Source organism: Thermosporothrix sp. COM3, from assembly GCF_059696735.1.
In genome coordinates this window covers 1-922746 of record NZ_AP019376.1, presented here as the reverse complement: position 1 = coordinate 922746, position 922746 = coordinate 1, and the positions used below count along the sequence as shown (strand labels likewise).

The 922746-nt window shown below is 54.2% G+C and carries 790 protein-coding genes, 1 tRNA gene, 6 pseudogenes and 2 riboswitches (1 of these 799 only partly in view); of the genes and pseudogenes, 405 read left to right on the top strand and 392 right to left on the bottom strand.

Annotated elements, in window-relative coordinates:
- Positions 1-395, top strand: the end of a protein-coding gene (locus KTH_RS03985; RefSeq protein ID WP_170142940.1) for a G1 family glutamic endopeptidase. It extends 1063 nt beyond the left edge of the window; only the last 395 of its 1458 coding nucleotides appear in the window; its start codon lies off the left edge, out of view; the stop codon is at positions 393-395.
- Positions 396-449: 54 nt separating this feature from the next.
- On the opposite strand, the gene KTH_RS03980 is transcribed toward KTH_RS03985, so the two are convergent.
- Both KTH_RS03980 and KTH_RS03975 read right to left on the bottom strand, forming a co-directional pair.
- Positions 450-1898 (bottom strand): glycosyltransferase 87 family protein, encoded by a 1449-nt coding sequence (locus KTH_RS03980; protein ID WP_111325740.1) that lies wholly within the window; start codon positions 1896-1898, stop codon positions 450-452.
- A gap of 180 nt (positions 1899-2078) precedes the next feature.
- Complete coding sequence (locus KTH_RS03975; RefSeq protein WP_497616565.1) at positions 2079-2267, bottom strand: hypothetical protein; 189 nt, start codon at positions 2265-2267, stop codon at positions 2079-2081.
- A 269-nt stretch (positions 2268-2536) separates the two neighbouring features.
- Between KTH_RS03975 and KTH_RS03970 the strand changes: the two genes are divergently transcribed.
- The 11 genes from KTH_RS03970 to KTH_RS03920 all read left to right on the top strand — a co-directional run bounded on the left by KTH_RS03970 (position 2537) and on the right by KTH_RS03920 (position 11348).
- Positions 2537-3097: a hypothetical protein gene (locus tag KTH_RS03970; RefSeq protein ID WP_497616563.1), complete on the top strand. Its 561-nt coding sequence runs from the start codon at positions 2537-2539 to the stop codon at positions 3095-3097.
- Positions 3098-3169: 72 nt separating this feature from the next.
- A complete protein-coding gene (locus KTH_RS03965; protein WP_497616562.1) occupies positions 3170-4102 on the top strand; it encodes a rhodanese-like domain-containing protein in 933 nt (310 codons plus the stop codon).
- Positions 4103-4266: 164 nt separating this feature from the next.
- Complete coding sequence (locus tag KTH_RS03960; protein WP_497616560.1) at positions 4267-4461, top strand: hypothetical protein; 195 nt, start codon at positions 4267-4269, stop codon at positions 4459-4461.
- The gene (locus tag KTH_RS03955; protein ID WP_497616558.1) at positions 4419-5075 is read left to right on the top strand and encodes an NUDIX domain-containing protein; all 657 of its coding nucleotides are present in this window, start codon (positions 4419-4421) and stop codon (positions 5073-5075) included. The genes KTH_RS03960 and KTH_RS03955 overlap by 43 nt, the downstream gene beginning before the upstream one ends.
- 211 nt (positions 5076-5286) lie before the next feature.
- Positions 5287-6123 (top strand): amino acid ABC transporter ATP-binding protein, encoded by an 837-nt coding sequence (locus KTH_RS03950; protein WP_497616556.1) that lies wholly within the window; start codon positions 5287-5289, stop codon positions 6121-6123.
- 214 nt (positions 6124-6337) lie between these two features.
- Positions 6338-7258 carry an ABC transporter substrate-binding protein gene (locus KTH_RS03945; RefSeq protein WP_111325745.1) on the top strand — a complete coding sequence of 307 codons (921 nt, stop codon included), beginning with the start codon at positions 6338-6340 and terminating at the stop codon, positions 7256-7258.
- A gap of 33 nt (positions 7259-7291) precedes the next feature.
- The gene (locus KTH_RS03940; protein WP_111325746.1) at positions 7292-7963 is read left to right on the top strand and encodes an amino acid ABC transporter permease; all 672 of its coding nucleotides are present in this window, start codon (positions 7292-7294) and stop codon (positions 7961-7963) included.
- 31 nt (positions 7964-7994) lie between these two features.
- Positions 7995-8852: an amino acid ABC transporter permease gene (locus KTH_RS03935; protein ID WP_111325747.1), complete on the top strand. Its 858-nt coding sequence runs from the start codon at positions 7995-7997 to the stop codon at positions 8850-8852.
- Between the two features lie 125 nt (positions 8853-8977).
- Positions 8978-10132: a cysteine desulfurase family protein gene (locus tag KTH_RS03930; protein WP_497616554.1), complete on the top strand. Its 1155-nt coding sequence runs from the start codon at positions 8978-8980 to the stop codon at positions 10130-10132.
- Between the two features lie 70 nt (positions 10133-10202).
- Positions 10203-10844: a class I SAM-dependent methyltransferase gene (locus tag KTH_RS03925; protein WP_111325749.1), complete on the top strand. Its 642-nt coding sequence runs from the start codon at positions 10203-10205 to the stop codon at positions 10842-10844.
- A gap of 24 nt (positions 10845-10868) precedes the next feature.
- The gene (locus tag KTH_RS03920; protein WP_111325750.1) at positions 10869-11348 is read left to right on the top strand and encodes a nucleotidyltransferase domain-containing protein; all 480 of its coding nucleotides are present in this window, start codon (positions 10869-10871) and stop codon (positions 11346-11348) included.
- Here KTH_RS03920 and KTH_RS03915 read toward each other — a convergent pair.
- The 5 genes from KTH_RS03915 to KTH_RS03895 form a co-directional block, all read right to left on the bottom strand.
- Positions 11340-11783: a hypothetical protein gene (locus KTH_RS03915; protein ID WP_211326367.1), complete on the bottom strand. Its 444-nt coding sequence runs from the start codon at positions 11781-11783 to the stop codon at positions 11340-11342. The two genes, KTH_RS03920 and KTH_RS03915, sit on opposite strands and share 9 nt — an antisense overlap.
- 31 nt (positions 11784-11814) lie before the next feature.
- Positions 11815-13014: an RNA-guided endonuclease InsQ/TnpB family protein gene (locus tag KTH_RS03910; protein WP_137686016.1), complete on the bottom strand. Its 1200-nt coding sequence runs from the start codon at positions 13012-13014 to the stop codon at positions 11815-11817.
- Positions 13015-13102: 88 nt separating this feature from the next.
- Positions 13103-13270: a hypothetical protein gene (locus KTH_RS03905; protein ID WP_170142703.1), complete on the bottom strand. Its 168-nt coding sequence runs from the start codon at positions 13268-13270 to the stop codon at positions 13103-13105.
- Positions 13271-13427: 157 nt separating this feature from the next.
- On the bottom strand, positions 13428-15212 hold the full coding sequence (locus KTH_RS03900; RefSeq protein WP_111323827.1) for a S53 family peptidase: 1785 nt from the start codon (positions 15210-15212) through the stop codon (positions 13428-13430).
- Positions 15213-15411: 199 nt separating this feature from the next.
- On the bottom strand, positions 15412-15864 hold the full coding sequence (locus KTH_RS03895) for an RrF2 family transcriptional regulator (protein ID WP_497616552.1): 453 nt from the start codon (positions 15862-15864) through the stop codon (positions 15412-15414).
- Positions 15865-16086: 222 nt separating this feature from the next.
- Between KTH_RS03895 and hmpA the strand changes: the two genes are divergently transcribed.
- The 4 genes from hmpA (at position 16087) to KTH_RS03875 (ending at position 20321) form a co-directional block, all read left to right on the top strand.
- On the top strand, positions 16087-17328 hold the full coding sequence (gene hmpA, locus KTH_RS03890) for an NO-inducible flavohemoprotein (protein ID WP_497616550.1): 1242 nt from the start codon (positions 16087-16089) through the stop codon (positions 17326-17328).
- 140 nt (positions 17329-17468) lie between these two features.
- On the top strand, positions 17469-18698 hold the full coding sequence (locus KTH_RS03885; RefSeq protein WP_497616548.1) for a glycosyltransferase: 1230 nt from the start codon (positions 17469-17471) through the stop codon (positions 18696-18698).
- 232 nt (positions 18699-18930) lie between these two features.
- A complete protein-coding gene (locus KTH_RS03880) occupies positions 18931-19575 on the top strand; it encodes a transglycosylase SLT domain-containing protein (RefSeq protein ID WP_497616546.1) in 645 nt (214 codons plus the stop codon).
- Between the two features lie 98 nt (positions 19576-19673).
- On the top strand, positions 19674-20321 hold the full coding sequence (locus tag KTH_RS03875; protein WP_497616544.1) for a DUF4291 domain-containing protein: 648 nt from the start codon (positions 19674-19676) through the stop codon (positions 20319-20321).
- Between the two features lie 130 nt (positions 20322-20451).
- Here KTH_RS03875 and KTH_RS03870 read toward each other — a convergent pair whose 3' ends face one another.
- Together KTH_RS03870 and KTH_RS03865 are read right to left on the bottom strand one after the other, a co-directional pair.
- Positions 20452-21198: a UTRA domain-containing protein gene (locus KTH_RS03870; protein WP_497616542.1), complete on the bottom strand. Its 747-nt coding sequence runs from the start codon at positions 21196-21198 to the stop codon at positions 20452-20454.
- A 152-nt stretch (positions 21199-21350) separates the two neighbouring features.
- A complete protein-coding gene (locus KTH_RS03865) occupies positions 21351-22619 on the bottom strand; it encodes a helix-turn-helix domain-containing protein (protein ID WP_111323834.1) in 1269 nt (422 codons plus the stop codon).
- Between the two features lie 189 nt (positions 22620-22808).
- Between KTH_RS03865 and KTH_RS03860 the strand changes: the two genes are divergently transcribed.
- Positions 22809-23237, top strand: a complete 429-nt coding sequence (locus KTH_RS03860) for a hypothetical protein (protein WP_111323835.1) — start codon at positions 22809-22811, stop codon at positions 23235-23237.
- An 82-nt stretch (positions 23238-23319) separates the two neighbouring features.
- Positions 23320-23538 carry an SH3 domain-containing protein gene (locus tag KTH_RS03855; RefSeq protein ID WP_497616540.1) on the top strand — a complete coding sequence of 73 codons (219 nt, stop codon included), beginning with the start codon at positions 23320-23322 and terminating at the stop codon, positions 23536-23538.
- A 120-nt stretch (positions 23539-23658) separates the two neighbouring features.
- Here KTH_RS03855 and nagZ read toward each other — a convergent pair whose 3' ends face one another.
- Both nagZ and KTH_RS03845 read right to left on the bottom strand, forming a co-directional pair.
- Complete coding sequence (nagZ, locus tag KTH_RS03850; RefSeq protein WP_497616538.1) at positions 23659-25362, bottom strand: beta-N-acetylhexosaminidase; 1704 nt, start codon at positions 25360-25362, stop codon at positions 23659-23661.
- Between the two features lie 316 nt (positions 25363-25678).
- Positions 25679-26257, bottom strand: a complete 579-nt coding sequence (locus KTH_RS03845; RefSeq protein ID WP_497616536.1) for a glycerol-3-phosphate responsive antiterminator — start codon at positions 26255-26257, stop codon at positions 25679-25681.
- A 399-nt stretch (positions 26258-26656) separates the two neighbouring features.
- Here KTH_RS03845 and KTH_RS03840 point away from each other — a divergent pair, with 399 nt between their 5' ends.
- From KTH_RS03840 to KTH_RS03830, 3 genes are all read left to right on the top strand, one after another.
- Complete coding sequence (locus KTH_RS03840; RefSeq protein ID WP_170142704.1) at positions 26657-27229, top strand: glycerol-3-phosphate responsive antiterminator; 573 nt, start codon at positions 26657-26659, stop codon at positions 27227-27229.
- A gap of 160 nt (positions 27230-27389) precedes the next feature.
- A complete protein-coding gene (gene glpK, locus KTH_RS03835; protein ID WP_111323840.1) occupies positions 27390-28883 on the top strand; it encodes a glycerol kinase GlpK in 1494 nt (497 codons plus the stop codon).
- Positions 28884-28985: 102 nt separating this feature from the next.
- The gene (locus KTH_RS03830; RefSeq protein WP_111323841.1) at positions 28986-29876 is read left to right on the top strand and encodes an MIP/aquaporin family protein; all 891 of its coding nucleotides are present in this window, start codon (positions 28986-28988) and stop codon (positions 29874-29876) included.
- Positions 29877-30006: 130 nt separating this feature from the next.
- Here the strand turns inward: KTH_RS03830 and glpD are convergent, their stop codons facing one another.
- Entirely contained in the window at positions 30007-31698 is a 1692-nt protein-coding gene (gene glpD / locus KTH_RS03825) for a glycerol-3-phosphate dehydrogenase (RefSeq protein ID WP_111323842.1), read from the bottom strand.
- Between the two features lie 682 nt (positions 31699-32380).
- On the opposite strand from glpD, the gene KTH_RS03820 reads away from it, so the two are divergent.
- Positions 32381-32539, top strand: coding sequence for a DUF5679 domain-containing protein (locus tag KTH_RS03820; protein WP_170142705.1), 159 nt, complete (start codon positions 32381-32383; stop codon positions 32537-32539).
- Positions 32540-32656: 117 nt separating this feature from the next.
- Here KTH_RS03820 and KTH_RS03815 read toward each other — a convergent pair whose 3' ends face one another.
- From KTH_RS03815 to KTH_RS03795, 5 genes are all read right to left on the bottom strand, one after another.
- The gene (locus KTH_RS03815) at positions 32657-33601 is read right to left on the bottom strand and encodes a GNAT family N-acetyltransferase (RefSeq protein WP_111323843.1); all 945 of its coding nucleotides are present in this window, start codon (positions 33599-33601) and stop codon (positions 32657-32659) included.
- A gap of 213 nt (positions 33602-33814) precedes the next feature.
- Complete coding sequence (cas6, locus tag KTH_RS03810) at positions 33815-34801, bottom strand: CRISPR system precrRNA processing endoribonuclease RAMP protein Cas6 (protein WP_111323844.1); 987 nt, start codon at positions 34799-34801, stop codon at positions 33815-33817.
- A gap of 171 nt (positions 34802-34972) precedes the next feature.
- A complete protein-coding gene (gene ade, locus KTH_RS03805) occupies positions 34973-36763 on the bottom strand; it encodes an adenine deaminase (protein WP_497616532.1) in 1791 nt (596 codons plus the stop codon).
- A 39-nt stretch (positions 36764-36802) separates the two neighbouring features.
- Positions 36803-38605, bottom strand: a complete 1803-nt coding sequence (locus tag KTH_RS03800; RefSeq protein WP_170142706.1) for a protein kinase family protein — start codon at positions 38603-38605, stop codon at positions 36803-36805.
- A gap of 127 nt (positions 38606-38732) precedes the next feature.
- Positions 38733-40592 (bottom strand): hypothetical protein, encoded by a 1860-nt coding sequence (locus KTH_RS03795; RefSeq protein ID WP_111323847.1) that lies wholly within the window; start codon positions 40590-40592, stop codon positions 38733-38735.
- Between the two features lie 516 nt (positions 40593-41108).
- Here KTH_RS03795 and KTH_RS03790 point away from each other — a divergent pair.
- The 3 genes from KTH_RS03790 (at position 41109) to KTH_RS03780 (ending at position 44888) form a co-directional block, all read left to right on the top strand.
- On the top strand, positions 41109-42491 hold the full coding sequence (locus KTH_RS03790) for a purine-cytosine permease family protein (RefSeq protein ID WP_497616530.1): 1383 nt from the start codon (positions 41109-41111) through the stop codon (positions 42489-42491).
- Between the two features lie 230 nt (positions 42492-42721).
- The gene (locus KTH_RS03785; RefSeq protein WP_497616528.1) at positions 42722-43939 is read left to right on the top strand and encodes a hypothetical protein; all 1218 of its coding nucleotides are present in this window, start codon (positions 42722-42724) and stop codon (positions 43937-43939) included.
- A 22-nt stretch (positions 43940-43961) separates the two neighbouring features.
- Positions 43962-44888, top strand: a complete 927-nt coding sequence (locus KTH_RS03780) for a hypothetical protein (RefSeq protein ID WP_497616527.1) — start codon at positions 43962-43964, stop codon at positions 44886-44888.
- Here KTH_RS03780 and KTH_RS03775 read toward each other — a convergent pair.
- Entirely contained in the window at positions 44872-45783 is a 912-nt protein-coding gene (locus KTH_RS03775; protein ID WP_111323977.1) for a LysR family transcriptional regulator, read from the bottom strand. The two genes, KTH_RS03780 and KTH_RS03775, sit on opposite strands and share 17 nt — an antisense overlap.
- Before the next feature lie 423 nt (positions 45784-46206).
- Between KTH_RS03775 and KTH_RS03770 the strand changes: the two genes are divergently transcribed.
- Entirely contained in the window at positions 46207-48024 is a 1818-nt protein-coding gene (locus KTH_RS03770; protein WP_497616524.1) for an MFS transporter, read from the top strand.
- A 41-nt stretch (positions 48025-48065) separates the two neighbouring features.
- On the opposite strand, the gene KTH_RS03765 is transcribed toward KTH_RS03770, so the two are convergent.
- Complete coding sequence (locus KTH_RS03765; protein ID WP_497616522.1) at positions 48066-49142, bottom strand: diacylglycerol/lipid kinase family protein; 1077 nt, start codon at positions 49140-49142, stop codon at positions 48066-48068.
- A gap of 335 nt (positions 49143-49477) precedes the next feature.
- Here KTH_RS03765 and KTH_RS03760 point away from each other — a divergent pair, with 335 nt between their 5' ends.
- Together KTH_RS03760 and KTH_RS03755 are read left to right on the top strand one after the other, a co-directional pair.
- On the top strand, positions 49478-49708 hold the full coding sequence (locus KTH_RS03760) for a hypothetical protein (RefSeq protein ID WP_497616520.1): 231 nt from the start codon (positions 49478-49480) through the stop codon (positions 49706-49708).
- 145 nt (positions 49709-49853) lie between these two features.
- A complete protein-coding gene (locus KTH_RS03755; RefSeq protein ID WP_497616518.1) occupies positions 49854-51143 on the top strand; it encodes a glycoside hydrolase family 125 protein in 1290 nt (429 codons plus the stop codon).
- 44 nt (positions 51144-51187) lie between these two features.
- Here KTH_RS03755 and KTH_RS03750 read toward each other — a convergent pair whose 3' ends face one another.
- Positions 51188-51970, bottom strand: coding sequence for an ABC transporter permease (locus KTH_RS03750; protein ID WP_497616516.1), 783 nt, complete (start codon positions 51968-51970; stop codon positions 51188-51190).
- Entirely contained in the window at positions 51957-52862 is a 906-nt protein-coding gene (locus KTH_RS03745) for an ABC transporter ATP-binding protein (protein WP_497616514.1), read from the bottom strand. The genes KTH_RS03750 and KTH_RS03745 overlap by 14 nt, the downstream gene beginning before the upstream one ends.
- 95 nt (positions 52863-52957) lie before the next feature.
- Between KTH_RS03745 and KTH_RS03740 the strand changes: the two genes are divergently transcribed.
- Complete coding sequence (locus KTH_RS03740; protein ID WP_497616512.1) at positions 52958-53728, top strand: sugar isomerase domain-containing protein; 771 nt, start codon at positions 52958-52960, stop codon at positions 53726-53728.
- Between the two features lie 36 nt (positions 53729-53764).
- On the opposite strand, the gene KTH_RS03735 is transcribed toward KTH_RS03740, so the two are convergent.
- On the bottom strand, positions 53765-54223 hold the full coding sequence (locus KTH_RS03735; protein ID WP_111323857.1) for an MGMT family protein: 459 nt from the start codon (positions 54221-54223) through the stop codon (positions 53765-53767).
- 289 nt (positions 54224-54512) lie between these two features.
- Here KTH_RS03735 and KTH_RS03730 point away from each other — a divergent pair, with 289 nt between their 5' ends.
- Positions 54513-56057 carry a cation:proton antiporter gene (locus KTH_RS03730; RefSeq protein ID WP_497616510.1) on the top strand — a complete coding sequence of 515 codons (1545 nt, stop codon included), beginning with the start codon at positions 54513-54515 and terminating at the stop codon, positions 56055-56057.
- Between the two features lie 24 nt (positions 56058-56081).
- Positions 56082-56189, top strand: a complete 108-nt coding sequence (locus KTH_RS03725; RefSeq protein WP_371859944.1) for a rhodanese-like domain-containing protein — start codon at positions 56082-56084, stop codon at positions 56187-56189.
- A gap of 1 nt (position 56190) precedes the next feature.
- Here the strand turns inward: KTH_RS03725 and nhaA are convergent, their stop codons facing one another.
- The 5 genes from nhaA to KTH_RS03700 all read right to left on the bottom strand — a co-directional run bounded on the left by nhaA (position 56191) and on the right by KTH_RS03700 (position 61207).
- On the bottom strand, positions 56191-57540 hold the full coding sequence (gene nhaA, locus KTH_RS03720) for a Na+/H+ antiporter NhaA (RefSeq protein WP_497616507.1): 1350 nt from the start codon (positions 57538-57540) through the stop codon (positions 56191-56193).
- A 109-nt stretch (positions 57541-57649) separates the two neighbouring features.
- Positions 57650-58219 (bottom strand): GNAT family N-acetyltransferase, encoded by a 570-nt coding sequence (locus tag KTH_RS03715; protein ID WP_497616505.1) that lies wholly within the window; start codon positions 58217-58219, stop codon positions 57650-57652.
- 143 nt (positions 58220-58362) lie between these two features.
- Positions 58363-59433, bottom strand: coding sequence for a cellulose binding domain-containing protein (locus tag KTH_RS03710; protein ID WP_497616504.1), 1071 nt, complete (start codon positions 59431-59433; stop codon positions 58363-58365).
- Between the two features lie 362 nt (positions 59434-59795).
- Positions 59796-60107, bottom strand: a complete 312-nt coding sequence (locus KTH_RS03705) for a DUF3303 domain-containing protein (RefSeq protein ID WP_111323861.1) — start codon at positions 60105-60107, stop codon at positions 59796-59798.
- A gap of 122 nt (positions 60108-60229) precedes the next feature.
- Positions 60230-61207: a helix-turn-helix transcriptional regulator gene (locus tag KTH_RS03700; protein ID WP_497616502.1), complete on the bottom strand. Its 978-nt coding sequence runs from the start codon at positions 61205-61207 to the stop codon at positions 60230-60232.
- Positions 61208-61312: 105 nt separating this feature from the next.
- Between KTH_RS03700 and KTH_RS03695 the strand changes: the two genes are divergently transcribed.
- The gene (locus KTH_RS03695; protein ID WP_497616501.1) at positions 61313-62152 is read left to right on the top strand and encodes a hypothetical protein; all 840 of its coding nucleotides are present in this window, start codon (positions 61313-61315) and stop codon (positions 62150-62152) included.
- An 84-nt stretch (positions 62153-62236) separates the two neighbouring features.
- Here KTH_RS03695 and KTH_RS03690 read toward each other — a convergent pair whose 3' ends face one another.
- Complete coding sequence (locus KTH_RS03690) at positions 62237-63265, bottom strand: YeiH family protein (protein WP_111323866.1); 1029 nt, start codon at positions 63263-63265, stop codon at positions 62237-62239.
- 128 nt (positions 63266-63393) lie between these two features.
- Between KTH_RS03690 and KTH_RS03685 the strand changes: the two genes are divergently transcribed.
- From KTH_RS03685 to KTH_RS03665, 5 genes are all read left to right on the top strand, one after another.
- On the top strand, positions 63394-64293 hold the full coding sequence (locus KTH_RS03685) for a LysR family transcriptional regulator (protein ID WP_497616499.1): 900 nt from the start codon (positions 63394-63396) through the stop codon (positions 64291-64293).
- A 205-nt stretch (positions 64294-64498) separates the two neighbouring features.
- A complete protein-coding gene (locus KTH_RS03680) occupies positions 64499-66538 on the top strand; it encodes an ATP-binding protein (RefSeq protein WP_497616498.1) in 2040 nt (679 codons plus the stop codon).
- A gap of 240 nt (positions 66539-66778) precedes the next feature.
- Positions 66779-67528 (top strand): GntR family transcriptional regulator, encoded by a 750-nt coding sequence (locus KTH_RS03675; RefSeq protein WP_111323869.1) that lies wholly within the window; start codon positions 66779-66781, stop codon positions 67526-67528.
- A 161-nt stretch (positions 67529-67689) separates the two neighbouring features.
- On the top strand, positions 67690-68514 hold the full coding sequence (locus tag KTH_RS03670) for a sugar phosphate isomerase/epimerase family protein (protein ID WP_497616496.1): 825 nt from the start codon (positions 67690-67692) through the stop codon (positions 68512-68514).
- 14 nt (positions 68515-68528) lie between these two features.
- On the top strand, positions 68529-69617 hold the full coding sequence (locus tag KTH_RS03665; protein ID WP_497616494.1) for a Gfo/Idh/MocA family protein: 1089 nt from the start codon (positions 68529-68531) through the stop codon (positions 69615-69617).
- A gap of 53 nt (positions 69618-69670) precedes the next feature.
- Here the strand turns inward: KTH_RS03665 and KTH_RS03660 are convergent, their stop codons facing one another.
- From KTH_RS03660 to KTH_RS03650, 3 genes are all read right to left on the bottom strand, one after another.
- Positions 69671-70708, bottom strand: a complete 1038-nt coding sequence (locus tag KTH_RS03660; RefSeq protein ID WP_497616492.1) for a DUF4097 family beta strand repeat-containing protein — start codon at positions 70706-70708, stop codon at positions 69671-69673.
- A gap of 152 nt (positions 70709-70860) precedes the next feature.
- Complete coding sequence (locus KTH_RS03655; protein ID WP_497616490.1) at positions 70861-72048, bottom strand: hypothetical protein; 1188 nt, start codon at positions 72046-72048, stop codon at positions 70861-70863.
- Between the two features lie 196 nt (positions 72049-72244).
- Positions 72245-72637: a hypothetical protein gene (locus tag KTH_RS03650; protein WP_497616489.1), complete on the bottom strand. Its 393-nt coding sequence runs from the start codon at positions 72635-72637 to the stop codon at positions 72245-72247.
- A gap of 136 nt (positions 72638-72773) precedes the next feature.
- On the opposite strand from KTH_RS03650, the gene KTH_RS03645 reads away from it, so the two are divergent.
- The 3 genes from KTH_RS03645 to KTH_RS03635 all read left to right on the top strand — a co-directional run bounded on the left by KTH_RS03645 (position 72774) and on the right by KTH_RS03635 (position 74575).
- A complete protein-coding gene (locus tag KTH_RS03645) occupies positions 72774-73376 on the top strand; it encodes a PadR family transcriptional regulator (protein WP_497616487.1) in 603 nt (200 codons plus the stop codon).
- A 290-nt stretch (positions 73377-73666) separates the two neighbouring features.
- Positions 73667-73963, top strand: coding sequence for a GlsB/YeaQ/YmgE family stress response membrane protein (locus KTH_RS03640; RefSeq protein ID WP_497616485.1), 297 nt, complete (start codon positions 73667-73669; stop codon positions 73961-73963).
- A 132-nt stretch (positions 73964-74095) separates the two neighbouring features.
- Positions 74096-74575: a putative molybdenum carrier protein gene (locus tag KTH_RS03635; protein ID WP_211326227.1), complete on the top strand. Its 480-nt coding sequence runs from the start codon at positions 74096-74098 to the stop codon at positions 74573-74575.
- 19 nt (positions 74576-74594) lie between these two features.
- On the opposite strand, the gene KTH_RS03630 is transcribed toward KTH_RS03635, so the two are convergent.
- Complete coding sequence (locus KTH_RS03630; protein WP_111323877.1) at positions 74595-75086, bottom strand: NUDIX hydrolase; 492 nt, start codon at positions 75084-75086, stop codon at positions 74595-74597.
- 477 nt (positions 75087-75563) lie between these two features.
- On the opposite strand from KTH_RS03630, the gene KTH_RS03625 reads away from it, so the two are divergent.
- The 3 genes from KTH_RS03625 to KTH_RS03615 all read left to right on the top strand — a co-directional run bounded on the left by KTH_RS03625 (position 75564) and on the right by KTH_RS03615 (position 80473).
- The gene (locus KTH_RS03625; RefSeq protein ID WP_111323878.1) at positions 75564-76700 is read left to right on the top strand and encodes a sigma-70 family RNA polymerase sigma factor; all 1137 of its coding nucleotides are present in this window, start codon (positions 75564-75566) and stop codon (positions 76698-76700) included.
- A gap of 602 nt (positions 76701-77302) precedes the next feature.
- Positions 77303-78526, top strand: a complete 1224-nt coding sequence (locus tag KTH_RS03620) for an ammonium transporter (protein WP_371859990.1) — start codon at positions 77303-77305, stop codon at positions 78524-78526.
- A 213-nt stretch (positions 78527-78739) separates the two neighbouring features.
- Positions 78740-80473: a peptide ABC transporter substrate-binding protein gene (locus KTH_RS03615; RefSeq protein WP_497616483.1), complete on the top strand. Its 1734-nt coding sequence runs from the start codon at positions 78740-78742 to the stop codon at positions 80471-80473.
- 33 nt (positions 80474-80506) lie between these two features.
- Here the strand turns inward: KTH_RS03615 and KTH_RS03610 are convergent, their stop codons facing one another.
- The 4 genes from KTH_RS03610 to KTH_RS03595 all read right to left on the bottom strand — a co-directional run bounded on the left by KTH_RS03610 (position 80507) and on the right by KTH_RS03595 (position 85831).
- Complete coding sequence (locus KTH_RS03610) at positions 80507-81148, bottom strand: pentapeptide repeat-containing protein (RefSeq protein ID WP_497616481.1); 642 nt, start codon at positions 81146-81148, stop codon at positions 80507-80509.
- Between the two features lie 91 nt (positions 81149-81239).
- On the bottom strand, positions 81240-83108 hold the full coding sequence (locus KTH_RS03605) for an ABC transporter ATP-binding protein (protein ID WP_497616480.1): 1869 nt from the start codon (positions 83106-83108) through the stop codon (positions 81240-81242).
- Positions 83105-85003, bottom strand: coding sequence for an ABC transporter ATP-binding protein (locus KTH_RS03600; protein WP_111323882.1), 1899 nt, complete (start codon positions 85001-85003; stop codon positions 83105-83107). Before KTH_RS03600 ends, KTH_RS03605 begins: the two co-directional genes overlap by 4 nt.
- Positions 85004-85231: 228 nt before the next feature.
- Positions 85232-85831: a hypothetical protein gene (locus tag KTH_RS03595; protein ID WP_497616478.1), complete on the bottom strand. Its 600-nt coding sequence runs from the start codon at positions 85829-85831 to the stop codon at positions 85232-85234.
- Positions 85832-86183: 352 nt separating this feature from the next.
- On the opposite strand from KTH_RS03595, the gene KTH_RS03590 reads away from it, so the two are divergent.
- From KTH_RS03590 to KTH_RS03580, 3 genes are all read left to right on the top strand, one after another.
- Positions 86184-87194: a helix-turn-helix transcriptional regulator gene (locus tag KTH_RS03590; RefSeq protein WP_111323884.1), complete on the top strand. Its 1011-nt coding sequence runs from the start codon at positions 86184-86186 to the stop codon at positions 87192-87194.
- Between the two features lie 261 nt (positions 87195-87455).
- Positions 87456-88646 carry a sensor histidine kinase gene (locus KTH_RS03585; protein ID WP_497616477.1) on the top strand — a complete coding sequence of 397 codons (1191 nt, stop codon included), beginning with the start codon at positions 87456-87458 and terminating at the stop codon, positions 88644-88646.
- A 149-nt stretch (positions 88647-88795) separates the two neighbouring features.
- Entirely contained in the window at positions 88796-90016 is a 1221-nt protein-coding gene (locus tag KTH_RS03580) for a glycosyltransferase (protein ID WP_170142711.1), read from the top strand.
- Between the two features lie 43 nt (positions 90017-90059).
- On the opposite strand, the gene KTH_RS03575 is transcribed toward KTH_RS03580, so the two are convergent.
- The gene (locus KTH_RS03575) at positions 90060-91106 is read right to left on the bottom strand and encodes an NAD-dependent epimerase/dehydratase family protein (protein WP_111323887.1); all 1047 of its coding nucleotides are present in this window, start codon (positions 91104-91106) and stop codon (positions 90060-90062) included.
- 318 nt (positions 91107-91424) lie between these two features.
- Between KTH_RS03575 and KTH_RS03570 the strand changes: the two genes are divergently transcribed.
- Positions 91425-92018 carry a Uma2 family endonuclease gene (locus KTH_RS03570; protein WP_111323888.1) on the top strand — a complete coding sequence of 198 codons (594 nt, stop codon included), beginning with the start codon at positions 91425-91427 and terminating at the stop codon, positions 92016-92018.
- A gap of 70 nt (positions 92019-92088) precedes the next feature.
- On the opposite strand, the gene KTH_RS03565 is transcribed toward KTH_RS03570, so the two are convergent.
- Positions 92089-92814, bottom strand: a complete 726-nt coding sequence (locus KTH_RS03565) for a 3-keto-5-aminohexanoate cleavage protein (protein WP_111323889.1) — start codon at positions 92812-92814, stop codon at positions 92089-92091.
- A 133-nt stretch (positions 92815-92947) separates the two neighbouring features.
- Between KTH_RS03565 and KTH_RS03560 the strand changes: the two genes are divergently transcribed.
- The gene (locus tag KTH_RS03560) at positions 92948-94012 is read left to right on the top strand and encodes a diacylglycerol/lipid kinase family protein (protein ID WP_111323890.1); all 1065 of its coding nucleotides are present in this window, start codon (positions 92948-92950) and stop codon (positions 94010-94012) included.
- Between the two features lie 45 nt (positions 94013-94057).
- On the opposite strand, the gene KTH_RS03555 is transcribed toward KTH_RS03560, so the two are convergent.
- Both KTH_RS03555 and KTH_RS03550 read right to left on the bottom strand, forming a co-directional pair.
- Entirely contained in the window at positions 94058-94726 is a 669-nt protein-coding gene (locus tag KTH_RS03555) for an HAD family hydrolase (RefSeq protein ID WP_111323891.1), read from the bottom strand.
- A 563-nt stretch (positions 94727-95289) separates the two neighbouring features.
- Positions 95290-97245, bottom strand: a complete 1956-nt coding sequence (locus KTH_RS03550) for a hypothetical protein (RefSeq protein ID WP_497616474.1) — start codon at positions 97243-97245, stop codon at positions 95290-95292.
- Positions 97246-97300: 55 nt separating this feature from the next.
- On the opposite strand from KTH_RS03550, the gene KTH_RS03545 reads away from it, so the two are divergent.
- Complete coding sequence (locus KTH_RS03545) at positions 97301-97594, top strand: hypothetical protein (protein WP_497616472.1); 294 nt, start codon at positions 97301-97303, stop codon at positions 97592-97594.
- A 592-nt stretch (positions 97595-98186) separates the two neighbouring features.
- The gene (gene rpoB / locus KTH_RS03540) at positions 98187-101684 is read left to right on the top strand and encodes a DNA-directed RNA polymerase subunit beta (protein ID WP_111323894.1); all 3498 of its coding nucleotides are present in this window, start codon (positions 98187-98189) and stop codon (positions 101682-101684) included.
- Positions 101685-101864: 180 nt separating this feature from the next.
- Here the strand turns inward: rpoB and KTH_RS03535 are convergent, their stop codons facing one another.
- From KTH_RS03535 to KTH_RS03525, 3 genes are all read right to left on the bottom strand, one after another.
- Positions 101865-102173, bottom strand: coding sequence for a GlsB/YeaQ/YmgE family stress response membrane protein (locus tag KTH_RS03535; protein WP_111323895.1), 309 nt, complete (start codon positions 102171-102173; stop codon positions 101865-101867).
- 338 nt (positions 102174-102511) lie between these two features.
- The gene (locus tag KTH_RS03530; RefSeq protein WP_111323896.1) at positions 102512-104188 is read right to left on the bottom strand and encodes a protein kinase domain-containing protein; all 1677 of its coding nucleotides are present in this window, start codon (positions 104186-104188) and stop codon (positions 102512-102514) included.
- A 217-nt stretch (positions 104189-104405) separates the two neighbouring features.
- Positions 104406-104984 (bottom strand): ArsR/SmtB family transcription factor, encoded by a 579-nt coding sequence (locus KTH_RS03525; protein ID WP_111323897.1) that lies wholly within the window; start codon positions 104982-104984, stop codon positions 104406-104408.
- Between the two features lie 169 nt (positions 104985-105153).
- On the opposite strand from KTH_RS03525, the gene KTH_RS03520 reads away from it, so the two are divergent.
- Positions 105154-106470 (top strand): MFS transporter, encoded by a 1317-nt coding sequence (locus tag KTH_RS03520; RefSeq protein WP_170142712.1) that lies wholly within the window; start codon positions 105154-105156, stop codon positions 106468-106470.
- Between the two features lie 36 nt (positions 106471-106506).
- Here KTH_RS03520 and KTH_RS03515 read toward each other — a convergent pair whose 3' ends face one another.
- On the bottom strand, positions 106507-107907 hold the full coding sequence (locus KTH_RS03515) for a YhgE/Pip domain-containing protein (protein ID WP_111323899.1): 1401 nt from the start codon (positions 107905-107907) through the stop codon (positions 106507-106509).
- A gap of 260 nt (positions 107908-108167) precedes the next feature.
- On the opposite strand from KTH_RS03515, the gene KTH_RS03510 reads away from it, so the two are divergent.
- The 5 genes from KTH_RS03510 (at position 108168) to KTH_RS03490 (ending at position 111967) form a co-directional block, all read left to right on the top strand.
- Entirely contained in the window at positions 108168-108851 is a 684-nt protein-coding gene (locus KTH_RS03510; RefSeq protein WP_111323900.1) for a TetR/AcrR family transcriptional regulator, read from the top strand.
- A gap of 115 nt (positions 108852-108966) precedes the next feature.
- A complete protein-coding gene (locus tag KTH_RS03505; protein ID WP_111323901.1) occupies positions 108967-109524 on the top strand; it encodes a PadR family transcriptional regulator in 558 nt (185 codons plus the stop codon).
- 48 nt (positions 109525-109572) lie between these two features.
- Positions 109573-109938 carry an MFS transporter gene (locus KTH_RS03500; protein ID WP_497616469.1) on the top strand — a complete coding sequence of 122 codons (366 nt, stop codon included), beginning with the start codon at positions 109573-109575 and terminating at the stop codon, positions 109936-109938.
- Complete coding sequence (locus tag KTH_RS03495; protein ID WP_497616467.1) at positions 109917-111323, top strand: DHA2 family efflux MFS transporter permease subunit; 1407 nt, start codon at positions 109917-109919, stop codon at positions 111321-111323. The genes KTH_RS03500 and KTH_RS03495 overlap by 22 nt, the downstream gene beginning before the upstream one ends.
- A 185-nt stretch (positions 111324-111508) precedes the next feature.
- A complete protein-coding gene (locus KTH_RS03490) occupies positions 111509-111967 on the top strand; it encodes a DIP1984 family protein (protein ID WP_111323903.1) in 459 nt (152 codons plus the stop codon).
- 278 nt (positions 111968-112245) lie between these two features.
- Here KTH_RS03490 and KTH_RS03485 read toward each other — a convergent pair whose 3' ends face one another.
- The 8 genes from KTH_RS03485 to cobC all read right to left on the bottom strand — a co-directional run bounded on the left by KTH_RS03485 (position 112246) and on the right by cobC (position 119854).
- Entirely contained in the window at positions 112246-113778 is a 1533-nt protein-coding gene (locus KTH_RS03485) for a cobyric acid synthase (protein WP_497616464.1), read from the bottom strand.
- A complete protein-coding gene (locus KTH_RS03480; RefSeq protein ID WP_497616463.1) occupies positions 113775-114869 on the bottom strand; it encodes a pyridoxal phosphate-dependent aminotransferase in 1095 nt (364 codons plus the stop codon). Before KTH_RS03480 ends, KTH_RS03485 begins: the two co-directional genes overlap by 4 nt.
- A complete protein-coding gene (cbiB, locus tag KTH_RS03475; protein ID WP_497616462.1) occupies positions 114851-115807 on the bottom strand; it encodes an adenosylcobinamide-phosphate synthase CbiB in 957 nt (318 codons plus the stop codon). The genes KTH_RS03480 and cbiB overlap by 19 nt, the downstream gene beginning before the upstream one ends.
- Positions 115807-116391, bottom strand: a complete 585-nt coding sequence (gene cobO / locus KTH_RS03470; protein ID WP_497616460.1) for a cob(I)yrinic acid a,c-diamide adenosyltransferase — start codon at positions 116389-116391, stop codon at positions 115807-115809. Before cobO ends, cbiB begins: the two co-directional genes overlap by 1 nt.
- 61 nt (positions 116392-116452) lie before the next feature.
- Positions 116453-117445 (bottom strand): ABC transporter substrate-binding protein, encoded by a 993-nt coding sequence (locus KTH_RS03465; RefSeq protein WP_497616458.1) that lies wholly within the window; start codon positions 117443-117445, stop codon positions 116453-116455.
- Positions 117446-117589: 144 nt separating this feature from the next.
- Positions 117590-117798, bottom strand: a riboswitch (cobalamin riboswitch).
- 17 nt (positions 117799-117815) lie between these two features.
- The gene (gene cobU / locus KTH_RS03460) at positions 117816-118421 is read right to left on the bottom strand and encodes a bifunctional adenosylcobinamide kinase/adenosylcobinamide-phosphate guanylyltransferase (protein WP_497616457.1); all 606 of its coding nucleotides are present in this window, start codon (positions 118419-118421) and stop codon (positions 117816-117818) included.
- Positions 118422-118439: 18 nt separating this feature from the next.
- Positions 118440-119210 carry an adenosylcobinamide-GDP ribazoletransferase gene (gene cobS / locus KTH_RS03455; RefSeq protein ID WP_497616456.1) on the bottom strand — a complete coding sequence of 257 codons (771 nt, stop codon included), beginning with the start codon at positions 119208-119210 and terminating at the stop codon, positions 118440-118442.
- Entirely contained in the window at positions 119207-119854 is a 648-nt protein-coding gene (gene cobC, locus KTH_RS03450; RefSeq protein ID WP_497616455.1) for an alpha-ribazole phosphatase, read from the bottom strand. Before cobC ends, cobS begins: the two co-directional genes overlap by 4 nt.
- Positions 119855-120159: 305 nt before the next feature.
- Between cobC and KTH_RS03445 the strand changes: the two genes are divergently transcribed.
- From KTH_RS03445 to KTH_RS03435, 3 genes are all read left to right on the top strand, one after another.
- Complete coding sequence (locus KTH_RS03445; protein ID WP_497616453.1) at positions 120160-121482, top strand: phenylacetate--CoA ligase family protein; 1323 nt, start codon at positions 120160-120162, stop codon at positions 121480-121482.
- The gene (locus tag KTH_RS03440; RefSeq protein WP_111323913.1) at positions 121479-122252 is read left to right on the top strand and encodes an enoyl-CoA hydratase/isomerase family protein; all 774 of its coding nucleotides are present in this window, start codon (positions 121479-121481) and stop codon (positions 122250-122252) included. Before KTH_RS03445 ends, KTH_RS03440 begins: the two co-directional genes overlap by 4 nt.
- Positions 122253-122446: 194 nt before the next feature.
- A complete protein-coding gene (locus KTH_RS03435; RefSeq protein ID WP_497616451.1) occupies positions 122447-123229 on the top strand; it encodes a class I SAM-dependent methyltransferase in 783 nt (260 codons plus the stop codon).
- A 30-nt stretch (positions 123230-123259) separates the two neighbouring features.
- On the opposite strand, the gene KTH_RS03430 is transcribed toward KTH_RS03435, so the two are convergent.
- From KTH_RS03430 to KTH_RS03395, 8 genes are all read right to left on the bottom strand, one after another.
- A complete protein-coding gene (locus KTH_RS03430) occupies positions 123260-124558 on the bottom strand; it encodes a D-arabinono-1,4-lactone oxidase (RefSeq protein WP_111323915.1) in 1299 nt (432 codons plus the stop codon).
- Between the two features lie 23 nt (positions 124559-124581).
- On the bottom strand, positions 124582-125784 hold the full coding sequence (locus KTH_RS03425; RefSeq protein WP_211326230.1) for an amino acid deaminase/aldolase: 1203 nt from the start codon (positions 125782-125784) through the stop codon (positions 124582-124584).
- A 13-nt stretch (positions 125785-125797) separates the two neighbouring features.
- On the bottom strand, positions 125798-126382 hold the full coding sequence (locus tag KTH_RS03420; protein ID WP_170142713.1) for a TetR/AcrR family transcriptional regulator: 585 nt from the start codon (positions 126380-126382) through the stop codon (positions 125798-125800).
- 168 nt (positions 126383-126550) lie between these two features.
- Positions 126551-128293, bottom strand: a complete 1743-nt coding sequence (locus KTH_RS03415; RefSeq protein WP_111323917.1) for a S53 family peptidase — start codon at positions 128291-128293, stop codon at positions 126551-126553.
- A 286-nt stretch (positions 128294-128579) separates the two neighbouring features.
- Positions 128580-129458 (bottom strand): carbohydrate ABC transporter permease, encoded by an 879-nt coding sequence (locus tag KTH_RS03410; RefSeq protein ID WP_111323918.1) that lies wholly within the window; start codon positions 129456-129458, stop codon positions 128580-128582.
- A 22-nt stretch (positions 129459-129480) separates the two neighbouring features.
- On the bottom strand, positions 129481-130479 hold the full coding sequence (locus KTH_RS03405) for a carbohydrate ABC transporter permease (RefSeq protein ID WP_497616448.1): 999 nt from the start codon (positions 130477-130479) through the stop codon (positions 129481-129483).
- 98 nt (positions 130480-130577) lie between these two features.
- Positions 130578-132068: an ABC transporter substrate-binding protein gene (locus tag KTH_RS03400; protein ID WP_111323920.1), complete on the bottom strand. Its 1491-nt coding sequence runs from the start codon at positions 132066-132068 to the stop codon at positions 130578-130580.
- Between the two features lie 152 nt (positions 132069-132220).
- On the bottom strand, positions 132221-133285 hold the full coding sequence (locus KTH_RS03395) for a LacI family DNA-binding transcriptional regulator (RefSeq protein WP_497616446.1): 1065 nt from the start codon (positions 133283-133285) through the stop codon (positions 132221-132223).
- Between the two features lie 232 nt (positions 133286-133517).
- Here KTH_RS03395 and KTH_RS03390 point away from each other — a divergent pair, with 232 nt between their 5' ends.
- Positions 133518-134324, top strand: coding sequence for an alkaline phosphatase family protein (locus KTH_RS03390; protein ID WP_497616444.1), 807 nt, complete (start codon positions 133518-133520; stop codon positions 134322-134324).
- Positions 134325-134398: 74 nt separating this feature from the next.
- Here the strand turns inward: KTH_RS03390 and KTH_RS03385 are convergent, their stop codons facing one another.
- The 3 genes from KTH_RS03385 to KTH_RS03375 form a co-directional block, all read right to left on the bottom strand.
- On the bottom strand, positions 134399-136120 hold the full coding sequence (locus KTH_RS03385; RefSeq protein ID WP_497616442.1) for a S53 family peptidase: 1722 nt from the start codon (positions 136118-136120) through the stop codon (positions 134399-134401).
- 357 nt (positions 136121-136477) lie between these two features.
- Complete coding sequence (locus KTH_RS03380) at positions 136478-137482, bottom strand: phosphotransferase enzyme family protein (protein ID WP_497616441.1); 1005 nt, start codon at positions 137480-137482, stop codon at positions 136478-136480.
- A gap of 17 nt (positions 137483-137499) precedes the next feature.
- Complete coding sequence (locus KTH_RS03375) at positions 137500-138288, bottom strand: SDR family NAD(P)-dependent oxidoreductase (protein WP_174843926.1); 789 nt, start codon at positions 138286-138288, stop codon at positions 137500-137502.
- A 100-nt stretch (positions 138289-138388) separates the two neighbouring features.
- On the opposite strand from KTH_RS03375, the gene KTH_RS03370 reads away from it, so the two are divergent.
- The gene (locus KTH_RS03370) at positions 138389-139111 is read left to right on the top strand and encodes an AlkZ-related protein (protein ID WP_497616440.1); all 723 of its coding nucleotides are present in this window, start codon (positions 138389-138391) and stop codon (positions 139109-139111) included.
- Here the strand turns inward: KTH_RS03370 and KTH_RS03365 are convergent.
- The 18 genes from KTH_RS03365 to KTH_RS03280 form a co-directional block, all read right to left on the bottom strand.
- The gene (locus tag KTH_RS03365) at positions 139108-139575 is read right to left on the bottom strand and encodes an NUDIX hydrolase (RefSeq protein ID WP_111323927.1); all 468 of its coding nucleotides are present in this window, start codon (positions 139573-139575) and stop codon (positions 139108-139110) included. The two genes, KTH_RS03370 and KTH_RS03365, sit on opposite strands and share 4 nt — an antisense overlap.
- 112 nt (positions 139576-139687) lie before the next feature.
- Entirely contained in the window at positions 139688-141436 is a 1749-nt protein-coding gene (locus KTH_RS03360) for an ABC transporter ATP-binding protein (protein WP_497616438.1), read from the bottom strand.
- 19 nt (positions 141437-141455) lie between these two features.
- Entirely contained in the window at positions 141456-142571 is a 1116-nt protein-coding gene (locus tag KTH_RS03355) for an energy-coupling factor transporter transmembrane component T family protein (RefSeq protein ID WP_497616436.1), read from the bottom strand.
- Positions 142572-142666: 95 nt separating this feature from the next.
- A complete protein-coding gene (folE, locus tag KTH_RS03350) occupies positions 142667-143284 on the bottom strand; it encodes a GTP cyclohydrolase I (RefSeq protein WP_111323930.1) in 618 nt (205 codons plus the stop codon).
- A gap of 27 nt (positions 143285-143311) precedes the next feature.
- A complete protein-coding gene (queE, locus tag KTH_RS03345) occupies positions 143312-144064 on the bottom strand; it encodes a 7-carboxy-7-deazaguanine synthase QueE (RefSeq protein ID WP_497616434.1) in 753 nt (250 codons plus the stop codon).
- A 2-nt stretch (positions 144065-144066) separates the two neighbouring features.
- The gene (locus KTH_RS03340; protein ID WP_497616433.1) at positions 144067-144522 is read right to left on the bottom strand and encodes a 6-pyruvoyl trahydropterin synthase family protein; all 456 of its coding nucleotides are present in this window, start codon (positions 144520-144522) and stop codon (positions 144067-144069) included.
- A gap of 15 nt (positions 144523-144537) precedes the next feature.
- Complete coding sequence (gene queC, locus KTH_RS03335) at positions 144538-145284, bottom strand: 7-cyano-7-deazaguanine synthase QueC (protein WP_211326231.1); 747 nt, start codon at positions 145282-145284, stop codon at positions 144538-144540.
- Positions 145285-145332: 48 nt separating this feature from the next.
- Positions 145333-145782 (bottom strand): preQ(1) synthase, encoded by a 450-nt coding sequence (queF, locus tag KTH_RS03330; RefSeq protein ID WP_497616431.1) that lies wholly within the window; start codon positions 145780-145782, stop codon positions 145333-145335.
- A 179-nt stretch (positions 145783-145961) separates the two neighbouring features.
- Positions 145962-146351 carry a hypothetical protein gene (locus tag KTH_RS03325; RefSeq protein ID WP_111323934.1) on the bottom strand — a complete coding sequence of 130 codons (390 nt, stop codon included), beginning with the start codon at positions 146349-146351 and terminating at the stop codon, positions 145962-145964.
- Positions 146352-146469: 118 nt separating this feature from the next.
- Positions 146470-147105, bottom strand: a complete 636-nt coding sequence (locus KTH_RS03320) for a trimeric intracellular cation channel family protein (protein WP_497616429.1) — start codon at positions 147103-147105, stop codon at positions 146470-146472.
- Positions 147106-147330: 225 nt separating this feature from the next.
- Positions 147331-148281 carry a glycerophosphodiester phosphodiesterase family protein gene (locus KTH_RS03315; RefSeq protein ID WP_497616427.1) on the bottom strand — a complete coding sequence of 317 codons (951 nt, stop codon included), beginning with the start codon at positions 148279-148281 and terminating at the stop codon, positions 147331-147333.
- 122 nt (positions 148282-148403) lie between these two features.
- Entirely contained in the window at positions 148404-149783 is a 1380-nt protein-coding gene (locus KTH_RS03310) for an ATP-binding protein (protein WP_497616425.1), read from the bottom strand.
- Between the two features lie 230 nt (positions 149784-150013).
- Positions 150014-151765, bottom strand: a complete 1752-nt coding sequence (locus KTH_RS03305) for a peptide ABC transporter substrate-binding protein (RefSeq protein ID WP_497616423.1) — start codon at positions 151763-151765, stop codon at positions 150014-150016.
- A 244-nt stretch (positions 151766-152009) separates the two neighbouring features.
- The gene (locus tag KTH_RS03300) at positions 152010-152411 is read right to left on the bottom strand and encodes a hypothetical protein (RefSeq protein ID WP_497616421.1); all 402 of its coding nucleotides are present in this window, start codon (positions 152409-152411) and stop codon (positions 152010-152012) included.
- Between the two features lie 105 nt (positions 152412-152516).
- On the bottom strand, positions 152517-153902 hold the full coding sequence (locus KTH_RS03295; RefSeq protein ID WP_497616419.1) for a PP2C family protein-serine/threonine phosphatase: 1386 nt from the start codon (positions 153900-153902) through the stop codon (positions 152517-152519).
- Positions 153903-153975: 73 nt separating this feature from the next.
- The gene (locus KTH_RS03290; RefSeq protein WP_497616418.1) at positions 153976-155850 is read right to left on the bottom strand and encodes a hypothetical protein; all 1875 of its coding nucleotides are present in this window, start codon (positions 155848-155850) and stop codon (positions 153976-153978) included.
- Between the two features lie 83 nt (positions 155851-155933).
- Positions 155934-157337 carry a DMT family transporter gene (locus KTH_RS03285; RefSeq protein WP_497616416.1) on the bottom strand — a complete coding sequence of 468 codons (1404 nt, stop codon included), beginning with the start codon at positions 157335-157337 and terminating at the stop codon, positions 155934-155936.
- Between the two features lie 519 nt (positions 157338-157856).
- Positions 157857-163226, bottom strand: a complete 5370-nt coding sequence (locus KTH_RS03280) for a type I polyketide synthase (RefSeq protein WP_497616414.1) — start codon at positions 163224-163226, stop codon at positions 157857-157859.
- 776 nt (positions 163227-164002) lie between these two features.
- On the opposite strand from KTH_RS03280, the gene KTH_RS03275 reads away from it, so the two are divergent.
- Complete coding sequence (locus KTH_RS03275) at positions 164003-164584, top strand: DJ-1/PfpI family protein (RefSeq protein ID WP_111323944.1); 582 nt, start codon at positions 164003-164005, stop codon at positions 164582-164584.
- Between the two features lie 52 nt (positions 164585-164636).
- On the opposite strand, the gene KTH_RS03270 is transcribed toward KTH_RS03275, so the two are convergent.
- The gene (locus tag KTH_RS03270) at positions 164637-165461 is read right to left on the bottom strand and encodes a DUF6585 family protein (protein WP_497616413.1); all 825 of its coding nucleotides are present in this window, start codon (positions 165459-165461) and stop codon (positions 164637-164639) included.
- 436 nt (positions 165462-165897) lie between these two features.
- On the opposite strand from KTH_RS03270, the gene KTH_RS03265 reads away from it, so the two are divergent.
- The 6 genes from KTH_RS03265 to KTH_RS03240 all read left to right on the top strand — a co-directional run bounded on the left by KTH_RS03265 (position 165898) and on the right by KTH_RS03240 (position 170483).
- On the top strand, positions 165898-166491 hold the full coding sequence (locus KTH_RS03265; protein WP_111323946.1) for a hypothetical protein: 594 nt from the start codon (positions 165898-165900) through the stop codon (positions 166489-166491).
- A 43-nt stretch (positions 166492-166534) separates the two neighbouring features.
- Positions 166535-166990 (top strand): HIT family protein, encoded by a 456-nt coding sequence (locus KTH_RS03260; protein WP_497616411.1) that lies wholly within the window; start codon positions 166535-166537, stop codon positions 166988-166990.
- 8 nt (positions 166991-166998) lie between these two features.
- Positions 166999-168258 carry a GNAT family N-acetyltransferase gene (locus KTH_RS03255; RefSeq protein ID WP_497616409.1) on the top strand — a complete coding sequence of 420 codons (1260 nt, stop codon included), beginning with the start codon at positions 166999-167001 and terminating at the stop codon, positions 168256-168258.
- Between the two features lie 134 nt (positions 168259-168392).
- Positions 168393-168899 carry a hypothetical protein gene (locus KTH_RS03250; RefSeq protein ID WP_111323949.1) on the top strand — a complete coding sequence of 169 codons (507 nt, stop codon included), beginning with the start codon at positions 168393-168395 and terminating at the stop codon, positions 168897-168899.
- A 164-nt stretch (positions 168900-169063) separates the two neighbouring features.
- On the top strand, positions 169064-169579 hold the full coding sequence (locus tag KTH_RS03245) for a hypothetical protein (RefSeq protein ID WP_111323950.1): 516 nt from the start codon (positions 169064-169066) through the stop codon (positions 169577-169579).
- Between the two features lie 337 nt (positions 169580-169916).
- Complete coding sequence (locus tag KTH_RS03240) at positions 169917-170483, top strand: DUF4199 domain-containing protein (RefSeq protein WP_497616406.1); 567 nt, start codon at positions 169917-169919, stop codon at positions 170481-170483.
- Between the two features lie 326 nt (positions 170484-170809).
- Here KTH_RS03240 and KTH_RS03235 read toward each other — a convergent pair whose 3' ends face one another.
- The 3 genes from KTH_RS03235 to KTH_RS03225 form a co-directional block, all read right to left on the bottom strand.
- Positions 170810-171322, bottom strand: a complete 513-nt coding sequence (locus tag KTH_RS03235) for a GNAT family N-acetyltransferase (protein WP_111323952.1) — start codon at positions 171320-171322, stop codon at positions 170810-170812.
- Between the two features lie 148 nt (positions 171323-171470).
- Positions 171471-171656 carry a hypothetical protein gene (locus tag KTH_RS03230; protein ID WP_497616403.1) on the bottom strand — a complete coding sequence of 62 codons (186 nt, stop codon included), beginning with the start codon at positions 171654-171656 and terminating at the stop codon, positions 171471-171473.
- A gap of 33 nt (positions 171657-171689) precedes the next feature.
- Entirely contained in the window at positions 171690-172157 is a 468-nt protein-coding gene (locus KTH_RS03225; RefSeq protein WP_497616401.1) for a GAF domain-containing protein, read from the bottom strand.
- Between the two features lie 299 nt (positions 172158-172456).
- Between KTH_RS03225 and KTH_RS03220 the strand changes: the two genes are divergently transcribed.
- The gene (locus KTH_RS03220; protein ID WP_111323954.1) at positions 172457-172864 is read left to right on the top strand and encodes a hypothetical protein; all 408 of its coding nucleotides are present in this window, start codon (positions 172457-172459) and stop codon (positions 172862-172864) included.
- A gap of 382 nt (positions 172865-173246) precedes the next feature.
- Positions 173247-173609 (top strand): hypothetical protein, encoded by a 363-nt coding sequence (locus KTH_RS03215; protein ID WP_111323955.1) that lies wholly within the window; start codon positions 173247-173249, stop codon positions 173607-173609.
- A gap of 152 nt (positions 173610-173761) precedes the next feature.
- Here KTH_RS03215 and KTH_RS03210 read toward each other — a convergent pair whose 3' ends face one another.
- Together KTH_RS03210 and KTH_RS03205 are read right to left on the bottom strand one after the other, a co-directional pair.
- Positions 173762-174985 (bottom strand): glycoside hydrolase family 3 N-terminal domain-containing protein, encoded by a 1224-nt coding sequence (locus tag KTH_RS03210; RefSeq protein ID WP_111323956.1) that lies wholly within the window; start codon positions 174983-174985, stop codon positions 173762-173764.
- 206 nt (positions 174986-175191) lie between these two features.
- The gene (locus tag KTH_RS03205; protein WP_111323957.1) at positions 175192-175653 is read right to left on the bottom strand and encodes a YiiD C-terminal domain-containing protein; all 462 of its coding nucleotides are present in this window, start codon (positions 175651-175653) and stop codon (positions 175192-175194) included.
- Between the two features lie 673 nt (positions 175654-176326).
- Between KTH_RS03205 and KTH_RS03200 the strand changes: the two genes are divergently transcribed.
- The gene (locus tag KTH_RS03200) at positions 176327-178501 is read left to right on the top strand and encodes an FUSC family protein (RefSeq protein ID WP_211326235.1); all 2175 of its coding nucleotides are present in this window, start codon (positions 176327-176329) and stop codon (positions 178499-178501) included.
- Here KTH_RS03200 and KTH_RS03195 read toward each other — a convergent pair.
- From KTH_RS03195 to thiO, 4 genes are all read right to left on the bottom strand, one after another.
- Positions 178473-179261, bottom strand: coding sequence for a DUF72 domain-containing protein (locus tag KTH_RS03195; protein ID WP_111323960.1), 789 nt, complete (start codon positions 179259-179261; stop codon positions 178473-178475). The two genes, KTH_RS03200 and KTH_RS03195, sit on opposite strands and share 29 nt — an antisense overlap.
- Positions 179262-179293: 32 nt before the next feature.
- Positions 179294-180739 carry a DUF2254 domain-containing protein gene (locus KTH_RS03190; RefSeq protein WP_111323961.1) on the bottom strand — a complete coding sequence of 482 codons (1446 nt, stop codon included), beginning with the start codon at positions 180737-180739 and terminating at the stop codon, positions 179294-179296.
- A 93-nt stretch (positions 180740-180832) separates the two neighbouring features.
- Positions 180833-182755 carry a tetratricopeptide repeat protein gene (locus KTH_RS03185; protein WP_497616397.1) on the bottom strand — a complete coding sequence of 641 codons (1923 nt, stop codon included), beginning with the start codon at positions 182753-182755 and terminating at the stop codon, positions 180833-180835.
- A 383-nt stretch (positions 182756-183138) separates the two neighbouring features.
- Positions 183139-184272 carry a glycine oxidase ThiO gene (gene thiO / locus KTH_RS03180; RefSeq protein ID WP_111323963.1) on the bottom strand — a complete coding sequence of 378 codons (1134 nt, stop codon included), beginning with the start codon at positions 184270-184272 and terminating at the stop codon, positions 183139-183141.
- A gap of 808 nt (positions 184273-185080) precedes the next feature.
- Here thiO and KTH_RS03175 point away from each other — a divergent pair.
- The 7 genes from KTH_RS03175 to KTH_RS03145 all read left to right on the top strand — a co-directional run bounded on the left by KTH_RS03175 (position 185081) and on the right by KTH_RS03145 (position 194749).
- Positions 185081-186013 carry a hypothetical protein gene (locus KTH_RS03175; protein ID WP_497616395.1) on the top strand — a complete coding sequence of 311 codons (933 nt, stop codon included), beginning with the start codon at positions 185081-185083 and terminating at the stop codon, positions 186011-186013.
- 1085 nt (positions 186014-187098) lie between these two features.
- Positions 187099-187872 (top strand): hypothetical protein, encoded by a 774-nt coding sequence (locus KTH_RS03170; protein WP_497616394.1) that lies wholly within the window; start codon positions 187099-187101, stop codon positions 187870-187872.
- The gene (locus KTH_RS03165) at positions 187859-189979 is read left to right on the top strand and encodes a hypothetical protein (protein ID WP_497616393.1); all 2121 of its coding nucleotides are present in this window, start codon (positions 187859-187861) and stop codon (positions 189977-189979) included. Before KTH_RS03170 ends, KTH_RS03165 begins: the two co-directional genes overlap by 14 nt.
- Positions 189980-190072: 93 nt before the next feature.
- On the top strand, positions 190073-191506 hold the full coding sequence (locus tag KTH_RS03160; RefSeq protein ID WP_170142720.1) for a serine/threonine protein kinase: 1434 nt from the start codon (positions 190073-190075) through the stop codon (positions 191504-191506).
- Positions 191507-191531: 25 nt separating this feature from the next.
- The gene (locus KTH_RS03155) at positions 191532-193067 is read left to right on the top strand and encodes an amidohydrolase family protein (RefSeq protein WP_170142721.1); all 1536 of its coding nucleotides are present in this window, start codon (positions 191532-191534) and stop codon (positions 193065-193067) included.
- An 88-nt stretch (positions 193068-193155) separates the two neighbouring features.
- Positions 193156-193848, top strand: a complete 693-nt coding sequence (locus KTH_RS03150; RefSeq protein WP_111323969.1) for a hypothetical protein — start codon at positions 193156-193158, stop codon at positions 193846-193848.
- A gap of 151 nt (positions 193849-193999) precedes the next feature.
- Positions 194000-194749, top strand: coding sequence for a rhomboid family intramembrane serine protease (locus KTH_RS03145; protein ID WP_111323970.1), 750 nt, complete (start codon positions 194000-194002; stop codon positions 194747-194749).
- A gap of 56 nt (positions 194750-194805) precedes the next feature.
- On the opposite strand, the gene KTH_RS03140 is transcribed toward KTH_RS03145, so the two are convergent.
- Together KTH_RS03140 and KTH_RS03135 are read right to left on the bottom strand one after the other, a co-directional pair.
- Positions 194806-196602 (bottom strand): peptide ABC transporter substrate-binding protein, encoded by a 1797-nt coding sequence (locus KTH_RS03140; protein WP_497616391.1) that lies wholly within the window; start codon positions 196600-196602, stop codon positions 194806-194808.
- 128 nt (positions 196603-196730) lie between these two features.
- Positions 196731-198836, bottom strand: a complete 2106-nt coding sequence (locus KTH_RS03135) for a serine/threonine protein kinase (protein WP_497616390.1) — start codon at positions 198834-198836, stop codon at positions 196731-196733.
- Between the two features lie 265 nt (positions 198837-199101).
- Here KTH_RS03135 and KTH_RS03130 point away from each other — a divergent pair, with 265 nt between their 5' ends.
- Positions 199102-199971 (top strand): amidohydrolase family protein, encoded by an 870-nt coding sequence (locus KTH_RS03130; RefSeq protein WP_497616388.1) that lies wholly within the window; start codon positions 199102-199104, stop codon positions 199969-199971.
- A 120-nt stretch (positions 199972-200091) separates the two neighbouring features.
- On the opposite strand, the gene KTH_RS03125 is transcribed toward KTH_RS03130, so the two are convergent.
- Entirely contained in the window at positions 200092-200658 is a 567-nt protein-coding gene (locus KTH_RS03125) for a helix-turn-helix domain-containing protein (protein ID WP_111323974.1), read from the bottom strand.
- Between the two features lie 523 nt (positions 200659-201181).
- On the opposite strand from KTH_RS03125, the gene KTH_RS03120 reads away from it, so the two are divergent.
- Both KTH_RS03120 and KTH_RS03115 read left to right on the top strand, forming a co-directional pair.
- Positions 201182-202252 carry a hypothetical protein gene (locus KTH_RS03120; RefSeq protein ID WP_497616387.1) on the top strand — a complete coding sequence of 357 codons (1071 nt, stop codon included), beginning with the start codon at positions 201182-201184 and terminating at the stop codon, positions 202250-202252.
- Between the two features lie 288 nt (positions 202253-202540).
- On the top strand, positions 202541-203833 hold the full coding sequence (locus KTH_RS03115; RefSeq protein WP_111323976.1) for a hypothetical protein: 1293 nt from the start codon (positions 202541-202543) through the stop codon (positions 203831-203833).
- 1943 nt (positions 203834-205776) lie between these two features.
- On the opposite strand, the gene KTH_RS03110 is transcribed toward KTH_RS03115, so the two are convergent.
- A complete protein-coding gene (locus tag KTH_RS03110; RefSeq protein ID WP_281278841.1) occupies positions 205777-205899 on the bottom strand; it encodes a hypothetical protein in 123 nt (40 codons plus the stop codon).
- Between the two features lie 306 nt (positions 205900-206205).
- Between KTH_RS03110 and KTH_RS03105 the strand changes: the two genes are divergently transcribed.
- From KTH_RS03105 to KTH_RS03075, 7 genes are all read left to right on the top strand, one after another.
- A complete protein-coding gene (locus tag KTH_RS03105; protein ID WP_497616385.1) occupies positions 206206-208431 on the top strand; it encodes a hypothetical protein in 2226 nt (741 codons plus the stop codon).
- Positions 208432-208433: 2 nt separating this feature from the next.
- Positions 208434-209396, top strand: a complete 963-nt coding sequence (locus KTH_RS03100) for an AAA family ATPase (protein WP_111323083.1) — start codon at positions 208434-208436, stop codon at positions 209394-209396.
- 12 nt (positions 209397-209408) lie between these two features.
- Positions 209409-210818 (top strand): replicative DNA helicase, encoded by a 1410-nt coding sequence (dnaB, locus tag KTH_RS03095; RefSeq protein ID WP_174843896.1) that lies wholly within the window; start codon positions 209409-209411, stop codon positions 210816-210818.
- Positions 210819-211342: 524 nt separating this feature from the next.
- Positions 211343-212113, top strand: coding sequence for a ParA family protein (locus KTH_RS03090; RefSeq protein ID WP_111323081.1), 771 nt, complete (start codon positions 211343-211345; stop codon positions 212111-212113).
- Positions 212097-212723: a ribbon-helix-helix domain-containing protein gene (locus tag KTH_RS03085; protein ID WP_211326170.1), complete on the top strand. Its 627-nt coding sequence runs from the start codon at positions 212097-212099 to the stop codon at positions 212721-212723. Before KTH_RS03090 ends, KTH_RS03085 begins: the two co-directional genes overlap by 17 nt.
- A gap of 4090 nt (positions 212724-216813) precedes the next feature.
- On the top strand, positions 216814-217050 hold the full coding sequence (locus tag KTH_RS03080; RefSeq protein ID WP_111323079.1) for a hypothetical protein: 237 nt from the start codon (positions 216814-216816) through the stop codon (positions 217048-217050).
- A 49-nt stretch (positions 217051-217099) separates the two neighbouring features.
- A complete protein-coding gene (locus tag KTH_RS03075) occupies positions 217100-218512 on the top strand; it encodes a PP2C family protein-serine/threonine phosphatase (protein WP_111323077.1) in 1413 nt (470 codons plus the stop codon).
- Positions 218513-218708: 196 nt separating this feature from the next.
- Here the strand turns inward: KTH_RS03075 and KTH_RS03070 are convergent, their stop codons facing one another.
- Complete coding sequence (locus KTH_RS03070; RefSeq protein ID WP_111323075.1) at positions 218709-219179, bottom strand: NUDIX hydrolase; 471 nt, start codon at positions 219177-219179, stop codon at positions 218709-218711.
- A gap of 172 nt (positions 219180-219351) precedes the next feature.
- Between KTH_RS03070 and KTH_RS03065 the strand changes: the two genes are divergently transcribed.
- The 3 genes from KTH_RS03065 (at position 219352) to KTH_RS03055 (ending at position 221974) form a co-directional block, all read left to right on the top strand.
- Complete coding sequence (locus KTH_RS03065) at positions 219352-220137, top strand: endonuclease/exonuclease/phosphatase family protein (protein ID WP_137686026.1); 786 nt, start codon at positions 219352-219354, stop codon at positions 220135-220137.
- Positions 220138-220336: 199 nt separating this feature from the next.
- Positions 220337-221320: a DUF3761 domain-containing protein gene (locus KTH_RS03060; protein ID WP_174843897.1), complete on the top strand. Its 984-nt coding sequence runs from the start codon at positions 220337-220339 to the stop codon at positions 221318-221320.
- Positions 221321-221470: 150 nt separating this feature from the next.
- Positions 221471-221974: a GNAT family N-acetyltransferase gene (locus KTH_RS03055; protein ID WP_111323071.1), complete on the top strand. Its 504-nt coding sequence runs from the start codon at positions 221471-221473 to the stop codon at positions 221972-221974.
- 150 nt (positions 221975-222124) lie between these two features.
- On the opposite strand, the gene KTH_RS03050 is transcribed toward KTH_RS03055, so the two are convergent.
- Together KTH_RS03050 and KTH_RS03045 are read right to left on the bottom strand one after the other, a co-directional pair.
- A complete protein-coding gene (locus tag KTH_RS03050; protein WP_111323069.1) occupies positions 222125-223072 on the bottom strand; it encodes a sigma-70 family RNA polymerase sigma factor in 948 nt (315 codons plus the stop codon).
- A gap of 383 nt (positions 223073-223455) precedes the next feature.
- A complete protein-coding gene (locus KTH_RS03045; RefSeq protein WP_497616380.1) occupies positions 223456-227175 on the bottom strand; it encodes a DUF6788 family protein in 3720 nt (1239 codons plus the stop codon).
- A gap of 636 nt (positions 227176-227811) precedes the next feature.
- Here KTH_RS03045 and KTH_RS03040 point away from each other — a divergent pair.
- Both KTH_RS03040 and KTH_RS03035 read left to right on the top strand, forming a co-directional pair.
- On the top strand, positions 227812-228117 hold the full coding sequence (locus KTH_RS03040; protein WP_211326168.1) for a mersacidin/lichenicidin family type 2 lantibiotic: 306 nt from the start codon (positions 227812-227814) through the stop codon (positions 228115-228117).
- A 131-nt stretch (positions 228118-228248) separates the two neighbouring features.
- The gene (locus tag KTH_RS03035; protein WP_497616378.1) at positions 228249-231530 is read left to right on the top strand and encodes a type 2 lanthipeptide synthetase LanM family protein; all 3282 of its coding nucleotides are present in this window, start codon (positions 228249-228251) and stop codon (positions 231528-231530) included.
- Positions 231531-231606: 76 nt separating this feature from the next.
- Here KTH_RS03035 and KTH_RS03030 read toward each other — a convergent pair whose 3' ends face one another.
- The 5 genes from KTH_RS03030 to KTH_RS03010 form a co-directional block, all read right to left on the bottom strand.
- A complete protein-coding gene (locus tag KTH_RS03030) occupies positions 231607-232263 on the bottom strand; it encodes a class F sortase (RefSeq protein ID WP_111323063.1) in 657 nt (218 codons plus the stop codon).
- Positions 232264-232360: 97 nt separating this feature from the next.
- Positions 232361-232810: a hypothetical protein gene (locus KTH_RS03025; RefSeq protein ID WP_137686027.1), complete on the bottom strand. Its 450-nt coding sequence runs from the start codon at positions 232808-232810 to the stop codon at positions 232361-232363.
- A gap of 280 nt (positions 232811-233090) precedes the next feature.
- Positions 233091-233357, bottom strand: a complete 267-nt coding sequence (locus tag KTH_RS03020) for a mersacidin/lichenicidin family type 2 lantibiotic (RefSeq protein WP_111323061.1) — start codon at positions 233355-233357, stop codon at positions 233091-233093.
- Between the two features lie 349 nt (positions 233358-233706).
- Positions 233707-236016, bottom strand: coding sequence for a peptidase domain-containing ABC transporter (locus tag KTH_RS03015; RefSeq protein WP_111323059.1), 2310 nt, complete (start codon positions 236014-236016; stop codon positions 233707-233709).
- Positions 236017-236026: 10 nt separating this feature from the next.
- On the bottom strand, positions 236027-236596 hold the full coding sequence (locus KTH_RS03010; RefSeq protein WP_497616374.1) for a hypothetical protein: 570 nt from the start codon (positions 236594-236596) through the stop codon (positions 236027-236029).
- 221 nt (positions 236597-236817) lie between these two features.
- Here KTH_RS03010 and KTH_RS03005 point away from each other — a divergent pair, with 221 nt between their 5' ends.
- Positions 236818-237342, top strand: coding sequence for a hypothetical protein (locus tag KTH_RS03005; protein ID WP_497616372.1), 525 nt, complete (start codon positions 236818-236820; stop codon positions 237340-237342).
- Positions 237343-238179: 837 nt separating this feature from the next.
- Here the strand turns inward: KTH_RS03005 and KTH_RS03000 are convergent.
- A complete protein-coding gene (locus tag KTH_RS03000) occupies positions 238180-238599 on the bottom strand; it encodes a hypothetical protein (RefSeq protein ID WP_111323051.1) in 420 nt (139 codons plus the stop codon).
- Positions 238600-238821: 222 nt separating this feature from the next.
- Here KTH_RS03000 and KTH_RS02995 point away from each other — a divergent pair, with 222 nt between their 5' ends.
- Positions 238822-239655, top strand: coding sequence for an SGNH/GDSL hydrolase family protein (locus KTH_RS02995; RefSeq protein WP_137686029.1), 834 nt, complete (start codon positions 238822-238824; stop codon positions 239653-239655).
- Between the two features lie 174 nt (positions 239656-239829).
- Entirely contained in the window at positions 239830-240528 is a 699-nt protein-coding gene (locus KTH_RS02990; protein ID WP_111323047.1) for a nitroreductase family protein, read from the top strand.
- Here KTH_RS02990 and KTH_RS02985 read toward each other — a convergent pair.
- A complete protein-coding gene (locus KTH_RS02985; protein WP_170142616.1) occupies positions 240500-241483 on the bottom strand; it encodes a GNAT family N-acetyltransferase in 984 nt (327 codons plus the stop codon). The genes KTH_RS02990 and KTH_RS02985 overlap by 29 nt on opposite strands.
- A gap of 635 nt (positions 241484-242118) precedes the next feature.
- Here KTH_RS02985 and KTH_RS02980 point away from each other — a divergent pair.
- The 10 genes from KTH_RS02980 (at position 242119) to KTH_RS02935 (ending at position 256479) form a co-directional block, all read left to right on the top strand.
- Positions 242119-242622 (top strand): hypothetical protein, encoded by a 504-nt coding sequence (locus KTH_RS02980; protein WP_111323041.1) that lies wholly within the window; start codon positions 242119-242121, stop codon positions 242620-242622.
- A 12-nt stretch (positions 242623-242634) separates the two neighbouring features.
- The gene (locus KTH_RS02975; protein WP_137686030.1) at positions 242635-243765 is read left to right on the top strand and encodes a hypothetical protein; all 1131 of its coding nucleotides are present in this window, start codon (positions 242635-242637) and stop codon (positions 243763-243765) included.
- A gap of 709 nt (positions 243766-244474) precedes the next feature.
- Complete coding sequence (locus KTH_RS02970) at positions 244475-245506, top strand: tagatose 1,6-diphosphate aldolase (RefSeq protein WP_111323037.1); 1032 nt, start codon at positions 244475-244477, stop codon at positions 245504-245506.
- 177 nt (positions 245507-245683) lie between these two features.
- Complete coding sequence (locus KTH_RS02965) at positions 245684-246592, top strand: SIS domain-containing protein (protein ID WP_170142615.1); 909 nt, start codon at positions 245684-245686, stop codon at positions 246590-246592.
- A 2-nt stretch (positions 246593-246594) separates the two neighbouring features.
- Positions 246595-247587: a 1-phosphofructokinase family hexose kinase gene (locus KTH_RS02960; RefSeq protein ID WP_497616365.1), complete on the top strand. Its 993-nt coding sequence runs from the start codon at positions 246595-246597 to the stop codon at positions 247585-247587.
- A gap of 627 nt (positions 247588-248214) precedes the next feature.
- A complete protein-coding gene (locus KTH_RS02955; RefSeq protein WP_497616362.1) occupies positions 248215-252318 on the top strand; it encodes a DUF6788 family protein in 4104 nt (1367 codons plus the stop codon).
- Between the two features lie 583 nt (positions 252319-252901).
- Positions 252902-253078, top strand: a complete 177-nt coding sequence (locus KTH_RS02950; RefSeq protein WP_497616359.1) for a hypothetical protein — start codon at positions 252902-252904, stop codon at positions 253076-253078.
- 523 nt (positions 253079-253601) lie between these two features.
- Complete coding sequence (locus KTH_RS02945) at positions 253602-254060, top strand: DUF3592 domain-containing protein (RefSeq protein ID WP_111323025.1); 459 nt, start codon at positions 253602-253604, stop codon at positions 254058-254060.
- A gap of 88 nt (positions 254061-254148) precedes the next feature.
- On the top strand, positions 254149-254625 hold the full coding sequence (locus KTH_RS02940; RefSeq protein ID WP_170142613.1) for a GNAT family N-acetyltransferase: 477 nt from the start codon (positions 254149-254151) through the stop codon (positions 254623-254625).
- A 1014-nt stretch (positions 254626-255639) separates the two neighbouring features.
- Positions 255640-256479, top strand: coding sequence for an ATP-binding protein (locus KTH_RS02935; protein WP_111323021.1), 840 nt, complete (start codon positions 255640-255642; stop codon positions 256477-256479).
- 47 nt (positions 256480-256526) lie between these two features.
- Here KTH_RS02935 and KTH_RS02930 read toward each other — a convergent pair whose 3' ends face one another.
- Positions 256527-257207, bottom strand: a complete 681-nt coding sequence (locus KTH_RS02930) for an HAD family hydrolase (protein ID WP_111323019.1) — start codon at positions 257205-257207, stop codon at positions 256527-256529.
- A 313-nt stretch (positions 257208-257520) separates the two neighbouring features.
- Between KTH_RS02930 and KTH_RS02925 the strand changes: the two genes are divergently transcribed.
- Together KTH_RS02925 and KTH_RS02920 are read left to right on the top strand one after the other, a co-directional pair.
- Positions 257521-258336 (top strand): GNAT family N-acetyltransferase, encoded by an 816-nt coding sequence (locus KTH_RS02925; RefSeq protein WP_111323017.1) that lies wholly within the window; start codon positions 257521-257523, stop codon positions 258334-258336.
- Between the two features lie 169 nt (positions 258337-258505).
- Positions 258506-259852, top strand: coding sequence for an NAD(P)/FAD-dependent oxidoreductase (locus KTH_RS02920; RefSeq protein ID WP_497616352.1), 1347 nt, complete (start codon positions 258506-258508; stop codon positions 259850-259852).
- 56 nt (positions 259853-259908) lie between these two features.
- Here the strand turns inward: KTH_RS02920 and KTH_RS02915 are convergent, their stop codons facing one another.
- Both KTH_RS02915 and KTH_RS02910 read right to left on the bottom strand, forming a co-directional pair.
- Positions 259909-261066: a beta propeller repeat protein gene (locus KTH_RS02915; RefSeq protein ID WP_497616349.1), complete on the bottom strand. Its 1158-nt coding sequence runs from the start codon at positions 261064-261066 to the stop codon at positions 259909-259911.
- A 387-nt stretch (positions 261067-261453) separates the two neighbouring features.
- Positions 261454-262608: a radical SAM protein gene (locus KTH_RS02910; RefSeq protein ID WP_497616347.1), complete on the bottom strand. Its 1155-nt coding sequence runs from the start codon at positions 262606-262608 to the stop codon at positions 261454-261456.
- A gap of 303 nt (positions 262609-262911) precedes the next feature.
- On the opposite strand from KTH_RS02910, the gene KTH_RS02905 reads away from it, so the two are divergent.
- A complete protein-coding gene (locus tag KTH_RS02905) occupies positions 262912-264000 on the top strand; it encodes a phosphotransferase enzyme family protein (protein ID WP_497616345.1) in 1089 nt (362 codons plus the stop codon).
- Between the two features lie 47 nt (positions 264001-264047).
- On the opposite strand, the gene KTH_RS02900 is transcribed toward KTH_RS02905, so the two are convergent.
- The 4 genes and pseudogenes from KTH_RS02900 to KTH_RS02885 all read right to left on the bottom strand — a co-directional run.
- On the bottom strand, positions 264048-264965 hold the full coding sequence (locus KTH_RS02900; RefSeq protein WP_497616343.1) for a transketolase family protein: 918 nt from the start codon (positions 264963-264965) through the stop codon (positions 264048-264050).
- A gap of 16 nt (positions 264966-264981) precedes the next feature.
- Positions 264982-265194 (bottom strand): hypothetical protein, encoded by a 213-nt coding sequence (locus KTH_RS02895; protein ID WP_497616340.1) that lies wholly within the window; start codon positions 265192-265194, stop codon positions 264982-264984.
- A 37-nt stretch (positions 265195-265231) separates the two neighbouring features.
- A pseudogene (locus tag KTH_RS02890) lies at positions 265232-266433 on the bottom strand (RNA-guided endonuclease InsQ/TnpB family protein).
- Between the two features lie 163 nt (positions 266434-266596).
- Positions 266597-267004: pseudogene (locus KTH_RS02885) on the bottom strand (thiamine pyrophosphate-binding protein); the annotation flags it as partial.
- 218 nt (positions 267005-267222) lie between these two features.
- Here KTH_RS02885 and KTH_RS02880 point away from each other — a divergent pair.
- Entirely contained in the window at positions 267223-268038 is an 816-nt protein-coding gene (locus KTH_RS02880; RefSeq protein ID WP_497616338.1) for an SDR family oxidoreductase, read from the top strand.
- Positions 268039-268094: 56 nt separating this feature from the next.
- Here the strand turns inward: KTH_RS02880 and KTH_RS02875 are convergent, their stop codons facing one another.
- On the bottom strand, positions 268095-268634 hold the full coding sequence (locus KTH_RS02875) for a GNAT family N-acetyltransferase (RefSeq protein WP_497616336.1): 540 nt from the start codon (positions 268632-268634) through the stop codon (positions 268095-268097).
- A gap of 727 nt (positions 268635-269361) precedes the next feature.
- Here KTH_RS02875 and KTH_RS02870 point away from each other — a divergent pair.
- The 4 genes from KTH_RS02870 to KTH_RS02855 all read left to right on the top strand — a co-directional run bounded on the left by KTH_RS02870 (position 269362) and on the right by KTH_RS02855 (position 274303).
- Positions 269362-270432 carry a BMP family lipoprotein gene (locus tag KTH_RS02870; RefSeq protein ID WP_497616334.1) on the top strand — a complete coding sequence of 357 codons (1071 nt, stop codon included), beginning with the start codon at positions 269362-269364 and terminating at the stop codon, positions 270430-270432.
- 96 nt (positions 270433-270528) lie between these two features.
- Positions 270529-271821, top strand: a complete 1293-nt coding sequence (locus tag KTH_RS02865) for an ABC transporter permease (RefSeq protein WP_111322999.1) — start codon at positions 270529-270531, stop codon at positions 271819-271821.
- Between the two features lie 4 nt (positions 271822-271825).
- Positions 271826-272740, top strand: a complete 915-nt coding sequence (locus KTH_RS02860; protein ID WP_497616332.1) for an ABC transporter permease — start codon at positions 271826-271828, stop codon at positions 272738-272740.
- 12 nt (positions 272741-272752) lie between these two features.
- Positions 272753-274303, top strand: a complete 1551-nt coding sequence (locus tag KTH_RS02855; RefSeq protein ID WP_497616330.1) for an ABC transporter ATP-binding protein — start codon at positions 272753-272755, stop codon at positions 274301-274303.
- Between the two features lie 413 nt (positions 274304-274716).
- On the opposite strand, the gene KTH_RS02850 is transcribed toward KTH_RS02855, so the two are convergent.
- On the bottom strand, positions 274717-275856 hold the full coding sequence (locus tag KTH_RS02850; protein ID WP_170142612.1) for a site-2 protease family protein: 1140 nt from the start codon (positions 275854-275856) through the stop codon (positions 274717-274719).
- A 541-nt stretch (positions 275857-276397) separates the two neighbouring features.
- On the opposite strand from KTH_RS02850, the gene KTH_RS02845 reads away from it, so the two are divergent.
- From KTH_RS02845 to KTH_RS02835, 3 genes are all read left to right on the top strand, one after another.
- Positions 276398-276631, top strand: a complete 234-nt coding sequence (locus KTH_RS02845) for a helix-turn-helix domain-containing protein (protein ID WP_111322991.1) — start codon at positions 276398-276400, stop codon at positions 276629-276631.
- 252 nt (positions 276632-276883) lie between these two features.
- On the top strand, positions 276884-278056 hold the full coding sequence (locus KTH_RS02840; protein ID WP_170142611.1) for an AI-2E family transporter: 1173 nt from the start codon (positions 276884-276886) through the stop codon (positions 278054-278056).
- A gap of 126 nt (positions 278057-278182) precedes the next feature.
- Positions 278183-278971 carry a TerC family protein gene (locus KTH_RS02835; RefSeq protein WP_111322987.1) on the top strand — a complete coding sequence of 263 codons (789 nt, stop codon included), beginning with the start codon at positions 278183-278185 and terminating at the stop codon, positions 278969-278971.
- Positions 278972-279027: 56 nt separating this feature from the next.
- On the opposite strand, the gene KTH_RS02830 is transcribed toward KTH_RS02835, so the two are convergent.
- The 3 genes from KTH_RS02830 to KTH_RS02820 all read right to left on the bottom strand — a co-directional run bounded on the left by KTH_RS02830 (position 279028) and on the right by KTH_RS02820 (position 282597).
- Positions 279028-280434, bottom strand: coding sequence for a hypothetical protein (locus KTH_RS02830; protein ID WP_497616327.1), 1407 nt, complete (start codon positions 280432-280434; stop codon positions 279028-279030).
- On the bottom strand, positions 280431-281717 hold the full coding sequence (locus KTH_RS02825) for an ABC transporter ATP-binding protein (RefSeq protein ID WP_497616325.1): 1287 nt from the start codon (positions 281715-281717) through the stop codon (positions 280431-280433). Before KTH_RS02825 ends, KTH_RS02830 begins: the two co-directional genes overlap by 4 nt.
- A 79-nt stretch (positions 281718-281796) precedes the next feature.
- Positions 281797-282597: a helix-turn-helix domain-containing protein gene (locus KTH_RS02820; protein ID WP_497616323.1), complete on the bottom strand. Its 801-nt coding sequence runs from the start codon at positions 282595-282597 to the stop codon at positions 281797-281799.
- Between the two features lie 175 nt (positions 282598-282772).
- On the opposite strand from KTH_RS02820, the gene KTH_RS02815 reads away from it, so the two are divergent.
- Positions 282773-283525 (top strand): hypothetical protein, encoded by a 753-nt coding sequence (locus KTH_RS02815; protein WP_137686031.1) that lies wholly within the window; start codon positions 282773-282775, stop codon positions 283523-283525.
- A 54-nt stretch (positions 283526-283579) separates the two neighbouring features.
- On the opposite strand, the gene KTH_RS02810 is transcribed toward KTH_RS02815, so the two are convergent.
- The gene (locus KTH_RS02810) at positions 283580-285205 is read right to left on the bottom strand and encodes a thiamine pyrophosphate-binding protein (RefSeq protein ID WP_497616321.1); all 1626 of its coding nucleotides are present in this window, start codon (positions 285203-285205) and stop codon (positions 283580-283582) included.
- Positions 285206-285384: 179 nt separating this feature from the next.
- Positions 285385-286842: a leucine-rich repeat domain-containing protein gene (locus KTH_RS02805; protein ID WP_497616319.1), complete on the bottom strand. Its 1458-nt coding sequence runs from the start codon at positions 286840-286842 to the stop codon at positions 285385-285387.
- Positions 286843-287249: 407 nt separating this feature from the next.
- Between KTH_RS02805 and KTH_RS02800 the strand changes: the two genes are divergently transcribed.
- Positions 287250-288356, top strand: a complete 1107-nt coding sequence (locus KTH_RS02800; protein ID WP_111322975.1) for a threonine aldolase family protein — start codon at positions 287250-287252, stop codon at positions 288354-288356.
- A 209-nt stretch (positions 288357-288565) separates the two neighbouring features.
- Complete coding sequence (locus KTH_RS02795) at positions 288566-289294, top strand: class I SAM-dependent methyltransferase (protein WP_497616317.1); 729 nt, start codon at positions 288566-288568, stop codon at positions 289292-289294.
- A gap of 46 nt (positions 289295-289340) precedes the next feature.
- Here the strand turns inward: KTH_RS02795 and KTH_RS02790 are convergent, their stop codons facing one another.
- Positions 289341-291488 carry a tetratricopeptide repeat protein gene (locus KTH_RS02790; protein WP_497616316.1) on the bottom strand — a complete coding sequence of 716 codons (2148 nt, stop codon included), beginning with the start codon at positions 291486-291488 and terminating at the stop codon, positions 289341-289343.
- Between the two features lie 347 nt (positions 291489-291835).
- Between KTH_RS02790 and KTH_RS02785 the strand changes: the two genes are divergently transcribed.
- Positions 291836-292222 carry a MerR family transcriptional regulator gene (locus KTH_RS02785; RefSeq protein ID WP_170142610.1) on the top strand — a complete coding sequence of 129 codons (387 nt, stop codon included), beginning with the start codon at positions 291836-291838 and terminating at the stop codon, positions 292220-292222.
- Entirely contained in the window at positions 292223-292612 is a 390-nt protein-coding gene (locus tag KTH_RS02780) for a VOC family protein (RefSeq protein ID WP_111322967.1), read from the top strand.
- On the opposite strand, the gene KTH_RS02775 is transcribed toward KTH_RS02780, so the two are convergent.
- Both KTH_RS02775 and KTH_RS02770 read right to left on the bottom strand, forming a co-directional pair.
- The gene (locus KTH_RS02775) at positions 292609-293820 is read right to left on the bottom strand and encodes a class I SAM-dependent methyltransferase (RefSeq protein WP_497616313.1); all 1212 of its coding nucleotides are present in this window, start codon (positions 293818-293820) and stop codon (positions 292609-292611) included. The two genes, KTH_RS02780 and KTH_RS02775, sit on opposite strands and share 4 nt — an antisense overlap.
- Before the next feature lie 65 nt (positions 293821-293885).
- Positions 293886-294782 (bottom strand): serine/threonine protein kinase, encoded by an 897-nt coding sequence (locus KTH_RS02770; protein ID WP_111322963.1) that lies wholly within the window; start codon positions 294780-294782, stop codon positions 293886-293888.
- 451 nt (positions 294783-295233) lie between these two features.
- Between KTH_RS02770 and KTH_RS02765 the strand changes: the two genes are divergently transcribed.
- Entirely contained in the window at positions 295234-296049 is an 816-nt protein-coding gene (locus KTH_RS02765; protein WP_497616311.1) for a MerR family transcriptional regulator, read from the top strand.
- Positions 296050-296082: 33 nt separating this feature from the next.
- On the opposite strand, the gene KTH_RS02760 is transcribed toward KTH_RS02765, so the two are convergent.
- From KTH_RS02760 to KTH_RS02745, 4 genes are all read right to left on the bottom strand, one after another.
- Positions 296083-297603: a flavin monoamine oxidase family protein gene (locus KTH_RS02760; protein WP_497616308.1), complete on the bottom strand. Its 1521-nt coding sequence runs from the start codon at positions 297601-297603 to the stop codon at positions 296083-296085.
- A gap of 212 nt (positions 297604-297815) precedes the next feature.
- Entirely contained in the window at positions 297816-298481 is a 666-nt protein-coding gene (nth, locus tag KTH_RS02755; protein ID WP_497616306.1) for an endonuclease III, read from the bottom strand.
- Positions 298482-298603: 122 nt separating this feature from the next.
- Complete coding sequence (locus KTH_RS02750) at positions 298604-299764, bottom strand: DUF4097 family beta strand repeat-containing protein (protein ID WP_497616304.1); 1161 nt, start codon at positions 299762-299764, stop codon at positions 298604-298606.
- Positions 299765-299992: 228 nt separating this feature from the next.
- On the bottom strand, positions 299993-300736 hold the full coding sequence (locus tag KTH_RS02745) for a DUF4097 family beta strand repeat-containing protein (RefSeq protein WP_497616301.1): 744 nt from the start codon (positions 300734-300736) through the stop codon (positions 299993-299995).
- A gap of 260 nt (positions 300737-300996) precedes the next feature.
- Here KTH_RS02745 and KTH_RS02740 point away from each other — a divergent pair, with 260 nt between their 5' ends.
- Positions 300997-301383 (top strand): tautomerase family protein, encoded by a 387-nt coding sequence (locus KTH_RS02740; protein ID WP_497616300.1) that lies wholly within the window; start codon positions 300997-300999, stop codon positions 301381-301383.
- A gap of 61 nt (positions 301384-301444) precedes the next feature.
- On the opposite strand, the gene KTH_RS02735 is transcribed toward KTH_RS02740, so the two are convergent.
- The 3 genes from KTH_RS02735 to KTH_RS02725 form a co-directional block, all read right to left on the bottom strand.
- Complete coding sequence (locus tag KTH_RS02735) at positions 301445-302722, bottom strand: phospholipase D-like domain-containing protein (protein WP_497616298.1); 1278 nt, start codon at positions 302720-302722, stop codon at positions 301445-301447.
- A gap of 142 nt (positions 302723-302864) precedes the next feature.
- Positions 302865-304085: a 6-phosphofructokinase gene (locus KTH_RS02730; protein WP_497616296.1), complete on the bottom strand. Its 1221-nt coding sequence runs from the start codon at positions 304083-304085 to the stop codon at positions 302865-302867.
- Positions 304086-304508: 423 nt separating this feature from the next.
- On the bottom strand, positions 304509-305420 hold the full coding sequence (locus KTH_RS02725; protein WP_497616294.1) for a hypothetical protein: 912 nt from the start codon (positions 305418-305420) through the stop codon (positions 304509-304511).
- 248 nt (positions 305421-305668) lie between these two features.
- Between KTH_RS02725 and KTH_RS02720 the strand changes: the two genes are divergently transcribed.
- The 6 genes from KTH_RS02720 (at position 305669) to KTH_RS02695 (ending at position 308573) form a co-directional block, all read left to right on the top strand.
- Positions 305669-305890 (top strand): PLDc N-terminal domain-containing protein, encoded by a 222-nt coding sequence (locus tag KTH_RS02720; RefSeq protein WP_111322943.1) that lies wholly within the window; start codon positions 305669-305671, stop codon positions 305888-305890.
- Between the two features lie 206 nt (positions 305891-306096).
- Positions 306097-306519: a PLD nuclease N-terminal domain-containing protein gene (locus KTH_RS02715; RefSeq protein ID WP_497616292.1), complete on the top strand. Its 423-nt coding sequence runs from the start codon at positions 306097-306099 to the stop codon at positions 306517-306519.
- Between the two features lie 25 nt (positions 306520-306544).
- The gene (locus KTH_RS02710) at positions 306545-306970 is read left to right on the top strand and encodes a PLDc N-terminal domain-containing protein (protein WP_497616289.1); all 426 of its coding nucleotides are present in this window, start codon (positions 306545-306547) and stop codon (positions 306968-306970) included.
- Positions 306971-307120: 150 nt separating this feature from the next.
- The gene (locus KTH_RS02705; RefSeq protein WP_497616287.1) at positions 307121-307564 is read left to right on the top strand and encodes a PLDc N-terminal domain-containing protein; all 444 of its coding nucleotides are present in this window, start codon (positions 307121-307123) and stop codon (positions 307562-307564) included.
- A gap of 146 nt (positions 307565-307710) precedes the next feature.
- Positions 307711-308076: a PLDc N-terminal domain-containing protein gene (locus tag KTH_RS02700; RefSeq protein ID WP_497616284.1), complete on the top strand. Its 366-nt coding sequence runs from the start codon at positions 307711-307713 to the stop codon at positions 308074-308076.
- 101 nt (positions 308077-308177) lie between these two features.
- The gene (locus KTH_RS02695) at positions 308178-308573 is read left to right on the top strand and encodes a DUF4383 domain-containing protein (protein ID WP_170142608.1); all 396 of its coding nucleotides are present in this window, start codon (positions 308178-308180) and stop codon (positions 308571-308573) included.
- Between the two features lie 25 nt (positions 308574-308598).
- Here the strand turns inward: KTH_RS02695 and KTH_RS02690 are convergent, their stop codons facing one another.
- The 5 genes from KTH_RS02690 to cobT all read right to left on the bottom strand — a co-directional run bounded on the left by KTH_RS02690 (position 308599) and on the right by cobT (position 316005).
- Entirely contained in the window at positions 308599-309024 is a 426-nt protein-coding gene (locus KTH_RS02690) for an OsmC family protein (protein ID WP_170142607.1), read from the bottom strand.
- A gap of 117 nt (positions 309025-309141) precedes the next feature.
- Positions 309142-310779, bottom strand: a complete 1638-nt coding sequence (locus KTH_RS02685; protein WP_497616278.1) for a S8 family peptidase — start codon at positions 310777-310779, stop codon at positions 309142-309144.
- A gap of 334 nt (positions 310780-311113) precedes the next feature.
- The gene (locus tag KTH_RS02680) at positions 311114-312766 is read right to left on the bottom strand and encodes a S8 family serine peptidase (RefSeq protein ID WP_111322929.1); all 1653 of its coding nucleotides are present in this window, start codon (positions 312764-312766) and stop codon (positions 311114-311116) included.
- 193 nt (positions 312767-312959) lie between these two features.
- Positions 312960-314597 (bottom strand): S8 family serine peptidase, encoded by a 1638-nt coding sequence (locus KTH_RS02675; protein WP_497616275.1) that lies wholly within the window; start codon positions 314595-314597, stop codon positions 312960-312962.
- Between the two features lie 334 nt (positions 314598-314931).
- Positions 314932-316005 (bottom strand): nicotinate-nucleotide--dimethylbenzimidazole phosphoribosyltransferase, encoded by a 1074-nt coding sequence (gene cobT, locus KTH_RS02670; protein ID WP_497616273.1) that lies wholly within the window; start codon positions 316003-316005, stop codon positions 314932-314934.
- A gap of 169 nt (positions 316006-316174) precedes the next feature.
- Here cobT and KTH_RS02665 point away from each other — a divergent pair, with 169 nt between their 5' ends.
- From KTH_RS02665 to KTH_RS02655, 3 genes are all read left to right on the top strand, one after another.
- Positions 316175-317320 carry a WD40/YVTN/BNR-like repeat-containing protein gene (locus KTH_RS02665; protein WP_497616272.1) on the top strand — a complete coding sequence of 382 codons (1146 nt, stop codon included), beginning with the start codon at positions 316175-316177 and terminating at the stop codon, positions 317318-317320.
- Positions 317321-317560: 240 nt separating this feature from the next.
- Entirely contained in the window at positions 317561-319411 is a 1851-nt protein-coding gene (locus KTH_RS02660) for an N-acetylmuramoyl-L-alanine amidase (protein ID WP_497616270.1), read from the top strand.
- Between the two features lie 163 nt (positions 319412-319574).
- On the top strand, positions 319575-320456 hold the full coding sequence (locus tag KTH_RS02655) for an SDR family oxidoreductase (RefSeq protein WP_497616268.1): 882 nt from the start codon (positions 319575-319577) through the stop codon (positions 320454-320456).
- A 126-nt stretch (positions 320457-320582) separates the two neighbouring features.
- On the opposite strand, the gene KTH_RS02650 is transcribed toward KTH_RS02655, so the two are convergent.
- Positions 320583-320711, bottom strand: a complete 129-nt coding sequence (locus tag KTH_RS02650) for a hypothetical protein (protein ID WP_497616266.1) — start codon at positions 320709-320711, stop codon at positions 320583-320585.
- Between the two features lie 339 nt (positions 320712-321050).
- On the opposite strand from KTH_RS02650, the gene KTH_RS02645 reads away from it, so the two are divergent.
- Positions 321051-322793, top strand: a complete 1743-nt coding sequence (locus KTH_RS02645) for a peptide ABC transporter substrate-binding protein (protein ID WP_497616264.1) — start codon at positions 321051-321053, stop codon at positions 322791-322793.
- A 56-nt stretch (positions 322794-322849) separates the two neighbouring features.
- Here the strand turns inward: KTH_RS02645 and KTH_RS02640 are convergent, their stop codons facing one another.
- Positions 322850-324886 carry a WD40 domain-containing protein gene (locus KTH_RS02640; RefSeq protein ID WP_497616262.1) on the bottom strand — a complete coding sequence of 679 codons (2037 nt, stop codon included), beginning with the start codon at positions 324884-324886 and terminating at the stop codon, positions 322850-322852.
- Positions 324887-325589: 703 nt separating this feature from the next.
- Positions 325590-326978, bottom strand: coding sequence for a mercuric reductase (locus KTH_RS02635; protein ID WP_497616261.1), 1389 nt, complete (start codon positions 326976-326978; stop codon positions 325590-325592).
- 379 nt (positions 326979-327357) lie between these two features.
- Between KTH_RS02635 and KTH_RS02630 the strand changes: the two genes are divergently transcribed.
- Positions 327358-329430: a serine/threonine protein kinase gene (locus tag KTH_RS02630; RefSeq protein WP_497616260.1), complete on the top strand. Its 2073-nt coding sequence runs from the start codon at positions 327358-327360 to the stop codon at positions 329428-329430.
- Positions 329431-329494: 64 nt separating this feature from the next.
- Here the strand turns inward: KTH_RS02630 and KTH_RS02625 are convergent, their stop codons facing one another.
- The 5 genes from KTH_RS02625 to KTH_RS02605 all read right to left on the bottom strand — a co-directional run bounded on the left by KTH_RS02625 (position 329495) and on the right by KTH_RS02605 (position 336192).
- Positions 329495-330847 carry an ABC transporter ATP-binding protein gene (locus KTH_RS02625; protein ID WP_497616258.1) on the bottom strand — a complete coding sequence of 451 codons (1353 nt, stop codon included), beginning with the start codon at positions 330845-330847 and terminating at the stop codon, positions 329495-329497.
- Positions 330848-330893: 46 nt separating this feature from the next.
- Positions 330894-332915 (bottom strand): ABC transporter permease, encoded by a 2022-nt coding sequence (locus tag KTH_RS02620; RefSeq protein ID WP_497623176.1) that lies wholly within the window; start codon positions 332913-332915, stop codon positions 330894-330896.
- 289 nt (positions 332916-333204) lie between these two features.
- Positions 333205-333396 (bottom strand): hypothetical protein, encoded by a 192-nt coding sequence (locus KTH_RS02615; protein ID WP_497616256.1) that lies wholly within the window; start codon positions 333394-333396, stop codon positions 333205-333207.
- Positions 333397-334040: 644 nt separating this feature from the next.
- Positions 334041-335678, bottom strand: a complete 1638-nt coding sequence (locus KTH_RS02610; RefSeq protein WP_497616254.1) for an outer membrane protein assembly factor BamB family protein — start codon at positions 335676-335678, stop codon at positions 334041-334043.
- Positions 335668-336192, bottom strand: a complete 525-nt coding sequence (locus tag KTH_RS02605) for an RNA polymerase sigma factor (protein WP_211326163.1) — start codon at positions 336190-336192, stop codon at positions 335668-335670. The genes KTH_RS02610 and KTH_RS02605 overlap by 11 nt, the downstream gene beginning before the upstream one ends.
- A gap of 257 nt (positions 336193-336449) precedes the next feature.
- On the opposite strand from KTH_RS02605, the gene glk reads away from it, so the two are divergent.
- The 3 genes from glk (at position 336450) to KTH_RS02590 (ending at position 339872) form a co-directional block, all read left to right on the top strand.
- On the top strand, positions 336450-337436 hold the full coding sequence (glk, locus tag KTH_RS02600) for a glucokinase (protein ID WP_497616252.1): 987 nt from the start codon (positions 336450-336452) through the stop codon (positions 337434-337436).
- A 116-nt stretch (positions 337437-337552) separates the two neighbouring features.
- Positions 337553-338272 carry a PadR family transcriptional regulator gene (locus KTH_RS02595; RefSeq protein ID WP_497616250.1) on the top strand — a complete coding sequence of 240 codons (720 nt, stop codon included), beginning with the start codon at positions 337553-337555 and terminating at the stop codon, positions 338270-338272.
- 442 nt (positions 338273-338714) lie between these two features.
- On the top strand, positions 338715-339872 hold the full coding sequence (locus KTH_RS02590) for a cytochrome P450 (RefSeq protein ID WP_497616248.1): 1158 nt from the start codon (positions 338715-338717) through the stop codon (positions 339870-339872).
- 90 nt (positions 339873-339962) lie between these two features.
- On the opposite strand, the gene KTH_RS02585 is transcribed toward KTH_RS02590, so the two are convergent.
- Together KTH_RS02585 and KTH_RS02580 are read right to left on the bottom strand one after the other, a co-directional pair.
- Positions 339963-341663, bottom strand: a complete 1701-nt coding sequence (locus KTH_RS02585; RefSeq protein WP_497616246.1) for a thiamine pyrophosphate-binding protein — start codon at positions 341661-341663, stop codon at positions 339963-339965.
- A 32-nt stretch (positions 341664-341695) separates the two neighbouring features.
- Positions 341696-342745 (bottom strand): S66 family peptidase, encoded by a 1050-nt coding sequence (locus KTH_RS02580; protein ID WP_111322893.1) that lies wholly within the window; start codon positions 342743-342745, stop codon positions 341696-341698.
- Between the two features lie 317 nt (positions 342746-343062).
- Here KTH_RS02580 and KTH_RS02575 point away from each other — a divergent pair, with 317 nt between their 5' ends.
- The 6 genes from KTH_RS02575 (at position 343063) to KTH_RS02550 (ending at position 348211) form a co-directional block, all read left to right on the top strand.
- The gene (locus KTH_RS02575) at positions 343063-343884 is read left to right on the top strand and encodes a metallophosphoesterase family protein (protein WP_111322891.1); all 822 of its coding nucleotides are present in this window, start codon (positions 343063-343065) and stop codon (positions 343882-343884) included.
- A gap of 136 nt (positions 343885-344020) precedes the next feature.
- On the top strand, positions 344021-344866 hold the full coding sequence (locus tag KTH_RS02570; protein ID WP_111322889.1) for a class I SAM-dependent methyltransferase: 846 nt from the start codon (positions 344021-344023) through the stop codon (positions 344864-344866).
- Positions 344867-344946: 80 nt separating this feature from the next.
- The gene (locus KTH_RS02565) at positions 344947-345351 is read left to right on the top strand and encodes a RidA family protein (protein WP_111322887.1); all 405 of its coding nucleotides are present in this window, start codon (positions 344947-344949) and stop codon (positions 345349-345351) included.
- 26 nt (positions 345352-345377) lie between these two features.
- Positions 345378-346529 (top strand): acyl-CoA dehydrogenase family protein, encoded by a 1152-nt coding sequence (locus KTH_RS02560; RefSeq protein WP_111322885.1) that lies wholly within the window; start codon positions 345378-345380, stop codon positions 346527-346529.
- Between the two features lie 113 nt (positions 346530-346642).
- Positions 346643-347986 carry a phenylacetate--CoA ligase family protein gene (locus tag KTH_RS02555; protein WP_111322883.1) on the top strand — a complete coding sequence of 448 codons (1344 nt, stop codon included), beginning with the start codon at positions 346643-346645 and terminating at the stop codon, positions 347984-347986.
- 18 nt (positions 347987-348004) lie between these two features.
- Positions 348005-348211, top strand: a complete 207-nt coding sequence (locus KTH_RS02550; protein WP_111322881.1) for a hypothetical protein — start codon at positions 348005-348007, stop codon at positions 348209-348211.
- A gap of 127 nt (positions 348212-348338) precedes the next feature.
- On the opposite strand, the gene KTH_RS02545 is transcribed toward KTH_RS02550, so the two are convergent.
- From KTH_RS02545 to KTH_RS02530, 4 genes are all read right to left on the bottom strand, one after another.
- A complete protein-coding gene (locus KTH_RS02545; protein ID WP_211326162.1) occupies positions 348339-348602 on the bottom strand; it encodes a hypothetical protein in 264 nt (87 codons plus the stop codon).
- A gap of 219 nt (positions 348603-348821) precedes the next feature.
- Positions 348822-349787: an aldo/keto reductase gene (locus KTH_RS02540; RefSeq protein ID WP_497616241.1), complete on the bottom strand. Its 966-nt coding sequence runs from the start codon at positions 349785-349787 to the stop codon at positions 348822-348824.
- Between the two features lie 15 nt (positions 349788-349802).
- Positions 349803-350606: a nucleotidyltransferase domain-containing protein gene (locus KTH_RS02535; protein ID WP_497616240.1), complete on the bottom strand. Its 804-nt coding sequence runs from the start codon at positions 350604-350606 to the stop codon at positions 349803-349805.
- Between the two features lie 71 nt (positions 350607-350677).
- The gene (locus KTH_RS02530; RefSeq protein ID WP_111322873.1) at positions 350678-351349 is read right to left on the bottom strand and encodes a hypothetical protein; all 672 of its coding nucleotides are present in this window, start codon (positions 351347-351349) and stop codon (positions 350678-350680) included.
- A gap of 213 nt (positions 351350-351562) precedes the next feature.
- On the opposite strand from KTH_RS02530, the gene KTH_RS02525 reads away from it, so the two are divergent.
- Positions 351563-353419, top strand: a complete 1857-nt coding sequence (locus tag KTH_RS02525) for a DUF4832 domain-containing protein (RefSeq protein ID WP_497616238.1) — start codon at positions 351563-351565, stop codon at positions 353417-353419.
- Between the two features lie 57 nt (positions 353420-353476).
- Here the strand turns inward: KTH_RS02525 and KTH_RS02520 are convergent, their stop codons facing one another.
- Positions 353477-354802 carry a peptidoglycan recognition protein family protein gene (locus tag KTH_RS02520; RefSeq protein ID WP_111322869.1) on the bottom strand — a complete coding sequence of 442 codons (1326 nt, stop codon included), beginning with the start codon at positions 354800-354802 and terminating at the stop codon, positions 353477-353479.
- Positions 354803-355692: 890 nt separating this feature from the next.
- Between KTH_RS02520 and KTH_RS02515 the strand changes: the two genes are divergently transcribed.
- The 3 genes from KTH_RS02515 (at position 355693) to KTH_RS02505 (ending at position 359288) form a co-directional block, all read left to right on the top strand.
- Complete coding sequence (locus tag KTH_RS02515) at positions 355693-356436, top strand: hypothetical protein (RefSeq protein WP_497616236.1); 744 nt, start codon at positions 355693-355695, stop codon at positions 356434-356436.
- 16 nt (positions 356437-356452) lie between these two features.
- Positions 356453-356932 carry a hypothetical protein gene (locus KTH_RS02510; RefSeq protein WP_146505368.1) on the top strand — a complete coding sequence of 160 codons (480 nt, stop codon included), beginning with the start codon at positions 356453-356455 and terminating at the stop codon, positions 356930-356932.
- A gap of 445 nt (positions 356933-357377) precedes the next feature.
- Complete coding sequence (locus tag KTH_RS02505; protein ID WP_497616235.1) at positions 357378-359288, top strand: glycosyltransferase; 1911 nt, start codon at positions 357378-357380, stop codon at positions 359286-359288.
- A 55-nt stretch (positions 359289-359343) separates the two neighbouring features.
- Here the strand turns inward: KTH_RS02505 and KTH_RS02500 are convergent.
- Positions 359344-359430 (bottom strand) — tRNA-Leu (locus KTH_RS02500).
- A gap of 207 nt (positions 359431-359637) precedes the next feature.
- Between KTH_RS02500 and KTH_RS02495 the strand changes: the two genes are divergently transcribed.
- From KTH_RS02495 to KTH_RS02485, 3 genes are all read left to right on the top strand, one after another.
- Positions 359638-359733, top strand: a complete 96-nt coding sequence (locus tag KTH_RS02495) for a hypothetical protein (protein ID WP_497616233.1) — start codon at positions 359638-359640, stop codon at positions 359731-359733.
- A 542-nt stretch (positions 359734-360275) separates the two neighbouring features.
- On the top strand, positions 360276-361454 hold the full coding sequence (locus KTH_RS02490; protein WP_211326161.1) for a S53 family peptidase: 1179 nt from the start codon (positions 360276-360278) through the stop codon (positions 361452-361454).
- Between the two features lie 201 nt (positions 361455-361655).
- Positions 361656-362627, top strand: a complete 972-nt coding sequence (locus KTH_RS02485) for a neprosin family prolyl endopeptidase (RefSeq protein WP_497616231.1) — start codon at positions 361656-361658, stop codon at positions 362625-362627.
- A gap of 58 nt (positions 362628-362685) precedes the next feature.
- Here the strand turns inward: KTH_RS02485 and thiC are convergent, their stop codons facing one another.
- Entirely contained in the window at positions 362686-364458 is a 1773-nt protein-coding gene (gene thiC / locus KTH_RS02480) for a phosphomethylpyrimidine synthase ThiC (RefSeq protein WP_497616229.1), read from the bottom strand.
- A 125-nt stretch (positions 364459-364583) separates the two neighbouring features.
- Here thiC and KTH_RS02475 point away from each other — a divergent pair, with 125 nt between their 5' ends.
- The gene (locus tag KTH_RS02475; RefSeq protein ID WP_428843953.1) at positions 364584-364796 is read left to right on the top strand and encodes a hypothetical protein; all 213 of its coding nucleotides are present in this window, start codon (positions 364584-364586) and stop codon (positions 364794-364796) included.
- On the opposite strand, the gene KTH_RS02470 is transcribed toward KTH_RS02475, so the two are convergent.
- From KTH_RS02470 to KTH_RS02455, 4 genes are all read right to left on the bottom strand, one after another.
- Positions 364767-365723, bottom strand: coding sequence for a hypothetical protein (locus KTH_RS02470; protein ID WP_497616227.1), 957 nt, complete (start codon positions 365721-365723; stop codon positions 364767-364769). The two genes, KTH_RS02475 and KTH_RS02470, sit on opposite strands and share 30 nt — an antisense overlap.
- A gap of 190 nt (positions 365724-365913) precedes the next feature.
- A complete protein-coding gene (locus KTH_RS02465; protein ID WP_111322851.1) occupies positions 365914-366777 on the bottom strand; it encodes a hypothetical protein in 864 nt (287 codons plus the stop codon).
- Positions 366778-367003: 226 nt separating this feature from the next.
- Positions 367004-368443 (bottom strand): amino acid permease, encoded by a 1440-nt coding sequence (locus KTH_RS02460; RefSeq protein ID WP_497616225.1) that lies wholly within the window; start codon positions 368441-368443, stop codon positions 367004-367006.
- 283 nt (positions 368444-368726) lie between these two features.
- A complete protein-coding gene (locus tag KTH_RS02455; protein WP_497616223.1) occupies positions 368727-369158 on the bottom strand; it encodes a nitroreductase family deazaflavin-dependent oxidoreductase in 432 nt (143 codons plus the stop codon).
- A gap of 286 nt (positions 369159-369444) precedes the next feature.
- Between KTH_RS02455 and KTH_RS02450 the strand changes: the two genes are divergently transcribed.
- Positions 369445-370128, top strand: a complete 684-nt coding sequence (locus KTH_RS02450; RefSeq protein ID WP_497616222.1) for a LamG domain-containing protein — start codon at positions 369445-369447, stop codon at positions 370126-370128.
- Positions 370129-370149: 21 nt separating this feature from the next.
- Here KTH_RS02450 and KTH_RS02445 read toward each other — a convergent pair whose 3' ends face one another.
- The 3 genes from KTH_RS02445 to ribB are packed head-to-tail and all read right to left on the bottom strand — an operon-like array spanning position 370150 to position 372470.
- Positions 370150-370764, bottom strand: a complete 615-nt coding sequence (locus KTH_RS02445) for a riboflavin synthase (protein WP_497616221.1) — start codon at positions 370762-370764, stop codon at positions 370150-370152.
- A 16-nt stretch (positions 370765-370780) separates the two neighbouring features.
- Complete coding sequence (gene ribH / locus KTH_RS02440; protein WP_497616219.1) at positions 370781-371248, bottom strand: 6,7-dimethyl-8-ribityllumazine synthase; 468 nt, start codon at positions 371246-371248, stop codon at positions 370781-370783.
- Positions 371249-371258: 10 nt separating this feature from the next.
- A complete protein-coding gene (gene ribB, locus KTH_RS02435; RefSeq protein WP_497616217.1) occupies positions 371259-372470 on the bottom strand; it encodes a 3,4-dihydroxy-2-butanone-4-phosphate synthase in 1212 nt (403 codons plus the stop codon).
- Positions 372471-372881: 411 nt separating this feature from the next.
- A riboswitch (FMN riboswitch) is annotated at positions 372882-373032 on the bottom strand.
- Positions 373033-373352: 320 nt separating this feature from the next.
- On the opposite strand from ribB, the gene KTH_RS02430 reads away from it, so the two are divergent.
- Together KTH_RS02430 and KTH_RS02425 are read left to right on the top strand one after the other, a co-directional pair.
- Positions 373353-374135, top strand: a complete 783-nt coding sequence (locus KTH_RS02430; RefSeq protein WP_111322837.1) for a phosphorylated adapter RNA export RNA-binding domain-containing protein — start codon at positions 373353-373355, stop codon at positions 374133-374135.
- Between the two features lie 212 nt (positions 374136-374347).
- Positions 374348-374479, top strand: coding sequence for a hypothetical protein (locus KTH_RS02425; protein ID WP_281278844.1), 132 nt, complete (start codon positions 374348-374350; stop codon positions 374477-374479).
- On the opposite strand, the gene KTH_RS02420 is transcribed toward KTH_RS02425, so the two are convergent.
- The gene (locus tag KTH_RS02420; protein ID WP_111322835.1) at positions 374476-374880 is read right to left on the bottom strand and encodes a hypothetical protein; all 405 of its coding nucleotides are present in this window, start codon (positions 374878-374880) and stop codon (positions 374476-374478) included. The two genes, KTH_RS02425 and KTH_RS02420, sit on opposite strands and share 4 nt — an antisense overlap.
- A gap of 353 nt (positions 374881-375233) precedes the next feature.
- Between KTH_RS02420 and KTH_RS02415 the strand changes: the two genes are divergently transcribed.
- Positions 375234-375959, top strand: a complete 726-nt coding sequence (locus tag KTH_RS02415; protein ID WP_111322833.1) for a TrmB family transcriptional regulator — start codon at positions 375234-375236, stop codon at positions 375957-375959.
- Positions 375960-375988: 29 nt separating this feature from the next.
- Positions 375989-377242, top strand: a complete 1254-nt coding sequence (locus KTH_RS02410; RefSeq protein WP_111322831.1) for an adenosylhomocysteinase — start codon at positions 375989-375991, stop codon at positions 377240-377242.
- Between the two features lie 5 nt (positions 377243-377247).
- On the opposite strand, the gene KTH_RS02405 is transcribed toward KTH_RS02410, so the two are convergent.
- Positions 377248-377979: a GNAT family N-acetyltransferase gene (locus KTH_RS02405; RefSeq protein WP_111322829.1), complete on the bottom strand. Its 732-nt coding sequence runs from the start codon at positions 377977-377979 to the stop codon at positions 377248-377250.
- Between the two features lie 222 nt (positions 377980-378201).
- On the opposite strand from KTH_RS02405, the gene KTH_RS02400 reads away from it, so the two are divergent.
- Together KTH_RS02400 and KTH_RS02395 are read left to right on the top strand one after the other, a co-directional pair.
- A complete protein-coding gene (locus KTH_RS02400; protein ID WP_111322827.1) occupies positions 378202-378990 on the top strand; it encodes an SRPBCC family protein in 789 nt (262 codons plus the stop codon).
- On the top strand, positions 378987-380156 hold the full coding sequence (locus tag KTH_RS02395) for a zinc-dependent alcohol dehydrogenase (RefSeq protein ID WP_111322825.1): 1170 nt from the start codon (positions 378987-378989) through the stop codon (positions 380154-380156). Before KTH_RS02400 ends, KTH_RS02395 begins: the two co-directional genes overlap by 4 nt.
- A gap of 100 nt (positions 380157-380256) precedes the next feature.
- On the opposite strand, the gene KTH_RS02390 is transcribed toward KTH_RS02395, so the two are convergent.
- Positions 380257-381186, bottom strand: a complete 930-nt coding sequence (locus KTH_RS02390; RefSeq protein ID WP_111322823.1) for a GNAT family N-acetyltransferase — start codon at positions 381184-381186, stop codon at positions 380257-380259.
- Between the two features lie 360 nt (positions 381187-381546).
- Here KTH_RS02390 and KTH_RS02385 point away from each other — a divergent pair, with 360 nt between their 5' ends.
- Genes KTH_RS02385 through KTH_RS02370 form a run of 4 tightly spaced genes read left to right on the top strand, consistent with a single transcriptional unit; the run spans position 381547 to position 386248 of the window.
- The gene (locus tag KTH_RS02385) at positions 381547-382413 is read left to right on the top strand and encodes an LLM class flavin-dependent oxidoreductase (protein WP_497616215.1); all 867 of its coding nucleotides are present in this window, start codon (positions 381547-381549) and stop codon (positions 382411-382413) included.
- 33 nt (positions 382414-382446) lie between these two features.
- Positions 382447-384591, top strand: coding sequence for an oxidoreductase (locus KTH_RS02380; RefSeq protein WP_111322819.1), 2145 nt, complete (start codon positions 382447-382449; stop codon positions 384589-384591).
- A gap of 56 nt (positions 384592-384647) precedes the next feature.
- On the top strand, positions 384648-385442 hold the full coding sequence (locus KTH_RS02375) for an SDR family NAD(P)-dependent oxidoreductase (RefSeq protein ID WP_111322817.1): 795 nt from the start codon (positions 384648-384650) through the stop codon (positions 385440-385442).
- A 14-nt stretch (positions 385443-385456) separates the two neighbouring features.
- Positions 385457-386248 (top strand): enoyl-CoA hydratase family protein, encoded by a 792-nt coding sequence (locus tag KTH_RS02370; RefSeq protein WP_111322815.1) that lies wholly within the window; start codon positions 385457-385459, stop codon positions 386246-386248.
- A gap of 469 nt (positions 386249-386717) precedes the next feature.
- On the opposite strand, the gene KTH_RS02365 is transcribed toward KTH_RS02370, so the two are convergent.
- From KTH_RS02365 to KTH_RS02345, 5 genes are all read right to left on the bottom strand, one after another.
- Complete coding sequence (locus tag KTH_RS02365) at positions 386718-388115, bottom strand: GH1 family beta-glucosidase (RefSeq protein WP_111322813.1); 1398 nt, start codon at positions 388113-388115, stop codon at positions 386718-386720.
- 53 nt (positions 388116-388168) lie between these two features.
- Positions 388169-389149 (bottom strand): ABC transporter permease, encoded by a 981-nt coding sequence (locus KTH_RS02360; protein ID WP_111322811.1) that lies wholly within the window; start codon positions 389147-389149, stop codon positions 388169-388171.
- Positions 389150-389165: 16 nt separating this feature from the next.
- Positions 389166-390143 carry an ABC transporter permease gene (locus tag KTH_RS02355; RefSeq protein ID WP_111322809.1) on the bottom strand — a complete coding sequence of 326 codons (978 nt, stop codon included), beginning with the start codon at positions 390141-390143 and terminating at the stop codon, positions 389166-389168.
- Between the two features lie 75 nt (positions 390144-390218).
- A complete protein-coding gene (locus KTH_RS02350; protein WP_246046268.1) occupies positions 390219-391922 on the bottom strand; it encodes an ABC transporter substrate-binding protein in 1704 nt (567 codons plus the stop codon).
- A gap of 164 nt (positions 391923-392086) precedes the next feature.
- On the bottom strand, positions 392087-393190 hold the full coding sequence (locus tag KTH_RS02345; protein WP_111322805.1) for a LacI family DNA-binding transcriptional regulator: 1104 nt from the start codon (positions 393188-393190) through the stop codon (positions 392087-392089).
- A gap of 327 nt (positions 393191-393517) precedes the next feature.
- On the opposite strand from KTH_RS02345, the gene KTH_RS02340 reads away from it, so the two are divergent.
- Positions 393518-395245 carry a hypothetical protein gene (locus KTH_RS02340; protein ID WP_111322803.1) on the top strand — a complete coding sequence of 576 codons (1728 nt, stop codon included), beginning with the start codon at positions 393518-393520 and terminating at the stop codon, positions 395243-395245.
- A gap of 635 nt (positions 395246-395880) precedes the next feature.
- The gene (locus KTH_RS02335; protein ID WP_111322801.1) at positions 395881-396363 is read left to right on the top strand and encodes a GNAT family N-acetyltransferase; all 483 of its coding nucleotides are present in this window, start codon (positions 395881-395883) and stop codon (positions 396361-396363) included.
- Between the two features lie 99 nt (positions 396364-396462).
- Here the strand turns inward: KTH_RS02335 and KTH_RS02330 are convergent, their stop codons facing one another.
- Both KTH_RS02330 and KTH_RS02325 read right to left on the bottom strand, forming a co-directional pair.
- On the bottom strand, positions 396463-397110 hold the full coding sequence (locus KTH_RS02330; protein ID WP_246046269.1) for a LysE/ArgO family amino acid transporter: 648 nt from the start codon (positions 397108-397110) through the stop codon (positions 396463-396465).
- A gap of 443 nt (positions 397111-397553) precedes the next feature.
- Positions 397554-398390: a sugar phosphate isomerase/epimerase family protein gene (locus tag KTH_RS02325; protein WP_111322796.1), complete on the bottom strand. Its 837-nt coding sequence runs from the start codon at positions 398388-398390 to the stop codon at positions 397554-397556.
- 564 nt (positions 398391-398954) lie between these two features.
- Here KTH_RS02325 and KTH_RS02320 point away from each other — a divergent pair.
- Positions 398955-399449 carry an LURP-one-related/scramblase family protein gene (locus KTH_RS02320; RefSeq protein ID WP_111322794.1) on the top strand — a complete coding sequence of 165 codons (495 nt, stop codon included), beginning with the start codon at positions 398955-398957 and terminating at the stop codon, positions 399447-399449.
- 33 nt (positions 399450-399482) lie between these two features.
- Here the strand turns inward: KTH_RS02320 and KTH_RS02315 are convergent, their stop codons facing one another.
- Entirely contained in the window at positions 399483-400925 is a 1443-nt protein-coding gene (locus KTH_RS02315) for a multicopper oxidase family protein (protein ID WP_170142601.1), read from the bottom strand.
- A gap of 149 nt (positions 400926-401074) precedes the next feature.
- On the opposite strand from KTH_RS02315, the gene KTH_RS02310 reads away from it, so the two are divergent.
- Both KTH_RS02310 and KTH_RS02305 read left to right on the top strand, forming a co-directional pair.
- Complete coding sequence (locus KTH_RS02310; RefSeq protein ID WP_497616210.1) at positions 401075-401677, top strand: TetR/AcrR family transcriptional regulator; 603 nt, start codon at positions 401075-401077, stop codon at positions 401675-401677.
- Positions 401678-401694: 17 nt separating this feature from the next.
- Positions 401695-402270: an HXXEE domain-containing protein gene (locus KTH_RS02305; protein WP_111322788.1), complete on the top strand. Its 576-nt coding sequence runs from the start codon at positions 401695-401697 to the stop codon at positions 402268-402270.
- 228 nt (positions 402271-402498) lie between these two features.
- Here KTH_RS02305 and KTH_RS02300 read toward each other — a convergent pair whose 3' ends face one another.
- The 3 genes from KTH_RS02300 to KTH_RS02290 all read right to left on the bottom strand — a co-directional run bounded on the left by KTH_RS02300 (position 402499) and on the right by KTH_RS02290 (position 406148).
- Positions 402499-403389, bottom strand: coding sequence for a CPBP family intramembrane glutamic endopeptidase (locus KTH_RS02300; RefSeq protein ID WP_497616208.1), 891 nt, complete (start codon positions 403387-403389; stop codon positions 402499-402501).
- Between the two features lie 630 nt (positions 403390-404019).
- Positions 404020-404712, bottom strand: a complete 693-nt coding sequence (locus KTH_RS02295) for a hypothetical protein (protein WP_497616205.1) — start codon at positions 404710-404712, stop codon at positions 404020-404022.
- Positions 404713-404870: 158 nt separating this feature from the next.
- Positions 404871-406148 (bottom strand): amidohydrolase, encoded by a 1278-nt coding sequence (locus tag KTH_RS02290; protein ID WP_497616204.1) that lies wholly within the window; start codon positions 406146-406148, stop codon positions 404871-404873.
- Positions 406149-406825: 677 nt separating this feature from the next.
- Here KTH_RS02290 and KTH_RS02285 point away from each other — a divergent pair.
- Positions 406826-408235: a sensor histidine kinase gene (locus KTH_RS02285; RefSeq protein WP_111322780.1), complete on the top strand. Its 1410-nt coding sequence runs from the start codon at positions 406826-406828 to the stop codon at positions 408233-408235.
- A 47-nt stretch (positions 408236-408282) separates the two neighbouring features.
- Here the strand turns inward: KTH_RS02285 and KTH_RS02280 are convergent, their stop codons facing one another.
- From KTH_RS02280 to KTH_RS02270, 3 genes are all read right to left on the bottom strand, one after another.
- Complete coding sequence (locus tag KTH_RS02280; protein ID WP_111322778.1) at positions 408283-409239, bottom strand: NAD-dependent epimerase/dehydratase family protein; 957 nt, start codon at positions 409237-409239, stop codon at positions 408283-408285.
- Between the two features lie 83 nt (positions 409240-409322).
- A complete protein-coding gene (locus KTH_RS02275; protein ID WP_111322776.1) occupies positions 409323-410363 on the bottom strand; it encodes a hypothetical protein in 1041 nt (346 codons plus the stop codon).
- Between the two features lie 27 nt (positions 410364-410390).
- Entirely contained in the window at positions 410391-410882 is a 492-nt protein-coding gene (locus tag KTH_RS02270) for a hypothetical protein (protein ID WP_111322774.1), read from the bottom strand.
- A gap of 571 nt (positions 410883-411453) precedes the next feature.
- On the opposite strand from KTH_RS02270, the gene KTH_RS02265 reads away from it, so the two are divergent.
- Both KTH_RS02265 and KTH_RS02260 read left to right on the top strand, forming a co-directional pair.
- On the top strand, positions 411454-411651 hold the full coding sequence (locus KTH_RS02265; protein ID WP_111322772.1) for a hypothetical protein: 198 nt from the start codon (positions 411454-411456) through the stop codon (positions 411649-411651).
- A gap of 172 nt (positions 411652-411823) precedes the next feature.
- On the top strand, positions 411824-412861 hold the full coding sequence (locus tag KTH_RS02260) for an NAD(P)-dependent oxidoreductase (RefSeq protein WP_111322770.1): 1038 nt from the start codon (positions 411824-411826) through the stop codon (positions 412859-412861).
- Between the two features lie 80 nt (positions 412862-412941).
- Here KTH_RS02260 and KTH_RS02255 read toward each other — a convergent pair whose 3' ends face one another.
- From KTH_RS02255 to KTH_RS02225, 7 genes are all read right to left on the bottom strand, one after another.
- Entirely contained in the window at positions 412942-413355 is a 414-nt protein-coding gene (locus KTH_RS02255; RefSeq protein WP_111322768.1) for an NUDIX hydrolase, read from the bottom strand.
- A 141-nt stretch (positions 413356-413496) separates the two neighbouring features.
- Positions 413497-414408: a Gfo/Idh/MocA family protein gene (locus KTH_RS02250; RefSeq protein WP_497616196.1), complete on the bottom strand. Its 912-nt coding sequence runs from the start codon at positions 414406-414408 to the stop codon at positions 413497-413499.
- A 49-nt stretch (positions 414409-414457) separates the two neighbouring features.
- Positions 414458-415564, bottom strand: a complete 1107-nt coding sequence (locus KTH_RS02245) for a glycosyltransferase family 9 protein (protein ID WP_111322764.1) — start codon at positions 415562-415564, stop codon at positions 414458-414460.
- A gap of 8 nt (positions 415565-415572) precedes the next feature.
- The gene (locus KTH_RS02240) at positions 415573-416412 is read right to left on the bottom strand and encodes a glycosyltransferase family 2 protein (RefSeq protein WP_111322762.1); all 840 of its coding nucleotides are present in this window, start codon (positions 416410-416412) and stop codon (positions 415573-415575) included.
- Between the two features lie 19 nt (positions 416413-416431).
- Positions 416432-417424, bottom strand: a complete 993-nt coding sequence (locus tag KTH_RS02235; protein ID WP_211326159.1) for a radical SAM protein — start codon at positions 417422-417424, stop codon at positions 416432-416434.
- Positions 417425-417449: 25 nt separating this feature from the next.
- A complete protein-coding gene (locus tag KTH_RS02230; RefSeq protein ID WP_111322758.1) occupies positions 417450-418415 on the bottom strand; it encodes a glycosyltransferase family 2 protein in 966 nt (321 codons plus the stop codon).
- Entirely contained in the window at positions 418415-420136 is a 1722-nt protein-coding gene (locus KTH_RS02225) for a carbamoyltransferase family protein (protein WP_111323089.1), read from the bottom strand. Before KTH_RS02225 ends, KTH_RS02230 begins: the two co-directional genes overlap by 1 nt.
- A gap of 268 nt (positions 420137-420404) precedes the next feature.
- On the opposite strand from KTH_RS02225, the gene KTH_RS02220 reads away from it, so the two are divergent.
- The 3 genes from KTH_RS02220 (at position 420405) to KTH_RS02210 (ending at position 423620) form a co-directional block, all read left to right on the top strand.
- The gene (locus KTH_RS02220) at positions 420405-421523 is read left to right on the top strand and encodes a glycosyltransferase family 9 protein (RefSeq protein WP_111322756.1); all 1119 of its coding nucleotides are present in this window, start codon (positions 420405-420407) and stop codon (positions 421521-421523) included.
- 51 nt (positions 421524-421574) lie between these two features.
- Positions 421575-422471, top strand: a complete 897-nt coding sequence (locus tag KTH_RS02215) for a cation diffusion facilitator family transporter (protein WP_111322754.1) — start codon at positions 421575-421577, stop codon at positions 422469-422471.
- Positions 422472-422753: 282 nt separating this feature from the next.
- Positions 422754-423620, top strand: a complete 867-nt coding sequence (locus tag KTH_RS02210; protein WP_111322752.1) for an NAD-dependent epimerase/dehydratase family protein — start codon at positions 422754-422756, stop codon at positions 423618-423620.
- A gap of 19 nt (positions 423621-423639) precedes the next feature.
- Here KTH_RS02210 and KTH_RS02205 read toward each other — a convergent pair whose 3' ends face one another.
- The 3 genes from KTH_RS02205 to KTH_RS02195 all read right to left on the bottom strand — a co-directional run bounded on the left by KTH_RS02205 (position 423640) and on the right by KTH_RS02195 (position 426489).
- Positions 423640-424263, bottom strand: a complete 624-nt coding sequence (locus KTH_RS02205; RefSeq protein WP_111322750.1) for a YrzE family protein — start codon at positions 424261-424263, stop codon at positions 423640-423642.
- A 231-nt stretch (positions 424264-424494) separates the two neighbouring features.
- Positions 424495-425445 (bottom strand): ribose-phosphate diphosphokinase, encoded by a 951-nt coding sequence (locus KTH_RS02200; protein ID WP_497616189.1) that lies wholly within the window; start codon positions 425443-425445, stop codon positions 424495-424497.
- Positions 425446-425766: 321 nt separating this feature from the next.
- Positions 425767-426489, bottom strand: a complete 723-nt coding sequence (locus tag KTH_RS02195; protein WP_497616187.1) for a FadR/GntR family transcriptional regulator — start codon at positions 426487-426489, stop codon at positions 425767-425769.
- A gap of 383 nt (positions 426490-426872) precedes the next feature.
- On the opposite strand from KTH_RS02195, the gene KTH_RS02190 reads away from it, so the two are divergent.
- From KTH_RS02190 to KTH_RS02160, 7 genes are all read left to right on the top strand, one after another.
- Positions 426873-428486, top strand: coding sequence for an N-acyl-D-amino-acid deacylase family protein (locus KTH_RS02190; protein WP_497616185.1), 1614 nt, complete (start codon positions 426873-426875; stop codon positions 428484-428486).
- Positions 428486-429598, top strand: coding sequence for an alanine racemase (locus KTH_RS02185; RefSeq protein WP_497616183.1), 1113 nt, complete (start codon positions 428486-428488; stop codon positions 429596-429598). The genes KTH_RS02190 and KTH_RS02185 overlap by 1 nt, the downstream gene beginning before the upstream one ends.
- A 43-nt stretch (positions 429599-429641) precedes the next feature.
- Positions 429642-430109: a RidA family protein gene (locus KTH_RS02180; protein ID WP_111322742.1), complete on the top strand. Its 468-nt coding sequence runs from the start codon at positions 429642-429644 to the stop codon at positions 430107-430109.
- A 142-nt stretch (positions 430110-430251) separates the two neighbouring features.
- On the top strand, positions 430252-430881 hold the full coding sequence (locus tag KTH_RS02175; RefSeq protein ID WP_497616181.1) for a bifunctional 4-hydroxy-2-oxoglutarate aldolase/2-dehydro-3-deoxy-phosphogluconate aldolase: 630 nt from the start codon (positions 430252-430254) through the stop codon (positions 430879-430881).
- Positions 430882-431841 (top strand): sugar kinase, encoded by a 960-nt coding sequence (locus KTH_RS02170; protein ID WP_497616178.1) that lies wholly within the window; start codon positions 430882-430884, stop codon positions 431839-431841. It abuts the gene before it with no gap.
- A 127-nt stretch (positions 431842-431968) separates the two neighbouring features.
- Entirely contained in the window at positions 431969-432418 is a 450-nt protein-coding gene (locus KTH_RS02165) for a 2-thiouracil desulfurase family protein (protein WP_497623173.1), read from the top strand.
- 122 nt (positions 432419-432540) lie between these two features.
- Complete coding sequence (locus KTH_RS02160) at positions 432541-433224, top strand: VOC family protein (RefSeq protein ID WP_497616177.1); 684 nt, start codon at positions 432541-432543, stop codon at positions 433222-433224.
- A 171-nt stretch (positions 433225-433395) separates the two neighbouring features.
- On the opposite strand, the gene KTH_RS02155 is transcribed toward KTH_RS02160, so the two are convergent.
- Positions 433396-433608 carry a hypothetical protein gene (locus KTH_RS02155; protein ID WP_137686032.1) on the bottom strand — a complete coding sequence of 71 codons (213 nt, stop codon included), beginning with the start codon at positions 433606-433608 and terminating at the stop codon, positions 433396-433398.
- Between the two features lie 380 nt (positions 433609-433988).
- Between KTH_RS02155 and KTH_RS02150 the strand changes: the two genes are divergently transcribed.
- From KTH_RS02150 to KTH_RS02115, 8 genes are all read left to right on the top strand, one after another.
- Positions 433989-434237, top strand: a complete 249-nt coding sequence (locus KTH_RS02150; protein WP_111322736.1) for a hypothetical protein — start codon at positions 433989-433991, stop codon at positions 434235-434237.
- A 226-nt stretch (positions 434238-434463) separates the two neighbouring features.
- Complete coding sequence (locus KTH_RS02145) at positions 434464-434877, top strand: GNAT family acetyltransferase (protein WP_111322734.1); 414 nt, start codon at positions 434464-434466, stop codon at positions 434875-434877.
- Positions 434878-435135: 258 nt separating this feature from the next.
- Positions 435136-436332: an RNA-guided endonuclease InsQ/TnpB family protein gene (locus KTH_RS02140; RefSeq protein WP_497616174.1), complete on the top strand. Its 1197-nt coding sequence runs from the start codon at positions 435136-435138 to the stop codon at positions 436330-436332.
- Between the two features lie 101 nt (positions 436333-436433).
- Positions 436434-437765 carry an MFS transporter gene (locus KTH_RS02135; protein WP_497616172.1) on the top strand — a complete coding sequence of 444 codons (1332 nt, stop codon included), beginning with the start codon at positions 436434-436436 and terminating at the stop codon, positions 437763-437765.
- A 59-nt stretch (positions 437766-437824) separates the two neighbouring features.
- Positions 437825-437950 (top strand): hypothetical protein, encoded by a 126-nt coding sequence (locus KTH_RS02130; protein ID WP_497616170.1) that lies wholly within the window; start codon positions 437825-437827, stop codon positions 437948-437950.
- A 501-nt stretch (positions 437951-438451) separates the two neighbouring features.
- On the top strand, positions 438452-440194 hold the full coding sequence (locus tag KTH_RS02125; protein WP_170142599.1) for an ABC transporter ATP-binding protein: 1743 nt from the start codon (positions 438452-438454) through the stop codon (positions 440192-440194).
- Positions 440191-441948, top strand: coding sequence for an ABC transporter ATP-binding protein (locus KTH_RS02120; protein ID WP_111322728.1), 1758 nt, complete (start codon positions 440191-440193; stop codon positions 441946-441948). Before KTH_RS02125 ends, KTH_RS02120 begins: the two co-directional genes overlap by 4 nt.
- Positions 441949-442605: 657 nt before the next feature.
- Positions 442606-444357 carry a peptide ABC transporter substrate-binding protein gene (locus KTH_RS02115; RefSeq protein ID WP_497616167.1) on the top strand — a complete coding sequence of 584 codons (1752 nt, stop codon included), beginning with the start codon at positions 442606-442608 and terminating at the stop codon, positions 444355-444357.
- A 3-nt stretch (positions 444358-444360) separates the two neighbouring features.
- Here the strand turns inward: KTH_RS02115 and KTH_RS02110 are convergent, their stop codons facing one another.
- Positions 444361-444510 (bottom strand): hypothetical protein, encoded by a 150-nt coding sequence (locus KTH_RS02110; RefSeq protein WP_497616166.1) that lies wholly within the window; start codon positions 444508-444510, stop codon positions 444361-444363.
- A gap of 60 nt (positions 444511-444570) precedes the next feature.
- Here KTH_RS02110 and KTH_RS02105 point away from each other — a divergent pair, with 60 nt between their 5' ends.
- The 6 genes from KTH_RS02105 to KTH_RS02080 all read left to right on the top strand — a co-directional run bounded on the left by KTH_RS02105 (position 444571) and on the right by KTH_RS02080 (position 450539).
- Positions 444571-445386 (top strand): sugar phosphate isomerase/epimerase family protein, encoded by an 816-nt coding sequence (locus KTH_RS02105; protein ID WP_497616164.1) that lies wholly within the window; start codon positions 444571-444573, stop codon positions 445384-445386.
- Between the two features lie 37 nt (positions 445387-445423).
- Entirely contained in the window at positions 445424-446770 is a 1347-nt protein-coding gene (locus tag KTH_RS02100) for an amino acid permease (protein WP_111322722.1), read from the top strand.
- A gap of 18 nt (positions 446771-446788) precedes the next feature.
- Positions 446789-447811: an SIS domain-containing protein gene (locus KTH_RS02095; protein ID WP_111322720.1), complete on the top strand. Its 1023-nt coding sequence runs from the start codon at positions 446789-446791 to the stop codon at positions 447809-447811.
- A gap of 90 nt (positions 447812-447901) precedes the next feature.
- Positions 447902-448684 carry a fructoselysine 6-kinase gene (frlD, locus tag KTH_RS02090; RefSeq protein ID WP_111322718.1) on the top strand — a complete coding sequence of 261 codons (783 nt, stop codon included), beginning with the start codon at positions 447902-447904 and terminating at the stop codon, positions 448682-448684.
- Between the two features lie 97 nt (positions 448685-448781).
- Positions 448782-449501 carry a GntR family transcriptional regulator gene (locus KTH_RS02085; RefSeq protein ID WP_111322716.1) on the top strand — a complete coding sequence of 240 codons (720 nt, stop codon included), beginning with the start codon at positions 448782-448784 and terminating at the stop codon, positions 449499-449501.
- 111 nt (positions 449502-449612) lie between these two features.
- Positions 449613-450539, top strand: coding sequence for a YobF C-terminal domain-containing protein (locus tag KTH_RS02080; protein ID WP_111322714.1), 927 nt, complete (start codon positions 449613-449615; stop codon positions 450537-450539).
- On the opposite strand, the gene KTH_RS02075 is transcribed toward KTH_RS02080, so the two are convergent.
- A complete protein-coding gene (locus KTH_RS02075) occupies positions 450536-451534 on the bottom strand; it encodes a LacI family DNA-binding transcriptional regulator (protein ID WP_170142598.1) in 999 nt (332 codons plus the stop codon). The genes KTH_RS02080 and KTH_RS02075 overlap by 4 nt on opposite strands.
- Before the next feature lie 131 nt (positions 451535-451665).
- Between KTH_RS02075 and KTH_RS02070 the strand changes: the two genes are divergently transcribed.
- A complete protein-coding gene (locus tag KTH_RS02070) occupies positions 451666-453252 on the top strand; it encodes a GxGYxYP domain-containing protein (RefSeq protein WP_111322710.1) in 1587 nt (528 codons plus the stop codon).
- A gap of 15 nt (positions 453253-453267) precedes the next feature.
- Here KTH_RS02070 and KTH_RS02065 read toward each other — a convergent pair whose 3' ends face one another.
- The 3 genes from KTH_RS02065 to KTH_RS02055 all read right to left on the bottom strand — a co-directional run bounded on the left by KTH_RS02065 (position 453268) and on the right by KTH_RS02055 (position 456621).
- On the bottom strand, positions 453268-454698 hold the full coding sequence (locus KTH_RS02065; protein WP_170142597.1) for a PfkB family carbohydrate kinase: 1431 nt from the start codon (positions 454696-454698) through the stop codon (positions 453268-453270).
- A 264-nt stretch (positions 454699-454962) separates the two neighbouring features.
- Positions 454963-456018: a M4 family metallopeptidase gene (locus KTH_RS02060; protein ID WP_111322706.1), complete on the bottom strand. Its 1056-nt coding sequence runs from the start codon at positions 456016-456018 to the stop codon at positions 454963-454965.
- 273 nt (positions 456019-456291) lie between these two features.
- The gene (locus KTH_RS02055; RefSeq protein WP_137686033.1) at positions 456292-456621 is read right to left on the bottom strand and encodes a hypothetical protein; all 330 of its coding nucleotides are present in this window, start codon (positions 456619-456621) and stop codon (positions 456292-456294) included.
- A 180-nt stretch (positions 456622-456801) separates the two neighbouring features.
- On the opposite strand from KTH_RS02055, the gene KTH_RS02050 reads away from it, so the two are divergent.
- From KTH_RS02050 to KTH_RS02040, 3 genes are all read left to right on the top strand, one after another.
- The gene (locus tag KTH_RS02050; RefSeq protein WP_111322702.1) at positions 456802-457233 is read left to right on the top strand and encodes a hypothetical protein; all 432 of its coding nucleotides are present in this window, start codon (positions 456802-456804) and stop codon (positions 457231-457233) included.
- A gap of 323 nt (positions 457234-457556) precedes the next feature.
- Entirely contained in the window at positions 457557-460793 is a 3237-nt protein-coding gene (locus KTH_RS02045; RefSeq protein ID WP_497616159.1) for an ATP-binding protein, read from the top strand.
- Between the two features lie 98 nt (positions 460794-460891).
- The gene (locus tag KTH_RS02040) at positions 460892-461473 is read left to right on the top strand and encodes an HD domain-containing protein (RefSeq protein ID WP_111322698.1); all 582 of its coding nucleotides are present in this window, start codon (positions 460892-460894) and stop codon (positions 461471-461473) included.
- Between the two features lie 181 nt (positions 461474-461654).
- Here KTH_RS02040 and KTH_RS02035 read toward each other — a convergent pair whose 3' ends face one another.
- Positions 461655-462002 (bottom strand): hypothetical protein, encoded by a 348-nt coding sequence (locus KTH_RS02035; RefSeq protein WP_111322696.1) that lies wholly within the window; start codon positions 462000-462002, stop codon positions 461655-461657.
- 297 nt (positions 462003-462299) lie between these two features.
- On the opposite strand from KTH_RS02035, the gene KTH_RS02030 reads away from it, so the two are divergent.
- Positions 462300-462923, top strand: a complete 624-nt coding sequence (locus tag KTH_RS02030; RefSeq protein ID WP_111322694.1) for a hypothetical protein — start codon at positions 462300-462302, stop codon at positions 462921-462923.
- Between the two features lie 58 nt (positions 462924-462981).
- Here the strand turns inward: KTH_RS02030 and KTH_RS02025 are convergent, their stop codons facing one another.
- Positions 462982-463503, bottom strand: coding sequence for a GNAT family N-acetyltransferase (locus KTH_RS02025; RefSeq protein ID WP_170142596.1), 522 nt, complete (start codon positions 463501-463503; stop codon positions 462982-462984).
- A 359-nt stretch (positions 463504-463862) separates the two neighbouring features.
- On the opposite strand from KTH_RS02025, the gene KTH_RS02020 reads away from it, so the two are divergent.
- Positions 463863-464399, top strand: a complete 537-nt coding sequence (locus KTH_RS02020) for a hypothetical protein (RefSeq protein ID WP_497616156.1) — start codon at positions 463863-463865, stop codon at positions 464397-464399.
- Between the two features lie 58 nt (positions 464400-464457).
- Here KTH_RS02020 and leuD read toward each other — a convergent pair whose 3' ends face one another.
- Both leuD and leuC read right to left on the bottom strand, forming a co-directional pair.
- Positions 464458-465084, bottom strand: a complete 627-nt coding sequence (gene leuD / locus KTH_RS02015; RefSeq protein ID WP_497616155.1) for a 3-isopropylmalate dehydratase small subunit — start codon at positions 465082-465084, stop codon at positions 464458-464460.
- A gap of 16 nt (positions 465085-465100) precedes the next feature.
- Positions 465101-466528, bottom strand: a complete 1428-nt coding sequence (gene leuC / locus KTH_RS02010; protein ID WP_111322686.1) for a 3-isopropylmalate dehydratase large subunit — start codon at positions 466526-466528, stop codon at positions 465101-465103.
- A gap of 322 nt (positions 466529-466850) precedes the next feature.
- Here leuC and KTH_RS02005 point away from each other — a divergent pair, with 322 nt between their 5' ends.
- Positions 466851-467759: a LysR family transcriptional regulator gene (locus KTH_RS02005; RefSeq protein ID WP_111322684.1), complete on the top strand. Its 909-nt coding sequence runs from the start codon at positions 466851-466853 to the stop codon at positions 467757-467759.
- Positions 467760-467856: 97 nt separating this feature from the next.
- On the opposite strand, the gene KTH_RS02000 is transcribed toward KTH_RS02005, so the two are convergent.
- From KTH_RS02000 to KTH_RS01990, 3 genes are all read right to left on the bottom strand, one after another.
- Positions 467857-468822 (bottom strand): trypsin-like serine peptidase, encoded by a 966-nt coding sequence (locus KTH_RS02000; protein ID WP_497616153.1) that lies wholly within the window; start codon positions 468820-468822, stop codon positions 467857-467859.
- Between the two features lie 260 nt (positions 468823-469082).
- Complete coding sequence (gene pepE / locus KTH_RS01995; RefSeq protein ID WP_497616152.1) at positions 469083-469817, bottom strand: dipeptidase PepE; 735 nt, start codon at positions 469815-469817, stop codon at positions 469083-469085.
- A 280-nt stretch (positions 469818-470097) separates the two neighbouring features.
- A complete protein-coding gene (locus KTH_RS01990; RefSeq protein WP_497616150.1) occupies positions 470098-470910 on the bottom strand; it encodes an AraC family transcriptional regulator in 813 nt (270 codons plus the stop codon).
- A 149-nt stretch (positions 470911-471059) separates the two neighbouring features.
- Here KTH_RS01990 and KTH_RS01985 point away from each other — a divergent pair, with 149 nt between their 5' ends.
- The 11 genes from KTH_RS01985 to KTH_RS01935 all read left to right on the top strand — a co-directional run bounded on the left by KTH_RS01985 (position 471060) and on the right by KTH_RS01935 (position 482770).
- Positions 471060-472952: a glycoside hydrolase family 127 protein gene (locus tag KTH_RS01985; protein ID WP_497616148.1), complete on the top strand. Its 1893-nt coding sequence runs from the start codon at positions 471060-471062 to the stop codon at positions 472950-472952.
- A 220-nt stretch (positions 472953-473172) separates the two neighbouring features.
- Positions 473173-474384, top strand: a complete 1212-nt coding sequence (locus KTH_RS01980; protein ID WP_497616146.1) for an RNA-guided endonuclease InsQ/TnpB family protein — start codon at positions 473173-473175, stop codon at positions 474382-474384.
- Between the two features lie 55 nt (positions 474385-474439).
- The gene (locus tag KTH_RS01975; protein ID WP_111320130.1) at positions 474440-474988 is read left to right on the top strand and encodes a DUF6036 family nucleotidyltransferase; all 549 of its coding nucleotides are present in this window, start codon (positions 474440-474442) and stop codon (positions 474986-474988) included.
- A gap of 138 nt (positions 474989-475126) precedes the next feature.
- Positions 475127-475564, top strand: a complete 438-nt coding sequence (locus tag KTH_RS01970) for a hypothetical protein (protein ID WP_111320128.1) — start codon at positions 475127-475129, stop codon at positions 475562-475564.
- Between the two features lie 433 nt (positions 475565-475997).
- Positions 475998-477674 (top strand): 2-isopropylmalate synthase, encoded by a 1677-nt coding sequence (leuA, locus tag KTH_RS01965; protein ID WP_111320156.1) that lies wholly within the window; start codon positions 475998-476000, stop codon positions 477672-477674.
- Between the two features lie 83 nt (positions 477675-477757).
- Complete coding sequence (locus tag KTH_RS01960) at positions 477758-478708, top strand: threonine/serine dehydratase (protein WP_111320126.1); 951 nt, start codon at positions 477758-477760, stop codon at positions 478706-478708.
- 257 nt (positions 478709-478965) lie between these two features.
- Positions 478966-480000: an alpha-hydroxy acid oxidase gene (locus KTH_RS01955; protein WP_111320124.1), complete on the top strand. Its 1035-nt coding sequence runs from the start codon at positions 478966-478968 to the stop codon at positions 479998-480000.
- Positions 480001-480158: 158 nt separating this feature from the next.
- Entirely contained in the window at positions 480159-480392 is a 234-nt protein-coding gene (locus KTH_RS01950) for a hypothetical protein (protein ID WP_137686036.1), read from the top strand.
- Positions 480393-480448: 56 nt separating this feature from the next.
- The gene (locus tag KTH_RS01945; protein ID WP_111320122.1) at positions 480449-481054 is read left to right on the top strand and encodes a type 1 glutamine amidotransferase family protein; all 606 of its coding nucleotides are present in this window, start codon (positions 480449-480451) and stop codon (positions 481052-481054) included.
- A gap of 112 nt (positions 481055-481166) precedes the next feature.
- Positions 481167-481748 (top strand): TetR/AcrR family transcriptional regulator, encoded by a 582-nt coding sequence (locus tag KTH_RS01940; protein ID WP_111320120.1) that lies wholly within the window; start codon positions 481167-481169, stop codon positions 481746-481748.
- Positions 481749-481816: 68 nt separating this feature from the next.
- Entirely contained in the window at positions 481817-482770 is a 954-nt protein-coding gene (locus tag KTH_RS01935; protein WP_111320118.1) for an aldo/keto reductase, read from the top strand.
- A gap of 161 nt (positions 482771-482931) precedes the next feature.
- Here the strand turns inward: KTH_RS01935 and rbp are convergent, their stop codons facing one another.
- A complete protein-coding gene (gene rbp / locus KTH_RS01930; protein ID WP_111320116.1) occupies positions 482932-483237 on the bottom strand; it encodes an RNA-binding regulator in 306 nt (101 codons plus the stop codon).
- Between the two features lie 202 nt (positions 483238-483439).
- On the opposite strand from rbp, the gene KTH_RS01925 reads away from it, so the two are divergent.
- From KTH_RS01925 to KTH_RS01900, 6 genes are all read left to right on the top strand, one after another.
- A complete protein-coding gene (locus tag KTH_RS01925; protein WP_170142416.1) occupies positions 483440-483595 on the top strand; it encodes a hypothetical protein in 156 nt (51 codons plus the stop codon).
- Positions 483596-483792: 197 nt separating this feature from the next.
- A complete protein-coding gene (locus KTH_RS01920) occupies positions 483793-485076 on the top strand; it encodes an aspartate aminotransferase family protein (RefSeq protein ID WP_111320114.1) in 1284 nt (427 codons plus the stop codon).
- A gap of 52 nt (positions 485077-485128) precedes the next feature.
- Complete coding sequence (locus KTH_RS01915; RefSeq protein WP_211326058.1) at positions 485129-485392, top strand: deaminase; 264 nt, start codon at positions 485129-485131, stop codon at positions 485390-485392.
- The gene (locus tag KTH_RS01910) at positions 485392-485595 is read left to right on the top strand and encodes a hypothetical protein (protein ID WP_211326057.1); all 204 of its coding nucleotides are present in this window, start codon (positions 485392-485394) and stop codon (positions 485593-485595) included. The genes KTH_RS01915 and KTH_RS01910 overlap by 1 nt, the downstream gene beginning before the upstream one ends.
- A gap of 461 nt (positions 485596-486056) precedes the next feature.
- On the top strand, positions 486057-487250 hold the full coding sequence (locus KTH_RS01905; RefSeq protein ID WP_170142415.1) for a tetratricopeptide repeat protein: 1194 nt from the start codon (positions 486057-486059) through the stop codon (positions 487248-487250).
- Positions 487251-487322: 72 nt separating this feature from the next.
- Positions 487323-488117: an FprA family A-type flavoprotein gene (locus KTH_RS01900; protein WP_111320110.1), complete on the top strand. Its 795-nt coding sequence runs from the start codon at positions 487323-487325 to the stop codon at positions 488115-488117.
- 38 nt (positions 488118-488155) lie between these two features.
- Here the strand turns inward: KTH_RS01900 and KTH_RS01895 are convergent, their stop codons facing one another.
- Positions 488156-488320, bottom strand: coding sequence for a hypothetical protein (locus KTH_RS01895; protein WP_170142414.1), 165 nt, complete (start codon positions 488318-488320; stop codon positions 488156-488158).
- The gene (locus KTH_RS01890; RefSeq protein WP_111320108.1) at positions 488317-488568 is read right to left on the bottom strand and encodes a hypothetical protein; all 252 of its coding nucleotides are present in this window, start codon (positions 488566-488568) and stop codon (positions 488317-488319) included. Before KTH_RS01890 ends, KTH_RS01895 begins: the two co-directional genes overlap by 4 nt.
- A gap of 653 nt (positions 488569-489221) precedes the next feature.
- Here KTH_RS01890 and KTH_RS01885 point away from each other — a divergent pair.
- From KTH_RS01885 to KTH_RS01870, 4 genes are all read left to right on the top strand, one after another.
- Positions 489222-491264: a molybdopterin-containing oxidoreductase family protein gene (locus KTH_RS01885; protein ID WP_170142413.1), complete on the top strand. Its 2043-nt coding sequence runs from the start codon at positions 489222-489224 to the stop codon at positions 491262-491264.
- 432 nt (positions 491265-491696) lie between these two features.
- Complete coding sequence (locus KTH_RS01880; protein ID WP_111320104.1) at positions 491697-492977, top strand: class I SAM-dependent methyltransferase; 1281 nt, start codon at positions 491697-491699, stop codon at positions 492975-492977.
- A gap of 48 nt (positions 492978-493025) precedes the next feature.
- Entirely contained in the window at positions 493026-494006 is a 981-nt protein-coding gene (locus KTH_RS01875) for a class I SAM-dependent methyltransferase (protein ID WP_111320102.1), read from the top strand.
- Positions 494007-494496: 490 nt separating this feature from the next.
- Complete coding sequence (locus tag KTH_RS01870; RefSeq protein WP_111320100.1) at positions 494497-496497, top strand: aldo/keto reductase; 2001 nt, start codon at positions 494497-494499, stop codon at positions 496495-496497.
- Between the two features lie 161 nt (positions 496498-496658).
- On the opposite strand, the gene KTH_RS01865 is transcribed toward KTH_RS01870, so the two are convergent.
- From KTH_RS01865 to KTH_RS01830, 8 genes are all read right to left on the bottom strand, one after another.
- Entirely contained in the window at positions 496659-497429 is a 771-nt protein-coding gene (locus tag KTH_RS01865) for an HAD-IIA family hydrolase (protein ID WP_111320098.1), read from the bottom strand.
- Positions 497430-497744: 315 nt separating this feature from the next.
- Positions 497745-498380, bottom strand: a complete 636-nt coding sequence (locus tag KTH_RS01860) for a LysE family translocator (protein WP_497616136.1) — start codon at positions 498378-498380, stop codon at positions 497745-497747.
- Positions 498381-498581: 201 nt separating this feature from the next.
- Entirely contained in the window at positions 498582-499097 is a 516-nt protein-coding gene (locus tag KTH_RS01855; RefSeq protein ID WP_497616134.1) for a GNAT family N-acetyltransferase, read from the bottom strand.
- A 202-nt stretch (positions 499098-499299) separates the two neighbouring features.
- Positions 499300-499809: an Lrp/AsnC family transcriptional regulator gene (locus KTH_RS01850; protein ID WP_111320092.1), complete on the bottom strand. Its 510-nt coding sequence runs from the start codon at positions 499807-499809 to the stop codon at positions 499300-499302.
- 572 nt (positions 499810-500381) lie between these two features.
- Complete coding sequence (locus tag KTH_RS01845; protein WP_497616131.1) at positions 500382-502076, bottom strand: protein kinase domain-containing protein; 1695 nt, start codon at positions 502074-502076, stop codon at positions 500382-500384.
- Positions 502077-502264: 188 nt separating this feature from the next.
- On the bottom strand, positions 502265-503932 hold the full coding sequence (locus KTH_RS01840; RefSeq protein ID WP_497616130.1) for an MFS transporter: 1668 nt from the start codon (positions 503930-503932) through the stop codon (positions 502265-502267).
- A 416-nt stretch (positions 503933-504348) separates the two neighbouring features.
- The gene (msrA, locus tag KTH_RS01835; protein WP_111320086.1) at positions 504349-504828 is read right to left on the bottom strand and encodes a peptide-methionine (S)-S-oxide reductase MsrA; all 480 of its coding nucleotides are present in this window, start codon (positions 504826-504828) and stop codon (positions 504349-504351) included.
- Positions 504829-504915: 87 nt separating this feature from the next.
- A complete protein-coding gene (locus KTH_RS01830; RefSeq protein WP_111320084.1) occupies positions 504916-505272 on the bottom strand; it encodes a nuclear transport factor 2 family protein in 357 nt (118 codons plus the stop codon).
- A 158-nt stretch (positions 505273-505430) separates the two neighbouring features.
- Here KTH_RS01830 and KTH_RS01825 point away from each other — a divergent pair, with 158 nt between their 5' ends.
- Complete coding sequence (locus KTH_RS01825; protein WP_111320082.1) at positions 505431-506231, top strand: arylamine N-acetyltransferase family protein; 801 nt, start codon at positions 505431-505433, stop codon at positions 506229-506231.
- 25 nt (positions 506232-506256) lie between these two features.
- On the opposite strand, the gene KTH_RS01820 is transcribed toward KTH_RS01825, so the two are convergent.
- The 6 genes from KTH_RS01820 to KTH_RS01795 all read right to left on the bottom strand — a co-directional run bounded on the left by KTH_RS01820 (position 506257) and on the right by KTH_RS01795 (position 514273).
- Positions 506257-507507: an HAD-IIA family hydrolase gene (locus KTH_RS01820; protein WP_111320080.1), complete on the bottom strand. Its 1251-nt coding sequence runs from the start codon at positions 507505-507507 to the stop codon at positions 506257-506259.
- 196 nt (positions 507508-507703) lie between these two features.
- On the bottom strand, positions 507704-509437 hold the full coding sequence (locus tag KTH_RS01815; RefSeq protein WP_211326056.1) for a GMC family oxidoreductase: 1734 nt from the start codon (positions 509435-509437) through the stop codon (positions 507704-507706).
- A 21-nt stretch (positions 509438-509458) separates the two neighbouring features.
- On the bottom strand, positions 509459-510226 hold the full coding sequence (locus KTH_RS01810; protein ID WP_111320078.1) for a gluconate 2-dehydrogenase subunit 3 family protein: 768 nt from the start codon (positions 510224-510226) through the stop codon (positions 509459-509461).
- Positions 510223-511248, bottom strand: a complete 1026-nt coding sequence (locus KTH_RS01805) for a hypothetical protein (RefSeq protein WP_497616126.1) — start codon at positions 511246-511248, stop codon at positions 510223-510225. Before KTH_RS01805 ends, KTH_RS01810 begins: the two co-directional genes overlap by 4 nt.
- A 22-nt stretch (positions 511249-511270) precedes the next feature.
- Positions 511271-512371 carry an enolase C-terminal domain-like protein gene (locus KTH_RS01800; RefSeq protein ID WP_497616124.1) on the bottom strand — a complete coding sequence of 367 codons (1101 nt, stop codon included), beginning with the start codon at positions 512369-512371 and terminating at the stop codon, positions 511271-511273.
- Positions 512372-512407: 36 nt separating this feature from the next.
- Positions 512408-514273: a glycoside hydrolase family 15 protein gene (locus KTH_RS01795; protein WP_497616123.1), complete on the bottom strand. Its 1866-nt coding sequence runs from the start codon at positions 514271-514273 to the stop codon at positions 512408-512410.
- 403 nt (positions 514274-514676) lie between these two features.
- On the opposite strand from KTH_RS01795, the gene KTH_RS01790 reads away from it, so the two are divergent.
- On the top strand, positions 514677-515036 hold the full coding sequence (locus tag KTH_RS01790) for a four-helix bundle copper-binding protein (protein ID WP_111320072.1): 360 nt from the start codon (positions 514677-514679) through the stop codon (positions 515034-515036).
- 380 nt (positions 515037-515416) lie between these two features.
- On the opposite strand, the gene KTH_RS01785 is transcribed toward KTH_RS01790, so the two are convergent.
- Positions 515417-516169, bottom strand: coding sequence for a YqjF family protein (locus tag KTH_RS01785; RefSeq protein WP_497616120.1), 753 nt, complete (start codon positions 516167-516169; stop codon positions 515417-515419).
- 257 nt (positions 516170-516426) lie between these two features.
- On the opposite strand from KTH_RS01785, the gene KTH_RS01780 reads away from it, so the two are divergent.
- A complete protein-coding gene (locus KTH_RS01780) occupies positions 516427-517176 on the top strand; it encodes a CHAP domain-containing protein (protein ID WP_497616119.1) in 750 nt (249 codons plus the stop codon).
- 72 nt (positions 517177-517248) lie between these two features.
- Here the strand turns inward: KTH_RS01780 and KTH_RS01775 are convergent, their stop codons facing one another.
- Both KTH_RS01775 and KTH_RS01770 read right to left on the bottom strand, forming a co-directional pair.
- Entirely contained in the window at positions 517249-518121 is an 873-nt protein-coding gene (locus KTH_RS01775; protein ID WP_111320066.1) for a thermonuclease family protein, read from the bottom strand.
- 138 nt (positions 518122-518259) lie between these two features.
- On the bottom strand, positions 518260-519117 hold the full coding sequence (locus tag KTH_RS01770; RefSeq protein WP_111320064.1) for an LLM class F420-dependent oxidoreductase: 858 nt from the start codon (positions 519115-519117) through the stop codon (positions 518260-518262).
- Between the two features lie 315 nt (positions 519118-519432).
- Between KTH_RS01770 and KTH_RS01765 the strand changes: the two genes are divergently transcribed.
- The 13 genes from KTH_RS01765 to KTH_RS01705 all read left to right on the top strand — a co-directional run bounded on the left by KTH_RS01765 (position 519433) and on the right by KTH_RS01705 (position 531940).
- Complete coding sequence (locus tag KTH_RS01765) at positions 519433-519567, top strand: hypothetical protein (RefSeq protein WP_281278847.1); 135 nt, start codon at positions 519433-519435, stop codon at positions 519565-519567.
- Positions 519568-520257: 690 nt separating this feature from the next.
- Positions 520258-520446 carry a hypothetical protein gene (locus KTH_RS01760; RefSeq protein ID WP_111320062.1) on the top strand — a complete coding sequence of 63 codons (189 nt, stop codon included), beginning with the start codon at positions 520258-520260 and terminating at the stop codon, positions 520444-520446.
- A gap of 3 nt (positions 520447-520449) precedes the next feature.
- Positions 520450-522783, top strand: coding sequence for a peptidase domain-containing ABC transporter (locus tag KTH_RS01755; protein WP_111320060.1), 2334 nt, complete (start codon positions 520450-520452; stop codon positions 522781-522783).
- Positions 522784-522939: 156 nt separating this feature from the next.
- Positions 522940-523203: a mersacidin/lichenicidin family type 2 lantibiotic gene (locus KTH_RS01750; RefSeq protein ID WP_111320058.1), complete on the top strand. Its 264-nt coding sequence runs from the start codon at positions 522940-522942 to the stop codon at positions 523201-523203.
- Between the two features lie 28 nt (positions 523204-523231).
- Entirely contained in the window at positions 523232-523513 is a 282-nt protein-coding gene (locus tag KTH_RS01745) for a mersacidin/lichenicidin family type 2 lantibiotic (RefSeq protein WP_111320056.1), read from the top strand.
- A gap of 102 nt (positions 523514-523615) precedes the next feature.
- A complete protein-coding gene (locus tag KTH_RS01740; protein ID WP_497616116.1) occupies positions 523616-523846 on the top strand; it encodes a mersacidin/lichenicidin family type 2 lantibiotic in 231 nt (76 codons plus the stop codon).
- Positions 523847-523938: 92 nt separating this feature from the next.
- Entirely contained in the window at positions 523939-524202 is a 264-nt protein-coding gene (locus KTH_RS01735) for a mersacidin/lichenicidin family type 2 lantibiotic (protein WP_497616115.1), read from the top strand.
- An 82-nt stretch (positions 524203-524284) separates the two neighbouring features.
- Positions 524285-527554, top strand: a complete 3270-nt coding sequence (locus KTH_RS01730; RefSeq protein WP_497616113.1) for a type 2 lanthipeptide synthetase LanM family protein — start codon at positions 524285-524287, stop codon at positions 527552-527554.
- Positions 527555-527668: 114 nt separating this feature from the next.
- The gene (locus KTH_RS01725; protein WP_497616111.1) at positions 527669-528532 is read left to right on the top strand and encodes a phosphotransferase family protein; all 864 of its coding nucleotides are present in this window, start codon (positions 527669-527671) and stop codon (positions 528530-528532) included.
- 121 nt (positions 528533-528653) lie between these two features.
- On the top strand, positions 528654-528941 hold the full coding sequence (locus tag KTH_RS01720) for an antibiotic biosynthesis monooxygenase family protein (RefSeq protein WP_497616110.1): 288 nt from the start codon (positions 528654-528656) through the stop codon (positions 528939-528941).
- A 99-nt stretch (positions 528942-529040) separates the two neighbouring features.
- Positions 529041-529562 (top strand): PDDEXK family nuclease, encoded by a 522-nt coding sequence (locus tag KTH_RS01715; protein ID WP_497616109.1) that lies wholly within the window; start codon positions 529041-529043, stop codon positions 529560-529562.
- A gap of 616 nt (positions 529563-530178) precedes the next feature.
- Positions 530179-531165 carry an ABC transporter substrate-binding protein gene (locus KTH_RS01710; protein WP_497616107.1) on the top strand — a complete coding sequence of 329 codons (987 nt, stop codon included), beginning with the start codon at positions 530179-530181 and terminating at the stop codon, positions 531163-531165.
- Between the two features lie 181 nt (positions 531166-531346).
- Positions 531347-531940, top strand: coding sequence for a protoglobin domain-containing protein (locus KTH_RS01705; RefSeq protein WP_111320041.1), 594 nt, complete (start codon positions 531347-531349; stop codon positions 531938-531940).
- A 64-nt stretch (positions 531941-532004) separates the two neighbouring features.
- Here the strand turns inward: KTH_RS01705 and KTH_RS01700 are convergent, their stop codons facing one another.
- A complete protein-coding gene (locus KTH_RS01700; protein WP_497616106.1) occupies positions 532005-532556 on the bottom strand; it encodes a YrzE family protein in 552 nt (183 codons plus the stop codon).
- A gap of 256 nt (positions 532557-532812) precedes the next feature.
- On the opposite strand from KTH_RS01700, the gene KTH_RS01695 reads away from it, so the two are divergent.
- The 3 genes from KTH_RS01695 to KTH_RS01685 are packed head-to-tail and all read left to right on the top strand — an operon-like array spanning position 532813 to position 536207.
- Positions 532813-533175 (top strand): cupin domain-containing protein, encoded by a 363-nt coding sequence (locus KTH_RS01695; protein ID WP_497616104.1) that lies wholly within the window; start codon positions 532813-532815, stop codon positions 533173-533175.
- A gap of 54 nt (positions 533176-533229) precedes the next feature.
- A complete protein-coding gene (locus KTH_RS01690; RefSeq protein ID WP_497616102.1) occupies positions 533230-534714 on the top strand; it encodes a class I adenylate-forming enzyme family protein in 1485 nt (494 codons plus the stop codon).
- 50 nt (positions 534715-534764) lie between these two features.
- Complete coding sequence (locus tag KTH_RS01685; protein WP_497616100.1) at positions 534765-536207, top strand: DUF4832 domain-containing protein; 1443 nt, start codon at positions 534765-534767, stop codon at positions 536205-536207.
- A gap of 67 nt (positions 536208-536274) precedes the next feature.
- Here the strand turns inward: KTH_RS01685 and KTH_RS01680 are convergent, their stop codons facing one another.
- On the bottom strand, positions 536275-537099 hold the full coding sequence (locus tag KTH_RS01680; protein ID WP_497616098.1) for a MetQ/NlpA family ABC transporter substrate-binding protein: 825 nt from the start codon (positions 537097-537099) through the stop codon (positions 536275-536277).
- Between the two features lie 357 nt (positions 537100-537456).
- Positions 537457-538071: a GNAT family N-acetyltransferase gene (locus KTH_RS01675; RefSeq protein WP_497616096.1), complete on the bottom strand. Its 615-nt coding sequence runs from the start codon at positions 538069-538071 to the stop codon at positions 537457-537459.
- A gap of 396 nt (positions 538072-538467) precedes the next feature.
- On the opposite strand from KTH_RS01675, the gene KTH_RS01670 reads away from it, so the two are divergent.
- The 4 genes from KTH_RS01670 to KTH_RS01655 all read left to right on the top strand — a co-directional run bounded on the left by KTH_RS01670 (position 538468) and on the right by KTH_RS01655 (position 542944).
- Positions 538468-539403 carry a cation diffusion facilitator family transporter gene (locus KTH_RS01670; protein ID WP_111320025.1) on the top strand — a complete coding sequence of 312 codons (936 nt, stop codon included), beginning with the start codon at positions 538468-538470 and terminating at the stop codon, positions 539401-539403.
- A 381-nt stretch (positions 539404-539784) separates the two neighbouring features.
- A complete protein-coding gene (locus KTH_RS01665) occupies positions 539785-541056 on the top strand; it encodes a glycosyltransferase (protein ID WP_111320023.1) in 1272 nt (423 codons plus the stop codon).
- An 86-nt stretch (positions 541057-541142) separates the two neighbouring features.
- Entirely contained in the window at positions 541143-541736 is a 594-nt protein-coding gene (locus KTH_RS01660; RefSeq protein WP_111320021.1) for a DUF4291 domain-containing protein, read from the top strand.
- 152 nt (positions 541737-541888) lie between these two features.
- Positions 541889-542944 carry an NAD(P)-dependent alcohol dehydrogenase gene (locus tag KTH_RS01655; RefSeq protein WP_211326052.1) on the top strand — a complete coding sequence of 352 codons (1056 nt, stop codon included), beginning with the start codon at positions 541889-541891 and terminating at the stop codon, positions 542942-542944.
- Positions 542945-542985: 41 nt separating this feature from the next.
- Here KTH_RS01655 and KTH_RS01650 read toward each other — a convergent pair whose 3' ends face one another.
- Positions 542986-543204, bottom strand: coding sequence for a hypothetical protein (locus KTH_RS01650; protein WP_111320019.1), 219 nt, complete (start codon positions 543202-543204; stop codon positions 542986-542988).
- Between the two features lie 820 nt (positions 543205-544024).
- On the opposite strand from KTH_RS01650, the gene KTH_RS01645 reads away from it, so the two are divergent.
- The 3 genes from KTH_RS01645 (at position 544025) to KTH_RS01635 (ending at position 546330) form a co-directional block, all read left to right on the top strand.
- Positions 544025-544504 (top strand): SRPBCC family protein, encoded by a 480-nt coding sequence (locus KTH_RS01645; RefSeq protein WP_111320017.1) that lies wholly within the window; start codon positions 544025-544027, stop codon positions 544502-544504.
- Positions 544505-544596: 92 nt separating this feature from the next.
- Positions 544597-545640 (top strand): hypothetical protein, encoded by a 1044-nt coding sequence (locus KTH_RS01640; RefSeq protein WP_111320015.1) that lies wholly within the window; start codon positions 544597-544599, stop codon positions 545638-545640.
- 87 nt (positions 545641-545727) lie between these two features.
- Positions 545728-546330 carry a hypothetical protein gene (locus KTH_RS01635; RefSeq protein WP_111320013.1) on the top strand — a complete coding sequence of 201 codons (603 nt, stop codon included), beginning with the start codon at positions 545728-545730 and terminating at the stop codon, positions 546328-546330.
- Here KTH_RS01635 and KTH_RS01630 read toward each other — a convergent pair.
- Positions 546302-549286: an alpha-mannosidase gene (locus tag KTH_RS01630; RefSeq protein ID WP_111320011.1), complete on the bottom strand. Its 2985-nt coding sequence runs from the start codon at positions 549284-549286 to the stop codon at positions 546302-546304. The genes KTH_RS01635 and KTH_RS01630 overlap by 29 nt on opposite strands.
- A 297-nt stretch (positions 549287-549583) precedes the next feature.
- Positions 549584-550726, bottom strand: a complete 1143-nt coding sequence (locus tag KTH_RS01625; protein WP_170142408.1) for a GntR family transcriptional regulator — start codon at positions 550724-550726, stop codon at positions 549584-549586.
- 760 nt (positions 550727-551486) lie between these two features.
- Between KTH_RS01625 and KTH_RS01620 the strand changes: the two genes are divergently transcribed.
- Genes KTH_RS01620 through KTH_RS01605 form a run of 4 tightly spaced genes read left to right on the top strand, consistent with a single transcriptional unit; the run spans position 551487 to position 555286 of the window.
- On the top strand, positions 551487-552431 hold the full coding sequence (locus KTH_RS01620; RefSeq protein ID WP_170142407.1) for an ABC transporter substrate-binding protein: 945 nt from the start codon (positions 551487-551489) through the stop codon (positions 552429-552431).
- Complete coding sequence (locus KTH_RS01615; protein ID WP_497616090.1) at positions 552431-553456, top strand: FecCD family ABC transporter permease; 1026 nt, start codon at positions 552431-552433, stop codon at positions 553454-553456. The genes KTH_RS01620 and KTH_RS01615 overlap by 1 nt, the downstream gene beginning before the upstream one ends.
- Complete coding sequence (locus KTH_RS01610; RefSeq protein WP_497616089.1) at positions 553449-554468, top strand: FecCD family ABC transporter permease; 1020 nt, start codon at positions 553449-553451, stop codon at positions 554466-554468. Before KTH_RS01615 ends, KTH_RS01610 begins: the two co-directional genes overlap by 8 nt.
- A 14-nt stretch (positions 554469-554482) precedes the next feature.
- A complete protein-coding gene (locus tag KTH_RS01605; RefSeq protein ID WP_497616087.1) occupies positions 554483-555286 on the top strand; it encodes an ABC transporter ATP-binding protein in 804 nt (267 codons plus the stop codon).
- Between the two features lie 49 nt (positions 555287-555335).
- Here the strand turns inward: KTH_RS01605 and KTH_RS01600 are convergent, their stop codons facing one another.
- The 3 genes from KTH_RS01600 to KTH_RS01590 form a co-directional block, all read right to left on the bottom strand.
- The gene (locus tag KTH_RS01600; protein WP_497616086.1) at positions 555336-555764 is read right to left on the bottom strand and encodes a VOC family protein; all 429 of its coding nucleotides are present in this window, start codon (positions 555762-555764) and stop codon (positions 555336-555338) included.
- 74 nt (positions 555765-555838) lie between these two features.
- The gene (locus KTH_RS01595) at positions 555839-558934 is read right to left on the bottom strand and encodes a winged helix-turn-helix domain-containing protein (RefSeq protein ID WP_497616084.1); all 3096 of its coding nucleotides are present in this window, start codon (positions 558932-558934) and stop codon (positions 555839-555841) included.
- A gap of 163 nt (positions 558935-559097) precedes the next feature.
- The gene (locus KTH_RS01590; protein ID WP_497616082.1) at positions 559098-560396 is read right to left on the bottom strand and encodes an alpha-L-fucosidase; all 1299 of its coding nucleotides are present in this window, start codon (positions 560394-560396) and stop codon (positions 559098-559100) included.
- A 243-nt stretch (positions 560397-560639) separates the two neighbouring features.
- On the opposite strand from KTH_RS01590, the gene KTH_RS01585 reads away from it, so the two are divergent.
- On the top strand, positions 560640-561488 hold the full coding sequence (locus KTH_RS01585) for a hypothetical protein (protein ID WP_497616080.1): 849 nt from the start codon (positions 560640-560642) through the stop codon (positions 561486-561488).
- An 83-nt stretch (positions 561489-561571) separates the two neighbouring features.
- Here the strand turns inward: KTH_RS01585 and KTH_RS01580 are convergent, their stop codons facing one another.
- From KTH_RS01580 to KTH_RS01560, 5 genes are all read right to left on the bottom strand, one after another.
- Positions 561572-562513, bottom strand: coding sequence for a L,D-transpeptidase (locus tag KTH_RS01580; RefSeq protein ID WP_497616079.1), 942 nt, complete (start codon positions 562511-562513; stop codon positions 561572-561574).
- 334 nt (positions 562514-562847) lie between these two features.
- The gene (locus KTH_RS01575; protein WP_497616078.1) at positions 562848-564065 is read right to left on the bottom strand and encodes an MDR family MFS transporter; all 1218 of its coding nucleotides are present in this window, start codon (positions 564063-564065) and stop codon (positions 562848-562850) included.
- 155 nt (positions 564066-564220) lie between these two features.
- On the bottom strand, positions 564221-565186 hold the full coding sequence (locus KTH_RS01570) for an alpha/beta hydrolase (RefSeq protein WP_497616076.1): 966 nt from the start codon (positions 565184-565186) through the stop codon (positions 564221-564223).
- 319 nt (positions 565187-565505) lie between these two features.
- Positions 565506-565862, bottom strand: a complete 357-nt coding sequence (locus KTH_RS01565) for an SH3 domain-containing protein (protein WP_111319987.1) — start codon at positions 565860-565862, stop codon at positions 565506-565508.
- 216 nt (positions 565863-566078) lie between these two features.
- On the bottom strand, positions 566079-566636 hold the full coding sequence (locus tag KTH_RS01560; protein ID WP_497616073.1) for a DUF1349 domain-containing protein: 558 nt from the start codon (positions 566634-566636) through the stop codon (positions 566079-566081).
- Between the two features lie 193 nt (positions 566637-566829).
- On the opposite strand from KTH_RS01560, the gene KTH_RS01555 reads away from it, so the two are divergent.
- Positions 566830-567711, top strand: a complete 882-nt coding sequence (locus KTH_RS01555; RefSeq protein ID WP_497616072.1) for a class I SAM-dependent methyltransferase — start codon at positions 566830-566832, stop codon at positions 567709-567711.
- 57 nt (positions 567712-567768) lie between these two features.
- Here the strand turns inward: KTH_RS01555 and KTH_RS01550 are convergent, their stop codons facing one another.
- From KTH_RS01550 to KTH_RS01525, 6 genes are all read right to left on the bottom strand, one after another.
- On the bottom strand, positions 567769-568698 hold the full coding sequence (locus KTH_RS01550) for a DMT family transporter (protein WP_497616070.1): 930 nt from the start codon (positions 568696-568698) through the stop codon (positions 567769-567771).
- A gap of 220 nt (positions 568699-568918) precedes the next feature.
- Positions 568919-569479, bottom strand: coding sequence for a hypothetical protein (locus KTH_RS01545; RefSeq protein ID WP_497616069.1), 561 nt, complete (start codon positions 569477-569479; stop codon positions 568919-568921).
- A 111-nt stretch (positions 569480-569590) separates the two neighbouring features.
- Complete coding sequence (locus tag KTH_RS01540) at positions 569591-571045, bottom strand: amidase family protein (RefSeq protein ID WP_111319977.1); 1455 nt, start codon at positions 571043-571045, stop codon at positions 569591-569593.
- 78 nt (positions 571046-571123) lie between these two features.
- Positions 571124-571825, bottom strand: a complete 702-nt coding sequence (locus KTH_RS01535) for a type II toxin-antitoxin system HicB family antitoxin (protein ID WP_497616067.1) — start codon at positions 571823-571825, stop codon at positions 571124-571126.
- A gap of 127 nt (positions 571826-571952) precedes the next feature.
- Complete coding sequence (locus KTH_RS01530) at positions 571953-572765, bottom strand: alpha/beta fold hydrolase (RefSeq protein ID WP_497616066.1); 813 nt, start codon at positions 572763-572765, stop codon at positions 571953-571955.
- 37 nt (positions 572766-572802) lie between these two features.
- Complete coding sequence (locus tag KTH_RS01525) at positions 572803-574104, bottom strand: MFS transporter (protein ID WP_170142405.1); 1302 nt, start codon at positions 574102-574104, stop codon at positions 572803-572805.
- Between the two features lie 448 nt (positions 574105-574552).
- Between KTH_RS01525 and KTH_RS01520 the strand changes: the two genes are divergently transcribed.
- The 5 genes from KTH_RS01520 to KTH_RS01500 all read left to right on the top strand — a co-directional run bounded on the left by KTH_RS01520 (position 574553) and on the right by KTH_RS01500 (position 578783).
- Positions 574553-575605, top strand: coding sequence for a LacI family DNA-binding transcriptional regulator (locus KTH_RS01520; protein ID WP_497616063.1), 1053 nt, complete (start codon positions 574553-574555; stop codon positions 575603-575605).
- 111 nt (positions 575606-575716) lie between these two features.
- A complete protein-coding gene (locus KTH_RS01515) occupies positions 575717-576379 on the top strand; it encodes a flavin reductase family protein (RefSeq protein WP_111319967.1) in 663 nt (220 codons plus the stop codon).
- Positions 576380-576446: 67 nt separating this feature from the next.
- Entirely contained in the window at positions 576447-577139 is a 693-nt protein-coding gene (locus KTH_RS01510) for an N-acetylmannosamine-6-phosphate 2-epimerase (protein WP_497616060.1), read from the top strand.
- On the top strand, positions 577133-578065 hold the full coding sequence (locus tag KTH_RS01505; protein WP_497616056.1) for an ROK family protein: 933 nt from the start codon (positions 577133-577135) through the stop codon (positions 578063-578065). The genes KTH_RS01510 and KTH_RS01505 overlap by 7 nt, the downstream gene beginning before the upstream one ends.
- Entirely contained in the window at positions 578037-578783 is a 747-nt protein-coding gene (locus KTH_RS01500) for a GntR family transcriptional regulator (protein WP_497616050.1), read from the top strand. Before KTH_RS01505 ends, KTH_RS01500 begins: the two co-directional genes overlap by 29 nt.
- 44 nt (positions 578784-578827) lie before the next feature.
- Here the strand turns inward: KTH_RS01500 and KTH_RS01495 are convergent, their stop codons facing one another.
- Positions 578828-579748: a dihydrodipicolinate synthase family protein gene (locus KTH_RS01495; protein WP_111319959.1), complete on the bottom strand. Its 921-nt coding sequence runs from the start codon at positions 579746-579748 to the stop codon at positions 578828-578830.
- Between the two features lie 25 nt (positions 579749-579773).
- Positions 579774-581063, bottom strand: a complete 1290-nt coding sequence (locus KTH_RS01490; RefSeq protein ID WP_497616045.1) for an MFS transporter — start codon at positions 581061-581063, stop codon at positions 579774-579776.
- Between the two features lie 321 nt (positions 581064-581384).
- Here KTH_RS01490 and KTH_RS01485 point away from each other — a divergent pair, with 321 nt between their 5' ends.
- The gene (locus KTH_RS01485) at positions 581385-582101 is read left to right on the top strand and encodes a FadR/GntR family transcriptional regulator (RefSeq protein ID WP_497616042.1); all 717 of its coding nucleotides are present in this window, start codon (positions 581385-581387) and stop codon (positions 582099-582101) included.
- Positions 582102-582800: 699 nt separating this feature from the next.
- On the opposite strand, the gene KTH_RS01480 is transcribed toward KTH_RS01485, so the two are convergent.
- Complete coding sequence (locus KTH_RS01480; RefSeq protein ID WP_497616040.1) at positions 582801-583640, bottom strand: helix-turn-helix transcriptional regulator; 840 nt, start codon at positions 583638-583640, stop codon at positions 582801-582803.
- Between the two features lie 93 nt (positions 583641-583733).
- Between KTH_RS01480 and KTH_RS01475 the strand changes: the two genes are divergently transcribed.
- Complete coding sequence (locus KTH_RS01475; RefSeq protein WP_111319951.1) at positions 583734-585521, top strand: glycoside hydrolase family 2 protein; 1788 nt, start codon at positions 583734-583736, stop codon at positions 585519-585521.
- Between the two features lie 69 nt (positions 585522-585590).
- Here the strand turns inward: KTH_RS01475 and nudC are convergent, their stop codons facing one another.
- The 4 genes from nudC to KTH_RS01455 all read right to left on the bottom strand — a co-directional run bounded on the left by nudC (position 585591) and on the right by KTH_RS01455 (position 588520).
- The gene (gene nudC / locus KTH_RS01470; RefSeq protein ID WP_111319949.1) at positions 585591-586394 is read right to left on the bottom strand and encodes an NAD(+) diphosphatase; all 804 of its coding nucleotides are present in this window, start codon (positions 586392-586394) and stop codon (positions 585591-585593) included.
- A gap of 132 nt (positions 586395-586526) precedes the next feature.
- Positions 586527-586931 (bottom strand): hypothetical protein, encoded by a 405-nt coding sequence (locus tag KTH_RS01465; RefSeq protein ID WP_111319947.1) that lies wholly within the window; start codon positions 586929-586931, stop codon positions 586527-586529.
- Positions 586928-587155 carry a hypothetical protein gene (locus KTH_RS01460; RefSeq protein ID WP_497616037.1) on the bottom strand — a complete coding sequence of 76 codons (228 nt, stop codon included), beginning with the start codon at positions 587153-587155 and terminating at the stop codon, positions 586928-586930. The genes KTH_RS01465 and KTH_RS01460 overlap by 4 nt, the downstream gene beginning before the upstream one ends.
- Before the next feature lie 507 nt (positions 587156-587662).
- Positions 587663-588520 (bottom strand): SPL family radical SAM protein, encoded by an 858-nt coding sequence (locus KTH_RS01455; RefSeq protein WP_497616035.1) that lies wholly within the window; start codon positions 588518-588520, stop codon positions 587663-587665.
- A 141-nt stretch (positions 588521-588661) separates the two neighbouring features.
- Between KTH_RS01455 and KTH_RS01450 the strand changes: the two genes are divergently transcribed.
- Together KTH_RS01450 and KTH_RS01445 are read left to right on the top strand one after the other, a co-directional pair.
- Positions 588662-589306, top strand: a complete 645-nt coding sequence (locus KTH_RS01450; protein ID WP_111319941.1) for a ThuA domain-containing protein — start codon at positions 588662-588664, stop codon at positions 589304-589306.
- A gap of 234 nt (positions 589307-589540) precedes the next feature.
- Positions 589541-590470, top strand: coding sequence for a carboxylesterase family protein (locus KTH_RS01445; protein ID WP_497616032.1), 930 nt, complete (start codon positions 589541-589543; stop codon positions 590468-590470).
- Positions 590471-590528: 58 nt separating this feature from the next.
- Here the strand turns inward: KTH_RS01445 and KTH_RS01440 are convergent, their stop codons facing one another.
- Positions 590529-591719: an acyltransferase gene (locus tag KTH_RS01440; protein ID WP_497616030.1), complete on the bottom strand. Its 1191-nt coding sequence runs from the start codon at positions 591717-591719 to the stop codon at positions 590529-590531.
- 317 nt (positions 591720-592036) lie between these two features.
- Here KTH_RS01440 and KTH_RS01435 point away from each other — a divergent pair, with 317 nt between their 5' ends.
- The 3 genes from KTH_RS01435 (at position 592037) to KTH_RS01425 (ending at position 596466) form a co-directional block, all read left to right on the top strand.
- Positions 592037-592723, top strand: coding sequence for a response regulator transcription factor (locus KTH_RS01435; RefSeq protein ID WP_281278849.1), 687 nt, complete (start codon positions 592037-592039; stop codon positions 592721-592723).
- A 70-nt stretch (positions 592724-592793) separates the two neighbouring features.
- Entirely contained in the window at positions 592794-594326 is a 1533-nt protein-coding gene (locus KTH_RS01430; RefSeq protein ID WP_497616028.1) for a sensor histidine kinase, read from the top strand.
- Between the two features lie 325 nt (positions 594327-594651).
- On the top strand, positions 594652-596466 hold the full coding sequence (locus tag KTH_RS01425; RefSeq protein ID WP_497616026.1) for a Dyp-type peroxidase: 1815 nt from the start codon (positions 594652-594654) through the stop codon (positions 596464-596466).
- A 49-nt stretch (positions 596467-596515) separates the two neighbouring features.
- On the opposite strand, the gene KTH_RS01420 is transcribed toward KTH_RS01425, so the two are convergent.
- The 8 genes from KTH_RS01420 to KTH_RS01385 form a co-directional block, all read right to left on the bottom strand.
- The gene (locus KTH_RS01420) at positions 596516-597433 is read right to left on the bottom strand and encodes a VOC family protein (RefSeq protein WP_111319930.1); all 918 of its coding nucleotides are present in this window, start codon (positions 597431-597433) and stop codon (positions 596516-596518) included.
- 192 nt (positions 597434-597625) lie between these two features.
- Positions 597626-597925: a DUF5348 domain-containing protein gene (locus KTH_RS01415; RefSeq protein ID WP_111319928.1), complete on the bottom strand. Its 300-nt coding sequence runs from the start codon at positions 597923-597925 to the stop codon at positions 597626-597628.
- A gap of 276 nt (positions 597926-598201) precedes the next feature.
- Positions 598202-598600 (bottom strand): PleD family two-component system response regulator, encoded by a 399-nt coding sequence (locus tag KTH_RS01410; protein WP_111319926.1) that lies wholly within the window; start codon positions 598598-598600, stop codon positions 598202-598204.
- A 147-nt stretch (positions 598601-598747) separates the two neighbouring features.
- Positions 598748-600622, bottom strand: a complete 1875-nt coding sequence (locus tag KTH_RS01405; RefSeq protein WP_497616023.1) for an ABC transporter ATP-binding protein — start codon at positions 600620-600622, stop codon at positions 598748-598750.
- The gene (locus KTH_RS01400; protein WP_497616021.1) at positions 600619-602346 is read right to left on the bottom strand and encodes an ABC transporter ATP-binding protein; all 1728 of its coding nucleotides are present in this window, start codon (positions 602344-602346) and stop codon (positions 600619-600621) included. Before KTH_RS01400 ends, KTH_RS01405 begins: the two co-directional genes overlap by 4 nt.
- Entirely contained in the window at positions 602343-602822 is a 480-nt protein-coding gene (locus KTH_RS01395) for a MarR family winged helix-turn-helix transcriptional regulator (RefSeq protein WP_170142402.1), read from the bottom strand. Before KTH_RS01395 ends, KTH_RS01400 begins: the two co-directional genes overlap by 4 nt.
- 206 nt (positions 602823-603028) lie before the next feature.
- The gene (locus KTH_RS01390; RefSeq protein WP_111319918.1) at positions 603029-603973 is read right to left on the bottom strand and encodes a trypsin-like serine peptidase; all 945 of its coding nucleotides are present in this window, start codon (positions 603971-603973) and stop codon (positions 603029-603031) included.
- A gap of 354 nt (positions 603974-604327) precedes the next feature.
- Complete coding sequence (locus tag KTH_RS01385; RefSeq protein ID WP_111319916.1) at positions 604328-604819, bottom strand: DoxX family protein; 492 nt, start codon at positions 604817-604819, stop codon at positions 604328-604330.
- Between the two features lie 829 nt (positions 604820-605648).
- Here KTH_RS01385 and KTH_RS01380 point away from each other — a divergent pair.
- Complete coding sequence (locus tag KTH_RS01380) at positions 605649-607451, top strand: cation:proton antiporter (RefSeq protein WP_170142401.1); 1803 nt, start codon at positions 605649-605651, stop codon at positions 607449-607451.
- A 318-nt stretch (positions 607452-607769) separates the two neighbouring features.
- On the opposite strand, the gene KTH_RS01375 is transcribed toward KTH_RS01380, so the two are convergent.
- Positions 607770-609131, bottom strand: coding sequence for an NAD(P)/FAD-dependent oxidoreductase (locus KTH_RS01375; protein WP_111319912.1), 1362 nt, complete (start codon positions 609129-609131; stop codon positions 607770-607772).
- A gap of 242 nt (positions 609132-609373) precedes the next feature.
- Here KTH_RS01375 and KTH_RS01370 point away from each other — a divergent pair, with 242 nt between their 5' ends.
- On the top strand, positions 609374-610219 hold the full coding sequence (locus tag KTH_RS01370; protein WP_111319910.1) for a sugar phosphate isomerase/epimerase family protein: 846 nt from the start codon (positions 609374-609376) through the stop codon (positions 610217-610219).
- Positions 610220-610275: 56 nt separating this feature from the next.
- Here KTH_RS01370 and KTH_RS01365 read toward each other — a convergent pair whose 3' ends face one another.
- Positions 610276-610431, bottom strand: a complete 156-nt coding sequence (locus KTH_RS01365) for a hypothetical protein (RefSeq protein ID WP_428843952.1) — start codon at positions 610429-610431, stop codon at positions 610276-610278.
- Between the two features lie 275 nt (positions 610432-610706).
- Here KTH_RS01365 and KTH_RS01360 point away from each other — a divergent pair, with 275 nt between their 5' ends.
- Positions 610707-610832 (top strand): hypothetical protein, encoded by a 126-nt coding sequence (locus KTH_RS01360; protein WP_211326049.1) that lies wholly within the window; start codon positions 610707-610709, stop codon positions 610830-610832.
- A 40-nt stretch (positions 610833-610872) separates the two neighbouring features.
- Here the strand turns inward: KTH_RS01360 and KTH_RS01355 are convergent, their stop codons facing one another.
- From KTH_RS01355 to KTH_RS01345, 3 genes are all read right to left on the bottom strand, one after another.
- Positions 610873-611424: a GNAT family N-acetyltransferase gene (locus tag KTH_RS01355; protein WP_111319908.1), complete on the bottom strand. Its 552-nt coding sequence runs from the start codon at positions 611422-611424 to the stop codon at positions 610873-610875.
- A gap of 3 nt (positions 611425-611427) precedes the next feature.
- Positions 611428-612120, bottom strand: a complete 693-nt coding sequence (locus KTH_RS01350; protein ID WP_111319906.1) for a CTP synthase C-terminal region-related (seleno)protein — start codon at positions 612118-612120, stop codon at positions 611428-611430.
- A gap of 122 nt (positions 612121-612242) precedes the next feature.
- The gene (locus tag KTH_RS01345; protein ID WP_111319904.1) at positions 612243-614276 is read right to left on the bottom strand and encodes a WD40 repeat domain-containing serine/threonine protein kinase; all 2034 of its coding nucleotides are present in this window, start codon (positions 614274-614276) and stop codon (positions 612243-612245) included.
- Between the two features lie 161 nt (positions 614277-614437).
- Here KTH_RS01345 and KTH_RS01340 point away from each other — a divergent pair, with 161 nt between their 5' ends.
- Positions 614438-614929 carry a cupin domain-containing protein gene (locus KTH_RS01340; protein WP_111319902.1) on the top strand — a complete coding sequence of 164 codons (492 nt, stop codon included), beginning with the start codon at positions 614438-614440 and terminating at the stop codon, positions 614927-614929.
- Between the two features lie 30 nt (positions 614930-614959).
- On the opposite strand, the gene fabF is transcribed toward KTH_RS01340, so the two are convergent.
- On the bottom strand, positions 614960-616195 hold the full coding sequence (fabF, locus tag KTH_RS01335) for a beta-ketoacyl-ACP synthase II (protein WP_497616014.1): 1236 nt from the start codon (positions 616193-616195) through the stop codon (positions 614960-614962).
- Positions 616196-616806: 611 nt separating this feature from the next.
- Here fabF and KTH_RS01330 point away from each other — a divergent pair.
- Entirely contained in the window at positions 616807-618471 is a 1665-nt protein-coding gene (locus KTH_RS01330) for a glycosyl hydrolase family 18 protein (protein WP_497616012.1), read from the top strand.
- A gap of 142 nt (positions 618472-618613) precedes the next feature.
- On the top strand, positions 618614-619312 hold the full coding sequence (locus KTH_RS01325) for a TMEM175 family protein (RefSeq protein ID WP_497616010.1): 699 nt from the start codon (positions 618614-618616) through the stop codon (positions 619310-619312).
- A 103-nt stretch (positions 619313-619415) separates the two neighbouring features.
- On the opposite strand, the gene KTH_RS01320 is transcribed toward KTH_RS01325, so the two are convergent.
- Genes KTH_RS01320 through KTH_RS01310 form a run of 3 tightly spaced genes read right to left on the bottom strand, consistent with a single transcriptional unit; the run spans position 619416 to position 622326 of the window.
- Complete coding sequence (locus KTH_RS01320) at positions 619416-620654, bottom strand: cytochrome P450 (RefSeq protein ID WP_497616008.1); 1239 nt, start codon at positions 620652-620654, stop codon at positions 619416-619418.
- A 17-nt stretch (positions 620655-620671) separates the two neighbouring features.
- Positions 620672-622075 (bottom strand): NAD(P)/FAD-dependent oxidoreductase, encoded by a 1404-nt coding sequence (locus tag KTH_RS01315; RefSeq protein WP_111319894.1) that lies wholly within the window; start codon positions 622073-622075, stop codon positions 620672-620674.
- Positions 622072-622326: a ferredoxin gene (locus KTH_RS01310; RefSeq protein WP_111319892.1), complete on the bottom strand. Its 255-nt coding sequence runs from the start codon at positions 622324-622326 to the stop codon at positions 622072-622074. Before KTH_RS01310 ends, KTH_RS01315 begins: the two co-directional genes overlap by 4 nt.
- Positions 622327-622629: 303 nt before the next feature.
- Between KTH_RS01310 and KTH_RS01305 the strand changes: the two genes are divergently transcribed.
- Complete coding sequence (locus KTH_RS01305) at positions 622630-623031, top strand: nitroreductase family deazaflavin-dependent oxidoreductase (RefSeq protein WP_246046272.1); 402 nt, start codon at positions 622630-622632, stop codon at positions 623029-623031.
- A 165-nt stretch (positions 623032-623196) separates the two neighbouring features.
- Here KTH_RS01305 and KTH_RS01300 read toward each other — a convergent pair whose 3' ends face one another.
- On the bottom strand, positions 623197-623502 hold the full coding sequence (locus tag KTH_RS01300) for a TipAS antibiotic-recognition domain-containing protein (protein WP_497616005.1): 306 nt from the start codon (positions 623500-623502) through the stop codon (positions 623197-623199).
- A 120-nt stretch (positions 623503-623622) separates the two neighbouring features.
- A complete protein-coding gene (locus KTH_RS01295) occupies positions 623623-624555 on the bottom strand; it encodes a BadF/BadG/BcrA/BcrD ATPase family protein (protein ID WP_111319886.1) in 933 nt (310 codons plus the stop codon).
- Between the two features lie 129 nt (positions 624556-624684).
- Here KTH_RS01295 and KTH_RS01290 point away from each other — a divergent pair, with 129 nt between their 5' ends.
- The gene (locus KTH_RS01290; RefSeq protein ID WP_497616003.1) at positions 624685-626652 is read left to right on the top strand and encodes an NAD(+) synthase; all 1968 of its coding nucleotides are present in this window, start codon (positions 624685-624687) and stop codon (positions 626650-626652) included.
- A gap of 45 nt (positions 626653-626697) precedes the next feature.
- Here KTH_RS01290 and KTH_RS01285 read toward each other — a convergent pair whose 3' ends face one another.
- Positions 626698-627702 carry a phosphotransferase enzyme family protein gene (locus tag KTH_RS01285; RefSeq protein ID WP_497616001.1) on the bottom strand — a complete coding sequence of 335 codons (1005 nt, stop codon included), beginning with the start codon at positions 627700-627702 and terminating at the stop codon, positions 626698-626700.
- A gap of 24 nt (positions 627703-627726) precedes the next feature.
- Entirely contained in the window at positions 627727-628335 is a 609-nt protein-coding gene (locus KTH_RS01280; RefSeq protein ID WP_497616000.1) for a TetR family transcriptional regulator, read from the bottom strand.
- 173 nt (positions 628336-628508) lie between these two features.
- Between KTH_RS01280 and KTH_RS01275 the strand changes: the two genes are divergently transcribed.
- From KTH_RS01275 to KTH_RS01255, 5 genes are all read left to right on the top strand, one after another.
- The gene (locus KTH_RS01275) at positions 628509-628754 is read left to right on the top strand and encodes a ferredoxin (RefSeq protein ID WP_497615998.1); all 246 of its coding nucleotides are present in this window, start codon (positions 628509-628511) and stop codon (positions 628752-628754) included.
- Positions 628755-628859: 105 nt separating this feature from the next.
- Positions 628860-630104, top strand: a complete 1245-nt coding sequence (locus tag KTH_RS01270; protein WP_111319876.1) for a cytochrome P450 — start codon at positions 628860-628862, stop codon at positions 630102-630104.
- A 243-nt stretch (positions 630105-630347) separates the two neighbouring features.
- Positions 630348-630503, top strand: coding sequence for a hypothetical protein (locus KTH_RS01265; protein WP_170142397.1), 156 nt, complete (start codon positions 630348-630350; stop codon positions 630501-630503).
- Positions 630504-630601: 98 nt separating this feature from the next.
- On the top strand, positions 630602-630793 hold the full coding sequence (locus KTH_RS01260) for a hypothetical protein (protein ID WP_428843951.1): 192 nt from the start codon (positions 630602-630604) through the stop codon (positions 630791-630793).
- Complete coding sequence (locus tag KTH_RS01255; protein ID WP_111319874.1) at positions 630778-631647, top strand: hypothetical protein; 870 nt, start codon at positions 630778-630780, stop codon at positions 631645-631647. The genes KTH_RS01260 and KTH_RS01255 overlap by 16 nt, the downstream gene beginning before the upstream one ends.
- Here KTH_RS01255 and KTH_RS01250 read toward each other — a convergent pair.
- The 6 genes from KTH_RS01250 to KTH_RS01225 form a co-directional block, all read right to left on the bottom strand.
- Positions 631622-631942: a MazG nucleotide pyrophosphohydrolase domain-containing protein gene (locus KTH_RS01250; RefSeq protein WP_111319872.1), complete on the bottom strand. Its 321-nt coding sequence runs from the start codon at positions 631940-631942 to the stop codon at positions 631622-631624. The two genes, KTH_RS01255 and KTH_RS01250, sit on opposite strands and share 26 nt — an antisense overlap.
- A 20-nt stretch (positions 631943-631962) precedes the next feature.
- Positions 631963-632637 (bottom strand): HAD family hydrolase, encoded by a 675-nt coding sequence (locus KTH_RS01245; RefSeq protein ID WP_111319870.1) that lies wholly within the window; start codon positions 632635-632637, stop codon positions 631963-631965.
- A 21-nt stretch (positions 632638-632658) separates the two neighbouring features.
- Positions 632659-633672: a LacI family DNA-binding transcriptional regulator gene (locus KTH_RS01240; protein ID WP_111319868.1), complete on the bottom strand. Its 1014-nt coding sequence runs from the start codon at positions 633670-633672 to the stop codon at positions 632659-632661.
- Positions 633673-633765: 93 nt separating this feature from the next.
- A complete protein-coding gene (locus KTH_RS01235) occupies positions 633766-635001 on the bottom strand; it encodes an MFS transporter (RefSeq protein ID WP_170142396.1) in 1236 nt (411 codons plus the stop codon).
- Positions 635002-635074: 73 nt separating this feature from the next.
- Entirely contained in the window at positions 635075-638155 is a 3081-nt protein-coding gene (locus tag KTH_RS01230; protein WP_497615994.1) for a winged helix-turn-helix domain-containing protein, read from the bottom strand.
- Positions 638156-638300: 145 nt separating this feature from the next.
- A complete protein-coding gene (locus KTH_RS01225; RefSeq protein WP_497615992.1) occupies positions 638301-638768 on the bottom strand; it encodes a MarR family winged helix-turn-helix transcriptional regulator in 468 nt (155 codons plus the stop codon).
- A 155-nt stretch (positions 638769-638923) separates the two neighbouring features.
- Between KTH_RS01225 and KTH_RS01220 the strand changes: the two genes are divergently transcribed.
- Positions 638924-639325 (top strand): ester cyclase, encoded by a 402-nt coding sequence (locus KTH_RS01220; protein WP_497615991.1) that lies wholly within the window; start codon positions 638924-638926, stop codon positions 639323-639325.
- A 37-nt stretch (positions 639326-639362) separates the two neighbouring features.
- On the opposite strand, the gene KTH_RS01215 is transcribed toward KTH_RS01220, so the two are convergent.
- A complete protein-coding gene (locus KTH_RS01215; protein ID WP_497615990.1) occupies positions 639363-640004 on the bottom strand; it encodes a Type 1 glutamine amidotransferase-like domain-containing protein in 642 nt (213 codons plus the stop codon).
- A 182-nt stretch (positions 640005-640186) separates the two neighbouring features.
- Here KTH_RS01215 and KTH_RS01210 point away from each other — a divergent pair, with 182 nt between their 5' ends.
- The 4 genes from KTH_RS01210 to KTH_RS01195 all read left to right on the top strand — a co-directional run bounded on the left by KTH_RS01210 (position 640187) and on the right by KTH_RS01195 (position 644552).
- The gene (locus KTH_RS01210; protein WP_497615989.1) at positions 640187-641605 is read left to right on the top strand and encodes an NAD(P)/FAD-dependent oxidoreductase; all 1419 of its coding nucleotides are present in this window, start codon (positions 640187-640189) and stop codon (positions 641603-641605) included.
- Positions 641606-641740: 135 nt separating this feature from the next.
- Positions 641741-642484: a (Fe-S)-binding protein gene (locus tag KTH_RS01205; protein ID WP_111319856.1), complete on the top strand. Its 744-nt coding sequence runs from the start codon at positions 641741-641743 to the stop codon at positions 642482-642484.
- Positions 642481-643899, top strand: a complete 1419-nt coding sequence (locus KTH_RS01200) for a LutB/LldF family L-lactate oxidation iron-sulfur protein (protein WP_111319854.1) — start codon at positions 642481-642483, stop codon at positions 643897-643899. The genes KTH_RS01205 and KTH_RS01200 overlap by 4 nt, the downstream gene beginning before the upstream one ends.
- A complete protein-coding gene (locus KTH_RS01195) occupies positions 643896-644552 on the top strand; it encodes a LutC/YkgG family protein (protein ID WP_211326046.1) in 657 nt (218 codons plus the stop codon). The genes KTH_RS01200 and KTH_RS01195 overlap by 4 nt, the downstream gene beginning before the upstream one ends.
- A gap of 51 nt (positions 644553-644603) precedes the next feature.
- Here KTH_RS01195 and KTH_RS01190 read toward each other — a convergent pair whose 3' ends face one another.
- The 4 genes from KTH_RS01190 to KTH_RS01175 form a co-directional block, all read right to left on the bottom strand.
- Entirely contained in the window at positions 644604-645509 is a 906-nt protein-coding gene (locus KTH_RS01190) for a Nif11-like leader peptide family natural product precursor (RefSeq protein WP_111319852.1), read from the bottom strand.
- 6 nt (positions 645510-645515) lie between these two features.
- Complete coding sequence (locus KTH_RS01185) at positions 645516-648680, bottom strand: type 2 lanthipeptide synthetase LanM family protein (RefSeq protein ID WP_497615987.1); 3165 nt, start codon at positions 648678-648680, stop codon at positions 645516-645518.
- Positions 648681-648914: 234 nt separating this feature from the next.
- Positions 648915-649175, bottom strand: coding sequence for a cinnamycin family lantibiotic (locus KTH_RS01180; RefSeq protein ID WP_111319848.1), 261 nt, complete (start codon positions 649173-649175; stop codon positions 648915-648917).
- Between the two features lie 11 nt (positions 649176-649186).
- The gene (locus tag KTH_RS01175) at positions 649187-649579 is read right to left on the bottom strand and encodes a DurN family substrate-assisted peptide maturase (protein ID WP_111319846.1); all 393 of its coding nucleotides are present in this window, start codon (positions 649577-649579) and stop codon (positions 649187-649189) included.
- A 566-nt stretch (positions 649580-650145) separates the two neighbouring features.
- On the opposite strand from KTH_RS01175, the gene KTH_RS01170 reads away from it, so the two are divergent.
- Complete coding sequence (locus tag KTH_RS01170; protein WP_497615985.1) at positions 650146-650544, top strand: DUF3224 domain-containing protein; 399 nt, start codon at positions 650146-650148, stop codon at positions 650542-650544.
- A gap of 48 nt (positions 650545-650592) precedes the next feature.
- Here KTH_RS01170 and KTH_RS01165 read toward each other — a convergent pair whose 3' ends face one another.
- The 3 genes from KTH_RS01165 to KTH_RS01155 form a co-directional block, all read right to left on the bottom strand.
- Positions 650593-650964, bottom strand: a complete 372-nt coding sequence (locus tag KTH_RS01165; RefSeq protein ID WP_111319842.1) for a PH domain-containing protein — start codon at positions 650962-650964, stop codon at positions 650593-650595.
- A 75-nt stretch (positions 650965-651039) separates the two neighbouring features.
- Positions 651040-651747, bottom strand: coding sequence for an alpha/beta hydrolase (locus KTH_RS01160; RefSeq protein WP_497615983.1), 708 nt, complete (start codon positions 651745-651747; stop codon positions 651040-651042).
- Between the two features lie 352 nt (positions 651748-652099).
- Positions 652100-653194 (bottom strand): UDP-N-acetylmuramate dehydrogenase, encoded by a 1095-nt coding sequence (locus tag KTH_RS01155; RefSeq protein ID WP_497615981.1) that lies wholly within the window; start codon positions 653192-653194, stop codon positions 652100-652102.
- A 234-nt stretch (positions 653195-653428) separates the two neighbouring features.
- Between KTH_RS01155 and KTH_RS01150 the strand changes: the two genes are divergently transcribed.
- From KTH_RS01150 to KTH_RS01130, 5 genes are all read left to right on the top strand, one after another.
- Positions 653429-654178 carry an alpha/beta hydrolase gene (locus tag KTH_RS01150; protein ID WP_497615979.1) on the top strand — a complete coding sequence of 250 codons (750 nt, stop codon included), beginning with the start codon at positions 653429-653431 and terminating at the stop codon, positions 654176-654178.
- A 459-nt stretch (positions 654179-654637) separates the two neighbouring features.
- Complete coding sequence (locus KTH_RS01145) at positions 654638-655918, top strand: ABC transporter substrate-binding protein (protein WP_497615978.1); 1281 nt, start codon at positions 654638-654640, stop codon at positions 655916-655918.
- 72 nt (positions 655919-655990) lie between these two features.
- A complete protein-coding gene (locus tag KTH_RS01140) occupies positions 655991-656953 on the top strand; it encodes a carbohydrate ABC transporter permease (RefSeq protein ID WP_497615976.1) in 963 nt (320 codons plus the stop codon).
- Between the two features lie 25 nt (positions 656954-656978).
- Positions 656979-657845, top strand: a complete 867-nt coding sequence (locus tag KTH_RS01135; RefSeq protein WP_497615975.1) for a carbohydrate ABC transporter permease — start codon at positions 656979-656981, stop codon at positions 657843-657845.
- A gap of 73 nt (positions 657846-657918) precedes the next feature.
- A complete protein-coding gene (locus KTH_RS01130) occupies positions 657919-658497 on the top strand; it encodes a GrpB family protein (RefSeq protein ID WP_111319831.1) in 579 nt (192 codons plus the stop codon).
- A gap of 43 nt (positions 658498-658540) precedes the next feature.
- Here the strand turns inward: KTH_RS01130 and KTH_RS01125 are convergent, their stop codons facing one another.
- Positions 658541-661210 carry a LuxR C-terminal-related transcriptional regulator gene (locus tag KTH_RS01125; protein WP_497615974.1) on the bottom strand — a complete coding sequence of 890 codons (2670 nt, stop codon included), beginning with the start codon at positions 661208-661210 and terminating at the stop codon, positions 658541-658543.
- Positions 661211-661341: 131 nt separating this feature from the next.
- Positions 661342-664827, bottom strand: coding sequence for a tetratricopeptide repeat protein (locus KTH_RS01120; RefSeq protein ID WP_111319827.1), 3486 nt, complete (start codon positions 664825-664827; stop codon positions 661342-661344).
- A 367-nt stretch (positions 664828-665194) separates the two neighbouring features.
- On the opposite strand from KTH_RS01120, the gene KTH_RS01115 reads away from it, so the two are divergent.
- The 9 genes from KTH_RS01115 (at position 665195) to KTH_RS01075 (ending at position 675560) form a co-directional block, all read left to right on the top strand.
- Positions 665195-666265, top strand: coding sequence for a LacI family DNA-binding transcriptional regulator (locus KTH_RS01115; protein ID WP_211326044.1), 1071 nt, complete (start codon positions 665195-665197; stop codon positions 666263-666265).
- Positions 666266-666333: 68 nt separating this feature from the next.
- Entirely contained in the window at positions 666334-668046 is a 1713-nt protein-coding gene (locus KTH_RS01110) for an ABC transporter substrate-binding protein (protein ID WP_497615973.1), read from the top strand.
- A gap of 81 nt (positions 668047-668127) precedes the next feature.
- The gene (locus KTH_RS01105) at positions 668128-669123 is read left to right on the top strand and encodes an ABC transporter permease (protein ID WP_111319821.1); all 996 of its coding nucleotides are present in this window, start codon (positions 668128-668130) and stop codon (positions 669121-669123) included.
- Between the two features lie 3 nt (positions 669124-669126).
- The gene (locus KTH_RS01100; RefSeq protein WP_111319819.1) at positions 669127-670116 is read left to right on the top strand and encodes an ABC transporter permease; all 990 of its coding nucleotides are present in this window, start codon (positions 669127-669129) and stop codon (positions 670114-670116) included.
- A 1-nt stretch (position 670117) separates the two neighbouring features.
- Positions 670118-671218 (top strand): ABC transporter ATP-binding protein, encoded by a 1101-nt coding sequence (locus tag KTH_RS01095; protein ID WP_111319817.1) that lies wholly within the window; start codon positions 670118-670120, stop codon positions 671216-671218.
- On the top strand, positions 671215-672285 hold the full coding sequence (locus KTH_RS01090; RefSeq protein WP_111319815.1) for an ABC transporter ATP-binding protein: 1071 nt from the start codon (positions 671215-671217) through the stop codon (positions 672283-672285). The genes KTH_RS01095 and KTH_RS01090 overlap by 4 nt, the downstream gene beginning before the upstream one ends.
- 7 nt (positions 672286-672292) lie before the next feature.
- Positions 672293-673681 carry a GH1 family beta-glucosidase gene (locus tag KTH_RS01085; protein ID WP_497615970.1) on the top strand — a complete coding sequence of 463 codons (1389 nt, stop codon included), beginning with the start codon at positions 672293-672295 and terminating at the stop codon, positions 673679-673681.
- 393 nt (positions 673682-674074) lie between these two features.
- A complete protein-coding gene (locus KTH_RS01080; RefSeq protein ID WP_497615968.1) occupies positions 674075-674767 on the top strand; it encodes a hypothetical protein in 693 nt (230 codons plus the stop codon).
- A 19-nt stretch (positions 674768-674786) separates the two neighbouring features.
- Complete coding sequence (locus tag KTH_RS01075; RefSeq protein ID WP_170142393.1) at positions 674787-675560, top strand: PhnD/SsuA/transferrin family substrate-binding protein; 774 nt, start codon at positions 674787-674789, stop codon at positions 675558-675560.
- 128 nt (positions 675561-675688) lie between these two features.
- Here KTH_RS01075 and KTH_RS01070 read toward each other — a convergent pair whose 3' ends face one another.
- Complete coding sequence (locus KTH_RS01070) at positions 675689-676687, bottom strand: quinone oxidoreductase family protein (protein ID WP_497615966.1); 999 nt, start codon at positions 676685-676687, stop codon at positions 675689-675691.
- Between the two features lie 237 nt (positions 676688-676924).
- Here KTH_RS01070 and KTH_RS01065 point away from each other — a divergent pair, with 237 nt between their 5' ends.
- Positions 676925-677362, top strand: a complete 438-nt coding sequence (locus KTH_RS01065) for a winged helix-turn-helix transcriptional regulator (RefSeq protein ID WP_111319805.1) — start codon at positions 676925-676927, stop codon at positions 677360-677362.
- 65 nt (positions 677363-677427) lie between these two features.
- On the opposite strand, the gene KTH_RS01060 is transcribed toward KTH_RS01065, so the two are convergent.
- The 8 genes from KTH_RS01060 to KTH_RS01025 all read right to left on the bottom strand — a co-directional run bounded on the left by KTH_RS01060 (position 677428) and on the right by KTH_RS01025 (position 687471).
- The gene (locus KTH_RS01060; protein WP_111319803.1) at positions 677428-677805 is read right to left on the bottom strand and encodes a response regulator; all 378 of its coding nucleotides are present in this window, start codon (positions 677803-677805) and stop codon (positions 677428-677430) included.
- 39 nt (positions 677806-677844) lie between these two features.
- Entirely contained in the window at positions 677845-680349 is a 2505-nt protein-coding gene (locus KTH_RS01055; protein WP_497615964.1) for a PAS domain S-box protein, read from the bottom strand.
- 226 nt (positions 680350-680575) lie between these two features.
- A complete protein-coding gene (locus KTH_RS01050) occupies positions 680576-682078 on the bottom strand; it encodes a hypothetical protein (protein ID WP_497615962.1) in 1503 nt (500 codons plus the stop codon).
- 198 nt (positions 682079-682276) lie between these two features.
- Positions 682277-683755, bottom strand: a complete 1479-nt coding sequence (locus KTH_RS01045; RefSeq protein WP_497615960.1) for a carboxylesterase/lipase family protein — start codon at positions 683753-683755, stop codon at positions 682277-682279.
- 26 nt (positions 683756-683781) lie between these two features.
- Positions 683782-684672, bottom strand: coding sequence for a R2-like ligand-binding oxidase (locus KTH_RS01040; RefSeq protein WP_497615958.1), 891 nt, complete (start codon positions 684670-684672; stop codon positions 683782-683784).
- A 14-nt stretch (positions 684673-684686) separates the two neighbouring features.
- Positions 684687-685277: a TetR/AcrR family transcriptional regulator gene (locus KTH_RS01035; RefSeq protein ID WP_497615956.1), complete on the bottom strand. Its 591-nt coding sequence runs from the start codon at positions 685275-685277 to the stop codon at positions 684687-684689.
- Positions 685278-685380: 103 nt separating this feature from the next.
- Complete coding sequence (locus tag KTH_RS01030) at positions 685381-685965, bottom strand: TetR/AcrR family transcriptional regulator (RefSeq protein WP_497615955.1); 585 nt, start codon at positions 685963-685965, stop codon at positions 685381-685383.
- 552 nt (positions 685966-686517) lie between these two features.
- The gene (locus KTH_RS01025; protein ID WP_497615953.1) at positions 686518-687471 is read right to left on the bottom strand and encodes an NADP-dependent oxidoreductase; all 954 of its coding nucleotides are present in this window, start codon (positions 687469-687471) and stop codon (positions 686518-686520) included.
- Positions 687472-687719: 248 nt separating this feature from the next.
- Here KTH_RS01025 and KTH_RS01020 point away from each other — a divergent pair, with 248 nt between their 5' ends.
- From KTH_RS01020 to KTH_RS00980, 9 genes are all read left to right on the top strand, one after another.
- A complete protein-coding gene (locus tag KTH_RS01020; RefSeq protein WP_497615951.1) occupies positions 687720-688658 on the top strand; it encodes a glycerophosphodiester phosphodiesterase family protein in 939 nt (312 codons plus the stop codon).
- 132 nt (positions 688659-688790) lie between these two features.
- Positions 688791-689738: an alpha/beta hydrolase fold domain-containing protein gene (locus KTH_RS01015; RefSeq protein ID WP_497615949.1), complete on the top strand. Its 948-nt coding sequence runs from the start codon at positions 688791-688793 to the stop codon at positions 689736-689738.
- 13 nt (positions 689739-689751) lie between these two features.
- Positions 689752-689898: a hypothetical protein gene (locus tag KTH_RS01010; RefSeq protein ID WP_497615947.1), complete on the top strand. Its 147-nt coding sequence runs from the start codon at positions 689752-689754 to the stop codon at positions 689896-689898.
- A gap of 44 nt (positions 689899-689942) precedes the next feature.
- Positions 689943-690407 (top strand): Rrf2 family transcriptional regulator, encoded by a 465-nt coding sequence (locus tag KTH_RS01005; RefSeq protein ID WP_497615945.1) that lies wholly within the window; start codon positions 689943-689945, stop codon positions 690405-690407.
- Positions 690408-690565: 158 nt separating this feature from the next.
- Positions 690566-691768 carry an MFS transporter gene (locus tag KTH_RS01000; RefSeq protein ID WP_497615943.1) on the top strand — a complete coding sequence of 401 codons (1203 nt, stop codon included), beginning with the start codon at positions 690566-690568 and terminating at the stop codon, positions 691766-691768.
- Between the two features lie 93 nt (positions 691769-691861).
- Positions 691862-692779: a pyridoxamine 5'-phosphate oxidase family protein gene (locus KTH_RS00995; protein WP_497615941.1), complete on the top strand. Its 918-nt coding sequence runs from the start codon at positions 691862-691864 to the stop codon at positions 692777-692779.
- Between the two features lie 88 nt (positions 692780-692867).
- Positions 692868-695618, top strand: coding sequence for a winged helix-turn-helix domain-containing protein (locus KTH_RS00990; protein ID WP_497615939.1), 2751 nt, complete (start codon positions 692868-692870; stop codon positions 695616-695618).
- Entirely contained in the window at positions 695525-695893 is a 369-nt protein-coding gene (locus KTH_RS00985; protein WP_497615937.1) for a response regulator transcription factor, read from the top strand. Before KTH_RS00990 ends, KTH_RS00985 begins: the two co-directional genes overlap by 94 nt.
- Positions 695894-695951: 58 nt before the next feature.
- Complete coding sequence (locus tag KTH_RS00980; protein ID WP_497615935.1) at positions 695952-699020, top strand: DUF6788 family protein; 3069 nt, start codon at positions 695952-695954, stop codon at positions 699018-699020.
- A gap of 1 nt (position 699021) precedes the next feature.
- Here the strand turns inward: KTH_RS00980 and dnaE are convergent, their stop codons facing one another.
- Positions 699022-702519, bottom strand: a complete 3498-nt coding sequence (dnaE, locus tag KTH_RS00975; protein WP_497615934.1) for a DNA polymerase III subunit alpha — start codon at positions 702517-702519, stop codon at positions 699022-699024.
- A 1194-nt stretch (positions 702520-703713) separates the two neighbouring features.
- On the opposite strand from dnaE, the gene KTH_RS00970 reads away from it, so the two are divergent.
- The 8 genes from KTH_RS00970 (at position 703714) to KTH_RS00935 (ending at position 711761) form a co-directional block, all read left to right on the top strand.
- Positions 703714-703929: a hypothetical protein gene (locus tag KTH_RS00970; RefSeq protein WP_497615932.1), complete on the top strand. Its 216-nt coding sequence runs from the start codon at positions 703714-703716 to the stop codon at positions 703927-703929.
- A gap of 1073 nt (positions 703930-705002) precedes the next feature.
- The gene (locus tag KTH_RS00965; protein WP_497615930.1) at positions 705003-706193 is read left to right on the top strand and encodes an acyl-CoA dehydrogenase family protein; all 1191 of its coding nucleotides are present in this window, start codon (positions 705003-705005) and stop codon (positions 706191-706193) included.
- A 63-nt stretch (positions 706194-706256) separates the two neighbouring features.
- Positions 706257-707459: a CaiB/BaiF CoA transferase family protein gene (locus KTH_RS00960; RefSeq protein ID WP_497615927.1), complete on the top strand. Its 1203-nt coding sequence runs from the start codon at positions 706257-706259 to the stop codon at positions 707457-707459.
- Positions 707460-707477: 18 nt separating this feature from the next.
- Positions 707478-708212, top strand: a complete 735-nt coding sequence (locus KTH_RS00955; protein ID WP_497615925.1) for an acetoacetate decarboxylase — start codon at positions 707478-707480, stop codon at positions 708210-708212.
- Between the two features lie 15 nt (positions 708213-708227).
- Entirely contained in the window at positions 708228-709211 is a 984-nt protein-coding gene (locus tag KTH_RS00950; protein WP_497615923.1) for a 3-hydroxyacyl-CoA dehydrogenase NAD-binding domain-containing protein, read from the top strand.
- Positions 709212-709335: 124 nt separating this feature from the next.
- Positions 709336-709935, top strand: a complete 600-nt coding sequence (locus tag KTH_RS00945) for a TetR/AcrR family transcriptional regulator (protein ID WP_111319767.1) — start codon at positions 709336-709338, stop codon at positions 709933-709935.
- Positions 709936-709955: 20 nt separating this feature from the next.
- Positions 709956-710741, top strand: coding sequence for an enoyl-CoA hydratase-related protein (locus tag KTH_RS00940; protein ID WP_111319765.1), 786 nt, complete (start codon positions 709956-709958; stop codon positions 710739-710741).
- A gap of 228 nt (positions 710742-710969) precedes the next feature.
- Positions 710970-711761 (top strand): class I SAM-dependent methyltransferase, encoded by a 792-nt coding sequence (locus KTH_RS00935; RefSeq protein ID WP_497615920.1) that lies wholly within the window; start codon positions 710970-710972, stop codon positions 711759-711761.
- Positions 711762-711845: 84 nt separating this feature from the next.
- Here KTH_RS00935 and KTH_RS00930 read toward each other — a convergent pair whose 3' ends face one another.
- From KTH_RS00930 to KTH_RS00905, 6 genes are all read right to left on the bottom strand, one after another.
- A complete protein-coding gene (locus KTH_RS00930; RefSeq protein ID WP_497615918.1) occupies positions 711846-712256 on the bottom strand; it encodes a PPOX class F420-dependent oxidoreductase in 411 nt (136 codons plus the stop codon).
- 145 nt (positions 712257-712401) lie between these two features.
- Positions 712402-713508, bottom strand: a complete 1107-nt coding sequence (locus KTH_RS00925) for a MarR family winged helix-turn-helix transcriptional regulator (protein ID WP_497615917.1) — start codon at positions 713506-713508, stop codon at positions 712402-712404.
- A gap of 290 nt (positions 713509-713798) precedes the next feature.
- Entirely contained in the window at positions 713799-714725 is a 927-nt protein-coding gene (locus KTH_RS00920) for an STM4015 family protein (protein WP_497615915.1), read from the bottom strand.
- Positions 714726-715014: 289 nt separating this feature from the next.
- Positions 715015-715701 (bottom strand): endonuclease/exonuclease/phosphatase family protein, encoded by a 687-nt coding sequence (locus tag KTH_RS00915; protein WP_497615913.1) that lies wholly within the window; start codon positions 715699-715701, stop codon positions 715015-715017.
- A 146-nt stretch (positions 715702-715847) separates the two neighbouring features.
- A complete protein-coding gene (locus KTH_RS00910; RefSeq protein WP_497615912.1) occupies positions 715848-716123 on the bottom strand; it encodes a DUF5808 domain-containing protein in 276 nt (91 codons plus the stop codon).
- Positions 716124-716350: 227 nt separating this feature from the next.
- Positions 716351-717013, bottom strand: a complete 663-nt coding sequence (locus KTH_RS00905) for a TetR/AcrR family transcriptional regulator (protein WP_497615910.1) — start codon at positions 717011-717013, stop codon at positions 716351-716353.
- Between the two features lie 716 nt (positions 717014-717729).
- On the opposite strand from KTH_RS00905, the gene KTH_RS00900 reads away from it, so the two are divergent.
- Positions 717730-718431, top strand: coding sequence for a PIG-L deacetylase family protein (locus tag KTH_RS00900; RefSeq protein WP_497615909.1), 702 nt, complete (start codon positions 717730-717732; stop codon positions 718429-718431).
- A gap of 342 nt (positions 718432-718773) precedes the next feature.
- Here KTH_RS00900 and KTH_RS00895 read toward each other — a convergent pair whose 3' ends face one another.
- The gene (locus tag KTH_RS00895) at positions 718774-720339 is read right to left on the bottom strand and encodes an FAD-dependent monooxygenase (protein ID WP_497615907.1); all 1566 of its coding nucleotides are present in this window, start codon (positions 720337-720339) and stop codon (positions 718774-718776) included.
- Between the two features lie 153 nt (positions 720340-720492).
- On the opposite strand from KTH_RS00895, the gene KTH_RS00890 reads away from it, so the two are divergent.
- Positions 720493-721128: a TetR/AcrR family transcriptional regulator gene (locus tag KTH_RS00890; RefSeq protein WP_497615905.1), complete on the top strand. Its 636-nt coding sequence runs from the start codon at positions 720493-720495 to the stop codon at positions 721126-721128.
- A 766-nt stretch (positions 721129-721894) separates the two neighbouring features.
- Here KTH_RS00890 and KTH_RS00885 read toward each other — a convergent pair.
- The 3 genes from KTH_RS00885 to KTH_RS00875 all read right to left on the bottom strand — a co-directional run bounded on the left by KTH_RS00885 (position 721895) and on the right by KTH_RS00875 (position 724897).
- Positions 721895-722305, bottom strand: a complete 411-nt coding sequence (locus KTH_RS00885; protein ID WP_497615904.1) for a nitroreductase family deazaflavin-dependent oxidoreductase — start codon at positions 722303-722305, stop codon at positions 721895-721897.
- A gap of 338 nt (positions 722306-722643) precedes the next feature.
- Positions 722644-723828: a DNA glycosylase AlkZ-like family protein gene (locus KTH_RS00880; protein WP_497615902.1), complete on the bottom strand. Its 1185-nt coding sequence runs from the start codon at positions 723826-723828 to the stop codon at positions 722644-722646.
- 82 nt (positions 723829-723910) lie between these two features.
- The gene (locus KTH_RS00875; protein ID WP_497615901.1) at positions 723911-724897 is read right to left on the bottom strand and encodes a GNAT family N-acetyltransferase; all 987 of its coding nucleotides are present in this window, start codon (positions 724895-724897) and stop codon (positions 723911-723913) included.
- Between the two features lie 278 nt (positions 724898-725175).
- On the opposite strand from KTH_RS00875, the gene KTH_RS00870 reads away from it, so the two are divergent.
- Positions 725176-726150 (top strand): carbohydrate-binding protein, encoded by a 975-nt coding sequence (locus KTH_RS00870; protein WP_497615899.1) that lies wholly within the window; start codon positions 725176-725178, stop codon positions 726148-726150.
- A gap of 44 nt (positions 726151-726194) precedes the next feature.
- Here KTH_RS00870 and KTH_RS00865 read toward each other — a convergent pair whose 3' ends face one another.
- Entirely contained in the window at positions 726195-726482 is a 288-nt protein-coding gene (locus tag KTH_RS00865; RefSeq protein ID WP_497615898.1) for a hypothetical protein, read from the bottom strand.
- A gap of 163 nt (positions 726483-726645) precedes the next feature.
- Here KTH_RS00865 and KTH_RS00860 point away from each other — a divergent pair, with 163 nt between their 5' ends.
- The 9 genes from KTH_RS00860 to KTH_RS00820 all read left to right on the top strand — a co-directional run bounded on the left by KTH_RS00860 (position 726646) and on the right by KTH_RS00820 (position 736214).
- On the top strand, positions 726646-727290 hold the full coding sequence (locus KTH_RS00860; protein ID WP_497615896.1) for an STM3941 family protein: 645 nt from the start codon (positions 726646-726648) through the stop codon (positions 727288-727290).
- A 36-nt stretch (positions 727291-727326) separates the two neighbouring features.
- Positions 727327-727983: a hypothetical protein gene (locus tag KTH_RS00855; protein WP_497615894.1), complete on the top strand. Its 657-nt coding sequence runs from the start codon at positions 727327-727329 to the stop codon at positions 727981-727983.
- 378 nt (positions 727984-728361) lie between these two features.
- A complete protein-coding gene (locus KTH_RS00850; protein WP_497615892.1) occupies positions 728362-729360 on the top strand; it encodes an aldo/keto reductase in 999 nt (332 codons plus the stop codon).
- 230 nt (positions 729361-729590) lie between these two features.
- Entirely contained in the window at positions 729591-730460 is an 870-nt protein-coding gene (locus tag KTH_RS00845; RefSeq protein ID WP_246046274.1) for a TIGR03560 family F420-dependent LLM class oxidoreductase, read from the top strand.
- 834 nt (positions 730461-731294) lie between these two features.
- The gene (locus KTH_RS00840) at positions 731295-733043 is read left to right on the top strand and encodes an ABC transporter ATP-binding protein (protein WP_497615889.1); all 1749 of its coding nucleotides are present in this window, start codon (positions 731295-731297) and stop codon (positions 733041-733043) included.
- Positions 733040-734803: an ABC transporter ATP-binding protein gene (locus tag KTH_RS00835; RefSeq protein ID WP_497615887.1), complete on the top strand. Its 1764-nt coding sequence runs from the start codon at positions 733040-733042 to the stop codon at positions 734801-734803. The genes KTH_RS00840 and KTH_RS00835 overlap by 4 nt, the downstream gene beginning before the upstream one ends.
- 240 nt (positions 734804-735043) lie before the next feature.
- A complete protein-coding gene (locus KTH_RS00830; RefSeq protein WP_497615886.1) occupies positions 735044-735184 on the top strand; it encodes a hypothetical protein in 141 nt (46 codons plus the stop codon).
- Entirely contained in the window at positions 735156-735515 is a 360-nt protein-coding gene (locus tag KTH_RS00825) for a hypothetical protein (protein ID WP_497615884.1), read from the top strand. The genes KTH_RS00830 and KTH_RS00825 overlap by 29 nt, the downstream gene beginning before the upstream one ends.
- A gap of 216 nt (positions 735516-735731) precedes the next feature.
- Positions 735732-736214 (top strand): hypothetical protein, encoded by a 483-nt coding sequence (locus tag KTH_RS00820; RefSeq protein ID WP_497615883.1) that lies wholly within the window; start codon positions 735732-735734, stop codon positions 736212-736214.
- 32 nt (positions 736215-736246) lie between these two features.
- Here KTH_RS00820 and KTH_RS00815 read toward each other — a convergent pair whose 3' ends face one another.
- Positions 736247-737269: a LacI family DNA-binding transcriptional regulator gene (locus KTH_RS00815; protein ID WP_497615881.1), complete on the bottom strand. Its 1023-nt coding sequence runs from the start codon at positions 737267-737269 to the stop codon at positions 736247-736249.
- Between the two features lie 387 nt (positions 737270-737656).
- Here KTH_RS00815 and KTH_RS00810 point away from each other — a divergent pair, with 387 nt between their 5' ends.
- The 3 genes from KTH_RS00810 to KTH_RS00800 all read left to right on the top strand — a co-directional run bounded on the left by KTH_RS00810 (position 737657) and on the right by KTH_RS00800 (position 740872).
- Positions 737657-739000, top strand: coding sequence for an extracellular solute-binding protein (locus KTH_RS00810; protein WP_497615879.1), 1344 nt, complete (start codon positions 737657-737659; stop codon positions 738998-739000).
- A 76-nt stretch (positions 739001-739076) separates the two neighbouring features.
- Entirely contained in the window at positions 739077-740015 is a 939-nt protein-coding gene (locus KTH_RS00805; RefSeq protein ID WP_497615877.1) for a carbohydrate ABC transporter permease, read from the top strand.
- Positions 740012-740872: a carbohydrate ABC transporter permease gene (locus KTH_RS00800; protein WP_497615875.1), complete on the top strand. Its 861-nt coding sequence runs from the start codon at positions 740012-740014 to the stop codon at positions 740870-740872. Before KTH_RS00805 ends, KTH_RS00800 begins: the two co-directional genes overlap by 4 nt.
- Positions 740873-740918: 46 nt before the next feature.
- On the opposite strand, the gene KTH_RS00795 is transcribed toward KTH_RS00800, so the two are convergent.
- Positions 740919-742019 carry an alpha/beta hydrolase gene (locus tag KTH_RS00795; RefSeq protein ID WP_497615873.1) on the bottom strand — a complete coding sequence of 367 codons (1101 nt, stop codon included), beginning with the start codon at positions 742017-742019 and terminating at the stop codon, positions 740919-740921.
- 321 nt (positions 742020-742340) lie between these two features.
- On the opposite strand from KTH_RS00795, the gene KTH_RS00790 reads away from it, so the two are divergent.
- Complete coding sequence (locus KTH_RS00790) at positions 742341-743441, top strand: inositol-3-phosphate synthase (RefSeq protein ID WP_497615872.1); 1101 nt, start codon at positions 742341-742343, stop codon at positions 743439-743441.
- Positions 743442-743741: 300 nt separating this feature from the next.
- Here KTH_RS00790 and KTH_RS00785 read toward each other — a convergent pair whose 3' ends face one another.
- The 3 genes from KTH_RS00785 to KTH_RS00775 are packed head-to-tail and all read right to left on the bottom strand — an operon-like array spanning position 743742 to position 747333.
- The gene (locus tag KTH_RS00785; RefSeq protein ID WP_497615870.1) at positions 743742-745841 is read right to left on the bottom strand and encodes a xanthine dehydrogenase family protein molybdopterin-binding subunit; all 2100 of its coding nucleotides are present in this window, start codon (positions 745839-745841) and stop codon (positions 743742-743744) included.
- Positions 745838-746830, bottom strand: a complete 993-nt coding sequence (locus tag KTH_RS00780) for an FAD binding domain-containing protein (RefSeq protein ID WP_497615868.1) — start codon at positions 746828-746830, stop codon at positions 745838-745840. The genes KTH_RS00785 and KTH_RS00780 overlap by 4 nt, the downstream gene beginning before the upstream one ends.
- The gene (locus KTH_RS00775; RefSeq protein WP_497615867.1) at positions 746827-747333 is read right to left on the bottom strand and encodes a 2Fe-2S iron-sulfur cluster-binding protein; all 507 of its coding nucleotides are present in this window, start codon (positions 747331-747333) and stop codon (positions 746827-746829) included. The genes KTH_RS00780 and KTH_RS00775 overlap by 4 nt, the downstream gene beginning before the upstream one ends.
- Positions 747334-747684: 351 nt before the next feature.
- Here KTH_RS00775 and KTH_RS00770 point away from each other — a divergent pair, with 351 nt between their 5' ends.
- The gene (locus KTH_RS00770; protein WP_497615865.1) at positions 747685-748752 is read left to right on the top strand and encodes a lactonase family protein; all 1068 of its coding nucleotides are present in this window, start codon (positions 747685-747687) and stop codon (positions 748750-748752) included.
- Positions 748753-749020: 268 nt separating this feature from the next.
- Here KTH_RS00770 and trxA read toward each other — a convergent pair whose 3' ends face one another.
- The gene (gene trxA / locus KTH_RS00765) at positions 749021-749338 is read right to left on the bottom strand and encodes a thioredoxin (protein WP_111319694.1); all 318 of its coding nucleotides are present in this window, start codon (positions 749336-749338) and stop codon (positions 749021-749023) included.
- Positions 749339-749540: 202 nt separating this feature from the next.
- Complete coding sequence (locus tag KTH_RS00760) at positions 749541-750467, bottom strand: LysR family transcriptional regulator (RefSeq protein ID WP_497615863.1); 927 nt, start codon at positions 750465-750467, stop codon at positions 749541-749543.
- 192 nt (positions 750468-750659) lie between these two features.
- Between KTH_RS00760 and KTH_RS00755 the strand changes: the two genes are divergently transcribed.
- Complete coding sequence (locus KTH_RS00755; RefSeq protein WP_497615861.1) at positions 750660-752405, top strand: CocE/NonD family hydrolase; 1746 nt, start codon at positions 750660-750662, stop codon at positions 752403-752405.
- A gap of 304 nt (positions 752406-752709) precedes the next feature.
- Here the strand turns inward: KTH_RS00755 and KTH_RS00750 are convergent, their stop codons facing one another.
- A complete protein-coding gene (locus KTH_RS00750; protein WP_497615859.1) occupies positions 752710-753444 on the bottom strand; it encodes a hypothetical protein in 735 nt (244 codons plus the stop codon).
- Between the two features lie 323 nt (positions 753445-753767).
- A complete protein-coding gene (locus tag KTH_RS00745; protein WP_497615857.1) occupies positions 753768-753914 on the bottom strand; it encodes a hypothetical protein in 147 nt (48 codons plus the stop codon).
- A gap of 41 nt (positions 753915-753955) precedes the next feature.
- On the opposite strand from KTH_RS00745, the gene KTH_RS00740 reads away from it, so the two are divergent.
- The 3 genes from KTH_RS00740 to KTH_RS00730 all read left to right on the top strand — a co-directional run bounded on the left by KTH_RS00740 (position 753956) and on the right by KTH_RS00730 (position 756220).
- Complete coding sequence (locus KTH_RS00740) at positions 753956-754576, top strand: hypothetical protein (protein ID WP_497615855.1); 621 nt, start codon at positions 753956-753958, stop codon at positions 754574-754576.
- Between the two features lie 503 nt (positions 754577-755079).
- Positions 755080-755622 carry a hypothetical protein gene (locus tag KTH_RS00735; RefSeq protein ID WP_497615854.1) on the top strand — a complete coding sequence of 181 codons (543 nt, stop codon included), beginning with the start codon at positions 755080-755082 and terminating at the stop codon, positions 755620-755622.
- Between the two features lie 367 nt (positions 755623-755989).
- Positions 755990-756220 carry a hypothetical protein gene (locus tag KTH_RS00730; RefSeq protein WP_497615852.1) on the top strand — a complete coding sequence of 77 codons (231 nt, stop codon included), beginning with the start codon at positions 755990-755992 and terminating at the stop codon, positions 756218-756220.
- Between the two features lie 131 nt (positions 756221-756351).
- Here KTH_RS00730 and KTH_RS00725 read toward each other — a convergent pair whose 3' ends face one another.
- On the bottom strand, positions 756352-756762 hold the full coding sequence (locus tag KTH_RS00725) for a MerR family transcriptional regulator (protein ID WP_497615851.1): 411 nt from the start codon (positions 756760-756762) through the stop codon (positions 756352-756354).
- A 159-nt stretch (positions 756763-756921) separates the two neighbouring features.
- On the opposite strand from KTH_RS00725, the gene KTH_RS00720 reads away from it, so the two are divergent.
- The 4 genes from KTH_RS00720 (at position 756922) to KTH_RS00705 (ending at position 761288) form a co-directional block, all read left to right on the top strand.
- On the top strand, positions 756922-757329 hold the full coding sequence (locus KTH_RS00720) for a PPOX class F420-dependent oxidoreductase (protein WP_497615850.1): 408 nt from the start codon (positions 756922-756924) through the stop codon (positions 757327-757329).
- Between the two features lie 99 nt (positions 757330-757428).
- Complete coding sequence (gene merB / locus KTH_RS00715) at positions 757429-758052, top strand: alkylmercury lyase MerB (RefSeq protein ID WP_497615849.1); 624 nt, start codon at positions 757429-757431, stop codon at positions 758050-758052.
- Positions 758053-758445: 393 nt separating this feature from the next.
- Positions 758446-759576, top strand: a complete 1131-nt coding sequence (locus KTH_RS00710) for a glutamate--cysteine ligase family protein (RefSeq protein ID WP_497615847.1) — start codon at positions 758446-758448, stop codon at positions 759574-759576.
- A 95-nt stretch (positions 759577-759671) separates the two neighbouring features.
- Entirely contained in the window at positions 759672-761288 is a 1617-nt protein-coding gene (locus KTH_RS00705) for a penicillin-binding transpeptidase domain-containing protein (RefSeq protein ID WP_497615845.1), read from the top strand.
- A 284-nt stretch (positions 761289-761572) separates the two neighbouring features.
- Here KTH_RS00705 and KTH_RS00700 read toward each other — a convergent pair whose 3' ends face one another.
- The 6 genes from KTH_RS00700 to KTH_RS00675 form a co-directional block, all read right to left on the bottom strand.
- Positions 761573-761890, bottom strand: coding sequence for an RNA polymerase sigma factor (locus KTH_RS00700; protein WP_497615843.1), 318 nt, complete (start codon positions 761888-761890; stop codon positions 761573-761575).
- A 27-nt stretch (positions 761891-761917) separates the two neighbouring features.
- The gene (locus tag KTH_RS00695; protein ID WP_497615841.1) at positions 761918-762502 is read right to left on the bottom strand and encodes an RNA polymerase sigma factor; all 585 of its coding nucleotides are present in this window, start codon (positions 762500-762502) and stop codon (positions 761918-761920) included.
- Positions 762503-762577: 75 nt separating this feature from the next.
- Positions 762578-762886 carry a hypothetical protein gene (locus tag KTH_RS00690; protein ID WP_497615840.1) on the bottom strand — a complete coding sequence of 103 codons (309 nt, stop codon included), beginning with the start codon at positions 762884-762886 and terminating at the stop codon, positions 762578-762580.
- 654 nt (positions 762887-763540) lie between these two features.
- The gene (locus tag KTH_RS00685) at positions 763541-765271 is read right to left on the bottom strand and encodes a hypothetical protein (RefSeq protein WP_497615838.1); all 1731 of its coding nucleotides are present in this window, start codon (positions 765269-765271) and stop codon (positions 763541-763543) included.
- Positions 765252-771254, bottom strand: coding sequence for a protein kinase domain-containing protein (locus KTH_RS00680; protein WP_497615837.1), 6003 nt, complete (start codon positions 771252-771254; stop codon positions 765252-765254). The genes KTH_RS00685 and KTH_RS00680 overlap by 20 nt, the downstream gene beginning before the upstream one ends.
- A 597-nt stretch (positions 771255-771851) precedes the next feature.
- Positions 771852-772373 (bottom strand): GNAT family N-acetyltransferase, encoded by a 522-nt coding sequence (locus KTH_RS00675; protein WP_497615835.1) that lies wholly within the window; start codon positions 772371-772373, stop codon positions 771852-771854.
- Positions 772374-772983: 610 nt separating this feature from the next.
- Here KTH_RS00675 and KTH_RS00670 point away from each other — a divergent pair.
- Both KTH_RS00670 and KTH_RS00665 read left to right on the top strand, forming a co-directional pair.
- Positions 772984-774735, top strand: a complete 1752-nt coding sequence (locus KTH_RS00670) for an ABC transporter ATP-binding protein (protein ID WP_497615833.1) — start codon at positions 772984-772986, stop codon at positions 774733-774735.
- On the top strand, positions 774732-776501 hold the full coding sequence (locus KTH_RS00665) for an ABC transporter ATP-binding protein (RefSeq protein WP_497615831.1): 1770 nt from the start codon (positions 774732-774734) through the stop codon (positions 776499-776501). The genes KTH_RS00670 and KTH_RS00665 overlap by 4 nt, the downstream gene beginning before the upstream one ends.
- A gap of 213 nt (positions 776502-776714) precedes the next feature.
- Here the strand turns inward: KTH_RS00665 and KTH_RS00660 are convergent, their stop codons facing one another.
- Complete coding sequence (locus KTH_RS00660) at positions 776715-777053, bottom strand: hypothetical protein (protein ID WP_497615830.1); 339 nt, start codon at positions 777051-777053, stop codon at positions 776715-776717.
- A gap of 43 nt (positions 777054-777096) precedes the next feature.
- On the bottom strand, positions 777097-777987 hold the full coding sequence (locus tag KTH_RS00655) for a DUF2268 domain-containing putative Zn-dependent protease (protein ID WP_497615828.1): 891 nt from the start codon (positions 777985-777987) through the stop codon (positions 777097-777099).
- Positions 777988-778029: 42 nt separating this feature from the next.
- On the opposite strand from KTH_RS00655, the gene KTH_RS00650 reads away from it, so the two are divergent.
- Positions 778030-778182, top strand: a complete 153-nt coding sequence (locus KTH_RS00650) for a hypothetical protein (protein ID WP_497615826.1) — start codon at positions 778030-778032, stop codon at positions 778180-778182.
- Between the two features lie 38 nt (positions 778183-778220).
- Positions 778221-779063, top strand: a complete 843-nt coding sequence (locus tag KTH_RS00645; protein ID WP_497615824.1) for a MerR family transcriptional regulator — start codon at positions 778221-778223, stop codon at positions 779061-779063.
- A gap of 510 nt (positions 779064-779573) precedes the next feature.
- Here KTH_RS00645 and KTH_RS00640 read toward each other — a convergent pair.
- The gene (locus KTH_RS00640) at positions 779574-779705 is read right to left on the bottom strand and encodes a hypothetical protein (protein WP_497615823.1); all 132 of its coding nucleotides are present in this window, start codon (positions 779703-779705) and stop codon (positions 779574-779576) included.
- A 133-nt stretch (positions 779706-779838) separates the two neighbouring features.
- Entirely contained in the window at positions 779839-780024 is a 186-nt protein-coding gene (locus tag KTH_RS00635; RefSeq protein WP_497615821.1) for a hypothetical protein, read from the bottom strand.
- A gap of 453 nt (positions 780025-780477) precedes the next feature.
- Here KTH_RS00635 and KTH_RS00630 point away from each other — a divergent pair, with 453 nt between their 5' ends.
- Complete coding sequence (locus tag KTH_RS00630; RefSeq protein WP_497615820.1) at positions 780478-781086, top strand: Uma2 family endonuclease; 609 nt, start codon at positions 780478-780480, stop codon at positions 781084-781086.
- Between the two features lie 175 nt (positions 781087-781261).
- Here the strand turns inward: KTH_RS00630 and KTH_RS00625 are convergent, their stop codons facing one another.
- The 3 genes from KTH_RS00625 to KTH_RS00615 all read right to left on the bottom strand — a co-directional run bounded on the left by KTH_RS00625 (position 781262) and on the right by KTH_RS00615 (position 785985).
- Entirely contained in the window at positions 781262-782353 is a 1092-nt protein-coding gene (locus KTH_RS00625; RefSeq protein WP_211326033.1) for an ABC transporter permease, read from the bottom strand.
- Positions 782350-784899, bottom strand: a complete 2550-nt coding sequence (locus KTH_RS00620; RefSeq protein ID WP_497615818.1) for an ATP-binding cassette domain-containing protein — start codon at positions 784897-784899, stop codon at positions 782350-782352. The genes KTH_RS00625 and KTH_RS00620 overlap by 4 nt, the downstream gene beginning before the upstream one ends.
- 81 nt (positions 784900-784980) lie before the next feature.
- On the bottom strand, positions 784981-785985 hold the full coding sequence (locus tag KTH_RS00615) for an autoinducer 2 ABC transporter substrate-binding protein (protein ID WP_497615817.1): 1005 nt from the start codon (positions 785983-785985) through the stop codon (positions 784981-784983).
- Positions 785986-786516: 531 nt separating this feature from the next.
- Between KTH_RS00615 and KTH_RS00610 the strand changes: the two genes are divergently transcribed.
- From KTH_RS00610 to KTH_RS00595, 4 genes are all read left to right on the top strand, one after another.
- Positions 786517-787323 carry a DeoR/GlpR family DNA-binding transcription regulator gene (locus tag KTH_RS00610; protein WP_497615816.1) on the top strand — a complete coding sequence of 269 codons (807 nt, stop codon included), beginning with the start codon at positions 786517-786519 and terminating at the stop codon, positions 787321-787323.
- 143 nt (positions 787324-787466) lie between these two features.
- Positions 787467-789002 carry an FGGY-family carbohydrate kinase gene (locus KTH_RS00605; RefSeq protein ID WP_170142379.1) on the top strand — a complete coding sequence of 512 codons (1536 nt, stop codon included), beginning with the start codon at positions 787467-787469 and terminating at the stop codon, positions 789000-789002.
- 163 nt (positions 789003-789165) lie between these two features.
- Positions 789166-790653: a rhamnulokinase gene (locus tag KTH_RS00600; RefSeq protein WP_497615814.1), complete on the top strand. Its 1488-nt coding sequence runs from the start codon at positions 789166-789168 to the stop codon at positions 790651-790653.
- Positions 790654-790749: 96 nt separating this feature from the next.
- Positions 790750-791100 (top strand): hypothetical protein, encoded by a 351-nt coding sequence (locus tag KTH_RS00595; RefSeq protein WP_497615813.1) that lies wholly within the window; start codon positions 790750-790752, stop codon positions 791098-791100.
- Between the two features lie 312 nt (positions 791101-791412).
- Here the strand turns inward: KTH_RS00595 and KTH_RS00590 are convergent, their stop codons facing one another.
- The 8 genes from KTH_RS00590 to KTH_RS00555 all read right to left on the bottom strand — a co-directional run bounded on the left by KTH_RS00590 (position 791413) and on the right by KTH_RS00555 (position 798584).
- Positions 791413-792273, bottom strand: a complete 861-nt coding sequence (locus KTH_RS00590; RefSeq protein WP_497615811.1) for an ABC transporter permease — start codon at positions 792271-792273, stop codon at positions 791413-791415.
- The gene (locus KTH_RS00585; RefSeq protein ID WP_497615809.1) at positions 792230-793039 is read right to left on the bottom strand and encodes an ABC transporter ATP-binding protein; all 810 of its coding nucleotides are present in this window, start codon (positions 793037-793039) and stop codon (positions 792230-792232) included. Before KTH_RS00585 ends, KTH_RS00590 begins: the two co-directional genes overlap by 44 nt.
- Entirely contained in the window at positions 793018-793488 is a 471-nt protein-coding gene (locus KTH_RS00580) for a MarR family winged helix-turn-helix transcriptional regulator (RefSeq protein ID WP_497615807.1), read from the bottom strand. The genes KTH_RS00585 and KTH_RS00580 overlap by 22 nt, the downstream gene beginning before the upstream one ends.
- A 466-nt stretch (positions 793489-793954) precedes the next feature.
- On the bottom strand, positions 793955-795019 hold the full coding sequence (locus tag KTH_RS00575) for an epoxide hydrolase family protein (protein WP_497623170.1): 1065 nt from the start codon (positions 795017-795019) through the stop codon (positions 793955-793957).
- 336 nt (positions 795020-795355) lie between these two features.
- Positions 795356-795850 (bottom strand): glycosyltransferase, encoded by a 495-nt coding sequence (locus tag KTH_RS00570; RefSeq protein ID WP_497623168.1) that lies wholly within the window; start codon positions 795848-795850, stop codon positions 795356-795358.
- On the bottom strand, positions 795816-796496 hold the full coding sequence (locus KTH_RS00565) for a hypothetical protein (protein WP_497615806.1): 681 nt from the start codon (positions 796494-796496) through the stop codon (positions 795816-795818). The genes KTH_RS00570 and KTH_RS00565 overlap by 35 nt, the downstream gene beginning before the upstream one ends.
- Positions 796497-796912: 416 nt before the next feature.
- Positions 796913-798127: a serine hydrolase domain-containing protein gene (locus tag KTH_RS00560; protein WP_497615805.1), complete on the bottom strand. Its 1215-nt coding sequence runs from the start codon at positions 798125-798127 to the stop codon at positions 796913-796915.
- Positions 798128-798182: 55 nt separating this feature from the next.
- On the bottom strand, positions 798183-798584 hold the full coding sequence (locus KTH_RS00555) for a hypothetical protein (protein WP_497615803.1): 402 nt from the start codon (positions 798582-798584) through the stop codon (positions 798183-798185).
- A gap of 517 nt (positions 798585-799101) precedes the next feature.
- Here KTH_RS00555 and KTH_RS00550 point away from each other — a divergent pair.
- A complete protein-coding gene (locus KTH_RS00550) occupies positions 799102-799986 on the top strand; it encodes a sigma-70 family RNA polymerase sigma factor (RefSeq protein WP_497615802.1) in 885 nt (294 codons plus the stop codon).
- 595 nt (positions 799987-800581) lie between these two features.
- Positions 800582-800815, top strand: coding sequence for a hypothetical protein (locus tag KTH_RS00545; protein WP_497615800.1), 234 nt, complete (start codon positions 800582-800584; stop codon positions 800813-800815).
- Between the two features lie 21 nt (positions 800816-800836).
- On the opposite strand, the gene KTH_RS00540 is transcribed toward KTH_RS00545, so the two are convergent.
- Positions 800837-801061, bottom strand: coding sequence for a hypothetical protein (locus KTH_RS00540; protein ID WP_497615799.1), 225 nt, complete (start codon positions 801059-801061; stop codon positions 800837-800839).
- A gap of 614 nt (positions 801062-801675) precedes the next feature.
- Between KTH_RS00540 and KTH_RS00535 the strand changes: the two genes are divergently transcribed.
- On the top strand, positions 801676-802110 hold the full coding sequence (locus tag KTH_RS00535; protein ID WP_497615797.1) for a pyridoxamine 5'-phosphate oxidase family protein: 435 nt from the start codon (positions 801676-801678) through the stop codon (positions 802108-802110).
- 441 nt (positions 802111-802551) lie between these two features.
- On the opposite strand, the gene KTH_RS00530 is transcribed toward KTH_RS00535, so the two are convergent.
- Positions 802552-802725 carry an SDR family NAD(P)-dependent oxidoreductase gene (locus KTH_RS00530; protein WP_497623166.1) on the bottom strand — a complete coding sequence of 58 codons (174 nt, stop codon included), beginning with the start codon at positions 802723-802725 and terminating at the stop codon, positions 802552-802554.
- Positions 802726-802914: 189 nt separating this feature from the next.
- Positions 802915-803814, bottom strand: coding sequence for a tetratricopeptide repeat protein (locus KTH_RS00525; RefSeq protein ID WP_497615795.1), 900 nt, complete (start codon positions 803812-803814; stop codon positions 802915-802917).
- Between the two features lie 694 nt (positions 803815-804508).
- Between KTH_RS00525 and KTH_RS00520 the strand changes: the two genes are divergently transcribed.
- Positions 804509-804928, top strand: coding sequence for a MerR family transcriptional regulator (locus tag KTH_RS00520; RefSeq protein WP_497615793.1), 420 nt, complete (start codon positions 804509-804511; stop codon positions 804926-804928).
- Entirely contained in the window at positions 804925-805182 is a 258-nt protein-coding gene (locus tag KTH_RS00515) for a GDCCVxC domain-containing (seleno)protein (protein ID WP_497615792.1), read from the top strand. The genes KTH_RS00520 and KTH_RS00515 overlap by 4 nt, the downstream gene beginning before the upstream one ends.
- A 59-nt stretch (positions 805183-805241) precedes the next feature.
- On the opposite strand, the gene KTH_RS00510 is transcribed toward KTH_RS00515, so the two are convergent.
- Positions 805242-805472 carry a hypothetical protein gene (locus KTH_RS00510; protein ID WP_497615790.1) on the bottom strand — a complete coding sequence of 77 codons (231 nt, stop codon included), beginning with the start codon at positions 805470-805472 and terminating at the stop codon, positions 805242-805244.
- Positions 805473-805884: 412 nt separating this feature from the next.
- Here KTH_RS00510 and KTH_RS00505 point away from each other — a divergent pair, with 412 nt between their 5' ends.
- Positions 805885-806559 (top strand): hypothetical protein, encoded by a 675-nt coding sequence (locus tag KTH_RS00505; RefSeq protein WP_497615788.1) that lies wholly within the window; start codon positions 805885-805887, stop codon positions 806557-806559.
- Positions 806560-806913: 354 nt separating this feature from the next.
- On the opposite strand, the gene KTH_RS00500 is transcribed toward KTH_RS00505, so the two are convergent.
- Positions 806914-807357: a hypothetical protein gene (locus KTH_RS00500; RefSeq protein WP_497615787.1), complete on the bottom strand. Its 444-nt coding sequence runs from the start codon at positions 807355-807357 to the stop codon at positions 806914-806916.
- 617 nt (positions 807358-807974) lie between these two features.
- Between KTH_RS00500 and KTH_RS00495 the strand changes: the two genes are divergently transcribed.
- On the top strand, positions 807975-808991 hold the full coding sequence (locus KTH_RS00495) for an AF_0692 family protein (RefSeq protein ID WP_497615785.1): 1017 nt from the start codon (positions 807975-807977) through the stop codon (positions 808989-808991).
- A 330-nt stretch (positions 808992-809321) separates the two neighbouring features.
- Here the strand turns inward: KTH_RS00495 and KTH_RS00490 are convergent, their stop codons facing one another.
- The 3 genes from KTH_RS00490 to KTH_RS00480 form a co-directional block, all read right to left on the bottom strand.
- Complete coding sequence (locus tag KTH_RS00490; RefSeq protein WP_497615783.1) at positions 809322-810821, bottom strand: FAD-dependent monooxygenase; 1500 nt, start codon at positions 810819-810821, stop codon at positions 809322-809324.
- Positions 810822-811475: 654 nt separating this feature from the next.
- The gene (locus KTH_RS00485; protein ID WP_497615782.1) at positions 811476-814667 is read right to left on the bottom strand and encodes a winged helix-turn-helix domain-containing protein; all 3192 of its coding nucleotides are present in this window, start codon (positions 814665-814667) and stop codon (positions 811476-811478) included.
- A 281-nt stretch (positions 814668-814948) separates the two neighbouring features.
- Complete coding sequence (locus tag KTH_RS00480) at positions 814949-815362, bottom strand: NAD(P)-dependent oxidoreductase (RefSeq protein ID WP_497615780.1); 414 nt, start codon at positions 815360-815362, stop codon at positions 814949-814951.
- 432 nt (positions 815363-815794) lie between these two features.
- Between KTH_RS00480 and KTH_RS00475 the strand changes: the two genes are divergently transcribed.
- Positions 815795-816571: a class I SAM-dependent methyltransferase gene (locus KTH_RS00475; RefSeq protein WP_497615778.1), complete on the top strand. Its 777-nt coding sequence runs from the start codon at positions 815795-815797 to the stop codon at positions 816569-816571.
- Positions 816572-817330: 759 nt separating this feature from the next.
- Here the strand turns inward: KTH_RS00475 and KTH_RS00470 are convergent.
- Positions 817331-817801 carry a MarR family winged helix-turn-helix transcriptional regulator gene (locus KTH_RS00470; protein WP_497615777.1) on the bottom strand — a complete coding sequence of 157 codons (471 nt, stop codon included), beginning with the start codon at positions 817799-817801 and terminating at the stop codon, positions 817331-817333.
- 226 nt (positions 817802-818027) lie between these two features.
- Here KTH_RS00470 and KTH_RS00465 point away from each other — a divergent pair, with 226 nt between their 5' ends.
- The 10 genes from KTH_RS00465 to KTH_RS00420 all read left to right on the top strand — a co-directional run bounded on the left by KTH_RS00465 (position 818028) and on the right by KTH_RS00420 (position 830142).
- Positions 818028-818612 (top strand): DinB family protein, encoded by a 585-nt coding sequence (locus tag KTH_RS00465; protein ID WP_497615775.1) that lies wholly within the window; start codon positions 818028-818030, stop codon positions 818610-818612.
- A gap of 101 nt (positions 818613-818713) precedes the next feature.
- Positions 818714-819280, top strand: a complete 567-nt coding sequence (locus KTH_RS00460) for a YceI family protein (RefSeq protein WP_497615774.1) — start codon at positions 818714-818716, stop codon at positions 819278-819280.
- Between the two features lie 573 nt (positions 819281-819853).
- A complete protein-coding gene (locus tag KTH_RS00455) occupies positions 819854-820594 on the top strand; it encodes an AzlC family ABC transporter permease (RefSeq protein WP_497615772.1) in 741 nt (246 codons plus the stop codon).
- Positions 820584-820880: an AzlD family protein gene (locus KTH_RS00450; RefSeq protein WP_497615770.1), complete on the top strand. Its 297-nt coding sequence runs from the start codon at positions 820584-820586 to the stop codon at positions 820878-820880. Before KTH_RS00455 ends, KTH_RS00450 begins: the two co-directional genes overlap by 11 nt.
- Positions 820856-821107, top strand: coding sequence for a hypothetical protein (locus KTH_RS00445; protein WP_497615768.1), 252 nt, complete (start codon positions 820856-820858; stop codon positions 821105-821107). Before KTH_RS00450 ends, KTH_RS00445 begins: the two co-directional genes overlap by 25 nt.
- Before the next feature lie 643 nt (positions 821108-821750).
- Positions 821751-821924 carry a hypothetical protein gene (locus tag KTH_RS00440; RefSeq protein ID WP_497615767.1) on the top strand — a complete coding sequence of 58 codons (174 nt, stop codon included), beginning with the start codon at positions 821751-821753 and terminating at the stop codon, positions 821922-821924.
- A 136-nt stretch (positions 821925-822060) separates the two neighbouring features.
- Positions 822061-823803 (top strand): ABC transporter ATP-binding protein, encoded by a 1743-nt coding sequence (locus KTH_RS00435; protein ID WP_497615765.1) that lies wholly within the window; start codon positions 822061-822063, stop codon positions 823801-823803.
- On the top strand, positions 823800-825608 hold the full coding sequence (locus KTH_RS00430; protein WP_497615763.1) for an ABC transporter ATP-binding protein: 1809 nt from the start codon (positions 823800-823802) through the stop codon (positions 825606-825608). The genes KTH_RS00435 and KTH_RS00430 overlap by 4 nt, the downstream gene beginning before the upstream one ends.
- Positions 825609-825623: 15 nt before the next feature.
- Entirely contained in the window at positions 825624-826970 is a 1347-nt protein-coding gene (locus KTH_RS00425; protein WP_497615761.1) for a lanthionine synthetase C family protein, read from the top strand.
- 40 nt (positions 826971-827010) lie between these two features.
- On the top strand, positions 827011-830142 hold the full coding sequence (locus tag KTH_RS00420; RefSeq protein ID WP_497615759.1) for a lantibiotic dehydratase: 3132 nt from the start codon (positions 827011-827013) through the stop codon (positions 830140-830142).
- A gap of 181 nt (positions 830143-830323) precedes the next feature.
- On the opposite strand, the gene KTH_RS00415 is transcribed toward KTH_RS00420, so the two are convergent.
- Entirely contained in the window at positions 830324-830482 is a 159-nt protein-coding gene (locus KTH_RS00415; RefSeq protein WP_170142374.1) for a hypothetical protein, read from the bottom strand.
- A 220-nt stretch (positions 830483-830702) separates the two neighbouring features.
- On the opposite strand from KTH_RS00415, the pseudogene KTH_RS00410 reads away from it, so the two are divergent.
- Positions 830703-831074, top strand: a pseudogene (locus KTH_RS00410) (SDR family oxidoreductase); the annotation flags it as partial.
- 44 nt (positions 831075-831118) lie between these two features.
- On the opposite strand, the gene KTH_RS00405 reads toward KTH_RS00410, so the two are convergent.
- Complete coding sequence (locus KTH_RS00405; RefSeq protein WP_137686055.1) at positions 831119-832315, bottom strand: RNA-guided endonuclease InsQ/TnpB family protein; 1197 nt, start codon at positions 832313-832315, stop codon at positions 831119-831121.
- A 596-nt stretch (positions 832316-832911) separates the two neighbouring features.
- On the opposite strand from KTH_RS00405, the gene KTH_RS00400 reads away from it, so the two are divergent.
- The 3 genes from KTH_RS00400 to KTH_RS00390 all read left to right on the top strand — a co-directional run bounded on the left by KTH_RS00400 (position 832912) and on the right by KTH_RS00390 (position 836028).
- Positions 832912-833559, top strand: coding sequence for a TetR/AcrR family transcriptional regulator C-terminal domain-containing protein (locus KTH_RS00400; protein WP_111326954.1), 648 nt, complete (start codon positions 832912-832914; stop codon positions 833557-833559).
- Between the two features lie 139 nt (positions 833560-833698).
- Positions 833699-834790: an FAD-dependent monooxygenase gene (locus KTH_RS00395; RefSeq protein WP_111326952.1), complete on the top strand. Its 1092-nt coding sequence runs from the start codon at positions 833699-833701 to the stop codon at positions 834788-834790.
- A 38-nt stretch (positions 834791-834828) separates the two neighbouring features.
- Positions 834829-836028: an RNA-guided endonuclease InsQ/TnpB family protein gene (locus KTH_RS00390; protein WP_137686056.1), complete on the top strand. Its 1200-nt coding sequence runs from the start codon at positions 834829-834831 to the stop codon at positions 836026-836028.
- A 391-nt stretch (positions 836029-836419) separates the two neighbouring features.
- On the opposite strand, the gene KTH_RS00385 is transcribed toward KTH_RS00390, so the two are convergent.
- Positions 836420-836782 (bottom strand): cupin domain-containing protein, encoded by a 363-nt coding sequence (locus tag KTH_RS00385; protein WP_111326866.1) that lies wholly within the window; start codon positions 836780-836782, stop codon positions 836420-836422.
- Between the two features lie 453 nt (positions 836783-837235).
- Between KTH_RS00385 and KTH_RS00380 the strand changes: the two genes are divergently transcribed.
- Entirely contained in the window at positions 837236-837448 is a 213-nt protein-coding gene (locus KTH_RS00380) for a hypothetical protein (protein WP_146505474.1), read from the top strand.
- Positions 837449-837612: 164 nt separating this feature from the next.
- Here the strand turns inward: KTH_RS00380 and KTH_RS00375 are convergent, their stop codons facing one another.
- The 3 genes from KTH_RS00375 to KTH_RS00365 all read right to left on the bottom strand — a co-directional run bounded on the left by KTH_RS00375 (position 837613) and on the right by KTH_RS00365 (position 841476).
- The gene (locus KTH_RS00375; RefSeq protein ID WP_111326862.1) at positions 837613-838614 is read right to left on the bottom strand and encodes an acyltransferase domain-containing protein; all 1002 of its coding nucleotides are present in this window, start codon (positions 838612-838614) and stop codon (positions 837613-837615) included.
- Positions 838615-838813: 199 nt separating this feature from the next.
- Positions 838814-840022 carry a macrolide family glycosyltransferase gene (locus KTH_RS00370; RefSeq protein WP_111326860.1) on the bottom strand — a complete coding sequence of 403 codons (1209 nt, stop codon included), beginning with the start codon at positions 840020-840022 and terminating at the stop codon, positions 838814-838816.
- A gap of 557 nt (positions 840023-840579) precedes the next feature.
- The gene (locus KTH_RS00365; protein WP_497615754.1) at positions 840580-841476 is read right to left on the bottom strand and encodes an oxidoreductase; all 897 of its coding nucleotides are present in this window, start codon (positions 841474-841476) and stop codon (positions 840580-840582) included.
- 146 nt (positions 841477-841622) lie between these two features.
- On the opposite strand from KTH_RS00365, the gene KTH_RS00360 reads away from it, so the two are divergent.
- The gene (locus KTH_RS00360; RefSeq protein WP_497615752.1) at positions 841623-842477 is read left to right on the top strand and encodes a helix-turn-helix transcriptional regulator; all 855 of its coding nucleotides are present in this window, start codon (positions 841623-841625) and stop codon (positions 842475-842477) included.
- A 435-nt stretch (positions 842478-842912) separates the two neighbouring features.
- On the opposite strand, the gene KTH_RS00355 is transcribed toward KTH_RS00360, so the two are convergent.
- The gene (locus KTH_RS00355; protein ID WP_497615751.1) at positions 842913-843758 is read right to left on the bottom strand and encodes a helix-turn-helix domain-containing protein; all 846 of its coding nucleotides are present in this window, start codon (positions 843756-843758) and stop codon (positions 842913-842915) included.
- A 137-nt stretch (positions 843759-843895) separates the two neighbouring features.
- Between KTH_RS00355 and KTH_RS00350 the strand changes: the two genes are divergently transcribed.
- Both KTH_RS00350 and KTH_RS00345 read left to right on the top strand, forming a co-directional pair.
- Positions 843896-845407: a sulfatase family protein gene (locus KTH_RS00350; protein WP_497615750.1), complete on the top strand. Its 1512-nt coding sequence runs from the start codon at positions 843896-843898 to the stop codon at positions 845405-845407.
- Between the two features lie 14 nt (positions 845408-845421).
- Positions 845422-846357 (top strand): formylglycine-generating enzyme family protein, encoded by a 936-nt coding sequence (locus tag KTH_RS00345; protein ID WP_497615748.1) that lies wholly within the window; start codon positions 845422-845424, stop codon positions 846355-846357.
- Between the two features lie 105 nt (positions 846358-846462).
- Here the strand turns inward: KTH_RS00345 and dgoD are convergent, their stop codons facing one another.
- Positions 846463-847611: a galactonate dehydratase gene (gene dgoD, locus KTH_RS00340; protein WP_111323646.1), complete on the bottom strand. Its 1149-nt coding sequence runs from the start codon at positions 847609-847611 to the stop codon at positions 846463-846465.
- Positions 847612-848314: 703 nt separating this feature from the next.
- On the opposite strand from dgoD, the gene KTH_RS00335 reads away from it, so the two are divergent.
- Positions 848315-849166 carry an MBL fold metallo-hydrolase gene (locus KTH_RS00335; protein ID WP_497615746.1) on the top strand — a complete coding sequence of 284 codons (852 nt, stop codon included), beginning with the start codon at positions 848315-848317 and terminating at the stop codon, positions 849164-849166.
- A gap of 224 nt (positions 849167-849390) precedes the next feature.
- Here KTH_RS00335 and KTH_RS00330 read toward each other — a convergent pair whose 3' ends face one another.
- The 3 genes from KTH_RS00330 to KTH_RS00320 all read right to left on the bottom strand — a co-directional run bounded on the left by KTH_RS00330 (position 849391) and on the right by KTH_RS00320 (position 853459).
- On the bottom strand, positions 849391-851631 hold the full coding sequence (locus KTH_RS00330) for an ATP-binding cassette domain-containing protein (protein WP_497615745.1): 2241 nt from the start codon (positions 851629-851631) through the stop codon (positions 849391-849393).
- A gap of 1024 nt (positions 851632-852655) precedes the next feature.
- Positions 852656-852928 carry an alpha/beta fold hydrolase gene (locus KTH_RS00325; RefSeq protein WP_497615744.1) on the bottom strand — a complete coding sequence of 91 codons (273 nt, stop codon included), beginning with the start codon at positions 852926-852928 and terminating at the stop codon, positions 852656-852658.
- 3 nt (positions 852929-852931) lie between these two features.
- Positions 852932-853459: an alpha/beta fold hydrolase gene (locus KTH_RS00320; RefSeq protein ID WP_497615743.1), complete on the bottom strand. Its 528-nt coding sequence runs from the start codon at positions 853457-853459 to the stop codon at positions 852932-852934.
- 401 nt (positions 853460-853860) lie between these two features.
- Here KTH_RS00320 and KTH_RS00315 point away from each other — a divergent pair.
- Positions 853861-854109: pseudogene (locus tag KTH_RS00315) on the top strand (RNA-guided endonuclease InsQ/TnpB family protein); the annotation flags it as partial.
- A gap of 271 nt (positions 854110-854380) precedes the next feature.
- On the opposite strand, the pseudogene KTH_RS00310 reads toward KTH_RS00315, so the two are convergent.
- A pseudogene (locus KTH_RS00310) lies at positions 854381-854581 on the bottom strand (RNA-guided endonuclease InsQ/TnpB family protein); the annotation flags it as partial.
- 147 nt (positions 854582-854728) lie between these two features.
- Here KTH_RS00310 and KTH_RS00305 point away from each other — a divergent pair.
- The 3 genes from KTH_RS00305 (at position 854729) to KTH_RS00295 (ending at position 856231) form a co-directional block, all read left to right on the top strand.
- Complete coding sequence (locus KTH_RS00305) at positions 854729-855118, top strand: hypothetical protein (protein ID WP_497615742.1); 390 nt, start codon at positions 854729-854731, stop codon at positions 855116-855118.
- 353 nt (positions 855119-855471) lie between these two features.
- Positions 855472-855912 (top strand): DUF1622 domain-containing protein, encoded by a 441-nt coding sequence (locus tag KTH_RS00300; RefSeq protein WP_111323518.1) that lies wholly within the window; start codon positions 855472-855474, stop codon positions 855910-855912.
- Complete coding sequence (locus KTH_RS00295; protein WP_497615740.1) at positions 855899-856231, top strand: DUF1622 domain-containing protein; 333 nt, start codon at positions 855899-855901, stop codon at positions 856229-856231. The genes KTH_RS00300 and KTH_RS00295 overlap by 14 nt, the downstream gene beginning before the upstream one ends.
- Positions 856232-856615: 384 nt before the next feature.
- On the opposite strand, the gene KTH_RS00290 is transcribed toward KTH_RS00295, so the two are convergent.
- Positions 856616-857566, bottom strand: coding sequence for an AraC family transcriptional regulator (locus KTH_RS00290; RefSeq protein ID WP_497615739.1), 951 nt, complete (start codon positions 857564-857566; stop codon positions 856616-856618).
- 211 nt (positions 857567-857777) lie between these two features.
- Between KTH_RS00290 and KTH_RS00285 the strand changes: the two genes are divergently transcribed.
- Positions 857778-858587: an SDR family NAD(P)-dependent oxidoreductase gene (locus KTH_RS00285; RefSeq protein ID WP_497615738.1), complete on the top strand. Its 810-nt coding sequence runs from the start codon at positions 857778-857780 to the stop codon at positions 858585-858587.
- Positions 858588-859010: 423 nt separating this feature from the next.
- Here KTH_RS00285 and KTH_RS00280 read toward each other — a convergent pair whose 3' ends face one another.
- Together KTH_RS00280 and KTH_RS00275 are read right to left on the bottom strand one after the other, a co-directional pair.
- Complete coding sequence (locus KTH_RS00280; protein ID WP_497615737.1) at positions 859011-860264, bottom strand: MFS transporter; 1254 nt, start codon at positions 860262-860264, stop codon at positions 859011-859013.
- 1596 nt (positions 860265-861860) lie between these two features.
- Positions 861861-862301, bottom strand: a complete 441-nt coding sequence (locus KTH_RS00275) for a VOC family protein (RefSeq protein WP_497615736.1) — start codon at positions 862299-862301, stop codon at positions 861861-861863.
- Between the two features lie 162 nt (positions 862302-862463).
- Here KTH_RS00275 and KTH_RS00270 point away from each other — a divergent pair, with 162 nt between their 5' ends.
- Together KTH_RS00270 and KTH_RS00265 are read left to right on the top strand one after the other, a co-directional pair.
- Positions 862464-863462, top strand: coding sequence for a hypothetical protein (locus tag KTH_RS00270; protein ID WP_497615734.1), 999 nt, complete (start codon positions 862464-862466; stop codon positions 863460-863462).
- A 90-nt stretch (positions 863463-863552) separates the two neighbouring features.
- A pseudogene (locus tag KTH_RS00265) lies at positions 863553-863993 on the top strand (ABC transporter permease); the annotation flags it as partial.
- Between the two features lie 419 nt (positions 863994-864412).
- On the opposite strand, the gene KTH_RS00260 reads toward KTH_RS00265, so the two are convergent.
- The 3 genes from KTH_RS00260 to KTH_RS00250 all read right to left on the bottom strand — a co-directional run bounded on the left by KTH_RS00260 (position 864413) and on the right by KTH_RS00250 (position 866874).
- Positions 864413-864880 (bottom strand): dihydrofolate reductase family protein, encoded by a 468-nt coding sequence (locus KTH_RS00260; protein ID WP_497615733.1) that lies wholly within the window; start codon positions 864878-864880, stop codon positions 864413-864415.
- 216 nt (positions 864881-865096) lie between these two features.
- Positions 865097-865966, bottom strand: a complete 870-nt coding sequence (locus tag KTH_RS00255; RefSeq protein WP_497615732.1) for a sensor histidine kinase — start codon at positions 865964-865966, stop codon at positions 865097-865099.
- Between the two features lie 227 nt (positions 865967-866193).
- Positions 866194-866874 carry a response regulator transcription factor gene (locus KTH_RS00250; protein ID WP_497615730.1) on the bottom strand — a complete coding sequence of 227 codons (681 nt, stop codon included), beginning with the start codon at positions 866872-866874 and terminating at the stop codon, positions 866194-866196.
- Between the two features lie 83 nt (positions 866875-866957).
- Between KTH_RS00250 and KTH_RS00245 the strand changes: the two genes are divergently transcribed.
- Complete coding sequence (locus tag KTH_RS00245; protein ID WP_497615728.1) at positions 866958-867182, top strand: glycosyltransferase; 225 nt, start codon at positions 866958-866960, stop codon at positions 867180-867182.
- Positions 867183-867804: 622 nt separating this feature from the next.
- Here KTH_RS00245 and KTH_RS00240 read toward each other — a convergent pair.
- Both KTH_RS00240 and KTH_RS00235 read right to left on the bottom strand, forming a co-directional pair.
- Positions 867805-868509, bottom strand: a complete 705-nt coding sequence (locus tag KTH_RS00240; protein ID WP_497615726.1) for a C39 family peptidase — start codon at positions 868507-868509, stop codon at positions 867805-867807.
- Positions 868510-869117: 608 nt separating this feature from the next.
- The gene (locus KTH_RS00235) at positions 869118-870233 is read right to left on the bottom strand and encodes a M15 family metallopeptidase (RefSeq protein ID WP_497615724.1); all 1116 of its coding nucleotides are present in this window, start codon (positions 870231-870233) and stop codon (positions 869118-869120) included.
- A gap of 645 nt (positions 870234-870878) precedes the next feature.
- On the opposite strand from KTH_RS00235, the gene vanH reads away from it, so the two are divergent.
- The 5 genes from vanH to KTH_RS00210 all read left to right on the top strand — a co-directional run bounded on the left by vanH (position 870879) and on the right by KTH_RS00210 (position 876493).
- Complete coding sequence (gene vanH, locus KTH_RS00230; RefSeq protein ID WP_497615723.1) at positions 870879-871877, top strand: D-lactate dehydrogenase VanH; 999 nt, start codon at positions 870879-870881, stop codon at positions 871875-871877.
- A 19-nt stretch (positions 871878-871896) separates the two neighbouring features.
- Complete coding sequence (vanA, locus tag KTH_RS00225; RefSeq protein WP_497615721.1) at positions 871897-872943, top strand: D-alanine--(R)-lactate ligase; 1047 nt, start codon at positions 871897-871899, stop codon at positions 872941-872943.
- The gene (locus KTH_RS00220; protein ID WP_497615719.1) at positions 872930-873379 is read left to right on the top strand and encodes a GNAT family N-acetyltransferase; all 450 of its coding nucleotides are present in this window, start codon (positions 872930-872932) and stop codon (positions 873377-873379) included. Before vanA ends, KTH_RS00220 begins: the two co-directional genes overlap by 14 nt.
- A gap of 444 nt (positions 873380-873823) precedes the next feature.
- Entirely contained in the window at positions 873824-875020 is a 1197-nt protein-coding gene (locus tag KTH_RS00215; protein ID WP_497615717.1) for an RNA-guided endonuclease InsQ/TnpB family protein, read from the top strand.
- 99 nt (positions 875021-875119) lie between these two features.
- On the top strand, positions 875120-876493 hold the full coding sequence (locus KTH_RS00210; protein WP_497615715.1) for a UDP-N-acetylmuramoyl-tripeptide--D-alanyl-D-alanine ligase: 1374 nt from the start codon (positions 875120-875122) through the stop codon (positions 876491-876493).
- A 695-nt stretch (positions 876494-877188) separates the two neighbouring features.
- Here KTH_RS00210 and KTH_RS00205 read toward each other — a convergent pair.
- Both KTH_RS00205 and KTH_RS00200 read right to left on the bottom strand, forming a co-directional pair.
- Positions 877189-877758, bottom strand: a complete 570-nt coding sequence (locus tag KTH_RS00205; RefSeq protein ID WP_497615713.1) for a hypothetical protein — start codon at positions 877756-877758, stop codon at positions 877189-877191.
- 202 nt (positions 877759-877960) lie between these two features.
- Positions 877961-881140, bottom strand: coding sequence for a winged helix-turn-helix domain-containing protein (locus KTH_RS00200; RefSeq protein WP_497615711.1), 3180 nt, complete (start codon positions 881138-881140; stop codon positions 877961-877963).
- Positions 881141-881448: 308 nt separating this feature from the next.
- Between KTH_RS00200 and KTH_RS00195 the strand changes: the two genes are divergently transcribed.
- The 4 genes from KTH_RS00195 (at position 881449) to KTH_RS00180 (ending at position 888487) form a co-directional block, all read left to right on the top strand.
- Positions 881449-883089: an FAD-dependent monooxygenase gene (locus KTH_RS00195; protein WP_497615709.1), complete on the top strand. Its 1641-nt coding sequence runs from the start codon at positions 881449-881451 to the stop codon at positions 883087-883089.
- A 421-nt stretch (positions 883090-883510) separates the two neighbouring features.
- Complete coding sequence (locus tag KTH_RS00190) at positions 883511-883639, top strand: hypothetical protein (RefSeq protein WP_497615707.1); 129 nt, start codon at positions 883511-883513, stop codon at positions 883637-883639.
- Positions 883640-883757: 118 nt separating this feature from the next.
- Positions 883758-886988, top strand: a complete 3231-nt coding sequence (locus tag KTH_RS00185) for a winged helix-turn-helix domain-containing protein (protein WP_497615706.1) — start codon at positions 883758-883760, stop codon at positions 886986-886988.
- Positions 886989-887203: 215 nt separating this feature from the next.
- Positions 887204-888487 carry an MFS transporter gene (locus KTH_RS00180; RefSeq protein ID WP_497615704.1) on the top strand — a complete coding sequence of 428 codons (1284 nt, stop codon included), beginning with the start codon at positions 887204-887206 and terminating at the stop codon, positions 888485-888487.
- Between the two features lie 515 nt (positions 888488-889002).
- On the opposite strand, the gene KTH_RS00175 is transcribed toward KTH_RS00180, so the two are convergent.
- The gene (locus KTH_RS00175; RefSeq protein ID WP_497615702.1) at positions 889003-889299 is read right to left on the bottom strand and encodes a hypothetical protein; all 297 of its coding nucleotides are present in this window, start codon (positions 889297-889299) and stop codon (positions 889003-889005) included.
- Between the two features lie 314 nt (positions 889300-889613).
- On the opposite strand from KTH_RS00175, the gene KTH_RS00170 reads away from it, so the two are divergent.
- On the top strand, positions 889614-889868 hold the full coding sequence (locus KTH_RS00170) for a helix-turn-helix domain-containing protein (RefSeq protein WP_497615701.1): 255 nt from the start codon (positions 889614-889616) through the stop codon (positions 889866-889868).
- 568 nt (positions 889869-890436) lie between these two features.
- On the opposite strand, the gene KTH_RS00165 is transcribed toward KTH_RS00170, so the two are convergent.
- The 3 genes from KTH_RS00165 to KTH_RS00155 form a co-directional block, all read right to left on the bottom strand.
- Entirely contained in the window at positions 890437-890826 is a 390-nt protein-coding gene (locus tag KTH_RS00165; RefSeq protein WP_497615699.1) for a DUF7715 family protein, read from the bottom strand.
- 156 nt (positions 890827-890982) lie between these two features.
- Positions 890983-891429 (bottom strand): hypothetical protein, encoded by a 447-nt coding sequence (locus KTH_RS00160; RefSeq protein WP_497615698.1) that lies wholly within the window; start codon positions 891427-891429, stop codon positions 890983-890985.
- An 87-nt stretch (positions 891430-891516) separates the two neighbouring features.
- Entirely contained in the window at positions 891517-892965 is a 1449-nt protein-coding gene (locus KTH_RS00155; RefSeq protein ID WP_497615696.1) for an MFS transporter, read from the bottom strand.
- Between the two features lie 252 nt (positions 892966-893217).
- Between KTH_RS00155 and KTH_RS00150 the strand changes: the two genes are divergently transcribed.
- Entirely contained in the window at positions 893218-894078 is an 861-nt protein-coding gene (locus KTH_RS00150; protein WP_497615694.1) for a helix-turn-helix transcriptional regulator, read from the top strand.
- 194 nt (positions 894079-894272) lie between these two features.
- Here KTH_RS00150 and KTH_RS00145 read toward each other — a convergent pair whose 3' ends face one another.
- The 10 genes from KTH_RS00145 to KTH_RS00100 form a co-directional block, all read right to left on the bottom strand.
- Positions 894273-894764 (bottom strand): hypothetical protein, encoded by a 492-nt coding sequence (locus tag KTH_RS00145; protein ID WP_497615692.1) that lies wholly within the window; start codon positions 894762-894764, stop codon positions 894273-894275.
- Entirely contained in the window at positions 894748-897252 is a 2505-nt protein-coding gene (locus KTH_RS00140) for a DUF6094 domain-containing protein (RefSeq protein WP_497615690.1), read from the bottom strand. Before KTH_RS00140 ends, KTH_RS00145 begins: the two co-directional genes overlap by 17 nt.
- 88 nt (positions 897253-897340) lie before the next feature.
- A complete protein-coding gene (locus KTH_RS00135; protein ID WP_497615688.1) occupies positions 897341-898099 on the bottom strand; it encodes a hypothetical protein in 759 nt (252 codons plus the stop codon).
- Between the two features lie 89 nt (positions 898100-898188).
- Positions 898189-898803 (bottom strand): hypothetical protein, encoded by a 615-nt coding sequence (locus KTH_RS00130; protein WP_497615686.1) that lies wholly within the window; start codon positions 898801-898803, stop codon positions 898189-898191.
- A gap of 104 nt (positions 898804-898907) precedes the next feature.
- Complete coding sequence (locus tag KTH_RS00125; protein ID WP_497615683.1) at positions 898908-899411, bottom strand: hypothetical protein; 504 nt, start codon at positions 899409-899411, stop codon at positions 898908-898910.
- 117 nt (positions 899412-899528) lie between these two features.
- The gene (locus KTH_RS00120) at positions 899529-900515 is read right to left on the bottom strand and encodes a toprim domain-containing protein (protein ID WP_497615681.1); all 987 of its coding nucleotides are present in this window, start codon (positions 900513-900515) and stop codon (positions 899529-899531) included.
- A 17-nt stretch (positions 900516-900532) separates the two neighbouring features.
- Positions 900533-901237, bottom strand: coding sequence for a serine/threonine protein kinase (locus KTH_RS00115; RefSeq protein ID WP_281278994.1), 705 nt, complete (start codon positions 901235-901237; stop codon positions 900533-900535).
- A gap of 126 nt (positions 901238-901363) precedes the next feature.
- Positions 901364-902266, bottom strand: a complete 903-nt coding sequence (locus tag KTH_RS00110; protein ID WP_497615680.1) for a hypothetical protein — start codon at positions 902264-902266, stop codon at positions 901364-901366.
- A gap of 500 nt (positions 902267-902766) precedes the next feature.
- The gene (locus KTH_RS00105; protein ID WP_111323497.1) at positions 902767-903261 is read right to left on the bottom strand and encodes a hypothetical protein; all 495 of its coding nucleotides are present in this window, start codon (positions 903259-903261) and stop codon (positions 902767-902769) included.
- 109 nt (positions 903262-903370) lie between these two features.
- The gene (locus tag KTH_RS00100; protein ID WP_497615678.1) at positions 903371-903919 is read right to left on the bottom strand and encodes a hypothetical protein; all 549 of its coding nucleotides are present in this window, start codon (positions 903917-903919) and stop codon (positions 903371-903373) included.
- A 760-nt stretch (positions 903920-904679) separates the two neighbouring features.
- Between KTH_RS00100 and KTH_RS00095 the strand changes: the two genes are divergently transcribed.
- A complete protein-coding gene (locus tag KTH_RS00095) occupies positions 904680-904949 on the top strand; it encodes a hypothetical protein (RefSeq protein ID WP_497615677.1) in 270 nt (89 codons plus the stop codon).
- 669 nt (positions 904950-905618) lie between these two features.
- Positions 905619-905849: a hypothetical protein gene (locus KTH_RS00090; protein WP_497615675.1), complete on the top strand. Its 231-nt coding sequence runs from the start codon at positions 905619-905621 to the stop codon at positions 905847-905849.
- Positions 905850-906008: 159 nt separating this feature from the next.
- Here the strand turns inward: KTH_RS00090 and KTH_RS00085 are convergent, their stop codons facing one another.
- From KTH_RS00085 to KTH_RS00060, 6 genes are all read right to left on the bottom strand, one after another.
- Positions 906009-906290 (bottom strand): hypothetical protein, encoded by a 282-nt coding sequence (locus KTH_RS00085; protein WP_497615674.1) that lies wholly within the window; start codon positions 906288-906290, stop codon positions 906009-906011.
- 754 nt (positions 906291-907044) lie between these two features.
- Complete coding sequence (locus tag KTH_RS00080) at positions 907045-907776, bottom strand: integrase core domain-containing protein (RefSeq protein WP_497615672.1); 732 nt, start codon at positions 907774-907776, stop codon at positions 907045-907047.
- 74 nt (positions 907777-907850) lie between these two features.
- On the bottom strand, positions 907851-908351 hold the full coding sequence (locus KTH_RS00075) for a helix-turn-helix domain-containing protein (protein ID WP_497615670.1): 501 nt from the start codon (positions 908349-908351) through the stop codon (positions 907851-907853).
- 228 nt (positions 908352-908579) lie between these two features.
- Positions 908580-909488: a lasso peptide biosynthesis B2 protein gene (locus tag KTH_RS00070; RefSeq protein WP_497615668.1), complete on the bottom strand. Its 909-nt coding sequence runs from the start codon at positions 909486-909488 to the stop codon at positions 908580-908582.
- A gap of 68 nt (positions 909489-909556) precedes the next feature.
- Positions 909557-911221: an asparagine synthase-related protein gene (locus KTH_RS00065; protein ID WP_497615666.1), complete on the bottom strand. Its 1665-nt coding sequence runs from the start codon at positions 911219-911221 to the stop codon at positions 909557-909559.
- A 67-nt stretch (positions 911222-911288) separates the two neighbouring features.
- Positions 911289-911459 (bottom strand): hypothetical protein, encoded by a 171-nt coding sequence (locus KTH_RS00060; RefSeq protein WP_497615665.1) that lies wholly within the window; start codon positions 911457-911459, stop codon positions 911289-911291.
- A 192-nt stretch (positions 911460-911651) separates the two neighbouring features.
- On the opposite strand from KTH_RS00060, the gene KTH_RS00055 reads away from it, so the two are divergent.
- Entirely contained in the window at positions 911652-913337 is a 1686-nt protein-coding gene (locus KTH_RS00055) for a S9 family peptidase (RefSeq protein WP_497615663.1), read from the top strand.
- A gap of 404 nt (positions 913338-913741) precedes the next feature.
- Here the strand turns inward: KTH_RS00055 and KTH_RS00050 are convergent, their stop codons facing one another.
- Positions 913742-914107 (bottom strand): hypothetical protein, encoded by a 366-nt coding sequence (locus tag KTH_RS00050; RefSeq protein WP_497615661.1) that lies wholly within the window; start codon positions 914105-914107, stop codon positions 913742-913744.
- Positions 914108-914191: 84 nt separating this feature from the next.
- On the opposite strand from KTH_RS00050, the gene KTH_RS00045 reads away from it, so the two are divergent.
- A complete protein-coding gene (locus KTH_RS00045; RefSeq protein WP_497615659.1) occupies positions 914192-914917 on the top strand; it encodes a hypothetical protein in 726 nt (241 codons plus the stop codon).
- Between the two features lie 37 nt (positions 914918-914954).
- Positions 914955-915122, top strand: coding sequence for a hypothetical protein (locus KTH_RS00040; protein WP_497615657.1), 168 nt, complete (start codon positions 914955-914957; stop codon positions 915120-915122).
- A gap of 1159 nt (positions 915123-916281) precedes the next feature.
- Here the strand turns inward: KTH_RS00040 and KTH_RS00035 are convergent.
- On the bottom strand, positions 916282-917169 hold the full coding sequence (locus tag KTH_RS00035) for a methyltransferase domain-containing protein (protein ID WP_497615655.1): 888 nt from the start codon (positions 917167-917169) through the stop codon (positions 916282-916284).
- A 103-nt stretch (positions 917170-917272) separates the two neighbouring features.
- Here KTH_RS00035 and KTH_RS00030 point away from each other — a divergent pair, with 103 nt between their 5' ends.
- The gene (locus tag KTH_RS00030; protein WP_497615653.1) at positions 917273-917863 is read left to right on the top strand and encodes an IS607 family transposase; all 591 of its coding nucleotides are present in this window, start codon (positions 917273-917275) and stop codon (positions 917861-917863) included.
- 7 nt (positions 917864-917870) lie between these two features.
- Positions 917871-919043, top strand: a complete 1173-nt coding sequence (locus tag KTH_RS00025; RefSeq protein ID WP_497623164.1) for an RNA-guided endonuclease InsQ/TnpB family protein — start codon at positions 917871-917873, stop codon at positions 919041-919043.
- A 17-nt stretch (positions 919044-919060) separates the two neighbouring features.
- On the opposite strand, the gene KTH_RS00020 is transcribed toward KTH_RS00025, so the two are convergent.
- From KTH_RS00020 to KTH_RS00005, 4 genes are all read right to left on the bottom strand, one after another.
- Positions 919061-919228 carry a hypothetical protein gene (locus KTH_RS00020; RefSeq protein ID WP_497615652.1) on the bottom strand — a complete coding sequence of 56 codons (168 nt, stop codon included), beginning with the start codon at positions 919226-919228 and terminating at the stop codon, positions 919061-919063.
- Positions 919225-920199, bottom strand: a complete 975-nt coding sequence (locus KTH_RS00015; RefSeq protein ID WP_497615650.1) for an MvdC/MvdD family ATP grasp protein — start codon at positions 920197-920199, stop codon at positions 919225-919227. The genes KTH_RS00020 and KTH_RS00015 overlap by 4 nt, the downstream gene beginning before the upstream one ends.
- Complete coding sequence (locus KTH_RS00010; protein ID WP_497615648.1) at positions 920199-920426, bottom strand: hypothetical protein; 228 nt, start codon at positions 920424-920426, stop codon at positions 920199-920201. Before KTH_RS00010 ends, KTH_RS00015 begins: the two co-directional genes overlap by 1 nt.
- Positions 920427-920909: 483 nt before the next feature.
- A complete protein-coding gene (locus KTH_RS00005) occupies positions 920910-921902 on the bottom strand; it encodes a hypothetical protein (protein WP_497615647.1) in 993 nt (330 codons plus the stop codon).
- Positions 921903-922746: the final 844 nt, after the last annotated feature.

Sequence of the window (922746 nt, the reverse complement as noted above, 5' to 3'; positions counted from 1 at the left end):
CGTATCCAGCGCCTCCGCAGCGCATCAGCAAACCGGTCCACGCTGGCGACTCGATAATTGCAACCGTGGAGTTCCACCAGAATCAATTTCAGCTCAAATTGCAGAATCAAACGCAACACTGGGAGTTTTCAACCGCACGGCCCGGAGATATCGCTGATACCCGTTTTGCGGAATGTATCCTCGAAGCGCCGACCTTCGTTGAACAGGGCCGCAACACGCAGCGCCTTGCCCGCTTCGACTCCGTCGCGTTCACCTGCTCGGTTGATGGCAAGCCAATCGGAGACCAGCCACACCTGTATGTCTTCCAGATGAACAGAGGCAACGCCGTCGCCGTGATCACGTCGCCACTTGATCAGAAGGGATCTGGCTTCACCGTGCGCTGGACGCAAAAGTGAGCATAAAAAAGGAGCCGCAGTGCTCAAGCTTCTGTGGCTCCTTGTGCTTTCTTTTCAGGTCAGGGCTGACTCTTTTTGCGCCTCCACGTCTGCTTGTCCTACCTTGCGCGATCGCGTGTAGAGAACCAGCAGCCAGACCACAAAACCGAACAGCAGCAGGTTTCGTATCGTCACTACCGGCCAGAACGCGGGCTGAAGCGGCACCTTGACCAGTGGCACCTGATTGTAAATGATGGGATACACAATCGAGGTCAACACGCTGATCATCGTCCACGGAATGAACCATTTACGGTCGCTGTCGCCCACGAAGGCCACGAGCGGAGCAACCCAGATCAGGTACTGCGGACTGAAGACCTTGCCTGTCACCATCACCACCAGCAGCGTCAAAAGCGACGATGCGGCCACATTGATACGACCCTTCCATTGGAGCCAGTAGGTGTACAGCAGCCCGACAAACAACAACACATTCAACCCTATACTGACTATGCTCATCAGGCGCAGGTGATTCAGAATATTGAGCGAGCCGAATGTCTTTCCATAGGTCAGCGTCATGCCGGTCACTTTCGAGATCAGCCACATGAGCGACGCACCAACTGCCTCAACCTGCATCGGGCGCTGGCCGAAGTAGGTAAACTGGCCAACTGTGCCCTCAATGCTCAGGAAGAGCGAAACGGCCATCACAACCACGCAGAGCACCACAAAGACCGCCAACGCCTTCCAGCGCCGCCATGCGTACCATTTCACCTGTTTGCCAAGCTCCATCTGTTGCGCGAGCAGGAACGGCATCAACAGCACTGCGGGATAAAATTTCAGCAGCGTCGCGACCGCCAGCCAGATATAGGCCCATGTCCAGCGTCGTCGCACCGCACAGATCACCGCAAACAGGGTTGCCGCCGCCGGGAGCAGGTCAAAGCGCGCCAGAGCCGTTACAGCAGCCCCCGCGACCATATAGACAGCATAGACCATAGCGGCACGACGCGATTTATAACGCGCCAGCAGCACATACAGGATCACCGCCAGCACGGCCATCCAGAAAGCATAGGCGAGCTGAAAGAAGCGAGCAGGGGCTAAGAGCGCCAGAGAGAAGAAGATCAGTGTCGAGAAAGGATATTCGTTCGGCAGGACATGAAAACGGCTTCCAACCTGTTGCGACTTCACCATATCAATCAAGGGCTGTGGAAACCCATGCTCGCGCATGAAGTCAGCAATCTGCCCGTTCGTCGCGGGCTTGTTGCGCATGAAGCCGCACTGTTCCTTCGTGAACTTCGTCTGGACCGTCGGCATACCCTGCCAGAAGCCAACTGTATAGCACTGATACTTCGCGACATCGCTATAGACATTGAAATACTGGAAGTTTGACTGAGTAAAAAGCTGCCACCCGGAGCCAATAAACATAAGCACACACATAGCCAGAGCTACACAGATATCGCGCCAGTATCGGGCCAAAAATGGCTTCTTTGCTACCATTCCCTTTTCTTCGTCAGCAATGCGTAATTCTGTCATTTTGGCCTTTCATTATTCAGAGAGATTCGAGATTCGTTTCACACATGTCGGCGGGTGGCCTCGTTCTTTAAAATAGAGCAAGAAACAATCATAGAGAAACATATGCGCCCTCTCTACTTTACCCGGAATCAGTGCCAATTGTGAAGAGGAAAAGGACTATTCTACCGTTCGATTGTTTCTCTACCGCCCCGGGATGGGCGTAACACCCAGATGCAAGCATAGCACCTTCTCCCCGGTTCCGACAAGCGTTGCGATTTCAACAGGGACAAAGCAGCGGTATGCATAGAACAGCGCTAACATCTCATACCACTCTCCATCTTCTTTCTCTGCCTGTATGCCAGCCTTTTCCGGAAGAAAATTTCTATTCATAATTCTACCGCTACCACTTCTCTTTTTCTTACATTTAATTCATAAAAGAACTCTTCTAATCTTAACATGTTTTTTATGGCCATTCATCTTTCTCCATGATAAAATTACATTATCATAAACGAATGCAGAAAATTGAGTTCCTACTATTCCTTTGATAAAGGATACAGTAGTAGGGGAATTTGCATAATCACTATCGATCGTTCCATTGGGTCGTTATTATAGTAACATGTCTCCTGCGGAAACTGGAGCTAGAATGGGTGAGGCATAGCATGGGAATATATCATCTTGATCTTATGACGATTGTCGATACATTTAGCAACCACCCCATTACTTTACAAACCTCTCTTCCCGATGGTGTTCCCGGCACACTGATCAAAGACCCCTGCGTTGGCATCGTCTATGCGCAAGGTGGTGTTATCACGTCGAGTGCCATTACCGGGCCAAATGGCGTGATTCTGAAAGGTGACCCTGCACTGGACATTCTCCTGCAAATACACATATGGAATGTGACCGTTGGCGCGGAGAGCAACGAGCCCACGCAGCCGCCACCGGTCCCGGTAGAAGAAGCGATCCCTCAGCCAATTGAGGCATCCCCTGCCCGTTCGCTTATCTCTTCTCCCATCCCTGTGCGTCAGAGTTCCTATTTACCGGAGCAATTTGCCGGACGGACATCACGTGAACGTGTTGTCTTGCGCACCATTTTTATGCTGATCGATGGCAAGCGTAGCATTGATGACCTCAAGGGACAGCTTCATCTGCCCCCTCAGGTGATAGAAGGTGCGCTGGAAGCACTCCGCCAGGTAGGCCTTATCTATTTCAAGGAAGAGTAATGCAGGCTGGCTCCCTATCTCTGAGATGGGGAGCGCCGCCCGATAACAAACACTACAGGAAAGGACCGAATCATGTACGATCCCTTTGCTCAGGCCGGTCTTCTTGTCCTGCTCCATCTCGCACGCTATACAGAGCTGGAGACCGTTCGTTACCGCCCAACAGATGGCATGTGTGCATCCTTCAAAGAATGCATAGCCAGCACAATCGCCCGAAAGCAAGCGTGTGTTCAGCAGCACCTGATGGCTGTACGGTCTCAGGCAGCCCCGGAAATGCTTGTCAGCAGCAATCTGGCATCACTCCACTGGCAGGAGCTTTTCCGCGTCGAGAATGAGGTATTTCAGCGCTTTCTCCTGCTTGCTCAACAGCAGCATACAGAACAGGCCAGAGCAGAACTTCTTGAGCACGGGCTGTGCTATCCCTATGCCATGATTACCCGGCATGCACACCAATATGGCGATACCGTGCGTCCGGTTCGGCTCTACACGCTGTTGCTGCGAACCATGCGCGAGTTTTCCACTCCGCTCACGTTTCAGGCGTGGGCCCTGCATCACCTTGCTTTTGCCTATCAAGCAAACGGTCAGCGAGAAGAGGCCATCTCAGCGCTTGCCGAGGCGCTCCAATTGCGCCGGTCCGCTTCGCCTCAGGGCCCACATATCCCGCTTCCAGACAGTACGGACCTCTTTCACTATCGCATTGCATCCGCTACGCTGCATGCGCTGCACAGCTCGCCGCTGATCCTCGATGTGCGGAGCGCACTGGAATATCATAACGGTCACATTCCCAATGCGCTACACCTGCCACTGGAGCAGCTTTACAAGCAGACAAACACCCTCTCCCCGGAGCGCCTGATTGTCACCTATAGCAATATACTGCAACAGGGAACATCCCGGGGAGAGCAGGCCGCCGCCTTTTTGCGCAAACAGGGCTTTGTGGCCTGGACGCTCGCTGATGGCTATCCGGGCTGGAAAGCCAACGGATTTCCGGTGATTGAACCCTATGCCTGAAGAAGATGAAAGTCCCATGTTTCCTTTTCTTCTTGAAGAATCGTCATTCTTTCTGTATCTTCCAATATAGATGCAGATGCATGTGCACATTCGCTAAAAAGCATGTCAGCGATTTTTCTGTGACAAGCTTTGGATAAGGAGTCTTGTAGAGGAGCCTATGTATTATGGATAAAAAAGGAGCGAAAGGCGGATTGGTCTTCCTGCTGGTCGCGTCCGCACAGTCCGCCACGGCACAGCTTCTTTCAGCCTGTGAAGCACTGGTACAGCTCATACCACAGCTTCGGCGCATTGATGCCACCGCAAGCGCCATCGAGGAGTGTATCAAGGCCGGACAGGTGCCATCGCTTGCTGTCCTCTAAAAGAGGCAAGCAAACTGCATAAAGCCTATCCCGACACCGTTGTGACGCTGGCCGCCGATCCCACGATCACGGCCCATTATCTTCTCGCCACTCTGGACCCCTCGGCGGTGAGCAACATTATTTTCGCGGAACGCAGTCGCCGGGCCGCCATCAACTGTCGTCCCCACCAGCGCCATGCCTATCAGTTCACTGTGACCGGGCTGGTGTTCGATCAGGAGGGCTCTCATCTCTTTTTGATTCCTCGAGCAAAAGGGCGCTGGTTCCCGCCCGGTGGTCACGTGGAAGAGGGTGAGTTCCCACATGAGGCGCTTATACGAGAAATACATGAAGAGACAGGCTATACCGTAACTTTTCTACAGCAACCCGCCGAGACAGGCTTGCGGATAGAGAACACCTATTTCGTGCCTCATCCCTACCGTACCTTGCTTGTTGATCTGGGCACACATTATCATTTCGATCTACTCTATCTCTGTCGGGTCGCCAGCCCGCCACCGGAGCCAACCGAATATAACGGGCAATGGTTCCTGCCCACACAAGCACTGGAATTGCCGCTGCCTCGGGAACTTGCCCGCATTCTTCAGGAATTACCGAAGCCGCTTTTACACGATATATAATCTTTTCTCATTTCGTTCCTGCTCTCGGGAGAGCCAAAAAGCAAGCGACCATCTTTTTTTCGAGTCGCTCCGCTTTTTGGCTCTTTATGCATTGACATTCACGGCTCTACAAGCTAATAATATTAGCGGTCGCATTGCCTGAGGCAACTGGCGGCACATTTTTTTGCGAAATTCCCAATCCAGTACCAACCTTGCAAGGAGCACGTCAACCATGCACGACAACATCAACATCCAGCACGCCGCTGCCAGCAACAGCGCGTCGTCTGGCATCCCTCCCAGCCCGCCGATTTCTGACGAGATCATCATTCAAACGAAGAAGCTCAACAAGTCTTTCGGAGATAAGCAGGTCCTCAAAGATATCGATTTCGAGGTACGCAAAGGCGAAGTGGTGGCCCTGATCGGGCCGAGCGGCTCAGGAAAGAGTACACTGATTCGCTGTCTGAATGCCCTCGAAAAGGCCGATAGTGGCGATATTTATATTCACGGTCAGAAACTCAACCCTCACCTTTCAGTCAAGCAGTTGAGCCCGATACGCCGCGAACTCGGTATGGTCTTTCAACACTTCAATCTTTTTCCCCATATGACGGTTCTTCAGAACGTCATCGCAGCTCCCTTGCTGGTGCGTAAAATGTCCAGAGATGAAGCAATAGCTCTTGGTGAATCCCTGTTGGCGAAGGTCGGATTACTGGATAAGCGCGACACCTACCCCTCACGCCTCTCAGGCGGCCAGAAGCAGCGTGTCGCGATAGCGCGTGCTCTGGCGATGCAGCCCCAGGCGCTCCTTTTCGATGAGCCAACATCGGCCCTTGATCCTGAACTGGTCGGCGAAGTCTTGCGCGTCATGAAGGATCTGGCATATGAAGGACGCACGATGATCGTCGTGACGCATGAAATGTTCTTCGCGCGCGATGTCTCTGATCGGGTCGTCTTCATGGATAGCGGCAGCATCATAGAACAGGGCGATCCAGAAGAGCTGTTCCGAGCACCCAAACAGAAACGCACCCAGGCCTTTTTAGAACGCATGCTGGCGCATCTCACGCTGGCGTAACAGCTAGATACAACATCAACACAAAGACAGGTCCCCGCATAAGGGATACCTCTTTGTGACCGGAGGGATACCCTCCCTGTGGGAACAGGCCCCCTTTCTGTTTTCGCTCTCCTGGCTCGTGGGGAGCATGCCTACCTGTTCCATCTTCCTGCGTGCAGAGCAGGTTTCACCCTGAACCATAACATCTCGTTTTTTAGAAAGGGTTTATACTATCATGGCGTCTCAACTGCGTAGACGGGCTTTTCTTCAACGTGCCGGTACTCTCGGCGGGCTCCTGATCGCCGGTAGCGCGATTCCCGAAATTCTGGTTGCTTGTGGCGGCAACGTCCAGACTCCTGTCTCTTCAAGCGCGACCACCATCGCCAGCGAAGGGCTGAAACAACCCGGTGTGTTGCAATGGGGTGCAGCAGCCACCGGAGGCGCTCCCTATGTGTTTCATGATCCCACCAACCCGACGCAACTGATCGGCTTTGAAGTGGATATCGCCGACGCGCTGGCAAAGCTGATGGGTATCAAGGCCAAAATGGTTGAGGTCGAATACCCGCAGCTTGAGCAGGCGCTTCAATCTGGTCGCTTCGACCTGATTATGAACGGTTGGGAGATCAACGAGGACCGCAAGAAAACGGAAGTCTTTTCACAGCCGTATTACCGCTATGGACAGCAGATCATTGTACGAAGCGATGATAAGCGTTTTGCCGATAAAACCGAGAACGACAACCTCTCACTGAAGGACCTGGAAGGGCTGACCGTCGGGACGGGAGCCGGCTTCAAAGCGGCTGACATCCTGGCAACCAACCCGAAAATTAAGGTAAAGACCTATGATCCTGACCTGCCATTGAACGATCTGGCGCTTGGACGCCTGGACGCCGTCTTCCTTGATTACCCGATGGCGACCTACTATGTGCTTGGCGGTGGGCCGACTTCTCAGAAAAACCCGAAGCTCAAACCAATTGGCAAGCCCTTCGAGAGCAGCGACTATGTCATTGCGTTTCTCAAAGGCGACGCCAACGCGCTGAAGCTCAAGGGCGAGATCGATCAGGCCATCTCACAACTCAAGAAAGATGGCACGCTGCGCAAAATCTATGAACGCTGGAAAATGTGGAATGACCAGCAGGCAGAAATTGGCATTCAATAACGCGATCTGGTAGAGATTCAAGGAGGTTACACGATGGATCTGGCCCTGCAGGCTCTACCAGCGTTCCTCGCCGGGGCGCGTGATACAGTGATCTACTGTGTCACCGCCTTTCCCCTGGCGCTTGTACTGGGCCTGGTGCTGGCATTGATGCGCAATGCTCGCACCGTCTGGCTCCACGGGCCGGCCCGTATCTTTATCGAAGTGATTCGAGGAACGCCGATTCTGGTACAGCTCTATATTCTCTATTATGCGCTTGGTGCCATTCTCGCACAATATCATCTGGCGAATATGATAAACGCGTGGTCAGCCGGTATTGCTGCCCTTGCTTTGAACTACGCGGCCTATGAAGCCGAAATTTTTCGCGCCGGGCTGGCCTCCGTTGAGCAGGGACAAACTGAGGCTGCCTACTCACTTGGTCTCTCGCGCGCGCAGAACTTCTTTCGGATTGTGCTACCTCAGGCAATCCCGCTGATGATTCCACCATTCGTCAACGATTTTATCTTTATGATCAAGGATTCAGCCATTGTCAGCCTCGTTTCAGGAACCGACCTGACCTCTATCCTGAGTTTCTGGGTCACGCGACACGGAAGCAACCCGCTGCCGCTCTATGCGCTGGCAATCGTGCTCTATCTGGCAATGAGCCTGCCAACCTCTTTTGTTGCACGCAAACTTGAAGCAAGGGTCCGGGCCTCGCTGCAATTCTGAGGCTCTCCCGTGGGAGGAACACACGCAAGAAATGCAAAAGCACGCGATTTTGAAGGGGCTTCGGCCCGCTCCTCAGCGGCATGGCTGGCGTACGGCCTTTGATGCGCTTTTTTATGTCGTTGCTGCTGTAGCAGCGCTCGCTTTTGGTATCTATCTGCTCTCTTATCAGAATATCCTTTTTCTCTACTTTCCTGCCTTTTTACAGGGAATGCTGGTCACGCTGGTCGTCTCGCTTATCAGTACCGTGTTCGCCTGCTTGATCGGTCTGTTGGGTGCGTTTGGGGCGCTTTCATCCTTTCGTCCCGTGCGCTGGCTCACCGTCACCTATGTGGAAGTGGTGCGAGGAACACCCTTTCTGGTGCAGCTCCTGCTCTGGTACTATGGCTTCGGTCTGGCCCTCGCAAATCTGGGCTTTCATCCCGATCGCATCGCCTTTGATATTATGACGGTGCTGCAAAACAACAGTCTGGTTCCCGATTCATTCAATAGCTATTTTTACGGTATCATGGCCCTCAGTTTTCATTATGGTGCCTATCTGACAGAGGTTTTTCGTGCGGGCATTCGCGCCGTTCCCTCCGGTCAGACGGAAGCAGCGCTCAGTCTGGGTCTCGATGCCCGGCAGACCATGCGACATATCGTACTCCCTCAGGCGATTAAACTGGTCATTCCTCCCCTGGCAAATAACTTTATTGGTCTGGTTCAGGATAGCTCACTGCTTTCGGCGGTCAGCGTCCTTGAGCTGGAACATATCACGCTGGCTCTGGGTGCCCCACAAACCGATGCGAATGCGAAGCTGTTTGTCTTCATTTTCGGAGCGCTCTTCTACCTGATTATCTGCTATCCGCTGTCGCTCCTCACACGGCGGATGGAGGCTAAACAGCACCACTGAGCAAGGCACCTGTCACACCGCGTGGCAGGTGCCTTTGTATTCTGATAGCGGCGCGCTTATAATAAGAAGAGAATCAATTGTTTCGGAATTGTTTGCATGCTTCGCGCCGTGAAGGGAGGCTCGCCATGACGCATCCAGCGCTCGATCAGAACCCGATCTATCTGGACTATAATGCCACGACACCGATAGATCCTGCCGTGCTCGATGGCATGACACAGTATCTCAGTGCCCACTTCGGCAATCCTTCCAGCACGCATTTCTATGGGCGCGCCCCCCGGGCCGCTATTGCGACCGCTCGGGAACGAGTTGCCCACCTGCTCGATAGCACACCCGAAGAGATCATTTTCACGGGAAGCGGCTCCGAGAGCAATACCCTGGCACTTCGGGGAACCGCGCTGATGTATCGTGATCGGGGAAACCACATTATCACGCAGCAGACCGAGCATCCAGCCGTGCTTGAAGTCTGTCGTAGTCTTGAGCGCCTGCATCAATTCTGTGTCACCTATCTGCCCGTCGATCACTATGGACAGGTTTCTCCTGCCGCGCTGGAAGCCGCATTGACGCCTGATACCGTGCTGGTTTCAATCATGTACGCCAACAACGAGACCGGAACCATTCAGCCAATCAGCGCCCTGGCCTCTATCGCCCATCGACACGGCGTACTCTTCCACACCGACGCCTCCCAGGCTGTCGGAAAAGTCCCGGTTCGCGTCTCTGAACTGGGCGTTGATCTGCTCACCATCGCGGGCCATAAACTCTACGCGCCAAAGGGGATCGGTGCGCTCTACATACGGCGTGGCCTTGATCTGGAACCCTCAATTTATGGGGCAAGTCAGGAACAAGGACGGCGCGCCGGAACCGAGAACGTCGCATTTATGGTCGCGCTTGGCATCGCTTGCTTGCTTGCACAAAAGCATCTGGGCTCGCCTCGCCTCCAGGAACTACGCGATCTGCTACAACAGCGTCTTGAGCATCTGCTTCCCGGCCTTGTGCACTTGAATGGACACCCGAGCGAACGACTTCCCAACACGCTCAACGTGAGCATTGATGGCACTATCGGGGAACAGGTACTTGCCGCCACCCCTGAAATCGCGGCTTCGACTGGATCTGCCTGTCATGAGGGCATGGCTGAGCCATCGGAAGTGCTGCTTGCTATGGGGCTCTCACAGCAGCGGGCAATGGCGGCACTTCGTCTCTCGCTCGGTCGTTGGACGACGGAAGAAGAGGTAGAGCAGGCGGCACGCGCAATCGCTCGCAGTGCTCTGGCATTACGCGAATAACAGCCGACAGATCCTCAGGAGTTTGTCGTTTTCCCAATACTATTGTCCGTTGCTGAATGGAGTTCTTTGCATGAAGCAATACACCGAACGGTTTCGCACCAGCTATGATACCGCGGCCGAAGCCTACGCTCGCGATGTATTTCATGAGCTCGATCACAAGCCTTTCGACCGAAGCGTGCTCGATCAGCTTGCCGCAGACGTGCAGGGACATGTCGCTGATATCGGCTGTGGTCCCGGCCATGTTGCTCGCTACCTGTATGAGCGAGGAGTTGATGTCACAGGAATCGATCTCTCCCCACAGATGATTGAGGTCGCTCGGCGGCTCACACCAGAAGTCGAATTTCAGCAGGGCAATATGCTGGATCTGGCCTCGTTTCCCTCAGGCGCTTTTGCAGGCATAGTTGCGCTTTATTCGCTTATTCATATCGAGCGGCCAGACATTCCCACAGCGTTGAGCGAGTTGCACCGGTTGCTTGCACCCGGCGGACTGCTGCTGCTCTCCTTCCACAAGGGTACGCACACTGTTCACGCCGACAACCTATGGAATGTTCCTGTTGATCTCGACTTTTTCTTTTTCGAGCCTGAAGAGATGGAGGCCTTCTTACAGCAGGCTGGCTTCCTGCTTGATGCACGGCTTGAACGAGCTCCCTATCCCGGAGTTGAAGCGGAGACACATCGCGTCTATCTGCGAGCGCATAAGCCCGCCGCGTAGGCGCCACATGCGATACGGAGTGCCATGATTACACCCACACAACAATGCGCTCTTGCTCGGGTTGTCCAGCAGTTGAGCGCTCACCATGTTGCGTTTCAGATAACTGGAGGACTGGCCGCACTGATCTATGGCTCGTCTCGCCCGTTATATGATATCGATATCGATGTTGCACAAAAAGATATGCCGCTTGTCTGCGAACTCTTTCGCAATGCTATCGTCATGCCTCTTGAGCGGCTCCAGGATGAGAATTTCGATATTCTCATGCTCACCATCGAACTTGACGGCGTCTCTATCGACATCTCACAGGCCGAAGATGCATACTGTATCACGCCCGATGGGAAGCGCTTTCGGATGGAGACCAACCCCGCCACCGCGCGCCGTTGCTCGTTTGCTGGCCTTGAGCTGCCAGTCCAGCGCAAAGCTGACCTGATCGCCTATAAGCGGCTGGTCGCGCGCGAGACCGACCTGTTCGATATCGCAGCAATCACAGAAGTGTCAGGTTGACTCCTCTTCGGGCGCGGGCGACTGCTGTGCCTTCTTCCGTCGGACATAGAGGAGCCAGCCACCGCCCGCGACGACGATGACGACGATTCCCCCGATAATCCAGGGAAGCAATTGTCCGAGCGGGTTCTGCGCGCCCATGACACCCTTGCTCGTCAGCGTCTTCTCAAGAGAGGCCAGCGCTGCTAACACGCCCTCGGTGTAGCCCTTGCTCGCCACAACCCGCCGAAACTCATCGCCTGCCTGTTTGGCTTCTTCCCGCGTCAGAGCAACGCCACTGCCATACTGCAAAAACAGATAGCGACTATCCGCATTGATGCCAATAATCAGGCCCTGGTTCTTATAATCTCCATTCTGGAAGCGGTAGAGCAGCTTATATAGATCATCTCCCACATCAAGCGTCACATCACCACCTGCTCCTTTTATCTTTGTTGACACTCCCCAGGCCAGAAGGGCGGGGATTCTTCCTTCATCCAGCCTGCTTGCGCGGCGCCGCAGTGCGACGACGCGTAGCGGCAGGCTGTCCAGAAGCGTTCGACGTTCCTTGCGGAGCGTCGGTTCCCGTCTGCCCGACGGTACCCTGTAGAGCCTTCTGCAGAATATTCAAGGCGGCATTGTGATCGCGGTCGAGGAGCAGCCCACAGCCGGGACACAGATGCGTACGCACACTCAAGCTCTTTTTCACCCGTTGTCCACAACGAGAACAGTCCTGACTGGTAGAGGCCGGCTCCACCCCGATCACTGGAACACGATGCAGCGTGCCATAGTATTTCACCCACCAGAGGAAGCGACCCCACGCCGCATCAGAAATGCTCTTGGCCAGATGGCGGTTCTTGACGAGATGGCGGATCTGCAAGGCTTCGTAGGCAATCACGTCGTGAGATGAGACAAGCGCGTTCGCCTGCTTCCTGGCGAAATCCTCGCGCTGCCGTTGCACCTTGAGAGACGCTTTGCTGAGGGCTTGACGGGCTTTGCGCCGATTGCGACTGCGCTTCTGCGTCTTCGAGAGCCGACGATGCAGCCGCTTGAGCCGCCGTTCCGCTTTGCGGAGATACCGGGGAGGAGCCACGGTGTTGCCTTCGGAGTCAGTGAAGAAGGCACGCAGCCCCAGATCAATGCCCACCTGCTTGCCTGAGGGCTGATGCTCAACGCGTCGCGTGGCCGCCACCGCGAATTGGCAATAATACCCATCAGCCCGCCGGAGCAGTCGTACCCGCTTGATCTGTGAGAGGGGAAAGGCCATGATATCACGAGAGCCGATGAGACGCAGCCGGCCAATGCCACAGCCATCTGTGAAGCGAATATGAATGCCATCGGCCTCCAGCTTCCAGCCCGTCTGCTTGTACTCGACACTGCGACAATCGTGCTGGAACTGAGGGTACCCCTTCTTGCCGGGTATCTTGAGGCGACAGTTCTCGTAGAAGCGGGAGATGGCAGCCCACGCCCGATCAGCGGCAGCTTGCCGGGCCTGCGAGTTGAGGGAGAGCGCAAAAGGGAACTGTCTGGCCAGCACAGCGCAATACCGCTGCAGATCATTCCTGGAGACGCCACGTGCATCCATCCAGAGGCGCAGGCATTTGTTGCGAATGAATTGGGTGGTGCGGATGGCTTCCTCGATGGCGGCGAATTGCGCCTTCGACCCATCGAGCTTGTATTCGTAGATCAGCATCCCTTGCTCCTTGTTCGTCCTCACTATCTTCGCGTATCCTAACACAACGATTGTCTTCTGTCAAGCGAAGGGGAACGTTCTGCCTCTGCTAGCTTCCTGCGCCATCCATCCCCTTGGCTGAAGCTAGGGGCCTTCTGCCGCTTTTTGGTAACTCCTTTGCCGTATACAGCAGCACATGATAGGGCAGTTTCGCCGCCTCCTGCTGCACTCGATCGCTTTCCAGAATCTTTGCCGTATCCTTGATAAAAATATCCATTGCCCTCGCACTGCCCGCAGGCAGGAAAAGGCGTATCAGGAGAAAGACAGGGAAAAGAAAGAGAAATAATTTTGACAGGCGGAACCCGCCCATAGTGTTTGCCTCCTGACAGAAGAGAAAAGAGGAGCTCGCTGGCCCCCCTCTTCTCACAATATCATCACTTCTTCATGTCTTTCAGCATGGCTGTAAGGACATCATACAGCCTGCTGGTATTGGGCGAGCCAAGCCCGGTCGTGAAATCCCAACCCGGACCGGCTTTATAGTACAGGTTATCGCCCTCAACGATATCGTAGAAAGCAGGATCTCCGCCGCTCTTACTGGCTGCCTGGTAGAGTGTCGAGGGGCCGTAGAAGAAGTAACCGGTATTATGGGCCAGCGCCTGATTGATCACGGCAAAGGTGGCAGCCCAGATCGGCGTAGCTGCGCTGGTACCGAAGCCGGTGTACCACTGCCCATGATAATGAATGGCAAGATTGGTTGCTGCCGCAGCCACATCGGGCAACTGGCGGCTACCGTTCGACTGCTTGTTCTGGACCCCGGCTCCCTGCTGCCATTTTGGACGGTCAAAGAGCGTGCTCAGGCCACCACCGGAGCCCCAGGTATTCTTACAGGCCGCTGGATCAGGATTCGGGTCACGCCATGTCACCTCGCTTGCGCGGCCATTTCCGTTCGAGGTAAGCTGCGTGCCGCCAACCGCGATCGCCCAGGGCACCGAAGCCGGAAAAATCACATCCAGCTTATCATATTTTGACATACTCCCATATGCGCCGCAATCGCCGCTGATGACGAAAACGCTCATATGGTTAACCTGTGTCAGGGTGCGAATGGCCTCCGTTTCGGCGTCAATCTGGCTCTGCACTACCTGCGCCTCAGCAGACCCCCAACTCAGCGAGACCATTTGAATATTCTTATCCTGTTCGCTGTCCTCGCTGATCTGATTCAGCACGTTTGCCATCGCATAGCCGGTATTTCGCGACTGGTACACCTTGATATCCGCGTCAGGAGCCAGACCGGCGATCATCTCGATATCCATCACCGTCTCGAAACCGTAATCGGCATCATGTGAGCTCTCATGGTCAGGAGCCGGTCCAACCGTGGTCACGGTCAGCTTGCCCCGATAGCCAACACAGTCAAGATACGGCCTGACATCATCGGGATTGAAGGGCTCAAACTCGGGCAGGTAGATGGTGACCCCCTTACCAGTCCAGCCGTTCTGATAAAAGCCTGCAAGCCCATAGGCGCCTGCAACCGTGTTCCAATTCACGATTTCGGGCGGAACATCACAGCCTGCCTGGTTCTTCTGTAACTGCTTCGCCGATAGAGGTTTGAACTGCTTCAATGAAGCCGACTTTTGAGGAGCCTGACTGAAATCTTCCAGGCCGGTAATAGCGACAACACGGTCAAGAATAAATTTGGGGATCATCGGGTCTTTTTCGGGTGCGAAGAACTTCTTCCCGTTCAGCTCGCGATAGACGAACTTCGTTTGCAGCAGGTTCCCCAGAGAACCCGTCTTCGTTTTGACTTTCAGCGTGGTGTGCAGCTTTCCAAGCTCTAAGGTTGCATTATCAACGCCGAAATATTGCTTTACCAGCGCATAATCTTCATCGCTAATGCCAAGCTTTTTCGCCTCTTTGTCAAGGTCAACAGAGTCGCCGGGCTTGCCCTTGCCATCGCCTCCGATCTCATCCAGAACCTTATCATCGGTCTTGAACATCACGGTGATATCAATCGGTGTGTCGGCAGGCACATCGCCCACAACAGGCGCTTTTTTTGCCTCGGGAGGCAGGCCGATATCATACGCAACACGCTGAAACTCAGGGTTCGGTGTTGGCTTTGGCTGATTGCTCTGGTCGCCCTCTCCACAGGCTGCCAGCAGTGGAACCAGCAGCACGAACAGCAGGAGCAAACCGGGCCACCGGAACAGATGCCCTTTTTGTCGCATGGGAACCCCCTTGATTTTCTTTCTTCCCTGAAATACGGAGGTCAAAGAGACGCCCGTACTTTTGTTGCAGCATAACACCCTTGCGGCAGACAGGCTGTTAGGCAGTTAACAGAATGCGTGCTTTGACACATTCTTCTCGGGAACTCCCATTATAGCAGACAAAGGGACATCACAGAATGCTCACAAAATGAGCCCGTTTTCATGATATTTCTATAAGCTTTTGCTCAAAAAGCTGTTCATACATCTCACGATCCTGAATAAGGTCTGCAAGCGTATAGTTATCCAGTACCCGAAAGAAGGCGGCCATTGCTTCCTGGAAAACTCCCCGCAACTGGCAGACCGGCGAGAGCAGACAACGGTTTGTTTGCTGATGAAAGCATTCAACAACGTAAAAATCTTCCTCTGTCATGCGAACCAACGCCCCGATATTGATTTCTTCCGGCTTTTTCTTCAATCGAAGCCCGCCTTTATGACCCCGAATCGTCTCGATATATTCCAGTTTTCCTAGCTTATGCACGATTTTCATTAAATGATTCTGCGATATTGCATATACTGTTGCGATTTCCTGGATATTCGCTAACTTCCCTTCAGAAAGACAGGAAAGATACAGTAAGGTTCGCAACGCGTAATCTGTTTGATACGTCAGTCGCATGCCGTTTCATTTGCTCCCTTATTTCTTTATAAAGCACCTTCTCATGTTGAATACAGGCTTTTCCTCTTCACACCCGTTTGCAGTGCCGCCAGCCATCCAGTGATCACTATTATACGTTTCTGGTTTCATTCTTTCTACCCCTTGCATCAGCTTATAAAAATGCGATATAGTTTCGATTGTAAGATATATATAAAATACATCTTTGAGAAAGGACATAGAGACATGGCCTTACAGAGAGAAGAGATCCAACTTGTTGCATCACTTGTCCCTGTCTTGAAAGCACACGGGTCAGAGATTACGACTCGTTTCTATAACATGATGTTTACAGCACATCCTGAGCTTTTGAATATCTTCAACCATTCGAACCAGCGCGATGGTCTACAGCAGCAGGCACTGGCAAGCTCCGTCTATGCCGCAGCCGCGCATATCGACAACCTGGATGCTATCGAACCTGTCGTGCGGCATATCGCGCATAAGCATTGCAGTCTGAATGTACAGCCCGAGCATTATCCGATTGTTGGCAAGTATCTCACGTTGGCTGTCAAGGACGTTCTGGGAGATGCCGTCACCCCTGAGGTTGAGCGCGTCTGGCTCAAGGCCTATGATGTCATCGCTGATTACTTCATTCGGATGGAGCAGGATATTTACCGCTCGGTTGCCGGGAGCAAGGGCGGCTGGACCGGCTTTCGCCCGTTCATCATTCGCCGCAAGGTCCAGGAGTGCACAGACATTCTCTCGCTCACCCTGGAGCCAGAGGACGGCCAGCCGATCATGACGCATCAGCCCGGGCAGTACATTACCGTCAAAGTGCAGAAAGACGGCTACAGCCACCTGCGCCAGTATAGCCTGATCTCGGCTCCCGGAAAACCCTATTATCGCATCGGGGTAAAGCTGGAACGCGAGAACACCGAAAAAGCCGGTATTGTCTCTTCCTCACTGCATTACGATTTCAATGAGGGTGATCGCATCGAGATCAGTGCCCCCTATGGCGCCTTCACGCTTGATCCCCATGCCTCCACAGACGTGCTGCTGCTGGCCGGTGGCGTGGGCATTACGCCGCTGCTTGGCATGGCACGAGCGATCGCTGAAGAGAACCCGGGACGCCGGGTCACGCTCTTACATGCCGTACGCGAAAAAGCCTATCATGCCTTCGGTGAGGAAATCAACGAGCTGGTCGCCGCACATCCCTCGTTCTCGGCCACGACGCTCTATGAACGCTGCACCGACGCGGATCGACAGGCCGGCATCAAAGCGGGACGCATCACGCTCGACTGGCTTCAGGAGCATGCTGGACAGCATGTGGATGTCTACCTCTGTGGGCCACGCCCCTTTATGACGGCGGTCCTTTCGATGTTGCAGGAGATCAACCACCCTGCGTCACAGATTCACCTGGAAGTCTTTGGTCCTGCCCTCTCGTTCCCGCAGCCCGAAGCGCCACGCAAGACAACATCGGCTGCACACTAGCTCACTCCTCGGGAAGCGAGCCCTCTCCGCTCGCTTCCTTCTCCCTCTGGCGCCATCGTCGCCCCTGGCCTACAATAGAGGAATCCTTTTCAACTCTGTAATACAATGTCAGAAATGGCACCAATGCAAAGGAGATCTCTATGTCCAGCAAGCGCGTCCGTATCCTTGCGATGGGTACGCGTGATGATGTGCAACCATATCTTTCCCTTGCGACCCACCTCAAGCAAGAAGGCTTTCCTGTCTCGGTTGGCACCACCAACGACCTCAGAAGCTTTGTTGAATCCTACGATCTACGCTGTGTCACGACCGGAAGGCCACTTCAGGAGGTTGTGCGCGAGCTGATGCAGCGCGAAGGACGGCAGAACGCCCGCCGGGTCTTCTTTCAGGCGCTGCTCGATACCGCCTACCAGCTCTCGGAAAACACCGATGTGCTGGTCTATTCGTCCGCAACCACGCTCGCGGCTCCCCATATCGCAGAAAAGCTTCAGGTGCCCGCGATTCCCGCGTTAACGCAGCCTTATTTGACGCCTACTGACGCTTTCCCGGCTCAGGGAATGCCCGCGCTCCCTCTGGGGCCCGGTTACAACACCTTCTCCTATTCGCTCCTGGATTCGCTGTCCTGGTTCTTTACCCGCTCGCTTATTAACAAGTGGCGGCGGAAGTCGCTCGGGCTACGTGCGTATCGGGGAGCGCGTACCCCGTTTGTCGGGCAGCGCCAGAGCGGAGCCCCGATTCTCTATGGCTTCAGCCCGCTGGTAGTCCCGGCTCATTGGGAGGAGAACGTGCACGTAACCGGCTATTGGTTCCAGCCCGCGCCGCAGAACTGGCAGCCCTCGCGAGAGCTTGAGCAGTTTCTTGAGCAGGGCCCGCCTGTCCTGATCCATCCCGGCAGCATGCCACCGACCTCCATTCGGCGCATCGTCCGCAGCTTTACCGAAGCGCTGCAAAAAAGCGGCATCCGCGCTATCTTGATTCAGAACGGCGTCTTTCCGGCAGAGGAGCTTCCCGAGAACGTGCTTGTCAGCGAGCCAGTGCCCTATGAGTGGTTGCTTCCACGTGTCTCGGCAGCCGTGCACTACGCGGGTTCCTATATCAGCGGGGCCTGCCTGCGTCATGGCGTCCCCTCGCTGACTATCCCCTATCGCGTCGATCAGCCCTTCTGGGCCGCTCGCATCGCCGCCCTCGGGGCCGGAATGGAACCGCTTTCCTATCACAAACTGGATGCCCAGACCCTGATGACCGCCCTCGAAACGCTGCGCACAGATCAGGCACTCAAGCAGAGAGCAGTCGAGGTGAGCAAGCAGCTACAGGAAGAAGAGGGTGCGGCAGTCGCGGCCCGCCTGATTGGCGCATACCTCAAGCAATTGTAGCCCATGCAGGGCCTTCTGCTTCGCCGCTGACAGAAGGTCCTGCTCGTTCTGCTGTTTCTTCTACAAAAACTTCTTCTGCTGAACTATCTGGTTAATTTTGGCTATATTTCGCACGCTTTCATTGATCGAAGTTGATTTTCGCTGTATGGTGTTACAGAACGCATCAACGCATGGCAGGCATACTGAGTTCTGTAGCAAGGATTACCGCAACGCCTGACTTCAGAAAGGATCAATGTTGAAAGAACATAAGAATGAGAGGACGACCGCGCAACAGCAGAGCTTCAAAGGCTTTAAAAAGAGCCACATCCTGCTGACCTGTCTCGCAGCCGTGGTAGTTGCCGCTCTGGGAACCGGGTTCAGCCTCTTCGCATCGAGAGGGACCCCTGCTCCCACACCAAAGAGCACCGAACCACGCACCACCCATATGACAACCCTGCCCTTCGATATGCCCGATAATCCCGGCGTCAAGATGCAACAGGACGACACTATCAGCACTGCGGAAAATCTGTTGCCAACGCCGACACCAAGCCCGACGCCAAGTCCATCACCCGAGCCAAGCCCGACACAGGTACCCTCTCCAGTCGCAACCACACCACCACCGGTCAGCGGCCCCGAAGGCATCAAATCTATTATTCTCTCGGTTTTCGGCTCCTATGGAGATGCCGCGATCCGTGTCGCTCAGTGTGAGTCCGGGCTGAATCCAAATGCACAAAATCCGTCCGGCGCTTCAGGACTGTTCCAGATCATGCCGGGCACCTGGGCAGGTACTCCCTACGCGGGACAGAGTATTTTCGATCCGACCGCAAATGCACAGGCCGCATACTATCTTTTCAAGAACGACGGATACACCTGGAAACAATGGTCCTGTAAACCATAACGTTCTCATCAACTCCTCCTTGCTTCATGGCGTTTGTTTGTTATGAAAGAAGCGCTTGCCCGCCGCGGCGCTTCTTTTTTTCTCTCTGGAGACATACGATGCAGCTTCAAACAACTTCCTATCTTCAACAACTCGACGAATGGCCCGAAGAGGGACGCCACATCCTCGCGCAATATGATGAGCAGTGTGTAGTCGTCTATCAGGCCTACAAGCCCGCTATCGGCCATTTTGCGGCAACTCATGGCTATTTTGGTGGCGAATTCCGCCTTGAGCGCACGAGCTGGATCAAGCCAAACTTTCTCTGGATGATGTATCGCAGCAAATGGGGCACGTCGCCACAGCAGGAGGTCGTGCTTGCGATCTCGCTGAAACGCGCCTTCTTTGATGAGCTGCTCACGCAAGCGGTTCACTCGTCCTATCGCTCCGACATCTATCCCGATGAGGCCGCATGGTACGAGCAATTACATCACTCTCAGGTCGTCTTGCAATGGGACCCCGATCATGCTCCGAATGGCGATCGTCTTCCCCGACGCGCTCTACAACTGGGATTACGTGGAAACATGCTTGCCCGTTACGCGAAAGAGGAGATTGCGGCGATAGAAGATATTTCTGCCTTTGTTGCAGAGCAGCGAGCCTTCGTTCAGGCGAACGCGCTTGCACAGCTTCAGGTGCCTCGTGAACGCGTGTATCCCGCACCAACACCTGAGGTAGCCGCACGGCTCAAACTCGATCCCTGGACCCACTAGCACCGATGGGATCTCCTCTCAAGCGAGCTTCATCCCCTGGCGTACGTCAGGGGCTTTTTGATGCATGTCGGGTACAGGCTTGAGGCAATTGTGTGTTTTGATTATCGGTTATAATGAGCAAAAACGTATGCTACAGGACTTCTTCGCTGGTTAATAGGCTGATTCTCGTTCTCTGCCCGATGGACACATCATACTCATGCTGATGAACGAACCAGTTTCCCAGGAGAACCATGTCAGAGAACAGGATGAGCGTTTGCTTATCTCTCGTATAGGATGCCCGCTGCAAGATAAGTACCGGCTCATCGGCAGGAAGTTGAAAGAGATTTTGTTCATCGAGCGTTGTCATGCGAGCGCTGTAGATGTCTTTCGCACGCCCGACGACAAGACCGTGCTTCTCTCTGATATATTCAACAATGTGGTCTACTGTACCCTGCTTCAAGGGTTCTATGATGTCTCTGACCAGCTCCACAGGATAGTAGGTATCCCATGCGCAAATCACGGTACGGTCTATCCTGCTCAAACGCGAGCGCTTGACGAACTGCTGATCGGCAGGGAGATGAAACCGCTCTACAGCGTCTTCAGGAAGCGTCGTCACCTCAATGCTCCGAAGCTCTGTCTCTGCCCCATACTGCGCTTGAGCAAAAGCCGTCCAGCTACCAAACATCCCTGTAATGGCGATAGATGCTTTACGAAGCGGCTTCCCGGCTTTTAAGGCAAGCACATCCCTTTTCCTGTACCAGGGTTTCTTCTTCCCCTCGAAGCGGTACGCCTGAAGGTTGGGTTTGATACTCGTATAGAAAAGTTTCTTTGATGCAGCAAGTTCTTCCATTACCTCTTCAGTTTCTAGATACTCCTCGCCATCGACTATTTTCGACATATATGCCTGCTTCCTTTCTTCATTATTCCTTGCGGAAGGATCGCTGCCTCTATACTAGAATATTGCCTTCCTGAGAGCACGCCGGGCGGCCTCTGAACTTGCTTTTCCTCTCGGGAGAAGCCGGGAGCCTCTCATACTCCCGGCCAATATGTTTACATTTGTTGTTGTTTGAGTTCCTCATACACGCGTGCCACACGGGCAAGGTTAAGCTGCGATTTCATTTCGCGGGCCTTTTGCTCAGCACGGGCCGTGAGCAGCAGCGCTTCCTCGATATTGCCTTTCTTGGCGGCAAGATCTGCCTCGTAGGTATCAAGGATCATGGCACGACGTGGCATCACCTTTGACAGCTCTCGGGCTTCCTCAATGGCCTGAGCGCAGGCGGAGGGGTCATTGACGAGGGCCATCGTGCGGCGCAAGGCAAGAAAGTCCTCCCCCAAGATGGGGAGCTGGCTAATGCTGTCAACTGAACCTGCAACCTGGGGAAAGAGCTTTTCCGCCCGAGAGAGCATTTTCGCGCCATAATGGGTGCCCTCACCGATGCCCGGAGGCGCGCTGTAGTGGATCGTACCGGCTTCCAGTGCCAGGCGATAGAGGATATTCAGCGGCAGGTGGTTGATCTTGAGCGCAAGGCCGATCTGCGTGACAGCCTCGCCATACAGCTCGATTTCGCGGAAGGCCTCGGCACGGTGGTAGTGGGCGAGCGCGCGCTTGATGGCGCTATCGCCCGCGAGATCAATGCAGGCCTGGGAGTGGACATGAATGGCATGAAAGTTATAGTCCTCGCGGGCAATGAGCAGCGCCAGAGCGTGATAGCGGTAGAGCATGGTTCTGGTCTCGCTGTCCTGCTCAAGCAACTTGAGCTGCGCTATCTGCTGCTCTACCTCTTGAAGCGCGGACGCTCCCTTGTAATAATACGTTTTGTACAATGTATCGAGTCTATCTTGATACATTTGCATATCCACCTTCTGCACGAGCTGTTTCATCGGGATCGAGGCATCAGCCAGACCCATCAGAGTGGGTGGAATTCCCAGAAGCAAAGAGAGAGCCTTTCGTCTGCGCATATTGTCGAGTCCTTCCCCTTTGTTTTCAAGCCGTGATACAAATTCAACAGAGCGGTCCATCTTTTCCGCCAGCGCCTCCTGTGAGATCCTGCGTGCTTTGCGTCGCTTCGCAATCTCACGCCCGATCTCGATCGGGGGACGCTCGATCAGCGAGAGTCCCAGGAGGTGGGGAGGAATAGCAAGGACCTGCGAGAGCTGGCGTAACAGAGCATAGGAATTGAGAAGGTCACCCTTGCCCTGAAAGATGTAATACACCTGTCGCTCTTTCAAGCCGAGAGCCCGGGCAATGGCCGGATATGAGATTCTTTGCCGTTGCTTATACGCTTTAAGCGTCGTTGCTATCTGTTTCCACTCCAACATAGAAACCAACCTTCTAAGCATTGAACACTTTCCACTCCTCATAGTATATCACAAAGCTCTTTGCATTGTATGAGCTAAAAGTGCAGGGTGCAGGGAAGATTGTTGGCAGAAGCGAGATAGATAAGTATCATAGAAGGTAGAGGGCAACACAAAGGAGTGGCTTCTAAAAGATGAAGAGGAGATTGTAAGATGAAATTGCCAGTTCACGAATTTCGTTTGTTAAAAGGAGTGTTAGTAGCACTTCTGGCAAAGATGCCACAAAACAGCTTTTTACAGAGTCTCTATCACCAGATGAGCCTTGTGAGGATCGAGGACGCGTCGGAGCCCGTCGAGCTGAAAGTGAGTGAAGGGGAAGTGGCCGCGCTGGTGGGGTATACCCGGGAGTACGCCGCCACGCTGCCCCAGCACTACCCGCAGTCGCACCGCGAGATGCAGGCGGCGCTTGCCGGCGTCATTCGACACATGCAGTATCAGCGCTGCGAGTTCTGTGGCAGCATGGACCTGTATTCATTCATTCAGATATCATGTTACAACATTCCCCTTTCGGGAACCTGTAGAGTCTGCTTTTATCGCCCCTTGCAAGAGCTCTACATAATGCGAAACCACCTCCACCTATGAGGGGACTTCCCTCAAGCCGTGTATTCGTAGTGGGAGGGATCACGCATCCCTCCTTATACCAACCTGTTGTCAGGAGGAAGTCATGAAGAGCGAAGCACATGAATCCAGATATGAATACACTATCAAAGCGGGAGATCTCGTTCTATTCGAGGGCAACAACCCTGAGGAGGCGCGGCAGGCCTATTTGCGTGCGGGACGAGACGAGAGATACTACGCCTGCAAAATCTATTTCTTGCATCGGGGAAAGGTAACACATACGTTTTTGGAGCGGGTAGGCTACCGCCCTTCCGATAAAAGATAGTTTCCCCTCATCTTTTTCTGCTGGAGTCCCGGTCGAACTGCCGGGACTCTTTTCACCTTCCATTCCTTCTCTCGCTCTTCTTCCCCTGAAAGTGGAGAAGAGCGTGTTCGATCTAGAAGACTATCCTGCCTCTTTTTCCTGTAATTCCAGCTTGTCCTGTACTCTAGACGACTGCAAGCCAAAAGAGAAGCGCTTGCGCCCCGGCGGGATATCGGGCAACGAAACCGGCAACTGCCCCTGAGGAGCAATCTCGCCAAAAAGAACCCGTGCCAGAGCCTCCAGAGCGGGCGGAGTATACTCATAGGTTGTCAGGTACGTGCTGAGACGCGGAAAAGCCAGCAGATCATAGGGGAACATGCCGGCAATACCAATGACAGGCTTGTTCGATTGCAACACTTCCTGCATCAACATAGCCTGCTGTGGATCGAGATTGGCATTGACCGTCACCATAATGACCAGAGCCGCTTCATGGACCGCCCGCTGAATCTCCCGGTAGGCGCTACTGATTGCGGTTGGATCGAAACACAGTATGCGCACATTTGCATGGCGTAAACGAATATACTCGCCTAGCAGCGCAATCGGGTACACCCGGTCGGAGATCTGAGACCACGCCTCTTTGCGCGGATACACCACCAGAATGCGCTGCTCGGGCTTGAGGTTCAGCGGGATCAGCCCTTTCGTATCTTTGACCAGCGTCGTCGAGAGCTCGTAGACCTTCTCACTCAGCTCACGATGCAGATCGCTGCCCACACAGATCATAGCCTGATCGTTTGTCAGCGCCTCTTCCCAGGACAGAGCCCGGGCCTTGAGCCGCAAGACGCGCCCGGCAGCCTCGCGCAAGCGTTCCTCCGAGAGATAGCCGGTTTGCAGCGCCCGGCGAATCGCCTCAATCGCCTGTAGCTGCCGCGAGTAGGTGTGCGAGATCAGCAGCAGATCGGACCCGGCCTTCAACGCATCAACCGTACCGGCCTCGATACCGACCGTATCAATAATGGCATCCATTTCCAGACAGTCAGTCACAACCAGTCCGCCGAAGCCCAGTTGCTCACGAAGCAGATGTTGCAGCACATGCGAAGAGAGCGTTGCAGGCAACGACTCATCCCCGGTCAGGGCGGGGAAGGAAATATGAGCGGTCATGACCGCATCGGCACCGGCCTCAATGCCATAGCGGAAAGGAACCAGCTCAACGCGTTGCAGATGTTCCAACGAATGCAGAATAGTTGGCAGTGCATAGTGAGAATCGACCGCCGTATCACCGTGACCCGGGAAGTGCTTCAGACAGGTAATCACGCCCGCGCTGGCAAACCCCTTTACGGTCGCCACGCCCAGACGAGCGACCTGCATTGGATCCTCGCCGAAAGCGCGATTCCCGATAATGGGATTGTCGGGATTATTGTTGACATCGATGACGGGAGCAAAATTCATATTGATGCCCAGAGCTTTCATCTCCTGCCCCACAGCCTGAGCCACATCATAGACGATCTGCTCTGAATCGATTGCGCCTAGCGCCATATTTCCCGGAAAGATGGTTGAGCCACGCCCGAGACGCTGAATCATGCCATTTTCCTGGTCATTGGAGATCAACAGCGGGAAGCGGTGCCCGGCCTCCCGTGCGCTCGTTTGCAGACTGCGAGTCAGATTTCGCAGTTGGTGCACATCTTCAGCATTGCGTGCAAAAAGCATAATAGAGCCAACATGATGCTTCTGAATCAAATCGAGAATCTCAGCGGTTGGCGTCGTCCCCGGGAAGCCTACAGAGAGCACTTGTCCAATGAGCTCATCTACCGTCATCCCTACGGTAGGGTCCTCTGATAGAAGGGACATGTGTTTAGAAATCCTTTCGTCATGTAGAAATTTCAGGTACGTCAAAGAACTCTCAGGGCTTCCTGCCCGATGGCGTGTTCTTCCCTGCTTGTCCTGAACAGAGTGAGAGTTTTTTCCTCCTGATTTCTCAGCCAGATCGAATAGTCTGCCCTATTTCACCTATTCATTACCAATGATACCTTATCACAGCACAGGCAGTCTAGAGAGCAAGCGTGCTTTTTAAGGTATTCGCAAGGCCAGAGAAGCGATTTCAGAGGGGAAAGCGCCGAAGCCGGGCAAAACATGTCGGCTCTGCCCGTTTTCGACAAAAGGCAGTTCACAGAGAGAGGTCATTCCACAGACTCGTAGTGCTGCTGCTGCATAAGATAGCACCTGCGGCCTGAATGTGCCTGACCTCTTCGGGAGTGCGGATAAAGCCGCCAGCGATAAAGGGGCCGGGCAGAAGAGAACGTAGTGTAGAAGCCACTTCAGGAAAAATAATACCGGGTAATACCTCGACAAAATCAGGGGATGCATGGGCAATCGTGCGGACACCCCGTTCCAGCGCCGAATCTTCCAGCAGCAACAGGCGCTGAATCGTCAGCAGGCCCTCGGCACGAGCCGCCGCAATCAACTGGGAGCGACTGGTGATAATGGCATCCACGCCAATTTTGCGCAAATACTTGATCCCGGCTCGGTCTTTCCCCACCCCACCAATTAAATCGATATGGACAACCACACCTTTGCCCTGCTGATGCACGCGCTCGATATAGGGTTCGAGATGAAATGCATTGCCGCGCAGCACAAAGAGCAGTGATGCCCGAGACGTCAGAGCAAGCTCCATATCCTTGCTCGTTTTCATGGCCGCGGCCAGCGGATAGCGGCTCGCCAGCTTGACAAAATCTTCTTTCCTCATAGCAGTATCCCCTGTCACCTCCTTCTCATTTCATCATACAAGAGCAAGCAGGAGTTTTCTCTTGAGTTTTCGCCAGATAACCCTTGACAAAGAGAGCGACAATGGACTATATTATAGTCTACAAACGCTACATTGTACAGCTACAAAGTGTAGTTGTCAGGCTTTTGCCCTGTTACGCGTACTTTTTTCTTAGAAAAGACGTAGCGCCAGCAAAGCCTTTTCCCTGCATTCCTCGGGCGAGGAGAACATCCGCAGCGGTCTCGCAAGCCCCTGTGGATTGAAAGAAAACAAGATTACGTGCCCCTATAGCGTGTGCGCAGGACAGTGAGATGAGAAGTTCTGGCCGCAAGTCTATAAGGCTTAGAGCTTATTGCTTGCTTACTGTCAGGAGAGATGCGCATGGATATAAAAGCCGCTAAAACGTCGCTTCCTCCCTCGATAACCGCGAAGATCATTCCGGTTGTCGAGAATGCTGTGCAACTGACACAGTTTATGGAACATCCTCAGGTGAAGGCAGTCGTACTACGCCATTGCAATCTGCTCGATCTTGCCCCCCGCATTGAACGGGCGCATCAGCAAGGGCTGCTGGTGTATGTCAATATTGATCAGATTGACGGCGTCCATGCTGATGCCGATGGCCTTGCGTATCTGTCCGAACGCTGTCACGTTCATGGCATCGTCTCTAACAATCCGCGCGTGCTCACTATGGGGAAGGCTCTTCACTTTCAGACGGTCCAGCGCGTTTTTGCCGTTGACTCGACCGGTCTTCAGGCATCGTTAACAACCGTCAATCTGGCCGATGTAGACCTGCTCGATATTTCACCCGCGCTGGTAGTTCCACACTTACAGGAATTTCCATTTCCGCTCCCGTTCCTGGCCTCTGGACTGATCTACACCCCGCAACAGGTGCAGGCGGTTCTCAAAGCCGGAGCACAGGGTGTTGCAGTCAGCCAGGCAGATCTCTGGCCTTGAATGCGCTCGTTGAAACAGGAGAGATAGCATCGACCGCAAGCTATCCAGAGAGCAGATAGGGACGACAGGTACACCTGTTGTCATAGAATGGAAGCGCTGTAGCTTCCCGATACTTTGTACATCGTTGTTAATCAATGTATAGAAAGAAGGACAATGTTGTATGGCTAAGTTCGTGCTTGCCCTTGACCAGGGAACAACCAGTTCACGTGCAATCCTCTTCGATCACGATGGAGCAATCGTGAGCGTTGCACAGCAAGAATTCCCCCAGATTTACCCGGCACCCGGATTGGTTGAGCATAACCCCGAAGATATCTGGTCAAGTCAGTTAGCCGTGGCCCAGGACGTTCTGAAGAAGGCAGGGGCGTCAGTTGCCGACGTGGCGGCTATTGGTATTACCAACCAGCGTGAAACAACCCTTGTCTGGGAAAAAGAGACAGGCAAACCCGTCTGTAACGCAATCGTCTGGCAGAGCCGCCTGACCGCACCTATCTGTGATGAGCTCAAGGCAAAGGGATTTGATCAGGAGATCCGCAAACGCACCGGACTGGTGACGGATGCCTATTTTTCTGGTACAAAAGTCAAATGGATTCTTGATAATGTCCCGGGTGTGCGCGAAAAAGCCGAGCGTGGCGAAGTGCTTTTCGGCACCGTGGATACCTTCCTCATCTGGCGTTTAACCAAAGGACGCGTACATATCACCGACGCAACAAACGCCTCCCGAACCCTTCTCTACAACATCTATGAGGGCGATTGGGATGATGTCATCCTTCAGGAACTGGGTGTTCCTCGCGCCATGTTGCCCGAAGTGCGTCAGTCCAGCGAAATCTACGGCGAGACGGACCCCGAATTTTTCGGCGCGCCGATCAAAATTGCCGGTATCGCGGGCGACCAGCAGGCAGCCACATTCGGTCAGGCCTGCTATGAAGTTGGCATGGCGAAGAACACCTATGGCACCGGCAGCTTCATGCTGATGAACACCGGCGCTCAGGCCGTTCCCTCAAACTGCGGCCTGCTGACTACCATCGCCTGGAAAACCGATAACAAAGTCACCTACGCGCTCGAAGGCAGCATTTTCGTCACTGGCGCAGCCGTGCAGTGGCTGCGTGACGGCCTGAAAGCGATCCATAGCAGCGCAGAAGTCGAGCCGCTGGCCGCGACCGTCGAGGACAATGGTGGGGTCTATCTGGTTCCTGCCTTCGTCGGTCTGGGCGCTCCCCACTGGGATCCCTACGCACGTGGCGCAATTATGGGCCTGACTCGCGGTTCCACGATGGGTCACGTTGCCCGCGCAACGCTTGAGTCCATGTGCTACCAGACCCGCGACGTGCTGGAAGCCATGAGCTCCGATAGCGGCGTTGAGTTGAAGGCGCTGCGCGTTGATGGCGGCGCGGTCGTCAACAACCTGCTCATGCAGTTCCAGGCCGACATTCTCGGCGTTCCTGTCCAGCGGCCGAAAGTGGCCGAAACCACCGCGCTTGGTGCGGCTTATCTGGCAGGTCTGGCCGTTGGCTTCTGGAGCAGCAAGCAGGAAGTGGCCGCCCAGTGGGCCATTGATCGCACCTTTGAGCCGCAGATGAGTGCAGAGAGGCGTGAAGAGCTCTACTCGGGCTGGAAACGCGCCGTTGAGCGCTCTCTGAATTGGGAACAGCGATAATTTTTCGGTTGCGTCAGGCTGGCCTGCAACGCGGGCCGGTCTCCGCATTCCCTTTGTTCAGCGTCTTTTTCTTGTCCTCTTACAGAAACGGAGAAGGTATTTATGGCTAGTATTGCAAAGCGTTCGCCGCTGGCCGGAACCTGGGGCGAGGCCCTCGCCGAGTTTTTCGGCACACTGGTCCTGATTCTGTTCGGTGATGGCTGTGTCGCGACATTCCAGCTCTTCACAAACACTGGCCCGAACGGGGCCGCAACGCCGTTCGCGAACTCATGGGTTGTTATTATCCTGGGTTGGGGTCTGGCAGTCATGCTCGGTATCTACGTTGCAGGCGCGATCAGTGGTGCCCACCTGAACCCGGCAGTAACGATCTCGCAGGCAGTCACCGGGCGGCTTCCCTGGCGGAAAGTCATTCCCTACATCGTGGCGCAGGTTGTTGGCGCGTTCGTTGCCGCAGGGATTCTCTACTTTGTCTACAAAGGTGCGATTGACCACGCACTCGGCGGAAAAGCGCTCGATGCAAACACCGTCAGTCAGGTTGGCGGCGTCTTCTACACCGGGAAGAAGGACTTTGTCGGCGTGTTCGGCGCCTTCGGAACCGAGCTGATCGGCACCGCGCTCCTGGTCGGTCTGATCCTGGCGATTACCGACGGACGCAATCAGCCCGTACAGGCAAACCTGAACCCGATGATCATTGGTTTCCTGATTGTCGCAATCGGTGCATCGTTCGGCCTGAACTCTGGATATGCAATCAACCCTGCCCGTGACTTCGGCCCACGCCTGTGGATGGCGCTGGTAGGCGGTGGCTTCGGGGCACTGAACGACTACACCTGGATTCCTATCGTTGCCCCGATTGTTGGCGGTATCATCGGCGCTCTCATCTATGATTTCTCAATCAGCAAGGTGCTGGCAGCGCGCCATATGGGACAATCTGGCGATACTGAAACAAAAGGCGAGGCTGTACGCGAACGCTCGCACGAGCCGTCTGTCCAATAACAGTTGTCCTCTTTACGCATGCTCGAAGCGTCTGGTTCGCCGGACGCTTCCTTTTTTATCACGAAACATGTTCAAGCAGAACCAAAAAAAAGAGCGCCCGGCATGTTTTCCCCGGGCGTTCTTCGATGTGCTATTTATGCGATAACGAGACCTGTGCCTGTGACGTCGTCGGCTTCAGTTCCTCGCGGAAGGCCTGACTTTTTCTGATTGCCCACTGATAGCGCTCTTCCTGTCGTTGCCGAGCTTGAGCCGTCCAGTTCAACAGCTTGCCCATCTCATCAAGAATGACGGGCAGCGCCTCTTTGCCCTGATCTTCCGAGAAGCCTAGCATAGTGCGCCGGAAGATGAAATCATCAACCATAGTGCAATACTCGGCGGTGATGGCTCGCACAATCTGTGCCCGGATGTCGGGGTAGTTCGGATGAATCCGCTCGGCCAGCTCTGGACGCGTACGCGCAAGCTCAAAGAGATCCAGTGTGTAGAGGCCATAGAGATGCAGCAGGTAATCAATCTGCTGGTCACTCAGGTTCAGCCCGGCACCGGCTCTATAGATCCGCTCTTGCAGCTCACGAAGCATCTTGTCATGGGTACTGCTATGCTCCTGCACACGCGCGCCGGGCAATGGTACTCTGGCCGTCTGAGAGCGCTTTGAGACGCCAAGCTTCTTACAGGCCATGTCAACCGCTTCCTCGGCAATGCCACGATACGCCGTCAGCTTGCCGCCAACTACAGACATAATGCCGTTCAGTCCCTCGGTCTTGCTGAAATCGACCAGCGCATGCTTTCGCGACACCGCTGACTCGCTCACGCCTTCCTTGCGCACCAGCGCCCGCAGGCCCGCCGTTGTGAAGTAGATCTGCTCCCAATCGGCCTCGGGCAGGAAGGTTTCTACCGAGTCGCGCAGGTAGTCGACATCTTCGCCGTTTGCCCGCACCTTATCAGGAGAGTCGTTGTAGTCGGTGTCGGTTGTACCAACCCACGAATAGCCATTCCAGGGAATCACGAAAAAGAGACGGTTATCCTGCTGCGCGAACAACACCAACGCATGGTTACAGGCCGGAGGTGCGGTAAAGTGAATGCCCTTCGTCATGCGCACCCTGTGGCTTGGCTCGTCAAGCAGCTTCGTGGTAAGACCATCGAGCCAGGGACCGGCAGCGTTGATGACCAGTCGCGCCCGAACGTCTGCTGTCTCGCCGCTCTGCTCATTGCGCACCTGCACGCCATAAACCTGATCGCCGCTGCGGAGCAGGCCGGTCACGGTTGTATGATTCCAGATCTGTGCCCCATGTTCGGCGGCATCCAGCACATTTTCAAGCACCAGGCGCTCGGTTGAAGGGATCTGAGCGTCATAATAACAGAGCGCGCCCTGCAAGCCATCCGGGTTCAGCATTGGCTCACGCTGAAGCAACTCCTCCCGATTCCAGAAGGTATGATTGGGCAGGCTCTTATCATACGAAAGCAGATCATACAAAATCATACCTATTTTGAGCTTGGTACGATAAAACCAGTTGCGCGACCAGAGCGGCACCACAAAGCGTAGCGGCTTCACCAGATGCGGAGCGATCCGCAGCAGCTTCTCGCGCTCCCCAAGATCCTGCCGAACCAGCCCAAAGTCAAGCATTTCAAGATAGCGCAGGCCCCCATGAGCCAGACGCGTCGAGGTGGAAGAGGTGCCCGCCGCAAAGTCATCCTTCTCAAAAAGGGCTACTCGCAGGCCACGAAGCGAGGCATCACGAGCAATCCCGGCACCAATCACGCCACCACCGATGACGACAACATCAAATTGTTGTTCTTGCAATTGCGTAAGAGAGGGTTTTTGCATTCTCCCTGTATCTCCTTCTTTTCGCCTTTGAATCCGCCCGAAGCGTAGCGGCAACAATGCACGCTTACGACCCCGAACAACGGCGCAGCATCGCAACAAAACAAAAAAGCCCTAAGCCTTTCTCATCGAATGGCTCAGGACTTCTCAAATCACTGTCCTTGATACATATTCAATTTTCACACTCCGCCTGATGTATAAAAAGCGGAGGATTTTTCACTTCACGCCCATAGCGCCCATCTGCCAGGTAGCAAAGGAACAGCCATGTGTCCAGAAGTGTTTGACAGGGTAAGGTATACCCATATACCGGTTTCCGCCTGTCCGACGGTACCAGCATATTACTCATATCTCAATATTTCATTTTATACTATACCCGAGTCAGGGCCCTTCTGTCAAGGCCCGGTCAACCTTCGCCCTGGAATGACGCTTGCACATATGTGATTCTGAGCGCGTTTCCCGGCACGTATCCACGATCTTATTTATGAAATATGCTGCATAAGCAGTGGAATTTTCTCTACTACCAGTCGTTCCGCTTTCCTCCACATGAACCTGTTGAGCAACGGAATAGCCCAAAATGGTTGAGTTTCCCCCGAATGAAACTGATCGGGGCAATTATCGCGTACCATGTAGTAAATGGCTTTTATTTGAAAGCCAGAATGCTTATATAAATGGAGGAAACAAGAGGATGGCAGAGACCGCCTATTGTGTAAAGTGCAAAGAGAAACGTGAGATGAAGGATGCTCATCAGATCACGATGAAAAATGGTCGCCCCGCCATGCAAGGTGCTTGTGTCGTCTGCGGCACCAAGCTGACCCGTATCATGGGTGGCAGCGCCAAACAGTAAAAAGCACTCACCTCGGATTCGGTAGCCCCCGAATGTCTGCATTTCGAGGGCTTCTGAGCCGGTGTACCCGCTGCTCTCGGTATGAGAGCAGCGTTTTTATAGCTTGCTTCTTGCGATTTATTTCCCGCTGGCAAGCTTCAGGCTGAACTCAGTCCGCTTCGCGAACTGGCGATACCCCACCCGCCGAAAAGTACGCGCCATCGGCTCATTCTTGATATCGGTATCGGCTCGCAGCACATGCGCCCCGGCATCAATCAGTGTTTGCGTGCCCTGCACAAGCAAATCATATCCGTATCCCTGACCACGATGCGCGGGCAGCACGCCGATATAGGCGATCGTCCCAAACGCAGGCGCCAGAGCAGGTAGCACAAAACCTGCAAGCGTTCCATCCGGCACATAGGCCACCTTCCACCATTGCGGCTTGTACTCCATACTTTGCATATCCTCAAAGAACATGCGCGCCTGTTCCCTTGCCCCCAGAAGCTCCCGCTCTTGCTGGATATAGCGATCAAAGGTATGGGCCGAAGCCTGCTCAATCGCATCGATAAAAACGGCTTCCCCGACCTCATCCAGTGAGCGAAACACCAGACGATCGGGCACCAGAGGGAGGGCACCAGCGGAGCGCTCAAAGCGCATGGTCACGCGATCCAGGCGAAAGGAAAGCCGCTGAAAAAGCTCCTTTCTCCGCTCGGGCGCATACTGCCACTGGGGAGAGCAGGCGGGCTCATCGATCACAAGATCAATCATCTTCGCGCCAAGCGATCGCATTTGTGGGAGCAGCAGAGCAAAAAGGTGCTCTCCGAGGGTATATACGTCCTCACGCTCCCAGGGCAGCGAGAGCAGAACCAGACTGGCAGGGACATGCTGTGAGGGAAGTTTCCAGAAGGCGACGGTACCAATCAGTGAGCCCGCATCCTCGACCAGAAAACACCAGTCAAGGCGCATCGAATCGCGTGCGAGCATATTTTCAACATAGCGCCGCACATCCTCCACATGCTCAGAGGGGACGGCAAGCTGAAGAAATGTCTCCAACTGCTCTGAAGTCAGGGGATGTAATTTCATGTTTTTGCTCCTTGTGTGAAGAACAATAGTAACTCGATCTGAGGTTTAGCTGATGCAAAATCATGACTATCACCCCCTTTTCTGTACTTCTCGTTTTTGAGAATTATTTCGTCGAGCATACCAGAAAAACACTACACCGTCAAGCAAGCGGGAAAAACACGATGTAGCGTTATCAATGAAGACGCCTGCCAGTATCCTGAGCGGATCAAACGGCTATCCCTCAATCCGGTACCAGCCATTACCCTTGACGCAGCTTTTACCAACATGAATCAGCTCGCCCCAGGCCAGCAGCTCCCGAAAAGGGATGAGTTCACCCGTAAAGGTCACGCGCCCGACAAAGCCCCCAAGCGGCGTCTTGCGCCCGAGCCGCCGGGAGTAGCTTTTCAGATCATCCCAGTATGTCGCATCCTCGCAACATATCACCTCCTCTGCACGCGCCAACAATTGCCGCCGCTCCTCTGAACTCATACGTGCATATGACGACTCCACGCCCTCGCCATACGCCTCTTCAAGTGCAATCAGGCGCTCAAGCAAGCGCTGCACCAGAGGGCGAAAGGTCGGACGCCGCACCAGATGCTCCTTATCCACGATGCGGGTTGGCGTCAGAAAATGCACGGTCAGGCGCTCGGGGTGAAACTGCTCCGCGCGAGCCCGGACATCCTCCGCTGTGATAGCAAGCGCCGGCTGCACCGCTACAACCGTTCCCCTCTCATACAGCAATTGACGCTCTCCAGTAAAGAGGTGATGGCTCTCGACCGTGCAAACCTCAAAGCGTCCCCGCCTGCCCTCAAGCTCCTGTATGCGCTTGCCCACGCCCGCCGCCTCGATGCCGGGCACAGCTATCATGATATAGGGCAGCAGCCGAATAATCGAGCCAAAGAGCGTCATCCCAAAGCGAAAGCGCTCACCCGTCTCATAACGACGCGCACCCTCGAGCGGCGGCATCATCAGGTAAGGGCGAGGCACGTCACGTCCCCAGGTATTTTCCTCACGCAGGGGCGCCACCAGCGCGCTTACCGGGCAAGCCGTGTGCAACTCACAGGCAGCGCAGGAAGGCGAGGCCTTATTCGTACAAAAGCGCCTCCATACCGACTCATAGACATTACCACGTAATGCCGCGCCACAATGCTCGTCGGTCTCAAGCGGCGTGACCGTTTCAGTTGTAAACGAAAGATGATAGACAGTCAGACTCCGAGCCATAGTATCGCCTCACACTCTCTCTTCTTGATCAAGCCGTTTTTTCAGTATACAACGCTCAAGAGAGAGAAGGGGATATTCATGGCGAAAAGTCATATCCAGCCGAAGAAACTGGCCTGTCAGCACAAAAGAAGAGGGAGTACCTGTCGTACTCCCTCAAAACTTCTCTTAGAGCTATTGAATCGAAATGATCTCCCATGCATCAACATCAAGCAAGCCCAGATCAGTGATTTTCAGCTTCGGCACCACGCTCAGGGCCAGGAATGACAGGAAGCCGAACGGATGCGAGATCCCGACGCCCATTTCGGCAACCTTGCGATCAAGCTGCTCCAGTTTCTCGGCAACCTCCTCCACAGGCAACGGCGACATAATGCCCGCGACTGGCAGCGGCAAGCTATCAACCACCTGCCCATTGTCCACAATCACCAGACCGCCCTGTAGCCGCTCAATCTCGCGGACCGCCAGCGCCATATCTTCGTCATTGCAGCCAACCACCACAATATTATGTGCGTCATGGGCCACAGAAGAGGCGATAGCGCCCGATTTCAGCCCCAGACCATGCAGCAGACCGACCCCAACGCGTCCACGGCCATAGCGCTCAACGACGGCGATTTTGAGCAGATCGCGTTCCGGCTCGGACGGCAACACACCATCCCGGGCAGTGACATCAAGCAAGAGATCTTCCGTCACAATCTGATCTTTCACCAGACCGATCACATGGGCTTTGCCGCTAGAGCCAGACAGGCGCAGCCGCTCAACGCTGAAATCACGCAGTTGCACCGTCTTCCCGACCGTTTCTTCCCAGTTGGCGGGCAGCGCAGGAGCCTCAAAGAGCGCAACACCATTCTCTGCAATCAGCTCACCACCGACATAGACCTGACGCGGACGGAAGTCATGCAGATCAGGTACAACCAGCAGATCAGCCAGATAGCCGGGAGCAATCGCACCGCGATCACGGAAGCCAAAATAGGTCGCGGGATGCAGGCTGCACATCTTGATCGCCTGAAGCGGATCAAGTCCCTTTTTGACCGCCAGCCGAATGATATGATCCAGGTCGCCATCACGCAGCAGGTCGCCAGGAGTACGATCATCAGCGACAAAGCCAGAGCGCTCCGGCAGATGTTCCAGCACAACCGGGAGCAGATCATCCAGGTTGCGCGTTGAGCCCTCACGAATCCAGAGCCACATACCCAGGCGCACCTTTTCCAGAGCCTCCTGAGCCGAAACCGCTTCATGGTCAGCCTCAACCCCGGCAGCGACATAGCCGCAAAGATCCAGCCCGCAGAGCTCGGGCGAGTGTCCATCAACCGCCAGACCACGCTGTGCGAACTTGCCCGGCTTCCCGAGCTCGATCATATCAAGCAGCACCTTGTCGCCCTCAAGCACACCAGGATAGTTCATCACCTCGCCCACAGAGGCAATTCGGGGCTCACCAGCAATCTCGCTGTAATCCTCGGCCTTCAGTGACGCACCAGCATTCTCAAACGGGCTTGCGGGCACACAGGAAGGCAGCGTGAACATCAAGCGCAACGGAATCCCTTTCGCAGCCTCAAGCATCCAGCGCATGCCCACCATACCGGATACATTGGCAATCTCGTGCGGGTCGCTGATACAGGTTGTCGTGCCGTGTGGTGCAAGCGCCCGGGCAAACTCACCCGGAACCAGCAGCGCATCTTCAACATGCGTGTGAGCCTCGATCAACCCGGGAACCAGATACTGTCCCTCCAGATCAATCACGCGCTCGCCGTTGTACGCGCCCTGCGGGCCAACACCAGCAATATAGCCCTTCCAGACCGCAACGTCCGCCTCATAGATCTCGTTGGTAAAGACATTCACAATGCGACCGTTCCGAAATACCAGATCGGCCGGGTGCTTGCCACGCGCCACCTGAATCAGGGTGCGACGCTCCGCAGTGGAAAGCTGTACCCCATAGACCGAACAAGCATAGGTGAAAGTATTCCCCATAAAAATACGTATTGCCTTTCTAGCAATTGTTTCTTTCAACTAGGAGAGCTGGAAGATGCCTACCTGCATATCTTCCTTGCCAAGCGCAAGCATGTACGTGCCGGTCGGGCCTGCACTCGCGCTCACACTCACAGGAAGCTGCAACGCATGGAGCGGTGTCCCCGGTACAGGATTGCGTGTGCTCCAGAAGCGGAGCGTGCGGTCAGCACCGATAGTTGCAAGCCAGTTCGCCTGACGAGGATCCCAGAAGACGCCCACCACTTCTCGCGCATGGCCCCGTAACTGAGCAAGCAACTGGCCGTTTTGGGTACTCCACAGGCAAACGCGCTGATCTTTCTTCCCGGCCACCGTTGCCAGAAATGAGCCATCAGGACTCCACGAAATGGTACGAATCTCGTCGCTATGTTCAACAAGGCTGAAGACACGGTTTCCGCTCACCGGATCCCACACATATACCGCCTGATCGGCTCCTCCCGAGGCCACAAATCGACCGTCAGGAGACCAGGAAAGCGCGGTGACGCCGCCACGACCATGAGCAATCCAGGCCGCCAGCACATCGCCACCCATCTGCCAGATCCGAATAGCGCGATCAGCGCCACCCGTCGCAAGATAGGTGCCATCCTGCGACCAGCACAGAGCCGGGATTGCGCCATCATGCCCGAGCCAGGCCGCCCGCGCACGAGCAGACACAACCGGGGCAAGCGCGTCCCAGAGCCGCACCGTTCCATCAGCGGATGTCGATGCCAGCACTTCCCCCTGCGGAGACCATTCCAGCGCCAGCACCTTCGCCGTGTGGCCGCTCAGCATGCCAAGCGGCGTGCCAATGCGCTGCCTGATACGCCAGAGGCGAATGTTTGGATCATCGCAGGCCGAAGCAAGGTGCGTGCCATCGCTGGCCCAGGCCATCGTGCGAATCGGTGATGTGTGTCCCGGAAGCTGGCAGAGCTCGATAATCTTCTGCGGCGGCCCCACAACCTGCTTGCGGAAGCTGGACGCGAGTTCCTGAGAAGAGGAGCGCGTCTGTACCGGAAAGGCCATCGGCCCGCTTGTACTCTTTCGTCCCTCGACAGCCTGATGAAGGGCCTGCGCGAAGACGCTGACGCGCGGGAAGCGGTCATATCCCGAGGGCATCAGGGCTCGCTGCAATATTTCATCAATCTGGGGCGGAAGGTCAGCGCGGAACTCCCTCAGTGGACGATAGAGCACGCCTGACATGCTTCTTCCGGGCATAGGAAGCGCCCCCGAAAAGGGATGCGCGCCACTGAACAACTGATACGCGAGCAACGCCAACGCGGCAATATCAGCGGTTGGGTCAATCTGCCCGAACGATAGCGCCTCTCGGGCGAGCAGCAGGTTATAGAAATCACTCAACTGCACCTTCGATGGCGTAACAACCAGACAGTTTTCAGGCTTGATTCGCCCATGCTCAATCCCCTGATCGTGGGCATATTGCAAGCCCTCGGCAAGCTGACGCATCAGGTTTGCAACCATCCCCGTAGGAAGCCGCCGGTCCTGTCGGGTATAGGGCCACAGGTTTCCTCGCTCCTCGAAGGGAACAAGCAAGTACAGGGTGTTATCATTTTCAACCAGTCCCCCGGCCACAATCGGGTGAATGTAGGGGTGTTTCAACTGAACCAGTCGTTCAACCTGAGGAATAGCGTCGGGACGGGGTGAACGCAACACCTTTATCAATACTTTATCATATAGAGGAAGGCTGCTTCCTACCTCGGGCATTACTACAGCGCCATAGAGATCAGCCACAGAGGAGCGACCAAGCAATGTGGTCACTCTCCAGCGATCAAATCGGGCTCCATGCAAAAGATAACCGCAGCCGGGAAACATGCATATTCTGCTCCCCGGCATAGCATATTCGTTGCGATGAGCACCTTGAGGATTCAGACACATCATCATGATCTAGATGCTATCCTCTCTCTTACCAGCATTGAATGCACTCCCTCATAAACACGGCTTATCTGCCGCCAATCAGTCGGCCTTCAACCCCATCGGGATGCGAGGGTTGATGATAGAGATCTACCTGCTGGCGCAACTCCTGCATCAACTGCTGCATATTCGCAAGCCTGCGCTCGAAAAGCTGAACGCCCTCCTGAAGTGCTATCGCCTGCTCTCGCGAGAAGCTTCCACTCTGCAATACCTGCTTCAAGCGCTGAATTACCTCGGCGGTCATCAGGCAATTCTTCTGCGCCAGATCAGCCAGATCGCGCAAGCGGCCAAAACGCATTGTCAGGCGATTCTGCAAACGCATGACAGCCAGCAGCGCATGACCCGTTGAACGACCACTCCGAGCGGTGGGAAGCGATACGGTCACGTTTCCTTCGCTCAGATTCTCCAGCACGCGATTGAGCAAGGTCGCTTCCTGCTCCAGCGTCTTATTGACCTGCGCATACTGAGCCCAGCGGTTCATACGCTCAATCAGCAGGTTCAGACTGTGAGCGACAGGGGCCAGCGGTCCCTCAGCCTCCGCTCGTGTACTGAGATCTCCTTTTGCCAGTTGTGCATGCACTGCCTGAATGTTTTCGATACCGGCACGCAGCTCCTCATACTGCTCCGCACGCATGCTTGTATTCAGCAGGTCTTGCTGACTCTGCTGGAAAGCCTGCTGTGATTGGTCCAGAGCCGTGCGCAAGCGCTCATTCAGCAGCATGTTATCGATGATCGTCAATATCTGACGCACAAGCGGGAAGAGCAAGAGTGCGGCACAGACAATAAACACCTGCACAAACGGCGCGTTGCCGGGGATCGCCACACCGAAGATCAGCAGCGCACAGGTCAGCACAGCCAGGAGCGTCGGGGCAATTGCCCGGCTGACGGCACTCACAGTGCTGAGTCTGCCAGACGTTGAAGCATCCTCAACGCGCTGCCCGGTCAGCGAGGCAAGGTCGCGTGTGTACTCATAGGCGGCCAGGGCCAGAAACAGCCAGCTCATTGGCCAACCAATATCCTGTATCAGGCCTGTATGGTAGGTACCCACCATCTGAAGATAGCCATACAGGAAGTCGGTAATAGCCAGCCAGGTAACACCAATCGTCAACCAGCGAATCGAGGAGCGCAGCGTATGCCCACCTGAGATGCCGAACAACAGCAGAGCCGCTGCGATACAGAGCGACAGGTCACCGATCGGGTAGGCAAGGCTGACAATCTTGGCATTGAGCGAACCACTTAACACCGCGATTCTTGGTCCGAGCACAAAATACCAGGAGATAGCAACAATAGAGGCAACAGCAATACCGGCATCAATCAGCAGACGCGTTCGCTGTGCCCCTGAACTGCTACGCGGAATCAGCAGCGCCACACCCACCCAGCTCAAAGGATACACCAGAATGTAGAAGATATCATAAGCGGCAGGATAAGGCAGAAGTTCAGAAGGAACCGAGAAATCATACCAGGTCCAGATAGCCTGTCCAATTGCATACGAGGTGATAGCAGCACCAATGAAGGTCCAGGCAATCCAACCGCGCCCGGTCATTACCCCTGGCGAGGTTTGATGAGCCTTACGCACCTTGAAGAGGGCCACATAGAGGCTGGTTACCGCACCAATCACGGCGCCAGTCAGCACAAACAGGTCACTGATACCGCGCAGGACTGTATTTTGCGTAATATCACTGCGCGTTTGCAGAAAAATCAGATAGGCCAGGAACAGGATAAAGAAAGCGCCCATAAACCAGAGATGCCGCACAATAAAGTGACGAGGCACTGCACCGGCAGCTCCTCTTCCGGGCAAGGGAGGCGCTTTGGGGGCAGAGAACTGGCCGCCACCCGGGCGCAAGGGTGCCTGAGGGGCGCGATCCTGTCCGTTTTGTGGGTTAAACATACGTACAGCTCTCCTTGAGCAGATACACAAAAAGCTGAGAACGTCAATTTACAAAACAAGCGTACACATTTCAGGAAAAGGCTATGTAAAAAATATTGATGTAATAGGAGTTTTTTTATCATTGGAAGAAATGCCATATTACACATTTTACCATTACTCTAGCCTCCCTCATAGTTTACACCCTTAACAGAATGCCTGCAAACTATCATTTTTGTCAAGAATAGGGGGAAATTCGTATCTACCTATCCCGAAGTACCCATTGCAATAATACCAATATACTGGTACTATGTATTGTGACGGCTCTTCATAACCCTGAAGAATGCCTGCTAATTTGTAAACTCTTTTTCTCTATGCTGTCTATCCAGTATCATTTGACTTATGAACTTTTTGTTCATTTGACGGGCTGATTCGAGTATCGGGCTTCTACTTTCCGTAGAAGTCGGGATGCGCGTTCTGTCCTCATCATTTTCATTACTGGCATTTCTAAGTATTTAGAAAGGCGTGTTGCACGTAACCATGTCTAGCATTTCATCGGAAAAGACCCCGGAAAAATCGACAGCATTCGAGGCAATCGGCATTGAGCGAGTGCCTGAAGATGATCGTCAGCATACGCAACTCCGGGATACCATGTGGATCTGGCTTTCCTCAAACGCGGTCGTCGCTACGGTTGCTATCGGAATGCTGAATATTTATTACGGGCTTGGTTTCTGGCTGTCGCTGGCCGTGATCCTGGTCTTTAACGCACTGGCAGTTATTCCGGTCTCCTTTATGACGACGCTTGGTCCCAAGACCGGCCTTGCCCAGATCCCGCTGGCTCAGTTCTCCTTCGGTCCCTACGTGATCAAACTGCCCGCCCTGCTCAACTGTCTGGCGTGTATCGGTTGGAGCGCCGTCAACGCCTCACTCGGTGCAGACCTGATCGTCTCAGTGACCGGAAACGCAATTCCCTGGTGGGTTGCCCTGCTCTGTATCATCGTTATCGTTGCTCTTATCAGTATTTTCGGCTACTTTATCGTCCACAGTTTTGAGCGCTTCGCCTGGATTCCCGTCATCGCCATTTACCTCTACATCGCCATCGCTGCGGCTCCCCACTTCAACATCAACCAGCCAATGACTGCTCAGGGTGGCATGATGATTTTCTCGGGGATCCTGACATTTGGTGGCGCAATCTTCGGAAACGCGATCGGTTGGTCCTCCTACGCGGCGGACTACACCCGCCACATGCCCGCCTCCGCCTCATCACGCAGGGTCTTCACCTACTCATTTCTGGGTATCATGATTCCCTGTGTCCTGCTTGAGGTCATCGGTCTGCTGCTCACCACGGGCGTCAAGGGGGATACGGTCGGCGATCTGGTCATCAACGCGCTCGGGCAGAACGCTCTCACCACAGTCGTGCTACTGCTGCTCGCACTCAGCGTGATCGCGAACAACGTGCTCAGTGACTACAGCTTCGGCCTATCGATGCAGGTGCTCGGCCTGAAATCGGTCAAGCGCTGGATTCTCACTGCGGTTGGTGCGCTGGCCTACACCGGACTGGCGTTCGTCCTGCACGGCAACTTCAGCCTGAATTTGCAGGGCTTCCTGCTGCTGATCGCCTACTGGCTTGGTGTCTGGACCCCGATCATCCTGATCGAGCACGCAATGCGCAAGGGAGCATATCCCATCGAGGATTGCGACAACCCGAGCAAGCTTCCGGTTGGTATCGCGGCTCTTGTCACCTTCATCATCAGCATTGGTATCGCCGTCCTGGGAATCAACCAAGCATCGGTGATCGGCTACGAGGGACCGCTATCCCATCTGCTGGCCGACGCGGACATCGGGTTCCCGCTGGCCGTGATCGTCGCTTCCATTCTGTACTATCCGCTGCGCAAGATGGAAAAAGCGAAGTTTGGTCGCTAACGCTGGTGACCCGCATCATCAAGAAGCTCGTGGGGATCGAACCTGTAACGGTTCGGTCCCTTTTTTTGGGCTTGCACCATCAAGAGACTGGATTTTTCAGTCAATTTGCAGTAGTCTATAGCACAGTACCCGGGCGATATGCCATTGCGTTGCCTTGCATCTTGTTCTTGAGCAACCTGTATCATGCCAGTATGTATCGGGAAGAGCACCCCGAAAAAGTAGAGAAGAGTATGCAGTCCAATATTATCTGTAGTCGTTGTGGCACGATCAACCGCTTTCGTAGCCAGCACTGTGTGAACTGTCAGGCTCCCCTGCACGCGGACCAGGCGGGTGAGCCACGCCAGAACAACAAGCCCTCCATCACGCCCATACATCCCAATCGCCGAAAGCTGCTCTGGGGCCTGCTTGGCGGTGGTGCCGCGCTGCTCTTTGGTGGACTGGGTGTCAGCAAGCTGGCAGAAAGCATCACACTTGCCGCCCGGATCAAGGATTTCCCGTCAGCGGATCAATGGGCGCCGTTTGGCTGGTCGGCTGATCTGACCTCGGTCGCGATCATCCATCCGGCGGAGAAAGAGTCCGCCGGGGCCCGCGTCAGCATCTGGGATTACGGACAGCAGAGAATCACACGTGTGCTGACAACGGGTCCGCTCACTCAGGAAATCGTCTGGTCGCCGGGAAACAGGTATGTGCTCTGTCAACAGGCCCAGGAGGCCGAGGAACGCTACGAGATCGCTGTCTGGGATGTGCAGGCGCAGCGCAAGGTCTACGCTCGTTCAGGAGATCGAAGCCTCTATTTTCAACAGGCTATCTGGTCACCCAACGCTCTGCGCGTCGCCTTTGTCAGTTTTGCCAGCTTTGAAATCTGGGATGTAGCCCTGATGAAGCCGCTTCTCAAGCAGCCGGTCTGCACGAAAGAGAAGCCGGCGCTCACGCTCCGTACCCTGGCATGGTCCCAGGATGGACGCTATCTGGCGCTACTGGTGCGACGTACCCAAAGCGCTCCCGAAGAGGGTCAGGACCACTGGGGCGTGCGTGTGTGGGATGTTGCCAGGCATGAGGTTGTAGGTGAAGCGTTCTTCGATGGCAAATTTACCACCGCAGCAGCCGTTGCCTGGTCGCCAACCGGGCAGCAGATCGCCGCCTACACCGACAACCAACTGCATATTCTCGACACAGCAAGCAGCCGAGCATTCTCGATCAGCAAAGAGATCGGAAGCGATTGCAGTTTTGCCTGGGCTCCCGACGGCATGCACCTTGCGATTGCATATAAAAGCAACGCGAATATCTGGAAGCTTGATGTCTGGGACACGCAACAACAGCGGCAGCTCGATAGCATCTATCGCGGTCAGATGCCCCTGGGCATTCGCAAGCTTGCCTGGACTGGAGATAGTAGCGTTATTCTGGCAGTCAACGAGAAGAACCAGCTTGAACAGTGGGCATGGATATAAAATGCGGGGAAAGGAGAAGATAATGTTTCGGGGATACCATCCTCTCAGAGAAATCTATCTATGGAGTGCGTTAATCTACGCCCTCTTTGGTGGTCTGCTGCTTGCTGGTGTGTTGCTGGACGCAAATTATGCCTATGACTATATGACCTTCAGAACGCTCTTCTCCCCTGCGCTGCTCTTTCTGGCTGTTTTTGGGCTGTTCTGGCTGCTTTTGGGAGTCGCATTCCCGCTCTATCTGCTGAAACGGCACTCCACCGAGAAGCGAAATCTGCATGTATTACGACAGAAAGCGCTCAAGCGAGATCCGCAATTGCTCGCTGCGCCACTCTCAGGTGTGTCGCTGAGCTCGCTTCCGCAGCCATTCGCGCTCAAGTCGGCTCTCAAGCCACTCTCCCTCATCCAGACCATTGGGGTTTGCGCAGTGTTCGGCTTCCTCCTGGTGTTACGAGCAATCGGGCTGCTTATCGGGCTGCAACATCTGCCCGCCTGGTTACTCTCGCTGCCGATACTTTTCAGCGTTGTTCTACTCGTGCTGACACTCACTGCGGCATCCCGGGTCCAGAAATCGGTGGCGGAGCGCTACGTCTGGCCCTCGCTCAAGGTCACGCGTGACATGATCGTCGCCAGCTACGGAAGCGATACCGTATCGATGCGCTGGAAGGATGTTCGTTATTTCGCGATGGTCACTATCCTGCCATTCTCCAACCCACAGGAGTGGAAAACGCAATACGGCTTTGAGCTATCCGACGGGGAAAACGTCATCTACTGGCATGCCACGCTTGATCCCCGGGTCGCGCATCGTTTCACCTTCGCGGGAAAAGCGCTCCAGAGCCCCCACCAATATGAGGAGGTTGTTCAGACGCTTGCCGCCTTTATCATCTCCCGAGCCGGGCGGCCCCTCTATGATCTGCGCCAGAAGCCAGCACCACACATCAGGAAACAGCGCTAAACAGGCCGCTTCGTTCGAGTTGCGAAAAATACTCAATGACGAAATACCGAAAGCTTCGGGCAGCCAGCGACAGATAACGCTCCTCGCGCCATGCCAGCCCAACCCGACGCATACAGAGCGGCTCTTCAATACGCATCAACGCAACATCTGGCTCATACAGTCCCGTCCATGAGGAAGCAGGCAGGAAAGCAACGCCCAACCCGGCCTTGACCAGCCCGCGAATGGTTCCCCATTCATCGCCCTCAAACGCCACAACCGGCTCAAAGCCCGCCCGATGACAGAAGCTATCGGTCAGTTCGCGCCAGCTATCACCCGACTTGAGGCCGATAAAGGGGTCATGTGCGAAATCTTGCAGCCTGACGCTCTCCTCCGTAGCCAGCCGGTGCGTACGTGGCACAACCAGGAAAATTTCTTCGGTGAAGAGCGGAGCGCTTTCAATGCCGGGATGCATGATCGGCGGCGACGAAATACAGAGGTCAATTTCACCGTTTTCAAGCTGATACAGCGCCTGCTGAGGAGAATGCTGCTGGAAGAGCCGAAAATGGACCTGTGGGTATTGCGCCAGAAAAGCACTGAGAAGATCGGGCACAAGCTGCGTCAGGGTGAACGCGAGCGTTACCTGTCCCCGTTCCAGGCCAGCGAGGTCAGCCACCTCTGCCTTACCTGCCTCGATCTCTTTGAGCGCCCGATCAATGTGGTGCAAGAAGGCCCTGCCAAAGCGATTCAGGCGAATGCGCCGCCCCTCTCGATCAAAGAGAGGAACCCCCAGTTCCTCTTCTAGCCGTGCAATAGTCTGGCTGAGTGATGGCTGTGCAATCGAGAGTTCCCGCGCCGCCTTTGTGATATGCTCAAGACGAGCCACAGTCTGAAAATAGCGCAATTGAAGCAGATCCATACCATATCCCAGTGAATTTATACATGTCATCCTATCAATTTCATATGTAAGTATATATTGGATTTTATCAGGGAGCAAGAGTACAATAGAGGAGGGGAAGGAAAACTCGACTTTCCTATATGCGACAGACGATTGTAGAAAACTCCATCAACTCACCTTTCGTGCGCCTTCAGCGGGAAAAGCGAGGCAATTTTTCAGTTCCAACGATTCCGACTGCTGAGGTCTGCACGCCGCATTTTTATCATTTATGAATATGCATATCTCTCTATAACTATGTGTGAGCAGGCATTTCCAGAAGTGCCGCTCCTCAGCACGCTACAAAGGAGTGAGGATGGAAGGAATTAACCAACAATTACAAAATGTACTGCCAGCAACAACCTGCTTCTCCAGTTTGTTGCTCAGGTGGCGTGAAAGGAGTGTGGAATGACGTTAAGCAGGCAGGCAAAGGCCGCCCCCGGCCCGGGGTATAAGTGGATAGCGCTGTCAAATACAACCCTGGGAACCCTGATGGCAACTATTAACTCCAGTATTGTTCTCATCGCATTACCCGCAATCTTTAACGGAATTGGTATCAATCCACTCGCACCCGAAGAAACACCCTACTTCATCTGGCTTCTCCTCGGTTATATGATTATTACGGCCACGCTTGTGGTCTCGCTTGGTCGTATCTCAGATATGTTCGGGCGCGTCAAACTGTATAACCTTGGTTTTGCTGTTTTCACTGTTGGAAGTATTCTTCTCTTTATCACTCCCGGCTCAGGCAATATGGCCGCGGTTGAGATGATTATTTTCCGACTCGTCCAGGCTGTTGGAGCGAGTTTTCTTTTTGCCAACAGTACCGCTATTCTGACCGATGCCTTCCCCATCCAGCAGCGTGGTATGGCGCTTGGTATCAACCAGATATCGGCGGTGCTTGGCTCGATCATCGGCCTGATTCTTGGCGGATTACTCGCCGCAATTAACTGGCGGATGGTCTTTCTGGTCAGCGTACCATTCGGCGTCTTCGGCACCATCTGGGCCTATCTCCAATTGCGCGAGACCAGCCAGAGCGGAGGCAAGCAACATATCGACTGGGCTGGAAATATCACCTTCTTTCTGGGCCTGACCATCCTGCTGATCGGCGCGACCTACGGCATTGAGCCCTATGGAAACGACCCGATGGGATGGACGAATCCCTTTGTGATCGTCACAATGGCGCTCGGGGTGCTGCTGCTCGTCGCCTTTATCGTGATCGAGCTGCGTGTTCCGGACCCGATGTTCCGCCTATCTCTCTTCAAGAATCGTCTGTTCTCCTATGGGAATCTCAGCCAGTTCCTGTCAAGTCTGGCGCGTGGTGGTCTTCAGTTCATCCTGATCATCTGGCTACAGGGAATCTGGCTTCCGCTGCACGGCTACAGCTACGAAGATACGCCATTATGGGCGGGGATCTATATGCTGCCGCTGATGCTTGGCTTCATCATCATGGGTCCAATCAGCGGTATGCTCTCGGATCGCTTCGGGGCGCGAATCTTCGCAACGGTTGGAATGCTGCTTCAGGTAGTTGGTTTCATTCTGCTGACGCTGCTTCCACCCAACTTTGACTACATCTGGTTCGCGCTGATCCTGGTATTGATGGGGATTGGACAGGGCCTGTTTGCCTCACCAAACGCGGCCATGATAATGAACAGCGTTCCAGCAAACCAGCGTGGAGCGGCTTCCGGCATGCGCTCGACCTTTATGAACGCCGCGAACGTGATCAGTATGACCATGTTCTTCAGCATCGTGACAGCCGGTCTGTCGGCGTCTCTGCCTGACGCTCTCTCTAAGGGCCTGATGCAAAACGGCATTGCCGCAGCGACTGCACACCAGATCGCGCACCTGCCGCCGATTGCCGCCCTGTTCGCGGCTTTCCTCGGCTACAACCCGATGCAAACGCTGCTGACGCCTTCGATCCTGCATCAGTTGCCAGCAGCCAATCAGGCCGAGCTACTCGGAAAGAGCTTCTTCCCGAACACCATTGCGGGCCCCTTTATGTTCGGGCTGAACATCGCATTCTATGTCTCCGCTGTCGCCTGTCTGATTGCAGCACTTGCCTGTCTGGTCAAAGGGAAACCGGGAGATCTGGGAGCGGACTTCGAGAACGAGCGCGAGAGCATCGCCCTCAAAGAGGCACGACATATCGCCGAGTCGCTTGAAGACACGCTACAGCCACATCAGGCGGGCCATTCTTCAGAGAAACCATCTGGAAAGGCAGCCAGATAACTCCCTTCACTGCCACGGTGTACTGTATCGAGAGCAGGTCTTCAGGCCTGCTCTCTTTTCTGCTCAGGCACAATCACAGGCAGCGCACGCGGAAGAACGCGCACCCCGAGCGGTGTCTTTGCACACACCTCGCCGTCGAGCGCAACATCATAGCTTCCATCGCGCGTACGTACCTGCACTCCACGCGCTTTCAGATGATGCATTCCAGGAATATCGGTCAATTCAGCGCGCAGCAACTCCGGATACCGGGCATGCCATTCATCGTCATGGTCAACAAAGGTATGTTCTGTTCGGCTAAAGAAGCGCGTAATGCGCACAAGCAACTGATCGAGCCGGGCATCCTCCATCACAACGACATCAAGCATACCATCGCGCAAGCTATTCTCACCCGGCAATGTCGCTTCCAATGCTCCCCAGAACACATTTGCATTCGCGATAGTGACCTGTGCCGCTTTACAGCGCAACGTAACTGATTGCTCCATCTGTTTCGGTTGTGCATCGGGCCGCTCACGGATCAGCAGACCATCAAAACGCAGTTCAATCTCGGTTGGTTGATAGTTCTTGACGGCCTCCATAATAGCAACGGGATACGTCAGCTTGCCAAACTGCTCGCGTAGTTCCTTATCAGTCGCCAGAGTCGAAAAATGGGCATGAAAACCCATTGTCAGCGCATGGGCAAAGAGCTTTCCTTGCTTTAACAACTCGTCAGACGCAAGCGAAGAAGTTGCCTCTACCGGAAGCATCACCCCGAGATCAAGCTGTCGCACTGGTCCATGCGCGATCACCTCTGCCGCCTCCTTGAGATCAAGCGGCATGTCAATCGAACGTGCGACATCGTTCGCAGTACCAAGCGGCATAATACCGAGTGCCAGTTCATGGCCCGCAATCATCCCTGTCACGCCGCTCACCAGTCCATCGCCACCAGCAGCAATTGTGATCGTTGCACCGGCCTCTATCCAGCGTTGAGCAAGCCGATCTTTGTCATCAAGCTCATCAATTGCAGCCTTTTCCACAATCTCAATGCCAGCTTCTTGCAGCATGTTAAGTGCGTTGTCCAGTTCATCCGAGCGCCCCGACCCCGGACTATGAATAAAGATAGCTTTCCGTGTTTCAACCATGCTCTTCCTCTATCTCTATGCTTCTCAGCGAATATTCTATTTTGCTCTGAGATTGTATACATCCATTTCCAGCCCGACGCGTCGGGGAGCGGGTTCATTCCTCCTTCATAGGTTCCGCCAGTCAGCTCGATGGTCCCACAAAAAGCGAATATCGCCCGCCCTGAAACGTCGCTTCGTCCCGAACGTGTCTATAGAAAACGTACAAGATAATGCTGGCATGCAGCCACATTTCATTCTCTACTATTAGATACGATGAACTTGCCATTTGGGGACACGAAAAACAGCCAATTTTGCCCGAGAGCAAAAAAAAGATGGCAGGAAAGGAGCAGACAACGATGGCAGACGAAAAGCAGCAGAAAAAAGAGCAAGCACCCGGCTACCTGCCTCCGCGCCCGGAGAAGATCCGCGAAATGGCAAAGGGCAAAGACCAGGATCAGGCAAGCAAGCAGCCTGAACACCCAGATGTAGAAGCCGAAAAGAAAGCGGCAAAGGGGAAAGGCAAGCCGGAAAGCGGCTTCGGTCAGATCATCAACCCGAAAACGAATGATAGCAATCAGTATCGCTAGCGGCTCCAGGCCACAAGCGGCACTGGCAATTCTAGAGCGAGATGGCTATACTATAACAATGCTTGGCTGAACGGTCAGGCATTGTTCACATTGTTCACTATTTCTGGCGAACAAGATATTCTTCAGGAAGGTAGAAAGAGAAGTCGTGACACATTATCAGTCTGTTGATTCACTAATACAGACCATCCGCCAAAAACTCGAACATCGTCCACATCTCGCGCAGATGTTCGCGCAATGTTTCCCGAATACCCTTGAAACCACTGTCGAGGAGCTCGATGACAGCACCACATTTGTGATTACCGGCGACATTCCAGCCATGTGGCTGCGTGACTCCTCAGCACAGGTCAATCCCTATATCAAACTGGCAAACGAGGATACCGATCTTCAACGCATGCTGCGTGGCGTGATCCGCCGCCAGGCCTCCTACATTCTGAAAGATCCCTATGCTAATGCCTTTAACCGCGAAGCAAACAACAATGGCTTCCACAAGGCCGACCTCCCACCGGCAGGCCCCTGGGTTTGGGAGCGCAAATTCGAGCTCGATTCGCTTTGCTACCCTGTGAAACTGCTCTATACCTACTGGAAAACCACCAACGATCCACAGGTATGCGACGATCTTGTACACACAATGCTCTGGCAAATCATCAAAATAATGAAGATAGAGCAGGAACACGATAGCCGCTCAGAGTACCGCTTTATTCGGAATGTTGGTCCCACTACCGATACGCTTCCCTTTGAGGGCAAAGGCACCCGCACCAACTTTACCGGCATGGTCTGGAGCGGCTTCCGCCCAAGCGATGACGCCTGCACATTCGGCTATCTGGTCCCGGCGAACATGTTTGCTGTCGTGATTCTCGGCTACATGATCGAGCTGGCAAACAAAGTCTACTATGATAGCGAGCTGGCTCTACAGGCCGAAAGTTTGCGGAAGGACATCGAGCACGGCATCCAGACTTATGGCATCGTCAATCACCCGCGCTTCGGTCGCATCTACGCCTACGAGACCGATGGCTACGGCAACTACAATCTGATGGATGATGCGAATGTGCCAAGCCTGCTCTCGATCCCGTATCTTGGCTATCGACCAGTCGATGACCCGATCTACCAGAACACACGCCGCTTCATCCTGAGCAAGGAGAACCCCTATTACTTTGAAGGGAAGCTGGCTCGCGGCATCGGCAGCCCGCACACCGAGCATGGCTTTATCTGGCATATCGCGCTTAGCATGCAAGGGCTCACCTCTACCAGCGCCGAAGAGCGCAAAGAGCTGCTTCACATGCTTGAGACCACTACCGCAGATACTGACTATATGCATGAGAGCTTCCACCCGGACGATCCATCCCGATTCTCGCGTGCATGGTTCGCGTGGGCAAACAGCCTCTTCGGTGAATTTGTACACATGATGGTTGAAGAGCATCCAGAAGAGCTCTTCTAAAGCAAGCTGAATGAGCGGCGGAGACACCTTCTGTCGCTCTTTTTTCACTGCTCCTTCCAGGCAATCAGCCGACTCGCGATCAGGGTCAGTATCAGTGAGAAGCCGATCAGTACACCGATATCGATCGCAAGCTGTCCCGTAATCGGCCCGAGCAAGACCTGTCGCAGCGCCGAACTGGCATAGGTAGCCGGACTCAAGCGACCAAGCAGGTTAAAAAGAGACGGCAGACGCTCCGGTGGGATCACAACCGGCCCCAACGCAGAGAGCAGAAAGATCAACACGATCGAGATCGCACTTGCTTCCTGTGGTAATCGGATCCGCGAGCCAATAATGGCGCCAATTCCCGCAAGCGGCACGGCACAGAGCGGCACCACCAGCACCACCAGCGGGCTTATATGCAACGGTAGATTCAAGATCAAAGAGCCAAGCACGATCATCACCACCAGCGAGGGCAGCGCCAGCAGCAGAAAGGCAAGCAGAATCGCAAAGATCAGTATGGGGCGCCAGATCGGAAGCGTGCCAAAGTAATCGAGCATCCCAAGCCTGCGCATAAAGAGCACGTGCGAACTGATATTGTCCATTGTGTTGAACAGCAACGAGAAGACAATATTGCCCACCAGCACATAGCTCAGAGAATATGGTCCCGAATCGCGGGCAAAAATGCTCAAAGCCAGCAGCGAAAACAGCGGAGCTATGGTCCCGGTAATCAACATGCCGCGCCAGGACCAGCGCCAGTTTGTCAACTCGATCAAGAAGATATCAAACAATTGCGTCAACAATGACGGGCGCTTGTAGGTGCGGGGGAGCGAAGATTCAGGCTGTGACATAATGCAGATAGATATCCTCCAACGTTGCGGTATAGAGACGAACATCATCACAGTGTTCCCGCGAAAGGGCGCTCAACACTGGTCCCACCTGCTCCCAATCCAACATCACCAGCCAGCGCCCGGGCATCACCTCATGAGGCGTCAGACCCTCGGGAAGTGTGGGCGGTAATCCCGGCGTAAAGGTCAATTCGAGCCGCATCTTCTTTCCGACAATCTGCTTGAGCTCACTGAGCGAGCCTTCAACAAGGAGGCGACCATCATGCAGAATCGCAATCCGCTGGACAATCTTTTCGGCTTCAATTGCATCATGCGTTATAAAAATAATCGTTGTCCCATAATCAGCATTCAACTGGCGCAGGATATCCCAGACCATTTTGCGGCGCAATGGGTCGAGATCATTGGTCGGCTCATCCAGAATCAGCACGGGCAGCCTGCCCGCAGCAGCGACCGCAAGCCGCACAATACGCTGTTGACCACCCGAGAGCCGCGAACTGTACTTATGGCGCAGATCTTCGATCTGCCACAGCTTCAGCAGCCGCTCGCGCTCCTGACGGGCATCATTGCGGGTCATGCCTCGCAAGTGCGCGGTAAAGTAGAGGGCCTCGTCTACCGTCAGGTTGTTCAAAGCCTCATAGCGCTGCGGCATGTACCCGACCAGTTGCGGTACAAGCTGTGGATTGTTCTTCAGCTCATGCCCATAGAGCTTAATAGAGCCTGATGTGCTCTGTAAAAGGTTGACCATCTGACGAATCAGCGTACTTTTTCCCGCACCATTATCGCCAAGAATACCGAAAATTGTTCCTTCCTGTATTTGCAAGGTAATATGCTCATTTGCCGCTTTTGTTTGGCCAGGATAATATTTTACCACATCTTGAACATCGTAAACAAGCATAAAGCTCCTTTTTCAGCCTGTGCAGAGAAAGACTCGCCACTCCCCCGCAATCGCAGTATAATAGAGCCAATACACCAGAAGGGATAACCGATCACATGACCGAGACGCGTCATTCACAGATAAACGCTCACTATTACTGGCAGCAGACGCAGGTGCTGATGGCCGAGGTCATCGAAACGCAGGCCGAAGCAATCCATCAAGCGGCACTCCTCTGCGCGACCAGTATCGAACAGAACGGAGTCATCCATACCTTTGGATCGGGCCACTCACGCGCTTTTGCCGCCGAATTCGTGCATCGAGCGGGCGGCCTTGCCCCGATCAACCGCATCGACCTTGAAGATCTCGCTCTCTATGGTGATTGGCCAATAGAGCGCGCTCGTAGCCTTGAATGCGAACGCGATCAGGAGGCAGGCAAGGCGCTCCTGCACTGCCACACCATCGAGCCACAGGACGTCTTTATCATCGCCTCACAATCGGGCGTCAATGCAGCTATAGTAGAATACGCGCTCCAGATCAAGCAGCGCGAGCACAAGCTTATCGCCCTGACCTCGCTCAAGCATACCCGGAAGACTCCTTCACGCCATCCCTCAGGGAAAAAGCTCTATGAAGTTGCCGACATCGTGATCGATAACTGCACGGAACATGGCGATACGCTGATCTCGCTTCCCAGCGGAGAGCAGATCAGTTCCGCCTCCACACTCATCGGTGTCCTGATCGCTCAGGCGCTCAATACAGAGATTATCGGCATTCTGCAAGCTCGCGGCGTGGAGCTTCCTGTCTTTGTTTCAGACAACATTCAGGGCGGCATCGAGCGTAACCTGACTCTGCAACGGCGCTATGAAGACCGCGTCCGCTACAAGGGCTAGTAGCCCTATCGGAAAGGTCGCGTGTGCGGCCTTTCCCTATGCCTGATCGCGCAGAGGCGAGGCCGCATCGGTGCGCAAAAGCAACAGCAAGCGCCGACTGACCGTCACGGGAAGTGCTGCCGCCTCCGCAAAGATCCGCTCCCGCTCGTCCTCACTCAGATCGCGCAGAGGGTCCCATCCATAGCGCTTCACGTCTACCCGATCGTTCGCGGAAAAAACAACACCCTCATCTTCAAGCAGGCGGCGCATCTTCCCCCGCTCGCCAAAAGCCCAACTCCCCGATAGCTCACCCTTACTATTAATGACCCGTTGTGCCGGCACCCCACCACTTGCCTCGTGCATTATCCACCCGACCATACGTGATCCCTTCGGATATCCGATTGCTTTCGCCAGCCATCCATACGTGGTGACGCGTCCGGGCGGACAGGCCTGTACCAGGGCAAAAACACGCTGCATCAACGAGGTAACCAGTTCCGAAAACGCTTCAGACTCCATAACCCACCTCTCTTAAGCTCTTACCCATACATCGAACCTCTCCTGCTACTCTATAATAGTATTCGATGCAGTGAATGAAAAGGGACATTTTCAGCCGATTCTCCCTTGAAATAGGGACTATCGGGCTATATAGCTAAGGTTGCACATACGAGATATGCTATCAGCAGAATGCCCCTTTTAAGCAAGCAAGCGATTGACAGAAAAGAATATTTCACGCTATAGTGGCAAGGGAAATCATTCTATTCTCTACAATGAGACGAGAACATCTCTCCTTACTTCATCGCGATCTATGGGGGTCACAGGATTGAGCGAACTCAGTACAGAATCACTGGTGACAATACTTGCATTGGTGGGCAGTGTCATTATCATTGCAGCATTGCTCTCAGGGCTTATAGAGCGGAGCGGCTTTCCTCAGATAGCCGTTTTTCTTTTGATGGGCGCAATCATCGGACCTGCCGGCCTGGGCGTATTCGACGTTACATTGACATCTCCCATTTTACATATCGTGGCGACACTCAGCCTGGTGCTTGTCCTTTTTACCGACGCAATCGCGCTTGATCTGGAAGAAGTGCGCCGTTCAAGCCGTCTCACCCTGCTGATTCTCGGGCCTGGAACCTTGCTCACCGCGGCTCTGGTCGCGCTACTGGCCTGGGCATTTCTGCACCTCTCCATTCCTGCCTCAATCCTGATCGGGGCCGCACTGGCCTCGACTGACCCGGTCCTGCTTCGCGGCTTCCTGCGCCTGGGCAATGTTCCATCCAACGTCAAGCAGGGGCTCCGCCTGGAAAGCGGTCTGAACGATATTGTGCTGCTGCCAATCGTCCTGGTAGCAATGACCTTTCTGCAGGAAAAAGCCCCCCAGACAGCGAGCGAGTGGGCACGAATTGCGCTTGATCTCTTTGTGCTTGGTCCTGGCGCGGGTATCCTGATAGGCGTCTGTGGCGTGGCGACAATGGCTGTGATTCGGCGTAATATCGGGATTCGGCGCGAATATGAGTCCCTCTACTCACTTGGCATCGCGTTCACTGCCTATGCCGCCGCGGAAGCTGTACACGGCAGTGGCTTTCTGGCCGCCTTTGCCGCGGGTTTTGTCATCGCCGCGCTGGATGTCGAAATGTGTGATTGCTTCCTGGAGTATGGCGAGACAACAGCCGAGTTGACGCTGCTCTTCACCTTTGTTCTGTTTGGCACATCCCTGATCTGGAGCGGCCTGACGATTTTGAGTCTGCCGCTGATCCTGTTCGCCATCTGTGCTCTCCTGGTGCGCCCCTTCTCGCTGCTACTCTCCCTGGTTCGCGAGCGGATGACGCGCAAGGAGCGGCTCCTGATCTCATGGTTTGGCCCGCGTGGCCTCAGTTCGTTACTGCTGGTCCTGTTACCGGTTTTCTCGGGTATTTCAGCAGGAGAGCAGCTTTTCGAGATCACCTCGGTCGTTGTGCTCCTCTCCATTCTTGTTCATGGTGGCTCATCATCCTTCATTGTGCGCCGCAATTCGCACACACGCGACACGCAACCACCGCACGTACTAGAAGAGGCAAGCGAGCAGCCTGCATCAACAAAGCAGGTGGTAGAGTTTATGCCACGAGAACAGGCACAGATCGCCATGAAAAGGGGGAAACAAGCAATCCCGGATCGCCTCACGCTCGATGAGATACAGAGATTACAAAAGCATGGAAAGAATATTTATCTTATTGATGCACGTAAGACGAGATCATATGAGAAAAGCGACGTACAGGCAAAGGGCTCGCTACGAATCGATCCGGATCACGCTGTAGAGCAGGTCCGGCAGCTCAATCTGCCCCTGACTGCCTGGCTAATTCCCTACTGTACCTGACCAAATGAGGAAACAAGCGCCCGTGTGGCGCACGAGCTACAACAGGCCGGTTGGACTCATTCCTATGCGCTCGCTGGTGGCTGGCAAGCATGGGTAGACGCGGGACTCCCCGTCGAGCCCAAAACAGCGTGAGTCAACGCCCGGGGAGCCAGCGGAGCAGCAAATACCCGATCACTCCCGAGAGCAACAATGCAAGGAGAATGCCTACTTTGGCATCTTTCAACAGGGTTTCATACGCGCTGCTAAAAGCCAGCTCGGCAATAAAAAAAGACATGGTAAAGCCAATGCCAGCCAGCCAGCCAACGCCATAAATATGCCGGAAAGTTACGCCCTCAGGCAGCTCGGCCCAACGCAACCTGACAACCAGCCAGGAGAGCAGCGTAATACCCAATTGCTTGCCAATCACCAGCCCGGTCACAACGCCCAGGCTCACCGGGCTGAACAGGGACAACCCCAGTCCGCCGGGGTTCAGGTTCACACCCGCATTCGCCAGCACAAACAGCGGCACAATCACATATGAGACAGGATCATTCAGCGCATGCTCGATTCGTTGAAGCGGCGTTTGAATCCGCTCACAAGCCGTTTCAAGCGCCTGCACCGCCGTCTGCTGGCGATTATCCATATAGAGGCCAGTTCCCGGCGCGCAAGCCTGCTCGAACTCATCAAGCACCTCGCGGCTCTGCCGAAGGAAGGCCGTAGACGCAATACGAGAACGAGCGGGAATAGTCAGGGCCAGCAGCACGCCCGCGATGGTCGCATGCACCCCCGACAGAAAGACGGCAAACCAGAGCAGCAAGCCAAGCAGCGCATACGCCAGCCAGTGACGCACCCCAAGAGCATTGATGAGGACCAGGACGAGAAACAGGAGCACTGCCGCTCCCAGAGCGACCCAGGAGATATTCGATGTATAGAAAATGGCAATCACCGTAACTGCAAGCAGGTCGTCAGCAATCGCGAGCGCCGTCAGGAAGATCTTGAGCGTTTGTGGGATATGGTTTCCCAATAGGGCCAGAATCCCAAGCACGAAGGCGATATCTGTCGCCATTGGAATGCCCCACCCGCGCAACGCATCCGTGCCAAGCGTCCAACCAGTATAGATAAGCGCCGGAAAGATAGCCCCGCCAAGAGCTGCCAGCAACGGAAGCACGGCCTGACGAGCGCTTGAAAGCTCACCTACCAGCAGTTCGCGCTTGATTTCCAGGCCGACCAGCAGAAAGAAAAACGTCATCAAGCCATCATTTATCCAGGTGTGAAGCGACTCGTCAAGGACAAAGCCAAAAAGCGAGATGCTCAGGTGGCTCTCCCAGAAGCGGGGGTAGCTGCTGGCCCAGGGAGAATTTGCCCAGAGGAGAGCAATAATCGTACAGCCAACAAGCAGAATACCGCCCGATGTTTTCGTCTGTAGAAACTCCTGAAAGGGCTGCAAAAGGCGCTCGGCCAGGGTGTGCTCTCGCGGCTTCCGTAAGCGAAAACGCATACTCATTCTGCATACTCTCCTTCTGACTCCTTACTCATTATAAAGAAATACGCGAAAGCACAACAAAAAAACGAGCCGCGAACACCATCACGACTCGTTCCGCTCGTTCTATAGTTTATGCCCCGGACTCGACCAGTTTGAGCATATGCCAGAAGGTGTCTTTTCCTATCTTCCAGGTACCATGCTCTTGATACCCGGCTTTCCTGTAGAGCCGATGCGCGCCCTCATTGCTCAGCTCAACGTTCAGCGAAAGCTTTGAATACCCTCGCTCCTGCGCGAGCTTCTCTACTGCCGTCAGTAGCGCCGTCCCGATGCCACGCCCGGAGAATGCTGGATCGACTGCCAGTGCATCCACATAGAATTCATCATCTTCGGCCTCGCGGGGCAATGTCACAGCTTTGCCGAACTTCTGTTGTAGATAGCGCTCAATCGGCACGTCAAGCTGTAGCTCGTCACTTCCATGATAGGCAATCAGAATGCCCGCAACCTGTCCATCCACCTCGGCAACCAGCGTATTACGATAGCTCAGGCGGTTCACATCCTGCTCAAAGTAGGTTTGCAAGGTCGCCAGAATAGCGTGTTCATCATCCTCACCGGTAATGAGATTCGCGATTTCATGGTAGGCTGAATAAATAAGCTGTGCAGCCTTTATAGAATCTTCTTTTTTTGCGCTTCGTATGTGCATAGATAGCTTCCTCGATCACTTGATTTCTCTCCATTATACTCGACACATCTCAATGAGTAGCAGAGCGCAAAACAAAAAAGAGAGAACGCTATCCTGCCGCAAAAGATAGCGTTCTCACCGCAGTGGAAGTTACAGAGCAAGTCTTAGTGGGGTTCCGCTCCCCAGGCCCGCTGGCCGTCTACATAGACCGTAATATTCTTCCAGGCGGTCGCGACAGTCAACGGACTGAAGGAATAATCGTTTAACTGCGAGAATGGCTCGACATCGTGGCCAGCAATCCGCATACGAAAATGCGTGAACTGCTTGCCTTGCAGCATATCCTGGCTGTTAAAAGTAATCTCAGTATAGCTGTCAGCCAGCTCGGTTGGCTGAGCCATCGCCTTCATCTTCGCGACAGCCTTACTCTTCTCAAGGCCGCTACCCTCAAGGCTCACGGTTGGCTGCACCGAATGATCCCGCGTGAAATAATAACGCAGAGAGATTGAGCGGAAAGGAATATCTTTGGCGCCGGTATTTTCCAGAATAATATCAGCAACAATGGTGGCGGTCTGTGCATCGCTGACCAGAGGTCGATACTGAACCTGCAACCCGAGATCATCGGTATTCAGCGTATCAAGCTCTTTCAAAGGATCGGTCTTGCCGTTCAGCAAGCCAGTTGGTTCCTGGCCCCAGATCAGGAGACCCTTTCGGTACAATGCGATCTTGTCGTTATCGCCGAAATCAAGTAATGCTGCATTATACGAATAGTCTTTCGACTGCTGGAACTGGATCTTCTGGTTTTTTGAGCGAATCTGCAATTCGATATCGCCGCTGTCGCTATTACCCTCAAGCAGCCCCTTCACAAAGCCGAGCTTCAGAACCGAATCGGCTCCGGGCAGTGCGGACTTCAATTGTTGCAGATTTGGCTTGAGGTTATCACAACCAATCTTCGGGGCGCGGATGCATTGAATCTGCAAATCCTCTGGAGAAATACCTTCAAACCAGTATGCCAGGTTTAGCTCATTCAATGCAACGGCCTCCGGGCCTTCGTTCACAATACGCAACACTGGATGAATAACCGTATCTGCAACGGTGCCAGAGCCAACCTTATACTGTACTTTTATCAGCTTTCCGCTCGCCGCCTTGCCGGGTGCAAGCGTCTGAAAAACCACCCAACCGAGCGCCGAGAGCAGCGCCAGGCCGAGAATACCAACACTTATTACGCGTTTCCTCATAGTGGAGAACAAACCTCCTGAATTCACATGTTCCAATACAACTCATTTTGTTTCAATACAGTTTCAAGTATGTCTACAAGCAACAACATGCGGCAAGCGCAAAGGAAAGGAATAGAGCAAAATGTATTCGTGCTCTCTGAATGCATGTATATCCTAGCATAGCTTTCTTTTTCACGCATGAGTAGAATTGATGAATTTCAGCTCTTTTTTATTTCTCACCATCAATAAGGGGTATTCATATGAATATGTACATATTTCTGAGAGAGAAGAGCAGGCAACCGCAGAGAGAGCGGACCCACAGTCTGGCCCAAAACAGCAAAAATCCGGGCCCCATATGCGGGAACCCGGATACAACGCTCAAGCTACGCTCTCTGTTTCACAACTTGCTTCTTTGACGCCTCGCGTAGATGCTCAATCTCTTCCTGATAATTTAGCGGATAGACAGCCCGTACATCAAAGCTCATCAAGTCCATATATGGTTGAAGGAAGGCCGTCAGCTCCTGGGGACTTTCCGTTTCAACAAGCAAGAAGCCAGAGCCACCACCGGCCAGATTATACCAGCCACGAATACGCTCGGGATGGTTTGAACCCGCATCGTGCAGCTCAACGGTGCGCTGTGCTACCTGCTCACGGGTTGTGCCCGGATACCATGTAAAAGCACAATACCACTGCATACTTTCTCTCCTTCGCTCAACACTCAGGCAGTTCTGCTTGAATAGTGTGCTCACTATAGCATCTCGAATAGATGCTGACTCTACAAATAGTGATGCACCCATTTCAACTACCCATCACACGTTCACTCGTTTGTGATGGTTACAGAGCGTGATTGATCGGCCTGCAAAGCCAGCTTCTCGGCCAGAGAACGCATCTCATCGATCAGCGCTACAGGCTGCATGATCGTGAACGGGCACCCGAGCGAAACCAGGAAACGCGCCATATGATCCAGACTGTCATCATACGCTCGCAACAACACGCCATCCTCGGTCGCTTCCAGCGTTGCATAAGTCGGCGGAACCCGGTCGTGAAGCTGCTCCATGCGCGCTTGCAACAATACAACGATATACCAGTGCGAAGGTATCGCCGCGAATTCTTGAATAACATATTCGAGCGCATTGAAGCTATCTGGCTTTTTAAAATACACTTTTTGCTCTTCAATACCAATAACCCTGTCGATTCGGAAAATACGCACTGTATTCCTGAGATGACAGAAGCCGACCGCGTACCAGCGATTCCCCCAATGCACCACGCCATAACAGTCAAACAGACGCGTACTTGTCGCTTCCGTCCCTTTTTGGTAGCGTATCAACAAGCGCTGGCCGCGATATGCAGCCATGCTGAAGCGTAACATGAAGTCAGGAACCTGCCCCTCAACTCTGGTCTTGAGATTGAAGCTTACCATCTCGTGGACTGCCTGCACCTGCTCCCGGAGCCGCTCGGGTAGCAAACGCTCTACTTTTGCCAGTGCTCCGGTAACGGTTGGCACCGACCCCGCGACGCCCATCTGTTGCGCCACCTGCAAACCGAGCGTAATCGCCAGCGCCTCTTCTTCAGTCCACATCAGCGGCGGGAGTCGGGAGCCGGGACACAAGCGATAGCCACCATAGCGCCCCCTGAGCGCCTCTATCGGGAAACCCATATCCTGAAGCATTGTGATATAGCGGCGGGCGCTTCGCTGATTGACCTCAAGCTTTTCGGCCAGTTGCGCCGCCGTCACTTCTGAACGGGACTGCAAAATATTTAAAACCGTTAATAAACGTAACACAGGTGAATACACAACCAGCTCCCTCCTTTGCACAAACGCTCTCAAATAGGACCGATTCTAGCCACATTCAACCTTACAATGTTCATAAACAGAACGCAAGTACGCAAAAAGAAGGAGATGACTATGCACGCACGCCTTGAAAAGGCCTATCATTTCATTACCCAAAATGGTCGCCCGATCGATCAGGCACGCTTTGCCTATCATTTCATGAGAACAGATGCATCGCAGGACGCCCTGCTCAACACCCTGAGCCAGTATCAGAACACCGATGGTGGCTTTGGTCATGGTCTTGAACCGGATATCAGCGCCCCGGTCAGCAATCCCTTTGCGACAGAGCTTGCGCTTCTGATCTATCGTCAGGCCAATGTGCCACCTGAGCACCCGATGGTTCAGCGAACGGTAGCCTATCTTGAGCAGACACAGGACGAAACAGGGAACTGGCGCTTCAGCCCGGAGGTCTACGAAAGCCCACTGGCCCCCTGGTTCCAACACTGGGAATGGCCCTCGCTCAATCCATCCTGCACGATCAGCGGGTTACTCAAAGAACTGGGATCGGGTTCAGAACAGCTTCACAGGCGGGTAGAGGAACTGTTTGCCAACCTGGGGAATGTTCATGATCTGACAGGAGACGAATACTATAACGTACGCCCATATGCGTACTACTTTTTCCCCATATGGGATCACCCGCAGCGCGATCTCTACACCTCAGGAGTTGCCTGGTGGCTGATTCGGCAGGCAGACTCGCTTGACGGGGACCATTTCTTTTCGTTTGTGCGCAGCCCGGAAAGCTCTGTTGCGCGCCTCCTCCCACCCACACTGATTGAGCAGCGGCTTCAAGATCTGGCAAACGAGCAGGCTGAAGATGGAGGCTGGCCTAGTCCCTATAGCAATCATTGGCGCGGCTGGATCACTGTACAGAACCTGCTTGTGCTACAGGCATTCGGCAAGCTCGATTGAGGCACTTCCCCGGTTTTTAAAAGGATGATGCGTACACAAAAATAGGGGCTCTCTCGGAGAGAACCCCTGTTTCTTATCAGAAAATCAGACAAAAGCGAAGGTCAGAGCCGCGCTCGCCATCAGCAGGATTGCGAAGAGCAGCACGGCCACACCGACCGCTTTCAGGCCCGTCGTTCGAATCACCTTGAGATCGACCTGAAGCCCCATCGCCGCCATTGAAGCCACCATCAGGAACGTGCTCACCTGAAGGACTCCGTCAATCACTGGCCTGGAGAAGACTCCAAACGAGGTAATTACTCCGACAACCAGGAAGCCAAGCACAAACCAGGGAATAGGCAGCTTTTTCCAGCTCATGCGCGTTCCCTTGCCGCCCTGCTTCCATGCATACCCGAAGGCGACAATAATCGCGATCGGAGCCAGCAACACCACGCGTGTCAGTTTGGTCACAAGTGCGATGTCCGCTCCCGCAGGACCAGCCGCGGGACCAGCCGCTACCACTTGCGCGATTTCATGTAGTATCGAGCCCGAAAGCAGGCCATATGCCTGAGCACTCAGGTGGAAGATTTGTTCACCAAAGACGAAGGCCAGCACACCAAGCGTGCCGACAAGGCCGCAGATAGCAACCGCAAGCGACACATCATCATCCTCTGAGTCAGGAAGCGCCGCGGCCATTGCACCAACCGCCGACGCGCCACAAATAGCCTGACCCACACTCATCAAAAAGGCCAGCCGCTTCGACAAACCAAGCTTATGCGCAAGCCAGGGAAAGAGCAGCAAGGCCAGCAGAATCAGCGCGAGATCTTGCAAGAAGATCCGAATGCCCCCACTTGCCAGCAGAGTAAAATTGAGCCGTACACCCGTCAAAATGATACCGTAGCGTAGTAATTTTTGTGCAGAGAAGCGTACTCCTCCTGCGTATGCTTTTGGTAGTCCAAGCGTGGCCCGCCAGAGCAAGCCAAGCAATAGCGCGATCGTTAAAGCCCCCATCACCGCAAGGCCAGGCAGCAAGGCCAGCCCCATCGCCACCAACCCGATAACTACAGTAATGCCAAGTCCCAGGCCGAACGAGACCCAGGTTCCCCCCGAAGCAGGTTGTTTTTCCGTTGTCTGCACTCTCAGTTTCTCCCATCCATGATGTTCATTGCTTGCTCACTAGCTTACAGTGACCCGAGCCATAAATCCAATACATGTTGTATACTGATTCCATAACTTGAAGTTATCATCTGGGGAGAAAAGAGTAGATGAATTTCAACCACCTCCTCATTTTTCAGAAGGTGGCCGAGCACAGACACTTTACTCGCGCCGCCGAGGATCTCTATATCAGCCAGCCAGCCGTTTCAAAGCAGATCCGTGAGCTTGAAAAGAGTCTCGGTCTCTCTCTCTTTTCTCAAATCGGGCGGAAAATTTATCTCACCGAAGCTGGTGAGATTCTCTATGACTACGCACGGCGCATCTTTGCCCTGACCGATGAGGTCGAGACACACCTTGCTGAAATGCGCGATCTTGAACGCGGGCGGCTCGCGCTCGGAGCCAGCACCACCATCGGGATCTATCTGTTGCCCGAGGTGCTCGGTCAGTATCGGGCGTGCTATCCTCGCATTGAACTCTCGCTGGACATCGCCAATGCCGATCTGATTCAGAGCCATCTCCTGAACAACCTGGTTGAACTGGCCCTGGTCGAGGGCAGCGTGACGCACCCCGAGCTCACCAGCGAAGTCTGGCAGGCGGATGAACTGGTCCTGATCGCCGCTCCCGAGAGCCCGCTTGCACAGCGGGAAGCGCTTTCCCTGCATGACATTCTGGAGGCCCCTTTTCTCGTTCGGGAACAGGGTTCGGGAACTCGCGAAGCCTTTGAAGCAGCACTGACAGAACGCAACCTGCCACCGGTTACACCTTTTATGGAGCTTGGCAGTACCGAGGCCATTAAAAAGGCGGTCGCAGCAGGACTTGGTATCTCCTTTGTTTCTACTCACACCATACAGCTTGAGGTCGCCGCTGGCCTGCTGCATATTGTGCCGCTACGCGACTTTCAGCTTGTACGCCAGCTCTATATTGCCTATCCCCGGCAGCGACGCCTGTCACGCGCCTCCCGGGCATTTCTCGCACTGTTACAGAGAGACTTGCAGCATGAGCTACTCTGAAAAGAGAGGGATTGTATTCCGTTTGAATATGGTTGCGTCTCTGTTACCGCAAGCGCTCCTATACACTTGACACATGCTCTCATTGTTGATTAGATTACAGTATTCGTATTATTTCAGACGTCACAGCCATAGATAGAAAGAAAAGAGTACGCTTATGGGGTTTTCTGCCGGAGCAGAAGCAGAGATAGAGAAATACGCGGGATTCATGCTCGAACACACGCCAGTTGGAATAGCGCTGATTGAGATGCCACATTTTCGGCTGCTTCAGGCCAATGCAGCATACAGACAATTTCTGCTTCGGAGCCAGGCCCCGGAGGCCCGGCTTCCGCTCGGTGAATCCTTCGCTGAGTGGTGCCAGCGCATGGATATTCCCCATATTATCGATATACTCAAAATGGTCTATCAGAGTAGCGTTCCCTATCGCAACGACGAATTTAGCGTCACCACATCCGCACGAACATCATACTGGCACCTGTCGGTAACCCCCATCACCCATGAGGATGGCTCAATCCCCTATCTGCTTGTCACCGCATATGACATCACGCCTCAAATAGAAGCACAACGCCAAACCGAGCCCGAGCGCATCTCAGAGTCACATTCACTGGTGGCAGCAGAGCTACAGCGGCTCGGGGCAATCGATCAGGTCGCCAGAAGTGTACGCCAATCACTCGATGTCAAGCAGATCAGTCAGACAACGCTGGATATCATTTATGGCTATATTCGTCCTGCTCATATCTGCCTGTATACCGCTGCGGAGGCTCAACGAGCCCTGCGCAAGGTGAGCTCACGCAGCGCCCCGAATTGCCCGGCTACACACCCGGATCTCCCGTTTGTGCCCTACGAAAGCAGTCCTCTGCCTGTTTCACAGCCAATCTTGCAGGTGCGAGAACCCGTCTTTGTGGCTGATTTACAGGCCACAGCGATGACCAAAGAGAACCCGTATATGGGCGCTGGAGTACATGGGTTTATTTATATTCCTCTCTGGTATCAGGGGAACCTTGAAGGCGCTCTGGTCGCGTCTTTTAACCATCCGATCAAGGAAAACGGATGGGAGCTCCAGATGTTGCAGGGGAGCAGCACCCATATCGCCTCTGCCCTTGTGCATGCCCGCCTGCATAAAGCACTCGACAACGAACATAATCGTATGCGGGCCGTGCTGGACCAGCTTCCAGAGGGTATTCTAATCGCAGAAACCACCAGCGGCACCATCAGTTATGCGAACAGTGCCGCCGCTCAGATGCTTGGCTTCTCACTTGAGGAACTGACCTCAAAGCCGCTGCATCTGTTACGGCCTCCATTGGCACAGGAGAAACTCACCGTCAGTGGGCGCACGCTACTACCCTGGTCCATGATCGTCATTCGAGCCCTGTGCGGTGAAACGATCACCAGTAAAGAAACGCTGGTCGTTCGCGCCGATGACTCTCAACTCATCACGCTGGCTTCGTGCGCCCCCCTCTATAATGAGGATGGAATCATGACGGGAGCAGTCATTGTTTTTCAGGATATCACTACACAGAAAACCGTAGAGCAGCACAAAAACGAGTTCTTCTCAATTGCCAATCACGAGCTCCGCACGCCTGTCACCGTGATTCAGGGCTTCGCCGAAATCCTGCAATTGAAAGCACAGCAGGATCATGAGCACCTTGAACCGGTTGTCGAGTACGCACTGAACAGCATTGCGGAGCAGAGTGAGCATCTCACGCACCTGATCGAAGAGATGCTCGATATCTCGCGTCTTGAGCAATCGCAGTTCTTCCTGCGCCGCTCCCCGTGCAACATCCTGACGCTGGTACACAATGTGCTCCGAGGACAGGAAGTGATGGCGCGGCAACACCACTTTTCGCTCACGCTGGAAGGAATCGACGAAAATGAACCGCTTATCGCCAATGTCGATGAGGAACGCATTGTCCAGAGCTTGAATAACCTCATCAATAATGCAGTGAAATATAGCTCGCCGGGCACACACGTGGAAATCGGCCTCCGGCGCGGCGATCCCCCTTCGGATGAGCTCCTTTTCTGGGTGAAAGATGAGGGTATCGGGATCCCGGCGGACGAGATTCCGCTGATCTTCAAGCGCTTCTATCGCGCCAACAACGTTGATGAAGGGCAGAGCGGTTTCGGCATCGGGCTGTATCTGGTGAAAGAGGTAATTAATCGTCATGGCGGGCATGTCTGGCTTGAGAGCACGCCCGGCAAGGGCTCTACCTTCTTTTTCACCCTTCCGATGGCGACACCTGCCACATAGACACTTTTGCCATCATAGCACACAACGCCACACGAACGTGCTATAGTGTAGAGCTATAATCATGCAGATATTATCACGCTTTCAGCATTTCACAATTTCTTTTTCAACAAACTATCGACTATAATCTAAAAGGTGGTTCTTTTTCGTTCTCTTCTATTGGCTGGAACACATATCGTCTATTGTAAAAAAATGTCCAGTCAGCTTTAGCTGCACCACCAGATGGGATGGATACCAGATACTATGAACACCATTTTTAGAAACAGTCCGCTTCCCAGGTATTACCAGCTTAAAGAGATCATGCGGGAAAAGATTCTCTCGGGCGAATGGAAGCCGGGCGACCTGATTCCTTCTGAGCGCGAATTAAGTGAACAGTATGGCATCAGCCGCATGACCGCCCGCCAGGCAATCACAGAGCTGGTCAATGAAGGCCTGTTCTATCGCGAACAGGGGCGTGGCACGTTTGTGAGCCGCAACCGCATCACGCAGCAACTGACAAAGCTGACAGGCTTTAATGAGGATATGCGAGCACGCGGCTATAAACCTGGCACAAAGGTCCTCTCAGCTCGTCTCTGGCCCGCAGATGAGACAGTGGCCGCACATCTGCATATTCGACCCGGAGATAAGGTTTTCCGCCTCCATCGACTCCGCATGGCCGATGATGACCCACTGGCGCTGGAAACCTCGTTCGTGTCCTTTATTGGCTGCGAAAAGCTGCTTGAAGATGACCTGAACAACTATTCTCTCTATTACCTGCTTGAAACGAAATACGGATACCCACCCCTTGAAGCCGATCAGGAGCTTGAAGCCGGGCTGGTAGGCTCAGAAGAGGCCCGCCTGTTGCGCATTGCGGTCGGTAGTCCCGTCCTCTACATTCGTCGTACAACATATACCGAGCGCAAGCAGCCAATCGAGTACGCGGCCTCGATCTATAGCGGTCACAAGTATACCTTCTACGCGCACCTCCATCGCGAACAATTGATATCGAAATAGTTGCTATCAGAATGGTGGTAGAGAGCGGCAAGAGGGCTTGTTTCTCTCCTGTCGCTCGTTCCCTTCTTCGCCGCTTGCTTGACAGAGCGCGCCGCAGGCTTTTACACTGTACACAGGCAGTAAATGTTTTCTATCCGCATGAAGAAGGGATATACTTGCTTATGCGTCTTGCAATCATCACCGACGAGATTGCGCAGGATCTCACACACGCCCTTCAGGTCTGCCGTGAACTTGAGGTGAATACGGTAGAACTTCGCAGCATCGACGGCCACAACATTGTCTTCCACGATGGAAACAGCCTCAAACGCATCAAGGCCGCTCTGGATCAAGCCGGAATGCAGGTATGTTGCATCGCCTCCCCGTTCCTCAAGTGCCACTTCTGGCTGAACGGGTCACGCTCCGAGTTTGATAGTGAGGAGACGCAATGGGCGATCTTTGAGCGCTCACTTGAGCTTGCCCACCTGTTTCAAGCTCCGCTGGTACGCACGTTCTCTTTCTGGCGGCTTCCCAATCCAGCAAGCGTCCAGGAAAAACTCGCTTCCCTGCTGGTGGAGGCAACCAGACGAGCAGAGGAAGCCGGCGTCACACTGGCGCTGGAGAACGAGCACGAATGCAACCTCGGCACCGGCGCGGAGACAGCGCCCTTGCTTCAGCGCATCCCCTCACGAGCCTTCGGCGTGATCTGGGATCCCGGCAATGAAGCAAAACTCGGCTCTCAACCCTACCCGCACGGCTATCAATGCGTGCGCGAGCGCGTTGTACACGTCCATCTCAAGGATGTTGACCACGAGCAGCACTTCGTCAAGATGGGAAGCGGCACGATTGCCTATGAAGACCAGCTTCGCGCCCTGGCAGCAGACGGCTATACAGGCGTCCTCTCGCTGGAAACGCATTATCAGCACCCGACAGGCGGCCCGGAACTCGCAACCTGCGAATCGCTGGCAGCCCTTCGTACGCTCTGTCAGCAGGCAGAGATCGAACTGTAAAGCAGGAGGAATTTGTGCAACGGTATGTCATTATCGGCGCTGGCGCTCAGGTCTTTTCCGCGCACCGCCCGGGCCTACAACACCCGGAGATCCAGATTGTTGCAATTGCTGAGCCAGACGAGCAGCGTGGACACGCTCGCGCCGCCGAACTCCACTGTCCCCTCTATACCGACTACCGCACCATGCTAACCGAGGTTCAGCCTGATGTCGCGGTCGTGCTGACCCCCCATCCGCTCCATGCTGAAATCAGCATCGCCTGTTTGCGGGCAGGATGTCACGTACTGGTCGAAAAACCGATGGCAGTCCATATTAGCGAGGCAGACGCAATGATCGCCGCTGCCGCCGAAAGTAAACGTTTACTCTGGGTTGTATTTCAGCATCGTTACCGCCCAGAGATCCAGGCAATCGCACGACTGCTTCAAGAAAGGCAGCTCGGCTCCATCACACGCGTCGAGCTTACTGCCTCATGGCCGCGCCCCGCAAGCTACTATCAGCAGGCGCCCTGGCGTGGCACCTGGGCAGGCGAGGGCGGCGGTGTCCTGATGAATCAAGGGATTCACCATCTCGATCTGCTCTGTTACCTGCTTGGCCTGCCCGAGCGCCTCATCGCCTGGACCCGCACCCGCAAGCATGCAATTGAGGTCGAAGATACAGCTCAGGCGCTCCTTGAATGGTCTGAAGGAACGCTTGGCTTTCTGCACCTCAGCACCGCTGAAGCCGATGTCGCAGAACGGCTCAAGCTGGTCGGGACGCGGGGACGGCTTGAATTGAGCCGGGGTCAGCTCATGGTAGAGACACTGGAACAGGATGTAGACAGCTATATTGCGACCTGTCAGGATCCGTTCGGTGCTCCTGCTGCACAGCCGCTTCACCTCGATCTTCCCACCGGCCAGGGAGGCCATACAGCAGTCTATCGAGCGTTTCAACAGGCAATCAGACAGCAGGATCTGCTCAATGCGGGGATTCAGGGGCGCATGTCGCTGGAACTTGCCAACGCTATCATCTATTCAGGCCGGAGGCAGCACGAAGTGACCCTGCCGCTGGATCGAGCGCACTATATAGAGCTGCTCGAAAGCCTGCGCCTGCGCTCAAAGCCTTCCTGAAGAGCAACAGAAAAAACATCCGCCACCTGGCCACCGGTGACGGATGTCTCTGCTTAGCCCTTCCGAATATCGATCGGCCCGAGATTCGTTTGCACCTCTAGCAGCGCACGAGGAGCGGGACCAACCTCTGTCGCTCCGAACTGATTATTGATCGGGCCTGCATCTGTCTTCGCCTTGATCTGCAAGGCCGGATTGCCCGCCACCGCCACCGCCACAGGGCCAGCAGATGAGGCAAAACGATACGAGCCATGCGGTTCCAGCACACCATGAAAGTTCACCGGACCCACATCACTGCGCACGTTCACGTTCCCCGTCAAATTGGCCTGCCTGACCTCAACCGGCCCAACATTTGTGACAAGGGAGGAACCGCTTCCCAGCGTTGCCCGGCGCACATTGATCGGGCCGGTGTTCGTCTTCAACTGGAAGATTCCGTTGACCTCCTCAATCGTGATCGGGCCAACATTGCTTTCAATCTGGAGATCGCTGCTATCTGGCACGACAATTTCAAAGTTGGCATTGCGCAAGCCTCCCAGAGGCGACCAGCGATACCGACTCTGGACAGTCACCCTGATGGTATCCCCTTCCTGGGTATACTCAATGGCACCCTCCTGATCTTTTCCGAGCCAGCCATTCACATAGCGTACCGCCTTGATCTCAACCTCAGAGACGTTCCCCCGGCGAATCCGCGTGCTACCAACCGGGTTCCGCAACACCAGACGAGCCCGCTCCTGTACCGCAAAACGGCGCGGCTCATCAGGGATCGCTCGCACGAAAAGCTGACTGACTCCGATAAAAGCGGCAGCAATACCCAGAAGAGCCAGAAGAGAGCCGAAAATAGCACTCAGAACATTCCAGAGAAAAGAAGCAACCATAATACAAACAACAGCAATAATCACCCACCGCCAGAACGAGGTTTGAGGCGGATTGACCTTTTCCCCCATCGACAAGGTTTCGTGAAACTGCTCGGCTCCCGGCTCCAGACGCACCCCTTCACTATAGGCATCGTATGCAGTACTCCGCTGCTCACGAGGATCAGTATTCTGTTGCCGCGAGATGTTTTCCTGGGGAAACATGGCATTCTGCCCGCTCATCAGTATCTCCCTTTCCTATTCTCGAAAACACGATCACTCTATCTTAATACAAAGACAAACTCTATACGAACGTCTGACGGTTGAGTAGTAAATCATCAGGCAGCAAAAAGCGGCTCCGCACAGGGCAAGAGCCGCTTTTTCTTTCCGGAAAATCAGCGCATCATCGTATACTGAAGCGGTTTCCAGGTCACACCTCCATCTTCCGTATGCAACAGTTCGGTATCAGTAAGCGACCAGCCGTGCCGGGCATCAATAAAGCTGATCTCGCGGATCGTTGCAGGCGCGGTCGGCCCCTGATTCCAGTTCGCGCCTCCATCAACAGTGCTGTACCACTGATTCGTCTGACTATCGACAGCCCACAGATGATAGGGATCAAGCACAAAAACCGCACCAGCAGTAATCTGAAGCGGACTGGTCGCAATCCACTGGCCGCCGCCATCACTTGTCCGGTAGATGAGCGTATGATACTTGCCATCATCGGTCGCAACCCGTACCGGAAGAAACCCAAGCACACCGAAGAACACAGGCGGCATCATCCCGAGCGATGATACCTTCTTGAGATCTGAAGGAAGCGACGGAGAAGGCATTTTCTTCCAGGTCGCGCCTCCATCACGTGTCACCAGGAGGCCCGGATCTTTCGAGCTTCCAGAGGAAGCCGAAAGCGTCAGAAAGCCGGTCATCTCATCTTTGAAGGTAATACCTGTTTTCAGTCCTTCTTTGGGAAGACTATTCTTTTCCCCGGAGCGAGCAATCTTCTTCCAATGCATGCCCCCGTCAGTGGTCGCGAACAGCTCAACCGGCTGATTCCCCTTCTCGGGAGCTCCCATCACAGTCAGCCAGCCAGTTTGATTATCCAGAAACGCAGGCGCGTCAACCGTTTTGGGAGCGCTCGCCGCCAGCGTCACGCCTTTCCAGCTCTTACCACCATCGTCGGTCCGCTCAACTCGCACCTGATCCTCTCTGACGCTTGCGACCCAACCCTGCAACACGCTTTTAAATGTGCCTTTCGCGATCGAGTAGTCTCCGGCCTTCGTGCCAGCAGGTGAGACATTCATCCAGTGTATACCACCATCCGTCGTCTTTAGAATGGCATCTTTGGTCAACGCCCAGCCCTGCGTGGCATCGATCATCAAAATAGAGGTTAGCGGACCTACCTGCTGCGTCACATAATCAGGCGAGGAGCCAGGATTGTCGCCACCCTGTTCGGGGGTTTGTCCCACCGCAGCGCCCTCGCCAGGAAACCCACCACAGGCAGCCAGCAAGCTCAAGAGCAGCAACAGCATGCAGCAATGGAGCAGTTTTGTTCGCCCATAAATAGCACAAGTACGCAGAGTATGCATAAAAAATAACACCTCCCCACTCAAAGCATAGGAATTCTGCCTCTTCCCTGAAGGATGAGCGACCGTTATCACCCATGTTTCCCGGGAAGATCTGGCTACGGCGGTTCACGCGCATGTCAGCCGGGAGAAGCGAGCAGGCTTCCCCGCGGCTCATAGATGGCTTTCTGGGGTGACGCTACCCCATCCTCCTATCTTCTCACAAAACAGGCTGTTCAGAAAGAGTTCGGGCAGGCAGTTTCAAAAAAGCGACCAGAAACAGAACGCCAAGCAGGGCATCAATCAGCCCGAAAATCAACACCGAGGCCGGGAGACGTTGCAGGGCAAAAAGCAGCGCAAGAACAAGCATATAAGCCCACTTCTCGGTCATCGCAAGCGGCATGAGAGACCGATAGCGCTGCGGATCTTTCGCGATGAGCAAAAACAGGATTTGAAACATCGCCATGATACTCAAAAATCCATAGAAATACTCTGGATGAGTGAGCGCGGGTGGCGTCATCGTATTGATCAGACCTTCGGCGAACATGAGCGAGCCACACAACAACAAGCCATATATTCCCGCTGCAAGAAACACACCACGAACAAAACGCATTGGTTTTCACTCCTCTGTTTTCATGTCATATGACTTCAAGACATATAACTTCATATACAACAAAGCAGAGGATCTTGTCAAGAAAACAGGCGGCGTGATAGCATAAGCTACAATCAGAACAGGGGAGATGAAAGAGATGGAGCGCCCGGAAGCGTACCCGATAACCTATGGTGTGCTTGGTCTGCTGGCCTTCTGTGGGCCCATGACTGGCTATGACCTCAAACGCATGTTTGACCATATTCTCTCGCCAATGTGGGGAGCCACCCAGAGCCAGATCTACAAGGAGCTCAAGCGCATGCAAGAACTCGGTTGGGTCGAGATGCAGCGCGAAGAGCAGGAAAGCAGACCCGACCGCAAGATCTACTCGATGACTGAAGCCGGTCGAGAAGCACTTGCACACTGGCAAACGCAGCCGCCGACCTTCTTTCAGTTGCGCGATGAACTGTTGCTCAAGCTGCTTTTTGGCTCTTTTGGCTCACCTGAAGCCTTGCTCGCCAACATACGCGAGGGTATTCGCTTCCATGAACAGCGCCTGCTTGCCCATCGCCAGAACGCCAGCCTGATTCCACCGGCAAACCAGCCCCACCAGCCCAGTGGTCGCCCCGATCCATACGCCGCACCCGCCGAGCCAGACATCTATTTTCGCCTGATTACGCGCTTTGCTATCGCGTTAGAAAAAACCTATTTGAACTGGTTACAGGAAGCGCAAGCAACCATCGAGCAAGAGCAAGAAGACTGATCCCTCCGCCTCACGAGCCGCTTCAAGTGCTCCTGCGAAACGTTAAAAAAGCTTAAGATCAGGTTAAGAGATACTGAGGACTGCGATTTCCCCCAAAAAAAGGCGATTTTTGTGAAACGGTCTTTCTCACCACATCGTACAAATAGCAGTAAGCACATTGTGAGAACGAACGAAAACAACGAAAAGAGGTTGAAGGCGCTCGTTCTTAGGAAAGATGAAAAATGGATATACCACTATCGGAGATCAGTTCCTTTGTTCATCCGATTGCGATATAAGGAGGTATATACGTTATGATGACAATCGCAACCGTTTTAGCCGCAGTTACGTTAACAGATGTTCTCTGGTGGCTGCTTGTTGGTCTGATCGCTGGTGCACTGGCAAGCTTCGTAATGCGTGGTGGCGGATACGGGATTATCGGTGATATCGTCGTTGGACTCATCGGCGCGGTTATAGGCGGTTTCCTTGCCAGCCTGCTTGGCATTAGCGCGGGCGGCATCGTTGGTACGATCATTATCGCCTTTATCGGTGCATGTGTTCTGATCGCGATTCTGCGTGCCGTGTCTGGCGGATTTGCGCGCCGGTACTAAACGATAACTCATTCGTCGAAACAGAAGGGCCGCTCTCGGTGAGTGGCCCTTTTTTTCTGCACGTTTCGCACCCTTGCCTTTTCTTCCTGTTAAGCGATACAATATGTCTAGAGAGAGAAAAGGAGCGTTGTTGTGGTATTCTGGACAGTAACATATATTGTTTCCGGAGGGCAAACAGGCGCCGATCGGGCCGCACTTGACTGGGCAATGGCGCACCATATTCCGTATGGGGGCTGGTGTCCTGCCGGTCGTCTGGCCGAAGATGGCCCTCTGGATGCACGCTATGAGCTTCAGGAAACCCCGACATCCTCCTATGCACAACGCACCGAGTGGAACGTGCGCGATTCAGATGGCACCGTCCTGTTTTCGCTCTCTCCGCATCTGACCGGGGGCACCCTGCTGACGCTCCGGCTAGCCAGAAAGTACCGGAGGCCATATCTGCATCTGTATCAAACAGAGAGACAACAGAATCCAGCCACGCGCCTGCTTGCCTTCTTGCAGACCTACAACATTCAGCGCTTGAATGTTGCCGGTCCTCGGGCCTCGACGGAGCCCGCAATAGGCGCATTTGTGCAGCAGGTACTGGAGTGCGCCTACCAGTTGACCCATTGAACGAGCGAGACAAGCCATGCTACGCCTGTTCTTTTCTGCGGCTTTCCCAGGCGTCAATGGCTTTGCGAGCGATGTCTTGCCACCCGGGATACGCGGGCCGGCGATTCTCTTCCAGGATAGCCAGCTCAGAAGCCGACAGCCAGCGATATTCGGTATGTTTGTTCCATTCCAGTTCAGGGTGTGTCAGATCGCCTTCTACCTCAACATAAAAATCGAACTCGCGGTGCCAACCATCAACGTTCCAATCGGAAATAGCGATCAGGGAGACAACCGAGGCCAGGGTCCAGCCAGTTTCCTCCTGGATTTCGCGTCGAAGCGCGTCGAGGAGCGTTTCGCCTGTTTCGACATGGCCTCCCACCATGTCCCAGCAGCCCGGGAAGAGCCGTCGAGACATGCTACGACGCTGTGCAAAGATGCGTCCCTGCCGATCAAGAATCAGGGCACCAACAACACAGATCTTGCCCTCAGCCTCTGCCTGTTGCTGAAGCGAGAGAAAAAAAGGTCCTTGCATATGTGACTCCTTGCGCGGTAAAACGTTTCTCTCTTTTGGAAGGTTTTTCGGGATCTCAGGGATGCAAGGTAACCAATTTTTCCTATTCTCTCTACAGGAATATATAATTAGCCGTATGTGTTATAATGGATGGAGCGAAGGGGCTCGAAAATACAACCTGTTTTTGAGCCACTGAAGAACAGCGTCCATTCCTCTGACAGCCGACCATTCACCCATACGTTTTCTAGTCCTTCCTTACTCCTGTCTGGAAGGTTTGTAAGCCGGAAGAACGGATATAGAGTTTGCAGGTGTTGTGTCTGGTTAGCAGGTTAACGTTCTGGCCGTATGGCTACAGTAGAAACACGAAGCATCTTTACAGAAAGATGATCGTTGCCTTTTGATGGTACCATTGTCATACTCTATTTATTTACCCACCCTTCCTCGATTATGTATTTAGGAATGATTGTCTTTCTTGCTGTCTAATTAAGGAGAACTTTTATGGCAATTTCTTTCATTGAGAAGCCAAAAGAGCAGAAGAAGCGTTCAATGCTTACATCAGATATAGATCTTCTCGAAACAACAACAACCGAGGATACGGCAACCGACCTCGATGACGATCAGCTTGACCTTGATGCCGACGTCCTGCTTGATGAGGATGAGGAGCAGGATGATGACTTTATCGACGATGATGAACTGCTGAACCCGCATCTGGATGCCGATGCGATTGCAGCCAGCGTCGAAGCCGGCGTTGATGATTCTCTGAGCTGGTATCTGCGCGAGATGGGCCGCACTCCGCTGCTGACCGCAGAGGAAGAGATTCGTCTTGCTCAGATGATGGAGCGTGGTCGCCTTGAGCGCGAGAGCGCCGAGCTGCTGAAGACCGCACCCGATCGCCATATCATGGCACAGGCTGAAGAGGCACAGCGCCGCCTGATCGAGGCCAACCTGCGTCTTGTCGTCAGCATCGCCAAAAAGTACAAGGGGCGCGGCCTGACACTGCTTGACCTGATTCAGGAAGGCAACAGCGGCCTGATGCTGGCAGCGGAGAAATTTGATTACACAAAGGGCTTTAAGTTCAGCACCTATGCAACATGGTGGATTCGGCAGGCTATCAGCCGCGCCATTGCCAACCAGGGTCGCACGATTCGCCTCCCGGTACACCTTGTTGAGACGATCAATCGCACCATGCGTGTCAGCTCTCGTCTCTTCCAGGAGCTCGGGCGCGAACCGACGGCTGAAGAGATCGCCTCTCGCATGGGCACCAGCGTCGAGCATGTACAGGATCTGATTAAGGCCAACCAGCAGCCAATCAGCCTTGAAACACCAATTGGTGAGGAAGGCGATAACGAGCTTGGTGACTTTGTGGAGGATTCCGTTGCACCATCTCCAACCGAGGTGACAACGCATCGTCAACTGCGCGAACAGATCGATACGGCGCTATCGATTCTCTCTGACCGCGAGCGCTATGTCATTCAGCAGCGATTCGGTCTGCTTGATGGTCGAAGCCGCACGCTGGCAGAGATCGGACAGGAGCTGCATCTGTCACGCGAGCGCGCACGCCAGATCGAGGCACGCGCACTGAGGAAGCTGCGCCATTCAAAGAGCTGCTTGCAGCTAAAGGATTTCCTCGACTAATCTCCTCCCCTCAAGGCATGCGCCGGGGAGGAGAAGCGTGCCTCTGCTCCGCAGAGGCTCCCTCCCCTTAAGGCATGCAGGTTCTTCCCTCCTGTTGCTTCCTGTCTTTACGCTCTTTCCCTGTACCCCCGCCAATTGTGCAGTTTGCACAGAAAACCCTGCGAATAATTCATACATTTTTTGCAATGCCTTCCCCTACCCTGCTCAGTACAATAGACTCATACAGTGGTTTTGTGCAGAGTACACAAAGTGTACCGATTGTATCGGTATACTTCTCGGCGACGATGCCTCTCGCCCGCTGGTGTGCGGATCAGCAGTCCTCCTGAACAAAAGGCTTTCCCTGTCTGGCAATGGTGCTGCACAGGGAAAACTTTTGCCGTTTTGTCAACTGGAACAAAAGGCGTATTCAGAAGTTGAAGCAAAGAGGGTAACACATGGCAGTAGTTGAAACACCGAGAAAACCGGCCACCTCTCTGGCACAATCACAATCTGTCTACCGCTCGTTTGGCCTGGCAGTCATCCTGACGCTAGCGGTAGGGGTTGCAGTGGGCATTTTGTCCAAACTGTTCGCGGGAGCATCAGCAGGCGCTCCTGGCTCCGCGATCAACACAGGTGATACGGCGTGGGTCATGATCGCGACCGCGCTGGTGATGCTGATGACGCCCGCCGTTGGCTTCTTCTATGGCGGCATGGTCACAAGCAAAAACGTCGTCAGCGTGATCAAGCAATCACTGCTTATTCTCGGCATCGTCAGCATTCAATGGGTTCTTTTCGGCTATAGTCTTGTATTTGGCAAGGACGTCGGCGGTATCATCGGTAGCCTGAATTTCTTTGGTCTGGCAGGCGTGGGCTACGCACCTAATCCCGATTATGCAGGCACCATTCCGCATCTGGCGTTCATGGCGTTTCAGGCAACCTTCGCAATTATTACCCCGACCCTGATTATTGGCTCCTTCGCAGAACGCATTCGTTTCCGTACACTGGTTCTGTTTGTCATCCTGTGGAGCACGCTTGTCTATGATCCTATCGCACACTGGGTCTGGGGCGTTGGCGGCTGGCTGCGCAACCTGGGAGCGCTCGATTTCGCGGGCGGCACCGTCGTTCATATTAGCGCCGGATTCGCCGGTCTGGCGGCAGCGCTGGTCATCGGGAAGCGCCGCGATTTCAAGCAGGGCCAACCACTCGCCTCGAACAACGTGCCCTTTGTGCTGCTCGGCACCGCGCTCCTCTGGTTTGGCTGGTTTGGCTTTAACGCTGGCAGCGCCCTGGCAGCCGGAGCGCTGGCTGTAAATGCATTTGTCGTCACGAATACGGCAGCGGCGGCTTCCGCTTTGACCTGGATGCTGCTGAGCTGGGTTGAGCATCGCAAACCAAGTGCGATGGCAACGGCAACCGGTGCGGTCTGTGGCCTGGTCGCGATTACGCCCGCAAGCGGCTTTGTTGGCCCTATGGCAAGTATCGCGATTGGCATTATCGCAGGCGTCGTCACCTATGTGATGTTGCTCCTGCGCAGCAAGAAAACAAAGATTGATGACACGCTGGATGTCTGCGCGGCGCATGGTATGGGAGGCGTTGTCGGAGCGCTGCTGACCGGCATTTTCGCCGAGAAAGTCATCAACAGCGCGGGCAATAACGGGCTGCTCTTCGGTAATCCAACACAGCTCGGCATACAGCTTCTCTCTGTGGCTGTCACGATGGTGTACGCGTTTGTCGTCACATTCATTCTGCTAAAGCTTCTTTCTCCGCTCGGCTTGCGCGTCTCGCCCGAGGATGAAGAAGCCGGACTGGATGTGGCCGTGCACGGAGAAGAGGGCTATCGTTTGTAGTCTCCTCTCAATTCCGAGCTCTCTTTTTCGGCCCGATGGTGGATCTCCTCTCTTCGCTCTTCGCGGGGGAGGAGATTTTTTTCTGCCTGCCTCATATGTGCAGCGCCTGTCTACCCTCTTTATCAGCTATATTCAATATATACCGGGACCTTTACAATAGTTATAGAGGGCGCATTTTAAATTCACTGTATTGCACATAAGGAGCAGTCTGATATGAAGCCACAGACGTTTTCATTGAGAAAAGCTGCACCAATTACGCTCCTGCTCATGGTTTTTCTTCTGGGAGCCTGCGGAGGCACAACACAGCAGTCGGTCTCGACGAAAAAAGCGAGCGACGATAAGCAAGTATTTGTGATGCCCATTGCGGGCGTCAATGACTATAAAACGCTCGATCCGGCGCTTGGTAATGATACTATCTCCAACCAGGCCATTCAGTTGCTCTATACAGGTCTATTAGCGTTTGACGACGACCTGAACGTCAAGCCACAGCTTGCCCAGAGCTATGATGTCGCTTCCGATGGCACCACCTATACATTCAAGCTCAAACCCAACCTGAAATTCAGCGATGGCTCACCGCTCACCGCCGAAGATGTGGTCTATAGCATCAATCGGGCGCTCGATCCGAAAACAAAGTCGTCTATTGCCACGGTCTATATGGGCTTGATTAAAGACGCAGACAAGTTCAATGCAGGCAAACTCAATAGCCTGATCAATCACAGCCTCTTTGCTCCCGACCCCCAGACCGTTAAGATCATTGCAGGCACCAGAGCACAATACTTTCTGCAATCCCTGACCTACCCGACGTCTGCCGTGGTAAACAAAAAGTTGATCGATAAATACGGGGACTCCTGGACCGAACATGTGGGCGAAGGTGGCAGCAGCGGCCCCTTCAGCATGTCCAAATACACACGCGGGCAGACGGCGATCTATGAGCCAAACCCCTATTATTATGGGCAGAAGCCACAACTCAAGAAAATCGTCCACGCCTTCTATCAGAACAACGACACCGCCTACAACGCCTATCAGAGTAATCAGGTGGATTTCGTCAATGTGCCCCCACAGAAGATCTCTCAGGCACAGGATCTGCCCAAGAAGCAGTTCGAGGATTACCCGCAGCTTGCCGGCTACTACATCACCATGAACTACCTGACCAAACCTTTTGACAATATCAAGATTCGGCAGGCGTTCGCTCTGGCCCTCGACAAAGAACAGATTGTCGACAACATCCAGAAGGGCACTGGCATCCCGACAAATCATATTGTCCCCAGAGGCCAGCCCGGCTATAACGAGAAGCTCACCGGGCCTGCGGGCGTGGACACGCTACGCGGCGATCAGAAAAAGGCAAAGCAACTTTTCGAGGAGGGCATGAAAGAGGCAGGCTACACCCGCTCAACCTTCCCGCAAATCAAATATACAACCACCTATAGCACCAGTACAGGCAAGCAGGCAGTCGAAGCGGAACAACAGATGTGGCAGAACGTGCTTGGGGTCAAAGTGCTGATTGACAACATCGACTGGAACCGCTTCCTGAGCAATCTGAACAGCACTATCAATAGCTCAAAAGGAATGATGATGTGGCAGGGCGGATGGTCGGCCGACTACCCCGATCCACAGGATTGGCTGACCCTGCAATTTGGTGCCGGTTCCAACAATAACTACTGGAATTATGGGCAAACACCTGCACAGCGTCAAAATCAGGAATTGATGAAGAAAGCAGACTACGAGCATGACAACGCGAAACGCATGCAGATGTATAATCAGGCAGAACAGCAGCTTGTGGATGAAGCCGCCTGGATTCCGATCCAGCAGGCAAAGTCGGTCGCGGTCCATAAGCCCTGTTTGATTGGCTTCAAACGCAACGCGCTCGATCTGATTCCGCCCGATAACTGGTCGAAGATATACATTTCCACAGAGACCCCCTGTGCCGATGCCAGTCGGTACCGGTAATTCCACCACCACCGTTTGTAGAGTGGCCGTGCATTATGCAGGCCACTCTATTTTCACCCCGAAAAGCTGAACCAGTGCGAGCGCCTGCGCCGGATCAACCGTCAATCCTGCGACCTCGCTCATCCCGATGCGTAGCCCGTCAATCGCACAGCCCGCGATATTGACGTCACGCAAGCGGCTCTGTGACAACTGCACCTGCGCAAGCGAGCATCCCTCAAACCGAACATCGGTGAGCTTCGCGCCCTGTAAGTCGGCCTCCTGCAATAAACAGTCTTTGAAGCGCACATGACGCAAGACAGCATAGCGAAACAGCGCCAGATCAAGCATGCAATCGTGGAACAGCACCTCCTCAAAGAGGCTCTCTGTACCGATAAAACCGGTCATACGGCACTTCTGGAACGTGACACGATGCAGACCGCCGTTGCTCCAGCGAGCATTCGCCAGATCACAATCAACCAGTCTGCAATCAACCAGTTGAATACCCTCACTCTCAACACCTCTAAAACCGGTATCCCGGCACAGCGTCTGCTCAAAATGGAGCAGGCGGGCGTCCTGGCCATCAAAGCGCATCCCCTCGATCAGCATCTGTTCATACCTCTCCTGAGCCGTCAACTGCGCGGCAGCCCAGGGATGCAGGCGAGCCTTTGGCGGGATCACAGGTGAATGGAGCGTCATGCGGGAACCTCCCCTCGTTTTCTCATCAGGATAGGACAAAAAAAGGCCGGATGCAAGCGAACTTGCACCCGACCCCTTTGAAAAAGAGCATTTAGACGGCTGCTGGCTCTTCTTCGGATGAACCGGTATGGCGGAAGCCCATCGCATACAGTGACGCATACGCTCCATTGCGATCCAGCAGTTCATCATGTGTGCCCTGCTCGACAATCTGGCCCTTTTGCAAGACCACGATCAGATCAGCGTTCTTGATCGTCGACAGTCGGTGCGCGATCACAAAGGCGGTACGCCCGTGCAACAGCTTACGCAGCCCTTCCTGCACGATCATTTCTGTGAATGTATCGATATTTGCTGTGGCCTCGTCGAGAATCAGGATACGCGGATCAGCCAGCAAAGCCCGCGCGAACGAGATCAACTGCCGCTGTCCCATACTGAGGTTACGCCCACGCTCGCGGATCATCGTATCATAGCCGTTCTCCATGTGCAGAATCAGCTCGTGCGCTCCGACAACCTTTGCAGCAGCCTCAACCTCTTCATCGGTCGCCTCCAGGCGGCCATAGCGAATATTCTCGCGAATCGTGCCGGTGAACAGGAAGGGCTCCTGAGGCACGACGCCGACCTGTTTACGCAGCGACTCCTGCGTGACATCGCGTATGTCATGTCCATCAATCAGGATGCTCCCACCCTTGATGTCATAGAAGCGCGTCAGCAGGCTGATGATAGTGCTTTTACCGGCTCCGGTCGGCCCTACAATGGCCGCCGTCTGACCGGCTTTCACCTCCAGCGTCAGGCCGCGCAGCACAGGATGCTCCTCGCTGTAGTGGAAGACGACATTCTCAAACTTCACATCGCCGCGAACCTGAGGCAACGCATAGGCGTCTTCCTTATCCTTGATCTCAATGGGTACGCTCAGGATATGGTAAATGCGCTCGGCAGCAACACCAGCACGCTGCAACTGGTTGTACTGCATGCTCAGATCACGAATCGGATCAAAGAAGCGGTTAATGTAGAGCGTGAACGCAACCAGCGTACCAATCGCCAGCGAGCCCTGCGCCGCCTGAATGCCACCGAAGACCACGACCAGCACAGTCGCCACCGCAGCGACGACCTCAACCAGCGGCAAGATCAGCGACGAGATAGCGGTTGCATGCTGGTTCGTGTCGAGGTTATAGCGGTTGAGCTCGTCGAACTCCTCGCTATTGCGCCCCTCACGCACCAGACTTTGAATCACGCGGATACCAGAAATGTTCTCCTGAAGCGTCGCGTTCACCAGCGAGATTGCCGAGCGTGTCAGGCGGAACGAGCGCTGAGAGTAGCGAGCCCAGAAGAAGGCAATCACAAACATAACCGGAATCACGGTAAAGCAGAGCAAGGCCAGATTGACGTTCATCGCTAGCATGGTTCCGATGATACCGATCAACGCAACCAGCGAAGCAAGCATTGAGAGCAAGCCAGAGCTCAGAATGGATTCAAGCACATCAATATCGCTCTGGAGACGCGACATCACACGCCCGATCTGGGTATGATCGTAAAAGCTCAGAGAGAGCCGCTGTAGATGCCGATACATGTGCGAGCTGATCTTATACAGTGCCTGCTGTCCGGCCCACGACATACTCCAGATCTGCCAGTACTGCGCCTGCCACATCGCCACATTGAGAACCAGCAGCAGGCCGCTCATCCAGCCCAGACCCGCAAGGTCACGCTTCTGAATGTAGTCGTCAATCAGCAGACCGATCAGAAACGGGTTCGCGATATTGAGGCCGGTATAAATGAGCATCAATATGACGCTGGCGATCGCCTGAAACTTGTACTCGGCAACAAACGGGATAAAAACACCCAGTGATTTCCATTGAAACTTTGAATTGATATCTTCGTCTGAACTTGCCAGACTGTTTTCTTTCCAGGTGTGGCGGGCTGCCAGCTTTTCATATAACTCGGATCGTTTGACTGCGCGGGTGCTCACCGTGTCACCTCCCTCTGCCTGATCTGCTCACGCTCGGGAAACTCATGCTCCTCCCGGGCAGCTCTGGTAAACTGGGTCCCATCATGCTGGACCATACGCTCTTCAAACTCTTCCTGATCGCGCAACTGAAGATCATACAGGCGGGCGTAGCGCCCCTTCAGCGCAATCAGCGAATCGTGGGTGCCGCGCTCCACAATGTGCCCATTTTCCAGCACAAGAATCTGATCGGCATGTTTGATCGTGCGCAAGCGCGAGGCGACAACAAACGTAGTGCGTCCCTTCATCACTGCATCGAGCGCCTGCTGAATCAGGTACTCGGTCTCCATATCCACGCTGGACGTTGAGTCGTCAAGCACCAGAATGCGCGGGTTCAGCATCAGCGTACGGGCAATGGCGATACGCTGCTTCTGACCGCCAGAAAGCGTCACACCACGCTCACCAACCCAGGTTTCGTAACCATCGGGCAGAGTCATAATAAAGTCATGGATACGGGCAATTTTGGCCGCCTCAATGACCTGCTCACGGGTCGCGTCATCCACACCGAAGGCGATATTATCGTGAATGGTCGCGTTAAACAGGAAGACATCCTGAAGCACCAGCCCGATATTGCGACGCAGGGATGACAGCGTCACATCGCGCACATCATGACCATCAACAGTGATTCGACCCTCGGAGACGTCGTAGAAGCGCGGTAACAGATGCAGCAGCGTGCTCTTACCACTCCCGGTGAGACCAAGCAACGCAACCATCTGACCGGCCTTTGCATCAACATTGATATCGTGCAGAACCTCAGGTCCTTTTTGATAAGAGAACGAAACATGCTCAAATTTGATGTCGCCTCTTACCTCTTTGAGTTCAACAGCATTGGGAGCATCTTGAATTTTCGGCTTCGTATCCAGAATATTAAAGATACGCTCACCACAGGCCAGACCACGCATGAGCCAGTTAATCATAAAGCCGAAGGTACGAATTGGGGTTGCCATTAACAGGGCGTACTGCACAACCGCAGCCAGCACACCAATCGTGAGCTTGTGATCAATAACGGCAATACCACCAACCCAGACCACAATGACAGTAATGACGTTCAGCGCAAAGAGCAACAGCGGCTGGTTCCAGGCCATAAAGCGCATGGCCTTCAGGCTATAATTGCGCAGCAGTTGATTCTGCTTATCGAATTTATCAATTTCAAACTCTTCGCGCGCAAACGATTTGACGACACGAACACCGCTCAGACTCTCCTGCATCACTGTACTCAGGATACCATTTTCCCTCTGAACCGCGAGCCAGACCGGCCTGATGTGGACACCAACGCGGCTTGTGAAGAAGATCATGAATGGAATAAAAGCCATCATGACCAGCGCTAGCCGCCAGTCCAGAAGAAAGAGAATCACGGTAATCGCAACAAAGTAGACAAGCGCCAGGATGGCCCGCAACAGACCAAATGGAATAAAGTTGCGTACGCCTTCGATGTCAACCGTCATGTTTGACATCAACTGACCGGTTTCTGAGTCGTCATGAAAGGCAAAGTCCAGGAGTTGCAGGTGATTGTACAGCTTATCGCGTAGATCATACCCGACCAGGTTTGAGAGACCCTGCGAGTAGTACCCCTGCCCATAGGAGAAGACACCACGCAAAATACTGACCACCAGAATTGCTCCGGCGGCCAGCAAGAGATCACTCATGTTGCCAGTTCTCAGACCTACGTCAATCACCCATTCCAGCAACTTTGGGACCGCCAATGAAGCGCCCGTAGCCAGCAGCAAACAGAGTACAGCCGCCACCGCCCACAACCAGTAAGGGCGCAAAAGACCTACAATACGAAAAAGAATACGAATGTTGAATCGAAATGCACTAAGATACCAGGATAACGACTTTCGGGCTTCTCTTGAAGGCATTGCGTGCTAAATCCTTTCTTGACGCGCCGGTAGAAAACCTTTACTCTACAACCATTCATCTTCCCCGATAAAGTGTAGCGAGAAAAGGGTGACAGAATGTTGTCAGTCATTCGCAAGATTTTTTACGCGGCGATCAATTCTGTACTATTGGACAGGATACCAGAACAAAAAATAGCCCTTTCGGGCCTGTACGCCCGTCACGCCAGTACAGAAAGGCACGCATCTCACTCAAGAGGAGCGGCGTCGCAAGAACTGGTACGTAACCCATATCGCGCCCAAAAACAACTCAACCAGACACGCGATCACAAGTATAGCCGATCCCACTATAATCATCCGCTGAGCCAATACCAGCTCACTCATAAAGAGAGCGCCGTTCATGACTGTTAGCAACGTCATCAGAAACATCAGAATGAGGATCATCAGGCGCTGAAGAAAAGAAGGCTCAGAGCGAGGGGGCTCAATCACCTTGCCATCGCGCATCTGGATCGCCGATTGATATTCGGCATCCTGCCGACGCTCAGCATAGAAACCGAGCCAGCCAAACACGCCGATCACGGCCCCAAACACGACCAGATACAACAGAGGAGAGAGGACAGGCGTCAGAGTATAGGAAGAGGCAGCAGCACCTACAAAAGAAAGAAAATAGACAGAGATAAACACACTGAGGACCAGAAGCACGAGGAGGGAACCAAGAGCGATGAGGAAACGATTGCGAGGCCAGCGAAACGATGGTTGCATGACAGGCTGCTGTACAAATTGTTGGGTAGCGGTGGGTTCTACCACTTCTGCCGCCTGTTCCTGATAGCCTTCCTCATAAAACTGCTGCATTCATTTTCTCCTTGCATAGACATCATCGATGATAGAGTAGATATACCCTGTTACTCATCATCATCCCACGCGGTCAGCTCGCACCGCATAGAGTCACAGATCCTTCTTTTGAAGAAATAGCACGCACACTAAGCTTACGGTCTCATAGCGAAAAAGAAAAGCTTTCTAGTAGCATTTTCCTACTCAATCCATTCAGCTCCATCGAAAAAATACCTGAAAAATCAGCACGCTGAAAAAGATACCCGGAAGATTCCTTGCAGCGCTCTCATTTCGAGATAAAACGGGGTGGAACACGAAATATTGAGAAAGCTCTACCTTGTTTTTATCCCGGCCTTGACGCATAATATAGGCTATGCAAAAGATAGAGCGCCTTGTTGCCATTACACTCTTGCTTCAGGCACGCGGAAAAATGACGGCTCAACGCCTCGCAAATATTTTAGGTACTTCTACCCGAACTATTTATCGAGACATCAATACCCTCTCGCTGGCACATGTCCCCATTTCTATGGATTATGGCCCGGGCGGCGGATACTATCTGCCCGAGGATTATCAGTTTGATTCGACGATTTTCACCCGAGAGGAAGCCGTCTCCCTGATCCTCAGCACCGACATCGCAGGCAATTATAGCCTCTTCGCCGGAGATGACGGGCTCCATCGAGCGCTCATCAAGCTGGAAGCAACGCTCCCGGAGGAATATCGTTCCGACGTTCGCGCCGCCCGGGAACGCATTCTCTTTGATACCAGCGCATGGTGTAGTGGCCCAAATAAAACAACCTATCTGGAAAGCATACGCTCGGCCCTGCTTGGAACCGTACAGATCGAGATTCGCTATCCCTGCATCTCCTGCGTGGATGGTGCGGGCGTCAAGTGGCGGCGCGTCGATCCCATCGGGCTGGTATTTAAAGGGGTTTCGCTGCGCCATATTCGCACGGGCGTCTGGTATCTCGTCGCATACTGCCACACCTGCAAGAAGTACCAGACCTTTCGCGTTGGCAATATCGAAAATTTGAAAGTTCTCGAACTACGAGCCGATCCACACCCCGATTTTGACCTGCAAACCTACTGGAAAAGTGAACGCGCCCTGATTGAAGGGTTTCAACAGCCGCTGACCATGCGCCTTGAGATCACGCCCGAGGCCAGGCAACGCCTTGAAGGTCGCTATACCATCCTCACCACCCAACCCAACGGAAGCATTGTGGTGCAGGTGCAGGCATCCTCAATCGAGTCAGCGGTTTCGTATGTCCTCTCGTTCGGTACTGATGCAACCGTGTTGGCCCCCGAAGAGGTCCGTGCGGCAGTCTCGCTCACCGCCCGCGCCATCGCCGAGAAATATCACTCGGCTGCCAAACGCAACGCCTCTTAATCTCCTCTTCCAGCGCACCACTTCCAGACGGACTGAACCTGAGCCCTGGAACATGCGTATTACTGAGAGAAGCAGCGCTCTTCTAGCTGCTTTTTCGTGCTTTCCCTGAAAAGCAGAAAAAATGATAGACTGTGATACATGAGCGCGCTACGGAAACGTGACTCAAAAGAACGTTGGAATGTCCTCAGTGGCACTCCTATCTGATATTTGTGCTTGCTCCGGCCCGTTCTGCCAGGAGAAAGATATGTCTGGAGATCAGGAATGGAATACCCGAGCGGAAAAAGAGCTTCATTCGGTCAACTATCAGTCACCCTTCTTTCCCTCTTCAGGGCGCTTGTTGTCTGGCTGCGCACCCACACCGCAAGCCCTCCCTGGCTCCCTGCCGTGTTTCAACGTCCACAAAGTGCCTGCTGCATTGCTCTGGGAGTGACAGCGGGCTCTTATTGCCTGCTTTCGCTTTTCTTTCCCGACTTCTCTCTTCTCTCTCTACTCCTTTTTCTGCTTCCCCCCGGGGGCACGCTCTTTCTCTGGGGAACAGGGCCCGCGCTGCTTGCCATCGTCACCGGAGAAATAACGCTCTTTCTCTGTTTCACCTGCCTGTTTCGTCCAGAAGCGTTCTATCAACTTGCTGAAAGCACAACGCTGCTGCTCTTGCTTGGTGGTATCGCGCTGGCCCAGAGCGAGGCGGAACGTCAGCAACTTGCGCAGAAGATCCAGCCTGCCCACACTGATGAGACGCAGACCCCCGACGAAGATACACTGACGATGATCAGCCATCGCCTGCGCTCCCTGCTGACCTCGTTGTCACTGAACACGCAGGTGCTTCAGGAAAGTCTGCAAGCGCCACCCAGTGCGCGCACGCTCCGTTTGTTGCAGCAGCGCTGCACTCGCTCCCTTGCACACATCAGCGCGTTGACGCTCACGCTGGACAATCTGGTTGAGACAATCCGCATCCAGACCGGCCAGCTGACGTACGATTTCACCGAATGTGATCTGACCGAGCTGCTGCGCTCTCTCCTTGAGGAACAGAGCAGGCTCCACCCTGATCATCATTTCCTGCTGTCCCTTGAACCCGAGTGCGATCAATTGCCCCTGTTCATTGATGAGGCGCGCATTTCGCTGGTCGTCCTGAACCTGCTCTCGAACGCGCTGCGCTTTGCTCCTGCCGATCAGCCAATCACGCTTTCGTTACACCGCGTTGAAACGGATCAGGTACACGTGCAGGTGCATGACGAGGGGCCCGGGCTACCGGGCTTCGAGCAGGAACGGATCTGGGAGCGCTTTTATTGCTCGGAATACATCCAGGCACTCCCCGGTTTCTCGCATGGTCTGGGTCTGGGATTGTATGTCACTCGTGTGATTATTGAAGGGCATGGTGGACAGGTTGGGGTTGAGAGCACCCCCGGCAAAGGGGCTACCTTCTGGTTTCAGCTCCCTCTTCATGCGCTATAATCTTGAACAGGAGAGCATATGTACCTGCTCAAGTGCATTCATGAAACCTGTCCCTGTCTCTTTCCCTCCAAAAAAGAAACAAGGGCCCTTTTGCTCTGTCATCTCAAGCCAACAATGGATAACATCAAAAACTCTTGATGGATGTTTGTATGAAGAAACAGCACCAATCGCGTGGGCGGCTTCCGCGCTTTCTCTTATGGTCACATGCACTGGGAGTCGCGGGATTCTATCTCTATAACTGGTGGCGCACCCTGCCGGGCAAAAATGACCATGTCTACCCGTTGCCCGCAGGCAAGCAGCCCGCACAACAGCCCTTTGTCTCGATTATCGTGCCAGCTCGCAACGAAGAGCTCAATATCCGTCGCTGCGTCGAATCGCTGCTTGAGCAGGATTATGAGCATTTTGAGGTCATCGTGGTGAATGACGGCTCGACCGACGCTACAGGCAAAATTCTTGAGGATATCGGGCGAAACCATCCGGCAGCAGCCGACCGGCTCTATGTCCTGCAATTGCGTGATCTGCCTGCCGGATGGACAGGCAAGCCGCACGCCATGCACAGCGGCGCCCAGGAGGCTCGCGGCGAATGGCTGCTCTTTACCGACGCCGATACCTATCATCAGTCATACGCGCTGCGAACCGCAGTGAACCAGGCGCTCAAGGAACGCATCGACCTCTACACGCTTGGTGTGGCACAGGAACTCCCGACGTTCTGGGAGAAAACGCTGATGCCCCTCGCCTATATGGGGATCAGTATGCTGTACCCGCCACGCAAGGTCAACAATCCAGGCAGCCCTATCGCGCTGGCAGCAGGACCATTTATCCTGATTCGGCGCAAGGTCTATGAGACGCTTGGCGGCTTTGCCCGGCCCGAACTCTGCAACACACTGGTTGATGATCTGATGCTGGCCCGCACCGTAAAAGAGAATGGCTACCGCATTCGTTTTCTAGATGGCCGGCAGCTTGTCAGTGTGCGCATGTATCGGAGCTTCCGGGAGATCTGGCGCGGCTGGCTGAAGAACTCCTATCTGGGCAATCGGGGCGGCGTCCCGTTCTTCTTTGTTCAGATTGTGGGGCTCTTTATGGTCACGGTGATGCCGTTCCTGTTGCCGCTGCTGCTCCTCTCGCGACGCTGGCGCAAGACGGCTCTGGCGGTCAGCCTCTGTGAGTTGTTGCCTCTGGGGCTCTATCGAAGCTGGCTCAATCAAAACACGGGCATTCCCGAACGCTACACCCTGACGCACCCGCTGGCAGGGCTGATCTTTATGGGAATTCTGGGACAATCGGGACTACGCATTCTGACGGGCAAGGGCGTTGAGTGGCGAGGACGCCGCTATCATGCCACACCGGAAGCGGAGCCCGTTCATCGATAGAAGAGAGCCTGTGGCACCTGTTTCGTGCCACGGCTCTTTTTTGTTAGTGACGAGAGCGCAATAGCTCATCCTCCGCTTTGTAATCAAACAGGCGTGGGTCAAGTCCCTGTGGTGGATTCGCGCGTTCCCAGGCTACAGTACGCCGAAGCGCCTCATCCAGCCCCACCGGCTCCTGATAGCCAAGTTCCACTCGAATACGCGAGGTATCGGTCACAATATCCTGATCGGTATTGACCGGGAAAAGCAATTGTGGTGGCATACTCTCTCGGGGGAACGTGACAATATCGCCCTGCCAGCCAACCACCTTCGCAAGCGTCTGGATCCAGTCGGCAAACGAAAGCGTGAACGGCTCACCAACGTTGTAGATGCGCCCGGCTGCCTGGTCTGAGGTGACAGCGAGCGCGATCGCCTCGGCCACATTCTCGACATACCCGCGCGTCCAGTGCCAGCGAGCAAGGCCCTTATCAAGCAGAATAGCGGGGCGCTGGTCATCCATCCGCTTCAAATGGAGATAGAGCCTGTGCTGCGTATCTCGCTCACCATAAACCATCGGCAGCCGCAGAATCGTACCCGCAAGCTCTGAAGCGCCCATCAGGACCCGCTCGGCAAGAATCTTGTCATATGCTCCCATATCAAACAAAGGATACTCTGTCTGCTTGCTGTTCGGGTCGCGATAGGGGTACAGCTTCTCGCGCAATGGCGAATCCTCGGTCAGGGGAACCGGCTCGATTGGTCCCGGCTCCGTCCCATGCAGCCGACCGTACGCACGGTACACATCCTGACTGCTGATCCCGACGACACGCCGGGCTATTCCGCGAATCGTCTCAACAAGGATACGGCTATCTCGGTCGGACCACGGCACCATATATAGCACGACATCGGGTGCCAGCTCGCGCAAGGTCTCGCGATACTCCGGGAGAGCCTCTACCGGCTGCCTGGTTGGATCACAATGAATATGTCGAACCTCTGCCGGGGTCTCGATCTCATGCTGTCCCCGATGGAAAAGGGTCAGTTCGTGACCGCGCTCATATAAACGACGTACCACAGACGGCCCAATAAAACCTGTACCGCCCAGGATCAATACACGCATGAAGGCGCTTCCTTTCAACTCTGGTAGTGTGATTCGATCACCTGACAGGTAGTATAAAGAGTGCCCAAAACGAACAGCAAGGGATCAGCTATGCTTGTAGCATAGGTCGCCCTTAAACTCGCTCATATGCGGAGTAAAGCCGCCATGCCGCTGTTACCATTTCTTCATTACTTCGTACCTGTCGCCTGCCTGGCAGCAACAGCGTGTGGGAAGGCATGTACACAGGGCAAGCAGGGTGCATAGAAAATCTGTCGGATATAATATCCGAGGAGTGCCTTTTTGCTCCCTGGTCAGCCCCTGAGAGAAGGTGGGTTAGCAATGGCTCAACAACCACACTCATCTGAGATAATGCACGGTGTTCCCGCAACACTTGAGGCTTTTGAGCGCCTTATCAGCGGCGAGCAACCATATCGTTACGAACTGATCAATTACGATCCCCGAACACGATCCGGGATCATTATCGATATGACCGGCTCCAGTTGGAGTCATGGCGAGCTAACGAGTCACTTTTTAGTTGACCTTGCCAGTCAGCTCCGCCGCGGCGGTCCCTGCTCTGTACAGGCAGGGCGACATGTTTTTATCCCCGATAACCAGCCGCCCGTCATTCCCGATGTGGTCGTCACCTGTGATCTGGGGGATCGCAAGCCCGGAAAGAAGGGCATTTCTCCGCTCATCGTCATTGAGGTGCTCTCTCCAAGCACGGAGCACTACGACAGAACCGAGAAGTTCGAGCGGTATAAACGCTGTGCCAGCCTGCAAGTCTTCATCCTGGCAAGTCAGGGCAAGCAGCAAATCGAGGTCTATCGCCGCGACACTGATTGGAAGCAGGAAATATATGAAGCCGGGACCATACAGCTTGAGGTCCTTGATCTGGAACTGGACGTTGACATGCTGTATCAGGGAGTGCTTTAACACTCCCTGCCACAAGTGCCCATTGCTCTACAGGCTCTTCAGAACAAAAGGCTCTCTTTCAGCAGATGCCTTATTCATATGGAGCACAAAGCCGCCGTGCCGCTGTTACCATCTCTTCATTACTTCGTGCCTGTCGCCCATCTGGCAGCAACAGCGTATCCTCAAGCCCGATGCGCGAGGCCAACCCCCGCCGCGCCGCCTCTTCGAGCAGTGGCCAGGCCGTTCGCTCAAATCCGTGCAACAGAATCTGACAGGTCACGCTGCCCGCTTCCAGCAGCCGCAACATCTCCGAGGTCACATGCAGCGCCTCGGGAAGCTCCTGTTCCTCCGGTTCCAGCAACACACGTACCGAACTCGAGGCCAATCCCGAGCGTAGCAGCAATCGAGCATCCTCACTGCTCCCCAGGCCTGGCTCGATTCCGATACCCCGTTCAAGCAGCGTCATGCAGAGCTCGACCGCTCCCGGCTCCACGAAATTGACCGAGGCAAAATCAGGCAGGACCGTCCAGGAACGAACGAGCTCCAGACGCCGCGCCGGGTCCGGCTCTATCCAGCTTGCGGTACTGATTCCAAGAGGAACCCCAGGACAACGAGCGCGAATCGTGGTCAACGTGCGAGCAACGTCGTCAGGATCGAGCGTCTGTGTGCCATCTGCCGCACGCACATGCAGATGCACTGCCTGTACCCCTGCTGCTACCGTCTGTATAGTATCCTGCGCAAGCTGCTCAGGCGTCAGCGGGACCGTGGGATGTTCCCCCGCAGTCCGGCTTCCGTTCAAACAGGCTTTGAGAAACATATGATTTCTACGTCCTTTCTTCATAGAATACTGATTGCGAGTTCGCTATCCTATACGTTATACTAGCAGCAAATCAGGACAAAATAGAGCACATTTTTACCCAATAGAAGGAGAGGGCAGACGGGTACAGAAGATGAAGAGAGGAATCGTTATTCATAGCCCCCGTTCGGGCCGTTCAGCACAACTGAATCAGGCTCTTGAGGCGCTCCAACAGAACAACATCGACGTCGTAGACCACTTTCCCATAACTGAGCTGGACACGCTTCCAAAGCAGGGCCAGAAATGGCAGGAAGAGGGAATTGAGCTTGTCATTGCAGCCGGAGGGGATGGTCTGGTAGGCGGCGTGACGGCTCACCTGGTCAACACGCAGCTCCCGCTCGGGATTATCCCGCTTGGCACCGCCAACGATGTCGCGCGCACGGTTGGCATTCCTATTGATCCGGTTCGTGCCGCAGAAGTGGTTGCAACAGGCATTATCAAAAAGATTGATCTGGGCGTGGCACAGCCCGCAGAGCAACAGCCGCACCCCACAGAGAACATCGTCATCCCCCCGCAGGAGAAGATGTACTTCACTCACGCGTTAACCGTCGGGCTGAATGTCGCATTTGCTCGGCTGGCAACCAACCGCGATATACGTCAGCAGTTCGGCCCGATGACCTATCCCGTCGCCGTGATGGAGGCAGTGCGCAACTACTCGCCGATCAATGTGGTGATACAGTTGAAAGGTGTAGCCTACCATCCCACGCCGGGCGCACCGCTCGAAATCTACAGCAAACCCGTCATGCTCCGCTGTCGGGCCGCACAGGCAACCGTCGTCAACGCCCCCATTTTCTGGGGCATGTTGCAAGCAACCGTGCCCGGAGTCAGCCTGCAAGATCGCTTGCTTGATGTCGTGGTAGTCGAAGATATCAGCCTCGATCAATTGATGTTCCGTGTGGCTCGCTTCTTCACCCGGCAGGACCATCAGCCCCCCAATGAACAGAGCTGGCATGCACAATACCCCGAACTGCTGGCAGCCGAATTGACCGACGTTCCTGGCATTCACCACTTCAAGGCAAAGAGCGTGACCATCGACGTTGAGGGAGCGCCACATGACGCCACACTTGACGGGGAAGTACGTGGACAGACCCCCATTTTTGCCCGGGTCGCCGATGAAAATATCTCATTAATCGTGCCGGCCACAGCGACTATTCAATAATGAGCTGGGAGGAGAGGAAGCGGTTATCTTCCTCTCCACACCTGTTCAGGAGACCAATTCACGCTCGGCCAGCAGATCCGCGAGTTCCTGGACGGTCTCCACAATATAGGTGGGCCGGGCTGACTCAAGTTCCTGGGCCGTGCCATACCCATACTTAACCGCGATCGAGTCCAGGCCGTTTTTCTGCGCTCCCACAATATCGAACTCTCGGTCTCCAATCATAACAATCTCGGTCTTGTCATACAGTGAACGTTCTGTCAGGACATGCGCTATGACCTCACTCTTCTTGACTCGTGAGCCATCAAGCTCGCTCCCCGCAATATACTCGAAATACGGAGAAAGCTGGAAGTGATCCAGAATGCGCAGTGCAAACGTCGTCGGTTTTGAGGTTGCCACCATCAGACGCGTTCCCTGCATCTGGAGCTCTTGCAGCAACTCGACAATACCAGGGAAAACCGCGTTCTCAAACAATCCGCGCACAGCAAAGTATTCACGGTAGAACTCGACAGCCTGTCGCGCCTGTCTATCGTCCATTCCATAAAAGTATTGAAATGAATCGCTCAAAGGAGGCCCAATAAAGGGGACTAACGAATCAAGATCATTTTCAACAATCCCCATGCGTTTCAGAGCATGCTGAACAGAACGAGTAATGCCCGGTTTGGGATCAGTCAACGTTCCATCGAGGTCAAAGAGAAGCACTCGGTATGGCTTCATAGCAGGTAAATCCTTTCCTCGCCTATCTTCAAAACATCCGGGTAGTGCCTGCGTGAAGTTGAGGAACCCCCTCCGCCATACCCACCAGAAAAAAAGTATGTCCTCATTGCCGGCTTGCTCGATTTGGCAAGTCAAACCATGCGGGCAGTCTAGCACCCTGTTTCACCGCGCCGCCACAGCAAAGCATTCACGCAGCAAAGCTAGAGCCAAAGCGTGTATTCTATGGCACATACAAGGCCACATTGTAGCACCAGCCTCTACACCGACGCAAACATGATGTTCCCCTCCCTCTTTCCTGTCATATAATTCCCGTCAGTATAAGTATACCCTATTTTTCTTCTCTATTACAGTATTTATCTCTTCTTGATCGCTCTCAAGCCAGATGAGCAGCGTTGTTATTGCCCCTAAAAATTTCTAATCCCGATAGAGAGGTATTTACCTTTCTGTTGATCAGCGAGCGCTGGCGCAAGCCAGGCTAAAGCTGTGAGTTTTGCAGTATTTATAGAACAGGAAACCACAAAAAAGCGACGAAGAAAGCCTTCGCCGCTTCTCTACCTGCTTGCTTAAAGCTCGGTTGTCAGCCGCATGACCGGGCGCGGCCGTGGAGTTTGCTCATCAGAGAAGTGGTAAGCAACGCCGCGCTCTGCCGCCAGCTTGCGCCAGTGAGAAACCAACTCGTGTAGCTCCATCAGCCGGGTCTCAGCATTCTCGCACCAGGGACGTAAGCGCTGATACGGGAAATCAGGCGAGCTCCAGACCTCCCGGAACAGTTGACGCATCTCATCCTCATGCATTGCCTCATTCATCGCGGACAGATTCTGCTCAAGCTGCGCCATAAGCACCTGGAAGCGCACCCAACGATGCTGCTCCATATCGAACTCAGTAAGCAACTGACCGGCCCGGCGCCCCTTCTCCACAATCGCCTTGATGGTTGCCGGAGGCATATTCAGATTCATGCCGCCCTCATCGTCGCTCAATCTGATCTGTACGATACGCTCACGGTAGCTTGGAAGCGCTGCTTGCAGGGTATCACGATAGCCAAGCCCGGTACCGATCACCGCCGACAGAAACGAGTCGATGCCTTCGAGCTCGTTCCATTCAGGATCCTGAAGCTCCTGCGGATGCGGCAGATGCACATCATCGCGCTCGTCAAGCAGGGTTTTCCGATTCGGTCGATGGTCAAGGGCAGAGAACAACTGCCTGCGCAGGCGCCTGCGTGGGCTCCCCTGATCCATCTTGACAAAGTGCTCTTTTGAGAGTGATAGCAGATTAATACCAAACGTCGGATAATGCGGGAACCAGGAATCAAAAAACTCAATTGGGAAATTGCTACAGATGCCGCCATCACTGAACCAGTTCTGCTGCAAATCGGCAGGCTCAAGCCGCTCCCTGTCACCCCGCAACAGCTCTTGCAGGGCAGATGAACGGATGGTATAGAAGGGCAACGCGCTGAGCAGCAATGGGAAGCTCAGACTCAGACGCATGGCAACCAGCACCGGAAGCTGCTCTTTTTCAGGCAGAAAGTGGTAGCCCTCAGGGAGCGCCAGCGCCGAAAGCTCGTTATCGCCGTCAAAGCGGCCCGCATACTGCACCATATGCGCAACGATAGGTTCCGGGAAGTAGCGCCGCATCTCATCAGCACAGAAGATGAAGCCCTTCAGTTCGTTGGGCAACACATAGGGTCGGCCCTGGCTCAGGTTGGTTGTGACCATGCTTAATTCAATGCTCTCTGGCTTGCCGGCCTCGTCACGACGGCCCCGATTGCGTTTGAGATCGCCAAAGGTCAGCACCGTCTCGCGTCCCCCGGCAAGCATACCATCCAGACAGCGGGCAAGCCAGTTCATCAGCACCCGCTCGTCGCCGGAAGGGGAGTAGCCGGAACAGATGCCATACCCATGTTGTGGAAGCTGCCGCAATGCGTGGAGGATCCCACCAATCTGCAAGCCAACCAGTCCGAACACCAGCCCGAGCACCAGCCAGACACTCCAGAACACCGTTTGATGCCAGAGAGCCCCGCTGCGATCAAACAGCGAGATCAACCCGAGCACAATCAAGGCACAGAGCCCTGCCAGCAGCACGCCACCCACCAGCCCAAACAGCACACCTCGGGACAGGACAGGATAGCGAACCCACCAGAGGAAGAAGAGCCGCCACACACCAGACCACAAGCGCCGCGGCGGACGCTGCTTCTTATCCGCCGTTGCCGAAGGCGCGACAGGGGGGAAAAACGCATCAACAATCGTCATCAGCGGACGCGTTTCACGCTCGGGCTGAAAGAGGTTGCGCAGGTTTCGCCCGGAGCCAAGCCACTGCCCCATCTTTTCCACATACTCGAAACCGCCCTGATCGCGGCAATATTCTGCCGCCGCCGCAATTGTGGCCGCGATAGCCCCGGCAGAGGTGCCGCCAATTTTGCGCAGAATGTACCGATCCTTCAACTGCAAGATTACCGGAGGATATACAATCCCGCTTGTAATCCCGCCTTTCATCACAAGATCGCATTTTTGGAGTGGTCTCATAAGTCACCATAAGCCTTTCAACACATCAACTCCATACTACTTTAGCCTATTACCTATGGGACGCACAATACTAAACGTGCAGGCCCTGCCTTTTTGGCGCATCGATTTTTCATCTGCGAATATCTGGACGTGTCGTCTGCGCGCTGCTGCTCCCGAGGAGGAGTTATTCGGACAGGCGCGTTCGGGAGCCGTGCAGCCACACCTGTCAACCGGACCGATGGCGTTGTATCGAAACATGGCCCTCGCGGCTCTTTCCACCTCTAAGAATCTTTTTCAGACGGGAAAGCAGCGGGAGCGCCCGGGAAGCGGGTTTACAGGTCAGGGAGAGGGAGTCAGGGAAAGGGAGTAGGAATCATTACCCGGGGGTATCGCCAGCCCTTGCCATATAGGATATAATAGAGGCTTAGGGGAAATTGTGTTATCGAGCTTTTCACAGAAGTCAAACCAGAGCGCCTGCAAAGGGTCGCTCATGGCTGTGCATGACCTGATCGGGCACTCACCTCACTACCCAAAAAAGGAGAAGACCCGCAGGTTTCCCCTTACAGGTCTTTGTTTGTTTCTATTATAGCATACTTTTGAGAAAAAAACATCGTCCGAAAGTACGGTGTTTTTTGTGACGTTTGAGGGTATCATTAAGCAGGGCAACTGTGGCGTCATGAACACACAAAAATTTCCAAGGAACCCGCGTTCTCCTGGTCCTGAAGGACAGGGGGAGCGTTTCATGATGTTTTGCAGAGCCTCTTTTTATCTCTCCTCCGGTCACAAAGCGTTTGCATCTTGAAGGTCAGGAACCAACAGGAGCTTCTTTATTATAGAAGAGAAGAGAACTCACCGTAATCGCATGAGCTTACACCTTTCATTTCACGCTGTTGAGAGGCTTGCATCTCTGTGTCTCTCGTACGCTTTCAATTCCGGCAACTAGGTTAAAGGAGAACATCTACATGGCAGTAAGTGTAAAAACTCCTATTCTCCCTGAACGAGTCTCGTTCGCCCGCATTCCCGAAATCCGGCCAATGCCGAATCTTATCCAGATTCAGATAGACTCTTTTGAGTGGTTTAAGCAGGAGGGCTTGAAGGAACTCTTTGAGGAAATTTCCCCCATTGAGGACTTCACCGGCAAGAATCTGAGTCTGGAATTTATCGTTCCTCCTGAGCCATTCGGCAAGCCGAAATATTCGGAGGATGAATGCCGCGAACGCGATGCGACCTATGCCGCGCCTCTCACAGTTAAGGCACGCTTAATTAACAAAGAGACAGGCGAGATCATCGAAAAAGATGTGTTCATGGGAGACTTTCCGCTGATGACAAAGGCCGGTACCTTTATTATTAACGGTGCCGAACGTGTTGTCGTCAGCCAGCTTGTCCGCTCTCCCGGCGTGTATTACACGGTTGATGAGGATGCCACCACAGGGAAGCGGCTCTTTGCCGCGAAGGTCATTCCGAATCACGGGGCGTGGTTGGAGTTTGAAACCAGCAATAAAAATCTGCTCTCCGTCAAAATTGACCGCAAGCGTAAGATTCCAGTCACGACGCTGCTACGCGCCATCGGTTCGCTGGCAAAAGAGCAGTGGCATTCTGAAGAGGTCAACCTTGCCACCGATCAGGGTATCCTCGATGCCTTTGCAGAAGTAGACAACAATCCAAATATTCGCTATATTCAGGCCACGCTGGACCGCGATCCAGTGAAGACCGAAGAAGAGGCACTGCTTGAGCTCTACAAGCGCCTGCGCCCGGGCGATCCTGCCACGCTGGACAATGCCCGCTCGCTGGTGCGCAACCTCTTCTTTAATGCGCGCCGCTATGATCTGGGCAAGGTTGGTCGCTACAAGCTCAACCGCAAGCTCGATCTGTCCACACCGCAGAGCTACCGCATTCTGACACTGGACGATATCGTGAACATCGTGCGCCGCCTGATCGCACTGAACAATGGCCGTGGGCGCCCCGATGACATCGACCATCTGGGGAATCGCCGCGTGCGCAGCGTCGGTGAGCTGATTCAGGCTCAGTTCCGTGTTGGCTTGCAGCGTATGGAGCGCGTCGTCAAAGAGCGCATGAGCATTCAGGAGCCCGATCAGGCCACACCGAACGCGCTGATCAACATCCGTCCGGTTGTTGCCTCGATCCGCGAGTTCTTCGGTGGTAGCCCACTCTCGCAGTTCATGGACCAGGTGAACGTGCTCTCCGAGATCGACAACAAGCGCCGTCTCTCCGCAATGGGTCCTGGCGGTCTTTCGCGTGAGCGCGCAAGCTTCGAGGTTCGTGACGTTCACTCGTCGCACTATGGCCGTATCTGTCCGATTGAGACGTCGGAAGGTGCAAACATTGGTCTGATCAGCAACCTTGCAACCTATGGACAGATCAATGACTATGGCTTCATTGAGACGCCATACCGCAAGGTCTATAAGCGCATCGCCGCCAATGATCGCCGCCTGATTGGCCACGAGCTACAGGGTATCTATGGACGCGAGCGCGAAGACATCGTCACTGCCGATGGCGAGGTGCTGTACAAGGCCCGCACGCCGGTACGCGTGACGCCGGAACTGTTCGAGAAGCTTTCGGCACTCCTCGGTAGCACACAGGTGAAAGTGCGCCCGTTCGTCACTGAGGAAATCGAGTACCACACCGCCGACGATGAGGAGAACTTCTACATCGCCCAGGCAAACGCGGTTCTGACCGAGAACAACGAGTTCGCCGAGGCTCGCGTGCTTGCCCGCTATGGTGGTGATATCGTTGAGGTTTCGTCCTCCGTCATTGACTATATGGACGTCTCGCCACGCCAGACCGTCAGTGTTGCCAGTGCCCTGATCCCCTGTCTGGAACACGACGACGTGAACCGAGCACTGATGGGTGCGAACATGCAGCGTCAGGCCGTGCCTCTGCTGCGCCCGCAGGCTCCGATCGTCGGTACGGGTATTGAGCGTCAGGTTGCGATCGATTCCGGTCAGGTCGTTGTGGCTGAGGAAGCCGGTGAAGTGGTTTCGTCCACAGCCAAAAAGATCGAGATCATCGACGAGCATGGCAAGCTGCACACTCACGTGCTGCGCAAGTATGCCCGCTCGAACAACGGCACCTGCATCAACCAGCGCCCGATTGTCAAGAAGGGTGACTATGTCTCGAAGGGTCAGGTTATCGCCGACAACTCCTCGACGGAAGATGGCGAACTGGCTCTGGGTCAGAACATTCTGGTTGCCTTTATGAGCTGGGAAGGTGGTAACTTCGAGGACGCGATCCTGATCAGTGAGCGTATCGTGCGCGAAGACCTCTTCACGTCAATCCACATTGACGAGTACGAAACGGAGGCCCGCGACACCAAGCTTGGTCCCGAAGAGATCACCCGCGATATTCCGAACGTCGGTGAGGAGGCGCTGCGCCACCTTGACGAGCGCGGTATTGTCTATGTCGGCGCGGAAGTTGGCCCACAGGATATTCTGGTTGGTAAGATCACACCAAAAGGTGAGACCGAGCTGACCGCAGAAGAGAAACTCCTGCGTGCAATCTTCGGTGAGAAGGCCCGCGAAGTAAAAGACACCTCGCTGCGTCTGCCTCACGGTGAGCATGGTAAGGTCATTTCGGTCAAGGTCTTCTCGCGTCAGGCTGGCGATGAGCTCTCCCCTGGTGTCAATCAGGTGGTCCGCGTAAGCGTCGCCCAGAAACGAAAGATCGGTACTGGCGACAAGATGGCCGGACGCCACGGAAATAAGGGTGTTATCTCGCGCGTGCTGCCGGTTGAGGACATGCCGTTCCTGCCCGATGGCACCCCGGTCGATATCATTCTGAACCCGCTTGGTGTGCCTCACCGTATGAATATCGGTCAGATCATGGAGACCCATCTTGGTTGGGCCGCGCATGAACTCGGGTTGAAAGTCGCAACCCCGGTCTTCGATGGCGCAACCGAAGAGGATATCATTGAGCTCCTCAAGCGTGCTGGACTCCCTGAGAGTGGTAAGGTTCAGTTGTATGATGGTCGTACCGGTGAGCCGTTTGATCACCCGATCACGGTCGGTTACACCTACATGCTCAAGCTAGCCCACCTTGTCGAAGATAAGGTTCACGCCCGCTCGACTGGCCCGTACAGCTTGATCACCCAGCAGCCGCTCGGTGGTAAAGCCCAGTTCGGTGGTCAGCGCTTCGGTGAGATGGAAGTCTGGGCCCTTGAAGCTTATGGCGCAGCCCATACGCTTCAGGAGATCCTGACCGTGAAGTCCGACGATACCGTCGGTCGTGTGAAGACCTATGAGGCCATCGTGAAGGGTGAGCAGATTGTGGAGCCCGGTGTGCCCGAATCCTTCAAGGTTCTGGTCAAAGAGCTTCAGGCGCTCGCCATTAACGTTGAGGTCCTGAATGAGGACGAGCAGAAGATCCAGTTCGTGGAAGATACCTCACGAGACGGTCTGCCCGATCTCGGTATCAACCTTTCTGGCTTCGAGCTCGATCACTAAATCTGATAGGTAGAAAACAAGGCCGCCTTCGTTCTTTGCGGAGGCGGCTTTTTCTTGCGGCTATGACCAATCGCACTGTCTTGCTGGTAGCTTCCCCGGCCAACTGTTCCACCAGATCATAAAAAAGGGGCCCCTCCTTTTTCAGGAGAAGCCCTTCGCTGTGTCTGATGTGTCTTCTCATTACGGACGACGAGCCGGACCACCAACACCACCCATAACTGCTTTTGCGATCAACAAGAGAATAATTGCACCTATCAGGGCTGTAACAAATGTCCAGATGATCCCCTGTCCACCGAGATCGAATAGCCCGAGGATAATGCCGCCGAGAAGACCACCAACGATACCGAGAATAATGTTACCGAGAATTCCTAACCGATCCCCCTGCACAATGCGGTCAGCAATAGCGCCTGCAATACCACCAATCACAATCCAGACAATCCATGCCCAGAGAGTTCCAAGTACTCCAGCCATAATCACTGCTGAAACCATAATGTTTACCCTTTCCTTTCTCCAATGAGCAATTCTGTCAAAACTATTGATCAGAATATGAGTGCCAAATAGCACCACACCTTTCTGATGAAAGATGTTTTCCCTGCTCTTTGGCATCCCTCATCATTTCTATTTATGTTACGATTCATACCTATCAATAGGAGACAGATTTTTTTGCTTTTGGATCTGGCATCCGCATCCATCACGCTTTTTCTATATGCCTGATACCGCATCAGAGGCAGCCTGACAGGTCTCTCCACGGTCAGGATTTCCCCTGATTATTCTCTAAAAACTCATACGTATCTCTATTGCTCAATGCTGCAAAAGTGCCGCTTTCCTCAGTCATTGGTGATGGTGCCATCGGGATTCACACGGATAAGGACCTTTACCAGCGGCTTCGTTGCCGGGCCCCGCAACACTTTCCCATTGTCATAAGGATCAAAGGCGGCATTATGGCGCGGGCAAATCAACATCTGCTTCTCGGGATCATAGTGCACGGTCGCGCCCGCTTCATGGGTACAGGCGCTCTCATAAGCAACAAAGTTTCCATCGTTCAAGCGCACAAGAATCCCTGGCTTGTGGTCCTTCTCGTTGACGAACTCTTTCGCCGAGTTGAACTTTTGCTGGTCGCTCATGCCGATGACGCCCGGGGGCATGGCGGCCTGCTGCTCGGCATTATGCGCTGAGGTATTTTCCGAGGAAAATTGGAGCTTGCCTTGAAGGAAATAGGCAGCGAAGGGAGCGCCTGCAAGCAAAACACCACCAGTCGCAAGCGCCGCAATCACTCTACGCCGAGCGATCCCCTTCCGACGTGAAGCGGGCGGCCGCGTATCAGGCTGCTGCCTCGGGGGCTGCGCCGGTGATGGCTGCACCCGTTGCGTGGATGGCTGCGTTGTCGCTTCGGACGCATGAGTCAACCTGACCTTCGTAAGCGAGGTCGTCACTGTGGCCCAGGAGGGATGCAGGCCAGAGGCTGAGACTCGATTTGGAATGACGCCCTGCGATGGAATCCGCCTGAGAGGCTGCGTCTCGCTTCTTGTGGTTGGCGCTTTTGACTTTGCCACAACCGGGTACTCGCTGCTCTGCTCAGCAACGGCGATCAGGTTCAGGACGCGGGTCAACGCACGGGATAGCTTGCCCGCCTGTTGAAAGCGCCGCTCGGGGTCCTGCTCAAGCGCACGCTGTACCACCAGATCAAGGCTGGCAGGCAGATCAGGGCAAACATCACTGAGGGAGGGCATTGGCTGCCGGACATGCATCAGCGCCACTTCAAAGGGATCGCTCCCGCTAAAAGGCGGCCTGCCGCTGAGCATCTCGAAGAGAATCGCGCCAAGCGAGTAAACATCGGAGCTCACGCCCGCCGGCTTGCCAAGCACCACTTCAGGAGCGATATATTCAGGAGCGCCAAGAAAACTACCTGACAGGCTACAGAGATGGTCGTATGGGCCGGTTAGTGGCTCGATAATGCCCTGTACCGCCAGAATATCCACCAACCCGAAGCCGGCTATCTGCACCTGCTGCCGCTCATCCAGCCAGATATTCACCGGGCGCAGCGCCTTATGAATCACCCCCAGACGGTGCGCGTATTCCAGCGCCTCCGCCAGCGGTTGCAGGATACGCAACGCCTGATCGGGAGCCAGCCGTCCCTTCTTCAGGATGCTTGCCAGCGTATAGCTGTTGAGGAAGGGCGTGACAAGATAGGGAAACTCATCCTGAATGCCACAATCCAGAATCGGTAAAATATGTTGATGCTGTAAGCCGATAATTCTGGCGCTGATTCTGGCAAAACGCTGGAAGAAGCGCTCTTGAAGCGGGCGCGCACAGTCTGGCGGTAACAGGAAAACCGTCATCATCACTTCACGCACGGGCATCTCCTGCCGCGCAAGATACACCGCGTTCAGGCTTCCCTTCCCGAGCAGTTGTTCAATGCGATAGCGTCCAAATTTCCGCCCGACCAGCGCCCTCGCCGGTATTTCGGCAGAAGTGTGTAAAAATTTCTGCTCTCCCTGATTCACAGCGCTCCATCTCTCCTGAAACGTAGTAACACAAAATAAGAAACAATACTATGCCTGTATTCACCATGCTGTGTGCAGCTCTTGCTACAGCTCTTGAGAGAACTCCCGATATCGCTCTTGATATCGCTTCCCATAGTAACTATAGGGCCGGACCTTCCCCCCGTCAACATTCGGTCCCTTTCATTAGGACTAGTGGTGTATCGCGCTCCTTTCTATATCATACTGTATCATCACTCTCCTCCTCCTGACGGAGCTGCGGCAGACGAACAGTATAGATCGCCCCGAGAAACGCGCACATGTCGCTATCGGCCTCAGCAGCCTGCTCAAACTCTTTTCCCAGGGCGTCCAGACGCTCGATAAACTCTCGACGTCGCTTCATTGGCACCCGGGCAAGCGTGTGAACAAGCCCGCTCTGCGTGTCTTCTTGCATGGCGGTGAAGACCTCAGCCAGCACCGCGCCATGCATTTCGCGGGCAACACCCTTCATCTCGCTTTCTCTGGAAACAATGCCGAGAAAACTGCGCGCTACATTGCCATAATATCGCTCGGTAATAGCCCGTACCTGCCGGGTACGTACCACCTTGACCAGTCCAGCCTTTACCAGCACCTGAAGATGATGCGCCACGGTACTGGTCGGTAGTTGCAGCGCCTCTGCAAGCTGAATCGTGGTGGCCGCTCGCTCTTGCAACAAATTGATGATTTGCAGGCGAAGCGGCTCACCAAGCGCCTTATACTGCTCAGGCGTTTCCAGCCTCATTGTTTCTTCCAGTTCGTAATCAGGTTGCATCTCAATCATCCCTGTCTTGCTTTTTCTGCTTGCTCGCCACCTCAGAGGCGGCCTGTCCATTCTCCTTCATAGTATCATAGAACCACTCTTCCCATATGTACTAATTTCATGGTACAATCCAGATCAATCGAACATACGATATATGCCAGTCTTTCTACCTGTTTTTAGGAGGTCTTTCATGAGCGCCGAAACGGCTCCCCGGGGCTGGTTCACCCGCCTGCTGATTAACCGCAACTACGCCCTGTACTGGACAGGTATTTCTATTTCCAACTTCGGGGATTTTGTTTTTAGCTCGACCCTTCTGCTCTGGATCAGCTATCAGATAGGGCACAATCAAGCCTGGGGACCGCTGGCAGCCGGAGTGCTCGAACTCTGTATCGCGTTGCCTACGTTCCTTTTTGGTCCCATTGCCGGGGTTTTCGTTGATCGCTGGAACAAGCGTCGCACCATGCTGCTGATGGATGTTCTGCGGGCGGCGCTGATTCTGTTGTTGCTCCCCGTCTCAGGTGTCATTCCAGGGCGGCTCGACCCGCTCTGGCAGCTCATCTGTATCTATGGAGATATCTTTCTCTGCACCCTCTGCACGCTGCTCTTCTCCCCTGCGCGTGCGACCCTGAACCGCGATATCGTCCCGGACGAGCGACGCGAGCAAGCATCCAGCATGATCTATAGCAGTAACAGCACCTTTATGATACTCGCTCCGCTGCTTGCAGGGATCCTCTTTTTTAGCGCTGGAGCTGTCTGGGCGCTTATCATCAATGCGGGCTCGTTCTTGATCTCATTCTGCTGCATTCTGGCGGTACAGGCTCCCGCCGAAGCGAAGCGCAGCGAACAGGCCTCGCTTTTCCAGGAATTTACGTCGGGCGTTCGCTACGTGACAGGGAACTCGACGTTACGTTGTGTGCTCGTCAGTCTCTTTCTATTGATGCTTGGAGGTGGCATTACCAACACCCTGGGCCCGTTCTTTTTTGAACATAGCCTGCACGCCGCGCCCGCCCTCTTTCCGCAGTTTGAAGCGGTTGGTAGCGCGGGTCTGCTCCTCGGAGCGCTCAGCGCAACGTGGGGCTTGAGACGGCTCGGAGCGCTGCGCACCTTTCAGGGTGGCCTGGTGCTGATGGGCATCTTCGAGCTGCTCTTTTCACGCTCAACCAGCCTCTTTCCGGCGTTTCTGCTGACCTTTCTCACGGGTATCTGTAACTCGTTTCTCAATACCTCAGTCTCGCCTCTGGCAATGCGGCTGGTACCACGCGAGTATCTCGGGCGTGTCTTTGCCCTGATCGAGCCAGGCATGCGGCTGGCACAACTGATCTCAGCGCCTCTGGCGGGCTTTCTCATCAGCCACTATCTCTATCACCTGGACGCCTCGTTTCTGGGTCTCCACTTCGGTCCCTATGATACGCTGCTTGGCGTCTCTGCCCTGCTTGTGCTGGTGAGTGGCCTGTATGCCTGCTTCAGCATGAGAACCAAAAAAAATTCAGTGGAGACTCGCCATTGAGTCACCCACTGAATAAAAAACCGGAGATGGGACGGGTTACGCAGCCTGTTGAACCGTTTCGCGTCCCTGCGAGGCAACAAACTGCGAGATGGCGGCAAACACCAGACTGAGAAGAAAACCTATGCCTGCATAGATGCTCGTAACGGTAATCGCGCTCCTCAGACCGGCCTCCATTCTTGCATTATAGAAGACGAGCGAGCGCAGACCGTCAGAGAGATAGCGCAACGGCAACCAGCCACTCAGCGCCCGGAAGAAATCGGGAACCATTTGCAGCGGATAGATACCGCCCGCAGCCGGAACGCCCAGGATCGTCGTCAGGAAGAGGGCCAGCAGAACGCCGATCTCGCCAAAGCCGGTCGCAAGCGCCAGCGTAATCAGCCCGATCGCGCCGATACCCAGGATCGAGAACCAACCAAGCTTCACGCCATCGGATACCGGCATGCCGAAGCAGTTCACAGCCAGCCAGGTAAGCACAGGACCCATGACAACGGCCAGGATCACAACCAGCACCAGCTTGCTGAACCAGAGCAGCAGCGGCGAAATCTGGCCGCGCGGGAAGCGAATCGCTTTGCCGAAGACATCAACCTCAATTCGACCGATCACCAGTTCGGTTCCCAGATGAATGATGGTGGTGCCCAGGTAGCCGATCAGCGAGAGCATCAGCGAGAAGTAGAACGCACCGATACCATGCCCTGATTTCGCTCCGGTCGGCTCTGCGTCAGTCACGGTCGGAATAACAGACTTCTGAAGCTGTCCCTGAATTTCGGCAATGCGCTTTGTCTGGTCAGCGGCTTGCTTCGCGGCCTCGGTCGCCTGCGCCTTGATAACGCCCTGCGGGTCCGTCATCAACTGCTGCTGGAAAAGCTGATATTCTGCCGGGGTCTGCGGGGTCTTCAACTTGATTCCAGCAGGCTTGATAGCAGGAAGAGCTGTCAACACGTCGTTCGTTGCCTTCATCGCGGCCCCCTGAGCAATCTTCTCACCTTCGGAACCGGCAATACTTCCGGCAGCGTGGTTGGTCAGGACCTCAAGCGTGACGGGCTCTTTCTTGTTCTGCTTCTTAAGATCACGCAATTGCGCAATCCGAGACGTATAATCAGATGGGATGACAATTGCAGCATATGCTTCATCATTGTTCAGTTGATCGAGCGCAGCCTGACGATTCTTGACCTCAATCCACTTGATTTTATTCGCATCTTTATTATTCTTGCTATTGATATCTTTGATCTTCTCTGTAATCTTGTCTCCGAGGTTGATCTGTTTGCCATCGAGCTTTGCGCCATGATCTTCATTGGCAATCAAAATCGGAAAATCCTGCATATTTCCCTCTGGATCGAGCAAGCCGCCGAGATAACTCGCGGGGATCGCCAGCGTGACCAGTCCGGCGACCACCAGCACGATCCAGGTAAGCGGGTGTAACAAAAGCTGCTTCTTCACGAAAAATCACCTTCCCACTACAGTTTTTTGCTTCGTTGTTTGGACCAATTTGTGCTAGAATCAATACTGAAATCTGAGGCTCACCTCATGTTTTCTTCCACATCGAGGAGTATAGCTTATTTTTGACCGGATTGCAATAGGAACATGAGGTCATATTCATATTTCTGCTTTGGTTGACAGAGGAAAGGAAAGCGCCTTATACTTTGCGCTGAAAACTTCCTGTGGCGTCAGGCATCCACACTAGATCGAGGTAGCACACTATGCAAGACAAAAAGGAACACATCGTCGAACAGGACTCATTCCGCCAGTTAGCAGCATCTCTGTTTGAGGATCAGGATTTTCCCCGTATTCCGCAGCAAGCGCGTAGCCGCGAAAAGCGCCGAGAACTGCTCAAGGCCGCAGTGCCTCTCTTCATCGAGAAGGGCTATATTGGCACCACCGCCGACGAGATCGCGCAGGCCGCGGGGGTCAGCGTGGGCACATTCTACAGCTACTTCCGCAACAAACGACAGGTGCTGATCGCCATCTTTCTCGAACAACTTGAGGAGATTTTCAGCCATATCCGCCTGATCGACATGGATTTCAGCTTAGACGATTACCGCGCCACCATTCGCACGGCAGTCAGCGCGGCGCTGCTCCAGGCGAATATGCGCTTACGGCAGGTCTGGCACGAACTGGTCACGCAAGATCAAAGTCTGGAGCCCTACCAGCGGCTGATTCGAGAGTATATTCTTCAAGAGCTTGAGAAGAAGATTCAGGTTGCCGTCGAGCGAGGAAGGACCTGGCCTGATCTCGATATTGAGGCCACTGCGCTGGTGCTCCTATCCCTGTTCGACACCATGAGCATCGTCGTCCCCTCGGAAGTGGGCACAGAACGCCTGATCGACGCCATCACCGATATGATCTATCGCACCCTGTTCCCGCCAAAAGAGCTAGCACGCTAGCCAGAAAGCCCCTGTATACTCTTGACAGGGGGCTTTTTTTTCGCCTATACTATGTCACAGTGACATGTCACCATGACCTATATGGCAGGAGAAAGGAATACATCGATAGAGTGTAATGCATTATGAGCTTATCATCCTGGGTGTTCTGATGCTGCACCCCGCTCACGGCTACAAGATCAGTAAAGTAATCCAGAAAGCAACCGGCCCCTTTACCAGGATCAGCCACGGACGTCTGTATCCGCTGCTCAATAAGATGCAGAAGGAAGGCCTGATTATATGCCTGGAAAACGAGGGCAGTGGCGAGCGTCAGGCACGCAAGTATCAGATCACGGATGCAGGCCGCAAGCGTTTCCATGATCTCTTAATGGACACCCGGTCCCACCAGTACGACTACCAGCGATTCTTTTTGCAGAAGGTCGCCTGGTTTCCCTTTTTGCCGCCTGAGGAGCAATTGTTTCTGGTAGAAGATTATATTGAATATTGTCAGAAACATATTGAACATTATTCGGAAAAAGTTGGGGCTCTTTGTCGAAATGAGCTTCCTCCTGTCCTTTCTCAACATGCACTCACGATGAGCAATCATTCTCTCAAGCAATGGAAGCTTGAGCTTGCATGGGCGCAAGAGCTGCGTGCCGAAATTCAAAATGAATTGCAGGCGCGCACTCAAACATAGCAATGTATCAATAGTAGACCCTGCGAACTGAAGGAGTTCTCTCACACCATGCAAAGCAATACAAACCAGCCAGCAGAAGCGGGTTTCACGCTTCCTGGGGGTAGGACTGTCAATCCCTGGCTGGCACTCGTGTCGTTGCTCTTTGGCTTCTTTATGGCCTTGCTCGACGCCACGATTATGAATATCGCAATTCCAGACATACAGACGAAATTACAGACTGATCTCACCACTGTGACCTGGGCTCTGAACGCCTACAGTCTGACCTTCGCCGTGCTGCTGGTCACGATGGGACGGTTGGCCGACCAGTACGGGCGCAAGCGCATCTTCATGTTTGGAATGATCGTCTTCAGCCTGGCCTCGCTGTTATGCGCCCTTTCCGGCACCATTGGGGGATGGACAGGGCCCCCGGCGTGAACTGGCTGATTGGTTTCCGCGCCCTTCAAGGCATCGGCGCTTCGTCGATGAACGCGGTCAGTCTGGCTCTGGTGACGGCCATCTTTCCCGCCGAGAAGCGTGGGGCTGCAATGGGCGTCTGGGGGGCCTCATCGGGTCTGGCTGCCGCTGCCGGTCCAGTGCTTGGTGGTTTCCTGATTCAGAATTTTGACTGGCGCTGGATCTTCTTCGTCAACCTGCCGTTCTGTCTGGTTGGCCTGGTCATGGTTACGCTCTTCGTGCCCGAGAACCGCGATCATAACACAAGCAAGGCCGTCGATGTTGCAGGCGTGCTGACGCTCTCCGGCACCATCTTCTGTCTGGTGCTGGCAATCATGCAGGGCAATGACTGGGGCTGGAGTTCGCCAACGATCATCGGGCTCCTGGTCGCGACCGTGGTGCTGCTGGCGCTCTTTGTCCTGGTAGAACTGCGTCAGCGCTACCCGATTGTAGATTTCAGTCTCTTCAAACGGAGGAGCTTCAGCGCGACCAACGTGGTGATGTTCCTGTTTGGCTTCGCGATGCAGGGCGGCTCACTGATTCTGGTGCTCTACTTCGTCAACCTGCTTGGCTATGACGAACTGGGCGCGGCCTATGCCTTGATCCCGTTCCCGCTGGCGAGCTTTGTCGTATCGGCTATCGCCGGGCGCATCAGAACAAACCCGCAGATCCTGGGCCTGATCGGCACCTTTCTGCTTACCGTCAGTCTGGTGACATTTGCCCTGCTGACACCCGATGCCAGCTACCTTGATATCGTCTGGCGTGGGATCCTCTTTGGCGCAGGGATGGGACTTGTCTTCCAGGCCTTCCCGGCAATCGTGCTTTCCGAGGTACCTCGCACGAAACTGGGCGTGGGAAGCGGCATCTTCAACACGTTCCGCCAGATTGGCTTCAGTCTCGGCGTCGCGGTCCTGATCAGCCTCTTTACCGGCCAGATTCAAGCCAATATGCAGCAGGCCAGCACAAACGCTGTTTCCATTGTGCAGGCAGATACCAAACTGCCTCAGCCAATGCGTGATGGCATTGTTCAGGGGCTCAAGAGCGCCAAAACGAATAGTAGCAACTATCGAGAAGGCGCATCTGGAGGCAATTCATCGAATCAGTTTGATCTTACCAAACTGGCCGATCAGTTGCCGCCACAGGTCCCCGAACAGCAGCGCAATGCCATTCGCACTGAATTGAAGGATATCAACTCGCAGATCCAGCACGAGTTCAAGGCGCAAATGACGCATGCCTTTACCGCCACGTGGTGGGCCGCGGCGGTGGCCTCCCTGCTCAGCTTCCTGGGTGCCTTCCTGGCTCGAGCCCCGAAGCGCTCGGAGATCAACACCGAGCAGGCCAAAGAACTCGCCATGAGCGCGCACTAAACCGGAAAAGAAAGGTCATCATCGAGGAGATGGCCTTTCTTTCCCTCTCCCCCTGTTTTGGCTTGACAGGCGCCTTTTCTTCCCCTATACTATCCTCATTGACAAATTACAACATATCTCTTTTTCAAAAATTTTCTTTCAGTAACTCTCACAAAATAGACATCGAATCAGGAGACGAATGACCTATGAAGCTCGCAGAAGCGCTTGTTCTCCGTGCCGATCTTCAAAAGCGACTGGCGCAGTTGCATTCTCGTATGTTGCAGTCCGTTCTTGTGCAGGAAGGCGACACCCCGCCTGAAGATCCACAGGAACTCCGGGCCGAGTATAGCCGCTTGCTCCAGGAATTGCAAACGCTGATCGTGCGCATTAATAAGACAAACCTGCAAACGCGCTTCGACGAGCACCAGACCCTGACCGAGGCACTGGCCCGCCGCGATATCCTTTCAAAAGAATATACCTTCCTGCATGAAGCGGCAAATACCGCTGCGGATCGAACCGACCGCTATGGTCACGCTGAGATTCGCAAAGTCGCAACCGTCGATGTCGCGGCGCTCCGCAAGCAGGCCGATGAGATCGCACGCCGTCGACGTGAGCTCGATACAGCCATTCAGGAAAAAAACTGGCTCACCGAGCTGGTCGACTAGAGAGAGAAAGTCGGTACCCGATTTCTGTGCACAGTAGCGACCACAAACCCCGCCTTAGGGTTATAAGGCACTTTTGAGTGTGCCCAGAGGACGAGGCACGTTTTCATTGTTATCGTCCGGCATTGTGACAAGAGTACCGGGCATCGCGCACTGTTCACTACCGCGTGGAGGACTGATACCGGAAGTCGGGGAGGGTGGGTTCGGGGACTCTCTCTCTACTCAACCTGCTATTCTGAATGAGATCGCACGGCTGCCAATCGGGCATGAAAACCCTGTTTCTAACCCTCTCTGCCCTCAAGAATACGATAGAGCAGCTTCAGATCAAGGTGCTGACGCAACAGAGCCGCCAGTTTATCATATTCCTGTTGTCGACTGAAGGTTGTATCTGGCTGCGGCTCATCCTGCGTATAGCGTCGCTTCCAGAGCGCCTGTATCACCGCTTTCCTGAATGCCTCGTTCTCGAACAGACCGTGGAGATAGCATCCGGCTTTCCATCCATCCGCGCTGATCCATCCATCCGTTTCCCCCTGTACAAGGCCAAAAAGCGGGTTCTCGGGGGCCCGGGTGCGCCCGGCATGAATCTGATAGGCCTGTAACTCACTATCGTCCAGAGCCGCAAATAGACCGCGTCTCGTCAATATCCGCGCCCGGCTCTGCTGTGTCACCTTCTCCTCAAGCGAGACAAAGCCGGTCTCAACGGGCAGCAGATTCAGCCCGGGCTCAACCGTTCCCGGAGCGCTCTCCACCCCCTCGGGGTCGCTGACCCGTTCGCCTAGCATCTGATAACCGCCACAGATTCCCAGTAACGCGGCTCCTTGCGCGGCATGATGTCGAATCTGCAACGCCAGTCCGCTACGCCAGAGCCAGCCAAGATCTGAGAGTGTGTTTTTACTGCCGGGCAAGATAATCAGATCGGGCCGCTCTGGAAGCTCCTCCGGACTCCCTACCAGGGAGAGGCGCACCTGCGGCTCGGCAGCCAGTGCGTCAAATTCGTCGAAGTTGCTCAAATAGGGATAACGAATAACAACGATATCCACGGCTCGGGTCCGCTTTTGAGGCCGCTGTAAGAGACTCGTTCCCCGCTCAAGTGAGACGGAATCCTCTTCAGCAATCACAATGTCGGTATAGTAGGGGACAGTCCCGAGTACCGGCACATCAGCCATGCGCGCAAGCAAGCGCTCCCCATCACGCCAGAGCGCCAGATCTCCCCGAAATTTGTTGACAATCAACCCTTTCACTCGTGCCCGCTCCTCTGGCTTGAAGAGCTGTAACGTACCAAGCAAAGAGGCAAAGATTCCGCCACGATCAATATCGCCAACCAGCAACACGGGAGCATCTGCCAGATGAGCCACCGCCATGTTCACCAGATCATATTGCGCAAGATTCAGCTCGACAGGGCTTCCCGCGCCCTCAATCAGTACCAGATCAAAACGCTGCCGAAGCGCCTCAAGCGAGCGCTGCACCACCTCACGAAAACCGGTACGATGCCTGTAATACTCCTGCGCCTCCATCCGACGCAGCGGACGACCAAGCATCACCACCTGACTGCGCGAATTGCCCTCGGGTTTCAGCAGAATCGGGTTCATTTCAACCGCGGGCTCAATGCCAGCAGCCTCGGCCTGGACTGCCTGCGCACGCCCTATTTCGCCACCATCAGCGGTCACAAAAGAATTGAGGGCCATATTTTGCGCTTTAAATGGCGCTACTCGTAGCCCCTCCTGCGCGAACAGCCGACAGAGCCCCGTTACCAGCGTGCTTTTGCCAACTGTCGAGGCTGTTCCTTGAATCATCAGTGTTTTTGCTAGCCTCATATTATCTCCTGCAATGCAGCGACCAGGCGCGGCCACTCGTCCCGTCGCCGCGTCGCCACCCGGATATAGCGTGGCAGGCCAAACGATGTACAATCACGAACCAGAAGCGCTTTTCGCAGCAAGCACTGCCGCACCTCGACCGCTGACCCAACATCAAGCAGACAGTAATGCGTGTGTGAAGGGATCATCGGCCAGCGTGCCAGCGCACGAAAAAAGTGCTCGCGTTCGATAGCAAGCGCGCTCATCGTCATCCTCAGGTGATCACGATCCGCAAGGGCGGCCACGCCCGCCAGTTGTGCCGCGCCATTGACATTCCATGAGGGCAGGTAACTTTGAAGCTGGCGCGCCCGCTCAGGAGGCAGTACAGCATAGCCGAGCCGCAACGCAGCCAGCGCGTAATCTTTCGTCATCGAGCGCAACACCACCACATGCTCGGCAAGTGGACCGGCCAGCAGCGGAAGAGCCGCACTCGTGGCTTCAGGCACGACAAAGCGATAGTAGGACTCGTCGATCACCAGTAGCGCGTTACAGGCAGTGCAGGATTGTGCAAGTCGGAAAAGCTGTTCCCCGGTCAGGAGAGCCCCTGTCGGGTTATTCGGGTTACAGAGCCAGACCAGCGCCGGGCACTGCCGCTCAAGCCAGGTACACGCCGCCTCCACATCAAGCTGAAAGGCCGCTTCCTCACACGCCGGGAACGTGAGAATAGTCGCATCTACCGCCTCAGAGGCAGCTTTGTACTCTCCAAAGGTCGGAGGGAAAAGCGCTACCTTCGCACCAGGATACAGAAAGGTGCGAGCAAGCGCCCAGATCAGCTCGCTTGCCCCATTGCCACAAACCAGCATTTCAGGCACAAGCGGAACATCTGCCAGATCGGTCGCGAGCAGCGCCCGTTTCAGCGCAAGGCAATCCCGATCCGGGTAGCGTTCAGGGATAAGGGAACGAAGCGCCTCCCGAACCCGAGGCGATGGGCCATAGGGATTCGAGTTCACACTACAATCAAGAACCGCGTCGGGATGCAGGCCCAGACGTTCCAGTTCCGCGAAATCAAGCGCCCCGTGCATAACTGTATGCATTAGCGGTTTCTCATGCATACCTGCCTCCACAAGAGAGCAAGCAGCAGGCCACCGCCGCCCACAAGCCAGACCATCCGCTCGGCGCGTTGAATGTGCAGTGGCGTCAGCTCCTTTTGCTTCTCCCCTAGAACATAGTGCCCGACCTTCTCTAACCGCACCCCAAGCGCTCCGGCAGCCGCCGCCATCGGATGTCCGGCATTGGGACTCGCCGTGTTGCGGGCGTCACGCCGCCAGATGCGCCACGCCTGCCGTCGATCTCCTCCAAACAGGGGAGCACAGAGCACAATCAGGCTAGCAGTCAGGCGGGAGGGCACCAGATTGAGCAGGTCATCCAGGCGGGCCGCCGCTTTGCCCAGATACTCATACGTGCCGCGATAGCCGATCATTGAGTCGAAGGTATTGACCAGGCGGTAGAGCGCCGCGCCCGGCAGGCCAAAGCAGGCATAATAAAACAGTGGCGCAACCACCGAATCGCTGAGGTTTTCGGCCAGCGACTCGATAGCCGCCGCGCCTGCAAGCTCCGCGTCCAATCGGGAGCGATCACGGCTCACCAGGCTCCGCAGCGCCTCCCGAGCCGCAACGATGTCATCGCGTTCGAGGGCCTGCCGTACCTCAGCACCCGCATCAACCAGCATCCGCAGCGCAAAAAATGGTTTGAGGCCCGCCCCGATCAGCAACCCATACAGCACAATCCCCACAGCGCCACGATGACGAACCCGCTTCGCAAGCCGCTGCACAATCCAGGCAGGGACCAGAGCAAAGGGGGCAGCCAGCACAAGCATCAGGACACCATAGCACAACTGTGCTCCCGGTTGCCCGGGCGCTCGCTTTTCCAGCCCGCGAATCAGTTTTCCATACCAGACAACTGGATGAAGCGACAACGGAGGTTCTCCTAGCAGATCGAGCCCCTGTGCCACAAGCAGCGCCGCCAGTTCAATCATCCAGCGATGTATCACTAGAACTCGATTCCTTTCTGCGACTTGACTTTGAGATAATGGTGCTTGACTTCCCGAACCTCTGAAACGGTATCGGCATAGTCAATGAGCTCGGGCAGCGCATCGCGTCCGGTGACGATCAGGTGCAGCCCTTCGGGACGTCGGTCAAAGATCTCGCGCACCTCTTCCCAGGAAATCCATCCATAGGTCAGCACGTAGGTCATCTCGTCAAGCACGATCAGGTCATAAGCGCCAGACAGGATCTTCTGCTTGCAGAGTTCCCATCCCTCGCGAGCCAGCCGCTTATCTTTCTCGATATCCTTTGAGAGCCAGGTGAAGCCACTGCCCAGAGGGTGAACCTCGATGCCCAGACGATGCGCGGCCTTCTCTTCGCCCCAGTTCGCCGTGCTGGCCTTGATAAATTGCAGGATACAGACGCGCATGCCCTGTCCCCAGGCCCGAAACACCTGCCCGAGAGCCGCCGTCGTCTTGCCCTTGCCATTGCCGGTATTGACGATCACCAGCCCCTTCTTGATTGCCGATTTGCTCTGCTTGAGTTCCTCTTTATAGCGCTCTCGCTGCTGTGCACGCACTTCTTCGTTCATGCGCTTCACTCCCTTCAAGAAAAGAAATGCAGGGAAGAACGCGCCTTCCCTGCCAGCGAGCTTAGATCGTGTCCGAACAATACTGCGGAAGCTTCTCGGTAAACTTATCAGGATGGACAATCTGAGCAATACAGCGCAGACCCTGCACCAGACGCGGCCCGGCATGCTGCGTGATATTCACGTTCACATGATAGACCTGCTTCTCCTTCACAGCCTGAATGCCTCCCCAGTTCGGGCGCTTATAGACGAGCGAGGGATCACCACCATATTTCGGGTCCTCGGTCAGAATAATATACGCCGGGTTTGCGCGAATAATCGCTTCATCGGTCACCTGAGGATAGCCGCCGTTGCTGTTATTCTCTGCAAAGATGTTGATTGCATTCGCATCGCGCAGCATCTCATCACCGAAAGACCCCTTCCCGAAGACAAAGGGCTTGCCCGCCGTGCTGTTATCCACCTCAAGCAGCACCTTTGGCTTCTCCGTGCCTGCGACCTTCTGAATGATGTCCTGACGCTCCTTTGTGGCCTGCTCATAGACCTCCTGTGCCTTCTGTTCGGTGTGCGTCAGCTTGCCAACAATCAGAATTTGCTCAAGTGATTTTGTGAAGTCCACTGCCGGGAGATCCACCACGTTGAGGCCAAGACCACGCAGCTTATCATCAACCTCATGAGTTATTCCGCCATGAGACAGCACCAGATCAGGCTTGAGGGCTGTAATCTGCTCGATGTTGTACTTGCCCATTGCATCCGAGATGCGCGGCTTTGAAGTCAGCTCTTTGGGGTAGGTAGTATAGTTATCGACTGCAACGACTTTATCCTGCAAGCCAAGCGCACCGAGCATTTCGCTGGTATTCGCGGTCAGCGAGATAATGCGCTGTGGTGCAGTTTTAGGATAAACAATCGGCGTTCCGCGATCATCGACCGCAGGCGTTGCCGCCACCGTCGGCGTGGTAGCAGGCTTGTCCACTGTCTGCTGAGCACCGCCACAGGCAGCCAGCACGAGAGTGAGCAGGAAAAGAAGAGAAATACGGAACGAGATGAGACGGGTAGACATAAAACGAAACCCTCCACTGAAAATCCTTCGCCCGCCGTCACCTCACGTCTTCTGGAGCACAGGTAAAGTGAGCCGTGAAGCACCTTCTGCCTTCACAAGCTATCGGTATGCGCTCGGTTCGCTCCCTTTGACGCGAAGGATCGTGAGCATTCCCTTTCTCGGGCAGGTCTCCTGACTTCTGGCTCCAAACGCTCCCCGTCTGCCTTCCCATAGCTTTTCGCTCAGTGGCATTGCTCTCACATCAACGAGAGGACGGGGCGCTCACCAGTCACAGTAGCGCGTCTGTGCCGGATTCACACCGGCTTCCCTATTCTGCCTGCTTCTTGCAGGCCACCCGACAAAGCAAATATCAATTATCCAGATTATTCTATCACCAGGGCATCTCTGCACGCAAACGCCTGACATCCAGAGGAAGCCCGGCGACCAGCAGATACACCGCATCAGCGGCACGCGCAAGCCGCATATTGACCCTGCCGAGCGTGTCACGATACACCCGCCCGATAGGATAGGGAGGCACCAGCCCGAGCCCCACTTCATTAGAGACCAGGATCAGCCGCTTGCTTTCATCGGCCTCGGCAAAGGCCCGCAGCAGCTTGTCAACCTGTTGCACTATCTCTGTATTGAACAGCGCTTCAGCCGTCGCCTGCTCCCCCTCGACAAGCCTCCCATCGCGCAGGAGCCAGTTCGAGACCCAGAGTGTCACGCAATCCAGTAACACCACATCGGCCCGCTCGCAGCCTCGCCGGAACGCGGCCTCCAGATCGTATGGCTCCTCAATGGTCACCCACTCCGCTGGACGCGCGTCCTGATGCCGTCTGATCCGCTCACTCATCTCGTTATCATCGGCGGTCGCCGTTGCGATATAGGCAACCGGGCACCCGCTCCGTGCCGCGAGCAGTTCGGCATAGGAACTCTTGCCGCTCCGCGCTCCCCCAAGAACCAGAATCAGGCGCGGCGGCTTGACAGGCTCACTCATAGCACTCTTCTCCTTCTTCTATAGCCAGAGGAACAGCAGCAGTAGCGCCACCTCGGCAAGCTCGACAATGGCCCCATAGCTATCACCGGTCAGGCCACCGATCATCCGATAAAACGGCCAGCCAAGCACAAAGGCAAAGCCAGTGCCAAGCAAGAAAACCTGTAGCCCCTTCAGGAAGCCCCACGGGCCAAGAAAGAACCCCACGATGAGCGTTACTGCCAGCGCCGTCACTCCCGCCAGAATCAGTGTTCCACGCGTGATACGCTGGCGAAAGGCATCTCCCATGCCTTCAGGTCGGGCATTAGGATAGGCAAACAGCGCCAGCAGCATCATCCAACGCGACATAGTCAGGGTCATCAGCAGGGCGGGAACCATGCGGGTCACGGGCAGGCCCGTCAGGCAGGCCCATTTGAGCAGCACCACGCAGATCGCCCCAAGCACGCCAAAACTTCCCACCCGGCTATCTTTCATGATTTCCAATCTACGCTCACGTGTATGCCCGCCGAAGAGGCCGTCACAGCTATCCATCAGTCCGTCAAGGTGCAGCCCACCAGTCAGCACGATCTCAGCCACGATCAGAAGTGCAGTCAGAGGCAGATATGAGAGCCGCCAGCCAAGCAACAAGGCGAGGATGGACAGGCAGCCACCAAGCAACAGCCCGACAAGCGGGAAGAAACCGCCTCCCAGCCGCCATTCATTCGTCTCTTTTTCATGCGGCAAGGGAAGCGTCGTCAGGAAGCGCAAAGCTCCAAGCAACTCGCCCCATTGCTCGCGCAATAGATGTATCAAGGATTCTCCACCTTTTGTTGTTCATTCAGTAAGATTAAGGTCGCCTGAGGTCTGGTCTCGGCCTGATAGAAAAGCTCAACCGCGCTCAGCGACCCGGGATCAAGTCGAAAACGCCATTGCTGCTCAAGCGGCATATCCAGCAGCAAGCAAAGCAACAACCGCAACGAGCCACCATGCCCGACAAGCAAGCAGGACTCCTCATCCGCACGCACCAGCGCGTCAAGGCCTTCTTGCACCCGCTGCACCACCGCTTCCAGCGACTCGGCCCCCGGAGGAACATAGCGCTGAGGCACGCTAAAAAAGCCCGGGTAATCGGGATCGCGCGCCGTGATCTCAGCATAGGTCAGGCCCTCCCAGGGACCAAAATCAATCTCGCGCCAGCGATCGTCCACATGCAGGTGCAGCGGCTCCCGGTGCGCACTGGCAATCGCTTCAGCAGTGGCTCGTGCCCGCCCGGTTGGACTATAATAGATGGTCGAGAAGGAGACCGAGCGCAAGCGTTGCCCGAGCCAGAGCGCCTGCTGTTGTCCTTCCTCCGAAAGCGGAATGTCGCTGGAACCACAGTAACGGCGCTCCGCATTCCAGATCGTCGCACCATGCCGCACCAGCCAGAGCCGCTTTGTCTTCCATTCAACTGCCGTCATATACTCCCCTTCTATGGTGTCATGCTAGAGTGTGGTGACAGTATACGCCCTTTCTCCCGGAATGGCACAGAGAGGACTTTTTTCGTCCCGGGAAAAATACGTTCAGGCCGCATTGGGAGCCTTCTCAAAAGCAAGTACCTCATTTCCATATTAACATTTTTTGCCAAAAACAGGTATACTGTTTTTAAAAGATATTATTGCGTGAAATACTACAAACTTAATCTATACAGTTGAGCTCTTGAGACCAACCCCGCTCGCACCCTTTGAGAAGGCGCAAGCGCATCTTTTTACAGGAGATTCTCTTTATGTTGCTTGAAGCGCTCTTACAACAAGATTTTCTCTCCCCCGATGAACGCCGCGATCTCCAATTCAAGCGGCTCAAGGCAACACTCAAGCGCGTCTATGAGCATGTTCCTTTCTATCGTACCAGACTGGAAGAGCGACAGATCACCCCCGACGCCCTGACCAGTCTCGACGAACTCAGCACGCTCCCCTTCACAACCCGAGACGACTTGCTTGATCACTACCCCTTCGGCCTGCTCTCGGTGCCGCGTGAGGAGCTCCTTCGGATTCAGGCATCGTCGGGAACAAAGGGGAGAGCAAAGATCATTGGCTACACACGGCATGATCTCTCGCTCTGGTCCGAGGTCTCTGCCCGTTCGCTCCTCTGTATGGGTATTCAACCCGGCGACCTGCTGGTAAACGCCTATAACTACGGCCTGTTCACGGGCGGCCTCGGCATTCATTCCGGCGCCGAACTGCTCGGAGTGACTGTCGTTCCAACCTCGACCGGCAACACCCGACGCCAGGTCACGCTACTGCATGATTTGCAGGCAACCGCGCTCGGCTGTACCCCCTCATATGCGCTGGTTATCGGCGAGACAATGGCAGCAATGGGCATTGAAGCAACCAGCCTGCGCTATGGCATTTTTGGCGCTGAGCCATGGACAGAAGCCATACGACAGCAGATTGAAAGTCGCCTCGGATTGAGCGGCTTCGACCTCTATGGCTTGAGCGAGATCATCGGCCCCGGCGTGGCGGTCGAATGTCCTGCGAGTCGCGACGAGGCTCGCCGGAGCGGTACGCGCTTTTTGCATGTTTTTGAAGATCACTTCTACCCCGAAATCATTTCCGCCAATGGCGACCCGCTTCCACCGGGCCAGGAAGGTGAACTTGTCCTGACAACGTTGACACGAGAAGGTATGCCACTTTTGCGCTATCGTACAGGCGATATCTGTTCCCTGCATACCGCTCCTTGTGCCTGCGGACGCACCCTCATGCGCATCAGCCAGATCAAAGGGCGAACCGACGATATGTTGATTCTCCGGGGCATCAACGTCTACCCGACAGAAATAGAGCGCGTTCTGATGTCGCTTCCCGAGCTCTCTCCTTATTATTATATCGTGATAGAGCGTCAGCAGAGCCTCGACAGCGTCACCGTTGAGGTTGAGCTTGCAGACCCCGACGCCTCTCCAGACGCGCATCAACAGCTACAGGAAACGATCGGCACATTACTGCTCAATGCATCAGGGCTTCATTTTTCGGTACAGCTCCATCGGTACGGCACGTTACCCCGCTCCGAAGGCAAAACAACCCATATTATCGACAAACGTGAAAGGGGAAAATGATGACACTGCAACTGGCAACAATGTATTGTGCTGTCAGCGGCTCGCTTGCTCGCCTGTATCTGAATCGCCCGGAAGTGCATAACGCGGCAAACTGGGCCTGGGTCAAGGACCTGGTCACCGTTACCGATTATTTGCAGCGGCAACCAGACGTACAGGTCGTTATTGTCAGCGGGAAAGGGCGCTCCTTTTGTAGCGGTCTGGATACAAAAGAACTGGCACATGGAAATCTGCCGCTGGAGTGGTTCGACACCTGGGAACGTGGCATGACGGCGCTCTCCGCGCTCAATGCCATCTCAATCGCCTCGATTCATGGTTATTGCCTGGGTGGTGGCTTGCAACTTGCTCTCGCCTGCGACCTGCGCATTGCCGCCGAGGACGCGGTGCTGAGTATTCCGGCGGTTCGTGAGGGCGTGGTGGCAGCACTTGGTCCGATGCGGCTCGCTCGCTTGATCGGCAGCAGTCAGGCAAAATGGCTCTGCCTGCTCGGCCGTCGTTTCAGTGCTACCGAAGGCCAACGGCTCGGAATAATCCACGAGGTCGCGCCACCCGAGAAGCTCGAAGAGCAGACAAACGCGCTGGCTGAAGAGCTCCTTTCCCTCCCCTTCACAGCCCTGCACCACACCAAGCGTCAGATCGATCTGGCCTTTGAAAACGACATCGCCACGCTGACCGAGGAGTTTCTACAGGCACAGCAGGAGTGTCTGCAATCACCCGAGCATGCCGAACTGATGGCAGAATATCGAGCAAGGGAGGCATTCCGCAAGAAATAGCCCGGACGTCACACAGAAGACCTGTTCAGTTGACAGGGCGCAACAATCGGTGTATGCTCATCTAACGATAGAAAGTGAGAATAGGAAGAAGATGCAATTCAGCAAACAGGCACACCCGCAATAAAACCTGATTCGCGGGCCTCCTCGACTAATTTCACTGCTGGCGTCGAAATAGTTTTTGAGGAGGTAAAAGCATGACACGATCACAGAAAGACGAAGCGTTCTACCGCTCTCTGGTTAACGAATACAACTATCCGTTTTCGGGGTGGGATTTCTCGCACCTGAACGGGCGCATGACTGACGATGAACAGCCCCTCCCCTGGGAGTATCGAGAGGAGGTAAAAGCACTCTTGCCGCACGTTCATTCGCTACTGGATATGGACACCGGCGGCGGTGAGCTACTGGCCTCACTTCAGCCATTCCCACCCGATACCTGCGCAACCGAGGGCTACCCGCCAAACATCGAGATAGCGCGAGCCCGCCTGGAGCCGCTCAACGTCCGGGTGTATGCGGTGCAGGACGACGAGAACCGGGCGCTTCCGGTCGAGGATCAGCGCTTCGAGCTGGTCATCAATCGGCACGGCGCATTCGACCCGCGTGAGCTCTGGCGCGTGCTCAAACCGGGCGGCCTCTTCGTCACTCAACAGGTCGGCGGAAACGACAATATCGAGCTCAATCGTATGCTTGGCGCACCTGAGCCCAAATATGCGGGCTGGAACTGCGAGACCGCCGTCAAGGAGCTACAGGAGGCCGGATTCGAGATCCTGACACAGCAGGAGGCTTACCCGGTGACACGCTTCTACGACGTCGGCGCGCTCGTCTTCTACTTGAAGGTGATCGAGTGGCAGATTCCCGACTTCTCCGTTGAACGATACTTCGAGCGGTTACTTGAGCTGCATGGGCGCATTCAGCGCGAGGGCTCTATTGTTTCGCACAGTCACCGCTTCTTTGTGAAGGCGCGCAAACCCACTGCATAACAGGGTTGGGGGATATGTCTTCCATATCCCTCAATTCCCATAGAACAGCTCACGCAGATAAGAATTCAAGAACAGGCCCTGTGGGTCAAGCTCTTCACGCACCCTGCGGAAGTCGTTCCAGCGCGGGTAGAGCTCGCTCAACTGCTCGGCAGTCCGAGTATGATGCTTGCCCCAGTGCGGACGCCCGTTGTAGCGCTTGAAGATCTCCTCGATATGGCGGAAATAAGGCTTGTACTCCATACCGCGATACATGTGAATGGCGATATAGGCCGAATCTCGCTGATAGGCCGGGCTCAGCCAGATATCGTCTCCCCGCACAAAGCGGCACTCAATGGGAAAATGGACCGCGAATCGATGTTGATTGATACAGTCTCGAATCTCCTCAAGCGCAGTCTTCATATGCTCGGCGGGCAAATTGTATTCCATCTCCTGAAAGCGCACCAGACGCGGTGTGGCAAAGGCACGATGGCTGTGATTCACCTCGTTAATATCGGGCACGCCGAACGCTGAAATTGTGCTCACCAGCGGGCAGAGGAGCGGCACCAGACGACAGGCTTCGGATAGCAGCCAGAAAAGCCCGTTCTCCAGCACCAACTGGCTGACTGTTGCCCAGATACTCCCGGCATTCACCTGCTCCTGGGTCTCGTTCATCAGCTTGATCTGAACCCACTTTGTGTAGGGGAACCAGTAGAACTCAAAGTGGCTGTTCTCTTGCTTGAGGCGGTCGATGCTCTCAAGGCATTCGTCCAGGCTGATCTTGCGGCTGACGTAGTGCAGGCGCCTGGCCGGAACCACACGCAGCGTCACCTTCACGATAATACCAAGCATGCCAAGCGAAACCTGAGCCGCCTTCAATAACTCGGGATTCTGCTCCTCGGAGCACTCAAGCAACTCTCCCGCAGCCGTGATCAGTGTCAGGCCGACAACCTGAGTAGCGATGGTGCCAAAAGCGATCCCGGTGCCATGCGTCCCGGTACTGATCGCGCCAGAAATACTTTGCACATCGATATCGCCCAGATTTTCCTGTGCCAGTCCATGCGCATACAGCGCCTCGCCAAGCCGCTTGAGCTTTGTGCCAGCAAGCACGGTAACGGTCCCACGTTCACGGTCAACCTGCTCGATTCCCTGCAAGCCGTCCAGCGAGATCAATATATCGTCCGTTTGTACCAGCGGCGTGAACGAGTGCCCTGTCCCGACAACGCGCATACAGCGTCCTTCCGCTGCGTGCTCTTTGACCATCTGCACCAGTTGGGAAATACTCTCCGGGCGCAACACCTGCTTTGGCGAACAGCGTACCGAACCTGACCAGTTGCTCCAGCGTTGTTCCATAATCGCTCCTTCATAAGGGAAAACTATAAGAAATTTTGACCGTCGCCACGATAGGTTGTCACGGTCTCAACAATCTGGCCCTCGCTGACCAGCAGGAGATGGGTAAAGCGCTCGCAGAGCTCCCCGGCCTTCGCGTGCCGGAGAAAGATCGGGTCACCGAGCCGAAGCGGCAGCGGACCTTTATAGAAGATCGGTGTCTGGACCTCCCCTGCTCCCTCAAGGCTATCGAAACGGGCTCCACGTGGTAAATAAGGTCGCGGCCACTTGTCGGCTCCAACCGCGCCAGAGGCCACATAGCCGCCTCCCAGGCAGGTATAGAGCGTGGGTGCAGGCCGCCGCACAATCTCGATCGCGTAGCCGGCAGCCGGAAGATAGCGAAACGAGTGGAAGGCGTCGAAGAGCGCAGGCGCATAGAAGGCCGAACCGACCGTCACTTCGGTCACACACTCCTCGGCACAGGTTGTCTCAATGCTGCCGGTGCCACCGCCATTGACAAAGCGTAGCGGTCGCCCATAGTAGCCCTCGACAAAACTGACAAGCTCCTGGCGCCTGCGAGCGACTTCCGCAATCGAGCGCTGCTTGAGCGTGCGAATCAGCGCATTCTTGAGCGCCTGCCCGGGAGTTGCGTCACCCACGCCCGCAATCTGCGCCTCATAGCCCATCACGCCGTCAAGCGTCACGGTAGGCGCGTTCTTGATCGCATCCAGCACCGGACGCACCTGCTCGGGTGTGCGCAAGGGAGAGCGCCAGCTTCCAAAATGCAGGCCGGGAAACGAAGAGGACATATCCAGATCGAGGCAGAGTGATAACTGTGTTTCCTGTTGCTCAGCCACTGAGGCCGCCTGCCGCACATGCTCAACGCTATCAACCATCAGCGTGATTCGCGCTCCCCCCTTCACCGCCTGCGCCACCTCGGCGATATCGTCGCGATGCCAGACCGGATAGGCGATCACCAGATCATCAAAGCCCTGTGAGGCCAGATAAGCCGCCTCACGCGCCGTAAAGCAGAGGCATCCCTGACACCCCTGCTCAAGCAGCCGCCGCAGCAACGCCACCGAGCGTACCGACTTGGTTCCAATGCGTACCTGCTTGCCGCGAGCGCGTCGCAACGCCGTACGTACATTCCGGTCGAACAGATCAAGGTCAACAAAGGCGAACGGCATCCGCTGCCCCTGAAAGATCTCGCGATAATAGGCATAGCTCCGTGTCAGAGGACGCTCCCGCATGAAGATTCCCTCCTCACCTGCTCTCAGCAAGCGCAATCACCGCCGTAATCAGATGCTCAAGGTCGCGCCGAGCCCGGGCCGGATCGCGATCGCTGATAAATTGCAAGATCAGGCCATCCAGGCCACCAATAATAAAACGCGCCAGTTCGGAAAACGAGAGAGAACAGGTATCAGGCGCGATATAGTCGCGCAGCGCCTCCTCAACTACCCGGCTGTAGCCGCTGTATTGCTGTTGCGCCAGCCAGGCAGAGTCCGTGTGCCGCAAGGCATACAGGGTCAACTCATACTGCATAATCTGTAGCTCGGGCTCACGCTCAACGTGCTCCCAGAAGGCGCGCAGGCCGTTGGCGATGACATCCCGCCAGGAGGTATGGCCCTGCGCCGCCTGCCGCACGATGTCCTGTGTCCTGCGCATCAGCTCGCGAAGCACAGCAAACAACAGCTCATCCTTACTGCCAAAATAGTAGCGCAACATCGCCTGATTCACGTTCGCTTCCGCGGCTATCTTGCGAGTTGTTGTCTCGGCTATTCCCTCGCGAGCCAGCACCGCAAGCGCCGCTACCAGTATCTCATTACGCCTTGCCTCATGCCTGCTCACAATGCTTCCTCAAAAAAATTATTCAACCGAATGAATAAACTATACCATCCAAAATGCTGCCCGTCAACCATGCTATATCCCTATCAAGCACTTTTCTGATAGGATACGCTCCCTGAGCAACCAAATAAACAGGAGCAAGCGACTCGTCGTCACCTGCTCCTGTTGCGCTCAGCTCTGGCTTTCTTCCTGAATCGTACCCTTGAGGATCAGGTATAGATCCAGATAGTTCGGCGTGCCAAGCCCGGTGGGATAGTCCCAGCCCGCGCCCGCTTTATAGTAGAGGTTATCGCCTTCCTTCACATCGAAGAAGGGATTGGTCAGCAGGCCGCGATTCTCCGAGGCCTTGTAGAAGGTATCCGGCCCATAGTAGTAGTAGCCCGTCTCTGCGATCAGGCCCTGATTGAGCAGGGAGAACCCGGTTGCCCAGATCGGGGTAGCAGCACTGGTGCCTCCAACACTGTACCAGGCCCCCTGAAAGATGATCGGCAGGTCAATCGCGACTGCGGATACATCAGGAACCTGACGGTTACCATTGGAGTATTCATTCTGCACGCCATCGCCCTTCTGCCACTCGGGGCGCTTGAAGAGCGTGCTGACACCACCGCCCGAGCCCCAGGTATTCTTACACTCGGAGGTATTGGAGCCATCGGACCAGACCGCTTCATTCATGCGACCAAGCAGCCCGGTCGAAAGCTTCGTGCCGCCCACACCAACCGACCAGGGGACCGAGGATGGGAAGTCAACCGCAAGCTCTTTATAGACCCCACCACCATACGCGCCACAGTCGCCACTTGCCACAAAGACAGTCATATAGCGGGCCTGTGTCAGCAGCTTGATCGACTCAGCCACCGCCCTCACCGAGCTCGTCGCCTTATCATGCTCGGCATTGCCCCAACTCAAGCTGATGACCGCTGGCTTTTTGGCGTCCGCATAGTCATCAAGAATCTGGTTCAGCACCCATTCCATGCTGAAGGGGGTATTGATCGCCTGATAAACCACAATATTCGCTTCGGGTGCCAGACCCTGAATCATCTCAATATCCAGCGTGGCTTCACCACCAACCTCAATGGGCGGTAACCCGACATTGACCACATCGATCTTGCCTTTATAGCCAACACATTGCCCGTACCGTTCCACCGCCTCTTTATCATAGGTCTCAAATTCGGGCAGCAGAATCGTCATACCCTTACCAGTCCAGCCCTTGTCATAGAGATGGTCAAAGCCATAGGCCTTCGCCACTTCCTGCGGCGTCACCCAGTCATCTTTCGCCTTACAATCGAGCTGCGGCTGACGGGCGGTCAGCGGGGTAAGCGAGAGACTTTTCTGCGGGGCCTGGCTGTACGTTTCGAGGCCAGTCACAGAGACAATCCGCTCAAAGACGAATTTCGGCAGCATCGGATCTTTTTCCGGCATGTAGAACTTGCGCCCATTCAGCTCCTTATAGACCAGTTTCGTCTGAAGCAGCGAGGCAATGGAAGCGGCCTTCGCCTCAACGGTCAGGTAGGTATGGAGCTTACCAAGTTTCAACTTTGCATCCTGAACGCCGAAGAACTGCTTGATCTGCTCATATTCCTGATCGGTGATGCCAAGCTCATTCGCTTTTTTTGATATATCTATCTGGTCGCCATCTTTTATTTTACCATCTTTTCCAGTAATATCTTGAATAACCTTATCATCTGTTTTAAAGGTAATATTCAGTTTTAGTTGCGTATCACCGGGAACATCGCCGACGGACGGCGCTTTCTTTGCTTCATCGGGCAGACCCAGATCATATGGCACGCGTTCCAGCGCAGGATTCTGCGTGGGTGTCGGCTGCGCCTGATTGCTCTCGCCACCACAGGCGGTCAACAGCAGCAAAAGCAGCAGCAGCGAACTGAGGGACCAGCGCCAGAAGCTGGCTTTATAAGACATCGAAACTCTTCCTCCTTGAATAAAAGCTCATTGTGGACCCTACCACCTCCTTTTTCTCCATCACAGCACGATCAACAATGTTACTATACTCGACCATAAGTGAGAAGAACTGTCAAATAGTTAACACTTTGAGGAATCTCTACCAGAGAGACGCGGCAAGTAGAAGCGCTCTCTCCAGTATGGACGACCAGACGTTTGCTTTTTCCCGGAGGAAGGGAGAGGGGAAGACGCAGCTTGAGAGGAAGAGGAGCAGCCCGACGCCCTCTTTCTTCCTCCCAAACAGCCACTACGACTTTACCGCACCGGCCACCGCATTAATAATCTGTTTCTGCGCCACAACAAAGACCAGAATGATCGGAAGCAAAGCGATCACCGAAGCCGCACACAGCAGCGTCCAGTCCGTCGAGGCCTCACCGATGAAGGCGTAGAGGCCAACCGCCAGCGTGCGCAACTCGGGAACACCAAGCGTAAAGACCAGCGGAATCAGGAAGCTATTCCAGGAGCTCACGAAGGCAAAGAGGCCAACCGTCGCGATCATTGGACGCGCCAGCGGAAACATGACTCGCCAGAAGAGCTGATGGAAGTTTGCCCCATCGACCCGGGCAGCATATTCGAGCTCGCGGTCAAGCGTCGAGAAGTAGCCCATAAACAGAAAGGTGTTGAAGATCATACCACCAGCCGTCTGCACCAGAATGATGCCGGTCAATGTGTTCAGCAGCCCCAGACGCTGGACCACATCAAAAATCGGGATGATAGTATAGCCATGCGGCAGGAAGAACGTCACAGCGATGATTCCCAGGATGAGCTTCTTGCCCGGGAAGGACGTTCGCGCCAGCACAAAGCCCGCCATTGCGGTAATAATCACGGTAAAGAAGACACTCGTTATCGTAATAATGGCCGTGTTCATGAAGAACTGACCAAACGAAGCCTCCTCCCAGGCCTGAGTGTAGTTTGACCACTGGGGACTTGATGGGATCAGGTTCAGGCTATTGCTGATAAAATCTTCAGGCGTCTTCAGCGAGTTCGCGACCGTCCAGATAAATGGGTAGATCCAGACCAGACCGCTAATAATCAGCACTGCATGCGTGATGATCGCATTGATTGTCCTTGAAATTTTTGCCTTCTTCGCCCCGCTCATGCGAGAGGTCGAGACAGATACAGCCATACTCTTGCTTCACCCTTTCTCTTTATGCTTCCTGTCGAGCCGCTTCACGCTTTTTGGCAATCGAACCGATCGAAGCCATCTGAATCAGCGTCAGACCCATCAGGATAACGCCGTAGAAGAACGAGGCCGCCGAAGCAAAGCCAACATTCGGCTGTACCGACATACCCACCGAGAGACCGCCGCCAAAGGCCAGACGATAGATATAGGTACTCACTACCTCGGTCGCATAGAACGGGCCGCCACCGGTCAGCACCTGTACCATATCGAAGACCTGCAAGCTTCCCAGAATCGCCATAAAGAGAATAACCAGACCAACCGAGCGCAACTGCGGAACCGTCACATAGAGGAAGCGGTTCACGCTATTCGCGCCATCGATACGCGCCGCCTCATATAGTTCTGTCGGGATCGTCTGCAAACCAGCCAGGAAGTACACCAGGTTATAGCCAAGCGTATTCCAGATACCGACAATAATCACGATCCAGAGGGCAAAATGCGGATCACCAAGCCAGTCAATCGGCTCTTTCGTGATATGGTGCTCAACCAGCCATTGACTGAACATGCCGCCGCCGTTACTGACCAGCAACTGCATCACTACACCGATAATGGCCGGAGAGGTGACCGCCGGGATAAAAAACAGCGCACGATAGACCGTCGAGAAACGGAGTTTCGGATTATTCAACACGAGCGCCAGCGCCAGCGCAATCGTCAACTGAATCGGGACCAGCACCAGCATGTAGATGAAGGTGTTGCGAAACGCCTGCCAGAACAGGGGATCAGTAATAACCTTCTGGAAGTTCTCAAGCCCTACAAAGTCGGAGGGGTCACCAATCCCATTCCAGCGATAGAATGTGTAGATGATTGACGCGATAATCGGATAGACGCTGAAGACCATCAGCAGAATGAACATCGGCGCAACATAGACATAGGACCAGGGATTTGAGCGAATCTTGTGCCAGAGACTGCCTTCCGCTTTTGCCCGGTGTTTGCGTTGCTCCTTCTGCTTTGCCATAATGCTAGCCATGCCCATAGTATTTCAATGTCCTCTCTCTCATATCGAGGTGGTACGCTGCCCGAAGAGCTGGGCAGGCGTACCGAACAGCATATCTCACAAACGCGCTACTACTTCATGTAGTATGGTTTTGTGATATCCCAATCTGAGAAGACATAGTCCTTTTCGCTGACCTTGAGGCCCTGATCCTGAGCGCGTTTGATTGCCTTCGCGAACTCCTGATTCATCTTGTCCTCAAGCTCCGAGAGGGCGGTTTTGACATTACCAAGCTGACCGGTATAGAGGCCGGTACAGGTCTCACCAAAGTTCGGCTTCACCGGGTCCATCGTTACTGATGAACAGGCCGGATTGCGGACAGACGGGTTCGGACCAGGGATGGTGAGTTTGGTGAGTTCAATGAACTGGCCAAAGCGTGGATCTTTGACGTTCTCTTTCTTGTTGTTCTCGGGGTAAATCGAGACACCCTCGCGCATCTCAACCCAGCGCTGACCGGCCTCGGGGCTGTAGATCCACTCAAACCAGGCCCAGGCTTCGTCGGGATGCTTGGTCTTGTTCGAGATACTGATCTGGATGCTGTCATCAATATTGCCAGGAGTATGATAGAAATAGCCCTTCGGTGTCTCAGTCGGCGAGATAAGCGTTGTCAGGGAGTAGTCGGTGAACTTCTGCTTGTCCCAACCGCCCTGGTTCCAGACGCCGCCGACAATCATACCGAACTTGCCCTGCGTGAAATGCACACGGGAGATCTCGTCGGAGATACTCAGAGAGCTCGGGTAGATGTAGCCGCGCTTCTTCCACTCAAGGAAGAGGCTCAGGAAGTCCTCATAGTTGCGGTCGGAGCTATAGACGTACTTGCCGGTGCGGTAATCCAGGCCGTTGCTTGCACCCGGGGAGCCCGCGCCATACAGGAAGACATCGGCCCACCAGGGAATGAAGTCAAAGCCGTTGTTCCCGAAGCCAAGACCGTAGACCTTACCACCGCTCTTCTTGACAATCGCCTCTGCAGCATGCGTCACATCGTCCCAGGTTTTGGGCAGCTTCACCGAACCATCGGGGTTGGTCAGGCCAGCATCTTTGAAAATGCTGTTATGCACATAGAGCTGAACCCAGGGCGCCGGTCCCATCAGAGGAGCAGAATACAATTTGCCCTGCTGGATGTTGCCACCCTCGCGGAAATAGCCCTCGGGGAAGCGCTTGCGCCATTTGTCATCGGCCCACTTGTCGAGAGGAAGCAGCCAGCCCTTCTTAACCATGTCGGGGTATTTCGTGGTACCGGTTTTCAAACCGAAGACATCGGGGAGGTTTCCATTCTTCGCGGCAAGATTCAGGAGGTTCTCATATTGAGCTGTTGCCTGAGTCGTTTTCTTGATCTTGATTTTTGGGTGGGCCTTTTCAAAGAGCTTGATTTCGTTGTCAACCCAGGGAGCCTGAGTAACCCACCAGTCCCAGAAAGTAACCGTCACTTGATCAGAAGCACCTGCGCCACCGCCACCACACGCCGCCAGTAATCCACCGAGGCTTGCAGCGCCCACTGTCGCGCCAGCAGCCTGCATAAAATTACGTCGGTTGAAACGTTTGTTTTCAAATTGAAACTGGCTCATCAGGTGAAACTCCTTCGTATCTACACGTCGATGTGTAGCAGTTAAAGAATAAATAATAGATAGCGCTATTGAACAGGTCTCCGGGACAGTAGACCGGTCAACAGCTCAAGAATCTGTACTCACCGCAACAGGAAAAACAGGATAGTCTCCTTCTACGACTGCCGACGCGCCCCACACGATTCGCGTACAACCAGTTGTGTCGGTAACAGCACCTGCCAGGCAGTGATATCCTGAACAGGCAGCCCTCGTTCTCCTCCCTGCTTCAGTGCACGATATTTCTCCTCGATCAGGGCCAGTAGAAGCTCGGTCCCTCGGGCTCCCATCCGGGCAAATGGCTGATTGATGGTTGTCAATGCTACTGGCGCTTCATTCTGAGGTGAAACATCATCAAAGCCAACAACCGCAATATCATCTGGAACCCGCCAGCCAAGCCGTAGCGCCTCCTCGATAAAACCATAGGCCATCGAGTCCTTGTTTACGAAAACGGCGCTTGGTCGCTCTTTCAGGGCAAAGAGCTTGCGAGCACATTCGGCCCCTCCGGCCTCATTAAAAGCACCGGAGACAACCAGCTCGGGATCTGGGGTCAGCCCCACCTCTGCAAGCGCCTGGCAGTAGCCGTTGTATCGGTCCTCAATACAACCGAACGGCATTGCGCCCAGAACACAGGCAATACGCCGATGCCCTAGCTCCAGCAGATGACGGGTTGCGGTACGGGCAGCAGCTACATTGTCGATGCCCACCCAGGGGATGTTGACCCGCATTGCAGTTGTGTTTATCAAGACGACCGGGAACCCTTGCTCGTACAGCTCAAACATCTTTTGTGGCATTTGTGTGTGTAAAAGCGTCAGCAGGCCATCGGCGAGATGCGTTGCAAGCACGCGCTCCAACACCTGCCGTGGGTCTTTTTCCTTGTCGGAACCTCCGTAGAGAATGATTTCATAGGGCGACTCTTCCACCACATCTGCAATACCACGAATGACTTCGAGACTGATCGGCCAGGCCAACGACGGCAGCGTAATACCTATCAGGCGATTGCGCCCCCCTGCAAGCCCGGTCGCAGCAATGCTAGGTACATATCCCTGTTCCTCCATCACCTGTTGTACCCGCGCTCGGGTTGCCGGGTCAACCTTCTCACTCTGATTCAGGACACGTGAGACGGTCGATTTAGAAACCCCTGCCAGACGAGCAATATCGCGGATCGTCAGTTTCGCTTTCATGCGCATGCGTCCTTTTTTATCTTCCCCTCTATCCAGGATTCCACCCCTGACACCTGAAAAAAATACTAAGAACAGAGTACTATGGTACCGGTCCCACTAAAAATGATATAATGAAACCGGTCCCATGTCAAGTGATTCCATCACGAATTTTAAGAACGCGATGAGAAACCGTCAAATTCGTTCGTGCTCAACGTGAGAGCGCCAGAAACACCAATGAAAGGGAGAAAAGCACATGGCAGCGAAATGCAAACACGTCTTTCTTCTCGGTCTGGACGGAGCCGGGAACTTCATTCAGCAGGCAAACGCCCCCAGAATGAAAAGCCTGATTGAGGAGAGCGCGGTCAGCTATCACGCCTATATCAGCCCCGCCATCAGTGCCCAGGGGTGGGGCTCAATCCTGCACGGCGTCGGCTATGACAAGCATCAGGTCAACAACGAGAATATTAACGACAAACCATATCCGGAAGACTCGCCCTATCCCTCTATCTTCAAAGTGATTCGCGCAGCGCAGCCGAACACAAAGCTGGCATCTCTGGTTAACTGGACTCCTATCAACTACGGGCTCATCGAACAATCGCTCGATGTCTATTTCGCACAGTATAGCATGGAGGAGCTCTACCTGAAAGTTGCCGCATACATCAAGGAGCATGGCAAAGCGACAACGTTCACCTTTGTCCAGATGGATGACATTGACGTCTCAGGCCACTCCTATGGCTGGCAGAGCGAGCACTTCTACAACACATTTGAGGATATCGATCGACGTGTAGGCGTGATGCTCGATGCAATGAAGGAAGCTGGCATCTGGGACGAGAGCCTGATTATTCTGGCCTCTGACCACGGCGGACATGGGACCGATCATGGCCGCGATATTCCGAGCGACACCAATGCCTTCCTTGTCTTCCACGGCCCCGGTATCCGCACGGGTGAGATCACCGAGCCAATGCACCTGCGTGATACCTCTCCTATCATCGCTCAGGCACTTGGTCTGGAAGCACCCACCGAGTGGGATGGCAAGGTACCTGCCAACCTGTTCGCGTAATTTTTCTGTAATGAAAAAAGAAACGGTGTAGCCCGCTCTGAGCTACACCGTCCTTTGTGGTATTACCAATCGTACTACGATTTTGCCTGCTTCTCAAGCGCCGTGTAGAGCTTTTCCAGATCAGGCGTTCCCATGCCGGTTCCATAGTCCCAACCCTGGGCAGCCTCATAATACTGGTTGTCGCCTTCTACGACATCATGATAGGCGTTGTCACCTGCAACCGCATAAAAGGTTCGCGGTCCGAAGAAGAAGTAGCCAGTATTCGCGACCAACGCCTGATTGACAGTCGCGAAGGCGGCAGCCCAGATCGGCGTGGCAGCGCTGGTACCGCCAATGCCACCCCACTGACCTTCGTAGTAGACGGCCAGCATATCGGCAACCGCAGCAATATCAGGAAGCTGACGGCCACCATTGGAATACTTGTTCTGCACGCCGTCGCCCTTCTGCCAGCTCGGCTGCTCGAAGACCGTGCTCACACCGCCACCGGAACCCCAATCGTTCTTACACTCCGCCTTATCGGGGGATGGATTGCCCCAGACAACCTCATTCATACGCTGTCCCTTGCCATCGACGGTAAGCTGTGTGCCGCCAACACCAAGCGCATACGGAGTCGAGGCCGGGAAGTCCACTTCCAGATTGCCATAGACGCCACCATCGAACGCGCCACAGTCACCACTCGCGACAAAGACCGACATATGGTGCGTGGTGCTCAACAGCTTGATTTGCTGCGCAATCGCTTTTGCCTGACTGCGAGAAGCATTGGTTTCGGCAAGACCCCAACTCAACGAGAGCATCTGCGGCTGCTTGTTCGTTTTGGCTGCATCCTCGATAATCTGCTGAAACACGTTTTCCATTGCATAGCCGCTATTCTCGGTCTGATAGACGACTATATCAGCCTCGGGAGCCAGACCGGCAGCCATCTCAATATCAAGCGTCGCTTCCAGACCGACCTCGGTTGGCGGCTGACCTACATCGATTGTGGAGAACTTCCCCTTGTAGCCCACGCAGTCCAGGTAGTTCTGCACGCCCGCCTTATCATACAGCTCAAACTCAGGCAGGTAGATGATCGTTCCCTTGCCCGTCCACTTGGGATCAAAGCCATAAGCCGCTTTCACCTGCTCGGGAACCAGCAGCTTAGACGATGGCACATTACAATCAGCCACTTTGGTGCTCTTTGGCGTCAGCGGCTGGAAGGTCGCTGATTGCTTGGGAGCTTTACTATAAGATTCCAGACCGGTGATGGCAACGATCTTATCGGAAACAAACTTCGGCACCATCGGATCTTTTTCGGGAGCGAAGAACTTGCGCCCCTTCAGCTCTTTATAGACAAACTTTGTTTGCAGCAGGTTCGCCACTGCGGCGGCCTTCGCCTGCATTTTCAGGTTCGTATGCAGCTTACCCAGTTCAAGCTTTGCATCATCGACACCAAAGAACTGCTTGAGCTGCTCATACTCCTGATCGGTAATCCCGATCTCGTTCGCTTTCTTCGAGAGGTCAATTTCCTCCCCATCCTTCGCTTTATCCCCGCCAAGCTGTTCCAGCACTTTATCATCTGTCTTAAAGGTAATATTCAGATTCAGCATTGTATCGCCGGGGAGATCACCCACTTTCGGCGCGTTCTTGGCCTCAGGGGGTAGACCAACATCATAGGGCACCCGCTGATACGCAGGGTTCGGGGTCGGGTTCGGGTTCTGCGCTTGTGTTCCGCCATCACCGCATGCGGCAAGCGGTAAGGCAGCAAATACCGCCAGAAGCGTGTACAACGTCCAGCGGTACCATCGTCCTTTCAACGACATTCCTGGAATATCCTCCTTGATTCTAGACGACACATCGACATATCCTCAAAACATTCGGGAAGTCTTCTTTTTCGCCATCTCAGGCAACCAACTGGAATATGTCGTCTCTCAGCAGCCAGTATACGGCTACAGCTTCTTCTCCATTTGTCTTTTGCTTTATAGATCTACATGTACCAAACTATGCAAAAAATCTTCCCGATCATATGCCCTAATGGTTGACGAGGGTGACAGGTATCTGCTCTCACCAAAAAGTAATATAGATGGTTATCGTTATGAGGTGCTGTTAACTAACTAACAGCTCAACTATGAAGTATCCGACAGCGGATAAAAAAGAGGGCCCCGGCAAGCGCCAGGGCTTCAGACGACCGATCCTGTGGCAAATTGTTCCTGCGCGATCCGCGCGATCTCAGCACTGGCCTCAAACCGCGCCAGCAACTTTTGCAGAGTGATATTCTCGCGCCAGTTCCCGAACAGCGTTAAGCGGAGTTCGGGCTGTACAGCCTGTTGAGCGATATCAAGGCGGATGGCATCGGGCAGGACATGCAGCTCACTATCCAGCAGCCGTCGCTCCTGACAGTAGCCACGCACAATGGCCGTGATTTTGCCGGGATCGGGCTGCATCACCGGAAGCTGTGGCTTGCCGAAATGGGCCGCAAGCAGCAGATAGCCGACATCCAGCACCGCAGGAGCCAGCCCCGCACCCTTCCAATCGATCAGGACGGGCTCGCCCCGCCCCTGTAACAGCGCGGTATGCGGCCAGCACTCGCCATGAATCAGCGTCACGGGGAGCTCTGGCGAGGCATGCTGAATACGGCGTACCGAGGCCAGCAGTTCGCCATAGAACGGGCGAATCTCTTGCGGCATGCTCGCTAGCTCCTGTTCCACCTGATTTAGAATACGTTGTGGGAACTGGGTCGAGCGTAGCCGCGAATCGGGCAGAAGCGCCCCATCTGACTCAGTTTCGACGCGCTGTGAGAGCGTGTGAAGCCGGGCAAGCAGGGTACCAAGCCGCAACAACGTCTGTTCTGAGAAGTCGGCCATGTTTCCATCAATCCAGGTCAACAGCAGGCCGTGCCAGCCGCCATGAGAGGAAACCGGCTCATTGGCCCTCGTCAGCAGCACATGAGGCGCTGGGAACGCCCGTCTGTCAAGGTATTCCAGCACCGCCGCCTCGGCCTGAAGCGCCTTTCGCACGTTCCCCTTGAGAGCTCGCAACATATAGCTCTCGCCCTCTTTCGAGACAACCCTGTAGATACAGCGCTGTTCAGACACATAGTCCGCAAGCGGCTCCAGATGCCCGAGCGCGATATCATAGTGTTCCAGGAGGTGCAACGCCAGGTTACGTAGAATGTGTGCTTGCATACGTCCTCCTCGGGCTGCTAGAGTCCCTTCGTGTAGCGCGTCAGGCCACCATCAATAAAGAACGTCGATCCGGTGACATAAGCGGAAGCATCCGAGGCCAGATACAGCGCCAGCTTCGCAACCTCATCCGGCTCACCCATACGCTTGAGTGGAATTTCTGAGATCAACTGATTGTACAGATTGGGATCATTCATTGTCTTCTCATTGATTGGCGTCCGAATGGCTCCCGGCGCGATATTATTGATGGTGATGTTGTAGGGAGCAAGTTCAAGGCAGGCATTACGCATCATCATTCGCAGGCCACCTTTCGCGCAGCAATAGGCCATATTTCCCGGCATTGGAATATCTTCATGCACAGATGAGATATTGATGATGCGGCCCGCGACCTTGCGCTTGACCATCTCCTGCGCCGCCGTCTGCGCACAAAAAAACGGCCCCTTGAGGTTGACACTCAGCACCCGCTCAAACTGCTCTTCCGTCACGTCCAGAATCGTTCCGTGTTCTTCCATTCCGGCATTGTTCACCAGAATGTCCAGTGTGCCATAATGCTCGACCGTTTGCTTCACCAGTTGGACCGCCTGCTGTGGGTCGCTAAGATCAGCCTGCAACAGCAGACAATGCCCGTTGTTACTTTCGATCTCCTGCTTGACCTGCTCAGCGGCCTCCCGGTTGTGCCCGTAATGCACCACCACAGACGCGCCCTCGTGGGCAAACTCCTGTACGATCGCTTTCCCGATACCGCTACTTGATCCTGTCACCAGCGCTACTTTCTGATCTAATAAACCCACGACGATTCCCTTTCTCATAAACAACAGTATTCGCTCGTTTACCTTTCTCACGATTATCACAGTCGGGAGGATACGCCGAAACGTCCTGTGTTCTTGACTGGAACAAATGTTTTCTGGTATGCTGAAGCGTAAAGAGAACGAGAAACAGGGGGTCAAGATGGCAGACTGGCGCACACTTTTTCCTCGACCGATCACCTCACCTGATGACGCTGTTGCACTGGTGAATACACTTGGTTTCTGTACCTGGGGCCCGATTCCCCGGCTGGACTTCCCTAACCTGGCCGACCATATGGGGGAAACAGCGTGGAGCGTGCTTGATCGCACCTGGACATGGAAAGATGACCTCCACTTTGAACAGCGGCTCTACTATGCAAAGCTCATCGCGGGACAACCAAGCTTCCTTGCACCGGACTTTCTTCCCGACTTTATCGCGGCCCTCGGAGAAGGCGAGCGCGACCCGTTTCGGCTCTATCTGGATGGGCGGCTCTCGCGGCAGGCGCGCGACATCTATGAATATCTGAGCGAGAATCCTGTTCAGCCCACACGCGACCTGCGGCGCGGACTTCGACTCAATGAGAAGAGCATGAAGACAGTCACCGAGCGGGCTTTGCTGGAGCTACAGCGGCGCTTCCTGATCTGCAAGGTTGATCTGACCGGTCGCACCCGTGGCACCTATTCGTACATCTGGGATCTGGCAGAACGATACTGGCCCTCCGCCTTTGAACAGGCGAAACAGATCGAGCCCGAGGCCGCCCGGGAGCGCATCCGCGAACGCCTCTCTGTCTGTGGCATTCAACCGGATGACGCGCTCGAACAGCGGCTTTTCCTCTGGCGCTCCTAGTCACGCACGATCAGGTGGACCGGCGCTTCAGGCAGTTCCAGCAGTGTCTTGCGCAGAAAATCGGGCTTGAGATTGAGCGCGGGGACCTGATCCAGAGGGAACCAGCGATAGATCAGATGCACGTCTTTCTCATACCCGAGAAACGCTTCCTGCTGATAGACAGAGGACGAGGAGGGAAACGAGATCAAGAAATACAGCCCGAGCTCCTGAAACGTGCGCTCCCCATCCTGAAAGAAGTTCTCGGCGATCCAGAGCAGCCGTTCAATGGACGCCTGCTCGTTGAGTTCTTCGCGCATCTCACGGATGAGGCTCTCGTGCGAGGTCTCGTCAAATTCGGCGCGGCCTCCAGGCAGAAACCAGAAATCGGCATCCTCAAAGCGGTTCAGCAACACGCGCCCGTTGTGCAGGGCAACGCCTCCCACACGGCAATGAAAGCGGGTCTTGCCGTGGTCAAAAGAAATCATGGTCAAGGTCTTACTCCTTTTTGTGTAGAAACGAAGGGGGAGGCTTATTCTATCTCAACAGCATCTGGCAGTCAACAGGAGGCAGAAAAAAGCGCCCGATGGGCGAGCGCTTTCAGGCGGGACTGCTGATCTTAAGGGCCTCGACCCACTGGCGCACCGTAATCAGTGGCGACAGGTCGGGCAGTGTCTGGCGGAACCGGTTCGCCAGCGCAGCCGCTTGCGGCGGCTGTAAGCCCGTGCGCTGTAAGAGTTCGGGCGTGCTGAACAACGTTGTGGGCGTGCCGGTGAAGACCAGCGAGCCATCACGAAACGCCACCACCCGCTGACAGTATTCCGCAACGAGTGTCATATCATGCGTAATCAGCAGAATCGTCTTGCCCTGCTGCTGAAGCTCGCACAGCAGTTGCATGATTCCATTGATCGAGCGGAAATCCTGCCCGGTCGTTGGCTCATCGACAATCAGAATATCCGGACCCATCGCAAGCACCGCTGCCACTGCCAGCCGTTGCCGCTGGCCCTTGCTCAAAAACAGCGGGTCTTCATCCGCATACTGAGTCAAGTTCACGGCTTCAAGGGTGGCCTCAACGCGTCGGCGGCGCTCTGCCAGCGGCACACCCAGATTCTTCAGGCCATAGGCTACCTCATCGCGTACCTTGCGGCAGAACAATTGATGATCCGGGTTCTGGAAGACATAGCCTACAGAAAGCGGGATCCGTTTACGTACACGTTTACGTGTCAGATCCTGCCCGAGCACCCGCACCGTTCCCCCGCTATGTCGATAGATCCCGGCAAGGATCTTCGCGAAGGTTGTCTTCCCGCTGCCGTTCGGCCCCAGAAGCGCCAGCATCTCCCCTCGATGCAACGACACCGAAACGTCTTTCAGCGCAAGCGTGCCCTCCTCATAGCGATAGCTCACATGTGACGCCTCAATTACCGGCTCCCGGACCGGTACTTCGCTCACTGGAGGCGTAACGTTCGGCGCGAGCTGCGGCGGCATGAAACACTGTTCCGCCTCGGCCAGCGTCAGCGGCGGGCGCTCCTGATACATACGATCTGTCAGCCAGGAGATACGCACCAGTTCGCCCGTGGACGCGCCACTCTCCTGCAAAAGCTCACGCTGTGCATAGAACCTGGCAGGAGGCGCAACCAGCTCAAGATGTCCCTCATGCAGCAGAGCAATCCGATCACAGAACGCGGAGAGGATGTCGGGATCCTGCTCAACCAGCACCACCGTCATCTGATAATCGCGTCGCAGCCGGGCGATAGTCTCCACCACCTCCCGCTTGCCCACCGGGTCGAGGTCGCTCGTCGGCTCGTCAAGGATCAAGAGCCGGGGCCGCAGCGCCAGAAAGGCCGCGATTGCCACCCGTTGCTTCTGGCCGCCTGAGAGGTCCGCCGGATGAATATAGGCCGCGCCGGGCCACAGATGCGCCAGCCCGACACTCGCCAGCGCCTCGCGAGCCCGCTGCACGATTTCGGTCTGCGGAAGATTGCGAATCTGCAAGCCAAAGCCCAGTTCATGCAACAGATCCATCCGCAGGAACTGGTTCTCGGGGTCCTGTAAGACCATGCCTATCTGCTGCTGTCCGGCGCTCTTCTCGGTGATCGGCTCTCCAAGCGCCTCGACAGTACCACGAAAATATGAAGGTAGTTGCTCGGTGGACAGACGGGCCGAATAGGGAAGAATGCCCATCAACGTACGGCAGAGCGTGGTTTTGCCCGCGCCACTGGGCCCGGTAATACCAAAACACTCCCCCTCATTGATGGTCAGCGAGATATCGCGTAGCGTCCAGGGATTCGGCTTCTCGTTAAAGGTCGGATAGCGCCACCAGAGGCCCGCGACCGAAACAGCGACAGACATCTTCTTCCTTCCCTTTCCTTTACAAGAGCTGTAGCAGCCATGTCGTCAGATGCAAGCGGGGTCCAAAAGTCAAAAAGAGCAGGATCGCACAGACAAGCAGAGCGGCCCAATCAAGCGGGCGCAGAGGCTGCACCTCATAAAAGGGCTCGTAGCGCCGGGTAATGCCATAGCCTCTCGCCTGCAAAGCATCGCCGATCTCGCTAGAACGCCGAATCATCACGGCAACCATCGGCACGGCAGTACTTGCCAGATTGCGAAGCAGACGAATAAAGCTACTCGGTCGGGCATGAATCGCCCGGGCTACCTGTGCCTGCCTGATGGTCTGATAGTCGGTCAATGCGAGGTCAAGCGCGCGAAAGACAGTGCTCACAAAGAAGACGACTGGCTGTGGAACGCGCAGTTGCCGAAGCAGGCCGATCAGCTCGGCATCACGGCTGGATGTCACCAGCGCGATAGTTGCCAGCATCATGCCCGAATAGCCAATCACCTTGACGAAGGCAAAAAGCAGGCCCTGATCGCTGATATAGAGCGCCAGCGGATGGAAAAACGGGATACTCACCAATGGCCATGAAGGCAGCGACCAGAGATTCGTGACAAGCAGCGTGATCGCTATCGCAAGCACAATCCCCAGAAACAGGCCGCGCCGCCAGAGAAAATAGCCGCCCGCGATCGCCAGCCAGATGACCTGCCAGACCGCGAAGCCAAGCACGATATGACCGGAATAGACAGGCACATTGACCAGCGTCAGTCTGCCAGGCACCGGGTTAAAGAGCGTCCACGAGAGAAAAATACTGAGGAGCGCAGGCAGAATGAGGAGAATATAGAACCGCGCCGTCCGCCACGGCATCCCCGCGCCAAGAAATATCACCAGTGAGAACGCCCAGAAGAAACAGGCCGCCACCGGATCGAAGGGCGCAACGTTGATCGCACGCAACTGGGCCAGCGAGAGACAGAGAATCAGCAGGATACGCGTCAATAGATGGAGCTCCGAGAACGGGGCCCCGATCCGCCGTGTGAACAGGAACGAGCGCACATAGCGTCGCCCCGCCGGGACCTGCAAAAAAAGCGCGTCTTGATTGGCCTGACTACTCTTCAACGGAATATCCTCCTCTCCCTGAAACCTGTTACAGGACATACTTCTTTTTCATACCACTCAGTGCTTCTAGCTATTCAATATAGAGCATGAAATGGGCAATCTTCAACGAAGAAAGCCCGGGAGGGAAAAACGGCCTAAGAGCCAATCAGGCGTAGAAATTCAAGACGCGTTTCACTTTCCGCCCGAAACACACCCCTCATCACAGAAGATGTCATAATGCCGGGAGTTCTGATGCCCCGCGAGACCATGCAGAGATGCTCACCTTTCAGCACAACAGCAACATCCGGCGTACCGGTAATACGGCTCACCTCATCGGCTATCTGCTCACCGAGCCGCTCCTGAAGCTGCAATTGATGCGCAAACTGATGCGCGATCCGGGCAAACTTCGAGAGACCAAGCACCTGATCGCCAGCGATATAGCCAATTGCTACATCGCACCAGAACGGCATCAGATGGTGTTCACACATGGAATAGACGCGCAGTCCGGAAACACAGACCATCTGATCTGTGGACACGGACGAGAAGCAGGTGTCGGTCACCCCCGGCTCGTATTCGATGAATTCACGCCAGCTATCGGCCCAGCGACGCGGCGTGTCGCGTAAGCCCTCGCGGTCCGGGTCTTCACCAAGCGCCTGCAACAGCTCGCGACCCAGGCGCAACAATGCTCCATAATCAACGCGTTTTGATTCATGCAGCACAGGCCGCTGCTTCTGTTGCCCGTTTTCGCGGGCTTCGTCCGTGTAGAGCGCCATCTTTACACCTCTTTTCGTGAGAACAGTCTAGACGCCGCGCTTATTCCCCCAGAGCAGCACATGCAACTGAGGCAGTACGGTAACGGTATACCATCGATCCTCCGTTACGCGCTGAATCAGCCAGTCGAGCCGTTCAAGCAGCCCCGCCGTGTCAATCGTATTCGAGACATGGGGCGGCGTATGGTTCCCGACCTGCAAATACAGCGGAACCTCGGGGTAACGCGCCGCAAGCTCCTTCGCGTAGGCATAATCGACTTCATCAAAGATGACTATCTTCAAACAGATGGCCGGTTGCTTCTCGCCCTGACGCGCATACTGCAAACAACGGTCCAGACGCTCCCAGTTCGTCGGCCAGGGATTTCCCATCCCCGGTGCTTTGGGAGAGAGCGTCAGATAGTCGAGTTTCGCGAACCAGGGCTGCGCAATACTCCCCTGCGTCTCAATCGTAAAAGTGTAACCAGCCTCGTGGCCGAGATCAATCAGCGCTTCCAGCGGCTGCATGGCAGGATTGCCGCCCGAGAGCGTCACCAGGATCGGCGTCTGATTGGAGAGGCGTTGAATCTCGGCAAAGATCTCGGTGGCGCTCATTGGCTTCCAATCGCCCTTGTACTCGGGCAGCACCGCATAGAGCGTATCGCAGCGCTGGCACCGATAGTCGCAGCCACCGGTACGCACAAACACGGTTGGCTTGCCGATCAGTGCGCCCTCTCCCTGAATCGTCGGACCGAAGATCTCGGAGACGGCTATTGTCTTTTCCGCCCGCTTAACAGCAACGCTCATACTCACTCCAATCCTCGCTCAGCCCTGGTGATCTCGGCATAGCCTTTTGCGGTCTCCCAGAGCCGCACACGGTACAGCAGATCTTCGGAGACGCCGCCTGCAACCAGAGCATCCCAGATCCAGTGAACCAGATTTTCCGCGGTGGTGCGAATCCCGGTCAGCGCGTTCAGGTCGTTGTGATCCATCCCGCCACGCTCAACGGGCTGTGCAGCCGGACCACGCGGCACCGAGTCCCCCAATTCCTCTATAATCGTCCGATTGACAATCGACTTCAGGTCGTCAAAATCCATGACCATGCCATCATAGGACTGGCCAGGCGCCTCCTGAATAGGGCCACGCAATGAGATTTCCAGGCGATACGAGTGACCGTGAGGACGGCGGCACTTTCCCTTATGGCCGGGTAAATGATGCATCGCCTCAAATGTAAATTCTCGTGTCACTATCGCGTATCTTGGCATAATGCTCCTCTAGGATTATCTTTCGTAAACCGATGGGTCCGGCTCACGCTCGTACACGGTTGGATCAGGCACGCCTGCCAGCAGGAAGGCTTCGCGACGCTCAACGCAGGTGCCACAGAGACCACAGTGCTGCTCTCCACCCTCGTAGCAGCTCCATGTCTGCTCAAAGGGCACACCCAGGCTTGCCCCCAGACGCGCAATCTGGGCTTTCGTAAAGCGCATAAATGGCACCTCAACCGTCACCGTGTTATCATCCATTGAGCGAGCAAGCATGGTGTTAAAGGCCTCAACAAAGGCCGGGCGACAATCAGGATACTGTGAATGATCCCCCGCATGTGCCGCGTAGGCGATCACGCTGGCTCCCTCGTTCCACGCCACTGTAGCCGCCTGAAGCAACATGTTCGGGTTACGATAGGGAACGACGGTGATCTTCATGTTGTCGTCGCTGTAATGGCCGTGTGGCATCTCCACATCAGCATTGAGCAGCGCAGAGGTCGAGTTTGGCGAGAGGCGAGCAATCGGAAGCTCAATCGTCTCGTGCAGGATCTCAAGCGCCTGCGGGCCGCTGCTGTAGCGCTGGCGCAGGTGCTCAATATAGCGCTTCGCGTAATCCAGCTCTTTCAGATGCCGTTGTCCATAATCGAACGACAGAAGATGCAGGTTGAAGCCAGCAGCCGCGTAATAATAGGAAAGCACACAGCTATCCATGCCGCCACTGACAATCAGCACTGCTCGACGCGTATTTTTCATAGCATCAGACATGAACTTCTCCACTTCTTCAAAATACCGCTTCACAGATATATACCACAGTTACACCTGCTGCATGTAGCGCCGATATTCGGGACGAGGACCGGTATACCCTTCCTTCGCATGCTCAGCAAATACGATGGTTTTGATATTGCCACGCACGGTAAAATCGCCCACGACTCGCATCCAGCGCGGCGAGAGCAGTGCAACGAGATCATTGAGCACCGTGTTCACCGAGCTTTCATGGCTGATCTGGCGGTCGCGATATCCATTGATATACAACTTCAAACTCTTCAATTCAACAACAGAGGCATCAGGCACATAATCGATAACAAAGGTCGCGAAATCAGGGAAACCAGAACGGGGACAGAGACAGGTGAACTCCGGGATCTCGAAGTGCACGACATAATCGCTCTCGGGATGCGGGTTCGGCCACGGCTCAAGCTTGTTGGCCTTGATCTCATCTATGCCGTATCGTCCCGGCACACGCTGCTTCTCTTGCTCCTCTGACATAGCTATCTCCTTTTTTGATTCTCATCCTTTATCTAAACAATACCATCTTCAGCCATTGTTCAGAGGTCTATTTTACTTGAGGACGTGGCATGCGTAAAGGCCATTTCAGAGATAGGACATGGCTATTTCAGACGGACGTCCAAAAAAGCAGCGATGCGGTTAAACGCAGCAGCCGTTTTTCACTTTCGCTCCTGCGAGAGATAGAGCCGGAACGAGTAGGCAAACAGCGAAACGCCAAGAATCAGGCCGAGAATCAGGGCGATCGCTGAACTCGGCTGATTGCCGTTATAGGCACGATAGAGGAAGACGGCCATCAGTAGCAGCGACGCAAGCGTGTTAATCACGGGCGGCTGCCTGTACCAGAGGAACTTTTTCTGCTGCTGCACGGCTTGCTGATGCGCGGTGACGGCTGCATTTGCATATTGAATTGTTTGAAAACCCCAGATCAAGGCAATCGCCATATCCAGTGTCAGCAGAGAGAGACTGAGCGAACAGAAGGTGAGAATGATAGCAAAAAAGGAGACAAGTGAGATCAGCAGTGTTAACTTGTCTGGACGAGACGTTTGCATCTTTGCGGGCCTTTCTGCCACTGGTTGGGCGGTGCTCAATCACTCTTTCGTGCTTCCCTCCATCATACAACATCGATCCTCTATACTGCCTGCCTGCATGTCTTCTGCTATTCCTCTATCAGCCTCGTGGACGCCGAATCTGTGGCTCCTCAACATAATAGCGCGGCAAATGCCAATCCCAGTAAATAGCCGCGACCCGCAGCCCCATTACCGTTATCATCGTGATCGTGTTATATAGGATCTCATGCAGCCCCAGATGCCGCAGTACCAGATAGACGATTGCTCCCGCACAGACAGCCGTGATATAGATATCGCGCTGCAAAATCATGGGAATTTCAGCACAGAGAATATCGCGGATCAGGCCGCCGGCCACCGAGGAAAACGCAGTCATAATCACCAGGATCACAGGTGAGAGACCATATGAGGTTGCAATGGATGCATTAATGACAGTCAGTGTCGAAAGCCCGAGCGCGTCAGCAATCACCAGCGAGGTACGTGGAGGCCGAAAGAATCGCGTGTAAAGCATGGTTGCAATTCCCGCCGCAACGCTTAACCAGAGATAGGTGTTATCCATAAACCAGAAAATGGGATATCGACTCAGCAACACATCCCGCACCGTGCCCCCACCCACCGCCGTTACTGCCGCGATCATCAGCACGCCGAAGAGATCAAGCCGCTTGCGCCCTGCCGTTAAAGCGCCACTGATCGCAAACACGATAGTCCCAAAAAGGTCGAGCCAGTGAAGAGAGAACATCTGATAAATCCTTTTACTTGGTTGTATGCAGAAAATTGGCAAAAAAAAGAGCCGGTAGCAAACAGGCTACCGCTGTTATTATAGTGTTGTCGCAGCTCTTTTTTCAACGGGGATGTCTATGAGAAAAACCGCGCCACTGGATCCCCCTCTCACACCTCAAAAAGAAGAAGAGGAGCGCCTGAACGCTCCTCCCGTTAACGCAAGAGGTACAGGAAAAGGAGTTTGCTACCGAAGATGCATCTGTTCGAGCACCTCTTTCAAGAGGTCCGGGCGGTTGGTAATCACGCCATCAGCGCCGAGCTCGATTACCCTGCGCATCGTTGCCGGATCATCAACCGTCCAGTAATGCACCTGAAGCCCGAGAGTATGCGCGCGCTCGATCAGGAGCGGGTCGATCAGATTGATGCCCTTCTCATCGGTCGGAATCTGTAACACGTTGGCCTGGGGTCTGTAGAAGAAAGGAAGCATAACCTTATTCGCGATCACAAAACGCGTGACTTCATCTTCTCCGGCGCTTAACGGCGTCTTGCCTCCCGACAGCTTCACGAAGTTGTCAAGCAGGTTCTGATGGAACGAGGCGACCACCACGTGTTGTTCAAGATGATACTTCTGAATCAGCGCCCACAGTTTGGCCTCAATCTGTGACGGGCCATTCTTCGGGTAGGCATCTTTCATCTCGACATTGTAGTAGAAGCGAGCGCCATATTTCGCAAAGAGCTCCTCAAGCGTCGGGACCGTGACCCCCTTGCCGCGATAGCTATGGTTTCCCTGCAAATCAACGAACTTGTAGCCGGCATCCAGCTTTTTCAATTCAGCCAGCGTAAAAGAATCGACGCGTCCGGTACCGTTCGTCGTACGATCCACCGTTGCATCATGCATCAAGACAAGCTGCCCATCTTTTGTCATATGGATATCGGTCTCAAGTACATCGACATTGAGAGAAGCAGCCAGATCAAACGCCGCCATTGTATTGCTCGGAGCAAGCAGTTCACCCCCTTGATGCGCAATATTGAGCGGCTTTCTCGCTCCGGTCAAAATAGGAGCGCGATGAGGGATCAAAAGGGCGTCATAGAGTAAATAAGCACAGAGATAAAGAGCGAAGAGAACAAAGAAAATATGAGGCCATACAACACGTTTCCGTTGTGTCGCTGTCTGGCGTGACTCGTCTTGAGCCATGTTCACCCCCTGATAATCTTGTTGAGGCAGCTTTGTCTCATGCTCCCAAGTATAGCGCCTTTGCACGCCCTTTGTCATCGGTTTGGCGAGAGCAAAACAAGATATCAGGCACCCGACAGTGCTTAGCAGTCTTTCAGTTCGCCTTCCAGATCATCTACAAACTGACGAGCCACGCGACCGGAACGCCCATTATGCTGACGCTCCCAACGAAGCGCTCGCTCATACAGCTCTTCTTCCGGTAGCTCAAGGCCACGCTGCTCAGCAAGGCTACGAACGATCTCAAGATAGTGGGCCTGAGCAGGAGGAGTAAAGGTCACACGCAGGCCAAAGCGGTGAACCAGTGACTGCTTTTCATCCATCGTGTCGCGCCAATTGGTATCAATGCCGGGCTTGCCGCGCTCCTGAAAGTTCTCACGAATCAGGTTCATGCGGTTAGTCGTGGCATAGATCAAAATATTCGCCGGACGCGCCTCAGCCGTGCCTTCAAGCAACATCTTGAGCACCTTGTACTCGGTCTCATGCTCTTCAAACGAGAGGTCATCAACGAAGAGGATATAGCGCGGAGCTCTCTCACGCAGTTGCCTGACCACGCGGTGCAGATCGCCAAGCTGCTCGCGGCGCACCTCTACCAGCCGTAGCCCGCGATCGGCATAGTGATTGACCAGTGCCTTCACCGTCGAGGATTTCCCTGTTCCCGGAGCGCCATACAGCAGCGTGTCATGGGCGGGCAAGCCAGCAAGGAAACGCTCGGTATTGGCCTTGAGCCGGGCCTGTTGCTGATCATACCCCACGAGATTGGCAAGCTGGATCGGGTCGGGATGAGCAATTCCCTGAAGTCCCTCTTCCACGCCCTGCCAGCGCAGCACACGATATCGGGCCAGCGGTCCGGTTCCATGCAGCGACCAGTAGCGTTCCAGCGGCTCAACCAGCTCGCCCCAGTCTTTCGTTTCCGCGATGATCAGTGCCAGCTCGTGACGGGGAGAATGGGCGCCATTGCGTCCCAACGGTGCCAGATCGCGCCAGGGAAGCCAGGCATCCGAAAGGACAGGAAGTGAGACCCGCATTCTGCGCAAGACAGCGTGCAACAAAGTGTCAGCATCGATCCGAAAGAGCATTTGCAGGGCGCGGAGATCCCGGCGAGCCTGCTCACGCAAGACAGGAGAGACCCCGGCAGCGCCATGACGCTCTACTTGCCTGCTCCACGGGTTTTCATCATCAAGCAAACGAGCGATCAAATACGCCTGCCATGCGTCAGAGAAGGTCGGCACTGCCTCATTGCTGACCGCGCGTGCCAGCATGCGGAAAGCCTCGCCATACGCCCGGGCTATCTCGGTTGCCTCGGTGCCCTGTGTTCCTAAGGCGGTGAACAGCGAAAGCACCGCCTGAGCCGTTTCATCATTCAGGGTGTCTTGAAGCAATGCCAGTCCGGACGTCGCATAGATTGCTTCACGAAACAGCTCATGTGTCTCCTGAAAAGACGAAACAGAATAGTCGTCATACATAAGGCGGATTTTCTCTTTTCTAGCGATACGTTCGATACAACAGATCGATACAAGAAAGTGTATCACCAATAGATCTCTATCCGCCAGATTGCCAGCCCGAGGCAACACCAAAGTACCGTCAGCACCGTTCTCGTCTGTTCTCAGCTCCTCTTCGAGTTCTCTCTGCATAATAAAGAAGGAGAGGGCCCCGAAAACGGGGTACCCTCTCCCACAGCAGGGTATGCTATCCATTACTGGTACTTGGAGACATTCGGGCAGGAGCCGCTATTTGAAATGTAGACCTGGCTCCAATCGTGGCTATAGGGCACCAATCCGGTTGCTTCCTTCGGCATGCCCTTCACGCACGGCTTGAACAGCACCGCACTATATGGCTGGTAGATTGGAATCCAGACCACATCATTGACAAGCTGCTGCTCAATTTGATGGTACTGCTTCAGGCGCTCCTCGCTGTTGCGATTCACGTCGGCCTTTGCCATTGCCTCCTGATTGGCTTGCTGCTCTTTCGCAGTCGTTGAAGAGTTCTGACCGTAGTTCTCGTAGTTGCTGGTTGAGCCTTTTGCCCAGAGGAAAGTAGTCCAGTAACGCGGGTCCGGTGTGCCGGCGCTCCATGCCAGACGCCACATCTGCGGTCCCTTCGAGTTGTTAATCATGCTTGGCAGGTCGGCAACCAGCTTGTTGAAGTCCACCACGTTCAGCTTGACCTCGATGCCAAGCACATCCTTCCACATCTGCTGGACTGCGGCAATCTCGTTATCGATATCCTTAGAGATTTTGGAGACTGTCATAGAGATCTGCGGGAAGGTGTCGCGTGTATAGCCAGCCTCTTTCATCCCTTCCTCAAGCAACTGTTTGGCCTTCTGCGGATCGCCCTTCGTCGAAGTCACGCCCGCGGGCCCGGTCAAATCCGGGTTATAGCCCGGGTTGCGCTGTGGCACCAGGTGGAAGGTAGGAATACCGTTATCACGATAGACGTTATGTACAAGCGCATCCTTGTTGATTGCAAGAGCAAACGCCTGCCGGATCTTGATATTATCGAACGGCTTCACCAGATAGTTCATCGAGTAGTAGCTGATGACCTGGTTCAGCACCTGCCGGAACTCGTTCTTCTGCTCGCGGGCTTTCGCGATATTGGGGGCGGGCACCGTCGCCGTATGAAGCTGTCCACTCTGATAGGCGCGGTAATCAACACCGCGATCCTTATAGAAGGCGATGACCAGCTTCTTGAGCTGTGGCTTCGGCCCGTAGTAGTTAGGATTGGGGACAAACTGAATGTCGACCTTGCGATTATACTTGTGGAGCAGCCAGGGACCGGAGACGTTCCCCTCATCAAGATGCTCGGTCCAGCGGTTTCCATATTTCTCGACAAGATCTTTCTCTAAGGGCACCGTACCACCGTGGCCAGCAATGTTGGAAAGGAAGTAGGCGGAAACATCCTGCGAGGTCACGATCACGACCGTCCTGGGATCCGGGGCCATGATACCGACGCCGATGATTGACTTGATCTTTCCTTTCATCAGATCATCGTAGCCCTTAATCATATCCAGACTTGAGGCCTGGGGCGCTTTCGTTGCGGGTTGCAGGTACCGATCCATCGAGTAGGCAATGTCGGCGGCGGTAATGGGCTTCCCATTGTTATACTTCAGACCGTCACGCAGCTTGAAGGTCCAGGTTACGCCGTCCTGGCCAACGCTCCAATCCTGGGCCAGATCACCTACAATCTTGAGATCATCATTCAATGTAATCAGCGAAGCAAAGAGCTGCCCGACCGAATCAGCAGAGGCTGTATCATTGACAAGAGCGGGATCTAGCGTCGCGATGTCCTCAACGCCCGACTCCGGATAGATATAGATCTGTTTGTTATCCGGAGCCTTATCACCTGACGTCTGGTTGTTAGGGGTTGTCGGATTACCCCCGCATGCCGCGACAAGCAGCGCAAGCACACAGAGAGCAAAAGATAGCAGGGTGTACGTTCGTCTTCTCATGCGTCACCAATCTTTCTTTCAATGACAATAGGTAGAGGGGCCAGAAAGATAAAAAACACGCAGGCACCATTGCTAGATGTGCAGCACCCTTCTCCATTCGTTATCCTTAATTACGTCAATTCATGGAGATTTCTCACAATGAGGGGGAGAGAAAAATTTCATTCAAAAGACAGGGAACAGCGCTCAAGCACGGGAAGCAATGGTTGAGGTAATATTGAAAAGAAGAAGGAGAGAAGCAGGCGTACTACTCTTTTTGCTTCAGGCGTTGCACACCGAGATAGGTCGCGTAACACAGAAGAGCAATACCGGCAATACAAGCAATAATCGCGAGCAACAGGCCCGGCAGACGGTGAGATTCAAGCGCCAGAAAGAAAGCAACCGCGATACAGAAGAAGCCAAAACAGGCCATGATCTGGGGACACTCTCGCCATTGTGGGATCTCGCCGCGCATGACCTCTTCATGATAACGAAAATAGGCTCCATGCAGGTTCACCAGGCTGAGCACCAGAAAGATGACCGGGATAACCAGCTCCGGGTGAATATTATGCAGTACGCTAATGACAAGCAAAATGATACAGGCAAGCAGAATAATAGCTGCTGGCAGAAAAAGAACCAGGCGTGGGCGGCGGTAGTGCATATGCTTCATAGCAGGTCCTCCACTTTCAACGCTTCAAAGCAGCGCACCTCTCCAGCAAAGAGTGACAGATATCTATACGTCTTTCACGCTGTCACCCCCGAAAAAGATGCTCTGCTATTGATCCTCCGCCGGGAGCACACACACAACCAGCAACCCGATATTATCAGCGCCGCCATTTTTCAACGCCGCCTGCACCAGCCGCGCACTGATATGCGCCGCCTCCGTTGGAGTGGCCGCCAGAATACGTTCAATCTCATCATCGCGCACCATCTCCCACAGGCCATCCGAGCACAACAGCAGTATATCGCCAACCTGCAACGGCACACGGAAGAAATCCATCTCAGCAGTGGCCGTATCGCCCAGACAGCGATAGATCTGGTTCCGCTTCGGGTGAGTGTAGATCGCTTCGGGAGCGATCACGCCATTTTCCGCCAGGCGAGCGACAATCGAATGATCGCGTGTGATCTGTTTCAGTCCCTTGCCCGCTCGGTAGAGATAGGTGCGACTGTCGCCCACATTGACAATGTAGCACATTGTGCCGACAAGCAGCGCTGTTGTGACCGTCGTCCCCATCATATCCGCTTGCTGGCGATTGCGCCGATAAATGGCAAGGTTGGCCCGATGCACCGCGTCTTTTATGATATCGCCGAAGGACTCGTTCTCGCCCGCGTTGTGCAGCAGGGAGGGCGTCACCACGTCGCTGATCGTCTGGATAGCGAGCCTGCTTGCTTCCTGTCCCTGCACATGCCCACCCATGCCATCAGCCACCACAAACAGCCCTACCGGAATCGAATCATCCCCGCCGGGACGCACACCCTGCATCGCAAAGATGTTATCCTCATTGGGCGCGTTCTTCCGCTTCAGGCCGGGATCCAGGCCCATTCCGACCACATATCGAATATGCTCGGTCGGTAGAATCGCGGTCGTCTTCGGCCTTGCGATCGGTTGCGGATGCTGGAGCGTCAGATCAAGCAGCTCATCGGAGTTTTTCGCCTCGATATCGGTCAGCAGCGGAGCGGATTCCTGTACCGCTGTGGCCGTCGCCGCGCCAAACGAGGGTCTTGACGCGCCAACAGTGGCATGTTGCAACGGTCTGGTGGGCTGCGCAACATGCACAGGAGCCTCTTTCGCACGCTCACGGGCCGCCATTGTGCGGGCCATCTGCTCGGCCTCTTGCAGCTCCAGAGCAAAGCGCCGTCGCTCATCCCGGAGCTGCCACCAGAAACGCACAACCCACCCGACGGCTAACACGAAGAGGAACCAGAACAACGCCACCGAGAGCGACAGCAACACAAGCCCGCTCAGAGGATAGAGAAGCGAAGGGCCACGCTGCTCCCAGAGCGCCGACAAATGAGGAAGCATTGAAAAGAGCGAGCGCCACATCCAGGGCGGAAAGCCTCCCGGTATCCAGTACAGTAATCCTCCAGCCAGGAGGAGCGCCAGACAAAGCGCGATCCGCACGCCGCGATAGTTTTCAAAAGACGTTTTCAGCGTTTCCATACGCTACCTCCTGCAATTCCCTGCATAAAACAGCCAGGAGAGCAGATCGGGCCACTGCTCTCCTGTTGCTTCGCTACTGTGCTTTATATGGGGCAATGTCCATTGTTGCCAACGATTGCATGTTGTTGTAGAGCCACGTAACACCCTGCTTCATCTCGCCCGAGGCCGGGTCCTGCTGGCCGCTGTAGGCATTGGTTGCGTTCGCGATCATGTTGTTGATCAACGAAAGGGTGGTGTTACCCTGCTTCATTTGCCCATCCTTCATGTTTATTAACGTTTTGGCATCGGTGCGCACCTGCTGCAACCAGCCATTGATATTATTCAGCGCCGCCACCATCGCGGTCGCATCCTTGCGCAGCGTCGAGGCCGCGCCAGGAGACTGGAGGAGCCCATTCAGATGCGTCATCATATGGGTGAAGAAGCACGGCGGATCTTGCGTCGGGCCAGCCACTTCCAGCAGGCCGATATGGGAAAGCCGCTCATCGACCAGCAGCGGCGCGTTTGATGGCAGATCCCGCTTCACGAAGAGCGAGCCATCAAGGTATTGCAGGATCCGTGCTGTCTGCCTGCGGATAAAGTCGGGGTCTTGCCGCGCCTCCCAGGAATCGCGCATGCTGGTTGACCATTCCATGATTTTGCTGACATTGCGGTAAAACCAGACGTTCAGCCCGCCGGGGAGTTCCAGCTTATCCAGCGTGGGATCACTCGCCAGCAGGTGACGCAGATGGTCAAGATAGCTATATTCTTTCCCCTCTTCGGGCAACTTGATCGGCACCTGCGAAAACTCGCCGTAGTAGCGCCAGGTATCAAAGCTCGGCGAAGGAGCCACAGGAGCGACAGTAGCATCTTCTTCGGTGATCAGAAAGCGGCTGGTGAATGCAAGCAGGTTTGTATGATTCTGATCGCCCTTGTAGAAAAAGCGCGTCTTGCCATCCTTGATATCCAGCACGCCGAGCCGCACAGTACGGTTATCACCATTGTTTTTATCCCCGAGCAGCCATGCGTAATAGCGCTTACCGGGAGCAGGCGCGGGCATATTGCTGAGCTCAACAACGATCTGATCGGAGATGCCCTGATTACTGCGCTCGCTTAACTGGCGGCTGCTGATAAACGAGATATGCCCGACACGCTGTGGCGCAGCCGGAGGGGCCGAGGTATCAGGGAAGCCATTATAAAAGAACAGGAACGAGCCAAGCCCCGCGATAGTCAGCGCGATTACAAACAGGATCATGAAGAGGCGGAAGGGCTGGCTGCCTCCTCTCACAGAGGGGGGTCGAGAAGGGGGCCGTATGGTTGGCATCGGTTGCGTCTGCTCGGCTGGCGGTTGCCGGGGTATGCGCGGCTGAGGCCGACGCGGTAAGGGCTCATCTAGCGGCTCTATAGGCCGTCGCGCCCGGGAAGGTGCGGCGCTTTTCGATGGTGGGTCGGAACGAGGAGGTATTTTCTGGATCATCGGCGGTGGCTCTTCCTCATAAGGAGGCTCGACGAAGGCAACTTCTTCTATCTCATCGGTAGAGGGGAAACCGGCAGGTACCAGCGTCTCCGCCTTCAGTGGCTCGGAATCACGCTCCCGACGCGGCGAACGATACTGGTTAAGCGGGCCAGTAGAGCGCAAAGGGCCACTAATCAACCTCTGCCGCGTCAACTGACCGGCTGCCAGCGCATTCGCCAGTGCATCCATTGAGAGATACACCGGAAAGCCAAAGCGGCTGGCAAGCTGCGTCAGATGCCCACTGTGTGGGATCACAAAGACCAGTGGCACGTTCAACTGTCGCTTGAGATGCCGCAGGGATGAAAAGTCGTCGGGGCTGCGCGGCACCTTTGCCTGATTGCCCGGAACAAGCACCACCGGCTTCTGTTGCTCACTGATTACCTGTAGCAGCTCAGCTTTTTCGTCGGTCGCTTCTATATAGAGAACGCAGAAATCTCCATTATCACTGTATTTCATGATTCCCTCATTTCTCTTTCCCGCTGCACAAAACCTGGCGGTCTCGCTCACATACGAGCTCAACGACGCTGCACGTCTTCGGCTCAGGTCTCATGATAGGCCGGGTTCTCAAGGACACGATGATGTTCTGCTTGCTTATGCGACTTGAGATTGACAGGCGTCTGCCCTTTTTGTACGGGACGAGGAGAGCGTCCATAGAGCGGCGTTGTGCGTGTACGGGCCGTTCCCGTGCGGGGCGCGCCCCCCAGTTGTCGCAAGGTACGAGTATCCCACGCACGGCGCGGCGGCTCTGGTGGCTCACTCAGCCGCCGCACGCGCTGGATCAGCAGCCAGACCATACCCGGCAGCGATAGCCAGGCACACAACCAGCATATCGACTGAATCAGCAGCAGCGTCAACGCGAGGCCATGTTCCCGGGCGTACTGAGGCAAGGTCGGCCAGATCTTCACAAGCAGCAGCCAGGCGGGCGGCGGGAAACCTCCCAGACGCACCAGGACAACCAGTCCGATACCACAGGCAAGCAGGGGCAGCAACAGGCCACTCTTCGAGCTATCAGACACCCTTGAGAGGCGCTGAGCCAGATGAGAGAAACGCAGATAGAGAAGGCCTCGACGCGTCTGAGGCCGTTCCGCGGTACCCCAGGTGTGAATAATCGCCCCGGCCACAATCAGCGCTCCCCCGAGATATCCATCAAGTGGCAGCATTTCCCCAAGATAAAAATGCGAGAAGATCGCCCCCAGTACCGGTTCAAGCACACAGATAAAGGCAACCGTTAGCGGCGAGATGTAGCGCTGGAGCGTGACCGTCACCAGCGTGGGCACACAGGTCGTTCCGAAAGCCACATACAGGATACTCCAGAGATCTCCAGGCAACGACGGATGCACCGACTGCCAATCACCGAAGAGCAGCGCCATCATGTTAGCCAGCAACGCCATCGTAAGAAGCTGGACCCCGAAAAGCGCCCAGGGAGCCTCCTTATCTCGCTGTTCATAATCCGCAACAAAGACATACAATGTACAGAAAAGTCCACCAATGAAGGCAATCAGCGAGCCACGCAGGTTCTCCGGTCCCATCGGCGAATTAAAAATAAGCAGGCAGGCCCCAACAAAGGAGACCAGCCCGGCAAACCATGTTGCCTTAGAGATCGGTTGCCGCAAAAAGAGCCAGGTTCCGACTGCCGCCAGAAAACCATTCAGCGAAGGGAAGAAGGCCGTACTGGTAGCGCTATTGTGCTTCAAGGAGATCGAGAGCATAAAGAGACCCAGACCGAGACAGCTTCCCATCAGCACTCCGCTCTTGATGACCGAGCGATTCAGTTGTTTTCGATAGTAGAAGAGTACACAGATTGAAAGTGGTAAAAGAGAGACAAAAGCAAAAAAGGTAAAGATGATAGGATCTATATGTTCTAATGCGCCCTTCGATACTGCATAGTACGATCCATACAGGAACGTGTTAAGTAAAAAGGCAACAAATGCCAGCGCTTTCATACGTGAACTCCTTCCCGAGTACCGCTCGTGGCATAGACGGAAACGCGAGTTTTTTCTTTTTCCATGTATGCCCGTCTATCAGCAAGTATAGCGGATGAAAAGGCGCAGAATGCCCTTTTTCTGCGTAAATCGACTCTGTGTGCTTACGCTCAATCACCCGGAAGGCGCTCCAATTTGGGGTAGATGTCGTTGCTTTTTTGGACGTGTAAGTATGGCAAAGAGGGTTCCGACGGTGGCGCCGAAGCGAAAAAGGGGGCCCTGATGGAAGGATGAACTGAAGCGTTCAATCCTCCTCGTGCTCAGGGCGGGTGGGTAGTATATACCTCTCCGTGCAATCAGATTGCAACAAGAGGGGTTCTATGCCAGCCTCCGTAGGGAAGCGACACTCTTCTATTCTTTCTGGCAAGCCAAAAAACGGACATGCCACCGCCCGACAGGTCTGAAAAATGGTTGGAGGCCTGCCGTTGACCCCCAACCACACTCACTCAAGAACCCATCACACAACTCTATTGGTCTGGCTTAGATGAGCTGTGTGACAAGCTGATCGATGGTAATACCTTGCAGGAACACCGAGACCGGAACCGTTACCTGAAGGTCAGTATTAATCCTGTTGCGCAGCTCGACCGACATCAGCGAGTCAATGCCAAGCCGATTCAACTGCTGATAGACATCGAGACGCGTTGCCGAAAGACCAAGCACCTGAGCGATCTGTTCACACACATACGCCTCAACCGCCGGGCGCTGCTCCTCGGGTGGAAGCGCCTGAAGCTGTTCCCGGGTCAGACGGGAGCGACTGCGGGTGTTCTCTTCCTGCGGTTCAGCCTCTTCTTCGAGAAGACGACAAAACAGCGAGCTCTTTTCCAGATGCCTGTACGAGCGCAACCACTTGTGCACATTCAGAGCCATCACGCTGACCTGCGTTGCGCTATCCTGAAGCATCTGCCCGAACACGGCCAATCCATCAGCAGCCCGCATGCTTGCAACACCAACGCGATCGAGCCGCGAGCCACGATTGAACAGGGTTGCCTGGCCGACCTCGGCCCAACGCCCCCAGTTGATGGTCAGGGCAGGATAGCCGCGCACACGCCGATAGTGCGCAAGGGCATCAATGAACGCATTTGCAGCAGCATAATTTCCCTGTCCAGGAGAGCCAATCAGCGAAGCGCCAGACGAGAACAGCACAAAGAAGTCCAGCGGCTCATAGCGCGTGTGCTTGTGCAAATTCCATGCTCCATCAACTTTCGCGGCCATCACAGACAGGAAGCGCTCCCGGTCAAGCTGCACCAGCGTGCTATCATTCAAAACCACAGCACAATGGATCACGCCACGCAGCGGCGGCATCTGGCGGCGAATGTCGGCCAGCAGATCGACAACCTGCTGCTCCTGTGCCACATCAACGCGAGCCACATGCACGCTGGCCCCCATCTCGCTCATCTCGGCAAGGGCTGGTTCCACTTCAGGAGAGACGCCACGCCTGCTGACCAGCACCAGATGTCGCGCCCCCCGCTCAATCATCCAGCGAGCCAGGCGCAGGCCAACGCCACCAAGACCGCCGGTAATCAGGTAGGAGCCATCCGCACGGAACCGCATCTCTTCCTGAAGATTCTCGGGCTGATAGCGGACCAGGCGCGGCGCATAGCGGTTCACGCCCCGCAAGGCCAGCTCGTCTTCTTCGCCATCCGCACTCAGCTCACGGAACAGAGCAGCGACGTTATCAGCAGTCAACAATGCATCCAGATCTATCAACGAACAATGAACGTCAGGATGCTCATAGACAAGCACGCGCACCAGACCCCAGAGCGGCGCCTGAGAAAGAGCGCAGGCCCGATCTTCCCGCTCAACAACCTGAGTTCCTGCCGTGACAACCCAGAGCCGTGGTGACTCCGCGCTCTGGAAGCCCTGCAACGCCTGCACAAGCGAAATCAACCCCATACAGCTCATGGTTATTTCCTGCTGCATGCCGCTTAATGTGGGCATCTCCACCTGAGCGCCATTCAGCCCCCACAGGTACAGGATTCCCTGACAGCTCTGCTGTGCGAAGGCGTCCTTAAGCACGGCACGAAGCGTTTCCGGCTCCTCAGGGTTGGCTTCATAGATGTTTGTTTGAATCTTTCGATATTGCTGCCCCGGCATCACTAACACAGCAGAGGCTCCTGCGGCCTGCAACCAGCGTTCAACCGTTTGTCCGGTGCCGTTTGCATCGGCAAAGATCAGCCAGCGCTGCCGCCGAACCTCACCGTCCCATGACAGCGGCGGCAAGGCCTCCCAATTCAGCGCATATTGCAAGCGTCGACGGCGCTCCGCGATCACCTCGGGCGCGGTATGCTCCATACGTTGCAGGCCATAGCCCACAACCTCAAACAGGAGCTCACCCTGCTCGTTAAGCATATGCAGATCGCAGAGAAGTGAATAGCGTCCCTTCTCGGTCGCGTCCCTGATAACGGCGTGCACCCAGAGCGGTTCATGCACATCGGGATGGCGATAGAAACGAATATCTTCAAAGCAGACCGGGAGATAGGGTTCATCTTCCGGTTCTTCGGGCACAAACGGAATCACAGCCTGCAAACAGGCATCGAGCAAGGCAGGATGCAGCCCATAGGCACTCAGTTCATGGCGCACCGACTCAGGAGCGACCAGTTGCACCATCGTCTCGCGCTCCTGCCGCCAGATCTGCGCGACCCCCTGAAAACTGGTGCCATGTGTAATATTCCGGCGACGGGCTCCCCGATAGTGATCATCAGCCGTAATAGTCTCTTCCCAGGTTGTCGACGCTTCCATCGGAGATGGCCAACACCTGCCTCCAGGCGACTCAATAGCCTCCTGCACCACCTGTACAGTGCCGAGCGTGACCCACTGCTTCGACTCCTCATCCTGCCGCAAGAATTGCAGCAAGAAGTGGCGCTCTTCCTGAGTTGGCTGAAGCGTGATCTGAAGCGTTTGCGGCTTCTCATCTGAGAAGAAAACAGCGTTCACAAGATCGAGACCCACCAGATGCGAGCCAGCAGCGCCAAAAATCTGTTCACTGGCCGCCAGCGCCATTTCGATATAAGCAGAAGCAGGCAATAGAGGCGTGCCATAGGCCAGATGCTCCGCAAGGTAGGGCACACTCGCGGTATCCAGCGTGAAGGCCCAGACATAGGTATCAGGCTGAAGTGCCAGTTGGACCGGTTTGCCGATCAAAGGATGTCCACCATCCTGTGAAGCGCGTCGACCACCACCAGGCTGCAGGAAATAGCGCTCGGTTGGATCGCCGAGGTTCTCATTCCAGAAGCGCTCACGCTGCCACGCATAGAGCGGCAGAGCAACCGTGCGCCCACGCTGCGGGTACAGGGCCAGCCAATCAGGCCGATAGCCATATGTGTAGAGTGAGCCCAGCGTGTTCAACAGCGCAGCGCGTTCAGGCTCTTCGCGGCGCAACGTGCCGAGCACCAACCCGCTCTTTCCGGCAAACTGAAGACAGAGCCGCGTGGGAGCGACCAGCACAGGATGCGGGCTCAGCTCAAGAAAGGTATCGAAGCCCTCCCGTGCAAGGCGCTGAATCATCGTCGAATAAAGCACCGGTTCGCGCAGGTTCTGCACCCAGTAGAGTGCATTGCACTCCTCGCCCGAGAGCGGCTCGCCTTTCACCGTCGAATAGAGCGGCACAGTTCCCGTACGGGGTTGAATATCCTGAAGCAGCCTCAGCAGGTCGTCGCGCAAGGGGTCCATCTGCGGGCTATGCGAGGCGACATTAACCTTCACAAAGCGAGCAAAGATATTCTGCCGTTCCACCAGCGCAATAATCTCACGCAATGCGGCAGGATCGCCAGAGAGCACGGTTGAGTTCGGGCTGTTGCTCACGGCAATGGAGACCCGATCAGCATAATCGCTTATCAGGGCACGAGCGTCTTCCATTGAAAGCTCAACAGAGGCCATCGCCCCTCTCCCGCTGGTACGCAATAACAACTTGCTCCGCCCACAAATGATATGCGCGGCATCTTCCAGACTCAAAATGCCTGCAACATAGGCAGCGGCAACCTCGCCCATAGAGTGGCCAACTACTGCCGCGGGCTCCAGACCACGCGCACGCCAGAGAGCCGCAAGCCCGATCTGAAGAGCGAAGAGCATAGGCTGAATAATGTCGATACGCTCAGCAGCGATGCCCTCACCGCTTTGAAATTGTTCGATCAGCGACCAATCAACAAACCGGCTCATCACGTGGTCGCAGCGCTCAATCACTTCGCGAAACACAGGTTCATGCTCAAACAGCTCCTGACCCATGCCAACCCACTGTGAGCCCTGCCCGGGGAAGACCCAGACCATCTTCTGCGCACGTCCAGCGATCACGCGTCCGGCATGGCAATCAAGCACCGTTTCACCCTGTAAGAAGGCCTCGAGCTTGCCCTGTGCCTCCTGATGTGACTGTGCGATCACAGCAAGGCGATGCTCCTGATGTGTGCGCCGGGCACTGGCCGTATAACAGATGTCGTGGAAGGCCAGAGAACGCCCTTCATCCTCTTGCAGGAACGTGTAGTAGCGGCGAGCCATCTCATGCAATGCGGGCTCCGATTGAGCGGAAATGGTCAGCAGGTATGGCTGCTCCTTGTCATAGTGCGGATAGACTCTTTTCGGGGGTTCTTCAAGCACAATATGTGCATTGGTTCCGGCAATGCCAAAGCCACTAACACCGGCCAGACGCGGTCCTTCATGTTCGGGCCAGGGTGTCAGTTCAAGCGGCAAACGAACCGGGAGCGTATCCCAGGGGATCGCGGGGTTAGGCTGCTCAAAATTCAGATTCGCGGGGATCTCGCCATATTTCAAACACAAAGCGGTCTTGATAACGCCAGCCATACCGGCAGCGCTTTCAATATGGCCGATATTTGTCTTGACGGCGCCAATATAGAGCGGTCGATCTGCCGGGCGTCCTTCTCCCAGCACGCGCCCGATTGCCGTCACTTCAACAGGATCGCCAACGCTTGTCCCCGTGCCATGCGCCTCCACATAGTGGACATCGGCAGGACGTACGCCAGCGGCAGCGTATGCCTGCTGTAACACATCCATCTGCCCTTCAATGCTCGGGGTCAAAAAGAGACCGGTGTTTCCGTCATTATTCGCTGCTGTCCCTCGGATTATCGCATGAATAGGATCCCCATCAGCCAGCGCCCGGGACAGTGGCTTCAAAACCAGCACGCCCGCGCCCTCGCTGCGGACATAGCCATTTGCGCGGGCATCAAACGTCTTGCATTTGCCATCAGGGGCCATCATATTGCCCTGAGAAAAGCTGATAGTATAATCAGGATTAATCAGGAGTGAGACACCGCCAACCAGCGCGAGACTACAGGAACCTGCCTGCATACACTGGCAGGCCAGATGGAGCGCAACCAATGAAGATGAACATGCAGTATCAAGAGCAACGCTGATCCCTCGTAAGCCAAGCGCGTAAGAGATACGCCCGGCCACTCCACTACGGGCGCTCCCGGTGGCACCGTACACATCCAGATCGCCAGGTCTGCTCACCTGAAGATCCCAGTAATCTCCTGTCGCCGATCCAACAAAGACCCCCGCTCGCTCCTTTGCCAGAGCCTCCAGAGAGAGCCCGGCATCTTCCACAGCTTCCCAGGCCAGTTCCATCATCAGACGGTGCTGCGGGTCCATGCGTGACGCCTCACGAGGAGCAATGCCAAAAAAGGCGGCGTCAAATTGATCCACCTGATCGAGGAAACCACCCCACTTTGTGACCATCTTCCCCGGTGTGGCCGGCCTGGGATCGTACACCGCATCAACATTATACCGATCGGCAGGAACCTCTGAAATGGCGGAGCCTCCACGACGAAGCAAGCGCCAGAAAGAGCGTACATCAGGGGAACCAGGGAAGCGACAAGCCATACCGATAATCGCAATCTGTTCCATGTGCATTCCATCCTTTGAGAAAATGGACTATCTCACCGGTCAAGGGCTGTAAGGGTCCTGATCGGACATGTAGAATATACAATACACAACATCCCTACGAAGCTTACCCTTCTCGTGTGTAACATGTAGTTTTACACTCAAAAAAGGAAAATCTGTTTCTTACACCTGTACCCCCTCCTTTCCTCCACTTACAACAGAAACAGACAGTCAAACAAAAGGAACAAACATTACGATAAACTGAAAAGCGGTCATTGCACAACAGCTATTTAACATTTTAATCACTTTGTGAACAAGAGGCAATGGGCTAATGCAAATATTCCTATTCTTTTGCATTTTTTTATATAATTTTAATACGTAACTACCGTTATTTACATAGTCTTATTTAAAGTTAGGGCTTCTCATGTAACAGGGAGCAGACATGCGACAGATGAATTGCATAATGTTATATAAATGGAAATGCAATTTTCTGGAATGTCAAGCCGCAAAGCACCCTTTTTCTCGCTTCCGACTCGATCTTTTCGCGTAACAGACTTCAATGATACATCTTCCTGTCACAGATTGTTTGTTCGTTCGTGCTCATGCTGAACATACACGACACTACAAAGTATCTGCGAAGGGATACCCATTTCAGCACCTCTCTGCTGCATCCTCTATGGCACTGAAAGATGTCTGTCAGATATGCTATACTTTAAGTGGGGAGTGATATGGGGAACTACTGTTTTTTGTAGCTCGTGCCTGTTTCCACCTGAGTGAACGATCAACAAGGAGTGTATTTCATGAGCGCAAAGAAGATCTTAATGCTTGTCGGCGACTATGTCGAAGACTATGAGGTCATGGTCCCGTTCCAGACACTGCTGACCGTCGGCCATACCGTTCATGCCATCTGTCCCGGCAAAGAAGCCGGCCAGACGGTACGCACAGCCGTTCACGACTTCGAGGGCGATCAAACATATAGCGAGAAACCCGGTCACAATTTTCAGCTCAATGCCACCTTCGCGGAGGTGCGGGCAGAAGACTATGACGCGCTGGTGATCCCGGGTGGCCGCGCTCCCGAGTATATCCGGCTGGATGAAAAGGTGCTGGATATCGTGCGCCATTTCGCCCGAGCGAACAAGCCCATTGCCGCTATCTGTCATGGAGCACAGGTGCTCGCGGCAGCAGGCGTACTGGAAGGAAGAACTTGCTCCTGCTACCCGGCGGTCAGCCCGGATGTCACCCGCGCGGGAGGCACCTATAAGGCGCTGGAGGCCAATCAAGCCTGCACCGATGGCAACCTTGTCACCGCTCCGGCCTGGCCCGCACATCCCGCCTGGCTGGCACAATTCCTTACGGTCCTCGGAACAAAGATCGAGCTCTAATGGCCGCTCAAGCCGAGCAGGGACACGTTTTCCCTGCTCAGGCAAGCGAGCGCTATATCACATCAAAATCGCTATAGACCTCATCCGTCAGATGCGTGCCCCAATCCTCCTGACCTTTGCGTACATAGCGAATCAACGCAATCAAGACTGGCACATTTGCAAACTTCTGAAGCGGCATCTGATACCATGATCGTTTCTCGCCCTTCTTTGAGATCGTGACCTCAGAGAAAATCTCTACGTCCGCCTCATCCCAGGGAAGCACCTCTTCGCCCTTCTTCAGGCCAGCTTGTGAAACGCTCAGCCCATTAAAGGGGAGCTCCTTGCCTGCCTTGAACTGTGCCAGCGCCTCAGGGATCAACGCCTTGTTGACTGCACGCTGTACCTGCTCACCGATCTCAAGCACGTCTGCAAACGTGTTATCAATCATCAACTGCTTGCCATCTTTGCGCTGGAAAGCGAAAACATGATTGGTATGGCCCAGGTTATCGAGCTTCTCTGTATGAAGAATGGCGCTGATATCGTCCCACCGAAATACCGTCAGCAAGCTTCTTTCCTGAAAAATAAAGCCGCGCTGATAGAGGTAGAGGCTATATTTTCGGCGTAAGATAGAACGAAACGATGTATAGGCAAAATAGCCACAGACAAGCGTGCCCACCAGGCCAACCGCGGCAAGATACCAGTTCTGAATACGCAGCACAGAAACGGTCGTCATGAGAAAGATGAGCGCACCAAAGGCAAAAACCAGGGCAAAAATCAGAAAAATAGTGATTTGAAAACCGGTCGGGCGGGCGCTCCCCTGAGCATCCCGCATATAGATCCCCAGGTGATTTTCTTGCGCGATTTGTTCTCTATTGCTTTCTACGTGTTGCTGCCTCAAATACTCTGTATCCCTTTCTGATTCCAGGTGTCAATAATACCCGGTTCCTTCTAGTAGTAGTCATAAGCAAGAATCCAATCAGGCAGTATTGTAGCACAGCCGGGCGATTGGAAGATAGGGCATGCTTTATGGAAAAAGACCTCCCGTGCATGAGACAGAATATAGCCCGAAAGTACATGTAAAAGTCTCTTTGCTTGCGCCCTCACCCACCGCCAAACCCTTCCTTCTCCATGAAAGCGAACAGCCAGATACTGATACTGCAGAGAAAGCGATCTGCCAGCATACCACACAGAAAGCAAAGCAATCATTCAAATTGTAGCAATTACGCTTTCTCTATTCTGTGTTTCGTTCTACTTACACTTGCAAGGAAGCACAGAATAGCGTACGCTATTGATAGATCTTTCGCTCGTTATCAGTAAAAAAGAAGGAATGCCGAATGAGTGACAAAAAAATGCCCCCTCTTCCTGAAGAGGCCTTAGGAATGTACGAGCGTAACCATACCGGAATGACCTATCTTGAACACTTCATTCATGAGTTGCTGCTTGCGGCAAATGAGCTTGAACAGTTTCAGCAAGCTGAAGAATACAGAGCCCGCTTTGAGCCGCGTGAGGATATGAAGCTCGCGCCAATTGTGATTCAGAAACAGGGAAATCGCACGATTTTTGTCACGATCTCCAATAAGACAGGGAAGCCGTTGAGCGCCTATGTTTTACAGGACGGAGCCTACCATGCGCTTGGATTAATGCCTACAGTCCATCATCCGGCAACCGAGTCAGGCTTCAGTATGCGCTATTTCCACACCCTGTCCGATGAAGAAAAACATCTGCTCTGTCGCTTTATCTACTGGGATATCAAGGTGCAGCGGCAGAAAGGATTTTTGCAGCATATCCGCATGGAAAAAGCGCCTCAACTGGGTTCGCTCCCCTCCAACGACGTCTGGGATGATGCCAGCAGACTGATACGAGAACGCACCGAAGGCCCATGCGCTGGCAACCAGACGGCAAAAGATGATATGATAGAGCAAAATTGAGAGCGTTTTGCTCTCCCGCATTCCATCTCTACAGGAGCAGCGCATGAGTGACTGTATATTCTGCGATATTATTGCAGGAAAAGCACCGGCGAGTATGGTCTATCAAGACGACCAGGTCTGCGCCTTTATGACGATTGGTCCGATCAATCCCGGTCATGTCCTGATTGTTCCCACACAGCATTTCGAGAAGCTGACGGATATGGACGAAGAAACCGGCGCACGCCTGTTTGTCGTCACGATGCGGGTGGCAAAAGCGCTCAGGCGCTCCGGGCTCCGCTGTGAAGGGCTCAATCTCTTTCTGGCCGAAGGTGAAGTTGCATTTCAATCCGTTTTTCACGCGCATATACACATTATTCCGCGCTTTAGTGGTGATGGCTTTGCCCTGCTTGTCGAGGAGAAAGAGCCTCCACGCGAAGAACTGGACCAGATCGCGGTACAGCTTCGAGAGGCGCTTGAAGCCCGAGGCATGCCTGAAAACAACAAAGCAATACAGGAATAAAGCAATATATGAGTGATTCGATTCTCGTACGTCCCCTTACCACCCTTGAAGAAATGCGCACGCAGGTCTATATGGCCGATAGGGCGTTCTCTTCCGAACCCTCGGAGGAAAGCGCGCGGCGCTGGTTAACCTACCTGACAGCTGCACCAGACTTCTACCCTGAGATGATGCGCGGCGCATTCGCCGATGGACAGCAGGCAGGGGGCTATCTTTTCCTCAAACGCACGTTGCGTATGGGCGCAGCGCGTATCCCGACTGGCTGCCTGGGAGCAGTCGTCACCTCTCCCGAGTATCGCAAGCGTGGAGTTGCCCGGGCGCTGATGCAGGATGCTATCGAGTTTGCCAACGCGAACCGCCTTCCACTGTTGCTGCTGGATGGTATCCCTAATTTTTATTATCGCTTTGGCTACATCGATATTTACGATACTACCATGCTACGGGTAGAACGCAGCTCACTGCGCCAATGGGCAGATTCGCTCTCCGGCTATACAACCCGGCAGGCCACCGCGGAAGATGCGGCAACCGTGTATACGCTCTATCAGCAGCACTACGCGGGCTATACAGGCAGCTTCGATTTCTCGCTTGAGATCTTCCAGCATCGGTTCTCACCACAAAAGTACCTGCTTGCAATCAGGCCAGATGGACAGGTCGCGGGCTATGCTACGTCTCCTGAGAAACAGCCGGAACGGATCACGGAAATCGCCGCCGAGACGCCCGAGGCGCTGCTTGCGCTGTTGCAGGAACAGGACCGCCGCAGCGCACAGGTCACCGAGCCGCTCACCTGTCTGCTTCCTCAACGCTCGCTGATGGCAGACTGGTTGATCCAGCTTCTCAGAGCAACAGGGCCGCATAAGGAGCTCGCTGCCAACGAATGGTCAGTACAAACCCAGATCAATCATCAGCGCTTTGCAGGCTGGATGGGCCGTCTGAACAGCCTGGCCGGTTTCCTGCACGCTATCCTTCCAGAGCTTCAGGCGCGTTGGGAACGCTCGCTTGCTCACTGGAACGGCAGCATCACGCTCATCATCGAGCAGGAAAGCTGCACGCTGCACTGTGCAGGCAGAAGCGTCGAGTTGAGCGACACCGCTGCACAGGCACCCGCACTCCAGTTCACACCACAACTGTTCCTGCAACTGGCGTTCGGCTATCGCTCCCTGCAACACGTGCTGAGCGAGACAGGCCAGCGCTTGCCGTTTGAAGCACAGCAGGCACTCTCGATACTCTTCCCGCCAGATCATACCTTTATCCCGGCAAGTGATTGGTTCTAAACGGTCAAGGTAGCAAGAGCATCTCTTGTTACCTTGATAGAACCTCTGCGCTTTCAGCATGTGCTATACTCAAACTAGATCGAAGAGAGCATCTGTCTCTATGCAGCACATTGCACGCGAAGGGGCGCAGTTCCATGAGCACAACATCACGAAGCAACAACCCTATCAATATCGGTCCCCGTGGGCTTACATGGCGTCTCGGGCTAATTTTCGGGCTCTTTGCTGCTCTGCTCAATATCCTCGTCTCGCTGGTTCTGCCGCAAATTAGCACCTACGCGCTTGCCATCAACCTGGTCTGCCCTTTTCTCCTGTTCCTGATCGCGGGCTATCTGGCCTCACGGCAGACCGGCAGAACGCGCACCGGCACAGGGGTGGGTCTATGGGCAGGCTTTGTCGCGGGAGTAATCGCGTTCATGGTCTCGCTCATCTCGATGTGGTTCAACTATAGCCAGCTCAGCATGCTCAAGAAGCAACTACAAAGCACATTGGCAGCAAGCTATACGCCCCTGGACCCATTGCTCACGGCAATGCTGCTGATTGCGGGCCTCGGCTTTCTCATCAGCCTGCTGCTCGGGCTGTGCGCCGGGACTATCGGCGGCTCAATGGGACACAATCGAGCAACCAGAGCGCCAAAACTCTAGCTTATTACCCCGGTTCTCCTTCATTCAATTACCATGTTTGATCTCCCCGCAATGCACCGCTTTGACTGAAACTGTTTCCTGAGCAATGACGTATGTATATATACGATACAAAAAAATTTTTACTTGTTTTACACTCTATTGTTGTATGAAGAAAGAGGTATAAAGTGAATTATCCGACGACTCAATCACGTAGCCGTGTGATCTGGCAGATAGGTGCTCTCTTCGGCATCATTCTGGGAGTGATCCAGCTCGTTTTTCTCTTTTTCCTCAATGGAGTGATCCCGTTCGCGGGGATTATCAATATCATTGTCTCCGCTATCGTCCTGTTTTTTGCCGGCTATCTGGCAGCGCAGAAGACCTTTACGGTCGGCACCGGAGCGCTAGCAGGTCTGGTTGCCGGAGCCATCAGCGGCATTATCGGGCTGATTGTCTCTATCATCGTGGTGCTGGTTAACCCGGAACTGATTCAGAAAGCAACAAACATCGTACAACAGTCCGGAAACACCGGCAACCTCTCTCAAGGCGATATTCAAGCAGCAATCATGGGTGGTTTGATCATCGCCTTTATTATCGGCCTGCTGTTCCTGGTTGCCCTGGGAGCCGGAGTCGGCGCGATTGGTGGTGTTGTCGGCAAACAAAGCACACCCCATAACGACGCTCCTCCGACGCCTGTCGCATAAAGAGAGCAAGCGAGAGATTCTCTGCGCTTGAGCAGGATGAAAGACAATACAGCAGAGAACGCCCCGCCTCCTCGCGAGCGCGGGGTTTTGTTCTGCCCCTTCATAGCAGGCAACTGAAACTGCTTCTCATGCGGAAGGAATCACTCCCGAGCACTGGAAGCAATGGTAACCATGCGCACAGGAAGAGGTGTATATTCCCTCCTGTTTTTATCCTCTCTTTTTATGTAGTCTTTTCAAGGGTTTTCCTTAAAAATAAGGTAGCATATTTACTTTTGCTTCTGTTTGTTTTATACTCTTCCATCATCAAAAGGAAGAGGTAATAACTGTGAATTCCCCTGTGACTCAACCCCGTAGCCGGGTCATCTGGCAAACAGGTGCTCTCTTTGGTGTCATCCTGGGAGCGATCCAGCTCATTTTTGTCTTTCTCATTGACGCGGTGCTTCCCGTATCGAAGCTGCTCAACGTGCTTATCTCCGTCATTGTTCTCTTTTTCGCTGGCTTTCTGGCGACCCGGAAGACAGGTAAGATCAGCACCGGAACGCTTGCAGGTCTGGTAGCAGGAATGGTAAGCGGCCTGATCGGTCTGCTTGGCTCTATTCTTTTTGTAACGCTCAATCCCGATATGGTGCATACCCTCGCAAGCCAGACAGCGCAAATTGTGCAGCAATCGCAAGGGAACGCAGCCAGCAAGGAGGCACTCGAAAACGCATTCGTTACAGGCCTGATCATCGGCTATAGTGTCGGGGCGCTTTTTTCTGTGGGCCTGGGAGCAGGCGTCGGCGCTATTGGGGGAGCAATCGGCAAGCCGCGCACACCAGCTCACATGACGCCACCTGTGCAGCAGCCATACAACAGCAATCCCTACAACCATGTCCCCGATAACAACGCACCACCAACCGCATAAGACAACAAAAGGGAGAACGAGCCGTCTTTGTCTCGCTCTCCCTCCTTTTTAAGTAAGGAGAAAGGAAGTGGAAATCATGCACCAGGGTGTCGCGCCCCGGCGTATTCCCTATGCCCCGCCTCAAGTGGTACAGCCCGCACAATGACTGCACCCGAAACCTCCTATCAGGGTAGAGAATAAAGATACCACCACATCAATTATAAGAATAAAACGCGAAAAGCCAAATCTATTACTTAAATATGCCTCCTCTTCTATTATTCGAATCTTCAAAAAAAATCTATTTCACCTCAACACCATCTGGCACTGAATCCGCATTAAGAGCTTGCTCAATGCCTGGCTTCTTGCTGAGGCATATCAACCGTACGCACATAGATCGCGCAGGGATTACCGGGCATCCAGCCGGGGAATGGATCAATAATTTCAAGGCATTCAAAGTGATGAGCTTCATAAAAGGCGCGAGTCGGCTGATAGTTATCACCATTCGCCAGCGGAGCCAGCGTCTTGACCTCGATCAGGCGAACGCCCTGACGCCGACAGGAGGCCAGAAACGTCATCATAAGCATTGAGCCGATTCCCTGCCGCTGAAATGCCTCGGAGACCGCAAGCCAGAGAATTTCGGCCAGCGCCTGAGACTTGCGCCGAGCGACCAGGAAACCGACAATCTGTCCCTCTCGCTCGGCCACAAAGGTCTCATGCCGGGCAAGGTCAAGACGCATCGCGCCTTCAACGGCCTCACGGGTAAAAAAGTCAGGGAGCGATAGCGCAATAGTAAGACAGCTCGCCTGCTCTGCACTGCCAGCAGCACGACGAACAGTCGAGCCCACAGCAAATGGTTCCATGCAATATCCCTTCACAGCTATGCCCACAGCTTGAAAGCCGGGGAGGAATAGACCCGCTGCAACAGCGTCATAGGAGTGTCAAAGAGAGAAAAGCAGAGGCTTCCTCTCAAAAACAACAAGCTCTTCAGAATACCTGACACACTCTTCCTTAGATGATACCATCGACGACATGCAACAAGAGCTGGTTGCGCATTGAAATGCCATACGCGTCAAACGGAGAACGCTTCTCATCCGGCAGGACCGGGGCACGTGTCAATTGCCCCTGATGTGTCGGACAGGGAAGCCAAAGCAGTCCCCCGGTGAAGGGGGCTGAGGTGCGGGGGAATCCAGACACAAGCCTCCTCCTTCACGTGGAAGTGACTGACAGCTACGTCCAGAGTTTGGTGAGATCATGCGCACATTGTTCCAGCAAAATGCGATCGTGCGGTTTGAACGCATCAAGGCACTCGCTCTCAACGTCGACCAAGCCAAGTGGATGATCGGTGATCGGATGTTTTATCGGTACAACGATCTCAGAAAGCGTGTTGCCAAAAGTGGTGATATAGCGTGGATCAAGCCGCACATCGCCGACCATCACCGTAGACCCGGAATGAATCGCAGAGCCACCAAGCCCCGTCTCAGCCGAGAAGCTGGTAAAAGCAGGAGCTGCCGGGCCGCTAAAGGCAATCAGGTTCAGCATATCTTCGGCCTCAAGGTAGTCGTAGAGCCCGACCCAGCGATAGTGCCCGGACACGCGAATCAGCTCTGCGACACGCTGCGCCTTCTCGGTACGGCTTCCCTCTTGATCCAGCACGCTCTGAAGGGTAAGCAGCAAAGGCGTTACCTCGGTCATCATCTCTTCTCCCACAGATCGAAAACAGATTCACGTCTTAACGTATTCAGTATATCATATCTGCTATTTTTAAGCGTGTTTGCATGAGTTTAGGGTAGATATCAGCAGTTCTCAGCAATTCTTCCCTTAACGGAAATAGTGATGCGTCCTCTTCATTTCCACCGTTCAAGAAGGAGATACACCGATAGATATATACACTTAACTCTATATATTCCCTCTGCTCCCTATAATAAAACAGAAAAAAATCGACAGAAAGGAAAGCCGGCACGCGCCCACATCAGGCGACGTGAAAGGAGCATCACATGAACACGATTCCGCCAGCCGTTTCCCTGTTCCTCAGCGGTCTCTTTTGTATCGGTGCGGCTCTATTTGTGCTGCTTCCCCTGGTACGCCGCTATCAGCGCATTGCCCAGGAGAAACCGGAACCGCTGGAGGAGACGCGCAAGCGACGGGTAACAATGGCAGGCATCCTCATCGGGCTGATCGCAGGCAATATGCTTGCCATGCTACTTGACTGGTTGAGCTCCAATGCGGCTGATCCTCCGCTGGAACTCCCACAGCTTCTTTCAACTGCACTCGTAGTTGATCTTCTCTTCTTCTGCTGTATCCTCGATAGTCTGATTATCGAGTTCATTCACAGGAAGAAACGAGCGCTCTACACTACCCCTTCAGGTCCCTATAAGAAAGTCTGGAAAGACGGCAACTCATAAGGACACGATCCAGTAAATATCTATTATAGCTCATCAATCATATTCAAAGCATTGCATACTTACATACTCTATAATCCAGCAAAGACTTGACTTTTCGTCACATCGAGTACACACTTTATAAGGATACATGGATATTTTACTCCGCTTTGGTTGCCCGTCAGGCAGCTACAGATGATAGTAACCAGAGTTGATGCCAGTACCTCTTCTACCCTGTCATCGTGCAGAGAGAAAACCTGTACTCCGCCTCTGAGAGGATAAAGCGTCACAAGGAGCACATTCGACGCAGTGTAAAGGAAGGTGATACAGATGTAGTAAACGTTGCTCTTTGTAGTACCGTTGTTGCATCAAATGCACTCTAGAATGGAAAGGGAGTAATGGCGCTATGCGACCGATGAAATTACATGATAGTCTACAATGCTGCCTGCTGGCAGTGGCGGCACGCTATCCCCAACATGTATTACATATAAATGAGAACATTCTAGGCCCGCAGGCTCACGGGGCAGAAGGATGGGTGGCGGAGGAGATGATAGAGATGCTAGAGCAGGTCCAGCCCGATATACTGGAAGAGCCAGCCATCCTGATGATTGATATGCAGAGGAGTGAGATTTACATTCCCAAACATTCCAGGATCGAGCCAGGGATTCGGGTATTCTGTCGGGGAAAGCTGCCAGAATGCAGGAACAATACCGCAAAGCTGCAAAAACTTCGACTTCCCGCAGAGGAAACAGTCAAGGCAGCGCTGTAGCCTCTCATCTCGGTTATCACAGCGCGGTGATGCGAACGCCTTTCCGGCTATCTCAAGCAAACACGATGGTGTGTGTCTCTCTACCGGCTCTATTTTCCCCGAAAATACATCCGGTAGAGGGAGGCAAATGCCTCCCCCGGAAGGCAGCAGAGCTAGTGCAACATGTTGAAGCGCAGCTTCATCAGCAGAATGCGCTCCAATGATTGGTCAAGGCGCTGCTCGGTCAGGCGGCCAGTTTGCAACGCCTCTTTGAAGGCGGAAATCACAGAGGCAACCTGATCAGAGGTAAAGGGTCCCTCGACCAGATCGTTTCCGGCAATAATTGCCAGCACAGACGCCTCGCCAATATTCCAGCGATTCGAGATCCCCTTCATATACAGTCCATCCGTGATCACCACGCCATCATAGCCAAGTTGCTTACGCAGCACGCCGTCAACCACTTTCGGCGACAGCTCGGCGGGCAGCTCGGGATCAAGTGCGGTCGTCACCACGTTGGTGGTCATAATCATGGCGGGCTTATGTTTGGCGATCAGCTCCTTGTACGGTGCAAGATCAATCTTCTGAAGATCATCCAGCGAGCGATTCACCGTCGGCAGGGTCTCATGTGGATCATCGGAGGTGGTCAGCGAGCCAAGACCGGGAAAATGCTTCAGCGTGGCAATGACGCCATTCTGCTGCAAGCCATCCACAAAGCGGCCCGCATAGGTTGCAACCGCAGCTGGATCGCTGCTAAAGGTGCGCGAGGCCAGCAACGGAGGGGAACCAGACTCGACATCAACCACCGGGGCAAGGTTGCCATAGATACCCAGTTGCAGCATCTCCTTCGCCATCTTTGAGCCCTCCTGGAAAGCGGTCTCAGGATCACCGGATTGAGCCATATCGCGAGCGCTTGGCTTCGCCCCATAGAAGGTCGATAGCTTGTTTACCAGGCCACCTTCTTCGTCAATCGTGCTGAGCAGCGGAATTTTGGCATCTTTGTTCACCTGCTCTGCCATCTGGGAAACGGCCTGGATCGTATTATTGGGCGCGTCAAAGTTATGATTCACCTCTTGATACAGGTAGCCACCCACATGCTGCTTTGTAACCATATATTGCAGTTCCGGCGTATAGCCAGCACCGATATACTCTACAATGATCAATTGCCCGATTTTTTCATCAATACTCATCCCCTTGATGATCTCTCGCACGCGGGCCACATTCGGGTCAACAGTGGGCGTCGGCGTGATCTGCGGTGCTTTCGTTGTCTCCGGGCTCGGCGTCGGCGCCTGATTATTGCCGCTGGCATCACCCACACCTGAGCAACCTGCCAGCAACACAAGCAGGCAGCAAAGCACAGGCAGCATACGCACGGAGAAACGTCGAACAGGTTTGTGCATACACCTCTCCAATATAGAACAACTTTTTTTCAGGATAATTGCGGGTATTCCTCACAAATTCTCACTGAGATAGAAAAAAATACAGTCCTCCCTCCCATCTACCCGGGGAAAGAGACAAGCAGACACATATCCATTCATGTACCTCATCACGTTAGAACGGAGGAAGGGGATGAAAAATCGCGGGAATAAGAAAAACGGGCGGCTGGCTAGCGTCGTGGAACCCGCTGCTGCACAACATAGCGACCCGAAAAAGCAACCGCCACACGATCATCTTCATAGATCACGCTCTGAATCTCTAAACGCGCCTTCCCTCTGGCTCGCAGTACCTTGCCAAAGCGGGCAACAGCAGCGGGATCGGGCTTGTAGCAGAAGGCGGTAAAATCACGCGTCACCGGAACTCTATAGTCACAATGGCTATCCTGAATCACAATCTCGCCATCAAGCGCGAGCTCTTTGAGCAACAACCAGAGCATCCCCCACCCCGAAAGCGTCACCAAAGCGTTCAGGCTGCCCGCAAAGGCTGTTCCTGCATGGTTGCTATTGCCTTCCAGCGGAGCCGCCAGCGCCACTCCCTGTGTATCATATCGTTGCACTGTTAGATGAAGATGCTGCGTAAACGGAATAGACGTCAGCAGCGTCCGCTGCAACTCCTGTAAAAGCTCCTGCATAGTCCATCCTATACTCAAAAATAGATATCTATCTGGCACTCACAGCATACAACAAACAGGACGTTTTGACTATAGCCGCTTGCCAGGCGCTCCCGGGCTGAACAATGACACGATTTGATATACGTTCAAACGAAAGAGACTTGCATTTATGTCGATATTTGTATTACAATGAGAAGGGAAAGTTCACCCACAAGGCAGAGAACGCATGGATTTGCGAGGCACAAGGGCGGCTCGAAAATAGCAGGCTGAAAACGTGGAGGGGGACAGGCGAGCGCGACGACATCTTCCTGTTGCACTCATGGACTCCTTCAGCGAAACCGCTCTTAATCGATAGAACCATCTGGTATCTTTTCGCTTTTTCTCCGGTTCATTCTGTCCACAAGAGGTCTGCCAGTGCCAGGCGAGTGCCTCTTGCGCATGGGGACGGCAATGACGCTATCCACTTTCTAGCACTGTTCTAGAAGCAACAACGAACACATGATGTCATGCAGAGGCGCACATCTGCTGCTTTTGCATGTCTTTCTTATGGAATTTTCTCTTTCTTCTTTTGTAAAATGATTGATTGAAAAAGGGTAAGGGGTACAATCGGGAAACAAGTATGCAAATGGATATACCAACAACAGCCAGTAAACAGACGAAACAGAGAAGGATTCTCCCAATACTGCTTTATCGCTTGAAAAAGCGTCTTATCTCTCTTCTACAGCGATTGAAAAACTATCTTTTCGATATTCAAAAACAAGATCTCACCTATGGAATTCGTCTTACCATTATCTGTATCGTTCCTATTGTTGCTGGCATGCTGCTCAAGAACCCGCTGATGATGAGCAGCGGCTTTCTGGGAGGCCTGTATGTGGCGCTCGCAGATGTCGGTGGAGCCTACAGCACGCGGGCGCTCTCGATGCTACTGGCAACACTCAGCATCTCAATTGTAGGCGTGCTTGGCACCATCAGCGGAGGCTCAATCTGGCTTGCGGTGCCGCTTGCCTTCCTCTTCATGTTCTTGCTCAACATGTTCAGCATTTATGGCAATATCGGGGCCAAAGTGAGCATGATGACATCAGGCGCCTTTCTGATCTTTCTGGGGCAACCTCATGGCCCGGCTATCGCTCTGCAACAGGGAATCGCGCTTCTATGTGGGGGTGTCTGGGCGATGATTGTTTCGCTCTGGCTCTGGCCACTGAGGCCCTACAAGCCCGTTCGCATGGCAACCTCGGCCTACTATCGCTCACTTGCCCTCTTCCTGTTGAAAGCCGGACGCAGTGCCAGCTACACAAGTGGGCGCTGGTGGAACGATGCCGCCAAGAACGAGCGAGCGCTTGTACTCGAAGCGTACAAGCGAGCTCATAATACCGTGATGACATTGCGAGCCAGCCGAAACGGCTCCAATGTCACCCTGCAACAGCTCTTCATGCTGACGCTCGATGCCGACCGGCTCTTCGATGCCACTATCGCGCTTGCGGAGGGCATTCAAGGGGCAAAGCACCATATCCACAACTATGCACTCTGGCCAACCATGAAGCGGCTCCTGCAACAGACCGCCACCATGTGCACCTTTCTTGCGAAAAGCATTACACAGAACAAGCTAGATATGACAAAGTGGGAGGGACTGCACAACGCCCAGGAAACCAGCTTGCAGGAGCTCCGCGAGAAGCTGCCCGGGCTGACAGGAGATACTCAGGCGCTTGCCAGTGTCCAGCGAGTGCTACGCATCTTCAGGCAAATCTGCACGATCGGCGAAGAGGCCATGTATACCCTTGCACAGCTTGATGATGAGCGGCTGGAAGCGCTTACAACGCCAGTTTTAAAGAAACGAACCGGCCCGCGCGAAGCGTGGACGCTCTTTCGCGACAATCTGTCCTTCCAATCGCTGACTTTCAGACATGCGCTTCGCGTGAGCGTGGCAACCACGGTGGCCGTTGTGATCTATTCGCTGCTCAAGCTCGATCACGGCTACTGGCTTACTCTCACGGTGATGCTCTCGTTGAAGCCAGAATTTGCCTCAACCCGTACCCGCGTCTTTGAGCGCGTCATTGGAACCGTACTCGGCGGGATGCTTGGCGCATGGGTAGCCTACGCGATTCGAGATCGTCTGCTGCTCTTTGCGCTGCTGGTGGTCTTCTGCTTACTGGCCTACAGCCGCCTGAGAAGGAACTATAGCGCCTTCGTCATCTTCCTGACCCCCTTTATGGTAGTGCTTACAGATCTGGGGCACCCGGGTGATTGGGGGATTGCGATGCTGCGTATGATGAATACCCTGATGGGTGGCGTCATCGCCATGATAGCCTGCTACCTGTTCTGGCCCCAATGGGAGCGCGAGCGCCTGCCGCAGTATATCGCTGAAGCGCTGGCCGCGAATCGCTCCTTCTTGCACTGCGTTCTCGACATCTATGCGGGCAAGCATGAGAAACGGGCCGATCTTCATCAGGCAAGTGCCCAGGCTCATCTACGGAATATCAACGCCGCTGCCGCGTTTCAGCGCCTGCTCAATGAGCCTCGCAAGCAACAGGGATCGGTCGAGCGTTTCTACGCGCTGGTCGCCTATAATCAGCGGCTCTGTGATAGCATTACCTTTCTGGCGGCACATCTGCCCGACCCCAAGAGCCCGGCCATTCCCGGAGTGGAGGCGTTCAAACAGCATACCGATGAGGTGCTGACGCAAGTTGAGCGGGCGGTCACACTTGGTGAGCGGCCAGAACAGCTCTCACCGCTGGAAGAAAGCCTGCAAGAGATTCGGGCAACGCTCTACAAATTGACGGCTACAACGCCACAGGAGCGAAAGCCCGAGATGCATATTCTGCATGCGCGCGCCCATCATCTGATCAAGCACGCCGTCCATCAGCGACACTAGCCGGAACAAACGGCCTGACAGCCAGCGGGCCAAGCAGCTCACGCAAACGAGTGGCATCACGCACGGCATAGCCTTTCGGATCGTTATTGAAGTAGACATAGGCTTCACGCCGACGATCCTTGCGGAGCCGCTCGGCCCACGTCATCAGCTCCTCATCAGAAAAGCCGATGCCCTCGCTCCCCTGATGAAAACGGTAGTAGCCAAAGGAACCAGACAAGGGAAGATCCGGCGGAGTGGGGAGCGAGCCGCCGACCGCGATCACCACCGTACAGGGAACCGGAGCCTGTTCCAGCACCTTCAACAGCCGCGAGAGCGTCTCGGGAGCAAACCAGGAAGCATCCCGAAACTCAAAGGCAGCAGGATAACGCAGCAGCGCAACCAGGTCAGCCAGGCGATCCAGATTCGCCCGCCAATGTGGCGGAAGCTGAAAGAGGAATGGTCCCAGATGCTCACCAAGTCCTTCCGCCGCCGTCACCAGCCGCTGGAGGCTCTCCTGTGGGTCTTTCAGCTTCTTCATATGTGTGAGATAGCGGCTGGCTTTGACCGCAAACCGGAAACCGGGCGGGGCCAGTCGTGCCCAGGCCTCACAATGTCTGCGCTCAGGCAAACGATAGAAGCTGCGATTGATCTCCACGGTCGGAAAATGGCGCGTGTAGAACGCCAGATAATCGCTTTCGGAACGCTTTGCCGGGTAAAATGGGCCAACCCAGTGCGGATAGACCCAACCCGACGCGCCAACCCAGATAGTCCCCTTTTCCATTACAACAGCCCCTTCAACAATCGGTGGGAGCATCACCCCCGCCGCTCAAGGACAATGGACTCTGTTCCGGTAATGCGCTCAACGTTGTGCAAATGCTCGCGGATACTCGTCCGATCGAGCGTCGTCTTTGCCTGCTGGATCGCAGGAAGTGCAATGGCAGCCGCGATTCTCCCCAGCAGCAGCAACCGCTCAGGTCGATTATGCGACACCACAGCTTCGGCAATATGGGCAACAGCGTCGAGGAGAACATTCACGACACGCGCGTTCTCCCATGCATAGCGCCCGATCTCGACAAACACCTGAAGATATTCCTCAAAGGTCACATAACGAGCCACAATGGCACATTCATCCCCCTTTAAACGCAGGATATCCGCAAGGGGATCTTCGCCCGCTATACGCTCAAAAATGGCCTCCAGATAGCCAATAGCGAGTACAGCAGTGGTCGGATCATTAATCGCATGTGACAGGGCACGGAGCGCGATATCCGCGAGCTGGCGAACACCAAAAGAGGGATCTTGAAGCATATCCCGCTCACGAGAGACGCTGATACAGTTCTGAATCGCCTCCACAATGGCAGTATCGACAGCATCGGCAGGCCAGACATCCGCAACAATTGTCTCAGGAGTCACAAAATCGCCCGGGCAAACGCGCAGCGAGAGCCGCAGATCAGCTTTGTGAGCCACGCTCGCCAGCAGTTGCAGTGAGATTGTCTGAACATAGCCCGCACTCGCTGCATAAATGCCTGTTGGTGACTCGCTCTTCTCCCACTCGTTGAGCAACTGTTTCCCATCATCATTCCATTGCTCATACCCGACGCCGGGATAGCGGTGTGCGAGGGAACGCAGTGTCTTTCCGGCAATATCGGCAGTAATGTGCGAAACCTGCAACGATTGCGAGGTATAGCCGATAAACATCATCAGCAGGATCAACCCGACAAACGCAAGCAGAAACGCCATTGAGACACTCAACGCCGGGACAAACTGGGTACTATCGCCCTCGCCTTTATCACGAATCGCCACCAGAATGAACATGCAGTACGTGAAAATGCCCACCAGTCCGCCAGTGACTACCTGATTCAGGCGATTGCTCAGAATGCCTCGTAGCGCACGAGACGTAAACTGGCTCGACACCAATTGCAGGGCCACCATCGTCACAGAGAAGACAAGACCAGCAACGGTAATCAATGCGCCCGCAATCGTTGAGAGCAACGAGCGTGCGGTTGCAGCGCTGCCACTAAATCCAATGGGCAGCCTGGCAAAAGGAAACAGATGATCAAGCCCGAGCAGCGCCAGCGCCAGCAAAAAACCGGTAGCGGCGACCAACCCGGGAACCAGCCAGAAACCGTCAAGCAGATCTTCCCAACGACTACGCAGCATCCCGAGGAGCGTCTTCCCGAGCCCGATTCTGCGTGAGCCTTCTAAGGTCAGACGGCTGGTCGTATATGCGGCTTTACTCCGTCGTCTGATTCTATACGGCATACTCTCTTTTTACCTTCATTACGAGATTGAGCCGCAATTGATACACCGACGTGAAAGATAAACATCCTGTATCAATCATCCTGTCTTACCGCATCAGGCTTCCTGTGCCGAGGGAGTGGGTTGAGCGAAACGCGTATCACGTTCTGCTGCCTGCAAGAGTGTATCAGTTGCCTCGGCCACGCGATTGAGCTTCTGCAAGGTCAGCCCTTTCGCATAATAGAAACCGGCATAGTCAGGAGCAAGCTCTATTGCCTTATTATACGCTATCAGAGCCTCCTCATAGCGCTGCAATGCGGAAAGCACTTCCCCCTGATGAAAGTAGACGCCTGCATATGCCGGAGCCAGCCGAATCGCCTGTCGAAAGGCCTCCAATGCCTCCTCATAACGCTTGAGCATCTTCAGCACCATTCCAAGCGTAAAAAAGGTGCGAACCTCATGCGGATTGAGTTGTACTGCCTGCTTAAAACACGCTATAGCCTCCTCATAGCGACTCAAATTACATAAGATGTTCGCTTTATAGTGATAGAACAGAGCGTTGTCGGGCTGAAGCTCAAGGGCTTGCTCAAAGCATAGTAGCGCCTCCCCTGGCCGTTGAAGCTGCGTCAGTACAAGTCCCTTCAGCGACCAGGCATCAACAGCCTCAGGCTCAAGCTCAAGCGCGTTGCTGAGCGCGTCGACCGCTTCGTCAAGGTGTTGCAACTTCCAGAGTACAAGCCCCTTCTGATACCAACCCATGCTGATATCTTTCCGCAACAGCAGCGCCCGATCAAGATACAGCAGCGCCTCCTGATAACGCTTCAGCTCATGGAGAACCGAGGCTTTTCTGATATAGCCGATTGCCTCTTCGGGCTCAAGCTCAATCGCTCGCTCATAGGCAGCAAGCGCCTCCTCATAGCGTCCGAGCGCTTCGAGAGCGGTGCCCCGGCTCATGATATAGCCCACCACCTCAGGGCGCAGGCGGATCGCCTCATCCAGCTCAGGAAGCGCCTCTTCATAGCGTCGCATCAGCATCAGCAGCACGGCCTTATTGTAAAACGCGTTGCCGTTCTGCGGGTCCAGTTCGGCAGCACGGCTGAAATCGGCCAGCGCCTCTTCATATCGATCAACCTCATAGAGGGTACGACCCCGGTTGTAATAGGTCATAGCATCGTCGGGGCGTAGCTCAACGGCTTGATTGAAGAGCGCTAAGGCCTCCTCATGCCGCTGAAGCCGGGCCAGACAAATGCCCCTGTAGATATAGCTTTCGACAAAGGTCGAATCCCGTCGCAAGACCTCGTCATAGGCTTCCAGTGCCTCCTCATAGCGCCCGAGCTCGGCCAGATATTTGCCCCTGTGGAAGTAGGCCAGTGTTTCAGCAGGATTCAATGCAATCACACGTGACACGTCTTCCAGCGCCTCTTCATACCGACCGAGCTTGCCAAGCACCAGCCCCTTATGTAGCAAGGTCGCGGGCATGTCCGGCTTAAGCTGATCGGCATGTTGATAGGCGTGAAGGGCCTCTTCGTGACGTTCAAGGTACATCAGCGTGACACCTTTGTTATAGTATGCAGGCTCATAATCGGGGTCAACGCTGATTGCCTGATCGAAAGCGGCCAGCGCCTCCTCAACGCGACCGAGATGCTCAAGCGTCAACGCCTTCTTCATGAAGAACTCCGGGACGGTGGGCTTCAGGCGAAGCGCCTCTTCATAGGCTTCCAGCGCCGCTTCATGTTGACCAAGTGTGTCCAAAGCAACGCCACGATGATAATAGCCCTCGGCGAATTCGGGCGCGAGCGTCAGCGCATGTTCATAGAGCTTGAGCGCCTCTTCCGAATGCCCGGCCTTCTCAAAACACATGCCAATATAGACATAAATAGGTGCAACATCGGGAGCAAGCCGCATCGCGCGCTGTAGGGCTTGAAGCGCCTCTTTGTACTGTCCCTCCTCGTACAGTAGCCTGCCCTGGTTAAAATGGGAATATGCCTCCATCTGACTATCTCTACCCTCATCCGGGAAGCTGTGCTCTGCTTGTTCCATATTCATCGTCTCCTTACCACTTGATAAACCTGCACATTTTTATACATTGATATACAAGGCGGGATAGAATCCGAAGTACATCTATTCACACATGAATAGACTCGCAAAACATAACGATACTGTACGCGTTTTCGCGGCTATAGTCAAAGGAAAATACAAAATGGCTAGTCTCTCTCACTGCACGCGCTTTTTCAACTTCGAGATAGAAGAGAAAAATCCAGAGGAAAGCTAAGAAAGAGGAGGATTCTTGTAAGCAGAAGAGACAGGCAGACCAGAAGAAGCGTTCTTTCTTTCAGGTAGGAATAATTTCTACCTGGTCTGTTTTTCGGGCACAGCGGGCAGAGAGAGGAAAAACCAGCTCCGCCCGTGTGCTACAAGAAATGCTACACCGTCTGCTGGAATCGTGTCAGCGCAAACGGAAGCAACAGTTCAGGTGTCTGACCGCTTGTAATCAGCTCGGCGATCAACTTGCCGGTGATTGCGCTCAGCTCAAACCCGACACCATTATGACCAGTCGCCAGCGTCACATTCTCCCAACCGGGAGCCGTCCCAAGAATCGGGTTGCCATCGGGCGTCCCCGGGCGTAGACCGACCCAGATATTTGCAATATAGGCTTTCGCCAGTTCTGGAGCCAATCGAATCGCGCTATTGAGCAACCAGGCAACGCCTTCCGCCGAGGGACGTTTCTCGTAACTTCCCGGCTCAACGGTCGCCCCCACATAGATCGTGTCATCGCGCTTGGGGATCAGGTAGACACCTTCACCAAAGACAATATGCTGCAAGGGCACGTCCGGCTGATGCAACGAGAGAATCTGCCCGCGCAGTGGATGCACCGGGATTGCCAGATCCAGCCACTCGCCGCAACGATCCGACCATGCGCCACCGGCTACAACCAGATGACCGCATGAAATGGTGGTTCCCTGCGAGGTGTGGACCGCGGTTACCCGTGAGCCCGAGCGCTCGATTCCGGTCACTTCAGTATGGTCGAAGAAGGTTGCGCCAAGCTTACGAGCAGCTCCGGCATAGGCACGAGTGACCTGAGGCGAACGAATGCTCCCCTCATCCTCAGCATAGACCGCCGCCGCAACCACTGATCCAAGCAATGGCTCGCGCTGTCGGGCCTCATCGCCTGACTGCCAGGTGACAGCAAAGCCAAGCTGCTCCCAATAGCGTAATTTCTGACGCAGGATTTCGGGATCATCGCCAGCCGAAATAGTGCGGAGAGAGCCGAGGCGATAGTACTCGGTCTGGACACCGCTCAGTTGTTCGATAATCGGGAAAATCTGCGGGTGAAGCCGCCAGCTTTCCAGCAGCAAATCAGTAAGCGGACATGGCTTTAACAGCGCTCCCAGGGGAGAAAGGAGACCTGCCGCCGCGCCCGACGACTCGGAAGCAATATCCTCGCGCTCAATTACCGTCACAGAGACGCCAGCCTGACGTAACTGATAGGCAATCGCGCAGCCAGATACGCCGCCGCCAATAATCGCAACATCTGTAGTGTGGTGGTGTGTGGTCATGAACAAATGTACTCCAAACTGTGAAACTTGGTATAACACCGGGTGAGATTGGGTCAAAACCAGGTACAGAACTGATACTCGCCAGACAGAAATGGGTAGGCAACGGGTGAATATCAGGGGTACCCCCACTTTTTTTGAGAAGGAACAATCCTTCTCCTGGAATTTTTCTCCCCTTTATTTAGAGTATGGTTTGTAATCGAAAGTTCGTCAAGACTCCTTTTGCGCATAAATCATGTACAACGTCCTGTCAGGGGCAATAACAGGCGCTCCGAACTCAACAAAAACAAGAAAGAAAGGCACTGCTGCCAGAGGAAAAGACCCGCTGAAGCCAGACCAAAGCGAATGGGAGCTTCAAAGAGTTACTATAGAGGAAAAAGAAACAACAATAGTAGAAAATGGAATCCTCTGATGCTCTTTCACAGATTATTCACATACTTCAAGTAAGGAATAAGAAGCGAAAAGCGGGACAGCATTGATTTTTCCAAATATATCATGTAATGTATAAATAGATCGTATTTCCAGTACCAGATTACAGAATTGCGCCATCTGGCGTTTTTCTCCTGGAAGCACCTATCAAGCGCAGTGACGGAGGGCTTTCCATACTGGCTGGCTCTTGACATCAGGTAGGGTCATCTCTGTGTGCTAGCGACGTCTCAATATTGGGCGAAAGGCAAACAATGGAAGGTTTACAAAAATGCGTCAGAAAGATCCGGGATTGAACCAGGTGATGAATGACGCAATTGCAAACTCCGGGCAGAGGACGAGGAGACCGCCCGACAGGGGCTCTACCTGTGCTATAACCTTTTTCATGAATAGATCCCGTCGGGCAGATGAGAACCGGCGAGCGCCCCTCGTCAAACGCTTCTGGACAGCGTGCCGCGATGATGCGCCAGCCCCTCGGTTGAAAGATAAATCCCTCCCCTTTGGAGCGGAGGGAGTGTCAAAGCATGAGCCATTGCGGCACTTGCTTGTGCACACCATTCATAGGGAAATGGCCTCTGAACTGGCACCCTTCTTGCTCATTGGACACACCTCATCGCATCCCGGGATCGCACGCCTCTCCGCTCATCATCGCTTCTTCTGCGTCCCGCAAACTCTTAATGAGCAGCGGTCAAAGCGCTGGCGGAAAGGGGCTCTCAGCGAACTGGCAGGCACAACGGTTGGCCTACCAGTGCGAGAGCTATTTTACGGGGAACGACCAAAAACACAGTTCAATCCACACAAAAGGAGAAACAGTATGCACAAAGTGTCAATACGCAAAGTTAAAACCCCAATGAGCTATGTGCAAGACATGGAAGAGGAGGTATTGCACTTCTCATTGCAAGGGCTGCTACCAACGGGTCATACACTTGCGCTGAATACGACACTGGGCACACTTTCCCACCTCGCCATTATGCATGATCGTCCTCATATGCTCATGGAGCAGCAGTTTACGACCAGTGAAATTTGTGTGCTGCTTCCACTCCTTGAATCGTATCCGTACTATTGTCCATACGAAGTGCTCCTCGCCAGCTTCACCACCGGAAGAGTGACCGAAGCGGCAATTGAGCGCTGCCGCCAACGACTGCAAGAGGCTCAGGAAGAGGGGGTATGGGATCAGGAAATGCGACCTGTGCGCAACGTCCTCTCGCGTACCCGGATCAAGACCCGAACCTTCGGTATTGAGATTTCTTCAATACTGGAAACGGGCTACATTTTGATGTACTCTCCCGGCCACAAAAAGCGCGAGAAAGAAGGCTAAACATCTATCCAGCTTTCGGTGCACCGGTTCCCTCGGTAGCACCGAAAAAATATCCCCATTTTTGACCACACACCCTACACTTCCAGATGTATGACATTGCAGCACATTATATTAAACAGCTTACCCACACCACAAGTTGTCACTGTTGCATTTCTGGAGCCTGAAAGAAAGCCCCCGCAGCAAATATAGCCGCTATGTCTCGTTGCATCCCACCCTTTCGCTTGCTTCTGCAACGAATGGAAGTCGTTTCCGGTTTACACATAGCGAATATATTCGCTGCTCCACATAGGATAACACATTTTTTAACGAAATGCTACTTTTTTGTATAAAAAACATATTAAAAAATGTGCGACACTGTGCTACATAAGACTGGTATAAGACAAAACAACGTCTTTTTTTCACTGCCATAGCTCTTTTCAAGAAGTGTTTCTCTGAATATGTACAACGAAATACGAAGTCAGGTCGCTTCTCAATACGCGCAAGCGAGAATCATCTATCTTTTTATGCGGCGTACAGCCATGTTCACCTGGCCACACGATACCAGCAAGCCAGGTAGCGGCTTCCACACGCTCCGATAGAACCCCACGCAGCCTGATCTTCTGCCATCAACTTCGCCGGCTTGACAGACAGCCCTTCCCGCTTCGATACATGTCTTTTCACTGTCTTATACAAGCCCCCAACACTGGAAGAGCAACCGACTATACAGCGCACTCGAAAGCCACGGAAGGAAAGAAGGAGATAGTGAAAATTGTTACCCTTTATACTACCGATAGTGCTGTGACTGCAAATAGTTTCGTAGTGCGTTCTTGTAAGGACATCGCCTCGGGGCACATCCGAACACTGAGTGTCGGAACACTCATAGAAGTTGGCGCTATGGAAGACATGCTGCATTCTACAGGACAGGGCCCACTCGGATTCTGTGGTATCGATTCGAGCAGGGTAAAGCGGTTCATTCCCCTTCCATGCGCTCGGCTTTTTGAGAGCTTCAAGAGTGCGATGAGTATCGGGCTGTATGGCAGCTTGACGAGCAAAGACCCGCGGGTGCCCGCAAGCGTCATGCAGCCGTTCTCTCACCGGGGGCCATCGTGAACAAGCAACTGCCGTACCGAAAAGAGCCGGATGTCTCGCCCATGCTGGCACGATGGCGGGTCAAAGGGTTGACAGGATTGCGCATCCTTTTCGGGTGTATCTGGCTTTTTCATGCCTTTACTGCCTGGCAGCCCGGCTTTCAGGCTCACTTACAGGAGCGAATAGCCAGTGCAGATCAACCGGCCTGGTTGGCCGTCTGGCTCTCCTTCTGGCAACACACCATCAATCAGTCTCCACAGATAGCTGGCCCGCTGCTGGCGGGGCTGGCAACGCTCATCGGCTGTTGTCTGATCCTGGGAGCCTGGATGAACACGATCTGTCTGATCGGTCTATGCTTTTCGCTCTTCGTCTGGTCAACCATCAAAGGTTTTGGCGGCTCCATTTTTTTCCAGGACACAACAGATATCGGCCTGGCGCTTGTGTACGCGCTCTTTTTTCTCGGCCTCTTTCTCAGTAATTCAGAGCTTTCCTTTGGGTTGGATCGCTATTTGAACAGGATACTCGGGCGCTGGAACTTTCTGGCATCTGGTCCAGTGAGGAGCGACAACAGGCAGATACCGCCAATAGACTTGAACGATCCATACAACCAGATCCCTGTGATCGAGATTATCACTGATTTTGAAACGTCCTTTGTCGGGCAAACAAACGAGAGACCAGAGGAAGAGGTCCTTGTCATGTCACGTTTGCAGGGCATACGCGGGCAACGGCTCGCACCCCTGACGCGAGAAGCGCAGGTGCAGAAAGGGGGTCAACCTCATGTCTTCAAATAACCCCATCAGCTTTAACGAGAGCGGGCAGGCGCTCTATCGAACATCCGGGCTTGACATGCTCAACGTTCAGCCGCTTGCTCAGGGACCAGTAAGCCAGATAGACAACGCCGAAGACGAGACCAACATCTTTCATGGCGAGGCGCTGGCCCGTGACCTCTGGGGCGAGCGTTACGGCACCTGGATTGTTTTCTGCTTTATTACCGGTTTCGCCTTCTTTCTCATCCTGATGAACCTGATCGGGCAGACACCGGGAAGAAGCTTTTTCCTGAAAAGTACCTCAGATATTCTTCAATTTACCGGTGAGGCGATTGGCCTTTTCTTCTGCTTGCGCATCACTTTTCGTCTGTACCGTCTGACACGGCTGTTAAAGCACGATCTGCAACAGAAAGAGGGCTGGAAACATAGTCCGAACGAGGTTGCCAGCGCACGCGCCGACTACCAGGCGGCCCGCCGCTCCTTCTTTGCCTGGACCTTCCTTGCCATCGCGGTCGCCGTTTATGCAAGTGGCCAGGCCATCTGGACCAGCTATGACGTGCGCATGGACTCCTCGGCAGTCCCCTATCCAGGGGTCTACGATATCGGCTTTGTGCTCTCATACCCGTTTTTCCTGACGGGCACAATTCTGCTGACCCGACGCAATAAAGCCGCCGTCGGACGAGTGCGCCTGCTGCTGGATGCGCTGGCGGTGATCGGTGCGGCTCTGGCGCTCTCATGGTTCTTCCAGCTCGAACCGGCCATTGCAGGGCTTTCGCAGGCCCCCAGTCCCGGCGCGGCCTTCCTCTCCGTCTATTTTCCGACAGGAGATCTCTTTCTGGTCGCGGTTGGCGCATTCCTGATGTTCAGCCCGCTCTCGAACCGGGAACAGCAGCCAGTCTTTCTGCGGCTCTGCCTGGGCCTCTTCTGTCTGGCAATCACAGATAGCCTGATGGGCTTCTACTCGATCACGACTGGCTTTAATACCGGCACCATACAGGATATCCTCTGGCCGCTCAGCATGTCGCTGGTCGGTCTGGCGGCGATTGAATATCCGCGTAGTATCGCTCATGAGCAGGGACAGGACGCGTTAAACAGCTCGCGGCTTGTAGCCTCACAGATAACGCTTCGCCGGCGCTATTCGCCACTGGTCGCAACCATCCAGGCCATTTCCCCCTTCGTGCTGGCGCTGTTCACCTGCGCATTGCTGCTGCTCTATGTGGCACCAAAAGGAGGGAATAAGCTTGTTCTGGCCTGCATCATAGCCCTGACCCTGATTCTCATCGTCATTATTCGTCAGGCGCTGACACTGATCGAAAACAACCGTCTGACCATGCAGATTCGCGGTGAGCTGGTCATCTCACGGCGTGAGCTTCAGGTGACAAAGCGCGAGGCCGATGAAGCGACTCGCACGGCGCAGGAAAAGCGTGTGCTTGAAGAGGGCATCGGTATTTTGCGAGAAGTGCATGCTCGTGTGGCGCGCGGCGATTTCTCGGCCCGTGCTCCGACCGTCCCGGGACCATTGCTGCCTATCGCGATCAGCCTGAACCTGATGCTTGACCGGCTCAGCGCCATGTCGGAGCGGGGCATGCGATACGACCGGCTGGCACGTGATAGCCGGGAGATTCAAAAGGCGCTGGAACGCATTGTTCAGGGTCAACCGGCCTGGACGCTCGATCAGCCGCCACCACAAAGCACCTCCGAGTTACGCCCGATTATCACCGGCCTGATTCACCTGCAACGCCTGCTGGAGAATCAGCAGCGACGCCAGACAAGCAACCTGGAAACAATGGGCAATCTGTTGCGCCGCTTCCGTGACTCGCTCTATGAGGTGCGTCGCTCTCCGCTCTTCGATCAGAACGGGCATGCCAGCTTTGAACGCATGCTACTTGATCGCATGATCCGCGAGCTCGACCTGCTCTTTCAACAGCAACACTCGCTGCTGCCGAAGCAGGCGGGACGGCCAGGCCCTATGGATACCGCGCCTATGCGTCCCTTTGAGCTGGAAACCTCATCCAACGGAGGAGGCAAGCAGCGCGTGACAAGCGGTTCGCTGCTGCCAGACCAGCAGGGAGGCGGATCATTTACCCTGTACGATCATTTTCGCCAGTTTAAAAAGCCATCAGCCGAATAGCAAGGAGTAGTGCAACCTGCATATCGTCTTTCGCCGAGGCGATATGCAGGGCAGAGTGATGCAATGCGCGGAAAGGCCGGAGCGAACATGTTTATGAAGCAACCGAACTCAGGGTATTCTAGCTCGGGAACACAGGCGAGAACCACGGCTTTCTGTCTGGGGCAACCCGCGCATACAGTGGGCTCCGATACGATTATCTGCCGCCTCTGTGGCCATCTGGTAGCAGGCGCTCAACTGGGCGTCTATCAGGTACAGCGTCACCTCGGGAGCAGCCGGTTTGGCCGGGCCTACCTGGCGTTTCATGTGCGCTCAAAGCAACCGGTCACGCTCAAGCTGCTGTATCCAGATCCAGCGAATAGCAGCCTGTGGGAAGAGGCCCGTAGCGAGGTGCGACGGGCGACCTTGCTCCGTCATCCCTCGATTCAGGCGGTTTTCAGTTGCGCACCCTGGCAGCCCGATCAGCGTCAGGCAAGCACCCGACCTCTGCATGAGTTCCTGAGCACCTACAACGAGACCGCGGTCTATCTTCTAACGCTCTGTCAGTATGCGCCCGGCAACATACAGCAGCTTCTCCTGCATTATGAGCAGCAAAAGCGTGTTTCACAAGAGCGACAGGCACCATCTCTGCGCCCACTCCTGTTTCAACTGATCCAGCAAGCGGGGGCCGCACTGAGCGCCGCACACGAAAAGAATATTGTGCATGGAGCGCTCACCCCCGGCAATATTCTTGTCGATGGCAGGGACCGCCTCTGGCTGGCTGATTTTGGCCTCGGGCGCATGCATCCGCCGGCGGTTCCCTATCTCGCGCCCGAACTTTACGATATCGCCCAAACCAGTCTGCAAACGGGCAGGCTGCGGCTGTACTGGGACGCAGTTACGCCCTTGAGCGATCAATACATGCTCGGTGTGCTCTGTCAGCAGCTCTTTACTCGCTTGCTCCTTCCGCAAGAATATGAGGTGATGCGCTCCGTGCTGCAATGTGCGACGCACGCACAGCCCACACAGCGCTTTGCCAGCATCGACATTTTCCTGCATGAGCTGCTTGCACAGAGCGGCATGGCTCCCACAGCGCGTTCGGGCTCTATGCCCGGTTTTCCCGGTGTGGCTCCAGTCAAGCGGCAGTTCCTCGGGGCCAAAGTCACCCCCCAACTGACGCAGGACGATGTGGAGCAGTTAAAGAAGATGGCTGTCTATAACCTGGGCGCAAGCGTACCCCGCTCGCCTGTAGACGATTGGGAGAAGCTCGGTGGCAAGCTCTTTACCAACCGCGATTACAACGGCGCAGTTCATGCCTATCAGCAGGCGATCTCACTGGACGGGCGCCGCTCCTCGCTCTGGCTGGCACTTGGAGACGCCTACTTCGCGCTGGAACGCTACCCAGACGCGCTCGACGCCTACAATCAGGCGATCCAGCTCGACCCCGCTGACCCCGAAAGCTGGACAAACCGCGGTGCGACGCTGGATGCACTGGGCAAGCATCAGGAGGCAACAGAGTGCTATGAACGAGCCGAGCAACTCAGCCGATAACAACGTAGAATGTAAAGGTGAAAGCATGCAACATGAATCCCTGGTTCTGATTCAACAGTGTGCACTTCTCTCTCCTGACGCTCCGGGACACCTTCTACCGGAACAGGATATCCTGTTACAGGGGAATCGTATCAAGGCAGTTGGCGCAAGCGGAACTTTGAAGTATAATCCACTGCTGGTAGAGAAAGTGATTGAGGGGAAGAATCGACTCGCGATCCCGGGTCTTATCAACGCTCATACGCACTCCCTGGAAAACATGTTAAAAGCCACCTCTCCGTCACTGCCTCTCGAACTGTGGCTTATTCCGCTCTTCGGAAGCAGCATCACATGGACACCCCGGCTTGCCTATCTCAGTGCAATGCTTGGCGCGCTCGAAATGCTTAAAAGCGGCACCACCGCCGTACTGGACCACCTCTGGACCGTGAGCGGGGTGACCGGGTGCTATCTGGATGCCGTCATGCAGGCCTATCATGATATCGGCATTCGGGCCGCTGTTGCTCCCTCAATTGAAGATCGGGACATGGTGCTAGAACATGGCGCGGCCTGTGGCATTGACTTTCCGCATCATCCATTTGTCAGCCGCTTCCAGGAGTGGCCCGCTATTGATGCACAGCTCGAAACAGTCGAGCAGTTTCTTGAGATGTGGCATAATCGCGATCAGGGCCGTTTACGCTGTCTGGTTGGTCCAAGCGGGATTCACTGGTGCAGCGAGACGCTCCTACAGCGCTGTCTCGATCTGGCAACAGCCTACCAGACCGAGATGCACCTGCACGCCGTCGAAACCGAGGTACAGGCACAGGTCATACACAAGGAACTGGGAGAAGGCGGTATTGCCTATCTGGAAAAGCAAGGCGTGCTGAAACCCGGCACGTCGCTGGCACACGCGATCTGGCTTGATCCCGGCGATCTGGAACGCCTGGCGCGAACGGGCGCGACCCTTGTGCATAATCCGGTCAGCAATCTGCGCCTGGGAAGCGGGCATTTCCCGTTCAGTCAGGCGCTGGATATGGGTGTCACGATCGCGCTTGGTTGCGATGGAGCGGCCAGTAACGACAATCAGAACATGTTCGATGTCCTCAAGCTCACCGGGCTGATGCACAACTTCCCACACCTGGACTATAAGCAGTGGCCTGCCGCCAGCAGCATTCTGCATACAGCCACCTGCGGCGGAGCCACGGCTATCGGCCTGAGCGGCGATATCGGCACCATCGAAGCGGGCAAGCTGGCTGATATTGTGCTGCTTGACTTGAGCCAGACCAGCTTCTTGCCGTTCCGCGACGCATATTTGCATCTTGTCTATTGTGAAAACGGCAGTGCTGTTGATACCGTTCTGGTCAATGGCACGATTGTGATTGAGCGAGGTAACGCGACGCGTATCGATGAACAGGCGCTTTGTGACGAGATTCGAGAGCACTGTCAGGGAAGCTGGGCGAGCTTCTCTGCCAGCCTCGATAGCGTCGGTAATACCCGCGAGATGCTGACAAAAATAGATACTTTACGCAGATTTGTGCTTCATCGCGACAAACATGATGAGCACTCGTTTTCAAGTGAAATATCTTGAATTCTCTTTCATTATCAGGTATAAGACATTTATAATATCCTCTGCATAGGAAATGTGCAGAATCACAGCAGATGAAAGGATAAGCAGCATGGAAGAATCAATCAACAAGCCCCGAGCAGAGCGCCCCACAGCGCCTCCTGATGTGGAACACGAGCATACAGGCGGCATACGGTACAGTCTGCGCTTCACCGGCTGGCCGACGCTCAATCAGCTCGTAGGTGTAGCCGTGGCGACCGCCGTCTATACCGTCCTCTCGATGATCGCAATTAACGCTGCTCCGTTAAGCGTGCCGGGCGTGTCCAGCGTGTTTCTGGCGATTGGTTTCGGCATTCCGTTCGCAATCTGGTTTGGAGGTTGGGCTTTCGTTATTGCGTATATCGGTAATTTTCTGGGTGCCGGACTGCTGGTCGGGCAGGCACTCCCAACAGCAGCATGGTTTGGCACCGTGGACCTGGTGCAACTGGGTCTGCCAATGATTCTGTATCGCCTGCTGGCCCCGCGTCTCGGCTTGAGCAGCATCGGGAAGGATGTTTTCACGATCAAAGGATTTATCTTTTTCCTGGTATGCGCGGTCCTGCTCCCGAACATTCTGGGCGCGTTCTATGGTAATTTCATTCTGGTTCAGACAGGCGTTGCCGCACCGAACACCTTCTACGTCGGCGTATTTGGCTGGATTCTCACGAACTGCATTATTACGGCGGTGCTTGGTTCTATCCTGCTGGCAACCCTCGGACCGGTCGTTGAGCGCTTTGGCCTGACCGTTCGTAACCTGTTAAACTGAGAGACATACAAGCAGAGATCGCCTCGCGTGGGCGGTCTCTGCGCTTTCTTCCTCCGGTGACCGCTCTCAACTGCTCTCAACGAATTTAAGCGACAGAGAGTGTTGTTTAGTAGAAGGTCAAATGCACCGAATAGAGGAAGGAAAGCAGTGTATGATCCCGATTCATGATAACCCCGGTCCACGGCGCTCTGTGCCCTGGATGACCTGGGGCCTCATTCTTGCGAATGTGCTTGTTTTCTTCTACGAGCTCTCGCTTGGAGACGCCGTACAGGGCTTTATCACTGTCTATGGCGTTGTACCAGCGGCGATTTCACGCGGTGTGCCTCAAACAAACCTTACTCCCGATCCTGTCTATATCACCCTCTTTACCTCTATGTTTATGCATGGAGGATGGATGCATCTTATAGGTAATATGCTTTTTCTCTTCATCTTTGGCGACAATGTTGAAGACAGAATGGGGCACATCGGGTACCTGATCTTCTACCTGCTCGCGGGTCTGGTGGCAGGCTTGACGCAGGTGTTTGTGGCTCCGGACTCGCTCGTTCCCAGTATTGGAGCCAGCGGCGCGATTGCGGGAGTGCTGGCGGCCTACCTGGTCCTGTTCCCGTGGTCGGGTGTGCGGACAATTGTTTTCATCTTCATCTACTTTACCATTGTCACGGTTCCGGCCGTTCTGCTGATCGGGCTCTGGTTCCTGCTGCAATTGTTTGATGGTGTCGCAGGACTGGCCCACACCCAGCAGGGCATGGGCGGCGTTGCCTACTTCGCGCATATTGGTGGCTTCGTGTTCGGGTTGCTGATCACGATGCTGCTCAAGAACAGGCTACAACCACCCGCACCTATTACCTACCCGCCGTTTGCCCGCCATCCCAACGCACAGGGACCAATTCGCTGGTACTAAAACAAAGAAGCCCGTCTCGCTATGATGACGGGCTTGCTTTTGCTCCTTGAGAGGCCTTAGAGGCGTGTGGCGCAAGGCTCAGCTTCCGAGAGGTAGATCTTGCTCCAATCGTCGGGCGGAATGGTATCGACGGCGCTCTTTTCCAGCCCCTGAAGGCAGGGCTTCTGTAGAAAGGTGTGGGTACTTTGATACAGCGGAATCCAGGCAACATCGTTAATCAGGCGCTGCTCAATTGTCTGATAGAGCTGATGGCGCTCAGTCGGATTGGAGACGGTATCGGCCTGTTGTAACAGGTTCTGGGTCTGTTGTTGCTCACTCAGGTTCGAGCCGGAATTCTGTCCATAGTTCTGATTATTGATCGGGGCATCTTTGCCGAACTGAGAAGCCAGCGCCGCCCGTGGATCAGGAAAATCGGAGTTCCATTGATAGCGCCACATGCCCGGGCCGCTGGTATCCTTCGCCGCGCTGTTGATGTCCCGGGCAAATTTATCGGTAGGCGCGTCAAAGGTTGGCACACTGATATCAAGGTTCTTCTTCCACATATTGACGATTGCAGTGTACTCATTTTTAAGGGTGACATCAACAGGAATACCGGTTGCCACTTCGAGCAAGATATTCTTCTGCTTGAAGACGTCGCGGGTCATGCCCTCCTCGCGTAAGCCCTCATCAAGCAACTGTCGCGCCTTCGCGGGATCACCCTTTGTGCTCTGGACGCCTGCCGGGCCGGTAACGTTCTCATCATAGCCGGGAATAGCGGTCGGAATCAGGTGATTGGTCGGGATAACGGTTCCGGCATAGACATTGTGCGCGATGGCATCCTTATCTATCGCCAGCGCCAGCGCCTGCCGGACTTTGATGTTGTTCAGCGGCTTCGTAAAGTAGTTGAGCGCGTAATAGGCGATTGTTGTCCCTGGCACCTGTACCAACTGATTTGCATAGTGTTGCTGTGCACGCGGCATCTTGTCGGCTGGCACCGGCGCGATATCGATCTGATTGGTCTCATACGCCCGGAACAACGTCTGTGCATTCTGATAGAACGGGACCAGCAGCTTCTTCAGCTTTGGTTTCTGACCGTAGTAGTTGGGATTGGGCACAAGCTCAAGGTACCGTATCGCGGTATTCGAGATACGAGCAAGCTTCCACGGGCCAGAGGTGCCACCCTCGGCCAGATGGGTGGTCCAGTTCTCGCCATATTTCTGAAGAAACTGTTTCGAGACAACAAACGAATTCGCAGTTGTTAACGAGGAGAGAAAATAGCGATTCGGCCCACTCATGACGATCTTGACTGTCTGCTTGTCCGGTGCGAACAGACTCTCCCCGATCAGCGTGGAGAGCTTGCCCTGTCGCAGCTTCTCCGCATCTTTGATTGCTGGCCCATAGGAGAGCGGCGCATAGAGGGCTCCGCTATCAGGCTTCAGCGAGCGATCCAGGCTGTAAATAACGTCTTCTGCGGTAATGGGTGAGCCGTCGCTAAAGCGCAGATGTGGCTTTAAATGGAAGGTCCAGGTGACACCGTCCTTTTCCAGATCAAAACTTTGCGCCAGTTGTGGCTGTACCTGCTGCTTGCTGTCGAGCTGCACCAGGCCGGTATAGAGCAGGTGCGAAACAAAATTCGCCGACGAATCAAAGATACGACCGGGATCAAGCGAGCTATTTTCCAGTGTCCCCGAGACGGGAAAAATGGCGGTCTGTTCGGCTCGGGCCAACGTTGGAAGCTGGTTCTGTCTGGAAAGCGAACCGATCGCAAAGACGATGCCGCCAAGCACCAGGACAACCAGCAGGGGCAAAAACAGGAATATCAGTATCACGGTACGCCTGTACCGCTGGTCACTCTGCCATGAGCTGTGACGCATTCTCTCAAGCACTCCTTTGAGCACCCGAGCCTTCAGAGGTGTCGGGTGAGGTTTGTTGGTTGCTGTTTGTGTGTGCAGCCATTATACCTGAATTCGGCAGAGATGAGCCACCGGAACAGGCACACTCCCTATGGAATTGACAGATAACGCTCTTTCCCTCCGCTCTGCCACCATAGTTCCCGGTTGTTGGCAACCCAGTGTAACTCAGGCGGCTTCTCTTCAGAATGCGGCGTTCTGACTATGACTCGACGTTGCTCGATATGCCAGACAAGCACCTCTTCATAGGAGCTGACCGCAATCATGGTCTCATCAGGCGAGAGCGCAAACGTTTTGATCCCGAGCCGCAAATGCAGAAACGTATTGACCGCGAGCATCTCCCTCACCTGCTTCGCGGGCATCAGATAGACTTCAGCGTAGAGATACAGCACGCAATAGTGCTTTGTCCAGTAGAACTGCCTCTGTCCATCATTTGCCCCTGCCGCTGCTGCGATGTGTATTTTCTCATATACTCGACCTCTTTCGACATCCAGGAAGTGCACGTCACCCACTGTTGCGTCAACAATCGCCAGGACCGCTTTATCAAGGGACCAGGCACAGGAGAGGACAGGATACCACCCGTCCGAGAATTTGAGATATGCCTTTTGCTTCTCCGCGTTGAGATCAAATACAAGGAGATGATGGTCATAGAGCGCAACAATGTCACTCTCCTTATCGGGCCAGGTATCGTGAATCTGCCCGACGCCCCGGCGCTCGTCTCCCAATTGAGAAACATTGATATATACAGGGGATGGGTCAGACGACGCTTCCCAATCCCAGTAGAGAAAGGCTTTTCCAGAGTAGAACGCCACATAGCGATTATCAGGGGACCAGATGAGTCGCGTTGTATACTCCAGATCTCGTTCTTCTACCTTCAATCTCTTTATTTCTTTGAATGTTTTCTCTTCATATATATTGATATAGTACCCGTATTCACCATAATATAAAAGCACTGCCAGATATAGCTGATCAGCAGAATAGGCCGTCCTTACCGCATATCTGAGGATTATATCCCGGTCCTCTGCCGTGCTTCTCTTATTGATCTGATCCTCTGTTGTGCTTCTCTCATTGAGCCGCTTCGGTTTCATGCTATTACTCATTATCAATGCACCGATCCCGGTACAGGCCAGCGTCCCGAGCACAACCCCCGAGATGAGCACCTGACGGCGAGCCTGCTTCCGGGCCGCCGTTTGCAACTGCCGTTGAAGCTGGATCTGACCGCCACCAGTCCCCGGCAGCGGCTTCCCCTGCGGCGGCACCCAGATCCTTCCCTGCACCCGCTTCTGCTGAAGTCCCTCTGCCACTCCTCGCAACACCTCCGCCACCTCCTCTGCTGATCTCGGGCGCTGCCCCCGCTCTCGCCTCGTCATCTGCTCAATCAAGGCTCGTAACTTGCGTGGCGCCTTCCGCTCCTCCATCGGCGGGAAGAAAAACGGGTTCTCGGCAGGGTCATAGCCCGTCAGCAGGTGATAGAGCAGCGCCCCAAGACTATAGAGGTCCGATTGCGGTGAGGTCTGCGCCTTACCGTACTGCTCAGGAGCCGCATAGCCCGGTGAACCTAGCGGGATCGTGTCTCGCTGCTTCTCCGGCTTGTAGCGGCGCGCTATCCCGAAATCGATCAGGGCCACCTCGCTTCCCGCCATCACCATCACGTTGTCTGGCTTGAGATCGCGAAAGATCACTGCCGGTTGCCTGCTATGTAAATAGGTGAGCACTTCACAGAGTTGCAGGCCAATTCGTACCACCTCCTCCACATCCAGCCCATCATGTCCCTCACGCTGCCGTTGCTTCATGCGCGCTTCCAGCGTCTCCCCCTCCAAATACTCAAGCGCGACATACCAGTTTCCCTGATCCTGAAACTGCTCATAGTATTGTGGCAAGCGAGGGTGCGAGAGCGTCGAGAGCACCTCTACCTCCCGGTGAAATGTCTCGGTCGCCTCTATCTGTTCCTCGGCGGAGAGTCCCCTGAGCCTCACCTGTTTGATCGCAACCAGTCGATTCGCCTGAAAGGTATCTTCTGCTCGATAGACGGCCCCATAGCCGCCCGTTCCCAGGATTGTGAGCAGGCGATAGCGATCGTTGAGGAGCGGGGCTTCCTCGCTCAATTCGGCGGACAGCGGTTGTTGGCAGGCCGTACAGTGATCGTTGGCTGTTTCATTTGCGGCACCACAGTGGGAACAAAAGGTCAATGCAGGCATGGCACAGGGCCTCCCTTAAGAAGAGAAACAACAATATTTTAGAAACATTATCGAATTTAACTTTACAAAATTATTGTAGTCCTCTTTACCGGTAAAAACAATAGAAATGAACCTTATTTCTGCTGCGATATGGCGAACATCCTGGTTGACAGGGAGATGATTATCAACATATGATGAGCGAGGCAGTAGAGAGCCGCTGAATGAAAGGATGCAGTCATTAGCTCGGGTTGATGCAGCGCAGGAAAGCTGCTAGAGAGGACATGCCATGCCCGCTTTTCCCTTTATTGATGCCCACCTCCATATCTGGGATCCGACCCGCTATCGGATGAGCTGGCTTGACAAGAATGAACAACTCAACCATCCCTTTGGATTGCCTGAATTCGCGGAAGCAACGCGAGAACTTGCACTAGAAGCGATGGTCTTTATTCAAGCAGACGTTGAGGCACCTTATGGCCTGCTGGAAACTCGATGGATCGCGGAACTTGCCCGGCAGGAACCCCGAATACAGGCGATTGTTGCCTACGCGCCGCTAGAATATGGAGAGCAGGCCCGTGCCTATCTGGAAGCACTGAAGGCTATCGATCCACGGGTCAAGGGAGTGCGCCGCCTGATTCAGGGAGAACAAGACCCCGAATTTTGTCTACGGCCAGACTTCATACAGGCGCTTCAGATACTCCCGGAATATGACTTCTCGTTTGACATCTGTGTCACTCATCAGCAGTTACCAGCGGTGGTCAAGATGGTCCAGCGCTGCCCACAGACAGCCTTTATTCTCGACCATTGTGGCAAGCCCGATATCCTCAGACAGGAGCTCGAACCCTGGCATGAGCACATCAAGGAGCTGGCAGGCTACCCGAATGTGATGTGTAAGATCAGTGGTCTGGTCACAGAAGCGGATCTGGAACTCTGGTCACCTGATGATCTGGCTCCCTATATCCACTACGCGTTGCAGGAGTTCGGAGAGGATCGTGTGCTATTCGGAGGAGATTGGCCGGTACTGACCCAGACATGCAGTTATGGCTGCTGGATTGAGACGCTGGACGAGCTGACCTCAAATCTCTCACTACAGGCCAAACGCAAACTCTGGGTAGAGAACGCGCGGGCCTTCTATCGCCTGCCAGAGGAGTCGCTATAGCAGAAAAAGAGCGACTATAACGGTGTTGAAAGAGACAAGCAGAAGCAAGAAATACGCTGCTCCTCTTTCTGATCGAGAGAGGAGCAGAATCATCGTGGATACAGAGGAGCCCGAAGGCGGTCAGAATACTTTTGCATCATAAGAATCGACGATCACAATGTAGTGACAGGGGCCCGGCCCGGGATTATAAAACGCATACGAGACATCAGCGGGAAAAGAGAGCGTATCACCAGCCTCTACAGCGATTTCCTCTGAACCAATTGTACACTGCATATGTCCCTGTATAACTGTAAGGTGTCCCTCAACTCCATGCTTTTGCGGGGGGAACGTGCCGGTTTTTTTTCCAGCAGGGAGAGAATACCAGAGCACCTCCAACCCCTTACGTAGCAACGCTGGAATCAAAAGCTGACGCGCAATCCCCGTCTGAGGATCAACCAGAACCTGTCGCTCATGCCGCTTGATGAGCTCAACAGAACTACGCGGCTCAAAAGGCTGCTCCCCCAGAAGAAAGGAAACGGTACATTGCAGTGCTTTCGCGATCTGGCTAACTACCTTGATGGTTGGATTTTTAATCCCTCTCTCGATGTCTGAAAGCATTGCCCGGCTGACCCCGGACCGCGAGGCCAATTCTTCAAGCGTTAATCCTTGAGCCTGTCTTCGTCGGCGGATCGCTTGGCCTAATTCCATAAAACGCTATCACTCTTCCTATTTCCACTATAGAGGTTCTTTTTGAATTCAGTTCCTCTATAATCGATACATACTATTTCTTTCTAACAAAATGGCTCCTCTATTGTAGTCATTTTTGCACAAAAAGGAAAGAGGTAGCCCGGAAAGCCACATCACCATGCACTGCCCACAACTATAGGAAATGCTTAGCGGGAGAAAGGGCCCCTACGCTCTTCTGGATTGAGCACCAAAGAAGCGACAACAGAACCTTCTGCTTTCATGCAAGCCTCAAATTCCTCAACAGTCGTTTTGTGAAAAATGCACTTCTCTCAGCATGCAACACCCGGTATACTGGTCTGTATATTCGTCACAAGAAACGTAGAATCCTCTTTTTTAGTGTAATCTCTAAATAATCTTTTTTCTTGAAATACTCTCTATTCTTGAAGAACCTTATGGTCCTTTCATTCCACACAGGAAGCTGAGCACACGTAGCAAAGGAGTATGCAGAGTACCCTGAATACAGGAAGGTTACCCGGGAGGAAGTATGGTAACATGTCCACGATGTGGCGCTGAACAGAGCACAGCGGCCCACTTTTGTACGCGCTGTGGCCAGAAAATAAGCAGTGACTCCACCAATGCAGCCAACACCCAGGCTGCAAAACCGCCCGAATCACAGTCCCAAACGAACACTGTTCCCTGGATCATCACGCCGGCAGGCAAAGCAACCAGCCTGATTATTGCAGGAGTGATTATTCTGGGAAGCATTGGTGCGGCTGTCGTCTACTATTTCCTATCGCAACCGAAGCCAACTTTAAGCGTAACCAGCAAGTATCATATTGGCTCAACTCCGGCGGGCGCAAGCAGTACAACCCTGCATGTCACCGGGCAGTATTTTGCCGCGAACGCACCTATCACCTTTCTACTGGATAACAGGCCACTGCAAACAGCAGGAGTTCGGAGTGATGAAAACGGCAATATCGCCACCAATCTGACCATCTCTGAGAGCTGGAAGCCAGGCAAGCATACGCTGACGGCCAGGGATACCGCAAACAGCACGGATGAAGGAGTCACGATTCAAATTGTGCCTCCTGGAGAGGCAAACACACCCGGCCCATATGGCTCCCCTTCCAATACCTCGGCATTTCAACTTCAGATACAGCAGCAATACACAGAAGATGGGGGTACCACGCGCGCCTTTCAGCTTACGTTCCATTTTTCCGGTCAGCCACAACAGCCAAATGTGGCTAATGGTCATCCATGTGGGACCGGCAAGTCCTACATTGTGACCTTGTCTGGCTCAACCAAAAATACCGGAGCAGACTATCAGGAGCAGCGCACTCTCTCCTGTGAACTCACCTATAAAAGCGGCGAATTGACATATAAAGAAATGGTGATCAAGAGCACGCTGAAATACACGACAGAAAACGGCACAAATGGCACCTGTACGATTGCTTCGCCCAGGCCGTTTGTCACACTTGAAGGTGCATTTACAGGGCCAGGAGCTGTGAGCGGCACCATTCAAGTCAAGCGCCTCGATTTTACCTGTGATCCCGCTATCACCTCCTGGTTTATCATCGGCGGCCAGGGCAAATGGAACACAACCTTTTCGCAGTAGCAGCTTTCAGCATCCAGAGCGGCCTGTTCCCCCAGGTCGCTCGCTTTTTTTGTCGGACAAGATTGAGACAGAGAAAAAGTCGTTCAGCAAACAAGCATGCTCCAAAAGGTATGAGAAGGGTTCACATCAATAGCCTTTTTATGCTACCCTTCAAGATGAGAATAGCAGCATCAGGAAAAAAGTCTACCTCCCCGAAGGGTTGGTGGTATGCTAAAAAGAGACCGTGGTTATTTCAGGAAAGGAGGGCGACTTGCCTGCTGCCTGAAGCAGTAGAGCGGGATCATACATATGGAAGAGCCAAAACAACAGGAACTGGACCTTATGCCAGCAACGGAGAACATCGAACCTCAACAGCAAGTAGTAGATGCAGAAATCGTAGAGGGAGACGAGGAAGAGAACGAGGTCTCTTCTCTCTTTGATGGCGCATTTACCGATATCACTGGATATATGACAGAAGAAGAGGCGACAGAGTATATTGCCTCTATTCTGGAAACAGGCGAAATCGAGCACGAGGCCTCACTATTTGATCGCGTGACCCCGTATGTCATGGATCGGCTGAAGGTCACGAACTACCGACCGGACCAGGCTGTGCGCGAGGCGTCGCTGGCGCAGAAACACATGTGGCGTCCGGGAGATGGCGAGATCTCGTATCTGGCTTCAAATACGCTGGAAGTGTATCTCGGCACACCAGAGCGCCCACTGGAAATACCACAGGCTCTGAAACAGATACGTCAGCTCAGTGAAAGCACCGTCCTGACGGCCCGTATCGTTCTGGGACTCTGGAACATTCGGCGTCATAATGAGCGCGTCTCTAAAAATGGCAGTGTGGCCGTTTTGCTGGAAGAGATCCTGCAATGGCAGGGTATCCAGAAACATAGCCGTGTGGCCCATCCAGGAACCAACAAGCGATATACAGACGGCTATCGTACAGAGCAGAAGCGGCGTGTCCTTCAGGATATGACGCTGCTGGCTGCCTGTAATGTACGCGGAAATTGCACGATCAGCATTCGTGGGAAATCTGTTCCCATTCAGGTAGATGGCCCATACATGCGCTATTCAACGGTCAGCAAGACGCTCAAAGGCGAAAAGATTATTATCGGCTTTCTGGTCTCGCCCGGCGACTGGATCAGCACCTATGAGCAACACCAGAACTACTATCTGGCTGAGGTTGATAACCAGATCTTCAAACTGAATCCGCAGAACGACCGCTACGCGCTCCGGCTGGCGCTCTATCTGACTGAACGTTGGCGCGAGCAGGCAAAGACCGGCAACTTCAGCACGCCTATCACGATGTCCGAGCTGCTTGCTTCCAGTATGATAGAGGTTGACGAGCGGCATATGACCTCACGCTTCGTGCCTCGTATTGAGGCGGCCCTGCAAAAGCTCGAAAATATGGGAATTTTGGGTAAGCAAATTTGCCTGACTGAAGTCAATAAAGAGCAAACGCGCTGGAGTAAAGATTGGCTGGCTTCACGATGGGAAATTCTTCCCCCTCTCAAATTGATACAAGAATATCAGGCGATGAACACGCCACGGAAAAGACAACGTCGCATTCGTGCACCCAAAGAGACAAAAGAATAGCGCAGATATTCTTCCTTAAAGCGTCAGTTCGTCAGCAGACTGGCGCTTTTCTTTTTGTGTGCAACCCCACCGGGGTTCGGTTCATCCGCTTCCATAATTCTCTAAAAAAAGCAGGCTTACAAGCGCTTACAGGCCCGATGAGATCGGTAAAATAGCCCCACCAGGGTTGGGCACATTCGAGCATATATCCACAGTAAACCAAACAGCTAAAAAGAGGAAATTGTTATCATTTCTACAGCAGAAAGCATCTTTTTACCCCACCAGGGTTGGGTGCATTACGCTCTCATTTTGTGCATCTTACCCCCACCAGGGTTGGGTGCATTACTCCTCCCCTTTGCACTCTTTTACCCCACCGAGGTTGGGTGCATTCCGCCCTCATTTTGTGCATCTTACCCCCACCAGGGTTGGGCGCATTACTCCTCCCCTTTGCACTCTTTTACCCCACCGAGGTTGGGTGCATTCCGCCCTCATTTTGTGCATCTTACCCCCACCAGGGTTGGGTGCATTACTCCTCCCCTTTGCACTCTTTTACCCCACCGAGGTTGGGTGCATTCCGCCCTCATTTTGTGCATCTTACCCCCACCAGGGTTGGGCGCATTCCGCCTCCCCTTTGCACTCTTTTACCCCACCGAGGTTGGGCGCATTCCGCCCCTGAAATAGAATATTTTTATGTCTCTTTTAAGAGAGCCTTTTTGCAATATACCCCACCAGGGTCGGGTGCATTTCGTCCCCTCCTCGTTCCATTCAGGCAGGTAATCAAACCGCTCTTTATGCTCATTCCCCCATCCGGGTTCGGTGCATTCCTGTTCTAAGCTGTTACCACATCGACAACAAATGAAAATTGATGTATATCAATATACACCACCGGGGTTGGGTGCATTCTGTTCTTCCCTTTCGTCACTTATCCCCACCGAGGTTGGGTGCATTCCGTCCTCATTTTGTGCATCTTACCCCCACCAGGGTTGGGCGCATTCCGCCTCCCCTTTGCACTCTTTTACCCCACCGAGGTTGGGTGCATTCCGTCCTCATTTTGTGCATCTTACCCCCACCAGGGTTGGGCGCATTATGCCTCCCCTTTGCACTCTTTTACCCCACCGAGGTTGGGTGCATTCCGTCCTCATTTTGTGCATCTTACCCCCACCAGGGTTGGGCGCATTATGCCTCCCCTTTGCACTCTTTTACCCCACCGAGGTTGGGTGCATTCCGTCATCGCCTGACACTCTTTTATCCCCACCAGGGTTCGGTGCATCGAGAGGTAGCAACGAAAACATTTCTCGACTAAATAGCGAATTTATCAAATGCTTCTTCGATATTTTAGATTGTTAAATAGTAGAATAAGAAGAATGTAAATTACCCCACCGTGGTCAGGTGATTTTCTAGTATTTTTAGAATTCCTGTTTGAAAGCAGGCATCCAGACGTAGAGAAAGGTCCGAGGCTGTTATACAAGAAAACAGGTACCAGGAGTTTTTGGGGAGTGAAAACCAAAAGTCCTGTGCGTAACCCCACCAGGGTTGGGCGAAAACCCCACCAGGGTTGGGCGAAAACCCCACCATTGTTAGGTGCATTACCGTGCTCAAAAGCCGGTCAGTAATAAGTAATTACCAGTCGAGTCTTTCACTAGTAAAATGCATTCTGTCAGTGTAATATGTCAGTGTCTGGCATTTGACAAATGCAGAAGAATCGTAGAAGATAGCCAACATTATCACGTAAAAAATACTTGAAGCCAACTCGGCGACTGTCCAACTTGAAAACTCGGTCGCCTTTCATAAATCACATAAACCTGAATATCGAAATACTCGATCCATAGAGATGAAAAAAACTGTTACGCCTGGTCGTACGGTTTAGTGAGGCAAAAATGCGTTTAGGAAACAGCAAAAATTCTGGGGGACAAGGCCAGGAAGCCAGCCAGCTCACCGCTGAAGCACTTCAGGCCGTACGGGGTTTAGGTGAGGTCTCCGACCAGATCGACCAGAAGATCTTGCAGCTCATTGACAAGATCTTCGCACCGCCCGCGAAGGGTATTGAGTTTATTGTCAGGTTTCTGGCACAGGCTGAAGTCAAACAAAACGTCCTGCTCCCGAATGATGAAATGGGAGAGCAGGTCGCTATTGTGACACTGAAGAATGTGCGCGAACTAGCGAAAAGAATCCACTGGGGTTATGACACAACGCATAAGTACGTTGTCGTTATGTCATGCCTGAATCTGCTTTTTAAGCGCCGTACTAGCGAAAATATACAGCTCATCTTTCCGTTGCAGGGTTATGCCCCTCCATCATCATTTCAAGCTCTCGATCATCTCATTCATGATAGTCGTCCCAAAGTGCAGCAATTTGCACGCCGAATTCGGCAACGTTGCGCTTTATATAATATTGTGCAGGGCGAAGAGAATAGCAGTGATAAGAGGTATGAGAGACAGCTTATTCAATCACTGCTGGAGATACTCCAATCCGAGGGAGTGGAAACAGAACTTCGCAGGCGTATCATTATGCGTTTCACGAGTGAAATACTGAACAGACTTTTACGGTCGCCTGACGCCCCCTTTCCCTCACAGGCGGTAGACTCGAAAAAGCGGAAGTCTCCTCTGATCGTTGATGCGTCACCAGACAGCCAACCAGCACAGGCAACAACAGAGAGGCTCTCAGCAAGAAAGTCTTCCGTTGAGGGTAGACTTCCCACCTCTACACAGGAAGCCGCTGCGGTAGAGTCTCCCAAGGAAGGTAGACTTTCTGCTCCTGTACAGGCTCCCGAGGAAGAGAAGTCTCCCGAGGAAGGTAGACTTGCTACTCCTGCACAGATCGCCCAAGAAAAGGAGTCTTCTGTTGAGGGTAGACTCGTCGACTCTACTCAAATGATTGCTACCGTGGAGTCTCCCATTGAGGGTAGACTTGCTGATCCTGCTCAGGAGAATGGTGCAACAGAGTCTCCCATTGAGGGTAGACTTCCCACCTCTACACAGGAAGCCGCTGCGGTAGAGTCTCCCAAGGAAGGTAGACTTACTACTCCTGCACAGATCACCCAAGAAAAGGAGTCTCCTGTTGAGGGTAGACTTGCTGCTTCTACTAAGTCGATTGCTTCTGAGCACGCTATAAAAAAGGGAGACTCGGAGGCATTGAAACCTGGAGAGTCGAAAAAAGGTCGTCGTCCGGACTTTGACAAACTCCTGTCCGGCTTCTATTCCCGCGTTCTCCAAAACACCTATCAGCAGGCTCAAGAAGGCAATCTAGAGGCCTTTAAACGGAGTTTTCTAGCACTGGGTAAGATCTCCAATCAGGCCAAATATACCAAACAGCAGGACAGAGAGCACAGTTTACCGGCTGAGCCAGACAGCTCACAGAGCACTCCCCTGCCTACGGAGACACAACAATCCATCCCGGTTCAGGCAGTGGTAGACTCTCCCATCGAGACGGTGCAGGCTGAGGAGACTTCGGTTCAGGAGCCGGTAGACTCTCCCATCGAGACGGTGCAGGTTGGGGAGACTTCGGTTCAGGCAGTGGTAGACTCTCCCGCTGAGACAACACAGGTTGGGGAGACTTCGGTTCAGGCAGTGGTAGACTCTCCCGCTGAGACAACACAGGTTGGGGAGACTTCGGTTCAGGCAGTGGTAGACTCTCCCGCTGAGACAACACAGGTTGGGGAGACTTCGGTTCAAGAGTCGGTAGACATGCCTGCTGAGACAGAGGAGTTGAAAGCCGTCGAGTCTACCCGGAAAGCACCAAGGGGTGAAGAGAATACCCCGGCGAAGCAGAAGTCTACCGGGGCAAAATCGGGCCAGAAGGCGGGTGTTGTCCACGAGATGGAGTCTGACCCGTCTGTACCACCAAAGCCGCGCCGTTTGGAGGCTGTGCCCGAACCGAAAGTGCAGCCTGCGGTATATCCGCCACATATTGCGGAGCTTGTCGAGAAGACTCGTCCGCATCTTACGGATCTTGCAACTTTCTCGCAAGAGTTCGTGGCCTCTTACGTAACGTTAAACGTTATAGAGTTTTTTAATAAATTATATTTTAATTCTAACGTTACGTTACGTAAAGAGCTTGCTCGCTTTCTCGCCGAAGTCTTTGGAGAGAAACGGAAAGTGCAGCTTTACCTGAACATGATGAAGAAAACACATCCAGACTCAATTGTTGCAGCTTTTGTGCATGTGATGCATAGTCTGCACTCCGCAGGCTCAGAGACAATTCACAACAAAGCTGCTCTGTTCTTCGGTTTCTGTAAGCAGTACCAGCAGCAGGGCATTACCGCCGAGGCCAGTTGTCTTGTGGAGGAGCACAAGGAGAGATCTCTTGCTGAGTTTTATGTTTTCCTGTTGAAGCAGGACCAGGAGCGTGTTTATCCTCCATCCCAGCAGCCCTTAGCGGGTCCATCTGCAATGCATGGAATTCCTGCTCAGCCCGGCAAGGCTTTTGCAATGACCATGCCTACAGACGGTACCTACGATATAGTCGAGCAAAATAATAAAATGGTGTATATAAAAACCAACTTTCCATATGCCGAGCAGTACAAGCGGACCTATTCAGATGCTTGTACACCAGAAGAATATACGAAAAAACTGGAAGGTTATCTGAAGCGTGTAAGAGAGATAGAAGAAGGGAAAAAGTAAAAATGGATTTTTCGCGTCTTAATCCTCAAAAAATGCGCCTCCGTCACGATGCTGGAGAGCGAAGCGAGGCAATCGCCCGGCAAATCAGGGCTATACCTGAATCGCTTCGGAGCCCCATTCAGCGTCAGATGCTGCTCCAGCACGAGAGAGGTGAATGTATCGGTTGCACCAGACAGGGACGGCCACAAAACGCGGATGGCTATGAAACGCCGCTTGTCTACGAAGCAAGTGGCTATGCAGCCCCACCTGAGTACTGTGATTGTGAAGCTGGCAAGCAATACGAGCGTTTTATTCAGCGAGAGCGTGAAAGATACGAGAGGTCAAGCAGACTAGAGCGGTATAAGCATGCATGCCATGTTCTGGGACTACCTGCAAGCAAAGCAGGGCTCTCGGATCAGCGCTACACCCTGGATGAGTGGCCCGTTGAGCAGAAGAAGGCAGGCAAGCCTGTTGAGGATCAGGAAAGCGGTACTGTAACTGCACGCAGCACCATTCTCAATCTGACAAGAAGTTTTGCCCTCCATCGCTGTGCTTTCTGGGCGGAGCCTACCAAGTTTGGTCTCTGTTTGTGCGGCCTACCGGGAGTAGGCAAGACAACTCTTATCCGTTCGCTTGAGCCCATCTTCAACGAGCAGGGCTACCACATGCTTACGGTGTATGCTCCGGATTTACTTGTGCTGCTTGAGAAGCCAGATCGGGCTGAACAAATCATGACAGTGCTGAAAAAGACAGAGATCCTGTTTCTGGATGACGTCGGAGACCCTGGCATTGCAAAGGCTGCCCCTGAGTGGGTACGGCGCATCTACGCCCGCATCTTCGATGAACGGTACCGCTATCAGCGCCTGACGCTGCTCACGTCAAATCTCAACGAAGAGCGTCTTGAACTTCAGATGGGGCCATATGTTTTCTCGCGCCTTCGCGGTCTTTGCGCCTTTTTTACTGTTCCCGGGATTGATATGCGATAGAGGATGGATATAATGGAAAGAGCTTTACCGCACAATATTGAAGCTGAAGCAGGTGTACTTGGAAGTCTGTTGATTGATCCTGAAGCAATCCCACTGGTGACAGGATTTCTTCAACCTGAACACTTTTACCGTGATGGTCATAGATTGATTTATGCAGCCATTATACGCCTGTTTGAGCGCAGGGAAGCAGCCGACTATGTGACGGTGTGCCATGAACTGGAGCGTGAAAACAAGCTGGAAGCAGCGGGCGGCGAAGGATATGTGATTGATCTGATTGGTTGTGTGCCTACAAGCGGCAATGTAGAATATTATGCGCGTATCGTTGAGCGAATGGCTATTCTTCGGCGTCTGATCCATGCCGGTGGACAAATTGTCGCAAAGGCATATTCAGAAAATGATGTAGATGCTGCAATTGAGTATGCAGAGCAACTTTTGTTTGATGTGCGGCAAACGTATACCAACCAGAAAACCATTAAGCCTCACATCAGTGACGCACTGGTGAATTATATGGCCCGGTTAGAGTACCTGACCTCCCGCCGTGAACAGCTTGTGGGTACTCCAACCGGCTTTACTGACCTCGATCGCTTGCTTGGAGGCTTGCAGCCCTCTGATCTGGTTATTCTGGCTGCGCGTCCGGCAGTCGGGAAAACCAGCTTTGCCCTCAGTCTGGCTCACAACGCTGCTTTGAAACATCAGCGGCGTGTGGGGATCTTCAGCCTGGAAATGAGCCAGGAACAGCTTGTACAGCGTCTGGTTTCAATGGATGCCGGGATTGATCAGCAGCGGCTGCGCACGGGCGAATTGTATGATGAGGACTGGGAGCGCATTGTGACCTCAATGGCAACGCTATCCGAGTGTACCATCCTGATCGATGACACTCCCGCTCTGACTCCGTTGCAGATGCAGAGCAAGGCGCGACAGTGGTTTGCAGAGTATGGAGAGCTTGACTTGATCATTGTCGACTATTTGCAGCTTATGCAACTTCCAGGTAACGATAAGCGACAGGACAATCGGGTGCAGGCTGTAGATGAGATTAGCCGTCAACTCAAAGTAATGGCGCGTGAGCTAAATGTACCAGTATTGGCGCTCTCTCAGTTGTCTCGTGCAGTAGAAACGCGACAATCAAAAATCCCGATGCTCTCCGATCTGCGCGAATCAGGTGGTATCGAGCAGACAGCCGATGTGGTGCTGTTTATCTACCGCGACGACGTCTACAATCCCGATAGCGAGCGCAAGAATCTGGCAGACATTATCATCGCCAAGCATCGCAATGGGCCCACGGGCGAAGTCTGTCTCTTCTTCAACCGCTCACAAACCCGTTTTCAGGATATTACTCCGAATGCTCTTGCACCATCCGCTGTTGATCCTGTGACATCAGGATATCATCGTCTACAGACTCTCCAGGAAGACGATTTTGACTGATGTGGCACTTCCAACCCATCTCAAACAAAAAAACGCCCAGAATCGAAAATTTGAGCCCATCTGGCAGATCGTACGCAAAAGGATAGAAGGTCACTGACCTATCCGGCGGCAATGCTTGCTTGTAGGGAGATTGGTCTGCAACCTGCCAGCCAGGTTGCGCAGGGATCACTTGTGTCAGAATGCCTGGATAGATCTGGTAGCACTTCAGGGTACCATCTTGTCCCGTTTACGTAAATGTGTACGTATACGAAGACGGCTACGTATACGTAAACGTAGTCGTAGATGTAAACGTGTTTCTTCTACATGTTCTATAATACCATGCTGCTTTTCTGAATCTACCTGAGTATGTTACAATGTGGAAGTGTGGTCGTTCTTAATGGTAGACGGCTACGTATACGTCTACGTTGACGTAATCTGCACATCATCTGTTTTCCTCTGAAGTCACCGAGACCGATCGGTAAAAGCTCTTTCAAGAACCGCAGAAGTGAAGTGTAAAAGCGATAGTTTTTGACTTGAGGTGAGTAATGCAATCAACAAGAATCTTTGCCCTGTGCAATAATAAGGGAGGCGTGACAAAGACCACCACAACAATTAATCTCGGTTATGGTCTGGCTCGTGCAGGTCGGCGCGTCCTTCTGGTTGATACAGATGCGCAGAGCAACACAACCTACAGCTTGCTAGGCAATCTGGAACAGGAACCCACACTCTTTGACGTTCTTATTAATGGTACAAAGCTTGCTGATGCGATCGTTGAGACAGGCGAACCCAATCTCCATCTTGTTCCAAGCTCTATTAACCTGAGCGCTGCTGATCTGCTTATGGCATCGGCTCCCGGGCGAGAGCGAAAGCTGATGCGCGCTCTCACTCCTATTAAGGAAAACTATGATTATATTCTGATCGATACGCCCCCCAATCTCGGTGTGCTGACCGTTAACGCATTTATTGCTTGCACAGATGTCATTATCCCGATTGCTCTTACTACCTATGCTTTGATAGGGATCAGCATTCTGGAAAGTACGATGCAGGAATTACGCGATAATCTGGATGTCGAGCTTCCTATCTTTGGCGTTGTGGCGAATCTGGACGATCATACCCGATTGAGCAATAACGTTCTGGGTGCCGTACGTGATCATTTCGGTTCGCTCGTCTTTGATACGGTTATCCCGCGTAATATTAAGGTAGAGGAAGCGCACAATCAGATCGCCTGCATTTTTGATTATGCTCCTATGAGCACCGGTGCACAGGCATATACAAAACTGGTGAAGGAGGTTCTGCACCGTGCCGAAGGAATCTAGGAAGTTTATTAATCCGCTCTTGCGTCCCTCGACAACAGCGGAAACACCGCCAGCGTCTCCGAAGAAAGAGAAAGCTGCTTCCAGAAGAACGGGAACTCCTTCAAAACCGGCTCAGCAAGAAGTGGTGCAGGACGAGACGCCTCAAATCACTGAAACTCAGGAAGAGGCGGTGATGCAACCAATAGATGAGATTCTGGCTGAAGAGGCCGGATCTTCCTTCGCTCCTGAAGAACAGTCACGGGAACGAAAGATGCTGGTTCGAGAAGCAGCGCCTTCGTATGCACCTGAATTTCCCGAAACCCATACGGAGGAAGCAGTTGAGATTCCCTCTGTCTCAGATGAGGCTCTCTCTCATGAGACAACTCCTGTGGATGCTTCGGTTGATAGCCAGGAGGAGCCGGTTCAGGAAGATGAGGTTCGCCGAAAACCTGGCCTCCGTCGCAAGCGAGGCGGACAGTCCTTCGAGAAGACTCATGAGCGCATTACGCTGTGGATTGATAAAGGGCTCAAGTATGCGTTCGATGACCTGGCTCATAAGCTGGAAATCCCCAAAACGACCTTGCTCAATGAGGCTATTTCCGATCTTTTGAAGAAGTACGAGTCTCGCTAGTTGCCTGAGCGCTTACGTAAGGAAAGATGTTCTTCTCCGAAAGATGGGAGACAACAGGTTGATGTTACGTAAGCGCCTTTCTTTCTATCTGTCGGCCTCCACTCTGTTCCCAATAAGATGCCTTTCTCGCCGCACCTCTGTACTTCCTTCACACACTATGCACGCGGAACAGAATGTATTCGCTTTATATATAAGGAACGGTTTCTCTACATCTCACTACAATGTATGGTAATGTCACGGCAAAGAATCCCTCCTTCTAGATGTTGGGATGGCGACTGCTTCGCCGAGCAGTACGATATCGTTGCAGAAAAGCACGAATGCTGCTCAGCCTGGGGAGAATCGGTGTTCTCTATGCTTGTAAGGTTGGTGTCATATTGAGTAATGATGAGAGCTCAAATTCTTGTATAAATTGTCTCATAAACTCATCAGGCCAAACAGGCGTCATAAACACATCCTGGCATGCAGTCTATTTAGCTTCATGTACGTACTCGATCAGGAGTGTTGTACTTCGTGCAGAAGAGAAGAATGCAATAATGTTTACGTACACGTTTACGTATATGTTGCTCTGCTCAAATAAGGTGACGTATACGTACACGTAGTAACAATTTATTGCGTGTACGTATACGTCATCCGGTAATAGAGATTAGCTTTATTCCTCGTTTACGTTTACGTAAATGTATACGTAAACGGGGGCATCTTAAGGAGTACTCTCAGATGTCCGTTTACGTACACGTAGACGAAAAGTTCTAGATATCACGTACACGCAAGAGGCAGACTATGTAAACGTAATCGTATACGTAAACGTAAGCTTATATCATAACGTGACCAACATTTTAAATGAGAGCGTGTACGTACACGTTTACGTAGATTCCTTCAGTAATTTATCGTCAAGTACACGTACACGTAGATGTATACGATTACGTACACGTTTACGATTCTGTGCTGTTGCCGGAAATGTTTACGGACTCTTAAACATCTACGTATTCTAGAAGGCCGTGTACACACCCAATTACGTACACGCTATACTGGAGTTTTTGTAGATTCGTGTGAAATACGTGTACGTACACGTACACGTAAAAATATAGCATCAAGAAAATTTTTGCGCGATTACGTTTACGTCTACGTAGACGTACACATCTACGGGTGCAGACCTATAGGGAAAAGAAGTTATGAATAAACGTCTACGTGGACGTATACATATCTTCTCGAGAAGGACTGTAAAAACGTACACGTAGACGTATACATCTACGTGTACATAACACAGCTCTATTCATATGTACGTATACGTAGACGTTTCTATTTGCAAACTTTCAATTAGCGTGTACGTATACGTTTTCTAGATATAAAATACTCAGGTATACGTATACGTTTATGTACACATCTACGTATACGACATCTTCCCGACACACATGAGTAATAACATCTATATGATGCGTACACGTATACGTAGACGTATACGTGTACGGAATGCTGGAGTAGCGCAATAGAATACATCTACGTACACGTACACGTTTACGTTTACAAAAAAGAGCGGTGCACTCGATAGTCTGAATGTCTACGTGTACGAAAGGGAAATCTCAGTTACGTATACGTATACGTCGGCTATCAAGATTTCCCTGTGCGTTTACGTAAACATCTACGTGTACGGAAACGTACACGTGTACCTTATACCAACTGGTAGTTACGTACACATAAACCTTCGTTTCTAGAGCTCCCTGGTTGGAGAGCTGCCTAAACTGTATACGTAAACGTCTACGTACACATAACTCAACTTATTCAGAGATAGGTTTACGTGTACGTTTCCGTACACGTGTACGTAGATGTAAACCATGAGATGCTGATGGTTGAAGACTACTCATATGCATCTCGCTTCATCAGGAAGTGCATGTATACGTGTACGATTACGTAAACGATTACGTATACATCTACGTCTACGTGAATGAGCAGGATTGTGAATATACGTGTACGGTTACGTGTACGTGTACGGAAACGTAGTTGTTTTGAACTTGATGAGCAGAATGTATACGTGTACGGAAACGTAGTTGTTTTGAACTTGATGAGCAGAATGTATACGTGTACGGAAACGATTACGTGTACGTGATCCAGCGGTTGCTATGTACAAGCAGCTCGAATGCTCTTACAAAAGCTGGTGGCATCTCTCACCATTCAGGTATACGATTACGTGTACGTATACCTTTTCGAGATTCTTCTGTTAAAGGACGTACACGTATACCTATCGGAGTTAGAGTTTTCTTGCTCACGAGAACAGCTACGTTTCCGTACACGTATACGTAAAATATATTACTGTTTCGGAAATCACGTTTACGTACACGTGTTGGGGCAGAGTTCTTTTGCTCGCGTGTACGTACACGTAAACATCTACGTCTACGTTTTGGATGGTTCTCTTCTGGTAAATACGTGTACGTAAACGTGTACATTACTCTATGTAGAACCACTATGTTTACGTGTACGTACACGGAGAGAAATAGCTTCTCTCTGTTCACATCTACGTAAACGTCTACGTGAATATCTTCTTTTCTCTTCTTCTCGTATACATGTGTACGTCTACGTTTACGTAAACGGGTTTTCGTTTCTACAAACGTAGAAGCTTACGTGTACGCAAGAAAGCTCTATCTATTTGTAAATGCGAAGTGTTTACGTAGATGTACACGTATACGTGTACATCTACGCGCATGTTTCGCTCTGATACTCACGGGGTGACACGTGGAGAAAGTTGCCTGGATATCCTCGGGATATCCACGTTTTCTAGAAAACGTATACGTTTACGTACGTGTTTATACCTTCCTGCTTTACCAGGCGTACAGCAGCTTACTACGTAGACGTTTACGTAGATGTAAGTTCGCTTTACCGCTCATGTCTCCGGATAGAGCCCTCATAAAATTACGTATACGTTTACGTGTACATCGCCATAGCGCTAAAGATCTGTCAGCTTCCTTGCTATTCTTATAGTCTTTTTCCTGGCTTGTTGCAATGTGTAGCCAGAGATTGAAGCGAGCTCGATGCAGTTGTGCAATCCTGCATAATCGCCATGAGTTGCGTTCCGGCTGCGTCAGTACTACTTATACAATGCTTGAAGAGAATAGCGTCCGCAAACAGAGAGAAATGCGGTGTCAGAGCGAGCAACACAAACCTACGATTAGAGCGATAGTGTTCGAAGGAGAGAGCGGCAGAGTAGCCAGAAGAGATGCTGTTCTCGACAGAGAAGCGTATCTCATATGTCTTATACGGCGTTCAATGTGGCACAATCTTTTCTCTGGCATAGAGACAGGAAGTGCCCTTCGTGTTTTGATGTTTCTCGATATTTCTTATAGTATAGATCTCTAATTAGGCAGAGGTGATGACATTGTCTGTGTCTTGCAGAGTGATGAGGGCTTATGCCTGGAGGTTGCAATCTCCGTTGTCGTGTACGTGTACGATTACGTGTACGTGTACGTGATCCAGCAGTTGCTATGTACAAGCAGCTCGAATGCTCTTACAGGCTGGTGGCATCTCTCACCATTCAGGTGTACGGTTACGTGTACGGAAACGCAGTTGTTTTGAACCTGGTGAGTAGAATGTATACGTGTACGGTTACGTGTACGTGTACGTCTACCCTTCTGCTGAGCTTATTTTAACAGGTTGAACTGAATGACACCGGAATTATAAGACTCGGTATAAGACGAACAAGATTTTGTACTGCGCATCATTGACGTCTTGCATCGTACCCGCAGAGGGCGTGAAGCTGCTTCCTGACGTATCCCGGCACTATCAAGCTGACAGACAAGCACCAGGGTCGACGTTGCCGAATCGATCAAACAGGCGGAAAGAGGAGAGCCTGGCTCAGTTGAAGATCAGGGGAACGAACTTATCTATACGCTGAACCAGATTCCGTTGATGCCGGAGCATCAGTTTTCACCCGCTCTTTTGCCCGATTTCCTTCTTGAAATTGCGTTCTTTTTTCTGGAAGACCTTTAGGAGATCATGGAAAGAGCTCCTGACTATACTTGCGCTAAGAAAAGGGAAAGATATTGTAGAGCGGCCATGTAGTTCCACCGAACAATGTATGCGAGACAAGAAGGGAAGCCGCATCATGAGTCAAAGCGAAGTGGCGCGTCTACGAGAACAGATCGAACAGGAATTTATCGCCTTGCGTCGTGGCCTGTCTGGTCTCTCGTCAGGCATGGCCCGACACTCGTTTATTCACTCGCGTATGGAGCGAATCGGCTCTATTCAATCTTCTCTGGCTGAACATGTCGGGGAAAAAGAGGCCACGCATGTGATGTGTGAGCTCTATATGCAGAATATGGAGCAGATGGTTAACGTATGAACACCCCGTGTCGCGTATTTGTAACTGTACTGGATAGAAGGTCAACAGCATGTTGGAGGCGTTGAAAAGGCTTTATACTCGTTCTTCTGTCATCCGTTTTTTGTCCTGGCTACTGGTTGTGGCGGTCGTCAGTTTTCTCTGGTATCTTAGCGGTTTGCCTCCGCGGAGCTGGTTTCTTCTTGTGCAGTATTCGTCGGCCTTTTCGCAGCACTGGCAGGAGCAACAACTTCTGGCCGTTTCTCAGTTTCTTTTGTTTCTTGGAGCCTCGCTTATCTGGCTCTGTGTCTGGGGCGCTCTTCTCTGGTGCCTCTGGAAGCTCCTCGTCTTCCACTGGCAGTTTTCTCGACAGCAGCGCAAACAGGAGAAACCACCAGAGGAGAAGCCGCCCAAGAAGGAGGTACCTCCACGTGCCTCGTTTGTCCCGGTACCTCCGCGGGCATCGACGCAACTCGATGACGCTGAGGCAGAGGAGAAGAGACCTATGCAAACACATCATACATCCCTTCGGCGTCATCAGGTGCAGCCGATCGAGAGCAATGAAGCAGATGTCCCGGTAAAGGGGCGCTCTTCAGCGGTTGTCACGCAGCGTCCTGAGAGCGCGGTTGCCATCTATGAGATTCCGACAAAACCAGCGCGTCCTGTCTCGCTCCAGGCTGGAACACGCCCGACGTTTTTGCGTATTGCCTCGGTGCGACCGCTTGAAGTCGGTGTTGGCTGGAATACAGGCATTACGCGTATGCGTTCGCCCAATGAGGATAGCCTGATAGCGCTTCAGAGCACCTGCACCTATCAGGACCAGCTTATTCCCTTTGCGCTCTTTGTGGTGGCTGATGGCATGGGCGGGCACGAGAACGGGCGCGAGGCTAGCCGAATTGCTATTCAGAGCATGATGCATACTGTGCTGCAAAGCGTGGTAATGGGCAAAGAGTTAAGCGATAATTTTTTGACCGAAGTCCTGATAGATGGCGTTGAATGGGCGAATAACGCGATTCTGGAATGTGCGCTTCAATGGGGTTGTAGCATGGGGACGACGCTCACGGCTGCGCTGATTGTGGGCATGAAGGCCTATCTTGTGAATGTGGGCGACAGTCGCGCATATCTGTTTCGCGAAGGTTTTGGGCTGCGGCAAATCACGCAGGATCATTCGATTGTCGCGTCGCTGGTGGCTCTTGGCGAGATCACACCCGACGAGATGTACACGCATCCTGAACGCAACAAGATTTATCGCAGCCTCGGCTGTGAGGAGCATGTTGACGTCGATTGGTTTATGCTGGATTTACAGGAACAGGATGTCCTGCTTCTCTGCTCAGACGGGCTCTGGGAGATGGTGCGCGATAACGATATTGCACGGATCCTCTATCGCTATGACGATCCGGTTGCCGCCAGTGATCTGCTGTTGCGCTCTGCTCTGAAAGGGGGCGGAAAAGACAATATCAGTCTGATTGTGGCCCGCGTTCCGTAAACGTACACGTAAACGTGAAGCAATCAAAGACGTAGATGCGGAGCTTTTAAAGATGCTGATGTACACGTAAACGTAGATGTGTACGTACACGTATACATTAGCGAGAAACCTGCTGAGCATATGTGAGAAGATAGCAAAGATCCTGATGCAGACGTAGCCGTACACGTAAACGTAGATGTGTACGTACACGTATACATTAGTGGGAAACCTGCTGAACATATGTGAGAAGATAGCTATTCAACGCCTGCCAGTGACTTTTCACGATTTGTGCCGGAAGCTGCTCCGGAGCGAAAAAGCGCACGTCGTTCCCTTCGGTATAATCGATGGAAAGTGTGCCGCTATACGAGTCTGCCAGGAAGACAGCGGTGACGAGATAGGCTTGATCTCCATTGGCGCACAGAAGAAAATGCTCTTTGCCAGAAAACAGATTGATGAGTCGGGGCGCATGGATGCGCAAGCCCGTCTCTTCGTAGACCTCGCGGCAAGCGGTCTCTTCAAACGATTCGCCCGGCTCCATCAGCCCGCCAGGGAGGCCCCACGAGCCCGCTGGCTCCTTTCGTGCCTGTAATAAGATCTGTCCGGCCTGATCCCGAAGAATGACAATAGCTCCGGCCAGGATCAGAGGACGCGTTCCGACCAATTGTCGTAGCTCTTCGATATATCCCACTGGATCATCTTTCCCTTTCTTTCCTATCCTAAAAAATGAGTATAGCATAGAGAGGAAGGTGATAACAGAAGCTCATGGCGTCTGAATCGTTGGAAAACGTAATACGCGTGGATGTGGTACACTATACTAACAAGCAATCAGTATTGAGCTGAGTAGAAAGGAGCTTCCCCTTTTGACTACCTTACGCGTAATGACATTCAACATTCGCGGTATGGGCCGCGATGATGGCGAGAATCAGTGGCGCTTCCGTTCTGATCTGAATGTGGAAACGATTCAGAAGTACAATCCCGATCTGATCGGCTTTCAGGAGGTTGAAGCGGGCAACCTTGATACGTATATGGTGCGTCTGCGTGATTACGAGTTCGTGCTTGGCCCGCGTACAGGCTCCCACACTGGCTATTGTTATAGCCCCATCAGTTGGCAGTATAATCGGCTGGTCTCAATTCTGAATGGTGGTTTCTGGCTCAGTGAGGATCCGACGAAGCCCGCGTTCTCCTGGGGGACGGCCTGTTACCGTTCGATGGCCTGGACCCGCTTCCGTATTGCCGAGAACGGAACTGAATTTATTCATGTCAATACTCATCTGGACCACGTGTCGGAAAAGGCTCGGGTTGAAGGCATGCGCCTGATTCTTAAGCAGCTCGCGGAACAGCAATCGCCTGATGATACTATTCTGGTAACGGGTGACTTTAATTGCACACCCTCCTCCGAGGTCTATGGGTTTATGCGCGAGCAGGGGTTCACAGATACCTTCCTGGCGGCTGGCAACAAGGACGATGAGACCGCGAATACCTTCCACGGTTTTGGTCGATCGACCACGGTAGAGCGTATTGACTGGATTATGCTGCGAGATCCCTCGAAGAAGTTTCAGGTGCGCTCCAGCGAGATTATTCGCGATGCTCGCCCTCCGCTCTATCCCAGTGATCATTATCCGGTCATGACAGTATTTGAGGTATAAAAGACAGTTCTATACTCCCGGTTGGCTCCCGATCGGGAGTTCTTTTTTTGCCCGCTCATCTAGATATTCCGCGTGCTCCTTCTTTTCAGCTTTTTCTTGAAAACTCTGGACAAAGAGGATAGTTGAGTTTATAGTAAGGGAGAACTCGCTAAAAGCTGAGTAGAGACGCTATTTTTAAGATGAAGAAGGGTATTTGCACATGAAGAAAAAAGAACGCCCTGAACCTGGGAGTGGAGAGCTTTTCCCCGGTCAGTTTTCTGACCCGGCTTCTTCGCCTCGGCCGCCGAAAAGCCATCCCTTTGCGTTAGCGCTGCTCATCGCGCTGACCGTCGTTGCTTTTGCGCTTGTAGGGCTGAACGGGAATAAGCCCGGAATGGAGCATGCGGTCTGGGCCAGCCTGGGAACTGCGCTGCTCCTCGGTCTGATGGTCGCGTTGCCCCTGATCGACTGGCCCGGGTATAAGTCACTCTTTAGCGCACTCAGATGGAAGGAGCAGCCCGCAGGCAAAAAGTTCGGGATCGGATGCGCGTTTGTCTTTCTGTTTCCGCTGATTGCTATTATATCGATGTTTGCCTATCTTATTTGTGTCGGAGTCTGGACATTTCGTGACAAGCGTCCCTGGCCTCCTGCACATAAAGGGATCAAGCGAGCTCTGTCGCTGGGCCTGGTGATGCTCGTTGTGACCTTTTCCTGTGGCCTCTTTGCTGCTCTTCCCGTGCCGAAAGCGCCGGTTGCACAGAGTGTCGTGGTGACGCCCACGCTTGCGCCCACTGCGACGCCCACGCTGAAGCCATCGCCTACCCCGACGCTGAAGCCGTCTCCGACGCCCACACCAAAACCGTCGCCCACTCCGACGCCATCACCCACACCGGAGCCGACGCAGCCGCCTGCGCCTACTCCTGAACCGACGCAGCCGCCCGCTCCGACCCAACCGCCTGAACCCACACAGCCACCGGCTCCGATTGGCGTGAACGGGAATCCCTGGGGCTATAATTTTGAGTCGGGCAGCCTGATCTATTCGCCCCCACCTGAGTTCTGTAATTATTTTGCCTGTATCAACAATTTCTACAATGGAAATGGGTATGTTGTCCAATGTAACGATGGCATGTACTCCAAATCGGGAGGCCGCCCGGGTGTCTGTTCATATCATGGTGGCGCCGGCCGAACACTGTATGCACACTAACGCGCACTGATCCCGGTACAAATGCAGCTCTGAAGCGGTTTCAGGGCTGCATGTTCGTTTGTAAGGGGAAGTCATGAGGAAAAAGGGCGATATTCTTCCATTAGAGAAAAAGATTCTGTTATACTTGAAGATGATGGAGGTGTAAGGAAGATGGGAATATCGACGGTTGAGATACGATTTCTGGCAGAAGAAGATCTTGAGCTGGTCACAAAGCGTTTTCCGTTCGGTGGGCCTGCCAAGCACGCGCAGCGGTTGCAATGGCAGCGCAATGATAGCGCCCTTTATCTGCTTGCATGGCTGGAAGGGGAACCGGTCGGGCATCTGCTGATCCAGTGGCACGGTGCGCAGAGTGTGCCGTTTTACACCGGCTGTCCTGATATTGAGGACTTTTTTGTTGCCTATGGGATGCGCTCTCAAGGAATCGGCTCTCTGTTGCTGGCACAGGCAGAGGAGCAGGCCCGACAGCGTGGCTATAGTGCGATTGGCCTGAGCGTTGCTACCAGGAATGAGCGAGCACAGGCGCTCTACAAGCGGCTCGGCTATCGACAATGGGGCCCGGGTCCCTATCTCTTGAAGGGAACCTATGTTGATGCGCTTGGCAAGCGGCAATTCTGGCAGGATGAATGCCTGTATCTGATCAGGACGTTGGACTGACGGCTTTCTCTGCGCAAATGAGCAGGAAAGCGAGCGATTCACGTGAAACCGCTCGCTCTTTCTCCCTTTTGGACCGGAACCAGGGGGATTGGTTCCTAGTCCCCATCATCGTAATGGCTCAATGATTTTATCCCTTCTAACTGCCCTGCATCACCCCAAAAAGTCCTGGAGCATTCGATCACGACACGGGTGATCGAGCTTTTTCAGCGCTCGAAACTCCATCTGGCGTACTGCCTCATGACTTAATCCAAGTTTCTTCCCTGTCTCAGTCAGGCTATGCTCACTGTTGCCATTCAGCCCGAAACGCAGTTGTAGCACCTTTTTCTCTCGGGGTGACAGGCAATCCAGCAACTCCTGGATCTGTTCCTGTAATGTTCTGGTTAATACTTCACGCTCAGGCGAGTATACGGGATCATCTTCAAGCAGCTCACTCAGTGAGACCTCGTCATCACCTCCTTTGCGGGGCATATCCAGGCTGATGGTTTCCTGGTTGGTTGAGAGCAGATCAATCACCTCTTGCACGCTGATTTGCATTTGTTCGGCCAGCTCTTCGAGGGTGGGTTCAGCGGCCTCTCCCTGTTGCAATTTGCGGCGTGCACGCCCCAGGCGCTTGATCTCCTCGACCTTGTAGAGTGGCACGCGGATCAGGTGTGCCTGCTCGGCAAGCGCTCTCGTGATATACTGACGAATCCACCATGTCGCATACGTACTGAAACGAAAACCTTTCCGATGGTCGAATTTCTCGACAGCATGCATCAGGCCCAGGTTGCCTTCTTGAATCAGATCCATCAGATCGAGGCCAAAGCCCCTGTACTTCCTGGCAATGTGCATGACCAGCCGCAGGTTTGCCTCGATCAGACGCTGTTTCGCTTCTCTGGCTTCCTGATCATCTGTTTCTTTGCCCGAATGGAGACCGCGCCGCTTTTTTCCGGCTCTGCTTCGTTCGATGCGTTGAGCCAGACGAGCGACCTCTTCTGCTGAAAGGAGATGGACCTGTCCTATTTCATAGCGATAAAAGCGGCTGCTATCGCTGACATTGAGTGCCTCAGGATCGGCTTTCAGGCTCTTTCCTCTCTCATAAAGATAGGGTACGGTCATGATGGACTACCTCCAACCTCATAAAGCATTCAAATAGCATCTCTTTGAGAGAAAGTATACGTGGGGGTTCTTCTCATCATCTCCTAATTTGCTTCCCTGTCATTCCTGCGAGTCTTTTTCTACCGGATGCTGGTAGCGCCTTTGCCCTGACCTGATCGTTTTTGAGATGGCGCCGAACCGGGCAATCATGATTCGAGAGAAGGGTAGAACAGGGGAAAACAGTTCTATCAATTCTACAGGTATTCTCTGTTCTTCCTCGCAGCATGAGAGGTATCACAGCCAGAAGCAGGGTGAAGAGGACGCTTGTACACGGTATTTGTTTTGTCTTATACCAATCTTATATAAAAAAAGCTTGCTCATAACGGGCAAGCCAGAGAAGCGGTTCAGGGCGCTTGTAGCCGAAGCTCATGCGCCTGCTCACTCAGGAAGGTAAAGGAACTTCGGGTTGCGCTGGCCTCCACTTCTGCAAGGAGTGTTTGCGCTTCGGCGGTCCCCTGGCGGACTGCCACAGCCGCCAGGGCCAGCTTTCCCTTGAGGAGCAGTTCAGCTTCAAGGCCTGGCAGGTGCAGGGCACGTTCGATATCACGACGGGCACAACGGAGCAGATGTTTCTGAAGTATGGGCATCGTCTCTGCCTCATCGGCCTGAATGGTGCGAAGTGTGCCCAGAACGATCAAGGCGGTTCCCAGGCAGGGGTTATTCTGGATTGCGCGGGCGGTTCTGATCGAGCGGGTAATCTGTCTGGTTGCCACCGAGAGTTTGCCCTGTTCGCCCTGCATCAGCGCGAGTTGAGCGCAGCGCATGCTGATGTAGACCTTATCGCTGTGTTGTTCGGCCAGCACAATGCTCTTCTGATACCAGCTTTCGGCCTCTTCATAGTTCTTCTGACTGGCTGCCAGCTCGCCATAGTTGCTATAGACCACGCCCATCAGCGGTGTATCGCCAATTTGTTCGGCAAGGGTACGAGCATGCCGCAGCGCTGCCTGTGCCTCTTTTAGCCTGCCCATTTTGATCAATACATAGCTCAGATCACAGGAGACGTGACCGATCAGCCGCTTATGTTCAGCCTGCTCAAAGATGTTGCGGGCGATCGTCAGGTGTTCCAGCGCGACGCCCAGACGCCCTTCAGCCGCTGCTACCTGGCCGAGCAGGCGTCGAATATTGCCCAGATTGACCTGATCTCCCTGCAAGGTTCGTTCCAGGCGGGTGGTGAAGCCTGACGTGGGATGCTGCGTGTCTGGTTGATAGGAGAAATAATCAAGGGCGCGTTGAGCGGCTTCCCAGGCGGCGGTGTAGCGACCTTCCATACTATAGATGCTGCCCTGTTGGTAGAGCAGACGGGCCCAGGCAAAACCGGAGGTAATGCCCGCCTCACGCAGAATCTGCATGCCCTGCTCGCACGCCTGATGAGCCAGCGTCGTTTCACCTTTATTGCGCCAGGCTCGCCCCACCTCGCCGTGCAGGAGAGCCTGCTTCTGGGCCTCATATGGCGGGAGCGCATGCCCTTGAGCCTGAAGGATCTCATTGTAGAGATTATGTGCTTCCTGGAAGTTGCCGCGAATCATCAGGCATTCAGCAAGGCGTTCTTGCAGGGCAGTGCGTCGCTCGCTCTGCTGATCCAGCTTTTCGAGGTAATGGAGCGCGAATTGATAGTGTTTCTCTGCCTCAGCAAAGGCTGAGAGCGCCTGTGCATGGTCGCCTGCAATCTCGGCATAGTGAACGATCCGGGCAGGCTCGGCATCGCCTCTGATGAGATGATGCACGATCGCGGCGGCCACTTCGTCGGTGCGTCCCTGATACATCTCTTCGAGGATGGTGGCGGCGCGCTGATGGAGCCGGGCGCGACGGATACGTGAGAGTGCTTTATAGAGATGATCGACCATCAATGGGTGCCAGAAGTGATAGGTGATCCTGCTGCCGCTGCCTTCTTCGATCAGCACGCCGGATTGCAGCGCCTCTTCGAGCTGTTCCAGCAGCGTGTCTTCATCGGCGTCGTGTTCGAGGGAAGAGAGCATATGGAACTCGAAAGAGCCGCCCAGGATGGCCGCGTTGCAGAGCGTATGCTGACAGGGACGGCTCAGACGGTTGAGGCGGTGATCCAGTGCCGCCGCGATTGAGCCGGGCAGCGCTGGCGGGGTTGAGCGTGCCAGCTCTTCAGCAAAGAACGGGTTCCCGGCTGCCTTCTCCTGAATGCGTTCAACCATCTCTTCGGGCAGATGGGCAACCATTTTTCCTATTGCCTCACGTGAGAGTGGTTTCACTTGAAGCATATTTATGGTATGCTCTCGTTGCATATGAGCAATATAGTTGCGGAGCGGATGCGTCGGCGCGAGCTCGCTTTCACGGCAGGTGGCAAGCAGAAATATCGGGTAGCCATCGATATGGCGAGCAAGATAGCCGAGCAGTTCGCCGCTGCTGCTGTCAGTCCACTGGATATCATCCAGGACTATTAGTAAAGGAACGGATTGGCTGGCTTCTATCAATAGTTCCTGTGTCGCTTCCCAGAGGCGGAGCTGATCCTGTTCTGGTGAGAGTGAGGGATAGAGCGGCGGCTGTGGACCGGCCAGTTCTGGCAACAGCGCTTTAAGTGGTTGCAGCGAGGCCGAGGGCAACATCAGTTCTGGCGCGGCTTCTCCCACTGCGGGAACAGGCGTCAATAGCTTGCTGCGTAGCGTCGGGAAGAGCTCGGTTTCAACCAGCAGTTTGCGCAGTGCCTCCGTCCAGATGTGGTAGGGAATGCCGCTCTCTTGCTGATAGACGCGGCTCCAGATGACAAGCCAGCCGCGCTGACTGCCAATGCGCCCCAGTTCTTCGGCCAGACGCGTTTTTCCGATCCCGGCATCTCCAAGTAGAAACATGCATTGTGGGCGGCGCTGCGTGTAGAGCGGTACCGCACTTGAGCGACGCTGGGCAGCGCCATGCTGCTTCTCCTCAATCTCCTGGAGTAGCGCCTGAAGCTGTTGGAGCTCCTGTTCTCTCCCGACGAGGGGGTTTTGATGCGTTCGTCCGATCTGCTGGCTTCCTGTCTGGATTGGCTTCTCTGGCCTCAGGATTGGTCGTTCAGGGGGACGCTCTCTACGGGGTTGCGTTGTGAAAGGGAACCTCAGCGGGTGCCCCTGGCGAATCGCCTCGTAGATCTGCATGGTCTCCGCCGAAGGGCTCAGTTGCTCCTTTTGGAGTGCCTGGTAGAAGCGGTGATAGGCACGAATGGCCTCGCCCCGTCTTTTAAGCAGCGAGAGCGCGTAGAGAAAGCGCTGTACGGCTGGCTCATAGGTTGGGTCGGCGATAAGAATGCGGTCAAGCTGATCGAGTGCTGCCGTGGTCTCATTGCGTTTCAGGGAGAGGTCGGCCAGGGCGAGAAGCAGTGAGAGCCAGTCCTGACGGAGCTTCTGGCGCTGGCTGAGGACCCAGGGAGCGTGATGTTCTTCCGGCAGGAAATCGCCATTATAGAGCGCGATCGCTCGCCGAAGCTGGCGCTCATATTCTTCCTCGTTCGTCGATGGCGGGCGGCTGGCGAGTCGGGTGAACGCGCTGGCATCGCACCAGAGAGCAGCCTGATCTGCAAGCGAGATCCACTCATCGCTTGTCTGTAGCAGGCTGGTCGCTTTCGGACGTGAGACGCGTGGGGTCAACAGGTGTTGCAGCGTTGAGAGTGCTCTACTGAGCCGGCGGGTCGCGCTTTCGGGGTCCTCTGTGGGCCAGAGGGCGGCCGGGAGCTGCGAACGGCGGGCGCGGCGCTCGGGACTGCATAACAGATAGGCAAGCAGGGAGCGAACGGCAGGTTGCTGCCAGCCAGCTTCACTGACGGGCTGCCACTGGCGTTGGGTGCGGCGTTCCAGCCGAAAATGTCCGAATGTGAAGACGCGCACCGTCGCGCCCTCAAGCTCATCCTGAATGAGGCGGTTCGGGGATTGGGCCACTTTTTCCAGCCGTGCCTGAATCTCGGGTGGTAACTTTTTCCCGATGTAGGTTCGGGTTGTTTGCCCATTGACAGTCCGATATTCGTACCAGTAAGGGCCATGCCCGATCCCGCGACTGCACTTGCGGCACTGTGGCTTCCCGCAATAACTGATTTGCTGGCGATAGGAAACTTTGCTACTCATGGTTACTTGCCTCTTTCACCTTTGAGACCCGAAGCGATGATGCCGGAAAAACCCGTGACAGCGTATAGCCCAGTGAACAAGCAAAAGACAAACGAGAAAGATTCTCCCCGATAGTATAGCTTGTTCTTGTCATATTCCATATACTTTCTTTGATAAACATACCACATATTTCCTATTTCATCATTATTGTGGATTTTCTCCTATTACATACAGCTTTGACTCGCCTGTCAAGCGCGTTGAGCCGATAATCTGGCCCGCTTTCCGGGTCCTCCTCAGGAGCATGAAGTCCTATAGAGATGCCGATTCCAGGATCGAAAGAAGTGCATGTTTTTGTGCCCATAGTCGTCTTGCACACAGAAAATCGCTCATAGAGAGCGATTATAGAGAAGTGAGAAAATTCCTTGAGGTGTCTGTGAGTGCTTTTCTGCTGTATGAGTGGATAAATTTAAAACTATATGTATCTGTTCGAGTATAATATACATAGGTGCCCGATGAACGGCAGATGTATAGGCTCTATATACAGAGTAGAAGCCTGATTTCGCCACTATTTATGGTGAAAAAAACGGAGCTATGCAGAATCCTTTTGTGAACGCGGGTGCCAACGACTTTACTGTGAGTATTGAAAGGAGTTTCATAATGAAGCACGAGATCATTCGCGCGTGGAAAGATGCATCATATCGCAAATCCCTTTCCGTTGAGGAGCTGGAGACCCTGCCCGAGAATCCTGCTGGCATCATCGAGCTGAGCGATGCCGAGCTGAAAGCCATTCAGGGCGGTCATGACTACGATGATGACCATCATCACCATCACCACCATCGCCATCATCGCCATAGCAGTTCCTTCTTTTCCAACACCGAGATCAACACAGTTGCCGTTATCTGCTTGCAGTCGGCCCTGCTGCTGAACATTTGTATCACAATGGGTACGGACTGCGTTAACTAAGCTCGTAACGCAACCAACTTTCCATATAAAGAGAGGTTAGGATGTTTTACCGACATCCTAACCTTTTTGTGCATCGGGATGTGTGGCAAGGGAATTTTCCGTTGTCCTGTACAGCAGAGAGAAGAGAGTATATGCAAGAATCAATTTCCAAACGGCAGCTTTCAAAATATCCCGTCTGGCAGCATGCATCATGGTATGCAGCCATTTCACTGAAAGAGCGCGTTGCGCTCCAAAATATGAGTAATGGTGCAATAGAGCAATCACACTTTGAAATGGGTATGGCTCAGAGCCGCCTCGACGAGTGGAAGGAGCAAGCCCCCTTTCGCCACGATACTGAGCTTTTCCTGCGGCGGCTTGCCCTCGATGGACTGACCGAGCAAGAGCTGTTAACCATGCTGGCAGAGCCCGCGCATTCGCTGCAAACGCGGGTGGGGGTGCGTCCTGAGTGGGTAGAGCGGCTTCGCTCCGCGTTTGAGGCACGGGATCAGGCAGATGACACGCTGGAACTGACCTTCCTTGAGGAGTTCCTGAAAAATCAGGCGTTGCTCTCTCCCGTGAAACCTTTGCTGGTGCAGGCGTTAGTGCGGCTCAGCAAGGGTATTCATGCGCTTTCACAACGCTATACGGTTGTCCCGTTTGAGCTCAAGACGATCTGCGTCCCGCTGCTGTCGCAGTTGCCCGGGCGCTTGCTTCCCCGGTTTCTCAAGACCTTTGTGCTGGAACTCAATGTTGCGCGGCTTGAAGAAAAGCTGACTGGCGAGACCTCCGAGGAGCGTTTTCAGGATTTTGTGCGGCAGCTCTGTGAGCCCGGGCGCATGCTGCTTTTGCTGGAAGAATATAATGTGCTGGCTCGTTTGCTGGTTGAAGCGCTTGACCAGTGGGTGGAGACATCGCTTGAGTTGCTTGAGCGACTGTGCGCCGATTGGGCCGAGATCTGTGCCACGTTTGCTGTACCCACGACGCCGGGTGCGCTGGTCGATATTCAGACGGGCAAAGGCGACACGCATCGTGGCGGACGCAGCGTGACCGTGCTGACATGGAGCAGTGGTTTCCAGCTTGTCTATAAGCCGCGCTCTCTGGCGGTCGATGTCCACTTTCAGGAGCTGCTGGCCTGGCTCAACGAGGCGGGTTTTCAGCCTGCATTTCGGACTCTGCGCATTCTGGATCGAAAGTCCTATGGCTGGATGGAATTTGTGCGCTGTCAGTCCTGCACCCTTGAAGAAGAGGTTGAGCGCTTTTACCGCCGCCAGGGTGGCTATCTGGCGCTGCTCTATGCATTGGAGGCGGCAGACTTCCACTTTGAGAATTTGATTGCCGCTGGCGAGCATCCCATATTAATTGATCTGGAAGCCCTTTTCCAGCCGCGTCTGAGCATGCAGGCAGTCGTCGAACAGGGCTTTATCGATCCCGAATGCATAGACCGTTCTGTGTTGCGTATTGGCCTGTTGCCCTATCGCATGTGGTCCAGCGAGCAGGCCACGGGTGTTGATATCAGCGGGCTTGGTGGACAGGCCGGGCAGGTTGTTCCGACCATGATTCCGAAGTGGGCTGAGGTGGGCACCGATCAGATGCGCCTGCGCAAGGAACAGGGGCGGCTTGCTGCCGGACAGCATCGGCCAAAGCTTGGCGAGCAGGACGTTGATACCCTCTCCTATCAGGATGCCATCCTTGAGGGCTTCACTACTGTCTACCGCATTCTCATGGAGCGGCGTGAAGAGCTGCTTGAACGCTTACTCCCCTCCTTCGAGAATGCTGAAATTCGCTGTGTGCTGCGCCCTACATTCCTGTATGGTGTTCTGCTGATTGATAGCTTCCATCCCGATGTGTTGCGCGATGCCCTTGAACGTGATCGGCTCTTTGACCGGCTCTGGATTGGCGTGCATCAGCGGCCTGCTCTTGAGCAGGTGATTGCTTTTGAGCGGGCGGATCTCTGGCGGGGTGACATCCCTGTCTTTACGACAACGCCGGGTTCCTGCACGCTTGCATCGAGCAGTGGTGGATGTATCGAGCACTTTTTCGCTGAGCCCACCCTGACCGCTACCCGGAGGGTCATTCAGAATCTGAACAAGAATGACCTTGAACGGCAATGCTGGATTATTCGGGCTTCCTTTGCCACAATGGCACTCGGGAGCGATAGGCCAAAGCGCCGGGCGATGCTGAGCACTTCCGCTCGCGTGTCCTCTACTCCTGAGCGCTTGCTTGCTGAGGCACGACGGGCAGGCGATCGCCTCAACGAACTGGTATTCCTCAACAAGGGAGCGGTAAGCTGGCTCGGAGTGACGCCGATCAGTGATCGCGAGTGGCATGTGTTGCCCGCTGATCTTGACCTCTATGGTGGCGTGGCGGGCATCACGCTGTTTCTGGCCTATCTGGGCGCGGTTAGCGGCGAGGAGCGCTACACAACGCTTGCACGGCAAGGACAGGAAAGCCTCACCTCTCGCTTGAAATGGCTCAAGGAGCGACCGGCTGCGCTTGGCGTCGGACCTTTCGGCGGAAACGGTGTCAGCGGTTGTATCTACCTGCTGTCACATCTGGGGGCGCTCTGGAACGAGCCGAAGCTGTATCGTGAGGCTGAGGCGCTGGCGGATCTGTTGCCCGAGATGGTCGAGCATGATGAGCTCTACGACATCATTGGTGGCGCTGCCGGCGGTATTGGTGCGCTGCTGAGCCTGTATGCTGTCGCGCCCTCGGAGAAGATCCTGTCGCTTGCCTGCCTATGTGCTGATCATCTGCTGAGTAAGGCGCGCACGATGAGGCGCGGGGTTGGCTGGTCTGCGCAGGAAGAACAGGTGCCGCTGGCCGGGTTCGCGCACGGGAACGCAGGCATTGCGTGGGCGTTGTTGCGGCTCTACGCGCTGACCCGTGAGGAACGTTTCCAGCGGATGGCTCTCCAGGCGATTGCCTACGAGCGCTTTGTCTTTTCGGAGACGCGCCAGAACTGGCCCGATCTGCGCGGCCATTCGGCATCCATTTTCGATCAGGCGCTTGAGCGAAGCTGTTCCTTCATGATTGCGTGGTGTCATGGTGCGTCGGGGATCGGGCTCGGTCGTCTGGATACGCTTGACGTGCTGGACGACGCCGAGACGCGGGCCGAGATCGAGTGCGCCCTGCGAACGACGCTTGAAAACGGCTTTGGCTTTAACCACTCGATCTGTCATGGCGACATCGGGAATCTGGAATTCCTGAGGGCAGCGGTGAAGCGCTTCCCGTCCTATGCAGAGCGCGTCCGTGAGGTGGAGGAGCGAGTGCTTGGCAGCCTGGTGGAACAGAACTTTGTGTCTGGCCTGCCAAACGGTGTCGAGACGCCGGGCCTGATGGTCGGGGTTGCGGGCAGTGGATACGGGCTGTTGCGGCTGGCGGCTCCCGAGCTTGTGCCTTCGGTGCTGCTGCTTGCGCCACCCCGTGTCCTATAAGCCGAGAGGCAACAAAAGAGGGAACTCCGCTGGCGGGCGGGGCTCCCTTTTTTTGTGCGTATGCTGGCGGGGATAGTCAGGAGTCTACGCGCTGGGTGAAGACAACCAGGCGCTCAGTGGTGCGTTGTAGCTCAGGAACCCAGTCACCGGCACAGGTAATCAGGTTCAGGTAATAGCCGTCGCTACGCCCGAAAATTTCGTTCAGAGGCGCCTCAGTGGGCTTGTAGGTGACGAGGCGGATTACTTTGAAGGTTTGTCTCTCCTGGCCACTCGAAATCAGAATGCGGTCGCCCGGTTGCAGGCGCCTGAGATCCCAGAAGACAGCAGGCTTCCCTCCTGGCCGATCGAGATGGCCGGCAATCACCGCACTGCCCTTTTCTCCCGGTTTGGGCCCGAAGCGGTACAGGCCCACGTGTTCCCAGGGGTTATGGGTTGGCAGGCCCATTTCGCCCGTTGGGAGGATGCCCACCGACTCAACCGGGGCTTTGAGCTTGATCGCCGGGATTTCCAGTTGCATCGCCAGGAGTTCGCTATGCGGGGTTGGAGTCGTCGTCTGGAGCGGGTTCGCCCGATGTTGATTATCATGGGAGCGTGAGTCGGGCTGAATAGTTGCTTGAATAGCCTGGTTGAATGGAAGGTGGGGGGCTCCCTGAAGAAACCAGATAAAGACGCTGAGAATGAGACTGGCGGCAAGCAGCAGAATGATGATTCGCCGATTTATAAAATGCCGCATGGATAATCCTTTCCTTTCCCTTCTCAATGGAAGAAGGTAGAGAGAAAATGCTTCTCTCTACCTCAGAATGATGACAGTGTTTAATGCTTGTCCGGTACTAGACGTGTGCGTTTGGATCAGAACCGGTCGGCGGCAACTGCGGCACGATCACAGGAGCCTGGGGCTGTGGTCTCACTTCCTGTGTCGGTGCGGGCCTCACTTCCTCTGTGGGTGCAGGCGTGGGCTTCACTTCCTCTGTGGGTGCAGGCGTGGGCTCTTCCTTCACAGGAGGTGGCACCTCTTCATAGCAGTCGTCGCAGCAGTCGTCGCAGCAATCGTCACAGCAGTCATCGCAGCAATCGTGACCACAGAAATCACCGAAATGGTGGGAGTGCATGGGGGCCATTTTCCCGGCTGGATGCAGACCGGCGGCTTTCGCTGACGAGGTTTGAGAGAGTGCGCCATGCATTGCAGCGGCGGCCAGGGCCAGTAATGCAACCAGGAGTAAACGACTGATGGAAGCGATGTGTTTCTGTTGACCATTGGTCCGTTTGTTGTTGGAAATCATTGTCTTTTTTCTCCTCGTATTCGATAGTTTGTGTCGACATCCATTCCAGCGGGTGTCAGCTTTTCATTCCTGGATCGGCTTTCTCTGCTGATCCCTGCCATCTTTATCTGACGCCAGATGTCAACTTTTCAAGTAAGAGAGAATGGAAAAATTCTCTAAGTAGTTTTAGTATAAACTGGGACTAAAGAGAAACATTAGAACATACCGGTGAAAGCTGCTAAAAGATTGCAAGGTTAGGGCAGCACCCTAACCTTGCGACAATGCGTAGGTCCTCCGAGAATTACGAGATGCAGTCTGTACCCATCGTGATACAGAGGTTCAAGATGAGGAGCGACTGTGCGCAGATAACAGCGACAGTGTTAATCTCAGTGTTCTTCTTCAGACAGCATTTTCTATGATGATGATGTCCGCCCTGGATGCTCTCAAGCTCGGCATCGCTGAGCTCGATGGCGCCAGCAGGATTCTCGGGCAGATTTGCCAGATCCTCGGAAGACAGGCTCTTGCGATATGATGCATCTTTCCATGCGCGGATAATCTCGTGATTCATGTTATGTTCTCCTTTCAATACGTTCATTCATTGGAATGATATTCCCTCCCATCACCCACTGTATAGCTTCCCGGCGAACTCTGGTAGAGCAAGTAGAAATTACTGTTTCCCCTCTGGAAGCTATACTTTTTTGTGTTGGTCGGATATCCATTTACATTATACTGATGGTGTTATATCGTGTGTATAAATATGTGTGTTTTTAAAAGAATGGCCATTCTGCTGCTTGTAAAGTCTGCCGAAGCCAATTCAAAAAAAGTCTCGCCTACCCAGAAATACTGGATACGAGGCGAGACCTGCCGGCCTTTTTCGGTTCAGACGGCCGGAAATCTGATAGAGGCTGTAAGAGGGATCAGGAAGTCTGTTTCTGCTGCTTCTCAAATTGTTGCTTGAGCAACTCTGCGTAGTAGCCTCCTTTTTTCATCAATTCCTCATGTGTGCCCTTTTCCACGATTGAGCCCTGATCAAGCACAACGATCATATCGGCGCTCCGAATTGTGCTCAGGCGGTGCGCGATAATGATCTGTGTGCAGGAAAGCCCTTGCAGATTTTCGGTGATGCGCTGCTCTGTAATGGCATCCAGGCTACTTGTGGCCTCATCCAGCAGCAAAATGCGCGGATTTCGCACAATCGCCCGGGCGAGGGCCAGGCGTTGGCGCTGACCACCAGAAAGCGCGCTTCCGCCCTCGGCTACCATCGTGTCATAGCCCATAGGCATCTGGACAATATCTTCATGGAACGCGGCGATCTGGGCGGCTTTCATTGCCTGCTCTTTGCTGATCGAGCTATCGTCAAAGGTGATGTTGTGCATAATGCTTCCGCTGAAAATCGAGGCTTCCTGCAACACCACACCGAATTGACGGCGCACCTCAGAATAGCGCATCAGATCTATCGGAATGCCGTCGAGCTGAATTTTGCCACTGGACGGTATATAGAGGCCGAGGAGCAGCTTACCGAGCGTACTCTTCCCCGAGCCGGTTCTACCTACAATCGCGACCTGCTGGCCCGGCTCGATCACCAGGTTGATGTTTTTCAGTACCCAGGGACTATCAGGCCCGTAGCGGAAGCTGACGTTGCGCAACTGGACATGGCCCGTCAGCTCTGGCGGCGAGATGACCTGCTGATTATACTGTTCTGGTTCAGCGGCGATCACGTCGGCCAGGCGCTCAAAATGGGCGTGTACCAGTTGTAACTGTTGCCCGCTGCTGATGAGCGAGGTCAGAGGCGAGAGGAAGGCCGCCGCCAGGCTGTTCATTGCCAGCATAGTACCAATGGTCATCGAGCCGTTCAGCACCAGGAACGCGCCCACGCAGAGCAGCAGCAGCGGGGTGGTGGTGCGAAGCAGGTTCATGCCTGTATCAATCAATGTCTGGATATAGCTGCGCTGAATCAGGACGTTGAGCTGATCAAGGAAGAGATTCGACCAGCGCTCGTGGGCCCGCTGCTCAGTGCCTGATGATTTGATGGTGGCGATGCCCGCCAGTACCTCGCTCATATAGCCCTGAGCCTTCCCCTGTGCCGAGAGCTCGCGATTGGCCATGCCACGAATATGATTATAGGTGCTTATCATCAGGGTGGCCTGAAGCGCCCCCATAAGCAGCGCGATGGCGGCAAAGGTAGGCGATTGCCATAGGAGAATCAGCATATAGGTGATGACCATCACGCTATCAAGCAGGGCTGACACAAACGGGTTGGTCAGGGTATCGCGAATCACGGAATTACTCTCGATACGCGAGAGGAGATCGCCATTTGAGCGCTGCTGAAAGAAGTTGTACGGCAACGAAAGCAGATGCTCAAAGAAGCTGAACATGATGTTCATATCGATGCGTACGCGCAGGTAGACGATGACCCATCCGCGTAGCAGCGTGGTGATTGCCTGAACCAGCAGCAGAAGCATGACGCCAACCCCGATAATAGACATGATTTCAGGCGTTCGAGTTGGCAACACATAATCCGTCACCAGCTTGGTGAGCAGCGGCAGAAGCAGGCCAAAAACCTGAAGAAGCGCGGAGGCTGCCAGCACTTGCAGCACCGCGCCGGGAGATCGTTTGAGCGTTTTCCAGAGAAAGGTTGCCAGAATCGGCGTTCCCGGTGAGGTTTTGCGCCGCTTGAAGCGTGGCCCAGGCTCGGCCAGAATAGCGATCCCTGTAAAGCCCTCATTCAGCTCCTGAAGGGACATTTTCTTCCGCCCGCTCGCCGGATCAATCACAACGGCATATTTTGGCGTCCAGCGCTCGACAATCAGATAATGGTTGAATTGCCAGTGAATAATGGCCGGTAGGGGCAGGCGACTGAAATCGCTGCGCTTCATGGCAACGGGCTTGACCTGGAGCCCGAAGCCGCGCGCCGCCTGCACAATGCTCAGAGCCGAGAGTCCATCTCGTCCGATGCCGAATTGCGTGCGCAGCTCTGAAATGCTGGTCTTGCGCCCATGATAGCTGAGCAACATGGCAAGACAGGCCAGACCACATTCTACTTCGGTCATCTGGATGAGGACAGGGACCCTCTTTTTAAAGAATTGACCCCAGAGACGAGCCAGGAAGGGGCGCGGGCGCACCTGCACCTGCTCGATAGGCACAGTGTCGAGTTGCCAGATATCGGGATTCTCGCTGGACTTCGCGGGGGGCGGTAACGTTAGTTTCTGCTGTTGCTTTGTTTCCATTGCATCCTTCTTATAGGTCCTTCAACTTGTTCACGAGAAATGAATAAATACTCTCCTTACCGACGGTCACACGGGCTTTTAAGAGACTGCCCGTAAAGGCCCCGGGCTCAAGGTTGGGGAGTTCAACAAGCACGGCTGCTGCGGGCTGCGTCAGCGGTAAATAGGGCCTGGTGGTCAGCCGATAGCGCTGCGCAACCGTGCGAGGATCAACCAGCCCCGGCTCGACCTGTTTGACACTGGTCTCAATGTCGGTGTTGCCGATGCCAAGCGTGACGCGGACGGCTTGCCCGTGCTTGAGCTGTTTTGCATATTTCGGCGCAACGAAGATGACGGCAACGGCGGAATCAGTCTCTAGCTGATTGGCTGTTTCCTTGCCCAGAATGACGCCTGCTCCCGGGGTATACTCTGGAATATCGGTAGAGTATGCCAGTCCGCCGATAATCAGAAACAGACTGAGCAGAACCCAGAAACACGCTACAATCGGCCAGAAGTAGAAACGCAGTCGTGAGCGTTGTTCCCGCTTCTGGAAATAATTTCGTACCGCTTCTTCTCGAAAAATGGGTAATTGAGGAGCTATCATATGTATATTCACCATTAACTAGAAATGTTTCTCCTACAATTAGTATAAGAATCAACACAAGTCTATTGATATACTTTATATCAACGCATTTACAAGAATATTACCTGAAGCCGCATATAATGGAATTGGCCTGAAGGGTGTACTCGATTAGCAGTATGAAAAAATGTTGTGGAAATGATCGTTTTTTTGAGAAAAAGTGTTGTCTGGAAGGAGGTTCCACCGTGGAACAGGAGATATCAGGGGTTTCTGTCAAGCAGCTTATCCTCCGCTATGCACTCATTGCCGGGCTCATCGCCTGCCTGGTCGTGATTGTGAATTCCAGTATAAGTCTATTCGTTCGCGCCCAGGCTGCTCCCAATGATGCACAACTGCTCTCCTTGATTCTTGAGATTGTCACTCTGTTGTTGAGCCTGACGGTCTACTTCGTGATCGGGTTCTTGCTTGGTAAAAAGACGGGGCGTGTGCGTCCCGGGCTGTTTGCGGGCCTGTGGACGGGCCTGCTGTTCGGGGTTATTAATATCGTCAGCGCGCTGGTACTGCTGCTGACAGTTGTGCTCCCGGGAATGGCTGAGGCGCTCGGAACGCAGCCCTCGCTGGAGCAGATCATCACCTCGAATCTGCTGCTGAACTGGCTGCTTAGTCTGGTGCTGGCAGTGCTTATGGGAGTCTCAATGAGCACCTGTGGCGCGATGATCGGCTGTAAGAAAAAGTTTCAGCAGAGCTCAATTCCAATCTCACAGGCATAATCCAACCTTCTCGGTCGCTCTTCGCTTTTGACGGAGGGCGGCTTTTTTTTGCCGATCCCATGTCTTTACTCTACAATATACAAAATAGATACATTACAATTAGAGAAATTATTATAATAAGATAATAAGAGGAAAGCTTTTTTCCAGATCTGTAGTGAAAGGAGTTCATCAAAGAGCGCTTCATGTGAAAGATGCGAGGCGTCGATGAGCCCGCCAGCATAAAAGGAGTCGGTTATGTCAGAATGGATGAACTGGGAAACGCTCGGATGCTTACTGACCATTATCGCCATTTTCATTCTGACGCTCATTCTCCTCTATCTGCTGAGTCAGACGCCGCTCTTTCGCTGGTAGGTCGTTTTTGTTGCTTGCTTGCATCCTGAAACCGAAATACACTGATAGGCGGGCGCCTTTTGATAAATACTATCAGACATAGTCGTATTTTTGCATATTATATTTTAGCAACGGGGTATACTGCTCATTGAAGCAAGCAGGTTCGTTGAAGAGTCTGTTTGTTGTGCCGCTCTGTGAGAGCGCGGACGAGGAGCGCCTATCAATGTGTGTCAACCGCACCTGATAGCAGTACCTCTTCATTTGTACTGTGCCACACGCAGTACTCCATTCAGCACACACCAAAAGCGAGACGAGAGCAATTCCTTCTCTCCGGGGATGAAGAGGAAGCGAATCGCTCTCGTCTCCTTGTGTGTGTTGGTATAGACGAGGGTTTCCACATTGACTTCTTTTCTCAGTACGAGAAAAGAGGGGGTACCATCCCTGTGGATCTGCATATTTCTATTGTACTTCTGAATCAAAATTCTTCTATTGGGAGTCAGATGTGTTCTACTGACAGTCGGATGGCTTGAAATCGGAGTGGTAAAAGGGCAGGATTACGCGCAGGGCGGCGGTTGAGAAGTGCCCGTTTCCGTGACAACAACAGGCACTTTCCTGCTTTTCGAGGGCTGCAAGGAGTCGGGTGAGGGGGATGGAAAGCGTCAGAGCGGCGTCGCTGATATGCAGGCTATGCCCATCATACCAGAGCGTGAAAGCGTTCTCTGTATAGCTCTGGTAGCATGTCGGAGCGTGTGCAATGCGTGTGAGCATCTCTTTGAGTGCCGTGAGCATGGTGGCCGAAAGGCGTAGAGAGCGCTGCTGCACCAGCTCAAAGGTGCCGTCAGGGTGCGCGATCAGGCGGAACGTCTCCGGTGGTTCCACCGAGGCGGGCTGCTCGGCAAGCAGGTAATGTTGTTCTTGTGTTGTCATCACACCAATACCTCGATTACGAATTCTCCAGCAAAAAACGGTGAGAGAGTATAGGTATATTGTATTCTTTGCTCCAAAACCCCCGTTTTTGCTTGCTTGATTGCCAGCATGCTCTACGGATATTTGAGGATAAAGGTATAATATATAGTAAGTAGGCAGTTGGTTCGAACAATAGTGTAACCACTGTTCTTTTACTGTGATGGGTGGAAGGAGGTTGTTGAAGTGGCAAGACGGGTATCAAGGCGGGTGGTTGGCTGGTTGGCGGCGCTGCTCTGTATACTCTCGCTTTTCTGCATTCCCTCAACGCTGGCCGGTGCGCGTATGGCCGTGCCGATCATCGGGCCAAAGGAGCATTATCTTGCTCTGGGCGATTCGATGGCCTTTGGCTATCAGCCGAATCTCGATTTCGATCATGGCTATGCTGAATACTTCTATCAGAACTTGCGCCAGTATGGGACCAGCTCCTATGTGAATATGAGCTGCCCCGGCGAGACCAGTAAGACGATACAGACCGGAGAGTGTCCCTATCCGTTTCTGCGCAAGTACCCCTATCTTGGATCGCAGCTTGAGGCGGCGCTGACCTATATCAACGAGCATAAGGGCAAGGTCAGCCCGGTAACGTTCAATATAGGCTCGAACGACATTCTCTCGTTCTTTGATGTGAAGACCTGTAAGGGAGATGTGCCCCGTTTTCGGCAGGCGCTTCAGCAGATGGACATGCAGTTGACACAGGTGATCTTCCCGAAGCTGCGCGAAGCCTTGACCGTCAACGGCGAGCCGACCGGTGATATTATCCTGGTGAATTACTATAATCCCTTTCAGAATGAGTGTCCCAATACAGTTCAGTTTATACAGGAATTGAATGGTCACCTTGCCGCGGATATTCGGGGTTATGGGTCGCTGGTAGACACGTTTGCTGCCTTCGGGGGAGCGGAGACGCCGAATCTACGAATCTGCGCGTATACCTGGATCTGCTCCGATTTCCACGATATCCACGCAACGCCTGAGGGGCATCAGGTCATTGCGCGGGCTATTAGCAGAACGGTTGGCTACTAGCGCTCTATCGTGTTTCATGTGGGCGAGGGGAAATACCTCTCGCCTTTTCATTTGTGGCTCGTGATGTGGTACAATACTGGAATACGACAATACGAGCAAAACCGGGCGCATCCTCTCCTCTGAGACGCGCTGAAGCAGGTGCCAGCTTCAAAAGCAGAAAGGAGCGAAAACCCTATGTCCGGCAAGAAAGCCTATCCCTTTGTCCCCTACACGGCCCACCGTTTAAGCCCCGAAGCGCAACGAGACGGCGTTCGTCTCTATCTTGAGACGATGACACGCAGACGTACCATCCGTGAGTATTCCAGCGAGCCGGTCCCCTTTGAGTTGATTGAAAACGCGATCCGTGCGGCCAGTCTGGCCCCGAGCGGCGCAAATCAGCAGCCCTGGACGTTTGTTGTGGTCAGCGATCCCGAGCTGAAGCGTCAGCTTCGTGAGGCTGCGGAGCGTGAGGAGAAGGAGAGCTATGAGCATCGGATGTCGCGGGAATGGTTGGAGGCGCTGGAACCGCTTGGTACGGACTGGCATAAGCCGCATATTGAACAGGCTCCATATGTCATTGTGGTCTTCGCACAACTCTACGGACTTGAAACCCTGCCAGACGGCTCACAGCGCAAGGTGAAGCATTATTATGTACAGGAATCGGTTGGGATCGCGGTTGGGATGCTGCTTTCGGCCCTGACTTTTGCCGGCCTGGCGACCCTGACCCATACACCCAATCCAATGGGGTTTCTGGGCCAGATCCTCAAGCGTCCAGCCAACGAACGTGCTTATGTCTTGATTCCGGTTGGCTATCCTGCCGAAGATGCAGAGGTGCCCGCGATCGGGAAAAAGCCGCTTGATCAGGTCATGGTGCGCTTTGATGGGCGTCGTTGAGCAGCTTTTCGTAGCGGATCTCTACATTGGGCATGCGGGACATACCTGCCTTCTCGTAGAGGTGGAGCGCTCCCGTCGGGTTTTCGAGGTCGACATTGAGCTGACAGCAGACCGCTCCCCGGCGCTGAAACTCGTGAAACGCGGTCTGGAGGAGTGCCCGGGCCAGCCCCTGCCGTCGATACGGCCGCCGCACCGCCAGCGCTTCGATCCAGCCGAGTGGCTGCTTCTTATGGTCCTTATGCTGAAAGCAGAGCGCGTAGCCTGCGATTGTCTCGTTCTGAATGGCAAGGAACCAGAGCGAGGGGTCAAAATCGGGGCGCTGGATATTATGCAGTTTCCAGGTTGTGAATGAGCTCGGGACATATCCCCAGCTATCCTGAAACGCCTCGTTGTCGGCCTCATAAGTCGCATACTCATCCTGTTCGGGTATGAAGGTACGTAGCGTGAACCCTGCGGGGATCTGCGGCGGTGGCGTCTCGCGGTCAAGGGGATAATCCATTTTGGCGAAGGTGCGTGTTGCTGTGTAGCCTTCGCTCTCAAGCAGCGTGCGGGCGGCGGTGTTGCTGCCTGTCACCCAGCTCAAGAGGGTGGCCGGAGCTCCAGCGGCGACTTCGCGGGCGCGTTGTTCGGCGGTGCGCAGAAGCAGCGTGCCGAGCCCAGAGCCGCAATACTCCGGATGGATGCGCGAGGAGATCACCATGTTGAGCGGGGCATCAGGCGAGCGCCAGAGCGAGGCAAAGCCAATACAGCGCTGCTCGGTTGCAACCAGTAACCAGGCGTCTCGGGCCAGGGAGAAAAGGGGGGTCTTCTGAAAGGCGTCTGAGAGTGCGCGGCTGTGTTCCTGTGCGGTGCGGCTGTTTTGCCCGGTCTCTGCCTGTTCGCAGATCGCCAGCAGCTCACCGATGGCATGGAGATCTCTCCAGGTGGGCGCTCGCATGCGAAAATAGCCAGTCATGGCTTTCTCCTTCCATATGCCATTGTTTGGGAATCCTTTCACATAGCGAATACGAGCGTTCTGTTCTCTCTTCATTATAGCAGACAGAAGACGGTTTTGTCCTGTGCAAAGGGAGGGACGACAGCGTTTTCATATGAGTACTTTTGGAAACATGAACGGCGTGAAAGTTCTTTGCACGATGCGTGTTCTTTGCGCTGCCGTTCGCGCCCGAAAAGGAGGAGAGTCTGCGCTATTGCCAGCGATGCAGAGAGAAGTATGATTATATCTCTATCCGGTTTTGCATTGTGTGTAGAGTGAGATAGTACTTTTTTTGGAAAGAGACATGTGTAAAGATGTATCAGAAAAATTCATTGTATATATCTTTATGCAAGGGAAGAATGGTGAAGTTTATTATTATTGACATGAAGGTACAGGCATGTTATTTTTCTATCAGGATACTTTCCGGAAGAAAAACAATTTATGGTTTATACTGTATTTCAATACTGTGGTTTTCGGGATGTCATCGGTGGGGAGAATATACATGGACAGAAGATGGACAGAAGCAACGGGCCCTTTCCTCTCTTTTCCCTCCCAAATGATGCGCGTTCCAGGCAGTAAGTGCCTGGCGGTTTGATTGCAAAGGAAAGGTCTTGTGCGTGTACATCCTTGATTTAGAGACCATGTTGGAAGTCCTGACATACCATCGCAGGACAGGGGTGCTCTCGGCGGATCTTCCTTCAGGTGGCCCGATGCTGAAGGAAGCCTGTCACCTTGAGATTATGGTTGACAGGGGAAAGGTGCGCTCCTGCTCGATTACTGACCAGAACGGTCATGTCCTGATGGAGAACGAGCAGGCATTGCAGATGATCAAGAGTCTGGGAGTAATTCGCTGGAGGTTATCCGAGAGCGCAAAGAAGGCCGCGTTACAGGAACTCCCTGCTACCGCTGCTGCCCGCTCTTCTGCGGGCGTTCCCCGGCGGCTGGTACATCTGGGAGCGGAGCATATGGCCTCGTGGCCGCGCCTGTATCGCAGTGTTTATGCATTGATCGATGGACAGACGAGTCTGGAGCGCATTGCCCGGATGCTCTTTGTTATGCCGGGAGTTGTGGAGCAGGTTATTTCTGATTTGCGCTCCATTCGCGTCGTGGATATGGACTAAGTGAGGAGCTGGATGATGTGGAAGGCGGAAAAAGTGCGTATCAAGGGCGATTCAAGTAAGCTTCCAAAGGTGCCCTCCTATTTGCGCGTTCAGGGGTCCGGTGATAGTGGCCTGCTGGGCTGGTGGTATCGGCTGGCAGCCCCTGAGAAGCCGGGTGAGTTGATGGATATGGAGAAGCGGGAAACCTATCGCAGGGGGAGGCTGGCGAGTCTGATCTTGCTGGCGCTGCTGTTCCTGCCGCTGACGGCTCTACCGCTGGCCTTGCGAGCCGCGACCCTGGCACCGACACTGATTGTGGCTGGTCTGGCGCTGGCGACCATCTTCGCGCTGGTGGTCAACCGCTTCGGCTCGACTATGCTGGCCGGCTGGATCGCGGTCTGTGCCTGTATTGCCGCAACCATGCTCGTCTTGCTCTGCTCGCCACGCGGCATAAGCGTGATTTCATTGCCAATCCTCTGTATTCTGGTGATCCCGGAGCTGCTGGCTGCGTCGCTTTTGCCTCCTCGTGTTGTTTTTGGGGTGGCGCTCTTTAACTGTGGCTTTGCCTGGTGGGCGCTGGCTTTCCTGCCGCATACGACGACGGTTGCGCGGCTGCTAGAACTTGGCCTGCCATACCTGTTGCTGATCCCCACGAACATCTATATTACGGTCGCGCTGATCGCCTATCTCTGGGTGCGCAGTGCTGGCCGGGCGATTGCTCGTGCTGATCGGGCCGAAGAGATCGCGCGGCTTGAACACGATCTGGCGATTCAGATGCAGGAGAAGGCGCTGCAAATGGAACAGCTCGACCAGAGCATTGAGCAGATTATCCAGACACAGACACGCGTCGCGAATGGAGACCTGAACGCGCGGGTGCCGCTGACTCGTGAAAACCTCCTCTGGCCGGTTGCTGGCTCACTGAACAATATCATCGCTCGCTTGCAACGCGCGCGTTCCGCAGAAGAGGAGCTGGAACGCACCAGAAAAGAGGCGGAACAACTGGTAGAGGCGCTGCGGGAGCTTCGCCACTCCCAGGAGCAGCTTCAGATAACGCGTGGTGGCACCGTGGTTGATGCGATCGCGGTCGAGCTGGCGACGCTGCTCAACGGACGGATCGTGACGGGGCCGCTTGGCACTCCTTATCCACTGAAAGAGAAGCAATAATTCCTCCGTTCGGTTCGTACCCTTGTTGCCGACTCACAGGCAATGTATCCCGGTGAGAGATGGAGATAGGTGTTCCTATCTACCATCTCTTTTTCATGTTCTGTTATGATATAGTGAGAAGTGTAAATCTGTTCAGACTCTTCCCGTTTTTATGTGCTCCTGAAGCAAGAAGCAACCGGCTCTTCCATATATGGATCTGGTAATGTAGTGCTTCTCCATCCCGAGAAAGCCTTCTTGCTTCAACGGGCCCGTTCGGTTTGTCGTCTAATTTGTGATGACTGCGTTTTGTGGCCGTCGGCGCGCATCGTGAACCGGGAAGAGCTGGCATAAACCATTCAACATATGGTAGAGTACGACCCGGCTCCATTGATAGGTAGGGCGCTGGCTCTATGGAGGGGCGCTGCTGATAGCTGGTGGAGCAACCAGGAGTGCGAATCAGGCGTTTGTGCAACGAGTTGCCGATGCGATGCGTACCTTGTATACGTCAGGAGTGCGACGTTTTGTTTGACGTCCGTTGGCTTTACGTGATACGCTTGAATTGCGAAGAGCCCGCAACGGCTTCGCGAGGGAAACAAACAAACGCACAGATAAGCAGATAGGCAGCAAAGAATGCTGCCTTGTGATAAAAACCCTGGTTCAGGGTTGCCGCGGCGTACAGGCCGCTATCATAACAGGTACGTAGACGTACAAGAAGTTTAGGGTGAAGAAAATGGGAGAAACAAAAGTAAAGATTTCACGTGGTAAGTTCGAGCATATCAACCGTCTGGCCGACGAGCGCGGCGTGATCGCTGCTGCTGCAATGGATCAGCGAGGCTCTCTGCGTAAGGCGATTGGGAAGGCAAAGGGAGGCGAGGCGTCCATTGAGGAGCTGAGCGAGTTCAAGGTGCAGGTAGCAGAGGTTCTGACGCAGCACGCGAGCGCGATTCTGCTCGATCCTGAGTACGGTCTGGAGGCTGCCAAACATCGCGCATCTCATGCCGGCATGCTGCTGGCCTATGAGAAGACCGGCTATGATGCAACAGTCAAGGGTCGTTTCCCTGATCTGCTGGATGATTGGTCGGTGCGCCGTCTGGTCGAGGCCGGTGCTGACGCCATCAAGATCCTGATGTACTATGATCCAGACGATACCCGCGAGATCAACACCCGCAAAGAGGCGTTTATTGAGCGCGTTGGCGCTGAGTGTCGCGCGTATGACATTCCCTTCTTCCTGGAAGTAATCGCTTATAGCGATGAGATCGGCGACGAGAAGAGCTTCGAGTTTGCCAAAGTAAAGCCAGAGAAGGTCAAGAAGTACATGGCCGAGTTCTCCAAGCCGCAGTATGGCGTCGATGTGCTCAAGGTTGAAGTCCCGGTGAACATGAAGTATGTTGAGGGCACGCAGGCCAATACTGAGGGCAAGGTAGCCTACACACGTGAGCAGGCGAAGCAGTATTTCCGTGAGACGGCGTCTGTGTCGCGTGTGCCGTTTATCTACCTCAGCGCTGGCGTCAGCAATGCTGTCTTCCTGGAAACCCTGGAGCTGGCTGCTGAAGCCGATACCCCGTTCGCTGGTGTGCTTTGCGGTCGGGCGACCTGGCAGGATGGTATCAAGGTCTATGCCGAGGGCGGCGCGAGCGCGTTGAGAAGCTGGCTTGAAGATCAGGGCGTGAAGAACATTACTGCACTGAATAAGGTGCTCAGCAAGGGCGCAAAACCCTGGTGGGACTTCTACGGCGGTAAGGACAATATCGAGGTCATTTAAGCAAACAGAGCAGATCAGAAGGGGAGTTACTGCCTTGCCGGGAGTAATTCCCCTTTACCTATCTTTTCTGGTATGATGCTGTACAGGGGTGTGCTTGAAGCATGTGCTCCGTCCTGATGACAGTACATGCGTTCTTGCGTCTATTTTTGTGAAAATGCGATGAAGGAGCAGAACAGTATGACGACGGCTATCGAACAGGACATTCGCAGTATTCCCGCTATTTTGCGGCAGACCTATCAGCGTGTTGAAGCCTATCGCGCACAACTGGCCCCGTTCTTTGAAGGCCCGCTGGCTTTCCTGGGCTGTGGCTCTTCGTACAACGTGTCGGCGGCGCTGGCAGCTTTTTATGAGCAGGAAAAGGGTGCTCCAGGTCAGGCGCTCTTCCCTTCTGATTATCGGCCTCGTAAGGGCTGGACCAATATTGCTATCAGCCGCTCAGGGACGACAACCGAGCTGTTGACCGCGTTGCGTCGTGCGAAGGCCGAAGGAATTCGTACGCTGGTGCTGGTTGGTGATAGCGGCTCCCCGGCTGAGGAGCTGGCTGATGCTGTGCTCCCGCTTGAGTTCGCTTCTGAGCAGGGTGTGGTACAGACCCGCTTTATTGTAGCCGTCTCGCTGGCTCTGCGCCTGCTGATTGCCGGTGAGCAGCCCGGACTCGCCGAAGAGATTGAGCAAGCATTGAATACCTTTGACGCGAAGCCCTATTTGCGCTTTAACCACGTGGTCTATCTCGGGCGTGGCTGGCGCTACGGACTGGCTCGCACCGCCGCACTGAATTTGCAGGAGACCGCAATTCTGGTGCCCGAGAGCCACCAGACGCTTGACTACCGGCATGGCCCGATTGCCAGCCTTGACGAGAACTCGCTTGTCTGGTGCCTGGATGGAAAAGATGATCCTGCCGTTGCTGCGGTCATCGAAGATGTGCGCAAGACGGGTGCAAGCGTATACTGGCCCGGTGTTGATCCGCTGGTAACGATCGCGCAGGGGCAACTGTTCTCGCTGCGCAAGGCCGAGGCCCGTGGAGTTGATCCAATGGCACCGCGCCACTTGAGCCGCTCCATTGTTCTTTCAGAGACGGAAGCCTAGCGATGCGCCCGATTCTGACTGTCACGCTGAATGCTGCAATCGATACGACCTTGATGGTTCCTGAGACGATTCAGCTCGGGGAGTCGTACAAGGCACAGCGCGTGCTCAAGCTGCCCGGTGGCAAGGGGCTGAACGTGGCGCGAGTGCTGCACACGCTCGGTCTACCCGTCACCGCGACGGGGTTTGCCGGTGGGCTTGCTGCGGAGTTTCTGCAAAGCGGGCTCTCGCGTGCTGGCATTGAAGCTACCTTCCAGCAGATAGCCGGAGAGACTCGCACCTGTACCGCTATTGTCGAGCTGAACAAGAATCGTGTGACTGAGGTCAACGAGCCCGGGCCCGCGATTCAGCCTGCTGAGGCTGAGGCGTTTCTGACCCTGTTTCGGCGTTTGCTTGCTGATGTGGAGCTGGTTGCGCTGTCAGGCTCGCTGCCGCCCGGTCTTCCCACTGATTTCTATGCTCGCCTGATTGAAGTGGCGCATGGCCAGAACGTTCCGGTCTCGCTGGATACGAGCGGGGCGGCGCTTCGTCCCGGCGTTGAAGCTCGCCCTCTGCTGGTCAAGCCGAACGCGACAGAGATTCAGACCTTTGTCGGTGGAGCGGTACGCAGCGTTGAGGAGGCCGTGCAGGCGGGACAGCGCATGCGTCAGCACGGCGTGGAGCTGGTCGCTATCACGCTTGGTGCCGAAGGGGCGGTGCTGGTTTCGGCTCGTGGGGCCTGGTATGGGAGCCTGAGCACAGAGAAGCCGGTTTCAACGGTTGGCTGTGGTGATGCCTTTGTTGCCGGAATGCTGGCGGCGCTCTATCAAGCTGTCGAACGTGGCGCGTCTTCCTCAATCGTGGAGGCTGCCGCCGCTGATGCGGTGCTGGAACAGGCTTTCAGGCAGGCGCTCGCGTGCGGAACCGCCAACACTCGTCAGCCCGGTGCCGGTGTGCTGCAGCGAGAGGATGTCGAGCGGTTGATGCAACAGGTCATATTACAGCGTGTTACAGCATAAATAGACGAAATAATACGAGCGTCCTGTCACCCTCAACCCCCTGAACAGGTGACGGTCGCTCGTGTTGTTTTGATTATAGCCTGATTGTTCGCGAAAAGAGAATAACCTATTTCACTGCTTCATTGTGAACTGCCTCACTGAAAAAGAGAAAATCACCTATGTATCTCTGCCGTTTGTGGAAACCTGCTCTGCCCCTCCCTGCTCATATAGATGCTTGCTCTGCTCTGGTCTGTGAAGGGCGCTTTCCCATCTGTCATATCTTGTGCTTGTGGAGCGGTGTCTTCTGTTTGGTGTGAGTAATTGGCGAGTGGCGAGCGCAGAGAAGCAGGAATACAGGCGGGCATCTCTCGATCCTGAATGGAGGTCTTTTTTTGATACGATATCGTTCGCATTAAAATTTTATATATATTTTCCGTAGACCCATTTATCCTATTTCTTGCCATTCTTTTTTTATCTATGGTTCTGTTATAATGTTAGAAGTTTTCTATTATGGCATACTTTAGAGCTTGTTTTCTGCTTTCATGACGATTCTTATATTTCCTTGTATACTCTATGTAGACGGGGCGGTCAGCAGGGAGGTTGACAAACCCCGCAGAGAGTTTTGGCTAGTCGGAAAGAATAGTGTCCATGAATACGAATATCAGCACTACAGCGACGACGATTACAGTTGGCAAAGTAACCTATCACCAGCAAGTCAGTTATTGCGGGAAGTCACGTTGCCGCAAGTGCCGGGAAGGAAACGGCCACGGCCCGTACTGGTATGCCTATAAAACCGTTGATGGCAAGACAACGCGTTCCTATGTAGGGAAACAGTTGCCTGAAGAGGTGTTGGCCCAGGTCAGAGATCAATTGCCGCCAACCATGCAGGAGCGGGCGGATGAGCTCTCAAATGCACTGATTCGTATTTATGTCCTCGGCCAGTTTCGGCTGGAACGGCGTACAGGACGCGCTGCCACCTGGGAAACCGTGACCGAATCGTCATGGCAGCATCAGCGTGTTCGGGCGTTGCTTGGATGCCTGGTGAGCAGTCCCGGGCGCAAGCTTGGCCGTGAGCAGATTATGGACGCGCTCTGGCCCGATCTCGATTTCGAGACTGCCGCCGGGCGTCTCGATAAGGCTGTCTATAGCCTGCGTCAGCTTCTTGAGCCTTCTCGGGGACGCCATGCTGTATCTGAGCTGTTATTGACTGAGCGGGAAATGGTGGTGCTTGCCGATCAGTCAAAGGTCTGGATTGACGCTGATCATTTTGAATATTTGCTGAATCAGGCTCACACAACCCGGGATGAGGGCGAGGCCGAGCACTATTTAGATGAGGCCGTGACGCTCTATGGTGGCGATTTTCTGCCGGAGGAGCGCCGGCTTGAGACTGCACTGACACGTCGTTCCTCACTGCAACGGAGTTGGATCGGGGCGCTGCTTGAGTTGTCTGATCTACGCGTGCTGCGTGAGGCGCTGCCAGGAGCGATTGAGCCGCTTGACCGTCTGCTTTCGGTCGATCCCACGAACGAGGCAGCGGTACAGCGTTTGATGCGTTTGCTTGCTTCGCTTGGGCGGCGTGCTGAAGCGATCCGCATTTATAAGAGCCTGGTTTCTGTCTTGCAGAAAGAATATAATATCGCTCCTCTTCCAGATACACGCCGTTTGTACGAGATGCTGCGCTCTGGCAATAAAGATGCGCTGCTCTCGCTCGACCCCGTCTCTACCCAGCAGCCGACCGAGGACGAAGCGAGCACGCGAGTCACCCGTCCCGAGGCGGTGCGCATTGGACGTGAGCATCAGAGCCCTCTTGTGGGGCGCGAGGAAGAGCTTGCCGCGCTTTCCAGCATGATCACGGAGATTGAGAACGCGAACCGTTTCAAGCTGACGGTCCAGAAGCGCACGGTGGTCTCGGCTCTGGATACACCGAAACGCGCTCAGACGGCTCTGGTTCTGGGCGAAGTCGGGATCGGGAAGACGCGTCTTGCTGAAGAGGTCGGTCGTGAGGCCAAGCGTAAAGGGTGGGCGATTGCATGGAGCCGCGTCTATGCTCAGGAAGGCTCGATTCCCTATCGTCTCTGGACCGAGATTCTACGCCGTGCGATCTCAAATGCGACATGGCCCCGTCGAGCCCTGACCGAGCGCCCGCAACTGTTTCAGCCTCTGCTCGCGCTGCTTCCTGAGCTGGCTGACCACCTGCCTCCGGTCCAGACGTATACGCAGGCCATTTCGCCCGAACAGGAGCAGTTGCGCCTGAAAGAGGCTTCGCTACACCTGCTGACGCTTATTAGCGAGAGCTGCCCCCTGTTGCTTGTGCTGGATGATCTGCAATGGTCCGATGGGAGTAGTTGCGATATGCTGGCTTACCTTGCCCGGCGGATTGTGGGTCACCCGATCGTGATTGTCGGGACGTGTCGCGAACATGAACTGCCAGAGGGCCACCCGTTACGCGCCCTGCTGACCGACCTTCAGCGAGAACGTGCCGTTGAGCTTGTCTCTCTTGAGCCGCTGACTGATGATGAGATCGGGAAACTGGTCTCGGCTGTGCCCTATATTTCGGAGCCGCTGGTGCAACGAATCAGCTCGCGGGCGGCGGGGAACCCGTTCTTTGCCGAGGAATTGGCGCGCACGATCGGGGCGGGGCTGGCGCGCGACAAGAACGATCTTCTATCGCTGGATGAGCAGCTTCCCGAAACAATCGCGGCGGTGCTCGATCTACGACTTGATCGGTTGAGCCCTGATTGTCAGCGCCTGTTAAACAAGGCGGCGGTTCTGGGAGGTCCTTTCGAGTTTCAGGTTATCAGCGAGATGGAGGCAGCGACCCCCGGTTCCGACGAGGATCGCGTGCTTGATCTATTAGAGGAGGCGCTGCGCTCAGGTATGCTGACCGAGGAGGGAACCGGCACGCATATTACCTATCAGTTCTGGCATCCGCTGCTGATTAACCACCTGTATGAGAAGCTTTCGGCGGCACGTCGGGCCAGCCTGCACCGGCGAGCGGCCGATGTATTTCAGCGGTTGTATGCTGGTCACGAGGAAGAGGAGGCGGCCAACATCACGCAGCACCTTGTGAAAGGTGGCGCGGCCCCGAGCAAGATCACCTATTTCGCGGAGATGGCGGCACGGCGTGCACATCGGCTCTCCGACTATCCCAATGCCGAACAATATTACCGGATTGCCCTGCAACATCTGGCAACCCACCACGAGCAGCAGGAGCATCACGCCTACCTGCTTGAATGCCTCGGCGAATGCACCCGTGTTCAAGGGAAAGATGAAGCTGCAAGAGAATTTTATAAGCAAGCTTTAGATGTGCGTCATAGCAATTATGGCGATACCTCTCTTTCCGAAGAAGAGGCGCAGATGCAGGCGTTGCTCTGGTGTGCGATCGGGGTTACCTGGTATGATACGGCCTATAATGAGCCTGCTCGTCAGTGTTATGCAAAGGGTGAAGAGATCTTGCGGGAGGCAGGGGTTCAAGGTGGGGCTGCATGGGCACAGATACGACTGATGCAGAGCTACACCTTCTGGCGCGAGGGCGCTTATGAGCAAGCCAGACAATCGGCTCAAGAAGCACTTACGCTCTTCGAGAACTCGATGAAGGAGCCCGGCAAGCAGAGCGAGAAGGATGAATATTTGACAAATATCCGTCGTATCCTTGTCGGTAACTACTCCATTGAACTTGGTCCTGTATACAGGCTATTGGGATTAATTGAAGCATCAGGAGGGAGATGTAGCGAAGGGATAAATTACTTTAATACTGCGCTTGCCTTCTTTGAGCGGCATGAACGCCTAAGAGATGTGGCCATGGTGAATATGGATTTAGGAGATGTCTTTCTTAGAAAAGGAGAATTCCTGAATGCACAATCAGTATTGCGGCGCTCTTTAAGTATGATGGAACGTATAGGTGAGGTGCCGCTAATAGCATTTATTCATGCCAATATAGGTGTGCTGAACATGCGAATAGGGAACCTTGTTGATGCAGTGACAGAGCTAAGTCAAGGTGTGTCCTTTGCTGAGAAAATTGTTGAGCCTGCATCTGTCTGTGTTATGAGTATTTATTTGTCTTATGCGCAGCAAGATCAAGGTGAAATTGAAGCGGCTTTTGCGACACTGGTTAAAGCGTTGAAGCTTTGCCATACTGTATATATTCCTCCCTATGTTGGGATGGCTCTTGTCGCTTTGGGCAATCTGCGAATCTTACTCTCTTCTGAGGTCAGCCCTATCGATTTTCCGGATATGACGCGATTACGAGATAGAGGGCAGTGCTTAAAAAAGGCAATGTATGCATTACAAAAAGCTCTGCGTATAGAGGGGTTGGAGGTTGAAACAAAGGTTGAGGGTTTGCTTGCTATGGCTCAGGTCTCTCTGCTAATGGGCGAAAGCGATAAAGCTCTTGCGTATATACAGCAAGCCTTACGAGATATCAAAAAGTATGAATTGGAATGGCTACAAGGAAGAAGTTATCGTTTGCTAGGGCTGGTTGTGTATTCTCGACAGGAGCTAGAAAAGGCGAAAACATATTTTGAGAGATCCATAAGTATAAACAGGAAGAATGGAATGCGTATAGAATTGGCGCATACATTGTCTGCTTATGGGGCATTACTGTTGCAACATAGAGAACAAAAAGTAAGTACGAATGGTTTAAAATTTCTCAACGAGGCGCGTCTTATATATAAAGAGTGTGGAGCAAAGATATATCTGAGACAAATTGAGAATATACTTGTAAGATACGATAAAGCTGCAGCTCGTAACTAATACAGTTCTTCATAGAGGAATAGTTTCTGCTAAAATAGCAGAAGGATTGGTAGCAAAGCATAACTCATCCATAAGGTGCGCGAGGTCCATCGCAGATTGCGACCATTACTCTACCTTGTGATCTCTTACGACGAGGGTGGCGAACTCTATTTCGTTGTACGACCTCCCGCGGTTTGCCCGCGTATACTGCACCCTCCGAAAATTGCGAAAAATCCGCCACATTTCCCCCTCATTGCAGGGTATGATTCTTCTCGGAAGCGAATTACTGATAGACCCGTCGGTAATCGCGGTCGTGCAGTAAGACCGATTTTGCAGACACCGTTCTACTTGCTTATAGCGGGGCGCAGAAGGCTCGTCCTCACAAACCCATTCAGAAGAATGACGGTGTGCGAAATCGGCGCTACTTGCCCGAGCTTCCACCCATAATCGCTTGCGGCTCTCGAAAGGCATGCATGTTATATCGAGAGTACGACCCGGTTTCCAAATTGAGCCTGCGCTATACTGGAAAGTCGAACCAGAGCAGGTGAGTAGCAGTCCGAATGACACACCCATTTCGGTTGCTCCCGCGGAAGGATGTGCCAGGATGAATCTCGCATTGCGTAACCGCCAGTTGCTTGTACTTGTGCTCCTCGCCCTTGTGACCGTCCTTGTGTTGACCTTCGTGCTTCTGAGTGCCGTTGCCCATGTCGATGTATGGCACGGCCTGATGTCCTGGAGCGGAACCGTCTTCAAGCCAGATATTGCATATCCACGTCCGTGACGTGTTGTTCGCTCTCCTTTGTAGAAGCGTATGTCGTAAAGTGGGCAGAAGGTCCTGAGCCCCCTGCAAGATCGCGCCGATGGTGTGTGAGCAGGGCGGCTCTAGAAGCATCGTGGATGTGGCGCAACTGCCCCGTTGCGTTTGGCATCGATGGTGCAGGAAAGGACAGAGTGATGTCACACTATGACTGATGTACGAAGCGGGCCCTTGCTTGTATCCACGACCTGACTTCGTGCCAGAATACGCAAAATGGAAGGCGAGATGATGGGTGGTAGGGAAACGCAGTAAACGCCCTCTGCAACGGTTCACAGAGGGCGTTTCTCTTTTGTCCGCGTTCGGGATGTGCCTCGTTTCCCCTTACGATGGTATGGTTATGCCATAGAAAGAAAGATGGAGAGCATATATAGGGATCTGTCAGCACGATGGAGAGATTGACAGCTCTACAGCTCTATATAAAGGGTGTGAAATCGCGTATACTACTGGTAGGGAAAAGAGGTATACGAAAGGAAAGAGGGAACTCCCGATGCTCAAAGATCCGCAAAAAAAAGCGATTCTTCGGCAGGAGCGGCGAATTGGGTTGCTGGCCCTCCTGTTTGCCAGTGTCTGCTTCATCCTCCTTTTGCTCTTTTGCAACAGGTCGGAAGTTTCAGTGCTGTTTAGCATCCTCTTTCTCGTCGGGGCGATCATATTAGCTCTGTTTGATGGGTTCACACGGCGGAACAAAAAGCAGTGGCTCGCACGGCATGGGGTCTCTATTCTGGCTCAGATAACTCGAATCGAGGAACGCCAGTGGAAAGCGGATAGCGGTCATTACGAGTGTTACATTCTTCATTTGGAATGGATCAGCGATACAGGAAGAATCTATCACTTTCAGCAAGAAATTCCCTGGACTCAGTATCACTATCAACGCTACACTCCGGGTTCCTGGTGTACGGTGCACATCGATCCTGATGACCCGACCTTCTACCACGTCGAGGCCTGATTCTCTTTCTCCACCCGGATAGCATCGGATGCTGCTACCAGTATATAATGAGGAGCAAACAGTAACCTCAGGAAAAAGGATACCTTCCATGAATGAAGAAATAAGAGTGCGGCGTGCCACTGAGCATGATATTGAGATCCTGACCGATCTGCGGGTCGCATTCCTCAGCCAGATATATGAAGTGCAGAACCCCCAGGCGCTCTGGAAGAATACGTACCAGTACATGTGTGAAAAGGTTCCCTCGGGCGGCTTTGTGAGCTGGATTGCCGAGGTAAACGGCACCGTTGTCGGAACCAGCGGCCTGGTTTTCTTTGATCCTCCACCTTCAGCGCGTCTTGGGACCGGCAGAGAGGCCTACATCCTTAATATGTACACGCTTCCCGAATGGCGGGGCAGAGGGATCGCCTCGCGCCTGTTGAGTGCGTTGATCCAGTTTGCGCGTGAAAGTGGAGCCTGGCGCATCTGGCTCTCAGCGACCGACGAGGGGAAGCCAGTCTATGAGAAGCATGGCTTTGTTACGCGGGGTCAGGGCAAGCAAACCGAGATGGAACTGCTGTTGTCGTAGCAAAAAAGAAGCAGCCAGCACGTGTCCTTCTGTCTGGCTGCTCCCCACGGGTGACGGGAGGGGAACGACGCTTTTCCTTGATAGGCTCGGTTATCAAGACAGGTTGCATCCCAATGACCTGAAGCGTCTTTGAAGCATCCCTATATTACTAGAGACTGAGAATGTTCCTTCTTCTTAAAAATAGATTTGCACTTTTCTTTTTATTTGCTACGATCTCTTCTTGCTCAACGTTCATCAATTTGCTTATCAATTACAATAAAAGCAGAAGTCATTGTGCGCATCCTCTACCTTATATGTGCACGAAGAGAGCGATGCATGGACATATTGCGCTGATTTGTCCCCTTTTTGCCCCCTCTTTGCCCCATAGATGTACTTCTCTCCGAGCCACAGATCATGTATCTAATAAGTAGTGCAGTGATGCACGACGCATCCGGTACAGAAGCAAGGGGAGATGTTGGAAGGGATAGAGAGAACCGGGGTGTGCTTTACAAAGAAAACTGGAAGATGTATGTATCGCGGGATTTGCGGTGGTGGGGATGGTATTGACGGATGCTCGCGGAGGGGATTCCTTTCTCCTGCATTCCGGTTATTTTGCAAAGTACCTGGACTCAGCAACTGTTATTCGTGGTCCCCTTGCTCACCGGGTAGCGGTGGCACAAGAACAGTATACGGTGTGAGCGAAGCGTAAAGCGTTGTTTCGGATGTGAAACATTAGCGTGTCGATATCTACCTACGCTACTAGCCCCATTTCCTCACAATAGCGAGGGCGTTGACCCCCGCCCTCGCTCCTCTCTCTCCTATTGCATGAGTTGCGCTCAACCATCCCAAACCTTCAAAACGGGGAGCATTGTGCTTGCATGAGGTGGCTCTCTCCATTCTCCGCCCTCTAAAAATGCGCCGAACCCCGGTGGTGCTCTGAGCCAGTGTGTTCTTCTTCATAGACAAGCCTTGCTTGCATCAGATATATAGAGTAAAGAGAATGATTCCTATTCTAAGTACGATCAGGAGAAAAGATTGTCATTCTATAATAAAGAGAGTTTGCAGTTTATCCGGCGCAGACGTCAACAGGAAGTATTCAGGGGACGTGAAAAGGAACTGACCCTTTATCAGGAGAACCTTGCACGTGATGTTGAAGACGAAGAACGAAAATTCCTCTTCATCGTGACCGGTCCACAGGGGAGCGGAAAAACGCTCCTGCTGCGTCGGTACGTCGATGTGCTGGCCGCGGCACAGGGCGTCAGCGCATGGATTGATGAGAGCGCCGAAGATCTGCTTGAAGCGATGATGCAGCTTGCTCGACAGCTTGCGAAGTTCGACGAAAAAGCGTTTAAGCCGCTCTTTCAGCGCCACGCGCTCTACCAGAAACGGATGAAAGAGCTTATGGCCGATCCTGCGGGACAGAAGCCGCCCCCTTTCGTTGCTTTCGGTGGCATGGTGGCGAAAATGGGTCTGCATATCGGCAAGAAGATTCCGTTGAGCGGCCTGATCTTTCGTCTGGTGGATGAGGAGCAGGTGGAAGAGCAGATGAAAAACTGGTCTGCCTTTGTTGCGACAAAGCTGAAGAACAAAGAAGAAGAGCGCCTGCTTCAGGAGCCGCTGGAGGTACTGACGTCGCTCTTTCTGGCGGGTGCGCGCACCCTGAGCGCAAGCCATACCGTAGGCCTTTTTTGCGACTCCTATGAGCGTACGGCGGTGTATCTGGATGGCTGGTTGCGTGGGCTGCTAGACGGCCACTACGGAGATATGCCCTCCAATATCGTGTTGACGCTGGCAGGCCGAACCGAGCCCGACCCCGAGCGCTGGCAGCGATTTCACGACATCACCACCTGCGTGCCGCTTGGTCCGTGGGAATAGCTGTTCGGTGCCAGAGCCCGATTCACTGAGCTCTGGCATTGCTTGTGTTATCGGCTTACGTCGGCGTCGGCGAAGTCTTGCAGCAGGTTTGCCAGCGAGAGCTCAGCGATTGAGGAGATGCGCCGATCAGCCTCGGAGAAATCAAAGTGTCGGGTCAGCGTGTTGGGGACAACAATACAGTAAATGCCCGCAGCCTTCGCGGCTCGCATGCCATGCAGGGAGTCTTCGAGGGCAATTGCCTCATGCGGCTGAATGTTGAGCTTCTGTAACGCCTTCAGATAGATATCGGGGCGCGGCTTGGCAAACTCGACCTCATCGGCGGTCGTGATGCTGTGAAAATAGTTAAGCAACCCGCGCTCCTTAAGATGTCCTTCAACCCAGCTCCGGGTAGAGCTGGAGGCCACAGCAACTGCGATACCCTGCTGATGCGCCTCATAAATCAGTTTTTCGACGCCCGGTAGCAGTGGTTGTGTCGCGATCTTTTCCAGATACCGTTGCTGGCGTTCGGCTCTGATAGCCTCTTTATCAAGCGTACGTCCGGCCTGCTCTTCCAGATAGGCATAGATATCAAACGGAGCGGTGCTTGTTCCGCTGCCAACCATCGGTAACCACTTCTCCAGATTGAGCGTTCCGCCGAATGCCTGAAATGTCTCACGCCACGTCTCGAACTCGGGAAGCTCCGTATCAATAATTAAACCATCAAAGTCAAAGATAACTGCTTTTAACATAGCTATACAATAGATCCTGTTCTCTCTTCTGCAACTTGCAACTACTCCTTTTTCCAGAAGGGAGGAGATGCAATGTCCTCTTTATGATATGCTGTCGACCTTGAAGAGACAAAATTGATTTGCTTGAATGGTACTTGTGGGAGATATTCTTTGTTTTCCTCATCTATTACCAACAGTGTGGGGTGCGCGATTCATTCCCGGCTGCTTGCTTCAATAGTGGTTGAGCATCGGCGCGAGCGTGAAAAATGAGCGTGCGAAGTGGCGTAGTTCTATCAGAGAAAAGAAAACGTGTATCTGCTCATAAAGGAGAAATATGGCTGAGGTGCTTTTTTCGACCGGGGTTCCAGCGATTACCGAGGCAATAGAGCAGAATCTGGCTGAATTGCTCTTCTATTTTGGCGCGGCGAACAACGCAACCATTACCAACACGCACCGCCTGATCGCGGTTCTGAGTGACAGCGACGACGCGTTCTGCAATGCGGTCGTGCATTCGCGGCTCACGCCTGAGCGGCTCGACGAGGAGATTCTGACGGTGCTGGCTCCATTTCAGCGGCGCAATGTTCCTATGATCTGGTGGCTGATGCCCTCGGCTGCTCCGCCTGAGCTCGGGAAGCGGCTGGCGCGGCACGGCTTGCGTTATCGTGGAGAGGGTCCGGGTATGGGTCTGGATCTGACCACGCTGCCTCGGCGTCGTCTGGCCCCTGAAGGGTTGACGGTTGAGCTGGTGCGCACGCCCGCGGCCCTGCGTGAGTGGTTATATGTGAGCAATGTCGCATACGGCTACGCGCGTGAGCCAATCGAGCAGAGCGTGATCGATTTCGAGCAGCGGCTTGGGCTGGGCGAGAAGCGGCCCTATCGGCGATATCTGGCACGGCTCTACGGGCGTGCTGTGGCGACAGCAGCGATCTTTCTGGGGGCAGGCGTCGCGGGACTCTATAACGTGGCGACCATTCCCCAGGCGCGCAGGCATGGTATCGGCTCCTATACCTCGTTTGTGGCCTTGCGTGAGGCGCGTAAGGCGGGCTACTGCGTGAGCGTGCTCATGGCATCGGCAGCAGGCTATCACGTCTATACCGGGCTTGGTTTTCGGGAATATTGCCGTATTCGCTCGTTTGCGTGGAGGGCCTGACTGGCTTTTTGACGCCTTTCTTCGCGGGCGTTCCGCTGAAACTGTTGTAGTCTATCGATTCCTGATGTATAGTATAGCTAGAACTTGAGATAGACATGTGATTGCAAGCAATGAGGCTGAAAGAAAACAATGTCGTGGTATCTGTGTCAAAAAAATTGGAGTGAGTTGTATGAAACAGACACAAGAAACAGCCTCTTCTCTGTCTTCACGTCCTCGTGTTGTGATTGTTGGTGCCGGGTTTGGAGGTTTGCGTGCCGCACAGAAGCTAGGCAACGCCCCTGTTCAGGTGACGGTCATTGATCGAACGAACCATCATCTCTTTCAGCCCTTACTCTATCAGGTTGCGACAGCGACGCTGTCCCCTGGTGAAATCACTGCACCAGTGCGCCATGTGCTCAAACGCCAGCGAAATACGCAGGTGATTATGGCCGAGGTGACCGGTGTTGACACGCAGAAGAAGCAAGTTCTCATGGGAGATCAGACTATCCCATATGATTATCTGATTCTGGCTACGGGAGCTCGTGAAAATTACTTTGGTCATGAAGAGTGGAGAAAATACGCTCCCGGACTCAAAACAATTGAGGATGCCCGGGCGATCCGTCATAAGTTGCTGCTGGCATTCGAGGCGGCAGAGCTGGAAACGGACCCTGAGCGCGTGCGTGAGCTGTTGACCTTTATTGTCGTGGGTGCTGGCCCGACCGGCATTGAGATGGCCGGAGCGATTGCTGAGGTAGCCCACAAAGTACTGAAGTCGGAGTTCCGCAACATTGACCCATCAATGGCGCGCGTGATCCTGCTAGAGATGGCGCCGCGTGTGCTTCCTGTCTTCCCGGAAGCCCTGTCCCATAAAGCGAAGCAGGCGCTGGTCAAGCTTGGGGTCGAGGTGCGCACCAACACAGCCGTATCGCTGATCGATGAGAACGGCGTGATCGCGGGCGGCGAGCGAATCAACGCAAGCACCATTCTCTGGACCGCAGGCGTCAAGGCGTCTCCGGCTGCGAGCTGGCTTGGGGTCGAGGCAGACCGCGCCGGGCGAGTGGTCGTTGAGCCTGATCTGAGTGTGAAGGATCTGCCCGATGTCTTTGTGATCGGTGATACCGCGTCCTGTGTCCTGGACGGGAAGCCGGTTCCCGGTCTGGCTCCGGCAGCGCTTCAGCAGGGTTCCTATGTGGCGGATCTGATTACTCGACGCGTGGAGGGCAAGCCCGCGCCTGCTCCATTCAAATACTTCGATAAAGGCAGCATGGCGACAATCGGGCGGGGCTCCGCAGTTGCCCTGTTTAAGGGATTGAAGCTGTCCGGTCCTGTGGCCTGGCTTATGTGGCTGGCGGTCCACCTTGTCTACCTGATCGGTTTCGCGAATCGGCTGCTGGTGATGATGCAGTGGGCTCGTGCCTACCTGAGCTCGCGCCGTGGCGTGCGCCTGATTACGGTCTTCGCTCAGGATGGGCTGCTCAAGGGGCCGAAGACGCCGCCTTCCGAGCAGGAGAAAGAGAAAAAGGCGTCTGCCGCTTGAGCAAACGCCAAAGCAGAGACGAGAGGCTACGCATTCTGTAGCCTCTCGCTTGCTTTTTAGCTATAGAGCATTGTCAATGTCCTGGGACTGATACTGTTCATGTTGGAGAAACCGACCGCCCAGAGATTGTTGGTGGCGGGATCCAGAGCAACGGCGTGCAGTGAGCCGCCAGTCTCATCGGGACGCGGAGTCTCAACGATTGTCCACTGCTTGCCATCCCAGTGCATCGCCAGCGTCTCGCCATCGAAGCTACCGGAGAAGCCAACCGCCCAGACATCGTTCTTCGCAAGTGCTACGGCTCCATAAAGACCTGAAATCTCGTTCCGACTGGGGCTTTCAACGCGCGTCCACTGCTTGCCGTCCCAGTGCAGCGTGAGGGGCTCACCTGGGCCCTGGTAGGTCTGACCGATGGCCCAGACATCATTCTTGGAAAGGGCTGTGACACTCAGCAAGCGACCGGACTCTGTTGTCTCGTAGGGAACAACCTGCCACTTTTTGCCATCCCAGTGCTGAAGCATCGGCTTCGAATTGGGAATGGGAGGCGCGGCCTCACCGACGGCCCAGATGTCCTTTGCAGAGCGAGCAACAATGCTGCGGAACTTGTTGGTGCTATCCTGAGCTGTCTCAACGTTGGGGCTCTGAACAAGCTGCCACGCTTTGCCGTCCCAGTGTTCAACCAGCGTCCTGGTATAGGTGCCGTCGAAGTAGCTTCCAGCGGCCCAGATGTTATTAGCCGAAATGGCGGTGATGCTGTTCAGCTCGGTGCCAGTGGAGCCCTGTCCCGGTGTGGGGCTCTTCACTCGCTGCCATGAAGAACCATCCCAGTGCAGCACCAGCGGCTGATTCTGCCCCGATGCTGTCGTATAGGAACCGACCGCCCATGCGTTGTTCTCACTGAGGGCAACGACAGATGACAGAACACTGCTTCCCCCGGCGAATTGCGGCGTGGGTACGACCTTCCATTGCTGGTCTCTGGCACTCCGATAGAGAGCGAGCGACTGGAAATGCTGGCCTCCGTCGGTATAGGCATAACCAACACTCCAGGCATTCCCTTCAGGAGTAAAGGCGATTGAGCTAAGAGATCCATTGTTCTCGGCTGAATTGGGACTGGGCACGACCTTCCATTGTCGCGCTGCCGCGTGGGCTGTCCCGCTCATTGATAGAGTTAGCAAACAGAGCAAGAGAGCGATAAACCAGAAGCTTTTTCGTTTCATACATACTCCAGAAATTTGGTATTGAGAAACTTTTCATGCCTCTCAGTATGCATGCATACAGCGCAAAAGCCCACACTGAATACTCATCGAATACTCATTGTTTCCTCATATTTCCCTCATTATGAGGGGGCAAAACAAGCATGAAAGTGGTTTTTCTGGTTTGTCCATGGCATTTTGGGGATTGCATTGCTTGCTTCATTACGGAGGTGAAAACCACTCTCACCAGATGTGAGGGTTGCGATAGCTACAGGCTGGATACCAGGCTCATCTCACGCCTACCCCAAAATGGGGAAGCGGCTCTTCTCCTTTTCAGGAGAGATGGAGTGCTCGCAAAGCATTGTATACTCACGAATCGGGTGCCAGTGGGGTTTCGCTCTTTCCTATAGTTTAGAACAAGGTGCGCTGAGTGAGTGGGCGGCGTCCGCTGAGAAGAAGATAGGGCGCGGCCTGTTCGGGGTTTGCCATGCCGAGGGCACGAAGCTGTGAGAGGTCGGTCAGGCGTGAGGTGCGGCGTGCGGCCAGAATAGCGCTGGCTGTTTGAGGGCCGATGCCGGGGACACGCATCAATCGTGCATGCGAGGCGGTCATCACTTCCACGGGAGCCTGACGCAGATGGCGTTCGGCCCAGGCGCGTTTAGGATCCAGTGTGGTGAGCAGGTTACCATTCTCCTGAAAGGGGAGCTCATTGATATTCCAGCCATAGGAGCGCACCAGAAAGCTGGCCTGATACAGCCGAAGCTCTCGCAGTTCAGAGGTTGCCGGTAGTTGCTCAAACGGTGTCTGCTGAACTGGCGTGAAGGCGGAATAGTAGGCGCGGGTCAGCCCCATCTGCTGATAGAGCTGCTGGCTAAGCGTCATCAACTCAAGATCTGTGTCGCCGACGGCCCCGACAACGAACTGTGTGACGGTGCTGGCGAGGCGCTCGTGTGGGTGTTCGCGCCTGATCTGCTCGGCAAGCTGAAGCATTCGCAACAATTCGTGCATAAACTCTTTTTTCGGTGCAAGGGCGCTTAATCGCTCCTCGGTCGGGCCTTCGAGATTGACTGAAACCCGGTCGGCAAGCTGCATGATCCGGTACAGTTGTTCATACTGAATGCCCGGCATGATCTTCAGATGCAGATACCCATCATAATGATAGCGCTTGCGGATGATTTCGGCGGTCGCGATGATTCTGTCCTGGGTGGTGATGCTCCCCTTAATGATCCCGGATGAAAGAAAGAGCCCGTCGACCTGTCCGCCACGGTAGAGCGTCTCGAAGCCGCGTGCCATCTCGTCGGGTGAGAAAGTCAGGCGCCTGGTCATGCTGCGTCCGGCACGAAAGGGGCAATAGAAGCAGTTGCGCTCACAGGCGGTCGTGAGCATGGCCTTGAGCACGGGCTTCTTTCCCTTTGGCGTACTCAGATGCGTGATGCACTCCGCAAGGCTGGTAGCCTGCCGCGGGGCTCGCTTGCGCTCCTCACGGGGGCGGTCGCCCGCTGGCTCAAACTCGGTGCCGCTGTGCAGCAATTTTGTGATGGTATCAGGCTGAATCTGTACATGCATAGAAGCAAGTATAGAACAAAGATTCTACCCTGTCAAGAGCGCATAGTGGTACTTTTTGCATTGCCCTATCGGCGAACTGAAGGCGTTTTTCATGCTGAGCGTCTTGTCTTCTCCCCGATCCCTATGCTATCGTAAGGGGCAACAGAATAGAACTGGCTGTCGCTCCGAAGATGGCGGCCAGGCTTCCGCTCTGCCTGATCGGTGTGTGTGTGATCGTCGCTTGCTGCGTGGCGGCAGGCGGAATAAAGCATACAAAGGGTGTCGTGCAAACACTCCTTCTGTTGTTGAGAGGGTTTATTGGGAATGGAGTCAATCGAGAAACTCCCGTACAATTCACGTGTTCGCCGTTTACGAGAGCTGGCTGAGGCCGCTCTGACGCACTATGATCTCGGGAGCGCACGCTTAAGTTTGCTTTCTCAGCGGTCTGATACACTTTTTCGTGTTGCGGCCACACGAAGGATTCTCCTCACGCCCGAAGTAGAAGAAGAGGAGGAAGAGGATATAGAGGAGCGAGAAGTATCGTATCAGATCGAGAAAAGTCGCTATGTATTGCGGATCTATGGTCCCGAAGCGCTGGAGACCCCGGCCCTGCTGTCTGAGCTGCGCTGGCTGACCGCGCTCCGCCATGATACCGAGCTGGTAGTACCGTCTCCTGTGCTCTCGCGAAACGGCTCCTATATTGTGAATGTCGCGATAGAAGATATACCGGAGACCCCGCGCTGTGCGCTGTTCCACTGGGTAGAAGGTCGCTTTGTTGATAGCCGCCTGACCCCGGGACGTCTGGAGCGCGTGGGGCTCTTTATGGCGCGGCTGCATCAGCATGCCGAAACGTATTCACCACCCGCCTCATTTACGCGGCCCGTGTGGGATTGGCAGCAGTTCTTTGGCCCACGCACGATTTATGATCGGGAGTTTCTGCTTCAGCATTATCCCGATCTGCTTTCGGTCGAGGATCATGCAACCCTGATCGCGCTTGTAGAGAAGACCGAGGAGGTGCTGCACTCGCTTCCCCAGACGCGGGCGTATTACGGCCTGATCCACGGCGATTTTCAGCAGACCAACTATCTCTTCTATAAGGATGAGGTGCGGGCAATCGACTTTGAAGAATGCCAGTTTGGCTACTACCTCTACGATATCGCGGTAATGCTGGCCGGGCTGGCTGGTCGAGAGAATGAAGCCGCTCTCCGTCTCGCGTTCTTCAATGGGTATATGCAGATCCGTGCCCTCCCTGACGATTATGAGAGGCTGCTTCAGCTTTTTGAGGCGCTGGTGCTGGTGCGCGACATGAATCGCTGTTTGCAGCAAGAGCCTGCTCCCGAGAAGCAGGGCTTTGCGGCGGCGATGCAGCGGCTTCGTGCCTGCGTTGAGGCAGAACAGCATATCGTTCACTAGAAGTCGGTTCCAGGGATACAAAAACCTGGAACCGGCTCTGCCAACTGCTACTGTCGTGTGGGCTGCTGGAGAAAGCGCGTGATACGGTCGCGAATACCCCGGGCCGTGAGGCCGAGCGCTTCATTGTGCTGCTGATAGGTGCCATAGCGCGAAAGGATCTGGTGGGGCACGCCAATGGCCTTGATGCGCACAGGGCGATCTTCCAGAGCCGCGGTGATCTCAGGAACGAGCGCTCCTTCATAGTATGGCTCAACCAGAATTACAGCGTCTCCCTGCTGTTCGGCGTGAAGCGTTTCGGCATCAAATGGCGCGACAGTCGTGCAATAGAGCACCGTGACATCCAGATCACCGACTGCTTCCAGGACGCGCCCGAGCATCGGTCCGACCGCGATTACAGTGGCCTGTGTGCCGCGTTGAACGATGGTCAGCTTGCCAAATGTGGTGTTCTGGGGCGCTGGATTCTCTTCTGTGCTCAGGCGGTAGTAGGTGGGGGCACCGTTGGCGTAGGCCTGCCTGAAGAGGCTGTCGAACTCTTCAGTGGTACCCGGGACGACAATTTGCATGCCCGGCAGGTTGCGGAGCAGCGCCACATCAGCCGGTCCATGATGGGTCATTCCCTGAATGCTGTAGTCATAGGATGCGCCTGAGCTGATGAAGTTGCCGCCCAGTCGCTGATAGATGAAATCATCCTTCAACTGCTCGTATGGCCGCTCGACAAGGAACGGCGTCAGCGTGTGGACGATAGGAATAAAACCTTCAAGGGCCAGCCCGGCGGCGGCGCTAATCATCGTCTGTTCCATGATACCGACATTGATGACGCGGTCCGGGTAGCGCTCTATCACGTCGGTCAGGATATCCCGGCTGATATCGGCCAGGACAACAGTTGTGCGTGGATCACGCCCCAGGATATCAAGAAAAAGGGGCTTCATATGGTGACGCATACGCTGTTCTATGGCGACGCTCATCGTGCTTCCTCCCTCTTCAGCGTGCAATATCGGCAATAACGGCAGTGGGGCGTGTGGGATCCTGCTGGATCAGAGCCTGATAGATCTGCTCATGATCGCGCCCGTTGATGGTGGTGCTGGTCCAGCCAAATGAAGTGAGTTTGGCCGCCATATCGCCCAGATCGCGAGTGCTGGAATGGTTATTCACCAGAATACAGGTCAGGTTGGGCAGGTGGAGGTTTCCCGCCATTGACACTCCCCAGGCCAGAAGGGCGGGGATTCTTCCTTCATCCAGCCTGCTTGCGCGGCGCCGCAGTGCGACGACGCGTAGCGGCAGGCTGTCCAGAAGCGTTCGACGAGACACCCTCGTCGGTTCCCGTCTGCCCGACGGTACCCTGTAGCGCTTTGTGCAAGATATTCAAGGCGGCGTTGTGATCGCGATCGAGGAGCAGCCCACAGCCAGGACACAGATGCGTACGCATACTCAAGCTCTTTTTCACCCGTTGTCCACAACGAGAACAGTTCTGACTGGTGTAGGCCGGTTCCACCCCGATCACCGGAACCTGATGCAGCGTGCCATCGTATCTCACCCACCAGAGGAAGCGCCCCCACGCCGCATCAGAAATGCTCTTGGCCAGATGACGGTTCTTGACGAGATGGCGGATCTGCAAGGCTTCGTAGGCAAAGAGGATCGTGAGACGAGACAAGCGCGTTCGCCTGCTTTCTGGCGAAATCCTCGCGCTGCCGCTGTACCTTGAGATACGCTTTGCTAAGGGCTTGACGGGCTTTCTTGCGCTTGGCGGAGCGCTTCTGCGTCTTCGAGAGCCGACGATGCAGCCGCTTGAGCCGCCGTTCCGCCTTGCGGAGATACTGAGGAGGAGCCACGGTGTTGCCTTCGGAGTCAGTGAAGAAGGCACGCAGCCCCAGATCAATGCCTACCTGCTTGCCAGAGGGCTGATGCTCAACGCGTCGAGTGGCCGCCACCGCAAATTGGCAAGAATACCCATCAGCCCGCCGGAGCAGTCGTACCCGCTTGATCTGTGAGAGGGGAAAGGTCATGATATCACGCGAGCCGATGAGGCGCAGCCGGCCAATGCCGCAGCCATCTGTGAAGCGAATATGAATGCCATCGGCCTCCAGCTTCCAGCCCGTGGTCTTGTACTCGACACTGCGACAATCACGCTGGAACTGAGGATAGCCCTTCTTGCCGGGTATCTTGAGGCGACAGTGCTCGTAGAAACGGGAGATGGCAGCCCACGCTCGGTCAGCGGCAGCTTGCCGGGCCTGAGAGTTGAGGGAGAGCGCAAAAGGGAACTGTCTGGCCAGCACAGCGCAATACCGCTGCAGGTCATTCCTGGAGACGCCGCGTGCATCCATCCAGAGAGAGGCGCAGGCACTTGTTGCGAATGAATTGGGTGGTGCGGATAGCTTCCTCGATGGCGGCGAATTGTGCTTTCGACCCATCCAGCTTGTATTCGTAGATCAGCATCCCTTGCTCCTTGTTCGTCCTCACTGTCTTCGCGTATCCTAACACAACGATTGCCTTCTGTCAAGCGAAGGGGAACGTTCTGCCTCTGATGGCTTCCTGCGCCATCCATCCCCCTGGCTGAAGCCAGGGGCCTTCTGCCGCTTTTTGGTAAAAAGGCTTCCCAGATGCTCCCCTCATTGGTCTCGCCATCGCCGATCAGGGCAAAAACGCGGCGGTCGCTTCGCTTGATGCGCAGGCCCAGGGCCATCCCGATTGCCATAGAAAGGCCATGTCCCAGGGAACCGGTTGAGACCTCCACTTCGGGTACCTGATTGCGATCGGGGTGCCCACCGAGGATGCCGTCCCAGGTGCCGAAGCGCTTGAGCTCTTCTGGCGGGAAGAACCCCTTTGCGGCCAGCACGGCAAAAAACGCGATGGGGCCATGTCCTTTGCTTAACACAAAGCGGTCCCGTTCCTCACTGCGCGGGTTCTGTGGATCAAAGCGGAGAACGCGATCATAGAGCGTCCAGATGATATCGAGAGTTGAGTGAGCGCTTGGTTCATGTTTCTCGTCGCCTGTCGCGAGCGACATAAAGCGCTTCACGGTATCAAAATCAGCTTGAACCTGCATGCTTGTCTTCCTCTTGCTGCTGAGATATACGCGTGTTCTACATCCTTTCATCAGTATAGCGCTCTTTCAGTTTCTCAGCGCTGTTCAAAAGGTCGGTTGAAGGACAGTCTTTTCTGCTGTCCAAAGGGACAGGAATCGCTTCTATGAGATACAATGATGGACAAGAGGAGGTAGAGACTATGACCGATCCTTTTTCGATTCGTGGACAGGTAGCCGTAATCACCGGAGGAAGTGGGGTTCTCGGGCGTGAAATGGCGCTCGCGCTGGCCCGGGCTGGTGCGAAAGTCGTCGTGTTGGGTCGCGGGCTTGCGGCCTGTGAGCGTGTTGTGACGGCGATTCAGCAGGAGGGGGGGCAGGCGTGGGCGTTTGCCTGTGATGTGACTGTACGGGCGGATTTAGAGCGCGTGCAGGCGGAGATTACCCGAACACTCGGCCCGGCCTCGATTCTGGTGAACGCGGCGGGAGGCAACCGGGCACAGGCGACCACATCCCCTGAACTGCCGTTTTTCGCGCTGGATGAGCAGGCGATCAGCGAAACCTTCCAGTTGAATTTTACCGGAACGCTGCTTGCCTGTCAGGTCTTCGGGCAGGGCATGGCAGAGCAGGGCGCGGGCTGTATCGTCAATATTTCGTCGATGGCGTCGCTACGCCCGCTGACCCGTGTGGTCTCCTATGGCGCGGCGAAGGCGGCAATCAATAATTTCACGCAATGGCTTGCAGTGTATCTGGCGCGCGAGTATAGCCCGCGTATTCGGGTCAACGCGCTGGCGCCGGGCTTTTTCCTGACAGAGCAGAATCGCTTTCTGATGCTTGATCCACAGGGAGGCTATACGGCACGAGGACAGGCGATTCTCGACCATACGCCTGCGGGCCGTTTTGGTGAACCTGCCGACCTGACCGGGGCGCTGCTCTGGCTGGTCAGTCCGGCGGCCTCCTTTGTCACAGGAATTGTGGTGCCGATTGATGGCGGTTTTTCTGCCTTCAGTGGTGTCTGATAGCGGCCTGGCGGCAAAACCTGTCTCGGCGGGCAGGCTTTGCCGCGTTCTCCTCCTTAGACCACGCAACCGACGTATTTTTCATAAGCACAGGCAAAAGAATGAATGAGCGTCACAGTAGTATCTGTTGGTTGTGAAATACCAGCATCATGAAAGCCGTAGCGCTGATAGAACTTGAGGGCCGAGCTATCCCGCTCAATCGCGAGGCTGATGCGCTTATATCCCACCTCATAGGCGACCCCGAGCAAGACCTGTAGCAGCGCGCTCCCCACGCCCAGGCCGCGGGCTTCCGGTCGCACTGTGATCGAGAGCTCAGGTACTCCCGGGGAGACGAAGCCGTAACCGGGCTCCTGTGGCGGAAAGAGACGATACCAGGCCGCGCCGAGGCGGTGGCCTCGCTCAGTAACGGCAATAATGCCTGTATCGCCCCATCTGCCCCAATGCTCCAGATATTTTCGGAAGAGAGGCATATAGGGCGCCTTTCTATTGTCATGTTCTTCCTGTTTGGCATTGTTGTTTTCTGCTTCACAAAGCATGTCCCAGAGAAAGGGAAGATCGGACTTTTCGATCAGCCTCACCGTATAGAGTGGTTGCATATGGCTTTTCCTGTCCTTTCTTTTTGTTGCGTGGTGATGAATGCTCGACACGAACAGTTCAATACGAAGCGTACAAACTCGGCTTGAGGTCAGACCCAGGACGAGCATGAGAGAGCTGTTCTTTGACACTATACAATCTTTGCCAAATAGCTGCTGAGTCTGCCTGACATGCGCTTCTATGGAATCTGTCCGCGCTGAGCGACCTCTAACCGGATAGAGTGTGTTGTGGGTAAAAGGAGCAAGTTCTTCACGCTCTGCATAAAGAGAAAAATAGATTCAACTCGGAAAAGAGATGAACATGGTTCCTTGATTCCTCGGGCCATATTCGATGTTTTCTACAATAGAAATGTCTGAGTGAAGTCCGAATGGATATCCATTATACAAGAAAGATGAGCGAAAGAAATAAAGATCCTATTAAAATTTTTTCAAGGCCGTTTGCTTGCTCTACAAGCCCTTTCCTTTCTTCTCAAACCAGGAAACCTATTGCCATTTCTCCTACTTTTCCTCTATTATGTGTAGGTATTCTTGAGCGAGGAAACGGTGTGCCGTTTCAGATCTCGGGCTGTGTGCCTGAAAGCATGGTGAGAAACTCATCTTTTTGAGACGTAGTACTGTCGGGTTCATCGCTCATTTAGCTGAAGAACCCCGTTTAGCGGACAGAAGGAGCGGCCTGTCTGTTCCAGAGGGGAAGATATTTGAACTCTTTAAGGGAGAAAGGAAGCGCAGTATGCGAAGACTCGATGTTTTTGCCCGTGTTGCACTGCTGCTTGCCGGATGCGCGTTTATCTTTACGGCATGTGGCGGCGGGAACACGTCATCGAGCAATAATACGAATACCGGGGCAAGTAAAGCCTCGGTGGCTCTGGTCACAGATAAAGGGGGCCTGAACGACCAGAGTTTTAACCATCTGGCATTTCAGGGCTACACCAAAGCCATGAACGAGTTTGGTTTTACCAAGCAGGTTATTGAATCGAAGAATGAATCCGACTACATCAAGAACCTCACGACCGCAGCTCAGGGGGCTGATCTCGTCTTCGCGGTTGGCTTTTTGATGCAGCAGGCTGTCTATGAAGTTGCAACGCAGTTCCCGGACAAAAAATTCGCAATCATTGATGGTTGTGCTGTGCCTGCCGGGAAAAGCGAGTGCGCAACGTTGCCCAATGTTGCACCTCTCTATTTTAGCGAGCAAGAGGCGGGCTGTCTTGTAGGCGCGATCGCGGCTCAAATGGAGCTGGATGGCAAGTCCAAGATTCCCGAACTGCGCGGGAAGAACACCATTGGCGTGGTTGCCGGTGAGTCGATTCCTCCGGTGAATCGCTATATTGCCGGTTACAAATATTGCGCCAAGCAGGTGAACGAGAAGATCAACGTGCTGGTGACCTACACCCAGGATTTCCAGGCGACCGCAAAATGTAAAGATGCCGCTCTCAGCATGATTAACCAGCATCAGGCTGACATCATCTTCCAGGATGCAGGCGGCTGTGGCGTTGGTGCACTTGATGCTGCCGAGCAGGAAGGCGTCTTCAGCATTGGCGTGGATGCCGACCAGAGCCAGGTGAACAAGAGCGTGATTACCAGCGCAGTGAAGCGGGTTGACACTTCAGTGTATGCCACTGTCAAAGATTTTGTGAACGGCAAGTTCTCGAACAATCCTCCTCTCTTCGATCTGGCACATGATGGCGTTGGCTATGCACCCGTCAGCGACAAAGTTCCGGCAGACGCAAAAGCGAAGGCCGACGAGCTCGCGAAGAAGATAAAGGATGGCTCGCTCAAAGTCCCTTCTGAAATCCCGGCATAGTCTCTTCCAGAAAAAGTGTAAGGGTGGGAGCAGGACCCTCTCGCCCTTACATCTCTTTTTGCTTCAGTCACATCTCACGAAGGAGGAAGCGCTATTATGGCCGTGCCAACAGCGCCATCTCGAACGAAGGGGTCATCCGGGCCGGATGAGTCACCTTCCGCCCTGCTCCTTATACTTCAGAAGCTCCGCAATTCCCTCGGTCGTCCCCTGATCGCTGTCGTGCTGGCAATCGTGCTCGGTGGCATCATGATTATTGTGACATCAAAGGGCACCCTTGACGAACGCTTTACAGCAGCCCTGACGGCCTATGATGCGCTCTTTTTCGGAGCTTTTGGCACCCTGCAAAACTTTTCCAGCACGCTGGATAACATGATTCCGCTGATTCTCTGCGGCCTGTCGGTCTCGATCGCCTTTCGGGCCGGGCTCTTCAACATCGGGGCTGAGGGACAGCTTGCGATGGGCGCGATGACAGCGGGTATTCTTGGTTTGACGTGCTCGTCGTGGCCCGGCTGGCTGCTCATCCCCGTGATGATTCTGGGTGGTGTGCTGGCCGGTGCGATCTGGGGCGGTCTGGTTGGCTTTCTCAAGGCATGGCGCGGGGCCCATGAGGTTGTTACCACGATCATGCTGAACTGGATTGCCTTCTTTTTCACCGACTTTTTAATCAGCGGACCGTTCAAGGCTCCGCAGCTCTCTAACCAGACACAGTCGATGCCGGTTCAGGTGCGCCTGCCCCGGCTGGCTGTCTTCTATAATCAGACGTTGGGCACTTTCCTGCCGCCAATTGAGCGCCCGGAACAATACTTTGTCGATGTCAGCTTTTTGATCGCGATTCTCGTGCTGGTCTTCTACTGGTTCATCACGGCGCGCACCACATTCGGGTATCAGACGAAGGTTGTGGGCCAGAACCCGCGTGCGGCTGAGTATGCCGGCATTTCGGTCAAGCGAAACATGGTGCTGGCGATGGCGCTTGCGGGAGGCTTTGCCGGGCTGGCCGGTGCGCTGGCACTGATGGGGCGCTTCCCCTATCAGTTGATCGCCTCGGTTTTCCGCAGCGACTCGACAGGCTTCGACGCGATTGGTGTTTCGCTGCTGGGGCATTCGACCTCAATCGGCGTCTTTCTGGCCTCGCTGCTCTTTGGCGCGTTGCGCTCTGGTGGCCAGATTATGCAGTTGCGGGCCGGGGTTCCCGGTGACCTCTCCTATATCATTCAGGCGTTGATTCTCTTCAGCGTTGCGACCGAGTTCCTGCCCATTCTGGCCCGTAAGTTTACGCGACGGAATCCGTTTCAGCGGAAGCTGGCTGTTGCCGGTCCAGCAGCCAGGCCGGTGACGAAGGAGCCTCCGCAGGCAGCCGAAGAAAAATCCGCTCGCAGCAAAGAGGAGTGAAAATATGGACGTATTGTTGAGAGTATTAACCTCGGGTGATCTCTGGCAAGCAACGCTCCAATTCGGAGCGCTCCTGTTGCTGCCTGCCCTGGGTGGCGTGATTTCTGAGCGCAGCGGCGTGGTCAATATCGCGATGGAAGGCATGATGTTGACGGGCGCATATGCCGCGGTCATGATGACGCTGGCGACGCAGAATGTCCTGATCGGTGTCATCAGCGCGATGATTGCCGGTGGCTTGATGGCCCTGATTCACGCGGTGGCCTCGATCAACTTCAAGGCAAACCAGATCGTCAGCGGGATCGCGATCAATATCGGCGCGCTAGGCCTGACGAACTACCTGCTGATCGTGCAGACGGCGGGTCAGGGTGTGCCCGGTCTCCCGGCGTCCCTGCGCCTGCCGAGCGTTGGCGGCCTGCCCCTGGTCCTGCAACAGAATGTCATTTTCTATATGGCGATTCTGGTGTTGATCGGTATGCATTTCCTGCTGTTCCGCACCAATATAGGCCTGCGGATTCGCGCCGTCGGTGAGAATCCCGAGGCGGCTGATACTGCCGGTATTCATGTCCGGGCGATTCGCTATAGCTGCGTGATTGCTGGCGGCATGCTCTCCGGGCTCGCTGGAAGCTTCCTCTCACTGGGTATTGCCGGAGTCTTTAACGCGAACATGACGGCTGGCGCCGGCTTTATCGCGTTGGCAGCGATGATTTTCGGGAAGTATACGCCTGTGGGAACGGCGATTGCCTGTTTGATTTTCGGTCTCGGTCAGGCATTGAGCGTGCGTCTTCAGGATACCGGGATGTCACCCAACCTGCTGAACATGCTGCCCTATATCCTGACGATTGTGGCGCTGGTTGGTCTGGTTGGCAGGACAACCCCGCCTGCCGCAAGCGGCGTGCCCTATGAGCCGGGTTCAGAGTAGGAGAAAGGGAACATGCAAGAACTGGCAGTTGAGATGCGCGATATCTGCAAGGCGTGGCCCGGCGTGATCGCGAACGATCATGTCAATCTGGCGGTGCGCAAGGGCGAAATTCACGCCCTGATGGGTGAAAATGGCGCTGGCAAGTCAACCCTGATGAATATTCTCTACGGTCTGATTCGGCCCGATTCTGGCGAGATTCTGGTGAACAATGAGGCGGTCCATATCGGGAGCCCGCGCGACGCAATCCGCCGCCGTATAGGCATGGTTCACCAGCACTTTATGCTGATCCCGCCGCTGACGGTCGCGGAAAATATTGTGCTCGGTCATGAGCCGGGCGGCCTTGCAACCGGATATAATGTCCGTCGTGCCCGTGATGTCGTCAAGAAACTGAGTGAGCAGTATGGCCTGCCGATTGATCCCGATGCCCGCATTGAAAAGCTCTCGGTCGGGCTTCAGCAGCGGGTTGAGATCCTTAAGGCGCTCTATCGGTCCGCTGATATCCTGATTATGGACGAGCCAACTGGTGTGCTGACGCCCCAGGAGACGCATGAGCTGTTTGGTGTCCTGCGTGGCCTGGTGGAGCAAGGAAAGACGATCATCTTCATTACGCACAAGCTGCGCGAGGTTCTGGAGCTCTCTGACCGCATTACGGTGCTGCGGCGCGGGCGCAATGTGGGCGAGCTCATCACCCGCGAGACAAATCAGGCCGAGATCGCGCGTCTGATGGTTGGTCGCGAGGTGCTGCTGCGTGTGGAGAAGCAGTCTGCCACACCGGGTCCCGATGTGCTCACTGTGGAAAACCTGCATGCCCGCTCTGATCGAGGGCTGGAAGCGCTGCGCGGTGTCAGCTTTACGCTGAAAGCGGGCGAGATTCTGGGCGTGGCTGGCGTTGAGGGCAACGGTCAATCTGAGCTGGTCGAGGTGCTGACGGGAACGCGCAAGGCAACCGCGGGACGCATTACGATGAGCACCGGCGATAAAGAGAACAAGCGCGATCGTGATATTACCTCCCTGAACGCGCAACAGGTGCGCAAGGTCGGTGTGGCGCACGTGCCAGAAGACCGCCGGGGAAGCGGACTCGTGCTGGCTGACTCCATTGAAGAGAATATGATGCTCGGGCGCGAGGGCTGGCCCCGTTTCTCCCGGAGTGGGTGGGTGTTGCGCTGGCGTAGCATTGCCGCCTGGGCGCGTCGCCTGATGCAGGAATTTGATGTACGCGCTCCGAACACGAAGACACCGGTCAGGGCGCTCTCGGGCGGCAATCAGCAGAAGGTGATTATCGCTCGTGAGTTTTCGTCTGATCCTCGGGTCCTGATTGCCTCACAGCCAACGCGAGGTGTGGACATTGGCGCGATCGAGTTTATTCATCGCCGCATTATTGAGCAACGCGACGCCGGTAAGGCTGTCCTGGTGGTCTCCGCCGAACTGGACGAAATACGCGCCCTCTCGGACCGAATAGCGGTTATGTATGAGGGACGCATTGTCGACATTGTTTCCCCGGATGTCTCAGATGAGGAGCTCGGCATTCTGATGACGGGCTGCCGTCTGGAAGAAGCCTCGTAGCGTTTCTCCGGGATACCTATCGTCGCCATAGAAAAAAACGAGCTTGTTGCATAAGAGGTGTAACAAGCTCGTTTCGTGTGGTCACATAGAAGGTATCTCTTTTTTATAGAAGAAACATCGATCAGCCCCTTTAGCGTATCGACATATAACAGAACACCCGCCAGAGATACCTTGTCTGTAGTATAAGCGATATGACTGAAAAGAGCCTGAGAGATTCCTGAACTGAACCTGAAAATGCCTCTCAATCGTGTATTTCCGTCTCTATTTTTTCGTATCTTTGTATTTTCCTGATTTTTGGCGTAAAAAATGCTTGAAAATAGAACAATCATACGATATACTCAAGAGAAAAGAATGTATAGCAGCGGATAGACAATCATAAAGTGGAAAAAGAAGAGACGGTACATGTGAAGAGCCTAAGGATGGACTATTTCCGCTCCCTGTAACCGGGATGCTTGAAGCTGGCGGGCCACGTGCTTACGGCTCAGCAGGCCAATCGGGCATGTGCCCTCGATGACCGCCAGATAGTGCAGGTTGTGCGTGATCATCAATTCCAACGCATCGTAGAGTGATTGTTCTGCTTGTACCGTGTGAAGCTGGTCCGCGAGCCGCATCACATAGCTGACCGGCGTATGGGGCCACTGCGAACGCTCGACGCGTCGGATATCTTCGAGCGTAATAATACCTGCGAACTGGCTATTTTGTACTACAAGAGCTGATTCGTGTGCGTGGGGCTGAAAATAATCGTTTATAACAGTATAGAGCGATATATGCGAAGGGATAAGAAGAGGCTCTTCAACCAATGCCTGACGCACGGTTGTTTGCTGTATGCCGGAATGGTGTCGATGGCCAAGCCATTGAGATGCACTGAGCAGGAACCAGCCCATGAAGGCGGTCCACAGGCCAATGATTGTTGTGGCCTGACTGATAAAAAAGGAGACGATACCGAGGAGAATAAGCGCGTATGCAAGCAGCAGACCGATCCCTGTTGCGGTGGTCGTGGCCCGGGTCCGATTGCTGGTCTTCTTCCAGAGGAGCTGGTGCAGGATCTGTCCCCCGTCCAGCGGCAGCCCGGGAAGCAAGTTGAGCAGCGCGAGAAGGAGGTTCATCGTATACAGAAAGTCACAGATCGCTTCGATGAAAAGGTGCGTTCCGCGAAGCGGTAGGGAGAGCAGGTAGAAGATTGTGCCAAGCAACGCACTGACCAGCGGCCCTGCAAGCGCGATGGCGATATGCTGGCCTGGCTTCTGTGGATATCGTTCCTGCTCGTACTCGGGAAATGCACCAAAAATGAAAAAATGGAGGCTTTTGATCCGCAACCTGTAGAAACGTGCAACGAAAATATGGGCTAATTCGTGTAACAATAAACAAATGCAAAGCAATAAGGCGGAAAGCAAAGCGGAGAGCCAGTAGCTCTCAAAGGTCCATTCAGGCTCTAGTTGTACGTACCACGTTGCGCCGAGTGAGAAGACCAGGAGAATACAGGCTATGAACCAGCTCAGATGAATATGTATATCTATTCCGGCAATGCGTCCAGGATGAAACGTGTCCGGCATATATTGCGCTCCAAAACTAGTCGATGTAGTGTGGTGGATCACAGTGTGCATTTGCTGCTATAGATAGAAAACAGCGTTATACTGAAATCATAATCTCATTTCGTAAGCTGAGGCTGTGAAAGAGCTGAAACGAACCTGAGGATACGTTAGGCGTATTACCTCTTTTGCATACACAACATCTATAGTGCGCAAATCGCATACCGAATTTTCATAGCAACACCGTTCGTCTCCGACCCTGGCTCTCAGGGACCGTTCAGGGAAGTGGAGGGTGATGGCTCGCGCAGCCGACAACGCCTCCCTGAAAAGCGGGAGGGAGTGCATATTTCTCTCTATCCCTGTATGCAAGCCCTCGCGGATGCTGGAACGGTGAGGCCGGTCGCCAGACGGGCAGAAAAGAAGAATGTCCTTGCGTCTCATACATCTTGCAGTAATCAGCATGGTTGCTGAGGGGTGAGACGGGCAGACGAAGGTGAAAATACGAGTCTAAAATGACGATAGAGAATCTTGTACACAAATGAGAAAACCAGAGGAGGTTCATACCATGACAGTGCGAGAAGAAAAACTTGATCTGAGCAAACCCCGACCTGCTGACGAACTCTTGACCGTACGCGAGGTTGCACGTCAGCTTCGTGTGGATGATACGACCGTGCGCCGCTGGATTAAGACAGGTGCGCTTGAGGCCGTGACCCTGCCACACCGCGGCAAGCGGAGAGGATATCGCGTACGCAAGATCACGCTGGATCAGTTGCTCAGCGGCTCAACCCTGTCGAGCTAAGCAAGATCACGAGGGGGGCAATCTAGATTGCCTCCCTTTTTTTGTTGGCTATCTACCGCAATGGTTCCTCACTCCGCGCTCCTTTTCCTGACCGCTTCTCCGAAAACGTACAGATTGTGAACAATGATAGGCTGAAAGTGGGTAGGGGATTTGATATTGCGATCTCTTTTTCGTTTATAGAGAATGTGCCTTTTTCAAAGAGCGTTTTCTGAAGTCTGGCTGGTTTGGAGACTTCTGAAAGGTGGAGAAAGATTGAACAGAGGAACTGAAACGAGGAGAGAGCAGCCCTGGAACTGGACACGGCGGCTCGTCATCTCGCTCACGGTCCTGGTCTGGATTGTGCTGGCGCTGGTGATTGGCTGGTTGTTGCAGTGGGTAATCGGTTCGCTGATCCTGCTGGCAGTAGCTGTGCTCCTGGCTTATGCTCTCTATCCCGCAGTGACATTTTTACAGAGGTATGTGCCGCGACCTCTGGCGATAGCAACGGTCTATCTCGTGCTGTTCATGGGGCTCTGTGTCCTGCTCTATTTCCTGGGTCGAACAGCATTTCAAGAGGCACGTTCTTTAGAACAGAACATTGAGCGGGCGATCATCCGAGGTGATGGCCCGATTATCACGTTTCTGGCATCGCTGAATCTGGACTGGCTGAACATTTCAAAGCAGCAGATCTATGACACGCTGCTGCAATTTGGGCGTCAGCTTGGCTCGCAGCTTGGCACGCTTTCGCAACAGGCGGCGGGCATTGTCAAAGGGGTATTCAATGTCGTGATTAATACCCTGATTGTGGCGACGATGAGCATTTATCTGCTGATCGATGGCCCTCGGGTCGCGCGTTGGCTGAAAACCCAGACACCACGCAGCCAGCGCAAGAACGTCACATTTCTTGTTGAAACGTTCAAACGGATTGGCGGTGGATATATTCGCGGTCAGTTGCTGCTCTCCACCATTTTGAGTACGCTGACCGGTCTCTATATGGCAATTATTGGTGTGCCGTATGCCGTATTTCTGGGTGTGCTGGCCTTTGTCCTCTCCTTTATCCCGGTCATCGGGGCCTTTATAACCGGGATCCTCTGCATCCTCCTGGCGCTGACAAAGGGGTGGATTATTGCTGTTCTGGCGCTTGCTTTCCTGATCGCGATTCAGGTGCTGGAAAGCAATATTCTGAGCCCGCGTATTGTCGGCCCGGCGGTCGGGCTACATCCCGTTGTCTCGTTGCTGGCGCTGCTGGCTGGCGGAGAGCTCTTCGGGATTGCAGGGGCGCTGTTTGCCTCGATTACTGCCGGGATTGTGCAGGCGATTATCATTGCAGCCTGGAAAACCTGGAAGGAGAGCCACCCGGATGAGTTTACTTCAGATGGAGATGAGTCAGAGAAAACGCAAAAACTGGCGCATGCTTCTGAGGTCGAAGCGGCTTCAGGCTCATAAATGGAACATGGGAAGCTGTTGCACGACTCTACAGCTTCCCTCTGAACGTGTCTGATGTTTTGGGGTAGGAATGGAATGCTTCAGACACAAGATATCTTGCAAGAGATGCAATAGAGGAGCTATATTATGGACTGGAATCAACTCGCTGGTTTGTTGGCTCCGGTCGGAAGTATTATTCTGGCCGACCTTGTGTTAAGTGGGGACAACGCGCTTGTTATCGGCGCTGCCGCCGCCGGTCTGGAGAAGCGCACGCGTTGGTGGGCGATCCTGCTTGGTGGTGGAAGTGCTGTTATCCTCCGTATCGCCTTTACGATTCTGGCCGCCTTTTTGCTTGAAATACCTCTTCTGCAAACAATAGGCGGCCTGATTCTTATCTATATCGCGATCAAGTTGCTCTTTGAGAAAGAGGAGAAAGAAGATCCAGAGCAGCATGAGGCAGAGATACAGGCTTCACAATCGAAGAAAAAGGGGAAGAGCTTTTTCAATGCATTAATCACCATTCTGGTCGCTGATGTGACAATGAGCCTTGATAACGTGCTGGCCGTGGGCGCACTCTCAGATGGGCATATCGGGGTACTTATTTTCGGCCTGATTGTCAGTATCGGCTTCCTGTTATTGAGTAGTGCGGTTATTTCGGCGATTATGTCGAAACTTCCCTGGTTGATTGATGTTGCCAGCCTGATTCTTGCCTGGACGGCAGCCTCAATGATCCTTGAGGACCAGCGGCTTGGCCCCTGGCTGATGCAGAATCTCCCCTACGCAGAAATTGTGATTCGTGGGATCGTGCTTGTAATTATGCTCGGTTTCATTCTCTACGTCTGGTGGATGACCCATCAGAAGAAGCAGCAGAAACAGAATGGCGACAGCCAGACCACAAGTGTGCAGGATCAGACAGGCGAAGCAGTGAAGAAATAAGTTGAGAAAAATGTAGAAGGCAACGTTTCCCTCTTGTCGGAACGTTGCCTTCTTCTTTAGTGCGGCTTGACAAGCCTGGTGAGTCCCCCCAGACCGAAACGCCAGCTCAACAGGAATAGCGTCCCCGTCAGAACACTGAGCAGCGGCAGAGCATACCAGAATGGGAGCGTCCAGAGTAGCACACTCGAACCAAACGCATAGCCCAGACAAATCCCGAGCAGAAGCATCCGCAGGGGTGTGAACGGGCCCTCTTCTTGTAGCAGGCGCTCGGCCAGTGTCTCGGCTGCCTGGTTCAGGTCGGCATCGTGGGCGCTTCCACAGACAAGCAGTGTCGTGCAGCCACTGAGCAGCAGACAGACAGTAGTGAACATGCTCGCATATTCCTGTGCGGTGAGATGAAGCCACCAACCAAGCAGCGCACCGATGAACAGACCCTCCCCGACGATCAATAACAGAAAGACAAGCAAGCGGGCACGAAGCAGATGGGCCGGCTTGAGTGGCGCTGTCAGCAGGAGCGTCAGGCGGTTTCCCTCTCCGCCGAGCGCGCAGGTACCCGGCTCCAGCACGTGGAATAGCGTGACCGCAAGCGCGTACAGCGTTGCCACGACGCTCTTTGACGCGTATCCCTGCACGTATGGATAGACCAGAGGAAAAAGGGCAACAAGCAGCACCATAATGCCCGTTCGGATCCAGGTAAACGGGTTACGGCTCTGGTTCAGCAGTGCCTTGAACAGAAAGGCACTTTCAGGGTTGTTCCTGCGCTCAAGCCAGGCGAGAAGCGGGCGCATCCCGGGAACTGCCTGCCGGTGCCGCCGGGATGCCTGCTGCTGGTAGAAGACAGATGCGTATAACTTCCCGATAAGTGGTGCCAGCGGGCCAAGAAGCAGCGCCAGCAGACAGCAGAGTAACAGCAGAAGCGCTTCCGGTTGAGGCGTGAGCAGCTTTGCGATGCTCATGAAAAGAAGCCCACTAACGAGCGCCATAAGCGAGCACAGGCGCCTCCACAGCGCACCACTTGCCAGAGAACGAGCAAGCAGAAAGCCGAGCAGGGCACAGACTGGCGCAAGCAACATGCCCGCTGACAGGAGCAGCAGCCAGCATATGTTCATGTGCCTGGACGCAAGCCAGAGGAGCGAGCCACCTGAGAGTGTCAGGAGCGGCCAGCTCTGTTCAAGGATGAGCTCGCCAAGCACGGTATAACAGAGGGTACGCGGTGTGAAGGGAAGCAGCAAGAGAAGCTGTGTACTGGTGCTATTCAGGCTTGTACGGATGCTCAAGAGCGCGAGCAGAACGACAAGCAGCCAGCTTCCTCCGAGAACCTGCCAGGGAGATAGGTCTGCAACCATCCAGCCAAGCGGAAGCAGGCCAAACAACACCATGAAGGGTAACGCCACCCGCATGGGCTTCTCATAGCGTAGCCCATTCAGGAGGCTCTGGAAGCGGGCTTGCCAGATATATATCATACATTTACCTCTCCTTGTGTTAGTTTGAGGAAGGCCGTTTCCAGATCGGGAGCGGCCAGCAGGGTGCATAGTTCGGCGGGACTCCCTTCAGCAAGCAACCGTCCTTTGTGGATAATGCCCACTCGCTGACAGATATTCTCAGCCGTCGCCAGGTCATGCAGCGAGAGAAAAATGGTTGTGCCTGCCGCAGCCTGTTCGCTCAGGAGCCGCTTGAGCCGAAACGCGCTTTGTGGGTCCAGCCCGTTGAGAGGCTCATCAAGCACCAGTACGTCCGGTTGATGCAGCAGAGCTCCTGCAAGGGAAAGCTTGCGCTTCATCCCGAGTGAATAGGTACCGCAGGGGCGCACTGCATGCTCGCTCAGGTCCAGCAGTTCGAGGAGTGAACTGATCCGTTCCCGAGCCCGGGGAACACGGCGCACGCTCGCCAGAAACGTCAGAAACTCGCGTCCGGTCAGGCGTTCATAGAGAATGGCCCGGTCTGCCACATACCCGAGACGCTGTTTTGCTGGAAGCGGTTCTTGCCAGATGTCATAGCCTGCAAGCGTGATCCGACCCGCTGTCGGTTGCAGCAGACCGACCAGCATCTTGATTGTTGTCGTTTTGCCTGCTCCATTGGTTCCCAGAAACCCGTAAATCTCACCGCGCCGCACCCGGATAGTCAGGTTATCCACAGCGCTCAGGGAGCCGAATCGGGCGGTCAGGCCCTCGATAGTGATGGCCGCTTGTTCCTCCGGGATCGCTTCATACAGCGCTCCGGAAAGGTGATGCACCGTCTTCTCCTCTTGAGCGAGCAGCCGGAGAAAGCTATCACGCTCATCAACGTTTAGCAGTATGGAGCGGACAGGCTTTTCGTGTTGGCCGATGAGCAGGGGAAGCGGTTTACGCAGCCGGAGTAACACCTGTCCCTGTTCCGAGAAGCAGACGTTCAATTGCTGCTCATCTTGCTCATAGAGCGGGGTTGTGCTGTGAAACGGGGAAAGCCGTTTCTGCACAGGTTCTGCTACCTCAATCAGCGCACGGGGCACTGTGGCCACGAAGGTGCCATAGCGCACTGTCAGCTCGCTCTCTGTCAGGCAATGGCGCGTGTGGAGCGGTGCCCGCATTTTTATAAGGATGATGATGGGCAGAAGCAGCGCGAGTGCCGCCCCTCCCCACTTGAACGATGCGTGGACGGGCAGGAGCATGAGAACGAGCAGGAGCACACCACCCTCAAGGAAAAGCAGACAGCAAAGCGTGATAAGGGTGTTGTTGAAGCGCGAGCGAATCGCGGTATACGAAAACATAAGTGGAAATACTTCACTTCGTGATAACGTCCTGTTGTCAGTATCTTGCATCTATTCCTCCTGGCCCTGAGGAAGCTTCTCAGGGCTCCTGGTGTGGTTGTTCAAGAAGAGCCTGCTTGAGAAGCTGTATCATTGTCTCGGCCTGTGGTGACAGCGAGCCGAGCATCAGTTCTGCGAAAGCGTCCGTAAACGGCTTTTGCATTTCGGGTACAGGCAGATATTTCACTACATCAGTGATCAGGGCCTGTATCTCCTGATCTTGTAACAGAAGCTCTCCATCGGCAGACGCTTCAAGCGTGGTTGAAAGCCTGCTATAGATGGAGAGCAGGTGCCTCCAGAGCTCGGGCTGCTCGTGCATCAGGAGGCGAAACTGCTCTAGCAGCGTAGAGGAGATCGGCCACCGGAAATCTTCCAGCAGGGAGATCACTTTCGTCTCGATCTCCCAGATGGCCGGGTGAACCTGAATGCCCTCCTGCTCAAGCTGTTGCCTGATCTGTTGCAGCATGCGAGATGAAGCCGGAAGCTGCTCAACCTGCTCAAGTGGCCCTTCGGAGAGCAGTTCACGGATTCTGGCACGACGCGCTTCCAGCTCCTGGATCTGTGCTGTAAGCTCTGCATCAAGCGCCTGTAAGATAACGTGCAGCGGTTGTTCTCTGGTCTGACGGCCAAGCAGAGCGCGAATCCGCTTAAGAGGAAGCCCGAGCGCCTGAAGCTGCTTGATCTGATGCAGGCGGAGAATCGCACGCGTATCGTAGAGCCTGTAGCCCGCCGGGCTGCGAGCTGGCTCTTCAAGCAGCTCGAGCTTTTGATAATGCCTGATCGCTTTGGGGGTGATGCCCAGCAGTTGCGCCACCTCGCCGATATGCAAATGCTTTCTCATGCTTGCTCCTTTCTCTCTCACATCATACAACCTTGACCCTGCGACAAGGTCAAGGGCAAGTGGGCGAATTGTAGGGAAAAAAGCAGGCAATCGGGAACAAAATGCGAGGGTCCAACGTCATTATCTCCGATGGAACGTTTACAGCATCCCTTCAAGAAAGGAGCGTTCGATGCTGATGAAGAAACAGAGTATATCGGCTTTCGGCCTGCTTCTCCTGACACTGCTTCTGGTCGCATGTGGAAGCGCCAGTACCACCACTGGAGCGGGTGCAGCCGATGCCAATAGCGTACAGATGACGCTGTATGCTGCCGACCAGAAGACAGTCAATGCTATCTACCAGACAACAGACCAGAATAACGTACAAAAGCTGCTTGAAACGCTGAAGGCAGCGCCTGCCCTGCCGAATAACACACCCTGTACCAGGCAAGCAGGGCCTGGCTATGGGCTGGTCTTCAATCAGGGCGATAAACAGGAAAAAGTGAGCATTGATGAAAGCGGATGTGGAACCATCAGGTTCAGTCAGACGGATACTCGACGCCTGACCGCCGATAGCAAAGATATCTTGATGCAGCTTATCACGGAGGCAAAGGCAGCGTTTCAGCCTGAGAAGGTGGATGCGACGGTGAGGGGTGTCGATATGAACCCGTCGCTGCAAAAGCCGACGGTTGTCGATAAAGAGAAAGTGCAAAAGCTGTATGATGCGATCGAGAAGTTGCCGCCACTGGACCAGAAAAAGATGTGTACGATGATGGCGGGCCCGCACTATGACCTGACCTTCTATCAAGGCAAGCAGGAAGTCAAGGTCACCGCTGATCAAAGCGGCTGCGGCACGGTCTTCTTTAACGACGATGCTGGACATATCAAGCAGGCTGACCAGAGCTTCTGGAAACTGTTGGACGAAACCCTGATGCTCGGCCTCAAGAAGTAGTGCTTTCAGACGAGCAGGCAAGCGTCACCGGAGTCGGGACGCTTGCCCTTGACTTTACCACTGTTTGGGTGGCAGTTGGACCTCAATTACCGTCGGGCAGTTGAGGGTGAGCGCCTCGCGGAGCGCGTCCCGGAGCGCTTCCGGCGTGCTGACCCGGGTTCCATAGGCGCGGAATGCCTGAGCCAGCGCCACATAATCGGGCTCAATGACATCCGTCGCGATATAGCGGCGATCATAGGCAGCCCGCTGCTCGGTTTTCACCGCGGTAAAGGTCGAATCGTTGAAGACAACCGCGATAACCGGGATCTGTTCCTGTACCGCTGTCGCCATTTCGGCGATGTTCAGCAGGAAGCCAGCATCACCGCAGAGCGCGATGACTGGCTGCTTCGGTGCGGCTACCTTCGCTCCCAGAGCCAGCGGAAGCCCACAACCGATAGTACAATATTCGTTAGGGTGGATGAAGGTGCGCGGCTCATAGATCGGCAGGCTGACCGTGCTGGCATAACCAAGCATCGTCATATCGGCCACCACAATCGCGTCATGGGGCAGCGCCTCCCGGATGGCTGGCAGGAAGCAAACCCCTTCGCCGAAATAGGCCCGGGTATGGGCAACGACCGCGGCACGTGCCTCATCCAGCAGCGCGGGCAACTCGGGTCGTGCCGGTGCCTCTTCTGGTAGGAGCGGCAAAAGCGCTTCCAGAGCGGCCCGAGCGTCGGAAACGATGCCGAGTGAAGCGGGATAATTGCGCCCGAATTCGGATGCATCGATATCGATATGAATCAGCGTGCGGGGGAGCTTCATGCGGCCATAGGCGGTCCGTTCCGCGCCGAGCTTGCTTCCAATCACAAGCGCGACATCGGCCCGCGTCAGTAGCGGATCCAGCTCATCAGTGATATAGGCCGTCGTGAGGATAGCAAGCGGGTGAGCGCTGGACAGCACGTCATGGCTCTTGCTTCCCAGAATGACCGGAGCCTGAAGCCGCTCTGCAAGCTGCACAAGCTCTGTATTCGCGCCAGAAAAGGTGACGCCAGCTCCGGCAACGATGACCGGAAACTGTGCCTCACGCAGCAGGTGCGCGGCGGCCTGAATATCGGCTGTAGCGGGTTGCGGTCGAGTATAGGTTAGATCCTCCTCGTCGGGGAGCGTGACATACGCCTTTTCGCGAAGGACGTCAAGGGGGATCTGAAGATAAGCGCCACGCGGGCGACCTTGCAGCATCACGCGCATGGCATCTTGAATCGCGCCTGGAATTTCTTCTACATGCTGGACACAGCGAGTCCACCCGGCAAGCGCCTCCATAATGCCCGCTTGATTTTTGACCTCATGGAGTTCGCCCCGGTTGCGACCGACAGAGGCGCGAGCAGGTCCTGAACTGATAACCATAAGTGGAATTGAATCAGCGAATGCACTGCCCATCGGCGTCGTGGCGTTCGTGACGCCAGGCCCGGTGATCGTGCTGACGATGCCGGGGCGGCCTGTGACCCGTGCATATCCCTCCGCCATAAAACCGGCTCCCTGCTCATGTCGTCCCAGAATATGGCGTATGCCGGGTGTTTCGCGTAAAACATCATATATCGGGAGCGTATGCACGCCGGGAATACCGAACAGAGTATCAACCTGAAATGCCTGAAGTGAGGCGATAAGTGCTTGCGCACCGGTGAGGTGCTGCCGTTTGTTCACGCTGGTGAATCCTCCTTTCACGCCCGAGCTCCTGTTCAGCCATATCGAGCTAGCCCGTTCTCTGGCTCCTGCGGCGTGTCTTTGAAAAATCATGTATGAAATCTCTCTTATTATAAACAGCGAATCGAGAGAATAGGAAAAAATAGGTAGTGGACTAGCCATAAAAGCTGAGCACTTCCTTATTGACGGATGTCGATGTTGGGCGGGAGTGCTGCATAATCAAGCTCGCCACGATTTTCGCCAATAAACAGTTCTTTGAGTGAGGAGCTTCGTAGCACGGCCTGCAAGGCCTGTAGATCGAGATTGGTACAACCCGAGATATCGAGCGTCTCAACGTGGGGCAGCATGTCAAGCCGCTTGATACGGGTATTCAGCGAGAGGGAGAGCTTGCGCAGGCGTGGCAATTCTGCAAGCGGGCGAATATCTTCGATCAGGCTATCAGTAATCGAAAGGGTTTCCAGCTCGGACAACGCCGTCAGCGGTGACAGATCGGTGAAGGGCTGGCAGCCATACAGGTGCAGCTCTTTCAGCCGGGTGAGCGGGGCCAGCACTGCCAGTGTATCCAGCGTGAGATCTCGCAAGGTCAGGGATTCCAGCCCGCTGAGCGTAGACAGGACATGAAGATTGCGTGGTCTGGGCATATGGGTGCCGTCGCTATACGAGTAGCCGTCAAGGAACAGGCGCTTTAGTCCGGGAAGCTGTGCCAGCTCGGCCGCATCTTCCAGCGCATCACAGGAGAGCTCAGTAAGCCCGGAAAGCCGATGGAGCCCCTTTAGCGAGCGAGAGAACCATAGATTGAGTTCGATGTGTGGAGACAGGCAGGCAAGTACATCAATATCATAGAGGCCCGGACAGCGGGCCAGATCAAGCAGCTCCAGACGCGGCAGCGTGGTGAAAATGGTGGCATCACGCAATCGGGGGCAGCCCACAAGCTGTACCTGCCGGAGGTTCGGGTGTCCGTGTAATGCCTGAATGCTTGTCAATTCCGGGCTCTCGTAGATCTTGAGTTGTGCCAGGTGCGAGAGGTATTGCAGCCCGCTCAGCGAGCCAGAGAGGTCGCGCAAGAGGAGCCGGGGTGTGGCGCCGAAGATGGGCACAAGGACATCCCGTGCAAAGCGTTCGGGTGGGAAACGGCGGCTTTTCCAGCCCTCAAGCCATTCATCCTGCAAAGGCTGCACAATTGCCGTGAACTCTTCCCGTGAACGAAGCCACTCAAGCAGCCGGTGAAGCGCATTCATGGCCTGCTCACCTCCGATATGCAACAGGGTATGCAGGCCGGCTTGCCACCTGCTGGTATCAGCAGTATCGGTCTGGAGCAACAGGTTTTGCACCGGCTCTACAAGTGCACTGCCCGCCATGCCGAGCAGTTCTGTTTCATAGAAATGTTGAGGTGGAAAGAGCGTGAGCAGTGTTGCATGCAGGCGCGGTAGCAACGGTGAATGCGCTGGCAGCGCAGAGAGGCAGGCGAGGGCCTGAAAGTGCAAAAGGCGCTGATAGGATGGTTCATTGTCGCCGCGCTCAAGCAGAGCCAGTACCAGGGCTTCTAGCTCTGCTTCGGAAGCATGATGCACTGCTTCGTGCAGGAAAGCAGGCTCATGCGAGAGATGTGCGGATGAGAGAAGCTTTGCGATATCCATTGTTCCCGGACGGCTCCTTGCTGCTTTATATGTTACAAACAAACGGCTATTCTATCCGACATTGTGACTTTTTGAAGCAGGGTTTGTCTATGAAATACTTCACTTTTACATTCTGCCTCAGAAAGAAGCGCCGAATTTGGATGGCGAGAAACGTGAGCGATCTCACAATAGCGGATCGAAAGGCCGAAACATAAGGGCAATGGTCATTGTTTCCATAGTCGCATTATCGAATATAGATCTTTACTCTACTTGTTATACATTAGCATGCTACTATATACTGAAGAAGAGAGCGGCCTGACCCGCAGGGTATATGTAGAAGATCAGAAGCGCGGGAAGGGGCCGTGCACGTTCCGCTCAAAACGCGAAACATGAATTTACAGAAAAATGAGGAGCCTTATAGCTGCGTTATGGATGTACCTACCGATATTCCCATCCGGGTAGATCTGTACAGTGATACGATTACCAGGCCAACCCTGGCCATGCGCGAGTACATGTGTCAGGCCGAGGTTGGCGATGAGCAACTAGGTGAAGATCCCACCGTGAACCGTTTACAGGACATGGTGGCCGAGCTTCTGGGCAAGGAAGCGGCTCTCTATCTGCCCTCGGGCACAATGTGTAACCAGATCGCTTTCTGTGTCCACTGTCAGCCTGGCGATGAAGTAATTATGGATAAGACCGCGCACCCTCTGCACTACGAGGGCGGCGGCCCGACACCACTCAAAGGTATTTTGATTCGGACCGTTGATGGAGAGCGCGGCGTCTATTCCGCACGGCAGGTAGAAGAGGCCCTTCGTGAGCGAAGCCGCTATAATCCTCGTAGCCGTGCGATTTCAATCGAGCAGACGTCGAATATGGGTGGTGGAAAGTGCTGGCCACTGGAAACCATTCGCGAGGTCTGCGAGGTCGCGCATGCCCACGGAATGGCGACCCATATGGATGGGGCGCGGCTGTTAAACGCCGTGGTTGCGACCGGGATCAGTGCGAAAGCCTATGCCGCCTCGCTTGATAGCCTGTGGCTGGATCTCAGCAAGGGGCTTGGTGCGCCAGTCGGGGGTGTGCTTGCTGGCTCGAAAGCCTTTATAGAGGAAGCATGGCGATACAAGCAGCTTCTGGGTGGTGCCATGCGTCAGGCCGGGATTATTGCCGCCGCGGGCATCTATGCATTAGAGCATCATGTTGAGCGTCTGGCCGAAGATCATGAGAACGCGAAGCTTCTGGCGCAGGGGCTGGCCGAGGTGCCGGGCATTCGGATTCGTCCGCAGGATGTGGAAACAAATATTGTCTTCTTCGATGTGACCGAAACGGGCATGACAACGCAACAGTTCATTGATCGTGCGCGTTACGAGCATGGGGTGCGCTTCAGCAAGATGAATGGTCGTGTTCGGGCCATTACCCATCTGGATGTCACCCGACAGGATATTGAACAGGCAATTCAAGCGGCTCGCACCATTGTTGAGACGCCTCACACAACGATGCGAAAGCAGGATAGAGCAGCCTTCCAGCAAGCGTACTGAGCGTATGGAACGGCTGCTTTTTTGATGCCCCGGGGAGGATATCCCCGGGGCCTTTTGCTATTCATGAAGGGTAACAGGGGTAGAAGAAAAAATCCATTGAAATAATATGCATAAAGTTACATGTATGGCTGTACAAATAGCGGTAAACCGGATATGATTTGAGTATTTGAATGTGAGTATTTGCCTGGAAAGTAAGAAGGGAAAGACGTATGACGACGAATATCTACTCCTCCTTATGGTTTCAGTTGTTCATGCCGTTACAGAACGAGGAATGGACCCGCAAGGATGTGGCGTTTCTGGCGCGTCAATTGCCGTTACCTCGCTACAAGCGCGTCCTTGATCTCTGTTGCGGATATGGACGCCATGCGCTGTTACTGGCTGATTACGGGTATACCGTGACCGGGCTGGACCGCGATAGAGACGCGATTGCGGAGGCCAGACGCCGCGCTAGAAAGGCCGGGAAAGATATTCAATATGTTCAGGGCGATATGCGGGAGCTTGAGGCCCTTTCCGGGGAATTTGATGCTGTCATCAATATGTGGCAGAGCTTTTGTTATTTTGATGAGGAGACCAATAGACACATTTTGCGCCAGATTTATCGCAAGCTGGTTCCAGCCGGTCGCTTTGTGATCGATATGTACAATCGAACCTACTATGAGGGACACCACGGCACCAAACGGCAGGACATCAACGGCTTTGTTGTGGAAACCAGCGTGTACCTGGAAGGAAATCGCCTGCATTCGGTCGTCCAGTACGCGGACGAGTCGGGCATTCAGGGGAGCGACCATTTCGAGTTTCAGATGTTTACTGCCGAAGAGTTCAGTGAGCTGGCGGCGTCATGCGGCTTTACCACGCGTCTGGTCTGCTCGTTCTCTGATGAGAACATTGCGCCCACTGCTGAGCACCCCAGAATGCAGCTTGTTCTGGAGAAGTCCTGAGCGCTTCCCGGATGTTGTTTCCTGTTGTTGGTTCAGCAGGAAACAACTAAGCGTCGGATTGACGGAAAAGCTGTTCCAGATGCGCGAGGGTTTCCTGTATCTCGGGTGTGAAAGCTTCAATAGAAGAAAGAAGTTGTTTATAGCGTTCATGAGCCTGCTGTCCCTGAAGCAGTGCAAGCTCGATCAGCGCGACACAGGCCGAGAGATATTCGGGGTGCTTCGTCTCCTGATGCTTCTCATAGAGTGTTCGTATTCGATGGTAGAGAAATTCCGCTTTTGTATACTCCCGGGCGTGAGTGGCAAGCTGTGCCAGCAGTTTCAGCGGCGTGACAAGGGCAAGGCTCTCGCGTCCTTGCCGCTGTTCCAGCATATAGAGCGAGCGCAGGCTGACAGTCTCTGCCTCTTCATAGCGTCCCTGTTGATAGTAGAGCTGCGCCAGATTGTTCAGCAACTCAGGAGAAAAAGCCTGCTCCTGCCTGTGTGGTGACAGTAAAAGTTGTTCCGCTTCCTGATGGCGTCCCTGCGAGCTGAGCAGCGCGGCCAGCCCACTGAGTGCGAGCTGATGATCCTCGTCCTGCTGGAGTGCCTGTCGATAGAGCGCCTCGGCCTCGTCATAGTGATGTTGCTGGCTCCGTAGTTCGGCGAAGCCGAGCAGCGTGGAGAGCGTGGGCGGATGCTGTAGCTGCATTACCCGCCTGTAGAGCTTCTCGGCTGCTTCATAGCGAGCCATAGTTGTCAGATAGGCGGCGGCTCTGGTGGCCAGCGTTATGTAATGCTCGCTATCATGCCTGTAGTGTGTGACGGCATAGAACGCATGTGGGAGGAGCGGCCATGCAGCTTCGGGATTCGAGGGATCTGGAAGGAGTGCGCACAGGCAGGCCAGAACGCGTTCTTCCCATTGAAACCGCTCCGTCCCGGAAAAGGAGGCTTTTAGCACAACCTGGACCAACCGATGCATATGGAGTGTCTCGTGTTCCGGATGACGGTGCAGCAGCGAGTAGGCCTGCAAAGCCTGTAGCGCCCGATTGAACTCCAGCGGATTTTCTCCAATGGTCTGTATTGTCGGGGTCGTCATGCCTCTGGTGAAAAGCCGCTCTGGGACGGGCTCGGGGGCGAGAAAGCAGCAGAAGATCAGCAGTTCAGCCGCGGCCGGGTATGTTTGCTTGAGAGCCAGAAAGGAGAGCGTGAAGGTGCTGACCACCGAAAGCGGGTGATCGCTATAGTCACCGCGATTCTGCAATAATGGAATGGGTTGCTGTCGCAGTCTATGCAGGTAGTCACGCAGGCTATCATCAGTTTGGTGATTGGCTATGCGACGCTGGATTTGTTGAGTAGAAATATATGCTCCTGCCTGATCGAGTGCCAGCGGCAACCCATCCATTTCGCGCACCAGCGTGCGGGCGGTTGCTTCCAGATCGGGTGTCCTGGGCAGGCCAGCGCGCTTCAGCAGAAAATGGATCCCTTCCTCTTCGGTCATCCCTTCTACAGGCAGGCAGGTAGCCAGGGTATCGAGATCCTGCCGCCTCGTGGTGAAGAGCAGGGAACCAGAACGGGCCGCCGGGAGGTATGAGCGCAGGGTCTCAATGTCTGCCACATTATCCACAACGAGCAACCAATCACGATGCATGTTCAGCCAGCGCTGCACCACGGTCACGATTTTCTGCGGCTCAAAATGCTGAAAGCCGGGAACCTGGAGCGCCTCGGCCAGCGCATAGAAGCTACCGAGCAGCGTAGATGTGGTTGCGGCATCCAGCCAGAAGACAGCCGTATATTCCTGAAATGTGCGATAAACATACTCAATAGCTACCTGTGTTTTTCCACTTCCACCCAGGCCACTGAGCGCATAGGAGGCGGGGCGTCGGGGGTTGGTATGGAGCAGGGTGTGCAGGGTATCCAGTAGCGCTTCACGTCCCGTAAAGAAAGGGTTGCGCTGGTAGGGGACATACCAGTACGGTGTGAGGGCGGACAGGCTGGCTTCAAGCAGGCGGCGTGTTTCCTGTTCATCCAGTTGGAGCAGACGAGCCAGCTCCAGTACGATTTCTTTGGTTTCGGGGAGATATTCGCCTCTTTCCCAGGCGCCGACGGTGTTCGGGTGTATCTTGAGGAGTGCTGCAAGCTTGCTCTGTGTGAGCTTCCTGCGTTTACGATATGCCTTGAGAATGTCGCCGAATGAGTCGAACAGACCGGTTTCCATGCTTGCTACGTTTCCTTCTGACGCTCTGTTTTCGTGGGCGGCCCTGCACGGACTGCTTCTGTAGATAATAACGATGAATCGACTATAAAGCAACTATGTGTTTATGCTTTCATCCTCTATTTCGCTTTTAATCGCTTTTCATTTCTCTGTAAAGAGAAGAAAAAGCAATGGTCTCTTATCGTTTTGCTTTACCAATAAATACTCTCTCTGTTTGAGAAAAAGAGGGATCGCTTTTGTTGTAGAAATACTGCTAGTAGAGGCAGCGCATACCTGTTGTGAGGTTTCCCCTTGACTTAGAGCCGACTCTAAAGAGTATGATTCCGTCAGAACCTGCGGAGGTTGTGTACATGAAGATCCAGGATGTTGTGAAGCGAACGGGGCTTTCTGCCTATACTATTCGCTTTTATGAGAAGAGTGGTATTCTTCCCCGTATTGCTCGCACACCCGCCGGAACGCGAGATTTTTCCGAGCAAGATATTTCTTTCTTGTGCTGTATGCATGAGCTCAAACAGCTTGGGATGTCGCTTGAAGATATCACGCTCTTTATGCGTGGTGGTTGTCCCAACAGGGGGCGTGAGCATGGAGGGCTGCCGCAAGAACTGCTTGAGCGCCGCTTACAGATCCTGCGTCAATATCATGCATTATATGAAGAGCAAAAGCGCTCTCTTGAATGCATGCTAGCACAGATAGAGCAACAATTGATGATGTATGAAAAGCTTGCGGAAGGAGAGTAAATGAAAATTCTATCTACACTGCTACGAGTATATCTTAAGGCGGAGCACCTGGATGAGAGCATTGCTTTCTACGAGAAATTGTACAGTCAACCGTGTACATTGCGCTTTCAGTACGCTGAAATGGGACTGGAACTGGCTCAGGTTGGCTCGATGCTGCTGATTGCGGGCTCGGAGCAGGCGCTTGCTCCCTTTCGGGCCACACAAGCAACCTACCTTGTCGATTCGCTTGAAGCGTTCCGGAGTGTGCTGTTAGAGGCGCATGGGGAGATCCTGAAGGAGCCACAGCGCGTCCCGACCGGGATGAATATGCTGGCCCGCCATCCTGATGGCACAATTGTGGAATACGTGCAACATGTGAAAGAGCAGGTAGCTGAAGTCAATATTGGTTAAGGATGTTCGGCGACCAGCGTGAAGAGTTTGGGAATGCCGATATCATCCTTTTTCAGGTTCGGCTCCTCGTCCAGTTGCCGGATCAGGAGCCCGGACCGCGCGGCGGCGGTGACGATTTCGCCCAGGGTCCAGCGGCGCTGATAAACCTTACCCGTTCGGCTTTGCAGCTCGTCGGGCAGGTGTTTGCGGAAGGCGACATCTGTTTCGACGATGGTCGGGTCAAAGTAGTTGCCGCTGACCTTCTGCTTTTTGCCCTGAGAGGTAATCAGCTTGGTTGAAATCGGGTGGAAATCCTGAAGGATCAGCCTGCCACCAGGCTTGAGGACCTGCATGACTGTCTGAAAGAGCGGCTGAAGGTCCACAAAGTAGTGCAGAATTCCCAGTTCCATGATGGCAAGGTCATACGTGTTCTGCCGTTCGCTCTCGGGCATCGTCAGCACATCGGAGACCAGATAATGGAGCGTCACACCTGCCGCCCGGGCGACATCGAGGGCATAGCGTGCGTTTTCGGGTGAAATGTCGACCACGGTCACCTGTGCGCCACACAACGCCAGAGCGGTCGCTTTGAGGCCATGTGAGCCAAGCAGGTTGATAATGCGCTTTCCTGCCAGCTCGTCGGTCAGGCGCGCGGAAGACGAAACCGGTGAGGAGGTCACAAGATAGGGGGCCAGCGTGCCGAGGCGCTGATATGGCTCTTTGCGCAGGCGTGAGGCGACGGCTTCTGCTGGGCCGAAGCGATGCACCCAGGCATCATAGCTTTCCTGTGTCCAGGCCTGTTGATTGAGGCGCGTGTTCTGCTGTTGGAGCGTGTGCCAGTAGCGCTTGATTGCCTGCACGATCGGGTCCTGTTCCGGCAGATGAGCGGCGTAGAAATAGGCCGAGCGAACCCAGAGACGATGGCCCTCGCGCTCGATCTGAAGCCGGTAGGGATCGGTTGCGACGACCGTATTATAGCGACAGAACAGCGTCACTGAGACTCCATCTTGTTGAAACGAAAGTGTGGTCTCATCTGGCATCTGTGCGGCCGGGAACAGCTCACGGGCGCGGTGGAAAAGGTCCCATTGAAGCTCGATCGTGATGGGCGGTGTGCCTGCCAGCTCAATGTGTTGCGCGTAAAGTGCGCTTTCTCCGCTTAGCGTATAATCGATTCGGTGTGTGTCCAGTGCCGCAATGATTGTGAAAAGCGTCTGCCACCAGTGTGCCGCCATAAATTCCCTCCTTGTCGACCGCATTGTATCATCAGGGGTACGCATGCGGCAACACTGGCCGGGGATCAGGGGAAGAGGCGCGGGGATTTAAACTGTCGCTTCGGCCTGGGAAGCGCCCGGACCTTCTGCGTGAGTACCTGTGCTGTGGCCCAATCGAGCGCCTGGGCGAACTCCGCGATGCTTGGGAAGCGCTTCTCAACGTCTTTGGTCAGGGCCTTCATCACGACCTGCTCGATCAAGGGAGAAAGCGCCGGGTTTTTGCTCCGCAGCGGCGGCGCGGGCTTGTGCAGATGCTGCTCGACCAGCGCTTCAAAGTCGCCAGTGAAGGGGCATTCACCGCAGAGCCACTCATAGGCGATGACTCCGAGTGAGTATTGATCGCTACTGCGTCGAGGCCGCCCGATAAGCTGTTCGGGAGCAGCATAGAGCACCGTTCCCTCAAAGTCGTATTGTTCCGGGTAGAGTGGGTCAAGGCTATGCGAGACCACAGCAATACCGAAGTCTCCTAGCAGCACCTCACCACGGGGCCCGACAAGCAGGTTATGCGGCTTGAGATCGCGGTGGATCAGCGTTTGCTCGTGAAGATACCCGATTGCAGCGGCGATCTGCTGCACATACTGATTGACGGTCTCAGGGGCCAGCACGCTTCCACGGGGGTGTTTCTCACGCAGTGTGCCATTTGGCGCGTAATCCATAATTAAAAAGGCAAAGTCGTCCTCAACACCAAAATCCAGAATATGGACAATATGCGGGTGCCGGAGCCGGGCCAGCTTCTTGGCATGCACATAGAATTTGGTCAACTCCTCGCCCATGCGGCGTCCTGGCAGAATTTTCAGCGCGACCTGCTGTTGATCCTGCTCTCGAATTGCCAGATAGACTTCAGAGCCCTCGCCCCGGTCCAGCAGGCGCACTATTCGATACCCGTTTATTGTTTGTAGGCGGTTTTGCTCCAAAATAGTCATTTTTGTGTATCCTCAGCAGGCTGCTATCTCCGGTGCGAGAGATGAGCGCTGTAGAGAGCGTTCAAAGAGTTTTGGCTATGGGTTCCATGAACGCGCCTGCCTCCAACAGCTTCTGTTCTCGATCGTTTTGAAATACAGTAGTGTTCTACAATACAGAAGGGAGAATCCCTATCCCCCTGTCTATAGTATCTTTTGTAGCAACGGTTTGAAAGGAAACAGGCTAAAATGGCTAGTGTATAGAAACCTTTCGGCGCTGTCCTGCAAAACAGGTATTCGCTTTATCATATCTCCCGCGGGCTGCATGCTGTTTCCCGAAAGCGTTCTTTGCAGGAAAGTATAGCATATTTTCGCGGGCTTTTTGCACACGTCCATTGGGACCTGGAAGACCTTGACCGTGACGCTACGTCATGGTGTACAAACCAAAAAGAGAGTTTGATCAGGAGAAGAAGCAGTGAATAAGCGGCTCTACTATACCGGTGAGGTTGCTCGGATGGCAGGTGTGACAGTGCGCACGGTGCGCTTTTATGATAGGGAAGGGTTGCTCTCGCCTTCGGCACATAGCGAGAAGGGATATCGGCTCTATACCGATGAGGACGTTTTGCAGTTGCAGAAGATTCTGGCGCTCAAATATCTGGGCTTCTCGCTGGATGAGATCAAGCGCTGCTTGCAGATCGGTCCTTATGAACTGGGCGAATGGCTGTTGCTGCAAAAGATCATGCTACGCGAGAAGCGTATGCAGCTTGATTCGATTCTGCAAGCAATCGAGGAAACAGAACAGATGTTGCGGGCAGGTGCTGGCGACTGGCATACACTGCTTCATATAATCCAGATGATGCAGCAGGAGCAGGCGGGAGATTGGAGAAGGAAGTATCTGGATGAGTGGCAGATCAAACGGCTTGAGGAGCTGTCTCGAACCCACTACACTGAGGCACAGCGGCAAAAGCTGGCAGAATGGGGCAAAGATTTCGGCGAAGAGGAGCAAAAGCAAGCAAGTCTGAGGTGGGAGCGCATCGGTGGCGAACTCAGGCGCATGGTACGCGAGGGCATCGCCCCCGCGAGCCCCGAAGCGCAACAACTGGTGGCGGAATGGCTGGACCTGATACAGGGCTTCACACATGGCGATCCCGACATTATCGAGAGCCTGAAGCGGATGTATACCGACATCAAGCAGACGAGCCCGGAGCAGCGGCCCTTTCAGCTCCCCTATGAGGGAGAAGAGGAGGCCTTTCTGTATCGGGCCCTTGCTCTCTATGAGCAGCGGCGCTAAGCGTGCCCTGTCGTTTTGATGGAAAAAGCGCTGCTATAGTGGTTGCTCCACAGAAACGGCGCAATCCTGGAGAATCTCGCGGGCGGCTCGCACACCTTCCTGCGCGCCTCCTTCCATGAAGCCTTGCATCTCGTTCGCGCAATGTTCGCCCGCAAAGAGGATTGGTCCCTGCCGGACGCCTTCATAGCCGCAGAAACTCGTCACCTGCCCGACCAACCAGCAGGCATAACTTCCACGGATGAACGGGTCTCCTGTGGGATAGCTCAGGGCGACCTCACCGGTGAAGTGATCGCTGAGGCCGGGAAGCAACGTCTCAAGCTGTTCGAGCGTGTCACGAGCATAGTGACGCAGCAGGTCGGCATGCTCCGGCTCGTTGGTGGTGGTATAGGGTGCGGCTGGAGCATACGAGCGCCCTTTTGTGCCGCCGGTAAAGTGAACCAGAATGCCCCCCTCGCCTTGCTGACCGGTTGTGGCTTCCCAGATCGCTTGCAGGCGGTCCGATTGGAAGCTGTGGTTCTGGAAAGTCCGTTGCCAGGGACGCGCATCAAACTGAAGCATGAGCTTGGAGTTGGTGCCATACCCGAGCTCAGCGATGGCCTTTTGCTTGAGCGCATCAAAGCCTGCCTTGCGATAATCGACCTCGCGCAGGGCGCTAAATGGCAGCGTTAACAGCGCGTACTCACAGGAGATGTCCTGAAAGCCGCGCTCGGTGTCGAAGGTTAGCGTTACCCGATCGTTGGCGTGACGTTTGATCGCGGCAAGGCGGTGTCTCAGGCGGATAGCGTCTTCGGGAAGAGAGGCCGCAATTGCTTCCGGCAGCCGCTGATTGCCGCCCGCGATCCGGTAGCTCACGTCAATAGAGCTGGAGAGTGCTGACTGCGGGGAATAGGCAAGCAGGTAGCCGAGGTACGTCACCAGGTTCATGGCGCTCTGTTCCCAGGTGTCCACGCCATACAGGGTTGTATAGAGGGTGTCGAGCAGCATGCCTGTCGGCGAAGCGTGCCCGTCGGGGATGTAGCGCTCGATCCAATCGTATGTGCTCATATGATCAAGCATCGCTGCCATCGGCGTGTAATGGTCCCAGGTGGTTGCAGGGTCGATCTGGTGATACTGCTCAAGCACGCGCGGAGCGATCTCCTGAAAGGACCGGGTAAGCTCGCCAAAGGTATAGGATCTGCCGAGAAGCTGATATTTGATACCTGTGTCTTCTCCATGCGCATGGTGTGTTTCGAGGAGAGGAAGGCGAAACCGTCGAGCAAGCGCGAGAATAGTAGAATGATCGCTATCGATGTACTCGCCGCACCATTCCGCGGTTTGCTGCTGGCTCCAGTGCGTGGCGGAATGGATGCGCCCTCCTACTCTGTCGCTTGCTTCGTAGATAGTGCAGGGAACCCCGGCATCATGGAGGGTGAGGGCTGCACTCAGTCCGGCTATGCCTGCTCCGACAATGGCGATGTGGCCTATCATGCGTCTGGAAGGGGAGAATGAGCGCTTTTGGCGGGTGATACAGTCATCGTCGGGTGTTGCGTGGTGCGCATTTGAAGCTTGCTTCATGAAAGAAAACTCCTCGGAAGGCGTGCGAAGGGGACCCTTCGCAGAATCCCGTTTTTATGCGGGGAAAGCGCCCTTCTGTCAAGGCTAAGAGAGCTGCTGATCTTCTACTGATAGGTGCTCTCTCCCCTTATTGTACCCTATTTTTCCCTGTTTTTGAGGGTGGAACATCGGCCCGGGGGAGGGCAGCAGGAGGACATGATCCTCCCGCCGTGCTATTTCTCAACGGTAAAAGCCGAGGGACAGTATGCGGCAAGCTGGCACTGGTCACAGAGCGGCTTGCGAGCCTTACAGATCGCCCGGCCATGATAGATCATCCTGAACGCGAGTCCGAGCCATGCGTCCCGGGGGATGATCCGCATCAAATCCTGCTCGATTTTGTTGATATCGCTCTGCTTGCTCCAGCCGAAGCGGCCAGAGAGGCGGGCCACATGCGTATCAACAATAAAGCCCTCACTGATCCCGAAGGCGTTCCCGAGGATCACGTTTGCCGTTTTGCGCGCGATGCCCGGCATTTTGACCAGCTCCTTGATGGTCTGCGGGACCTCTCCATGATAGTGGTCAAGCATATACTGGCAGGCGGCGCGGATGCTGCGGGCCTTGTTGCGGAAAAACGTGATTGACTTGATATCCTGCTCAAGCTCTTCCTGTGGCGTGTTCGCGTAGTCCGCGGCGGTATGATATTTCTTGAAAAGCTCTCTGGTCACGGCATTGACGCGCTCATCCGTGCACTGGGCGGCGAGGATGGTCGCAACCAGCATCTCAAGCGGCGTGGAGAAGTCGAGATCATACCGTGCGTTCGGATAGAGATCATGCAGTGTCTTGATGATAGCCTGAACCTGCTCCTGAGAGCAGGGGGCGGGACCGCTATAAGGTGTCATTGTGAGCCCCTTCTTTTCTGAATTGCTTCACTTCCCTTTTCTTTTTCCCTTTTGCAAAAACGGAAAGAGAAAGGGTCTTCAGCATACTCTAGAGGCTCTGCAACCGCTTGTCAATGCGGCTGTTATGAATGTGTATTTTGTTTATGGAGTGAGATGCTGCCCTTTGGTGCGCTGGCCTGAATGCGCGGGTGAGCGGCGTTGGTGCTGGCGAAATCATTATAGACTTCTTTCTCATCTTTGGCCTCGGCTTGCAGGGCAAAAGTACTCTCTGCGGGCAGCGTGAGATCAATCGAGCCGCTTTCCGAGTACAGTTGATAGTTACCGTTGGGATCGAGCGCGCCCTTGATTGTGATATCGCCATCCGTCGTTTTCAGCGTGCTCTGTCCTTTCAGGGTGACGTTCGTCAGGTCGATATCGCTGCTCTGGGTGGTCACCGTGATCTGGCTCTGCAAGCCATCAATTGTGATTGAGCCATTTGTATGCGTGATCTGAACGGTACAGTTACTCGGCAGGGTGATATCCAGGTCAACGCGTTCCTGTTGAAGCAGCGGGATCGCGCTATTCTGGCCGCCAGTCAGGATATCAAGCTCGCTTCCCTTCTGCTTGAGCTCAAGCGTTGCGTTGGCGATATTGCCGAGGAAACCGGAGGCGTGACGGCTTCCCTTGACCTCAATTGAGCCGGTCTGTCCACTATGGAGGAAAATCTGTCCGCCGCCGTTGCTCTGAATGTTGACCAGGGGCGTCGTGCCAACCGTGATCGTCTGTTGCGGGATATCAACCGGCTTATCGTTGAGCTGGCGCACCACGAAGAAGCCTGCAATCAGGAGTATGCCACACAGTACCAGCACCAGCGGAAAGCGCCACCAGGGAGCGCTGGTGGTGAGTTCTTCGCCTTCCTGCTCGGCCTGAAGGCGCCAGCGGCTTTTCACAATAGCGGAATGCCGCTTCTGAATTGCTTTCGGCGGAATGGGTGCGAAAGGAAGCAGCAGTGTCGGGGCCGTCACCTGCGAGGGATCGTCTTTTTTAGTGTAGGGCAGGGAAAAGATATCGTCTTCATCAGTTGCCTGCTTCGGTTTGGCATGCGAAGGGAGCTTCAGCCGTGGGAAGAAGCCGGTCAGTTTTGGCGGCGTCGATGTTCGGACGACCGGGGTGGGATCCAGTTGCAGATTCGGGTCCGTACCGTGAAAGCTATACGGGGAAGCAGCGGGCGGCGTTTCTCGGTTGACGGTCTCCGAGAAAGTGAAGTGCTCGGCTGGCTCGTTTGGCGTTCCCTGATAACTCATGACGGCTCCTTGTCTCTCCTTGCGTGTACGATCAGGAAGGGCTTCCCTTCCGCTGGCAATTCTCGGACTGAAATCTATCGATCTGTTGCCAGAAAAAAAATCAGTTGTCCTCTATCAGCCTAAATATACCATATCAGAGCAAAAGAGATGAGAAAACCGGGACCTGTTGGTAAAGAAAAGGAAGGCCCGGTCTCCCGAGCCTCCTTTGTACCGGGAAGCCGACGACGCTCAGTTCGCCTTATGAATTGCGATATTGCCCACCACCGTTCTCAGCGTGAGCGCTGCTCTGGGGCTGTTTCCCGTCACGTCGCTCTCGAAGGCATTGGAGATAGGGCCGAGCGTGCTGAAGGCATTGAGTTGAAAGGCGGAATCGGCGGGCAGCGTGAGATCAATCGAGCCGACCTCGGTTTCAAAAGAGTAGGGGCCCGTTGGATCCAGCGTACCGTGAAAGGCGATTGCTCCGGCTGTGGTCTGGAACGTCGAGCCGGCTTTCAGCGTCACCTCACTCATATCGATCGCTCCTGCCTCCGAGCGGATCTTGACCACGCCGGTGATTTGCTCAATAGAGGAGCTACCAACCTTGTTCTTGATCTGGATGTTGCTGTGTTCCGGGGTCGTGAGCTCAAGGCGCGGCCCGTGATGCGTCTCATTGCTGGCTGTTCTGGAACGTAAGACCTCTTCTATGCGGATGGTATTGCCATCCTGACGCGCGGTGATGTGGAAGTCCTTGCGCTCCTCATCTGTGATCTGCGTGATAGCGAAGGTCACGGTATTGCTGTCCCCCTTGCGGATCACGATGTCCGCTACATCGCTTGCTATCACCAGCTCCGGGGGCTCGACGACCTGAAAAGGAATCGTGCCACCGTCCTCTGTTTTCGAGGTTATCTGCTTCTGGTCACAGGCGCTCAGAGCAAACAGCAGAAACAGGAGAAAGCAACCTCCCCATCTGGCCCATACGATACTTCTTCCCATTACCACTCCTCAACACTTTTGAGAATAAAAAGCTTCTATGAGGAGTATGACAGATATTTTTGTGGAATGTGTTACAGAAATGTTACAGTTTGGTTGAGATTCGGTGAAGAAGTGTGCTGTATCACAACAGCAACTATGGCACGCAACAATTGCTAATCTATCGGTAGCATCGATGCTTTACTTGAGAAAGATTGTGTTGTTCGATACAAAGCGAGCTGTTATGATGTGTGCAAGCAATCAGAAAGAAGGAGTTTGAGATTATGCCATTTGTCAGAATCAGTTTAATGCGTGGAAAATCGGCGGAGTATCGGACAGCAATCAGCGAGGCGGTGCATCAGGCGATGGTGGAGACGATTGATGTTCCGCAGGATGATCGCTTTCAGGTGTTTCATGAGCGTGAGCCTGACGGCCTGATCTATGATCCCACCTATCTCGGGATTGAGCGGAGTAATGATCTGCTGATCCTGCAAATCACGATGCGACGTGGGCGGACCGTCGAGCAGAAGAAGGCGTTCTATCGGCGGTTAGTCTCTCTGCTGGCGGAGAATCCGGGGGTGCGGTCACAGGATGTCTTTGTCAACCTGATTGAGAATAGCGAGGCTGATTGGTCGTTTGGCAATGGGGAAGCGCAGAGGGCAGAAGTATAACGCTGTCAGAGCGGAAAGGGGCGGCCCGCATCGACGCGCCCCTTTTCCGGTTCCATGCATCTCACATCATAAAGCGCCAGGGAGCCAGCAGTTTTTCGCTGGCCTTAACGTACCAGGGTCGTTTTGCCCAATCCTCAAGCGTAAGCTCAAATGTGTCGGAGGTATCGTAGTCGAAGAGCGTGTGCATCTGCCGTGCGAACTCTTCGCTGTAGATCTCGACATTGATTTCAAAGTTGCCAATGGAGCTCAGACGATCCAGATTGGCCGTGCCAACAGTGGACCATTCGTCATCGATGGTGCAGGTTTTTGCATGCAACATGGAGTGCCGATAGCTGAAAATCCGAATGCCAGCTTGCAGGCACTCGTGGAAGTAGCCATGCGAGATCCAGTCGGTCAGGATATGATTTGAGACCCAGGGAACCAGGATGCGCACATCAACGCCGCGTCGTGCTGCATTTTTGAGCGCAGCGAGCAATGCATGATCAGGCAGGAAGTAGGCATTTGTCAGCAGAATGCAGTTCTGGGCACGATCAATTGCATCAATATACATATCGCGAATCGGGAAGGTCAGGCGGATCGCGTCGTTTCCATGGACCGAGATCAGCGGATTGAACTGTGTCTGGTAGTGGCGCTCAATCTCGATGCCATGCGGCTTGAAGCGATTCCAGAAGGCAATGAACGAGTTTGCCAGCGTAGCCGATGCCTCGCCCCGAATACGTAGATGCGTATCGCGCCACTGGGTCGCGTACACGCTGCCGATATTGTAGCCACCAATAAAGCTGATCTCGCCATCTACCACCAGAATCTTGCGATGATCCAGCGCGTAGCGGCGTGGGTCGAAGATATGCCAGATGCGTTGTACCGGCATGAACTCGAACAGATGCACATTTTTGGGGAAGGACGATTTAAAGGCCCGTGGCACAACGAGATTGCCGAACGCGTCGAAGATGACATAGACATCAACGCCCTCTTCTGCCTTCTTTGCCAGATGATCCCGAAAAGCTCTCCCTATGGCATCGCCCTTCCAGATAAAGGATTCGATCATGATACAATCTTTTGCTTCGTCAATTGCTTTGAGCATATCATCATAAAGATCGCAGCCATAGCTATAGAGCTTTAGATGGTTATTTTCACCAACGGCGATCTCATCAAGTTCGCGGTGGGGAAAGGTTTTCGCCTTCTGTCTCAGACGCCGTATTCTTGACACAACCTGCAACACGGCAGCGGTTAGAAGTTGCAACAGGAAAAAGGCCAGTAAAACGCGCTGTATAATGCTGCGTACAGGAATACGCGGGCGTAAGAGTGGCGGTCGCTGTCCCGTTTCCGGTGAAGTCGTCATAGGTATGTAAACCTCTCAAGCTGAGTTTAGAAAAAGGCCACTCTCTATTGTACACGATAGAACGGACAGATGGCGTCATTGCCATCGGTCCTTTGCTGAGGTGCTTTCCCTGCTCCCCATCCTCTTACTTCATTGTAGAATGCTAGACTTCGCGTTGAGGTTGATACGGTCCGCTAATATGCTCGAAATTGGGGCGATAACGTGTCTGGTGGTACTGTTCGGGTTTGACCCGGCGAGCTGGGAGCGTTTTTCCCGGAATATCGGTGGCGATATACTGTCCCTCGCGGAAGGCGGCCATAACGCCATGCTCACCCTTTTCCAGCGTGCTCATAATCAGGTTGGTGAAGAAGATCGCCATGTGCTTGTCATACACTTCTGGCTCACCGCTGCGCAGGAAATAGGTGAGATCGATCGGCAGGAAGCGCACCCCTTTGAGGCGTTTCGTCAGCTCATCAGCCAGAAATTCGGCGACATTGGCCTTTTTGCGATGCCCATACGCGTCGGCCTCGCCTATCTCGGGGACGGGAACACCCAGATTGGCCCCCTCGGAGAGCACAACCGTTGAGTAGTGCTGTGGGTTCTCGCGGTCATGCGCGATCAGTTCGGCCAGATGGTCGATGTTTGCGGGCACCTCGGGAATAATCAGGCGGTCGGCCCAGGTGACAACGGCGGTTTCGAGCGCGGTAAAGCCCGCGTCGCGACCGAACATACGGAACAGGACCGTCTGCCCGTGGGAACCGGCAGTTGAGCGAATACGGTTAATAAACTCGGCGGCGCGGCTGATGGCAGTCTGGAAGCCGATGCAGTATTCGGTACCGGGCACATCGTTGTCCATTGTCTTGGGGATACCCCAGACAGGAACGCCACGTTCAACCAGCCTGGCGCCGAAGCTCAGCGTGTCATCTCCGCCAATGACAACCAGTCCATCGAGCTCAAGGAACTCAAGGTTCTTGATGACCTCATCGGTCAGATCGACGCGATCGTCGGGCTGCTTTCCCTCCCCATAATGCTTGAGGTGGGGCGGCAGATCGGCGACCTTCATGCGGGCGGGATTGGTGCGTGTTGATTGGAGAATGGTGCCACCCTGGCGGTCGATGTCGCGTGTGTTCAGGCGAGTGAGTGGCAGGAGATAGCCCCCCTTCCAGCTCGCGGGCTCGTCGAGCCGAAACACCAGCTCATCACGGGAGCGGCTGCGGTCCAGCAGGGTGATGCCTTCCCAACCCAGACGCAGGCCCATGACACGAATATCCATTGTCGCGGCCCGATAGACCATCGCCTTGATGGCGGCATTCAGGCCGGGAACGTCGCCGCCGCCGGTCAGAACACCAAGAGAGCGAATAGGACGAGTGACTTTAGCAGGCATAGAAGAAAAACCTCCTCATCATTTGTCCCTCGACGCCTTCTCCCTCCCGAGAGATGCGCCGGAAGATCTTTTCTGTTGTTCCTCTCTGCAACTCTGATGAGCTACCAAACAGGGAATATTCTCTCTTTGAGGCAAAGCATACCACAGATACAGCATTCTGTTAATTCTTTGTCTGTTTTCATCAAAAACGGTAGTACTTTCTTTTGAAAACGGGATATGCCCTGTTCTTGTAGAGCTATCTTTCAAGAAATACTATGAATTCTTCTTTTTATGCTTGAGGAATGTGCTCTACAGCCTGTTCATACTCCAGAGAGAATTGATGAGGGAGAGCGGAAATTGAGGTAGGGAGTGGTGAAAATGATGCTTATATCAATACATATCAATGAAATGCCGGAAAGATGCAGCATCCTTCCGGCACAGTGCTTAGCGGTTGACCTGATTGCCATGTATTGTGATGCTGCCACCCGCATGCAGTGTCAGCATATTGCTCCCTTCGCCATAGATCAGCGTGGCCGCATTGTTGCGCGACTGAGCAACGGCGCTGCCGCGGATGTTGCCGCCACAATAAGCCTGAATGGTCATATGCGGGTTCGCGGGCAGGAGATAGGTGATGCTGCCGCCAGCAAAGAAGGAGGTTGGCCCCTCGTTTGTGATGTTCCCGGCGAGGGTCAGGCTGCCACCAACGTGAACGGAACGAATCGTGCCTACCTGCTCAATCGTGGCACTGCCGCCTGCGCGTGGCGTATTGATGACGGCTCGGGGGCTATCCTGAATGTGAATGCTGCCGCCGACATTTTCGCAGGAAAGCATGTCGCCAATACCGGTCGCCGTCAGGCTGCCACCGATATTTTCGAGGGCGACCTGCCCGCATTGCCGGGTGGTGGTGCTGCCACCAACGGAGCCAAGCACGCGAAGCGAGGGCAGCTCAAAGGCTTCAAGACTTCCACCAATCGAGGTGCTTTCCACCCCATCGCTGATCTGGAAGAGGTGGACACTGCCCTCGATGCGATCCAGAAAGCCGCGCCCGGTGTGGTTGCGGATATCAACGGAGCCTGTGCGCTCGATGGAGACGGTACCCGTTGAGCGTTCGACTGTGACCTGTGTGTTGGTGTAGTTGAATAAGAGCCCTTTGATGCGCGGAACCCAGGCGGTGACATCGCTGCGATAGTGCGAGACAAAGAGGGTATCCGCTTCAAAGCGCAGCCCCTGAATTGGCTCGGCTGCTTCAACCATGATCTCTTTTTTCTCCCAGGTGCGAACGGCGATATTGCCCTCAATAGTGCTGAAGACGATGCGGGGTTTATGTCCTTGAATAGAGAATGCTTGCTGCCACATGATCTTTTTTTCCTTTCAGAAACGTTCAAAAATTTATCTTCTATTGATTATTTTTGCTGCTCTTTGAAAGAATATTACCATGTCAGTAAGAAAAATGTCAATACTTTCCTGGTAAAAAATGTCAGAACTTTGCAAATTTTTTCTCTATCCTGGAAAAAGTGAGCAGCAAGGGGGAGTTTCTTGACTGAGAATATTAGGTTATAGTAGGGAGGACAGAAATGTGCACTCGATGAGAGGAGAGAGCAAGAATGGTTGCATCAACCGACTTTATGGGCCCGTTGATTCTGGCGGCGGGCGTGGCATGCTGGATCTGGGTCTTTATCGATTGTTGGCGTGATCCTCGACTGGATCCGCGTATCAAGCGGCGCTGGCTGCTCCTGATCGGCCTGCTGCCAGGCGTTGGCGCGATCATCTATGTGATGCGCAGACGCTGGCAATACCGCCGTGATCGCTATCCAGGAGAGCGCTAACTATGGACTTTTGGTGCAAGAGGCAACCTGAGTCATCGGATATACGTACTATAGTATTGATACCTGCCGTATGGATACAGCGAAGAGAACGAGTTCAGGGATTGCCTGTTTTAAGTGCATACCCTTCATATAGAATAAGCTGAATGTAACTCCTTTTTAAAAAAGTGAGTATCTCTTCAAACGGCGTGAAAAGCGAGGAGAGAGCAATGATTCCATTTTTTTTCGACTTTGCCGGTAGGGGCGCTTCATGGATCTGGGTGTTCCTGTCGATCTGGGCAACAGTCGATTGTGCCCGGCGGCTGAGGAACGAGCAGAAAATCTTCTGGATTGTGCTGATCTGGCTGATTCCCTGGGGTGGTACGTTCCTCTATATCTTCTGGGGGCGCAAGCTCTCGGGACAGAGAACAACCCCGCCTGTTGAGACGCCGCAGTATACCCCGGTGAATACGGCGCATTATTATAAAGGACAGGAACAGTCCCGGGAAGAGCAGTCCTATGAGCAGGGATATGTGCCTGTAGAGCCCAAAGAAGCGGAAACGCACTGGCAGCGCTATGAGGAGCCGATGGCTTCTTATCCGGAAGCGCCGCACGAGCAAGAAATGATGCAGCAGCAGCGACAGAAAGAGTGAATGGAGTGAACAAATGGGCTTTGTCATGTTTTTGTTCTTTCTCCTCGTATTTGTGGTGATCGCTATTCTGTCGACCCTGCTGGTGGTATTTTGGATCTGGATGCTGGTCGATTGCCTCAAAAATCGGGGCATCTCTGACACCATGAAGTTGCTCTGGGTGGTGTTGATGATCCTGTTCTCTCCTATTGCCTCTTTTGTCTACTTTTTTACCGACAGGAAGAAGGCGAAAATCCAGTATTATTATGAGCCGATGCGTATTCAGGCTCGGCAGGCATCCTGGTCGGCAAATGATCATGCAAGCTATCAGGCGCGGTCCGAGCCTCATTCGGCTTATGAAGCGCCTGCCACGCCTTCCAGTGCCCAATGGGAACAGTACGAGGAGCCACGAGCGACCTATCCCGAGCCGCCACAGGAGCAGCAGGAGCAGCAACAGCAACAATGGCGTGACTGATGAATCAGGGTGAAGGAACGTACAGCACCTGGTGAGAAAAGCGAATAGCTACTATACTGAAGAGACTGCAACAAAAAGTTCTTCTTTACGTCTATACTTCTAGAAGATGCTATTTTGCCGTTCGGCTGATCGCTCGTTCTGGAGGTATGCATGCCGGGATCCACGCTGACGCTTCTTAACCTGGGCCTTCTCCTGCTGTTACTGGCGTATCCATTCGTGACACTGGTCCTCTTTATCTGGATGCTGATCCACTGCCTCAGGAATCGGGGCATCTCCGATACCATGAAGCTGATCTGGGTGATCCTGATGCTTCTGTGCTCTCCTGTTGCTCCTGTGGTCTACTTTTTTACCGACAGGAAGAAGGCAAAAGTTCGATATTATTATGAGCCGACGCGCGTTCAGGATCCACAGCCATCCTGGTCGGCAAATGATCACGCAAACTATCGGGAGTTGCCCGAGCCTCACTGGGCCTCTGAAGCGCCTGCCATGCCTTCCGAGGCTCAATGGGAACAGTACGAGGAGCCACAAGCGACCTATCCCGAGCCGCCACAGGAACAACAGAAGCAACAACAAAAACAATGGCGTGACTGGTGAATCAGGGTGAAGGAACGCACAACATCTAGCGAAAAAAGCGAATAGCTGCTATACTGAAGAGACGAAATGAAAAAGCTGTATTCTCTTCTGATCTTCGAGAAAACCCTGTTTCTCTATTCGGCTGACCGTTCGTTCAGGAGGCATACATGTCCGAATTCATAGCAACATTACTTATACTGGGCGTTATCTTGCTGTTTGTTGTTTTGCCAATCGCGCTGGTGGTGTTCTGGGTCTGGATGCTGGTTGACTGCCTGAGCAACCGGGGTATTACGGATACGATGAAAGTGGTCTGGGTAGTGTTGATGATCTTTTTCCCGTTTCTCGGCTCGCTGCTCTACATGCTGATTGATCGCCCGAAGCGCAAATTTATAATGTTCTATACACCCTATCCGCCCTCGCACCCGATGTCGCTTCCGCCCTATGGAGCGCCTGTTCCGCCTCCAACATATGGAGCGCCTGCACCACCGCCGGGGGCAAGCACGCATTGGGGCCCCCCGAATCCCTGGCCCTGATATGCTGTATTTCGGGTAAAAGGGAAGCGGCTGAGCAAGAGAGATGGTATACTAAAGAGAGAACTGTTTAACCCATGTGGCATGTGAAAAGGAGCGTTTCTATGCCCTGGACTGCCAGCCGCTATTATACCCTGATTGTCACCATTGTGTTTCTTATCGTCGGTGTACTGGGAATTGGCAACACATCAACCATGCAGCCCGCGAATTTTCTGGGGCTGGACCTCGATATTGTGCATAACTTCATTCATCTGGCAACCGGTTTTCTGGCGTTGAGTTGCGTAATTATGGGGTGGGATCGGCGCTTTAATCAGATTTTCGGCGTGGTGTATGTTGTGCTTGCGCTGCTCGGGCTGTTGTATCCGTTTCTCTACTTTGATCATCGTCTGCTTGGTATTATGCACGCGAACATCGGAGATCACCTTTTCCACTTTGTTGCGGGTGCGATTGCTCTGTACTTTGGCTTTGCCTACAGGCGTGAGCCCGTCCCCGCGGCATAGTGCCAGGGGAAAGGCTCAAGAGCAATCAGGCATGTTCGACGAGGCGAACCGTATGCTTGATCTCAAGCGCTTTGCCGAGTAGAATGCCCACCGTGCAGTGCTGTTCGGCCAGTTCCAGCGCTCGTTCAACCCGAGCAAGGGTGAGCGTTGGCCCGGACAGCACGTGTTCAACCGTGATGGTGGTATAGGTGCCGGGGGCGCTGGTGCGCTCGCTGCGGAGGTGCAGTTCGTAGCTGGTGATTTCCTGACGCTGTTTGCGCAGAATCGAGACCAGGGTGATACCAGTACAGCCAGCCAGAGACGCAAGCATCACCTCTGTCGGGCGGGGTGCTGAGTTCTCGCCACCACTTTCCGGGGCTGCGTCCATGCTCAACGTGAAACCGCTTCCCGTTTCCGCCTGAAACCGCATCTTGCCGTCCAGTGTCGCATGGACAGAGATTTCATTAGCCATTCTTTCAAAGTCCTCCTGAAAAAGACGATATCTCAGCATACCACAAAAAAAGAACCATTCCCACAAAGGAGAATGGTTCCCACAAAGTGCTAAGAGAGTATGTCTGGATAGGCGGCGCTATTTTGCTGCAACCGCTTTCGCTGCATCTATCACGCCTTTGCCCATTTCTTCATAGGTTGGAATGCCCGGCGTGCCGTAATCCATATCGTAGTTATAGTGCGGGCTTGCCGGATCTTCGGCGGCGGAAGGCGTCTCGTTTTTGTTCAGGAAGCGGGTGACTGATTTCTTCAGCCATGCCGACAGTTCCTTCGCTGTCATATTCGGATGGGCTGCCAGCGCCAGGGCTGCCACGCCAGCGACCTGAGGGGCCGCCATCGAGGTACCAATAGCGAAGGCATAGCAGGTCGCGCAGGGGTTACCATTGGCGTCAACACCCCATGCGCCGAAATCGCCGGGGTTGTCAGCGTTCGCTATGCTGGTATAGCGGAGGCGCGAGCACTCGGCGCTCTTGCAGTCGAACGGCGGAATATTGTAGTTCACCGAGCCGCCCGGTGCAGAGACATCGATACGGCGTCCGAAGTTACTGTAGTACGAGAGCTGATCCTTCAGGTTCTCGCCATACTGCCCGTAGAGCGTCTCATCAGGGCCACCCTTTGCTGTGATGTGGTTCGTGGCTGCAACTGTGATGACGCCCGGGATCCCGGCGGGAACGGCACTCAGACCATAGAGGTTATTCGCGGGATGGTTCATCGGGACGGCGAACGCGACGCTGCTCGGGCCCGCAACATGCCCTTCGCGATCAAGGCGAACGTGATCGTTACCGGCAGCGGCGATGACCAGCGTGCCGCGCTCCATCAGGAATTTCACGATCTGGGTGTAGGTTTTCCACACGGTCTGGCTGTCGCCAACGCTCTCGGCATTGTTGCAGTAGTAGGACTCAGGAACGATGCCCTCGGCGCAGACATAGCCGCCAAGTGACATATTGATGATGTCGACATTGATCGTGCTGGCATACATCAGACCGGCCAGAATCCAGCTATCATAGCCATAACCGCAGGCGTTGAGGACGCGGATGCCGACCAGCGTGGTGTTCGGGGCAATACCGGTCATCAGCGTGCCGTTTCTGCCGCCGATGTGGGTCGCAACCCAGGTGCCGTGACCCTGCTGGTCCTCCGGGTTGCTGGCGTCAACTTCCTGGGGGCAATCAGCGTCAGGCTGCACGAAGGAGCGGCTTGAGGCCTTGTCATAGTTGGATCCAAGCGCGTCGTGCGACGAGTTTACACCGGTATCCACGACGGCCACACGCACCTCTTTCGAGCCCTGGGTGGTCTTCCAGGCCTGAGGCACGTTGATGCGGGCCAGATCCCACTGCAACGGGCAGGAGGTCTCGACCGAGGCACATTGCGCGGCTGCGGCCTTTGTCTGCGGGACAGTGGTAATGTTCTTGACTTCATTTCCCGGCAGGCGGACGGAGCGCTTGTCTTTTGCCAGGCCAATCACGCCAGGAACCTTCTTAAGCTCGTTCGGGTTGTTTGAGCGGACGACCATCACCTTCGCCTGGCTGAGGTCGAAGATAATCTTGTTCCCGTTCTTTGTCAGGGCGTTCTTGTCGATTTTCGTCTGCTGATTGTAAAGCAGAATGTAATTATCGGTCTTCGCGACCGCCTCGACACGCTCAGGGAGGGAAGCAAGAAAGGTCAGAGCTAGCATCCCTGCTAACACCAAGATAGGAATGGCTGCGCGGTAGCGTTTCATAGAGTTGTGTACGTCCTTTCCTCTAAAGAAACAACCAATATCACAGGGCGAGCCGTGAGGGGAAGGTTGGCAGTTGCGGCTTCTTCTCGTATGGTTCCTTCCACCTCTTCATTGTTATTATGATATATCTCCATTCATGAATCAATATAAAATGGTGTAAGTTTGGTTAAGAAATGGTTATGGAAAGGATACAGCCAGGCTCTATTGATGAGCTATATAGACAGAGAAATATGCTATTCCTGCACGATTCCTTTTCTCAATGCTCTGAACATCTTCGATAAAAGCCGCAAAAAAAACAGCATGGGCCAGCAATGACCCATGCCGTTTCGTTTGTTCAGGGGCGGACCGCCCGGGCTGCATCAATCACGCCTACACCTAATTTCCACTCTGGAAGACCTTTTCCGCTATAGTTGATGTTGTAATTGGTGTAGGGGCTGTTCGGCATATCGGCGGCGGGAGGCGTCGCGTTCGGATCGTGATACCAGGTGTAGGAGTCCTTGAGCCAGGCTGCCAGTTCCCACGCCGTCATCTCAGGATGTGCCGCCAGTGCCAGGGCCGCCACGCCTGTGACCTGAGGTGCGGCCATCGAGGTTCCTTGCAGGAAGGCGTAACAATTGGAGCATGGCTGACCGCTTGCGTTCACGCCATACGCACCAAAGACGCCTGGATTGTCGGCCTGGGTGGGGCTGGAAAAATCAAGACGGCTGCATTTTGTGTTGTTATTTACACAGTCGAATTGGGGGACGTTATAATTGCGTGCACCTCCCGGGGCCGCCAGATCGATACGTCCGCCATAGTTGCTGTAGAACGCGAGCTGATCTCTTTTGCCCGCGCCAAACTGTCCGTGTCGTGTCTCGCCGGGCTGTCCAATGGCGGTTATTCGATTGATCGCGGCAACGGCAATCACGCCAGGAAGGCCGGCGGGAACCTCGCGGGTGCCATAGAGGCTGTTTGCCGGGTTGTTCGCCTGCACGGCATAGCCAACGCTGCTCTTGTTGAGAACGCGCCCGTCTTTATCGAGATTGACGTGCTCATTTCCAGCGGCCGCGACGACCAGCGTGTTGTGATCGAGGAGATAGCGCACGACCTGCGTATAGGTGCGCCAGAGCGAGGGACCGTTCTGCGCTTTCTCCTGCGTGTTGCAGTAGTACGACTCTTTCACCACACCATCGGCACAGATATAGCTGCCAAGCGACAGATTGACGACGCGAGCACCCACCGTATTTGCATAGAGCATTGCAGCAAAGAACCAGCTATGGAAGCCGGTGCCGCAGGCGTTGAGGGTCCGCAGGTTAATCAGGCGGGTCTGTGGTGCAATGCCGGTCATGCGCAGCCCGTTTTTGCCCGCGATATGGGTTGCAACCCAGGTGCCATGTCCGTTCATGTCTTCCAGGCTGCTGGTGTTCCCTTTGTCAAGGGCGCACTCGAGGCTTGGTTGCACAAAGGAGCGGCTGGCTGCTTTATCATAGTTCGCCCCGACCTGTTCATGACTCGACGTAATTCCTGTGTCCAGCACAGCAACGGTGATCGTGGGTGAGCCCTGCGTCACGCGCCATGCCTCGGGAACATGAATCCGCTTCAGGTCCCATTGCAGCGCACAATACGTCGAGACCGAAGCACAGCCCTGCTCGTTCTGCCGTGCGCCAGCGTGAAGCTCTGGCGCGCTATAGGCGGTGACGAACTCGTGCTGTGGAAGCATCTGTTGTGGACGATCCTGAATCAGATCGCCGAGCCCGGGAAGCCGCTGGAGCTGCTCAGGGCTGTGCGAGCGGACAACCAGTATGCCCGCCTGCCGCAAATCGTGCACGACCCTGTGCCCACTTCGGGTGAGGTTCTGCATGTCGATTCTGCTGGCATCATCGTAGCGGAGGATGTAGTTTTGTTCGGGCGATACTGCCTGCACCCGCTGAGGAAGCAGCGCCAGAGCGCCCAGGAAGCTCAGACTGATGAGAAGCAGTACGCCGATCGTTTTTCTCATTCCCTGCATTGCTATTCTCTATCCTTTCACTTGCAGATATGATGATACGACTGATACCACTTCTAAACATAAAGCACTTCTAGTAAAAGGACATTCGTATGTACTATAAGTGGTGCTCGTTCTGCATATTCCACAAAGGAGAGAATTGCAGGAGTGAGGGCGAGCGAACGCCCCCACTGGTGATAGTTGTCGGAATGAGGACTCAGGATACAGCGCGAGCCGCGTCGATGATGCCTGTTCCCATCAGGCGATTGCTGATCGGAGCCGCATCATAATCGATCGTATAGTTATAGTATGGGCTCTTGCTATTGCTGGCGGCGGGCGGCGTGGCGTTCTTATCGAGGAAGGGCGTGACAGAGCGCTTGAGCAGCTTCGTTAGCTCCTGCACCGACATGCCTGGATGACGCGCAAGCACCAGTGCGGCGACTCCGGAGACGGTTGGCGCGGCCATCGAGGTGCCCTGCAAATAGCTATAGCAGTTGCTACAGAGTTGTCCCTTCTCATCAATACCGAACGCGCCAAAGACGCCGGTATGGTCGTCTCCGCCGGACGAGGAGGGGGTCAGGCCATCACAGCGAGTCGAAATGCAGTCGAAGCGTGGCACGTTATAGTTTCGCGAGCCGCCGGGCGCTGAGACATCGATACGGGCCCCGTAGTTGCTGTAGTAGGCGAGCTGGTCGCGGAGTCCCTGCCCATACTGTCCGTGCCTGGTTTCACCTGCCTGCGCGGTCTGGGTGATGCGGTTGGTCGCGCTCACGGTCAGCACGCCGGGAATGCCAGCGGGGATCTCACGGAGCCCGTACAGGTTGTTGCTCGGGTCGTTCTTCTCCGCGCCAAAGCCGACGCTGCTTTTTCCCATCACGCGCCCGTTCTGGTCGAGCTGGACATGCTCATTGCCTGCGGAGGCCACCACAAGCGTTCCATGCTGCAACAGATAGGAAATAGTCTGGTTGTAAGCTTTCCAGGTGGAAGCGCCATCTCTGGCGTCTTTCTCGGTGCGGCAATAGTAGGACTCCTTCACGACGCCATCCGCGCATACAAAGCCGCCCAGCGACATGCTGACGATCTGTGCGCCAACCTTGTGAGCATGCATCAAGGCGGCCAGAATCCAGCTATCGGTTCCGATGCCACAGGCGTTGAGCACACGCAGGTTAATCAGCGTGGTTTCGGGCGCGATGCCGCTCATGCGCGAGGTGTTCTTTCCAGCGATGTGCAGCGCGGTCCAGGTGCCATGTCCATTGAAGTCCTCAAGGCTGTTGACATCCGAATCCTGTGCGCAGTTTGTTGGTTCAACAAATGACTTGCTGGCCTCTTTATCATAGTTATCGCCAAGCGCTTCATGAGTGGAAGTTAGTCCACTATCGAGGACAGCGACGCGTACCTTTCTCGACCCGCGCGTCTTTTCCCAGGCCTGAGGCACATGAATGCGCTCCAGATCCCATTGTTGCGGGCAGACTGCTTCGTTGCTCGCGCAGCCTTCGGCCTTGCTGGACACCTGAAGGGGATGAAGCAGGCCAGAAGTGAGCGGTTTTGCCGGTTTAGCGGGAATGGTGATATGCGGGCGGTCTGGTGCAACGCTGATGATGCCGGGAATATGCATCAGGTCGTCAGGGATATGGGTGCGAACAACCATTACCCCGGCTGCGCTCAGGTCATAGACAACAGTATGTCCTCTGCTGATGACGGTTTGAGGAAGGGTTTGCTGTTGCGGTTGAAATACCAGAATGTAGTTCTTTGCCGGGCCAATGCCCTGTACGTCCAAAAGTGGACTGCTGAGGAACAGGCATGCGGCCAGCAATAAGGCCAGAGGAAGCAGGGTACGATAGTACTTGCTTTGCATGAATTACATGTCCTTTCGTGCGCCTCGCGGGCGTCCTTCTGCTGAAACGATGTTCCCTGTTGATGCAGCGGGGATGCTGTCGAGTGAGATGTCCACCTCCACGTGTTCCCCTCTCCTTCACTTTGAATGAAGTGGCATATGTTAAAATGACACACTCTTTTCCAGCATAATGGGACTATCTGGAAAAGCGGTTTACTTCTGGTTGAGATCAGGTGAAGAGAGGAGCTGGAATTTTCCTCTTTCAGGGAGAGAATCTTAACTGCTCGATTGATATGCGTGAATAAGAGGGCGCGAGAGAAAAAAAGAACCGGCTTGCTGACCGGTTCTGAGACAATCAAGCGTGTTCGGGGCGATCACTGACGCCCGCTTCGGCAAAAGTGGCCATCTCGCTATGGGTACACACAGCGGCCTCGACGATCTGCATCGCAAGTACCGCGCCGGTTCCCTCACCAAGTCGCATATCAAGCTGAAGCAGCGGGCGAAGCTCCAGCCGCTCCAGGATCAGGCGGTGACCGCGCTCGACGGAGGCGTGTCCGGCAAAGAGATACTCGCGAATGGTGGGATGTAAGGTAGATGCAACAAGCGCAGCGGCGGTAGAAATAAAGCCATCAATCACGACGGGAACACGGTGTTCTACTGCGCCGATCAGCACGCCGACCAGGCCCGCGATTTCCAGCCCACCGACACAACGCAGGACCTCAAGCGGGTTCAGGGGGTCAGGTTGATTGACGGCCAGCGCCTGTTCGATCACGCGCACTTTATGCTGGCGCTGCTCTTCATCGATCCCGGTGCCATATCCGGTGAGCTCGCTGACGGGCAATTGGAGCAGCGCGGCTGCAATGGCGCTGGCGGCTGTCGTATTCCCGATGCCCATTTCGCCGATTGCCAGAAGGTCGGCTCCCTGCGCGATCGTCGCGTGAGCCGTCTCGATGCCGACAAGCAGCGCCTGCATCATCTGTTCCGGTGTCATGGCGGGCCCCTGAGCCATATTCGCGGTGCCATACGCGACCTTGCGCGAGAGCAGCCCGGGGTGAGAGAGCTCGGCAGCTACGCCGACATCAACAATAATCATCTGCACGTTCGCCTGCCGCGCCAGAGCATTAATTGCCGCGCCTCCCTGCAAGAAATTGAGCACCATCTGGGGCGTGACTGCTGCCGGATACGCGCTGACGCCCTCGCGGGTGACGCCGTGATCGCCTGCCATCACAATAACGGCTTTATGGTTGATACGGGGAACGGGGGTTTGCTGCATGCCCGCGATCTGAATGGCGATCTCTTCCAGGCGACCGAGGCTGCCGGCTGGCTTGGTAAGCTGCTGCTGACGCTGGCGTGCCTGTTCCATCGCGGCCCGATCAAGGGGGGTAATAGAGGCCAGCGATGTCGCCAGAATGGTAGAAAACTCGCTCAAGGATTCTTTGTCTCCATTTCTGTCATGTATATAGTTTCCCTATCGATACCTGTCATTCTATCACGGATAGTTCACGCCCGATTATGGCATAATAAGGGAAAGAAGTGGTGTGTAGTCGTCAGGGTGTTTTTTGGTAGCAGCAAAAAGCGTTGCTCTGAAAGGATTATTCATGAACCGGCATTATAAGCGCTATATAACCTGTATTTTACTTCTTCTCTCGTGCGCTCTGGTCGGGTGTAATGGGTTGCCATCAATGGAATCGAGCGCATCGACGCCGACGCCGAGCCCGACGCTGCCGCCCCGGCGCGATCCACTGCTTGTGTTGCGTATGCTGAATAAAACCAACGGGTGGGCCGTAACAGAGCGAAGTGTTGTCAGGACGGTGAACGGCGGGCAGAGCTGGCACGACGTAACCCCGAATACGCCGGGCAGGATTGTGCTGCTGCGTGGCGAGTTTCGGGATGAGCTGCGGGGCTGGCTCTCGGTTGTGCTGCAAAATGAGCAGAAGGTGCACGTCTATCGGACGGTAGATGGTGGACAAAGCTGGCAGGATGCGGTGCTCAGCGGGTTGCCACTCCACGGAGCGATGACGCCCCATTTTATCAATCTCGATGAGGGATGGCTTGAGTGCATGGGCGCGAGTGATGCGGGCTCGATGGTCGTTGCTCTTTTTCATACACGTGATGGCGGGGAGCACTGGGAGAAGCTGGCAACAACCGAAGATCCAGCAAGCGGCCTGCCACGCCGCGGGGTGAAAAACGGCCTGACATTTAAGGATGCCACGACCGGGTGGGCTACCGGAAGCGAGCCTTCAGGTGCACCCTGGCTCTATAAAACAACCGATCAGGGGAAAACCTGGAAGCGCCAGAGTCTGCCCACGCTGGAAGGTCAGCAGCTTGCCTATCGTACGACGCCGCCCATTCTGATCGGCGATTATGGCATGATGCCGGTCTATGTGCAGGGAAAGCTGGACGGCAAGCCGACCGAGGGAACCCTGCTCTATAAGACCTATGATGGTGGTGAAACCTGGCAACCAGATTATCCGCAAGAGCCCGGGGCGCTGGTTCGGGAGTCGCTGGAAAATCTCTACATTGTGGATGCACAACATGCCTGGGGCTCGGATCCCGAGGGCCAAACCATGTACTTTACCGCCAATGCCGGGAAAAGCTGGAAAAAGCTCAGCACAAACATCGGACATTTTCGGGCGCTTAGCTTTGTCGATATGCAGAACGGGTGGGCTGTTGATGCAAGTTCGCTCTATGTGACAGCGGATGGTGGCTCGCATTGGCGCAAGGTTACCTATAGCATTCGATAAGCCTGCAACAGGTTCTCATGGGGCATGCCAGCTATGTTCCCGTGAGAACCTGCATCTTCCTCAAGAATCCCTGTGTTCGCTTGCTTTTTTGGTCAAAAATGTACTATATAGAGTGTAGAAAGAATTTTTGCTGTTCCTGGATTTTCAAGGATGATATCTTATTTCACAGGGAAAAAGCATTATTCTTTTTACCTTGATTGTCTCGGATCGAAAGAAGCAAACGAGAAAAGGATTTATTGTATGTCTGGAAGACGCTTTACGTGTGCAGGCGAGAAAGCCCGGTGGCCTCGCGTGCTGCTCTTTCTCGCGACATGCGCCATGCTCCTTATCGGGACGCTGTTTCTCCAGTCCGGCGTTGTGCTGGCAGTCTCTACCGATACGAAGCAGACAGCAGGGACGCTTCACGCGTTGTTTACACAGGCAGCACAGGAATCGGGAGTTCCCGAAGCGCTGCTCCTGGCTATCAGCTATCAGGAGTCGCGCCTGAGTGACAACAACTGGCATCCGAGCATTGATGGCGGCTATGGATATCTGCATCTGGTGAAAAACGAGCGCGTCAATACGCTTGACAAGGCGGCTCAACTCCTCAAGCTGCCCGCCGATGCACTGAAGCGCGACGCGGCGGCCAACATTCGCGGAGGCGCTGCGGTTCTGCGTTCACAGGCTATCGAACTGAATGGAAAGCTGCCCACTTCCCTGAACGACTGGTACAACACGGTTGCCCTCTATAGCGGCTCGAATAGTCGCTCGATCGCCGCGCTCTACGCTGATAAGGTCTACGAGTTGTTGCAGAAGGGCTTCAGCGTTGAGACGAAGAGCGGCGAAGTGATCACGGTGTCTCCGCAACAGGTGCAGCCAAACAAGCAGACATTTCAGGCGCAGGTTGTCTCGCGCATGGCGCAATCGCCTCAGCTTCCTGCCGGATGCACCAACTCACATGAGGGTGTTGAATATCCAGACGCCATTAACTGTATTATCCCGCCCGAAATCGGCGATTGTGCCCGTTCCTCTGAGCATGTGATCTGTAACTACGATTCCTCCTCGTCCCGTCCCGATGACTACCCGATTGATCGCGTGGTCATTCACGATATCGAAGGCTCTGCCGCCGATGCGCTGAATATCTTCCTGAACCCCAAAGTGGAGTACGATGTCAGCATACACTATGTGGTTGGTAGCGATGGAACCGTCTATCAGGTGCTCCACGAGCGCGACACGGCCTATCAGGCGGGCAATATCTGGTACAATCATCACTCCATCGGCATTGAGCATGAGGGCTACGCGGATACCGGCTATCTCTGGTACAACGCGACCATGTATCTTGCATCGGCCAAACTGAGCGCCTACCTTGCCGACAAGTATCATATTCCTATCGATACCACGCATTTCGTGGCGCATGGTGCGACTCCGTCCCCGACGATCGGACTGAGCAATCATGATGACCCCGGCGCCTACTGGATGTGGCGCTATTACCTCAACGCGATCGACAAATACAGCAAGGCGCGTCAGACGCAGCTCAAGCTACAGCCGTTCACGTTGACGCTGTTCCCTGAGTCGAGTCTGAAGATGTACGGGGGCTCAAAGCCAACACCTGCCAACTTCAACTACTTCTATATCTACAAGGAGCCCGATACGAACAGCCCCTTGATTATGGATACGCAATACGCGTACCAGGGGAATAACAATATTGACGCGCTGAAGAGCTACGTCTTCACCGATATCAAGCGTGATCAGGGGCACAACGGTTACACGATGTATAAGATCAATTTCTCGGTGCAGCCCGATCCGAGCAAACCGGCCCAGTTTGTGCAGGGCTGGCTTGCTGTGCCCGATGGCGTGAAGGTTGAGTTTGGCGCGTTCGGGCGGCTCGTCAAGCTTCACTCGACGGATGGCAATGACGTGAAGATCTATGGCTCGCCCAGAACGTTCAGCTCGTCCTCGTACGTGATTGGCAACGCTCCTGATGGGGCGCTGTTCGTCTCGCCCGAGAAGATCGCCGAGGACGGTTCGGGCAGGATCTGGTACATGATTAACTATAACCATCGTCAGGCGTGGGTGCCTGTTGACGAGCTTGCCGACGCATATCAGTACTAGGTAGTGTTTGGAGCGTGAGAGCGGTTCGGTTACTCCGGGAGAGGGTGCGGCCTGTTGGGCCGGCCCTCTTCTCTTTTGCCAGCAAAAAAGGTATGATGGGGATATGTAGTTGTAAGGGAGAAAGAAAGGACACTGAAAAAAGACAAAGAAAGGATATCGTATAATGTTGGCATCCAGACCGTTACAGGGAAAAGTCTGTCTGGTGACCGGGGCAAGCTCCGGTATTGGCAAGGCGACGGCACTCGGGCTGGCTCACAGAGGCGCCCACGTCGTCATGGCATGCCGGGATCTGGCGCGAGGGGCAGCGGCACAGAATGAGATTCAGGCGCACAGCGGGAATCCGCACGTTGACCTCATGCAGGTTGACCTTGCCTCTCAGGAGTCTATTCGCCAGTTCGTGGCCCACTTCAAAGATCGATATACGCATCTTCATATACTCATTAATAATGCCGGTATTAGTAACTTTTCACGGCAGGAGACGGAGGACGGCATAGAAGAGACGCTGGCCGTGAATTATCTGGCTCCGTTTCTGCTGACAAACTTACTTCTGGATAAGATCAAAGAAAGCGCTCCTGCGCGTATTATCAATGTTTCGTCTGATATGCAATCTTCGGGCACAATTGATCTGTTTGATCTTCAGTTGAAAACGGGGCGTTACAGTTTTCCGCGAGCGTACAGCCAATCGAAGCTGGCGCTGATCCTGTTTACCTATGCACTGGCTCGCAGGCTGGAAGGAACCGGGGTTACGGTCAACTGCCTGCATCCCGGGTTTGTCGCGACAAACATCGGTCAGCAGGATCTCAGTCCTGCACTGAAGGCGCTTGCAGGGCTGCTCCTGCCACTGCTTGGGAGCAAGCCCGACGAGGGAGCCAGAACCACGCTCTATCTTGCGACCTCTCCTGAGGTTGAGGGCGTTACTGGCAAATACTTCATCAAGGGCGTGCCGAAGAAGTCAGCGCTGGTCTCCTATGATCGCGTGCTGCAAGAGCGCCTATGGGAGGAAAGCCTGAAGCTGACGCACCTTGAGTCGGTCGCGGTGCGGTGATCTGATCATGAGGGCCAGAAGCATTCGCTGGCCCTCGCTCCATAGCTTCTAGAAGCCTTCAAGCACCAGTTTGTCGGTCTCTATCTTCAGTCTTCTAAGCACCTCCGCACCACTTTGCGAGCTCTTTCACCTTCTCGCGCTGGTTTGCGGCGTTGATCGGTGTTCGGTCATCGTCGTTTTGAGCATACCAGCGCCGCCCCGGTGTTGGGCAAGCGCTGTTGTTCGCTGATAGCGATATAGCTCGATTGCTTTCATTTTTGAAGTTCCTTTCTGGAAGGAAAGAATAGTAGCGCTGGTATTTCTACAAACCACACATAGTAGATGTTGTATTCATTCTATGGTTCTCATGTGGGCGGTTATCTCAGCAATGGAGGAAATAGATATATACTGACAGCAAGACAATGGATGAGTTAAGAGAAAAAGCGCCTCAGGCTGGTGCTCAAGGTGGAGAGATGACGACGTTTCTGCGGAGTGTGAGTTTTTCAAGGCGTATGACGTAATACACTAAAACTTTATCTTTTTCTCGGGTAGGAAGGAGGTTATGTATTCGTTTTCCCTTTTCACGTGAGCTTCGTAAATTCGGAGGATCAATATATGCGCTCAAAATCTGTGCTTTCAATCAGTTTACTCCTGCTTATGCTGTTGCTTGCGGCTTGTGGCGGCGGCAGCTCCTCAACGCAATCGGGAGGGAAAGCCTCCGACGATCAGCAGATTCTAACGATTCCCATCGGTGGGCGGACAGAACTGCAATCATTTGACCCCGCCCTGGTGACAGAACAGGCCTCAATTCGCGCCGTCAATCTGGTCTTTACCGGCCTGGTGCAACTGAACAACAAGCTTGAAGTCGTTGATCAGCTTGCCGAAAGCCACTCTGTCTCAGCAGACGGCCTCACCTGGACCTTTAAGCTGCGCCCGAACCTGAAGTTTAGCGATGGTACTCCGCTGACTTCAAAGGATGTGGCCTACAGTATTGATCGAGCTCTCAAACCGGAATTGAAGTCAGCCGTCTCGACGGTCTATCTTGGCCTCATCAAGGACTCACAGAAGCGCTTTGATGGCAAAATTCCCACGCTGATCGGTCATTCTATCCTGACGCCGGATGATCAAACGGTTGTGTTGCAAGCTGAGAAGAAGGCGGCCTATTTCCTGCAAACGCTGACCTATCAGACCTCATTTGTCGTCCAGCGCTCAATGATTGAGAAGTATGGCGATAACTTTGCCGAACACCTGAGCGAAGGAATCGGCGGCGCAGGACCGTTCAAAGTATCAAAATATGTGCGTGGCAAGCAAATCGAGTTTGTGCCGAACCCCAACTACTACGGGAAGAAGCCCCAGTTGAAGAAGGTGGTGCTGGTCTTCTATCAGAAGGAAGATACTGCCTACCGTGCTTATCAGAGTAACCAGCTTCACTGGGCCTTAAATGTGCCTTCACAGCAGATTGAGCAAGCAAAGAAGCTTCCGAATAATCAGTTTCTCAATATCCCTCAGTTGACTGTTGGCTATTATACGATGAACTACCTCGTCAAGCCATTCGATAACCTCAAGGTCCGTCAGGCGTTTGATCTGGCGATTGACAAGGATTCGATTGCCAACAGTGTCTACAAGGGAGCGGTGATCCCGACCAACCATATCGTACCAGCCAATATGCCGGGTTATAACGAGAATCTGACCGGGCCACAGGGCGTCAAAACGACCAAAGGTGATCCAGCGCTGGCGAAGAAGCTGTTTGAAGAGGGCCTGAAGGAGTCGAACATGACCCGGGCAGACTTTCCCCAGATCACGCTGACGTTCGCCTCGCGCGGCTCCGCTGATATCAGGAACGAGGCCTCTGCCGTCCAGCAGATGTGGAGTCAGGTGCTTGGGGTGAACATCAAGCTGGATGACGTAGACTACAACAAGCTGCTGACCGAGCGTAATCGAACCGTCAATAACCCTGATGGAATGCAGATGTGGCAGTTGACATGGGGCGCGGACTATCCCGACCCGCAGAACTGGTTGACACTGCTGTTCGGTAAGGGATCGCCCAAGAACGCGATGAACTACGGGCAGAACAATTCTCCGATGGCACAGGAACAACAGGAGAATCAAAAGCTGATGGAACAGGCAGATGCAAACCAGAACGAAGAACAGCGCATGCAACAGTACCATCAGGCTGAACAGGCGCTGGTGAATGACGTCGTCTGGATTCCGGTGTATCAGGACGCCGATAGCATGGTGCGAAAGCCGTGTGTGACCGGGATTGTGGATAATGCGCAAAGCTTTATCCCACCTGAGGACTGGGCCAACATCTATATCACCAACGCGAAACCCTGTGCTGATGTCTCAGCATATCAATAAGTATTGATCTGCCACTGGAAACGAGAGGCTGAAGCGTTTGCTCAGCTTCTCGTTTTTTACTGCTGACCGATCTGGAAAATGGCGATATTTCGTTGTTTGGTCGCGAGGGCCAGCCGGCGCTGCGAGGCCGAACCAGTCATCAGCAGTGGCGAGCCATTGAGCGCCGAAGATGGCAGAATCTGCATGACCTGTTGCTTCATCTCCACCTCATCGGTACGCCAGAAGCGGATAGAGCCATCTGTTGCGGCGCTTACCAGCCAGTTTGAATCGCTGCTCCAGAGGATGCCGATCACCTCACGCCGGTGGTCCTCAATCGCGACAAGCAGCTTGCCACTCTGCGCCTCCCAGATGCAGATGCGGTTATCCTTTTTCCCGCCGTAGCTTGCCAGATAGCGACCGTTCGGGCTCCACGTCAGAGCGCGAACCTCGTCATAGTGTGCGGGCCAGTAGGCGAACTGCCGATTTAACGAGGCATCCCAGACGGAGATAAAACAATCTGCGCCCCCGGTTGCCAGCAGCTCCTGATTGGGCGACCACGCGACCGCCTGTACACCCTTATCACGGTGTACCAGTCGCCGGGTGATGACCTGTCCTGTGCGATCCCAGACGCGCACCACGCCATCACGTCCCCCGGTTGCCAGCATCGCGCCATCGGTGGTCGGGTCCATCGTCGTTGAGCCGCCCTCGTGGCCTTTCCATGTGCTCTCAGGATGACCTCCCGAGGTGATATCCCAGATGCGTACGGCCTCGTCGCTGGATACAGTAGCGATATGCTTACCATCGGGCAGCCAGCAGAGCCCCTGTACCTTGCCCTTGTGCCCCTGCAAGATGCCAAGATAGCGCCCGCTGTCCTGCTGGACCGACCAGAGCCGAATCTGTCCATCCTGTGCGCCAGAGGCGAGATATTGCCCATCGGGCGACCAGCTCAACGAGAGAATCGCGGCGGTATGGCCGGTGAATTGATAGAGTTGTGTTGCTCCCCGGGGAAAGGCCGTCTCGGGAACAGATGGCGTGACAAACTGCTCCACCGGTTCTGGTGGACGCTCCGGCAGCTCGATAGGCGGCACGCTGGCAAGCTTCCCCGATGCAAGATTGCTCGGTGAGGGAGAATATTGCTGTGGCCTGATGATCGTCTCGGGTGGTGGCGGTGCGGCAAGGGCGGAGATGCGCCCGGGATCACTCCAGCTCGTGAGCGTCTGGGAGCGTGCGGGGCTGAATTCGCCCGTTTGCCCGGTTCTGAGCACGCTTTCGAGGGCAGCCCGAAAGGCGAGGTCAAAGGTGCGGATATCGGGGAAGCGCTCGGCTATCTGTCCGCTGCGGGCGCGTCTCAGGGTCAGATCAAGGGGATGCATGGGCGAAATGAGCGGCTGATACTCGCCTCCAAGGTATCCAGAGGACGGCGGCAGCACGCGCTGTCTCAGCAACAGATATGCCAGTGAAGCGAGGGCAAACTGATCCGAGGCCGCCTCGGCTCTGCCCGCAAGCTGCTCCGGAGCGGTGTACGGATCGGGTACAGCGGGATTCTCGCTGCCTACAAACGAATAGTAGAAATCGCAGACCTGGAGTTTGCCGGGCGCGACAAGCAGGCAGTTCTCCGGCTTGAGATGCCCGTGGACGATGCGGACGCCATGCGCAAGGTGCAGCGCCTCCGCGATCTGGTGAATAATGCCTCCGACCGCCTGGAAAGAGAGGCGCGACCGCTTTTCCAGGTAGGCCGCGAGCGAGCCATTTTCCTCGCACGGCGAAATAAGCGCCAGCAGATCACCCCGGCCAATTTTATCAGCGCGTAAGATCGGGTGAATGTGGGCGTGATAGAGGGTCTGAAGCAGCTTTGAACGCAGGAAGATGGTGGAGTTTATCTGTCGCAAGACGCGAATCACAACCCTGTCTCTGACGCTTCGTGTTCCGGGAACCGCGACTGTCGCGAGATACAGGTCCATGCGCCGGGAAGATTTGAGCAGTGAAGTCACGCTCCACTGGCCGATGGGCGCTCCCGCGAGAAGGAAGCCGCATCCGGGCGCTTCGCAGACCAGTCTGTCGGCGGGAAGTCCCGGGAACGAGTGGCGCTCGTAAGGATTTAAACACGTGAACATACCATTCCTCTATTTGTGCTTCATTCATTGTTTGCCTGTTCCTGAAATCGGGTGAGGATGCCTCACCGGAGACGAACTTCAGTTTTACTGTATCATAATTCCATCAATGCTCTATAATCCGGGCCAGAGATCAGCGCGGTTCTGTGCCGCATTGTTCCAGTCATTGGACGCTTGCTTGATATACAGTAGACTCATCGTATGGCCCCAATGCGGCGGTGTATGGGAAGAGAGGGCAAAAGAAACGGCTCTCAGACCAACACAGAGAAACGAGGAGATATCATATTCCTCATCTTCCCTTTTCTGAGGAAAGGCACCTCTTTCTGACCCCCATCGTCGGTGCTTTCTCCTTTTTTCTGCTCGTGCGTGCAGCAAAGAGCGCTTGTCATAGCTTCCTGTTTTGCTGAAACAATGCCGAGCTGCTTTGCGGCATATTATACAGGAAAGCATTGAAGAATTCAATTGTGTCTCCTTGTCCTCGAAGGCGCAAAGAGATAGCCCTATTCCTTGAATTTTTTTGATTATCTGCGAAACGATTTTCTCCTGTTTTGAGACCGGTTTTCTCTGAAGAAAAGGAAGTGGGAGATTCTTTCTATAGTTTCATTTTTTGAGGAAGAGTACAGGAAGTATTTCTGTGGTACGCTGAAGAAACAGAGGAGCTATACCGCTTCCTCGGGCAAAGAAGAAGCGGTATAGAAGCAAACGTCTACTCGATAGAAGTGAAGAGCGAGTTCAGCGACTCAGCCAGCGTCGGATGCGTGAATACGCCATCTTTCAGCGCGGTGTAGGGAAGCTTTCCCATCATTGCTATCTCGATCATGCTCATGATTTCCCCGCCATCGATTCCCAGTATAGCGCAACCCAGGATCTGCTTGCTTTCAGGATCAATAAGCGCCTTCATTACACCTCTGGGTTCATCTACTTCCAGTGCACGAGAAACGGAGCTCATCGGGAGTCGGGCCACGCGGTAGGTGATGTTCTGCGCTTTTGCCTCTTTCTCGCTCAGCCCCACGCGCCCTAACTGGGGATCGGTGAAGATCGTATACGGCACGAGGCGGCCCCGGGTAGTGGCGCTGCCGTGGTGCAACAGGTTGGCGCGTAAGATGCGATAATCGTCATAGGAGATATGGGTAAAGGCCGGCCCTCCCTTCACATCGCCGATTGCATACACACCCGTGACATTGGTTTCCAGGCGCTCATTGACCTGAACATAGCCCTTCTGATCCGTCTTGATGCCCGCCGCCTCAAGGTTGAGATGTCTGGTATTTGGCCTGCGTCCGGTGGCGAGCAGGAGGTGTGAGGCGGTCAGCGTCTCCTCGCCCTTCTCGCTTTTGACAGTGATGTGAATAGTGTTCTCGGCGGCCTTCTGCACATGGGTAGGGCTGGTTCCTGTGCGAATAGTGATCCCATCTTCCTGCAAGATCTTTGCCATCTCGCTGGCGATATCCTCATCTTCTTTCGAGAGGATCTGCGGGCCCCGTTGCAGGATCGTGACCTGACTGCCAAAGCGGCGGAACATCTGGGCGAATTCCAGCGCGACATAGCCCGCTCCGACTACGACAAGGTGTTCGGGCACGCTGTCCAGCTCCATGATGGAGGTTGAGTCCAGGTATGGAACTGTATCCAGACCATCGATCGGGGGGATGGCGGGGCTATCGCCGGTATCAATAATAATTGTGTTGGCGGTCAACTGGCGGGTTTCACCATTGGTGAAGCGGACGGTCAGTGTTTTGGGTCCGCTGAAGGAGGCTTCTCCGCGCAGGAGATCGAGGTTCTGGATCTGTTCGGTGCGCTGCTCGCTGCTCTGACGATAGCTGGTGACAATATCGCGCTTGCGCTGCCGAACGCGGCGCATATCGACATTGACCGGTCCGGTATGCACGCCAAAATCGGCAGCTCGCTTGACCACATAGGCGGCCCGGGCGCTGGCAATCATCGTTTTTGTCGGGGTACAGCCAACATTGACACAGGTTCCGCCGACATGCTCCCGTTCTATGAGTGCTGTCTTGTGGCCGGCCTGCGCCAGGTCGGTCGCGATGGGTCCGCCTCCCTGGCCAGAGCCGATGATAATAGCATCATAGGTTGTGTTTGCCATTCTTTTTCCTCGCTTTTCTAATCCTGGTTCTTCTTAGTTCTTGCACGAAGAGATATGCGTTTCGGTTGTGGGGGACTGCCCCCGGGGCCGTGTGATTGCTCGGCTAACACAGATTTCCTCAAGGAAAGCCCGCTTTTCGGCATCATTCAAGCGTAAGTGCAACGATCATAGATAGAAAATCAGCGTGAAAGCTGAAGCTCAGCAGTACAAAGAAGAAGAATGTGAGATAGATCATATGAAAGAAAAGGAGAGAAATGCTATACTGAAGAGAAACAGGAGGGAAAGACGTTTCTGTACTTTTCACTGTAATCATTTCTGTCTTATTCTGTATCATCATCTCTTCTATGGAAGAGGTGGAAGGAAAGAAGAACGGTGAAAGATGAAAGATATTGGTGACACGATAGGGACAAATCGAATTATCTTTGTTTCGCCGACTGCTTCGCAACCTCTCTCAAACTGGACGTTTCTCATTGAGCAGCAGGGAGACATCCGGGCACTCAAGCTCTGGCCCGAGGTCCACTTTTCGAGTGCGCAAGAACGTCATGCCTTTCTGGATCGAGGGCACAAACTGACGGAAGTGCAGCACCCGTCACTACTTTCCGTTCTTGACTGTGGCATGGATGCAGATTCGCCATTTATGGTGCTTCATGAGGAGGTGGCGCGCGGAGAGACTGCCCGTTTGCGCTTGCTTGCCTCCGGTCAGCCCTTCTCGATAGACGAGATGCGCGCTATCATTGGAGCGGTCGGCCATGCGTTGGATGCACTTCATCAGCAGGGGTTGGTGCATGGGTGCCTGACCCCCGAGGCCATTCTATTGATGGGTGACAGCACGGCTCGGCTTGCCGGGTACCTGCCGTTTGAGCCGGCTGATACCACGCTCAGTCGGCCTTATACGCCAACGGAGCAGGCATACAGCAGGCAGGGAGATATCTATGCACTTGCCGGAGTCGCGTACGAGTTGGTAACCGGAAAGCAACCGACGGAGCCGCTCGTGTTCGAGGCTTCCATTCCCGTGGCGATTCAGCAGGCATTGCTGAAAGCGCGTGACCCGCAGCCCGAGCGACGATTTTCTACTATAGAAGATCTATTGAAGGCACTCGATATCCCGTCTGCTATAGCGGAAGCGCCGACGATCCGTATCGCTCGTAAAGATGTCGTATCCAGCCAGCCGCCACCAATCGAGGAGCCCGAGGAAGAGGAGCCGACGATCCGGCAGGCGCCTGAAGAAGAGGTATTTCAGCGTGAGGAAGCGCCGACAATCCGGCAGGCGCCTGAGCCGCTGCAATTTCCCACGCCACCGCCATACACAACCAGTGCGAAGCCTCGCAAGGGGTTGCGTATCGGGTGCCTTGCTCTGGTCGCGGTGATTGTGCTCGCGTTGCTCGGCATCCTCTTGCACAACATCTTACCGGCAAGCAGTGCATCGATCAAGATAACGCCAATCTCGCACCAGGTAACGGAGTCTCTGGGCCCCTATCAACTGACGAACCAGAGCAATATTGCACAGCAGCACTTCAAAGGTCGCTTGCTCCGCGTCACATCTTCCAAACAGGCGCAAACGGTGAAGGCGAGCAGGAATGGACATTTAGACGGGACAGCGGTGCACGGGAAGCTGGTGCTCTCGAACGCCAGTATTCCCCGGATATTGTTCAACACCTATCTTATCATCAACCTGGATAATGGGTTGACGGTCAGGACTGATGCCGATATCCTCCTGAGCTCTATTGGCTCAACAACGGTGAATGCGAGAGTAACAAAGGCGGGCACGGTCGGGAATATTGCTCCCTATACCATTTCGGGCCTCTATGAAATAACGGGCGAAAACATCACTGTCTATATCGAGAATCCCGAGGCGTTTACTGGCGGCAAAGATCCCTATGATGGACCAATTATTCAGGAAGCGGATGTCAGCAACGCGGAAAACGCGCTTCAGGATAAGCTGCAAAAGGAAGCAGAAGCGAGCATACAGAAGCAAGTGCGCCCCGGTGAAGTGCTGCTGGATAGCCCTTCCTGTGAGCGAAAGTTTCAGAATAACCATAAAGCTGGCGATCCGGCCTCCTCGGTGACGGTGAGCGGTACCCTTGTCTGTTCCCAGGTCGCCTATGACAGGGAGGAGGTCACAGCGGCAATGCTGCACCATATGCAGGACAAGGTGCAGCAGCAGTATGGTCCGCATTACAGCCTGTCGAAGGCATTTGAACCGAAAATCACAGGTTCCATTATCAGTAACAAAGGATGGTTGACTGTCTCCACCGCTGATCTCTGGATTTATCAGTTTAGCGAGGTGCAGAAGCAGGCCGCGAAAGATATAGCTGGAAAGTCGCAGGATGAGGCGCTATCGATCCTCAAAAAGAAGTATGGGGTGAAAGAGGGCCTGATACATGTGAGTGGTTTCGGGTTGCATCTTCCGAGCTCACCCGACGCGATCACCTTCACGATTGGCAAGCCATAAGCTTCGCAGCGCCAGCAAAAAGGGAGCAGTGACAACGGGCAAACGTTCTCACTGCTCTTTCTCATTACGCTTGAGGCTGCTCGCTTTCCAGCGAAAGCACGCCTGCATTGTAGTCATAGGCGAAGAGCTCCGCATAGCGCCCCCAGTCGATCGCGGTTGAGAGCAGGGTTTCGGCGTCCTCGCTGCTCATAAAGTCTTCCAGTTCACGCAGGAAGCGCTCTTCTGGTGCGCGGTGATCGGGCCGAGTGTGCAGCACAGACTGAATATGAGTGACCAGCGGCACATGTGCGATAAGCTGGCTGGCAAAGATCTGCTTCTGTTCCTCGGTGTCGCCGCGCGCGAATGCCTGGCCGGTTGGCAACAGGATGATATCGCCCTCCTCGACCCGGGCAAAGCCAAGCAGCTCGGCAGCGTCGGTCAGCGGGAACAGGTCGTCAACTTCCAGTTGCATCGACGAAGCCAGATACGGCAGATCGGCGCGGCCCTTGTGGGTCTCTTTTGCCAGCAATTCAAGCAGGCTCCCAAGCTGCTCGATAGAAGCGCCCGGCAACCGGTAGGCGATCGAGGTGCGATCTGCTCCGGCCAGCGGCGTGGCGGTCGGCTTCTCTGGCGTCGTCATAATCGTATAGATGTGCTCGACCAGCTCGCGGAACTCTGGCTGTTCGCGGTTGCGCGGTCGCGGCAACGTCACCGGAATCTCGGCGCGGATGCGCCCGGGGTTGGCGCTCAGGACAACAATGCGATCCGCCATAATGACTGCTTCCTCGATGTTATGCGTGACGATCAGCAGAGAGCGCATGGAGATACGCTGCTTCTGCCAGAGCTCCAGGAGCTCGCTCCGCAGGCGCTCGGCGGTCAGCACATCCAGCGCACTGAACGGCTCATCCATAAAGAGGATGTCGGGATTGGTGACGAGGGCCCGCGCAAAGCCGACTCGCTGCCGCATACCGCCCGACAGCTCCTTCGGGTAGGCCGACTCAAAGCCATCAAGGCCAATAATGTCGATGGCTTCCAGGGCTCGACGAGCGCGTTCAGCCGCTGGAACACCCATAGTTTCCAGCCCGAGTTCAACGTTCTGCTGTACCGTCAGCCAGGGGAAGAGGGCGAATGTCTGAAAAACCATTGCCATGCCCGGCATCGGACCAACAACCGGACGGTTGCGATAGGTCACACTGCCAGTGGTGGGCGTAATCAGCCCGATGAGTGAGCGGAGCAGCGTGGACTTTCCGGACCCCGAGCGACCGAGCAGCGCCACAATCTCACCCTCATGCAGGGTCAGGTTGATATTTTCGAGGACGTGCAGATCCTGACCCTCGGGCGTTTTAAACGATTTTGTCAGGTTGCTTGCTTTGAGAAGAGGAGCGCCCGCGTTTCGCGCTGTATTCTGCTTTGTAAGCTCTTTGATCAGTGTTTTCATGGGAGATATCCTCCTTGCACCTTTCTCTATTTTTCGCTAGTGGAGCCTATGCCAGGCTGAAACGCTCTTCGGCCAGTCGATAGAGACGCCGCCAGAGCAGCCGATTAAAGGTGAGCACGAGCAGTCCCATAATCAGCATGCCGAGCGCTACATGCGGGTTGAATTCGCCGGTACTCCATCGAGCAATAAAGGCTCCGAGGCCGGTTGCTACCAGCGTGGTCGATCCCCAGGACACCACCTCTGCAACAATGGAGGCGTTCCAGGAGCCGCCAGAGGCCGTAATACCTCCGGTGACAAAGGAGGGGAAGACACCCGGAATGATAAGCTTCTTCCACCAGAGCCAGCCCCAGGGGCGTAACCCCATGACGCGGGCGGATTCTTTCAGATCATTGGGAATGCTGAGCGTTCCCGCGATCACATTGAACAGGATGTACCACTGTGTACCAAGCACGATCAGCGGCGAGAGCCAGATTTCAGGGTTGAGCGAGAAATGCGCGATCAACACAACAGCCAGCGGGAACAGCAGGTTCGCCGGGAATGCCGCCAGGAACTGCGCCAGTGGCTGAATCGACTGGGCGAGGCGCGGGCGCAGACCGATCCAGACTCCAACGGGCACCCAGATCAGCGCCGCGATGACAATCATGACCGCGACACGCAGCATGGTCAGCAGGCCGAGCCCGATCGCCTCTCCAATCTCCGCAATCGCAACCTGTCCGGGCTCTGTCATGGCCGCGGCGCAGCGGACTTGCAGGTTAGCGGGCGTCGCGACGCCGGATGCATGCAGCGCCGTGTTCAGCGCGGGTGAGATCTGTGTTCCCTGCTTGCTTGCTGCGCACACGTTTGACAGGTACACGGTCTGATCCTGGCCGACTGTGACGCCGGCCTGCTGAAACTGTCGGGCAACCTCGGGTGTCATCCCGGTGTTCAGGTTGGGATTGGGTTGCAGCAGCCGCCCGTTCGCGAAACCAAGCGATGGACCAAGCATATAGTGCGCAAGCATCCAGGCAAACGCCACAAAACCAAGCAGAATCGCGCCATTCCAGAGAGCGTCTGTCCAGCGGGCACTTCTTCGCGTGGTCGCTGGCTGCTCAAGCGGCTTGCCGGGCCGGTCCCCGCGACCAGTAGAGAGTGTCACGCGCTCAAAGAGTGTTGCCGGAAACCTCGCCAGAGTGTGCAGGAAACGTGAGCGCTGGATCAGTGTCAGCATCCAGGAGCCGGGCTTTTCCTGCGCGCCCGACTGCTCGAATTTGAACTTGTCGGACCAGGCAACGATAGGCCGGAAGGCAAGCTGATCATACAGCAGCACCAGCAGCAGCAGCGCGAGCGCCGCATAGGCCATTGCAGGGATGTTCCCGCGATCAATTGCCAGCGCGATATAGGAGCCAAGCCCCGGTAGATACTGGCTATGATCGCGCCCCACGACGCTGATGACCTCCGAGGCCACCACAAAGAACCAGCCCCCCGAAACGGACATCATCGTGTTCCAGATCAAGCCCTGCATCGAGAAGGGCACTTCCAGCTTCCAGAATTTCTGCCATGCCGACAGCCGCAGGACCGCCGCCGCCTCTTTCAGTTCTTTCGGCACGGTCACGAGCGAATGATAAAAGCTAAAGGTCATATTCCAGACCTGAGAGGTAAAAATGGCGAAGATACTGGCCGCTTCCAGACCAAGCATATTCCCATGAAAAAGACCCAGAAAAATGGTGGTCGTGACCGTCAGAAAGCCAAGAATTGGCAACGACTGCAAGAAATCGAGAATCGGGATCAGCACCTTTTCCGCCTTGCGCGATTTCGCCGCGACGGTGGCGTAAAGAAAGGTGAACAGCAGGCTACAGAGTACCGCAATGAGCATCCGAAAAATGGTGCGTAGCCCATAATAAGGCAGATGCACGGGATCAAGGCTGACCATAAGATCTGGTGTGTGCTCATCGAAGGGCCGAGATGCGCCCTTGAAGGCAATGGTAAGCAGCGCTAGAAGCACCATAAACAGCGGAATAATCACGAAATCCCAGCGTGAAAAGTAGCGTTTTGGCTTCAGCGAGCCTGCCGCAGGTAGGATAAAGCGCATCATAGTTTGTACCTCCTTTCGACAGGTCATACTGTTGTATTGCACCCGTGTTCGATCGATAAAATAGTATTTTAGCTCACTCTGAGGTGTAGAGAATAGTGAGACAGGGCAAAACCAGTTTTCAGGTATTGCCTATCTTTTCGGGCATAAAAGAGCCACTCATGCACCTGGAAAAAGTCATGAGAAGGCGTGAAAAGGAAGAAGCTGCCGGGATCCGAGTATTGATCTGTTTCGATGTATGCTTACAAACAAGTGATCTCTCTGGCAATCAGACCCCGGCACCTGTCAGTCAACGTGACTTGAGTTTGCCAGTTTCGCGGCCCAGCGTGCCCGTGCGAGCGCTATCGGGTTCGGGGATGCGCTTGCGCTCCGCCTCATTAGTCTGCTCGGATAGAGAATACCGCGTCAAAGCGAGCCGCCGCTGAACGCCTGAAAGGCAGGCCAAAGATTGCTGTATTTTCTGCTGTGGAGCCGAGCCCATACGTTGTTTACCTCCCTGACAGAATAAAAGAGTTCAAGCATAATCGGGTTTTTCGCGCACGTTGGATAAACAGGCACATAGAACAGAAACATAGATGTCATGCTATGCGTCACTGCAAAGGGCGCAACGATGCCCGGGATTGGTGGAAGATGAGGGAAAACAACGCAAGCCGCAAAGGGCTGCACGTTCAACAGAACGCGTTCTGCTCAGAAAAGAGCGCAGGGCACAATTGAGGATAATCCCTCACACTTCTCGCCATATATTGTTGTGTTGGCTGGTACCAGGCGAGAAGTGCGGGTAAGTGAGGATCTATCGAGGCATTGAGAAAGCGGCTTATCTTCTAGCGCCGCTCTCGCAGTGATTTTCACTTATCCTTGTTTCATCGCCAGCACCAGTACTAGGGTAAGGTTCGTCAGGACGTCTACTACTGTCACCGTCCATACATGTTTTCTCCTGGTGTGCGTTTCAATGTAACGGAGCGAGGGTCTTTTTCTCACTCCCTGACTACTATAGCTCATATCGGCAGCAGAAGTCAAGAGAAATAGCCCCTGTCAGGAAGAAAGCACACAATTTTGAGCAAATCTTGAGCATCCCTGAGTACGTAGAGCAAGAGGAGAAGAGGCGTAAGGCCCCTTCTCCCGGGCTTATTTGACGACGAGAAGGAGAGGTATCGACTGTGTATCTGTTGCAGTCTGCTTGTTGCCTGTCACTGTCCAGAGGGTATCACCGTTTGCGGCTTGCAGTGCTACAAGCGAGCCCGGCGGCGTGGCGACCAGAACCGCGTTCTTGTCCAGCCCGATGGAGCCGCCCCCCTGGAACGGATGCTGCCATTTAATCCGACCATCCGTGCGATTCAACGCAAAGATGGTGTTCATCGTACTGCTCGCGGTTCCTGCCGGGGTGCTGACGATATAAATGGTATCTGTAGTGACAAGCGGCGTATCCAGGTATGCTTGCTCGGAAAGTTGCTTCGTCCAGCCGAGCTGGCCGCTTTTGGCGTTCAGCGTGATAAGTGATCCGTCATACGTGCTGGCATACACTGTGTCGTTGGCAATCGTGATATTCTGATAGATGGGCTGACTGATCTGTTGAGACCAGAGCGTTTGGCCATCACGCGGATCAAGCGCATAAATGTAGCTTGGAAGATCGGGCGCTAAATGGTGCACGCTGGTATGCGTTGATTTCAGATAGAGCTTGCCGTTGATCAGCAATGGCGCATCGTAGTACTGGGTCTCATCAATCTGCTGATACCAGAGCTCGCGACCGGTCTTGCTATCGAGCGCGAACACCGTATTGTAGATGCTGGCATAGACCACGCCGTTCTGGACAAAAGGCCGGTTTGCGTCAAGACCGCTGCCTTCATTGATATCGTTCTGCTTGACAATGCTATAGGCGATCGTCTGCGAGTTGTATTCCCAGCACTTCTGGCCTGTTTTCGCGTCTACAGCATAAAATTTGCCGTTGCGCTGCCCGACAAAGATCTTGCCATCAGCATAGACGGGCCCGCTCAGAAAGCCGGTATCATAGTCACTGCTCCTCTGTTCGGATGAGCCCTGTGGCAGCGGGAACGAGGAGCTCCCGAAAGTGGTTTTCCCGAGCACTTCGCCGCTCTCCGCGTTGATGGTCAGCAACACATTATCGGTCAGCCTGTTCGAGCCGCTGGTATAGGCACTGACATAGATAAGATGCCCGGCGACGGTGAACGGGTTGACTGGTGACACCGTATAGGGCGCGAGGTTCCGAGACCAGAGCAGTTGATGAGTGTTCGGGTCGCGTCGCTCAAGCACAGCGGTCTGCCCGGTATCAAAGCTGATCATATAGAGCCCCGGCGTGTTTGGCTCTTTGGGCGTATTTTGCTGTGGATTACAGGCGCTGTCAAAGGTAATGGTGTAGCTATTCCGCGGGCCTCCCAGGCCGCTGCGGTTGATTTTGGAGAACAGATAGGCCATGCTCCCGACCAGAAGCGCGACCAGAAGCACAGCAGCAAGCAGGCTGAATGTACGGAGATACGTTCTTCTGGCCTTCTTTGGTTGCGCTTTTGGGAGCGAGAACATCATATCGTCACTGTCGTCTTGCGCGGCAGTTTGATGGGTGGCGAGAGCCCTTTTCAGGCGCTTCTGGACGTGCTCCAGCGAGCGCTGATTCTTCTTCGAGAGCGGCTGATAGAAGCTATAGAGCGACTGAACCAGGCGCGCATCATCTTCGGAGACAAAGGAAGCAGATGCACGGTCTGTCTGTTCGTCTATTATATCAGGAGAAAAAGTGTCCTTTTCATGCATCATACATTTTATCTCCTCTGGTTCTTTTATAGATAGAGCGCAGGTTCTTCATGGTGCGGGTAAGAATCATCCGAATCGCTCCGCTGCTTTTACCTAATATTTTTGCTATCTCTTCGCAACTGAGACTATGCCCGAAGCGAAGACGGAGTACTTCTTGCTGCACAGATGGGAGCTTCTCTAGCGATGAATGCAGAAATGCATATTCTTCCTGTTTAAGAAGCTGATACTCTGGCCCGTCATTTTCGTCCTCAAAGAGGCTATCACCAATAGCGCCCAATGCTACTTTTGGGTGACGGCTGTTACGGCGATGCTGATCGATCATCTTATTTTGGGCTACACGCCAGAGCCATGCACGCTGTCTTTGCACATCGAGCTTACTGAAATGGGGATGCTCAAGGGCAGCCAGAAAGGCTTCATATAACACGTCTTCGGCGTCGTCCCGCGATTGCAGCCGTTTCAGCAGATAGGCGAAAAGGGCCGGTGCATGAAGCTGGTACAGCTCTGTATAGATGTCCATGTGAATACGCTGACTTTGTTGCTGCATTTCAATTGTCCATTTCTGAGATCTCGCTTATACATCGTGGAGCCCGGGGAAATGTCACACCGAGATGAAGAAGAGGACTGAAGAGATGCGCGACTTGATCGGGCTTGTTGACTGCCGGGCCTTCCCGGATATGCTACCGAAAAGTGAAAAATATATGATATCATCTAGTCATTATAGGTTAGCTCATTTACCATAACCTGAGACTATTTGAGTAAGATGGAGAATAAAATATGCTGCTTGCCGGTGATATAGGCGGTACAAAGGCGAACCTCGCTATTTTTGCCTCTCCCGACACATTACGAACGCCAGTTGCCCAGATGAAGCTGCGGTGTAACCAGTATTCCAGTATGGCTGAACTGGTACGTGACTTTCTGAAGCAGGTAGGTGGCGATTATACTTTTACTGCTGCCTGCTTTGGCGTTGCGGGTCCGGTCTTACATAACAAGGCGAATATCACAAATCTGCCGTGGAGTATTGATGCAGACGAATTGGAGAAAGAGTTACAAATTCCTCATGTCTTTCTGCTGAACGATCTTGAAGCAATCGCGGCGGGCGTGCCACTGCTGCATCAGGATGAGCTCTATTGCCTGAACGAGGGCACGCCTGTTGAGCATGGAACGCTTGGCGTGGTTGCCCCTGGAACTGGCCTGGGCGAGGCATTTCTGACCTATGAAGACGGCGGCTATCGTTCCCATGCTACCGAGGGCGGGCATGCGTCCTTTGCCCCGATCACGCCGGAACAGCTTGAGCTCCTGCGTTTCCTGATGCAGAAATTACCGCATGTGAGCTTTGAAATGGTCTGTTCCGGGATTGGCCTTCCCAATATCTACGATTATTTGAAATCAACCGGTCGCTATGAAGAGCCGAGCTGGCTGACCGAAGCTCTGGCCTCCGCGAAAGATCGTACCCCTGTGATCGTGCAGGCCGCGCAGGCTGACAAAGCCGTGCAACTCTGCGTGGAGACTGTGCGCATGTTTGTCTCGATTCTGGGTGCCGAGGCCGGGAATATGGCACTCAAAGTGCTGGCAACCGGCGGCATCTATATCGGAGGCGGCGTACCCTGCCACATCCTCCCTTTTATGAAGGAATCTACCTTTATGGAAGCGTTCAAGCACAAAGGTCGCTTCTCTGGCTTGCTCGCCCAGATCCCCGTGCAGGTCATCCTCACCTCTGAGGTGGGCCTGATTGGCGCCGCCCATTTTGGCTTCACCCACTAATTTTTACGTACGCCAAAAGAACAAGTGAATAACCCTTGACAGAAACCGATATATCGTTTACACTATCGATAACGATATAACGATATATCGGTTTGCAGGAAAGGAGTTATACCCTTATGTTTGGTGGACGATTCAACAGACGCTTCGCCTTCGGCTTTACTGGCCCTCAGACACACGAGTGGCAACGAAGAGGTCACGGTCACGAACAGCGGCGGCATCATCATCATGAGATGCGTATGCGGCGCAACATCTTCGGTCCTGAGGGCCCGTTTGGCCCTGAAGGCCCCTTTGGCCAGGAAGGCCCATTCAACCCGCATCACGGGCGACGTTTCTTCGGACGCGGCGACCTCAAATTTGCGCTGCTGGAACTGCTACAGGAGCGCTCAATGCACGGCTACGAGATGATGAAAGAGCTGGAAGAGAAGTCGGGCGGCTTCTATGTGCCTAGCGCCGGTTCGGTGTATCCGACATTACAGATGCTCGAAGATCGTGGCTTTGTCTCCGTTCGTGAGAGCGATGGACGCAAGGTGTACAGCATTACAGATGCCGGGCGAGATTTCCTGATAAGCCATCAGAAAGGCCCTGAGGCGCGTTGGGAGATGAACTGGAAACGCGTGGCGGCGCAAAAGCATCAACTCAAGCATGAACTGCGTGATCTCGGGCACGAGGCCGCCGAAGTGATGCGCCTCTTCGGGATGACCAGTCGTAGCGTGATGATGCGTCCGGAACTGCTCCCGCGCTTGCGCTCTCTGTTGGAACATGTGCGCAAAGAGCTGCTGAGTATTCTGTCCGAGAGCAGCAATCCACCGGATGACAGAGCCGAGCCGAAAGAGTAGGCAAGGCGCTCTTTCCCCGGAGCTGTTACCCTTCGTGATTGTCTGGCGGGTCCTCATGTCGGAGTATGCTGGCATCTGCCCGCACTCCGCTTGATGCTCCCGAGGAAGAAGGTCAACGGATGAGCTTACTGCTGGCCCGGTATTACATTCAGCTCTATTGCCGATCTTTTCGTTTTTGCCTCTGCTCTCGTCGGGTAGCGCCCCCCTTTCGCTCTCTGCCACCTTGCGAGCGCGCAAAAAGGTAACTTATCTTCTCCTATGTGTTCTATTCACTTCCATTTTTTAGCATGACAAAAAATTGCCTTAAACCAGACTGGAAGCCGAACGAGAGGAAGGAAAACCCTGCCAAAATGCGGCCTTTCTCTCGTTCAAGAGAATAAATTGTATCTGTCTTCTGTTTCAATAGATGAGTACGAAGATACTGAAGAAAGAGAAAGAAAGCATGCAGTTGATACAACGAACCCAGAAGGATCTTCTCTTCTCGGCTGTGGAGTGGTCCCGTAATCTGGAGCAGACCGTTTTCTTTGATGCAACCTTGCAGGCCTGGAATGTCGTTTCGTATGAAGATGTAGCGCGTGTCCTGGGTGATCGTGAACTGTTTGCGCTTGAGCCCGGTCAGCAGGCGTACCCGCAGGTGCTCCCTGGCTTTGTTGAAACACTCAAGCGGGATCCTGAGCGATATCAACGCTTACGCACGAGTGTCATGAAGGCCCTGACTCCCGAGTTGCTGGAGCAGCTAGAGTCCCGTATTACTGCCAGCGCTCGTCTCCTCTTTGATCGTATTGACTACACCAGCGGGCGTATTGAGCTGATTCAGGTGCTGGCGAACCCGTTACCAGACCTCCTTATTTCCGAATTGCTCGGGATTCCCGCTCGCTATCATGCCGCGTTTGAACGATGGGCGTATGTCCTGACGTCAGGCTCCTGGCAACGGGGGGATGGCGAGGAAGTGATGGCGCACGAGCTGAAACATATGCGCTCTCTTGTCCATGAGATAGTGCGCGAGAAGCGCCGTCAGCCACAGGACGACCTGCTCAGCCTGATGCTGAACGATGGGTATGATGAGCAGGAGCTTCTGGAGTTCATCACGCTGCTGCTGGCGGTGGGGCATGATGCACTCCAGACGCTGCTGTGTAATGTCGTCCTGTGCTTTGAGCGGTATCCGGGAGTGCTGGAAGCGTTGCGCGAGAACCCGGCCTTGATCCCTTCGGCCATTGAAGAGGTCTTACGCTTTATGCCATCAGTGCATGCGGTCTCTCGTGTTGTAACTGCTGATACAATACTTGGTGGCCAGCAGTTGAGCGCGGGCGAGCGGGTTATTGTCTGGATTGATACCGCGAATCGTGATAAGAAGCGCTTTCAGCAGCCCGAAGACTTTGACATCAAGCGCCCGTTGAATCAGCACCTTGCCTTTGGACATGGGATCTATGCCTGTCTGGGGGCGCCGCTGGCTCGTCTGGGGGTGAAGGTCGCCCTCAGCGAGATGCTTGATCGCTTCCCGGGGCGCTGGATTGTTCCCGTTGAGCTCATTGAGACCGCTTCTGGCGCTGGTCCTGCCGGGTTGCGCGTGCTCCGCCTACCGATGGCCTGGGGAGCATAACGGCTCCTCGTTCTCTGCGGAATCGTTCATATGAATGCTGAAAAGAAGCCCTTCCTCGTCACAAAGAAGAAGGGCTTTTGTGTTATGCTGCTATCGCTGTGAGAGGGCTTGCTGCCAGGCATGAACGGGCGGTACTTCGTCAAGCTCGGAGCGCGTGTGCACATCGATAAAGACCGGCTCATTGCTTGCCAGTCCCTCAGTGATCGCGTCAACAAGCTGATCGGGGTGTGTGATGCGAATGCCGCGTACGCCGAAGCCCTCGGCGACCGTTGCCGCGTCCATTTTCCCGGTAAAATCGACGCTCAGGTAGCGCTGACCGTAGTAGAGGTGTTGCAACATCTTGATCCAGCCAAACGAGCCGTTATTGAAGTGAATCAGCGTGATGGGTAGTTTCAGCATGCCGATGGTTGCCAGCTCGGTGCCGGACATGCCGAATGAGCCATCGCCTACGAGGCCAACGATGCGTTCTCCGGGGCGGGCGTAGTAGGCACCAACGGTCGCAGGAAGCGCGTAGCCGAGGCCTCCATGTGCCCGGGGAATCACAACCGAGCGACCGGGACGCCGGGTGCGGAACTGGGAAGCGGTAAAGGGCGTCATAGTGCCGGGATCGGCCACAACAACGACATCTTCGGGCGTGTGCTGCCATAGAGTTTCAATGATTCTCTGCGGCACAACGGGCACATCGGGACGCGTTGCGTTGCGGGCGACGGCCTCCCAGAAGGGGGCTGCCAGCTCCTCAAGCTTCTCCGGGGTCACGCTGCGCTGTGGCGCCGAGATGCTGCGCTGCGAAATCAGCTCAAGCAGGGCGGCAAGCGATTCCTTGATGTCTCCACAGGCTGCGACAGTGGCGGGCACGTTATTACCGAGCTCAAGCGGATCGACGTTGAGCTGCAACACGGTTGCTGTAGGGGCTGGAACCGTGCCCTTGAGCGTCGTCAGCGAGTTGACCTTCGAGCCCAGGTAGAAAATACAATCAGCCTCGGCCATAAGCTGATTCGCGTAGGGCCGTGCGCCATTTCCGCCGATGACGCCGACGCTCCACGGGTGCATCTCGTTGATGCTGCCTTTTCCGTTGATAGTCGTTGCCACTGGAATATGCAGCCGCTCGGCAAGCGCGGTGATCTCATCCCATGCACCGGAGAGCACAGCACCGCCACCCGCGATAATCAGGGGCCGGCTGGCCTTCAGCAGGGCGTCAAGTATGGCTTCCAGCGCGACCCGGGGGGCCTGCGTGCGATAGGCTGGATAGACCGTGCACGCTTCTTCGGCGTGCAATGCAGGTGAGGGCAGCTCTTCCCCTAAAACATCTTCGGGCAGGACGATATGAGCGACACCGCCGCGTCCGGTAGTAGCGGCCCGGAACGCACGTCGTACGATGTCCGGGAGCATGGAGGGCCGTTTGACGACACCTCGCCACTTGGTCGCTGCCTCAAGCAGCCGCGCCTGATCGATCGCGGTCAGGGTGCCTTTCCCCTCGTCAACAACCGGCACATCCGAGGTAAAAACGATCATGGGAACCGACGAGCCGTTTGCTTCGGCAATGCCCGGGATCACATAGGTTGCGCCGCCACCGCTTGGCGCCTCGGTAATCCCTGGCCGGTGCGAGAGCCGTGCATAGGTATCCGCCATAAAAGCCGCTGATCGCTCGTCGCGTGCCATAATATGTTGTATGTCGTCTCGTGCTGCATAGAGCGCATCATAGAAGTGCATGGTGGTATCACCTGGAACGCCAAAAATATGCTGCACTTTATACGCCTTCAGCAGTTCAACCAGAACCTGAGCGGTGTTCATGCTTCTCTCTCCTTCCTTGCTGAGAGCCGGGTCTAGTAGGTGACAAAGATCCGCTTCTGAACGCCGTCAATTCGCGCTTTGCCGCCATTTGGAAGAATCAATTGCGGGTCGGTATGCCCGAAATCGACGTTAAAGACGATCGTTGCCGCTGGATTATATTCATGAAACGCCTGTAGAATGGCGTCTCGTTGCTCTTGATAGTAACGTGCCTTCTGTTCGGCTGTGAATGGCTGATTGTGGTCCCAGGCCTTTGGGCGCCCCACGATCACGGCAGGGAACTGTTTCAACAGGCCGCGTTCACCCATGCACATCAGGATGCGATAAACCTCAAGAGCAGATGGCATCTCTTCAGAGGTCTCGATGTAGAAGATGGAGCCGGCATAGCTCTCCACGGGCTGGATGTAGCGATTGGCTCGCATATTCCAGTCCAGAATTTCCAGGTTTCCGCCCCAGGTGGTGCCTTCGATGACCTCCCCGGCATTGTGCCAGGTCCAGCCTTCTCCGGGGAACATGTGCGGCTCCTTCCTGACAAACTCGGGGTCTCGCCAGTCTCCGGGCTCGTCGGTCCAGTGGAGAGCGGGCTTGAGCTCATATTCTCCCCGGGTGAAGAGCGCCTGCTTGAGCGAGGTAACCGTGTCGGGATGCATGGAGCCCCCACGCCCGAAGTGCACCAGAATCGAGCCGCCATGATATGAGACAATACCCAGATTCCAGAGATAGTTGTGCAGATTGGTATTATCACTGTACCCGAAAAATGGCTTCGGGTTTGCGCGGATCAGCTCGGGATCAAGGTACTTTAACACTTTTAGTTGATCGTCTCCACCAATAGAGGCGATCAGGGCCTTGATCTCAGGATCGCGAAAGGCGGCATGGATATCGCGTGCTCGATCTTCGGGGCGAGAGTGCATTTTTCGCGTGGTTGGATACTCAACAGGCTGAAGTCCGAAGAGATCGCGCAAGCGCTGTAGACCCAGTTCGTAGACATCGGGGAAGATTTCGGGCAGGCCAGATGAGGGGGAGAGGATCGCTACTTTGTCGCCTGCTTGCACCGGTGCAGGATACTGGAAATTCCGTGTAAACATCAGACCACCTTTTTTGAATTTCTGCCGTACGCTATGTATAGAGAATGTGAGAGAATACGAAAACCATGAAAAAGGAGGAAAGCCCTCGATAGCGCTCCTCCTGTCGCGGTAGTCGATATACTGTTCATTGTACCCGAAGTGGTGCCCGTTTGCCAATCCACTGATTTCAATCTCAGACGCGCCCGGGATGCCCGTGCACTCCTCGCTTGCTCTCTTTCGTGTGCACCGAGGGGTCATTGCTTGACAGATACACGATATGTGGTGTTTGCTTTGCACTATAGGGTCGCAGAGGCTCAGAAAAAAGCGGAGTAAGAAGCATGAAACTGTATGCAATCAGTGATATTCATATAGGGCATGATGCCAACCGGGAGGCGCTGAAGGCTCTTCCTGCCTACCCGGAAGATTGGTTGATTCTGGCGGGCGATGTCGGCGAAACGGAGGAGCAGCTTCATTTTGCGCTCAGCGAGCTCTCCCGGCGGTTCGCCCGGCTGTTCTGGGTGCCGGGAAATCATGACCTCTGGACGCTTCCCGGGCGTGATGGCAGAGACGAGCTGCGTGGAGAGGCAAAGTATCAACGGCTGGTGCAGATTTGCCGGGAGCATGGAGCGCTGACCCCGGAAGATCCCTATGTCCCCTGGCCCGGGGACGGCGGTCAGACGGTTATTGCGCCGCTTTTTGTGCTCTATGATTATAGTTTTCGTCCGGCTTCGGTGCCACTGGATCAGGTCGTTGCATGGGCCGCGGAACAGCATTCGGTCTGTGCCGATGAATATGTGCTCCATGCCGATCCCTACCCATCGCGGGCCGCCTGGTGCGCCGCACGCTGCGATTATACCGAGCGACGACTTCAGGCGCTTGCTCCGGCGCAATCGGTTGTGCTGGTGAATCACTTTCCCTTGCGACAGCAGTTCACCCGGCGGCTTCAGCGTATCCCGCGCTTTGCGCCCTGGTGTGGCACGACGTATACCGAGCAGTGGCACACGCGCTATGGGGCTTCGGTGGTCGTGTATGGCCATTTGCATATTCGCGCTACCGATTACGTTGATGGGGTTCGTTTTGAAGAGGTCTCGCTTGGCTATCCGCGCCAATGGAGGCAGGAGCGAGGGATGCAGGGCTATCTGCGCGAGATTCTGTCCTGAACCCCGTTGCTATTCCTGCACATCGGGCCGCGAAAAGAGAGAAAATGCCTGTATGAGTTCCAGAAGCAAGCATGCATGCTATATACTGGAGAGAGATATTTTTCTCTCTATTTCATTTTGAAGGAAAGGACAGCGTATGTCATCCAGCTATATGACCGATGCCGAAAATGTGGCTGAAATGGCTCGTCTTACCAAGCAAGCACAGGCGTTGACACAATACTGTGGTCTGTTTCCGCGTGAAGATGTTCTGGGACGGGCGCAAGCGGTTCTCGATATTGCCTGCGGTCCAGGTGAATGGGCGCTGGAAGTGGCGCGGCGCTATCCGCATTGTCATGTGATAGGCGTCGATATCAGCTCGATTATGATTGCATATGCGAATATGTGTGTGCAAGATGAGGGTTTGCAGCACGTTGAGTTCTATCAGAAGGACGTCAGGCCCGGTCTGGACTATCCCGATGCCTCTTTCGATGTGGTTCATGCGCGGCTGATAACCTCGTTTTTGAGCGCTGAGAACTGGCCGCATCTCCTGCGGGAGTGCCTGCGCGTCCTGCGGCCTGGTGGCGTGTTCTGTACCATTGAATGCGAGATGCTGGGCGGCATCACCACCAGCCCCTCGCTGACACGCTACAACTCCCTGTTTATTCAGGCGATGCGCAAGGCGGGCCATTGTTTCACCGAGACTGGCGACTTCGCGGGTGTGACGGCGGTCCAGGGACGTTTGCTGCAAGAGGCGGGCTTTGTGAATATCGAGCAGCGCGGCCATGTGATGAACTATTCGGCTGGTATGCCTGCCCATACATCGGCGTTTGAGAATGCAGCGACCGTGATGAAGCTGCTGCAACCTCTGATTGTTCGCTCTGGCATCAGCACGCAGGAGGAGCTCGACATGCTCTATGCCCGGGCAACGGCAGAGATGCAGCAAGAGAATTTCTGTGGTATCTGGTTTTTGCAGTCGGGAATTGGCTTTAAACCACAGGAATAAGAGAAAGCGAAAAAGGCCTCGAAACATGATATACTATGTTCAACACCGTATGTTTGTTGAATAGAGTCAGAGAGGCCTCTATGCAAAAAGAGATTGTAAATCCTCCAGAACTTGCCCGGCCAGGCGGCTACAATCACGGCATCCTGGTTGAAGGTGGCCGCCTGCTTTTTCTGGCCGGACAGACCGCCCTCAATGCGCAGGGCCAGATCGTGGCACCCGGCGATCTGGTCGAGCAATACAGGCAGGTGCTCCAGAACCTGAAAACCGTCGTCGAGCGTGCTGGCGGCACAATGACAGACATTGTTCAGCTCACGTTCTTTGTGCGGGATCGCGACGAGTATAAAGCACATCTAGAGGAATTAGGGCAGGTGCATCGCTCCTTCTTCGGGCGCTATTACCCTGCAATCGCTCTTTTAGAGATATCGCGCTTTTTCGATGATGATGTGCTGATCGAGATTCAGGGGATAGCGATGCTTCACGCGTAGCAGTCGGAAAGGAGCGCTATGGCTTTATGGATTTTGCTTTGACCCCGGAACAACAACGGATTCAAGCACGCGCCCGGCGTTTCGCACAGGAAGAGGTTGCCCCTGTAGCTCGTCAGGCGGATGAGAGCGGCGTATTTCCCGCACACCTGGTCCCGCGCCTTGCTGAACTGGGTTTGCTGGCCGGCCCGCTTGAGCAGCGTTACGGTGGCTCCGGCATGGACTTCGTCAGCTATGCGCTGCTGTGCGAAGAACTGGGGCGCGTCGATTCGTCGGTGCGTGGCTTCCTGACGGTTCATGCCAGCCTGGTTGCTCTCTGCATTCAGGAGTGGGGGACCGAGGAGCAGAAACAGCGCTATTTGCCGCTGCTGGCGCGGGGCGAGTGGATCGGCTGCTATGCGCTGACTGAGGCGCAGGCCGGTTCCGACGCAGCAAGCATGCAAACACTGGCGAAGGACGAGGGCGACCACTTTCTGTTGTCCGGTGAAAAGATCTGGATTACCAATGGTCTCAGTGCGCGCCTCGCGATCGTCTTTGCCACGCAGGCGCCAGAGAAGCGGCACAAAGGAATCTGTGCGTTTCTGGTCGAGACCGATACTCCCGGCTTTGTGCGGCACCCCATGCCCGGAAAGGAGCTCGGTCATCGCGCCTCGGAGCATGCCCGCATCACATTGGAGGGGTGTCGTGTGCCGAAGAGCGCGCTGCTTGGGGAGCCGGGCGAGGGCTTCAAGGTGGCGATGTCGGCGCTGGATCGGGGCCGTCTGGGGGTCGCTGCCGGGGCTGTCGGGATTGCGCAGGGCTGCCTGGATGCCTGTATTGTCTATGCCCGGGAGCGCCGCCAGTTCGGACAACGGATCGGCGATTTTCAGATGCTTCAGGCAACGCTGGCCGACATGGCTGCCTCGGTTGATGCCGCTCGCCTGCTCACCTATCGCGCGGCATGGCTGAAAGATCAGGGTTTACCAACCACCCGGGCGACCTCTATCGCCAAGCTATTTGCGACCGAAGCCGCGATGAAGGCCGCATCAGAGGCGGTCCTGTTGCATGGCAATCGCGGCTACTCCAACGAATACCCCGTCGAGCGCTTTTATCGCGATATCAAGGGTTTGCAGATTTACGAGGGAACAAGTCACATCCAGCGAGTGATTATTGCACGCGACCTTCTTGGAAAAGAGAAGTAGCGCACAAAGTACGAACAGAGACGTTTGTATAGCAGTAAAGCGGCATAACGAGCGACGTTATGTTCGGCGTTCCTGAGACCGCGCATGGTGGCGCGTGAAAAGGAGGAATGCGCATGGCCTACCCCGAGTACTGGAATCCCAAAACCGAGACCCTTCCCCGCGAAGAGCTACAGGCCCTGCAACTGCATAAGCTGCGACGTATGTGTGAATGGGCGTACGCAAAGAGCCCATTTCATAAGCGGCGCTTTGAGGCCGCCGGTTTTCACCCCGATCAGCTACAACGCCTGGACGATATCCGTCGTATTCCGCTGATGACGCGTGAGGAGTGGATGGAAGCCCAGATAGACAACCCTCTTTTCGGCGACCTGCTGGCAACCGACCAGACCAATGCTATTCGCTATCACCTGACGTCGGGCACCTCCGGTCGCACGCCGATTCGTGTGCTGGATAGCATGAAAGACTGGGACTGGATCAGCGAGATGTGGGCCTACGGCTTCTGGGCGTTTGGTGTACGGCCCACCGACACCGTGTATTTTGCTTTCGGCTATGGCTCCTTCATTGGCTTCTGGGGCGCTCACTACTGCTGCGAGAAGCTCGGGGCTCTTGTAATCCCGGGTGGAGCGCAGACAACCGAGGCGCGTATCAAGCAGATTATCGAAATGGGTGCGACTACTGTCTGCTCGACTCCTACCTATGCGCTGCACATGTGGCAGAAGGCGCAGGAACTGGGCATTGATATCGTGAAGGAGGGCCGCGTCAATAAACTGATATTATCAGGCGAGCCAGCGGGCTCTATTCCGGCGGTCAAGCGCCAGCTTGAAGAGGCCTGGGGAGCCAGGGTCGGTGATACAGCGGGCATGACCGAAGTTGGCACCATCATGATTTTTGAGTGCTCGCATCAGCCGGGTGGTACCCATATTATTGAGGACCATTTTCTTGAAGAGGTTCTTCATCCTCAGACCGGCGAGCCGGTTGGCTATGGGGAGCTCGGGGAGCGGGTTGTGACCTCATTCGGGCGCGGCTTCATTCCGGCGATTCGCTACCGCTCGAAAGATATGGTTGTGCGCGTTCCTGCCAGCACCTGTACCTGTGGGCGTACCTGGGATATCTACGAAGGTGGCATACGCGGACGTTGGGACGATATGAAGCTGATTCGTGGCACGAATGTCTATCCACGCGCTGTAGAAGCCATTATTCGTGAATACGCATCCATTGATGAGTTTCAGATCTACCTCTGGCGCAAAGACAATCTTCAGGATGAAATCACGATCAGGCTGGAGTTGAAGCCGGGCCACGAGGGCGAATGGGAGCAGCTCCGGCAGCAGCTCGGCAAGGATCTTGCGAATGCGCATGAGGGGCTGCGTTTCAACCTTGAACTGATGGAATATGGCACGCTGCCGCATTTTGAGTTAAAGGCACGACGTTTGATAGATGCGCGACCGGTTGCGCAGTATTAAAGTGCAGGAGGTGTAAGCATGCAGCAAAAGGATCTACTCAATAAACCGCTGTCCGAGGCCGAACAGGAGCTGCTGGAGACCTATGAGGCACTGAAAAAGCTGGCTGCTCGCTCTGATTTGCCGCCATGTGCTACCTGCAATGTGCGCAAAGCGCTGGCCTCGATGTGGCAGGTAACGAATGACCTGCATCTTCAGTTTGAGCAGCTTTACGATTATGGCGTCTAGATGCGGGCCTGGCGGCTCGAGGAGCAGGTTTCCTGGTGCTGGAAGCCTGCTTCTTGCCCTCGCCAATCCGCAGGGATAGGTGGCACAGGGGAGGAGGGGAGAGACCGGGGGGAAATTGCGGCTGAGGCTAGCGTTTACGCAGCGTCAGCCCGTACCACTCGGGGTGTTTGCCACTGCTTGAACGATAGCCGTGTTCTGTCAGGTAGACACGGAACTGTCCGAGCAGGGCGGGGTAATGGTCATCATGCGTGACCTGTAACCAGTATTGGCGGAATTCATGAAATAGTTCATCATCCGTGATGCGAAGGTCTTCTCCGATTTCACAATATTCCGCGAGAAATTGATTCACTACTTTGTCAAAGGTGCACACTGTATCAAGAACGATATCCATAGTGTAAGCTCCAATAGGCGTCATTCCTTCTCTTTATGTATAGAAAAGTATGTATAGAAGAGATACAGCAGGGCATCTTTCCTGCATACTATTTCTAATCGGCGGAATGACTCCTTCCCTAGAGTTTGAATCGAAAGCGGTCAATCAAAATGGGGTGATGGATATTCTACCATAGATACGGAGTGGAAGAAAAGGAGGGAGACAGGGTAGCCAATACGGCTACTCCTGCCGCCAATCTGAGACCGTATTGAGCATCTGAAGTTGAGCAGGGGATAGGGAGAGATCCAGCGCGGCAAGGCTGATCAGAAGCTGCTCGACGGAGTTGGCTCCGGCAATAGGTGCGGTCACTGTCGGTTGCGCCAGCAGCCAGGCGAGCGCGACGGCTGAGGGTGTGGTTTCCTGTTCGATGGCGATACGTTCCACTGTTTCAAGAATCGCCCATGAGCGTTTGTTATCGTAGCGTTTAAGGACGCTATCAGCACGCTTGCTTTCGGGCCGCCTGTTCCGCTGATATTTGCCGGTCAGAAAGCCACTGGCAAGCGAGCTATAGGGGATCACCCCGAGCTGATACTGCTCACAGAGCGTTTGCAGCTCGCTTTCAAACTCGGCACGATGCACCAGATTATAGTGTGGTTGCAGCGAATCGTAGCGCACCGTCTTCCCCGTGTCGGCCTTCCAGAGCGCTTCCATCAACCGCCAGGCGGGATAATTGGCCGCGCCGACATAGCGCACCTTGCCCGCGCGTTGCAGGTCATCGAAGGCGCGTAACGTCTCATCGATCGGGGTTTCGGCATCGAAGGCATGCGCCTGATAGAGATCGATATAATCGGTTTGCAGGCGGCGTAATGAGTCTTCGACCGCCTGTATGATATGCTGGCGTGAGAGCCCACGATCATTGGGGCCTGTGCCCATCGGCTGATAGACTTTGGTCGCGATCACCACGCGGTCACGGTTCCGCCGCGCCTTGAGCCAGCGCCCGATAATCGTTTCAGAGATGCCTGCCAGCTCTTCGCTGATCCAGCGCGAGTAGAAGTCTGCGGTATCAAAAAAGGTGCCGCCGCGCTCTACAAAGGCATCCATGACTGCGAACGCTGTCTTTTCATCGGTGGTATAGCCCCACTGCATCGCGCCCAGGCAGAGGGCCGACACTTTCAGGCCGGTGCGTCCTAAACGACGATAGTGCACGCTTGTTTCCTTTCTCTAGTATTGCTCGAATCCTGGCAGAGGTGGCGTGTCGCGTCGGATCAGTTCGACGGTATGCTGAATCAGCGGCGCGTCTTCCGCTTGCAGAACCGCTTCAAGCAGACAAACAGTCTCGACATAGAGCCAGAGCCCGGCTATGATCTGCTCGCGCAGCGTTGGCGTCGTGCCGTGCTCGTCCTCAATGCCAAACGCCTGCCGCCGCAGTCTGACCCATCGTGACTGCAAGCCGATTCTGGTTGCAACCCCCTCATATACAGCATTATCGCTGGATGCAAACACCATCCCTTGCTGGACCATCATCACACGAGAAAGGGACCAGGTGAGGCCAAATTGTGCGTTGAGCATGCGCCCGATATCCTTGCTCCGCAGGCCTGCCAGGCCCTTACGCACCTCTTCAATCAGCCCGACGAGCTCTTCACTGGCGAAGCGGTTTGCTTGCTGTTGCAGCTCATCGGTCCAGGTGAAGGCCCGGGCTCGCTGCTGAAGCCGGGTGAAATAGGCATCGCGGTCAAGCAGTGGAATCGCGGTCTGCAACGCGCCGATTGCCGCCACAGCCCGACGCGGGTCGGTAAAGCAGGCCTCAAGTGCGTCCGGGCTCTTGTTGCTGACAACGACAAATACGCCGTCAAGCAGATAGCTCCCTTCGCCCGGGACCTCGCTTCCGTCGGTCAGGCGCACAAGATCAAGGTCGCTGTACGGGTTGGCCTTGCCGCGCGCATAGCTTCCTGTGATGATGATCGAGCGCACTCCAGGAGCGTCAAAGCGCTCCAGAAGCAGGGAGGTTGGAAGCGGTAATTGCATCTCTTTCATCCTTTCGCTCCTCATGTCCTCCTGCAATCATAATGGAGAAAGAGCGCTTTGTCCAGAGGCGGTCAGGCATAGCGGCGCTCGCTCTGGATCATGCCAGCAGAAGCGGCACGCGTTGGCTTCTCCCGCTTTGCGAGATATGCATCAAACTCGGCGGGAGTGCGTACGCCATGATCCAACACCGCTTCGTAGATATCGACGCTATAGACCTGCGCGCGGTAGGTTGGCAGGCTGTGCCATATCTCTTTCAGCCAGAGGATCACGCCGCGTAGCTCGGGAGTGAGTTCGCGTTCCATCCTGTCCTGAAGCGGCTCAGCACGTGGTTCCTCATCGAGCCAGAAGGAGATGTCAATTTTCCATTCCTGCTTCTCCTGCCCGAACTGGTAGACCAGCGCGTAATAATAGCGGTTCCCGGGTTTCTTGTGCGCGGGGACCAGTGGCCCTTCATTAAAGTAGCGAATCTCTTTCATGCGAGGATTGAGATAAAGCGGCTTCATCAGCTCGTAGGCACGTGCGCTGCTCAGTCCGGGACTGGACACGCCGAAATCAATATCACGCCAGACGAGCAGGCCAAGCGAGGAGCTGCCCACCTGTCGTACGGTTCCGACCGAACGCAGCAGGGAGTGCAGATGCAGTTCCTGGATGACGGCCTTTGCTTCGGCTTGCAGCACGTTCTGACGTCGAAGTAATTGTTGCGCATATTCGGGCTGTAAGGGTTGGTTATCAGCCTGCTGCATGATCGGGTGTTCCTCCTTCTACATGCTCTCTATAGACCAAAACGCCCGAGCAGTTCAAATGGTTGCAGCGGGTCCATCGGTACCACAGCGAACTGTGGACCTTGCGAAATAGCATGCAGTAGGATACAATACTGTAGGAAAGCGCCGTAGATGGATGGGGATATTCTTTGTTGAAAATGCTTTCCAGTTGAGAGAAAGAGGCGAGGTTTTTTTGTGGCTCAGGAGAGACTGAAAAGGGGTCCTGAACCGCCAAAGGCAAGTAGGAAGAGCCTGAACAACCGAGTTGGCTTGCCGCTTCATTCACTGAACCATCGCATCCTCTCCGCGGTCCCGCTGGTTGTGACAACGATGCCCAAAGCAACCGTTGTGGCGCGGAGACACAAAGCCCTGACAACCGTCACCTGGCTGAACAGGCGTGTATTTATGGTGATGCTGGCCGTGGTGCTGCTCATGTTCCTCTCGGGGGGCGTGGTGATCGATGCATACGGCAGCACGGGCAAGCCAATCAAAACACAGGCTAAACCAACAACGACCAGCATCGCAAGCGTCAATGACTGGTCTTCTCCCTCTGTTACTTTTGGGGCGACCGAAACCGTGACGCCAACCGAAACGGTCACGCCGACCGCGACGCCCGACGAGTCCGATATTCAGGATGATGACTCGGATTCGACCGGCTCTGGTGGCGCTCCTCCCGGTTATACCGGCCCATATGATGACACAGAAATTCCGGTGAACACAGAAACACCAGCCGAGGAGACGCCCACACAGTCGTCACAACCCCCTTCGTCCCAACCGACGGCAGAGCATACCCCGCCAGCGGGCAAAACTCCGACGCCGGGCAAGACGGCAACGCCAGAGCCTACCCAAACTGTCCCGACTCCGACCCCTGATACCAGCGGGCGCGAGTTGAGCAATCCACAGCGGGGCGCTCAGTTCTATGGCGATGAGCAGCGACCCGATGGCTGGCCGACCACGGATACCTTTCTTCGGCTCTGCTGGCGCGATCTGGAACCGACCGCGCATCAGTATACCTTCGGGCAGTTAGAGCACCAACTGAAGCAGGCACAAAGCCGTCAGTATATGCTCAATCTGCGCGTCATGGCCGAGGTTCCGGGTCAGAAATGCCTGCCGGATGATCTGAAGGGCTACAAAGATCCGCAATTCCTGCCCCGTGCGGAGCAGCTTTTCCAGCAGCTCGGGGCAAAATTCGGGGATCAGAAGAGCCTCGGTTGGATCGATATTGGCCTGTATGGGTGCATGGGCGAGTGGCGTGCAAGTTGTTCCGACGATAAGCAAGCAGATACGCTCTCGCTTGAGGAGATGAAGAAGCTTATCGATCTTCAGGTGAACGCGTTCCCGGGGAAGCGCTTCTTGATGTTCCCCTATCAGTTGGACGCGCTGAAGTATGCGCTTGGCTTACAACGGGCGCTTCCGGTGGGTCTGCGTGTGAACGGGCTTGGCACACGCGATCTTGATGGAGCACGAGCAAACGTCCAGGCGGTAGAGGCGATATGGCCGAAAGCGCCGATCTACTTTGACTTTGGGAAGGACCCCGATTTTCAACAGGCTTTGACCGATATCCAGACGTTCCGCGCCTCGGTTGTGGGCGACGGAGGCGGCAACCTGCGCGACTTCTCCAGCTATACTCACGCGCAGCAGCAAGCGCTTCTGGAGATTTTCCGCCGGTCGGGATATCGTTTTGTGCTGAACGATGTAACATTGTCAACGACGGTTGCGCCGGGTGGCAGGATGGTGATCAGCGTGCAATGGGCCAACGATGGCGTTGCTCCTGTCTACCATCCGTGGAGCGTCGTCTATCAGTTGCGGAATGCAGATGGGCGTGTGGTCTGGTCGGATGAGTCAAATCTGTCTCTGATGAGCATCGGGCCACAGAGCACGACGAGCGACGATGAGAGTTTCGTGCTGCCTGAGACGCTGGCGCGTGGCACTTACACGCTGACGCTTCAGGTACGTGACACTCAGGGCTTTTACCGCCCGCTGCAACTCAGCATCAAGCCGGGCCCGCTTGCTGATGGCTCATATACACTGGGCGCGATTCGGATACAATAAGCTGCACAACAAAGAAAAAGGGGAGCAAGAAGGTCTCCCCTTTTCTGGTGCTTTGCGCTAGCCGATGACGCCGCCGAGCAATGCGCACCATGTTTTGAGGTCGACTTCCTCGGTGGCGGGCAGCCCGTGGAGCTGCTGGAGCTTCTGCAAGGCGCTGATCGTCTTGCCATCGAAGCGCCCGTTGACGTCAGCGCCGAAGCCCTTCATCCGCAGATGACTCTGCACGGCACGAACAACATCACCGGTACTTTTCTTATTGAGCGGCATGACAAGCGCCTCCCATGTTTTTGCGGTTGTGTAGGCATTCGCCGGAAGCCGGTGTTCCGTCTGAAAGCGCTTCAGCGCATCCTCGGTCTCGTCATTAAAGTCGTCGGAAACGCCGAGATTGCGATAGTGCAGATTGAGCAGGGTGCGCAGGGTGCGAACCGTTTCGCCGCTGGTTCCCGGGCGGTGATCGGGCCACGTGAGCGGGGGCATGCTTTGTCCGAGGCGCTGAGCAACCTCTTTGCGCAGGCGTGGAAGCTGCGAGTAGAAACGCGTGCCGGGGCAGTCCGTGTTGCTGAAATCCCAGTGCCCGAAGATGCCTTCTGCGCCAAACCCGTATTGTTTACAGATGAAGATGCAGAAGGAGATCAGAGCGTTCCAGTGCGCTTCTGGCGGCAGATCGCTAAAGTAGGTTCCTTCGTTCTCGATGCCGATCGCCTCGCTATTCAACTCGGGGCAGTGTGCGCCGACGACATGATAGGAACCCGACATCAGCGCCTGAACACTGTTATGCCGCCCTTCCAGAATGTAACCGCCTCGAGTGACGGTGAAATGCTGTCCGGTATCGGGCCAACCGTTCGCATCCATATGGAAATTCTGGATTGTGCGAGCGAGCGAGTAGGCGTGCCCGAGCGAGGTATCTCCGGTATTGGATGTCTGTGTCTGATGAATCAGAATCTTGGTGCTTTTCTGTGGTAAGATCGGGAGCGGCCCGGATGGCGGTCGCGCTTTCCAGGCGCTCGTATTATGAATGGCTGGCGTGTCGTTTGGCAGGGTATGTGCATCCGGGAAGAGCGAGGTGCCGGGAAAGATCGTGATCACCGGTTCATGGGTGATCAGACTTCGGACCTCAAGCGCTCCTAGTGCTGTTGCAGCACCCATGCCGATCGCGATAATACTGGCTTTCAACAGATGACGGCGGCTGGTCTTTTCGCGAGGGCGCGGCAACGGTGCGGTATCGGTAATCAGATAGCGACGCGTCGGGCTGATGCGAGGTGGTTGCTGTCTCGCCGAAGCTCGCCGTGGAACCGGCGTCCTGGGCATTGGTTCGGTTGTCGGGCGCACGCGCATTGGAGCGGTGTGAGGGCCAGTCCTGTTACGCTGGCAATCTTGACACATGAATGGTAATCTCCCAGTGCTATTCAAAGATCAACAATGATGTATCTCGGTCTTTCCCGGTGAGCTCATAGAAAAGTATGAATTACTTTTACTTTAGCACAATTATAGATGTGTCATCACGTTTCTACAAGTAGGGATAGGCCTTCCGGGAGGGTATAAAATCTATCATCTGCTCCTCGCTCTACCAGGGCGTTACCTGGTACTACAGGCGGCTTTATGCACCCATATCCCGGGCCGGGCGCACGCAGGATCACAACCAGAGGTTCCGCCGCGAGAACCAAATTTCCCAGGGAAGGGTGAAGAAAATGGGGTGATCATCGTCGTGGGCAACGTTGTGGGTCCAGTGCTCTGGAGAACTCGATTGCAGGACGGGAATGCTGTCCCGGCGTTTCGGGCGTACGGGGCTCGGTTTTGCGTGTGGGCTCTCCGGATCTTGAAGCGGCTATGGAGTCGCTGGACTGTTGGCCTGTGGTGCGCCCGAAGAAGGAAGAGCCTGAATATCCCTGAAAAGACAATTATGCCTTTTCCCTCTTTCTCTTGCCTTCTGGACAGACCGCACTCCTATCGAGTATGCTTGGTAAGCGGGCTGGCGGCCTCCTTTGACTATCAGGGGCAAGAGGGACTCAGTGAGCTTCCGTCAATCTTCGTGGCCCGAACAGGACTTCCTTTGATCGATGCTCGGAAGCGCGACCGAATCTTCGCGCAGTTAGTCTCATAGGGTTCTGGAAATGGTAGATACGCGATGATACAGATGAGTTCGAGGATCGGTTTCGATCCTTTAGCGAAGGATCGCAAAGCGACTCTCACCAGAGCTATGCTGAATGTCGCCTTTGTTGCACTTACAATCGAATCATACTATATAATAGCAGGAATCTATTTTTGACCCCTTTGTGATTATACTGTGCTTGCTGCTCGTATTGATAGGAGGAGGATGGGTGCTGGCGATTCTTTTTGATAGCGCGACTTTTCAAACGATGGAGACGCGTAAGAATCTATTACATGGTAAAACAAGCGATTACAAGCAGATAGAGATACAGGAAGAGGTGAAGCTGAAACGCTTTGAGCTACAGATCAACGTAGAGAAAAAGTACTCGTCAGCCAGAACCCTGAGCAGAGCAGCCTGTGTGTTTGCAGTCCTTTCCTGGGTGGGATGTCTCTGTGCTTTCTTCCAGGCTCAGGGCTCAACGCATCCTGAAGAGCTTGTTACCCTCAGAATGTTTGCTGTCGTACCGCTTTTGCTCGCCTTCCTGTGCTGGATCCTGTTTCTCTACACCTCTCAGAGCATGCCCTACCGCTGGCCCTCCCTGTTTGTTGATGAGGATGGAATACTCGCTCTGTATGGGGGCAAGCAGGTAGCCATGCAATGGGATACAGTGAAGTATTTTGTATGTTACAGGGCGAAAGAACGGCATGCGATCTATGAGATCTCAGATGGCGTTCAGTTTCTGCGCTGGCGCGATCCCGGGCGGCAGATCTGGTTTGATAGCGGGTATGAGCCTGCCTTACATGTCGAGAAGCTCTTTGCACAGTTGCCCGGCTATGTGGTGGAAAAGACCGGGCTGCCCTTGCTGGAAAGCGTGATATATCGGCGGGAGATCACCGGTCGCCCGCTGCAAACAGTGCGCTATTGGTAGATACGTGATGCTACAGATGAGTTCGAGCGTCAAATTTGATCCCCTGAAGGCGGAAGCGCTCTTTGCACAGTTGCCCGGCTATGTGGTGGAAAAGACCGGGCTGCCACTCTGGGAATGCGCGTCATGCCGTCCGGACGCGGTCAGCAAGCAGAAGCTGTTACCTTCTGAGGCTCCGAATCGTGCTCTCAGAGAGCAAGGAAAGAAGGCTAGAAGCAAGAAGGAGCAGTGTACTATGGCTGAACGTGAGAAGCCCCGTCAGAAACAGAATACGGGCCAGGATCGCGACCGGATAAAGCAGGATAAGGACCTGATCGGGACCGGCGATTACGCCCATCCTCCGGGGAACGATCTTGGCACCGACCAATATACAAGCAGTGGTTCGGAGCATGTGGCAGGGAGCACACAGTATCCACCGAAACCTCGAGCGCGGAAAGGGATAGAGCGGCTGGAAGAGCGCGAGACAGACGAAGAAGGTGGATATTCTCCAGCCGAATAACCTTTCTCAATTCTCTATAGCTAAAAGTGGCTATCAGTATTTGTGCGTATCAGCACGCTGGTAGCCACTTTTTTTATGGAAAAGCAAATATCTTTCTCTTGTGGTTGTCTGCTTTTTGTATCATAATACTAATAGATGAAATAAAGAGACACATCAAAGTGTTCTCATAAGTAGAGAGAAGAGCAAGAGAAAGGACGGACGTTTTTTCGGGAAGCGCCCATGTACACCCGTTCATGGTACACTTTCCTCTCGCCTTATACTGAACCCTTCCATTTCATCATTCTTCGGCCCATTTTCAGTTTTCAGCGAAAGCTTAATCCAGATTAAAAATCTATTGAAATTCCCTGAGCAAACTGGAAAATGTGTCGATGTTGAATCGTACAAGGTTCATCCATGTATCTGGAATCATCTTACTACTACTAGAATTTTGAGAGGATTTACCGAAATGACGCAACTTACCAACGCCAGTGAAGTCGTTGAAGAGATGCCTGTAGCCGGGGCTCCGGTAGTGCGGGTACAACAGCCGGAGCACTCTACTCCTTCTGTAAAGACACCTCTAACTGCATTTATTGGTCTGGAGAGCTCTGACAATGGTGTCACGCTTGTTGAGCTTGTGGGCGATAGCGTTCTGACTGAAACCCGCCAGCTTTCGGGGAATGTGGGAGAAGAGCTGTCCGCATGGCTGAGCGAGCTTGTTGCGCAACGGCATCAGCAAATTATTGCAGCGGCCATACGCAAAGATGATACCCTTGCTCACCTGTTCTCGCGACTCTGGCTGAAAGAAGATATTGTTCCCTTTATTATAGCTGCACCGCGCGAGGAGCCATTAGAAAAGCTGGTGCGAGAAGTGGCCGCCAATTTCGATGCCCAGAACGTGGTTCAGATTCCTCTCAGCCTCTCGCAAGAAGTTGGGGTTGCGGATCTGGTGACGCTTGATGACTATCGAGCCGTAACCGTTCTGCAGGATTTCGCGCTGCTTTCGCGTCTGGTTCAGGCGTTTCAGGGGAAGCGGCTGGTCTTTGTGAACGCGACACCGCGTGGTGGTGGCGTTGCTCTGATGCGGCATGCCCTGATCCGGTTGTTGCGTCTGATGAATGTTGACGCCCATTGGTACGTTCTGGTACCGAATGCTGAGGTCTTCGATATCACAAAGCGCAAGTTCCATAACGTCTTGCAGGCAGTCGCAGCGCCCGATGTGGTGTTGACCGATGAAGATAAAGCGGTATTCAATGCCTGGTCGGCTGAAAATGCTCATCTGCTGCATGATGTCTTCAAGCAGGCCGATGTGCTGGTGATCGATGATCCGCAGCCTGCTGGACTGATCCCGTATATCAAGCAGGCAAACCCGCACGCGCATATCATCTATCGTTCGCATATTCAGATCGTCAGCAGTCTGGCGTCTCAGCCGGGAACGCCACAGAACATCACCTGGGAATTTCTCTGGCAGACCATCAAGGATGCTGATTACTTTGTCAGTCATCCAATGAGCATGTTTGTCCCGAAAAACGTCCCTGATGATAAAGTGCTCTACATGCCTGCAACCACCGATCCACTGGATGGGCTGAACAAAGAGCTGAGTGAAGAGCAGATGGAGCACTATCTGCATTTCTTCAATGAGATTCTGGAACGCGAGGGACAGACGCCGCTCGATCTGACGCGCCCGTACATCGTGCAGATTGCGCGTTTCGATCCTTCAAAGGGCATTCCTGATGTGCTGGAAGCGTATCGCCGACTGTGCATCATGCTCCAGGAGCGGCAGCAGCCGGTTCCTCAGCTCGTGATCGCCGGGAATGGCTCGGTAGACGATCCCGATGGTGTGCCCATCTTCAACCATGTGCAGGAGCTGCTGCGCTCAGATCTGTACGCAGCGCTCGCATCCGATGTCAAGGTTGCACGCCTGCCACATCGTGACCAGTTGCTCAATACCCTGCTGCGCAAGAGTAGCGTTGTGCTGCAACTCTCTACAAAAGAGGGATTCGAGGTGAAAGTGACCGAGGCACTGATGAAGGGCAAGCCGGTTGTGGCGTACCACGTTGGTGGTATCCCTCTGCAAATTGTCAACGGTGTCAACGGTCATCTCGTCGAGGTTGGCAACACGGTTCAGGTCGCGCAGCACATCTATGATCTGCTGACCGATACGAGCCTGTACGAGCGCATGAGCATGGCAGCGGTCGAGCTGGCTGGAAAAGACTACCTGACGGTGCCTAACGCCATTTGCTGGCTCTATCTGGCATTGACGTTGCTGAAGAATGAGCGACTCGAAGGACGCTTCCGCTGGGTTGCTGAGCTGGCCCGGAAGGAATGGTCTGGTGTGGCTGATGAGGAAGAGGGCGAAGACCAGATGCAGTGTGCATAAAAGCAGACAGAAAAGAAAAAGAGCGTCGGTGAAAAACCACCGGCGCTCTTTTTGTTGGTGCCGAAGGTGGGATTCGAACCCACACACCCTTGCGAGTACAACGCCCTGAACGTTGCGTGTCTACCAGTTTCACCACTTCGGCATATTGTCCTTTCGACTGGGCTTATATTACAGGAAATCGAGGCGGTTGTCAAGAGAAAACCTCGACAAAATCGGCCATTTTTCAAAAAACCTCAACCCTTCTGTATTCCCTCCTCAATTGAAGAGAACATATCTCTGTGCAGAACGTATATCTAGAGATATAGGTGTAGAGAAGGAGTATGTGTTATGGAACTTTTGCACCAACGTTATGCAATACTTGCAAGTTATCTGGTCTCCGGACGGGGCGCGGATTGCCTCTGCGAGCAATGATGGAACGGTGCATATCTGGCAGGCGCGCGTATAGCCAGGCATTCCTTGATAGTATTTACCCGGCTGTTTCGATAGAGAAGCGGTCGGGTTTCTCTTTTAGATGCAAAAGAGCTGGAAAAGTGTAAGGAAAGGGGAGGAGAAGCCAGCAAAGAAATCTTCCTCTCTATGCAGCGTATTCGCTCCCTGCTCTTACATAAGAAAAGCGCTGTCCTCTGCATGATCTTATGTAAGCGGACGTCGCGGTTTTGCCTATTCATTTGTAAAAGAAGTCGTTATTTCTGGAAGCGGAGGGCGCAGTACAAGTGCAATGAGAGGAGTTTGAAAAATAATCTCCCTGAGAGAAACATGAGAGAAAGTATCAAGTAATTGAGGAATAAGGGAAGTCGTGTATGCTTCTTCTCAAGGAAATGGCGAGGAACCGAGCATGTACCTGGGAACTGCAATGAGGTACATGCGATCGGCTTTGCGTCTGCCTTTGTTGCCTGCCCTCAGCGGATTGCAGAGCGCATCTCGCATTTTCTACTGTTATCACAGGTTGTTCCTGCCAGCAAGGATGCAGGAAAGAAAGGACATGCTGTGAAACGAATCCTACGATCCTCTACCTTTGTGTTCTCCATTCTGGGTGTCTTGCTCTGTAGCCTGGTACTGACCCAAGGGGCAAGCGCTCAAACGACAAATTCCCGCAAGCATGTAACAAAAGTCTGTGGAGAGGTTGCGCCTCGCTATGCTCACTGTATGGCGTTGCGCCTGGAGGGGGGCGACATTCAGACGCTCGCTGCCGGTCCACAGGGCTTGAATCCGGCTGATTTGCAGTCGGCCTACAAACTGCCATCGTCGACAGCGGGTGCTGGTAAGACGGTTGCTATTGTTGATGCCTATGACGACCCTAACGCCGAGCAGGACTTAGCGGTCTATCGGCAACAGTTTGGCTTGCCGCCTTGCACGACGGCAAACGGCTGTTTCAAGAAGGTCGATCAGAACGGCGGCACCAACTACCCCCAGCCCGATTCGGGGTGGGCCGGTGAGATCGCCCTTGACCTGGATATGGTCAGTGCTATTTGTCCGAATTGTCATATCCTGCTGGTGGAAGCCGACTCTGCCTATATGGAAGATCTTGGCGCATCAGTGAATACGGCTGTTCGCCTGGGTGCGGTAGCGGTCAGCAACAGCTATGGTGGCTCTGAGTATCGGCAGGAGACAACCGACGAGGTGACGTACTTCAAGCATCCCGGCGTGGCGATCACGGTCAGCACGGGTGACAGCGGCTATGGTACGGCATTTCCGGCTACCTCACAGTATGTGACGGCAGTCGGTGGCACCTCGTTGAAGCGTGCCAGTAACTCCCGTGGCTGGACGGAAACAGCATGGAACGGCGCCGGAAGCGGTTGTAGCAAGTATGTTCCTAAGCCGAGCTGGCAGCAGGACACAGGCTGCAATAAACGCGCGATCGCTGATGTTTCTGCGGTTGCTGATCCCTACACCGGCGTTTCGGTGTATAACACGTATGGTGGCAATGGTTGGGCGGTCTATGGTGGGACCAGTGCTTCAGCTCCGATTATCGCGGCGGTGTACGCGCTGGCTGGCAACACGTCCAGTATCACCTATGGCTCCTATCCCTACAGCCATACTGGCAGCCTCTTTGACATTGTCAGTGGAAGCAATGGCTCCTGTTCGGTGAAGTATCTCTGTACAGCCGGTACTGGCTATGATGGTCCGACTGGTCTGGGAACGCCGAACGGAACAGGCGCCTTCTAACGCGCTCGCTTGCTTGAGGGCAGGCAACCTTCTCCACGCATGGAAAGCGCGTGTGCTGGCGCTCTGCGAAACGCAGCGCTTGTGACGACACCTGATCTTGCTCCGTTCTCTTCCCGAAAAATAGACGCATGTTGTGCTGTTACGGGGAAGAGAATGACGGAAAGGATATTACATGCACCGTTGGAAAGGAGTCCTTCTACGATGCGACAGAAACCAGGTTCTCGTGTGTTTCTGGTCCTGGTTCTGACCTGCTGTCTGCTGTTCATGTGCTCCGGTACTGCTTTTGCTCGAAGCGAGCAGACAGGCGTGAAGAAAGAGTATACCTGTGTCAAAGCACCTCAGGTAGCGCTTCCTCGGGTACAGACAGATATCAAGCAGACAAGCGCAAGGAAGCCAGCCGCAAAGCCAATCTGCCCGGCAGGACAGGTCCCGCAACCGGTCGCGAAGAAGTCCGGTAAGCATGCGCCCCCGATGCCTCAGCAGGCTACTATCAGCGCGGGCTATCATTATGTGACCGGCATTCAGAATGTCGAGTCGCTTGGCACCCCGGCGGACTTTACGCAGCATCAGCCCTATTTGAGCTCGCAGGATTACCACACCCTGGCCGAGATCGCAGCACTGAACTATGGGCCACATGGTCGCCAGATCGTTGAGATCGGTTGGACGGTTGATCGGGCCGTGAACAATGGAGACGACAAGCCGCATCTGTTTGTTTTCTCGTGGGTCAACGATCAGGGGAACTGCTACAATGGCTGCGGCTTTGTGCAGGTGTCCAATGCCCATTATCCCGGCATGCAGCTTGCGAGCGATGGTTCGCTGCATCATTATGCGATCTACCACTATCAGGGGAACTGGTGGCTGAACTACGATAATGATTGGATTGGCTATTTCCCTGACTCTATCTGGACCAGCAAGGGTGAGGATTTCAGCAAGACAACACAGCTTCAGTGGTTCGGTGAGGTCGCTTCTGGCGGCGGCTCACACACTCAGATGGGGAATGGGATCTTCGGTTCTCAGAATGGCTCAGCGCGGATTCAATCGATGTATGTCTATACCACGGCAAATACAGCCGTTACCGCCAATGTCAATGTCAGTGCGGGCGAGACCTCCTGTTTTGACTATGGCTGGATTCAGCAGCCGAACGCTTTCCGCTATGGTGGTCCCGGCTGCTAGCCTGCCGCAGCACAGCGAAGGGGAGCTCCTCAAGGCGAGAAGCTTCCCTTCTTTTCTGCTATTGCTCCTGATACAGCTTGCTTCCCTTTTCCCGGAACTCTCGTGCCTTCTCAGCCATGCCCACAGTGATGATCTGTGAGGGCTGTAGCCCCTTGCTCTGCGCATATTCGCGGATATCCTGGGTAATGCGCATGCTGCAAAAACGTGGTCCACACATCGAGCAGAAGTGCGCGGTTTTTGCCGGTTCTGCCGGAAGCGTTTCATCATGATAGGCAAGCGCCGTTTCAGGGTCAAGCGACAGGTTGAACTGGTCACGCCAGCGGAACTCAAAACGTGCCTTTGACATGGCGTCATCCCACTGCTGAGCGCCTGGATGGCCCTTTGCCAGGTCGGCGGCATGCGCAGCGATCTTGTAGGCGATGACGCCCGCTTTGACATCCTGCTTGTTTGGCAGCCCGAGGTGCTCTTTGGGCGTGACATAACAGAGCATTGCCGTCCCGAACCAGCCAATCATAGCCGCTCCAATGGCCGAGGTGATATGGTCATAGCCCGGCGCGATATCGGTTGTCAGCGGGCCGAGTGTATAGAATGGTGCCTCCTGACAGAGCTCCATCTGCTTCTCGACGTTCTCCCGAATCAGGTGCATGGGAATGTGGCCGGGGCCCTCGATCATGACCTGCACGTCATGTTTCCACGCAATGCGGGTCAGCTCGCCAAGCGTTTCCAGTTCGGCAAATTGGGCCTCGTCGTTTGCATCGGCAATCGAGCCGGGACGCAATCCATCACCAAGCGAGAAGGCGATATCATACGCTTTCATGATCTCACAGATCTCTTCAAAGTGCGTGTACAGGAAGTTCTCCTGATGGTGTGCCAGGCACCACGCTGCCAGAATCGAGCCACCACGCGAGACGATCCCGGTCACACGACGAGCGGTAAGTGGTACATAGGCCAACCGGACGCCCGCATGAATGGTAAAGTAGTCGACGCCCTGTTCTGCCTGCTCGATCAAGGTGTCACGATAGATCTCCCAGGTAAGCTCTTCAGGCTTGCCGCCGACCTTTTCGAGCGCCTGATAGATAGGCACCGTGCCGATGGGAACCGGTGAATTGCGGATGATCCATTCTCGCGTTGTATGGATGTTTTTGCCGGTCGAGAGATCCATCACCGTATCAGCGCCCCACCGTGTCGCCCAGACCATCTTCTCCACCTCTTCCTGAATAGAGGAGGTGACCGCCGAATTGCCGATATTGGCGTTGATCTTGGTCAGGAAATGGCGTCCGATAATCATGGGCTCGCTTTCGGGATGGTTAATATTGGCCGGGATGATGGCGCGTCCACGGGCTACCTCGGAGCGTATGAATTCCGGGTCGAGCTGCTCGCGCACGGCGATGTACTGCATTTCGGGTGTGATGATTCCCTGGCGGGCATAGTGCATCTGGGTAACGGTGCGTCCGGGTTTCGCGCGGAGCGGCTTGCGCGTGCCCTGAAACACCGCATCGTGAGCGCGGCTGTCACCGGGCTTGTAGCCGTTATCGACCGGGAGAACGGCCCGCCCCTCGTACTCCTCGACGTCGCCTCGCTCAAGAATCCAGGCGCGGCGATGTGGCGGGAGCCCCTTATAAATGTCGATGTGGGCGTTGGGGTCAGTATAGGGGCCACTCGTGTCGTAGACGCGCAGCGGTGCATTTTCGCTCACGCCGCCAGTGCGGTTCGGTGTAGGAGTAAGGGGAATTTCGCGCATCGGGACTCGAATGTCTGGTCGTGGTCCCTGCACATAGACTTTGCGACTACCGGGAAAAGGTTGCTGTGCTTGAAAAGAATGTTCCGGCATGTGTACCCTCCATTTGTCGCTTCTATGCCTGTGAGCATAGCGCAATGGCGGTTACCGGCTGCAAGGAGGAGTAGACGAAGCAATGCTGTTGATCGAGTGGTGCGTTCAGGCAAAAAGAAAAGACCATGAACGCTCCCATCGTCGAGCCAGCAGACATGGCCTTCGTCGTATGGTTGCATTCCCTACGCTCGTCTTCCACACGCGACCGAAAAGCCCGTGTGACTTACCGAGATCAGGTTCAAAGGGTTGGTGGGCTTGATCCCGCCTCTCAGCTTCTCGCTCCCCTAGCAAACCAGTTACCTGTGACGTTATCTGGCGTCGTCATGACGCTCTTCTAGTAGCATACCATATTTTAGCGGACTCTTGTAGTCCTTGTTTGGTTGCTTTTTGGAAGGAAGCTCCAATTCCAGCAGCCGCTTGCCACTCTTTTCTTCTATCAGGAGAAAGAGGTATGTCACCTGCTTGAGATAGCTCTGAATGCGGTTTGTTGAGAGAAGGAAGAATGGGCTCATAGGGCTCCATAGATCGATTGCGTTGCTTCCATCGCTGATTTCAAGAAAGGTGAAGCCGGGGTAGTGCGGGTCAATGATAAGCGCGGCATAGTGGATCTCATGCCACGGTATGGTGATTATGCGCTGGCCGGGATACTGTGCAACGATCCCATCGCTGGTGACGTCCAGTGCGGGATAGCGGTACGCTTTGATACTGCGAAAAAGTGGAATATTCGCGATGAAAAGCAGCGGTGTGAGGAGCAGCAGCGCGGTGCGGGCATACGGTAACGTCGCCTGTATCTGTGGCATAACAGCGACAAATGTGTATACCGGGAGCGGAAGCGTAACAAGATATAACAGGAAGGTGTTGGCGACTGCAAGGAGAGGAACAACGATAAAGAGTATGCTGTCTGGCGGCTGTGGCAGGGTCCAGGGGAGAGCCGGCCGTTCCTGCTCGGCGAGAGGCCGTAGCCGCCCCAGATAGCGCTGTGAGTGGAGTGCTGACGCGCGTGCCTGCTGGAGCTTCTGTAGTCTTTTCCTGTTATAGCTATTAAAATAAATGATGATAAGCACGAGCGCAAGTAAAAGAATACTGAACGTAATAAAAGCAAGGGGCCCGCTGGACCGATACATATCCAGTGTCATTACGAGAAAGGCGAGTGCAAAGAGCAGCGCGAGCTGAAGCAGGAAATAGCTGGAAAGCCGGGCGCTTTTCTTGCTGGGATCGAAGCCGCTGAGGGGAGAGCCGTCCTGAGCGGTGTGCTGGCGTATCATTTCTAGAATCTCCTGACATCCTTGTACTTTTCGGCTTGCCTTTTCGCTTGCTCTGGCAGTTGAGTAGAAGCGCAGGGTGAATGACGTATGGTCACAGGTATGTTCTGTTTATGCTGTAGAAAAGGCTACTCCTATTATAGAAAAAGCTGAGAAAAGTGTAAAGGATGTAAAACTAGAAAAAGAGTAGTCGCTACCAGAGAAAGAATTTCTGAAAGCGCAGGTCAAGGAGTGGGCGGCCCGTTTTGGCCCGAATGAAGGCCGGAAGATCCCGAAAGAACCGCTCATACTCCTCACGCGACATGGTCGGTTTATAGAAAGAGAGGTTATGGCTGAATGGGTTGCGCCAGCGAATCGTATGGGTTCCGTCGCTGAGTTCATAGGTTTCGGTTGCGGCATTTGTTTTGTAACCGGTCAGGGCGAAATAGCGCACCTCATCCCATCTGATGGTCACGGCCCTATGCCAGAGGTAGTGTGCCGTGATGCCGCTCTCAGTAATCGTGAATGAGGGATAGAGCAAGGGACCGCGGAAGGGGTCCAGAACGTAGAGTGCGAGTAAGAGGACCAGCAGACCAAGCCCAAGTGGTAAGTTGAGAAAAAAGCCAGCGATGGTTGGCCCGAACTGGGTTATCAGAGGTATGAACACCAGGCCAAGCCAGACGAGGAGTCCGGAGAGCCATGCAAACCAGTGAAAGCGCATGCGTACTATCAGTGGTGGGTGAAGCACATGCGCATCGGGGAGAGGTTGCGGCTCCAGGATGCGTTGTGTGTGAGGGGCTGAAGAGCGTAAAAAATCGATCCGCTTTTGAACCTGAAACGAGCGAATATGGAGATAGATGACAATTCCCAGTGGAATCAAGAAGAGAAGCAACAGCCAGGCAAAGAAGACGAAGTATGAAAGAATAGTGTTGTTGATCATGGTAAGCAAGAGTGTAAGGAAGAAGAAATACAGCACTGCATAATTGATGTGTCTGTACGCGTACCATACCTGGAATGCATCGAAGCCTTTTGTCTGTCGCTGTTCGGGCTGCTCGCTCTGTTGTTGTACTTGGCGCATGTTTTTTCTCCAGTAGAAGCAGAATACTGATTGAAGCGGGTGCGATATAGGACTATAGAAATGTAGAATTATAAGAAATATACGTTTTTTCCTGCTATAAAGTTGAATGGAAAGAAAAAGGCCCTTCAGGAGTGCCCGAAGAGCCTCAGTTCCTACCGGAATGAACGAACAGCAGAGAACAATCGCGACCTGGATTTCACAAAGAGAGCTGTTTTCTGGCAAGCAGCTAGACGGTGTCAGGAATACCCTCGGCCGCTTTTGGGCTGTCGGTTTCCTGTTTTCGTGCCAGCTTGCTTGATCGAATGCCATACAGGAAGTAGATCAGCAGGCCAATTGCCAGCCAGATGCCGAAACGAAGCCAGGTGATCGGTTGCAGGCTCAGGATCAGCCAGAGCGAGAAGCCTATTCCGATAATCGGCAGAAGCGGCACAAGTGGTGTTTTGAAGCCGCGTTTGAGGTCAGGGCGCCGCTTCCGGAGGATGATGATTGAGGCGCAGACAATGATAAAAGCGCTCAATGTACCAATATTGACCAGCTCAGTGACAACTGCGATCGGCGTAAAGCCCGCAACCGCCGCTGTAATAATACCGAGCAGCCAGGTTGGACGATAGGGCGTTTTATGGACGGGGTGCGTTTTGGCGAACCAGGAGGGCAGGAGCCCATCCCGGCTGAGCGCGAACCAGACGCGTGCCGCAGCAAGCATAAAGGCAAAGAGCACGCTTGTAATGCCGGCCAGCGCTCCAATTGAGACCAGGGTAGAGACAAAGGGCATATGAATCGCCTGGAACGCGTTGGCAACCGGAGCCGAGTTGTTAAGTGTTTGATAGGGCACGATCCCGGTCAGTACCAGGCTGATCAGAATGTAGAAAACAAGGGCGATGCCAAGCGAGGCAAGAATGGCAAAGGGGATGTCCCGCTGTGGATTCTTCGCTTCCTCGGCTGCTGTACTCATCGCATCATAGCCAAAAACGGCAAAGAACACCAGTGCCGCGCCTCCCATGATGCCTGAGAAGCCGAACGGCGCAAAGGGGTGCCAGTTTTCGGGCTTCACAAAGAACGCCCCGATAACGATGATGACAACAACAACGGTCAGCTTAATGATTACGGCAACCGTGTTGAAGCGCGCGCTCTCTTTAATCCCTCGGGTAAGCAGCCATGCGGTAAAGAGACAGAAGAGGATGGCAAACAGGTCAACAACACGTCCGGGCCCCGTACCGGGAGCGCCAGAAATGGCGGCTGGAAGCTGAATACCAACGCTTGATAGCAAACTGTTGAAATAGCCTGAGAGGCCGATTGCCACGGAGGAAACCACAAGGGTGTACTCAATTAACAGATCCCAGCCGATAACCCATGCCAGCAATTCACCAAGCACTGCATAACTATAGGTGTAGGCGCTGCCCGCGACGGGAATCAAACTTGCAAATTCAGCATAACAGAGCGCAGCCGCCGCGCTTGCACAGCCCGCGATGATGAAAGAGATAATCACGGCTGGACCGGCCTGTGTCGCTGCTGCAACGCCGGTTAGCACAAATATGCCGACGCCAATAATCGCGCCCAGACCAAGAGCGGTCAGGCTCCAGGGGCCCAGGCTACGCTTCAAATCCTTTTCATGCTCAGCTTCTTGCTGTAGTACATCGATATCTTTCTTTCGCAACAATACACTCATAGTTGCTCACTTTCCAGTTGTAGTGTTGTGGTGCGATGTTCTCTGCTGATGTCAGGTCAAAGGAGAGAGGTATGCTGATCACCTGTGACGAGAATCCCTTTCTCATTATAAGTCATCTGGCTGAGATTGAGTTTCAGAAATGGTGCATCTTATCTCTGGTATTGTTGCGTTCTTTCCCATCCTATTCATAGAAAATGGTAAAATCGTATATACTCTCATCTGTTGAAGCCTATTCAAGCTGTGAGAGCCGTGTTCCTGGCTGAGAGGGCGAGAAAATTGAGGATCAGGCCTGTAACAGGAAGACCGGATGTTCCTTTGCTTCGGCCTCAAAAGCGGCGAGGGGAGCACCTGGGGTAGCAGAGAAGAAGGGGCGTACGATGCCAACGCGCTGAATATAGCGTTTCAGGATTGGCGCGGCCTCAGCGGGCTCCAGTTCTTTGACGCGATAGGTGGTGCCCTCTTTGCCTCGAGAGATTGTCACCTCGCCAGCAGCACGGGCATTTTTCACCCAGTTGACAGCTCCATAGGGCGCTACGAGCCAGCGGCGTCCACCTTCTTCGACCAGCGTGACAGGAATGGTGTGTAGTAAGCCACTTTTCCGGCCCCGGACCGTAAGCAGATAGGTTGTGCCAAGCGGAATCCCTGCCTTGAGAAGCCGTATGGCAATCTGATTGACTGCTTTGCGCCAGAATGAGAGCCTGTACTTTCGTTGCATTGCTGTCTCCTTTTGTGGCTGAAAAAACGTGCATTCCTCTCAATTCTTAGAACGTTCTCGCTGAAGGACCAGTAACAGAGTACGATTTCTCTCTACATGTTTTTCATTATGAAGCCAAAAAGAGGAATAGAGAAGCATAATTGTAATGATGATGACTGATGAAAGATATTCCATTGAAGATACGTATTTCTTTGTAAGAATAGTGAAGCTAATGAAGCGCTTAGCGCATGTTACACTCATCCAATCTACCTGTATAAAGCATGGCCGTATGAAAGGAGCAGTGCGCTTGAACAAGATCTACCGCTTGCATTGCGGGCTTATCCTGATTCTCTCCCTGTTTTTTCTCTCCTGCTCGTCTGGCTCGGCCCCGCAGACGGGCGCGACGCCGACAGTAACCCAACATGTAGCGACCGCTCAACTGGCGTATACAGCCGATTGGTCGAAGGGGCTGGATGAATGGAAGCCCTCAAAAGGGTGGAAGGTGGTGAAGAATTATCTGGAGACGCAGGTTCTGCCTGATCTCTCGATTACGCTTCCCTATACGCCAAAAACGCCCGATTACGCGATAGAGTTTCGCTTGCAGGTTGTCTCGGTGCCTGCAAATGGCGGGCATTATCGACTTGCAGCGGCGAAAGATGGAGAGAAGGACGGATATACTGCTGAGGTTCTGGGGCTGCTGGCCGGAGATAGTCATACCTATGCGGTGCATCCTCTGATGGAAACGCTGATAGAGCCGCAGGAGAACATGGGCTCCGCGCAGCCGCAGGTATTTGATTTCGAGCCCGGAGACGAGTGGCGTACCTATCGGGTGGAGGTGCGCGGTCCCCGGGTCGAGTTTCTGGTCAATGAAAGGCGGATGAGCGGAGCGACCAGTATCCAATCAAAGCAGCTCTCTCAGAAGCAAATCACGCTTGAGTGCAGCCGCATTGTCGCGCGAGTGAGTGATTTTCGGGTATACGAATATAAGTAGCCTGAAGGGACCGAAATTCTGCTAAATAGGGAAGAGGGCTTCAGCGGGTTCGCTTTTTTGTTGAAGCGCCAGGTACTGGACAACATAGCGCCCGAGAATATCGGTTTCAACATTTAAGAGAGTGCCCGGCTGTACCTCTCCCAGATTCGTATGTTCCCGGGTATAAGGAATGAGGGTAATAGTGAAATGATCGCTGAAAACCCCGATTACTGTCAGGCTGACGCCGTTTAACGCAATAAAGCCTTTTGGCACCACGTAAGGGCGCAGTGCTTCCGGTAACTCGATAGCAACCAGCAGAGCGATACCGTCTATTTCCACTGAGCGAACGCGCACGGTTGCTTCGATGTGGCCTTGCACGGTGTGCCCTCCGATGCGGCCACTGGCAGGCACAGAGCGTTCCAGATTGACTCGATCTCCGGGACGAAGGCTGCCGAGCCGTGTGCGGCGTACCGTTTCGGGAACCGTTTCGACCGTAAAGGAGGTGGCACCCCGAGCAATAACGGTAAGGCAGGTGCCATCGACCGCAATGCTATCCTTCTCCTCAAGATCGGCAAGAACCTTCTGTGCCTGAATGGTCAGGCTGGTTGCTGTGATCTCTTGAATGATCCCGATTTCCTCGACAATTCCTGAAAACATTCTTTCCTCCATTTCGCTATTTATTGTGAAGTAGATGCTGTTGTGTCCGCGCCATCTCGACTGCAGCGCGAGCATATTCGATTCCGCGTTCAATGCGTGCCTCGGCTTGCGCCTGTGTTTCCGCGCACATCACGCCCAGAATCACCGGTCGCTGGTAGTCCAGTGCAAGTCGCATCAGACCTTGAGCTGTTGCGTCGCTTACAATAACGTCATGTCTTGTCTCGCCCTTCATCACGCAACCGATGCAGATCAGCGCGTCATACCGCTTACTCTGTAGCATTGTCTGGGCGAGAAGAGGGAGCTCGAAGCTACCGGGCACGCTTTGAATGGTGATGGCGTGCTCCGCGACCCCGAGCCGTTGCAGTTCCTCGCAGGTCAGTGCGAGAGTTGCCCCGGTGATTGGCCAGTTGTAGCGAGCAACGAGAATGCCAATCGAGAGCTCTGAGCCGTTTTTATCCGGTGTGGGTGGAAGCATGTGTTTCATCTATCACTCCTTATCCATGAAGCATCGTCAGTGCGTGGCCCATACGCTGTTGCTTGGTAGTGAGATAGGTGATGTTATGCGGTGTGGGTGTGGTTTCGAGAGCGACGCGCTCTACCTCGATACCGCCCTGCGCCAGCGCCTGAAGCTTCTGCGGGTTGTTTGTCAGCAGACGCACTCGCTTTGCTCCAAGCGTATGGAGGATTGCAAGTGCAGATGTATAGTCTCTCGCATCGGCAGGATAACCGAGCCGCTCATTGGCGGTAATGGTATCATGGCCCTGATCCTGCAAAGCATAGGCCTGTAGTTTTGCCATCAAGCCAATCCCGCGGCCCTCCTGGGGCAGGTAGAGCAGGACACCACGTCCCTCATCAGCGATAGCCTGCATGGCTGCATGAAGCTGAGCCTGACAGTCACAGCGCTGTGAGCCGAAGATGTCGCCGGTCAGACAGGAAGAATGCAGGCGTACAAGCGGTGGTTCTGCATCGGGAGCGTGCAGATCGCCGAGTACCAGCGCCAGGGTGTGCTGACCGGTCCGATGCTCAAGGTAATCGGTGACCTGAAAGGTCGCGAAAGGTGTCGGGAGCCTGGTCGATGCAACGGGGCTGACAAGCTGCTGACGGCGATAGCTGGCGATTGCCTCAACGGTAAGAACAGGAATATTCCACTGTTGAGCCAGCCGGTGAAGCTCCTCGCCGCGGGCGGGCTCACCATGCTCGTTGAGGACCTCGCAGATGACGGCAGCCGCTTCCAGCCCGGCGATGCTCATCAAATCAACAGACGCTTCTGTATGCCCGCGTCGTTCCAGTGTCCCTTGAGTGGCGGCCCGAAGGGGGAAGATATGTCCGGGGCGTGCCAGATCCTCCGGTCGGGTGGCAGGATCAACCAGCACCCGGATCGTTCGCGCGCGGTCGTGGGCTGAAATACCGGTTGTTGTCCCGTGGCGAGCATCAACTGAGAGCGTGAAGGCCGTTCCCTGAAGGGGCTGGTCTGATTGGTCAAAGACGGGGAGCTGAAGCGTGTCCAGCCGCTGGCCAGTCAGCGCGACGCAGATTAAGCCGCAGGCATTGCGCATCATAAATGTTATTACTTCAGGAGTGACAAACTGTGCAGCTATACACAGGTCAGCCTCATTTTCTCGTGATTCGTCATCACAGATCAGAATCATGTTTCCTTGACGAACAACATCAATTGCATCTCGCACACTAATAAAGGGTGTATTCATTCTCTCTCCTCCATATTGTATCGCTGCAATTCTTCACTTTTTCAATAATTACCTGTTTTGCCCTGATCTCGCATCGCTTATATACTGGCAACAGTACAATAGCACTACCTCCTGAACGAATTGCCAGCGAAGGGGCCAACTTCTCAGTAGACAGGTGTTCCCGGGCCGGGAGACCCCCGATACGAGAACGCGCTTCAGCGCAGAAAGGCATAGCGTCCTATCGTCCGTATGTACGTACGAACGTGGTCTGCATCAACATGAAATCGGGATGATAGCCAGCAGGGAAAGCGAGCAACAAAGGGGATGGAAGGAAAGGTGTTTGTGGGCGTTGAGATGATACCCGTTTTGCAGAGAGAGCGCCGTGGTACGGCTTCTGCATGTCAGAGAGAACACAGCAGAGCATACTGTGTGAGTTGCCTTCTTCCATCCGGACTGTCACCGTCGGCCCTGGAACTTCCCCAGGTCAGCTACTATGCACAGAGACTATGCAAGCAGGTCGTGGGCTGTACCACCGGTCGGGAATTGGGAGTTTCATGTCCCTCACCCTGCCCCGAAGACATTACTATATTCAATTGTAGAGAATCACTATCTCTAAGATACCATAAAAATCTGTGTTTTGCTAGATGTCTGGCACGAAAAACACTTTGAGTAGAAAAAGTTCAATCTTCCCTGCGAGCTGGCAGGCGCTCCGTCGCTGCTGAGAGCGGACTGCCTCCTGATGGGTTTGCTTGTGCGAATCGAAAAAGAAAACGCGAAAAAGTTAAAGCCAAAGTCGAATGTACAAAAAGTACTTGCCCTTTGACAAGGAACTTGTGAAACGGTACAATCTTTGTAGCTGGTTAAGAAGCAGATCATTCTGGCAAGCGTGGAAGAGAGGAACTCATGCAATCAGCGGAACGACCACGAGGTAAGGGAAATGCGCCTCATCCACAGCGCAAACAAGCAACGTCATCGGTTCAGCAGAGTCGGAGACTGGAAGTAGCGGCAATGATTGCCGAGAAACTGGGCGAAACCGAGAAAACACCTCGCGTCCAGATCGAAAAGATTGTGCGGCTCTGGGGGATTGAGAATGCGTTGCGAGCCCTGGATGAGACGCAGCGTGTTGAAGCTGATGGTGGCTTGATGCTGCCGGATGGCTCGCGCAGACGGACACCGGGAGGGGTTTTCTTCCATCTGGTCCGGCAACAGATCCCTCCTGAAATTTTTCGGAAAATTTTTATGTGGCAAGGTGCATCTCGCAAGGACAATGAAGATGCCTCAACTACAGTACCCGGTATAACCTGGGAGACACGGTTTGGCGCGCTTCGAGATCTGGCGTCGGTAGAGAAAGGGCAGGTGCGAACGGTGAAGATTACGGTAATAGGACGTCCCGGGCGAGTAATTGAACGGGGAAGCTTTGTGATGACAGCGCTACAGGCAGCGAAGATTCCGCCTTTGCCAAAAGGGTTGCCGGTTCCGGCTCAACCTACTACCAGCTATACTTTGTTCATCAGTAAGAAACAGTGGCGTAAGGTCGCGGACGCGATTAAGGATGAGGACGATGTCTTGATTGTTGAAGGTTATCCCCATCTCGATGAGCAAATGAAGAATATTGCCGTTTTTGCTTCTAATACAACCACGAAGAATCTGCAAAGCGCTCAACGAGCAAAGCAGCCCGGCAAATAGTGCCAGTAGCGAGAACCCCGTTGAGAAGCGCTGCTCTGGTTTGCATTCTGTCAACCAGAGCAGCCCGGGCTTACAGACGCTGTCCTCGTGAGGTTTCTTGCGAACTGAAACCGGATATCGTTGTATAGAGAGATCATTTGCATCGCCTGCGAGGGAAACCATGCTCGCAACAAGTGGCATGGGCTTCCTGTTCTCTCAACTGAGGATAAAAGATGGATCAAGAAACGGAGCGCATGACAGCGGCTGACCCGGTTATTAATATTGCTGGAGAAAAGATCGCCCCTGGCCTGTTTACGCCTATAGAGTGGCTGGCGAGCAAGTGTATTTACTGGGGCATCCGCTAACGCAGTTTGCTCTCGATGGCTTGAAATACAATCTTGATACATGCATTGGAAGGGCTGATATAGAAATGATACCTGTAGGTTGCGGTTGACCTGATTGTCAACAGAACACAATCTCGAAAGCGATGACGGAGGCCGGCATCTTTGGTGCCCCAACCAAGCAGGCTACCGGTGGTTGCCACTTTTGATGTGCTCTGAATCTGGCTCAATGGAATGGTCTGATGAAAGACGATGCCGTTGAGCCGGGTTGGTTTGCCTGGCTCCAGTGGCTGCTTGCCGCTATAGAGATGAAGTCCGTTGTCGTCGATCATATAGGTGATTCTCTGTCCGGTCCGCTGGACCAACGCAAGAATCGTACAGAAGCAGATGACCAGCAGCGCGAACGTGACCCCGGGAACAATCAACCCCGCTGGCGGTGTCTTCTCGACCAGCCAGATGAGCAGCAGGCACCCTGAGAAGAAAAGCGTAATCCCGATATAACAGCAATAGAAGAACAGCCGGAACCCGACAGAGGCCCGGGGCCGGTCAAGCAGGATATTCCTCTTTTCTTGCTAACCCTGAATTTGCCGTATTCTCCGTCATCTGCTCTTTCACTGTCTTCTCTTTTATTTTTACCATGTATTGCCCTTTTTCAGCAATCATGCATCGTTTTCCGGAGACAACAGGCGGAATCTGCTGTTTAAGAGGGCCTTGAATTCCTGCTGCGGTTTCGTCTATACTAGTAACTACTATAGTGGTTACTATATTGGAGAGAGAGATGACGACAGTAGAGCTATTGCAACAGGTTGGCCTGAACAAGTATGAGGCCGAGGCATATTATACCCTGCTCAAGCACGATGCATTGACCGGTTACGAGGTTGGGAAGCACTCCCAGGTGCCGCTTTCGCGCAGCTATGAAGTGCTTGAGCGTCTGGTTGAAAAGGGATTGGCGTTGGTCCAGCCGGGCAATCCGCCGCGTTATCGGGCGCTGGAACCTCGCCTGTTTCTTGCACAAATGCGCTCCACGATGGAAAATACGCTGAATGCGCTCACCGACTCGATCGCCACGCTGGCACAGGGGCAGAATCTGGCTGAATTCTGGGTGGTACGCGGTCGTCAGGCCATTCTGGATCGGGCGCGAGCGATGATCGAGGGAGCGCGTTTTACCGTGTCGGTAGCTGGTTCCCCGGATTGTCTGCGTGAGCTGTCCGAGTCGTTGAAGCAGGCGCGTGGCTGTCACGTGATTTCCCGGCAGGTCAAGCAGGGAACGCTGCTGTTGCTCTGCGACGATACCGAAGCGCTTGTCGGAACGGCGGAGGAGACAGAGAATGCTCAGGCTGTTGCAAGCTCGAATACGGCTCTCTTGTTTGCTCTTCGTGGCTTCTTTACGCAGCAGACGCTGATTGATAGTGCCGCATCTCTCGACACCCTGCAGCGCTCCGAGAAGAGTTGGTTGGATTGGGAAGAGCGGAAACAACGGCGTCTTCGACACTCGGTCGCTTGATCGAGTCCTGTAATGAAAGGATGCATTCTGTGAACTACGACATTCGTGATATTGCTCTGGCAGAACGTGGACGAAAGCGGATCCGCTGGGCGGCACGTCATATGCCAGTGCTGAATCAGCTTCGAGAAGAGTTTGCGGCGCAACAGCCGTTTCAAGGCAAGCGTCTGGCTGTTTCACTCCACATCACGACCGAGACGGCTGTGCTGCTTTCAACCCTGCATGCGGGTGGAGCTGAAATTGCTCTCTGCGCTTCTAACCCGCTTTCTACCTTTGATGATGTCTGTGCGGCTCTGGTTGAGGAGGGAATGCAGGTGTATGCGATAAATGGTGAAGACCTCCCGACATATCGACGTCATGTTGAACAAGTTCTTGATATTGATCCGCACCTGGTCATGGATGATGGCGCCGACTTGATCGTTGAGCTGCACAAACGGTCATCATCAGGAAGCGTTGTCGCTGGTATTGAAGAAACAACCACGGGTGTTGTTCGTACTCGTGCGCTTGCTTCGGATAAGCTACTACGCTTTCCGGTAATCGCGGTCAATGATACGCCGACAAAGCATTATTTCGATAATCGCTTTGGAACGGGGCAGAACACGATAGACGGTATTCTACGCGCAACCAATACACTGCTTGCTGGCTCGACATTTGTAGTTGCGGGCTATGGATGGTGTGGCCGCGGGATTGCTGCGAGGGCGCGAGGCATGGGCGCTCGCGTGATCGTGTGCGAGATCAACCCGACCAGAGCGCTGGAAGCGTACTTTGAAGGCTTTCAGGTATTGCCAATGGAAGAGGCTGCTCCGCTTGGAGACATCTTTGTGACTGCGACGGGGATGAAAGGTGTGATTCGCAAAGAGCACATTTTGCAGATGAAGGATGGCGCGCTGCTCGCGAATTCCGGCCATTTCAATGTTGAGATCGATGTAGCGGCGCTTGAGCAGACCGCCGTGCAGACCCAGGAAATTCGGGATCATCTGGTTGAATATCAACTACCCAACGGGCGCAATGTCTACCTGCTTGGTCAGGGGCGACTTGTGGGTCAGGTTGCGGCTGAAGCCAGTCCAGCCGCATTGATGGATCTCAGTTTCGCGGGTCAGGCGCTCAGCACCTATTACCTGCTCTGTACGGAACACCGGTTGCCTCCCGGGGTCCACAACGTGCCTGCTGAGCTTGATGAGCGTGTGGCACAGTTGAAGCTGAAAGCGCTTGGCATCCGGCTTGATACGCTCAACGCTGATCAGCTTACCTATCAGGCGTCATGGCAGTATGGGACGGCGGAGTAGGCAGATCACTCCTTCTTCTCGAAGATCAGGGCGGTAGCGAGGGCGCGGTAGCCCAGCTTGAGGTAGAGCGGTTTGCCCATCTCGCTGGCGAGCAGGACGCTTGTGTGTATGCCTGAGAGAGAAGCATCATAAAGCAACTGCTGTATCAAGATGGAAGCCAGGCCACGGCGGCGAAATGCAGGATCAGTGTATACCTCATCAACGCAGAGGCTGGAATGCGGTGTGATGCTACTACGGGCGCTGGCCACACTCTTCCCTTCGATAAGCACCCGATAGTGCGTGAGCCGGGGCGCTTCCAGAGCCATTTGCGCATAAGATGGGAGCGCGGCAAAAAAGCGCTCCTGCCACGCCTGATCTGATACGTGTGAGAGCGTTTGCAACGAGAGCCTGGCCGGTAGAACGGGCGGCTGCTCGGCTGCAAGCGCCTTTTCCATCAGCGTTTCTTGATATCTCAGTTTGTAGCCAGCGCGCGTGTAAGCCGCTTCTAGAGCCGCTTGATCCTGCCCAGATGCAAAGATGGTGAGCCAGTGCGGTCCGGTTATCAGGCAAGCAGCGCACCTGATAACGTGCGCAGGTTCTGCTGGTTCGAGAAGCAGGAGCTCATCAAAGCGGCCATATCTCCTATCCCCAAAGTGAACATGGAAAAGCGGCTTATAATGCTGATACGCTGTTCCCGGGAATGAGCGGCTGTAGGTCCACCCTGCCAGAAACTCCCTGATTGCTACCTCAGTCGACATACATCCTCTATTTCAAGAATCCGACGCGTCTGTATTGATGATCTCAGTATAGAGCTAACTTCGTCTTTTGTACATGATCCTGCCACTTTTTTCTTTGCTGATTCGTGCAATGGAAAGTATACGGAGTCTTTTCTACGTATGTTGGGCCCGGGCCTGTAAGCTGTAAAGTTGCATCTATAGTAGACGAATGAGCCATAAAAGCGGAAATGGAGTCAAGGAGCGATGACGGTTGCATCAGAACAAGATCAACGGGATACATTACAACTCAAGTATGATCCTCGTTCCTGGCAGCAGGTCAATGTCGGGCGAGAAGAGCGCCTTCTTTCGACGATCGCGGGAGCAGCGCTGACACTCTGTGGGCTCTGGCGGCGCAAAACGGTGGGATTGACAACTGCGCTTGGTGGTCTGCTGCTCTATCGTGGGCTCACCGGGAGAAGTGTGTTGTATCGCTTGCTTGATCTCAACACGGTTAAGGAGAGCCCGAGTACCGTGATGCCGCTTCCTGACGGCTCTGGTGTCAGAGTCAAGCGAGCCGTGACTATCCTGCGGCCTGCTGACGAGCTGTATCATTTCTGGCGAGACTTCGCCGGGACGGTGCCAGTTCATCCGTTTGTTGAACAGATCACGCCCATCGGAGACAAGTCCTGGCACTGGCTGGTACGCCTGCCCGGAGGTGAGTTCGTCGAGTGGGATTCCGTTCTAACTGAGGATATACCCGAGCGCCTGATTGCCTGGCGTTTTATGGGGGAGCGGCTGGAGAGCGTGGGCGGGCGGATCCGCTTTGACCCTGCGCCCGCTGATCAGGGTACGATTGTGACACTGGAAGTTGAGTTTAAGCGCCCTGACAAGCTGTCGTTGTTGAATATCATACCTTCTGGCATGATTCTCAGTCGAGTGCCTGAACAGCTTGTGCGAGAAGAGTTGCGCCGTTTGAAAGCGCTGATGGAAGCAGGCGAGCTGCCTCAGGCACAGCCCCGGGAGAGCGAAAAGGAAGCAAGGAGGAATGCATGAGGGCTGTCTGCTGGAACGGGATCACGAATGTGCAGATCGAGCGCGTTCCTGATCCACAAATCATCAACCCGCGTGATGCGATTGTGAAGGTAACGGCCACAACTATTTGTGGCTCAGACCTGCATCTTTATGATGGCTATATCCCTACAATGCAGAAGGGCGATGTGATTGGCCATGAGTTCATGGGTGAAGTTGTTGAGGTGGGGAAAGAGGTCAAGACGCTTCGGAAGGGGGATCGTGTTGTTGTGCCATCGGTAATCGCCTGCGGAAAATGCTACTATTGCCGCAATAACCTGTGGTCCTTGTGTGACAACTCGAACCCGAATGCCTGGATGGCAGAGGCAATGTATGGTTTTGCGCCCGCCGGGATCTACGGATATTCGCACCTGTACGGCGGCTATGGAGGCAGCCACGCGGAGTATGTGCGTGTTCCCTTTGCGGATATCGGGCCGGTCAAGGTGCCGGATGGTGTGTCGGACGAGCAAGCGCTGTTTATCTCGGATGCCTTCCCGACGGGCTACACGGGTGCTGACTACTGCGATATCAAGCCGGGCGATACCGTGGCTGTCTGGGGATGTGGCGCGGTTGGCCTGTTCGCAATGATTAGTGCTCGGATGCTTGGTGCAGAGCAGGTGATTGCGATCGACCGCTTTCCCGAGCGGTTGCGCGTTGCCAGAGATTATTGTCATGCGGTGCCGCTGAATTATGAGGGAACAGATGTGGTAGAGGAACTCAAGCAGATGACAGGTGGAAGGGGTCCTGACGCCTGTATTGATGCGGTCGGAATGGAGGCGCATGGCCCAAGCCTGCTTGGCCTCTATGATAAGGTACGGCAGACCGTTCGCCTGACAACTGATCGAGCGACTGCGGTACGGCAGGCGATACAGGCGTGTCGTAAGGGCGGCGTGGTCTCAATCATGGGCGTCTATGGCGGCTTCTTAGATAAGTTCCCGCTTGGTGCGGCCTTCACGAAGGGGCTGACGCTGCGCATGAGCCAGATGCACGCACAGCGCTATACACACATGTTGATGGAGCGCGTGGCAAAGGGCGAGGTTGACCCCACGTTTGTCGTCACCCATCGCATGAGTCTGGACGAGGCCGCCCAGGGCTTCGAGCTATTCAAGCATAAAGAGGATGAATGCTTGCGGGTAGTATTTCGTCCGTGAGTTCTCCATCTCCCTTGTTGGTTTTGTGCTTCTCACTGCGGGTAGCCATTTACCTGGCTGCCCGCAGTATTTCTTCAGCTAAAGTGGCTGTGCGTTCTGGTTATAGTGCAGTCCCGGCCCCCAGCGAGTGTTGGTATGAGAGCTCTTCCTGAACCGTCACAAAACCAAGCGTGCGATAGAGGTCAATCGTTTCGGGAGCATCACCCCATGATTCGAGATCAATTGAGGTTGCCCCCCGCTCCTGAAGCCAGGTGAGTGCCGCGAGCGTCAACGGAAGATAGAGGCCTGCTGTGCGATATTCGGGAACCACACCGGGAGCATCGATCAGGCCGGATGGTTGCTTTAGCTTCGCCCAGGTCAGCCCAACAACGTGACCATCAGGGGCAAAGAGCAGGAGCCGCCCCGCTGTGTCCTGTTCTGGCAACCTTTCAGCCAGCTCCTCGCGCCTGATCGTGTGGTGTCCCCATAGACCTTCATAGCCACGATTGACCGCTTCAAGCAAGACATCGACATCCTGTACCTGCTCATATGGTTTCAGTACGAAGCCTTCCGGGAAGGTTGGTTGCGGGAAGGGAGTATCTGCCGCGATATTCAGGCGCGTATAGGTCGAAACGGGCTCATAGCCTCGCTGCCGCAGAAAGCGGTTTGCCTCCTGATGGCGGACATCAGCGTAGGCACGCGTAAACGTGGCTCCACGCGAGCGAGCATGCTGTTCCAGATCGGCCAGAAGCCGGCTTCCGATGCCGCTCCCACGCCATGCCGGGTGAACAGTTACCGCGAGATCGGCTTCTTTATCAAGCGGCGCTTTGAGCACAAAACCATAGCCAACCAGCTCATCAGCGGCGCAGGCAACGCGGCGGGCCTCCTCTGGCTCCTGCGCGAACAGATCAAGCCATTCGCGTTGTGTCTCCTCGCTGACATCTTCATTGCTCTGGTCAGCTTCCTTTGCTGCTTCGAGAAGCCTGAGAAGCGCGGTGAAATCGCTCTGCGGATTGAAGTTTCGATAATGGATAGTACTGTTGCTTTGCATACGTTTCTCTCTTTCTTCCTGCCAGATAGCAGAGCACGATAGAGCGATATGCGCTAGAATCCCTGCTCGCTCTTCATGTCTTCTTTTTTGTTTGTTGCATACTACTCAAGATACGGTGTTGCGCGTGGAACGTATACAAACAGGTGCCCGCTGCTGATGATACGAGTATAGCTCTATTCTGACCCTGTTGTGCCGGGAAGAGCGCTCTCCTATTTGTGCTTGTCCGGTTTGAGGCGGTAGAGAAAAAATCGGACAAGAAGAATCTGCTATGAAAACAAGCGGGGCTTGAGAGAAAGGGAACGAATGTGGCATACTGAAAGTATCCCTGGCAGGAAATTCAAGCAACAAGGGGGTTGCATTATGCGCATAGGTGTGGGCTTGCCCGCTGGCGTGCCCGGGGTGGACGGTCATCTCTTGATCGAGTGGGCTCGTTTGGCCGATACAGGCCCGTTTTCCAGCCTCGGTGTGGTTGATCGGCTCTGCTATGACACGTTTGATCCTCTCGTCGCTCTGGCCTCCGCTGCGGCTGTGACGCAACGCACGCGGCTGGTCACGATGATTATTATTGGACCTCTTTATAACACGCTTCGGCTTGCGAAGGCGTCTGCCAGTATTGACGCCTTGTCCGGTGGACGTCTGGTTCTGGGGATGGCTGTTGGAGCCCGCCGCGAGGATTACGAAGCCGCCGGTATCGAGTATCGTTCACGTGGAAAGCGCTTTGTCGAGCAGCTTTCGCTCTTACGGGCATATTGGGAAGATCCTGCTATTGGCCCGTCTCCGGCTCATCCTGAGGGGCCTCCGATCCTTGTTGGCGGGCAGAACGATCAGGTGTTTACGCGTATTGCCCGCTATGCCAACGGCTATGTCCATGGTGGCGGTCCACCCAGGTCGTTTGCTCGTGCTGCCGATAAAACGCGTGCTGCATGGAGTGATATGAGAAGGCCGGGGAAGCCGCAACTCTGGGCACAAGCCTATTTCGCGCTTGGAGATGAAGATGACCTTCTTTCCGGAGAACGCTATCTGAAGGAGTATTACGCGTTTACCGGAACTTTCGCGGAAAAAGTGGCGTCAGGTTTGTTAACCACGCCACAGGCGATTGCACAGTATATTCGCGGCTATGCTGAGGCTGGCTGTGATGAGCTTGTATTACTCCCTACGGTTGCTTCCCTTGACCAGCTCAAGCGCCTTGCTGAAGTTCTGGCAGGTATCGACTACGAGCGCTTCTAGTCGAGACATGAGAAAGGCTTCAGGCTGTTTGTTATGAAGATTATTGTTGCTGGCGGTGGCCCGGCAGGCCTGTATAGCGCCTTGCTGCTCAAAAAGGCTCACCGCGATTGGGAGATCACCGTTCTCGAACGCAATCCAGCCGACGTGACCTATGGGTGGGGCGTCGTGTTTTCTGATCGGACGCTTGCTTCTTTTCAGCGCGCTGACTACAAGAGCTTTGAGCAGATCAGCGAGCATTTTGTGATCTGGGATGCAATAGATGTGCACTACCGGGATGAGGTGATTCAGTGCGGAGGACACGTTATTGCGAGTATCGCGCGTCATACTCTCTTACATATCCTGCAACAGCGCTGTCTGGAACTGGGGGTGACGCTCTGTTTTCGGCATGAGCTGCACGGCCTTGCGGAGCTCAACGAGAACTATGATTTGCTGATCGCCGCTGACGGCATTCACAGTGTGGTGCGCAGGGAGCTGGCTGACGTGCTCCGCCCTGCGATTGAGCTCGGGAAGGCGCGTTATATCTGGCTCGGTGTTGATCGCGTGCTGGATGCTTTCACCTTCCTGTTTCGTGAGAATGAGCATGGGCTTTTTCAGGTGCATGCCTATCCTTCAAGCGGCACTTCCAGCACATTTATAGTGGAATGCCATGAGGATACATGGCTGCGGGCGGGGCTGGATCAGGCGAGCGAGGCCGAAAGCGTGGCCTATTGTCAGCGCCTCTTCGCAAGGGATTTGAAAGGGGCGTCGTTGCTTGCCAACAACTCGCGCTGGATCAACTTCCCCACGCTCAAGACGCGTAAGTGGTCTTATCAGAACATCGTGCTTCTGGGGGATGCAGTGCATACGGCGCACTTCTCCATCGGCTCTGGCACAAAGCTGGCGATGGAGGATGCAATCAGCCTGGCGCGAGTACTGGAGCTGCATGATGATCTGCCACGAGCGCTCGACGAGTATGAGCAGGAACGCAGGCCGGTCGTTGAACTATTTCAGCAGGCTGCGAATGAAAGCCGCCTCTATTTTGAATCGATAAGCCGCTATCTCCGTCTTGAGCCACTCCCCTTTGCTTTCCAGCTTCTCACTCGGAGCGGGCGTATGACCTACGATGATTTACGCCTGCGCGATAGCCGTTTCGGTGATGCGGTAGATAGGTGGTGGGCACGGCAGAGGAATGATGCTGTAGAGCCGCTTGTTGCGCCGCCTCCGCTCTTTACGCCTTTCGCGTTGCGTGGTCTTGCGCTGAGCAACAGGATCGTGAGTGCTCCGCTGGCTGCTGTCCCCGCACAGGATGGCCGAATCAGCAATGAATACTGTTCTCAGATGGCCTCTATAGCGGCTTCGGGTGCGGGCCTGGTGCTCGGTGAGATCGCGGCTGTGTCGCCGGAGGGCCGAATAACGCCCCACTGTCCGGGTCTGTATCAGTCGGAGCATGGAGCGGCCTGGAAAGCGCTTGTGCAGGCGGTTCATGCGACGCCAGGGGCACGCGTTGGCTTGCAGATCGGGCATGCTGGCAGGCGCGGCGCGACTCGACCGCGTGGGAATGGGCTCGATAGGCCACTTCAGACGAACACATGGCCGCTGCTCGCTCCCTCGCCGCTGCCCTACACTCCTTTCAGCCAGACGCCGAAAGCAATGGACGCCGAGGCGTTAGAGCGCGTGCGCCAGGCCTTTGTGGCTGCGGCTGTGCTGGCAGCAGAAACGGGGGCTGATCTCCTGTTTCTCCATTGCGCACACGGCTATCTGCTCGCCAGCTTCCTTTCACCATTGACCAATCAGCGTACCGATGCGTATGGTGGATCGCTGGAGCGACGGATGCGCTATCCGCTTGAGGTCTTTGAGGCGGTGCGGCGTGTATGGCCTGCTGAGAAGCCGCTTGGGATTGTGCTTTCTGCCAGTGATGGCGTCAAGGGAGGTGCTGATGTGGAGGAGGCTGTACAGGTGGCAACGGCGTTCCGTGAGCGAGGCTGTGATCTTTTCTGGATTCAGGCGGGCCAGACAACACCTGCAAGCGAATTGGGGTACCGGCGCGGCTACCTGACTGCTTTCAGCGATTCTATTCGGAACGTGGTCGGGCTTCCGACGCTGGTTGGCGGCTATCTGACGGATAAGAATGCAGTCAATACGGTGCTTGCTGCCAGTCGCGCTGATCTCTGTATACTGGAATCGGCCGATTCTATCTGAAGTGAGAAACCATAGAGTGAGAAAGCAACGATTATTTTGAGAGAGGAGAAACAGGTATGGCGAACGAGGTGTACGCGCCGTTGCAAGGCAAGCGAGCGGTCGTCACAGGGGCGGGCCGCGGCATCGGGCGCAGTATCGCGCTGACGCTTGCTCGGGCGGGTGCTGATGTGGGTGTCACAGCTCGCACGGCAGCGGATCTGGATACGCTGGTTCACGAGATCGAGGCGATGGGGCGCCGAAGCCTGGCCGTTACCTGCGATGTGACCAACCCCGAGCAGGTACGCCATATGGCCGAAACGCTGGCGTCTGGCCTGGGAGGCTGTGATATTCTGGTTAATAATGCCGGAAATGCCGGAAGCCATAAGTTTCTGGATCACCCTGACGAGCTCTGGCACCGCATGCTTGCGATCAACCTGACCAGCGTCTACTATGTCTGTAAAGCCTTTGTTCCCCGTTTTATCGCTCAGAAGAGCGGGCGCATTATCACGATTGCCTCAATTGCGTCGCGTATTGGAGATCGTTATATCGCGGCATATACAGCCTCAAAACACGGCGTTCTGGGCCTGACAAGAGCGCTCGCTGCCGAATTGCTTCCCTATAACATCACCGTTAACGCGATCTGTCCCGGTTATGTTGATACGCCGATGACCGACGGAAACGTTCAGAATATGATGAGACTGACCGGAAAAACAGAACAGGAGATACGGGCAACGCTGGCAAAGATGAGTCCACAACAACGGTTAATCGAGCCTGATGAGGTTGCCGGGCTCGCGCTGTATCTTGCTCAAGACATCAGTAAAGGTATTACAGGGCAGGCCATTAATCTTGATGGTGGAGCGGTTATGTCATAGAAAAGAGGGAACTGATGAGCTATGACTTTCTCTACGAGGTGCAGGATAGCGTCGCAACGATTACCCTGAATCGGCCTGAGGTGATGAACGCGCTGACGTTCGAGGTGTATGCGCAACTGCGGGATCTCTTTGCTGATCTGAGGCGGAACGACGGCGTGCAGGTTGTGATTTTGACGGGAGCCGGCGAGGGCTTCTGTTCGGGCGGAGATGTGCATAAAATCATCGGGGAACTGCTGCAACGCGATATGAAGGCGCACCTTGATTTTACGAGGATGACCGGAGAAGTCGTACACAATATGCGGATGCTTGAGAAGCCCATTATCGCGGCATTGAACGGAATGACGGCAGGAGCCGGGGCTGTGCTTGCGTTGGCTTCTGATCTGCGTCTGGCCTCGGAGAGGGCACGAATCGCGTTTCTCTTCTCGAAGGTTGGGCTGACCGGGGCGGACATGGGAGCGGCCTATCTGTTGCCGCGTGTTGTTGGGATGGGCCGAGCAAGCGAGCTGTTGTATTTCGGCGATACGATAGACGCGGCGACGGCTGAGCGCTACGGCCTGGTGAATCGGGTTGTCCCCCATACAGAGCTGCTTTCGACGGCGCGGGAATGGGCCTCGCGACTGGCTCAGGGGCCGACGTTTGCGCTTGCAATGACAAAGCGGCTGCTGAATCAAGAGCAGCATATGGACCTGACTTCGGCGCTTGAGGTAGAGGCGCAGGCGCAGGCGCTCCTGTTGATGGGTGAGGATCATCGCCGCTTTTATGAAGCGTTTAAGGCAAAGGAGTCCCCGCGCTTTAATGGACGGTAAACGAGCTTCTGTAGCGAGAGGAGGCCTCTTCTGTATGGCTTTCCTCTCCTCTGCATGAAAGAGCTATTAGCGGGCCTCTAAAGCTACTCTGGCGTCTGTATGCTTGCTATGCAGTTCCTTTTAGGGAATATTCCTTTCTTGCTAAATCGACTCTTTCTTTGAAAATTGTTCCTGGTACTAAGGTACTTTTGTTCTTGATTGAAGACGCGCAATCTGATATAAACAGAAGTGAGTGAAGTGAAGGCGAGAAAGCATGCTTTCAAGCTCCAAAACACGATCACCTGTATCTATCGAGCTAACTTGTCTATGCTGAGTACTTGCAGCAACTCCTGTGACGGTTGAGGATTGGATACATAAACAAGCAGACAAGTAAACGAACAAATACTACGTGCTGAACGTCGAAAAGTTGTGCTGGAAGGAGGAGAAAGGGAAGCAGCACCCGAGGGATGCGGATACTGCTTCAAGGAGGTTACAAGGGCCGATGTATATCGTGGAAGGCTGCAATATGTTGCGCGTACCAGCGCCCGCTTTCCTTGATAACGCGCTGCTGGCTCTCGTAGTCGACGTAGACGATGCCGAAGCGCTTGTCGTAGCCGTAGGCCCACTCGAAGTTGTCCATGAGCGACCAGACGAAATAGCCATCAACTGGTGCGCCATCGCGAATCGCGTCGGCAACCGCTGCGATATGGTCACGCAGGTAGCTGACGCGCCCTGGATCGCTGATCGTCTCGCCACCATTCCAGGTATCGTTGAAGGCTGCGCCGTTCTCGGTAATGTACAGCGATGGAATATGGTATTCCTGATGCAGGCGCACGAGCATATCACGCAGGCCCTGAGGGAAGATCTCCCACTGCATCGCGGTATATGTGGCGTCGGCGGGGTTCGACTCCTTGCAGGCGTCCGGATGTGGTGGCTGTTCCTGCCCGTACACAACGGCGCGGGTGTAGTAGTTGAGGCCCAGAAAATCGATTGGTGTCGAGATGATCGTCAGGTCGCCCTCTTCAATCGGAGGGGCGTCCAGCTCCATCAGCTCGAAAAGCTGTGCTGGATAACTGCCACGATAGAGCGGATCGAGCAGCCAGCGATTCGCGAACATATCGGCTCGATCCAGGTCACGAGCGGTCTCCGGGCGGTCGTCACCGGGATACCTGGGACCGAGATTCAGCGCGAGACCAAGCTTGCAATCAGGCGAAGCGGCCCGAACGCGTGGCACAGCCAGCCCGTGAGCGAGCAGGAGGTGATGACCGGCATTTACTGCTGCCTGTCTGTCTTGCATACCGGGTGCGTGCACACCGACAGCATAGCCAAGATAGGCTGAGCACCACGGCTCATTCAGCGTTATCCAGTGCTTGACGCGATCACCGAGGCGACGAGCGACAATTTCGGCATAGTCGGCGAACGCGAAGGCGGTTTCACGCGAGAGCCAGCCGCCACGCTGATGGAGCGTCAGGGGAAGATCCCAGTGATAGAGCGTGACATATGGCTGAATCTGATGTGCAAGGAGGGCGTCAACCAGCCGATCATAGAAATCCAGCCCCTTCTCGTTGATGGCTCCGGTTCCTTTGGGCAGGATACGCGGCCATGCAATCGAGAAGCGGTAGCTATCCAGACCGAGTTTCGCCATCAGCGCGACATCTTCAGCCATGCGGTGATAGTGGTCGGCTGCAACCTCACCCGTATGACCCTGATAAACCTTGCCGGGCGTTTCGGAAAAGGCGTCCCAGATGGAAGGGCCACGTCCATCTTCTCTGGTCGCGCCCTCAATCTGATAGGAAGCGGTTGCAGCTCCCCAGTGGAAGGAGGCCGGGAAGGAGGCGGCAAGCGAGCGCTCGGTTTCGGTCAGTAAGATATTCCTGGTGGTGCTCATATCGTCATTAAAACCCTTTGTTCTTTCGTTGTGATAAACGACTCTGTTGCGCTTTATTGTCCCTTCTGGAGCATACGGAGTTTGCGCAGAATCGCTTTTGGAATGCGCTCCCGGCGCAGGCGCGGATCGGCGTATTCATCGATTCCAAAGTTGATCAAGGAAAGGCCAGCGCCAAGCAATGCAATGCAGACGCCCGGTGGTAGGAACCACCACCACGCGCCCAGCAAGAGCGCATCGTTGTTCTGCGCCCAGTAGAACATGGTGCCCCAGCTTACGGTAGTGGTATCGCCCAGGCCGAGGAATTCCAGGCCGGCCTCGGCGAGAATAACATACACAACCGTGCCAATGATGTTCGCGGCAATGATTGCCAGTTGGTTGGGGAGAATCTCCCAGAAGATGATGTGAAAGCTGCTTTCGCCGCTGGAACGGGCGGCCTCGATGAAGTCCCGTTTGCGCATCGAGAGGGTTTGTCCGCGAAGGACACGTGCGCCCCAGGCCCAGCTTGTCAGAGCGATCACGATCGTCACGGTAATCGAGCCTTTAAACGGAATATAGGCCGCAATCAGGACGGCCAGCGGAAAGGCGGGTAGCACAAGAAAAACGTTAATAATCAGCGAAATGATGTCATCGACCAGGCCGCCAAAATAGCCAGCGGTCAGGCCAACAACAACAGAAATGACTGTCACGAAGATGCCGGTCAGGAAGCCCCAGAGAATGGAGGAACGCGTACCGTAGATCAACTGAGTAAAGACATCTTCGCCAAGCTTGGTTGTACCAAACCAGTGTTCAGCCGACGGTGCTGCCAGCTTATCGGGATACGAGAAGGTTGGATCCTTCTGTACCAGTAGTGGTCCGATCAGGGCAACCAGCACAAAAAAGCCCACAATGATGACGCCAATCAGCACTTTCGGGTTCTGAGTGAGCAGGCGTCGGATATCAGCGAGTCGCATGCTCAATCGGCCGGGTTGTTTGAGCGTTGCTTCAGCAGTCGCTTCGGGCTGATTTGGTATCGGTGCAGTTGTACCCAGGCTCATACGCTCTTTTTACCCCCTATCCTTGTCGTGTGCGCGGATCAAGTACCAGATAGATCAGATCAACCAGCAGGTTGGCGACCAGCACTGTCAGCGTGATAAGCAGGAAGATCGCCTGAAGAAGCGGGTAATCTGAGTTGTGAACTGCCTGTAGCAGCGCGAACCCGATGCCGGGGTATGAGAACACCATCTCGGTCAGCAGGGCGCCGCCAACCACGGAACCGAGCGACAGGGCAAAGCCGGTCAGGTTTGGCAGAATGGCGTTTCGAGCCGCATACGCCACCATCACGCGGCGAGGTGTCAGGCCCTTTGCCTGCGCCATCAGCACGTAGTCTTCTGAAAGCGTGGTGATCATCGCGTTGCGCATGCCGAGCATCCAGCCGGAAACAGACGAGACAACAATGGTCAGCGCTGGCAGGATGCCATGTGAGATGGCATCGCTGATGAAGTCGAACGAGAATTCAGGTAGCATGCCGAGCGAATAGCCGCCACTGATCGGAAACCAGTTCATGGTATAGGCCAGGATGTAGAGCGTCAGGAGGGCCAGCCAGAAGTATGGTATCGCGGCAAGAAAGTTCATAATCGGTGGCAGAATGGTATCAAGCCACGAGCCGCGTTTCCAGGCGATGATGATGCCGATCAGCGTCCCAACAGCAAAGCTGATGAGCACCGAGGTTCCGACGAGCGCGATGGTCCACGGGAGCTCTTGCGCCAGCATGGCTGAAACAGGCGTTGGATAGTAGGTGATAGAAAGGCCAAGATCACCGTGGAGCAGACTATTTAAATAATGTATGTACTGCATCCAGAGTGGCTCGTTGGTCACTCCAAACTGAAGGAGAAGTGCATTCACGGCTTCAGGTGGCAGGCGTCCCTGAAAGCGAGCCAGCATAGCGCCTGCGGGGTTGCCCGGGGCCAGACGTGGAATAAAGAAGTTGAGTGTCAGCGAGGCCCAAAAAGCGAGCAAATAGAAAAACAGACGACGTAGTAATTGTCGCATACCCATAACTCCTTTCGCGTCACTTCACCGAAGTGGGGAAAGTGTGGGATACAGTGCTGTACCCCACACCGCAGCTTATTGTGCTGGCTTCAGGTTCAGCACGGTCACTGCTGCATCAGGATACGTGAAAGGAGCGGGTACCGAATACGCATTGTCCTTGTCAGGCCAGCCAGTGAAGCGGGACGAGTTGTACTCGTACCATGTCGGACCATAGAACAGAGGCACAACCGGAAGCTTCTCTACCATAATCTTCTGGATGCCCTGAATGGCCTCTTTCTGCTTGTCCTCATTCGTTGTGGTGGCATACTGATCTAAGAGCTTGTCGGTCTCAGCATCTTTCCAGCGCTCGAAGTTGGAGACAGCGGCCTTGCCGATATCTGCTGACCTGGTGCTGTGCAGCAGGCCCTCCAGCAGGAAGTACGGGGTAGGCCCATTGTTGGTCCAGCTAATCGAGGTCTCGTACGTGCCGAGCTGGAGCGCGTTGAAGTATGCATTATAGGCGATCGTGTTCACGTTTGCCTGGATGCCCAGCTCTTTAAGATTCTTCGAGATGATCTGCGCGGCGGTCACCCAGTCGGTCCAACCGGAAACGACGTTGATGTTGAAGGAAAGCTTCTTGCCATCGGGGCCAGCATAGATGCCGTCGGAGCCCTTCTTGAAGCCAGCGGATTCCAGAAGCTGCTTTGCCTTCTCCATATCCTGCTTGAATTCAAGGTTCTGGTACTCGGAGGCGAGATACTTCTGCTCGTTTGGCAGTACCAGTCCGGTCGGGGAGGCTGGCACGGTATAGCCGTTCTCAGCATCTTTGACGATCTGGGCTCGGTCGATAGCGTAGCTCAGCGCCTGACGCACTTTCAGATCATTGAAGGGGGCCTTTGTCAGGTTCATGTACAGCACAATCACGTTCGAGGGCGGGAACCAGTAGTGATGATGATCCTTATTTTTGCTGACGAACGTTTTATCGATGTCGGGGATGAAAAGGCCGGTCCAGTCGATCTCACCTCGGCTCAGGGCCAGTTCGGCGTTAGTGTTGGAGCTGAAAGCCACAACCCGAATCTCTTTGACCTGGGGCTTACCTTCCTGCCAGTACTGGTCATTCTTGGCCAGGGTGACGAGCTGAGGCGTGAAGGATTTGAGCTTATACGGACCGGTGCCGACTGGATTGTCATTGATAAATTTAATCGGGTCGTCCACTTTTTCCCAGACATGTTTGGGCAGTATGTAGGTCGAACCACCTAACTGCCACAGAATCGGTGTATAGGCCTGCTTGAGGGTCACAGTGACGGTATGAGCGTCGACCATAGTGACATCTTTCAGCCAGGTCCACAGGCCGCCTGTGTCGGCTGCGGGGTTCTTTTTGGGTAGCTCAAGCGTGAATACCACGTCCTCAGCAGTGAACGGTTGACCGTCATTCCATTTGACATTTTGACGAAGCTTAAAGGTCAGCGTTTTTGCATCGTCAGAGAACTTGTAGTCTTCAGCCAACCAGGGCTTGATGCTGCCATTGACGCGGTTGAAGTACAGAAGCGTCTCAAAGATATAGCCCTGTGTGCCATAGGTCGGCTGCGCTGCAATCGGGTTGAAGTTTTTGGAGAAGTCGCCCTGCGGAGAGGGAGCGACCGTCAGGGCCTGGTTCCCTTTTGCCGAATTATTGTTGTTGGCGCCACCGCCACATGCTGTCAGGATGATGGTGAGCAGCATCATAGCGGTCAGAAGTATTCCTGGTAGAGCGGCCTTCTTTGGCCGTTTGAACGGTGTAAATAAGGAGTGCGTTGACACAGATTACCTCCTGATACGAAGTCAGATCCATGATGTCCATTCCTTGAAGAATAGATATCAGCGCTCTCTGTCCTTCTAACCTAACAACAGGATGAATGGATCTACCCTGATCCATAAGGCAAAATATTGAACTGTACAAATGCTTTGTGGTTTTCCTGCGGAGCTTAGACTGCTTGCGCAAAGGATTGAGGGCCCTGGGAGGCGCCGCAAGATGCGCGTACAACTAAACGAGTATCAAGATAGACGCGTACGGGCTCACTTTCCGTTTGATTGGCTGCACCAAATGGCTGATGCAACAGGGGCTGTTTCGACAAGGGTTGTGTGTTGAGCATCGAAAAGAGCAGCTCCATCGCCTTTCGCCCCATCTCAACAAAGGGTTGGCGGATTGTTGTCAAACCGGGACGAATATAGGCCGAAGTTTCCAGATCGTCAAACCCGACCAGTGCAATATCACCGGGGATGCGAACACCTGCTTCTTCTGCCGCTGAGATAATCCCGTAAGCGGTTGGATCGCTACTGGCAAAAATGGCGGTAGGTCTTTTCTCTGGTGGCAGAGCAAACAGCTTGCGTGCAGCTATTTCGCCGCCCTCCGAGGTGAAATCTCCGTCGAGAATCCATTCAGGGTTGGGGGTAATTCCCGCTTCCTGCAAGGCTTTGCAGTAGCCCTGGTGCCGCTCCTGGCAGCAGAGGTTGCGCATCGGGCCGCGTATGTGGGCTATGCGTCGATGTCCGAGGCGAATGAGGTGACGGACAGCCGTGTATGCGCCCGAAAGGTTGTCAACACCAACCCAGGGAATATGTGCCGGTGGTTGGATCTGGTCGTCGATGATTACTATAGGCATGCCATGTTTATGCAACCGCGTCACATACTTTGCCGATTGGCCTGGAACGATGCCAAGCAGCCCCGCTGTGAGCTTGGTTGTGAGGATGCGGGCAAGAGCGTCACTCTTGTCCTGCTCCAGATCATTCATGCTATAGAGCACCAGATCATATGAGGTCTGTGCTACGGCCTCGGCGACTCCACGAATGATGTAGGGGATAAAATGCCAGGTGAGTGAGGGTACAAGCACACCGATGAGTCGACTCTGTCCGCCTGCCAGGCCTGATGCCGCCATATTTGGCACAAAGCTTTGTTCTTCGATGATGTGCAGAATGCGCTCCCGCGTTGCCGGATCGACATCGGGTTTGCGATTCAGCACCCGTGAAACGGTCGCTTTGGACACGCCTGCCAGTCGTGCAATGTCATTAATCGTTACCTTATCAGCCATTGTGTGCCTTCTATCCTCTCTGTCAAGTAGAGCGCCGTTGCTCTGAGAGAATTTTCCTATTTTCTCTCTCGTAACCGTTCTCGTAACCGTTTACGGTAGCGGTTACAGGTAAGTATAATCATGGATATATTCCTTGTCAAGGGTTTCCGTTCCCAAATTGGGGAGCGTATGGGGCGTTTCTGTTTCGGCAAGCGATTGCACTTCTTGCCCTTCTCCTCTACAATAGCGTTGCTAAAACAATGATTGTTTAACGGCGCTGCTAAGAGAACAATCGAAAATTGTGTGCCGCGCTTCCCTGGCCGGGTGGCGCGCGATTGGAGGAGTCGAATGGAACGGAAGTCGCCCGGGAAGAAAAAGCCCGAGATCCCGGTTGAACAGGAGTATTGCAGCGGCTCGTATCGCTGGTTTACCTATGCACCTGATGTAACGGGATTGCGCCTGATTTGTCTGGAAGATGTGGAAACGGGCACTGTTGTGACAACGACAGTTGCCAGCGCTGAGAGACGCACGGCAGCTCACCGTGCCTGGGCTGGAGCTCGCCAGTCACGTGCCTCCGGGATGCCCTGGACTATTTTGCATGAGATGGGCGAAAAGGGTGTCGATCCAGACCAGAAGATTGAAGAGATGTTTCGGGGGTATGGTCATGCCTCGGTTGGCGATATGGCTCGCCTGGCGGTCGATATGGGACGCGTGCCGATGCATCTCTGTCTTGCGCTGTTCTCAGAGGGCACGATCAATTCCGGACAGGAGAAATCGACCCGGTATCAAGCCGCTTTTGGCCGGGCTGTCCTGCACCCGCTGAAGCATTATCTTGCGGTTCAGGGGCCGGAGATGGAGCGACTGGAAGAGGCCTATCAAGAGCTCGGTCGCCTGTCGCTGATGCTTTTTACACAGCATAAAGAAACCCTGCTGCGTGCGTTCGAGCAGTTTTATGCTGTCGATATGACTGATAAGCAGCAGAAGAACGCGCTGACCTCGCGAGTGCTCGATTGTGTGCGCTCCTTCCTGCTGTTGGGCCAGTGGAGCGGGCTTTCCTTTGAGACCTCGGCGCGTGATTGGTCGCGGATCCTTGCCGAACTGAAGGCATCGCCTTTGCCGTACTATCATAGGGTCGCGGAGCAGATCGAGCGGCTGCTTGCTCCTTCTCGTGAAGAGGAAGAGGTGCTGCACTACCGGGCAGAGGCTCCGAGTCTGATTCGGCATACTGATCCTGCGCTGACCGCAGGACGGAATATTCAGGCGCTCAAGCAGTTTATCGAGCAGAAGACAGATCTATTGCAAAGCGTGCCAATACAACAACAAGAACCGACCTGCGTTTCACAACGCGTGGTTCTGCTGGATGCACACTACACCGAGGCGGAACGCATGGTTGCGCAATACCTGCTCGTGCTCTGGCCCGGCCTTGAGCGCGAGGCCCTGCTGCAATGGGTTCATTCATGCGCTGATGAGGTGCGCCGCCAGATAAGCGCCTGCCTCTTCGCGGATCATACGAACTATAACGAGCTGCCGAGCTTTGCGCGCACGACCAGGATGACGCTTGTGGTTGAAAGCTTCCTCGGTGAGCTGCGCGACCTGAATCGACATCGTGCCTGGGGTCGCTTTTTCCCGCTTCCGCTGCTCTTTGGCGAGCCGTTGAGCCGCGAGACAGTTCAGCAGATTCTGGGTCATGGCTTTGGGCTACCGCTCTATCTGACGGAGATTCCCGCCTTTGCCGAGTTCCGAACTGCCTTTGAGCGCGACCTTACAACATATTATGCTCGCTTGCAGGCGTTCATTGAGCAGGTGACAGAGACGTGCGGCTCGACCATAGATTACTCGTTCGTGTTGAACCTGTTGCCGCTTGCTCATCGCGTTGACCTCTGGATGCATGGGGATCCGAAGCAAGCGCTCTATATGACCAGGCAGCGTGTGCGCCCGGGCGGTCATATCAATTATCGTGCAATTGCATATGAGGCGAATCAGTTGCTTGCTCGCTCTGATCCCTATCTCTCGGCGATGGCTCTGGCTCAACGGCCTGATCCTGCCAGTCGCGAGGAGTTTTTCGATCGCAGCTAGAACGTGTGTAGGGGTGCAGTGGATTATATCTGCTGCACCTTTCTCTCTTTTGGTGGCCTCCCTCCTCCTCCAGTGAGCCTCTTCATCAAAAACTGTCGTCAAGCGCAAAATTCATATTGAAGCAAGAAAAGCTGAGCGCGAGTGCGAATGCGTAAAGATGAGCGTATGTACATAGTATACCTGAGCTGTCAATACCCTCTTTCTCTCGCATTCTGTGTTTTTTATATCCTGCTTCTGTGTGTCAGGCATCCATTTGTAAACGCCAGAAAGAGATTCTCTCTCTCGCATTCTGTGTAATAGAGTTTATGTATAATAAGATTCTATGTTGCGTTTAATTTTGGACGGGTAACCCCGGGAGAGCCGTCTAATTTTAAACGGGTATCCCGTCTAATTTTGAACGGGTAACCCCGGGAGAGCCGTTCAATTCTGGATGGGTAACCCATTCAAATTAAAACGGGTAGTCCGTCCATTTTTAAACGCCAGGAATGGAAAAAGAAACGGGCCTCCCTGTAAAGCCGCCTGGAATGGCTGTCGGAGATCGCGGGGGGTTCTTTTGGCTTGTGCCTCTTCCCAAGACAATGGAGTGTGTTGTAAGCTTGTAGGGCATGGAAACAAAAGGGGGGAGGGCCTGTCTTATGCAGGTAGAATTGCAAAGAGCATCGGCTGATCAGAAAATTGTGTTGCGCCATCTGATGGAGCTCTGCCAGTATGATTATAGCGAGTTTGACGGTGAGGATGTCAACGAGCATGGCCTGTTTGATTATACCTATCTCGATCATTATTGGATTGAGCCGGGGCGCTATCCTTTTTTGATTCGGGTGAATGGCCGTCTGGCTGGCTTTGTCCTGGTGCGCCGTCTCGATGGACAGCCAACGCATAGTATCGCTGAATTTTTTGTATTACGGAAATATCGCAAGCAGGGCATCGGGCGCATGGTTGCCTGTCGAATCTTTGATGAGTTCCCTGGTCGCTGGAAGGTGAAGCAGGAAGCGGGTAATCTTCCCGCCCAGGCGTTCTGGCGCAAGGTGATCGCCGAGTATACAGATGGGCGCTATCATGAAACCCAGGAAAACGCCTGGGGAGACGTGGTACAGGAGTTCCATTCTCGATCGCGTTGACACGCTGCTTGTTGAGCTGTTTGTGAGCGTGGTTTCATGGATCAGTGTTCTTTCCATGCGCTTTCAGGATGATGAAACCGCGCTCCTGAACCTGGTTGCTCAGTGCGGAAATGCTGACCAGATGAGCGAGAAGGCAATACCCCACATCACACAACCGATCAGGCCATCAAGGATTTTCCATGCCAGCGGACGGCGGAATAACGGGGCCAGCCACGCGGCTCCATAGGCCAGCGAGAAAAACCAGGAGAGCGAGGCACACATAGCGCCAACCGCAAACCAGGCGCGCTGTATCCCCTGATAATGGGTGCTAATGCTTCCTATCAGAACGACTGTATCCAGATAGACATGCGGGTTGAGCAGGCTGAAGGCGAGGACCGCAAGCACTGTATCGCGAACGCGCACCACTGCCGCCGCTTTGCCCATTTCAAGCCCCTCGTTGTTCTGGAAGACGGAGCGAAACGAGCGAAAGCCGTAGAAGAGCAAAAATGCGGCGCCACCCCAGGTCGCAATCATGCTCAGAATGGGAATACTGGTAATAAGGGTTCCAAGCCCTCCTACGCCCAGAAGAATCAAAATGATATCGCATAGGGTGCAAAGGGCTGCGGTGATAAAAACATGCTGTCTTTTCAGACCCTGTCTCAGCACAAACGCATTTTGTGCTCCTATTGCAATAATGAGACTGGCGCCGAGCAGAAATCCCTGCACGAGTGCGGTAAAGAGTGGCTGCATGTTCCCTCGCTGTTTCATTTTTAGCTCATATCATACTATGTCGATCTGTCGGTTTCAATATCCTGAGCTGGCCTGGAAAGCCGGGCGAAAGGAAATGCTGATTTTTCTTCCACTCCATCATGGATTACATTGTAGCACATTGTTCTCCTTTTTCCGGTTTGTTAGTTCAGTGATACTTTTCCTGCTGGTATGATATTTGTCGCAAATTTGTCGCAAAGTATTGACATATATGTTGATGAGGCGTATGATAAGCGCATATCGAACACAGGTTCAGAGCGAGAAGTGCGCGTGCGATTGCGGAGGATGTCGGATGTTATTGTTTCCATTTCGCGAGGAATCGGGGTGCTGCTCTCGAGGTGACTTGCAGGTGCAAGCTACTCCCGGAAGCGTCCCCCGTTTCCCTTTGCTCATCGAGTGAAAAATGTCGGGCTTGATTGCCTTCTGATGAGCGTTTGCTGCGGTTAACGAAGCGTGTCGAGAGCAGGCAGAAGGGTGGAAAGGTAGGACATATGCTGTGGAAGCGCGAACTCAGGATCGGGGATCTCGGGATGCCATTTCTTTTCCCATTCAACGACGACCCAACCATTATATCCGTGCGTCTTGAGCTGAATCAGCATCTCTTCGACCGGAACTTCACCGTCACCAAGCAAGACAAGATCCCATGTGCCCTCAGTTGTCTGAACGGCATCCTTGACGTGGGTATGGACGATGCGCGGTCCCAGGTTTTGGTATACCTCTTCGGCTGTTTCGCCCACACGAAAAGGGTGATGGCTATCCCAGATCACGCCAATGTTGGGCGAAGGAACCTTTGCGAGAATGCGGGCGATGCGCCGAGAGGAACTGAATGCGTCATGGGTTTCCAGCGCAATGGTGACATTCGCGGCTTCGGCGTCCGGCGTGATGTGCTGGAAGGACGAGAGAACCCGTTCGTCTTCCTGCTCCTCTGTGGGTGTGGGCGTGATGTTTGTGGGGGTCATGCCACCAAAAACACGGAGCAACGGGACTTCTACTTCCTGCGCAAGGGCGATCCAGGCGCGAAGCTCGGTCAGCATCTGATTTTGCTGCTCTTCGTCTGGCTGATTGAGTCGACAGGAGGTATCCAGGCAGCAGACCTCGATCTTTGCAGCGCGGAAAGCTGCAACCGCGTCGATGATTTTCTGTCGGTCCTGTAGGGGGTCAAGCACCTCTCCGTCGAGCAGGCGAAGCTCAACGCCAGTGTAGCCGAACTCCAGGGCCGCCTTGATGGTTTGTTCAAGTGTCCAGGCCGGGCAGGATAGCGTACTGAACCCTATTTTCATGGGGTACACCTCTTTCCAGGATTGAAATCAAGCTTACATTCAGGATTGAAACAAATAAAGCAACAAGTGAAAAGTCAAATGTGAAACGAAATTACATGTGGGAAGTTTGATAACGCGCTCGAACACTGCCGCGTTGCCAGATATTCCCTGTGCAGATGGGCCTTGCTGCAATCCACAACCGTTGTTGAGGACTGAAATGAAGAATAGAGAAATAATCAATTATTATGTCATGTTTGTGCTATCAAGCGCAACCTGAGCCATAGCCGAACAAGCAGTCGCTGTGATCGAAATGGAGCTTATGAGGAATCGTTTTTATGCTGCATATACTGTTCGTTCCATGCGAGAAGGTGATATGAATTGGGCTCCATCGCGAGAGCCAGATAGTACCTGTATTCTTTTTTGAAAGCAGGGAGAGTGGCTTCTGGCGCCGAGAAATCATGAAAAGGGTCTGGTGACAATCGGGCAGGTGCGCTACCCTGAAATCGACGGTAATGGTACACTTGAGGTGAGGCCAGAGGACGGCCATCCAGTTATTTCGAGAAAGAATGCAAGGAAAGTACGAAAATGCGTTATCATGTCAAAGAATGGATCTTTCCCCTGGGTGACAACTTTACCGTGCGAGGGGATAACGGCGAAGTGCTCTATGAAGTGAAGGCGAGACTCATCAGTATTGGCGATCACTTCACGATGTATGATAAGCAGACTGGCGAGGAGGTGATGCGTGTCAAGCAGCGGGTCCTGGCCGATACGCGCCAGTATGAGTTGTTTAAGGGAGATGCCGAGGTCGCGACGATCCATCGGAAGCACGAGGCGACGCATGGAGCTCGTTTCGAGATCGTGACCAGGGATAGCGTCGTGCTCCAGGTACGCGGCAATTTTAAGGAATGGGATTTTGAGATTGTCGATCAGTATGGTCGTGTTCTCGGTCATGTCAGCCGCGAGTTCGCCATCTTTGGTGATAGCTATACCGTTGATACTGCTCCCGAGATTGACGGACCGTTTATTGTCGCGATTGCTATCATTCTGGACGAGATGAAAGAGGATCGTATCAAGGATTAAGTATGCAAGGGCAGGATGAAGGTCGACCGCTTGCTACTCGACCTTCACCACGCCGAGCATTCCACTGGCTCGATGATAGACGTTGTTGCTGTGGAAGGCCCATTGTCCGGGATTGCTCGCTGTCCAGAGAATGGCAAGCTTCTGGCCGGGATCGATCAGCACGGTGTCTTTGAGGGGGCCGTGACCGGTGCCGTTATCGAGCTGGAAGAGTTGTCCGTGAAGATGCATCGGTTGTGGGAGCGGACTTTGATTCTGGATCTCAAACCGGATCAGGTTGCCCTTTGCGACCGAAATGGGCGTGACATTCGGGTAACGCTCGCCGTTGATGGTCCATGTATACTTTTTTGGATCGCCGTTCAGTTGGATCTGGGTCACCGTATCGGGTTGTCTGTTGGGCATGACCGCGACGCCTGGGCCCGCTTTGAGCATGCTATATTGCAGAGTTTGCCGCGAAAGCTCGGCTGGAAGCGCATCGGCGGGTGGAGCCTTTGCTTTCTCTCCCTGATAGCGCAGGAGTGCTCGCGTCATGGTTTTTTGGGTGCCCTCGACACGTGCGGCCAGTTGCCATACGCCCGGATGGTTGGCTGTAACAATAGTGTCGTAGCGCTCACCCATGCCGATACGCAGTGCATCCACCTCAACCGGAGCGATCTCGTGTCCATCTGCATGCGTGACCTGCATTCGATGTCCCTGAAGCGCGACGTGAAAAATAGTTGAAGCCGCCGCGTTGATGAAGCGGAGCAACAGTCTGCTGTTGTTCTTAATCGTCATCTCATAGGGCGTCTCTGCGCTTGTTCCATTGATCAGATAGAGCGGGTAGTTGAGATCCGGGGCGCTCTCGCCTTTCACTGCGCTTGTTGTGGTGATGCCGCCCGATTGTAGCTTTTTGAGTGCATCATCCGGTGAGCCTGCGACGCCATCGATCCAATCGTCAAGCATAATGATAAATTCGTAGTCGAAGTTACGCTGCTCGTTTGCTGGATCAATAATCAGCGGTCCATAGAGGAAACGATCTGCCTGCGTGCCAACAAACGAGGAATAATAATAGGTACCAGAGAAGGGAGCCGTGAATTCATAGGTGAAGGTTTGATTGCGGGCAACTGGGGATTGCGTGAGATCTGGAACGCCGTCCATTTTGTTATCAAGCGTCAGACCATGCCAGTGAATGGTGGTATCCTGTGGCAGTTTGTTGGTCAGTTTGACGCGTAGTGTATCGCCTTCTCGCACGCGTAATTGAGGCAATGAAAGTGCTCCTGCACTATAGATCCATGTTTTTACTGGCTTCCCATTGATTGTTATTGAGTCCTCTTTTGCGTCAAGTGTATACTCCTGGACTCTTCCGCTTGGTTTTGGGGTGACACTGGGGGGCGATGTCTCAGGGAACGGCGCACAGCCTCCTAGAACAGTCAGCCCTGTACTGATGCCCGCTACGGCCAGGAACTGCCTTCGTGTCCATCTGCTGTCATGCCCCTGCATTGCTTCACTCCTCTTGTATCCTGCTCTTAGAGAGCGCAAGTATATTTCCACTTCTACTGTACCAGTAGTTCCAAACCCCTTGCTTTTCAGTCAATTTCGTGGTATTTTCATTACGGAACGTAACGTAATAAAATAGGAAGTGGGAACATATGGAAAACGAGCACCCTGTGCAGAGGCGCGGACGCCCTCGCAGCGTCCAGACGCATCAGGCTATTCTGGACGCAACGATTGACTTGCTGGAGGAGCAGGGGTTTGAGGCGTTCAGTATCGAAGCAGTTGCGGCGCGGGCGAAGGTCGGGAAACCGGCTATTTATCGTCGCTGGCCTTCCCGTGAGGCGCTGATTGTCGATGCGCTCGCCAGCCTGGCCGCTGATCTTCCTTTTGTGGATACGGGGAATCTTCGTGAGGATATGCTTTCTCTGATACAGGCTTTCCTCTGGCTGTTTAGCTCATCAAAGCTTGGGGCACTGATTGTGCAACTGGGAACGACCATTGTGGGGAACCCTGAACTCTTTGCGCGGTACCAGCAGCACGTGATTGCCCCTCATCTGCAAGAGCTGGCGCAGCGGCTGGAGCGAGCGGTTGAGCGTGGGGAAGTGCGCCCCGATATCGATATTGCAACCTGTATTCACCTGATAATCGGGCCTCTTGTCTACCATGTGTTTATCTCAGGCGATCTTTTCCCGACAGCCACCCCTTTTCCTGAATCCCTTGTTGATACGATTCTTGCGGGCATTACAGCCCGAGTGTAGAGAGGAAGAGAGACAGCATGCATGATACAAGCAAGAAGAACAGGCATAAGCTTGCCCCGTTTTGCGCTCCCCTGGTTGCACAAATAGAGAAGCGTGTGAGTATTCGGGTGCTGGTGTGGGCTTTTCCACTGGTCTTTTTCCTGCATGATTTCGAGGAAATACTGACAATGGAGCGGTTTGTGAAGCGGCATGAGAAGAGACTTCCCGGGCCATTGAGTCGCATCGCCATGATTACAACGCCACAGATGATAGGAGCGGTAGCCCTTGAGTTTATCCTGATCACGCTGGCCGCCTATCTGGCGACAAGTAAGCGGCAGTCATGGGGTCTGTTTCACGGGGCGCTTGCTCTCTTCTTTCTGCATGTCTTTACACATATAGCTCAAGTGGTTGCATTCCGGGGCTATTCACCCGGAGTCGTAACGGCTATTCTGCTTGTGTTGCCCTATTCGTGGTATGTATCGCGGAGGCTGCGACGTGAGGGGTTCATGAGCGCCGAGGCGTGGAAAGACGCTCAGATGATTTCGGGCGTGCTGGCGCTTCCCGGGCTGGTCGGCGTTCGGCAGCTCGCGAAAGAGTTCATCCCAAATGAATAAACAGACGCATAGGAGAGAGCTTCTGTTTCATGAAATAGTGGCATCCTTCCTACGAGTACTCTGCTCTAGCTTCAGTTGAGTGATGCTGCAATAAGGGGAGGAGGCGCTGTTTCTCTTTTCACTCCTCTCATGATACAACAGGAATACACGTTTTTCAATAAGGAGAATGTCTTCAGGGAGGAGAAGAAAAATCCCTCTCTTTAAGGCAAAGAGAGGGTTACAGGCTTATTATGCGGGGTGTTGCACACGCTTCGTGGCGACAAGCAAGATCGCGAATGCAAACCAGATAATGACGCCTGCCAGGCCGACCGGAGCCGACAGGTAAGGGTTGCCCAGCGGGATAAAGAGCGCGATCCCGAGCGATGCAAAGCTGTTAATAACCGCGTGCGCAAGCACACATGGCCAGATGCTTCCGGTGCGGAACCTCAGCCAGGTAAGCAGGAAGCTAAATGGAATGGTGATCAGCAGAAAGAAGAAGATGCCGAGAACCGGATAGAGACCGGCGTATTCATACCCGTCGATCAGGATAAGCGGCGCGTGCCAGAACCCCCAGATCACGCCAATAATGAGTGATGCCTTGATGCCTCCTAACGGCGTCAGACGGGGCAGGAGATAGCCGCGCCATCCCAGCTCTTCGCCGAGGGTCGCGATCATGGTCAGGAGAACGCTGAGCGTCGCAGCCTGTCCAATCGTGATGCTATAGAGCATCGGCATAGTGATCTGCTGGCGTGTCTCTGCCGGGAGCGTTTGCACTATCAGTTGATATTGTTTCTCCGGTTCCCAGGGTTGCCAGTTGAATAAAACTGCAAGTCCATAGCTTAGAGCGATCAAGACAACAGGAATAATGTAAGCGGCCAGGTACAGCCAGAAAGAGCCACGAAGCCCCTTCTTCTGCAAGCGTAATCCGGCGTCCGCGAAGCCTTCATGCCGGATGAGGCGAACGAGAACACAGGCGACAAGCGGGCCGAACATCCCAACGCTTGCGCGGATGGAGAAGGGCACACCGACGTATTTCAAGAAAAAGATGGCCCACGAAATGATATAGGCAAGCAGGGTGTACCAAATAATGCCTCGCCAGTCGACTCGCTGTGCTTCTGTTTGGTTGTGTACTGCATCCATGAGATTGCATCCTTTGTGTGTGTTTCGTTATGCTCCTGTGTAAATGATGAATGCCTGGATAGCTGCTTCTAACCGAGAAAATAAGATGCGCTATTGCTAGAGCGTTTCGGAACCACGTATTCCGGCGCTCCTGTTGCTATATCTACGCTCATTCCACTAAATTGGTTGTTTAACAAAAGACACATGCTGTGTGGGGGTTCCTCTGTTCGTTGCATTGCCCGGGAATACTGCCAGTCGAAGCTTGAGGGAATCACGCTACCCGGTTTGGAACTCGTTTCTCGGCTCGGGAATAATAGTTGTGAAGCGCGTCGTTTCCCTCGGGGAGCGGGCCTGTTCTCCAGCCAGACAATACACACTTCCCTCAGGTCCTGCACGAATTCCTGAAATGCTTCATCACGGTGTAGCGGCCTCGGACACTGGTGACAAGCACGATGTCGGAGGTCCAACCAGGGTTGGGGTGAGAGAACTGCTTGATTGGTTCCAGGAAGGCCTGAAGCTCTTCGGGTGTGCTGGAGATAGGTATGTTGCATCATAATGTACTCCTGTGGGCAAAGCGGTTTCTCTCCTCTATCTGAGAGTGGTGGGCTCTGTCAAAGTATGCCTATGAGTAGAAGGGATAGAGTGCGGCTGTTAGAGCGGCTTGAGCTTCGACATATGCTCAACAATATAGGGGTAAAAATGCTGCTCGACAAGCTCTATCATTTCAGCAAGCGAGCGGCTTCCATCGATTTCGTAACAGGGAAGCTGAAGCCGTTGTGCCTGCGCTTTGACATGACAAGTAATAAGTGCATCTCGTTCAACGAGTGCGCGCAAATGGCGCTCTGGATCCTCTGGTGCAGGATAGGTTGAGATGGCATGGAATCTCTTCTTCTGCTCTTCAAAGCGGGTGCGCCTTGCATATTCGTTGAATGCTTTTGTAGGAACCAGCCAGATAGCCTGCTGAGGGCTGGAAAGGTAGGGAAGAACCGCCTCTGGCATAAAATTTCCCTCAGCGACTATCATCGGTTCAGTGGGCATTGCAAGCAGATCTTCAAGCACGAGGGAAAGGTCCTGGCCTGCCTGAATGAAGTCTTGTGCCAGGACATCTGTCGGCGTTTCCAGCCAGCGCTGTTTCATGTTTTTCTGTAACCAGCGGCGATGCTGTTCGTCTTTTTGTGCAAGGCGTCGAGCGGAGTGATCTCGTTGGCGGGGGTCAACCCGGTAATCAAGAAAAACATAGATACGAGAAATGAATTGACAAATAGAGGATTTTCCTGCGCCCGGGGTTCCGCCGATCCACAAGACATGGGTCAACTTCTCTGCAATCGTTCGCTGTTCAGTCATGTCTTCCTCCTGGCTCTCTTTTGGGTGGTTGATTTGAGGATACATGAAAAAACAGGAAGATACATCTGCCTTCTGGACGATGTGCTTTCTTGACGAATACTATATAATGAGAGAAAGAAGGGGAAGACGGGCAGAGAATCTCTGCCCATCTCGGAGTGTTATGGAGCTCCAAGCATGGCCAGTGCAGCAACAGTGAGGGCCCGTACACCGGCTTTTAGAGCGGGCTCACGATCGGGCGCATAGTATGGAGAATGCGGCTCTGGAACGTTGTCGATCCCTTTTTCGGCGTAAAGCTGCTCGTTGGTAACTCCCAGAAAGTAATAGGCGGACGGGATGCCTGCGCCATCGGGTACGTGTCCGAAGAATGAGAAATCCTCGCTTGCCTCCATTGGTGGCGTTTCCATAACATGTTGCTCACCAAAGAATGGCTTGAGCGCCTCTACTATTCGTTCAAGCGGCTCACGGTCGTTATGCAGCGTTTCTCCGAACTCAACAATCTCTATATCTGGTTCTTTGGGGGCATGAGAGGCCTCCGCCTCGGCTTTGACAATACGGCGAATCGCTTCCAATATGTGTTCACGGATCTCCTTCGTATAGGCCCGCACCGTAAGCTGAAGTGTTGCTGTGTCTGGAATAATGTTGTAGCTTGTTCCACTATGAATTGATCCCACTGTGATGATAGCTGTGTCGTTGGGCGGGACCTCGCGTGCGACAATTGTTTGCAGGCGCATAACAATAGCGGCGGCGATGAGCACCGGATCAACACAATTCTGAGGCCGGGAGCCGTGTCCGCCTTTCCCAAAAATGGTGATTTTCATATTGACGACCGATGTCATTGTATCGCCAATGTGATAGCCAATGGTGCCGACTGGAAGCGGGTTCGTATGCTGAGCGATAGCGACATCTGGTCGAGGGAAGCGCGTAAAGAGCCCATCCTTAAGCATCTCTTTTGCGCCAGTCATTGTCTCTTCTCCGGGCTGTGCGACAATCATCACGGTGCCTCGCCAGGCATGCAGACTCTGCTGAAGGAGCGATGCCGTACCAACAAGGCAGCTTGTGTGCAGATCGTGGCCGCATGCATGCATCACCGGAACCTCTTCTCCCTCACTATTGGTGACAACCTTCTTGCTGGCATATGGGAGGTTGGTCTTTTCCTTGATCGGGAGCGCGTCCATATCTCCTCGAAGCATCACCGTTGGGCCCTGACCATTGCGGAGCAGACCAACAACTCCGGTCTTTCCGACTCCTGTTGTCACATCATAGCCTGCCTGCCTCAACCAGTCTGCAACTTTTGTCGCGGTTTCGTGCTCTTGCATCGAGAGCTCAGGATTCTGGTGCAGATAGAGGTAGAGGCTTTCTACATCGTGATACACGTTATCAAGCCCTGCAAGAACGCTCTGGAAGCGCTCTTGTGCCGACTGCGTTTGTTTGCGCATAATAACCTCTTTCTCCTGTTTTTGCTATTGAGTCATTTTTTGATCGAAATAGGGAAGAGGCCTCTATTCTATATCTGCATATATATCCATTATACGGGGAACCTGATAGCTGTTTGCTGATTGTATTGATATGGGAACAAATATCTATACAAGCTCCACTGACAGATGTAGTAAAGGGAATGTAGTGTGTTCGATCTCCGATGGTATGAGCTTACCAGGAGACAGGTGAGTCGCATAGGTATCGCCTCTCCTTCTAGTGGAACCCGAAATTGATATATACTCTCTTCACTTTGTGAAATAGGAAGGGCTCTATTGGAGCAAGGAAGCAGGAACGGGTTCTCCGTGGTGTTTGTCCCGTCTCTTTCCACGTTAGAAGGGGTAGAAAGATAAAAATGATAAAAAGATGATAAAAACGTTAAAAGAATGTTTCTTCTGTTCAATAGCGGGCGAAGTTTGGAGTGCAAAGCGCAGGGCAGAGCCTCGTAGCAGAGAGCAAAGAACGCCCTATTCGCCTCTGGAACCTGTTTTACGCTTTCTTTTGAAACTTGTGATCCAATTGTGACGATAATGCTGTTGAAAGGATTTCGCTTGAAAGCCGTTTTTCTTATAATGGAAATTGTCGGTATTTTTTCTGTCATGTCAACGAAGAGCAGTAACCCGCAACAAGGAGCCATTCTATGCAGCCAAATTATTCTCAGGAACCCGCTATTGAAGCGGCGTTAACTGATCTAGTGCGTCTGGCACAATATATACGAGGGTCCTTCGCAGCTCCGCAGGAAACTCTGCAAGTACTTGCCTCCGAGCTTCTGAAGCGCCTTCTCACGTTCTCTCATGCTCAACGTGGAGCCTGGATTTTGTGTGCACCCGGCAGTGTTCAAACATCGTATCAGGCCGATGCTTTTCAGACGATGGCTCCTATAGCGGCGTTTTCTCGATTTCAGCCGCAAGAAGTGCAGCAGCTATTGAAGCTGAGGTCACGGGAAGAAGAGTTCGAGAGCTTGCCCCTTGAGACTCCTACGCTGCTTTGGCACCGGACAATTCAGCTCCCGCTCCAATCCCAACAACAAGACGCCTCCTCTCAATCATATATACAATGGGAGGGTTTCTTTTTTCTGGAATGGGGGTCAGATGGCAGAGATTTATTATTGAAGACGCAAGCGCTCCTTCCTTATCTTGCAGATATAATAGATGCACTTCTCCTTGATATGCTGTTGATTCGCCGGATGCATGATCTGGAAGAGCTTGCTTATCAACGAAGCGAGCAGAAAATAGAGTTTTTGAAGGCCGAATTACTGGCGACGGTCAGCCATGAGCTGCGCGGTCCGCTTGCCTCGATTCAGGGATACGCGACCACGCTGCTCCGGCATGATCAACAGATTACCCGGCAGGAGCGCCATGAGTTTCTGGTTGCAATCAACCAGGCGGGAAAACGGCTTGAGAGGATCGTGGGGCAGTTGCTCGAAATATCACAGCTAGAGACGCAGATTCACCCTTTCTCTCCTGATGCTGTAAATCTTATCTATGTCATTCAAGAATCTATTTTGAACGTGCAGCAGGCATTAGAGCAAGAGAGCAAAATGCGCAAGAAGGAATTGCAGCCGATTGTGTATCGCTTCCCGCGGCCTGAGAAGGGAGATGAGTTTGTTGTTGATGGAGATCGGCGGCTCCTGTGTGACATTTTTGAACATGTTCTGGAAAATGCTGCCCGCTACTCCCCTGGAGGCGGAACGGTTGAGATTGGTATGCAGCATGTCGGCCTGGAGAGCTTCCCGAGCCTGGCGGAACGCTCTGGGCATCGTCGCGTGATCGTGGTACCAGCAATGCCGCCGGAGGAAACAGCCTGGGTTGAGATTTGCGTCAAAGATGAAGGAATGGGAATTGCGCCTGAACATATGGAACGCATTTTTGATCGCTTCTATCGCGTTGACACTCGTATGACTCGCGAAGTCGATGGCCTCGGTCTGGGTCTGGCAATTTGCAAGCATGTGGTGGCGTTGCATCGTGGTGGGTTGTGGGTTGAGAGCGGGCAGGGGCAGGGAAGCACTTTTCACATTCTTCTCCCTCAATGGAGGGGCTCTAGAGGATAAGAGGCGCGAGAAGCCAGAAGAGAGCTCCCCGCGTCTTGCTGTCTGCTTTATTTCCGTGCCTGCCAGTAAGGTGACATTTTCAGGATCGATTTGCGAATTGAAGGGCGGAGCAGCGGCATGATAAGCCGAATGGGAGCAGGCGGGCGAGTCGCTTTATTCACGTCGCGCATGATCTCCTCAAAGCTATGACGCTGATATTGCAGCAATTCCTGACTTTCGGTTGTATCGAGCCAATCAGTGCAATAGGGCTCATGTCCGAAAGCCTCTTCGGGAAGCATGCCCACGCCCGAGCCCTCCAGCGAGCTCCGTAGATAATCGCGGTAACGTACCTGACAGGACTTGCCGCCGCCAATGAGCAGGATTTTCCCCCACACGGGCCGCTCGATTGCATTGGCAACTGCGAAGGCCACATCGAAGGGATGAACCATCTCGAAGCGCGTATCAAGCGGGATGGTGAACATAATCGGGTGTGGCGGACGCGGACTGAGGGGCGGCACATCGGCAAAGCGAAAAATGCACCATTCCAGGCCGGAATTGCGGATCATGCCCTCGGACTCGATTTTGTGGCTGCTATAATCGTCGGTCGCTTGCATGGGATCGGTCACCCGGCGTGGCGGCTCTTTATCCTGCGTATGGCCGAAGACGTCCAGCGTTGATGAGAAGAAGATGCGAGGCTTGATTGGTTGCTTTTGGGCGGCTTCAATGATGCGCCGGGTCCCATTCACGTTCACATCATAGGCAAGCTGCTTGTTTTCATCAACTGCGGGTGGAATGATTGCACCGAAGTGAATAATCAGTTCCTGGCCTGCAACGGCAGCTTCTACAGAAGGTGTATTGGTCAGGTTCCCCCAGACAATCTCAGCTTTTCCTTGAATCTGGCGTGCTTTTTTCTCGGTGGCCTGATTGCGTAGATCGAAGCAACGAACGGTATGGCCCCGCTTCAGAAGCTCTTGAAGCGTATGGAAACCCACGTTTCCAAAGGCACCGGTCAACAGAATTTTCATAGAAGAATGTCAATCTCCTCTTCAAAAATAGAGATGCTACAAATTATATTGCAAAATCTGAGACGAAAATATCCCGTTCCCCCTTAGAAGGCGGGCCATGCCGGGCGTGACGGCGTCGATGGGGGTTGCGTAGAACGGGCTGCAAGGAGCTTGTTCAATTCGATAATGACTGGATCAAGCGGCGTGCCGGTGCCTGGCAACGGAGAAAAGTGACCGGTCGCGATCTCGTGATGCAGGCTTTCAGCAATCCGTTGTGCCGCGAGCTGTGTGCTTGCCAGCATGTCAGAATCGAGCTTCAAGCGCTGCATGCGATTCAACAAATTGTTGAGCGGGATAGCAACCGACCAGAGGACGTGGCCCTCACTGAGTGAGACACGCGCGTGCATATCGCCATTTGCAATCTGTGCATGTGTCTCCGCAATTTTGCGCAATCCCTCTTCAAGCGCCTCTTTTTCGGCGGAGCGACTGCGCTCAAACTCCGCGATTTCTCGTTGTAGCGCAACAATCTCTTCTGCCTGATCCGCTCGCTGAATAGCATGGAGCAAGTGACGCATGATCACATAGACCACGATTGCAACGACAAGCTGAATCATGATCGGAAGCATAATCGTGATAGTATAAAGTTCATCTCGCATCATTGCTTCATAAGCGGTAGTATGCGGCACCAGCGTTGTTATCAGTAGTGTTTCGACACAGCCGATAGCTCCGACAATAAGCGATGCAATTGGTGGCAGGAGCGCCCCGGCAAGGATGACGGCTACCGTGAGCAGGTTGAGCAGCGGCAGCATCGAAGGATCCAGCGGGTTGGTTGCCATGACGGCTGAAACGGCGAAGAGAATGTAGAGAATCAGCGAACTGGCCGAGAGCACCTGCTTCCCGATACGCCCAAAGACATATGTGATGATCAGAAGGAGAATCATGACAATAGCGATTGGTGGCGAAGACGGGCTTTTGGGTGAATTAAAAATCATAATTGGTGCGGCAGGTAAAAACAGCACCGCGTTCGCAAGGAGAATAATACTTGTGAGGCGTGCATAGCGCTGCCGTTCGCGCCCCATCGGTGTCGGATCTGGCTCTTTGTTCGGCAAGGCGATGCGATACCACCACTCTAAGAGACGACGCATACAGTTGCTCCTTAGACAGGAAAAATATTACTCGATGATGTCAAATCTGCGTAACAGATCTATTACCTCATCGATCAGTTGGGGTGGTAAATTCAGTTGTTGCTTGATTTGTTGCGCACTTCTTTGCCCGTTTATCATGGTCAATACCATCCGAATAACCATGCGTTGCCTGGCCGTTAAGCCCTGAAGTAGCGCGGGATCAAGCGGTTTTTTCGGGCGCAACACGTTCTTTTGCGGAAGAGGAGAAGGGCTGAGTTGAGGGAGGGGAAGAGGACGGGTCGATATCGGCTCATTGGACTGGAACTCAACCTGCCATTCCTGGCACTGTTCCAGGATGTGCTGTGCGTGAGACCCTTCCAGCGTGCCATTTTGTCCCTTAATGAGATATTGTACAATATTCCCGTTTTGTATATAAACGTAACCAGTACCCCATTTACCAGCAGAAGTGATAAGAGTGCATGTCTGTCCTTTGAGAAAGGTAATCAGAACGGGAAGCCGTAAATAATATGTTTTCCCCATATTGCGCGTAGAGAGTTCTTTCGTCTTTGTTTATCATGCTGCAAAAGTGCATTTCTGCCTCTCAGACAATCACTTTCGCTGCTCGCTTCTTGTAAAGAGAAAGACCAGGCTTTGCCCTCAACAGAAGAGAGTTCCCTGTTTCAGTCCTTCCTTTTCCTTTCCTTTTTTACATCTAATGATAGATGTATAGCAAAAGTTTCATGCTTCGCTCATATACTATCACTCCTATAGACAGAATGCAATGTTTACTTCCAAAGAGTGGATCGAGGGCACTTTTCTTATAGTTTATATAGTAGAGAAAGTATACCTGGAAGCATGGCGAAATAGCATACTGCAATAGGTATGGTAACGAAAGTAATTGATTCTATTATGCATGTAAGGATAGAATAGAGATATTCAGAAGAAAGTGCAGATAGAACAACAGCATAGAAGTAATCATTTCATTGCTGCTATCGGGTGCTATCTACAATAGAGGGAGACAACCCTTTTGGCGACAGATGCCGTTTCGCTTATACTGCGAGTAAAAATATATCTTCTGTAGTACAGAAAGCAACTTCTGCGAAGCCCTGCCTTGTGGATTGGCACAATTCTGCTTGCGCTTGTTGTGATTATCGGGCCATTTGTTTTTCTGGCGAATCGGCGTGAGGACCCGGCTCCCCCTGGGGCTGATGCAGCTCGTCAGGCGCTCACGCCGCGCTTTCCCGAGCGTTATGCCCGGGTGGGCAGTAGGAATAGGATGCAGGGTGTAAAGCTCGACAGTGGCCTGTGATAGAAGATAGGACTGATGTGCGCGCTCCGCTCTTCTCGGGGATATAGCCATAGTCTATAGAGCATAGTTGTAAAACGCTGTGTTTTTCCCCGCTCTTTATACAATGAGAGAGAATAGACTATCGTTTATTGTGCATAAAAACTGGAATTCCATTCGAGGAGGGGAGCAAGAGATGAAGAATACAATGCCTGTCTCTGCCCTTGCAACAACCACCACTGATGAAGAAGGCCGCTATCTCGCGCATGAGCTTGGCAAGCGGGTTTCGCTGAAGTATACAGAAGAAAACTTGTCCGACGTTGATCAGGCAGAACTGGCAAAAGTCGAGATTTACATCCCTTTCGTGAATACCAGGATCGGGCTGGATGAATTGAAGAAGATGCCGCGTTTGCGCCTGATTGCCACGCGTTCTACCGGTTATGATCATATCGATCTGGAAGCGGCGGCACAGCAAGGTATCGCTATCACAAACGTGCCAGCGTATGGCGAGAGGACGGTTGCTGAATTTGCCTTCGCGCTGATGCTGACGCTTTCTCGTAAGGTCAACCTGGCTGCTACGCGCACACAGCACGATGACTTCTCACTCGAAGGGCTTCAGGGCTTTGATCTCTATGGGAAGATGCTTGGTGTTGTGGGTGCGGGCGCAATCGGGCTGCACATGATTCGTATTGCAAAAGGGTTCGGTATGGATGTTGTGGCCTTTGACGTGGTGCAGAATCGGCTGATTGCTGAAGTCCTGGGTTTTCGCTATGTCGACATGGATATGCTGCTCTCAGTAGCAGATATCGTCAGCTTGCATGTGCCGGCGTTGCCTTCCACCTATCATATGTTGAATCGGCCGGCGTTTTCAAAAATGAAGCGCGGAGCATTGTTGATTAATACTGCACGCGGTACTCTGGTCGATACTGATGCGCTGGTCTGGGCGCTGGACAATGGGCTTCTGGGTGGTGCAGGACTGGACGTCCTGGAGGGCGAGGCGTATTTACAGTATGAGGAGGAATTATTGTACTCAGAAGCATCTAGAGAGCAACAGAAGCTTGTCGCATTGAGCAAGCAGCTACAGCATCGGGATAATGTTGTCATTACGCCTCATATCGGCTTTAACACGAAGGAGGCGCTTTACCGCATTCTGGATATCACGGTAGAGAATATTCAAGCATTCCTGGATAATCATCCACGTAATCTGGTGCCCTTGCCTCAGGAAAAGAGTTGAGGAATAGATGAAAAGCCGCACTCTGGTCCCTCTTCTCCAAGAAAGGACCAGAGTTCCTTTTTGCCAAATAGTTGATCTCTCTATTCTAGAGTGAGAGCGTTTTGCTCCAGAAGGAATGGAAGCACCTGCTTTTTGACCAGCGGCGCAAGCAGGATATCCTGCTGCTTGTGCGGATCAAACCAGGAGACCTCGGCGATTTCGCGTGCTGGCTGGATCTCTCCGCTAACCTGCCCGCTATAGAGCTTCATATGTACCTGTGCGTCAGGCTCGTTTGCCGCAATTTCGGTAAAATCACCCAGGAAATGCAGCGTTTCGGGTACTACCTGGCAAAGCAGCTCTTCCTGAATCTCACGTGCCAGGCTGGCAAGCTCTGTTTCACCCGGATCGATCTTTCCTCCTGGAAGCATGAAATAAATGGTATTACGCTTTCGCACCAGTAGAACTTGATTCTGCCGTAGAAGAAGTAATCCAACGGTATAGATATGCTGTGGCATGATTGAATAAAGAACCTTTCGTCATATTGGAGCAAGTGGAAGTTGCTGAGCTCTCCATTTCAAGGATAGTGTAGCAGAAGAGTTCTCTCATAGTCAGCGGGAAAGGGGAGCTAGAAGCCGGAATGGGCTATACAACCGGCTTCAGCTATTCAGCAGAGATGTGAGTAAGAGTTGTGTTTTCAGGGCTTCTTCACCATTGCTTAAAGGTATAGTGTCACCAAGAATCGAGCGGATAAAGTGGTTGATGGCAGCTTCAAAGCCGCGGCGTTTCAGAATGGTATCCCAGGCGGCTGCGGCCTGAATCACACAGGCTCCCTCCTCTTCTACCTCCAGAATCTCCATATTTCTGACACGCACTATACGCCCGGTTGTGACAAGCTCAAGGAGTTCAAGATCACTGCCCGCCTGGCGGTGCATGGCGGTTGTAGCAAGGCGATTGTTGGGCAACGTATAGGTGTGGTAGGCGTAGTGGAGCCGATTCAGCTCATCAGCCTGGAGCCAGCCTTGAGCCTGCATCGTGTCGGTTTCGCCGAGCCAGCGCACGGTATCGACCAGATGAATATAGTCATCGAGCAGCGTTTCCGCGACGGTGCTATTGAGCCCGGCTCGTCGATGTTTCTCCATACGAATCCAGGCCGCCCGGGGAGCCTGTTCCTTCAGTTTCAGATAAAAGGGGGCAAAGCGGCGATTGAAGCCAACCATAAGCTTGCACCCGGTTTTCTGGCTGAGCTCTACGAGCCGTTCCGCTTCATCCAATGTGGCGGCCAGCGGCTTATCAACATAGACATCGATGTCGTGACGAAGCAATTGTGAGACCACTTCAAAGTGACTGATAGTTGAACTGTGCACAAATGCTGCATCACAGCCCTGGATCAGATCCGCCAGTGAGGCAAATTCAGGCACCCGATACGCCGAACTGATGGCATGTCGCTTGCTGACATTCGGCGTGAAGACGCCTGCAAAGCTCCACTCCTGTTCTCGCGTGAGCAGTGGCAGATATACTCGTTGTGCGATCGAACCCAGCCCGACCATTCCTATACGTAGCCTGTTCATAACTCTCTTTCTCCTGCCTGATGCACCATCTCGTTTCACTATTATAGCATCAAGAAGAAGATGAGCGATACTGAAACTCTTCCATATCTGGAAAGATCTGTGTTGCTGTTTCTACTACCTGTGAAACTGAAATGTTCCTCAAACAACGATATGCGATCGGACAGGTCGCATAACCACAGGGTCGACAGGGAACAGGGAAAGCGAGCGGACGGAATGGACCGGCTTGCAGGGGACCATTGGTTGCGGGATCGCCGCCGCCAAAGATCGTGACGGTCGGCGTACCAAGCGCATAAGCAATATGAGCCGGTCCGGTGTCGTTGGTAAGCAGAACGTTCAGTCGCTTGATAACTGCACCCAGGATGGGAAGCGAGGTCTTGCCGACCAGATTGAGACAGCGACAGTGGAGCTCACGGAATTGGCGCTCCATCTGGCGACTGTTATCCAGCTCCTCTGGCTCCCCGAGCAGCAGCAGCGTGCCGCCGAAGCGTTGTTGTAACGTGCAACCGGCCTCGACGAAGCGTGCAGGAAGCCAGCGCCGGGTTTTGTCTCGGGCACCGGCGTGCAGCCCGATCAGAGGCGGTTCCACTCCTGCCAGAAGCTGTGCTGCCTGCTGACGGTCCTCTGCACGAAGCGGAAAATCCAGCGTTTCGCCCCGGGTAGGCGCGCCGAGAAACTCAGTTAAGGAGAGCACACAGCGAATTTCGTGCACCCCGTGCGGATAGGGAAGGGCGGCATCCAGGAGACCGGGGCTGTCGTCAGGCCGAATGAAGCCTGCTGTCGCCTTCGTCCCCAGGAGCAGCAGGAAGGGGTTCGAGTAGACCCCGGTTCCCTGCATCTGAATGGCAAGATCAAACTGCTGTGCTTGCATCTCTTGCAGGAAACGCACAGTTTCGCGTGCCGAGAAGAGCTGTTCAGCAATACCAGGAAAGCCGGGGAAATCGACTATATGTTCAAAGTAGGGCAACCGGCTGGCAATCTCATGCAGCATAGGCAGGGTAATCAGGGTCAGTTCGGCATCGGGGAGGGCATGTCGTAACGCCCGAAATGCCGGAGTCGCACAGATAAAGTCGCCGATGCGCGATGCTCGCAAGAGGGCAACGCGACGCGGCGGCTCTGGAAGCCGTCGAAGCAATCCTGGCTTAAAGGCGTCATCCATAACAGCACTTATCCTTGTTGTATTGTTGTATAGCGTTCAACCATCTCGGGAAGCAGGCTCAGGGCATGACCGTCTACTGTCCCGGCCTTGTTCAGTACGGTCGTGGGAACCTGAGAATAGTAGGTGCCGGAAGGCATCAGTGCGCAGCCGCCCCAGCGCCGCATGAGCAGGTTCTGAACCAGGACCTCTTCACCCGAATGATAGCGGGGCAGGCGCGACCAGAAAGAGAAACCACCGACGTCAAGCAGCTTCTGACGGTCGTAGAGGATACAGGAGGCGATCCAGGCCACCTTATACAGCCGAAACTCTCCGGGTGCCAGCTTCTGGCTTGCGTGATACAGGTTGGCGGCGCGATGGAGCTGCCAGCGCTCCCACTGCGGCGAGTCGGGCTCAACGACCTCTGGCTGTACCGGGCCGTCCCAGTATTCCACTATTTGCTGATGAGGACGCACATCTTCTCGATGCGAGAGCCCGGCAGGAAAGGCACCCACAAAGGCACATTGTTCCCGCTTCAACATATCAAGCAACTTGCCGAGCACCCAGGGCTCCATAAATACATCATCGTCGAGATAGAGGACGGCATCCGCTGTCGCCTGCCGCAGCAAGAAATCGCGCTGTTCTGCGATGCCATGAAGCGGCTCACGGGTATGCCAATCAACCGAGCCGCCACGCGCCTCAATGACTCGCCTCAGCGTTTGAATGACCTGCTCTTCTCCGACCGGAGGTTGACTTTGATCGGCGACGATGACGCGTATATCAGTCAGGGTTTGGGCTGCCACCCCGGAAAGTGTCATCACAAGCGATGTCAGGCGGTTGTAGGTTGGAAGCAGAATGTCAACTGATGCCATGATGTGTCTCTCCAAAAAGCTAGAATGTGCCAGAATAAATTGAGCAGGAACGACAGATGTCCGGTGGATTCTCAGAAGAGAGCTGCTCGCGAAACTGTTGATAGGCCGCGCTGTGCCAGAGCTCGGCGCCCTGCTGATCGGTAATCTTGCCAAAATTGAAGCGATCGGGCGTTGAGATCATACAGCAGGGCATCGCGTACCCCTGATAGCTGAAGTACAGCCCACGCCAGGGCCAGTCACAGCGCTCTGGACCGGGCGTCCCCGGTGGGTGCATTCGCATTCTGATGCGTGGAAGTCGTAGCTCGATACCCAGTTCGGTGGCCAGGGTTCGAGCCTCGGCAAAGTAGCGCTCAACGTGCTCGGGATCTTCGTTGAGCAGTGTTTCCTGTTGCACAAAATCGCGCATGGGTAGATAGCGCTCGGGTAGGCTGGCCTCGCCGAAATCATGACAGAGATGCTGCACAAAGATCTGCTCAAAAGACCACTGTTTGGCAAATCGAACGATATCGGGCAGTTCCTGCAAATTCTGACGCATGATGACCATGACCATATGGAAGTGCGGGCTCTGGCTTCTCAGGCGCTCTCGGGCGTTCAGCACCCGTTCCAGATTGCGTAGCACACGATCGAAGTGGCCTCGAACCCGGATGCGTTCATAGGTAGAAGCGGTTGCAGCATCAATCGAAACATGCAGGCAATCCAGGCCGCAGGTCACGCAGCGTTCGGCTTTACGATCGTTCAGCAGTGTCATGTTCGAGTTGGTTGTCACCCTGATTCCCCTGCTGGCCGCGTACTCAACCATATCGAAGAAGCGGGGATGCATCATCGGTTCCCCCAGTCCCTGGAGATGCAGTTCCTGAAGTCCGGGGAACTGATCAATAATGCGGGTGTATGTCTCGAAGTGCATGAAGGCAGGCGGGCCATATGGGGGGCCATCCTGCCGAAACTGAATCGAGCACATCTGACAGCGCAGGTTACATTGTCCTACGGGTTCAATTTGGATATAGCCTGGCATCTGCATAGTTTCTCTCCTCAAGGCACTACCAGAAGAAAACGCGAAATTTCAGGGCGCCGCGCAAGCGCCAGAAGATGGCAAGCGGCGGGATCAGGACCGAGGTCACGATCATTTCCAGCACATGGGCCGGGGCGCGTGATGTGTGGCGCAGGCGACGCAGGCAGAAGCGCCCGGTCAGGCTGAACCAGAACAGGCCTCCAAGCAGCGTCAGCGCCTTTGACCGCCTGCTCAGCCCGAAGACAGCGAGCAAGAGAGCGCTCAACATCCCGTAATACTGGAGTGGCGGCGTCGCCTGGACGCGCTCGCGATAGAGCTCGGGATGCTTTTTATAGAGCAGCGCATTAAACATGCTCTTTTGTTGCTGCTGTATGCTGATACCCCAGGGAGCGGGCCGAATAGGGTGCACCACAATTGCCTGTGGTACATGTTTCCAGGGAATGTCTGCCTTCAAAAGTGAGAAGAACAGATCGCTGTCCTCGCGCCAGGGGGCCGTGAAACGCTCATCGAAGCCGTTGAGTCGTTCCAGCACGTCTCGACGGAGAAAGCAATTGGCTGTGACAAAATCGCTGTTTGAAAGCAGAGCTGCATTGCGCTCGTAGTCGGTGGGAACAGGCGGCAGGGGTACAATGACGCGGCCAGAAAGAGCGCCAGTGCCATCTTGAAAAGCGGCCATGCCAGCGCTAAGCCAGTCATGCTGTGGTTGACAATCATCATCGGTAAAAGCGATAAATCGGCCTCTTGCCTGCCTCCATGCCAGGTTACGGGCAACAGCCGGGCCGCACTTTTTGCCTGCGAGATAGCGAATGCAGGGCAGGGTTTTGTTCTGCCAGCGTTCAATAAGCTGTCGCGTCGCATGGCTGGCTGCATCATCCACTATCAAGATCTCATAAGCGTCCGGCGCGAAATCCTGAGAGACCAATGCTTCAAGGCAGCGCTCAAGCAGCTCATTGCGGTTGCAGGTTGGCACTACGACTGATACTTCAATGCTCATCAGCTATCCTGTCGTTTTTCCAGTAAAAATGAACCGATTACCAGTGCATCCAGCGGAGAAGTCCAGAAACATTCAATAGCGTCTCGTGGCGTGCAAACAATCGGCTCGCCACGCGTGTTGAACGATGTATTCACCAGAACAGGAACGCCGGTCCGCTGCTCAAACGCCTTGAGCAGGTCATAATAGCGGGGCTGCTGTTGCCGGTTGATTGTTTGAATGCGGGCGGTGCCGTCGATGTGGCGTACGGCAGGGATCTGATCTGCTTTTTCCGGGACAATATCGTAGACAAAGAGCATAAACGGTGAAACGCTCCCGTTGACGAACCACTCAGCAACCGCTTCTTCCAGCACAACCGGAGCAACCGGGCGAAAATCCTCGCGATCTTTGATCTCGTTGAGCCGATTTTGCATAGAAGCATGCAAGGGTGAAGCGAGGATAGAACGCGCTCCGAGCGCCCGGGGCCCAAACTCCATCCGTCCCTGGAACCAGCCAATAATCTTATCCTCGGCAAGCAGGGCCGCGGTCTCTTCGGCAGGATCGCTCAAGCGCCTGTACGATAGCTTCGACCAGCGCAGGAACTGCTCTATCTCCTCATCCGAGAATGCGGGACCGAGGAAGGCATGCTCCATCTGATAGCTGCGGGTTGCGCCGGGGCGCTGCTGTGCATCGACCACCAGAGCCGCGCCCAGAGCGGTTCCAGCGTCTCCCGCTGCCGGTTGAACCCAGATATGCTTGAAAGGGCTCTTATCGCGTAATCGAGCATTCAACACGCAGTTGAGGCCGACACCGCCAGCGATACACAGCGCGTCAAGCCTGGTTGTCTGATGGAGCCAATCAGCCAGATGAAGCACCGTCTCTTCAAGGACACATTGCAACGAGTGCGCAATATCGAAATGGCGCTGCTCCAGTGGCCCACCCTTGAAGCGAGCCGGGCCAAAGCGCTCCTCAAGCCGCAGGGGATCAATCGTATAGCTTCCATCGGAGCCGAGATGGATCAGTGAGCGGAACTCGTTCAGATAGGTTGGCTTGCCGAACGAGGCCAGTGCCATCACCTTATACTCGTCGGATGAATGCAGGAAGCCGAGATATTCGGTCACGCGCTCATAGAGCAGGCCGAGCGAGTGCGGCATATCGACCTGCCTCAGGCGCTGAATGCTGAGCCCTTCGCCGATGCTGTAGGTGGTCGTGGCCTTCTCGCCGCGCCCGTCAAGCGTCATAATGGCTGCTTGCTGAAAGGGTGAAACCAGAAAGGCGCTTGCGGCATGGGACAGGTGATGCTCGACAAAGTGCCACTGATAGGATCGTTCCCCCCGGAAGCGAGCTTTCAAGTGGTGGGGGACGCCTCCTGTGAGGTGCCGGGGCGCGTTGACGATGGAAGAGAGAAAGAGTGGCTCCCAGGGCGATTCCCATTCGGGCGCGACCGGCCGGGCGCTTGGCTCCAGGGGTAATACAAGTGCCGCGTCGCCTTTGTGGGAACCGAGCAAAAGTGCAGGATCGAAGGAATAGCCAATATGGTCGACATCTTTCAGATAGATTCCAGCTTCTTGCAGGCAATATGCAATAGCATGAAATGGGAGCTCATACGTAGAAAAGGGGATGGGGCGCTTGCCATGTTTCTGGTGAGTGAAACGTTCTTCCTCCGCCGCCGCGATAATCCTCCCATCTTGAAGCAGGCAGGCTGCTGAGTCATGAAAGGCGGCATTGATGCCAAGAGTATACATGTCGCGACCTCCAGTTTTGGAAATACGATTGCCAATCGTTTGAGTATTGAAAAACTTCAAGATGTCCCTCACCGGAGGGAAAGGCTCCTTTCTCCTGAGCACGCAGGGCAAGCAAGAAACGTAACATCTCCATATATCCATTGTAGGAAAATGGTGGCAAATAGAAGAAAATCAATCTGTGAAGGACAAAACAGGGTGCTGGCTTGTCTTCGTCATCCCCCTACTACTCGTGAAGGGAATGAATGAACTCAATTTGAAAGGAGTGACGATGGTACCCGAAGGATCTGTTATCCCTGATGTACGGAAGATAGCTGTGCTAAGAGCAAATGCGCTTGGTGACTTTATCTGCGCTTTACCCGCACTTGAAGCATTGCGTGCAACATATCCCCGAGCCGAGATCGTGCTGCTGGCGAAGTCCTGGCATCAGGCGTTTTTGCGCGGGCGGCCCGGCCCGGTTGACCGCGTGATTGTGATTCCCCCTTGCGCGGGTGTTGGCATGCCCGAGACGTATCAGAATGATGAGGAGGCGCTTGAACGCTTCTTTCAGGAGATGGCAAGGGAACGGTTTGATCTGGCTTTTCAGATTCATGGTGGTGGCAAGTATTCCAATCCGTTTCTGTTGCGGCTTGGGGCGCGGATCACCATTGGTCTGAAGGCCGAGGATGCGCCGCCGCTGGATCGCTGGCTTCCCTATATCTTTTTCCAGCAAGAGGTATTGCGTTACCTTGAAGTGGCTTCTCTGGCGGGTGCAAAGATGACGGTACTTGAGCCACGTCTGACAGTCACTCCTGCCGATCTGGCTGAAGCTCAGCGGGTGTTGCCTGAAGAGAGGAGGCCATTGGCGGTGTTGCATCCAGGGTCTGGTGATCCGGCCCGGCGTTGGGCTCCAGAGCGCTTTGCAGCGGTTGGCGATGCGCTATATGAGGCGGGGGCGCGGGTGGTTGTCACCGGTACGGGAAGCGAACGGCCAGTCGTGGAACAGGTTATTCACGCGATGCGGCACGAAGGGTACAATCTCTGTGATCGTCTCTCCATAGGGGGGCTGGCCGGGCTCCTGACGCGGAGTCGCGTGGTGATCTCGAATGATTCGGGGCCGCTGCATCTTGCCCGGGCTGTAGGAGCGGCTACGGTGGGAATCTATTGGTGTTTCAATATGATGAACTACGGGCCATTGTCGCGCTTACATCATCGCCCGTTTGTTTCCTGGTTGCTGATCTGCCCGGTGTGTGGCGTCGATCGGTCGCAGAAATCGTGTGATCATCATGCATCCTTTGTCAACACCATTGCACAGGAAGATGTGGTTGCCGCGGCTCTAGACCTGTTCTCGAAGTCACTTCCCTCTCGAGATGAAGCTATAGTAGAAAAGCTGGTCACAAATAGAAAGTAGGAATAGCGAGCAGAAATAGCGCGTAAGAATAGAAAGTAGAAGGCTCTTCTCATGGATCGGACGCCGCGCTTCTACATGGCACTTTCGCTGCTTGCCGCAGTGGTTACGATGGGCATCAAATTTGTGGGCTACCTGATTACGGGCTCGGTTGGTCTCTTTTCGGACGCCGCAGAATCGACCGCGAATTTGCTCGCCGCGTTGATCGGGCTCTGGGCGGTGCGTCTGGCGGCGCGTCCGGCTGATGAAGAACACGCCTATGGTCATACCAAGTCGGAATACTTTGCAAGCGGCGCGGAAGGAACCTTGATCCTTGCTGCTGCCGTTTTTATTATCGTCGAGGCAATTCCACGCCTTTTTCACCCGCAGCCGCTCGAACAGTTGAACTGGGGGATTGTTTTCTCGGTTGCTGGTGCTGCTATCAATGGTGGGCTGGCTCTGCTGATGCTTCAGGCCGGGAAGCGCCTGCGTTCGGTGACTCTACAGGCTGATGCACACCATTTATTAACAGATGTATGGACAACGGTCGGGGTTCTTGTCGCCCTGGTTCTGGTTCTGTTCACCGGCTGGTTGATTCTGGACCCGCTGATAGCGCTGCTTGTTGCCGCAAATATCATCCGGGTCGGGTTAGGTATCCTCCACAGTGCCGGTCTGGGGCTGCTTGATACCGCGCTTCCACCGGATGACCTTGAGCGTATCCAGGAGGCGCTGGAACCATTTCAACGTCAGGGAGTGGCTTTTCATGCGCTTCGGACGCGTCGCTCTGGATCGAGAAGCTTTGCCTCCCTTCATGTGCTTGTGCCGGGAGATTGGACGGTTCAGCGCGGGCATGCGCTCTGTGAAGAGATCGAGCTTGCGATAGATCAGGCGGTCCCGGGATGCGCGGCCATGACGCATCTGGAGGCGCGTGAAGACCCGGCTGCCTGGAACGATCAGGGGTTTGATCGCTGACTCCTCGGAATCTTTTATTTCTTGTGTATAAGTATATCGAAAAAGTTTTATATAGAAAAAAGTCCTGATTTTCTATGAAAATGCAAATTACATAGAAATGTATGTTACTATAGATGCGTAGGTGAAAACTTTTTGACCGAGAGAAGGAGGTGACAGCGCTTCCAGTCAAGATAATAATAGAAGAAAAGTGTGAAGCAGCAAGAGATGATGTAGAGTATATGAGTAAGAGAGCAGAAAAGAGATGGCAGAATTCGCATAGCGCTAGAATACGGGGAGAAGTATATGCGTATTCTTATCACCGGGAGTTCCGGCCAACTAGGGGCGGAAGTCGCTTCTCAGCTTGCCTCACGGGCTGAGATTGTAGGTGTTGATCTTGTTCCGGGAAGGTGGACAAGCCATGTTGTGGATATCCTGAATCGCGATGCGGTTGAGGTAATTATGCAGCAAGTGGATGCTGTGATTCATACGGCCTCGCTTCATGCGCGTCATCTGTCCAGCCATTCTATACAGGATTTTGTGAATACGAACGTCACGGGAACGATTGTCTTGTTGGAAGCGGCTGCTCGTCGCAAGATACGGCGTTTTGTTTATACCAGTACAACTTCGATCTATGGTGCAGCGATGGAACCAGAGGATGCGGCAGTCTGGGTCACCGAAGAGCTTTTGCCTCAGCCACGCGACATCTATGATAGCACCAAGCTGTCCGCTGAAGAGTTGTGTCGTCAGTTCGCGTATCGACGGGGGGTGCCCGTCATTTGCCTGCGTATCGCTCGTTTTATGCCCGAGCCACGAGCTGCACAGGTGCTTCACCGGCTCTATCGCGGGGTTGACGTGCGCGATGCGGCGACGGCTCATATCCTGGCAGTGGAGAACAAGGATATTCGTTTTGATCTGTTTAATATTGCTGCGCTATCGCCGTTTCAGGAAAGCGATACAGAGCAGCTTTTGCATGACCCTGTCGCGGTCCTGCGAGAGAGAGCGCCCGCCGTTCTCGCCTTGTTTGAACAGCAGGGCTGGCCCCTTCCTGCGTGCATCGATAGGGTATACGCGATTGAGAAGGCCAGGCAGCAGCTCGGCTATCGACCGATCTATAACGTGGAAAGCCTGTTTGTCGCAGAGAGCAGCACAAGCAAAGAAGAGCAGGAATGAACCTGCTCTCCGTGACGGGCTAAGGCTGTTTTCGAGTTGATAGGGATACGGTTGCGACCCATGCTCCAAAGAGCCCGACAAGCCCGCCACCCAACGCCCAGAGCCCCAGGAGCAGAGCGGAAATGAGCAGACGTGCGATCGAAAATGGCTCGCTGACGACGCTCAGATTACCGGGATAGGAAGGAAATGAACTGGCCAGAAAAATGGCAAGGGAGTAGATTGCGCCCGCCAGCGCTCCGCCGAGAAAGCCGAGCCAGCGCAGTCGTGTAATTTTGCCGGTGATCCAGCCCGTCGCAAGCCCGAGCAGGAGGCTTGCAAGAAGGATTCCCGCTTGCCAACCCACAAGCGCGAGGGCGATCTTGACGGTCAGTCTGTCTGCTGCGATCTGCTGACGCGCGATGAGAAAGGTAGAGGCGTTCGTCAGAGTGATAAGCAATGTGACGAGAGCGTTTAATATGCCTGCTATGAGGCCGCTAATAAGGGCTATACGGACCTTTTTGCCTGAGCCGGCTGGTTGTGGCTTCTGAGGGGTTGGTTGTTTCTCCGGGATGGCCGGAACGGTGTCGGGCTGTGGCGAAACGGGGTGTGTCGTTTCCTGCTCCGCTGCTGGAATGGATGGCCGCTCCTGTGCTGGCTCGTTCATGGTTTTCCTCCTGCTAGCCGGTAATGTAGGGATGTTCTCACTACAGAATCTTGCTCTGATACATAATACTGTTGTGACCATGAAAAAGATGCTGTGCTCGTTTTGGGCAGGCGAGTGAGCAGAGAAGGCGGCTCTAGATCAGGGGTGAAGTGGATCAAAAAGAGAGGCATGTACAGATGAAAAAGGGCACGCAACATCGAGAGACATCGCGTGCCAGACGGAGTGAGTCGTTTAGAACTTGTCGTCGAGAAGCAGGCTGCTTACCGATTCACCGTTGTGGTTGCGGCGGATGGTTTCGGCGAGTAGAGGAGCAATAGAAAGGACGGTCATGTTTGGAAGGCGCTTTTCGGGAGCAAGGGGGACTGTGTTGGTGGTGACGATCTCGGTGATGTCATCTTGCGCCTTGAGCCGCTCAATGGCTTTGCCAGTAAAGAGGCCATGAGTGCAGGCAACCCGAATCTGACGCACGTGGTGCTCGCGTAGCCTTTCCAGAATCTGAATAATCGTGCCACCGTTCGCTATCTCGTCATCCAGCACGATGACATCTTTATTCTCAACTTCACCGACGATGTTATCGATGATCACCTGATCGTCGCTGATCCGGCGCTTGCTTCCTGCCGCTACCGGGATGTTGAGCAGTCGCGCAAAGTGTGAGGCGGATTTTGCGTTGCCCAGATCAGGTGAAACAACAATCGTGTTGCTCAGATCATACTGTCGGAAATGACGAGCCAGCACATTCAACGCGTTGAGGTGATCGGTCGGGACACTGAAGAAGCCGTGAACCTGCGCAGCATGCAGGGTCATTGTCAGCACACGGTTCGCGCCTGCTGTTGCCAGGAGGTCGGCCACGAGGCGACCGGCTATAGAGATACGAGGCTCGTCTTTCTTATCCGAACGGGCATAGGCATAATAGGGGATAACTGCTGTGATACGTCCTGCTGATGCACCACGGGCAGCGTCAAGCATAAAAAGAAGCTCAACGAGATTTTCCTGCGCAGGAGGGACAATCGGTTGTACGATAAATACATCACTTTCCCGGCAGTTCTCGTTCATCTGGACATATAGACAATCATTGCTAAAGCGCCGAATAGTTGTAGGACAAAGGGTCAGGCCGAGATACTCTGCGATCTCTTGTGCCAGTTCCTGGTGTGCGCTACCGCTGAAGATGGTAATGTCTCGCATTATGTTATCCTTTTACATCGCTCCTTTGGATATTGGGCTGTCGGCCCCGGGTGTTTCCTGAGAAAGTTGGATACATTTTTCCCTTGCTATTTTGGCATTAGATGAGGCAAACGTCAAATGCCCGGTGGCTCAGCGGGAGGCTTTATTGCCATCTTCCCGCATCATTCCTGTCGTCCCGGGTAGTACTTCTTTCATAGCAGGGGGGAAGAAAGGGGGATAGGATAGAGCAGGGCAGGCTTCTACACCAGAAAACTGCCTGTATGTGAGCAGTCGTTTCTTCTGGTGTTGTTTGTTGCAGTATGCGAGGGTAAGCAGCGCGGTTCAGGCATCCTTCATCAGAGCGGTGAGCGCTTCATCAAAGTGAACGGCCATCGTCTGAGCTGCCGCCGGGGCGTTTCCCTCCCTGATCGCGGCGACCAGCATTTCATGCACCTCCTGGACGCGTTCGATTTCCTCTGAGGTGTGTCGATGCAGCAGCCCTTCGCGTATTGTCTCTATCAATGCACTTCTGATCGAGTGGATCAAGTGATACATCATGCTGTTGTGGGTGGCAGTAGCAATCGCCTGATGAAGCGCGACATCGAGTTGAATGTATGTATCGACGGAGGTATCAATATCTGTATCGATAGCTACGACCGAACGACGCATCGCGGCAAGGATCTCTTCCATGTGCGCCAGCTCCGTTTCACTGCGGCGTTGGGCTGCCAGCATAGCGCTCTGGACCTCGATGCCTTTGCGGACCTCGATGAGTTCTATAATGGTATGATGGTTGAAGTGGGCGGCATGCGTAAAAAAGGTTTGGAGGATCTCGCTGCTGATCGGCTTAATGGTCGGGCGTTTGCCATTGATGATCTCGATCACGCCTTTGCCCTGCAATGATTTCAGGGCTTCACGGATCACCTGGCGACTGACACCAAATTCCGTGACCAGCTCGGCTTCTGAGGGCAGGGTGTCGCCGGGCTGGAGATTTCTGGTGCGAATATAGTTCATCAGGCTGGTGGCGGCCTGTTCGGCCAACGTTTCTCTATGGAGTTTTCCTAGCATGCTTCTCGCTCTTTTTCCGTTCTCTCTGTCGGTATCATAGCGTGTTTGCCTGGCTCCCGTCAACCTATAATACAGGTTGACAGGGGAGAGAAAATATGATAATTTCAGCTTAACCTGTTCTTTGCATGCTCTGCCGGGCCGGCTTCCAGCGAGCTTTTCTCGACAAGCGTTCTGCAAAGAATATGCGCTTCTGTATTGCTCGATATATGCTGTACGTATGAGAGCATAAGTATAACAGAAGTGACTCAATGGAGAGTCGCAACCGCAGATGTTTGGCATTCTATTTCGAGATGAATCCCCGGGTTTCATCTGGCTGTAATATCGGGCATGGCATGGCGCTAGCGGCTCCTGAGGCATATTTGATAAAGAGAAGAGAGACTCTTATGAGCTCAAGATATACTGTGTTGATCCGCAATGCGCGCATTGTGGACGGAACTGGAGCGCCAGCTTTTTCGGGAGATATCGGGATCGCAGGGAGCCATATCGTTGCGCTTGGGAGGCAGCTTGAGGGCGATGCCGAGCAAGTTATCAATGCAAGTGGGCTGACCGTCGCTCCTGGCTTTATCGACGCTCATACACATGATGATCTGGTCGTGCTGCGTCAGTCCGTAGTCCCGCCGAAGCTCTACCAGGGTGTGACGTCGCTGGTGATCGGGAATTGTGGTTTCGGCATGGCTCCGGTTGTTCAGGAGCATGAGGCCGCGGTAAAGACCTATTCATCCGCGATTCTGGGCGAAGATTCGCTGCCGTGGAACTGGCCCACCGTGGGCGCGTATCTGGAAACGATGCGCTCGACGGCTCTGAAGCAGCATGTCTGCTCGCTGCTTCCACATGGGCCTTTGCGTGTGGCGGTGATGGGCTATGGCCAGCGGCAGGCAACCGAGCGGGAGATCCAGGCCCAGGAAGCGCTGGTTGAAGAGGCGATGCAGGCAGGTTCAGCGGGCCTGTCGCTTGGTTTGATGTATGTGCCGGGAATGTATACGCCTGCCTCAGAACTGACACGCCTTGCGCGTGTGGTCGGTCGCTATGGCGGCGTGGTAACGTCCCACATGCGCGGCGAGGGTGACCATCTCTTTGCTTCAATTGCAGAAATGCTCGAACTCGGTGAGAAGGCAGATGTCGCGATCCATATTAGCCACCTGAAAGTGTGCGGACGCCACAACTGGGGTGGGATGGAACGGGCACTTGAGATGATAACAGCAGCTCGGGCGCGAGGGCTGGATGTCTCTATTGATATGTACCCATACACGAATGGCTCAACCACGATTTTGCAGTTGCTGCCGCCCTGGGTGCTGGATGGCGGGATTGAGCGAACACTTGAGCGCCTGCGTGATCCCTCGTCTCGAAGGCGCGTCAGCCTCGACTTGCAGACAGGCGTCGAGGGTTGGGAGAATCAGATAGGGTATATTGGATGGGAGGGCGTGCGTATTGCCTCCGTTCAGTCGGAAGGGTATAAAGGGCTTGAAGAAAAGAACATGCTCGAAGTCGCAGACCTGCTTCAGCTCGCTCCTGATGAGGCACTCTTTGAACTCATCCTGCACGAGCGCGGCAAGGTCACGGTGCTGCTGCAACTCATGTCCCGGGCCGACATTGATCGGGCCGCGCTGGCCCCTTTCGCTATGCTCGGCTCTGATGGCATTCCGCTCCCCGGTGGTCGGCCGCATCCGCGCCTGTATGGTACCTTCCCTCGTTTCCTTGCTCGCTATGTTCGAGAGCGCAAGCTGTTGTCGCTTGAGGAGGCCATTCATAAGCTAACATTGCTTCCTGCGCGGCGTTTTCGCCTATCGGAGCATGGGGAGATTGCTCCCGGTAAAGTTGCTGATCTGGTGCTGTTTGATGAGGAAGCAATCAGCGATACCGCGACCTATAACGAGCCGCGTCGCTATCCTGTCGGCATTGAGGCGGTGCTTGTGGCCGGGCGGCCCGTTCTCTGGCAGGGTCAGGAGCACGCCATCTATGCCGGTCGCCTGTTAACGCCAGAAAGGATGAAGATCTGATGACTCTGATCGGTCAGCCCATTGAGAATGTAGATACCCCCTCGTTGCTTGTTGATGATGAGAAGCTACAGGCAAATATTGAGCGCTTTGCCTGTATTGCCAGAAATGCTCAGGTGAAGCTGCGTCCCCATATCAAGACGCATAAGATTCCGGCGATAGCTGCCCGCCAGCTTCAGGCCGGTGCGGTAGGAATTACAGCGGCAAAATTGAGCGAGGCTGAAGTATTTATCGATAGCGGCATCGGTGATGTCTTTGTTGCCTATCCGATTGTAGGGGCAATGAAGGCGCGGCACGCGGCGCACCTGGCGAAGAAGTGCCGCCTGATTGTTGGCGCGGATAGTGCCGCTGGCATTCAGCACCTTTCGAAGGCCGCATGTGAGGCGGGCGTAACGCTGTTTGTGCGGATCGAGATCAATAGCGGGTTGAATCGAAGTGGCATTCAACCGGAAAGGGCCGCTTCTCTCTGTCGTCTGGTGCTGGACGCGCCGGGGCTGGAACTGGATGGTATTTTTACCTTTCGTGGTATCAGCTTTCCCGACGCCCCCTCGCAAGAGGCGGAAGTGCTTGGCCGGCTGGAAGGTGAGCTGATGGTTGATCTGGCAAACTGCCTGCGTGCTGACGGAATCCCGATCAACGAGGTCAGCGTGGGGTCTACACCTTCGGGGGAATATGCCGCGCAGGTGTCAGGCGTCACGGAGATACGGCCCGGAACGTACGTCTTCTTTGATCGCATGACGACGCAAAGCGGCACCAGCACGCTTGATGAGATTGCGCTGTCGATTCTCACCACGGTGGTCAGTCGGCCAGCGCCTGATATCGCGATCATCGATGCCGGAGCCAAAGCCTTCAGCGGCGATGTCATTCCGCAGAACGCGGGCTTGCAGGGCTATGGGGTGACGACCGACGGCGTGAGCGGGATCGTTATCAAGATGAGCGAGGAACATGGCTTCGTCAAGCTTGCGCCCGGCTTTCAGCCCGAAATTGGCGAGAAGCTGGCCTTTTTCCCGAACCACGTGTGTACGTCGGTTAACCTCTCGAATGAACTGTTGCTGGTGCGCGAGGGCAAAGTGACGGAGGTGTTGCCGGTCGCGGCGCGTGGCTTACGTCAATAGTATTGAAATACCCGATAGGTTCTATAGAGGAGGATTGTGTCTTATGTCATTTGAAGCACGTGCGAAAGAGCTCGGTATCACGATACCTGAATTACCTGCTCCTGCCTTTAGCTATGTCCCTGCGGTGCGGACCGGCAATCTGGTCTATGCTTCCGGGCAGACGCCCACCGTCAACGGGGAGCTGACCATGCAGGGTAAGCTCGGGCGTGATGTATCTATCGAGCAGGGACAGCAGGGAGCTCGTCTGTGCGCGATTAACTGCCTGGCGGAAGTGCGTGGCCTGGTTGGTTCCCTGGACGAGATCGTGCGCATTGTCAAGGTCAATGGCTATGTTGCCTCTGCCGAGGGCTTTACGGACCAGCCGAAGGTGATCAATGGCGCTTCTCAGTTGTTTGAGGAGATTTTTGGCGACGCCGGAAAACATAGCCGCGCTGCCATCGGCGTTGCTGAGCTGCCTGCTGGTGCGCCTGTCGAAGTTGAGATCATTGTTGAGGTGAAGCCGCGTCCATAGCCGCTTCACTGCTCTCGGCAGAGGAAGAGTGATTTTCCTTGCCGGGAGCACAGATCATTGATAGAACGATCAATCAACTCACTATCGAGTGCCGCGAGGATGCGGGATTGCCCGGCGGCTTGTCGTATCTATGGAGGGAGTGATGACTATTTCTGTTGTTGAGCAGATCATACAGGAGCGCATTGTTGCTATAGTGCGCCTTAACGCATATACCCATGCGCTGGAAGTGGCTCGTGCACTTCAGGCCGGAGGAATCCCGATTCTGGAATTCACGCTCACCGGCAAGGGCGCGATAGAGGCGATTCAGACAGTGAGAGAGCATCAGGGAGAACAGGCGTGTGTAGGAGTTGGGACGGTACTGACGGTGAAAGACGCAAGGGAAGCGCTCAAGGCAGGGGCACAGTTTGTCGTGACGCCTGTGGTGCGCCCGGACGTGATCGCAGCCTGCAAGGAGGCAAATGTACCCATACTGTGTGGCGCGCTGACTCCGACCGAGATGCTGACCGCACACGAGCTCGGAGCCGATATGATTAAGCTCTTCCCTGCGCGTCAGGGCGGCCCGCAATACCTGCGTGATATCCTGGCACCGTTGCCGTTCCTGCGTGTTGTGCCCACGGGCGGCATTGGTGTCGAGAATGCTCGTGCTTTTCTGGATGCTGGCGCGGTTGCTGTCGGGATCGGCGGAAAGCTGATTTCACCGCAGGCGGTTGCATCGGGCGATTGGGCGCAGATTACGGCTCAGGCGCGGGCGCAGGTGGAGGCAATTCGCTAGATGGAGATGATGCAACCGGAGGTCGTGACCCTGGGCGAATGCATGGCTGTGCTCTATCCTTCAGAGCCGATTCCTCTGGCTCAGGCCGGGCAGTTAGCGCTTGACATTGCTGGCGCTGAGGCAAATCTATCGATCGGGTTGAGCAGGTTGGGGCATCGTGTGCGCTTTATCAGTCGTGTCGGGAACGATCCGTTCGGGCAGCGTATCCGCTCAACACTGGCGGCAGAAGGTGTTCAAACGGATGCTATTATCACAGACGAGCAGGCTCCAACCGGGGTCTTTTTCCGCGAATGGCTCCCCGACGGCTTGCGACGTGTTTTCTACTATCGTCGCTTTTCTGCCGCCAGTCGCCTTGCACCCGAGCATCTGCACCGTGAGCTGTTTGAGGGGGCGCGGCTTGTCCATCTCACCGGAATCACGCCGGCATTGAGTCAAAGCTGTGCTGAGGCGGTGGCTTATGCGGTGGAACTGGCTCAGGAAGCCGGGGCGCTGGTTGTTTTTGATCCCAACTATCGGGCCCCGCTCTGGGAGCCTGAACATGCGCGTGCGGTTCTACTGCCGCTGCTCAGGCGAGCCGACATCATTTTGATGAGCCACGAAGATGCGGCGGCGGTGCTTGGTGTGGAGGAGGTGGAAGAGGTACGGAAAGTGGCCGAGACGTTTCGGGCCCAGGTGACCGTGCTTCGACGAGCGGAACAGGGAGCGTGTGCTTTTTTTGGTTCAACGTGCATTTCGGTTCCGGCCCATCCAGTGGCTCAGGTGGTCGACCCTGTCGGGGCGGGAGATGGCTTTAATGCGGGCTTTCTTGCGGGCTGGCTGCGTGGTTACTCGCTTCAAGAGGCGCTCCAATTGGGTACACGCGTCGGAGCGGCTATCGTTGCTGAGCTGGGCGATTATGCGGGCTTTCGTGGTGAAGAGACGCCCGGGAAATCCTCGATAGAAGACAAAGAGCGCTTCTAGTGGAATATCAGGAAGAGCGGTGGGGTTTTCTGCAAAAATCGGCTATAATACGGGGGATGTGCTCTCTGAGCGCGATGTTGAAAGAACTTGTTTGGAATGAGAGGAACGTATGGCTGCAAGAAAACCGATTCGTCTGGTGAGTGCCTGCATGACCGGGACGCCATGCCGTTATAATGGGCAGGCAAAGCCTGATCCCCGCGTGATTCGGCTTGTTGAGCATCAGGAGGCAATTGCTGTCTGCCCGGAGATGCTCGGCGGGCTTTCTACGCCGCGGCGTCCCGCTGAGATTGTAGGTGGAGATGGTGATGATGTGCTGGATGGGAAGGCGCGTGTCATTGATGATAGTGGGCAGGATGTGACGGAGGCCTTTCTTGCAGGAGCTCATCAGGCGCTCAAGCTGGCGCAGGCTGCCGGGGCCAGAGAGGCGATTTTAAAGGAGTTCAGTCCATCATGCGGGTGTGCCACGATTTATGATGGCACGTTTTCGGGCAAGCGGCAGGCGGGCACCGGGGTGACAGCCGCACTGTTGCGGAGATATGGCATTGTAGTTCGGTCGGAGTTGGCTTTAGAAGAATGAAAGTCTGATCGAACGAACAGGTGATATCTGCATTTTGGACAGGTACAGCCGGGAAGGGGCCGCGTATAATCTCCTTATACAGAGTACAAAGTATCGTGCTCAATACAAGAAAGGAACCAAGCATGAAGATACAGACACTTTTCCTGGCGACGTCACAGCTTCTCAACCAGAAAGCTTTCTATACAGAGGTTCTGGGCCTGCCGCTGGTACGGGAGGAGGCTACCTCGTTCACCGTTCAGGCCGGAGAGACGGCCCTGACATTTGAAGCAACCGGGCAGGAGGCGATCTATCATGTGGCCTTTATGGTGCCATCTGCCAAATGGGAGAGTGTGAAGGAGTGGACGCGGGCTCGGGTTCCCATTCTGGAATATCAGGGGGGCGAGGAATTTCGCTCGGAAAACTGGAATTCTGCTTCGATCTACTTCTATGATGCTGCCGGGAACATTCTTGAGTTTATTGCGCATTATGATCTTCCAGACACTTCAACGGGAGCTTTCTCTTCCAGTGATATTCTGCGTGTCTGTGAGATCGGTCTGGTTGTAGGTGAAGTTGAGGAGCAGGTGGAGAAATTGAAGCAAGAACTGCACCTGGATGTCTACCGCAATTCGCGAATGGAGGGCTTTGCGGCGGTTGGAGACATCTACGGGCTGTTTATTGTGGTGAAAGAAGGGCGGCTCTGGCTGCCGAATTTTGTGGTCCCTGCGACGATCGCTCCTGTCCAGGTGACTATCTCTGGAGATCAGCCCGGGCAGTACAGTATTGAACCATATCCCTACACTATTGATGTTGTCACCGCGAAGAAATAAAGAGAGGGATTTCCCTTCCTTTCGTTGTTTTCGTTCAAGAAATAGTGTTTCGCCGCTCTCGTGTGGACTCCGTCAATTCAGGATGAAGCTGGAGCAGACGCGCAAGGATGGCATAAATAGGAGCAGATGACGCAGAAAAACGGCTCTTTGAGCACGGCCTTTCCTCCTTCATCAAGATAGCGCTGGAGCCGTGAGAAGGCGCTGCATCTGCTCTGGCGTATCGTCGGTTTTTATAAGGGAGATCGGCGTTGGGAGCCCCTCAGGATGCACGAGGATTACCAGCGGCGACATAGCGGCCTGCGCTGGCCAGGATGTGAGTTCGATGCCGTGATAGGGAGGCCTGATGGAGCAATATAGACCGCTGCTGCCTCCCGTGCGGCACATTGCCAGCCTGTTCCCTCACGATGACCCCCAATACAGACGATGCTGAGCGCGTTTGTCGTCTCGGATTAGTCCAACCGGAAAAAGATCATATCCTCGCGTCTACATGGATGCTCCTGCTGTCATAAGAGAATAGGTACGTGCTGGTATCATTATATGTCTATACTCCTGTTCCTGCGATGCTCTATTATAAGGAGAAAGAAGACAGTATCGCCCTCTGGACAGGAAAATCCCCCGGGTTACAGCTCATCCTGGATTTTTGTTCGGTAATAAACATTTCTTCTTTGTGAATCGTATAAAATAGTGTACCCTGCGCGGCAGGAGTGAGGGAAGAGTTGCCCTCATGTTCTTTTAGATTTTAGAAGAAAGGCCGGAGTGATATTATGAAACAGGTTGCAGCATCGGTTGCTGTAATGAGTGCATTTCTCCTTTTTCTTGGCATGTCCTTTAACTGGCACGTTCTGATTCTCTTATCGCTATCTATTATTTGTTTTTCTCTTTCGGCTTTGATTCTTGCGCGGAAACAGTTCCGAAGCAATAGCACACATTTGCTCGTGATTGCAAGTGTGTTGACGATCTATGTGCTTTCTTTTATTGCTAGCTTTGCGGGCTCGCACTGGCTTCCACGCTGACGTCTCCTCTATAGAAGAACGGGCTCCTCTACAGAAGAATTGCAGAGGAGCCTTTTGTATGAGGTTGCTTCTCCTCTTTCCTCCCTATTCTCTGCCTGCTCTTGCTGGAAAAATGGGCTCTCTTCGCCTTTTCTGATTGCTTGCTTCGTGGTATGATAAGCAGCATAAAGCTGTTCCATTTCAGGGGAACAGAAGGTATGGGATGAAGGAAGGATTGGAGAGAAGAATGCATATACGCGGCTTTCGCCTGCAAGACTATGATGCAGTGGTGGCGCTCTGGAAGGAATGTGGCCTGTTACTGAGCGCTTCGGATACGCCTGAGGGGATGGCCCGTAAGCTGGAGCGAGATGCTGATCTGTTTCTTGTGGTCGAGGAAGAACATCGCTTGCTCGGTGTGATTATGGGGTGCTACGATGGGCGGCGTGGCTGGATCAATCATCTGGCCGTTGCGCCTGCTGCTCAGGGGCGTGGAATCGGGAGCATTCTGTTGCAAGAAGTGGAACAGCGGCTGCTGGCAAAGGGCTGTGATAAGGTCAATCTGCTGATCGAGCCCGAGAATGCAGATGTGCAGCAGTTCTATCTACGCGCAGGATATCAGCGTGATGAATTGATCTTTATGGAGAAATGGTTACACCGCTAAATTCTTCTATAGAAGAGATGAACTACGATCGTAGACAGCACGTCGTTTCCTGCGTGAACAGGGTTGCTTTTTCCTCCGCAATGATGACATAGTGTAATGTATCGATCTTACCAAAAAGCGGCAGAAGGCCCCTGGCTTCAGCCAAGGGGATGGATGGCGCAGGAAGCCAGCAGAGGCAGAACGTTCCCCTTCGCTTGACAGAAGACAATCATTGTGTTAGGATACGCGAAGACAGTGAGGACGAACAAGGAGCAAGGGATGCTGATCTACGAATACAAGCTGGATGGGTCGAAAGCACAATTCGCCGCCATCGAGGAAGCTATCCGCACCACCCAGTTCATTCGCAACACGTGCCTGCGCCTCTGGATGGATGCACGCGGCGTCTCCAGGAATGACCTGCAGCGGTATTGCGCTGTGCTGGCCAGACAGTTCCCTTTTGCGCTCTCCCTCAACTCGCAGGCCCGGCAAGCTGCCGCTGACCGGGCGTGGGCTGCCATCGCCCGTTTCTACGAGCACTGTCGCCTCAAGACACCCGGCAAGAAGGGCTCTCCTCAGTTCCAGCGCGATTGTCGCAGTGTCGAATACAAGACCACTGGCTGGAAGCTGGAGGCCGATGGCATTCATATTCGCTTCACAGATGGCTGCGGCATTGGCCGGCTGCGCCTCATCGGCTCGCGCGATATCATGACCTTTCCCCTCTCACAGATCAAGCGGGTACGACTGCTCCGGCGGGCTGATGGGTATTATTGTCAGTTCGCGGTGGCGGCCACGCGACGCGTTGAGCATCAGCCCTCTGGCAAGCAGGTAGGCATTGATCTGGGGCTGCGTGCCTTCTTCACTGACTCCGAAGGCAACACCGTGGCTCCTCCTCAGTATCTCCGCAAAGCGGAACGGCGGCTCAAGCAGCTGCATCGTCGGCTCTCGAAGACACAGAAGCGCTCCGCCAAGCGCAAGAAAGCCCGTCAAGCCCTTAGCAAAGCGTATCTCAAGGTGCAACGGCAGCGCGAGGACTTCGCCAGAAAGCAGGCGAACGCGCTTGTCTCGTCTCACGACCTGATTGCCTACGAAGCCTTGCAGATCCGCCATCTCGTCAAGAACCGTCATCTGGCCAAGAGCATTTCTGATGCGGCGTGGGGTCGCTTCCTCTGGTGGGTGAGATACGATGGCACGCTGCATCAGGTTCCGGTGATCGGGGTGGAACCGGCCTACACCAGTCAGGACTGTTCTCGTTGTGGACAACGGGTGAAAAAGAGCTTGAGTATGCGTACCCATCTGTGTCCCGGCTGTGGGCTGCTCCTCGATCGCGATCACAACGCCGCCTTGAATATCTTGCACAAAGCGCTACAGGGTACCGTCGGGCAGACGGGAACCGACGAGGGTGTCTCGTCGAACGCTTCTGGACAGCCTGCCGCTACGCGTCGTCGCAGAGCGACGACGCGCAAGCAGGCTGGATGAAGGAAGAATCCCCGCCCTTCTGGCCTGGGGAGTGTCAATGTAGAAGGTCACTTGTAGTAGAGGGCAATTTTTCAGGGATAGAAGAGTAGAGAAAGGATAGCATGTCAGAACCATTACATAACAGTTCGCCGCCAGAGGCCGAGCAAGCTGCAAAGCGCAAACATGATCCCTATAAGGCGCTGCGCTATCGCAATTTCCGCTTTCTGTTTATCGGTATGCTGCTTGCTTCAATTGGCGATTCTATGCTGAATGTAGCGGTTGGGTGGGAGATCTATGAGCGCACGGGCTCCGAGCTGGCGCTTGGCTTTGTTGGACTGGCGATGATCATGCCAGTTTTTTTATTTACCCTGCCAGCCGGGCAGCTTGCTGATCAGGGAAGACGGAAAGCTATTGTCCTTATTGCGCTGTCTGTTCATTTTATTGCGGTTGGCGCGCTTGGTTTATGCTCTTATGCGAATACATCGATTGTGCTCATTTATGGCTGTCTGGTAGTGATGGGAACGGCGGTCGCCTTTAACAATCCTGCCTCCTCGGCATTGATGTCGCAGATGGTGCCAGAGGAAGCGTTTGAGAGTGCGGCGACATGGAGTAGTAGCGCCTGGCAGCTTGCATCGGTGCTTGGGCCGGGCTGTGGGGGCCTGCTGATCGCTGTGGCGCATAGTGCGCTCCCCATTTATATTATCAACACGCTTGCAGTGCTGATTAATATATGCTTGATCAGCCTGACGCGACCGGCGCCGCGCAAGGTTAGCGAGAAGAAGGAACGTCCATCGCTCCGTTCGCTCGGGGAAGGGGTGCGTTTCTTGCGCCAGACACCCGTTATGCTTGCCGCCATTACGCTTGATCTATTTGCCGTGTTGCTTGGTGGCGCGACAACTCTGATGCCGGTCTTTGCAAAGGATATCTTGCAGGTGGGGCCGAGCGGGCTTGGTTGGCTGCAAGCGGCTCCCTCGGTTGGTGCGCTTTGTGTCACCTTCATTATCGCCCATCGTCCGTTTAAGAAGGCCGGGCGCGCGCTCCTGCTGGCGGTTGCCGGCTTCGGTCTGGTGACAATCGTATTTGGCCTGTCCCGGTCGTTCTGGCTCTCCTTGCTCATGCTGTTCCTGCTTGGTGGGCTGGATTGTGTCAGCGTGGTGATTCGGAGCACGCTGTTGCTGGCGCGAACGCCTGACGAGATGCGCGGTCGTGTTTCAGCAGTAAACGAGCTCTTTATCTCAGCATCCAACCAGCTTGGCGGCTTTGAGTCGGGAGCGGCGGCACAGTACCTGGGTCCGGTGCCTGCGGTCGTTTTTGGCGGTATTGGCACGATGATAGTCGTTGGCATTGTCTCACTGGTCTGGCCCGAAATTCGCAAGCTGGGCACGCTTCGACCGAATGAAGAGGCGCTGACAGAGGCTTCAGAGGAAGAGCGTGAACGGCTGATGAATGCCTGATGGCGCAATCACAATGTTGTTAAGAAGGGGACGGTTGCGCGCCGTTCCCTTTTCGGCATATGCGCGATGTCTTGCGTGCTCGGGGCTATTCGGTCGAGTACCGGGAGTTTCACAGGGGACATGATGACCTCGTCTGGTGTGAGACGTTTCCTGACGCGCTCTTGAGCCTGCTGAAAGCCTGGTGAAAAAGAGGGAGGCTCGTGGTGAGCCTCCTTCCGGAGCACAATGCCGAGTTGTTGACACTCTGAAGTCGTTTCCGTGTAAAAGAAGGGAGAATGTGCCCCCCTTTATCTCTTCTCTGGGGCCTGCAAGAAAGTGGAAATCGCCGCGCTTGACACCACAAAAGGAAGCTCATATACTCAGAAAGAGAATAATATGAAAGAGGTGGTTATGATGTTGAACGAAACGGTTTTCTCGCCAGAAATGCACCTGATTCAATACTAGAGCGCTACTCGCTCCATGTGTTATGGGCCGTTTAGCTGGCGAAGCAAACAGAAGCATAAATACCGTCTCTCTTGATCTCTGGCAGTGTTGCTTTTAGAAGAGGCAATATCGTCAGTAGATGCTCTATAATGTCCTCTGTTATGCGCTTGTTGCTCTGGCATCAGGTGTATTCCATCTCTATCTCCTTTTCCCTGCTTTTCTCTGATTACACTGTTATTCATGCTGTTAAAGGAGTTCCTCTTGTGCTTTCGTTTGCAGGATATAGAGCCTGGTTACTCAGATATGTTCGTCCGCATATGCGGCAAGTGCTCTTGCTAACGCTCCTTCTTGGAGGAAGTATTATCCTGAAAGTGGTGCAACCGCAACTGGTGCGCTTCTTTATCGATACTGCCCGTGAAACGGGGCCTTTTCAGTTCTTGCTTGTGCTCGCGCTGCTCTTTCTGGGCGTGGCATTGCTTGCACAGGTTGTCTCGCTGGCAGAAACCTATGTCGCCGAAAATATCGGCGTCAGGGCAACGAATATGCTTCGTAGCGATCTATTGGCCCATTGCTTGCGGCTTGATCCCGATTTCCATAGCGTCCATACGCCTGGCGAACTGACCCAACGTATCGATGGCGATGTCTCGACGCTTGGTTCGTTTTTCTCGCGCTTTGTGCTTGATATTGCGGGGAATGTGGTATTGCTCCTGGTCATTCTGACCTTGAGTTTCTTTGTTGATTGGCGGATCGGGCTCTGCCTGCTATTTGGTAGCTTGCTTCTTCTGGGGGCGCTATTGCTGCTGCGCGATGTTGGCGTGAAGGGGTGGCGGGAGGTCAGCGCGGCGGACGCGGCGATCTCGGGCTTTCTTGAAGAGCGGCTCTCGGGGCTTGAAGATATTCGCGCGCACAATGCGCATACCTATGTACTGAGGAGGCTGGCTGAACGTGCGGTACAGCGCCTTCGAGCGACCTGGAAGGCGTCCCTGCTGGGGATGACCGGCTTTGGTGTGGCAGAGATTCTGTTTACGCTGGTCCTGGCCGTCTCGCTTGGCCTGGGCGGTTACCTGTACATGCAGGGTCAGATCAGCCTGGGTGTCATCTATGTGATTTATGCGTATACGCAATTATTGCAGCAGCCTCTGGACGCCCTCGCACACGAGATGCGGAGCTTTCAGGAGGCGACAGCAAGCATTCTCCGTTCGCAAGAGATTCTGGCAACGGAGCAAAAAATTCAGGATGGAAGGGGGGCCACGTTGCCCGCCGGTCCGCTCTCGCTCTCATTTGAGCGGATAACCTTCCACTATAGTGAAGACGCGGACCCGGTATTGCACGAGCTCTCTTTCACAGTGGATGCGGGCAAGAAGCTGGGCCTCGTGGGGCGCACGGGGAGCGGAAAGACAACGATCACGCGCCTGCTCTTTCGCCTGTATGACCCGACCGCGGGCCGGATCTGCCTGAATGGCATTGATATCCGAGAGCTGGCAGTGACGGATCTTCGTAAGCGTATTGGCATGGTGACACAGGATATACAGCTTTTTCACGCCAGTATTCGTGACAACCTGACCTTTTTTGATGAGTCTATCCCTGATCATCGAGTAGAAGAGGCGCTTGCGCTTGTCGGGCTGGCTGCATGGTATAAACGTCAGCCTGAAGGGCTCAGCACGCTGCTGGCTCCCGACAATACCGGCCTATCAGCAGGAGAGGCGCAACTGCTGGCCTTCGCCCGGGTCTTTCTGCAAGATCCACAGATCGTCATTCTGGATGAGGCGTCGTCGCGGCTGGACCCGGCGACCGAGCACGAGATAGAGCGGGCGATGACACGGCTGCTGGAGGGGCGTACCGCTATTCTGATCGCGCATCGGTTGCATACCTTGCACCTTGTGGATGACATTCTGATTCTGAGTGATGGGCGGCTAAGTGAGTATGGCGAGCGCCGTCGGCTGGCTGAGGATGAGCGCTCACAGTTTGCTCGCCTGTTGCGTATGGGAATGGAGAAGCTGGTATGAGTACATTGCGTCTGATCTGGCGGCTGGTGTGCTTCCGGCCTATCCTCTTCCTGGTGTTAATTGTGGGAGTCGCCGCATTTTACCTGATTCCATTGGTGCCGGGGATGCTGTTACAGCGCTTCTTTGATCTGCTCTCGCAACAGGAGCCGCTCGGGTGGAATGCGTGGAGCCTGCTGGCCCTGCTGGTTGCCGTCTCGATTGGCTTTTCGAGCCTGGTGACGATCGGAAACGTGATGGAGAATTCGCTACATGCCATCTGGTTGGCATTGATCCAGCGGAATGTGCTGGCGCGGATCATGCAGTATCCGGCGGCGCGGGCGCTTCCAGCCTCGCCCGGTGAGGCATTGACGCGGTTAAACGAGGATGCGAAGGAGATTGCGAGCTATGTGACCTGGATTGTTGATCCTTTCGGGCAACTGGCAATGCTCGGGGTCGCGCTTTTTCTTCTATTGAAGACGAATGCTCTGCTTACTATAGTAGTTGTTCTTCCGCTCTTCGTGATGCTGGTAGTGGTCCAGCAGGCAACCCGCCACATTCAGCGCTATCGAACAGCACGCCAGAAGTCGATGGGAGCGATTACCGGGTTGCTTGGCGAGATTCTGGGAGCGACGCTTGCGGTCAAGGTGGCCGCTGCTGAAGAGCGAGTTGTGCGCCATTTCCAGCGACTGAATGAGACCCGGCGCAAGGCTGTGCTCAAAGATCTGATCTTCAGTAAGGTTCTAAGCGAGCTGGTCACGGGCGCGACGAACCTGGGAACTGGCATTGTTCTCTTGCTCGCAGGTGCCTCCTTGCGGGCTGGGAGCTTTACTGTAGGTGATTTTATCCTCTTTACGTCCTATCTGGGCTGGATGGCGCAGGGGACCAACCTGTTCGGAATCTTTATGACGAAGTATCGCCAGATGCAGGTATCACGAAAGCGGCTTGTGGAGCTGTTGCAGGGTAATTCTCCCGAGGTAGTGGTACGCCATGCGCCTGTGTATCCTCGTCATTACCGGCAGAAAGAACAATCATATATACGAAAAGAAGAAGATGCGTTGCAGTGCTTTGAAGCGAGAGGGATAACGTATCACTACCCTGAGTCAAACCGGGGGATTGAGGATATCGCCTTGAGCCTGACGCGGGGCACGTTGACGGTCATTACTGGTCGGGTTGGCTCTGGCAAAACAACGCTCTTGCGGGTGCTGCTTGGTCTCTTGCCCAAAGAGCGAGGCTTATTGCTCTGGAATGGGAGGCCAATAGAGGACGCGGCGACGTTTCTGGTGCCGCCTCGCTGTGCCTACACGCCACAAATACCGACGCTCTTTAGCGAGACGTTGAAGGAGAATATCCTGCTTGGTCGGCCTGAGGCGGAGCATAAGCTTCAGGCAGCACTGCATGCGGCGGTTCTCGAACGTGATGTTGAAGGGCTGGAAAAGGGGCTCGATACGCTTGTAGGGCCACGCGGCGTCCGGCTCTCAGGTGGGCAGATTCAGCGCGCAGCGGCGGCACGTATGTTTGTGCATGAACCTGATCTCTATGTGGTCGATGACATATCAAGTGCACTGGATGTGGAAACAGAACGATTGCTCTGGCAGCGCTTCTTTGCTCGCACGGATGCAACCTGCCTGGCAGTGACACAGCGGCATGCGGTTTTACAGCAGGCAGATCACATTATCGTGCTCAAAGAGGGACGAATAGCGGCTGAGGGCACGCTTGATGGGTTGCTGGAAACATGCGAGGAGATGCGGCTTCTCTGGCAAGGCGTGCTGCACTGATAGGGTGAGTCGGTTCCTGCGGGACTGGCTCACTTCTTCTGCCGCTTGTATCAGATAAAATAGTCAGCACATAGAGAGTAGCTTTTGTTTCTGTAGCGTGAAAACTAAGCTTCCATTGGAGTTGTGTATTATTGCTCTCTATTTTCTACGTATACATGTATGTATACTCTCTTCTATGTAGAAGCTGATTTCCTTACAGTTCAAAGAAAAGATACACAAATATGTGAGGTTTTCCTTGAAGCTGACGTACTCTATTACAGAGGAGAAAATTGCTGTTCTCCTTCCTGTGCGAAATGGATGCTGAGAGCATGGAAAGGATGCCGAATAGAATATCTACCTGTGTCCTGTAATATTACATCGATCTAAGTGTAAGAAAGTATTTACTTCTCAGGTTTCTATTCGGTACTGTGATACCTTACGCATGTTTTTCTTCATCCAGAACAGCAATAGTCATTCTGGCCTGTGTAGTGATGTGACCGCAGTGCAGGCCGATGCACGCGAGACGACAGGGAGAAAAGAAGGCACTCTCTTTTCACCATCGCTGTCTCTAATCTCGAAAGCTCGTCGGTTTGTACGATTCTGGCATCACAACACCTTGCCTTTACGACACGATGTCTGGTGTATTTATTCAGTAAACTCCTTTTTCAGGAGAGGGATATGTTAAGACACAAGAAGTTTCGGCATGGGATATTTTCCATTGTCCTGACAATGCTTGCTTTGTTGGTCGTGGCCTGTGGCGGAAGCTCGGGCAATAACGCCAACACAAGCGGCAAGGCAGAGGATCAGATCCTCGTTCTGCCTATCGCTGGCGTTGAGATGGTCAAATCGCTTGATCCTCCGATGATCGGCGAATCAAACTCCAGCAGTGTGGCACGGAAGATCTTTACCGGTCTGGTTGAGTTCGACAACAACCTGAAGTTGAAGGGGCAGTTGGCGCAGGAATTCAAGCAGGAAGCTGATGGCGTGACCTACACCTTCAAGCTGCGCCCGAACATGACCTTCAGCAACGGCGATCCTCTGACCTCAAAAGAGGTTGTGTGGAGCCTGAACCGCGCTCTTGACCCGAAGACAAAGGCCGCAAACGCCGTTTCCTACCTGAGCCTGGTCAAGGGTCTGGATGAGTTCCAGGCTGGTAAGCGTGACACGCTGATCGGCTACAGCCTGCTTGCTCCCGATCCGGGCACTGTGCAGATTGTTACCAGCAAGCGCGCTCAGTACTTCTTGCAGTCGCTCGCGTATGTCACCTCATATGTGGTGAACCCGAAGATTGTTGAGAAGTATGGCGACAAATGGACCGATCATATTGGTGAGGGCGCTGGCGCTGGCCCGTTCATTCTGACCAAAGTGCAGCGTGGCGTCGCGCTGGTTCTGGAGCGCAACGAGAAGTACTACGGTGAGAAGCCGCAGTTGAAGAAGATCGTCCACCCGTTCTATAAGAGCAGCGACGTCGTCTGGAAGTCATACGAGTCCAACCAGGACGTGATGCGCTCTGGCGTCCCTGCTGCCAAGCGCGAGGCCGCCAAGAAGCTGCCGAACGGCCAGTTCACTGAGACCAAGCAGTTGTGGATTTCCTACTTCGCGCTGAACTATCTGGTCTCTCCGTTTGACAACATCAAGATCCGTCAGGCGTTTGCGCTGGCCCTGAACAAGGATGTCCTCTCGACCAACATCGATAAGGGCGCGACAATCCCGACCAACCATATCGTCCCCGAGGGTTCTGACGGCTACAATCCAAACCTGACAGGCCCTGGAGGGGTGAAAGACACCAAAGGTGATCCTGAGCTGGCGAAGAAGCTCTTCGAGGAGGGCCTGAAAGAGAAGGGCCTGACCCGCCAGACAATGCCGACCATCAAGTACACCGCTTCGTTCACCAGCGATGCTGGCAAGCAGTCCGCCGAGGCTGTCCAGCAGATGTGGGAAAAGGCGCTCGGGATCAAGGTTGTAATCGACAACCTTGACTGGAACACCTTCCTCGATGTCACCAACAATGCTCGTGACAACGACAAGGCGCCAATGATCTGGAAGAGCGGCTGGATCGCTGACTATCCCGATCCGCAGAACTGGCTGACTCTGCTGTTCACTGATCCTGCTCAGAATAGCTGGAACTATGGACATGACAAGTCCAAGTCTCCGAACCTGGCCGAGCAGAAAGCAAACATGGAACTGATGCTCAAGGCTGATGAGGAGCCCGACAATGCCAAGCGTATGCAGATGTACAATCAGGCAGAACAGCAGTTGGTCAACGATGTGGCATGGCTCCCGGTGAGCCAGAACAAGACCGCGAGTGTCACCAAGCCCTGTGTCAAGGGTCTTGTTGATAACGCGATGGGCTTGATGGATCCGGATGCATGGAAGGATGTCTACATCTCGACCGACAAACCCTGCCCGAACGTCTCGAAGTGGAAGTAGGGCTTAAAAGGAAATAGCCACTTCAACAACATCAGGTACGCGTAAGATCGCGGCGTTGCCGGAAAGAGGAAACTCTTCCGGCAGCGTTTCTTTTTGGGGGCGCAAGCCCGCCGCGTTGAAAAAACGTCCGCTTCTCTCTTGCAGGGCTTTCAACTTTGTATTATAATGTCATATAACAATGCATAACAAAGATGTATGCAGGGAGATGCGAAGATGAAAATAGCAGGCATGAACATTACGTATCGCTATTATCCATTTGAGGTGTTCCTTGACTCAATGGCAGCTCTGGGAATAGAGGCAATTGAGCTCTGGGGCGGCGCACCTCATTTCTATACTGGCGCTACTTCCACCGAGAAGATACGTCAAACAAAAGAGGCGATACGAGCAAGAGGGCTGGAACTCTGTTGCTTTACCCCCGAGCAGTGCGCATATCCGTTCAACATAGCGGCTGCTGATGCTGAACTTCGTGCTTCCAGCGTTGATTACTTTATTGCCTCACTGCATGCGGCAGTCGAGCTGGAGGCGCCGCTGATGCTGGTTACCTCTGGCCTGGGCTATTTCTCCGAGAAGGACGACGAGCCCTGGCAGCGCTCCGCTGATTCGTTAGCTCAGATCGCTTGTGTGGCTGAACGAGAAGGAATCACGCTGGCACTTGAACCGCTAACCCATTTTGAATCAAATATCGTCACCGATCTTGCAGGACTGAAGCGTATGCAACAGCTTGTGGGTTCTCCGGCGCTGAAAGGGATGCTGGATACTGTGGCGATGCATCTGGCTCATGAAACAGTCTCTCAGTATATTGAGGAGCTCGGAGCTGATTTCGTGCACTTCCATCTGATCGATGGTGATGGAACCTCGGATGCGCATCTTGCCCCTGGAGATGGCGTGTTGCCGCTTGCGGACTACCTTGAAGCGCTCAAGCAGGCGCAGTATACAGGCTTTATCACGCTTGAGGTCATGAGCGGTGACTATGTTCTGCATCCACATGAGACCCTGAAACGATCCTACGAGTATCTGAAGCAATTGTAGTAGAAGCGTCAGCAACGTCGCTAGATTGGAAAACGGTATGAGTAGTCCAGTACTGAAACGCCAGTTGGGCTTCTGGGTCGCGCTGGCGCTTGCCGTCGGAACAACGATCGGTTCCGGTATCTTTGTCTCGGTTGGCGAGGTGGCGAACGCCTCGGGAACCCCTTCCCTTTCCATTTTTGCCTGGGTGCTCGGTGGCTTGATCGCGATTCCGCAAGTGCTGGTGCTGGCGGAACTCTCGACAGCCTATCCCGAGAACGGTGGCGGCTATGTCTATCTCGAAAAGGCGGGATTTCGCCCGCTGGCCTTCCTGTATGGATGGGTGAGCTTCTTTGCACTTGATCCCCCGTCCATCTCCATTATGGCGCTGTCCCTGGTGTCCTATGCGGCGCTGTTATTCCCGGTCCTGGGCGGCATCTGGGGCAAGTTTCTGGCGGTGGCGATTGTGCTGGTGCTGGCAGCAATGCACTATCGCAGCGTCAAAGAGGGTGGGGTGTTTCAGGTTCTGATCACGCTGGTGAAGATTATCCCTTTTGTCGTCGTTATCGGCCTGGCACTTGGCTTCATGCATCCTGAGAATCTCTCTTTTGTGCCCGCGTCGGCGAAGGGCTCCAACGTGATGAGCAGCCTGATGAGTGGTGTTTCCGCAACCACCTGGTCCTATACCGGCATGGCCTCGGTCTGTTATATGGCTGGTGAATTTAAGAATCCCAGTAAGACCCTGCCGCGTGCGCTGCTTGGCTCGACGATCATTATAACGGTGCTCTATACGCTGCTGACGATCGCGGTCACTGGTCTGATGCCTTTTGACAAGCTGATTCATTCGCAGGCTGCCGTTTCGGAAGCGGTATCATTTATTCCGGGGCTGGCTGCGGTGGCAACGCCCTTTATTGCGATCTCGGCGATGATTGTGATCCTGGGCTCATTGAGCTCATGCGTCATGTATCAGCCGCGCCTTGAGAACGCAATGGCGAAAGATGGACTCTTTTTCAAGCTTTTCGGGTATATCCATCCAAAATATGGTACACCTGGCTATTCGATCCTGCTGCAATGCGGGTATGCCATCGTGTTGATCTTTCTGGCAGACCTGCGCACGCTTCTCGGCTATTTTACGCTCGTCATGTTGTTGACCAACATCATGATGTATGCTTCGGTCATCTTCTGCCGAAAGCGTCCCGAATATACGCCTATGTTCCGCATGCCTGTCTGGCCTTTGATGACTGCGCTTGCTATTCTTGGCGCGGCCTGGATGGCCTGGGGAACCTTTATCTGGGCTCCCATTGAAGGCTTGATAGCGGCTCTGGTTGTCTGCGCGACCGGGCTGCCGGTGTACTTCTACTGGGAGAAGAAGAAAAAGCAGGGACAATCACCTTCAACACAAGCATAAAGAAGAGAGGAATCTAATATGTTACAGTTAGATAAATCAAAAGTTGATTTTCTGGTGACCTCGAGCATGGTCGGCGAGGTTGAATCTTTCCTGGAAAGCGGCAAAGCAAAGGTACAGGAGATCGTCAAGCAACTGATCGCCCGGCAGATAGACACCTTCTATTTTGTCGGTTGTGGTAGCTCGATGGCTGTCGGCGACGCAGCGAAGTACCTGCTTGATAAGTACAGCACGCTGAATGCCCATGTCTATACCGGGTGGGAGTTCGTGGATCATACGCCGCTGCGCGTGAACGAGAAGTCCGCGGTTATCGTCATCTCGCATTCGGGAACAACCGAGGAGGTAGTGAAGGCGCTTCGTATCGCAAACGAGCGCGGTGCCGCCACTATCAGCATTGTGAATGAGCGCGAGGGGAACCCGCTTGGTGCGGAGGGCCAGTTTGTGCTTGACTATAACGCTCATGCGATGTGGGAATGTCACCTGCTGGCTGTCTACTTCCTTGCCTGCTTCTTTATTCAGGAGACGCAGCCGTCTGCCGAGGTTGAAAAGATTCTGGCTGATATTCCGAAGCTACCGGCTGTGCTTGGCTACCATATCGAGCACTACGAAGAGACTGCTCGCAAGCTGGCCGAGCAGACCACAGCCTGGAAGGGCTTCTATACGGTTGCGGCTGGTCCATTGGTTCCGCTGGCGTATAAAGAGGGCGTCATCACCAACATGGAATTTATGTGGGGGCATGGTGCGGTGATCGAGAGCGGCGAGTTCCGTCACGGGCCGCTGGAGATCACGGAGGCTGGCGTACCCTTCGTCTTCCTGCTTGGCACCGACGCTTCCCGCCATATCACCGAGCGCGCGCTGAATTTTGTACGCAAATATAAGGGTGAGACGATTGTGTTTGACTACCAGGAACTGGCACAGGGCCTGCATCCTGATCTCGCTCCAATGGTGATGTTTGTGCCGTTAGAGTGGTTCTCGTACTACTTCGCCGTTGTGCATGACCACAATCCTGATAATCGTCGTTATTATGGAGTCGTTGCCTACTAAGTTTTGACTCGATTGACTACGAAAAAAAGCGTATCCCGAGGTGCCTCCATAGCGTGATGCTGTGGGGGCACCCTTCCAATGGAGGAAATGATGAGAATTGCAGCCATTGGCGACAACTGCATTGATGCATACCCCGCGCTACAGAAGTATTTCCCGGGCGGAAACGCGGTAAATGTGGCGGTCTATCTCAGGCGCTATCAGGTCGAGAGTGCGTATGTCGGTGCGGTCGGGCGTGATGCCTATGGTCGCCTGCTCAAGGAATCGCTCAGCAAGCAGGGAGTCGATATCTCGCACCTGCATGAACTCGATGGCTCGACCGCGGTAACGTATGTTGAACTGGTGAACAATGATCGGCAACTGGGCGACTACGAAGAAGGCGTCCTGGCGTCCTTTACGCTCTCCGAGGACGATCTGAGCTTTATTGCCGGGTATGATATGGTGCACGCGGGGATCTGGGGCAAAGTCGAGCAGCATTTTCCCTGGTTCCGCGCGAGAGGCCTGATTACTTCCTTTGACTTTGCCGATAAGCTGGATCATCCGCTTGTGGAGCAGGTATTACCCGCGATCGATTATCCATTCTTCTCATATCATCAAGACGACGCCTATATACGCTCATGCATGCAGCATGCGCATCAGCAGGGCGCGAAGGTAGTGGTGACAACACTTGGCGAGCGTGGAAGTCTGGCATATGATGGTGAGCGCTTCTACACCTGTGGTATCAAGCAGGTTCAGGTAGTTGATTCACTCGGAGCTGGTGACTCTTTTATTGCCGGTTTTCTCTATGGCGTCGGTTCTGGCTATCCAATCGAACGCTGTCTGGAACTGGGCACAGAAGGCGCTGCTATCACTATTGCGTATTTTGGGGCGTGGTGATGATGTTGCCGAGTGCGAGGCAAGGCGCTATAATCGGAAGAAGAACAGAAATGGGAGGTAGGGGCAGGTGACTATTACCAATTTGAGGAGTACCGGGATGGCTCCTCTATATGTGCAGATTCGCCAGTTGTTGCAGGAAGATATCCAGAATGGGCGCTATAAGCCAGAGGAGCGCCTACCGACCGAAGCGGAACTGTGCGAGATGTATAATGTCAGCCGGATCACGATTCGCAAAGCGATCTCTGATCTGGTCGATGATGGGACGCTCACGCGCAAGCCCGGGAAGGGCACGTTTGTGACGTCGCGCAAGATCCGGAATGAACTTCTTTCGGTAAGCGGTTTCGCTGATTTTAGCGCCGAGCTTGGCAAGAAATCGGGCTCTCGCATCATCTCAAGCCAGATTGTACCAGCGACCGAGGCCGATGCGCGGACACTTCGCATTGCTGCCGGTGATCCGCTGCTGCGCCTTGTGCGCCTTCTGTACGTTGATGATCGCCCGCTCTTCCTGGATATCGCTTTCTATCCTCTACAGCACTTTCCGGGATTGGAACAGAAGATAGGGGAAGGTGTCTCAACCTATCATGTGCTGCATGATGTCTATGGTGTTGACATCGAGAGCAATGAGAAAGTGATTGATGTCGTTTTTGCTCGCAAGGAAGAAGCTGACCTGCTTGGTTGTGACGCAGGCTCGACCCTCTTTAAAATCGAGAAAGTGGCCTACGATGCGCATGACAGGCCGGTTCATACGTCCACGTTTATGTGTGAGACCAATAAAGTCAGTTTGACCGTGCAACGGGCCTACAAAAAGCACGAATAGCCTCAGGAGTCAGGATCACCTGGCTCCTTTTTTGATCTTCGGGCAACTCCTGACAGGAGATGTCAGCCTTTGCTGGTAGTGTTGGCTGTGAGCAATGAAAGGAGAACCCGAATGATGCTTCCATACGTTGGTAGTGGAGACTACTGTTATTCAAATAGTTTGCATATGGCGCTGCGTGGTAGTGGAGCCGCCTCTGAAGAAGTACCATTGCCTGGCTTCCTGGAATGCCTGACAACGATGCCTTTTGGCCATGCGTTTCTGAAACGTGGCGAGACTGTACAGTTCTTCTTCGATGGCCTCGACCCGCATCGTGGGCTGACGCGGGCGATTGAGACGCTTGGCTGGACCTGTCAACTCACGCAGGGAGGCGACGAGCAGGCCGCGCTGGAGCGCCTGGCGCTGGCAAAGGGACCGATTCTGGTTGGCCCCGTTGATATGGGCTACCTGACATATAACCCGAACGCGGCTTATGCTCGTGGAGCAGACCATTTTGTGATTGTGCTGGCCGTCGAGCAGGACATAGTGCTGCTGCATGATCCGAAGGGCTATCCATGCGTGCCGCTGGATCTGAAGGCGTTCTTGCAGGCCTGGAAAGCGAAAGCGATCGCCTATACGCAGGAGCCGTTTATCATGCGCTCGGACTTTGTGCGTGTGCGCCAGCCAGGCAGACAAGAGATGATAGCGCAGACGCTTCCGCTGCTGGCCGAGAATGTGCGCGACGATCCGGGCGGCCCGCAGGTTTATGGCAGCGTTCGTGCAATTCGCCTGTTCGCTGACTATCTGCGGGCGGGAGCGCATCCCGGACTTTGTGGGGAGCTGATCTACTTCGCGTTCCCGCTGGCTGCCCGGCGTATGCTGGACGCGGTGTCTTTCCTGCAAGAGGGCGGCTTGAACGAGCTTGCAGGGCTCTTTGAGCAGAAGGCGCGCCTCTTCGGGCAGGCGCAAGCGGTTGCGGTGCGCAAGCAGTGGCATGCGGTTGCCGAGCTGATGGACCGGCTTGCCGCGCTGGAAGAGCGTGTGCTTGCTGTGCTCCCTTAACGCGACGGGCAAGCGGTCGACGCACGGACAAGTAGCGCAGGGGGAAGCAGGATAGGGTCGCTCTGCTCCTGCTTCCCTTCTATCTGGCGTAAAAGCAGCTCGGTTGCTGTTCTGGCAAGCGCGTGTTTCGGGAGCGCAATCGTCGTCAGAGGTGGGTGCAGGTGAGCGCTCAGTTGAATGTTATCCAGCCCGAGAAGCGAGATGTCGTGCGGGATTGAGAGCCCGGCTTCACGAATTGCGTTCATGGCTCCAAGCGCCATCCAGTCGGAGGTAGTGAATATGGCGGTCGGGCGGTCGGGACGCGCGAGGAGCTCCTTCGCGGCTGCATACCCGCTCTCGACGGTCGAATAACCCTGCTGGATCAGCTCAAGCAAGAGCCCGGCTTCGTGGAGGGTGTCGCGAAATCCAGCCAGTCGAAGGGCGTGGCGTGGCTCCTCGACGATCACGGCAATCGAGCGGTGCCCCAGTTCGAGCAGATGGCGGGCGGCCAGCGCCCCGGCAAGGCGAAAGTCGGTGCTGACCTGAGGAAGCACTGCGGGCGGCTTCTCGTTCTCCTGCCAGTCACAGAGCACGACGGGCAGTCCTTGCTGAAAGTGCGGCAGAATACAGGTGATATCAAGACTGGAACCCATAATCAGCAGGCCATCTACCCAGCGACTGACCAGGCGTTCCAGGTGCTGCTGACCGAGCGCCGGGTCATAATGCGTGTTGCAGAGAAGCATCTGGTAGTCGTGTTGTTGGGCAACACGCTCCACTTCTTCCGCGATTTCAGGATAAAAGGGATTCGCGATCGTTGGAAGCAGAAAGCCAAGCGAGAACGTCTTGCGGCGGGCCAATCCGCGAGCGAGCACGTTTGGTCGGTAGCCCATCTCGCGGGCGCATTGAAGGATCCGCTGCCGTGTCGCTTCACTGACGTTATGACGCCCTGCAAGCGCATTTGCGACCGTTGTTTGTGTGACGCCGACGGCTTTTGCGATGTCATAAATGGTGGTCATGTGAGTTCCTTCTGAGATTGAGCGATAAACCTGAAACGCTATTAGCATACTCAAGGGGGCTGTGAGCTGTCAATAGCGTGCCCTTCTGTGGCGTGTGAAACGTAGAGTAGGGGAAAGGAGTTGAAGAGTGTATGAGTCATGAATGGTCACGAACTCTGCCGTGCTTTCAGGCGCCGAGCCGCCTCACGGTCTACTCGCTTGAGGGCATGTCGAATGACACACAGCTTAGCGTCGCGTCGCTGGTAGGGCTGTTGAACCGAGATTGCCCGCAGATCTATCTCCTGGTGCGCCCGGATGACCTTTTCTGGTTGCAGTCCTGTTTCCCTGATCTTCCCTATGACCACTCACCCTTGCGCGGGAAAGCGGTCTTGCTGGAGCTGCTCCGGCGGGCGCGGGCGCAGTTGACCGGCCTGGTCATCTATGATCCCTTTTTGCCCGATAGCATCAATATTGCAACTATGCTGGCAGGACAGAAAGACGCTTTGTTGCTCTCGCCTGCGCTGGCTGCCCGCTATCAACGGGAGCTGGAAGGGCTGCCCGTGCTGTTTGATCTGCGCAAGTTCGGCTGGCGAAGTCGCGTTTCGGCATATCTGTGGGCCTGGGAGCACCTGCGTGCGGAGGCACATGGAACGCTTGTCGCTGGCCTGCCGCCCTCGATTATAACCTTCTTGCGTCCCTATCTGATTGCCACACGCACCTTTACCTACTGGTTGAACCCGTTTCGCGTGCTGCCCGATCGGACCGGTTACTCCGAGTTTCGCCTGATGCGCGAGATCCTCCAGACATACAGGCGGAAGGGGCTGCATCTGGGCTGGTTTGTCAATGAGGGATTCGGCGTGATCCTGAGCTCTCGTGCAGAACTGCCGGTCCTGCCGAGCGACTATTTCTCGAATCTGGAGTTCTGGTCAAGTCAGCCGGTTGCTGCGTTTCCTGCGCCTCTACAAGCAGCCAGCGCGCCGCTTGATCCACAAAAGATCTACGTCTCGTTTACTATGAGCGATGGAGATAACATTCAGTTCCTTCAGGGCAAGATGGCGCAACTCTGGCGTGATGAGGCTCGGGGACAGCTCCCGCTCGGGTGGACGCTGTCACCATTGCTGGGTGAGGCGGCTCCGGCAATGGCCGCCTGGTATCTTCGCACGGCTTCCTCGCAAGATGAGCTGCTGGCCGGGCCAAGCGGGGCGGGCTATATCTTCCCCTCGTTCTGGCCCGAGGAGCGGCTTCCCGCGTTTCTGAACCAGACGACAGCAATGATGGAGGCGTTGCACCTGCGCACGGTTCAGGTGCTTGATGCGAATATCTTTCAGCATCTTCCGCTGGCTGTGCGGGCCGTCAGAACCGGCGCGGGGCTGGCTTTGATCCACGCGGGACGGCAGCAGCAGTATGCTGAGGCGCTGGCGGCACATGGCATGCGGGGCGTCCTGAGTGGCGGCGGACAGCGTCGGCCCTCGTGGCGTCTGCTGGAAGGGCTGCCTATCTGTCAGAATATCGGCATGGCAAAAGATGAAACACATGCATTGGCGCTCATTCAGGATGCAGTGGCAGGCAACCGCCAGCGCCCGTTGTTTCTGAATCTCTACGTTCAGGCGTGGACCATGACACCTACTGATCTCAAGCGGCTTGTAGAACGGCTGGAGCGGCTGGACAGCACGTTTGCTTTTGTGACACCGGGCACGCTCCTGAGCCTGTATCGTTGTTCATTGGAGACAAGTAGATAGAGCACGAATGCCCTGCTAGGCTGATTGCTCTGGCTCGCCTGCCTCGCCTAACAGTGGAATAAGTACCACCTGAGCGTTCACAGCTTCCGCTGCCTGTACCTCTATGGCTGGCAGGTCGCTATGATCTCCGCCTTTTATATAAATAGTCGGGCGTATCTTCTCAAGCAGAGCGTGCGCGGTTGGCTCATTGAAGAGCAGCGCATAATCGACCAGGCCGAGCGCGGCAACCAGCGCCAATCTATCCGAGGCCGAATTGATTGGCTTGCGGGGCCCTTTGAGCTCCTGGACGCTCTGTTCGCTGTTAACACCGACAACCAGCACATCGCCATATTGGCGTGCGGTACGCAAAAAGTAGAGATGCCCTACATTTAAGATGTCAAAGACGCCGCTGGTCAGCACGATGCGTTTTCCCTGCTGGCGTTGGGCTTCAAGCAGCGCCAGGAGTGTTTCTTCATCTGGCGTGGTATTCCGGGAGGCGCGGAGACTGATACGCTGAAGCAGCTCCTGGTGGGTGACGACGGCGGTTCTGGGACGGCTGACAGCGATATTTGCAGCCTCACAGGCGATGCCAGTCGCTTCTTCAAGGGAAAGATGAGCGGTCAGAGCCAGGGTCAGTGTGGCGGCGAAGGTATCGCCCGCGCCGACGTCGTGCGGCTGCGAGACCGGGTGTGTGGGTATCTGAGCCTGCGTGCCATCGCGCTTGAGCAGAACCGCCCCTTTTTCGGCACGTGTGATAAGAATCGTTTCCGCCTCCATGTGTTGTTGCAGTGTGGTAGCAATCTGCCAGATATCATCCGAGACGCACCCGAAGCCGTAGGCGGTCATGCGTGCCTCTGTCTCATTTGGGGTGATAACCGTGGTGGGTAGCTGCCGAAAGCGCAAGAGATCCTGTGAATCGAGAATGAGCGGCTTTGCATGCTTGCTTTGAAGCTGGCAGAGGGCCTCGATGATATGGGGAGCGAGTACACCATAACAGTAATCAGAGACGATCAATGCATCACACCAGCTATACCATTTTTCCAGGCGGGCAAGGAGTTCCTGATAACAGGTCTCTTCATAGATGTGCCCGCGTACGGCTCCTTCGTCCAGCCGGGCGACATAGTGATGCTCGGTCAGAATGCGGCACTTATGGGGAGTTGTCTGTTGCTGGCTGGTGATAAACTCAAGCGTATCGAGCGTATGCAGCTCCTGTTTCAGCAGATCGGCGGCGCGGTCCGAGCCCACAATGCTTAAAAAGACGACCTCGGCTCCCAGGGCGCTCACGTTGGCGGCGCAATTGGCGGCTCCTCCGGGAATGTGGATCTCTGCGACCTTGTTCAGAAGCGGTACCGGAGCCTCGCGACAGAGGCGGCTTGACTCGGTTTCTATATAGGTATCCAGAAGTGCATCACCTAGCACCAGGATCTTTTTCTGACGAAAACGACGGACGCTTTCGATACTCGTCATGCTGGCGTCTCTTCCTTTAGTTGTAGTGAGAAGAAATAGAATAGTCAAAAACTGGTATTCGCAGTCAGTATAAGCCGAACTGAAAGGATTGCCAAGCGGTAACAGGACCTTTTGTATGGGCCTTCGAGCGCTTTTTGAGGGGATGAGTCTATCAGCAAGAATGCCGGGGTGATTTCTGGCTGTGACTGCGAGAAAAAGGTTCCCCATACGGATCATGTGGGGAACCCGGAGCGTTATTTCAGAGAGAATGAAAAGGGTTTTGCTTTATATGGAGACTCCGACCTCATTCCAGGCCTCCTGAACAGCTCTATATTCGGGGCCTTTGCCGTAGAGCTTGTCCGCGTTTTCCAGGGTACGCTTTGCGAACTGGCGGAAGGTGCTATAGGGCAACAGCTTCTTGTCGCGCAGGGTGTCATACCAGATGCGTCCGGCTTTCTCCCAGGCATAGCCACCGATTTTTGTTGCCGTAAGGTAGAAGGCGCGGTTGGGTATGCCGGAATTGATGTGAACGCCACCATTGTCATCGAATGTCTGGACATAGTTGCGCATATGGTCCGGCTGAGGATCTTTTCCGAGAATGGGGTCATCGTAGGCCGTGCCAGGCGCTTTCATCGAGCGAATACCCTGGCCTTTGACCCGCGAGGTGAAAAGACCGGCGCCAACCACCCAATCAGATTCCTCGGCTGTCTGCTTGAGCGCGTATTGCTTGGTCAGGATGCCGAAGACATCGGAAATGGACTCATTGAGCGCTCCCGGCTGGGCCTCATAGATGAGATGCGCTTCATGTTCCGTGACGCCATGAGTGAGCTCGTGGCCGATCACGTCTACCGCGACCGTGAAGCGGTTAAAGAGGTCGCCATCACCATCACCGAAGACCATATATGAGCCATCCCAGAACGCGTTGATATACGATCGGCCATAGTGCACCACGCCTTTGAGCGCCATTCCCTTATTATCGATTGAATTGCGCCTGTAGACCTCCTGGTACAGCTTGTAGGTTGCTCCCAGGCCGTCGTATGCCTCGTTGACGGCGGGGTCACTCACTTCCGGGCTGCCCTCAGTGCGGACGCTGTCGCCTGGAAGCTCGCTTGTATTGTGTGTATCGTAGATGGTACGCTGCACGGTGCGGGCTTTTTCCGGCGTTGGTTGTGCCGCGGTGCTGGTGGCGCGTTGAACGTTTGCCCGACTGGTACGAAGGCGCTGGTCAAGCTCTTGCATTTCCTGTATGCGGCTACGTTGTTGCGGGGAGCCATTTTTCTTGATTGCATCGGTGATGTATGGAGGAATAATTGACAGGATGGAACGAGTCGTAGCAGCCATAACACATCTTCCCTTTCCAGCCACAGTTCATGACTGACGATACGATAAACAGTGGAAAGTCCTTTTCCGGTAGAAACCAGTTACAGAACTTCCTTATGTATTATACCACGAAACAACAGAGAAAAAGAAGACAAACACCTGTCTATCTATGCAGCTATAGTGGTGAGCATGGAACGAAAAGAGTGCAACTTGTATTCTAGCAATGATAGGAGTAAGGCAAAAAAGAGCGTGATAGTGCATCCAGACCTATCACGCTGAGAAGAGATGTTTGCTTTATTCCTCTTCTTCTTCTCCCCAGAGACCTCGTTCGCTGAAATCGTCGGTTTTCGTGCGACGGCGGCGAGGCACTTCGGGCTGTTCCATGAGGGCATAGACAAAATCGCCAGAGCGGTAGAGCTGCTCTTCTTTGCGGCCAGTTGTTCTCTCGATGTAACTGAGAATCCAGTCAGCATCATCCTGACGCAGCTTTTGTACGCGAATCTGTTGACCACCAAGCATCAGGATATCGCCAGTTTCGACCTCGGTAATAGGTTTCCATTTCCAGGGGCAGGGAGTGGCCCCGAAACGAATCTGCATATGGTGCTTCTCTGATGACTCTTGCAAGGTGTCTCTCCTCTTCTCACCTGCCTGTCTTTATGCGTTTGAGGCGCAGGGTTTTGCTGATCATAGTATAGCAAAAGAGGGCAGAAAATGGCAAAAAACGATCAGGCACTTTGCATTGATGTGCGTTCTTTTGGTACGATATGAGCGAAAATCAATTACGTTTGAACAGGATGTAACGAGATGTTTGTGAAGTTCCTTCAGGTCGCGCTCCCATTGCTCTGGGCGGGCCTGGTTTTCGGTATATCATTTTTAGAAGCGCCACTCAAGTTTCGTGCTCCCGGGATTACCCGCACGCTTGGTCTGGGAATTGGACGCATTGTATTCGCGGCCCTGAACAAAGTGGAGTTCGTGCTTGCCATCTTGCTGCTGGTGGCATTTCTGCTTCATGTGCCGGGAGGGTTGAGCTGGCTGCTGTGCGTGCTCTGTCTGGTGGTGCTGCTGGCCCAGACGCTGTGGCTGACCCCGATTCTCAACAGGCGTATTGTGCTGGCGCAGAAGGGCACACCTGCGCCCCCGACCTATCATCACTGGCTTTTTATTGTCGCGGAGGCGGTCAAGCTTCTGCTCTTGCTTGCCTTGAGCTATACGACCGCTCAGCTCTACATTGTATAATATATTGATAATGGATTGTCTTCTATCCAGGTATACTATCCATACATCTGAATGGATAGTAGATACGGTGTAGAGCTTTTATAGAAATTGCGCTCGACGTGGCCGGGAGAGGAAAGAACGGCTCTTCTTTCGGCGGCTTCGAGCGCCTGAAGATATTTCCACTGCTTGTCCCTCCTGTAAACCTCTATTCCCTCGTCAAATACTGGAAACCTGTGCCAGATTGCTTCTTCTTATTTTCCTGTGGCTGTGTTAAAATAAGGAATATATTTTCTGTTCTTCATCTATTTCATATTGTTTTATTCCTCACGAAAGAAGGTTCCTTCATGGCTGAAGAGCGAAAGTTGGTGTCTATTCTCTTTGCGGATGTTACAGGCTCGACGGCTCTGGGTGACGCGCTTGACCCCGAGGATGTGCGTACGCTAATGGGGCGCTACTATGCGATTGCGCGTGAGGTGATTCCGGCACATGGTGGCACCCTGGAGAAGTTTATTGGTGATGCGATTATGGCTATTTTTGGCCTGCCCAAAGCGCTTGGAGATGATGCAGAACGCGCTCTGGCGGCGGCGCTGGCTCTGCGCGAGCGGGTGGCGAATGATGAGTTGCTTGGTCCTGTCTTTCAGTTACGGATCGGCGTCAACACTGGCGAGGTGATAGCGACAAGTGATCCGTCCAGTGGCGAGTTTCTGGCAACTGGTGATGCGGTCAATGTGGCAGCTCGCTTGCAACAGCACACCAACCCGGATGAGATCGTTGTGGGAGAGCGTACATGGAAAGCGACCGAGCACGCCTTTTGCTTTGAGCAGCCGCGTATGGCCGAGGTGAAGGGAAAACCCCGCCCGATTGCTTTGTATCCGCTGATCGGGCCGCGTGCGACGCGCAAGCAGGAACGGCCTCCACTGGTCGGGCGCAAACAAGATTTGATGCAGCTTGCCCTGCTCTGGGAGCGCGTGTTAGAGGAGGAGCGCCCGCAACTGGTCTCGATCATGGCGCCCGCGGGAACCGGAAAGTCTCGCTTGCTCGAAGAATTTCTTGATACACTTGGTACCGAGGCAGAATATCACGTCGCAGTTGCCCGCTGTTTGCCATATGGGCAGCAGATTGCCTATTTCCCTCTTCGAGGTCTGCTTGCTCAACTGCTTGGCGCCGAGAGCAAGATGACCAGAGAGTACATCAGCAGTCTCTTTGTGGCTGCCGGGTACCAGCAAACAGATGCAGAACGATCCGCTGAGGTCATTTTGAGCACATTGGGAATTGAGGGTGAAAAGAGTAGTGATCGCGAAAGTATCTTTTCAGCCTGGCGGCTCCTGATTGAGGTATTGAGCCGTGCGACGCCGCTTATTCTGGTGTTTGAAGATTTGCATTGGTCGAGTAACAGCCTGCTTGATCTGGTTGACTCTCTCACGGCAATGCGTACAAATACGCCGTTGCTGCTGCTCACGTTGAGCCGTCCCGAGTTGCTGGATCGGCGGCCAAACTGGGGAGGCGGACGCCAGAACTTCACGTCGCTGGCGCTACGGCCGCTTTCGGCCCGGCAGACACGCGAGCTGATTCGCAAGCAAGCAGCAGAGCTTGACCCGGAGGTGATGGCACAGATTGTTGATCGGGCTGGCGGGAATCCCTTCTTTGCGCTTGAACTCATTCGGGGCCTGAAAGAGCGCGGGCTAACCGAGAAGAAAGCGGCGCTCAATCAGCTTCCTGACACGGTCCATTCGGCTATTCTGGCTCGCATGGACCAGCTACAACCACAGGAGCGAGCAATCTTACAGGTTGCGGCGGTGGCCGGGCGCGGCTTCACCCTGCCCATGCTGGCTGAGGCGTTGAGCGAGTACAGCCTGCATGAGATCGCGGCGGCGCTGGTAGAGCTGCTTGAACGTGATATTATCGAACACACCGAAAAGAACGCCTATACTTTCCAGCATGTGTTATTCTGTAATGTTGCCTATAAGACGCTCTCCCGTACACAGCGCATTGGTCTGCATGAGCGTATCGCGGCCTCACTGGAAGCGGTGGCCGGCGAACGGCTTGACGAGCAGGTCGAGATGATCGCGTATCACTATCAGGAAGCAATCAGGCTCTCGCGCCAGTCGGCGGTGCGAATGCCTCTCACGCTGGATGTGCCGAAGGCGCTGCGTATCTTGCGGCGTGCGGCCCGGCAGGCGAACCAGATTGGTGAAGTGGAAGAGGTCAATGCGTATCTGCAAAGTGCGATCTCGATTGCTCCTGAGAGTGAGCTGATCTCGCTCTATGAGCAGCTTGGTGACAGTCTGGGCTTCGCGCTGGCAACAAAAGAGGCGTATCAAAAGGCCCTGGAATATTGGGAGAAGAGCAAGCAAGCGCAGGGAGAAGATCCTGACTTTCTCCGAACGGGTGCGCGCCTGCTGCGGAAACTGATCATCTATTATGAGCGTGGGTCGGGAAACGAGATCTACGGTATCGAAGAGCTTCCACAGTGGCGCGAACGGGCGCAAGTGCTGGCCGAGCAGGCAGGCGATCAGGACGAGCTGCACTATCTGGCTATCTGTGATGGTTTCTTTATCTCTGTGTTGTCGAATCTGGCGCGACCATTGCCGCAGGATATTGAGGAGCGGGTCCAGCGGCTTCAGGAGGCGTGCAGCTACTTTGAGCAAAAGGGCGATCAGGAGGCGCTGAATATCGCTCTAGACGCGTTAATCAGCCATTATGTGCGGTTTGGTAGTGTGGAAAAAGCGGTGCCGCTGGCTCAGAAGCGCTTGCAGATTTCCGGTTTGCCTGCGAGCGAACGGGCGGACGCCTGGCAAATGTTGATCCGTTCCTATGTGGTGCAGGGCAACTACTCTGCCAGTGTACAGGCACTTGAACAGGCCTTCGGCGAGCTTTTGCCCGGTCAGACCCCGACGTATCTCGTTTCCTCGATTCGGACAGTGATTGAGGCGGCGTTTGAGCGGGGACGGTGGGACGATGTGGAGCGCTGGTTTGCGGTCATTGAGAGCGTGTATCTCCCCTTCTTCAGTGATGAGGCGTATGATCCAAGCCTGGCCCATCTGGTCGGGATAGGCAGCTATCTGACCGCCTTACAGATCGCGCTGTTGCAGGAAGATCAGGCGCGGTGTGAGCGCTACATTCCGCTGCTCAAGCGGTTTGGCGAGCTACTTGCGGAACAGAAGAAGGTGCTGGATGCGGAACTCTCCCTGCTCCTTGATGGAGAGCTGCCGGAAGAGCTGAAGGAGCTGTATCACACGCATCTCTTCGTCACGATAGAGGGTATGAAGGTCTATAATCAGCGTGGGGAGGCCCGGCCGTCGCGCATTCTGGAGACGTTGTCCAATGATGGTCGCATTGATAGGAAGATGAGGGCGCATCTGGACCTGAATCAGGCGCTGCTTGAGCGGGACTATGAACGCGCGAATGAGCTTGTGACGCAGCTTGAGTGCCTGGGGCGAGTGGTGTTTGCGGCTCACATGAAGATTGTCCTTGCCGAGCTGACCGGCGATCTCACCCGGTTGACTGGCGTCCGTCCGCTGCTTGAAGGCTTGCAAGATCGCGTTTTCTTGCGCCGTCTGGAAGCGCTTGAAGCCGCCTGAGTATTCGTTTCCGAGTAGCTGTCTGGCTCCTTTTGTGCTATGCTGGTGAGTCCCCTGGTTGTTGGGGGAAAAGATGTGGGTGAAAGGAGCGCACTACGTTGGAAAATATAACGAACAAATTTGAAAATATCGTGAAATATGTGTATGAGGCGGGCTATTTGAAGCATTTGAAGCGGGCCGGGTGGTCGATGCTTGGCATTCCGGCCCCGGAGAGTGTGGCAGAACATACCTTTCGTACAGCCATTCTCGGTTATATGCTTGCTTCGCTAGAGGGTGCAGATCCACAGAAGACGGCGACCATTTGCCTGTTTCACGATATCCCCGAGGCGCGGATAGGTGATCTGCATCGTGTGGCGCGGCGGTATATCGACGCGAAAGAGGGCGAGGCTGAAGCGTTCGCCGAACAGATGCAACGGCTTCCTGAGGAGGCTGCAAAGCACGTCACCGCGCTCTTTCGCGATTATGAAGAGGGACTCTCGCAAGAAGGCGTGCTGGCGAAGGATGCCGATCTGCTGGAATGCCTTGTACAGGCGCGCGAGTATCAGGTGCAGGGCTACGCCGGTGTAAGCGATTGGATTGAGGGCTGCTACAAGGGCCTGCGTTCGGCTTCAGCGAAGCAACTGGCGGATGTCTTTTTGCGGGTTGACCCACAGGAATGGTGGAAAGGGCTTAAGAAGTAGATCGTTGCGTGATGGCGCACATTCGGCAGGGTGGTGATGGGAAGCGAAGAATAGCGCGGGGATGCTGTTCTGATCGCGCAGAATGAATAGCCTTTTGCAGGTAGCTTCTGGTAGAACAGTATCCGTATTTCTGGCTAGAAAAGTGGCGCTCGATGAATACAGGTCGAGCGCCAGTGCTGTTCTAGGTTCGTTTGGCCTCATGCTCTTTTTGTTGCACACTCCATTCATAGTAGTCCTCGTCGCGTCGGACGCCACCTGGTGAGACAAGGGGTTCCCATATGGGCTCGGTCGGCAGGAAAGGGAGCGCCTGCCTGCGTAGCTCTGCTTCCACTTCGTCCCGGCTGAGAAGCGGAACCAGTGTCTGTGTGTCCGGGTCGGTGGGCGTGTGATATTCCAGCATGTAGCGGCCGCTGCTCAACTGGCTGATGGTTGCTGTGACTCCCTGAGCGTTCTCAGCCTTTGCTTGCCGCGAGGATGATTGCTCTAACGCCGCCCAGAGCGTATATCGAACCGTCTCTGTCTGTTGCATAGTTGTTTCCTCTCCTGGCTACTGCATCAATACCATACAATCCTTACCACGTTTGGCCCCGGGACTTTCGTTGCCTACTTACCTCTTCTATTGCAGCAACCGAGGAGATGCAAATCTATGGTCAACATGAAAATACTATTTCTCTATAAGGAAAATAGCATTCTCGTATTTCTATTTCTCTCTGTGAAATAAATTGGAGATACAATTATAATTTGTATTATAGGCCCGAAATGAGTAAATTTCGGAAAAAAGAAGAAACTGTTAAGTTTTTTGGATTGGAAGGAGTACTATGCAATCATGCAGCTACTTGTAAAGCAGACAGATATTGAGGAATTTGAAGCATTATGGAAGATATATGTACATTATTTCGGTGAAGAAGGGATGGGTTGGCGAGAGAATTGTCTGCGGTTTCTGCAATGTGCCTACTGTAACTGGACGCTAAAGGATGGCGATCAGGTGGTTGGCGGCTTTGCCCTGCATCATCTTGTCCCCTCGTTCCTTGACGATATTCTGAGCGGGCGGCGGGCAGATAATGAGGTTGCCCTGCATCACATGGTTCCGGTGGAGCCGGGCAAGCCCATTCGGCTGTATGTTGCGGTGATGGCGATTGATGCGACCCTGCCGCTGCACCTGAAGCGCCTCTACGCTGGCTGCTTGACCGCGTCTTTCGCCCGGATCATGCTGGCGCTGCGGGCGATGGATATCCGGCTTGAAACTATTTATGGAGTTGCCGTGACCGCGGAGGGGAATCATATCTTGCGCCGTTTCGGGTTTGTGCCGCTGGAAGGGGGCATTCATCAGGGACTTATCCGGGCGTATCATTTCCCGGTAGATGCGCGGGGTGTTCAGCGGCTTGAGCAGATTAGCAAGCTTGCACCCGGGGTTGAAGTTCAAATGCCGGTGGTTGAGGTTGCTCTATAGCGAGCGCGGGGTTGAACGCTGTGGGGCTTGCTCCAGAACGTTCAACCCATTAGTGGCTTTATTCGCCTCGTAGTTTGCTGTAGAGCACGAGGTCATGCCAGTCTCCGGCCCGCCACTGTGCTTTGCGCAGGATCCCTTCGCGTGTGAAGCCTGCTTTTTCCAGCAAGCGTTGAGACGGGATATTTTCAATATCGGCGGACGCTTCTACGCGGATGATCTGGTAGGTAGCGAACAGGTACGCGGTGAGCATCTGAACGGCTTCCGTACCATATCCCTTGTGGCGTGCCTGCGCAAAGAGATGAATGCCAAGCTGATAGGCCGAACTTCTCGGGCTATAGTTGACCCGCCTGTAGGAGATGGTCCCGACTATTTCCTGATCCAGCGTTTCCACAACCAGTGTGCCATGCTTCTCATCGAAGAGGTGTCCCTGTTCGTCAAAGTGCCTCGACAGCGAGCCGGGAGCCGTCAGCCCGAAATTGTTGAAGCTGTGCTGAAAATCTTCGGTCATTTCATCTTTTTCGATAATGGCGCAATCTTCCCGTGCAATCGGACGAAGGCGAATTCTGGTGCCGTAAAGCAATCTATCTCTCTCCTTGCTTGTTTGATTCTTTCCGCCTTGTAAGCGGCTTGTCAAAATAAGATCGAAACCACTGTATGCGTCTACCTATTATAGTCCACCCATGAGCGGTATGGCTGTGTTTTTTTTCACAGAAGCGCTGACTTTCAGGGGACAGGAAAAATAGGCTATGAGCCTCGTTCTGGCAGTAGAGCGCCATGAGCATCAGGTGAAGCGAGTAACGCATGAAAAAGCTTGCCTTCTCGCCCTCCCCTGTTGTATTCTTTCCGCAGAAGTGTGATTATGCTCTATAGTCTTTCCCCATGCCCCTTTTTATGGAGATAATACCCGTTCTTTATGATGAAAGGAAGCATCAAGCATCTATGAGTCTGCTTTTTGAGGAGAAAAAGTATCTATTAAGCGAGCCATTTGCGGCGTTTCAGCAGTCCAAGCAGAGAACTATAGGGCAGCATATTCTTTCATTGGATTCCCGGCAGATTGGCACGGTGGCGCTTCCCTCCGGTCGTCTGGCGGTGTTTGATCCAGCGCTCCATGCGCGAACGTTCATTGATGGCATAGAGCCGGGAAGCTATCCCTTGCTGCTTGCGACTGCTCTGGACGAGCATCCTGAGCTCGGGGAATTTGTGGCCTATGCGGCTCTCTGTGTGCGTGACACCCTCCCGGTGCGGTGGGTTGATCATGGTCAGCGTATATCTATAGTTTCAGATGTGTTATATTGCTGTGATGTGGCGCGAGAAGGGCAGCCGTTGACGGTTTCGTTGCGGGATGAAGAACTGTGGAGGATGGACGAGGGGGCAACGCTGCTGTCCGCGTGTACCGAGCAGGTGGCGCTCCACAACGGCTATGATGCGCAAGGGCATCTGGCCTGCGTCCTGTTTGATCTCAACATGTTGTATTGAAAAAAAGATGGTTGCCCGTATGCACCCGGGCATGCAGGCAACCAACTGGAGATGTGCTTCAGGAAGCCGCGTAGGCATCGAACCAGGGAGTTGTATTCTTCCGCCTGGACTCAAACGCCGCAATATCCTCCTGATATTGCAATGTGCGGTCGATCGCGTCCAGGCCGAGCATCAATGCCTCTTTGCGGAACGGATCGATCTCGAAGGTGAAGGTCTGCTGGTCTGGCGTGATGACGCTCTGAGTGCCGAGATCAACGGTCAGGCTATAGCCTTCGTTTGCCTCAACCTGCTGAAACAGGTACTGCACGGTCTCTTCTGGCAGCTTGAGCGGCAGGAGACCGATATTGAAGCAGTTGTTGTAGAAGATATCGGCGAAGCTTGGAGCGATGATGACCCGGAAACCGTACTCATGCAGCGCCCAGGGAGCGTGTTCGCGTGAGGAGCCGCAGCCGAAGTTCTCGCGAGTCAGCAAGATGGTTGCGTCCTTGTAGCGGGGCTGATTCAGCTCGAAATCGGGGTTCGGCTCTTTTGAGTTGTCTTTATAGCGCCAGTACGCGAACAGGCCATCGGCGAAGCCTGTGCGTGACACGGTTTTCAGATAGACCGCTGGAATAATCGCATCAGTGTCGACATTTGCGCGATTCAGCGGCATGACTTTTCCTTGATGAACTGTCAGTGCTTCCATTTCGTCCCCTCCTTTTTTATTGCCAGTCGCGAATATCAACAAAATGTCCAGCGATCGCAGTGGCGGCGGCCATTGCCGGGCTGACCAGATGGGTACGCCCGCCCTTGCCCTGGCGGCCCTCAAAGTTGCGGTTTGAGGTGCTGGCGCAGCGCTCGCCTTCAGCCAGACGGTCGCCATTCATGCCCAGACACATGCTACAACCGGGTTCGCGCCATTCAAAGCCTGCTTCGCGGAAGATCTGGTCCAGACCTTCGGCCTCGGCCTGACGCTTCACCAGACCACTTCCCGGAACAACCATCGCGCGAACGGTGGGGGCAACCTTTTTGCCTTTGACCACTTTCGCGGCTTCGCGTAGATCGGCGAGGCGGCTGTTCGTGCAGCTTCCAATAAAGACGCGGTCAACCTTGATATCCTGCATTCTGGTGCCGGGCTCAAGTCCCATATAGGCCAGAGCGCGGCGTGCTGCCTCTTGCTGAGCGGGATCGCTGAAATCATCGGGAGAGGGGACAGTACCTGTGATCGGCGAAACCATAGCCGGGGTGGTGCCCCATGTGACCTGTGGCTCCATCTCATCGGTGTTGAGCACGATGACGCGATCATAGGTTGCGCCCGGATCGCTTGGCAGGCTGCGCCAGTATTCAACGGCCTGATCCCATGCCTCGCCTTTTGGTGCATACGGACGATCTTTCAGATAGGCAAAGGTGGTCTCGTCGGGGGCGACCATGCCTGCGCGAGCGCCTGCCTCGATTGCCATGTTACATACGGTCATGCGCTCTTCCATCGAGAGCCCACGAATAGCTGAACCGGTGAACTCAACACAGTGGCCGGTTCCCGCGCCGGTGCCGATTTTACCGATGATAAAGAGGGCGAGGTCTTTTGCTGTGCAGCCCGCTGGTAGACTGCCTTCAACGCGCACTTCCATCGTCTTCGGCTTGACCTGCCAGAGACACTGGCTGGCCAGCACGTGTTCGACCTCGCTGGTACCGATACCAAAAGCGAGCGCTCCGAAAGCGCCATGAGTGGAAGTATGGCTGTCACCACAGACGATGATGGTGCCGGGGAGGGTGATGCCCTGTTCTGGTGCCACAACATGGACAATACCGTTGCGCACGTCGTTAATCGGGAAGAACTGAATATTGAAGGACTGAGCGTTCTGTTCCATTGTCTTGACCTGAACAGCGGCGCTCTGGTCGGGAATGGGTACATTGCTGCGGCTTCCGTACTCCGCGACGGGGGTGGTAGGGATGCTGTGGTCGATCATGCCGAAGGTTGCCAGTGGTTTGCGTACTTTACGCCCGGTCGACCTGAGCGCGGCGAACGGCTGTGGTGAAGTGACCTCGTGGACAAGATGGCGGTCGATGTAAAGCAAGGTTCCCTGACCTGCGACTTCGCGTACGACATGTGCCTGCCAGATCTTCTCAAATAGTGTACGTGGTTGTTCCATCGTCTCTTCTCCTTTTACGAAGCCAGACCGCTAAGCGGGTCTTCTCTCCGAGGTACTGATGGTGTTGCAGGGTTGCGAGGGCAAAGACTGCAACACGGCTTTGATACATGCTGAATGAATACCGATTTCTGACCGATTGCGCTGTATGAGGTAGGTGCTGTTTCTTGTTCCGGTGGTCTTAACCTGAGATAAAGAGCGCCTCAAGCGACTGGTCACAATTCTTGCTGAGTAGTATACTGGGTGGACTGTGAATATGTCAAATGCTTTTTTCTCTAAGAGTTGATAAGAAAAAAGCATCACTTTCTTTGCAGGGAGGGAAGGCGTGGAATTTCGGCAACTTACCTATTTTCTGGCGGCGGCGCACACACAGAACTTTCGGAAGGCGGCGGAGCTCTGTCTTGTGACGCAGCCTGCCTTGAGTCGGCAGATCGCGGCGCTGGAAAGCGAGCTCGGATTGAAGCTCTTTAAGCGAGAGAAGCAACGCGTCGAGTTAACAGCAGCCGGCCAGGCATTTGTGGCCTATGCAAAAGAGACACTGGATGTGTTGCAGCGTGGAGAGCAGGAGCTTGTGCGCTGGCAGGAGGGACAGAAGGGCGTTCTGCTGATCGGCTGTAACCACTCGCTGGCGGCGGCATTTCTGCCCTCGCTGCTGGCGACCTTTTATAAGCGTTATCCGGAAATGCGGCTCAAGGTGCTGGTCTCTACCAGTGACCGGGTGGTACGCATGGTGGAGCGTGGCGAGGTGGATTTAGGCTTTATCTATGATCCTTCGGTGCGCTCTGATGTGGTGGTGGTGAAGGAGCTCTTTCGGCAGCCTTTGCAGGCGCTGGTCTCGACACAGCATCCCTTTGTGCAGAAAGCGCCGACCTTGAGTCAGATTCTCACGGAGCCGCTTATTCTGCTTGGTGAAGAGACGCGTCTGCGCAAGGTGATCGAACGAATGTGCATGCAGCGCGGTCTTGAGGTGCAACCGGCAATCGAGATAGGCTCGGTAGCGGGTTTGAAGGAGCTTATCAAGCAGGGGTGTGGGGTGTCGTTGATTCCGCCTGCGCTGCTCTGGCCGCCGCAGGAGACCGATGGCCTGACGCTCCTGCCTGTCTCGGATATCACCGAGTCGTTTACGTTTGCTCTGGTTTACAGGCGGCTTGGTTCGCTGGCTGTGCCTGCACGCCAGTTTATCAACACCATCATCGAGCAAACGGCAAAGCTGACCAGCCAGCTTGCTCCATAGAAAATGAGCACCTGTCAGAAAAAACTGAGCCTGACCAAAAGGTCAGGCCCAGTCCTCCCCCTGGATGCCCGTGCTGAGGCGCGGCGATCTGGTTGTCTTAGCCTTGAATCTGATTGAAGATGTAGCCTACAAAGCCGTCATAGTAGGGAGAGAAGAGCACATCTGGCAGGTTGGTATACACGTAGCTGGTATGCCCGTTGAGGTACCAGCTACCTCGTCCCCGAATGAGCCAGCCACCGCCACTTGAGCCACCGGTCATATCGCAATTGATGCCGATTGGCTGGGGCGATCCGTTGGTGTCACGCACGGTAGCAGGCGAGGTACATTGATACATGCGCTGACCGGTGAAAGGTGGCTCCTGTGGATAGCCGAGCGCGCGGAAGTTCTGCTCTGCCGGGAGATCGGTCGCGAGCCGAACCCCGCCCACTGCCTGATTAAGCGTCATGCCGTTGTTGGTAGCAACGACCGCAAAGCCGATATCGCGCGAGAAGTCAGCATTGTTTGCCCACTGACCGGTAGTGTGCAACTGGCGAGCAGGCCAGACGCCGCGCGGGCAGTAGCCATCAAGGTATTGCGGGCAGAAGACCCAGTTGACGTAGAAGTTGTTCCCTGAGCCACCCTCGATCACGCAATGTCCGGCAGTATCGACGATGCTGCCATTACGGCTGCTGAGCGAGGTACCGGAACAGACATAGTCCGTCTTGCTGACCGGATCAGTGAAAAAAACCTTGCCAATGGTTGAATAGGGGTAGGAGTCGTAGGCCCCGACCGGAACCGCCGATGCCTGGGGTTTTGGTTCCCCTTTGCCGGGCTGCTTGATGATCTGGCGGGGTGCCTGCCGCTCGACATCCTTAGGAACCGCAGAACGGAAGCGCTCTTCCGTCCAGTACTGGAGAGCATTGCGGCTCTCGTGATCGGGGATGAGGCGTTGACTGGTTTCCTTTGGCGCTTCTTTTGGCGCTTTGGCTGCGGAAGCCGCTTCACTTCCTACCATACTGAGGGCACAAACCAGGAAGCCGAGTAGAAACAGGTGTAGTAGACGTCTTGATACAGGTCTTGCCATCTCCATCCTCCCGAAAACACTTCCTGCAAGACAACTCGTTACAGGATGAATTTATCCTGTCTCTATTGTGGAATCATTTTCTTTATAATTCAAGGGGTAAAGAGACCAAAAATGACATTTTCTTCAGTAAATTGGAGAATCCGTGTTTATGAATAAAGAATGAGTAGAACGAAAAGAGCGCGATATCTATTTTTACTGCCACAAAAAAGAAAGAGGACTGCTCTCTATCAGCCCTCTCTCGTGATAGTGAAGTACAGTATTTATACGCGTTGGTCGAAGTGTGCAGGTACATCAAGCAGCCAGGAAAGATCGCTGTTCGGCTCGATCTCTTGTGGCTGCTGGCCCCGACGGAACAGGCGTGCGCCGGTCTCGCCATGAAGCTGTAAACGCTGTCCATCGCGATGGAGCCAGGTGCCCTCACGCAGCCCGAGCACCACAACATCATTTTCCTCAAGGAACTGGAGCAAGCGCTGCTCCCTGGTTTCACCCATGTAGATAAACCGTGGATCTGGATCAATATAATGTGGATTGATCTGAAATGGAATCAGGTCAAATGACTCAAAGGATGTGGGCTGGACGATTGGCATATCGTTGGTTGTGCGCAGAGAAGGGCAGGCCATATTTGTGCCGGCACTGGAACCGATATAGCGCAGGGCCCCGCTTGCGACGCGTTCGCGCACAACGGAGATCAGATCGAGTTCTTGCAGGCTTTTCAGCAGGCGGAAGCTGTTGCCCCCACCGACAAAGAGCGCTGCACTACTTGCCAGCGTTTCACGGGGATTCTGCTGTGTATGCAGGCCAATAACCGAGATGCCAAGCGGCTTGAGGGCCTTAGCTACCTGCGCGGTATAGCCGTCGTAATCGGCGAGCGCGTAGGGAGCGAAATAGATTGTGCGCTCCTCTCCCAGAAATGTATCAATCGCTGGCAGCACATGTTCCAGATACCCCTTTCCTGGTGCGCTGGAATTGCTGAGCAGTAGTAATTTTGATGACATTGTGCACTCCTTTTCTCGCGGATTTGTTCTCTTTTTATTCTACTCCTTTGAGTGCCTGCTTGCATACGCCCTCGTCGGCTTGTCCACGTTTGCGCCGAACCCCGGTGGGCTGATCTCTCACCTTTTTAGCGGAGCGGTTTGACAAAAAAGAGTGACTCCATTATACTGATCGCGGACAGAAAAAGAGCGTTGTCCCGTACTCTTATGGAAAGAGCATACATACACAATCAATTGTGCTTTTGATACATTGCTCTTTTGACTCGTACGGGGCAATGTTTTTTTATTCTCGCTCAGCAAGCGTCTGCGAGCGCTGTTGAAGCTCCCCGGGTGAGACTCCTTTGCGCTTCTTGAAGGCCTTCAGAAAATAGTGGTAGTCTTGAAAGCCGACCAGCCGCGCCGTCTCCTTGATTGATCTTCCCATCAGCAATTGCTCGGTCGCTGCATCGATGCGCAATTGCAGCAGGTGTTGATGAATGCTGATGCCGAACTGTTTGCGAAACAGGCGAGCAAGGTGGCCATAGCTGTAGCCCAGAGCTGTCGGGAGATCGCTGCTACAGGTGTTCAGGGAGAAGTGCTTGCGCAGATAATCCATCACGCCATAGGCCAGAGTACGTGCAGGATCAGCGGCGCTTTCGGCATACTGTTGCACAATGCTCAACTGCGAGAGGATGGCGGCGACCTGAATACTGAGTTGCTCAGGGCTCAACATGCGGAAATCGGCGGCTTTCTTCAGAAAGGCATAGAGCGCGGGGTAATTCAGTTCGGTTGGCACATGACCGAAGACCGGTAATGCCAGTTGATCCGGCTTCGGTGGCGTTGTGAGCTGTTCGCCCTGGATCGTGAAGTGCAGATAGATCACATCAAAATCCGCTGGCTCCGTACCCCGATGCCGCACATGAGGCGGGAGCAGGTAATAATTGCCCGTGGTCAGCAGGGCATACTCCCGGTCGATCTGAAGATGCATTTTGCCTCTGGTAATGAGACCAAGCACCCAGAAATCGAGCACGCGATCAGGGTGAAGGGTATCGCCCCGAATATATCCCATGCCATCCAGCACCGGGAGCCCCTTGAGCAGATATGTTGTGTAAACCATGTTGAGATTTTCCACCACGATGCAGAAATAGCACATTGTGCGAGCGTGTCCTGTGAAGGTATTGTATCAACAGGCTGTGGAACAGGGCAAGCGCCCGCTGTGGTTCCACGGAAGGGACAGAAGACATCTGTTGCAGGAGGGAACAATCTATGATGGAACACGCTTCTCTGCGTGCGGTCCCATTTACCGATGTGACTATCAACGATGCGTTTTGGAGCGGTCGTTTGCAGGCCAATATCGAGCAGACGATTCCGTATCAGTATGAGCAGTGCAAGACGACGGGGCGCGTGGATGCACTGAAGCTCGAATGGAAGCCCGGGGATGAGCCGGTTCCGCATATTTTCTGGGATTCGGATATTGCGAAGTGGATCGAGGCCGCAAGCTACACGCTGGCAACAAAACCCGATGCGCAGCTTGAAGCGCTCCTTGATGAGGTAATCGCGCTTCTGGCCTCGGCTCAGCAGCCTGATGGGTACCTGAATACACACTTTACGGTAGTGGAACCAGGCAAACGCTGGACGAACCTGCGCGACGCCCACGAGCTGTACTGTGCCGGACATTTGATCGAGGCGGCGGTGGCGCATTATCAGGCGACCGGAAAGCGCTCCCTGCTGGATGTCATTTGCCGCTATTGTGATCATATCGCACAGACGTTCGGGCCGAATCCTGGCCAGAAGCGCGGCTATTGCGGTCATGAAGAGATTGAGCTAGCGCTTGTCAAGCTGTATCATGTCACCGGTGAGCGGCGTTACCTTGATCTCAGCGCGTACTTCATCAATGAGCGAGGCCAGCAACCCCATTATTTTGATCTGGAACTCAAGGAGCGGCTGAAGCAGGGCGAGAAGGATCGTCTGGCAGAGTTTCACAGGACGGTCGGTTATGAGTATAACCAATCGCACAAGCCAGTGCGGGAGCAGGTACACGTTGTCGGTCATGCCGTTCGCGCCATGTATCTCTATAGCGCGATGGCTGATCTGGCATGGGAGCTTCAGGACGACACGCTGAAACAGGCCTGTGAGCGCCTCTGGGCTGATCTCTGCGAGAAAAAGCTGTATATCACCGGCGGCATCGGCCCTTCCGGCCACAATGAGGGCTTTACGCGTGCATATGATCTGCCGAATGAGACCGCGTATGCTGAGACTTGCGCGGCCATCGGGCTTGTCTTCTGGGCGCATCGCATGCTCCATCTCGATTGTGATCGTCGCTATGCCGACGTGATGGAGCGGGCACTGTATAACGGGGTCATCAGCGGCGTCTCGCTGGATGGGCGCAAGTTCTTCTACGAGAACCCGCTTGCCAGCAATGGTCAGGTGCATCGGCAGGACTGGTTTGAGTGCGCCTGCTGCCCACCGAATGTGGCACGCTTGCTGGCCTCGTTCGGCAACTATATCTACTCGCAGCGTGAGGAGGAGGCCGTTATTCACCTGTTTGTGCAGGGAAGTGCAACGCTCGATCTTGGCACACAAAAGCTCTCTTTGAAGCAACAGACGCGCTATCCCTGGGATGGAGAGGTGCGCATTCAGGTAGACCCCGAGCAGTCCGCCCGCTTCCGGGTTCGGGTGCGTCAACCGGGTTGGTGCCGAAAAGCAACCGTACGGGTAAATGGCGAGCCTGTTCAGCCAGCGAGTGAGCGTGGCTATCTGATCCTTGAGCGCGAGTGGTCGCAGGGTGATGTCATCGAGCTGACGCTACATATGCCGGTCGAGCGCGTCTATGCGCATCCTCAGGTGCGTGAGGATCGGGGACGCGTGGCGTTGCAGCGCGGGCCGCTGGTCTATTGTCTGGAAGAGGTGGACAACAGCTCTGATCTGGATGCGCTGCTTATGCCACGAACTGCTGACTTTACCCAAACCTATGTGCAGGATCTGGCAAGCGGTGCGGTGGCGCTTTCCTTCGAGGCGCAGCGGCTTGAGGCTGATGGGCCCTCCCTCTATCGTACGGAGCGACCGCGAACCAGCACGGTACAGGTGCGGGCGGTTCCGTATTGCCTCTGGGATAATCGTTCGCCGGGCGAGATGCTTGTCTGGCTGCGCGAAGCATAAGAGTGATGGCCCGGGGAGCTTTCCCCGGGCTTTTTGCTGCAATTGGTCCTGTTCGATGTCCCCGAATCCGTTTTTCATCGTATATATTGTTGAAAGCACTGAGAAGATGAAGAATGAGGGTTATTACCAGCATGGCAACCCGTATCTCTGGACGGAGGCAGAGCAAAAGGCGGGCTGAGAAAATCAAGCAGTGCGTTGAACAGGTAATGAAGGAAGACGAATGAAGGTCACAAGAGGCTACAAAACTGAATTAGACCTCAACAATAAACAGCGTACCGCCTGTTTGAAGCATGCCGGTTGCGCCCGTTTCGCCTACAATTGGGGGCTTGCTCGTTCTCAAGAAGCCTACCGTGCCACCGGCAAACGTCCGACTGCTATTGACTTGCACAAAGAACTCAATGCCCTGAAAAAGACGGACTATCCCTGGATGTATGAGGTGTCCAAGTGCGCCATGCAAGAGGCACTGAGAGACCTGGAGAAAGCATATAAAAACTTCTTCCGCAGAGTCGAACTGAAGAAACAAGGCAAGTGGAAAGGCAAGCTCGGCTTTCCCACCTTCAAGAAGAAAAGCAAAGGCATCGGCTCATTCCGCTTGACTGGCTCCATCAAAGTCTTGAGAGATGCCGTGCAATTGCCGCGTTTGGGCCGCATGCGCTTGCATGAGCATGATTTCATTCCAACGACTGCCAGGATACTTTCTGCTACCGTCTCAGAAGAAGCTGGACGTTGGTTTGTCAGTATCCAGGTAGAGGAAGAACAGGAACAGCTCACTCCTCCAGCAACAACGGCTATCGGGGTAGACCTGGGTATCAAGACGCTTGCCACGCTCTCTGATGGTGTCACGTTTGAAAATCCACGTGCCTTAAAGCACGCTCAGAAGAGATTGAGACACTTAGAGCGGCAAAAGTCACGGCGGAAGTTGGGCAGTAAGAACCGCAAGAAGACCTGCCGCAAACTGGCAAAGCAGCACGCCCGCATTGCACGTATCCGCAAGGATGCCGCCCACAAACTCACCACCTCCCTCTGCAAAAACCACGCATTGGTAGCGATTGAGGACTTGCATGTTGCGGGGATGCTGAACAATCACAAGCTCGCCCAAGCCGTCAGTGACAGCAACTTTGGCGAGATACGGCGGCAACTGGAATACAAAGCTGTCTGGCACGGCGTTCATCTGGTAAAGATTGATCGCTTCTATCCATCAAGCAAGAGGTGTTCTGCTTGTGGCTGGCAAGATGACGAGCAAACACTTGCAGATCGTCTCTTCACTTGCCATGAATGCGGACTCGTCCTTGATCGTGATCTGAATGCCGCCATCAACATCTTGCAAGAAGCACTGAGAACTACCGGCAGTTCGTCGGGAAGTCACGCCTATGGAGTGGGAAGCTCTGGCTTGTTGGAATGCCAACAAGCGAAACTTCCCACGTTGAAGTAGGAACCAACCAGCATTTAGGCTCTGTCCTAAATGTCTAAGTATTGGAGAACGGACTATGGAAAGTCAGGACATCGAGCGATATTTCATAGCATTAGGCGAAGAACTTGAACGAAGCCCGCTTCAGGAGCCGGTGCGGGTACTGGTTGTGGGTGGCGGCTATATGCTGCTGATCGTCAAGAATCGAAAATCGACCGAGGATGTCGATGTTGTTTTGATGGATCTTCCAGATACGACGAACCCGACACCCGAGGCGAAAGCATTTAAGGCGGCTGTACGTGCGGTCGCAGGTCGGTTCAAGCTCAAGCGACGCTGGTTGAATGATGATGTGGCCTACTTTATTCGTGATATGGCGCCTGATCCTCAGGCAACGCTCTGGCGCAAGTATGGCAAGCTGCATATCTATCTGCCAGCAAAAGAGTATATTCTGGCGCTCAAGCTGATGGTCTTTCGGCAGAAAGATATGAGCGATGTGGAGGCGCTGCTACAGGAACTCGATGTGACAACCCGTGAGCAGGCACAGGCTATTGTGGATCGCTTTGTGCCGGACCCACGCTGGCAGGAAGAGTATCTGCTTGAAGAGACGCTGGACACTCTGTTCGATTAGGGCAGGATGCGGGGTTGCTTTCGCTTTTTGTCTGTCTCATGTTACAATTTGAAGGGGAGAGGGCAGTGAAGCTGATGCGCTGATAGGAAAGGCGCTGCACTATCTTGAACAGCAGAAATGGGAAAAGGTGGATATTCCATGCAAACATGTGAAAAATTGCAGACAATGAGCGTTTCATATCAGGAGATGTGCGCGGGTGAGGATCCCTGGATTCCGCTTGGCAACTTTATGAACGATTTCTTCGGGAACTTTCCAGACCAGCGTGAAGAGCTGGTAGAAGAGCCGATACGCCTGCCCGAAGAGCCTTCCGAGGAGCATTTGCGCTGGGCCACGTTCTGTGCTGCGTCCGTTGAGTACCTCTGTCAGAAGTATGGGCTGCCCTGCCCGGCGTGGGTGTATGATCCGGTCTATCAGTTGTCTGAACCGTGGTATTATTCGCTTGGTGCGCATAAGCCAAAGGTGCGTGAGCGCCTGATGCGGACAACACCAGAGCCGTTTGTGCGCCGAAACATCTATTGTGGTGATCGGATGTTTGTGAACAAGTATGAACTGGCACAGGCAAGGCGATCGGCATAGGTTGTCCCCCTTTCGGTACAATTTGGCTTGCTCATTTGACAACGATGGCAAAGAGTGGTATAGTCATGTATAACAAGACAGTCATCAGTCAGTACATGCGAAAGGAACTTTCTTCTTGATGGAGAAGAGAAGGGCAAATCATTCCTTACCTAAAATGCGACATAATAGCCTTCTTGGGCTTGGGCTCCTCCTTACATGCGTCGCCCACAGCCCTGTGATTTGCTCGTAAGTTCCTGAGATAAGAAAATCGCAGAGATGAAAAAGAAGCCGTGGGCGACAGTTGGTCCCACGGCTTTCTTGATGTGTTGTAGCCGTGGAGATCTCCTTCCACGGCTTGTTCTGTTTTTACTCCCTGTTTTGGTTCAGTTGCAAAAAGGAGATAGGACGAGTTATGAGTAATATGGTCAAGAAGTTTGCACAGGCTCAAGGCGGCATGCAGAAGGGCAATATCACCAAGTATAAGCCGTATCCTCTGGTAGATTTGCCCGATCGCCAGTGGCCTTCACGCTCGATTGTATCTGCTCCGATCTGGTGTAGCGTGGATCTGCGCGACGGTAATCAGGCTCTACCAACGCCAATGGGTATCAAAGAGAAGCTGGAAATGTTCAAGCTGCTGGTCAACATTGGCTTTAAGGAGATCGAGGTAGGCTTTCCCTCGGCGTCGCAGATCGAATTTGACTTTATCCGTCGCCTGATTGATGAGAACTTGATTCCCGATGATGTGACCATTCAGGTCATCACGCAGGCCAGAGAAGAGCTGATTACACGCACCTTTGAGGCGATTCGAGGCGCGAAACGCGTGATCCTCCATCTGTACAACTCTACTTCTCCTGCACAGCGCCGCCTTGTGTTCGGTCTGGATAAGGCCGGAATTACCGGAATTGCAACGCGTGGTACCCGGATCGTCAAAGATCTCGTTGCAACCGTTCCTGAGACCGAGATTATTTATCAGTATTCCCCTGAAAGCTTTGTCCTGACCGAGCTTGATTACGCGCTCGAAATCTGTGAGGCCGTCATGGATGTCTGGCAGCCGACGCCGGACAAGAAGATGATTCTGAACCTGCCCGAAACCGTTCAGATCTCCACGCCGAACGTCTATGCCGACCAGATTGAGTGGTTCCTGCGCAACATGAAGAATCGGGAATCGGTCATTATGAGCGTGCATACACACAATGATCGGGGCACTGGTGTTGCTTCGTCCGAGTTGAGCTTGATGGCCGGCGCAGAGCGCGTTGAGGGCACCCTGTTCGGCAACGGCGAACGTACCGGTAACGTTGATATCGTAACGCTTGCGCTGAATATGTATATGCAGGGTGTTGATCCGAAACTGGACTTCAGCAATATTAAAGAGGTCGCAGAGGTCTACAAACGCTGCACTCGTATGGACATTCATGACCGTCACCCGTACGCTGGTTCGCTGGTCTTCACCGCTTTCTCTGGCTCGCATCAGGACGCGATTAATAAGGGTATGGCGGCGCTTGATCCGACACCGGGAGCGCTCTGGGAGGTGCCGTATCTGCCGATTGACCCGAAAGATATTGGCTGTTCCTACGAGGCGATTATTCGTATTAACTCGCAGTCGGGTAAGGGCGGCGTGGCCTACATCATGGAGTCGGAATACGGCTTCCAGTTGCCGAAAGAGATGCGCATTGAGTTTGGTAAGGCGATCAATGCCATTGCCGATGAGCGCGGTGAAGAGCTGCAACCGCAGGAGATCTACCAGGCTTTCGAGCGCGAGTATTTGCAGCGTACCTCGCCCTTCAAGCTGGAAGGCTTCCACTCTGAGGAGATCACCGATGGAGCCGGTAACACCACTGTTGAGTGTATCGCTCGTATCTCGGTGGATGGGAATGATCGCGAGATTCGCGGCCAGGGCAATGGTCCTATCGATGCGTTCGTGCGAGCAATCAATGAAGCGAAGCTTGCAGACTTCAAGCTCGTTTCCTATTCCGAACATTCACTGGATGAAGGTGCGGAGGCTCGAGCCGTCGCCTATATCCAGATTCAGATGGGCGATGGTCGCAACTGCTTTGGCGCGGCAATCGGCACCGATATCAAGGTCGCGTCTATCAATGCGGTTCTGAGCGCTATCAACCGCTCGCAAGCATAGGCAAACAGACGAGTGCAGCAGGGGAGCGGTGTTCAAGGGGGAAGGCTGCTCCTTTGTTGCTCGCTTCTGTGGGATGATCTTTAATGAATGTATTGCAGGAAATCCTTCGGGCAGAACAACGAATACGTCCGCACATCTATGAAACACCACTGCTCTATTCTCAGCCGTTAAGCAAGCTGACGGGCGGGCACGTGTTGTTGAAGCTGGAAAATCTCCAATATACCGGCTCGTTCAAGGTGCGGGGCGCGCTGAACGCGTTGCTCTCTCTGAATGAGGAACAGCGTTTGCAGGGAGTCGTGACGGCCTCTTCAGGCAATCATGGGTGTGCTGTCGCGTATGGCATGCAGAAGCTTGGAATGCAGGGCATAATCTTCGTGCCGGAAGGTGCTTCTCCGGTGAAAGTCGCGGCTATTCAGAGCTATGGGGCGCGCGTGCAAACATGGGGCACTGATTCAGTGGAGACGGAACAGTATGCTCGCTCCTATGCTGAAACGCATGCTATGCTCTATATCCCTCCTTATAACGACCTTCGTGTGATTGGCGGTCAGGGGACGATCGCGGTCGAGATATGCAGACAGGTTGAGAGGGTTGATGCGGCTTATGTAGCTGTGGGAGGCGGTGGACTGATCAGCGGGCTTGCAACGTACCTCAAGGCGGTGTTCCCCCATGCGCAGGTGATCGGGTGCTTGCCTGAGAACTCCGCGGTTATGGCAAAGTCAGTTGAGGCCCAGCGCATTCTGGATATTCCCTCGCTGCCAACGCTCTCGGACGGCACGGCTGGCGGTATCGAGCCAGATGCCATTACGTTTCCGCTCTGTCAGCAACTTGTCGATGACTACGTGTTGGTGAGCGAAGCTGAGATTCGGCAGGCCATGAGACAGCATATTGAGCAGCATCATATGCTGATTGAGGGCGCGGCTGGTGTGGCGCTGGCAGCGCTGCTGAAGCAGCCTACCCGTTTTCAGGCGAAAACGACGGTTGTAGTGCTTTGTGGTGCCAATATCAGCCTGGAGACGCTTCGTTCTGTGTTGTAGAGGCTTGTTACCGGAGCGTTCTGCTGGTATACTGGGAATGATTTCAACTACAACTATCAGCGCGATTACTACTTTGAGGACCTTCATGCAACGGATGCTACTCATTTTCTCTGCTTGCTAGCCAGAGATGGCAGCGTAATAGGGTAAGTATCAACCTGCTGAATGGGTGCAGGCTTCTTTTGTTCTGTTCGCTGCACTCTGGTATTCTCTTCCCCTTTTTCAATCCCGCTTTTCTGAAAAGTGCTGAGGAGCATTCTATGCATTTTATCCAGACCAGTCAATTTGAAGAGGCGGCTCGTCAAAAAGTTGATGAAGCTGCCTGGTGTTACCTTGAGAGTGGCTGCGGAACCGAGCAGACGCTTCGCGCAAATATCAAGATCTTTGAGCAGTACTGGATACGTCCACGCGTCTTTGTACCGATGCAGGCTCCTGACCTGAACACGACAGTGCTTGGCAGCCCGGTCAGTATGCCGATTCTGGCCGCACCAATTGGCTTTCAGCGCTGGTTTCATCCTGAGGGCGAGCGGGCATCAGCTCAGGGAACCGGCCAGGCGCAGACGCTCTATGTTGCCAGTTCCAGCGCAACGACTCGCCTGGAAGATATCGCGACGGCGGCAACCGGTCCGCTGTGGTTTCAACTGTACCTTTTTGAGGAGCGCGACGTCTCGGCGGAGCTTGTGCAGCGGGCCGAGGCGGCTGGCTATCGGGCGATTGTGGTGACGGTAGACACTCCCTGGTATGGCCGAAAAGAGCGTTTCGCACGCGGCAATTATAGCATGCCCGGCACGTTGCTGAAGGCCAATCTGGACGAGCATGCAAGTGGCATGGTTGGCAGTCAATACGGGTGGGAGGTGATTGACTGGCTTCGCTCCCTGACGCGGCTCCCCATCCTGCTCAAAGGGGTGTTGACTGCCGAAGATGCCAGAAAAGCGCTCGCGCACGGTGTGGATGGCATCATTGTTTCCACACATGGTGGCAGGCAGCTAGACGCTGCTCTTCCTTCGTTGCTGGCATTGCCTGAAGTGGTTGAGGCTGTGAATGGGCAGATAGAGGTCTACTTTGATAGCGGTATTCGGACCGGCACGGATGTCTTCAAGGCGCTGGCTCTGGGTGCTCGCGCTGTCTTTGTGGGCAGGCCACTGATCTGGGGACTGGCGGTAAATGGAGCACAGGGGGTAGCAGATGTATTCGCAATTCTACGCGAAGAGCTAGAGTATGCAATGATGCTCTCCGGCTGTCCTGCTGTTTCTTGCATTGACCGTTCGTTACTTCGCGAGGCGCATATCCTGTAGATAAACGTCCCGACTTGACGGAAGATTCATCTTATATGTCTATAGGTGCTTATCCTTCAAGAAGGGACCTTCCTACATCTATATAGAGTAAATACAGCTTTCTCGCTCTGACGGGCCGCGTGGTGTGGTGAGCAACTGGAGGCTGGACTATCAGCTCTATGGATAAGAAAGGTGCGCATATGCCGTTTGTGGCAACGCGTCATGAGTGGTGTCGGCGCGCCCTCATGGCCGATACGCCTCGCGGTTATCATCTGGCCGAACTGAGCATAAAAGCAACCCGATTGGTTTCTATCAGAGCCCGTGTTGCCCGATCCATACTCGTGAGGCCGATCGAAAGTCCATCATTTGAAACTGATAGAGATAACAGGACAGAAAATGTCCTCTATCCGTGATAGAGTGATGGTAGTGGATCAGTTATGAGACAGAAACAAGAAAGCAGGAGCAAAAAATGAAGGTAGTACATCTTTTTGTCTATCCTACGCTGGCGGATTGGGAATACGGCTATGCAGTCGCGGGGCTCAACACCTTTTCGGGCGGACGCTATCAGGTGAAAACGGTAGGAATGAGCAGGGAACCGGTGGTCTCGCTTGGCGGAGTGACGATCGTGCCCGATATGACCCTTGCAGAGCTGACGCCTGAAGAGAGCTCTATGCTCATTCTCCCCGGTGGTGAGGGATGGGAAACGGGCATGTATGGCGATGCGCTGGAGATGGCACAACGCTTTCTGGCGGCTGGAGTGCCTGTTGCGGCGATCTGTGGCGCGACTGCCGGGCTGGCTTCCGTTGGCCTGCTGAACGAGCGGAAGCATACAAGCAACGCGCCCGAGTTTGTGAAAATTGGTGCGTATCGTGGGGAGGCGCTCTATCAGGCAGAGCGGGCGGTTGCTGATGGCAAGCTGATTACGGCGGGAGGCGTCTCACCTCTGGAATTTGCCCGCGAGATTTTCCAGATGCTCGAACTATTCTCTGAAGACGCGCTGGAAGCGTGGTACATGCTCTATAAAACAGGTGAGTCGCGCTATTTTATCGCGTTACAGCAGGCCATGCAAGCCTGAGTATCCGCTTATCACAGCCATGCTTTTCTTTTGTGGAGAGCATGGCTTTTTTCTTGACTTCTTATTCCAGAATAGTGTATAGTATATACCAGAGAAAGGCAGGAGGTTACTGATGGCCCGACAGAAAGAATTCAATCCAGTGCAGGTTGTGGAAAAAGCGATGTACCTGTTCTGGGAAAAAGGGTACGAAGGGGCTTCAGTAGAGGATCTGGTTCAGTGTACCGGGTTAGGACGTGGTAGCCTGTATGCCACCTTTGGTGACAAGCGCTCGCTCTATCTTGCGGCCCTTGACCACTATGAGCAGCAGAACAGGGAACGCAGGAAGATCTTTCGAGAGAAAACAGGCCCTCTGCTCGAGATGCTGAAGGCGTTTTTTCAGGAGAGCATCGCGGAAGCGCTCGAAGCCGATACGCACCGTGGTTGTTTGATGGTCAATACGGCGCTGGAAGTGGCTCCACATGATCCAGAGATTGCCGGTAAGGTCAAAAGCGCCTTCAGAGAGGTAGAAGAGCTCTTCTATTATATGCTGATACAGGCACAGGCCTCAGGTGAACTCTCGTGGGAGGCGGACCCGCATCAACTGGCTCGTTTTCTGCTCAATACCCATCTGGGCATTCGGACCCTTGCGCGTGCCAATCCAGATCGGAAGATGCTTCAGGAGATTGCTACAACGGCACTTTCCCTCTTTCACTGATAGTCATTCCCTTTTTTTCTGCAAAAATTCTGTAACGATCATTCAAAATAGAGAAGGAGAGAGTAACAATGGAAAAGCGTACACTTGGTCGCTCAGGACTGGAAGTTGTCCCGTTTATGCTAGGGGGGAATGTGTTTGGCTGGACCGCCGATGAGAAGGAGTCATTCGCGGTGCTTGATGCCTACGTTGAGGCAGGCGGCAACTTTATTGATACCGCCGATGTGTACTCGAACTGGGTGCCCGGCAACATGGGCGGCGAATCTGAAACGATTCTCGGAAAGTGGCTGAAGGCGCGTGGCAACCGCGATGCTTTGATTATCGCGACAAAGGTGGGTTGGGCACACAAGGATCCGAAGAAGAAAGGACTGTCGCGTGCCTACATTCAGCAGGCAGTTGAGGAGTCGCTACGCCGCTTGCAGACGGACTATATTGACCTCTATCAGTCTCATGTGGACGATCAGGAGACGCCGTTTGAGGAGACACTTTCAACCTATGCCGACCTGATTCAGCAGGGAAAGGTGCGCGTGATAGGCGCCTCCAACCATAGCGCTGAACGGCTGGCGCAGGCGCTTCGGGTGAGCCAGGAAAGCAACCTGCCACGCTACGAGACATTGCAGCCAGAATACAACCTGGTTGATCGTGCGGGCTATGAAAGCGGGCTGATGCAGCTTGCAGTCGAACAGCAGATCGGGGTGGTTCCATACCATTCGCTCGCGAACGGCTTCCTGAGCGGTAAATATCGCTCACCGGAGGATCTGCGGGTGTCCAAACGTGGTCCGCTGGTGGAAAAGTATCTGAACGAGCGGAATTTCCGTATTCTGGAGGCACTCGATCAGGTGGCGACTCAGTATCAGGCGACCCCTGCCCAGGTGGCGCTTGCGTGGCTGCTCTCGCGTCCGGGTGTGGTGGCTCCGATTGCCAGCGCAACCAGCGTCACCCAGTTGCAAGACCTGTTGAAAGCCACAGAACTGAAACTCGATGCGGCTGCGCTTGAGACGCTCAATCAGGCGAGCGCGTTCTAAGCTGGAGTAGTCTGAGACCATCGGCGGCACTTCTTTCCGGCGCCCGTTATGCGTGAATGTGTAACGGGCGTTTTTTTTATTGTCCTGTTCAGACTATCCAAAAAAGCAGACGACCAGAAAGAAACGTCTGTTTCCTGCTGGTCGTTATGTGTTTGACGGGTTTAGTAGCGTCTTTCTCTGCGGGGACCGTTGTTGTAGCGGCGCTCACCGTAGCCACCCTGAGTGTTGCGGCTTCGTGCCTCGCTCACCGTGATGCGACGACCCTCAAACTCTGTCCCGTTCAGATTCTGGATGGCCTCATATGCTTCCTGGTCGTTTGCCATTTCCACAAAGCCAAAGCCACGGCTGCGCCCGGTATCTCGATCAGTGACCACTTGAGCGCTGTCTACCTGCCCCATTCGCTCAAATAGCGATGACAAATTCTGGCTGTCTGTCTGATACGAGAGGTTCCCGACATAAATCTTCATTGTACAGTCTTTCCTTTCAGAACAACATTCTTTCTGTGCATCGACAGCGGGTTGAGACTCCATATTCTCTCAAAAAGGCCCGCGACGAAGAATGTTGCCTTCTTCAAGGATACCCCAGAAAACGTCATTTGTCAATGAGACAATATCTCAATAAGGTTCTGCTTCTCGGGAAAACCTGCTTCCAGAGAAGGAGCGAAGTCGTTTGCTGGACTATCAGGCGGGTGAGAGCAGAGGGAATGCTTTGAGCGAGATGCGTTCTCGAACCGGTGCAGGCCTCTTCAGTGTGATCTCAGGCGCGTCATCTCTGATAACTGTGCCACAAAACCCGATGACTGTCTTTATTAGAGAAAACACCTGATGCCTTGATCTTATTCCCATTTTTTTGACTTCTCTTTAGCTGTTTGCTCTTTGGTAGAGAACGCTATATTTGAACTAATAGCAGAGCGTCCCGCGTTTCCTTTTTGTCCGGCCGTATTTATTGACAGATGCAATTCTTTCGTGTACGTTCTCGATAGAGTGTGTTTTTCGTTTCAGTAATGAAAGCAGAGGTACATAATGGATACAATGGAGAAGTACGCCCGATACGTCAATACGAGTTTCGTCAAGCGTGTTGAGCCTATTGTTGTTGAGCGGGCTTCCGGAGCGGAGATTGTTGCTGCTGATGGGAGGCACTATGTTGATTGCTTTGCCGGGATTGCGGTCGTCAATGCCGGGCATGTGCACCCACGGGTGGCTGAAGCGGCGAAAGGGCAGATAGAGAAGCTGATCCATGCGGCCTCCTATGTCTATTATGTCCCTGCGGTGGCTGATCTGGCGGAGTTGCTGGCTCATATCACGCCGGGAGCCCTGACGAAAACCTTCTTTTGCAATTCTGGTGCGGAAGCCGTGGAGGGTGCGCTGCGGCTGGCGAAGATCGTAACACGTAAACGTGAGGTGATCGCGCTTCAGCAGTCGTTTCATGGGCGCACCTATGGCGCGCTGTCGGTGACGGGAAACCAGACGCGCAAGACGCGAGGAGGCCCGTATATGCCCGGTGTGGCCTTTGCGCCTGCACCCTATTGTTATCGTTGTCCTTTGAACCTGAAGCCTGACGCCTGCGGTCTGGCCTGCGCCAACGCGGTCGAGGACGTGATTCGCTACCAGACGAGCGGTGATGTCGCGGCGTTCATCGTTGAACCGGTTCTGGGCGAAGGTGGGCTGATCCCGCTTCCAGAGGGCTATCTTCAGCGCGTGCAGGAGATCATCCGTCACCATAATATTTTGCTGCTGGTGGATGAGGTGCAAACCGGCTTTGGGCGGACCGGCAAGATGTTTGGGGTTGAGCATCATCCGGGCGTGGATCCCGACATTATGATGATGGCCAAAGGGATCGCTGATGGCTTCCCGCTCGGGGCCTTTATCGCGCCTGACGCCATCGCTGATAGCTTCCATCCGGGCGAGCATCTGAGCACCTTTGGAGGAAATCCGGTGTCCTGTGCTGCGGCGCAAGCAAACATTGAGGTGTTGCGGGATGAGGGGTTGATAGAGCGCTCGGCAACGCTCGGCGCGTATGCTTTGCAGGAACTCCACAAGCTTCAGGAGCGCTATGCCTTGATCGGCGATGTGCGCGGGCAAGGGCTGATGATCGGGGTTGAGCTGGTGCGTGATCGCAAGACGAAGGAGCCAGCGACCCGGGAGGCAACACTGATTCGGGAGATGTGTCTTGAGGGTGGTGTTCTGATCGGGACGGGTGGCCAGGATGGCAATGTATTGCGCATTCAGCCACCGCTGGTGATCGGGCAGGAACAGCTTGCACACGCGCTCTCTGTGCTCGATCAGGCCTTCGCAAAATGCAGATAGTGCAACAACGGGACGGCTCCTGTGAGCCGTCCTTGCGCGTTGAGAGGGTGAAATGGGTCAACCAACCGAGAAAGATTACCAGATGATGGGGAAGGCGCTGGCCGAGGCGCGTCAGGCTATCGAACATGGGAAAGCGGGCACGGCGGCGCTGCTGCTCTGGCGCGACCGGATCCTTGCGCTCGGGCATAACGAGTATGAAGAGACCGGTGATATGACGGCGCACGCTGAAATAGTGGTCTTTCGGCAGGCCGCCCGACAGCTTGGGGCGATGAGCGCGGGGAGCTGGTCTTATACTGCACGCTCGAACCCTGCCTGATGTGCTTTGCTGCGCTTTCCTTTGTGGGAGGTGTCGTCTATGCGGCGCTCAATGAGGATGGGAAGGAAGAAATAGCGATCGCGCGCGGGATAACGCTTGAACAGTTGAATCCATTGTTAATCCGTGGGCCTGTAGAGCTGGTGCCGGGTGTGCGGCGTGAGGAGGGACGGGAGCTTCTGGCACTGATGGGCAAGCTGCTTTGAGAGCAATTCCAGTTTTTGTAGAGAAAAAAGCGGAAGAGGTGGAATGGCGGTCACGTTCTCCTCATCTCAGAATAGAGTTTCCAGTAATGTAATACTGTCGCTGCCGCTTATCCAGAAGTACCATTGCTCGCTGCTTATAGCAGTATTGATATATGAGATTATGCTACACTGAATATGACTTTTTCCTTTGGGTACAGGACGCGTCAGTAAAAAAGCGAGCAGATTTTTTCCTATCTTTCTATGGATGTTTCTACTATTTGGAGCAGTATTACGTTTCTGACATATTTCTGAAATACAATTTATACTGGATTGAAGAGAGATTATGAGTCGCGTTCATTCTATATAGACACTTGTAGAGTAGAGCGAATGGGTGCACGATGGAAAGCAGAGAGAGAAAGAAACAAAGCTTAAAGTGCTGGCTTTTTGTCTTTATATATCGTTTACCAGTTGAGGGGGAAAAGATGACAGAACCGATCTATTATTCAACACAGGTACAGCGTGTTCGACTGGCACTGGAAGATAGACAGCTCTCGCAGGCGCTGGCTTATCTTCAAAGTATCGTTCCCGATGATGAGCAGCGAAAGCGCGAGATCGCTTATCTCTATGGCTGGTATTATGTCCTGCTTCAGGATTGGGAAGCAGCGATCCAGGCGCTCTCTCCTTTTGTGCAGCAGAACCTGGCGCATCCAGGCCATGTTGACATAGAGGAGGTGCGTGAGATACACCTTGAGCGCGAAAAGATTGCTTATTTCTTGCTCTATCTGGGGATTGCGGCGCTGAACCTTTCGCTGTATAGTGATGCCTCCTATCACTTTGCTGGCTGTCTGTGCTTATTGCGTACGCGGCGTATCCCACTTCCTTCTGTGCGAATCAAGGCCCATTATCTCTGGGGGCTGGCCTCTGTGGGTTGTGGGCGACTTCAGCTTGCAATCGAGAAGTATACAAGGGCGCTTCAGCTTTGCCGTTTCTATCACGATCAGGAGGAAGTGCCCCATGTGCATTATGGACTCTGTCTGACCCACCAATTGCGCAAGGAGTATGAGGAGGCTTTGAAGCATGGTCAGGAGGCGCTTCAGCTCTATCGTGAGCGGGATGATAAGCAGCTAGAAGCCTGGTCGCTCTATCTGCTCGGGCGCACCTATCGTGAGCTGAAGCAGTATGAGCGGGCCACAGCAATGCTTGAGGAGGCTTTGCAACTGAACCAGGAGACAACCAATGCTCCCCTGATCACGTTAATGATCTGTTCCTCGCAGATCACCCTTTTCCTTTCTCTAGATGAGCTGGAACAGGCGTGGGCGAAGTGTCAGTATCTGTTGCCGCTTGTAGAGCGCTGGGAGAAGCGAAAAGAGTATATGCATCTCTGTGCACGTGCCTATCGAGCGATCGGCAAGACGCGATATAAGCAGGCGCTGCGTTCTTCAGAGAAAGGGGTCCGCATGATCTTCCTGAGAGCGGCTTCTGATCTGTACAAGCGGGCTGTTCACTGCCTGTCTCTGGTGCAAAGCGATGTAGATCTTGCGCTGTTGTATACCGAGTGGGCAGGCGTGCTGGAAGCGCAGGGCGAGCACGTGCAGGCAATTGATTGCTGGCGAGAGGCATACCAGGCGGCGCAGCGTGAGGAGTTTGCAAACACCAGTATGATTGTGCCTGTCTGATGTTGCCCGGTGATTCTGCCCTGAAAAGAGCGCATACAGCAAGTGCGAGTATACTCAAAAGAGAGTACGTGTTTGGCTGATATCGTATTGATAGGTGTCGAGTGTGCTCCTGTGGGGCTTGTTGGAGGCTCTTTGATGGCAACAATTGATATGATCGCGATGGGAATTTATCGTATCTCATCCTTTGTTCCCGTGTGGAATATCACCGTGAATCAGTTCCTGATCGCTGATGATGCGCCAACCCTGATCCATACCGGCATGTATCCCATGTATGACGATGTGCGGAAAGCAATCGCGCAGGTGCTTGATCCCGCCCGCTTGCGGTATGTCGTCGTGCTGCATTTCGAGAGTGACGAATGCGGCTGCATGGGACGCTTGCTTGAGGCTGCTCCTGATGCGGTGCTGGTCTGTAGTCGCACGGGCGCAGCGATCAACCTGTCACAGTGGGACTACAGTGGCCCGGTGCTTGGCGTGCAGGATGGCGACACACTGGATCTGGGCATGCATAGCCTGCGGTTTCTGGAAACGCCCCATGTGCATCACTGGGACTCGTTGATGCTCGTTGAGGAGACGACCGGGAGCCTGTTTCCTGCTGACCTGTTTGTGCAGCCCGGGGAGCAGCCCGCGATTGTGCGCGAAGATCTGGGCAAGCAGATGTGTGAGCTCTATCGGGAGATTGGCATTTTTGCTGCCAGTGAGCCGGTTTTGCGTGTACTTCAGCGTCTTGAGCGGCTTGGCTTGCAATGGGTTCATCCGATGCATGGCGGCAGTCTGGCGCGGGATCTCTGGCCGAAATATGCGCAGGCGTTGCGAACGGAGCCTTTCGCATTTGACGGAACGCTGCTCGGCAAGCGGTTGCCCGAATAGGGATCCAGAGGGAGGCGGGCTGACCGCTCCCTCTGGTGCTATGAAAAGGTAGGAAAGGCGGGATCAAGTGGGATCTGTTGTTCTGTATACACTGTGCCGGTTCGATCCACATAGTACGTATGTCCATCGACGCCTCGAACCTGCCAGATGGAATCAATCGCGGACCCGCCACCTCCCGACCAGTTTTTTTCTCCCTGCGTCATGGCCTGGTGAGCCGCCCGGACATGTCTCTGAGCGTAAAGGTGTTGCGCGACCTGTTCCGCTTCAGGGCAGGAAATGGATGCGTGGCATAAAACGTCTGATTCGCCACAGCAGCAAACTCAGAGGCGCGGAGCCGCTTTGCCTCTGTGTCATACAGGAAGGTGAACAGTGGCATCTGTCGTTCGTTCAGCACCGGGATAACCCGGTACGTGGCGAATTTGCCCGTTTGCTGATAGGGCTTCACCTGCACCGGCGTTCCGAACTGAAGTGCCTGCCCGATCTTTCTGCGGCGCTGCGATACATAGGCGTGCTCTGTGCTACTGCCAGCACATCAGCGGGTGCTTTGGAACGGAGCGTTGCCCGGGGGGGCTCCCATCCCTGATACAGAAAGCGACTGCTGAACGCAAAACGTTCAAAGAAAGTCACAGCGTCTTCTTTTGAGAATCTGAAATTCTCTGCTCCTTTCTTGATTGTTGCGAGTTTGTGAGTATGGCAAACCCTCCCGTGGCGCTTCCCTGCTACCTCTCCCCCGGAAGCCGTTGGTTAGTTCAGCGCGGGCCTGGACGACGCCAGAGAACAGCCTTGCAGAAAAAGAGATTGATGTGTTTCTCTATGATAGAACAGCATTCTATGCTTGCAAGGATACTCAAGCGTATACGCATCTATTCACTCTGATGAGATCAGTATATCGTATATGCGCATCAAATGGAAGAGATGCGCGAAAAATCACTGAAAAGCAGCAGAAAAGTACCGGGATATAAGGCGGCGGAGGAATGGCCTGTTCTGGCAGGTTTTGTGAAGGCATATTGGCTCTTTACAGGAGGAGTTATACTCGAATACGATAGAACTGTGCGTACCTATTTTGGAGTATTGACTGAGAACAGTGAGAAAAGAGAAGAGCGTATGTCTGAGAAACGCCTGATCAGGACCATGTGTCCGATGAACTGTTTGCCCACCCAGTGCGGCATGCGCGTTGAGGTAGAGGGGAATCAGCTTCTCTCTGTGAAGGGAGACGAACAGCACCCGGAAAGCCGAGGCTTTTTGTGCATTCGGGGGCGCGCGACTCGTGAGATCCCCCATAATCCCGCTCGCCTGCTGACTCCGATTCGTCGCAAGAGACGCGGTGAAGACGCCTGGGAGCCCTGTTCGTGGGATGACGCCTATACCATGATTGTTGAAGCAATTGAGCGAACACAGCGCGATCGCGTCGGTCTCTGGCGCGGACATGGGGTCGGCTCGACGGGGATAAACACCCCGCTTATAACCCGTTTTGGCTCTCTTGGCGGCTTTCAGCACTGGGTCTCTGCTATTGTTTGTTGGGCGCTTGGTGGCTATGGCCTGGGCCTGACGGGCGTGCTTAAGACTAACACCAAAGTGGATATGGCGGCCCATTCACGCATGGTCTTTTTCTGGGGGGCGACGCTTGCCAGCCAGCCCGGGACCTCTCCTTATCTGGTCGCAGCTCGCAAGCGCGGCGCGTATGTAGTACATATCGATACGCGGCGAACGGAGGCCTCGCGCCATGCTGATGAGGTTGTCTTGATCCGCCCGGGGACTGATGCGGCACTGGCCCTGGCGATGGCACATGTGATCGTTGAGGAAGGACTGACCGATCAGGCGTTTGTGCAGGAATACACGCTCGGGTTCGCGGAGTTTGCCGACCATCTGCGACAGTATACACCGGAGTGGGGCGCTCGACAGACTGGCATCGACCCCGAGCAGATTCGCCATCTGGCACGTCTCTACGCCACCCGGACGCCTGCTATGATTGTGCTTGGCGGAAGCTCGATGTACAAGCACCAACATGGCTGGGAGGCCAGTCGAGCCATTGCCTGCCTGCCAGCACTGACCGGACAACTGGGGATAGCCGGTGGTGGTCTGGGGCCGAGACATGGGGCGACCGCTCAGGCCAACGGGCTCGCGGATGTGACGGCTGATGTGGTGCGGCCTCAGGGCTCCTACATCCCGAGTCATATGGCCTCGATTACCGAGGCGCTGACCTCTGGTTCCCTTGATGTGCTGCTGCTGCTCGGAGCGAACTTCCTGTCCGGTTTTGCCGATAGTAACACAGTTGAACGAGGGCTTGAGAAGGTCGGGCTGATCGTCTCCTATGACATCTTTATGAATGAGACGATTCGGCGCGTGGCTGATCTCGTGTTGCCCGGCACGATCTGGCTTGAAGAACTGGGGCTGAAGCAAACCGCCACACATCTCTATCTGATGGAACCGGCGCTCCAGCCCGTCGGTGAGGTTCGTCCGTTAAGCAGGGTGCTGCGCGAGCTTGCGGAGCGGCTGGACATTCCCGACGTCTTCCCCTGGCAGGACGATGAAGCATATATCAATGCGCTCCTGAGCACACAGAAGCTTCCTTCAGGCGAGGCCCTGACGGTTGCCGAACTGAGGAAGCAGGGCGGATACTGGCAGAAAACCGCCCTTTCAGAGGTTGCCTATCCTGATCGACGCTTCGATACGCCCTCAAAGAAGGTCGAGTTCTGGAGCGAGCGCGCATTACAGGCTGGTCTGTCGCCACTGCCTTCCTTCACCCCGGCTGTTGAGGAGGAGGCCACGCGCTATCCGTTGCGCTTCTGTCAGGGACGGACGCTCACGGCGTTCCATTCCTTCTACGATGAGGGGAAGGTGCTTCCCACGCTGGCGAAGGCGAATCCTGAGCCGGAGATCTGGTTGCATCCAAATGACGCCCGCCCTCGTAAAATTGAGACAGGGAACCGGGTGCTGATCTCGAACGGACATGGCCACTTTGAGGCAAAAGCCCTTGTGACCGAGGGAATTTTGCAGGGTGTTGTCTGGATGCGTGATGGTTGGTCTGGCGTGAATCGAGTCACCAGCGGACAACAGACTGTGCCGCTTGTGGCCAACGATATCATTGCCGATATTCCTGGCGGGCAGGCGACCTATGATGCCTGGGTTGATCTTCAGAATGTCTGAAGATGAGAAGAGATGCGCCCATACTTGAACCGCATCTCTTCCTTAGCAAAGAGGGATGTCGTATTTCTCCTGCTGAATGATAGTTGCTGCAAAGGAGGGATGCACGGAAGACCGAAGGAACCGTGCATCTCTTGTGTGTAATAGGTGGAGTAAACCGGGTTACTATTGCTCTGCTTATATTGTATATCTGAAGTAAATGGATAAGATCTGGATGCTGTATGATTATAAAATATACCTGTATATGGATAGGTACATTTTATGGTTGATCGCGGGTTTATAATATAAAAAGAGTTAACGGGTGAAAAGCTCAAAGATGCATTGAAGCGCACGAGTGGAAGCAAAAAAGATCGGCGTCATTCAACGGCAGAACTGCGCCGAGGGTAAGCGGTTGTTGTTTTGTGGGGCCTGGTGGTTGAGGGAGGAGAAGAAGCAATGCTGAGATCACTACAAGAGTATCCCCATTATTTCAGGTCATCAAGTAAAGCGTTTCTGGACGCTGATGGATCGGGTAGTCAGGCTCATCGAGTGGAAGAATGGCTGCTCTCGCTGCTTGTCGAGCCAGCCTTTCAGGTTGCCGAGCGCACAGGTCTGTTTTCCCGATTGCGTCTTCCCTTTGAGAGCGTAGACGAACTGATAGAGCAGTCCCATTTCGACCCCCGTTGTACCCGTTGTATTTTGCAGGTCTTGCTTGCGGCTGGCGTGCTTGAGCTCCGTGACGGGCGTTACATCCAGCGTATGCATTCCGTTCCCGACGTGTTTCATCAAATAGCGCTGGCCTTGCAGACCTTACAGCAGAGCATTGAGGATGGCCTGTTCGCGGCTGTGTCCGAAGATGGGGCGCTGCCTGCTCATGCCTCAGAAACGCTCATCTGGCTCGGGATTGCCCGACGCGAGGATGAGCGGCTTGTGCTGACCGAGGCCGGGCGGCGCTATTTTGTGCCCAATCAGGAATGTTACCTCGGGCAATACGTGTGTTCCATGCGAAAAGTGTTACTCCATATTATTACAAGACTTGAGTCTCTGCTGAAGACCGGGCAAACGGAGACGAGTCAGAAGCCCGAGGTGCTCAAGTCGCTCGTCAGCCTGCTTTATCCGCTGCATCAGGAAGAGGCTCAGCAGGTTGCCGATACGCTGTTCAAGCGGGGCGAGGTGAAGCGTGTCCTTGATCTGGGCACCGGTTCAGGCGTCTGGAGTATCGCGCTGGCCCGCAAGAAGCGGGATATTCGCGTTGATGCGCTTGACGTTCCGGCAGTCCTGGAGAGCACACGCGCCTTTGCGAAGCGCTGTAAGGTGCTATCGCAGTTTCGCTTTACAGACGGCGATCTGCTTCAGACCGAGACGTGGGGTGAACCGCCTTATGATGTTATCTACCTGGGCTACGTCTGTAATGGTTGTAGCGCGGCAGACAATCAGCGCATTCTTACGGCATGTGCTCAATATCTGCGTCCGGGTGGTCATCTGGTGCTGGCTGACTACTGCGCCGATCAGATGGGGACGCTACTGCCCGCGCTGCATGCGCTGTTTCAGGCAACGCTGGCCCGGGAAGGCGGAATCTATGCGGCGGAGACCTACAGCGGTTGGTGCCAGGAGGCGGGATTCTCGGAGCTGGAACAGCGCTCGGTTAGTGCGGGAGTGGCGCTGTTTCTGGCCCGTGCCGCGGCCTCGCAGGAGCATCAGGAAGCTGTGGCAGTTGGCGCGACCGTTGCCGAGTAAGCTACTGGCGTTGGGATGGTCAAGAGTTCGTAGAGGAGCAATGCCTGCATGGAGAATGGAACGATCGCACGATTGGGTGAGCATGTGTGTATACCGCCAGCTCAGATGACTGATATTGCTTTTGCCTTCGCTCAAAGTGACCCGCTCTGGATCGCGGTCAAGCTCGATCTCTTTACCTGGGTTGCTCGTGGCGTGGATACCCCGGCCCGCCTGGCGTTCCTGGTGCCCCTTTCGGAAGCCGCACTCAGCCGCCTGTTCGGAGCGCTCTGTGCGCTTCGCTTTCTGCGTTGTACAGCCAGCGGCTACGCGCTAACGCCGATCAGTGAGCGGTATCTTGTGGCTGATCGGAGCCACTACCTGGGCGACCTGATGCTTGAGCTTCGATGCAAGGTGCGGCTCTGGGAGTCAGACGGCGCGCTCTCTCTCTGCTCTCTGGAAAAGCTACTGCTCGAAACCCCTTTGTCCGATCTGGCGCTTGATCCGCTATTCCTGTTGATGTATCCCGTCGCACGATGTATCATGGATCGTCTGGGTGTGGGCCGCAGCAGGCACGCGCAGCGGATTGCAGATCTGGGTTCTGGTGTTGGAGCGATTGCCGCGCTGGAACTGGACGCGCAGGCGCATGGAGTCGCGTTTGATTTCGCGGAGGCGCTTTTTCAGGCTCAGCGCTCCGCACAGGAGTATGGTGTGAGTGAACGCCTGGAATGCTGTGCGACCGATCTGGCTGCCCTTGAGTTGCCCGGCGAGGCTTTTGATCTTATTTTTGCCGGACATCTTGCCCGCATGCCTGAGGGAGCACAGGCGCTGATCTGGCAGTGTTATCAGGCGCTCAAGCCAGGTGCCTGCATGGTTGTGCTGGAGAGCTACCGGGAAGCGGTGCAGGATCTCTTCGCAGTCAGCCAGCCGTCCTGTACGTCACAAAGGCTCTATCAGTGGTTGAAAGAAGCGGGATTCCGCGTCGAGATCTGGACTGATATCACTGCTGAGGCTGTCCTGATTGCGACTCGTCCCGCATGGGTGGCGCATTGAGTGTTGATAAGGTCAAAACCTCTTCCCGGGTATGACTCAGGAAGAGGTTGCCTTCTGAAATGGACCAGTTAGCAGAGAGAAGCCGCAGCGTGAGTGAGAGAAAGGAATAGGGAAGCAAGCAGATGACCTGGATCTTTGCTTCGTAGCGTGCAGGAGAACACAACCGAAAAAATAGACTCCGCCCGGTGCCTCCCGACTTCTATTAAAATTATAGCATGCTTCAGAAAAGAAATATATCGATCTTTGACAGATAGGCGGAAAAGAGATCCTCTTCTGGTGAAATAAGCGAGGCAATATTCATGAAATAGTGGAATATGCATGCCCTGAAAGAAGGAAAAGCGAGGGCGGGACCGCTTTCAACACTTGACCTGGCTGTTTTACAGGTGATATAAAAGAAAAAACCGCTTGCTTCGTCGCGCAGAAGATTTTGTGTGTCGGCAAGAGCGTATTGTGCATTCGTCACTTGCAGTGAAGCAGACAGGAGGTCAGGATGATCGAAAAGCTCCGATGGGGCATTCTGGGAACAGGTTCAATTGCCGGGAAGTTCGCTCGTGGTGTCACCCATTCTCGAACCGGGACATTATATGCGGTTGGGAGCCGCACACAGGAAGCAGCCGAGCGCTTTGGCGAGCAGTGGTCTATTTCACATCGATATGGCAGTTATGAGGCGCTGTTACAGGACAAGGATGTTCAGGCTATTTATATCGCAACGCCTCACCCCTTTCATGCTCGTTGGGCTATCCAGGCCGCTGAGGCCGGGAAGCATGTGCTCTGTGAGAAGCCGCTAGCGCTTAATCATGCGGAAGCTATGGCGATCGTGGAGGCGGCACAGCGCAACAATGTCTTTCTGATGGAAGCCTACATGTATCGCTGTCACCCGCAGATTGATACATTGCTCTCTTTGATTCGAGATGGAGCAATTGGCGAGGTGAAGCTGATTCAGGCATCCTTCAGCTTCCAGACCTCTCCCAATCCCGAGAGCCGCCTGATGAACAACGCGCTCGGTGGTGGTGGCATTCTCGATGTTGGTGGTTATCCCGTCTCGATGGCTCGCCTGATTGCCGGGGTAGCGAATGGCAAGCCCTTTGAGGACCCGCTGTCCGTCGTGGCGACTGGCGTTGTTGGCGAGACGGGCATTGATGAGTATACCACCGCTTCTCTGGCCTTTCCAGGGGGGATTCTGGCGCAACTGACCACCGGAGTGCGCCTGCGAACCGAGAACGTGGTGCGCGTCATGGGAAGCAAGGGCTCACTGTTGTTGCCCGATCCCTGGACGCCGCCCGATGCGCAGAATACAAAGATCATTCTTTATCAATATGGGAAGGAGCAGCCGGAGGAGATCGAGGTTGAGTGTACCGAGTATCTCTATGGGCTTGAAGCCGATACGGTCGCGAACTCGCTTGAGCAGCGGGAGGCGGCGGCGATGTCCTGGCGTGACTCGCTTGGCAATATGCGGACGCTGGATCTCTGGCGGCAGGCCATCGGTGTTGTCTACGAGGCCGAGAAGCCAGAGGGAAAAACGCTGACCGTCAGTGGTCGTCCGCTTGCTGTGCGTCCCGGGAGCAAGATGAAGTATGGCACGCTGCCGGGCGTCGAGAAGCAGGTGGCGCGGCTGGTGATGGGCGTTGACAACCAGACTGAGTGGCCGCATGCTTCCGTCATGTTTGATGACTACTTTGAGCGTGGCGGCAACTGCTTTGATACGGCCTTTATCTACGGTGGTGGCCGCTGTGAAACGGTGCTCGGTCAGTGGATCAAGAACCGGGGCGTTCGCGAGCAGGTGGTGATTCTGGGCAAGGGAGCGCACACGCCGTTCTGTACGCCGGAGTGGCTGACGAAGCAGCTTCTGATCAGTCTTGAGCGCCTGCAAACCGACTATCTCGACATCTACATGTTGCATCGTGATAACCCCGAGATTCCGGTCAGCGAGTTTATCACGGTGCTGAACGAGCACAAGCAGGCCGGACGCATTCGTGCGTTTGGCGCCTCCAACTGGTCGCTTGCGCGTGTTGAAGAGGCGAACCGTTGGGCTGCCGAGCATGGCCTGTCCGGTTTTGTGGCGGTCAGCAACAACTTCAGCCTTGCTCGTATGGTTGATCCGGTCTGGGCGGGCTGTATCGCGGCTTCCGACTCACAATCCCGGGCCTGGTTAGAAGAGCGGCAAATGGCCCTGATGCCCTGGTCAAGCCAGGCGCGTGGCTTCTTCACCGGTCGGGCGCGTCCCGACGATCACTCTGATCCTGAGCTGGTGCGCTGCTGGTACAGCGAGGACAATTTCCAGCGCCTGGAGCGGGTGAACCAGATGGCCCGCGAGAAGCAGGTGCTGCCGATCTCGATCGCGCTGGCCTACGTGCTCTCGCAGCCGTTCCCGACCTTCCCGCTGATCGGGCCACGGGCGCTTGAGGAGACCCGAACCTCGTTTGAGGCGCTTGAGATCGAGCTGACGCCGGATGAAGTGCGCTGGCTGAATCTGGAAAGAGATCACCTCTAAGCAAGCGGGAAGCACGGCGCTGCCGCGATGGTTGGCACGTGATCGTCAATGATGTGCCGCCGAAGCTGAACGAAGAACAAGAGTGCAGGGAAGGCTGTTCTAGCAGCCCTCCCTGGCTTTTTGTATTCCTTTATATATATAGTATAGAAAGAACAAGGTGATCAGACCTCGATATCCGCGACCGAGTTGAGAATCCAGGTCGGGCGATAGGGGAAGCGCTCTACCTGTTCACGGGAGGTAACGCCAGTCAGCACCAGGATGGTACGCAGGCCGCTTTCGATGCCGGCCACAATATCGGTGCTCATGGTGTCGCCGATCATTACCGACTCCTCAGAGTGAGCGTTCAGGGTGCGCAAGGCCATGCGCATCATCAGCGGATTTGGTTTCCCGATAAAATAGGGCTTGGTGCCAGTTGCCGCGTTGATGAGCGCGGCCAATGCGCCGGTTGCCGGGACGATCCCGCCTTCGCCGGGGCCCATGACGTCCGGGTTTGTCGCGATCAATCGGGCGCCAGCATTGACAAAGCGAATTGCCCGCGAAATGCGCTCGAAGCTGTAAGTAGTGGTTTCACCGATCACAACATATTCTGGATCTTGATCGGTCAGAATATAGCCGATATCGTGAAGAGCGGTTGTCAGGCCAGATTCACCGATAACATAGGCGCGCCCGCCCGGATGCTGTGAATGCAGAAATTGCGCGGTCGCCAGCGCTGACGTGAAGATGGCGTTGGGTGGCACTTCGAGGCCCATATAGTGCAAGCGCATCTGCAAGTCACGTGGGGTGTATAGAGAGTTATTGGTGAAGATCAGAAAAGGAACTTCTTTTTCACGTAGTTTGTGTATAAATTCCGCGGCACCGGGGATGAGCGTTGCGCCGCGAACAATGACCCCATCCATATCGATCAGGTAGTTTTTGATGTTATCCAATGACATCACTCCTTCCGGGAAACCGGCCCCTCACCGTAGTGTTTGTGCAAAGAAGCACTGAATCAGTGTAGCGTAAAGGCGCGTGTCATGTCAATGCAAGGGCGTCTTCTGCCCGTTGCTGCTGGCATGCACTCGCGCAAGGGTCGCTTGCAGAACGTCCCTGTGCTAAAAGAGAGATCAAGCTGGAGAAGCGTTTTGCCTGTTCTCTCGAAACGGGATGCAACTATTCTGTGTTATGTTCTCCTCAATAGAGGAGGCGAGGGCAGGAGTGGGGCCTGCTCCCGCCTCTTTCGCTGTGGAGATGGACGGATGGTTGTCTTGCTAGCCCTCTGTCTGGATGCCGGTAAACGCCGTGATGAGCCCGAGCAGAATATAGATGGCACCGACGACGTAGCGCTGTGAGGAGAGAAAGCCCTTACTCTCCTTCAGTTTGCCGCTCAACAGGCCTGCCAGCGAGGCATAGATGTTGTCACAGCTAAACGAGAGCGCCACAAAGAGGCTGCCGAAGAAGAGCATCTGCACAATGATCGAGCCCCGAGCCGGGTTGACGAACTGAGGCAGGAAGGCCAGAAAGAAAAGTGCCGACTTCGGATTCAGAATTTCTACAACGAGCCCTTGGAGGAAGGCTCGCGATCTTTTGACCGGTTGCATGCTCTGCTGTTCTACTTTCCCGCGCTTGATCAGCGTGCTGAGGCCGAGGAAGAGCAGGTAGGCCGCTCCCAGATATTTGACCAGTGAGAAGGCCAGGCTTGAGGAGACCAACAACGCCGAGAGACCGAAAGTGGCGGCAAGCACCTGCACGATATCACCCAGAGCAATGCCGAGCGCCGAGATTTGCCCGATCTGTCTTCCCTGGGCGGCGCTCCGTGTAACGATATAGAGCATCGCAGGCCCGGGAATCAGGAGCAGCGTCATTGCAGAGGTCAGAAAGAGAAGTAAGGTTGTGATGTCTGGCATTTCGGTCCTCCTGAATAGCGTTTTTGAATATTTTTTATTCTCTCTACTATGCTGGTTTTTTATGCATGTGTAAGCTGCAAGCCTGGATGCAAGACTTGCTTTACTTTAAAACAGGATTTTCAGGCCATAAGAGAGCACCGGGGAAAGAGGGGCGCTCTTTGCCCGATGCTCTTGTGTGATACTGTCCGCAAACGGCTTGCTTTAGTGCTGTTGCGGGTTCAGCAGTTCGTAGAAAGCAACGTCCTCACCATCGTCTTGAACTATCCCGACAAAGCGCATGCCGAGCTTCTCCGCGATCCGCCGGGATGCCGTGTTTGCCGGAACAATGGTCGCGACGATGCGCGGCAGGTTGCACCGCGTGAAGCCATAGTCGAGAACGGCTCTGGCGGCTTCTGTGGCGTACCCCTTGCCCCAATGGGGTTGGGAGAAGGCGTAAATAATCTCGACATGGTTCTGATGCTCGTGTGGATAGACCAGCCCGCAGAAGCCGACGAACTGTCTCTTGGCCCGGGTTTCCACCGCAAAGCAACCGAACCGGTGATCCTGATAGTTCCATTGAGATTTCTCAATCCAGGTGGTGACTTGCTCCGCTGTCAGCGTACTGCCATCGCCCATAAAGCGCATGGCAAGCGGGTCGCTGCACAGGGCATACATCTCCTGAAAGTCGTCATCTCGCAGATAGCGAACGCGTAGCCGCTCCGTTTCGGCAATCATCATCCCTGCTCAATCCTTTCAACATCGCTGTGCTCTCTCATGGGAAGCATTGCCAGTGTACCATAGCACTGCAATGCAGCTTGCTTTTTACTTGATCTCGCTTGCTCTTCTGCCGGTATTCTACTCTACTGCATGCCCAAACGAGGGCGTCAAAAATCACCACAGAGAACCCCTTCTCTGCGGTTGAGAGAGCGCCACACCCGAGTTACCAGGAGCGGTCCGCGTCGCTTTCCTCTGGTTGGCCGTGAATTTTGCGATACAGGGCAACGGTTGTTTGTTGCTCCTTAATCGTACCCAGAGAGATATTTGTGGTTGTGTACACAGATCCGGGGAGCCGCCGCAACGCCGTGATCAGGTGGCGCAGATCGCGGGCGGAACCCGTCTGCACCTTGAGCCAGTACGTGGCTTCGCCATCCACCTCGTGGCATTCGAGGATACGCGGATCCGAGCGCACAAACTGCTCAAAGATCAGATCCTCATCGGGCGTCGATTGCATATTGACGCGAATAAAGGCAGTGAGACCGAGGCCCATTTTCTCGGCAGACAGATGCGCCGAATATTTCTGGATGATGCCATCCCGCTCCAGGCGCTGGACACGCGCATAGACAGATGGCCCGGTCATGCCGATCTCCTTGCCGATAGCCGCATGCGAGAGGCGACCATCCTCATTCAGCAGTTCCAGGATCTTGAGATCAATATCATCTAACGTGGTCATACCACACCATCAGAAACCGCAGGCTGCTTCCTACGACTGGTAGTATTGTAGCACCTTCTCTTCAATAAATCAATAGCTCTCTCTGCTATTTGCCTATGAATCGTTGATAAGGTGAGCAGTATTCCCTTCATTTCCGGGCATCTGTTGAGAAGAAAGGGGAGAATACGCCTGGCTGGCTGTTGTGTAGCAGCGATAGGAAGAGAGGCACAGATTGATAGCCTGGTATGAAAATGGTGATCTGCTGAAAGAAACGAATTGCAAGGAGTGCATTGATATCGGTCTCTCTTCTTCTGAAAAAGGGCATACAGGGAGTGCTTCATATGACGAGGACGGTTTCGGGAGGCCCTCCCCGTTTTGATGATAATGCATCGGGAACCATGCTTGTTTCTCGGGGATGAGATAGCGTTCTGATGGGGCTGATGAAGCGGGAACAGCTCTCTTTCTGGCTTCATCTCTTGTGAGCGCTTCCCTTGCTCACCAGTACCTGTTTCGAGGGAAGATGTGACCCAATCGCCATAGAGATCGATGGTGAAGCGATCAGTGCAGCCTTCTCTTCTTCAGATGGGGAGACGCTAGAGCTTCCAGAGCCGGACGTTGCGGAACAGGGCGGTTGTGGGCTGATTGAGCGCATCGACAAAGGTCCCGATCTGTCCATGTTCGGCGGCGATGGAGCTCTGTTTCAGAAGTTGCCCGTTGACATAGAGCTGTATCGTTGTATCGCGCACGATGATCCCGAGCGTGTTGGCCTCGTTGGGCTTTGTGTGGATTGCCGCGCTGCTTCCCTCGGCCAGGATTTGCGCCCCCTGACGCCTGTTCTCTGTGTAGCGTATCAGCCTGTAGCGCCCCGAGAGCTCGATTTGAAAGACGTAGAACAGGCTGGCCCCTTGCGCGTGAAACAGAATGCCCGCCGTGTCGCCCTCAACAATTGTAACCTCCGCCGAGTAGCCAAAGTTCTGGAAGTCGCTCGCGGTGGCAATGCAGGTTGTGAACAGGTTTTGCTGTTTCTGGCTGACCGCATAGGCATGGTCTTGCATCATGCATGAGCCTGCCTGATCGCTGGTCAGCTCCCATTGGAAGGCCGGGCTGTTCTGCTCGAAGGGAAAGACGGTCGGCGTCCCCTGCACCTGTTGGAGAAATGGTGACGTGGTTGTCTGCTCTCTTTTCTGTGGAGATTTGTGCTGAAGGCCGCTGAAATGCGCCTGTAGAAGCAGGCAGAGAAAGCCGACCGGGGCGAGCATACAGAGCGCCAGGATCAGCAGGATGGGGTGACAACCGCGCTTGCGCTGTGGCTCGACTCGGGTTGGAGGCTGCTTTTCCGGTTGTTTCTGGGCCTGCTGTGACGGTGGTTTCTGCTGTGGCGGAGGCACAAACTTCTGTATGATCGTCTCGTCGGTATAGGTGCGCGGGCTTATCAGCGCCTTTTCCAGCGTTTGAGCAAACCGCAGCACCGAGCCAAAACGCTCCTCGGGATCTTTCGCGAGCGCCTTTCCCAGTACGGTATCAACTGCCTGTGAGAGGCGTTTGTTCAATTCGCTGGCCGGTCTGGGCGAGCGATGTAAATGCTGGTACAGGATCTGCTCGTCAGTCCCCTGAAAGGGTGGTTTCCCGGTCAGCATCTCATATGCCATGACCGCCAGGGCATATTGATCGCTGGCAAAGACGGGTTTCCCCTTGATCTGCTCGGGTGCCATATAGGGTGGGCTGCCGACCCCCTCATGTTTCGTGCTGGTTGTTGTCGTCAGAATGCGCGCAATCCCAAAGTCAGCGAGGTGCAGATAGGGAAGACCGGTGGCGCTCTGAGTATCGAGCAGGAAGTTTGACGGCTTCACGTCGCAGTGCACGATCGCGTTTTGATGCACATAGGATAGCGCGTCGGCTGCCTGATTGATAAAGAAGATTACAGCCGAAGTTGAAAGCGGCAGCGGTTGCCCCGGGCGGTGTAACCAGTCGTGCAACGAGCCTGCCTGATAGTAAGGCATCACGAAGTACGCGGCAAGGCCCGGCTCCTGATCCTCGATCGTCCCGGAGTCGTACAACGGCACAATCAGCGTATGGGTGAGGTGGGCGATAATATCGATCTCGCGCTTGAGATCCCGCCGAAGCTGTTCCGCGGAAAAGCTGTTTGAGGCGTCAAGCGCAATCACCTTGATCGCAACAAGGCGCTGATGTCTGATGTCGCGTGCCCGGTAGACGGCGCCCATGCCTCCTTTACCAATCTCTTGAGTGATCCGGTAGCGTTGGTCCAGAAGCCTGTTCTCAAGCTGCATGCGTGTGTCCTCTTTTCATATGAGCACCGCACAGGGCGATGAACACCGTCCTTTTCCAGTGAAAACGGCATTTCAAAATCAAGCAACGAATATATTATTTTATCTCATATTCCGACCATACAACAAGAGGAGCAACAAAAAGCAGAGCGTACGCCCGCAGACGCCGCTCTGTCCTTCAACCGAAAAGCCTAGCGAAGCACTTTCTTGCCCGATCGGTTCAGCAGGATCAGGGCCACGTTCACCAGGCCAATGATACTCGCGATAACCCAGACATTCTTGAAGGCCGATACCAGCGCATCCTTGAAGGTCTGCGTGATAGTCTGTTGTGCCGCGTCAATGGCGGCTTTTGCCTCGCTGCTGGTTTGCTTCTGCGCGAGTGCTTTTGTATCAAGCTGCCAGTTTGTAATCACGGTCTGGTCGCCGTGAGTTGTTTGCTCGTTGACGAGCTGTACAATCTCGGTGCGTGAGGATTGGGGCAGGCGGGATTCGGCCTGAATGGCGGTGTTTACCTGCTGCTGTGCTTGCGCGATGTTGACGTGCGACTGGAGCGTAAAGAGGCTGATCAGGATCGTCACGCCCATCGTGGCCCCAACCTGCATAAACGTATTGTAGATGCCGCTTCCCATGCCGAGTTGTGTGGGTGGCACATCCATGAGCGACAGATTGGAGAAACTGGAGAAGGCCAGTCCCACACCTGCACCGATCACCGCGGCATGCCAGACCGCCTCAAAGGCTGTGGGATTTGAGGGCAGGAGTAACAGGAGCAGCATGCCAATTGAGATCAGAGCCATGCCAAGCGCCGCCGTTCTCGCCGGACCGATCAGGCGCCCGAGCGTATTGGACAGGCTTGCCGCGATCAGTTCCGTCAATGGAAGTCCGATGGTGAAAAGGGCAGCATGCATCGGATCAAAGCCAAGCGCTTTTGTATAGAACAGCACCAGCAGCAGGAACGCGCCCTGTGCTGCCAGATTGGCAAGGAACATGTTGACGTTCGTTATGGCAAAGCTCCGAATCTTGAAGAGCGAGAAGCGAACAATCGGCTCGGCCTGGCGCTTCTCGATCAGTACGAAGGCGATCAGGCCAACCGCGAACGCGATCAGCAAGCCCAGAATCGGCAGAGAGGTCAGGCCCCACTCACTCCCCTGGATGATTGCCAGTACCAGACAGAAGAGCGATGCTGTCAGGACCACTACGCCCGGAATATCGACGCGCTTGCTTGCCTCCTGATCCCGGCTCTCAGGAACGAAGAGCAGCACCATGATGATACCGGCAACGCAGAAGGGTAGATTGACAAAGAAGATCCAGCGCCAGTTGAGCATCTCAACCAGAATACCCCCCAGAAGCGGGCCTGCTGCCGCCGCCGCGCCAATGGCGGCACCCCAGATGCCGATGGCACGTCCACGAATCTGGGGCGGGAAAATATGGGTAATAATCGCCAGACTGATCGGGTTAATGGCTGCCGCGCCGATGGATTGGAGCGCGCGGGCCGCGATCAAAAAACCAATATTCGGGGCCAGACCGCATAGGAGCGAGCCCAGGCTGAACATGATCATGCCAAAAAGGAACATACGTTTCCGCCCGAACAGGTCGGCCAGACGGCCCATCGTCACCAGCAGGACGGCAAATCCCAGGTTGTAGGCGTTCAGCACCCAACTGACGGTTGTCAGATCGGTTTGAAGCCTGGTCTGGATCTCGTTAAGCGCGACATTCACAATGGTGACGTCCATAAGCACCATAAAGAGGCCGAACATCATGGAGAGAAGCGCTAACCAGGGACGGACGTTCGGCGTTCTGGCTGCGATTGCGTGTTGTGGCTGAACATCTCGCACTCCGGCAGTATGATCTGTCGGTGGCATATGCTTTAGCTTATCCTTTCGTGAATAGATAGATATCGACGTATGGACGAAACAGACAGAATGAAGGCATAAGAAAAGAGAACATGATAGCGCATGTTCCTGGCAGGTATCCTAGAGGATCGTCCGGGGTGAGGACCGCAGGCGAGTTGCAGGATACAGGACGATGATTGATGCTCTCTGAGAGACGCGCCTTACTGTTGCTTCGTGCGAAGCCCGGTCATCCGATAGCACAAATACGTGGCGTTTCTTGTCCGAGTTATTGTATCATATTCGTCGCGAACTGATACATCATAACCCCTGTAGTGGTTATTAGTGTAGCATGCCCGGGAGAAGATTGCAAGGGGAGTTGCAGGGAGAAGAATAATGTATGCAGGCGGGCCAGGGCAGCTTGTTGAACTGCTGCCACTGGCCGACGATCAGGCAAAGTGGCAATGCGAGATGCCGCGTTTTGCCAGATACTGCTGATGATAGTCTTCTGCTTTGTAGAACGTTGATGCCGGAACAATCTCGGTTACGATCGGGCGGTGATATTTGCCCGATTGCTCCTGACGCTCTTTGGAAGCGAGCGCAGCCGCCTTTTGTTCTGGCGTGTGGTAGAAAATGACCGAGCGATACTGTGTCCCGATATCGGGCCCCTGACGATTGGGCGTCGTCGGATTATGATTGTCCCAGAACAGGGTGAGCAGCTCGTCATAGCTGATCTGCTCCGGATCGTATTCGATCTCGACCACCTCCGCATGGCCGGTTTTGTCGGTGCAAACATCCTCGTACGTCGGGTTTTCCAGATGCCCGCCCTCATAACCAACAGTGGTCGAGAGGACGCCCTTTTGTGTACGGAATACTTCTTCGACGCCCCAGAAACAGCCCGCGCCGAACGTTGCTTTTGCTTTTGCCACGGTGAAGACCTTCCTTTCTTTTTGGCTTCCTTCTCTAAGAGAAAACAACCGTGTCGGGGCGTTTGTTCCGTTCGATTGAGCTGTCTCCTATTCGTCCCAGACCTGAATGGTGAACTGGCGTGTTATCAGGCCGTCTCGAAGATCGAGAAAGGTGGCCGCGAGCATCGGCTGACCGCCGGGATACTGGCAGAGTTCGGTGAAGGCCAGCTTCTCCTTGCTGATGACCTCATCGACAATCGTACAGGCAAGGTGACGGGTCGTATTGTCGGTGTAAAAGTCGCAGATGGCCTCTTTCCCCTTCAGCTCCAACGGCGCGGAGGGCGGATGCAGCGTATCAACGATGGTCAGGCAGGCGTCGTCGGCGTAGAGCGTGGCAAGTACATCAACATTTTCCTGTTCGATTGCCTGTCGCAGTGTGGTAATATTGAGAGTTGTTTGTGTCATCACAAGTGCTCCTTACGCATATTCTACCTGAGGACAGCATAACATGGATCATTTTCAGTATATCCTTTCCTCAAATCAGGGGAATGCTGGAGCTGAAGAGCACTGTTATAGCAAGTACAGAGTAGATGCAAGCTCAATACAAATAAGGATAGAGAAATATGTTTGAGGATCAGCTTCAACTGGATGCCTATTTTGAACGAATCGAGTATCAGGGGCCAGCAACCCCCACAGAAGAGACGCTGTTTCAGCTTCACAACGGGCAGATCATGCATATTCCGTTTGAAAACTTCAGTGTACTGATGGGCGAGCCGATCGCGCTTGACCCGGCCAGCCTGTTTCAGAAGCTGGTTCAGAGCCAGCGGGGCGGCTATTGCTTCGAGCTGAACGGGCTGCTTGAGCAGGTATTGCGTCAGCTCGGCTTTCAGGTGACGACGCTGGCGGCGCGAGTGATGATTGGTGGCGTTGTGCAGCAGAAGTCACATAAATTGATGCTGATCGAGCTGAACGGGCGGCGCTGGCTCGTTGATGTCGGATTCGGCGGTAATTGTCCGGTTGCTCCCCTGCCTCTGGAGCCGGGTGTTGAGGTCGATCAGCGGCTCGAGGTGCTTCGGCTGGTCACCGATCCCGATTTTGGCTACATCCTGCAACATAAAGTCAGGGACGAATGGAGGCCGCTCTATGGCTTCACGCTTGAACCATACTATCCCGCCGATTACCGGATGATGAATTTTTACACCTCGCACTCGCCTGACTCGCCTTTTATACATAACCCTATTTGCGCAATCGCGGCTCCCGACGCCCGGGTGATACTCAATAATATGGAGTTGAAGATTCGCCATGTGAACGGCGAGAGCCATACAATGGAACTGGCGGATGAGACGATGTTCCGCGATGCGCTTCGTTCCTACTTCGGGATTCGCTTACCGGCTGGTGCGCAGTGGAGCAGGGGCAACCGCTAGAGGCTGCCCTTATCGCTCGTGCAGGCTAGCGAATAAACGCTCGCTCGGTCTCTGTCAGCGCATCGGCAAGCCAGCGGCGTTGTAGTGGCAGGAAGGGATCAGGCAGATGCTTGGAGTCGACGAAACGCGCTTCGATCGTCTCCTGTCGGTCGCTGCGGAGCGTGCCGCCTGTTACCGTGCACCGGAAGCAGGTCGTGATAAAGTGAATGACCTCCCCGGAAGGATATGAGAAGACCTGGGTGGTGGGGTCGGAGTAGACACCGCTGAGCCGCTCAACGCGGATCTGTAGCCCTGTCTCCTCCTGTATCTCGCGGGTGATCGCTTCCTCGACCGTTTCCCCCGCCTCAACATGACCCGTGGGCAGGCTCCACAGGCCGGTATCGCTTCGCTGAACCAGCAGCACCTGTCCCTCCGCATTGAGCACAACAGCGGCAACGCCCGGCTGTATGCTCTGCGGCCAGCGATAACCAAGCGGCTTGTGAGGCTGAATCGTGTACTCTTCATCGAAGAGCGCGGCCAGATCCGGAATAATGCCATCCGGTTCGCGCAGGTCGCGGGCTCCGGTAAACAGGCGTGTGCTGGGAGCCGCTTTTGAAATAAGCAGAGCACTGAGACCCGCCTGATGAGCGCCAAGAATGTCGCTCGCAGGCGTATCACCGATCATCACAATGCGGGAGGCATCAACGCCATCGAGGCTCTTCTGCGCCTCAAGAAACATGGTGGGCGATGGCTTGCCGATGACGGTCGGATACTGCCCGGTGGCGGTTTGCAAGGCGGAGACGATCGCGCCGGTGGTAGGAGCGGGCCCCAGAGGCGTCGGGAAGGTCGCGTCAACCATTGTGGCGATAAAGTGTGCCCCTCTTCGGATATGGAAGGATGCCTGTTTAAGTTCGTTATAGGTAAAGAATTCCTCGCAGCCCACAACAACAGCCTCGGGGTGCTCCTCATCGATGCTGATGCCCACTTCGTTGAACTCCTGAACAACGCTCGGGCTGCCAATCGAGTAGACGGTGCGAATGCCCTGTTCGCGTAAATAGAGGCAGGTTGCCCAGAAAGCGCTCAGTATTTCCTCTTTGTGTGCCTCAATGCCCAGGTTGCGCAGGCGTTCAACCAGTTGTTCCCGGGTTGCACAGGTGGCATTGGTCAGAAAGCGAATCTGCTTTCCAGCGGCCCGGAGTCGTTGCAGAGACGGAACTGTATGGGGAAGCGCCTGACGCCCAACATAGACGACACCATCAAGATCAAGAAAGAATGCGTCAAATCTGTCAGCCAGCAAAAGAAAAACCTCCTGATGTAGAAAAAGCCCCGTCGGAGCCTGGATATGGCCCTTACAGTATAGCGGTTTTTGCGCCTGGACGAAAGGTTGTTGCTGACGCTGGAAAGTCGTTTTTAACCCGTCATAAAAAGTTTTGCGCCGTGCGAAATAGCAAAAAAAAAGGGCTCCTCTGCTTAAAAAAGAGGAGCCCTTTGGATTACCTGATTCTGGGAGTGCCTTTCCCCTTTATGCCAGGAGGTGAAAGCTGTTTCCGCACTGGCGGCTGCTCTACGGAGGGAGACCGCCCTGCGAAGATGTCGGCGGCGTTGGAGATCATATAGTCAGCATTGCGAGCGGCCAGCGCCTGAATGGTCAGCCCGGGATTGGCTGAGCCCTGCGTGGGAAGCAGGCTCCCGTCACAGATAAACAGGTTCGGGATGTCATGTGTCAGGCCAAAGCTGTTTGTGACCGAGGTCCGGGGGTCGTTGCCCATACGCGCTCCCCCGACCAGATGCGCATAGCGAGCCTCCTCAACGACCTCCTGTGCTCCCGCAGCATCCAGAATCTCCGTTGTCTTCTGTACGCCTGCTTTCGCAATTTTGCGATCGTTGTCATGGAGCCCGAACGTGATTTTCGCGACGGGAAGGCCGTACTGATCTTTCTCCTCGGCCAGTTCAACGCGGTTATCTTCCCAGGGGAGAATCTCACCCAGGACGCCAAGCGGTGCCCAGTGGTTGTAGTCCATCATCACGCGGCGCAGGCCCCAACCCCAGGCTCCCTTTGCCATCAGCATTTGTTTGGCAAAGGCGATCGGCAACGGTGCGACTGTTTGAATGGCAAAGCCGCGTGCGAAGTCATTTTTGGGATTGGTTTCGTAGAACTCCTCGGTAAGCGAGTGGGCGGGTGGGCCCTTATACATGCGGATTGGGTCCTCAAAGCGCCCCAGAACGACATTGCCAATCTGCACCATCAGATAGCGACCGAGCGTGCCGCTGGAATTGGCGAGTCCGTGTTCGAAGCCCGGGCAGGCCGAGTTCAGCAACAGGCGCGGCGTCTCGATCGCGTACCCACAGACCACGACCACCTTTGCCCTGAGCTCACGTTCCCGCTTGTCCGGATCGAAGTAGGTGACGCCGGTAGTCCGCCCGTTCTTCATGTTAATGCGGGCCACCATGCAGTTTGCACGGATCTCGGCCCCATGATGAATGGCGTCTGGAACGTGACTGACCAGGGTACTCTGCTTCGCGCCGACTTTGCAGCCCTGAAGGCAGAAACCGCGATAGATGCAGTGCGGGCGATCATTGCGTGATCCTTCCAGAATTGCGACCGGGCCGCCACTGCTGACCGGGATGCCAAGTTTGCTACAGCCCCGGGAAAGGACGTCGGGCACGCCAGCGGGCGGATGTGGCCCAAACGGGTAGCCGTGCGGGTCACCCCAGGGATAATAGGCCGGACCGGCAACCGGAATTTCCAGCTCAAGCAGCTCGTAATAGGGCTTGAGCGCTTCATAGGAGATCGGCCAATCGATCCCGACGCCGTCTTCGGAATAGACGCGGAAGTCCGAGGGATGGAAACGCGGCGTGAAGCCCGCCCAGTGCACAGACCCGCCCCCGACGCCCTTGCCGCTATTATTCGCGCCGAGCGTGATTGGATCGCTGCCGCCCGTGATGCGCAGGTCGTTCCAGTAGAGCTGGTGTGAGCCCGCCTCATCGCTGACCCAATCGCGTTCGGTATCCCAGAACGGGCCTGCCTCAATGCCAACGACCTTGAAGCCAGCCCGTGCCAGCCGTTGAAGCAGCACCCCACCGCCAGAGCCGACGCCGACAATACAGAAATCGACCTCCTCATCAGGATCGAAGCGGCGCATAGGCGTCTCGATCTTCTGCATCGGGCCGAGGTGATGGACTTTGTCCTCTGGCTTTCTGAAGGCTCCGAAAAGCGGTTTTTTCATCGCGTGTCATTCCTCCCTTCGCTAATGGGTGCCGCCCTGTCCGGGAGGCTGTTGACCGTGTCCACCGGGGCCGCCCGGCTGCTTGTATATATCGGAGAGGGAGGTAGGGGGCCCCTGCCACTCATAGCGTTGTTCCTCGACCTCCCAGGGCTCAGGCGCACCGCCTGTCAGGCGCATATAGCCACGTGGATAGGCAGGTCCTCCGAAGCCGATTTCATCCCAGGCGTAGGGGTGCGCATAATAGACTCCGACCGCATCCTGAAGGATCAGGAGCCAGAAGTAATGCACCTGCATTTTCTGCCAGATCTCGTGTGCGGCGGGTGGCTCGGCGGAATGCAGGGTGAGCAATACCTGATCCTGCTCGTGGGGGCCAAGCTGCACAAATGGCTGTTGAAACAGATGCTGAGCGATCTCATCAATCGCCCGCAAACCGAGACGGTAGGCCTCGTCATCGGGTGGCATCGATTCGTAGCGGTAGCCATCGATGCGCTTGTGATAGAGGCGCTCGTCCACAAAGTTCACAATGGGAATGGTATGCTCTTCGTCCCGATCGTCCTGCGGGAGCAAGCGATCAAAGATAGCTTTCGCTAGCTCAGCCTCTTCAGGCGTAAAGAAGCGGATCGGCGGCACATGTTCGACGCGATCCAGGACGACCTTACGAGTTGCCTCATCCCAGAACGCCTGCTGATCGAGCGTGTGGAAGCCAGGATAGTAGCCGGGTTGCGCGCGCGGTGGAATGGGTTGCCCGGTGTGTGGATCGACAGGCAGACGGTCGGTTGAATGCTTCATGGTCGAGTCCTCCTCAAAAGACTTGCAAGCAGTCCCAGAAAGCCGGTCGAGGCGAAGAGTAACGGCGCGAAGATGGGCGGGCCATAGAGCAGGTTATAGAGAAACTTCTTGAAGCCTCCGGGGCGGCGGGAAATGCCGCGCAAATGGTAATAGAGCCCGAGCATACCGTTGATGGCGGCCAGCAGCGAGGTAATCGGCAGCAGCGTGCGAGCAATCGTGCGGCTCCAGATGGTGCCGATACCAGCGATCATGACCAGCGGCGAAAGCAGAATAGGCGTCCACTCGATCTTATAGGTGAAGTTGTTCTTATAGTGCGAGTACAGGGCCTCGGCTCCACTGAAGAAGGCTGAGAGGGCCGTGGCTCCGCCCATCAAGCCCTGAAAGCGTCCCTCGCGGATATCCTGTTCTGTTGAGAGGAGCTCTCTGACCGGGGCTTTGGGCATCAGGTCCATCCAGAGCGGGAACCGCCTCCTGACGCCTTTCACGTGTTCAAAGAGCTCGGGAGGAAGGGCGTTCTCACTGCGCAGAAAACTGGTAATCAGGCCCAGAAAACCGCTGGTTGCAATCAGCAGCGGCGCAAAGAGCGGTGGTCCCATCACAATATTGAAGATCGGGAGCCGCCACCCGCCGGGCTTGCGCTGGACACCGCGAATGTGCAGAAAGAAACCGACCACGCCATCTAGCGCCAGCAGCAGCGACATAATGGGCAACAGGACGCGAGCAATCCAGCGGTTGAAGATCGCGCCGATGCTGCTGAGAATATGACCGCAGCAAAGGATGACCGGTGTATACATGATCTTCTGGCTGTAGCTCCCGATATAGTGTTCGTAGGCGACTTCGAGCCCGCTCAACAGGCTGGCGCAGGCCGTAATCACAGCAAGACTGCGCTGGAAGCGTCCCTCACGGATATGCAGAATAATCGTGCGCTCCTCCTGCGCCAGCGATGCAGGAAGCAGGCGCTGAAGCCACTTTGCGGGTAAAGGCCACGTCTGGACAACGCGCATGGGTGGTTTGGCTTTCATAGAGTTGTGTTCCCTTTCGCTCTCAAATCGCATAGCGTGCGACGTCGGCGCGTTTGAGCTCAAGCCCCATACCCGGACGTGAGCGGTCTGGATACAGTGCACCTTTGTGGGGCGTCAGCACGCCGTCAAACAGCAGATGTTCAATGCGTACATGATCGTGAAAGTATTCCATATGGCGGAAATTGGGGACGGCACAGCAGGCATGCACATGGAGTGCCGGGCCACAGTGTGAGGAGAGTGGCAGGCCGTGCGCTTCGCAGAGGGCTGCTACACGCAGGAATCCGGTAATTCCCGCGCAGCGTGTGGCATCGGCCTGAAGCACATCAACAGCCCCGGCGTCCAGCATGCGACGAAAGTACCAGAGATCATACCCGTATTCCCCGGCAGCAATATCCATGCCAGCGGGCGCCCGATCCCGGATGAGGTGCAGGCCTGCCAGATCATCCGAAGAAACGGGCTCCTCAAACCAGCTCACGCCCTGCTCGGTGAAGCGCTCAGCCTGGGCCAGCGCCTGCTTGCGGCTGTACGCGCCATTAGCATCGACAAAGAGTGCACAGTGTGGACCGATGGCCTCACGTGCCTCACGAACGCGCTCTATATCGTGGTCGGGCTCTCTACCGATCTTCATTTTTACGCGCGGGATGCCCTGTGCGGCCCAGTCTCCTAGCTGCCGCTGTAACTGCTCACGTGAATACGAGGTAAAGCCACCACTGCCATACACGGGTGCGCACTCGCGTGAGGCACCAAGCAGCGTGACCAGGGCGACATCAAACAGGCGAGCCTTGAGATCCCAGAGGGCCGCATCCACGGCAGCGATCGCCATTGAGCTGATGCCAGGTCGTCCCAGATTGCGGATAGCTGCAACCATCGCTCGCCAGCAGCCGGGCACGTCCAGCGCGTTCTGACCGGTGACGATGCCCGCAAGCAAGCGCTGAATCAGGTGGCCCGTGGCCTCATCGGCATAGGTGTACCCGAGGCCACAGCGATCGCCCGCGTGCGCCTCTACAAGCACGATCGTTGTCTTATCCCAGGTATAGGATCCATCCGACTCGGGGAAGTCGGTCGGAATAGTACATGCTGTCACCTTGATAGCATCAACCGCCACTTTCTCAAGTAATGTCATAGCTTACCCCTTATTGCGCTTTCTTGTCTCTATCTCTTATCTATAGTCTCCATAGAGTGGTCTGGGTGTGAGCTGTAATTGTCCGGGATGCCTGTTTAACATCTTATCCATCGTAGTGCAGGCGCTAATCAGCGATAGATGCGTAAAGGCCTGAGGAAAGTTCCCGAGCGCCTCACCTGTCGGGTTGATCTCTTCGGCATACAGGCCGACGTGGTTACTGTAGGAGAGTAGCTTTTCCAGCAGCAGGCGTGCCTCCTCCAGGTGCCCGGCAAGGGCCAGATTTTGCACAAACCAGAAGCTACAGGCGCTAAAGGTCCCCTCCTGTGAGCCCAGGCCATCATCTGCGGCATACTGTGGCAGATAGCGCCGGACCAGCGCTCCGCTGGCAAGCTCGTTTTTCAGGCGCCGAAGGGTAGAGAGCACGCGCGGCTCTTTCGTCCCGGTAAAATGAGTGAGCATCAGCAGCAGTGAGCTTGCATCAATCGCCTCGCTTCCGTAGTATTGCACGAAGCTCTGCTTCTCCTGACTCCAGCCACGTTGCATGATCTGCTGATAGATCCTGGAGCGCATTTTGATCCAGCGATTAATAGGGGCAGGCCAACCGCGCAAGCGGGCGATGCGGGTAGCGCGATCGAAGGCCACCCAACTCATCAGGCGTGAATGAACAAATTGTTTTGGGCCGCCACGTACCTCCCAGATGCCTTCATCAGGGTCCTCCCAGTGCTTTTCCAGCCATTCAAGCAGCAAGAGCAGATTACTCCAGAGATCGTATGAAATGGCGTCATAGCGATTGTAAATATACAATGCGTCCAGCATCTCGCCATAGATGTCAAGCTGTTTCTGGGTATAGGCTCCATTTCCGATACGCACAGGGCGGCTCTTGCGGTAGCCTTCCAGGTGGTCAAGGGTGATCTCGGTCAGCGTCTGTTGACCGTTAATGCCATACATGGGCTGAAGCGTGCCCCCCTCTTTGAGCTCATGACAGCGGTTATCAAGCCATTTCATAAACGCTTCGGCCTCCTGCGTAAAGCCAAGCGAAAGCAGGCTATCGAGCGTAAAAGAGGCGTCGCGTATCCAGGTATAGCGATAATCCCAGTTGCGTGCACCGCCGACTGATTCGGGCAGGCTGGTAGTTGCAGCCGCCAGCAGAGCGCCTGTAGGAGCATAGGTGAGTAACTTCAATACCAGAGCCGAACGCTGTACCACATCGCGCCAGCGCCCCTGATAGAGGCATTGGGAAAGCCAGCTATGCCAGTACATGGCCGTGTTCCGAAAGGACTGATTATACTCCTGCTCATCCAGAGGGCGGGGCGAACTCCCGTCTCTATGACCGCTCGACAGGACGAAGCGAATGGTATCGCCATCGTGTAGCGTCAGCGTTGCCTTTACACCTCCGTGCCCATCTTCTTCCAGCGGGATCGGCGAGGCGAGGCCCATCGTTATCTGCTTGCTCTCAAAGATGGCTCCGGTATCGACCAGGTGGACCTTGTGTCTCATACGCGCATAATCGAACGTGGGCCGACAATGAATGGTAAAGGTCAGCGAGCCATGAATGATACTCAGAGCACGTACCAGGAAGTGTTGAAGCTCCGTCGATTCCGCTTCTTTGATTGGCATGAAGTCCGTCAGTTCTGCGACGCCCTCTGTGCTGAGAAAGCGCGTCAGCAGAATGTTTGTTTCGGGAAGATAGAGCTGCCTGCATTTGACCTGCTCGGTAGGCGAGATGCGAAAGAAGCCGCCCTTGTTTGCGTCAAGCAGGGAACAGAAAACGGCGGGTGAGTCAAAGCGAGGTAGACAGCACCAGTCAATGGATCCATCAATGCCAACCAGTGCCACAGTATGCAGATCTCCGATGAGTGCATGATCTTCGATTGGAAGATAGGTGGCGGGTTGTTCACTCATAAAACGATATCTCCTCAACTGAACACGACAGTGATCCTCTGTTCACACGTATAGAGCGGGGTGTGATGTTACATGCTCTGCCGTAATAGACGGTATTGCCTGTATTTTGTGTTTCGGGGTGAACACGCTTTATTTGTGGGCCGGAGAGAGCCGGGAAGGGCATGCGCCGCGCATGTTTCCGCCCCATTGTCACCTTTTTGAGCTTCGTTCGTGAGAAACAATAGCGGAGCGTGTCGTTTATTCAGAAGCGCGTATTTAGCGTAGGAGTAGAATACAAGTGGTGAGTTGAAATAGGGCAAAGTGGCCCTGTTCAATAGTTCTATCAGTCGAGTACTTTGCCGGTAAAGGGCAAAGTCTCGTTTCTCACGTAATAGTCGTAACCGCTCAATAAAAGGAGGAAAACATGCAGCGTACAACGACAACCCAGAAGACGCTTCAGCAATGTATTCAGGAGTGTCATGAGTGTCATGCAAGCTGTCTCCAGACCCTTCAATACTGTATTCAGCAAGGTGGGAAGCATGTCGAACTTGACCACATTCGGCTGATGCAGGATTGTAGCCAGATGTGTCAGATGTGTGAGGATTTCATGCTGCGGCAGTCGCCCTTGTATGCGGCACTGTGCACGCTTTGCGCTCAGATCTGTCTCCGCTGTGCCGAGTCCTGCGAGAAGGTAGATCCGAACGATGCTCAGATGAAAGCCTGTGCTGAGCACTGCCATCGCTGCGCACAGACCTGCCAGCAGATGTCTCAGGGAAGGGCATAGCTCCTTCTACTCCCGTTTGTTGTGGCGGCACCTGTTTTCCACTCTGGAAGCAGGTGCCGAATTTTTATTTCAGCTCATCTCTATATATTGTCAGTATCTCTCCCGGGTAATCTATTATGCCATATCATAGAATTGATGAATCTATACTTTTCTGTTTCAATGCACAGTATAGTGAAAGAGGAAACCTCACTGACGTGGGCATCATTCGAACCGGTCGTCAGCCATTTTACACTGCGGATCGGGGAGGGAGAGACAAAGACTGGCTCTCCCTCTCTTTTTATGTTCACTGCGGATCGGGGAGGGAGAGACAAAGACTGGCTCTCCCTCTCTTTTTATGTTCACTGCGGATCGGGAGCTGAAGTTCCCTCTCTTTTCATAGTTCAGGTAGTCGGGAAGATCGGCCAGACCAGCACATCCTGTACTTGCGAGTAATGCAGCAGTGGCGCTTGCTCCGGGAGTGGAAAGCGAGCCGCAAGCGTCATCGAGTTATAGAGGATCTCCATTCGCGCCTTCTGTAACTCCCAGGGGCGATGATGGATATGAGCCCGCAGGATTTTCTGGCGTCCGATCACGGTATAGAGGCAATAGCGCTCAAGCAGCCAGTAGTCTAGCGTGCCACGTTCTGCCTGAAAGATTGCCGGGTGTGGTTGATAGCGGGCGATAAAGGTAGCCGGGAGTCCCTTTGGATCAGTGCGCACGCTGCTGTAAAAGAACAAGTTCCCTCTCTGTTCGCTATGCATTCGTGCCTTGAAATAGGGCAAAGAGTAGACATGCCGCGCCAGCAGTACCATCAGTGGATTGCTTGCATCCAGACTGAAAAAATAGATACCGGGTATTCCATTGGCAATCACATAGGTTCTGACGTTGAGCTCGTAGCTATCGGAGAGCGCAGGTATTGGCGGGAAGCCCCGTGGCGCAACATGTGACATGGAGAATGGAGTGATCGTCAGCCAGCATTGATCCTCGAACGTGTCAAGTGAGAGCGCGGAAGGGACAAAGGGCCGGAGCTCCTCGGGCGTCAGTGACCAGTGTGCGAAGAGAACATCCTTCCATCGCTGCGTCATAATCCACGCACTTGAATGCAGCGGAAACGGTCGATGCTCAACTGATTGTAGAATCTCTGCGGTTTGCATTGCTCCTTCCTTTTCCCTGTGCTGAGAACATAAGTTATAGAAAGTAGCACGCCTATCTTACTCAAAATGTCTCAGATGGGCTGCTCTTCACGTTCTCGTGCTTCTGGATGGTTGCCTGTGGTTTGGCTGTTCCGTTGCTGCCCCATAGTAATTGTAAGGTTGCTATCAGAACGACCTTTCCTCTTTTTATGGAATTCAGTATGCTTTCTATAGCATTTATTGACCAGGCGTGCTTGAAGAAAGAAGAGGAAAAGGCCATGAGTTTACATGAAGAGATGAGGATGAACGAGCTGGAAATTGAGATGAACTCGCTGGAAATCTCTGAATGCGGCCTGGAAGCAAGCAAGACGAGGGAACTGGACAGCGAGTTCTGGACGGAGCCCGATCACATCTCTGATATTCCCCGGTTCGATGAACTGGACCTCGAAGAGCTCATCTGTGTCGGGATCGTGGATGACGAGTTGATTGATGATAGCGTGGGTGAGGATGCCTACAAGGATGACCTCTATATGGCGATGCCGATGCCGGTCAGGGGCAAAACCATCGGCGAGCGAGCGGTGCGACTGGCGATACGGCAGAAGGGGTATCGGGAACAGGGAGGTCCCGACTGTAATAAGTTCTCGCGCTACTTCGGGCACAGATGTCAGCCCTGGTGTGCGGACTTTGTTTCCTGGGCGCTTGATGCCGCCGGACATCAGAATAAGCAACTGCCCTGGGATAATCCTTCCCTGGTGACAAGCATCTACGCATGGGGCAAGAAGCATCGCAGTCTGGTGGAGGCACCACGCCCGGGTGACATCTTCCTGATCAGGAATAAGCGAGCTTCACATGCGGGCTTTGTGGTCTCAGTACAGGCCAGCAGAGGTACCTTTACCTCGATTGAGGGCAACACCATGCGCGGCAAAGATAGGCGTCTGCTCTGGGTGTGGAGCCACAGGCGCGAGATGAAGCGCTTCAAGTTCGTACGCCCGACCAGCCTGGAAATGCGGCATCCTCCATACAAATAGTGTGCGCCCGATTCGTTGTGTGACACGGAGCGTCAGAGAGGGATCTATCTTCCCTCCCTGGCGCTTTTTCTCTTATTTCTCGACAAAAACAATATCGAGAAGATCGACCTGAAAACGAACCGTTTGATTCTGTTGCAGGATCAGATCACTGAGCGGAATTTCCAGCGCATCCTGGATGACCACCATATCATTCTCATCGCGTGATGATTGCGATATCCAGACCAACCAGTCTGGCAGATTGCCATCATAGCCGTTCTCAACATCTTTCAGATAGTCGGTACAGCGGCGAAAGAGCTTGGGGAGAAGAAGCTGTCCCTGGGGACCGATGGAGTCCTGATTGACCAGTTGAAAACTGTTTGTCTGATCCTCGCGCCAGACGCCCTTAAGGTCTGAACGGGCCTGAACTGCGGCGTCACGGAGCAGGCGGCGGTGCTCAATATACGTGGAGGTGTAGGTTGTATAATAGGCGGTCCCCTCTCTCAACAGAGTGAAGTTGAGTGTTTGTTGAAGCAGTGTGGGGTCAAGTAGAGTCCATGTACCATCCTGAAGGCCGTCTGCAAGCGGACCTATCAGGATATAGGAGATCGGACGGCCATTGACCTCTGCGGCCTGCGTCAGAATCGCGCCTGGAATGTGCAGCGGGGTGGAATCGGTCACGCGATGCTGCTCGTAAACGATATTCTGGAAGCCAAGCCATGCCAGGAGCGTATCACGAGACCACTCGCCAAGCGGCTGCATATGTGTGCCATAATGGAGCTCGGGCGCGTCCACCCCTTCGAGGCGGAGCTGCACGCTTCCATCCCGAGAGACCTTGATGCGATAGGCACGTTGCAACAGCCTGTAGAGCTCCAGATTGTGGGCAATGAAGCGGAGAGAATCGCCATCCGGTTTTTTCCCCTTGATCACAAAGTCCCCTTTGATCGCAAGGTAGTAGGGTGATGCCACAGGTCATACTCCTTTCTACGCCGGGTATACTGTTCCCTCGGTCCGGTCTCTATCTAGATATAGTGTACCTGTGTGGAGAAAAAACCAGACAAAAAGCTCCTGTCCGCTGAGCAGCAGGAGCTGGAAGTGTAGCAGCGCTTACAGGTCGCTGACGGCCTCTTTAAAGCGCCGAATTGCCTCTATATGCTGATCGATTGAGGTATATCCGGCGTTCATCGTGCTAAAGCACAGGTGGGTGGCTCCGGCGTCGCGCCAGCCTTCCGCGAGGCGTCGCCACGTATCGGGAGTGCCGTCGGTGGCGTTGATGCGGCCCTCGATGCCAAGCGTAGAGGGATCACGGCCAGCCTCCTGAAAATAGCGACGCAGGCGCTCCAGGGTGGGCTTGTTCTGCTCGGGCGTGCCCTGTGGGAACCATCCATCACCCAGGCGGGCAAGACGACGGAGAACCGGTTCAGCGCTGCCGCCAAGCCAGAGCGGGATAGGGCGAGTGAGCGGCATGGGATTTAAACCGACGTCGTTTAACGTGATATATTTGCCATGATAGGTCACGGTTTCCTGTGTCCAGAGCAGACGGAGCGCCTCCATTTGCTCGTTCATGATGCGCCCACGCTCGTTGAAGTTGACGCCGAGCGCCTCAAATTCGGCGGGAATCCAGCCCACGCCGATGCCCAGGCGGAACTTTCCCTTTGTCAGAATATCTATCTCTGCCGCTTGCTTGGCGACCAGCGCTGTTTGTCGCTGCGGCAGGATAATCACCGCGGGTACAAGCTCCATCTCGGTTAGCGCTGCCAGATAGCCAAACAGGACGAATGGCTCATGAAAGAGCTGGCGCCCATAGGCATAGGTATCGGGATGGCTTGGCCCGGTAGTTACCACGTGATCATAGGCGACCATATGCTGAAAGCCCAGATCGTTCGCAGCCTGTGTATAGGCACGAATCGTGCCGGTGTCTGTTCCACTCTCGGTCTGTGGGAAAACAACCCCTATTTGTACCATTGTAATGCTTCTTTCCTTTCCAGCAGAACAGAGGAGATAAACGAGTATTACAGGATACAATCTCCTCTTTCTTAGAAACGGAAAAGATGGAGTGTTTATTCCGAATAGGCTTTCAGCGTGGTCAAACTGAAGAAAAAGTGAAATCAGAGATGAGGTTTGGTCGAGAAGGAAAAATGATACGCTCTGTCCAGCAACGGCTCTTTTTATCGATTGCACTCTATTCCTCTGTTCCTTTCGGTGCATCTTTTTTCAGAAATATGTCTATCGCATGTCTATCGCCAGCCGCGCTATCGTATATCGGTGCGTGGGCTCTCTATGATCGGTGCATCCACCTGGCTCGGAGGTGGCACGAATACGGGCCCGGGCGGTCTTGCCTCCCGGGAGATGCTGCGAGCGCACCGCTTGAGACGAATGGGAGGTGTTGCCGGAGCGGCTTTTGTGGCCGGTTGAGCGCTTGTATGTCTCTCAAAACGCAAAAAAATGAAGCAATCTTATGCATTTGTAGCAGGTGTTGCAACCGTGAAGTCATACCTGCATTTATTGTAGAGCCCTGCATATATAGAGAAGCACACCTCAAGGATGGGAAGGAGAAGAGGCGATCCGTTGAGTATGCCCCTTTTGTGGTTATGGTAGAAATAGTTATAGAGATGCCACTGAGCAGAGGGAATACCTCTTCTGGCTCAGGGAAAAGTGAAAAGAGTTTGCCAGTTCTTTCTTCAGGGAATGAATCTAATCATGCCGAAATTGCAATGTAGCGTGAACGGACTCATGTGAGAGTTCTCCGACGCGCTCATACAAGCTCTAGAGCCGATGGAGATGGTTTCGGGTGTGGTACTGGTAGAGCTTTTTGTACATGATATATTTTAATCGAGCGATGGTGAAGATCGAATGAGGTAAGTTCGATCAAGTACGCTCAAGCTATTTCATAAAGTCGTTGAATCTGGAGTTCACGCAGCAGAAAGAATACATGTTGAGTTGCGTAAGGAAAAGAATTCATAGCAGTACCAGTTCAGTTGCTATGGGTTCGAGACACAAGCAAGAGCAAGGAACGCGTATAGAATGGGAATGGATCTGTATGTGTAACTTTTTCCCATTTTGCTTCGTGCAGGGATGAAATGAAGCTGGTATAGAGGGGTGTTCATGGAAAAGTCAAAACGCATCATTTTCCGCGAGGTAGCCTTGCAGCGCTATCTCCAGCGACAGGAGAAGCAGGTATTACCACGCCTGATGATCCCGCTGGTGTTCAAGTTTCTCTGGGTAGCGCTGGCCCTGCTACTTCTGGGGCTGTTTCTGATAACGCAAGAGATTCATGCTTTGCTTGGGGGGTAAGCAATGCGAAAAGTAGATCAGGAGCAGGCAACCAGAGGAGACGAAGGGTCAAAACAAGCCCGTTTGCCTGTTGAGCAACAGAAAGGTATTCAACACGCTCTGCGGACCTTTTCAGGAAAGTTGCCATTCAGACGGAGAGTGCCAGAAATCTTGCAGTTGAGCACAGTCGAGTGTGGCGCGGCCTGTCTGGCAATGATTCTGAGTTACTATGGGCGCAAGACAAGCGTCATGGAGATCCGGGAGCGATGCGGCATCGGGCGGGGAGGTGCTTCGGCCCATACCCTGGTGAAGGCTGCACAGAGCTACAACTTACGGGTACGAGCGCTCTCCTTGCAGAAGAGTGACTTTCGCTACCTCCCGCTCCCTGCTATCGTACACTGGAATTTCAACCATTTCCTGGTGCTGGAACGCTGGACGCCGCGTTATGTCGATGTGGTTGATCCTGCGGTCGGGCGTAGCCGGATGACTCAGGAGGAATTCGATGAGGGATTCACCGGAGTTGTGCTGTTGCTTGAGCCCGGAGTGCACTTTGACCGTACGCCTGGCGTGGGTCAGATCAAGCTTCGCTCGTATATCGCGAATCTTGCCCGGAAAGCGCCGGGGATGCTGGTTCAGGTCTTGCTGGCGTCGTTTCTGGTGCAGGTGCTTGGCTTGAGTGTGCCCGCGTTGACCAAGCTGATGGTTGACCGTGTCATCCCGTTGCAGCAGCAGTCTGTGATGGTCTGGATGGCTGCCGGCATTCTGGTGCTGTTCCTTGCTCAGTTGGTCACGACGACGCTGCGGGCGCTCGTGCTGGTCTACTTACAGGCGCGTGTGGATATACAAATGATGGTAGGCTTTTTCGAGCATCTGTTGCAGCTTCCACTGCGCTTTTTCCAGCAACGTTCAAGTGGTGATATTATTGCACGTTTAAATAGTAATACCGTTGTGCGCGATACGCTGAGCAAGCAGCTCATCTCTACCATTCTTGATGGAAGCATGGTGACAGGATATCTGTTCATCCTGTTCTGGCAGTCGCCCATATTTGGTGTGCTGGGTCTGGGGATCGGCGCGTTACAAATGCTGATTTTCATGCTGACAAGACGACGACTGCACTACCTTTCGTCCTGTGAGCTGGCTGCCCAGGGAAAAACATACGGATATGCTGCCGAGACCTTGACTGGTATTGAGTCGTTGAAAGCCGCTGGAGCGGAACAACAGGCGTTGCAGCGCTGGTCGAACAGCTTCTTTCAGGAGTTGAACGCCTCCATTCGGCGCAATCTGCTCTCGTCTGTCTCGGAGATGGTGCGCTCCCTGACAACGACCCTGGCGCCGCTGGCCCTGCTCTGGACCGGAACCATGCTTGTGCTGCATGGCTCGATGCAGGTGGGAACGATGTTAGCGCTCAATTCGTTGACCGTGGCGTTTCTGACTCCACTCTCATCGTTGATGGTGAGCGGCCAGACCATCCAGCTCGTTTATTCGCACCTTGAGCGTATCGCCGACGTGATGCGCGAGAAGCCGGAGCAAGATGAACAGGAAGTCTTTCTTCCGCCCAAACTGAGTGGACGCGTGACATTGCAACATGTGAGTTTTCGCTATGACGTGGCCTCAGAGGACGTGCTGAAAGATATCAACCTGGAAATTCAGCCCGGGCAGACTGTGGCAATCGTGGGGCGAACCGGGTCAGGGAAGAGCACCTTTGGCAAACTGCTCCTGGGGCTGTATCAGCCGACCAAAGGCGAGATTCTCTACGACGGGATCCCGTTGCAGCGGATGAACTATCAGGCCGTACGGGCGCAGTTTGGAGCAGTGATGCAGGATGCCGTTATTTTCAGCGGTTCTGTAAGACAGAATATCTCGTTCAACAACCCTGATATGAACATGGATCAGGTGGTCTGGGCGGCGCATCTGGCGGCCCTGCATGAGGACATCGTGAACCTGCCAATGGGCTATGAGACGCCAGTGGCAGAGGGTGGAAGTGTCCTTTCTGGCGGACAGCGACAGCGTCTTGCGATTGCGCGAGCACTGGCCCATCAACCGGCCCTGTTGCTTCTGGATGAGGCGACCAGTTCGCTAGATGTCGGGACTGAGCGCCGGGTTGCGCGAAATATTAGCAAGCTGCCCTGTACCAAGTTTATCATCGCTCATCGCTTGAGCACCGTCAAAGATGCAGACATTATACTTGTGCTTGAACGAGGACGTATCATGGAGTATGGAACGCATAATGAGCTGTTACAGCGTGGAGGTGTGTATACGCGCCTGATACGTCACCAGCTTGCAACCGGTGAAATTATGGAAGATACCGGCCGTGGAATGTTGGGGGATCAGGGAGGGGATACTTTCAGGGAAGTCTAAACATGCCGACAGCACGTGCATACATACTGTCGAGCGTTCGGCAGGCTTTCAACGGGCACGGTTGTTGTCAACCAGAAGAAAGCAAGATGTATGCGTGTTGTTTATACATCTCAAGACCCGAAGGATCTCACTCAGATGTGAAAGGAGAACACCGTAATGACATTCGATATTATCCGAGCATGGAAAGATACCGAGTATCGAGAGAGCCTGACGCCAGAACAGCTCGCCTCCTTACCCGCAAGTCCTATCGGCGGAGTAAGAGAGCTGGCGGAAGAGGAGCTGCACGAAGTCTCTGGCGGCACTATCTTCATCGGCGTCGGCGGTTGGGGTGGCACCTGGTGGGGTGGCGGCTGGTGGGGCGGCGGCGGCGGCTGGTGGGGTGGTGGTTGTGGCTGTGGCGGCTGTGACTGGGGCTGCTAATTACTATCAGTCTTATCGAGGAGGAGAAATGACGTTCGATATCATCCGAGCGTGGAAAGACACCGAGTATCGCGCCAGCCTCTCACCTGAAGAGTTAGCTCAGTTGCCCGCGAATCCGATTGGCGATGTGAGGGAATTAGCAGAAGAGGAACTGCACGAAGTTGCAGGTGGAACCCTCTTCATCGGAATCGGTGGTTGGGGCGGCGGCCCCTGGTGGGGTGGCGGTCCCTGGTGGGGCGGTGGCCCCTGGTGGGGCGGCGGCCCCTGGTGGGGTGGCGGTCCCTGGTGGGGCGGCGGCTGCGGCTGCTAAGAGAAAGCCTTTACTGTGGTTGTGGAGGTTACGCTGCATACCTCGGGGTTGCAGCATCTCGAATGCCTTGAAAGAGTTCACTTGTTCCGAAAGGAGTACAACATGAAACTTGACGTTATCCGCGCATGGAAAGATGCAGACTATCGTGCAGATCTCTCTCCGGAAGCCCTGGCTGCCCTGCCGGAGAATCCGGTTGGTGAGGCGAAAGAGCTCACAGAAGAGGAACTGCATGAAGTAGTGGGTGGTAGCAGTAGCTACTGGAGCAGCCATTCTCACTATAGTTCCAGCTATTGTAGCTGCGATTCGTGGGACGGCTGGGACGATTGGTGGTAGGAAACCAGGATAAAATGCAGGGATGCATTTCTTCCATTGGCTGACCCCCGCAGGTTATTAGATGCCCATTTGTTCAAGAAAGGAGCAAAAGAGTGAGGTTCGATGTTATCCGCGCATGGAAAGATGCAGACTATCGTGCAAGCCTGTCACCGGAAGAGCAGGCTGCATTACCCGAGAATCCTATAGGTGATGCCAAAGAGCTGTCTGATGACGAGCTGGATGAGGTTACCGGTAACGGCTTCATCTGGATCGGCGGTGGCTGGTGTGGTGGCGGTCGTTATTACCACCGCTCCTGTCACTGTTGTTATGACCATTGGTATCGCTGGGATGATTGCGGGTATGATTGGGATTGCTAGCAAGCATTCCACGGTTGGGGTGTCTGAGGGCACCTCAACTCCCTCTTTTCCATTGAAGAAAGAAGCGAGGTTTTTGTTTCGTATGAGTGAAAGTGTGATTCAACCGCCGCAGTCAAAGGTGCAGCAGAGCCGTGAATGTCCGACCTGGGCGCAGGCATACCTGTTAGAAGAACGTTTACCCCTCCCCCAAAACCGTTCGCTCCCCGACTCCCCGGAAGCACAGAAGCGAGCGCTCCGCCGCCTGCAAGCCTGGAAAACAACTCGCCCTTTTGACCGTGACTCTTATTTTACACAATGGCTGGCGCAACACCACATCTCCGAAGATGAGTTCCTCTATCTCCTTGCAGAGCCTGTAGAGGAGCTCTATAAGCGGAGTGAGACTGAACCGCAATGGCTGCATGACCTGCTTGAGGTGCTGGATACGGTCCCGGCAACCGAGCGTGTGAGCCAGTGGTCACGGGAAATCGCGGCCATCTATCCACCTGCCGGGCTGCTGCTCGGTCTCAATCCGCTGCTGGAGTACGGTTTGAGGCAGATTGAAGCGGTTGTCGAGAACGAGCTGCGTCCGCGCTATGCGGCCCTGCCCTTCGATCCAGAAGGTATGTTACGCTCCTTTTTCCGCTCAGTCTCGGAGCGCCTGTTTGCGCAGTTCAATAAAGTCTTCGTGCTGGAAATGCATGTAGAGCGCATGCAGGGTCTGTTGAAGGGCGCAACCGCCGAGGAGCGCTACGCCGATTTTATTCGTCACCTCAGCACACGAGAGCGCCTGCTGACGCTGCTTGAAGAGTATCCGGTGCTTGCCCGTTTGATGTTGGTGACGCTTCAACAGCAGTCACGCTATATCGGGGAATTCCTGAGCCATTTGTGCAAGGACTGGGAGCAGATCTGTGCGACCTTTACTCCGGGGCGCGATCCGGGCAAGTTGATGCGGCTACAGATCGGCGCGGGCGACATGCACCGGGAGGGACGAAGCGTTTTAAAACTCGAATTCTCGACCGATTTTAAGCTGATCTATAAGCCGAAATCGCTGGCGGTTGACGAGCACTTTCAGCAACTGCTTGAGTGGCTCAACGAGCGGGGAGCTTCTCCCGCATTTCGTTCCTTCACTATTCTCGATCGTGGCTCCTATGGCTGGACCGAGTTTATGCAGGCCGGTCCCTGTGCTTCCGAGGCAGAGATACAGCGCTTCTATGAGCGGCAGGGTGGCTTCCTTGCGCTGCTCTACAGCCTGACCGCGACCGATTTCCATGCAGAAAACGTGATTGCCGTCGGCGAGCACCCGATGCTGATTGATCTGGAAGCGCTCTTCAGGCCGGTCGTGCAGGGAGAGTTTAGCGATGCATCGGGCAATGATCGCACCCTGTACTCGGTGTTGAACGTGGGCCTGTTGCCCAATCGCACCTGGTCAACTAAGAATTCAATCGGTGTTGATATCAGCGGGCTTGGCACGCCCGAGGGTCAGCTTTCGCCTCGGCCTATTGTCACCTGGGAGGGAGCTGGAACCGATCAGATGCGCGTGGTGCATCAGCGGGTCGAGATGCCCGGTAGTCAGAATCGGCCCTCGCTGAACGGTGGTAAGCCGGTCGATGCGCTGGCGTATCGTGACGCGATCCTGAGAGGCTTCACGCGGATGTATCAGTTGCTCTGTTCGTTGCGCGAAGAGCTGATTACTGCATGGTTGCCGCGGTTCGCGAACGATACTATTCGGGTGCTGCTTCGTCAGACCGAGACGTATGCCCGCTTGCTGGCTGAAAGCTATCATCCTGACCTGCTTCGGGATGCGCTGGTGCGTGAGCGCTACTTCGCGCGACTCTGGCTGGAAGCCGAGTTACGTCCCGAACTGTTGCATGTGATTCCGGCGGAACGACGTGATCTGTTTCGGAGTGATGTGCCAATGTTCACAACAACGCCCGCGAGCCGGAGCATCTTTTCGGCGGATGGCGAGGAGTTCCCGAACTTCTTTGAGGATACGGCGCTCTCGCTGGTGCGGCAACATCTGGAGCACATGGGTGAGCGGGATCTGCACAAGCAAAGCTGGATTGTGCGGGCCTCGCTGGCGACGCTGCACATGGCCTCTGAACATATGCTCGGGGTGCCATTTGCCGAGCCCGAACAGCAGCGGCAGATTGAGCCGGAGCGTTTGCTCGAGCTGAGCAACGAGCTTGCTGAGCGAATCTGTGAGCTGGCAATCTGCGGCAAGGATCAGGCGCACTGGCTGAATATCAGTATGCTTGGTGAGGGCGTCTGGAACGTGGTGCCGTCTGATATCGGTCTGTATGATGGCCTCAGCGGCGTCGCGCTCTATCTCGGCTATCTGGGCGCGCTGACAGGCAATGAGCGCTATACCGAGATGGCAGAACTGGCAATCGGGATGATGCACCGTCAGCTTGAGCATGGGCGAAAGTATCTGCGCCTGCTCGGTCTGGGAGCATTCAACGGGCTTGGCTCGCCGATTTACCTGTATGCCCATCTGGGTATGCTCTGGAATGAGCCGAAGCTGTTCCAGGAGGCTCTTGAGCTTGCAGCGCTGCTTCCCCAGATCCTTGAGAAGGAAGATCAGGCCGATCTGACGAACGGGATTGCAGGCACGCTGATGACGCTGTACGCGCTCAACGCGGTTGTGTCGGAGCCTGCTTTGCGTGACCTCGCGGTACAGTGTGGTGAGCGGCTGCTGACGCTGGCTCAGCCACAGGATCAGGGGATTGGCTGGCTGACACGCGGGCATTCGAGACCCTTGAGCGGCTTTGCGCATGGAACGGCTGGAATCGCGCTCAGTCTGCTGAAGCTGGCCGCCTGGAGCGGAGAGTCCCGTTTTGCTGAAGCGGCTCAGGAGGCGCTTGCATATGAGCGAAGCCTGTTTGTGCCGCAGCGACAGAACTGGGCAGATGTGCGCGATATGGCAAACGGGCAGCGTGATGAACCCACCTGTATGGTTGCCTGGTGTCATGGCGCTCCGGGAATCGGCCTGGGACGCATGGCGATGCTGGCGTACAGCAATGATGTGCAGCTTCAACAAGAGATCGAGGCGGCAATCCAGACGACGAGCAGAGAGGGGATGAACTTCAATCACTCGCTCTGTCATGGGGCGATAGGGAACGTCGAGCTGCTGCTGATGGCCGCTCAGCAGTTCCGTGAGCCCCGCTATCGGGAGATACTGGATCGCGCTGTTGCCCGTATTCTCGCCAATATGGAGGCGCTCGGGCCGCTCTCAGGAGTGCCGCAGGGTATCGAGACGCCAGGCCTGATGACCGGGCTTGCCGGGATCGGCTATGGCCTGTTGCGCCTTGCCAGAACAGAACAGATCCCTTCGGTACTGCTGCTTGAGCCTCCAATGGCTGCGCGTACGGTATGATGCAGGTTCTGCCGAGGTAACCTGCCAGGTGAGGCGACCTTCGGGTTGCCTCGCTTTTTTTCTGTCCGGACGCGTATACTAAGAACTGGTGAGAACCCTTGAAAGGAGGTGTTTGTGCGACTTGAATCGCTTCTCCAGGTGCTCAATGAGAGACAGCGGCGAACCTTCAGGCTGAAAACCCGCTATCAACAGGGAGAACAGGGAGCCTATGCCCTGGTCGATGCCGCTGGTGATGCATTTGTGCTGAAGTGGTACGCAACACGTGACCGCCTTGTACAGGTGCTTGCTCGACGCGAATTGCTTGAACGGTTGCGGTCAGCGGGCTATCCGGTTCCTGTGTATGAGGTCTGGGGGGAGACAGATGAGGGCGCGTATCTGATACAGCGCGCGCTTCCCGGAGCCCCATCAGCGACCTTAACGGAAGCGCAGCTACTCCGTTTGCTGGAATTGAACACGTTGCAGGTTGGTCGTGCTCCTGAAGGGGCGCGCGATTGGCCTCGGGAGGTTGTGCAGACGGTGCTCTTTGGTGGGCAGGGCTATTGTGAGCATGCTTCTTTATTGCACCACTCGGAGGAAACCGCTGCTCTGCTGAGACAGCTCCAGCGGCTTGTCAGGCAACATCAGGACGCTATTTCTACTCCCGTGAAAAACGATATTGTGCATTTTGACTTTCACCCGGCCAATATCCTGCTGCATGAGGGTGAGATCAGTGGCGTGATCGACTGGGATGGTGCCTGTATCGGAGATGCGGCGTTTGATCTGGTCACGTTGTTCTTCTTTCTCTATGAGGATGAGCGGCTCCGGGCGCTGCTGTGGCGGGTGCTGCTTGAGCGTTCATCGGTTCCGGCGCTCAGCGTCTATGTGGCGCATATGATTCTGCGTCAGGTTGATTGGTCGATTCGCTTCTATGATCGGCTGACAGTGGAGCGCTTTCTACATCGAGGGTACGCCATTTTGTCGACGTTGACGTACACGTAATCGTAAAGAGAAGAAAAGAAGTACCGGCGGATGTACTGGCCCAAATAGTGCTATCATATAAGAGGATGTTGGGCCCGATTTGTCAGGCTCAACGAATCTCACATGAAAGGGAAGAACAACAATGTATATTGCTGTGAATAAGATCCCTGTGCCTGCCGGGCATGAGCAGGCGGTTGCGGAGGGCTTTAAGAAGGCGCTGCCGGGCATGAAGCGCTTCAGTGGCTTCCTGGGTCTGGAATTGTGGAAGTCCCCTGATGGCAGCATTCAGGCGGTCTCGCGCTGGACTACAAAAGAGGCTCTCGACGAATATCTGAATGATGAGCTCTTCAAGCGGCATCACGAAGGGACCGAGTCGAAAGGCCACGGCCACAATCTGGTCTCCTACTATGAATGCGAAGTGCTTGCATAAAGCGTCGGCGGGCCGGGCGCTTGCTCGGCCTGCTTTTTTGTACCCGCTATGCTTGTGTAGTCGGGCTGTCGGTATGCGGCTTTTTTGAGGAGATAGGAAATGAAATACTCGATGCAGCCGAGAGAAACAGAGTATAAGGGGAATAGCTTTCGGAGCCGTCTGGAGGCGCGTTGGGCTCTGTTCTTTGATCTGGTGGGGATTCGCTATCGCTACGAGGTGGGCGGTTTTACGCTGAAGAATGGTATGCTCTACAAGCCTGATTTCTGGCTGCCTGATTATGAAATCTGGGTGGAGATCAAGCCGGATAAGCCAAAGCCGAAGGAGAAGCTGAAGGCCCGGCTGCTGGCTGAAGAAAGCCGCTCCCCTGTCTATATCTTTGCCGGTAATGTCGGAGCTTACGTGATCTATGATGCCTATCAGAACCGGCGACTGATGCTACACGAGTGCGAGTATTGCGGTGCGCTGCTGTTTGTGGCACCAGAGCAACCTGTGATGCATTATCGCGATGCGCACCAACGCGAGGTTCTTGCTGACGCGGATTGGCGCCCCACGGAAAAATTGATGCAGGCCTATGTAGAGGCCCGTTCAACCCGGTTTGAACATTTTGAATCTCTCTCATAATTGAGAAATTCAGCTTTTCCCCCATTGACAAAGTGTTTGTTTTTATGGTACATAATAGAGAGAAAGATGACTAAGTCAATCAACAATATCAACAATCTGATACTGCGGGCACGCTCACTTCTGCTTACGGATTTTTTCTGGTTATTTCATCGATAACTGGCTTTTGGCGCTGTAGCGTTTCTTGGGGAAGGCATTGCTCTTGTGTGTGACGGCACAAGGTGGCAATGCCTTCTTATTTTTGGGTAGCGGTTCCCCGGGAAAAACGAAACGGGAGTTATCTTGACGAAGTGCTTAGGTTGTGCTAATATCCGAGTGCAACAGTAGGGTTTAGGTGGAAGTCAGCACGAAGCTGCTGGTTCTCCTGTAAGCCTGCCTGTAGGGCCTGTTGATACGTGTAGTGGGAGAGAGTTGCAGGGAGAACAGGACGGTGCGTCATGGGCAACTCTCTCATGTTCTGAAAGAGAATGCTCTATGACCGGTTGTACTCTTGAATGTACCTGTCAAGCGGTGCCGTGAAGTGAGGAAAGAGCATGGGGCAGGCCGCATGCAATGGATGTACGACTCTCTATTTGGTGAACGCATAGAACATCGAATTTTTGTTATCTGGGAGAATGGCATGTTAGAACGTGTTGCGACAAAACAGATACGGCGACGCTCTCGCCTGGGCGCGGGATTGCTGTTGTTGCTGCTTTTCACTGTGGTGTTGAGCGCCTGTGGAGGACAGAGTGCTTCAACCAATACGACCGAGACCGCAAACGATGATGGCGGTACACGTGTCATCAAGCATGCAATGGGAGAGACGAAGGTTCCGGCGCATCCGAAGCGTGTGGTTGTGCTGGACACGGGCGAGCTGGATGCCGCTATTTCGCTGGGTATCAAGCCGGTTGGCGCTGTGACATCCCCGCAAGCAAAAGATCAGACCTTCCTTTCCTATCTGGGTGATCAGACAAAAGGCATTACCAGCGTGGGCACGCTTTCTCAGCCAAACCTTGAGAAGATTATGTCCCTGAACCCTGATCTTATTTTGAGCAACAAGTTCCGCCACGAGAAGTTGTACGATCAGCTTTCACAGATCGCGCCAACCGTCTTCTCGGAGAACGTCGGTCCGACCTGGAAAGAGAACCTCAAGCTCTTCGCCGACGCTTTGAACCGCATGGATGAGTACAACAAGCTGATGGATGCCTACAATAAGCGTCTGGCTGATTTCAAGCAGAAGATGGGCGATAAGCTTGAGAAGACGCATGTGTCGGTGGTGCGTACAATGCCTGACCGTGTGCGTCTGTACCTCAATGGCGTTTTCCTGGGTATTGTGCTAAAAGATGCCGGACTTCCACGGACAAAGATTCAGGACAGCCCCAAAAAGTTTATCGAGATGACCTCATTTGAGCGTATCAAAGATATGGATGGCGATGTGATCTTCACCATGCATTATGGCAGTGATCAGAAGCTCAAGGAACTGACCAGCCAGCCACAGTGGAAAGAGCTCAACGCCGTGAAGAACGGACGTGTGTATGAGGTCTCTGACGACATCTGGGCGCTTGGCATGAGCATGGGTGCAGCGAATAAGATTATTGACGATCTGTACACCTATCTGGTGAAGTAGCCTGTTCGGAATGAAAGCGCGGCTTCTGCCTTCGGGCGGGGCCGCTTTTTTGTTGAGTGTCGTATTCCTCTATTTCTATGTGCTCGCTTGTGGCTTCTTCCCTTCGGTATACTGATAATCGGTATTCCTCATAGTAAGCTACTTGAAGGCTCTGTTTAAGGGCCAGACAAGGAGGGAAGAGATGACACAATCGCAGATCCCGGGGTATACGTATGGAACCGGCACCGTGTTGCGGTCGCCCGTGAGCTTGCAGGACTTTCAGGAGATGAAAGCGGCAGCCATGTTCACCGATGAGGACATACGCTATCTCAAAATGTCGTATGACGTGCTGTCCGATCAGGTTGAGGCAATTCTTGATGTCTGGTATAACTTCTTTGCTGCACAGCCACAGTTGCGTCATGCCTTTGATCAGAAGGGGACGGGCAAGCCAGAACCCAAGTATCTCGCCGCGGTGCGTAAGCGTTTTGGACGCTGGATTCTCGATACCGCCCGCGCTGAGTACGATCAGGAGTGGCTTGACTATCAATATGAGATCGGGCGGCGTCACTGCAAAGAAGCCAAGAACGAGACAGACCACGTCGATGCGGTGGAGTATGTCAGTTTTCGCTATCTGATTCCGACCGTATACCCGATCGTTTCAACGCTCAAGCCGTTTCTGGCGCGCAAGGGTCACTCCCCTGCCGACGTTGAGAAAATGTACGAGGCGTGGATGAAATCGGTATTGTTACAGGTCGCATTATGGAGCTATCCCTATGTGAAGGATGGCGAATACTAGGCTACAGAAAGCCGTTCCCCTGGCCGAAAAACGGGGGAACGGCTGTTTTATGTAGCGAGATACCTTATCGAGGCGGTTGATAGGGCGGTTGATTTGGATGAGAGACAGGCGGATATTGAGGCTTCTTTTTTCCCCCGATGACACCTCCAAGCAGACCAAAGAGCGAGCCAAACAACAGGGCAATGACCGCGGTGATGAGTAGTCCGACAACTATGTTGATGAGGAGTTGTGTGGTGATCCCGCTCGGGATATTTGAAAGCAGCGGTAACGTCTGCGTGAAGAAGAAAAAGAGCGTAATAAGAAGGCTTATCAGGAAATAGACTACGCCCGTACAAAGTCCGGTCAGCAGTCCGGTGCTTGTTTTCTGCGTTCTGCCTGAAGCCAGAATGGCAGCGACAAATGCGCCAATGAAGATCAGCACAAGATCGACGCCTGCATTGACCATTTGCCCCATAAAGCTGTTCAGTACAGGCGAACGACCGAGCTCGATTGTGGGAAGAAGGGGACTGATGATGCGCAGAAGCACATAAGAGACGATCGCTGTGACAAGGCCCGCGATACTACCACATAGCAGGATGATGCCCGCTGAGCCTGTTTTCTGCGGTGGCTGATACATATTACCTCCCTGTAGAAAAAGTACGTAGCCAGTATACCCTATTTTGGTAGGGTGAAGAAAGAGTGCGGCACTCGTGCGAAGAGGGGGAAATGCGCTGGCAAGGATCAGCGGCGTGCGAAAAAACGGCTATGAGAGAGTGAGGGTATATTGACAGATTTAAAATGATCGGGGTAGGATAACGAAATAGCGGGCCGATTCCCGTCGGCTTTGCTTCATTCCGATATTCAGCGAAAAGCAAAGAACAGGGACTGAGCATATGATTCGTAAAGTAACCAGCGGGACGATTTTCCCGCGTGAAGATGGAAAAGTGATAGACGAACATTTTGGCGTAATCAGCACCAGGCAGGATGATTTCAGCCTGGCTCATATGATCGCTCCGGCGGGATGGCGGGAGCCTGCCCAGATCGCGGCTTTTGATGAGCTGGTGATTGTGGTGCGTGGTGTGCTGGCGATCAGCGCCGAGGGCGAGCAGATTGAGGTTGCTCCGGGTGAAACCTGTCTGGTTGGAGAGGGAACATTAGTTACCTATAGCAACGCGAAGGCCGATGAGGAGTGTGAATACTGGTCGCTGTGCATACCCGCGTTTCGACCGGAGCGCACGCAATTGATCGATGAGTAAAGAGAAGCGCTGCCTGCTTGTATTCTGAGCGGCAGGCACTGTGAGGAGCGGAGGATGCAATCACTTGTCGAGGTGGTAGCACATCATGCGCAACAGCAGCCGGAACGCCCGGCCCTTTTCTTTCATGACCGTGTCATCACGTATGCGCAGCTCTTTCAGGAGAGCGCTCATTTTGCGCGAGGTTTGAGCGCTCTGGGCTTAGAGCCGGGGGATAGGGTTGCCCTGTTCCTTGAAACCTGTCCTGAATTCGTGGTGGCATATCTTGGAACGCACCTTGCGGGCGGAATCGTTGTGCTGGTGAACACCCAGTATCGCCAGCGCGAGCTGAGTCACATTCTGAATGATGCCGGGGTCCGCTTCTGCGTGACGAACGAGACGGGAGAGGAAGCGCTTCGGAGCCTCTCTGTCCCGACGCTCAGTCAGGTGATTCGCATTGATACCGATGCGCTGCCACATGGAACTGCATCGCTGACGCTGCCGACCGCTGAGGCGCCTGCTGTGATTGGCTATACCTCGGGAACGACCGGGCGTGCGAAAGGGGCGCTTCTCTGTCAGCGCAACCTGCTGGCGAACGTACAGGCGGTAACAACGGCCTGGCAGTGGTCAGAGCGCGATTGCCTGTTGCTGGCACTGCCGTTATTTCATGCGCATGGTCTGATGGTTGGCATTCATGGAACGCTGTATACCGGTGCCAGCGCGGTGCTCTATCGCTCGTTTCGGGCCGCCGAGATCCTCGACAGGCTGGAACAGGATGAGAGCATCACGATGTTCTTCGGGGTGCCGACCATGTATAGTCGCCTGCTTGCGGAGGCAAGACAGCGCGGACGCGTGCCGCACCCGTTGCGGTTGTATGTGTCTGGCTCGGCCCCGTTGAGCGCGCAGCTTTTCACCGAGTTCGAGCAGCTTTTTGGGCAGCGTATCCTTGAGCGCTACGGCATGACCGAAACGATTATGAACCTGACGAACCCCTACGATGGCGAACGACGTGCTGGAACCGTCGGGAAGCCCTTTCCCGGCCAGGAGGCTCGCATTGTTGATATGAAAACCCGTGCCGTGCTACCTCCCGGAGAGATCGGTGAGATTGAGGTGCGCGGGCCACATGTGTTTGTCGGGTACTGGAACCTTCCCGAGGCGACCGCAGAGGTGTTGAGCGCGGATGGCTGGTTTAAGACAGGTGATCTGGGCTGGTGCAGTGCCGATGGCTACTATACGATTACCGGGCGCGCTCGTGAGCTGATTATCAGCGGTGGCTATAATATTTATCCCCGTGAGGTAGAAGAGGTGCTGGCGACGCACCCGGCAATTGCAGAAGTGGCCGTTTTTGGCGTCCCTGATCCCGATATGGGTGAGCAGGTAGTAGCCGCTGTGGTACCGAAGCCAGGCGCAACGATCGATGAAGCCGCCATTATTGCCTTCTGCCGTGAACAGCTTGCCAGTTATAAGAAGCCGCGTCAGGTAGTGTGTGTTGCCGAGTTGCCCCGTAATGCCCTGGGAAAAGTGCAAAAACATCTGCTTGCGGCGCAATGGAAGGAGCGCTAAAGCAGCTTGAGGTGTGCTTTGATAGGTATTGTGATAATGGGTGAACAGGAATGATGAAAGGTCGCAAGCATCTCTGGTGGTTGCTGTCGGGGCTGCTCGTGCTTCTCGCTGTAGCTATTGTGGCGGTGAATCTGCTTCAGTGGTTGCTTGCTCCCACCATGATTGTGCAGTATCAGGCGAGTGATGCCATCATTCCGAATCCCGAACGAGGCCTGTATCATGTTCTGTACGGGTATTATCCTGGTCATGCAGATGTAGGCATTGATGAAGAGGAATTGAAGGAAGTACAGGCGAAGGAAGCAATAACGCTTGTTCAGCTCAACTATGTGCTCTCCGATTTTATCAAGCAGCCCCTCTCGGAATCCTTTTTGCAGGGTGTCCAGCATGATTTAGAGACGGTGCGGCACGCCGGGTTCAAGGCCATATTGCGTTTTCAGTATAATAATGGCGAACACTGGAACGAAGGGAAAGTTGATCCTGACGCGCCGAAAGAACGCATTCTGGAGCACCTTGACCAGTTGAAGGATACTCTTCAGCAAAACAGCGACGTGCTTGCCTTTGTGGAGGCTGGCTTTATTGGTGTGTGGGGTGAGTGGCATAACAGCACCAATGGCCTGTTCGACTCGATTGGCAACGTGAATGAAAGCTCGAAGGCTGTGCTGATGAAGTGGCTTGAGGTGCTACCTGAGGATCGTATGGTGCTCTTGCGAAGCTTCCGCCATAAACAGGATGTGTTCGGTAACCAACCGCTGACCGGCGAGCAGGCGTTTAGTGGTCAACCTCGGGCACGTGTGGGGACACACAACGATTGCTTTCTTGCCTCAAAGGATGATTTCGGCACCTACTGGCCTGATGACGACGATAGCCTGAGAAAGCAGAAAGAATACCTGCACAACGAGAATCTCTATGTTCCTCAGTCAGGAGAGACCTGTAATGCGGGAGAAGAGGCTACACCCTATATCGCCTGCGATAACGCGCTGAAAGAGTTTGCCTACCAGCATTGGAGCGCCCTCAATGGCGGCTATGAGCCCGGTGTGCTGAAACGCTGGCAAGAACAGGGGTGCTTCTCTGAGATTCAGCGGCGGCTCGGGTATCGCTTCACGCTGACGCAGGCAGAGATCCCCAAGCAAGCGGGCAAGGGCAAAACCCTGACGCTGCATGTCAGCTTGAAGAATGACGGTTGGGCCAGCCCGTATAATCCGCGCAAGGTAGAATTGATCCTGCGCCATACGGGAACCGGTGTCAAGTATACCTTTCCGTTGCAGGAGGACCCTCGGCGCTGGTTTCCGGGCGAGCAACAGCAGCTTCAGATCAAGGTGCAGCTTCCCGGGCAGATGGAGGCCGGCGATTATGCGGTATTGTTGAATCTGCCAGATCCGCGCTCGACGCTGCACGATCTCCCTGCCTACTCGATTCAGCTCGCCAATTCAGATACCTGGGAGCCTGCGACTGGTTATAATTCACTCCATGCCAATGTGCATATTCAAGCCTGAAAGCAAAAAAAGCCGGGTCAGCAAAAAGGCTTTGCTGGCCCGGGTGCACAGAATGGAGATTGTTTGCTTAGAAGACCGGAAGAACCGCCCCCTGATACTTCTCCTCGATAAACTTCTTGACCTCTGGTGTGGTCAGGAGTTTGGCAAGCTTCTGAACGCGTGGATCGTTCTCATGCCCCTTGAGCACCGTCAGTACGTTCGCATACGGGTTGTTCGCGGCTTTTTCCAGCACCAGCGCATCCTTGTTCGGTTTCATGCCGCTGGAGAGCGCGAAGTTCATATTGATGATAGAGAATGTTGTATCATCCAGTGAGCGCGGGAGCTGTGCGGCTTCCAGCTCTTTGATCTGAATGTTTTTCGGGTTGGTGGCGATATCGCGTACGGTGACATCGAGCTTCTGCGGGTCTTTCAGCGTAATGAAGCCGTTATCAGCAAGCAGGTGAAGGGCGCGACCGCCGTTTGTCACATCGTTTGGAATCGCGACCACAGCCCCATTACCGACCTCGTTCAGCGACTTGATCTTTTTTGAGTAGATGCCCAGAGGCGAAATAAAGACCTTCGTCACAGCAGTCATCTCAATGCCGCGCTTCTTGCCGAAGTCCTCCATGTAGGGGACGTGCTGGAAGAAGTTCGCGTCAAGCTGGCCATCTTTGAGCGCCAGATTTGGCTGCACGTAGTCCGAGAACTCGACTATTTGAAGATCCAGCCCCTCTTTTGCTGCAAGGTTATCCTTAATATACTTGAGAATTTCGGCATGTGGTGTGACCGAAGCTCCGACCTTGAGAGGTCCATTGCTCTGAGCGCTACTTCCACCACAGGCCGCCAGAAGAAGCGAGAGGGTCAGCAGCGGAAGAGCCCAATATGACAGGAAAGATAATTTCACGATGCGCATAAATGCCTCTCTTGTAAAGCATGAATTGAAGCTACAGAAAAATAGGCGCGCCGTTATCCAGCTATACTTGAAAATTATGATACAATAAGAAGGCTAGCTCAGATGAGCCGCCTTCTGCCGGGTATCCGAAAAAGGGATTATGGCCGCTTGCTTCTGGGCTAATCTTAACAATCTTTATCAACTTTGTCAACATTATCGAAGAGAGAGGGAAACAAGCGGCTGTAGTCGCGCTATGAGAGGGGTTGTCCCTGATGTATCGGACAAAGAAGCCAAAGCAGAGCGCCTGCACCGATACGCTGAGGTGCGGTGGAGTTCAGACATAAGCCTCTCCCTTCAGGGGGTGGTCATTGACTCGTTTCAGTGTGGATGCTCTTCTTCTCGCACAGGGCGTTGCACCGTTTTCTTCATATAGAACCTCTCGTTGAAGCCCACTTGCTTTTGAAAGAGAAGTTGCTTCTTCTTTTTGAAGAGCACAAAGCCAAGCTTTTCATACAGCCTGACTGCTTTCGTATTCGTATCTACCACCTCAAGCGTATATTCTGTATACGGGAGTGTGTGGATCAGGTGTTGAATGAGCTGAGAGGCGATGCCCTTGCCCCTTGCTTCCTGATGTGTGACCACATCTTCGATATACGCCTGATGCGCTTCGATTGGAATCGGCTTCTGTCCGAGCGTGAAGGAGACCATCAGCCCCTTGAAGAAACCAAGCTCCTGCTGAAGCGTGCGCCTGTTGAGTTGCAGCGCCGAGCTGTGCTGTGTTGAGTAGGCGAGCATGCCCAGAACCCGGTTTTCAAGCAGGTAGACATAGACCTGCTCGCTGACAAAGGCATCCCGGAAGGCATTGCACAGGATTCTTCTGTCGGGGGTAAGTGCGCTGAGATGTTGATAGAAGCCATCGACGAAGAGCTGTACTACCTGCTGTTTGTGGCTGGTATCGAGTCGTGAGAGTTGTTCAATTGTTCCCTCGTTCATGAATAGTATCCTCTCTGGTGGGTCTGAATACATGCGGCAAGTGCTTTGCTAGAGTGTAAGAAGGAGTATTGGTATATCTGATACGGTGAAAAACAGGAATGAAGAAAGCAGTATCTTTTTTAAGAGTATAATCAGCATTTCTTTGTCCTGTCAAGCAAGAGGAGAATGAGCAGGAAAGAAACCGTGTGCTGTCTTGTTTTTTTGGGACGTAAAAAGCTGGCTTCGAGCCTGAGATAAAAACAAAATTTTGTCCATATTAAAAATTGATTTTCTTTGAGTGTTGTTATGTTTTTATGGTGTAATGATTGTTGACAAAGAAAATCGAGAAATGCTATAGTAATGCCCGAAGAACCGAAAACGTGAGAGCACGATTCCGGGTTTTGCCGGGGAGTAGAGATGAAGCATTCCACCAAGCAAACATATATCCTTTTATCAGTGCTGGCGGCGCTGGTGACGATGGGCGTCAAATTTACCGGGTTCCTGGTGACGGGCTCGGTCGGCCTCTTTTCCGATGCGGCGGAATCGGTCGTCAACTTGATTGCGGCGCTGGTGGCATTGTGGGCCCTTGCGTTGGCGGCCCGGCCCGCTGACAAAGATCATGCCTATGGTCATACCAAAGCGGAATACTTTTCCAGCGGTGTTGAGGGCGCATTGATTCTGGTCGCTGCTCTGATGATCATTATAGAGGCAATCCCGCGCCTGATGCATCCGCAGCCATTAGAGAATGTGGGTTTTGGCCTGCTGTTTTCGGTCATCGGGGCGCTGGTGAATGGTGGTCTGGCCTGGGTGATGTGGCGAGCCGGGAAGCGCATGCGTTCAATCGCGTTGCAGGCTGATGCGCGCCACCTCTTCACCGACGTGCTGACAACTGTGGGCGTGCTGGTAGGTGTGATCCTGGTTCCGTTGACTGGCTGGCTGATACTGGACCCATTGATAGCGATTGTGGTGGCGATCAATATTGTGCTGGCGAGTATCGGACTCTTGCGCGAGACGGCGCTTGGCCTGCTGGATACGGCGCTTCCAGCGGAGGATCAACGCCAGATCCAGGAGATTCTAGAACGCTATCAGAAACAGGGACTGGCTTTCCACGCGTTGCGCACACGGCGCTCAGGAGCGCGGCGCTTTGTCTCGTTTCATGTGCTGGTTCCGGGAAGCTGGACGGTTGCCGAGGGTCATACTGCCTGCGAAGAGATCGAGCACGAGCTGCGAGAGGCGCTGCCTGAAAGCACCATCTTCACGCATCTGGAGCCCTATGATGACCCTGTTTCCTGGGCCGATCAGGAGCTTGATCGCTTGCCTGAGCCAGTCTCGCAGCAGAAAAGCGACTCCTAAAATGCTGGTGTGCTGATCCTCTTTTTCTACGGAGCAAAGAAAAAGCTCGCTGATCTCTGTGCGTACACGTAGATCTCATATGGTATACTTTCTGATATGCCAACGTGTTCGGCCAGATTCAGACAAGAGCTGAGGAGCATTGATGCCCCCCTGTTGTTATGGTTGTAAGAAACAAAAAGAAAGAGCCTCCCATATTGCTTCTATGACGCCTGTTACATTGGCTGCGGAAAAGCCATTTCTTGCCTCTTTTCCCTTATGCTCTACTACAAGGAGGTCATCTTGTAGAGGTCTCGATGGTTCCCTGTGCTTCTGAGAGGAGACGCACGGCGTTATTGCTGCTGGCTGGTGGCTTATCGACTTCGTAGAAGTGAGGATTTGAGAATGCGTATTTTGCTTGTAACCGACCAATACCCACCAATGGTAGGAGGTGTGCCCGCGACAACCCATAAACTGGCTGTTGATCTTGTCAGGCGTGGTCATCATGTCTGCGTGATTGCTCCTGGCTATTGTGTGCGTGATGCATATCGGGTAGAAGATGGGGTGCACGTCTATCGCTTTGCCTCTTTTGAATGGCCGACCTATAAAGATCAGCGCATTGTCTTTACGCCCTTTCGGCGCTTCTATAAGATCATCAAGGAGATGAATCCTGATGTGGTGCATGTGCATTCGCCGGTCGTTCTGGGGAATATCGCGCAGTTGCTTGCTCATCCACTTGGTTTGCCGGTGATAGCAACGAACCACTTTCTCCCCATTAATATGAGCCGTTCACTGGCGACGCATCCCCTTTTTGGGAAGCCATTCAGTAAGATTGTCTACTCCTATCTGGTCTTTTTTTATAACTTCTGTGATTATGTCACAGCCCCTACGCGTACCGCGCTCAATCTTCTGTACGATCATGGTTTACGCATTCCTGCTACCCCTATTTCTAATGGGATCGATATGCAGAAGTTTGGTCCCGGACAGCGCGACCCTCAGCTTTTGCAGCGTCTGGGTCTACCTGCTGATCGACCGATAGCGCTGCATGTCAACCGCCTCTTCCACGAAAAGAAGGTCGATGTGCTGGTTGACGCGATCGCGAAGCTGAAGACGAACGCGCACGTTGCCATTGTGGGCACCGGTCCGGCGGAGGCCGAGCTGCGTGAGCAGGCTGCCCGCTTGAATCTTGGAGATAAGGTGAGCTTCCTCGGCTTCGTGAGCGATGAGGATCTATTACCCTTACGTCGTTCCGCAGATCTGTTTGTGATCCCTTCCGAAGCCGATTTGCAGAGTATCTCGACGTTGGAGGCAATGGCCTGCGGTCTGCCTGTGATTGCTGCGAATTCGTATGCGCTGGCGGAACTGGTCGATCATGGGACAAATGGCTTTCTGTTTGCGCCGGGCAACAGCACCGAGCTGGCGCAGCATATGGATACCCTGCTGTCGAATCCATCCCTGTGTGTGGAGATGGGTCAGCGGAGCCTGCAAAAAGTGCAGGTGCATGACCGCGAGCGTGTGCTTGAGACCTGGGAAAATCTCTATCGTCGTCTCTCGATCGAGTTTCAGGAGGCGAAGGCAGATCGGCAGCAGATGCGGCTGGCGCGTCAGGAGTTCTGGCTTTCGCTCTTTCGAGGGAAGTCGGCTTTAGAACGAAAGATGCAAGAGCAGGAGAAGTAAAGGTTTTTCTGTGCATTACAGGCTGTGAAAACCGGGACAATACGTTGTAGAAAGAAGGCAGCCTGTTATTTCTTCTTCCGGTGAACATGCAGGAATATGAGATTCGTGCTGACTATGATGCACGTTCGATTGTAGTGTATCAGGCATACAGTAAGGTGATTGCGCTTCCAGCCTTAGCGCATCACCGTTTTGTGCCTCCATTTTCGTTGCACAGAATGACCTGGATCAAGCCCTCGTTTCTCTGGCTGATGGAACGAAGCAACTGGGGGCTGAAGTCGGGGCAGGAAATGATCCTCGCGGTTCGTATCACGCGGCAGGGGTGGGAGGAAGCGCTTTCGCAGGCTGTGTTGACGACGTATGAGCCGCGTGTCTATCACAGGTATGATGACTGGGAACAGCAATTCCAGCATGCTTCAGTATATGTCCAGTGGGACCCCGAGCGGACGATACAGGGGAAAAGCCTCGCCTGCAAGAGTATTCAGGTTGGGCTGAGCCGCCACATTATCGAGCGCTATGTCCAGAATTGGACGCTTGCTATAGATGATTATACTCCTCGTGTGCGGAAGATCTACGCCCTGTTGCAGCAGGGACAGATGCGCAAGGCGAAAGATCTGCTCCCCCGAGAACGTGTCTACCCCGTGAGTGCCTCTCTTGCCCGTCGTCTGGGGATGGCTCGCTGACTCCCGGCCCTTTATTTCAAGCGAAAAAGGAATCATACGATCTTTACTCCTTCTTTTAGAATGCGTCTGTTGTGAAAAAGTAGAAAATTTCCGATCGGTGTTCTACAATGAGAGAAATAAACACAATACTAAAGGAGGTAGTTGAGAGATACATGGATGGCAAGATGCTTGCATATCGCATGCTTGATTGGCAGCAGCCCCCACAGGTGGTCGAAATTGATGTGCCGAGGCCGGGCCCGGGTGAGGTGCTGGTGAAGGTTGCCGGAAACGGTCTGTGTCACTCTGATATCGGCATGATGCAGATTCCGCAAGTGTATGGTGAAATGATTGGTTGGCGCGTGCCCTTCACGCTCGGCCACGAGGTCGGTGGCTGGATTGAAGAAATAGGAGAGGGCGTCGAGGGGTTCTTTATTGGTGATCCGGTTGCGCTGATCTCGCCGCATTCCTGTGGTACCTGTGAGTACTGCCTGCGCGGACAGGATGAGGCCTGTGTGCAAAGCGCGTATGGCCGTGGGTATGGGCGTGATGGTGGCCTGGCGCAATATGTGATCGCACGCGCTCCTCGCGACCTGATTAAATTGAAGACACTCGATCCAAAAGTTGCGGCACCCCTGACCGACGCGGGTGCAACCTCCTATCATGCTGTGAAGCGCGTGCTGCCGAAGCTGATTCCTGGCTCGACCGCCGTGGTGATTGGTGCGGGAGGCCTGGGAAGCTTCGCAATTCAGTTGTTGCGGGTGCTCAGCCCGGCTCGTGTGATTGCCATAGATACCAATCAAGGCCGGCTGGATTTTGCTCGTGAGCTTGGCGCGCATGATGTGCTGACCGGTGTCACCGAAACGACCGTGAAAGAGCTTCAGGAACTCACGAACGGGCGTGGTGTTGATGTGGTGCTTGATTTCGTGGGCATTGACGCGACCATTGCAGCCGGAATAGCGATAGTGCGAAAGCTTGGCGCGTTTGCGCTGGTTGGCGCGGGTGGTGGCACCCTCCAGCAGCCATGGTTTAACGCCCTGCCGAAGGGGGCGGAAATCTTCTGTTTCCAGGGCTCGTCAATCGCGGATGCGCATGAGGTGATCGCGCTCGCCGAGGCGGGCCTGATTCGTAGTGAGATTGATATCTATCCTTTTAGCCGGATTGAAGAAGCCTATAAAGCTCTCGATCAGGGGATGTTGCGTGGTCGCGCTGTGGTCACCCCGAACGAGTAAGCAGCCAGACAGGGAAGCCTTGCTTCCCTGTCCGTTCCCTTTTATGCGGGCATGCCTTCCTGTATCCAGCGTTCCAGGAGCTCGATGCGCTCCTGAGGCCACTCCTCGTCACAGGGCATAGATCCATCTTTGATGCGCTCAAGAATATTGTCTGCGTTTGCGCGTACATCGTCATAATTCCAGAGGTCAAAGACGAAATCCATGGCATCTCTATCATCTTCACGGAACAATGGCTTGATATCGTGCTCAAAACTGACCATGATAGAACTCCTCTAGATGACAAACATGATATTGATGCTCCTGCCCTTTAGTGTACTCTTTTGAGGCGGAAAAAGCTATAGGGGGGACCAGATGGTGAGGAGAGAGGGTTTGGCCCGTGTCGCTGCTTTGGAGGGGAGATGAAGCAGAGGTGTGGGCTCCTTCTGGTTTTATAAAGCGAGACGCTGTCAGGCTTCATAAAGGTGGGGCGCCTCCACAACCTCCGTTCCATGCTCCATTGATACTGCACTAGAAATACTCGCTGAAGCATTATAGCAGTGGTTGTCAAGGGCCGTTCGTTCGGCGGCAAATGTGTGGACACGACGGTACCAGATAAAAATCTTAATGAAATTTTAATAGCTTTTCCCGAGATCTCTGTTATACTGAGTGCGTTCCACAAAGCAACGAGTACTATTTGCTAAAACACAACAAGTCAGGTTGTGTATCGAAGCCATCCGTCCAGGCAGTCGGATGGCTTTTTTCTTTTATCTGGCACTTTTGTCAATAGGAGCTTTTTATGAGATGAAATGGTCAGGAAAGGGGCAGAATTATTGACAACAAAGAGAAGATGCGAGTATAGTTATATATCTGTTATATGTCGATTCTATATCTGTTATGTGTTGAGTTATGTAACAGGGAGCTGGCATGTGGTGGGTGTGCATTTGTTCATTGGATCACAGAACAGAGTACATGTCGAATTGGCAATATATACTCAGGGCGGGAGATACTCATTTCTGGCTATTGGTGTCTCTGATACAGTAAGGCCCTGCACAGGGATTTTGCTCCAGCGCCTATCTTTTTGTTGAAAGGACGTATGCAGGTATGGCACAGACTGCGTTTTCTCAGGATATACTCATAGCTGCCCCACCGCAGAAGGTGCGTTCCTTTTTTGCCCGGATGGAAAACTTGCCTCTTATTCATCCTCTGATCCTGAACGTTCAATATGTGAAAACGACCTGCACGGAGGATCAGGTACCGGTTCAGCACTATCGGGTACGCGATAGGATGCGGCTTGGTCCTTTGCTGCTGACCTTTACCTATCGTGTGCAGATGCTGGAAAATGCAGAGGGAGATCTTGTTTTTGAAACGTTTCAGTCCCCACGTATCTATCTTTTTAACACCACACGCTTTCTTCCCCATCCATCAGGTACCCGGGTTACAGAACAGGTCGATATTGATGCGCCCAGGCTGCTGCTTCAGGTGGTGAGAGATCAAGGGAAACAGGCTCACTGGCAGATGCTGGCAAATATGAAAAGGGTTCTTGAGACCGGGAACGGTACCGAACAGAAGAGCGCTGAGTAGCTGTCGGTTACAAGAAGAAGATAACGGCGACATATCCAGCACGAACATTCGCTCGCGAAGAAATACTAACTGGAAAAGGTAAGGATGCCGCTATGAAGACTTCTGAACAGAAAATCCCTTCGCAAGTACCGGGACGTACGAACTGGTGGTTGCGTTTAACAAGTTCAGGTTGGGACAAGCCACAGGATACAATTGCGCGCCGTGAATTGACACGCAGAAGCCGCCTGACCTCGTGGATTCTGCTTGGATCGCTGGTTGCGCTGTTGCTCTTTATTCCTGCAATGGCCCGTGATGTGCCCTCTGCGATTCTGGTTGTTGTCGCGTTCCTCTTCCTGCTTCTGGTTGCTGTGTGTAATCGGATGGGTCAGGTGTTGATTGCCGGTTCGATGCTGGTTGCCTTGATGTGTCTGGCAACGCTAGGTGTTGTGCTGATGGCTCCTGGTGGGCAGATCACCCTTGTCTATCTGCCTGCCTATGATTTTATGGTGGTTGCGGTCGTGGTGGGGGCCTCGCTGCTTCCGCGCTGGGCTGCTTTTATTATTGGTGCGATCAATATTATCCTTATTTATGCGGATCTCATCTTGCAGCCAAAGGCAGCAGATTTGCAGCAGGCCATTGATCTGTATGGGCTTGCGGTGCTGGCTGGCCGTCCGGTGGCGCTGCACGTGCTGGTAGCCGTGGTAGCCTTTCTCTGGGTGCGTGGCATGGATGAGGCGGTTCGGCGCGCTGATCGGGCTGAAGACCTGCGCATGCTGGAGCACGAGATGAAGCAAGCTGAAGCGCGCCGGGCAGAGGAAATCGAGGTGTTTGTTCAGAGCACCATTCGTGCCTTACGTTTTCTGGCAAATGGGCAGGAAGGGCTTGTGATGCTGCCTCCGGGACATCCCTTGCAGGAACAGGCCACGTTCTTAAACGCTCAATTGAAGCAGTTCTATCTTTTGAAGCAAGAGAGCAAGGGCCCCCATCGACAGGTCATGCTGGCGGCAGAACTGCTGTTACGCCGTTTACGCGCTATCGGTATGCAACAAATGTCGGTGAATGCGCTTGATCCGCGTCATTTCTCAACGCATGTCACAATCATCGATGAGCTGGCAAGCGCTATCTATATCCTGCTGACAGAGCGAGCACGCATCTGACAGAAATGCCTCTGCTGTGATGGTAAGAGAACAGCAGGGGCTCCTGCTCCGGTAGCCTGAGCCATGTGATACCGATTCAGGACAGCAGTGCGGGAAGAACCTCGTGTTCAAGCCTACATTGAGCACTTTGCTCGGCTGGCTCGACGGCACCCCTGGAAGGTTCGGGGACTTGTGTATCTCTCGGCGTTTTTGCTGCCTCCGGGCGTGCTGCCACCGATGCTCATGCGAAAGGATACAGAATCGATACTCGGAGCCTCACTGGAAGTGGATGAGGAGCGGAAGCAGGTCAGGGTAAGGAAGGAAGCGGCTCGCACTGTCTTTTATGCCGATTGTAGCGAAGAGGATGTAGCCCGAGCGATCTCGTTGCTTGTGCCTGAGCCTCTGCGACCCCGGGTGGAAGAAGCGGCTTCCAGGCTTTCCGTACGGGAGAGTGAGGCACTTCCGCGCTATTATATCGAATGCTTGCAAGATAAGGCGCTTGGCCCATCCATGCAGAGAAAGATGTATACCAGCCTGCCATGTCAAAAGGTCTATTCGTTGCCGACCAGCCATTCACCGTTTCTGTCGGCTCCTGAACGCCTTGCCGAGTGCTTGCTGGATATCGCCCGTTCCCAACCAAAAAGGGACGCTCACTCAGAAGCGAGCAAGCATCCCTCGGTTGCTAGCGGGACAGACGAACACGAAGGGTAAGAATCTCGAACGGGTTCGCGGTGATGGTTACCTGATGCCCCTGCGGCTCTAGCGGCTGCTCCTGCTCTTCGAGGAGGTTGGTTTGCCAGATAGCGGCAATCTCCTCACTGAAGGTCAGGGTCGTACTGGTTGTTGCGCCGGCGGCCTCGTACAGGCGGATTACCAGATCATCGCTTGCCTCAGCCTTTTTCACTGCCTCGACAATGATATTCTCGGCTTCAACCTGCACAAATGGTGTTGCGTTGCTTGAAGCTAACACGGAGCCTTCCACTATCTGAAGCGGGACATTCAGCTCATAGCCTGCCCGCATGACTTTGCCGGTAATGTGGTTGCCCGCGTGCGGATAGAGGGCATAGGTGAACTGGTGTTGTGCCTCATCGGCGACGGAATCGGGCCACCCAGGGCTACGCAACAGGTTGAGATCAAGCACATTTTCGGCGACCTTATGCCCGTATTTGCAATCATTGAGCAGTGCAACGCCATAATCCCATTGCGATAGATCTACCCATTTATGAGCGCAGATCTCGAATCGAGCCATGTCAATACTGGTGTTGCGATGGGTTGGGCGCTGTAAGGTTCCGAACTGAATGTCACAGGTTGCTTCATTCGCACGGACCGATACAGGGAAGCTGGTACGTAGCATCTTGAGGCGCTCGTGCCAATCGACCTCGGTGATAAAGTCAAGGCGGCGGCTGCCTGCGGTCAGGACGATGCGCTGCTGAAGCGTGGACTTGTTGAAGTGATAGCGCTGTTCCACAATGGCCTGCGGGCCCTCGACGCGTGCCGTGGCCTCTTCAAGCTGGAAGTATTGAGGTGGGCGTTCATCGTAGGCAATTGAGATATCCCAGGCGTCACCCAGATCGTGGTAGACGGCAAGCCGGTTTGCGTTTTCGCCCTGAGCGAGCACCTCGCGTTGATGCTCCTTATCGAAAATGGAGGCAATCGAGCCATCGGGCGCAAAGCGAACCCGCAGGAGCTCGTTTTCCAGCGTCTCTGTGGAGGCGGTAAGTGCTGGCAACTCGTCAGCGGGCGCGGGATCGAGCGTCAGCATACTCAACGGCGGAACGGTGACCTGTCGCCATGTTCCCTGGTGGTTCAGCCATTCGCTGCGCTCCCAGGAGAGCGTATTGACAACCGTTAGTGCTTGTTGCGGCGCGAGCAACGCGGCCTGTGCCTCCTGCTTCAATTGCTGAATCTTGTCCCAGATCTGCTGATAGCGAGCCAGCGATTCCTCGTACACACGGGTGATCGATGAGCCGGGCAGGATATCGTGAAACTGGTACAGCAGCACTTCCTGCCAGATGGTATCAAGCTCCTGTGAGGGATAGCGATACCCGGCTGTGTGGTGCGCCAGAGCCGCAAGGAATTCCAGGTCACGCAGTGCCAGCTCAACCTTACGGTTAAAGCGCTTGTTGCGTGCCTGTGTTGTATAGGTTCCCTGGTGCTTCTCCAGATAGAGTTCGCCGACCCAGGTCTTATAGTCTGTGCTCTGTGCCGCGATACGATCAAAGAAGGCCTCTATCGGCTCCTGTGTGACCGGGGCAAGGCCGTTCAGGTCTTTCTCGCGTGCAAGGCGTTCAAGGTGCTCAACGCCGGGGCCACCGCCGCCATCGCCGATCCCGTACAGCACAACGCATTCATCAGAGACCGTTTTATCCGCGAAGGTGTGCTCGGCAGCGATCAGGGCGCGGGGAGCCGCCGAGCTATTGTAGGTGCCCTCGGGCGGCATGTGAACCAGCACGCGTGAGCCGTCGATACCCTGCCAGAAGAAGGTATGGTGCGGGAAGACGTTGAACTCATTCCAGGAAAGCTTGATTGTCAGGAAATAGTCCACTCCGGCCTTTTTCAGGATCTGAGGAAGAGCCGCATTGTAGCCGAAGACGTCGGGAAGCCAGAGCATACGCGGATTTGTGCCGAATTCGTCGCGGAAGAAGCGCTTGCCATAGATAACCTGCCGGACCAGAGCCTCGCCGCCAGAGATATTGGTGTCGGGCTCAATCCACATGGCTCCCTGGGTTTCCCAGCGGCCCTCAGCTACTTTGGCCTTGATTTTCTCATAGAGCGCCGGGTAATACTCTTTCATCCATTGATAGAGCTGCGGCTGACTGGCACCGAAGACGTAGTCGGGGTAGCGCTCCATCAACGCAAGCACAGTGGAGAAACTGCGGGCACCTTTGCGGATGGTTTCACGGATCGGCCAGAGCCATGCAAGGTCGATATGGGCGTGTCCGATAGCGCTGATTTTCAGCGAGGGGTCGCCGCCCTTCTTTGCCAGTTCGACAGCCAGGATTGCGCGGGCCTCTCTGGCCTCTTCGGTGGTGTAGTTGGTCAGCAGATTGGCAGCTTTCTGCAATGCCGCCAGGATGCGTTGATAGCGGGCTTTCTCGGGTGGAAGCTGCTCCATCAGCTCATGAAGGACCTCGAAATCATAGTAGAGGTGGTGCATCTCTTCGTTGAAGAGTGCAATCGAGGCCTCTTTGAGCGTGCCGCTATCCTGATATTTGCCAAAGAGATCGTTACAGCCAGCATCTGCCCAGAGATCAATGGTTTCGCCGCCCTGTGCCTGCTTTGTGATCGGGACCACGCGCTTGCCGGGTCGCCCCAGGCGAAAATCAAAATCAGAGGAGACAGTAGTCAGGCCAAGCACGGGGCAGCCCTCCGCATCTGCGATGTAGGCTTCGCCGCTCAGGTCGATCAGGAGCGACACGGCCTGTCCGGCGGCAGTTTCAGGAATAGTCCCGGTGAAGTGGAACCAGGCGCAATCCCAGAGCTTGCCCCAGCTCTGCCCGATCTGCACTTTCTGATAGGTTCCGCTCTGGCGCTCGGCAAACGGGACGGGTTCGGGAGTCACCCAGGCCTCAACCTCAAGATTGGTCAGTGGTTGGTAGATCGCCTGCTCAATTGCTGCGAGCGTTCCCTTGAGCCACTCTTTTGTTCTTTTGTGATGATACGGCAAGGTGTCACGATTCCTTCTAGAGAGTGAGCGCTAATGGCTCTCTCAAACCGAATTCTCAATGAGAGTATGATAAGAGATGATGGGTATTACCGAAATAGTGTACAGGGTATCTGCTGGCTCCCTTCGTCTCGCACGAAGGGAGGGCATCGGTTGTCCATCTCTACAGACAGCATTGTATATACAAATTATAATACAAATTCTGCACAATTGAAGGCTTGAGGGACTATATAACCGGGTAAATAAGAGCCCCCGGAAACAGGACGGGGGCTCTATACAAGGGGGGAGTCTGATGTTGTGTTATGTTGATTTGATCCGGGAGACGCGCAGGCGAGCACCGCACGACTGACGAATAACGAGGTTCACCGGCAGCTCGATGTGTTTCGGGGCTCCGGCCACCAGCCCTTCAATGCGGTTGATGAGCAGGGTTCCGGCGCGGTTTCCCATCTCTTCATATTGTTGAGCGACGGTCGTCAGGGGCGTGCTGAGCAGAGCGGCAAAGCTGCGATTATCAAAACCGACCACAGCCACATCTTCAGGGACGCGCAGTCCGTGGCGTTGGGCCGTACGCATTATTTCCAGAGCGATGCTGTCATTGACGGCGAAAATAGCGTCAGGACGGTTGGGACCGGTCACCAGCGAATCATAGAAATGGTGTCTCTCAGGTGGTGGAACATAGGTCAGCGACTCATCAAATGGCTGTTGATACTCTTGCAGGGCCTTGCGATATCCGAGCCAGCGTTCCTGTACGGAGGCGACATCAAGTCCCTCCTCGGTCACAAAGGCGATACGGCTATAGCCGAGGATCAGCAGATGCTCGGTTGCCCGGTAGCCTCCACCGAGGTTATCGGAGGTCACGTAGTCACAGTCCACGCCGGAAACATAGCGGTCAACCAGGACAAAAGGCACCCCTTTTTCGCGAAGCTGTTGCAGGATTGGGCGGTTGTGGTGCGCTCCGCCGACGGGAAAGATGACCAGGCCGTCTGTGGTGGTCTGGAGGCGCTCAATCTCCATCGCGAGGTGTGCCGGGTTATCCTCGGCATATGCAAAGCTGAGCTGATAGCCACGCGGCTTGATAGCTTGTTCAACGCCAACCAGAATACCCATATTCAGCTCATCACTTGCCTGACTGAGAATCAGCCCGACGCTTTTATGCAGATGATGATATGGCTGGCTCTTTGATTCCTGTATCGTAGAGGGCGGCGCGGCATGACGTACAAAAGTTCCGCTCCCACGAATGCGTTCAAGGAGTCCCTCGTTGACCAGTGTTCCGAGTACCTGACGCACGGTTCCCCGGCTGACACCATGTGTGCGAGCAATTTCAAGCTCTGGTGGTAAGCGTGTGCCTTCTGCCAGCTCTCCTGAAAGAATGCGCTCACGGAATTCGAGCAGCAAGCGCGAGGAGAGCGTCTTTGCCTGTGAGTCGTTTTCTGCTTCTCGCACGATACCCAACCCCTGTAATGAATAATGAAACTTCTTTGCATTGTAATAGTAGCGGGCGCTTCTGAAAAAGTCAAGTAGCATGCCCATGAAGGGAGGGGATTGTACAATACAAAATTGGTCAGTAACGCCAAAATTTGTACAGGTTCAATGAACCGCATGTCTGCTTTCGGCAGATGATGATAGAGATTGCTCGCGTCCCATGTCAAGCGGCATTACTACCCTTTTGACCATCTATACTGAACAATTTCGCCCTGCTGCTTCCTTTACGCTGAATTCTTCACTTTTTGTGGAGCCGCTGTACACTGAAAGGCAGACTGTGTTCCTTCCGGCTACCCTCGGTCTCCTGTTCAAGAAATGATGTACCTGCTCGATTCTGGAGCGAAGTTGTGGACTGTGAAGCACAGAGGGATTGCTCTAAAGTGCATAGGCTGGTGATCCATGTTGGCACGTTGCTGCTTCTCCGGCCTGTGAAGCGTTTGTTCTCTTTTGCCCGTCGTCTTCTCACTGGAGGGCGTCGTTTTCGCTCCTTTTCCTCTTGACTTTCTGAAACGGCTCATGCTAATATCCTACTAAATCAGTAAGATATTAGGGCGTGCTAATATCTTACCTCGCTACTCTGATATTGTGCATGCAGGCAGTTCTGTGGCATAGCTCTGTCACTTTATAACAGTCATCTTTTCGAGCGCCTGTCTGCTATAGCTGATGTTCTATTTTCACACTGTAACCGGGATGTGTTTCCGGTAGGGAGATGAAAGGGTCAATGATACAGAAAAAGACGTGGCTCCTCTTGATTTGTTGTCTGGGCGTACTGTTCTCCGCATGTGGTGGCTCGACAGCAGCGCAACCTACCCCCAAAGAGGAGCAAAAACGGACAGTAACCTATCTCGGAAAAGAGATTCAGATACCTGCAAAAATTGATCGAACCGTCGCTGTGGGCTATTCCACGCTAGAAGATATGGTGCTGCTTGGCATTGAGCCGGTTGGTGGTCCAACATACCCGAACGGGCCGGCGGAATATCTGGCCGATCATCTCAAGAATATGAAGAGCGTCGGCAACCGAACCGAGACGAACTACGAAACCGTGATTAGCCTGAAGCCTGATCTGATCGTTGCGCACGAGCGAACGACCCCCGAGACGATCAAGAAGCTGCAAAAGATCGCACCAACTGTTCAGTTCTCGAAACAGGCAAAATGGCGCGAGAACTTCACGCTCCTTGGCGATATTTTTAACAAGCAGGCGCAGGTCAAGCAGATCCTCGCCGCGTATGATACGCAGGTTGCGGACGCCAAAGCGGCGCTTCAGCGGTCCGACAAGAAGGAGCTGGTGGTGCTGACCATGAAGATTCGGGCCGGAGGTATTTCGGTCTTTCCTCCGACGTTCTATATCAACGATATTCTCTATAATGAGCTTGGCTTTAAGATGACGTCCGATATGGCGCGGGTGAAGGCACAGGAGAAACTTCCGCTTGAGCGACTGGCACAGATCAACCCCGATATCATGATTGTGGGCTTTTCGCCGTTCGAGAATGCGGACAAGCCTCAGGCACTTGAGGACCTGCAGAAAAACCCGATCTGGCAGGGTGTGAAGGCCGTCAAGAATAACAGGGTGCTGCTGAACAAGGTGCATCCGCTGATTCAGGGGAATACGGCGTATGGGCAAAAGGCAGCGCTGGACATGATTGAGAAGGAAATTGTGAATAAGTGATGGATTCGGTGATACCTGTACAATCAAAGCGTCAGAGGCGCTTAACCTGGCTTCTGCTGCTCTCGCCAATCCTGATCGTTGCCGTCATGCTTGCCTCGTTGATGATTGGCGTGCAGCAGATATCACTTCAGACGGTCTTTGAGGCGCTCTTCCACTTTGACAAGGAAAACCTCAGCCATACGATCGTGTTGTCGCGTTTGCCGCGTGTGCTTGGTGCTCTGCTTATCGGGGCCAGTCTGGCGCTTTCGGGCGCATTGATGCAGGGAGTGACCAGAAACTATCTGGCCTCTCCCTCAATCACCGGGGTGCTGGATGGTTCGGCGTTGCTGGTGACGATTGGCTATATTTTCTTCTCGGGGCTTTCCAGTTGGGGGCTGATCCTGTTCTCGCTGATTGGTTCGGCGCTTGGAACGGCGATTGTGTTTGGTATGGCCAGCCTGATCCCCAATGGTTTTTCACCGGCTCGGCTGGGTATCATTGGTTTGATTATCGGTACCTTTTTCAGTAGTCTCTCCTCAATTATAGCTACCTACTTTCAGGCGTCACAGGATATCAGTTTCTGGTTTAATGCCCGTCTGGATCAGACCAGCCTGGAATTTCTGGGGCCCACGCTTCCCTTCTTTGTGCTCGGGGTTGTGCTGGCGTTCTCGGTGGCCGGCTCGGTCACGATTCTGGCTCTGGGGGAAGAGGTATCGATCAGCCTGGGACAGAAGACGATTGTGGTGAAAGGGTTGGCAATGTTGAGCGTGATCGTGCTGACCGGGTTATCGGTGGCGCTGGCGGGCAAAATAAGCTTTATCGGGCTGATTATTCCGCATATTGTGCGCTATCTCATCGGCGTCGACTACCGCCATATCGTGCCCTGTTCGGCGATCTTTGGGGGCGTTTTCCTGGCCTTCTGCGATATCCTGGCCCGGCTGGTAAACTTCCCGTTTGAGACACCGATTGGTGTGCTGACCTCGCTGTTCGGGGTGCCGTTCTTCCTGTATCTGGTCTACACGAGAGGAGGCAAGCGGCATGTCTAAGGCACGATATGCATTCCCGCTTGTGATGCTCGGGTTCGCGCTGCTCATCCTGCTGACTATCTACATCAGCCTGACGAATGGCGTCTATGATATCAGCCCATGGGACCTGATCCAGACGATGCTTGGAATGAATGACAACGCTGATAAGGTGCTGGTGCTGACAGAATTTCGGCTCCCGCGCATTATTATGGCGGCGCTGGTGGGAACCGGGCTGGCAGTGGCGGGAGCGATCATTCAGGGAGTGACGCGAAACGATCTGGCAGACCCTGGAATTCTCGGTATCAATGCCGGGGCAAGTACAGCAATTGCGCTTTTCATCTTCTTTCTGCGGGGGAATCTGTCGAATCTGGGCATGTTTGAACAGTTCGCCATGCCATTTTTTGGCCTGCTTGGCGGCATTCTGGCGGCGGTGCTGATCTATCTATTCTCCTACAAAAACGGGACGCTTCCCGTTGAGCGGTTGATTCTCTCCGGGATCGCGGTTGGCAGCGGCTTGAGCGCGATTTCTGTCTATCTCACCTTGAAGATGAACACGCAAGACTTCGAGATGGTAGTGACCTGGACAGCCGGGAGTATCTGGAACGCGAACTTCGACTATATTCTTGTGATGCTGTGTGGTCTGCTGCTGATTTTACCTGTGTTGTTTATCAGTGCGCATATGTTGAACATCTTCCATCTCGATGAGAACAGCATCAAGAGTCTGGGGGTGCTGCCGGACAGGCTGCGCATGGGCTTTTTACTGGGTAGCATCGCGCTGGTAAGCCTGTGTGTGGCAGCTTCGGGAGGCATTGGTTTTGTGGGCCTGGTCGCTCCCCATATTGCACGGCGGCTGGTTGGCATGTCCTTTCAACGGCTGGTGCCGGCTGCGGCGCTGGTGGGCACGGCATTAGTGATGATCTCGGATTTTCTGGCACGAACTATCTTGCAACCGACAGAGATTCCGGTTGGCATGTTGATTTCGTTGATTGGTGTTCCCTATTTTCTCTATCTGCTCTATCGTACCTATAAATAAGGAGAGAGAAAGTCATGCTTGCGGTCGAGGATCTGGAAGTAGCGTACGAAAAATATACAGTCTTCAGTCATCTCAACCTCAACGTAGAACCCGGTTCCATTACCGGCATTATTGGCCCTAATGGCTGCGGGAAATCGACCCTGTTGAAGACGATGGGACGCATTCTGAAGCAGTCTCAGGGGCTGGTCTACCTGGATGGGAAGGCGTTGCAGACGATGCAGTCGAAAGAGATTGCCAAACGGCTGGCGATCCTGCCGCAGTCTCCCTCGGCTCCATTAGAATTGACGATTGAAGAGCTGGTTGCCTATGGTAGGCATCCGCATCGGGGGCGTTTCCAGCGCCAAACGACACGTGATCGTCAGGTGATCGAGTGGGCAATGGAGACCGCCGGAGTGCTGCCATTTCGCGAACGGGAGATCGGGAGCCTGTCGGGTGGGCAGCGTCAGAAGGTCTGGCTGGCGCTGGCACTGGCTCAGGAGACGGATATCCTCTTGCTGGATGAGCCGACGACCTACCTGGATATCGCGCATCAACTGGACGTCCTCTACACGATTCAGAAGCTCAACCGTGAGGAAAAGCGCACTATTCTGATGGTGTTGCACGATATCAATCATGCGGCCCGCTTCTGCGACGCGATTATTGCGATGAAAGAAGGCTCGATTATCGCCAGTGGCTCTCCCGTAGATGTGATTACGCCCGAGGTGTTGCGGGAAACGTTTCAGGTCGAGGCCCATGTGGTCATAGAAGAGCAGGTGCCTATCTGTCTGAAGTTTGAGCCATTGCGCAAGCCCGTTTCGGAGCCTGTTGGAAGCAAGTAGCCAGAAGAAGGGGAACCACCATCGGCACGATTGATGATGGTTCCCTTTTTTATGCAGCAGTCCAGATTGCTTCAAGCAGCAGGCCATTGTTATCAAGAAAGACGAAGTTATGAAGATTGGCTATGTGGCTGATCTCTGACACCTCACGATCGAGCTTGAGAAGCCGTTCGCGTAGCGCAAGCCCGGTAGCTTCATCAGGGAGCCCGAAAGCGATGTGGTTCAAAAAGCCTTCAACGCGGGTAGCGTCTTGTAGCGTTGGAATGTGCTCAAACGAAGGCAGTGAGATGCCGGGAAATTCAAAGAAGTGCAGCCCGAGCCCGGGACCGCCCGGGGTGATAAAGCAGTGGCGGCTCTGATTCGCCGGGTGAACACTGATTTCGCCAACCTGCATACCAAGAATGTCGCCATAAAAGGCTATGGTTGCGTCCAGATCGGGTGTGTAGAGCGCGACATGGTGAAAGCCCTGCCAGTTTGTCATAAGATGATGTACTCCTTTTCGGGTATGTTGTTTTTCTCTATGGGCAGTATAGGTGCTGGCAGGGCGGGTGCACATCATCTATCTGGATGATGTGGTGCATGAATTCCGACAAACAGCCGAAGCTGGCGGGCAACCTCTCCAGCGGCCACCCGATTGTGAACATCCAGCTTGCGATAAATGCTCTGTACCTGCGAGCGGATCGTGTTCACTGAGACAACAAGCGCTCGGGCAATCTCCGGGTTTGAGTAGCCGCTGGCAAGCAGGCGAAGGACGCGTAATTCTTGTGCCGAGAGGGGCTCCAGCGGGGCCCGGGTCAGTGTCTGCTCGCCTGTAGCGCCATGCAGAATAGCGAGCACAGAGCCGAGCAACGGTCGTGCACGAATAACCGTCATGCAGGCCCGCAAGAGCGCAAGCAGCGGCTCTCCTTCATCGAGAAAGAGACGCTGATAGCCCTCCGCGCTGGTGAGCGAGAGCAGTGTGAGAAGCTGGCGGCGTGCCTCATACGTCTGTCGACAGGCGGCATAGGCGAGGGCAAGCAGCACCTGGATCTCGAAAGTATGCCGAATGCGCCCGGCACGTTGCGCGGGGTCCAGGAGCCGCTTCAGCAGTGGTAGGGCTTCTTGAGCATTGTCTTCCGCTATCAAAAGGCGGGCAAGCAAGAGTTCTCGGCGCTCATGAGAAAGCAAGGGGAGCTCGTTCCCCTGCCAGAGATATCCCTGAAGCACTTGCCGTGCGGCTGTCCCATTGTGTAATTGCACATAGTAGAATGCCTTTTCAGCCTCGATCAGACGCAGCAGGGAGACGGAACCGACGACATCATCTGAAAGAGATGAGAGCTGTTGTAGCGCGGCTTCAGCCTGCCCACAGGCGAAGGTGAGGCGTGCCTGAAGCAGTGTTGCTTGTATCCGGTGGATCGCAGGCAGCGGTGTCAGACGAAGTACCTCCCGAACGGCTTCCTGTGCCTTCTCAAGTCGATTCCACTCATAATAGATGCGAGCCAACCCGAGCTGTGCGTGCGCGATATCGTCGATATCCTGTTGTTCCTGCGCTTCAGCAAGCATACGGCGCAGGATGGTCGCGGCCTGATGCAGTTCTCCCTGTTCAAAGCAGAGCGCTGCCAGACGTCCCGCGGCTGCCCGAGTGTATATATGATTGCCAGTAGAGACGCTCAATTCGTAGGCAGCTTGAAGTGTTAGACGAGCCCGGTTATATTGCCCTTCGAGTGTCTCGCCCAGTCCTGCAATGCCCATGCTGCTGCTTCGCCACAGCAGATCTTCCGGAGACAGCCAGAGGAGCGCCTGTCGGGCATAAGCGGCTGCCTCTCTGCTTCGGCCCTGACGATGAATGAGCAGAGCACGGCAGGCGAAGACCTTGCCAAGCGCGGCTGTATTCTGGCTCCATCCCCGTTCTGCCACCTGTAGCAGCGCCTCAATGTGGGCCGCGCTGGTCGGCGAAAGCGGATGGGGTGTTGCGGTAAAGAACAAAGCAAGTGCGTGACCAAAGCTCAGGAGGGGTTGTGACCGGACGAGAGTCTCAGGAAGCTGCTCAAGCCAGTGGAGCAGGGTGTGAAACTCATTTGTTTCTTGAAATTGTCTTGCTTCCAATTTTTGGGTAATTAACCGGGCAGCACGTTCCATCTGTCCGATGCGCAATGCCAGCGTGATCGCTTCTTCATAGAGCCCATGTCGTTCATACCAGTCTCCGGCTTTTATCAACAGAGAGCGCATTGTCTCGCTTCCCAGGCGCTTTTGAGCCTCGGTCCGCATGGTTTCCGCGAATAGAGCATGAAAGCGGTACCATTGTTCGTCGAGGCGTTCAAGAAAGAGGCCATAGCGCGTGAACTGGTCCAGGATCTGAGCGCTGTCGGTGCGATCGGTGACAGCGTCACAGAGGGAACTGGTAGCTTGCTCAAGTATGCTGGTACTGAGCAAAAATACCTGCAATGGCTCAGGGAGCGCTTCCAGCACCTCACTGACGAAATAGTCCTGCAATGGTCGGTGATTCCCTGTGAAGGTTGCCAGGCAGCGGGAGATCTCCTCCCGAGTTGTGCAGCGCTGAAGGGCGAGCGCGAAAAGGCGTAATCCGGTGGCCCATCCTTCCAGCCGTATATTGAGCTGTTGCACCTCTTCCAGCGCAAGTGGATGAGGGGTGATCTGTTGCAGAAAGCTCTGTGCCTCCTCGGTCGAGAAACGCAGATCGTTTGCTGTGATCTCGAAGAGTTCTCCTTTTGCGCGCAGGCGGGCAAGAGGCAGCGGGGGTTCCGTGCGAGAAAGAAGCAATACATGCAAAGAGGGCGGCAGATGTTCGAGGAAGAAGGTGACAGTCTCATGGATACGTGGCTCATTGAGCAGGTGATAATCTTCCAGAACGAGAATACAGTTGACCGGCAGTGCGACAAGCTCATTGAGGAAGGTCGTGAGTGCAGCTTCCAGGGTGGTGAAGGGCTTCAGTGGCGGATAGAGCATGAGCTGAGAGAGGGCCTCATGTCCGAGATCGGGCTGAAAGCTCTGGCAGGCGGTAATCAGGTAGCGCCAGAAACGTGCAGGGTCATTATCCCCTGCATCAAGCGAAATCCAGGCAATATTGGGAATATGGCGATCCTCAATCCACTGGCGTACAAGCGTTGTTTTGCCTGTGCCTGCCGGAGCGCTTAACAGTGTAAGTGGGCTGGTGCGTCCCTGATCCAGCAAGGCAAGCAGGCGCGGGCGAGAGACAAGCGCAAGAGCCAGACGAGGGAAGTGCAGTTTTGCTTCGAGGAGCGGTATATGTTCTTGTGTGCTGTCGGTGGGAAGCGGCGTCGGCTGGTACTGGATCAGGCTTCTGGCCGGGTTGGAGAGCGCCGAAGCGTTCTGAATATCAATCGAGAGGGCACGGGCAATATTTTCCAGTTGGGCAACCGAGAGCTCAGCGGAGCGCCCGACGTAGCGCTTAAAGGTGCGTTTTTTCTGGCTTCGATAGGCGTACCAGTAATCTTCTCGTGTCGAGCGTACTTCTCTTCTCACCGTTAAATGACCATATTGCCCATGAAAGCTGAAGGTCTTCAGAGGAGCAAGCAGCCGGGTCCAATGTGTATCAGCAATGGGAATCAAATGGGCTTGATTGGCGGTCCGAAAGATATACGTTTGCTGTTCAGCATTCCAGAAGAGCGCATCGCTCACAATTTTTGGCATGATATCTTCTCAAAGCAATCTCTTTGTATCTCTCAATGGTTCTCTAGAATTGACTATAGCAGATATGGTTATTTGGTTCAAGCGGCGGTTAGGCATGACAGGCACGAAAGGTTAAGGTGAAGAACAGAAGAAAAAGAACTATTCTGCTATTCTACCGGATTCATCAGTTAAGAGCCTCATAGGCAGAGAAAGCACGTAACATTGGCGTGGCGCTGAATTCAAGGCAACGGACGCGAAGCTTTGAGAGGGTGAGTGGGGAGAAGCGATCAATCTTCTTGTGCCCGATGGCGCTTCCCGTGACAAGCGAGAGCCATTGATCTCCGTTCCAGCCCTCCAGTTCATAGGAGCGGACGCGTTCCCCTTCGCGGATCTCTTCCATCAGCGTGACCCGGTCAACCAGGTGAGCGCCGCCCAGATCCAGCGTGATGCAGTCGCCTTCGCCCCGGGTTGTCGCGAGCGGTGAACCGAAGTGGCGTTGTACCAGTTGCCCGAACGCCCTGAACTGGCGAACATCGGCCTCAGGGACGCGCCCCGTACGATCTATGGCCATGCCGAGCAGAAGATTCGCGTTGTGGCCTACAGTTCGGTAATAGCACTGTAGCAGGTGCTCTGGCGAGAGGACAAGGTGATCTTCGCCCTCTTTCCAGAACCAGCCACCCTGAAAGGCGCGCTCTCCGTCTCGGTTGGGCATATCGGCTTCGGCGGGGCTCCACAGGTTGCCGGAAGGGCTGCCCGACGCGCTGGTATTCTCAACAGAGGATGCATCGACAGAGGGAGGGTGTATCGTGCTCCAGCATGGGTAATTCACCTCTCCCGACTCATTCCCGGCCCAACGGATGAGCGAAGCCGCTTCTGGTGGACCTTGAAAGACAACGGCCTGTGGTTGTAGCTTCTGGAGAACTGGCACGATGTCCGGTCCTCCCAGATGTGGCGGAAGAACTCCGCCATCGAACCAGATTTCAAAGAGCGGCCCATAGTTGGACCATAATTCGGTCACTTGCTGTAGCACCATCTCGTTATAGCGCTGCTGGTCCTCGGGGGTGCCAGAGAGCACCGTACCCGGGTTATCAACTCCACAATAGGCGTTACAGGAGACACTATAGTAGAGGCCCGGCTTGATATCGTACTTTTTGCAGGAGCGAATAAAGTCCGCGACAAGATCGCCCTGCCCGTTTTTCCACGGTGACGACCTCACACTGTAGTCATGTGCTTGAGTTGGCCAGAGCGAGAAGCCGGTGCAATGTTTGGCGACAAGAATCGCATAGCCTGCCCCGGCTGCCTTTGCGGTCTCAAGCCACTGGTCTGTGTCGAGATGTGATGGCTGGAAAATAGCGGGATCAGGGTGATAGCCCCGTTGTTTGCGGAAATCATATGAGGGTTCAAAAACGGTCAAATCATAATGGATGATCACACCGATTTCGCTATCTGCCCATGCAATGTGGGCCGGTGTTGGTCGTATCATGCTGTCCTTCCTGAGTATGAAAGCAGTAGTGAAGCGGGCACAATCCCTGGATGTTTCCATTGTAGTCAAGCGAGGGAACATAATGCAAGCAAGCGGTATTTCTGCGTGCATCGATTCTCTCAGACTCTTCTCATACTAAGGGTTTATAATGCATTCCAGTCAGGAAGCTCCTGCACAGTCGAGAGATGGCTTTCTGACATACCTGCATCTGGTATTAAAGTTGCCTAGAATGGAGAAAGGTCTATGAGGATAGCGGAGGAACCATCGCTCAGACGCCGCTTGTCTGGCCTGTTACTTGCGTTGTTGGGCGCATTGAGCCTATTTGTATGGACAGCCTCAGTTGCCCGGGCCGCGGAGGTGAAGATCTTCGATCGAGCCGGGGTCTTAAATATCGGGCGGGTTGAGGAGGCCGCGAAGAAGCTTGAGTACCCGATCAAGATTTACACGATGAAGAGCTTTCGTGGTTCATCAGATAGCTTTGTACGGGCGGCTGAAAAGGAGATCACCGCCAAAAATCAGATTGTGCTTGCGCTGAATACCGGAACAAAAGATATTGCCCTTGCCTACGGAAAGGATGTGAAGCTTTCAGGAAATCAGGTAAAAGAAGCAGTAGACGCGCTTGAAAATACATACGAGCGCAAGGGGAACTATACTGAAGCTGTTCTGGCGGCGCTTGAGAAGCTTCCACAACAGAGCGGTGGCGGTTGGCTGGTCCCTGTATTGATTCTGGGAGTGCTGGTCATTGGTGGTATTGCGTTGTTCCTGTTCCTGAAACGGCGTCAGAACGAGGCGCAGCCGCATGAAGCCACTGGATTTACCCCGATGCACCAGCCAGAGGCGCCGAATTATGACTATTACAGACAACCAGTATATGACGAGGCTCCACAGCAGGGGGGAATGAATCCGCTGGTTGCCGGTGGTATTGGCGCTGTAGCGGGCGGGTTGGTTGGCTATGCACTTGGCAGTCAGCAGGCACAGCATGAGGCTGAGAATCAGGAAGATCTGGTCGGAGGCAGCGTGTACGAGGATATCGATGCGGAGGATGAGAGTTTTGGGAGTAGCGGGTTTGACTCTGACGACGAAGGGTTCTAAGCAGGATTCCGCTATAGTAGATATGGACGCGCTGATAGAAGAAACGGCAGAGAAGCGAGTGGCGCGAAACTCGCTTCTCCGACTTAGAAGATGAGGAGCCGGGTCTGTTCGGTCAGTGATGGTTCAAGCTGTGCCAGCGTCGCCGGGGGCACATTGATGCAGCCATGACTCCCGTTGTTCCCCTCAGGATTGCCACCAGAATCGCGATGAGGAAACTGGGTGAACGGGCCATAATCCTTGCGCCAGGGTGAGCTATGAAGTAGATAGCCGTTCTCCCAGAACTGGATAGCGTGTTGCACCGTGGTGGGCGAGTAGTAATCGGGCGAAGAGGGCGCATCATAGGAATGAAGCACAATATTCTTCTGGTGCTGGCCCAGGCGGAACAGGCCCGGCGGTGTGGGGCGATGATGCCGCCCGGTTGTCACCAGAAAGCTACGTTCCAGCGTGCCATGACGATAGATCCGGACTGCCTGCTCGGTTAGCGAGAGCACTAAAACGTGTTCCTTCTCAAGCTTGAAATAGGAAAGAAGCTGGCTATCAACCGCATGGGGTCGATTGAAAGGTGTCATATCCTCGACATTGGCTTCTAGCATGGAATGGAGAAAATAGGTATCCTGGATATGCTGCAAGGCGTCTGGAGCGTGCTGCTGAACCATCTCGCGTAAGAGGGCTCCTGCTCCATAGAGTGTCCCATTGTTGCCATCCATCGTGAGATAGCTGGAATTGAGATAGTAGTCCTTGCCATCGAAGGCGTCATGATAGCGATGCGCATCGCCCCATTGCTGGACATAATGCAGATACAGAGCGAGCATCTGTGCGGGGTTTTGCTGCGCGAGCTCCTTTTGTAGCCCGGTCAGATAGGTGCCGGTCTGAATGAAAAAGTGCAGGTAAGCCTGCTTTGTGGTCAGGGTGGCGTACTGAGCACGGGTTTGCTGTAGCTGCTGTCGGGCTCTGGTGGCGCGTTGTCCCAGAAGCTGAATACTGCTTTCCAGCATCTGCAATTTCCGCTGTGCGCGCTGCTTCATAACCATTGTTAACTCGGTAGGCGCGAGAGGCTTTTGTGTGCCCGTAGATTGTGAATGAGCCTCTTTTGTGACTGGCAGTGCGGGAGTCATCAGCCCGATAATACATAGGCCACAGAGGAATGCTAATACTATAAGGGACGTAATTCTTCTATAGTAGCTGTTCTTCATATCCTGTTCAAGGTGAGTACTCCTTTCTGCCAGAATGAGAAGGAAGAATGGTACACCAGGTAGGGTGAGGCAAGAAAAAGGGGCTGAGCTTGTCTCGGCCCCTGAGTGGTTGCATGCCTCTATGAACATAGTACCAGAGCAGAAAAGCGTTTCTACCCGGAGTGGATCAGTCGCCTGCATGCGCTTCGAGCAGAGAGTGAGACTGTTGTCTGGCTCGGAGTGCCCGCAAGAACAGGTAGCAGCAGGCGACAAGCAATCCCATCCCCAGACAGCCGATCCAGAGATAGGCAGGGCCCAGGTGCTCGAATACCAGGCCACCGATCAGGGGAGCGGTAAAGGTGGCGAAGCTGCGAGCCGCGCTATGAACACCCTGATAGGATCCATTCAGGTGAGCGGGAGCAATGTCGGCGATTACGGCATTTTCAACGGGTGTACTGAGCAGCTCACCAAGTGTCCAGACGACTACTGAGACAAGATACCAGGGAAAGCTCTGTAGCAGCGCGATCATGCCAAAGCCACACCCGAGCAGAACGGCTGCCAGAGCCAGAGTCGAATTTGCGGAAAAGCGTTCAAAGAAACGGTTGACTGGAATACTGGCGAGTACGATGACCACTCCATTGACGGCCAGCACCATTCCGTAATACTGTTCTCCCAGACCATGCGCTTCCATATCCAGCGGCAGGGCTACCGAGTACTGGCGGTAGATGGTTCCATTGAGCAGGATCAATGTAGCGTAGCACAGCAAGAGCGGATTCGCGAGGGTGGCAAGCAGACCGCGTTTCCCGTTGTCAGCCTGCTTTTTTCGACTTCCTCGGGGTCGTGTTTCGGGAACACCAAACCAGATCAGCGCACCGAAGATGAATGAGCTGAAGGCATCACCAAGAAACATGATGAAATATGAGAAATGGGCAAGGAAGCCTGCGAGCAACGGCCCAACGGAGGCCCCGACGTTATTCGCCCAGTAGCGCAGGCTATAGACTCTCATGCGTTCAGCAGGCGTTCTGGTGAGGTCTGCGATTGCTGCTGAGGCGGCGGGACGAAGCATTCCGGTAAAGAGACTGAGCAGAAAAACCAGACCTGTAATCAGGACGAGATGACGCACGCTCCCAAGTATGACCATTGTTATCGATGAGAGTATCATGCTGAGCGTCATGGTTGAGCGTCTCCCGATCAGGTCGGTGAGAAAACCCCCGACCAGGCTGGCAAGTAACAGGCCAAGCCCATAGAGCGAAACAATGAACGAGGCCTGACCGGCTGAGAGACCCCGGGCCGAGGTCAAATAAATAGTGAGAAAGGGGATGACGAATTCCCCCAGTTTGTTGAGAAATGAGCCACCAATCAGAAATTGCAGCGGGCGCGAAAGCCGCTGTGTGTTTGCTGTCACTGTCCTGTCTTGTCCTTTCTATTCCAATATATGGAATGAAATTCAATATGTGGAAATATGGTTTCAGTATAACGTATGGGAGAAAAGGCCGTCAAGTGGGCAGAAAAAAAACAGGCCGCTGAAAATCATGTCAGCGACCTGTGGAGGGATCGAAATCAGATGGTAGGGATTGGCTGAGCCGGTTGCAGGCAGTGATCAATAAATTGTGAAATTCTGCTGGTATAGGTGACAGGGTCGACAGTATAGGCCATTGCGTGCTCGGCTCCGGGCACAAGATACAGCTCTTTAGGACTGCTCTTGCACTGCTCATAGAGCGGATAGACCATTGCCGTGGGCACGAATGTATCTGTATCTCCATGAATAAAGAGAATCGGGATTTTGGTCTTTGCAACCTGCTTGAGCGCCGATGCCTCCTCAAACGAGTAGCCAGCGAGCAGCCGACAGATCAGGCTGGTCACCGGGACGAACGGGAATGGTGGCAGATGATACATGCGCTTCGCCTGGTAGCTTAAAATGTCGACGACAGATGTATAGGCGCAGTCAGAAATGATGCACTTAACCTGGGGCGGCAGGTTTTCGCCACTGGTCATCAGCACCGTTGCGCCGCCCATTGAGACGCCATGCAGGACGATCTCTATGTTTTCGCCGAGACGCTGGATGAGTGTTTGAATCCACTGAACATAATCTTTGCGCTCATGCCAACCAAACCCGATATAGTTGCCCTCGCTCTGGCCATGACCCCGGGCGTCGGGCAGGAGGACGTTGAAGCCGAGGGTCTCGTAATACAGGTGTGCAAAACCGCCCATATCCTTTTTTGCCTCGCCGCCATAGCCATGCGCAAGGATCACTGTCTTTGTTGTGGGCTCGGGAGCCCGGAGAAAAGAGCCGCGAAGTCGCAGTCCGTCATAGGAGCGAATATCGATTATCTCGAATGACTGTTGCTCGATCCAGGGTGTCTCGTCGGCGGATGTGCGGTTCACTTCCTGTAAGCTCGGGTCTTCTGCCAGAAAGGTTTTTTCGCGACGTGAAATGGCAGTATGATAAAAGTAGAAACAGGAGAGAAGAAGGGCAAGAAGAAGGATGACGAGAATAATGGCGATAATCAGTAGCGCTACTGGCATGAAAGGAGCCTCTCTTTTTTCTGCTAGAAAATCCTGTTGTTTTGAGAACCAAACATAGTATATGCTAACTTTTGTATCTCTACCAGAGGGGAGTACTGACCGGGGGAGAGAGGTGGGCGGGCTCAAAGGTGTGCTTCTACAGCCCGGACGAAAAAGGATGCCAGGGTATTCGGAGCAGAAGGAGCGAAAACGATATAAAGGCATCTGGAAGACGAACCAGATGTGATCTTCTTTCCGGTACCTGAGCGTGTCTGATAGTGTCCTGAGCGGGCTGGTAGCGATGTTTTCTGGCACCGCTACCATGACCTTGCATATCAATTTATTTCACGACAGCTACAAGGCCACCATAAATGAACAGGGGTGGTTGATCGTGTGGTGAAACGCGATACCAGATAGGGGTTGTGCCCCAGACATTTTCTCCCACTACCTCTTCATAAATGAGGACGTGCTTGCGTGGTGGATACGTCGTCACAATTGAGTAGGTTGTTGCGGGGCCGGTACGTACACTCGCCCAGTTGAGGACATCGCCCTCGTTGACTGGCTCCTCTGCTGCGGCAGCTACCTTCTGCACTGTCTGTGTGTGTGCACTTGCCTGCTGAGTGGGCTGTAAAACAAGCAGACCTGCAAGCAGGGCAGCGACAGGGATCATAATGAGCAATGTACGGAGTCGTTTCATGCTGGTTCCTTCCTTCGTTTGAGTGGGACAAACGCTTATATCTCTCCATCCAATGAAAGAGAGTGGGCCTTCTCCGGTAGAGAAAGTGGCTCCCTATTATATAGATCGAATAGTATTGTAAAAGGTAACATGGAGTACCAGAAACTGTCTCTCTATACAGGGGCCGCTTCTTACTACCAGAGTTGTGCTATACTCCTATGGTGCAGTAGAGGCGTGCTATTCCTCCGTGAGTGTCGGTATCGAACCAACCCGAAAATCGGTAAAGGTAACAGGGAAGCCCGGTCCTTGAGGTGCAGCGCACATCAGTCCGACCTGCACTTCGTCAACTGGCGGGAAATAGGCTAAGCGGAGCAGCCGATACGTCTGCCCATCGAGCGCGTATTGCACTTCTACCGCATCGCCCTCTCGCTTGAGACGGAGCCAGAGAGAAGGGGGATTGTCAGGAAGCGCGACGCCAATGGACCAATCGGAGTAGACCCGCGTGACGACAGCGCTGATATGCTGAACGCCATCAAGATATTCTATGCCACATTTGATCCAGTTTTCTGCATCGACGCGTACCATAAGCCCGGCCTGATCGTACAGGTGCTGGTAGGCTCCGCTGAATTGGACCTCAGCCTGAAAGTTCCCCTGCTGCGTCTGGTAGTAGAAATGGCCGCTATCATAGGTAAAGCCATAACTGGTCTGTCGCCAGTAGTCTGTGTTCGGCTCGGTTTGAATGGTGATGGAACTGCCTCGCACTTCCCATCTTGATGGTTGGTTATACCATTCCATGTTCAGCACTCCTGTTGAAGAAAAAGAATCTTTATATATCTATACGAAGCTCTTCAAAAAAGGGGACAACGAATTTCCAGGGAGTGAGGAAAGCTGCATACTCCTTTGCGGAGGTGATATGGCTTCGACGTCAAGGCACGCCCACCCGGCGCAAATGATGCTGCTTTGTTATCAACTTTGAGAGAAAGAAGCATTGGACAGTATCGCGCTTTGCCTGTATACTTTCGGTAAAGCGCAAACGAAAAGCGCAGTAGAGAAGACAGAGAGGAAAAGCATAATGAGTCAGGATAGTAACGAAGAGAAAAAGAGACAGCAGATTCAACAGCAATTTGGGGCAGCAGCAAAGGACTATGTGACCAGTACGGTGCATGCGGCAGGCCCAGACCTCCCCTGGCTGGTAGAAGCGGCAGCCCTGACAGGAAGCGAGCGCGTCGCTGATGTGGCGACCGGGACCGGCCACACCGCGCTTGCGCTGGCTCCTTTTGCGCATGAAGTGGTGGCCGTTGATTTAACCGAGTCGATGCTGGAAGGTGGCAGACACCTGGCTCGTGAGCGGGGAATCACAAACGTGGAGTTTATCAGGGGCGATGCACATGCGCTTCCACTGCCAGAGAACAACGTGGACGTGGTGACCTGTCGTTATGCTGCGCACCATTTTATCGATGTCTCACGGGCGGCACAGGAATGGGCACGAGTGCTCAAGTCCGGTGGGAAGCTGGTTCTTCTGGATTCAATTGCACCTGAAGATGAGACGCTGGACGGATTTTTGAACGAGATTGAAGCGTTGCGTGATCCCTCGCATGTCCGAAATCATCGGGTGTCTGAATGGCTCGTGATATTGAAAGAAGCTGGCATTGAGGCACATGAGGAGCGCTCTTTTGATATTTCGCTTGATTTCTTGAACTGGACACAGCGTCAGCGTACCTCTGCCGAGAATGTGCAGAGGCTGCGAGAGCTCTTCTCTACCGCCTCTGAGCAGATTCGCACGGCTCTCCATATCGAGCCAGACGGGGATGAGATACACTTCACGATTCCGATCGCGCTTATCGTTGGAACGGCGATCTCATCGAACTGATGTACAGGGAAGAAATCTTCCACTATAGAAGATCTCTTCCCGTTTTTTATTACAGCATTACGCTGTCTTGTTCCGCTTCGATGAGATGAGCCAGACACTGAACAGCAGCAATCCGCCACCAATGAGCCGCAGAGCTCCCATCTGCTCGTGAAGGAAGAACCAGGAGAGCAGCGCCGCAATCCCCGATTCCAGCAGCGTGATGATAGAGGCAACCGTTGCGGATGCCGATTTCAACCCCCATTGAATCAGGAAGTAGGCCAGTCCTGTCGGCACAATGCCCATATAGGCAGCGATCGTCCAGCCGGTCAGCGAGAGCGTCAGGTGCAGGTTGCCGCTGACAAGAGCAAGCAGGAACAGAAGCAGGGTCGCCATCAAAAACGTCCAGGCTGTGATCTGGCTACTGCTGCTCCTGGAGCGCTGCGCAACGATTTTCGAGAACAGCATGAAGACCGCATAGAAGCAGCCAGAGCCGAAGGCGATCAGCGTTCCATTGAGTGTCTGCGTTGTCAACCCGATTCCGGTCGCATTCTCCCCGCTCAGTGTTAGAAGGAGCGTGCCAGCCAGCGCCAGAAGCAGCGCGATCAGCAAACGCACGCCCGGGCGTTCATGGAACAGCCATGCTGAGACAAGAGCAACAACCAGCGGCGCCGTGCAGAGCGAGATGACGACGGCCAGGGTGACGCCGATCAGCGGGATCGACAGGAAGAATAGCGTATGGGAACCCCCCAACGCCCCTCCGATGAGCGTCAGCAGGAAGAGATCGGGTAAGTGTATACGCTGCTTTCGCATGGAAGGCCAGGCAAGCAGGAACAGAAATGGGGTTGCGATCCCTACTCGTAAGAAGGCGATGGTCAGCGGTGAGACGTCCTGAACACGATTGAGCAGCGCCGAGGCGATCCCGGCAGTTCCCAGAAAAAAAGAGCCCAGTAGAATAGAGATTGCTCCACCAGAAGCAAGCGAACGAAGAGAAGCACGTGAATGCCTCATACAAGAGCCTCCTGAATTGCTGAATCACTGAAGAACAAGCGAGGGAGGATAGAGGCACAATGAGGCAGGAGTACCACGCACACAGTACTCCTTTTTGATGAGGTCTACGTTGTTGTCTCCTCTATCTCCCGGTTACGCGAAGGAGACAGCAGGAGGAGGCGTCTGAGCCAGATATGGAACGTGCATCGTTTCTCTTCCTTGTCATTTCTATTGATAGAGTTTAGTATACCATAGAATATGCTCCTTTTCCTGCTTCCTGAACGCTGATCCAGAGATCGCCCGCTGCATGATCGCGGGTCACATGCAGATTCCAGCAGCCGGGAGCCGTGAAACGGAAGCCTGTGCCCCACTCCTCACCGGGATGTTTCCAGTTCGAGCCGAGATGTTTTTCTGGCCCCCAGACCGGCTTGAGTTCAACATTGCCGGCGTGTCGAGCGATCGCCTGGAAGGGTCCATTTCCCGTCATGCGCCAGACAATTTTGACCTCATCACCAACTTTGATTGTTTGGGGATCGGCAAAGAAGAGCGCCCAGACTTCAGCGTTCACACCTTGCGCCTGCGTTTCGTTTCCAGGAAGGAACCTGGAGGGCGCACACGTTGCGGGGACGGGTGGCGGTGGAGCATCTGGCTGTGCAGGGGATGAGGTGAGCGCCGGTGTTGTGGCGACGGATGGTTGAAGCGTGTGGCTTGTCGACGTACCAGAACAGGCAACAAGAAAGATAGCCAGAAAGAGGAACGAGATACAGGGACGAGACGCTAACCGGTACCTGTTTTTATGCATTGCCGTCTCCTTTCTTTTCAGTAACGCATACTGGTTCAGAGACAGCATAGCCCGCCGAACTGAAGCGAATCTGAAAAAGGGGAACGCCTGCACACGTTCCCCTTGCTCTTCTCAATCAAGAAAGCCAGGAGGCGCAGTAAAGCCGCCAAAAGCCTGCTCTAGCAGTGAGGCAAAGGTGATAGCTGTGCGATCTTCCAGATAGGGACCGATGGCCTGCAAGCCGATGGGAAGCCCGTGCGGCGTCTTGCCATAGGGGAAGGCCGTCGCCGGGTGGCCGATCAGGGTCGCAACTCCGGGGTAGATCTCAAGAAACTCATAGGGCACGGTCTCCCGATTAACCGGGAGCGTGCGTAGATATGGTGGAGTTTCGATGCCCTGATGCTTAAAGGCAGGCACGATCGTGACGGGCGTCAAGAGGATGTCCCACTGCTGGAAGAAATCGCGGAAGAGCGCCCGATACTGTTCGCGGCGCGTGTGGAGCGCGAGGAACTGGCCCGCTGTTGCCTGAATACCGGCAAGCTTGGCCGCGGTGAAGGGGTCAGTGCTCTGCCGCATCTGCGCTATGATGTGCTCTCGTTGCTCCTGTTCCTTCTCGGCATACATAAAGACGGAAAGCATCGTAATATACGTTTCCGTATATTCGCGCAGGTTGAAGCCATCGGGCTGAACGCGGCGAACCATTGCCCCTTGCTGACGGAGGCGCTCTTCCAGCTCTGCAAGCGCTGTCACAATGTGCTCATCAACCGGAAGCCAATCGACAAAGGGTAGAATTGCGACCCGGAAGTCAGCCAGCCTGTTCTGACGTGCGGCCGGAAGAGAGAGCTTCCAGGCGACGTCTTCCCCGATGACAGGCGCAGCGATGACATCAAGTGCCAGTTGAAGATCAGCCGCACTACGAGCGAGCGGCCCCTGAACGCCAAAGACGGACGCCGGGTTCGGCAGCGGGATGCCGGGCTTACGGCCATAACGCGGGACGGCTGTTTCGCTTGGACGATGCCCGTAGAGTCCACAGAATGCGGCTGGAACGCGAATTGAGCCCGCGATGTCTGTGCCAAATTCGAGTGGTGTCAGTCCAGCAGCAACAGCAGCCGCTCCGCCTCCGGTGCTGCCTCCCGGTGTGCGGTTCTGATCCCAGGGGTTGTTAGAGCGCCCAAAAAGCATATTGTTTGCTTGCCAGTCAGAAAGCCCGGGAGGAACGTTCGTCTTGCCCAGGAGGACGGCCCCGGCATCGAGAATACGCTGTGCAGCGGGACCCGTCTGTGTCGAGACATACTGCTCCTTGTCGAGATCGCCCGCTGTGGTGCGCATACCTGCAACCTCGATGCAGTCCTTGAGCGTCAGTGGAAGGCCTTGCAGGGCGCCACTTTTCTCGTCGCGAGCGTAGGCCTGATCGGCGGCGGTTGCCTGCTGATATGCCTGCTCCTCGTTTGGAATGACGATAGCGTTAATCTTTGTATTGTAGCGTTTGATTCGTTCAAGATAGAATTGCAAAAGCTCTACAGAAGAGACACGCCTTTGCTGTAACAACTGTAGCAGCGTGGTTGCCGTGGAGAAAGGATCTATCATTCAGCCTGTTTCCCTTCTAGCCAGAGGCATGCATGTCAATGCGCCTTTCACGTGAAAAGTTGCAAAACTGTTCCTGTTTCATTCTATGCCGCGCCTTTTGAGTGCGTCAAGGGGAGAGAGCCGCTGCAAGTGGGGGATGTGCTCACGGAGATGCCCGGTTCGACGGCGAAGAAGTTTCATCGGGGTCCAGGCCTCTCCCTCGAAGATAACAACCTGTTGCAGACGCTCAGTAGAAAGGCTGCGCAGGCCATCCGCGACTGCTCTGGCGCTTGCCTCCAGCGCTTCAACAGGATCGTCAGGAAGGCGGAGGGTGGGCTTTTGGGCGAACAGGCTGGCAATATACCAGAGATCCAGTTCAGCGATATGTTGAAGGAGCCCCTCCACGGTACATGTGGCTGTGTCGCCAAGCGCGAAAGGAAAGACGCTCTCAGGTGGCAATGACCGGGAGAGGGTAATTAAATCTGCCCGCGTCAGGTCGGCAATCTGAAGAGCGTTCTGCATATAGTCATGCGGTGGGGTCTGGAGATCAGTCTGAAAGAGTGCCCCCGCCCCATTGGCGCTCGGAACGCTATCTTCAAGCAATGCGATGTCAATCGGTGCCGTGGGTGGTTCGGCAAGGAGATGCTGGGTGTGAAGCCAGGAAAGATGCTGGCTGACAACCTCTGGCGCCAGGGCAAGCGCCTCCTCTGGAGTGCCGGCTGTGACCTGACAACCCGGCAAATCAGGGAAGTAGAGCAGGCTCTGAGAGTGCCAGCGGTCAAGGAGTGCGTGATACTGCATGGTATTTTCTCCGCAGGTTTTCCGTCCAGTGTAGCAGAAAATGAGGATAGCCCGTTTCCTGTTTTGGCCGAGAGGAAAGAAGGAGCCCCACTACCATAGAGTGGGGCCAGATGAAGGAGGCTATGCGCTAGTGGTCTTTGAGGAAGGCGCGGACCGCAGTCATCGACGCAGCATAGCAATCGCGATGGATGCAGTGTCCGGCTCCGGGAATATGCGCCAGAGTGCCATTCTTCCAGAGTTGGGATGCCTTTTGTGCGCCCTCGGGAGTCGTAATCGCGTGCTCTTCTACGTCACCGGTGAGCAGCAAAATCGGGCAGGCCACACGTGGAAGGAGCTCTTGCCAATCAAGATCAAAGGTCAGTTTCTCCATAATATCCGGGGCAAACTGGCGCTTGGATTGGGCCCAGGGCTCAAGCTCGACTTCGTCCCATTTGGGGTTGAATTCACGCGCTTTGGCGAGCAGCACATCCCAGGGGAGTTCGCGCAGAGACACGAACGTTTTCATAAAGTTCGCAGTTTCATTATCGACATCCGCGCTCCGGGCTGCCTGCTCTGTCCAGAAAGGAGGATCTTCCAGCAGGATCGCATGTGGTAGCTCGGGATAGAGCGCCGCGACGGCCAGGGCGGTCATTGCGCCCATCGAGTGGCCGAAGAGATAGGGCTTTTCCAGATTAAGTGCCTGAACGAGCCCGGCTACATCATTCGCCAGCGTTGTGAAGGAGGCGTTCTCAATGGAGCCCTGCGTCTCGCCGTGCCCCCGGGCGTCGGGCATAATGATATCAAACTGATCTTGCAGGTCGCGTGCAACAGGTGTCCAGCAGAGACCGTTGTCCATCACGCCGTGCAGAAGCAGCATTTTTGGTTTGTGCTCCCCACCGGTTCGATGATAGTGAATAGTGAGATCGTTGACTTGAACGGTTCCTTTAGACCATGCAGTCATAATGAAATACCTTCTTTCCAGTTGTTTGCGAGCAGGCTTAGCGAACGCTCTTAATCGGTCGTACGGTTAGCGTGCCAAGCAGCGCGATTACCGCACCAACCAGGAAGAGCATGAAGTAGCTATGGGTTGCATTGATAATGATCGATGCAAAAGCCGGTGCCAGAGATTGGGGCAACGTGTTTGCAATATTGATGATACCCATATCTTTACCCCGGTTTTCTGCACTTGGCAGAACCTGCGTCACAAGGGCTCCATCAACCGAGGTGTACATACCGAAGCCAACTCCTACCAACCCCATCATAATCATAATAACGGTCCACGAAGGGATAGTGCCCAGGACCACCAGAGGAACCGCCATAATAGCACAACCAATGACGATGAAGAGCTTGCGGCTGCGGAAGCGGTCCGAGAGGATGCCACCAAGCACGGTGAAGACCAGCGAGGTAACCATCATGACGATTTGGAGCTGTGAGGCGCCCTGCTCCACTCCCTGCCCGGGGAAGAGCTTGTCATAGTGGACGGCGTCCTGCAAGAAGTAGAACATGTAGTTGGCAGTCAGGAAGTAGCCAAAGAAGGGAATGAAGCGGGTCAACCAGGCCCAGGCGAAATCGGGGTGCTTGCGCGGGTTGATCCAGAAGTTTTTGAGGAAGCCAATCAGGCTGAACGACTGCACATACTCTTTCGGCAGGTGCTTATCCTTCATCAAGAGGGCGAAGGGGATCAGTACGATAAGTAAGGTAATGAGCATGACCAGATAACTGGTTTGGGCATTGCGGATAATCATTCCGACCATCACGGAACCAAGCACCATGCCAATAGAGGCGGAGAGGCCAATAATGCCGGATGCGGTGCCGCGCTGCTCTTCGGGAACCTGATCGGGAATGATAGCGCTCAAGGCTGCCAGAATGAAGTTTGAACAGAGCTGGAAGGCAGACCAGCCAATGAAGATCATGGCGACGTTTTTCGCCATCATCATGAGGGCCAGGGCGAGTGCACTGACGATTGCGCCAAAGAAGATCCAGGGGCGGCGGCGACCAAAACGAGAGGAAGTGCGGTCGCTCAGGGCTCCTGCCAGCGGATTTCCTATCAAGGCGAGCAACACTGCAACGCCTGTAACAAGACCCAGACTGCTGACTTTGTTCACCGGGTCGAGTTCGCCAATTTGCATGGGCAATAGAATACTGCCGATACCACCATAGCAGAGAAAGAGCGACATTTGCGCCAGTGTGAGCGCGATCAGAAATCCAATGCTGACACGTTTGGTTGGGATCGCAAGGGCTTCGGGCTGGCCGTTCGGGTGGATGGATGCGGCCTTCGTGGGAAATGCGACGTTTTCCATAGTAGAATGACTCCCTTTGTCATAAACCGGAAAAATACGGATACCATCAACAATGAATGGTTTCATAACAGACCGGACAACACGCTGTCCTTTTTTGTAACATCTGCGTTACACGTGTAACGTAGGTTGTCGGAAGTATACAACCATAGTTATTGCTGTGTCAAGAGGAATCATGTCTCAATTTTGGAGAGGGTGGGATTCTGCTTTTCGGGTGTCAGCAGGATGTGGGATGGGGTACCACGTCGCAATATCTGATATATTTTGTGTAGCATAGAGGGCATGGAAGGGCCAGGCAGGGATATTGCTGGTGCGAAGAGCGACATCTGAATAGAGGAGAAAAATCGCCGTTCTTTGATTGACGGAGCTCAATAGTTATGTCATAATCCCTGTTGAAAACAGGGGTGTATTTCAGTTATCAGGGCATAATGGTCTGTTTGGAAAGGGTGTCATGGAGAAAAAACAACAGACTCCCGTGAAAAAGCCGCTTACCAGTGCCGATGTGGCTCGAAAAGCGGGAGTTTCGCGGGCCACCGTTTCATATGTCTTGAATAATGTCCAGAACAACCATGTCAGTGAGGAGACACGGGCAAAGGTGTTGCGTGTCGCTCAGGAGCTTGGCTATCAGTTGCATAGCTCGGCGCAGGCGCTGCGGAAGGGCTATAGCAATGAGATTTGCATTATGCATGACCTGCAAACGTCGGTAAATGACGCTGAGATTCAGTTCTATATGCAGCAGAATATTCAGCGTATGGGCTATGTTCCGGTGCACTACTATATGGGCGGGCTCTCTGAAGAGCGGCGGAAGGAGCTGCTACTACAGATCTGTGCGCGGCGACCGGCAGCGCTTTTTGTCATGCCGGGCTGTATTACCGAGGATGGGATTGAGCAGGCGCGTCGCATGGGCATCCAGCATATCGTGTTGCTGACGGCCGAAGAGATTGGGAAAGATACATTCAGGTTGCCAACGGTCAGCCTGCCAACTCGTGAGATGGGTTATCTTGCGGGACGTCACTTGCTGGAGCTCGGACATCGTCGTCTGGCGATCGTCAAGCCATTTCAGGAGCGCCACATACCGGCTTTTGAGCACCGTTTAGAGGGCATGAAGCGGGCCATTGCTGAATCTGGGAAAGAGGGAATCTCGCTTGAGGTGTTTTCGCTCCATATGGAGATGCAGGAGGCGCATGACTTGATTGATAAGCGCTTTCAGCAGGAGGACCGCCCGACGGGGATCTATACTTTTAATGATGAATATGCGCTTCCGTTACTTGCGGCGCTGCTTGATCGCGGCTTTCGGATACCGCAGGATGTTGCGCTTGTCGGCACGGATGATGTCTTTTTCAGCCGCTTTGTGCGTCCTGCTCTGACCACCATTCGCTTTAACAATGCCGCGATTGGTGAGCATGCCACCGAAATCGCCGCGAAGCTGATTCAGGGAGAACCGATTCCCGAGACATTGACGCAACCGCTAACGGTGGAACTCATTCGACGCTCCTCAACATAATTGAGGGGCCTTTCATTTTTTGGCACTGTGAACGCAAGAATTGGATAGGCAGTTCTCTCTATTTGCGTCTACACTGAATGGCGTAGTACACAATGACAGGAGTGCCTATCGATGCATAGAACAATTCAACCCACAATTCTTTACTTTGGTACCCCCGTTGTGCTGATCAGCACAGTCAATGAGGACGGAACCTCGAACCTGGCGCCGATGTCTTCAGCATGGTGGCTGAATCAATCCTGTATGCTTGGTCTGGGCACGCGCTCCAGGACCGTTGAGAACCTTCGCCGTGAGCGCGAATGCGTGCTGAATCTGCCCTCGGCGGACCTTGTTTCCGCAGTCAATCGGCTGGCGATGCTGACCGGAAAGAATCCCGTTCCCGAGAGTAAAGCGAAGTTGGGCTATACCTACGAGCCGGAGAAGTTTCGGGTGGCGGGCCTCACTCCCGAGCCTTCGGAACTGGTTGCTGCTCCCCGGGTAGCCGAGTGTCCGGTTCAGCTTGAGGCGGTCGTGAAGCAGATGCATGCGGTTGATGGCGACGACTCGCACCTTGTCGCGATCGAGACGCGTATTGTGCGGGTTCATATCGATGAACGCCTGCTCAAGCCGGGCGAGAAGCAGCATATCGATCCCGAAAAGTGGAATCCCCTGATTATGAGCTTCTGCGAGTTCTTCGGTCTGAGCGAGAAGCTGCATCCCTCAAAGCTGGCCGATACCTGGCTGACCCGTCTGTATGAGAAGTCCGAGAAGGATAACGAGCCTGCTTCATCCCGTTGACAAAGCTGTTCCGCAAGTGGTACGGTATACTTCAAAATTGGTACGTACCACTTGAAGGAGGCACACGTTGAAGGATATAACGTCGTTACGGGGAGCGCTGATCGTTTCGTGTCAGGCGTTTGAGGGAGAACCGCTATTTGGTCATATGGCTGCTATGGCGGCTGCGGTCCTGAATGGTGGAGCAAAGGGCATTCGCACCAACGGAAAAGCCGATGTTGCCGCCATTCGTGCTATTACCGATGTGCCCATTATCGGGATTCAGAAAACCACGGTTGCCGGGCGCACGGTGATTACGCCGGACTTTTCGCAAGCCCGGGAGCTCGTTGAGGCGGGTGCTGATATTATCGCGCTCGACGCCACGCAGATTCGTGAGCAGGTCTGTCAAGGAAAGTACCCGACCGCTGCTGAACTGATCGCGCAAATTCATGCCGAGCTTGGTTGCCTGGTGATGGCGGATATCTCAACGGTGGAAGAAGGGGTTGCCGCAGTGGAAGCAGGCGCTGATCTGGTCGCGACAACGCTGGCCGGGTACACGCCCTACACGACGCTTGATGAGGGGCCCGATGAGCAGCTAGTGCGCGAATTGACGCGGCGCATTCAGGTTCCGGTTGTGGCTGAGGGCAAGATCAACACGCCCGCCGCGGCTCGTAAAGCACTTGCATGTGGGGCCTATGCTGTGGTGGTCGGTTCCGCGATTACGCGCCCGCACCTTGTCACACGTGGCTTTGTTGATGCATTAACGGAGGCTGAGACATGCTGATCGGGGTTGATATTGGTGGCACGAAGATTGCCGCCGGTGTTGTCGATGCTGACGGCAGGGTGCTTGAGCGCATTCAGGCCTCGACGCCGGTCACTCGCGGGGCCGAGGCGATTGTGACGACTGCTGCTGAGCTGGTGCAGGGCCTGTTACGCTTACATGGCCCGGTCAGCGCGGTAGGCGTGGGCAGTGCCGGACAGGTCGATCACGAGAGCGGCATTGTCGTTGACGCAAACGAGAATCTCCCGGGTTTTCGTGGCCTGCCCTTGCGGGAGCGTCTGGAGGAGCTCCTACAGCTTCCTGTAGCCGTGGAGAACGACGTCAAGGCAGCGGCGCTGGCTGAGGCACAGCTTGGTGCGGGGCGTGGCGTTCGTCAGATGTTGCTGGTTATGGTGGGAACCGGCATCGGCGGGGCCCTTGTGCTCGATGGGAAGGTATATCGAGGAGCGTCCGGGGTGGCGGGTGAGCTCGGCCATCTGCTTTTTCGCCCTGAGCAGGGGCGGCTCTGTCCCTGTGGGCGCAGAGGGTGCATCGAGGGCTATGCATCCGGGCGGGCGATTATGGAGATCTACGCCGAAGAAAGCGGGCGGTCGATTGACGTCGCGACCATCGCGAAGCGTGCCAGAGATGGGGAAACGCTGGCTCGTGAGGTGCTGACTCAGGCTGGACGGGCTCTGGGCCTGACGCTTGGTGGTCTGATCAATACGTTGAGCCCGGAGGCGATTGTGCTTGGCGGTGGCGTGTTGCAGGTCGAGGAGCTCTATCTTCCCGTGCTGGAATACGGGTTACAGATGCAGGCGCTTCCAGTGATGCGGCGTTCCTGTACGGTGCGGCGTATGGAGCTGGTTCATGATGCGGTGCTTATCGGTGCTTCCTTGCTTGCAAAGGAGAGAACAGAGGATGGAAGACGAGGTCAGGCAGCCGACTGATGGGCCGCTCTATACCCGGTTGCGCGACCATCTGGCCGCGGAGATTACGTCGGGACGTCTGGCGGCGGGAACGCGTCTGGCTTCCGAGCGGGCGCTGAGTGAGCGCTATGGCTATAGTCGCCTGACAGTGCGTCGCGCTCTGGCTGATCTGGAAGAGGCGGGCTTGCTGGTGCGGCGGCGCGGCTCAGGCACCTTTGTGGCCGAGCGGTTGATTCGCAAGAACGTGCGCGGGCTCGCCAGCTTCAGCGAGGATATGCGACAGCGCGGCCTGACTCCCGGCTCGATCGTTTTACGTCAGGAGCTTGTTTTTCTGGAAGAGGAGCAGGCGCAGATGCTCAAGGTCGCAGCCCATGAAGGGGCCGTCTGTCTGCGGCGTTTGCGACTCGCGAATGATGTGCCAATGGCGCTTGAGACAGTCTTCCTTCCCGCCGCGCTCTGTCCCGGGCTGGTCAGGCGAACCGATCTTGATCGGGTCTCGCTGTACGAGGTGCTGGAGCGAGAATATAACCTCTCAGCGGATTACGCGGAGGAAGTGGTTGAGGCGGTCAACGCAAGCGAGGAGGTGGCGCGCCTGCTTCGGGTTGCTCCTGGGAGCGCCCTGTTGTGGATTCGACGGCTGACCAGCGCGAAGGACCGAGGGCCATTTGAGTATGTCGAGTCGCTCTACTGCGGGGATAAGTACAGCCTCGGTTTGAATGTGCGCCGTCTGGGTCAATAGAAGCGGAAGAGGAGCCTTGTAGGGCAGGCTCCTCGCTTTCCTGTTTAGAGGAGGTTGGCTGCAACAAGCGCGCGGCGCACCTGTGCAACCTCATCATCGTTGAGCCGGAGCTGAGGCCGACCCACAACGTTTGTCGCGATGATGCCACGAAGCTGAAGCGCGGTTTTGAATGCCCCCATCGCGGACGATCCGATTGCCATACGGCGAAGCCCCACATTCACGATATCGAAGAGGCGGTACAGGCGCTCCTGCTCCTGGCGAGCGGCTACCCAATCGCCCCGATGCGCTGCTTCATAGAGTCGCACATAGCCGACGGGATCGACGTTGCCCAGACCCGGCACCACACCACTCGCACCCATGAACAGGGCCACGTCGGCAAGCAACTCCGAGCCGGTGAAGACGCTGAAATCAGGATGGGCTGCCTGTGCCATGACCAGTCCCCGGAAGTTCGCTTCATCTCCGCTACTATCCTTAAGGCCGCTAATAATCTGCTGCTCAGCCAGTTCGAGCACGGTCGAGCGCTCAAGCTTGCTGTGGACCGCAACCGGGATATCGTAGGCAAAGATCGGTAGGTCGACTGCTTCATGCACCTGTCGGAAATGCGCTTTGATTTCGGCCTGACCGATGCGTGTATAGAATGGCGCAGTGACAACCAACGCATCTGCCCTTGCTTTTTCAGCGGCGCGAGCATGTTCAATCACGCGAGTGGTCGTCATATCGATAGTTCCAGCCAGGACGGGAACCTGACCGGCCACACAACGCACCACGACATCCAGCACGGTCGCTCGTTGCGCATCGGTCAGAAATGCGACCTCGCTTGTGGAGCCGAGCGCGAACAGGCCATGCACACCTGCGTCCAGTTGAAAGGTAATCAGCTTTTCCAGAGAGGGAATATCAATCTCGAAGGTTTCGGTCATCGGTGTGCTGAGTGGTGGCACAATGCCACTCAAGCGAGCTGCTTGCATCTTCTTCTCTCCTTATTTCTACGTATTATACCTGTGATGGCTCTACTGTTCCTTCAGGTGTGGTATTCTGGACCTCATAGGATCTGATCCCGGCTGTGCGTTGTAACAGGCGCCCCGGAACATCAAAGACAACGAGCGCAACAACGACAAAAGTCCAGAAAAACATAAGCACGGCTAAGGCAGTCCCCAGACCCATCAGGTTCGCGAAAAAGGCTCCCCAGATCGGCGCAATTGCACCACCAAGTGAGCCGAGATTGTAGGCCACGCCAACGCCGGAGCCTCGCACCTCAGGCGCGAAGTACATTGACATAAACTTCGGATGCAGTCCCGCAATCCCCTGGCTGACAAAGAGCAGCACGAAGATCAACAGACCAAGCAGCCAGATGTTCGCTTTGCCAATGATGAAGAAGGGGAGAATCAGCACCAATGAGATCAGCAGCGAATAGATATACGCTCGCCTGGTTCCGACGCGATCGCCCAGGAAGCCCGCAAAGATGCAGCCAAGCAGTGTCCCGAAGTTTGCCGCGAACATCACCTGTGAGACGCCAGTTGCATCGTAGCCAATCGATTTCAGGTAGGTCGGCAACAGCGATTGTACGGGCCAGCTATAGAGAAACGCGGCAAAGATAAAGAGCGTGATCGCGATAAACACTGGCAGGATGCGCAGTGAGAAGAGCTTAAAGAACGAGATGCCGCCCGCTTTTTCGGTAGATGTCTGTTGCCATTCGGTATGCTCGGGCAGGTTCTTGCGCATGTAGAGTGTCAGAATAACGGGCACGATGCCAATATAGAAGAGCACTCTCCACCCGAAATGAGCGGTAATAAAGGGGTAAATAAAAGCGACGACCAGACTTCCGACATTATAGCCAGAAATCAGGAAGCCACTCGCCTTATTGCGTACGTGTTTGGGCCAACTCTCAAGCACATAGAGCGAACTGGCGCTATACTCACCAGCCATACCCAGGCCCACGATCAGGCGAAAGGCAAACAGTGACCAGTAGTTCCAGGCGAAGCCACAGAGGAAGGTCCCAAGCGCGTAGAGCCAGATACCGGCAATCATGGCGTTTTTACGCCCGATACGATCGGCGATACTGCCGACAACTGCGCCCCCAAGCCAGCGGGTGATGAAGGAGGCACTGATCAGGGTACTGGCAGTCACGAGGTCGAGGTGGAATTCGTCTGCAATATTCGTCAAAACATAGGTGATAAGGACAAAGTCGAAACCATCCAGTGCATAGCCAATCCAGGCGGCCCAGAAGGCGCGCCAGTGCTGGCCGGTAAGATCTTTATACCAGGGTCTGGCAGCCATTGCCATAGGTTCTACTCCCTTTCACTTATACAGTAAATACAGGCGCTCGTCAGATCATCAGTTTGTGATGCGTGCGTTCGTTGCAATTGCTTCAACCGTTGAAGGAAATATGTACGTCTTTTTCGCTTCCTGTATAGACAGTGATACCATGCTGTATCCTGCCCGTATCAGATGATGCGTTAACGATCCCTCCTTTATGGTATAATGGTGAAAAGCCAGCTTGTAGGATGTCACATCTTTTTGAGAGACATTCTAACTCTCAATATAGTTGTCCTACAAGTTGATAAAGGCAGTGTACAACACAACTTGAGAAGGAGTCAAGTGGCGATGGTTGCCAGATCTTCACCACGAAATGAAGCATTGCAACAGAATATACAGGAGTATATCAAACGGTATATTATTGAACATCATTTGACGCCGGGTTCGCCCTTGCCCGGAGAGACGGAGCTTGCAGCCGAACTTCAGGTCAGCCGCAATGCCGTGCGCGAGGCGATCAAAGTATTGCAGACGGTTGGCATTGTTGAGACACGGCACGGGCAGGGGACGTTTGTTGGCAACCTCTCGCTTCAGGCGCTGGTTACAGGGCTATCGTTCCGGGTACTGTTTGAGGCTCCGCAGGATCTTCAGACATTGCGTGAACTGCTGGAAGTGCGCCAGATTCTGGAATGTGAGCTTGTTGCCCGCTTGCCCGAGGTGACAACCCCTGCTCACCTGGCTGATCTGCGGGTACTTGTCGCGGGAATGGAGGCGCGCGCAACGCGGGGTGAGCTCTTCCCGGAAGAGGATCGTGCGTTTCATGAGGTCCTGTATCGTCCGCTCGGAAATACCCTGATTGTGAAGCTGCTACAGGCATTCTGGGATATATTTCATGTGGTTCGTTCTGAGCTGCCGGGGCTCTCTGAGCACCCTCTAGCGACCGTCGAGGCGCACCGCCGTATTCTGGATGCGCTGGCGGCGGGAGATGGCAGAGCAGCGGCGGCGGCGATGGTTGAGCATTTTGACGGCATTCATCGGCGCCTGGCACATACACAGGCGGGGAAGTGAGCATCACAAAGGAGTGCATGTACCGTCTTGTATCGGGCGGTACATCTTTTTTTTCAGGTTCCAAATCATGCAAAAAATTGACACGCTTTGCACTGCTATGACTCTACTGAGGGCAGGTGTGAAGCCAATAGAGATCTGTCCTCTTTCTGGTTGTCGTGTGGTGTTGTGTGTTTTGAGTTGAAGTGAGTTGCACAGGCTTCACTCCAATGTTTGTCACCTGAATCCTTGCTTGCTCTTCTCTGTACTTCCTTTTTCCTGTGGAATGTGAAAACATCGTGAAAAGAACGTTTGTTTTATTGACATATGATGATACATGCTTATACTTGATCTTAGAAGCAATGTGTTCTACCGCTAAAGTGAGAATTACAGTTTCTATAAGGAAGAATATGCCTTCTTTTGAAAAGAAGACTATTGCTCTGTTTGAGGGATCAGAGAGCGACACGTTGCTGCGGTGTCAGGAGGGCGCAGCAGCTACCACGCTTTGAGCGCCGGCAGAGGCGAGAGTAGCCAGCACAGCTTGTATGGCAGGTCAGGCGGGAAACGGTCGCTGTTGCTGGTATTTGTGCTCAGGTTGCGGTGAACTGAATGCGTGGAGAGATGAAGGGGTGAAGCGTGTAGAGAGGCCCGGGGCAGCTCAAAGATGGATAGGCTCTTCGTCCCGGGGAGAGGTCGTCCCAGTGCCTGGACGGCCTCTCTTTTTTATTGATGAAGCTGGCGGCGATACTGCGAGGGAGAGACACCCATCAGCCGCTTGAAGGCCGTGCTGAAGGCAAAAGGGTTTTCATAGCCGACGCGCTCGGAAATCTCCTCAATGGTATAGTATTCGCTTGCCAGCAGGGTGATTGCCCGCCTCATGCGCAATAACGTGACATGCTTCATCGGGCTGCGTCCCAGATAGTGCTGACAGAGACGGCGTAATTGTTCGCTGCTGATCCCGATCTTTGCCGCCAGCCGCTCATTTGTCCACGGGGCGGCAATGTCGGCGTTGACGCGCTCCCAGAGCTGCTGAAGACGGCGCTCCATATGGACCGGGCCGACAATCCGCTGTGCATGAATATGGATAAGCTGTGTCCATTGCTGCATCACTGCCTGCTCTGCTGCTCCGATATATTCGCGATAGAGTCCTTCTATAGAGGCAGCGAGCGGATACGGGTCGATTTCCAGCAGCGTGGGGCGCTTGACTGCCACCATTGGCTGTCCCGGAGGATCTTCGTTATAGGTGATCCAGCAGATTTCCCAGGCGCTTTCCGCATGATAGGCATGCAGGCAGTCGGGAGGCGTGACATAGGCCATGCCGCGTGTGCAGGGAGTCCACTGGCCGTCAATCAAGACGGAGCCGCATCCGGAGAGACAGACAAGAATCTGACTCATCGAGGGTCGCACGCGCACGAAGCGGAAGGGGGGAAGCGCCTTTGAGATGCCCGTAAGCTGAATCCGATAAAAGCCAAGCGCCGGACAGGCCTGTTTCCCGACCATCTGTTCATCTGTATCAGCGCCAACAATGTGGGTTTCACGAAGGTCTGCTTGGGTCTCACTCATGGATTTTTGCCTTTTTTCCAGATACTATACCATACAAGCCTGTGCTTTTTTCAAAGAAACTGGCAATGTCGCAGATATCAAGGAGGAAACGTTATGGTACAACCCCGTGCTGAGTACCCGCGTCCGCAGTTTGTGCGCTCTTCGTGGCAGTGTTTGAACGGAGAGTGGCAATTTGAGATTGATGCAGGAGATAGCGGTCTTGAGCGTGGGCTGCTGGAGCGTGAATTAAGCGAGCGCATTCAGGTGCCGTTCTGTCCGGAGTCCGAGCTTTCAGGCATCGGGAACACTGATTTCATGCCCGCTGTCTGGTATCGGCGGCAGGTGAGTATCCCTGCCGAGTGGGCCGGGCAGCGCATCCTGCTGCATTTTCAGGCCGTCGACTATGACGCGACCGTCTGGGTGAACGGGCAGGAGCTGGGGCGCCATCGGGGAGGCTTTACCCCGTTCAGCGTTGAGCTGCCTGCAACACTGGCCGGAAGCGAGATCACATTAGTTGTGCGCGCTCGTGATGATGCTCGCTCACCGAAGGCCCGGGGCAAGCAGTCGCAGCGCTATGGCAACTATGGCTGTCTCTACACTCGTACTACGGGCATCTGGCAGACTGTCTGGATGGAGCCTGTGCCGCCGACCGCGCTCGGTCGTCCGCGGATTACGCCCGATGTCGCGAATAGCTGCTTCCATCTGGTGCAACCGTTGAGCGGCCCACGCACTGGAATGACCGTCCAGGCAACGCTGCGCGATCAGGAGGGAGTCGTCTGCACTGTGCGTTGTCCCGCCGATCAGGATTTCGCGCCACAGCTTACGTTGCCGATTCCCGCCGAGCGTCGTCACCTCTGGGCGCCGGGCGCTCCCTATCTCTATGATCTGGACATTCAGCTTCTTGAGGGAGAAACGGTCATCGATCAGGCGAGCAGCTATGCGGGCCTGCGCAGCGTGACGATTGAGGGGCAGGCAGTGAAGATCAACGGCAAGACCATCTTTCAGCGGTTGGTGCTTGATCAGGGCTACTATCCCGATGGCATTATGACGGCTCCCAGTGATGAGGCACTGCGTCGCGATATCGAACTGAGTATAGAGGCTGGCTTTAACGGGGCACGTCTGCATCAGAAGGTATTTGAGGAGCGTTTCCTGTATCATGCGGATCGCCTGGGGTATCTTGTCTGGGGTGAGTTGCCTGACTGGGGATGTGGCGGCTATGGACCTGTGGAAGATCATCAGAAGCCGGATGTCAGCTATGTCTCGCAGTGGCTTGAGGCGCTTGAGCGTGATTACTCGCATCCCGCCATTGTTGGTTGGTGCGCACTCAATGAGACCTGGCAGCCCCTCACCGATACCATCACTGTGCTTGATGACATGACGCGGGCGCTATTCCTTGCGGCGCGAGCATTTGACTCCACGCGTCCGATTCTGGATGCTTCCGGCTATAGCCATCGCGTTGACGCAAGTGACATCTATGATAGCCATGACTATGAACAGGATCCGGTGCGCTTTGCCAGCAATCATGCAGGACTGGCGGAGGGCAAGCCCTTTGTGAACGAACATAACGGGCGCGCGATCTCATTGCCCTATCGCGGACAGCCTTATTTTGTGAGCGAGTTCGGTGGTATCTGGTGGAACTCCGAGCGGGAGCCGGGCGACGACACCACAAGCTGGGGTTATGGCACCGCTCCTCGCTCGATTGAGGAATTCTACCAGCGCTTCGAGGGTCTCTGTAACGTGCTGCTCGATAATCCGCATATGTTCGGGTATTGTTACACGCAGCTTACCGATGTTTACCAGGAGCAGAATGGGATCTACACCTTCGATCGGCGGGTGAAGTTCGATATGGAGCGTTTGCGCTCGATTCAGCAGCGTACGGCAGCAATCGAGCAACAGGCATAGGGCAAGAACAACTATTTGCTTGAATGCTCTGAGAGTGGAGTGTATCGTTGCACTCCACTTTTTCGCTGTTCAGTGCTGCTGCTGTTCGCTACGCTCGCGAGCCCAATCGGCGATCAGGTGATAAGAGAGGCTCAGAGGTGCGGGAATCTCTGGCAGGTTGTCGTAGCGGAACCAGCGGGCGTCATCAAGTTCGGCCTCGTCAAGCCTGATATCCCCGCTGACGTAGCGGGCAGTATACGCGACCATAAGCTGCTGCGGGTAGGGCCACGGTTGGCTGCTTTTGTAGACGATATCGGTGATTTCCACGCCGACTTCTTCCATCACCTCGCGCCTGACGCATTCTTCCAGCGACTCCCCGGGCTCAACAAAGCCGGCGATGACGCTGTAGCGTGCGTTCCAGCCCGGCTTATGGGTGAGGAGCACACGGTCACCATCATGTATCAGCACCAGGATTGCAGGTGATACCGGTGGATAGCCGATATAGCCGCAGGCTGGGCATTGGCGCGACCATTGTTCGGAGAGTGGACCAAGCGGCTGAGCGCAGGTAGGGCAATAGCGATGCGTTCTCACCCAGTAGAGCAGGTGCATCGCGTAGCCAACAGCGCTGTAGGCGGCCTCATCGATAGTGCCAAAGAGGGCGCGGACCGCGGTTGGTTGCCAGCTCTCGGGAATGGTGGCATTGTCATCCAGCTCCCAGGCGAGGCAGGGGATGCCATCGAGGGTACCGATGTAGAGCGGGTGAATGCCCTCGGGGAGGTCGCTACTGGCTTGAATGAGGCCATGCTGTGTGAGCAGTTTGCCTTGTCTGAACGGTAGCCAGTATGCGGGTCCAGAGGCGGGGACGGCGGGTGGATATGCCCTCTGAAAAGTCATGCTGTTTTCTCCTTGCCAGTTGTTGTCTGCTTGTATGCACAGTGTATCACGGGCTGGCTTGAAGTGCGAGGGCACAAGCGGGAAAGGAAACACGGCATTGTCTCGCTTTCCTGCTTGTAGAAGAAACCTGTTTCACCATTCGTAGGATGCATAACAATTGAGGGCTTCATAGAACTGAATGAAGACATCGTGCTTTTTGAGCCATTGCTTGAGTTCGATGATGCGTCGGGCAAGCTGTGGGCCCTGTTCAGTGCCCCGGGCTTCCTGCCACTGACGATGGAGCTCATTCAGTTCGGCAAGTTTTGCGTCAATGACTTCCTGTGGAAGCTCGGTCAGGAAATCGTCAAGGAAGTCTTCGACCTGATACTGTCTCCCTGTGTAGCGATTCAGGGCGGCAATAATCTTTTCCGCTTCACTTCGTTTGACACGTAGCCCTAAGAGCATCTTGGTAATAGTCCAGGTTTTTCCACAGTCGATCTGCTGAGGGGTCAGTCCAGTATCGAGTAGGATGCTATGGAGTGAAAGCCGCATGGTCATTGTTCTGGGTCTCCCTGTTTCTGACTGACGAATGGGTCAATGGTGATGGTAAATGCTTCCAGATCTTTCAATAATCTGTCCTCAACCTCGGAAAGCTGCTTCTTGTTTTTCAGATGGGCAATGAGCAGGTTGGTGGCATGCAGGACTGCCCCGAGCATCGAGGTACCGATATGTATGGTTAAGATTCCTTCTGTAATCCCTGACCATCCCTGGTGATTCTTCACGTCATATTCTCCTCTTCAACTATACGACGCCAGTTCCTGGCAGTTTCTACTATATACTATAGCATAGTGAAAGCTCTAGACGTGTTAGATGTTACACAAAATATAGCAAGAATGTCGTCTTTTGTGAGAGAAAAATGATATCTTTGCAACACGACTATTGGAATAGAGGAGAAGAAAAAACCTGCCTCTCCCCTTGTGTGAATGCAAAATCGGGTGAAAGAAGGGGAAAAACAGCAATAGACAGGCCTGTCGGTGTGGGAGAAGAGATGCGAAAAAGTGGGAAAAAAGTGGAAGTTTGGAGGGTGATACTTTGCTGGTTGCTGTATTGTGGCCTCTATCAAATAGGACTCTGAAGCCCCAGAGTGAGGCTCAATGAACAGGCGCGAGGAAGGGTCCATAGACGGTACCATTATTCGTAATGGAGTTGTATCCCCGCACGAGGCGCCGAAGCGGGATGAGCATCATCAGAAGGCTGCTTGTGCGCCTCTCTTTCATGGTGAGTGGTTTTCATGAGCGAGGCTCGATGCCACAAAAACCGGCGTTGCTCCACCCGATCGAGAGTCCATCAGCTTGTTCGCAGAGGAGGCGATAGAGCCGGTGAGCGCGCTCGGTCTCGGCCCATGTGGGTTCGGCATGGGCAAAGGGCGTTTGTGCGGTGCGTTCCCCTGCGGAGCCGTCGCCATCAACTGTTGTATCGACGATAATGCGCCTCGCTCCGCTTGTGAGCAGCCGGTGTGCAAACCGCTCGATATCGCTATAGGGCAGGCAAGGGCTGACCGTCACCTGTGTCGGGATATCTGCATCACTCGCTGCCCGAACCAGTTGCCAGCGCTTTTCCAGCGGCGGTCCACCTCGTAACCCTTTCAAATATGCCTGATCGTCTGTTTCGATGGTGACAGAGAGCCAGGCATAGGGAATATCGGCCAGGAGCGAAAGGTCTCGTAGCGCCAGCGGTGAGCGGGTCTGGATGACGAGCAGGTCCAGATCGGGATAGCGTGCAAAGGTTTCCAGGCAGGAACGGGTAATCTGGTAGCGATGCTCGGCAGGTTGATAGGGGTCGGTGGTGCTGCTCATAAAGATGCGCAGGCGGGCGCGCGCCGCAGGCTTCATCCGGGCAAGTGTTTTGTGGAGCAGTTCAGCAGCATTGGCTTTGACCTCTACTGCCTCTCCCCAGGCGGCGTGAGCGTGTCCTACGCGCCAATTCGGCAGAAATTGGGCATAGCAGTACATACCACAGGTTGTCTTGCCGAAGCCGCAGCCCGTATAGGCCGAGAGCGCATGTGTGAAGGGATACGGACCGGCTGCAAGGAAGCCGTGGCGTTGTGGGGTCAGTATGCTTTTTGCCTGTTTCAGCGTGAGTTCCATTGCAAATCCTCTCTGATGCGCTTGAACACCCATTCTAACAGGGACGAATGCGCCGGTCAAGAGGCTCGATTCCTCGGGTGTGCAGGTGATACACTAAAAACTATACGATTCTATTGACAGGCATGAGGAGGAATGCTTTTAATGAAGACTGCATTGATTGTATGGGGTGGCTGGCCCGGTCATGAGCCGGAAGCGTGTGCGAACCTGTTCGCGGGTGTGTTGCGTGAACAGGGCTATACGGTTGAGGTTGCTACAACGCTTGATGTCTTTCTTGATGCCGCGAAATTGCAGGCAACAGATCTGATCGTGCCGATCTGGACAATGGGGACGATCAGCCCTGAGCAGGAGAGCGGCCTGTTAACCGCTGTTCAGAATGGGACGGGGCTCGCTGGCTGGCATGGTGGAGCGGCCGACGCTTTCCGCAACAATCCAGCCTATCAATTTATGATCGGGGGTCAGTGGGTGGCTCATCCCGGTGATATTATCGACTACGATGTGCATATCGTGAAACACGATGATCCCATTATGGCGGGACTTTCCGACTTTCATATGCATTCCGAGCAATACTATATGCATGTCGATCCGATGAATGAGGTGCTGGCGACCACGACCTTTAGTGGGGAGCATGCTCCCTGGATTGAGGGCGCGGTGATGCCTGTGGTCTGGAAGAAGCGCTACGGCGAGGGTCGCGTCTTTTATTCGTCACTCGGGCATGTACGCCGGGATTTTGATGTGCCGGAAGCATTGGAGATCATGAAGCGCGGCATGCTGTGGGCCACGCGCTAAAACCGGTTCGAGAGGCTGTTTCTGTTTTGGGACGGCCTCTTTCATAGCCTCTCCAGGCTGGATGCTTGACAGGTCGCCTGCTTCACCCCCATAATACAGATCATCAAGCTATCAAACTATCCAGAAAAGCCCGCTCCAATGTGTTCTCTGCAAAGAAGAAGCCCTATTTGTTCTCTCTTGAATAGGGAAGATTGGCATGCCTTCTGATGGTGCGTCAAACATTGCGGAGAAGATATGAAAAAAAGAGTTCTCTTCGGTGCGGGGGCGCTGCTGGCCCTGCTTGTTGTCGCTGGTATTCTGGGGCGAGAATGGTATCAAGACGGGTCGATTGTCCCTGCTATAATGCCCAAACCAACACCGACGCTTGAGCCCGGCCCCCCTAAGACTCCTATTCCAACTCATGGCTTCACAACGCATACCTTTGTGAATGAAAAGAATCAGAAACTGACGTATTATCTTTATGTACCTCAAAACTATGATAAAACAAAGCGTTATCCCCTGGTATTGCTGTTGCATGGTGTAGGTGAACGGAAGCGCCAGCACTTCACGCCGATTCAAAATCAGAATCAGATTCTGGGTCAGTCGTTTGTCTACTTCTGGGGAACGCCTGACGAGAAAGATAAACCCTCCGTTCAGGAACAGTGGCCGTGCTTTGTGGTCGTGCCACAGCTAGAGCCGTCGCAGACCTGGGTGCAGGTCGATGCGCATAAGGGTTCTTATACACAGCCAGCGCAACCGAGCACTTCGCTCTTGCTGGCGAAACAGTTGCTTGATCGCTTACAGCAGGACTATAGTGGTATCGATGCCAACAGGCTGTATATCACCGGGATCTCGCTTGGCGCTACGGGAACCTGGGATGCTATTGCTCGCTGGCCTGATTATTTCGCGGCGGCGGCTCCGGTCTCGGGCGCGGGCGATCCGTCCACCGTTGAGCGCTTTCGGGATGTGCCAGTCTGGGCGTTTCATGGGGCGAATGATACAACGATCCCGGCTTCAGCCTCGACCTTGATGATTCAGGCGCTTCAGCAGGCGGGTGGTGAGGGTCATGTCACGATCTTTCCCAATCGCAAGCACCCGATCTGGGGTGATGTCTATACATTGGAGCCCGCGAAGGAGGCAGAGGGCTTTTTCCCCTGGCTCTTTGCACAGCGTCGAAACGCGTGATTCAGCAGAAAATGAAGTGTGCCTCAACCACTGTGGGGCACACTTCACGGGCAACAGTTCAGGCGGAACGCTGAGAGGCCGGAACTGCCTGGATGGCCTTGCCTGAACGAGGTGCTGGTGTATCACGGCCGATCAGACGGCAGGCAAGCGGCGTATGCAGCAGGAGGATGCTGAGCGCCGTCGAGGTGCAGAGCGTGAAAATGCCAATCAGGATCACGCTGATCGCGACCGGGAAATCTGCCGGGATATATGGCATGATCCAGCGCTGTACTTCGTTGAGGACAAGCGGGTGAAGCAGGTAGATGCCGAAGGAGCTTTTGGCAATCAGATGTACAAAGTTCGCGCCCTTTGGAGGCTGTCCCGGTGGGCTCTTCTGAACCCAACGGCAGGCAAGCCAGAAGGCGAACAGCAGCGCCGCGGTGACATAGAGCGCCATGAGCGGCTGGAGCACGGACGATGCATAGTTGATAGACTTCCCAAAGACGTGGATCTGAAGGACGTAGTGCGCCCAGAGCAGAGCCAACGTCCCGATCAGACAGCCGGCGATAAGCCTGCTATGTTTGAGGACAAAATCTCGCATCTGCCGGAAGTAGAGGGCAGTAATGCCACCAAGCACAAAGTAGAACTGATAGAACAGGAAGAAGCGCGCCTTATATGGCCCGATGGCGTCCCAGAAGGGAGACGAGATACCGTCATGTTGCATGATATAGTAATCAAACACCAGAAGTACTATCTGGAAGGTAAAGCTGACAGCCAGAATTTTCCAGGGATGCCGACCGAATCGACGCAGAAATAGCAGAAACAATGGCAACAAAAGATAGAATTGAAGTGTCAGAATGATATAGTAGAGATGATAGAAGCCGCTTCCAGTCAACAGATTATAGAGTGCTTTCTGTAGATAGTTGTCTGTTCCCTGTCCAAGCCAGGTGTAGAAAAGGCTCCAGATGGTATACGGGAGCAAGATGCCCATGCCGCGCTTCATCCAGAACTTTTTAAGCGGGAAAGGCCTGTTCTCATACGCGTGGTAGTAGACGTAGACCAGCGCGAAGGCGGTAACGAACAGGAAGATCTCACGCGAGTAGTGCAGGGCCGTGACAAAGGCGTTCTGTAGTTGTACTCCCCACTCCGCATGATTCAAGACGGCAGTGAATGAGAGGACGTGAATAGTCACGACACTGGAAGCCGTACAGAGACGCAGTAAATCTAACTCGCGTACATGCGGCTGTCTTTTTGTCTGCTCTCTTTGCACAATATGTCCTTTCAGTATGGTCAACTCACACAGCGTCGTTGCTGCTGGATGCAGACATGCTGTACATCGGGGGCGCTGCTTCGGCGAATATGTACAGCGTGAAGAGCGGTGAGTGACCGTCACTTATCGTTCGCTTGAGCTTGTGTTCACATCTGGTATTGTGGCAGGGCGACCTGAAAAAGCCCCGAAGTTTGCTGAAAATTCGCTGAAAATCATGGCTCTTCAGCGAATTTTCAGCTTTTTCTGATAGAGAGAAGATGGGCTTTGAAAAACAGAGAACACACCAGAGCAGAAGCAAAGGGAAAAGGGTAGCTGAAGTGAGTAAGCAAGTGAATAAGCAATGTACCGTTTTGCTTGTTGATGATGAGCCACAGATAGTTGAGTTTCTGCAAATGGGTTTTTCCTATGAGGGGTTTCACGTCCTTGTGGCAACCAATGGGCCTGATGCGCTTCATATGATTACCGAGCATCAGCCCGACATTGTGATTCTGGATATTATGTTGCCGGGCTTCGACGGTCTGACCGTGACCCGGCTGGCGCGGCGCACGCACGATAGCGCTATTATCATGCTGACGGCAAAGGATGAGGTTGACGATATGGTGGAGGGGCTCGATGTGGGCGCGGACGATTATGTCACCAAGCCGTTTGTCTTCAAGGAACTGATGGCGCGGGTGCGTGCGGTGTTGCGCCGACATGGGAAAGTGGTTGGCGATGAGCTGACCTTCCAGCATATTTCGCTGAACCGCAGCACGCGGCTTGTGTCAGTCGATTCGGAGGTTATTGAGCTGACACCCCGCGAGTTCGATCTGCTGGAACTATTTATGATGCATCCCAATCAGGTTCTCACGCGGGATATCATCCTGTCGCGAGTCTGGGGCTATGACTATACCGGTGATGATAATATCATCGAGGTGTATGTGCGACATCTGCGTGAGAAGCTGCACGATATGCCTCCGCGTCTGCTTCAAACGGTGCGAGGTGTTGGTTATAGTTTACGCGGATAGCACCGGGAACGCGTATTGAGATGAAGCCCTGCCTCTCATGGCGGGCGTACCAAAAGGATAGCAAATCGTGATGCGAATATGGCACATGTTTCGCAACTGGCTTGCCTCCCTGTCTCTGCGCTGGCGTTTAACGCTGGTTGTGCTTGGCTTGATGACCGCTTTGTTAGGGGGAGCAGGCCTGTTACTCTCACTTGTTACCGAGCAGGCGCTGTTAAATAATACCGCGTCTTCGCTCCGTCGGGAAGTGATCCTGACCGCGAAGGGCGTTCCCGGACGCTCCTTTACTCTCTCATGGGCACCTGAAGAGCGCAAAGGAGAGCTGCCGCGTGGCTTTGATGCTTCGGTAGCGATCTTGCGGCAACGCCTGACGAGCCTGGGCGTCAATATGACCATCCTGCGACCGGACGGCTCGGTGCTCTATCCCGGACAGGCGACCTCGCTGGCTCCTCCTCCCATTGTGCTTGGACAAAGCGATGTCACCCGATTGCTTGAAGATGGGCTTCAGGGAGATGCCTATAAGCTCGGGAAGACCGCGCAAGGTCAGCGGCAACTGGTCATCCTGGTGCCTCTGGTCTCCGCTGAAAGGACCGTGGCACTGCTCCAGGTGGGAACGCCGATCGCATCTATTGACGACTTCCTCACGACGTTCCATATTCTGCTGCTTGTTTGCTATCTGGGCGCTTTATGCTGTGCGCTGGTGCTGCTATTCCCCCTTGTTGATGCCACGTTGCGCCCGTTGCTTGAGATGGAGCGGAAGAGCCGTCGCATCGCTGCCGGAGAGCTCTCATTGCGTATTGATACTCCGAAATCCCGCGATGAGATCGGGCGGTTGGCCCATTCTTTTAACCAGATGGTGGTGCAACTGGAAAACGCCTTTCAGCGACAGAAGCAGTTCGTCTCGGATGTCTCTCATGAACTGCGCACCCCCCTGACAGCGCTCAGCGGTAGTCTGGAGATGCTGCTGATCGGGGCCGATCGGGGCGATATTGGCGCAACACGGCGGCTGGCGAAGGGCATGTACGTCGAGGTCCAGCGCATGCACCGGTTGGTTGAAGATCTGCTTTCGCTCACCCGGCTGGATGCAAAGAAGCTGAAACTACGACTTGAGGCGTTTGAGCTACAAACGGTTTTCAGCAGGATCTTTCAGCAAGCGCAACAGCTCGCGACAGGGCACGAGATTCGCTGCTCGATCGCTCCCGATACACCGCAGGTCTATGCGGACCGCGACAGGCTGCAACAGGTCCTGCTCAATATCGTGGATAACGCGCTGAAGTTTACACCGTCGGATGGGCAGGTAGAGCTTACCGCCGCTTCGGGCAAACAGGGCGAGGTTGTGATTGCCGTGCGAGATACCGGGCAGGGTATTCCAGCGGAGGCGCTGCCCTTTATCTTTGATCGCCTCTATCGCGTTGATCCTTCACGTAGTCGTCCTTTCCGCCAGGGAAGCGGAAACGGGCTCGGTCTGGCAATCGCAAAAGAGTTGATTGAGGCACAAAAAGGCTCTATCCAGGTAGAAAGCACGCCTGGCAAAGGAACGACCTTCACGCTTCTCCTCCGCTCGGCTCCTCGCAGTTCAAGTAAAGATGCAATGGCACTTCAATGAACAATTGAAATAGAACCCCCTCTCAGGAACTGTGTACATTCTCTCGGCCCTGGAAGAGCCCGGGGGAAGAGAGAATGTACAGGTTGCGCTGCAAAAAAACTGGAATACCAGCGTTCTTTGTGATGGAAGCTTCCTGTTGCTGAATACTGCAATTGAGCTCTCTCTATACTCGGAATGATTGAACTTCCTGTCGCCTTTGGATGGTCAGATGATACGTTGAAGACACATTTTTACGCGAAAAAAGGGAATCCATAGTCAGATAAAAACATACGGATCTCCCGATGACATGCCGGATCAGCCAAACCAATGACGAAAGGATGACACGATGCAAGAGCAAACGATACATCATGCACGCGAGGTTCCTTCTCCGCATGCTTTGCGCTCCACTGCTGGAATCGATGCCGCGCGGGAACCAGTGCTTGAACTCGATCAGATCCAGGGAAACGTGATTCCGGGATTCTCAAAGAGCCATGAAACGCTGCTCTTCCTCAGAATTGTGGATGTCTCATATTGTAAGCGCTGGCTCAAAGAGATCACGCCTCTGATTGCTACTGCCGAGGAGGTGTTGAGCTTCAATCGGCTCTATAAGGCGCTTCGGACCCGACGTGGTTACGCGACAGTGCAGGCGACATGGGTGAACATTGCGTTCTCATATGGGGCCCTGCAACGATTGACCGCCGGGACGCCCGCTGAATTGCGGGACGGAAACGACTTCCTTGATCCGGCGTTTCGGGAGGGGATGGCGAGCCGCGCCGATGTGCTTGGTGATCCACTAATACCCGATGCTGAGGGCAACCCGGCTCGCTGGTTGATCGGAGGCCCCGGAAACGAGGCCGAGATTCTCCTGATTATTCAAAGCGATTCGGCGGAGGCGCTGCGGGAGACGGTCATCTCGATCAAGAGCCGTCTGGCAGGAGTGACTGTCATGTTGACGCAATATGGTGCCAATCTACCGCAGGAGCTGGCCGGGCACGAGCACTTCAAGTTTCTGGATGGCGTCTCACAACCTGGTGTCAGAGGCCGTGCTTCGGCGCATCCCGATGATGTAATTACTCCGCGTCAGGATCCGCGTGATCCCAATCACGGCAAGCCCGGGCAACAGTTGATCTGGCCGGGTGAATTTGTGTTCGGCTATCCCTATCAGGACCCTGCAAAGCCGGTGAACGAGCCTTCCGATAGCGCCAGCAGCACCACAACGGCCAATCCGCGCAATGAGCGAGAGCAGCTACCGGTGCACCGGGGCGCGATCTCTGAGGCCGGGCCCTCCTGGGGGCGCAATGGCTCATTTCTGGTCTTTCGGCGCTTACGGCAGGATGTCGGGCGTTTCCATGCTTTCTTGAACGAGCAAGCACGACAGCAGGGGATTTCACCCGCATTGATGGGAGCGAAGGTCGTGGGGCGCTGGCTCAGTGGTGCGCCGCTCTCGCGCTCTGCGAACGAGGATGCGCCTGACCTGGCAAATAACGAATGCGCAAATAACGACTTCCGCTTCTTTCACGCTGACCCCGTGCTGACCGGTGGTGCACAGCCACCTGACACGCTCTCGCCCCGATGTGGAGGATGCGCCGCCCCCGGTACATTCGAGCCTGCCCCCGCTGACCGTCAGGGAGGTCTCTGCCCGTTTATCAGCCATATTCGCAAGGGCTATCCCCGCGACTCATTGACGAAGGCCGGGCATGACCTGTGCCCGAACTGTAGTGATGAGGAGAAGAGCGCGGTGAGCGAGCGCGACACCCAGAGACGCCGTATCCTGCGGCGCGGGCTGCCCTATGGTCCTGTCTCGCCTTCAACGCTCGAGCACCCGCTGCGTGATCTGCATGATGAGCCGGTCAATCTGGCTCGCCCCGCTGACCGAGGTCTCCTGTTTGTCTGCTACCAAACCTCTATTATCGGGCAATTTGAGTTTCTCACGCATTTCTGGTTTAACAACCCCGATTTCCCGGAGAAGGGTGAGGGGCTAGATCTGGTGATCGGGCAGCACAACGGTCCAAACGGTGAGCGTCTGCGACAGGCGCGGGTGCCGCTCAAGGGTGGAGTTGTCTCGCTGGTGACAGCACAGGAATGGGTCATTCCGACCGGTGGCGGCTACTTCTTCGCGCCCTCGTTGGATGCCTTGAAGCTGCTTTTTGCCGGGAGCTGAGGCCAACTCAAAAAAGGGGACTTCTGCACCATAGCAGAAGCTCCCTTCTCTAGTAGGCGAGGGGCTGAAACACCGCGTGGTGCGCAAAATCAGCATCGGGGCCCGCCAGATAGAGGTAGAATGGCACTCCGGCCTGCGGCGTCAGGCGAATCACATGGGCCCCGGTTGCATCGTGCTCGAAAGGAATATTGGACTGTGTCAGAAAGTGGCGGGTGTAGGCCAGATCATCGACGGTCAGGCTGAAGGCGACAGGCCCTTCACCACAGCGGTCAAGCATATGGTGTAGCGGGCCTTCTCCCCGGGAGATCAGCAGATCGATATTGCCTGTCCCACTGCGAAACGTCGTGCAGCTTGCGACCTGCTGGGTGACATCGATGCTTTCCAGTTGTTTCAACCCCAGTTGTTGCCGATAGAGGTCTATGGTTGGCTGACCTGTGGCGACTGCCACGGCGACGCGGGACCAGTGGCTTGCGCCATTGGGTTGGGCGGTCGGCTGTTCGAGTTGCAGCCGCTGGGTGTCGGAAGTGTCCCATTGGAAGAGGAACGGCCAGGGACGCCGCCATGCTGTGCCACCAGGAATAAAGAGACGCCAGGCGAGCAGATGCCCATCGGGCAGGAGGCGTTCCATTGGAAACGGCTCGCCCGCGAAGAGCTCTGTCTTGCGGAACTGCTCGGCTTCCCGGGTAATGTCATTGGTGGCCAGGGCAAAGCCAAGCAAAATCTCTTCATGCTTTTCAAGAATCTCCAGGAGCCTGCTGCCGCGATGGCCGCTGGCGAGTGCTTCAGCTTTATTGTAAACGGAGAGGAGTTCGATATAATCAAGCCCGAAACGGATGATTGCGTTATGCGTGCCCCGTCCGGTGTGGCGTCCTCCGTACCGGACCTCGAAACCAAGCTGTCGATACTGTCGAATGGCGGCGTCAAGGTCTCGAACTGCTATTACAAGGTGATCGAAGCGCGTTGGCATGTTGTTCCCTCCTTCCAGATGCTTATGTATGACACGCGCCAGTTGGCAGAAACAGTTGTAGGCTGGCACGAAAGGGGGAACGAGCGCACTTTTCAACGAAGAAGGTGGAGAGCACACCCGGACTCAACCCCTTGTCGCAGGTACAGGGGATCGGGGAGGAACATTCTCTCTGGTTGGCTGGGCGGCAGAAACTCAGGATGGAGGATGCTGTTTATCTGTGCCGTTCGACCAGCGCCGCGAAACCGGGAAGCGAGCCGGGATACCCGCGCGAAGCCGGATGCCCACATTATCAAGCGTCAGGAGATACCAGCCTGTGCTATCAAGCGCGACATGACCGGGCAACCAGTGGCCAAAAATGCGAATCTCAATGAACATGCCGTCATAGAGAGGCTGTCCCTGTAAAAGAAGCTGTTCACTCTGCTGACGAGAGGTTAAGCGTTCCAGCCTTGAATCTCGATTTCCAGAATGATTCTCGGTTGAAGAAAATACCATAACCCTCCATTGCTTCCTTTCTATATATCAAGAGTGCAAGAGGAACCATATTCAGGAAGCGTTATAGATTGTGTATTTGAAACAGCGTGTTGTCTGAGCTGCCTTTTCTCCCTCTTAGCCGGAAGAGAGGCAGCCAGACAATGGATACAGAGATCATATTGCTTCAGTCGGTGAGTCGGCAGTGATCTACCAACTGTTCAATTGAACACATGGCGGAACTCATCCACGCTTGAAAGCCGGGGGCTTCCTGGGCCGCTGCTTGTGAATGATCTGGTTTCATACTAAAAGAGACTTCACTAATGCAACAACTTCGGGGATCATATACGGTCTGCGCATCTTGGTAAGGTGTTGGGCAACAAGCCCGCTCCCATTTGCACAGATATGCATCATGCTCAGGGGTCCTTCTACTCCACCTACAAAAATTTGCAAGGACGTCATCCACTCACCCTCTACTTTCTCTGCTACATGGACGTTCGCAATCAAAACATCGGGGGACTGGCACTGCATCATTTTCTCTGCCTGGAAATAGTTCGTTGCATATAGAACTCGATACGGCGTTTCAGCTCTCAGAGTGCGTGCCAGTTGATATCCCCGGTCAAGGTCTTCCTCGATAATAAGAATGGTTCTTTCAAGGAAAACCCGCTCATTCTGAGTATGGAAGAATGCCTGTTTCATCGGGTTGCTTCATTGTGTTTCGGTCATTACCAAAATTCCCCTCTTTACTGCCACGATTAACGGAAGGAAAGAGTTTCAACCCGAAAAAGAAAGTGCTTCTCCGCCCACGAGAGACGGAGAAGCGTGAAATGCGGTAGCGTGAGGTGCTTAGATCGCCTTCTTTTGCAGGGTGGAACCGGTGAACTGGCTGTTGTAGAGATCGGCATAGAAACCGCCCTTTGCCAGCAGCCCTTCATGGGTTCCCTGCTCGATAATGCGTCCGTGGTTCATTACAAGGATCAGGTCGGCATCGCGAATCGTCGAGAGGCGGTGCGCGATCACAAAGCTGGTGCGTCCCTTCATCAATTCCTGCATGGCCCGCTGGATCAGGATCTCGGTGCGGGTATCCACGCTACTGGTTGCCTCGTCGAGAATCAGGATGGTTGGATTTGCCAGGATGGCCCGGGCAATCGTCAGAAGCTGCTTCTGGCCTTGCGAGAGGTTGGAGCCCTCCTGATTGATAATGGTGTCGTAGCCATCGGGCAGTGTGCGGATGAAATGATCGGCGTGGGCTGCTTTCGCCGCCTGGATGATCTCTTCCTCGGTGGCGTTCTCGCGTCCATAGGCAATATTCTCGCGAATCGTGCCGTTAAAGAGCCATGTATCCTGAAGCACCATACCGAACATGCGTCGCAGGTCGCCCCGCTTCAGCTCAGTGATGTCGGTGCCGTCAACAGTGATTCTGCCGCCATTGAGCTCATAGAAGCGCATCAGCAGGTTAACCAGCGTTGTTTTTCCGGCGCCGGTCGGTCCGACAATTGCGATCGTCTGGCCCGGGCGGACATCGATGTTCATATCCTCGATCAGCGGTGTGTCCTCTTTGTAGCGGAAGTCCACATGCTCGAAGGTAACGGAGCCACGCGGGAACTCGATCACTTTGGCCGGGCTGGCTTCAGGAACCTCTTCTTGCTCGTCAAGGAGCTCGAAGACGCGCTCTGCTGAAGCGATGGTTGACTGAATGATATTGGCGATGTTGGCAAGCTGCGTAATCGGTTGTGTGAACTGGCGGGCATACTGGATAAAGGCCTGCACATCTCCGATTGAGATGGCGTTATGCATCACCTGAATACCACCGATAACGCTTACAAACACATAGCCCAGATTGCCGATCAGGTTCATCAAGGGCATAATAATGCCGCTGACAAACTGCGCTTTCCAACCGTGGCTATAGAGCTCTTCATTCAAAACATTGAATTCATCGATTGAGCGACGCTCAAGACCAAAGGCTTTGACGATCTTGTGCCCGTTGTACATCTCTTCGACGTGCCCGTTCAGGTCACCAAGCGCCTTCTGTTGACCACCAAAGTAGCGCTGTGAGCGTTTCGCCACGATGGTTGTGACCACCATACTGAGCGGGAACGTCAGCACCACGACCAGCGAGAGCAGCGGGCTGATCAGCAGCATCATGACCACGATACCGATCAGAGTGACTGCTGAGGTGATAAGCTGTGTCAGACTCTGCTGTAGCGTTGTGCTGATATTATCAATATCGTTCACGGCACGGCTGAGGATCTCACCATGTGAACGCGAATCAAAAAAGCGTAATGGTAGCCGGGCAAGCTTGGCCTCGACCTCCTGACGTAGCGTGAACACAATCTTTTGTGCCATGCCTGCCATGATAAACTGCTGAATGTAGTTGAACAGCGAACTGATTACATACAGGATGCCAAGTGTCAGCAGGATGCGGAAGATGCCGTCAAAGTCAACCGATGCACCCGGCACTCCCTTCATCTTCAGGATCAGGCCCTCAAACAGCTTGGTGGTTGCCATACCCAGAATCTTCGGGCCAACGATCTGAAAGACGGTGCTGATGATTGCTGCAAGGATCACGACCAGCAAGAGGTACTTCTGCGGCAAGAGGTAGCGTGAGAGTCGCTTGACCGTCCCTTTGAAATCCTTTGCCTTCTGGACAGGCATACCCATGCCGCCCCAGGGACCTCCATGCCCTTGCCGCTGTTGGCGCTGTGGTTTTTGCTCGCTCATTTTATTTCCTCCAGTGAGAGCTGCGAGGCGACAATTTCACGATAGACCTGAGAAGACTGCATCAGTTCATGGTGTGTGCCTATTCCGGCGATTCGACCTTGATCCAGTACAAGGATCTGGTCGGCGTCCATGATAGTGCTGACGCGCTGCGCGACGATAAAGACGGTAGCATTCGCGATCTCGTCTTTCAGGGCGGCCCGAAGCTTCGCGTCTGTCTTGAAGTCCAGCGCGGAGAAGCTGTCGTCGAACACATAGATGTCGGGCTTGCGCACCAGGGCCCGAGCGATCGAGAGACGCTGTTTCTGACCACCCGAAACGTTGACGCCGCCTTGAGCAATCATGGTATCGTAGCGGTCCTTCATCTCGCTGATGAACTCCGCTGCCTGTGCGATCTCGGCGGCATGGCGTATCTCCTCGTCGGTGGCGTTCTCTTTGCCATAGCGGATGTTCTCGGCAACGGTCCCGGAGAAGAGCACGGCTTTCTGTGGTACAAAGCCGCACTTTGCCCGCAGGCTCTCCAATGACATGGTGCGAATATCCACACCATCGATCAAGATCGTGCCGCTATCAATATCGTAGAAGCGCGGAATCAGGTTGACCAGCGTCGATTTACCGGAGCCGGTGCCGCCGATGATAGCCGTGACCTTGCCTGGCTCGGCCTTAAAGGAGATGTGCGAGAGCGCGGGTTCCTCGGCGCCGGGATAGCTGAAGGTCACGTCACGGAACTCCACAATGCCCTGCTCTGTCTCGACTGGCTGTGCCTCCGTAGTATCGGTGATCTCGGGCTGCATCTTCAGAATCTCATTGATACGGGCAGCGGATGCCGAGGCGCGCGGTAGCATGATAAACAGCATCGAGAACATCAGGAGCGAGAAGAGAATCTGCATCGCATATTGCAGGAACGCCATCAACGAGCCAACCTGCATGTCACCGTTATTAATGCGGATACTGCCAAACCAGATGATGGCAATCGTCGAAATGTTCATGATCAGCATCATGACTGGCATGGAGGCGGCAACAATGCGGTTCGCTTTAATTGCTGTATTGGTCAGATCCAGGTTTGCATCATGGAAGCGCTGTCTCTCATGCTTGAGTCGGTTAAATGCACGGATGACACGAATACCGGTTAACCCCTCGTCTAGAACCAGGTTCAGACGGTCGATTTTCTTCTGCATGATCGTGAAGAGGGGCATTGCCTGACCCATAATAAGCAGGATCGTGATCACGAGCAGCGGAATAATCGCGACCAGCACCCAGGAGAGCTGTACATCCTGAGAGAGTGCCATAATAATACCGCCGATGCACATGATAGGAGCGCTGATCATCATCCGCAGGATAATAACGAGCACCTGCTGAACCTGGTTGGTGTCGTTGGTCGTGCGCGTGATCAGCGAGGCCGTCCCGACCGTATCAAACTCATGAAGCGAGAAGCTTTCTACATGCGTGAAAAGCTTATGCCGAAGCAGTTTACCGAAACCGACAGCTACCTTTGCTGAAAAGAAGCTGACCCCGATAGAACAGATGGTGCCACCAAGCGCAACCAGCAGCATAAAACTGCCAATGGTCAGAATATAGGCTGTATCGCCTTTGACAATCCCGGTGTCGACGATATCTGCCATGAGTGTTGGGAGGTAAAGGTCTGAAAGTGTTTGTAGGAAAACCAGTACAAGCACAAGTGTGAGAAAAACTCTATAGGGTTTTAAGAAGCGGAACAAGGATATCATATTTTTTCTTCTTCTCCGTTCCTGTGGCCTTTCTCCAGATAGAGAAACGCCTTTGTTAAGAGCTCAGCAAGCTGGTTGCTTTGATCTTCTCCTAGATATTCAATCAGCCCCTGGAACACATCTGAGAAGCTATCAAATGCTCGCTGAATAATAGAGTGCCCCTTTTCTGTAAGCCGAATAAACGTGGCACGGCGGTCTTTAGGATTGGTGTGCCTCTCAATCAATTCATCCTGTTCAAGTCCTTTGAGTACCTGTGTGACGGTTGGAGGTGTAACAAGCAGCAGTTTGCTGATATCGGAGACGCGCATGCCCTCAGCGTGCCCATGCTCCTCACACCCTTTGAGAAGATAGAGTATCCGTACTTCACTCGGCTTATATTGCCCCACTGCCGAGTAATGCTTCTTCCAGGCCTCTTTAGAAAACTGACTGAACGCCTGCAAGAGTTTCTGCGCTGTTGGACTGAGCGAGTCGTCCATGCTTTCTTGTACCTCCATCACAGGGAATTAGTTAGGTAAGTAATTTATTTGGCAACCTAAATAATACGGTATTGGCAGAGCTATTGTCAATAGGTATCGATATATCAATAACGAGAAAGGAGCGGTGCAAGAGAGTGAAATGCAGGAAGATCCAGAGGCCAGCGCCCCGGGATCTTCCGTGTCATTACCAGTGAGGAGGAAGGTGATCAGGCTGTTTGTGCTGCGTTAAAGATCTCGTATGCATCGTCGCCATAGTAAGGCGAATACATAATGCCATCACCCCGACCATAGTCGTTATGTCCGTTGACGGCCCAGGTGTTGCCCTGCCGGATAAGCCAGCCCCCGCCGCTACAGCCGCCGGTCATATTGCAGGAAATGCCGATGCCGCCATACTGAGGATCCTGTGAGACCACGCCGGATGAGCAGGAATACATACGCTGTCCGTTGAATGGCGGGGCTGCCGGATAGCCAAGCGAGAGGAATTGCTGATTCTGCGAGAGATTGTAGGCGAACCGAACCGCACCTACCGTTGCGTTTAGCGTGCTGCCATTGGTGTTGACCACCACGTCAGCCAGGTCAGAGCCAAAGGAGCCGTTGTAGTACCAGTCGGAGCTGGTATAGGCGGTGCGTTGAGACCACTGCCCCTTTGGACAGCTTCCGTCGCGGTATTGAGGGCAGAAGATCCAGTTGGTGTACCAGTTGCCGGCGGAGCCACCTTCAACCACGCAGTGACCGGCGGTGTCAACGACGCTGCCGTTCTGGCTCTGGGTTGACGTGCCAGAGCACTGGTAATCTTCGCCGGTGCGGCTATCGGTGAAGAAGATCTTGCCGATGGTTGAGTAGGGGAACTGGCTGTACGAGCTGACCGGGACCGCCGCCGCAAAGGGACGCATCACCCCGTCCTGCTTCTTCTGGTTCTTTTCATTCCCGATAATCAGGGTCTGAATCGGCTTCGCCGCTTTCATGCGGGCGGGTGTCCAGTAGTTGGACATCGAACGGAGCAACTTGTCTGGCGAGTGCGAGATAACCGAATGATGTTTGTTCGGTTTGGCTGCCTGCGCGGGTTGATAGCCCTGTAGCACCAGAAGCAGAGCAAGGCTCAAGGAGAGGAACAGGCCACCAATGATGAACATCCGTTTTTCCCTGTGCATAGTGAGACTCCTTTCTCCAGGGATCAATTATCGGCCGGTGCCTCACACGGATAGAGAACTCCGCATGCAAAACATCCATGCTTGCATGATGAAGACCGTGGAACCGTAGAGATACCGCGCTTCACACGGTTGATCCGTGCGACATGTACAGGAACAGTGAATAGCATTTCATGGGAGTATGTGACGAGCGAACGTGTTCAGGCTTTTGGTTGGCACCTCTGTACATGTGTCTATAGAATACACGAAAAAATAGAGAATTTCAAGTTTACCAGTACTACCCCGGGAAATGAATGAAAGTATGTACCAGGCTAGAGAAGAGGTAAAGGCCCCCGGATCGCTCCAGAGGCCCGCTGCTCAGGCAGAGGTTGCCCCCTCCGGCACACGCACTGTTTTCGCAAGACGCCCGAAGAACAACTGATCGAGAGACCAGCCCCCGCCGCCTAGAACGACCAGCGAGAGCGAGATGGCAATGGCAAGCAGGAAATACTCGACGCCTTCTCCTGTTGCCTGCCCGGACCAGTTCATGAAAAAGCCATGCTTCAGGTGGATCAACACCATTGCGGTCGTCATCACGCTCCCGATGCCAAAGGCGGCAACGCGCGTCAAAAGCCCCGTCAGAACGCCAAGCGCTCCGAAGAACTCCGCAATGATTGCAAGAAATGCCAGAATCGCCGGTATATGCAATCCCTGCGTGAATTGAAGCATTGCTCCCTCAAATCCATGTCCGCCAAACCACCCGAGCAGCTTTTGCGCCCCATGAGGGAACATCACGGCTGCCAGCGCCAACCGTAAGAAAAGAGTGGTCACGTTGGTTAATGGGGTTGTTTCGGTTTTGAATAGAACCATATTCACTCCTGACTTTTTTGCCCATGCGATACAGCAGGCATACCGATCTACGGCACGGCGCTCCTTGCACATGCCTGTGCAGTGGTCTGTTTCACTGCGTCCTGCATCACATGGGGAACAATCTGGCACCTTGACTGTCAAAGGGTGAAACCCTCGTTCAGTCACTTCTATTTCATGTACACTGTCGGCGCTTATCTGTCAATACCACATTTGTTTGAGGTATAATATTTTGTGAATAATAAAAAGCTGCTAAGTTATGGTTAGAAGGTGGTTTTCTCTATAGGCTACCGGAACAGAAAAACAGATATTCTGCTCTATTGTTGTATTTCAATGGATGAGAATGAAGAAGAAGGGAAGGACATACTTGACAGTAGAGTGACGCGATAGTAAAATAATGACTGTCAGTCATGGAATGAAATTGTGAGTCACAGCGTGAACAGAGATCTCGCTTTGTCTTATATTCTGGCTTGTGATGCTTGCAAGGGGGGTGAGTGGTTTTCTAGCCAATATATTGTTGTCTATCTATGCTCTATCACGCTTCATGGGACGATGGGGTCACTTTCTCGAAGAGGAACTGCTTGAACTGCTCGCCATCTGCTGTATGGGAGCGCCTCATTGAAGGAACGTCATCCGGTAGTCCCGGGGACCGGCCCGGGCTCCCTTTTTTCTATCCTCACTTTTTGAACCTGTTTGAACATAGAGAGATATCTATTCATGAATAAAGAACAAAGGAGAATCTCTATCGTTTCTAGTCGAGAAAGCATCTACTTTGATGCAATAGCAGTATTCGCGATGACTGTGAATACAGGAAGTAATGGGGGAAACAACAATGATACATGATTTACCGTTGCTGTTGAATATCGTAATGGCCCTCATTGTCGCCCTGATTGGGGCACATATCGCCCGTCTCCTCAAATTACCAACGATGGTCGGGTATCTGCTTGGCGGTGTGGCAATTGGTCCATTTACTCCTGGCTACGTTGGTGACTTATCGATGATTCAGCAGCTTGCTGAGCTTGGGATTATTTTTCTGATGTTCGGGGTCGGGCTGCATTTCTCTCTCTCCGACCTGTGGGCTGTGCGTCGGATCGCGATTCCTGGTGCGCTGCTCCAGATCGGCATTCTAACGCTGGTTGTTGTGGGCATCTCTCCTTTGATGGGCTGGTCGACGCAGGCAGGAATCCTGATCGGGTTGGCTCTCTCTATTGCCAGTACCGTGGTGATGTTGCGCAATATGATGGATGAGGGGTTGCTTAATACCCCGCATGGAAAAGTTGCTGTGGGCTGGCTGGTGTTGGAAGACCTGATTACGGTACTGGTGCTTGTCCTGCTTCCCACGATGACCTCGAGAAGTACAGAGCCGCTGTGGCAAACGGTCGGGCTGGCAATGGTAAAGGCGCTGGTCTTTGCCGCGATCATGCTGGTTGCTGGCACGCGACTGATACCCTGGTTGCTCAACAAGCTGGCGCTGGTGCAGTCGCGTGAGCTGTTTATTGTGGCAATTGTCGTACTGACGATTGGAACGGCGCTGGCGGCATCGCAATTCTTCGGGGTTTCGCTGGCTCTGGGCGCGTTCCTGGCCGGGGTTGTGGTCAGCGAGTCATCATTAAGCTATCAGGTAGAGGCGGAGATCTCACCGTTTCGGGAGCTCTTCACGGTGGTGTTCTTTGTCTCGGTTGGCATGCAGGTTAACCCGCTGCACCTCTTAAACTCGCTTGGTGGCGTGTTGTTGATTACGGCGCTGATACTGCTTGGCAAGTTCCTGATAACCCTTGTGCTCACGGCCATTCTGGCACGTTCGGCCAAAACGTCGCTGGTGCTGGCGGCAGGACGAAGCCAGATCGGTGAGTTCTCGTTTCTGCTTGGGAGCATGGGTGTCTCGCTTGGCGTGTTGACACAGGAACATTACTCGCTCTTGCTGGCGGGTGCAATGATCTCGATCATGGTGAACCCGTTCCTTTTCCGGCTGATGCCCTGGTTGGAGCGGCAATTACAGCGTGTTCCGTTCCTCTGGTCGCTCCTTGAGGGGAAACAGCGTGTGCCAGAACTGGAGCCAGAGCTCTTGAAAGAGCATGTGGTGGTGATTGGCTATGGTCGAGTCGGTGAACATATTGTCAGGGTTCTTGGTTATCTCAGATTACCCCGTCTGGTCGTTGATATGGATTTGCGTGTTGTGCAGGCGCTTGAACAGCATGGGGTCCCCGCGCTCTACGGGGATGCGGCCAGTTCGGAGATTCTGAAGCATGCGCATGTGGAGCGGGCTCGCGCTGTGGTAGTGACGGTGCCCGATGAGATCTCAGCTCAGTTAATTGTCCAGGCGGTTCGCGAGCGTGCAGCAGAGGTGCCGATTGTGGTACGCGCGGCAACGCAGGGCGGCATTCAGGATCTGTTTGCCCGGGGTGCAAGCGCGGTGATCCACCCCGAGCTCGAAGGCGGCTTGAATATCACGCGACAAACCCTGCTCTATCTGGGATGTCAGCGTGATGATATTCAGACCTATACCGATGCCATTCGACAGGATCGCTATGACCTCTCTCTCTCTACCCCGGCTGAAAAGCAGGCGCTTGAGCAGTTGAAAGCTGACGCACATCAGGCGCTGGAAGACGAACCAACGAGCGTTCAGAACAGCTAGGTCGGAACCGGGGGACCGAGTCAGGCGTCCCCCGGAAAACTTCTTTGTATTTTGCCTCTCTGTGTGATACCTCACAGTCTCTCTGTGACCTCTCTAACAGCAAAATCGCCCCATTTCAGGTATGCTTATTTCCATAGATGTAGAGAAAAGGCAATCCTTTGAGCAGGTAGAAGCCTTCAATGGACGGTTATCACTCCAGGTGTTTCTATACACCAGACATTGCTGAGCGTCCCTCATGCTCACATAGCTTTGTTTACCCTCCTTTTCTCTCCCAATACCGAAAGCCTGCCACCCAGAGATGAATTGGCAGGCTTTTTTTTATGCTCCGTTTTCATGGCGATAGGTCAGCACACGGGCCATAATGGCGGGATGAAAGAGTGCAGTGGGCGGACGCACCATATTCAGTACCTCCTGAAATGTTACTGAGATGGAGTGATCGACTGCGATTAAGGGAATCAGCCGCTCGAAGTAGAGATGTGTCAGACGCTGTAGTCCCCGGGCGCTTGCTCCCTTGATGACGCGATAGTCTGCGGCGCTTGCCATTTGCCAGGGAAAGTCTATCAGGCGAGCGAGCTTTTTCTGAAAGAGCAGCGGCAATTTTTCTGCGGGCGTGCCTCTGGTAGTACTCAGGAAGCGATCCAGGAGCAAAGCTTCAAGCGCCGCGACTGTCATTCCCTGACCATAGATAGGGTTAAACGTACATACCGCGTCTCCAAGCACAAGAAGCCCCGTTGGAAAGTGCCGAAGTTGCTCGAAATGGCGCAGATAGTTCTCATGCTGACGATAAGCGTAGATGGGAGAGAGCGGTTTTGCCTGCTTGATCGCTTCATACAGGCTCGGGTCGGCCAGGCTACGCGCGAACTCAAGAAACGATGCCTCGTCCGTTGGCGGATAATCCTTGCCCATGCCAACCAGCACAACCATCCAACGCTCAGGGTGCTCCTTATCGCCCTCTACACAGAGAATCGCCCCTCCGCGCTGTTGGGAACCTACTGCCTGAATCGCGACCAATTTCCAGGTTTCTTGAAAATTGGGAGGAGGTGCGTAAAAGCGTGTAACGTAGCCCAGATACGCATTGATGGCCGTTTCGCGTGGGGGAGAATAGCCGAGCTTATCAAGCCATTGGGGGGTGCGCGAGTAGCGACCACTGGCATCGACGACCAGATCAGCCCCACGCTCTTCAAGCTGTTTCTGCGCCGGCGGTTGATGATTCCGCTGATGCAAGCGAACGCCCCGGACCACCCCGTCTTCATACAGAAGCTCTCTCACCTCATGACCTTCCAGCAAGGTCAGGCGTGGGAACTTGCGGAGCTCCTGAAGCACCTGCCACTCGATGAGTTGCCGTGTGCAGGTGTAGCCACGTAAATGCGATGGTCGACGGGGGCTGCGTGCGCCATAGCAGAAAATCGTATCATTGATAATGTCGCGCTCGACCGCCCCATGAGCGCAGAGCTTCGCAGTAAAACCGGGAAAGAGCTTTTCTATTGCCTGTTGCCCACCCAGCAGGAGCACATGAACATGACGGCCCTGGGGGGTACCCGGACGAAAGGTCGGGATAGCGGGATAACGATCACGCTCAATCAGCGTGACTCCCTCATAATGGTTGAGCAGGACACGCGCGGCAAGGAGTCCGGCCATCCCGCCACCGATGACTATGGCATGTTTGCGTTGTGCAGGCATAAAGAGTCGTGTGTCTCCTTTCTCCAAGAGAATGCAGGCCGTAGCGGCCCTTTTTACTCGCTGTTCGTCTACTTATACTAACGGTTAAAAAGAGAAAAATATACAGTATAGAATAAGAAATGATATATATGTATACCTCTATGTAAGGGGTTGCTTCACGAGGGCAAAGGGCGCTCTTTGTTCGTGGGAATATGATATGATAGCCATAATTCGCTTTTTCAGTTGGAAAGGATCCTCGGCTTATGACTGTACCTCACGCGCGGCGCACGCCGTCTCGCTTCTCGGTCTCGACATGGAGCGTCAAGCGAGTGCTTGGCAATCCCGCTCTCTATGGAGTTGAGCAGGGCTTTCAGATCCCGCTTGAAACACATGGCAAGGGCACGCACACGCTGCTGGAACTGCCAGAACAGCTTGTCGTGCACGGCATCAGAACAGTGGAGATCTGTCATTTTCATCTGCCTTCGCTTGATTCTGGCTATCTGGCGGAGCTGCGGGCAGAGCTTCAACGAAGGGAAGTAGAGCTCTTTTCGGTGCTGATTGATAGTGGAGATATTGCCAATGCGGCAACGGCAGATCGCGACCTTGACTGGCTCACACGCTGGCTGGACATTGCGGCGGAACTGGGTGCACGTTGTGCTCGGGTTGCGGCGGGAATGGTCGCTTCCGACTCAGAGACACTTGCTCGCAGCGCTCAAAACCTGCTAACGCTTGCGGGGCGGGCCGAGCGTTCTGGCCTGCGCCTGATGACTGAGAACTGGAAAGAGCTGCTGAGCACGCCTGAAGCAGTGCATGCTCTCTTTGAGCGGCTGAACGGGCATGTAGGGCTGTGTCTTGATTTTGGCAACTGGCACGGCGAAACCAAGTACGCGGATCTTCGCTCGATTGCTCCCTATGCGGAGTCATGCCATGCTAAAGCCTACTTCTCGGAGACTGGCATTGATCATGATGACTATCTTGCCTGCCTTGAGTTGCTACAAGAAGCAGGCTTCTCTGGCCCCTACACGCTGATTTACGACGATGCAGACCCCGACGAGTGGGGGGGACTGCTCCAGGAAATGCACCTTATTCAGCCCTATCTTCAGGGGTAAGATCCGCCTCATATGCGGGAAGGGGGAAGCGCGGTATTTCCCCCTTTTTGAGCGTGCTACTTCAAGGTTGGAACGTGCTCCTGTAGCGTGCTAAGCAGTCGTCCAGGCTTCTGTTCTTCCTCCGAACCGGGCAGGGCCGAATAGATACAGCATTTGATATCGGGATCGCCACTGATATTGAGGCTGGCAAGTTCCAGTGTCAGATGACCGATCAGAGGATGCTGAAACGTGCGGTGGTCCGCGCATTTGCCCGCAACCTTCTGCTCCTCCCATTAAGCGCGGAAAACCGGGCTGACGCGCTTCAGTTTTATGATAAAGGCGCTGATCTCAGGGTCATCGAGATACGGTCCTGCACTTGCACGAAAAGATGCACTTATGTGCTGGCGCGTGAGCTTGGAGCGCGGGGGATTACCGTGAACGCGGTGTTGCCGGGACTGGTCGAGACGGAAGGGCCGCCTGAAGAGTTGCGTCCACACCGCTCGGACGAATGGCGCAGTCACAAGATATCGCATATATTGTTGCGTATCTGGCAAGCGAGCAGTCTCGCTGGATTACCGGACAGGCGATTCGTGCCGCTGGTGGCTTGATCTCACTGCTATGGCAGGCCCCATAGATCGCGCGCCTATGGGGCCATGTTTCCTGATCTCAAGGCGCTACAAAATCTTGCGCTTGAGGACCTGTTCCATGAGTTCCCACCCTTCCCGGCATGAGTCGCGAACAGGGTAGGGCTCGAAGCCGAAATTGAGGTAGAGATTGACGGCGCGATAGCTGGTTGTCTGCGTATCGAGCAGTGCCCGCTGGTGGTCCCGGGACAGACGTGCCAGTACGGCGCTTAACAAGGGCTTTGCCAGCTTTCTTCCCTGATACTCGGGCTCGATTGCAACCCAGTGAACACGCCCATATGCCTCGCCATTGAGCTCCCCATACCAGGCGGTTGCGGTGCCAATGGGTTCATCCCTGGCATTGACGAGGAAGAAACAGCGCTCCGTCATGCTTTCCAGGTGGTTGCCAAACTCCTCCTCGAAATGGTACAGGGCCTGCCCCTTATCGGGAAACTCGTCGGCCAGGTGCTCGATGCGGGCCCAATGGTGCTGCTCGCCAGGCCGAAAATAACGAAGGGCGAAGCCATCAGGACAGGAAAATGAGGGGAGATTGTCCAGGTCTTTGCGGATCATCGTCAGCGGAATGTATGGGACGGTGTGCATGGGTTACTCCTTCGTTTCTGAGAGAGGCGCTTGCAGCAAGGCGCGGATGAGCGGGTGAACGCGCTGCTGGAATGCCGAGCGTTCTGGCTGAAAGAGGGTCCCGATGAAAAAGGGATGCTCTGGCAGCTCGATAATACGCGCCTCGCCTTCGGGATCTTTGCCTGATATGAGCATATCATATTGCTGAAGATTGGGCCAGAACTGCGCATTGGGCCCATAGTTGCAGGTGCCGTATTCTTCTGTCACCTCGGGTGCGCCATAGATCGTCGCCACACGCGAGCCGGAAGCCAGCAGGCAGGTTGTGACAATGTTGGTGTTTGAACAGACCAGGGGCGTAATCAGTAGCAGTTCTGCGTCCGGGTGCTCTTCCGCGTGGTCCGCGTTGTGCAGCCCGGCCACATTGCGGGCGAACTCGATCAGCATATGCTGACAGCCGCCACAGGTGCCAAGCGTTGGGATGCGCTGCTCGCGGGCCCAGGTGATTCCTTTGAGTGCGCCTGCCATGCTGGCGTAGGGCGTATTTGGCACGAACCAGAGCGCCTGATAGGATGCCAGTTGTTGTGCCGTGTCGTCTTCAAGTTGAGACGTGGGCACCCATTCGGGCTCGCAGGTGTAGCCGAGATCATGAGCGGCTAATGTGAGCGCCTGGTGCGCGAGGACTCCTGGCTTATATTCGCCGATCAATCCGATACGCATAGAATAACGTTCATCCTTTCCCTTTCAATCTGACCCGTAGTATGCCAGAGTTTGCAGAAAAGCACATTGTCCTTTTCGCAGATGCCAGGCGCACCTGTTTCATGCTACAATGAAAGTCCCCCTCAGGGAGCGGCCCAGACGTAGACCAGTTGATCGATACCACCGGACGCGATATAGTTCCCGTCTGGCGACCATGCGACCGTAAGAACGGGTTTGGTGTGCGCAAGGTAGTGATTGGCGAGCTTCTGACCGGTTGAGGCTTCCCATACGCGGGTAGAGTTGTCGTAGCTGCCCGAGACGATCCGCGTGCCGTCTGGCGACCATGCAACCGACGTGACAAGGCCGGTATGACCCGTGATGGTGCGCAACACCTTACCGGTTGATGCATTCCAGATTTTGATGGTTTTATCATCGCCTGCCGTGACAAGCCGAGTGCCATCATGCGACCAGGAGACGCACTCGACCGGACCTTTATGGCCTGTGAAAACATGCCGGGTCTTGCCCGTGCGGGCTTCCCATATTCTGATGCTGCCCTCCTTGCCAGTTGAGGCGATGAGCGAGCCATCAGGCGACCAGACAGCGGAAAAAACCTCCTGCTTGTGTTCGGCATAGACGCGTTCTCGTTTGCCAGTTTTGGGATCCCAGAGGCGTATCTGTTTGTCGTTGCCGCCCGCAAGCAGAAGGCGCCCATCGGGTGACCAGGCCAGAGCGCGAAGCCAACTGGCGGGCTGTGTGTGGATCGTGCGCAGAGGGGCGGTCTCTTCCTCCGTTTTCCAGATCCAGATGACGCCTTCAAAGTCGGCGGCGGCAATCTGTTTGCCATCGGGCGAGAGGGAGACGGCCCACATCCAGGCATCACCGCCCCTGTGGGTGATGGGGCGCTCTTCGGTCTTTTTATAATTGAAATCCCAGACCTGGACCGTTTTGTCATTACTTGCCGAGACAATATGCTTGCTGTCGGGGAGCCAGGCAATTGACTTCACCCGGTCGCGATGCCGAGAGTAGGGGATAGGATATTGTGTCGTTGCTTTTTGGGTTGGTGATGGCGTCGGGGATAGCGGCGTCCGGGTGGGCTGAACCCGTGCTTGCTGACCGAGCGTGTTGCTTGCCCAGAGGGCTGCGGCCCCACCTCCCACGATCACTGCCGCGCCGATCCCACCAAGCAGGAAGAGGCGGCGTGATTGCTTTTGCGGAACGGGCTGCGGTGTGATGGGGTAGCGCTCCGTAGGCAGCGTATGTATTGATGGGTGAGTGGTAATGGGCTGTTCCGTAAAGTGAGGTGTGGACCCCGACGAACTTATCAGCAGCGTACCTGTTGAGCTGGCCGCCTGTGCGAGTGCCTGTGCGAAGTTCTCAATGCGTGAAAAGCGTTCTTCGGGTGCTTTGGCCAGCGCTTTGAGGAGTACCTGTTCGACAGCTTCGGGCAGGTCTGGCACCAGGTCGCGCGGTGGCGGTGGCGGTGCAACCCGCTGCTGTGTGATGACTTCGGTAATAGTGCCCTGAAATGGGCGACGTCCACAGAGCCACTCATAGGCAGTGATTGCCAGTGCATATTGATCGCTGGCGGGTGATGGTTTCCCCTCAATCTGTTCGGGAGCCATATACGAGATGGTTCCGGCCATGTTGTCGCGGATGTTGGTTGAGCGAGTGCTATGAGCGGTTGTGACAATACCGAAGTCGCTGAGCAATACATTGTTTGCCTCGTCAAGCAACATATTTTCTGGCTTGACATCGCGATGGATCAAACGGCGGTCATGGGCATATTGCAGCGCCGAGGCAACCTGTGAAATAGAGGAGACGATATCGTGCAAGGGAACTCGTGTCCCGGGCCGATAACGCTGGCGTAAGGTGCCGTTTGCGGCATATTGCATGATGATGATAGGGATGTTTTCGGCTGTGACATCAAAATCAAAAATCTGAAGAATATGGGGATGATTCAGGCGCATGATACGCGCTTCGCGAATAAAGGATTTGATGTCCTCGGCGTCTGTCAGGCGGGCGTGGAGCACCTTGACTGCAACTCGCTGTCCTGTGTGCAGATGTTCGCCCTCATAGACGTCGCTGAAGCCCCCCTTCCCGATCTGCCGAAGCAGGCGGTATTCGCCCAGACGTTGCCCGGGTTGTAATGCTGTGTTGTCTGTATTCATAGCATCCATAGCATACCTGTTTTTGATGAGTCTGTCAGTAGTTGTTTTGTAGCATATCAGATTTTGCCTTGAGAGAGAATGAGCAAGTTCACTTCTTGAGAAACTGTGCACGAACAAGCCATATTGTACGTCAGGTGTAGAAGAAAGCTGTTGCTCTGGAACAGGAGAAGATGATGACACAGGAGAAGCGAGGCTATATGCTGCGTGAAAATGAAGGACAGGCGTATTGGTTTTTGAACGCGCTGGTCCTCACAAAGGCATCCAGCGGACAGAGTGAGAACGCCTTTGCCTTGCAGGTAATCACTGCCACACGAGGGCAGGAACCGCCGCGTCATATCCACTATCATCAGGATGAGTGGTTCTATATCATCGAGGGAACGATGTCGATCCACTGTGGAGACGACACGTGGCACGCTGAATCAGGCGCTTTTGTGTGTATGCCGCGCGGGGTGCCGCATTCCTTCACCATTGAGAGCGAGCAGCTCAAAATGCTGGTGATCACGTCACCCGGGGGACCGAAAGGGTTCGATGCCTTTGTGCAGGAGCTCGGGAGACCGGCGGAACAACTGACGCTGCCGGAGCCTGAGAAGCCAGACCTTCAGCGGCTGCGCCAGATTGCTCAAAAGTACGATATCGAGATTCTGCCTCCCGCTGCATACTGACTGAGCAGACAGCCAGTATGCACCCGGCGCTCAGGCATAGCGACGGAAAATCAGTGAGGAGTTATGTCCGCCGAATCCCATTGAGTTGGAGAGGGCGACGTGTACTTTGCCTTCGCGGGCCACATTGGGAATGTAGTCGAGATCGCATTCCGGGTCGGGTGTGTGGAGGTTGATCGTCGGGTGCATCATGTTGGACACAATGCTGAGCACGCAGACAGCAGCCTCGATTGCGCCCGCGCCTCCGAAGGTATGGCCGAGCATCGACTTGGTGGAACTGATCGCCAGTTTGTAGGCGTGATCGCCGAAGCATGTTTTAATGGCCTGGGTCTCGGTTGCGTCATTGAAGCGGGTACTGGTTCCGTGCGCGTTGATATAGTCGACCTCCTCGGGACGCAGGTTGGCCGTCTCAAGCGCGATCTGCATGGCGCGGACCAGCCCTTCGCCTCCCGGAGCAGGCTCGGTAATGTGGTAGGCGTCGGCGGTTGCGCCATAGCCGACCATTTCTGCAAGGATCGGTGCGCCGCGCTCTAACGCGAAGTCCAGTTCTTCCAGTAAGAGGATACCTGCGCCTTCGCCCATCACAAAGCCGTCGCGTTCGGCATCAAAGGGACGGCTTGCACCCTGAGGGTCATCGTTGCGGCGCGAGAGGGCATGCATATTCGCAAATGAAGCGATCCCGAGCGGGGTAATGCCACGCTCCGAACCGCCCGCGAGCATTGCCTTTGCGGCGCCCCGACGAATGGTCTCCCAGGCTTCACCGAGCGCGTTGCCGCTGGTTGCACAGGCGGATACAGCAGCCCAGGTCGGCCCTTTTGCTCCGGTGAGCAACGAAACGGCTCCGGCAGCCGAGTTAATCATCATCATGGGGATCAGGAATGGGCTGACGCGAGCCGGGCCCTTTGTATGCAGCACCTCGAACTGCTCGTGCAGGGTCATCAGTCCGCCGACGCCACTGCCAACACAGACGCCGACCTGAGGGGCAATCTCGTCGGTGATGGTGAGGTGTGCCTGTTCCAGTGCCTGTTTCGCTGCGCCTACCGCCAGATGGGTGAATGGATCATTGCGGCGAATCTCCTTACGGTCCATGTAGAGGGAAGGATCAAAGTCCCGCACTTCGCCAGCAAAACGAACAGGATAGTTGCTTGCATCAAAGTTGGTGATAGGCCTGATGCCGGATTGTCCCTGACAGAGCGCTTTCCAGGTTTCTTCGGTGGTATGACCAACAGAGGTGATTAACCCTATACCGGTAACAACCACTCGTTTCATTGCTCTTTCTCCCTTCAAAATACTCATCCTGTAACAATGGTACCTGTTTTGCCAATCAATCGCCCAGACATGAAAAAACCTGAAGCATGCTAGAGATGATATGCTTCACAGGTGGGCTGCAAGCTATTCCGTATGGAGTCCCTGGTAGATTGCTTCTGCTGCTCGAAGCGTGTGTGGGCGCTTCTCTTCCTAAAGCATACCACATTTGATGGGAGATCAGGGGGAAGGGTGAGTGAGAGTGGGCTTTCGCCTGAAGAACGCGGGTGGCTCCGGGAAACAACTTCGCACAGTATACAGACTGCCACTATACCTACATTGCACCCTATCTTCAGGCGAAAGCCCTCGTCTCGCTTTCCTGAGTTCGCTGTACCGATTTTTCCGACCTGCTCTGAGTATAGGGCTGCTGGCTCTCAAATGGCTCTCAGAAACGCCTTCTTTTCTCACGATGGGATCACAAGAGCGAAATCGATAGCAAAAAATTCGAGACCTGCTTTTTTGCTGTCTGGTGGTATAGACAACTTTACCAATTTTGAGTACAATAGAAAGAGAACACGTTATCAGATATTTTTGTTCGTGTATCGGTGCAGATGACTACCTAAGGAGGGGTAGTAATGATGTTGAGCAAAGAGGCAAAGCAGCGCTTAGTGAACATGACGTTCATTACCCTTTTTCTCTTAAGTCTCTCTTCGGTTCTGGCATTTGGCGCTCCCCGGGCGCATGCTGCGACGCTGGCTGCCTGTCAGGAACCGGCCTGGAGCGCTACGGCTGTCTATACAGCAGGAGCACGTGTTTCCTATAACGGCAAGGTGTATGAGGCCAAATGGTGGACTCAAGGCGAGCAGCCCGACCTGAGCGGACAATGGGGTGTCTGGAAATATGTAAGCGATTGTGGCGGCGGCACAGAGGACAAGGAAGCGCCTTCGGTGCCGGATGGCTTGAAAGTGACGGGGGTCACCGCTTCCAGTGTCTCCCTGAGCTGGAATGCCTCCACTGATAATGTTGGTGTGACCGGCTATGATGTGTACCGCGGCACGACGCTGGCAGCCAGCGTAACGGGAACCTCCGCGGTTGTCACCGGGCTGGCTTCTGACACGACCTATACGTTCACGGTACGGGCGAAAGATGCTGCCGGGAATGTTTCGGCGGCCAGCAGTGCGGTCAGCGCGAAGACCGCGCCCGGCGATTCGCATGAGGTGACGCGGCATTACGTCACCTATGCAAGCACCTGGAATACCAGCCTGTACGATCTGGTCCCCGAGAATATTCCCAACTATATCACTGATGTGAACCTTGCGTTTGCCCGACCGGATACAGCCTATCAGCGCGGCTCATTCGAGTTCGATCAGGCGGTTGCTGGCTTCGAGTTTATTGAAGGTGCAACGACCAATAACGGGCAGAAGAAGCTGACAGCACAGCAGGCACAGGATCTCCGCAATATCATTGCTCAGCTCAAGGCGCGTAATACATCGGTCTGGGTCTCGGTTGGCGGCTGGTCCTACAGTCAGGGAAGCCAGTGGAGCCGCTTCAATGCTGCTCATGTGGTTGATCTGGCCCTTGATCTTGGCGCGTCTGGCATCGATATCGATTGGGAGGCAGAGGGAGATTCCTGTAACAAGCAGCCCGCTGCTCAGTTCAGTTGCACGAAAGATGGCGAGATCATCGGGATTATCACCAACCTCTACAACGAGATTCACACACGGAATGCCAACCTGAAGATCTCTGTTGCTGGCTGGTCGACAGGCGCGTATTATGTGGCTGGAACGCCATTTGAAGAGGGAAAGGTGCAGTGGGGCTCGCCCTTTGGAGGCGTCATGTATCGCGTCGTGAAGGATAAGGGCAGCATGATCGACATGATTAACCTGATGAGCTACGACGGGGGCGACTACTATGATCCACGTGAGGGCTACGAGTCGTATCGCGCGATTTATAATGGCCCGATCAATGTGGGGATGGAGATCGCGCCAGAGGGCTCCGGGGGCGCGGTTCTGAAAGTCGATGCTCCCCCGGGAACTGTGTATGATGCCGATATGTTGACCGGGCAGAACAACATTGCGTCGCAATATTACAACGTGGAGACGCTGGTCAAGTATATCAAGAACAAGGGACGCGCCTTCGATGGCTTCATGCTCTGGCAGCTCTGGAAGCAGCGTGTGCATCAGCCAGCTCCAGCAGGCGCGGCGACCGAGAACAGCGCCGGACAGTATGTCTGTCGCAACCTGCCGCTCGTGGGCGATTGTAACCAGACTATTCCCAACCTACCGAAACGAAATCCGTGAGCTTTTCCGTATTCATGGAGCGGGCGTTTGCAATGGCTGCAAGCGCTCGCTTTTTTTGCAGCAGGCAAGAAAGAATACTCCTGTTATTGTATAATCGTTCTATCGTTTTACTATAGAGAAAATGAAAGGATTGTCCTTAAGTATGTCTGTAACCGAAGACGAGATGCAGCACAGCACGGAATTGGAGCCTACGCGTCTCTCCGCATTCTTTGACGGCGTGTGCGCGATTGCGATCACATTGCTGGTGCTGAATATTCACATCCCTGAGATCTCCTGCATGCAAGGGCGCTGTCAGCGTTCTCTCATGGCAGAGCTTCTGACACAATGGCCCAACTATACCAGCTTCTTGCTGAGTTTTGCGCTGGTGGGGGTTGTTTGGCTGAATCACCATTCCCTGTTGAGCTATGTAAAAAAGACGAATCATGCATTGAATGTGCTCAATCTTTTGTTGCTTCTTGATGTTGTGCTGCTTCCATATCCGGCGGCCCTCATCGCTTCCTATATCGGGACAAGCGAGCAACAGACGGCCATTCTGGTCTATAGCTGCGTCTGGTTTCTTGGATCTATTTGTTTCAATCTGATCTGGTGGTATATTGTGCGTACGCCCCGGCTCCGCGATCCGCTTGTCAGCCCTACCGAGTTGAAGCGAGTGAGCCGGCTCTATCTGTTGGGGCCGCTTACCTCAGGGGCGGGCGTGATCTGTTCGTTGTTCTGGCAGGGAGTGCCGGGTCTCGTGCTTTGTAGCTGCATCGTAGTCTTTTATTTATTGCCGGTTATGGATCGTAACAATCAGAAGAAGGAGCGCCTTTCGCATAACTTAGAAAAAAGGGGGAGACAGTAACGAACACCAGAACATATTAGATCGGTAATTGGCTTCATTCTCCTCTTTTGAGGTAGAAATGGGGATAGTATCTTTTCCCGGCAAAATACTATCCCCGTTCTCTTTATCGCTCAAGGGCATCGAAGGCGACAAGCAAGTGCTTCGGTCCACGCAGGGAAGCATTGTCACGATAGGGTGGCGGATCGGTAACCAGGCGCGGGTTCTTCAGGCGTCGTGCCATGATCCGCAGGGCTTCCTGGGCCTCAACTCGGGCGAGGGGAGCGCCAACGCAGAAATGAATTCCTCCGCCGAAGCCGAAATGTTCATTGTCCGGGCGTCCAGGGTCGAAGATGTCAGGATGATCGAAGCGAGCCGGGTCGCGGCTCCCCGAGGCCAGCATCAACGCGACCGTGGCCCCTTTCGGGATGGTCACGCCCGCAATATCGATATCGGTCAGCGTGGTCCGCGTACGGAAGTGGACCGGTGGCTCGAAGCGAAGCAGCTCCTCAATCACGTCGATCACATATTCGGGCTGCTCGCGAAGGCGCGCAAGGTGCTCCGGGTAGCGAAGCAGCGTCAGCATGCCATTCGTAATCAGGTTCACGGTGGTTTCATGACCGGCGATTAAAAGCAGCATCATGGTGACGATCAGATCGCGCTCGCTCATCTGGCCTGCCGGGTCGCTTCCGACAGCCAGACCGGAGAGTAAATCGTCTCGCGGGTGCTCACGACGTTCCGCTATCAGGCCATCCATATATTCACCCAGTTGAGCTACAGCCTGCCCGGCCTGCTGAATCTCTTCCTCGGTCATACTCTGTGCTGGATCGAGGCCCCGAGCGAGAATTGTTGCCCAGGCGTGGAAGCGTGGTTCATCTTCGCGAGGGACGCCGAGCAGGTGACAGATCACAGTCACAGGGAGCGGGTAGGCGAGGTGATCGACGATATCGAGCTGTGCCCTGTCGCTCTGTTCCTCAAGCAGGCGATTTACCAGTTGCACGACCTGCGGACGCATCCCTTCAATGCGCTCGGGCGTAAACTGATGCATGACCAACCGACGAAGCCGGTCATGCTCTGGTGGATCGAGGAAAATGAACGGTGGATGGCTTTCCTGTCCCTCCGGCACAAGCTTTGCTGAAGCGACCAATGAGCCGGCTCCATGCGTGCTTTTGCGCTCATCGGAACTGATACGCGGGTCATGCAGCAGTGCTGAGATCTCTTTGTAGGTGCTGACAACGTAGGTCCCGTCTTCCTGACGCGACACCGGGGTTTCTCGCAACTGCGCATAGAGCGGGTATGGATTGGCCCGGCTGGCCGGATTGAGTATCTGTGCATAGAGTTTTGCCTTGTTGATGGTTTGTGTCATGGCTTTCTCCATCTCGACTACAATAACGGCGTTCCGGGTGGAATGCGTGGATCACGCATGGCTGAGGCTGATATCTCCGCGGGGCCGGGCCAGGGACCGGTGGCAGTGGCATCAGCACTATGGGTGGGCAGGTCTTCAAGTGGCACTCCGGCAGGCACCGGGTGCAGCTCCGGGGGCCCGTCCGCGGCGTGCAGCATTGGCGGGAATGGCGCGCGCTGCTCAATCATTGCTTCATAGGCAGGAAGCCAGCGCGGCTGATTAATGGCGACCGCTGCGACAATGCGACCCTTCTGACCGTAGGCGGCAACAAAGTGGAGATCCGCGACACTACCCTGCGTGACCACAACCTCATCTGCAATAGAGGGAAGCCCGACCAGTTTGAGGTTGACGTTGAATTGGTTGGACCAGAACGCGGGCAGCGCTTTATGCGGGCGGCGCTCGGAGGGTGGGCAGATCATATTATGGGCCGCAATCTGGGCCTGGTCGACGGCATTGCCCCAGTGCTCAACCGCGATCAATTCGCCGCTATAGACCGGATGCGGCCAGCGCGCGACATCACCGGCTACAAAGATATCATCCAGCACCATGCCATCCTCGCTGAAGACGCGGCAGGAGGAATCACACGCGATGCCTCGTCTATCAGCGGCCAGCCCCGATCCCTCAAGCCATTCCGTATTGCGAATCGAGCCAAGCGCGACGACCGCTACATCGATATCAAGCGTGTCGCCGTCGGAGAGTCTGGCCTGTCGAAGATGTCCCTGCTCGTCTCCGATCAGCTCCATGACAGTGGTGTTGCAGCGCAGATCGACACCACAGCGGCGCTGCAAGCGGGCGGCAACCGAACCGGCGGCCTGACCGAGCGCCCCGGCCAGCGGCGTCGGGCCGCGCTCAACGACGGTGACGGGTAGATCCAGCTCCCGGCAGACAGAGGCAACCTCTGAGCCAATGAAACCGGCTCCAATAATCAGGACACGCTTTGGTCTGCTTGCCAGGCGAGCATGGAGTCCGGCGGCGTCGTCGAGCGTGCGAATGGTATAGACGCCGTCAAGGTCCGCTTGCTGCTGATCGGGCCAGGGACGAGCGCGGGTGCCGGTCGTGATCAGCAGGCGATCGAAATCGACCTGCTGTCCGCCCTCAATCGTGACCTGCTTCTTGCGTGGGTCCAGTCGCACTGCTGGCACACCAAGCAGCCAGTCCGCCTGAATGTCGCGCAGGCGTGGAAGTGTTGTATGCTCGACCGGGAGCCAGCCTGTCAGCACGGTTTTTGACAGCGGAGGGCGGTCATATGGCGCGTAGGGCTCATCGCCGATGATCGTCAGTTGCCCGTTGAACCCCTCGTCGCGGAGCGTTTCCGCTGCTCGCAGGCCCGCCAGGGAAGCGCCAACAATAACGATATGTCCATCTACCTGACGTTGCGTCATGATGCACCGTCCTTTTTCTGCGTTCGGGCTCGTGGCTGCTTCGTCACCGGGATTGGCTCGCTTGTCCGCTCGATACTGATAGCGCGTACCGGACAGGCTGCGGCGGCCCGTTCAACCTGCAAGCGCATGGAATCATCAGGTGCATAGTCGAACTCAAGGGCTTCTTCACCATGCATATGGAAGACGCCCGATGCCGCGAAGACGCATTGTCCATAGCTCTGGCAACGGTTCAGATCAACAACAATTCTCATTGTATACGCTCCTTCACCTCGATCATATATCGAAAAGAGATGCCTTCCCTGCCGGTCTGATTCTCTCTATACTATACGGGTTACGTTTTATATAGCGATCATGTTTCAGGAAGAGAGGGAATATGCGAGTATTGTGCCGAGCGGCTTCAGATGCAACGTCTTTTTCATGAAAATGTCCCTCTCGCTCGATTTCAGATGCGTGATTTCCACTGACTCTGGAGCTTTTTGACATGCGATGGAGAAACGTGCTATTCTTTATGAAGCTATCTTTTTGAATGATTATGTGAAAGAATGGGAGAGACAATGCAAGATTGGAATAGACAGATTATTGAGCAGTTTCGGGCGAATGGTGGCAAAATCGAGGGACAGACTGAAGGTCAGGGAATGTTGCTTCTCACGACCACCGGGGCGAAAACCGGCAAACAGCACACCACACCACTGGCCTGTATCGCTGATGATGATCGATTCATTGTGATCGCCTCTTATGCGGGAGCACCGCATAATCCTGCCTGGTATCACAACTTGCTGGCCCATCCCGAGGTGCAGGTGGAGACAGGAACCGAGACAGTGAAGATGACGGCTACGGTCGCGACTGGAGCGGAACGAGAGCGCCTCTGGGCGAAGATGCTGCAAGTCTACCCCGGATTCGCTGAGTATCAGCGGAAGACGACCCGACAGATTCCGGTTGTGATCCTGCATCGCTAGCAGGGGGAAAGGGAGAGATTCCCCCCTCCCTGCCTGTGCGCTTTTAGCCCTGATGATAGTGCTTGAGTGCCTGATTCAAGAATGCGGCTTCTTCCGGGCTGGTACTGTACTGAGGAATGGGCTTCTCGTTCTCCGGGAGCTGGCTGTAATTCTGCCACCACTGGTTCAGGCCTGCCTCGACTTCGGCATCACCCCGGTGAACTGCTGAACAAGCTCCTGGTGCTGTCTGGCGAGTGCTTGTGCCTCGGGGCTGGCGGGATCTTTCCCCTCGACGGCCAGCCGCTTTAACTCAGCAAAAACGGCGTTCCATTGTTGACTGACCCGCTGCTGATCTTCCCCTGTCCAGTTCTGGCCCCATTGTGCGATTTTTTGTGCGGCTGCCGGGCTGTAGGATTGACGCGACAGCTCGGCCATCTTTTGCTGCTCTTCCGGGGTCAGGTAGTTGTTTACCCAATCGTTTGGCGTATTCATTGGTTGCTTCTTCCTTTCTGTGCTTCGTCTGATGGCGTCGCTGAAAGAAGCATACAGGATGACGTAGCGTCACCCTCAAGCCCTGTTTAGATCAACTCATTTTCAGAAGGGAAGCAAAATTCAGTTTCCGGCGTCAGCAAGTCGTTCTTCCAGCGGCAGAGTATGAGCCGCTCGCGCCGCACTCAGAGCCGGGTGAGCAACGATTTCAAGTTGTCCAATCGAATATGTTTCGCGAATATGGGACAGGACACGCTCACGGTAGTCTGCCTCATGGACCAGCAAGCCGCCGACCAATGCCAGAGGGAAGCCCTCGCGCGGGAAGTGAAGGCGATTGGCCAGCGCGGTACAGGTGCGAGCCAGCTCGTAGGCGTTGCGCTCCACGATCTCCTGAGCGATAACATCACCCGAGCGAGCAGCCTCAAAGACAAGGCGCGAGAGGCGGGCGACAATAGCGCGGCCAGTTGGTGCGTAGACCTGCCCGATCACCTCTTCAACGCGGCGGAGCTGCCATTCCTGCATGATTCGATCAAGAAGCACGGTTTCTGCGCCGCGTCCATCTGCGTACTGTAGTGCGGCTACCAGCGCATTCTGACCGATTGTATAGCCGCTTCCCTCGTTGCCAAGCAGATAACCCCAACCGCCAGCGCGGGCCTTTTGTCCCTGTGCGTTGCGTCCGAGCGCGATTGAGCCGGTTCCTGCGATGATGGTCACACCGACTCGCTGTTCAAGCGCACACAGGCCAAGCTCTGCATCGTTGGTAATATGGAGGATAGCAGCGTATTTCGAGAGTGAGGGAAGGATAGCGTCAATATCCTCCTGACGGGCGATCCCGGCGATGCCAAGCCAGCCCTTCTGAAGCGGCAACGAGCATCCCGCGTTTCGAGCGGCATCCTCAATTGCACTCTGCATCTGTTGAATGGCTGCTTCCAGCCCCACCTGTGTGAAGTTGGCAGAGCCTCCCTGCCCGCGCCCGACCTCCTGCCCTGTTGCGTCAACAATCACCGCGTAGGTTTTGCTCCCACCACAGTCAAGCCCGAGGAAATAGTTCTCCATAAAAAGAAGTACCTTTCTTGTCAGTAATGGTTATGAACATAGCATCGGTTTCGAGGCGCTGTCAACATTTCTGCCCGCCTGATACATATGCTATAATCAGGAAGACTTGAGAAGGGAGCGAGGGAGAACGTGAAGCAATTCTCACCGGATTTTCTCCGTGTTGCGGCCATTACACCTGAGTTGCGCGTTGCGGATGTGCGCTACAACACACAGGCGATTATTGAAGCCTTGCGCCAGGCGGCGGCTCAGGGGTGTCAGGTGGTACTTTTTCCGGAACTATGCATTACAGGGTATACCTGTGCCGATCTCTTCTATCAGCAACTGTTGTTGCAGCGAGCAAGTGAGGCACTACAGGAGATTGCGCAGGCGGCGGCAGACTATCAGCTTGTGGCGCTGGTCGGTTTGCCGATGGAGGTAGAGGGAAAGCTGTATAACTGTGCTGCTCTGGTCAGTGGACAGGGCGTTCTGGGCATCGTTCCTAAGACCTATTTGCCCAATACCAACGAATACTATGAGGAGCGATGGTTCAGTTCTTCCAGAGATTGTCCTGTTGATACGATTCAGCTTGCCGGGAAAGCGATTCCTTTTGGTACCGATCTGCTCTTTACAGCGACGAACTTCCCGGGCTGTGTGCTCGGCATCGAGATCTGTGAGGATCTATGGGCTGTTGAGCCGCCAAGCGGGCGTATGGCGTTGGCCGGAGCGACTGTCCTGTTGAATCCCTCAGCCAGTGATGAGATCCTGGGGAAAGATGGGTATCGCAGGGCGCTGATTCAGCAGCAGGCGGCCCGCTGTCTGGCGGCCTATATCTATGCCGCTGCCGGACCTGGCGAATCGACCACGGATGTGGTCTTCGATGGACACTCGGTCATCTGTGAGAATGGTCTGATTCTGGCTGAAACGGAGCGCTTTCAGTTCTCGACACAGATAGCAGTTGCGGATGTGGATGTGCAACGACTCAACCATGAGCGCCTGCGCAATAGCAGCTTCTCGTCAGCTCTGCCTCAGCAGGCGTTCAGGAAGATCGAAGTGACCATCCCTGCTGGTCTTGTGGAGCGCGAAACCCTGATCCGGCCTGACCTGACACCGACGCCGTTTGTGCCGGCGAACCCTGCACTGCGGGCGCAGCACTGTCGGGAGATCTTTCAGCTTCAGGCGATCGGGCTGGCGAAGCGGCTCAAGCACACAGGCATGAAGCGGGTGACACTCGGGCTCTCGGGCGGGCTTGATTCGACTCTGGCCTTGCTGGTCGTGCAGCAGGCGTTTCAGAAGCTCTCGTTGAGCAGTGATGGCATTGTCGCGATTACCATGCCCGGGTTTGGCACCACAAGCCGCACGCTTACCAATGCCGAAAGGCTGGCAAAATCGCTCGGGATCACGCTTCGACAGATCCCGATTCGTGACGCGGTGTTGCAGCATTTCCGCGATATTGACCATGATCCCAATACGCATGACATCACGTATGAGAATGCACAGGCTCGCGAGCGGACTCAGATTTTGATGGATGTGGCGAACCAGATCGGCGGAATGATGGTCGGTACTGGAGACCTCTCGGAGCTGGCGCTTGGCTGGTGCACCTATAACGCCGATCATATGTCCATGTATCATGTGAATGCCGGGGTGCCGAAGACCCTGGTGCGCTACTTGATCGAGTGGTGCGCTGAGAGCGTCTATACCGGCGAAACCAGCGAGGTGCTACGCGATATCAATGCGACGCCAATCAGTCCGGAACTCTTGCCGCCCGATGCGCAGGGCAAGCTGGTTCAGGAGACGGAGGCGACTATAGGGCCCTATGTATTGCATGATTTCTTTCTGTACTATGTGGTGCGGCATGCTTTTACACCGGACAAGATTTTCCGGCTGGCCCGTCAGGTCTTCGCGGCGCATCATACGCCTGCGGAACTGGTGCGCTGGCTGCGCGTCTTCTATCAGCGTTTCTTCCATGCACAATTCAAGCGGTCAGCGATGCCCGATGGGCCGAAGGTCGGTTCGGTTGCCCTGTCACCGCGCGGGGATTGGCGTATGCCCAGTGATGCAAGCGCAGCGCTCTGGCTTCAGGAGCTAGACGAGCTACAACAAAGCATTGAGGAAGGGTAGCGCTTATTGAGGCCGCGTCCGAGGTGATGCGGCCTCTTTGCTCGGTCAGGCTGAGAGCTCCGGGGCAGCCTGCCAGGCCAACACGTGCTGAAGCAGCTTCTCCCGGTTGTGGATCAGCCATTCCTCGCGCCAGAAGGTATGCTGGACCCGATCCAGCATGCGGGCATCGGTTTCCAGCCCGGCAAGATAGCGCCCGATCCGGTGAATGAGCGAGGCAGCATCTCGCAAACGCAAGACATCGGGCAGCGCGAGCAGCTCATCTTTGTGCAGGGGAAGATGGGCGGTATATGCGCGTCCGAATGCATCGATAACCTCCCACTCCTGCTCGCTGCCCATCAGGTACACCGGCCACCAGCTTAACGCAACGCAGAGGTCCAGCACCCGCAGATCCGTTCCGGCGAACTCGAAATCAAGCACGGCTGTGACCTGATTGCCCTGTACCAGAATGTTCGCCGGGTCATAGTCGCGATGGAGCAATTGTTGCGGGAGTCGCTGATAGAGGCCCGGCGTCCGTTCCATAATATCCGTAAGCAAGGCGCGGAGCCGGTTGCTCTGTTCAGGCTCTAGCGGCAGGCGCTTGAGTGCAGCGAGTGGATCGGGGACCAATGGATAGGCGTGCGCGAAGTCACCAAAGGCTGTCTGCTCAGGTGCAGGGAGATCAAGCGTCGCGAGGGCGCTGTCAAGCTGTGCAAGTGCGACCCCGGCTGCACGAACCAGCGGGAGATGATGCCGTTCGGTTGGTGCTCCGCTCCCCTTGCCCGGCAGGCGACGCATGAGCATGACAAGCGCCGTGCCATCATGGAGTAGATGTTCTCCTGTATGCGTCGATAACGGTACTGGAAGCGAGAACGAGAGTTGCTGCTTTGCAAGTTTAATGAGCAATTGGATCTCGTAGAGGATACGAGATACGTTATGTCTTCCCGGGGTGATGCGCAAGACATACTCTTCTCCCTCCTCGGTCTGAACGAGCCAGCTTGTATTGTTAGTTCCGCTTGTCAGCGGTGAAATATGCACAGGTCTGATTGACCAGGCGTCCAGGTACTGGTGCATAACGGTCCTCTCTCTTTTCTGTCGTCAGGATGATGTTTGCTCCAGGAAGAGTCCTTTCTTGAGTTGTGCCATGTACGCCTGAATGATAGCGGGAAGGTCGGTGTGTGTTTCCTCTTCCAGCCAGCATTGCAGCGCGACGCGAAACGCGGTCAGAGTAGTCGCGGCAATAAAGCGGATCTGTAGCGGGTCGTACTGTTCGCCCCAGTGCTTGCTGATGAACTCGCGCAGAAGTGGCTCAATGCTGACCATGCGATACAGGTAGCCTGGTTGCAGTTCTGGCGTGGTGAGGATGACGCGAGAGAGCAGATAAAAATGGTCGCGTCGGCGCTGATGGAGCTCTCCCAGTTGTGTAAAGATATCCTCAAGCGCGTCGTACAGCGTGATCCCGGCCGGCTGCTGCTCGAAGGCGCTTCTGGCAGTGTCGTGGAAGTCGCGCCAGCTCGCAAAAACAACATCTTCCTTTGAGGCGAAATAGCGGAAGAAGGTGCGAGGGGACAGGACAACGGCATTGGCAATATCTTCGATCGATGTGTTCTCGTACCCCTTTTCGAGGAAGAGGCGCAGTGCGGCTTCTTCGATGGCAATACGAGCCATCATTTTCTTGCGCTCCCTGAGGTTCAGTTCTCTCTTCATGCCCTTTTGCTCCTTCGATACGGTCATTCTCTGCCCTTTTTCTGAGGTTGACAAATGTCACTCACTGACATTATATTTGATAGTGATGATGCATGTCATCAGTATACGCTGTTTTGTCCAGCCACTTGCTCAAATTGAGGGTTCCGGTTGATAGGTAGAAAGGAACAGCATCAATGAAAGTCACAGCTTTTACGGACAGATGTATTGCCAGCGGTTCCTGCGTGCTGGCCTGCCCGCAGGTCTTCGATCAGCGGGAAACAGATGGCGTGGTTCGTGTCTTGCAGGAGCGCCCTCCACTGGAATTGTTGGAGAAGGTGAAAAATGCCGCTTTTGTCTGCCCGGCTCAGGTGTTTACCGTTGAGGATGAAGAGAACACGTCGGAACTGATTGTTGTAGAGGACGATAGCGAACAGGCGTAGATTGTGGGGTCACGTTGTTTTGCTATCGTTTTTTTGTAGAGGCAGTTGGTTTTCGCTCTAGCAGGTATGGTGTAGTGTATCTATAGAGTCTCTCAGGAGAGTTAAATGATGAGTGAAGAACAGCACGTACAAACAGCGGACGAAATACTCAATTACCCGTTTCCTACTGAGAATCGCCTTCAATGCCCTGCCGAGTACAAGCGCTTACGGCAGGAATGCCCGGTTGCCCGCGTCCATATGCCGTATGGTGGCGATGCTTACCTGTTGACGCGCTATGCCGATGTCGCGAAGGCGTTTCAGGACCCTCGTTGTGGCATGATTCAGCGTTCGGATGGCGATGTGCCGCGTATTGAGGCGGGCGACGTTGTAGGGGCCAGCTCCTCCAATGAATCGCTCTTCAGCGTCTCGGACAAGCGACATAACAAGATCCGTCGTCTGGTAACACAACTGTTTACCGTCCAGCATGCGAACACGCTTCGCGCACGTGTAGTCGAAGTTACCAACGAGCTGATCGATGCAATGGAGCGCTCTGGGCCACCGGCGGACCTGTTTGAGGATTACGCGATTCAGACACCGATGACCGTGCTCTGTGAGCTGCTTGGCATTCCGCGCAAGGATGAAAAGCTCTGGCGCGAGTGGGGCCGCACTGCTATTTCCAAGACGGTGAGCGTTGAACAGCGGCAGGCACAGTGGCAGAAGGTTGCGCTGTACCTGAAAGATATTATTGAGCAGGAGAGGCAAAACCCGCGCAATACAATCATCAGCGTGCTGGTGAAGGCACATGACGAGGGCGGCGACGAGGTCCTCACCGAGGGAGAGATGTACTCGTTCGCACTCGGGTTGATTGTCGCCGGGTTTGAGACAGTCAGCACGACCTTTACCAACTCTGCTTTCATCTTGCTCCAGCGTCCTGACCTCCTGGAACAGCTTAAGGAGCGAGTCGACGACCCTGAACGCATGGCCTCGGCTGTGGAAGAGATTCTGCGTATCACGCCTGTTGGCAATGGTCGTCCAAGAATTACCCGCGACGCAGTGGCGTTCGGTGACAAGACGATCCCGAGCGGAGAAGTCATTTTCCTGTCCACGCTCTCGGCCAACTATGATGAGGAGCGTTTCCCGGACCCGGAGAAGGTCGACTTTGACCGCACGGGTGGCCCGGTGATGAGCTTTGGTCGGGGCATTCATGCCTGCCTCGGTCAGCAGATTGCGCGGATGGAACTTCAGACGCTCTGGAGCACGCTTTTGAAGCGCCTGCCGACGATTCGCCTGGCTGTGCCTCCCGAGGAAGTGCCCTGGAGGCCAGATGAGACGCTGACATACGGTCCGGCCCATCTCCCTGTCACCTGGTAGTGTTCCTCGAGAAGGAGGGTGGTGTCATGCTCTCCTTCTCCCGCGTTTTATTCCCTAACCTCCATACCTTCAGATTCCCATAAACGTGCTTCTCCCTGGGTCCCCTTTCTATCCACGCATACCTGAACGGACTCGATAACCAGCACTACCCGGGTGGGTGGTGTGGTTGCCTCGTGTGGCTGGTATCCTTTTAGCAGAAGATCGTTCTGGATAGAGTAACTACTGCTAAAGGAGATACATTCTATGTTATTACGAGAAAAAAAGGGAAATCCTGCGACGGAGCCGGTCCCGGGGGTAGCACCAACGCGTCTGCACTTTATTGACAATATTCGTATCCTGCTTACTATTCCGGTTGTGCTGGTTCATCTTGCTGTTACGTATGCTATGCTGGCGCTCTGATATTATTATGACACGAGTTCTCAGCTCGATATAGTTACTGTACTTGTGCTTGCAGCCTTTGTGTTTATAAATCAGTCCTACTTTATGAGCTTCTTTTTCTGATATCAGCCTATTTTGTGCCGGGAGCATATGACCGCAAGGGTGGAGCCCGTTTCTGGAAAGAGCGTCTGCTGAGGCTTGGAGTGCCGTTACTGGTTGTCTCCTTTCTGCTCAATCCGCTGCTCAGCTATGTGACCGGTGCCAGGGGGTCATACTGGGAGCAGATCGGGCCGGCGTGCTCTGGTTTGTAGCGGCGCTGCTGCTGTTTACTGCGGGCTACGCGCTGTATCGTCGCTGGGGGCCGGAGTTGGATCTTTCTCGCCTGCCGAACGTGCCGACCTATCGCATGGCCCTGCTATTCACGCTGCTGATCGCGGCGATGACGTTTCTGGTGCGGCTGGTGTTTCCTCTGGGGCTGTTCATTCCCTGGGTCGGGTTTCAGCCTGGTAGCTTTCCACAGTACATCTGTATGTTTATTGTGGGCCTGATCGCCTATCGCTGCAACAGGTTCCAGCAGCTCCCGATATCTCTTGGGAGAAAAGCGCTGTGGGGTGTAGCGGCTGCATCGGCCATCCTCTTTCCGCTTTCGGTGCTGGTTGGATTTGATGGTGCGTTCGTGGGGGCTGCATTGGCAGGCCGCTACCTATGCGCTCTGGGAAGCGATCATGTGCACGCATGTCTGTATCGGGTTGTTGTTGTTTCGGCAGCGTTTGAACCGCCAGGGAAGCGTGCTGAAGGGGATGGCAGCGCAGTCGTACACAGTCTCTATCATTCATCCAATGGTCATCGTCGCGGGTGCGTTTCTCCTGCATTGGGTGCCGCTCTACCCGCTGGTAAAGTTCGTGGTAGCCGCGCTGCTCATGGTCCCGGTATGTTTTCTGCTTGCGGGGGCGCTGCGGGCCATCCCCGGAGCGAAGAAGATCCTGTAAGCCAACAGAAGAGACTGGTGGCGCTCCTTGCTATCAGCCTCTCTCATTGTGAGATGAACGCCCATGTCGCACATGGCAAGTCGTCAGACGGCTTCCGGTGCCGGGGGATTGGGTTGTATCCCCTTAAAAAGGAGGGGAAAGCTGCCCTCCTTAATTCCAGGTTCGGCCCGCGTTGATCTCCTCCTTTTTGCGGAACGCGGTTTCCAGATCGACCTGAAAGGCATTTGCCAGATCGAGCAGGTAGCTGAACACATCGGCGAACTCTTCCTCTAGCTCCCACCGCTTCTGTTTTGCCTGCTCCTGATAGAGTCCCTGAGCGTTCCGAATTGCCTTTGCCAGTTCACCGATCTCTTCGGTGAAGAGCAGGAACTTTTCGGCGTAACTATCTTTTGTCCAGCCGCGTTCCTTACAGATCTCATCCATATAGCGCTGAAGGTCGGGCAGGGTTGGATGTGCGGGTAGCTGTGCCATAGGATACCTCTTCTTTCTACTTAAAAATGAGAGCGAAGTTCGTGAAAAGCGGAGAGCGTGAGGAGCTGCCCTTCTCCCTGATGCACTACATCTTCATGCTCCAAACGCCACGTGTGCGGATGCGGAAGAAAGACCGCGTTCAGCCCGGCCGCAAGCGCGGGATTGATATCAGACCGGGGAGAGTTGCCAATCATCCAGGTATGGCGCGGGTCAAGATGCAGCTCCTCAACGATCCGGTGATAGGTCGGGACATCTTTTTCATGCACGATAAGCGCCTTCTGAAAGTAGTGCTCGATATTTGAGCGCTCGATCTTCAGTTTTTGCTCCTCAAGATCTCCTTTTGTCAACAGGAAGAGATCATGTCGAGGATAGAGATACTCCAGCGTATCTTGAACGCCATCAAGCAGCTCCAGCGGCTGCATGCGAATCTGTTCGCCAAAGCTACGCACCTGCTGAAGTTCCTCTTCCTGTGGATCTTTCTCGGCCAGACGGCAATAGGTCTCGACCAGGCTTCGGGTGAAGTTCACGGTTCCATAGCCCATCAGGCGCTCGACCTCGTCAAGCGTAGCCCGTACCTCTTCGGCGCTCAATTGTGAGTGGTTGAGGAAGGTGATAAAATTGTGAATGGCCTGCTCGAAGTATATGTTATTTTGCCAGAGTGTGTCATCTGCATCAAAAATGAGATGATAGCGCATGCTGAATCCTTTCTTGACTGCCTAGCCTGCCGGTTGCGCCGTCGAGGCCCGAATCATCAATGTGAGAGGGATGGTCAGTGACGCGGGGGCTGTCCCTTCTTCAAGCGCCTGCAAGAGCAACGCAAGCGCCTGCGCACCAATCGTGCGAGCTGGAATGGCAACGGTGGTCAACTCGGGGTCAAGCATGCTGGCGATAATGCTGTCATCGAAGCTGACAACCGAGAGATCACGCGGAATTGAGCGGTGCAGCGCCCGAGCTGCTTTGTAGACCCCAACCGCCAGCACATCGCTATCACAGACAATCGCTGATGGCGGCTCAGGGCAGGTCAGAAGCTGATGGGCAGCTCGCGATGCATCGGCACTGGTAAAAGCGGCACGCGCCAGATAGTCTGCTGGAAATGAGAGCCCGGCCTGATGTAGCGCTGCCTGATAGGCATGATGTCGCTGATGGAACGAGGTGGCATCGACAGCGGCACCCAGATGAGCAATGCGCCTGTGCCCCAGGTGAATGAGATGTTCCATTGCTGCCTGCATGCCTGTCTCCACGTCCAGTTGAAGTGATGGGAGGCCCTGATAGGTTTCATCGACAATGATCGCTTTCCCCTGCAAGACCTGCGCTATGCTCTCGCTGGGCGGTTGCAGGGTGCAGAACAGGAAACCGTCCACGGCGCGAGAGGTCAGTGCGTCCAGAACAACGTGTTGCCAGTCCTGTTCCTCGTGCAATTGAGCAAGCAGTACAGAGTAGCCCGATGTGCGTGCGGCTTCTTCAGCACCCTGAAGCACGGCGGCAAAGTAGGGGTTACTGACATCGGGAACGACGAGTGCAACAATTCGGGAGCGTCCAGAACGAAGCGTGCGTGCGGCTCTGTTCGGGTGGTAGCCAAGTTCACGCGCGGCTTGAAGGATGGCTTCCTGTGTGCGCTTCCCTACGCGGCCCTCCGCTTTTCCGCCAAAGACAAGTGACACGGCTGATTGCGAGACCCCGGCGCGACGCGCTACATCGAAACTGGTTGGGCGTGGCTGTTTCTCCTGCATACATTCCTCTCCGGGTACGTCATACGTATGACTTTACCCGATAAAGGCAGGACTTGTCAAGAGGCCCGATCGTTGCCGGGCCTCATTAAAGGTCTACTCATGAACCGGTTCCAGGACTGTTTCTTGTGGCTCCTCGGTCAGCGTGCGGGGCAGACCGCGCACCGAGAGGAACGTACAGATCAGTGCGATGATCCCGAGCCCGAGCATGACAAGCACGCTGCTGGTCGCGCGGGTTGCCATACTGGCGGTTGCTTGCCAGGACCAGAGCAGACTGACCAGTGCCGGACCGCAGAGAAAGCCAAACTGTCGCGCGGTGTTGGAAAGCGCGCTTGCGGCTCCGAGCGTTTCACGTGGGCCGATGCTCATCATAAAGGTGAGAAGCGGGCCGTAAGCGAGGCCATTGCCCAGGCCAAAGAGCAAGAGACGCCAGTCCAGATCAAGGGCGCTGGTCGGGGTGGCGATGGTCAGAAGGAGCATCAGTAGCCCGATCAGTGAGATCGTCCAGCCGAGAGGCATCATCAGCCGCACGCCCAGGCGGTCGGTCAGGAAGCCTCCGGGAGGACCTATAATCAGCATGCTGAGTGATGGAATCAGCAGGATAAAGCCGGAGGCCGCCAGATCGAGATGATGCACGTCTTGCAGCACGAATGGCATCAGGTACGAGAGCGCTCCACTGGCTGAACTAAAGGCAAGCAGGATAACCAGCGAACCGAGAAAGCGGGGCTGACGCAGCAGGTAGCCCATCTGCCCGAAACCGCTCCGGGTGACAGTACCAAACGTGACGCCGGGCAAGCAGAGCAGCGCCAGCACTGTCGCGATCAGCACAACCGGGATATTGACCAGGAACACGGCGGGCCATTCCCATACGGAGAGTATGAGCCCCCCAAGCGCTGGCCCGGCAATGGCTCCTAATGGTCCCATTGAACCGAGAATTCCCATTGCTCGCCCGCGCTCGTGTGGCTCAATCGCGGCAGTGGCAATCGCCATTCCCTGTGAGCCGATCAGTGCTCCAAATGCGCCCTGTACCGCACGTCCGATCAGCAGCACAGAGAATGAGGGCGCAAAAGCGCAGATCATGCTGGCTATACCGAAGCCAAGCACGCCGACAAGAAAGGTGGTAAGTGGTGACCAGCGGGTGATAAGGAGCCCGGCGGGCAGCATCAGCAGGGTTAAGGGGACAGAATATACCATCATCACGGCGGACATAGCTGCGTCTGTCTGGTGAAAGGCACGCCCCATCACCGGGAGTGCCAGCGCAACCACATTCATATCAACAGAGAACATGATGATTGAGAGTCCGACCGCGAGAACAACGCCCCATCGACGCATGTTTTTTTCCTCCATCATAGATCAGTGTGTGTGAGTACGTCGATAGGGTAGCATTCGGGGAGAGTGGCGCACATCATCCCGAATGACGATAGGGTGTATGATACTCGTTCGCCTGTTGGGGAACGGGATTGAGAAGACCCAGACGATGCGCGACCTTGATGGCGGAGGCGCGGTTATGCACGTTCAGCTTGCGATAGATGCTCTGCACTTGCGTGCGCACCGTGTTGACAGAGACAATCAACTGTTGTGCGATGTCGGCATTGGAGCGACCGAGTGAAAGCTGATAGAGCACACGCTGCTCTTGTGGACTGAGTGGCTCCGGCAGGGCAGGTGCAGGTTGGGGCTCTTCCGGTGAGGCATGTAGCAGGCGCTGGATGTAGCCAGCCAGAGAGGACGTCCGCGATGGAAGCAGGGAGAGTAGCAGGTCCATCATTGCTTTGCCCTCATCCAGAAACAGGCGCATATAGCCCTCGACATAGGTCTGTTCAAGCAGGGAACGAAGCGTCTGTTGTGCGCGGGCGTACTGCTTCTGTGCGGCATAGAGCAGGGCGAGCAGGGCCTGTATCTCATAGACACTGCGCATATGGCCCGATGCCTCAGCCTCGCGCCGCAGGCGTTGCAAGAGGTCGAGTGCCTCGTCATCGCGGTGCTGTCTGTGAAGCCAGCGAGCAAGTACCAGCGCCTCACGTTCGGCAGTGAAGGGCTGTACCGCCTCATCACGCGTGCTATGGATCCAGCGCTGTACGGTTGCCAGATCTCCCGCTGCCAGCGCTTGCTGTGCCTGTAGCGCCTGTATCTCACGAATGAGCGTCACAGGAAGGGAGCCAGAAAGGCCTTTCATGCTGTTTGCCAGCATGTGCAGCCGGTGAATGGCCTGCTGACTTTCTCCTCGGGCGTGACTGATGCGAGCAAGCTGCAAGGTTCCCTGTACCTGATGAAGCGTGTAGCCAAGCTGCTCATTGATGGCCAGTGCTTCCTGTATCTGCTGTTGGGCGGTAGCGAGCTCGTTCCACTCATACGAGATGTGCGCAAGGCCGAGCAGGGCGTGCGCGATATCATTGCTATAGATATGGGCCCTCGCCTCGTCCAGCGCGCGCTGATAGTAGTCGGCGGCGCGATGCAGTTCGCCCTGCTCCGTATAGGTGCGGGCCAGCATGTTCGCGGTCGTCCTTTTGAAGTAGTGATTATCGACCTCCTGACAGAGCGCGTAGGCCTCTTCGAGGAGCTGACGCGAGGTCGTGACCTCTCCCAGATGCAGTAATGCAGCTTTTCCTGCCATGCTCAGGCTCAGGCAGCGCCAGGAGCGTTGTTCGAGCGAGAGCAAGGTCAGGGCGTGTCGGGCATATTTCCCGGCCTGCTCGGAGTCATCCTGTCGCCAGGCAAGCAGGGCGCGAAAAGCGTAGATTTCACCCAGGCGCGGATGATTGTTCTCGGTCTGAAAGTGCTCCTCCGCGATACGCAGGAACCCTTCGATGCTTTCCAGATGTTCCCCGGAGGGCTGCCAGGTGACGACGGTAAACAACCGGGCGATCGCGTATGCCAGGCAAAGCACCGGGTGCTGTGTGAGCTGCTCGGTGGGAAGCTGGCTTAACCAGTGATACAGGGCGTGGTAGTCGCGTTGCTGGTTTTCGTGTGGCGAGAGCGCAAGCAAGCGTTCAATCAAAACAATGGCACGCGGATAGTTGCGGGCGTGCAGCGCCGCCTCGATTGCTTCCGTGTAGAAGCCGTGCTGTTCATACCAGAGACTTGCCTGTGAAGAGAGAGCTGAGAGCGTCTCTGCTCCCAACCGCTGCCGGGCTTCCTGCTGCATGGCCTCGGCAAAGAGTCCATGATAGCGGTACCATTCACCCGCGCCGAGCGGCTCAAGGAATAGGTTCAGCCGGGCCAGCTCAGCAAGGATGTGCTGACTGTCATGGCTGCCGGTCAGTGCATCACAGAGGGAAGCGTTCAGGCGACCGAGTACGCTTGTCTGCAACAGAAACCGTTGCATGGGCTCAGGCTGTGTGTTCAGCACCTCTGTGACAAAATAGTCCTGCAACGAGTCCTGACGGCTCGCGAAGGTGTGCAGGATGGCGTCCATTTCCGGGAAGGCTGTGTGTGCTTGCAATGTGTACAGGAGCAGACGCAGCCCGGCGGCCCATCCTTCGAAGTGCGTCGTGATCTGCTGTGCGACCTCAGGGAGAACGGACGCTCCCGTTTCCTGTTGGAGCAGGCGTCGGGTTTCCGCTTGCGTAAAGCGCAGCGCCGCGGACTGGATCTCATAGAGCTCGTTCCGGGCACGCAGGCGAGCCAGCGGGAATGCCGGCTCACTTCGTGTCGTGATGATGACGTGCATGTCCTCGGGGAGGTAGTCGAGGAAGAATGTCATGTTTTCCTGGATACGCTTGGAGGTAATAACGTGGTAATCATCCAGCACCAGCACACCCCCATGCCTGGATTGCGCCAGCTCGTTCAGGAACAGAGTCAGTGCTGTCTCGATGATTGATGGCTCGAAGGGTGGTTGTGCCTTCGTTTGAAGGAGCGTCAGGGCGTCCTGTATCCCGCTCTGGAAATGCAGGCAGGCGGTCATCACATAGCGCCAGAAACGGCTTGCATCGTTGTCGTCGGCATCCAGTGAGACCCAGGCAACCGGCGGCATGGACTCCTGTCGTGCGGCGATCCACTGCCGCACCAGAGTGGTTTTTCCTGAACCGGCGGGCGCGGAAATCAGGGTGAGCTTCTGTTCCAGGCTTCGATCAAGCTGACGCAGCAAGTGATCTCGGACGAGCAGCGCAGAATGTAGCCTGGGGAGCCGTGTTTTCGAGAGCAGCAGCAGGTCAACAGGTCGCTCGTCTGGTTTGGAGGGGGCGGGCTGCTCCATGAGGGTTCGCGCGATCTGTTCAAGGCGATCGAAGTCCAGGTCTCCTGTGCGCCCGACGTAGCGCTTGACTGTTCGCTTGCCCCGCCGACGATAGGCATACCAGTAGCCTTCGTTGCCGCGTGGGCGCATCTCTTTGAGCAGCGTGAGCTGTCCTTCTCTGCCCTGAAATGAGAATGAGGTATATGCTGAGAGCCGCTGTTTCCATGTTTCCGGCTCTACAATACCGCTCTCCTGTGTATCGCGCCAGAGATAGCGCTGTGCATCCTGTGACCAGACAAGCGTTGCCTTTGCCATTCGTCTCCTGAATCCCTGAAAAAATGAACGACTGTTCCCCAACATGTATGAGAAGAGTATAACCCCTGAAGGGAGAGGATGCAAGTTCCTGCACTTCTGGCGTCCCTGGAGGGGGGCTGATGCATCCGGACGCGACGCTGCTCATTTACCATGTCGGGCGGAACTTCTGGGGCAGCGTGCCCCCATTGACCAGCATGACCAGGTGACGCAGATCTGTGCGCAGGGTGTGCATCCGCTCGGCTCCAAGCTCTGCTGTTAGTTGCCTTTCCAGGTGCGAGAGAAATGCTTCAGTCTCGCGAATGCAGCTCCAGCCTCGTTCTGTCAGGGTGACAAGCTTGCCGCGCCTGTCCTGGGGGTGCGGCTGCCGTGTCACATAGCCTCTCCGCTCAAGGTAGTCGATCATTTCGCTTGCTGCCTGCTTGGTGATACCCAGGAATTCGGCAAGCTCGTTTCCGGTCGCGCCAGCCGGAGCCAGGCGGGTAAAGGCAAAGCCATGCGCCGGGCGCACGTCATCATAGCCCCGGGCTGTCAGATGCTCGTGCAGCGCGTCAATGATGCTGCGGAAGCCGAGCCCGAGCAGGATGGTCAGGTCATAGGTAGGTGTCGGTTCCATCAATTCTGTTCCTTTTTCTCATGTAATGGTCAGGTTGCTTGACTATTTTCTCTGTATAGAGTATACTCCTTGAGGTAGTCAGGTTGCTTGACTATTTGAGAGCGAAAACGCTTTCATAGAGTAAAGAACGATTTGAACACGATGGAGGATACCGGATGACCGTTTCAGATAACTGTGCCGTGGTGACGCGCTTTCTTACCGAGGTCTGGAACAACAAGCGGACAGATGCGCTTGACGACTTTCTTGATCCCGCGTATTACGATTTCACATATGAGCCGCGCAACCGCGAGGGGCATGAACGTGTGCTTGCGCTGATGCAGGCGGCCTATCCTGATCATGAAACCATTATTGAAGAGATCGTCGGGCAAGGGGATACTGTCGCCGTCTGCCTGACACTGAAAGGCACACATACGGGGGAGCCGTTTCGTGGCATTCCTGCGACAGGTAAGACGTTTGCGATCGGGGGCTATCGTTTCTTCAAGCTTCGGGCGGGAAAGATTGTCTCGCATCGTGGCCTGATAGATCTTCCTTCCATGCTCCAGCAGATTGGCGGCTAGGGATTGGCGGCCTGGTGCAAGGGCCGCCTCCCGAAGCTCAGGAGAGCACCGTTTCCTGCTCGCCATCTATCAGGATGACCTCCCCGTCCCGCAATGCTTTAAAAGAGATATGATGGTCAATATAGTATTGAACCAATTGCTCGACCGCCGCTGACTCAGGATGCTCAGAGCGATAATGAGGAGCCAGCGCATAGGGAACAAGGTTCAACCCCTCCCAGACCGGCTCAGGAGCGTAGCCAGCGGGGCATGCTTCTACAGCATCAACCAGTTCCACGCCCCGCAATGATGGGGTCAGCACAACAGCACCCGCGCTATAGCCACCGTAGGCAAGTGCATCATGTCGTAGCAGATCAGGCAGGAGCGTATCAAAGCCGCTGGTACGCATGGCTCGGCGCAATACGAACGAGTTGCCTCCCCGTACCCAGATCAAACCGAAAGCAGGAAGCAGGGCCGCAAGCTCCTCGGTTCTGTTGAAGTAGTGGCGCAGGTCGAGCTCAACCGGTGTCAGACCAAGCTCGGTAAGCGCTGTCATCTCCTGTTGCAGGCGTAGCTGCCGGTCTGTTTCTGTGTGCGTGTCACAGGCGTTCAGGATGACTGCCGCTCGCCTGTTCTCTTTGACCAGATGGGCCAGTTGCTCTGGTTGCCTGCCAAGCCGGAACGAGGAAAGGAAAAGACGCATAGATAAAGGATCTCCTTCAGCAAATGGATGTGTTATCCAGCGTAGCATGTGCTGTCAATATGGATGAGGTAGGTGCGAGAAGCCAGGCTTTGCTGTTACACCGGGTTGGCTTTCTATCGTGTATACTCAGAAGGCAGACCGGTTCTGCTCTGTTTTGCAATCAGGGAAAGGAGGAGAAGCACATGCGAAAACGAATGGCGTTGTTGGGATTGGCCGCCGCAGGGGGCGTGCTTCTCGGACGAAAATGGTGGCAGCACAGGCGGGAAGAAGAGGCGCATGTCAGCCAGTCGGAGGAATCGTATCACCAGTCAGGAACGCGTATCCTGATCCTGGGGGCTGGCTTTGGAGGTCTCTCTACCGCTTTGAAGCTCGACCAGCAATTTGGACCATCGGATAATGTCAGCATCCTGGTGGTGGATCGAAACAATGATATGTTGTTTACGCCGCTTCTCTGGACGGTTGCCAGCGGGCGAGCGGATCCAGACAACATTCTGATCCCTATTCGGGCCTTCCAGCGAGGACGGCACTTCCACGTGTTGCATGCTGAGGTCGTCGGGATTGATCTTGAGAACAAGCGGGTGCACACCTCGGCTGGCATGCGCTCCTATGACATCCCGGTCATCGCGCTGGGCAGTCATACTACGATGCCGCATTTGCCGGGCCTGGAAGAATATGCATTCCCGTTCCATACCCCTGCCGATGCGCTGGAATTGCGCAACCGGCTGATAGACTGCATTGAGGCTGCACATCGCACCTCTGATCCAGAGGAGAAGCAGGCTTTCCTGACGTTTGTGGTTGGTGGGGCGGGTGATACCGGTGTTGAGCTTGCAGCTATTATCCATGATTATGTGACCAGTGGGCTCGCGAGAGAATATCCGTGGCTGGTGAATCATCCGGTACGGGTGATTGTGGCTGGTCGTGCGGATCGGATTCTGCCCACAAGTAACCCAAAGATCGCGCAGAAGACGCGGCAGGTGCTTGAGAGCGAGGGCATTGAGATCCACACCGGGACATCGGTCAAGGCAGTGACCGCGACGACGGTCGAGACGTCTCACGGCACGATTCCATCACATACGCTCTTCTGGGCCGCCGGGACGACAGCCCCGAACGTGGTGAAAGAATTGCCCGTGCATCATGCGCATAATGGCGCGGTCTTTGTCGATCAGTACCTGCGCATTCCCACGCATCCAGACGTCTATGTGTTGGGAGATTCGGCCTGGGCGTATGACTCGGCCACAGGAAACCCGATTCCGGCAACCGCACAGGCTGCCCTGCATCAGGGGAACTATCTTGGCAAGGCGATTGCGACGGTGATTCGTGGCGGGCAGCCAGAGCCATATGAGTTCAAGATGCTTGGTCATCTGGTGCTGCTCGGTCGTCAAACTGGCGTGGCAAGGATTGGCGATGTGACGCTGACCGGACTGCCCGCCTGGGTTGTCTGGCACCTCGTGTACTTGCTTCGGATTCCCTCGATGACCAAGCGCCTGCAACTCACGCTGAACTGGGTGCTTTCCGCCATTCTGGGCCGTGAAACCGGTCAGATTCGGTTGCAGACGGGTACACCGCTCCATCAGAAGATGCTGGAGTTGCAGACGACCTGAGACCTTGAAAAGAGTGCAGGGCTGCCCCTGCTCTCTCTTCCACCTCCACAGGATGGCCGGGCATTTCTCTGTAATCGGTATAGTAGAAAGAGAAATCGGAAATCAGAACGCCGCCTGTGAGAGGATGGATGCTTTATGCGAGTTGCCCTCTTTATTACCTGCTTTAATGATACGTTATTTCCTCACGTGGGTATTGCTACCACGCGTCTGCTTGAGCGTCTCGGTCATACTGTCGAGTTCTCAGAGGCGCAGACCTGCTGCGGTCAGATGCATTTCAACACAGGCTATCAACGGGAGACGCTCCCGCTGGTTCGTCGCTTTGTTCAGGTGTTCGGGGATGCGGAGATTGTGGTTGCCCCTTCCGCCTCCTGCGTTGGTATGGTGCGCGAATATTATCCCGTTGTTGCCCGAAAATCTGGTGATGGACGGCTCTGTGAAGCTGTCGAGGAGCTTCGACCCCGCGTGTATGAGCTCTCGGAATTTCTGGTCAAGCGGCTTGGTGTGCGGGATGTCGGCGCGTATTTTCCCCATCGCGTGACCTATCATCCCACCTGTCATAGCCTGCGCATCCTGCATGTTGGTGACGCGCCATTGCAGTTGTTGCGGGCGGTCAAGGGAATCAATCTGGTTGAGCTGCCCGACTCACATGAGTGCTGTGGCTTTGGTGGCACCTTTGCCATCAAGAATGCTGATACCTCAATGGCGATGCTTGGCGATAAGATGCGACATGTGCTCGACACGGAAGCCGAGGTGCTTTGTGCTGGCGACACCTCCTGTCTGATGCATATTGGTGGCGGTTTGCACCGGCTCCGGGCAGGCGTGAAGACAATGCATCTTGCCGAGATACTGGTCCAGACGGAAAGCGAGGCCCGATCATGAAGACACGGACCCTGCCGATGTTTCCGAAAGCGGCTCGCAAAGAGCTGAGCAACAGCCAGCTTCGCCACAATCTGGAGCATGCCACGACCACGATTCGAGCGAAGCGCAATGCGGTGGTCTCCGAGTTGCCCGACTGGGAAGAACTCCGTGCGGCTGGTGCGGCGCTCAAGGCACGAGTGATGCGTCACCTGGATGACTATGTGTTGCAGCTTGAAGAGGCTGTGCAGAGGGCGGGCGGTCACGTCCATTGGGCACACGATGCCGATGAAGCGAACCGTATTGTGACCCGGCTTGTAGAGCAGACCGGCGTCAGTCAGGTGCTCAAGGTCAAGTCGCTGACCACCGAAGAGATCCAGTTAAATAAGGCGCTCGCAGCGGCGGGCATTCACGCGATTGAAACCGATCTGGCCGAGCTTATTATCCAGCTCTCGCATGACACACCCTCGCATATCGTGGTGCCTGCCATTCACAAGAACCGCCAGGAGATTCGGGAGCTGTTCATGAACACCATTGCTCGTGGGCAGGAACTCTCGGATGACCCCCGCCAGCTTGCGGAGGCGTCCCGGCACTATCTGCGTGAACTGTTCCTTACAGTGCGCGTGGCGATCAGCGGGGCGAATTTCGCCATTGCCGAGACTGGAACCATCGGCGTGGTCGAGAGCGAGGGCAACGGGCGCATGTGCCTGACGCTGCCTGAGACGCTGATTACGGTGATGGGTATTGAAAAGATTATTCCCACCTTTGAGGATCTGGGGGTCTTTCTCCAGCTCTTGCCGCGTAGCGCGACCGGCGAAAGAATGAACCCTTACACCAGCATGTGGACGGGTGTCACCCCGGGAGATGGACCACAGGCGTTTCATCTGGTGCTGCTCGACAACGGGCGCACGCGTGTGCTTGCCGACGCGATCGGGCGACAGGCATTGCACTGCATTCGTTGTAGCGCCTGCCTCAACTTCTGTCCCGTCTACGCGCGCACTGGTGGCCATGCCTACGGGTCGGTCTATCCCGGGCCCATCGGGGCAATTCTTACGCCGCAACTGGTGGGCGAGAAGCACGCGGCGACGCTTCCCTATGCGTCGAGCCTGTGCGGAGCCTGCTATGAAGTCTGTCCGGTTCGCATCAATATCCCTGAAGTGCTGCTTCATCTGCGGAGCAAGGTCACGCGTCAGGAATCGCTGCTCAATCCTGAGGTGGCCGCGATGCGGGTGATGGGCCAGATCTTCGCGGATCCCTGGCGCTACGAGCAGGCGCAACGGCTAGCGCGACAGGGGCAGATTCCTTTTATCCATCAGGGGACCATTACCTCTTTGCCGGGCATGCTGGCAGGCTGGACGGCAGCTCGCGATCTGCACCCCGTCCCCAACCAGAGCTTTCGTGAGTGGTGGCGTGAGCGCCAAAAAGGAGCGAAGCGATGACCTTGCAGAATGCGAAGTACAAAATGCTCACTCGGATCTGGTGGGCGAATGCCACAATTGAGGAGCCGCCCGAAGTCGAGCGCTCGTACCGGCAGCGTGACGAGCGTGATCGCGAAACCATCCTGAATGAGTTCGTAGCGTGTCTGCGCGACTATAAGGCGCATGTTATTCGTACCTCCGAGGATAATCTGTCGCAGGAGGTCACGGCTGTTTGTCAACGCTTTCATGTGAAACGGCTGGTGATACCGGCAGATCTCCCGCGCTCCTGGCTGCCTGATGGCGTGGAGGTGCGTCGAGATGTGCCCCCTTTGAGCACCCGCGAACTGAACGAGTTCTCCAATGTGATGACAGGCTGTGCGCTGGCGATTGCCCAAACGGGCACAATCGTGCTGAATGCCGGCGAGACACAGGGGCGGCGGGCTCTCTCGCTGATTCCCGACCTGCATTGCTGTGTGGTCTTCGAGCGTCAGGTGGTCGGGCTGGTCCCCGAAGCCATCGCGAAGTTGGCCGAGCATGCCATGCGGCCTATCACCTTTATTTCCGGCCCCTCTGCCACCAGTGATATTGAGTTCTGCCGCGTTGAAGGGGTGCATGGTCCGCGGACCCTGATCGTTTGTGTGGTGAGTCAGCATGATAAAAGGCAACACGGTTGAGGAAACCATGTTGCCTTCGTGTTGGAAGCGGTTGGATAACGGGTAGAGGAATCAGATCGGGTTGTCTTGCTGTGGGAAGCGCTCAAGCCAGTTATCAGGAACGATGAAGCCAAAGCTCCAGCGGTTTCGCATGCTGGCATTGGCAATACAGTGCCAGAAGAGCTTTTCCTTTGCCTGCTCAATTTTGAAGAAGCGGGCTATCTTCGGGCGCTCTTCCAGCGTGACAATCTCCTTGTTTTCCGGATTCATGTAGCGGAAGAAGGAACGCCCGCCACCGGAAGGCGTGTCAAAGTCGATCAGGTACATGCGCCAACCCGCCTGTGATTCGTTCGTATGCCAGAGTCGGTAGGCAAAGGGCGGATACCACATACTGCCCGAAAAGCGGATCTCGCAGCCGAAGAATGCTTCCAGCAAGGAGATCATGCGCGTTTTGGCCTCCAGGTAGGCTTCATACCCCGGGTGGTTGATGTGCTGATCGAGATTGACAAGATGGAAGTCGCGGCGCGAAAACTCGTGCGCTTCGGCGGAAGGCTCCCAGTGCGCTTGCATGATCTCTTTGTACCGTCCCTCGAAGGCGGGGTCCGCAGGCGACAGGGAGAGAAACTGAAAGTCATCCGTGCGGAAACTCTGCTCGTAGCGCTCCATATCAACAGTGGGTGGCTTGATTTTCAGGTTCTCCAGCTCTTTGACGATCTCCTCGAAGCCCCGAATCTGTTCCATATCATATTCATAGTGATAGAAGGCGGGCTTCTGCTCGGTGGGTGGCGGCTGGTGTGGAGCGCTTTCCTGGTTGAACGAGGATGAGGCGGCGATCAGGTCCTGCATATCAAAGATGTAGCCATATTTGCGCCCGAGCTCAATAATTTCTCTGGTATCCGTTACTGCCTTCATTTGCTGCCTGAGCTCAGTTGAAGAGAGGATCTCGTGAAGAAAAGTGGTGCAGGTTTGGATAGACATGGCTGCTTATTTCCTTTCTAACTGCGGAGAATCCAGAAGTAACGGTGAAGGAACACGCTCGGGATAGGCCAGCCGCAGGAAGTGCATGCCGAAGCCTGCCAGCCCGAGCATCAGGCCAGGGAAGACATCGACATTTGCGCCGCCGAAGAGCCAGCTTCGCGCCTTCTCAAAGGAGCGCCATTGACTCTGTGCCTGGACGTTGGCCTCTACCCTGAAGGCGGGCTCCTGCTTCAGACAGGCGAAGCGGAGGAAGAGTTCAGCATTGCCCGATCGCCCATGACAGAGCGTGTCATTGCTGAGCTTATGAAAATTACGCAATGTGGCCGCCAGCGCAAGCGAAGCCTCATGGAGCAGGTGGTCATCGCCGAGCAGCGACCAGCAGGCAATACGGCTCAGGCCGATGCCCGCCGCTCCGTTACACCAGGCATTGGCGAAATGCAGACCCTTCTTGTTTGGCGTGACGCCGCGGGTACGCAGGTCGTACCAGTCCTGTTCTTCGGGGTCGAAGTGCAGCGCCTCATACGCGAAGGCCTGCCGTCCGGCCTCGATTGCCTCAGGCTGCCCGATAGCACAGCCCGCGAGAATCAGTGCCCAACCGATGCCGCTGGCTCCGTGGGCAAAGCCGGTCAGATTTGCCTTTGCCTCTTCGGGATGCGGTGAAGGCCAGCTCAGCGTGTCGCCCTGGTGTTCGGCATGTTGAAGCAGATGACGCACGCAGTGCTGAACCAGTTTCAGCGGCTCGTCGGTGGTTGCCTGTGCCAGCCCGATCAGGACGGGAATCAGGCCTGCGGTACCGCCAAGCACATCAAATGCTCGATCCTGCTCGATCAAGGTGGCCAGCTCTCGGCTGAGTCTGGTCGCCAGCACCAGGAGGTCCGGGCGCTGCCAGAGATGTGCCAGATGCGTGAGGAGATAGATCAGACCACCGATTCCCTGGAATGCGCCAGGTTGTGACGGGTCGCGCCGGGTGATCGCGTGATCGAGTGCCCGTTCTGCTGCTGCATGAAAGGCGGGCCGAGGCTCGATCGCGTCGAGATAGGCCAGGAATAGCGCAATGCCAGCGGAGCCATTGTAGAGCTCGGTGCTGATGTCAACCTCGGCCAGGCCCTCGCGAGTTAGCCGGTACGATGTCCACGGGGCGGAGGCCGTGGGTGGGCGCAGATGCATGCAGAGCTGCTCGCCGATCTGCCGGGCGTAGTCGAGCGCCGAAGCCACAAAAGATGGATTCTGAACCTCTGCCGTGGAGAGGCTCGCTCGAATATAGTGGCGCTGGCGGAGCCGGTTTTCCGGGGTCAGGTGTTTGATGCGCTGCGTGGCATATTCAAGCGGCGAGAGCTCAAGCGGCTGTGGCAGAGGCGTTTGCTGATCATGTACAAGCGTGCGCTCCTGCGCCCTGACAGTAAAGATGGGGATATCCAGCCGCCAGAGTGATGCCTGTTCGCGGTCAGCCATAGCGCCGCCATGATCCCATTTGCGCGGGTGGTGCCGCAGGCTTGCGAAGATCAGATCCACTTCCAGAGGTTCCATCAGGCAGGAGGGATGAGAGGCGGCGAGCAATAATTGCATATAGATCTGCGTACTCCAGCTTATGAAGCGCACCGAGGCATCAGCGAAGAGGCGCGTGAGGACACGGGTTGCCTCCTCAGGATGCTGCTGAAACCAGGTATGGACGCGATCAAAGCCGCGCAGGATGCTCTCCTGAAAGGCTTCGGGCTCGACAAGCCGCCCCTCGAAATACACTCGATTTGCGGCGGTTGGATCGACATGTAGCCCGACTTCACTGCTCACGGAGAGCGCCAGCGAGAGGCGTTGTGTGCTGATACGAGGTTGCGCGTAGGGCAGTTGAAAGGGCTTGCCACCCGCGACACCGCTGAGTTTCATATCCGTACTATCGGTGCGAGGCCATTCGAGCAGCCCCGTTTTATACACCGAGTCGAGCAGACTGCCAGCCGGTTGCTCCTGCCCGCAGGGAAGCACGCCCAGGATTGTTTCACCATCGCAGATAAAGGCATGGCCATCGGCCACAAGCAGGTTTTCCAGATGAATATCACTGCCTCCCAGAATATGGAAGAGCCCCAGATAGCCGCCAGTTTCCTCATAGATCTGCGCGGCCTGTTCCAGTGAGGTAACATGGTTGCGATGGGGCGGGATCATGGCGGCGTATCCGTACCCGTCTCGGGCGATGGTCAGGTAGGTCGCGAACGGGATCACGCCACGTGTTGCCAGATGCTGCTGAAGCTTCGCAAGCGCGACCTCGGAGCGGACACAACGCGGCTTGTAAAGCAGGGTTCCCGGGGTTCCATCTTCCAGTTCAACGTGAACAGTGGTGACGCTCTGCCCACCGTTATGGTAATCGGACTTGCCCGGCTGAACGCTCAGGATACGGCGAATCGGTGTGCCTGAGAAGCAGGCCGAGAGTGCTTCCCGATCACGAGTGAGGCGCTCGATGAGCATGCAGCCGTTATCGAGCACAAAGCGTGTGATCTGTGCCAGCCAGCGCCCGAGGGTTGGAAAGCGAAGATAGAAGCGGTGGTAGGCGTCCCGATCCGAGAAGGTGACATTCAGGTAGCTGATATAGTCGTCGGCGGTGGTGCTGGTGCGGTTGATGCCAGAGCGGGCGCAATAGACCTTTGCATCTGTCTCGATGGCCCAGGCAAGCGGAAGTTCAAAGCGACCAAGCAGGTGAAGTTGCAGGTCGTCGAGCAGTTGGGAAGAGAAGAACTCGCAGCCGCTGAGGGTGTTCGCTCGATGACGTGCTGACGCCAGCTCACGGTGAAGGTAGTGCAGGAAGGGTTCGCATGCCCTGGCGAAGCGTCCATAGGCAATATCGGGGTCGCGTTGCTGCACCGAGGCGTGATCATAAATCTCAAGGGCCTGCTGATAGGTGGGAAGCCACGCCCGGTGTGTTTCGACAAAGAGGGCGTGTGCAGGCTCTTCCAGAGCGGGTAGCCCCAGTTCAAAACGTTTGTATGTCGAGAGGAGGGCGACGAGCTCGGCCTTGCGCTGTGGCTCCATGTATCCGGCGAGCTTTTCGGCCAGCGAGTCGATTTTCCAGCGATCAAAGGCGCTGAGGGTGCATGTCGGCGTGGCATACCTGGCGGTCAACGCTGTAACAAGCTGCTCGCGTTCTGTCAGGTTGCTGGCGCGACAGGCAATATCCAGAGGAAACATCGCGCACTCTCCTTGCAATCAGTCTGTAAAGATTCAGGATATCCTCGGCGGCGGGTGGTATCCTCGCTCGAACATGCCAGGTGTGTGGGCAAACAGCCCCCGATCAGGAGTGATCCCGATATGATCCAGAGCAGGTCAGGCTGAAGAGCGCTGATCCCCCACCGTGAGGATGTTGCCTGAGCGCCCGAACAGTCGGGCCACTACATCCGCGTCATTGAGGATGCGAGCATCAGGCTATTTGGTGTTTCCGTCGCAGATGGCTGTGATTGGTCCGAAGCTACAGGACTGTACACAACCATAGACCTCAATGGCGGCAATGGCTTCGCGCCAGAAGTTGAGCGTCGCCTGATCCTGTGGTTCGACTGCATCGGGGATCCGCACGGCGTTGCGGTCGATGCCAAACGCGGTCGGCTGCTCCATCAGAGCGCTGCGAAATGTGTGATCAACGGCGGCTTGATAGAGCAACTGTTCATCTGCGCATGGTAGTGCAGGCATGGGGAAACCTCCTACTGGGAGACCATTGGCGATTGCTGTCCGGGGTTCAGTGCTACGATGCCGAATTTAAAGCCTGTCAGTTGCTGGATTGCCTTGAGTTCGCGCACAGCGATCTCGATATTCTTGCCCGATCGCTGCCAGTCGACCAGCCGCTGTTCATCAGCACTCAGGCCGTCGCGGGCCCAGAGGGATTCCAGCCAGGTTTTGAGGCCGTAGAAACTGGTATCAGTAACGGGGGTGACGCGCGCTGCCCAGGGATCATGGGGAAGCGCCATAGCATGTTCAAAGATCTCGCGTAGCATACTGTCTGGTGGCAGGTGCGAGAGCAGGACAAGCAGCATTTGGATCTGACGGATCTCATCACCATCATACATGACATTGGTAGTCGACATGGGTTTGTCCATTATCAGTCTCCTTTCATCTGATGCTGTCAACACGGTGAGCGCCTACCGAGTGAGAGCCAAACAGAGGAGCAGAACAAATCATACAAACTACAGCTCGAAGCAAACCATCAGACCGCGTGCTTTGTTCCCTTTCTCTTCTTGAGCTCTGTAGTGCAGGAAAAGCTCAGAACCCTGTTCAGCTCTGCACTCATCCCCACCAAACAGTGAGTGAACGCGAAGCGGTCAGCGGCCTCGTCACTCTGACCGGTTCCACTACACTCTATTTTCAGTATATATGCATTACAAAACTGAATATGCAATTTTGCATCGACAAGAAAATACTATTTATGATAGAAAATTTGTTTATAGTGGTTGCAAACGCTTCTTCTGACCGGCTTTGTGGCCTTCCGTACCCCGCTCGGGAGGGCGAGGTGTCCTCTGCTCGTCTGCTGCTGTCCCCTGGATGTGAGCAGGATGTCCCGTCGCTGCTGTCGGTTGCACTATTTCTATGTCTGAGATCAGGAACGATTCTGTCCGGAATAGGACGTACACTGAGATCAGCATGAAACAGAAAGGACAGTTTACATATGGGTAAGCGTTGTACATCGAATTTCAAGGTAATCTCCTGGGAGCCACAGCCCTATGATGAGCCAGAGAAGGGGGCGACTCTGTATCGGACCGATCTGAAAAAGGTCTTTTCCGGAGCGCTTGAGGCAGAGAGCACGGTCTGCATGCTGAGTTGCGAGAGTGAGGATGGCAAGGGCTATGTCGCGACGGAACGAATAACGGGACGGTTGGGAGAGCGCTTCGGGAGTTTTGTAGTGCAGCATGGAGGCGCGATGGAGGGTGATAAGCTCGTTGAGACCTTCGGCTATATAGTGCCGGGCTCGGGAACCGATGAACTGCGTGGCTTGAAGGGGCGCTGTTCATTTGAGCATACCGAGCAGGCGGCCTTGTTCCATCTGGATTATGAGTTTGAGGCATAAGCTATTTAAAGGGCAGAAAGAGAACATCTGCCCTTCTTCTCTTCCTCACTAGAGCACGTATTGACTCAGTATTCTGTTGAAGCCGACAATATCAAAGCTTCCTCTGATCTCAAATTTGACTTTCCCGACCGCACTGTAGTACAGTTCCAGCTCACAATCACGGTCGAGCACGCCTGCGGTCTCGATTGAAAAAGCCTGGACCTTGCTATAGGGCAATGAGGTATAATCGATCTTCTTCCCTGTAATGCCCTGCACGTTGATTGCCAGAATCCGCTTATTGGTAAAAACCACGGAGTCGCGAATTGATTTGAACGCTGCTATGATCTGCTCATCTGCGACCAGCATAGGCCCAACAAGCGACATCACTTGCTGTGGTGGGATTGGCGAGAGTTTAATGAAGCCCTGTTGGAAGTCTACCAAAGTATGATTCTCCTGATAAAAGAAAGTCTACGAACATGCGTCTCTACTCTGATAGACGGGGAAAGTGACGCGGAATCAAATCGGTATATAGCCATCCAGGAACCAGCGCCAGGCTTCGTGAATGATGTCGAGCGGGATCGCGTGCATGCCATCGAACTCATGATAGTGGACATCGTAGTTGTTGTGCTGAAGCAGTGGTACAATTTTGCGGCTGCATCGATCAATCGGGAGTACAGGGTCATGCCTGCCGTGTGAGATAAAGATGCGTGGCTTGCCCTCAGTATAAAGGGGCGAGAGGAAACCCGGCGAGAACGCGATGATATGATTGAACAAGTCTCCATTCATCAGACCGAGCGAGAGCGCGTAGGAAGCGCCATCGGAAAAGCCGCCTATCGCGAGCAGTGACGCATCGACAGCGTAGCGGCTGAAGATTTGTTCCAGTGCACACTCAATAAAGGAGACATCGGCATTATAGACACCGGTGCCATGTTCAATCGCGTCCCACGTCTGCTGACGCGATTGGGGAACGAGCAGGAGAAAATCGATCTGCTCGATGCTTGGAAGAAAGTAGCTAAGCGTGCCATGAGCGGTCCCGCCTGCGCCATGCAACATCAGCACAAGCGGCATCGGGTGTGTGGGCTGATAGCCCTGAGGTACATACAGGAAGCCATCGCGCTGTATGTCCAGCTCCAGCGGGTGCAGGCCGACGGGAGCTGAAGATTCCCCGGTCGGTTTCGGTCGTGCAGCTAGATATCCCCGGGTCTTTTCCTGTTCTTGTTGCATGGTTGTGAGGCCCTTTCTGCTACAATAGCTTGTGTTGCCTGCCGGCGAGCAGGCGCAACTGTAAGAGACACGTTGAGAGGCGAGAGAAGGTGTCTCAGCCGCATGGAAGCACGAGGATGCGTTCTCTGTGGGTGGTGTGCTGTGTCCTTCAGGGGGCAAAAAATGCCGCCCGGAGCTGATCCCGGGCAGCACGACGACGTTATTGAAAGGCACGATCTTACTACCAGTATTTTTTGAGAAGGCTTGAGCTTAACGGCATTGTGGAAAGCTCAATCAACTCACTTTTTTTCAGGATGGTTGTGTATCGGGAAGGTCAGGTATAGGAGGAGTCCTATACCGGCTTGAACAGATCTTATCGCCTCCTTTCCTTGCGTGCATACGCTTCTCTTCGCGCATAGGCAGAGATCATTGTATGCGTCTTGACGGGTTGCCACTCGCCCTGTAATTCGAGGTCAACTGCCAGATCAACGCCACAACGAGCAAGTACCTCGCCACGAATATATGAGATCAGCGCAACGACATCATTTGCGCTGGCACCTCCACGGTTAATGAGATAGTTCGCATTGCGTGGTGAGACTTGTAGATTGCCAAAGACCCGACCGCGCAGTCCCGCCCGCTTGATGAGCTCGCCTGCCCGCTGTCCCTCAGGATCAAGAAAGACCGGGCCCGATCGTTTTTCCCGCGGAAGCTCAGCGCGTCGAATTGCCTCATACGCACCGATTTCCTCGCGTATGTGCTCCGGTTGGTCAGGATAGAGCCGCAGGGCGAGTCGTAACACCATTTCTGGCGGCTCGATCAAGGCACGTGGAGCCGGAAGCAACGACTCATCTTCGCTCCAACGGACATATCGCTGTTCCCGCAAGCGGCTGTGATGATACCGAAGATCCAGTTCATCACGGGAATAGCGGCGTATCTGTGGTACTGCTATCTCACCAGGCTCCCCCGCATTCACCCCACGTGCGTCAAGCACCTCAATCCACTCAAGCACCTGTCCCAAATGCTTATTGTGGGCGCCGGCGTTGCTCATGACCCCGCCACCCAGGGTACCGGGAATCCCGGCTGTGAATTGAAGCCCGCTCCATCCCATCGAGGCCAGTTGGTTGACGAGAGAAGGCCAGCTTAACCCGGCATCGGCAAGGAGCAGTGCAGAATCTCCCTCATTCTCCACCTCGAACTCTTTCTCGTGAAGATGGGCAACGATGCCGCGCACACCCTGATCGGCAAACAGAACGTTCGTTCCATTTCCGATCAGCAAGAGCGGGACACGGTGCTCTCCACAGAGCTGCACCAGCCTGAAGAGTTCTTCTTTTGATACCAGATCAAGCCAGAGATCTGCGGGACCTCCAATCCCAAAGGCGCAATGCTCCGACAGCGGCTCATCACGGCGAATTCGCTCGTGAAAGTGTGGCTGCAAGCGAGCGTAGAGGGCATCTTTCTGGAAAGCCATAACAATCTCTCCTTTGTTGCCGCCTCGGCTGCGGGGGGAAGCGGATATCTCTTCTTCGTTCTGTGTGTAGTATATTGCAGTGACCTCACAGCCCCCTCACGTATAGATAAGACGACATCACAGCTTCGTCACGTTACACCGCGTACGGCTGAGCCAGGAATGAGAAAAATATGTCTCTGCTGACGTATGTATTGTGTGACATATCGATGTATGAAATTTTACAAGGAGAGAAGGATGAGACAGTCTGTTCGTCAACTCGTGATTTTGTGCCTGTTGTTGCTGCTGACGGCCTGTGCGTCGTCCCCTCAAGAGGGTACAGCATCACCAACGCCAACACCTCCGGCTCCCACTCCTTCACCGACGCCACCGGCGGTCCCGAAGCGAACGGTGCAGTTCTCCTCGCGCGATGGAATCAAGCTGACCGGGTGGCTGTATGGCGCCTCGGGGCAGACGGCTGTTATTTGCTCCCATATGCGCCGAGGCTCCAAGCAGGAATGGGAGATGCTGGCTCCCTGGCTGGCTCAGCAGGGGCTTCGGGTGCTGGCATACGACTATCGGGGCAATGGCGATTCGGAGGGTGATGATAATACCAGCAAGTATGAGCTTGATCTGCTTGGCGCGATTACCTTTATGCAGCAGCAGGGGGCGAATAAGATCGTGTTGATCGGGGCCAGTATTGGCGGTACGACATCGCTGCTGACTGCCGCACAGACGAAGGTGGCAGGGGTGATTACCCTCTCGGCTCCCTTTATTAGCTGGGTGGATGAGCAGACGGTCAGGAAGATAACTGCGCCACAGTTGATCATCAACAGTGAGGACGACACCTATCACGAGGATACGGAGAAGCTCTATCAGGTGGCGAATGCTCCGAAGGAAATACACATCTATAGTGGGGCTGCCCACGGCACCGACCTCTTCTATGAAGAGCACTGGCAGGATCTATTGAAGCGTATTCTGACCTTTGTTCACACCTATGCCAATTGATGTACTCCCTCTGTTACCGGTCCTTTCCTGGTAACAGAGGCTCTACCTGAAAAGACTATTTATAGAGTAGAGGAGCGAAGGGAGGGCGAGGATTTCTTCTTCTATCGTGTAACTGAAATATCTTGCTTGCTTGTATCATTGACAAAGAAAAATGGGAATGGTATGATTTTTATAACATTAGTTTAACAAAGAGACCATGAGGAAAAATCCGATTCCAGTATCCCAGCAAGGAAACAGCGTTTCTTCTTCTAGAACGTTTGTGGCAACCCCGATGATCGGTTGAAAGCTCTTCAAGGAAGAGGGCAGGCAAAACCGATAGAAAGCGTGCACCCGTGAATTCGCATATTGCTGGCTTATGCGGATTCTCATTTCATGTGGGGTGGAGAAAGAGCGATGGGCCGTAAGAATTCCTATGACCAATTGTTGTGCGGTTTTATTACCATGTAGGAGGCTTGGTATATGGCTCACGGATCGACTCAGTCTCGACGGCGTTTCTTGCGCTATTCTGCTTCGCTGGCTCTCAGTGGGGGATTACTGGCAGCCTGTGCGGGTACCGGTGGCGGGGGAGGAAGCAATTCAGATCTGCCTGCATTGACGCACTGGTATCATCAGTATGGCGAAAAAGGCACCCATGAGGCGGTACAACGCTACGCCAAACAGTACACAAAGGCGAAAGTCACAGTTAACTGGGTGCCGGGCACCGGAAATGAGTATCCCGATAAAGTACGTACCTCTCTGCTTGGTTCCAATCCTCCCGATGTCTTTGAGCTTCCCAACCCGACTGTTGACCAGGTGAAAGCGGGTCTGGTTGTGCCGCTCGATGATATTATTTCCCCGGTCCTTAACGACTTCAACGAGAACGCCCTGAAACCCCTCCGGATCAACGGCAAAATCTACGCGATCAAAATGTTGAATGACATGTCGATGGTCTACTATCGCAAGAGCCTGTTCCAGAAGGCAGGCATTGAGAAAGAGCCTCAGACCATAGACGAGCTTATTTCAGCGGCAAAGAAACTCTCGAATAAGGATATGAAGGGGCTCTATATCGGCTCAGACGGCGGTATTGATGCTCTTCTCTATATTCTGGGGTGGGCGGCTGGCTCCGAGTTTCTTACCGAGGATAACAAGATTACGTTTGTGAACGAGCGCGTGGCGGGTGCCTATGAGAAGCTGCGTGAGCTGAATGCATCCGGGGGATTGCTGCCTGATGCGCCTGTCTTCTGGTGGAGTTCCGAGCCGTTCAAGCAGGGTATGTGTGCCATGCAGTGGTGTGGGCTCTGGGCCATGCCGGAGATTCAGGCGGCGCTTGGTGACGATTTCGGCGTGTTCCCCTTCCCGGCGCTGGATGTGCAGAGCAAGCCTGCGGTTGGCTTTGGTGGTTGGGCTGAGATGATCTCGGCGAAGAGCAAGCATATCGATGCCGCGAAGGAGTATGTCAAGTGGCTCTGGATCGATAACACCGACATACAGATTGACTGGAATGTCGGTTATGGCTTCCATGTTCCTCCCCGCAAGAGCATCGCCGCGAAAACGGACAAGCTGACGAAAGGTCTTGCCGCAAAGGCAGTGGAGTTCCTGAATGCGTATGGACATTCCAATACGCCGTACTGGGATAACGCCATGCAACTTGCGCTGACCGATGCCGTCAGCAACATTGTCAAGCACAATGCTGACGCAATGTCCGAGCTGAAGAAGGCCGCGGACAAGTGCGATAAAGAGTTGCAGAAGCTCTTGAGCTAGGCCATGTTGAACGGTATGGAGCGCTTTCTTCCTCCATACCGTTTGTAGTTCAACGCAAGGAGGGAAAATCGGATGAGCTCTCCAGAGACCCCGGCTGCGGCGCTGATGCCGTCTATTGGTGAGCGAGAGAGCGCGCGGCGCGTGCGACGCAGTTCCATCAAGACGACGCTGATCTTCTGGTCTTTTGTGGCTCCCTTAATGCTTGGCCTGATCCTGTTTTTCTTTGTTCCGATTATCTGGAGCATTGTCTTGAGCTTTTCGGAGGCTCGGGCGGTGATTCTCCCGACAGGCTTTGCGGGCTTGCGGAACTATCGTGATCTCCTTCAGGATCAGCAGTTTACCTCATCCCTGCTGACCTTTACGATCTTTGCCTTTTTTATTGTACCGACCACGTTTCTCTGTGCGCTCGGGCTGGCCCTGCTGGTCAACAGCGCGAAGTTCGCACAGGGGTTCTTTCGCTCGGTTTTCTTTCTGCCAACAGCCTGCTCATATGTACTGGCCTCGATTGTCTGGAAAATGAGTATCTTCAACGGGACGCGCTATGGGCTGGCAAATGCGATTCTCCATCTGTTCAACCTGGACCCGGTGCAGTGGATCTCCTCGCCTAATCCTCCCTGGTACTGGCTGGTACTGGTAACGGTGCGCCTCTGGCTCCAGCTTGGCATGTATATGATCATCTTTATTGCCGGGCTTCAGGAGATCCCGCGTGAGCTGTATGAGGCCGCGATGGTTGATGGCGCAAAACGAGGCTGGCAGACGTTCTGGTATATCACCGTGCCACAACTACGCAATACCTCTATTGCGATCCTGTTGCTGAACATTATCGCGGCCTATCAGGCATTTGACGAGTTCTGGAATATCATGTCAGGCGGCAATCAAAGTCTGCTGCGCACGCCACTGATGTATCTGTACAATGTCGCGCTTGGTAGCCAGGATTATGGGCTCGGAAGTGCCGGAGCGATGATTCTTACCATCATTATCATCTTCTTTACCTTGCTACAGGGCCGTTTGCTTGGCTTCGGGCGCTCCAATTAAGATACAGTATGCAAAGGGAGAATGTATGTCAACTTCTGTTGTGCGACCAGCGCCGCGCGTCACGCTGAAGAAGGCGCTCCTGACCACGCTGCATTATGGGGTGTTGATTGTACTGGCGCTGCTCTTTCTCTTGCCATTTTATCTGATCGTGCGTAACGGGCTTGCTACGGAACAGGAAATCACCTCACCGAACTGGACCTTCTTCCCCTCTGCGCTGCACTTTGAAAATATTGGCGAACTCTTCTCGGATTCGGAGGTTCCTTTTTCGGATGGAATGGTGAACTCGGCTTTGATCGCCTTCTTGCAGACGGTGGGGCAGATCCTTATTTCGTTGCTGGCGGGCTATGGTCTGGCGCGGGTGCCGTATCGCTATGCCAACCAGGTATTCTATACGATCCTGCTCACGCTGATGATTCCCTCGGCGGTGATCTATGTGCCAACCTATGTGGTCGTCTCCTATCTGGGCTGGCTCAGCACGCTACAGGGGCTGGTTGTGCCGGGTATCTTCAGCGGCTTCACCACGTTTCTGTTTCGGCAGTTCTTCCTGAGTTTCCCGCGTGAGCTGGAAGAGGCGGGGCGTGTGGACGGTCTGGGCTACTGGGGCACGTTCTGGCGGATTGTGGTTCCGAACTCGTATGGTATCATTGCCGCGTTGAGCGTGATTACCTTTATCCAGAGCTGGAACGCCTTCCTGTGGCCGTTTGTGGTCGGGCAGGATCGAACGGCCTGGACGGTGCAGGTGGTGCTATCCAATTTCCTCAACGCTCAGGTGTTGAATTTACACGAACTCTTTATCGGCGCCGCGGTCGCGATTCTGCCGCTGATGGTGCTGTTCTTCTTGCTTCAGCGCTATATCGTGGAGGGATACAAGCAGAGCGGCCTGAAAGGCTAAGTTCTCACAGAGCGCTTCCTATGCTATGATAGATAGATTGGTGTGTTTTGGATTCTGACAAAAGAGGTGTTCTGTGTCTGAGCATGAAGAACAGATCAGAGAAACAACGGAGGAACAGCTTCAAGCCGTCACAATTGGAGAGCTTGTTCCGCTACATAAACCGATTGAGTTCGTTGACTATGATCCACAATGGCCTCATCTTTTTGAGCGTCAGGCGGAGCACATTCGGGCTGCCCTGAATGGTCAAGTATGCCAGCTAGAGCATGTGGGTTCAACCTCGGTTCCGGGTCTGGCCGCCAAGCCGATTATCGATATCGTGCTTGTTGTGCCAGATGCGGCGGATGAGGCGTCCTATGTGCCAGCGCTGGAAGCCGCTGGTTACACCCTGCGGATTCGTGAGCCAGAGTGGTATGAGCATCGGGTGCTCAAGAGAACCGAGCCGATGTGCAACCTGCATGTCTTCTCGCCCGGGTGCCCGGAAGTTGCTCGGATGCTGCGTTTCCGCGATTGGCTGCGCACGCATCCGGAGGATCGCGAGCTCTATGAAGAGACCAAGCGCACGCTTGCGGCCCGAAACTGGAAATATGTGCAGAACTATGCAGATGCCAAGACTGGCGTTGTGGAGCAGATTTTGCGGCGAGCGACCGCATGAAAAAGCGGGGACAGGAAACACTGCCTGTCCCCGCTCGGTCCCTTTACGACGCTTCCGTGTATCTGAATTGCTGCTCCTGTAGAATCTGTGCGATAACCTGGGCTCGATTTTGGGCGTTGAGCTTGGAGCAGATGTTAAAGACATGCTTTTTGACGGTTCCCTCGCTGATGACCAGCTCACGGGCAATGGTGCGGTTGGAGGCTCCTTTAACCAGTAATTGCAGCACATCATGCTCTCGTCGGGTCAGTGTGGACGCCTCCCGAGAAAGGGCGCTGCTCTGGCGGGACTCAACCTTATGAAAATGCGTGATAAGTGTACGCACAAAGGCCGGAGCAACCGCGCCCCGTTGGAGAAGCCTCAAGAGCCGATAGATGGTTTGTCCCCCTTCAAGGAACGGACGAATATGCTGTTCGGGACGCGCTCGCAGCACTGCCCGTTCGAGCGTGGCCTGTGCCGCTGCCTGAGCTCCAGTAGTATAGAACAGGTGCGCCTGAAAGAGCTCGTACGTCAGCAGATCGGTCCAGCGCTGATGTGCCTGGGCGGCCTGCTTGAGCAAGGGCAGATGCCGATATGCGCTCTGGGGGTGGAGCCGAATTTCAAGCTGTGCGATCCATGTCTGAAGCAGCTCAGGGAGCGCCACGCTATTGTTTTTGCAGATGGTCAGCCAGTATTCCGCCTTGTCGAATTGCTCCTGTGACAGGAAAACCCAGGCCCGCTGTGCGGCTGCAAGCTGATGGGCAAGCTGTGGCCATGTTGCCTGCTCCTCGATCGTGCTGGCGAGCTGAAGCGCCCGCGTATACTGGCTTTGGGCCAGATAGAACCGCGTATACGCAATGGTATGGCGCAATGAGAGTGCGGCATGACAGTAGTGTGTGGCGTGCAAAAGCTGCTGGCCTTGTAGCAGGAAGTGCGCCGCCGTGGGGAGGTCATGGCGTTCCAGCGCGAGTTCACTCATTCCCAGGGCATAGAGCAGCGAATCTGTTTCAGCCTCAAGCCGCTCCCTGAGCTGTTCGAGTGTCGAGGCTGCCTGTTGAAGCTTTCCCTGCTGAAGCAAGAGAAAGGCCAGCGCTCCGAGCGCAAGCGATGTTTGGTGCCCATTGGATGCCAGAAGTTCCCGAACAGGATATTCTGCAACATCGCCGGTCATGATCGGGGCAAGCGTAGCGCACCAGGCCCGGACGTCTGGCTGCTCGGATACGTATTCGATGGGATAGCGTTTCCCGGTCTGCCCTGCCAGATAGAGCTGTACCAGACTGATCAGGTCGGTATCTTCAAGGGTGGCAAGCTGGCGCTCTGCCTCGTCAAAGCGCTGCACAGCGAGGGCCGCAAGCAGGGGTGAGGTATGTGCCGGTACGTCCTGTCCCTTGAACAGATGGAGCAGGGCCGAGTGAAGCTGCAGGCGCTGGACCAGTTGCTCATCAGCACTTTGATGGGCATGGAACAGGGCCTGTTGCAATTGCCCGCGCTGTCTGTACCAGCGGCTCGCACGAGCGTGAAGCGGTGCTGTATCGGTCTGCTGGCGGAGCACCCGGGCAAGAAGCGGGATCAGCCGAAGGGTTCCATGCTCGGTCGATTGGAGGAAAAGGTGTGCCTGTGCCAGCGAGGCAAGCAGTGTATGGCTGTCGGTGCGCTCGCGCACGGCATTGCAGCGCTGCTCGTCGAGCTCATCCAGAATGGAGATCTGAAGGAGGAAGTCCCGCCAGGGCTTTGGGAGTGGTTGCAGGATCTCCTCGTCTACAAAGTGCTGTAGCGAGCGATCGTGTTCCAGCACGGTTGCAAGCTCATCATTGGTGATCGGGAAGGGACAGTGTGTCAGGAGCCAGCGAATTCCCAGGGGCCAGCCCCCGGTAAGCTCTGCAAGCTGGTTGACGGTTTCCTCTGTGGGCTCTGTGCCAGTAAGCTGCTGCACAAGCGTGCGGATATCCTCCGGACGAAACGCAAGCTGTTCAAGAGACAGTTCGCTTATGAGGTTCTGAACGGAGAGCCGCGCCAGCGTTGACGGGTGACGCGTCGCCAGGATAAGGTGACAGCCTGCCGGGGCCTGTTGCAGAAAGTGTATAATCTCGTCAGCGCAGGTGATCTCATTCTGATCGAGGAACAGCACCACGCGTTGCAGGCGACGCAGCGTTTCTAGCGCCTGCTCGTGTGAGTGAATGGCTATCTCAGCATGCTCTGTCAGGGCGGCATTGAGCGAGGCCTGAAAGCCGGCCTCGTGCGGCGTCAGGACAAGAGTTTGCACTTTCTGTTGTTGAAGCAGACGCTGCCACTCCTGGAGTATCGTGCTCTTGCCCCAACCGGCGGGTGCAGAGAGCAGGATCAGCTTTTTGTGCAACGAGCGCAGGCAGTGTTGAAAGAGATAGGGACGCGCTACTATATGGCTTGATGTGGCCTCTGAAGCTGGCTGACGCAGTGTCGTTCTGGTAAATAACAGGGTGGCAACTGCAAGAAGGCGCTCTGCTGTGAGGTCCTCTGCTTTGCCAAGATATGCTTTCAACGTTTTGCCCTCGCGTTTGTGATAGGCATACCAGTACGGCTTCTGCTGATGCAGCTCACGACGCCCGGTGAACGTGCCCAGCGGATGCCGGAAAGAAAATGAGGTGTTCTCTTCGAGCCAGCGAAACCAGCCCGCTGAACCTATAGTGATGGTAGAAGGGGGTGTTTCCTGCAAGTGCAGGCAGTCATCAATGACGTGCGGTAGAGTGGTTCGTGCCATAGGGTGCCTTCTCTCTTTGTAGTATGCTTCATTGCTTCTTCGTCCTTTCCTTCAAGCATAGCCCTATAGCGTGGGTATCCACATCGGCAAGAGTGCGTATTTCTGGTGGGAAACATGCTGGAATGGAGAGATTACGCGAGATTACGCCATTCTGCGGAGCTCTCAATCAGCTTTTGCTCAATAGCGTAGCGTGTGGCGGCGCTCCGCGAGGTGACGCCGATTTTGCTGTAGATCGAGGTCAGGTGTGTCTGCACGGTGCGCGGGCTGATAATCAGCCGCTCGGCAATTTGCGCGTTGGTCAGCCCTTGTGTGACCAGTTCCAGAACCTCACGCTCGCGGGTCGTCAGTCCGGTGCCCGGAGTGGACAGAACGCTTTTCTCCTCAAGCGGCTCGGTATGGGTGAGTGAGAGGAGCTCGGCGGGCGTCTTCTTCTGTCCCGAAGCCCAGATACTTTCAAACTGCTCATCACCGAGCTGCTGTCGGGCCTTTGCGACGGCCTCCTGATAGGGCTTGAGCTCAATGGGCGGAATCGGGGCCTGAATAGTTTCCCGAATCGTGGCGGCGGCTCCCCAGAGTTGTACGGCACGAACCGTCTGCTGCTCCTCAATCGCGATTTCTCCCAGGCGTTCCAGACATGACGCGATAAACCAGCGGTTGCCCGCGTCCAGACAGATCATCAGGCTTTCCTCGATCAGGGGGCGAGCATGTGCGTAGTCTTTTTGATAGAAGGCCAGCGTGCCGAGATCGGCCAGACGATAGGCACTGGCTATGGAGTCCTTGATCTGTTGCGAGATGCTCAGGCTCTCCTGTAACTGGGTTTGTGCACCTGCATAATTGCCCTCGTTCATCAAGAGCAGGCCCATGATTCCAAGCGCATCGGAGAGATAGCGCAGATCCCCCGACTGGCGTGCAAGCACAATGCTTTCCTCAATGAGCGGACGTGCCACCTCAAGCTCTCCCTGATTGAGCGCGATCAATCCGAGGTGGCTCAAACGCGAGGGCATCTGCCATTTGTCACCGATCTCGCGAGTGATCGTCAGGCTCTCAGCCATGTAGGCGCGTGCGGCGCTATAGTTCCCCAGATGGGCCGCGGTATGAGAGAGCATATAGAGCGCGGTCGCAGTCATGGCTCGGTTTGCAAGCTTGCGGAAGATCAGCAGACTTTCCTGTAGCAGTGGCTCTGCTGTCTGCAAATGTCCCTGCGCCAGTTCCAGATTGCCAAGCACAAGCAGGCGTGAAGCAATGCCCTCCTCGTTGTCTGTCTCGCGAAAGATAGAGAGACTCTCTTCAAGCAAGATGCGGGCCGCAGTTTCCTCGCCTTTCTTGTGCAGGGCAACTTCTCCCAGAATGCCCAGATAGTTCGCGATATGGTTCTGATTGCCCAGGCTACGCGACACGGTCAGGCTTTCCTGAAAGAGCGCCTGCGCGGTTGGATAGTCGCCCAGATAGAGGGTCACCATGCCAAGCGGGATCAGCATATAAGCCAGGTTGGTACGATCGCCGATCTCGCGGAAAATGCTGAGGCTGCGCAGCAGGAATGATTGGGCCTCGGAGAAGCGCCCTTCCTGCGCGTAGACCTGACCCAGTCCGCCCAGGCTACAGGCGATGTTTCGCTTGTCATGTAGCTCCTCAGAGATGCGCAGGCTCTCCGTGAAGAGGGTACGTGATCGAGGCAGATCACCCAACGCCAGCGCCTCATCTGCCAGCGAGATCAGGGCATCGGCCATGCAGTGCGAGTCCTGTACCTCTTTCGCCAGCTCAAAGCTTTGCTGATAGAGCTTGTGTGCCTCCAAAGGTGATGACCGGGCGCGAATATGCCCGAGCTGATTCAGGGCTGCTGCGTTGTTGTGCTTATCGGTCGAGAGTTCCAGACTCTTTTCAAGATAGAGCAGGCTTTGCGGATGGAGGCCCTGACTTCCCGCGAGCAGTCCGGCGGTATAGTAGCCTTTTGCGCGTAAGGATGGAGAGATTGTCGTGTGATGATAGGTTAACGCCTGTTCCAGCCAGTGGAGCGCCTCGCTCTGGTGGCTTCTAATCAGAAAGAAGCACCAGAGGCTACTACAGAGCTGAAGCGTGGCCTCATATTGCTGACGCTCAAGGAGCCAGTGACAGGCAGTGCGCAGATTGTCGTATTCCTGCTCAAGTCGGTTCAGCCATGCGACCTGATCGGCTCCCTTCAGGTGCGCTTCGGCCTCTAGCGCCAGTTCAAGATAGTAGGCAGCGTGCGCCTGACGTACCGTTTCGATCTCATCATATTCTTGCAGGCACTCAAGCCCATACTCGCGCACCGTCTCCAGCATCATCAGGCGAATCTGGTCGTCTGCCTGCTCGATACTCTGTACAAGATTCTTATCGATCAATGAGGTGATGAGTTCTAGCGTATCGCTCTCATCGGCCGTGCCACAGACCGGATCAACCGCGTCAATCATGCAGCCATTGACAAAGACGGCCAGACGACGGAACAGCCGTTGTTCTTGTTCGGTCAGCAGCTCGTAGCTCCAATGGAGCGTATCGCGCAATGTTTGCTGACGTGGGGGCAGATCCCGCGCTCCTCCCGTGAGGATCTGAAGGCGGCTTCCCAGACGTGCAAGTAGCATCTGGGGTGGGAAGAACTTCACCCGGGCGGCTGCCAGCTCGATCGCGAGCGGGAGCCCGTCAAGCTGCGTACAAATCTCGGCAATCGGGCGGGCGTTATTGGCGGTCAATCGAAAGCCAACCTTCACCGAGGCGGCCCGCTGGACAAAGAGCGAGACCGCAGCATTCTGGGCCAGTTCATTGAGATCGGGAAGGCGGCGCAGGTCAGGAAGCGGGAGCGGCGCAATGTTCAGCTCATACTCTGAGCGGATATGGAGAGCCTCGCGGCTGGTGACCAGGAACTTGATCTGCGGGCAGGCCGAGAGCAGTTCAGCAAGCAGAGGTGCAGCGATGACGATCTGCTCGAAGTTATCAAGCAGCAGCAACATCTGTTTGTGGGCAAGATAGGTCTTTACACGTTGTAGCAGTGACTCCTCGCCTGCCTCAACAAAGCCTAGCCGGTAGGCGATCGTAGGCAGCACCAGCGAGGCATCACGTACTGTTGCCAGCGAAACGCTCTGCGAGCCATCGGCAAACTCAGCGGAAAGCATCTGCGTGAGCTGGACACCGAGACGTGTTTTGCCGACCCCTGCCGGTCCGGTAATGGTCAGCAGGCGGATATCCGGGCGCTTTAGCAGTTCCAGCGCCGTGGCTATTTCCTGCTCGCGGCCAATCAGGGGCCCGATGTGCAGGAAAAACGGTTCCTGGTCAATTGGTTCCTCAGGTTGTTGTGCTCCATCTCGGGAAAGCTGTCCGGCGATGCTCAGCAGGCGTTGCAGTGTCAGGGTTTCGGTTTTGCCGAGGTACGCGTGATAGAGTTTCCCTTTACGGCGCTGATAGGCTTTCCAGTACCAGCCGCCACGACCATTGCTGGTACGCTCCTTACGCGCGGTAAAGGAGCCTTCCGCAGAGTGGAAAGCAAACGTCATTGCCTCTGTCAGCCACTCGAACCATTCGGGGGAATCAACCTGCACTTGAATTTCCCGGTCGTCGAGTCGATACACTAAGGTCTGTCCGTGGACCGTAGGATGTGAGCGTGTCATTGCTTCCTGTTTCTATAAGCCCTTATGCCACTACATTGTGTCTGCGGTTTCTCTGTTTGTTTTCTCGGGAACCAGCTTATTGCGCAGCTTGTTTTCTACCAAGATACCTCAAAACGCCAGAAATAGTCAAGTATTCCGGGACCATAGATCAGACCTATGTAGCTGGTTGGTACCTATATCGTGCCCCTGCTTGCTCGCTGGTATCAAAAATAAACCCCGAAAATACCACTTTTGCTACCTGTTTTTTGTTTCAATCCCGCGTACACTAACTCCTGGAAGCGGTTCCTGTACCGTTCCCGCAACCGTTCCCGGAAACGGGCCCGCACCTATTTGATTGTGAAGAGGACAAAACCGCATGGCAAAGAGGATGACGATACGGGACATTGCCGCACTGGCGGGTGTGAGCAAAACGACCGTTTCTCGTGTGCTCAATAATCGACCAGATGTAGACGCAGAGACCCGGGAGCGGGTGATGAAGGTGGTGGAAGAGCACGGGTTTGTTCCCAGTGTCGCAGCTTCGACGCTTGCCGGAAGGAGTCGTTTGATTGGCGCTCTCATTCCGGAACTGACCTGGCCTCTTATCCCGGAGATTATGCATGGCGTGGCTGAGGTGATTGCGCAGACCGACTATGAGCTTGTGCTGTATAGCGTCAATGATCGCAATCATCAGAAGGACCGCAGCGAGATTCTTGAACGTATCCTGGAGCGTAAGCTTGTTGCTGGCTTGCTGGCAATCTATCCAGGGCAATCGACCGAGTATCTGGAGAAGCTGCAACGTCAGGGGTTTCCTGTGGTGATCCTTGACGATCAAGCAACCCCTTCTGAGCGCATTCCCTGGGTGTCCGCCGATCAGCGCAACGGTGCATATGAAGCGACGCGGTATCTGGTGCGTCTCGGACACAGGCGGATCGCACATATTCGTGGGCCGCTTGAATATCAGGTGTCGCACGATCGCTTTCGGGGATATTGCGACGCGCTCGCCGAGGCTCAGATCATGGTTGAGCCTCAACTGATCGAGACCGGTGATTTCACCCTGAGCAGTGGTCAGCTCTGCGCCGAACGTCTTTTGACGCTGGATCAGCGCCCGACCGCTATATTTGCCGCGAACGATCTGATGGCGCAGGGTGTCTATTTTGCGGCGCAATCGCTTGGTTTGCGGGTTCCTGAAGAGGTGACGGTGGTTGGCTTTGATGATGTGCTGTTCGCCTCGCTGATGCAGCCTCCCCTGACCACGGTCCGGCAGCCGCTGGATGAGATGGGGAGAAGTGCTATCGAGCTGTTGCTGCGCATGATCGAGACGCCTTCGTTGCCCTATGAGTGGAAGTGGTCGGTATCTGAACGGAACCTTTCCAGATCGGTATTTATCACACATAAGACGCATGTTGTTGTAAGAGCATCATGTAAGCAACTCTGTACCCCTCTCTCTTTATCGAAGTAGCTGTTACATGCAATGAGTGCATGGGAATCAACGTGTGATTTTTCGTTTGTCGTCAGGAGGTTTTTTCAATGGCTCTACGACCGTTCTCCAGAGTCAAGGGGAAAGTACAGTTAACACTGCTTTCACTGCTGGCTCTTCTGGTTGTTCTGTCGGCCTGTCAAAGTGGCGGGTCGCAGGGGCAAAATCCTCAGCAACAGAACAAACAGACGACGCTCAATATCCTGGCATCGCCCACGGGAAATTTCTCCTCCGCGAACTTTAACCCGTACATTAGCCCGAATGCTGGTGGCATGTACGGTGCACAGGGCATGATCTATGAGACCCTGATCTATGTGAACCGCTACAACGGTGAGATCAAGCCTATCCTGGCCTCCGATTACAAGCTTTCTGATGATGTAAAGAGTATCACCTTTACCATCAGACAGGGCGTGAAGTGGAGCGATGGACAGCCCTTCAGCGCCGATGACGTGAAGTTCACGCTGGATATGCTGAAGAAATATCCTGCAACTGACACCTCCGGTCTGTGGACAACCCTGATCCAGGATTACGCACAGCCCGATGCCAATACCATCAAGGTGAACTTCAAGAATGCCGATGCAACGGCAACCTGGCTTTTCAGTCAGACCTATATTGTGCCGAAGCATATCTGGGAAGCGAAGTCCAACCCGGCAACCGACAAGAACGAGAAGCCGGTTGGTACCGGACCCTACACCCTCAAAGAGTTCTCCCCTTCGGCTTATACACTGGTGAAGAACCCCAACTACTGGGAGTCTGGTAAGCCGGAGATCGCACAGCTTCGCTATATCGCGACCAACGATAACACCGCGGCGATGTTGCGTCTCTCTCGTGGTGAAATCGACTGGGCCGGTGTTGGCTGGGATCCGAAGTTTGATGCCAATTTCGTCAACAAGGACCCGAAGAACTATCATCACTGGTTCGAGAGCAATAACACTGTGATGCTGTATCTGAATCTGACCAAGTTCCCCTTCGACATCCCTGAGGTGCGTCAGGCGATCAGCACCGCGATCAACCGCGAAGAGATCAAGCAGAAGGCGGCTCCCTACGGCGTTCCTGCCAATCCGACTGGTTTGCTGCCAGCCCATAAAGATTGGATCGCACCAGAGTATCAGAATGCTTCGTTCACCCATGATACTGCAAAGGCGACTCAGCTTCTGGAGAAGGCTGGCTTCACCAAAGGCAGCGATGGTATTTACCAGAAGGACGGCAAGAGGCTTTCCTTCAATATGAACGTACCCAATGGTTGGGCTGACTGGCAGAGTGCGCTTGCCGTTATCTCTGACAACCTGAAGGCTGCGGGTATTGAGGCCAAACCGAACGCGATGGCTTCGCCCGAAATCTACTCGAATGCGTTGAACACCGGCAACTATGACACGGCTATCTCCTGGACGAACAAAGGGCCTTCGCCGTTCTTCTTCCTGAACGACTGGCTGCTGAGCTCCAATACCTGGGATCAGGGCAAGGCCGCCAATGGTGGTGCAACCAACTGGCAGCACTGGAAAGACTCCGAGACGGACAACCTGTTGCACCAGTATCGCACAACCTCCGATAAGGAAGCTCAGAAAAAGGCGCTCTATGGTATTCAGAAGATCGTCGTCGAGAAATTGCCTTCGATTCCTCTGTACTACAATGTGAGCTGGTTCGAGTACAGCACCAAGAACGCGACCGGCTGGCCTGACAAGGACAACCCGTACGCCTATGGATCACCGTTTGACGCTCCCGACTGCACGCAAATCGTTCTCCGCTTGAAACCTGCTGCATAAGCGGGTGGCGGGCAGGGATAAGGCCCGTTCTTATCCCTGCCTCTTGCGCGAACCCAAGCTGAAAGGAGAAAAGAAAGAAGGATGCGTCATCTACTCCGCCGTATCGCGTTTTATCTGGCGGCCCTGTGGGCCTCGGTCACCATTAACTTCATTCTTCCGCGTCTGATGCCTGGTGATCCTGTGCAGGCGTATGTGAACCGCTTGCGTGGACAGGGCACAATTACGCAGGCAACGCTCGACGCGATTCGATTGCAATTAGGCGTGAGCAACGATCCGCTGTGGATACAGTACTTTCACTACCTGGGGAATCTGCTGCGTGGTGAGCTTGGTATTGCTACCTCGCATTTTCCAACGCCGGTGGTTCAGGTCATCGCGACTGACCTGCCCTGGACGATTGGCCTGGTGGGAGTGGCGTCTATTATCAGCTTCTTGCTCGGTACGCTGCTTGGTGTGGTGGTGTCCTGGAAGCGCAATTCATGGGTTGATACCGTGGTCACACCGCTGTTGACCTTCTTCTCGGCGATTCCCTATTTCTGGCTGGCCCTGGGATTGTTGTATATCTTTTCCTTTAATATGGGGATTTTCCCGCTCGGTGGTGGCTATGATGCCTTGAGCGATATCTACCCCGGCTGGAACCTGGACTTTATTCTGAGTGTGCTCTTGCATGCGATCCTGCCCGCGTTGACAGTGGTGATCAGCTCTATCTCCGGGTGGGTGCTTGGCATGCGTAATGCAATGGTCACAACGCTTTCGGAAGACTATGTGTTGCTGGCGCGAGCAAAAGGCCTGCCCGAGCGGCGCGTGATGTTTACCTATGCCGCTCGAAACGCCATTCTGCCCAACATCACCGGTCTGGGGATGTCGCTTGGCTTTGTGGTTGGTGGTGCGCTGCTGACAGAGATGGTCTTCTCGTATCCGGGCATCGGTTTTGACCTGCTGACGGCTATTCGCGGCTTCGACTACAGCCTGATTCAGGGAATCTTCCTGATGATCGCGATCGCGATGCTGACTGCGAACTTTCTGTCGGATATCGTCTATGCGCTCCTTGATCCACGGGTGCGACACGAAAGGGGATAATTGATGCAGCAAGAGACCAATAATAGCACTCCGAACGTGCAAGAAGCGTCGTCCCCTGCGCAGGTTGCGCCTGTGGTCCTGCCGGGGAACGTCGCGGGAACAACAGGCAAGGTGCAGAGCCAGTGGAAGGCACAGCTTTCCCAGATTACCTCAAACACGCGTATGATGATCGGGATCGGGATACTGCTGTTCTTTATCCTGGTAGGGCTGGTCGGCCCGCTGTTTGCGCGATATGATCCGCATACCCTGACGAACGATCTGTTTCAGGCACCATCGGCGACGCACTGGCTCGGGACCACGCAGAAGGGTGAGGATATCTTTGCGCGTCTGGTCTACGGAACTCGTGTCTCGCTGTTAATCAGCTTTACGGCTGCGGCTGGCTCAACGCTGCTCTCGGTGCTGATCGGCCTGCTCGCGGGCTACAGTGGCGGTTGGGTCGACGATGTGCTGTCGTTTATCACGAATATCTTCCTGGTGCTGCCTGGCATGCCGCTGGCAATCGTGGTCGCGTCGTTTGCCGTGAAGGGAGCCTGGACGATTATTCTGGTGCTCTTGTTTACAAGCTGGCCCTGGGGTGCGCGTGTGTTGCGCGCGCAGACGCTCTCGATGCGGCAGCGCGAGTTTGTCACCGCTGCTCGCACGCTTGGTGAAAAGCCCTGGCGTATTATTCTCTTTGAGATTCTGCCAAATGAGATCGCAATTGTGGCCTCAAGCTTTGTCGGGACGTTTATCTTCGCGGCGCTCTCTGAAGTGGCCCTGGAATTCCTGGGACTGGGTGATGTTTCTGAGCCGTCCTGGGGCGTGATCCTGTACTGGGCGCAGACGGATGGTGCACTGATGACAGGTGGATGGTGGCAGTTTGTCCCGCCAGGCCTCTGTGTGGCGCTGCTCTGTGCCGGTCTGACCTTTATCAACTTCGGCATTGATGAGCTGGCAAACCCGACGCTGCGCAACGAGCGGCGGCTTGCCCGAAGAAAGAAGAAAGTGGCGTAAGATGGACGCATTACTCGAAGTGAAATCGCTCAGCGTTGATTATGAGGCGATGGATGGGGCAGTCCACGCGGTGAAGAGCGTCGACCTGACGCTGCATCGCGGTGAAGTCCTGGGCCTCGCTGGCGAGAGCGGGTGCGGTAAATCAACGCTGGCTTTTGCGATTGCTCGCCTGCTCCGCCCTCCGGCAATGATTACCAGTGGACAGGTGATCTATTATCCCGATCCAGAGAAGGAGACCCCGCCCGCGCTGCTGGATCGACTGGACGCGAACAACGGCATTGATATTATGAAGCTGTCAATGGCGCAACTGCGTTCGTTTCGCTGGAAAGAGCTGGCGGTTGTTTTTCAAAGTGCGATGAACGCGTTGAATCCCGTGCTGAGCATCGGCGATCAGATTATTGATGTGTTGCATACGCACTGGCCCGGCAAGGGGAAGGACTATTATCACAAGCGAGCGGTTGAGTTGCTGGATCTGGTCGGTATTGCCGCTGATCGTCTGAGAAGCTACCCGCATGAGTTGAGCGGCGGCATGCGGCAACGTGTGGCGATCGCGATCGCCCTTGCGCTGCGTCCCGAACTGATTATTATGGATGAGCCAACGACGGCACTGGATGTGGTGGTGCAACGCGAGATCCTGGATCTGATCGCCGGGCTGTGCCGCGAGTTTAATACGGCGCTGATCTTTATCACGCACGATCTCTCGCTGTTGCTGGAACTCTCGGACCGGATCGCGATTATGTATGCGGGCAATATTGTCGAGCAGGCTACTAGCGAGCAGCTCTATCGGCAGCCGCGCCATCCCTATAGCTATGGCCTGTTGAACGCTTTCCCGACGCTGCATGGACCACGTTTGCAGATGATCGGTATTCCTGGCTCGCCTCCTGATCTGCGGGCGATGCCGACCGGTTGCGCCTTCCATCCGCGCTGCCCGATGGCTTTTGAGGCGTGTCGTGGGGTGGTTCCTCCGCTTGAGCCGAGCGGACCGACCGAGCAACTGGTTGCCTGCCATTTGTATAATCCGCGCTTCTTGAATCAGCCGCCCTCGACCGCTCAGATTGCGCGTAGCTACTCGGAGCTTGCAGAAAGGAAACGACGCAGATGAACGCAATGAGCCAACAGGCTATACTGGAAATCATGAATTTGCAGAAAGAGTTTCCGCTGCGTCAGTGGAATCCATTCGGGGGTAAACAGGCGGTCCACGCGCTGGAAAGGGCCTCGCTGGCACTCTATCCGGGCAGGGTGACGGCGCTGGTTGGCGAAAGCGGCAGCGGCAAATCAACGATTGCGCGTTTGCTGGCGCGGCTCTATGACCCGACTGGTGGCGAGATTCGCTTTCATGGCAAGCCGCTTGGCAAGGCGAACGCGGCCACACTGACCACCTATCGCCGCAGCGTGCAGATGGTCTTTCAGGATCCCTTTGCTTCGCTTAACCCGGTGCATAATGTGCGCTATCACCTCAGCCGCCCGCTGCGCATCTATGGCTTTGCGAAGAATGCGGAGGAAGAGACGGAGCAGATTCTTGCTCTATTGCGGCGTGTGAGCCTGACGCCTGCCGAGCAGTTTATTGAAAAGTATCCGCATCAGCTCAGCGGCGGTCAGCGGCAACGTGTGGCGATTGCCCGGGCGCTGGCTGTGCGTCCAGAAGTGATTCTTGCTGATGAGCCGGTGTCAATGCTGGATGTCTCGATCCGCCTGGATATTCTGAATCTGCTGGCGCAGCTCAAAGAGGAAGAGCGGATTGCGATTCTCTTTATCACGCATGATCTGGCAAGCGCTCGCTATTTTGCTGATGAGACACTGGTCCTCTATGCCGGTCAGATGGTGGAAGGGGGACCGAGTGAGCAGGTGATTCAGCAGGCAAAACATCCCTATACGCAGCTTTTGCTCTCAGCGACGCCTGCTCCAGAGCGCATGAGACTGAAAGGACAGCGCAGGACACCGCTAGAGGCTCGCGGCGAGGTGCCAAGCCTGATCCAGCCTCCGACAGGGTGTCGCTTCCATACTCGTTGTCCACATGCGATGCCGGTCTGTAAAGAGCGTTTCCCGGAACGCACCGAATTCGGTCACGGACATTGGACGTCCTGTTTTCTGTATGGGGCACAGAAGCATGATACCACGCCAATGGGCCGTTCACGTTCTCTCTCTAACGAAATAGCATCTAAGGAGTAATTGACGCATGAGCCAGAAAACGGCGACGGAGGGTGCTGTGCATTCGGATCGTTTTCCCTCCCATTTTCTCTGGGGCGCGTCTACATCGGCCTACCAGATAGAGGGCGCGACTCGCGTAGACGGGCGCGGTGAGTCCATCTGGGATCGGTTCGCGGCGACACCAGGCAAGGTCTATCAGGGTGATACAGGTGATGTGGCTCTTGAGCATTATTATCGTTTTCAAGAAGATATCGCATTAATGAAAAAGCTGCATTTTAATGCCTATTGCTTTTCTATTGCCTGGCCGCGCATCATCCCCGAGGGGACAGGAACCGTCAATGAAAAGGGACTGGATTTCTATGATCGGCTGGTTGATGAGCTGCTGGCTCAGGGCATTACACCGCTTGTTAAGCTGTATCACTGGGATCTCCCCTATGCGCTTCAGGAGCGGGGCGGCTGGCTCCGACGAGAGACTGCACAGGCATTTGCTGATTACGCCGAGATTGTGGCCCGGCGTCTGCGTGATCGGGTAAACTGGTGGATCACCTTTAATGAGCCGTGGTGTATCGCCTATCTCGGGCATGGTGTGGGAGTGCATGCGCCGGGTCTGGCAAACAAGCAGGACGCGTTGAATGCCGGACACCACGTGCTTCTGGCGCATGGGCTGGTCCTGCCGCGCCTGCGGGCCCTCTTACAGCCCGGAGCGAAAATCGGCTTCACGGTCGATCCCTATCCGGTTTATGCTATGGATGAGAGCGATGAGACCAGACAACAGGCGGAGCGACTGGACCGTTTCCGCAATCGCTGGTTCCTTGATCCGCTCTTCCGGGGATGCTATCCTGACGGGCTGTTTGAAGATCTGGGCTGTGTTGCACCCGATATTCAGCCTGATGACATGGCGCGCATCGCGGCTCCGCTGGATTTTCTGGGCGTCAACTACTATTCGCGCTGGCGCACCTCGCGAGAGAGTAATGCGCTTGAGGCGCTGCCAGTTCCCGAGGACGCACCACGTACCGTGATGGGGTGGGAGATTTACCCGCAGGGCTTACTGGAAGCGCTGCGCCAGGTCCAGCAGGACTACGCTCCGCCCGCGATCGTCATTACCGAGAACGGGGCTGCCTTCAACGATATCTGGGATGGTGGAGATCTGGTTCATGATCCCGAGCGGGTCGAGTATATGCGCTCCCATCTGGCCTCGATTGAAGCGGCGGTCGCCGAGGGCATTCCGGTGCAGGGCCATTTTGCCTGGTCGCTGATGGACAACTATGAATGGGCCGAAGGATATAGCAAGCGCTTTGGCCTGGTCTATGTCGATTATCCCTCTCAGAAGCGGATTATCAAGCAGAGCGGGCTGTGGTATGCGAACTATATCGAGGCACAACAGAAGAGCGCGGCAGTCACAGAGCAGACAGACTGATTGCAACTCCTCTGAGATTTACTCACTTCTCGACTGTCAGCGTGAGAGTATCCCCAGGGTGCTTCTCGTGTGGTACACGACATGGGGTACTGGTGAGGGGCCAGAAAACTGGCCTCTCATTTTTCTGCTCCGTGGTTGACATTGTTTGCGCTCATCCATATAATGATTCTCAGGAAGTATCGTTATTGTATTGTAAAGAGAGAGAAGAAATGTATCGATACAGAACCGAGCGATCTGAGTTCCCTGTTACGGTTGTAGGCCGCCTCTTTGTCCCCTGTTTCTTCTCCTGCTGTATGTGTTGTTGTTAACTCCTGCTTTTTTTCTCCACCTGTTTTTCTCTTTGACTCTTTTTGTGTTTGTATTACCCTATCCTCTTGTGAAGGAGAGTATAGTATGATTCTCTATCCTGAATTACAGCATTTTACCCTGGCTGACGTCTATGCCAGCACCTTTGATCTGGTGATGTTGCGTCATCTGGCGGCCCATGTACAGGAGGCATTGCGCTGGCCGCTTGCTCCCGGGGCGCTGCCCTTTCTGGCGCAGACACGTGATGAGTATGGCTATGCGCATCGTATCGTACTGTACCAGAACCGGGATACGTTTGAGCGGGGCCCGCTCTTTTTTGTTGGCTTTCTGGGCAAGAAGCGCCTGGACCCGGAGGCGGCGGTTGTGGAAGCGCTGACGGAGGTGGATAAAACCCTCATTATGGAACTGGCAAAGGCTCCGGATATCTTGAGCTATTCTTCCGTTGAACTGCATGATGGCAACTGGTGCAATCTGGTAGTGTTTCGGAAGCAAGAAGCAAAAGAGACGGTCACGCAGCATCAGATGCATATGCTGGCTGCGCACCAGCTTGCCCCACAGTACTACGAGTGGATTCGCTTGCATCGGGGAATATTGCTCGAAGGCTTTACACCCGGTCAACTGGTCATCGTGTCGACGAAGTTCTATCTCTTCGGGGATGAGGGTCGGGAGGCAGCAATGCGCTCCGGTTCGCTGACCAGAACGTATACATATATGAACGCGCAGGCCAGAATCTACGAGTATTCCTATCCGCGCCCTGAGCATGTTGTTGTCGAGCTTTGAGTGTGTAAGCGAAAGGAGTATGATGCTTCGCTGTGTAACCTTTCTTGCCCCGGTCTTCTTTCCAACCTATCAGGCGATAGTGGCGTATCTGGCCCGACGAGTAGGGCAGCCCATCGAGCTTGAGGTTGGCACATCATTTGATGCGTTTGCCGCAGGAGCCGCTGACCTCGGCTTTGTCTGCGGACTGGATTATGTGCGGCTCACGGCCTGTCAGCCCGAGTCGGTTGAGTTGTTGGCGGCACCGGTCGCGGTTGCCATGCGCTATTGTGCGCGTCCGGTGTACTTCTCGGATGTGGTGGTGCGGCAGGATAGCCGCTTTACCCGTTTTGCCGATTTACGTGGCGCGACCTGGGTGTATAACGAGCAGGTGTCCTATTCCGGCTATGTAGCGGTTGCCCGGGCGCTTTCCTTGCAAGGCGAAACCTGCGCGTATTTTGGGCGCTGTCTGGCTTCGGGGTCGCATGAACGCTCACTACAGATGGTGCTCGATGGCATGGCCGACGCCACGGCGCTTGATTCGCATGTGCTTGACCTGTTATTGGTCGCACGACCTGAGCTCAGTCAACAGATACGTATTATTGCCTCGATTGGTCCGGCAACAAGCCCGCCGGTGATCGCGGCTTCCCGCCTGGATCGCGGACTCAAGGAGGCATTACGCGAGGCACTGCTGAGTATGCATACCGAGAGGGAGCATGCCCGGATCTTGCAGGAGAGCTGTCTGCACTGTTTCGCGCCCGTAACGGATAGCTCCTATGACGAGATACGCAGTGTGTATGTGCAGCAGGAACAGTGATATTGCCATGCAGGTATAATAGAGATAAGAGACATAGAACTTCCTGTGATAGATCCCACAACAACAACGCAAATACCAGCATGGGAAGAGGGCAGTATTGCGGTACTGCCCCTTCCCTTTCTTCATACTCAGCCGTTGACCCGGAGAATATATTTCCCGGTTGACGCTCTCGATTCCAGCCGAGCATGAGCTGTTGCGACTTCTTTCAGCGGCAGGATCTCGGTAATGTCGATCCGAATGCGCTCCTGTGCAAGCCACTCAAGGGTGCGCGCGGCAGTCTCCTGAAGGAGCGCGGGCGCACTGGAGCCCAATATACCGATGCTATAGCCCATGATAGCCTTGTTCTCGGCAAGCATGTTGCCTGGCATCTTCGGAAGGTCGAGCGCTTTCTTGACATCTTCGTTGGCTCCGCCAAAGATGACGAGCCGTCCTAGCGGTGCAAGAACTGCGAGGCTCTGGCTACGAACAGGCTCTCCAATGGAGTCGAGCACGATATCTACACCACGCCCCTGCGTTAGCTCCTGGACCTGCTGGACAAAGTTGTCGCGCAGAAGCACAGTATCATAGCCAAACTGTGCCGCATAGCGTGCCTTCTCCTGCGTACTGACGGTCCCGATGACCCGGCCTGCGCCCAACAACCGTGCTATCTGACCGGCCAGCGTGCCAACGCCGCCGGCAGCCGCATGAATCAGCACCGATTCACCCTGTTGCAGTCGTGCAACGCGGACGAGCAGATCATGTGCCGTTGGGACGATCGTTGGAAATCCGGCGGCGGTTGCCAGATCAATGGACTTGCTCAGGGTGTCGAGAGGAAAGGTCAGAGCGGCCTGTGCAATGGCAACTTCCGCGTAGCCTCCTTCTCGTGTGAAAGCGGCAACCGGCTGTCCGACGCGTAGCCCTTCGACGCCCTTCCCAAGTGCCGCGATGTGTCCCGAGACCTCAAGCCCGGGAATGGTGGGGAGGTGAACGGTATGGTGGCCTCCCCGGCGCAGCATCGACTCGGCGAAGTTGACCCCGGCATACGCGACGCGAATAGCAACTTCTCCCGGGCCGGGAACTGGCTCGGGCATCTCCTGAAGCTGCAATACCTCTGGACCACCAAATGCATTGATTGCGATTGCTTTCATTATGTTGCTTTCCTTTCTCCCGGGTAAGAACTTTGAGGGATTCTGCCTTTGCCCAGGTAAAACCTGTCAACAGGCCGACCGGACGTACGTCAGAAAGTGCATTCGCTGCAATATTGTCGTCTTTCCCTCTTGATCTTGCCACGCTTCTCAAGTTCGTTGTTTTTTTGAATGTGTCTTGATTATACGTGATGGACGCAGCTCTTGTAAGAAGGAACCAAAAAGTGATATAGTCACCTCATGGTTACCTTCAACGATTCAAAACCAACAATAGACGTACTCTGTCCCACGCGACGCGGCCTGTCCCTGCTCTCCAATCAGTGGACGTTGCTTGTCCTGGGTGCGCTGCATAAAGGAACGCTACGCTTCAGCGAGCTTCAGACTATCATTGAAGGGATCTCAAAGAAGATGCTGACGCAAACCCTGCGTGATCTGGAGCGCAACGGGTTGATCAAACGCGTGGTCTATCCGGTGATACCGCCAATGGTCGAGTATTCGCTGACTCCATTGGGGGAGACCATCATTGAACCGATCTGGGCGTTTCGCGACTGGTCGGAGGAGCACATTGAGGAGGTGGAGCGGGCCCGTGAGGAATATGATCGGCGCTCCCGGCTCCCCCTTCAGGAGCAGACGGCAGCACTCGTGCAACAACGAGCGCATGAGGCATCGGAGCTATGACGGATGAGAGCGCCATAAAGCGTTTCTGTTTGCATAGCGAGAAGAAAGAGTATAGAAGAGCATATTCAGGCGGATGAATGCAGGTGTAGCGCGACTTTGTTGAGCAGCTCATCAAGCTCAAAGGGCTTGGCCAGAAAGTCATCTGCTCCGGCCTTTTCCGCCTCTTGAGCCGCATTGGGATGCGCTGAGAGCATCAAGATGGGAATATGACGCGTGGCAGGTTGCTGTTTCAGGCGTCTGGCAATCTCGCGACCATCCACGCCCGAAAGCAGCATGTCCAGCAGAATGACATCGGGCATATTCTGTTCTGGAAGCTGCTCCAGATATTCACCTCTGTCGATGGTTGTGACATCATACCCCTCATCTTCCAGCATTGCTGCAAGTGCAAGCGTGATATCGGGGTCATCGTCAACGATCAGTACCTTTTTACCGGTAGATGTCATTGTCTCCCATCTCCTTTCACAAAGTCTGAAGGGTGGGGATTAGTCATAGAGTGGCAAGGTGACATAGAATGTGCTCCCTTTGTCTTTTTGGCTTTCCAGCCAGAGCTGGCCTTCATGCCGCTCAATAATGGTGCGAGTAATATAGAGGCCGATACCGAGGCCTGGATAGGTTTGTTCCTCCGAATCAATGACGCGATAGAAGCGGTCAAAGATATTGTGGTGATGCTCTGGCGCAATGCCAATACCAAAATCCTGTACGGCAATGCGTGCCTTATTGTCCTGTCGATCCAGTCGTATAATGACTGTATCGGCATGGGGAGAATATTTCATGGCATTGGTCAGCAGATTGATAAGGACCTGCTCCAATCGATCCCTGTCGCCATAGATGCGGGCGTTTGTGCTGCCCTGTAACTGAATGTGATGTGTGCTGCTGATCTCCTGAACGTTCTGCACGGTTTCCTGAACCAGCGTGTCGAGGTCGAGCGGTTCTTTATGGAACGAGAGCTTGCCAATTTCGATTTTCGAGATGTCCAGCAGATCAGTAATGAGGGCTGTGAGCTTCTTGAGCTGCGAATCCATTCTGTTGAGGAACATCAGAGTCTGGCTATCGGCATTTTTGCCCAGACGACGCTGTAGGATTTGCGTGAAGCCCTTGAGGCTCGTCACCGGGGTCTTGAGCTCGTGACTTGCCATACTGATAAAGGCATTCTTACGCTCTTCAAGCTGCTTTTGCTCATCAATATCCGTTGTCGAGCCGATCCATGTAGTGATCTGGCCCGTGTCATCGCGTATGGGAATGGCTCGGCTGATATGCCAGCAGTAGACTCCATTGGCGCGCCGGAAGCGATGTTCGATTTCAAGCGGCTCTCCACTCTTGAGGGCATGGAGCCAGCTCTGAAGTGTCGCTTCCTTATCATCGGGATGCAGGCATTGCAGCCAGCTCCATCCCAGAAGTTCTTCAGCCGGGAGGCCAGTAAAGTCATACCACTGGGGGTTGACGTAATCAATGGAGCCGTCAGGCCTGGCAATAAAGACCTTTTGCGGCATCGACTCTGCAAGAAAGCGTAGACGCGCTTCCGCCTTACGGAGCGCCTTTTCAGCCTGCTTCCGTTCGGTGATATCACGTATATTGCACTGGATGAGCTCGTGCTCATCGACCTTATAGAGGTTGCACACGCACTCCAGATACTGAGGCGTGCCATCCGGATGGGGTAGGAAGAGCGAATCATAATGGAGAAAGCGCTTCTGTTGCAGTTCTTCCAGAAATGTTTCAGCTTTTGTGCTTTCACGAGAGAGGAGCACCTGCCGTATATCCTGTCCTATCAGCTCCTCCTGTGAGCGACCAAGCAGTTGGGCGATAGCCGGGTTGGCGTCGGTAATTGAGCCCGAATGCGGATGAAGAATCAGGATACCATCTTTTGAAGCCTCAAACAGGCGACGATAGCGCACCTCTGAGATGCGAAGCTTTTCTTCTGCTTGCTTGCGTTCGGCAATCTCGCCCCACAGGGAAAGCGCCTGTTGCTGCAAGTGCGTGATGGCGCGAAGTCGCTCGTCTGGACTCTGGAGCGAGGTATAGCTTTCCTCGGGGATTACCTGCGAGTGCTGATGGCAGATGGTTTCAAATGAAGGGCTATGCATATCTCCCTGAAAGCTGCGTATAGGATACGCACAGAAGAGCGAGAACGGGCAGATTGAGTGCTGTAAGTTGTTCCAGCAGTCTTCTAGCTGAATCGCAGTGGTCTGCTTGCCCTCCGCCCACAGGAGTGCGACCATCTCGCCATAGACGCGCACATGTGGTCGATTGATAGCAGTTTTTTCAATCAGGCCGCCAAAGATGCGGGAGAAGCGCTTTTCATCCAGCTTTTCCCCTTTGACAAACCAGGACAGCGCCTCGGTAGCCTCAGCGGTCACATACGTTCCCTCTTTGCTGGCGGCGTCAATATCCCATCCCTGCGTTTGCAGGAGTTCGTTCAGCTTGCGAAGATGCTCGGCGCTGGCAATCACAATACAGCCTTCATTGGCGGCGAGCCCGGCTGCCACATAGCCGCTCAATGAGTGCAGAAGAAAGTCATCATGCTCATAAAACTGAACAAAGTGATCTGTTGCTCCCATGTTATGCCAGCCAGTGGAGGGAGCAAGGCGCCCTTCCCGCACGGGACTCAGGGTATAGAGAAGGGCTTCGATTCCCGGCACCTCAAGCAGATTCGTCAAACTTCCCTCAAAGCGGCGCGTGGTATTGTCCTTACAACGAAGCACTACCTCGGCTTTCAGGGTTCTGCCAGGGGAAGGCTGTACCTCTTTCAGGATGATGCGGAGAATACGGGATTCGTCCCGGGGAGCGAGAGAATCAAGTGCGCGCCCGAGCAGCTCTTCAGGAACATAGCCCATCAGTTGCGTGAGTGCCGGGCTGGCATACGTAATGTGGCCCTGGCGATTCAGCAACAGTATGATATTTTGACTCTCCTCGATATAGGTCTGTGAAGGGTGCTTTTTGAGTTTCCGTGCTTTTTGAGAAGATGATGAATTGCTTGAAGTTGTTGTCATGAATTTGAGTGTTCCTGACTTCCCATGTCGGTATTTCTACCAGGTTATCATTTCTGCTGAGAAAAGCAAAGTGAACCATAGCTCACCGAGCTTATCCATATCTGTAGTACGATTGACGGTGCTGCTCCGTTTCTTTCTGGTCCTGTTCGTGACGGTGTGCAGGCGTGGGAATGGCGTGCCACACGGCAGGGGAGGAACAGGAGAGACACCAATATTTGGATCTGCCTCATTTCTTTTCGCGACGTTTCTTGAGCTCGTTGAGCGCATTATCAATCAACTTGAACAGTTGATCATCACTCATTTTTGAGATATCCGTTTGCTGCTGTGATTGCGTATCGGCAGAGGTGGGCGGCTTTTCTCCCTCGTACGTCCCATGCAGAAACGCCTGTATCTCGTCTGGACTATGGAAGGCTCGGACGCTGCCATCCTCGGCGTTGACCAGCGTTTGCAGCGAGACGCCTGCATAGTTGGTGTTGGTGACAGAGACCATCCAGTACAGTTTGCTGTCGCGAATCACCGGGCGTGGTTCCAGCGTCACCACGGAGCCCGTTTCGTCTTTTGTCCAGTTATAGAGCGGATAGGCAGCGCGTACATATTCCATTGCCTTGTTCGGGCCAAGCAGGCTCGCTGTCTTCGGCACAGTGTAGACCTGCATTTTGCCACTGTGCGCGTTCCAGAGGAGCAGGGTATTAATGCCGTGTGCCTGGCTGACCGGGCTGCAAGCAATCGCCCAGATGGGGCTGTCCGTGGCGGGAAGCAGATAGGGCATCTGATTTTCGTCATGCTCAAAGGAAACGGGCTCTACCTGATTCCTATGGATGAAGAGCGCGTTCCAGATGCCGTCCCGATAACCCCAGGAGTTGCCAATCTCGCGGGCAAGCCCTTCAGGGAACAGGCGTTGCCCCTGGAAGCGGGGATCTTGCTGGATGCGTTCGGGGCTCAGATTCTCAATCGTGCCATCGGGATGAATCACATAGGTGCTTTCCCAAAAGGGAACCATAGCCGGAAACTGGAAGTGATAGCCGATGGAGGGGACCAGCGTCAGCACCTCGTTAGTGGAGGTGAGTATGTAATAGGGTGTGTCGATATCGCTGTTAAAGCGCCGTGAATAGGTTTGCCACTCGATGCTGCGGTTGAAGGCCATGCCCTCGCCGAAGGTCATCGGCGCATCAACGCTTTTCAGGCTGCCATCTGACTGTACGATCAGGATGCCCTGCGTTTGATAGCTGATACTATTGATAAAGCCGTTGGGCACCCGTGCCGCGACCCACTCGATGTTCTCCCCGATCTGAATCGAGTGGAAGTCGCCCGGGGCTGTCTGGGAATCCTGATAGCGGTTGCTGCCGAAGGTTTTGCTGACTTCTTTCGGCAGATAGCGTATTTGCGTGGTGTTCGGGAGACTGGTGATCGTTTCAAACGATTGCTGCGCCAGGTACTTGTGATAGAACTGGTTGTTGAGAAAGAGAAAGAGAAAGAAGGCGAGCAGCTCAACAATCCCTAGCGTCAGCAAGAAGTGCGAGCCCGGGGAATACCCGCGCGTGAACTTGAGAATCGCGGCAGGGATCAGAAACAGGCCCGCGATCCCGGCAGCGATCAGCCAGAAGCCGAAACCGCGAAAGAAAAGCGCCATCCAGATGGCGTGACCGAAGGGCGTGAGGCCCAGGAAATAGAGCGCTACAATGCCGAGCAAGAGCAGGACGGTCGCAATGAGCAGGCGAATGACACGCATATGGAGATGATCCTTTCTTCTCTTCCTGGAAGACATCTATGTGGTTCTTTGTTCCTCGCTCTTTACGATTGATAGTGATCGATTCTATTTTCTAAGGAGATAGACGTGAAGAGGATGGCATTGTAAAGCCGAGGGAGGGCGGGAAAAACCGGAGAGGCAGGAGAAAGCGGTGTCTCTCCTTCCCTCTCCGTTGTGTGGCTACATCAAGCGTTCCCAGAGGGCGCGCGTGTGGGGCTCGGGATCGTCTATCACGGCACATGAGGTATTGAAGATCATAGTTGCACGGCGTTCGAGATCGTAGCGCGGCCAGTGAGGCAGGTCCTCGGCTTCAGGGGAGCTGGTATGTGCGAAGGCGATCCAGGCGGCCCGCATGCGCCTCCCCAGAGCATGGCTGTCGGATGTGTTGCCTGTCAAGGTGGCGGCCTTCTCGATGGTGTTCCAGACAAAGGGTATTTCCAGACCGTGACAGGCTCCCAGGCGACCGTATAGTACTGGAGATACCCAGTCAAAGCGATACATCCAGACCGGGGAGTGCTGTATCTGTCGCTCTGCCAGACGGATCGCGGGTATGCGGAAAATGCGATCCGTTTGCACGCTGGACCAGACCTCAGCCGGGGTCTCACCACGTTGATCTGCTGTATAGGCTGCTTGCACCGCTGGAGCCGCCGCGCCAAAGGCTTTTGCAAAGATCTCCTCATTGAAGGGAACGTTCATCGTCTGCATCGCTTCAAAGAGCTTCCATTCATCGCGGTTGGTGCCGATGAGGAGCGATACTTCCCGTGCGGAGCCCGAGGCAACGGCATCGATGGGTGCCTGTGGAAGCGTGACGCCATCAATTACGGGCTGGTAGCTCATTTGTGTTTTGCCCTCGGCGGAGCGCACCTGTGCCTGGATGATCTCTTCAAACGGGAGTTCCGCCAGAGCGTTCAGGTCGGGCTGCTCCTTGCCGAGCGCCTTCCAGAAGTCTCCTGCCTGCTGTACTGCCTGCTCCTTTGTGGAAACAGCATGGGACGCGCCGCTCTGGAGTATGGCCTGATGGAAGAGCCCCCTTGCCGCGGGCATCGCGAGCAGGGTGCCAATGCTCATCGCGCCAGCCGACTCGCCAAACACGGTCACATTGTCGGGATCACCACCAAACGCTGCGATGTTCTCCTGAACCCAGCGCAGGGCTGCAATCTGATCCAAGAGACCCCGGTTGCACTGGGGCTGCCCCTCATTTTCCAGATAGAGGAAACCAGGGGCACCAAGCCGATAGTTGATGGTGACAACCACCACATCGCCCTCAGTTGCCAGGCTCTCACCATCATAGAGTGGGGTCGAGCCTGAGCCGGAGACAAACGCGCCACCATGAATCCAGACCATGACCGGATGTTTCTGGCTGCGGTCCTGTGGAGCCCAGATGTTGAGTGTCAGGCAGTCCTCGCCGATAACGGGAGGCTTCCCCTGCTTGCCTGTAAAGATCTGACCGAGCCGCTGTTCCTGAAGGATTGGCTGGGGAGCAATCGGGCTGAACTCGGTTGCGTCGCGGGTCCCCGTCCAGGGCTCAGGTGGCTGTGGTGGCTGAAAGCGAAGCGGTCCTGCAAGGGGTTGAGCGTAGGGAATGCCTTTCCAGACGATGCTTTTGCTCAGTTCGGTTCCGCGTATTTTGCCATAACGGGTTTCTACTGTCGTTTGCATAATCGATCCCTGTTTCATTCTCTCTGCTAGTTTGCTTCTTCTTCAATGTTCGCAATCTGGTAGACATCTTCCAGCGTTTGTTCACGTGCTTTGGCGATGCGATTCAGGCGTTTCTGGAACTGCTGATAGGCGAAGTTGCGAATCTCCTCTTGCTCGGGAGTCGGGGGTTGATCCGATCGGTTGTTGCGAGCGCGATCGTAGAGCTCGTGCATACGCGCCTCAACGACGGGCCAGAGCGATTTGTCCTGCGCGACGTGGCGGGAGATAAAGAAGACCCCATAAGCGATATGGCGGGACTCATCGCGCTTGATAAGCTGGATGCCCTCCATCAGGCCGGGCATGATCTTTTCCTGGCTGAGCATGCGTGAGAAGCTGTAGTAGCCTGTCTCGGCAAAGACACCCTCAATAATCATGTTGTAGATGATGGAGGCGCGCACCTGGTTGACTGGTGAGGGATCTGTCAGCAAGATGTGCATATCGTGCGTCAGGTCTTCGGTGAACAGGTTGCGTCCTCCAGTATCGCTGCTTGCCTTCTGTTCGACAAGCGCCCCTGGTTCCTCAAGCACTTCATCAAAGATACGACGGAAGAATTCGGTGTGCTTGGCTTCTTCCCAGAGAAAGGTAGTCAGATACATCTCCTCTTCAAGTCGTCCCTCACGTGCGACCGTCATGAGCAGCGGGAGCAGGTCGAGCGTGACGGCCTCTTCACCGGCCTGAAAGCCAACGAGCAAGTTGCGCAGGGCCTCACGCTTCTTCTGAGGCATATTGAGCCAATCCTGACGGTCCTTCATCAGATCAATGGCCCGCGGGTCCCAGGTGCCGAGCTTCTTTGCCTTATGATAGAGCCGCATGGGCGGGATATCGTGGCGCAGGCTGCGTTGAAGGGTAGTGTAGGTGTGCCTGGGAATGGTCGTCATGGTGATGAACCTCCTTATTCGACGCTCTTGTTCTGCCTGAATTGTTGAAGATACATGCTCAGCATCACAATCAGGGGCTGTGCCTGTTCCAGTAGAGGAACTGTCACATGATGTATCATGCGTGAAAAGAGCAACCCGTTGATTTGGCTCTGAAGGAGAAAGAGGAACTGTTCGTCCTGAATCTCTAGCAGTTGCATGAGGAGCTGCTGATAGCGTAGCCCGCCCTGCTGTAAGAGATGGCCCGCATCTTCGCCGTAGAGGTCGCGATGCTGGTAGTAGTTGAGTGTGACCATCAACTGCTTGTTCAGGAAGCTTTCGTGCTGCTCAAGAAAGCGAAACAGCATCGTCAGGCGCTGTTCCGGTGGCATATCTTGCTGAACGAAGGCCGTTATCATCTCCGTGGTCCGGGCGGTGACCTCTTCGACAAGCTGCTGAAACAGGGCCTCTTTCGTCGGGAAGTAGTGATAGAGTGTGCCCGTCGAAACCTGAAGCGCTTCGGCGATCTGGCGCATGGTCAGGGCACTATACCCCGATTGGGCAAACAGGTCGAGACAGCGCGAGAGGAGCTGTTTGCGATAGCTGACGTGATCAACAACTTTCGGCATTTCTGGTACTCACTTTTTATATCAAACGTTTGTTATAAAAAAAGATACACTCATCGATATCAGAAGTCAAGCTGAACAATTGAAAATGAAGATTCAGTGCGGCTTATGCTCTGTGGCACGATACCAGCGCGACGATCTCCTGCGCAAACGTTGTATCCAGCGGGGCGGGATAGAGCAGGAAGCGATACCATTTCGCGCCAAAGATCATGTCCGCGAGCACCTCTATGTTGGTCTCGGCTGTGAGCTCTCCCCGGGCCTGAGCACGTTGCAGCAACTCAACCAGCGATGCCCTGCGTGGCACGATAAAGACACGCTGAAAGGTTGCGGCGAATGCCGGGTCAAGCAGCGCCTCGGCGACGATGCCCCGGAGCAGCATCCCCGATTCTCCGCGCAAACTCTCAAATGAGCGTTCAAAGTAGCTTAAGAGATCGCTCTGTAACGAGCCAGTATCGAGAAAGGGGACATGTGTATTGCTGTGGGCAGTGAGCGCTTCAAGGGCAACCTCGGCCTTTGAGGACCACCAGCGGTAGATAGTCTTTTTCCCGACTCCCGCTTCCGCCGCGATAGCCTCGATGGTGGTTGCTCGATATCCCTGCTGTTTCAGCACGTCAATAGTGGCCTGCAAGATGGCCTGATGCGATGCCTCACTGCGTGGACGGCCCGGAGTTTGCTGCTTTTGTTGGACCATGATTCCTCCCTTGACAGAAACGATCCGTGGTGTATAGTATGAAACAATAATGATACAAAGCGTATCGTTATTATAGCAAAGCCGAAATGAAGAGACCAGTTTGACAGGTTCCCATAGGAAAAGAAGACGGTGGAACAATTGAAACAACAAACGGTGTTGGTGACAGACCCGGGTAAGGCAACCACGCTCGGCAGGGAGCAAGCGTTCTGTTGCAGGACGTGATCGGCAGAAGCTGGAAGCAACACGTAAAGAAATAGAGCAGCCAACCAGGAATAGAAGACTCACGACCTATAGGCGGATTTCGCCTTGCTTGCAGAGGTACGTCGTCGGGCACAGCAGCTTCTTATTGATCTGCCTCGCCGGGTGCATCCGCAGGCCTCTCGTGGCACGGCGTCGGCTGAGTGAGTGCCTTGCCTGAAAGCGAGAAAGAGAAGAGAGAGGGCAGATACCCTTTTCTCTTCTCTTTGCTCACATAAAGGCTTCGGTGGTGGAGAAATGGTGGTTTGTGGGGTTCTCTGTTCTTACTGTATCGTGTGCCTGAAATGGTATATATCAATGAGTGATTGAGCTTTCGTCTTCACGCACTTGAAGGATCAGCTTTCCGCGTGTATGTCCTCGGGAGGCCTGTGCAAACGCGGCCGGCGCTTCCTCAAGCGGGAAGACCTGCTCAATGATCGGTTGAATGTGGCCCTCATCAATAAGCTTACCAAGCTGTATCAGCTCTTCCCGGCTTGGACGGACGACGAAAAAGGCGCTGTGGACACCATGTTCGTTGGCTTTCTCCTCGGAGATTGGAGCGAAGACCGAAATAAGTCTGCCCCCTTTTTTCAGCACGCTCCATGAGCGGTCTACTGTTGCTCCACCAACCGTGTCAAGGACCAGATCAACAGCCTGCACCTGTTCCTCGAAGCGAGTAGTTCGATAATCGATGACCTCGTCAGCGCCAAGTTCACGCAAGAAGGCATGGTTTTTCGCGCTGGCTGTCGCAATGACATGAGCCCCCGCCCAATGTGCCAGTTGGACGGCAATGCTTCCCACGCCTCCCGCCGCACCATGAATCAGAATCGTCTGTCCTGCCTCTAGCTTGCCATGCTGGAAGAGAGCCTGCCAGGCTGTCAGACCAACGAGGGGTATCGCGGCGGCCTGCACATGGGTCAGTGAGCGCGGCTTGGGAGCCAGTTCGCTTTCATGTGCGATAGTATATTCGGCGGCGGCTCCATCGCGATCGAACTCGGTCAACGCGTAGACGGCATCGCCTGCCTTGACGCCGGTTACCTCATCACCAACTGCGACTACAACGCCGGAAAGGTCGTGGCCCGGAATGGGGTGGGTGCGCTCGGTTCCCTCTGCGGTTTTCCAGGTTTCAACCCATTGCGGTTCCTGCCACATCACAGAGGTCGCATAGACACGAACCAGCACCTCTTTCTTACCGGGAAGGGAAGGCTCTGGCGCCTCTTCATACCGAATTCCTGGTATATCTTTTCTCGCGAAACGAATTGCTTTCATTCTGCAATTTCCCTTTTCTTTCTTTACAACAGTACCTATTTGCATTGGTTATAGTAAAAAAACAGCCATATATTGAGCATTATTCCATAAAGGTAGACAGCGACCTCTACCATTCAGTATGCTAGCAGATATATGGATGTTTGAGCTTATTTTCTGTTTTGAAAGGAATCGCTATTCACTCTATGGAGAAAAAGCCAGAGAAAAAAAGAAGTGGTTGCCTGCGAGCTTTGCTTATAGGGTGCATTGTAATGCTGCTTTTCGTCGCATTCCTCTCTATCAATAATGGGCCACTGTTTGTAAAACAGCGAACGGGCAGGCCGTTTCTACTGGCTCATCGTGGCGTTGCCCAGACCTTTGATACGCATGGACTCCAAAATGATACCTGTACCGCCGAGCGCATTTATCCTCCGGAACACTCGTTTATCGAGAACACGATCCCCTCGATGCAAGAGGCGTTTCGTCTGGGCGCTGACATGGTCGAGTTTGACGTGCAGCCGACCAGAGATGGCAAGTTTGCGGTGTTCCACGACTGGACGCTTGATTGTCGCACCAATGGGAAGGGCGTGACGCGTGAACATACGCTGGCTGAATTGAAACAGCTCGATGTCGGCTATGGCTACACTGCCGATGGCGGGAAAACCTACCCGCTCCGCGGGAAGGGACTGCATATGATGCCCTCGCTTGATGAGGTGTTGCAGACATTCCCGGACAAGGCGTTCTTGATCCACGTCAAAAGCAATGATCCAGAAGAGGGCAGACAGCTTGCTCAGGCGCTCTCACGGCTTCCAGCGGCACAGCAACGCCTGCTGACCGTCTATGGTGGCGATCTGCCGGTTGCCTCTTTTCATGAACAGCTTCCTGGCATTCGTGTGATGTCAAAAGAGACCATGAAAAGCTGTCTGATCCCGTATCTGGTACTTGGTTGGAGCGGTTATGTCCCGCCGGCCTGCCAGAACACCGAGCTGCATATTCCCGAGGCTCTGGCTCACTGGTTCTGGGGTTGGCCCGGGCGTTTCCTTGAGCGCATGGAAAGCAATAACACCCGCGTGATTATTGTTGGTGGCGATGGTAGCGAGTTCTCCAGCGGCTTCGATACGCCAGATGATATGAAGCGGCTCCCATCCGACTATAACGGGTGGATCTGGACCAACCGCATCGACAAAATTGCACCCCTCTACAAAAAGTAGAACAGCGAATGGTACAGGCACTGCGCGTAGAGTACCTGTACCATTTCCTTGACCTCCAGAATGCCGCTACATTATAATACAGGTATCTCTTATTTTACCTGTATTTTCCTGTTGCAAGGAAGAGGTGAGCCAATGACTGACGATGCCCATATCATCGAGGAACGGCTACACAACAAATTGCAGTGCGTGTATAACTCCACTCCTGAAATACTCTCCCTTGAAAGTTGCCGCACCGCTTTTGAGGAGACAATACCCTTTGATTCCCGTAAGTATCAGGTAACGGTGGAACCCTTCCAGCTTGGGACGCTCGCGGCTGAGTGGATCATCCCGGCTGATGCCATTGCAGGGCGTGTCTTGCTCTATTTCCATAGCGGGATCTATATCAATGGATCGCTGGAAACGGATCGTACTGCAATCAGCATGCTGGCGAACGCGTGCCGTACGAAGGTTCTTCAGATCGCGTATCGGCTTGCCCCTGAATGTATGTTCCCGGCGCCGGTAGAGGATGGGCTTACCGCCTACACGTGGCTGCTGCAACAGGGCTATACTGCTGAACAGATCGCGCTGGTAGGCGCGGCTGCCGGAGGTGGTATTCTGCTGGCGACGCTCCTGCGGGCACGAGATCAGGGGCTCCCGTTGCCGGTAGTGGCAGCCTGTATTTCTCCCTGGGTTGATCTGACGCTGGCGAATCCGCCATCACAGGGACGATCAGACGGGATTCTCAGTCGGGTACTGCTGGAATATGCGGCGAAGCTCTACGCCCACCCGGCAGATGTAGCGACGCCGCTGGCCTCACCGCTGTATGCAGATCTACATGGTTTACCCCCGATCTTTGTGGTTGTGGGCGAGCATGAGTTTCTCCTTGATGATGCGTTCCGGTTAAGAGATCGAATCCGGGCTGCCGGTGGACGAGCGCAGTGCGTGCCGTGGGGAAACATGTTTCACGGCTGGACGGCGTTCGCAGATATGGTGCCAGAAGGAAGGCTGGCGCTCGAACAGATAGCCGCCTATGTTGAGAAATACTTTGCGCTGGTCGCTGGAACCTGGCCCGATGAGACGGAGACCTATCGACGAGTATAAGACGAGGGGCTGTATGGCGTTTGTACAGCCCCCTTGTGTGGCTGGTGTATCAGACCTGCGTGTCGGGTTCTTGTTGGAGCGAACGCTTGCGGTGTTTGCGGATCTGCCCTTGACAACCTGGTACGATGGCGAGTATATTACTACTATCCAGTCGATGTAACAAAGTTTATTACATCGCATGCTGCGGAGAGGAGGGACATTCTTATGAGCGCCAATAGTCGCTTGACGCTGGCTATCCATACACTGACCTGGATTGCCAATAACGCAGATAATCATTATATCGCGACCTCGGAGCGAATTGCGCAAAGCGTGAATACCAATCCGGTGATCTTGCGGGGCCTGTTAGGCGAGATGGCAAAATATGGCCTGGTGCGGGTTCAGCGCGGGAACAATGCTGGCTGGACGCTTGCCCGCAAGCCGGAGGAGATCACGCTACTCGACGTGTATCGTGCATCCCGGCCCTCTCCTCTCTTTGCCATGCATCATACGCCGCCTAATCCAAAGTGCCGCATTGGTCATGGGATCGGACCGGTGCTGGAAGAAGTGTACAGCGATGTACAGAACTCGGTCGAGGAACAACTGACACAGATCACGATTGCCGATATCTTACAGCGCACCCTGAAATATACAGACGAACATCCGATTGCAGCGCAATCCGCCGCGACCTGAATGAGGGGCGCACGAACTCGCACCCTGCTTCTTTTTTTTGCTATCCATTGTAATAAAAATAGTTACAATGGGGTTGTGTGAGGATGTCGGCTCTTTTTTTCACCGGCTATTGTAACAAAAATAGTTACAATGAAACCTTGAAAGGAGACCTCCTTTTCATGTCTCACGTAGAAACGCTCTCAATAGAGCGGCGTCGTTCGATTGATCCGCGTATTTTCCTGCTGACGCTAGGCACGTTTGCCCTGGGGACAGACGCGTTTGTCGTCGCGGGTGTGCTCCCTGCCATTGCGCATGATGTGGGGATAACGGAGGGAGTTGCAGGCCAGCTCGTGACGGCTTTCTCCCTGACATATGGAATTGCAGCCCCCCTGACAGCAGCACTTACAAGTCGCTGGTCGCGCAATTATGTATTAGTTGGCTCACTTCTGCTTTTCTGTCTGGCAAATGTCCTGTCGGCGATCGCGCCATCATTTGTCATGCTTATGCTCAGCCGCATTCTGGCGGGTATCTTTGCCTGTACCTATGTGCCGCTGGCCTATGCTACCGCCGGCTCACTTGCCCCTGAAGGGAAGCGCGGTCAGGCGATTGCGCTGGTTGTGATCGGAATAACCATTGCCACAGCGCTTGGTTCCCCGTTTGGAACCTGGATCGGCGAACATTTTGGCTGGCGTCAATCGTTTTTCCTGGTGGTCGTGCTTTCGGGGCTGGCTTCTCTGGGGCTGATTATGGGAAGATTGCCCAAAGCAGCAGCAGCGCCTTCTGTGTCCTTGCGCACGCGTCTGGAGCCGATGTTGAAGCCTCGTCTGGTGCTGGCACTCGTGCCGATGTTCTTCTGTAATATTGGCGTCTACGCCGTCTATACCTACATCGCGCCGCTGTTGCACCTGAATCTCCCGGGAGTGGATGTGAGTGGGCTGCTGGTGTTATTCGGATTGGGGGCAATGTTTGGCACAATCGCCGCGGGAAGGCTCGTTGACCGTTTCCGGGTGAACCGGCTATTGATGCTCTTCCTGTCTGTCCTCATCGTGGTTGAGGTATTGTTGGCGCTGGCGACAGCCGGGAACCTCATGGTTGCGCTCCTGGCTCTGCTCATCTGGGGATTTCTGGTTTCAGTGGTCTTTGTGCCACAGCAGGAACGTCTCTTGCGGTTGGCTCCGCAGCATGCGCAGATCATGCTCGCGCTGAATAACTCGATGTATTATCTGGGCATAGCGACGGGCTCGGCGGTTGGTGGGCTATCACTGCGTATAGTTGATGTCACACAGCTTGTCTGGATTGGTGGGGCAGGCATTCTGATGGCGTTGCTGCTGCTGCTGCTCAGCATCAGGATTGAGCGAAAGGCAGATGTAGTAGAACAATGACATACGTATGAACGCTCTTCATGTTGGCCTTTCTCATTTGTAGCGCTCTTTGGAGCGCTACAGGTGGGAGCTTGTACAGAAAGGACAGAACAGATGAACGCTTTCTATCACGAAGGAGAGATCGCGGTTCAGCAGCGTGCAGGCGTCTATGACAGGGCGCAGCGAATGGGCCAGGGTATCTGGTCGATCATGCCACCGGCGCTGCAACTGTTTCTGCTCGGGCTACCGATGGTGGTGCTCGGGGCAACGGATCCACGGGGGAAGGTGTGGGCTTCGGTGCTGTTTGGCACTCCGGGATTTCTGCAACCACTCTCGGAACATATTCTTGATATGGCCGCTTTTCCCGATTCGGCGGACCCGCTTTATGAGCGCTTCGCCCGGGGAAGCGTATTCGAGATTGGCTTACTGGCAATTGATCTGTCAACCCGGCGGCGCATACGTATCAATGGAGTAGCGCAAGGCGTGGAGCGTCGTCATGTGCTGATGGAGACACAGCAGGTATACGGCAACTGCCGGAAGCATATTCAGGTGCGAGAACTGGAACAGGTCTATGATGTGAGCAAGCAAGAGGTCTATCGCTCTTCATCGCTGAGCGCTGCACAGGAGCGCTGGATCACCTCAACGGATACCTTCTTTATCGCGACAGCGCATCCAGAGCGGGGCGCGGATGCATCCCATCGCGGCGGGAACCCGGGGTTTGTGCATGTGCCCGATGCCTCAACGCTGATCTTCCCTGATTATGCCGGGAATATGATGTTCCAGACGCTTGGTAACATCACAACCAACCCCGCCACCGGCCTGCTGTTGATTGATTTTGAGCAGGGGCACACGCTCCAATTGACCGGAAAGGCTCACATCATCTGGGATGAACGGCATGTCGCGGCTTTTCCCGGAGCTGAACGGTTGGTCGTCTTCTCTCTTGAAGAGGTTATTGAGAAGCGAAATGCCTTTCCATACCGCGCCTATGAGGTCAGCTATTCACCCTTTAATCCGCTGTTAGACGAGCGTTGACGTGTGGTTCGTTTTCTGAGCGGAAGTGTGTTATACTACCGGCTGTGAGCATCTGATTGCAACCACTCTTCAGGCGGAAAGGAAAGATATGCCTCGTCAGGCAAACTATTATCTCTGCTGGCAACCAAAGATGCAGGCATATCGCTTTCAGGAAAAAGCAACCGCCGCTCTGGGGGCGCTGCTGCCCGAGACCGAGGCCTGGTATATCTGGCTCGATGAGGGGCACTCGTTTGCTTTTTCGAGTCGGACGGGAGCGTATTGTACCGTGCGCCGGGAGCGAGTAAAGCGCCATGCCGCATACTGGTATGCCTATCGCTTTCTGCATGGGCGGGCTATAAAGCGCTATCTGGGCAGAACCCGCGACCTGACACTTGCCCGTTTGGAGGAAGCGGCGGCTCTCCTTGCCGCAGAGCGAGAGGAGCCATCGGTTGAGGTTCCTGCACTGCTTGCGTCCAAACTGACCCCGCCACGTCTGCCCGCCTTGCTGGTTGATCGTTCGCGCCTGATGAGGCTGCTTGATCGTAGTCTGTCCTGCCCGGTTACACTGTTTCAGGCTCCGGCGGGATTTGGCAAAACAACGGCTGTCCGACAATGGATCAGCAAGGAGCGGATTCCGGTCGCCTGGATTTCGCTTGAGAGCGGTGATAATGACCCGGTGCGCTTCTGGCGCTACCTGATAACGGCCTGCCAGACATTTGAGCCAAATATTGGTCAGATGGCTCTGCGACAGCTCGCGACGGTCCTTCATCCCCCGTTTGCGTTTTCCTCAACTGAGGCATTTGTAACGTCGTTGCTCAATGAACTCTCCGCAGGAGCAAGGGGACTGCTGGTGCTCGATGACTACCATGCAATCACCTCACCACAGATTCACGAGATGCTGACCTTCTTTCTGGACCATTTGCCGCCCTCGCTGCATGTGCTGATCGTGACTCGAGGCGAGCCGCCACTACCACGGGTGTCCTGGCGGGCGAAGGGCCTACTTGCCGAGTTGCAGCATACTGATCTACGCTTTTCTATGGATGAGACAGCAACCTTTCTGCTTCAGGCGCTGTCGTTACCGCTATCAGAACGAGCATTGAGACAGCTTGACGCCTTGCTTGCAGGCTGGCCTGCCGGGTTGCGCCTGTTGACGTTGGCCTTACAACAAAAGAGGACGAAACAGGAGCTTGAGCAGGCGATTCAGGCGTTCAGCGAACGTGCCAATGCATCGTTGCCGCAAGCGCTGCTGGATTACGCAGTTACCGAGATCGTGAGTGCACTGCCAGAGCCGCTGCAACACTTCCTTTTCCAGACTTGCGCTTTCGCCCGTTTAAGCGCTCCCCTGTGTGATGCGGTTACCGGGCGGGCGAATAGTGCCGCGCTGCTTGAGGAGCTTGAGCGTGCGGGCCTATTTCTAGAGGTGCTGGACCAGGCCGGGACATGGTATCGCTATCACGCGTTATTCGCGGAAGCGCTGCGCACCGAGGCGATTCAGCGGTATGGGGAGGAGGCCCAACAGGCGGTACTGTTGCGGGCACAGCGCTGGTATGAGACGCATGGGTTGCTGGCGGAAGCCATCGAGACCAGTTTGCTGGTCGGTGATGGAGCACATGCGGCGCAGCTTATAGAACAACTCGAAGCACAGAACGGCCTGGATGAGCCTCAGACGCTTAGTCGCTGGTTCGCCCGTATTCCTGATAGCGTGCTTTTTCAATATCCGATCCTCTGCTTTTTCTATGCGCTTGTGCTGCGCTTTCCCTATGAAAGAGCGCCAGTTCAACAGGCGGAGCAGGAGCGTATTGAGGAATTGCTTCAGATGGCCGAGGCGACCTTGAGCGAGCAGAATGACACAATCAAGATCGGCGTGCTTTATGCCTTTCGGGCGTTAAGCGCATTGGAGCAGGAGCCATTTACTGAGGCGGTGAGGCATGCTCGGAGGGCGCTGGAACTGTTTCCACCGGAGGTAGACGATCAGGATATGTTCCCGTGGATTGGTACATGTCAGATAATTGTGGGGTTATATGCTCTGTTCCACGGGCGCTACGATGAGGCACTGAACCTGGCTCAACAGGCGCGTCTCTACGCTGTACGTTGTGGGGATCAGAGTCTGCTGCGAGGTACGCTGTTGGTGCAGGCTGCGTGTAGCTCGTTCTCGGGAGAACTCTATCAGGCACGCGAGTATTATCAACAGGTGCTAACACTTACCCGAGCGCACAGGGATGAGGAACATCGGGCGGAGGCTCTAACATCGCTGGCGGCGTTGCTGCTGGAATGGAATGAGCCTGAGCAGGCTGAGCAGCTCGTTCAGGAGGCGTTGCAGCTCACGAAGCTGTCTGAGCCGCAACGCCATAGTGCTGAACTTCGTCTGGCGCATGTCATGTATGCCCGGGGCCGGCTTCAGGACGCACAGCAACAATTGGAGTCACTGCTAGCGCGTTTGCGGCTGACGTTGAGCCCGTGGGATGTCTGGCAAATGGTAGGGCTGCTTTGCTTACTCGGTCGCCTGTATCTGCGTATGCAGGAGTACGAGGGGGTGCGCCGCTGTCTTGAACTGCTCGCACGATGTGAGCAGCAACAGGGTGAAGTGGTGCTTACGAAGCTCCTGGAGGCGCGGCTATTGCTGGCACAGGGGCAGGTTCAGGGTGCGCGGCTGCTGCTTGAACAGGTTGATAGAGTGCATACCCCTTTCTCTGCAACGCTCGAATACCTGCTCCGGAGGCGCGTGTCTTCGCGACCGAGCAACAGGAGCAGCGGGCGCGTCAGGTGTTGCAGCAGGCGCTTTCATTGGGGTGCCGCTCGGGCTCACTGCTTCCCTTTCTCGATGAGGGTGAACCGCTTGAGCGCCTGCTTCATGTGCTGACGCCCGCGCTTCGAGAGAAAACGGTGCGCTCCTATGCGCGGCGCATTCTGGCAGCGTTTGCGAAGGAGAACCAGGGCCCATATGAGCCTCTATCACAACAGGAGCAGCGTGTGTTGCGTTTGCTGGCGGCAGGCAGGACCAATCCGGAAATAGCGCGGGAACTCGTGGTATCGGTGAACACGGTGAAAGATCATCTTAAGCATCTGTATCGAAAGTTAGGGGTCAATAATCGCTTGCAGGCGGTTGAGCGGGCGCGGCACTGGAAGCTCCTCTAAGCGCTGTATGCAACCCGAAGCGATAGACAACCGTCAATATAGGGGAAAGACTTGCAGTGTGTTTGAGGGAATCATGCCCAGATATATCGAGTACCGGCTTCACTGGTCCCCAATAGAGAAACGCTATCTCTTTACCTGCGATGGAAAGCCAATCGAGCAGGATTTTAATGATCCTGAGTGGCTCGATCAGCTCTCCTCATTCTCGTTTCGGTCTCGCACCGGGACAAGCTGCACTGTGCGCAAGGAGCGCGTCCAGCGAGGCGGCTATTACTGGTATGCCTATCAGCGACATGCTGGAAAGATGGTCAAGCGCTATCTGGGGAAAAGTACTGATATGACACTCCAGCGTCTGGAGCAGGTAGCTTCCGCATTGAACGAACAGACGGACAAAAAGACACAAGAGACACACGCGCTGCTTGCGACAAAGGTACAGCTCCCGCGCTTGCCGCTTCAGCATGTGGCACGCCCCCATCTGGTTCAGGCGCTGGAACAGGGCGCTCATGGCGTCTTCACCCTGCTTTCGGCTCCGGCGGGCTTCGGCAAAACAACGCTGCTGACCGAGTGGGCAATGGCAACCCGATATGTCGTCGGTTGGCTCTCGCTTGAGGCGGAAGACAATGAGCCTCTGCGCTTCCTCTCCTATCTGGTGACAGCGCTCCGAAGGGTAAACAGGCGGCTTCGAGCCATTCACACAACGGATGAGCAGCACTGTGAAGAGGCGATGTGCCAGCTTGTCAATGAGCTGACCGAGACACTGGACGCGGAAACGGTGCTTGTGCTCGATGATTATCACGTTATCACCAATGACAAGGTACATCAGCTTATGCGCTTCCTGCTCGCGCACCAGCCGCCCCGGCTTCACCTGATGCTCGGGGCGCGGGTTGATCCGCCGTTTGCACTGGCTCGGCTACGGGCGAAGGGGCAGCTTACCGAGTTGCGGACCGATGCCCTGCGTTTTGACGTGCAAGAGGTGACGGCGCTTGGTCAGGGGGTGGGATTGGTGCTCTCTACCGAAGAGGCACACCTGTTGGAGCAGCGTACCGAGGGGTGGGGGGCCGGGGTACAGCTTTTGCTTCTGGCCTTGCGGGGGCAGAAAGATGCTATTTCCTTTCTCCAGACATTCCGTGGCTCGCATCGCTTTTTGCTCGATTACATCAGTGAAGAGATTCTTGCACAGCAAACACCTGAGATGCAGCGCTTTCTGTTGCGCACCAGTATCCTGGAACAGATGACGGGATCGCTCTGTGAGGCCGTCACCGGGCTTCCTGATGGTCAGGGGAGTCTGGAAGCGCTGCGTCAGGCGAATCTATTTGTGAGCGTGCTGGATGAGGGAGCAGTCTGGTATCGCTATCATGCCCTGTTCGCTGAGGTGCTGCGGGCTCGCCTTCATAGCAAAGAGCCCGAGGTGCTCCCGGAACTCTACCGGAAAGCGAGCGACTGGTATGAACAGCAGGGGCTGCTGGAAGAAGCCTGTGACTATGCCTTCCTGGCTGGCGATCTCTCACGCGCTGCCGAACTGGTGGCAAAGGTCTTGCCCGCTATGGTGGAACTGGGTCGCATTCAGCAGTTGAAGCGGTGGCTCAGCCAGTTGCCAATGAGCATCATCACCTCGTCGCCGCAGCTCTATGTCACTATGCCCTGGATAACCTCTTTCAACGATGAGAGTCGCGATCTTGAGCAGGATCTTGAATGGATGGAGCGCTATGCGCAGGAACAGCAGCGTAAAGGGGTCTCCTGGGCAGAGGCGCAGAGCGTTTTTGCTCTCTTTCGTGTCACCACAGCGCTTTCACAGAACAAACCGCTTCAGGCATTCAACCAGATCCAGACTGTGCTACGCCTGCTGGCACAGCGCAAAACAGCCTTGAGTGCGCTGCTGTTGCGTTGTTCGAGGGTTTTCCTGAGCCTTGTCTATGGCACAAGGGGTGATCTGGCGACGGCTGAAAAGATTCTCCAGGAACTTGGAGGCGCAACGAAGGAGGAGCAGTTTTCGTTGTTGCGGCTGGCACCGCCATTTCTGCTAGGCGAGCTCTATAGGGCACAGGGAAAGCTGCATAAGGCCTGGAGCCTCTATGAGAGCCTGTTTCAAACGTTTCGCGAACGGCTGCATGACCCTCCCTCGATCCCGTTGTTCCTGTTCGGCTTTCTTCTGTTGCGCCGAGCAAGCCTGCTCTATGAGCGCAACCACATAGAAGAGGCTGCCGAGGCCATGCAGCAGGTCATGGAAGTGTTTGTCCGCACGGTGCCGGAAGTCATGCCGCGAAAGGCGCAGGCATTTTTGCTGTCGCTTGGGCTCTGGGCAAAAGCGCGAGTTGAGCTGGCACAGGGCCAGACAGAGGCGGCTTTCTCATTTCTACGTCTGGTGCGCGAGCAATCGGAAACAGATGCATATAGTGTTCAATTGCCGGCCAAAAAGCAGGTCGCGGTCGATATGGCGGCTCTTATAGCGCGGATGGCGCTGCTGTGCGGTGAGCTGGATGAAGCAATATATCGGGTACAATTCTTTTCAGGCCGTTTTGACACGGCACCGATGAACCTTGTGGAGAGCCTGAACATGTTCGGTGCCTTGACGCTTGCTCGTATTCTGATCGCGCAGCGGACAGAGGAGACCTTGACGCAAGCTATTACTTTGTTAACGAACTGGCAGGCGTGCGCGGAGCGGCTCGCATTTCAAAGCTGGTCCATTGAGGTGCGAATGCTGCTTGCTCTGGCGCACCAGGCCCGGGGCGATACTGAGGAGGCGCTGACCACACTCGGCGCGGTACTGGCTGAGGCGGAGCCAGAGGGATATGTGCGCCTCTTCGTGGATGAGGGACAGCCGATGGCCTCTTTGCTGGCGCGAGTTGGCCCCTGGACGACAGCCTCGGCGGGATATATCCAGCGCTTGCAGGCGGCAGTACATCTGCACGCGGAGAAAGAAGTGCTCCCGCTTGTTGAGCCGCTGAGCGAGCGAGAGCGTGAAGTGCTGGCACTGCTGACAACGGGAGCCTCAAATCAACAGATAGCCGAGCATCTGGTAATCAGCCCGCATACGGTCAAGCAGCACGTCAAGCATATTCTGGGCAAGCTGGCGGTGACGAACCGGATGCAGGCTGTTGTCAGAGCTCGTGAGCTTCACCTGATTTCCTGATTCAGAGAGGCTGGACATAAATGTTCTCTTCTCCCACAATGGCGGCAAGCCGCTGCCGCAGCTCGTCGGTAAAGTGAAAGGTGTTATCGGGAGGCGTAAGGCGTACGCTCCATTCCGTGCTGATAACCTGAATCTCGTAGCAATCGTAGCCCTTCTCGGCGTTGTGCAGACAGGTGTGCAGGTCCTGTACCTGTGACAGCGTGTTGGAAAGTGCCACGCTATCGCTTTCAGGGCAGGAGTGGAGCGTGAACCAGACCAGCGAGCGTTGACGATTCATCTCTGTTTCGACGGCCTGTACAGGCTCGATGGTGGCACACTGAATCACAACCTCGTCGCGCTGTTCTCGATAGCAGGCCTCGCCAGAAAGCATGACAATGCGTCCCTCCTCAATCTGCTCCTGGAGCTCGTTCAGGGCACGCGGGAAGACGATAACCCCGATACTTCCTTCGGCATCCTCAAGCTGGAAACCGCACATCGCCTCGCCTCTGCGCGTCTGAAAGTGCCGAACGGAGGTGATGAGTCCACCCAGAACAACCGACGTGCGAGGGAGCGCAGAACCCTCTTCGAGCAGCTCCACTGTTGAGTGGGTCACACGCCCGCGAAACAGATGCGCGAGAAACGACAGCGGATGGGGTGAAAGGTAACAGCCGAGGAACTCTTTCTCCCAATCCAGCAGTTGCTTGCGAGGAATTTCGGCAGCATCAACGGATAGGGTGAACTCAAGCGATATGTCGGCTGTTTCCATCTCACCGAACAGGCTGATCAGGCCGCGCTCTTTTGCGGAGCGTTCGCGTTTGCCGAAGTGCATCGCCCGTTCAACGGAGGCAAGGAGCACATAGCGAGCAGCCAGCGAATCCATTGCGCCCACTTTGATCAGCGCCTCGATTACCCCTTTACCGACATCGACGCGTGTACAGAAGTCGGCAAGCGAACGAAAGGGGCCTCCCTCTGCTCGCGCCTGGAGAATGGCTTGAATAGGGCTCTCACCGATTCCCTTGATTGCCAGCAGACCAAAACGGATCGCGCCGTTCTCGATAGAGAAGCCGCGCTCGCTTGCATTCACGTCGGGCCCCAGGACGCTGACCCCCAGTTTGTTCGCTTCAGCAATGAACAGGCTGATCTTCTTCGTGTTTCCGGCATTCGTGGTCAGTGCAGCGGCCATATATTCGGCCGGGTAGTTGGCTTTGAGATACGCTGTGTAGTAGGCAACCACTCCATAGCTTGCTGCATGTGCCTTGTTGAAGCCATAGCCTCCGAATGGCAGGATCAAATCAAAGAGCTTTGCGGCGGCGTCGGCCTTCATCCCATTCTGTACGCAGCCCTGAATGAAGTCTTCTTTGTAGCCCTCGATTTCTTCCTTCTTTTTCTTGCTCAGCGCTTTGCGGAACATGTTGACCTTGCCCCAGGGAAAGCCTGCCAGATTATTGACGATCTGCAACACCTGATCCTGATAGACGATAACCCCGTAGGATTCTTCCAGCCATTCTTGCAGGCGTGGATCAAGGTACTCAACTTTCTTCTGACCATGTTTGCAGGCGATAAAGTCGGGGATACTATCCATCGGGCCGGGGCGATAGAGCGCGACCATTGCCATGATATCCTCGATGCAGGTTGGCTTGAGCTGCTTGAGGTACTCGCGCATCTTTGCGCTTTCAAGCTGAAAGACCGCGATAGCGTCTCCCCGAGAGAGCATCTGAAAGGCGTTCTCACGCATCTTGCTGAGCAGTGGGTCCGGCGTGGGATCGACCGGAATCTGTTCGAGCAACAGTTCTTCACCGCGTGTCCTGGAGAGGAAGGTGAGCGCTTCACGCAGAATTGAGAGGTTCGCAAGACTGAGGAAGTCGTACTTAATCAGGCCGAGATGTGCTTCGAGCCACTTATGCTCATAGCCACAGACCAGCGGGGATGAGGGATCTTTTGGATCTTTGCGGGCAAGCGGCACGATCTCTTGCAGCGGACGCTCAGAGAGGATGACCCCGGCGGCATGCACGCCTGTGGAGCGAGGATAGCCCTCGATCTCTTGGGCCAGCGTCATCAACTCGCGTGCTTCTGTATTCTGCTCATAGAGCGCCTGAAGCTCCGGTACCTCTGCCAGAGCTGCCTGAAGCGATCCTTTCCCTCCTGGAATCAGGCGAGAGAGGCGTTCACCAAGATCCGGCTTACCAAGTGCTCTGGCCGTATCCTTGATAGATTGTTTGGCCCCAAGCGTGTTGAATGTAATCATCTGGGCGGTATGCTGCAAGCCGTAGCGCTGTATCGTGTAGGCGATGACCTCATCACGTCGGTCGTCGGGGTAATCCATGTCGATGTCAGGCATGTCGTTGCGTTCGGGGTTCATAAAGCGCTCGAACAGCAGCTTGTAGCGCAGGGGATCGACGTTGGTGATTCCCAGACAGTACGCGATCAAACTGCCCGCCGCCGAGCCTCGGGCCAGGCAGGTGATCCCGCGCGAGCGGGCAAAGGTCGTGATATCCTGCTGAATCAAGAAGTATGAGGCGAAGCCCTTCTGCCGAATAATCGCGAACTCGTAGTCGAGCTGTTCCTGCACGCGGGTGCTGATCTCGCCGAAGCGCCATCGGGCTCCTTCCAGACAGAGGTGATAGAGGTAGTCATCAGCGGAGGCAAAGCCGGGCGGAATGTCAAAGGCGGGCAGCCCGGTTTTATCGACCGTTGGATCAACCCGACAGCGCTCCGCCAGTATAACGGTATTGGTCAGTGCTTCCGGCAGCTCGGGAAGCAGTTGCGCCATTTCCTGCGGCGACTTGAGAAAATAGTGTTCGGAGTCGAAGCGGAAGCGCGCGGGGTCGTCGTAGCGGTTATTCATCTGGATGCAGAGAAACAGGTCATGGGTGCTGGCCTGCTCTCTGGACACATAGTGGAGGTCGTTGGTCAGAATTGGAGGCACGCCCGTCTCGCGATAGAGCGCGTACAGCCCTTCGTTACAGCGGTCTTGCAGAGAGCCTTTGCCGTAATGCTGCTGAAACTCAAGGTAGAAGCGGTCGCCGAAGAGATCCAGATACCAGCGAAGGGCTTGTCGTGCGCCTTCCATATCCTGTCGCCTGGCGATCAGTTCTGGAATTTCGCCGCTCAGACAGGACGAGGTCGCGATTAGCCCGTCGGCGTGCTGCATGAGCATCTGCTTGTCGATGCGTGGCTTGCCATAATAGAGACCTTCCGTGAAACCAAGCGTCGTGAGCTGAAGCAGGTTCCGATAGCCTTGCTGTGTGGCGGCAAGTAGAAGCAGGTGCCAGTAGGCATTGTTTTTCTTCGGCTTATGGTGGATATCGTCGACAAGGTAAGCTTCCATGCCTATGACGGGGTGTATGCCTGCATTACGGCATTCGAGGTACAATTCAAGTGCTCCATACATCACGCCGTGATCGGTGATCGCGAGGTGCTGCATGCCGAGCGCTTTCGTCTGGCGAACAAGCGAGGGGATATGAGATAAGCCATCAAGCAGGGAGTAGCCAGTATGGACATGTAAATGCGCGAACTGCATCTTCAACCTCCTCCTCATTTGCAGCCAGTATAGCAGAGGTGGGCGCGGGGCGTTTCTTTCTGTGGGCTGGTTTCAGGGATGCTCTGAAGAACGGTGAGGCCACTTTGTGCGGGAAAAGTGTGCCCGCCAATGGTCCCAGATTCCTCACTTCCCAGGGAGAAAAAGGAAATATCGAATATATGATGCATGTGGAGCTTAAAATGACTTTTTAATTAGATAAATGCGTTTGTCCGGTCACTGGATGGGTGATACATCGTTTCGGATGATTGGAAAGGCGAAGTGCATGGTAGGTGCTGCACTTGTAGGAAGAAGATCAGTAGTTTCCTGTCTCACTCGAAGTGGTGTTAGAAAGCCCCGGTTTGAGTCAGAGGATGAATGCGCTCCCTGAGCCAGAGAAGGCGAACATGCCTGACAGGAGATTTCATCTGTTCCCTGTACCTTTAATAAGGAGACTTCGTGTAACGATTTTTAATAGTTGCTAAATAGTCGTATTCATAGTAATATGATGAATGAAAGTATTCCATACTTTACTGAACGCAACAGGAAAGAGCAATGAAAGAAGTAGTAATGCCAGTTGCCTTTTCTTTCAGGCAAAAAAAGAACCCCTCCTGCGCTGATCTGAACTGTGACCAGGAAGCGCACTTTATTTGCAGCTCTTGCCAGCGTTCCTTCTGTCAGGAACATATGGCTGTAGTGGATGAAGAACCTCTTTGTCGCGACTGTGACCTTGAAATGACAATTGAGCATGCTTCAAGTTACGGCTGGTGACATCGAGCATATGTGCTCATCTTACAGGGAAATAGCTATGTCACACTGCTTCATGTATATGATCCAGTACTTATAGTGCTTTCTCTCACGATTGTTTGTCCGCTTTCCTTTGCGATGTACAAGTAAATGTGTATTTCGCTATATATGCCCTGATCAGAAACTCTTTTCATGAAGAGGAAATTGACAGGGGAATAGGAGTGCTTGATGTATTATTTGCATGGCTCATAAGCATACTGAATGAACTGCTGTTGCATGGCCCTATCCTTACCAAAAGCGCTATACTCAGGATAGGGCCTTTTATATTATCCTGATGCGGAAGGGAGTGTAACGATAGAAAAGCCCGTTTGGGTAAGCATTTAGCTTTGTGTAGTGTATATCTATAAGTCACGATAGAGAAGGTTATGCATCAAGGAAGGGAGCAGGTCTATGTCATCTCTTATGCTTGTCTGTTCTGCGGGTGGCGCTGCAAACGGGCTGAGTATGCTCCGCTGCGCCTCCTGTGGAGAGTCTCTTGTTACAGATATGCCTGTGAAACCGCTTTACAAGCCAGAGCGATTGAAAAAGCTACAACGCAGAGTCATGCTGAAATATGCCGTGGTGGGGTGGCTGCGCTCTCTGTTCTGGGAGGAGCCGGTTATCTGATCGATGAACGAGGGCTGAAGTCATTTTCAACTCTCCATACTATCGCGAATCCCTGATATGTTACCTAAACGAAAAGAGCAGCCTCTTCCTGGTAGATAAGCTCTGTAGGCTGGATAGGTAGACGAAGCCGGCCCGCAATATGTGTAACATGGAAGTGATAAATGTCCTCTGGAAGAGGCTTGTGTCTGGACTCCACCGCAGATCAGAGCGCCTGCGAAGGTTCTCTGCTTTGGCTTCCTTGTCCGGACACACTGGGACAATTAACAAGTGCCCCGTTCTCATCCGGTAAAACCGGGTGATAAATGTCCTTCGTTTAACGAGTTGTTATCTGTTCAATGCGCGACCGGCTCTCGTTGCATAAGGTTATACCATTTGAGAAAGAACGTGTCAAGTATTCTGAAAAGATTGTCATGGTTTGAGAGAAAGTATCTGCTGTTCTCTCTTCAGCAGGCTTGAACAGTGATTATGGCAGCTCCATTCTCCTCGGGTTTGAAAGATGCATGATTTTCAATCTGCTTCTTACAAAATTATCTATATAAAGAGCAAGTGAAGAGAATGCCTTATTTTATAGTAAAAAAGTGTATAGGTGATCCCTCATTTTTTCTGATGCTATTTTCAAGTATAGTGCTTTTTTTATTGGGTTTATCTGCATTAAATGAGGAAAAACACTTTACAGATGGAGCAGTATACATGTTTGATAAATCTATGTCATGATGGGTCTCAGTGCGGTATCGATAGGCAATGAAAAAGCAATGCTGCTTCTGTGTTGGAAGGTGAGATGAGGCGAAACCTGCTGTGTGCGCCCGCCCCTTTGCGTAAGTCACAGGCGTGGGTGCAGAGCAGTGGAAGCGGTATCGGGTATGCTGCTGATATCTTTCCCTGCTTGATCGTTGTACCCTTGAGTGCAGAAACATTGCCATCCTCTGAAATGTCGCCGAGTAGCTCCTGAAACTCTTTCCACTTGCATCGTTCAAGTGAAGGTGCTATACTTCAAAAACAAGAACGTATATATACGTTCTATTTAGTAGACCGAAAATCGGAGAAAAGAAACCATGACACCTGAGACAAAAGATATGAAGAAGAAACGCCCCATTCCTGCCCCCAACAGCGACTTCTATCAGATCTATGACCTGTTGAGCGAGCCACAAAAAGAGGTTGTGAACCGCGTTCGCACGTTTATGGAAACGCAGGTTGCCCCGATCATCGAGAAATACTGGATGGAAGATGCATTTCCCTTTGAGCTGATTCCCGGTATTCGAGACCTGCATATCGCCGGTGCGTCTTTCCAGCAGAATGGAGAGATGGAAGCAAGTCCGCTGCTCGGTGGTTTCATCGCAATGGAGATGGCCCGGGTGGACTGTTCGATAAACACCTTCTTCGGCGTTCACAGCGGCCTGGCGATGGGCTCCATTCACCTCTGTGGTTCGGAGGAACAGAAACAACGCTGGCTTCCCGAGATGGCAGACTTCAAAAAGATTGGCTGTTTCGCTCTGACCGAGCCTCTTGTTGGTTCTGGCGCCGCTGGTGGCCTCCTGACGACCGCACAGCGGGATGGTGATACCTGGATTTTGAATGGCCAGAAAAAATGGATCGGGAACGCACCCTTCGCTGATCTGGCTATTGTCTGGGCGCGTGATGTCGAGGACAATCAGGTGAAAGGCTTTATTGTCGAGAAGGATACTCCGGGATATTCCGTTGAGAAGATTCAGAACAAGATGGCCCTGCGCGTTGTCCAGAACGGCCTGATTACGCTGGATAACTGCCGTGTGCCCGAAGCGAACCGCCTGCAAAATGCCAACACCTTTAAAGATACTGGCAAGATCCTGCGAAAGACCCGTGCCGGTGTGGCCTGGGGCGCTGTCGGTTGTATGCGTGGGGCATATGAGTATGCCCTGAAGTATGCCCAGGAGCGTGAGCAGTTTGGCCGGCCTATCGCGAAGTTCCAGCTTGTGCAGGATCTGCTGTTCCGCATGCTATCAAATATCACTGCATGTGAATGTCTCTGTGTCCGTCTGGCACAACTTGAGGAAGCCGGACAGTATAAAGACGAGAACTCCGCAATGGCAAAAGCATTCTGCACGATGAAGATGCGCGAGACCGTCGCGTATGCCCGAGAGATCTTTGGTGGAAACGGCATCCTGATGGACTATCATGTTGCGCGCTTCATGGCTGACGCAGAGGCTCTGTACTCCTATGAAGGCACGCGTGAGATGAATGCGCTGATTGTTGGCCGCGCCGCAAGCGGATATAGCGCTTTCGTCTAGTCTTCCTGACCTGTAGCGACGTTTTTGAACTATTCCTTCCATTCTCGCAGGAGCACAATTACTATGGCACATCTCTTCTCAGATCTAAAAGTGCTGGATATGGCAACCTTTATCGCTGGTCCGGGAGCGGCAACGATTCTCTCCGATTTTGGTGCAGATGTCATCAAGGTGGAGATCCCTGGCGCCGGGGACCCCTATCGCCATCTGTATCGCGTCTCCCCGAATCCCAGGTCCTCAAAGAACTATATGTGGCAACTGACAAACCGGAATAAGCGAAGCATCACCCTGAACCTGAAGAGCCCGCGTTCAAAAGAGATCATCAAGAAGCTGATTGCATGGGCTGATGTGATGATCGTGAACTATCCGCCCCGTGTGCGCGAAAAGCTAGGGATGACATATGATGTTGCCTCTGCTATCAACCCCCGTCTGATCTATGCAGATATTACCGGCTTCGGCAATAAAGGGCCAGACGCGGATAAGCCGGGCTTTGACCTCACAGCATATTGGGCCAGAAGTGGCCTGATGGATCGAACCAGAAATGACGACTGTCCGCCCGCGATTCCGCTGCCGGGTATGGGTGATCAGCCGACCGCGATGACGCTCTATGCCTCCATTGTGACTGGCCTTTATCGGCGCGAGAAGACCGGCGAGGGATGTCATGTCTCGACGGCGCTGCTTGCCGAGGGGACATGGGCCGCCGCAACCTGGATACAGGCGGCGCTCGACGGCGCTCAAATGCCACAGCATACTGACCGGAAGCACCCGGCGAACGCGTTGATGAATACCTATAAGACGGCTGATGGACGTTGGTTCCTGCTGATCGCGGAGGGGGAAAAGCGCTGGCCGGCGCTGATGAGCGCTCTGAATATGCCTGCATGGGCCACAGATGAGCGCTTCTGCGATAGTGCCCATCGCTCCGAGAACGCCAGTGCACTGACCGCGCTTCTGGAAGCGACCTTTGCTACTCAGCCGTTCGCGTACTGGGCCGAGGCTCTGGACAAGGCATGGATTCCATATAGCCTGATCCAGACGATTGATGAGAACGCGCATAGTCCGCAACTGGTGGAAAATGGCTTTGTGGTTCCCATTGCCGATGGTTCAGAGACACCCCGCTATACCGTTGATAGTCCCGTGTATATCGAACAGGAAACAAAGGTTGCGCCACGGCTCGCGCCAGAGCTGGGCCAGCATACCCGCGAAGTGCTGAAAGCCTGTGGCTATAGCGATGAAGAGATTGAAGCAATGAGCGAAGAAGGCGTCATTTAAGCGAAGGAGATGGTTGTTATGCGCAAAGAAGAGGTTGTGCGCCAGTTAACGACGCCACTGAACGCGCCTGCATATCCAAAGGGCCCGTATCATTTTCATCATCGGGAATTCTTTACGATCACCTACCGATCCGAGAAGGATGCACTGCAAAAGGTTGTCCCGGAGCCGCTGGAAATTGATGAGCCGCTGGTCCGCTTTGAGGTGATTCGCATGCCGGATACTACCGGGCTTGGCTCATATACTGAGGCCGGGCAGGTGATCCGGGTGCGCTGTGGGGAGGAAGAGGGCGAGTTTGTGCATTCGATGTATGTGAATAATCACCCTGCTATTGCCAGCGGGCGCGAGATCGGCGCCTTTCCGAAGAAGCTCGGCTCTCCCGAGCTCTATGTTGACTCAGATACGCTGGTGGGGACGCTTGACTATGGAACCTTGCGCGTCGCTACGGCAACGATGGGCTATAAACATCAGCCGCTTGATATTGAGCAGGCGAGGCAGGAGATCAGCATTCCAACCTTTATGCTAAAGGTTCTGCCCGGCTATGACGGCAAGCTGCGTATCTGTGAACTGGTGCGCACACAGATTACGGATCTCACCGTGCATGGTGCCTGGACAGGGCCGGCTCGTCTGCAACTGTTTGAGCATGCCCTTGCTCCTCTGGCAGATTTTCCGGTCCGCGAGATTGTTTCGGCAAGCCACATTCTGACTGATCTCACGCTGGCTCGACCGACCATTGTCTATGATTATCTGGCATAACAGGAGGAGTTATCCATGTCAAACGATGTTCTGGAACGGTACAAAAACGTTACGGTGGTTGGAGCCGGTGTCATCGGCATTTCCTGGATTGCCCTGTTTCTTGCGCATGGCTTGAAGGTCACAGTGAATGACCCGCGTCCTGACCTTGAGCAGGTGGTGCTTGCTGAAATCCAGCGCATCACACCGACGCTCAAAGAACTTGGCTACACAACCGAGAACCTGACACAACAGCTCCGTTTCGAGAAAGATCTTGCGCGTGCCGTTGAAGGGGCGGCACTTGTTCAGGAGAATGGCCCGGAGCGCCTGGAATTGAAGCAGTCGCTCTATGCCCAGATGGAGCAGGCTGTGAGCCCTGAGACCTTGCTGCTGTCTTCCAGTTCGGGTCTGCGTGCTACCGATATCGCTCAAAACATGCAGCATAAGGGACGGATGTTGATTGGCCATCCCTTTAACCCGCCCCATTTGATTCCGCTGGTTGAGGTGGTGCCGGGTGAACAGACTGACAGGCATGCGGTGGATGAAGCGGTTGCGTTCTATGCGGCGCTTGGCAAGAAGCCGCGTGTGCTGCGAAAAGAGATTCCCGGCTTCGTTGCCAATCGACTGCAAGCGGCGCTTTTTCGGGAGTGCGTCTATCTGGTGCGTGAAGGTGTGGTAACGCTCGATGAGCTGGACGATATCGTGACGAACTCGATTGGCCTGCGTTGGGCGACGGGGGGTCCATTCCTCTCGTTCCATCTGGGGGGAGGCCCTGGCGGGCTGCCTGCCTTTATCAAGCATCTTGGCCCCGGTCTCGAAAAGCGCTGGGAGTCGCAGAGCGAAGAGATGGTGCATCTGGACGATGAGTTTGTCAGACTGGTAACAGATCAGGTTGAGAACTCGTTTGGGGCAGTGCCCTATGAAGCGCTTGAGACTGAACGGGATCAGAAAGAAATCGCGATTGTGCGATCACTGGCTGCGCTTGCAGCATCAAAGGGGACCGGCGAAAAGAGCAACGAATAACGCGTCGTCCCGACTCCGCTGGGTAGCATAGAGATGCCAGCGTGACTTGTGAGCAGAAGAGTGATCTGTTACACTGAAAACGAGAACGAACATCTATGTTTTGAAGAAAGTTTGTGAATCGCTTATGGCTCCGAGAGTTCCCCGGCAGGCAAGAAGTCGGGCAAAATTTCATCAGATCCTTGAAGCTGCTCTGGAATTGTTTCGAGAACATGGCTATACAGAAACCACGGTAGACGCGATTGTCCAGCGCAGCGGGGTGAGCGTTGGCGTCTTCTACAGCTACTTTGCCTCAAAGCAACAGGTATTGCTTGCCCTGTTTGAGCAGGAACGAGACACGCAAGAGAACACGATCTTTTCGCTACCCAAAGAGAAATTGACCGTCGAGAAAACAGAGGCACTGATCTGGAAGACGCTTCATCAGAGAAGTGGCTTACAGCGGGTGCGTCAGGAACTCCGCCTCATCAATCCTGAGTTTGATCAAAATGAGCGTGAGCTTGTCCAGCGCCGCTATGAACGACTCAAGAGAGATCTTGAGGTATCACAGAAGGCTGGCCTTATTCGGCAGGATATTCGGTGCGAAACGTGTGCCTGGGTACTGATGTCGATTATTGCCCACCTGGTTGATGCTCTGGTCGAGCGCAGTGAGGAAGAATGTAAAGAAGATGTGCATGCCGCGTCTCTTTTGATCTGCCATATGTTGCATGAGGATGAGGATGTCCACTGAAAGAGAAAGAAGAGGGAGCGATGGAATACCAGTATAGCATCTATGAGAAAAAAGGGCATATAGCCTATGTGACCATCAATCGTCCCGAGGTGATGAATGCGCTGCATCCCGAGGCGAATGCAGAACTTGCCGCTGTATTTCAGGATTTTCAGCAGGATGAAAATGCCTGGGTCGCCATCATCACCGGAGCCGGGGAGAAAGCGTTTTGTGCCGGAAATGATCTCAAGGCAACCGCAGCCGCGACCTCCCGAGGTGAGCAGCCAGTTGGCAAAAACGCCCCATTTGGAGGCATCACCAGCGGGTTTACCTGCTATAAGCCGATTATCGCCGCGGTCAATGGGGTGGCGTTAGGAGGTGGTTTCGAGATCGCGTTGGCCTCAGATATTATTATCGCGGCGGAGCATGCCCGCTTCGCGTTGCCTGAGCCCCGGGTAGGCTTTATTGCCGGAGCCGGTGGGATGCATCGTCTGGCCGCACAGATCCCGCTGAAGCAGGCTATGAGCATGCTTTTGACTGGTAGACAGATTACTGCTCAGGAAGCCTATCGGTTTGGTCTGGTAAATGAGGTCGTGCCCGGCCCAGAGCTGATGGCAAAGGCCGAGCAGTGGGCGAATACCATTCTGGAATGCTCGCCGCTCAGTATCCAGCTCACGAAAGAAGGGGTGCTCTCTGGCCTCAACAAGCCGATTGAAGAGGCAATGCAGGATGATCGTGTCCTCCTGAAGCGCCTGTTTGCATCTCAGGATTTTGTGGAGGGACCCAAAGCATTTACCGAGAAGCGTAAGCCGCGCTGGACCGGCCACTAGATCGTGTACCATCTTTTTTCCACCGAATCCCGATCAGTTGAGCGGGGTGGAAATGACTCCATCCCGCTTTTTCTTTTTTTGGACAGGCGCTTTAGCGATAGACGGTATAGTGTCTCTTTATTTCCCCTTTCGGATGAAGTGGAACCTTCTCATAGTCGTTATAGCAGAGGTCATAACGTATGAGGGATTGGAGCCATAATACAGCTAGAAGTAGAAAGGAGGATTTCTATGTATCAGCGACCTGATTCCTATGGCCCTGAAGTTGCCTCTGCGTTTGAGGAAGCAAGCGTTGTGCAGGCGTACCGCTATCGTCCCTCGTATCCTGATGAGGTGTTTGACTGGCTGGATGGTTTGATTGTGGATCAGCCCCGTCATGTGCTGGATGTTGGCTGTGGAACCGGCTTTCTGGCGCGTTCACTGGTTGAGCGAGTGGACCGCCTTGACGCGCTCGATCGTTCAGAGGCGATGATTGAGGAAGGGCGCGGGCTCCCGGGTGGACAACATCCGCGTTTGCGCTGGCTTATCGGAGATGCTGAACATGCAGCGCTTCAGCCCCCCTATGCGCTGATTGTCGCGGGTGATTGTCTGCATTGGTTTGAGTGGTCTGTGGTGATGCCACGCTTTGCGTCGCTGCTGACTCCGCGCGGTTTCCTTGCCTCGCTGACGGTCGGTCATCTGCCGCCTCCCTGGCAGGATGAGTTGAGGCAGCTTATTTCCCGATTTTCAACGAATAAAAACTACAGAGAGATCAACATCTATGCTCTGTTAGAAGAATATGGCCTGTTTCAGCAGGCAGGCGTTTATAGGACGACTCCCATTCCCTGCATGCAATCGATTGAGGACTATATTGAGTCCTTTCATGGGCGTGCCTCGTTCTCGCGTGAAAGGATGACGCAGGAGGATGCAGCGGCTTTTGATGCGGAGTTATGCGCGCTGGTTGAGCCGTATAGCCGCGATGGGCAACTGCAATTTGCGGTTCAGGCTGAGATCGTCTGGGGCAAACCGCTCAAGGGGAGATGATCCTTTTCTGAAGAACAGGGAGATGCAGGGGATAGGTCGCCCCTGCACTCGATTACGGGACTTCCCTCCATGTTGTCAAGAGTCCTATTTGTCCTCTGGCGGAAAGGCAATGACGCGTTCTGGCTTGACGACGATAACCACGCGCTCCTCTGCTGGTCCTCTCTCTTCTGGTGTGCTTGCCCGTCCGAGATATTTTTGTGAGGCTGCATCGATAAACCGAAAGTCAGGATCATCATCCATACGGACGACTCTTCCTCTGATCTCCAGCGCACGGTACGGGTTGGCGGGATCGGTGAGTGCAATCGAGACGCGGGGATCACGCAGAAGATTGCGGTACTTCTGCCGTTTCTTCTGGAATGCGAAGAGAAGGTGCGTTCCATCCCACAGAAGCCAGACAGCGCTGACCTGAGGGTCGCCCTTTGGGCCCAGGGTTGCCATATAGGCCAGAGCGGGCGCTTGCAAGATGTCGAGATGAGATGCTGGAATGTGTGACATGCTGTTCGAGTATTCCTTTCGTTCTCTTTTGAGAGAGAGTATACACCCATTGCAGGATGAACACAAATCATATCTCACATAAGCTTATGCATGCTGCTCATAAATAATGTTAGAGAGCTCCTGCGTGACAGGAGCCCTCAAGTGGCTAGTGTGGCGTGATTGTGACATTGCCCACGCTGTTCTGTACTTCAATGTCGTAGCGATGCTCTGCTGTTTCGTAATCAGGGCTTTGCAAGCGGATATCATTTCCCAGGTCACTGAAGATCTGATCGTCAAAGATGAAATGAGACGCCCATCCTTTGAAGTGGACACGCACAGCGGCCCCTTTCGGGCGATGAATCTGCATTTCCGACGCGCCTCCACTGAGACGTACAGGCACAGTGCCAATGGGGAGAGGAAGTTCCAGGTTGATGCTATTCATGCCGCCCTTGATCTCCAGAGAGGCCAGCTTGAGCTTCATCAGATCAGCGACAATCTCCGATACACCTCCATTAAGCGTGATGCGCCACGGGATAATAGTATTGAGCGTGACATCTGCAACGCGCTTGTTCGTGGTAATGGACCACAGACGACGGGGATAGCGGATCGTGATTACTCCATCCTTTACTCTGACATCGGGTTGTGGGCCTTCAAAGCGTGCCTTGTAGAGCGTCTCTCTATCGTTGTCGGTGTGCAGGTAGAGTTGTGTGATGCCGGAGGGCATGGCAAGTTTAGCGCTCCTGACAGTGCCAAGTGGCGCTGAGTAGGTCCCCTCGTTGCTGGTTGGCATCTCGCGTAAATGAGCGATATGTTTCTGTGAGATCGTATTACTGCGCTTCAGGAAATCCAGCAGAAGCGTCAGTTGCTCATCTGTATAATGTGTTGCCAGCTCTCTCCATTCCTCGCCAAGTGCATTGAAGAGGTCGCTGATCGTTTTCATCTCCTCCTTATCTGGAATGAGACGAACGATAACCCGGCGCCCATCATTGGGGTCACGCTCTCGGCGTAGCAGCCCTGTTTCTTCCAGGCGGTTGAGCATTCCGGTAATGGCTCCGGTGGTGAGGCCTGTGTGCTCAGCGAGCCGCCCCGCGGTTGTCGGGCCAGCATGCTTGAGAATCGCGATCACTTCCAGGTCCGTAACGGTCATGCCGCTGCGGCTGGCGACTGCTCTATAGAAGGTTGTGCCGAGCTCGTAGCTGTGTTGTAGCTCCCGGACAAACTCCCTGTATATCTCCGGGTGTTCTCCTGGTTTCTTCTGCGAACCGCTTGACAATCTCCATTCCTCCAGGTCGACTTATCTCACTAAATAAGTTAAAGTTCATGAAAATGAAAGATATTGTGAAAGTGAAATAGTCTTTCATTTCTCTTATCAATTCAATGAAGCCATTATAGCATAATGTGCTCAAGGAAAACCCGTCCCCGGGTGAGCCGGTGTCCCAACAACTGTGCCATCTCTGAAGTGGAGACGCCTCTACTACACGCCCGTTATAGAGGAGGCCGGAAGCGTGAAGTGAATTGTAGTTCACCGGTTGAAAAATCCGATGGCAGAAGCCAGGGGAAGTGTTAAACATGAAGGCCAATGAAGCGAGCTTTGTCTGCGGGCTGTGGCTCACTGCTATCAACGCTCATGCCAGCGCCTTGCAGGCGTGTTACTAGCTCCTGTGAGCAGAAATGATGATGGATATCGAGTTCTTTGAGCGTATGGATCATGGGACTGTGTAAGAGCGCTTCTGCTCCCCGATCTCCGAGCGTGCCCAATGAGAGGTCAAGCCTGTGAAGCTGTGCTAGCAGGGGAGATTGTGCGAGCATACAGGCTACATCGTCGGCAAAGGAGCAGGCACGCAGGCCCAATGAGCGGAGATGGGGGAAGATCCGGGCGGAAAGTAGTGGCGCCAGATCGGCCAGCGTGGTTGTACATCCCCAATCTTTCAGGCCCGTCCAGAGTTCAAGATGTTCGAGAGCGGGCAGGTGAGCGTGCTGGACCTCGTGGATAATGCGGGCATCCAGACCGCTGCTTTCGATAATCAGCGTTCTCAGACGTTCATGGGAGAGTGAGCCTGCGCGTATACCATTGGTGCCGCTGATACACAGCATATCGAGGGCTGGATAGGCGGCAAGCAGCGAAGAAAGCGTGCCGGGCTCGATCCAGAACGGCTCTTCTTCTGCCTGCCTGATGTCTCCATCACCGAAGCGGAGCGTGGTGAGCCCGGGTAAATGCTGGCGTGCAGCGACAAGCGTCACAATTGCACGATAATAACAGGCTCCTTCATCGTCATGGCTGCCGTTTCCAACCACCAGCCCGCTGATGTCTGCAACTCCCGGTGTTTGCAGAAAGGCGGCGAATTTCTCGGCCCAACTGGAATAGGGATCGTTGCCAGTGTTGATACGAATGCAATAGAGGGTATTCCTGGTATCGGTGAGTGCGGTACCCGGTTCCCAGTATATGACGCGCTTACCACTGAATTCCTGACGACAGGCTCCTGTTCCCATCTCTCTATTCTCCCCTGTATGTGGTCTCACCGTAATTGTATACGGACTGTTCGGCATTGGTCGAGTTCTTTTTGCTGCGTGTATGATACGTCGGAACGGGAAGAAGCGCCAGGGCTTTTGTGAGGCTGAAAGTACGGCAGATCACTGTTAAAGCGGGTTTGTGAGATCAGCGATCAGTCCGAAATGGTCACTGGCCCAGATGTCTCCTTCTGGCTGATCGAAGATTCGTTGACAGTCTGTGATCTTAAGGGTTGGCCCTCCATGCTCACCGCAGCGCACAAAGATATAGTCAAGCCGTCGAAAAGGCCCAGTCCCAGTTTGCTTGAGCCATGAGCGGGTTATCAGGCGTAAACGTATGGCCCTCCTCATGTAGATGAATACTGTTACAGGCATCGCGATAGCAGATGCTCATAGTGTTCAATGCGTGATAGCCGCACCAGAAGCGGATGCTGGTAGCAGCGGGGTCAGCGTCCAGATCACCGGCAAGTACGACATGCATGGATTGTCGCTGCACGCGTTCCTCAATAACACGAGCGACGACCATGGCTTGTAGCTCGCGTTCATGCTCGAATTGAAGTTGCCAGCTCGGGAAGTGATTGACGAACAGGAGCGGTCCAATCGGTTCGGGGGCCATGATCTCAGCAATGAGCGCTCCACAGGGAAAGTCACCTGTACGAGGCGTGACATGCAGATCCAGCTCTTGTATGTTGCGAAGCGGCCAGCGGCTTGCAATTGAGATTCCCATGCCCTGCATATTGCGGTTTTGTTGATGCACAATCTGCCATTCCGGTCCGAGGAGATCAGCGGCCTGATCGTACTCGGCAGTCTTGATAACTTCCTGTAGTGCGAGCAGATCGGGCCGTAAGATGTGGAATCCCTTGCGATGCACCGAACGACGATCCATCCATGCGCCGTCGCGCCCCCAGAGGTTCAGTGTCAGGATGCGGAGCGTGCCGGCATATCCCTGCTGACTCATAGTCTTCTTCCTCTTTTTGATAGGGTACAAGCTGAATGAGAAGCATGCCAAGCTCAACGGGAGTACACGTGAAAGGACTTCTATGGGGTGCTTGCACGCTCGCGAGGGTAAGCTCCTCTCGTGCGAGAGGAGCCTGTTTTCTGTCCCTACGACAGACGATCGGGGTGGAGTAGTGGATAGAAATTCACGGTCCATCCAACTCCGAAAACGTGCGGCATGAGAACACGAGAGGTCTCTTTGTTCCAGAGCTTTTCGCGTAGCCGTTCAGACGTTGGCCAACGGAAATCGTACGGGATAGGCCCAAGCGAGCCGTGCCAGGTCCGCTGTTCTGCTGGCCGTCGCATTTGATCGAAGATCGCCGCTCCGACGGCAGCGGTTCCAAGCCCGGCCAGAAGCAGGGTGCTTATCTGTTTGCGTGTCATAGGGGTTCCTCCCTTCGTTTTGGTCTTCATTTTTTTTACGCACAGATGTAAATGAAGTTTTATCGATATAGGACATGAAGGGAGTCATGATCTCAGGGAGGTGGCTCCCTCTGATGAGAAGGGAGAAGCTCAGTCGGCGGGCCTGTAAAGGGGGCAGAGAAGCGATACCGTGGCTTGCTCTCGCCTCTCTGCCGTGATAGAGATGCCTCTTCTGGATGAAGGGAAGCCTACCTGTTCTTTTGCTCTTCGCGCAGCGTGCTGCGTGTCTCGCTGACTACAGGTGTTGCCGGGGCCTGCCATGTTGCTGTGAGATAGGTCATAACCCAGGCGAGACTTTGGGCTTCAGAAGGGGTGTTCTCGCTCACCCGGAGAGGCACCAGCTCGCTGATATAGTGTGTGGTTACAACACCGTGCATTACCTTGAAACGCCAGATCAGTTCAGCTTCTGGAAGCTCGGGGAACAACTGCTGAAAGAGCGACAGATACTTCTCCGTTACCGGGGCCACGATCTCGCTGACGCTCTTCCTGATCTCCTCATCCGTCTCGTAGATAAGCTTGTTGAAGAGCTGGGTATTGAGTCGTCCCGCTTCAGTTTGTTGGTTGAAGCGCTCAAACCACGGGAAATAATACGCGTGGAGGACCTCTTCAAGCGTCGGTGGCGTGTCTTTTGCCATAATGCTGGCAAAATTCTGAAGGCGTTGCTCGGACAGTGGAAGCAGTAGCCGCTTCAAGACCACATGAACAAGTGCAGCTTTTGTCCCGAAGTGGTAGTTGACCGCGGCCAGATTTACGCGCGCCGCGGCTGTGATCTGGCGCAAGGACGTGCTGGTAATGCCGTGTTGAGCAAAGAGGCGTTTCGCTGCTTCAATGATGAGCTCTTTTGTGTCCATAGAGTTTCGTGCAATCCTTTCAAGATAGAGTCTTGACAAAGTATATCATACATACGTATAATTCAAACATATGTTTAAAATAATTGCTTGAGTCGTTTCAAATGCCAGAGGGATGACGGGATTGCAGATTGACAGTGGTATCCAACAGTGCGCAATCCCTGAGCGCTCTCATATGCGTTTGTTGATCCCTATTTTGGAGGAGATGAGAGGAAAGGACCTGGAAAAAGATGCAAGATGCTGAACTGATTTCAGGTGCATGGCGTCAGGAGAGCAAGGACCAGTGCGAACAGCAATCGTCGCATAGCATCACTCTTTCTACTTTTTCTGTTTTCTTAATGATCTGATGTGAGCTGTTTTTCAATAGGCAAGAAGCTGTATTAGAAGAAAAAATTGGATATTTCCTCTATCACCGGAGCTACCGTCGGAAGAATGGATACGACCCCTTTACACCCAAACAAACCTGTAGAAGCAGGTATTCTCTATCACCGCTATGATTATACACTCTTTCGTCTTTCCTCATCCCGGTGAAAAGAACTCCTCTATTAAATTGACGTGATCTGTTCGATAGTGATAAAAGGAAGCGTCAACCTGTGCCATAATAGAGAGGCAAGATAGAGATTCACGAACCGGATAGGGGCGCGTCACTCTATCGATAGAGTCTTATGACAATCAGGTGTGCTCTATAACGCTATTTATACTGGAAAAGAGGAAAAGAAATGGCTTCTTCTATTTTATTGCCGCCGGGTGGACAGCGGATTCTCTTTGTGCTGGCACATCCGGATGATGCGGAGTTTCTGGCGGCTGGCACAGTCGCTCGACTTGTAGAGGAGGGCTGCCATGTTCATTATCTGCTGGTTACGCGTGGCGATAAAGGTGATGATGATGGTGATCTGACTCCCGAAGAGGTAGCGAGGATCAGGGAGCGCGAGCAGCGAGAGGCAGCGCAGGTGCTTGGTGTAGAGACTGTGACGTTTTTAGATGGCTATTTTGATGGAGAGGTCGAGCCAACGATGCAGCTTCGGCGTGAGCTCGCTCATGTGATTCGGCGCTGGAAGCCTGATGTGCTCTTTACGCTTGACCCCTGGCGGCGTGGCGAGATCCACCCCGATCATCGGGCGGTTGGCTTCTGCGCGTTGGATGCACTGGCAAGCGCCCGAGGACGGCTGTACTTCCCGGAGCAGCTCACCGAAGGCGTGACACCCCACAAAATCCAGCAGGTGTATCTGTTCCCGACCGATAAACCAAACCACTGGGTTGATATCAGCCCGGTCCTGGAGAAGAAAATAGCAGCGCTCCAATGTCATGCCAGCCAGGTGAAGGGGTCAAGTGTGCGGGAACGAGTCAAGCGGAGAGCGATGCTTGCGGGTGCAGAACACAGGCTGGCGTATGCGGAAGCGTTTCACCATCTGAGCGTGTAGCTGCGATACAGAAGGTATGCATCCTCCTGGCTGGCTATCAAAAAAAGGCAGTGAGGAGGATGCATACCTTCTGTGCATCGTATGTATCTGTATCGCTGAAAGCAGGTATTCTTTCATGAAGCTGCTGCTAGTGGGCTGGTTTTGTTTGCCAGCCCTTTTTTACCTCTTCTCATAACGATCTCCTTTATCACCCGGACGGCTCTGTTCGCCAGACGGGAAGCACCGGGCGCTGGTGGTCCGTCCACGAGCGAAAACTATACGCCCGGTTCCATCACGTGCTTGCTTTATATGGGAGTATCTGACACGTTGCGGGTACTCCCATCCTTTTTTGCGGATACCAGGCTAGCGCGTCGTTGCTGCAACCGCTCGCAGCGCGTCACGCAAGGTTCTCTGAGCATCCTCGGGCCAGTCGAGAGAGCGCCAGGCGATGTAGCCATCCGGGCGGATGAGCGAGGCGCCTCCCTGCTGTAATCCCAGGGCTGTCTGATAGCTTTCCCCGTTTACTGACCGTATAGCTTCCCCGATATGGATGAATTTCAATGCGATGCCCAGTTTCTCGGCGACGGCTGTGGCGACCGCGTGCCAGCGTTTTTCCTCTGAGAGCAGTACCCAGGTCTGCTGGAATAGATCGAGTGTTGAGTGCTTCTCATTCCCGACGAAGACCCACATATGTGGTGCTCGGGTGCCGGGTTGCCCTGCCCACTGCTCCGGCCGTTGCGCGGGTGGCAGCTCATCTCCTGCCCCAAGCACTGCGGCTGATCGATACAGTTGCCCGAATTCCATTGCGGCATCATCCAGGATGGGTGTCGCTGCGTCTGCCGGGGTAGCGGCCTCCTGATAGTCAGGGCGGGCGAAGATTTGCTGATGGCGAAGCCAGGCGATTGGTCGGCGCTCTGCATCATAGGTATCAAGCAAACGTGGCGTGGCTTGCCCCGAGAGGACCGAAGCCAGTTTCCAGGCGAGATTATGGGCATCCTCGATCCCGGTATTCGCGCCATATCCGCCCCGGCTTGGCGGCAAGGTGTGGGCGGCATCGCCAGCCAGAAACACCCTTCCCGAGGCGAAACGATCGGCTATCAGAGCACTGAGCTCCCATCGCCCGGTTGTGATGATCTTGATAGGGAGGTCTGATCGACCGATGGCTTTTTGTATCAGGGTGCGCAGGGTATCCTCGTCTCGTTCGATGTCATCGGAAAACATCAGAACCCAGCGCCCGTCTCCGTAGGTGGTAAGGAAGGCGTCCATGTCTGGCTGCTCAATCTCGAATTGCGATACTCCCCGCGCAAGATACGCATCAAGGGGAGCCTCAAAAAGCACGCTTCGCATTATTCTGATGAGCCCTCGTCCCTTTCGACCGATGCCAAGCGTCTCACGGATCGAGCTTCGAGAGCCGTCGGCGGCGATCAGGTACGCGGCACGCAGTGTCGAGGTGTGTCCATCGCGTGTGCAGAGGGTCGCAGTCACACCGCCCGTGTCCTGCTCAAAGTGAACAAGCTCTGTCGAAAGGCGAATGTCCGCGCCAAGCTCATACGCCCGTTCTCGCAGGATCGGTTCGAGTTTATCCTGAGCGATGGCCGCACCTGTGCACGGGGAATAGACAATTGTAGGCGTTTCCTTGCGTTGAGGGGTCCAATCAGTTTCCTCGAACCATGCTCCGGCAAGGCTCTCAATGCGGGCTCGTCGTAATCTGACACTCGGGGGAGCGTGGGGGATACGCGCTTCCAGGCCAACCGTCCGGAACAGCTCTATTGTTCTTGGAGTGAAGCCAATCGCACGAGGGTGAAGCGAGCTACCGCTATGCCGCTCAACAACCACAGTTGGTATGCCCCTCGATGTCAGAAACACAGCAGCGGAGAGCCCGACCAGGCTTCCCCCGACAATCAATACGGATGTAGTCTCGTGTTCCATGAAACAGATCTCCATTCTGTAGTTACCATATTTTTGAGTTATACAAATTTTGCAGTAACTTAAATTTTTAAGTTGATGTAATTATAAAGCATGCTAAAAAAATGTCAACCCCCAGACTTGCAGTCTCTTGAAGAAGAGGCTATACTTGCACCTATGAGACAGCCATCAGGACGACGCGAACGAAAAAAGCAGCAGACACGGCAGCACATAGCTTCTGTGGCGCTTCGGCTCTTTCTTGAGCGGGGCTTTGACCAGGTGACTGTGACCGAAGTAGCGGACATTGCCGACGTCTCGGCAAATACGGTCTATAACTATTTCCCGACGAAGGAAGAGCTCTTTTTCGGGCTTCATCGGCCAATGGAGACGGAATTAGCGAAGCGCATTCAGCAGCGCCAGCAGGGACAAACGCTGCTGGCCTTTTTGCGTGAGGATCTTCGTTTCAGCCTGGAACGGCTTCGGGCTATGCCTGTTGAGGAGGGCACAGAGCGGCGGCAAGTCATTCAAATGATACAGAGCACCCCATCCCTGCAAGCGTATAGCCTGCGCATGATGCAGATGGGCGAGAGAGAGGTTGAGCGCGTGCTGGCCGAAGAGATGCATGCACCCGAGATTGTGCCTCACCTTGTCGCTCATCTGATACTGGCTCTTTACGGGAAGCTTTTCACCGAATACGATGCCCGATGCGAGAGCGGCCAGTCTGCTGATGAGATTCATGCGGCGCTGGCAGAGATGATATCGGCGGGGCTTGAACTGCTGGCGCACGGCCTGGATACTTCTTATGCTCCATAAATCAGAGGTGCTGCTATCGGAACCGGTACGATCGTACCGGTTCCTTTTTTTTGTTGCTTTGTCCAGTTGGGCTGCTTCCATTGTATCAGGTGAAACGGTTGTATACAGCATATCGTGCGAAGTATATGTATTCTATAGCAATAACAGGAGAGGGTATAGATACAACTGTTTCCGTGCGTACGAATTTCTGCTGCTTCTGTCTTCATGCTGATTGCTCGTTTCCTGTTTTTTTAAGTATTATGCGCGCTATATCGATATTTTCCTGTTTTTTGGATGATTGTATGCTCTGTATAGCAGAATATGGTTCGGGAAAGAAGTGCAGGGAGAAAGTAGATAAAATATATCATTAAGCTGTAGAAGGAGCAAATTAGGAAAATATATGTTAGAGATCTTTTTTCAACTTGACGTGTTGATAACGTCACTGTTCATTTCGATACCGATCGGCCAGATAGAGAAATTATAGCGCTTGCGAAAGTTTGGAAAAAAGCCTGACCGCTTCTCTCTGTCTATCATCATCCTCGGTTTTCTGCTTGGGATCGTCATGCTTTTCGTGACCTTCCTTTTAAGATATCATGGCAATCTCTCCAGTTGGAGGCTTTATTATATCCTTCCTGTGCTGTACTGAGGTGTTTTGTTTAGCTTTATCTGTCATTTACAGAATGCTCAGATGATACCGTTACCGAAGCGCAAAAAGTGATGAGAGCAAAGGAGAGGCCCGCCACGTACGGCGGGCCATTCTGGTTAATCCTGATATGTGCATCCGTTTCTATCCCTGTTTACGCTGTAAGGCGACAACCGGGATCAGACGGGATGTTCTGGTTTCATAATCAGCGAAAGCCGGGAAGATCGCGGCCTGTCTGGCGTACAGGCGATCCCGTTCCTCACCGGTAATTCTAGTGGCTATGGCCGGGAAGGTGTCAGTACCCACTTCGACGATGACATCAGGACTTGCTTGCAGATTATGGAACCAGGCTGGATGGATTGGTGCTCCGGCATTGGTTGCAAAGACAAGCAGGCGGTTGCCATCGGCCAGATAAATCAGGGGGGTAGTATGGGTCCGACCGCTCTTTGCTCCGGTCGTGGTCAGCAGAAGCATCGGAGCGCCTTCAAATGGGCCGCCGACCTTGCCTCCATTCGCTCGAAATTCCGCAATGATAGCTTCATTTCCATTGCTCATAGGATGTTATCCTTTCTACTCAATCTTCCTGATGACAGAGTACAGCGGGAGGGAGGGGGCGGGCATCGTCTGGAGAGATGATTGTCTGTATGAGCGGCTTTGGCCTGTTGGGAAACGAGATCGGCGTACTGCTGCTGAGGTGTGGCTGTTCCCCAACAGTGGGGGTGAGCCCGGATAGGAAATGAAGCAGCTATCCGGGCGAAGATGAACCTGAGATGATTCAGGGCGTGTCGAAGCTGGTTCGCGGTAAAGGAGCAAGCGGCCCGACCCTGATCGATACCCCCTGCCATGAGCATGAGGGGGTGAATAAGGGATGGCCTTCGACCATTGTTTATTGGCTACTGCTGCTTGCGAGACGCTGCGGAATGCATGCGGTTTTTCGCGACCGCTAATGGCAGTGCCGAGGGATCATGCGGGGTGATGGTACAGGTTGTGCCGCCGAGTGCCGTTGCGATCTCCTCGAAGCGTGCCTGTATGGTGGACATATGTGCCTCCGCAGTGGTATCGAACAGATCAAGGGTGACGTTGAAATGATTGCCCGTGAACGTGCTGCTCCATGAGGCAACCATCTTTCCGGCTAGCAGAACGGAGCCGATGCCGTCACCGCCGTCTCTTGCCGGGTTGTTATAGACGTGCGCCTGCATTGCTGGCTCGATCTGTCGTGCATGCCCGCTGGGAGCATAACCCATTGTGTAGCTATCCCAGATGGGCAAAATGTCGATTGCGTCGGCAGGTAGCGGTGCAACCTGTTCAAAGGCGGCAAGGTCTTCCGCAAGGAGCAGAAGGCCGTTCGGAAGCGTCACAGTCTCAAGTTGTGCGACGGCTGCTGCTGCCGCATCGGCGGGAATGCCCGCCCACCACCGAAAATCTCTGACGCTGGCCGGACCAAAAGCACGGAAGTAGCGATAGGCGAGCTGTCGTCGCGCCTCCTCAGGAGAAAGCTCGCACTGAAGCTCGATGCCCCATGCCTCAGTGCTGACGTAACGCAGGCTATTCGAGCGCAGGCTATGAGCTCCGATTCTGAGCGTGGCTCCCTCATAGCCCAGAAAATGAGCCATCATGGCAGTTCCTTTGGCTTGATTGAGCGCCTGCCCGAGTTGTTTCGGGGTCAATGGCTCTTGTGCCGCAGCCAGCAGCGCTGCCTTGAGCTGTGGATAGGTTTCTCGGGATAGATGTTCATGTTTGCTATAGCGAGCCGCATAGTCAAGGTGTTTCATCAGTCGTTCATTGTTCTCGCGTGTAGCAGCAAATACAAAAGCCGCGTCCTCCGCCAGAAGCAGATAGATCGCGCGACGCATTGCAGGAATACGAACCGCCTTTTTCTCCAGATCAAGCGCTCGAAACGCTTCAGGAGAGAAAGCTGCGGTGCGCGCAAGGAGGGAGAGCGGCGCGCTTGGATGAGAGCTATAGACGCCGACCACATCCTGTAAGACCTCTTCCATGCTTGCCGCTGCTTGCCCGAGCCGCTGTCGCTGGTAGCTCCACCAGCGTATGCGTAAAAGCAGATCGTTATCCTGTTCCATATCCTGGATGCTCCTTCTGATTAACTGGCTTTTCGTCGTGTTCTCCTGCAGTGTAACATGAATAACGGTCAACTTCCGTCCTTTATTTGTGTATTCGCTGATAGGTTGTCCAGAGGGGGCGGAAGCCAGTCGCCTGCCAAAAATGAGCAGCCTGCGGGTTGTCGGGATTATACCAGAGGAGCATGCTGTGTAGCGGCGACACATGCTGATACTTCTCAAAAACCGCTGTGAGCAGTTGACGGCCTATGCCTCTACCACGCCAGGAAGAAAGCACGCAGATATTATCAATGCTCCAGTGGATGCCAGCCGGGACAAAGCCCGGGGTGTCCTCTGCTGTGAGGGGAAGCAGGCTATTTTCTGCCATACCGATGATTGTATCTTGCGTTTCGGCAACAAAAACGATCGGTGCATCTGGCTCTCCTGCCCAGAGACGACGCAGGGCACGTTGAAAGGAGATATGGGCCGCCTCACAGTAACGGACGAAGGGTGTGTATGCCTCGTGATAGCGTAGCTCTTCTTCAAGCAGTTGCAGGAGTAGTTTTTCATCGGTAGGCCGGGCCTTCCTGATGCGCACAGTTGCCGGTTTCGGCGCTGCGGTAACTGTTGTGGGATTGTGCATAGCACAGATACTATCAAGCTGAAAGCCGAATGGCGTAAGCGCGGGAAAGATCCAGGGGTCGGTAGAGGGCCAGCGTACCAGATCACCAGTCGTATGGTGTGCTTGCCAGTATTGTTCGGCCTGTTCCAGACAACGTTGAAGCACCTCAAGCGCATCGTCCTCCTCGAGATGCGGAAGCACGAGGCGCACTGTTCCATTTTGAGGGGTGAGGAAAGCCTGCAAGATGCTGTCGGGAGCGACTTCCCAGATAGCGGGTTGCACGTATCCTCGAATCTGGCCTGCTGAGTTGAGGGCAACAAAGCCGGGCTCCTGTTCAAGGAATGCGCGAATTTGTTGTGGCGTATGAAGCGCGAGTCGCTGATCTTGCTGATGTTGCCGCTGCTCTTGAGCCTGAAACAGGGTGAGGAGCGCTGGAGAGTCGTCAGGCTGGGATGGACGAAGTGTAATCATTGTAATGCCTCCTTGCATTTTTGGGGCCGTTCAACAGTGAATAGTATACGGAAAGAAAAGAAAAAGATACTTGTACGAGGCGAAAAACAGAGAAACGGGTGTTTCATCTGAGTGGAATGTCCCTCTTTACGGAACGTGCAGAATAGTGTATTCTTATTGTATATGGTGCCATAAATTCTCTAGCCTCTTGCCACTTTTTGCTTGCGTTACCCATTTTCTATGCTGATTGTTTTCCCTGAAAAGGATGTCAGGGAAGCAGAAGAGAAAGGAGTCTCGCTATGAAGAGAAGGGTGCAACGCGCGTGTATTGGCCTCTTCCTTGCTTTCTGCCTCACGTTTGCCTTGAGTGGACAGTTCGCTCAGGCCACGCATGCGATGTCTTCTCCCGATCCCAATGCGCCGCGTGGTGGTGTGGTCATTGGCGCACATGATGTGACCCCTACCCTGTTACGCGACTCGGGTCGTGCGGCGATGGTTACCAAAATACAGAAGCAGCAGCAACAGCGCCTTCAGGATTTCAGGAATTCCCGGAAACAGGCATCCGGGAGCCTGGTGCAACAGACGCTGCATCAGTTCTGGGGCGTGTTCGCCAATCAGGGGACGCATGATGGTATGATGGCAACTCAGAGCGTTGATCCGTCCTACGTGGTGCGGGGCAGCACCAGCGACTACACCTATACGCCTACGATGAAGCCGTACAATGCTTGCATGGAAGTCACGACGGTTTATTCTCGGGCGGTCGGTGATTTGATATGGGCCTGGGATTGGTGTGGCGGCTCGGCTGGCTCAGGGAGTGGTCCACAAAAAGAGGTCATGATGGATCAGAACTTCCTGCGGCTCTACACGACGGTTGTGAATGGGCGCTCTGCCTATACCGTCCAGATCGTGAAGAATGCGAGTGGCGGGAATTCCTGGACCGCGTATCTGTATAACTATCAGAACCGAACCTGGGACACCTTCTACACGAGCTCTGGTACAGACAAGGCACAGTTAAGCTATGGCTGGAATATCTTCGAGATCTATGCGACACGGAACCCGCAGACCGGGCAGGCCTGGTACTGTACCGAGGCGAAGAATACCGTGTTTGAGAGCAGCAATTTCCAGCTTCGCTCGGGTGGTACCTGGAAGCTGGCCGATGCATCGAACTCCTATTGGAGCCCCTCAACCAGCCCCAACCCGAGCGATTATTGGTGTTCAACGCTTACCTTCCAGCGTGTAGCCAATAATAGCAACTGGATTGTGCGCGTTGCCTGAGAAAGCGCGGGGTACTGCTTGTGGACAATGCAGGCAGTACCTCTCTAAAAGTGATAGCTGAAAACATGCTCATCCTCGGCAACATCTAATACAAAGATCTCGCCCGAGTGCTCGCTTTCCAGCGTATGGACAGTGCGCTCAAGAAGTGATGGCGCGTTCCGCTGTAATTGCGTCTGAAGCTCCGGGATGGTGCTGTCCTGAAGCTGGATATGGTGCGGGCGTAGAACCTCGTTGTTGACCTCGATACGAACGCCGGGATGCTTCTTTTGCAGAAAACGCAGACTGTTCACAAGTGTATCTTCATGCTGTTTATAGCGCTCTTCCTGTTCCATGCTTTCCCTCTCCTTTGTTTTCAACCGGCATGTTTGTAGAAGACACGCTATGAGAAAGCGGAAGGTGTCACAGGCGTTGCAGGGAGTGCTTGTGAGCTATCTCATAGAGAGGTATCGATAAAAAGAGATATACTACTCGCGATAACGTATTGCAGGAGATACGATGAACCCTTTCTCTCACTATGGGCGGGCAGCAGATCCGTTTCAGGCGCTTCATCGCGAGTGTCGCTGGAAGCTCAGAAAGATGACCTTGCAACTATGGGGAATGCTGGTTGCATGTGGTGGCTCCCTTCTCATATATGGCGGTGTCCGGCTGATCTCCATTCTTCTCCGGATGTTCCAGCTTGAGGCGGCGTGGGTGGATCGGCTCTCCTTGCTATCGCCGGTTCTTTATAGCGGGGTTTTGTTTCTGGGTATGGGCTGGCTTGTCTATGCCTATTTTCGTATCCCTGTTCTTCAGGTGACGCCTGAGGGGATCACGCTTGCCTGGTCTCCCCTGTTCCTGCGAATGTTCATTGCCTGGACAGAAATAGAGCGTCTGGAGCTTCAGCTAGAGCGAGGCGGAGTATATCTTGCGATCTATCCCCGGGACGCGGAAGTCTATTTGTCTCGTTTCAACGGACCGAAGGCGTGGCGAATGCGTCGTATGCTGGCGAAAACAGGGGCACCGCTCGTTATCTCTCAGGAGTTACTTGACTTGCGGCATCCTCTGCCCAATATTGTGCGCGATATACAGGATCACTATGCAGAAGAGCTCCGAATGTACTCGATCCAGGTACGGACAGGGCTTGAGCGCCCGGAAGACTGACCGCTTCAGAGAATAGAAAAGGAAATATTGCTTATTATGGACTCTCGCTTGCACGAACCACGCTCTCCATACACTTTGCCTGCGCGGGAAATTCGCGTGAGGCTCAATGGCAGGCTGTTGCGGATCTGGAATGGCCTTATTCTGCTCGGGGGTATCATGATCGCGGCCCTGCTGATGAATCTGGTCTCCTTTATCCTGTTTCAGCTTTATCCGTTAGAGACGCTCTCGGCAGTTGCCATTGAGGATACAACCAGAAAAATATATTTCTTTACCTATTTCTCGTCTGGTCTTTTTATCGCTGTCGTTTTGCTGATAAATGGCTGGTTTCTCTTTGCGTATTACCGTTTTCCGGTGCTAAAGATCAACGAGGAAGGGATCACGCTTGCCAGCCCACCGTTTTTTCGGCGCACGGTTGTTCCCTGGTCCTATATTGAATGTCTCTCGCTTCAATCGGGAGTATTTGGGCCGCATCTTGCCATTCAGATGCGGTATGTGCAGCTTTATCTTTCCCGCATTGGCGGGCTGAAGGCGTGGCGCATGCGGCGGATGCTGGAAAAAACGGGCGCGCCGCTTCGTATCTCGCAGGGGAGCCTGGCAAGAGGGTATCAGCTCAAGGACATTCTTCAACAGATTCAGCACGATTTCGCGGAGGAAGTGCGGATGTATTCGATCCAGTTTCGAGCAGATCATTAAGCAGGTGAAGGGCAAAAAAGCGGCTATAGTCATTTTTTCTCTGCCAGTGAAGCACCTGGAGGGCTGAACGTGTAACGTCTCTGTACTCTTCGCTGTGATGATGCATAATAATAAGATCCTGCTCGAACCGGGTAGCAATCGGGTTGTGTGATGAGACGAGCAAAAGCTGCTCCCGTTGGGTATGTTTGGTACAACTGCTGCGAAAAGGCTGTTCATCTTTGTGGTTCCTCTCCTGAAGCCAGGTGAAGCGTCTTGCTCTGGGGCGTGATGGTTTTTCAGAAAATCCTGCTTTGAGTGGATGTGGGAAATTCGCATGTGTACTATCATACATGCAGATCTGAGAAGCTCTTGCTCAATAAGAAAGGAGAGGAACAGGGAATGAATACGGTCATGAAGCGTACATTGGGGCGAAGTGGGTTAGAGGTCAGCGCGATCGGCCTGGGATGTTGGGCTATTGGCGGCAAATTCACTCTTGATGGTCAGCCGGATGGGTGGGGCGCCGTGGACGATGAAGAATCGATACGCGCGATTCAGCGGAGCCTGGACCTGGGTGTCACGTTATTTGATACTGCCGATGTCTATGGTTGTGGGCATAGTGAACGCGTTCTGGGTCGAGCGGTCGCGTCCCGGCGACACGAGGTTATCATAGCGACCAAGTTTGGCTTTCTCTTTGATGAGGCAACCCGGCAGGCGACGGGAAGCAATGTCAGCTCCGAGTATATTCGCTCGGCCTGTGAGGCGAGTTTGCGCCGACTCGGAACTGACTATATTGACCTCTATCAGTTGCATTGTGGGATCTCCTCGCGTGCCGAGGGGGAAGAGGTCATCACGACGCTTGAGGAGTTGGTACACGCGGGTAAGATTCGCTTTTACGGAGCCAGTACCGATGATCCTGAACTGGCGGCGCTTTTCGCACAGGGACCTCATTGTACGGTGATTCAGCAGCAGCGCAATGTCTTCGATGGGAATGATGAGGTATTGGCGTTCTGTGAGGCACAGGGGTTAGCGGCTCTCTGTCGCTCTCCGCTTGCTATGGGGATGCTGACCGGCAAGTATCGGAGCAATGCCGGTTTAGCAGAAGACGATTTTCGGCGGCGGGCTCCCTCGTGGTGCGCATACTTTCAAGCAGATCAGATTCATCGATGGGCTGCACTGGTTGATGCCTTGCGAGAAGTGCTAACCGCAGATGGTCGGACGCTTGTACAGGGTGCGCTGGCCTGGATCTGGGCGAGAAGCTCGATTACGATTCCAATTCCTGGTTTCAAGACTGTCGAGCAGGTAGAAGAGAATGTGGCTGCGCTGCATTATGGGCCGTTACCAGAAGATCAAATGCGTCAGATTGACGAACTGCTTGAAAGGGCAAAAGAAGCGAGGTAGGGGACAAGGCCGGGTTGCCACGCGTATGGCTCCTGGCCTTGTCGTTTTGTCTGTCAGTAATCACTGAGCAATGCGTATGGTCGTTGGACGGCTTTACACAAAGAGAAACGCTGCTTGCCTCGTGCTGTCCAAAAGAACAGGGTGGAGATCTGGCCATGCGGGCGTTGTTGACTCTATGTGCCTCCTGATATTGTAGGGATAGTACGATGAAGAGGAGAATGGAAGTATATATGTCGCTTCGTTTTGGTATAAAGACGGCTCAACAACATCTTTCCTATCCTGAGATTCTGGCACTCTGGCAGCAGGCGGATGCAGCGCCTGCGATAGAGCATGCATGGATTTTTGATCATTTTATGCCGCTTGGTGCTCATCCCGAGGGACCCTGTCTTGAGGGCTGGACGCTCCTTGCAGCCCTGGCAGCGCAAACAAGGCGCTTGCGTCTGGGTTTACTGGTAACGGGGAACACATACCGCCATCCCGCGGTATTGGCGAATATGGCGGCTACTGTTGATATTATTTCTGGTGGGCGGCTTGATGTGGGGTTAGGAGCGGGCTGGTATGAACGAGAGCATCATGCGTATGGTATCCCGCTCTATCCTCCCGGTGAACGGATTCGTCGTCTGCAAGAAGCCTGTGTGATGATACGGCGTCTCTGGAAAGAGCCGGTTGTGGATTTCGAGGGGAAATATTACCAGTTGCACCAGGCGCGTTGTGAGCCGAAGCCGCTTCAGCAGCCTGCGCCGCCGCTATTGCTTGGTGGCCGTGGAGAGAAACTGATGTTGCGTGTTGTGGCTGAGCAGGCGGACATCTGGAACTCTCCCGGGGATTCTGTAGAGCTCTACCGCCATCGGAGCCAGGTACTTGATGAGCACTGTATAGCGATCGGGCGTGATCCGCGTACAGTGGAACGCTCGGTGCAACTGGTGCTGAATCAGGAGAACCCGGCTGAGACGCGCGATGAGCTGCGTGAGTACATTGCCATTGGAGCGACGCATCTGGTTCTTGAGCTGCGCCCACCTCTTCAGCGCGACTGTATCCAACTACTTGTCAGGGAAGTGATAGCGCCTCTGCAAGCCGAATTCGCGAACGAAAGCATGTGACCTCTACTTTCGCCTGGATGTCACCCGCTTGCATCGTGACATGCATTCTGAACGACGATAAAAGCGGGTGTGTCCTTCTTCTCCTCATTTGCCCATGTTTTACCCCGATGGCACATGACAAGCAGGTCTGCTTGAAAAGCTTTCCCTCTCTCAGGATTTTATCCTTTTCTGGATAGCAATACATCATGTTGAGGTAATTTCATGTATACTATATTCCCTGAGAGGGGTAACTATTTTATGGGCGCAAGCACATAAGGCTGGCCCTCTCGCTTTCTCGAAATGCGGCTTCTATTGCCCTGTGGCTACACTGTTCGCTGCCTGCTTCCTGTGAGGTGTCCGTGTGACTCTGCTTTCAAGGTGCTGCACACGAGAAACACTTGACAAAAGAGCAAACATGCTTTATGCTTGTCCCGATAGATAAATCTTCAAGGAGTCGAAAAGCACGTATGCCTGACCAGTACTAATACATGCTCTGACCACCATTCTGGTGAGAAGCAAGCATCATTTTTCTCTCAAGCGCTGGCTGTTTCCCTTTTGTTTGGAATGGCGCCAGCAGGAGAAAACCATTTCTTGCTTCGAGTGCATGTATAGTGTTGGTGAGACATGAGTGTGAGACGCTCTTTCCTCTCCACTTTTTCTCTCTTCGCAGACTCAGCAACAACTTTCTCTTTGTCTCTGTTGCCTATGCATGCCCCCCGGTATGGTGTGGTTTATGCGTTTGGTTTGTCGCCTGGGTATTGGAAAACAGCTACACAGACAAGGAGAAAGAAAGATGCCTTGTGAGCCTCTTTGCTTCTCTCCCTTCCGGATCTGGTACCGGAAAGGATGGTGAGAGTGAGCAAGCAACCGTTTACCCGCTACTTTGCCTTGCTGGCGCGCTATCTCAGGCCGCAACTGGGAAGCGTAATACTTATGTCGGTACTACTGCTTGTCAGCATTGGTTTACAATTGGCTAACCCGAAAGTGCTCGGGATCTTTATCGATACAACACGCGAGCAGGGACTGTCGCAATCGCTGCTCTGGTTGGCGCTTTTGTATTTGCTCGTCTCATTTCTGAATCAGGGGGCCTCGGTTGCCTCCGCATATCTGTGCGAGCAAGTGGCCTGGAAAGCGACCAATGACTTGCGTGCTGACCTCCTCACCCATGTGTTGAGCCTTGATCGAGCCTTCCACAAGAGCCATACTCATGGTGAGTTGATCGAGCGTATTGACGGGGACGTCAATGACCTCTCGAACTTCTTCTCAGAGCTTATCGTGCATATGCTTTTTCATCTTGTTCTCCTGGTGGGGATGCTGGTTGTGCTGAGCTGGATTGACTGGCGCTTAGGCGTCTGCATGGGGCTTTACTGTCTGATTGTTGTAGGGGTGCTCACCTGGATGCGCCGCCCTTCGGTAGAGCGTTGGGTTGTGGCGCGTGAAGCCAGTTCGAACTTCTTTGGTTTCCTGGGTGAATGTCTCTCGGCAACGGAGGATGTGCGCGCGAACGGCGGAATGGGCTATGTCTGGCGGCACTTCTTTCAGCGCTTCTCGCGCTGGTATACCACAACCTGTCATGCGGGTTGGTCGGGAGCGACCCCCTGGATTATCTCTCAGGCGCTCTTTGCTCTGGGACGCGTCCTCGGGCTGGTTCTGGGCGCATACCTCTGGAGTATCGGGTTAGCCTCTGCGGGCACGGTCTACCTGATCTTCGTGTATAGCTCCCTGCTGATGCAGCCGTTGGACAAGATTCAGTGGCAGTTACAGGATCTCAATCAGTCTACATCCTGTATTCGGCGGATTGAGGCGCTTCTGGGCACGCGCTCTTCGATGAAAGATGGGAAAGGGATGCAGCCAGCAGCGGGGCCGCTTGCGGTGACGTTTGAGGATGTCTCTTTTGGCTATGACGATGCTGAACCGGTGCTTCAGCATATCTCGTTTCACCTGCCTGCGGGGCGGCTTCTGGGCATTGTCGGGCAGAGTGGAGGGGGCAAAACAACCATGACACGCCTGCTGTTTCGTATGTATGACCCTCATTCTGGTGTCATTCGGCTAAACGGGGTTGCGCATACCGAGATGAAGTTACAGGACCTGCGGCGGCGTATCGGGCTGATAACGCAGGATGTCGATCTTTTTAGGGCGACGGTGCGCGATAATCTGACCTTCTTCGATCGAGAGGTTTCGGATGAGCGTGTTTTGCAGGTGCTGGAAGAGATCGGCCTGTTGCCGTGGTATCAGGCGCTCCCGCAGGGGCTGGATACCATGCTAGGTGCAGGAGGAGAGGGCCTTTCGGCTGGCGAAGCGCAACTGCTGGCGTTTGCCCGCGTCTTTCTTACCAACCCTGATCTTGTTGTACTTGATGAGGCCTCGTCCCGACTGGACCCGCTCACGGAGAAGCTGTTAGAGCGAGGCATGGAGAGACTCTTTACCGGGCGGAGCGGCATCATCATCGCGCATCGGTTAGAGACACTTCAGCATGTTGACGATATTCTCGTGCTTGAGCATGGAACAGTTGTGGAGGCGGGACGACGTGAGGATCTGGCAAACGACCCGAATTCTCGTTTCTCGCACCTGTTACGGACTGCTGATGGAGCAATAGTTGCATGAAGGGTTATAAAGTATATAGACTACGCGGGGCACTGATTCGCTATCGCTTTTTCTACGAGATGCGGGCACTGATTGGCTCCTTGCTCAGTCGGGGGGCAACGGTGGCCTTTGGCCTCTTGCTTCAGCGCCTTTTCGATACGGTCTCACAGAGGCCTCACGTTGATTCCGCTCTGCTGCTGTTGCTGCTGGCTCTCTTCGCGCTTATTCTGGTACAGATGATTGTGCAGTTTGTCGGCTTTGACAACACCTTGAAGGTCCATTATCCAGTGCGCGGGTTGCTGTGCCGCAACGTGATCGCGCATATGTTCCGGCTGCCTGGAGCCAGAGCGCTCACGGTCTCCTCGGGTGAAGCACTCAATACGTTACGTGATGATACAGAGATCATCGCCGACACGCCGGGTATCAGCTTGCTTGGCGATTGGCTTTTTGCGATTGTCTCTATCGTCATTCTCTTGCGTATTGATCCTTTGCTGACACTGTTGTCACTTGTGCCCCTGACGCTTGTGGTTGTGATCACACAGATGTGGATGAAGCGGGTAGAGAAGTACCGCGAGGCGAGCAGAGACGCGACCGGGCAGGTGACAGGCATGATCGGGGAGATTTTGGGTGCAGCGCAGGCGATCCAGGTTGCCGGGGCCGAGCATCGAGTTATGGCGTACTTCCGCCAATTAAGCCAGCATCGGTTAGCGCAGATGTTGCGTGAGCGCCTGCAAACAGAGATGCTCAATGCTTTGTCCGGTAACACGGTGGGGCTTGGAACTGGCCTTATCTTGTTTCTTGCGGCTCTTCAGGCGCATTCGGCACGTCTGAGCATTGGTGATATTGCCCTGTTTATCTACTATATCGAATCGCTGTCGGGGACTATTGCCGGTGTGGGGGCGATTCTGGGGAGCTATGCCAGGGCCCGGGTTTCCTTTGGGCGGCTGCTCTCGCTGATGCAGGGAAAAGAGAAGGCGTACCAACTGGTTGAACGGCATTCCCTGGAGCTGCAAAGTGTCTCTTCAGGTGAAGAGGCTATAGAAGCGCTACCAGAGCCATTAGAGCGTCTCAGGGCTACCGACCTGACATACCATTATCCAGGTGGTGGTGGGATTGAGGGCGTTTCTCTCGAACTTCGACGAGGAACGCTGACGGCAGTGGTGGGACGCGTCGGCTCGGGTAAGACAACGCTGGTACGCACGCTGTTAGGCCTGTTGCCGAAGGAACGGGGTGAGATCTGGTGGAATGAGACACCTGTCACCGATGCTGCGACCTTTTTTGTGCCGCCGCGATCCGCCTACACGCCGCAGATTGCTCACCTCTTCAGCGATACGTTGCAGGCGAATATTCTGCTCGGTCGGTCCGAGGATCAGGCCAGTATTCAGCGTGCGCTCTATCAGGCCGTTCTGGATCAAGATGTGATGGGCTTTCCTGAAGGTGTCCGGACAGAGATAGGTACTCGCGGTATGAAGCTTTCGGGCGGGCAGGCGCAACGTACCGCTACTGCCCGGATGTTTGCTCGCCCGGCGGAATTGCTCGTGCTGGACGATCTTTCCAGTGCGCTGGATGTGGAGACGGAAAGCAAGCTCTGGCAGCGGCTCTTTGCCAGCCGGGAGCGGACCTATCTTGTCGTCTCACATCGGCGGGCAGTGTTGCGGCAGGCCGATCACATCATTGTGTTGAAGGACGGCAGGCTTGCAGCGCAGGGAACACTCGACTCTTTGCTGAAATGCTCTGATGAGATGCAGGCTTTGTGGCAAAACAAGCTTGTCGAGGAATAGGCTGAGATGAGCAGGGGAGCATACCCTTGTTTCCCTTGCTCTCTCCTTGTGGCCCGGAAAGAGCTATGAGCGGGTGCAACCTCTGTAGTTTTAGAGGTGTGGAACCTCACCAGCAGGCTTTCCCGTTGGCACTCCGTGTTCCCTGACTGAGTGGTGCCAGAACAATGGCGTGTAAGCAGGGTATTATTGCGCAGAGCGATGTGAGGCTGTACTACGTGGTCGGCACTGTGGTGGGCGCTGGTGCGAGTGGAGTTTTTCTTTTTGCTTGGTATTGGTCTGCAGGTCATCTCGTGGTCTATGACGCGCTTTCCCGCGGTCTTCTTGATGTATGGTGCCTGCCTGCTCTGTCGTATTGTGCTCAAGGTGGTGGAGCCGGGGTGATTATGGCTTCTATGCCCTGTGCAGTCTCCTGTTCTATCGCTTTCCGGCTCGTTGGGCTGCACCATTTGCGCTGATCGGGCTGGTAGCGCTGCTGCTCGGGAATGGTGGCGCTCATATGCAGGCTGCATTCCAGTGGTCGGATCTGGCGAATATGAGTGAAACACTACTGCTTGCATCGCTCTTGATCTGGAGTGGTGGAGTGCAGCGAGCGCATTATTTTCTGGCCGTTCGGTTGCAGGAGGTGCAGGAACAATTGCGCCAGTTTTCCAAACTTGGTGCCCGCGATAGAGCTCATTTGATTCTCCTTGCTCAACAGCCTGGGCTGGTGTAAGAAGGGGAGAGAAGAAGAACATGTAATCACTGGTTCCATAGAGTGATATAGGAAATGCTGGTATGAGAGGAAAAGTATTGATAAAGATGAGTTTAATGTGTTAAAATAGGGAGAAGATCCTCATACTTTTTTGAGTGATTGGAAGAGGCTATGCAAGAAATAGTGCTTCTTTCTAACCTGTAAGAGGAAGGGAAACGAGCGAAAGGGAAAGGCTCTATGTCAACAAAGGCAGACTATACCACGGAAGAATGGAATATACTGGCGTCTTTGCCGTATATGATCGGTGCGACACTGGTTGCTGTCTCGAAAAGTGGGGCCATCGGGAAGACCAGAGAGGCGCTCTCGTTGTATTCCAAAGTGCGGGAAACCGCACAGAAGTTTGCTGCTGTCCCGCTTATTCAGGAGCTCTTCACAGGGGGTGAGGTGCAGGTGAAAGAGACCCGTAAAGAGACGATCAGTGAGAAGGAACAGCTTATCCTGCTTACGTTTGAGCGGTGTCGGGCTGCGTTAACGCTTCTCGAAAGCAAGGCCACACCTGAAGAGGTCGAGGCATACAAGCAGTGGCTGTATCAGAGCGCGGAACGGATTGCAGGTGTCTCAAAGGGCGGCGGCTTTCTGGGCATTGGTGCAAAGCGGATCGATGAGCAAGAGGCCACCGTTTTAGCGCAACTGAGAGAGATACTCGGCGTGCAGGCGTAGTCGCGTCGCACGCGTACGAGTATTGCAGCAGTTCATTGAGGGGTGAATCCGGTACTCTCGCGCATAGTCAGGCGGAAGGGGACCGTGACCGTTCCAGGAACGTGTGTCTCCGGGCCATTAATGCACTGAAGCAGCCGCGTCACGGCGGTGGTTCCTATCTGGCGTTTATCGGGTGCTACTGTGGTGAGCGACGGAACAGAGAAGCGAGCCTCTTCCAGATTATCGAAGCCAACGACCGCAATATCTTCTGGAACATGAAGACCCCGCTCATAGAGCGCTCGCATTGCACCAAAGGCCATCAGATCGTTAAAACAGAAGAGGGCGTCAAAAGGCTGTTGGCGCTCAAGCAGCGTGTGTACAGCCTGCGCCCCACTCTCTCGATCGTAGGCTGTGGGCGTATACACAAGTAGCGATTCTTGCAGGGAGAGTCCAGCATCAGCAAGCGCCTGGGCGTAGCCTCGAAAGCGTAATAGAGTTGTCTCACGTTGCATCTGTCGCGAGAAGCCGATGACAGCAATCTGCCGTCTCCCGAGTTGGAGCAGATGGGTGGTTGCTGCATAGGCTGCTGCCACGTTATCAAAGGTGACATGGTCATATTCCATATCGAGCGAGTGTTCACCGAGCAGGACGATAGGGAGTTTCTCGTTGCCCTGGATATGCAGATCCTCGGCTTTCAACATCAGCGAGTTGAGAATAATACCATCTATCAGGTTTGAATGCAGCTTTTCGATGGCCTGACGCTCATGCTCATAGGTGCCGCTGGTAAAATCAAGCATGACACGATATGATTGCTCGGCGGCGGCGTCAATAACCGCTTCAGCGATTTCTGCAAAGTAGGGGTTGCGTAACTCGGGAATGACCAGTGAGAGAATCCCTACACGTCCTTTGCGTAGATAACGTGCCGGAAGGTTTGGCTGATAGTTCAGTTCTTTCAGTGCCTGTAAGACTCGCTGCCGCTTTTCCTCTTTTACATGAATGTTGCCATGAATAACGTTTGAGACGGTTTTAATAGAGACTCCTGCACGTAAAGCAACGTCTTTCAATGTAGTAGGCACGCTTTTTATCCCTCTATTTTTCTTCCCAGGTTTGCAACGGAAACTATAACATCGTGAGAAGAGCTTTGTCAATCTTGCATGGATGCAGCTTTCGACTATCTCGGGCTGCTTCATGGAGAATTTGCGCCTTTGTGAATTGACAAAGAGAAAATGGTTATGCTACAATCGCTTACAACGTTGGAATTCTTTTTACAACGTTGTAAAAATACTCAATGTCGAGATGCTGCATGGAGGCGAGATCACAAAGGTGCCCCCTCTGCTTCGCTTTTCGTGCATGTTTCCCGGCTCCTTTTCCTGGCTTCTCCTCGTTTTTTGTGAGGAGGCTTCAAGTTCATCAGTAATAGCGATTCTATGGGCGGATCTATTACGAGATGAGGGAGGGTCAGTATGAATTCAGGACAGCAGTATGTCCACATGAAGCGTGATGAACGTCGCCTGTTCACGCGTCGTCGTTTTTTGGGTCAGACCGCAGCGCTTGGGCTTGGGAGTGGTCTTCTGGTGCCGCTGCTCAGTTCGTGTGGCCTTTCGGGAGGAGGTACGGCTGCAATCACGTTCTGGAACCTGTTTGGTGGAGGAGATGGAGAGCGTATGGTCCAGATGCAGAATGTATTCAAGCAGCAGCATCCGGAAGTACAGCTTGAAGCTGTGACCCTGCAATGGGGAGGCCCGTATTATACCAAGCTGGCAATGGCGGCAGCGGGCGGACGCGCTCCTGACGTTGGTATTATTCATATGTCGCGTCTGGCAACGTTTGCCGCTGGAGGCCTGATTGATCCATTTGATCCCGCCGAACTGGCAAAGTATGGGATTACCAATGATTCATTTCTGCCGCCCGTCTGGGCGAACGCGCACCGCAACCAGAAACTCTATGCAATTCCGCTCGACACGCATCCCCTGGTTATGTTTTATAACACCGATATCTGCGGCAAGGCCGGGCTACTTGATGGGAATGGGCGCTTGAAGCAGTTGCAAGGGCCTGAGCAAATGATGGATGCAATCCGGGCCGTGAAAAAAGTGACCGGAAAATATGGCCTGGTGATGGAGGCAGTAGGAGTGAATCCCTGGAGGCTCTTTGTCGCGCTCTATAGCCAGCTTGGCGGCCAGATATTTTCTCCCGATGGCACAGAATTGATTCTTGACAATGCAAAGGCTGAACAGGTGGTAGAATTTCTCACCGAAGTCGTGGCCGAGGGTGCCTACCCGAGTATCGATGCAGCGGCGGCAGTGGCCTATTTTAGTAATCAGAAGGCTGGCCTGCTCTGGAATGGGGAATGGGAAGTGACTACCTTCCAGAATCAGAAGATTCCGTTTGATGCGACCCTTTTCCCGAATATTTTTGGCAATTATCACACCTGGGCCGATTCTCACGCGTTTGTCCTTCCTCATCAGATGGCTCCAGATCCGCAACGTCGGGCGGCCTCGCTCCTCTTTATCAGTACCATGTTGAAAAATAGTCTGATCTGGGCGCAGGGCGGCCATATTCCCGCCTATCTCGGTGTGGCCAATAGCGCTGAGTATAAAAACCTGGTACCGCAGGCACACTATGCCGATGCAGCGGCCAACCTGGTGCTTGATCCGCCTGCCTGGTTCAGTGGCGCGGCCTCTGATATGGAAAATCAGGCAGGAGCGGCGTTCGCGGCTGCAATGGCGAAGCAGCTCACGCCAAAGCAGGGAGTACAGCAGTTCCGTCGCTCGATGGAAAAGCTGCTGCGTGTTCCCAGGCCTTTTTAACCCCTGCAAGCACGCTGACATGTGCGTCATCGCCAAACTGTTTCCCTGATGAGGGGTAACGGTGAAAGGAGAGAATATGGCAAATATGCTGATTTCAGAGCAGGTGCAGGCGGCTGAGAAACCGGGTAAGCGTTCTGCTCGCTGGAAGAATGACGTAATAGGCTATGCATTTGTTGCCCCTTTTTTGATTGCATACGCTCTCTTTGTATTTCTCCCGATCATTCTGGGATTTGGGATGAGCTTCTTTAACTGGAGTCTGGCCGGGACGGGGAAAGATCAATTCCTGGGGCTCCAGAACTATCAGGAAGCGCTGACAGACCCGAGTTTCTGGGGCTCACTGGGGAATACGGTGCTCTTTACGGTCATCAGTACGCCGCTGTTAATGGTGTTCGGACTGGTGCTGGCATTACTGGCAAATATGAAGATCCCGGGACGCTGGCTGTTCCGCACGGTTGTTTTTGCTCCTTACATTCTGCCGGTTTCGGCTGTGGTGCTGGTCTGGAACTGGCTTTATCAGCCTGGTTTTGGTCTGATTAACGGCATGTTGACCGCGATTGGCCTCAAAGAGGTCGGGTGGTTGAGTGATCCAAACGTGGCAATGTTGTCCACGGTTATCGTAACGATCTGGTGGACGGTTGGCTTTAACTTTGTGCTGTATCTGGCTGGATTACAGCAGATCCCGCAGGAAGTGTATGAGTCGGCCTCAATTGATGGAGCCAACTCCTGGAACAAATTGCTGCATATTACGCTTCCTTTGCTGAAGAATACGACGCTGCTCGTCATGATTTTGCAGGTGATCTCTTCGCTTCAGGTGTTCGCGCAGATCTTCCTGTTGACCGGCGGTGGTCCGAACTATGTGACGCGTCCGCTAATGCAGTATGTTTATGAGACGGGTTTCTCCTCGTTCCGCATTGGTCTGGCTTCGGCAATGTCCTACCTGTTCTTCATTCTGATTATGCTTATCTCTGGTATCCAGTTTTTCCTGTTCTATCGTAAGAAGGGAGGCGAAGCATGAGCAGTGTTGTTGTCAGTGCGCCTGAGAGGAGATTCCGCCGCCCGCATATCTCACAGGTGGTCGCCTTTCTCCTGCTGCTCTTCTTGATGGTTCTGTGGGCAATCCCATTGTTGTGGGCAGTTGATACGTCTTTCAAACCCGAAGGAGAGACAACCGTTATTCCTGTCTCCTGGATTCCCACGCATTTTACCGGAGCGGCCTATGAAAATGTGTTGAATGCCGGGAACCTGCTGCGCTGGTATTTCAATAGCTTCCTGACCTCGATTCTGATTACGGTGCTGGCGGTGTTCTTTGCCAGCCTGGCCGCATATGCCCTGTCGCGTATCCCGTTTCGTGGCAGTAAGTTTGTCTTCTGGGTCATTCTGGCGGGCTTGATGGTCCCTGGCCAGATTCTGATTGTGCCGCTGTTCTCATTAATGCAGCTTTTTGGATTGGTGAACACCTATGCAGGCGTGATCGTGGTGCAGATTGCCTCGCCGATCGCGGTGTTTATCTTCAAGCAATTCTTTGACTCATTGCCGCATGAGCTGGAAGAGGCGGCGGTTATCGATGGTGCCGGGCGCTGGCGGCTGTACTGGCAAGTCTGGCTGCCGCTCTCGCGTTCCGCCGTCGCCGCTGTTGCCATCTTCACCTTTGTTTCTGCCTGGAATAACTTCCTCTGGCCGTATATCGTAGTCACGGGCGTCGATATGATGACGGTGCCGGTTGGGCTGGCGACTGTGCAGACAGCCTATGGTATCCACTATGCTCAGGTGATGGCCTCGGCGGTTCTGGGAGCGCTGCCCGCGCTGATCGTTTTCCTCTTCTTTCAGAGGCAAATCGTGCAGGGTATCGCTGGAACCGGTATCAAAGGATAGAATAATGAGAGAGGGAACGCTGTACGCTTTCCCTCTCTGAGCCGGTTTAGTGAGCGTCTTTCTTCAGGATGTTGTGCAGAAATGCATGCAGGATGGCCTCGTATTTTTCCCCGTTGGCGTTCCAGCACTGGGTATGTTCGGCATTCGGGACGCGATGATAGGTAATGATGTCAGCGTGCGTGCTGGCAAAGCGGTCGCTGAGAGCAATAGGGGCGATGGTATCCTCGGTGCCATGAAACAAAAGGATCGCACTGTTTCCCTGGCTGCGCGTTGTCAGGTCGAGGGTGGAGAGGCGAACGCCGGTACGCAGTAAGATGATTGGCTCGACAAGGCGAACAAAGAAGGCTGGCAGGCCATTCTTTTTCGCGATGCTTTCCAGGCTGGCCCGCCAGTTCAGGATAGGTGAATCGAGCACAACCGCTCGAACCTGCGAAGCGAGTGCAGACTGACGCAAAAAGAGTTCCACAATCGTGCCTCCCATCGACCAGCCATAGAGGATAAGCTGCTCTGCACCATGATCCAGCGCGTAGCGAACGCCTGCTTCCAGGTCCTCCCATTCGCTGGCTCCCAGATGGCTCAGGCCGTCGGGGCTTGCCGGTGCTTCTGCATCGTTGCGAAAGGTGATGGTGAGGGTCGAGAGCCCACATTCCGCAAGCGTCGGCAGGACGCGTAAACCCTGCTCGCGATTGGCCGTTGCGCCGTGTACCAGAATCGCCCAACACGAACCTCCCGGCACAAACCATGCAGGCATATCACCGAGTGGTGTTGGTACAGCCACCTCCTCAATAGGGAGATTCAGTTGTGCCTGCATCTTACCGCCATAAATAGTGGTATTCCAGATGCCTGCTGTCCGGGGGGAGATCTTCCCTTCCACATGGATGAGCTGGCGCGTGACGCTCTGGGCATCAGATGCGAAGACCGGGCCAACAATCGCCTGTCCCTCACTTCCTTCCAGTCCGAAGATGCCCGGCCTTCTGGTCTCCCGGGTGTTCTGTAATGTGATCTCTTTCCCCTCCTCTAATTCAAGAATACGAACGAATCTCTCCTTCGTGTCGCTTTTGCGCCTGAGAACTTGATGCGCGAAATACCAGCAGAGTTCAAGTAAAAGTAGAAGAAAAAGGACCAGGAGCGCAAGTATGATGAACATGTTTGTCCTCTCTGTTTTGTGATTTGGCGGGAAACATTGCCCACACTCTACTTCTATCACAGAAACGCTCCCTTTCCTCACTGTATAGGAAAAGAGGTATACAAAAAGAGCTCAGGAAGAACATTTTGCAGAAGCGTGGATAGATTTTCTCTGTAGTATGTGCAATTTATTTGCATATATCATATCTATCAATACAGGTTCACTGTATTCTATGAATAGATTGACCCTTTCATCGGACGCTTGCCCGGTTCTTCTTTTGATGGATCAGACGAGGTGCGATTGCTGGAGAAACGAAAATGGATAGAAAGGGATATTTGTTTTATGAATGGTCCAAAAAAGGTACGTGTCGCTATTATCGGCGTAGGAAATTGCGCCAGCTCGCTTGTCCAGGGAGTACATTATTATCGTGACGCCTTGCCTGACGCCTTTATTCCCGGGCTCATGCATGTTGAGCTTGGCGGTTACCATGTGCGGGATATCGAGTTTTCAGCGGCTTTTGACATCGATCAGCGGAAGGTAGGGAAAGATCTGAGCGAGGCTATTTATGAGGCCCCGAATAATACCTATCGCTTTGCCACTGTGCCGCACCTTCAGGCGAAGGTCTATCGTGGGATGACAAACGATAGTCTGGGTACCTATCTCTCACAGGTGGTGACCAGCGCCTCGGGTGAGGCAAGCGATGTCGTGCAGATTCTCAAGGATACGGGCACCGATGTAGTGGTCAACTATCTGCCGGTCGGCTCGGAGGCGGCGACGAGATGGTATGTTGAGCGGATTTTGCAGGCTGGTGTCGGATTTGTGAACTGTATTCCCGTCTTTATTGCGCGGGAAGCATACTGGCAGAAGCTCTTCACCGAAGCGGGGCTGCCAATGATTGGTGATGATATTAAGAGTCAGGTGGGGGCAACGATTCTTCATCGCGTGCTTGCTCGTCTCTTCCTGGAGCGTGGCGTCAAACTTGAGCGAACAATGCAGCTCAATGTCGGCGGAAATATGGATTTTTACAATATGCTGGAACGCGAGCGGCTGGAATCGAAGAAGATCAGCAAAACGAATGCGGTGACGAGCCAGCTCGATTATGAGCTTGGAGAGGAGAATGTACACATCGGGCCGTCGGATTATGTTGCCTGGTTGGCTGATCGCAAGTGGTCTTATATCCGGCTGGAAGGGCGCACGTTCGGGGATGTGCCGCTCAACGTTGAGTTGAAGCTGGAAGTCTGGGACTCGCCGAACTCGGCAGGCGTGGTGATTGATGCCGTGCGGCTTGTCAAGCTGGCGCGTGATTGCGGAATCAGCGGGACATTGGAGGGGCCAAGTGCCTACCTGATGAAATCGCCACCGGTGCAACATCCCGATACTGTTGCTCACGAGCTGACCGAGACCTTTATTCAGGATGCGGTTGCACGGCTTCAGAAGCAATGAGGCGCTGAAAAAAGACGAGGAGCAGATTTTCTGCTCCCCGCCTGTGAGTCCGAGAGACTTTCTGTCAGGTTCGCATTGCGCCAGTTCAGGGGGGGACAGACGCAACATCTCTCTCTTGAAGATGTACCATAGTCGGAGGGAAAGTGCAATAGAAATGGAGCAATTGAATAAAAACTGAAAGGAAATAGTCTTTGTACCCCGAGAAACTCCTTCATTTTTCATCAGTCCCATGCCTGAAAAGCAAGCAGGCGCCTTTGATCGAAGGACGATCAGCAACGCCTGCCGCTTTGAGAGGCGGGCTCAGGAAACCTGAAGCAACTTATCAAGCGTGATAGGTAGCTCGCGGACACGAATACCTGTCGCATGAAAGATAGCGTTGGTAATGGCTGCGGCTGTCCCCACAATCCCGATTTCACCGATTCCTTTTGCCCCAAGTGGGTTAACGTACATGTCCTGCTCGTCAATCCAGGTTGCCTCGATATTCCCCACATCTGCACAGGTTGCGATATGGTATTCGGCAAGGTCGTGGTTGACGTAATCACCGAAGGCAGGATCAAGGATGCTCTCCTCGTGCAGCGCCATTGAGAGTCCCATTGTCATGCCACCGATGAATTGCGAGCGAGCAGTCTTCGGGTTCAGAATACGCCCTGCTGCAAAGACGCCCAGAAGCCTCGGGACGCGTATTTCGCAGGTGTCCATATGGACGCGAACTTTGGCAAAGATTGCGCCGAAGGCATGCATCGCATAGCGTTTGGTAAGCGGATTCGAGTTGATCGAACCGGTGACGGCCACTCCTTCGGGTGGAATAATCCCGCCGTGCTTCTTTTGCAGAACCGTACGCAGTCTGGTTGCAGCGTCGAAAATGGCCGATCCCCATGACATAGAACCGCTTGAGCCGCCTGCCACGCTTGCCTGTGGTAGCGTGCTATCACCGATCTCAAGGTGAATCTGCTCAATCGGGACAGCCAACGCGTCGGCGGCGATCTGCGTCAGGACGGTGCGGGCCCCGGTGCCGATATCGGTTGCATCGATGAAGACAGTATAGCGATTCGGGGGTCTGGCTTCGATGCGAGCTGTCGAGGGGAATATCTCAACCGGGTAGGTTGAGGCTGCGACGCCGCTCCCGATGCGCCAGCGGCCCTCGATGCAGATGCCGGGATTCGGGTCGCGCTGTTGCCAGTGAAAGAGCTGCTCCCCCTTTTCCAGACAGGCCGCCAGACCATGACTGCTGAAGGGAAGCCCGCTCTCAGGGTCAACCGACGGGATATTACGCAGCCGGAAGTCGATCGGGTCGATGTCGCACTTGATCGCCAGTTCGTCTATCCCTGTCTCAAGTGCATACACGCCCGGACACCAGCCCGGAGCGCGCATCCAGGAGTTCGCAGGCAGATCGAGCCGTTCAACGCGATGGGTGGTGCGTCGATTCTCGGCAGCGTAGAGTATCCGTGTCGCCAGGGAGGCCCGTTCAACGTATTCATTGATTGTTGCTGTTGAGGTAATGACGTCGTGGGAGATTGCTGTCAGCCGGCCATCGCCTCTGGCTCCCAGACGAATGTGCTGGATCGTCGGGGCGCGATAGCCTCCAAGCGAGAAGATCTGCTGGCGAGTGATCGCGAATTTGACCGGGCGCTTTGTGGCTCGGGCAGCCAGCGCGGCAAGGATCACGTTTGGATGGGGTGTCCCCTTTGAGCCGAAGCCGCCGCCGATGTATTGCGAGACAATATGCACATTTTCGGGAGGAATATTGAACGCCCTGGTGATCATTTGTTGTGAGGTGTGAGCACCCTGTGTCGAGTCATAGAGCATCAGGGTATCGCCTTCCCAGTGCGCTATTGTGGCATGGGGCTCCATTGGATTATTATGTTCGGTGGGCGTGGTATAGACCGCGTCAAGCGAGAACTCGGCGTGGGCAAGCGCGTTCTCTACATCGCCTTTAAGCGAGTCAGCCGGTGCGCCCACAGCGTCCTCGGAGGGCGTATAGAGTGTATTGCTATCACCTCGAAGCTCAACCGTATGGGGCTGCTCTTCGTAGAAGACAACGACCTGTTCGGCTGCATGGCGAGCGATCTCGGGCGAGTCGGCAACCACTGCGGCGACGATCTGCCCCCGGTAATGGACTTGATCATGTTGCAGCACCTCAAGATCTCCGTTGGCAAGCGGCTCAATACGTGGCGTGTTCTGATGCCACAGCACGCTGAGCACCCCGGGTATCTGCTTCGCTGTCTCTGCGTCGATGCCGGTGACGCGCCCTTTCGCGATGGTACTCAGGACCGGGTAGAGGTATGTGACGTTTTCAACCGGGTATTCGCTGGCGTAACGGGCCGTTCCGGTGACCTTTGCTGCGGCATCAACGCGATCCAGGGAGGTGCCGACGACGCGTGTCACGAGTTGTGTCTTCATCGCTTGCTCTCCTCCGTCAGCTCAAGTAGGAATGGTGGCAGGACCCGGCGTACAAGGTCGATTTTGAACGCGTTGCCAGGCAGCGGGTAGGCATCGGCTAGCTCTGCGTTGGCTGCTTGAAGGAACATCTCCTCGGTTGCAGGGGAGCCACGGAGCACATTTTCGGCTTTCAGCGCGCGCCACGGCATAGAGCCAACGCCGCCAAGCGCAAGGCGTATATCGCGAATCGTGTTGTCTTCCACATCAAGTGCGGCGGCTATCGAGACCAGGGCGAAGGCGTAGGAAGCCCGATCACGCACTTTCAGATAGCGCGAGTGAGCGGCCATCGGAAGTGATGGGAGATCAACAGCCGTAATCATCTCACCTGGTTTGAGCACGGTATCACGCTCCGGCTCGTTGCCGGGTTGACGATAGAGCAGCAGCAGCGGGAGGGTTCGTTCTCCCTGTGGACCCACGATATGAACGATGGCATCAAACGCCATCATTGCGACCGCCATATCAGATGGGTGGCTGGCAATGCAGTGTTCTGAGACGCCAAGAATGGCAAGGTTGCGATGGTAGCCCTGACGTGCGGGGCAGCCGCTTCCGGGTACGCGTTTGTTGCAAGGCTTTGAGACGTCCTGAAAATAGACGCAACGCGTGCGCTGAAGCAGATTCCCGCCAGTGGTGGCAAGATTGCGCAGTTGTCCTGATGCACCCGAGAGCAGGGCTTGAGCCAGCGCCGGGTAACGCTGACGTATGGTGGTATCAGCGGCAAGATCGCTATTGCGCACCATCGCTCCAATGCGCAGGCTGCCATCTGGAAGCTGTTCGATCTGTTGATAGGGAAGCTGCGTGATATCGATCACAGTGTGCGGTTGGGCAACGCCAAGCTTCATATGATCAACAAGGTTTGTTCCTCCGGCCAGGAGCGCGGCTTCCGGGAAGCGTGTCAGCAGGGCAATAGCCGTAGATGTGTCGCTGGCGCGTTCGTAGCGGAAAGGATTCATGAACGCACCTCCTTGATTGCCTCAACGATATTGGCGTAGGCTGCACAACGGCAGAGGTTTCCACTCATGCGCTCTTTGATCTCATCCTCGTCCAGGACAATCTGCTGCGCCTTGAGGTCGGGACTGGCAAAACTCGGCCATCCATTCTCAGCCTCTTGCAGCATTCCAGCAGCCGAGCAGATCTGGCCGGGAGTGCAGTAGCCGCATTGCAGAGCGTCATGTGTGATAAATGCCTGCTGAAGCGGGTGCAGATGCTCCTGATCACCGAGACCCTCAATGGTTACAATATCGACGTCTTGATGAGCGACGGCAAGCATCAGACAACTGTTGACGCGCCGCCCGTTGAGGAGAACGGTACAGGCTCCACATTGGCCGTGGTCGCATCCTTTTTTCGCACCGGTCAATCCGAGATGCTCGCGTAACGCATCCAGCAGCGTCGTACGTGTATCAAGCGTAAGCCGATGGCTTGTGCCATTTACTCGAAGCGTGATCTCAACATTCATAACAGTATAGATCTCCTTTCGGCAGCGCATTGAAGCAACGCTTGCTGCGGCTTATGGACGGGAACGAGACCATATCCTCTTATATATGTCGATGGGTCATACTACCAGTGTACAAACAGGAACAAGGCGAGCCACAAAGGAGGCCTGCGTCCTGCATAGGATGGATGGTGGTATAGAAGGGAAGAACGGGTTTCATGGCAATAAGAAGGGAAGTAAAGCGAGCAGGAAAAAAGAGGGGATAAGGGCGTTCTCGCATGGGCTTGGCTTGCGCTACAATAATAGTAGAAGATAGAGGCTCTCCTTTGGTGAAGCGAGAGTAAACGTAATTTGTATGGAAGGAAAAAAACGGAGATGGCTCCAAAACGATTTCTATATATAGGCACATATGCGCCAGCGCAGGACCCCGGGATCTATATTTATGAGTTCGACGAGGAGGACGGGCAGTTCAGGCTGATAGAGGGCTTTTCTGGTATCGAGAATCCCTCGTTCCTGACGCCGAGTCATGATGGACGATTTCTGTATGCGGTGAGTGAGACAGACACGTATGAGGGCAAGCCAGGTGGTTCGGTCGCGGCCTTTGCCATTGATCCTCAGCAGGGAACGCTGACCTTTTTGAATCGGGAAGCGACCCTCGGGCGGGGGCCCTGCCATCTGGTCGCGGACCGCAGCGGATCATGTCTGATTGTTGCGAACTATACCGGTGGAAGTGCCAGCGTGTTTCCCTTGCTGAGCGATGGGAAGATCGGGCAAATAGCGCAACTTGTCCAGCATGAAGGGCATGGCGTGAACACAAGCAGGCAGGAAGGTCCGCATGTGCATTCCGCGTTTCTTTCACCCGGTGGACAACATGTGCTGCTCTGTGATCTAGGAATCGATACCATTTCCAGTTATACATTAGATCGAAAGACATGTCACCTGGAACTGTGCACCGAGACGAAGGCTGAGCCGGGGGCAGGTCCGCGTCATCTGGCGTTCCATCCGTCGGGCAAGTTCGTCTATGTGATCAATGAACTCAACTCGACCATTGTGGCGTATCGCTATGAGCCCGAGAATGGGGCGCTACAGCCGTTGCAGACTGTCTCGACGCTGCCCGAAGGTTTCGAGGGCGAAAATACCGGTGCGGAAATTTGTGTGCATCCGTCCGGGGAGCTTCTCTATGGTTCAAACCGTGGTGATGATAGTATTGTTGCCTTCCGCATTGATCCACAAACAGGCCTGCTGAGCTTCATTGAGCGAGCATCCGTGCAGGGCAAGACTCCACGTAATTTCAGTATTACTCCGAACGGTCGCTTCTTGCTGGTTGCCAATCAGGATTCAAATTCAGTGATCGTATTCTCGCTCGATCCAGATACCGGGCATCTGGGCGCGACGGGCGAGGCGCTGGCGCTTTCGCACCCTGTTTGTTTGAAGTTTGTGTAATGGAAAGTTTGTTTGCGTATCAGGTGTTTGGGCCTCCTCACTATCAGGTCGGGGAGGTCTTTTGATCAGATCGTGTTCTCGCTTCAGAGAAGAGGGTAGGAAGGGCTTTTGCTGCGTCTGGCCGGTTGCATGCGTTCTGTCTGGCGTGTGACGGGTGGGAGGCGCATGGCTGTGAAATCGGGAACAGAGCCATGTTGTGACAGGGAGGATAAAAGGGTGTTCTGGCGCATCGTCCCCACCAGTGGAATGAGATGCGCCAGAATGCAACTCAGACACCTAGCATGTGGACAAGGTGTTCGTAATTGGTCATACCTGCCAGTTGATCGACCTTATGGCCATCCTTGAAAACCATTGCATAGGGAAGGGAGCGAACGCCGTACTTTTGCACAACATTCGGGTTTTGATCGATATCCACCCGTGCGACCTTTACTTTATCATGATAGTCGGATGCGACTTTTTCTGTAATAGGTGCGAACGATTTACAGGGACCACACCAGTTCGCTGTAAACTCAACAAGGACTGGCTCGGATGAATGCAGCACCTCGTCCTCAAAGTTTTGCTCATTGAGTTCCTGTACATCTGACATTGGCGCTTCTCCTTTCGTTCTGTACCGTCTCTCTGCCAGAGCCCGGAGACCCCCACAGAAAAAGGCAATGAGTATGTATGCAAAGGGTTGAGAAATGATCTTATCCCCTATTGTATCGCTCGATGCAAGCTCATGCTTTTTGCAGTCATAATCGTAAAGCTGAAGCGAAAGGGCGCGAGAATCAGGCATGCGAGAACGATTGTCAGGCCGGCAGGTAAGAGGTCTCTGTTTGAAGAGCCTGGGTGCTCACCTCTCGTGCCACCTGAAGGAACTGTTGAAGCGTTGTTGTTGGCTCGCTGGCGCTCCATATCATCTGGAGGTCGGCTATCAGAGAAAGGCCTTGCAGCGGGCGACACACCACGCCATCCAGCGGGATGCGGGGCCAGGCGGGCAGAATTGAGATACCGATACCTGCTGCTACCAGACTGACCAGCGCATGGACTTGATTGGTGCTCTGGACGATCTGTGGTTCAAACCCGGCTTCCCGGCATTGTTCAAGTAACTCGGCGCAGGGTTGTGGCTTTTTCCTGGTGTTAGCGCATAAGATCCACGGCTCATGAGCCAGCGCAGCGAGTGGAATCGCTTCCTGAGCGGCTAGAGAATGGCTTGCGGGTAGCAGTACGGCAAGCGGACACCCAAGTAGATTCTCCCGGCTGATTCCCTCTGCGGTTGGTGGATAGCTCATAAATGCGATATCAATTCGCTTCTCATAGAGCGCCTGCACCATTGCCTTGAAGGAGAGAGGCGCAAGATCTCGCAAGACGAGCTCAACCGAGGGATAGCGCTCCCGATGAACGCGCACCAGGTCAGGCAAGATGCTATACAACACCGAGCTGGTATAGCCAAGCACAAGCTGTTCCTTCTCGCCTCGGCTGACGCGCTGTGTCAGGCGCACTGTTTCCTGATACTGCTTCAAGAGCGGGGTGACCCGTTCGAGAAAGACCTTGCCTGCCTCGGTTAGCACGATTTGCCGCTTGCTTCGGTCAAAAAGTTGAGCGCCCACTTCTGCCTCAAGGTGATGGATGAGACGCGTGAGGGGTGGCTGTGCTATGCCGATGCGCTCTGCGGCCCGTGTGATATTCATTTCCTCTGCCACGATGACAAAGTACTGAAGATGCCGAAGATCCATGTTCTATACCTGTTTTGATATGGATTATTCCTGGATTGGTATTGGACGGGAAGAGGTTCCTTCCTGTATTCTAGCAGCAGTCACTCAAGAAGGCAAAAGGGGAAACCGGTGGAGCCTTCGTTTTCTGAGATCAGACACACGCTCTTCTGTACATATGTATGTTCAGCCGAGATAGAGAGAAAGAAGAAAAGCATGCAATTATATCTTGAAAAGAATAGTATGGTTCCAATGCGTGACGGCGTCCGGCTGGCGACTGATGTCTATCGTCCGGCGGAGCATGGGCGCTGGCCGGTGCTTGTGGCGCGTCATCTCTATAGCAAGGATAAGCGCTTCCCTGGAGAATATGAGCATGTGCGCCTGGAATCGACGCTCAATATTCGCCAGATGGTGGAAGCGGGCTATGTGGTTGTGGTGCAGGATGCCCGTGGTCGCTACGCGTCTGAGGGCGATTTTGTGCCATTTCTGCTCGATGCAGAGGATGGGGCCGACACGGTCGCCTGGGCCGCCGCTCAGCCGTGGTCAACCGGGCAAGTGGGCATGTATGGAGCGTCATATCAGGCGCTGGCTCAGTGGCAAACGGCCATTGCTCAACCCGAGGCTTTACGAGCGCTTTCGGTCTCTCAATCGCCACATGCCTTCGGGATCTATCCCTATCAGGGTGGGGCGTTCCAGCCCGCGTTTGTGTTACCGTGGGTGCTGGCGAGCGTCGCGCCGGAAGAGATGAGGCGGCGTGTCGAGCAGGGTCGTGCGACCGCTGCCGACATGGAGGCGCTCACTCAGGCAGTCAGTGAGCTGCGTGCCTGTATCGAGCATCTGCCAGCGATCGATCAGCCAGTTCTTTGTGAGGCGGCTCCATATTATCTGGAATGGCTGGCTCATCCCGACTATGATGTCTACTGGCAGGCCACCCGCCCGAATGATTTCTATGGCCGGGTGCAGGTACCAGTGCTCACTATCAGCGGGTGGTATGATGTCTTTCTGCGCAATGATCTGAGGCACTATCAGGAGATGAAAGCACGGGGAGGGAGTGAGCTTGCTCGTCAGCAACAACATCTGATTATTGGACCGTGGGCACATGGCAATTTTCAAATGGGCTATCCAGATAGGCGTTTTGGGGAGGCTGTGAGTCCCCAGGCGGTGCGGGCGCTCTCTGATTTCCAGATACGCTGGTTTGACCACTGGCTCAAGGGGATCGAGAATGGAATTGAGCGGGAAAAACCGGTCCATCTCTTTGTCATGGGGGTCGATCAGTGGCGCGATGAGGAGGCATGGCCGTTGCCCGATACACAGTATCGCCCCTACTATTTACAGAGTCAGGGACATGCGAATACTGCCGATGGGGATGGCCTGCTCTCTCCGTGTGTGTCTGAGCATGCAGCTTTCGATACCTACTGCTATGATCCACATAACCCGGTCCCAACGGCAAGCGGGATCATCTGGGGCGATCCCGGTCCCTACGATCAGCGGGCGGTTGAGGAGCGAGATGATGTGCTCTGCTATACCACGCCCCCGCTTGAGCAGCCACTTGAAGTTACAGGCCCGGTTGAACTGGTGGTCTATGTCTCATCTTCTGCACGCGATACCGATTATACCGGGAAGCTAGTCGATATCTATCCCGATGGACGTGCTGTGCTGCTTACTGATGGCATTCTTCGCGCTCGCTATCGGGAATCATTCTCGCATCCGACGTTCCTGGAGCCGGGACGCGTCTATGAGCTACGGCTTGATCTGGGTGCGACCTCGAACGTGTTTCAGCCGGGGCATCGGGTACGGCTGGAAGTGTCAAGCAGCAATTTCCCGCGCTTTGATCGCAACTCGAATACAGGTGGTGTTATTGCAACCGAGCGAGAGGACGATTTCGTGACCGCCATGCAGCGTGTCTATCATGGTAGGGAGTACCCTTCACGCCTGATTCTCCCGGTGATCGAGCGCGTATAGCGTTCTTTCCCTCTTTTCCCCTTGTATGAACAGGGGAGATTTTGTATGCTAGATATATTCTTTACAACTACACTGCTCATTGTCGTGACGCGCTCGAATCGCACCGGAAGCGGTTCGCAGAATCGAGGGTGCAAGACAGCCCGGTTCTCTCGCCTCTGTTGCCACAGGGAGCTTGAGTGAACAGAGCAGCCAATCACGAAGGAGGAGAGACAAGACACTTCCTGAAACACTGGCAACCAATCCCTTCTCATGGCATGTTTGTCGTTGGTTTTGTTCTTCGGAGCACGCTTTCCGGAGGGCAACATCACCTGCAAGCAAGCGACCGAGAGAGGATCAAATGGGACACAACAAGCAGGTTCCCCTGGGATGCACGTGCAAGGACTGCGCCGCAAAGGTGGAGGCTCTTCTTCAGCAGAGCCAGGAATCGTTCAGGGTCCAGCAGCTGGTGGATGACAGGTTCATTCGGGCCTACAACGCGTTCGTCTACCGGACGAGGACCAACCCGCTCCAGCTGCTGGAGTCGGACGAGGTTCTGTCGGACTGCTCCTGCCGCAGTGCCGGCATCTGCGCGCAGTGCAGGCTGGACTCCTGGATCAGGAGTCCGGAGCGAGCCGCGGCAAAAGCGAAGGTGCGTGCACTCGCCCGGCTGAACGCTCAGTGGTTCACCACCAGGGTGGTGACTGCGGCACTCGACGAGTTCCTTCAGGCCTACAGCAGGTTCGCCCGGAGGACGGGGATCAACCTGCTCCAGCTGCTGGAGTCGGACGAGATTTCGTCGAAGTGCTCCTGCGGCGGGGCCGGCACCTGCGCACAGTGTGAGCGGATCGCCTGGCTCAACAGCCCGGAGCGAGCCGAGGCGCAAGCGGAGGCTGACGAAATCATCCGCGTCGACACCCATTGGTGTGGCGTCAGGGAGGCGAGGGCGCTGGTGAGCGTATTTCGCCAACTGGCGGATGCGATCGACCCGGACGTCTCGTGCAACTGCCCGCGCGGCTGTTCCTGCATGAGGTGCCTGAAGTGCCGCATGGGTTCTCTGCAACTGACGGAGACGGACGTACGGCTCTTCGTCCAGGGCGGACAGGCAGTGAAGGAGCTCGGGAGGCGGATCCTGGGCTTCAGGCGTGAGGAAAAGCCGTAAGTCAGCAGAGGAGGTACGTCACTCTCACCTTCACGGGGCTCCCATACAGGGGGCCCCTCCCTTTTGTTTTGAGGCTGGCAAGATGCTTTTCCAGCTCGATGCTGCAAGCGTCGTCGATGAGAGGTGTGGTAGAGATGATCGACAGTCCTCGAGTGCAATGTTTTTTTCCCGCTTTCCCTCTTGTAGAAGGAGCAGAAAGTTCTTTATGCTATACACATGCTTAACTACTTCTGCTCATTGTCGTGACGCGCTCGAATCGCACCGGAAGCGGTTCGCAGAATCGAGGGTGCAAGACAGCCCGGTTCTCTCGCCTCTGTTGCCACAGGGAGCTTGAGTGAACAGAGCAGCCAATCACGAAGGAGGAGAGACAAGACACTTCCTGAAACACTGGCAACCAATCCCTTCTCATGGCATGTTTGTCGTTGGTTTTGTTCTTCGGAGCATGTTTTCCGGAGGGCAACATCACCTGCAAGCAAGCGAGAGAGAGGATCAAATGGGACACAACAAACAGTTCCCGTTGGGATGCACATGCAAGGACTGCACAACGAGAATATGCGAGATCCTGGAGGAAAACCAGGAGAGGTTCAATATTCCGCTGTGGGCGGATGACAGGTTCATTCGGGCCTGTGAAAACTTCACCAGGCGGACGGGGATGAACCCTCTTCGGCTGCTGGAGCCGGACGAGGTTCTGTCGGACTGCTCCTGCGGCGGGGCCGGCACCTGTGCGCGGTGTAAGCGGGCCACCTGGCTCACCAGTGAGGAGTACGCCGGGGTGAAAGCGGCGGTCGACAAGGCGGTTCAGGAGGCCGACCAGGGCTTCACCGTCCGAGAGGCTTCCGCTGCGCAAATGGAGGTCCAGCGGCTGGCAGAGCAGCTCAATGTGCACGAGGACTTCAGGTGTTCGTGTTCACAGAAAGGCTCCGAGTGCTGGCGCTGCCGGATCAAATACCGGCGTGCAACAAAAGAGGATCTCTTGATTCTCATCCAGTTGAGAGCGCTGGTGCAGGAGGCTCTCAGGCTGATCAGCAGCTAGAGGACGCCACCTCTCCCCTTCACGGGGCTCCCTGTATGGGGAGCCCCTCCCTTTTGTTTTGGGGCCGGCAAGGTGCTTTTCCCGTCCGATGCTGCGAGCAGTTTTGATGGGACACAGCATCCTTCAGGTGGAAGTGATAAGCGATTCTCTCAGCCATGAAGCATACCATTCTTTCCCTCTTTTCCTCTTGTAGAGAGCGCAAAAAATTCTTTATGCTATCTCTATCGTTTATAACTACATCTGCTCAATGTCGTGTTACGCTCGAATCGCACCGGAAACGGTTCGCAGAATCGAGGGTACAGGACAGCCCGATTCTCTCGCCTCTGTCGTCACAGGGAGCTTGAAGGAATGGGAGCAGCAATCATGAAGGAGGAGAGGCAAGGCAGTACCTGCAACACTGGCAACTGATCTCATCGCATTCGCTGTTTGTCGCTGGTTTTGTTCTTCGGAGCACGTTTTCCGGAGGGCAACATCACCTGCAAGCAAGCGAGAGAGAGGATCTGATGGAACACAAAGCTTTCCATCTGCCGGGGTGTACGTGTGATGCCTGTAAGGCGGAAGCGCGTACGCTCATCGAGATCTACCTGGAGACGAACGATCTGCCGCAGTGGAAGGAGGACCGCATCTGGTCGGCCTACCGCAAGTTCGTCCGGCGGACAGGAAAGAGCCCGCTCGGGCGACTGGCGCCTGAAGAGCCTGTGCCCAACTGCTCGTGCAACGGTACGGGCACCTGTGCACGCTGTGAGCTGGATGTCTGGCTCAACAGCCCGGAGTACACCCAGGCGGAAGGAGATATCCGCCGGGTCGAGCGGCAATACACGCAGGAACTCATGAGGGAATCGCTGCGCTCGACGCGGGATGCGCTCCAGCGGATGATGTGGCAGCTCGACCCGAACGTGCGCTGCCGCTGCCCGCACGGCTGCACCTGTGCGGCCTGCCTGAAGTGCCGCTTCGCGTCGGGACAGGCCACGGAAGAGGACCTTGCGTTCCTCGTTCAGCTCAAGAAGCTGCTGTGGATGGCCAATCAGGTCACTTATCGGCGCTGAAGGCCGTGAGCCAGAAGAGGAGGTATGTCACCTCGCACCTTCAGGGGGCTTCCTTTTGGGGGAGCCCCCTCCCTCTTTTTTAAGGGCAATAGGAGTTGAGAGATGTGGTAATTGCTCTTTGCCCCCCAGGACGCAGCCGGAGCCTTCGTAGCAGGAAGCTCCAACCACTCGTGCTTCTCCCGATCTGTGAATGCATGTAGCATTTTTTCCCTCTTTTCCTCTTGTGTGAAGTACATATAGAGAGTATCCTGAAAGCACATTTTCATTTTTCCTGTCTCGTTGCCCAACCGGATCGCACCATATGGTTCGCAGAACCGGGCTTCTCAAGAGAAGCGCGTTTTGGGAACGTGGAGAGGATATGAGGGCGATGAAGATCATTCCGTACTGTTTGTCGCAGGTGTTGTTCTTCGGAATCATTCCGGAGGGCAATATCTTCAGCAAACCGCTGGAGTGCTCAGTTCGTACGGAAGGAAAAGAGAATGAGGTCCTCGAAGCGTTCAAGGTCGGGGTGCGGCTGCACAAGGGGCTGCTGCTGCGACACCTGCCCAAGCTGCCGTCAGAGGACGGGCCGTGTCCTGAGGATGGAGGAGAAGCCTGAGGAGCGGCGCGGCGGCATCTTCAGGAGGAAGAAGCGCAAGTGAGGTGACTGCCTCATGCCCTCATGGGGCTCCCCTTTCGGGGGGCCCTTCCTCTTTTTTTGAAAGGTTTTGCATACAACCTGCTTTTCTGCTATTTGCCCCACAAAATCCTGATCTCTTCTTCGTTGAGGATCTTTTTCTCTTCGATTGATTGGATACGTTCAAGCAGACGGCTCTTTGTCGTGCTGAGTTCCTGAATCTGGCTATCAAGTCGCTGAACCTTCTGTTTATAGAGCTTGAGGAGCCCGGTAATAGCGCTTTGCTTATCTTCGTTGGTGGCGTCCTCGGTCAAGCCGGTGCAGGAAACAAGAATACTTATTTCGTCGATGTTCAGCCCCAGTTTCAGATAGAGCTGGATCAGCCTGACCTGCTCAATAACCCGTTCTTCGTAGTCACGGTAGCCGTTTTCCAATCGTGCAGGGTGAATCAGTCCCTTGTGTTCATAATGGCGGAGCGAACGAATGCTTACGCCGGTGAAACGAGAAAGCTCGCTGATGCGCATCAATAAAGACCTCCTGGTAACTTCCCTGTAGTATACCCTGTAGTGTCAGAGCATGGCCAGACCTCTTGACTATGCCATCAGTGTCATAGTTTATACTACCCCATGAAAAATGAAACTTGCTTTTCAGCAATAATTCCAAGTGGAAAGAGGAATTGACTTATGACTGCACAGTTCTCAGAACGAGCACAAGCGTATCTTCAGGAGCCACATATTGCGGTATTAAGCACACTCAACAAAGATGGAAGCTCACAGCTCACTCCGGTCTGGTATCTACTCGAAGATGATGGAACAATTATACTGAATACGCAGAAGCATTTACGGAAGGCGAAGAATATGTTTCGTGATGCACGCGTCGCGCTTTGTATACAGGACGGAATGCGCTATGTCACTATCAACGGAATAGTCGAGATCTCCCAGGATCGAGCCAGGGTCCAGGATGAGCTTGCCCGACTGATCGCACGTTATATTGATAAGGAGGAGACACGTCAACAATATAGAGAGATATTCGGTCGGCAAGATCGCATCTCACTTCACTTCCAACCTATCAATGTGATCGAGTCTTTGTAAGGGTTGGTGCCTGCTCTCTTCTGCTTGCTCTGTTGTATGATACTGGATACAGTATTTCATCAAGAATAGAACAAGTTTCATGTAAAAGAGAGGAAAGGAATGTCAGTACCATCTCTTGAAGCGATAACGACAGGTTTGATTGAGCAACTCCAGTCTGAGCAGAAGGAGCTGCGTCTGCTGATCCTGCGACGGGTCAGTCAGGGGGGGCCAGTATCGAAGGCCCAACTTGCCAGCGAGCTTCATATCAGCGAGGATGAGCTTGAGAAGCGGTTGCATCAATTGCCGGACACCGAGTATAACGAGAACGGTGATGTGGTCGGATGGGGCGTGACACTGGTCCCGACGCGACATCACTTTCAGGTGAACGGGAAGCAACTCTATACATGGTGTGCCTTTGATACGGTGCTCTTTCCGCCTTGCCTGGGTCAGGAGGCACATGTTCTATCACATTGCCCCACGACGGGCGAGCCGATCAGTTTTGTGGCCTCACCCTCGGGAGCAATTCGCGATCTTTCGCCCACTACAAGCATTCTCGCGCTGCTCATTGCCTTCGATCAGAACCGCGTTCGTCAGACGTTCTGCGAAAATGCGCTCTTCTTCTCGTCAGAGCGTGCGGCGACGCCCTATCTTGCAACTCATCCGAACGCGGTGTTGCTCTCACTCGAGCAGGCATCACAGGTCGGGCAACAGGTAGCTGCTGCTTGCTTTGGTATCAAGAAATAGATGAATGTGCAGCGGAGAGGCTCACTGCCTCCCGCTTTCTTTTTTGTTGGAAAAGAGAATGACTCTTCCGCTCTTTCGCTCTAAAGCGGGGACATATCGCTGTCGATGAGCTCTGAACTGACAGTATACTAAAAAGAAATGATGGTCCGAGCTGCTCATTCCGTTGATGAGCAGGTGTCACGGGGGGCTTGTACTCATCCAGAGGTTGGACTGGACGGCTTCTGGATCGAGGGTAATACTGTTGAGCTGTCATAGCATCGTCCGTTTGGCGAGCCGAGGGAACTCCATGAACCCGCGCTTTTGATGCGGATAAGAGATCCAGCATTGAAACGTGTGTCCTTCTCTGATGTTCTTGTATGCGCGCTGATCGGACACTCAGGAGGCTGCAAGGCGATGAGTAGAGCGTTCACCCGTTTTGGTTTTGGTTGTGAGCATGAGGTCGCCTTTCTCAATCCAGCAGGCCATTTTGCTGATCATGCGAACACGTCCTTTGCAGAAGTAGCTGCGATTATTGCCCGTTTGCCCGTGTATGATGATGATATCGAACAGCTTGTGAACGGGAAGAGTGGCATCAAGCGGAAGCGCTGGTACCTGGAAGGGCAGCGGCGTTTCAGCCCGGACGGACAATTTATCGATTTTCGACCGAAGGGAATCGAGATTCGGACAACGATTCACCCCACGATTCAGGGAGCAATCAATGAGCTGAGAATGAGCTTCACGCTGTTGATGCAGCACACGCGCGATGCTGGCTTTGTTCCTGCCCTGACAAGTTTTCACCCCTATAAAGACATGTTCGTCCCAGACCCACCAATGAACGCGTTTGAGCGGAGATTGTATGATAAATCGCCCGAAATGCGTTCATCTGCTATCACGATGCTGACCTATGGCCCCGATTTGAATATCTCGTGTCCTGAGCTTACTCCTGAAGAGGTGCTTGACCGGGGGCGCAAGTTGACGTTCTACAGCCCGTATATCGTCCCGTTCAGCTTTAGCTCTCCCTTTTTTCAAGGCAGGCCGTGGGGAGGGCTCTCGATACGCACCCTGAAGCGGACCGGTATGCGTCCGGCCACGCTTGTTTTTGTAGAGCATGCACATGAGCTCATCGACAGCGACCCATCATTGACACAGCTTGCGCGGCTTCCGCGTGAGGTCGGGCGTATTGAGTTCAAGGCGTGTGATAGTAGTGCTGACTTTTCGCTCTATGCTTCCTTGCTTGCGCTGCTCAAGGGCTTGCTCATCGATGAGACGCTTGAGGGCCGGATGACAGTGCCCGATCCGGTCATGCATCAGCTTGCAGCGCGTTCAGGCTTTCAACATCCAGAGATCGAAGAGGGTGCCCGAGCGGTTGTGCGGGCAGCAACCATTGCCCTTGAGCGTGTTGCTGATCCCGACGTGAGTTTGCTCGCTCGGCTGCATGAGCAGGTGCAGCGCAAGATTACCCCTGCCCATGAGCTGCTTCGTTTGTATGAGGATATCGGGAGTATTGAGGAGGCGTTGCGGATTGCCGGTGCCAGTACTGGATAGGCAATATCGAGCATTTTGTATCTCTCTCTGTATCTCCTCTTTTACCCACCTGGGCCGTTTTGCCTGCTATGCTCAGAGGGAAAGGAGGCTGAACTATGGAGATAGGGCGTCGAGTATATCATCTGTCAATCCTGATTGTGGTCCTCTTTGTGATCATGAGTGGCACACTGGTGTACTGGCAGGTTGATGTTGCGGGAAAGGTGGTTTCCAATCCCCGGAATATGCGCCTCTGCCTGGAAACCAATGTGCCGCTCCGTGGCCGTATCTTTGATCGAAATGGCGTCTTGCTGGCGGATATGCAGCCCGATGCCAGAGCTTGTGGTGGCGTCATCCGGCACTATTATGAGCCGTCCCTTGCTGGATTGATCGGTTACTATGCAGGGCCGAACTATCCCGCGACCGGTCTGGAGGCGCGCTACAATGATACGTTAATGGGAAAACAGGGTCAAAGGTATCTGGATGAACAATATAAGAAACTGGTACATAGGCGTGTGGTGGGGAATGATCTATACCTGACGATTGATGTGCGTATCCAGCGTGCGGTGAACAAGGCCTTCGATACGCCGCTACTTGAGCAGGACCCCGATCAGGTTGCAGCCACCAATCGAGGTGCCGCGATAGTGACCAATCCGCATACGGGCCAAATTCTGGCGATGCTCAGTCGTCCGGCATTTGATCCCAACAAGCTGGTCAAGACGCTTGCACACGGGGATGAGAGCTACTATCGCCAGCTCGTTGCGCAAGTAGAGAACCCTCTGCTCTTTCGCCCCCTGCTTGGCCTGTATACGCCCGGCTCGACCTATAAAACGGTAACGCTTTCGGGGGCTCTGGATACAGGAACAACCACACTTGATCACGTCTATGATCCCGAATACACGAAAGGGCCTGTGGTGCTCGGTCAGCATCTGTTTCATCCCCAGATGAGCAATATTCTGGGCTATACGGTCGATTTTCATATCTCAACCAATTATGGCTTTGCCCACTCTGATAATATTCTCTTCGCAAAGCTCGGGCAGGATATGGGACTTGATCGTTGGCTGGAGTTCAATAAGCGCTTCTTTGTCGGGCAAAGCATCCCGTTTGAACTTCCTGTCGCCAGAAGTTCGGTATTGAAAGCTGATGGGACGCTGGATGAGAACATGCTGGTTGATAACGCGTTCGGTCAGGGGGTCGATTTTATTACCCCTCTTCAGATGGAGCTTTTCAACAGTGCGATCGCGAATGGAGGGCAGTTGATGCAGCCCGTAGTAACGCTCAAAATGACGCGACCCGATGGCGAGCCGCTTTCGATCTTTGCGCCGAAAGAGCTTGGCAAGCGACAGATGCAGCAACGCACGGCGCTGGATACACAGCAGGCAATGTATGGTGTGGTGCGCTGCGGTTCGGGCTCACTTGAAGCTACTACACTGGCACATTCGCCGTGGGGCATTATTGCCAAGACCAGTACCGGTGAGCTTGGTGGCGACAGGCTCGCCCATAGCTGGCTGATTACACAGGCTCCTTATGCGATTCAGCACCCCGAACAGGCGCCCACATTAACAATTACGGCCATGCGCGAGAATGGTGGCGAAGGTGGTTCTGCGATCGGGCCAATGGTGAGCGCGATGTATCAGGAGATCTTCAGCAAAGGGTATGTCAAAGTAGAACAGCCAGCGGCTCCGCCCGCGACCTACTGTTGTGATGCAAAGTTGCTTCAGCTCGGCTGTGGATAACTAGATAAGGCGGATGAGAAAAAGCCACCTTTGTGTGAAGTTTCATCCTTTGTCTGTCTGCTTCCATCAAGCAAGAAATGGGGAGGAGTGAGCAGGAACGAACATCTACATGCTTCTCTTGATGAGTACCTTTTCTCTGTCTGTTGAATAGAGAAATGAGAACCATGATCGCTTTTTGTTGCTGTGTGAGAGGAGATACGGGTGATGCTTTCTCCTCCCTTTTTGAAAGGAAAAGAGGCCGTCGTCCAGGAAAGACGGCGGCTTCCTGAAGCTGTGTGAGCAGGCTATTGAAGCTTGCTCATAGGACAATCAGGAGGGCAGATTGTCTCTTTAATATCGAGGATATCTTTCAGCTTTTTCCGCCCGCGTGAAACCTGCGCTTTGATGGTGCCGGGCGGACACTTGAATTTCAGCGCGATACTGCCGTAGGGGATTCGTAGAACATCATGGTGCTTGAGTACGGTACGATACGGCTCTTCAAGCTCGTCCAGGCGTTCGATATATTCCGGTTTAAGCCAGTGCTGTTGTGACCTCCCTTTCCGAAGTGGACATGATGGACAACAACAGAACGGTTTCGAGATCTGCGTTTGTGAGTTTGCCATGATTTCTCTACCTGCCTTTTGTGACTGCTACAGACAGGGAGCGAGACGCTCTGCCGTAGTGACATGTACGATACTTCTCAGCCGCTTGCGAGCGATGCTCTGGGAGGCCCGGAGCCTGATACGTTCCGCCGTGGTGGGTGGTGCCAGTTCCGGTTGTCCGGGTAGGTGAGGGACCAGCACTTCCCTGATCGCTTGCTGTATGGCCCTCTTTTGCATGGGTGGTAGGGACTTCACAGCCTGCATGATGTCGTCAAGCAGTTGTTGCCGCTCGACGCATTCGGCTGGATCGGTTGCCAGCTCACCCGCTGCTGAGAGCAGCTCTCCATCGCATAGCTCGCCTTGCTCGTCAAGCGGAAGGGCGTAGACCAGCTTTCGCCTGCGGAGGTGCTGTATCACCTCATTGTGCACCATCCGCCGGATGTAGGGCTCAAGGCGCTGAATGTTATGGTTTCGCCTGAGGGTGAGCCAGAGCTTGATCAGCACTTCCTGCGCGATGTCCTCTACATCTGGTGCTGGCAAGCGGAACGAGCTCTGATAGAGGGTTCTGCGAATGAATGCCATGTATGACGTCAATTGATCGTCCAGGCAGTCTGTTCTGCTTCTTGCAAGCATAATGCATCTTTCCCTGGAGTCAGGAGAAGAAACGATACCATATGTATCGTTCTCTCCTGCTAGAAACAGCCTACGTTACCGCTTTTTCAATTGACTGCTCTTCTTCTGACGACCAGAGAAGAAGAGGAAGTGCACATTCACACCGAAGGCGGTCTTGCGTCCCTTCTTCTGGCGAAAGGGCAAGATGTCGTGCCACTTGCCGGGAAGTCCCTTCAGAGGCACGCTCTTCGGTTTGCGCTTCTTCTGCTGCTGCACGAAGAAGGTGCGTCGCAAGTCTGGCAAGGTCTTGAGAAGCAGGGCCAGGAGCATGATCAGTAGAAAGCAACTGACCCAGAAGATCTGCCAGAATGGAGGCAAGACGGTGATAAGCTGGAGCATGTCCATATGCTGCCTCCTTGTCACGTGTAACTGCCGTGTACATGTGTCAGGAGACCAGGGGGAGCTTGCATGGAGATCGTCTGAGAAAAGAATACTCGTTCCTCGTGTATCACTCATGGTCTTACAAGTTATGAGGTCTCTCGCCTGCCAAGCATCGATACTCAATAACTTGTACTTTGCTCACTCTGATCTAATAACAGTATAAATCAATGTTATGCATTTAGACAAGGATATGCAACACTTTTTTGTCTTGAATTGAAGACCCAGTGTTATTTTTAACAGAAATTTCACAATATGAATAGCTTATCGCTTGAGGGAGGCGCACCGGGTGCCTCCGAGCGATAGGAAGAAAAGGGGCAGAGGTCAGGGCACCATGTGACGGAAAAGAAAAAAGACTGGCCATTGAGTGAGCGGTGCAACAATGCCCTTCGTCGATGCTTGGCAGGCGAGAGCGAAAAGCATTATTGAGACCATTCGGCCAGTCTTCAAAAGCAGGTAGAGAATGTTGCTTCTACTTAAAGAGATGTTGTTTCGGTGAAAAGATTAAGCCCAAAAAACTATTCAGAAGAGAAAAAACAAAATTCTCTACAAAAAAACAATACACATCCTCTAGAGAAAACAAAGCGACTATTACAAAACAAAATTGTTTCTTTTTTATGCTCAGGCATCAGTGAGCTCAATCGGTGCATGCTCGGTCAGGAGCGGCCAGTATTTCCGCTTCATATTGCTGCCTAGCTGTTGCAATTTCTCGTTTATCTCTGCTTTGAGTGGATCGTCTGGTGCGATTGCGTGATAGCAGCCAGTCAGCAGCCGCTTAAGCGGTTCGATGATACGTGTATCGTGTCCTTTCAGAACGGCATGATGCACAAGCGTGATCCATAAGGGAATGTATTGGTGACAGCGCTCGCGCTCAAGCAGGTCCAGTGACATCTGTTCATAGCCAAGATACCCAAGCAGGCTTAACGCGATGGTTCGCGATGTGTCGTCCTTGCGAGACCAGAGGTATTGTGCCCGCTCAAGGAAGCGCTGCCGGATATGTGCATGTGCCCGTTCAACCTCCGTGGGAACCGCGACCCGATACACGATCTCGTCGCGCGGAGCGAAGTCGCCGCGATAGGAGAGCCAATTGTGTGAGCCACTGATATGGAGCTTGCGATCAATGATGACCTCTTTCGCGTGCGAGTTCCCGAGCCACTCGACAATAACCCCGGGTGCACCTTTGAGCGTAGTGATAGCACGCAAGCGCTGTTGCAGGCCGGGGGGGATCGGGCGAGACTCTTTCTGCTCCTCTCGCCCGATGCCATAGCCAATCAGAAAATGTACCCCCTTCTTCACCAGACGCTCGATCAGCGCGAGGAACTCGTCATCAACGACATGCTCATTGATCCAGGGAGAGTAGATGATGATCTCTTCGCGGGCCTGCCGTAGCGCTTGCAGGAAGGCGGGGCGGATCTCAGCGCCGCGCCAATGCTGCACCGGAGGAAGTTCCTGTCCTGGTGTGCGGACCTTCTTCTGAAAGCGGGGCAGATTGCGCCGGGGCATTTCTTCTGCCTCCGGTGGATTGCTTGCTTCTTCGGCAATGGTTGGCTGCTCCTCCAGCCCGCAGAGCTCTTTGAGTGCCTGTGCCTTGCGTTCAAGAAGCCAGGTTGCCACAATCGGGATAGAGACGCCTTCTGAGCGAGCAAGAAACGAAAGCGCCTCTGTGGGGTCGTTGCTGTGCTCATCACGAAGCACAAAGATGCCGATGCGCTTCCAGCACAGTTGTGGAGGAGAGAGCGGCTCGATCTCGGTGACCACCTGCCCCTCTTCTGGCCGATGGAGATCAAGGCTGACTTCTTCGAGCAGCTCAGGACTCACATTCCATTCCGTGAACCGCTGAAGGTTCTGCTGGACAAAGGTTTCCAGGTTTTCCAGCGGCTCTTCAGGAGAGACAAACGGGTGTGGCTCGAAAGTGAGCGTATCGAGGAGCGCATCCTGAAGCATATAACGAATAGCCTCATGGCTCTCCTGGGCCCGAGTCTCCAGCAGCAGGGTCTTTCTGCCTTCTTCAGTCAGGGTGATACTGCCTGTATGCTTGCTGAGAAGCTGCCAGGTCAGTAGATCGTTCAAGGTAGTTATGATAAAGATAGGATCAAGACCCAGGGCCGCGGCTAGCTCCTCGGGTGAAGGCGGCGGCACGAGCTCTTCATAGGCGCGAAGGACAAACCGTTGCAGCAAGTTCAATTTACTGTGTATTTCATAGGCAACGCGGCACTGAAGCTGCTGTACGGGATAGCGAAACTCGCGTGCGCCCAGGACGGTGATCCCGGGCGACCGTTTCTCGATTTCTTTCGCCTCATCTTGCAAGACTGGCGCGATCAGTGGTTGCAGGTTAGATTGCAGTGGTGTCAATGAAAGCCCCCCGATGTTTAACTATACTGGCGACGTTGCGATAGCGCTCTACAGCGGTATCGGCGTGTGAGGTGCTACAGAAGAGATCATGGCACCCGACGATCACAAGCAGTTCCTGCGCCCGCGAGAAGGCCACATTGATACGCTCATCCTTTCTCGCGAAGCCGATATCACCCCGACTGTTGTTGCGCACCATGCTAACGATAACAACCGCCCGCTCGATTCCCTGGAAGCGATCAACCGTGCCGACGCGGATGTTGAGAGCGCTAAACCGTGCGCTCTTGCCACCCTGAGAAACCCCCAGGCTCTCACGCAGGAGGCTGCTTTGTGCTGCATAGAAGGTGATGACCCCGATCTCTTTCGGCGGAGCACCGGCGGCTAGTTTTGGGGCCCAGGCCTGCTGGAATTGCTGGCAGATCGCGGTGATAATCTCGACCTCTCGCTGATTGATGTAGGATGTTCCTACCCGCTCTTCGCTGAAACTATGATACTTGCTCGGGCAGGTGAATACGACCTCTTTGCTGCTCTGGTTGCGTGCTATCAACTGCTGTCCCGTGCGCTCCTGTACAGAGGTCAGCGGAGTCGTGACCCAGACAAGATGTTTGTTTTTGTCGACAAGTGGCACCTCAAGCTGATGGTCACGTTCGAGATCTGGCTGATTGAGGCCACATTCCAGCGGACGTTCATAGAACTGATTGATGGCTGCCATAATGTCAGGATGCATGCGATATTGAATGTGAAGCATGCATTTCTTGCTGGCAGGGGCATCACGATAGAGCCTGGCAAAATAAGATTGATTAAGCTGGTGGTATGTTTGTGGATCCAGCCCGTTTTCTTCGGCCATCTGATCCAGCGTTTTATCATCGATCATTGGTGGCAGCTGGTGCTGATCTCCAATGAGGATAAGCTTTTTGCCGCGAATGGCCGGGAGCAGGATTTCGGGTGGGGTCGCTTTACTGACCTCGTCAATAATAACGGTATCGAATGTGGAGATAGCGCTGAATTCCCGTGATGAGAGTCTGGGAGCCTGCCCGCAGGTGATGCCGACAACATTGGCATTTTTGATGTAGGTCTGCTGAAGCTCTTGCCGGTCATAGGCCGAGATGTTCTGTAGCTCGGCGACCCAGTCCGTAATCAGACGATCGTAGCGCTGCGAGAAGCGTTCTTCGTTGTCGAGCTCCTGTTGCCAGCTATTAAACTGGTGCTGCATGCTCTGAAGAAAGGGCAAGGCAAAGATGCCCTCTGAAGGCGCTGCGGGCCGGACTTCAGCCGGAATTGACTCCCAGAAGGAGCGCCACCATTGCCGCTCGATCTGGAGACCAGCGGGTTTGCTGCCTGCCGTCTGCTCAAGGCGCACCAGCTCACGCTGAAGAATCTCTTGCTGCTTCTGATGCTGTTTGAGGTCGTCCCGAAGCTGAAGAAGCTGCTGGGGCAGAAGATCATGCGTTTTCTGTAGCTGCTCCCAGAGGGTGTGTACAAGTTGCTCTGCCTGTCTGGTATCGGCAAGCCAGCGCTGTGACACGCTACGGTAGCGTTGCACAAAGTCGGGCGTAGTATCGCGAGTTTGGAGTTGGTCGCGGGCCAGCGTGAGTAGCTCCTTTGAAATATCTGATCGAAGACTCAACTGGCGAAGGTGCTCCGCAAGCTCGCTATGGATGTGTTGGAGCGTTTGAGCCAGCACGGGAAGCAACTCACGCTGTGTCTGTTGTTCGCTTCGGAGCTGCTGCACCTGCTGTTCCAGCTCTCTTTTTTGTTGATTGGCCTGCTCAAGCTGTGAACGTATCTGAGTGATGCGCTGCTGTATCTGCCCTTGCAGAGTGTCATAGATGTGGTTAGCGATGTTCCTGCAAAAGTGCTGTGTGGCCTCATAGTTGGTGGTGTGAATCAGCTTGATACCGTGCTCAAGTGTGAAGAGCTGGTCTCGCATTTGCCGAAACAGGTCAAAGAGCTTCTGCTGATGTCGCTTTTTGAACATACCCGAGAAGAGGCCCGGGTTCATGATCGTCTCCTGTATCACGTGAAGCGTCTGCGCAAGCTGCTGCACAAGTATGGGCAAGTCTGTACTTTTCGGCGGTGCGCTGGTCGTCACGATGGGCGGGCTATACAGAAGCGCCAGGCTGATTTCAGGGTCGGTAGCAAGCAAGCGGTAATAGTGGTTCTGATAATCTAATTGAGCATAGTAAGCCTGCTTACAGTGTTGTTGATCTCGTAGAAGGGCTTGAATTCGGCGCTGGATTGTCTGCGCGGCACTCTGCCATTTCGCAAACAGAGGCTTGCTATCATATTTCTTCATGGTCGCGATGAGCCGTCCCGGGAAGAGCGACGGGATGTTGAGCAGGCCAGAAGAGGGGACACGTGGCTGTGTCTCGTTTGCAATGTAGGTTTGAATAGCTGTTTCGAGTGAATAGCGCGAAAAGAGGTGCAGTTCCTGTAGCGCCTGCTGCATCTCATTGAGGGGACGCCTGTGTTGTTGCAAGGTTTGCTGGCTCTTTTGGATCTGCTCATTCAATTGTTGGATTTTGGTCTCGAATTGCTGGATTGTGGCAGCTACCTGTTCCCGCTGGTTGTCGGTGAGCTGCCAGCGCGTGATAATTGCATCGATCGCGCTGAGGAGCGAGCGGCTTTCTTCCCATGCATCGCGCTGGACAAAAACGTGCTGTCGGAGCTGAATGACGCTCTGTAGCAGGCTGGTGACGGGAGGCATGGGCATGAGCCGCTGTAGGTGCTGCATCCCCTCGTTGACGCTCTGGATAAAATGCTGCTTGCTTCCCGTGCGAGCGATATAAGGGAGTGCGTTGCGGGAAATGCTGGCAAGATCCTGTACATATCTGCCCGCAAGGAGAGAGGCAAGCGCCTGCTGGACAGTCTGTGCGTTTCGTTCCGCCTCAACTTCTTCCTCAATCAGGAATGAAGTCGCTTTCAACTCCTGTTTGACCTTCTCATACTGCGAGCGCCATTTCTGGTACTGTTTCTGATATCGCTCCTCTTCCTGATAATAGCGAGTGAAGCGCTTATGCCCGCTCAGGAGCCGTTTGAAAAGGGCGATGTTCTGCTTGCGCTTCTCCTGCTTCGTCTGGCAATCGCTGGCCGTGTTGTGAAGCCAGGTGGTGATGACCTGTTCCTCGGTGAAATCCCGTCCCTCGTCTTCAACTGAATCCGGGTTGCCCTTGCGTAGAGCGCGAATGCTGGGGTGATGGCTGATACGACCGAGCGCGTTATCTACTGCCAGATTCGATTGTGAGGCGATCAGCGTGCGCCCGCCGCGTAGCGCCTCCTGATAGCAAATTTCGGCGATTACGGTCGTTTTGCCGGTTCCTGGTGGTCCCTGGATGAGCAAGAGATCAGGTGTCGCAAGAGCCATCTCGATCGCGGTTCGTTGCCCGCTATTGCAGGTCCCCGAGAGCAGGTCGGAAGGAAGCAAGCGCTGAATTGCCGGGATATCTCCGGCCTCGCGCGCATTGAAGAAGAAGTCAGCCAGGCGCGGATTGACGGTTTTCCCCTGTTTGAGATCCTCAAGCGCTTCCTGCTGGCGGCTGATCTGTTGCATATCGCCACGGGCATCGAAATAGAGATACCCATTTGGGGGCAACGCATAGGAGCCTTTTTGCAAGCGGCGAACAAGCGAGGGATCAAGGCTGATGACAAGTGCGTTCTCGTCTGCCTTGAATTGCTCAATGGTCCCGAGATCCTGGCCATAATGTTTGCGAGGGCTCGGGGTATTGGGAAGCGAGTCAAGCCGCTTGAGGCGCTCTTTGCGCGAGTTCCGAATGCGCATGACAAACTCAGCAGGATCAAGGCTGGTCCCGCTACTGTCGACGGCGCTGGCGGCATCCAGAAAGAAGGTCACACGCGACGATCCGTCTCGATAGGTGTGGCTGGTATATGCAACGCTATAATGTCGCTTTTTGATCAGCTCTTTCTGGAAATTCAGCAGTGCTTCCCATCCCTGAAGCTGGTTCACGTCGAGTTCCGGGCGCTCTCGAATGGGGAGGGCACGGAGGCGTGCGAGGAATGCTGTATCAATCCCTCGATAGTCGGGCAAGGAGGGAACAAGCTGAACAAGAGCAGGCAATGAGGCATGATTCTGGACGCCCTCCTCCTCCCGGGGGAGCGTGATCTTACGAATTTGCAGCCTGTGCTTCGTTGTACCGACTACGTTGACGAAGAGGCGAAGGGTCCTTTTACCCAGAGCCTCAGGAAAGTCGTCACTATCAGTTGCAAGTGTCAGCTCCCAGGCCTCATGCTCCGCCTGCTTGCTCTCCTGAGTGCGGCGTACATACCACTTATACGCTTTCTGTCCGACGAGCCGTACCAGCATTTTTTCTCCAAGCGTGTGAATCCTGGTCCGAAGCTCTGGCGTGCGCTGATTCTGTTTCCACTGGTGGACAAGCTCCTTCTCGCTGTCACTACCAAGCAGACGAAGGATATCACGAGCAGCTTCATCCCAGAGCTGATAGAGCCATTCCATATGGTGCGTTGGTGGTTCCGCAGCCAGAGGCATGGGGACTGGTGTGGGAAGCGGTGGCTGAATCTGCCCGCTGATCGGAATCGTCTTTGTCTCGGTCTCGCCCTGTAGCCGGATTGCGCCATTGAGAATGGTGCCGGGCGGCTTCCCGTGCGTCTCAAAGGAGAGCGATAGTGTATGGGAGCCCGGAGCAATGCGGGTCGGGAACACGCTCAGTCCCGGAACGGTCGTCGAGAGCGTACACTGCTCTTTGACCTCGATCTGGATGGTGCGTGTCTGCTGGCTCTCGGCGGGTACGGGGCCGAAATCGATACCGTTCACGGGTAGTTGCCACTCTGCGTCAAGCCAGGTTGCGCCTTCCGCAGCCCCACCAAGCACGGTGACGTAGCGGAGTTCGTAGGGATGCCCTGCGGCCTGAATCAGCGGTTCGTCATAGCTTTCGCGCGAGCGTTGCAGGAGCATGTTTTCCAGCCGCACACCGGGAACCTGAATATGCAAGAGCGGTTCGTCAACGGTATAGAGCCTGGTGGCTGCCCCGGCACCGATCAGGCGGAGCCGTTTCGAGATGGTGAACGGACCGCGATAGTCGCCCGAGTCCAGTTGCACCGTGAGATTATCAGGGAGGTATGGAAGCACGCCCGCAATGGTGTCGGGATTGACCCGGGTGTTGACACGCATTTTTTCGATAGCGCTATGCAAGGCACGCTTGAAATCAATCGGGCTCTGGTAGCGCTTCTCTGGCTCCTTTTCCAGCATTTTGAGCACGACCTGTTCCACTTCTTCGCTCAGAGCCGGGTTGAAGCTACGCAGTGGTGGTGGCTGCTTGTTACAATGGGCATCTCTTAGCTGGAACCAATTGTTCCCGGTAAAAGGAAGATGCCGGGTAAGGAGTTGATAGGCGATGACCCCCAGACTATAGAGGTCACTGCTGTAGTCGGGTTGACCGTTGAAGTGCTCGGGAGCCATGTAGAGCGGGGTGCCCGCGTTGTCGTCCGGGGCTGCCTGAAAGGTATGATGGAGCGCGACATCAAGAAATTTCGCCAGACCAAAATCACCGATGACGATGCGTCCCTGCTTGTCGCGTAAGATGTTGTGTGGTTTGAGGTCACGGTGAATAACCTGGCGCTGATGTGCATAATGGAGCCCTGTTGCTATCTGTCCGATGATATCATCAACCTCCTCGATGGGAAGCGGTCCGGTTGTTTTCTTCAGCAGGGAGTTCAGATCACCTCCATCGATGTAGTCCATAACAAGATAAATCTGCTCCTCTTCGATTGTGAAGGTTTGCAGGCGGACAATATTGCGGTGATCCAGCTCGTTGAGGACGTGCGCTTCACGCTTGAGGAATTCGGCGAGATCCTTTGCCTGGCTATTTTTATGGACGACTTTTACACAGGCAACTCTTTTCAGGTGGCGATGGCGGGCCCGGTAGACTGCACCAAAACCGCCCTGTCCTATCTTCTCTTCAATAATATAGTCGCTGACGATGCGACCGGAAAGATCGGTAGGATTGGTCATTACGCTCTCCGATAAGGTGTTGTTCTCCCGTGAGACACCCTCATTTCTGGCAGGCAAGAAGCACCCGTTATCCCCTGTTTTGTGTTGCTCTTCAGAAATGCTGAAAGAGATAGAGTAGAGATGCGGTACGCGCGTTCGTTCAGTATGGACGCGCTTTACGGGTTAGAGCTTCTGTGAGGGTTGGAAGCTTTAGTGTATGAGAAATATATCTCTTCTGTCGGTTACGGAAAATACTCTGTTTATGATACTATAACCCTATTTGTGTATCATTGCAATGAGTTCTTGGTACTATTTAACCGGAGGAATGACTTATCTCTTTGCAGGAAAGAAGCAGCAATTCAGGGTTTCATTATGGTTGTTGAAATTGATTGGAGGGGATAGGCGAGATGATATGCTTCCTGTAAAATCACTGTTCTTGCGGGTTGTACAGGGCTGGTTGCTGTTCTCTGTGTCTGGAGGCGTATCCCGGCCTGACTGACCTGCTCGCTCTGGTCGCTCAAGTGTATCCTGCTGCTCGTCGAGCTGGCTTCTCTGTCTGAGGCCCCGGGTGCACTTCTCTGTGGTCTGTATTGAGGAGCAGCTTGTGTCGTTGCCTGTTTATGCGATGGGTTTTTCGTACAGGATAACCTCTAGCGGCTGATAGGTGCCCGCACCTGTTTGCTGTTGGAAGTAGTCTCTGCCGACTTCGCAAAAGCCGTTCTTCTCATAAAGTTTGCGAGCCGGAAGTTGCAGCAGGGAGGTATCCAGATGCAGGATGCGGTAGCCAAGCTCACGAGCACGCTGTTCAAGGGTATGGAGAAGTAGCTGACCGTAGCCGCGCCCTTGATAGTCGGGGTGAACACGCATGCGTTTGATCTCGGCTCGCTCTGCGTCGGTATGTCGTAACGCACCCATTGCGACAAGGCGACCGTCACATTCACCAATGAGAAATTCGCCCTGATTGTTGAGATACACATCCTCAATTGCGTAGATATCGTCGTCCCAGGGTCCTCGACCAAGATAAGCCCCGGTCTGCTGGAGTGCGAACACATGCAGCGCCTCAACGGCTGCTTGATCGGTGGGAGTGTAGCGGCGGAGTGTCAACGTATGCTGTTCCTCTTTCGTCTGATAGCTTGCCACGCAGATACCGTATTCTTTATACGCTACAGAAGGAACATACGTCAAGCGTTGCTGTGGCTATTCTCGCTGTCGCTGTTCAAAAAAGCGAGGAATTCGGTCTTGACTTTTTGTTCAGGATCAATTATGATAACACTATCTTGTTTTTCATGGAGGTAATTTTTATCATGCCCGCAACGACTACAAAGGTGTTGCTACGCTAAGTGTGCTGTAGTGGTCTGGTCGCGTATCCTGCATAGCGCTTGATTGAGCGAGGAGGACGACGGCCGTCCTTTGTGCAAAAGGGAAACCTGTCTATAGTGTTTCCTTTCTTCTGGTCTTTTTTTCTCTCACCCTCAGCCCACTTTGCCTCAAGGGTTCTTTTTTGGCTGCTACTCAGGCAGTCTCTCCCTTTTCTTCTAGCATCACCTTTTCCTCACCAGATTGATTCCGCATGAACAGCGAATGACGCGGCTTCTCTATGCCTTTTTTGTTCATGCTCTACGATCTTTTGATGCAATGATAAGAGAAAAGGAAGAATTCACGCTTTGATAGCTCTTCAGTTTTTCCGCAAGAGACAGGATATGCTGTCCATTTTCGCATGGTGTGTTTGGAGCGCTGGAAGGAGGGCGGCATGCACTTCTTGCGCGCGCTAAGCCGTTACTGGCATCTTCTCTCCCGCTACCTGCGTCCTCAGTGGTGGAGAATGGGTCTGCTAGCATTGATTTTGTGCTGTACGATCGGGGTACAGGTGGCGACGCCACTGGTTACGAGTGCCTTTATTGATCGCGCGATCTCTGGTGGCGAATTAAGCGACCTGATGGTGTTGGCGCTGGCCACCATTGCTCTGGCGCTGTTACAACAGGGAATGGCAATTGCCGAAACCGGGATCGCCGAGATGGTTAGCTGGGCGGCGACCAATACGCTGCGAGCGGACCTGCTGACTCATTTGCTGCGGCTAGATGCCTCATTTCATACCGCACATACGCCCGGTGAGTTGATTGAGCGCGTAGACGGTGATGTGGCGACGCTGGCCCGCTTCTTCTCGCGATTTGTGGTCTATGTGCTCGGGAACGGTATTCTGATGCTTGGTGTCCTCGGGCTACTCTATCACATTGATTGGCGCGTTGGCCTGGTGATGAGTGGTTTTGTAGTAGTAGCGCTGATCGTCATTTTGCGCATTCGGGCGGCGGCCACTCCTCTGTGGGCAGCCGATCGTCAGGCAAATGCTGATTTCTTTGGCTTCCTGAGTGAATATCTGGCTGGCTTGCAGGATATCCGCTCCAGTGGTGCGAGTGCGTTTGTGCTGCGGCGGTTTGCCGAGGTACTGCGTTCATGGCTGCCGATCACCCGCAAGGCACAGATGTGGGGGTATGGTATGACGGCGGTCAGTATGGGGTTGTTTTCGCTTGGAACGGCTGCCTCCTTTGCCCTGTGTGCGCTGCTGTACCAGTCGGGGCTGTTGACCATTGGTGTGGTCTACCTGGTTTTTCGCTATACCAGGATGCTGCGTGAGCCGGTTGAGCAGATACGAGACGAGATTCAGGATTTGCAACAGGCGGATGCCAGTATCAGTCGTATTGAGGCGCTCTTGAGAATACAGCCGCGCATTGTCGACGGGCCGGTCTCGTCGTTGCCTTCGGGACCGCTGGCGATTGAACTGGAAAATGTCTCGTTCGCCTATGCGGAAGACGCTCCGGTTTTGCGGAATGTCTCGTTCTCGCTTGCGCCGGGTCGTGTGCTAGGCGTAGTAGGACGTACCGGAAGTGGTAAGACAACACTGACACGACTGCTGTTACGCTTTTATGATCCTCAAGTTGGGACAGTGCGCCTGAACGGGGTGGATCTGCGTGATGTGAAGCTAGCAGCCATTCGCTCACGTATCGGGATGGTAACGCAGGAAGTGCATCTTTTCCGTGCGAGTGTGCGTGATAACCTGACGCTCTTTGAAGCAGGTTTCTCGGATGAGCGCATTCGCGAGATACTGGAAACGCTGGGTCTGGCAGACTGGCTACAAGAGCTGCCGCAGGGATTAGATACTGTGCTTTTATCCGATGGGGCCGGGCTTTCTGCCGGACAGGCACAGGTTATCGCATGTGCACGCATCATGTTGCATGAACCTGACCTGGTGATTCTGGATGAAGCCTCTTCGCGGCTTGATCCGCTTACTGATCGGCTGGTGCATACCGCACTTGGTCGAATGCTTGAAGGTCGTACCGGGATTATCATCGCGCATCGGCTGGCAACGCTGACCTATGCCGATGAGATTCTTGTGATGGAAGATGGACAGGTGCGTGAGCATGGACCACGCCGCGCCCTGATGGCCGACCCGAACTCACGCTTTGCTGAATTGCTTCGGGTTGCGACAGAGGAGGTCACGCTATGAAAGTGTTTCCAACCTGGCGGTATCTGCTGGAAATGATCCGCTATCGGCTCGGGCTCTACTTTCTGCACGCGGCGTTCTGGAGCTCGTTTGATCTGTCGTCCCTGCTCACGGGATGGCTTGCCAGTGCATTTCTGGATACGCTGACCGGTCAGGCACATCTGCCCGGGGGGATACCAGGACTGCTTGTGATGATGGTGTTGCTGACAGTGGGACGGGTGGCCTTGTGGCTCGGTGGTGGTTTTGTCGAGATCCTGATGCGCTTTACGATGAGCGGCCTGGTACGGCTGAACCTGCTGCGTGCGCTGTTGAAGCGTCCGGGAGCACGTGCCCTGCCCTATTCGGTAGGTGAGACTATCAGCCGTTTTCGTGATGACGCCTATCAAGCTGAAGATGGCGTTGACTGGAGTGATGAGATCGTCGGGCAGGGCATAAGTGCCTTGATTGCATTTATCGTGCTGCTATCCATTGACGCGGTCATGGCGTCCGTTACCGTGTTGCCACTGATTGCCGTAACGATCATTACAAGATGGGCAAGCACGGCGTTGAGCCGCTATCGTGAGGCCAGCAGCGAGGCGACCAGCCAGGTAACAGGGGCAATCGGTGATATACTGGCCGCAGTGCAAACGGTGCAGGCGACCGGAGCCGAGGCCCGAACGGTTGAACGGTTCCGCAAGCTCAACGAGCGGCGTCGTTCCGCGATGCTGATTGATCGCCTGGCATCACAGGGAATTGATTCTCTGACGGCCAATATGGTGAGCATCGGCACTGGACTGATTATGCTGCTTGCTGCTGGAAGTCTGCGAAGTGGTCATTTGACCGTTGGTGCGTTCGCCCTGTTTGTCTCGTATCTGGACTTTATCGCTGACTTTACGTCCACTCTGGGCCGTTTCCTGGCTCACTATCGTCAGACGGGTGTGGCCTTCAAACGGATGAACACACTGCTTGGTGATGAGCCTCCAATGGCGTTGGTTGAGCATACACCACTGCATTTGCAAGGTCCCTTGCCAGAGGTGCCGCCTGTTGAGCGCCACAAGAGCGATCGTTTGCTGCTGGTGGAGGCGCAGGGGCTGACCTATCGTCATGCCTCGTCGGAGCGTGGTATTGTCGATGTGGATCTGTGTTTGCCGCGTGGCTCGTTGACGGTAGTGACGGGGCGCGTTGGCTCAGGCAAGACAACGCTTTTGCAGACAGTGCTTGGTCTCTTACCGCGAGAGGCTGGTGAGATTCGCTGGAACGGACAGGTTGTGCAAGATGCGGCATCCTTCTTTGTTCCACCGCGTGCGGCCTATACAGCGCAGGTGCCGCGCCTGTTCAGTGAGACACTCAAGCAGAATATTCTGCTCGGGCAGCCTGAAGATCCTGTAGCTCTGGCGGCAGCGGTGCGCAGCACTGTGATGGAACGCGATGTGCAGGCGCTAGAGGCAGGCTTAGAGACTCCTGTGGGAACACGTGGCGTCAAGCTTTCTGGCGGGCAGGTGCAGCGGACGGCGGCGGCTCGCATGCTTGTTCGTGATGCTGAGCTGCTGGTCATTGATGATCTGTCGAGTGCACTGGATGTGGAGACGGAACGTACCCTCTGGGATCGCATCTTTGAGCGTGAGGGCACGACCTGTCTGGTGGTGACACATCGACGCGCGACCCTGCAACGTGCCGACCATATCATTGTACTCAAAGATGGTCGGATCGAGGCTGAAGGGACGCTGGACGAACTGCTCGCAACCAGTGACGAGATGCGCAAGCTCTGGCTTGATGAGCAGCACGCATAGCTTGACACTCCCCAGGGCACAAGCCTGGGGAGTGTCAACTAACTCTACCCTGCTGTATTTCCCTCGGGCAGGACACGTGATTTATCAGGATCAACCAGCTCTTTATCTGGCTTCCCTTTGTGTTTTTCTGCCAGGGACCCCTTTACCAATGCGTGCCTGGACTACGGCTCAGCCTCCTGAAACGCTGGAAGATCCATCAGGACTCCGGCAGCTTCAGTACTCTCTATGCCAGATGCAGAACCGCTTGGCCGGTGCTGTGTTCGGTACAGCAAGTGAGGGTGGAGCGGGATGAGTGGCCGGATACAGTGCGATTGACGAGCCGCCATCTCCCGGTAGGAAGGAAGGCGTGAAGCTGCTGTGGGCCGTCATGCAAATAAGACCATCACTGCCTACGGCAGGGCTCGTGCCGATCGCAACGATCAGGCGTTGTGCGACTTCAAAAGGGGGCTTCACTCGGAATGACTGCGCAGCTTCCCTCGCTTTTGGTTCAGGCGAACCCCGCCAACCTTCGGGGTTCGCCTGCTTGAGCGCAAGCGCGAGCTGCTTCGTCATCCCGAGACCTCTTCTTCGCTTCAAGCCGGGTTCTTCGCACTTCCTACGCGAAAAAGCCGGACTCCTCGATGATTTCCCGGGAGGGAAGGAAGGTCGCTTCAGCAACGGAGCGCCCGGTACGCTGAAGATACTGTCGGACAATCCGATAGCCGATGGCGTATCCAGCGAAATCAGGCACGCCAGCCCTGGGATGTCCCGAAGCTTCAGCAAGTGTGTCACCGAAGATGTAGCTGTGCACCGCGTGGAAGCCGCTCACCTCAAGCGCTCCGCCGATGACACGCCGGGCTGTGGCAAGCTCTTCCTCGTTGAAATCGGTAACGTAGTAGCCAACCAGCTCTTCGCCAAAGAGTTCGGCGGCGAACGCTTCCGCCAGCCCTTCGGCGATGATGTAATCAGCGACCGTGATGCTCATGGGCAGAAAAGGGACGAGCTTGAAACGAACGTTGTGGTTGAGCTCATGGACCGATGCTGGCCCGATACGGGGAAGCGTATAGTCATCGGTCAGGCTGAGTGAGACCATGAGATAACCCGGCACGCCAAATCCAGCATAGCCCCGACCAGGCATACTGCTATTATGTTTGGTGAGGATGACCACACAGTTGATAGTGTCCAGATCAATACGATCTGCGTAGGGAGCGAATGCAGCAAGCCCTCGTTCAAGCGCGATAGAGGATTGCTGCCAACCTCCCGCATCGCTCAAACGTTTGACCATGCCCTCAATGCTAGGGCGCTGGTCGCTGTCGAAATCGTCCGGGGTATAGAAGCCCCACATTTTCGCCCAGGCGAGGGGGTCATTGCCTCCGCCGTAGATATGCATCATTTCTTCAAACGGAGCCAGCAGTTCCTGTCGGTAGATTGCCTCGCGTTCCTGTGCGCTGGCAGTGGCAAGCAAACGCTGATAGATAGACTCGGCATCAATGATATGCAGTTTCATTCAGTTTGTCCTTTCGAGATGATACTGAGAAGAGTCTAACCCATGACGTTACGTCATATGCAAGCCCTTCTTTGTTTTCATCGCGACTTTGCTCTGTCCGGAGCCGGAAATGATACCGTGCGGTGGCTCGGCAACGCTACAGAGTGGCGTGCCCAATGGTCCTACGGGTTAGTTGAAGTGTTGTCTATGACGTAACGTCATACCATATACTGTTGAGTGAAAGGAGAAAACGTGTGGAGCGTCAACACTATACAACCAGCCAGTTTGCACGGAAGGCCGCGGTGACAGCACGAACGCTGCGCTTTTACGACAAAGTGGGACTGCTCTCCCCTTCTGCATATACTGAAGCAGGACATCGCTTATACACGGATGAAGACCTGTGGAGTTTACAGCAGATTCTGGCGTTGAAATACCTGGGACTCTCGCTTGAAGAGATCAAAGTGTGTCTGCAAAAGCAGCCGGAGCGTTTGCAAGAGACACTCGCCATGCAGAAGGAGATCATACGGGAGAAGCGTAGCCAGTTGGATGCTGTCCTTCAGGCTCTTGAGCAAGCTGAAGTCTGGTTGAAAAGGGACCAGGGTGATCTGGAAACGATTCTTGTCGATGTGATCCAGGTGATACAACTGGAACAGAAGAATGCATGGATGAAGAAATATCTCACCGAGGAGCAACGACAAAAACTGGAGGAAATAGCGCGGAAATCGTATAGCCCTGAAGCGACGCGAAAGCTGGCGGCCCGTGCCGAGAACTGGACTGAAGAAGATCAGCACCGGGCGAGGCAGCAATGGGATACTGTGTTTGTGGAGCTGAAGAGGCTGGTTGCAGAGGGGAAAGATCCAACCGGCGTGGAAGGCCAGGCGCTGGCGAAACAGCACTGTGAGCTGATTCAGCAACTGACCCTGGGCGATGCGGATATTGCGGCCAGCGCAATGCGATGGTGGGAGAACTATGAGAGGCTTCCTCTGGAGGAGAAGCCTTTCCCGCTGTATCACTCCACGGAAGAGGAAAAGGCGTTTCTACAGCAGGCGCTGGCACACTACAAGCGCAATCTTGGGATGGAGTGCTCGCAGGATTGAGGACGCCTGTAGAGGGAAAAGTCCAGCGGTGTAGCAGATCTGGTTGATATCCGGTGGCTATTCCCTTATAGTGTACCCCGCAGGAGGTACCCGCTTCCGCTTCACTACGGGTATCTTCTTAAAGGATGATTGATTTCTATCTCGATATGCGTTATGCTCGAAGTAGCTTATTCGAGGCTCTGACACACGATGATATATCTCGCGGGAACCTGGTGCTCCCACGTTCTCGCGCAGAGGTTTCTGCAGAGCCTGGCAAGCTGGTTAACAGCATTCTTAACCTCAAAAAAGGTCCTTTTTGAGGCCCCAAAAAGAGGCTTGAAGCGGAGGTTCCCGCAAACCAGTTTGTAAGATAGCTCCAGAAGCAGCACGGGAGCCCCGGCAGTCGAAAAAGGTATGCCCCGAGGAAGTGATTGAAACTTTCCAGATGCTGCATCACAATCACATGATCGTGCCGTCGAAAAGGGTATGCCCCTGAGGGGAAGGGACTGAAACCGAGGAAGTGATTGAAAATCATTGCTGTTGTTGCTGTGGCGCAGTCGGCTCGTAGTTTGCCTGCGGCGCCTCATACTGATCGTAGAATCGCTCTCCGGAAGGCACATGCGTGATGCCGCTATATTGGAGTGGCTTGATGTCGCTGCTCATGTGCTCCTCTCGCCTCGTGAGGGCTGCGAGCAGCCTGAGAAGCGGCCTTTGAAAAAGAAGCAAGAGGACAGACAGGAAAACGGCAACGAGAACGCCTGTTACCGATCGCTCGGGTAGCGGAAGTAAGAGGCCATCAAAATACGTGCGGGCGGTTTCCGCTCTGGGCATAACAGAGCAGCAAGCCAATTCCCCATGCATACACATGGAGGCTTCGGTACATCCAGCGGAGCCGCTTTGAGAGGTAGCACAGCAGAAAGAGTTCACCCATAAGCACTATCGCGATGATTGCGGCAGGATCTAGCGGGGAGGTATAGAGCACCTGGTTGCTTGCAGGATTGTAGGAACCTGGAATTTTCCAGAATATGTTGATGCATGCGACAAGAAGAGAGAGGAGCATAATAAGGAAGAGAGGGAGACTATAGAAATACAAAAGTCTTCTGCGCATGGGCAAATCCTTTCAAGTGCTCTTTTTCATGTATATATTATAAAACAGGACAGGCTGGTATTCAAATACATGAATGAAAATAGGCCATCTATCACATAGAGTTTATTTGTCTTTCCAGAACAATAGCGGGCTGACCTCAAACAGTGTCATGTTCTTCTTCATTGACTCGTGTTCCGTCCTTATCCCACTATATGCATACCGCCCGACAAACCCCGGATGTCAAGCAGCATACACAAGGCAAACAGGCTATACAATGACAGAAAAAGGTATACTGGAAAGAGATTTGCGTGTGGAAGTGGTTTCCGTTCATGATTGGAGGTGAGAGCAGTGACGCAACAGCATTCCTCTCCGGTTCCTCAACATGGGATTCCAATGACGCGTGTCGCTTTTGAGCGGCTTTTAAGTGACGAGAGTCATTATCGCTATGAGTTAGTGGACTATGACCCGGTTTTAGATCAGGGTACCGTTCTTGATATGACCGGATCGAGCCCCGAGCATGCAGAGCTCTCCTATAACGTGACCGAGGCCTTCAAAATGCAGTTGGGCAAGCGGGGACCATGCCGGGTGTATCAAGAGCAATATGTAGAGATTCCTGGTCAACCGTCTTCTGTTCCCGATGTGGTCGTTACCTGTGACCCGGGAGATCGAGAGAAAGACAAGCGGGCTCGCCCATTCAGGGTGCGATCGCCGCTCATCATTGTTAAGGTGCTTTCTCCCAGTACAGAGAAATATGACCGCACCGAGAAATTTCTTCGCTACACTCAGTGTCCAACATTGGGAGTCTATCTCCTGGTCAGTCAAGATGAACCATACATTGAGGTCTATCGGCGCTCAACCAATTGGAAGCAGGAGCGCTATAGCTCTGGCCAGACAATTCATCTCGATCAGCTTGATCTAGAGCTTGTTGTGGATGAGGTGTATGAAGGTGTGTTTTGAGGGCAGTTTCACTCCTGATCGCGTCAGGGACAGGATCTGCTTGATTACCCGGGTAGGTGACTGTTCTGTCGAGAGAGGATGACCTGTGCATAGAGAGGGATGTGATAGGGTAGTGAGAGCGAGGCTCACGTATACACTTTTCTTTTCCAGTAGTATACATGAGCCTTCAGCTTGCTCAGGACTTGAGCGCAAGGCGACGGCGAAGGAACTCATTGAAGAGCACGCTTCCGATGAGCAGCAGGCCCAGAGCCGCAAGTTGCCAGACACCCGCAGCATCACCGAATTGCAGGCCTAGCCCGTTGTTCAGGAAAATGACGATCAGCGTGGCAAGCACTATCCCGAGAATGCCGCCTTCGCCACCTGCGATACTGACGCCACCCAGGACCGCGATTGTGATTGCTTGCAGGTTCATACCATCGCCAACATTCGGGGTAGCGCTGGCACTCAGAGCGGTCTGAATGACAGCGGCAATGCCAGCGAGCAGGCCAGAAGCAACATACGCCCAGAAGCGCACATTCCAGACATGAATAGCCGCGAAGCGAGCAGCCAGAGCATTCGTCCCGACGCCATAGAGGTAGCGACCGGCGATTGTCTTGCGCAGGCAGAAAAGCGTAATCAGGACAACCGGCAGGAAGATCAGGAGCACCTGAAATGGAATAGCTTGTCCGCCGATACGCGGAATCCAGGAGAGCCAGGGAATGTCCTGCACATTGCCATTTCCGAGCATCACAAAGGCATCCGGGAACGACTGTGGCAGATTCCGTTGTGTCGCATCGGGAAGTGGACGCGTACCGGTAATTTGCAGTGCAAGCGCCGCGTAACCATAGAAGGTCGCCAATGTGACAATCAAGGGAGGAATGCGCAGCTTACTGACCAGAAAGCCATTGATCGCCCCGAGCAGGCCGCCAACGAGAACGGCACAAATCACCGAGACCCAGATATTGACCCCGAGGACGATATGCAAGTAGCCAAGAATCATCCCCGAAAGACTCAACATTGAGCCAACGGAAAGGTCGATTGCGCCGCCGCCTGAGATAATCACCAGTGCTTCCCCAATAGCCAGCAAGCCAATGATGACGCCCTGTTGTGACACCTGATAGATGTTATAGCCATTGAAGAAATGCAGGACGGTATTGGAGAAAAAGGAAAAGATGACCACAAACAGCAAGGTCAGCAAGAGATTTCGCGACGAGGCCATCATGCGTGGCAGAGAGCGTTCCTTCCGCGTGGGCATCTCTCCCTTTTTGCGAGTCGCAACAGTTTTCATGCTTTTATGGCCTTTCTTTTCTGCAACATATCAATACCAACGGCGACAATAATGAGTGCGCCGATAACCAGCCCTTCCAGCAGAGAGATGGTTCCAAGCGTGATAAGCGCGTTATGGATGGCCGCCACCAGCAGAGCGCCTAGCAGGCTCCCCAGAATAGAACCGCGTCCACCCAGGATGTTGGTACCACCGATGACTGTTGCTGCGATGATCTGGAGCTCAAGGCCATTTGCCGTGTTCGGCTGAACGGTGCCGCTCTGGCCGAGCTGGATAAGTGCTGCCAGACCGATAAGCATACCGATTGCCGCATAGACAAAAATCGTGACCCAGCGCGTACGGATGCCTGCCAGACGGGCCGCCTCTGGATTCCCACCAATGGCATAGATGGCACGACCCAGCGGGCGCCGGCTCAAGAACAGGCCCACCACTACCCCGAGCACGATGACCAGCAGCCAGGGAATAGGAATACCGAACACGTTCCCCAGTGCCAGAGTTCGCGCCACAGGCGGAGGCGTCAGCCATTTGGGGCCAAGCAGGTCAATATGCAGGGCGCGAATAATATTCATGGTGCCCAGTGTTACAATGATCGGGTGGATGCGGCCAAAGGCAACAATTGTACCGTTGAGTGCGCCAGCCAGTAGACCAACACCAAGCGAGACCAGCAGCGCGATAAAGATGTTATCACCGCCTGCGACCATCACCTTCGCCGATATCAGCATACAGATTGCCACTACGGACCCGATTGACACATCAATCCCCCCGGTGACAATCACCATCGTCATGCCAATCGCAATAATGGAGACAACCGCGACATTTGAAAGAATAGAAGCTATGTTATTCCAGGTCAGGAACGTCGGGAAGAACAATTGAAAAATCAGACTTCCAATAATCAGAATGGCGATCAGAATGAGCTCGCGATTATACGCAGCAGCATGCTGCATCAGCCGCGAGATAGGCGTTGTGTTTGTCTCTTTTGCGGCCTGCTCCGGCTTTTGTTCGCCTGGCTGCTCTATCGAGGCTTTCCCTTGCATGGCCGCGCTGAGGACCGCTTCAGGAGAAGCTCCGCGTTGAAACTCGCCGGTCTGGCGACCCTCGCGCATGGTGATAATGCGATCGCTGAGCTTGAGGATTTCGGGAAGCTCTGAAGAGATTACCAGAATAGCGACCCCTTCGCTTGCCAGACGAGCGATCAGGTTATGAATCTCCTGTTTCGCGGCAATGTCGATGCCAGCCGTCGGCTCATCGAGTATCAGGAGTCGGGGTTTGGCTGCCAGCCATTTGGCCAACACTACTTTCTGCTGATTTCCGCCCGAGAGGTTCGCGATTTTGGTCTGCGTATCAGGGGTTTTAATGGCCAGATCTTTGACGTACTGCTGTGTTACCTGCTCTTCCTGGCGTGGATTGGTGATAAAGCCAAGCTTCGCCAGGCGCTTCGCAATCGTAATAGTCGCATTATAGGTGATCGAGAGATTCCCGAAAATACCCTGTTCTTTGCGATCTTCAGGAAGATAGGCGATGCCCTTGCGTACCGCCTGTTGCGGAGAGCGCAGGCGCAAAACCTCGCCATCAAGCTGTATCTCACCTGACTGGGCCGGTTCCTCGCCGAAAATGGCCCGAGCAACCTCACTGCGTCCCGCACCGACCAGACCGAAGAGACCCACAATCTCTCCGGGGCGGATGTCGAAGCTAATATCCTGATACGTCTTCACATGGCTCAGATGGCGGACCGAGAGCAGCGGCTTATCGGAAAGCGGGCCTTGTGTCTCGATGCCCTCTTGAAGGACCTGCCCGGCCATCAGCTCAATAAGACGATCATAGGAAAGCGCTTCAGGGCCTTGAATGGGCCAGGTGCCTTTGCTCTCGCCATCTTTGAGCACGGTGACGCGATCGGCCAGGGCGAAAATCTCTTCCATGCGATGGCTGATATAGATAATCCCGACGCCACGCGTGCGCAGCTTCCGGATGATACCGAAGAGGATATCAGCCTCGCGCTGCGTCAGGATAGCGGTCGGCTCGTCAAAGATGAGCACTTTGGGTTCCCAACTCAGCACTTTCGCAATCAGCACAAGCTGGCGAACCGCGACGCTCAGGGTGCCGACGGGTAACGTCGCGATGTTCGGGTCAGTTTCCAGATCACGCAGCAGTTCCCGAACTCGCTTTACCTGGGCCCGCATGTCAATATTGCCGAAGCGGTCTCGTAGCTCGCGGCCCATAAAGATATTCTCGGTGACGGAGAGTTCGGGATAGACGAGGGGATCCTGATAGACTGTTCCAATGCCCGCCCGAAGCGCATCTGCGGGAGAGCCAAAGGAAACGGTTTTGCCCTCCATCGTGATGGAGCCGCTATCGGGGGCGTGAGCGCCGGAGAGTACTTTAATCAGGGTCGATTTTCCCGCGCCGTTCTGCCCGAGCAGGGCGTGGACTTCGCCTGCTCGTAGATCGATCGAAACGCCTTTTAGAGCGCGAACGCCGCTAAACGTTTTGGTTATCCCCTCCATAACCAGAACGGTATCTGTCGATGCAGGTACAGCGGTTGGTGTGGACATGTGAAAATCTCCTGTGGTAGGAGGGGAAGGAAACAGCTTCCTTCCCCTTCGCTTCATTGAAAAGAGCTGGTTTCAAGCAGCTTAGAAGTTGTATTTGTTGATGTTGTCCTTGTCGAAGACGAGAGGCGGACCCAGGACAAGCATCTTTTGCGCGGCGTCATAGGTGACGGTGCCGACATTGGAGACTTCATTCTTCTCGCTGAAGTTCTTGCCGTTTACCAGTTGCAAACCGGCCCAGACCGTCAGATAGCCGAGCTTGGAGGGGTCCCACAGGACGAAGCCCTTCGAGGCGCCATTTTCGATATACGGCTTCATGTCGCTTGGCAGGCCAATACCGGTTGCGAAGACGGAGCCGTTCTTATGCATGTCAGTGATTGCCTTTGCCACACCCGGGGCAGAAGTGGTGCACTGACCGATGATCCCTTTCAGGTTGGGATGGCTGGTAATCAGGTCTTTTGTATCAGAGACCGCTTTGGCGATGTCTTCACCAGAGTAGACGGTTGTCACGAACTTGAGTTTTGGATACTTCTCAGTGGCGCGGGCCTGCTCGATTTTGATCCACTCGTTCAGGTTTTGCGCGGCGGGGCTGCACGAAACAATGGCCCACTCACCCTCTTCACCCATTGCTTTGGCAAGCGTGTCCATCGTGGCGTTACCGATTTCAGACGTCAATGCCTGGTTGACGAAGACGCTGCGTACTGAATTGGGAGCATCGGTATCGGTGGTGAAGACCTTAATCCCCTGTGCCTCTGCCTCTTTTAAGGCCGGGCCAACAACGGCTGGATCGTCTGGAGCAACGGCGATCGCATCAACATGTTTGGCGATCAACTGCTTGATGATCTTTACCTGCTCGTTCGCGTCAGCAGTGGTTGGTCCCTGGTATTCAAAGGTCACGCCGAGGTCTTTAGCGGCGGCCTCCCCACCTGCTTTCATCGCGTTAAAATAGCTGATGTTGATGATCTTTGGGACGAAAGCGATCACTTTTTTCCCCCCGTCGTTGGTGGAGGAGGCTTCGCTTGGTCCGCACGCTACCAGCAGCATCGTTACCAGCAGGCTTGTAACGAATAGCGCAGATAGTCTTTTCAAACTTCTGTGAGCCATACTAAATAGGTTCCTTTCTGTACTCCAACGGTGGAGTGAATCAGCAAAAACATGTTTCCTGATCTTCGCTTCGGCGTCATTACCGTAATCAGGCAGGTTTTTTGTTTCCTGAACGGGACAGCTCGCTCTCTGTTGTGTCGACACTTCGCTGTATGCTTGCTGAAGTGGTTGGAACCAATATTAACACAAGAATTGTTTGTTTTCAACATGTTTTTGTTTGAATATGTTGTTATTCGCACAAATTTATGTTACTATTAAGCTCAACTAGCGGCTAACACTCTGCTTGATGTTCTGTTGTGAACAGACCGTGTACCTGGAAGAAGGTGAAGAAGAGGCTTGCCATTCTTTGGAGAGAAAGCTATCTTGTGACAAGAGGTACAGGCGGGTTTTCCAGTGGTAGGGAGAATGGTCGCATGGGGTGCATGGAATGCTGGCAGGGTTCAATGTATTGGGCGCAGAAAAAAGTGTACAATAAAAGCGACTCGCTACATCACAGAACAACGGAGAAAAAGGCTAATGGAAGAGGGCCGCAAGTATGATGCGACCGAAAGACAGGCTCGTCTGGTCGCACTGCTCAAAGAGCATGGCTACTGCTCTGTCTCGGAGCTGAGTCAGAAGCTAGAAGTTTCGACAATGACCATTCGGCGTGATTTACATCAACTGGCGGAAAAGCAAATTGTGCAGGTGACACATGGAGGTGCCAGGCTCTCGCAAATTCGACGTGTCGAGCCTGATTTTAATATACGTGCTCGTGAGAATCTGCCTGCCAAGCAGGCGATCGGGACATATGCTGCCAGCCTGATCAAGCCAGGAGATGTGATCGGTATCGATGGGGGAAGCACTGTAATAGAGGTGGTGCGCAACCTGCCAGAGATACCGCTCACGATTGTGACCTATTCGCTGGCTGCCGCGAACGAAGTGGCGAATAATCCCCGTTATCATCTCTTCTTGCTCGGGGGAATGCTTCACCACGACACCTGTTCGTTCAGTGGGCCACAGGTACTCTCGGCGTTACGTGATCTACGGATCACGAAACTCTTTCTGGCGACAGGAGGTTTGCAGATTCCTGATGGCCTCTCTTCAACGTATCTTTTTGATGCTGAGATCAAGCAGGCGATGATCCGTTCCTCAAGCCAGGTGATCCTGTGTGTGGATAGCTCAAAAATGGGACAGGTGGCGCTCGCTCACTTCGCTACTCTGGATGAGATTGATCTTCTAATTACCGATACAGGCATTGCGGCGCGAGATAAGGAAGCGTTAGAGCGTTGCAATGTGAATGTGATGACGGTGGATGTCTCGGGTGTTCCCGCAGCCTCGCGCTGAAGCGGGTGAAGGGTGCCTGCGGTCCATTTTGTCTGTAGCGCATGTTGGCTGCCTGTGCAGGTCGCTTCTGTGTGCTTCACGATAAAAAAGTGCAGTGTCGCATGCCTGATACGGGCGACGTCGCTAAGGAGGGATGTATTTTTATGTTCAGCGGTGATCTGGTTATGGGGATTGATGCCGGTACAGGAGGAATCCGTGCGGGCCTCTTTACCCTGGAAGGGGAAGCGGTCAGTTTCTACGATCAAAGTTATGAGACGCTTTATCCCTCACCGGCCTGGGCAGAGCAGCGCCCACAGGACTGGTGGAATGCGCTGGTCACGGCGGTACAGGGTTGTCTTGCTTCCAACATTGGGGCGCGAGAGCGGGTGATTGGACTGGCGATCGATGCTCCCTGTAATATTCTCCTGACCGATGAGAAGGGAACTCCTCTCACCAATAGTCTGATCTGGATGGACTTGCGCGGAGCCTCCCAGGCGAAGCGGTTGACGGAGACACAGGATGCAGTCCTGCGCTATTGCGGGATGGATGTTCCTGCTGAATGGCCACTGCCTAAGGCACTCTGGCTCAAGGAGAACAATGCTGAACTCTGGCAGCAGGCAACCTATCTTGTGGAGCAGATGAGCTGGCTTGCCTGGAAGCTCACAGGAAGTCAGGCCGTTCCTCAGAACAGTGCTGTGGCGAAATGGCACTATCGCGTGAACGCGACGGAGGATGTACCGGCGGGCTGGCCTCGCTCCCTGATGCATGCCGTGGGACTGGAAGATCTACCCGAGAAGCTTTTCAGCACGGTGGTTCCAATGGGCGGCAAAGTTGGTGAGCTGAACGCGGAGAGCGCACAGCTTCTAGGGTTGCGTGAAGGTATCGCGGTCTCGATGAGCGGCATTGATGCCTATGCCGGTATGGTTGGCATGGGTGTGGTGACGCCCGGAACCCTGGCGCTGGTGACTGGCACCTCGACCTGTCAACTTGTCCAATCCCGGCAGGCGGTGTTCGATCCTGGATTGTGGGGCCCGTTTGAGGATGCGGTGGTGCAGGGAGACTGGACGCTGGAAGCCGGACAGACCAGTACCGGCGGATCGGTACGTTGGCTGCTTGATCTCTTTGGCGAGAAGCTTCCGCAGGGGAGCGAGCGCTATATAGCGGCGGATGACGCGGCGGCGGCGGTGGCTCCCGGAGCCGAAGGGCTGACTGTGCTTGATTTCTGGCAGGGAAGTCGCACACCGATCAAAGATCCGCATGCACGTGGGACTATCTGGGGGCTGACGCCTCATCATGGACCTGGTCACCTGCTACGTGCTATCTATGAAGGGACTGCCTACGGGAACCGTCATATTCTGGAAAAGCTGCATGCACTCGGAGTGCCAACACAGAACATTGTGGCCTGTGGTGGTGGCACCCGCAGTACTCTGTGGCTCCAGATTCTGGCTGATGTTGCCGGGCTCCCCATTACCCTGACAAAGGTTTCTGACGCGGTTTCGCTCGGGAGTGCAATGTGTGCTGCCGTTGGCGCGGGGATCTTCGCGGATTTCCAGGAAGCCAGTCAATCAATGGTGCACCCAAGCCGAACGATCGAGCCGGATCTTTCCCGGTACGCGCTCTATACTGAGGGATATGAGCTCTACAAAGAAACCTATCGTGCGCTGGCTCCTCTCTTCCAGCGCGCTGCGCAACCTCGCTAATTGTTCCTGGTGGCTTCAGTGCTCTGGCCACCAGGTCTGCTCCTTGGGTAGAATCCCTGCGAGATTCTTGAAGCAAGCTCAACCACTGTCAATTGGCTGAAAAAAGCTTTATAATGGTGGTATATCTTCAGGGGTTCGTGCTGAGAAAGGAGCTGGTTGTGTAATGAGCGTAAAGGCTCTGGCTTTTGACCTGGGTGCGAGTAGCGGGCGTGTCGTTGTCGGGCAATTTGATGGCGAGCTGCTGACTGCTACCGAGGTGTACCGTTTCCCGAATGAACCTGTACGAGTCCATCAGCGGCTGTACTGGGATGTGTTGCGCCTGTTCCATGAGATGAAACAGGGCTTGATCGCAGCGCGTTTACAGGGACATGGTGATGTACAGAGCATTGGAGTTGATACCTGGGGGCTGGACTTCGGCCTGATCGATGAACACGGTGAGCTGCTCGGGATGCCCTATCACTATCGCGATACCCGTACTCAGGGCATGATGGAAGAGGTCTGGCAGCAGATTCCTCGCGAGGAGATTTATCACCGGACGGGTATTCAGTTTCTCTCGATGAATACGCTCTATCAGTTGTATGCCCTGAAAAGTAAGGCTCCACTCCAGCTTGAACAGGCCGAAACGCTCCTGATGATGCCTGAGCTGTTGCGTTATTTTTTGACCGGAACGCGCCAGAGCGAGTGGACTATTGCTTCAACCACACAGCTTGGTAATCCCTATACCCGTACCTGGGATCGTGAGCTGATTCAACGGCTTGGCTTTCCCCCCCACCTCTTTCTGGAACCGGTACAGCCGGGGACTGTAGCCGGTCCGCTGCTTCCTGAGATCGCCCGCGAGGTTGGTTTTTCTGAAGTGCCGGTCATCGCGGTGGCTGAGCATGATACAGCGTCGGCGATCGCGGCAGTTCCAACTCTGCAACCCGATTTTGCCTATTTGAGCAGTGGTACCCTTTCCCTGCTTGGCACCGAACTGAAAGAGCCAGCGATAAATGATAACTCCTATACATGGAACATTACTAATGAAGGTGGGGTCGCACACACGACGACCTTGTTGAAGAACCTGACTGGCTTCTGGCTGATTCAAGAGTGTAAGCGAGCGTGGAGACGTGAAGGAAAGCTGATCTCGTACCCTGAAGAGCTGCGGTTCATCGAGCAGGCGGCGGAACTGCGCTCTTTTATTAATCCCGATGATGCGATGTTCAACCAACCGCTCCATATGCCACAACAGATTCAGCTCTATTGTCAGATGAGCGGCCAACCCGTTCCAACGACAGAGGGTGAAATTCTGCGTTGTATTGTTGAAAGTCTGGCGTTTCGCTGCCGTTTTGTGCTGGAGCGTATTGAGCGGTTAACCGGGAACTATTTTGAGCGCTTGCATATCGTGGGTGGAGGCGCTGAGCATGTCGCTTTCTGTCGCTGTCTCGCCTCTGCGCTTGGGCGTCCTGTTTGGGCCGGTCCACAGGAGGCGGCGGCGATCGGGAATCTCCTGACCCAGTATCAGGCATTGGGCTATATCAGTGATTGGCGGCAGGCACGTCGGATTGTGCATCGCTCGTTTCCGGCGCAGGTCTATGAGCCGATCATGAATGAGCGCTGGAACGATGCTTACCTGCGCTTTTGTGAGGTCACCGGGCAGAACGAAAGTGTTTGAGTGTGGGAGGTGATCCGCGAAGGTGCAAGGGCTCATGCATGATGAGTGGCTTGCTATCTTCGCATTTCAGAGAGCTCAGGAGGGAGAAGAAGAGAGATGGATGACACGACTGTTCTCTTTCGACCGGTTGGCTCGGAAGAATTAAAGCTGATTCGCGAGAGTGGCTATGCAGCTTTTCCCCCTCGCCTCTTCTGGCAGCCTATTTTCTACCCGGTTCTTTCTGAAGAATATGCAACCCAGATTGCGCGTGATTGGAATGCAAGGGATGGCAACGCTGGTTATGTGACGCGGTTTGCTGTCAAGACGGGCTTCCTTCAGCGCTATGAGATCCATACAGTTGGGAGCGCCATTCATCAAGAATACTGGATTCCTGCCGAAGAGCTTGACGAATTCAATCGGAATATCGTTGGCAAAATAGAGGTCATTGCGGAGTTTCACGCGCCTTGAGTGTATATGACCATGCTGGTATTGAAGATCCCTTCTTTATTATCTTGAGCGCGCCAGAAGACCCCTGGGCTTCAGACATGGAGATGAATGGCGCGTTCCTTAGCAGCCAGAGCACTGCTGCTCTCAGGTGAAAAGCGATAGTACGCGGTATTGGTTTGTTGCTGGAACCAGCAAGCGAAATGGTTTCTCCTGCTGATACTTCGAGAAGGATAGAAGTGTCTCTGCTCCTGTTCGATGCTTCCTCGAAAGGCAGGAGCAGAGCGCCCTGAAAAGGTGATCGTTCGATCAAGTTCGGGTGAAGGCGAAACAATGCTATTGAGCGACGCGCGGGTACAGCGCGGCACCTATGAGCACGAGCGCGGTCATTACCACGAAGAGAACGAGGAAATCGAGCCATACCATAGATAGATCACCGCCTGCCAGCATCAGCCCGCGCAACGCGTCTACCTCGTAGCTGAGCGGGTTGCTATGGGCGATTACCTGAAGCCAGGGTGGCATAATTGCAACAGGGTAAATGGCGTTACTGGCGAAGAAAAGCGGCATTGTGAGCACCTGACCGAAGCCCATAAAGCGCTCACGTGATCTTACCAGGCAGGCGATGATAAGCGAGAACGTTGAGAAGCATGAGGCCCCCATGAGCACGATCACGATGACCCCGAGAAGGGCCAGAGGGTTCCAGTTCATCTGTACCCCCATGATAAGCGCCAGCAGGTAGATGAAGAAGGCCTGCACAAGGCTACGAATTCCGGCTCCGAGGGCTTTTCCCAGAACCAGCGCGATGCGGGGCGTGGGGCTTGCCAGGAACTTGTGCACGACACCGAGATCACGTTCCCAGATAATTGCAATACCGGCAAAGATGGAGATGAAGAGCACACTCTGTGCCAGAATGCCGGGAGCCATGAAGTCGAGGTAAGGCTTCCCTCCAGTGGGGATGGCGCGTAGATGGGTGAAGACGTTGCCGAAGATCAGCAGCCAGAGAGCAGGCTGAACGGCTCGGGTAATCAGGTCCGTCGGATCGTGACGCATCTTGCGCACTTCCAGCCCTACAAGGGTAAAGGTTTTCTCAAAGAAGCTTAAAAAAGAGGACCAGAATGACGGCTCATGTGAGGGATGCCGTTGCGGGATGGGTTCAACCAAGTCTCCGGGCTGTGCGGCGTGTACGGGCTGTGTCACGGTAGCTACCTCCTGACTCTAATGTATTACCGGTATAATGGGCAAAGACATCATCGAGTGTTGCGTTGGGTGTCTTCAGTTGTGCTTTTAATGCGTTGGGTGTGTCAAGTGCAACAATTTTACCTTGATGCATAATTGCAACATGATCACAGAGATTGTCTGCTTCTTCCATATAGTGCGTGGTCAGGAAAATGGTCATACCCGTTTGAGTGCGTATCTGCTCCAGGTGCTCCCAGACGGCTTTGCGGGCAACTGGATCAAGGCCGACAGTGGGTTCATCGAGAAAAAGCACCTGAGGATTGTGAAGCATAGCTTGCGCGATCTCCAGGCGGCGAATCATGCCTCCGGAGTAGGTGCGTACCAATCGGTCTGCCACATCGGCCAAACCCATGAACGTCAGTACCTCCTGTACCTTTGCTTTTCGTGTCGCACGAGGTAGGTCATAGAGAGATGCGAACACCAGGAGGTTTTCTCGTCCAGTCAGACTGCCGTCAGCCGAGAGCGCCTGTGGAACGTAGCCAATGTGGCGACGAACAGCGTTTGCGTGTCGCAGGATGTCATAGCCGACGACGGTTGCCTGTCCTCCGGTTGGAGGGAGCAGTGTTGTGAGCATCTTGATGGTAGTGCTTTTGCCCGCGCCGTTGGGACCAAGCAGGCCAAACACCTCACCCTCAGCAACCTGAAACGAGACGGCATCGACGGCAGTATAGTCACCAAACTGCTTGACGAGATCAACGACCTCAATCATGCTTTGTCTGTGTTGCATGCATCACTTCCTTTGAGTTGAACGGGGTAGCCTGATTCCTCTGCTCTTTTTAAGACCTGTGTCAGTAGATGCTGTAATGTGTCCTGTTGCTCGGAATCCAGGGGAGACAACAGATCCTGTAGTAGCTCACGTTTGCGCTGTTTCCATGTCTCCACCTGCTTCCGACCTTCCTCTGTGAGCACGACGTGGACCATACGCTCATCAGTGCTCTGGCGCTGGCGTAGCACAAGCCCTGCCTTCTCCAGCCGCTTACAGGCTGTCGTGACTGAACTACCAGTGACGCCAAGCGCTTCGGCAAGTTCTCCGATGCTGACCGCGCCTTTGTGGCTGAGGTGCCGAAGCAGCCAGTACTGTTCAGGAGTCATTTCGGCGCGACTGACCGGGTGAGATGTCTTGCGAATCAGGTGATACAGCGCCATAACGCTATCAATCAATTGATCTGTTGCCATAAACCTTGCTCCATTAAAATCTTTATATCTAATTATATTGATCATCAAGGTAAATTTGTCAAGTAGAATCGAGAAGCTTTTCTGCACAGGCAACGACAGTATTTCAGGTAAGAACGGTTCTCACTACTCTCTTCTATGGGGAAGGCGCGTGTTTTCGAGCAGCCCTCTTTCAAGAGGTAGTTAAGACTGAAGAGCCAAAAAGTGATGCTGTGAAGTAAAGACGTGGTAATAAGAAATTGATGTAAGGGTACCGATGGAAAGAAAGAGAGTGCAGCGCTATTTGCAGCGATTTGTTATGTGTCTCCCTTTCGTGGAGGACTCTCGACATATGGTTCAGCGGTTCATTGCTCGCAAGCAGTCGTTGAAAGCCCCTTCATTGAGCGAGAAAGAGGTGACCTAAAGCAAGCGTCGGGTTGACGGAAAAGACGAGAGGGGAATAATCCCCCCTCTCCATGCAGGGCCCTTCTCATGAGCGCTCTCGTAGCATCTCAAAGAAGGTCCGCATGTCGTTGACGAGCAGATCGGGCGCCGTCTGGGTAGCAAAATGGTTTCCTCTGTCATAGAAATTCCAGGAGACAATGTTCTGATGATCGCGTTCTGCAAAGCGTCGTATTGACTGAAAGACGTCGGCAAAGTTGCATAAACCAAGCGGGACAGTAGTTGGTTCTGTCGGGACTTGCTCCGCATGAGCATCCTCATAATAAGAACGCGCTGACGAGGCAGCCGTGTTTGTGAGCCAGTAGAGCGTCACATTGGTCAGGATATAGTCGTCGCTTACCTCATCTCCATAGATCTGATAGTTCCAGGCAAGCTGACCTACCGGAGAGTCAGCCAGCGCATGAGCCAGCGTCTGAGGGACCGTAGACTGTAAGTGATGGTAGGCTCCCTTGTGAGAAACCCACTCCTGGAACTTTTGCCATTGCTCTTTTTCCTTCTCGGAAAGGGCTTCCATCTCAGCAGGATCGCCAGAGGGCATAGAGAAAATCTCGGTAACATGGACTCCTATGACGTGCTCAGGGTCAGCGCGTCCTACCTCCGGAGAAATGACCGAGCCAGCATCAGACCCCGCTGCACCATAGCGCTCATAGCCAAGACGATGCATCAGTTCAGCCCAGGCCCTCGCTATACGATAGCTATTCCAACCTCTCTGACGGGTGGGCCCTGACAGGCCATAACCGGGAAGCGAAGGGATGACCAGATGAAAGGCCTGGGTCTCTTTGCCTCCATAGGAGATTGGATCGGTGAGCGGATCAATCAGATCAAGGTAGTCAAACACCGAGGTTGGCCAACCGTGTGTTAAGATCAACGGCAAAGCATCATCGAATGGGGAGCGAACATGCAGAAAGTGAATGTTTTCTCCATCGATGGTGGTACGAAACTGCGGATAGGTATTGAGCCTGGCTTCCCATTTTCGCCAATCATACCCCTGCTGCCAGTACTTGACAAGCCTCTTGAGCGGCGCAAGGGGAACTCCATAGTCGCTACCTGCATCCGGTAACTCGTTTGCCCAACGAACACGGGAGAGCCGCATCTGAAGATCATCTAAGTCTGCCTGGGGAATAGCTACAGTATATGGAGTAATCACAATTGGTTGCTCCTTGCCTAAAAAATCTCTTCACGTTCGATATTGTGCACAAACAATGCACGAGAATCATAGCATGGTTGTTTGACACAAAACTTCTTCTATCTTGCTACGACTTGCTACGAAACGTGTGCAGGGTGTGTCGCTCTCTTGCATGTTCGTCGGGCTGATCGCATAGTGGAAAAGGTGTCTCCGCGTTATGCCGTCCCTCACCTCCTTTTGTACGAAGAAAGGGCCTCGAAACGGTGCTAGAAAAGCTGAGGTTCTATCCTTCCAGTTTCGCGATTACCTGTCCTTCACCATCCTGAAAGTGGATGTCAGAAGAGACTGATAGACTTCAAACGTCTGGCGAGCAATTTGCTCCTGCGTATAGTTTGCTAGCACGCGTTGGCGCCCTGCTGTGGACAGAGTGGCGTAGAGTCGGGGATTATCCAGAAGCTGGCGGACACGGTTGCTCAGCTCCTGGGCGTTGCCCTCCGGAAAAACGAGCCCGGCATCTCCGATGACATGAGGGATCTCGCCGGAATCGGAGCCAATCACCGGAGTTTCGCAGGCCATAGCCTCAGCTAAAGTTCGGCCAAACTGCTCTTTCCAGTTAGGGAAAGTGCGCGATGGTAGGGCAAATACATCGAATGCTGCAAGTACCTGTGGGACTTCGTAGGTGGGTACTCCTGGCCTGATGGTGACGCGGTCGCTGACTCCTAGCCGTGCAGCCTCTTCTTCCAGGACGCGTTTCATAGGACCGTCACCGACGAAGAGAGCCTGACAATAGTTGGGCAGGCTGGTCAGGGCTTCTACGATAGTGGTCAGACCTTTGGTTTTTCACCAGGCGGCCCAGGAAACCCAGCATAAAGGGAGCACCAGGTGTGCGAAGGGGACGGGGAACACGACGCTTGTAGATTTCGATATCAAAGCCAAACTGCGGAATCACATATATCGCTTTCTGATAGCCCTTGCGACGCAGAACCTCAACGGCTTCCTGATTGCCTGCCAATGCGGCATCAGCGTGTTGATAATTGTAACGTTCCATCTGGCGGAATGGTGGCGGATACTTGCGATAGAGATTCTGCCAGGTGAAGAAGAGTGTGCGGGCTTTGTGACGGCGGGCCAGACGCATCGCCTGAAACGTTGCAAGCTTGTATGGTTCTTCGTCTATGTGTACGATTTCTGGCTGTACCTCTTGCATGATTTGTCCCGGGTGAGGATAGTAGTGCAGGTGGTAGTTCCCATTGCAGGACATGGGGGTAACGATCATGCGGTACCCTGTAGTGTGGAGCTTTTCCAGTATCTGTTTCGTGCCGTTATCATGTTGCCAGTAAGGGGGTGTGACCAGTGTAAGCTGTACATCGGGGAATTTCGCCAGCTCTTCCAGTTTGCGTTGCGAGGTGCCTGCGACAAGAGCTTTCGAGAGCATAAGTACTCGCATGATACGTTTTTCTCTCTTCAATTTCTATAAAGCATATACGAATATAGTTTACCACGACTTTTATTATTCTCCTGTTTATCTGCGAATTTTGGAACGAAAATAGCTCTGAGATCCTTGATCTTGTCTACTATAATGATTCTGCTGAATCCCTGTATCAGGCGCAGTATGGATCATCGCGAGACGTGGGGGAGAGTGATCTGTCTGCAATGAGTAGGCAGGGTTATCCTGACCTGGAAGGTGGACCGGCAGGCATAGCATTTATTCTGCCGGGAAGTCAGAGAACCTGAGATAGCCTGGCTAATCCGCAGTTTCGCTTTATGTCTCCTGGCAATCTCAAGCGTCACCTGCCTGCGGAGGAAGGGTGAAAGTTCACCAGGCATAGGACCTGATGAACTTTCAGAGACGAAACGGTTATCTCAATCGTCGATAGTCTGGTAGACCAGGGTCCAGAAATCGTAGTAGAGGTTGAGCGGGAGGGAGCGCTGCGTGAGCAGAATCCCGACCAGATCCTCTTTGGGGTCGGAGAACCAGGAGGTGCCCATGCTGCCAAGCCAGCCGAAACGTCCGGGAACCGAGGCAATATCATCGCGTCTGGTCACCATTGAGACGCCAAAGCCCCAACCATTTGACTCAAAAAAGCCGGGAAACAGAGGCAGGCTCGATGCCGCTTTCTGTGCTGGCGTTAACTGGTCTGTGGTCATTGCCTCAACCGAGGGGCGCGAGAGAATGCGTTCGCTCCCATACCTGCCCTTATTCAACAGCATCTGTCCGAAGGCCAGATAGTCATCAATGGTCGAGACCAGCCCGGTAGCTCCAGACGGGAAGATTGGCGGACGGCTCCACCGGCTCTCCTGCACACCATCAAAGAGTTTGAGGGTTCCAGTTGCCGGGTCGGCAATGTAGCTGCTTGCCAGGCGATGGAGCTTGTCAGGCGGAACGCTGAAGCCAGTGTCCTTCATCCCAAGCGGCTCAAAGATCCGTTCGCGCAGGAATGTCTCAAACGGCTGGCCGGAGACGCGGGCGATCAGCACACTCAATACTTCGGATCCTATCCCGTAGAGCCACTGTTCTCCGGGCTGGTACATGAGCGGCAGCGTGCCCAGCCGGCGGATCCACTCATCAGGATCGGGCTTTTCCTGAAGTTGAGCCCCTGCCAGCGCCATGCCAATCTGAAGCTCGTTGGCGGCCTTGAGGATCGGATACGCTCCAGCAGGTGTAAACAGCAGACCGAAGCCCATCGTAAAGGTGAGCAGATCGCGCACGGTGATCGGGCGGTGCGCGGGTACCGTCTCATCGAGTGGCGCGTCAATGCGCTTGAGGACCTTGCGGTCAGCCAGTTCGGGGAGCCACTTCTCAACGGCATCGCCCAGGCGCAGCTTACCTTCCTCCGCCAGAATCATTGTTGCCACCGCTGTGATGGGCTTGCTCATAGAGGCAATGCGGAAGATCGTGTCGCGCTGTATCGGATCAGAACCAGCAAGCGACTTGTTTCCTACGGCATCAACGTGGACTTCGCCATGTCGGCTCACCAGCGTGACGATGCCAGGTATTTCACCGCGCTCAACAGAGCCTGCTATGTATTTGTGCAGACGGTCCAGACGCGCTCTGGATAGGTTTCTCGTTTTTATCATTTCATTCCTCCAGCTTTCTATCAGACTTTTTCTGATTGAATAGAACGTGATCGCTTTAAGAGACACTCACTGCTTTTTTGCCTATGACCGGCTTCTGTTTGTTCTGTAGGGCGTGCTTGCATATTTTCTCGATGATCTGCACCGCGGCTACTCCGACCAACAGATGAGCTATCTGAATCAGCCAGTGGAAATCTCCTATGAAGATCAGCATCTGAGTCAGACCAAACACGGGGACAATAAGGACGAAGACAAGGGCAATGGCCCCCAGAACGCGTATCCCTCTGGTGAGCAGGGCAATAATGCCTGAGAGTAGGAGGGAAAGAGTGACCAGAAAACCAAAGAGCATGTGAAGCTCAAGAAAGCTTATATGGAAAAACCAGTGCAACAGTCCGAGTGTGATTGCTCCTACTCCGGAAAGGGGCCCTACCCATTTCAGAATGTGAAAAAGAATTGACATAGCAAACTCCCTCTTATCTTGTCTTCCTGTAAGGTCTACAGGTGGTATATATGACGTGCTGTCCCTGGAGGACAGTTACAACACCGATAGCCTTTGAGCTCTCCTGCAAGCTCTCTGCGGTTACAGGAAGAAGCTTTGAAGGGCTGATCATGTGCTGTTTTATCTCTCTGATTATTTTATCTATATATCAGGATGTATTAATGTAAAGACAAAAGTCGATCCGTCGACGTCTTTTCTGATTGACGGGTACTCGGACAGTGCCTTGCAAGCGGACGTACGTCTCCTGTCACATCAGCCAGATTTCCTTTGTCATTTATATGACACAATAAAACGAGGAAATGTGACCGATGGAAATACACAACTGGTGAGCTATGCAGTTGGAGACGTTCGATGACCTACTGCATCCCCCCTTTGACAGGGCAATGGATGCTATCTGGTTCCATCTGAGCTGTCCCAACCACATCGGCCAGATTTCCTGTATATTAGTATGACAAAACGAAATGAGGAAATGTGACCGATGAATACACCCTCTCTGTTGGCACAACAATTTGAGATGGAGCGTCCTCGTTTACTGGCGATGGCCTACCGGATGCTTGGTTCGCTTTCTGAGGCAGAGGATGCCGTCCAGGAATCCTGGCTACGCCTCAGCGGGTCTGACGCCGGCAGCATCGAGAATCTGGGAGGATGGCTGACAACAGTGATAGCGCGAGTCTGCCTCAACATGCTACGTGCACGTAAATCGCGGCGTGAGGAATCCCTGGAAGCGTCGGTATTTGAAGCCGAGAGAGGTGGTGAAGGGGAGATTGACCCCGAGCAAGAGATGGAGCTTGCTGATTCGGTGGGTCTGGCGCTGCTGGTGGTACTTGAGCAGCTTGCTCCCGCTGAGCGCCTTGCCTTCGTGCTGCATGACATTTTCGCCGTGCCCTTTGAAGAGATTGCTCCAATAGTAGAACGCTCCCCGGCGGCAACAAGGCAGCTTGCCAGCCGCGCTCGGCGTCGCGTGCGGGGAAAAGCTCATATGCAGGATGCAGATCTGACCGCAAACCGGGAAGTAGTTGACGCTTTTCTCTCTGCAACGCGTACCGGGAATTTTGACGCGCTGCTTACCGTCCTTGATCCAGAGGTAGTGTTCCGACTCGATTCCCGGGTCGTACATGCAGATGTGCCGGGTGAGATTCACGGGGCAACAGCTCTGGCACGATTAATTGTGAAGCGTGGTCAGGTTGCGCAGGCATGCCGTGTTGTGCTGGTGAATGGCTCTGTGGGAATTGTTATGGCTCCGTACGGGCGATTGTTTGGTGCTCTCGATTTCACGATCAAGGAAGGCAAGATCACTGCAATCACCGGAATCATAGATCCTGCCCGTCTGCGCCAGCTACACCTTGCGCTCCTCGATGACTGACGATCCCTCGTCTGTCGACCGAGCATGCTTTTACGGTCCACTGCCTCTCAGTGGATGCTGGATGCCGACAGGTGATACCTGGCGATGCAGAATGTCTTCTCGGGGAGGGCTGAAGAAGGGTATCTTCTTCGGTCCTCGGGGGCCGAAGAAATTGAGCAGAAGTCTTAGCAGGGGAAATGCTCTGAGCGGTGAGGATGAGGGTGATAGGAGTGTGTGTATTGCAGGGCAGGTCTGGAAGGGTGAATCGCATGAGTTGCCAGGACTTGAGATACTGATTGCCAGGCCTCCATATCCAGGTACTTGAAACGAAAGCGAAGTTTGACGGGTAATGCCTCGCTGTAAGGTGTTTGAAAGGGGATAGTCAGCCCAAAGTGAGCAAAAAGCAGAGAGTGGGAAATATAGTACGAAAGGGCAGAGGCATTTTTAGTAGAAAGGACAGTGTATTTTCATCAGCAAGAGACTATCAATTCGGCAAAGGGCAGAGAAGGATCTGTCCTGTCTTCCTCAGAAGAGAAAGGTCAAGCCTTCACCTGGGGTCTCTCTGGGCGCCTCTTTCCCAATTCAGCATGCAATATTGAATAAACAGAGGACCAATATGCGCTGTCGTATAGTCGGGCAGTTTCAGAAAGAGCAGCCATTCATCAGGTCCGAGTGTCCACAAGGTGGGCTGTGGCGACCGATAGCCGGCCTTGATGAGGCGCGGGTTCTTTACCTCTTTGATGTGCTTGTTGTCCTCCCATTCCAGTGTGTAGAAAGCCTGCTCTGTGTCCTGATACTCGATCTTGAGTGTGCTAGTGTAGAAGCTGACCTGAACTTCCTGTTTGGCTAATCCGGCTTCTGTATAGAAGCGTCACCGATGAAAACGGATATATCCTGATCGATCCAGGTGGCGAGTAAACTCTGTTGCAAAGAAGATGCGGGCGAGGATAGGCGCAGGAAGAGTACGCGCCAGCGCGCCGCGCAGTACATCTTGAGGGCTATGGCGATTATCCTTACGCTCCCGATGCGCAAAGTGGAGTATAGTCTCGAATGAATTTTCGATCGCCGGCAGGGAGAAAATAGGCCTGTTTCTCATCAGGCAAGGCGGGGCATATTGAATCGTTTCTCTTCACTTCTTCTTCTGCAAGAAGACAGTATTTTATTTATATGCATCTCTGTATGAGAAGTGCTTCTATCTGCATCGGAAAACAGGAAAAACAAGGCGAACATGACCGGTTCCCTCTTAACAACCACTTTGAGAGTGACACCCTTAACCACCCTGAGTCTTATTCGCTTTCTTACTTGAGCTTATTTCTTCAGATATCTCGTTGTTGAAGATATAAAGAAAAATATATGAATTCGATGGAAATATTTTTATATGCACGAAAAAGACTTGTCAAGTTATTAAAATGTAACGGGTATTCAGTGCAGTAGTACGTGAGAGTCTGCAAGCAGAGCGTATTGAGCAGGTGTTACTGTTCTCTGGGCGTAGTTCCGCTTTTTTGTCCGTCTATGCTGCATCCCTGTGATTATGTCACAGGGACAACACTTCTCCTTGAATGTTGCTTATCCAACAATTGAGCCTGCTTGCTGGTTGCCGATGGTGAGAGCTTTCTTTACACTGGTTCTAACCACCCTGGAGCAACAGGATGGTTGATCTGGATGTGTTGTCTTTAAAATAGACAAAATATCATCGTGAGGAGAATATCTATGACAAATATGCTTTCTAAATGGGCCAGGGAATTTCTTCAAGAAGATCGTGTGGCAGTAATCAGTACGTTAAACAGAGATGGGAGTGCTCATGTAACAACCGTCTGGTATCTATTGGCGGATGATGGAACGCTGATTATAACGACTCCGAGCCACAGCCAGAAAATCAGGAATCTGCGCCGTGATCCTCGTATCGCGCTTTGTGTTGGTGCCGCGGGTTGCTCTGTCAGCCTTTATGGGCGGGTTTCTATCATTGAAGATCAAGCCATTGTCCGGCAGGATATTGAGCGTCTGATTGAGCACTATGTGACGGAGGCAGAAGCCCGACCGAAAGTGGTGGAAAGCCTGATGCAGCGGGCTCTTGTGGCGCTGCATTTTCTGCCAGAGAAAGTGACCGAGTTTTCTGCCCAGGTCTCCGGAGGGATATTGAACTGAGGATTGCAACATCAGCAGTCCCGAAAGCCGCTGCAACCGTGGTCTTGCTGAGAGAGTATTCAGCAGCCGCCCGCAATGCTCTCTGCGCGAACCTCTTTGAGGATACTTGATTTTGGTTCTTGTTTCTCTCTGCCCTGCATCAGTTGGGCCAGGAGGAGCCTTTCTCCTGGTATGGAAGCTTCTCCCTCTTCTTGAGATTTTTGCGCGAGCCAGAGGCGCTGTCATCGTGAGCACGAGGCTCGCGCAACTGCATGCGGGGCATTGCTCGGGATGTGCTGCCGCACCTGGTTGCATTTGGAGAAGGCATCAGGCATGAGCCAGACGCCTCCACTACCGCAAAACAGCCGAGCACTTGTCCCCCATTACTAGAAATGCTACGGCTTGATGATGCGACTCTCTGTGTCAGTGCGTTACGTGGCCGAAGATACCTGCTAGATCATGTTACGGACGTCGCCCTGCGGCAATTCCCTCGGCCTGCACTCCATATAAGCGTGCAAGTTCCTGCGCAAGCGCGTGTAGGCGTGTTTCAGTATGTGAAACGAGAATAATCTGCATTTCACGTGCCGCCAGCACATGCGTAAAGGCTTCTCCAATGCCCGATGACGCTCCAGTAATTAACGCCGTTTATCCTGTATATCTATACATCGAAGGCTCCTTTCAATTTATATATAATCGAATGCTTAAAACTCTTTCAATTAGTGTGCATTTACGACCTGCTGGAGCACGAGCGGACGCATCCGTTGCAGCTGCTCATAAAGGAATTGTTCCGGTGGGCAAATACCACAAGACGGCCTGCCTTGTTGATCAGGACGAATTCCTTATGTGGAGCCTCAATGCCATCGAAACCCGAGAAGGGGTTTCCTCTTTGGGAGAGAGGACGTCTCGCTCCCGAGCAAATGCCCGCAGGAGGGTTCGCACAAAGGAGAGCAGAGAGGGGTTACGAAGCTCTGGCAATATCGTTTTGAGCAGGGATTCCATCATCGGGCCTTCATCGAGAAAGAGGCGTTGATAGTTCTCCGGTTGAGCCAGCTTTACTGCCTGAAGAAGTGGGGTCTGGGCCTGGCTCTGCTCCTGATAGGCAGCATGGGCCAGTGCTTCCAGTATCTGAATTTCCAGCACGCTACGCCCGCGCCCCTGAGCCTGGGCCTTCTCTTTCCAGGGAGTCAACACTTGCAAGGCGATTTCTCCCCGCTTTTGCGCTATGTGTAACCGTGCCAGGAGTAGCGCTTCCTCTTGCTGGTACAGCAGTGGCAGGCTGCGCTCCTGGGTAGACGTTTGGGGGCTGAAGGCATATTGTGCCCATTGCTCTACTGCGGGCAGATTGCCCAGAGCCAGGTGTAAGCGTGCCAGCAAGACCTGAATGGTACTCAATGGCCAGGAAAAGTGAGTAGATCGCTCCCATCGCATGAGCATCTCTTGAGCCTTCTGTGTCTCTCCACAGGCGTGCAACAGGCGAGCATGGATAAGCGCACCAGAGCTAAACACGTGAACGCCTTCCTCTGGCTTGGCTCTCAACGCGAGCGCTTGTGAAAGAGAGTGCTGCGCCTTTGCGAGTTCATTCTGCTCATAAGCAATCTGAGCAAGGTCCTGATAGGCCCAGGAGGTGAAGAACGGGTCCATTTCCCCTGTCGCCAGAAATTGCTGTCGGGACATCTTCTGGTCTGTGGATAGGGCTTGCTGGTAGTAGTGGGAGGCTTTCTGCAACGCACCTTACGCTGACTGCCACTCAGCTGTATATAGGTAGAAGGGTCAGCATGGTTCTGGATAAACAGGAAATAACGGAAGAGAAAAAATGCATGAGAAGGTGGAGCAGGTTCTATGATAGATACTGCTGATCACAACCAGTGTTTCCTATAGCACTATGTTGTATCTGAGCTGTCTTCGCTACCGTTATGTATTTCCCTTGCATCTGTTTCCTTCTGGTAGAGTTGTTTTGTTTGTCAGAAGCAACAGCGCATGGTTGGAATGGCTCTAGCAGGGAACGAACCTGTACATGGTGCTCAAGAGGAATATACTTAAAGGGCCGTTCAACAAGCAGGTTGTGTTCCTGATTGAATGCCCTGGGTGCTGCTCTCCGTTGCACTAATGAGCTTGTACGAGAGCAGGGAGGTGCCGATAGTAACGTTAATCGGGCTATTGCACGCAATGGAGTAATAGATAAAATTTGACAGCATTTTTGTGTGAAAATATGAGAAGAAGTGTTGAGAAAAACAGCAGTGGTATTTTTCTGGTCCTGGCTTGATAGCGTAAATCGGGGGAAATGAGAAGAAAAGGTAAGAAAATGAGGAATCATGAGGAGGTTTCAAATTGCTTCTGAGCAATGGAACTTCCAGCGCTTTTCTCTTGACTCTGTAGTATGCTACAGGGTGTATCATTTTCTCAGACAGGAGCGATATGTATGGAGAGCTTTTCAATCGGGCACGTTGCGCGTCGCACTGGTATTGGTGTTGAAACTGTCCGTTTCTATGAGCGAAAGGGATTGCTCTCAGAGCCAGCTCGTAGCGCTTCAGGCTACCGACAATACACAGAAGAGACGGTGAGACAGATCCGCTTTATTAAACGCGCCCAACGCCTGGGTTTTTCCCTCAAAGAGATTCGGGAACTGCTCGCGCTCCGAGTGGAGAGGCAGACCGATTGCTTGCAGGTCAAAGAGCGCGCCGAGGCAAAGATTGCTGCGGTAGAACAGAAAATCATCGAACTTCAGCGTATGCGGCAAGCTTTGCTCCAGGTAACAGCTCTTTGTCAAGGACAAAACCTCAACAGCCGCTGTCCTCTGCTTGACGCGCTTGATCAAACAGCAGAAATGGAGGAAACATGAACGATATTACACTTCTTGCGACGCTTACCTGTCCCAACCCGGCCTGTAGACATCAACAACGCGCTGTTATGCCGACGACGTTTTGTCAGTTGTACTATACTTGTGAAAAGTGTTCTCTGACACATAAACACAAACAAGAGGATTGCTGTGTATTCTGTTCCTATGCAGATAAACCGTGTCCTCCTATACAAAGAGCAGGAATCTGCTGCGCTTCAAATCATTCTGATCAAGGAGCCTCTGCACTGCAAGGATAAAGGAAGAGGGATGGATGTTCATGAGTCCCCTACTCTTGATCTACCGGCGATACAATTCGTTACGCATCTCGCTTGCGTTCAAGATAAGGCCTGGCGGCTAAGAGACGTGGCATCAGGGGGTTGGACTGAGTGGCTGTACACATCAAGTCAGGTAAAATATATGTCCAGTTGTATAGACTGATATGGATGCGCAATTCAGCAAGCAATGCGGCCTCCATCACGCCTTTCGACAAGCGTTCACCGAAGAAGTATCGATATCGTCCCTTGTCTTCGGGCGTTGTTTTCGACATATCGAAAGGGTATACTGAAAGGAATCCTGTAACGAGATGGGCATTGCTCTGATGGGTGTCAGCTTTGAGGTTCGGGCCCGGGAGCCTGATCATCAGGGTACCCATTGCGTCAGGAAGCCATAAAACGTTCAAGCATCTACAATTGGGCTCTCTCGTGTTTGAGCTTGTCACGTTTCAGGTGGGTGCCCTGGATCTCACGGTGACTGTATATATCCCGTTGGATGAAGCAGATACAGGTTTATCATACCAGCAAAAAGCTCCCAACTGCTTTCCGGAGGATGAAGCGTCTTAAGTGGGTCCTGAGCTTCCATAGTCATGATGTCATTGATCAGCCCATCCTGCTCGGGTTGACTACAGATCTGGCCACGCAACCCTGCATCAATGCCGCAGGGTTCTTATCAGGAGAAACACGATGGATCAATCTCTTTTGCAGGCGGTACAGGCGTTAGCACAAGCGCGTGATGTGGCACTCGGCGGGAATGTGACGGATGAACCCGTAGATTGGGAGATTGAGGCCTGCTCAACGACTGTTTTTCGCTCTTATACGCTCTATCGTGTTGTGCGTTGGGTGAAATGGATGTACGAGACCTGGTATCTTGGATGGACTCCGGGTCAAGATCCGTATTGGCTCGAAGGTGATCCTGTAAGCTTTCTAAACATGGCTCAGGCAGACGGCGTTTGTCTTGAGAGCGTTGCTGCTATCTGGGAATATGCTGAGTGGTATCTTGTAATCACACAACATCAGCATTACTGGGACGAGTTTCTCTTGATTGAATCTGTTGATCAAGCTCGCTTTCTGGATGATATTGATGCAGATATGACACCGCTTGAGATATGGAGAAAGGAGACATTTAAGGAGCAGTATCGCTCTCGTATTGGGCAACCTTCCCTTTTCCAATTTCAACAAACCACAGCATTGGAAGTGTTTGCGCTCCATGGTCGGAATCTGGAACTCCATCATCTCTTGCTTGATAGGTCGGGGTATCTCTCTCATACCAGAACGGTACTAGAAACTGATCTTCCTCTGGCTGTTGCCGGGTATGGCTCCCGTTCTCTGATCTCCGGGTATATCTGGCATAAATACTAAGGCACTTTTTCACGTTTTGCTCTTCCATCCTTCAGAAGTGGCTCTGATGGCAATGGATGTGGAAACCCTGCTGCAATGGAAGTTAAACGTAGGATGAGTTGAAACATGACCTTCGGCTGCACTCTGTGACACTCCTACAGACTGTTAGAGCCTCGTGTGAGCCCTACAGTGGCAGGTGAGGCGGTATCGAATGGGCGCCTGGGCAGTTTTTAGAACCGTTTGCGCAAGTGTTTTTCCTTGTTTTGAAAAATCATTCGAACGGCTGTTCGTCCAGAGAAGAAGATCTCCTCTGGACGAGGTATGCATTTCTCTCACAGCCAATGACCGTGTCTTTGCTCTGTGGAAAAATTGGTTTTACCAGTAGTGTTCATCTTCATGATGATGATGGTGGTGGTGATGGTGGTGATCCTCATAATGGTGGCCTTCGTGATGATGCCTTCCCAGAATCATATCACCGATCTCGTGCAGAAGATCTCCACTGTGATGTTCGCTTTCATAATATCCATGATGATGATGATGATGGAAGCAGGCAACTCCTAGATGCACATTGGGCCACTCGTAGACCGGATGTGCATGCTCAATAGTCATATGCTCTAAATGTACGTGCGGATCGAGCAGAAAACCGACAAGCCGTCCGTGCTCACGTAGCTCAGCCAGAATGGCATGTGCGTGCTCAAGGTAGTGATAGACTTCTTCTCCATTTTCTGCATATGGCTGAACGGCATATACAATGTGGCCATGATAAAAGAGTTCATCAATCTCATGATGCTGATGATGTCCGTAAGGATACATTTCCATAGAGCTAACCTTTTCTTGTTTCACGGTCGGAAGAAGTGAATGTGTCTTCTCCCAACTTTGTAATCAGAAGCCTCTCCCGGGACGGGAAAGGACAAACGGGTGTTTGCGACTTATTATACCAGAGAAAAGAAAAAAAGATAGAAAGATATATCTTCTTTCCCAGGTAGCGGCCAGACTGACTTTCGTTTTCTCCAGGTCTATAGCCAAAGAAAGGCATAGATAGATGCTAGTAGCCACATCTGACGTGAGAGAGAAAGGAGAACCGCATGTGCATCTTATGCTTTAAAGGGGCAAAGGACGCAAGGGCAGCCAGGTATTCTCATCATAGACAGTTGCACACAGCCCTCGATGCATGAAAGTGGAAGTTGAGCAAGCTCTGATGGCGTCAAACACTGTAGAGTCAGTAAGGTTTTATATCGTCGTTAAGACAGGTAAATGAGCGAATGCTGAATAAAGAAAGAAGAAGGAATTCATGAAAATATTCCTTTATTTGATTTTTATATAAAGAGTATTTGATGTATATCGGGCTTTATTTTCTCATTTTAGAGAAACGATAGCTAAGCGTTCTTCTTTGTGTGGAGATCGTTGATTTGAGATATGTCAGGAGTTGTAAGCAAATGCGTCGATTTCTGCCGGTTCTTGTCCTTGTTTTGATGGCGCCGACAGTTGCGGAACTGCTGTGGGGCTCTACTCCGCTTAGCGGGGTTACGCTGCTCCTTTTGCAAATCCCGATGTATGGCTGTGGGGCTTTGCTGATTCGGGAACTGGTGCGCCATCGGCAGCGCGGCTGGATCAGCATTCTTCTGTTAGGGGGAGCGTATGCGCTTATCGAAGAAGGGCTTGCTTTACAATTTCTCTTCCATCCGACACTGCTTAATATAAGCGATTGGGGAGGACGTGTTCTGGGAATCAATGGAGTCTACACTGTATGGGCAATTGGCTATCATGCTATCTGGAGCGTGGCATTGCCGATTCTACTTACAGATCTGCTGTTTCCAGAGCAGCGTGATGTGCCTTACCTGGGGCGTACGGGGCTCATCATTACCGGGATTGGTTTTCTGTTCGGGGTTGTCCTGATCGGGTTTATTGCACGGGTTGGGATTGCTCCGGGATATTGGGCCTCGCCCCTGCTGCTCGGGGGAACAGTGCTGGTTGTGCTCCTGCTGGCATGGATTGCCCTGCGCGTGCTTCCTCCCGCTGCCCCTGTTGCTACGTCTGCGGTGCAAGCGCCTCCCGGCTGGGTGGTTGCGCTTCTCGGGCTGGTTTGTGGTTTCCTGTGGCAGGCGATCCTGATCCTGTTCAGAGCATTCTTCCCTGCTTTGACACAAGGGCCACTGGTACTGGTTCCCTTGCTGGTTGCTCTTGGGATGGCCGCACTTGTGTGCTGGTTGCTACGTATATGGACGCGTGCCTCCGGGTGGAGCGACCTTGATTGGCTGGCACTTGGAAGCGGCGCACTGATCGCGCATACCATTTTCGGCGTCCTGTTTCTGACCTTCACCCCGTTGGATAAGATTGGGCTGGCGATTCTGGGAGGCGTGATGGTGCTCCTGCTGATCCTGTTCGCTGTTTCTCTTTGGCGGAGAGCGCGCGGGACCCTGATGCAACAGGTCAGGGGACCTCAGGAGGAGTGAAAGCCGCTTTTCGTGCTTCCTGATCCGCCTGGTCTATCGCAGGCCTCGTAAGCCGCCTGGCTGTGCTTTCGTGAGCGACCAGGCGGAAGGGCACATTGATATGAACAGGCTGTTATGGCTTTGAAGATGTCAATGCGTTTTAGAGGACAGGCGACAGCTTGCCATCAAGTAGATAATAGGGCCTCTCAAGCTCTGTCTTGCTTGGGTTCTCAACCTGGTTTGCGCGTGGTTGTCAGGATGCCGCTGATAGCCGCCTGTCTTTCGGGGACCCTGCGGGGCACCAGGAGCATCACTGCATCTATGTGCCCGCGTAGATCCCCGGGAGATGAGTTAGCGCGATTTGTGTTGTCTCCCCAACCAGCGCGTCAGGGCGGCTTCCAGACCAGCAAGATCGCTGATGCCTTCAGTTGCTGCCCACGCCACGAACCCGTCAGGACGCACCAACAAGCTGCTCACACCGGCACCGTCCGAACGCCCTCGCACCAGCTTCAGACGCCCGGCGTAGGGCCTGGCCAGAGCTGCTAGCTGATCGTTCCCGGCAAGATCGACGAGCAAAGACCGGCCTTCATGGGCATAGTCGGAGAGCCGTGTCCCATCGTTCAGCCGAAGGTTAGGCATTGTTGCACCGACTAACGGATGCCCGCTCCCCAGGTCATAGCGCTGCCACAGACCGGAGATCCGCTTCACGTAGTAGGTCGCCCCGTCCCGTGTGCCCAGGAAATCGGTGACCACGCTCCTGAGGGCACGGCTGTAGGTGTCCCCGCGCATCACGGCCACCTGCGCACGCGTCCAATCGAGCACCCAGGCGCCGATCGGGTGCCGTTCGCTGGTATAGGTGTCAAGCAGGCCATCGGGTGCCCAGCCCTGCACGGTAGCAGCAAGCTTCCAGCCCAGATTGACCGCGTCGCCTATCCCCAGATTCAGGCCCTGGCCGCTGAATGGCGCGTGCACATGGGCAGAGTCGCCGCAGAGGAGCACGCGACCGCGCCGATAGGTCGTCACCTGCCGCGCGTGGTCTGTGTAGCGCGAGCCACTGATGACCTCGGTCACGCGGACATCAACGCCGCTGACGCGTCGCAGGCTGGCCTCCATCTCGGCCGCAGTGACCGGCGCCTCCCGGTTCGCGGGGGGACCATCAAACTCGACAGTGCGAATACGACCCGGCATCGGTCCGTAGACGTAGACGCCGGTGGGGGTATATTGCCAGCCTTGCCCCAGGTGCTCTGCCCCCTCCACTGTGGCCACCGCTTGCCGGCCTGTGATCATCGGGTCTGTGCCTGGGAACTCGAAGCCCGCTTGGTGGCGAACCAGACTGCGGCCCCCATCGCAGCCAACGAGCCACGCTACGCGTACGTCGGTCCTTCCTTGCAGATGAACGGTGACACCGGCCTCATCTGCATCGAATCCACGCACCTCCACCCCGCGCCAGACCTCAACGCCTAGCTCCGCCGCGCGCGCTCCCAGGATCCGCTCTACTTCGACCTGCGGGATTATCATATACCAGGTTGGGCCACGGCCACGTAACTCAGGATCCTCCTCGTCGACAGGGTCCGCCGGGACCTGAATCCCACCGAAATGCCCGACAAAAGGCGATCGCTTCTGTTCTCCATGCTGCCCTTTCACCGCCTCTAACGCGGGAAGCAAGCCACGCCGCTCGAAGGCCTCGACGGAGGCGGTATTGATCGCCCCTGCCTTGATGGCGGTGTCGAGCTCCGTTCGCCGTTCGACGACCACCACTCGAACCCCCGCTACCTTCAGTTCCGTCGCAAGCATCAAGCCAACCGGCCCGGCTCCTACCACGAGCACGTCATAGTCTATCTTTGTCGACATCAGGTTTTCTCCTCTCGTGTCTCTTCTGGATTTCCGCGGGCAGAAAGGTGAGAATGGGGGTAATCGTTACGTAAGCCATGTCATCAGCCGCAAAAGAGTAGGTGTGACGAGCATACATCGACCCGTCAGAAAGTCCTACACCTTTTTCTGGAAAGGAATGTGATTCTATTTGCCCTGCGGAAATGGTTTGTCATTGTGTTGGATTTCTGTCCTTCGCTTTACTCAATGTGCGCCCTACGGCCTGACTCTGCCCGGCTTCTGCCCTGCCAAACCAGAAGATTGCTAAACGACGAATTCACGCGTTGAGCACGATTACATGGCTTCTCCAGTAAACTGGGCGTCCACTGCCGCACACAAGCCCATACTGAAGCCCGTTCGGCTAGCCTCACTCCTCCAGAGGAAACAGGCCTCAGTCTAGTGGCTTGTATGCCAACTCTCTTGCGAAGCTTGCCTTTACTATACATATCAGATGGATGAGCTAGCATCATCCAGGCGCGTGATTTGCTAGATGATTATGGCTTTGAGAGCGCACGAGGATGCTTGCAAGAGGGGCTCGGGGCTTTGTAGAGAGATGATGTGAGGAGCCCTGCCCACTTCTCACTATGCTAACAGAGGCGGGTATACATTGAGAATACGTAAGCGATGAGAGAAGTGCTAGAGCAGCTCCAGTTGCCTGGCAACAGCGCTTGCCTCGACGCGATTATGAACGTTCAGCTTGCGATAAATGCTCTGTACCTGTGTGCGCACTGTATTGACCGAGACCACGAGTTCGCGGGCGATTGATGGGTTGGAGTTGCCCGCAGCCAGCAGGCGCAGAACCTTCTGTTCCTGCTGACTCAGAGGTTCCAGCAGAAGAGGAGCAACTGGTGTGGGCTGATGAGCCTGGGTTTCGCTGGCAAAGGCGTGCAGGATATGCTGTGCATAGGCGGACAAGGCTTTTTCTCGCAGTTGAGGCAAGAGCCTGCGCAGCAGATTAGCCAGTTCTTCACCTTCGTCGAGAAAAAGACGGAGATAGCCTGAGCCTCGCGCTGCTGCCAGCAGCTCGCGCAGTTGCTTGCGAGCATTTGCCTGTGCTCCCTGCCGGAGCGAGGCTAAAATGAGCACGACCTGGATTTGCATACCCAGGTATATATGGCCCGTTTGTATGGCAGATATGCGCAAATGCTCCAGCAGTTCTTGTGCCGCGACGACTTCTCCCCGAGTCAGGAGGAGACGCGCATAGAGTATTTGTTCGCGCTGGCGCTGTAGCCGTGGCAGAATCTCTTCGCGCTGCTCGATCTCGGCAAACCAGCGCTCCACAGCGTCAAGATCACCTTGTGCGAGCTGGATACGCGCCAGCGTGGCCTGCACTTCGCGCACAAGCTGATAATCATGCGGAGAAGCAGGTGTTTGATGGTGTGCTAACCAGATGGTCAACTGCTGTTGGGCCCGGGCGCTCTGACCACGGGCGTACTCAATGAGAGCCAGACGAACCGTCGCCAGAGCCTGGAACTCTTCCACACTTAGCTGCTCTCCTATCTCTAACATCTCACGTGCTGCCCGCTCTGCGGCATCCAGGTGATTCCACTGATACTCAATCTGAGTCAACCCTGACTGCATGTAGGCAATATCATCACGATCCTCCTGTGCTCTGGCCTCGGCCTGGATCTGGCGAAACAGCTCGGCGGCGTAGTGGAGTTCTCCTTGCTCCAGATATGCTTCGCTCAGTATCCCTCCGGCGGCGCGTATAGAGAACGGATTCCCTTGCAGTTCGCTGAGCCGTAATGCTTCACGAGCAAATTCACGAGCATGCGTCAGATTCCCGTCGAGAAGCTCACCAATGCCCACTGTGGTCAGAGCCAGATTACGCCAGGTCAATGCATCCTGGGGCAGCCAGTGAAGCGCTTGTCTGGCCCAGGTTACCGCCTGAAGCACTCTCCCCTCCTGCCGGGTCAGCAGCGCCCGAAAAGAGAATACCTCAGCCAACCTGGCGGTATTGTTCGCATCGCGCCACTGCTGCTCTGCCATCTGAAGCAGAGACTGTATATGCTTGTTTTCTCGCGTTGCTCCCGGTGCATCCATTTGCTTGAAGAGGAGGGTCATGGCATAACATAAACAGAGAGCCGGGCGGTGCTCCAGTTCTGCTCCTGGCAGTCGTTCTAGAAAGCTCTGAAGGGTATACCACTCAGGCTGAGCGAGCGCGTTATCCTGCCAGACACGTTCAAACAACCGCTCGACCAGGCTGGCTGCACGCGGAAAGTTGGCAGCATTCAGCGCGGTCTCGGTGGCCTCGATCAGCAATCCATGAGCCTCGTACCGGATACTGGCCCGCGCTGAGATCGCGCGCAACTGCTCATCTCCCAGGCACGCTCTGGCCTCCTGCTGCATAGCACTGGCAAAAAGTGAGAGATAGCGCATCCATGTCCCCGTTTCGTCGAGCGGGATCAAAAAAAGATTGCTCTCGCGTAGAGAAGCGAGGAGCTGCGCGCTGTTCGTTCGATTGGTTATTGCGTCGCAGAGCCCGGCAGTCATCCGGGGTAGGATGCTGGTTTGCAGCAGAAATATTCGCTGTTCTTCCGGGAGTGCGGGCAGCACTTCATTGAGAAAATAATCTCGCACACTCCAATGGCTGTTCGCGAAAGCCTCCAGCACCTGCTCAATCTCTAACTCGCTATTGGAATGATGGAGTGCCCGCGCCAGCAGGCGTAGGCCGGTTGGCCAGCCTTCCAAACGCTCATGAATCTGACGCAGGATTCCGGGCGAAAGCGTACAAGCAAGCTCCTGCTCAAAGAAAGCGCCGGTCTCCTCTAAGGAAAAGCCCAGATGCGGAGGATCGATTTCCAGCAGTTCGTTACGTGCACGCAGGCGAGCCATCGGAAACGGAGCATCGCCGCGAATAAGGATAATTACATGCACGGAAGCCGGCAGGTGCTCAATGAAAAAGCTGAAGGATTCAATCACCGCAGGCGCATTGATCACGTGAAAATCATCCAGAACCAATATGACCGGGCGCTCAAGCTGGCTTAACTCATTGAGCAGAACCGTAGGCACTCTATCCAGAGGTTTAAAAGGCGGCAGCCGTTGTGCAAGCAGCAGTTCCAGCGCCTCTTTGCCAAATCCCGGGCGAGAGCGCTGGCAGGCAGCGATTACATAGCGCCAGAAGCGAATTGGATCGTTGTCGCCCTCGTCCAGGGTGATACAAGCAACCGATGGGAAGCCAGCACGCATACTGCGCGTCGCAATCCATTGATTTATCAATGTGGTTTTCCCAAAACCAGCAGGTCCGGTGACAAGCGTGACTCTATATTCCAGGCTTTTATCTAGCAAATTCTGCAAACGTTGGCGCGGTAGCAGCGATCTCTGAAGAGGTGGTAACTGGAGCTTGGGGATGAACAGCGGCTCGAATTGTGAAGTGGGCGGGGCCGCAGTCTGATCAGCGAAAGAGACAAATGCTGTCTGTTCCTGCAAACTTGCTGCGCTCTCTCCCGCAGAAATAGATAATGCGTGCCTCTTTTTCTTCTCCTGCTGAGCTTTATTCTTCTCGTTGTGTGCCAATAGCGCCGCTAAATCCTCCAAGCGCTCCAGGTTCAACTGCGCGCTCCGACCAGCATACCGCTTGACCATCCGCTCTCCATGCCTGTGATAGGCATACCAATAGCCCTCGATGCCCCGTGCACGCTTCTCCTTCAACAGATTGATCTGTCCAGCACGACCATGAAAGGCAAACGCACGATGCTCCCCAAGCCATGCCTGCCATGCTTCTCCCTCCAGAGAGAGCGGGCAAGTCGCTGTACCTTCTGGCCCCGCGAGATAATACTGTGCCTGCTCGGGCTGCCAGCTTATTATATACTGCGCACTTTTGGGCATCGCTAGAGATCTCTCCTCCCTTGTTTGCTCCCCAACAATCGTTGTGGATGATTATATATTGATGGGGAGCAAAAAACAAGTGCTCCCCAACGGGGCGAAGCCAGCAGATGACTGATGCCGAATTTTTTCATAGCTCCCTCAACATCTATCGGGCTGGCGTGAGGAAGCGAAACGCTGCGCTTCCTCTGCTACAGCGTCTCACGAGAAAAGTACGAGAGCTTTACTAATACCCTAACTGCACATTGGCTCGGCCTGTCATCTCTTTTCCTTTCTCCGCCTCATTAAGCAGGTGAGCCAGATGGGCCATACGCAGGCGTTCTGTTCCCACTCCATTGGCCGCTCGATGGGGACTCATAATCACATTCATCGACGACTACTCCACGACTGACATTGACGAGGACGGCATGTCTGGGTAAGAGCGCCAGTTCAGCGGATCCAATCATTCCGATCGTGTCAACCGTAGCTGGAACGCAAAGTACCAGTGCATCGGCAGAAGGCAATAACTGCCGGAGCTGACTCGCCGGATAGATCCCTTGCTCCGCACTTTCAGCCAGGGCCGCCGCAGGAATCTGTCTCCTGACAGCCATGACATGCATTCCCAGGTCACGGCACAAGCGAGCGACGTGCTGACCAATAGCCCCATAGTCCAGGATCAAAACCGCTCGACCATCAAAGATGGATATCTTCGCTGGCATATAAAGGACCCTCCTCTAGCACCTGTTTATCAGGAGAAGCCTTTTCTGGCTGAATCGCTGCTAAGTAGATCATTCTCTGCTTGAGCATGGAGGCAACTTCGGAGAAACGTAGTTTCTGCTCCTTTTGCGAAAGAGCCACGCTGAAGAGGGCGTATTGAAGAGATTCCCTCAAATGTCAATAGCAAAAGAGCTACTGATAGGGGATCATAGCAGTGCTTGCTATGGATTATACTCTCTATATACATTCCAGACTGGTAGAGATTTGGCCAGATCTGTGCACCTGGTGATGTCTTAAAGGAATAAGAGGTAAAAATGAAAGAAAGTGTTATTGCTAAAAAATTTGATCAGATGTGCGATATGTCTCCCTTAATAAGGCGCTTTTTAATACGCAGTTGGTATCAGTTTCTCTCGACTCTGGATAGAGAAACCCAGATGCCTTTTATGAATCTTGGCTATGCTCCACTTGAGAGTGAAGAAGAGGTTGAACTGCTTGAACAGGATGAGCCACATCGCTACTGCATTCAAATGTATCGTCATGTAGTCAGCGCTGTGGACTTGCGCGACTTGAATGTATTGGAAATCGGCTCAGGGCGTGGTGGAGGGGCAGCCTATATCACACGTACATACCCTTTGCGCGCGCTTACGGGCATCGATATCGCTTCTCGGGCGATTCGTTTTTGTCGTGCTCATTATCACGTGGAGGGCCTTTCTTTTTTTCAGGGAGATGCTGAGGCACTTCCTTTGGGAGACAGTACATTCGATGCTGTGATCAATATTGAATCGTCTTTTAGCTATGGGCATTTTGACCGTTTCCTTAATGAGGTCTTTCGGGTGTTGCGCCCTGGTGGCTTTCTTCTCATGGCCGATTATCGAGAGAAGGAACGAATGAAAGACCTGCGGGAGCGGCTTTCTCGTTCCAATTTTACTGTTTTAAGAGAGCGTTTGATTAATCCGCAAGTGTTAAGGGCGCTTGAACTGGATACCGCTCGTCGCACGGCGCTGATTCAGCGTAATGTTCCCGGTTTCTTGCAAGGGGTCTTGCATGATTTTGCAGCTACAAAGGGAACTAGAATGTACAACGCTCTAAAGTCTGGAGTGGTCGAATATCGGAGCTGGACGTTACAGAAACCAGCAAGGAGTGCAATCCCTGACGCTATATATACAGTCTCTTCTGGAAGCTGTGAGAAAGGGAACACAGCAAGCTATTAAGAGCCATGACAACGCTTCCTGTTGATCTGGATAGATGCAGAGGGATATGCGGGCTTATGGAACAGCAGCCTGTTGTGGTCAGGATGGTGATGAAAGGTCAACAAGAATTCACATGTTTGTCTATATTCTGTAGATGGAAGGTCGCTCTATGTATAGAGTGGCCTCCAGATGTTTCATCTCACCGGGTGTAAAGCCTGGTTGCAGGCTTCTATTCCTTTTGTGCTGATCTCTTTCCGGCTCACATTCCACGGTCCTGAAAAGGGGCATTGGCGGGGAGATTGTGCACTGCGCGATCCAATACAAGAGTGCTTGAGCGATTGATATGACTCTCGACAAGCGTGGGGCTTTCAGGGAGGGAGTAGACAATTCGGATAGCTTGAAGATCATATCCCTCCACACACGTGGAAATTTGAGAAAGAAAAGGGCCATTTTTCGCCTAATTACGACATGACATACAGACATCAGTATGAATATGGGAAGAAGATTCGGCAGATGGGTGAAGAGGAACTGGAGCGAAGGCGATAATTGTTCCACACTGAACAAGCGCTCAGCGCCTGTTGAGCTGAACGCACAAACGGATCCGGGAAAGGCCGAAGTTCACGGAATAGCCCTGTTGGGAGAATCCCAGGATGGGGAAGAGAGAACATGTGGTGCTCAAAAATCAGCCGTAGAGGTCAGGGAAGGTACGTTCAGATGAAGACCTCATTAAGACTGTAGCGTAATGGGGGCCCGATACGAGAGGGAGAAGAACGAGTCCTACTATTCTTCTCCCGTTTGCGGCTGGTGCGAGGCCTGGATAATCTTCTCAAAGGCACTCTCGATCAGTTGGGCTTCTTCTTCACTGAGCCATTGCGCGAAGTGATGAACAATGCCCCGGGCATAGACGGGCCAGGCCTGCCGGAGCGCCGCGATCCCCTGTTGAGTAATGACAGCATAGGCGCCACGACGGTCGGTTCCACACCGATCTCGTTCCAGCAACCCTTCACGTTCTAACCGGTCTACCAACCGTGTTAACCCGCTTCGGCTCAAGACGACGCGATCAGCCAGCTCATACATGCGGAGCCGTCGCTCTGGAGCTTCATAAAGTTCGATGAGCACATCATAAGATGAGAGTGGCAGTCGTCTGGCTGCTGTAAGCTCGTCGTCGATGTGGCGGATAGCGAGCGCATGCGCCTTCAGGAAGGCACGCCAGGCGGCGAGATGTTGTTCTGAAAGCTGTTCTTTCTTCATAGTACAGAGTATATCACAAAGAAGTTGTCCCTGCAATCATTGACAAAACAACCAGGTAATGGTATTGTTACAACTAGTTGTATATGCAATCATATGCAAAGCAACTAAACGGAAGAGAAGGGAGGCAAGGTGTGGGGAAGCTGTTCTTTCTCTTCGTGTTGCTTCTATAGCAGAAGGAAAAGCGGAATGAAGCAGCCTGAGTTCTAATCCGTTGGAGTGGAAAAACATGATTGACTTTACGCCTGTTAATCAGTACCGACAAAACATGCAGGAGTTTGCTACAGATCTGTCGCTTGACGATTTTCGGCGCTGGACTGAAGAATCTGTAGCTCGGATGCTGCACCTGTTGGATGTCTGTCAAGATGAGACAGTCACATTTGTACCCGAAGATCCTGCTGCAAATGATCCCTATGCAGAAGACCCGGCAGAGCGGCATGCACCCTGGACACTGGCTCATGTTATCGCCCATATGACAGCTTCTGCCGAAGAATATGCCTCGGTAGCGGCTGAGCTGGCTCGAGGAGTGCCTTTTCATGGCAGGCCTCGCTATGAAATGCCCTGGAGGCAGATAACCACGGTCGCTGCATGTCGTGCAAAGCTGGTAGAGAGTCGACGTATGCGGCTTGCCAGTTTGGAGATGTGGCCTGATCAGCCACACCTGGATCTGGGTTATGTGCCCTGGCAGGAATCTGGCTGGGTCAATGCAAAGGGAATTTTCGCCTGGGGTCTGGCCCACGATGATGTTCACTTTCGCCAATCTTCCGCGATTCTGGCTCAGTGGCAGAAGAGAACAGGCAGAAGTTCTTCATAAGGTGGCAATCTTATGTCATTATGCTCTTCTCAAAATAAATGTCGTTTAATACTAAAAGCTTGCCTGAAACAGGTGATGCAAAGAGGAAAGGAAGAATCCAGATGAGCTGGCAGTTTGATCCCGGACATACCCACATCGCTTTTACAGGTCGTCACATGATGGTCGCAACTGTACGAGGGGAATTCGAGAAGTTTGATGGCTCCGTCGAATTCGATGAACATGACCTGACTCGCGCAAAGGCGGAAATCCGCATCGAGGCGGCAAGTGTGAACACCCATAATGTTCAGCGTGATGAGCACTTCCGTTCAGCAGATTTTTTTGACGTAGAGAATTATCCGCTTATTGTATTCAAAAGCAAGCAGGTAATTATGCAGGATGAGCGGTATGGGAAGTTAATCGGAGACCTGACGATTCGTGGCGTCACAAAAGAGGTGACGCTGGATGGTGAGTATAGCGGGGTCGCCCGTACTCCCTGGAACACCTATAGCGCGGGTTTCCAGCTTCGAGGCAAGATCAATCGCAAAGATTGGGGCCTCAATTGGAATATGCTTCTAGCCGGTGGTGGTCTGGTTGCCGGCGATGAAATTACATTGCTTATCGACCTTGAGCTGACCAAACCGGTAGAAGAAGAGGTGACCACTTCAGAAAAGGAGCAAACCCCGGCATAGAGTGCGCGCTTTGCGACCGTCTGTTGCATAACTCCCTGGTGTCGGGAAAGCATTACACGCTGCGTTTTTGCGGCAATCAGAAGAGGGTTGGCTGCACTCAGGCTTCGAGCAGGAGCCGGGGTGTAGCTTCTCTTTTATGATTTCGGCATGTTTTGTGTCCAGTGGATGCGTAGGCCTGTTGCGACAAGCCGGCTATCACGTTCACCGATCAGAAATTTGCCTTACCTACAAGTGTACAGATTCGGGTGCTGTGTCGAGTTGGGTAGAAAGTGCGCATGAGAACCTGGCAAAAATGATCTACAAGAACAAGAGAACAATCTGTAAAAGAGGATCAATCTTGCCCTCATTAGAAGATAGAATAGAGCAAGCAATGAGATATACAATCGATGAGTAGCGACGGTTCAAGCCAGAGAAAGAGCGCTTTTCCCCGGGACAAATGGATACGTGGTTACGCGTTCCCATACAGCCTGACTGCTCTGCATCTATTGGCTAACTGCAAAAGGAAAAGAGCGGGTACGCTTTGATAGAGAGAGAAATTATGGTAGAAATGGGGATTTTAAGGAGTAAGTGCATATGATTGAGCAGGATGCACATGGGTGCACGACGAACGATCAGGTCACGTGGTCATGGGCGGGGTTGATACGTGGCATGCGGAGTATGATTCCTCTCGCTTTGGGTGGTCTGACAGATGGCATTGTCTGGGGAGTGCTGGCACATCAAGCGGGCCTGAGTCTGATAGAAGTGCTGCTGATGAGTGGGCTGGTCTATGCTGGATCGGCGCAGTTCCTTGCTATCACGCTGTGGAGTATCCCATTGGCGGCGGGAAGTATTCTCCCGATCATCGTCACAACGTTGATAGTCAACCTGCGCTATCTGTTGTTGGGGGCGGCACTGCGTCCCTGGTTTGCTCGTCTGCATCCTATGCGTACCTATCTCTCGCTCTTTTTCATGAGTGACGAGAACTGGGCATTGACCATGCGCGAGTTTATGGAGGGGAGGCGCGACACTGCATTTTTTTTGGGGGGTGGTCTGCTGCTCTTTGTTGCCTGGGTGGGTTCAACAGTCATTGGGAAGATGGTGGGACTGGCGATCAGTGATCCGGTGCAATGGGGGCTGGATTTTGTCTTCACAGCGGTCTTTCTCACCTTGTTGGTAGGGATGTGGAAGGGGAAATCAGATCTTTTGCCGTGGGCTGTTGCCGCAATAGTTGCAGTAGGAGCCGCCCGTTTGCTGCCAGGATCCTGGTACATTTTACTTGGAGGTTTGGCAGGCAGTCTGGTAGGAGCGATAAAAAGTGATAAGCATGTCAAGTAATACGCTGATCGCTATATTGGGCATGGCCCTGGTAACATACATGGTACGAGCTGGAGGGATGTGGTTGATGGGATTCGTGAAGCCGTCACCAGGAGTGGAGGCATGGTTAAAGACCATCCCCGGTGCAGTGCTCGTCTCGCTGGTTGCACCGACCGTATTGGCGAGTGGTCCGGCCGAGACGCTGGCAGCACTGGCAACAATCCTGGTTGCGGCTCGTACAAAAAAGATGTTCCTGGCAATCGTGGTAGGTGTTGGAGTGGTGTGGGTGCTCCGAAAGATCTTCTAGATGCAACCCGAGGCATCACGAATGAAAAAACAAGCTGCGGCATCGAGAAGCAGCATGCCGGAGAGCCTGAAGCATCGTTCTCCTGGCCTGCTGCACTGGCTGCAACCGTTGCAGAAATGTTTCCGGCTCTTTCCGGTAATAAAGGGCTCGGCCGCAACTGGATTATCTTTATACCCGTCGTCAGTCGGTTCGGGCAATGCAAAACGGGCCCTTTGCCTGGACGGTAGATAGCGGCGCGTAAGATCGTCCCATTGCTTATGGAGCAAGGGCTACGTGGGGGAGGCGGCGACTGTTGTATGCGCGGTTGGCCTCATCATACTATTCTGCTGGCCTGATAGAGATATTACCAGTGGCACTCCATTCCTCGCTCTTTTCCCTCTAAAATGGCTTCTCAACCATTCTCCCTGTCATATCCTGTTGATCGGGTTCAGTATTGCAGAAACTCTCACAACAGAGCAAATGGAGGCCGCTCTTCTTCGCAGCGATTTGTGGGCAGATTGAATGCCACCCGGGGCGATATATGCACATCTCAGAATGAGAGTGGCATGATCAGCCTAACCGGTGACAGCAAAAGGATCCATATGAATATGTGCCTGCACTTTATGCGCCAATGAAAGAAGAAAACCTGTCTCTTCCCGTGCCGTCTACAATTCCTGTGCTATTCTATTGCAGAATTTGTTGTGACAAATGTAAAACTTTCGTATGAGAGATATTTCTTACCCGTGTTCCATTGAAATATATTGACAAATTTTTCTATTCATGTTACATTCATCAACAGATGCAATAAGGTTAATGGATGTCTTAGAAGTCAACAATACTTTACGGGCTTAACACTATGAAGTGTTTGCTGAATGAGAAAGGAGTATCGTTTTGGAGAATACCACACGAACAGAGAACGCAATACTGGCTTCACCCTTCAGCGACTTTGATCTTGATATTGAAGTAACCATACATAACCGCATCCTCCCTGAGCAATCGACCGGCATAGACGATAGTTGTAGCTGTTCAGGAGGCCTGCGCCCACCAACACGGGAGAAGAAGTAATCTCTCATCGTTCCGCTTCTAGGGTCAGACATCAAGCATAAATCCCTGGTGTCTGACCACTTGATTCAATATCCCGTCTTCTCTGGTTGAAAAAGGCGAATAAGCACGTGGGAAACAGGAGGTGAAAAACATCACAATGTTTTCGACAGTCAAACTTTACATCCCCTTTCTAAAATATCTCAGAAAACGTATCCCGCTCCTGATCCTCCTTTTTATTCTGATTCTGGGCAGTACTGTTCTTCTGATTATCACCCCTCTCATATTGGAAGCATTCCTAAAAAACATTCGGATGCAGTTCGCAACCGGGCTTCTTCTCCCGCTCGCTCTTCTCTTTCTCCTGCTCGCGGTTGCGCGTCCCATCCTGTCGCTCTGGGAGGCATATCTAGGGGATAATATCAGCCTGCTTGCAACAAATGAGCTTCGTGTTGACTTAACGCTTCATTGCCTTGCCTTAGATCTGCGTTTCCATACACAACATACCCCGGGAGAGCTGGTAGAGCGCGTAGACGGGCAGGTCGCAACGCTCAATAACCTGTTCTCGCGCCTGGTGTTGTCGCTCATCAGCAATGGAGTTCTTCTGATCGGAATTATCGGCATGATCGCCTTCACGATTCATGCTCTGGTAGGGTTGGTGCTGGCACTCTTCACCATATTCTCTATCGTGATCGTTTACATGCTGCACTCGAAGGCGCTCCCGCTCTGGAAAGAGGCCCGAAAGCAGCGCGCCGAGATGATAAGCTTCACGGAAGAGCGGCTCTCAGGTCTGGAAGACCTTACCTCCTCTGGAGCACAATCGTATGTCCTGCGCGAACTGGCATCTCAATCACGTGCCATCCTCCGTACATTTTTGCGCGGCTTTCAGGCAATCATGCGAACGCGTAACCTGCTTCGTATGTTCTTTGATCTTGGTACAGTGGTTGCGCTGCTTCTTGGTGTCCTTCTTTTTTGGGGACATGCGATCCCCCTTGAACGCGTCTATACCCTCTTTTATTACACCACCCTTCTACAGGTTCCTGTCGAGCAAATTGTGGAACAGTGGCGTAGCCTGCAACAGGGAAGCGGTAGTATTGCAAACATCCACGAGCTCCTTGCGGAAAAGAGTACCATTCACGGAGGCGACAGGCCGCTTGCCAGCGAAGCGCTAGAGGTGGCTTTTGAGCGGGTCTCGTTTCAGTATATAGAAGACACCTACGCGCTTCAGGACCTCTCGTTTGTGCTTCCTGCGGGAAAGACCCTCGGCTTATTGGGACAGACTGGTAGTGGTAAGAGCACTGTCGCAAGGCTTCTCACCCGGCTCTATCAGCCTCAATCGGGTACTATTTTGCTCAACGGACATCCTATTCAGGACTATGCCCTTGCGGACCTGCGCCGAGCCATTGGCATTATCACACAAGAGGTGCATATTTTTAACGCCACCGTTCGCGATAATCTGACTCTGTTCGACGATTCCATCTCTGACGATGTCATCGCCCAGGCTCTTGAGCAGCTCAAACTGACAGACTGGCTCAAGAGGCTTCCGGAGGGGTTGGATACCGTGCTCTCCTCGCGAGAACAGGCCCTTTCTGCGGGCGAGGCCCAATTGCTCTCATTGGCGCGCCTTTTCTTGCGCGATCCTCAGGTGATTATCTTAGACGAAGCCTCCTCACGAATCGATCCCGCTACTGAACAATTACTGGATCAGGCGCTCAAGCAGCTCTTGCAGGGGCGCACCGCCATCATTATCGCGCATCGTTTGCAAACGGTGATGCAAACAGACCTGATTCTTGTTCTGGAAAATGGTCGATGTCGTGAATTTGGAGAGCGTGAAGCGCTCTTACAGCAACCCGATTCCGCATTTGCAACCATGTATCGGCTGGCAGCAGGGGAGGTAAGACAATGAGAAAGCCCTTATGGTATATCTGGCAACTGATACGTTATCGTCCCGGGCTGTATTTTGGGAGTGCCTTGATTAACAATGGCCTCTATTATCTGCTTCCGCTCATTAGCGGTCTCATGTTACAGCAGTTGTTCGATACGCTCGCCCAAAAGACAGCCAATGCAGGGCCTATCTGGATTTCCCTGCTGGTCTTGACGGCCATTGCTGTTGGCCGCTTTGGCACGGTCTACATCGCCAACATGTGGCAAGCAACCCAGAATTTCATCTTTGAAGCCCTGCTTCGGAAGAATATTTTCGTCCAGCTCTTCAGGCTTCCCGCTGTACAGGCGCTCCCCTCTTCCTCAGGTGAAGCCATCACGCGTCTTCGGGATGATATTAACTGGGTGATCGACTTCGCTCGCTGGATCAGCGATCCAATTGGCCAGCTCATTACTGTGGTAATCGGACTGGGGATTCTTCTTTCAACTTCTCCCTTGATTACCGTTGTTACGTTTCTCCCCCTGCTTGTCTTTTTCGTACTGGCCAAAAGGCTCAGCGCTCACCTTCAGAAAGTGCGGCAGGCGCATCAGAAGGCGACAGGGGACGTCTCCCAGACGTTGCAAGATATCTTTGCTGCTGCTCCTTTGCTGAAGGTCTATGGTAGTGAGCAGGCGATAGCCCGACATCTCCAGAAAGTAAACGATACTCGCCGAAAAGCGTTGTTACAGGATACGATCCTCGGACAGCTTCTCAGTACCATTGTTGCGCAAATGTCTGATATCGGGGTCGCACTGGTCCTGATCGCTATCGCGCTGCTCGGACCAAACGAGCATATTGGCATTGGTGATCTGGCCCTGTTTATCTCCTATATGAGCTGGTTTTCCAAGATACTTGGCCTATCTGGCGGATGGACATCACGCTATGCTCGGATGAAGGTTTCACTCAATCGCCTTCTCGATTTCTGGCAGAACAAGCCAGACGATACCCTTGTTGAGCACGTCCCGATCTATCTTCAAGGGGAGTTGCCGCCCTGCACATATCCTGCTCGACAGGAAACAGATCGCCTTGAGGAACTGGTTGTGCAAGATCTCTCCTATCATTATGCCAATGGAGCGGGGATTGAGCATATCAACTTCTCAGTACGGCGGGGTTCCTTCACTGTGATTACCGGACGTGTAGGTGCAGGAAAGACAACATTATTGCGTTCACTGCTTGGCCTCTTGCCTCAGGATCAGGGGCAGCTCTTCTGGAATGGTAAGCGTATTGAGGATCCGCAATCCTTTTTTGGGCCGCCTCGATGTGCCTATACGCCACAGATCCCTCATCTCTTCAGCCTTTCGTTGAAGGACAACATCTTACTTGGATTACCTGAAACAGCCGTCGATATGGGAAAAATTCTGCATGATGCTGTGCTTGAGCAGGATGTTACCCAGTTTGAGAGGCAGATAGACACGCTTATTGGGGCGCGTGCAAGGAACCTTTCTGGTGGACAGCTTCAGCGGACGGCTGTTGCCCGTATGCTTGCCCGCGATGCTGAATTGCTGGCGCTTGATGATCTATCCAGTTCACTTGATGGCGCGACAGAACAGCTCTTACTTCAGCGTCTCCGAGCGAATCCGGACAGAACCTGTTTAGTGGTTTCGCACCGTCCAGCAGTCTTACGTGCAGCAGATACCATTATCGTGCTGAAGCAGGGCACCATTGACGCGATAGGGACGCTGGACAATCTGCTTCAGACCAATGAAGAGATACAGGCAATCTGGGCGCGTGAGCAGGAAAAAGAGAGCATCGAGTTTGCAACCGCTCAAAAGCAGCAAGAAAAGGACTGACACCCTATGACTGAAATGCCCACATTTCCCGTGGCTTCAACCTTGCTTACAGAGAGTCGTTGGAAGAGTGAGCCGCTTCTTCACTCTTCCATGCGACAAAAAACGCTCGATGTGGTTCATGAACTGGCTGAACGGCTGCAAGAAAGAGAGAAGGTCCAGGAAGCACTGCTCAAGGGGTCTACTCAGAAGGCCCCTTCGCTTGCCTGGGGGTTAAGTGGGATCTCCCTGACGGCATATACGCTCTTCTCGATTTTTCAAGAAAGCCAGTGGCTTGAGCTGGCGCATCGCTACTTTTCCCAGGCGGTGGCCTGCACCCGTCATGAGCCACTTTCATCCTCTGGCCTTTGTGATGGTACGGCTGGTCTTGCTTTTACCATTTCTACTCTTTGTGATGTAGAGCCTCGTTATGCTCGAACCGTCCAGCGCGTTCAAGAGAAACTCCTGCTTCAAGTACAGGAAAGAACATGGAAACGAGACACATTCGGCGTTGCTGAAGCGGACTACGACATTGTTCGCGGAGCAGCGGGCATTCTGGCATACCTTGTCTCGGTGCCGAATCCCTCTGAGCAGCTTAGTGAGATCATCACTAAGCTGCTAGAGTATCTCATCTGGCTTGCCGAACCGTCGGATCTTCCGCGTTGGTCTATCACACCGCCATTTTTTACAGCGGACCCTTCCACATACCGGGATACATTTGCGCAGGGCTATATCAACTGTGGGTATGCGCATGGAATAGCAGGGCCACTCACCGCGCTTTCTCTCGCCTGGGCAGCAGGGTTTCGACGGCCAGGACAGCAAGAGGCAATGAACCATCTGGCTCAGTGGCTGCTCGCCTATCACTGCCGCGACACCTGGGGAATGAACTGGCCCGTTGCGCTCCCACTATCAGAGGTTTCCGCTTTCGATCCCGGGTCTATTGAAAAACCAGCACGTGCAGCCTGGTGTTATGGAGCTCCAGGGATTGCGCGTGCTCTCTGGCTCACAGGAATTGCGCTTGAGGACAATCATCTGCAAACCTTTGCCCGGGATGCGATGGATACTGTCCTGCATCGTCCTCCGTCTCATCGTTTTATCAGTGCTCCGATCCTCTGTCATGGAATAAGCGGTCTGCTTCTGCTCGGAAGCTGTTTTGTCGCTGAAGGAGCAACGCTTTCACAAACGCAGGCTCTGCTTCAGCTTACTCAACACCTGCTTGATACCTTTCAACCGGAGCTTCCCTTTGCGTATCAGAATATTGATCGGGACGGCAACACATATGATGACCCCTCTCTGCTAACCGGCATGAGTGGCATTCTGCTCACGTTGCTGACTGTTGCTACTGGACAGTTTCCCTCATGGGCTCGCGCTTTTCTGATCGTATAGAGGAATTCTTGCTATGGCCGCGTTATCACGGAGGACGAACATGTCAATGGAACAGCCTTACCAGGCAGCAGGTTTCTACCTTCTCAGAGCACCTCTTTTGCCTGCCCATACCTTTTTTCAGGTGATCTCTGCTTCATCTCCCGAGGCATTGCTTCAACTTGCTGAGCATCCCGTTATCAGGCATGCCTTATATGTTGCCAGCCCCTCGCTTTTTGAACGCCTGGAGCTCATCCGAAGCGGGCAAACGACTAAACCACAGAAGATGCAGCGCGCGTTCTCCCGCCTGCTTCGCTACCTCATTCGCCTCTCCACGCGCCCCACGCCATTCGGCCTCTTTGCGGGAATCGCATTTGATACGTTTGCGGATCAGAGTAATGTTCGGCTGGCCGCATCTCACAGGCATAAGACGCACACGCGCCCTGACATGTATTGGCTTTATGCCTTGCTCTCCTTTATTGAAACGCTGCCGGTCAGTCAGGAAGTCATCCCATATCAGGCGAACCAAACGCTCTATTTTGCCGGGAGCCGGCTCGTTGTGCCTTATCCCGATATCTATGAGCAATCTCAACGGGCGTCGCTCAGCGTGCGTGCTACCCCTGTGGTCAAGCACCTCCATCAGCTTGCTCGAACTCCTCGGCTTCTATCTGAGCTTGTCCAAAAAATGCAGGAAGCCTTTCCTCAGGCGTCACAGCAGCAAATTGAGATGCTGCTTCAGAGTGTCGTGCACAACCATATCCTTATCAGCACACTTCAGCTTCCCCTCTCGCAGATGTATCCTGCCAGTATCGTTCTTGAGCGTTTGCAGGCTCTACCATCTTCCCGGCTTCGTGACATTGCGAACGCATTAGAAAAGATATTGCAGGCAATGGCCGATATCGATCGAGAGGGTCCGGGTTGCTCACTGGATAAACTGTACTCTCTCAGTGATAAGCAACATAGGCTTCTGCCGCGCCAGATCTCACCGACTATGCAGGTAGATATGCGGCTTCAACTGCATACAAAGCAACTTCACCAGGATATTGCTCAAGTAGCAGCCAAAACAGCCGAACTGCTCACCCGCCTGAGCCTCTATCAGGATGGATATCCTCACTTGCGAGAGTATCACAGGAAGTTCGCTGAACGCTATGGCCATTATACAGAAGTCCCTCTTCTAGAGCTTCTCAGCCCGGAAAAAGGCCTTGATGCTCCTGCCACCTATATGGAGCCTCCAGGTATACTCGGTTCTGCTGGGGCAAGTACTCCAGAGTCTACCATCCGCCGTGATGCTCTACTATGTGAGCTGGCTGCCACAGCACTCCGAGAAAGAAAAAGAGAAGTCAGGCTCACCGAAGCGCTTGTGGAACAACTTCAGCTCTCTGCAACTCCTTCGTATCCTCCATCGCAGGAGGTCTATTTGCAGGTGCATGCCTCATCTTATGAGGCGCTTGACTATGGTCAATGGCGAGCAGTTCTAGCGCCCAATACCGGCTCATTAAGCGGAGGGCGAACGTTTGGACGATTTATGCATCTCTATGAGCATGATGATCTCGCGCGGCTTCAGCAATACATTCAAAGACAGGAAGATGAGCACCCGGATATTCTCTTTGCTGAGCTGAGTTATCGTCCGCTCTATCCGCGTTCTGCTAATGTTGTAGTGCATCCAACGCTTTTCTCATACGAGATCACGGTCAATACCATGCCCTCCGTGCCTCCTGAGCGCGTGATTCAGCTTGATGATCTGGTGGTTGGGATCCGGCAGGGCCGTTTCTATCTGCGTTCGCTCCGTTTGAAGAAAGAGGTGATTGTCTGCCACACGAGCATGCTCAACATCCGAAAGGCGCCGAATGTCTGCCGTTTTCTGATCGAAGTGTCTGAGGATCGATCTGCACTGCCGGTTCCGTTTGACTGGGGGGCAGCCGAACATCTCCCTTTCCTTCCTCGTCTGGTCTATGAAGACAAGATTGTTTTGCGACCGGCTCGCTGGCTACTTCGTAGGGAGAGCATTCCAACGGACCCGGCAGCCTCCTTTTTTGAAGCTCTTCAGGCCTGGCGTGCAGCCTGGGATGTGCCCCGTTATACCTATCTGGTGAATGGAGATCAGCGTTTATTGCTTGATCTGGAAAACGCGCTCACCGTTGCCGAACTGCGTACTGAATTGCAGAAAACCGATCCCACCCAGAGCATCCAGCTTGAAGAGATGTACCCTGACTTTGAACATCTCTGGTTACAGGACGAGGAGAAGCATACGTACGTCTCTGAAATCGTTGTTCCTGTCTCTTTGCGCTCTCATGCAGGCACCTCGACGCAACAGCGTGTGACGCAAGAAGGTATACCATCTCCTCCGGCGATCATTTCTGCTCGCGAGCGGAACATCCTGCCTGGCAATGATTGGGTGTATCTGCACCTCTATCTCCCATTGTCCCAACAGAACGAGTTTATTGCTGATACGCTCTTCGCTTTTGTTCACTCACTCCGACAATCTGCATTCATAGATCGCTGGTTCTACGTTCGTTACAGAGATCCCGAGCAGCACCTTCGTCTTCGGCTTCATGCTTGCAATGCAGATGTCCAGGGGCGCCTGTTGCAGTACGCCCTGGAATGGAGCGGCTCATTAGCTGAAAAAGAGATTCTAGAGCAGGTAACGCTGAACACGTACAGCCGCGAGATCGAGCGCTATGGTGGGCCGCTTGCAATCGAGCAGATAGAGCGCTTCTTTACGCTTGATAGTGACCTGTGCCGTCATCTATTGCGCTCAGCCTCGCTCAAGCACATTCGGCTTGACCCCCTGCTGCTTGCGGTCAGTTCGCTTGACTTCCTGTTTGACACCTGGGGGTTCACCTTTGATGACCGGCTCCAGTGGCTACGAACCACAGTCCCGGAGGCCTTTCAGGAAGAGTTCCGTACCCATCAAAAGGAACTCAGCGAGCTGCTCGTCCCCTGGAGGCTGATACACCCGATGCGTGAGCCAATACAGCAGGCTGTCCTGACCTATCAGGCTGAGATACACCAGGTTGCCCATTCTATTCGAACTCTGGAAAGTCGCCAACAGCTCTGGGGAAACCAGAAAGATATAGCGGGAAGCCTGGTTCATATGCATATCAATCGCCTTCTCGGGATCGATTCGACTGATGAGCAAAAAGTGCTTGCATTCTGGCGTCTGGCCCTGGAAAGCATCGCAGCTCGTCCATCCTGATAATCAGTGGAGAAAGAAGCTCCGATAGGCCGTCTGTTCCTCTATTCGCCTATGCCGAAATTACCGAGTACGTTGTTTCTGCTCTTCAGGGGGCCCGCATTGGACATTGCTTGCCTTTGGTGAACAGCCCATGCCCCGGTTACCTGATGTCTGTGATGGAATCTTACGCACCGATCGCATTCTACAAGCGGAGAATAGGGGGACACTGGATAACGAGATACTGATTGATAGCGAAGGTCATGCGTTCCGTGTCTACGGTGTTACTGATCTGGCGCTGATTCTCGTACGCCTGATGGGTATATTGGCTGTACTGCTGGATCTTTTGAACGGCCCCGGTCATAGACTACCTTCGGGCTATTGTGCTTGGATTCGAAGGTCAGAATCTCTTGCCCCTGTTTTATTCTCAAATGCTTGTCATATCAGAGCAAAATGGATGTGTACTGTCAAGAGGAGTAGCCTCCCTCCTTCTGATGGACTCCTGCGCCATGCATTCCCTTGCCAGAAGGCCCCTGTCTTCTGGCGCGCCAGGTAAAGAAAATATAGCATAGTAGAAGAGCTGTATGATGGGATCCCTCCTGTCACGCAGTGGCTCTATCAAAGTAGACATATATGATCGAGCATCCATTGATGCTCTCTTCAATACTATTCATGATATCGATGCGGTTGTCTGTGTAGCTGCCAGAGGAGCGCTCACGCCGCTTGAGTCCTTATCGGATGAGGCCGTTGAACAAAGCCTGAATGGAAAGTTGTTAGGGCAGATCGCGCTTTTTCTGCGTGCTGTGCGCTATCTGCGTGATGGTGGTTCGATCACGCTAACCAGTGGTGTCTTCAGGGAACCTATGATAGGAAGCGCGATGGGCGGGCTTGTGAATGCGGGCCTTGAAGGGTTTGTGCGCAATGTAGCACCGGAACTACCGAGGGGCATTCGGGTCAATGTGTTGACACTCCCCAGGCCAGAAGGGCGGGGATTCTTCCTTCATCCAGCCTGCTTGCGCGTCGTCGCAGAGCGACGACGCGTAGCGGCAGGCTGTCCAGAAGCGTTCGACGAGACACCCTCGTCGGTTCCCGTCTGCCCGACGGTACCCTGTAGAGCCTTCTGCAAGATATTCAAAGCGGCGTTGTGGTCCCGATCCAGGAGCAGCCCACAGCCAGGACACAGATGCGTACGCACGCTCAAGCTCTTTTTCACCCGTTGTCCACAACGAGAACAGTCCTGACTGGTGTAGGCCGGTTCCACCCCGATCACCGGAACCTGATGCAGCGTGCCATAGTATCTCACCCACCAGAGGAAGCGCCCCCACGCCGCATCAGAAATGCTCTTGGCCAGATGACGGTTCTTGACGAGATGGCGGATCTGCAAGGCTTCGTAGGCAATCACGTCGTGAGACGAGACAAGCGCGTTCGCCTGCTTTCTGGCGAAATCCTCGCGCTGCCGTTGCACCTTGAGATACGCTTTGCTAAGGGCTTGACGGGCTTTCTTGCGATTGGCGGAGCGCTTCTGCGTCTTCGAGAGCCGACGATGCAGCCGCTTGAGCCGCCGTTCCGCTTTGCGGAGATACTGAGGAGGAGCCACGGTGTTGCCTTCGGAGTCAGTGAAGAAGGCACGCAGCCCCAGATCAATGCCTACCTGCTTGCCAGAGGGCTGATGCTCAACGCGTCGAGTGGCCGCCACCGCGAATTGGCAATAATACCCATCAGCCCGCCGGAGCAGTCGTACCCGCTTGATCTGTGAGAGGGGAAAGGTCAGGATATCGCGCGAGCCGATGAGGCGCAGCCGGCCAATGCCGCAGCCATCTGTGAAGCGAATATGAATGCCATCGGCCTCCAGCTTCCAGCCCGTCTGCTTGTCCTCGACACTGCGACAATCACGCTGGAACTGAGGATAGCCCTTCTTGCCGGGTATCTTGAGGCGACAGTGCTCGTAGAAACGGGAGATGGCAGCCCACGCTCGGTCAGCGGCAGCTTGCCGGGCCTGAGAGTTGAGGGAGAGCGCAAAAGGGAACTGTCTGGCCAGCACAGCGCAATACCGCTGCAGGTCATTCCTGGAGACGCCACGTGCATCCATCCAGAGGCGCAGGCACGTGTTGCGAATGAACTGGGTGGTGCGGATAGCTTCCTCGATGGCGGCGAATTGTGCTTTCGACCCCTCGAGCTTGTATTCATAGATCAGCATCCCTTGCTCCTTGTTCGTCCTCACTGTCTTCGCGTATCCTAACACAATGATTGTCTTCTGTCAAGCGAAGGGGAACGTTCTGCCTCTGCTGGCTTCCTGCGCCATCCATCCCCCTGGCTGAAGCCAGCGGCCTTCTGCCGCTTTTTGGTAAGCCCTGGTTGGGTAAAGGAAACGTTAATGCGACTGGGACTTGATAGCTCAGAAGGAACGCCTGTAAGCGAAGTGGCACGCGCTTATGTTGAATGCGTTGAAGGGGATATGCAAGGACAAACGCTTTTTCCTTAGAGGGACTTGCCCCATTCGACGAAAATAGCACCATATGAGGCGTGTGGCTCTTCTACTGAATGTTGATGAGCCATCGTTGATTCGATGTTTTAGGTCGAGCATGACAGAAAAGCCAGAGAAATTTCTTCGTCTTGCTGCATGCTCGCTTTTTGTTGCTTCAAGCGTGCGTCGACACGGGGCTTTTCGCGGTAGAGAGGCATACGATTTGAAAGGGAGCTGAAGAGAATGGCCCTTTCCTCTTGACATTTGTTTCTTGCTTTCGCTATACTTACTTAGTAAACATACTAAGTAAGTAAACAGAGGTGATAATTATGGCGAAGGCGGAGAGGGAACGGTCTTTAACCCGAAAGGCGGTGCTGGAAGCAGCACTTCAATTGATAGACAGAGATGGATTAGAGGGGCTGAATATGCGTAAGTTGGGAGCTGCTCTGGGGGTGGAGGCCATGTCGCTCTATAATCACATCAAGAATAAAGAGGATCTACTTGATGGAGTGATTGAAATGCTTCTCTTACAGGCAACTTATCCGGAGCGACCGAATGTTTCTCCATATGTGGAACTCTGGGATTTCGCGCATGCTTACCGGGATGTACTCCGGGCTCATCCTCGGGCGCTTCCGTTGGTGGCAACGCGTCAGCTCCGAACGGAGCCTGCGCTTGCGATTCTCGAACGGCTTGTCGCGACGCTCCATCGTGCGAATGTCACAGGCGAACAGGCGTTGTATGCAGTGAATAGCTTTGCCGGTTTTATTGTCGGCCATACATTTTTTGATGTAACGGAGATTATTGCGCCCTCCACTTCAGAGGAAGATGATACTGCTGAGAGATGGGGACGTCTTCCGGCAAAGCGCTATCCTCACCTGCACGCATCAGTCTCTGATTTTTCACGTTGGGATCCAGATCAGGAGTTTGATTTTGGGTTGCGGGCTCTCCTTCAGGGGCTTCTTCCTCCCGAAAAATAAGCATGCCTTTCGATCTCCTTGAATAATGTCTGTATTTCCCTGATATGCGAAGGGGAATACAGAATATGCAAACTCTAAGTAGTATGTGCAGATATTTGTACATATCGTTGTCATTTTGTAAATTTTGAAGGGGCAAAAAATGGACAATGAGAATATTCTCATTTCTGGAGCAAGCATTGCTGGGCCAGCGCTGGCCTACTGGCTAACTCGCTATGGCTTTCGTCCGACTGTGGTAGAGAGAACACCTGCACTTCGGGAAGGTGGCTACAAGCTGGATATTCGCGGGAAAGCAGTTGAGGTTGTTGAGCGTATGGGGATACTGGCTGATATTCGGCAGGTTAGTACTGGTATGAAAGAGGGAACTTTCGTCGATAGAAACGGGAAGGCGGTAGTCAGTATGTCCGCTGAATTCTTTAATTCGCGGCAGGAACAGGATGATGAGGTTATGCGTACGGATCTGTCCCGCATCATCTATGAGCGTACACGTTCCGATGTTGAGTACCTTTTCAACGATTCCATTACCTCCATTACGGAGGGTCAGAATGGCGTCGCTGTAACCTTTGAGCGGGGAAAGCCTCGCGTCTTTGATCTGGTCATAGGGGCCGATGGAATACACTCCAATGTTCGTCGCCTTGTCTTCGGGGACGAGTCGCGTTTTCTGCACAATCTGGGGGCGTATATTTCCATCTTTACGGCACCAAACTTTCTTGATCTCGATCGCCAGGAACTATATTACTATGCTCCGGGCAAATTTGTGAGCCTTTTCAGCGCACAGGATCGCAGCAAGGCAATGAGCTTTTTCTTCTTCAGTTCGCCGCCGCTCAGTCATGATTATCGCAATATCGAGCAACAAAAAGGGCTGCTGACATCTTTTTTCTCAGGTGATGGATGGCAGATTCCGCGTTTGCTCAAGGATGTCTGGGATGCGCCAGACTTCTACTTCGATTCGGTAAGTCAGATCCATATGGATCGTTGGTCGGCAGGCCGAATCGCGTTGCTAGGAGATGCGGCGTACTGTCCGTCACCGGCGTCCGGTCAGGGAACGAGTCTGGCGTTGATTGGTGCCTATGTTCTGGCAGGAGAGCTGGCGCTGGCATCAGGAGATTACACTACAGCGTTTACCAGAAAGCGGCAGAAGGCCCCTGGCTTCAGCCAAGGGGATAGATGGCGCAGGAAGCCAGCAGCAGCAGGACGTCCCCCTTCGCTTGACAGAAGACAATCGTTGTGTTAGGATATGCGAAGACAGTGAGGACGAACAAGGAGCAAGGGATGCTGATCTACGAATACAAGCTGGATGGGTCGAAGGCGCAATTCGCCGCCATCGAGGAAGCCATCCGCACCACCCAGTTCATTCGCAACACGTGCCTGCGCCTCTGGATGGATGCACGTGGCGTCTCCAGGAATGATCTGCAGCACTCTTGCGCTGTGCTGGCCAGACAGTTCCCTTTTGCGCTCTCTCTCAACTCACAGGCCCGGCAAGCTGCCGCTGATCGGGCGTGGGCTGCCATCGCCCGTTTCTACGAGAACTGTCGCCTCAAGACACCCGGCAAGAAGGGCTCTCCTCAGTTCCAGCGCGATTGTCGCAGTGTCGAGGACAAGACCACTGGCTGGAAGCTGGAGGCCGATGGCATTCATATTCGCTTCACAGATGGCTGTGGCATTGGCCGGCTGCGCCTCATCGGCTCGCGCGATATCATGACCTTTCCCCTCTCACAGATCAAGCGGGTACGGCTGCTCCGGCGGGCTGATGGGTATTCTTGTCAGTTTGCGGTGTCGGCCACGCGACGCGTTGAGCATCAGCCCTCAGGCAAGCAGGTGGGCATTGATCTGGGGCTGCGTGCCTTCTTCACCGACTCCGAAGGCAACGCCGTGGCTCCTCCCCGGTATTTGCGCAAAGCGGAACGACGGCTCAAGCGGCTGCATCGTCGGCTCTCCAGGACCCAGAAACGCAGTCGCAATCGGCGCAAAGCCCGTCAAGCTCTTAGCAAAGGGTATCTCAAGGTACAGCGGCAGCGCGAGGACTTCGCCAGAAAGCAGGCGAACGCGCTCATCTCGTCTCACGACCTGATTGCCTACGAAGCCTTGCAGATCCGTCACCTGGTCAAGAACCGCCATCTGGCCAAGAGTATCGCTGATGCGGCGTGGGGTCGCTTCCTCTCCTGGGTCAGGTATTATGGCACGCTGCATCGTGTTCCGGTGATCGGGGTGGAACCGGCCTTTACGACTCAGAACTGTTCTCGTTGTGGACAACGGGTGAAAAAGAGCTTGAGTATGCGTACGCATCTGTGTCCTGGCTGTGGGCTGCTCCTCGATCGCGATCACAACGCCGCCTTGAATATCTTGCACAAAGCGCTACAGGGTACCGTCGGGCAGACGGGAACCGACGCTCCGCAAGGAACGTCGAACGCTTCTGGACAGCCTGCCGCTACGCGTCGTCGCACTGCGGCGCCGCGCAAGCAGGCTGGATGAAGGAAGAATCCCCGCCCTTCTGGCCTGGGGAGTGTCAACAGTTATGAACATGTGATGCGTGACTATGTAGTAAAGAATCAAAAGTTTGCCGGAGCTGTCAAGGATTTTGTGCCGAAGACATGGGCACAGGTCTGCTTTCCGGCAAAATGATGCAGGATACTCTACAGGCTGCCAACGCTATTACGCTCAAGAACTACGAAAGCGGACGCTCATAAGGCAGCTTGCGATTCTGGTATAGTCTGGCGATGGACAACCATCACCATTTGAGAGATGAGCACTCCGGCTCAACTGCTGATTTGCAAGGACTACGCTCTGCCTGGGGGCCACTGAGCAGAGGCGTAGATCCTTGCAGTGGAAGAATAGGCTGTGCTCCGCCTTTCTTCTCATCTTCTCAGGTGGCTTTTTGTCCGTAGGTGCGGCCTCCTGTAAAGTCTATACCAACATATGGATCGTCCCCAATAACCCAGGCATCATGTCCGGGAGGAATGTCAGCGATATCACCCGGGCCTATTTCTTCCTGTGTTCCGTCCTCCATCTGAAGCTTGAGGTGACCGGAAATGGTGTAGCTAAGGTGTGGTATCTGACAACTGGACGTGCCAACGGTAGGCTTCACATGTTCCGACCATCTCCAGCCCGGCTCAAAGGTGGTCTTCATAATCGTGTTGTCGCCGACGTTGAGAACTTCAATTCTGGTTTTCGGCAGGGTCCGGGTTTCATCGGGTTTGCTGAAATGCTTCTTCTGTATTGTTGCCATATGGCAAACCTTTCCAGGCAGCAATGAGAGATCACTTTCTCTGCCAGAATAAGGAAGGACGCTGTACGATGGGGTATGGAACAGGTCCCAGTTGAGAAAGAGGCGGAAAAGAGGCGAGCTTCAAAGAACCTTGCTCCAGCGATCTTTTTTTCAGTATAGTCTTCCCTGTGAAGCAGAGCCTTTCAGGTATTCATCAGGATATCCCGGACGAGCTGCATGCCTTCGCGATACTGTAATGCGGTTTATCTGCCGGGGTAACTCACTGATGTTGGGTGAAGATCTATGGAGGGTTGACCCTATCTGACCCTGGTCTGCTGATAGCTTTCATTGGTCACAAAATCAAGCTGAACTGAGAGAAAAAAACAGTACGGCCCTTGAACTTGTTCTGTTTCGTGTACAACCAGAGGTAGCCTGTGAGGATTTCTGGCTGCCGTCGATGAGACAACCACTTTGTTGAAGACACAGACAGGCTTTATCAACAGGACGGTTAGTCAGGCGATAACCGGGGAATGGCTGGATCTGCTTTCCTGGGAATCTGTGGAGGATGCCAAAGCAGCCGTAGCAGTATTTCAGACGACTCCAGCCGGAAAACGCTTCTCCAGCTATCTGGACCCGCAGAGTGTTCAGGTATTCTATACAGAAACTGTCGTGGAGTCGTTCAGGTGAACCTTTCGGGGGCTCTGCCATAAGTAAGGGAGTTCAGGTGACGGGGAGAGATGAGGGGTGAATACTGAGAAGGAAGTCTGCTTCCTCCTTATTTGCTCTTATCCGGTAAGAAGCCATCCTTCCTTCTTCGGTTTAAACGCAACACTTGAAAGCCTTTTATAAGGCTACAGCTTGAGCCAGCCAGTCCGAATCTGCCAGTGCTTTCCTGCACGTATGTGCCTGACGATTGCCTGTTGCAGTGTCGTGCGCTGAGGCAGTTCGTCAAGTGCAGGAGCGATACGCCTGAAGACATATCTCATAATGTTCTGGTCATCGGTGATCCCATCTGGAAGCAGGTGAAACCGCTGTTGAAAGCGGATGATATGCGACGTGGGCGGTAAATAGTCTGCAAGCTGTGGATCGAGAAGCCAGGATGAACATTGTGCGATATGGTATGTTTCTTCCGGGAAATGGCGCGCAAAGAACCTGCGAGCCTGCTCAAACGATTGATCACAGGCTGATGGTTCCAATGAGCCCCCCGATTCAGGGATATGGACAGAAAGAGCCGATGGCTGAAGATCGACATTGGAGACTGTTGGGTTTGTCTCCCCGAGAAAGTAGGTGCGCTCAAATTGGAGCCGCCCGAGGCGATAGAGTGTTCCACTAAAGTGGCGCATGGGCCATTGAGGCGTGTTCAAAGATGTTTCTCCGACCATGCGGCGGTAGATAGCAATATTTTCGCCGAGGTCAGCAAGCGTTGCCCAGGATATTTCATCGGGTATGCCACGTTCCCGGTGCCATTGTCGTATGGTAGGAAGCGTGGCAAGAAATACATAGACGTAGAAAAGTCTGCCCATCGCTCCCAGATGTGATGGGAGTGGTTGCCACGAGGGGAGTGATAATGTTGGAGTATCTATCTGTGCGACAAGCTGTTGATGACACCGTTGCAGTAGCCACCACCATTCTGGAGGTAGAGTCGGCTGAGGCCATGCACTGATGATCTCAGCGGCGTCTTCGGGCTCTATGTGGAGGCGTGCCAACAGTTCGTCTCGTTCACCAATCGCGGGGAGTGCAAAGGTCGAGCCTGTTTGCTCTAATGCCTCCAGTTCTTTGAGCCAGGGAAAGAAGTCATCATGCAGTCCGAGTCGCTTGCTCACTTCGGTGGCCGTCAATTGTTGTAGGGACATTATTTCTCCTTCCAGAGATAGCTATGATAGTAGCAATTGAGATAAGCAGGTGCTTGAGTTCCACAGTTTTTTTATCAACTGGCCTGTAGTGTAGAGAGAACAGATGAGCGCTTGAAGCCAGCTAAGAAGCCTCGATGGGAGAAACTCCTGAAAGTATATTCTTTATTAAGAGCGTTCAATAGCTTATCAGCATTACGCTTCAGCCCCTTTGCATATAGTAGGATTGTACTTCATCTGCTGCCTGTTGATAGCCTCCTGTCTCCTGGAAGAGCTGCTGAAGCCTTCTCGCTGCTTTCTGATAGCGTGGATCAGAAAAGATGGCATCCAACGCCCGACGCAAATTATCAATTGAGGGTGGCTCACCAGCCGCTCGCTCGACAAGAAGGCCCGCTCCCTGTTTGACGATGATTCGTGCATTGAGCCGCTGTTCTAACTGATAGGGAACAAGAATGAGTGGTACTCCATAATACAACCCCTCGTGAATACTATTCATGCCACCATGTGTGATAAATATATTGGTTTGTTCAAGCACTTTCAGTTGTGGAACAGTAGAACGCACAATGAAGTTTGACGGAATAGCTCCAAGCTTCTCAATGGCAGTCCCGTTTCCCGTTGAAAGGATAAATTGCGCGGGATAATCGCCAAAGGCCGCAAAACAGCGCTGATAGAATTCCATCTGTCTTGTATGGATTGTTCCCAGGGAAATATAGACAATTGGACTCTTCCTCTCAGTGGGCAGGAAGAAAGCATCACTTCTGATTTGCGGGTTGATAGAAGGGCCAACGAAACGAAACGTCTCATCAATAAGTGTTGTTTTCGGCTGTAAAGCGCGTAGCGTGAACACAAGATTCAAGCTGCCGCGTAATGGTAGCAGTGGTCGTTCCTTTGGAAATGCTCTTCGATATTTCCTGATGAGGCGTGAGCGCATGATAAACACAGAAGGGAGCTGTGGGAGGATTTGCCAGAGATAGCGCATGGAATGCGCACCCTCACTCATAAGATGGCTTGGATCATAGACAAAGTGACTGATTGAAGATGCCGCTCTCAGGTTTAACAGAGTTGCGACCATTTTTCCCCATAGTGCCATTGAGTCGAAAATTATCAGATCAGGCCGGTGACGTGGAAGGTGGTCGAGCAAATAAGGGAGCAGATTTTCCGTTGCGGCCAGGAGCAGGCTCCCGAGGTTCGCAAGATTGCCTCCCCGGAGTGCGGCTCCAATGCTTGTGGCGCTGATTTCGGTCTCGGGATACGCATAGAACATAGAGCCGGTTTGCTCGATAGGCCGGCGAAATTCTTCGTGGTTGTAGTAGATTATCTGTTCTCCCCGTTGGACTAACTCCTGTGCCAGTGGAAGTGTGGGATTCACATGCCCGAAAGCAGGAGAGCCGAGAAAGACGATAGTTCCCATGAGCTTCAGATCCCTCCTATATAAAGAGGCATACAGGTTCTTCTCAAGAAGCAACTTGCAATACGAACTCTCTCCCTATCTATATGTATAGTATCAGGCAAGTGATTAGCATGCGTGTTTTCGTTTATCTTGAGATAGGAGCTGTAGCATCTGGTCTTCTTGCGTATCGGATCGCAGTGTGCCTGTATGTTTTATTCTCGCCTCAATGGCCCACCTCTTTGTGTCGAGCTAACCAGTAAAGCAACGGCAATGGGTGCACCCTTCGAGATTGACTGATTGGTTGTTTCTGGGGGATAAAACCAGGGGCCGGTATTCTTTTCCTCCTTGTATACAGAGATGATGCATTTTCAAGTATTCTTGTTAGTTCCATGATAGCTTAGAATAAGCTCTTAGAAGGTAGTATACCATATGTAATCCTGTGGGAATGCAACATTTCTGGAGAGACTTTGAAAAAGAAGAGAGCCTATCAAGGGACCCACTGATAGGCTCTGCTGTTTATTTGCGAAGTGATGGGATTATCCCTGTGTTGCCCTCATAAAGTCTAGCGTACATACGCTTTATGAGGCGATGCTGTTTAACTCAGCCAGATCGTCCTCGGATAGGGTCAGTGTTGCCGCGCTGACATTCTCGCGTAAATGCTCCACCGATGAGGTACCCGGGATCAGCAGAATGTTCGGCGAGCGCTGAAGCAACCATGCCAGAGCAACGACCATCGGCGTGACGTTGTGACGGGTGGCAACTGCCTGAAGCTTGTCCGACTGAAGCGGGGAGAAGCCACCAAGCGGGAAGTAGGGCACATAGGCGATACCCTGTGCTGCGAGAGCATCGATCAGGTCATCATCGTCCCTGTGTGCGAGATTATAGGCATTCTGCACGCATACAATTGGTGCAATAGATTGGGCCTCGGCGATCTGTTCGGCGTTCACCGTACTGAGGCCGAGATGTTTGATCAGCCCTTCTTGCTGCATTTGAGCGAGTACTGTGAACGGTTCTGCGATTGAGCCGGGAGCCGGGCTGTGGAGATTTCCCACACGCAAATTAACAACTTCAAGCACGTCAAGGCCGAGATGCCGAAGATTGTCGTAGACAGCTTGACGGATCTGATGTGGAGCAAGTGCCTGTGGCCAGTTTCCCTCGGCATCTCGCAACGCACCAACCTTCGTGACAATGTGCAGATTATCCGGGTAGGGGTGCAGTGCTTCCTTGATGATCTCGTTGGTGACATATGGGCCGTAGAAGTCGGCCGTGTCGATATGGGTAATGCCCAGATGTACCGCTTCGCGCAGTACAGCTATGGCAGCGTTGCGGTCAGCAGGAGGACCAAATGCGTGCGGTCCTGCCAATTGCATCGCGCCATAGCCCATACGTGTGACTGTCAGACCCTCAGCCAGCGTGAATGTACCTGCGGCCTGTGCTGGTAGATGACTCTGTTCATTTGTGGAATGCGATATCATAGAAGTTTTCCCCTTTTTCTGTTAAATGGATGACCATCACATGACGGCTGTGTGATACACTGAAGAGTATGACACAGAGGCTCTCATATAACCAGAACTTCTTTATCATAGAATTGAGACTAGTAGGATAAGGAGTAGAGAGGACAATGAACGACAAACAACGCAGACAGGAGCTTGCAGATTTCCTTCGCACGCGACGAATGCGCCTCTCTCCTGAACAGGTCGGGTTAAGCAATGGAGGGAGACGACGAACGCCAGGATTACGGCGCGAAGAAGTGGCTCTACGCGCGAATGTAGGCGTTGCCTGGTATACGTTGTTAGAGCAAGGACGTGCTATTCATCCGTCGAGGGAGGTGTTGCAGAACATTGCTGATGCATTACTGCTTACATCCGCTGAACGGCAATACCTTTTCTCACTTGCCGATCAATCGCCTCACATCGATACTCATATATCTGATGAGCAGGTAAGCCCTGCATTACGCCGTGTGCTTGATGGGCTTCATCCTTTTCCTGCCTACATCGTTGGTCGTCGGTGGGATTATCTTGCCTGGAACATGGCCGCTGAGCAGGTTTTTTTGTTGTTCAGGTCGGTGCCTCCATATGAACATAATGTTGTCTGGCACCTTTTTGTCGATCCAATGCGTCAGCAGATATACAAGAATCCTTCATGGGAACAGGTAGCGCAGAAAGTGCTGGCAGAGTTTCGTACGAATAGTGTGCACTATGCTGATGAAGAATGGTTCGGTGGCTTGATCGCTGATTTACAGCGGGTAAGCCCTGAATTTCGCGCATGGTGGCCTCGTCATGACGTACGTGGGATAAGTGAGATGCGAAAAGAGATTGTGCACCCATTGGTGGGAGACCTGGTATTTGAGCATACAACCCTACAGGTGCCTGCTATGCCCGAACTCAAACTTATGGTCTACACACCACTATCCGAAATGGGAACACAGGAAAAGCTACAGCGCCTGCTGGATCAGAGTGTGATGAATGCTGTATAGACCAGCAGGAAATGTTTCGCTTTGAGTGGGATGGTGACGGCACCTGTATGTTTCAGGATGCATTCTATCTCATAAAGCTCGACATGCCTGATCCAGGCGCTGGCTGTAATTCTCCACAGGTTGAGGGGGCATATGTTCTCTATCTCTCTTCTTCTTCTATTCCTGGATGCCCTTTCAATCGAGTGTTCTGGTTCCTCATAGACTGCTATCAGATATTAAAATTTCGTGGCTCCGGCTGTCTACAATGTATGCTGGAACTGGCACGCTTCACGCTAGAAGAGCACGGGATGGAAAGAAGTTCAATATTGAAAAGTGTACACTGATTGAGTGCTCACTTCTGCTGATGAGGACAGGAGAGAGCTTGCGTTGATTCGCACGAGAAATTGTCTGTGTGTTTGCATTTGCCGCTTGAAAGTATTCCTTTCTGGCGGCACATTAGTGAGAGCGGCGATAACTGGAAGGAGAGACCCCTAGCGAGCGTTGGAAGGCCCGGCTGAACGTTGAGGAGTTGGTGTAGCCGAGACTGAGCGCTATTTCCGTAATGCTGAAGTCTGTTTCTGTCAGAAGCTGGACTGCCTTTTTCATCCGCAGCGTGTGTAGATAGGCCTGTGGAGTGATGCCAACTTGAGCAGTAAAGCTTGTCGAGAAGTGTGATCGTTGAATGCCGACAAGATCAGCAATCTCAGCGACATTGATCGATTCGGTGTAGTGAGTGTTGAGCAATTCCAGGCTGCGGGCAAGCCAGGAGTGCTGAGGCTTGTGTTCAGGAACACTTGAAGAGGCGGGCATGAGAGAACTGAAGAGAAGGTGCATCAGACCAAGACGACGAACAGAGGCGCGTTCAGTGTGCTGGTTAAAGAGGGAGATCAATTGTTGCAGAATCTGTGCTTCCTCCTCTGTAAATATGGAATGCCGGCAGGGCGCTTGTGGTGTGAGCCCGACCATGCGAACGAGGGTCTGAGCAAGAGGACCATGAAAGGCAAGCCAGCACATCTGAAGTGCCGGTTCGGTAGCTGTAGTGCGATAGCTGACGACCTGAAAGGGGAAGATGCAGAAAAGATCTCCTCTACTCAACGTGAAGTTTGCCCCATCGGTCTCAAAGAGAACCTGCCCTGCGGTTACGAAGTGAAAGCTAAAGCACTCGATGAAGCGGGGGCCGATATGATAATCGGGTTTGGCGCGATTATGACCGGCACGCAGCGGCCAGAGTCCCTCAAGCTTTTCATAGGGGTCAGGTGTATGGTTCCAGCTTTCTCGCCACTCATGAGGAAATTCCTGCATAGGTTCGTTTCAACTCCGGCTGCCATTGTATCATATCCCAACAAAATGTCAAAAAGAACAAACAGGATGTATAGTAGAGGATCTTTCCTGAGCTGTACGCTAGAGTAGTATGAGTATCAGCATGCGTCGGAGGAAATATGAAGAAGAGACCCAATATTTTGTTGATTACCAGTGACCAGCAACACTGGAATACGCTTGGAAGGCAGAACCCGGAAATTTCCACTCCGAATCTGGATAAGCTCGCCGAAGAAGGAACAACCTTTACCCGGGCATATTGTCCGAATCCCACCTGCACACCCAGTCGCGCTTCGCTGATTACGGGGAAGTATCCCGGCCAGCATGGAGCCTGGACCCTGGGAACCAAGCTCCCCGAGACTGAACAGACAGTCGGTGAACTGTTAGGAGAAGCTGGCTATCGTACGGCGCTTGTAGGCAAAGCACATTTTCAGCCGCTCAAGGGAACAGAGGAATATACCTCATTGGAGGCATACCCGATCTTGCATGATCTCGCCTTCTGGCGCGATTTTCATGGTCCCTTTTATGGCTTTGAGCATGTAGAGTTAACACGAAACCATACCAACGAAGCACATGTGGGGCAGCATTATGCACTCTGGCTGGAAGAAAAGGGATGCGAGAACTGGCGTGATTATTTTTTACCGCCGACAGGACGAATGGACCCGACAATTGAATATAGCTGGCCTATCCCTGAAGAGTATCATTATGATGCATGGATCGCTGAGCGGACTAATGCTCTGCTTGAGCAGTATCAGCAGGCAGGAGAGAACTTTTTCCTCTGGGCCAGCTTTTTTGATCCTCACCCCGATTATTTAGCGCCGGAGCCGTGGGACCAGATGTATGACCCGGAGAAGCTGACTCTGGCAGAAGTGATAGAGGGCGAACACGAACGGAACCCGCCCCATTTTCTGCTGACACAACAGGAGCAGCCAGATTTTTCAGCCTATCAGGAGAGCGGCTTTGCGATTCACGGTATGCATTCGCATCTACGCGAACGAGAGAAGCTCAAGAAGGATCTCGCGGTCTACTATGGCATGATTAGCCTCATGGATAAGTATATAGGGAAGATTTTGCAGAAGTTGGATGAACTGGGACTACGCGAATCAACCATTGTTGTCTTTACCACTGATCATGGGCATCTGTTAGGACAGCATGGGCTGGCATTCAAAGGGCCGTTCCTGTATGAAGATCTGTTGCGTGTACCGATGATCGTGCGCTATCCCGGACAGGTTCCGGCAGGAGTTATTTCGACAGCTTTGCAATCGCTGGTCGATTACGCGCCGACTTTCCTGCATTTTGCCGGGCTGCCAGTGCCACGCATGATGAGCGGAAAAGATCAGAGTCAGGTCTGGCTCGGGAAAGCAGAGAAAGCACGCGATCATGTCATCTGTGAGTTTCGCCATGAGCCAACGACTATTAATCTGAGGAGCTATATTGATGATCGTTATAAGATAACAATCTATTATCAACACGAATATGGCGAACTCTACGACCTTAAAGAAGATCCAAATGAGGTGCATAATTTATGGGATGTACCCGAGTATTTTGCGTTGAAGTATCGGTTGCTCCTCAAATATGCCTGGGCTGAACTGGAAAAAGAGCCGTTGTGGATGCCAAGAATCGCGAATGCATAGGGAGGTGGTGGAGCATGGATGAAAACAATGGGATGGTCTGGCTGCCCGGTGGAACATTCGTAATGGGATCTGATCAGCATTATCCGGAGGAAGGGCCAGCACATCCTGTGACAGTCAGTGGTTTCTGGATAGATCGTTATGCTGTGACAAATGAGCAATTTCAGCTTTTTGTGGAGGAGACCGGCTATGTCACGGTCGCGGAAAGGCCCTTGAAGCCGGAAGACTATCCGGGAGCTTCAGCGGATATGTTGGTGCCCGGGTCGCTTGTGTTTCAAAAGCCAGAAGGACGGGTTCGGCTTGATCAGTACCAGAACTGGTGGGTGTATGTACCGGGAGCCTGCTGGCGCCAGCCAGAGGGACCGGGAAGCACGATTGAGGGCCGGGAACAACACCCGGTCGTGCATATTGCCTATGAAGACGCCGAAACGTATGCCAGATGGTGTGGGAAGGAACTACCGCGTGAGGCGCAATGGGAATATGCGGCGAGAGGTGGCCTGGATGGCGCGACCTATGTGTGGGGGGATGAGTTCGCGCCTGATGGAAAGATGATGGCGAACACCTGGCAAGGAGAGTTCCCCTGGCAAAATCTACTTCTGGATGGCTTCGAGCGCACCGCACCGGTTGGCTCTTTCCCACCAAACGGCTATGGATTATACGATATGGCAGGGAACGTCTGGGAGTGGTCAAGCGACTGGTATAGCGAGAGACACCCGGAAAGGGCGAAGAAGCCATGTTGTATCCCGGTTGACCCGCGTGGGGGGTCACTGGAGCATAGTTATGATCCAGGTTTGCCCGGTGTCCATATTCCGCGCAAAGTGCTCAAAGGCGGCTCCTTTTTATGTGCGCCGAACTACTGTCTGCGGTATCGACCGGCGGCGCGAACCCCGGGAATGATTGATAGCACTGCATGTCATATTGGGTTCCGATGTGTGCGAAATAGCCAGCGGTAAGTGGGCTTTGGCTTGCCCATGAGAAGGGGACTTGCTATTTGTTGCAAGCCCCCTTCTTTTTGCCTGATGAAGCTGTGCACTCGCATCTATTGCTGAAGGCAAGCATTACCATTCGGCGAGGGTACCATCAGCAAGCCTCCAGACAGGATTACGCCAATTCTGTACAGTACGGGCGGCTTCGCGTACCGCCTCTTCATTGATCGTAATGCCTAATCCGGGCTGTTGCGGTACAGCGACATAGCCATCATGATAGGCAAAGATCGTAGGATCAGCCAGATAGTCCAGCAGGTCAGCCTGAGTGTTATAGTGGATATTCAGGCTTTGCTCTTGAATCAAGACATTATGGGTACAGGCGTCAATTTGCAAACAGGAGGCGAGCGCGATGGGGCCAAGCGGACAATGGGGCGCGACGGCAACATCATAGGCCTCTGCCATAGTCGCAATCTTTCTCAATTCAGAGATGCCACCGGCATGAGAGGCATCAGGCTGGATAATGTCGACATACCCATCCATCAGCAGACCCTTGAAATCCCAACGCGAATACAGGCGCTCTCCTGTTGCGATTGGAATTGTTGTATGACGTGCGATCTCGCGCAATGCCTCGTTATTTTCGGGAAGGACCGGCTCCTCGATAAAGAAGGGATGAAATGGTTCTAGTTCTCGGACGAGCACTTTTGCCATGCTCTTATGAACGCGTCCATGAAAGTCGATAGCGATGCCAAAAGCAGTATCGGTCGCGGCCCGCACTTCGGCAACCCGTGCGACAACTTCTTCTACTCGATGAAATGAGTCGACATAGTGCATTTCATCCGAGGCATTCATTTTGATCGCGGTAAATCCCGCCTCGCGCCTCTGGCGGGCCGCATTTGCGACGTCCGCAGGTTTATCGCCGCCAATCCATGCATAGACGCGTATTTTGTCGCGTACGCGCCCGCCGAAAAACTCATAGATCGGCATGCCGTAATGTTTCCCTTTGATATCCCAGAGAGCCTGATCTATCCCTGCTATCGCGCTCATAAGGACAGGACCGCCCCGATAGAAGCGTGCGCGATACAACTGTTGCCAGATATCTTCAATCCGGGTAGGATCTTGCCCTAACAAATAGTCGCTGGCATCTTTTACCGCTGCTGCGGTGCTGGCGACATGCCCTTCTAGCCCGGCTTCTCCCCATCCACAGATGCCGCTATCGGTTGATATTTTAAGAAAGAGCCAGCGTGGTGGAACGGCAAATACTTCGATGTTGGTGATCTTCATGCTTATAGCTCTCCTACCTGTTTGCTGTTCGATATTCACGATGCTTTCTGCTATAGAAGCAGGGAGAACGTGCTTATCTTCTTTGAATAGCCAGATAAGCTGCTTCATCATTACACAGACATTTTCCTGAGTGAGTTACAGATCAGGCGAAGCACCCTGTTTTTCCACATGATCTAAAATGGATACAGTGAATATGGGAAAATGTTGACATATGACTTATAGTCCGTATATTATCATCCCTGAGAGCATTTTTACAACGATGTAAAACCAATACAAAATAGATCTTCACATGCTTTTCACTTGTTCCTGATGTGTCGGACAAGGAAGCCAAAGCAGCGCGCCTGCGACGGTGCTCTGATTTGCGGTGGAGTTCAGACACAAGCCTCCTCCTTTAGAGGGAGGTCATTGACTATTGGGGAGAGAGGCAGACACGCTTGCGCTTTATCGTGATGGAGGCTGCTTGTACGTTCAATCTTGCTTGATTGCGGTCATCATTTTAGCTTTCGGATGGAAAGGGAACGTGTTGGGAGCTCCACACATAAATTGCAATTTCTCCTCAATTCTGTGTTGGTGCGCAGACTGCTCTGGAGGATGCAGTTTCGTGTAAGTGGTATTGTATCTTGCCACCGGGGAGCCCTCAAGCGTAGACCTTAGAGGCCACCTGACGGCTTTTTAACGCTTTGAAGAAAGGAACATGTAATCTATGGACTCTTCATATCGCTCGACTGCTGCCGCGATACAGGAAACGCATGTATCAGCAGGAACTATCGCCCTCTGGTGGCTCGGTCAGGCAAGCTTTGTCTTACGCAGTGCGAACAGCACTCTTTTTATTGATCCGTTCCTATCGCCTGGATCTGATCGCCTCGTTCCTCCCCCGTTTACGGCGGAGGAGAGCCCGGCAGTGGACTACGTTTTATGCACCCATGAACATATAGATCATCTGGATTTGCCTGCCTGCGTCACACTTGCCCGGCGTTTCCCACAGACGCGCTTTATTGTCCCTCGCCCCATTGTCGAGCAACTGACCGTGCAAGGAATCGCTGAGGAGCGGATACAAGGGGTGCAGCCAGGAGAAGAGCTTAGCCTGGGAGTTGCGCGGCTCTTTCCTGTTCCGGCTATGCATGGTCTGAGTTGTCCACCTGCTCGCTATGATTTTGGCTTTGAGCAGAGTGGTGGCCTGTATCGCTACCTCGGCTATGTGCTTGAGCTGGAAGGCATACACATCTACCATCCAGGTGATACATTAGTTTTTGATGGACTGGTAGAGCAGCTTCGTTCATTTGATCTTGATATCGCACTACTGCCAATTAATGGGCGTAGTTATTTTCGTGAGCAAAAGAATCTGGTTGGCAATATGGATGAGCGTGAGGCGGCGGATCTGGCTGCGGCGGCTGGGGTTAAGCTCCTGATACCCACGCATTATGATATGTTTGCCGCAAATCTGGGACGCCCGGGGTTGCTGATTGAGTATGTGCGTACAGTCTATCCGCAGCTCTCTTGCTATGTGCCTGCTCATGGTCGTCGCTTTACCTTCACCAGAGGTGATGCACGGTAGCTTGTGGAATCCCTGCCTGTTTCTTCATGTTTGTCATAGTTCGTGCGAAATATCGTTTCAGCTCGGCTTTCCTGCAACAGGAGTGAAGCCGTACTCCTCCTGCCTTGACCCGTTGCACAGAGGCGCGCCGATGAATGGTATGCACCCTGGCATCCGGGTCAATCATATCCAGTGGGTTGCCGCCCGTTCTGCCTCATAGAGGCATAGCTAGAATCAGGTGGTCGTTACAGGTACCGACCCGTAAGCGAATGCTTTGCCGCGAGCAACTCTCGAGGGGTGCCCTCAAAGACAACGGTCCCGCCCTTGTGCCCGCCTTCAGGGCCCATATCAATGATCCAGTCGGCATTGCGAATCACATCCCGGTTGTGCTCAATCACAATGACCGTATTGCCGTTATCAACCAGCCGGTTCATGATCGTCAATAAATGCCCGACATCTGACATGTGGAGCCCGGTCGTTGGCTCGTCCAGAACGTAGATGCTCCCTTGCTTGTGCAGCTCGCTGGCAAGCTTAATACGCTGGCATTCGCCGCCAGAAAGGGTACTGAGCGGTTGCCCGAGCGTCAGATAGTTTAGCCCCACATCGCTCATAGCCTGAAGGCGTGTGCGCACGTCTTTGAGCGTGAAGAACTCCAGGGCTTGCTCAACCGTCATAGCCAGCACATCGGCAATGGACTTCCCATTCAAAGTGTAGGCTAAGACCTCGCTCTTGAAGCGCTTGCCCTCGCAGACATCGCAAGGAAGTTTGACCCCCTCAAGAAATGCCAGATCGGTATAGGTCACGCCAAGTCCCTGGCACTTGGGGCAAGCTCCCTTCGAGTTAAAACTGAACAGGCCAGGATCAGCATTGTTGGCTGCTGCAAAGGCTTTGCGAATATCATCCATGATCCCGGTATAGGTTGCAGGGGTAGAACGACTGGAGAGGCCAACAGGAGATTGATCGATCACAATGGCTCCTTTATGCTGGCTCAGGAAGGCATCGTTGATGAGAGAACTTTTCCCGGAGCCTGCGACCCCGGTGACCACGGTTAGAACGCCACGAGGAATGGTGACACTGACATCCTTCAGGTTGTTGACCCGAGCATGGACAATCTGTAGGCCTCCCTGAGGACGCCGAACAGTTTCCTTGAGAGGCATCGTATATTGTAAATGGGTGGCTGTGAGGGTATCAGCTTTGAGCAGGTCAGCAAAACTGCCCTCGTAGACGACCTGACCCCCATGGATGCCTGCATGTGGCCCCATATCCACCACATAGTCTGCCACCTGGATCACATCGGGATCGTGTTCTACCACAATCACGGTATTGCCCTTATCTCGCAGCTTCTTCAGTAACTCGTTTAACCGATGGACATCGCGAGGATGCAGTCCAATACTGGGTTCATCGAAAATGTACATCACATCGACGAGCGCTCCGTTGAGCTGTTTGACCATTTTGACTCGTTGAGATTCGCCACCGGAGAGGGTATCGGTTTCCCGATCCAGGCTCAAGTATTCCAGGCCAATATCAACCAGATGCTGCAAGCGCCCAAGCAAGGTGTGGACCATCGGGGCCGCCTGTGGCTCCTGAATCTCTTTGATGAAGCTAATCAGCTCCCCGACCTCCATTGCTGACAGTTCTGCAATATTAGAGCCCCGTATTTGACAGTTCAGAGCCTCCTGATTGAGCCTGCCCCCTTTGCAGAGCGGGCAGGGACCGAGCTTCAAGAAAGGCTCAATCTTTTGCCGGGTTCGCTCTGATAATGTGCTCATGTTCCGTGTAGCGAACTTGCGATTGAACTTGGAGATGAGCCCCTCGTAAGTGGCATTCATTTCCTTATTGCCAACGGCCAGCTTATACTTGCGTGGCTCGCTATACAACAGCAGGTGCATTTCCTCTGGCGAATAATCAGCGAGTTTTTTATCATTATCAAAGAAGCCTGTAGAAATATAGACATCACGATCCCAACTGGTCAGACCGGGCGCAATGATAGCACCCTCGTTCAGGGATTTGGTTTTATCCACGAATGCTTCTGGATCAACGCTGATCTTGCGACCAGTTCCATTGCACTCCGGGCACATACCTTGAGGATCATTAAATGAGAAGACATTGGAGGCTCCAACATATGGGGTACCGATCCGCGAAAAGAGCAGGCGCAATACCGGTGCAATATCAGTGACTGTTCCCACGGTCGAGTGTGAGCCGCCACCCAGACGTTTCTGGTCAACAAGCACGGCCATATTCAGGTTCTCGATAGCATCGGCGTCTGGTTGGGGATAACGCGGCAGAAAGTTGCGAACGAACATGCTGAAATTCTCGAAGAGCAGCCGCTGTGCCTCATTGGCGATGGTATCAAACACAATCGATGACTTTCCCGAGCCAGATACACCGGTAAAAACGGTGATTTTGCGCTTGGGAATACGTAATGAAATATTCTTGAGATTATTTTCACGAGCACCACGGATCTCAATATATTCTTGAGATTGCATGTCACATTTTTCCTTTCGTACAGCTAAAACATATTCGGGCCTGTTTACTTGCCCTACCTATTTTTTTATCCTCTTCTGGCTGAAATAAGGATGTATACTCCGAAGGGGAGTGCTCCAGGAATAGGCGTAACTGCGAGATGGAGACACCCACTTTGCACCTCTTGAAACCTGGGGATCGGACACCCGTGCCTCCACATCTGGTTCATGTTTTCCACATGGTTTTATTGCTATAGAACCTATTAGTACTTTTCTTTGTAGCAAGGAAAAAAACGGAAAGGTACAGGGGGAGTCTGGAGATTACCTGACTATGCCCGTTGTTGGTAAAGTATGCCCTTTGACATCAGATATCTCGTTCCGAACTGCGTTCATCGTTTCTTCGGGATTTTGCGGCAAATCGTGTCTTTCTTCGGTGGCATCTCTGATGAGGTAGGAGAACATATCTCATTTAGAGTTCAGATGCCTCTATACCGCTCTGGCACCTGTTTGAGAGATGGGATACCTTACATATGGTAGCAGAGACCCTTCGGATGTTACCTGCAATGTACCAGCGCTTGCTTTTCTGGCGTGAGATTGAAGACAGATCGCTTCATGAGATTGGGTGTTTTCATGATAATCCTTCTTGAGAAGGCAATAAAGGGAAGAAGTATGATCAATGTAGTTATTTCTGCTGTGTGTCTATGGCTTCAAGCCCTGAGATTTGAGACGCTCTTTCTTCTTCCATGCTGCTTGTGCCTCTTTAAAGTGCTGCAATTTGGCCAAAACGAGGTCTTTGCTGTTCCGTAAGGGCGCATTGGGAGGGGTGAGACGGATAGTTTCGTCATAAGCCGAAAGTGCGTCATCATATTTGAAATGAGCTCCTAAGACGTATGGCATAGAAGTTTGCGAGGAGGCCTGAACATGGACCCTGGTATATATGGTGTGCATGTCCAGACCGAAAGCTTCCCTGAAAAACCACCAAAAAGGGAATAAAGGCGTCAAGGAAAACCAGGCGAGATCCCAGGCAAAGCGTGGAGACGAACCAGGCTCAGTTCAAAAAGAAAGCACGTAAGACCGGCGCGAGCACCGCAGAATTGACCATATGCGTTTGATGAGGTAGTATCTCAAAACGGGAAGCAGGGATGATCTCGCTAATAGCCTTTGCCGCCTTCTGCATCCACTCGGCGCTTTCACCACCGGCTAGCACCAGAGTGGGAATGGAGATTTCTGCGAATTTCATCAGGGGTGCAGGCGTTCCCCGCATCATGTCTGCCGTAATGGCTCCATCATAGGCAAGTGTGTGAGCGATGGAAAGCAACACCGGCTATTGAGGCGAGTGTTTCATCGGCTCTGCATATTCGACGGGAAGTCCTACCGCTTCCGTCATGAAGTAGAGGAGGGCATCTCCCCGGCGTCCTTGAGCAAGCAGATCCTGTAGATGCGCAACATAGTTTTCTGAAACAGGGGGACGGGAGGCATCAACCACGAAAGGAGGCTCATATACAACCAATTTTGTTACTTTTCCTTGTAACATTCGTGTCGCTTCCAGAGCAAGAATCGCTCCAGAAGAAATGCCATAGATAAAGGCATTTCCACCCAGGTCATTGATGATGGCTTCGAGATCTTCTATCTCACGCTCAGGAGTATAGGGAGCGGTGCCTGTGCTCTCGCCTCGACCTCGACGGTCGTACCAGACCACACTGAGGTCTGACGCAAGTAGTCGAGCAAGCTCATCAAAGCCAGTAAAGGCACGATGGCCTGTTGCGCCATCGACTAACACAAGTGGGGTCCCTTCTCCAAGACGATCATAGACAATGCGGGTTCCATCGTGGGAAATGACTGTAGTAGACATGCAGATAACTTTCTCCTGAAATCGGTGAATGGCCGATTCCCACAGGAATTATACTAGCCTCTGAGGAGAAAAACAAGGGAGGACGTGACATTGATACCGAGAGCAACAAGCTCCTGATGAGTGGTTTGACCAGATACGTTTCGTGCGGTGCTTGCGTGTGAAAGGGACGCAACGGGAAGAGGAGTTTTATCCCTTGCTCTGGGATACAGATGAATATCTTCAGGCCAATGTGGTAATAGCGTTGGCCCAGTTACTAAAAAGCGGCAGAAGGCCCCTGGCTTCAGCCAAGGGGATGGATGGCGCAGGAAGCCAGCAGCGGCAGGACGTTCCCCTTCGCTTGACAGAAGACAATCGTTGTGTGAGGATACGCGAAGATAGTGAGGAAGAACAAGGAGCAAGGGATGCTGATCTACGAATACAAGCTCGATGGGTCGAGGGCGCAATTCGCCGCCATCGAGGAAGCCATCCGCACTACCCAGTTCATTCGCAACACGTGCCTGCGCCTCTGGATGGATGCACGTGGCGTCTCCAGGAATGATCTGCAGCACTCTTGCGCTGTGCTGGCCAGACAGTTCCCTTTTGCGCTTTCCCTCAACTCGCAGGCCCGGCAAGCTGCCGCTGACCGGGCGTGGGCTGCCATCTCCCCTTTCAGCTCATGCTCACCCTATAAACGAAGACTCCATGCCAACCTGAATACCCTCCTCTTATACCTCAGCAATAAATAATGGGTGTGCCTGTAGATGGATATTGGGGCGGTTTCGCGTCTTGATTTTTCGTTTGGACTCGGGTGTAGTGAAATGAGCAAAAGCTGAGGAGATATCCTATGCCTGACTACCGATAATATTTTGAACATGATGTGACTAAAAGTCAATACCATTGGTATAGTACAAAAGATAGATTGTTTTGTCTTGTTCTGTATAGTCAGATACCCCATGCCTCAAGGCAGGAGCTTGTAGCCAGACTCCACCGCAACTCAGCAAACCTGGAGAGGCGTGCTGCTTTGGCTTCTTTATCCGCTCCATCAGGGCACTCTGACAGGGTACCCGTATGCATCCAGTCTTGCCGAATGAGGAGCGTTCGCATCGTGATGTTTCTCGCACCCACCAGATCAGCATGGAGGGTGTTGACTCGATTACAGGATGTAGTGTGCATTGAGTGGATAGGTATCTTGCTCTGTCAGGAAGAGGAATACCAGGAGCAGATCATTTTCAGTCAAGCATGTGCGGAAATGCGGGATGCAGGAGCCAGGAACAGCTCTGGAAAATAGTTATGAAAAACAGAGAAGCCTTACAGCAGAAGCATGACAGAAGTATTGATGGGGTAGCGCGGTATATTGTTTCGCGAGTGCTTGATTATTTGCGCTCTGAGGAAATATATCGTCTTGATAGAGAAGTATTGTGGCAGGTGTTGGTGTTGATTCTGGACCGACGTTATGCAGAGGCCGGTCATCTCTTCTGGAAGCAAGGGTTTCTGGTTGTAGAAGAAGATGAATATGCAACTCCCTGTCTCGTTGCCGGTTTTTTCGGGGGGAGGCTGCGGCAGCCGACATGCTTGCATCCTGCTGGAAGGGAGATATTCAAAAGTACAGGCAGGAAGATCGATGTGATGCGCTCCTTGGTGTTGTGTCGCTTGGTGGTGCATTGCTTCGCAACGAGGTAAGTCGTTCTGTTATGCACGAGACCATGAGAATATTTGGTTCTCTTTCTGTGTCAGAGGTCTTGGGCTCTTGATGTCCTGAATAAGCAGTATAACGCGATGAAGCATGGTTATGAAGGCAAGTTGGTTTTTTGCTTCTCTGAGAGCAGAGAAGGAAAGGATTCATCTGGATGATGTCACTCATAGACAACGTGTATATTCTGTAGAACAAAGCAATGAAGTGTAGGCCAACCAGATTGAGGCAAAACATGGGCAGTTTTCTCCCTGGCCTGCGATGACAGAACGTTGGTAGGGTAACGTGCGTGTCCCTATGAGAACCGTATGGGTGTTTCTGTATCAAAGGGAGAAGAGAGGAATTGGAGGGTCTCTTTAAGCTCTGGACAAGCTTCCTGGCTTCTGGCGTGGAGGCTGTCGCCGGGCTAATTATTGCCTTTGCAGCCTTACAAGCCTGTATACGTGCGCTGCTCATTTTTCTGGACAGAAGCAGGGCTGCCGCTCAATATGAGGGTATACAGGCAGAACGGATTCGTCTTCGCCTGGGACGCTGGCTCGCTCTTGCATTAGAGTTTGAGCTTGGGGCTGATATTCTGCGCACTGCTATTGCGCCGACCTGGACTGAGGTCGGACAGCTAGCAGCTATTGCCGCAATCAGAACGCTGCTGAACTACTTTTTGCAACAGGAGATTGATCGTGCTGTTCGTCGTGATCCAGAGAGAGCACATCCGGTGCAGGACGAACCGGCCTCTGTATCATCAGTAAATAGTGCTATCGGAAAGCTGAAAAATGAGCCTGACTGATCTTTTGCATTTCACGCTCTGGGCCTCATGCATCGAGTTTGTTGGGGCTCTTCTACTCGTGGGCTATGTCCTGGGAGCTTTGTTTCTTCTGCTGCGAACCCGAAATATTCTCCATGCTCAGAGATTGGTTGCGGATGGTGCGATTGCCTGTCTCAGTTTTAAACTCGCGGGAACGTTATTGAAGACAATAGAGCTTCGTACCTGGCAACAAATTCTGATGTTGTGTGCTATTCTGGCATTGCGGACGATTCTGAAGCGCTTTTTTGTCTGGGAGCGTATGCGCCTGCAACGTTTGCAGGACCAAGAAAAACATGCCTGAGTGAGCGACTCTAGATGATGGGACAGGGAGAGGGTGTGGAAAGCAATAGCGTATTTGCAGCGTGCATATTGTGGAGATGTTTAGTTACCGAAGCGGGCTGTGCAGGAAATGGTCCTGTTTGCAAGTGCTCTGATAGCACATCATTCTAATATGGATGCCAGAGAGATCGAAGCTTGTTCTTGTTTGTGTTGATCTATTTTCAGATGGCAGCTCATGTATCTATTCCCCTTTTGCAAAGATGCTAAAAAGCGTCTACTACATATCGCTTCGGCATAGAGGGCACGCTTGAAGAAGCCGCGTATTGAAGACGACAGGCTTTTCAGGGCAGCACCGATTGAGAATAGTCTTGTATGGGATAAGTTGATGTGTAAATGGCGCGAAACATTATCCTCTTAAAGAAGAGTCCTGAGAAGCGAGTTTTTCTTCGCGGAGTCGTTGTACGTCACGCATCGGGGGGATGCCGAAGAGGCTTTTGTACTCGCGATTGAAATGGGAAGCGTCTTGATACCCGACACGAAAGGCCGCACTGGTCGCGTCCAGACCTTCTGAGAGCATCAGACGGCGGGCTTGCTGGAGCCGTATTCGCTTCTGGAATTGCAACGGGCTCATTGCGGTGACAGCTTTGAAGTGATGGTGCAGGCTCGAAACACTCATGCCTAACTCACGTGCGAGATCCTCGATATGCAATGGTTGGTCGAAGTTCTGGCGCAATTGGGTGGCTGCTCTGACGATGTCAGATGTGTATCCTCCCGGGATGGCTAGATAACGAAGACGATCCCTTTGCTCTCCTATGAGGAGGCGATAGATGATTTCTTGCGTAATCAGTGGCATCAGGACCGGTACTTCGTCAGGAGCATCCAGGAGCCTGACAAGACGCACTGCTGCTTCAAGCAGGTTTCCATCTAACGGACTGACAGCAACAGCCCGTGCATCTGTCCGCTTCTTTGAAGGAATGTATCCCGCTTCTAACAGCACTGAGCTCACGAGGGCGGGAGGGAGTTCCAGCCGGAGGCTGAGATAGGGCCGTTCTTTTGAGGCTTCGACCACCTGACTCGCGCTTGGAAGCTCAATTGTGGTTAGCAGGTAATGTAAAGGATCGTAGCGATAGCGGCTCTCACCAAGTAGCACTTCTTTGCTGCCCTGAGCAATCACACATACAGATGGAATGGAGGTCCCATGAAGTAGGGTTGTCGGTGCGGATGAACGAGCTAGATGGAGCCCCGGTAACGGCTGAATCATTCCATCTTCACGGAGAATCTGTGAGATTCGCTCAACCAGTTCCTCCCGATTCGTCTGGAAGCGTTGTATCTCGCGCATGTCCTGCTTTGTGGTCATTGTCACTATTGGATCTTTCTCTGTTTGGTATTGGAGCTTCTCTTCAGGATTTGCAGAATCAGACAATCTTTTGCGACAATCATTCTATCACCTCATGCTCTGAAGCGTCTATACTTACCTGAGAGTAAGCACATATCTTATTGCTCTGAAAGAGTGGAAGGTTAAACTGTGCTGATTTTGTAATACGTGAGATACAAAAGGAGAATTTGAAATGGGGAAACTTGATGGAAAAGTCGCAATCGTGACAGGAGCCGGGAGAGGGATAGGACGTGCCATTGCAGAGGCGTATCTGCAAGAGGGAGCATCAGTGACGATCATGGCCGCGCGAGAGCAGGCTGAGCTTGAGCAACTGACGCAGAAGTATCAAGCTGAACGTGTGCTGGCACTGCTGGCCGATGTAACGAAGCCTGAGGAATGTGAGCAGGTGGTGGATCAGACTATTCAGCGGTTTGGACATGTTGATATCCTGGTCAATAACGCGGGGCGAGGTATGAAGTATGTCAACCCCTCTTTTCTGATAGAGCCCACACGCTTTTGGGAGACAGAACCTTCTGTCTGGCAAATGATTATAGACACGAATGTCAATGGACCCTTCTATATGACGCGCGCTGTTGTGACCCGGCTGCTGGAGCAGCAACGTGAGGGGAGTATTATTAACATCAGTATGAACTATGAAGGGATGAAACGGCGCGGCTTTTCGCCTTATGGACCGTCGAAGGCAGCGCTTGAGTCTGCTTCAGCCATCTGGGCACAAGAGTTGATCGAGGCGCGTATTCGTGTCAATGTTCTGTTGCCGGGCGGTATCACCAGGACCGGTATGCTTCCTGCTGAGACGCCGATGGATGTTGTACTATCCAATCAGGCTCGGCTGCTTCAGCCTGAGATTATGCAGGCTCCGGCTGTGTTTCTCGCCTCAGATGATGCGCGTAAGCTAACTGGTCGTCGTTTAATTGCAGTGGAATGGAGCGCGGCGAAACCACAGGGACGCGCTATTGTGGAGGGAATAGGTTATCCTCAATGATGAGTAGACATAACTACGACTCTATTACCAGACTACATGTATTCAATGATGACCGTTATAAAGAACGACTTTTTGATCTATTGGAACGTGTCCGATTGCAAGTTCTTTAACTTGCTCTATTCCTGGGCCGGTCTGCACTCAGGGCGTTGGATGTGTGGCACTGTCTGATTGTGGACGGTGTCGAGGGAGAAGGGCCAGCAACGGTCCCTCTCCTTCGGCCTGCTTCCCTCTCTGATAGGCCTGTTCGTCTGAAAGGGAATGCGATAAAGGTCGGTCAGTGTTTTTTGACGAAAAGATACGACGTACCATATCACTGATAGAAAGCTAATGAGTTCACCAGGTTAGTACCAGCTCTTTGAGCATGAACAGACCGGATTACGCGTCCATTGCAGTCTTGCCTATTTCTACGGAAGCAGATAGATCTTACCCTTGTGGGAATGTCGCTTGCCGCATATGCCGAGAGAGAAACAGAAATCCGGTTATCAGAAGCAGGCCACTCCACACAATGCCCACGGTAGGCAAAATGCCCAGGTGCTCCAGGCTCAGCCCAAGTGCGGAGGAGCCTACAGTGAGTACGCTGAATAAGATCACGCGATAGATGCTACTGATGCGGCCTTGCAGGGCGTCTGGTACGACAGCGAAGCGATAACTGTCCATGAAGATAGCACGGATCGAGTCGGAGAGAGCGATACCCGCGAAGATGGCTCCCAGCAGCAGTGGCGTCGTGATGAAGCCATAGAGGGGCCAGAGCAACACGAACACCATCAGGGCACAACCCAACGCTGTGCCAAAGCGTATGTGCCGTTGCAATGGTGGGCTGAGCACCGTGCCAAGCAGGTTCCCGACGCCGCCACTTGCGACGATCAAGCCATAGAGCATGGACGGGATATGCTGCTGTTGCACAATGGTCAGGACGAGAAGCGCGCTGGCTGTTATGGTAAGGTTAAGATAGCTGGAAATCAGGAAAATCGAGCGCATAACCTTCTGCGACCATAGCCAGGTGAGCCCCTCGCGCACTTCTAAGAGCAGATGGTGACGCTCCGTCCTCCGTTCGTCTTGCATGGGTGAGCGTATGGAGAGCAATGAGATGAGCAAGACCAGAGAGGAAAGCGCATCTGTGATGAACGGGAGCAGCCGTGTGATGCTAAAGAGCCAGCTGCCCAGCGCGGGTCCGAACAGAGAGCAGGAGCTAACGATCAACTCGTTCTGTGCCACTGCTGTAGTGAGCTGGCTCTTTGGCACAACCCATGCCAGCGCTGCCAATTTGGCCAGCTCATAGAAAAGCGAAATGGCGCCCAGGCCAAAGGCTATGGCGTAGAGGAGAAACAGCCGTAGTGGTCCGCTGGTCAGGAATAACGCCAGGGGAATGCTTGCTACGCACATCATTAAGCAGAAGGTACAGAGAAGCATCACTCGTTTGCGTGGCCAGCGATCCACCAGTGCCCCGGCGGGGAGGCTCAGGAGAACGTAGGGAAGCTGTCCCAGGCTATATGCCAGCCCGGCAGCAGCGATCGAACGCGTCAGTCCCATAATGAGCAGTGGAAACGCGAACTGCGTGCAACTCGTGCCGAGTGAGGAGACGGCCTGACCGAACCAAAGCAAAAGATAGTCACGATTGCGCCAAAGGGAAATGGGTTGTTGTGGAATGATTTCCGTCTGTTTTGTAATAGGTGACATGCAGAAACCTCTTTAAAGGAAAAACAGGATTAGTGCGAAGACATTTGAAAGAAATGAGGAGACAGAAAGAGGAGATGAGGAACAGTCTGGCAATCTTTTGCATGAACATTGAACATGCGCTTTTTAACAGAGGAAAAACGACATAAACGAGGCTTGATTGGGAAAATCAGCGATGCACAACAAGCCTATGGTCCATACCTGACACCTCTTTGCCACGCTTCTCCATATCCGCTTTCGCACCATAGAATACTTGTTTTCCCATCTGTGTATTGTTGCTATCAATAAATAGTGTACACAGGTATTGCCCTCCGTTTAAGCTCGATATGCAGTGATAAGTGACTGTATCTTCCAGTGAAAGACGAGGGAATACATGGGAATATGTATGGTGATGTATGTCTCAGAAGATGAAACGGGATGGAGTTAGCGATGATCCGGCATACGTTGTCAGAACCTCCGTTAATTTTTGGTTGCTGGACTATTCTATGTGATAGTATGAAAATAGTCAAGAACTTTCTTGACTGGTGCGATGGGAATATTGTCCAACAGGCTCAAAAAACACCGATACTCAATCTCCATCTGAGGAGGAAGAGGTGCTGAATTCAACACAACTTTCCTTGTTTGTGGGAGTGGAACAGGAACTGTAGCCACTTTTTGCTGTTATATGGTACGTCCTGTTTTTTCGTCAGGATCGCACTGACGGGTCGAAAAATAGAAGCAACACCTCATGATGATCCAAAAAAGGCTGTACACCATGTCATGACGTAGAGTCAACTATGCTGCGATTTCTGACAATCACATTCAACGACATCGTCTTCTTTTTCGTGGTTGTAGCACTACCTGGCTGAACGATGATGGCCTCAGTAACTGCTCCTGAATCATCGTATGTGAACTCGTCATGGGAGCCGGGTAGTCTAAGGAACGAGTTCAGAAGCAGCTTGACCCGACATGGATATGCGTAACGCATGCTCGCTCCTGTCTTTTCATTTGTTTTGTTCATAACTCCATTCCCGATGATGGATGCCTTCGTTTTCACGTCCCCCACCATTCAAACCAGGCGTATAAGAAAGAACGACAGATACTCATTGTGAGTCACAACGCCAGCCTTGTCGTAGGAGCAGATTCCGAACAGATGATCGTGGGCAACAGGTGCGGGGTAGATCGGAAAAATCGTGGTAATAAAACGTTCGCTTCTCTCTGGAGCGAGTGAGGATAACAGATGAACGTCCAACAGGGTATATCTGCTCGGAATTTTTGGTATGAGCGTATATGCCATCGGCATTTTTGACAGTGACAAAGAAGGGTTTGAGGAGCGGAAGACAAGGAGAAGATATAATTCTTGGCACTCCCCTTCTTTTGATGCAGATGGAACGTGATGGGATTTTCTCTATCAAGAATCCCTCTTCTGCATGCTTCTCGAACTTCAGCCCTTGCTCCTGGATCACTGGCCGAAGCCCTCACCGTAACTGATCTCCGGCAGACACGTGATGATGCAGCAAGAACGCTTCGAGGAAGCAGGGTCTCTCTCGAATCTCAGTAGCGAGGTTTCCTCCTTCTGTTTCCTCTTTTATGTCCGTGCGATCCACGTGAAACCGCGACTTAGCGGAGTTCCTGGGCCAGCCCGATGAGAAGTCCTTCAGGTCCGCGGATGTAGCAGAGCCGATACACGTCTTGGTACTGGACCACTTCGCTGCTAACAAGCTCTGCGCCGTGCTTGCGGAGCCGGACAAGCGTATCATCGATGTCGTCCACAGCAAACATGATGCGTAGGTAGCCGAGAGCGTTAACCGGGGCATTCCGATGATCGGCGACCACAGGAGGCGTGATAAATCGCGAGAGTTCGAGCCGGCTGTGGCCGTCTGGTGTACGCATCATGGCGACCTCAACGCGCTGGTCACCTAGTCCAGTGACGCGCCCTGCCCACTCGCCTTCTGCCATGGCTCGCCCTTCGAGCTCGAGGCCGAGTTCAGTGAAAAAAGAGATAGCGGTATCGAGGGATTCCACCACGATACCGACGTTGTCCATTCGTTTCAATGCCATGGGTCCATTCTATAATATGTTCGTCCGTCCTGTCAACGAACCCAGACAGGAGGTCCATCAACAATCGGGAGCTAAGCTGCCGTTACGTTATATCCCGATGTTCTCTCGGTTGAAAGATACCTGTTGTCTCGGGCTTGTCGCTAATGGAAACACCTACCTGGAATGCTGCAGCTTACCAGGTGCTTGTTGATTTGCGCCAATCTGTTGGCAATTGATGACGGACTGCCGTTTTATCTTCCACTGAAGGCGGTTGGGATCACGGCGGGTGCGTTCCTCTTGTTGTTTATCGTGATTGCCCTTTCCACCTCTCTGCTGGTGAGAAAAGGAACCATTGCCGCGTTGGTCAAGTCCGAGGAGACTCCAAAGCCGGAGCCGAAAGCATCGATTTGGCTCGCTTTGCTTGCTGTCATATTAATCGGCTCAGGCTATGCTATGGCGTTTGTCTTTGCACTCAGGATGCTCTTTTCGTTTGCGCTTTTAGCGGCTGGCGTAGGGCTGGTCATTCTCGGTACGTATTTCCTGTTTACCCAGTTAAGCGTGTATGTGATTCGCGCCTTGAAACGGAACCAGCACGTTTTTTTCAGGAAAACCAATTTGCTGACCCTTTCCGAATTAACGTATCGGATGAAAGATAATGCAGTGATGTTTTTTCTGGTATCCATCATTTCCACAACCGCGTTTTCCGGTATCGGCACTACATTAGCGATCGGTGATCCGGGATTGGCTGTCATGTCCAATCCGTATGCTTTTACCTATTCATCTGGGATGGATAATCCGTTAAGAGAGCAGCGTGTACGAGAAATTGAAAACGAACTGACCAAGAACGGGTATCCCTATCGGGTTGGTTCTTATATCCCCGATTATACGGATGACGGTGCCACGCTCGTGAAGCTGAGCGATTATAACAATTTGCTTTATATACTTGGACACGGAACCGAAACATTATCCGATGAGGAGGCAATTGCGGCACCCACTTATGTTTCACAAAGAAACAATTTTCGCCTGTATGGATTTGGAAGCGATGTTATTCATGTATCAAGAGGAACACCTGTTTATACGCTGCACATCAAAAAAGCTGCCTCAGAGATCATTTTACCAAGTGAGGGAAGCAAGACATTTGTTGTCTCTGATGCGATGTATGGGAAATTATTTGGTGTGTAGGACAAGAGCACTTTGTCTATCCGTTATCACTATGTCGTAGACGGTTGGCAAAAAACGAAAGACGTATCGCAAAATTTGGTATAATCTATTAACTATAGTCGTCAAGCCGAGAGGTTGGACGCGCTGGTATTGGAATGGATTGCTGCAAGACAAAAGAACGGCATTTTACTCCTTGTGAGCGGATTAGTTGGGCTCGTCTTCTTTACATTTGCAGCAAGCTTTATCTATTTCAGATTGTATGCAGATTTGCAAAGGGATGAGCAGCAATATCAGATGATCGCCAAAGTAGGACTGAGTAGAAAAGAATTAAACAAAATCGTTACGCATCAATTGGTGTTGATGTTCTTCCTGCCAATCGCAATGGCCATTGTTCACAGCAGCGTCGCCTTTACCGCCCTGCAACAGCTTGTTGACTTTTCGCTCATGCAGCATACGATCAAGATCTTTCTCTTTTTCCTCTCCGTACTGACTGTGTTCTTTTTCGTCACGCGCTCGCGATATCTCGCCCGGTTGTACCATAAGCTGGTGTAACGCGATTGATTGGCGAGTATGGCTGGAAGGTTGTGACATGCACGACCGAAGGGGTGCCTCGCTTGAGACAGCCCCGTTTTTGCTCATACATCTATCAATCAGCCCGGACCAATCGTATGGATTTTATGTATGCAATTTTAATGAAGAAAGCGTCCTATCTGGAGTATCACTCCGTCTCCAGGCAACTTGAAAGGAGAATAGCAGATTTTGAGTGCATTGTAATATAGAAACTTCGTTGGCGGATATGACCGTGTCTTTCGAACGCACTGCATCTGTTGAGACGAAGTGGACAGCCGTCCATCGGCGCACACAGCATTTGCTGACTCAGGTGTCCGCCTGAAGAAGTTGGGGAGAATCAGGAGAATCTCTCTGTGCCCCCCTTCTTTGGTCGATGTATACAGGGGTTGCAGATCATCCGTTCAGTGCGTCTCTCCATCACCCGTGGGGTATGATGATTCTGAATCAAAGATCACGGTTTCCTGACCTACCTCTACTTCGCTGTACTTGAGGCCGCCCAGGCGTTCGTAAACATGCAGAACTGCACCAGTTGTGTTCAGTTGTGTATCAACAAGGCGAAAACTGCGCGGGATCGTACCTCCCTCAAACAGACGCTTCCCAGTACCGAGAACAACAGGAAACTGCCAAATACGAAGGATATCAACGAGATCGTGCTGAAGGAGGGTTTGGATGAGGTTGCCGCTACCATGGACCTGAATCTCTTCGCCATCTTGTGCCTTGAGTTTCGTAACCTCCTGGACAACGTCGCCCTTGAGCAGGATGGAGTTGTTCCAGTTGACCGTACGGAGTGTCCCGGATGAGACGAACTTTGGCCTTATGTTGAGTGGTTCTTCCGGATCGGTGGACTTGGGCCAGGAGCCGGCAAACACCTCATAGGTTTTGCGTCCGAAGGCAGCATGCGACGCGAGGGCTGGGTGGGAAACGCCTCGCGGGGCGGCCGATTGCCGCAGGCGCGTCACGGCTTCGGGAGCTGCTCATTGGAGTGGCGCTACATCGTCTTCTTTTTCGTGGTTATAGCATCACCTGGCTGAACGATGGTGGCTTCAGTAACAGCTCCTGACTCATTGCTCCAGGGTGTGGGATAACTATGGATTGATTTTTAGAACGAACGTTAAACCAGGGTGGCCAGCGACGGCGGTTATAGTCCAACCCAGGCTCTCGGCTAATTCTCTTACAATTGCTAAGCCAAGTCCAAGGCCACCGGTAGCTCTGCTGCGAGATTCATCTACTCTATAAAAGCGCTCGAACAGGTAGGGCAAGCTTTCTGACGGTACCCCCTTCCCGTTGTCTGAAAACAGAAGTGTGTGTGCAGTAGCTTTAATGATGACTTCTGATGCCTGTGAATAACGCAAAGTATTTTGCATGAGATTTATAAGGATCTGTTGAAGTGCGCCACGGTTTGTATGGAGTATATAGTCCTCTGCGATATGGAGCTTCGCAGTTATTCCTTTTTGCTTGAGATTGAAGCTGAACTGATGAATGAGCTCCTCACAGAACTGCCTCAAGTGTATATCTTCGGTCTCGCCAGTATAGGGCATGCGTGCTTTTGTATATGCGCCCAACTGCCGTACTAGCTCCGCAAGCCGCTCAGCTTGATCCTTGAGAGTGGCTATTCGTTCCTCTGTCATAGGATATTTGCCTTCTTGCATAGCGGTGAGTTGTCCAATCATCGTCGTCAGGGGCGTATTCAGCTCATGCGAGGTATCTGAAACTAAGTCTTTGCGGAGCTTTTCTTCGTGGCGTAATCGATTGATGAGATTGTTGAACTTCAGAAAGACTTCGTCAAATTCACGAATGCCCATTGACTGTAGCTGGACTGTATAATTGCTTTGTTCCAGGGAGGCTATGGCCTCTTTAAATTGGCGCAACGGCTGTCGTATAAAACGCGCCGCAAGCAAACCAAGGACTAAAGGAGTGCCGAGTGCAATCAGCACATATACAACCAGCGCTACCACGGAATTTCGTTCCCCCCCAATCCTAATCCTTCGAGCGAGAAGTTCGTTTGCAACAGGGATTAAGATGAGTGTAATTGGTCCTGATGCAAGTATAAGTGCAGCAATACGGGTACTGATCCGGTTAAACAGGTTCCTTTTAAAGATTCTGAGGACCACTGTTACGACTATCGCTACAATGGTAGCGATAGTAAAGATGTATAAAGGGAAGGTGAAAAGGCCCAGGTCTATCATTTCTCTGGTTCTCCGATGAAGCGATAGCCACTACCGAATACTGTTTCTATAAATTGTGGTTTTTTCGGATCTGTCTCAATTGACTGGCGCAGTGCTTTTATGTGGGCATCAATGGTGCGGTCATAGACAAAATGACTTGAAGGGTCGTTATAAATTTGATTGACAAGTTGCGCCCTTGAAAGTACCGCGCGAGGATGGGAAGCAAGTGCCAGCAAGAGATTGAATCGCGTCGTGGTAAGCGTGATAGACTTACCATCTTTAATGACCGACATGGTTTCAGGATCGATAACCAGACCCTTAAAGTGTAGTCGCCTTGTCCTCTTGTGTCTGCGCAAGAGCGCTTGCACGCGTGCAACCAGGACGTTTGGATTGAATGGCTTTTTGATGTAATCGTCGGCGCCCATGGAGAGCCCTTTGACCTCGTCTTCATCACTATCGCGGGCGGTGACGATAAGGATTGGTATGGTGGAGGTAGTTCGGATAATTTTGCATAGATCTAACCCGCTCACCTTTGGCAGGTTAATATCAATGATTGCGAGATCGGGTGTATGCTCCACAAACAGTTCGAGCGCAGCGTGACCATCTGCCGCCTCGATTGTTTCGTATCCAGCATCACGCAGGTATGTCACTTCAAACTCACGAATCGGTGCCTCGTCTTCAATAACCAAAACTTTCATATGTCCAGTGTCCCACCTGATTAATCTTTACAATGAGAAGCATAGCTGCAAGTTGTGAAAATGATATGAAACGGTAGGATCGTTTGTCAACAACGAGGAGATGGCGCATTGTTAGGCACCCTGATATTGTGGTTTCCCGTGCCGGTGTGGCCTCAATCTGTGAGCTGAGTGCGCTGCCCGTATCGGCAATCCTTATTGCGCGTAGTAAATACATGTATGTTGAACACGTCGGGCAAATGTTCAGCGGCAAAGCCATTGATCGTTTGAGACCGCCTGCTTTCTCAATTCATGATGGATCGTTTTTGTAATTTCAACGGCACTGAGAGATCTCCTATTCACTTCTTTTAGAGAAAAGAGGTAGAAGCAGCAAACACTCCTGCTGGTTCAGGGCATTATGTGATCTGATCTCGCTCGACTCGCTTGTGTGGACTGGTGCTGATGCAGCTCTAAGTGGTACTGCTTCGCCTCCGCTTGAATTGACAAAAGTAGTACGCAAACGTTCGTAAAGGGTGTGGTTTTCAGGCGATCAATTGCTGAACGTTCATGATAGGGCCTGATGTGCTGCCCACATTTCGCGCCGATTTTGGCGCTCCATTAGCGCTTATTGCCTGAGCTACGGCTATTCATCTGGGATTGGGATCGATCAATCATAAGCGTATTTCTCTGTTAGCAAATCAACGTATGTCTCATTGATCTCTTTCGGTGGTACATTTGCCATGCGTGGATTTGAGATCAATGCGGGCCACTATTTTCTATCTTTTGTGATGCTCCTCTATCCATACAAAAATGAATATGTTCTGATTTCCTGGAAGCTCTCTGTGAGCAGGCGTGACAAAAAGAGCATCGCGGTACTGCAATATGCTTCCTTCAAATGATGTGATCTATTGTAGTCGTACAATCCGGGTTACTATCGAACTTCATTTGTTTTGCTCATCTGTCGACCAAAATGCAAATTCCTCTCCCGGCGAAGGCTGCGGCAAATCTGTCGTAGGGAATTACGGCATTTTCCTGTAGCTCTGGAAATCTTCCAGATGGATTGTGAATCAGAAGCGTTTGACACTTCTGATTTGACCATTCAAACCCATGCACAAGGACAACATGTCCCCCTTTATGGGTAATAGGAGTGTCATTGTGTTCACCAATTTCGTCACTAACGGAAGCAATAACGAGCGCTCCTGTAAGGAGCAAAGAACAGATCTTCTCAATAGAGAGAGTCCTATAAACTCGTCCCTTGATATCATAGGACTGTCCTACATTTACCAGTGGTTGATAGATCCATCCGAAGTTGACTAACTCACCCTGTTCGTTGTGAATGATATATCCACCTTCAGCAAGTCCTTGCCTGATAAGCTCGATCATGCTTGGGGGGTGTTTCGGCCTCGCCAGGGTTTCAATGCACATTTTTAAGCAAGCAATTGCGCAAGACCGAGAGCACCAAAAACAATATTCTTCAACGTCTTCAGTTCCAAATTCACGCCAACGCGGATCCTGTCTTCCATCAAAATGCTCATGACAATACGAATAAATGAGTTCAGGACTGGCAAATTGTGCGCAGTAAGAGATTTTTTGGGGATAACAATACCTGCCAGATAAGGACACATCAGATAATGTGCCAGCTAACGTATTCCATTCCATGTGAAGCTACAGCCTTTCATTTTTCTAAGGATAGAACTTGTGCTAGATGTGACCTATTAACAAACGTCTTTACCAAATGTTCGCACTTCGTACCAGGTTCGATTTGCCATGTGGCAACAAGATACAGATGAGCATCTGCCTTTTTATGTCCTGCATCTCGTTTGCACAATAGCTTTTTCTGCCATATCTGACCGGTTGCTTGTACGCGCAGATTCGCGTAAGGAGCTTGTTGAGACAGCTGAGAGCCTATATACCTGTTGTGGTGTTGCCCTTTCTATTCTTTCTCATTGGTTTTAGCTACCAGATCAACTCCATTTCTGCCAGAGTAGTCACAAGTCCCGCCATCTCGTAAAAGGGTCTACCACTTGCTATCGTATGAAGCCAAAGCCGCTGCTCTTCGCAAAAGAGCAGCTTTCTTGTGGCAACGCAGCCGTCAGTTCCTGCCCACCCGGGAAGCATATATATTCAAGATAGATGCTTCCTTACCCGAGAGGTTGTCGGGAAGCAGGTGGTCTTTCAAAGAGCACGATTCGGCTGGTAGTGACTATATAAGGATCGCTTGCTGCTACCCAGGCGAGAAATGGTTCCTGTAATTCGCCAGAGAGAGATTATGCTTCTGGTGGTGCGATAATCTCTGCGGGCCAATCTTCCACCAGTGTTGGGTCTCCTGTTTCGCGAATGGCGGCCAGGATTTCAACGAGTAAGGCCGTCTGAGCAACAGTTTGACCATCTGTACGTGCTATAGCCAGTTCTCCTTCTCTTTGTAGCTTCAGCGCCTCCTGACGAATTTTAAGACGTGTATTTTCATGGGCTATATTGCTTTCATCAAGACTCATGGCCCCGAAGGTTGCGTAATCGAGTCCGGCAGTAGCTGCTCCCATTTGAGACTCGGGTGCGTTGAAGTGCCACCATTCTGCAAAGTAGGGCTGGAAGCCAGCCTGCGTCATAATCCAGAATAGGAATCGACGATTGTTGCAGGCCAGCATATCGCTCTCTGTCAAGATCTCCCCGGCGGCAATTTTAGACTCATAATATGCCAGAGCGGACTTTTCACCCCCATGATCAAAGGCAGTACCAAAATCGAGCATTTTGGCATGGCGTCTCATGATTGCTGACAGCCGCATTTCCATGCCAACCCGCTTTGCGCCATCTAGATTGACATCGGTAAGGAGGGAACGAATTTGAAGCAACTCCTCTTCATGCGCCTGGTCCAGTTTTACAATCGCTACATCTACCGACCCACCTGTATTATGTGGAAAAGGTCGAGTCAGATCCATCGATGGAAGCGAAACATATTTTTGAGTTTCAGTCTCCAGTGTCTCGTTATCCATATCTGGATATTTTTCTCTGAGTTTTTGCTTATAGAAATCATGAAGCGACTTCTGCACCTGATAAGGCCTGTAAGCATCGAATACTAGCAGATGATGACCAGCTGGTAAGAGTTGCTCTGCAACTAACAAACGACGAACAACTGACTGACGAGCAAAAAGTGTTAGCAGGCTACCCTCTAATTTATTTCTATGCTCTGCATAAGGTGAGTTACTATGTTCACCAAAATAGATAGAGGATGTCATTAAAAATTCAGCTTCCTGCGATAAGGGTCCTAATGGGATTAATGGATCGAGGCCGTCGTCCTCTCTGAGAGGAATATCTTCCCACCCTTGAACTTGACCGGCGTCAAGAGGAATTGCTGGATATATTTCATTTTTTTCGACTATGACCATGAAACGTATGCTCCTTCTATCCACAGGGAGGTCATTAACGTATGTTCTTTCTATCCACCAGGATGCCGTTCAGGTGTGAAAATGATATGAAATTTCCATTTAGCCGTACTTGATGGATACATTTCAGGCACCATCCTGGAGGGTGTGTAGAGATTTGGCCTGTCCAGAGAAAGGGAAATGAGGAGATACTACAGGCATAAATCATGCAAAACGCTCCATTTTTAAATGTGGAAGAAGTGGTTCAAATGCTAATCGGAGTGGCTCCGGGTGTAAGTCAGCCAATCGTCTCAACCAAACACTGGCTGAATGATTTGAGGCCTGGCATCAGCGTCTATCGCAGGCCCATTGAAGTATTCTCTACCTTGATGGGGTTCATTCCGCCGTGCATCATGGAGATCAAATCGATCCCACCATCATGTTAACAGCGCTGAGTGTCGACCAGGAGGTCCTGTTTACGAGACTGGACCGGCCTTTGTGAGGAGCGAGAGTGATCTTTCTCTGATCAATTATGGATCTGTGTCTGAGGGATTTTGTCTTTCCACAACTATCGGAATGGTGCCTTTCATATCATTTTCACAACTTGCAGCTACGCTTCCCATTGTAGAGATGAAAACGTAAGTAAAAACGAAACAGGGTGTATAAATCATGGCGAAAATGGGAATTACAATTTATGGATGCGAGCAGGACGAGGCCGTTTCGTTCCGAGAGATGGCGCCTCGTTTTGGTATTATGCCAACTATCACAGCGGCACCGGTATCTGAAGCCAATATTGAGCTGGCATTTGGGAATCGATGCATCAGTGTCAGCCATAAAACTCAAATCACAAATTCCATTCTTCGGGCGCTTAGTCAGGCCGGTGTAGCGTATATCTCCACAAGAAGTACTGGATGTAACCATATTGACGTAGATTTCGCGCAGAGCGTTGGTATCTCTGTTGAAAATGTCGTGTATTCGCCCGATAGCGTAGCTGATTACACGCTCATGTTGATGCTGATGGCGGTGCGAAATGCAAAATCCACTATCAGCCGTGCAGAAATCCACGATTTCCGATTGAATGACGTACGTGGGAAAGAATTACGGGATATGACTGTTGGGGTAATTGGGACAGGACGTATCGGTGTAGCAGTAATGGGACGGCTGCGGGGCTTTGGCTGCCACATATTAGCCTATGACCATCGTCCCAAAACCTCTGCCAACTACGTTCCGCTTGATGAATTGTTACAGCAGAGCGATATTGTAACACTCCATACACCACTTAACTCGGATACAAACCACCTTTTGAATCGTCAACGGATCCAGCAAATGAAGGACGGCGCGTTCATTATCAATACTGGACGCGGTTCACTTGTTGATACCGAGGCTCTTATTCCTGCGCTGGAAAGCGGGAGATTAGGCGGTGCAGCGCTGGATGTCCTCGAAGGAGAGGAAGGAATATTCTATGCTGACTATAGAAACAAACCCATTGAAAACAAACTGTTGTTGCGGTTACAAAAATTACCAAATGTGCTTATTACTCCGCATACTGCCTATCACACAGATCACGCTCTGAGAGATATTGTTGAAAATACTCTTATCAATTGCCTGAAGTTTGAAAGGGAACTACCATATCTGGGGACACCACCCAGTACTAAAATGGTTATTTAGAGAGGAGAAAAAAAAGAGCATGGAGAGGTTGAAAGTTGCAATTATATTCGGAGGCTGTTCCGAAGAACATTCCATCTCCGTTAAATCTGCGCAAGAGGTTGCAAAACACCTCGATATCAAAAAGTATGAACCGTTCTATATCGGGATTACGAAGGGCGGCGCCTGGAAGCTTTGTGACGGTCCTGGCGCAAATTGGGAAAACAATAATTGCCGTCCGGCTATGCTGTCACCGGATAGAAGCGTCCACGGATTGCTTGTTTTGGAACAGGGACAATACGAAACGATCCGTTTGGATATAGTGCTTCCCGTTCTGCACGGTAAACTCGGCGAGGATGGTGCGATTCAGGGTTTGTTGGAGCTTTCCGGCATCCCCTATGTAGGCTGCGATATCCAAAGTTCTGCTCTGTGTATGGACAAATCCCTTGCTTATATCGTCGTTAGAAACGCAGGAATTGCCACGCCGAATTTCTGGATTGTCACAGCGGACAAAGACATTGACGCCAACCGGCTTCCTTATCCCGTCGTTGTAAAGCCTGCCCGTTCGGGGTCATCTTTCGGCGTTAGCAAAGTATCTCGAAAAGAAGAATTGCAGAGCGCGGTGGAAACTGCAAGGCAATATGACTCGAAGGTGCTGATCGAAGAGGTTGTCGTTGGTAGCGAGGTGGGATGTGCGATATTAGGGAACGATCAGGATTTGATCGTAGGCGAGATAGATCAAATTCGTCTCTCTCACGGCTTTTTCAGAATTCATCAGGAGAATAACCCTGAAAGCGGTTCCGAAAACTCAACAGTAATCGTCCCCGCTGACATTTCGGCAGAGGCGCGCTTGCGCGTTCAGCAGACGGCAAAAGCTATATATCGCGCCCTGGGATGCAGGGGACTTTCGCGCGTAGATATGTTCTTGAAGGAAGATGGGGAGGTAGTACTTAACGAGGTTAATACGTTGCCCGGTATGACTTCATACAGCCGTTATCCGCGAATGATGGCGGGCGCAGGGTTATCATTTGCCGAAGTGATTGACCAGATGGTGTCGTATGCATTGAAGGGAAAAGATGATGAGCAATGACAACAGAGCAGTAACAATTCGCCTTGCCTGCCAGGGTGATGCAGAACAGTTAGCACACTTGTGTGAACAGCTAGGATACCCTGTTACCGAAGAGCATCTCTCGCGTCGGCTAACTCCGCTTCTGCTGCAAAGTGATCATGCACTCTTTGTGGCAGAACGTCCAGACGGACATCTGCTCGGGTGGGTCCATGTCTATCGCTGCTTCCTCATCCATACGGACCCGGAGGCGCAAATTGGGGGACTGGTGGTGGATGCAGTCGTTCGTCGCAGCGGTGCAGGCCGCCGTCTCCTGCAAGCAGCAGAACAGTGGGCGCGCGAGCAGGGATGTTGGAGCATTTATTTACGCTCGCATGTAACCCGAACCGATGCCCACCAGTTCTATCACATGATGGGGTACGAAACCGTCACTTCATCCGTGTTTCGGAAGCGTTTATGAGAGACGAGCCGCATCCAGGCAAGACCGATGGATGCTGACATGCTGAGAGGCGCAAGCTTTAAGGCCTTAACCTGGTTCCATTTGCAGATTTTTCACAAAACAGTTTGAGAGAGGTGATCTTTATGCCGTTTTTTCTTTCTTTCGGTTTGCTTTTATGATATTCAAGATCTTTTCAACAATTTTTGGAAGAGAAGATATGCTTTGAGGTGCTAAATGCATGGCGGAGGAAATAGGTATTGCATGCCAGGGTGTAATCTTGTTATTTTTAAATAGCAAAGGATGCAATAGGATGTTTACCAAAAAGCGGCAGAAGGCCCCTGGCTTCAGCCAAGGGGATGGATGGCGCAGGAAGCAAGCAGCGGCAGGACGTTCCCCTTCGCTTGACAGAAGACAATCGTTGTGTTAGGATACGCGAAGATAGTGAGGACGAACAAGGAGCAAGGGATGCTGATCTCCGAATACAAGCTCGATGGGTCGAAGGCGCAATTCGCCGCCATCGAGGAAGCCATCCGCACCACCCAGTTCATTCGCAATACGTGCCTGCGCCTCTGGATGGATGCACGTGGCGTCTCCAGGAATGATCTGCAGCGGTATTGTGCTGTGCTCGCCAGACAGTTCCCTTTTGCGCTCTCCCTCAACTCGCAGGCCCGGCAAGCTGCCGCTGACCGGGCGTGGGCTGCCATCTCCCGCTTCTATGAGCATTGCAAGAAGAAGAAACCAGGAAAGAAGGGCTCTCCTCAGTTCCAGCACGATTGTCGCAGTGTCGAGGACAAGCAGACGGGCTGGAAGCTGGATCCTGATGGGGTACACATTCGGTTCACAGATGGCTGTGGCATTGGCCGGCTGCGCCTCATCGGCTCGCGTGATATCATGGCCTTTCCCCTCTCACAGATCAAGCGGGTACGACTGCTCCGGCGGGCCGATGGGTATTATTGCCAATGTGCGGTGGCGGCCACGCGACGCGTTGAGCATCAGCCCTCTGGCAAGCAGGTGGGCATTGATCTGGGGCTGCGTGCCTTCTTCACTGACTCCGAAGGCAACACCGTGGCTCCTCCTCAGGATCTCCGCAAGGCGGAACGGCGGCTCAAGCGGCTGCATCGTCGGCTCTCGAAGACGCAGAAGCGCAGCCGCAATCGGCGCAAAGCCCGTCAAGCCCTCAGCAAAGCGTATCTCAAGGTGCAACGGCAGCGCGAGGATGTCGCCAGAAAGCAGGCGAACGCGCTTGTCTCGTCTCACGACGTGATTGCCTACGAAGCCTTGCAGATCCGTCATCTCGTCAAGAACCGTCATCTGGCCAAGAGCATTTCTGATGCGGCGTGGGGTCGCTTCCTCTGGTGGGTGAATTACGATGGCACGCTGCATCGTGTTCCGGTGATCGGGGTGGAACCGGCCTTTACAACTCAGAACTGTTCTCGTTGTGGGCAGCGGGTCAAGAAGAGCTTGAGTATGCGTACGCATCTGTGTCCTCACTGTGGGCTGCTCCTCGACCGCGATCACAATGCCGCCTTGAATATCTTGCACAAAGCGCTACAGGGTACCGTCGGGCAGACGGGAACCGACGAGGGTGTCTCGTCGAACGCTTCTGGACAGCCTGCCGCTACGCGTCGTCGCACTGCGGCGCCGCGCAAGCAGGCTGGATGAAGGAAGAATCCCCGCCCTTCTGGCCTGGGGAGTGTCAATCTTAATGATCTACTACAAGGTAATGCGGATGACGCTGTCAGGCCCAGGCTGCTCAGTAGCGTGCCACCCGATGCCGAGCTTGTCTTTCGCTCGGCCCATCATGACAGCCGCCTGATCATGCCCGGCGACCTCTTTATTGCTCGCAAAGGAGCAAACAGTGACGGGCACCACTTCATTTCTGCTGCTGCTCGTGCAGGCGCGCTGGCCGCTCTTTGCAGTGCACCAGCCAGTGACGTGCCTCCTGATTTCCTACAGATCATCGTTCCCGACGTTCTTTCTGCCCTTCACGCCACAGCTCGCGCACGTACCCAACGTCAGGAAGACACCATCCGCATAGGTATTACCGGGAGCAATGGTAAAACAAGCACAAAAGATGCGGTAGCCGCCGTGCTTAGCCATAAAGCTCCCACCTTGAAAACCTATGCATCATATAACCACGAGCTTGGCTATCCCATCACGCTCCTCCGCCTGGAGCCACAACACCGCTATGCTGTGCTGGAGATGGGAGCTCAACGGGTCGGCGAGCTAACCTGGCTCTGCAATTCCATCGCCAGCCCCCACTGGTCTATCATTACCACTGTCGGCGCCGCTCATCTTGAATACTTTGGCACACAGGAACGCGTCGCCATCGCCAAAAGCGAGTTGGTGCAGGTTCTCACCCCTGACGGTTTCGCCATTCTTAACTATGATGATGAACTTGTTCGCGCTATGGCGGCGAAAACGCAAGCACACATTCTCTACTATGGCACAGGTGAAGGGGCTACAGTACGTGCCAGTAACATAGGCGGTGATACCCTCTTCGGGCATAGCTTCACGCTGCACTATCATGATCAACAGCGGCCCGTTCAGCTTCGTCTTCCTGGAGAACACGGTGTCACCATCGCCCTCGCAGCGGCAGCAGCTGGCTGCGCGGCAGAGATGTCATTGGACGATATCGCCTCGGCCCTGGAAGATCTCTCACCTGCACCAGGACGCTGCGAAATCAAGCCCGGTCCCAACAACAGTATCCTCATCGATGATAGCTATAACGCTAATCGTCAGTCGATCATCGCCATTGCCAGTGCTATGTACAATACAAGCCAGGCTCCTAAGGGGAAGCGTTGGGCCATTCTGGGCGATATCTTCCAGCTAGGTACCTATGCACACACCGAGCACTCCGCTTGCGGCTCCTCCCTGGCTGGTCTTGTGGACTATCTAATTGCCATTGGTGATCAGGCCCGTTTCTATGTTGAGGGCGCTATCTCCTCGGGTATGCCAGAAAAGAACGCCTACTACTTTAGCGCTGACGTAAACAATAGTGCGGAATTAGAAGCTGCCAAACGTACCGCCGCCGATTTCCTTAAACATGAGGTACGACCAGGTGATTTCGTACTCCTTAAAGGATCACGCGGCATGAGGATGGAAACTATGCTTGCAATGCTCTCGTCTGAGTAGAGAGAAAGGATCCTGCTCATATCACAGGAACAGAGCCGTGCTTTTCTCCTCTCTAAGCGTTGAACAAGAATGCCTGTAGGAGCAGGAGGTTTTGTAAGATGGGACAAGAGATGGGGATGTGTCCATTATAACATGTCAATGGTAAAAGGCAGAGGCCAAATGGCGTGTGTCTCAACAGGTACTTCCTGGGAGGAGAAAGCGTCTGGCAAAGCACCTGACAACATGGGGGATCGTTTATAAGATGAGCGTAAGTACCCATGAGAGAAAGGAAGTCCTGGTAGGAGAGGCGTGACAGTGTATTTGGCTCTCTGCTTCTCCTCCTGGAGCGGTGCACCATTCCCGCATTGTTCGTCCAAGAGGAGAGCCATAGTCTGAGTTTGGTTGCTGTATGAGTGGCGTTGGAGGCCCAGGGAAAACTGTATGAAGCATCACTCCTACCGGTTTTGCCACGCAGAATATTTACTCTGCTATATCTCAAACACCCTGACATTTTATACTATGATATTCAGCATTTTTTATTTTGTTTTTGTCTGTTCTATCCAGAAGAAAGTGGTATAGCGAGAAGCTTGAGTTTTGTTACCCTCTGGCATACTGAGAGAAATGAATGATATAGAAACCGCGACGGATGATACAGAGCAAAAATGTGGCATGAGCTCAAGCTAGATATGCAATAGCCACAACATGATTGGGAGGATTTAGCTGAATTTGTGGCTAAAATGAAGCGTATCATTCAACAGGCTTTTGTTTAGCAAGTTTATATTGGCTCGGATAAGCAGTGGTTGAATGATCACGGATTTGCCTCCGGATAGACCGGGTGTAAAGAGGCAGATGACGCGATGGTGAATGACGAGAGCCGGGCGAAAGCTGGTTATTGGCTGGATGGGGCCGACGGCATTGATACTGCGGGAAGCGAAGCGTGTGGAAAGAAGATGAGAGATCGCGTGTAGGGGTTTGGAGAACAGCCGGTTTGTTTCGGGATATGAGAGGGATGGTATAAGTTGGCATCCCTCTGCTTCCTGCCGAGCAGGATGTGTTGTGAGAACAGCAGTTTTTCTGGCAGAAGTACTGCTGACCTCGTGGATGAAAGCCTCGCCTCCTTGGTTGCCCTCCTGCCCTGTGTCACTGAGGTGAGCACAATGGCTCAAATCCATCTCAGTGGTCTCCTGAACTAACAACAGCACCACGGGATACTGCTGGATCTGCCAGGGAGTGTCAGCAGAGATTGATTGTATCCAGCGATCCTGCCAATTTTGCGGGCGTTGCATAATGTAGCGGATTGCAAGGCTCTGGATTCAAGCGCACAGACGGGACCTCGTTCTTCTGGATCGGAGTTGTGGTAGCGCTAAGGGGACAGGAAACCAGTGGTATTTCGTAGAAGCAGAGGAAGTATGGTATTGTTTTCCACCTTTGCCACTGCTCGGTTTCCCTCAAACATTGATGGTGTGATTATATTTCCTCCTGGACTGGCTAGAGAAGATCAAGCTGGCGTGCTCGTTCACAGGCCTCGAAGCGGCTCTTGACGTGCATTTTCTGATAGATGTTCTTGATGTGCGTTTTGACGGTATTAATTGTAATTACTAGCATTTTGGCTATCTCCTGCCTGGAGTATCCTTCAGATAGCAGACGAAGAACTTGAATTTCCTGTAGTGACAGTTGCTCGGTCAGTGGGGAACGATCAGGGGTGGTAGAGCGCAGCCGCCGGGCCTGGACGGCAAATAGCTTCAGCAGATGTTGAAGATAGCTCTGAAGATGCTTCCCGCGGATACGAGAGACAAGCGGTCGCAACAAGGTGAGTAGCGTTTCGCCCTCGTCGAGAAAGAGCCGTATATATCCCTCTGGAGCTGCCAGGGTGATAACATGACGCAAGAGCGATCTTGTGCTTGCCCCCTGTTTGAGTTGGTGATATGCCAGGCTTCTCAGCAATTGTATCTCCAGCCAGTGCCGGCGCTGTCCGGAGTCCCTGGTTTCTTTTTCCCAGGGATCGAGTAGCGTCAGGGCCTCCATAGCGTTTCCCTGTGCGAGCAGCCAGCGGGCCTTCAGTAATATCTCCTGGAGAGGATACTGCCGGGGGATCTCCTCTTCCTGTTCCGTGTGTGGAGGAATCCAGTGCAAAGGTTCGGCAAGGGGAGTGAGAGCCTGGTACAGACGTGCCTGCGCAAGCTGAATCATTCGAGAAAGATGTGGAGGGCGCTCTGAGTACATGCGGGCAAGTAGCGACGTCAGCAAATCCTGCGCCTGGTGGAGCTTGCCACGAGCGTGGAAGATCCGCGCCAGGAGAAGCGTCGGTCGTACCTGAAGCGGCTCATCTGCCAGTTGTATCCCCAGATCAAGTGCTTTTCGCGCCTCCTGCTCAGCGCGTTCCAGATCATTCCACTCATATGAGAGTTCTGCCAGACCTGCGAGTGCTTTGCTCAGATCTGAGATGTCCTCGTCTGCTTGCTCTATTACCTGCCTGAAAAACATGGCGGCTTGCCGTAATTCGCCTGCCTCGTTGCACACTTCGCCCAGGGAGAGGAGCGCAACCCGTTGCCCGGGCCGGTTATTCATCGCCTCGCAAAGGGTGAGGGTCTCCTGGTAGCATGCTCGTGCAGTGGCAAGCTGTCCTGCCTGCTGTGCCGTCCCTCCTATTACACCCAGGCAGATAGCTCGCCATACAGACTGTTCGTCGGAAAGCCCGGCCAACGCCTGCCTGGCGAGATTCGCAGCTTCAGTGAAGCAGTACAGTCGTGCAGCGAGGAGCGCACGAAACGCGATAACTTCACTTAGCTTGGGGGTCAGCTCGGCCTGCCTCCATCCCCGTTCTGCTCCATCTAAAAAGGTTTGGATGCGAACCCGGGTTGTTGGCGTGAGGTAGTCAGAGGCAGAGAGGAAGGTGAGGGCTTGTGCGTTGATGAAGCTCAAGGCCGGGTGGGCCAACACCAGCGTTTCAGGAAGTTGCTGCAACCAGCTCTGCATTGCGTATATGTTATGACGCTCGGTATCGTGCTGCTCTTGCCCCATGTAGCGTTCAAGAAGCGCGACTGCCTGTGGATAGGCATGAGCCTGCAAAGAGACTTCGATTGCTTCCGACAAGAGGCCATGTTGCTCATACCAGGCCGCTGCACGCATCAAGCACCTGGTATAGGTATCGTGCGTGAGACGTTTCCTGGCCTCAGCTTGCATTGCTTCAGCGAAAAGCGCGTGATAGCGGTACCACTGCCCGTCACCTCCAATTGGCTGGAGGAAAAGGTCTGCATGCTCGATTGCTTCCAGGATGGCCTGGCTGTCGTTTCGTTCTGTGACAGCATCGCAGAGAGAAGCGGTCAGGCGTTTGAGAAAACTCGTTTGCAAAAGAAATGTTTGGAGTGTTTTCGGCTGGGCATCGAGCACCTGACTGACAAAGTAATCGAGCACATAGGTATGGCTACCTCTGAAGGTGGCTGGGAGATCGAGGGGCTCCTGCGAGGAGTGCTCTTTCTGCATAATCAGCGCCAGCAGACGCAGCCCGGTAATCCATCCTTCCAGATACGTGTTGAGATGCGTGATCGTCGAACTCTCTAATGGAACAGGTAGTACCTGTTGCAGAAAGAACTGAGTCTCCTGAGAGGTAAAGCGGAGATCACTGGCATGAAGCTCCACAAGCTCGTCTCGTGCACGCAAGACCGTGAGCGGGAACGGCGGCTCGACCCGGGATACTATGATGATATGAAGGGTGAAGGGCAGGTGCGTGAGCAAGAACATCATCATCTCATGAATGGTCTGAACTGTAATAACCTGGTAATCCTCCAGAATCAGGATGCCAGGCTTTCGCTTCTGAGTGAGGTCGTTCAGAAAGAGGATCAAGGCCCTCTTCAACAATGGGGACGAGAAGGGGAGCGTTTCTTCTCGCTCCAGAAGGGAGAGTGCGGCGCGCCCAATATCGGCATGGAATGCCTGACAGGCTGTCAAGAGATAGCGCCAGAAGCGGATGGGATTGTTGTCACCCTCGTCCAGGGAAAGCCAGGCAACGGGGGGAAAGTCGTTGCGTGAACGCCGCTCACTCACCCAGTGACTCATCAGCGTTGTTTTCCCGGAACCTGCCGGGGCGGTGATTAGCACCAACTTATGCTTCAGGCTCGCGTCGAGTTGATTGAGCAGACGCTCACGTGCAACGAGCGAGGAGGGTAAACGCGGCGGACATAATTTCGGTACCAACAGCAGGTCTTTTTCGCCCCGTCCCTCCTCTACAGGGACACGGCGGTCTCGCTCGGGGATCAGTTCCGCTTTCTCTGTCATCTTGCTTGCTTGCCCGCGTTCTTGTGGGAGATCAGCAGTTGCAAGCTGTGTTGTGTTGCCTCTGCGGGTATCGTTTCCCAGGGTACAAGCGGCGGCCTCCAGGCGAGTCATGGAAAGTGCGCTGCTTTTGCCAAGATATGTTTTCACCATCTGCCTGCCCTGACGACGATAGCCATACCAATAGGTATTCTGACTATGGCTGCGTCGCTCTTTTTGAAGAAAGAAAGAACCGCTTCTGCCCCGGAAGGAGAGCGCATGGTGTGTAGCCAGCCAGGCAAACCAGGCGTCGGTGTCGCCTTGCAGCAGTGGATGCTCCTGATCGTCCCGGGTATAGAGTTCATAGTGATCGTTTTCTGGGGACCAGAGCAGTATATAGGTGCTCGTCTTTGGCATACACAATCTTCTCCATTTGCTGTTTTGATGATACCCAACATTTCCCTTTTAGGTGATTGTAGCTGCTCGTCGGGGAATATGCAAGTGATACCCAGGGCCTGATCAGGCTCAAATTGTGCAAGATAATCCATGAAAGTGGGGCGAAAATCACCCCTGTGGGTGAGCAAGCCTACACCTTTTCTCCTGTATATTCTCAGGTGTCAGTTATGTCTTTTCCTCACTGGAAGCCTTTTACCTGCAATGGAAGGACAGATGACCAGAAAAACTGTCGTGATTACTTCTAACAAAGAGACATGGAAGGTGTCAACATGAATACAGGAATACCGCATGCAACCTTTGATGAAACCACACCAGTGCTTATTGTGGGAGGTAGCCTGGTTGGCCTCTCTACTGCGCTGTTTCTCCGATGGCGTGGCATTCCATCCCTGGTGGTCGAGCGTCATCCAGCGCCTGCCCGTCTTCCACGGGCACGAGCCATCAATCCACGCACTATGGAATTGTTCCGAGCTCTTGACCTCGAATCAACCATCCGTGCAGCTAGCTCACCTATCAGCGGCAATAACGAGATCTTGCGCGTTGAATCGCTGGCAGGCCGCGAGATTGAGCGGCTTGTTGAAGGGGGAGCAGACGATCTGAAGGCCGCTTCACCTACATCCTGGGGTAGTATAGATCAGGACCAACTGGAAGTCATCTTGCTGACTCGGCTACAGAGCATGGGTGCTGATATTCGCTTCAACACCGAACTCCTCTCGCTTGAGCAGGATGAGCAGGGTGTCTCTGCGCTTATTCGCGAGCGAGCAAGTGGCAACACACGGCAGGTACGGGCAAACTACCTGGTGGGTGCAGATGGCAACCATAGCACAGTACGTGATGCACTCGGTTTCTCAAGGCTGGGGCCCGGTACGATTTCCCATGCAACGAATATCATCTTTGAGGCTGATCTGGGTGAGGTTCTCCGGGGGCGACAGATCATGCTCTGCTACATCAGCAACCCACTCTTGCCCGATGGGCAGGGCTTTCTGATGCCCATCGACAATAAGCGGCGCTGGATGTTTAGCTCATCACTGCATCCCGAGCGCGGTGAACGGCGTGAGGATCTGACCGATGAATGCTGCATTGAGCAGATTCGTATCGCCGTTGGAGTACCTGATCTTGAGATCAAGATTTTGCCCGCTTACCCATGGGATACTGTCAAGGTGGGGATGTGGGAGCTGACCGCTCTTTATGCCGAGCAGTATCAGCGGGGCCGTGTCTTCCTGGCAGGCGATGCGGCTCATGCGATCCTGCCTACTGGCGCGCTGGGGGCTAGCACTGGTATCCAGGATGCTTTCAATCTTGCCTGGAAGATGGCTCTGATCCTCAAGGGTCAGGCGGCTCCTTCTCTGCTTGCTTCCTACGAAGAGGAGCGATTCCCGGTTGGTAAGTTGATGGTGGAACAGACGATGCAGCGTTTCTTCTATCGTACCGGCAGCGGTTCCAGTTCCCTGATAGATGATGCCTCGCTGATTTTCGGCTACCGCTACCAGCGGGGGGCAATTGTGGCCGAATTAGACTCGGCTGAAGCTCCCCTGGCACAGCATCCGAGCACGTTGAGCGGTGAGCCAGGAACGCGTGCTCCCCATATTGTGCTTCAGCGTGCTAGAGAGCGTCTCTCGACGATAGATCTGTTCGGACGTAACTTTGTGTTATTGGCCGGTGAGGAAGGAACTCCCTGGATGACTGCGGCACGCACGGTAGCCGATCGTCTGGGTATTGCGCTGGATGTATGGCAGATAGGCCCTGAGGGGTTATGCGATGTTGAAGGACGCTGGTATACGACCTATGGTGTGAGCACAACCGGAACGATCCTGGTGCGCCCTGATGGTTTCGTCGCCTGGCGTTCCTCCGAGCTCAGGGAGCAACCAGAGCAGGTGCTGTTGGATGTCTTGACTCGCATACTTGGGAAATGAAGCGAGATCAAGGTGAGATAGGGGCTGGACTTCAGGGGAAATGTCCCTCTTCTCCCTATCTCACCCTGCCTCGCAAGGAAAAATCTGGGGTGTAATGCTTGCGATGGTCTGGCTCCTGGCTTCACTTTGTGCCACTGATACTACGATGTGAGTGCAGCAGAGAACACTTGTACGCACGCATCAGCCGTATAAGCATGGAACGTATCGATGTTGTGCCATCGCATCAAGCTTGTAGGAGAAGAGCATTGCTACCCCACCACTGCAGACATCTTTGTCGTGATCTGCTGAAAAAAAGCGTCATCTTTTTTCTTCGGTTGGCTGTCCTGGAGAACAGGACACCAAAGAAGTCAACGAGATTATGTTGTCGGAGTCTTTCAAAAGTTGCCTGCCAGGCCAGAGCATTCTGAGGATGAGCACAAAAATGATGACGTTGGTGAGCAACATTGATAAAGGACTGTGTTCTCTTCCTCATGGGAAAGAAGTCTATCAAGCACCTTCTGATGGGCTGCTCTTCAATCAAGCGCAGGCAGGGAAGACAGGAGTGCGTTGACGCAAAGGTCGTTGAACTCTCTGTTGCCAGCCAACATCGGTAGCAAGTATGAGTGCTCTTGCAAACAAAGAAAGGGAATTAGTTTAACCATGTGAGGTATCTGCCTGTTGGGGAACACTTGTTTTTTGATACGCATCGTTGTATACTCATTCACACTGAGTGTTGGGGGACAAAAGAGAGAAAGGAGTATCTGTCTCTGCCAAAGCGCGCACAATACCTGATACAACGGTCTGGGAAGCAGGAACATTCTCTGCTCATCACACAGGGAAATGCTACCTCCTGCCAGCTCTCGGAGGAAGGAGGAGCATGGCAGGCATGGCTTGAGGAACACCGCGCATTTGCTTTTCAAGGCCATGATGGGCGAATCAGTCTCCTCAAAGAAAAGCGTCGTCGTGGCAGCGAGGGCTATTGGTACGCCTATCAGCGCCACAAGGGGCGGGTGCTCAAGTGCTACGTCGGACGGAGTGCGCGATTGAGCCTGGAGCGGCTGGAGGAGATCGCGGCTAAACTCTCGTCTGAGGGTGCTGCCTTGCCTCCACAGTCGCAGCATTCCCAACAGCAGACACCACAAGCGGAACGTGCAATCTCGCCTTTTGCTTCGCCATCCCTTGAACCGTTGCTGCTTCCAAAGCTCCAGCTACCGCGCTACCAGCCCTCGTTACTTCAGCGTGATCATCTGCTCACGCTGCTGAATCAGGGGCTGGAATACAAAGTGACCCTCATCTCAGCGGCCGCTGGCTATGGCAAAACTACATTGGTCAGCCAATGGCTGACCACACGATCCCAACGCCCGGATTCTCCGCACGCGGCCTATATTACTTTCGATGAAGGTGATAACGATCCCGTTCGCTTCTGGCGCTATCTGATCGCCGCCTGCCAACAATTACAACCCGACCTCGGAAAGGGTGCGCTGGATCTGCTCCACGCACACCTGCTGCCATCATTCAAACCACTGGACGCGATGCTTATTGCGTTGCTCAACGATGTGAGTCATCTTAAGCATCCTGGCATGCTCATCCTGGACAATCTGCACGTCATCACCTCGCCCCAGATCGCCGCTACACTTAGTTTCTTCCTTGAGCACCTGCCTGCATCACTCCATCTGGTTCTGCTCGTACGCGGCGATCCTCCTTTCTCCCTGGCTCGCCTGCACGCGCGTAATGAGATGCTGGACATCTCTCCACTCTTGATGCGCTTTTCTTTAGAAGAAACTAGCGCCTTTCTCGCCCAGGAGCTTTCCTTTACGCTCTCACCCAGGACTGTTCACCAGATCCATGAGAGGCTGGAAGGGTGGCCTGTAGGCTTGCGCTTCCTGGTAGAAATGCTCCGCTGGGCCACACACGAGCAGGAGATTGAACCCATTCTTTCTGCCTTCTCTGGCGGTATGGAGCATTCCCTATCACGTCAGGCATTGAACATCCGTGACTACTTCCTCCATGAGATTTTTCATACCTTGCCAGAGGAGATGCAAACCTTTCTGCTGCATACCTGCATGCTTCCACGTCTCACAGCCTCCCTCTGTGACGCTCTCACTGAACGTGATGATAGTGCACGCCTGCTGACCATGCTACGGAAAGGTGACTGCTTTCTGATGCCGTTAAACTGGGAAGGAACATGGGCGCGTTATTATCCTCTCTTCGCCGAGGCTATGCAGCAGGAGGCGCGCAGAAGGCTGGGTGAGGAACGCATCCGTGCACTGGCACTCCGCGCGAGCGCCTGGTATGAGGCCCATGGACTGCTTCCAGAAGCTATCGAAACCTCTTTTACCGCCGCAGCCTACCATCGTGCCACTCGCTTGATTGCACTATCCCTTGAACAGTATCAGCAGATCAACGAACCTGGTACCACCGAATGGTATCGCCTGAAGCGCTGGCTAGAACGCTTACCGGAAGCAGACCTTGAACACCATCCTGATCTGTGTCTCTATGCTGCTCGCAACCTGCTCTTCCATTCACTGGGAGAGCCATCTTGCAAAGAGCGCATCCATCATCTACTCCAGGTGGCAGAGCAGCAGTGGCGAGAGACGAACACGACCACAAAGCTGGCCGAGGTCTTCGCCTTCCATGCTCTGCTAGCTCGTCAAGAGGGAAAGATCCTCCAGTCCGTCTCATGGGCTACTCAGGCGCTGGCCTGGCTTCCCCGGGAAGCCGTAACCTGGCGTATCCTGGCTCTGACCGCTGTAGGAATCGGCGAGCTTCACAACGGGACTGTAGCGACAGCACGCGAACACTTTCTTGCAGCCTTGCCCCTTAACGAGCAGCAAGGTAGTCCTACCGGCACACGTGCCACCAGGAGCAGGCTCTGCCGTGTGAGCTTTGAGATGGGCGAGCTACGCCAGGCAGCAGAGCAGTTGCGACAGCTTCAGGCCGAGGCCAGGAGTGTGTCGGATCATGACGATATCGCTCGGACCCAGGGAGAACTGGCGCAAATTTTCTATCAGTGGAACGATCTGCCCGCAGCGGAACAGGCCGCACAGGAGGCTCTTGCGCTTGGGGAGCAGATGAACATCGAAGAGGTGCAGGCCCGCGCTTCGGTGCTCCTGGCCCACATTGAATACAGACACGGCCAGGCAGCACAGGCACAGCAGCGCCTGACCGCCTGGTTAGCGTGCAGACAGACAACCGCCTCTCTCCATACCTCACGGGAAGTCCAGGCCCAGCTTGTGCGTATTCAACTTGCCGATGGCGATCTGGCATCAGTGAGACGTTGGATGGCATCTCATCAGAACAATGAGGAGAGAGTGCCTCGCTATCAGCGCCAATGCGAGCAATTACTGCGAGCACGCTTTTTGCTGGCGAAGGCAGAAACCATCGCGGCAATAGAACTGCTAGAGCAGCTCTGTACTGCCACGTTGCGAACTGGCCATCTGCACTTCAGACTAGAAGTTCAGGTGGTGCTGGCTCTGGCGTATGCAAGGCTTCAGGCGTATGAGAAGGCGCGAGAGCAACTCGTGGAGGTGCTCGAAACGGCACGCAGTGAAGGCTACCTGCGCCTCTTCCTCGATGAAGGGAAGGAACTGGCTCACCTGCTGCGCGCGTTGCTGCCCTCTCTGCATGAGAAAGCACTGCTTGTTTACATGCGGCAGATCCTGAGTGCTTTTGCTCAGGAAAGCGGTACATCTGATGGGCAGGCTGGTGGTGGCTCAACGTTCCTGCCAGAACCCCTGAGTCCACAGGAACAGAACGTCCTGCGCCTGCTGATCGCGGGCAATTCCAACGCTGAGATGGCAAGCGCCCTCGTGGTCTCAATCAATACGATACGTACCCATGTTCAGAGCATCTATCGCAAGCTGGGTGTCCATAACCGTCTCGCAGCGAGTGCTGTTGCAACTCAGCTGAAACTCGTCTAAAGCATTTTCTCCCGCCTCCACATGCCCGTATGAAACGACAGTATCGTACATCATCCGACGAATCATGCGCTCGGATGAGGCTGGCTCATCCTCCTGAGAAGTATCGTAGAGGCAACCTGAGAAGCGGTAGCAACCGGTGTTTCACCTGTGCTTAAAAAAGATGCGAACCGTCTTTCAGCGAATACTGAACGTTCTCAAAACGAGGAGATTGATTTATGAGCACATCAGGACCTCTTACCTCTCAGACAGGATCATCCGGCGACAAGATGTCCAGACCTTCCCGCAAGGCCATCTTCTTTCTCGCGGTGGTTGCATTTCTCAATTCTATGGGGATGACCATTATCAGCCCTGTGGTCCCCTTTATGACCCAACGTTATCTGAACAATTCAGGTAATCTTGCACTGGTCGTGGCCGTGCTTACCTCGATCTATGGCATTTGCCAACTTCTCGCTGCCCCCGGATTAGGTTTGCTGAGTGATCGCTTTGGACGACGCCCGATCTTGTTTGTATGCTTGCTTGGCTCAGCAATTGGCTACCTGTTTTTCGGCCTGGGTGGAGCGCTCTGGTTGCTCTTCCTGGGCCGCATCATCGATGGGTTGACCGGGGGCAACGTTGGCGTCCTCTTCGCCTATGTTGCCGACATTACCAGGCCAGAGGAGCGCGGAAAGTACTTCGGACTCGTGGGAAGCTTCTCCGGGGTCGGCTTTCTTGTTGGCCCTGGTGTCGGTGGCCTCTTAGCGACGTTCAACTTGAGTACTCCCTTTCTGGTCGCGGCAGCCGTCATTCTGCTTGCGCTCGTGTGGGGTTTCTTCTTTCTGCCAGAGAGCCTGCACAAAGAACACCGCATCAGCGCGATTAGCCTCCGCGCCCTCAATCCTTTCAAACAACTCGGCGGCCTGTTTTCCCATACGCATCAGCGCTGGCTCTTGCTCGCTGTTTTCCTCTATTACTTGCCGCTCCCGAGTATGGGAGCAAACCTGACCATTTTGTTAAAGGATAGTCTGGGATGGAATGCCGCTGCTGCGGGTATGGTCACGACGGTAGTTGGAGTGGTCGATATTGTGGTTCAGGGCGTACTGGTGGGCAAGCTGCTCTCAGCGGTGAGCGAGGTAACACTGAGCATCAGTTCGCTGATACTGATCGCGGTGAGCTATTTTCTGGTGGGATTGATTGCGCTGATCGCTTCGCCGTTTCTGCTGCTCGGGGGGGTATTGCTCGGTGCTGGTGCGAGTGGTCTGGTGGAGAACGCGTTACGCGGTCTGCTGTCACGTCTGGCCGGACCGCGCCAGCAAGGTCTGATTGGCAGTGCCAGTCAGTCGATGCAATCACTCGCCATGATCCTGGGTTCGTTGTTCAGTGGTTTGCTCTACGTTGAGTTCGGTCACGCCACACCGTATTGGTCTGGAGCACTGATCATCGCTCTGGCTATTGGCTCGATCTTGCTGGCTGTTCCTGCTCTGCACGCACACCAGACGGAGGCTGAGCACAAAGCAGAATGATGGTGACAGCCACCAGGACGGAGAAAGGAGGGAAGCATGACCGGTATCGTGATGGAACAGTCGTCGTCCACACCTCATCGGAGTCTGTTCCCTTCTTCAGGTATGTTTGCTAATGCGGTTTCGTCGGACCAAACGAACCTATTCGCTAATACTCTCCAATTAGAGATATTTTGTTGCTCGTTCATTTGGTACCTCCCTGAATCAAGAGAAAAACTTGTTCTAATACGTAGTATGTAACATATGTTAAAGGCCGAAAGCTAGTTTTAACAGTTCTAACTCTATATTAATATGTAAACACTACTCATAAAGCCTCTCTCTGACACGGCCTTATTGCCGCAGGGGCAGCACCTCCACATGGCCTGTTCCCTTGCTTACGACAAGTGCCCGTGATCCTACGCATTTTCTTTCAGCCCGTTTTAAAGCGAATTATCCTACCAAGCTGAAAAAAACGCGGAGGCTGGAATAATCCGGCGCCATCTTGTAGGATTCACCTTGATCGTCGTGAACCCTACAAGCTATCCTGCCTGCATGCCACTCAGACACACGCGATAATCCTGTGTCTCCTGCATAATGACCTGTCTCACCAGCTCTCGGTCATGCAAACGGGAGACAATCCGATGGTCTCTCCCTTCTAACGCCATCCGATTCGAGGTGATCACCGTCGGCAACATCGCGTTGTAGCGATGATGAAGCAACTGAAAGAGCTTCTCATTGGCCCAGGGCGTCCGCTGCTCCGCGCCCAGATCATCCAGCACCAGCAACTCCACCTCTCCGGACGCACGCAAACAGCTCATCATAGGTCGTCGGCGCATTGGGCACAAATGCCGAGCGCAAATGATCCGGCACCGTCGTAGATCTTTTGCTGTATCTTCATTTTTTCCCCTAAGAGATAGTCCAGTTTGTCCAGCCCTTTTCTTAGTATAATAGCAATTGTGTAAAAAAACAACAAGAAAAATAGCTTATGTATTAAAATTCTATAAAGATTTGAAAGTTTCCTTGCAGGGCGTGTACATTCTGTTTATAATAATTTTGCAGCTCAATTCATTTGAGTAATTGCTGCTGCTTCTACTGCAACGCCTCTCTATTCTGATTCTCTTGTGATTCTGGTCAATAGTATGGAGGTCGTATGAATAAAGAAGAAATTCGTGCTCTCAGACAGGAACGTGGTCAAACACAGGCAAAGTTTGCAGAGGAACTGGGGGTTTCTCCAAGAACCGTGATGCGGTGGGAGAACGGAGAGAGCCGCCCCCGTTCCTATGCATTACAAAAGCTGAGTCAGCTTCGTATGAGTGCTCTCGCAGAGAAGCAGGCTGATGGAGAGACACTGGTGCGGTTGCTTCGCCGGTTGTCCTGGGTGAGAGAAAGAGCATGGAGGAGATGACACGACGTGAATTTGACCTGGCAACAGCTTATCTGCAAGTAAGGTCAACAATATCTAAAGTGAGCCGGTGTGAGCCGCAAGCGGGGCCCTATGTGCTTCGGGTACGTACCACTTTCTTTGATCCGCTGACGGCTACATCAAGCGATGGGTTGGAACTCGCTGTATGGAAAGGGACACATCTCAGACTCAGCGTTGGGTTCCTTTCGATCCACCATCATGGGGCAATTGAACATTTTGGGAGATTTCTATGCACATGTCACACCAAACGATTCTGGGCCTCATTGCGGCCTGGATATTGGGATGAGCGGCATGAGCTCTTGCAAAAGGGGCTTACCTGGATAGCTGCATGTGGAGAAGCATGGCCAGATCCTCTGTTCCCAGGAAAGGGGCTTGTCTTAGCGAACGCGAAGCATGCTTGGGAGGAGTGTATCTGTTTTTGCAACACAGTGGGCCGTGCTCCCAGGGGCCAAAAACACACAAAGACCGGTGGAACTGTCTCATGACGGCTTACCGTATAAACTGATGCAACGGGAGCCGCTTCGGCAAAGCAGGCCGAAGCGGTCTCCGTTTAACGGAAGGGCTCAATTGGCTCTCGGGTGCAGAGCTGGTTTCCTCGGCGTTCGAGGATCGTGCCGAGGGGGACGCTCGCTGCGATGCGCAGCAGTTCGGCGCATCTCTCATCGAGAAATGCCTCGAACTCTGCTGTGGTGAGACCAATGAGATGCTGTGTCCAGTAGAAGCGAAGCAAGGAGCGCAAATGCTCTTCGCCTGCTGGGACCGCTGCAACATGCATGGTGGTGGTTCTCTGTCCGCTGATGAGGCCGACAAAGGTGAGTTCATCAGGGTCACAGTCGTTCAACGGGAGATCCACCGGTCCACCTGCCAGGGCGTCACAGCAGTCTGATGGCCGCATCCCCTGGCTCAGGCGAGTGGCGAGCAGGATTGGTGTTCGAGACATACGTTTTTCTCCTTTTGCAGGTAAAATGGTAAGACATGTGAAACGGGAACGATGGAGACACATAGGAGAAGCTAGAAGGAGGGATCAAGAGCTATCTGCTTGGACTCCGTCTGCGGAGAGCACGTTGGCGAGCAGTAGCCCTGGTTCCATCCACATCTACAACCTACTATTACTGTCCTGTTCGATCCACCATTCCACCTGGAGAAGCAAACGGTTTACGGGCAACCAGGTCTTCTTGAAAGAGCTTGCGGAGTGCTTCCACAGTGGGCTGATCGAGAGCGGCAAGAAAGCGGGACAGAGTCGAGCGATGGGGCAACTGGTTTCTCCCAAACAGGGCGTGAACGGCTCAGCAAATGGTAATAGTCGTTCATAAAAGGCCACAAGCGTGGATTCGCCAGAAACTACATAAACGATCAGAACGGCAACAAAATCGATCAGATCGTATTGGCCACAGCGCGCACAGGCGAAGCGCACTCGCTCCTGGACGGCATTGAGGATGTCCACACGGGTAAGGACCTGAGCGAAGGCAGCCACTTTTCCCATCCAGGAAGGCATGAGTTTCGATTCCGCTGTGATCTGGATCGTGACGGAAGCAGATATCATATAACGAATGCGCTCTTCTTAATTAGAAAAAAGGCTCATTGTTTGATGGCCTCATACACCTCAAAGGGATAGAAACCAGGCAGTGTTTTAGAATTGACGTTGTGTAAGGCTCCACGCGAGGAGGCAGACTAACCAAGTTGCGCAGCCAGCAATCAGGGCAGAAAGATGCAAACCTTGCACGAAATTGCTTTGTACCTGGATCAACGAGCCAAAGAGGGCAATGCCCAGCACACCCCCGACTTGCCGACAGGCGTTCAATACCCCCGACGCCACACCCGAGTGCTCTGTAGCCACGGCTCCCAGCAATATCATGGTGAGTGGCGGGATGGTCAAGCCAATGCCCATGCCAATAGCAAAGAGGCCAAAACAGGCAACCAGATAGGGACTAGCGGCATCGAGCAGGAGTAGAGAGAAAAAGCCCGAACCACCGAGAGCCAAACCAACACACATCAACATGCGTGGACCAATACGACTGGTTAAAAGACCTGTTAACGCATTGGCAACGATGACACTTCCAGTCATGGGAAGAAAGGCCAAGCCAGCTACGAGAGCACTGCTGTGCTGTACATCTTGAAAGAAGAGGCTCAACAGAAAGATAAAGCCATAGAAGCCGAAATTCTCCACTGCCCCAATAATCATCCCCACCGAAAAAGTAAGGATGGCAAACAAGTGGAGTGGCAGCATCGGACTACGTCCGCGTGCCTCGCAGATGAGAAAGATGATCCCCGTCACGATAAAAAGCGCGAGGCATGTGAGAATAGGCCACGAGAGCCAGCCTATGCGTCCACCCTCGATCAAGACCATGGTGAGCGATGCCAGTCCTACCACCGCCATCACCTGAGCAGTCAGATCCAGACCGCGCTCATCCAGGTGCCTGATAGTCTCAGGGATGCGATGTGGAGGAAGCGAGATCAACAGAGCCACAATGCCAATCGGGACATTGAGAAAAAAGATACTGCGCCAGTGAAGCAGGCTTACCAGAAGTCCGCCCACAACGGGTCCTACTGCTAAGGCCACTGCACCAATCACTGCCCAGAAGGCCACCGCTCTGGCCCGCTGCTCAGAACGAGGGAAGAGGGTATGAATCAAAGCCAGGATATTGGGAACCATGAGCGCTGCCCCCCCTCCCTGGAGGAGACGAGCTGACAGCAGCATCCAATACGTTGGAGCCAGACCACATAGCCCCGATGAAAGTGTGAAGGTCGCTAACCCAATCAGATACATGCGCTTTCGCCCCAGGCGGTCCCCCAGACCGCCTGCCGTCAAGAGGAGACTGGCAAAGATGAGGGCATAGCCATCCACTGCCCACTGCAAACCGGTAATATCAGTCTGCAAATCTTCACCGATATTCTTTAATGCAAGATTAACGACGGTGGTGTCAAGCGCAGACATAAACCACCCCAGGCAAATGACGACCAGCAAGAGCCACTGATTCCCTTGCGGGATCTCTTTCTCCAGGATTTCCTGCGGGGTCGTTGTTTCAAGACAAACCTCTACATGAGGAACAGGAGTTGATATATTTCTTTGTTTGGGCATAAAGTAATCATCCTTTGCTAGTTTGCTGGAGAGTATGAATCTGCCTCCTTCGCTTTGTACCTGGCTTCGTGATAATGGCATAATAGAGAGACCGCACAGGGTTTCTAGTAATACGTAGGAATGCCTCCCAGGAAGCCGGTGGAGGGAGCGCAGGGATTCCTCATGAGGATAGTATGCTATCGAAGCTGTTTCTGGAGCCAGATAACCGTTTTCCTATGAATGGTATTACCAGGATAGAGAAAGGAGAAAGATGTGACAGTAGGAACAGATGAAACACGGCGGATGTTACTGGCCGATTTTTTACGAAGCAGGCGTGCTCGCCTTGCTCCATCGGATATTGGTTTGCCTCCGGGAGGACGCCGCCGCACACCTGGCTTGCGCCGTGAAGAGGTTGCAGCAGCCGCTCATATCAGCGTAGCGTACTACACCTGGCTGGAGCAAGGTCGTGATTTGCATGTATCACGCCAGGTTTTAGAAAGTATTGCTGACGCGTTGTTGCTTTCAGTTGATGAACGGCTGCACCTCTTTCAACTGGCAAATCAGGCCTATGTGCCTGATGACTTCAAGCATAAAGACCAGCTTGACCCCTTGCTTCAATGTATGCTCGACAATCAGGGGGTAAGTCCTGCCTTCATCTGTGGACCCTATTGTGAGGTTCTGGCCTGGAATCAGGCGGCCTGCGCTGTTTTCGGGGACTTCGGCAAGCTACCAGAGAGCGAGCGCAACATTATCTGGCTGTGTTTTACTGAAAGCACGTTTCGACAGCGTCTGGTGAATTGGGAGCAGTATGCTCAAGAGGCCCTGGCCATTTTTCGCTCGAAATCGGGACGCCTTGCAGATGACACACGCTTTCTCCAACTCATAGACACGCTCACACGCGTCAGTCGAGAATTTCGTCAGTGGTGGCCTCAGCATGAGGTACGCCAGACGGCCTCTTCTAATCAGGAGGTTGAACATCCCCTGATTGGGCATCTCGTGTTCGGCTATGTGACGTTTCAGATCAATTCCTCGCCAGATCTGAAACTGTGTGTCTTTTTACCTGATCCGGCATCAAAGACGGCACAGAGGCTTGAGGCTCTGCTTGTCAAGAAAGCGGGATGGATAAACCCATGAGAGATTGATAATGGATCGATAGGAAACCGAAAGTAGTTTGGTTTGTAACATCACTCGTCTCTCTCCTTTGCCCAGATCTTATTCGTCGTTTTGTTCTCTCTTTATCTCGTTGCACAACCCGTGGGGTGAGGCCTTCCAAGATAACCTTGCTCCTTCTGGGTCTCTCTGTGGCTCTTCCTGGTGCTTGGGAGTCCCTAAAAGAGGCGACGCGTGTTGCAGGTGTGTCCCTTGCTCTGGAGGAAGGTTGGGGTGCGTTTGTACAAAACGATGAGCGGTTGCTGCGAGTTGGTGCTGCTGTCGGTAATGTGCCACAACCTGCGCTGCTCGGAGTTGAGAAAAGAGAGCATCAAAAGGGCGCACCCGGTTGTCTGTCCCAGGATGCAGTACGCAACCACATGCGAGAAAGAGGGGTCTAGCCGGCTCCTTCCGCTGTGCTGCTTGTGTCGGTCTCTTGATCCTCGAATAACCAGATAAAAGTAATCCTGGGCGACAAGTCGAGCGAAGAGGTTTTGAAGCTCTCCTCCTGTGATCTCCTGGTCCCGTGGGTGCTGTAGAGCAGCGAGAAGGAAGGCGACAAACTTCCATGCCTCTCTTTCGATGCGTTCTTTTGTGCCCTTGATCTCGGGATGTGCTTCGCTGGCTTGGAGGCGGAGCGTTGATTCTGTGATTTCACTGACCAGGGGCATCCATTGCAGGGGAAATGGTTCCTGAGGATGCAGGAGGATGGCGACAAGGGCGAGGAACTCTTCTTGCAGGGTTGCTGAACCCTGGGAGAGCCAGAAGCTGGTTCAGATGATATGGCGTAGCTCTTTTTGTGTCAGCATCGTCTGTTTGCTCCTTTTTGGCATGCGCTGCTGTTTTGCCCGTTTTGAGGGGGCGTGACGTGCTGGTTCCTCCTGCGCGTTGGGGGAAGCGGCAGGGGCCTTCTCTGGAGACGGAGCCACTGGGTGCGCCTCTTGCTGTGAGGCGTTCTGCTCTCTGGGTGGAGGCGACGCGCTGGGTTGCGTTGCCTCTTCTTCCACTGTGAGGGCTTTCAGGTTTCCAGACCGGAGCGCGGGGGCTGCTATTGCAGGCCTGGGTGTTGGGGGCTGTCGCCTCGTCGGGCACGATAATCGACCGAGGCTGTGGGCACTGTTGCCAGACGGGCGGCCTTTCCTGGCTGGCAAACAGGAGCAGGCGCTTGGGGAGATGCTCCTGCGCCCGAGCCAGGAACGGCCCCGCTGCAAGGCCTCGTGTTCTCCTTCTGCGACGTTCGAGCACAGCGGGCTGCCATTCTCGGCCAAATGTGCGGGACTGCGAATGCGAGACGATGGCAATCACCGCAGGGGCATCGCTTGTGGCACAGCGTTCGAGCCAGCGGAGGATATCGCGCCAGCGCTCGATGAGGACCGTTTCTGCTTGTGGCCAGGCTGCCTTGATCTCTTTCTCAAACTCTTTCGTGACCTTCTTCGGTGTGCTGATCAGGGCAGGGAAGGCCCTGGGGCCAGCCTCTTCTGGGAGCAGAAGGCGCCCGGTGGAACGATGCCGATAGGCCACGATGTGCCGGGAGGTGGTGTCCTCACGGATGACGGCCTGTCCCTGCTGCTGCTGCAAGCGCTGCCCAAAGACAGGCTCCAGGTCGAGCATGGCGAGCGTACGAGGGTTTTTGAGCCAGCGGCGACGGAGCTGCCGGATCCAGTCGGGTTGTTGTTGGGGCGCACGCATCGTGTTTCGATACCGCCAGAGGTAGGCTTGCCGGGCGACAACGGCGGTTGTGATGCGGGTTTTGCCAGTTCCCGGTTCTCCCTGGATGGCTCCCCGGCGCCGGATATCAAGCAGTCTCGCGTGGGCGATGACACGGTGTATCTGGGCTGGTGCGAGGCCTGGGAGGGAAGCGTTGGGGAGTTGCCTGTCCCGGCCGAACTGTGAGATGACCGCGAGTTCCCAGTCCTCTGGTTGCAGTTGATACAGGGGCTGCCGTTGGGAGAGCATGCGCTCAGCGAGGCGAGGAATCCAGGGTTGGAGAAAGTCGAAGACCTGATGATCCGTATAGTAGGTCACCTGGCCAGTCGTCAGGTCGAGGACGCCCAGGACCGGATAGTCCTGGCTCTGGCTTGCTTGCGCTCGTGTCACCCCTTGCTGGGTGAGGGCCTCTTCTGTCTCTTTGTCCAGCGGCAGATCCACCCAGGTGGTGCTGACAAAGGCGGTGAAGAGGTATGGTCTTGCTTCTGGGCCCTCCTGCGGGCCGCAGAGCACCTGCCCGCCGAGGATATCTGTCAGAAGTTCGGCGGCGACATGGGCTGGACCGGTATAGGGCATGGCGGGAGGCTGACGCTGCTCCTCTTCAGCGATCCAGCAGGTGGCAGCCTTCCATTCCTGGGTGCGGTGAGCGCCATGCTGCGCCAGCTCTTCCCACATCAGCTGCTCAGAGGCGTGCCGAACCTCCAGGTGGGGGAGGGAGGAGATGGGGGGGAGCTCATAGAGCGGCTCCGGAGCTTCTGGCAGGGCCGGCGGTGGCGTGTGCCCGGCCCATCCCTCCTGACCATGAGCATCTTTGCGCCAGCGATAACCGAGCAGACGCTCTTTCTCGCGCTCGTTTGCTTCCAGCGGCTGTGCTCGCTTGCGCCCGATCACGACGATCTGGGTATACGCCTCGAAGGGGCTTTCTGTTTCCCCTTCGCGGCGGGTAGGGAAACGCCACACCCGGATGTCCTCATACCACTGGCTCCAAAGGGAGGCCATATGGTGGTTCCAGGCGGAGCGGGCCGGAACGATTGCGACGAGAATGCCACCAGGAACCAGGGCCTCTGTGCATGCAACGGCAAAGCGATACTCCGCCCTTTTGCCGTTGACGAGCAGATACGGCGGATTCATGAGGATGCCGCTGAAGCTCTCCTTGGGCAGACGGACGCCCTCGAAGGCAACAGGAAGGATGCTGGTACGAACAGGGAGCCGTTCACGGGCGTGTTGTGCCCGTTGGGCACTAATCTCAATTCCATACAGGTGAAGCTGGGCGAGGTCTCGTTGGTGCAACGGGAGGAGGAGATCACCTTCCCCGCATGCGGGATCAAGGAGCGTCACGTGCCCCTGCTGTGGAGCTGGGAAGGAGAGCAGGTGGCTGATGCGTTCTGCCACCGCAGGCGGCGTCCGCACAAAAGAAGAGTGGGCAAGGTTCGGTAAGGTTCCGTTTGCCATAGAGAAACATCCTTTCCAAAAAAATGGCCCCACTCTGCAGGCACAGAGCAGGGCATGAGCATGAAAAAGAGGTGACCGAAGGATGGATTTAGCGCCAGGGAAGCCAGCCGTCACGAACGCCCTGGCCAATGAGGGCGTTCCAGGCCAGGACGTCTGGCTCAATGCGCCAGGCCCGGATGCCCAGGCTCGGACAGGGGAGAATGAGGCTGCGCCAGAGTCCGCGCTGCCAGAGCTCAGCAGCCCAGTGCTCTTGGAGCTCCGCCTCGCCCCGGTAGAGCACGACGATGCGCATGGCATGCAGATGGCCGAAAAAACTGCTGCTGTGCGGTTCCTCCTCGTCCCAGTTGGCGAAGAGAAACCGCTCTTTGCTGACTGGGACGAGGTGCTCAGCATGGTGGGGGTGTGGGTTCACCGTGGTGGGGGGGTGAAGAAGCCCTTCTTGGATATGCCCGGTGTGGGGCATGGTGATGGTGTGCACCATCTTGCTGGTGGGCAGTGTCGATGTGATGGATGTGTAGGTAAGTTCTTTGCTGCGCTGAACGTGGGGGGATGGGGGCCAGAGGTGTGGCTTGCGGACGGAAAGGGGCAGCTGCTTCCCTTGCCAGAGTTGTGCGAGGACGGCACTGGAGCTCGTGTCTCGCCCGACGAGGCTGAGGAAGATGACCTCATTTGCCTGATTGATTGCGAGGGCGGTGACGAGGACGCATTGTCCATCGGCCTCGATTTCCCCGATGGGTCCGTCAGGCAGAAAAGGGGTAATCTGTTGCTTGCCCGAGAGCGGCGCAGAGAGAACGGTCGGCACCGCATGGGGTGGCGTTGCGACACAACGATGAGCGGGTGTGGTCATGAAAACACCTCCTTCACAATGGTGGGTAGGAAGCAAGAAGCCCGCTCGCGCGAGCGGCAAGCGGGCTCAGAAACAGCAGTGGAACGGACTCAGGCAGATGGAAGCGTGCGGGGCTCCCGCTTGAGAAGCCGGGTGAGATGCTCTCGTTGCGCTTGCGAGAGGTCTTCCAGGCGTGATACCTGATAGGTCTGGCAGATGCGGGCAATGCGATTGGGATCGCGCTCGACAGAGCGAGCGACCCAATCGAGAAATTGGTTGTCCGGGTAGGAGACACTGTGAGGCATCTGCGCTTCTGGCTGCTCCGCATCCGTCGGTGGCGTGGTGACGGGAGACTGCTTTGCGCGAGTCGTGTGTGGCGGGCGGGCAATCTCCTCGACGCTCGCAATGCTCTCAAGCAGGCCAAAGCCGGCGAACGCCAGGGCGCGTCCGAGGGCACTGGTCTCAGCACACTCAAAGGGATGTGTCCCATCGGGCGTGTGCTTGGGCGCCTGCAAGTTGACTTCTGCATTGCCAATATACTGCTGTGTCTCGATGGAGATGACGACCCGCCAGAGAAGGCGGTCGCCAATCGGCACAGGACCACTTTCCAGGATCTGGAAAGGGACCTGATGCTCGTGGAGCAGACGTAAGCGCTCGGCAACGGGGACAGAGGGTTTCCCGTGGAGCAGGATGGTTTGAACGGGATGTTGCTGGTGCGGTGTCATAGAACCTCCTGAAGGTGTGATGCAGAACATGATCGAGCGGGGCGACACCACTGGGGGGACAGCCCCGCAAGCAAGCAAGCAAGCAGATGCACCCGGGAAGGGCGCTAGGGGAGAGCGGCAAGCCTCCAGTGTCCCTCTCGGTACACCAGCGAGGCGGCAGTGCTCTGGACGGACCAGACCCACTCGTCGGGGAGACGATACCGGGCAGGGCAGATGACCTTCCCGGCAAGGGGGGCGCGTTCAAGGACCTGGCGCAGGCACGTTTGCAGCTCTTCCTGCAACTGATGAGCCAGCTCCAGCGCCTCTGTCCCCTTCAAGCGGTCGGGAAAGACGAGGCTCCAGGATCGCTCTCCCCCGAGCCCTCCGAACGCCTGGGCGGCCAAAAAGGTCGCGTAGTAGACGGGCCCGTTGGGATATGGGCGAGTCGTCACATGAACGGCCCATTCGCGCTGGTATTGGTTTCCCAGGGGACGGGCTCGTTCGAGAGGCATGAGGAAAACAGGCGTCAATCTGAGGAACTGGGTGAAGATTTCCAGGGTGCCACACTCAATGGCCTGTGCGGCCAGTTCATGCTTGATTTCCAGGGTCGTTTTTGGTATATTTCCCATAGAAGGATTTTCTCCTTTCTCCACAGGCTCCGTTCCCACGCGTAAAGAAGAGATGAGGGAACGGGGCCTGCGCTTTTGTGATGTGGATACACGGGTCAGGGAGGCAAGCACGCCGGTTTAGCGCGTGCTTGAGAACTCATGAGCAAGCAGCGCATGATACGCGTAGAGCGCGTCGAGGCCATCACGGCCGGCCCGACTCCAGAGCGCACTCCAGTCCTGGCCTTCCGTGTGTGGGAGCGCCAGGACGGCATCATAGCCTGCCTGGCGGAGTTGCTGTTGGAGGCGTTTGGCCGCTGTTTTCCCGCCTGGATCGGAATCGAAGGCCAGCAGAATGGAACTGCCCGCTCGCAGCGGAAGGCGGCCCGGCTCGATTCCTGGCGCGATGCCCACCAGGGAGATCACCTCTTCGGGAGCGAACCCTGCGGAGAGCAGTGCCAGCCGGTCGAAGGGCCCCTCTACCAGGATGAGTGGTATGGGGTGCTGTGCCGGGGTGAACGGCTGCCAGAACCAGCCCGCCGGATTGGTCTTGATCCAGCGCGGTTTCTGTTCGTGGGCCAGCACTTCTTTGTGCTTGCCTTCATGGGGGACGCTCTGCCACCCTGTGAGGAGCCGTCCCGCATAGCCGCGCTGCTCAGGCTGGGTGGGCAGCGCCAGCGGGAAGAGCAGGCGATCCTCCCAGCGTGCAAGGAGCGGCTCCCCATACCGTTTGGCGGCTCCCGGGGCAAGATAGCTCACTCCAGCCCGCTGAGCCACCGCAAGGGGGATATGACGGGCTTCCAGATAGGCCTGGGCATTCCAGGCCTCTTCGCGATCCAGGCGAAGGACGCCGTGGGCTGCGAGTTGCTTGAGCAGGGCTGTTTCCCGGTGCTGCCAGGAGGGGGGCGACGCGGAACGGTGAAGGGCGCTGCGGCCAGCAGAGGCGGCAAGTTCAGGGACGATGACCCGTTCCTGACAGCAGAAGCACCGTCCGCGGCCGCTCGCTTTATGGATCGAAAGGGAGCGTTGATGATCGCTCCCATGAATGGGGCAAAAGGCCCGCAGGTAGGTGCCGGTGTCTCGAATGTCGCGAAGATCGAGCTGTGCGAGTGGAAGAGAAACAACCATCGGATCTCCTTTCTTGTCTAGCGACTTTGTTTCTGGATGAACATTGGGAGGAAGGCGGCCAGGTTCCGTTTGCGCGCGGCCGCTGCTTTGCACGAACGCCAGAGGTCAAGCAGCGCTCCTGCCTGGAGGTCAGGTGTGGCGAGCAGCGCTCCTGCCTGGACATTCCATGCTTGCAAAGGATGTGGTAGCCGAGGGAGAAAGCATTGGAGGATGGTGAAGAGCTGGTAACAGTCATACCAGAACGGTGAGTGGCCAAAGGCATGGCTGGTGGTTGTCACCCTGCGTGCTTGCTCGAAGTCGATGAGCCAGATCTTGCTTCGGTGAAGCAGGATGTTCCTGGAGTGGATATCACCATGCACGAACTGGTGCTGGTGGAGGCTGGCAATGCCCTGCAAAAGCTGTTCTGCCAGGGAGATGGCAAGCGACGAGGACAGCGGGGCCTTGAGCGCCTTCTCCAGCGATGTGCCTGCAATATATTCCATCACCAGGGCAGACTGGTTTTCTTCCAGCTCCAGCGTGTCAAGGACGGCGGGGACGGGGAGGGACGCTTCGTGCAGAAGCTGAAGCACAGACGCTTCGTGGTGTATTTTCTCTGGCGTTGCAACCTTGATGGCAACGCGGGCACGGCGCTGGAGATCACGCGCAAGGAAGACGGTTCCCCCGCATCCTTCTCCGAGAAGCCGAAGCGTGCGATAGCGTGTTGTGGTTTCAAAACAAGACAGAGACAGAGAAGAGACTCCTTTCGCTAGAGAACAGATGGAGCAACGGAAACCAGGACGTGGGTGAGCAAGGTGGAAAAAAAGAACCTGATCGAGGAGGATCAGGTTCAGCGTCCTGCACGAGGCAGCTTAGTGGATGAGTCCACGCAGGGTGGCGCGGGCCTCAAGCCATTTGTGCTTGCAGAAGGACACCTGCTGTTCGGCGAGGCGCACTTCTTCTTGCACCGCTTGGACGATGGGACTCTGATCCCATCGTGCCTGCTGGAGATGCTCGAGCAACTGAATGGCATGGCGCAGAGACATATGGAGTTGTTGCGTCGCTGGACTCTGCGGTGCAGGGGAATGCCTCATGATGAATGAGCGCACCCCAACTGCGTAGTTGAAGAGCCCAAACCAGCGGAGTCGTTCTGCCTCCTGGTGGAAGGCGTACTCATCCATATACTGCTGCTGCTGCAAGCTCTCTTGCAGGAAAGCAATATGCTGTTCCTGCTGCTGGATCATCCTCATGTGATGATACTCAGCTTGCTCGAGGGCTTGTTGCAGTTTGGCGCGCGCAGCTTTATACTGCGCCATTGCCTGCTGGTACTCAGCTTCCCAGAAGTGCACTGCCGCTGCCACGCTTTCAGGGGTGATCCCTTGCGGAGCCGGAGCCGGAGCTTTCATCTCGACGATGATATGGTGTCCGGCAACGGGGACGAGCGCGGCCTCCGGTGCGTTTTGGATGCGTTTCTTTTTCTGGAAACGCGGCTGCTGCGGAACGTTCTGCTCCGCTTGAGCGTTTTGCACGCTCTGTGGTCGCGAGACGTTCTGCTCCGCTTGAGCGTTTTTCACGCTCTGTGGTCGCGAGACGCCCTGCTCCGCTTGAGCGTTTTTCGCGTTCTGTGGCTGTGAAATGGCTTGCTCCTGTGGCCGAGAACTGTGAGCGTCCTGTGGCTGAGAAACGTCCTGTGGCCGAGAACTGCGAGAGTTCTGTGACTGAGAAACGTCCTGCGGAACAAGTTGAGCCTGTGAAACGCTGGAAGGGTGTGCCATGGGGTTTCCTCCTTTGGTGAAGAGATGGAGAAGCAAAGGAGGGTTCGCCCATGAGCCAAAATGCACGCTCAGGGATCACAGGTTCAGTCTTCTGTGCGCGTTACCCTCCTTTCTTTGCTTCAATCGATACGTTCGTCTCTCTCTTGCGGTGAGATGGGTTCTGCAAGAGAGGAGAGATCTCTCTGCCCGGAGAACCTGGGGCAGAACGCAGGCCCCAACCGTACCATCCCGGTGGGCGTGGATCGCGCATCACACTCCTTGCGCGGGAGGAGATCATCTTCTATGAAGAAGCATACCTGGACGATGGGGAGAAGGCAAGTAGGGAAAGAAAACCTCTTTGTCACCCGTTTCTGCTCGTGGGGCTCTTGTGAGGCGAAGGGGCGATGGGCGTGAGAAGCCAGCGGAGGCAGAGGAACATGCTGGAAAAACGATGGTGATAGGACATCGAAAACGAGGAACGAAAATGAGCGAAAATGGGGGAACGGTGTGGTGAGGAGACGCTAAGAAGAAGAGCGCTCCTCAGCGGTGGCATGAGGTGCTGCCTGGATGCTCTTTTCAAGCTGCTCCATTTCTTCAGCCGTCCAGAGTCGCTTCTGATGGCCTGCCGCATACTCGTATTTGTTATCGAGGACGGTTTTGCTGATGATGATATTGCGGCGAGTAAAGGGTTCCAGGGTGCCAGCGGAAGTATAAGGATTGATGACCCAGCGACGAGAAAGGATGTATTCTGGCTGAAAGATCCAGGAGGGATGAGGGAACGCAACCCGATTGCAGAGCTCCTCGACCATCGCGGCACAAAAAGCGGCCCATCGCTGTTGCGTGAGTGTCTGCCCGACTGGTGGAGGGGTTTGGATTAACTCCTGCCGATGGGTGACAGCGAAACACCACCAGTCATGGAGAAAACATTTCACCGCATACCAGGGATCTTCTCCCTGAACGATGAGTTCGGGAATCTGAGACACCGGATGGATGGGATAGGGAAGCAGTGCTTTCATCGGTTGGGGTGATCTCCTTTCTCAGTGTGTCCTTCTCTTCTATTATACCCCAAAAAAAGAGGGAGAGAGCTGCTTCTGGGGAAGCGCTCTCTCTGGTAGCAGCACTGCTTTATTTGGAAAAGCAGCGTTCGATGGCATTGGCTATTTCCTGGGGCCGCATGCTTTGCATGTGAGGAGGAATATAGCGCTGAACCAATTCCCAGGCCTGAGCGTGGGATGAGATGCGCAAGCGTTTGGCGAGGGCCTGGATATCGCGGTCGTCATCTTCTCGACCGGCAAAAAGTTTGAGTGCAAGGATATACTGCTCTTCAGGAATGAGCACGCGGAGATGGGAGAATTGCTTCCAGAGCGAAGGGGATTGCGGTCGTCCGATTTGGTCGATGACAATGGTAACATCATCATTGAACCAGTCAGACGGCAGCCGGTATGTCTGTGCAATAGCGGTAGCAGCGTGCTTGACGGCCCGATAGATGTGTGCCTGATTGGTGGCAATCGAGACATCAATGTCGCGGGTCGTTTTCCGATTTTGCACGACACTAACCATATAAGCGCCTCCTACAAGCAAGATAGAGGCCTTAATTCCCTCTTCTGCCAGTTTGTCATTGAGCAAGGCGAGATGACGTTCAATGGCTTTCTGGTTCATCATCTGTCGTTTCATATCCTTCTTTCCTTTCTGCCAAAAAAGGAGAAGAGGAAAGAAGGGCGGCTAGATGCATTCCCCCGCGTGCCTGAGCGACACGACGTTTGTGCTTTTTCCCTCCTTTCCTCTTCAGACAAGTGGATCGCCAGAGACAGGCGCAGGGGATCCGAGCTGCGCTCCTTCAGAACCGTGAAGGAAACCGGCCATCAGCAGTCCTGATGGGGGACCCGCGTCATCGTCCTCGCGGAAGGACCGCCGTATGCTCCCGTGCGAGGAGGGCTCCTTGAGCGCAAGGAGCAGTGAGAGAACGAGTATAGGAAGAGTATAGGATAGAGGGGAGGGGAAAACAAGAGCAAAAAGAAAGAAAAAAGGCACGAGAAAAGAGGGGGGAGGGGTGGCCCAAGAGGAGCCAGAGCGTGGCTTGTCAAGCGGGAGGAGGATGAAGTTGATGGGAGTGAGAAGGTGGTGCTGAGACATCGAAACACAGGAGCAAACCAGAGAACAATGCGTCGTTGTGCGAGAGGCAGGGTGCAGATGGTCTTTCTCTCTTGAAGGACTGCTTCAGGCAGAAAGGTACTTCGAAGACAAGAGCCTTTCTGCTCACCTCTGAGGCGAACACGTCTGCCAGGATGCAGGTCCAATGAAGCTCGAAAAGGCCATTTTTTCGATGCGCAAACACCATCGAAAAAAGAGCGTGATGTTTGTGGTATGAAAGGGCTTGTCAAGCCGTTTGAGCTTCCAGAAAGTGGTTCGACTCTTTAAGAAGAAGAAGAGAGGAATGGAGCTGGAAGAGGTGAAAAAAAAGATCTTTTTTTTCGCGCGCGTGTTGGCAAAAGGTGAGAGCCAGAGAAGAGACGTTGTTCTCAAGGAAGGGGTCTGGCTTCCAACAACCGGAACAGAGCCGGAACTCGTGCTGTTCGACGTTTGGGGAATGTCTCGTGTTCTGTGTTTCCTGAAACCGTTCCTCACACCTTGCTGCTGCGATCGGCTGCTGGTGTCATTGCGAAGGGCGGGGCTGAGAGATGATGGGGAAGGAGGACGTGTTTGAGCAATCAGTGATCTTACGTCGCTGAGAAGCTGACTCTACAGGGGGATCTGCGCGAGGAGTGGGCAGCCTGTTTTCTCCTTCCGGAAGAGCATTCACGACCACGCCATCCACTTCGATCCAGGCGTGAGATGTCGTTGTGTGTGTATCTGAGAAAAACCGCCTTCATGAGCTCAAAAAGAAAAAAGAGGCTCAACCGGTTGGGCTGTGCCTCGTCTCTCTCGCTTGTCACCGTTTGCGCTGGTGTTTTTGACTAGAAAGCGCATATGGGAGCAGCTCTCTAAGGAGATTTCCCAGGAGCTGGCGCCGGATCTCGCGATAAGACAGGTGAATTGCATCATGAACCCCCTGAATAGTGCTTCACACGGTAATGATAGCTACGAGCAGCAGCAGGTCGCGCAATGGAATGTTTCTCGTAGGCATGAGAGGGACACTGCCTCACGTGCCTCCCTTGAGTGTGTCCCTCACTGGACCTGGGATCACATCGTTGTTCATGTGTGTTCCCCGTTTGCTCCTTGCTCATCCCTTCCCATCCTAAAGGTGGGGGTATCAAAAGGACGTAGAGAAATGCGTCTCCAGGCCTCGGGGGAAAACGGCTGGCCTGGCTGCCCAAGAGAGGGCCCGGAGAAGACGAGAGGAACGTGAGAGGCATACCTCGCATGAGCGTTGAGAATGGAGGCGAAACAACGGACCAATTGCCTGCGTGAGCGGCTGCCCCTTTTGCGCATGTGGCATGCTGATAGGCGCGGATGTGCTATCAAGGACGTGATAGGTCCAATCGAGCGAGCCTTCTGCATCGTGGAGCCGTTGCAACTTCGTCAGGCCACCTTGTGCCAGGGCGATCACTCCCGCCAGCCACAGGCCGTCTTCGACCCGGCTCCTATGACAAAGAAGCGGCCTTGAGCGTCTCGCGTGGGCTCTGCCATAATCACCTCGATGTCGTGCTGCGGCATTATCTCCGCTAACAGTGTGGAAAGATTGTGGATACGCTGTGGATGAAGAGCCGCTCCAGGGGATGATGCAGCATCCCCGACGTGGTCGGGCGCATTTGCGTTATGGCTCTTACCTCCTTCGTTCCTCTTCCTGGCGTATGGCCGCATCTCGAAACCGTCGCGCCAGGCGGTCGAGCGGGGTATCTAAGATGCCCTCAACCCGATCCAGTGGGACATCTTGCCAGGGAGAGTCACAGAAGTCGGCAGGTGTTATGTGGCCGGATTTGAGCTGCTCAACAGAGCGCGATGCGGTTTCTTGGCTCCCCTCATACAGCAGATGAATGGTGCCGATGCCGACAAGGCCAACCGCATAGGTATTTTTTCGGGCAATCAGATAGTATTCTGGCTGCATGCTGTTCTCCTTTCGTTGCGGCTCTCTCAATGTTCAGTATGTCCTTGACTGCAAACACAGGCGTGAACCTGGAAGCAGGGAAAATCGGCTTCCGCCCTTCAACCATGAGGCAAAAACCAGGAATGTCTGAAGCGTTTCAGACATATTCACGTCATCTGCTTGCTGGTAAGGAAGGAAACCAGGAAATCGCTTTACCGCTTTAGCTTCTTACTCGCAAGAGGTTTTCATGGTAAGATGGTGAGCCAGTTTGCCGTCTTCCTGTTTTACCGGGAAGTCGACTTGCTGTCTTCCTGGTAAAGCTCTAAGCTGGTAAATCTCCTTACCTGTAAAACGTCTTCCTGTTTTACCAGCTTCCTTCCAGAGCGTCTTCACAGTTTCCTGTCAAGCTGTCTTATAAATAAAACGCTATACAGGCAAGCAAGCATAGCGTTTTGTCAGCAAACCATCTCCCCTGTGAAACGCTTTACTGGCGTCCTGGTGACGTCCAATATCGTTGTCCTCTCGTCGCGCTCTCCAAGCCATTCCTTTTCAGTTCATCGTCTTTGGCGATGAACGTGTATAGTTTACCGCCTTCGACACCAGGCGGTTTCCTGTGCCGCGTGCACAGCAAGCAAGCAGAAGGAGGAGCAAGAAGGCAGGAACACCAGAAGAGGGAAGAGAGGGAAGGCAGAAGCAAGCAAGGAGGCAGCACAGAGCAAGCGTCCAGACGTTCCAGCGCGCATGATGCCCCTGCTCGCCCCCGCAGGTGCTTGGGCTAGGCGCGTGCTGCCCGCTGCTGGAGCCGGCGCAGGCGGTCTTGCGAGCGTGCCAACTCGCCCATATGCTCAAGAAACTGCGCTAGCGGCAGGGGTGTGCCGATCAGCCCTTTGATGGGAACCCGCTTCAGCAGCGTGCTGCCCTGCATGATGGCAAACTGGCGGGTGTGGGCCTCAACCACCAGCGCGACCGTCTGCCCCGCCAACGCTTGTTTCACGTAGGAGGGCTGATGTTCTACGATCATGCGGCCATCCGCCTTGACCCGTCGCACAAAGGCTCGCCCATTCATCGCATGCAGCCAGGCATCAGGATCAACCTGCTCTGGCAGCCTGGGCCGCTGGGGCAGGCTCGGGAAGACCTCGCGGGGAGGGCGATTGCCACAGGCGCGTCCCTGATGGGGCCGCTGCTCGTTGTAATGGCGCAGATACGCTGCCGTCACCTCACGCACCTCCGAGAGCGTCTGAGGCCGCTGCACCTGCAAGCATTCCTCCTTGAACGAGCGGTGGTACCGCTCCACATACCCGTTGCGTTCAGGATGCTGTGGCGGGCAGACGTTGGGCTGCACGCCCACGCAGAGCAGAAAGCGGGACAAGACGGAGGGGAAATCCCGCCCCGAAGCCGAGCCAACCCATCTGGGATCACGATCAAAGGTGAGCATGCGAGGCAAACCGTACCGCTGCAAGAAGGCCACCACCGCCTCAAAGGCCGAATGCCGCATGAAAGTCGTCACGCACGACCGCTTCCAGCAGCAGGGAGGTACCCACATCGACAAAGTTGAGCACTTCGACCACATGCGCCCGCTTTTCATCGGCTTCCGTTGGCGAAAGACCCGCATCCTTGCGCATCGATCTGCACTTCCTCCAGTGGCTCACGCGGCGGCCAGGGCTGCTGCTGAGGCGGCTCTGCCGCCACGAGCACGCCTTCTTCGCGCAAGATGCGCCAGACCGTGCGGCTGGAACGAGGGAGCGACTCGTCGGTCAGCTCGGGATCACGGTGCAGGAAGAAGAGCAAGGTGCGAGGGCCAGGCACCCGTTGCAAGCCATCCGGTGGCTGTTCGCGTAGCTCCAGGAGCCGGCTTCTCACGCGCTGGGAGAAGCGTGAGCGACGGGGCTGGCGGGGCAAGCGGGGACGAGAGAAGAGCACCGAGAGATCATTTGAGGCGGCGTGCGCAAAGCGGTCACGCCACTTTTTGACCATGCTGGTCGAGCAGCCCACCGCGTCGGCAATCTGTTGAAGCGTCCAGTCGGGATGCTGGCGCAGCAGATGCCGGATCATGGCGCGCTGCTGGAGCCACAAGGCTTCCATGTACACCTCCATCCAGGTTCAGGCACGAAACAACCCTGCTTCAGTGTACCGCCTGGAGAGGCTGGCCGCAAACTCCCATCTCGATCCCTCCTGCTTGGAGGCTCGGTTTTGCACGCGGCACAGGAAACCGCGCCGTGTCAAAGGCGGTAAATCGTACAATGAACGTGTTGCAGACGTTCTTGCTTGGCCTCATAGCGCTGACCTGGTCGTTGAGCTGGTTTGAGCGGGTCATGCCGTGTGTTTCCCCGCTTGAAGCGGGCGGGAAGCGGCGTGTGAGGGAGGGTGCACGATGGGGATCCGCACGAGCGGCGAGTAACCTGTTGCCACTTCTGGAATATCATTCACGACCACGCCATCCACTTCGACCCAGGCGTGGAATTCAAAGCGCTCATTTTTGGCAAAGCGATCTCTCCCGATCGTCACGTGAGCGGGGATTCCTGCGCGGCACAAGTAAGCGCAGAAAGCGACTGAGCGCGTCACACAGAGGGCCTGGGGAGCGATGAGTCGGACCAGACAGTGACAGAAAAGCAGTTCCCGCCGCGCCAGATGGATGATCTCAGGAAGCGAAGACGTGGCGAACGCGACCGCTCCAGGCCACAGCGAGGCCAGATACTGATGGGCTCGACTCCAGCCCGGCCACCCCCGCTCACTCCACTGGGAGGGCGCTTTTTCTTCGCCCTGGAGAAGGCGTAGAGCTGTGAAGGCAGATTGCCAGGCATGGAGACGTTGCCACCAGGAAAAGGAAGGAAGGGACGACGGTGTTGCGACTCCTGTCAGCAAAAAGTCCCAGTCCTCTTCAAGAGGCACTGACCCCCTGCGTGGCTGGTGCTGATATGGGAAACACGAGTGGAACGCTGGTTGCGTGAATGGCGGATCTGGTGAGTGGAGCAGGTCAAGCTGCTCCAGCTGGTGCAGGAGCGCGTGAATGCCCTGTTGAAGGGTCTCTCGATCAGCATCGTAGCGAGACGCAAGTCCTATCAGCAGATCCTCATGCGTCGTCACCTGCAATCCGAGTGTCAGGATATCGGTGGCACTGGGAGTCAAGCGATAAAGCGTTCCCTGAAGACTCTCAAGCAGGACTCCTTCGCCGTCAGCAGCATCAAAGCCAACAGAAGGCTTCAGTTCAATGAAAGCCATGTCCGTCTCCTTTCATGAGTTGATCGAATCGACGAAGAAAAAGCTCAGTCATGGCGCTGCTGATCAGGCTATAGGAGGGATGAGCGAATCGAGCGTGGATCTGAAAGCACTGAGAGCAGTTTTCCTCGATCAAGAATCCCTCGTCTTATCAAGCTCGACTCAGGCGTCGCGAGCCATGCGAGGAGCCGATCAGGAGACGTCAGACAAAACGACTGCGCAGGGGCATCTAACCAACTCCCCCATTGGCGGGTAATGATCTCTGACGGCACGTCGTGTCGCCAGGCCCATTTGAGGACTGGCTTCACGATTTTGACTCCCATTCGGGGGAGCAAACGATATGCATCTGGAAGTGCTGCTCCAAAGCGGAGCAACGCTTTGTGATGAAACGGATGACAGACCCGTATTCCATGTGGTTGCCAAACAGAGAGCTCAAGAACAGTATCTTGCGGGGAAAAGGCACCGGCTTCCACGGGTGTGATGGCAGGAACTTCCTCCCCATCGACTGACGTCAGAAAATCTGCTCGCCGCAGACGGCGTTGATCTTCTTGTTGCCCCTGTTCAAGCCGCATACTGGTTTTGCCGACAACCGGAAAGGCTGGGTGGAGGCTGCGAAGCAGGGCTGTCGTTGACCAATCGGTCGTTAATGCGCCAAGCAGCATCCTCCCTTTCTCGCGCAACGAAATCGGTGATCGGAGGACAGCAGAGAGGCCATAGGTGGCAGGAGCAAACAGGGTGTCACCCCCACGACCGGTGGCAAGCAGCGTGATACCATCCTGGTGCAGCTGTTTTGCTACCTGCAGCATCCAGATATATCCGGGATGACTATAGGGATGAGGCATATCCCAGGACGCGGAGAGATAGTCTTGATCGCCAGTATTGACAGGAACCGCAACGAGAGGAATGCCTAAGCGTTGGCAAAGAGCGCGTGCAAACCGTTCCTCACTGGCATCTGGATCGGCAAAAGAGAAGTGGTAGGCCGTGACGTTCGCTCCGGCCAGCGTGAGGGCGGCAGCGATAGCGGAGGAGTCAATCCCGCCACTCAAGAGGATGCCAATTCGACCGACAGAGACAAGTGGCTGCACGGCCTGGAGCAGAAGCTGACGGCTCCATTGCGCCCACGCATCCAGACTCATCCGAGCAGGACACGAAAACGGGGTGACGTGATCAAATGGAAGGGTATGTACACGCTCTTGCTCGATAACGACAAGCTGGCCAGCAGGAACGACGTGAAGATCTCGGTAGAGAAAGACGTTTTCTCCTCGACAACAGTGACGAATCGCTCCTTCATCAAGATCTTGAACCCCATCCACCAGGTCCAGTGGATTCGTTGACCAGCGCACGATCTGAGGCGTGACCCGGTAAAAAATATTCTCGTTTGAGGTAAGGCTTTTGAAGAGAAAGAGACGCCCAGGAGAGAGGAGACAGCCAACTCCTTCCCCTGGGAGGTGTGCTACCTCGTGATAGCGACCCTGCTTCAGGTGAGAGATCAGGGAGGCAATCCTTGACGATGAGAGATCAGGGAAGAAACCGGCAAACAAGACGAGGTCCTGTTGTGTGTATGGTGAAGCACAGAGAGGGAAGTCTTCAGCATGTCGTAGCCACTGCACAACCGTGCGCAATGAGGTTCCCTGACGAAACGTGGTTGACCGAACGGCATGGCGATACTGAAAAAGGGAAAGCTGATCGCGTTGAAGATGGCCGTCAAAGCCGACATACTGTGTTGCCAGTGTCATCCTTGCGTTCTCCTTCGAGAAAAAAGGGAGAGGAAGGAATGCAATGAGCTCCCTTCCTCCACAGCGTTTATTTTCGCTTGGTATCCCAGGCGTCGTAGGTATCAGTATCGCCGTCCTGCCCTGTGACGGGTTGAATGGTTCCCGCTCGTTGAATGATGGGAGTCTCAAACGGCTTTCTGAGCCGGGAGACGCGCTGCTTGAGGTCCTTTTCAGACGTCTTTTTGGGAAGAAAAGACATATTTCCTCTCCTCTCTTCTGATAAAACAACTTCTCACAAATGCTACAAAGAGATTACCATTTTCTCTGCTTTCATGTCAAATGCGCTTTTCATAAAATGTGCTCTTGCGACAGGATTTTTCATGAGATAGGATAGAAACGAGACAGTCTTGATCGGTCTGCACCTCGTTTGCTCAATGGGAAGGAGAGGAGTATGTTTGAGGAGACAGCACAGATCTATGGTTTTGCGCTTTCACCGGATGGGAAGAGCGTTGCATTGACAACAAGGACGGGCAAGCGGTCTTTGCTCAGTTGGGTGGAGGTGGAAAGCGGGCAGTGGATCAAATCTATGGAGTTACCGGTTGCTGGCCAGGCCGTAAGTTGGTCACCTGATGGAACCATGCTGGTATGCAGTGGTGAGCGTTCAAGCCAGGCATCAACCGACCTCTTGCTCATCACCGAAAATGGAGCAGAAGTTCTGCTTTCCCAGCCCGGGCAACATATTACCTGGCCAACCTGGAACCCTGAGGGCACGGCGCTGGCATGTGCCTGCTTTCATGGGCCACCTCGTCGGGACCATCCACAAATTATGACCTTCCAGCTTGCCAGCAGGCAGTTGGTGCAGCAGACGACCGGGGGAGGGTCGTTACCTCAGTTCACCCCGTGTGGCAGGAAGCTCCTTTTTTATCGTCCTCCTGATCTGTGGGTGGTTGATCTGGTAACGCGGCAGGAACACCGTTTGACGCACCATGAGAAGACGTTGCTGTATCCGCGGTGTTGTCATGGGACCAAGCTGCTCTTTGAATATGGCTCTTACAGTATCCGACAGATTGGGCTTCTTGACCTCAACTCGTTCCACGTGGAGCCACTCTCAGCAGAGGATGAAGATGCGCGTGGTCCGAGCTGGTCGCCTGAGGGGGAAATCACCTATATCGAAAATCAAACCAGCCTGGTGGGGCTCTTGCCCTCTGGAGAGCGCCTCTGGAGTGTTGCTCTGCCCGAGCCAGATGGCGTCGAAGCCTATCCATATACCGCGCCGCAGTGGGCGCACCAGGGATCACGCCTGGTCTTGCTGGATACGATGCGCTCGCGTCTCTGGCTTTTTGAGAAAGAGCCGGTGCCGACGTTCAAACAATTGGTCTGTTTTCGGTCCCCCTCGGTTGCCCCCCTGCGCGCGCAACGGATCCAGTATGCTGATGCAACGGGTCGCGTGATCCCTGCGTTGCTCTTTGGCCCGCAGGGGCCAGCCGATGACAAAAAAGCGGTGATCTGGGTCCACGGAGGTCCTCATAGTCAGACCAGTCTCTCTGATCCCTCTGTCCGGGCGCTTGTGGATGCGGGCTGGTTGGTGCTTGCCCCCGACTATCAGGGATCGATAGGGCATGGGCCGATATGGGAACAGTTGCCTCCTGAGCAGCGAGGTGAACGGGATCTGTTGGATGTCGTGAGTGGTCACCCCTACCTCGTTGAGCACCTTGGTATTCCTTCTCATCGCATTGCGATTGCGGGATACAGCTATGGTGGATATCTGGCCCTTCTCGCCCTGACCCAGTACCCGTCTCTGTGGGCTGCCGGAGCCTCACTCTGGGGGATCTGGGACGCGAGGGAGATTCAGCGGATGGCAGCTCCAATGAAAGCCGTGTCTCGTTTCAGTGAAGCCTGGCTTGATGCACGTTCTCCCCTTGCTCAGATCAAGCAGCTTCAGGCCCCTGTCCTGATTTTGCATGGAGCGCATGATAGCACCTCAACGGTGCAAGAAGTGCAGTCCGTCAAGGAGCAGCTGACAGGGCTGGGAAGAGTCTGTGACGTGCATGTCTTTGCGGATGCGGGACATGGATTGCCTCAGTATACGCACGTCTGCTGCGAACGATTGCTGTGTTTTCTGAGGCAATATTGCTGAAGCGAGTCGTGGCTCTGCCTGGAGGCGCGTGGTGAGCTGCGTTGGCTGGAGCGCTTGTGTGGGTGTGAAGCGGCGTGGGAGGCAAGGGCCCAGGCGAAATATCAGCGGGGAGGGACGATGTTTGCTCGTCTGAGGAAAAAACGCCTTCATGAGCACAGAAAGAAAAAAGAGGCACAACCGGTCGTGTATGATTCATCGCCATCGTGAGTGGCAAGGATCGAGCAGATCGTGAACGCTCGGGCACCCCCCCCTCACCCACGAGCCAGGGCCTTCCTTGAGAGGAGAAGGACGCTGACATCGCTTGCAAAAGGGACATCTGAGAGCAAAAGAGGAAGGAAACCAGAGGCAGAAAGAAAAAAAGTCCCGGGTTCCCACAGCCGCCTCCTTCCCTGCTCACAGCCGCCTCATGCGGAAGGAAAGAGCCGACGAGTCACGACGTGCTGCCTGGCTTTGCGCTCTTCAGCGACCGCTTGTGTACGCATGAAGGCCACAAAGGCGTTCAGGGGCATCGCTTCGCCCACCAGTCCCTTGATCGGCACCTTTTTGAGCAGCCGGCCATCCCACCAGATCTCGAAGGAACGGCTCGCGGCTCGCAGCAGCACCGTGACGAACTGCCCGGCATAAGCCACCCCCACGGAGTAGAGTCGCTCGTCAATAAGGATGGGGCCGGTGAGGGGAACGGAAGGGATTGCCGAAGCAGGCGGCCGAGAGCGAGGAGTGCAAGGAAAGGTGAAAGATCCATGCAGACGTGCGGAGAGAGGGAGTGCCATACGTGTGAGGGAGAACGCGATACTGCTTTGTCTTGCTGCAGAAAACATGGTATACTGAAGATGAGAAGAAGGAGAGGGAAAAGCATGTTCTTCGCCATTGATATTGATGGAACGATTGCGCATGACGAACGGGATCGTGGGTATGCGCGGTATCTCAATCGGATGTTGCATCTTGGGATGAGGGATGAGGTGCTCGAACAGATAGAGACCCTCGCGGACCTTTTTTGTCTGCCTGAGGTCGAAGCCTTTGTGAGGAGAGAACCGGATGCAGAACAGCTCTGGAGAGGGGCCCTCAAGCAAGCGCAACATGACGCTGAAGTTCAGGAAGGGCTGGTCCCTCTTCCGGGAGCCGTCGAAGGCGTCAAGACGCTTGCAACGCTTGGAACGGTTGCCTATATTACCTGCCGAAGGGGTGAGAGTTGGGAGCGAACCTCTCAGTGGCTCAAGCGCCATGGATTTCCTGCTGCGGAGCGGCTCTTTCCCTGTGCGCACTATCATGACAAATATGTTGCAGTCTTCATGCAGGCAGCGTCCAGGGAGCCAGTCGTGTTTATTGATGATCGGGTGCCCGATCTGATCCGTAGTTTTAAGCGTCTTGTGGGAGAGCAGAAGGAGGTTGCGGTTTCGTTGTATCGGCGCATGGGATTGCTGGCCTTTGGGTATGAAGCGTTACCTGAGCGTCTTCCGTCTTCATTTGTCAGCCGGGTTCCAGTAGGCGTTTTGCCCTCATGGACCCAGTTGGAAAGCTGTCTGTTGAAGGACATGGAGGGAGCATATGGTCCTGTGGTTTTTTGGCTGGGGCAAGGATGAGGATGAGGAGGATGATGAGAAAAAAAAGAAAGAGAAGATGCAGCAAGATCTTGATGATCTCGAAGAGATGGTGTTCAATGACCCTGAATTTGACGAGCATGCTGATGCTGGTTTGATTCCTTCATCGAATCCAGGCAAAGAGGATGATGAAGGACCAGACACCGATAAGGTCCGTATCCCCTGGTGGCCCTTTGGGAAGAAGTGATGCGCTCTCGTTGGTGCTGTGTTTTGCGGGAAGCGCTCCGGGAGGAAGCCCCTTGCCCGTGCAGGGTGCAGCATGATCGTTGTAGTGCTTTGATGAGAGCGCTCTGGAGCGAATCCCAGAATGCAGAGCATGAGGTGGCTCATCTCCCTTCCTTCAACCGCAATCACACGCTCGCGGTACCTGCGCAGAGATTACCCGTGTGCCCAGACATGCTGAAAGAATGTCCACGCGACCTCTCATCCTGCCAAGACTCTCCCTCTCTCCGCTTGCTTCCCAGGAAGTTGCCCGTGTAGGCACCGTTGTTGAACGTGTCTCGTGCTCCTGCGCGAACCTGATGGGCTGACTGGGTGCGTATGAGGTTCGTGCAGAAAAGCGCAGCAAGAGGCGGGGACTGCTTCAGCGGCGGGAAAGGTCTCTTCTGGTTTGAGTGATGGAACAACGCGTCAAAAAGGGGTCTCTTCAAAGCGGTTCGTGCAGACGATGTGCGGCAGCTCCTGCGAAGCCAACGCGAGAGAACCCAGAACACGGATGGCAATGGCTGATGAGGGTGATTGAGGGGCCTTGAACACAGTGAACGTACACGGTCACGCGAAGCTTGAACACAGTGAACATGCACTGTGTTGTGCAGATGAAGCGGTGTCACGGCTCATTGGGGCTGTTGAGGATTAAAGCCTGATGCAAGGAAGAGGCTTCGGTGCTTCTTGAAGGGAGAAAGGTGGATGGAACCTCCCAAACGCACTGCCCATGCCGTGTGAGAACGGCCGTTGCCGTGTTTTGAAGGGAGTGCGGTGGGACCGCAAGCACCGAGCATGAAGCAGGTTCATCTCCCTTCCTTCAAGCGTCATTCCCTGCCCGTGATACCTGCGCATCGGGGCCAGAGGAGTGCGACGCGCACTCGTGGCGCTCATCGGCAACCCCCCTCTTGCGTGTGGGTTCGCACCAGCAGGGGAGCCGCACGCTTCGTCTGGTGCTCTTCGCTCAGATGGCACGGGCAGCGAACGTGCTTCAGGTTCTTGCACCAGCCTCATCGGCAACCAGGGCGTGCCTCTGCTTGAGCAGGTCTTCCCTGGTTGCCGATGCCTGGCATGCTCGTACGAGTGGCCTCTCACCCCCTTCAAGGGGCTTGCTTTGCAGCCTTGTGGGATGCTCTCGGGTGGGGTCACCGCTCTCTCGCATAGAGAGGGAACCCGTCTTGCGTGATCCTGACGGTATACTGGTGCAGCGAGGGCTTCCCTTGCTGATGCCACGCGTCACTGGCGGCAAGGAGGTGGCTCCAGAGCGGAATGGTTCCTCGAACCTGAACGAGATATCCCCCTGGTTCCGGCAGAAACGTCAGGAGTGTTTGCCCGTGTCGCAAACAGGTGAGGAGTCTTTGGTGTTCCTGCTGAAAGCGATAGGCGAGAGAGAGACCTGGCAGAGCACATTCGACAAAAAGCCGAAAAGCCGCATCGCCTTGAAGGAGTGCTGGAAGATCGAGGGTGGTGTGAGCCTCCTCTCTCACAGGGAGACGATCATACGCTTGCCAGGGAAGGCGTTGTCCCCAGGGAGGCGTGGGCGCATGTTGCAACAGCAGAAAGAAGCCAGGTGTCGCGAGGCAGGTGCCGGCCACATACCCTGTGTGTTTGACCAGGCGAACTAAGGGCGTGGCGAGCGATCCTTGCAGGTGACAGACCAGAATCCCCCCTTCGGCAAGTTGGTCACGCCAAGCTGCTGGAATAGCGTGAACAGCTCCCGTCGCGATGATGCGGTCATAGGGAGCTCCATCAGGAGAGCCGTTGTGCCCGTCGCCGACGAGAACCTGCACTCGATAGCCTCCCTGACGGAGCCGCTGCTGTGCCTGGGTGACGAGCTCAGCATCGATGTCAAGCGAGCGGATCTCTTGCTCGGTCAACAGAGCAAGCAGGGCAGCATTGTAGCCAGTTCCGGTGCCAATCTCCAGGACCCGCATCCCTTTTTTGAGCGAGAGCGCCTCGATCATCCCTGCCATAATGGAGGGCTGACTGCTGGATGAGCAGGGATGGCCGTCTCTGTTGACTTTGGTAATCAAGGGGCGATCGCTGAAGATGGTTTCCAGGTCTCGGTGTGAGGAACGTTCCTAAGAATTAACGTCATATATTGACAAATAGCACCATTTATGCTACAATCTCTGTATGAAGTTAAGTCAGTATGCTAAACAACAAGGCATTAGCTACCGAACGGCGTTTCGCTGGTGGCAAGCAGGACAGATCAAAGGCTATCAGGCTCCCTCTGGAACCATTATCGTGACCGAGGGAGAGACGGAACATTCCCGTCCTGAGAAGGTTGCCATTTATGCTCGCGTCTCATCGGCTGAGCACAAGGAGAACCTGGAACGGCAAGCCGAACGCCTTTCTCAGTATTGTACCGTGAGAGGCTATCAGGTGGCACAAGTGGTCAAGGAAATTGCATCAGGCGTGAATGATAGCCGCCCTAAGTTGCTGAGTCTGCTCAAGGATACGAGCATCACACGGATTGTGGTAGAACACAAGGACCGCTTGACTCGCTTCGGCTTTCGCTACATTGAGACACTCTTAGAGACGCAAGGGCGAACTCTTGAAGTCGTCAATGTGGCAGAGAATGATAAAGAGGACCTGATACAGGATTTAGCCAGTATCGTGTACTCGCTGTGCGCAAGACTCTACGGCCAACGCCGTGCCAAACGGAAGACCGAGCGGCTGGTACAGGAATTACAGGCAAAGGAGGACACCGATGAGATGAGTTGAGCAGCATATCATTAGCCAGAATGATGAGCGTTGGCAAGCTATCGATGCGGCAGCTTTTGCCTCCAAGAACTTGTACAATGCTGCTAACTATCTCATTCGACAGTCCTTCATTCATGAGGGCGTCTACTTGAACTATGCGGCCATCTTCCACCAGATCAAGACTCACGAGGCATATCAGGCTCTTCCTCGCAAAGTCTCCAATGATGTCCTTCGTCTGCTTGATAAGAACTGGAAGTCTTTCTTCAAGGCGATGAAAGCATGGAAAGAGGACCCATCCAAGTTCTTAGGCCGTCCGAAATTGCCCAAGTACAAAGAGAAAGACGGGCGCAACATCCTCGTCTACGATATTCAGGCACTCTCCAAGCCCTCATTGAAGCGGGGAATGGTTGTCCCGTCTCAGCTTGGCATCCTCATCGAGACGAAACAGCAGAACGTGGTACAGGTTCGCATTGTGCCACGTGGCAATCATTATGTGGTGGAAGTCGTCTATGAGAAGGAAGAAGCCCAGGCAAACGTTGACCCTGCTCTTGTGGCCGCTATTGACATCGGGTTAGATCACTTAGCCGCGCTAACTTCCAACAAGCCAGGCTTTCGGCCGCGTCTTGTGAATGGGCGTCCGCTCAAGTCGATCAACCAGTACTACAATAAGCGGCGTGCTGAGCTTCAAAGCAAATTAGGCAATCGTGGAACCAGTCCACGTCTCGAACGGTTGACGGATAAGCGAACCCGCAAGATCAATCACTACCTGCATACGCAGAGTCACCGCATTATCGAACATCTCGTCGAAGAGGGCATCGGAACGTTGGTGATCGGCAAGAACCCGAATTGGAAACAGGAGATCAACCTGGGCAAACGCACCAACCAGAACTTTGTGAGCATCCCACATGCACGCTTCATCGAAATGCTCAGCTACAAGGCCAAGCTAGTCGGCATACGGGTGATCGTGGCCGAGGAAAGTCACACCAGCAAGTGCAGCTTCCTCGATCTTGAGCCGATCTGCCACCATGAGCACTATGTAGGCAAACGGGTGAAACGGGGCTTGTTCCGTGCCTCCAATGGACGCCGTATCCATGCGGACGTGAACGGGAGCTATAACATCCTGAGAAAAGCAATCCCTAACTCCTTCGGGCAGGGGATAGAGGGCGTGGCAGTCCGTCCAGTGGGTTTACCCACATACTGAGCAATATTTGTCATTGCTTAGGTGAACTGTTCTTTCCAGACGCCGGGAGCTTCCTGCACCAGGTACGAAGGAACAAAGTGAGCCCGCGAGACGTGCAAAAAGGCGGCGCGGAGTGCAGGCGAAAGAGGAGTTGAGCGCTCAATCTCCTCGACAAGCTGACTGCTCGAGTGAGCGGTGTGTGTCATGCTGAATTCCCTCCACGAAGCAAGACGGTGGCGATGGTGCGAGAAAAGGGCAACCCCGTTTCAGTTTCAAGCCAGCCATATTGTCCATTGGGGTCGATTTCCAGGAAGATGAAGTCCCCTGAAGGGGTGACGATGAGATCAAGAGCTCCATAGAGCAGGCCAAGCGCTTGTGTCAAAGCGATGCAGCGCTGCTCAACTTCCCGAGGCAATGGTTCAACCCAGTAGCGTAAATCCTGATAGGAGGCACGCCAGTCTTGCCGGGAAGCGTGAGCCCGTTGTGAATCGATGCCCACAGCGAGGACGGTTTCTCCAATGACGGTCGCCCGAATCTCATAGCACTTGGGAATGTCTGCCTGAAAGAGGTGAGCCGTCTCGCGGATGCCTTCTCGTTGGGAAAGGAGTTCCTCCCCAACCAGGCTGGTGTAAATGGTATAGTAGGTGTGTCCGCCTCCAGGAAAGAAATTGCCATGGAGTGGCTTATAGATAACTCGTCCTTCTTGCTGCTGCCAGAAAGCCAGAAAGGCCTCTGGATCATTAGTGATGAGCGTATCGGGAAGATGCCACCCGAGCGAGGCAGCGAGTGTGAGCTGAAAAGGCTGAAAGCTTGCGCGGCGGATCGCCTCCAGGTCGTTCATCCAGAGACATGACAGGCTGCGCAAGATGCCTCCAAAGCCCTTCATTGCTTCATTTTCCAGAAAGCGCTCGACCGTTTCAGGGTAGCCTTCTCGGATGTGATAGTGATGGGGACGACGCACATAGACACTGGTGATGGCATCAAATGGAAGGGGGCCGTGCGTGGTTTGGATGGTGCCTTGCCAGGGTGTGGTCTCTCTCACTCTCGCTGAGAGGCTGATTCTCTGGGGAAATGCGGCGGGATTGAGCAGGACAGCCTGTCCTCCCAGATGCTCAATGTGTTGCTGAACACGGTGTGCCGTACTATCGTGCTCATGAGAAAGAATGAGCACGGCCATTAGTCGTCATCCATCCAGTCAAGCACTTCGTTGCTGTTTGGGTTGGGTGTGCTCCCATCGCCCCCTGTTGTGTCTGCATCCGTCTTGGTTCCCTTGTCGCAGGTGAGGTCTTGAGGGACAGCAACATTTTTCCGTGCAAAATGGAGGCCGAAAGGCCGTGAAGGCAGCTCAAAAGGGTGTGCAGGGATGACCAGGCGCACAGATGCCTCGAAATCTCGCTGAATCATACCCACTCCTTCCTGAGAATGGAAAGAGATCTTCTGATACTTGTAGTATATCATTTTTCTGAGTATCTCGTAAAGTATGCTATGGTTCATGCTGTGTCTGCTCGGGTGCTTGATGGAAATCACTGCTTGTGGACTCTTCTCAGAGGCGGCTCATGAGCTTGAGCCGTCTGGGGTGGTTGAGGTGGAACCACGCTGGCTCGGGTCAGTGGAGCAGGGAAGCCAAGAGGATCTGTGGCGACCGAGCAGCAGACGCTCTGAAAGGCGGTGGGTGTGCCGTTGTGGCAGGGAGTGGAAGGGATTCCTCCGTGAAGGGGGAAGAGCACTCAGACGTGAGGGGATGCGAGCTGGTAAGGAGGAGCGGTGCGGAAGGAAAGGCGGTGCCGCTGTGTCCCGGCTCATCGGAACAGGGAGATGTTCCCATGAAGCCGGAACCAACGGCACGAGAGACGTGTGTCCTGCGAGGCCAGGAGGGGTGGTAAGTGGTCAGGAAGAGGGGCTCTTGCGGCTGCCTGCTCTGGCATTGGGGGTGAAGGGGAAGAAGGCGTTGTCGCGCCTGGGAGAGAGTGGGATGCAGTAGTGATGCGTTCCCTCCTTCCAGCGATAATTCCAGTATGGCCCAAATGCTTTGAAGTCAAAGGCCGCCTGCTGGAAGACATCGGGGATTGCGCTGGCGGTGGTGATGCGATGTGTGAGGAGGTATGTGGCGAGTTCAGGGTCGACGCCGGTGACGAGTGATGGGGGAAGTGAGTCGAGGGAGCGATCTGCTTTGCGTGCCCGCTGAAGCGCTTGCAGGAGGGCTTTGACCGCTGGCTTGAGGCCTGCGCGTTTCCAGACCTTATACTGCTCGATGTGGCCGGTGCGCCGGATCAAGGCTGCACGGAGCGCTGGAAGACGGCGTTCAAAGGTATTGAGGGCGGCCCGAGCCAGTTCCACCGAGCCCAGTTCTTCTGGAGAGGGCACGGTGAATTCCTGCGCTGAAGGTGCTGTGGGACCAGGTGAGGCGATCTCTGAGCCCTCTCCGTCCTTGGTCATCTCCGAGGGCGCAGCCGCGGGGGAGGCCTGAACAAGTGTCGCGAGCTGGTCGACGAAGAAGCTTTCTTCCGTCGAGAGCAACTCAGCAGCAAGGTCGAGCGCTGCTTGCGCAGCCTGAAGGCGTGCGGCGAGGCGTTGGCGGCGCAAGGTGAGGAAGTGTGCGTTGAGATGTTTGGCATGTTTGCACGAGGCGAAGCGGCGTTCCAAAGCCTCCAGTGCGGTTGTCTCAGCGTGAGCCAGGCGAGCACTGGCTTCCTGATCCTGGATGGCGGTGAGCTGTGCCATGAGCTGGCTGGCAGTGGCCTGAAGCGCTTGAAGGTGGCTCAGGACCTGTTCTTGTGCGGTCTGGGCATCCTCGAAAAGGATGTCGAGCGGATGCGGCTGGTGGGGCTGCCAGTTCAGGCGCCCGCTTCTGCTGCGTTCGATGCGACGGGATGTGTTCATCGTGCGTGCGTCCTCCTCTGAAAAGAGTTGTGTCCTTTCTCTAGTATACTGGACAGAAAGAGAAGAAGCCAATCGGAACATGCTCCTGTGGGAAAGCAGGGGGGAAATGCTGGATGTGGTGACAAAAAGAGCCTTTTTGTCTGTCTCTCAGCAGGATGCGGCGGAGGGACCTCGTGGGAACATTATCCCTGTTCCTGGAGAGAGTGCAATCGTTTCGGCTGCTCACGTAAGGGGGATCGCGTGACGATGGTGTCCAAACGCTTGAGCGTTTCACCGTCGAAACGTTCGGGACGCCCAAAATGGGTAGGATTGCTGGAAGGCCAGCCTCCTGGGTCAGGATTTTTGGACACCCGAAGAACCTGCTGTGGTTTGGATGGCCACCAGCCCTGAGGATGGTGTGTGCAAATACCCCTGAGAGGCGACGATCGGCACAGAGGTGGGAGAAAGGGGGAGGTTGGGCTTGATGGGGCTCAGGGGGTCGGATATTACTACAATAATATGTTACTGTCTTGGAGCCAAGATCACATGTTCCTGTTACCAGGAACCGCTCATTCCGCTTTTCTAGTAAAAGTAACAGAAGCAATAGCGAGAATGTTCCCGTATAGAGCCAGGTGTAACCGGTACTTGCCCTATGTTACTGGGTGATATTGGGACTTTTGTCCTAGAAACAGAGGTGGTCAGGGTATTTGTATACACAATTCCCTCGGTAGTCGCGGGAGCAGGGATATACTACAATACAGTAACAGATATTATGTTCCGTTGATAAGCATATAGTCATCTACTACAATGACAGTAACATGGGTATTAGGCCCGCGGTACAGGGCATACACAAAGAATTACTTTC

What these genes read in the sequence shown, in the direction of transcription:
- KTH_RS03780 (WP_497616527.1), top strand. Translation starts at nt 43,962, where the DNA reads ATGTTTCGGGGATACCATCCTCTCAGAGAAATCTATCTATGGAGTGCG.
- KTH_RS03510 (WP_111323900.1), top strand. Translation starts at nt 108,168, where the DNA reads ATGCAAGACAAAAAGGAACACATCGTCGAACAGGACTCATTCCGCCAG.
- KTH_RS00930 (WP_497615918.1), bottom strand. Translation starts at nt 712,256, where the DNA reads ATGTCACACATTCCAGCATCTCATCTCGACATCTTGCAAGCGCCCGCT.
- KTH_RS01325 (WP_497616010.1), top strand. Translation starts at nt 618,614, where the DNA reads ATGTCTGTAACCGAAGACGAGATGCAGCACAGCACGGAATTGGAGCCT.
- KTH_RS00220 (WP_497615719.1), top strand. Translation starts at nt 872,930, where the DNA reads ATGATGAGCAATGACAACAGAGCAGTAACAATTCGCCTTGCCTGCCAG.
- KTH_RS01505 (WP_497616056.1), top strand. Translation starts at nt 577,133, where the DNA reads ATGCTGATCGGGGTTGATATTGGTGGCACGAAGATTGCCGCCGGTGTT.
- KTH_RS01230 (WP_497615994.1), bottom strand. Translation starts at nt 638,155, where the DNA reads ATGGCAAAGGCAACGCTTGTCTGGTCACAGGATGCACAGCGCTATCTC.
- KTH_RS03855 (WP_497616540.1), top strand. Translation starts at nt 23,320, where the DNA reads ATGAAGAGCGAAGCACATGAATCCAGATATGAATACACTATCAAAGCG.
- KTH_RS01150 (WP_497615979.1), top strand. Translation starts at nt 653,429, where the DNA reads ATGAGACAGTCTGTTCGTCAACTCGTGATTTTGTGCCTGTTGTTGCTG.
- KTH_RS00915 (WP_497615913.1), bottom strand. Translation starts at nt 715,701, where the DNA reads ATGAGTCAGCAGGGATATGCCGGCACGCTCCGCATCCTGACACTGAAC.
- thiO (WP_111323963.1), bottom strand. Translation starts at nt 184,272, where the DNA reads ATGACCACACACCACCACACTACAGATGTTGCGATTATTGGCGGCGGC.
- KTH_RS01410 (WP_111319926.1), bottom strand. Translation starts at nt 598,600, where the DNA reads ATGAAACAGGCATTCTTCCATACTCAGAATGAGCGGGTTTTCCTTGAA.
- KTH_RS02950 (WP_497616359.1), top strand. Translation starts at nt 252,902, where the DNA reads ATGAATCTCGCATTGCGTAACCGCCAGTTGCTTGTACTTGTGCTCCTC.
- KTH_RS00755 (WP_497615861.1), top strand. Translation starts at nt 750,660, where the DNA reads ATGCAATTATATCTTGAAAAGAATAGTATGGTTCCAATGCGTGACGGC.
- KTH_RS00605 (WP_170142379.1), top strand. Translation starts at nt 787,467, where the DNA reads ATGTTCAGCGGTGATCTGGTTATGGGGATTGATGCCGGTACAGGAGGA.
- KTH_RS00665 (WP_497615831.1), top strand. Translation starts at nt 774,732, where the DNA reads ATGAAAGTGTTTCCAACCTGGCGGTATCTGCTGGAAATGATCCGCTAT.
- KTH_RS03940 (WP_111325746.1), top strand. Translation starts at nt 7,292, where the DNA reads ATGGATCTGGCCCTGCAGGCTCTACCAGCGTTCCTCGCCGGGGCGCGT.
- KTH_RS03090 (WP_111323081.1), top strand. Translation starts at nt 211,343, where the DNA reads ATGCAATCAACAAGAATCTTTGCCCTGTGCAATAATAAGGGAGGCGTG.
- KTH_RS01040 (WP_497615958.1), bottom strand. Translation starts at nt 684,672, where the DNA reads ATGACGACCATTCCCAGGCACACCTACACTACCCTTCAACGCAGCCTG.
- KTH_RS02820 (WP_497616323.1), bottom strand. Translation starts at nt 282,597, where the DNA reads ATGAGAAAGCATTTGCATATCGGCGAGGTGGCGCAACTGCTGGGCATC.
- KTH_RS00420 (WP_497615759.1), top strand. Translation starts at nt 827,011, where the DNA reads ATGTCAATGGAACAGCCTTACCAGGCAGCAGGTTTCTACCTTCTCAGA.
- frlD (WP_111322718.1), top strand. Translation starts at nt 447,902, where the DNA reads ATGAGAATTGCAGCCATTGGCGACAACTGCATTGATGCATACCCCGCG.
- KTH_RS03425 (WP_211326230.1), bottom strand. Translation starts at nt 125,784, where the DNA reads ATGCGGGAGCGTCCTCTGACACGGAGCTATGCCTATTATCGCGAGATC.
- KTH_RS01075 (WP_170142393.1), top strand. Translation starts at nt 674,787, where the DNA reads ATGATGCTTCGCTGTGTAACCTTTCTTGCCCCGGTCTTCTTTCCAACC.
- KTH_RS00780 (WP_497615868.1), bottom strand. Translation starts at nt 746,830, where the DNA reads ATGAATCCTTTCCGCTACGAACGCGCCAGCGACACATCTACGGCTATT.
- KTH_RS00730 (WP_497615852.1), top strand. Translation starts at nt 755,990, where the DNA reads ATGAAGATCATTCCGTACTGTTTGTCGCAGGTGTTGTTCTTCGGAATC.
- KTH_RS00335 (WP_497615746.1), top strand. Translation starts at nt 848,315, where the DNA reads ATGGACTCTTCATATCGCTCGACTGCTGCCGCGATACAGGAAACGCAT.
- KTH_RS01840 (WP_497616130.1), bottom strand. Translation starts at nt 503,932, where the DNA reads ATGCCACCGACAGATCATACTGCCGGAGTGCGAGATGTTCAGCCACAA.
- leuA (WP_111320156.1), top strand. Translation starts at nt 475,998, where the DNA reads ATGCAGAAGGGCAATATCACCAAGTATAAGCCGTATCCTCTGGTAGAT.
- KTH_RS00880 (WP_497615902.1), bottom strand. Translation starts at nt 723,828, where the DNA reads ATGGAACAGGATAACGATCTGCTTTTACGCATACGCTGGTGGAGCTAC.
- KTH_RS01665 (WP_111320023.1), top strand. Translation starts at nt 539,785, where the DNA reads ATGCGTATTTTGCTTGTAACCGACCAATACCCACCAATGGTAGGAGGT.
- KTH_RS03845 (WP_497616536.1), bottom strand. Translation starts at nt 26,257, where the DNA reads ATGAGGAAAGAAGATTTTGTCAAGCTGGCGAGCCGCTATCCGCTGGCC.
- KTH_RS03220 (WP_111323954.1), top strand. Translation starts at nt 172,457, where the DNA reads ATGAACACGATTCCGCCAGCCGTTTCCCTGTTCCTCAGCGGTCTCTTT.
- KTH_RS00545 (WP_497615800.1), top strand. Translation starts at nt 800,582, where the DNA reads ATGCGCTGTCGTATAGTCGGGCAGTTTCAGAAAGAGCAGCCATTCATC.
- KTH_RS02830 (WP_497616327.1), bottom strand. Translation starts at nt 280,434, where the DNA reads ATGATATATATCTGGCAAGCCCGCTTCCAGAGCCTCCTGAATGGGCTA.
- KTH_RS01050 (WP_497615962.1), bottom strand. Translation starts at nt 682,078, where the DNA reads ATGCGTGTCATTCGCCTGCTCATTGCGACCGTCCTGCTCTTGCTCGGC.
- KTH_RS03400 (WP_111323920.1), bottom strand. Translation starts at nt 132,068, where the DNA reads ATGAGCCAGTTTCAATTTGAAAACAAACGTTTCAACCGACGTAATTTT.
- KTH_RS03790 (WP_497616530.1), top strand. Translation starts at nt 41,109, where the DNA reads ATGTCTAGCATTTCATCGGAAAAGACCCCGGAAAAATCGACAGCATTC.
- KTH_RS02445 (WP_497616221.1), bottom strand. Translation starts at nt 370,764, where the DNA reads ATGTTTTCAGGAATTGTCGAGGAAATCGGGATCATTCAAGAGATCACA.
- KTH_RS03765 (WP_497616522.1), bottom strand. Translation starts at nt 49,142, where the DNA reads ATGGTTGAAACACGGAAAGCTATCTTTATTCATAGTCCGGGGTCGGGG.
- KTH_RS01560 (WP_497616073.1), bottom strand. Translation starts at nt 566,636, where the DNA reads ATGGAATGGTATAACCAACCATCAAGATGGGAAGTGCGAGGCAGTTCC.
- KTH_RS02900 (WP_497616343.1), bottom strand. Translation starts at nt 264,965, where the DNA reads ATGAGCGTCGCCATAGAACAGCGTATGCGTCACCATATGAAGCCCCTT.
- KTH_RS01200 (WP_111319854.1), top strand. Translation starts at nt 642,481, where the DNA reads ATGAAGACACGGACCCTGCCGATGTTTCCGAAAGCGGCTCGCAAAGAG.
- KTH_RS02720 (WP_111322943.1), top strand. Translation starts at nt 305,669, where the DNA reads ATGGTTGCATCAACCGACTTTATGGGCCCGTTGATTCTGGCGGCGGGC.
- KTH_RS03895 (WP_497616552.1), bottom strand. Translation starts at nt 15,864, where the DNA reads ATGCGACTGACGTATCAAACAGATTACGCGTTGCGAACCTTACTGTAT.
- KTH_RS01450 (WP_111319941.1), top strand. Translation starts at nt 588,662, where the DNA reads ATGAAGACTGCATTGATTGTATGGGGTGGCTGGCCCGGTCATGAGCCG.
- KTH_RS03945 (WP_111325745.1), top strand. Translation starts at nt 6,338, where the DNA reads ATGGCGTCTCAACTGCGTAGACGGGCTTTTCTTCAACGTGCCGGTACT.
- KTH_RS03100 (WP_111323083.1), top strand. Translation starts at nt 208,434, where the DNA reads ATGGATTTTTCGCGTCTTAATCCTCAAAAAATGCGCCTCCGTCACGAT.
- KTH_RS03815 (WP_111323843.1), bottom strand. Translation starts at nt 33,601, where the DNA reads ATGAAATTACATCCCCTGACTTCAGAGCAGTTGGAGACATTTCTTCAG.
- KTH_RS00450 (WP_497615770.1), top strand. Translation starts at nt 820,584, where the DNA reads ATGTCAAGTAATACGCTGATCGCTATATTGGGCATGGCCCTGGTAACA.
- KTH_RS03045 (WP_497616380.1), bottom strand. Translation starts at nt 227,175, where the DNA reads ATGAGTAGCAAAGTTTCCTATCGCCAGCAAATCAGTTATTGCGGGAAG.
- KTH_RS01385 (WP_111319916.1), bottom strand. Translation starts at nt 604,819, where the DNA reads ATGGTTCTATTCAAAACCGAAACAACCCCATTAACCAACGTGACCACT.
- KTH_RS00955 (WP_497615925.1), top strand. Translation starts at nt 707,478, where the DNA reads ATGCGCAAAGAAGAGGTTGTGCGCCAGTTAACGACGCCACTGAACGCG.
- KTH_RS03930 (WP_497616554.1), top strand. Translation starts at nt 8,978, where the DNA reads ATGACGCATCCAGCGCTCGATCAGAACCCGATCTATCTGGACTATAAT.
- dnaB (WP_174843896.1), top strand. Translation starts at nt 209,409, where the DNA reads ATGGAAAGAGCTTTACCGCACAATATTGAAGCTGAAGCAGGTGTACTT.
- KTH_RS02050 (WP_111322702.1), top strand. Translation starts at nt 456,802, where the DNA reads ATGTTTGTGAAGTTCCTTCAGGTCGCGCTCCCATTGCTCTGGGCGGGC.
- KTH_RS03115 (WP_111323976.1), top strand. Translation starts at nt 202,541, where the DNA reads ATGGAAGAGCCAAAACAACAGGAACTGGACCTTATGCCAGCAACGGAG.
- KTH_RS01270 (WP_111319876.1), top strand. Translation starts at nt 628,860, where the DNA reads ATGATGAGTGAAGAACAGCACGTACAAACAGCGGACGAAATACTCAAT.
- KTH_RS00370 (WP_111326860.1), bottom strand. Translation starts at nt 840,022, where the DNA reads ATGGGAACTATCGTCTTTCTCGGCTCTCCTGCTTTCGGGCATGTGAAT.
- KTH_RS01145 (WP_497615978.1), top strand. Translation starts at nt 654,638, where the DNA reads ATGGCTCACGGATCGACTCAGTCTCGACGGCGTTTCTTGCGCTATTCT.
- KTH_RS01860 (WP_497616136.1), bottom strand. Translation starts at nt 498,380, where the DNA reads ATGCCAGACATCACAACCTTACTTCTCTTTCTGACCTCTGCAATGACG.
- KTH_RS01830 (WP_111320084.1), bottom strand. Translation starts at nt 505,272, where the DNA reads ATGACACAAACAACTCTCAATATTACCACACTGCGACAGGCAATCGAA.
- KTH_RS03715 (WP_497616505.1), bottom strand. Translation starts at nt 58,219, where the DNA reads ATGCACATACGAAGCGCAAAAAAAGAAGATTCTATAAAGGCTGCACAG.
- KTH_RS00425 (WP_497615761.1), top strand. Translation starts at nt 825,624, where the DNA reads ATGCCCACATTTCCCGTGGCTTCAACCTTGCTTACAGAGAGTCGTTGG.
- KTH_RS00625 (WP_211326033.1), bottom strand. Translation starts at nt 782,353, where the DNA reads ATGAAAACTGTTGCGACTCGCAAAAAGGGAGAGATGCCCACGCGGAAG.
- KTH_RS02175 (WP_497616181.1), top strand. Translation starts at nt 430,252, where the DNA reads ATGACTATTTCTGTTGTTGAGCAGATCATACAGGAGCGCATTGTTGCT.
- glk (WP_497616252.1), top strand. Translation starts at nt 336,450, where the DNA reads ATGCTGCTTGCCGGTGATATAGGCGGTACAAAGGCGAACCTCGCTATT.
- KTH_RS00215 (WP_497615717.1), top strand. Translation starts at nt 873,824, where the DNA reads ATGCTGATCTCCGAATACAAGCTCGATGGGTCGAAGGCGCAATTCGCC.
- KTH_RS00960 (WP_497615927.1), top strand. Translation starts at nt 706,257, where the DNA reads ATGGCACATCTCTTCTCAGATCTAAAAGTGCTGGATATGGCAACCTTT.
- KTH_RS01745 (WP_111320056.1), top strand. Translation starts at nt 523,232, where the DNA reads ATGACGTTCGATATCATCCGAGCGTGGAAAGACACCGAGTATCGCGCC.
- KTH_RS00400 (WP_111326954.1), top strand. Translation starts at nt 832,912, where the DNA reads ATGGCGAAGGCGGAGAGGGAACGGTCTTTAACCCGAAAGGCGGTGCTG.
- KTH_RS03120 (WP_497616387.1), top strand. Translation starts at nt 201,182, where the DNA reads ATGGTAACATGTCCACGATGTGGCGCTGAACAGAGCACAGCGGCCCAC.
- KTH_RS00565 (WP_497615806.1), bottom strand. Translation starts at nt 796,496, where the DNA reads ATGCGAGTACTTATGCTCTCGAAAGCTCTTGTCGCAGGCACCTCGCAA.
- KTH_RS01790 (WP_111320072.1), top strand. Translation starts at nt 514,677, where the DNA reads ATGCAGCGTACAACGACAACCCAGAAGACGCTTCAGCAATGTATTCAG.
- KTH_RS01525 (WP_170142405.1), bottom strand. Translation starts at nt 574,104, where the DNA reads ATGGAAAACGTCGCATTTCCCACGAAGGCCGCATCCATCCACCCGAAC.
- KTH_RS02870 (WP_497616334.1), top strand. Translation starts at nt 269,362, where the DNA reads ATGCGAAGACTCGATGTTTTTGCCCGTGTTGCACTGCTGCTTGCCGGA.
- KTH_RS02485 (WP_497616231.1), top strand. Translation starts at nt 361,656, where the DNA reads ATGCGACAGAAACCAGGTTCTCGTGTGTTTCTGGTCCTGGTTCTGACC.
- KTH_RS03410 (WP_111323918.1), bottom strand. Translation starts at nt 129,458, where the DNA reads ATGGCTGTATCTGTCTCGACCTCTCGCATGAGCGGGGCGAAGAAGGCA.
- KTH_RS02280 (WP_111322778.1), bottom strand. Translation starts at nt 409,239, where the DNA reads ATGAAAATTCTGTTGACCGGTGCCTTTGGAAACGTGGGTTTCCATACG.
- KTH_RS03280 (WP_497616414.1), bottom strand. Translation starts at nt 163,226, where the DNA reads ATGGAACAGATTGCGATTATCGGTATGGCTTGTCGCTTCCCTGGTTCC.
- KTH_RS03595 (WP_497616478.1), bottom strand. Translation starts at nt 85,831, where the DNA reads ATGCAGCAGTTTTATGAGGAAGGCTATCAGGAACAGGCGGCAGAAGTG.
- KTH_RS00350 (WP_497615750.1), top strand. Translation starts at nt 843,896, where the DNA reads ATGAAGAAGAGACCCAATATTTTGTTGATTACCAGTGACCAGCAACAC.
- KTH_RS03545 (WP_497616472.1), top strand. Translation starts at nt 97,301, where the DNA reads ATGGGACGCACAATACTAAACGTGCAGGCCCTGCCTTTTTGGCGCATC.
- KTH_RS03495 (WP_497616467.1), top strand. Translation starts at nt 109,917, where the DNA reads ATGGACAGGGCCCCCGGCGTGAACTGGCTGATTGGTTTCCGCGCCCTT.
- KTH_RS00660 (WP_497615830.1), bottom strand. Translation starts at nt 777,053, where the DNA reads ATGACGAAGCAGCTCGCGCTTGCGCTCAAGCAGGCGAACCCCGAAGGT.
- KTH_RS01985 (WP_497616148.1), top strand. Translation starts at nt 471,060, where the DNA reads ATGATGGAACACGCTTCTCTGCGTGCGGTCCCATTTACCGATGTGACT.
- KTH_RS02290 (WP_497616204.1), bottom strand. Translation starts at nt 406,148, where the DNA reads ATGCGCAAACAAACGCAGTCGGCACAAGAGCGCTTCCAGAGCGTTCTT.
- KTH_RS02415 (WP_111322833.1), top strand. Translation starts at nt 375,234, where the DNA reads ATGACGACAGTAGAGCTATTGCAACAGGTTGGCCTGAACAAGTATGAG.
- KTH_RS00005 (WP_497615647.1), bottom strand. Translation starts at nt 921,902, where the DNA reads ATGAACACATCCCGTCGCATCGAACGCAGCAGAAGCGGGCGCCTGAAC.
- KTH_RS01870 (WP_111320100.1), top strand. Translation starts at nt 494,497, where the DNA reads ATGATCGAAAAGCTCCGATGGGGCATTCTGGGAACAGGTTCAATTGCC.
- KTH_RS03695 (WP_497616501.1), top strand. Translation starts at nt 61,313, where the DNA reads ATGACTATGCACGCACGCCTTGAAAAGGCCTATCATTTCATTACCCAA.
- KTH_RS01330 (WP_497616012.1), top strand. Translation starts at nt 616,807, where the DNA reads ATGATGTTGAGCAAAGAGGCAAAGCAGCGCTTAGTGAACATGACGTTC.
- KTH_RS02400 (WP_111322827.1), top strand. Translation starts at nt 378,202, where the DNA reads ATGACGGTTGCATCAGAACAAGATCAACGGGATACATTACAACTCAAG.
- KTH_RS01885 (WP_170142413.1), top strand. Translation starts at nt 489,222, where the DNA reads ATGTCTGAGAAACGCCTGATCAGGACCATGTGTCCGATGAACTGTTTG.
- KTH_RS01355 (WP_111319908.1), bottom strand. Translation starts at nt 611,424, where the DNA reads ATGCACACCGTCCCATACATTCCGCTGACGATGATCCGCAAAGACCTG.
- KTH_RS02865 (WP_111322999.1), top strand. Translation starts at nt 270,529, where the DNA reads ATGGCCGTGCCAACAGCGCCATCTCGAACGAAGGGGTCATCCGGGCCG.
- KTH_RS03140 (WP_497616391.1), bottom strand. Translation starts at nt 196,602, where the DNA reads ATGCGTCACAGCTCATGGCAGAGTGACCAGCGGTACAGGCGTACCGTG.
- KTH_RS01805 (WP_497616126.1), bottom strand. Translation starts at nt 511,248, where the DNA reads ATGAAAGCCAAACCACCCATGCGCGTTGTCCAGACGTGGCCTTTACCC.
- KTH_RS01380 (WP_170142401.1), top strand. Translation starts at nt 605,649, where the DNA reads ATGATACATGATTTACCGTTGCTGTTGAATATCGTAATGGCCCTCATT.
- KTH_RS00320 (WP_497615743.1), bottom strand. Translation starts at nt 853,459, where the DNA reads ATGTCTACTACAGTCATTTCCCACGATGGAACCCGCATTGTCTATGAT.
- KTH_RS00760 (WP_497615863.1), bottom strand. Translation starts at nt 750,467, where the DNA reads ATGGATCTTCGGCATCTTCAGTACTTTGTCATCGTGGCAGAGGAAATG.
- KTH_RS01020 (WP_497615951.1), top strand. Translation starts at nt 687,720, where the DNA reads ATGCTGCTTTTCGTCGCATTCCTCTCTATCAATAATGGGCCACTGTTT.
- KTH_RS03000 (WP_111323051.1), bottom strand. Translation starts at nt 238,599, where the DNA reads ATGACAACACAAGAACAACATTACCTGCTTGCCGAGCAGCCCGCCTCG.
- KTH_RS01110 (WP_497615973.1), top strand. Translation starts at nt 666,334, where the DNA reads ATGGCTCTACGACCGTTCTCCAGAGTCAAGGGGAAAGTACAGTTAACA.
- KTH_RS03830 (WP_111323841.1), top strand. Translation starts at nt 28,986, where the DNA reads ATGGCTAGTATTGCAAAGCGTTCGCCGCTGGCCGGAACCTGGGGCGAG.
- KTH_RS02465 (WP_111322851.1), bottom strand. Translation starts at nt 366,777, where the DNA reads ATGCGCCAAGTACAACAACAGAGCGAGCAGCCCGAACAGCGACAGACA.
- KTH_RS03785 (WP_497616528.1), top strand. Translation starts at nt 42,722, where the DNA reads ATGCAGTCCAATATTATCTGTAGTCGTTGTGGCACGATCAACCGCTTT.
- folE (WP_111323930.1), bottom strand. Translation starts at nt 143,284, where the DNA reads ATGGCGCTCTACACGGACGAAGCCCGCGAAAACGGGCAACAGAAGCAG.
- KTH_RS03685 (WP_497616499.1), top strand. Translation starts at nt 63,394, where the DNA reads ATGAATTTCAACCACCTCCTCATTTTTCAGAAGGTGGCCGAGCACAGA.
- KTH_RS02685 (WP_497616278.1), bottom strand. Translation starts at nt 310,779, where the DNA reads ATGAAACGCTACCGCGCAGCCATTCCTATCTTGGTGTTAGCAGGGATG.
- hmpA (WP_497616550.1), top strand. Translation starts at nt 16,087, where the DNA reads ATGGCCTTACAGAGAGAAGAGATCCAACTTGTTGCATCACTTGTCCCT.
- KTH_RS01195 (WP_211326046.1), top strand. Translation starts at nt 643,896, where the DNA reads ATGACCTTGCAGAATGCGAAGTACAAAATGCTCACTCGGATCTGGTGG.
- KTH_RS02960 (WP_497616365.1), top strand. Translation starts at nt 246,595, where the DNA reads ATGCGCCCGATTCTGACTGTCACGCTGAATGCTGCAATCGATACGACC.
- KTH_RS03615 (WP_497616483.1), top strand. Translation starts at nt 78,740, where the DNA reads ATGAAGCCACAGACGTTTTCATTGAGAAAAGCTGCACCAATTACGCTC.
- KTH_RS03705 (WP_111323861.1), bottom strand. Translation starts at nt 60,107, where the DNA reads ATGCAGTGGTATTGTGCTTTTACATGGTATCCGGGCACAACCCGTGAG.
- KTH_RS00485 (WP_497615782.1), bottom strand. Translation starts at nt 814,667, where the DNA reads ATGCCCAAAAGTGCGCAGTATATAATAAGCTGGCAGCCCGAGCAGGCA.
- KTH_RS01970 (WP_111320128.1), top strand. Translation starts at nt 475,127, where the DNA reads ATGCAAACATGTGAAAAATTGCAGACAATGAGCGTTTCATATCAGGAG.
- KTH_RS00610 (WP_497615816.1), top strand. Translation starts at nt 786,517, where the DNA reads ATGGAAGAGGGCCGCAAGTATGATGCGACCGAAAGACAGGCTCGTCTG.
- KTH_RS02070 (WP_111322710.1), top strand. Translation starts at nt 451,666, where the DNA reads ATGAGTCATGAATGGTCACGAACTCTGCCGTGCTTTCAGGCGCCGAGC.
- KTH_RS03480 (WP_497616463.1), bottom strand. Translation starts at nt 114,869, where the DNA reads ATGCATGAGAAACCGCTAATGCATACAGTTATGCACGGGGCGCTTGAT.
- KTH_RS03980 (WP_111325740.1), bottom strand. Translation starts at nt 1,898, where the DNA reads ATGACAGAATTACGCATTGCTGACGAAGAAAAGGGAATGGTAGCAAAG.
- KTH_RS02795 (WP_497616317.1), top strand. Translation starts at nt 288,566, where the DNA reads ATGACGACGAATATCTACTCCTCCTTATGGTTTCAGTTGTTCATGCCG.
- KTH_RS02695 (WP_170142608.1), top strand. Translation starts at nt 308,178, where the DNA reads ATGCCCTGGACTGCCAGCCGCTATTATACCCTGATTGTCACCATTGTG.
- KTH_RS02565 (WP_111322887.1), top strand. Translation starts at nt 344,947, where the DNA reads ATGCAAAAAGAGATTGTAAATCCTCCAGAACTTGCCCGGCCAGGCGGC.
- KTH_RS00655 (WP_497615828.1), bottom strand. Translation starts at nt 777,987, where the DNA reads ATGAAACTGCATATCATTGATGCCGAGTCTATCTATCAGCGTTTGCTT.
- KTH_RS03910 (WP_137686016.1), bottom strand. Translation starts at nt 13,014, where the DNA reads ATGCTGATCTACGAATACAAGCTCGATGGGTCGAAGGCGCAATTCGCC.
- KTH_RS00520 (WP_497615793.1), top strand. Translation starts at nt 804,509, where the DNA reads ATGGAGAGCTTTTCAATCGGGCACGTTGCGCGTCGCACTGGTATTGGT.
- KTH_RS00540 (WP_497615799.1), bottom strand. Translation starts at nt 801,061, where the DNA reads ATGAGAAACAGGCCTATTTTCTCCCTGCCGGCGATCGAAAATTCATTC.
- KTH_RS02555 (WP_111322883.1), top strand. Translation starts at nt 346,643, where the DNA reads ATGGCCTACCCCGAGTACTGGAATCCCAAAACCGAGACCCTTCCCCGC.
- nudC (WP_111319949.1), bottom strand. Translation starts at nt 586,394, where the DNA reads ATGACTTTTCAGAGGGCATATCCACCCGCCGTCCCCGCCTCTGGACCC.
- KTH_RS03160 (WP_170142720.1), top strand. Translation starts at nt 190,073, where the DNA reads ATGAAGCAACCGAACTCAGGGTATTCTAGCTCGGGAACACAGGCGAGA.
- KTH_RS03380 (WP_497616441.1), bottom strand. Translation starts at nt 137,482, where the DNA reads ATGCAAGCACACATTCTACGTAACCTGGCGTTGCACCTCCTGGAACAC.
- KTH_RS03355 (WP_497616436.1), bottom strand. Translation starts at nt 142,571, where the DNA reads ATGTCCTGTAACAGGTTTCAGGGAGAGGAGGATATTCCGTTGAAGAGT.
- KTH_RS01920 (WP_111320114.1), top strand. Translation starts at nt 483,793, where the DNA reads ATGGATACAATGGAGAAGTACGCCCGATACGTCAATACGAGTTTCGTC.
- KTH_RS01105 (WP_111319821.1), top strand. Translation starts at nt 668,128, where the DNA reads ATGCGTCATCTACTCCGCCGTATCGCGTTTTATCTGGCGGCCCTGTGG.
- cobC (WP_497616455.1), bottom strand. Translation starts at nt 119,854, where the DNA reads ATGACGGCAGTTGAATGGAAGACAAAGCGGCTCTGGCTGGTGCGGCAT.
- KTH_RS02735 (WP_497616298.1), bottom strand. Translation starts at nt 302,722, where the DNA reads ATGACGACTTCACCGGAAACGGGACAGCGACCGCCACTCTTACGCCCG.
- KTH_RS02990 (WP_111323047.1), top strand. Translation starts at nt 239,830, where the DNA reads ATGTCCGGCAAGAAAGCCTATCCCTTTGTCCCCTACACGGCCCACCGT.
- KTH_RS00580 (WP_497615807.1), bottom strand. Translation starts at nt 793,488, where the DNA reads ATGGCAACAGATCAATTGATTGATAGCGTTATGGCGCTGTATCACCTG.
- KTH_RS01895 (WP_170142414.1), bottom strand. Translation starts at nt 488,320, where the DNA reads ATGACGCAGGGAGAAAAAAACTGGTCGGGAGGTGGCGGGTCCGCGATT.
- KTH_RS01310 (WP_111319892.1), bottom strand. Translation starts at nt 622,326, where the DNA reads ATGAGAATTGTTGTTGATCTGAACCGTTGCCAGAGCTATGGACAATGC.
- KTH_RS01465 (WP_111319947.1), bottom strand. Translation starts at nt 586,931, where the DNA reads ATGACCATGCGGCTTTCACTCCATAGCATCCTACTCGATACTGGACTG.
- KTH_RS03175 (WP_497616395.1), top strand. Translation starts at nt 185,081, where the DNA reads ATGAATAGATCCCGTCGGGCAGATGAGAACCGGCGAGCGCCCCTCGTC.
- KTH_RS00770 (WP_497615865.1), top strand. Translation starts at nt 747,685, where the DNA reads ATGGCTCCAAAACGATTTCTATATATAGGCACATATGCGCCAGCGCAG.
- KTH_RS03125 (WP_111323974.1), bottom strand. Translation starts at nt 200,658, where the DNA reads ATGGAATTAGGCCAAGCGATCCGCCGACGAAGACAGGCTCAAGGATTA.
- KTH_RS03525 (WP_111323897.1), bottom strand. Translation starts at nt 104,984, where the DNA reads ATGATTGAGATGCAACCTGATTACGAACTGGAAGAAACAATGAGGCTG.
- KTH_RS01045 (WP_497615960.1), bottom strand. Translation starts at nt 683,755, where the DNA reads ATGCAAACGACAGTAGAAACCCGTTATGGCAAAATACGCGGAACCGAA.
- KTH_RS01285 (WP_497616001.1), bottom strand. Translation starts at nt 627,702, where the DNA reads ATGCACCAGTACCTGGACGCCTGGTCAATCAGACCTGTGCATATTTCA.
- KTH_RS00515 (WP_497615792.1), top strand. Translation starts at nt 804,925, where the DNA reads ATGAACGATATTACACTTCTTGCGACGCTTACCTGTCCCAACCCGGCC.
- KTH_RS03675 (WP_111323869.1), top strand. Translation starts at nt 66,779, where the DNA reads ATGAACACCATTTTTAGAAACAGTCCGCTTCCCAGGTATTACCAGCTT.
- KTH_RS00285 (WP_497615738.1), top strand. Translation starts at nt 857,778, where the DNA reads ATGGGGAAACTTGATGGAAAAGTCGCAATCGTGACAGGAGCCGGGAGA.
- KTH_RS01710 (WP_497616107.1), top strand. Translation starts at nt 530,179, where the DNA reads ATGTTAGAACGTGTTGCGACAAAACAGATACGGCGACGCTCTCGCCTG.
- KTH_RS03295 (WP_497616419.1), bottom strand. Translation starts at nt 153,902, where the DNA reads ATGGAAACGCTGAAAACGTCTTTTGAAAACTATCGCGGCGTGCGGATC.
- KTH_RS03580 (WP_170142711.1), top strand. Translation starts at nt 88,796, where the DNA reads ATGAAGAAACAGCACCAATCGCGTGGGCGGCTTCCGCGCTTTCTCTTA.
- KTH_RS01955 (WP_111320124.1), top strand. Translation starts at nt 478,966, where the DNA reads ATGCATTTTATCCAGACCAGTCAATTTGAAGAGGCGGCTCGTCAAAAA.
- KTH_RS03935 (WP_111325747.1), top strand. Translation starts at nt 7,995, where the DNA reads ATGCAAAAGCACGCGATTTTGAAGGGGCTTCGGCCCGCTCCTCAGCGG.
- KTH_RS01175 (WP_111319846.1), bottom strand. Translation starts at nt 649,579, where the DNA reads ATGGACAAACCCATGTCGACTACCAATGTCATGTATGATGGTGATGAG.
- KTH_RS02750 (WP_497616304.1), bottom strand. Translation starts at nt 299,764, where the DNA reads ATGAGTTATCAGGGAACGCCAAACGAGCCAGCCGAGCACTTCACTTTC.
- KTH_RS01595 (WP_497616084.1), bottom strand. Translation starts at nt 558,934, where the DNA reads ATGCCAAAAATTGTGAGCGATGCGCTCTTCTGGAATGCTGAACAGCAA.
- KTH_RS00090 (WP_497615675.1), top strand. Translation starts at nt 905,619, where the DNA reads ATGGAGGCGAAACAACGGACCAATTGCCTGCGTGAGCGGCTGCCCCTT.
- KTH_RS01605 (WP_497616087.1), top strand. Translation starts at nt 554,483, where the DNA reads ATGCTTGCGGTCGAGGATCTGGAAGTAGCGTACGAAAAATATACAGTC.
- KTH_RS01215 (WP_497615990.1), bottom strand. Translation starts at nt 640,004, where the DNA reads ATGCGTCTTTTCCTTTCCTCGTTCCGGCTTGGCAGGCAACCAGAGCAA.
- KTH_RS00650 (WP_497615826.1), top strand. Translation starts at nt 778,030, where the DNA reads ATGACGTTACGTCATATGCAAGCCCTTCTTTGTTTTCATCGCGACTTT.
- KTH_RS00950 (WP_497615923.1), top strand. Translation starts at nt 708,228, where the DNA reads ATGTCAAACGATGTTCTGGAACGGTACAAAAACGTTACGGTGGTTGGA.
- KTH_RS01235 (WP_170142396.1), bottom strand. Translation starts at nt 635,001, where the DNA reads ATGCGTCGATGGGGCGTTGTTCTCGCGGTCGGACTCTCAATCATCATG.
- KTH_RS02855 (WP_497616330.1), top strand. Translation starts at nt 272,753, where the DNA reads ATGCAAGAACTGGCAGTTGAGATGCGCGATATCTGCAAGGCGTGGCCC.
- KTH_RS01935 (WP_111320118.1), top strand. Translation starts at nt 481,817, where the DNA reads ATGGAAAAGCGTACACTTGGTCGCTCAGGACTGGAAGTTGTCCCGTTT.
- KTH_RS02815 (WP_137686031.1), top strand. Translation starts at nt 282,773, where the DNA reads ATGAAGAAACAGAGTATATCGGCTTTCGGCCTGCTTCTCCTGACACTG.
- KTH_RS01100 (WP_111319819.1), top strand. Translation starts at nt 669,127, where the DNA reads ATGCAGCAAGAGACCAATAATAGCACTCCGAACGTGCAAGAAGCGTCG.
- KTH_RS00100 (WP_497615678.1), bottom strand. Translation starts at nt 903,919, where the DNA reads ATGAAACGACAGATGATGAACCAGAAAGCCATTGAACGTCATCTCGCC.
- KTH_RS00595 (WP_497615813.1), top strand. Translation starts at nt 790,750, where the DNA reads ATGGATGACACGACTGTTCTCTTTCGACCGGTTGGCTCGGAAGAATTA.
- KTH_RS00795 (WP_497615873.1), bottom strand. Translation starts at nt 742,019, where the DNA reads ATGTTCATCATACTTGCGCTCCTGGTCCTTTTTCTTCTACTTTTACTT.
- KTH_RS02605 (WP_211326163.1), bottom strand. Translation starts at nt 336,192, where the DNA reads ATGGACATCTATACAGAGCTGTACCAGCTTCATGCACCGGCCCTTTTC.
- KTH_RS00105 (WP_111323497.1), bottom strand. Translation starts at nt 903,261, where the DNA reads ATGAAAGCACTGCTTCCCTATCCCATCCATCCGGTGTCTCAGATTCCC.
- KTH_RS00095 (WP_497615677.1), top strand. Translation starts at nt 904,680, where the DNA reads ATGGAGCTGGAAGAGGTGAAAAAAAAGATCTTTTTTTTCGCGCGCGTG.
- KTH_RS01245 (WP_111319870.1), bottom strand. Translation starts at nt 632,637, where the DNA reads ATGCGCTATCATCTCATTTTTGATGCAGATGACACACTCTGGCAAAAT.
- KTH_RS01760 (WP_111320062.1), top strand. Translation starts at nt 520,258, where the DNA reads ATGGAAAAGTCAAAACGCATCATTTTCCGCGAGGTAGCCTTGCAGCGC.
- KTH_RS02475 (WP_428843953.1), top strand. Translation starts at nt 364,584, where the DNA reads ATGAACGCTCCCATCGTCGAGCCAGCAGACATGGCCTTCGTCGTATGG.
- KTH_RS02590 (WP_497616248.1), top strand. Translation starts at nt 338,715, where the DNA reads ATGCAGTTGATACAACGAACCCAGAAGGATCTTCTCTTCTCGGCTGTG.
- KTH_RS01185 (WP_497615987.1), bottom strand. Translation starts at nt 648,680, where the DNA reads ATGTTTCCTCTGGATATTGCCTGTCGCGCCAGCAACCTGACAGAACGC.
- KTH_RS01065 (WP_111319805.1), top strand. Translation starts at nt 676,925, where the DNA reads ATGGTTACCTTCAACGATTCAAAACCAACAATAGACGTACTCTGTCCC.
- KTH_RS01060 (WP_111319803.1), bottom strand. Translation starts at nt 677,805, where the DNA reads ATGACATCTACCGGTAAAAAGGTACTGATCGTTGACGATGACCCCGAT.
- KTH_RS03730 (WP_497616510.1), top strand. Translation starts at nt 54,513, where the DNA reads ATGGGGGTCACAGGATTGAGCGAACTCAGTACAGAATCACTGGTGACA.
- KTH_RS00720 (WP_497615850.1), top strand. Translation starts at nt 756,922, where the DNA reads ATGACTGCACAGTTCTCAGAACGAGCACAAGCGTATCTTCAGGAGCCA.
- KTH_RS01005 (WP_497615945.1), top strand. Translation starts at nt 689,943, where the DNA reads ATGAGCGCCAATAGTCGCTTGACGCTGGCTATCCATACACTGACCTGG.
- KTH_RS03390 (WP_497616444.1), top strand. Translation starts at nt 133,518, where the DNA reads ATGGCAGCGAAATGCAAACACGTCTTTCTTCTCGGTCTGGACGGAGCC.
- KTH_RS00415 (WP_170142374.1), bottom strand. Translation starts at nt 830,482, where the DNA reads ATGACCGGGGCCGTTCAAAAGATCCAGCAGTACAGCCAATATACCCAT.
- KTH_RS02185 (WP_497616183.1), top strand. Translation starts at nt 428,486, where the DNA reads ATGACTCTGATCGGTCAGCCCATTGAGAATGTAGATACCCCCTCGTTG.
- KTH_RS00905 (WP_497615910.1), bottom strand. Translation starts at nt 717,013, where the DNA reads ATGGACACAAAAGAGCTCATCATTGAAGCAGCGAAACGCCTCTTTGCT.
- KTH_RS01545 (WP_497616069.1), bottom strand. Translation starts at nt 569,479, where the DNA reads ATGCATAAAAACAGGTACCGGTTAGCGTCTCGTCCCTGTATCTCGTTC.
- KTH_RS03490 (WP_111323903.1), top strand. Translation starts at nt 111,509, where the DNA reads ATGAAGCTCGCAGAAGCGCTTGTTCTCCGTGCCGATCTTCAAAAGCGA.
- KTH_RS01055 (WP_497615964.1), bottom strand. Translation starts at nt 680,349, where the DNA reads ATGACAACAACTTCAAGCAATTCATCATCTTCTCAAAAAGCACGGAAA.
- nagZ (WP_497616538.1), bottom strand. Translation starts at nt 25,362, where the DNA reads ATGTCCCTTCTATCAGAGGACCCTACCGTAGGGATGACGGTAGATGAG.
- vanH (WP_497615723.1), top strand. Translation starts at nt 870,879, where the DNA reads ATGGCGAAAATGGGAATTACAATTTATGGATGCGAGCAGGACGAGGCC.
- KTH_RS02850 (WP_170142612.1), bottom strand. Translation starts at nt 275,856, where the DNA reads ATGCCGGACACGTTTCATCCTGGACGCATTGCCGGAATAGATATACAT.
- KTH_RS03030 (WP_111323063.1), bottom strand. Translation starts at nt 232,263, where the DNA reads ATGCGGCATTTTATAAATCGGCGAATCATCATTCTGCTGCTTGCCGCC.
- KTH_RS02045 (WP_497616159.1), top strand. Translation starts at nt 457,557, where the DNA reads ATGGCTGAAGAGCGAAAGTTGGTGTCTATTCTCTTTGCGGATGTTACA.
- KTH_RS03775 (WP_111323977.1), bottom strand. Translation starts at nt 45,783, where the DNA reads ATGGATCTGCTTCAATTGCGCTATTTTCAGACTGTGGCTCGTCTTGAG.
- KTH_RS00835 (WP_497615887.1), top strand. Translation starts at nt 733,040, where the DNA reads ATGAAGGGTTATAAAGTATATAGACTACGCGGGGCACTGATTCGCTAT.
- KTH_RS03740 (WP_497616512.1), top strand. Translation starts at nt 52,958, where the DNA reads ATGACCGAGACGCGTCATTCACAGATAAACGCTCACTATTACTGGCAG.
- KTH_RS02645 (WP_497616264.1), top strand. Translation starts at nt 321,051, where the DNA reads ATGCGCTCAAAATCTGTGCTTTCAATCAGTTTACTCCTGCTTATGCTG.
- KTH_RS01750 (WP_111320058.1), top strand. Translation starts at nt 522,940, where the DNA reads ATGACATTCGATATTATCCGAGCATGGAAAGATACCGAGTATCGAGAG.
- KTH_RS00855 (WP_497615894.1), top strand. Translation starts at nt 727,327, where the DNA reads ATGGACTCTCGCTTGCACGAACCACGCTCTCCATACACTTTGCCTGCG.
- KTH_RS00965 (WP_497615930.1), top strand. Translation starts at nt 705,003, where the DNA reads ATGAAGAAGAAACGCCCCATTCCTGCCCCCAACAGCGACTTCTATCAG.
- KTH_RS00395 (WP_111326952.1), top strand. Translation starts at nt 833,699, where the DNA reads ATGGACAATGAGAATATTCTCATTTCTGGAGCAAGCATTGCTGGGCCA.
- KTH_RS00355 (WP_497615751.1), bottom strand. Translation starts at nt 843,758, where the DNA reads ATGCAGGAATTTCCTCATGAGTGGCGAGAAAGCTGGAACCATACACCT.
- KTH_RS02140 (WP_497616174.1), top strand. Translation starts at nt 435,136, where the DNA reads ATGCTGATCTACGAATACAAGCTGGATGGGTCGAAAGCACAATTCGCC.
- KTH_RS01960 (WP_111320126.1), top strand. Translation starts at nt 477,758, where the DNA reads ATGAATGTATTGCAGGAAATCCTTCGGGCAGAACAACGAATACGTCCG.
- KTH_RS03655 (WP_497616490.1), bottom strand. Translation starts at nt 72,048, where the DNA reads ATGCATACTCTGCGTACTTGTGCTATTTATGGGCGAACAAAACTGCTC.
- KTH_RS01580 (WP_497616079.1), bottom strand. Translation starts at nt 562,513, where the DNA reads ATGAAGCAGCGCGCACAGCGGAAATTGCAGATGCTGGAAAGCAGTATT.
- KTH_RS01780 (WP_497616119.1), top strand. Translation starts at nt 516,427, where the DNA reads ATGAGTTTACATGAAGAGATGAGGATGAACGAGCTGGAAATTGAGATG.
- KTH_RS03360 (WP_497616438.1), bottom strand. Translation starts at nt 141,436, where the DNA reads ATGTCTGTCGCTGTTTCGGTCGCGGGCCTCTGGTGGCGCTATCCGACC.
- KTH_RS02975 (WP_137686030.1), top strand. Translation starts at nt 242,635, where the DNA reads ATGATGTGGAAGGCGGAAAAAGTGCGTATCAAGGGCGATTCAAGTAAG.
- KTH_RS03650 (WP_497616489.1), bottom strand. Translation starts at nt 72,637, where the DNA reads ATGCGTTTTGTTCGTGGTGTGTTTCTTGCAGCGGGAATATATGGCTTG.
- KTH_RS00165 (WP_497615699.1), bottom strand. Translation starts at nt 890,826, where the DNA reads ATGTCTCGAACACCAATCCTGCTCGCCACTCGCCTGAGCCAGGGGATG.
- dgoD (WP_111323646.1), bottom strand. Translation starts at nt 847,611, where the DNA reads ATGAAGATCACCAACATCGAAGTATTTGCCGTTCCACCACGCTGGCTC.
- KTH_RS02940 (WP_170142613.1), top strand. Translation starts at nt 254,149, where the DNA reads ATGAATGAAGAAATAAGAGTGCGGCGTGCCACTGAGCATGATATTGAG.
- KTH_RS00805 (WP_497615877.1), top strand. Translation starts at nt 739,077, where the DNA reads ATGGCAAATATGCTGATTTCAGAGCAGGTGCAGGCGGCTGAGAAACCG.
- KTH_RS03185 (WP_497616397.1), bottom strand. Translation starts at nt 182,755, where the DNA reads ATGGAACAAGCAGAGCACAGCTTCCCGGATGAGGGTAGAGATAGTCAG.
- KTH_RS03310 (WP_497616425.1), bottom strand. Translation starts at nt 149,783, where the DNA reads ATGTATGACGACTATTCTGTTTCGTCTTTTCAGGAGACACATGAGCTG.
- KTH_RS01030 (WP_497615955.1), bottom strand. Translation starts at nt 685,965, where the DNA reads ATGGTCCAACAAAAGCAGCAAACTCCGGGCCGTCCACGCAGTGAGGCA.
- KTH_RS03820 (WP_170142705.1), top strand. Translation starts at nt 32,381, where the DNA reads ATGGCAGAGACCGCCTATTGTGTAAAGTGCAAAGAGAAACGTGAGATG.
- KTH_RS00970 (WP_497615932.1), top strand. Translation starts at nt 703,714, where the DNA reads ATGTCATCTCTTATGCTTGTCTGTTCTGCGGGTGGCGCTGCAAACGGG.
- KTH_RS01825 (WP_111320082.1), top strand. Translation starts at nt 505,431, where the DNA reads ATGTTTGAGGATCAGCTTCAACTGGATGCCTATTTTGAACGAATCGAG.
- KTH_RS00060 (WP_497615665.1), bottom strand. Translation starts at nt 911,459, where the DNA reads ATGTCTTTTCTTCCCAAAAAGACGTCTGAAAAGGACCTCAAGCAGCGC.
- KTH_RS02660 (WP_497616270.1), top strand. Translation starts at nt 317,561, where the DNA reads ATGTCTGGAAGACGCTTTACGTGTGCAGGCGAGAAAGCCCGGTGGCCT.
- KTH_RS00250 (WP_497615730.1), bottom strand. Translation starts at nt 866,874, where the DNA reads ATGAAAGTTTTGGTTATTGAAGACGAGGCACCGATTCGTGAGTTTGAA.
- KTH_RS03320 (WP_497616429.1), bottom strand. Translation starts at nt 147,105, where the DNA reads ATGTTCTCTCTTCACTGGCTCGACCTTTTTGGGACTATCGTGTTTGCG.
- KTH_RS01340 (WP_111319902.1), top strand. Translation starts at nt 614,438, where the DNA reads ATGATGACACAGGAGAAGCGAGGCTATATGCTGCGTGAAAATGAAGGA.
- KTH_RS02130 (WP_497616170.1), top strand. Translation starts at nt 437,825, where the DNA reads ATGCGCGATGTCTTGCGTGCTCGGGGCTATTCGGTCGAGTACCGGGAG.
- KTH_RS03745 (WP_497616514.1), bottom strand. Translation starts at nt 52,862, where the DNA reads ATGCTTGTTTACGATGTTCAAGATGTGGTAAAATATTATCCTGGCCAA.
- KTH_RS02345 (WP_111322805.1), bottom strand. Translation starts at nt 393,190, where the DNA reads ATGGCTGATAAGGTAACGATTAATGACATTGCACGACTGGCAGGCGTG.
- KTH_RS03880 (WP_497616546.1), top strand. Translation starts at nt 18,931, where the DNA reads ATGTTGAAAGAACATAAGAATGAGAGGACGACCGCGCAACAGCAGAGC.
- KTH_RS01490 (WP_497616045.1), bottom strand. Translation starts at nt 581,063, where the DNA reads ATGGCAATGGCTGCCAGACCCTGGTATAAAGATCTTACCGGCCAGCAC.
- KTH_RS03905 (WP_170142703.1), bottom strand. Translation starts at nt 13,270, where the DNA reads ATGGATATTTTTATCAAGGATACGGCAAAGATTCTGGAAAGCGATCGA.
- KTH_RS00800 (WP_497615875.1), top strand. Translation starts at nt 740,012, where the DNA reads ATGAGCAGTGTTGTTGTCAGTGCGCCTGAGAGGAGATTCCGCCGCCCG.
- KTH_RS00275 (WP_497615736.1), bottom strand. Translation starts at nt 862,301, where the DNA reads ATGGCATTGAAACGAATGGACAACGTCGGTATCGTGGTGGAATCCCTC.
- KTH_RS02875 (WP_497616336.1), bottom strand. Translation starts at nt 268,634, where the DNA reads ATGCAACCACTCTATACGGTGAGGCTGATCGAAAAGTCCGATCTTCCC.
- KTH_RS00405 (WP_137686055.1), bottom strand. Translation starts at nt 832,315, where the DNA reads ATGCTGATCTATGAATACAAGCTCGAGGGGTCGAAAGCACAATTCGCC.
- KTH_RS02240 (WP_111322762.1), bottom strand. Translation starts at nt 416,412, where the DNA reads ATGGCATCAGTTGACATTCTGCTTCCAACCTACAACCGCCTGACATCG.
- KTH_RS00270 (WP_497615734.1), top strand. Translation starts at nt 862,464, where the DNA reads ATGCTGCAGCTTACCAGGTGCTTGTTGATTTGCGCCAATCTGTTGGCA.
- KTH_RS00240 (WP_497615726.1), bottom strand. Translation starts at nt 868,509, where the DNA reads ATGGAATGGAATACGTTAGCTGGCACATTATCTGATGTGTCCTTATCT.
- KTH_RS02955 (WP_497616362.1), top strand. Translation starts at nt 248,215, where the DNA reads ATGAATACGAATATCAGCACTACAGCGACGACGATTACAGTTGGCAAA.
- KTH_RS02700 (WP_497616284.1), top strand. Translation starts at nt 307,711, where the DNA reads ATGTCCGAATTCATAGCAACATTACTTATACTGGGCGTTATCTTGCTG.
- KTH_RS00810 (WP_497615879.1), top strand. Translation starts at nt 737,657, where the DNA reads ATGAATTCAGGACAGCAGTATGTCCACATGAAGCGTGATGAACGTCGC.
- KTH_RS03885 (WP_497616548.1), top strand. Translation starts at nt 17,469, where the DNA reads ATGTCCAGCAAGCGCGTCCGTATCCTTGCGATGGGTACGCGTGATGAT.
- KTH_RS01530 (WP_497616066.1), bottom strand. Translation starts at nt 572,765, where the DNA reads ATGACTGCATGGTCTAAAGGAACCGTTCAAGTCAACGATCTCACTATT.
- KTH_RS02235 (WP_211326159.1), bottom strand. Translation starts at nt 417,424, where the DNA reads ATGCCAGGCTATATCCAAATTGAACCCGTAGGACAATGTAACCTGCGC.
- KTH_RS03195 (WP_111323960.1), bottom strand. Translation starts at nt 179,261, where the DNA reads ATGGAAAAGGGGACTATCTGGGTTGGCGCGTCGGGTTGGGTCTATCCG.
- KTH_RS00455 (WP_497615772.1), top strand. Translation starts at nt 819,854, where the DNA reads ATGATTGAGCAGGATGCACATGGGTGCACGACGAACGATCAGGTCACG.
- KTH_RS03565 (WP_111323889.1), bottom strand. Translation starts at nt 92,814, where the DNA reads ATGTTTCTCAAAGCCTGTTTGAACGGAAGCCGGACTGCGGGGGAACAT.
- KTH_RS00140 (WP_497615690.1), bottom strand. Translation starts at nt 897,252, where the DNA reads ATGGCAAACGGAACCTTACCGAACCTTGCCCACTCTTCTTTTGTGCGG.
- dnaE (WP_497615934.1), bottom strand. Translation starts at nt 702,519, where the DNA reads ATGCAGTTCGCGCATTTACATGTCCATACTGGCTACTCCCTGCTTGAT.
- KTH_RS02405 (WP_111322829.1), bottom strand. Translation starts at nt 377,979, where the DNA reads ATGTCGACTGAGGTAGCAATCAGGGAGTTTCTGGCAGGGTGGACCTAC.
- KTH_RS00365 (WP_497615754.1), bottom strand. Translation starts at nt 841,476, where the DNA reads ATGATATCGCATTCCACAAATGAACAGAGTCATCTACCAGCACAGGCC.
- KTH_RS01170 (WP_497615985.1), top strand. Translation starts at nt 650,146, where the DNA reads ATGGGTAAGCGTTGTACATCGAATTTCAAGGTAATCTCCTGGGAGCCA.
- KTH_RS01250 (WP_111319872.1), bottom strand. Translation starts at nt 631,942, where the DNA reads ATGGCACAGCTACCCGCACATCCAACCCTGCCCGACCTTCAGCGCTAT.
- KTH_RS01810 (WP_111320078.1), bottom strand. Translation starts at nt 510,226, where the DNA reads ATGAAGCATTCAACCGACCGTCTGCCTGTCGATCCACACACCGGGCAA.
- KTH_RS02145 (WP_111322734.1), top strand. Translation starts at nt 434,464, where the DNA reads ATGCATATACGCGGCTTTCGCCTGCAAGACTATGATGCAGTGGTGGCG.
- KTH_RS01375 (WP_111319912.1), bottom strand. Translation starts at nt 609,131, where the DNA reads ATGCCTGCACAACGCAAACATGCCATAGTCATCGGTGGCGGGATGGCC.
- KTH_RS00935 (WP_497615920.1), top strand. Translation starts at nt 710,970, where the DNA reads ATGTATCAGCGACCTGATTCCTATGGCCCTGAAGTTGCCTCTGCGTTT.
- KTH_RS01680 (WP_497616098.1), bottom strand. Translation starts at nt 537,099, where the DNA reads ATGCGCATCGTGAAATTATCTTTCCTGTCATATTGGGCTCTTCCGCTG.
- KTH_RS03385 (WP_497616442.1), bottom strand. Translation starts at nt 136,120, where the DNA reads ATGTCGTTGAAAGGACGATGGTACCGCTGGACGTTGTACACGCTTCTG.
- KTH_RS01155 (WP_497615981.1), bottom strand. Translation starts at nt 653,194, where the DNA reads ATGGCTTTCCAGAAAGATGCCCTCTACGCTCGCTTGCAGCCACACTTT.
- KTH_RS03215 (WP_111323955.1), top strand. Translation starts at nt 173,247, where the DNA reads ATGCGACCGATGAAATTACATGATAGTCTACAATGCTGCCTGCTGGCA.
- KTH_RS02260 (WP_111322770.1), top strand. Translation starts at nt 411,824, where the DNA reads ATGAAGAATACAATGCCTGTCTCTGCCCTTGCAACAACCACCACTGAT.
- KTH_RS01430 (WP_497616028.1), top strand. Translation starts at nt 592,794, where the DNA reads ATGCGAATATGGCACATGTTTCGCAACTGGCTTGCCTCCCTGTCTCTG.
- KTH_RS01160 (WP_497615983.1), bottom strand. Translation starts at nt 651,747, where the DNA reads ATGCAACAAGAACAGGAAAAGACCCGGGGATATCTAGCTGCACGACCG.
- KTH_RS00790 (WP_497615872.1), top strand. Translation starts at nt 742,341, where the DNA reads ATGAATGGTCCAAAAAAGGTACGTGTCGCTATTATCGGCGTAGGAAAT.
- KTH_RS00430 (WP_497615763.1), top strand. Translation starts at nt 823,800, where the DNA reads ATGAGAAAGCCCTTATGGTATATCTGGCAACTGATACGTTATCGTCCC.
- glpK (WP_111323840.1), top strand. Translation starts at nt 27,390, where the DNA reads ATGGCTAAGTTCGTGCTTGCCCTTGACCAGGGAACAACCAGTTCACGT.
- KTH_RS01295 (WP_111319886.1), bottom strand. Translation starts at nt 624,555, where the DNA reads ATGGAGAACTATTTCCTCGGGCTTGACTGTGGTGGGAGCAAAACCTAC.
- KTH_RS03500 (WP_497616469.1), top strand. Translation starts at nt 109,573, where the DNA reads ATGCAAAGCAATACAAACCAGCCAGCAGAAGCGGGTTTCACGCTTCCT.
- KTH_RS00920 (WP_497615915.1), bottom strand. Translation starts at nt 714,725, where the DNA reads ATGGGAACAGGAGCCTGTCGTCAGGAATTCAGTGGTAAGCGCGTCATA.
- KTH_RS02030 (WP_111322694.1), top strand. Translation starts at nt 462,300, where the DNA reads ATGCAGCTACTTGTAAAGCAGACAGATATTGAGGAATTTGAAGCATTA.
- KTH_RS03250 (WP_111323949.1), top strand. Translation starts at nt 168,393, where the DNA reads ATGAGCACAACATCACGAAGCAACAACCCTATCAATATCGGTCCCCGT.
- KTH_RS02725 (WP_497616294.1), bottom strand. Translation starts at nt 305,420, where the DNA reads ATGTGGCAGCAAGCATTCTCTATTCAAGGACATAAACCCCGCATCGTC.
- KTH_RS01720 (WP_497616110.1), top strand. Translation starts at nt 528,654, where the DNA reads ATGTATATTGCTGTGAATAAGATCCCTGTGCCTGCCGGGCATGAGCAG.
- KTH_RS01815 (WP_211326056.1), bottom strand. Translation starts at nt 509,437, where the DNA reads ATGAAAAAACCGCTTTTCGGAGCCTTCAGAAAGCCAGAGGACAAAGTC.
- KTH_RS01855 (WP_497616134.1), bottom strand. Translation starts at nt 499,097, where the DNA reads ATGATGATTGCCGAAACGGAGCGGCTACGCGTTCGCTATCTGCGAGAT.
- KTH_RS02075 (WP_170142598.1), bottom strand. Translation starts at nt 451,534, where the DNA reads ATGACCACCATTTATGACATCGCAAAAGCCGTCGGCGTCACACAAACA.
- KTH_RS03900 (WP_111323827.1), bottom strand. Translation starts at nt 15,212, where the DNA reads ATGCGACAAAAAGGGCATCTGTTCCGGTGGCCCGGTTTGCTCCTGCTG.
- KTH_RS00900 (WP_497615909.1), top strand. Translation starts at nt 717,730, where the DNA reads ATGGCTTCTTCTATTTTATTGCCGCCGGGTGGACAGCGGATTCTCTTT.
- KTH_RS02730 (WP_497616296.1), bottom strand. Translation starts at nt 304,085, where the DNA reads ATGCCTGCTAAAGTCACTCGTCCTATTCGCTCTCTTGGTGTTCTGACC.
- KTH_RS03050 (WP_111323069.1), bottom strand. Translation starts at nt 223,072, where the DNA reads ATGACCGTACCCTATCTTTATGAGAGAGGAAAGAGCCTGAAAGCCGAT.
- KTH_RS01120 (WP_111319827.1), bottom strand. Translation starts at nt 664,827, where the DNA reads ATGACACGCTCACATCCTACGGTCCACGGACAGACCTTAGTGTATCGA.
- KTH_RS03235 (WP_111323952.1), bottom strand. Translation starts at nt 171,322, where the DNA reads ATGGAACCATTTGCTGTGGGCTCGACTGTTCGTCGTGCTGCTGGCAGT.
- KTH_RS03975 (WP_497616565.1), bottom strand. Translation starts at nt 2,267, where the DNA reads ATGAATAGAAATTTTCTTCCGGAAAAGGCTGGCATACAGGCAGAGAAA.
- KTH_RS02715 (WP_497616292.1), top strand. Translation starts at nt 306,097, where the DNA reads ATGATTCCATTTTTTTTCGACTTTGCCGGTAGGGGCGCTTCATGGATC.
- KTH_RS00200 (WP_497615711.1), bottom strand. Translation starts at nt 881,140, where the DNA reads ATGCCAAAGACGAGCACCTATATACTGCTCTGGTCCCCAGAAAACGAT.
- KTH_RS02160 (WP_497616177.1), top strand. Translation starts at nt 432,541, where the DNA reads ATGAAGATACAGACACTTTTCCTGGCGACGTCACAGCTTCTCAACCAG.
- KTH_RS00030 (WP_497615653.1), top strand. Translation starts at nt 917,273, where the DNA reads ATGAAGTTAAGTCAGTATGCTAAACAACAAGGCATTAGCTACCGAACG.
- KTH_RS01715 (WP_497616109.1), top strand. Translation starts at nt 529,041, where the DNA reads ATGAAATACTCGATGCAGCCGAGAGAAACAGAGTATAAGGGGAATAGC.
- KTH_RS01640 (WP_111320015.1), top strand. Translation starts at nt 544,597, where the DNA reads ATGAAGACTTCTGAACAGAAAATCCCTTCGCAAGTACCGGGACGTACG.
- KTH_RS02335 (WP_111322801.1), top strand. Translation starts at nt 395,881, where the DNA reads ATGCAGGTAGAATTGCAAAGAGCATCGGCTGATCAGAAAATTGTGTTG.
- KTH_RS03210 (WP_111323956.1), bottom strand. Translation starts at nt 174,985, where the DNA reads ATGCACAAACCTGTTCGACGTTTCTCCGTGCGTATGCTGCCTGTGCTT.
- KTH_RS00875 (WP_497615901.1), bottom strand. Translation starts at nt 724,897, where the DNA reads ATGATTACACTTCGTCCATCCCAGCCTGACGACTCTCCAGCGCTCCTC.
- KTH_RS00390 (WP_137686056.1), top strand. Translation starts at nt 834,829, where the DNA reads ATGCTGATCTACGAATACAAGCTGGATGGGTCGAAGGCGCAATTCGCC.
- KTH_RS00305 (WP_497615742.1), top strand. Translation starts at nt 854,729, where the DNA reads ATGAAAAACAGAGAAGCCTTACAGCAGAAGCATGACAGAAGTATTGAT.
- KTH_RS02585 (WP_497616246.1), bottom strand. Translation starts at nt 341,663, where the DNA reads ATGAACACCGCTCAGGTTCTGGTTGAACTGCTGAAGGCGTATAAAGTG.
- KTH_RS00620 (WP_497615818.1), bottom strand. Translation starts at nt 784,899, where the DNA reads ATGTCCACACCAACCGCTGTACCTGCATCGACAGATACCGTTCTGGTT.
- KTH_RS01990 (WP_497616150.1), bottom strand. Translation starts at nt 470,910, where the DNA reads ATGGTTTACACAACATATCTGCTCAAGGGGCTCCCGGTGCTGGATGGC.
- KTH_RS03075 (WP_111323077.1), top strand. Translation starts at nt 217,100, where the DNA reads ATGTTGGAGGCGTTGAAAAGGCTTTATACTCGTTCTTCTGTCATCCGT.
- KTH_RS03010 (WP_497616374.1), bottom strand. Translation starts at nt 236,596, where the DNA reads ATGATAGCTCCTCAATTACCCATTTTTCGAGAAGAAGCGGTACGAAAT.
- KTH_RS01950 (WP_137686036.1), top strand. Translation starts at nt 480,159, where the DNA reads ATGGATAAGAAAGGTGCGCATATGCCGTTTGTGGCAACGCGTCATGAG.
- KTH_RS02425 (WP_281278844.1), top strand. Translation starts at nt 374,348, where the DNA reads ATGGATCAAGAAACGGAGCGCATGACAGCGGCTGACCCGGTTATTAAT.
- KTH_RS01420 (WP_111319930.1), bottom strand. Translation starts at nt 597,433, where the DNA reads ATGCCAACGCGCTTCGATCACCTTGTAATAGCAGTTCGAGACCTTGAC.
- KTH_RS03340 (WP_497616433.1), bottom strand. Translation starts at nt 144,522, where the DNA reads ATGCCAAGATACGCGATAGTGACACGAGAATTTACATTTGAGGCGATG.
- KTH_RS03520 (WP_170142712.1), top strand. Translation starts at nt 105,154, where the DNA reads ATGAGCGCCGAAACGGCTCCCCGGGGCTGGTTCACCCGCCTGCTGATT.
- rbp (WP_111320116.1), bottom strand. Translation starts at nt 483,237, where the DNA reads ATGAAGATTTATGTCGGGAACCTCTCGTATCAGACAGACAGCCAGAAT.
- KTH_RS01975 (WP_111320130.1), top strand. Translation starts at nt 474,440, where the DNA reads ATGGAAAGTCAGGACATCGAGCGATATTTCATAGCATTAGGCGAAGAA.
- KTH_RS00470 (WP_497615777.1), bottom strand. Translation starts at nt 817,801, where the DNA reads ATGAAGAAAGAACAGCTTTCAGAACAACATCTCGCCGCCTGGCGTGCC.
- KTH_RS00895 (WP_497615907.1), bottom strand. Translation starts at nt 720,339, where the DNA reads ATGGAACACGAGACTACATCCGTATTGATTGTCGGGGGAAGCCTGGTC.
- KTH_RS01400 (WP_497616021.1), bottom strand. Translation starts at nt 602,346, where the DNA reads ATGATATCCTTGTTCCGCTTCTTAAAACCCTATAGAGTTTTTCTCACA.
- KTH_RS02300 (WP_497616208.1), bottom strand. Translation starts at nt 403,389, where the DNA reads ATGGATGCAGTACACAACCAAACAGAAGCACAGCGAGTCGACTGGCGA.
- KTH_RS01650 (WP_111320019.1), bottom strand. Translation starts at nt 543,204, where the DNA reads ATGGTCAGTTTTGAGCACGATATCAAGCCATTGTTCCGTGAAGATGAT.
- KTH_RS02970 (WP_111323037.1), top strand. Translation starts at nt 244,475, where the DNA reads ATGGGAGAAACAAAAGTAAAGATTTCACGTGGTAAGTTCGAGCATATC.
- KTH_RS03325 (WP_111323934.1), bottom strand. Translation starts at nt 146,351, where the DNA reads ATGCAAACGTCTCGTCCAGACAAGTTAACACTGCTGATCTCACTTGTC.
- KTH_RS00190 (WP_497615707.1), top strand. Translation starts at nt 883,511, where the DNA reads ATGATGACGTTGGTGAGCAACATTGATAAAGGACTGTGTTCTCTTCCT.
- KTH_RS01620 (WP_170142407.1), top strand. Translation starts at nt 551,487, where the DNA reads ATGATACAGAAAAAGACGTGGCTCCTCTTGATTTGTTGTCTGGGCGTA.
- KTH_RS01940 (WP_111320120.1), top strand. Translation starts at nt 481,167, where the DNA reads ATGGCCCGACAGAAAGAATTCAATCCAGTGCAGGTTGTGGAAAAAGCG.
- KTH_RS03960 (WP_497616560.1), top strand. Translation starts at nt 4,267, where the DNA reads ATGGATAAAAAAGGAGCGAAAGGCGGATTGGTCTTCCTGCTGGTCGCG.
- KTH_RS01915 (WP_211326058.1), top strand. Translation starts at nt 485,129, where the DNA reads ATGGGTCAACCAACCGAGAAAGATTACCAGATGATGGGGAAGGCGCTG.
- queF (WP_497616431.1), bottom strand. Translation starts at nt 145,782, where the DNA reads ATGTCAGAGGAGCAAGAGAAGCAGCGTGTGCCGGGACGATACGGCATA.
- KTH_RS00850 (WP_497615892.1), top strand. Translation starts at nt 728,362, where the DNA reads ATGAATACGGTCATGAAGCGTACATTGGGGCGAAGTGGGTTAGAGGTC.
- KTH_RS02470 (WP_497616227.1), bottom strand. Translation starts at nt 365,723, where the DNA reads ATGATACGCCAGCACACCGCTCAGGACGGCTCTCCCCTCAGCGGCTTC.
- KTH_RS03015 (WP_111323059.1), bottom strand. Translation starts at nt 236,016, where the DNA reads ATGGAAACAAAGCAACAGCAGAAACTAACGTTACCGCCCCCCGCGAAG.
- KTH_RS03040 (WP_211326168.1), top strand. Translation starts at nt 227,812, where the DNA reads ATGAAGCACGAGATCATTCGCGCGTGGAAAGATGCATCATATCGCAAA.
- KTH_RS00990 (WP_497615939.1), top strand. Translation starts at nt 692,868, where the DNA reads ATGCCTCGTCAGGCAAACTATTATCTCTGCTGGCAACCAAAGATGCAG.
- KTH_RS01480 (WP_497616040.1), bottom strand. Translation starts at nt 583,640, where the DNA reads ATGAGTGAGACCCAAGCAGACCTTCGTGAAACCCACATTGTTGGCGCT.
- KTH_RS02640 (WP_497616262.1), bottom strand. Translation starts at nt 324,886, where the DNA reads ATGTTCACGTGTTTAAATCCTTACGAGCGCCACTCGTTCCCGGGACTT.
- KTH_RS01485 (WP_497616042.1), top strand. Translation starts at nt 581,385, where the DNA reads ATGGTTGCCAGATCTTCACCACGAAATGAAGCATTGCAACAGAATATA.
- nhaA (WP_497616507.1), bottom strand. Translation starts at nt 57,540, where the DNA reads ATGAGTATGCGTTTTCGCTTACGGAAGCCGCGAGAGCACACCCTGGCC.
- KTH_RS01305 (WP_246046272.1), top strand. Translation starts at nt 622,630, where the DNA reads ATGCAAGATTGGAATAGACAGATTATTGAGCAGTTTCGGGCGAATGGT.
- KTH_RS02150 (WP_111322736.1), top strand. Translation starts at nt 433,989, where the DNA reads ATGAAACAGGTTGCAGCATCGGTTGCTGTAATGAGTGCATTTCTCCTT.
- KTH_RS00345 (WP_497615748.1), top strand. Translation starts at nt 845,422, where the DNA reads ATGGATGAAAACAATGGGATGGTCTGGCTGCCCGGTGGAACATTCGTA.
- KTH_RS01675 (WP_497616096.1), bottom strand. Translation starts at nt 538,071, where the DNA reads ATGAACGAGGGAACAATTGAACAACTCTCACGACTCGATACCAGCCAC.
- KTH_RS01405 (WP_497616023.1), bottom strand. Translation starts at nt 600,622, where the DNA reads ATGAGCGAGCAAAAACCACAGCGCCAACAGCGGCAAGGGCATGGAGGT.
- KTH_RS01615 (WP_497616090.1), top strand. Translation starts at nt 552,431, where the DNA reads ATGGATTCGGTGATACCTGTACAATCAAAGCGTCAGAGGCGCTTAACC.
- ade (WP_497616532.1), bottom strand. Translation starts at nt 36,763, where the DNA reads ATGGGGAATACTTTCACCTATGCTTGTTCGGTCTATGGGGTACAGCTT.
- KTH_RS03970 (WP_497616563.1), top strand. Translation starts at nt 2,537, where the DNA reads ATGGGAATATATCATCTTGATCTTATGACGATTGTCGATACATTTAGC.
- KTH_RS01090 (WP_111319815.1), top strand. Translation starts at nt 671,215, where the DNA reads ATGAACGCAATGAGCCAACAGGCTATACTGGAAATCATGAATTTGCAG.
- KTH_RS02635 (WP_497616261.1), bottom strand. Translation starts at nt 326,978, where the DNA reads ATGGCAAACACAACCTATGATGCTATTATCATCGGCTCTGGCCAGGGA.
- KTH_RS02945 (WP_111323025.1), top strand. Translation starts at nt 253,602, where the DNA reads ATGCTCAAAGATCCGCAAAAAAAAGCGATTCTTCGGCAGGAGCGGCGA.
- KTH_RS00295 (WP_497615740.1), top strand. Translation starts at nt 855,899, where the DNA reads ATGAGCCTGACTGATCTTTTGCATTTCACGCTCTGGGCCTCATGCATC.
- KTH_RS01320 (WP_497616008.1), bottom strand. Translation starts at nt 620,654, where the DNA reads ATGACACAAACCATCAACAAGGCAAAACTCTATGCACAGATACTCAAT.
- KTH_RS01755 (WP_111320060.1), top strand. Translation starts at nt 520,450, where the DNA reads ATGCGAAAAGTAGATCAGGAGCAGGCAACCAGAGGAGACGAAGGGTCA.
- KTH_RS00575 (WP_497623170.1), bottom strand. Translation starts at nt 795,019, where the DNA reads ATGCGGCTCTCCCGTGTTCGTTGGGCAAACGAGTTACCGGATGCAGGT.
- KTH_RS03875 (WP_497616544.1), top strand. Translation starts at nt 19,674, where the DNA reads ATGCAGCTTCAAACAACTTCCTATCTTCAACAACTCGACGAATGGCCC.
- KTH_RS02520 (WP_111322869.1), bottom strand. Translation starts at nt 354,802, where the DNA reads ATGTGTCAAGATTGCCAGCGTAACAGGACTGGCCCTCACACCGCTCCA.
- KTH_RS01875 (WP_111320102.1), top strand. Translation starts at nt 493,026, where the DNA reads ATGGAGAATGGAACGATCGCACGATTGGGTGAGCATGTGTGTATACCG.
- KTH_RS02575 (WP_111322891.1), top strand. Translation starts at nt 343,063, where the DNA reads ATGAAACTGTATGCAATCAGTGATATTCATATAGGGCATGATGCCAAC.
- KTH_RS03465 (WP_497616458.1), bottom strand. Translation starts at nt 117,445, where the DNA reads ATGTCTACCCGTCTCATCTCGTTCCGTATTTCTCTTCTTTTCCTGCTC.
- KTH_RS03055 (WP_111323071.1), top strand. Translation starts at nt 221,471, where the DNA reads ATGGGAATATCGACGGTTGAGATACGATTTCTGGCAGAAGAAGATCTT.
- KTH_RS00600 (WP_497615814.1), top strand. Translation starts at nt 789,166, where the DNA reads ATGAGCGTAAAGGCTCTGGCTTTTGACCTGGGTGCGAGTAGCGGGCGT.
- KTH_RS02825 (WP_497616325.1), bottom strand. Translation starts at nt 281,717, where the DNA reads ATGTTTTCGTATACCGCGATTCGCTCGCGCTTCAACAACACCCTTATC.
- KTH_RS02190 (WP_497616185.1), top strand. Translation starts at nt 426,873, where the DNA reads ATGAGCTCAAGATATACTGTGTTGATCCGCAATGCGCGCATTGTGGAC.
- KTH_RS00065 (WP_497615666.1), bottom strand. Translation starts at nt 911,221, where the DNA reads ATGACACTGGCAACACAGTATGTCGGCTTTGACGGCCATCTTCAACGC.
- KTH_RS02330 (WP_246046269.1), bottom strand. Translation starts at nt 397,110, where the DNA reads ATGAAACAGCGAGGGAACATGCAGCCACTCTTTACCGCACTCGTGCAG.
- KTH_RS02220 (WP_111322756.1), top strand. Translation starts at nt 420,405, where the DNA reads ATGGTACCCGAAGGATCTGTTATCCCTGATGTACGGAAGATAGCTGTG.
- KTH_RS01025 (WP_497615953.1), bottom strand. Translation starts at nt 687,471, where the DNA reads ATGAAAGCAATTCGTTTCGCGAGAAAAGATATACCAGGAATTCGGTAT.
- KTH_RS00700 (WP_497615843.1), bottom strand. Translation starts at nt 761,890, where the DNA reads ATGGCAAACTCACAAACGCAGATCTCGAAACCGTTCTGTTGTTGTCCA.
- KTH_RS03625 (WP_111323878.1), top strand. Translation starts at nt 75,564, where the DNA reads ATGGCAATTTCTTTCATTGAGAAGCCAAAAGAGCAGAAGAAGCGTTCA.
- KTH_RS01910 (WP_211326057.1), top strand. Translation starts at nt 485,392, where the DNA reads ATGTGCTTTGCTGCGCTTTCCTTTGTGGGAGGTGTCGTCTATGCGGCG.
- KTH_RS01550 (WP_497616070.1), bottom strand. Translation starts at nt 568,698, where the DNA reads ATGAGGCATTCACGTGCTTCTCTTCGTTCGCTTGCTTCTGGTGGAGCA.
- KTH_RS02245 (WP_111322764.1), bottom strand. Translation starts at nt 415,564, where the DNA reads ATGGATGACGCCTTTAAGCCAGGATTGCTTCGACGGCTTCCAGAGCCG.
- KTH_RS02385 (WP_497616215.1), top strand. Translation starts at nt 381,547, where the DNA reads ATGCGCATAGGTGTGGGCTTGCCCGCTGGCGTGCCCGGGGTGGACGGT.
- KTH_RS01600 (WP_497616086.1), bottom strand. Translation starts at nt 555,764, where the DNA reads ATGACAAACTGGCAGGGCTTTCACCATGTCGCGCTCTACACACCCGAT.
- KTH_RS00130 (WP_497615686.1), bottom strand. Translation starts at nt 898,803, where the DNA reads ATGACACCGCACCAGCAACATCCCGTTCAAACCATCCTGCTCCACGGG.
- KTH_RS01265 (WP_170142397.1), top strand. Translation starts at nt 630,348, where the DNA reads ATGTTATTACGAGAAAAAAAGGGAAATCCTGCGACGGAGCCGGTCCCG.
- KTH_RS02180 (WP_111322742.1), top strand. Translation starts at nt 429,642, where the DNA reads ATGTCATTTGAAGCACGTGCGAAAGAGCTCGGTATCACGATACCTGAA.
- KTH_RS00865 (WP_497615898.1), bottom strand. Translation starts at nt 726,482, where the DNA reads ATGGAACAGGAAGAGCGCTATAAACAGCATGAAGATACACTTGTGAAC.
- KTH_RS00055 (WP_497615663.1), top strand. Translation starts at nt 911,652, where the DNA reads ATGTTTGAGGAGACAGCACAGATCTATGGTTTTGCGCTTTCACCGGAT.
- KTH_RS03025 (WP_137686027.1), bottom strand. Translation starts at nt 232,810, where the DNA reads ATGATTTCCAACAACAAACGGACCAATGGTCAACAGAAACACATCGCT.
- KTH_RS02905 (WP_497616345.1), top strand. Translation starts at nt 262,912, where the DNA reads ATGGAGTCAATCGAGAAACTCCCGTACAATTCACGTGTTCGCCGTTTA.
- KTH_RS03920 (WP_111325750.1), top strand. Translation starts at nt 10,869, where the DNA reads ATGATTACACCCACACAACAATGCGCTCTTGCTCGGGTTGTCCAGCAG.
- KTH_RS01660 (WP_111320021.1), top strand. Translation starts at nt 541,143, where the DNA reads ATGCAGGAATATGAGATTCGTGCTGACTATGATGCACGTTCGATTGTA.
- KTH_RS00500 (WP_497615787.1), bottom strand. Translation starts at nt 807,357, where the DNA reads ATGGAAATGTATCCTTACGGACATCATCAGCATCATGAGATTGATGAA.
- KTH_RS03370 (WP_497616440.1), top strand. Translation starts at nt 138,389, where the DNA reads ATGCTGAAGCGTAAAGAGAACGAGAAACAGGGGGTCAAGATGGCAGAC.
- KTH_RS02915 (WP_497616349.1), bottom strand. Translation starts at nt 261,066, where the DNA reads ATGAAACGAAAAAGCTTCTGGTTTATCGCTCTCTTGCTCTGTTTGCTA.
- KTH_RS00330 (WP_497615745.1), bottom strand. Translation starts at nt 851,631, where the DNA reads ATGCAATCTCAAGAATATATTGAGATCCGTGGTGCTCGTGAAAATAAT.
- KTH_RS03315 (WP_497616427.1), bottom strand. Translation starts at nt 148,281, where the DNA reads ATGGCTCAAGACGAGTCACGCCAGACAGCGACACAACGGAAACGTGTT.
- KTH_RS02135 (WP_497616172.1), top strand. Translation starts at nt 436,434, where the DNA reads ATGTCAGAACCATTACATAACAGTTCGCCGCCAGAGGCCGAGCAAGCT.
- KTH_RS02460 (WP_497616225.1), bottom strand. Translation starts at nt 368,443, where the DNA reads ATGAGTGTATTGTTGCGAAAGAAAGATATCGATGTACTACAGCAAGAA.
- KTH_RS00085 (WP_497615674.1), bottom strand. Translation starts at nt 906,290, where the DNA reads ATGCAGCCAGAATACTATCTGATTGCCCGAAAAAATACCTATGCGGTT.
- KTH_RS02375 (WP_111322817.1), top strand. Translation starts at nt 384,648, where the DNA reads ATGGCGAACGAGGTGTACGCGCCGTTGCAAGGCAAGCGAGCGGTCGTC.
- KTH_RS01015 (WP_497615949.1), top strand. Translation starts at nt 688,791, where the DNA reads ATGACTGACGATGCCCATATCATCGAGGAACGGCTACACAACAAATTG.
- KTH_RS00945 (WP_111319767.1), top strand. Translation starts at nt 709,336, where the DNA reads ATGGCTCCGAGAGTTCCCCGGCAGGCAAGAAGTCGGGCAAAATTTCAT.
- KTH_RS00510 (WP_497615790.1), bottom strand. Translation starts at nt 805,472, where the DNA reads ATGTCGAAAACAACGCCCGAAGACAAGGGACGATATCGATACTTCTTC.
- KTH_RS00940 (WP_111319765.1), top strand. Translation starts at nt 709,956, where the DNA reads ATGGAATACCAGTATAGCATCTATGAGAAAAAAGGGCATATAGCCTAT.
- KTH_RS03190 (WP_111323961.1), bottom strand. Translation starts at nt 180,739, where the DNA reads ATGCCGTATAGAATCAGACGACGGAGTAAAGCCGCATATACGACCAGC.
- KTH_RS03640 (WP_497616485.1), top strand. Translation starts at nt 73,667, where the DNA reads ATGATGACAATCGCAACCGTTTTAGCCGCAGTTACGTTAACAGATGTT.
- KTH_RS02200 (WP_497616189.1), bottom strand. Translation starts at nt 425,445, where the DNA reads ATGCGAGACATTACCATCTTCAGCGGTAGCGCACACCAGGAACTGGCA.
- cas6 (WP_111323844.1), bottom strand. Translation starts at nt 34,801, where the DNA reads ATGGCTCGGAGTCTGACTGTCTATCATCTTTCGTTTACAACTGAAACG.
- KTH_RS03760 (WP_497616520.1), top strand. Translation starts at nt 49,478, where the DNA reads ATGGCAGACGAAAAGCAGCAGAAAAAAGAGCAAGCACCCGGCTACCTG.
- KTH_RS00995 (WP_497615941.1), top strand. Translation starts at nt 691,862, where the DNA reads ATGAACGCTTTCTATCACGAAGGAGAGATCGCGGTTCAGCAGCGTGCA.
- KTH_RS01800 (WP_497616124.1), bottom strand. Translation starts at nt 512,371, where the DNA reads ATGACATTACTTGAGAAAGTGGCGGTTGATGCTATCAAGGTGACAGCA.
- KTH_RS02665 (WP_497616272.1), top strand. Translation starts at nt 316,175, where the DNA reads ATGAACCGGCATTATAAGCGCTATATAACCTGTATTTTACTTCTTCTC.
- KTH_RS00705 (WP_497615845.1), top strand. Translation starts at nt 759,672, where the DNA reads ATGGAGATAGGGCGTCGAGTATATCATCTGTCAATCCTGATTGTGGTC.
- KTH_RS02325 (WP_111322796.1), bottom strand. Translation starts at nt 398,390, where the DNA reads ATGAAAATAGGGTTCAGTACGCTATCCTGCCCGGCCTGGACACTTGAA.
- KTH_RS03860 (WP_111323835.1), top strand. Translation starts at nt 22,809, where the DNA reads ATGAAATTGCCAGTTCACGAATTTCGTTTGTTAAAAGGAGTGTTAGTA.
- leuC (WP_111322686.1), bottom strand. Translation starts at nt 466,528, where the DNA reads ATGGAACAACCACGTACACTATTTGAGAAGATCTGGCAGGCACATGTC.
- KTH_RS02495 (WP_497616233.1), top strand. Translation starts at nt 359,638, where the DNA reads ATGCAATACTTGCAAGTTATCTGGTCTCCGGACGGGGCGCGGATTGCC.
- KTH_RS02085 (WP_111322716.1), top strand. Translation starts at nt 448,782, where the DNA reads ATGGCTCCTCTATATGTGCAGATTCGCCAGTTGTTGCAGGAAGATATC.
- KTH_RS00870 (WP_497615899.1), top strand. Translation starts at nt 725,176, where the DNA reads ATGAAGAGAAGGGTGCAACGCGCGTGTATTGGCCTCTTCCTTGCTTTC.
- KTH_RS00820 (WP_497615883.1), top strand. Translation starts at nt 735,732, where the DNA reads ATGTCAACAAAGGCAGACTATACCACGGAAGAATGGAATATACTGGCG.
- KTH_RS00125 (WP_497615683.1), bottom strand. Translation starts at nt 899,411, where the DNA reads ATGGGAAATATACCAAAAACGACCCTGGAAATCAAGCATGAACTGGCC.
- KTH_RS01095 (WP_111319817.1), top strand. Translation starts at nt 670,118, where the DNA reads ATGGACGCATTACTCGAAGTGAAATCGCTCAGCGTTGATTATGAGGCG.
- KTH_RS01360 (WP_211326049.1), top strand. Translation starts at nt 610,707, where the DNA reads ATGGCGCAGTCACAAGATATCGCATATATTGTTGCGTATCTGGCAAGC.
- KTH_RS01520 (WP_497616063.1), top strand. Translation starts at nt 574,553, where the DNA reads ATGGAGAAAAAACAACAGACTCCCGTGAAAAAGCCGCTTACCAGTGCC.
- KTH_RS02505 (WP_497616235.1), top strand. Translation starts at nt 357,378, where the DNA reads ATGACGCAACTTACCAACGCCAGTGAAGTCGTTGAAGAGATGCCTGTA.
- KTH_RS02225 (WP_111323089.1), bottom strand. Translation starts at nt 420,136, where the DNA reads ATGTATACTCTTGGCATCAATGCCGCCTTTCATGACTCAGCAGCCTGC.
- KTH_RS03405 (WP_497616448.1), bottom strand. Translation starts at nt 130,479, where the DNA reads ATGGCTAGCATTATGGCAAAGCAGAAGGAGCAACGCAAACACCGGGCA.
- leuD (WP_497616155.1), bottom strand. Translation starts at nt 465,084, where the DNA reads ATGGAAGCACTGACAGTTCATCAAGGAAAAGTCATGCCGCTGAATCGC.
- KTH_RS02380 (WP_111322819.1), top strand. Translation starts at nt 382,447, where the DNA reads ATGAAGATTATTGTTGCTGGCGGTGGCCCGGCAGGCCTGTATAGCGCC.
- KTH_RS03610 (WP_497616481.1), bottom strand. Translation starts at nt 81,148, where the DNA reads ATGACGCTCCATTCACCTGTGATCCCGCCAAAGGCTCGCCTGCATCCC.
- KTH_RS02680 (WP_111322929.1), bottom strand. Translation starts at nt 312,766, where the DNA reads ATGCAGGGAATGAGAAAAACGATCGGCGTACTGCTTCTCATCAGTCTG.
- KTH_RS03165 (WP_497616393.1), top strand. Translation starts at nt 187,859, where the DNA reads ATGTCTTCAAATAACCCCATCAGCTTTAACGAGAGCGGGCAGGCGCTC.
- KTH_RS02570 (WP_111322889.1), top strand. Translation starts at nt 344,021, where the DNA reads ATGTCATCCAGCTATATGACCGATGCCGAAAATGTGGCTGAAATGGCT.
- KTH_RS02105 (WP_497616164.1), top strand. Translation starts at nt 444,571, where the DNA reads ATGAAAATAGCAGGCATGAACATTACGTATCGCTATTATCCATTTGAG.
- KTH_RS02215 (WP_111322754.1), top strand. Translation starts at nt 421,575, where the DNA reads ATGGATCGGACGCCGCGCTTCTACATGGCACTTTCGCTGCTTGCCGCA.
- KTH_RS02880 (WP_497616338.1), top strand. Translation starts at nt 267,223, where the DNA reads ATGACCGATCCTTTTTCGATTCGTGGACAGGTAGCCGTAATCACCGGA.
- ribH (WP_497616219.1), bottom strand. Translation starts at nt 371,248, where the DNA reads ATGAAACACATGCTTCCACCCACACCGGATAAAAACGGCTCAGAGCTC.
- KTH_RS01140 (WP_497615976.1), top strand. Translation starts at nt 655,991, where the DNA reads ATGAGCTCTCCAGAGACCCCGGCTGCGGCGCTGATGCCGTCTATTGGT.
- KTH_RS01280 (WP_497616000.1), bottom strand. Translation starts at nt 628,335, where the DNA reads ATGAAGAGAGAACTGAACCTCAGGGAGCGCAAGAAAATGATGGCTCGT.
- KTH_RS03435 (WP_497616451.1), top strand. Translation starts at nt 122,447, where the DNA reads ATGACACGATCACAGAAAGACGAAGCGTTCTACCGCTCTCTGGTTAAC.
- merB (WP_497615849.1), top strand. Translation starts at nt 757,429, where the DNA reads ATGTCAGTACCATCTCTTGAAGCGATAACGACAGGTTTGATTGAGCAA.
- rpoB (WP_111323894.1), top strand. Translation starts at nt 98,187, where the DNA reads ATGGCAGTAAGTGTAAAAACTCCTATTCTCCCTGAACGAGTCTCGTTC.
- KTH_RS01535 (WP_497616067.1), bottom strand. Translation starts at nt 571,825, where the DNA reads ATGCAGTATCACGCACTCCTTGACCGCTGGCACTCTCAGAGCCTGCTC.
- KTH_RS02390 (WP_111322823.1), bottom strand. Translation starts at nt 381,186, where the DNA reads ATGCAAAGCAACAGTACTATCCATTATCGAAACTTCAATCCGCAGAGC.
- KTH_RS03275 (WP_111323944.1), top strand. Translation starts at nt 164,003, where the DNA reads ATGAGCGCAAAGAAGATCTTAATGCTTGTCGGCGACTATGTCGAAGAC.
- KTH_RS02805 (WP_497616319.1), bottom strand. Translation starts at nt 286,842, where the DNA reads ATGGATATCGCAAAGCTTCTCTCATCCGCACATCTCTCGCATGAGCCT.
- KTH_RS00375 (WP_111326862.1), bottom strand. Translation starts at nt 838,614, where the DNA reads ATGTCCCTACAACAATTGACGGCCACCGAAGTGAGCAAGCGACTCGGA.
- KTH_RS03035 (WP_497616378.1), top strand. Translation starts at nt 228,249, where the DNA reads ATGCAAGAATCAATTTCCAAACGGCAGCTTTCAAAATATCCCGTCTGG.
- KTH_RS02925 (WP_111323017.1), top strand. Translation starts at nt 257,521, where the DNA reads ATGGCTGAGGTGCTTTTTTCGACCGGGGTTCCAGCGATTACCGAGGCA.
- KTH_RS01180 (WP_111319848.1), bottom strand. Translation starts at nt 649,175, where the DNA reads ATGCCTGCACTACCATGCGCAGATGAACAGTTGCTCTATCAAGCCGCC.
- KTH_RS03020 (WP_111323061.1), bottom strand. Translation starts at nt 233,357, where the DNA reads ATGAATCACGAGATTATCCGCGCATGGAAAGATGCATCATATCGCAAG.
- KTH_RS02705 (WP_497616287.1), top strand. Translation starts at nt 307,121, where the DNA reads ATGCCGGGATCCACGCTGACGCTTCTTAACCTGGGCCTTCTCCTGCTG.
- KTH_RS02310 (WP_497616210.1), top strand. Translation starts at nt 401,075, where the DNA reads ATGGAAAACGAGCACCCTGTGCAGAGGCGCGGACGCCCTCGCAGCGTC.
- KTH_RS03950 (WP_497616556.1), top strand. Translation starts at nt 5,287, where the DNA reads ATGCACGACAACATCAACATCCAGCACGCCGCTGCCAGCAACAGCGCG.
- KTH_RS01765 (WP_281278847.1), top strand. Translation starts at nt 519,433, where the DNA reads ATGATCGGTGCATCCACCTGGCTCGGAGGTGGCACGAATACGGGCCCG.
- KTH_RS02065 (WP_170142597.1), bottom strand. Translation starts at nt 454,698, where the DNA reads ATGACGAGTATCGAAAGCGTCCGTCGTTTTCGTCAGAAAAAGATCCTG.
- KTH_RS01085 (WP_497615970.1), top strand. Translation starts at nt 672,293, where the DNA reads ATGAGCCAGAAAACGGCGACGGAGGGTGCTGTGCATTCGGATCGTTTT.
- vanA (WP_497615721.1), top strand. Translation starts at nt 871,897, where the DNA reads ATGGAGAGGTTGAAAGTTGCAATTATATTCGGAGGCTGTTCCGAAGAA.
- KTH_RS00480 (WP_497615780.1), bottom strand. Translation starts at nt 815,362, where the DNA reads ATGCCAGCGAAGATATCCATCTTTGATGGTCGAGCGGTTTTGATCCTG.
- KTH_RS01705 (WP_111320041.1), top strand. Translation starts at nt 531,347, where the DNA reads ATGACACAATCGCAGATCCCGGGGTATACGTATGGAACCGGCACCGTG.
- KTH_RS03445 (WP_497616453.1), top strand. Translation starts at nt 120,160, where the DNA reads ATGTTGCTTGAAGCGCTCTTACAACAAGATTTTCTCTCCCCCGATGAA.
- KTH_RS01565 (WP_111319987.1), bottom strand. Translation starts at nt 565,862, where the DNA reads ATGAAACGACTCCGTACATTGCTCATTATGATCCCTGTCGCTGCCCTG.
- KTH_RS02965 (WP_170142615.1), top strand. Translation starts at nt 245,684, where the DNA reads ATGACGACGGCTATCGAACAGGACATTCGCAGTATTCCCGCTATTTTG.
- KTH_RS02530 (WP_111322873.1), bottom strand. Translation starts at nt 351,349, where the DNA reads ATGCAGCAGGCTGATAACCAACCCTTACAGCCCGAATATGCGCAACAA.
- KTH_RS00110 (WP_497615680.1), bottom strand. Translation starts at nt 902,266, where the DNA reads ATGGCACACCCTTCCAGCGTTTCACAGGCTCAACTTGTTCCGCAGGAC.
- KTH_RS01785 (WP_497616120.1), bottom strand. Translation starts at nt 516,169, where the DNA reads ATGCAAACCGCAGAGATTCTACAATCAGTTGAGCATCGACCGTTTCCG.
- fabF (WP_497616014.1), bottom strand. Translation starts at nt 616,195, where the DNA reads ATGAAACGAGTGGTTGTTACCGGTATAGGGTTAATCACCTCTGTTGGT.
- KTH_RS00860 (WP_497615896.1), top strand. Translation starts at nt 726,646, where the DNA reads ATGAACCCTTTCTCTCACTATGGGCGGGCAGCAGATCCGTTTCAGGCG.
- KTH_RS02550 (WP_111322881.1), top strand. Translation starts at nt 348,005, where the DNA reads ATGCAGCAAAAGGATCTACTCAATAAACCGCTGTCCGAGGCCGAACAG.
- KTH_RS01740 (WP_497616116.1), top strand. Translation starts at nt 523,616, where the DNA reads ATGAAACTTGACGTTATCCGCGCATGGAAAGATGCAGACTATCGTGCA.
- cobO (WP_497616460.1), bottom strand. Translation starts at nt 116,391, where the DNA reads ATGAACGAAGAAGTGCGTGCACAGCAGCGAGAGCGCTATAAAGAGGAA.
- KTH_RS00195 (WP_497615709.1), top strand. Translation starts at nt 881,449, where the DNA reads ATGAATACAGGAATACCGCATGCAACCTTTGATGAAACCACACCAGTG.
- KTH_RS00560 (WP_497615805.1), bottom strand. Translation starts at nt 798,127, where the DNA reads ATGATAAAAACGAGAAACCTATCCAGAGCGCGTCTGGACCGTCTGCAC.
- KTH_RS02650 (WP_497616266.1), bottom strand. Translation starts at nt 320,711, where the DNA reads ATGAAAGCAATCGAGCTATATCGCTATCAGCGAACAACAGCGCTTGCC.
- KTH_RS03840 (WP_170142704.1), top strand. Translation starts at nt 26,657, where the DNA reads ATGGATATAAAAGCCGCTAAAACGTCGCTTCCTCCCTCGATAACCGCG.
- KTH_RS03800 (WP_170142706.1), bottom strand. Translation starts at nt 38,605, where the DNA reads ATGTTTCCCGGCTGCGGTTATCTTTTGCATGGAGCCCGATTTGATCGC.
- KTH_RS03415 (WP_111323917.1), bottom strand. Translation starts at nt 128,293, where the DNA reads ATGTCTTATAAAGCCAGCTTCTGGCGCTGGTCCCTCAGTTCGCTGCTG.
- KTH_RS02780 (WP_111322967.1), top strand. Translation starts at nt 292,223, where the DNA reads ATGAAAATTCTATCTACACTGCTACGAGTATATCTTAAGGCGGAGCAC.
- trxA (WP_111319694.1), bottom strand. Translation starts at nt 749,338, where the DNA reads ATGTCAGATGTACAGGAACTCAATGAGCAAAACTTTGAGGACGAGGTG.
- KTH_RS00735 (WP_497615854.1), top strand. Translation starts at nt 755,080, where the DNA reads ATGGAACACAAAGCTTTCCATCTGCCGGGGTGTACGTGTGATGCCTGT.
- KTH_RS01370 (WP_111319910.1), top strand. Translation starts at nt 609,374, where the DNA reads ATGACTGTACCTCACGCGCGGCGCACGCCGTCTCGCTTCTCGGTCTCG.
- KTH_RS02800 (WP_111322975.1), top strand. Translation starts at nt 287,250, where the DNA reads ATGGATGTACCTACCGATATTCCCATCCGGGTAGATCTGTACAGTGAT.
- KTH_RS00280 (WP_497615737.1), bottom strand. Translation starts at nt 860,264, where the DNA reads ATGTCACCTATTACAAAACAGACGGAAATCATTCCACAACAACCCATT.
- KTH_RS00505 (WP_497615788.1), top strand. Translation starts at nt 805,885, where the DNA reads ATGGATCAATCTCTTTTGCAGGCGGTACAGGCGTTAGCACAAGCGCGT.
- KTH_RS01220 (WP_497615991.1), top strand. Translation starts at nt 638,924, where the DNA reads ATGACCGTTTCAGATAACTGTGCCGTGGTGACGCGCTTTCTTACCGAG.
- KTH_RS02615 (WP_497616256.1), bottom strand. Translation starts at nt 333,396, where the DNA reads ATGGGCTCGGCTCCACAGCAGAAAATACAGCAATCTTTGGCCTGCCTT.
- KTH_RS02845 (WP_111322991.1), top strand. Translation starts at nt 276,398, where the DNA reads ATGACAGTGCGAGAAGAAAAACTTGATCTGAGCAAACCCCGACCTGCT.
- KTH_RS02295 (WP_497616205.1), bottom strand. Translation starts at nt 404,712, where the DNA reads ATGACTGAACAGCGAACGATTGCAGAGAAGTTGACCCATGTCTTGTGG.
- KTH_RS00205 (WP_497615713.1), bottom strand. Translation starts at nt 877,758, where the DNA reads ATGCAACGCCCGCAAAATTGGCAGGATCGCTGGATACAATCAATCTCT.
- KTH_RS03770 (WP_497616524.1), top strand. Translation starts at nt 46,207, where the DNA reads ATGACGTTAAGCAGGCAGGCAAAGGCCGCCCCCGGCCCGGGGTATAAG.
- KTH_RS02095 (WP_111322720.1), top strand. Translation starts at nt 446,789, where the DNA reads ATGTTACAGTTAGATAAATCAAAAGTTGATTTTCTGGTGACCTCGAGC.
- KTH_RS00670 (WP_497615833.1), top strand. Translation starts at nt 772,984, where the DNA reads ATGCACTTCTTGCGCGCGCTAAGCCGTTACTGGCATCTTCTCTCCCGC.
- KTH_RS02000 (WP_497616153.1), bottom strand. Translation starts at nt 468,822, where the DNA reads ATGGCAAGACCTGTATCAAGACGTCTACTACACCTGTTTCTACTCGGC.
- KTH_RS01980 (WP_497616146.1), top strand. Translation starts at nt 473,173, where the DNA reads ATGAAGGTCACAAGAGGCTACAAAACTGAATTAGACCTCAACAATAAA.
- KTH_RS01070 (WP_497615966.1), bottom strand. Translation starts at nt 676,687, where the DNA reads ATGAAAGCAATCGCAATCAATGCATTTGGTGGTCCAGAGGTATTGCAG.
- KTH_RS03440 (WP_111323913.1), top strand. Translation starts at nt 121,479, where the DNA reads ATGATGACACTGCAACTGGCAACAATGTATTGTGCTGTCAGCGGCTCG.
- KTH_RS03560 (WP_111323890.1), top strand. Translation starts at nt 92,948, where the DNA reads ATGAAGAGAGGAATCGTTATTCATAGCCCCCGTTCGGGCCGTTCAGCA.
- KTH_RS03305 (WP_497616423.1), bottom strand. Translation starts at nt 151,765, where the DNA reads ATGAGAAGACGAACGTACACCCTGCTATCTTTTGCTCTCTGTGTGCTT.
- KTH_RS03680 (WP_497616498.1), top strand. Translation starts at nt 64,499, where the DNA reads ATGCTCGAACACACGCCAGTTGGAATAGCGCTGATTGAGATGCCACAT.
- KTH_RS02370 (WP_111322815.1), top strand. Translation starts at nt 385,457, where the DNA reads ATGAGCTATGACTTTCTCTACGAGGTGCAGGATAGCGTCGCAACGATT.
- KTH_RS03205 (WP_111323957.1), bottom strand. Translation starts at nt 175,653, where the DNA reads ATGCAGGAGCTTTTACAGGAGTTGCAGCGGACGCTGCTGACGTCTATT.
- KTH_RS02595 (WP_497616250.1), top strand. Translation starts at nt 337,553, where the DNA reads ATGTTTGGTGGACGATTCAACAGACGCTTCGCCTTCGGCTTTACTGGC.
- KTH_RS00740 (WP_497615855.1), top strand. Translation starts at nt 753,956, where the DNA reads ATGTTTGTCGTTGGTTTTGTTCTTCGGAGCATGTTTTCCGGAGGGCAA.
- KTH_RS01010 (WP_497615947.1), top strand. Translation starts at nt 689,752, where the DNA reads ATGGCGTTTGTACAGCCCCCTTGTGTGGCTGGTGTATCAGACCTGCGT.
- KTH_RS03735 (WP_111323857.1), bottom strand. Translation starts at nt 54,223, where the DNA reads ATGGAGTCTGAAGCGTTTTCGGAACTGGTTACCTCGTTGATGCAGCGT.
- KTH_RS02230 (WP_111322758.1), bottom strand. Translation starts at nt 418,415, where the DNA reads ATGAGCATTGAAGTATCAGTCGTAGTGCCAACCTGCAACCGCAATGAG.
- KTH_RS02155 (WP_137686032.1), bottom strand. Translation starts at nt 433,608, where the DNA reads ATGTGCCGCACGGGAGGCAGCAGCGGTCTATATTGCTCCATCAGGCCT.
- KTH_RS01645 (WP_111320017.1), top strand. Translation starts at nt 544,025, where the DNA reads ATGGCACAGACTGCGTTTTCTCAGGATATACTCATAGCTGCCCCACCG.
- KTH_RS00495 (WP_497615785.1), top strand. Translation starts at nt 807,975, where the DNA reads ATGCGTCGATTTCTGCCGGTTCTTGTCCTTGTTTTGATGGCGCCGACA.
- KTH_RS00465 (WP_497615775.1), top strand. Translation starts at nt 818,028, where the DNA reads ATGATTGACTTTACGCCTGTTAATCAGTACCGACAAAACATGCAGGAG.
- KTH_RS03150 (WP_111323969.1), top strand. Translation starts at nt 193,156, where the DNA reads ATGGAAGAATCAATCAACAAGCCCCGAGCAGAGCGCCCCACAGCGCCT.
- KTH_RS02655 (WP_497616268.1), top strand. Translation starts at nt 319,575, where the DNA reads ATGTTGGCATCCAGACCGTTACAGGGAAAAGTCTGTCTGGTGACCGGG.
- thiC (WP_497616229.1), bottom strand. Translation starts at nt 364,458, where the DNA reads ATGCCGGAACATTCTTTTCAAGCACAGCAACCTTTTCCCGGTAGTCGC.
- KTH_RS03375 (WP_174843926.1), bottom strand. Translation starts at nt 138,288, where the DNA reads ATGAGAAAGGGAATCGTCGTGGGTTTATTAGATCAGAAAGTAGCGCTG.
- KTH_RS03965 (WP_497616562.1), top strand. Translation starts at nt 3,170, where the DNA reads ATGTACGATCCCTTTGCTCAGGCCGGTCTTCTTGTCCTGCTCCATCTC.
- KTH_RS00040 (WP_497615657.1), top strand. Translation starts at nt 914,955, where the DNA reads ATGCAGCAAGATCTTGATGATCTCGAAGAGATGGTGTTCAATGACCCT.
- KTH_RS03060 (WP_174843897.1), top strand. Translation starts at nt 220,337, where the DNA reads ATGAAGAAAAAAGAACGCCCTGAACCTGGGAGTGGAGAGCTTTTCCCC.
- KTH_RS02250 (WP_497616196.1), bottom strand. Translation starts at nt 414,408, where the DNA reads ATGAACAGGCTACGTATAGGAATGGTCGGGCTGGGTTCGATCGCACAA.
- KTH_RS02315 (WP_170142601.1), bottom strand. Translation starts at nt 400,925, where the DNA reads ATGCAGGGGCATGACAGCAGATGGACACGAAGGCAGTTCCTGGCCGTA.
- KTH_RS00550 (WP_497615802.1), top strand. Translation starts at nt 799,102, where the DNA reads ATGAATACACCCTCTCTGTTGGCACAACAATTTGAGATGGAGCGTCCT.
- KTH_RS01655 (WP_211326052.1), top strand. Translation starts at nt 541,889, where the DNA reads ATGGATGGCAAGATGCTTGCATATCGCATGCTTGATTGGCAGCAGCCC.
- KTH_RS02210 (WP_111322752.1), top strand. Translation starts at nt 422,754, where the DNA reads ATGCGTATTCTTATCACCGGGAGTTCCGGCCAACTAGGGGCGGAAGTC.
- KTH_RS03080 (WP_111323079.1), top strand. Translation starts at nt 216,814, where the DNA reads ATGAGTCAAAGCGAAGTGGCGCGTCTACGAGAACAGATCGAACAGGAA.
- KTH_RS01865 (WP_111320098.1), bottom strand. Translation starts at nt 497,429, where the DNA reads ATGTCATTGGATAACATCAAAAACTACCTGATCGATATGGATGGGGTC.
- KTH_RS01515 (WP_111319967.1), top strand. Translation starts at nt 575,717, where the DNA reads ATGCATAGAACAATTCAACCCACAATTCTTTACTTTGGTACCCCCGTT.
- KTH_RS02115 (WP_497616167.1), top strand. Translation starts at nt 442,606, where the DNA reads ATGTTAAGACACAAGAAGTTTCGGCATGGGATATTTTCCATTGTCCTG.
- KTH_RS03865 (WP_111323834.1), bottom strand. Translation starts at nt 22,619, where the DNA reads ATGTTGGAGTGGAAACAGATAGCAACGACGCTTAAAGCGTATAAGCAA.
- KTH_RS02395 (WP_111322825.1), top strand. Translation starts at nt 378,987, where the DNA reads ATGAGGGCTGTCTGCTGGAACGGGATCACGAATGTGCAGATCGAGCGC.
- KTH_RS03570 (WP_111323888.1), top strand. Translation starts at nt 91,425, where the DNA reads ATGGCTCAACAACCACACTCATCTGAGATAATGCACGGTGTTCCCGCA.
- KTH_RS02255 (WP_111322768.1), bottom strand. Translation starts at nt 413,355, where the DNA reads ATGCCACAGCATATCTATACCGTTGGATTACTTCTTCTACGGCAGAAT.
- KTH_RS02100 (WP_111322722.1), top strand. Translation starts at nt 445,424, where the DNA reads ATGAGTAGTCCAGTACTGAAACGCCAGTTGGGCTTCTGGGTCGCGCTG.
- KTH_RS03925 (WP_111325749.1), top strand. Translation starts at nt 10,203, where the DNA reads ATGAAGCAATACACCGAACGGTTTCGCACCAGCTATGATACCGCGGCC.
- KTH_RS02745 (WP_497616301.1), bottom strand. Translation starts at nt 300,736, where the DNA reads ATGGGAAGAAGTATCGTATGGGCCAGATGGGGAGGTTGCTTTCTCCTG.
- KTH_RS01225 (WP_497615992.1), bottom strand. Translation starts at nt 638,768, where the DNA reads ATGGAACCGACACCTACCTATGACCTGACCATCCTGCTCGGGCTCGGC.
- KTH_RS02080 (WP_111322714.1), top strand. Translation starts at nt 449,613, where the DNA reads ATGATGCTTCCATACGTTGGTAGTGGAGACTACTGTTATTCAAATAGT.
- KTH_RS01240 (WP_111319868.1), bottom strand. Translation starts at nt 633,672, where the DNA reads ATGCAGGAGAAACAGCCACGCCCAACCAGTTTCGATGTAGCGCGTCGC.
- KTH_RS03265 (WP_111323946.1), top strand. Translation starts at nt 165,898, where the DNA reads ATGAGTGACAAAAAAATGCCCCCTCTTCCTGAAGAGGCCTTAGGAATG.
- KTH_RS01415 (WP_111319928.1), bottom strand. Translation starts at nt 597,925, where the DNA reads ATGGTATTTTCTTCAACCGAGAATCATTCTGGAAATCGAGATTCAAGG.
- KTH_RS02895 (WP_497616340.1), bottom strand. Translation starts at nt 265,194, where the DNA reads ATGGCGGGAAACCTCCACCTGCCCAACCTGACCTGTATTCTGGTGAAT.
- KTH_RS02355 (WP_111322809.1), bottom strand. Translation starts at nt 390,143, where the DNA reads ATGCGACAATTACTACGTCGTCTGTTTTTCTATTTGCTCGCTTTTTGG.
- KTH_RS00585 (WP_497615809.1), bottom strand. Translation starts at nt 793,039, where the DNA reads ATGCAACACAGACAAAGCATGATTGAGGTCGTTGATCTCGTCAAGCAG.
- KTH_RS01000 (WP_497615943.1), top strand. Translation starts at nt 690,566, where the DNA reads ATGTCTCACGTAGAAACGCTCTCAATAGAGCGGCGTCGTTCGATTGAT.
- KTH_RS00680 (WP_497615837.1), bottom strand. Translation starts at nt 771,254, where the DNA reads ATGACCAATCCTACCGATCTTTCCGGTCGCATCGTCAGCGACTATATT.
- KTH_RS00050 (WP_497615661.1), bottom strand. Translation starts at nt 914,107, where the DNA reads ATGGCACTCCCTCTCTCCGCACGTCTGCATGGATCTTTCACCTTTCCT.
- queC (WP_211326231.1), bottom strand. Translation starts at nt 145,284, where the DNA reads ATGTCTGATGCTATGAAAAATACGCGTCGAGCAGTGCTGATTGTCAGT.
- KTH_RS01300 (WP_497616005.1), bottom strand. Translation starts at nt 623,502, where the DNA reads ATGAATACGCCAAACGATTGGGTAAACAACTACCTGACCCCGGAAGAG.
- KTH_RS02365 (WP_111322813.1), bottom strand. Translation starts at nt 388,115, where the DNA reads ATGAGCACCACCAGGAATATCTTACTGACCGAAACCGAGCGCTCGCTT.
- glpD (WP_111323842.1), bottom strand. Translation starts at nt 31,698, where the DNA reads ATGCAAAAACCCTCTCTTACGCAATTGCAAGAACAACAATTTGATGTT.
- KTH_RS00360 (WP_497615752.1), top strand. Translation starts at nt 841,623, where the DNA reads ATGAACGACAAACAACGCAGACAGGAGCTTGCAGATTTCCTTCGCACG.
- KTH_RS01390 (WP_111319918.1), bottom strand. Translation starts at nt 603,973, where the DNA reads ATGCACAGGGAAAAACGGATGTTCATCATTGGTGGCCTGTTCCTCTCC.
- KTH_RS01850 (WP_111320092.1), bottom strand. Translation starts at nt 499,809, where the DNA reads ATGACCACGTTAGATGATATTGATCTCAAGATCCTGGAACTGCTGAAT.
- KTH_RS03645 (WP_497616487.1), top strand. Translation starts at nt 72,774, where the DNA reads ATGGAGCGCCCGGAAGCGTACCCGATAACCTATGGTGTGCTTGGTCTG.
- KTH_RS00045 (WP_497615659.1), top strand. Translation starts at nt 914,192, where the DNA reads ATGTTCTTCGCCATTGATATTGATGGAACGATTGCGCATGACGAACGG.
- KTH_RS02360 (WP_111322811.1), bottom strand. Translation starts at nt 389,149, where the DNA reads ATGAGCCTGGGTACAACTGCACCGATACCAAATCAGCCCGAAGCGACT.
- KTH_RS03870 (WP_497616542.1), bottom strand. Translation starts at nt 21,198, where the DNA reads ATGTCGAAAATAGTCGATGGCGAGGAGTATCTAGAAACTGAAGAGGTA.
- KTH_RS02560 (WP_111322885.1), top strand. Translation starts at nt 345,378, where the DNA reads ATGGATTTTGCTTTGACCCCGGAACAACAACGGATTCAAGCACGCGCC.
- KTH_RS00775 (WP_497615867.1), bottom strand. Translation starts at nt 747,333, where the DNA reads ATGAATGTTGAGATCACGCTTCGAGTAAATGGCACAAGCCATCGGCTT.
- queE (WP_497616434.1), bottom strand. Translation starts at nt 144,064, where the DNA reads ATGAGCGTTGCTGTTAAGCGGGCGGAAAAGACAATAGCCGTCTCCGAG.
- KTH_RS03555 (WP_111323891.1), bottom strand. Translation starts at nt 94,726, where the DNA reads ATGAAGCCATACCGAGTGCTTCTCTTTGACCTCGATGGAACGTTGACT.
- KTH_RS01395 (WP_170142402.1), bottom strand. Translation starts at nt 602,822, where the DNA reads ATGGACGACTCGCTCAGTCCAACAGCGCAGAAACTCTTGCAGGCGTTC.
- KTH_RS02625 (WP_497616258.1), bottom strand. Translation starts at nt 330,847, where the DNA reads ATGAAAACACTGATCAAAGAGCTTACAAAGCAGAATACAGCGCGAAAC.
- KTH_RS02610 (WP_497616254.1), bottom strand. Translation starts at nt 335,678, where the DNA reads ATGATGCATGAAAAGGACACTTTTTCTCCTGATATAATAGACGAACAG.
- KTH_RS00910 (WP_497615912.1), bottom strand. Translation starts at nt 716,123, where the DNA reads ATGACACGCAAACAGATAAGCACCCTGCTTCTGGCCGGGCTTGGAACC.
- KTH_RS00475 (WP_497615778.1), top strand. Translation starts at nt 815,795, where the DNA reads ATGCCTTTTATGAATCTTGGCTATGCTCCACTTGAGAGTGAAGAAGAG.
- KTH_RS00725 (WP_497615851.1), bottom strand. Translation starts at nt 756,762, where the DNA reads ATGCGCATCAGCGAGCTTTCTCGTTTCACCGGCGTAAGCATTCGTTCG.
- KTH_RS01795 (WP_497616123.1), bottom strand. Translation starts at nt 514,273, where the DNA reads ATGAGTGAACAACCCGCCACCTATCTTCCAATCGAAGATCATGCACTC.
- KTH_RS02930 (WP_111323019.1), bottom strand. Translation starts at nt 257,207, where the DNA reads ATGTTAAAAGCAGTTATCTTTGACTTTGATGGTTTAATTATTGATACG.
- KTH_RS02120 (WP_111322728.1), top strand. Translation starts at nt 440,191, where the DNA reads ATGAGTACATTGCGTCTGATCTGGCGGCTGGTGTGCTTCCGGCCTATC.
- KTH_RS02910 (WP_497616347.1), bottom strand. Translation starts at nt 262,608, where the DNA reads ATGCATGTACAGATTCAGCCTGATACCATCACAAAATTGCTGCACAGC.
- KTH_RS02510 (WP_146505368.1), top strand. Translation starts at nt 356,453, where the DNA reads ATGAGTTCGAGCGTCAAATTTGATCCCCTGAAGGCGGAAGCGCTCTTT.
- KTH_RS02760 (WP_497616308.1), bottom strand. Translation starts at nt 297,603, where the DNA reads ATGAAGCAAGCTTCAAATGCGCACCACGCAACACCCGACGATGACTGT.
- KTH_RS02770 (WP_111322963.1), bottom strand. Translation starts at nt 294,782, where the DNA reads ATGACTATTTTGGAGCAAAACCGCCTACAAACAATAAACGGGTATCGA.
- KTH_RS01425 (WP_497616026.1), top strand. Translation starts at nt 594,652, where the DNA reads ATGCAAGAGCAAACGATACATCATGCACGCGAGGTTCCTTCTCCGCAT.
- KTH_RS01315 (WP_111319894.1), bottom strand. Translation starts at nt 622,075, where the DNA reads ATGACGCAACGTCAGGTAGATGGACATATCGTTATTGTTGGCGCTTCC.
- KTH_RS01540 (WP_111319977.1), bottom strand. Translation starts at nt 571,045, where the DNA reads ATGATAGATCCTTTCTCCACGGCAACCACGCTGCTACAGTTGTTACAG.
- KTH_RS01570 (WP_497616076.1), bottom strand. Translation starts at nt 565,186, where the DNA reads ATGCCAGTAGCGCTACTGATTATCGCCATTATTCTCGTCATCCTTCTT.
- KTH_RS02320 (WP_111322794.1), top strand. Translation starts at nt 398,955, where the DNA reads ATGCGTTATCATGTCAAAGAATGGATCTTTCCCCTGGGTGACAACTTT.
- KTH_RS01730 (WP_497616113.1), top strand. Translation starts at nt 524,285, where the DNA reads ATGAGTGAAAGTGTGATTCAACCGCCGCAGTCAAAGGTGCAGCAGAGC.
- KTH_RS03155 (WP_170142721.1), top strand. Translation starts at nt 191,532, where the DNA reads ATGCAACATGAATCCCTGGTTCTGATTCAACAGTGTGCACTTCTCTCT.
- KTH_RS03575 (WP_111323887.1), bottom strand. Translation starts at nt 91,106, where the DNA reads ATGCGTGTATTGATCCTGGGCGGTACAGGTTTTATTGGGCCGTCTGTG.
- KTH_RS00695 (WP_497615841.1), bottom strand. Translation starts at nt 762,502, where the DNA reads ATGCTTGCAAGAAGCAGAACAGACTGCCTGGACGATCAATTGACGTCA.
- KTH_RS02740 (WP_497616300.1), top strand. Translation starts at nt 300,997, where the DNA reads ATGCCATTTGTCAGAATCAGTTTAATGCGTGGAAAATCGGCGGAGTAT.
- KTH_RS03670 (WP_497616496.1), top strand. Translation starts at nt 67,690, where the DNA reads ATGCGTCTTGCAATCATCACCGACGAGATTGCGCAGGATCTCACACAC.
- KTH_RS02275 (WP_111322776.1), bottom strand. Translation starts at nt 410,363, where the DNA reads ATGCGTCGTCTCTTAGAGTGGTGGTATCGCATCGCCTTGCCGAACAAA.
- KTH_RS02285 (WP_111322780.1), top strand. Translation starts at nt 406,826, where the DNA reads ATGCAGCCAAATTATTCTCAGGAACCCGCTATTGAAGCGGCGTTAACT.
- KTH_RS03585 (WP_497616477.1), top strand. Translation starts at nt 87,456, where the DNA reads ATGGAATACCCGAGCGGAAAAAGAGCTTCATTCGGTCAACTATCAGTC.
- KTH_RS03750 (WP_497616516.1), bottom strand. Translation starts at nt 51,970, where the DNA reads ATGTCACAGCCTGAATCTTCGCTCCCCCGCACCTACAAGCGCCCGTCA.
- KTH_RS01845 (WP_497616131.1), bottom strand. Translation starts at nt 502,076, where the DNA reads ATGCAGCTTGAGAACAGGCTTCTGGACCAACGCTACCGGATCACTCAA.
- KTH_RS01350 (WP_111319906.1), bottom strand. Translation starts at nt 612,120, where the DNA reads ATGCGTATCGGATTGATCGGCGAATATAAGCCAGGAGTCCTCGCGCAC.
- KTH_RS01275 (WP_497615998.1), top strand. Translation starts at nt 628,509, where the DNA reads ATGAAAGTCACAGCTTTTACGGACAGATGTATTGCCAGCGGTTCCTGC.
- KTH_RS01080 (WP_497615968.1), top strand. Translation starts at nt 674,075, where the DNA reads ATGATTCTCTATCCTGAATTACAGCATTTTACCCTGGCTGACGTCTAT.
- KTH_RS03145 (WP_111323970.1), top strand. Translation starts at nt 194,000, where the DNA reads ATGATCCCGATTCATGATAACCCCGGTCCACGGCGCTCTGTGCCCTGG.
- KTH_RS00170 (WP_497615701.1), top strand. Translation starts at nt 889,614, where the DNA reads ATGAATAAAGAAGAAATTCGTGCTCTCAGACAGGAACGTGGTCAAACA.
- KTH_RS01190 (WP_111319852.1), bottom strand. Translation starts at nt 645,509, where the DNA reads ATGTCTATCCAAACCTGCACCACTTTTCTTCACGAGATCCTCTCTTCA.
- KTH_RS01585 (WP_497616080.1), top strand. Translation starts at nt 560,640, where the DNA reads ATGAGGATAGCGGAGGAACCATCGCTCAGACGCCGCTTGTCTGGCCTG.
- KTH_RS03135 (WP_497616390.1), bottom strand. Translation starts at nt 198,836, where the DNA reads ATGCCTGCATTGACCTTTTGTTCCCACTGTGGTGCCGCAAATGAAACA.
- KTH_RS00490 (WP_497615783.1), bottom strand. Translation starts at nt 810,821, where the DNA reads ATGTCGACAAAGATAGACTATGACGTGCTCGTGGTAGGAGCCGGGCCG.
- KTH_RS00235 (WP_497615724.1), bottom strand. Translation starts at nt 870,233, where the DNA reads ATGGTCATAGTCGAAAAAAATGAAATATATCCAGCAATTCCTCTTGAC.
- KTH_RS01345 (WP_111319904.1), bottom strand. Translation starts at nt 614,276, where the DNA reads ATGGATGCTATGAATACAGACAACACAGCATTACAACCCGGGCAACGT.
- KTH_RS00160 (WP_497615698.1), bottom strand. Translation starts at nt 891,429, where the DNA reads ATGATATCTGCTTCCGTCACGATCCAGATCACAGCGGAATCGAAACTC.
- KTH_RS02630 (WP_497616260.1), top strand. Translation starts at nt 327,358, where the DNA reads ATGAAAGATATTGGTGACACGATAGGGACAAATCGAATTATCTTTGTT.
- KTH_RS03660 (WP_497616492.1), bottom strand. Translation starts at nt 70,708, where the DNA reads ATGAGCGGGCAGAATGCCATGTTTCCCCAGGAAAACATCTCGCGGCAA.
- KTH_RS01210 (WP_497615989.1), top strand. Translation starts at nt 640,187, where the DNA reads ATGCGAAAACGAATGGCGTTGTTGGGATTGGCCGCCGCAGGGGGCGTG.
- KTH_RS03290 (WP_497616418.1), bottom strand. Translation starts at nt 155,850, where the DNA reads ATGAAATACAGTGATAATGGAGATTTCTGCGTTCTCTATATAGAAGCG.
- KTH_RS00145 (WP_497615692.1), bottom strand. Translation starts at nt 894,764, where the DNA reads ATGCCCCTGGTCAGTGAAATCACAGAATCAACGCTCCGCCTCCAAGCC.
- KTH_RS00180 (WP_497615704.1), top strand. Translation starts at nt 887,204, where the DNA reads ATGAGCACATCAGGACCTCTTACCTCTCAGACAGGATCATCCGGCGAC.
- KTH_RS01205 (WP_111319856.1), top strand. Translation starts at nt 641,741, where the DNA reads ATGCGAGTTGCCCTCTTTATTACCTGCTTTAATGATACGTTATTTCCT.
- KTH_RS02620 (WP_497623176.1), bottom strand. Translation starts at nt 332,915, where the DNA reads ATGCGCTTTATCCTACCTGCGGCAGGCTCGCTGAAGCCAAAACGCTAC.
- KTH_RS00175 (WP_497615702.1), bottom strand. Translation starts at nt 889,299, where the DNA reads ATGCGCCGACGACCTATGATGAGCTGTTTGCGTGCGTCCGGAGAGGTG.
- KTH_RS02675 (WP_497616275.1), bottom strand. Translation starts at nt 314,597, where the DNA reads ATGCAAAGCAAGTACTATCGTACCCTGCTTCCTCTGGCCTTATTGCTG.
- KTH_RS03300 (WP_497616421.1), bottom strand. Translation starts at nt 152,411, where the DNA reads ATGAAGCATATGCACTACCGCCGCCCACGCCTGGTTCTTTTTCTGCCA.
- KTH_RS03225 (WP_497616401.1), bottom strand. Translation starts at nt 172,157, where the DNA reads ATGATGACCGAGGTAACGCCTTTGCTGCTTACCCTTCAGAGCGTGCTG.
- KTH_RS00535 (WP_497615797.1), top strand. Translation starts at nt 801,676, where the DNA reads ATGACAAATATGCTTTCTAAATGGGCCAGGGAATTTCTTCAAGAAGAT.
- KTH_RS01495 (WP_111319959.1), bottom strand. Translation starts at nt 579,748, where the DNA reads ATGCAAGCAGCTCGCTTGAGTGGCATTGTGCCACCACTCAGCACACCG.
- KTH_RS01035 (WP_497615956.1), bottom strand. Translation starts at nt 685,277, where the DNA reads ATGCCGAAAGTTGTTGATCACGTCAGCTATCGCAAACAGCTCCTCTCG.
- KTH_RS01590 (WP_497616082.1), bottom strand. Translation starts at nt 560,396, where the DNA reads ATGATACGACCAACACCGGCCCACATTGCATGGGCAGATAGCGAAATC.
- KTH_RS03130 (WP_497616388.1), top strand. Translation starts at nt 199,102, where the DNA reads ATGCCCGCTTTTCCCTTTATTGATGCCCACCTCCATATCTGGGATCCG.
- KTH_RS03505 (WP_111323901.1), top strand. Translation starts at nt 108,967, where the DNA reads ATGCATTATGAGCTTATCATCCTGGGTGTTCTGATGCTGCACCCCGCT.
- cobU (WP_497616457.1), bottom strand. Translation starts at nt 118,421, where the DNA reads ATGAGTGAGCCTGTCAAGCCGCCGCGCCTGATTCTGGTTCTTGGGGGA.
- KTH_RS01770 (WP_111320064.1), bottom strand. Translation starts at nt 519,117, where the DNA reads ATGGTACAAATAGGGGTTGTTTTCCCACAGACCGAGAGTGGAACAGAC.
- KTH_RS01445 (WP_497616032.1), top strand. Translation starts at nt 589,541, where the DNA reads ATGAAAAAAAGAGTTCTCTTCGGTGCGGGGGCGCTGCTGGCCCTGCTT.
- KTH_RS01700 (WP_497616106.1), bottom strand. Translation starts at nt 532,556, where the DNA reads ATGTATCAGCCACCGCAGAAAACAGGCTCAGCGGGCATCATCCTGCTA.
- KTH_RS01125 (WP_497615974.1), bottom strand. Translation starts at nt 661,210, where the DNA reads ATGGCACGAACCACTCTACCGCACGTCATTGATGACTGCCTGCACTTG.
- pepE (WP_497616152.1), bottom strand. Translation starts at nt 469,817, where the DNA reads ATGTCATCAAAATTACTACTGCTCAGCAATTCCAGCGCACCAGGAAAG.
- KTH_RS02430 (WP_111322837.1), top strand. Translation starts at nt 373,353, where the DNA reads ATGCAATCAGCGGAACGACCACGAGGTAAGGGAAATGCGCCTCATCCA.
- KTH_RS02340 (WP_111322803.1), top strand. Translation starts at nt 393,518, where the DNA reads ATGGAACGGAAGTCGCCCGGGAAGAAAAAGCCCGAGATCCCGGTTGAA.
- KTH_RS03535 (WP_111323895.1), bottom strand. Translation starts at nt 102,173, where the DNA reads ATGGTTTCAGCAGTGATTATGGCTGGAGTACTTGGAACTCTCTGGGCA.
- KTH_RS02545 (WP_211326162.1), bottom strand. Translation starts at nt 348,602, where the DNA reads ATGGATATCGTTCTTGATACAGTGTGCACCTTTGACAAAGTAGTGAAT.
- KTH_RS03600 (WP_111323882.1), bottom strand. Translation starts at nt 85,003, where the DNA reads ATGCCTTCAAGAGAAGCCCGAAAGTCGTTATCCTGGTATCTTAGTGCA.
- KTH_RS03255 (WP_497616409.1), top strand. Translation starts at nt 166,999, where the DNA reads ATGAGTGATTCGATTCTCGTACGTCCCCTTACCACCCTTGAAGAAATG.
- KTH_RS02020 (WP_497616156.1), top strand. Translation starts at nt 463,863, where the DNA reads ATGAGTCTGCTTTTTGAGGAGAAAAAGTATCTATTAAGCGAGCCATTT.
- KTH_RS03795 (WP_111323847.1), bottom strand. Translation starts at nt 40,592, where the DNA reads ATGTTTAACCCACAAAACGGACAGGATCGCGCCCCTCAGGCACCCTTG.
- KTH_RS02580 (WP_111322893.1), bottom strand. Translation starts at nt 342,745, where the DNA reads ATGTTTACACGGAATTTCCAGTATCCTGCACCGGTGCAAGCAGGCGAC.
- KTH_RS00120 (WP_497615681.1), bottom strand. Translation starts at nt 900,515, where the DNA reads ATGGTTGTTTCTCTTCCACTCGCACAGCTCGATCTTCGCGACATTCGA.
- KTH_RS01500 (WP_497616050.1), top strand. Translation starts at nt 578,037, where the DNA reads ATGGAAGACGAGGTCAGGCAGCCGACTGATGGGCCGCTCTATACCCGG.
- KTH_RS02170 (WP_497616178.1), top strand. Translation starts at nt 430,882, where the DNA reads ATGGAGATGATGCAACCGGAGGTCGTGACCCTGGGCGAATGCATGGCT.
- KTH_RS02270 (WP_111322774.1), bottom strand. Translation starts at nt 410,882, where the DNA reads ATGGGGAAAACATATTATTTACGGCTTCCCGTTCTGATTACCTTTCTC.
- KTH_RS01880 (WP_111320104.1), top strand. Translation starts at nt 491,697, where the DNA reads ATGCTGAGATCACTACAAGAGTATCCCCATTATTTCAGGTCATCAAGT.
- KTH_RS03590 (WP_111323884.1), top strand. Translation starts at nt 86,184, where the DNA reads ATGCAAAAGATAGAGCGCCTTGTTGCCATTACACTCTTGCTTCAGGCA.
- KTH_RS01610 (WP_497616089.1), top strand. Translation starts at nt 553,449, where the DNA reads ATGTCTAAGGCACGATATGCATTCCCGCTTGTGATGCTCGGGTTCGCG.
- KTH_RS01475 (WP_111319951.1), top strand. Translation starts at nt 583,734, where the DNA reads ATGGTACAACCCCGTGCTGAGTACCCGCGTCCGCAGTTTGTGCGCTCT.
- KTH_RS02985 (WP_170142616.1), bottom strand. Translation starts at nt 241,483, where the DNA reads ATGACTGGCTATTTTCGCATGCGAGCGCCCACCTGGAGAGATCTCCAT.
- KTH_RS02920 (WP_497616352.1), top strand. Translation starts at nt 258,506, where the DNA reads ATGAAACAGACACAAGAAACAGCCTCTTCTCTGTCTTCACGTCCTCGT.
- ribB (WP_497616217.1), bottom strand. Translation starts at nt 372,470, where the DNA reads ATGAATACACCCTTTATTAGTGTGCGAGATGCAATTGATGTTGTTCGT.
- KTH_RS01695 (WP_497616104.1), top strand. Translation starts at nt 532,813, where the DNA reads ATGATTCGTAAAGTAACCAGCGGGACGATTTTCCCGCGTGAAGATGGA.
- KTH_RS00690 (WP_497615840.1), bottom strand. Translation starts at nt 762,886, where the DNA reads ATGGACATGCTCCAGCTTATCACCGTCTTGCCTCCATTCTGGCAGATC.
- KTH_RS03430 (WP_111323915.1), bottom strand. Translation starts at nt 124,558, where the DNA reads ATGGAACAACGCTGGAGCAACTGGTCAGGTTCGGTACGCTGTTCGCCA.
- KTH_RS00555 (WP_497615803.1), bottom strand. Translation starts at nt 798,584, where the DNA reads ATGTCAATTCTTTTTCACATTCTGAAATGGGTAGGGCCCCTTTCCGGA.
- KTH_RS00460 (WP_497615774.1), top strand. Translation starts at nt 818,714, where the DNA reads ATGAGCTGGCAGTTTGATCCCGGACATACCCACATCGCTTTTACAGGT.
- KTH_RS03710 (WP_497616504.1), bottom strand. Translation starts at nt 59,433, where the DNA reads ATGAGGAAACGCGTAATAAGTGTTGGTATTCTCGGCCTGGCGCTGCTC.
- KTH_RS00785 (WP_497615870.1), bottom strand. Translation starts at nt 745,841, where the DNA reads ATGAAGACACAACTCGTGACACGCGTCGTCGGCACCTCCCTGGATCGC.
- KTH_RS00890 (WP_497615905.1), top strand. Translation starts at nt 720,493, where the DNA reads ATGAGACAGCCATCAGGACGACGCGAACGAAAAAAGCAGCAGACACGG.
- KTH_RS00155 (WP_497615696.1), bottom strand. Translation starts at nt 892,965, where the DNA reads ATGCCCAAACAAAGAAATATATCAACTCCTGTTCCTCATGTAGAGGTT.
- KTH_RS02205 (WP_111322750.1), bottom strand. Translation starts at nt 424,263, where the DNA reads ATGAACGAGCCAGCACAGGAGCGGCCATCCATTCCAGCAGCGGAGCAG.
- KTH_RS02305 (WP_111322788.1), top strand. Translation starts at nt 401,695, where the DNA reads ATGCATGATACAAGCAAGAAGAACAGGCATAAGCTTGCCCCGTTTTGC.
- KTH_RS00020 (WP_497615652.1), bottom strand. Translation starts at nt 919,228, where the DNA reads ATGACACACACCGCTCACTCGAGCAGTCAGCTTGTCGAGGAGATTGAG.
- KTH_RS02535 (WP_497616240.1), bottom strand. Translation starts at nt 350,606, where the DNA reads ATGCAATTACCGCTTCCAACCTCCCTGCTTCTGGAGCGCTTTGACGCT.
- KTH_RS00885 (WP_497615904.1), bottom strand. Translation starts at nt 722,305, where the DNA reads ATGAGCAATGGAAATGAAGCTATCATTGCGGAATTTCGAGCGAATGGA.
- KTH_RS00435 (WP_497615765.1), top strand. Translation starts at nt 822,061, where the DNA reads ATGTTTTCGACAGTCAAACTTTACATCCCCTTTCTAAAATATCTCAGA.
- KTH_RS02790 (WP_497616316.1), bottom strand. Translation starts at nt 291,488, where the DNA reads ATGGAAACCGGTCTGTTCGACTCATTCGGCGACATTCTCAAGGCATAT.
- KTH_RS02835 (WP_111322987.1), top strand. Translation starts at nt 278,183, where the DNA reads ATGGACTGGAATCAACTCGCTGGTTTGTTGGCTCCGGTCGGAAGTATT.
- KTH_RS03630 (WP_111323877.1), bottom strand. Translation starts at nt 75,086, where the DNA reads ATGCAAGGACCTTTTTTTCTCTCGCTTCAGCAACAGGCAGAGGCTGAG.
- KTH_RS00385 (WP_111326866.1), bottom strand. Translation starts at nt 836,782, where the DNA reads ATGGCAACAATACAGAAGAAGCATTTCAGCAAACCCGATGAAACCCGG.
- KTH_RS02860 (WP_497616332.1), top strand. Translation starts at nt 271,826, where the DNA reads ATGGACGTATTGTTGAGAGTATTAACCTCGGGTGATCTCTGGCAAGCA.
- KTH_RS00290 (WP_497615739.1), bottom strand. Translation starts at nt 857,566, where the DNA reads ATGACCACAAAGCAGGACATGCGCGAGATACAACGCTTCCAGACGAAT.
- KTH_RS00015 (WP_497615650.1), bottom strand. Translation starts at nt 920,199, where the DNA reads ATGGCCGTGCTCATTCTTTCTCATGAGCACGATAGTACGGCACACCGT.
- KTH_RS00070 (WP_497615668.1), bottom strand. Translation starts at nt 909,488, where the DNA reads ATGGCTTTCATTGAACTGAAGCCTTCTGTTGGCTTTGATGCTGCTGAC.
- KTH_RS01905 (WP_170142415.1), top strand. Translation starts at nt 486,057, where the DNA reads ATGACAGAACCGATCTATTATTCAACACAGGTACAGCGTGTTCGACTG.
- KTH_RS02195 (WP_497616187.1), bottom strand. Translation starts at nt 426,489, where the DNA reads ATGCTAGGAAAACTCCATAGAGAAACGTTGGCCGAACAGGCCGCCACC.
- KTH_RS02060 (WP_111322706.1), bottom strand. Translation starts at nt 456,018, where the DNA reads ATGGCTGCTACGACTCGTTCCATCCTGTCAATTATTCCTCCATACATC.
- nth (WP_497616306.1), bottom strand. Translation starts at nt 298,481, where the DNA reads ATGACACCTTATAGCGGTCCCGCCCCCTGCTCTCAGGAGCAGGTTCAG.
- KTH_RS01115 (WP_211326044.1), top strand. Translation starts at nt 665,195, where the DNA reads ATGACGATACGGGACATTGCCGCACTGGCGGGTGTGAGCAAAACGACC.
- KTH_RS01685 (WP_497616100.1), top strand. Translation starts at nt 534,765, where the DNA reads ATGATGAAAGGTCGCAAGCATCTCTGGTGGTTGCTGTCGGGGCTGCTC.
- KTH_RS00845 (WP_246046274.1), top strand. Translation starts at nt 729,591, where the DNA reads ATGTCGCTTCGTTTTGGTATAAAGACGGCTCAACAACATCTTTCCTAT.
- KTH_RS03285 (WP_497616416.1), bottom strand. Translation starts at nt 157,337, where the DNA reads ATGAAAGCGCTGGCATTTGTTGCCTTTTTACTTAACACGTTCCTGTAT.
- KTH_RS00010 (WP_497615648.1), bottom strand. Translation starts at nt 920,426, where the DNA reads ATGATTCAGCGAGATTTCGAGGCATCTGTGCGCCTGGTCATCCCTGCA.
- KTH_RS02775 (WP_497616313.1), bottom strand. Translation starts at nt 293,820, where the DNA reads ATGGCGGCACACTGGTGGCAGACGCTTTTCACAATCATTGCGGCACTG.
- KTH_RS03485 (WP_497616464.1), bottom strand. Translation starts at nt 113,778, where the DNA reads ATGAGGCTAGCAAAAACACTGATGATTCAAGGAACAGCCTCGACAGTT.
- KTH_RS01670 (WP_111320025.1), top strand. Translation starts at nt 538,468, where the DNA reads ATGAAGCATTCCACCAAGCAAACATATATCCTTTTATCAGTGCTGGCG.
- KTH_RS01455 (WP_497616035.1), bottom strand. Translation starts at nt 588,520, where the DNA reads ATGGAACTCACGCTGAAACAGGCAAAAAGCATACTGACCCCACAACGC.
- KTH_RS03365 (WP_111323927.1), bottom strand. Translation starts at nt 139,575, where the DNA reads ATGATTTCTTTTGACCACGGCAAGACCCGCTTTCATTGCCGTGTGGGA.
- KTH_RS02455 (WP_497616223.1), bottom strand. Translation starts at nt 369,158, where the DNA reads ATGCAACGAAAGTACAGGCTCTCATTCTGGCGCAAAGCAGTCAATCAG.
- KTH_RS00640 (WP_497615823.1), bottom strand. Translation starts at nt 779,705, where the DNA reads ATGAGCAGCGACATCAAGCCACTCCAATATAGCGGCATCACGCATGTG.
- KTH_RS02710 (WP_497616289.1), top strand. Translation starts at nt 306,545, where the DNA reads ATGTTTTTGTTCTTTCTCCTCGTATTTGTGGTGATCGCTATTCTGTCG.
- KTH_RS00710 (WP_497615847.1), top strand. Translation starts at nt 758,446, where the DNA reads ATGAGTAGAGCGTTCACCCGTTTTGGTTTTGGTTGTGAGCATGAGGTC.
- KTH_RS01690 (WP_497616102.1), top strand. Translation starts at nt 533,230, where the DNA reads ATGCAATCACTTGTCGAGGTGGTAGCACATCATGCGCAACAGCAGCCG.
- KTH_RS03395 (WP_497616446.1), bottom strand. Translation starts at nt 133,285, where the DNA reads ATGAAAGCGAAACTGACGATCCGCGATATTGCTCGTCTGGCAGGGGTT.
- KTH_RS02035 (WP_111322696.1), bottom strand. Translation starts at nt 462,002, where the DNA reads ATGCAACAGACAGAGACGGTTCGATATACGCTCTGGGCGGCGTTAGAG.
- KTH_RS01945 (WP_111320122.1), top strand. Translation starts at nt 480,449, where the DNA reads ATGAAGGTAGTACATCTTTTTGTCTATCCTACGCTGGCGGATTGGGAA.
- KTH_RS00135 (WP_497615688.1), bottom strand. Translation starts at nt 898,099, where the DNA reads ATGACCACACCCGCTCATCGTTGTGTCGCAACGCCACCCCATGCGGTG.
- KTH_RS02690 (WP_170142607.1), bottom strand. Translation starts at nt 309,024, where the DNA reads ATGGCTAATGAAATCTCTGTCCATGCGACACTGGACGGCAAGATGCGG.
- KTH_RS03550 (WP_497616474.1), bottom strand. Translation starts at nt 97,245, where the DNA reads ATGAGACCACTCCAAAAATGCGATCTTGTGATGAAAGGCGGGATTACA.
- KTH_RS02785 (WP_170142610.1), top strand. Translation starts at nt 291,836, where the DNA reads ATGAAGATCCAGGATGTTGTGAAGCGAACGGGGCTTTCTGCCTATACT.
- KTH_RS03260 (WP_497616411.1), top strand. Translation starts at nt 166,535, where the DNA reads ATGAGTGACTGTATATTCTGCGATATTATTGCAGGAAAAGCACCGGCG.
- KTH_RS00075 (WP_497615670.1), bottom strand. Translation starts at nt 908,351, where the DNA reads ATGGAAGCCTTGTGGCTCCAGCAGCGCGCCATGATCCGGCATCTGCTG.
- KTH_RS01135 (WP_497615975.1), top strand. Translation starts at nt 656,979, where the DNA reads ATGTCAACTTCTGTTGTGCGACCAGCGCCGCGCGTCACGCTGAAGAAG.